Raw genomic sequence first — 922,746 nt, 5'->3', positions numbered from 1 at the left:
ATGGGTATTAGTATAAATGGACATAAGAACCATTTTAGCTTTAAATTTGTTACTCAATTATTTAGGAGGTACATATACATGTGGGAAGATTTTAAAAAGTTCGCCTTAAAAGGCAACGTAATAGATTTGGCTGTCGGGGTTGTAATCGGGGGTGCATTCGGTAAGATCGTAACTTCGTTAGTAAATGATATTATTACTCCGATTGTTTCTTTATTACTTGGCACAGTGTCATTCACTGATTTACATTACAAAGATATAAAATACGGTAATTTTATACAAAGTGCACTCGACTTCTTCATCATTGCTTTCTCAATTTTCATGTTCATTCGAATCATTTCTAAATTGAGTCTTAAGAAGAAAAAAGAAGAAGTTGTTGTTGAAGCACCACCAGCACCTACTACTGAAGAATTATTAAAAGATATTCGCGATTTATTAAAAGACAAGCAAGCATAACATAGAAAACAAAAACGAGCGATTCTATAGAATCGCTCGTTTTATTATTTACCATCTTCAATTAATGTTTCCATATCGATAGTAATTGTATCGAAAGGTACATCTTGATAACCACTATAAGTTTTTACAATAACACCATTTTGGTCAACTAGGAAGAAAGTTGATTGATGCGTAACTTGATCTGTGTTATCAGTTTTTTTGACAAATGCTTTAAATGATTCAGCTGCAAAGCTTTCAATTTCTTTTTGTGAATACCCTGTTAATAGATCCCATTTTGAATCATCCGGTACTGGATAGTCCTTTAAATGGTCTTTTAATACTTTTGGTGAATCCGATTCAGGATCAACACTAAATCCAACTATTTTGTAGTCTTCTATCCCTTTGTCTTGGAAAGATTTTTGAATATCTATCATATTCATAGTCATTGGAGGGCATACAGTAGTACATTTCGTAAAGATGAACATGCCTAACCAAGGTTTACCTTTTAAAGAATCTAACGATACTTTTTCGTTATGCTGATTAGTATATTCAAAAGGTTTAATTTCGTAATTTACGTCCGCTTTAAATTTCCCATTGCCACATGCAGATAATACTAAGGCAATAATTAATAATAATGGCAATGTTAAATGTCTTTTTTTCATGGGTGATTCACTCCTTCATACAAACAATCTTAACGAATTGTATACAATAACACAAGAAGGCTGTAGTATTCGTTTAAGACAAATTTGTGAATGATTATGCTTTTAAAGAGACTAGCACATCATGAATCGATTCTAGTTTAGACTCTACACGGTGCATCAAGTAAAATGATACAACAATTGGAAAGCCCACTTCCTGTATAAACGTCAGCCATTGCTCCATCTCATTCCCCCCTTTACAAATAGAAAAGATTGCCCCATCAGCCTTGATGGCGGACGAGACAATCTCCTCTTTTTATGCTTGTACTAGATATTCCGTCACTTGGCGATCTACTATTTGCGCTCCTTTAATCGTTGCTACAGGCTCGCCGCGTACTAAAAATACTTCACTGTCGATTATTGCAACCATCGCATTACTAATTTCCTGTTCGGTCAGTGAGTCCTTTGGTGCATCGACGCTTAGTGTATAATTTTTGTCACTTGCAGTTTTAAATTGCAACTGTAATACTTTTGCCATTATCAATCCCTCCCTTTCAAAAATTAGTCACTCAGTACTTCTTGTAATTCATTAAACTCGACTTTACTCATAGTATTGCTTGTTAAACCTGCAATTACATTTGACACTGTTACTAGAGACTCTACTTGTACACCTTTTTTAATATTATTGTACGTTTTCTTCTTTTCTACTGGTTCTCCTTTATCATTTGTACCTACTACAAATGACAAGCGCAGTGTTGCGTTACTAAAATTGAAAGTTGCCATGTTGTTCACCCCCTTTCACTAATTAAATAGATATTTTTAAAAGAAAAGAAGACAACAGGTGAATTTTTTACAACTTCCTTTTATAATGGTATAAGAGTATAGAAGAGGTGAGAGTTTTGTTAACTGGCTGGTTTCTGTGGTTTATATTAATTTGGGTAGTTTTATTCATAGGCTTGATGGCAATTGGCGGATTCTTTATGTTCCGTAAATTCTTAAAAAGGATGCCTAAAGAAGATGGTAAATCTGCTATGGATTGGGAAGAACATTATGTTGGTGAGACAATCCATTTATGGGGTGACGACTCAAAAGCTTTATTAACTGAGCTTGTAAGTCCTGTTCCTGATTTATTTAGACCTGTTGCAAAGCAAAAAATAGCAGGCAAAATTGGAGAGCTGGCATTAGAAGAAAAAGCGTCATCTATTACATTTGATCTAATTATTAGAGGATATATCATCGCCTCACCTAAACGAGATCATAAATTTTTACGTAAAAAATTAAATCAAATGAAAATCGATACAACACCGTACGAACATCTTCTTGATTAAGTAATACATAAAAAGGCTCTTCTCCATTTCGCATAGAGAAGAACCTTTTTTATTTTGCATGCAATTGTTTTTCAAGCTTTTTATAACGAACTAACATCGCAATTCGCCATGGAACAATCATTGAAAATGCCAAAATCCAGAACATACCGCCAAGTTCACCTAAATGGAATGCACCACTTAGATAAATCTTTGCTATTGTTCGGATAATCAATAAACCCGCTAATATAAAGAAAAATGCTTTAGACGGCTTTAGATAGATGTCATCTTCAACAATATGAAATTTAGATGTCGCGATTAATACAGTTGAAAAAATAATTCCTACTATAATTGCTTCTAACACTTGTGGCCAAGGTACTCTGAAATATTCAAAACAAAACATTAATGCACCAGTAGACATGGCAATTGGTGGGATAATGATTTTCTTAGCACTAGCAGGTTTTTTAGCCGATTTAGCTCTCACTGTCATCGCCATAATCCCCATAAAGACAACAGCGACAGTTGAACCTATGACCATATATTGAGAAGGAATTGAACTCAACATAATAGACCCTCTCCTCACATAACTAATATTCCACTACTTTTACAATCGTAGACATTAAGCGTTGCTGATCAAAAGGTTTCGTAATAAAATCCTTAGCACCAAGCGAGAGTGCTTGTAAAATCATCTTTTGCTGTCCTAATGCACTAATTACAATAATTTTCGCATCAGGAAACTCTTCGATGATCACTTTTGTTGCATCTAAACCCGACATAACCGGCATTGTTACATCCATCGTTACAACATCTGGTAATAATTCGCGATACTTTTCAATTGCTTCCATACCATTAATCGCTTCGCCAACGACTTCATAACTTGAGTCCGCTAACATCGTTTTTATAGCATGACGCATGAACATCGTGTCATCTACTACTAATACCTTCGTCAAACACTCAACCCCTAATTTGAAACTAAAAATACTATACTACTAATAAGTGTAGTTAGCCAATTAAAATCCCATGAAATCTCCGAAAATTGGTTGCAATAGTCGAATAATCAGTGTCATTCCATCAAAATACAATAACACCCCAACGACTATCATTACATAACCGCCGACTTTAACGATTTTCTGACTATGATTTCGAATCCAACTTAATTTTGTCATAAAGAATGATAAAAGGAAAAATGGAATAGAGAAACCTAGACTATAGGTTAGTAAATACCAAATACCTGATCCAGGATTTGTACCCGCTAATGACAGAATACCACCTAAGATTGGTCCAGTACAGGGCGTCCACCCTGCAGCAAATGCTAAACCAATTAAGAAAGAACCAATAAATCCAGCTGGTCTATTTTTAAATTGGAATTTACGATCTTTCATTAAAAAGTCTGGTGTAAAGACGCCAATAATCATTAATCCAAAAATAACAATTAGTATCCCACCAACTTGACGAATCAATTCATCGTATCGGAAGAAAAACCCTGAAAGATAAGATGTAGCTAGCCCCAGAATAAGGAAGATACTTGTGAATCCTAGTAAGAAAAACAATGTGTGTAAAATAGCCGTTTTTTGGAGCATTCCTTTGTCATTCTTTAACTTATCAAATGACATACCTGTTATGTATGATAGAAATGCTGGATAAAGCGGCAACGTACATGGTGAGATAAAACTAAGAATACCTGCACCAAAAGCTAAAAAATAGTTAAAATCAGTATTCATATTTTGTTGTCGCTCCTTAAAGTTTCTGTACCCATCGTACCAAACTTTTCAAGAAATATCTTTTCTTTTGTCTGTGAATTTTTCATGACAAAATTATGCAATGATAATAGCGACAGTTATTTTTTAGCATATGCTTTTTAAATTTGAGATAAAACTTGTTTGATGGGGGGGGCTTTGGTGCTGCTTGGGGATCCTTTGGTGCTACTCGCGGTTCCTTTGGCGCTACTTGGGCTCTCTTTGGCGCTACTCGCGCTCTCTTTGGCGCTACTCGAGCTCCTTTTAGCGCTACTCACTCTCCCTTTAGCGCTACTCGGCCTCTTTAGCGCTACTCGCGCTCTCTTTGGCGCTACTCGCTCTCCCTTTAGTGCTACTCGCGCTTCTTTTGGCGCTACTCGCTCTCTTTGGCGCTACTCGGGCTTCCTTTAGCGTTACTCGCGCTCTTTGGCGCTACTCGCTCTCCTTTTGGCGCTACTCGCGCTTCTTTTAGCGTTACTGGCGCTCTTTAGCGCTACTCGCTCTTCCTTTAGCGTTACTCGCTCTCCCTTTGGCGCTACTCGAGCTCTCTTTGGCGTTACTCGAGCTCCCTTTAGCGTTACTCACTCTCCTTTTAACGCTACTCACTCTCCTTTTAGCGCTACTCGAGCTCCCTTTAACACTACTCCCCCTCTCTCCCACACCCCTAAAATCCCCTCCAACAAAAAAATCCCCCAAAAGCCGCTATCCAACAACGGCTTCCCGGAGATTCTCTCTTATCACTACCCTACTTCTTGAACTAATCCATTTTGTAACTGATACATTTTATGATACAAGCCATTTTTAGCTAATAACTCTTGATGTGTACCTCGCTCGACGATCTCACCGTGGTGGAGCACTAATATTTGCTCTGCATCTTGTATCGTACTTAGGCGGTGCGCAATAGCAATTGTTGTGCGACCTTGACGCATTTTGTCGAGACTGGCTTGAATGGCTACTTCCGTTTCCGTATCGATTGTTGCTGTTGCTTCATCTAAAACGAGCACTTTCGGGTTCGTTGCAATCGTTCTTGCAAAAGCAATGAGCTGGCGTTGCCCACTTGAGAATGTAGATCCGCGTTCAGATACTAAATGTTTATAGCCATTTGGCATGGATTCTATAAATTGATCTGCTTGCACAAACTCTGCCGCAGCCTTGACATCTTCTTCCGACATATTTTCATTAAAGAGTTTGATATTACTTTCAATATTCCCGTAAAACAAGAATGGATCTTGTAGTACTAAACCCATCTGCTGTCTCAATGTTTGTTTCGGGAAATTTTTAATCGACTGGCCATCTATTAAAATTTCTCCTCTCTCAAACTCGTAGAAGCGCATCAATAGGTTAATAATTGAACTTTTCCCGCTTCCAGTATGACCGACAAGTGCAACCGTCTCACCAGGTTTAACGGTAAATGAAATATCTTTCAACACATCAGTTTTACCGTCATAGGAAAATGTTACATTTTTGAATTCAATGTGGCCGTCTGACATATTCACCGAAGGATCATCTAACTGCTGTGGATCTAATTCTTTGTCGTCCAATAATGTAAAGACACGAGATGCAGAAACAATCGCTTGCTGGAAAATTGAAAGTCTTTGCATGACTTGGTTAATCGGTTCAAAAAAGCGATTAATATAGCTGACAAATGCATAAATGACACCGATTTCTACCGGTTCACTAAAGGATGTTATCCCAAAAAAGCTCAGCATTAAAATCAGACCAAACGCATAGACCAAGTCAATTACAGGTCTTAACAATAAACCATCTAGCTTAATACTACTCATTACTGCTTTATAGTGCTTTTCATTTATCTCGTCAAACTCATCTCGGAAACGTTTTTCCTGACGAAAAGCTTGCACAATTGACATACCAGATAATGATTCTGCTAGTTTGGCATTTAATTGGCTTAGTCGCTCACGCATATCCATATAATAAAAGGCACTATATTTTCTGTAGATATAGACAATACAGAATAGAATCGGCAATAAAATAACTGTTGCTAATGCCAATTTCCAGTTTAATGCAAACATCGCAATATATACTCCGATGACTAAAAAGCCGCTTTGTACGAAGCCAATTAACACACTAACGAACATTTCCATAATAGCTTCCGTATCATTCGTAACACGAGATACGATACTGCCCGCTGGTGTTTTGTCAAAATAGCGCATACCTAGCTTATGGACTTTCGAATAGACATCTATTCGTAGCTGCTGTATTACCTTTAGAGCTAGTACATTGAATCGAAGCATCTGTAAATAACTAATGACCGAATTCAATATTTGAATGCCAATGTATGTGGTAGCTAATATGACTAACGTATTTGTTGGAAAATGACGTGGTGTTAAATAATCATCCATAAATATTTTAATTAGCAATGGTCCTACGATATCTCCAAGAACAGTAATTAAGAGTAACATTAATGCAATTGCAATGGACTTTTTATGTGGTTTCAAATATGTAAGGAGTCGTTTTAATACATGCCACTGTTCCTTACCTGTTAGGGTGATTTTTTGTTCTTCATTCATGTTGACTCACCCCCTCTTCAACCTGTTGTTCTAGTTGTTGCAATTGATACATTTCGAAATAACGACCTTTCAGTGCCATTAGCTCGTCATGTGTACCCTTTTCTACAACTGCCCCTTCATGCAAAACGATGATGAGATGCGCATGAACAAGCGCACTTAGTCGGTGGGACGTAATAATTGTCGTAGCGTCTGTTCTAGCCTCTTTTAATGACTCTAAAATGGCTTCTTCTGTCTTAGCATCAACCGCTGATAAAGAGTCGTCTAAAATGAGCAGTTCTGGTTTCATTAACAACGCTCGTGCAATCGAAATACGCTGTTTTTGTCCTCCTGAAAGTGATACACCACGTTCACCGACAACAGTATTGTAACCTTCCGTAAAGCGCAATATATCATCATGAATCTGTGCAATTCGCGCTGCATTTGTCACTTCATCTTCACCAACATCAGGGTTTGTAAAAGCAATATTTTGATATAAGGATGCCGAGAATAAGAAATGCTCTTGTGGTACATAGCCAATTGCTTCGCGTAATTTTATTGCTTGGTAATCTCCTATAACATGGTCTCCGTAACGAATCTCCCCATCATAGCCGTCAAATTCACGCATTAATAATTTTAGTATCGCAGTTTTACCTGCCCCCGTTTTGCCGACAACACCGAGTGTTTCACCACGTTTCAGCGTGAACTGTACATCTTTTAATGCCGGTGTCTCATCACCAGGGAATGTAAATGAATTAATATTAAACTCGATATCTCCCTGTGGTCGTATGGATAAAGCATCTTCTTTATCTTCTACGTCCATTTTCTCAGCTAATAGATTTTGAATCCGGTCATATGACGCACTGCCTCGCTCCATAATGTTGAAAAGTAAACCAAATGCCAACATTGGCCAAACAAGCAGACCTAAGTACGATGTAAATGACACTAAATCGCCAAGGGTCATATCGCCAGCAACAACGAATTTAGCACCAAATATGATCGTTAAGAAAAATGATATACCTACGACAAGTGAAATTGTTGGATCAAATAGTGAATCCACCTTAGCCACTCGTGTATTTTTAGCAACAACTTCGTCAGATAAACGTTTAAAATCTGCGATATCCTCTTTATCTTGACCAAATGTCTTCATCACTTTGATACCAGTAATACTTTCCTGCGTTTTATCATTCAAGTCCGAAAACGCGGCTTGCGCATGATGAAAACGTGCATGTAAAAGTTTACCGTAATAATTCGTTGACAGCGCCATAAAGGGCATTGGAATTAAAGCGATTAGCGTTAGCTTCCAATCGATCGTAATGGCCATTGCCAAGATTACAAAGCCCCCTGTTGTAATAGAATCTACAAGGGTTAAAACACCATTCCCCGCTGTTTGCTGCACAGCTGAAACATCATTTGTTGCATGTGCCATTAAATCTCCTATACGACGCTTTTGATAAAAGGACGGTGCCATCGATGTAAAATGGTGAAATAATTTTGCCCGTAGCCTTTTAGCTAGTGTCATAGACGATCCGAAAATCATTATTCGCCAATAATAGCGAATCACATACATCAAAATTGCAGAAGCAGCTAATAGACTCAACCATTTAACAAGAGAGCCAACAGTTAAGCTGCCACCACCAATTTCATCAACGACTACACCTATAATTTTTGGCGGTACTAACTGTAACATTGCCACCATGATTAAGAGCGAAATTCCCACTAAGTATTGCTTCTTACGCTCTTTAAAGAACCAACCTAATTCAAAAAATACCTTCATCTCTATTCACCTTCTTTTCTTCACAAATATCAGTTTATCAAATATTCTGAAATGATTGAAGATAAAAAATAAAATAATTTCGTTTTACTAAATGTTTTTTATTTTTACGTTTAATTAAAATGAGCCAAAAAAAATAACCCTCTACGATTTATCAAATCCTAAAGGGTTTACTTATTGCTTTTATGTTATTTAGTTACTTCGATTGATAGTTAAAGTGCAAACCGACCCCATATCTAGGTACCTACACTCACAAAAGACGTTTTCAAATTCATTTTAATGTTCCTGTACTAATAATAGACGTTTTAACATGGACATCTACTTTTAACTTAGCAATTGTTGCATCCGTCAGTTTGTTATTCCATTTTCCTTTGTAATACATTCGGAAATTTTCACTTAGACCAATTGGATCAATCTTCAAACCTTTAAGCTTCTTCAAAAACTCTTCAATGTCTTTACTCAGTTGTTTATCAATATCTTCTTCTAGAATTGCTATACTTTCTGGCGTATTCAATTCATGCTCTCTTTTACCTTTATATTCACTAAGCGTTCCTTTGACATTTAATGAAACAGTTAATTTTGGAGAATCATGGTTTTTATTACTTTTTATTTTTACCTTACTTTCAATTAAATCGAGCATGACTACTTCTTTGCCATTACCTTTATTTAAATCCAATGGTAATGGTGCCAGTTTCTTTTTACCTTGCAATGCTTGAATAATGAGTGCTTCACTTGGTGTTATACTCTCGATCATATGTTTATTTTTGAACAAAGCGACTCCCTTTATCTCGATTTTATCATCGATTTTTTCAATTATTGGTAGGATTGGATCAAATACTGGATTTGTTACTGTGTAGATAAAATCATGAATATTGGTATTCGGATTAAAAGCAGTATTGATACTAGGCAGTAATAAATCATTTAAATAAAAGTTGATATTTGGTTTATCCAGATATTGTCCTTTTAACAAATCTTCTCCACTACCATTAACTACTGCAATAAGTACTTTATTACCAACTTCAGCATCTCTATATAAATTCTGAATCACTTTCTGCACTCTTCCCTTACGTGCATATTCCTCATTAATAAGAACAACACGTAATTGGTTTAATATAACTTTTTTATCTGAAAGTTTTTCTATTTTAACAATTCCTTTAGAAACTAAGTCAGTTTCCACTGAAAATATTTGTGTATTCCGTTGCGCTTCTGGCGAATATTGTGGAATCGCTACGGTTAATTTAGTTGTATCTTCATCTATATAGTCAAATGCCATTATACCAACCATACCTACTTCTTCTAATGGTACTTTTACTTCTTTCTCTGAACAACCTACCAAAAAAAGGAGAACAAAAATAGTAAACATTAAAATAATTTTTCTGTTCATGTTTGCACCTGCTTTTTCCTAAGTAGATATACAATGGCCAAAAAAATCGGCCAAACTAACAACACATATCCAACATAATTGCTTGCTAAAAATAATTTTTCTTGGAATTCTTGAGGAAAAGGCATCTTCACAATCAGGAAAACGATCAGTGCAAGAATGTAAATATAATTTTTCCTTTCTTTAGAGAGTAATGAATCTATCCCTCTCTTCGCACTCCATAAATACACTGTAACTGTAGACAAAATGAGAAAGACCCATAGTGTCATTCCAATAATATCGATTCGTTCAATAAAAGAAAATTCCCCAGCTTTAAACAAATTTAATACTGAAAACTCTACATATTTTAACTGCCATTCAGAAAAATACATTACACTTACTGCAGTAGTTATAAGACAAAGAACTATGCTTATCCAAATTCCTATTAACGCATGTTTATATGCTTTTTTTTGATCTATAATGTTCGGGAAATAAAACATAATTAATTCATAGCCTAAAATTGATAAATAGCCTTTTTTCATCGCATCATAAAATTCCTTGCCATTAAAATTGAATAAAGGAAGAAAATGACTCATTTCTCCTTTTTCCATTGCCCAACGAAGAAAATAAAGCATAGGTATAGTTATAAAAAAAGTTAAGATGCAGAACCTTGCTACAGATCTAATCCCCCCACGCACTATATATACGAGTAATAAAAGAAAAAAGAAAACAGGTGCTGTAATAGTTTGCTCTGGAAGTGCTGTGCTTTGTATAAGATGCATATAACTACTGATAATCCCTGATGTAAAAACCAAAAATTGTAAGACGATAAATAGATTTACACCCTTACCTAACCATTTCCCTAATAATATTTCATTGATCCGAAATAGGTTTTCGTTAGGATACTTACTATTCATCCAAATCATCGGTAATAATGTTAGACTCGCAATTACCCCAAAAAGGATAGGAAAAAGTGTTTGACTATAGCCTACAGCACTCAGTTTTTGAGGTAGCGTGAGTATTCCAGTACCAATCATTACGCTTTGTACCAAAAAGATAACATGGTATCTATTCAAAAATTTCTGTTTATTTGTACTCAACTTAAACTACCTCAATTCTTTTGAAACATTTACTTTTTCTGTGATTTTGAAATGCCCGTCTTACTTTTTAATAATGAAGTCGGAAATCTTATAATACTATCCAACAAATCTGAAGCCTTTCTAGGAATAATGGGTGCCAAATATGGCGTTCCCAAAGATTTTAACCCTTCTAAATGCGTTATTAGCCAAGCAAATGCCAGCATTTGTCCAAACAAACCAAACAAACCTGCAGATAAAATAAAAAAGTAACGAATAAATCTACTTGTATTACTCATTAAAAAAATTGGAGGAAGAAATGATAGTAATGCAGAAGTTGCAACCAATACTACCAGTATATTACTTATTAAACCGGCTTCTACCGCTGCAGTACCAATTACAATACCTCCTACGATACCTATTGTTTGACCTACTTTAGCAGGCATTCGTGATCCAGCTTCCCTTAAAACTTCTATAATTAATTCAATAAACAATACTTCAAAAAGTGGTGGAAAAGGAACTTTACTTCTTGATTCTTGAAGATTCAGAAGAAGTTCATATGGCAGTATCTCCGGATGAAAAGTTAATGCAGAAATATACATTGGTGTTATCATGATTGTTAAGAAAAAACCAAAAAATCGCAGCATTCGAAGTAAAGACGCCGTTGTCCAACGATTGTAATAATCTTCAACAGAGATAAACATTTCAAAAAATGTTGTAGGACAAACGACTGCAGCTTGACTATTATCCATGAAAATAACAATTCTACCATCAATAAGATATCGACTAATACTATCCGGTCGTACACTCATGTAATACTGTGGGAATGGTGATAAAGGATTATCTTCAATTAATTGCTTTAACACGGAAATATCTGTAAATGCAGGATAATCAACTTTATTGATTCGCTTTTTTAAAGTTTCTAAATTCCCCTTATTTACAGTATCCTCCATATACATTATTGAAATTCTTATGTTCGCTTCTGTTCCAATGGTTTGATCTTCATTTTTCAACTTCGGATTTTGAATACGTCTTCTAACTAAAGATATATTTGTCTCTAATGATTCTGAAAACGCATCTTGTGGTCCAATAACCGTTGACTCTGTCATCGTACTCGTTATAGCACGTGTTGGCGCACTATATGTATCAATAGTTAATATTGTATTTGTTTGATGGAAATACAGTAGCGTTTGTCCAGAGTCTAGCTTTGCTGTAACGCCTTTAAGATCAGATGGGTCGATTACTTCAGCTACTTGGTGAATTTGATTTATGTGATTAGCTAAAGGAATAAAAACCATCGATTGAAGCGTCATTTTCTCTACAAGTGATGAGGAATAAATGACAGTAACAACACCTTCATCTGTAGGGATTTTTCTGAATAAAACATCATCTATGTTGCGTGTATTTTTCTTTAAAGTTTCAATGGTTTGCTCAGCCTGATTTTTCGTGTTGTTAGGCTTTTTAATAAGCTGTTCAACTTTCGTGGTACGTACCAATTTAAATTTCAAAAGTACCACACGCCTTTCTTAAATATTTACTTAGTTTGCCCATTTTTTTAAAAATGTATGCCATAAGTTTTTTGGAAACGTAGCTAGACTTTCATACATCCTTTTGAAGTTAGTTCGTAATAATTCAATTCTTCGTTATACTAAAGTAGTAAATTAAGTAGCAGAATACATATTAATTACTAATTGGATGAAATTGTATGAAACCAAAAATGAAGAAAACGGATTTATCAAACCATGTTGATATATGGAATGCTGTTATTAATGTGTTAAGCGGAGATTTTCCTGAAGATGAAAAAATTTATAAGGAAGCCTTTATGGTTTATAACTATTTCTCTGAAATGGATAGTGGTGGTCACGAAAGTTTATTCAATTGGGGATGGGAATACATACAAGAACAAGGGATATCCAAATATATTTCCGATCTCACAGCTAATCTTGAAAAAATTGGTGCCAATAGGTATGGTCGTATTATGAGCGCATATGGCGAAGAAATGTGACGTCTTTTTCTCATTTTGGAGCATGAAGAAATGGATGAAGATGCCTTTACAGAGCTGGAACAAGAATTTTATTCCGTAATTAACAAAGCAAATGATGAGTATTTCAACTTTAAGAATCAATTAGAAAAATTATTAGATGCGTATTTCGTAAGGATACATAACGATCTGTTTGAAGTAATTGAAAACTAGCAGAAATGAATGATAAAACTTTCATCAACAAATACAAAAAGCCAACTTCCCTCTAGAAGTTGGCTTTGCTGGAACATATATGTATGCCCATAACTTATGGAATCGGTTCCCCTCTGTGAACAGTCATCCAATCTATTTTTTATAAACATTCTTTGGCTTTTGCAATTTGAATTTTTACTTGCTCGAAACCAGTACCACCTAATGAGTGACGACGTTGCACAGCTGCTTCTGGTGCTAATACATCGTATACATCTGCCTCGATTAATGAGCTTGCTTCTTGCAGATCTTCAATTGATAGATCTAACAAGTAAATACCACGTTGGATGCAAAGGAATACAAGTTTCCCTGTAACCTCATGTGCTTCACGGAAAGGCATACCTTTTGTTGCTAAATAATCCGCAAGTTCGGTTGCGTTAGAGAAATCTTGATGCACTGCTTTATGCAATGTTTCTTTTGCAACAGTCATTGTACGAACCATTCCTTCGAAGATTTTCAGTGAGCCGACAATTGTATGCAATGTATCGAACATACCTTCTTTATCTTCTTGCATGTCTTTGTTATAAGCTAATGGAATTCCTTTTAAAACAGTTAGTAAACCCATTAAATTACCGTAAACACGACCTGCTTTACCACGGATTAACTCCGCCATATCAGGATTTTTCTTTTGTGGCATAATACTTGAGCCTGTAGAAAACGCATCATCTAACTCGATGAATTTGAACTCCTCACTTGACCACAGAATAATTTCTTCAGCAAAGCGTGATAAATGTGCCATTAAAAGTGAACCATTACTTAAGAACTCAACGATGAAATCACGATCACTTACTGCGTCCATACTGTTTTGATAAACAGCAGAGAAACCAAGTAGCTCAGCACTCATTTCTCGATCAATCGGGAAAGTCGTACCAGCAAGAGCACCTGATCCAAGTGGCGAAATATCAGTACGTTTCAATGAATCTTGGAAACGTTGTTTATCACGTTCTAACATCCAGAAATACGTCATCAAATGATGTGCAAATGAGATTGGCTGTGCACGCTGTAAATGCGTGTAACCAGGTGCAAGTGTATCAATATTATCTTCTGCTTGCGTAACAATCGCTTTTTGGAAAGCTTCTATTAAAGAAATAACCTCTTGCACACGCTTTTTAAGGAACAAGTGCATATCTGTTGCAACTTGGTCATTTCGACTACGGCCAGTATGTAATTTACCACCAACTGGACCAATTAAATCAATTAGCATTTTCTCAAGATTTAAGTGAATATCTTCATTAGCAATTGAGAACTCAAGAGAGCCCTCAGTTGCTTTTTGTTGTAGTTGATGGAGACCATCTTTTATCGTGTTGACTTCATCTTGTGATAAAATGCCACAAGCACCAAGCATAGTAACATGAGCAATACTGCCTTCAAGATCTTCAGTTACAAGCTGTTGGTCAAACCCGATGGATGCCCCGAATTCATCTACCCATTGTTCTGCAGAATTTTGGAATCGTCCGCCCCATAGTTTACCACTCATGCTTGCACCTTCTTTTCTCCTTTGTTTACCATAGAGTTCACTTTTGTTGGAAGACCCCATAGTTCGATGAAACCTACTGCAGAAGCATGATCGAATTCATCATCTTTTGTATATGTTGCTAGTTTTTCGTCATATAGAGAGTTAGGAGATTTACGTCCTTCAACAATTGCATGACCTTTGAATAGTTTCACACGAACTGTACCATTGACAAATTTTTGTGTTTCTTTTAAGAATGCTTCTAATGCAGTTCTTAATGGCGAGAACCATAAACCTTCATAGATAAGTTCAGTTAATTTTTTCTCAATTACTGGTTTGTAATGAGCGATTTCTTTTACTAGAGTAATATCTTCTAATTCTTTATGAGCTAATAGTAAAGTGTGTGCACCAGGGATTTCATATACTTCACGTGATTTAATACCAACTAAACGGTTTTCAACATGGTCGATACGGCCAACGCCATGTTTACCAGCTACTTCGTTTAATTTTAAGATTAAGTCAGCTAGTTTATAAGAAACACCGTCAATTGCTACTGGCACACCTTGTTCGAATTCAATTTCGATAATATCAGCAGTGTCTGGAGCATTTTCTAGTGATACTGTTAATTCGTACGCTTCTTCTGGAGGTGTAGCCCAAGGATCTTCTAAGATACCACATTCGTTAGCACGGCCCCATAAGTTTTGGTCGATTGAGAATGGTGAATCTAAAGAGATAGGAAGTGGAATATTCTTTGATTTTGCGTATTCAATCTCCTCTTCACGGCTCCAAGCCCATTCACGAACTGGTGCAAGAACTTCTAAATCTGGGTTTAATGCTTTAATAGAAACTTCGAAACGAACTTGGTCATTTCCTTTACCAGTACAGCCATGTGCTACAGCAACTGCGCCTGTTTGTTCAGCAACTTCTACTAATTTTTTAGAAATAAGTGGACGAGATAAAGCTGATACTAAAGGATATTTTTGTTCGTACCAAGTGTGAGCTTGAAGAGAGATTAATGCGTACTCTTCAGCGAACTCGTCTTTAGCGTCGATCATGTAAGATTCAATCGCACCAACTTCTAATGCTTTCTTTTTAACGAAATCTAAATCTTTACCTTCACCTACGTCTAAGCAACAAGCTACTACTTCGTAACCTTGATCGATTAACCATTGAATCGCAACTGATGTATCTAAACCGCCTGAATATGCAAGTACTACTTTTTTAGCCATGTGACATTCCTCCGCGTCTTGTATGTTTATACGTTTTTATTTAATATTTATGCACTTATCATAGCATGGAATAAAAATGAATACAAGTGTATTTTCTTGCATTATTAAAAAATATTTAAAGTTTCTAATAAATCCATATAAAACGATTATGAATACTCACAAAACCCTTTTGTGTATAAGAAAAAGAGCTATCCTCAGTAGAATTCTCTACTAGAACAGCTCTCTTAATGAATAAAATTAATTATGCACTCTATGCAGTTTTTTCTGCATAAATCATTATCTGAATACTAATGTCATGAATGATAATTCACACACCAATGTATATTCATAATCATTTTACTTCTTATTAAAAAATCGCTTCCCTAATTTTTCAACTAGAGACGGCGCTACCGCGTATAGTTTACTTGAAATCGCCATATACGACGGTAAATTGACTTCTCTAACATTGCGGCCAATTGTTTTGACCGTCGCTTCAGCTACTTGCTCTGGTGTTAATAAGACATTTTTCATTGCATCACGATATGTAGCAGTTTGATCCGCATGGTCCAAGAAAGGTGTATCAATTGGACCTGGATGGATTGTTGTCACCTGAATATTAAATGGGGCAAGCTCCATACGAAGTGCATTTGTAAAGCCTATGATTGCGTGTTTTGTCGCAGCATAGACTGAAGCTTTCGGTGTTGCTACCTTCCCTGCTTGAGAGCCAATGAAAACAAATTGACCTTTTTTACGTTCTATCATTTGGGGTGATAACGCCTTTGTTAGAATAATAGGTGCTTGAATATTCACATGAAGCATTTGTTCTATTTCAACATCCGTTAAGTCTGTTGCATATGCAAACGTTCCAACTCCAGCAGAGAATATGGCAATATCAATTGGAGGCATTTTTTTTACTAGTTCATGAATACCCTCTATAGGAGAAAGATCAGCTTGAATCGTTTGAATATTTGGAGCAGTAAAAGATTGCAAAGCTTCTAGTGAGCGCCCAGTTGCAATGATTGTATGCCCTTGAGTCGCAAGAATGTCAACTATACACTTACCAACTCCACTTGTCGCACCTGTTACAAGAATGGTTTTAAGCTTGTTCATAAAGATAAACGCCCTTATCATTCATCTTCTCTTTAACAAGTCCTTCATCGATTAAGTAGTCTAACTGACCAATTGTTTCTGATAATGTTAAACCTAATTCTTTCTCATAAGCATATGGGAACAGCTCAATATTCAGTTCAAATGTAGTTTTCGGACCACCTTCTAACATTCCGTACACTTTCATCGCACGCTTATGCTGTTTTTCAAGTCTTTCTTTTACTAGCTCATGTACATTACGAATATCTTCCCCATGACCGCTATAAAGGACATCAATCGGTAAAGTTAATAACTTTTTCAATGAAGCATTTTGCTGTAATAGCGATTTTGAGCGTTTAGCCTTAGGATTAAGAGGTGGCTCAATTAATGGATTAGACGAAACATGGCCAATGAGCAAATCTCCGCCAATCATCGCTTTCTTCTCATTATGCCAAAAAGCTAAATGACTTTGCGCATGACCTAATGTTTCCATCGCTATAAGACCTGGATGTCCTGGTACTTCGTCTCCGTCATGTAAAATGGAGGTTAAAGGGCGAGTGCCTACAAAATCCGTTGATCTTGTCATTTTCTTTACCCAATGAAAATATTCTTCTGGTACGCCTTCTTCCTTTAAACGGTCCATATAAAAATCGAAATGGGAAGCAAGAAATACCGGATCTCTGCGTAGCCAAGCATCATTGTAGACATGACCTAATACTTTTGCGTTTGGAAATGCATCGACTAACCCCATATGATCTGGATGATGATGCGTTAAAATGACTTGTTCTATATCTTCAAAGCGATAGCCCGCTTCTTTTAAACCCAATTCTAATGCCTCATACGCTTCGGGCGTTTTTGTACCCACATCAAAAATTGATAATGCGTCCCCTTTTAATAAATAGGAATTTACAGTCCCTACTGCAAATGGCGTTGGTGTAATAATCTTATGAAACATTTCAAAAACCCCCTACAAAAATGAATAGCTATTCACCTCATTGTACAAGATAAGCTAGAAATCGTCACCTAATAATGTTGACAAAAAATTGTTAAGACACTATACTTGCAATCACATACAAAAAAGCGTAGATGAAGAATAGTACAAATATTGATGGTGTAAAGAGAGTGTGACCACCGGCTGCAAGTCACATGACCCGCTCAATTTTTAGAACCTACTTCTGAGCTGCTATGAAAACATAGCCGTCCCTTAGCGATAATAAGGAGCGAGAGTTGTGCTAAAGTCATTTAGCAAAACAAGGTGGTACCGCGGAAACATGCGTTTTCGTCCTTTTATATAAGGATGGGAAGGCTTTTTTTATTGAAAAAAAACAGGAGGCGACAATTATGCAAACAATTGTATTTGCTGGCGCAGGTTCAATGGCTGAAGCTATGATTCAAGGTTGGGTTAAAGAAGGTGTCGTATCACCCAAAAGCATTCATATTATGAATAAGTCCGATCGTCAAAAACTGAATCGTATCGCTAATGCACATGGCGTACAAATTGTTTCTGACAGTCGCGATGTTGTAAAAGTTGCAGATTGCATTATTTTAGCTATGAAACCGAAAGACGTTATAAAAGGAATGGAAGCTTTAGCTCCCCTCCTTCAAGAACATACAGCTGTCTTATCCGTCGTTGCAGGTATTTCCATTGCAACGATTGAAAATAGTTTAGGAAAACGACCAATTGCCCGCGTTATGCCAAACACTTCAGCTACAATCGGCATGTCAGCAAGTGGCGTATCATTTAATGAACGAATCGATGCAAGTTTAAAACAAGAATTTATGACAATGTTAGAAGCAATAGGAACTGTAATAGAAGTCGAAGAAGATAAACTACATGCGGTAACAGCTGTCTCAGGCAGTGGTCCAGCATATTTATACTATCTAGTCGAAGCTTTCGAACAAGCTGGCGTTAAGTACGGTTTATCACGTGAAGTCGTACGCTCACTTGCCGTTCAAACAATCGCAGGTGCAGCTGAAATGTTGAAACAATCTACAGAAGAACCAACAGAGCTACGTAGAAAAGTAACAAGTCCTGGTGGCACTACAGAAGCTGGCATTAAAGCGTTAGAAGAAAATCACTTCAAAGACGCGATCATGGCATGCATTCATGACGCTGAAGCGAAATCACGCGAATTAGCACAAAGTGAATAAAGGCTCGAAAGAAACCCTGTAAAAGCTTGGATTTATCATGCTTTTACAGGGTTTTTTTATCAAAATCAAATTGACTTACCTATTTAAAATTACAAGTTCCCCACCCAATAACCTCCTGAACATTTAAGCAATGCTAAGCATATAATGATTAATGTAGGTTTATTAAAATGTAAATTAATTACAAGTTTTATTTAGAAAAAGATTAAATGAATTGAGGTACATGAATGAAGATTAGTTTTTTAACTCCAGCTTATAATAGTTCTGAATGGATTTTAACTATGTTAAATAGTATTCCGAAAGAATATGCTTATGAAATTATAGTATGCAATGATGCCTCTACAGATAATACACTAGAAATTTTAGAGGAATATAAAAAAACTTGCCCTCAATTAAAGATATTAATAAATGAAACTAATATTGGAGCAAGTGAAAGCTACAATCGATGTATTGCTGAAGCAACTGGGGATTATGTAGCTATTATAGATAGTGATGATTGTTACGTACCGACAATTAGTGATGTCTTAGCACAAGTCGATGGAGAATATGATATTTATTATTACAACATGATCACTAGAAACGGCAAAATAGTTGAAAAAGCACATACTGACGGTTATCAATGGCCAGGACAATTTAAAATAATTAGAAGAACTTTTATAGGGGATGCAAAATTCACAACTCAAAGTGAGTTTGCTGGTGATTGGGATTTCAATGTAGCTTTAGTGAATAAAATACCAAAATGTAAATATACCGGTCTAGTTGCCTATTGGTATAACTTCCCTAGGGAAAATTCAGAATCTGATCTGCATTTAAGAGGACTAAAATAGTGTTGTAAAATTTCTAAACCTTCACACACAAATGAGAGGTGTGGTGATTTCATTTTATGTTTAAAGATAAAACGTTGCTTATAACTGGTGGTACTGGATCATTTGGAAATGCAGTATTAGAACGTTTTCTTAATACAGATATAAAAGAAATTAGAATATTTTCAAGGGATGAGAAAAAACAAGATGATATGCGTACTTTATATAAGAATAATAAAATCAAATTTTTCATTGGAGACGTCCGTGATATAAGCAGTTTAAATAATGCTATGCATGATGTAGACTATATTTTTCATGCGGCAGCACTTAAGCAAGTCCCCTCTTGCGAATTTTATCCAATTGAAGCCGTAAAAACGAATATACTCGGAACAGAAAATGTATTAACTGCAGCTATATTAGAGGGGGTTAAAAAGGTCATATGTCTGTCTACAGATAAAGCAGCTTATCCTGTAAATGCAATGGGAATTTCAAAAGCGATGATGGAGAAAACCTTCATTGCTAAATCTAGAACAGTCACCTCTGGAAAAACATTGATTTGTGGCACTAGATATGGCAATGTTATGGCTTCACGCGGATCAGTTATCCCCTTGTTTCTAGAACAAATTAAAACTGGCAAACCAATAACGATAACTGACCCTAAAATGACCCGCTTCATGATGAGCTTAGAAGAAGCAGTGGAGTTGGTTTTATATGCATTTCAAAATGCAGACAATGGTGATATTATGGTCCAAAAATCGCCTGCTTCTTATATAGAAGATTTAGCAAAAGCTCTTATAGAATTATTTGAAACCAATAGTGAAATTAAGACTATCGGAACTCGGCACGGAGAAAAGATTTACGAGGTTTTACTTACGAAAGAGGAAGCTTCAAAAGCTATTGATTTAGGAAGTTTTTATAAAATCCCAGCAGATAACCGAGATTTGAATTATGGCAAATATCTTGATGAAGGATCTCCTAAAATTACGTTATCAGATGAATATAACTCGAATACTACAAAGATACTTTCAGTAAAAGAAATAAAAGAGAAATTATTAGATCTGCAATATATTCAAGATGAGCTACGCAACTGGAATGGAGGAAAAAATTGAAGTTTTTAGTTCTAGGTGCAACTGGAATGGCCGGTCACACAATCGCTTTGTATTTAAGTGAAAATGGTCATGAAGTCACTGCCTTCTCGAGAACAGCATTCCCCTATTGCAATAACATTCTTGGAGATATTAGTGAAAGTTCTTTGTTAAAAGTAATCTTATTAAAAAATGACTATGATGTAATCATTAATTGCGTTGGCGTTTTAAACCATTTTTGCGATGAAGATCCATCAAAAGCTGTCTACTTGAATAGTTACTTACCACACTCTATCGTAGATATCATAAAAGACAGCCAAACTAGACTAATCCATATGAGCACTGACTGTGTTTTTTCTGGAAAAGCGGCACCATATACTGAAACTAGTATTCATGATGGTGAAACTTTTTATGATAGAACGAAGGCTTTAGGTGAAATCAATGATCACAAGAATTTGACCTTTAGGAATTCTATCATAGGACCCGATACGAAAGAAGACGGTATAGGTTTATTTAATTGGTTTATGAAACAACAAGATACGATAAACGGTTACACTGGCGCTATCTGGACTGGTGTTACTACGCTTACTTTAGCAAAAGCAATGGAAAGAGCAGCTATCGAAAATGTAACTGGTCTATATAATTTAGTTAACAATACAAGTATAAGTAAGTTTGATTTATTGAAGCTATTCAATGAAAAACTGAAAGAAAATGAACTAAATATTTTACCGTATGAGTCACTTAAAGTGAATAAAACATTAATTAATAACCGAAATGATTTTTCATTTGCCGTACCTAGTTACGAAAAAATGGTTTTAGATATGAAAGAATGGATTGTAACCCACCGAAATTTATATCCTCATTATTTTAGATAAGTTGATTTTGTACTACATATAAGACTTACTGATTAAAACATACTTAATTAGCAACTACTTTATACCCTCTCATAATTACATCTCATAAATAGAGACTCTTACTATCCTAAGTCAATGTGCTAACTTTTGTCAGCATATCAACTTAGGATAGTTTTTTTGTATTCCTAATTATTGAACTTGTCATTGAATTTATGGCACATAATGATAATAGTAAAGGCAATTTATTTCCAATATTAGTAATTTAGTTCTTATCAATTTATTCTTTAGATAGAATACCCGTTCTTTCTATCCGCTTTTTGTTCTGACTTTTAGCATATTTAATTGCCACCAATTGGGGGATTAAATTAATTACACTCACTACTACTAAAAAACGAATTGAGCCAATGGGCTTAAAATAACCATCCCAAGCGTCAATATTTATCATCTTGCTGTTAAAATAATACGAAATAATGAATGATAAAATATTCCCTATGAGTACGGCTATTGAGTTATTAGTCAAGCCTCCAAAAAAAGCTAATATTATTGATATAACAAGTAACAATAAATAACCCTTCATTGAGCTACTGTTAAAGTCTTGAAACAAAGAAAAATATGCATAGGGAAAACTAAATAAACAAATAATCAAACTATAAACTACCACTTTTTTCATCATTAATATCCTCCTAGAGATTGCGTTCAAACCATTAAACAAATAACAAACACCCTTATAGTGTAATAATACACTATAAGGGTGTTTTATGTAAATGACTATTGGAATTAATTTTACAGTATTTTACTCATGTTATACCAAACTTCACCACCATGCACTGAGTTAGAAACGCCATCATTGTTGTAGCCTTGCTTTTCGTAATAGCCGATTAATTCTTCTTTACACGTTAAAGTAATGGTCTCACGTTTGCTAGTTGCTGCTACTTTCTCTAGATGCACGAGTAGTGCTGAAGCAATTCCTTGTTTTTGGTATTCTGGGGAAACTGCTAAGCCTAATATACTTTGATGTCCACCAGTTGTTGGGTTTTGCTTTATTGAACTGAATAAGTCATCGGTTATTTCAGGTCGCTCAATTACAGGACCATTTATCAAACCAACAATTGTTCCGTCTATTTCTGCTACATAAAAGCTGTCAGTGATCAATTGAATTCGTTTTTCGAACGCTGCTTCTGTTGCTGCTTCTTCTTGTGTAAAGCACTTATTTTCAATCGACACAAGTTCAGGTAAATCTTCTAATTTCACATTGCGTATTTTCAACATATTAATTTCTCCTTTATAGTCCTTAAAAATTTATCAAAAAGGTTTAATTCACTTTTATTAATAACACTTTCCTTTTTCCTACTCCAGTTTTCATCTGCACTATGTATAGTTTCCAGAACATGAAACACTTTTATCCCTGTCATGTTCAGCAACTGATTCAACTGATTAAAAGCATCTTAATAAAACCCCTAATGAGCACAAAATTTTAATAAACCTTGTTCAACTTACATTCCTGTTAGTTGAAGTAAAACATTTCACAATCTTCTTAGATAAGTACCAAATCCCTTGTTCAATATACAATTTTACCGCTAAGTTCTTTTCTTGAAGTAGTGGGGGTGAAATTTTAAAAATGTACAAGGCAATCTCGCGCGAGACTGCCTTTCCGTTTACATAATATTATTGGAAGTGAAATGAGCTTACAAATCCAAGCTGTTGATGATAGCTAATATTTGATGATTTGTCCATTTACCATTAATCTTTAGATTTTCTTTAGCAATACCTTCTTTTTTAAACCCTACTTTTTCTAATACACGAATTGATGCTATATTGTCAGGCATAGCTCCTGCTTCAATTCTATGTAGTTTTAACTCGCTAAAAGCAAAGTCTACAACAAGTTGAAGAGCTTCTGTTGTATAACCCTTTGCATTATACTCCTTATCTAAAGTAAATCCCGTATAACAGCTTTGGAGGTCTCCCCTAGCAATTTGAGTTAACGAAATTTCTCCGATAAGTTTATCAGTTGCTTTTAAAAAGATTCCAAAAGCATATAATTGCCCTTCATCTATTTTTTTTAATGCCTGTTCAATGCGTTTTTTTTGATGTCCTTCTGTATAAAATGCTTCTGAGAGTAATGGACTAACTCGTTGAAAAAATTCCCGATTTCTAGTATGTAAGTTAGCTAACTCGCCGGCGTCTGAAGGTTTGAAAAATCGAAGATAAATTTGTTGCCCTACTAGCTTCATAAAATTCCTCCAATATCTTTAATATCTTTATACTAGCATTATATTCTAATTAGGAAAAAGTATGATGTATATCCTATTCAAGACTTGTTCGAAGTACAATATTTCATGATCTTTCTTTTGGAATAAGAAAAAGGCAATCTTCATCTTGAAAATTCCACCTATCGGCTAAACAATTAAATAAATTCTTTAAATACGCTTTTTTTAATTTCGTTCCATTCTGTATAAATAATACTAAAGTAAACATCATCTCTACTTACTCCTGATGAATCAATATAATTTGCTCTAAATATACCTTCTTGAGTAGCACCTAACTTTTTTATTGCATTTTGTGAACGAGTGTTTTCTATATCTGCACTAAACTGTACTCTTCTAAAATTCATAACTTCAAACGCATATTTCAATAGTTCATATTTACAAGCCATATTTAATCCAGTTCCTCTAAAATGTTTGCCATACCAAGTCCACCCAATTTCTAAACGCTTATTGTCAAATTGGATATGACCATATCTTGTTGAACCAGCAATTTTATTTGTCCTCTTATCAATCACTAAAAAAGGATATGAATTGCCTAACCTTCTTTGACTAACTGTATCATCTATGTACTTTTTCAAATCCTCATCATTTTTGCATTCTACTGAAAAATAAAGGTCTTCATCATAAATGATTTGTTTTAATTGGTCTTTGTATGCTTCTTCAAAGGGCACTAATTTAACTCGATTATTTTCTAATATTATTTGTTGTTCGTAAAATTTTCCCTTCATGTTGAATCCCCCTTTTTCTACTCTACCAATCACCATTTTACCATAAAAAGCCAATAATATTATTAAACTACTATGCCCCGTTAGTTGAAAAAGAAAAAAGAGCCGTCTATACAGCTCAATAATCTTTTGCCATAGCCCCCGTTGAAGAAGAAAAGAAAACCTTACTTAAGAATCGCTTTAACTTATGATATGATCCTCCATCCTAATTTTTTAATATTATTTGATCATAAGAATTATCTATATTGCGGTCCTGTCACATCCCCATCAAGCTAAGCTTTTGAAATTACCCAAAACTCCAAAATAAAGAAAGTTGTTTTATGGTATAATTGTTATAAGTTTACATCTCATTATCTATGTTCTACGTTAACGGGTTGGGTATGACAATTCATTCCCTTGCTGACGACTGACGAAAACTATTTTTTTGGGGGAGGATGCTCTTATGAAAAAGATAATTGGATTAAGTTTTATTCTATTTGCTGGAATTACATTATCCGGATGTTCAGATATAATAGAAGATTCTTTAGATTCAAGTGATAGAGCCGCTATTGAAATTGCTACTAAACAATCAACTGGAAACGGAAGTATTGAATTATTAACACCAACGATTACAACAAAAGATAATCAATTAGAATTTATGACTGAGGGAATTGATGAAAATAAAGTAACCTTTATTTTTGTTGCCAATAAAAAAGTATTTGAACAAAAAATAAAAAATGATGAATCTTACAAACTTGACATTAATGGTATCAAAGATGCTCATAGGACGGACTACAAGCCAAAAGTTCAACTTTTGCAAACTATAGATGATACTGAAGATGGAGACATAGTAACCTTTAAACAGGTTAGATATACAGTAAAAAAAGATTAGTTTTATAGTTATTTAATTCCCACCCTAATGAAAAATTATTGAAATATATTTCTCCATTAGGATGGGAACACAATAATGGTCCTACTCCATATTGTAGTAAAGCACACGTTAGTGCAATAAGAAAAAGCTCTACTCCTTATTGAAGTAAAGCCCCCCTTAGTTGAACATCATTCATAATTAAAGCCTCCATAGCTTCTAAGTAATCTTCGAATGTTATATTCTCCCACTCAGCACTATTAGATTGTAAATCTTTTCTCAAGTGATTAATGTATCAAATTTAATCTTCTCGACTCTTTATATTTTCTAACCTTTCATATAATTGACCTCATTGAAATTTCACAAAAACAAGGCCCAAATCAGAATCTAGACGGTTATGCGCAAATGGATTAACAGTTGTATCCTCACCTATAATACTCTAATTAGGTTGGTATCCACTTACAACGTGACGCAATCCAAACCGCATAAACAATCTTGTAATGAAGCATCAGTAAAGAATAAATTACAACTCCAGTTTATACAATAAGAATTAACTCAATGTTGTATGCAGTCCAGACAACTTTTCTTTTTAAAAACTGCCTTCTCAAATACTAAAGGCAGTCACAGTTCTCTAAACCCTCAATTCGAAGACAAGTTCTTGTTATTAAAGGCTAAATATTTGGCGTAATGAATCGAGTTTCTTGCTACGTCTAATTCACCATTAAATATTATTGGGATTCCAGGCCGCCAATTTACTTCAAATAACCACAATCTTTGGTTTTCATCGATTCCAACGTCGATTCCTAACTCATCGAGTGGGAAATCATCGTATAATGAATCAAAATGGTTAGAAAAGCTTAATGAAAAATGCTCAAGTGATCTTTTGACATTAAACCAGTCATCATTAAATTCTTTTTGTAAAAAATGATCAAGATAAGCAGTATAACCCCCACTACCTAAATTAGATGTAATACTGCCCAAAGGTCCTATCCGAGGGTATATTGATGTTATGACCCATTTCCCTTCTCCATTTTTTTGTACATGCAAACGGAAATCGAATACATGGCCTGATTTTATCTGACATGAAATAAACCTTTGAACTATATATTCTTGTTCCTGAATTTTAAGTAACGTAAAGTCTATTAACTCTTCTTTCGTATAAATTGAGATTTTGCCTGAGTCATTAATTTTGAATTTATCATCTTCTTTTTCAATGAAAAGGATGCTCTCTCCTTGGTGGCCAGAAATAGGTTTCATAATGATTTTTGGATACAGATTAATCATGTCCAGTAAATCTTTGACATTAGTTAGTTCGAGTGTTGGAATCAGGTATTGTTTAAAATCCTCACCTTCATTAATCCTTTTATGGACACTCAATTTATCTCCGATTGAATGACTAGTAAATGGTATCCTCTCAGATAAATAGTCGAAGGTTTGCTCTGCTTTTTCACCTAATGGATAACTTGCATTATAAATGACATCTGGAAATGGATATTCCTTGTCAATCCACACACCATTTTCATAATACTTACCGATAATTTTTTGGTTTTCAATATCAACTTTACCAGGTGTGAAGTAAAAAAATTCCACACCTTCAGCTTTAGCCACAACAGAATAGGCATAGGCCTTCTTTACTTTCTCAGGTTCTGCTCTATGATGCAGCATTCCAATTAAGATCATATTTTTCCATCTCTCCTTAATAAAAGATACAATTCTAAGAAAATTATTAGAAAAGACAATCCAGTATTCCTCTTTTTATGAACACTTATATCCTATATTATTAATTTATGATTTTGTCAGTACACTTAAAAAGATACATGCAAAATAAACCCAAAAGCATGCATTCCAAATTCCAATCAAGTTTGTTAAATATTTTAAGATGCTTAGTAAGACCGAAGGATCAAAGATTCGATAAGGCTATTTCGTTTTTATTCCTAGCACTTTTGTTCAACAATGATACTTTGACGATCTATTAATTTAGGGCTGATACACTGAATACCGGAAAATTCTTGTATGGATACAATCACTTTAATATTCGTTTTTTCTAATCGGTAAGGAATGTGTATGGTGTCTAAACAATTTCCTTCTATATCAAATGGACGTAATAATGATAGAGCGACATTCGAGTCAATTAAATCCTCAATACGGAAAAAACAAGTTCTAAATAGGGATTGTGAGGTCGTAGTACCAAAGGTAAAATAAGGTTCAGCAGTTGCTGAGGAATATAAAATAAATGGGATGGTTTCCTGAAGTATACCGCGAAAGATTGGTAATTTTGCCTTGTTTTGAGTTTCATAAATCTTTTCCAAAGTAGGTTTCAGATTACAAACGGACTCTTCTTCTTCTTTTTTTTCATGTCGGTCGTCTATCATTTTTTATCCACTCCAATTAGATAGGTTCAATATAAAAACGGATTTCCTTTGCAGCTTCCTTAGCAATCCTTATTGCTTCTTCTTTATTTTCTGAAGAAGCCAACACATATCCATAGCGATCGCCCATAGATAAAGGTGGATGTAATACCTTCCCTTTTTTAGGCTTAATAAATACTTCCTCCACACCATCTTTCCGAGAACAACGATTTTTTCCTGTCACCTTTATTAAAGTACCTGTAGATTCACTTGTTAAATATTGTGCAAATACAAATCTTTTGTATTTTTTTTCAAGATTAGGCTCTTGTCCTAAAAAAATCTTTATGGTTTCTTCAACTAAATTAATTCCATAGGCAGTTTCAATTATTCGATTCATTGCTCCCCCTGATATCCGAGGGTTTATTTCAATAAGTTTCCATTCATTACCAATTAATCGCATTTCTAAATGGCAAGATCCATTATTCAAATTAAACCGTTCCAGTACCAAACAAACGGTTTCATAGATTTTATTGTAAAGGGCTATGTCCATATCTCCCAACAAACAATAACCAGTAACAATAAAACGGTCGAAAAATGTTATTTCTTGTTCAAGGACAGCAATAATATGAACTTTTCCTTTGTACACACAAGCTTCAATCAAATATTGAGGACCCTCTAAATATTCTTCAATTAATAACTCTCTGTTCCCTTTCTTAAATAAAGCATTAATGGATTGTTCTAATTGCTTGTCATCTTTGGCAAATAAAACATCTTTAGAACCGGTTGAAACGGGGGTTTTTACTATGAGAGGAAATAAACCTTTTTGATTATCGATAAAATCTTCTAAGGAATCATCTTTTTCAAACTTCGCAAAATAGGGGGATACCGGAAGATCTTTTAAAAGTTCACGAGTTGAAAGCTTATCTTCCATTTTCTCAAAAGGTTCAGGGGTCACTGCAGTTAAATCAAATTCTTTTGACAGCTTTGCAGCTACATTGACATAAGGATCAATAAAACTCAAAATAGCTTCTATTTTTTTTCCTTGTGCTTGTATTGCTCTTATATCTTCTTTTAACAAATTATGATTCCTCAATTCAGTCAGAACCATTTGGTGAACTTCGGGGAAATCAAGTCTGTTTTCAAGGAACTTTTTCCTATCGGTTAATAATATAGTAAAAAAACCTAGCCTTTCAGCAGCCTTTAATGCCTCTCTACTTGAACCGGATTTATTACTACCTATAAAAATAATCGTTTTCATAAATTTGCTTAACAACCTTTCTAGTGTCTTTATTGGCATTTTAGTCTTTAAAATTAGTATATTCAAAGGCGACTTGATTTTTTAGGTCAAATTAATTATGGATAAATAATATATAATTGAAATAATTAAAACTCTACTTTTACATATCATTCAAAGTCTGATGCGGCATGAGAAAAGCGAAGCCACTCGGATTTATGCCCAATTAAGTGGAAGACTTAGAAAAGAGTTTTATCAAAAATACTTCTAAGTAATAAAGGACAACGTCTATACGACGCTGCCCTTTTTACTAATGCCTCCGTTAGTTTTATAAAAACAGAAACGCTTTTTAAACAATCGCGCCCGTTTGTTGAAGCTATTTATGTTCAATTTTACACACCACTTTTTTCAGCTATATTATATTCAAAATATCTTTAGGCGCATTTAACACATAATCTGCCGATTCAAACCCAATGGTTGTTTTAGAACCCCATAAAGCAAGGGCAAACTTCACCCCAGCACTATTCGCACATTGCATATCATATATTGAATCACCAATGTATATTGCTTCATTTTTAGTAGCATTCAACCCCTCTAAACAAACTAATAGAGGTTCAGGATGTGGTTTGTGATTTTCGGTATCATCTACACAAATAGTGTGTTCAAAAAAGGAACTCAATCCAAATGGTTCAAATTCATCAATTAATTCTTGCTTTGTTTTAGATGTTACAATACCAGTTCTGATGGGACTTTCTGATAATACTTTAATAATTTCTTTTATATCCTTAAACATTTGTACTTCATGGGAAAATTCTAATACAATCTGCGCCCACTTTGGATGTACACGTTCCACGTCAATTACATTCAGTCTTCGTAGTGTTTCTTTTCCCGGTATTCCCAAAGCGAATCTTAAATCCTCTAATTGATAATCTTTGCCTTCTTCCCTCAGGACTTTTTGTAGAGATTTTAATATAGCTTTTTCTGTATCTAAAATGGTTCCATCCACATCAAAAATCACACATTTAAACAATTTTATCCCTCCTTAAAATGGCCTGATTCGATTGTTGAACACAAGTTAAACAATCGAATCAGGTCCGTTAGTTAGCATAAAGACCGTAATCTTCACCCATACATTAATAATCTAAATAATTTTGGTTTCCGCCCTTTATTTAATTCTACATTTTCCTATTCAACCCTTCTTATTCAATTAAACTGCCCCGTTCGTTAAAAAAATAGCTACCTGAACAGCTCAGATCTTCTACTAAAGCCCTCGTGAGTTGAAGAACTTCCAAACGAATATCATCTCATAACTATCATTATCAACAGAGTTATTTAAGCTTAGTCAAAACTTATTATTAATTAGTTTCATTAAAGTCTAATTCCAAACAGCATACTGCCATATATTATAGATAGGTTACTCTGTTAGGAGGTGAGTATATGCCACTTTTTTCACCAGTTCCAAGAAGATCCTTTCCTCCAAGAAATAGACAAGTATTTGGCCCTCCTTATCAGGGACAACAGTTTGGCTCTCCTTATCAAAGACAACAATTTAGAGCCCCTTACCAAGGACAACAGTTTGGCTCTCCTTATCAAGGCCAACAATTTGGAGCCCCTTATCAAGGACAACAGTTTGGCCAAAATTACGACAATAGAAGGAACCCATCTTTCATGTCCCCTAACAATTCATCTCCAGGTATTTTAGGAAACCTGCCGAACCACCTCAACACAATTATGGGTCACGCCGGTACCATAAGGAATGGATATAATATGATGAGACAATTAGGATCTTTTATGAGTTTGTTTAGATAGTGAAAAGCCGATGTTCTCTTATATTTGGGACATCGGCTTTTTCTAATAATGCTCCTATCAATACAGCCCCCATCATATCAACTCGTCCAATACTATTAGAATACTTCTCGTACCCCTGAAATCTTCCTCTTCTGCTAATACATTATCGTTCTTCCTGAAAAAAAGTCTACTAATCAGAAAAAATACACATTATAAACATTTTCCTTATTAAACTAAACTGCCCTGTTAGTTCAATAAAGAAAAAAGAGCTGCATATGCAACTCAGTGATCTTTAATTAATGCACCCTTTAGTTTAAGTGAACATATTCACAATATTATATTTCTATTGTAGCATGACAACAATCTCATTAAATTTTAGACCTTATAAGTGTATAACCCCATCCTAAAAATAGGACAGGGTTATACATAAATTAATGTCGTTTAGTATTAGATTACTGCTGTATTATCTGAATAAGGTTGCCGCATGTATCGTCGAAGACAGCTATTGTGACCTCGCCCATTTCTGTCGGCTCCATAGTAAACTTCACGCCTTTTTCCTTTAATCGTGTGTACTCTTTTCGAACATCTGCAACGCCAAACATTGTTGCTGGAATCCCTTGGGCAATTAAACCTTTTTGATACTCTTTTGCAGTCTGATTGTCATTCGGTTCGAGTACAAGCTCGGTACCGTTCTGATCATCAGAAGAAACAAGCGTTATCCACCTAAACTCTCCGGCGGGAACATCGTGTTTTTTTACAAATCCGAGCGTTTCTGAATAAAACTCCAGTGCCTTGTCTTGATCTTCTACGAATAAACTTGTAACTATGATTTTCATACTGTTTTTGCCTCCTTTGATTTTTACGATGTACGGGGATCTGCTAACAATCTGGCTGTAAGCAAAACAACCCACACCTTCGTTAGAAATCCTGTTCCTATGATGCCTATTTTTACAGATCCATTCAAAACACACTCAGTGACTTCATCCTCTTTTTTTTCCCTTACTTACGTCTGCGGGCTAACTACTTTGTTTCTTGTCTACATTATAAAATTACTTAATCCATCCTTTGCACAAGTCTTTAAGTGGTTCATTGTTGAACCTAAGTACTCGATATTTCCCCTTTCGTTGTGATTTTACAAGCCCTGCATCTTCCAATACAGAAAGATGTTTAGCTATCGCTTGTCGCGAAATAGTTAGGTTGTGCTTCATAATGAGACGTGCCGTTAATTCATACAACGTTAGCTCGTTGCTTTCGGATAGTTCGTTTAATATCAGTCGCCGAGTCGAGTCGCTGAGTGCTTTGAATATAGCGTCTTTGTCCCACATACATAAATTATAAGTAACCTTTTCTAATTAATGAACCCCAGTTATTAATTCATTTTTAATAGTGTACAGGCAATTCAAGTAATGGTTTTATAGCTTTTAATCTTCAACTAACCTGCTCCGATAGTTGAAGAAGAAAAAGAGCTGTCTGAACGGCTCAAAGATCTTCTTACTATAGCACCCATTAGTAAATAAAGAATGTTTATTATTTAAAGACTTTTTATAAATTTTGTTACATTCCCCATACAGCAACTACCCTGAGGGTTATTTACCTCACAACCACATAGATTTTCTTTAACATTTAGACGAATGTGTTCCAATGGCATTGAACCAACTCCATCTTCAACATACTTTGTAATTTTTTCTCTTGTCCAATCAAAACAATAGCAGACGGGAACAGTAGGAGAATTATCTTTTTGGAAAACAGAAACCTTGACTTTTGATGTTGAGTACGTATTTTTATCTGTATCAAAGTACACAACATCACAATCCTCGGTTGAACAAAAGTAATGAGTTAAATCTGGATTCAATGTATCTAAAACTGTCGGTTTCAGACTTGATTTCAAAGTAATTATTTTTACTTTTTTACCTTTTGAAATGCAGGCTGGACATAACTCAGAACCAATACTTTCAACGATTTTTTCATTTGTAACACAGCAATCAGTCATTTTCGCTGCCCCCAATTTCGATTTCTCAAATATGTAAATTGTAACACCACTATTGAACTAACCTGCCCTGTTAGCGGAATAAGCCAAGATTGAATCTCATTAATCGTTTTTATTCTTATCGTCCACATTATTTCTATTAGGTTGAACAAGCCAAATTACGAATAGAAAAAACAGTCCAAAGCAAACCCTATATAACGTATTTAAAATTCTACTGCCTTCGTCAAATAAATCTGTTGATAAAATAAAAGTTAAACAAAATCCAATAATAAAAATAACAAAATAGCGAAATATTATTTCTACATCCCCATTCTTTATAAAAATATCTTCTTTCACTAAACTGTTGCGATAGTTTAAGTGTAACATCTCACAATGGATTTCTCAGATTTATTAAATATTTCGGATAAAAAAATAGACCATCGTAATGATGGTCTTGTTTAACTAAAGCACCCGCTAGTTTAATTACGTTTTTTCACATGCTTTGTTGATTTTACATAATTAATTTTATTCATTATAGGAATGCTGCCCTTTTAGTTAAACAAGAAAAAAGTGCTGCCTAAGTAACTCAATGATTTTAAACTAATACTCCGTTAGTTCAAGAAGAACCATATCAATTTATATAGCTCAGATTTTGGCAATATTAAATTGATTCAAATGATACCCACCTTTTAGTAATCTCAGTAAATTTCTTGGTCGCGAGTGAGGTTGGTTTTCTTATAGCTAATCCAATAGTTCGATAGCTATCACTTTCAAGTGGAATGGCTGTAAAAGAAATTTTTGATTTCGGTATAATCATTTCTGGCAATATACTAATTCCTAGATTATTCTCCACCATGGAAATCACCGAGTATTCATTCATATTTTCGAATCGAATATTGGGGCTAACTTTATTCTCCCTAAATATTTTTTGAATATCATCATAGCACTGATACGTTGGCATAATAAAAGGTACATTTTCTATTTGTTGCATTGATACTTGGTTTTCCTTACAAAATGGGGATTGGTTAGATACAACACATAAAAGTCGATCCCTCTTCAATTGTACGAATTCAAAGGATTTTTCAAATGATTCAAAGTAAGTATCATTATTAATAAATCCACAATCTAATCTCCCGTTCTGTAACCAATTCTCAACCTCAGCATAGTTTCCTTCCAGTAATTCGATTTCAATATCTGGAAACTTTCCCTCCATTTTTTTAAGAATACCAGGAATCCAGTTTTTAGAAATACTCGAAAAAACCCCCACTCTTACTATTCCTTTTTGGAACCCATTGATAGCGGCTACTTCCTGCTTCAGCATGTTGTTATAGTATAAAATTTTCCGAACGGTAATTAAAAGCTCCTCTGCATTTTTGGTCAATGTTAAAGTAGAGTGATTGCGAATAAATAATGGAAAGGAAAACTCTTTTTCCAAACTGCTAATTGCATGACTTACAGCAGATTGGGTGAAACCTAACACTTCTGCAGCTTTTGTAAAACTATTGAGTTCTGCTACTTTGTTAAATATTTCATATTTTATTAAAGTCACTATGGTCCTCCTTATGAATTTTATTCATGTTTCCATTATATTTCTTCGTTTTATTTAATGCCATAACCAACTTATAATAAGTGCATGCTCTATTATATGACCCTTGACAAGGGATGTATTTTTCATGGAAGGATGAAGTGAAATGCAAAAAATTTTAGTTACTGGTGCAGCAGGTAAGATTGGCCAAGATGTTACAAGGTTCCTAGATACGCAAGGGAATTACCAGTTACGGCTAGCAGATATTAACTTATCTTCTTTAGAAACTTTTAAAGATACAAATCATGAAATCATATATTTAGATGTTTCTGATTTAGCTGCTTGTCAAGAATTTACCAAAGGTATAGATATAGTTATACACTTGGCAGGTAATCCTTCACCAAATGCTGATTTTTATGGCTCCTTATTAGAAAATCATATAAAGGGAACCTATAATATTTTTAGAGCTGCTAGTGATAATAATGTATCCAAAGTGATAGTTGCTTCGAGTGCTCAAACAATTGAAGGCTATCCTTTGGATTATCAACCACATGCTTATTCACCCACGAGACCCAAAAATATGTACGGGGTAAGTAAGTGTTTTGCAGAGGCTGTTGCTTCTTATTTTGCTTATGAAGAAGGGTTACAAAGTCTTGCTATTCGTATAGGAGCATATGATGATTATAATCCATATGGTAAACCACTAACTGCTAGAGATATGAGTGCATACTTAAGCCCAGAAGATTTTATGGACCTTCTCTTAAAGTCGATGACGGCAAAGAACTTACCTCCATTTTCAATTTTACATGGTGTATCTAACAACAGGTTTAAACGAATTGATATTGAAGGAACAAGAAATTTAGTTGGTTATAACCCAAGTTCTGATGCTTTTGTACTAAGTGGTATTAAGTTCTTTGATTCTTGATAAAGGCATATCTAGAAAAGAGATTATATTATTGTTATTTAGCTTTTATTTGTTCCATTTTCAATAGCTACAGTTTATATAATAGAAAAATATTCCAATTTCCACAGATGCTCTTTTCTTTTTTAACATAATAAACACCCCCTTTAGACAATTATATCTAAAGGGGTAAAACGAAGCCCTGTTCTGCTAAAGTACCCCGTTAGTTGAATAAGCACCTTTTCTTCTACTGCACATTTTGTTCGTACTGTGTAATAAGCATCTTGTTTAGTCAAGATACTTGCTATAAATTTAAATTAACAAATATTAGGTGGTTTTGTGATGGAAGATTTTCTTGCTTATATTGCTTTTGGTTTTGCTGTAGCCGCATTTGGAACTGCTGTTGGCAGTGAATATAGAATAAAAAAATTAAAGAAACGATTAGATGAACTTGAAAAATAATTGTTATTTAACCTTGCGTAACAGAGTAAGGTTTTTCTATTACACATTTTCTTCAAGTGCGACATAAAAAGAATGGAATTTTCATTTTTCTTATTCAACTAAACTGCGCCGATAGCAGCATAAGAAAAAACCGTCTAAATGACAGCACTGATCTTCAGCTATTGTACCCATCAGTTAGGAGTTCCAATATCTTTCCATTAAAGATGTTGACCAATTTGGTTGCTTTACTTCTCCTTTTGGTAGAAACTCTTTCATTACTGGTTTAATATCAATAATAGGAGTTCCGTCTATTGCATCTAATCCCTTAACAATCAATTTTTTATTATTTATTTCCAAAAGTTCTACAATAGTAACGCCTAACTTATTAGGTCTATTTTTACCTCTTTGTGCAAAAATACCAACTTTAGGATATTCTTTATTGTTCCTTGGATATCTTGCTTCAAATTGAATATTATCATCAGCAACCTTATCAAAGTAAAAAACGATTTCTAAGTGAGAGAATTCATTAATACCTTTCAAAGAAGATTCATTTATATTTTCTGCAAGTTCAATGGTTGATATAATTGAACCCCAATTATCATCTTCAATAGCTTTACGATTATTATTTACTATTGCTATTGGATAAATAGAAATTTGCAAAGTTATCCATCCTCCAACTTATTAATATTTATTTTACAAAAAGCTTTAATTCCCTTTAATTAGCAGATCCCTTATTGAACTAAACTGCCCCTTTAGTTCAATAAGCAAAAAACCATCCATTTTCCTCTCTGTATCTAAATATATTTCATTATGATAGAGCCCTTACCATTACTATATTTTACTGTCGTATATGCACCATTCACCAAAATATTTTGTGGAGGTGTATGCCCCACATCAGCATCTAAAATAACAGGGATATTAAAGCTTTCAAAAACATCCTTCAAGGCATCGTTTAGTGTGAAGTCACCTATATCTTTATATCCACTCGTCCGTCCGAAAAGCACGCCTTTAATATTTGTAAACCAATTATTTTGTTGCATTTGCCATAAAGCCCTATAAATTTTTGCTGCATCCATCCCGACAGTTTCAAGATACCAAATGACACCTTCATCATGACAGTATTGATTAACAAAATTATTAACATTATCGAACGGAGTCCCCACCAAGACTTGTAAAGTACTTACACATCCTCCAATCAATCTACCCGAAAATGTCACTTCATCTTCATTGTTTATTGTTTTCCATTTTGTTTGTGAATCGAGGTAAAATCCTTTGGCAGGATTTGAGTACATTTTATCCCAACTAGATTGATATTTTTCAGATGAATATTGTGTAATTTCTTCATTTTCATTACAACTAAGTACATCTATCCATTTACTAGATAATCCATCCCAATCAGGAGCTGATAGTTCAGTGAAATTTACTCCATGAGCAGATGCATGACCTGTTATTGTAGTATATACAAAATTTAATGTACTGATATCTGAATAGCCTAATATCCATTTCGGTTTCGATTCTTTTAGTTTATTCCAATCTATAATTGGAAGGATTTCCATTGCAAAGCTACCTCCCCAAGGAGGCATTATGACGCTAATACTTTCATCTTGAAAAAAAGTCATTAGTTCCTCTGCTCTTTTTTCTTTAGAGGCACTTCTCCCTTTATGTTGTGTTAGTACAGTTTCGCCGATTAAAACTTTAAAACCTTTTTTCTCTACTTGTAGCTTTGCTTCATCCACAAGAATATGTAATGACTCTTCGACGCCACTTGAGGGCGCAGTTACACCTATTAAACTGTCTGGCTTTAGGGATGCCGGATATTTAATTTTCATAAAATTCATCCTTTGAATAGTTATTTTAATATTTATATTTAATAGGTTCTACATTACTGAGAATTATTCCTTCTTCAACTAACCTACACCGTTAGGTCTATATAGAAAAAGGCTGTTTTGTAATAGATTGTTGCTAAAATAAATCGTGAGGAACAACAAAAAACAGAGTTGATCTAGCAAAATGCTTAGAAATTAACTCTGTTTTTTATATCTCGCAAAACAATTCTTCAATTAAAACCCCCGTTAGTTGAAGAAGAAGTGGTATTCATTTAATCCGAATAAGTACCTCCTGGTAAAGTAAAGAAAGAAAATCCGTTGTCTACTCGTAACTTCCATCCTTCAAAATAATTACTGTCGTGGAACAACTCAAGATCAAAGTTGCCTTCAAATTCCACAACTAAATCAGATATTACTTCAAAATGTAAAAATTCATTATTCTTGTTACCATTAGAATCTTTTCAACATTTTTATGTGAGTAAATTTCAGGTGTTAGGACGCAGTCTGAATAACCAATCACAATTTCATTAGAAACTTGTAACCTCCAAGGGAATTCAATAATTAAACCAGCAGTTTCAAAAGCCATCCCTAAAGGCAAGTTCTTTTCTGTATTTACTTCTGTAACCTTCTGACCTTGGCTAAGTTAAATCTTAATGTTGTTTTTTGCCCCAAAAGAAAACCGCCTTTTTAAAAGGAAGTTAATTTAACTAACGTTACGCGTTAGTTAAATTAATTAGTTGTCTGTTTTTATTGAGTGTCTTCGTCGCTTTTGTACTCCAAAATATCTCCAGGCTGACATTCTAAAGCCTTACAAATCCCCTCTAAAGTTGATAATCGAATCGCTTTTGCCTTTCCATTTTTCAATATAGAAAGGTTAGCCATTGTTATTCCAACACTCTCCGAAAGTGCTGTTACGCTCATTTTTCTTTTTGCTAACATCACATCAATATTAATTATAATCGCCATGTTATTCACCTCAGACCGTCAAATCATTTTCTGATTTTATGTTAATCGCTTCTTGTAGAAGTCGTTGGAGGATAGCAGCAAAAACGGCGATAACCAACGAAGTAAAAATGATAATAAGTCCCATTAATCCAATAGGTGGGTCAACTTCCTTCGCTATAAAACTAAAGAGCGGCATACCTAATACATACAAACCACTGATTGTAATTGCACAGCACTTTATGTTCTTTAACGCCTTTACAGATAATTCCGAGAACGCTGCGTTCTCATCAATGTACCGTAAAAGATTGAAAGCCTGATAGAGAGCAAAGTAAAAAGGCACAGCCGCTCCATACATCACGATGAAAACGAGATATTTCATTAGGGCAATATTTGGATACAATTTTGCTGCGAAATTCGCCATATGAGGCACTAGAAATATACATATAGCAAGAACCGGTAGTCCTATAATAAAAACAGCTATTTTTAAAAACAATGTTGTGACTTTTCTCAAAATAAACACCTCACATTTTCATTTCATTTTTTTCTAGGAAATTTTTAATGGGTTTTTGTAGAACACTTACAAAAGTTGCAACGATACTTGTCACTAAAATACCCATTAGACTTAATGATATTGGACCTGCTGGATCATCTCCAGTGACTTTAGCAAGTACCCTTAAGCTTACTATTCCTAACAGAATGAGAAAAATGACTGTAAAAGCACATTTTTTTATAACTTTCAAAGATTTAAGGGATAATTCAGAGAAAGCATTGTTTTTTTCGATATAGGTTAGTAGTTTAAATGTTTGACACAACGCAACAGAAAACGTAATACAGAATCCATATGCACATACTAAAAAAGGGATTAGGAAGTAAGTCGTATCTGGATGTACCTTTGCATCTTTAATAGCTATCTTAGGCAACCAAAAGATACATAAAGCAAGCAACGCAATTCCAATCAGAAAAATAATTACCTTTAAAAAGGTGGTTGAACTTTGTTTAACATTCATTTTAAGCACCTCACTGATTTAGTTAATTTAACATATTTTTTATCGTTACACAATAAATTAATATCGTTTTTTATTATATGTTATATCCACAATGAAAAGAATTTCTCATTACAAAGAAATGCTCTTACTTTAAAATAGTAAATTACAACTTGTCCAACAAAACTGCCTTTTAGTTGAATATCAACAATCTTTGAGAAAATAGCCAAGAAAAAAAGAGCTGCATATGCAACTCAATGATCTTCTACTAAAGCACCCGTTAGTTGAACAAAATTAATCCACAGTTTGTACCCATCGAGTATTAATAAACTATTAGATGTTGATTTCAATTGGATACGCCCTCTTATTTAATAGAGATAACCTAGAAAATCTAAGTCTCCTTCAGTCCATTCCTTCTTACTAATTTTCTTAATCATCAATTCACTTATTTCTTCATAGCCTATGCCCAGAATAGTTTGATTTCTATCATCAATTTTCAACCATTTACATTTGTTTTTAACTGTTTTGAAGCCGTTCTTTAAATATAATGTCTTATTGTCGGCAAATAAAAGCAAAAATTCAATATCCTTCTTTACACAATATTTATCAATTTCTGATAGTAAAAGTGAGGCTATTCCTTTTGAGCGGAATTCTTTTGAAACACATAAGTCAATTATCCCTAATACTTTTATAGGTTCTCCATTAAGATTCATAACTCGGTAATCTAACCCAACCTGTGCAAGAAGATGTTTCTCCTCATTAAAAGCTAAGTATCTAAAATGTGGCACTTGTTTAAAATAAATCCTATTATTTGGATATATACCCTGAAAACTCTCAGTCAATAACTCTTGAATATTTTCAGACAGTTCATTTTCAATTTCGCACTCTATGACTTTTTTCATTTTCAAATTTTCTTCATTCTTTATCATAAATAAAAAATCCTTTCTTTAGCTATCCTTCTTTTAGTAAACTACAGTGATTTTTCGAATCAGTTTTCAATAATGTAAATCCTTTCTTCAACTAAACTGCCCCGTTAGTACAATAAGAAAAAAGAACTGTCTAAGCAGCTCATTGATCTTCAAGTAAAGCACCCGTTAGTTTAAGTACAATTTTTCACAATCTTATAAAACGACTGTACTTTTATGGCAATATGTCCCCTTTTAAGAATTTCTCCGATATTACTTGTTTTCTCAATATTTGTTCTCTAATTGTTACGTTTATGTTTTTGAAGCAATATGATTCATATTTATAATTGCTTGTACAACTCTTTTACTCTGAGTATAAAACTATCGAACGCTTCTTCCGCCTCAACTCGACGTCGTACTGTACAAATTACAGGATATTTAGGACAAAGTTGTAACAACTTCTCCTGTTCCAGTTCAATAGGTAAATCACCATCTACCTTTACATCCCAAAACCCTTGCATATTCTTATATGCAACTGCTTGAAAATCACTTCCCCAATCCCTGTTAAAAGTGATATGCCAATGACGTCCAGGTAAATGCTCCTCAATTTCCCTCGCATAATTGCTATAAGATGTTTTAATAAAAACAAGTTCCATCTCTTCCGTCACAAGATTAGTAGGAATGGGTGCCTGATTTGGTAAATCTTCATTATCATATAGAGCACCAGCTAACAAATAAGCTAAGGCCTTCTTTGCATTTTGAATGGCTTCCTTTTTCGATGAGCCTGAGACTAAGTAATCCTCCCAACCGTAATCTGGAAGTAATGTTGGGAAATGAATGCCGAAAATTTCTTCTTCTTTCTTTATAAATGCTGGATAAACTACATTCTCAAATGCAATATCAACTACACCTACCCTTTATATATTGGTGAAACTTCAAAATTCTAATGTAATCTTGTTCAACTAAACTGCTGCGTTAGTTCAATTAGAAAAGAAGCTTTACTCCTGCTTGAAGTAAAGCATCCCGTCAGTAAAAAAATACATACAAAACAATAATTACTATTTCAAAAAATTCTTGTACAAAGACAAAAAAGTCTAAACTAAAATTTCCTTTTTGGTTTCCACTGACTTACCGATTTACATGTGGGTTATAAAAGTATACTTAGAGCAATAAGAAATTCTAACATGCTATTGTTCTATGAGTAGATATTGTTCTATGAGTAAAACCGCACTAATTCGGCTAGGTGTATCCCATAAATAAGACCGTCTATGACTGCATCTGATTAATGCCATTAGAATTTACCACTTCCGCCATCTTTTGTGCCGGTATTTGACAAAAAATACTGCGATATTCCAACCACTTCCCGAAAGTCGTTAATAATTTTATATGTGGAAGTAGCCAAACAAGAATAGAAACTTGAAGATGACGATACACCGTCGTCATCTTCGGAAATTGGTGGATTAGATATTTCGTTCCTCACACTCGAAGGGTTCTTCACACGAGTAAATTTCATGGAAAAAACCTTTATACGGAATATCGTCCTCCAAACATTTTATGAGATACGACAACTCCTCATCACACTCCGGTTCTTCACCATTGTTCCGCATTACCTCAAATGCATCAATAATATTTTCCATGAGGGTAATTTGAATAAATAAGGACAAATTATTCAACATCGAATCTTCGATTTGGGACTCAGATGTGTATCCCTCGAGTACTGTTTTGAAATAATCATCCATAAAGTCTTGCCGTTTAACGGCATCTGGTTCGAATTGTATCCAGCCCAAACCGAGCATCCAGACATTCGCCAAGTCATACATATACCAACAGAAACAAGAGTTATCGAAATCAAATACAGTGATTTGTCCGGTATCAAAGTCAATCATATAATTACCATCATTGTAATCAAAATGTACCATACCGAAAGACTCAGAGTTCTTGTCCAATCCTTCTAAGATTTTAAGAAGCTCTACCATCTTCTCCTTAAGCAGTGGTAACGTGCCTGGTATCAGATTATCGATATACTCGACATTGTATTTATCAAAGAAACTATATCGGCGATGAACAGGAGCATAGCCTTTCGACAATTGGTGCAGCTTCCCGAGAACTTTACCGCAGTTATAATAGTATTCCGTAATAGGAACTCCTTTGCGATACTGATAATGGTTTTCTACAAGCATTTTCCCCCTAGCCTTTTCGAACAGGCAGACAAAAAAGGTGTGATTATTATGAGTGATCTCTTCCAATAGATTCTCCTTCCGGGAGCTGATCACATTCGAGACACTACCGCCATGCTCGAATAAATATTGGATATATTCAACTTCGCCCAACAAATCCTCTCGGCTCCTGTCATTTAAATAGGCGATTCTCAGTATTTTTGCACTAGCGCCCTCTTTCTCACAGTTATAAACGACATTCCGCCCTCCGGCATGCCCATTAATTAGACATGTTTCATAGCCTTCCAACCCGTACAACTCTGATACTAGTGGACTTAAATAAGCTTCGTATATTTCAGCAACTTCATTTTGATTCATTATATCTCCTCCAACTGACTTCATTTTCACCCAAGGCGGGTGTTTGTCTATATTGCTATATTTCAAGGCTCATTGGCCGAAAGTAAAGCACCCATAGAACGCCTTCACTTTTGTTCAAAAGTTTACATGCTTTAACTTATTCAACAGCTTTCTAAAAAAACTTCATACTCCACTAAACTGCCCCGTTATCTGCAATAGAAAAAGCGATCTCTCATAATGAAAAATCCTTCTGTTGACTGAATGGCACAGTTAACATTTGCTTTTAAACCTTACATTTCAAAACTCTACCACTTAAGTAGCATTTTACCATATTTAGAGTTCACTAAGAAAGACATTCATCCCTTTAATACAATATCAGAGATTGCGGTACATCTTTTTTTAAAACAATTAAACATTTTTCAAGTCGGCCAAACTTTATTTCAAATCTACATGATACGATTCTCCGTATTATTGATAAGTACGGTTCAGTTTGTTTAACAATCTAGCAACTATATTACTTTATTCAATCTCGATAATCATTCATTCTGAGACTTCTTTTATGAGCTGTTTATTTGTTGCTAGTAGTCGTTCAAAGATGTAGCTTTCGCCTCTGTCCGCTCGGATGGTGTTCGAATGACAAACGGACGTACCTTTATTCTTCCAAGTACAATTAATAAGAGATGATATCAACACTGCTGGGGCAAATTTATTGAAAATATATGATATTAAAGAATGTCTAAAATTTATTTGCCAATAATCACAAAAGACGAGTTGAGAAATCTTAACTCGTCTTTTATATTAAAAAATCACACTTGCTTATGGTACGGTTCACCAAAACTAATATTAAACTGTATTACTTCTTTTTCTTCGTCCATCTATTTCTATTGTTAAATGATATAACAAACACCTTATTGAACTAACCTGCCCCTTTAGTTCAATAAAGAATGATGAGCTGCCTATGCAACTCAATACTCCTTTATTAACTCCCATAGTTGTAGTATGTTTCTACATAAACTATAAGCCTCTCTAGTGACATAAAAAAGCGATTTTTTCTAATGAAGAATCACCCTATTGTACAATAAAACATCTAAATAATATTAGCTATTCCTTAGAACCAATACCCACAATGGAAATAACAATACTCTGGTTGTATAGACCACAAAAACATTGTATACTATTTTTGTTATCAAAAATTCCCATTTTAAGGATGATTAGATGAAAAAACCACGTATTGGCATGATAGGGTTAGGAAGTATAGCGCAAAAAGCATATTTACCGATTCTTTCTCGAGAAACAGATTGGTCATTTGTAGGTGCTTTTTCACCAAGCAAAGATAAACGAAAAATGATTTGCAATCAATATCGTATTCAAGATTTTAATAGTATACAAACACTCGCTGCAGAGTGTGATGCTGTTTTCGTACACAGTTCTACTAGCTCACATTTTGAAGTAGTATCTTCCCTTTTAACTAAAGGAATAGATGTTTATGTAGATAAACCATTAGCGGCAACTGTTGCTGAAGCTGAAAAATTAGTAGAACTAAGCGAAAAATCTGGTAGAAAGCTTATGGTTGGATTTAATCGACGCTTTGCACCTATGTATGTACAAGCAAAACAAGAAGCTCAAAACATTTCATCAGTCCGCATTGAAAAACATAGAACAGATAGCGTGGGTCCTTACTCTTATGATTTTACTATGTTAGATGATTACTTGCATGTAGTTGATACAGCTAGATGGTTAGCAAATGGGGATTTAGATTTACTACATGGAACAGTAAATCTAAGTAGTGAGAATTATCTTGTCTATGCCGGACATGCTTATAAATCCAAGGAAGGTGTTTCTTTTTTCACAGACATGCATCGAAAAGCGGGAACTAACCTTGAAAAAATTGAACTATTAACAGATGGAGCAATTTTAAGTATTAAAAATATGAATACTTTAGAAATTGCATCAAAAAACAGCGTAACTACTTCGTTTTCTCCTCCTTGGGATACTACGTTAAAGCAAAGAGGTTTTGAAGATGCTGTACAACATTTTATTGACTGTATTCAAAATGATGAGAAACCACTGATTGATGGACTAGAAGGTCTGAAATCTCAATTATTTGTCACTCAGTTAATAGAAGCTGTGACTAAGTAAACTTTATCTTGTTATTAGAAGTCCACATTAGATTTTTGATCGGGAATCGAATGGTTTCGTGTTTCAACTTCCAAAATACGGCATATACAAAGTATTACATGCCTGTATGAACGAACACGGGACCTCCACATTTAAATTGGCAGCGATATTTAATTTGTCTGCCGATTCCAATCTATAGCTTTGAAAAAACTCTTTAATTACATAAGGATTGACGAGCCTTGGAGAAAAGAAAAAAGATGTCCATCTATGTAAAAACAGTCAATAACCAACCAAATGACAAACTCCATCTTAAAAATCTGTAGAAGAACTAAAAGCAGAATTAGATTACCTACGTTTTGAATAATCCACATAAAATAAACTCCACTACTTAAACTAACCTACCCCGTTAGTTCAATAAAAAAAGAGCTGCATATGCTGATCTTCAAGTAAAGCACCCGTTAGTTGAAGAAGTACTATATGATATTCAAATATTTTTCATAGCAAACACATTCATAGATTCGTTGGTTGGTTGTTTTAAATTGCTCAATCTCTTCTCCAACGTAATGTGCGAATGTATTGACTAATCGCTCATTTCCCCATCCCCTTTAACATCATTAATAAAATCTCTTCTATCACAATATCAGGCTCATCATGATGTACATAATGTCCACTACGACTAGCAATCCGGAACTTACTTGAGGTAGACAGCCTTTGGAATTCTGCTTGTAGACTTTGTTCAATTTCTAATATTTCTTGAGAGGGCCATCCCTCTTCACCATTATCGGGTAAACCTCTTGTAATAATTGAAAGAGGGATGTCACTTTGTCTTGAATGATCAACAATTTGCTTATAACTCTGTATTTTATCAATCTTCTCACTATTCAACATAGGATTCTCAAAATATTCCCTATTTCCTGCAAGTAGATTTTCTGGTAGAGCCTTTTCATAGGCAAGTTCTTTATATTCCGGTGCAGCGTCAACTAAAACCAAACCACAGATATCCATCGGATAAAGACTGGTAAACAATCTGGCGACCAACCCACCAAAGGAATGTCCTACCAATATATAAGGCTTCTCCACGTCAAGCGCTTGCAACAATTCGGATAGCTCCTCGACAAGATCACAGCAAGTTCGTGGGACTGCTAAGTCTTGACTCCTGCCAATACCCGCCCTGTCATAGGACAAGGTTGACGTTTCATCAGATATTCTGTCTTGGACTTTTTTCCATGTTTCATGGCTATCGCCTAACCCTGCAATAAAGATTACGCTTGGTGTATTTTTACGTTGATATTTATGGAACAGTATACGACTATTATAGTAATCGATTATTTTTTTATATTGTATAGTCACTTTTAATCACCCATTTAAATTATATGCTTTACATTATTATTTCCACAATAAAAAAGAGCTGATTAAGTAGCTCAATGATACTCAAGTCAAGCACCCGTTTGTTGAATAAGATTAGCGAAATTTATTCCTTTATGAAGCATTATTTAATAGGCTCTTCTTTATCATAATCTCTTTCAACAGTATCCTCATTTATTGCGTGATCAAACTCAATTCCATCTGCTGTTCTCATATAAGAATAAGTGTAATTTCTTTCCTCGTAGAAAATGATTTCTATGGTATCTACTTTAAGTCCTTTCATAACTTCATATTTAACATATTTAGGTGGAGAGTATTCTTCAGGCGTAAATCCTTTCTTATTTAAATATTCTACAACTTCATTTTTAAAATCTTCTACTTTTTTATATTCTGAATACCAAAAAACCCCGATAAATACCAATAAAAAAACAAAAATAATCGAAATATATTTTTTCATAAGTACACCTCATATTTTTTATAATGATAATCAAAATATAGATAGAGCTAATACGATTCCAATCCAATCTCAACAGCTCAACCATTATTCCTCTTAAAGCAATCTGCCCCGTTAGTACAATAAGAAACTTACATTATTATCCGTCTATTCAAATTTTTATAATTGTCTATATAGAAAGCAACATAACCGCAATTCGGACAAACAGACGCTTTTGGTTTTTCAGACACTTTGTTGAACAGTCCTTTAACCTTTTTAAATATTTTTATTCCATACATAACACCTTCAACATTAACGCCACAATCTTTAACCATTTCACTTTGACAATGATTGCACTTCAACTTGTAAACCACCTTTGATTTTTTAAATGCTTTTATATATAGAAATAGACAACATTATTAAACTCCCATAACGTACTTGTTCAACAAAACTGCTCAGTTAGTTTTAAAAAAAGAGCTGCCTGAACAGCTCAGATCTTCTACTAAAGCACTCGTGAGTTGAAGATCTTCCAAATGAATATCATCTCGTAACTAACATTATCAGCAGAGTTATTTAAGCTTGGTTAAAACTTATTATTAATTAAATATAGTCCTGATTATAATAATCCACACAATTAAAAGAAATGATGTTGTCATCAAAAATGTATTTATTGAAGTTTTTTTATCCGTGTTTATCTATTTCAAAATACTAACTAAGTTTAAACAGAAAACAATACTCAAAATTGGTGCTATGTATAAACCAATGTCATCTAACAGTCTGATGATCATTTATTGCAACTCCATTCTACTTTTTATCCATAATTTGATATTATCAATAAAAAATACTAACCTAATTAAATATTAACCTATTTTCCAACATATAACACCTTTTCGAATTGAAATAATCCTATATTAATATTATGTATATGGTTACTCTTCTTAAACTAACCTGCCCCTTTAGTTGGATAAGGAAAAGGAGCCGTCTGAACAGCTCGACCATCTTCCACTAAACCACCCGTTAGCTCAATAAGACGTAACTGGGATATATTTATAATTCTCATAGTAAAATAATTCATTGTCGCAAAAAAACTCATTCACCTATTTATTCATTTTTATGTTGTTTGAACCTCTCTTTTATATACAAAAAAATCCTTTTATAAAATTGTTAAATTATTTAATGTATTAATAATCATTTTTAATACAAAATATGAAGGAATAAATAATATATTAGGGAGTGTGTTGATTAATGGGCGTTATGGATAATAATCCAAAAAAAGATCCTATGCATTATGGTGAAGTAATGGGTTCTTGGTCATTTGTTGCAGCAAACAATGGACTAATAAGTGGATATGAGACATTTGTTAATCATGTTGGAGATAAAGACCTTAAAAAGCTACTCACACAAGTTATAGAAATGATGCAATCACATAATAAAGAGGTTGTGGAGCTATTAAAAAATAACGGTATTGTTCCTCCACCTGCATTACCAAGTCGCCCGAAAGCAACGACTGAAGATATTCCTGTTGGTGCAAGATTTGAGGATATAGAAATTAGTGCAACAGTTGCTGTAAATGTTGGACAAGGTTTAGTGTCATGTAGCCAAGTAATGGGGCAATGTTTACGTGAAGATATTGCAAGGATGTTCGGTAAATTCCATACAGAATGGGCACTATTTGGAGCGAAACTATTAAAACTTAACAAAGAAAAAGGATGGATTGTTCCACCACCTCTTCACACAGATGTGCCAGAATAATAACGTAAAATAACGTAACTGTATTTTGAATGGTAAAGGGACCAATTAGAAGGTCCCTTTTGTTTTGTTATTCTTGTTTAAGGTTCCAGCTTAACTTAAGTACATATAAATCGCCCTTAATTAATTTTTTGTATTATTTTACCTATATCTACTCGTACTGTCCTTATTCAAGTAAACTGCCCGTTAGTTGAATAAGAAAAAAGAGCTGCATATGCAACTCAATGATCTTCAAGTAAAGCTTCCGGTAGTTTAAATGCAATATTTCACAATCTGAAGGAAAACAACCCTTATCACAGCTCAGTTCCGTTCTTTAATTCTTGTAGCTGAGGTTGAATAAAAGTTGAGCTATAATTATTTATTTAATCTCTTTCCCATCAATTCTGCCATTTGTTTCGAATTCGGAGTTTCTTCATTTTGTAATTTATCAACGATGTTTGCATAATCGATTTCATTACGGTTCTGACTTAATTTATATGCAGCCTGAATTTCTTCCACCTTAATGTTAAATCCAACAATTCCTTTAAGTTCCTTTTCTAAAAGTTCTGGAGAAAGTTTGTCCCATAAGATTGGATTCTCTCGATGTTTTTCATATTTTTCTAACATTACTGTTAATTCTTCTATTAATTCATCTTTTTCTAAAATACTTGCTTTTCCATAGATATGGATAGCTTGATAATTCCATGTCGGAACATTTTCGCGCTCATACCAGGAAGAAGAAATATAGGCATTCGGTCCCTGAAACATAACAAGCACATCTCCACAGGTTTCAAATGTTCTCCACTGAGGATTCCCATATGCCATATGTCCGGTAATATAGTAATCATCGCTTTTTTTATTTAATACAAAGGGTAAATGAGTGGCAATTGGTGTTCCTTGCTTTGTTGACACAAGCGTACCAAAAGAGTTCGTTTGAATAAAATCCCGAATTTCACCAACATCAGTTACCTTATAGTATTTAGGAATATACATAATAAACCTCCTTTATAAAGTTATATGAGTGTTTTTGTCATTATTACATCAATTTGTTCTTCATTACCCATATAAAAAGAGTGAGCTCCAGTTTGGACAAAACCTATTTTTTTATAAAAGCAAATTGCGTTCTCATTCTTCTCCCAAACTCCGAGCCAGATATTTTTTTTGTTTTGTTCTTCGGCTATTTCCACCGCTGTATTTATTAGATATTCTCCAAAACCTTTTCTTTGAAATTTATTTCTTATATATATTCTCTCAATTTCGAGTGACTCATCACCCATTTTTTCTGATTGGGCATCATTTATATTTACCTTTAAATATCCAGCAATTTCATCATTGAAGTAGATGAAATAGAATCCCGAAGAGATATTGGTTAATTCCTTTTCTAGTTGTTCAGAGTTGAATGCTCTTTCCAAATAGGCTTTCATATTTTCAGCGGAATTCTGATTTCTAAATGTATCATTGAATGTTTCAATACTTATTTCTCGGAGTAATTGTAAATCCTCACGATTGCACTTTATTATTTTTGCAGTCATTTTAATATACAGCTCCCTTATATAAATTCAATAATTTCTCTTGTTTCCTTTTTTCACAAATTCCCAGTCAATTTCTATATTTTTTCGAATCTTTTTAATAAGATGAAAAATGGTTTCTGCTTCTCTTTCGGAAAATCCCGTTAATGCGATTCTATTCGAATAATCATTTTCTCTCTTTATTATTGGAAAAACTATTTTCCCTTTGTCTGTTGGAAAAAGTCTTTTTATTTTTTTATTATGTTCATCTTCTTTCTTTTCAATAAATCCATTAATCTCGAGTTTTTTTATAGCACGAGAGGCTGTTATTCGATCTCCTTTTATCATCCCTGCTAACTTCTCTTGTATGATCCCTGGGTTTTCACATATTCGAACAAGGTACAAATACTGTCCTTTTGTAAGGTCATATCCTTTAAATTCTATATTACTTATAGAATCTAATGCCCTTGCAATCATTCCAATCTCACGAAGAATTTCCTTCATAATTAACTCGTTTATATTTTATTGCAAATGCAATAAAAAAAATTACGATAAAGAGGTCGAATAAAGTTTTAGGCTTAGTTTTTCCGGTTCAGTACAATAATTCCTTGTTCAACTATCCTGCCCCTTTAGTTGAATAAAAAAAGAGCTGTCTGAACAGCTCAAAGTTCTTCTACTAAAGAACCCGTTTGTTTAAGTACATTACTTCAAAATTAACATAAATATCCAATTTGTTGCCGTTAATATAACAATCACTGAGAATACTATATCCTTATAAACCAATTACTTGTACTTTATATATAGACTACCCTGATATATACAAAACGCATTTTAAATTACTTATAAAAAAGAGTATAAATATATTAATACGGAAATTGTAATGATTGCGTTAACGATACCTGAAAATATACTGAGAATAAATAAAGATTGTCGAATAGTCCTCTTTCTCTAAGGTTTGAGGAAGCAGGTTCCCGTACCCATATAGATAACTGACCAATATGATGGATTTCGTGGACAATGACATGACGTATAACCTCTTTCCAATTCTTCAGTAATCATAATAATAGGCATTCTCCGTTTTTCATAGAAAATGGAGACCCTCACTTATCTTTATCATCTTATATTATCGTAATTTTGATTTAAATTTTAAACCTCCCATCCCCATTACTTTTCATACAATTAAATACATAAGCTGGGGGAATATTTCTAATTTCTTTTTTTATATTTATATTAGGAAAAAAATGTTTTAAAAATGATATTTTGATCTTAGTATATTGAAAAGTTACAAACAGTCCATCTTCTTCTAAAACTTTTACTGTATTAGCTAATATATTAGTTGAAACTTTTTGAGGCAAACTAGCAAATGGTAATCCAGAAATCACATAGTCTACATAAGGAATTTGATAATCATTCACAAATTTTCCAATCTTCTCAGCAGAACCGTGTATAATGATTAAATTTTTCTCTTGGATAAATCTTTCTTTTAACAGTTTATAAAACTTTTTATTATTTTCAATTAATACGACTATGGTTTTTTGTTTCCTTCTTTTAAGGATTTTTCTAGTAAAGACCCCTGTCCCTGGACCGTATTCTACAATATAATCTGCTTTCTCAAAATCGATTTCTTCCAACATTTTCTCACTAAGATATTTTGAACTAGGGAGAAGCGCTCCTACTGTTCTCGGATTTATTAGGTATTGATAAACAAAAGACGGAATTTTCATGATAATACACCTCATAGGTAATTTGATAACTTTACTTTAAAGTGGAAACCTTAAAATGTTATCATGAAAATCCTTAAGAATTCTTAACATTCTTTTGATTGGTAAATACCTAGTACATTTCACTTTTCCTTATACTTCTAATAAAAGAGAGCATGATTTTATCACTAAAAACATGCTCCTTAATACAATATGGAACCGTGAGTTAAATCGATTTTAAATTAGTTCTTCACAGACACTTAATCAATTTTTTTTAGAAAATTTATCGAATATTACTTTTAGTTCTATTTTATCTACAAATCTATTTAGATTTGTAAAATTCATAGTTGTTGAGAAAATCTAATATAATGACTACCATAATCATGACTGGAATTGAAATAGAATAGGAAAGAAGTTTTGTTAAACTAATGATAAGTAATACTATAATTATTACAGCTAATATCAGCTGTATATATTTTTGCATAAAACCATAAAACCTCCAGCTAAAAATTAATTTATGTTCCTCATAAAGCAAAAAGTCGTATCATTACACAATCTGTATTCTCTTTTTAATGTTCTATAATATAAATTTATAAATTTTCATTTAGTATACTATCCTTTTTTAAATTCAGATTGAGAGACAAAACTTAAGAAAAGTGTTTTAAATCCTTAAAGATTCTTAAGTATATAAAAAGACTTATTGGAATTTTATGTTCCATAAGCCTTTTTTCTGTAAGGGGATTTTAACAATAAAGGTTATCCAGCCATCCTTATATTCAACATGAATTTCTACAATTCTTTTGTTCTGGCTTTTGTTTAAGCGTAGTCCAAACTTTTATTGATATGGTGGCTACCAATACAAATGTGATTATAACGATGGCCATACCCATTTTAGATTCAAGAACACTAATACCAACAAAACTATACAACATTCTTAGTGGGATATTTGCAATAATTATTGTTAAAATATAGGTTGAATATTTTATACCTACTGAAGCTGATAAGAAACAGATGATATCGGTTGGAGCTATCGGACAAATCATTCCTAATGCTAAAAACTTATAATTGTAAGTTGCCAACAAATCATTAAACGCTGGATATTGATTATCCAAAAAACGTTTTACTTTATTATCAGTAAAACTTCTAGAAAATAGATAAACCAAAGTTCCACTCAATATTTGTCCTACTGTTGATAATAATAAACTTTCGATGGGACCAAAGCATATTCCACTTAAAATCATAAGAGTAGTACCTGGGATAAAGAATAAAAGTCTCACTATCCATAGAGCTATAAACAATAAGAATGCATAGTTTTTATTAACAATAAAAAATTCTTTAACTGTATTAAAATCAAGTGAAAGAAAATTAAAATGCTTTAATGTATAAGCGAATAAGAACCAAATCACAATAAAGATAAGTTTCTTTTTCAACTTCTTCACTCTCCTTAATATTTTCGATGTATAAATGATAATCAATTAAAATTAAGAAATACATCTAAAAATCATTAAGGATTCTTAAGATATTCATATATTATATAAGGACACCCTATTACAATTCTTACTGTAAAAAATATTTTAAAAAATTGAAGTATATCGAGTTTCCGTCATCTATTTAGAGAAAGGTTTCCCCATATGCCTCTAACAATTTTTCCTATATTTTTTTTAGTACATGATGTTCAACTATAAAGGTTATACATCCATCCTTGTATTCAGCGCGAATATCTCCTTTGTGAAGATCAACGATTCTTTTGGAAATTGAAAGCCCAAGACCAGTCCCTTGTGCGTCCACTCTTGACTTATCTCCCCTAACAAAACGTTCAAACAATGTATTTACATCTTCTGCGGGAGATTTATCCACTCTGTTTGATATTTTTAAAATTGCGGTATTACCTTTAGATTTTAAGGATATCGTTAAATCAGAAGGTTTCGTGCTGTATTTTATTGCATTCATAAAGAGATTTTCGTAAACACGAACCATTTTTTCTATATCTATTAGAACAGGTATGTCTTCATTTGTTATTGAGTTTCGAACATTTAATTGTTCTTCCTCAAATATTGGAATATATTCTCCAACTATTTGCTGAAATAAACTTGGTAGGTCAACTTTAGTAAGATTTAACATAACATCTGGGCTTGATAAACGGGAAAATTCAAATAGTTCATCAATTAAGGATTTGAGTCTTTGTGATTTTGAAAAAATCGTTTCAAAGTATTCCTGAAATTGATCTTTATTTTCATATTGCTCATTTTTTATTAAATTTAGATAGCCAATAATTGATGTTAATGGTGTCCGCAAATCATGTGATACATTCGTAATAAGTTCATTTTTAGTCTTCTCTAATTGTCTTTCATGTACAAATTTATTTTCTAATTCCTTTGACATATAATTAATGTTCTGAGCTAGTTGTGCTAATTCGTCCTGACCTTTTATATCAATTGTTAAACCTAAGTTCCCATTAGCAATATAGTTAACACTTTCGGAGATATGTTTCAAATATATTAATTTTTTTCTTACCAATAACAAAAAAACAACAATAAAATTCAAAATAATAAGTGAAAAAATTAAATAACCCCATAAAACACCTTTTTGTTCACTTATCTCAATAAAATAATTTGCTCCAACTATCTGAAGAAATAATTGAGAAAAAATAAGGAATAAAAAAACCGTTACAAAAAAACTAATTGCGATTGTCATTAAGAGCTTTACAGTTAATTTATTCTTAAACTTTATTTTTTTCATATTTTATACCCTACACCCCAAATCGTTTTAATGTAAATTGGTTGTTTAGGATTCACTTCAATTTTATCTCTAATTTTTGTAATGTGTACCATCACTGTATTATCCGATTTAAAAAAGTTTTCCTTCCAAACGGTTTCATATATTTTTTCGACACTTAAAACAATCCCTTTGTTTCGGGCAAGAAGTTCTAGTATATCGAATTCTTTTGGAGTCAACCTAACTTCTTTACTTTGCACCCAAACTTGGCGTGTATCTGTATTTACAATTAAATCACCTATTTCAATTACATTTTTATCAATATTTGAATCGGTATTGTACTTTTTATATCTTCTTAACTGAGATTTAACCCTGGCAATTAGCTCTAATGGATTAAAGGGTTTAGATAAATAATCATCGGCACCAGCAGTAAGGCCTTGGATTTTATCCATATCTTCTGATTTTGCAGAAAGCATGATAATAGGCATGTTACGTTCCTCTCTAATCTTCATGCAAGCTTGAATTCCATCCAATTTTGGCATCATAATGTCTAAAATAATAAGATCATACTCATTTTTCTCTAACATTTTCATAGCTTCAATAGCATCTTCAGCTTTTTGAGTTTGCATCCCTTCATTTTCTAAATAAACTGAAATAAGGTTTCTTATATCTTTATCGTCATCAACAATTAGTATCCTCGACCTCATAAAATCCCTCCATATTTTTTAACTTATCACAACTAAAGATGTAGATATGAGGTAATTCCTGGATTCCTCTTTATAACTATTATGGGTGAAAGCGTGTTAATTAATTCCTTTTCTATTTTGTGTATTGGAAAGTAATCACCTCATTGGTTTGAATTAATAATGATACTTTATAATTCAAACCTTAAGAAGATATATTCAAATTCCTTAAGAATCCTTAAGAATTCTTGAGTTTTTAACACAAAAAAATCCTTATTAAACTAACCTGCCCCGTTAGTTCAATAAAGAAAAAAAGAGCTGCATATGCAACTCAATGATCTTCAAGTAAAGCTTCCGTTAGTTTAAGCTGCTTTTATACAATAAGAAAAAAGCCACCTAAGCAGTTATTTCATGGTAGTTGAGTAAGGAATACAATTTTCATTTTGAGGCTTTGAATTCCTTTATCTTTTGCATTAAACCCTAATAAATTTTTCAGAGGTAACTAATTATTATGTCGTTTGTTAACTTCAATCATAATGAACTCCGGCAAATAGCTGGGAGTACATCCTTTTGATACTATTTCATCTTTGTAAAGACCCGTTTTCTCACCAAGTTTAATACAACGTGCACGATTCTTTTCATCATAAACGCCTATCCAGCCTGCTGTGAAATTCATAGCCCATTGAACTTCCGGTTCTTCCTGCGTAATATTAGCTTCTATTGCAGATAGCAAGTCTGCGGTGTTATCAGGCGGTGTTTGTCCAGTCCATCTCAATCGCCCTTGATAATACCAAAAAGCTCGTCTTTGAAGAGCAGAAGGACTATTTTCCCATGACTCCATCAATGCAATCTTCTTCTTGTCTTTGGTGAGCTGATTAGCCATTAACCAATCCATTAAGTTATTTCGCTCATCAAAAGTGTGAGTCTGCATATCCTTATCAAGCTTATTTAGCACATCATGTGAAAGAAGTTTTTTGTCCATAATTAAGATTGCTAATAGTCTGGGCAAAAACTCTTCGGTTGACCAAAGTTCCATAGCTAGTTCGTGATCTTTTTTAATGTCCTTCGCGATTTTTCGTAAGTCGCCTAGCTTAGTTTTACTATTGATCTGAGGTAAAATGTTTTCTACTTTTGAAGAGCGTTTTATTTCTGTATCTTTTTTTTCATCCATTTAATACAACTCCTTTATTAAAGCACTGTTTCATAATATGTCCTTGACGGGATATATCAAGAACTTAATTTCGTTATAAGTCTTATTGCGGTGGCGTTCATCCAAATTTTACCTTTACAATATTGTAGCATATATCGTATTAAAGCTTTCTCCACCTATAATAGAAGAGCAACCATCTTTAATATAATAATAACATTTACTTCCTTTTAATAGGATACGAAAAGAGCATTCCTTTTAAAGAAACGCCCCCGTTAGTTCAAGAAAGAAAAAAAGAGCTGCATATGCAACTCAATGATCTTCAAGTAAAGCACCCCTTTAGTTGAATAACCACTGTTAAACTTGTTCATATCTACCCTATTTTTTGATGGTTTTAGGAACTGAACTATATGTTATAGATTTCTTTTTAAAGACGCACATCTTATTTCTCCTAATTCCACTTAGTAGGAGTCCCGTCAGATTTATACGGATTTACAATGTCTATTAAATGCTTCCCCAATCTCGCTTTGGGGAGCTTTGAGCTGTTTGATAAAAATAGAGCTGAAAATTCTAAGGTTCACAGGTTACTTTTTTTGCTAATGCAATGTAAGCCCCTAACATAGCTAGTATTATTCCTATAATCAGATTAATAGAAAGAGTTGATTCCCCCATCATTACGCTTGCAAAGCCTCCAATCGTTGGGAACATTGCAACCATATAGCTACTTTCAGCAGCACCCACATTTTTAATCAAATATAAATAAAATAACCACGCTACAAATGAAGCTAAAATAGCTAGATAGAGTAATCCAATCCAATAATTTAAAGAACTTGGTAAACTAATGTCTTTCCCACTTACTAACGTTATCAGTGTTATTAAAATAATTGCTGAAAACATTCCAATTGTGTTAGCTGTAATCGGCTCAATTTGCTTTTTATTATTATAATAAGACAAGGTATCACCAACTGACGTGATAACCGTTCCAACGAAAGCCAAAATAATCCCTAAAATAAAGTTTGAAGAAATAGTATGAATATCTGGATATAAAATAATGATTACGCTTAGTAAGCCTAGCGAACCTCCTAGGTATATTTTACGTTCTAGTTTTATTTTAAAAACTATGCTTAGAAAAATAGGTGTGATAATAGCTTTTAAAGAAAAGATTAACGTTACTAAAGCAGCCGTACTATAAATCGTACCGTAGTACAGTAATAAATAGCTTATTGCAAAGTTACAGACGCCGAAGCCAATAACTGTTAAAAAGTTAACATTTTCTTTTAGAATCTTTATTTTCTTTATCTTCAACAATATGTAGAAAAGAACAAATGCAATAATTGATCTGTATAATAATGAGGCTTCTAGTGGAGCTTCTGTTCCTTGAATTTTGACGGCTATAAAATTCAATCCCCATATAAGCATACATGCTATGTACATAAAATTATTCAAGTAAACCATTTCCTTTTTATATAAGAATCGTATTCTATAAATCTCAATAAACCCTTGATGAACATTACATAATATCCCATATTATAATATAGAATGTAGCGATACGAAATTAATTTAAATATAACAAAAATTAAGCTGTGTATTCGTAATCTATTGTTTCGTTTAGTCCTCAACTTAAATTTTACATCCATTCGCTCCATAAAACTCACAAACCAAATCGCCTTCGACTTTATAGGTCTAAAATCCGAATCGCATTTTGTATCAAATTCAACATCCCCCCCTTACCTTGTTTAACTAATCTGCCCCGTTAGTTCAATAAGAAAAAAAGAGCTGCATATGCAACTCAATGATCTTCAAGTAAAGCACCCGTTAGTTGAACAAAAAAATGAAGCTTATTCAACAATCGCGCCCGTTTACGGTATAACTTCTATCCCATTTTTAAATCATTCAGCATCGTTACCTTTATCATATAAATCTTTGATTGGTATTACATCGGTTTTGTCTTTATATTGTATAGTTACCTTATCTTCATCCGTTAGTTTCTTCTTCTTCCCATTGTACAGTAATAATGTGTTTTCATCTGCAAATATGAAAGAACTGCTACTCCCATCTTTTGGGAGTTTTGCAGGGGTAGAGAAATCGTTCCTTTTTTCATATACAAATATAGTATCTGTATATCCCTCATCTGTTTTTGCATCTGTTAAAATTATATAATGATTATCCTTTTTTGCTTTGAATAAGAGCGTAGCCATTGTGCCCTGACTCTGAATGTTTGTCTCAACATTACTGGAACTAGCTTGCCACATATTAACAAACACAAAGTAATAAGCAGTTATTAGAACAAGAAACATTGCTAGTAGTGATGATACGATAACTAAGATCTTTTTTCTATTTTTGGAGCGTACCTTTTTGAAATAATCAATGTTCCTTTTATCTTTTCTTCTCTCATTTTCATCTTCTGAAAATAAATCTCCCTTCATTTTGTTTAAATAATTTCGGCATTCTTCACATCGTACCAAATGTTTTTCTATCTGTTCGTTTGTTTCTTCACTTGTTAATTTATCAATATAAGCAGGAGCCAAATCCTTAAATACACTATGTTTCATAACCCTACTCACCCTTTCTGAATTCAAGTTTTGCTCTATAAAAAGTCACTCTTGCCCAGTTTTCTGTCCTTTCAAAAATTGAACCAATTTCTTTGAACGACAAGTCCCCCAACAATCTTAAATAAAGTATTTCTCGTTTATCCTCACTGAGTTGATGAGCCTTTTTAAAAAACATAACTTTATCCTCGTTTTTTATATACTCATCTTCCAAGTCGTAAAATGTTGTGCTTTCACTTTTTAGTGAGTCCTTCAATTGGTGGTTTTTATTTTTATGGTTTAATTCTTGCAGCCATATGTTTTTAGCAATTGCACAGAGCCACGTAGAAAACTTGGCTTTACCATTATCGTGAAAGTTATTAATGGATTTAATCGCTTGATAAAATGTTTCTTGAGTTAGCTCCTCTGCTAAATCAAGGTTGTTTGTCAAAGTTAACAAGTATTTAAAAATAAAATCCCCATAATCTTGGTATATATTGTCCTTATCCACTGCCACCCTCCCTTTTCCGTCCGGCCATTCACCTATTTATCACAAAATTATTGATTTCGTTACAACATTTTTCAATAAAAAAATGCATCTTTATAACAGATGCAGATATTCACTTATTCAATTAAATTGCCCGTTTGTTGAACACAAGATAAACAACACTCTTCAACTAACCTGCGCCTTTCGTAGAAAAAGAATAAAAGAGCCGTCTGTGCAGCTCAATTATCTTTTGATAATGCACCCATTATTGAAAAAACGTTCCTACATATCGCAGCAACACACTTCATTCAATCTAATCTAAATATACAATTTCACCATTTTCTTTTTTTGCACGAATTGTAATTTTACCTACACATTGCTCTGGATTTTTGTATCCATTTTCGACTTCTTCAAATAGCTTAGATAATAGAGTTTCTAATTCACGTATTGATGTATCTTTATTAAGTTTATGTACGCTCATTAATTCTACACCTTTAAAAGCGTCTTTGGCACCTTGAACTTCAACTTCGCCAAATGCTTTTACTTCCATTTCAATTTTCATCTTTTCACCTCTTATCCTATTACTTTAATACGTTTTAAAACAATAGAAGTTCCAATTTTAACTAAATATCCCATCCTGAATATACAAAAAGCTTTAGCTTCTTCTTCAACTAACCATCCCCCGTTTGTTCAATAAAGAAAAAAGTGCTGCATTTGCAACTCAATGATCTTCAAGTAAAGCACCCGTTAGTTGAAAAAGAACAGAGACGCTTATTAAACACCCGCGCCTGATTATTTAACAAGTACCCAGATGGAAATATAGACATACATACAATAGATAATAATTATGCTATCTATATATTAGGGTGAAAACTTATCTGCTCTGGGTTTGCAAATAATTGTAATTAAACCAATTATAGAAAACATCTTTTCTTCGTGGTTTTTGAGAAGTTGTGCTATATTCAAAGTGTCAGGAGTGAGTTGATGAAAAAGTTTTTAACATTTACCGCAATAATTCTTGTTTTACTCGGAGCAGCTGGCTATGCTGTGTGGCATTTTGGGACAAATATCGCTTCCGAAAAAATAATCGAAAAAGTGGAATCTACTTTAGATGACGAAAATCTAGAAGAAGTAAAATCCTATATCGAGAACGATTCGAAGGTTCAAGAAATTGTAAGCGAGGCAGCAACTATAAATCCGGATACACTTCCCTTCCAAACTAAGGAAGAAGCGACACGTGTGTTAATAAAAAAAATGGGCGTTAATCGTTTACTTGATATTCAGCAACAAGCGCAAAACGGTTCAATTAGTAAGGATGAAGTATTATCCGAAATTGAAAATAAACTGTCTGAAGATGAAATTTCTGCTTTAAAATATGTTTTATATAAGGAATTGAATAAATAAGGCTTAGAGGAATCGAGTCCTTTTTTTCTTATCATTCTTCTACTGTTGCTTTATTAAACTAAAGCGCCTTTAATGGAATAACTTTGATTTATCTTCATTTTTAAAAACCACCTTTATGGTGCAACCAAGCCAAGTGGGCTGTTCGTAATTTAATGGAAGTTTTACGTATGGAATCTGCCAAGAAGGTACTAACATCCGCACAGCCACTATTTATCCAGCTCCGATCAACTAGGAATTGTTGGATATGATTACTGATAAGAATGTTTCGGCAGGTATGACTGTGTTGTACGAACAATATGGTATTACACCTGATCGAGTGGCAAATGTTGTGGCATTCGCGATTGAAGTCATTCATTTTTCTAAAGCTTAGGCTGTCGAAAAGTCCTCGACAGCCTTTTAATTTCTTCTCATTTTTTAACATAGGTTTTCTTAAGTTTCTTACCCCATTAAATGGCCCGAATGTTGAACAAAAGTTAAACAACGCTCTTCAACTAACCTGTCCCGTTAGTTCAATAAAAAAGAGCTGCATATACATCTCAACGTTCTCGTGTGACGATGCTGTAGCTTCTTTTATGTTACTATTCACTTACTGAGATAACAAAATGTCATTTACGTACTTACATAAATTATTGTACATATCCTCTTCATAATCCTTCTGACCACGTATAAATTTTTCCTTTAGATTGTAATAGCAAATTTGAAGATATTCATTGTCGTGATGATTTTTAAAAGGTTTAACATTCTTAACTGACTCTATATCTACAAAGTATTTATTCATTTTTTCGTATGTTCTAATTTTATAACCACGCTTCTTCATTTCATTAATTACTTTTTTTGTATAAACATACAATTCGCATTTTGGATATTCGTATATATAATTAATTAATATATGTTTATCTTCTTTGGCAAATATACTATTTAATTCTCTCCATTGTGAAAGTAGTTGTCCTTTTGGTAGATACTCTAATAAATCCACATGCCATAATCTCATTCTTTATTTCTCCTTATTTCAAAAATTTAATTCTTTTATTAATTATCAGTATTCCTCTATAACCAACAATTATTAAATTGATTCTCTATAAATATCTATGTTACCTGATAATGGGGGCTGTTTAAAAATAGTTCCATTCAAGCCCTTACTTGATTGACTCCATTTATGTGGATTTGTACATAGATTGAGAAATTAAAATGTGCTTAACTTAGGCCCATGTATTCCCACTAAACAACACCATTTCGCATTTTATACAGATAGTACTTCAACTTTAACATTAGTGCTTATTTCAGACTTCTCAAAATTTATACTGGTAAATGGAGTTATATACAAGGCAAGTAAAGATTTAATTACTGTAGAATTAGAAGCTGGAGTTCATACTATTACAAAAGATACTGCTTATCTTTATTATATGAGTGTTGATTAATTTACTGATATTAAAAGGTTATTATACTTTGGGAGGGTTGCATAGTGGGTTTTAAATGTTATGCTTCACCTTCACCTGGGGGGTTTACTAAAGATGGTTCAGTCTTTGGGTAATACTTGGCATAATGGTCTTTAGTGCACCAAATCGTCTGGTCCACCCCTTTCCTAAATGTCACAATATCATTAATTTCCTTATACAACCAGAAATAGAAAGCGTCAATCAAATAGAAAGAACCCATTTTGAAAAAATCTTTAATCAAAATGGATTCATATAGAAGAATTAAATTTAGTTTTATAATAAGTTTGATCACATACTATTATTGAATTCATACATTAGCGCGATTATGGAATGTAATACATAAAAACCGCAATGTAGTTCATCAGTTAAAAAATCCCACAATCACAAGTACCCTACTAAATTAATACGTAATTCATCTAATTGAGTATACTATTGTGCTACATAACCGCCATCAATAACAACAGCTTGTCCTGTAACGCTCTTAGCTCGATCGCTTGCTAAGTATAGGGCATAGTCTGCGATTTCACTTACATCCAGTAATTTTTTCTGAGGCACTTGAGCTAAAATAATATCTTCAAGAGCTCTATCTTCTGGAATATTACGTGTTTTTGCTAAGTCTGCAATTTGACCGCGAACAAGTGGCGTATCTACATAACCGGGGCATAAAGCATTTACAGTAATACCATGTTTTGCACCTTCTATGGCAGCAACTTTAGTTAATCCGATTACTCCGTGTTTTGCACTGTTGTATGCAGCCTTACCAGCGAATCCAATTAAGCCATTAATTGAAGCAATGTTGATAATACGTCCAAATCCTTGTTCTTTCATAATAGGGAATACGTTTTTAATTAAAATAAATGGTGCAGTTAACATAATTTTTTGCATTAATTCAAATTTAGCAGTTGGAAATTCTTCAATTGGAGAAACGTGTTGTAAACCAGCATTATTAATAACAATATCAACAGAACCAAATCTTTCTTTAGCCTTTTTAACTAAGTTCTGAAGTTCTTCTTCACTTGTAACATCAGCTTTAACACCAATAGCTTCGAAGCCTTCATTTTTTAGAGATTCTGCAGATTCTACTACCATTTCTTCGTTGATATCAGAAAGAACTACTTTTGCACCGAATTGAGCGAAACGTTTACCGATTTCAAATCCAATTCCACGACCAGCACCTGTAATAATAACTACTTTATTTTTAACATTAATGAATTCAGACATAATAAATTCCTCCTAAAATTTTTCAATCTAACACAGTTTTTTAAACTAATCCTATTGCAGCCAAGATAATACCAACTATCAAAGCAATTGTAGGAATTAAAAATGCTACAACAAATACATCTTTATAAGTTTCTTTATGAGATAATCCTGTAACAGCAAGTAAAGTTAATAATGCTCCATTATTAGGAAATATTGATGCACCTGATGCTATAGCGGCAATTCTGTGTAAAGCGTCAGGACTAATACCTATGGTTTGGGCAACGTTATTAAAAGTATCTCCTAGAGTGGAAAGAGCAATCCCCATACCACCAGAAGCAGAACCAGTTATGATAGCCATAATTTGAACAGCTAAACCTTCAGCTATTAATGGATTATCAGAAATCCCTAGAAGCCAAGCAGTTATATTGTCGAATGCAGGAACAATTGCAATAACTGAGCCAAATCCTACTGCTGCACTTGTATTTAAGATTGCCATAACAGATCCTTTACCACCTTCATTAATAGATGGTATGAATTTTTTATAATCCTTTAAGTTAAGAATCATGATGCATAAGACCCCAACTAATAAGGCAATTACTGCCTCTAACTTGACAACATTCAATAGAACAACTACAACTACAAGTGGGATCAAGGAAATAATCCAATGAGGAAGTTTTTGATCTCCATCGGTTGTAATGTGCGTACTACTTTCAGGTTCTGTATACCCTTCACCTTTAGCGGCAAACTTTTTCGCTCTAAACGCTAACCATAGATATCCCCCAACAGCCATTATAAGTGTGGCAACAATCCCAATGATTGATCCTGATGTAGGTGAAGTATTGAAGTAATCCATTGGAATCAAGTTTTGGATTTGTGGAGTACCTGGTATAGATGTCATTGTAAATGTAAATGCTCCAAGTGCAAATGTAGGTACAAGTAATTTTCTTGATACATTTGCTTCTCGAAATAATTGAAGAGCAATTGGATAAATTGCAAATACAACTACAAAAAGACTAACACCTCCATAAGTTAGTAACGCTGCGGCGATTAGTACACCAAGAATAGCTCTCTTTTTACCAATCAGCTGAGTAACCTTTTGGGCTACGGATTTTGCAGCACCCGTATCCTCCATTAGTTTTCCAAAGACTGCTCCTAATAAGAAAATTGGGAACCAATTTTTTACGAAATTAACTAATCCTTGCATATACGTACCTGTATATGTTTCAAGTACATCTAATCCGTTAAGAACTGCAACAACACCAGCCACAAGTGGCGCAACCCAAATAATAGACCATCCAAGATAAGCTAAAGCCATCAACAGGACTAGGCCAATAGTAATACTTAACAAATCATTTTACCTCTTTCTTTACAACTAATGCTTTTTATTAACTATTCAATAAGATATAATTATTAAAAAGCATTAAATTTATTTGACCAATGTATACCTTGGCCAAATAGTAAACTTTTGCATCCATCCCGTATTCACTCCTCGAAAACACTATAAATTCAAAGAATTAAAACTATATATATTTTTTTAGAGTGTAAATTTATATGAGTAATTAATTATTGTGAAATAAAAAATTCAGAAATACACTTTATTTTATTCATTTGAAAATACTGTATTTTCTAAGATGCGAAACAAGTCTGTTACAAAAAGTTCGAACATTAATGTTATATCCGAACAAAGTATACCTCTTACAAATTTATTAGTAAAACGAATAATATGAATAACATTAATGAATAAAAAGAATAAATAGGTGTTAATATGGAAATACGTGAATTGAAATTATTTTTAGAAGTGACTAACTATAATAGTTTTACAAAGGCTGCTGAACATTGCTACTTATCGCAATCATCATTGAGTAAAGCTATAAAAAAGTTAGAAGAAGAACTTCAATTGGAGTTGTTTGATAGGTCAACAAGACATATGCAACTGACTGAAGCAGGTAAAATTGTTTATAAACAGAGTCAAAAAGTGTTTAAGGTTATTGACGAATTAAACGTCCAATTAGATCAATTTCGAGAAGTCGCCACAGGAGAAATTAAACTGGGAATTCCACCACTGATTGGGACATTGTTTTTTTCTGAAATTGCTCGTAATTTTGAAGAACTGTACCCTGATGTATCTTTAATATTAATTGAACGTGGGGCTAAGGTGATTAATCAGCTTGTTGAAGAAGGTACGGTTGATTTAGGTATTGTGGTCTTACCAGAAGATGAATCTAAATTTAATATTACTCCATTTATACAAGATAACTTTGTGTTATTTGTACATGAGGAGCATAGACTTGCCCATAAAAAAAATATTAAATTAACAGAATTGGAAGATGAAAAGTTTATCATTTTCACTGAAGATTTCGCTTTGCATGATTTTATTATTCAAGCTTGTGAAACCGCTGGCTTTACGCCAAATATTGCACTCAAAAGTTCACAGTGGGATGTTATGATTGAAGTGGTGGCATCGAAATTGGGTATTACTCTCTTACCAAATTCAATTTTTTATAAGCAAACAAATAAGAATGTAAAAATCATACCGATTGAAGAACCTGACTTATTTTGGAATCTCGGAGTCATTACAAAAAAGAACTCACATAACTCTTTGGCATTAAGAGAGTTATTAAACTTATTGCCGACATTGAAATTTACAGCTCTCCAAAATTATAAAGAATGATACTTTTTTGTATAAGATTAGGGTTGTATGTGATATAACTTGTTAAATTTAACATCACTACGTTTAATATACCTATAGAAGATTGTCTCTTAAGGCTAAAACAGACGACACCGACGATAGTTTTGTATAGACTGATTCTTTAGAGTGAAATTCCCATCAATAGACGTTTTTCTTTACTAAATAGAGAAGGTCACAATTTACACTTCTTAATAAAAAAGACTACATAAAAGGACATTGACTCAGCGTATAAGAGCTGAACAATGTCCTTTTACTTATGCAGCCTGTTTTATCGTTTAACTTAGCAATTTTAAAGTTTCTAATATTGAATTTTGATATTATATAACTCTTCACTATTTATTAAAAAATCGATTCTACAAGAGGAAAGCTTCGCAAGTCTTTCGGCATCTATGAGAGAGGGTAAACTATTTCCCCGTTCCCTATTTGAAATCACTTGAGAAGATACCCCTAGTTTTTGACCCAAATCTCTTTGGGTAAATGAATTCTGTTTGCGTAACATCTTTATATTTTGACCAAGTAAATAATTATCCAAAATACTCAATGTGAAATCATAATATTTTATAGTTTGTTCAATCACATCTGCTGAAAATGCACCAAGAAAAAAGTCATTATCTTTCTTCAAAAGAGCTACTTGTAACTTGCTCATTGGTGTTAAGCGCTCATCTTCTTGTTCTTGTTTACTTACAGCTGGTTGATAATACTGAACTTCATAAGGTAAATGATTCGTACAAACACTGCTCTCTTATTTGCAAATTCTAGATCCGTATACATTTCAATTGTTTCTTTTTCTATAACATTACTAATCTTATCAATCTCTATTTCTTGTGTACTAAATGCTAACCACAATACACTTAATAGTACAATTCCTATACCGCCAGTTAGAATAAGTACCCACTTTTTAGTTAGTGCCAATATATCACAATTAAAAAAGCACCTAATCCCTTTTGTATCAATAGATTAAGTACATTTTAAACACTATAGTATTAGTATAGTTAATTGGTATTTTCGAAGAATGATATTCACTCATTATTTATTTAACTCATATCAAAAAATGCAAAAAATTGTATAGCATTACCCTTACAGTTTTCCATTCATATTCTTCCTCCAGTTCTGTTTTCATCTGCACTATATGTCGTTTCTACAACATGAATCACTTTTATCCCAAACTATGTTTAGCGACTGATTAAAAGCTTCTTAATGAACCCCCTAAGACTTCCCCTTTAGTTGAATAAAAAAACTGTTTGAATAGCTCCAAGATATTCAACTAAAGCCCCCCGTTTGTTAATAAGAACAGAGACGCTTATTAAACAATCGCGCCTAATTGCTTAATAAGCCCTTTGCCGAACAAAAATATGGTACCACTATCTGTTGACATCACAGCACATGTTAATATGACCGTACTTTCTGCATCTTGCATCCAATCAGTAAGCTGTGCAATTTTCTCCATACAATTATCCTTTCTACTTCTTTTTTCATTATGATCCAGGAAATAAAATGTAGTAGTTAAGCGCGATCTTTGACTTTTAAATCCGATAAATTTACTCTTGTTTTAGAAGGAGTGAATAACATGACAACTTATTTAACACCATTTACTTTTAATAACGGGGTCACAATTCGTAATCGTTACGTGATGGCGCCAATGACAACTTACTCAGCAAATGCTGATGATACAGTATCAGATGCGGAGATTACATATTACCGTGAGCGCTCATATGGCGTCGGTGCGGTGATTACAGCATGTGCTTACGTGATTCCTAATGGGAAAGGCTTCCCAGGTCAAATCTCTGCACATAGCGATGAATATATTCCGAGCTTAAAACGTATTGCTGATGCGATTCACGACGGTGGCGCAAAAGCAATTTTACAAATTTATCATGGTGGACGCCAAGCAGTACGTGAACTTGTGCCAAATGGCGATGTAGTAAGCGCAAGTGATTCCATTGCAGCAGATGGGGGTGTGACTCGTGCATTAACGGTAGAAGAAATTGAGGAAATAGTCGTTGCATTTGGTGAAACGACACGTCGCGCAATTGAAGCAGGATTTGATGGTGTGGAAATTCACGGTGCCAATACGTATTTATTACAACAATTCTTCTCAGGCTTTACAAATAAACGTACAGACCGTTACGGTGGCTCTGTTGAAAAACGTATGACATTCTTATTAGAAATTATCTATAGTGTAAACCGTGCAAAAGTGCAATATGCTGATGACCAATTTATCGTTGGTTATCGTTTTAGCCCAGAAGAGCCTGAAGAAGACGGTATCACTCTAGATGAAACGGTTCAACTTGTAGATCGATTAGCAGATGAAAAGCTCGATTACTTACACATTTCATTAGGTGATTTCCGTGCAGAAGCGCGTCGTTATAGTGGTGAAAAAGAAAACCGTATAAAAATTTTAAAACGCGTGATTGACGGTCGTGTACCGTTTATAGGCGTTGGTTCAATTTATTCACCAGAAGATGCGAAAGAAGCGATGGAAACAGGTGCTGATTTACTTGCACTTGGTCGAGAGCTATTAATTGAACCACACTGGGTAGAAAAAGTAGCGGCTGGTGAACCAGTTATTACTGAAATGGATATGAGTCGTGATAATGACATTCCAGAGCCGCTAATGAACATGATGAAACGTAATGTTGGTTGGGTGCCAGGCGTAAAATAATTATAAAAAAAGAACCGCTATGACGAACTGACCTAAATAAAATGAGACAACATAAAGAACAAACTATGTACGATTATCCGTTTCGTACTTGGTTTGATTATGATTGGATCAGGCATTTTTATGTTTGTCGCTGGTGGCTTCTCAACTGAACATGAAAACGAAACAGCTCGGCTTCCCTGCAAACTTCATTTTCTTAATAAATGTTGTATTAATGGTGAAGCATTTACTAGATTATCGCAATTTATTACAGGCAAAAACAGTAGCTTAATATTCAATATAGTTAGAGGTAAGAAAAGTTTGATGAATGAAAAGGGTAGAACTAGTATTATTTATTGATACTGTTCTATCTATTTTTTTATTTTTCATATCCAAGAGATTCTATAGAGTCTACTAAATAAATGTTTGATAAAAGTTGTTATTCAATAATCTGGCCTGATTTTTGAACACAAGTTAAACAACACTCTTCAACAAACCTGCTCTTTTAGTTGATTAAGAAAAAAGAGCTGTCTGAATAACTCAAAGACCTAATACTAAAGCACCCGTTAGTGAAATAAAGAAAAAAAGAGCTGCATTTACAACTCAATGATCTTCATGTAAAGCACCCTATAGTTGAACAAGATAAAGTGTGTTATTCATTATTTAGTTTTATCACTGGTTTTCCATCCTTATCCAATAGCGGGGTAATTCCACCTGCATATCCGCTCCAACTAAATAAATAGTGAATTCCTGTTTCTCTATCTACTATTATTCTGTTTCCATTAGCCACGCCATTTTCTGTAAAGATTTCTTCAAATCTCTTCTTTGAGCCTTTATTCTTCTCTGTTTCTTTATTAAACATTATTTCGCCCCCATATTACTGAAATTTCAAATAACCCCTTTTTATATTACGATCTTAGCAGGTAATTATTACAAAAGTAGTAAAAAGTCAACGATTTTCTTGGAAACAGCACATTGTATTAACCTGCCTCGATAGTTCAATAAGAGAAGAATCCTCATCCCCTAATCTTCACTATCAATTTCTGTACATTTCAATAACCGCTGATTTACCGTTCCACTCCAACACTGCTTCCATCTTTTCATTTTCCTTAATACTTACTTCACAACTAGCATCGTTAGAGGGAGGACCCGTACATTCACTATTACCTGAATGTACATTAATTCTTCATTGAAAATCTCTTCATTCACTCCAAATTCAAACCATGAACTCTTTATGTTATATCCAAATATTTTAGGTGCAGGTTCTTTTCTAATATATTCGATTGAATAGTCTGCCAACTCTCTTTCTTCACTAATCTCAGTTTCGTACATAACAATCCAATACTGGATGGGTAAGCGAAGAGACATTCTTAGCAGGTTATGGGGCTACACAAGCTGTACTTGGTCCATTATTTACTTTTGCAGCTTATCTTGGTACGGTTATGAATGGTTAGCAAGGAGGGTTAATAGCGACCATAGCAATTTTCTTACCTGCATTCCTGCTTATCTTAGGTACATTGCCTTTTTGGGATTCTTTACGTCATAATCCTTCATAAAAGGAGCATTAATGGTGGTTAATGCAGGCGTTGTTGGGATTTTAATAGCTGCACTTTTCCAACCTATTTGGAACAGTTCCATATTAACTCCAATTGATTTTTCTTTTGCAGCTAACATCGAAACCCTAATCCATATTCAAAAACCCGAATTAAAACTATTTTCAAATAGTCTTGATTCGGGTTTTTCTATTTTTGATTAATCCTTATCATTGCCCGCAACTAGCTTACCTTGATATATCACGGCTTTTCGATGTGATCGTCTTGCTACAGCTTCAGCAGAGCAGCTTGCTTCAACAAAGACAATATTCGCTTCGTCACCAATCTTAGGCCAAACCTGTTCTCCTTTTTGATTGAGCGGTGTCTTCCCCCCCGTAATAAAGCCCAATGTCTGAGATAGCTTTTGTTCAGTACCATTTCCATATAGCTCTGCAAATAATCCTGCTTTCTCTAAATTATCACCATTACCAAATGGAGACCAATGATCGTTAATGCTGTCAGTGCCTAAATAGACAGGAACTCCACTCTCATTCAGTTCTGGTAGTGGCATAATTATCTTGCCAAAAGGAACGGTAGAGGCAACTGAAATGCCAAGTTTGGCAAAGCGACATGAGATTTCCTTAAAATCAGTTGGAGACATGTCTGCAAGTGCAAAACAATGGCTCACTGTTACTCTATCTTTCCAGCCTGCTTCCTCTGTTAAGTCAGCAAGTTTTTGTAGCGTTTTTAAACCAGCTTCTTTACCGTCATGCAGATGAATATCAATACCTGCATTTGCTTCAACAGCAAGATCCATAATTGTATTTAACGAGCGCTCAATATCGCCATCAACCGAGCTAGGATCTACACCACCTACATGGGTTGCCCCACTTCTTAGCGCCTGTCTTATTTCTTCTACCATATTTGAACGTAATAATCCATGCTGGGGGAAAGCAACAATTTCATGTGAAAGCTTATTTTGATATGTTTCAAATGCTTCAACGGTTACTTCTAAATTTTTCAAACCAATAGATGGATCAATATTTGTATGTGCTCGTACATGTGTTGATCCGTAGTTTAGCACTGTTTCTAGCATATGGAGTGCTCTTCCTTTTGCAGTTGGCAATAGCTCAGGCAGTAGCTTTTCTTCTTCCTTAATTCGTTCAAAAATACTTGTAACAGGACGCACAGCGCGCCATGCCCCACCGAAGTAAGTTTTATCAATGTGAATATGCATTTCCTTAAAAGAAGGGAGCATTAACATACCCTTTGCATCGTAAGAGTCATAGTCGCCTTCTGGCAGTACATTGGTTATTTCAGCAATTTTTCCCGCTTCAATTCGAATATGTTGGATTTTCGTTTCCGTTCCAACAACCGTATTTTCATTATAAATATATCCATTTTCCAAACGAACATTTAACAACCAGTAATTTCTCATCGTGTTTCCTCTCCCTTCGTTGAAAGGCAACCTGCAACAATATTCCCTTTGAAAATAGTTGCATGTCTCTCTGATCTTCTTGCTACAGCCTCTGCGGAACAACTTGCTGAAACCAATACCATATTTGCATCCATACCAATAGCCGGCCACACTTGTTCGCCTTGCTCATTAAGTGGTGTCACACCATTTGTGATGAACTTAAGTGAAGTAGCAAGCTTTTGTTCAGTTACATAATTAAACCTTTGGGCAAATCGACCAAGTCGTTCAAGAATGTCCCCGTTTCCAAAAGGAGACCAAGAATCATATATGTTGTCACAACCAATTGCTACTTCGACTTGATTTTCATCCAGTGTAGGTAACGGAGGAACTCTATCTCCAAGAGGTACACTTGAAATGATTGCAACTTTGGCTTCTGCAAGCATGAGCATAATTTCCTTAGCTTCTTCCCCTACCATATCTGCAAGTGCAAAAGCATGACTTATCGCTACTCTTCCCTGCATTTGATATTCCACTGTCAGTCTTGCTACTTCTTTTATTGTTGTAAGACCCACTTCACCGCGGTCATGTAAATGAAGGTCAATGCCTGAATTCGTTAGATTCGCTAGATTAAATAATTCTTTCACGGACTTTTCCATATCTCCATCTACCGAGGCTGGATCTACTCCTCCTACTAGTGTCGCGCCTTTAGTCAATGCCTCCTTCACAATTTCTGAAGCATTTGTTCGAAGCAATCCATGTTGAGGAAAGGCAACAATTTCATGCGTTAATTTACCTTCATAACGAGCTATTGCCTTTTTGATCGTCTCTAAATAATTCAACCCAACCTCAGGATATAAATCCACATGTGTTCGAATATGTGTAACACCCGACTTCAACATCGTATCAATTAAAATGGAGGCGCGTTCTTCCATCGGCACTTCTAATTGTGGTAAACGTTCCTTTTCAATTTCAAATCGGTCAAATATCGAAGGGGCTGGAATATTAGCAGTCCACTTATCTCCAAGCAGAGTCTTATCTAGATGACAATGTTTTTCCACAAAAGAAGGGAGTGCCAGCAAGCCATTTGCATCTTGCTTTGGAACATCATCCTCTATTTTCGTACTTTGAGGGGTCATTTTCGTAATCTTGCCTTCCTCAATCAGAAGATGTACCAATTCTGTTTTCGTTGCTACAACATGTCCGTTTTCATAGTGAAATCCCGTTTCAAGCAATACATTCATTAACCATAGTTTTGAATCCATTTAAATTTCCCCTCTCTATATGAAGCAACACTTTTGCCTCTAGCGATTTATTTTACAAATATTTCGTCTTTATCGTATCATGAAGTTTAGTATACTAATAATATTCATTTTGTTAGTTTTACATATCTTTTTCATATATAGAAGAGAGGCTGGAAAAGTGGATATTCGCCAATTACGTTATTTTATTGCCATCGTTGAGGAAAAAACAATTTCTGCAGCTGCTACAAAGCTACACCTATCGCAACCTCCTTTGAGTCAGCAACTAAAAAACATGGAAAACCATTTGAATGTGCAGTTGTTTGAAAGACGAGGAAGAACGCTGGAGTTAACAGATGCAGGGCAAACGCTTTATAAACATGCATTGAAAATTACGAAGTATATGGAAGAATCTGAACGAGAGATTAGGGAAACAGCAAACGGGGAACACGGAACTTTAACTCTGGGCGTAAATACTTTATCAAATGAACATTTATCTACTACTATTCAACGTTATCATCAGCAGCATCCAAATATTACGTTTAAAATCCAACAAAATGATTCTGCGCAGCTATGCCAATTAGTCCGTGACCGAATACTTGAGCTAGCCATCATTCGTTTTCCTCTCGAATTGAATGACTTTTCAATCCTACATCTTAAAACGGAACCATTCTATTTCATTTGTTCTTCTAAAGAAATCTTACCTTCTTCTACTGTAACTTACGAGGACATACATCACTACCCGCTCATCATTCCAAGCACTGAAGGCCTTGGTTTACACTATATAATCATGGAGCAATTCTCAAATTATGGTCTTGCAACCCCTCGTCTTTCTGAGTGTTCAGACATTGCTCTATTACTAGAGCTAGTCGAAAGCGGATTCTACGCTTCTGTTGTACCAGAAACCGTCATTAGACAGCAAAAGGGCTACAATATTCAAGCTGTCAAAATCAGTAACGAAGCATTAAACAGCTCTTCTGGACTTATTTGGTTAAAGGATCATCTCTTATCGAAAACCTCACAGAATTTTATTAAGCTATTAAAAGAGGAATTAGAGAAGTAGCCATTTGATGTGATGTTAATAATTTGTTCGATTGACCGATAGCCAATACCGTTCAATCGAACGATTAAATTGTTCGTTCAATAAGCCTACTTATTATTCTTTTTATCAAAATAATAGGAAATTAAATATCCTACTGTCCAACCAATGAACATCATTGCAAGTAATTTAAAATTGAACTTCCCGCTAAAATGCTTCAATGATTAATAATCCCGTTATACTCATAATTGAAGCGTCCTAGTTTTTTATTTTCTTCAATTTTTCGCTCTATCTAATCCAAGATTGATGGCTTCTTTTAGAGTAATTTCCCCATCTGAAGCAATTCCTTCATGACCAATTAAATTTACAACATCTAAAAAAACAACTAACAAACAAGAGATTATTTTTAAGAACCTCAAAATTACCACCACCCTCTGATTAATGTGCCTATTTAAGATGGTGTAAATACTTCGTTATATGCCCTTTTAGAACCAATATACCTAACAATCTTCTGAAGCTAAACTGCTTCGTTAGTTCAATAAAAAAAGAGCTGCATAAGCAACTCAATGATCTTCAAGTAAAGCACCCGTTAGTTGAGCAGAACTAGATAAGATTATTAAACTAAGCTCATCGTTAGTTCAATAAAATTCCAACCAAAATAACTTTTGTCCTTTAATAAAAACCAATGAAAAAGAACGGATTCCACCGCTTGGAATCCGTTCTTCTTTAATTCATTATATTAACTCTAACCCGTGAACACTTCACAATGCGTTGAGATAAAAACACCCATAATGGATAATTTTCAACTGTGGGTTAATTCTTATGATTTTTAATATCATGAATAATCCATTGTACTGCCTCTTTTAAATTTGGACGCACTGCATTTGCTAATGGATCACTCTCACCAATAAAAACGGTTCTTGTACCTGCTTTTTCACCTGCCTGAATATCCGTATCAGTATCTCCAACCATATATGATTTTTCAAGATCAATTTTGTGTTTTTCTCCTAAATCAAAAATCATTTTGCTATTTGGTTTTCTACATTCACACCCAGCCTTTGGTTTATGCGGACAATAGGCAACCTCATGAATCGTTGCTCCCTTTTTCTCCAGTTCAGCCACCATATAGTCATGAATTTTATGTAACTGCTTTTCCTTCATATAACCTAACCCAATTCCACCTTGATTTGTTACGACAAACACATAATCAAAATACTCATTTAAACTTTTAATTGCTTCTTCTACACCAGGTAAAAAATAAAATTGATTCGGTTCGTTTACAAATTTCACACGATCAGTTAGTACTTCATTTATTACTCCATCTCGATCTAAAAAAACTGCTCTTTTCAATCTCATCACACCTTTAATTTTTAATATTACTTTTATTATGTTAAAAATTATCGGCTTTAAGCAGTTTTATTTCAGATGTCCACTAATTTCCATAATAAAATCCAAGTGCAACTAACTATGCAAATAGAAGACTTTAACATTTGTTATAGATATCCTTAAATAACATTCTATTAAATTAATTGCCCCTTCTAATACCTAATTAACCTTCACTCTACAAACCAACTGCTCCATCAATAAATTCATTCCTTATGCATTTCCCCTTCGGCAATAGAAGTACCATGTTAAGTTGGATGCAATACTCTTCAATTGATTGGTAACAAAACAGCAGTAAATCACCAGATGAGTATTTAGAAGATCAAGTTTGATAATTAGGCAGCTATTAAAGAATGAAATATCATAATGTAATTTAAAAAGCGTAATTCTTGTGGAGTAAAGCTTTTATTCTACAGCTACTACCCTAACTCAATAGTTGTATTTTAAAAATTGTTATTCCATTAAATGGCCCGATTGTTGAACAAAAGTTAAACAACGCTCTTCAACTAATCTGCCGGGTTAGTTGAATAAAAAAAGCCGCATAAGCAGAACAACGAACTTTCACTAAAGCACCTGTTAGTGGAATAAGGCTGCAAACAATTCAAGTAAAGATTTGGGTTGTCTAGTAACTGGTAACTAAAAATAAAATTATATCAAATGAGGAACCCCCTATTGTTAAAGTTAACTACGGGCAAAATCCTCCAACTATCGTGCCTTTAACCTTTGATGAGCAAGTAAGAGTGGATAAATTAATTAAAAGTCGCCTTTATAAACAACCCTTAGAGTGTTTATTGACTACACGGATGGATAAGGATATGTTTGATTGAGAAAAGTTCGTTGACATCTAACAGTTACTCATACATTAGGGGATAGCATCAAGAAAATGCGAATTTACAACGCTAAGGAAGTTTTCACCCATAAAAAAGGCCGATTTCCACTTCAAAGAATCGACTTTTTTAAATTTAGCTTGTTCAACTAAAGAGCCCTTTAATGTAAGGGGTTGCACCAATTATTCTATACGTTCAAAGTATGGATAAAAGGTGTTAGGATTAATGCCCATATGACTGTAAAGATGGCAGTCAGAATGTAGGATACACTGGAGGTTGTCCCCACTTTTTCCCCGATTTTAAACGCCTTTGCAGTCCCAAGTGCCTGTGCTCCCAAACCATACATCATGCCGATAGATAATGGATGCTTAATGGAAAAGTGCTTCATTATAGCTGGTCCTATGAAGACACCTACAAAGCATGTCAACATACTAAAAAGAACAGTTATGGCAGGAGTCCCTCCAATGGATTCAGACAAACTGACAGCAATTGGAATGGTGACAATGCGAGGAATAATACTGAGCATATAATCCTTTCCCATTGCAAGCAGGTAAGTACATAAAATGCCAGAAACAACAGCAATCAAGGAACCGGCTGCAAGGCTACATACAATCACGCGCCAATTTTTAGCCAGAAACGACCAGTTTCGATACAATGGAATGGCTAATGCAACGGTTACAACGTCTAACAATTTATTTAGTGGAAAAGTACCATTTGCATATTCTTTGTATGGTATATCCATTATCAAAAGGAGAACAATCAGCATAATAGGAGTGAGAATGATTGGTGAAAATAACAATCCTGGTTTTTTTCGATTAATCTTTTTCGCCAAAAAATAAAAAAGGACAGTAATAACTATATAAAAGATCTTGGTAACCATTTTCTTGCTTCACCGTCTTTTCTTTCTAAAATCCTATCGGAGATGACGCCTGTTGCTATCATCATAAGTGCTGTACCACTAACAACAATGAATAAAACACCTAGGCCTTCGATGCCAAATATCCATGAATATTCCATAAATCCAACGACTGCGGGTATGAAAAATAACATCATCTCGGAAATAATAAGCGTAGCCCCCGCTTGCACCCAATTTAATTTAATCAAGCCTAAATGAAGACCGAAGAATAATAAAATCATCCCGATAATACTTCCTGGAACAGGCACATGAAGAAGAGAGACAATATAGTCACCGGTCCAGGTAAATGCAATAATAATCCCAATTTGCAATAAAATTGTTAAGCCCTTTTTCAAGAGCAACACCTCCGAAATAGAACAATATGTAATATAGATCATTCTACTTGGAGATCCATGATTCGTAAAATATATAAAAGACATCAAAACTATTCCATGAAGTTATAGTGTTAGGTTTTTCCTTCCTGAAGATAAGTAATGAATTCCCGAACTGCATAGGAAAGATACTTATTCTTTTTATAAATCATTGCCAATTCCCAATCAACCTGAGGTGAAGTAATAGAAACAATAGTAACCTGATCCTTAAATCGGTTTGCTACCGACTTAGGAACAACAGATATCCCAAATTGTGCCGCTACCATCTCTCCAACAATATCCCATAAGGAACTTTTGTAGACTAAATTAGGTTCAAATCCCGATTGCAAACAAGCCTTCATTACCACATCATGCAGAACATATTCTTCGGTAAAAAGAATAAAGGCTTCCTCCTTTAATTCGGATAAAAGTACTGATTTTCTTTTCGACAGCCAATGATCCCTGTCAACAATGACAACTAGTACTTCTTTGAATAAGGGGATAAATCCAAACACTTCAGAGTCAACTGGTGATACGGTAATACCCACATCCACTTCCCCTTGTACTACTTTTCGTTCTAATTGTTTCCCGCTAAATTCGACCATTTGTATTTCAATTTGCGGATAACCCTTTTTAAAATCAGCCAGCACTTTCGGAAATAACATTACACCCAAAGTCGGCATTAAACCCATTTTAATGGTTCCCTTTTTTACATGAACGACTTCGTTTACAGAAGAATGGATATCCTCCATCATCTGCAAAATTTTCAATGCTTGGTCATAAACAATCTTGCCCGCATCTGTCAGCTCCACTTTTCTCTCCGAACGATCTAGCAAAGTCACTTGAAGCTCCACTTCCAGGCTTTTTATCATCTTACTAATGGAAGGCTGAGATACATGTAGGCTCTCAGATGCCTTCGTAAAATTCTTTTGTTTGGCTACTTCTACAAAATATTTAAGATGTTGAATATCCATTTTTAAACTCCCCCGGTACTATAATTATATTTCCTTCCCGTCACACAAAATGGTTCCATATTTTCATTTTGAACAACCTTCTAATTCATTATATTTTATTGTGTTCGATTCTACATAATTGGGAAGATAAGAATTAGATAAAATAAAAACTCATAATATAAGATAGGTCATAAGAAAAATAGAGAAGAAGAAAGATAAGACTAGAGTGGGGTAGCACCTCATCGCGATCAAGCTAAGAAAGCGGATAATTAATATAAATTACACTTTCTTCTTCAACTAAACTGCCCCGTTAGTTCAATAAAGAAAAAAAGAGCTGCATATGCAACTCAATGATCTTCAAGTAAAGCACCCGTTAGTTGAATAATTATTTACTTAAATTCATTTGCAAATGCACCATTTTCGTTATGCAACAAATATCTTTTATCATTAACTACATTATGGTAATCAATTTCTAAAAAATATGTTGCTTTACTTAGAACGTCATAAAAGAAAGGAACAAACTCCAAATCTTTAAAAACATAAACTTCTATTTGTTCATCATTATTTCTATATGCTTCAAATATACGATGGTTTCCATTGATACAATATGGTTTGTTGTTGGTTAAATATCGACTCTGAAGTACCATTACAGGATTTTTATGATTGGGTTTTATTCGGTTTGGGTCTTTATTTATGTTACCTTGGTCAACAGCTTCAATTATATTCGTTGGAGAAGTCTTTATGGGTTTAATGTTTTTTTCTTTTATAAATGTAGTAGCCCCATCTATGTCTAAGGTATACTCAAATACCCCAGTCGTGAACTCTGCATATAACGAGAATGTCTCCTGACCAATTGGATGTATCACTGGGTAAGTTTCATCTCCAAGAGTTTGGTTTAAAATATCAGTCCATTTTGAGGCAACTTCAGCCCCATAGCTGGATTCTTTCCGCATTACATGAATGCGTGAAATAAAGTGTTTAAAAGGTTTGAATTCCTGAGACTCTTTTTCGTATAATTCTATTTTACTTACCATTTAATACCCCCTTTGCTACTTTTATATCAAAAATCAAATTCACTTTTTTTAGATTTCTAATAATAACCACCGTTTATACACCCACTATTTTTTAAGACATTTTATTTACTTCTATGTAAAACAATTATTTTCCTTCTTCAATTAAACTGCCCCGTTAGTTCAATAAGAAAAAAAGCCGCCTATGCAACTCTGATCCCAAACTATTACACCAGTTAATTAAATAAGATGATTTTCGTTCTCTTTATACTTTTTGTTCATTTGTTCATTTGTACATTTTTCCAATATGTATTTGGTCCATTACTTTTTAAAGTTGCATTTTTCGGGACTTGTTTAATTATAAGGAGTAGATTAAGTATATCAACTGACGATGCCATTGCGTTTAGTATTATCAAGAACTTTAATGTCGTTGTTAATAGCCCAAATGCACTTAATATAAGTGGCAAAATTATTGAAATAATAATAAAAGGAGCAATTGTAATGAAGATATATCTTGATTTTGAAATCTCTTCTTCGGTTATCACAAAACCTCCGAACAGCGTAAATCCTACATATGTTTTTTCTGATTTAGTGAAATTCGGAATGAAAATCAAATGAAGTAATTCGTGAAGTATCAAAAGTGAAATTAACCCAAAAATACTACTCAAGTTAATTGTTATTGATATTGCATCCGGTGTTAGTCCAAAATCACTCAAGGAAATACTAGAAAAGATATTTATTACCCCAATAGAGATGATTGCTGCGACAATCATTAAAGGGGTAGATAACAAAATAGCACTTGTTAAATTTTTGGGTTCTTTCATTGGAGTCCAGCTATTTTTAATTAATTCCAAATGTAAACGTAGGTTACTTTTGGGTAATTTGCTTAGTATTTTCATTAAATTCACTCCATTTATACCTTAATTCAAGAAAATTCATAAACACCTAAATAATACCATTTTTCATTTTAAATGTATACCCTTGTTCAACTAACCTGCCCCTTTAGCTGCATAACAAAAAAGAAGCTGATCTCAGCATCTTTTAATTGAAGTATAGCCCCGTTTGTTTAAGTAGAATACTTCACAAACTTTCTTGTTGGATAAGAAAAAGCGACCTTCTTTGTTGAAGAATCGCACCCTGTACTTGAATTGTTATTTGTTTTTTTCTAAGCCATTAACTAATCTAAATATCCAATACAATAATATCCAAGGTAGAATAAATTTTGTAGCCTATTCTATTAAATTAGGTATCACATATGATGTGTTTATGCCGATAAAAGGAAATATTAACCAAAGTTCAAACAAAACTATAATACCAATAATTATATTTTTCATTTTAAATGCCCCTCTAAAACTATATTACCATAATGAACCGTCCTTTCTCTTCAACTAAACTGCCCCGTTAGTTTAAGTACATTTTTTCACAATCTTTATCGTGATTTACTTACATATCTAATTTTGCCAAGGTCAACACCTGAAATTGTGTTTGTAGTTTTGTTAATAACACGTTCAGTGTCATTTTAAAAAACAAAAAGCGTCTAAACCCTTGATATACATGAGTTTAGGCGCATTATCTTCAATTGAAAATATCAAGTTAATATTCTTCTTCGTGACCAACTTGGTCATAATGATATTAAAACGACTTCTCTTTATACAAATATGGCCAATACAAACAGTCAAAAAATATTAACTAATATGGATCAACGTCGCAAAAATGTTTACTTTTAATTATAAAATGAAATTTAAAAGACCATCTTGATAAATAACTTATCAAAATGGTTTTTTCCTGTTTCTAAAATATGAATTAGTTTTTGGTAACCTGCTAAAGAATCTTTTTCCTATTAACTACAACAACATTATTGAACTAACCTGCCTCGTTAGTTCAAAAAAATGCTTCACTCCTTATTGAAGTAAAGAACCCCGTTAGTTGAATAAGACAATCGAGTATATTTTTTAAAATAAAGGATTCTAAATAACATATGTAGAATATTTACATTAATACTAAGAAAAGGTGTGATAAAATGGTGAATCAGATTTGTGTTATAAGTATTTACGTGCCAAATTTAAACAAAGCAATTGACTTTTATACCAATACTTTAGGTTTTACATTAAACAAGCAGTATGGACCTAACATTGCATCACTTGTACACGGAGAGTTACCAATTATTTTAGAGGAGAACAATAATACAACCCTTAATCAAGATAATAAAATTACAGGAGTTGTATTAGGATTGAGAACTGAAGATATTTATGAAACGGTTAAATTCTTGAAAGATAAAGAAGTTGAATTTATTGTAGATGAACCAACTAATTGTCCTCCAGGAAAATATATTAGTTTCAGAGACCCCTTCGGAAATATTTTAGAATATCTCCAATTTGAAAATCTGTAAAAAGTATTAAAAGTTCAACATAATTGTTGAACTTTTTTTAATCTCCTTTTATAACTAATCTGCCCCGTTAGTTCAATAAAGAAAAAAAGTTGCATATGCAACTCAATGATTTTCAAGTAAAGCTCTCGTTAGTTTAAGTACATTCTTTCACAACCTTACAAATAAAATTCCACCCCAACAACCAATAAACACGGCTCGGCATAATTAATTTTTAACTAATCTACTTCTTTAATACATTTAAACCAATATAAAGGGCATTAGAATTACTTAATCAAGAGATATTATCTTTTAAAAATTTTAAGACGAAATCATCAGTATCATTGGATAAGTTACCAAGCCAAATTAAGTGTCCCCAAGTATCCAATAGACATAGTTTTGAATGTAGTATGTTTTCGTGAGCTAACTTGGCGTGCTCTATAGCAACCGAACTATCAAAATTACTATGCATAATTAAGGTAGGGCACTTTATAGTTTTTAAATCTTTAACGGTTAGTTCCTTTGTTTGTGATAAATCAATTATAAATCCATGACCTGAGCGTTGACGATTATTCATTTGAGCAGTTAATGCAATGTCATTTTCATTAATTTTGTCTTTTGCATCTTTGTATTTTAGAGTGCTAAAAGAAGAAAACATTTGTTTGAAGGTGAAGTGAGGGAAACGATTACTCATCGCTGAAATCATACCCCAAGTATACTTTTCAGTTTTAGAATTGAATAAGAATGACGCTGCCTTGTATGTTCGATCCTTTGGCTTGAGCCATTCTTTAGTAACTGCAGATTGCAAAGTAAGGGAACGTGTAAGGTAGGGAAATTTTTTGGCGAAAATAATCCCTGTTGGTCCACCAGCTGATATAGCCAATACGTGAACTTTTTCAATATTTAAATGCTGTAATAGCTTTGCGTAGTAGTCACAAGCTTTAGAAAGGGTATCTCCTATTTCTTTAGATGTTTTTCCGTACCCTGCTCTTGAAGGTGTGATAATTGAGAAGCCGTTCTCTAATAATGCTTTATATCCAAAATCTTCTTGACAGTTCGAATGTCCACCATGAAAAACGATTACTGGTTCTCCTATCCCTACAATCGAATATTCAATAGAAAAGTTATTAATCGCATATTCACCGTATGTTTTCCTCAATATAATTAGCCCCCTACCCATTTTTTATATTCTCTAATTTAATTATATAAGGGCATGTAATTTCTAATAAAGCTGTTATTCCAGTGTTGTGATAGCACATCACATTTAAAAAATATTGAAATCCCATTCTCTAGATATTTGCTTTAACAGCATAACACCTGCAACACTATTACCAAATTCGTCAATGGCAGGACCATAAATCCCTATTCCACAGCCATCCATAAATGGGGAATCATCAGTTCTACCTCGCGGAGGAATTGCTGCCAATATACCTCCCGATACTCCACTTTTTGCAGGAATACCCACAGATGCAGCAAATTTACCTGAAGAATTGTACATACCACATGTCACCATTAACGCTTTTGTTAACCTAGCTACTTCCCTAGAGAAGATTTGCTCCTTACGGATAGGATGATATCCGTCATTTGCAAGGACTAAGCCAATCATGGCTACATCTTCTGTAGTTACTTCAATTGAACATTGCTTTAAGTATACCTCTATAGCTTCTTCTACAGAACAGTCTAAGAACCCCATCTCTTTTAGATAATAAGCTAAAGCACGATTTCGATGAGCCGTTTGCCACTCAGAGTAAAACACTTCTTCATTAATTATTGGATGTCTTCCTACGATTCTTTCTATTAACAGGCATATAGATTCCACTTTTTCGACAGGATTTCTTCCACCTAATAATGATGCAACAGTTATTGCTCCAGCATTTATCATCGGATTGAAAGGCCTTCCAGGTTTATGAACTTCTAGACGAATAATCGAGTTAAAAGCATCCCCGGTTGGTTCGACGTCCACCTTTTCTAACACATAAGAAATACCATAATCTATACATGCAGCTATAAAGCCAATTACCTTCGATATACTTTGTAAGGTAAAAGCGGTATCAAAATCACCTGTCTTTACCATCGTACCATCTGAACCAATGATACAAATACCTAACTGTGAAGGATTTGCTCTTTCTAAAGCTGGTATGTAGTTAGCACATTTCCCTAAGTTCGCATAAGGTCTGCTATCTTGTACCCATGCTTGTATTTTGTGGAAATGTTCATGGTTATCAAATCTAATTTGTGTACCTTGCTGTACAACTTCCATATCTTTTCTTCCTTTCTGTATCTAGTGCACAATATTGGCTTAAATGGCCTAGTAACTACATACATATATATCACAAAAAAAACAAGAAATCTAACTACATTTACTTTATAAAGGGAAGGTATAAATTCGACTTATCCAAATAGTAGTTGAAGACAATAGAATGCTTCTTTTTCATATAATAATGGGGCTAATTTATTCTCCAGTTTTTCACTATTTAAAGCTATTGTTCAACCTCTAAATAATATTCTTATTGAATTAACCTGCCCCGTTAGTTTAATAAAAAAAGAGCTGTCTAAACAGCTCAAAGTTTTTCTACTAAAGCACCCGTTAGCTTAATAAACATCTGTTAGTCTTCATCCAAAAAAGTTGCAGTCGATAAATTTAATAGTGGTACTACTATTGTTGCTAAACCTAAACCGACTCCACAATTTACAATATAAAACATTTTTTCATTATATTACAATTTTATTGATAACACTTTCCAAACGTGATATTTTTATATAAAGGAGGTAATTATATGAGATATTTATTTGGATTCATTTTTTTATTAATAGGTATTTGGCAGCTAATAATAACCTGGCGAACATTCACAGGTCTTAAGAAAGACGGAGATAAAAGTACTTCTCCTTTTATTATGCTAGGCCTGTGGAATAGTTTAGTATTTGCCATAATTTTTATTGCTGTTTCACTCGGAAGTTTCTTCATCAATTTTTAAATATTTCTATTTAAAATTTATTTGGTTTGTTCATTACTTTACAAAGAACGTGATAATTGATAAGCCAATCTCGTTTTTGAGTCGTCTTAAGCAGTATATTAAGTATCGAACAAATACACATACAAACTAAAAATCCAAACAAAGCATAAATGAGTGATTCCATAAAATACCTCCCAACTTCTATTATGTAATATTTTACTATAAATTCTTATTCAACTAACCTGCCCCGTTAGTTCAATAAAGAAAAAAGAGCTGCATATGCAACTCAATGATCTTAAAGTAAAGCACCCCGTTAGTTGAATAAGGATCCGTATTATCCAATCACAAATCGGAAAGCTTTTCTCCTGTTAATATTCCAAATAAATCAGTAGAATCTTCCTCGTTTAGTTGAACATGATCAACAAGTCTTCCAACTTCTATTTTATCTTTATTTGGACTTAGCCAAATTTCATATAATATTGTTTTTGCTGACATTTTGTCACTTTTAAATTGAAACGCAAAATTATAATCAGCAGGACGTTCCATATCTACTTCGCCGTTTTTCCAATCATCCCTATTTGATACAATATCTCTCACCTTTTGAACTTGTTTATTATTAGAAATTTTTTTGAAGTCTTCATATTTATTTTCATCACCAATACGTTTTTGAACTTCTATATATTTTTCTGTGTCTACTTTTCCATTAGAACACCCTGAAATAACAAATAAAATCATTACCAATGACACAAATAAGGTCTTTCTAAATTTCATATGAACTCCCCTTTGGTGTTGATACGTGAGATGATTCTTCGACACTTGAGGTAACAAATTTCTTGTTCAACTATACCGCCTCTTTAGTTGCGTAAGAAAAAAGAACTGTCTAAACAGTACAACAATCTACCACTATAGCACCCGTTCGTATTATTAGGTCAACCAGAGAAATCTGGTTGACTATTTTTTATTCAATTTATAGATTGATAGTAGCCGGGGTAGAACGGAAGCCCCCGTGGGACTTGATCCCGACAACTAAACAGTTCGCCCTCTACTTGTTAACACATGATTAGGCTGGTTGGGACATTACGATCTCGTATAACAAGCGAAGATATGAATAACAAGTTAGATAGAGGTTACCGGTCAACGCACAATATGAGGAGGAGATAATCAATGAATCCAGTAGTCGGTCTGGATGTCGCAAAAGGTGAAAGTCAGGTTCAAATGTTCTTGGATAAAAAACTACCCTATAAAAACAGTGTGAAGATTGAACATACGCTGGAAGGACTTGAAGAGTTACACTCTTATTTACTAGATTTAGAACGTCAAACAGGATTAAAACCACCGGTTGTTTTGGAATCACCTGGTCATTATCATGCCCAGTTGTACAGTTTTTAGAGGCAAGAGAGTACATTGTCATAATTGTAAATTCACTGGTTTCTTATCGAGCAAAAAGCTCTAACTTACGAAAAACTAAAACAGATGCCATTGATGCCTATCACTTAGGTGAACTGTATTACAAAGAGGATTTAGAGCCTCAAAAAAAGTGTGGTATTCAACTTTTAAACCTTCGGCATCTAACAAGGCAACACGAGAACATGACGGGGATTATGGTTCAAACAAAGCTGCAATTTCAAGCTGTATTAGATCAAGTATTCCCTGAGTATAAAGGAGTTTTTGGCGATTTATATGCGGAGATTTCATTAAGGACTTTACAGTCCTTCCCTACATCTGAATCAGTACTAGATATAGGTGTAGAAGAGATTGCACAATTTATTAATAAGCATTGTAAGGCGCGATCGTCGAATTGGGCATACGAAAGAGCTGAGCGATTAATTGCAGCGGCAGAACGAAACCCATTTCAGTCAACACTTTATCAAAGCCTTCTGGTTAGTCTGAATATGTATATTGATTTACTTCAAGCGTACCGCCAACAACTTTCTACGTTAGAGCGTGAGATTAATCAGTTGGCGGCACAACTCGAAGAATATGAATTAATCCAGTCACTTCCTGGTGTAGGTGAAAAGATCGCAGCTACGATACTTTCAGAAATTGGGGAAATTGACCGGTTTAATCATCCAAAAAAGTTAGTAGCCTTTGCCGGACTAGATCCCAGTGTGTTTGAATCAGGTCGCTTTAAAGGCACGAAAAATCACATTACCAAACGCGGCTCAGCTAGACTTCGCCACATGCTTTATACAGCCGTTCGTTGTTCAATTCGAGATAGTCGCAAAAAGAAAACAACAGATGAAACCATTGCACGAAATAAACGATTACGAGCCTTCTACGATTTAAAACTCGAAGAAGGCAAGCCGTATAAAGTAGCTATTATTGCTTGCGCTAATAAGCTTTTACACTGGATTTATGCGATTTTAAAGACAAAAACACCGTTCCAAGAAACTATATAAAAACAGCATTTTCAAACAAAACAAAAACCTTCCAAATCAAATTCGGAGGGTTATTTGTGTAGAACATTTTTAGTATAACATGAAGTGTTTTTCGATTTAAAATGATTTACTTGACATTTTATTAGCTGGTTTAGTTGAAGAACTAATTTTACGCATAACTCCCTTATAATTGTTGTATGGTACTATATTATTCCGCATGTTCTTTCATTAATTTATCAAGTGCTTTACCATAAGCATCTTTGTTTTCCTTACTTAACTCATAAAGTGCAATTTTCCAATTTTCTCCATCTACACCTGATAAATGTGGAGTACTTTTTAGTACAGCTTCTTGCATATTCGGTTTATCCTCTTTACTAGTGTCTTTAATAAGCTTTGTTGCTTTTCTTGCATCTGTTATCCCTACTTGTATGTCTTTGTGAATGTCTTTGTATTTATCAGGAACTTTTATATATTCCATATTGTCTAAAATCTTATCCATCTTGTTTGCTGTTTTTAAAATATCTTTTTCTTTTTCTTTGTCTTCCATAGCTTTCATCGAGTTTACTATGAATAAATCCTTCATGTATTGAAACTCTACTAATTGTTCACAAATATAATAGGGATACTGTTTCTGTGATATTACTGTTTTCATTGTTGATTTGCTTAACTGCTCAGTCTTAGGAGTAGACTCTTTATTTTCTACCGCACAACCTACTAATAATAGAATAGGTATTGCTAATGATACGAGTTTCGTTGCTTTCATTATATATCCTCCTTTTAGAAAGCATTGTAATTAATTAACATATTGTACCATAACGTAAATTATAAATAATAGATATATAAAATTCCTATCATTTGAAAGAAGTGATTTGTCATAAATATAGGTGTATATTCCATACATGTCAGGTTTACATAACGCATCATTATCGGAAGCAAGAAAAATTTCTTTAATGAATGGAAAGTTCCTTCTTCAACTAAACTGCCCGTTAGTTTAAGTGCATTTTTTCACAATCTTTATCGTGATTTACTTACATACCTAATTTTGCTAAGGTCAACACCTAAAATTGTGATTGTAGTTTTGTTAATAACACGTTCAGTGTCATTACAAATAAACAAAAAGCATCTAAACCCTTGATATACATGAGTTTAGGCGCATTATCTTCAATTGCAAATATCAAGTTAATATACTGCTTCGTGACCAACTTGGTCATAATGATATTAAAACGACTTCTCTATATACAAATATGGCCAATACAGACAGTCAAAAAATATTAACTAATATGGATCAACGTCGTAAAAACGTTGACTTTTAATTATATAATGAAAATTAAAAAACCATCTTGATAAATATATTAAAAGGCAGAAATCCCACTCGATTTCTGCCTTCATTTTTATGGTATTACTTTATAGGTACTATGATGGGTTCAATTTTATATGGTTCTTTAATGAGTTCTAGTGCACCTTCACTGTCCTTCATTTTGTAAATACCTACTACAGGAGTAATCATTATCGAAGTTGCTTTTTCATCAAAACGATTTGTAGTAATGCGTGCATGACTTACACTTAGGTCATTGAAATCTGTACTATGTCCTGTACCTCTATACTGAACAATATTATACTCATTTCCTAAATTATCGGATACCTTGTACTCAATTAATACGCCACGCCACGCTTCTTCCTCTTTAGTTATAAATGCCATATCTACTAATTCTGAAATTTTAAGTGTTGTAGATATAGGTGTTTCTGTTAATTCTCTAATGATTACTTCTGTACCTTCAGCTTCCGTTTTTATACTACCTTTTTCAAATACTTTAGTTTCACTTGCAAGCTTTTCTAAAGTGAATTCAAATGACCAGTCTCCTGTTATTTCATTATTTACATTATTTAAATCAACAATCTTATTGCCTTGGAAAGTAATTTGTACTTTCTCTGGCTTTGGTCCTTTAATGAGTTCGTAAATATATAATACAGCATACTCTTTGTCATTTATTTTTTTGACAATATAATGATTATCGAATCCACTATGTTCATATCTATTTTCAAATTCATCAGCAGTTATTTCACCCTCTAAGATAGGCCTTTCCCCTAATCTTTTTTCACTCTTTATTGTGTAAGCTATCGTAATATTTTCTCCGTCGTAAACAGCATCTGTTACAGTTACTTCAACATCATTACTTTCTTGAGTCGTTCCAATACTAGTAGAATATTCATCATGCTTTTCGAAAACATACTTCTCGTCATCAACGAATAACCCGAATATATTCCCGACAACCGGTATGTTTGCAGCAAAAGTAGGGAATGCGTAGCCGATTGAAATACTTGACGTAACTAAAAATGCAGCTGCAGCCACAAAATTTCTTGTTAAATGCTTTTTCTTTTTTACTTTCATAACATTTCTTTTAATTCTCTCTTTTTCAAGAGTACTCACTTCCATCGGATCCATATTCATGTCAATTTTTAAGTGATTAAATTGTTTATATAACTTTTTCATGTCACACTTCCCCCCAAACGAATCTGTTGTAACCGTTTTTTTCCACGATACAATCGGTTATCAATAGCAGCCTTTGTCAAACCGTGATGCTCAGCAATTTCCTCATTTTTCATATTTAAAAAGTATTTCATCGTAAAAATATTACGGTCTAATTGGTCTAATTGGCTCATCATTTTTAATAATTCTTCTGTAGAGGTCTTTATCAAAAATTCTTCTTCAGCTGATTTTACCGCCTCACTTTTTTCGTCTATTTCATAAAAAAATGGTGCTTTAGATAACTTCCTTTGCTTACTAATTGCTTTAAATTTTGCTATTGTGCAAATCCATTTTCTAAAATCCTCTTTATCTCCCTCAAATTGCTTAGCATTTTCGAAAGCTCCTAAAAATGTATCACTTATACATTCTTCTATCATTTGAGGATCATTGTAAGATTTTAAAGCATTATATATAACTGCTTTTACGATACCGACATACTCGTCGATTACATATTGAAGTGCTTCTTCTCGCTTTTTCTTAAGATACTTTATAAAGTTTTCATTAGTTATCATCATACAAACACCCTTTCTTAAACCATAAGAGCCCCTATACTTAAAACATCGCTCAAAATTAAATTAATTCTCATAATTATTAAAAACCTTATGAAATATTTTCTAAAAAAATAGTACGCCATATCAAACATACTAGATTCTATTTATTAATAAGTTTCTTTTCATTAATTCAATCTTATTACAAAAGTGGTAGGTATAAATAAAAACAGACCAAATCTTAATTGATTTAACCTGTTATAGTTTATCGTTTATTCTTTAAGGTCTTCACATAAAAATTCCATAATAAAAAGCAGGAAATCCTTTCGAGATTTCACCACTTTTTTATGTTATTTCAAAATTTGAATTTCTAAAGAAAACCTCTCAGCATTTTATATTGTACGTTCCTACGTTAAGTCGCCGCCGCTGAGGAAGCAGCTTTATGATCAGCCTTCAAACAATCAATTGCGACCGAGCGCAATAATTTCACCACATTATGTCAAAAAACCTTCTAACAAAAGAAATTTGAATACATTGCTAGTCTATTCACCATATAAAAAACTCTCTTGCTTGTAACATGGAAATACAGCCTATTCTAGACAGCTTTATCTTAAATAGGCTTATTGTTTTTTTACAGAGAAATCGCACTTACTTATGATACGGTTCACCGAAACTAATATTAAACTGTATTACTTCTTTTTCTTCGTCCATCTATTTCTATTGTTAAATGATATAACAAACACCTTATTGAACTAACCTGCTCCATTAGTTTAAGTACATTTTTTCACAATCTTTATCGTGATTTACTTACATATCTAATTTTGCTAAGGTCAACACCTGAAATTGTGATTGTAGTTTTGTTAATAACACTTTCTCTATCTATTATAAAGTTCAGTTTTTGAAAATAAAGAAAGGTTAGGTGGAATTTCATCATTCCTTCCCTCTTACTGAGAAAATAATAATATTACAAATAAAAATCCAGGTGTACCTAAGTCTTTTTAATAAACCAATCCCTACTATTTTGCTATAATATAGGCAACAAGAGAATTGGAGTGATTTCATTCATGACAAAATTATTTGAAAATTATAAAATAGGGAATTTAACGCTAAAAAATCGCATTGTTATGTCTCCTATGTGTATGTATGAATGTCATAATAAGGACGGTCTTGTTCAAGACTTCCATAAAATTCACTATGCAACAAGAGCGGTTGGTCAAGTCGGATTGATCATTGTAGAAGCAACTGCTGTTCAGCCAGAAGGTCGTATTTCACCTCAAGATCTTGGCATTTGGAGTGACGAGCATACTGCTGGTCTTACTGAACTGAATCGATTAATGCATGGTGCAGGTTCCAAAACAGGTATCCAATTAGCACATGCAGGACGTAAAGCTGAGCTTGAAAGCGATATTTACTCACCTTCTGCTATTGCCTTTAGTGAAAATTACAAAACACCGATTGAAATGACAACCAATGATATAAAAAATACGGTAGATGCATTCAAAAAAGCCGCAATCCGATCAAAAGAAGCTGGCTTTGATGTAATTGAACTGCATAGTGCACATGGTTATTTAATCAATGAATTTTTATCCCCACTGTCAAATAAACGTACAGATGAATACGGGGGCTCAGTAGAAAACCGCTATCGTTTTTTACGTGAAGTAATTGATGCAGTGAAAGAAGTATTTGACGGTCCTCTATTTGTCCGAATCTCTGCGAAAGATTATGCAGAAGGTGGAATGGAACCTGTCGATTATATTACGATGACAAAATGGATGAAAGAGCAAGGTGTCGATTTAGTGGATGTTAGTTCTGGCGCAGTTGTGCATGCAAGAATTCCAGTATTCCCAGGATATCAAGTACCATTTGCTGAGATGATCAAGCATGAAACACCAATTCCAACAGGAGCAGTTGGTCTCATTACTTCCCCAGTACAGGCTGAAGAAATTCTACAAAATAACAGAGCAGACCTAGTCTTCATGGCTAGAGAATTACTTCGTAATCCATATTGGGCTTACCAAGCTGCAAAAGAATTGGGCGTAGATATTGAAGCTATAAACGATTCATATAAACGTGGTTGGAAATAAGGTCTAACTTGAAAATAAATAAACCTACATGATGATTGAGTGAAACTACTCTAATCATCATGTAGGTTTTTTTTATATAGCTTCTACATTTTCGATCTATTCCAATCTCTTACTTTACATGAAATGTTGTATGGCTATGTCCTTCTCGTGATTTCGTGACTTCTAAAATAGCTGGCATTGCTGCTTTTAGTTCTGCAACATGGGAGATAACACCAATCATACGACCGGACTTCTGAAGATCAATCAGTGTATCGATTGCTTTAGTCAAAGATTCCTCATCTAACGTACCGAAACCTTCGTCTATGAACATCGTATCAATTCTGATATTCCCTTGGAAACTTTGAATCACGTCTGACATACCAAGTGCTAAACATAATGAGGCATTGAACTTTTCTCCACCGGATAACGTTTTGACATCACGAGTTTGCCCCGTGTATGCGTCATAGACATCTAAACCTAATCCACTTTGCTTCCCTCTTGCTTCTTGACGATCACTACGAATCAAATTGAATTGCCCGTTCGATAGTGGTTTAAGACGTTCATTTGCAGCATGAATAATTTGCTCCAAATACTCGATTTGAACAAAACGCTCAAATGAGATTTTCATATGATTTTGACCTCGTAGTAAATCATAAAGGCCAATAATTCGGCCACAAGAGGCTTCAAGTTCAGCTATATTTTTGGTTACTTCCGATAAATCAATAATCAGTTGGTGTGTATTCTGACGATATTTTTTTGAATTATTCCATTGTTCGAATGCCATTTCATAGGCTTGTTTCAACTGATTTACTGCCTCAGTTAATAAAGTAAGATCCACTAATTCTTTACCTGCAACTTGTTCTTTTTCTTCATCAATTTGTGTCGATAATGCATGTATTGTGTTTTTATATTGCTGACATTCTTCTTTTAGTTTTTGACACTGTGACCCATCTCTTCTAGCTGCTAAGTAATCTTTTCCTTTTTCAAAGCCTGCATTCTCAACAGCTTTTTTAAAGTCTTCTTGCGCTTGTTCAAGCAATTTACGAGATTCCGCTAAATCCGTTATCGCATGTTGTAAATTCGCTTGTGCTGTTGTATTTTGTTCGTTAGCTTGTTGCATACGCTTTTGAACAAGTGTCCATCTTTCCTCTAATTGAGTTCTTTGTTGTATAGCTTCGTTCGTTAACTGATATAGATGATCTAACGACGTAATGTCTTGAGGAATGGATTTACGTTTTTCATCATATATTGCCGTTGCATTATTCAGTGCCTGCAGTTGAGTTTGATAAGTCTTTTCCAGTTGTTGAAGTTGTAGCTGGAATTCATCTACAGCTTGTTTTTGAGATTTCGTTTTCTCTTTTAGTTGGTTCCAAAGCTCTTTTTCTTTCTTTAATTGCTGAACATTAGCGAATAAGTCTTGATATTGATTAGTTAATGTTGGCCCTTCTTCCACTGTAACGCTAAGTTCTTTAAGGTTTTGCTCTAGTGCATTAAATGCTTGCATTTCAGCCTGCAGTTGTCCATTAGTCACGAAGTATTGTTGTTCTAAATTTGATGCATATTTGCGAATTAGCTCTAATTGTTGCTCATCAATGACTTCCACTGTTTCTTCATGCTTAGCCACATGTTCCGTGCTGCCACATACCGGACACGGTGCACCGTCTACTAACTGTGATGCAAGAATACTCGCTTGGCTTGCAACCCATTTATCTTGTTCAGCCTTCGCTTTTTGCTGCGCTTCTATATATATTTTTTCTTTTGAATTGACTTGACCTTGTAATTCCTGCACCTTTTTTTGTTGTGTAGACCATTGGTGAAAAGCTGATGCTCGGTCTTTTAATTGAGCTAATTGATCAATTTTGTCATCTAGAGGTTGTATTGTCTCTTCTAAAGTTGCTGATTGTTCTTCTAATGCTTGGAGTGCGAGCATTCGCTCTTTATGTTGTTGACTTTGTGCAGTAAAGACTGCTTGCAATTGCTGAACCTCTTGCTGTAATTGATTTTTTATTTGATTTTGCTTTTCTAAATCTTTAAATATAGGTTCTAAAGATTGTAAATGCATGACCCTTTTTAAACTGTCGTTACGCTCAGTTTCTTTTTGTTGTTGGACTACAAATTGAGCAGTTACTTCTTCTAATTGAAGTTTCATTTTTTGTTCTGATTTTTTGGCTTCTTCAGATGTAGCTTCTTTTTGTAAAACCTTCTGCTTCGCTACACGGTAATATTGCTCTATTGGAATAATGTGACTAGCTTTTTCAGCAGCAGCTAACTCACGTTCTTTTTCTAGGAACAGAGGCTCTTGCTGTCTTAAAGAAAGAAGTTTTTGCTCCTTTTCTTTAAATGCCTCTATTTTTTGATTTAAAGTAACTGCTTCAAATTGTTGACGTTGCTTGTCTTCAAGTTGTTTGCCGACCGCTTTATAATTAGCTTCATCTTCCGTAATTTGCTTATCATAGTAGTCGACTTCAATTTTTAAAGCATCTACTAGTTGATACATATTAAATTGGTTTGTTTCTAGTAAATCAAAAAGAGCAGATTCTCTTTTAGGAAGCGTGCTTGCAATTTTACTTGTGTGTAAGTTACGGACTGCTATAGCCTGCTGTAATTGTTTGTCAGCTTCTTCTTTTTTCACTTTAAGTTGATCTGCAATATGTCGATAAGATTCGGTCTTGAAGATTTTACGTAATATCGCTTCTTTGTTTTCTGTTTCAGAAGTTAATAATTTACGAAACTCCCCTTGAGGCAACATGACAATTTGTTTAAATTGATCCTTTGATAATCCGATAATATCTTCAATTTTTTTATTAATTTCTCCAACTTTTTGTGATTCAACGACTGGTTTTTCTCCTGTAGGTAGAATCTCAACAAGTTCAAATGTTTCACCTGTTGCAGTTTTATTGCCATTTTTTCTATGAGCTAATTGACGAAGTACACGATATTGACGATTATGAATTTCAAAAATGAGTTCAGCAGATGTGTGAGTATCATCGTCAGCAAAATCACTGCGAATTTCTTTTATATCTGCACGATCCTCACCACTCGCACTACCGTACAACGCAAAACTAATACCATCGAAAATAGTTGTTTTGCCAGCTCCCGTAGCACCAGAAATAACAAATAAGCGATGGTCGCCTAATTCACGAAAATCAATTGTTTCTGTCTTTTTATATGGCCCAAATGCGGTCATTTTCAGTTGAATTGGCTTCATTTCACATCGCTCCCTACTTCACGTTCTTTCGCTAATCCTTCTTGTAACACTTCTTGGAATAGCTGTTTTGTTGCATCTTCTACTTCTGCCCCTACTATTTCCTTGTAAAACGCTTCAAAGAGCGTTAAATCGTCCATCTTTTGACGAGATGTCGTTAGTTGCTCAGTGCCGTCTATTTTTTGATGAATCATTTTACGCTCCACATGCATGGCATTCGGAAAGACTGTACGAATTTTCTCCATGGGTGAAATAATTGGTGTATCATCAAGTAATTTAACGTAAATATAATCTTCACTTACTTCTGATTTAAGTAAATTATCAATTGTATCCTCAACAGTTCGCATATCTCTCCGCGGTTGCAATAATTTCTTCTCGATTGTTACTTGTCCATCTTCTGCTAAATCCACGATTAAATAGCCCTTTTTATGATACTCTTCAGAAATCGAATACTTTAAAGGTGAGCCTGCATAGCGAATTGTTTCATTTAATACGAAATGCGCTTGGTGTAAATGTCCAAGAGCTGTGTAATGAAATGGTTCAAATAGCGCTGCATCTATACATTCTGTACCACCGATCGCTAACGGTCTCTCAGATTCACTTGTATTCTCCTCTTCTTGACCGTGGGAAGTTACAAATGCATGTCCAACAAAAATATGTCTTTTCTCTGGATCCATCTTCTTTTTCAATTCATCTGTTATACGTTTCATTGCAGATTGGTGTGTTTTAATGGAATCATCATCAAACACATATCTAACTTGAGAAGGGTCCGCATATGGTATTAGGTGAAAATGTACCTCTCCAAACTCGTCATTTAGAACGACTGGTGATAGCTTGTCTTCAAGATTTCCTACTATATGTAAACCGCTTTCCTTCATTAACTGACTACCGAAATGTAAACGACCTGGACTGTCATGATTTCCTGCAATGCTAATGAGTGGTATATGTCTTTTTAACACAATCTCTGCGAAAATATCATCTAATAATCGAACGGCTTCTGTCGGAGGTACAGCTCTGTCGTATAAATCACCGGCAACAATAATGACATCTGGCTTCTCTTGGTCTATATCAGCCAAAAATTGTTGTAAAATATAAGCTTGATCCTCAGTCATATATACCCCTTGTACAAGCTTCCCTAAATGCCAATCAGCTGTGTGAAATATTTTCATGAAAATTCCTCCTTTTAAATCATATTATCTATTTTAACATTCAATTGATGTAGTTGTGATTGAAAAATAGCACACAGAATACACTGTAAATACATTTTATCACAAACACACTCAAAAGAACGAATGTTCCTATTTTAACGAATTCAATACTTTTCAATTAGAAAATTTTCTAAGAGATTATAGGCATTTTGGTGATACTGAATTTTAGAGTTTTTTGGAGGGAAAACCATGATTGAATGTAAATGCAAGTATAAATCAAATATTCCTTTCGTTTTAAAAATTTATTAGTAATGCGTTTTCAAAGGATACTTTATTATCATTTGCGTAAAATTAGGGACTACAAAAAACAAAAGAGCGCTCGCTTATGCCGGATTTCGACTAAACGACGCTCCTATTGGTTTTCAACTCAAATACTCTTTCGTTACTACTTCTAAACATCAAAATATAAATGATAATGAGCTTCACACCGCTCGTTAAATCTAGATCCACATTGTAAACAATGATTTGTCCCAACATACTCTGTAATCGTATGTTCTTTTTTACAAATACCACATAGTGCGGCTAGCTCATCTGATTCATCCTTTGCCCAAACTTCTGGTTCATGAAGTTCACATGCTGCATGACATTCAAAACAAGGATAGTATTTATTACAACATTTAAATTTCAATGCGACTATATCCTTGTCCGTATGATAATGCAAACAACGCGTTTTATCATCAACAACTAATCCATAAACCTTCATTTTCTAACCTCCGACCATTCTTAACATAAAAAAAATACCAACAAATAAAAGACTTGCAAAAATCACTAGATAATCTCGGTTCTCAAAATGTAATACTTTATAACGTGTACGTCCACTTCCATTACCATAAGCTCTAGCGTCGATAGCATTTGCCAAATTTTCCGCTCTTTGAATTGAAGTAAATAAAAGAGGGACAATGATAGGAATATAACTAAATACCTTTTTCACAAATGATTTATCTTCGAAATTAACACCTCTTGCTTTTTGCGCTTCTATGATTTTATCCAACTCCATTACTATTGTTGGTATGAAACGTAATGTTATAGCTAACATTAATGAAAATTGCTCGACTGGAAAACGCAATCGTTTCAATGGTTTGCAAAGTATTTCAAATCCATGAGCTAAGTCCAGTGGCTTCGTTGTCAAGGTTAACAAAGATGTGATTAATACTAGTAAAAAAATCCGCAACACTATGCTAAATCCATCAATAATGCTCTCTTTATATATAGATAAAATACCATACTGAAACAGTAAGTTCTCTCCTTTAGTAAACAAAATATGATAGAAAACCGTAAATGCTAGAATAATTAGAATTGGCTTTAAACCCTTTAGAAAAAAGCGGAATGGAATTTGCGATAAAGTAATACAGCCAACTACTAAAAAACTAGCTAGTACATATCCTGATATATTATCTATTAATAAGAATGCAATAATGATACAAACTAAACTTATTAGTTTCGAGCGTGGATCTAGACGATGGAAAATAGAAGATGCATCAATAAACTGTCCAATCAATACATTTTCAATCACTAAACTTCAGCCCCTTGTTTCTGAAAATAAGCTATTACATCCCTAAGAACAACTTCTTCCTGTAAAGACTCTACTTTAATAAAATCACCGAAACGTTGCTCAATTAGTTGCAATAGTTTCACGGTATCTGGAGTATCTAAACCGAATTCCTTTAATTCATAATCATGGTTCAGAAAAAGTGAAAGCGGACTTTCTTGGAAAGCTATCTCTCCATTGTTCATCACGAGTACTTCATCTGAATACTCAGCAACTTCATTCATCTCGTGTGTCACGAATATAACTGTACGGTGTCCACCCACAGCTTTATACCAATCATGTATTAATTGTAAAATAAGTTTACTTCCAACTGGATCTAGTCCAGCAGTGGGCTCATCTAAAATAAGAACCTCAGGATTCATCATAAGTACAGTAGCTATAGCCACACGTCTTTTTTCTCCCCCACTTAATTGTAAAGGGGCCTTTTGAAAGTACTCTTCGGATAAGCCTACTAGTTTTATCATCTGCTCCGCTCTCTGATTGACTTCTTTCATTTCAATACCTTGATTTTTTGGGCCAAATACTAAGTCTTTTAAGACAGTTGTTTCAAATAATTGATGTTCAGGATACTGAAATACCAAACCGATATCGTGAATAATTTGAGCTTTGCCTTTTTTCGAAAGCTCATTTACTCTTCCATTAATCAATAAATGACCAGTAGTTGGAGCTATTAAGCCTTTTAATAACTTCATTAATGTAGATTTCCCCGAACCAGTATGACCTATAACGGATATCCATTTACCAGTTTCAATTGATACATTAATATTTCGCAAGCTTTCGTGACTATTAATAGAAGAGTTCGGATAAATATAAGAGGCTCTTTCTAATTTGATGTCCATAAATAATCAACAACCCCTTCCAAAGTCATTAGCTGTTCAGGTACTTTAATGCCCGTTGAACGTAAGCGTTGTTTTAATTTCAGAGCAAGCGGTACTTCCAATTCATTACTTTCAATAACACTATTATTATTAAAAATAGATGCAGGGGTCCCATCCGCCACAATAAGACCATCTTTTAAAACAAGTACCCTTGTTGCAGCTAGTACTTCTTCCATATGATGAGTAATGTGAATGATAGTAATTCCTTTTGTATGTAGTTGTTGCATAAGTGTAATAATATTCTGCCTGCCTTCTGGATCAAGCATAGCTGTTGATTCATCAAATACGATATATTTTGGCTTCATTGCTAATATTGCAGCTATAGCCACACGTTGTTTTTGGCCTCCGGAAAGTTTATGAGGTTCCACTCCTTTATACGAAAGCATATCAACCTTCTTTAATGCATCTTCAGCAATTGATTTCATATTGTCTGGGTCTACCCCAATATTCTCTAAACCAAAAATAACTTCATCAAAAACTGTCGTTGTAATAAATTGATCATCTGGATTTTGAAAAATCAAACCAACAAGCCGTCTAATCTCTCTTAAACTTCCTTGATTTTGTGTCATTACACCATCTACCAAAACTTGACCTAGATGAGGTTGGATAAGACCATTCGCCAATTTTGATAGAGTCGATTTTCCAGAGCCATTTGGACCTACGATCGCTAGAAATTCACCCTTATTAATTTGTAGTGAAATATTTTTCAATACTAAATGCTGTCCATATGTAAATGACACATTATCAAAACTTAGCAAATCATACACCCTCTTTTTATTAATCTCTAATAACTAACTATATTTTTTAATTCCTCTATTGAAAGTTCTTTATGTGAGGGCTTTTCCCAAATACCGATTTTTGAACCATTGACCGAAAAAACTTTACCAGTTACAGTACTGCTATTATTAGCTAATAAAGTAGCTAAATTTGCTACATCTTCCGGTGAACCTACTTTCCAATAATCCGGGAACTCTTTATTTTCTTCCTTGCACCTTGTTAGAATACGTTCAATGACCGGTTTTGTCATATCTGTCAAAGCGGCTGGTGCTATTGCATTAACTCGAATGTCATAACGTTTTAATTCTTCTGCTAATGTATATGTGATTCCTACAATACCCGCTTTTGCAGCACTATAATTTACTTGTCCAACTGTTCCCATTAAGCCCGCAGTTGATGTCAAATTAATAATACATCCCCCTTCACCCCGACTTTTCAAATGTTGAACAGCTGCCCTTGTACACGCAAAAGTGCCTGTTAAATGGACGTCTAGCACTTCATTCCAAGATTGATCTGACATTTTCACAAGTAATTGATCTCTCGTTATACCTGCATTATTAATGAGAATATCTAATTTCCCAAAACTCTTTATAGTTTTATTTACAATTTGTTCAGCGCCAACTATTGAAGCAACACTCTCACAAATACCAATTGCTTGTCCGCCTCTTGTTTTGATATCATCTACTACGACTTTAACATCATTTGCATTAGTACCATTCACGGCAATTAAAGCACCTTCTTTAGCCATTTGAATTGCTATACTTCTACCAATTCCTCTTGTAGAGCCCGTTATTAAAACCACTTTTTCTAGTAGCAATTCCTCACCCTCCAACATTTGCAAATTGGATAACACCTATAATTGCTATTTTTCCATTTTCTATAGTTACCTCTATTTTAATTGTAATAAAATCTAGGTCTTCATCTATTACTACATAAGAAATAGTTAAAAGTTCACCAACCAATACAGGGTGAAGAAATTTCGTTTCATAAGAGACAACAAAGCTAGTTGGAAAAACAACAGACAATCTACTTTCTGCTATTCCCATTACAAGCATTCCGTGTACAATTTCCCTTTCAAAGCCTGCTTCTACTGCACTTTGAAAATCTAAATGAATCGCATTAAAATCATTTGAAGTTTCAGCATAATCCTTTACATCATTTGCTGAAATAATAACGCTCTCATTTTCACAAACATAATCTCCTCTTGTGAAAGTAACCAATTATTCCACCTCATTTCCTTGAAATTCTCGTAAAATCAAAGTTGTTTCTGATGTGAAAGATAACTCATCATTTTGATAACCTTCAAGTACATGTTTCAAAATCCAAAGAACCCCTGTAGAACCTTGCTTTTTCTTCACTTCTTTTAAATAGATTTTGCATATATATGTATCACCTGCGACAATGGGTTTTAAATAGTTAAACTTTTGTTCTCCATGTATTAACGGCACATCCAATTGATCAAGCCAATCTAATTTCGCTATTTGCCAAAATAATATAGGATATGTTGGAGGAGCTAGAAGATCAGGAAATCCAGCATTTTTTGCTTTATGCACATCGAAATGTAATGGGTTTTTATTTTGTATACTTCTCGCAAAGTTTTGAATATCCTGATGCTTAACAGTTACATAAAAAAAGTCCGAAGTCATTCCAGCTTTAAAAGACATGGTTAGTTCACCCCTTCAAATAATGTTGCGAGACCTTGTCCTCCGCCAATCCCCAAAGTAGCAATAGCTTTTTTTATAGTTTTTTTCTGCATTTGAGCAAACAAACGTGTAACTAATATAGCTCCCGATGCACCATAAGGATGGCCTAATGCAATAGCTCCTCCTCCCGCATTTACTTTTGTTGTTGATATGTTCAAACATTTTAATGAGGCCAGTACTTGCGATGCAAAAGCTTCATTAAATTCAATTTGTTCAATTGAATTAATATGTAATTGATTTCTGACTAATAATTTCTCAACAGCGGGAACTGGACCTATCCCTAAATAATTCGGATCTACCCCAGCTGCAACGGCATCAACGAATTTCATAACAGGTTGCAAACCAAGTTCCTTACATTTATCTCCTGACATCAGTAATACAACAGCTGCACCATCATTTACTGGACATGCATTGCCTGCAGTTACAACACCATCTTCTTTGAAAATCGGTTTCAGTGTTGCAAGCTTTTCAATATTTGTTGTTCTCCGTGGGCATTCATCTTCTAATACAGTAACGATTTCATTTCTGGATTTATATGTTATCGGTACAATCTCTGTCGAAAAATCTGTTTCAAGCGCCTTTTTATGGCTATCAAATGCATAACTATCCATTTCTTCACGTGAAATGTTGTATTTCTCAGCTACATTTTCAGCTGCAATACCCATTTCAGGATCTCCAATAGTATCTGGAGAAAATTTTGAACGCATATATATTTCTGGAGCACTATTACTATACAGTGATGAAGGTTTCTTCATACGCCAAGGTGCTCTACTTACACTCTCTACTCCTCCAGCTAAGTACATATGACCCGCACCACTTTGTATGAGACGAGCTGCGATATTAATTGCTTCTAATCCAGAGCCACATTGACGATCCACTGTCACTCCAGGGACTACTATTGGTAGATTTGCGGTTAGCAAGGCCAGACGCGCAATATTACCGCCAGGTCCAATCGTATTCCCTATAATGACATCATCAATTTCTTTAACTGGTAAATTGTATTCACTCAACATATTTTGAATTACTTGTGCTAACAAATCCTCCGGTTCAATGTCTTTTAAGACACCGCCAAGTTTGCCGATTGGACTTCGTTTAGCTAGTACGATAAACGCTTCTGCCATATTATCAAACCTCCACTATCTGTTTTTGCATTTTATCCCTAGCAATTTTCCCGCTACCCGTATATTGAAAATCCTTTACTGACTTTATTAGTTGCGGTATTTTATAAGTTGCTAAATGCTTCCTGCAATATTCTTTAATTTGTAAATGTGACAGCTCTTTATTCGATTTCCATTGAATGATGGCAACGATTTTTTCACCCCAATACGTATCAGGGTGACCATATACCATAACTTTAGATACTTCATCTAACGAGCGTAATACATCCTCAATTTCCTCTGGAAATACATTTAGCCCACCTGTTATCATCATATTTTTTGCTCTACCTACAATGTATAAATAACCTTCTCGATCCTTTACAGCATAATCTCCAAGTGCTAACCAACTTCCTTGCAATACTTTGTCCGTCTCTATTTCATTTTTAAAATAGCAATCAAACATCATATCACTTGAAACAAATAATTGACCTATCTCACCAGTTTCTACTTCCGTTCCATCATCATGACGAATTGAAATCTTTACATTTGGAAAAGGTTTACCTACTGATTTTGGTTTAATGATTTGTTCAGTAGCGGGTAAATACGCAATATAACTTGCTTCAGAAGATCCGTAAAACTCGAAAACATCACTATTGCTAAATAATTTCAAGACTTCTAATTTAGACTCCTCAGTCCATTTTGCTCCAGAGGAAATAATAGATTTAGGTTCAAAAAAGTTGACTGTATTTTTTCTTAAATAAGAAAGTAGTCCTTCTATCATCGTTGGCACTAAATAGAGCACTGTATTTTCAACTCTTTGCATTACTTGCACTACCTTTACCGGAGAAAATTTATCAATTAATTGGAAGGTAGCCCCTATGAATAGCGTATTAAAAGCGGCGAAAAGTGACATAGAATGTACGAGAGGTCCCGGTGCAATAACGTGGTCTTGTTGTTTCATTAAAAATGCATCTTTTGTTGCATAACAACTTTCAATCCACGAATGGTGAGAACGGACGAAACCTTTTGGATCACCTGTTGTACCAGATGTAAATCCTATGAATAGTGTCGTTGGTTGATGTAATATGGTAGGATTTCTTGTACTATACCTCTGCCTCCACTCAATATAATTCCCTCCTACAACAATGACAGGATAACGTACGTTCATTACCTTTCCCATAAACTCCTCATCAATAAAAAGTATTGTTGGTTCACAAATACTTAATACATAGTTAATCTCCTTATCACTCCATTTTGGATCCATGGGAACAGGTATGTAGCCTGCTGAAATCGCGCCTAGGAAAACTTCAAGAAATTCCACTTTATTGCGCATGAAAATTGCTACTTTATTATTTTTTTCAGTGCTTTTACTTAATAGACCATTGCCAACTTGATGGATACAATTGATAAAGACTTTATATGTAATGGCAATCTCGTTATATTGAATAGCTATTTTATCAGGAGTTTTTTTTGCATAATCTCTTATTTGATCGACAATATTCATAGAATTACCTCGCTATATAAACTAAATATTTCGAAATATAAGAGGAGAAGTTCTTATCTCCTCTTACATGTTTTTAATTGGAATGCTGCATATTTTGTGTTAATACAGGAGTTTTTTTCTTTATTGGACTCACAGCTTTTAACTGAACTGCAATCATTGCAGCAACTACTGCTTTAATCGAATCTCCAGGTAAGAATACAATCGCTCCTGAAATACTTGCCCAAATAGACGTGTCAGTCATAATAGCCATTACCGGTGCTCCAATGATATTAATTAGTAGAACACCTCCAACGAAGTTTACTATTATCAATTTCCACAATTTCATATTGTCCCAAAATTTTTCTGTTAAATATCCGATAGCGAAAGCTGCGATTGGCCAACTAATTAAATAACCAACTGATGGTCCCATAAAAACTGAAAGACCTCCTCGTCCACCTGATAAAAGTGGAGTACCTAACGCAACTAATACTAGAAAAACTAAGACACTTAAAGTGCCTACTTTACGCCCTAAAAAGCTTCCTGCAAGCATAATACCTAATGTTTGTGCTGTAATCGGTACAGGTATAAATGAAATAGGTATCGGTGGAATAAGTCCTAGAACTGCAATTACAGCAGCAAATAGAGCGGCCATCACCATATCTTTTGTATTCAATCATTTCATCTCCGTTATAGTAGATTTATGTACAATTCTCACATCGTCGACTATGTGAATAATTTCAAAGCGCTTTGATGAGTCGTGAACGACATCAAGAGAATTCAATTTGATGGTGATTATCGTACACAATTATGATAATAAAACTTTTACTTCTTTTTGTAAACCTATTTTTAATTTTAGGTTAACACAAAATTTTTCATAAAAAAACCTAAGCCAAATTTCCTTGGCTTAGGTTTTTTTATATGCTTAATATTGAAATATAGAATAGACAAATACGATAGTAATAATAATTGGCACTACCCAAGTCATTAAGAATTTCCAAGTATTAAAATAAACGGGCGATAACTTACCACCTTGCATAAACTCATCTTTTACAAATGATTTTTTTACTTTATGCATGATGAAAATGGCAATTAGTAAGTTTCCTAATGGTAGCATAATATTACTAACTAAATAATCTGTCGCATCGAAAATACTCTTTTTGAAAATTGTAAAATCACTTAAACTACTTGATGATAAAGCTGCTGGAATAGAAGCAATAAATACGACTACCCCTAAAGCAAATGCAATATTTCTTCTAGCATTCGGCCACTTCTCTACTAAAGCTGCTACGATAATTTCATATAAACTAAATGATGAAGTAAGTGTCGCGAATAAAAATAGTAATAAGAAAATCGCTAAGAATAGTTCACCAAATGGCATTTGACTAAATACTGAAGGCAACACCATAAACAATAAGCCAGGTCCTTCTGCTGGTTCAAAACCAAATGCAAAAACGACCGGGAAAATCGCTAGGCCTGCAAGTAATGATACGAAAATATTCATTAGTACGACAGACCCTGCGGAATTAGGTAAACTCTCATCTTTTTTCAAATATGAACTATACGTTACCATACAAGAAAAACCAACCGCTAAAGCGAAGAACGACTGTCCGAGCGCATATAACACGGCTTTACCTGTAATCTTAGAAAAATCTGGCGCTAAGAAAAATTTTACGCCTTCCATTGCTCCTTCGAGTGATAATGCTCGAATAACAAGTATGAAGAAGAAGACAAATAATAAAGGCATCATATATTTATTTGCTTTTTCAATACCATTTTGCACACCTAGAGAAATGATAAGCACATTAATCAGTGTAAAAAGCGCTAAGCCAACTAATGTGATCCAAGGTGTTCCTGTTATCATGCCAAACAATTGATCTGGCGCAGTTCCACTTTGAATAACATTTCCGACAACAGCCTTACCACTATATATTAATATCCAGCCACCTACTACACTATAAAAAGATAGTAATAAGAAACATCCTGCTACTCCAAGTCGACCAATCCATACCCATACGCTTTTTGGTGCTAGTTTTTTATATGCTGAGATCGCTTCTGCACCCGTTCCGCGACCAATGATAAATTCTGAAATTAGCATCGGTAAACCAATAAGTAACGTAAAAACGACAAATAATAAAAAGAAGGCTCCCCCTCCACTTTGTCCTGTTACATATGGCATCTTCCAAATGGCTCCTAGCCCAATTGCCGCTCCAGCCGACGATAATATAAAACCAATTTTCGTCGACCACTGTCCTCTTTTTGAATCCAAAGATAATCCTCCTATACTCTGCTCAGCTCAACAATTCTAACAATTGAAGAGACATAAATAATCACTCTCTATTCTATCATGAAAATACTTAATTTATAAGATAGTTTAATCTTTGTTAAAACATGTTAGACACTATTCATACTTCTCATGTAGACTAGTATTTGCGATATATTTTAGAAGGAGATGTAATATGGAAAAAACAACATTAAATGAGCGCACGATTTCTAAAACGTGGATTGTTCTCATTTTAGGTTCATTAACAGCATTTGGTCCACTCTCAATGGACATGTATTTACCCTCTTTACCTACAGTAGCAACTGATTTAGGTACAACAACTTCATTTGCACAATTAAGCTTAACTGCTTGCTTATTAGGCCTCGCTTTTGGTCAACTGATCTTCGGACCTTTAAGTGATATAAAGGGTCGTAGAAAACCTTTACTATTTACATTAATTATTTATTCAATTGCTTCATTACTTTGTGCTCTTAGTAGTAGTATTTGGATGCTAATTGGTCTCCGCTTTGTACAAGGTTTCTCAGGAGCTGCAGGCATTGTTATCGCTAGAGCTTCTGCAAGAGATATGTATGACGGAAAAGATTTAACAAAATTTGTAGCTTTACTTGCACTAGTTAATGGTGCTGCACCCATACTTGCCCCTATATTTGGTGGCATGGTATTGAAATTTGCTCCGTGGCCTATCGTCTTTATCGTATTAGCTATCATCGGAATTTTAATGCTTATAAGCGTTATCTTTATTTTGCCGGAAACATTGCCAGTGGAAAGAAGAGCGACAGGTGGCGTATTTGCGACAGTCAAAACGTTTGGTGGCTTAGTGAAAGATCGCTCATTCATTTGTTTAGCACTAACTCAAGCTTTCATTATGACAGCCATGTTCGCTTACATAGCAGGTTCTCCATTTGTTTTGCAAAAAATTTATGGACTATCTCCGCAAGCTTTTTCAATGTTTTTTGGACTTAACGGTATCGGTATAATCATTGCTTCTCAAATGACCGGAAAATTATCAGAAAAAGTAGCAGAGATTAAATTACTTTTATCTGGAATATTAATCGCTTTTGTAGGAAGTCTACTATTAGTAACTGTCATTGCATTTAAATTACCTCTTGTTTTCATACTTATAGCATTATTTATCATCGTATCGACAGTAGGTATTGTTTCAACAACCGCCTTCTCACTGAGTATGCAAAAGCAAGGCAATAATGCTGGCAGTGCCTCAGCACTCCTTGGATTATTGCCATTTATCGGTGGTGCAGTTGTTTCTCCATTAGTAGGAATTGCAGGCGAAATGAACGCTTGGCCAATGGGCATCATCATATTATCTAGCACACTCTTTTCTATCATAGCCTTTTTATCAATACCGAAAAAATAATCATAAACCGTTCTATTTGATGAACTCCAAATAGGACGGTTTTTTTATTTAGTTATCTATTAATATATTTTCCAATACAACAAAAATTTTTTCTATAATCCGCATATTATTTTACAAATTATTAGTATTTTCTTTCAATTATAGACTCTTTGACTACAACAGACATAATCTGTACTATAATAGGAGAAAGCATTGATTTAGGGGGATAATAATGAAGGTTATAACGACAAGACTTGAAGCAGAGGATGCTAAAATCGTTTATCAAGAAACAGCTGGTATTGCGATTATTACCATTCACCGACCACAAGCAAAAAACGCTTTAACAGCGAATATGTGGGGTCAACTGCGTAAAATTGCACTACAAACATTAGAAAATCCCAAAAATAAAGTACTTATTATTCGTGGTCATGGTGAACAATTCACTGCTGGCTCTGATATAAAAGAATTCAATTCGATTTCTCTTGAAAAAGCAGAGGAAGCATTTATTCATATGGAAAAAACAATCTCTACAATCGAACGCTTACCTATTCCAACAATCGCTGTTATCAATGGGCCAGCAATGGGTGCTGGACTCGAATTAGCACTTGCCTGCGATATTCGTATCGGTTCAGATAAGGCTAAACTTGGTATACCTGTTGGCAAATTAGGGATTACATTAAACAACAAATTTGCCCAACGCCTTGTCAACTTAATCGGACCAAGTATGACAAAAGATTTAGTATTTACAGGACGTATGTTAAAAGCTGACGAAGCATTTCGCGTCGGTATGTTAAACTACTTAGTTAATGAAAAGGACTTAGCCCGCTACGCAATTCGTATGGGGAAATTAGTTGGTTCAATGTCTCCTGCTTCATTACTTGCTGTTAAGCAATCTGTACAGGAATGTGTCGATTCAGCACCTGTTTTATGGAAAGGATCAACTCCATTTGTTGATGCAACTGATTTCCCTGAGGGCGTTCGAGCATTTGTAGAGAAACGTCCACCCGTTTTTGCACGTAAACTGCAATAACACAATCTTATTGGGTCATTTCTTATAGAAAACAAACCCCTTTTTCACCTTAGATTAAAGGTTGAAAAAAACCTAGTTGTAACGCATATTTATCTAAATACAAAAAGCCATCGTTTTGAACAATGATTGATTAAAACGATGGCTTTTTATTTATTATGTAATTTAATTTTTAACTAGTTTAGGTACAATCCTTCACGTCTCATATTTACATAAGCTCTTTCAACCGTTTCATTACCGAATGAACGGTTAATCTGTGAAATGAGATAAGTTTCCCCTTGAAAACGACTGAAAATATTCCATAAGGTGTTGGGGATAACTCCATTAGCTCTTCTCTGCTTTTTAAATCAATGATTTTGACATCTAACCCTAATTCATTTGCACCCACAATTATATTTTCAGTTGCCACTTCTACGTAAGGACATTGAAAAGAGCGTAGTATAGTAAGATTTTCGAATTTATTAATTCTTTCATCCCAATTAGTTGGAAAATACGGAAGTGAAGTGCTATTTTCAAACTGATAAACAAGTAATTCAAAATTAAAAGGTGCTGTATCTACCAATTTAAATTGATTTTTTAAAAAGATATCCTTACTTGGTGTCCAAGAAGTTTCAGGATTTGTAACCACGACTACACCACTCTTAGACTGGTTTTCTGCATCTTGAAGGCATTTATTAATCAGTTTAGTTCCGTAACCTTTTCCAGTTTGACTAACCCATAGACAGTGGATTACCAAATAATTATTAGCGTGGACAACCCTAGAGGAAAACTCAGCATCAGTATATTCAATAAAACCTACTTGTTTTTTATTTTCTATTAATTGAATATACTTTAAACCTTTTTCAAAAATTTCGTTTAGCCACTTATTTTTATTTATGTATCCAAGTGATTTCTTTTTACTTCTGAGACAAAAACTACCCGTTCCTTCGAGAACATCGGTATCTAGCTCAACCATTTGTAAATCTTCCAAAGAAATCCCTCCTTTTCTCTAAAAAACTATTTCTATTTGTTCAATTATTTCCCCTTTATTATTTTCTTCTTCCTCTAAACTACTTCGTTATACCAGTTTCAACCTCTTGTTTGTTAAACATAAACGGGTTATCATTTACATCCTAAAAAACACCATAATAATCTTCAGTAATTCTATCTAATGAAGAAGTTTCGTCATGTTATTTATAGTTTTCGAGATAATTTCTGCAACTAGTTCGATTGCAAAATTTTCATAGCTTTCATTTTTTATCAAAATAAGCTGTATTTAAAAATGATAGCGTTCTACATCGAACCCAACCTATTTCATCAGTTGTTGGTTTGGAATAAAGTTTGATCTAAAATATCCCCAAAATCCATATTTTAAGTTAAATGATAAGAACTCGTTTTGAAAAATGATTGATCAAAACGGATTAATTCTTTGTGAAATACAATGCAATTTTTATAAAAAAGTTTGATCATTTTCTACCTAGTAATTCTAAAACAATTGCGCCAGATTGCGGTATAAATATTATATTTTTGCTACGATAGAGTTAACAAAATCGTTTTTTTCCTCTGGATATTTGTGTTTATTATGGGTCGAGACGTTGATAGCTTACATTTCTTTCCGAGAGATCCTATTCTACTAAGGATTCTGTATTTTCCCATCTAGATCTTTAATCGCCAACATCGAATTATCCTGAATGATTCCTGTATCTTCGAAACCAAATGAAGCGTATAATGTTTTAGCTATGACATTACTTGTTCGATAAAAGAGGGTTACATATTCTGCTTCTCCATCTGGCATAGCTTCAATATCCATCAACATTTTTTCAAAAGCAAGTTTGCCATACCCTTTACCCTGATAACTATTTCCAATCATAATGTGCCAAATAAAATAGCTCTTCTTCCCGTAAAAAACTTCATTTTCAAATGATTCATGATCCAACGTATCATAAATATACATCAAAAATCCAACCGCAACTTCATCGGCATAAATGGCAAGGGGAGTCGCTGGTATACCGTCTGAGTTCAACATATGAGCGTCTGCAAAGCTTCTGAGGTTAGTAGTTTCAATAAAATCTTCCTGGTTTTTTTCAACTTCAAGTGCAATTACTTCATCTATGTTATCCCCGGTTATCTTTCGTAATTCAATCATTTTTTTATCTCCTCTCCTAAGACAAGCCACTTCCACACATGGCCTAAAACACTCCAAATATCATTTCTATAATTACTAAAATATGGTACTCAAAATATTCACCAATGCTAACTCTTTTTCCCCTGTGATTTCTAATCCTTGTTTCGTAAAATGGCCAGTTTGTTGAATTGTCATAATCCATCTTGTCATTGCGATTGTATCAAACCTTTTTACAAATTATCGCACTTTATTACTAATGATCAATCTTTATTTTAAATCTACATCAGTATCTTTATATTCACGAATAATCACTTTATACTTTCTCCCCTAAATACTAAATTTAATAGATTTTTTGGTTTAAGTTGAAACCATAACCTCTTAAATAATTCGACTTAGAAAATCGAAATCCTCTTTAATGAGAATATTCCTTTTTCTACTAACCGGCCCAGTTTGTTCAATAAAGAAAAAAGAGTTGCATATGCAACTCAATGACCTTCAAGTAAAGCACCAGTTAGTTTAAGTATACAAATTCACAAACATAGTTACTCTTGCTTTGCATATAAAATTAGTTTACTCACAACAGGATTGTTGCCCTTTAATTACATATGAAAGACGATTTATAATGAAGAATCGCCTGTTTTTTTGATGAATGAGCAATCATTTAGTAATTTTATCAACCCGATTTGTCCATATATACCCCTGAAATCCTTCTGGAATTTTTTCAAGACTTTCTTTTGTATCGAACCCTTCTGACCATTTACCATTTCCCTCTACAATTACGACTCGCGTATTGACCGATTCCATTCTATCAATAAATTTATTAGGCCACCCCCATAAATACTTCGCATATTTCAAAGGTAAATGCAGCTCCATATTATGCAATTCTTTCGGAATATATCCCGTCCAACCTACTAATTCATATTTTAATAGTGCATTTATCATCATTTTTTTTGTTAACAGTTTCATCTCTTTGTGCTTCGATCGTAAGTAATCTAATCCTTCACTACCTCCATCACCATAAACAGTTATTTTATCTAATTGTTCCTTAGACATTTTACGTAAATATCTATCCCACAATACTTTTGTTGTTTCCATATCTCCATCTTTGTCATGAATTAAAAACTCTTTATTAGGAAAAGCTGCAAAAACTTCATCTAAGCTTGGCATCATACCAATGCCTTTGCCACGGAACGGGTAACTTTCTCCATTATCAGCCGTATAACGATAGCCGATATCTAATTTCTTCAATTCATTCATCGTATAATCTTTGACTTCACCTTTTCCATTTGTTCGATACTCTAAAGTGAAATCATGAAAAACAACTAATTGTCCATCATTCGTTAACTTAATATCTAACTCTACTACGTCTGCACCATAATCAAATGCTGCCTTCATAGAAGGAATTGTATTTTCTAAATAAGGGTGCTCAGGTGGATAAATAATTTCAGCTGTATTTGTATCATACTCTACCTTTGAAATATCAAAAGTTTGAGCCAACCCTCTATGAGAAAGAATCTTATACTTTGTATCTTTAGAATAAAATAGGCTCGTATTATTCAACCAAACGATCGCAGCCAAAAAGGCTAATGCCCCCAAAATGATATATATTCTTTTCCCTTTTCTTTTTTTCATTTGTCTATCCTTTCTTTTCTTACTTTAAAATGAATTTACAATGTTATTTCCTTTTTTAAGGATAATTTTACTTGCACTATAGTGCAAGTATTAAAAATGTAATCTATATAACGATTATCTGAAAAATCAAATCTTTTTTCTGCTATTTCAACTAACCTATCCCGTTAGTTCAATAAAAAAAAGAGCTGCATATGCAACTCAAAGATCTTCAAGTAAAGCACCCGTTAGTTTAAGTACATCTGTTCACAAACTTTTTTATTTATGTATCAATATATATATATCAAAGCTAGTTTCATTCATTACAGGAATGCTGCCCCGTTTTGAATATGGAGAACAGATTAAGCCTTTAATCTAATGGGCCATATGTACGTATGAACTTTCCATTATAAGCATCTAAAACTATTGTGGGGCTACTCCCTTTATAATCAACAGTAATATGCCATTGTTGTTGATTTGTTAAACGATTAAAAAACTCCTCTTTTTTAGTTAAGAACATATCTATATCTTTTGGTGAGAGATCTTTTATTTTAATATCTGAAAAATCTTCTCCTCCAATTTCTTGATTTTTAATGTGTTCTTCGACTTTTGCTAACACACGACCTGTTTCTAAAATTGGCTTTTGATATTGATATGCAAATATCATAACTAGAGCTAATAGAAGTCCGTAAATTAACTTTTTAAGTATATTTAGATTTTTTTCCTAATCATAATACATCACCCTTTTGATAACTAGTCCTCAGCTTACACTAAAATATAATCCTAATATAGAAAATAATACCACTTTATATATAGCTCGGTAATTGTATTATGGCAAATTCCTAATGTGCTTGTTTTTCATCCTAGTTTTTATGACTGGCTTCCCCTTATGATGTACTTTAAAAACTTATTAGCTCATTTACTCAGCACTTACAGCGATACCCGATACTCCTGTCCAAATCCTCATAAATCTGGGGAGACCCCTTATTCCACTAAAGTTCTTGTTAGTTTAAGTTGAAGTACCGATTTAAAAATACTTATTTACAGCGTTATAGAAATTGGACTTTTTGAAGTGTTATGAAATTTTTAAAAAAATTATTCATTTTCTATCTGTTGTTGTTCCACAATTGCTCCCTTTTTTCCAATACTCGTCTTTTAATATTGAATAATATGCACTATCTACTAGTTCACCTTTTATCATTTCGCTTTTACGAAGGATCCCTTCATATTTCATACCTAAGCGGTTCAATACTTTTCCAGAAGCATTATTCTTAACCTCATGTGCTGCATATACACGCTCTAATCCCAGTACATCGAAGGCTAATCCTAGTATTAGTTTTCCAGATTCTGTCATGTATCCATTACCCCAAAAATGTCTATTTAATGTAAAACCTAGTTCTCCACTTTTATTCCATTCATGCACTCTGAACTCGATAGAGCCTACCATTTTATTGTTTTCTTTTAAAACAATTGCATATTTACCGATAGACTCTTTTATGAAATAATTAGCAATTAAGTTTTTAGTTTGGTTCAAATCTTTATGTGGAGCATAAATATACCGTGTAGTTTCTTCATCAGATGTATATTCATACATATCTTCAGCATCATCAAGCGAAATCGGACGTAATAGGATACGTTCACTTTCCATTTGATTGTGTTTAACTATTAAAAGATTTAAATTGCTCATGTTCTCTCTCCAATCCATCTATTCAAATTTATTATTTTTCACCATTTATGGTGTTCCTTCAGCAACTTGCAACCAGCAACCAGGAATTATTCCCCATTCAGCAAATCCATCGCGTGGTATGAAATCAGCTTTTATTGCTTAGTAATGCTTCATACCACTTATGTCCTTCTTTAAAATCAGTTACACGAACTTGATGAGTTATTTCAAAGATCATCTATTTACCTCAACAAATAATACATATTATATGTATTCTATAAAGTAAGAAGCAATCCTTCTTATTTAACTAAACTGCCCCGTTAGTTGAATGACTAAGTTTCATTTCACCATCATTAACCACCTAAAAGTTTGAAAAATATGGATATTTTATTAGTGGTAACTGAAAATAGCCACGCGAAATGCGGAACTATTTGAGTATTTGATTGTCAAAAGGACCAGAAAACCTAAATGCTTTGATGTCTTATTTATAAAAAAGTGATTCAAACTGTACAGCTTAACGTATACGGTGTTTTTCTTTCTGAAAATTTTACTTAAAACTCCTTTTCCTTCAAGTGAACACACTAAAAACATTACAATTGTTTTTCAGCGCACTGTTTCAATGCCTTCATTTGTTTCTCTAAACCTTTTTTCATAAATACACGAAAAAGGATACTTAGTATCTTTCCTGAAACAGTCTTAGCTGTTAATTCTTCTTTAATATAAAGAATACTAGAATTGGGACTAATTTCTTCAAGGTGATATGAAACATTGATTAAGAAAGAATGATGATTCATTTGAATAGTTATTCTATTATTTTTAATGTATTCAGTAACTTGTCCTTCATACTCTTGAATACGGTTTCCTTCTCTTAACCTTTGTTTAAACTTAACACCAACCGGATTACTTATATCAAACTTCGTTAAATACTCAGTTCCTTCTAATCCTGTCATCCATTCTTTTTGTTTATCATTATCTTCTAAGTAAGAGAATACTACCTCAATAGGGGCTTGAATCTCCATTTGACTTGTTAATAACAATGTTTTGTACCTCCAATTATCAGCAGTGCACATTATAATTTTTTAACTCTTTTTATAACATATATTTCTGTCTGGTTTAATTGATAATTTGCGCTGTGCGGTTCCTTTTATTTATATAGTTACTGAGTATATCTGCTTTCCATGAATGAATCGCAAGGCTTACCCGTTCAAATAGTTTATCTAATTAGATCCTGGTCGCGTCAATCTTTTCATGACCCAACAGTCGTTGAATTATGTAAATCCCATCCTTATTTAATCGTGAACTGATGGCAAAAGCTAGTCTAAAAGTAATCATTGAAATTAGGATACAGTTGTTCTACAACTAAACTGCCCCGTTAGTTGTAGAACAAAAAAGAGCTGCCTGAACAGCTTAAAGATCTTCAATTAAAGCACCCCGTCAAGAAAACAATCGCGCACGATCGCGAAAAATCATAAGTACACGTCAATTTCAATGAGTTATTTGGAAATCAATTGTTTTGCGGAATTATCAAATCGAAAAATAGTCTTTTGTCCATCAAATGTTTCTTCGTTTTTCTCAGTGTAAACTCCATTAGTGTAATTAGATATTGTCTTCCTCCAGAATTTTAGTCCAACAATGTTTTTCTCTAATGGGTTAGTAAATAACTCCCAATTCCCTTTAAATTGATCAAATGCTATATTTGCTGCTCTTTCAGCGATACCTTTTCCCCTTAATGATTGAATTAAAAAGAATTCATTTACAAAATAATCAATTCCTTGATTACAATGTGGCGGGGTTGCTATTAAGATAAATCCCGCTGGTATCCCATCTACTGAAATTATGTATGGGAATAAAATTCCGGGCTTTTCCCACCAAATATTTTGGACTTCATACTGGTCGTTTAATGTTCGAAAATCATTACTATCCTCGTATATCCCGTGATCATTCGGCATTCTATTATAATGTCCAGAAAGGTCGTATAGGTACAAAGGATATAAGTTTTTTATAATATATGCTTCACTTTTATTTGTTAAATGAACATCAATTTTCATCTACTTCTCCTTTTATATAGAAATAAAAACATATATATAAGTTTTCGACAATTGAACAATTAATCCCTTTAATTCTCCATACTCTTCTTATTTCCTTCACAATCTGGCCCGATTGTTGAACACAAATTAAACAACACTCTTCAACTAAACTGCCCTTTAACTGAATTAAAAAAAAGCTGTCTGAACAGCTTCAAGATTTTCAACAGAGAGAATTATCGATTTCGGTCTTAATGATAATTTGTCCTTGATTGAAAAGGGCTTCACTCTATATTGAAGTAAAACCCCCTTTTAATTGAAGAAAAAAACCATTAAAGTTTCTTAATAATTCCCCTCATTGATTAATAGTGAATCTGTTGCAATTGATACAACCATAAGTAAAACTAGTAGAATCTGAATACAGATTCCTACGATACTATAAATCTTATCTGATATAGCCAAACCTTTCCCTTTTCATTTGAACAGTCCATCTGCTTCAGATGATAAAACAATTCCAATAATACCAAGGATTAATCCAACAAAAGGTATGAAAATGTTCTATTATTTAACTAATTACAAAAATCATAATCCTATTCTAATCAATACACACGAACAGCCCCGTTATTACTTATTTCAACTACTTCGACGTCCATCCCTATTTGCCTGCTTCTTTAATTGGCAGAGGCAAAAAGAACCACCTGAATGCTGCAATGACTTTCCTTGTTCAGTTAACACATAAACAAAAAATGGATATCCTTTTTGATTAATCTTTTTCAATATAGAAGCTTCTTTTATAAAATTCAGGTGGACTATGTTTTTAAAATTTATTTTAATTTTCTTTCTTTTCGAATAAAAATGGTTGCAAGACATTTCCTGCGTGTATATAATGTGAATATAGTATATATACATTATATAGGGATGTGAGTGTTCATATGATAGGTGTAGAAAAAACTCATAAAATTTATCTGGCAAAACGCTGGATGATCACCATTGCTATATTTTTAATTGTTCAATTGATCTTTATCGCCGTTGATGGTACTTTCCTGGAGCCAAACATAAACGATAGTGGTAACTTATTTGCCAGGATAGTAAGATGGATTTTGGACTTGAAGCTCTTTACTAAATGGATTGCCCCTTACTCCTTTCCATTTTTTAATATGTTCATGACAATTCACGTTATTGCTATACTAATTCAAGCAGTACATGACATTATTTCAAGTATGTTTTCAAAAAAATAAAGAAGAGGTATTAGCATGCAAATTATTATTTCCAACAGTTCGAAGGAGCCTATTTATGAACAAATTACGAATCAAATTAAGTCGTCTATTTTAGCAGGTGAACTGCAGGAAGGTTCAGCAATCCCTTCCATGCGTAACCTCGCAAAGGATTTACAAATCAGTGTTATAACGACGAAACGTGCCTATGAGGAATTGGAGAAGGCAGGCTTTATTTATTCCATTGTCGGGAAAGGTTCTTTTGTAGCAGAGCAAAATTTAGAGGTTATAAGAGAGAAGAAGCTAAAGGTTATTGAAGAGCAACTGAGTGCGGTCATAACGAATAGCAGAGAAATTGGCCTGTCACTTGATGAGTTGAAGCAATTATTGAAGATTTTATATGAGGAGTGAAAAGAATGGAAAATGTGGTTGAATTAAAAAATGTTACGAAGAATTTCGAAGAATTTTCCGTTAAAAATATTAATTTACAAGTGAAGCAAGGTTTTGTAACGGGATTCATTGGAGAAAATGGAGCCGGTAAGTCGACAACGATAAAGATGATGATGAATCTATTAAAGCCAGACACCGGAGAAGTTAAGCTTTTCGGGTTGGACTACAAGAAGCATGAGAAGACGATAAAAGAAAGAATTGGCTTTGTATACGATGGCAATATATTTTTTGAAGGGCTGAACTTAAAAGATATAAAACGTATAGTTGCACCAGCTTACAAACAATGGGATGATACTTTATTTTATCAATATGTTGAACAATTCAAATTACCGATTAATAAAGCGATAAAAACTTTCTCAAAAGGGATGCAAATGAAAGCTTCATTAGCGATAGCACTTTCACATCATGCAGAGCTGATTATCATGGACGAACCAACAGCAGGCTTAGACCCCATTTTTAGACGAGAGCTATTGGATCTTTTACAGGAATTAATGATTGAAGGTAATCGTACCATCTTCTTCTCTACGCATATTACAACAGATTTAGATCGTATCGCAGATTATATAGCTTTTATGCAAAATGGGGAATTAGTATTTAATCAGTCCATTCACGACTTAGCTGAAAACTATGCGCTCGTTAAAGGCGGAATGGATCTTCTGGATAGAGACACTGAAAAGGACTTTGTTCATATTCATCGTTCATCAACGGGGTTTGAAGCATTAACTAATAATATTAAAGAAGTGAAAAACACTTTCGGAAACACAGTTATCATTGAACGCCCCTCTCTAGAAGATATCATGTATTACTTGAAAGGTGGTATACATCATGTTTAATTTAATCAGGCGTGATGTCATACTACAGAAAAGGCAATTATTATTATTTATTCCTTTTATCTTATTCTTTATCATTATGGACTCACATCCAGCTTTGACTTTTCTCATTGCCAGTATTTTTATTCCCTTTAACACTTATGCTTACGATGAAAAAGTAGAGACAAACATATTATTAAATTCCTTACCTTATACACGTACTGAAATTATCGCATCACGCTATCTTGGTGCTATTGTTTATATGGTTTTAGCAATTGGTGTTACAAGTCTAGCATTATTTGCTTTCAATAAACCATTTACGATAATTGATATTGCGATTGGCAGCAGCTTATTCTTATTATTTGCCGCGTTTACCTTTCCATTATTTCATATATTTAAACCAGGCTATATTTCAACAGTTGTAATGATTAGTTTTCTCCTTTTAGCAGCTATAGGACCGGCTATTGTATTGTTTTTAGCTGAACATTTAACAGCAATAACTGATTTTATTAATAGTTTATCCGTCCCGGTTTTGTATATAGGAGCGACACTTGTTATTATGTTACTCTATTTTATTTCTTGGGGGACTACGACTGTTATATACAAACGAAAAGCGTTCTAAGTAAGTACATTTAATTCAACTAATTTTAACGTAAATATCCAATTAAAAATCACCTCTAAGAAAAACTAAAGAGGTGATTTTTATCAAACTTTATTACAAAGATACACGAATGAGCTACGTTATTATTTATGTCTCTGGAAAATTGCTCTAATAAAATACAGGAGTTAAACGATACCTCAAAAGAACAGTTGAATTAAAGGTAGTTCTATAGATCATGTTTTTAATAAAAAAATGAGTGCCTATTGTTCGGGATTATTTTGATCATTGTGATCGACTATAAATTAAGTGAAGAATGTCTCTACCACGATAATGTTTCATAAATTCTCCCTCAATTTTCATACCAATTTTTTCAGCAACTTTACATGAAGCTAAATTATCAGGCCTAATTTGAGCAATAACTTTTTCTGCCTTTAATTCATTAAACGCATAATTCATACAAGCCTCCGCACCTTCGATAGCATAACCCTTGCCCCAAAATACTTTATCAAGAATATAGGCAATCTCAATATAGGAAACACCTTCAATAGAATCTATCATCGGTCCGATTACACCTATGAACTTCCCAGTTTCTTTTTCAATTGCCGCAAAGTAACTAAAGCCATCTTGTTCATATCGCTTTAAATTTTTATCTATCCACTCTTTCACTTCTTCATCTGAAAATGCGTGATCCCATGCGTACATTACTTCTATATCTTGCAGAAAAGTACATAAATTATTAAAATCCTCTTTAGTTATCTTCCTAAATCCAAGTCGATCAGACTGTAAAATCCATTCCATTATATTCACCTCTTAGAATATTTTACTATAAAAAATCGTATTTCACAGTAGTACTGATCTATTTGTTTACAGATTCTATACCCTTATTATAAAATGCTATCTTTCTTTTACTAGCAAAAGCTGTTACTTTTTTATTACCTTGATTTATATATACATTCTGAATCACTATTGAATGTCCAGCACCAGGATATATGAGATGTTTGTAATAATGAGCTGATTTACTCTTATCTAATCTATCAATAGCTATTTTAGAAAAGTTACAAGTGACATCTTCTTCCCCTGATATCAATAATATAGAACCGCTGATTTTTTCAACAGGAATTGTTGCCCTTTCTACTACTTCAGGATCAGTACAAAGGGCACTGTTGAAACATGATTTATAGCATCTATTAACTATTATCGTAATTCAACAAAAAAAGAAACCATTTTGAACTACATCAAAATGGTTTCTTCCTATTTAAATAGTATTTACTAAATTCAACTCACAAAGCTGTGAATCAAAACATTAAAATACATTACTCATTAACAATACAAGCAATCTATTTATCTAGCGTCAATAATAGTTCTCTAATTGTTTTGCACGCCATAGCGGTAGAAGCTCCAGATGGATCGTATGGTGGTGATAGTTCTACCACATCCGCTGCCACAATTTGCTTAAGTGATTGAAATTGGTTGATTGCTTCTAATAATTCACGATACGTAATTCCGCCTGGTTCTGGAGTGCCTGTTCCAGGGAAAACACCTGGGTCAAGGACGTCTAAGTCAATTGTAATATAGACCGGAACATCTTGTAGTTCAGCTATTTTCTCTTTTAGTGTGTCTAGAGAAAAGCGTTCCATATAAGTATGCTCTTTTGCCCATTCAAACTCTTCTTTTAGACCAGAACGAATACCAAATTGAAAAATTCTACCGTCTCCAAGGAATTCATGACAACGTCTAATTACAGAAGCATGAGACAATTTTTCACCTAAATAATCCTCACGTAAATCAGTGTGAGCATCGATATGGATTAAGTGCAAATCTGGATATTTTTCGTATGCTGCTTTAATAGTAGGCAAACTAACGAGATGCTCTCCCCCTACCATTAAAAACTTCTTGCCATCTTTCAAAACTTCTTGGCAGTAGTCAAAAATTTGATCTAACACTTTAGAAGTATTGCCAAATGGCAAATCCAAATCGCCACCATCAAAGATTGCAGCATCCTCAAGATCTTTATCTAAATAAGGTGAATAGCTTTCTAATCCAAACGAGTCATTTCTAATTGCTTGCATAGCAAAACGTGTACCTGGTCGAAAACTTGTTGTGCCATCAAATGGGACACCAAACAACACCGTTTCTGCTTCAATATAAGTTTTCTCACAACCTATAAAAGTGTTCATATTTAAAGCTTTATTCCCCACGCTGTAGAGCCTCCTTTACGTAACTCGGTAAACCGAATGCTCCAGCATGTAAATTCGTATTATAGTATTTAGTTTTCAGTCCAAATTTTTCCCAAGCTTCAGCATTCAAGTCTTTCAGTGGATCAAAGGTTTTAGATGCAAAGCCAAATAGCCAATGACCTGAAGGATATGTTGGCATATGGTATTGATAAACATGAGTAATTGGGAAAATGTCTTTAATCTTTCTATGTGCTTTTTTCATATTAGCAGCATATTCCGCAAAGTAAGGTGATTCATGTTGATTTATTAAAATACCATCTTCATTTAAAACGCGATAGCATTCTTTATAAAATTCAGTCGTAAATAGTCCTTCACCAACTGAAATAGGATCTGTAGAGTCCACAAGAATTAAGTCAAAAGATTGATCAGGTGCATTTTTTACATATGCCAAACCGTCATCAAAAATCAATTTCATACGGCTATCTTCTTCAACACCGTTTGCAGTTACTGGTAAGAATTCTTGACATAAGCGGAAAACACGCTCATCAATTTCCACCATCACTACTTCTTCAACTGTTGGATAACGTAACACTTCACGCGCTGTTCCGCCATCTCCCCCACCAATAACTAATACTTTTTTAATTGAAGGATTTGTTGCAAATGCAGGATGTACAATCATGTCATGGTATACGAATTCGTCTTTCTCATTAACCATCATTAAGCCATCCAAAGTGAAAAATGTACCGAATTCCTCTCCTTGATAAAAATCAATTTGTTGAAACGGAGTCTTTTCACTATATAGTTCTTTGTCGTAAGCAATTGAAAATTTACATTCATTGCTCCACTGTTCAGTATACCAAGCCATTATTTCACACCTTCTAATTCTATTTTCACTTTAATTTGATCAATTTCTTGTTCTGCGAATTGGCGGATTTTATCAGCCATACCACGCGGAATTTCAAAAGATTCCGTCTTTGTAGCATGCAGTTTTTCAGATAAGTAGTCAGCTGCTTTCCATGGATTTACTGAATCGCCACAAGTATATACATCTACAGAAGCAAATCCATATTCCGGCCATGTATGAATTGTCAGATGTGACTCTTCTATAATAACCGCCCCTGAAACTCCATACGGATTAAAGTGATGGAAAACAGATTCAACAATAGTTGCTCCTGAGTAGTCCGCTGCCTCGTTCATAAATCTTTCAATCAATGCATTATTTTCAATTACCTCACTTGGACAACCGTAAAACTCAATTAAAACATGTCTTCCTAAAGTTGATAATTCTATACCCATTTACGCTTCCTCCTTGATTACAGTTATATGATTTGCTTCTTTTGCTTCTATCAGAACGTTCCCTAAAGTCTGACAATAATAATCGTATTGCTGGAGAACATCTTGAGAAATCAGTTCTCCTGGAATAACAAGGGGAATACCTGGAGGATAGATCATCAACGAGTCTGCACTTATCCGACCTACTGCATCTTCAATGGCGATTGATTCATGTTCTGCATAAAATGCTTCGCGTGGACTTAAGACCAGTTCATTCACCTGATTTGCTGTTACATAAGTTGATCGAATCGTTGTATTCTTTCCTATTCTCTTTTCAATGTCCTTTAAAGCAAAAACTAATTTGTCAATTGAATTCTTCGTATCGGCACTTGTAATGACTGCCATCACGACATAACCTTCTGCTAACTCCATTTGAATCCCGTACTTTTCTTTTAAAATTGAATACATCTCAAATCCAGTTAATCCAAGATCATTGACCCGTATTACTAATTTTGTCCAGTCGTACGATTGATTAAAATGTGCTTGTACATATTGTGCCGTCAACACTTCATAACGTGAGGCGGTTTCAATTGTTCTTACTGCGTCATCTATAATTGGCTTTAAATCAGCAAATTTCTCTTCACCATATAAAGACAGCTCTCTTCTAGCCACATCTAACGAACTCATTAGTAAGTAATTTGCACTCGTTGTTTGTAGCATGTTCAATACTTTTTGTATGTGCTCTGGAGCAATTTTGTCATTCTTCAGAAGTAGCAAAGAACTTTGAGTCAGAGATCCACCTGTCTTATGCATACTTATTGTAACGGCATCTGCCCCAGCAGTAATTGGGTCTATGATGTCATCAGACATGAACCCTAAATGTGCCCCATGCGCACCATCCACTATAACTGTAATATCACGCTCATGGGCGATACGGCAGATTTCTTGTAAATCGCTCATAGAACCAAAGTATGTTGGATAGGTCACCAACAGGGCCTTTGCTTCTGGATGTTCATGCAGTGCGCTTTTCACATTCTCAACAGAAATGCCATGAGTAATTCCAAAACGATGGTCGACTTCAGGCTGTATAAATACAGGTTTCGCTCCACTTATAATAAGTCCATCCATCACCGATCTATGACCATTTCGCGGTACCAACAAAGTATCACCTGGCTTGCATGTTGCCATAATCATCGCCAGTATTCCTATTGTGGTACCATTAACTAAAAAATAAGAATGATCCGCCCCGAAAGCTTCTGCAGCCAATTGCTGCGCTTCTTTAATAATAGTTTGAGGATGACTTAATAAATCAAGCTCTTTCATAGAATTAACATCCATGCGCATAGTCATTTCCCCAAGTGCTATTTTCAAAGGATTCATTTGTGCGCCCATTTTATGACCAGGTACATCAAATGGTGTAACATCTTGCTGAGCATACTTTATTAATGCTTCAAATAACGGCATTTTGTCCTGCTCTTCAAATGTTTTTCTCTCGGTAGCAAGCACTTGCATGTCGTTCATCATTGACCAACTCCAGCAAACTCAAAGCTGGATACAAGTTGTTTCAGTTCGTTTACTTTATCAGTTCTTTCCCAAGGTACATCTAAGTCACTTCTACCGAAATGTCCATACGCTGCAACCTGTTTATATTGCGGTTTACGTAAATCCAACATGTTAATAATACCCGCTGGTGTTAAATCAAAAGTTTTGCGAATTGCGCGTAGTAATTCCTCTTGTGACACTTTTTCGGTTCCAAACGTTTCTACAGCAATACTAATTGGTTCACTTACACCAATTGCATATGACAATTGAATTTCACATTTTTTAGCTAACTCTGCAGCAACAATATTTTTTGCTACATATCTTGCAGCATACGCCGCAGAACGATCAACTTTTGTAGAATCTTTACCAGAAAATGCTCCGCCACCATGACGAGCAGCGCCACCATAAGTGTCTACAATAATTTTACGCCCCGTTAGTCCTGCGTCACCATGTGGTCCACCAACAACAAAGCGTCCAGTTGGGTTAATTAAAATACGGAATATTTGATTTAAGCCGAACTCTCTAGCAGTCTCTTTAATTACGTTTTCAATTACGTAATCTTCAAATAATTCTTTATCGAAATCTTCATCATGTTGAATTGACATCAACACCGTATCTATCATTGGTGTACCTGGATTTGTATAATCGATTGTTACTTGTGATTTCATATCTGGGCGTGCCCATTTAAAAGCCCCACTTTTTCTTAGTTGGGATGCTTTTTTTACTAGCGTATGTGCCATTTCGATTGGTAATGGCATTAAGTTTTTCGTTTCATCCGTTGCATATCCGAACATAATTCCCTGGTCTCCAGCTCCAATTGCTTGAGTATCACTTGAAGAATCGATACCCATAGCAATATCAGGTGATTGACTGTGAATTAATACTTGTACATCACAAGTATTCCCGTTGATTCCTAGACGTTCATCAATGTAACCAATTTCGATCAATGTATCTCGCGCGATTTTCTCAATATCTAATTTGGCTGTAGTCGTAATCTCACCGCCTACAATTACTGTGTTCGTTGTGTCAAACACTTCACACGCCACTCTAGAAAATGGATCTTGCTCAAGCGCTGCATCCAATACTGCATCAGAAATCTGATCTGCAATTTTATCTGGATGCCCTTCTGAAACAGATTCGGAAGTAAATACAAATTTTTCAACCAACATTAACCACTCCTGTAAAATAAATTCATTTTTTAGGCATAAAAAAAGCTCTCCTCCAACCAAAGGAAAGCTTCGATTAATATCAGCTGCTTATCCTCTTATCGTTCACAAAGTTAAACTTTGCGCTCAGGTTGGGCACCCATGATCTGATTCACTCTGAACCAAATTGGTTTGCCACCGTATCTTCGACCCCTCGTCTCAACGGCTATTAATAAGATGACTTTATTTATGATGGTGCTAATGTTAATAGATTTTAATAATCATGTCAATTTATTTTTTTAAGATTTTTTAGTGAAAAAAGAATCTTCTTTAAATAGCCCAAAAAAGTTTTAAGGGATTTCTCTGAATCTCTAAATTTCACAAAACATTAAAGAGTGCCAATCAATTTAATCAGCCTTTACAAGTACATAATCAATTCACTATTTTTATGTAAATCAATTTCGTAGTGAAAAAATAGTAATTCATCTCCATAAAACCTAGTAAACCTCTAGGTAAAGATACATACTTGAACTTTTATTCAATTTATATAACTCAATAAGTAAATAAAAAATAATTTTATATATAAAATCGATTTTTCTGTTCGAATAAACACTGCTGAATCTATTTTATTTATTAACTATTTAGCTAAAAAGAGCACTTGTAATAAGGTTAAATTACCAATAAAAAAAGTGAGTTATATTTTCTGTGTTTAAATAAATACAATAATACTGTTTACAATAAAATTTTAAATTTACATAGTTATTCTGATATTTAAATCAATTAAGAATTACAATTTTTTCTATATTTATTTTTCAACAATTTTATAATTGCTAAATTTCCAGGTGAAACAATCGGAATTTCTTCTACCTTTTACTCTTTATAAAGATACAACAAGACATCTAAATTCAAGTGAAAAACAAGATTACAATATAAATACAAACTTGATTTTCTCCTTAACTAAGTAAATCTCAATTTGTCTTTTTTCTATACTAAGTCTTCGAGTATATCAACTTAGCCAACACTATTTAATCCTTAAAATGCTCTCCGTCTTATCGAAAAAAAACACATTTTAAGACATAATCATCTTAAAATGTGTTTCTTAGTTTATTCCATATATAATGTTTTCTTTGGATAACATCCGTAATAGCAATATTAATTACTAGTCTTGTTTACGATTGGACCGTATCATTTCCACTTTAATATAAAGCCATATATAGCATAAAGCTATCAAGATAATGGAAATTATTTTCAACCATATGCTTATTGGTGCATCAATAACTGCAAACACTAAACTTGCGACTAATAAAGTGCCTATAATACTAAATAATTTGTAAACCATTCTTATTTATCCTCACATTTTATGTATTTAGTTAATTAGACTTTTACGATTACCTTATTAATGAACGTAATATTTTTTTCTAGAAAGGCATCTAAAACGCTAAATAAAAACTTTGCTAAAGAAGATTGTTTCCTTCTGTATTCCTAATGCTATCATGATTTTCTCTATACATACAACTTCTACGTTTAAAATGAAGCATAACAATATCAAAGGCTTGATTCTGGCTCCTTGTATCATTGCGATCATAAAGACGATTAAGTAAAAACAGCCTATGAAGATAGACCGTAAAGAAAGTCCATTTTCCTGTTTCATTAACATAAAAAATATGAAAGTGGGCATCCAAATAGCATTCAACAAAATATATTTAATACTATTCAAATCAACATACTCACCTAAATTCTTTTTTGTAACACTGCGTGCATATAAAATTTCAGTAGCTTTCACTCAGCTAGTTCCCAATCTATAAATTCAATTGAATCTATTTTCCGAAGTTTAACTTCTTTCGTTTTACCTAATTCATGAAAGCGATCTGGATCATTATAATAAGGTGCAAGTGTAACTGATACACTCCCCAATTTATAATGATTCATCAAAAATACTGCAGGACCTATTTGACTACCATTCTTCAATTGAATTCTAACGAGTTCACCCGTTTTTAATCCATTTAAAAATGTATAGTCATTATGTAGTCTTTATTCTTGTTTTTTTCCAAAATAATACCTATTTTGAAACTAATCAGCAATAATACAATGATAAAAATAATCTTTAACCATATACTTAGTGCTGAAATAGAAATCATCGAAAATATACCAACCATAATAAATTTACTTAAAATTTCAAATATTTTATAATTCATATTTTAACCTCAAATCATTTGTATCTGATTAACCGTTATTCGTATTTCTGCTAGTTCCAAGTCAAAATGCGTATCGAATTGATGTGCGATATCTTTTTGCAAAGCCAACATAGCATCTGGTATTGAGTAATCTATCGGACCTTTTAAAGCTACTGTAATATCTACAGATGGTAAAGGTAATTGCTGATAGTGAATTTTGCTGGACTTTTCAATATAAGAATTGAGGTCGCAAGTAATTTTCAGTAAATCAGTAAATGCTCTTTTTTGAATAGTGATTGTTTCATCATGAAAATCTGGTTGAACTATCGTGGTTTCTCCTATTTTTTCACGCTTTGGTGTGAAAATTTCAACACCCTTTTGTATAAAGCGTTTAAAGAAATTTTGTTCTACCTGCTTCAATGGAATCGGCATAATATGCTTACCTTCTGTTTTACGTATAAACTGCGCAAGCTTCATCTCACCTGAGGAACGTAAATCACTAATATAATAAAAATGAGCAATACTCCCACGTTCAAGTCTCTTAGCAATTTGCACTGTCATTTTATCGGAAGTACCAATAAGCAGTAATTTCTGCGGTTGATGTTGATCTATTGCATCTTGAACGTCTTTTAAATGCTCTTCATCCATGAATATCGCACGTTTCACAGCTTTAAAAGGAGACTTCTCAAATTTCGCAGATATCCCTGCTACCTTTTCACCGTTCATGATAAGTAGTCCATCATCGATAATAGCTTCGATTTGATGTGTATGTGCAAACTCAAGAGCAATCGAGCTTTTTCCTGTTCCACTTGGTCCACTAAGTGAAAATATCTCCATACTACACCTCCAATGAAATAACTTCATTTCTAATACTTGATTTATATTGGTTCTATTTACAGTTCATTAAACCATTTATTTTAGCATATTAGCAATTAATCCGAGGATGTTATGAAAAAATTAAAACATCTTAGTTTCATTTTTGATGGCATTAATTTTATTGAACATCCAAATCTCTTTCCTCGATATATTTCTCTTTAGCTGTTTTTTCTTTATCTAACTTAAAATCATGTTTCTTCAGTCTATTGTTCACTTCATTAAGTATAAATAACCCTCTAATCAAAACACCAATTAAAACACCGAAACCGATTATTATAGCTAAATCTCCGAGCGCTAAAAAGGCGATTAAACTAGCTATAATCCCCATCAATATGAATATCGTTAGCTTCATACTAATCTCCTTATAATACATTTTTTTATTATTATACCAAAATATCAATACTAGCTCTATTTAAACAAAAAGGCACTCAATTATTTACATTGAGTGCTAATCATTACTTTAATATGAATTTCTCTAAAGCTTTAGCAACACCTTCATTGCTGTTTGTATCTGTAATATGTTGAGCTATTTCTTTAACAGCGGGAACTGCATTGCCCATTGCAATTGGTAACCCAGCAAATTTTAGCATCGTTAAATCATTCATGGCATCTCCTATAGCCATGACGTTTTTAAATGTCACATTCAATGAATTACTTAATTCCCTTAATGCATTGCCCTTATTTGCAGTACTTGAGTTCACTTCAACATTTTGCAGAAACGATGTTGTAATGTTGTATCCAAGCTCATCTAGTTGATCCCACATTGCAGCCCGTTCCTCAACATTTTTAAAAAATAGATTAAATTTGTCGATTGGTAGTTTTCGTTCAATTATAAAATCATGTATATTAGGGACAGGAGTACGCGTTTTGATTATAAAATCCGCGAAGTCACCTGCGCCGTATTCTATTGGGCGATCATAACAATGTTGACTTATATAGGCTTTACCATCCGCAAACGCTTCTATACGTAAATCTATCGGCTTAAGGAATTGCATAATTTGTAGCGTTTGTTCAAACGTTAATGTGTCTTCGTATATTTTTTGTTGTGTTGCCAAATTCCATACAGCTGATCCATTCCCGGTGATTGCATATTTGACAAAAGGTAAATCCAGAAAGACATCCTGTAATTCATCTAGCGTTCTTCCTGTACAAATAGCAACTTCTACTTTGCGGTCAACTATGTTTCTAATTGCTTCAATAGTTCTTTCTGTTAACTGTAATGATGGCGTTAAAGTAGTACCATCCATGTCTAAAGCTATTAATTGAATACTCATTTCTTTTCCCTCTATTCCATTTTTGCTATTAATAATGAATTGAATTATATAGATTTTCAATATTAGAACAACCTTCAGTATGATAATATTGAGTCATATGATTGATTAGTTAAAGGAGCTCCATTATATCATGTCTAAAATTGTTTCATATATGTTAAATCCATTTTGTATTACCATTGTCGTCGTATTAATAATTCTATTCGGCAATCAAGCATTGGGTAAATACGCAAATAAATCTTACTCCCTTGCTATTGTATTCTTAATGCTTATGATTGCATGTATCATTTTTGTCTTTTATTTAATAAAGGAATTCAGATTAAAGTCAAAAACTAGGGTAGTTGAAAATGAGTAAAAGCTAGCATATGCTAGCTTTTTTATTTCATATTAAAAAACCTCTCGCCATTGTGCATTATTTTTCAAATAAGTATCTAGTGCTGGATATCTTGCACAATACGCAAAGCCTTGGGGTGGTGAAAACTGGTACATTTCTTTTAAAATATTTAGTGGAATAGCCTCACTTAACTCATATAATTGTAAAATGGGATAGGCATATGTATATTTTGAATTCCCCTCATTAAATGATTGATCACCGTTACCAATCTCTTTTACTTTATCCGGAAAATGAACCGGTGGATCGACTATGGCACAATACTTCAAAGATGAACTAGGTGCAGACTCATAAATCCAGAAATATTTCACTGGTAGCTTCGGGATCTTTGATCGAAACTCATTGACTTTTTCTCTCGATTTTATCAGTTTGCAATATGGCGGTTTAATGCTAATGAAAATTCCATTTGTCATTTTACTTCCCTCCTCCCTCCATATTACAATAAAACCCTCTACTAAAAGTAGAGGGTAAAGAAAACTAATACTTAAATTGACTCACTAAAAGCTGTAGTTCCTCTGCCATTTTAGACATCGTTTCTGCTGATGATGTGATTTCTTCCATTGTAGCAAGTTGTTCCTCTGATGCAGAGGCAACTAATTGCGTTGTACTAGATGAGTTTTTTGCAATACTCAAGTTATCTTCTACTGATGTATATACTTTATTAACTGCATTATACATATTCTTTGCAATTAAATTAACTTCTTGAATTCTCACTGTCACTTGGTCCACCGATTGCAGGATCTTCTCAAAGCCTTGTTTAGTTTCTTCTACGACTAGCATACCAGAAGCTGTTTCCTTAGTTCCAAGTTCAATTGCTTTTATAGCCTTTTCTGTTCCTTTTTGTGTTTGTAAAATCAAGTCAGAAATTTGTGATGCAGACACTTTGGACTGTTCGGCTAATTTCCTAACCTCATCTGCAACTACCGCAAAGCCCTTGCCATGCTCACCCGCTCTAGCCGCTTCAATTGCAGCATTCAAAGCTAGTAAATTTGTTTGTTCAGAGATTGCTGTAATAACAGCTACAATATTACCGATTTCATTTGATTGCTTGCCCAATTCGTCTATAGAATGACTAGCATTTGAAGTAGCATTATTTATTACATCCATTTGATGAATAACTTTTTGTAATGTATCATTACCGTTTAATGCTTCTTGACTTGTTTCTTTCGCTACTTGTGTAACTGTTGTAGATTCGTCTACAACTTTCTGTAGATTAGCACGAACATTCTCAATTGACTTGAAACTAATTTGTGACCCATTTTCTTGCATCTCAGCACCTTCCGCAATATCATGAATCGATTGCGCAATCTGACTCGTAGCTTCAGTTGTTTGTTCAGCATTAGCTGTTAATTCCTCAGAAGCTGCTGCAACATGTACTGAGGAATCAGCCACTTGCTTCATCATTTTACGCAAACTTCCTAGCATTAGATTAAAGGAATGTGCTAATTCACCTGTTTCATCTTCCGTTTTGACAATAAGTTCTTGTGTAAGATCTCCTTCACCTTCTGCAATTTCCTTTAACTGAAGATTTATTTGTTTTATAGGTCTCACAAGTGCTCTAGTTAATAAAATACTACCAAGAATTGCAATTGTACCTCCAACTAATAATGCCAATACTATTTTCATCACTAAACTCTTCGTGATTTCATTAATTTTCGTAATAGGTTCACCTATAAACCACATGCCAATCACTTTACCAGAGGCGTCTTTAATTGGTTGATAAACTGTTACATATTTTTCACCAACTACATCTGCAACCCCTACATAGGTATTACCTTTCTTGAGAACCTGATCAACAACAGTTTCAGATGCTTTTGTACCAATAGAACGTTGACCATCTACTTCTATATTTGTTGCAATACGTGTATCTCCATTGAATATCGTAACTGCACCACTTAATGTTTTGCCTATTTCATCGACTAAAGCCGTATCATTCGTAAAATTATGCTCTCCTTTATACAGGTCTCCACCTTTAATAGTCCAATCTCCTGTGAATCGGTCATTTACAATAGTCCCTCCTAAAGTTGATGCCTCCATTGCTCGGTCTTCAAATGTTTCCATCAGGGACTTCTCAATCTCCCATTTTGCTACTACTGTGATCAGAATGCATAAAAACAAAATAACAAAAACTTGTAACACATTGAATTTCATACCGATTTTAATATGCTTTAGTTTGTTCAAAAAAACCTCTCCTGTCATGTCATGTTATTCAATTTTATTTTTTAGAGCTTAATGCATGATAAAGGTCTTTATTAACTTCATAATAATACTAATTATTAGATAATTATATATATTATAGTAAATAGGCATTAAATCATAGTAGGTTTATTAATTAATTTTGACAATAAAAAAACACCTATCTCTCACACTCATAGAAAAGAGATAGGTGTTTAATAATGCTGCGTTTTTTTACACTTTAAAACGTTGCGTTAATGTCTGTAATGCTACTGCTTGCTGACTTAGTTCTTGAACAACACTATTTATTTCTTGCAATGTTGCATTTTGTTCTTCAATCGCACTTGCAATATTGGTAGATTGAGTTGCAGCAATTTCTGCATTTGACGCAATCTCTTCTACAGATGCTGTTACTTCTTCGGTTCCAGCAGATAATTGTTCTGAAGTTGCAGTAATATCTTCTAATTGCTTTGTCATTTGAGATACTGAGTTCACAATATGACCAAATGACTCACTCGCATTATCAATTACGTAAACACCTTGGCTGACATTCTTAAGTCCTTCTTCTACTGAAGCTGCAACGGTTTTTGTATCATTTTGGATTGTTTGCGTTAAATGAACAATTTGTGATGCAGACCCTTTTGATCCTTCAGCTAGTTTACGTACTTCTTCTGCCACTACAGCAAATCCTTTACCATGCTCCCCTGCACGTGCCGCTTCGATTGCAGCATTCAATGCTAGTAAATTCGTTTGATCTGTAATATCTGTAATCACTTTTGTCATTTCTTGAATCTCAACCGTTTGTGTCGTTAGCTTTTGTATTAGCTCATTTGTTTCGTTTGTCGAATTTGAAATGACATGCATTTGCTGTTTTGCAACTTCTAAAATCTTTGTTCCATCACTTGCTATTTTTGTAGTATCGACAGCATGATCAAATAATAGTTGCGAAGCTTCAGCAATTCGCCCAACACCGATTGCTGTTTCTTGCATAGCAATTGCGCTATCCTTCGCTATTTCAACAGAATCGACAGATCCTTTAGAAGTTTGTTCAACACTATTTGACACTCCTTCTGCTGCTTGTGAAACTTCAGTAGTGCTTGCTGATAGCTCTTCAATCGCAGCACTTAATTGACTCGTATTATCTGAAATACTAGTGATCAATTCTTTTAAATAGCGCTTCATTTGATTGAAGGATACTGCTAATTGACCGACTTCATCTTTACTCTTAACATCAAAATCCGAATGTGTTAAATCTCCAGTTGCAATTAGATTAGAACCTTTTACAATTGCCATTAAAGGATTAACAACTGTTTTCTTAATAAATACGATGAAGAAAATTGCTAGAATGATGCTAAGTAATGAGATGATACTTGCTAGACGCATAGCTTGTTCTGCTATTTTATGAACACCTTCATTCGCTTCATCTAATTCTTTTTGCTGAAAATCCATAATTTCAATAGCAGATTCTAGAATCTTTCCATTTGCTACCGAACCAACTTCTGTCATTTCTTTATAAGCAACGTCTTTATTGCCTTTTTCATATTCTGAAATGACCAAATCTGCAGATTTATCAAATTTTTCTTTATTTGCATTGATATCAGACATATATGTATGCATTTTATCCGACATTTCTTTACTCTTTAAATCACTTATTGATTGATTAAGCTTTTGCTGATAATTTTGTAAATTCCTTTTTTCTGTATCATTACCTTCTATTAAATAAGAACGTAAATACAAACCTTGCGCAGCAAGATTGAATTGAATATCATTCGCTAATTGGATTTTTTCAAAACGATCTTTCGTTACTTCATCGAAAGCATCTTCAACTGTTGATAAACGATTATAGTTAAATACTAAAATCACTAACATCATGACAATCATTGTAATAAAGCCTAAACTAATTTTCTTTTGAATAGACATTTGTCTAACCCCTCGCATCCCAAAATTAAGTGAACATATTAATATACAAGAACTCGACTTAAATTGTCGATTTCTATGTATATCACCAACATAACTATAGCATTATGATTAGTCATAATTACTGATTCAAATGAACCAACAATTGGTTATGTTATTTAATTTTTTTTAAACTAGAAGGACTATAACTGAATCTTTTGAATTATAAATAAGTTAAATTTTTCATTGGTAATTGTTTCTATTTAATTTTAATAGTAATATTCTGTTATCTTAATTTAAAAGCTATACATAGTAAGTTTATAAATCTCTTCATATATAATAGCTCTTTTTTAGCCTTCATTTTCTATTCATGAAATACTCCTTCATTATATCGTTGTATTAAATAATTTTTCAGAAACTCTCTACAGCTATTTGAAAGCTCACTTTTTGCAGGATGAATGACATCTCCATAGGGTAATTCCCCTACAAAACGCACCATCCCAGTAAATTCTCTTTTCAATTCATCATCGTAACCAGAGAATTTTACAAAGCACGTTTGAGGTCCATTATGTACAAAGTCAACGATCATTACTTTATGATTATTCATATTCCCACCACTTCCACATTTAATTGCATGTTTAAAAGTAACGGTCCATTGCGCTTAAAATACGCAATGGACCATTTTTGATTGTTGCCCTTTTTCGTAGTTCCTTCATTACACATTCTTACATTTTGATTCTCTTTTGTGTAAACCCATCGTTCAATATAACTGCTCGATACAAGAAAATCAATAAATTGACCTCCACCTTATCTTAAAATCACTATAGGTGTAGGTAACTTGGACAATTTTATCATCTCCAATATAGAAACTTATACAGTAGTTATATTTAGAATCGCACTTAACTAATCCATCATTTTCGTATACAGATCAGTAATAGTTAGACTAAAAGTTTTGTATTAACCAAAATGGAACTCTATTTTTAATAATAACAACATAAAAGCTGGCGTTAAATCTGAAATTATACATTAATTCATAAAAAAATACTTTGAAACATATAATTTAAGGAGTAAGTAGTTTACGAAAAAAGTATATTAATGTAGAAATATAGAGAAATATAGAGAAAATTCAGTAATATGTTACATAGTTATTTCGAACTATTTTTAATATTCTGAAATTATATTTTTTATTATATTGATAACATAATAAATATCCACGTTAGTATTTTTCTTTCAAATATATTAAATTACTATTTTTATTATCATAAAAATACCACAAACTCACTTTGATAATTCAACGCACTAAATCTACCAATGTTACTATTAAAAAGTTATTACCCTAATAAAATATATAAATGGATTTTATTTGTTTCTATGGAATTCTTTTTTTGTTATATTGAAATTAAGCTTTTCACAAGGGCTTATTATTTTAGATAAGGGGGATTTAAATGGCTAAAAAGAAAAAGTACGTACTGTTTACTCTTTTAGCAATCATTTCATTGATCTTAGCTGCATGTAATTTTGGGGGAGAAACAGCTAAGGAAAAAGATGAAGGTGATAAAGGCACTGGAAATGAAGTGCAAGAAAAGAAAAAAGCTTTAAATTTAGTGATTGCTTCTGAACCACCTGCAATGAATCCGCAGTTGGCTACTGATACAACTTCTGGGAATATTTTATTAAGTCTTTTTGAAGGTTTAACTAGACTTGATAAAGATGCAAAATATGAAAAAGCATTGGCTGAAGATATTCAAATTAGCGATGACCAATTGACTTACACGTTTAAATTACGTGATGCTAAATGGACAAATGGTGATGCTGTTGTTGCAGGTGATTTTGAATACGCTTGGAAATGGGCTTTAGATCCAGCTAATACATCTGAATATGCATCTCAACTTTACCCTATTAAAGGTGCTGAAGAATTTAATCTTGGTAAAGGTTCTGCTGATGACATTGCTATTAAAGTTGTAGATGATAAAACATTGGAAGTTACTTTAGCAAATCCTACTCCTTACTTCCTTGAGTTAACAGCATTCCAAACTTATATGCCTATTAATAAAAAGGTAGCTGAAGCAAACAAAGAATGGTACGCAGATGCTGGTGAAAACTACGTTACAAATGGTCCATTCAAATTAGCTGAATGGCAACATGATGCCTCTCTAAAATTAGAAAAAAATGCTGATTATTGGGATGTTGCAAATGTTAAATTAGACGAAGTAAATATTGGCATGGTTGAAAAAGAACCTACTGCTGTAAGTATGTTTAAAGCTGGTGAAATTGATTATTTAGGTTCTCCGTTCCAAACCGTTGCACTGGATTCAATTGATGAGTTCAAAAAGAGCAACCAATTAACAATTCAACCATTAGCTGGTGTTTATTGGTACAAATTAAACACTAAAGGGAAATACACGAAAAATGCTAATATCCGTAAAGCTTTAACATTAGCTATTAACCGTGAAGAATTAATTACTAATGTAACTAAAGGCGAACAGACACCTGCTTTAGGCATGGTTCCTACTGCTGTTGCTGGTTTTGAAGAAGACCGTGGCTATATCAAAGATAATGATATTGAAGGTGCAAAAGCTGCACTTAAAGCTGGTATGAAAGAGCTTGGTATAAAAAAAGCATCTGACATTGAAATCGGCATTTCAATTAATACAAGTGAAGCACATAATGCGATTGCACAGTTCATCCAAGAAGGCTGGAGTAAAAACTTAGGAATCAAAGTAAAAATTGATAACGCTGAGTGGCAAGTATTTTTAGATAAGTTAACAAACCTAGATTATGAAGTAGGACGTATGGGTTGGATCGCTGACTATCGAGATCCTTACACATTCCTAGAAATGTACTCTACTGCTGATAACGGCAACAATGATACTGGATGGGAAAATCCTAAGTACAAAGATTTGATGAAAAAATCAGTAGCTGAAAAAGACCCTGCAAAGCGTCTTGAAATTTTAAAAGAAGCTGAAGGAATTGCAATGGGAGAATTCCCGGTTGCACCTATCTACTACTACACTAGCCTTTTTGTTAAAAAGGATACTGTAACAGGTATGGAACCTGACCCAATCGGTAATGTCCAGCTTAAAAGAGCAGATATCACTGAATAGTACGCACGCAGTACACGCTGGATAAACTGTTAGATATTCTATCAACAGCAAAGAGCTGCCTCATAGTCGTTTATTCGGCTTATGAGACAGCTTTTTTTCAACTAAACTCTAAGAAAAAAAGGAGGAGTTTCATGTGATTAAATACATTTTAAAAAGACTAATGTACATTTTGCTTGCTCTTTTTGTCATTATTTCTGCGACATTCTTTTTAATGAGATTGGCTCCAGGAAGTCCATTTGCAAGTGAGCGTAGTTTTCCACCTCAAATTGAGAAACAATTAGATGCAAAGTATGGTTTAGATAATCCTTGGTATATCCAATATAAAGATTATCTAATCGATTCAGCTACATTCGATTTTGGTGAATCAATGAAATATAAAATGCGTTCTACAAATGATATGATTTCAGAAGGATTCCCTATCTCTTTAACATTGGGAATTGAAGCCATGCTACTTGCTGTGGGACTAGGCATACTTTTAGGTGTCATTTCAGCACTTTACCACAATCGTTTTCCTGACTATTTAGCCACTACAATTGCCGTTCTAGGAATATCAATCCCGTCCTTTGTATTGGCTGGTTTAATGCAGTATTTCATTGCTTTTAAACTAGGATGGTTCCCAATCAGTGGTTGGAAAGGATTTATCTATAGTATTTTACCTGCGTTCGCCATTGCCTTGACACATATGGGTTACATCGCCAAACTTACACGATCCAGTATGCTTGAGCAAAATAATAGTGATTATGTCAAAATGGCCCGAGCAAAAGGAATTGGCAAATGGACAATCGTATTCCGACATACATTACGTAATGCCCTGTTGCCTGTCGTTACATATATTGGACCTTTAACAGCTGGTGTTGTGACGGGAAGTTTTATAGTAGAACAAATTTTCGCAATTCCAGGACTTGGTAAACACTTCGTTACAAGTATTTCGAATCGTGATTACACAGTTATTATGGGAACTACCGTGTTCTACTCTATCATCCTTTTACTTGCGGTATTTATCGTAGATATTTTATACGGTATTATCGATCCACGTATTAAGCTGAGAGGGGCGAAAAAATAATGCCACAACAATTAGAAAAAATCGAAAAAGAAATGTTTGAAATTGTCGGTGGAAGACATGATGAAAATGAAAAGCTAGCAAAGAAATCTGTTTCTTTTTGGAAAGAGGTCTTCATCCGATTTGCTCACAATAAATTAGCTATATTCGGTTTAATAGCACTTATGATTATTTTATTAATGGCTATTTTTGTACCCGTATTTTCACAATATAGTTATAGTGAACAACTAGGAATATACAATAAAGCTCCATCAGCAGCAAATTGGTTTGGTACAGATGATTTAGGAAGAGATGTATTTGTCCGTGTTTGGGAAGGTGCAAGAATTTCTTTGTTCATTGGTATAACAGCTGCTGTTATTGATTTAATTATTGGGGTATTGTGGGGTAGTATTTCAGGTCTAGCTGGAGAACGTGTAGATAATATTATGATGCGTATTGCAGATGTTCTAACTGCAGTCCCTTATTTACTTGTTGTAATCGTGTTATCAGTAGTTTTAGGAAATGGAGCTTTTGGAAATGGTTTGATACCGATGATTATCGCACTTTCTGTCACTGGATGGATTAATATGGCTCGAATAGTTCGTGGTGAAGTACTATCCATTAAAAACCAAGAATATGTCTTAGCTTCACGTACACTTGGAGCTAATACGAAACATTTAATCATTAAACACTTAATTCCAAATGCATTAGGCGCTATTTTAGTCACAATGACATTAACTATTCCAACTGCTATTTTTACAGAATCTTTCTTAAGTTATCTTGGCTTAGGTGTATCAGCACCAATAGCAAGCTGGGGTACAATGGCTTCTGAAGGAAACAATGCTATTACAAATGCGCCTTGGAGACTAATTTTCCCTGCGATAATGATTTGTACTACTATTTTTGCTTTTAATGCAGTTGGCGATGGCTTGCGCGATGCACTAGATCCAAAATTACGTAAATAAGGAGGTTGAACAGAATGAGTGAACCAATTTTACAAGTAAAAGATTTAAGAATCCATTTTAAAACGTTTGCGGGTGTCGTACAAGCTGTCCGCGGTGTAAATTTTGAATTACATGCCGGAGAAACACTTGCCATAGTAGGCGAATCTGGCTCGGGTAAAAGTGTTACAAGTAATGCCTTGATGAAACTGATTCCAGAACCTCCTGGTATTTATGAGTCTGGTGAAATCATCTTTAACGGTCGTGATTTAATCCCCCTATCAGATAAAGAAATGTCTAAAGTACGAGGCAATGATATCTCTATGATTTTCCAGGATCCTATGACATCATTGAATCCAACTATGCGTGTCGGTAGACAAATTACTGAAGTCATTTTAAAACATAAGAATGTTTCAAAGTCTGATGCAAAAAAACGCGCAATCAAATTATTAGATCAAGTAGGAATCCCAATGCCTGAAAAACGCTATAAACAGTTTCCGCACGAATTTTCTGGTGGTATGCGACAACGTGTTGTGATTGCTATTGCCCTAGCTGCAGAGCCTAAACTATTAATTGCTGATGAACCGACAACTGCTCTTGACGTAACAATCCAAGCACAAATTTTAGAACTTATGAAGGAAATTCAAGAAACGAGTAATACATCGATTATCTTCATCACACATGATTTAGGTGTTGTTGCCAATGTCGCTGATCGAGTGGCAGTAATGTATGCTGGACAAATTGTTGAATATGGCACTGTAAATGAAATTTTCTATAATCCTAAACATCCATACACATGGGGATTACTCGGTTCTATGCCAGATATTGATAGTAATTCAGATGAATTATTACGAACTATTCCAGGATCACCACCTGATTTAACTAATCCTCCTAAAGGGGATGCATTTGCAGCTCGCAATGAGTTTGCTTTGGCAATTGATTATGAAAAAGAACCACCTATGTTCCAAGTTAGTGAAACGCATTTCGCTAAAACATGGCTATTGCATCCTGATGCACCTAAAATTCCAATTCCTGAAGCTGTAGCAAAACGAATTGAAGGCTATTTAGGAAAGGAGAATGTGCTATATGGCGAAAAAACTATTAGAAATTAAAAACTTAACTCAATATTTCGGTTCTTCAAAAGAGCCAGTAAAAGCTGTTGATGGCATTAGCTTCGACATTTATGAAGGTGAAACTCTTGGTCTAGTAGGAGAATCTGGCTGTGGTAAATCTACAACTGGCCGCTCTATTATTCGCCTATATGATATAACCGATGGACAAATTATCTTTAATGGCAAAGATGTTCATAGTAGTAAATCAGTAAACGAAATGAAGCAATTTAACCGCCAAATGCAAATGATTTTCCAAGATCCATATGCTTCACTGAATCCTAGAATGAAAGCTGGCGAAATTATTAGTGAAGGCTTTGATATTCATGGTCTTTATAAGAACAAAAAAGAACGCCGCGAAAAAGTAGAATCTTTACTAGAAGCTGTTGGTTTAAATAGAGAGCATGCAAATCGCTATGCTCATGAATTTTCTGGAGGACAACGACAACGGATTGGTATTGCTCGTGCGTTGAGTTTAAATCCAAGCTTTATCATAGCAGATGAACCGATTTCTGCACTTGATGTATCGATTCAAGCACAAGTTGTAAACTTATTAAAACAGTTACAAAAAGAATTTAATTTAACTTATTTATTCATTGCTCATGATCTTTCTATGGTGAAATATATTAGTGACCGTATAGCAGTTATGTACCGCGGGAAAATTGTTGAAATTGGTTTAGCAGATGATATCTATCATTCGCCTGTCCATCCATATACGAAATCACTACTCTCAGCTATACCATTACCAGATCCAATATCAGAATCAAAACGTACACGAATTCCTTATGTACACGAAGAACTAGATGAAAGCGCTTCATTTTATGAAATTGCTGACAAACATTTCGTTTATGGTACAGCTGCATCCGTAAAGAAATGGCAAAATACTTAATAATACGAAAAAGCCACCGCTCATTATATGAACGGTGGTTTTTCATTATGTTAGTAGCAATAGTACTAGTTTTCATTCACAGCTGTTCCCTGCTTCACTTTACGCCATTTTGAGCGTAATTCCCAAACAGTGATAAGTAATACGAGCCAAACAAACCCATTATTGAAGCTAATACCACTTGATGATTCACCACCGAGCAGTTGCATCACAATTATTGTAAAAATGATATAACCTACTAAAAAAGCATCCCACTTAAATTCGTCTAATGCATTACTGTTCGATTGTTTTGTCGGCAAAAAACTAATGACAAGTAATATTAATATTAAGATTACGATCGGTTTTTTCGGAATCACTGAAAATATCTCCAATTGTGAGAAATATTCCATTACAAATAGTAAAGTTAATCCACTTAATATAAAAATATGTTTCGTTGTTAAAAAGGACATGACAGCTATCTCCTATTTTTCTTCTAGTATATCAAATTCAACCAATTGATATTAAATTATTTGCGACCATTGGTGAATTATTCTATATCTAGAAGTATGAAATTCATAATCTCAATTCGTACTTCATATGGATCTTTGTTTTTCACAATATTATCATCAAAAAAGACGTACAGCATCGTTATAGTTCAATGCCATGCGCCTATTCTTATTTTCTATTTAGATTCAATTACAACATCTTTAGCAACGATAGAAAAATCAGCTAATGGGCTATCAAATAAAACACTTAGTCTAAAACCGCCGTCAACTATCGATATCTCTTCGTACAACCACCAAGAGCCTTCTCTGACTTGTGCGGTACTAGTAAATTCACTAACACCAATAAAAGTAATCGTTAACATATCCGTTTCATGATACGTATTTTCTAAATTCAACTTAATTGTACATGTTTGGTCAGAATATCTTTCTATTGATTGGATTATTGCGTCATGGAATGAGCTATCAAATAGATCACTTACGGTTTTAGAAAGTTTACTTTTAGCTGCAATAAAATCTGCTGCACTGCTTTCGAATTTTTTATTGGTCAAATCATCAAAATGCTCCAGCCAGTTTTTTGCCATGCTTCGCAACTTATTACTTGTGGCCCCTTCGATAATAGAGCCATCTAATACATATGGATGGAACTCTTCAGGTAAAAATTTTAACAACTTATCTCGATCACGTTGTAATTCCATTTTTCTTTCATGTTCTAAATCTATGCCATACTCTCTATAATAAGCTTTTTCCTCCTCCCAATCGCCCATGGTAACAAGGAAAAATAAATAATTAGATAACTGATTTTCTTCAAACCACTGTTTTGTAAAATATTTCATAAATCCAGTCCCTTCCATTAGTACATCTTTTATAAACTTGTGAAAAAAACATAGATAAAGTGATTGATAAAGCTAAAAAAAGATATGGGTAAATTCTGGGGTTATTATATAGACTAACGAGGTGTCTATAATTCTATTTTATATTTACATATATTATTATACATCCTTTATTTTCCTTGTAAATATAAAATTTATTAAAATTTGGTAATAATGTAAAATCATTATTTAAAACGTTCACAAAATAGTGATATTATATTGAGTAATTTATAATGGACAAATTCAAATATCAGGTAATTGTGATATGATAAAAGTAACTTTATTGGGAGTGTCATTCGACTATATCCAATATGGTTTTAATCTGTAGGGGGTTTTTATATGAGCTTATTTAACATTAAACACACAGAAGGTATTCACAGCATTACAGATGTCAAAAAACATAAGAACAATATTGAATTACATACGATTACGGGTGAAGAATTATATATCGTAGCCTTTTCTGATGAAACATACACGGTGTATGATGATCGCTTTGCGGGTGCTTCAAAACAAATGAATTCAATTGAAGCTTACGAGATTGATGGAAGCTTCCGAAACTTAGACTTCGATGCAATGCGTAGTCTATTTTCAAATTCATTTGATCGCCTAATGGATGAGCTTTCAACTTATGTAGGGTCGAATAAACTTGTCAATCTGGATGATGTAAAAGAGGAAATTACGAAGGAAATAAAAGGTATTCACTTTAAAATCATTACAGACACAAAGAAATATCAATATTAATTTTGTAAAGCTGCTACCCTTTTGGTGCAGCTTTTTCCTTTTAATTGTAGTTTTGTCTTCACAAATTAAACAATTTCGTATAAAATAATATTATTCCAATAAGAAAGGTTGGTTTTCAGTTTGAGTACCGTTCCTTTTATTCCAAGACCATTAGTTCGTGTAAATCAATGGACTATACTTTTAAGCGTTATTTTAACTTGGATTACAGGTCAGCCTTGGATTCTAGCCATTCCTTTATTGGCAAATTTACTTGGTTTGATTTTTAATTATAATCCCATTATGAAATTTGCTCGTCAATTTTTGAAAAAAGAACCTTCTGCTTATATACCTGAAGATGTTGGCCAACAAAAGTTTAATTCATGTATAGCTATTGCTTGCTTATTTCTTGGCTTAATTGGCTATTTGGCTAATTGGTCAGTACTTGCATATACATTTACGATCATGGTCGCTGTTGCTTCTTTTATAGCTATATTAGGGTTTTGTATCGGTTGCTTTATTCTTTTTCAACTCAAACAATTTAAGTATCGAATCAGTAAAACTTAATCTTATGAAAAATGATTATTTATGATAAATGCGCCATAGAAAGAGACCACTTTAAAGCGGTCTCTTTCTATGGCTTAATTTCATTCTTTAATTAATGATTTTACTTAGCTTTTCCCATCGAAAAGCCATCAAATAGACGACCACCATAAGGTTCAATTACCATTTCACATAAATGAATTACTTTACTTTTCTCAGCCGTTTTATAATACGTATCAAATGCATCAACAAATTTCTCGGTAAACTTTTCATCATAGTTCTTTAATGCTCGAATTATCCATTTTGAAGATCCTATCCACTGAACATTAGTTCTTAACACAAATTCATGAATAAGCTCTGCTAATGCGTTAGCAATAAAGATTTCTTCTGCACGATTTTTACAACCTATAAAATCATCTAATACATCTGTTATAAAATAACGCTTTGTCGTAATGATTTCTTCTGACCATCTTTCAGGTCCTTTATCTAATATCTCTTTGGCTTCTAGCTTTATTGATTGTATAATACCTTCATCTTTTAATATAATCCCTTCCCATAACATCCTTTGCATAGAAGGCTTAGCAGCTTTGTAGTCGAGTTCAAAAAAGTATTTGTAAGACGTTAAATTATGTACAAAAACTTCTATTGGCCAACCAAATTCGATCAACGACTCTCTATAACTTGAATTTAGACTGCTATCAAATACGACTATGTCAAGGTCAGATGTATCTGTTCCCTCTCCTCTGACAATACTTCCGGCCAACACCGCTCCTTGACAATTTGGAAAATACTTTTTGATAAATTGATGTGCTGCTGCAATTGGACTTAATCTCTTCAAATCCCCCATTATCATCACCTCTGTTCAAATAAAATTTTTATATTAAATTCCATATTAACTAATAAACGATTAAACTACTAGAAAAAATTCCAAAAATAAAAATATTCCAATAACAAAGTCAAAAAAAAACGATTAATACTCAAAAATGAGTAAACCGTCTTTTCAAGAAACCTTATTTACTTTTTTATAGATACATTATATTTGTCTAAAGTCTCTTCTAAACTTTTCAAATACTTCTCAGACATGCTTTTATTCGTAACATAAGTAGTCATATAAAATTTATCTTGCTCATCTGCATATGATACCAAGCTTTTGTATATACCTTTTTGATAACCGATATAGTTATTGAAGGCATGAAAAATTTCTTTTTCGGCTTCAGTCTTAGGAGATATTTCGACAGTTTTCAAATAAGTCAATTGCTGATTTGCTAATTTTAGAAATTTTTCTCGATTATCTGCATTCTTTAAATAGGAATCATCATTAACAACGCTATTTACAACACTGTGTATTTCTTCTTTAGATGTTGGCAATTCCACTTTTAATACTGCTTCTACGCTTTTCTTAAAGTCATTTGAAACTTTTGCATCAGCCTCAGCAACAACCCCAATAGTTTCAACCTTCTTGGCTGTCTTATCACTACTACACCCTGTTATTAATATAGAACCTGCCATTAATACTGAGAGAAATAAAAGAATTTTTTGCTTAGTAAATTTGCGCATGAAATGCCTCCTAAAGTTATCTTTAATTTTAAATATTTCTAATACTAATGTATTATTTTAATCATTTTAAAACTGTAAGAATTATTCATTATTACTAAAAAACTTTGTATAGTAACAATTTAAACTTACTCTTATATTTAAGTGTCACCTTTTTCTAATTTTTTTAATCCTCTATCCAATAATTCCAATATATTTTGTCTGAAGCTCTAAGAATTACCTGTTGTATATAGTTATGCCACATTTTTTACTTTCTACTCCTTATTTGTCTACATTTTTCCTTTTCTTCTATTATGTATATCAATAAAAAAACTGCCTCATTTTACATGAAGGCAGCCTTTAATTTTACGCTATATAAGTACATTGCACTTGTATCCCCTTTTACTTCAAATATACAGTTAGTTATTAACCTCGAGTCTCCATAAACGATATGTATTTTGTTCAAAGTATCACTCCTATTCGTTTTCTATTTTAGCCATTTCACCAGAGTATGGATAAAACAAAATGCGATTTTCTTTTTCGCCCTGTCGACCAACAATCAAATAGCAATCTGTGTGGAATGCAAAGGCATCAGTGTTATAAATTGTTTTACCACTCTTTTCTGTTATTACTTTTACACCATATTTGTCAGCGACCTTCACTTCTGCATCAGCAAGTGTATATAATGGCTTATACAATTTAAAGCTGATAATTAATAAAAGGACGATGATGATACTGGAAATAGATAAGCGAGAACTAATGCGATAATATTGATTCTCTTGACGTTGTGATATGTAATAGATGCCCAATCCCATTAATAAAACAATAGGTATTGCTGTTAATCTTCCTAAATAATCTATAAACAAATAAGGCCTTGATCCAATGTAAAAATATACTGCTATTATCAATAATATTATTGATGTTATTGGTAACATCTTCTTTTTCAATTCTCTCACTCCATTCAAAATAAATAGGTACAGCATTTTCTTTCACCATTCTAACAATACGCATTTCATTTTTCTTTATAAGTATGCATGTTTTTCTCACTAATGTTGACACTAAGTCCATTCTTTCTCTATTTGGAGTGATAAACATTACTATAAATTTAGGTACGATACCTCTCAATAGTGCCATAATGTCTATTTCGATAGGTGTCGGATTACTGTTAATAGTTCGATTTATGAAGCATTTAAAGAGATCTAAGATTGGACAGCTAGAAGGTTGGTCAATTGGGTTCGCAATCCCAGGTTTTATTTTAACAATAACTGGAGCGCATATGTCTTTAAAATCTCCTTTATCTAAAATAGATTTTCCTTATAATAATATTATCTTTGGCGAACCTTCATTTGCTTTTGGTGTTTTATTGTTAGCAGTAGCAATTCTTCTATGGAGAAAAGCGAATGTTTTCGCGAAAAATAACATTGATTATATTGATTCAATGACTATTTCTCGAATATTAATGAAAGAGGCACCAATATTGCTAAAACCACTTTCTTATTTTACATTTGCATTGGGTTTAGCACTTATATCTATTGCCATTGCAAGTATCCGTCTTCAATTATTCTCAACTTTCAATGGCGAACTAATAACTAGTTCCTTTACCAAATACCCTTTAGTTGAAGGTCTTTTCATATCCGGTTTATACGCAATAATAGGAATTGGCGCTATCTTGTTACCTTTTACTTTAAAACAATATGCAAAACCAAGTTTCTTCAAAGTCATGATCACTTGTTGGCAAATCGCAGGGATTGCCTTTATTTTATTTGGAATGATGAATTATTTTACACTTAGCGATCTAATAGTCCATTTAATGGGCAAATAAAAAACGTAGTAGACATTATATCTACTACGTTTTTATTTATGCACCTACAAAAAGTACACATTGACTGATTGCGATGAAAAATGCTGGATTTTGAATTGGCGAATCCTCTTCAATCTCTAGCTCTATCAAGAACTCATCACCTTCTGTTGCCCTCCAACGGGCAATATCTACACCATCAAGTGCAAAGCGGGACCAATCTTCCATTTCCTTATGTATCATCATTTTCAATTGTCCATCTGTAATCACAAGGTCTGGAATCAATTCTTTCCAACCGTCGTAGGCAAGCATATATTTTTTTTGTTGTTTTAAATCTAATGCTTCATAAAAAACTTTTCCTTTACGAGTGACCTTTTTACAAGTGAAAAGTGGTTCGTCCTGCATATCAAAAACGTCATACCGTAAAAAATAGCGATAATCCATTACTTTATCTAATATACGCTTTAAACTATTTGAGTAGTGACGTTGAAATGTGAATACAGCTTGACCTGACTCATCAGCAACTGTAATTTTTGGTGTTGTTTCAATTGAATTAGGGTGTAAATAAGTATATCTTTGCATCATTTGCTCCTTTAAATCTAAACGTTTCATAAGTAAACTATAGCATTTTCAGGGCAGTAACGCACTTACTGAGTTAATAAAGATACTCTTTTTTTCTTTACAGCATCTTCTAAAATATCAAAAAAACCGTTATCATCTACCACTAAATAATTTTGTTCATTATCGTCCACGTGTATGATTTTATTAGATGTATCCACAAACATACCATAGTACCCACTTACAAAAATCTTTATGATGTAATTGTAATCTGGGTTTATATTTGAATCCACCATTTTCAATTCTTTAAATTTCGCGTTTTCAAAAGCCTTTAGAAGTTCTTTTTGTGTTTCTTCCGAAATTTTAACCTTTGCCAACGATGGTACTTTTTCAACTGTTATATATGAATCTTTATCACTAAAATCAACTCTCCAAAATAAATCCTTCACAGATAAACTTGTTTTCTTTACCTTTTCAGTTGAAGGTGTTTTATCAGGCTTAACACTTTCTAAAGACTTGTTTTGTCCATTTATATATATACCCATCCCAACTAAAACGACTAGAACTATAGTTATTACAAAAGCTTTTCGCTTACGCATAAATTCCTCCCCAATCCTTCTTTTTTCTTTTTACTAATCATAGCAAAATTATCACTTTAATGTGTAAAACATTTCCAATTACATTTTCAATATTCAGTGTAAATTTTCCTTTATGTAAAAAGGTATTATTAGTTGGGAATTTTGCGTTGGCAAATCAATTTGCTCTTTCATTTTAGTGAAATATAATCAAAAAAAGTTGTTAGTTTTTACACTAACAACTTTTTCTTCTTTAACTATATACATATAAATCAAATTGAATATAAAGTCATCAGCCTCTTACTTGCCCATCTCCATATACAAAATACTTACTCGAAGTCATTGCTTGTAACCCCATTGGTCCTCTTGCATGAAGCTTTTGAGTGCTAATGCCTATTTCCGCACCATAACCGAATTCAAAGCCGTCTGTGAAGCGCGTAGAGGCATTATGATAAACCGCTGCAGCATCAACACCGTTTAAGAATAGCGCTGCTGCAATCACATCTTCTGTTATGATAGCTTCAGAATGATTTGTCCCATATATATTAATATGTTCGATTGCTTCAACTACTTCTGACACGACTTTTACACTAACTGTTAATGCCAAATATTCTGTTGCCCAGTCGTCTTCTGTAGCAAGCTTTGCACCTGAATATGCATTACAAACAGTGGCATCTCCAATAATCTCAACATCATGTGCTGCTAACACTTCTAATAACGCAACACCATGCTCTGCAAACCATTTTTCATGGATTAATACACTTTCTGTTGCATTACATACAGATGGACGATGTGTTTTTCCGTTAATGACAATACTTGTTGCCATCTCAAGTTTTGCAGATTCATCTATATAGATATGACAATTTCCTGCTCCCGTTTCTAAAACAGGAACTGTCGCTTCACTTACAACCGTATCGATTAATGCTTTTCCACCGCGTGGAATCAGTACATCTAGATATTCTTTTAGATGGAATAATTCCTTTGCCGTTTTACGATTTGTATCTTCGATTAACTGCACTGCATCTACTGGTAATGTAGTCTCTTCTAGTGCCTTATGTATCGATGCGACTAGTGCGATATTCGAAAATTTTGCAGATGAACTGCCACGTAAAATCACAGCATTTCCAGTTTTCAATGATAGAGTTGCTGCATCTACTGTCACATTTGGTCTTGCTTCATAAATCATGCCAATCACACCAAGTGGCACTCGTTTTTTCTCAATATGCAAACCATTTTCTTTCTGAATATCCTCTAATACTTCACCAACTGGATCATTTAACTTTACTAATAATAGAATAGCATCTGACATATCTTGAATACGTTTTTCATTTAAGAATATGCGGTCTAAAACAGATTCTGAAAGACATTTTTCTCTACCGGCTTCAATATCCTTATTGTTTTCTTCAATTATCGTTTCTTTGTCTATCAGTAGTCGTTCTGCAATTTTTTGTAATGCTTCATTTTTCTCTTGCGTTGTTTTACTGTTCATATAATAACTTGCTATTTTCGCTAACTTACCTTTTGTTTTTACTTCGCTCATTGTGTTACCTCCACTTAGTTATGCTTTTACCCACTTATCACGGTGAATGACTTCAATATTAGATACGATTAGTTCGTTTGTTCGTTTCCCCATCGCTTGTTTTAGTTCATTTGCAGAATAGAGTATTTCTCCTCTACCAAGTACGCCATTTTTACCGTACACTTCAACAACATCGCCTCTTTGGAAATCACCTTCCATTTTATAGACACCTGCAGGAAGTAAACTGCTCCCTTTCGAAACAAGCGCTTGCTCCGCACCTTCGTCCACAAAGACTTTACCAGAAACTGCTGAGAATAATGAAATCCATTGCTTATTGTTATTTAATACAGGTAGTTCGTCTTTCTCTATATACGTCCCGTCCCCTGTACCTTCCAATACATGCAATAATTTTCGATTACCTTTACCGTTACCGATAAATACCTTCACGCCAAGTTCATACGCCGTTTTCGCTGCCATTAATTTTGATTCCATGCCACCGGTACCTACTTTTGAACCTGTGCCACTTGTAAATGACAACATTTCTTCCGTTACTTCAGTTAAAAAATCAATGCGTTTTGCATCAGGATTTTTAAATGGATTAGCATCATACAAACCATTGATGTCTGTTAAGATAATTAACTGATCAGCATGTACCAATCCGCTTACTAGCGCAGAAAGCATATCATTGTCACCGAAAGTAAGTTCTTTTACTGACACCGTATCGTTTTCATTGATGATTGGTAATACGGAACGATCCAATAATTCTGACAATGTAGAATAAGCGTTTTTATAGCGATGCTTGCTTGAGAAATCCGTTCTAGTTAATAAAATCTGTGCTGTCACAATACCGTGTTTGCTTAATTGTTCTGTATATGATTGTACTAATAAGCTTTGGCCTACTGCTGCAGCTGCTTGTTTTCCTTTTAAAGTAACAGGTCTTGAAGAGTAGCCTAGTTTACGGAAACCACATGCCACAGCACCGGATGATACTAATACCACTTCATGACCTGCTTGACGTAGTGTAGCAATTGCATTTATATGATCTTGAAACTTTACTTGATCTATTTCACCCTTCGCATTCGTCAAAGAGCTACTACCTATTTTCACAACAATTCGTTTTTTATCCATCTTTATTACCTCCAATACAACATAAAAAACCCTTTTCGCCCTCGAATATCAAGGACGAAAAGGGTTACTTCTCGTGGTACCACCTTAGTTGAATGCATTAAATGCATCCCACTCAACCTCATAACGCTTGAGACTGCGCCTATGTTTGCATAGGAGCTAAGAAGTAGGTTCCGCGTGTTTGCTGTTACGATGCCTTGCAGCCGGTGAACATCGCTCTCTTATACAGTAAGATCACACATACTAGTCTTCTTTTCGCTAAATATTTAATTATAAGCATGCATCAGATTCTTTTAACTGTCAATAATCATTTCGTGAATAAAGAAATAATACTTAATTTCACTTGTATTTGTAATACTTCTTACTCTTTTGCACCTTAGAATAATTCAAGTAAAAACGACTACCATTTCATACATTGATAGTCGTTTCTTGTTAGGTAGTTGGTAAAATCGTTACATCTTAGACCTGCTCACAGCATCTTTTATGGAAAATGCTGATGTAATAATAGCAATCACAATAGTACCTAAAACAAGCAGTAAAACAAATTTGTCCTCCTGCATATCGATATAATTCAATAAGTACTTTGTAAACTCTGGTTCAATAATATTTGGTCGCGTAATGATTATGATAAATACTGCAGTTGAAATGAGCTCATAAAACGTTTGGAAGATAACAACTTTTTTTGTCCATTGTCCTTGGATTCGTTTATAGAGAGCTAATGCAATACCAAAGATAGCAATAATCAGAATCAGAACCCAAAAATCATTTAAAATTTGTTGATTAAATGTTGGGTATTTAAAAATGAGATCATCTTCTCTATTCCTATACACCCCAATTAAATGCTCCGCATTAAAGTAAATTGAAACCCAAATAGCGGTCCATACTAAACTACCAAAAAAGGCATGCTTTGAAATAGATTTATGCTTAGTATTTAGTTGCACTTTGTTTAAATCATTAAGTGTCCATTTTTGAAGACCAGTCACAAGTTCCTCTTTTGGCTCTTTGGCAAATCTTTCGACCAACGCAAAGCTTAGCGTTAACCAAAAGAATACTTGAATCGCAACTTCTAGCATCATACCAATACCCTTACCAACAAGAGTGAGGACAACCATTAATAATGCTTCATCCCCCTCATAACTAGAAGCAAAATCTATAACAAATGCAATAAGAGCAATAGTCATTGCAATCGGAACTATCGTTTTTAAAAGAGATATATAGGATTGATAATATAAAGGACCAATTAAATACATGGGTTTTTCCTGATAGGTTTTTGCAAGAACAGCTGGATCACCTAATTTTACAAGCGCCTCTTTGACGTCTTCTTCCGTAAAATCAGATGGCAACATTTCTTCAATAGTTGCCTTCAATTCAAGAGCAATAGCTGCTCGATCTTTTTGTGACAACCTTCGAGTTACTTCATGGATATATTTATCAATTAATTCCATTGGCATCATCCCCTTTGTAAACCTTATATTGATGCATTTTAAACCCCTCATCACTTTACCACTTAATTACATATACTTCATAAATCAGCCAAATGTATTATATGCAGCTCACTCATTTTTATATACAGTCAAATAAAAAAACGACTATCTATTTGATAAGTTAGTCGTTACTTAATCAGAACAATTTGCATTAATCAACTGTTTTTATGTAAAAATCATTTCTAGAATTGGACAAGGGGCACCCTCAGCATGAGAGTACCCCTTAATTTATAATTAGCTAATTTTAATAAAACTCAAATTTCAACCCGATCATCCGGGGAATATTTACTCAAAAGCCTATAGCTTTCTGTACCGCGGTAAAATTCCACTGGTTAGCTTTCTAACCTAAGCAACGCAAACCCTACCTTCTTTTGCGTCCTTGTGACCCCAAAGTCACTCCAGTGTGAATAAGTATCTACAAAAACATTTAGTAGAATGCCAACATTTATAAACTAGCTAATCAGCATAAATAGAAGTATCTCACGAATAACTTATTTTGTCAATAGAGTTGCTTCTCTACTTTCTGAAGCTACATACATTTGAGTAAAAAATTCTTAAATTTTCACTATAAATTATAACGCAATTCAACTATGTATCAAGCTCTACCACTATGCTATTAATTAGAGCGATCAGTTCTTGCTTCGTATTTTCGTCTTTAATGGTAGCATTAGCATTAAATTTAGTACCGACAGATGGCACTAGCATCAACCCTTTTTTAACAACAACGGTATCGAGCATACCTAGTGTAAGAAGTAATGATTCATGCGCTTTATCTCCACCTTCAATTGAAGGAGAAGCCGTTATTATAGCCACTGGTTTTTTATAAAGTTCTGCAGATGAGACTAGCCATTCTAGCGCATTTTTTAATACTCCTGGGACACCTTTTGCATACTCAGGCGTACAGATGATAAGCGCATTAGCTTCACTCATAGTCTTCCTGAATTCCGTAACAACTGCTGGTGGTTCCGTTCGATCTATATCTGGATTGAAATGGGGAAGGTCTTTTATTCCTTCATAAATTGAGTACTCAATTTATGAAGGAATAAAAGCAGCTATAGTTTTTAATATATTCGTATTGGATGAACCTTCTCGAATACTTCCAGAAATAGCTATTATCTTTTTGTTGTTAATCATACTATCACCTCTATAAATAGAGTACCTGTTCAAATACAATAGAATCAAAGATTTTGAACTATTTTGAGAATACAGCGTTCTCCTAATCCATTTGTTCTTTTATAAAATCAGCATCAGCCTGACTTATAATTTTGTATTCAATATCTTCCCAACTCTCTCCAGAACGGATACCGATTATAGCCCCATTATTGGTAAACCATACTTTTGAATCAATTAACCCAGTGGATTGCTTTGGACTATTCATTTCAATGAATAAATCTGGATGATCCTTATTAATATCAACTTTTTCAACAGGTTTACTCTGCAAATATATCATTATAAAATTATCTATGACTCCTTGATTTTGTGCATCTGTGATCACTTTTTCATTATCGATTTGTCCATTATTTTTATTGCTTTCAACGCCTATTTTAACTACCCTCGTTACTGTTTCAGTGGTAATTTTACTTGTTAAATATCCTGCTGAAAATAATATCAAAGCAAATATACTTAATAATAGGATTCTTTTTTTGTTCACTTAATCCCTCCTTATATGAATGTGTAATAATCAATTTACTTATATTAAATAGAATTCTAAATAATTCACATTTATTTTATATTAACTTATACTGCAAAATAGACCTATCCATTTACGTGAATAGGCCCTTGATTTTTCTTATTGTTGTCGTAAGTTCGAAAATTAACTTGATTTATAGTTTTTCTTTTAATTCCTCTATTTGTTCAATATGTCTTTTTTCGTGGTACCCGATAAATGGAACCCACTGATCTAGACTCATTAATCCGAATATTGGCTGCGGGTAGGCTTTCTCTTTAAGTTGATTCTTGTCGCTGCTTGAGACAACTTGAAGAAGAGTATTACGTGATTCCTTCAGTTTATCTTTCATCTCTTCTAGTGTGATAAATTTTGCCTCTGGATCTGCAAATGAAGGTGCTTCTATCTTTGTAGTACGGTCAACTGTTAACTCAATTGGCTTGGCTTTAACAGACTGCTTCTCACCTTTTTTCAAAGTATATAGAATTGCTTTTGCTACTCCATCTTCAATTATATGAAGATGATGAAGTACCTGCATTATAGTCCAACGACCTTCTTCAACTTCCTTATTTAATTGCTCGTCCGAGAGATTGCTTACAGTATTCAATAATTCATCTCTTATGCTTTTGTTTTGTTCTAAGTACTGTTCCATCTTATATCCCTCCAATACCATATTAGTAGTATATTTATGCGAATATTAAATTCTAAATAATAGGCTTTTATTCTCAAATGAATGTAGATATTCTATATTCGTAGAGATAAGCTGTTCTATATAAAATATTCCCTAAACTCACACTATAGAAACCTACTTTTTACAGAAGATCTTTCATTCTTTTTAAAGTATAAATGAAATACTCCCAGTTATTGATAGTTGAAGGTATACTGATATGCTCATCTGGCGTATGCACTAGAAATATATCTGGACCAATGGAAATAGCATCTAAACCCGGAATCTTCTCGATAAATACACCACACTCAATCCCAGCATGTACAGCAATTACTTCCATCTCTTTACCGTACTTTTCTTTATACGTTGCTTCAAATAATTTTTTCGCCTTTGAATCAGGGTTATAAGGCCATTCAGGATAATCAGAGTCAATAAGTACTTCACATTCAAGCATTTCTGCAATCGTTCTTACTTGAGTGACCAAATTGGATTTTACACTTTTAACGGAACTTCTGATTTCACTTTCAAAGGTAATAGATGTATCAGTTGTCGTCACAACCCCTAAATTTGTGGAACTTTCAACTAACCCCTCTATGGCCATACTCATACCTTGAACACCATGTGGAGTTAACAGTAATGATGTAATAGCTTTATGCTTCGTTTCGTTGTCGAATACATTTGTAGAGCTGATGTCTCTTTTTTCAAAGACAATCGATAAGTTAGGATCTGAAAACTGTAGTTCGTTTTTCAAAATATCATTGTATATCTCAATTTTCTCTTGTATCTGCTCAACATCTTCCTGTTGAATGAAGACAATTGCTTCTGCTTCTCTTGGAATAGCATTAGGCTTTAATCCACCATTAATCAGTTGTATGGAATATTGAAATTCCGATGATAGTTCATGTAATACTCTACCTAATAATTTATTAGAATTGCCTCTCTCCTTATTGATAGAGATACCAGAGTGTCCTCCTTTTAAACCTTTAATACGAATGCAGTAAGCTACTTCATAGTCCGAAGCATTCTCCCATTTAATCGGTAGTACTTGCGTAACATGTACGCCCCCTGCACTGCTGACAAGTAATTTACCATCTTCTTCTGAGTCAATATTAATCAGTATTTCACCTTTGAAATGGGCAGCATCTACAGCAAGAGCACCATTCATCGTTGTCTCTTCTTCAGTTGTAATGACCACTTCTAGAGAAGGGTGTGGGATATCCTCTGCATCTAATAACGCTAACGCATATGCAACTGCGATTCCGTTGTCTGCTCCTAAAGTCGTATCCGTTGCATAGAGCATGTCCCCTTCTATTCTTAATTGAAGTGGATCCTTTTCAAAATCATGAATGGTATCTTGATTTTTCTCGCAAACCATATCCATATGCCCTTGAATAATGACCGTCGGAACATTTTCATATCCAGTAGTAGCATCTTTTTTAATGATGACATTTAATACCGAATCCTGTACAACTTCAAGATTGCGCTCTTCTGCAAAGCGAACTAAATAATCACTAATCGCCTTCTCATTTCCTGAACCTCTTGGAATTTTGGATATCTCTGCAAAATAATGAAATACTTTATGACTTGTAAGTTCTTCTAGATTACTATACATATGATTCACCTTCTCTTTAGCAATATTTGAAATGTTTAGTATTATTATAGCTCAACCTTTAGACAAGATGTTGTCCCCAGTATTAATTGTCAGAATATATATGCAGCTTTAGAATATAGATTAATCATTTTTTATACTTCTTATTAACATAAAAACAATTTTTACTTCTATAAGAAATTTGGCCAGCATTTATTGTGAATACTTGAATTACTGTGAATGATGCTTCGTTAAATGTAAAAAAACAACCATGCTGGCAATTTTTTTTAGTTTTCCAGGTTGACCGATTAGTATTTGTGCAAGAACAACATATTTATTCCGATATCCTAGAGTAATAGTATTGCCATGAGTATCTCTTTTCAAATCTTCAATGATTACTGCTTATGTTTAACCAACATCACCGTGTTTTGCTTCAAGGCTTCTGCCTTTTTAATTCTTATTTAACCATTCAAAAGCTTGAACTACTGCATTGGCAATTTCTATATCTTGTGCACTACTGCCTCCACTAATCCCGATACCGCCAACAATTTTCCCTTCACTAACTAAAGGAATTCCTCCTCCAAGAATGACGATATGACCGTTATTTGTTGTATTTATACCAAATGAAGGACTACCTGGAAGAGCTGCTTGAGATAAATTCGCAGTCGGCATCTGCATACTTACACTAGTCCAAGCCTTGTCTTTAGAGATTTCAATACCTGCGATTCTCGCATTATCCATTCGAAGAAAAGCAATCAAATGAGCGCCATCATCTACAATGGCAATATTACTAGAGAGCCCCATTTGATAGGATTTTTGTTCTGCAACACTCAATAATCGTTTTGCTGTTTCAAGAGTAAGTTTAGCCAAAATTCCACCTCTTTCTTATATGCCCATAGCATATGGCAATGCGATGGAAATGGTGTAAACTTAAACAAATAAGTTTCAGTGTTCTAGACCATTCCTATTTGATATTTGATGTCACATTTAATTTTTCTATCCAATTTTCAGCTTACGATCCATCTACTTTTTGATATAAAAAACCCTCTTAGATAAATATAACCTGAGGAGTATAACGTTGCGACTTTATTTCACGGCTTCTTTAATAGTAAGAGTGTCCGAATTAATATTCTAATTATTCAAACAACAACTTGTAATTGTATTTAATTCCCATTAATCTTATGTTAAGACTTTTTAGAAATGGGGATGGTTATATTTTATGAAAAAAGCACTCCTCACCATCATTATCTTTATTGTATTAGTGGCTGGATCATATGGTATTTATCAATACAATATGTATAAGGAAAAACTAATAACGGATGTTCTAACACACTTGGAGGATAGTGAGGTTCGCTCTATAGATGTAACAAAAATGAACAAATTAAAATTCGGAAAAAGCTATACTTTAAATAATGATAATACAGTGATTTTAAAATCACTTAAGAATGTAAAGCTACGTCTGACAAACGATGATTACGATATGTTTAATTGTGACTATATAATATCTATCTATACAGGCATAGACAGAATTACTATATTTTCGTTTGTTGATGAAAAAGAGATGGTTATCCTTAACGATGCTGAAAGTTGGAGTAGAAGACATTATAAAGCCAACAATAGTAACTTTTTTGATGTTGTAGAAACACTATTAACTAAAGAAAATGAAGATGTGCAAAAATAAAAAAGGGTGATCCAAAAAGTCAATTTCTCGACTATTGGATACCCCTTTTACAAATTCAATTATGATGAATTGTCTAATTTGTTAAATCAATCGATTTTATCCTTTTAGAACAACCAAGCTATCTCCTATTTCGCACGTTTTATGAAAAGCGAAACAACTATAGCAAGTAATACAATGATAAACCCTAAAGTAAATGCAGAATCAAAACCTGCTGTTAAAGCAGATAGAATTTCCGTTGGGTCATTTGGATTTTCTGATTGTGTTAAATAATCCTTTTGTCCAGATGACATTTTACTAATGAATAGTGCCGTTCCAATGGCTCCTGCTACTTGCTGTAACGTACTAAAGATTGCTGTCCCATGAGGATACAATTCTTTAGGTAATTGATTTAAGCCATGTGTTTGTGTTGGCATCATGACAAGTGAGATACCAATTAACAGCATACAATGGATCGTAATAATATATCCAGTTGTCGTTGTAACATCAATTCCGATAAACATCCACATTGCAACAGCTACTAACACAATTCCTGGAATGATTATAGTACGAGGACCATATTTGTCAAAAAGCTTCCCAGTAATTGGGGCCATAATACCATTTAACACACTACCTGGTAACATGATTAAACCAGATTTAAAAGCTGATACTAAAAGTACACCTTGTAAAAACATTGGAAGTAATGTCATTGTTGAGAACATCGCCATCATGACGATAACAATTAATACGACTGTAATTGAAAACATTGGATACTTAAATGTACGTAAATCAAGTATTGGGTCCTTGATCTTTAATTGTCTTATAATGAACCAGATTAATGAAGCAACTCCGATTATTAAAGTGCCATAAACTTCTGGATTGTCCCATCCTAGCTCTCCCGACTTACTAAAGCTATAGACAAATCCACCAAACCCGATTGTTGATAAAATTATAGATAAGATATCTACAGCTGGTTTAGTTATTTCCGAAACATTCTTTAAATACCTCGCTCCAACAATAATTGATATTAGAGCAAGTGGGATTACGATGTAGAATAACCAGCGCCAATCAAGAGTATCAATAATCACCCCTGAAAGAGTCGGCCCAATAGCTGGTGCAAACATAATAACTAGGCCGATTAAACCCATTGCACCACCACGTTCTTCCGGTGGGAAGATGATTAAAATGGTATTCATCATAATCGGTAGGATTAAACCTGTTCCGAATGCTTGTATAATACGCCCTACAAGTAAAATGCTAAATACAGGTGAGAAGGCCGCAATAATTGTACCTACTAGAAATAAGATCATCGCAGATAAAAACAATTGTCTAGTTGTAAACCATTGTTGTAACAATGCGGTAACAGGTACTAGCACCCCTACGACTAACATATATGCGGTAGTTAACCACTGTATAGTAGTAGGTGTTACACTAAATTCACGCATCAATTCTGGCAAAGCATTACTTAATAGTGTTTCATTTAAAATAGAAACAAAAGCACCAATAATCAAAGCAATGATAATCGGTCCTTTTTTTATGTTCGATAAATCGAATGAATTATTTGGTGATACTTGGTTCGTCGTGTTCACTTTTATTTCCTCTTCCCTAAAAATTTGCTACACTTGTAGGATAAAGCTACAAATGTCTACTAAATAATATACACATATAATTTTAATGTTGAAAGAATCAAATTTAGTTAAGTATCTATATAAACTACAAAACAAGGAGAATGTAGATGAATTTTAATGACAAAAAGGTTGATCTTAGGGTTAGAAGAACATATAAACTACTGTGGGAGGCACTCGAAGAATTACTTTCACAACCTGGACAAGAGTTTAATTCAATTACAGTCAATCAAATTTGCGATAAGGCAATGGTTCACCGAACTACTTTTTATAAACATTTTGAGGATAAATACGATTTGTTGTATTTTGGAATTGAACAATTTAACGAAAAATATGTGAAGGTCAGCTTAGAAGAACGTGTTTTAAAACCTTTCCAATCATTTGAGATGGTTCCAAACTTAGAGTTATTTGATAACATCATACAATCAAATAAAAATGATGAAATATTCAATAACTACATGAATTATCGTAATAAAGAAACACTGAAGTACGATTTTCTAGAGTTAAATAACCGCGGGGAGAATTTCTCGGTACCAATTGAAATCATTGTGGAATTTTATTCAGGAGCACTCTCTTCACTAAGTGCATGGTGGATTCAAAATGGACGTAAGATTCCTGCAAAACAAATGGATCAATATTTTCATGAAATGATTAATAAAGAATTTTTCTCTAGTTCAAAATAGATGTTTCTAATTGTAGCTTCTCCTATCCTACTTTACTTCAGTAACATTGTTTGAACAGCCATAATGACAGTTCAAACAATGTGATAGGCTTCATTTATAAAGTAGGCTACTCTTCATGAACCGTCACTATTACTCCGTCCACATTATTACCTGATATGTCATAATATTTATTCACAGGGACATCAATTGTCCTACTCTTTGAAATTTCATAATAAGAAACCATATAATCTTTCCCTTCAGCATTAATGGAAATCTCCTTATTCTCTTTCAAGAAATCTAAGTATTCTTCTAAAGTCAGTTTCTTTTTATGCATTATAGCACTATGAGGTAATCCGACATAACGTATATGCCAAGGTTCATATTGAATTCCTGTAATGTTCGTTTTATTTTTCGGATAGCGTAGAACAAAGCCGTACTTCCATACCTCTTGTTCAATCCATTTTCCTTCTGGAGCTTTCTCCATTTTCATTTGAGTAGACCCTACATCGAGTGATAAACCTAAATTATGTTCGCTATATCCTGCTGGCAATGCATAATTAGAGCCCATTTTTTGATATAGCTCACTTTGCTCATCAAAATCTCGATAGCTACTACTAATCAAAAAATGACTAACACCATCTTTTTCTGCTGCGTCTACTACCTTCAAAAATTTATATACAATTTCCTTTGATAGGCGAAGATTTCTATCAAGTATTACAAAGCCACTTACTAACTCTTTATTTTGAAATAAATTTATAATATCAGATTTTATGCTATCTTTTTGAACCGGGTAATCTTTATTAACTAATAATAGATCACCTTTATAAATTTGCTCTTTTGTAATTTCTTTCTTTTCAGTATTCGTAGAAGTTACCTTATCATCCTTTTCCACACTCTTAACCTCTATGCCATTTTGAGATAATGGTGCCATATAAATACTAACAAATACTGTGCACAATATAAGTGAAAAAAATACCCACTTTTTCATTTCTAATTTCCTCCTTACCCTTACTTAAGTATAGGATAATAAAAACTTTTTAAATAAAAAGTGGGGTAAACTTAAAATTTTTATTAAATTTTCAAATGGAATTCAGCACCATCGTCTGCTGGTAATCTTACTTCAAATATTGTTCGGATTAAATTACTTTCAGCAGAAATAGTTCCGTTATGTTGTTCTACAATATTTTTCGCAATGAATAAGCCTAGCCCTGTACTTTCTTGATTATGGGTTCTTGATTTATCACCCGTATAAAACATATCGAAAAGATACGGCAACTCTTCCTCTGGAATACTATCTCCATAATTAATAATTTGTACGACAACTTCTCCATTATCAATATGTCCATTTAATTCAACAAACTGTCCATCATAGCCGTAACGAATTGCATTGGTTAATAGATTTTCAAATACTCTTGCCAACAATTTACCGTCTCCATAAATCTTTAAATGAGGAGCAATATTCATTCTAGCTACTAAATCATTCTTCTCTAACAAAGGATATAATTCTTCATCTAACTGTATAAGTAATTCACTTATATCAATCGACCTTTTCTCAAGCTTTAGCATGCCATATTGCATTCTTGTTATTTCAAATAGCTCATCGATTAGACCTTCTAATCGTTGAGATTTCGTAAATGCTATAGTCGAGAAATGTTTAATTTGCTCTTTTGTTAAATTTTCATCTTTAAGAATTAAATCAAGATAGCCTAAAACAGATGTTAATGGAGTTCTTAAATCATGAGCCAAATTTAAAACTAACTGATCTTTACTGTTTTCTGCAAAATCTCCTCTTTCAACAGCTTCTTTTAACTTTTCACTTGCTAAATTGATTTCGTGTGCGATATCACTAAACTCATCATTTGAAGCAACATGAACTCGATTTGTAAAATCACCGTTAGCAAGATAATGAATTCCATTAGAAATTTCATTAAAGTACTTTGAATATGGTCTAGTAAGAAAAAAGAAAAACAAAATAGATAGAGGGATAAATATAATTAAAAAGAAATTAATATCTCCAATATTTCTAATCGTTGATCGAAGTTGAGCTAAAGAATCCCCATAACGAGCGTTAGTTTTATAATAGAGCTGAAGCCCTTTGTAGATTAAATACGTAATGCCACCAGCTAATATCATGCTTAAAACAAATAGTGCAATCATTTTTGAGCGAAAGCTTCTTACCATTTTAGCCATTGAATGTATAACCAACTCCCCAAACGGTTTTGATTAATTTATTTTTCCTCTTATCTTCTCCAAGTTTTTTCCGTAAGGTACGAATATGTACCATAACTGTATTTCCGCCTTCATAATACTCCTCGTCCCACACTTGTTGAAAGATATTTTCCACACTATATACTTTCTTCGGATGGCTCGCTAATAAATATAAAATATCAAACTCTTTTGGAGTTAATTCAATATGTTCATCGTTAACAATAACTTTTCTTTGCTCAGGATAAATAACCACTCCACCAATTTCCAAAACATAATTATTTTCATCCTTTTGCGGTTGATTCAACAGGAAAAATCGTCGCAATTGAGCATTTACACGTGCAACTAATTCAATCGGAGTGAAAGGTTTCGTCATATAATCATCTGCTCCTATTACTAGCCCTGTCACCTTATCGAAATCAGACGTTTTCGCACTCAAGAAAATAATAGGCATATGATATTGCCCTCGAATTTGACGCGTAACTTCATAACCGTCCATTTTTGGCATCATAATATCTAAAATCACCAAATCAATTGTTTGAGATTCGATAACACGAATAACTTCTTCCCCATCAGCTACTTTAACTACATGGTAGCCTTCTTTTTCTAAATGTATCCCAATTAAATCAGCAATTTCTGCCTCATCGTCAGCTACCAAAATTGATACTCGCTTCATTTTATTACACCTCTATCTCATTTCAATTCCATACTACTTACTCTCTAAATTTTATTTATAAAGAGATTCTAGATTAAGTTGATTTGGAGACATTAGAAATCACGCAAATAACTAGAGAAATTGGGTTTGTCTGGTCTCATATTTTTTCCAACAATATGGGAACTACCACAAGTTACATTTTAGTACTAAAACTAAAACTCAAACACAATCTTACCTTCTACTAGCTTCAACTTTGCACTAAATATCGAACCTTTCTTCGATTTAAACCCTTTCATTTCCTTTGTCACACCGTATTGACAAAGATCTGACACCTGCTTTGGTGATAGTTTTTTACCTGCCACTGTTTTAGATACAGTAAATTTACAGCCTGCTTTATAATTCGAGCAACCATAAAAACTTTTACGTGATAACATCTGTCCTTTTTTACAAATCGGGCAAAGTCCAAGTGGCTCATTGGAAGCACTACTTTCAGCGGCTGCTTGAATATCCGTTTTCTCTACCATTTTTGGAGTTACTTCTATTAAATGATTTAAAAACTTGCAGACATTTTGAATGAAAGCTTCTTTTGAACCTGTACCATTACCAATTTTCCGCAAATACGTCTCCCATTTTGCGGTCATTGTAGGACTTGATAGTAGAGATCCTTCAATTGTCTGGCATAATACGCGTCCTTTATCTGTTATTGACACGATATTTTTGGTCACCTCTATATAACCATGACGTTTTATCGTTTCAATAATGCCTGAACGTGTTGCTTCAGTACCGAGCCCTTCCACTTCCTTCAAAATATCGCTAGCACTCTCATCATCCACGAGCTTTCCACAAGTTTTCATCATTTGCACAAGCTGTCCTTCCGAATAAGGCTTCGGAGGCTGGGTTGTCCCCTCATGAATAGCAACTTTTGACTCTACTACCTCATTCGCATTTACTGGAGGTAATAATGGTTCTTCATCCTTTTTCTTTGTTGGTTCACTCCCACTCCATAGTGTTTTAAATCCTGGATCTAGCTCCACTTTGCCAACTGTTTTAAAATCGATTGCCTTCACATTTGTCATGATTGTCGTTTCTTCATATACATGATCTCTATGGAACATCGCCAGTGCACTCTTCACGATTTCAAAGTAAATATTTCGCTCCATTGGTGATAAGCCTTGTACTTTTGCTGCTGTTGGAATTGTTTTTGTTGGTATGATGGCATAGTGCTCTTCTACTTGTGCATTATCTACATAACGTTTTTGAGGACGTGCGGTTGCAATCTCAAATGGTTTATCAACGATTTTCTGATAATCCGCTACTCTGTCAGCCAGATAACTAAATTCGGCTTCGGTAATATACTGACAATCTGATCTTGGATAAGAGACTAGCTTTTTCTCATACAAACCTTGCACAACTTCCAACACTTTTGCTGGGCTGTATTTCCATATTTTATTGGCTTTAGCTTGTAATGTAGAAAGTGCATGTAACTTCGGAGGTTTAACATGCTTCCGTGCTTTTTTGACATCTCTAATCACACCTGGCAGGATTTCACCTTCAGTAATACTAGCTTGATGAAGTATTTGCTCGACTTCTTCCCGCTTATCCTTCTTAATAGCCGCTTTCCCTTTATATGGCCCTTTTTCAGCTAAAAATTCAGCTGTTAGTTCATAGAAATTGGTCGGTTTAAAATGTTCGATTTCTTGTTGTCTTTGATAAATCATATAGACTGTTGGAGATTGCACACGACCAATCGACATTGTTTCATTCAGACCCTTTGCCTTTAGTAGCATCGTATATAAGCGGCTTGCATTCATCCCAACGAGCCAATCACTGATTTGACGTGCCTGCGCTTCATAATACAACAGTAGATCCTTGTCATTATTTCGCAAATTGGCGAACCCTTTGCGTATCTCATCTACCTCAAGCGAATTAATCCAAAGTCGCTGAACTGGCTTCTGACGTACACCCGTTTGACGATAGATGGAATAAAAAATATTAGAGCCTTCTCTGTCCACGTCACATGCGTTTATAAGAACATGCGCTTCTTTAAACAGTCGCTTCACTTCTTGAAACTGATCCCACTTGCCCTTTGCCACTCGGAATTCATAGTTATCCGGGATCATCGGCAATTGTGCCAGCGACCAGCGTTTCCATTCTGGCTTGTAATCTGCCGGTTGTTTTAATTCTACTAGATGCCCTATCCCCCATGTAATCGTAGCTCCATCTGGAAACGTCTGATTCGGGGCAATTTCTATGTAATGTTTTGTTTTCTTTGCTACTTGAAAAGCATCTGCATAGGCTTTCGCCTGCGATGGTTTTTCAGCTAAAATCACTGTAAGTCCCATACTAACACCTCTATTTATATCCTTACTCGTATCATACCGAAAATTTGTTCGGTTGGCTATTGGAGAACGAGAAAAACGCTCCAAAAGTGGGCTGACTTTTGAAACGTTGTTGAGGTTCTAACATACATTCTTTTAATTTTATCTTTCCTAATACCTCAGGACCTTGGTTATATGCACAAATAACTTCTTTCTCAAATTAGTCGTCATCTTCACCCCAAAGAACTCTATGTTTGCATTCAAAATAAAAAGGCAACGATAGCTTGTTAGCTCGTTGCCCTTTTATCAGGAGTAAAATACATCACATGTTACGGCTCAATAGTACTTAAATCACTAAGCATTTTGACACACCGACGTGTTAAAGTACTAACGGTATTGGTGAATGATGGATTAGACAATTACTTTATTATACTGTGCTTAATTACCCTTTTTTATACATGATAAGTGAATTATTTTTATTGTGAATGCACATCGACCCACTTCTTTCTATTATGTATACGATGAATGTCTCTCCTCCAATTCCACAGAATCAGCGTTCCACATCAATTCCATTAAATAAAAAAGAGGAAACAATTTAATGCCTCCACTTTAGCTTATTCATATATTCTAGCAATCTGTTCCTATTCGTAACGTACTACTCTTGACGAGATTTCTGATACTGGTTCAATCAGAAGCCATGTACAGTTTTTTCCTTCTGCATAACCCATGAAATATAATAAGTCTTTCGGTAAATCTTTGTCTTCCGTGATATTTTCAAATAAAGGGATAAACCAACCTTGATCTCCTTTAGGGTAAACAGTAAGCCCCATCTCATTTGTAGAAGTTAATTGGACTTGTGTTTTCAACCACTCCACAGTTTCTTCAGAAATACTAAAAGTGGATACTGTTAGCATGGTTTCAACTAATTTCACTTTTTGAGCATTGATATCAAAACTTTTTTCTTCAGTCATAATAATTCCTCCTTTTATATCTTTATTAAGTTAAGCCGTATCTTTTCATTCTACATTATTTATAGCTCTGTGAAAGCTGCAGTTGTAGCTTTCTTCACTGTTACTCTACCGATAATTTATGATGCTTTGCCTTCTGTTGTGAATAACCGTGAAAGTGATATTGTTTTGTTTGTGTTAAGGTCGATTTCATATCTATTCAATAAAATGATATTAAATTGATAATTTATAAGGGATTCTACTTAATAAATGTTATAATTTTCAAAGTGAAAAGGAGGAGAGATTATTTGAAATATTTTACTAAAGTTATTCTATTATCATTTTTAGGGCTATTATGTCTATTTGCATTTTCTCTAAATAATGAAGCTAAAGCAGATGAAAAAGTAACAAAGCTTAATTTTACGCCCTTTGATACAGAACTAGATAAAGATCATGACATTCTTTACATGACAGATTTAGGAAGTAAAACAATTTATGCACATCATTATAAAACTGGGCAAATAAAGTCGCTGAAACTCCCTTACGCAGCGGAACGATTAACATTGCGAAACGGTATACTTTATGTAACGCAGATGAAACAAAGTCATACAAATTCTACAAGTAGTCCAAATACCGGAGCGATTGCCGCTATTAAGACTAAAGATTTTACAATTGATTATATCCTGGATGTTGAAACTGATCCATATGATATTGCAGTGGATAAAGATAACTATTTATACATAACACCAGGTTCAGGGCAGCATAACAACATGCTCGTATATAATTTAGCTACAAAACAGCGTGTGGAAAATACAAAAAACGCATCTATGTATGAACAATCGACTGTGGTCTACAGTGAAGAATTATCGAAACTTTATACAATTTCTAAAGGTATCACACCCACTGATATCTACGCTAAAGAAATAAATCATGGGATTATTACAGCAAGCTATGATTCACCTTATCATGGGGATTATGTAATAGATCAAACAGCAAATTTAACTCCAGATGGATTACGTCTATATAATTTAGGAACTGCGTATAGTTTAACATCAGTCAAGTCTGGTGATATGACATATAGACTTGGCTTTGATGAACGCTACGACGATTTTGCCTTTAATGACCAATTAACATTTGCCGTAAGTCGATCATCAGGGATTGATGTTTACACTTATGATACAAATGATTTCCAATATACGCTTTATGGTACAAAACGCGTAAAAAAAGTGTTCGTAGATGATGGACTTATTGCAATCATGGAAGATGGCAAAGCTAAGTATTCCATTCTTTATAATGAAAATCTTCAATCCAATCCCATGTCAATTACAAAGTCAACATATGAATCTAAAAATAGCAATAACAGTACTATTATTGAGAATTTGCAAGACGGTGCCAAATATTTACCACTAGACAGCACTTTTAAAATATACTTCAACCAAAAAATATCTGAAATCAACCCTGACAAATTTACACTTAAAGATGCCAGTGGAGAAGTACCACACACTGTCACTGTGAATAAAAATGTCGTAACAATTCAACCAAATGAATTGAAATATTTCACTGATTACAAACTAACCATTACTGATGGTGCAGTAGCAGGCTATCAAGGTGCAACACAAGACACTACTACTAACTACCTTTTTACTACAAAAGCATTACCAGCATCTGGCCTTACTTTATCAGTGAACGATGATGCTGCACCTGCTAAGTATATTTTCACAGCATCTGCCTCACAGGGAAGCAACATTGAATTTCAATTTTCAGTTGCAACATCAGGTAATTATACAGTTGTTCAACCGTTTAGCAGTTCTAATAACTTCGTTTGGCAACCAACACGTTCAGACAGTTATACTATTAAAGTAGATGCACGTAGCAAAAACTCTGGTAATCTATCTGACACCTATTCATTGAAAAGTATAACTGTTGTAGATCATGAATTGCCAAAAATCACAACTACAACGACTAGCTATGATAAAAATCTAAATACCGTTACCGTCTTCATTCAGGCTATAGACAATATTGGTATTCGGTCGATTACATTGCCGAATGATAAGGTTGTAAACAGTGACAAAGCAACATTCACAGTAAGTAAAAACGGGAGCTATTTTGTAGAGGTTGAAGATTTATTCGGTAATGTACGAACTGAAGAAATCTTTGTCGACAACATTGATAATGCACCTCCGACACTTACAGTCAAACCAAACACAACAAAACCAACTAATAAGAATATCACATTGACAATTAATGCAACTGATAATGTAGGTATTAAAAAACTTACATTACCTGATGGGTCAATATTAAAATCTAGTAATGCCAAGTTTACTGCTACAAAAAATGGTATATACAAAGTTATTGCAGAAGATTATGCAGGCTTTAAAAAAACCTATAAATATACAGTTTCTAATATTTACAAGCAAGTACCGAAAACTCCTGTAGTTCATACTCTTGGAGATGCGGATGTAATGATTTCTGGTACAGCAGAACCATATGTAGATTTCGTCTTAAAATTACCTGGTAAAAAAGCAATGGTAACATGGACTTCCGATGATGGTACATTCAAGTTTTATATTCCTCGACAAAAAGCAGGTGCAAAAGTAACATTTTATGCTAATAACCCACTTGGCCAAACAAGTAAAATGAAAACGATTATTGTGAAGGATACGACGCCACCTCCAGTATCAAATATATCGATTACATCTACATCTATGATAAATGTAAAATCTGAAAGCAGTGCAACAGTATACATTTATAACGGCAAAAAGTTAGTGAAGAAAACAACCGCGAAAAAATCAGGCTATGCACGTGTACAAATATCTCGCCAAAAAGTAGGCACTACGTTATCGATCTATGCAAAAGATAAAGTAGGTAACAAAAGTAAAGTGAAGAAATTTACAATAAAATAATGCACAGAAAAAAAGGAAGCAATATATATTGCTTCCTTTTTTTGAAGCTATTTATGATGTTTATTCATTGTTCAGAAATGTGATAGAGATATTGCTTACAAATTCCATAATCAACAAAGCTACTTCTAACAACTCACATTTCCACAATAAAACTACTCGATAAATCCCTTATCCATATATCGGTACTATACTTCATTTTTTATTCGTGTTACGATCTGTTGCCCATCTAGCAGCTGTACAACCTTCTATATAAAACTATTTTTGTTGCTCTACAATAACACCATTAAATGCTGATTTATAAATCGCATAGATGTCTTCTTTTAGCAATGGTAGTGGACTTCTAGCTAGAATACGTTTTTGTTCAATCGCATCATTTGTAAGTCCTTCTAAAGCATCTTCCGTAATATTAAAGCCTTTTAAAGTAGATGGAATATTAACATCTTCTACAAGTCGTTTTAACTCAATCACACATTTATATGATGCTTCTGTTTGTGAAAGGTTTGTAGCACTAAAGCCCATTGCTTCATATATATCTTTCATACGTTTTTCACAGCTTTGACGAATATAGCCCATTACATAGGGAAGTAGTACGGCATTTGAGTCACCATGAGCAATATGGAATTGACCTCCGATTGGATAAGCTAATGCATGTACGCCTGCTACGCCTGCATTAAAGAAGGCAAGTCCTGCTAAGTAGCTACCATAACTCATATCTGACCGAGCTTGTTTATCGGTACCATTTTTTACAGCTGTACGAATAGAATTGCTTATTAAACGAATTGCTTGTAGTGCTAATGCATCTGAAACTGGACTAGCAAATTTTGAAATATATGCTTCAACTGCATGTGTAAGTGCATCGATACCCGTTGCAGCAGTAATTTTTGGAGGTAAAGAAATTGTTAAAGCAGGGTCTACAATGGCCACATCAGCAAGTAAATAATCATGTGCAATAACATCTTTTGTTGTTTCTAATGATAGCACTGAAATATTCGTAATTTCAGAGCCAGTACCTGATGTTGTTGGCACAAGAATGGTTGGAATCCCTTTTGATTGAATTTCCATCGTGCCAGTTAAATTTAAATAGTCTTCAACTTTACCTTCATGAGTAGCTAACACACCTGCAATCTTTGTTAAATCTAATGCACTACCCCCACCAAGACCAATAACTAAATCGAATTGATGCTCTCTCGTATATGCAACAACTTTTTCACCAATTGCTAATGGTGGTTCAGGTACAACTTCAGTGTAGATATCAACTTCTATACCTGCTTTTTCAAGTGGTACAACTATATTATTTGTTAATCCTAGTTCTTCTAAGAATGGATCTGTTACTAGTAGAATTTTTTGTGCATTAAATCGTTTAACTTCTTCTTCTAAATGTTCTAATGAGCCCCAACCAGTGTAGCTAATTGGTGCAAAAGTAATTTTTTCAGACATTGCAATCGCTCCCCTTTTTATTGATTCCAGACAACAAGTTTTGTTTCGGTCATTTCATGAATGGCGTATTTCAACCCTTCTTTACCAGTGCCACTTTCTTTGACACCACCATAAGGCATTTGGTCAATACGGTAAGTAGGAATATCATTGATCATAACTCCACCAACTTCTAATTCTTTCGAAGCTTTAAATGCTGTCTTAATATCGCTCGTGAAAATGCCCGCTTGTAAACCGTAGTTTGAGTTGTTAATTGCTTGAATGCCTTCTTCAACGGAAGAAATTCTGTTCACAATAACTACAGGTGCAAAAACTTCCTGGCATGAAAGCTTTGCGTCTTCTGCTACATTTCCCAAAATGGTTGGCATGAAAACATCATTTTCAACTTTACCACCGATTAAGACTGAAGCACCTGCTTCCACTGCTTCATTTACCCAGTCAGTTGCACGTTGTTGTTCCTTTTCATGAATCATTGCAGAAACATCAGTTGTTAAATCTAATGGATTACCTATGACTAACTCTTTTGTTTTCTCAACAAATTTAGAAAGGAATTCTTCCGCAAGCTCATCCATTACATAGATACGTTGTAGAGAAATGCATACTTGACCTTGATTTGAAAATGCGCCACTCACGCATTTTGAAACGATTTCATCAATATTGACATTCTTGTCAATAATAAGGCCTGCGTTTGAGCCTAATTCTAATGCCACTTTCTTTAATCCTGCTTTATTGCGTATTCCAATTCCTACAGCCGGGCTACCCGTAAAGGTAATCATGCTAACTTTATCGCTTTCCACTAATGCGTCACCAACTGTTTTACCCCCACCAGTTACTACATTAAACGCACCTTTTGGTAAAGCTGTTTGATCGATTAATTTCGCTAAAAACAATGCTGAAAGAGGTGTTTGTGATGCTGGTTTCAAAACAATTGTATTACCAGCTGCAATAGCTGGTCCTACCTTATGTGCTACTAGATTTTGTGGAAAGTTAAATGGAGTAATAGCACCAACTACTCCAATTGGCTGCTCAATTGTGTATCCTAAACGGTTCACACCATTTTTGGCAGCATCCATTGGAATCATTTCGCCAGTAAGACGTTTTGCTTCTTCTGCTGCAAATTTATAGGTTTCAATCGTGCGATCAATTTCGCCCAATGCAAATTTCAACGGTTTTGCTGCTTCTATAGATATAATTTCAGCCGCTTCTTCTCTATTTTCGATAAATAATCTCGTAATATCTTCAAGAATAGCTGCTCTTTCATAAGCAGTTAGTTTAGCCATTTCCACTCTTGCTTCATAAGCAATATTGATAGCTTCCTCAACTTCAACTCTAGTAGCTTGTGGAATTTTTGCAATAATCTCTTTTGTATGTGGTGATGCTAAGTCCGCGTATTGTACTGATTTTTTCCATTCACCGTTCACATAATAACTTTTTTCCATAAAGCAAAATCTCCCTTTTTAAGCGATTTCTTTATTTTCTTCACTATCTTTAACAAAAGTATTATCAACTTCACCTTTGAAGAAATCTTTCCCGTAAATTAGTAAGCATAGAAGAATTCCTACTGCAAAGCCCCAAGCGGCACCTTTAATGCAAAGCACTGCACCTATAACACCTGCAACACCTAAATCACGTTGACTTCGCGCTTCTAGAACACCTACTTTAACACTTACAAAACCTTGAATTAACATCGTTAACGCTAAGGCAACACCAAGAATCGGTTGTACAAGACTTACAATTGGTAGTAATAATAAGCCTGTATTTGTACCCCAACGGAATGAACCAATACCTCCGAAGAACGAGTCCATCGCTTTACGGCCTTTTTTGAACCGTTCTACAGTCACAACTTGCATTGCTGCCCACAGAGGTCCACACATTGAAACATCTGGTCCAAGTATACTCATAGCTGAGTTACGAATACCAAAAATCAAATGAGAACGGTTTGGATTTAAATCAATCTTTTCATCTGGTCTAGCTACTTGTCCTTCATCTATTAATGCTTTTGCTTGTAAAACATCACCGAATAATACGATATAAGCTGCAATTACAGTTGGGATAGCTAATAAGAATGTTTTTAATGGTGGCAAACCTATTCCAAACACTGTATATTCATTCCAAAGTGTCATGAAGTCTGGTTTTGAAAATCCCCATTCAATCGCTGGCCACGGTGCTTCCCCAAACATTGGGGCAATAAAGACTGCCAACAAGATAACAGGCAGTACCCCTAATTTACCAATGAAACTTAATATACTATTCTTGTTTTGTAAGAAAGAAAATTGTTTCGAGAATAATAAGTAGAATCCGATACCAACAGCAATTGTGATTGTCCAAGGGAATGAATCAAATTTACCTCCTACTTGGAATACTGAAATAATAGCTGCAAATCCCGCGCCTAAAATAATGCCCGATTTCATTGCAGGAGGGATGATTCGAACAACTTTTGTTGCTAGTCCAGTTGCACCAAGTAAGAGTGACATTATCCCGAGAGTCATCTGGAAGGCTATGAGGGCATGTATTCGATCAGGTCCCTCTGGAAATCCTTGTACATACAACACAAGTAACGGAATTGCTGGAGTAATCCATCCTGGTACTACTGGGTCCCCTAAAAGATGATGTAGTAAATAAAATACTCCGTTTAGCATTACAATGGCTAACGCAACTTCAAACGGCATCCCTAGTACTTCTGTCATTAAAGGTATTGCTGAAAGATCTACTGCACACATCAATAACCCTTGCACATAATCTGGCCATTCAAATTTGTAGTGAATGAACGGCATTCTAATTTTGAATGGCCCAGCTGGTATATACGGTGATTCTTCCCCATACGCACGTTTTTTCCATAGCATGAATCATTTCTCCCCTTTGAGTTGTTTATGTAACCCCTTACATGTTGAACGAAATAAAAAATCCAACACATATCAAAATACAAATAGCTCAAATGAATACGTAACCATTTCATATCAAAAATAAAAGCTAACCAAAATGGTTACGTATTCATTTTATAAAATAGAAAAGATTCAATCTTTTCTTTTAGCTGTTGTATTTCTTAAAAAGACTTTAACAGATTCAGTTATTTGTATGCAAGTACTTTTTTCTAGCTCGATCATCTCAATAAGCTTTTCAATGGCCAGACGTCCTAAGTTATTTTCTGTAATACTCCCAACCGTTGTCAATTGCATAGCTCCATGGTTACTCAAATCTACATTATCAATACCAATTATGCTAATATCTTCCGGTATTTTTAATCCTGAGCTTAATGCATTATTCATTAAATTAAATGCTACTGAGTCTGCCCCACTACAAATTGCGGTTGGTTTTTCTATACATTTCTGCAATGTTTCAAACGCTTTTTGAATATCATTTTTAGATGAATCTGTATGGAAAATATATAAGGGGTTTTCAATAATTCGATATTTTTTCAATGCTTTTTTGTATCCTTCAAAGCGATTTTTAAATGTACTCACCGTTAAAGGACCTCCAACCCATGCAATATCTTTATGGCCAAGTTGAATTAAATGCTCCGCAGCTAAAAAACCTGCCTCCTCATTGTCAATTTCTACAAAGAGCTCTTCGTTTTTATGTTTACGGTTATACGTTATAAACGGAATAGACATCTTCTTTAATCTTTCAAATATCGGGTCATCTAATAAAATGCATGACAAAATCATGCCATCAACTTTATTTTCAATTGCTGATGAATATGCTTCCGATAGCTTTTTATCATTCACAAAGTGAACATTAACTCTATATCCATTTTCGTTTGCATAGTTAACAATTGCAGTTGTAGTATCTACAAAGAACGGATTATGTAATGGCCCTGATAAGAGCGTGATGACTCCAGTTTTTTTCTGTACTAGTGAGCGTGCATTAGCATCTGGTACATAGCTTAATTTTTCAATTGCTTTTAATACTTTATCTTTTGTTTTCTGCTTTACTAGATCAGGTGTATTTAGTACTCGTGAAACAGTCGTTTGTGAAACTCCTGCATGTTTGGCAACATCTTTTGAAGAAACCACTATCATTGCCCCTTTTCCTTTAATTTCTCTTTTAAATATACATGGAAGACGGCAATTGAGTAAAGTTTTCTACCAGTTTGTTTGTTATATGAATTCAGAGAAAACGCAAAAAGTTCAATCAGAAATTTAAGATCACTATTCTATTTATCTACCAAACTTGAAATAAAATATAACAACTTGCATATTTCTAATGAATTGCAAACAGTAAATTATATCTTTATGTCTTATATAGCTCATTTCCCTACAGTAAACCCAACTACACGATTATTATCTTTTTTAATCAAAACTTCTGGTAAACCAGTAGCGACATGTGATTTGTCTTTAAAAGTTACTTTGTATACTACTTGCCCAATATCTTTTGGTTTTGAAATTCCATCTGATGCATTGACTAAATGGTCAGTAATACTTGCTGTTTCAACTTGGATTGATTCTGAAGTTCCACAATTATTTTTAATAAGATAATCTTTTGCTACTTGAGTTACTTTTACTTTAATATCATTTGATATTTCAAATGACACATCAATACGCTCTTCATCACTAGCACATCCGAATAACATGATTAATAAGCAAAAGAAAACGATGGTATTTATCATTTTCCGTTTCAATAAAACTCCCCTTTTTTCAAACGTATTTTAAACAAATGCAAGAAAGTTGATGTCATCATATTTTTTTATAGATAATTGAAATATTGATAATTACTTATATTAGAATATGCTGCAATAGTTGATATCATATGTATAAAATTATTGGAATATTAAAGAGCAGCTACATATTATCGCTGCTCAATAAGAAACTACAATTCTTCCACCTTTTTTTATAAACTTTTATATCAGTAGACCATTCTGTATTTTCATAATGCGTTACTTTACAATAATAAGAACCATCTTTTATATCAAAATGACCTTGATCAGATTTAAAAACATTGTTCTCCAAGTCGAATATTTAAGCTATCGTTATCACTTGATTCTGTAGTATAAACAGAACATTTCCCTTAGATACAGTTTTCTGATATCAACGAAGTAGATTGAGGTTTGAATTATTAGTACTGATCATATGTCTCCTACAATACCTTCTTTACCACTCTCCCAAAATAATTCGTCCCTATGACCCCTATTATGATCACTAGTGCCCCTACCAAATGATAATAGTGAAATTCCTCTTGTAGAAATAGAACTCCTGCTAAAATCGTAATGAGCGTCGCAACATTACTGAAAACACTCATTTTAGATGCAGCCATTTTCGATAAGGCATAATTAGATAAAAACGAAGTAATAAGTGAAGAAAGAATACCTAAATAGACAATGGCTAAAACAAAATCTATGTGAAAAAAAGGTTGGAAGAATTGTTTCGTAGTACCATTGAAAACATTCATACTAATAGCTATCCCGTTAAAACCGATAAATCCAAAAAGTGTCATTATATACGTTAAAGTAAACAATGAATACTGTTGGGTTAACTTTCGTGCAAAAACATTATAAAGTGCAGATGTAATGGCTGATAATAAGATAAATCCACTTCCAATGAAGCTAACCTTAGCTGCCCCTGCCCCGTTCATCATGAAAATAAAGATGACCCCAAGTACTGATAAAATAACGCATATAAGCTGTTTAAATGAAGTTTTTTCTTTCAAGATTAAACTAGCTAACAGTAACGTAAAAATCGGAATGGTTGCTTGAATAATGCCTGCTTCTGAAGACGAAGTACGCGCTAGACCAAAAACTTGGAAAGCAAAAAATAAAATAGGGTAAAGTAATGCTAAAGGAAGAATTCTCTGCAAATCTTTCAATCCAATTTGTAGTTTGTTTTTACTACATATCAGAAAAACCGTCGCTACAATCCATGCAACTGTAAAACGATGTGCCAGTGTATCCAATGGACTTGCAACTGTGAGTGCAATTTTGACAAACATAAAAGAAAGTCCAATTATTAGGGCATATCCGATTGCTGCGATATATGCTTTTTTCATTTCTTTCATACGTTATTACCTCTTTTCGATTTATCCGGCCGGTACAACTATCGTATAAAAAAACTCATAATAAGACGACTACAAAAAAACACATCTGTACCGATACAGATTGAATTAACTAAAAAAGTATTCTACAGTAATTTACAAGATCTTAGATAGGTTAGTCCAAGAAGGAAAATTGAAATTGGTAGGTGCAAAATAGTGGGGAAACTGGAGAAATGGCGTGAACTTATACAAAATGGCAGTATTATTTTGTTTTGGGATACAAAGATTTTAGAGCGAAATTTAAAACAATTAGAATGTGATGGTTTTGAAATATATAGTTTTGATTGCAGCCTTTGGAATGAGAAAAATTTTCACGAAGAGTTTGCAAGTACGCTTAATTTTCCTGATTACTATGGTAAAAATTTAAATGCTTTTAATGATTGTTTATCAGACATATTACCTAAGAAAACCGGCTTTATTCTAACCTTTAAAAATTATGATGTGTTCACGAAAAGGTATCCTGACATTGCCTATGATATTTTAGATATTATCCAATTAAATGCTTGGAGAAATCTTATAGAAGGTAACGTTTTACTGGGATTTGTTCAATCAAATGATGGAAATTTCTCAATGCCACCTGTAGGCGGGATGTCTCCCTGTTGGAATAGTAATGAGTGGTTAGATAAAAATAGAGCACTATAACACTTATTCAATATAAAAAGGACCATATAAATTGGTCCTTTTTATCTATTAATCAAATATCAACAATAGTATTTATCAAAGCCGTTTTCAAAATTAATATGTTAGATAAATCAATTATAAATTGTTACGTTTACTTTAACTAAAGCTCTGTTGGAAAAGCTTAATTAGTTTGGATAATAGATCGTCATACTAAATCGTGTTAAAGTGTCCCCCGAATTACAATATGTGTGCGGTCTATCCGCCTTAAATCTGATCGAATCACCACTTTTTAAAATATAACTACTATCACTTACACTAATCGTTACTTCTCCATCAAAAACAGTGATAAATTCCTCCGTTCCCTCTCTATGAGAATCTGAGCTTAATGCCCCTTCTCTTTCAATTTCAACCGAATAAACTTCGAAACGTCTATCCTCTTGGAAAGGAAAAGAGGGATAGACTCTATAACGTCCATTGTCTTCAGATAATACTTGAATTTCACTTTTTAAAACTACTTTAGTATCTGGTTGAGGATTATTTATTAGTGAAGTAAAAGATATCTTTAACCCATTAGCTATTTTCCAAATAGTTGTTAAAGTTGGACTTGACTCTCCTCTTTCTATTTGCCCTATCATCGTTTTACTTACTCCACTTAGTTGAGAGACCTTTTCTAAACTTAATTTTTCCTTCTCTCTGATCGCTTTTAAATTCTTTGCTAGAATAAGTTGTATTTCTTCCATAAACTCACTCCTATATTATGTACAATATAACGACCATTATGTATAATAAAAAGTACACCGTTATATTGTTTGTTTCGGACATTATAACATACAAATAAAAGGGAGGTCTCTAAATGCCTATACTTTCATTTTTATTATTTGTTTTTATTTCCAGTTTTACTCCAGGTCCCAATAATATCATGTCAATGGCGTTTGCCAATAAACATGGCTATAAAAAGACAATTAGGTTTTGTCTAGGAGTAGGTGTTGGATTTTTTTTAATCACTTTTTTGTGTAGTTTTTTTAATAATATCCTTATAAGTGCTTTGCCAATAATAGAACTTCCTTTGACGATTTTAGGCGTAACTTATATGTTATATTTAGCATATAAAATCCTTACAAGTAAGGAGCTTGACGATGGAAATAATGAAAGTAATAGTAACGGTTTCTTCATAGGTATCTTGTTACAATTTGTTAACCCAAAAGGTATTCTTTTTGGTATTACAGTAGTATCAACTTTCATTCTCCCTTACTACAATTCGTATTTCAGCTACTTTCTTTTCTCTTTATTTTTAGGAATAGTTGGTGTAATGAGTACATTTAGTTGGAGTTTATTTGGTTCGATTTTTCAAAAGCACATATTACAATACAGGCAACAATTTAACATAGCTATGGCAGTTTTATTGGCATATAGTGCTTTTTCAATTCTTATCAAATAAAATAATAGTAGATTGATATGTTTTCATAGATTAAAGCGACTTAATTTGGTCGCTTTTTTTGGATGATAAATATGCAAGGAGGTACAACATGCTTAAATATGAATCAATTTATCATGACCTTTGCGGAAGGATACATAATGCCGACCTGCAATCTGGTGAGAAATTACCATCAATTAGACAATTAGCACAACAATTTTCTTGCAGTAAAAGCACTATTCTTACAGCATTACAAAAACTTGAAGACCAACATTTAATATATGCTATTCCGAAAAGCGGCTATTACGTCGTAGATCATCAAATTGCACAAAAACCAACATCAACTAATATAATGGATTTCGCCACTTCATCACCAACATGGCATGCTTTTCCATATCAAGATTTTCAGCATTGTATGAACAAAGCTATTGATACATATCAAACAGATCTATTTAAATATGGTACAGCTAAAGGATTACCTTCATTAATCACAGAGGCAAAGAAATTATTAGAATCGTATCAAGTATTCACGGATATTAACAATATCTTTATTACTTCAGGTGTACAACAAGCACTATCCTTGCTTAGCCGTATGCCCTTCCCGAACAACCGTAAAACTATACTAGTAGAACAACCAAGCTATCATTTATATATGGATTTCCTAAAAACATACAATCTACCTGTTATCGGGATTAAACGCTCTACAAATGCCATTGATTTAACAGAATTGGAACAGATCTTCCGTAAGAATGACATTAAGTTTTTCTACACAATGCCACGTTTTCATAATCCATTAGGTACTTCTTATAGTAAAAAGGAAAAAACTGCGATTCTTCAATTGGCTAAACAATATGACGTCTATATTGTTGAAGATGACTTTTTAGCTGACTTTGAATACAAATCAAAACGTGACCCAATGTTCGCAATGGATACTTATAACAAGGTCATCTATTTAAAAAGTTTTTCTAAAATCATGTTCCCTGGACTACGGATTGGACTTGCCATTTTACCAAATGAATTAATTAACATTTTTCAACAATATAAAATCACGGCCGATATTGACAGCTCCATGATTTCACAAGCGGCACTCGAACTTTATTTAAAAAGTGGGATGTTTGAACGGTATCGTGCACAAGTTCATGAAAATTATCATAAACGCGGAAAAATTCTTCAACAATCGATAAAAACACATTTACCTCTCTATCCAACTTCTTCAGAAATAAGCATGCATAGCCATATCGTCTTTCCTAAAGAAGTAGATTTAAATCGAATAATTCAGTATTTAAGCCACAAACAAATTTTGTTTAACCCAATTGATCAAAACTATTTAGCCGACTTTTATCGTGAGCGTATTTTAAAAATCAATGTATCAACGATAGAAGATGAGAAAATTGAAGATGGGATAAAACAAATTGCCTATACATTAAACAATCTGGATAACTACTTTTAGAAATACTGAAACATTACCTTCATGGTTTTGTTTCAGTTTTTTTATAAAGCACAGTTTAAAAACCTATTCATATAGCATTTCTTGTATAGAATTCATTCACAAAAAATGTTTTTCAAAAATTACTTTGACAGACAGAGTACTTTTTTGCTAACATTACTCTATCAGGTAGAACAATAAATATCTAAGTAGGTGAATTATGGTTAGAAGCGATATCATTCGTGGACACTTGGATTCAATTATTTTACGTCTGATTTTAGAGAAAGATCGATATGGTTACGAAATATCTCAGGAAATTAGTTTACGTACAGATAATCGTTTTCAAATTAAAGAAGCAACTTTATACGCCGTGTTTCAACGATTAGAGAAAAAAGAACTGATTGAAGCATATTATGGGGATGTCTCCCATGGAGGAAAAAGAAAGTATTACCGCATTACTTCATTAGGAAAAGCATATCTAAAAGAGCTTGTAAGCGAATGGACGGAAGTGAAGGAAATTATCAACTTGTTTATGGAGGGGTTAGAATGAAGAAATTGAAAAATCATATTGATGAGTTATTTAAAGACATTCCTAGCAATAAAGAAACAGAGATGGTTAAGCAAGAAATTATCGAGAATCTCGAAGAAAAAGTGTTTTATTTAATGGAGCATGGAAAAGCAGAAGAAGATGCAATTAATAAAGCCATAGTTGAATTTGGAGATATTGAAGAATTAAAAAAAGAATTAGGTGTGAAGCAGCCAGTTAAAAAAAACATGGCTAGATTAAATTTAGAGTTTTCCTTCTGGGGAAGCGGATTAATTATCGCCTTCTTTGTTTTTATCAACGTGTACTATACCCCAAATGTAATTTGGGCAATATATCCAATCTTTGCTATTTTATGGTGGCCACTATCAATGTATTTCGTATGGTCACGTAAGAAATGAGGTAAATAGAAAATGAAAAATTACATTAGCTTTGCCGCAGCTGGTAGTATCATGACTATTCTATTTTTAGGAATCACCAATTTTATAACATCGCCACACGATATCTGGTTTATATATCCTAGTTTACTTCTTATACTATGGCCTATTACCCTTTACTTCATATCTAAGAAAATGTATAAACAACATTCGATTTTCTGTAGTATTATGTTGATTTCCTTCCTTATGATTGAAAATTATTTATATTCACCAAATCATTTATGGTTTTTGTACGCTGTTTATCCAATTTTATGTTGGCCTATGCTTATATTTTTAGGAGAAAAAGCTAAATCTATAAAAACCGCACTTATATTCTGTGCAACTACAATCATCTATTATTCAATACTAAACATTACACTCTCACCACAATATCCTTGGGCTATCTACCCTGCTTTCTTAATAATGTGGTGGCCATTAGCTTTATACCATGCTAAGAAAAGAACCTTCGTAGCATTTTCTATATACGCAAGCATTTTAATTAGTATCTTTTTTATAGCAGTAAATGTTGTGTCTTCACCTGGAGCAATATGGGCTATTTACCCAATCTTCGTAGTGATGTGGTGGCCACTTAGTATGTACTTTTATGTCTATAAAAAGAGAATATACAAAGGTATTAATGAACATTAATTATTGAATTCCACAATCTGAATGCTTAAAGGCGCCATTTACTTGGCGCCTTTTTTTATATACTGTAAGTTGTTGTATATCACCTATAACGGTTTCTTTTTGTACAATGAGGTAATTTGTTTAGCAATGTATTCTGAACTATATTGAATTCCGTCCTTTATCCACCAATTAATAATTCCTAAAAGAGATGCTGCAATGATCTCCAGAGCTACAGTATTCTCTGTTGTAGCAATGTTTCTTTCACTACGTCGCATGTATATTACATTTTTCAAAAATTCAAATAAGCTGTTTTTGAACTCGGTGTGCTCTATAAATACAGCAAAAACTTTCCTATATTCATATATATAATCTAAAAAACCTAACAAATATTCTTGCTTATCCAAATTCTTAATTTGGAGTATTGGTTCAGTTTTCAACGACAGTTCGTCGAAGATTTCTTGTACAACTTGGCTTAACAAATCGTTAATATCTTCATAATGCAAATAAAATGTGGCACGATTGAGCTCCGCACGATTTGTAATTTTTTGTACAGTCAATTGGGAAACATCCTGATTTTCGGAAAGTAATGAAAATACTGCATCTTTCAACATCTTCTTAGAGCGTAATGCACGTGGATCTTGTTTTTTATGTATAGACATTTCATCCCTCTTTATCGATTATTATTTATTTTATCAACAGAAATTATAGTTTTGTTGTTTAGTCGACAAATTCATAAATATTGTAAATAGGCAACTTATTTTAATACTGTTATCATTTATTTTATCGACTATGTGTCAATTAAGCAATGAAAAGAGGATTTCATAAATGCTACAAACGAATAAAGAAATCAATAAAGGAATATTATTAACGGTTTTAATTCTAGGCTGTTTTTTATCTACATTGAATCAGACTTTATTAAATATTGCCTTAAGTAGTTTAATGGATATTTTTGATGTTTCGGCCACAACGATACAATGGCTTGCTACTGGCTTTATGCTAGTTAATGGGGTTCTAATACCAACAACTGCTTATTTAATGAAACGATTTACAACTCGTCAATTATTTTTGAGTGCAATGTTACTTTTATTAATTGGTTCCATCATCTGTGCTTTGGCACCAAGCTTTGGCGTACTATTAGCCGGACGTATGATTCAAGCTGCAGGTGCTGGGATTATAATGCCTCTAATGATGGGTGTCGTGCTAGTTATTTTCCCAGTTGAAAAACGTGGCAGTGTCATGGGACTACTAGGATTAGCGATAATTTTCGCGCCTGCCATTGCACCAACGTTATCAGGTTTTGTCATTGAATATTATTCTTGGCGTTGGTTATTTATTGGACTATCTGTGCTTGTAGTAATCGTTATTTTACTTGCTTTGAAATATTTAATGAATGTATCGGAAACATCTAAGGCTAAGCTTGATGTATTCAGTGTTATCTTATCAACCATAGGATTTGGATTGATTTTATATGGTTTTAGTAATGCTGGTAGTAAAGGTTGGAGTGATGTCGTTGTTATTCTTTCATTAGTATTAGGATTGATTATTACAGCTATTTTCTGTATTCGCCAATTCCATTCAGAAGATCCCCTGTTAAATTTAACTGTCTTTAAAAATAAAGTATTTACATCTACTTCTCTGATAAACGTGTTAATTACGATAATGATGTATGCGGATATGATTTTACTGCCAATTTATTTACAAAATGGCCGTGGTTTCACAGCATTTGATGCTGGCCTTTTATTATTACCAGGAGCTCTTGTGAATGCTTTTATGTCACCTGTTACAGGTAAATTATATGACCGATTTGGTGCAAAACCTTTGTTTATTGTTGGATTAATGTTTATTATCCCTTCCATGTGGGCCGTAACGGATTTAACAGAATCAACAACATATTTGTATTTAATGGTACGGACGATTTTCCTTCGCATCGGTTTGAGCTTTATTACAATGCCTTTGAATACTGCAGGGCTTAATGCTTTACCAAAAGAACTTGGAACTCATGGCTCAGCGGTCAATAATACCGTTCGCCAATTAGCTGGAGCAATCGGTACTGCGGTAGTGATTACGATTTATACAGCGCAGTCTGCAGACCATGCCCTTACAATTGTGCAGAAGGATTCGGGAGCTAGTTCAGAAATGATTCGAGCAGCTGCTTCCATTTTAGGCTCAAGTGATGCTTATTATTTCATGACAATTTTAGCTATTATAGCGCTTGTTTTCACCTTAGTTGTGCCCTTAAAAAATAAATAAAATGTTAAAAGCTACGATATTGTGACTTAGACACTTTACTATTCCTCAAAATACCCTGTTCATTTTTTTGAACAGGGTATTTGAGGTTCTATGGATAATTGAAAAAAACATCAATAAGTAATGCCACCGCTAAACATAAAAGCTATTCAAAGATCTCTCATTTCAATACTACCAATCGTTTCATTTCCAAATTATTCAAAAATAACAACGTCAGATCTTTTTCTTCTATTTAATTCTCCTTTGCAATAAACCTTCTTGCATAAAATCCAAGCTTAATTGTTAATAATAGTACTGCACATCAACTTCAACGCAAGGCACAGTAACGAGATTGGCTACATCCAATCTATTCTAAATAGTGTGGTGATTTTAATTGGAAAAAGAACCATTATCAAAGATAGAAGCATTGGCATTAAAACGATTATTTATTCATCGTCATAGTACTATCATCTACCTCTTAAGAGCAATCCTTGCAAGTTTGTTCATTGGATTTGGTGTAATTGTAGCGTTTAAAACAGGTAATTTCTTTTACCTAGAACATTCTCCATTTGCCTATCCGGTTGCAGCAATGACTTTTGGAGTAGCAATTATCATGATTTACTATGGTGGTGGCGACTTGTTCACTGGTGACACCTTTTACTATACATATGCTGCCTTACGCAAGCAGATGGTCTGGAAGGATGTAGGCAAGCTCTGGGTATATAGTTACGTTGGAAATATCATCGGCGCCATTCTATTTGCGCTCTTGATATATGCAACGGGACTTTTCGATGATCCTTCGGTAAATAGTTTTTTAGTTAGTGTTGCAAAGGGAAAGACATTAGTGCCAACATTTGAATTGTTCTTCCGTGGCGTTCTTTGTAACTGGCTTGTTTGTCTTGCCTTTTTCCTTCCTTATTCAGTTAAAGGTGATGGACCAAAAATAGCCATGATGATATTATTTGTTTTTTGTTTTTTTATTTCTGGATATGAACATAGCATTGCCAATCTAGTTACCTTTTCAATTTCAATTGCAACTCAACATCCAGATGCAGTTACCATAGCCGGAATTGTTCATAATATAATTCCTGTCACAATCGGAAATCTTATCGGAGGAACATTATTTATGGCCTCCATGTACTATTATGTAAACAAGCCATTTATGGATGATCCTGAATAAAAAATAAAGGATGGGACAAAACAACTAACCTCAAAAATGAATAGCCACGAAAATTTTACGATTAGTAAAATTTTCGTGGCTTTGTTTTTTAGTCTACTTCGTAGCCGTTGTTCTCCGCTACGGCGGACGCTTTCCACGGGCACAGCTCCAGCCTTCTCCCTCGCTTCGCTCAGTCCGGGTGCTTCCGCTCGTGCTGTTCCCGCAGGAGTCGCCGCCTTCGCTCCGAACAACTAATGAAACACTTCTATTTCAATTAAATCTATTCATAATTTCAGGCATAAAAAAGGACATCTTCTGATGAAATTTAAGTACCTCTACAAAAATTAACACAGAAAGAAGTGTCCATATGTTTAAAGATCATAACATGAATCAACTCATTTTACCGCTAGATTTAGAAGTGAAATTACAAGAAAATGATATCGCTTTTTCTATCCGCCATTTAGTCGAAAGTATTCCAAATGAAGCTTTCGCTCCTATCATCCATCCCATAGGTTGACCATCGTACCATCCACGTATGATTCTTAAACTGATTTTATGTGGTTACACACAATCTACTTTTTGTGGTCGTAAAATCGAAGACCTGACGAGAGTTAATATCCGCATGATATGGCTCGCACAAGCATATTAGCCAAGTTATCGGACAATCAATCGTTTTCGTATTCATCCCGATATGAAAGAACTGATTCGTCAGTGCTTTCTGCAATTCCGTTGCCAGTTAGTTATTGCATCATGCAATCTCGATTTTTTACGTGAACTGAAACTATTTATGTCTCAGCCTCATCTCATTTTTTTATCCATTTTACTACATGTTTACTATGGCTAACTTGACATCGGAACAAACATAAATTCTACTTCACAGCATTAATTCTTAAATGACTAAATTCTTTAGGTATATAGTATTTATTATAAACTAATGGATATTCCTCATGAATAAAAACACTCTCTAACAATAAATCACAGTCTTCTCCACCAACTACTTTATGTTTTTGTGATGTCGCATTAACAGAACTGGAACGCTTTATGTCAGTCGTTGAGCTATTTGCAAGCTCATAGATACGGGTTTCAAGCATTTCCAATAATTGATCATTATCTTGTAAATCTAAATTCAATTCTGCTACTGCTTCAATCGCCATAAAAGTAAAGGAATATGCTACAACTTCCCCTTCACTCTTATACCAACGCTCAAATGCAACAACAGCTGCAGATTTCCTATTTAATACTTGCTGTGTATATTCACTATCCAAATCAATTCTAAAACTCATCTCAACATCATCAATTTGTTTCGTATGAGTTTTATATATGGGATTTCCTATTTTCTCTAAGCCAATTTTCGGATTATTCTTTGCAATCTTTGTAATGTAGTTCCCTTTACCATGTACCCTTTTCACCAATCCATCATCTTGTAAAAGAGAAAGGGCCTGCCTTAATGTCATTCTACTGACTTTGAACATCTTTGCTAATTCGGGCTCGGCTGGCAATTTGCTTTCTGGCAAAAAAGTACCATTCATAATTAGCTTGTATAATTCATCATACACAGTAATATACAACGGTTTTTTTCTTTCTTGCATGTTTGCGATTTTGAATTCCATCTTCTCACACACCTATACTATTTTCAAATCATGGACCATCATCTAATTATTTCCTCTGATATGTATTATAACATTTATTTTAATCTTACTAAATCTTCTGATTCCTCAAATATATAGTAAAAAATGTGTCACAGTTTTTGCTGTGACACATTCACATGAAAGATTTATTTTCATTTTATTTCGCTAATTTATTTAATAACACCCAGTACAAAGCAAAAGCAGCAACTACAATAATTGAAAGGGTAATTAGGATAGTTGAAATTTCTGTTTTATCAAGCATTGCAGCAGTGTAAGCAATACCGATAGAACCAGATACGTTGATTGTTAAGTTGTAGAAACCAATTGCTGTTCCGGATTTCTCTTTAGGAATCGTGCTAAGACAAGTATCAAGTAAAGGTGCATACATTAACGCGAATGAACCAGAGAATACAATCATAGATAGTACATAGATAACAACAGTGCTTTCAGTAAATAATCCTGGAATGAATAGCGCAACTGCGATACCACCTAATGCCATCATCGTTGCTTGTTTACTGCTTAATACCCGCCCAATTTTACCTGAAAGGGAACCAACAATAACTGACGCCACATAACCTGGAATTAATAACAGTGAAATCATATCGAGCTTTAAATCATATATTCCCTCTAAAATGAATGGGAAGACGAAAATATAACCTAATTGTACTGAGTAAATAATAAATACAATTGGTAGCGTACGAATGAAGTGTTGGTTTTTGAAGAAAGAAGCATCAATTAAAGCTTTTGAGCTTTTATTGATATAAGTTAAGAATAGTATCAACGCTACCGCAAAACCGATTAGGTATACCCAGTTAAAGTCCGTAATATATAACATAACTGTTGTAGCAATTGCTGCAATTAAGAACAATCCAATTACGTCAACATTAACCTTCTTAGTTTCTTCCTTCGGTAACAACTTCAAGATGAATGGAAGGATAATGATTGATAATAAAGCAATTAAGAATAAAGTTGTCCAATGTAAGTAAGTAGAAATAAATCCACCTGTTAAAGAACCAACTAACATGGACATGGCATAACTAGCTGTACTTAATCCTAAGAACTTTTTTTGTTCCTCTTTAGGTAAGTGTTTTGTAACGTAAATAACATACAATGTTTCAGCAGATGCTAATCCAGCTGTTTGAATAATTCGTCCAAAAAGAATCATTGCAAAATTGTCTTTAAAAAGATAGCCAACTACCGAGCCCACAACGATGAAAATAATACCGGCACTTAAAAGCGTACGAATATTAATTGAGTCTGCTAACGAAGCGTAAACTACTGCCCCAATACCAATTACTAGACCAGCTAATGTTGCTTGCCAACTAACTGTAGTTGCTGAAATTCCAAGGTCTTTTGCGATGTCTATAGATACGAGTTTAAACGAGTTATCAATAATCAATGCAAAAAGGAAGAAAAACAGTATAACCGGTACGGCTTTTTTTGCATTAAAATTTTGAGTTTCTGGTGCATTTTTATTTATTGCTTCCATTTTAGCGCTCTCCTTCTAGAAATATTTAATAATTTTTTTGAAATGAAATAGTCTGTGGGGCTGAGGGAAATTAGACAACTTCCTTTCCCACAGACTTTATATATCTTTTAATTATTCAGCAAGTTCCAATGCGATTTCCATCATTTTAGTAAATGCTGTTTGTCTTTCTAATTGCGTAGTTTTTTCATGTTTAAAGATATGGTCACTTATTGTTAAGATACAAAGAGCATTTACACCTGCTTGTGCAGCATTCATGTAAAGTGCAGCAGACTCCATTTCTGCGCATAAAATGCCCATTTTACTCCATCTTTCCATTGCTGTTGGATCAGCATTGTAGAAGACATCACTAGCAAGAACATTACCAATGCGGACAGGATATCCTTTTTCATCAGCTACCTTCTTAGCTTTCTCAAGTAATTCATATGATGCAGTAATTGAATAATGTCCTGGTAGGTTAAATTGGTGTGCGTAATTTGAATCTGTCGCAGATCCCATTGCAAACACAATATCATATAAGTTTAGGTCATCTTGAATTGAACCCGCTGACCCAATACGAATTAAGTTTTTAACGCCGAAAATATTTATTAACTCCCATGAATAGATACCAATACTAGCAGTTCCCATACCTGTACCCATTACAGAGATTTTTTTTCCTTTAAAAGTACCTGTATATCCAAGCATGCCACGCACTTCATTGAACTGTACTACATCTTCTAAAAAATTATCTGCAATAAATTTAGCTCGTAATGGATCCCCTGGTAATAGGATTGTTTCAGCAATTTCTACTCCATTAGGTTTAATGTGTGGTGTTTCTTTGTGATTTGTACTCATTGATTAAGTCTCCTTTTAAATCAGTTTTAAAATAGGTTCTAAATTAAGGTGCTCTATTTCCTTGGAATTATTAATGCGTTTTCATTTCAAGGGATTTAATAGACAACTCATATATAATCGATTTAACTTGTACAATAAGTTGTCTAACTGGTACACAAATAAAATAACACAGGTTTATTTCTTTTTTCAATTCTATTTTTAAATTTTTTTAATAAAAATGAAAACCCTTTCACAATTTTGTCATAGATAAAATTAAAACCAACTTATTTATATATGTAGAAAAAAATTTATCAAAATTCACAAGCTAAACCGTTCAATGATATCCTACTGGAAAAAATTAAAAAGAGCATTCACAAAAAGGAATATTTTCGTGAATGCTCTACATTTTTCAAACTCATACTCTGCATATATAGAACTTACATTGAAAGTGTCTCACTCTGAATTTTATCGACTCTCAACTTTGTTCTATATAAATTTATCGCTCCTAGTGCCACAATGATTCCTACTATATAGAGCGCTAGTTGGTAGCTGTTCAATATAATTACAATTAAACCGAATAGAGATGGTGCAATGACGATAAACAATTGATTTAATGTTAAAGCTGAACTAACTGTTAAGCCTATATAACGGGGATCTGATTGCTCTGTGACACAAGCAATGAATAACGAATACCAACCTATTGCTACAAAGCCTAAAAGAAAACAAAACAGCAACATCACTAACTCTGCATGTATAACTAATGGCAATATTAGAGTAAGAACTACTGTAACAATCATCACAATGAATAACAATTTTTCTCTATTTTTCTCAAAGAATTGATCACTTACCCATGCAATGGCTACCCTACCTATCATCCCCCCTATTAAAATAAGACTCAAATATTCCCCTGCCTGAGTTAAAGAATAATTACCTTCTTTATGTAAATAACTCATGAAATGAGCGATAATAATCATCTGTAATGACATCATTACAATGCCCACAATATATATTGGATACAGCCCTTTATTATTTTTGATTGCATTCATTTTTTCTTTAAACGAAACCGATTTAGATGCAGTAGCCACACTTTCTTTTGGCTCATGGTACGCTACTAAGAAAAGTAATCCTCCAGCAATCGCCATAATTCCTTGTACAATATGTACTGCAGACAATTCGTAATGATAATAAGTATACGTTAGTAAGACAGATGCTAAAGCTCCTCCGATTGGTATACCAGTTTGTCTAATCCCTAGAGCTAATCCTCTATGTTTGTCTGGAAACCATTTTACAATAGCCGTGCTTCCTCCAGTTTGAGCACTTCCGTACCAGATTCCAACTAGTACTAATAACAGCAACAAAATAATATAATTATTAACGAAAACGAGTGTTAATACTGATAGCCCTAATAAGATAGACCCCCATCCAATGATTTGTTTTTCCCCTTTCTTATCCATCCAATACCCAAAAATAATCATCGAAAAAATAGGTCCTATATTCACAGCTGAAACGATAAATCCTGTTTGTAGCGCTGATAAATCCCATTCAATTTGATAAAATGCTGCGATTGGTCCCATACCATAGGTCACAAAAGTTGCTGCCGTTTGGGATAGTGTCGCAACTAGTACGATTAACCATTTAGTATAACTATTCATAATAGGTACCTCCAAAATCTTTTTATTACACCAATGTATTTGTTCGGTATAATGAGTTAACTAGAGTTTACGCTGTATACTACGACGCGTAAAATGAAGATAAATGATAGGCGCTATCAAAAATTTTAATAGGGTGTGTGACAAATAATATGAACATCGAAGAAATTGCATTAAAAATAGAAATATTAGAACGTCAAAATTTAAGTAAATCCGCCGAAATGACCAACTATACACAGTCTGCGCTTACTTCTAAAGTAAAAAAGATGGAGTCAGAAATCGGACAGCCTGTTTTTAAACGTACACCCCAAGGACTAAAAATCACCAACGTAGGCATCCAGTATAAAAACTACCTGCAACTCATTACACAAGAATACGAAGGATTTTTAAACTCCGTTGGTACTGATCAAGTGAAAACAAAAGTGAACTTTGGCGCATCACATACAACAATTAAGATTTATGGAGCCTCTATTGTTAATGCTTTAAATACAAATAACATTCCACTTGATGTAGATTTCACAGTAGAATCTAGTAATTCTATAAATGAAAAAATACACAACTCCGAAATGGACTGTGCACTTACTAGTAATCCGATTAAACAATACCCTGATTTAGCCTATGACATCATTGCTACTGAAACATTCGAGGTCATTTCAAACGATTCTCATATTGTTAATTTTGATGAGCGTACACCTGTTACACTGCTAGTATTAAGTAAAGGTTGTATGTACACGCGAGCTATGGTGGAATTTCTATCGGAAAATCAAATTCCATATAATATAAAAGAAATTAAATCAGTCAGCAGCATCCAAGATTTCCTACATATTGATCAATCCATCGCTGTGCTAAATACGAAGCTAATTGACTTATATAACTATACAAACATTCACCGCTACAATTTACAGCTAAACAATGAGATTAACACTGTATATATCTATAAAAAGAATGAAAGTACGCAGAAGAGTATTTTACAATTAAAAAATGTCATAAAATCGATTATTGAAGAACCCTTATGATCGTCTATTACGTCTAATTATTTACAACCTATTTATTAACTTTTCACGAAAATTTTTACAAAGGAGCAAATGCTATGAATTCAAATCGATTTTTACTTTTAATTGCTATTTCCCTTTTATGGTTAGTTGGTTGTTCGGATCAAGATATTAAAGTACATACAACCGAAAAACCTGATGCAGCAGAAATACTAGAGTTAGATTCAAATGCTGATATATTTCAATGGGGAGATTCTATTTATCAAACAGGAATTGATTGGGTAGATGAATTGAAGTTAGTAGAGAAAGAGCATATCGGAGAAATTGAGTTTAAAGCATCTAAACCGGAAGATTTCAAAAATGGTGCGGCGAATAAACTACCAATAGGTGCTGAAATTTATTCTGTAAAAGATCGCGATGACATACTTATTGTGAAGTTTGAGAATGAAGTAAAACAGTATTTAGCTTCTTCAGAAGGTTAATAAAACAAATAAAAGTGTGTTTTGAAAAAATAATTCAAAACACACTTTTTTCTATTCAAAATTGAACTTTTTGATATAGATTATTAGAAGGAGTGAATAATGCCTACTAGCGTTAATTCTTTCCTGAATAACGCTATTTCTCTTCTGAGTAGCGCTAATCATATCTCCAGTAGCGCTATTTCTCTTCTGAGTAGCGCTAATCACACCTCCAGTAACGCTATTTCTCTTCTGAGTAGCGCTAATCATCCCCAGTAGCGCTATTTCTCTTCTGAGTAGCGCTAATCACATCTCCAGTAGCGCTATTTCTCTTCTGAGTAGCGCTAATCATCCCCAGTAGCGCTACTCTATAATCCCGCTACGAATACCCCTTAACCAACCCATCATCTATTCATATCTTATGTCCGACGCATATATGCACGGACTGTAATTGGTGCAAAGATTGCCACAATGACAGCTGCTCCTATTAGGGAAGATATTAGGTCCCAACCTACTGTGCCAGCGTTTGCAAGATCTCGAACAGCGGTAACTAAATGCGAGATCGGGTTAATTTTCACAAACCATTGTAGCCAGTTAGGCAATGTATCCGCGGGCACAAAAGCGTTTGAAAGAAACGTTAGAGGAAATAGCACGATCATTGAGATACCCTGTACGCTTGAAGCAGTTCGTGCAATAACACCGAAGAAGGCAAAGATCCAGCTAATTGCCCAGGCACAAACAATGACTAAAAGCGCAGCTAAAACAACGTGACTTAGCCCTCCCTCTGGTCGATACCCCATGATATAACCCATTGTAAAAGTGAGTACCGTTGCAATTGTATAGCGGATTGTGTCAGCCAACAAGGCTCCCGCCAATGGTGCAATTCGCGCGATAGGTAGTGACTTGAATCTATCAAAAACGCCCTTATCCATATCCTCCCGTAGTTGCACACCCGTAACGATTGAAGTTGTAATTACTGTCTGTACTAGAATACCTGGAATAATAACAGGCAAGTAGTTTTGAACGTTCCCCGAGATAGCTCCTCCAAAAATGTAAGTGAACATCAGAGTAAAAATGATCGGTTGGAGCGTAACGTCAAACAACTGCTCTGGCGTACGTCGAATCTTCAATACACCACGATAAGCCATTGTTAACGAATTACTTATTGATTGTTTAAAGCTCGTTTTTTTTCGTAGTTGCCGTCCTGCAACCTGCTTTATAGAAGAACTTCTCATATTCTTCCCTCCTCCACTTTATCGGATTCATTGGATGACTTAGAAGCAGCATCCTCAGCACCATGACCGGTGATGGTCAAAAAGACCTCGTCTAGTGTTGGTTTCTGTACACTCATCTCATCTAGTCTGATTCCTTTTTGACGAAGAGAAATTAGTAGATCTGTGACTTTGTCAGCATCCGTCATTGGGGCCATTATCTTCCCGACTTCCGAAGAAATTGATGTCTGAACTTTAAGCACTTGTTCAATGGTTTGACGAGCGTCCTGTATGTCCCTCGGATTTTGAATGCTCAAATGTAATGATGAAGTTCCAACTGAAGCTTTTAGTTCATTAACTGTCCCCTCTGCTACAACTCGGCCATGATCAATAACAGCAATACGATCTGCTAGTTCATCTGCTTCTTGCAAATACTGCGTTGTTAACAGTACAGTTGAACCAGTTTTTACTAATCGACGAATAGTATCCCACATCTGGTTTCGTGTTCGGGGGTCTAACCCTGTAGTCGGTTCATCCAAGAAAATCAGTGGTGGTTGAGCAATTAGACTTGCCGCTAAATCCAGTCTTCGACGCATACCTCCAGAGAAGTTTTTCAACGGACGTTTCGCGGCTTCAGTTAAACCAAATTCCTCCAACAATTCCGCTGCCTTATTTCGAGACTCCGCACGACTCAGCCCTAATAATCTTGAGAATATAATTAGATTCTCCGTAGCGCTGAGTGACTCATCTACTGAAGCATATTGACCAGTTACCCCTATCAATTGACGTACGATATGTGGATCCTTCGCTACATCGTACCCGAAAATGCGTGTCGAACCTTCGTCAGCTTTCAAAAGAGTCGCCAACATTCTGATTGTGGTAGTCTTCCCTGCCCCATTTGGTCCAAGTACACCGTAGATAGTACCGGCACGGACGTTCAGATTTACACCATCAACTGCACGATTGTCACCAAAATTTTTGACTAGCCCTCGTGCTTCAATAGCCCATTCACTATTTGCCGTTGCTTCCTTTTTATTTTGAAAACTCATTGTAATTCCTCCTTCTTCGCATTACCATAACTTTCGTTTTGCATTTTTCCGAAGAACTTAAGTAGTAGAATACCTTCCTAATTAGGGATGATTTTGCATGTTACTCCATCTCACACCAAGAAGTTCTCCTGCAGATTTCTTTCTCAAAATGTTCATAAACGGATAATACATCATGTTCATGAACTGAAGATGAACTGAAGAAGAATAACGAATATCATGATGTTTTAAAGGATTCGATCATTTGAATAATATGAATATGTACGAAAAAAGTATAAGTGAGGATAATTATTTTAATCTCTCATATCCATCGTCAAACTAGTATAAATTAATTAAAAGACACTCCTACGGTTCAAATTAAAATTTCTAAATAATGAAACAATAAACTAAAGTTGAACGATTTTAGAAGATTTGCTAATCTGTTATTGACTAAGAAGAAAATTATCGGAATTTCCAATAAGTAGTCTTATTGAATTTTAATAAACAAAACCAATCTTTTGATTTTATCTAAATAGAAAGAAGTTGATAGTTATCATGAACGTTCGTTTGAAAAATGGAAATGAAGTAACGATAAAAGAAGCTACAAAAAATGATGCGCAGCAAATGATTAATTTCTACAATGTGGTAGGTGGAGAAACGGATTTTCTTTCATTCGGAAAAAATGAATTTAATAGAGATGTGGAGGAGTATACAAAGTTTATAGATTCTACATCGCTGGAACAAAACTCTATAATATTAATAGCAACTTTAAAAGATGAAATAATAGGCATAGCATCTATTAATTCTAGCCAAAAAGATAGAACGAAACATGTAGGAACATTAGGAATTGTTGTGAGTGAACAGTTGGTTGGGCAAGGCTTAGGTAGAAAATTGATGGAAGAACTGATTAATTGGGCAACTTCAAATGGGGTAACTAAAAAAATTAGTCTTGTAACGAGAGAAGATAATACTTTCGCCATTGAATTATACGAAAAGCTCGGTTTTGAAAAAGAAGGACTCCTAAAAAAAGACAATTTCATTAATGGCGTTTACTACAATACATTAGTGATGGGATTATTTATTTAGATTTTGCGCATATATCTTCAAGGACGCCCCGTGTTCCATAAACTATAAAAGCAGAACTAAAGATTATCTTTTAGTTCTGCTTCTATTTTGCATATAGCGGATTTTAATTCATTTATAAGTTTATTGTTTTAGCACATCGATATGAATAGCTCTAGAAAAAAGGCAATACCAATTAGAGTAACATTTACGACGAGAATTACTCGTCGAACGATACCAGATACTGTTATGTTTGATAATCGAATTTTTGTCATTAACAAGGACATCCTATTTAGAGGAGGTGCAATTAATGGCAATTAGACTTTTATTATTAATATTATTAATTAGTTTTAATTTTTCTATAAGTGTTTCCGCTGAAACATCATTTAAAGCTGCCTTTATACGAAATCATCAGCTCTGGATGAAAGAGGGAGAAAAAGAAACCCGACTAACAAACAATAAGTATGTTTACTCTCCTAAGTGGTCAAAAGATGGTCGGTTTATTGCCTACGTAGTTGGTGATAAAGATGGTGATAAAACATATTTGTATATTTATGATACAAAGGAAAAGGACAGCTACCAGCCATATCCAACAATTGAATCAAACAATTTTAAATGGTCACCAATTTCAAATCAACTAGCTTTCAAAGATGGAGGCGTCTTAAATGTTACAAAAACTAAGAATGGCCGGCCACAAGATTTTGATAATGTTTCATTAGGAGTTAGTGATTTTGAATGGTTTCCAAATGGAAAAGAGTTTATCGTTTCATCTCAATCAAATTTACTTCCTACAGGATGGGAACCAGTTCATCTTTTTAAAGTCCCCGTAAATGCCAATCTCAATACTAATAAAATTACTCCTTTTTACACCATTCAAACAAATACAACGGACTTATTTGCTATTGATGCCGAATATTTTAAATGGAGTGCCGACGGGAAGTGGGTTAGTTTTTTAGCAACAGCCACTGCTTCATGGTCTGCTGATAGCAATACACTAAGTGTACTATCATCAGCAGGTGACCATTTTCAAGTGCTAGGAAAGATGCTTATAAATGAAAACTGGATAAAATGGGCTCCTATAAAAAGTCAAATAGCTTTCATATCTGGTGAAGGAAGATTTTACGTTGAAAACAAGAATACAACCGTTATTGACATTCCTACCTTTTACAAACGAAAGGAATACACACCTAAAGGATATGTTGACCTTGATTTGGAATGGCTTTCTCCAGATGAAGTGATTGTTGCTCGTTCAAAAGAAAACAAGGAGTGGAATGAGGGACCAGTTCCCACCATGTATACAACTCTATACGTTATTAATTTGAAATCAGGAGAACAAAAGCAAATTACTTTCCCTAAGAAAAATGAATTAGATATTTCACCACAAGTTGTTGGAACAAATATCACTTGGTATCGAATGAATGAGAATAAAAATCTGGGAGATGTATGGGTAAAAGACTGGCGAAGTGGTCAAGAATATCGGTGGTTAAAAAATGTCGATTCTGCACCGACTTTTTTCATTAAAACTAATTAAAACATAATCACTATATTGCTTTATTTTTTTGATTATTTCTATTCAAAAGAATAATGTACACTACTAAAATTACGTAGTAGTGTACATTATTTCAATGGAAGTTTAGGTCCTTCTAAAAACCAACAGATCTATTTTCTTGAAAAATCGACATTATGAATGCTTTTATTAATAAACTTTTCAATTGCAACTATGAGCAATCAGGCTCCGCAGACTGTAATGAATTACCGGCTTATATTATTCCAGTGTCTTATTAAAGATAATAAAGATATTCCAACACATATTTACCATTTTTTAATTGAGTAAAACTAAATTTTATTGCGATAGACCCAAAAGCATCAAATTCTTTTGGTCGATATTGATAAGTAAATGTAGCAAATCCCTTTCCTTTATAAGTATCATAAACTTCTACCTTGGAAGTTGAGACTTTGTTTAGAGCTTTAGAATAAGTAGATAATATTTTCTTGGAATTGACTTTTCGCATGCCTTTTATTTTTCTACTATAATTGTCATTAGTATATTTGTGACCAAGGAAAAAGTCGTTTTTTCCGTGCTCAACTACATGTTTATTAACATACGAATTGAAAGATGTAGTTTTCCCCGTATTAAGAGAATTACCGTAGATTTTTATAAGTTTTGCAGCTTCTGGTTTTAATTCACTTGTTACCTTTTTCATGCTGAATTTCTTAGGGTAGGTTAGTACTCCTTTTTTCGAAACCGTCGCAGCTACTTGAGTAACAGCTGCAGATTTAGTTATTTGCTGTGTTTTATTTGTTGCAGCTTGAGTTTCTGCTCCGACTCCCATCGAACTTAACATAAGGGTACCGGCTACGATCATTGACATGACCATACCTTTTTTTAGTTTACTTCCACTTTTTTTCATAAAATCCCCACTTCCTTCATTTTTAAGACAGATATTTATTTTCTATAAATATCCACATTCACAAATCTTAACATAAAGGAGCCATTTTTTAGTACGTTTAATAATAAAACAGGTTAAAATTCCCATAAATTTAAATATAATAGTTAAATTGATTCATCTCACTTATTTGTAAAATAAGATATATTATGTCCTAACACCTAAATTTGATATTTCACAATAGACAAAAATGACTTTTCCCTGTAATTATATATTTCTTTTTTTATTCCGAGTAATTTTGTTTTCATTATTTATTCTCAATAGAACATACTATATTGGATTTAAAAACTTTTGGCACTAGTAACGAAAAAGAGACATTTAAAATTTGTGGAAGGAGATATTAATTTTGAATAAAACTATAACCTCAATTGGCATTATCTTATGTTTACTATCTGGTAGAGCTTGGTCACACCATGAAGATCCAAATACTAAGATCGCATTTGCCATGGAATCTGAGCCAAATCCTGAAAAAATTTTAAATGATAACTTCAGCATTTTATTACAAAAATTAAGCCCCAAACTAAAGGAACAAAATTTCAAAATAACAACCCTCGGTTTTGATTCCAAAGAAAATAAAATTTCTATAGGAGTAAATGCTAGCCAGCAGTATATTAACAAAACTAAAAAAAGTATTAAGAAAATCGTTCATGAATCATCACAACAAATATTGTTTAAAAATTATTCAATCGATGTTTATAAGCTGATCTTAGATTCACCAGATCCACATAAATTGGCATTAGAAAGAAATGATACACTAACTACGACATTTCAAGAAGACCTTAAAGCTAAGGAATATATTGAAATTGAAAGTATACGTATTAGAGATAAAGATACTAAGCTACTTGTAGAAATAAACACCTCTATACAAAGAACCAATTTATTGAATATTAATCGAGGAGAAGAAATAGAATTAGAAATCAAGAAGTCATTAACAAATTCATTTTATAAAGATGAACTCAAAAGACTAGAGGTTTTTGTTTATAATAATAAACATGTAAAAATAAACTAAAATAAGGTGACCCAGTGTATGAATATCATGGGTCACCTTTTTTGATTAGTTATACTTTAATTCAAAATTATCCTGAAGTTGTTTTATGTATAGTATTTGCAAGTAATTCAAGAACGCTTAACGATGAAATCACTGTGCTTTCCCTTCTTTTGAACTTATATAATAAAATACCAAAAAAAAGTACTTTATAAGTATAATATTCTCTCTAATATGATGTACAATATATTAGGCTTTGTTCAAGATTTTAAACAACTAGACAGGAGTAAACATCATGCGATCCTCACTTTTTTCATACCTAGCGCTCTTCTTTGCTGTATTTGCGCTATCAACTTCTGCTATTTTTGTAAAAATAGCAGATGCCCCACCAGCTATTACTGCATTTTATCGCTTATTGTTTGCGATGCTCATATTGTTACCTTTTTTAATCGGGAATAAGAGTTACCGATTAGAACTTGTTGGTTTAACTAAAAAGCAATGGGGGTTAGGGATACTTTCTGGCCTATTTTTAGCCTTTCATTATGTTTTATGGTTTGAATCTTTAGAATACACATCTGTTGCTAGTTCGACAGTAATCGTAACGTTACAACCTCTATTTTCTATGGTTGGAGGTTATTTTCTATTTAAAGAACGCTTTTCTAAAGGCGCTATCATTGGCTGCTTTGTAGCGATTTTAGGTAGTGTGATTATCGGTTGGCAGGACTTACAAATAAGCGGCGACGCACTATACGGAGATATTTTAGCCTTTATCGCAGCAGGTATTATTACAGGCTATTTCTTTATTGGACAATCTGTTCGGAAAGAGTTATCTCTTATTCCGTATTCAGTTATAGGTTATGGGAGTAGCGCAATCTTTTTGGCCATCTATGCACTTTGTCTGAATGAATCATTTACTAACTACTCTTCAACTACATGGTGGGCTTTATTAGGTCTAGCATTTGTGGCTACAATTTTAGGACAGACGATTTTCAATTGGCTGATCAAATGGATTAGCACTTCTGTTATCTCAATGAGTATTTTAGGAGAAACGATTGGTACTTGTATTCTTGCTTACTTCATTTTGGGAGAAGTCATATCCATTGAGCAAGCAGTAGGTATTATCGTTATCTTAATTGGTTTAGCTATATTTCTAGTCCAGCAAAGAAAGACAAATTAAACGAAAAAACAACGGCTAATATATCTGCCGTTGTTTTTTTTGTTCACTTTGTTATGAGTATTGATTTTTCAATAACTACGATTTTTATAATAGATTAGAAAGTCCGTCCATTTGTCATCCTCATAAGAAAACTCTTTTCTCTCGCATTCAAAGAGATACCCTGCTCTTTCCGCCAATTTTTTGGAAGGATTGTTATCTATATTAATATGTAATTCAATTCTATGGAAATCTAAAGTCGAGAAAAACAATTCAGTTGAAGCCTTGACACTTTCTATTCCGTACCCCTTTTTCCAAAACTGATTATGAATAGAATAACCCATCATCGCCCATTGATAATCCATCCTCAGTATCGTTATTAGCTCCACTTTCCCAACATTCACGCCATCTTCTTTACGGAAAATCCCGAGGATATACATTTCATCCTTCATTGCTGATTGATCAAATCCATTTATCCAGTCGATATACCAATCTTCAGTAAAAGTAGACATATTTAACGGTTTACCATCATCATATTTGTATTGCGAAGGCAATCGATTATCAAACTGTGTATACCAATTGAGATAATCCTCTTTTTTATAAGGACGTAAAATCAATCTTTCAGTCTCTATTTGTAAATTTGAAATATCCATATTCCTACCCCCTATGTTATTTCATCATTGAACTTTTTATGTTAATAAAATCCAAATACAACTTTAACATATTTTTCCTTAAAAAGTGTAATTCTATTTTTTATCAGTAATTCCCCTATAACTTCTTCAATTAATAACAAATAAAAAAACAATATACCAATTAATATCTATTCTTTCGAATTGGAATTTGACGAAACGTATACAAATGTATACAATCAATATTATAACCTTTTGTATACGTTTGTATACAAAAAAGAAGGAGGAGTTTTAATGAGAGATGGAAAATTTAAGGATTTAAAGAAAGAGGGTCATCATCGAGGCGAGCGTCATAAAGGGAGAGGTGGTTCTGGCGAACGTGGACCAAAAACATTTCGTCGAGGTAGAGCAATTGCTTTTTTAGAGAGAATGAATCTTAAGCGTTCCACTATTAAGCAGCAATTAAATAAACCTGAGTTTCAATCTATTCATCCAATTTTAGTCGGTGAATTAAAAGCCATTGATATGGTAATCAACGAATTTATTCAATTGTTTGAAATACAGGAGAATGAAGCAATGGATATCCGAAACAATGATGAACACACAGAAAATTTGGAGTTAGATATTAAAGAGTCAGTATCTATTGATGAAGGAGGATTTGAACCTAATGAAACAAATTAATAATTATATCGATTCAGTGTTTCAAAATCATAATACTCATTTGGATGAAGTCATTTCGTCCATTGAAGAAAATGGCATGCCCTCTATATCTGTATCTCCTTCTTCAGGGAAACTTTTAACTATGCTTATATCAATTTCAGGTGCTAAAAATGCACTTGAAATAGGTGCACTAGGAGGTTATAGCGGTATTTGCCTTGCTAGTGGATTCGGGAAAGAAGGAAAATTAACTTCTCTTGAATTAGAAGAAAAATACGCAGAGTTAGCAAACAACAATCTATCTAAAGCAGGGTTTGGAGATCAAGTATCGTATTTAACTGGGCCAGCATTACAAAGTCTACAAATACTAGTTGATGATAATAAGCGATTTGATTTTTTCTTTATCGATGCTGACAAAGAAAACTATGAAAGTTACTTAGAATATTGCATTCAACTTGCGGATTCAGGAGCTATAATAGTTGCAGATAATGTACTAGCTCAAGGTAGTGTAGCAGATCAAGAAGTTCAACCTAAACGCTATACCGAACTAATGAAGAAATTCAATGAAACAGTGGCTAATCATCCTCAATTAGAATCTATTCTTATGCCAATTGGTGATGGGATGACTATTTCTAAAGTGAAGAAATAATTGCATTTTTTATCAACCAACAATCTTAGTTAGAACACTCTAAATTGTTTTCAAAGTATCATAAGTTTTATTAATGAAAGACCGTTGAAGCCTGCTTAACTTTCAACGGTTCTACTTTAATTATGATTTTGATTTAATTGAAATAGAATTCCGTACCTTTTCTAATAAACTTATGAGTCCAAATAGAATAAGTGTATTTAACGCCAATGTTGATAAAGCAAAAAATAAGTTATTAATTCCATAATCTAAAATTGTAAAAATACTTATACCATCATCATCCCCTTTGTAAAAAATCCATTTAAAAGGGAACCCTAGCAATAATGCTATTCCAAAACTAATCCAAATTTTTATGTTTCTCCGCATTTAGTTGATCCCCTCCTTCGAAAACTTTACAAAAAAAATCTGGTTAAGATATATTATGTATTTGTTTTAAATACAAAGTTCCGTAATGATTAAGTTGCTTGATGGAATTCTTCCGAATAATTATTCTGATACATTACTTTTCTGTTTATCTTTATATGCCATCATTCCACTAATAAACAAACAAAGAAGTATTAATAATGTAAAGGTAAAAAAGTTAAAGAAGACTGCGTTGGAATAGATGCTAAGTAAAGGAATTTTCGTTTCTTCATGATATATTGGGTTTACTTCGGCAAGAAGGGATTTTAATTGAATTGCTCTTATTAGAGTGATACTTACAATCAAGATTATTCCCAATAAGCTACCTGCTACAGTCATTCGAATAGTCCCCTTCTGCAAGTTGCTATACATAAATTCATGCATATAACTGATAGACATACCGATGAAAACAATAATAAATGGAAATAAAAAAAAGAATGGAAATAAACCGATATTACCATTTCCTCCACCATTATTAGTAGGAGCAATTGCTGTTAAGTTGGCAAAAATAAAAGCGCCTATTGTTAAGACTGTACTTAATATATAGATGATAAAATAAAGGTATCTTGTTAGTTTTTTCATGCATTACAACTCCTTTATAATCTATATTGTACATTAATTGGAAAACGGAAAACAGTTTATATCAGCATGTACAACTAAAGATAACTTGATATTTTCTCCTCATGAACACCCTCTCCCGATTTAATTTCAGAGCAAATATTTACAAGAATCACGTTTCTACAATGTAATTAATCGGATTTAAGCAGTGAAAATACTCTCCCATTTCTCTTATTCTAAATCGATTTTTTTGACAAATTAACATCTATTCTATAAAATGAATGACAGTCAGTCATGAAATGAGGAATATAAAATGTCAAAAGAAGAAAAGATTATTCTTGCTGCTATCGATGTTTTCCGTGAAAAAGGTGTTGAAAAAACAAAAGTATCCGATATTGTAAAATCTGCTGGAATAGCTCAAGGTACTTTTTATTTATACTTTCCATCCAAACTATCCGTGATGCCGGCAATTGCAACTATAATGGTAGAGAAAATTATGTCAGAAGTGAACCACCGCTTTCAAGATAATGCGTCGATTGAAGACAAATTAGAGCAAATTGTCGATGCTGTTTTCTATTTAACAAAAGAGTATCGTGACGTCTTTGCACTAGTTTATGCTGGAATTACTCAAACTGAGCATTTGAAAGAATGGGAGACTATTTATGCACCTTTTTATGAATGGATGAACAACTTCTTAAAACAAGCTCAAAATGCCGGAGATATACGCGACTCACTAAATACTGAACGATCCTCGAAGTTGGTTATTGGTCTGATTGAATCTGCAGCTGAACAAATCTATTTATATGATGATTTTGATGAAGAAAATGCAACAATTCAGAAACAAGAACTACTAAATTTCTTACATCATGCATTAGGGCTTCGTATTTAAATTATGAAGCTTTTGCGCTCAAAAAATGACTGATAGTCAGTCATTTTATACTGACAAAGAGTAAGTTTGCTTATATTGATTACGAAAGGAATGATAAATATGACAAAAGATTGGATGTATGTTGCTTTAACTTGTTTATTTGAATTGATTTGGGTATTCGGCTTTAATACCGCAAGTACTTGGTGGCATTGGGCTATTATACTAGTAATTATTGCGGTAGATTTCCACTTCTTATCTAAAGCTTGTGAGAACTTACCAACCGGCACTGTCTATGCTATTTTCGCAGGGATAGGTACAGTTGGAACGACATTAATGGATGTATTTATATTTGGTGGAGAATTTAGCTTAGCAAAAGGAATTTTCATGGTGATTCTTGTTGCGGGCGTTATTGGATTAAAATTAGCTGATAATCATACGAATGATGAAAATGATTTGAAAGGAGTGCATTAACGATGGGTTGGATATTTGTATTTTTAGCTGCAATGTCGGAAATTGTAGGCGTTATCGGTTTAAAGCTTTACAGTCAGAATAAAACAATTCGAAATTTGATTCTTTACGTTGGAGGTTTCGGCTTATCATTTGCCCTCCTCTATACTTCGTTTAACTATTTACAATTAAGTATCGCCTACGCTGTATGGATTGGTATCGGTACAGTGGGCGCTGTTTTGATTAATATGATTCTATTTGGAGAATCCAAAAACGTAGCACGTGTTATTAGTATTATTGCGATAGTTATTGGAGTAGCTGGGTTGAAAGCTGTTTCTTAATTTTATAATAGAATATATCCCTCATATCGAAGACCCCCGTCTTTAATTCGGAAACGAACAAATGGCTGGGGTCTTTTATATTGGTCACTAGTTCTTTTTTTATTTCTCATTCAAAGTTATTTTATTCGTTAAGTTAACACTTCATCCATAGCTTCTAGCATATTTCGCCATGCTTGCTCCGTTTGTGGTGCAAAGTCTGACCATTCAGGATGTAATTCGTGAGTTAAAGTGAGTTCACAGCCTGTCTTAGTCGATACTATGTCAATGTTAACACGAGCTGAATCCGGTGATTCTTTTGGAATACCCCAAGTAAATACTAGTCGTTTCGGTCGATCAATTTCTAAATACTCTCCACGGTGGTCAATCTCTTTGCCTTCTCTTAGATCAACAAATGAGAAAGAGCCTCCCACCCTTCCGTCAATTTCTACACGTTGAATATCCCCTTTTGGAAACATCCATTCCTTCACTTTTTCAGGGTCTAGCCAAGCTTCAAAAACCTTATCTGATATAATATTAAAGTTATAAACTACGACTGCATTCATATTTGACTGAGTATTCAACAAGATCATCTCCAATTGATATAATAAAAGACTAGTTTGTGCTTCGAATTATTTCGAATAACCGATTACTTTACCTTGTATTTCTTTCTGAGGTAATAATCCAAAGTCCTTACTGTCAATACCTCGCCACCATTGGTCAACAAGAACATATACTGTATTTCCCTCTACTACAACAGGTTCCATATTTAAATTGAAATAGTCTCGAGTAGTTTGTTCATTTTCAATATTAGATACATCTACATTTTTGAAATAAGATGTTTCGTCCATTCTACGTATTAACGCTTTTCCATAAAAAGTATCAAGAACTTTATCATCAATACAAACTTGACCATTTTGTATTTCGATTGTTTCCCCTGATAAACCAACAACACGACCTAAATAACTACGAGGCAATTGAGGGTTTTTAGTTAATTCTGATTCAGGCATATTAAAATAAATAACATCGCCCCTTTGTAACGATGAGTAATTCGGTTCTATCACCAAATCGCTATTCTCTGATGTCTCATATTCGTGTTTTCCTCCATCCATCATATCCAAGTTCCATGCCACTTTAAATTGTTCTTCATTTGGTGTTACCGTCTCAAGTTTTAAAGGTGTCACGTCATCAGTTATAAATACTGGGGTTATCGTATTTGTAGATTCACTTTTTTGAATGCATCCTACCAAAGCTATACAAAGAATAGGATTAATAATTTTTTCATTACATCCTCCTTTTTCTAGATATCCCCATAATTATCCCTTAATTCCTTTTTACAATCAATTAAATGACACTTTTATACAATTTAATAGTACGTTTGACGATTAAAATCTTAAAAGTTCCTATTCATAATTACCAAAAAAATAAAATTAAACATTACTGAAAATTTATTGTAAAATAACAAATATAGTTAAACCTATCTAGGAGGAATAATATTGTACACGTATTCATATGAAATTCCTAAACAAATGTCGATGCAAGATAGATTACCACTTACTGATGAAAATGGTAACGTTCATTGTTACATAAAAAAGCGAAAACCAAGAATATCGACTCGTATTGTAAATAATTTATTTAGTCTTTCTCTTAATTATTGCTTTGAAGCAGTGGATAGAAATGAAAAAAACATCTATAGTATAAGTGCTTTAAAATTTAAATTAGACTACATGTTAACAACACCGCTTCAAAAAATAGTTCTGAAAAGAATCCGTGAGCAATTAATCGAAAGTAAATATACTTGGCAAGATAATTCAGATACATACGTATTTCTTCAACACTATTCATTAGAAGTACGTTTATTTAAAAATAATGAAGAATTTGCTAAAGTGAAGCTTCTAGACTCTAGGAGTTCGGATGAGTTAGACATTGTAAACATCACTCTTTTAAAAGAAGATGATGCCAATTTAGCAGCATTAATGGCCGTCCTCTACCATAGTTTGTATTACTATAACCGCTATGATAGTACACTTTTAGGTACATCTATTTCCCTTTTTGATGCCATATAGAACAGAAACAATTTCTATAACCGGCTTTCAAATGTTCATATTTATTAAAAAAACCGTTCAAATTCTTGAACGGTTTTCTAATTTTTATTAGATTATAAAATCTTCATCAAATATGGGCTCTCTAATTACACTTACTATGAATTAGAATGATTAAATATCTCCTTATATTTCCTCGCGCAGCACCTGTTACTATTTCTACTTTATTTGCAATATTAAAGAAGGACGTAATATACAACTTCCTATTTTAAGATTCTCCTAATAACAGAAAGCATTTCACATGAATTGGTGGAAAATATTTCGTATTTGTATAATTTACTGCTGTTATTCAAAACCCAACTTAATCTATGATAAAAAACTTAGTATTATAGTTTTAAAGAAGATCTATTAATTTATACAATTCTATTTAATATTCCTCTCCATAACTTGGATTTGCTGCTACATCCAGTGGCGCTCGTGTAATCTCTGAATGCTCTTCTAAGATTTCAAAAATTTGAGTTGTAACATTACTAACCCCATTCATAGATGTAAGATGTGGAATAGCTTTTTTTGCTCTGATTTCAGCATCTCTTCGAGTGGCGTATAAATATAAACCTGATCCTTCGCCACTTTCTTCATCCACTGTCCACACTTTCCATTTTAAACCTGGTAACTCAACTAATTTTTTTGCACCTTCAATTGGAAATAGTTCACCCTGCTTGTTAGTGTCTAAATCAAACTTAATTTGCAACATTACTGACATAATAAAACCTCCTGTTTAATTTTATATTTTATTAAGCGAATTACTTGAATATCCAGAAATTAATTATCTATTTTAATATATGATTGATATAGTTATTACAGTACAAGCCTATGTTGAATAACTCTTTTTGCTCATTCGTAATTACCCTCTTTTTAAAATAATATGATGACCTATTACCCCCGTATTAAGGTAAAAAAAAGATGATACCTGATAAGGCATCATCACTTCGAAAATTAAACTTTTATTAGATAACATTAAACCGAAAAGTTTATCCCTGATTTATTGCACTTTCATCCATATAAGCTATTTCCCAGATATGACCGTCTAAGTCCTGAAAACCCCATATATACATAAATCCGTGATCTTGCGGCTCACTATAAGGCTTAGCACCAGATGCCAGTGCCTTCTTTACCAACTCGTCCACTTGATCTCGATTTTCAGCAGATAAACAGAAAATCACTTCTGCAGAAGTAGAAGTATCCGTAATTTCCTTCTTGGTAAACCCTTTGAAACGTTCTTCAACCATTAGCAATGCGAAGATATTGTCACTAATGATCATAGAGGCTGTGCTCTCATCACTGAATTGTGGGTTGAAATCAAAACCTAACTCTTGAAAAAACTTGAAGGATTTGTTCAGATCTTTCACTGGTATATTTATGAAAATATTTTTAGATTGAAAAGCCATTTAATATCACCTCCAAGTAGAAATTAGCACATTAAAGTCGTGTCCATTTTACGACTAACTTAAACATTTAGTAAAAAAAACGTTTCCACATATTGTAGAAACGCCCATTTGAGTAGAATATTCAAATTTTACAATAGATTAAGTAAGTAAAGGTTTTATATTCAATAACCCCTTATCAACTGATGTCTCTATATAACCCACTATCTGATCAAACGTAAATACATTAAGTTTTTCATTTATCACTTCCTTATCGTACTCCATATCATCCAATACATAAGGAATGAATTTTTCAACATCTTTGGACTTAACTTCTTGCAAATCAAATATTGTAGGAAAATTACTAAGCATTTTTCTCAATTCGTCTGTAAAACCATAATACTCTAATAATTTTCCATTTAGTAATCGGAAATCATTATGGTATAAATTAAGTATTTCTTTATTAGCTTCCATTCTGTTTTTTAACCAAGGAAGATAAAAACCTTTCAGCCATATATCATCAGCGATTAAATGTGTATAATATCCCAAAATATAATGACTTTCTGCTTGCGCATGATATTTATGTAAAAAACCCTTATAATCGATACTTCGTGAATAATCTTGTACTTCACCTTTAAAGAAATGTGATAATTCTTTAGTTGAAACAGCATCTGGCGCAATGCCTCCAAGTAAAAATGGTGTTCTATCTTCTATCGACAGACACTCTGCAATTCTATTAGCGATGACCAAGTGCATTATTCTTGAACCCATAATTCCACACACCCTTTGATAAATTCTTTTGTTACTCCGCCTCGTTAGTTGAAGTGAGCTTTTTATTATCGATTCCAATCTTTATAAATAGAAGGATTCTCTTAAATAAAACTAAACTCTTTTCAGTGCTTGTAATAAACCTACCTTTATCCCCCCATAAAACCCCTCCACTAATTTGTGATTTAAATCATGTATTCTCTATTTCTTCATATATATCCGTACTATCCAATCACAAATCAGAAAGCTTTTCTCCTGTTAATATTTCAAATAAATCAGTAGAATTCTCCACGTTTAGTTGAACATACTGATTATCACCCCTTACAACCTCTACTTTATCTTTATTTGGACTTATCCAAATTTCATATAACACTGCTTTTGCTGACATTTTATCACTTTTAAATTGAAAGACAAATCTGTAATCTGCAGGACGTTCCATATCTACTTTGGCGTTTTCCCAATCAACCTTATCTAATATATCTTTCACCTTTTGAACTTGCTTACTATCAGTAATTTCTTTAAATTCTTCATATTCATTTTCATTACCAATACGCTTATCAACTTCTATCTTTTCTTCTAAATCTACTTTTCCATTAGAACACCCTGTAATAACAAATAAAATCATTGCCAATGAAAACAATAAAGTCTTTGTTAATTTCATATGAACTCCCCTTCTCTTTTAATAAGTCAAACTTCATTATAGAAAATTCCATTTAAAATCAGAAAAAAGAGGCCTACCCGTAATCATTGACTCAAGCATCATTTTTTTATTCATTAAATCCCCTCTCATCACCTTACACATTCTTCTCCCTAATAACTATATCCAAATTATAATAGTTTTTCCTCAAATAAACTGCCACTTTACTTGAGGAATAGGTTTACGTATTTTTAACCAAACTAAAAAAACGGTGTGCAAAGGCTTATACGCATCCGTTTTGAATCCCAATTCATTCTTATCTCTATCATGTTCACAATGGAAGCGTAAAATCTTCCTACTTATATGTATTTATTTTTCTTATAAAAAAACATTTTTGTTTTTGACAATTTTTTGTCTTTAAAAATAAACCACGTCTTTTTTTGTCGTTTTTTGTCGTTTATTACGTAGTATGAAAAATGATTTACGAAAGAATCCTACAATATCATTCATGAAACTAAATGTTCTATTCATGGCTATTATTGATAAAACGTCTTTTTGTGAATCTTTCGACAAAGGATGTAAACAAGGTTTACATATTAAAAACTTTTCGTAATAAAATGACCATTTGTAATTGGAGGAAACTGATATGTTCTGGGTGCAATTTTTGATTTTGTTAGTCTGTATCTTTATTGGTGCTAGGATAGGTGGACTTGGTCTCGGAGTAATGGGTGGTGTTGGATTAGCTATCTTTGTATTTCTTTTCGGGCTAGAACCTACTTCAGCACCTATTGATGTTATGCTGATGATTTTATCTGTAATTACTGCTGCAGGAGCTCTTCAAGCCGCTGGAGGTATGGAATATCTCGTTCATATTGCGGAGAAAGCATTAAGAAAAAACCCTAAATGGATTACATTTATCGCTCCTATCGTTACTTACGTTTTTACTTTTTGTGCAGGAACTGGACACGTAGCATACTCAGTTTTACCAGTTATTGCCGAAATATCCCGAGAATCAGGTGTACGTCCTGAAAGGCCAATGTCAATCGCAGTAATAGCATCACAGCAAGCAATTACAGCTAGTCCTATTTCAGCAGCGACTGTAGCATTATTAGCTTTATTAGCTGATTTCCAAATTACTTTACTTGATATTTTAATGATCACTATACCTTCTACCTTTATAGGTTGTATGATAGCTGCTTTTGTTGTTAGTAGAAAAGGTAAAGAGCTGCCAGAAGATCCAATTTATTTGAAACGCTTAGAAGAAGGCTTAGCTTCAATTAAACAAGATAAAAAAGCATTCCATCCAACTAGTGCTTCAAAACTTTCCGTTGTATTATTCTTACTTGCAGCAGTATTAATCGTTGTTCTAGGTTCATTTGAACAATTACGTCCAGGTTGGGATATTGACGGCGTATATACACCAATGTCTATGCCTGTTACCATTGAAATCCTTATGCTGACAATTGCTGCTTTAATCATTATTTTTTGTAAAGCAAATGTTGACGAAATTGTTTCAGGTAGTGTGTTTAAAGCAGGAGCATCAGCAGTTGTAGCTATTTTCGGTATCGCGTGGATGGGTGACACATTCTTCAATGGTAATGCTGAACTAATTAACAGTTCGATTTCTGGACTAGTCACAGCAGCTCCATGGTTATTTGCTATTGCTTTATTTGTACTTTCTATTTTACTATACAGCCAAGCAGCAACCGTTCGAACACTAATGCCTCTTGGTGTAACGCTTGGTATTAATCCAGCATTATTAATTGCCATGTTCCCAGCTGTGAATGGTTACTTCTTCATTCCAAACTATCCGACAGTTGTGGCAGCCATTAACTTTGACCGTACCGGAACAACTCGAATCGGAAAATATATTCTAAACCATAGCTTTATGCTCCCTGGTTTAGTTTCAACAGTCTCTGCAATTGTAATTGGTATAATACTAAGTTCTGTATTACTCTAGATACTTTTTTTAAAATATAGCTTTTTATTCTTTGAGCGATTTCCTCGTGGGTATTTGTTTATTATATCAAGTGTATCTTGTTATTAAACCACCAATACCATACTTTAGTTGAATAAGTAATAAGCGATTGGCCACACTAAGATGCAACACTTGGATACCTTACATCGACTGTATTTAAAGAGTAGTCCTAATAAAATTTGTCCATTTTGTGTTAACCTTTTTCACTCTATTTACACTAGCAATAAAATCAATTAATATTCTATTGATTAAATGTTATGAAGAGCAACATTCTTTTAATGACAGCATTCATTAACATTTTGACTATCAACAACTTAATATTAATTAACGTTTATTTTTTTCAATTAAGGAGGAATTGTTAATGCACAAATTACAAGATATTTTAGAAACTAGAGATTTCATTATGAGTAAAACAGATTATCGTCCTACGATTGGACTGATTTTGGGCTCAGGTTTAGGAACTCTTGCTGATGAAATTGAAAAATCTGTCAAAATTCCTTATAGTGAAATTCCTCACTTTGCAAAGTCTGAAGCAATTGGCCATGCAAACGAACTAATAATTGGCGAATTACAAGGAAAGACAGTTGTAGCTATGAAAGGTCGTTTCCATTATTATGAGGGCTTTTCATTAGCTGAAGTAACTTTCCCAGTACGTGTAATGAAAGCGTTAGGTGTAGAGAATTTAATCGTTACTAATGCTGCAGGAGCTATAAATACAAGTTTTAGCCCTGGAGATTTAATGTTAATTACTGATCATATTAATTTGGTAGGTACAAATCCATTAATTGGACCAAATAATGATGAATTGGGAACTCGTTTCCCTGATACTTCTCAGGTTTATAATCTAGAACTACGTAATATTGCTTCTAAAGTTGCTAAAGAACAAAACTTTAGTTTACAAGAAGGTGTTTATGCTTGGTCGAGTGGCCCAGCTTACGAAACTCCGGCTGAAATCCGAATGATGCGTACATTAGGTGCAGATGCTGCTGGTATGTCAACAGTCCCAGAAGCAATTGTAGCTATTCATGGAAACATGAAAGTACTTGGCATTTCCTGCATGACAAATATGGCATGCGGAATTTTAGATCAGCCATTAACTCATGATGAAGTAATTGAAGTGGCTGCTAAAGTTAGAGAACAATTTGTTGGATTAGTTAAGGGTATTTTAAAAGAAGTGTAATAGAAAGCTAAGAATTAAAGTGAACTCCCCCCATTGTTAGACAAAACTAACGATTGGGGGGGTTTTTATAAATTATTTAACGAATACTCCTCTGACTTTAATGGATTTTTATATGAATTTTCGATTGTAACTGTAGAGGAGTCCCAAGAGACCAGCTAATCCTACTAGCATTATGCCCAATTCGAATTTGCCAGTTGTTTTTTGGCCTACAATTATCAAAGCCAAACAAGTGATGAATATGACAATTCGTAAGGTAATTAGGAAATTACGTTTCATAATAGAAAAGCTCCTTTATCCGGAAGTGTAACGCACTCATTATTCTTTTTCATATTCATCCTCTATTCCTTCGATCCGCCAAGAGCCATTCCTTGGGTTAATTTCTTTTGAACCAAAATGTACAAAATCAAGGTTGGCAACATAACGAGAACCATTCCGGCATACATTTGTCCATAATTTGTAGCTGATTTTTGAGCTGCCATTAAGTTCATCAGCCCTACAGGCAACGTTTTATTCGGACCAGGTATCAATGTCAGTGCAATTATATATTCATTCCAAAACGAAAGAAAATTGAATAAGATAACAGCTACAATACTAGGTCTTGCCATGGGAAGCATAATTTTGAACATCGTTTTAAAGTATCCGGCACCATCGACCCATGCAGCTTCTTCATATGTTGATGGTATCGTTTGGAAGTAACTAGACAATAAATATATAGTAAAAGGCAATGCCGTTGAAGCGTACACTAAAGCTAAAACAAACAAATTATCTAACAAAAAACCATCACCAAATCTTACACGTATGACCGTATCCACATCTAGTAACATTAAAAATATTGGCACTACAATATAGTTCACATTGATAAATAATCCCGCTTTAAAAATTGTATTTATAATTTTACTACCTTTAAATGTATATCTAGCCAAGACATAAGCCGCCGGTAAGGCAACAACTAATAAAATTAGAATTGCTAAGGCCGTAACCATGATAGAATTTAACATATACGTGCCCATATTTGCTTTTTCGAAAGCGTCTATAAAGTTTTGAAAATAGAAACCTTTCGGCATGTCCCAAGGGCTCGTGTAAAATTCTGATTTTTCTTTTATCGAGGCTATGAAAACCCATGCAACAGGAATGATAATCGTAATAGCTAACGTAAGTAACGCTACATAAATAAACAATCGATAAAGTTTCTCTACGCTCATTTTCTTTTGTTTTTTCATCTTTCTTGGTCCTCCTTAGTACTCAAGCACTTCCCTTTTGGTGATTTGGTTAATAATAGCTGATAATGCGAATGAGAATAAGAAGATTACTACTCCGATAGCCATACCATAACCATAAGAGGAATTTGTGTAAGCCTGCTTATACATGTAACTTAAAAATACCTCTGTCGAACCGTCTGGCCCGCCGCCAGTCATTGCTTGTACAAGTAGAAAACTTAAATTTATGGTGCTGACAATAAAAAACGTTAATGTTGTACGAATGTTGTTCCAAATCAACGGCAAAGTGATACTAAAAAATTGTGTAATACGTCCCGCTCCTTCTAAAGATGAAGCTTCGTAAAAACTTTCTGGAATATTTGCCATACTAGACATATACATAACCATATAATAGCCGACAGCTTGCCATACGAGCGCTCCACTAATACTGTATATCGCAATTTTTTGGTCTCCAAGCCACATTTTTTGTAAACTTTCAACGTTGAATACAGAAAGAAAATTATTCAATAAACCTGATGTTGGATCATAAATCGCCGAAAATATTCCAGCAATAACTACGATTGATAATATATTAGGAATATAGAAAATGATTCTAAAGAAATTGCCCCCTTTTACATTTTCTCTTGTTAATAATGTTGAAAAAAGTATGGCAAATACCATCGTGATAAGTGTTACTACTACAATTAATAATATGCTGTTTTGAAGAGAGCGAATGAAGTTCATATCATTCCATAATATTTTGAAGTTATTTAAACCAACAAATACTTGATTATTTGAAAATCCTCCCCATTTATACAAAGACATCCGAAAAACTTCAATCGTAGGCACAATCATAAATAGTGTTAACAAGAGCAGGGCCGGCGTCGTACAAACAAAAATGAATATCCTTTTTTCTGTTGTCTTTTTCAATATCTTCACCTCTACAAATTAAATATAACGGTGAGGAAAATCATTCACCGTTATATCTTAGTAAAATAGTGTTCGTTTATTTTAATGCTGGTCGTAATTGATCGCTTACTTTTTCAACATTTTTTTGCCATTCTTTTACCGTTTTGTCACCTGAAACAATACTGTCGATACTTCTGAATAATGTATCAGCTATACTAACACCTTCAACCGCATCAGTTGCTGCAAAACCACCCATTCCTGCTTTTGCTCCGTTATCATAGATACTATAGAAAAGCTTATTGTCACCAGTTAGTTTTTCAGAATTCCCTTTAATCGGTTGAATCGCTCCAGCTTCCTCAAAAATAGATGAAGCTTTATCAGAATAAACAAATGTTAAAAAGTCTTTTGCTGCATCTTTATTTTTAGCAGCAGAAGGTATCCACATTTGCTCAAAGAATGTAAACGCATATCGATCGCCTCCTGTTTCAATTGAAGGTAACGCAGTCATGCCCCATTCAAATCCATCAGCTCTTGGTGCATCAGCCATTTCCCCAACAATCCAAGTACCATTTGGCATAAAAAGTGCTTTGTTATCTAAAATTAATTGTTGATTCTTTTTAAAATCTTTATCATTTGCATTCGCAACAGTCGTAGGTTCTGTATATTCACCTAATTTTCCGACTATTTCGAACATTTTTGTTGCTTCTGGAGTTTCCCAGATACCATCTTCATAACTCATCGCTTTATTATAGAAGTCAGGCCCACCTACCTCTAAAAGTAAAGAATAGACGAATGCATCAAAGTATCCAGTAGTTGGATATGTAAACAAAGCGATTCCCTCTGCTTTCGCTTTATCACCTAATGCCCACATTTCATCCCAAGTAGTAGGTACTTCCCAGCCTTTTTCTTTTAATAAATTTGCATTATAGAATAATCCAGTAGGACTGTAGAACATCGGCGCTAAATACGTTTTACCGTCATTAAAAGGATTTGTAGCAAGTGTATCTGTAAAGCCTGGAATTAACTTATCTTTAACAGTTACATCTTCCCCATAAACGTTTTTATCAAGTACATCTGTAATATCTTCTAACGCTTTATCTTTAATTAAGTTTTCTGTAAGAGCTAACTTCCTCCCTGTAGCCAATAAAACCACATCTGGATAATTTCCAGCTTTCATATTCGGGCTAATTACATCTTCCAAATTTTTATCTGCAGTCAATTCCACTTTTACATCTGGATTTTCAGTTTGATACTCGTCGACAACTTTAGACCACATATCTTTGCCATAAGCTGATTCTAGCGCTGCCACATGAAGCGTTTGTTTCACTTTAGTTGTTTCGCCGCCATTTGAACTGACCTCCGCATTATCTTTGTCTTGACAAGCCATTAAACCAATTGATAATAATGCTATCGTACCTGCTAGCAAAGCTTTCTTTTTCATTTTTTTCTCCCCTTTCCCATTTTCCCTCTTATATAAAGTATACGAAAAGTAAAAACGCTTCCACAATATACATCTTGTTCAGTTTTTTAGATATCTTGCTTTTCATTGCCAAGTTTTACTAAAAAAACTATACTATTGATAGGTGTTAATACTAGGAGGTGTTTATATGTCAAATGATATATATGAAGTACCACAATCACATAGAGATCATTTCCCAGTAAAGCTTCTTTATGTAACAAAATCGAAATATGATAAAGATTGGCACAGCATTACTCATACCCATCACTTCACAGAAATTTTGTATATACTTAAAGGTAAAGGAACTTTTATCTTCTCGAATAAGGAAGTACATGTAACAGAACATGATTTGATTGTCGTCAATCCACACGTAGAGCATACCGAAAAATCGACAACTGATCTCCCACTTGAATACATTGCACTAGGAATCCAAGGACTTGCATTCACATCTCCAGATGATTCAAACTTACAGGTCACTTTTTGCAATTACAAACAAGAACAAGAATCCTATCTCTTTTATCTTCATCAATTGATAGAAGAAGTAGAGAAACAACACGAAGGTTACGAACTAATAGCACATAATATTTTAGAGATTTTATTGCTAAAAATTATGAGAAAAAAAGCATTCACTTTAGAAGAAACCTCAACTCAAATCATGAGTAAAAATTTGGTTTTCATTAAGAATTATATAAAGCAACATTTCCGTGAAGCCATAAACCTAGATACGTTAGCAGAAATTATTCATATCAATAAATACTATTTGGCACATTCATTCAAAAAATCAGTAGGAATCTCTCCTATTGAATATCTAATCCAAACTCGCATCAGAGAAAGTAAAATATTGTTAGAAACTACAAACTATTCGATATCTGACATATCAACAATTACAGGCTTTTCATCACAGTCATTTTTTTCTCAATCTTTTAAACGAGTTACGAAATTATCTCCATCACAATATAGGAAAATCAAAAGCCCTAAGAAAAACAGTTCAAATGCTATACAATCTCTAATAAAAAAGAAGTAGAATATAAAGTAGTAGTAAAAAATTAATTGTATTTATTTAGATTAAAAAAATGTAGTTTTGATTTTGAAATCCTAGCCGTTCTATTCTATATACAAATTAATAACTGAAAATTCAAAATACTACTAGTGACCAAGTTTCACACCTGGCTTTTGGTAGTATTTTTTTGTGTTTATTTACTACAGTTTTTTCAAGATTCTCTCCCTCAATTTTGAAGAAAGTAAGGCTTTCTACGTTCTCTAAAAAAATTCCATTCAACTTCTGTTATTCATCCTTCAAATCAATTAAAAATGTTTTGATTTCATATGGTTATATGTGAAATGACATTTTATCGGTATCGGCTACACTAAGTTCAAACGCTTGAATATATTGCTTTGACTGAATTTAAGCAGCAGCCCTTTAATAGTTGTCCATTGTAGTTTTTACATTCCAAATTTCACTCTATTTACAATAGCTATAAAATCAATTAAAATTCTATAGATGCAGTGTAAGAAAAAATTATTATTTTTACATAAAACATATATACTTAAACATTTTGACTAATAGCAATTTGATATTAAGTATCGTTTAGGTTTTTTATTTTAGGAGGAATTACTGATGCACAAATTACAAGATATTTTAGAAACTAGAAATTTCATTATGGAGAAGACAGATTATCGTCCTACGATTGGACTGATTTTAGGGTCTGGTTTAGGAACTCTTGCAGATGAAATTGAAAACCCTTTCAAAATTCCTTATAGTGAAATTCCTAACTTTGCAAAGTCTGGAGCAATTGGACATGCAAACGAATTAGTAATTGGAGAATTAAAAGGTAAAACAGTAGTAGCTATGAAAGGACGTTTCCATTATTATGAGGGCTTTACTTTAGATGAAGTAACTTTTCCAGTACGCGTAATGAAAGCGTTAGGTGTTGAAGAGCTAATTATTACTAATGCATGTGGTGCTGTTAATACAAGCTTTAAACCAGGAGATCTAATGTTAATTACAGATCATATTAACTTGGTAAGTACAAATCCATTAATTGGTCCTAATAATGATGAATTGGGAACTCGTTTCCCTGATGTTTCTGAAGTTTATAATCGTAATTTACGTAATATTGCTTCTAAGGTAGCTAAGGAACAAAACATTACCTTACAAGAAGGTGTTTATGCTTGGTGGAGTGGACCAGCTTACGAAACTCCTGCTGAAATTCGCATGATTCGTACATTAGGAGCAGATGCTGTAGGTATGTCGACCGTTCCTGAAGCTATTGTAGCCATTCATGGAAATATGAAAGTACTTGGCATTTCTTGCTTAACAAATATGGCTTGTGGAATTTTAGATCAACCATTAAATCATGATGAAGTAATTGAAGTGGCAAGTAGAGTTAGAACTCAATTCGTAGATTTAATTAAAGGTGTTTTAGAAGAAATGTAATAGTGAACAAGAACTTCACCCCAGTTGTTAGACATAATCTAACGATTGGGGTATTTTTTATGGAGAAAATAACAAGAGAGCATTCACAATTAGGTTATATTATGAAAGATTATTGTTAGTTCCATAGGGACGTTTAAAAATGTTCTAAAAATATATTTAGAAAATTATTTAAAAATACTAAATGTATCAAAAAATCAGATAATATATTTTCAATTTCCCATCTATATGGTATTTTTAAATAGAGTATAAGTATGGGAGGTAACAATTATGCCTTTATTTTCACAAACCATAACTGACTTTTGGCATAAGTCATTTTTAAACGGAGACGTCCTTTATACAGATGAAATCTTTACTGTCTTCATCAACCCTGAACTAAGTGCAGACCGCCGAGTGATGGTGCTCGAAATCTCCGACGGCCGAGTTATGGCAGTCCTAACGCCTGCTCTGGCCGAGGAGATTGGCCTTTATCAACAACAAGAACTGTCTGAGCATACCTTCCGTGAGAGATTGAATGAAGCAGGAGTCACTCTGCATGGCGCAGATTATCTTTTTTATTTTACAGAAGCTGATAAGAACGTATTGCTACAAGAAAATCTGGAAGGTGACTTACGCCGGTTAACAGAGCAAGATGATGTGGTTTTCTCAGAGTTTCAGTCCTCTGCCTCGGAACAAGACTTAGATGACGCTTATGTGGAATTGGATCATTGGGCAGTTTTCGGCTCTTTTGATCAAAATCGTCTGGTCAGCGCCACTAGCATGTATCCATGGGAAAATGCGCAAATTGCTGATCTCGGCGTACTTACTTTGACGCCCTTTAGAGGAAAAGGTCACGCCCGCAAAGTAGTACGTTCAATTAGCAAGTACGCTTGTGATCAGGGATACGAACCTCAGTACAGATGCCAACTTGATAACCAAGCGTCTACGTTGCTAGCTAAAGCGGCGGGTTTGACGCTGTTTGGAAAGTGGGAAGTGATTTCTCCCGACTCCCCTGACTGAGAATTTAACAAAAAAATAAAATAAGAAGAATACTAAGTTATAAAGAGAGCTTATGAAGGAATTTTATCAAAAGTACTTTTTGTTTTTGAACAGAGAAACACAAAATAAACGTTTCTCTGTTCAATTTTTGTCTCTTTTACTTCTAGAAGATTAGTTCGTAATTTCATTTGTGCTTCGATTAAAAACCCTAAAGTAAGTGATAGTTGCGGTTGTTAAACAGACCACACTATACAATAAACAAATAATGAAATAAATTTTATCTAGAGTAGTGGAATCATAAATAATATAACTAAGAAAAGATAATCCCCCACCTAAAATTAAGAGATAATAAGCAAACCATTTATACCTTTTCTTGAAGGAATAATACCCAATAAGAATTAGCAAATATATACTGCTTGTTACCATAATAACTGGAAAAGTGGGTTGAAATTTAGCTGCATATATAAAGTAGTCAAGTTGTGATATATCGCTAGCACTATATACTTCTCCATTTAGCACTTGAGAAAATGGTGTTGAATACTTCCATTCCCATGGGTTTTCAAGGATTGTACTACCTTCATACCAAGCAAAAAAAGTAGAAAAGAAAAATAATATTAAAACTGTAACAAACTGAATGAAAAATCTTAGCAAACCGAGATCCCCCTCAAATCCGTATTTATTTGAAATTCCTCCTTAAAATTAAAGCGACCATAGCAAATATAGGTTCCAATTTTTATTTTATTTTCCATTTTTCGAACAAACTTAACAATAAACAATTTTACGCTCACGTACCAGTTAGTTTAAGTACATTAATGAGCAATCTATTTAAGAACTATAAACATAAATCTCAGTAAAAAAATCAACTCTCCCCTATTAAAACAATAAAAGTATGTAATTTCTTTAACATTGTGAACAAGGTTTAATTTGGAATTTCGAAGCTAGACCCCTCCACTTTTGTAGAGAAGCCGACGACACCTTCTATTTTTGTTACTCTAATTCGTGGTTCTCTTTTATTAATTGATATCAGCAATGTAATGACTTACAAACCATGCACTTCCATTATCGAACTGATATTTTAAGACAAAAAGATACTCCTATTCAACAAGGTTTTTCACTAATAATCGCCTCCTCCAATCAATATAATAAATATGTATAGTTGAATAAATTGGTATTGATTTTATTCATTTTTATTCCAACCTTTAAAGGGAGGTAATTTTATGGAAGAAAACAATCAAATTATTCAGAATGAATCAAGTACATTAAATAATGATGATACAATTTTCGATCCTATGGAGTCTGATAATCAAATAATGGGCGCTCCATCTCATAATAAACCACATTTACAACAACAACCAAAAGGAATCCGTGCAATCGGCTATACGCTCATCGGATTTTTTGTTCTTATGTTTGCCATTGCAATTGCTGCCCTCATTTTATAGCTCATTTATATTCCATTATGTAAAAAGACTTGATTCCGACGTGGAATCAAGTCTTTTTTTATGACTCTTTTTTAGTTAAATAATGATTGATACCGAGATTCAATGCCAATCTTACTATTTCGCTAATTCTTTAATTAACGTTTTTCTATATTTACGATTCACAATCAGATAACCTAACAATTGAATAATAAAGAATACGCCAAAGCTATAAATGGCTATAGTCTGTAATGCTCCACCAATCATATCTTCCAGAAAATCGACTCCAATGAATAGAAATATACTAGCTACAATAAATGGCACAAACATTAACACGAATAATTGTTTGGATACTACCTTAGAAAGCTCATTCCTTGAAAGCCCCATTTTCATAATTCCTTTGTACATTTCACGTTCTTTATCAAAGTCTGTAATGAGTCTGAAATAGATCATGCTAAGAGCAGCAATCATGAAAATTAGACTAAGCATGAAACCAATATAGAACATTAAGTTTTTAGCGTTCTTATCTGTAGCATACAAATTCCCTGCGCTAAAAAAGCCAAAGTTTTGCCCATATTCACCATCAGAACCAAGGTGTATTTTTGTTTCCAATGTTTCTGCCATTTTGATATTTTCTTTCCAATCCCTTATATTATAGGCAAAAACATCGATATGATTAAAGACATTTAATTGATTGATTTTATAGTATGCTTCGTCCGAAACAACTAATAATCGACTAAGATAACCCGTAGGCAGTAGATTTTGACTTGAAGAGCCCACAACTTGAGGTTTTATATCCGCCTTTTGGAATACTTGCTGGAATTGAGGCGAAATCTCTAGATTTGGAGCTATTTTAGCAGAACCGCTAACTATATAAACTTCATCCTGTTTTAGCGAAACCGTTTTTCCATTAATGCCCTGAACAGCTTGGTTATAGTTACTTTTTGAAATGAAAGATTGACCCCTATCTTCTAGGTTATATAAAACATCAAATTTATAAGGTTGATATCCTCTTTCATTTTCTATTGTGCTTTGTATAAACTCTATATGCTCTTTCTCCTGAGCATTACCCGTATTGGAAACATACATAAAACTATATGGATAATTGGCTTTAGTACTATCCTCTACATTTGCATTGGCACTATACAACATCACTATTGAAAAAAAAGAGCCCATCAATAATAACGATACTAGATACATGATTTTAACGTTAGAACGTATTTTTGATCTTAAACCAGAGACTGTTAGCATATTTGTTTTTTGTAAATAATAGTTAGTTTTCTGAATTGTAGTGATAATTACAAGTGAGAGTTGCATGTATAACGGATACATCCCTATCAGAAAAATGATTAATAAAACAATTACACTAAAATCGCTATCTACCAAAGGACGGATAAACGAAGCATCATTTTTGATCGTCATCGCTACCAAACTCAAACCTACTGTGACTACCCCCACAAACAATTTCACTAGAGAAAATTGTACTTCTTTTTCACTTTTTTTATCCGTCTTTAACAATCGAATGATCTGTTGTTTACGAATAAAGAAAGGTGTAATTAAAGAAATCGCTAGGAATAACACTAAAAACATTACACTTGTTAAAACAATTGCTTTGATCGGAAAATACATCGTAAATCCTTCAACGTTCATAATCTTCTTCGTAATCATTAGAAATAGAGGGGCAAATAATAAGCCCACAATCGTAGCTGTCAAGATTGCAATAATCCCAATAAACATGTTTTCTCGAAAGACCATCTTTTTAATCTGCTTTTTAGATGCACCCATGATGACAAATAAGCCAAACGTCTTTTGTTTCATATGCATAAAAGACATAACAGAGTACGATATAAAGATGAAAGAAAATAAGTAGACTAACACATTGCCCGCCATCATAGCTAGCGATAGTGCTGAACCATTTTGAATGATTGATAAATCAGGGTGAAACATAGAAACTGAAAATGAAAAGAAGATAAAGATAGAAAAAACACTACTTAAGAAATAAGCGATATATGTCCATTTATCTCGTAATATATTTTGCAAGACAATATGATTAAATGTCATTTCTTCCACCCCCAAGGAAGGTCAAAGTATCCATGATATTCTGATAAAATTCTCCTTGTTTACTGCCTCGATGAATTTGATTATAAAGATTGCCATCTTTAATGAAGATGACACGATCACAAAAACTTGCAACATAAGGGTCATGGGTAACCATAAGAATCGTCGTTTGTAATGTTTTGTTGATAGATTTAAATAGCTCCATGACATCTTTAGCAGATTTAGTATCAAGATTTCCCGTAGGCTCATCAGCTAGTAATAGCGATGGTTGATGAATGATAGCACGTGCAATAGCTATTCGTTGTGCTTGTCCTCCAGAAATCTCAAAAGTTCGCTTTTGTAATAGTTGTTCAATACCTAATAGGCTTGTTACTTTTTCTAATCGCTTCTCCATTTCAGAAACCGGTAAACTATCTAGAACAAGTGGAAGTAGGATATTCTCTTTTACCGATAACGTATGAACTAAATTAAAATCTTGAAATACAAAACCAAGTTCTTTCCTTCTAAATTGTGCTAAGTTATCGTCATTTAATTTATGTGGATGTTGCCCGTTAATCGTGATTTCACCATCAGTTGGCAAGTCAATCGTAGAAATACAATTCAACAATGTTGTCTTCCCGCTCCCTGAAGGTCCCATAATAGCGGCAAAACTCCCTTGTTCCAAATCAAAAGTAACAGAGTTTAAAGCTTTAAAATTTACTTTCCCCATATATGTCTTCTCAAGGTTATCAACCTGTAAAATCTTCATATTAATATCTTCTCCTTCTGCTCATTACTTTTTTATGTTTGACGTCTTTTGACTAACCTAATCATAAGCTTTGATTGGTAGGCTCACAATTTCCTATCATTGCAGTATCATTACGTTTTTGTCATAAATAAAAGCCATGACATCATCATGGCTTAAAGTAAATAGAGAAAATTGTTTTCTCATTAACGGTAGATTCAATTTTGTATTCGTGATTTAGCATATCAAGGATTTTTTTCACAATATAGAGACCCATTCCTGTTGATTCACCATTCCTTCGACCATTCTCACCGGTGAAGAATAAGTCAAATACTCGGTTCAAGTCACTTTGTTCGATTCCCATTCCTTTGTTCATAATTTTTAGGATGGCTGTTTCTTCTTCCATATCCACTGTGATATGAACTCGCTCACCTTCATCACTATATTTTATTGCATTATTAATGACTTGAAATAAGATGATTTTCATCCATTTTTCATCAGTATAGACAATTACTTTTTCATTAACTGATACATTTGGAAAGACGGATTTCGAAATAAAAAAATCCTTTAAATCATTCGTGACTTCTAATATCACATCTCTTAACGACGTTTTTTCGATTTTAAGATCTGCCGAAAAATCTTCAGTGCGAAGATAGGTCAAAATTTGTGATAGATCATAATTGATTTTGTTAACTTCTCGTTTTACTTTACTGAAATTTGGATCTCCCTCATTCATTTGAGTTAACATGCTAATCACCGAAACAGGTGTCTTTATTTGATGGACCCAATTATTGATCATTACTTGGTACTCTTTCTGTCTTTTTGTTAAACGATTCATTTCATAATGATGTAGTCGTAAATAGCTATACATAAGCTCACTATATGCTTCTTCCATTGCACAGTGAGGTTTAGGAATAATCGTATCCTCTAGCTTTTCAGGCTTGGTAGATAATTGGTTATAGAGGTTTTTATGACTAAAGTACTGATAAAGAAGAAATAAGAATAATAGAACTAAACTTAAAAAGATGAAATATCCCTTCTTATTATTTATCTCTCCTAACCAGTCATATATAAGAAACAAACCGATGAATGTTAATCCATACAAAATAATAATTGGCAGTTGGTCTTTTATAAAAAGTTTCATCTTGTCCCCTCAATTAAGCGATATCCTACACCCCGAACCGCCTCAATCTCAGTTTTAGACCCTACATCCTGTAGCTTTTTACGAAGCCTTGCTATATTCACATTCAATGTATTTTCTTCTACAAAGCTCTCGTCATACCATAGCTTAGCAAGTAATACATCCCGGCTTAATACTTTCGGTGTATTTTCTAGTAACATGCTAGCAAGCATTAATTCCTTTTTTGTTAACGTAATTTGCTTATTATTGTTTTCAAGAATCATACTTTCAAGATATAGTTTCAAATCCCCTTTGACGATAGTACGTTCCGTTTGATTTGAAGCATAGTCACCATATATTCTTCTTATTTGACCATTTACTTTTGCTATTACAACATCAAGAGAGAACGGCTTCGTAATATAGTCGTCTGCCCCGTTTTCAATGCCAAAGACTTGTTCAAAATCACCATTGCGTGCGGAGATAATGATAATAGGACAAGTTGAGAATTGCCTAATCTTTCTGCACCAATAAAATCCATCGTATTTTGGCAAGTTGATATCTAGAAGAACAAGATGCGGTTTTATCCTTTCAACTTCTCCCGATACATCTTCAAAGTCCGTACAGATTGTACATTGATAATTATAATTTTCTAGATGTTCCGCTAATAGTGTTGCAAGCGATTGATCGTCTTCTACTAATAATATTCGGTACAAATTTTCACCTTCTATAGTTCTCTTTATTGGATAGTTTATATATTATTTGTTCGATCGTACTAAAATAAGCAAAATTCCCTAATGTATATCTTTAAGTATAACCTTAGCAATTTGAAATATAAAATCTCCTTCAAATTACGAATCATTGAATCTGCAATCAGTCCCTCTGATGAATAAAAATCGGTCTCAAGACGTAGAAAAACCACCACCCCTGGTCTATTATCCTTAAAATTCCAAAGACTTACAATTACATACAGGAGGAAAATCACAAAAAAAGTGAGAAATCTTAATGTTGAGTTTGAGCAATGCATAAAATGGATGAGCATGAGAAAGGAGATTTTATTAAATGTCTGTGTTTACTAAATGGTCCTTTAAAAATAAGGCGGCCATAACATTAGTTACAATCCTTGTATTACTTTTAGGATGTGTTAGCTATTTCAAATTACCAATGGAGTTTTTACCACCAGCTGATCAACCGCAAATAACGATTATTGCATTGGGGCAAGGAATCGATTCTAATTCGATGGAGGAACAGGTCACAACGCCAATTGAAACCGCAGTGAGTTCTGTCAAAGGAAAGAAAGATTATTTCTCCACAACAGGTGATGGATTTACACAAATCGATATATTATTTGAATCAAAAACCAATATGAAAGATGCCAAACAAGAAGTGCAAGAAGCTCTTGCTACGGTGACATTACCTAAGAATGTGCAGAAACCTTCAATCATTCAGCTTAATACATCCATGATCCCAATCGCAGATGTTTCCATTACATTTAAGGATGGATTGACAAAAAGAAATAGCGAATTTGCTAAGAAAAAAATCATTCCAATGTATAAAGATATAAAAGGTGTCGCAGATGTGCAAGCATTTGGTACAGAGAGTTCATATGTTTCTATAAAAATAAATAATACGCTATTAGCAGAAAAACAATTATCACTTGAGAATATAATGGCAGTACTTCAAGATCAAAATCTTTCTGCTTCAGTCGGAGAAAAAACAATTGACGACAAAGCTAGTAACATCAAAATCATTGGAAAATTGAATTCGTTGAAAGACATTAAACAACTACCCATTGCTCCAGATGTTAAACTGGCTGATGTCTCTAAAGTAAGTATTAAAAAGCCAAATACTACTCTAACTCGTGTAAACGGTAAAGATGCATTGATTCTTATTATGACGAAAGAAAGTAATGCAAACGCAGTAAGTACGGGGAAAGAAATTGCAGAAGTATCTAAGAAAATGAACAAACAATATCCTAACGTCCAGAGTGATGTGATTATGTCGACAGCAGATATGATCGAAGGTTCCGTAAATACGATGATGAAAGAAGTATTATTAGGCGCACTTTTCGCGACCATAGTAATTGTTCTATTTTTAAGAAACCTACGTTCAACATTTATTACGATTGTTTCCATACCCCTTTCTCTAGCTTTTACCCTGTTTTTGCTATGGATGTCAGGCGTGTCATTAAACATTTTGACATTGGGTGGAGTAGCCGTAGCTGTTGGTAGGCTTGTAGATGATAGTATCGTCGTTATTGAGAATATTTTCAGGAAAATGCAAAAGGAAAAATTCTCAGTTAGTCTTGTTACTGAAGCGACAAAAGAAGTAGGAACAGCCATCTTAGCTTCTACACTAACAACTGTTGCCGTATTTTTACCTATTGGATTAGTTAGCGGCAGTTTACAAGACTTTTTAATGCCATTTGCCTTAACAATCACGTATTCTTTACTCGCTTCATTAATTGTTGCAGTGACCGTTGTACCATTGATGAGTTCTTCCTTGTTAAAAAATAGCAAACTTGCTGTGCATAAGCCTGCAGTACGTTTTTCTCGCTTATTAACATGGACACTAAATCATAAATGGGTTGTATATCTACTCTCTTTATTATTATTTGCTGGTTCAATTGGGACTTATTTTGCAATGCCTAAAGGAGAGATTGATAAATCGACAGCTGATTTCATTCAAGCAACTTTAGAGTATCCAAATGATACACCACTTGAAAAAGTAAAAGAAAATACACTTCGCCTTGAAGATTACATTCACTCTCAAGACGAAGTAGAATATGAATATACACAGCTTGGTAATACCGAAGATGCTGCAAGATTAGGAGGAGTTAATTCACCAACGCTCGCAACATTCATGATTATGTTAAAGGATAGTAAAGATACAGAAAAAATGCTTGATAGGATAGAAAAACAAAAGCACGAGTATGTCGGTGCAGAACTAACTATAGATACAGCTTCCTTTATGTCAGGATCATCTTCACCAGTTACGATTGATGTTATGGGTGATGATTTAACTCAAATTGAAAAAACTGCAACCAATGTAAAAGAAAAGATTGAAGGTATAAAAGGAATAGAAAAAGTTACAACCAATCAGGATGCAAAAAAGATGGTCTATTCTTTTAAAGTGAATGCTGCAGAAGGAAGTGCAACGCAAATTTCTCAACAATTAGGTGTCTTCTTAAATCGAACACCTATAGGATCGGCAACGATTGGTTCACAGCCAATTACAATTATGTTAGAGCCTCTCCTGAATCCAAAAACGAAAGATGAATTAAACAAGATGTTAGTCGCTACACCTACAGGAATGGAGCCTTTATCTAAAGTAGCTAAGCTAAAACAAGAAGAGAAGCCAACAAACATAATCCATAAAGATGGCAATTCATATGTACGTATTACCGCTAATGTTGATCCTGAGCAGCTATCAAAGGTCAATGAAGAGATAACTAAAACTATCTTTGGTAAAAAAGATGTAAAAGGAATGAAAATTCCTTCTGGAGTAAACGTATATATTGGCGGTGCTAGTGCTCAACAAGCAGACGATTTCTCTGATTTATTTATCACAATGCTTGTATCAATCGGAATCGTGTTCTTAATAATGGTTGTAACCTTTAAGACATTCCGTGCACCAATTGCAATATTATGTTCACTTCCATTAGCAGCAATTGGCGCGATTCTCGGCCTATTGATAAGTGGAATTACGGTAGATGTTACGGCATTACTTGGTGCCTTAATGTTAATTGGCATTGTAGTTACGAATGCAATTGTCTTGCTAGATCGCGTCAAACAAAATGAAAAAACAATGATCATCCGTGATGCACTTGTAGAAGCAGCAGCTACTAGAATGCGTCCAATCTTAATGACTGCTATGGCGACAGTCTGTGCTATGATTCCATTATTATTTAAAAAAGCAGAATCAACTAGCTTAGTATCCAGTAGTCTTGCAATCGTCGTCATTGGCGGCTTAACAATGGCCACATTACTGACACTTGTGGTAATTCCAGTTATTTATGAAACTCTTCACTTCCGAAAAGCAAAAAGTCAACAAAGAGAACAAGCTAGCGAAACTAATGAATCTGTATAAATAACAAACAAGCCCTTCAATCTGTTGATTGAAGGGCTTTAATTGTGATACATCAAGTTCTAATAGTTGGCTCAATTTAATTATATTTTTTACATTTCTTAGATACACTTGTTTGGCATACTGATAAACGAGGGATTCTTAGATTTAAGGTAAAAATTTGCTTAGACCCAATAAACGAACACTGTGATTCTAGTAAGATAAATGATAGCACAAAAGGTTTTTTGGGAATATTTGTAGAATACCAATATATAATTAAAGAAAAACACCATAGTTTAGGAGGGGTTGCAAATATTAATGGGAATCTTAATATTCAGTCCAATATATGTAATATTTATTTGGCAATTCTTTAAACCTAAGGAAGCATTATTGAATGGAAGAGCATTTTTATTTTTGGGATTTACATATACTATTGAAAAACAGAAACGCAAGAACTTTAAAGAGGGAGTAGATGTTACCAAGAAAGAAATTACACAGACAAAAGCTAGTTCTGTTCTAGGTATTATTCTTTTAACCATAATATTAATTATTGCATACTTAGTAGCAGAGTATAAGTCTGGATATTAATGCAATTATTTACTCCATGAATAGAAAGAAGGCGTATTCGACTAAAAATAGCCAATACGCTACTTAATTAATAAAAACCAATATTATAGTTAAATAGAGCTCAAAAATTAAAATCACCAGTCGCTATATTGATTATTGAGTTAGAAAGTTTTTGTCATAAATACTTGTGAAACAGGCGTCTCCTCAAATCCCTTTTTCGTTAATAAAGAAATCACTTGTCCATTTCCTTTTAAGAAGTTATAAGTAGTACGATTTATAGGCTTATCGTATTCCAAAGCATACGCAAGTAATGCATTTAGTACAACATCATCACCATTTTCAGATACTTGAAATAATGTAATACTTTCCGTTTCATTTCCAAACACATATTTTTTCCGAATAAGACATGCAGCTTGTACATCTTCATCCTTTGTAATCATCACAACTTCTCCACCTATTTTAGGAGTGTTACTAGGATCTGTTTGCCAAGGTACAATAGCTGGAAATAAACCTGAACCTATTGCATGCACAGCAGGAATTCTTTGAATTTCATAGCCTTCTAAGTTTGGTAATTGATTATCTAATGCCCCATTTGCTGATAAAAAGAGCAAATCGTCAACTACTTTGTAACCACACTTCTCATATAATGATATGGCTGGCCTATTTTCAGAAAGTGCTTCTAATGTAGCTATAGAAACTTCATTATCCAATAAGACTTTCTCCGCCTCTTTCATCAAAGAAAAGCCCAACTTCTTCCCGCGATATTCGGGAACAATACCAGTTCCACCATTCCATGATACCTTTTGACCATCCACTTCTCTAATTCCTTGAAGTACAAATCCGACAGGCTCAATCCCATCATACGCAACGATGGAGAGTGATGGAGATAAACCTTCATTTCCAAACTTACTAATGAATGTTTCAAAAGATAAATTCATCGGTAATAAATATCCTTCAAATCCTCTATTAAATAATTCATGTGCTTCTTGAAAACTTACTGACGACAATAATTTATAAGAAATGTTCATTGCTTACCTCCGCCTTTCATAATAGTCTAACTTCAACAATTGGATTATGTAACCACGTCTTACTTGTTTTCTCCTTGAATAGCCTACCAAGGAGACTTTATCATGAAAATGAAAGCATAATAATCCTATTCTATTATTTTAACAAATATATTTATACTTCCCAATGAAATTGATTATTCACCCATACTAATTATATGTTCACATACGCTCATTAAGAAAAAACATCTTATATTTGTATATTATTTATCTCTTTTTCAATATCAAAAGGCTATTTTATATCTATGTAGAAGTAGTTATTGTGCTCTACTACAAATTAGAAAACATTTCGATACGATTGATATTTTATATGTCATTAATCAAGTAAATTTTACTTTATTTCCATAAAAATCTCTTAGTTGTATTTAATAAAATGATATCATTAATTTATTGAATTCATTTGCAACTCATTTGTTTTATTCTATTTATTAATTATTAGACTGATTTCTTGATATTATCCACCTCAAAAAAGTTTTTACATTTTTACCAAATAAAAGGAGGTTTTTGTGATCTTCTATAGAATTAGTTTAATAGTGTTAAAAAATATTTTAGGAGGTAATTTATATGAAGAAATTTTTAGGCTTATTGAGCGTGGCAAGTTTAGGGTTGTTTTTATCTTTTGGAATTCCAACGCATTCCTCTGCAAATTCAAGCTCATCTGATGCAATAGCAGCAGCATCATATTCTCAATACGTATCGGTTAATAGATACTTTAATGGGAATGTTGTTCCTCCATCAACAATTGCTTATAACAGTGGTGGTTATAGTGGGACTCTACAAAGACAAGCATATCAATTTGATGGAACACGCACAATCGCAACTTATTCTGGTACCGTCTATTGCTCTGGTTCATGTCCAATACCTAATTGATATTAATTAATTCAATTATCTTAATACACTAAAGAAAACCACTCTTCAAAATCAAAATATCTTTTTGACTAAAAATAAATAAGATGCAATATAAAAGCCTTGATTCCAAATTAGAATCAAGGCTTTTACATTTTTTACATCGCTTCTTTATTTGAAAATTGACTGTTATAAAGGTCAGCATAGAAACCTTCTTCTTCTAACAGTTCTTGATGTGTTCCTTGTTCGATTACTTTACCTTGATCCATCACTAGGATCAAGTCAGCGTCTCTGATAGTAGAAAGACGATGTGCAATTACAAAGCTAGTTCGCCCTTCCATTAAACGATTCATCGCTTGTTGAATCAGTAATTCTGTACGCGTATCAACACTTGAGGTTGCTTCATCCAAAATCATAATCGGAGGATCTGCAAGTACTGCTCTAGCAATAGTTAAAAGCTGCTTTTGTCCTTGTGAAATGTTTGATGCTTCTTCATTTAGAACTGTGTTATACCCATCTGGAAGTGTACGAATGAAGTGATCTGCTCGAGCTGTTTTCGCAGCTGAGAATATTTCTTCATCTGTCGCATTTTCTTTCCCAAAAGCTAAGTTCTCTTTAATTGTCCCATTAAAGAGCCATGTATCCTGAAGCACCATACCAAATGTTTTGCGAAGGTTTTCGCGAGACATGTTGCGCGTATCAATACCATCAATTTTGATTTTCCCATCATTTAACTCATAGAATCTCATTAATAGATTGATCAATGTCGTTTTACCAGCTCCAGTTGGACCTACAATGGCCACTGTTTGACCTGGCTGTACTTCAATATTCATATCCTCTATTAATAGTTCCTTGCCATATCCAAAACTAACATGCTCGAAAGTAACAGCTCCTTTTGCTTTTGTTAAACTAGATGATGTCACTTCTTTTACTTCCTCTTCTTCATCTAGTAGTTCAAAAACACGTTCAGCTGCGGCGATTGTTGATTGGATAATGTTTGCAATGTTCGCTGTTTGTGCAATAGGCTGTGTAAACTGGCGAGTGTACGTAATAAATGCTTGTATATCACCAATTGAAATCGCACGTTGCGTTACTAAAATACCACCTACAACACTAATGATAACGTAACTTAAATTCCCGATGAATGACATTAAAGGCATAATCATTCCCGAGATAAATTGTGCTTTTCGACCTGCTTGATATAATTTTTCATTTACTTCATCGAACTCTGCGACCGCTTTTTTCTCATGACCAAATACTTTAACGACTTGATGGCCAGTATACATTTCTTCAATATGACCATTTAACTGGCCAAGAGTTTTTTGTTGCTCTGCAAAATGTTTTTGAGATCTTTTCAAAATTGGTTTAATGACGAAAATTGAAAGTGGCAAACTTACAATTGATATTAATGTCAGCAATGGACTGATTGTTAACATCATGATAATAATCCCAATTATCGTTACAATTGAAGTGATAAACTGCGTTACACTTTGCTGTAGCGTGCTACCAATCGTATCAATGTCATTTGTTACCCTACTCAAAGTTTCTCCATTTGCACGTCCATCATAGTATTTCAATGGAAGTTTCTCTAGCTTTTCATTGATCTCTGTTCTTAAATCATAAACAGTTTTTTGAGCGACGCTAGACATAATATACTGTTGTATATACGAAAACAAACTACTAATTACATAAAGTCCCGCAAGTAACAGTAACAACTGTCCAATAGCATGGAAGTCGATTTCTGCTCCTGGTACTCCTTTGAATTTGCTATATGCCCCTTCAAATAATTCAGTGATTGCATTCCCCATTATCTTCGGCCCTACAACCATGAAAACAGTACTCATAATTGCTGCTAAAAATACGACGATTAGTCGATTACGATGTGGTTTTAAAAAGCTAAGTAAACGTCTAAACGTACCTTTAAAATTCTTAGCCTTTTGCCCTGCCATCATCATATGACCACCGCCATGCCCCATTGGACCGCCGCCTTGAGGTTGCGTTTTTTTATGCTTACTCATGCGATTTCCTCCTCTGAGAGCTGTGATTTAACAATTTCACGATAAACTTCATTTTCTTCAAGTAATTCTTTATGTGTACCTATCCCAGCTATTTCGCCTTTATCTAAAACGATGATTCGATCAGCATTAACTACGGTACTAACGCGCTGAGCAACGAGTAGCATTGTTGCATTCTTAGTTTCTTCTTTTAATGCAGCTCGTAGACTTGCATCTGTTTTGTAATCAAGTGCTGAAAAGCTATCATCGAATATATAAATATCCGGTTTTCTGACTAACGCTCTTGCTATTGAAAGTCGTTGTTTTTGACCACCCGATACATTTGAACCGCCTTGAGAAATTTCAGATTCATAACCATTTTCCATTTTACTTATAAAGTCTTCTGCTTGGGCTATGCGCGCCGCATGTTCAATCTCTTCTTGCGTGGCATCTTCTTTACCAAAGCGAATATTTTCAGCAATCGTACCTGTAAAGAGAAGTGCTTTTTGCGGTACATAACCAATCTTAGAACGTACCTCATCGATTGATGTCTCTTTTAGATCTACACCATTTACTCGAATCGTTCCACTAGTAACATCATAAAAACGTGGAATTAGATTCACGAGTGTTGATTTCCCAGCACCGGTTCCCCCAATGATTGCAGTAATTTCACCTGACTTAGCACGGAAACTAATATTAGATAACACAGGTTCTTCTGCTCCTGGGTAAGTAAAAGTGACGTTATCAAATTCAAGTGTTCCTCGCTCTTGGTCTGCTGCTTTGGCTCCTTCATTAAGTATAGTTGGTTTCTTATCTAATACTTCATTAATACGTTTAGCGGACACTGCAGCTCTCGGAATCATAACAAACATCATTGATGCCATAACAAGGGCGAACATGATTTGCATGACGTATTGAATAAATGCCATCAAGTCCCCGATCTGCATACCACCATTATCTATACGAATTCCACCAAACCAAATGATAGCAACAACTGTTAAATTCATTACTAGCATCATAACAGGCATTAAAAATGCCATTACTTTATTGACTTTGATAGAAACATCCATTAAATCTTTATTTGCCTTTTGCAAACGAACCTTTTCTTGCTTTTCACGATTAAAAGCACGGATAACGCGTATACCTGTTAAATTTTCTCGTAAAACTAAATTCAAACGATCTAAACGTGTTTGCACTAATTTAAATAGCGGTATTCCTTTTGTCATAATGAGAATAACTGCTCCCATTAGTACAGGGATTGTTGCTACGATAATAAGCGATAATTTTGCATCCTTCGATAAAGCCATTATTAATCCACCAACAAACATAATCGGTGCACTTACAACCATTCTTAGTAACATGATCACTACTTGCTGTACTTGAGTTATATCATTTGTTGTTCGTGTAATCAGTGATGCTGTTCCAACTTCATCAAAATCTTGCAGTGAAAATTCTTCAACATGATTAAACACTTTTCGTCGGACATCACGACCAAAACCCATTGCAGCTTTTGATGAGTAATAGCTTGCAACAATCGATGCACCCACTCCAAGTGCAGCCACTAAAAGCATTAATCCACCGATTTTCAAAATATAATTCTTATCACCTACTACTACTCCCTTATCAATAATATCTGACATTAGAGTAGGTAGATACAAATCAGCCATGGATTGAACGAATACAAGTCCAACCACCGCTAGAACAATCCACTTATAAACTGTTAGGTTTTTGAGTAGTTTAAGCACTTAAATCATTCTCCTCTTTCTATAGCCTCTTCTAGTAACGTGATTATTTGGCGCTGTGATGTTAGAAGATCATCGTATTGTTTTTCACTAAGTGAATTAGTCGCTGACTCAAAAGCTTGGAGTATACTACTCTCTTGGCTTTGTATCTTGTTATAAAGCAATTGCCCTTTATCACTAAGGGTCAACAGCATTTCACGTCTATTATCTTCTACAGGATTTCTCTGAATCAATTCAGCCTGCACAAGTCCCTCAACAGCTTGACTTAATGTACTTTTCGGAAAAAACGTTGCTTTCCCTAACTGTTTTTGAGTCATCTCTTCAAATGGTGCGAGCGTTATTAATAGAGCATATTGAGGAATCGTAAGATCATTTTCTAATGCGGTTCTTTGCACTATTCTCCTAATACAATGGTTCACATGCCAAAATGAATGTAATAACTTTTCAGACCTTATACCAGCGTCTTTTTCAAGACTCAAAATCCCCCACTCCTTTCATTCCAAACAGTTCCATTACGAACAGTTCTATAATAGCACAATTAAATTTACCTTTTTATTGAAGAACAATCAAGAGAAAAGCGTTGTCTTTGGCAAACTAATTTCATTATTAAACCGGCAAAAGAAACCCCCGTTAGAAGACCTTATTATACTGTCCTTTAACCGGGGTATTTTACATATTCAAGTTAACTTTAATGTTTCAAATTCATCGCCGTCTTATAAAATGCTGCACTAGATAGTACAATCAAAGCTACCATAAAAAAGAGTTGATCTTGAAAATGCACTAGCAACCATCCACCTATAACTGGTCCAATGAAACTTCCTAAGTTCTTGAATTGGGCTGCCCCTAAAAAGCTTGCTTTTTGTGTTTCGGGGGCAATTTCATCAATTAGGACATTCATTGTTGGGAAAACAAAGATCTCACCAATAGTAAACAGTACCATCCCAATAACAAATATGAGACTACTATTTGCAACGCCAAATAAAGCTAAACCCGCTACAAAGAATCCAATACCCAATAAAAGTGTGAATTTCGTTGAATAACGCTCAGAATAGATACTAATCGGTAACTGCAATATTAAAACAACTGCAGCATTAAGTGCTATTAATAATGAGTAAAGTTTTACTCCCTCTTCAACAGTCAATTCGACCAATTGAGGTAATGTGGAATCGAACTGAGAATATCCAAAGTTAATCAATATCGCACCTGCAACAAACAGCTGCATTTTTCGATTCGATAAGATAATGCGAAACATATGATGTATTTGAATTTGTGTTGCTAGTTTTTGCTGTTTCATTTCATATCGATTCAATACAAGCATCAAAAAGATTCCATATACGCAGTACATAGCGCCTGTAAACAAAAAAGGTACACTTGGACTTGACAGGCTGGCAATATAGACTCCAACAACAGGACCTATAACAGCAGCTATATTAATTGCTGTATAGCGTAATGAAAAGAGACGTTTTCTTTTTTCTTGTGGTGTAAAATCAATCATTAATGCTTGTGTAGCCGGCTCAAAAAATGAACGACATAAACCATTAATAGCATTTAAGACTATGAACATAGCAACTATATTTGTCGTAGCGAATCCTATAAACACCGTACTCCATACAAAAACAGTGATTAACAGAATTCGTTTTCTACCAAATCGGTCAGTCAGATAACCACCGATAAAGCCCCCTATAGTAGATAGTAATGGGGCAATTCCTATCGTTATACCGATAAGTAAAGGCCCTACCCCTAAATCTTTATGTAGATAAAGCGCCAAAAAGGGCATTGCCATAAAACTTGCGATACGTGTAAATACTGTACCGCCTAAAATGATCCATACTAATGGATGAAAATGTTGGAAGAATCTCAATTATAAGCACTTCACTTTCAAATAATTAAATTTACAATTTTAACAAATATAACACCGCCCATATATATATGAACAGATTTATATTTTCACTACTTTAATTATTTTGATAAATTGATGTACATGAGGCAAAGAAGTTGTAGTTTTTATCATTAAATAGAAAGCCCCTTATGCTAGAAGAACAAAATGTTCCTTATAGCATAAGGGGCCTATATTATATTATTTACAAACCAATACTTGTCTAGAAAAAGTTCCTTTTCTTGCTTCACAGCGATCAATAATTTCAAAACCAGCTTCTTCAACCATATGGTCCATTGTATCAATCGTTACTATTACAACTTTTTTGGTGAATCGGCGAGCCTGCTTCACTATATCAAGCTGTTCTTCAACAGTAATATGTGTGAATAAATTGTACGGCATATCAATGATTGCAACATCATAATTGTCTTCAATCTCTGAAATTGGTCCAGTAGTTACATTGCCTTCTAGACCGAAATGGGCAATATTCTTTCTTGAGCCTAGCACTACACGTCGATTAATATCTCGTCCTACGATATCAATTCCCATCGATAATGCTTCAACTAAAACTGTCCCAATACCGCAACAAGGATCGATTGCACGAACACCGTTAGGATGCGGAACTGCGATATTTGCAACGGCTCTTGCAACACGTGTATTTAGGGCTGTTGAGTACATATGCGGTTTTTGCTGGTGGTGAAGCCAAATAGGTTCACTGACTTCTAATTTACCAAAATACCATTTGTTATCTATCATAACGACACCAAATACAGTTTCAGGTTGCTCTAGATCAGGTTCACCTTTAATACGTAAACCAATATTACGTTCGATTTCTCGTCGTTTTGAGTGGCCTACCTTTTTCATAGAACCAAGCTCAGAGTCATTCAAACAAACAACTTTAAATGTTGCATGATTTAAATCAAGTTGTTCAACTAAGTCGGCTATTTGTTCGAAGCTCTCACCTTCATATATTACTTCAAGGCGCTCTTTCATAAATGGACTTCTACTCGGATCTATTTCTATCGTACTTTTCAACACATTTGAAAGGACGTCGAATCCAAAAAATGAACGCATCTCCATACGACACAAATCATACTCATCTCGATGTCCTGAATATGTGTAAATAAATTCTCTGTTACTCAATCATTTCCCATCCTTCACTGTGCTTCCTCAATCTCTTCAACTAATTTGAAGAAGAAGCGATAAATCATATTATAGATTTCTTCAAATGATTTTGCTTCACTAAAACCCTCTAGATAGTCTAATGGCACATTTACATCCCACAAACCATCTTCAGCAGAAAACATGACACTGTATTTCGCATTATCTCCTTGCAAATGTGTATTCAAATAAGTTTTTATAGCTTCGCCGAATTTCTTTTGTAATTTCAAACCAAATAAGGCTGTGTACGTTTCGAAAACATCATCGAATTCTAGCGCTACAGCGTCCATACGGATTAACTCAAAATTACTAGATTCTACATAAACAAATTCATTTGCTTGTTCTTTCAAATACGAAATTGGTTTCTGCAAGAAAGCAGGAGTTTCAGCAGAAATCAATTCTTCCGTCTCTTTATTACAGCGTTCAAGAGCATCTATGTGAAATGCTTTTTCAGCAACAGATACACCACTAGTAAGTAATTGATGTTTTTCTGCGTATTCCTTTTCAATATCAAACAATTCAATTTTGTTTTCACTTATATGATTTTCAATATAATTTTCAATTTGTTGTTTTAACAAGTTAAGTCAGCTCCTTTACTTGAAAGGAATTGAATTGGATTCCTCTCATACCCTAGTATAGCCTAAATTGTACTGTTAAGCCTTTAATTTATATGTATTCAGTATTATCATGACATAAGTTTTTTGATTTGAGATGAATTATTAGATTCAACATTTGTAATGGTGGATTAATATAATTGGTTCTCAGGATACCGATCACTTTGAACTATTGCCTAGTTTTACTTTCAACAAAAGAATAAATCAGATTCCATTTCTCTATAATTATTACTGAGTTACTCTTATCTTAACCCTCCGTATTCCTTTTACTTATCTACATCCAATCATTAATATGAGAAGTACTCTTTTATAAATTTTGGCTATGTTTAATTTTATTGTTGATTTCCTTGAAATTAATAGGGTTCATAATGTTTGAGGTCAGATGATTTTAAATTAACTTCATTATTTAAAGAACGATACTCAAACTGCTTAATGTCATTATGTGCAAAATACGAGTATATAATAGATGGTTCATCTTTAAAAATAACAGTAGTGTAAAAAGGAGGTAGTTTCTTCCCCCACACACCTTTAATTTCTTTAATCTCTTCTTTGTTATAGCCTTTCTCCGCTACAAGATATTCCATTACTCGATTTTTATAAATCATTTTATTCACTTCGACATAAATTGTTGTAATAGAAATCAATAGTAACAAAAGAAATATTAATATTTTGATTGATTTTCTCATAATATCTAGCTACCTCCATCCTAATATGTATATTTAATATAATGTCGAGATGATTTAAACGGAGTTTCTATTTTTTTTCCATCGCAACATTAAAATAAGGTTTAATTAATAACAAAATTCGAGATAAAAGCTCGTTGATGATTTACAAAACTAGCAAACAGTTTTTTTGGCTATTTCAAGTTACAATAATGATAAGTATTTCCATAATATGAAGGAGGTCTTTGTTCTTGGATGATTCAAAAAAATAAATGGGTATTTCAAAAGCAAAAACAATCTTTTATTTACTTTTCGGAGCTTCAATTGGTGCTATTATTGGAATAATTGCTTATAATAACAATTGGTTAGGATAATAGTATTAACTAGTTAGGTTATTTGGGATAGTAAACAACAAAAATCATACCAATTTCGTGTGATTTAAAATTTTTAAGGTGGGCTATATTAAATTGAAAAATAAAAAAAACGATAAAAAGCATCATTATTTTAAATTAAATGCAGATGATATTTTAGAAATAGTTTGTCACCACTTAGCAGATCAAGAAGAGTTAGGTACTTATAATTCTAAATTAACGTTTATTGATGAAGGAAATGATGAATTACGAATTGTTGCTGCATTTGGTGAGTTAGAAGATGAAAGCATTACTGAATTAGACTTATTTAAATTAGATAAAGAAATCGATTATAATGGAGATCATGCGAATATTCCAGAAGGATGTAATTTAGATCCAACTAATCCAGAAACAAGAGAGAAAGTAAAAAGGTTACTAGATAAAATTAAAAATGGAGAAAAAATAATTCATTGAATTAAATCTGCACCTCAATTGTTAGACTTAAGTCTACAATTGGAGGTGCTTTTCTATTGTAGCTGTAAACGAAGGCTTTCAATACATTTATATTTTGATATAATTATATTTATGATAAATTTGGAAATCGAGGTGATTTTTTGAGTACAATAATTATGTATAGTCCTATTCTATTATTAATATTGAGCTATTATTTTAAAATTTCATTTATAGAACACCTTCATGAAGGAAACATACGAGAAGCTAGACAAGCAAAAATATTAACGATTACCTGCTTCACACTAGGTATCATACCCTTGATTCTCATGTTAATGGATGCAAGCGGCATGTATAATGACTGATATGTAAATGGCACTTCTACAATATCGTAGAAGTGCCTTATTTTTAAAATAGACGCTTTAAATTAGCCATCTCAATTGCAGCAACTGCAGAATCATAGCCTTTATTGCCTGATTTCGTACCTGAGCGTTCGATTGCTTGTTCAATATTTTCTGTTGTGACTATACCGAAAATAACGGGTACATTTGTATTTAACGAAACATTGGCAATTCCTTTTGCTGCTTCATTGCACACATAATCATAATGGGATGTGGAACCACGTATAACCGTCCCCAAACCTATTACTGCATCGTAGTCACCTTTCTCTACCATTTGCTTTGCTATAAAGGGCACTTCAAATGCACCAGGTACCCACGCAACATCAATATTGTCTTCTGAAACGCCATGTCGTACTAAGCCGTCCATTGCGCCACCTAGTAATTTACTTGTGATAAACTCATTAAACCTACCTACTACAATACCAATTTTTAAATCTGTTCCAATTAATTGTGCTTCAAATACTTTTCCCATTTTAAGCTCCCCTTTACGAAATAAGATGATTCATCTTTTCTTTTTTAGTTTCTAAATAAAATAAATTGCTTGCTACAGCTTCAATTTCAATTGGCAATCTTTCGACAACTTCAATGCCATATGCTTTTAGGCTTTGTACTTTATCTGGGTTGTTCGTTAATAAGCGAACTTTTGAAATACCTAAATTTCTTAGCATTTGAGCTGCTAATGCATAGTCACGTGCATCTGCAGGAAAACCCAACTTTACATTGGCTTCAACTGTATCAAAGCCCTGCTCTTGTAACTCATAAGTACGTAGCTTATTGATCAAACCGATACCTCTACCCTCTTGCTGCATATACAACACAACACCCGCCCCTTCAGTCTCGATAACTTTTAAGGCCTGTTCCAATTGAGGACCACAATCACATCTTTCCGAATGAAAAATATCACCAGTTAGACAAGATGAGTGAACGCGAACAATCGGAGCTTCTACAATACTTACATCCCCTTTTACAAGGGCTACATGTTCGAACTTGTCGATGTCGTTTTCATAGCCAATCAAATTGAAATGGCCATAGCTTGTAGGAAGTTGTACATTAGCTGCTCTAGTGACTAGATCTTCTTGGATGTAACGATATTGAATTAAACTTTCAATCGTAATTATTTTTAACTGATGTTTTTGAGCGAAGTCTATTAGCTCTTGTCCAGTAGACATCTCTCCGCTATCCCCCATTATTTCACAGATAATACCAGCTGGAATTGCGCCGCATGCTTTCGCCAAATCAACTGCAGCTTCTGTATGACCAGGTCTTTCTAAGACGCCATTTCTTTTAGCAACTAACGGAAAAACGTGACCCGGTCTTTTAAAATCATCGGCTAATGCATTGGTATTCAATAAATGTTGAATCGTTTGTGAACGCTCAAATGCACTAATACCCGTCTTTGCATTACAATGATCAATACTTACTGTAAATGCCGTTTGATGGTGATCCGTATTATTGGACACCATTGGATGTAAATTGAGCTCTGTTGCGATTTTTTCTGTTATTGGTGTACAAATTAGACCTCTTGCATGTGTTGCCATAAAGTTAATATTTTCTGGGGTTGCATATTCTGCAAGTGCTACTAAATCCCCTTCATTTTCACGATTTTCATCATCAACGACTATGATCATTTTGCCTTCTTTTAAATCCTTTAATGCTTCTTCAATTGAGTGAAACATTGCTATACACCGCCCGTTTTAAAATCCGTTTTGTTGTAAAAAATCCATTGTAATTGCTGAAGTACTATCGTTATTCTGTAATTGATGAATAATGTATTTACCTAGCATATCTGTTTCGATATTCACTTGTTGTCCCGTTTCTTTAAGTGCAAAAATAGTTTCTTGATACGTATGTGGAATAAGAGATACAGTCAGTTTTTCAGGCTGTTTATCAAAAATCGTCAAACTTGTTCCATCAATTGCTACGGAACCCCTCGGTATACAAAAATGACTCAGTTCTCTAGTGATAGCGATGTCAATGTAGACTGCATTTGCTTGCTTTGTTTTTCTGATAATGGTCCCTGTCCCATCAACATGGCCAGAAACGAAGTGACCGCCAAATCGCCCATTTACAGCCATTGCTCTTTCTAAATTCACCAACTGACCTACTTTTAAGGCGTGCATTGTTGTCGCTTTCACTGTTTCTGGCATGACATCTAAACTGAATTTGTGCTGGGTAAAATGCGAAACGGTTAGACATACCCCGTTTACTGCTACACTATCGCCAATTTGCATATCCGACATGATGTCATGAGCTTCAATAGTAAGCTTCATACTCTCTGCATCTTTTTTCAGCTCAGTTATTTTTCCTTTTGCCTCAATAATTCCTGTGAACATACGCTATCCCCCTACTCTCGTAATCACTTTAATCACATCACCAATTCGATCCACTTGTTGCAGTTTTAGTGGGACAGCTTCTGCCATATTATTTACCTCTAAATCTCCCAACATCCCAATTCCATCATAGTCACCTACTAGTTTTGGTGCTATGTAAGTAATCATTTCATTGACTAGACCTGAATTGATAAAGCTTGTATTTATACGCTGCCCCCCTTCTACATAAAGGGTGACAATATTTCGCCTTGCCAGCTCTTGAAGTACGTCCTGGATTGCGATTGTTTTTGTTTTAAGTTGGATAATTTGTACATTGGCTTGTGCAAAGCGGGTGATTTGATCAGGGGTTACTTCAAGCCCAACAACAATCCATGTTTGCGTTGTTTGATCAGTGATAACCTTAGCTTTTATAGGTGTTCTTAAATGCGTGTCCAAAATAATTCGAATCGGTTGTTTTTTACTTTCTGTAAATCGATTTGTTAGTAATGGATCATCTGTTAACACCGTCCCAACACCAACTAAAATCGCATCCGTTTGCGCTCTTTTACGATGAACATCCTCCTGCACTTCTTTACCTGTGATATTTTCATTTTGTCCATGAACGGTAGCAATCTTGCCATCCAATGTAATAGCTTGCTTTAACGTAACAAAAGGCAACTTCTGTTTCATAAAGTAGAAATAGGCTTTATTTATTTTCACAGCCTCGGCTTCACAAAGCCCAACTTCCACCTCAATGCCAGAATTCTTTAGCTTTGCTACACCAGTTCCAGCTACTATGGGATTTGGATCAAGTGTTGCTACCACTACTTTTTTTATACCTGCATTCAAAATAGCCGTCGTACAAGGCGGTGTATTACCGATATGATTACAAGGCTCTAATGTGACATACATCGTGCTGCCACCTGCATTTTCTCCAGCCATGTTAATTGCATGAACCTCGGCATGCGCTGAACCTGCTCTAAGATGCGCTCCAAAACCGACTACATCACCATCTTTTGCAATGACCGCTCCTACTACCGGATTGGGCGAAGTTTGCCCCGCTCCCACTGCTGCTAATTTCAACGCAAAATCCATAAAATACTCGTCATGCATTGTGATAAACCTCCCTTTTTGAAAAATAAAAAACTCTCTAATTAAATTAGGGAGTTTGGGAGAGTTTTAGATAAACGCATTGCTAAATAAACCTAATGAAATACTAATTTTCAAAAGGAATTGCGTGTGATCTAGTTGTCCTTCTCCCATCCAGACTATACTGTCGGCTTTGGATTCGCACCAAATCCTGCTCTTATCAAGCTCACGGGCTTAGAAGCTTTACTTCATCACCGTCGATTGGGAATTTCACCCGACCCCGAAGGACGTACTTATTTAGTTTTTTCCATCAAAAAAACTCCATAGATTTCTACGGAGTTTGATAGGAGTTATGTAAAATATCATAAGCAAATAAACCTATTAAAATACAAGATTTTTAATAAGACTTCGATATTTTCTACATCCTTCTCCCATCCAGACTATACTGTCGGCTTTGGACTCACACCAAATCCTGCTCTTATCAAGCTCACGGGCTTAGAAGATTCACTTCATCACCGTCGATTGGGAATTTCACCCGACCCCGAAGGATATTACATATGAAATTAACAACAATACAATAACGTTTTAGGGCATCAAAAAAACCCCATAGAACACTACGGAGTTTGATAGGAGATATAAATTATCAATGCTAAATAAACCTATTAAATCTACATAAATTTAATAAGACCTTGATATTCACTACATCCTTCTCCCATCCAGACTATACTGTCGGCTTTGGATTCGCACCAAATCCTGCTCTTATCAAGCTCACGGGCTTAGAAGGTTCACTTCATCACCGTCGATTGGGAATTTCACCCGACCCCGAAGGATTATTATATTGTATGTAAATACCATAGCACTTTACTTATTTAAAAACTAGAGGTTTTTTAATTTCTATGGGATTGATTCAGAACATACTAAAATAAAATTCCTCATAAAAGCTTGATGTATTGGACTTTATAGGCCTGTTACATGTCACGGAAAAATGTAACATTTTTTATTAACCAACAACCGTTCACTGTATAGTTAAAGTAATAATACAAAAACCAAGGATAAAAACTATGGATATAAAAGTGATAAAACTCCATTTTTTCATTTCTAATTTTGGCCTAATTATGCTGTTTAAATTAATACAAGCCGGAATATAAATAGCCGTTGCAATGATAGAAAGAATTAAAAAAATACCTAGTAAACCATCATCGAATGTAGAGTCTACTCTCAATCCGAAAGAATGCGAAGCGTACATTATTGTCATGAACCATAATACACCTATAAAAAAAGATAAATAGCCGAGAAATAAGTTAACTATTACAGAAATAGAACGGTATCCTATTCTCATTATATCCTCCTTTTTATTAGTAAAATTACACTTTAAAAACCTCATCACATTGTTTTCTGTCGTAGTGTACATACTATGGATAATAACCTTAAACTATTATATAGATCGTTATAATATTTTATGTATATGACACAATGATATCGAATATTTACTAACATTTTCCCAACAGTTAAATTATCTGCTCTCATAACAAAATTTAAATACACCTAATAAAAAAGTACTACATATAAAAACAATTTAATATCGTTTTATATGTAGCACTCCTCTTTTCAACTTACTTATTCATTTATTCTTCTAGCATTATTTTTATTATTCGGTTTTTGTTTAGCTTCATGATTATGTTGTTTATGTGCTTCATTATTTTGTCCAACCACATCAAAATCATCTGGACTCAAATCAAACCCATAACCAAATTCTTCACGACCTAAGTCATTATTCTTTTTCGCTTTATTTTTTTCTTGGTTGTTATTCGCCATTAATAATCACCTCCATCCAGTTTAATTTGTTCATTTTCTTTTGATTTATTCTTAGTATTTATTCAGTAAATTTGACTTGAGATAACGCTTTGAAATAAAACGGTTCCTTATTAACCTTTTAATTCCAAATCGTTATCAAAAATCCGCTTTTTAATTATTTCAATTTCATTCCAATTAGCAGTATAGTTTTCTTAAGAAAAGGAGTGAGCAGAATGAATAGTACTTGGAATGCAACTTTATATGATTCAAAGCATCAATTTGTTTCTAAATATGGTGAAGGATTAATTTCCTTTCTTAATCCACAAGCAGGTGAACAGATTTTAGATGTCGGTTGTGGTACAGGTGATTTAGCTGCACAAATTGCAGAGTCAGCTGCAAAAGTCATTGGGATTGATCAGTCAGCATCAATGATTGAACAAGCAAGTCAAAAATTTGAGCATATTCCCTTCCACGTCAAAGATGCGCAAAACCTTGGTTATTCAAACCAGTTTGATGCCGTTTTTTCTAACGCTGCGTTACATTGGATGAAATCTCAAGAAAAGGCCGTTGCAAGTATTTATGAAGCATTAAAAGATGGTGGACGTTTTGTCGCTGAATTGGGTGGAAAAGGTAATATTCAATCTATTGTAGATGCAATTCAACAATCATTTCGTGAATTAGGTTATGAATACAAAGCAGAAAAATTTCCATGGTATTTTCCAAGCGTGGCCGAGTATGTTGCTTTACTAGATGAATATGGTTTTAATGTTCACTATGTAGAATTATATAATCGTCCTACTGAATTATCTGGGGAAGATGGTATTTTAAACTGGCTGAATATGTTTAGTGACAGTCTACTTGAGCATTTGACCAAAATTGAAAAAGAAAAAGTTATTAAACGAACAGAAGAACATTTAAAAACCACACTATACCAAGACGGAAAGTGGATTGCGGATTATTACCGTCTCCGTGTATTAGCTACAAAATAAAAAGAGTCGCCCATTTGAAAATTGGGCGACTCTTTTTATTCCTCCTCTACTATTTGCAAAAAGAAGTTAAACTACAAATGAATATGGATGTTACACTACTAAAAGAAACAAATGATATCCCACATATTAAATGAATAGAAAATATTTGTAACTTTTCTTATAGTTCAAACGATTAATATACGAATACATAATTGAGGAGGGAGAAATTTGATCAATAAAGAGAACTTGGAAGACAGTATTATTGATATATATAATCACCATTACTTAGATGTATATAGGTTTCTAATTTGTTTTTCAGGTAATCAAAATGATGCTGAGGATATGACGCAAGAGGTCTTTCTACGAGTCTTGAATAATTTACCTAGCATTAACAGAATAAACAATTTAAAAACTTGGATATTTTCTATCGCAAAACATGTAGCTATTGATCATTATCGAAAGAAAAAATTTGCCACTCTCTTTACAGATGGATTCTTTTTGAAGTTTAAATCAACTAACACAGAACCTAATGAATTATTCGAACAATCCGAACTGAAAAAATCTGTTCATTTCGCTATTTCAAAACTAAAACCAAATTTTAGAACGGTCGTTATTCTAAGAGGTATAAACGAAATATCTATTAAAGAAACAGCTGAAATACTGCAATGTAGTGAATCCAAGGTAAAAGTAGATTATCACCGAGCATTAAAAGAGCTCAAAAACAAATTAAATACTGATATAGAGGAGGTATTTATTAATGCAAAATGATAAAGATTTATTTGATTTAATCAAAAAAACGTATCCTCTTAATCCAAGACCGGATTTTGTTTCAACTACTGAAGCAAAACTAAGACAAAATGCAAGTAAGCTAAATAGAAAACAGGCTTATAAACGTTTATCTATTGCCTTTAGTGGGTTAATCATATTTGCTATAGCTATCTTTTCAATTATATCTTTTAAAGGTATTTCCTTAATAGATCCTACCCTATCTTCTATCGATAAATCACAATCTGCATCTGTAGTTAATAAACAAGAACCATCTATCTATATTTATCAACCTTCTGTTTATATATATCATTCACATAATTATGAATCCTTTTATTCAGAAATAGATGCTAATGAACAAAAACGCTTTTATGATGAAATAAAAAATATCAAATTAGTCGGTAAAAGGCTAAGTAAGAACTTAAATGCCACCAACATCAGAACTATTCAAGAATCCAGAGATATTACAAGTATTCTTAAAGATAGAGGACTCGCCCTTAATAAGACGTATACAGTTTCAAGAGAAATTCTAGAAGATACGCTGAAAAAGAACAAAAACATTCAAATGGTGTTTGATATACACAGGGATTCAGCTGATAGAGATGTTACAACAATTAATATAAAAGGAAAAGACTTTGCTAAAGTAGAATTTGTCATCTCCAAATCAAATGTCAACTATGAAAAAAATTTAAAGTTCGCTAATCGTCTTCACAATAAAATAGAAAAAAAATACCCTGGTCTCTCAAGAGGTGTCGTAATAAAAAACAACCCAAAAGATCAAAGCACCTACAACCAAGATCTCGTAAATAACATGGTACTATTACAAATTGGTGGAGTGGAAAATACACTACAAGAAGAGTATAGAACGACAGACATCTTTGCTGAGATCCTTAAAGAGATAATCGATAACTAATAAGAACCTATTTTCGATATTCAAAACAGAGATAGATAAAGCCAGATATACTAGCTTTATCTATCCCCCAATTTTTAAGTCCCATAAATTGATTTGCATAATTCATAAAGATATTCTGTCTCTACTGAGCTATGCTTTGAGATAAAATATGTTTTAGATGTACAGGTATTAAGTATATTTGACGCTAATAATGCTAGCCTGTCATCTTCTAACTCCTTGCGTACTACACTTTTCGGTAAAAATGCTACACCTATTCCTTCTAGTATCATTTGTTTTATAGCCTCTGTTTGATTCACCTTCATATTAGTAGTATGAGGAAAATGTTGTTGCAACTGACGGTTAACTTCATCCCAATAAGGGGCGTATTCATGAGTCAATACTTTTTCATGTCGTATTATTTCTACCATATCCATACTTTCCAAATGTTTTGGAACAACACAAACAATAGGCTCATCAATTAAACAGTTAAAGCTTAAAGCTGGATTTACAGGTTTTATCTTTGACAAACCGACATGAGATTGTCCTGATTGAATACTATTCGCAACCTCATTTGATTTAACGATTTCCACACGCACACTCACATGTGGCATGTGTTTTGAAAATTGTTTTATAATAGATGGCAGCATAGAATTAGCAATTTGAGGTGCCACTGCTATCGTCAGCTCCCTCTCAAAACCTTCTACATATTGCTGAAACCGATGAATCCCTCCCTCATAAGTGTCAATAATTTCCTGGGCAATAGGTAAAAACATTTCACCATTTTGATTTAAGCGAATGGATCTATTTTGCCTTACAAACAACTGTATATTTAAGCTTTTCTCTAAGCTTTGAATATGTTTAGTCACAGCTGGTTGTGAAATAAACAGTTCTTCAGAAGCAAGACGTAAATTTTCATATTTTGCAGCTTTAATAAATGATTTTAACCATTGAGTCTCCACGTTTTCCTCCTCTAAGTTTATTTTATAATTTGATTGGAAGCTAAATGTTCGCTCATTAAAATACCAATTATTTCATTATAACTCATAAAGTACTTCCAAATTGTGATTATTGAATTATAAAAAGGGTACTCACATACAAAATGTAAGCACCCTTTTCAAAAGACTATATTTGTTCCTTTTTCTCTAACACATTTATCCCTATGCCCATGAAGATGATCGTCATGAACATTAATATACTAAATGGTAATAGTAAATCTGATAGGGAACTACTGTTAACTGTGACACCATTTAATAAATCAATTCCGTATTTTATCGGAGAAATTTTTGATAAGGCTAACATTATTTTCGATGTTACGATTTCAAGCGGCCAGTACGCTCCACCAAGCATGGCTAAAGGAACTGCTAGTACCGTCATAAAGGCATTGAATTTACCAGGTGTATTCGCAATTGCAGCTATGAATATGGAAAGTGACACTATACAAAGTACATATGGAATGACAACAATTAAGCTCTTCCAGTAGCCACCATAGAAATCGACACCCACAGCGAAATAGAATATAGAAAGTACGAGGGTAATTTGTAAGTATCCTAGCAAGAAACTATAAGTTAAATTCGCTAGATAGGCTTTCCATTTTGGAATAGCTGACACAGTTATCCTTTCCCAAATCCTATCCCTACGTTCTATAACGATATGATTAACGCCACTTGCAATCGTATAAATTACCATGAATAGTGTAAAACCAAATAAGCTACGCAACTTTTGATCAAACTTTATGCCATTTTCATTTCCTAAGTTTTTATAGCCAATATTAAAACTTGGTTCATCTTGAATTTTCTCTATTTTACTTGTTATTTGCCCTTTTTGTTCATCGGGAGTTGATTGAATTATCGCATGCTTTATTAATATTTGACTGTAAATCCCATTCAACTCATTCCCCAACATCGGAGCATTCATAAAATCTGGTGCTACGATTAATTTATACCCATCATCTTTTAAAGATATAGCAACATCAACTTTGCCATCTTTGACTTCTTTAATCGCCTCATCCTCTTCGTACATTGTGAAATCATATTGCGATAATTTTTTTAACTCTTTCATAATTACTGACTGCTGTTCGTTATTTAGTGTAGAAAATAAAGCAATAGGTTCCTTTGTTACTTGGCCTTGACCCATTAAATAAGTAAATATACAAATGATAATAGTTGTTACAATATAAGCAGCAGGCTTTCTTCTAAATAATAAAAATTTCGTCTTTAAAATATTCATCATGATATGCCACCTCTTCTAGGAAAGAGTACAAACGCTATAACTAGGAGACCCATGCCTAACATACTTAAGTTGAAGACTTGCTCTTGAATATCAAAAAACGTCGCATTTTGCTGCAGTTTCAAATAAGCTTCAAGTGCTGCTCCATTCGGTGTCCATTTCCCAAGTGATGTTAAAAATGACGATAGCTCACTTACTGGTATGAAACTCCCTCCTACTAAGGCAAGAATAGATATGATTGCAGCTGAAAATATATTTGAAGCTCCAGATGAATTGTTTCTATAATTAATCGCTGACAATAATGCTGCTAAAGCACCTACAATAACGGCTAGTAGAAAAGTAATAAGAACATATAATCCAAACTGTTCAAATTGAATATCAAACATAAAATGTGAAACCGTAAACAAAATAGTCATCTGAATCATTGCTAATAGAATAGTTGATACAATGATGCTACCTAAATACGTTATTGGATGAATTCGTGCTAATACAATCCGATCAAAAATATTCATATCTTTTTCTAAAAAAGCCAAACTTGCTATAGTACTAGCCATATATAAGATGAACATGACACTCATACTAAATGTATAATAAATTTTTGATGAAATGTTCTTTTGGTTAGCTATCGTCTCAATCTCCGACGTCACTACAATTTTAGGGATCGTTACTGCAGTATCTAATTTACTGGAACTACTCAACTGTGATAGTAAAGAATATTGTTGTTGGAAATAATCGAGCATGCTTTTAGTTATCGATGAAGTAACAGGCTGGTCTTCATCTAAATAGACATTTAATGATGGTTTACTTCCCGATAAAAAAACGGACGATAAATACTCATCAGTGAAATTCTTTGGAACATCGATAATTACGTCATAGTTACCACTTTTCCTTGCCTTTTTAAGTTCATTCGCATTTAGTTTTTTAACTGTAACAAATTTCTTCATTTCTGCATTTCCCGTCAATTGATCAAGCAACAAAGTTACTGGGAGCATTTGTTTTAAGTTTCCCTTCAGCTTCTCATCAATTGGCATGCTTTCATTTGCCTTTTTTATAAAGGATTCGAGCTGCGCTTCTTCATCATCATGTTGAATAACAGCTATATCCAAATCTAACATTTCACTATTCCCGTCCATTATTGGTCCAAGAGCTACACTTAAAATTGTAATTAATACAACAGGCATTAACAGAAGAACTAGTAACTCTAAAGGGTTTCTACTCAATATTTTTAATTGTTTTACAATAAGCGCAAAAAACACTGGCTCTCCTCCTAATTTCGTAATGCTCTACCTGTTAAGTGTAAGAATACATCTTCAAGACTCGGCTCCTCTATTTGAAAGCTATTTAATGCCACATGATGTTGATCACATAATGTTAAAATCATAGGTAGAAAATTTGTATCTTTTGCTACTGTAAAAGTAATCTCCTCATCTTTTGCTAATATATTCGAAGACATCGGATTCAAAGTTAAATCCTCAACGAGTTGTTTAGAAGGTCTTTCAAGTTTAAGACGCACGGTTTTCTCAGAAGATAGAATAGCTTTTATCTCATCTTTTGTACCAGATGCAATAACCCTTCCCTTATCAATAATGTAAATGCGATCACACAAAAATTCGACTTCTTCCATGTAATGACTTGTGTAAATAATTGCTGTATTGGATCGTTCATTTAGTTTTTTCACGGTCTCTAAAATATGATTTCGTGATTGCGGATCAATGCCTACAGTTGGTTCATCCATGATTAAATATTCTGGCTCATGTAATAGCGCCACTCCAATATTTAAACGACGTTTCATACCACCTGAGTAGTGTTTGACCAGTTTTTTATTTTCATCTTGTAGGCCAATTTCTTCTAATACAATTTCAATTCTCTCTTTCAATTTATCTTTTGGCATTTTATGAATACTGCCAAAGAAATGCAGATTTTCTCTAGCCGTTAAATCACTATATAATGCAATTTCTTGTGGTACGACCCCCAACACCTCTCGCAAAGAACCTTGATCATTTATAATGCTTTTTTGGTTTAGTAATACATCACCCTTTGATGGTTTGATAAGCGTTGATATCATAGCAATCGCTGTCGATTTTCCCGCACCATTTGGACCAAGTAACCCCACAATCTCACCTGGCTCAATATATAAATTCACATGATCTACCACATTTACTTTTTTAAATGTTTTTGTTAAATCCACTACTTCTATCATAAATTACATCCCCTCTCTCCTTAATTACACTATAAATAAAATCATACTCCTTGCCGACTAGCTAACGTCATCAATCGATATGACCTCAGTCACATAAAAAAGCGACGAGTTAATCGCCGCTTCTTTCATTACTCATACGAGATCATTTTTTACAGCATAAATGGCTAACTGTGTACGATCCCTTAAATCAAGTTCCTGTAGAATATGTGTCATATAATTCTTAACCGTACCAATTGATAAAAACAATTCTTCTGATATTTCTTTGTTTGTCTTACCCTCACCTACTAGCCTAACTATATCAAGCTCTCGTTCAGTTAAGGTATGAACTGGTTGTGATGGCGACGATTTTCTTAATAACTTAGGCATCAACTTTGCTGCAACATCCTCATGTATTACAAGGCCTCCTTCAAGGACACTATGGATGGCACTAATTAATTTATGTGGTTCTGCAGATTTCAACAAAAATCCATTTGCCCCATCTTTTAATGTTTCAAACGCATAATCCTCGTCATCAAAAGTCGTCAACACTAAGACTTTAATTTGCGGGAATCGATTGCGGATCCTTTTAGTTGCTTCTATCCCATTCATTTCTGGCATTCTGACATCCATTAATACGAGATCAATATGATGATTTTCAAGTGCAGCCAGTGCTTCAACTCCATTACTTGCTTCCGCAACGATTTCAAAATCTGGCTCTTGCTCTACAATCATTTTCAGCCCATTGCGCACAATAGCCTGATCTTCAACAATCAAAATATGTACCATTCGCTATTCCCTCTCTTTTATTGGAAATGTACCTTCAACTATAAAATGATCTTCGGTCCGATTGACACGAAGTTCGCCTCCGATTTCTTCTACTCTACCCATCATATTCGTGAGTCCGAATCCGAATTCAAAAGCCTTTAGTTTCAACACTTTATTTTTCACTATAAAATGGACCTGTCTTAATGAATTTTGTCTTAATATTACTTCTACTTCTTTCGAATCACTATATTTCATCGCATTCGTCAAGCTTTCCTGGAGTACGCGGTAGAGAACGATACTCTGTCTATTGGAAATCGGTAAAGATAACACACCTTTTTCAAATGTAAAGCGAATTTGTAAGTGACTCTCCATTTCAAGCTTTCTAATTAATTGAATAACAGATTGAATACCACTTACTTCAGTCGTTTTCAGTTGCCGCACTGCATTTCTCGTTTCATCTAAACTATCTCTAGCCAATTCTTTTATGTCATTTATGCCTTTCATATTATTCTCGATGGATAGAACCTCTAACTGCATTAACAAAGCTGTTAACTTATGTCCAACTGAATCATGTATATCTCTCGCCATTTTCGTACGTTCTTCTGCTCGAGCTAATTGTTCTTGCTCTACAAAAGAGCGCTTTAACGTTCGATATTCCCCTAATAATCCTGTATATAGACCACTTTTTTCTTTAATACTCCAAAAAAGTTGGCTTACAAAATAAGAACTTATACAAATCGAAATAAATAACACAAAACTAATAAAAGGAACAAATTTCAATAAAGTAATTGCTATACAGATGAAAACAAGCGAACTTATGTAAATTGTGTGTTCCCGATGTTTTAGTTGAAAAGCGCCCTCCATTATAAAAAAAGCATACAGGGGCAGTAGATAAACAACATCAATTGAAAGTGCCACTCCTATTGGGATTAATAACACCATGATGAGATAATTAATGATAGGTATTTTACTAAGTGGGATTGTAAAATATAAGCACAAAATAGCTGTGGCTATTATGATTGCGTTTGTTACAGGCCCATCATTCAGCAAGATATGTATTAAAAATATGCCTATCGTAAAAAGTAACGCAATATAACGAATAATCAATGCTTGCACTGTTACACCTCACTTTTATTTGTAGTATCTCACTCTTTTAATTACTTCTATTATTAAGACATGAATGTACAAAAGCAAAACGAAGTAATTCTGCTTTACGGCACAAAATTGTTATAGTGTCACATGTAATAATAACAAAATATGGTATCAATAAAAATATCTATTCGTTGCTTATGTCTAAAATCAGTTTTTATTGTTTGGTTATGCTAATATATCATCTAAGAGAAGGTGATTTTATTTCAGAACTATTTACTGAGAAATTAATATTCATTGCACTGTTTATCTTGATTATCCATTGTATCGAAACACTTGCATACGCTGTTCGATTATCGGGTGCAAGGGTTAAACTGCTTGCTTCTGCTTTATCCTTATTTAACTTGATGGTCATGGTTTCGAGGCTTGCTAATATGATGCAGCAACCTTTTACTGGAAGTCTAATTGATAAAGCTCCAACAGAAAACACACTCGAATTTGTCGAAAGTCAATTTAGGATCATTATTGCCTCTTCAACAATAGGGACTATCATCGGGATTCTATTGCTCCCAACTTTTATCGCCATTTTTTCTAGAGCAATTATCCATTTAGCCGAAGAAAGAGGCTCCATTCCGTCGCTAATTAAAAAGGGATTCACATTTGCATACATAAAGCGCGGACTAAAGCATATCCACTTCCCGAAACTTTCTTATGTAAAGGATATACGATTAAAAGATATTCCAGTAAAATTATTTTTCATCAATATGGTCATCACAGCTATCTACACAATTGGCGTATTATCCGCTCTGTACGCCGGTTTGATCGCTCCAGAAAGAAAAGCGACAGCAATAATGGCCTCAGGTCTTATTAACGGGGTCGCTACGATCTTGCTTATCATCTTTATTGACCCAAGAATATCAATTCTTGCCGATGATGTCATAAATCAAAGAGGCAGTTATTCGAATCTTAAAGGTATGTCAATTATGATGATGACTTCCCGATTGTTCGGCACTTTGCTAGCACAAATCTTTTTCATTCCAGGAGCTCATTATGTAGCTTGGTTTACAAAGTTTATTGTTTAAACTTGTAATGACTTAAATTAAAACCATTCATTATTATTCGCCGCTCGAAAAAATAAGCGTATTCGATCTAAAACTCGAATACGCTTATTAATGTAGCTATAGAATGCATTATTGAACTAACACTCCCCCGTTACTTTAAGTACATTTCTTCACATACTTTTTTTTAAAAGGTGTTAATCAAGTTTGAACAGATATATCTAACTCCCTAATTTACTTAAATCTGATAAAGATAATCGACTAACTACTTCATAACCGCATCCTATCCCTCTAGGTTTTACAATAACTGTCCCCAAATTTGGTATTTGACCTAAACTTATTCCTTCTGGGAAACTATGAGCAATAATAATATTATTTCTTCCCTCTTCTGGCTTTGATTCTAGCACTAACTGTAGATAATTCAGTATTCTTTGTCTGTCCGTACTTGGTAAATTTTCACTCAGCCTATAAATTTCAACCCAAAAGGGATCAACTTGAACATTCCCACTCCCAAATGCTATCTGTGCTGTTTCAATGGTCCTACAAAAAGGACTTGCAGCTACAGGATATTTAATCGGTATTCGTAAACATCGTAGAATTTCTCCATAGTAAATAGCCTGCCTACGTCCCATTTCAGAAAGATTTCTTTGGGTTGAACAGTTTTGAAAATTTATATTAGGTAAATCTCTTCCAACGGTTGCCTCCCCATGCCTTGCATAGAATATAAATCCTCCTTTTCTAAGGGAATCAAGTAAAGATCTATTCAAGCAGTCTTCTCCTCCCTTTTACACAACTTAGTTTACTGCTAATGTATGTTGGACTACTTGGATTATTAACATATAAAAAAGAAACGGAAATAATAAAACCTTTTCCGTTTGTTTTTATGATTAAAGCATAGATAATTTTCGTATGAAATAATTTAAATGGGCCTCATCAGTTTTTCACCTATGGCACCTGTTACTACAATAAAGAGGTTTTTTTCTTCTTCCACTTAACTTCACCACTAGATTAAGTACCTTACTTCACAAGTGTAACAGTAACAGTAACATAAATATCCAGTAAAAAAATCACCTTATAAAATAACTTAAGAGGAAATGGTTTAATACGGGTTAGATTCTGGACCAACTCTAATTTAATACAACATTAATTTATTAATAACATTTAACAGCGCTTATACAACACCAACTCAAAAAAATTAGACCATCCATCTTCTAATTTGAAGATAAATGGTCTAATTTTTTTAGTAATTCCCTCTAAGCCTTTAATTTTTAACGATTTCCTTACATTGTCTCTATTAAGCCAAAAATGTACTGATATACTCTAGCCCTCTTTTATCTTGTACATGGGCATAATGATCACCCTTTAACATTTGAACTTTTACTTGATTTGATTTTATTCCTTCCACTTCCTTCTTTACTTTTCGTTGCGCAGCTGCTGGACTATTTTCTCGATTTCCGTAAAGAAGCAAACAAGGCATTTGAATTGTTTTTAGGATTTTAGGTGGATTGCTCCTATAAGCCGCTAACAACAAACTAATACCAGATAAATTACTTGATCGTTGGTTTTCAATGGCTTCTCTAATAAAAGGACTATCTTCAAATTTAAACTTTTCAATAACTTTCTTAATTTCTTCCTCTGTTTTTGGCTTTGATACTTGCTCATCATCTAATTCTTTCCCTAGTAAACCTTGTCCAAATAGTTTATGGCAAATACTTATGATAGGTAAGAAGTATCCAGTTTTACCAAACATTTTAACAGGGAAACGATTAACCCTATCATATCCGATATCTAAAAGAATCAGTCGATCTACTTTCTTGGGATAATAGAATGCATATGCTAAACCAATAATTCCCCCTAATGAGTGACCGATAATAGCAACTTTATCTAAATGATTCTTTTCGATATAGCCTTGAAGCCAATCAGCCATATCTCTTTCTGTCACTACACCTTCAATTCCAGTACTCTTCCCGATACCAGGTAGATCAATCATATGTGTCGTAAATTCCTTTTGTAATGCATCCGCTATAGGCATCCCCATACTTCCTGACCATCCAGTACCAGGAAGAAAAATAGCAACCTTATTACCTTTTCCACTTATGGTTGAATAATATTGTAGCATTGTGTCCCCTACCTCTATCTATGTCAGATTTTCATTATCTATGCTCGATGAATAAGATCTTTACCTAGTTACTAATCAATTTTTGATTTCTAAAAAATTTGGACTCAATTCACTCCACACATCAAATTTATTCCCATCTAAATCAGCAAATACAAAGTTTCTTCCAGCATGACCTCTATTTTCAATATTCCCTACTTGCATTTCTCTTCCCATAAAGAAGCTATGTAATTCTTCCAAAGCATTAAGCCCATTTACCTCAAAAGTCATCGAAAAACATTTATTGCCATTAATATCGATGAAATTCGAACTTTGATTCTCTTCTGCCTTTACTAAGAAAAAGCTTTGATTGGCTAGATTAAGAATTACCTTCTCTTCGTCTTGATAGCTCAGTACAGCACCTAAATTGTTTACATACCACTTTGCAGAAATGTCTACATTAGTTACTGGAATATAAGTAGTTCCAACACGTATTAACTTATTATTCATTATCTAAACTCCCTTCCATTTGTACTTTATATAATTCTATTAATAAAGTCATTTCCCTCTTTTGCCCATTTTTATAAAAATCCACAAAAAAAAACAGCAGAAACAAATAAGTTTCTGCTGATTCTTTAACTTGCAATGTTATTTAGATAAAACGAGCAATATCTTCTAGTGGTAAACGAGAAGAACCGAATGCTGGTGCTGCTGCTTTACCGATAGCAATTAATACGATTGGGAATTCATTCTCAGGTAATTCAAATCGCTCTGCAAATTTCACTTTATCAAATCCGCCCATTGTTACTGTATCGAAACCTTTTTCTTTTGCGATCAGCATCAATTGCATTGAAATTAGACCTGCATCAAAAGATGCGATACCTTGTCTTACTTCTAATGGTGCTGCTGGGTACATACGCATTGTATTGTTGACTGTGATGTTCTTCTGTTCTTCACCCATATGGCCTTCTTCTACATTTTGTGTGTAGATTTTTTCTACGTTTTTGTACATTTCAGCATCACCTAAAACGGCAATAACTGCTGAAGACGTTTCAATTTGTTCTTGATTGTTACCAATTGCACGAAGTTCTTTTTTCGTCTCTTCATCTTGAATAACAATGAATCTCCATGGTTGTAGGTTACTTGAAGATGGTGCACTAGTTGCTTCTTTAATGATTTCTTCTAGTTGTGCTTGAGTCATTTTAAAAGTCGGATCGTATTTACGAACTGATTTTCTGTCTTCCATAATTGTATATAAGTTTTTTTCTGTTGTAGTTGTCATTATATTTCCTCCCAAAACTTACTTAAGGTAAGTTGATAAATAAATCTTACCATTAGTAAGTTTATACGTCAATATAAAAGTTTTATATGTTACAATAGAGGAAAATGCATTCATATGCGGGAGGTTGTATTATGACTCAACCGAATTGTACACATAAATGTAGTAGCTACCATCAAGCAATCGAATTTATCGGAAAACGCTGGATGGGGATGATTATTTATTCTCTGTTGTCAGGTCCTAAACGTTATCACGAAATTCATACTTTAATTCCTGGAATTTCTGACCGCTTACTAACAGAACGCTTAAATGAATTAGTAGATGCTGGCTTAATCAATAAAAAGCTAATTGACTCTTCCATTAAAAAAGTAGAATATGAGTTAACACCAAACGGTTTGGCATTTAATGATGTCATTGTATCTATTCAGAAATGGATTGATCTATGTGATTTTGAAAAGCAAACGAATGAATCAAAATAGTTATAGCATTTCTTATTATCTAATAGTACGCAAAAAGCCATTCATCTAAATAAAAAATAGATGAATGGCTTTTGTTTATTTCATACTAGAAATTTATATATTTTTCAACTTTTTCTCTTTTAAATAATCTTTATAGACTAAAATAGCTACAACAATAAAACTTAGACTAACAATCCTGAATATCATCTCTAAACTAATCCATTCAGCTAAGATACCTAATACAAACGCGCTAACTCCTAAACCAACGTCAAAACTTGAAAAGAAGGTTGCGTTTGCTGCGCCACTTTTTTCTTCACTTACTTTTTGAACCGTCCATGTTTGTAAACATGGCATAACCGTTCCATAACCTGCTCCAAATAAAATCGCTGCTATTATTAGACTAATATCATTTGATGCATAAGACAGTATAACAAGTGATAAAAACCCTAACATAGCTGACACGATGATGATAGACCACGGTCCTTTTTTGTCATACCATTTCCCAGTAAATGGGCGTATTAAAGTTGCTACAGTTGCATTGATAAGAAAGAATAGGAAAATATGATCTATCCCCTTTTGCTTTCCAAAAAGAACTAAGAATGTAATAACCGCTCCAAAACCAAGTGTTGTAATAACTGTCAGTAACGCTGGGAACCACACTTCTCTTTCAAAAATCATATCTAAAAATCGAAATGGTTGCTTCTCGCGCTTTACAGTTGTAGGAGATGCTTTTACAAATTGAAGCGCAATTACTGCCAATAAACTAAGTACTACGGAGGACCAAATTAAAACATCGAAGGAAAAAGACTCATATATAAGGATACCGATACTCGGTGAAATGATAGCCCCGACCGTTGTAGAGATAGAAAAATACCCCATTCCTTCTCCTAACCGTGACTTAGGAATTAAATCGACTACCATTGTACTATTGGCTGTGGTTGATACCCCCCACGCTGCACCATGGAAAATGCGTAACAAAAGAAAAAGCCATACAAAATTAAGAAATGGATACAGCATTGTAATAATCATTAAAGCTGCACTTGCACCAATGGCTAGACTTTTTCGTTGGTTATCGATTAAATAGTACCCTACAAAAGGTCTGATTAGAACAGCACCTATCGTAAATAATGTTGTTACTAGACCTACTTGAATGGTAGATGCATTAATACTTAACAAATAGGCTGGCAAAATAGGGAGCAACATATCAAACCCTATAAAAACTAAAAAGTTACTAACAAATAAAAATATAAATGGTTTACTAAAGATTCTTTGATTTTTCATATAACTATTCCTCGCTTCTAAATTATTCTCTAAGTTAGAAGCGTTAAGATCACTGAAACGTTTTTCAATTGTCTAAGGTTTTTAGTCAATTGATTCACCCTCTTTATTTAATAATATTTGGACAAAGATAATTTTTAAAGTATATCAAACTTTAACATTATAAACAAATTACTTTTTTTAACAACTCTATCGTGACTTTACATATAAGTAGAGATAATAAAGCAGTTTTATTTTGTATGTAGAAACACAGTAAGCATCTATCAGTCACTAGATAGATGCTTACAATTTTCGAATTTTCGAACGTAAATCGTTAAAAATAGCTACTAATTAAAATTAGCTATTCGGAAATGGAACCAATGAATTCCTACTACATTAGGAGATGAACAAACACCTTCAAATTGTACACGATTATTTTCATATATAACTGGTCCAATGACATTTATATCGTTGGCCATTTGATTGGACAATCGAAGAACCTCAAACACTGATATTTCTGGTTCTTCAATCATGAGAGGGGTCTCGCAATTTAACTCAAACAATGTTTCATCTTTCCAATATGGTTGTAGAGATACTACTTCAATATCCCCAATTTCTTGTTTTACTCGCTTGATGACCTTTTGAGCCTTCTCTTTCGACGTTGCTTTAATATACATACGCCAACTAATAGTCTTAAACATTTTTGTCTCCTAAAAAATAATTACTCTGTTTTTTTCTACACTAACGAATATTGAAATATTCATTCCTTTATTATACAAGCCTCTAATACTGGCTAATTTAGGCTCGTTCTTGCTTTGGTCATTCAATAAATGATTTTACCACACGTCAGTCCCTGCCCGCCTCGTAAATCTTCTGCGCCAGCATAGCGGGTCTTGTTCGCGAATCAGTAAAGTGGTCGCCGTCTCCGACGATTAAACGAGACTGGCCAAGCCGTATGGACATATGCGGATGCCAGCCGAAGCCCTCTCCTTGTGGTAATGCGTTGTCTTGGTAGAAATAGAGATAGCTTTTAGGAATAGACAAAGCATAGAATGCTTTAAGATCCAGCTTCTCGAAAAGCGGCTTAGCCGGTTCAGGAGTGACGCTTAAATACATCTGTTTGGCTTCGTCCAATGTGGCCGTATTGACGAAAAAATCTCGAAACAGTGGAAAAGGAAGCATAATAGTATCGTCCATTGAGCCAGCTCTGAGCTGCTCGAAACTTTGCCTCATTTGAGCCGGAAACTCGTCGACAACCGATTCGCCGTCTTTTAGTACGAACGCGTCCCAAAAGACAAGGCGCTTTATGCGATCCGGTACCTGTTCTGCAACCTTTTGGATGACAGTTCCGCCGAAGCTGTGCCCGACGAGAACAAAGTTGCGTAGATTCAGTTTCGTTATAAAATCAACGACGGACTTCGTAATCATCGCATGTGTGACATTTTTGTTCGGATCTTTCCCGTGACCAGCATATTCTGGCGTATAGACGGCATGCCCTTGACTGCGCAGCACCGCCGCTACGCCGTCCCAGAAGTGAGCGTCAGCCCAAGAACCATGCACAAGCACGAAAGTAAGTCGTTGCTGTGCGGGTAAAAAGTATCTTTCATCCGATTCGAGGGCACGATTACAGGTCAACCACCCTTCATAACAAGGGGGGAAATTATATCCGCAGTGCATAAATCTATAATCTGGAAAAGGGAAATGATGATTTTCTTGGAGATAAGGAAACATGTATAAGACATCCTTTCAAATCGACATATATTATCAGCTTATGCCCACTGCAATTGAGAGGTTCCCACACTCAATTCGCCGAAAAATACTGCAAGAAAGAAGAATGGAGGAACTGGATTAAGGATACTGATTCCAAACTGTGAAAATAACAATTTTGTAGAAAAGGCAATTGTTTTAACCACGACCCCGACAACCAATATAATAGAGCTCACCGTAATCGGTCTGTCTTCAGTGATAGCTCTCCCCATTTTGTTGTTTTGGTTGAAAAATAAAATACCCTCCAAAAAAATCCTTGGAGAGTATCGTAATCTGAGTTATTTCTAAAACCGATAATGGAATTGCATAATAATAGCTGTTGAAATCATATCTGCCATTTCCAGTGCTTCTGCTTCGATTTTATCAAAAATTTCAATATCTAATTTATAGTTTTTCTGAATCATAGTAACTGCTTCGTTTTTAGTTAAAGCTAAATGTGAATAAAACATTTTACGAAATTCTTCTTTATTTATATATGGATTTATACTACTTAAAAAAGATGTAATCTCATCTGCATTACGATACCATTCTTTTTCTTTAGCATCTGCTGTTTTTGTATCACCCTTTACAGCAGCAGTAACTAATTGTGCGGCTATTACTAAATGTTCTTTAATAAGCTCAGCATAACGATCGGCGATTTGATCACCATAATAAGGACGGAGGCAATTCCCTAAATCGGTAGCATTTTGTAAAAGTCGATCTTGTCCGAATGGTAAATCTGGCAAGCCAAAAACAATACTTATAATAGTCATCCTGGTCCAGTTGACATGTTCCATCCAAAGTAACCGATTCATACTTATATAATCAGCTGCTGTCTTACTGATACAACGATAGTTATTGTAGTTTGAATTTTGGTTCAAAAAATGTCTAATGGGTGCGGTATATTGTGAGTATGGTTGATTATAATTCGCTATTACAGGATGCGAGTAGAACCCATTTGAATAAGGGCACACTGTACATTCACTCCTTTAATTTGTGGAAACCTAAATTAGGTTCTTTCATTAGGATACTCAGTAACAACACTAAATGTGAAATGACTCTACAACCTAACCATTCATCATTATAAAGTGATTCAAGACAGATTATATTAAATCAAAACTATTAAAAAAAACTCTCCTAAAAGCCTATCAAATCGGATAAAATAAAGATTTCAACTCTTATTATTTAGTAGAATGTAACATAAACTAGTGCCAATTAACTTCTCCCTATTTTCTCATACAAAAATAGTTGTTGACACCCAGTAAAGTTTTGTTTACAATTTTCTTAATTTGATACGCAAACTCACAAGAATTCGTGAGTGGCGGAATTTTGTAGAGTTTTAACTCTGTTTCATTCGCCCGTCGTCTATAAATAGACGACGGGATTTTTTATTTTTTGGAGGGATTTTTTGAATAAATTGAAGTTTTCTTTAGTAGTTTTATTAGGAGCCTGTAGCTATGGAGTCCTATCTTCCATTCTTAAAATTGGATTTTTAAATGGATTTTCATTTTCTGAACTTTTAGGTGGACAATATATATTTGGCTGGTTTGGACTATTATTACTTGTTATTACCTTTTCTCGTCATAAAGTATCCTCAAAAAATATATTATCGTTGTTAGCAGTTGGGACAACAATGAGTTTAACAAGTATTTTTTACGGACTTTCTGTAAAAGAATTACCTGCATCGATCGCTATTGTGTTGTTATTTCAATTCACTTGGATGGGTGTTCTAATTGAAGCAATTGCCAATAAAACTTTTCCAAGTCGTGAGAAGGTATTGTCCATTCTCATTTTATTTGTAGGAACGGTGTTTGCTGGTGGTATATTTGATGGATTAGGACAGCAATTATCTATAAAAGGAATTATCTTTGGTTTACTAGCAGCTATAACTTTTTCCTTATATATATTTGCAAGTGGACGTGTTTCTACTGAAGTTCCAATCTATTCGAAAAGCTTTCTTATGACAACAAGTGCAACACTCTTTGTTTGCTTAATATTTCCCCCGACATACTTGATTGATGGTACACTGCAGGCTGGATTATGGAAATATGCTTTAATCCTAGGTTTCTTTGGTGTTGTTATACCAGTTATATGCTTTTCCATTGGTGTACCAAAAGTAGGGACAGGCCTTGGTACAATTTTAGGAGCTGTCGAACTCCCAACAGCAGTTATCGCTTCTATTACACTTGTTCATGAAGTCGTATCGCCTTTACAATGGGTTGGAATCATTTGTATTTTATCCGGAATTTTCATACCTCAAATGTTAAAAGTAAAAAAAGAAAAGAAAAAATTCCGTTTTCGTGAAGAAACTACAGAACTGTAGGCTAGGTAACTATGAAGTTCCACTAACTAAAATCAACTTTTGATGTTTTCAAAAAAGAATCCATTTTGAACAAACCTTTTCAAAACGGATTCTTTTTATTTGATACAAAATATTTCATAATACTACTTATATTAGTTTCATTTTCTCAACAGAAACAATTAAACATCATGCCTCATATGTATTCCCCAAAAATACTCTGGTCACTGTACTAGTTTAATCAAATCATCTGTACTGTTAGCTAAACCAACCTTTTTCTTATAGCCGTCTCTAATCCCTCTCCTCTATATAATAAACTCGAAGAATAGTTTATAGGACTAACGCATTTTATGTATTTTGTGCTTCTTTTAAATAACTTCAAATTCCATTTTCCTCATACGTTCTTTTCTAAATATTTCTTTAGCATCTTTATAATTCACTGGAACAATAGGACGCATTATAGCACTTAACCTAATACTCGATTCTATAACATCTACACACGTATATTCTAACAATCTATAAAAGTATCTATTTTGGTTTACAGTTACAGGTAATATGTTCCCTAACTTAAAATCACATATACGCGGATCCTCAAACTTACACTGAATACTTACCTCTATTTCATCTTTAGGCCTAGATTTTATAAACTCAGTATCATGTGGTATAAATTGATTTTTAGTAAGATCTTGAACTATATAAACTATCTCAATCATTTTTTCTTGCGTAATCTCAAAACACTCAATACCTAAAATCAAATAGTATTTCTCGTCGATTACACTTACTTCACCAATTTTCTTTGTACTCTCAAAAGGATAAAAACTAACTTTCATTTTTCTGATTACACCCAAATCTATATCAAGCAATATTACCACCTCATTTATAATTTTCCATTTATCAAAAGCTTGTTTCATTTATAACCATAACTTATGTAAATATTTATTTGCCATCATACTTTGTTTTGTACAAAAATGTATTTCAATCATATTTACACTTCTTATACCTTTACCCGTTTTCTTCATTCTCGAACCATCTGAGAGCATTTTAGATTTAAACAAATTTATTCAGAATTACTTTTATAGCGTATTTTATTTACCGGAATAAAAAAGTATCTATTCTGATAATTCTATCTAATAAAAGTGAATTAGTATATACAAATATTGTAAAGGTATAAAAAAATAGTTAAACCTCCGATATTCCAATATAATGATAGATTGATCTTCATTCAACATTCAAAGAATATATAAAGTAGCTAAATAAGAAAAGCGGCTAGTGAAAATTTTCGTTTACCAAAAGTTTCACTAGCCTCAAATGATTTGATTATGAATTCTTATTGGGAGACTCCTGCGTTTTTCAAGTAAATATAGCCTATCAATTATAATTATTACAACAATCTGAGTAAAAGAAAAGCTGAGATAAATGTATATAAAATACTATTAGCTCAGCCTCCATTCTCCTATTTATAACTGATTTTTTCTTTCTTCTGCTTCAACTTTGTCTTGCATTTCCTTTTTCTTTACATATAATTCTTTGTTACGACGTTGATTTTTTTCTTGGAGATTTTCAAGTTCTTCTCCACTAGCAAATTCCATACTGATTTCTGCTTCACGAATATTTTTTTCCGTATTTTCAATCATGCTTTGTACGCTTGCCGCACTATTCGACTTGTTATTAGACTTTGGAAAAAGTTGTTCTGTCATTTTTTGACCTCCTCATTAATTTAATTATTACTGTATTAGTTTGTTTTTCTTTGTACACTTTATACTGCAATAAAAAAAGAAAGCCAGCCTTTGATAGATTCCAAACAACTCCATTAGTAAAAATTATTGAACTGAATTGCCTAAGAAAATTTGAACTCTGATTCGGTCAAAATTACACCTCTTACACCTAACGTCAATTTAATTCATAAGATAAGATAAGGTAAGATATACACTTTTGGTTAGGAGGAATCCAATTGTATTACAGTCCTTATCCATATGTTCTTTATGCAAATCACTATCCACAATGGGGCATGGCAAATCATTCTTCACCTACTCAAATCTCTAGACAATTAGCAATGCCAACGAACCCAACAAACTCCAGCACATTTCCACCTGTAAATACACATAAGTTTAAGACTTCAGCAAAAGAGATACAGACCCTTATGCAACAAGCTCATCTGCTTGTAGATAAGATATCAGTTTCAGAGCAATTTGCACATGATTTAATAAACGCCGCACAGCTTTCAAATAATACTGAAGTAGACAGATTAATTGCATCTACAGGAATCACCATTAAATTCGATTCTAAATATACACCAGACAGTATTCGAATTAATTTGACTCAAAATGGTTGTTGTGGACTATCGATCATTTTAAATTGGTGACTTAAGAATTTACAAACATAATACCGAATATCAGCGCTACATGAATGAGATGGTAGCGATTCGAGCTGAAAATAAGGAGCTAAATGAGCGATTAGTAGGGTTAGAAAGCAAGCAAGATGCTACTATAAAGGCTATTGAATCGGATAACGAAGGTAATGAACGAATTTATAAATGAAATTAAAAAGCTCACTGCAAAAATAGAATCGTTAGAAGACAAAGTCAACAAAAACTCCTTCTTTGTTAGCAAGATTGTTTAGAAAATAATATTCGTAAAAAAGAGACTCTTCACTAAGATGAAAAGCTTGATTTTTCAGAACTTAAATTGAGGAATCCGGCTTTTTGTTGTTCCATTCACCAAAATCAATTGCTAAATTGAAGACGATCTTCGTCACCAGGAACCAAAAAAGCCAAGAAGCATAAATAAATAGATAAAAGCAAATCTATTTTTATGGGAGTGGATGGAATGAATACTCCATTATTTTTCGAATTAAAGCGGATTCAATCTCAGCAACAGAATAATGATAAGACTCTAATCGACCAGGAATTATATCGACTTCAAAATAATGACTCAGTACATACCAAATCTCTTACAGAATCTGTCAAAGATATCGAAGAACAGGGAATAAAAAAAACGAGAATAGAAGATAAAGAAGCATGTAATGTAATTCCACCTTCTAATTTGGGAAATATCTATTCAAAAGAGAATATAATTCCATTTACTATATTTGTTGAAATTGATGATTTTCTTCGTCCACCTATTTCGAGTAATATCATTCAACAATCTGCACTATTCCTCGAAGGCGATAATCAGACACAACAATCAGAGAGCCATTCACAGTTTATTCATACAGAATTATCTTATCCTGATCCAATACAATATATGTTAGTCCGTTCAACAATTGATGAAATTATTAGTTTTACTTCTGAAAATGAAATGCAATATGCAGAGAATAGGATTTATGAAACGATTGCTAATCCAATCCATATGCATTCACAAAAAAAGAAGAGTAAGTCAGAATGTACACATAATCATATAGAAGTGAGAGTCCCTGTAGTAGTAGGAGAGTATGAAATTGAAATAAATATGAGCAATCAAGTTTTCTTTGAACAGGAAGTTCTTGGTTTTAAAGAAATCTCTAGAAATGTTGAATTAAGAAATTTAAAATTTATTCCTGATCAATTTGGCAAATCATTAGATAATGGGACATACACGGTATCCAAAGGAAAAATAAAATTAGAAGGTGAAATTTTCCAAAATTTTAGGTATTCAGCTAATACAAATCACAATGAAAATGCTTCGCAACAAAAGCAAAAAAATAATCGACTTCACCAAAGAATGGCACTTAACTTAACCGTTCATCTTTCACAAATACAGAAATTTAAAGCTACCTTATATGATGAATAAACTACGGAAATATCTCATCTTTGCCAGCTGGTTAGATAATAATTTGTTTCTTTCTTCGTGTTTTGTTAATAAATCCTGCTGTAAATGAATCAAATGACTATTCTATTAGCCTATTGGAGATTATTTATTCCACATATTTTATTATTAGAGTTTGAAAAAGCTCAAAAAATAATAGAGGTGAGGAAATGAAAAATTGTAACAACAGTAATAACAGTCAACAGCAACAACAGCAACAGCCGCTGCAACCAGCATGCACAGTACCAGCGATGCAACAAATTCCGGTGGCTGATAATGCAGTAGTAAATAATGAGTCACTGAGATTGCCAATTATGAAAGTCCCAGTTGTGCTTGTAGAAAGGTCGCTTCAAATTGTCGTAGAAGCAGATATTCCACTAAACCCAGCAGCAACAGAGATTAAACGTGTAACAAAGAATGCCTTTTTAAATCAAGTGAAGCTCGTTCCTGTACAATTTGCTCAAATTGATGACACAAACTTCTTTGAAGTAACGAGAGCAAAATTATTTGTATCAGGGTTTATTCGGAAGAATATTGAGTATTCTACTAATGCGTGTCAAGGTGTATTACAAGATCGAATTGTTGAAGTACCGTTTGCTGGATTCGCTGAAATTACAGCAGGTGAATTCTTAACTCCACCTGTTATTGGTCTTTCCGATAGTAAAAAAGCGTATTTCTTAAACGACACTAATGGTGAAGTACCTCGATTGGACAAAAACTTCTTCGCAAATTCTGTGACATACAACGAACAACCTTATGGGGAATTAATAGGTGCTAATTTCTTTGAACTTGACTTCTCTCCAGTTACTGTTGCACCAGAAGGTCAGTTTGGAACATTACGTGAAAAAATCGTTATGGATGTTATTGTGAAAGTGTTACAAGTTCAACAACATCGTGTAGCTTCAACGAGAATCATACCAACTTTTGGTACTGGTCTTGATTGTTAAATTGTACACACAATTTAATGTAAACGAAACTATGTGATTATCTCCTCAATCATAATAAGTTGAATTTTTTATGTAATGAAAAACGTATGAAAATAGATATTTTCATACGTTTTTTTGTGCAGTTTTACTAGGTTCTTCATTTCGTGATACACTAACATAAACATAATTTACGATATTGGATGAAATGAGGTGTGGCTCTTGCCACATTAGAACTCATGGACAAACTCATCTAAAAAATGGCCTTTAGTACAAATATGTTATTTATCGACTGTTTCTTTAAATGATTTCCTCTGAGATTTAATTTTATTAATTTCAACTTTGAGCTTTATCGAATCTTCATTTAACTCTACTTTCCCGTTATTCTGAAACTTTTTCCAAGCCTTTATGTTTTTACGATATAAGTACTCTGATAATCGATAAATGTCTATCTCATTTTCCAATCCTTCTTCATAGGTATCTTTCACTTCTTTTTCAACTTCCTTTATTACCGCCTTTCGAATTTCTTCAATTGATACATTGTCCTTAAACTCACTAATATTAAAATCCAATTTTATATGAACATCAAACTTCACTTTATTTTTAATAACAATTGGTTTCACTTTTACTTTTACTTTGTCTACTACCACTGTAAAGTGTAGTTCTTCGTTTGAACCTACTTTGGACGTAACTTCTCCTCTTTTTGTATCATTTGTCATCCATTGTAATCCATTTGCCTTTTCTGCTGGGATAAAGCCTTTAAAGCTTTTAGGAGAAAGTATACCAACTCCCGATAATTCAACCTCGTTTTTGGTTTCTTTTTCTGTTTTCCACTCTGATATTCTAACGAAAGGAATACCTATTTCATAACTAGGTTCATTTAATCCAATAATCAATGTTCGAAAATTGATTGGTTTAATAAAGGATTCTTGTTCATATGAATTTTCTGGATTCCCTAACTTTGACAAGCTTATCGATCTATTGAGATTTGGCGTAGACAAAAGTATATCTTTTACAGGATCCATAGTACCGTAAACCCATATTTGATATCTCGTTTCTCTATATCGTATAAAAGCGTCGATAACCTGATTAGCTCTTCCATTTTTTAATGCTTCTTCGGAAAAAACAACATAAGAAAAAAAGCCCCACAGAACCGCTGAATCCATTGAATGATATAAATTAAAAACGGCTTCATTAATGGTTTTACCTGAAGCATGCCCTACTTCAGCCTGCGGAACATCAGTAACGGGTTGTTCATTTTTTGCAGTAGTAGTAAAATCAATAATTTGAGCATATACCTCATACTTCCCGTCCTTATAATCCAACCCCATAGCATGAATATATAGCATTCTTTCGGGTGCTTTTACATCCCAACAACCTGCTAGGAGAGTCGTGAGCACCATAACTAATATCAATATTCTCTTATTCATTTTTGACTTCTTTTGGACATGATATATCATCAATGAAGTTAGGAATTTGTCTTTTTAAATTGAGTGTAAACCAAAGAAAAAAAACATCTTCAGACTTCAAAAATGACTGTCTCAATGTATTAAAATCTATTGACTCTTTGGCACGTTCCATCCCACTCACTACTTTCAGCATTATTATTTTACTTAAAATTAAGTAATATTTGTTTTTTGTTAGTTATCACCAATAACAAGAAATATTATAAGTAGGAATTTATAATATTACATTCGCCGATCTTATGTAAGTGTTATTAACTACAACTGTATCCTGGTAGTTCAATTAAAAAGCTTCGTAAAATAGAAAAAAACCTTCAAGTTTTAAACTTTGAAGGTTTTCTAATTCTATATTAATAATTCTTTTGGTTACTGTGTTATCCATGAATAAAAAATAATTAGTAAATGTACATCAATTTTATCTTCACTTCAATATCCAGAAATTGATATTCATATTCGTATTTCATATCTTTTGTTTTACCAACATGAACATTTCTAAAAGAATTACTAAAAGTAGTGAGATACCGAATAGTGGCATAACAATACCCAACAAAATCATGATGATTATAAATCCAACAGAAACACCTTTTGAAGTTTTAGGAGGTGCAGAAAACTCTCCTTTCTTTTTACGAGAAAGCCAAGTTTTAATACCCCAAAAAATGACGAAAACAAAGGCAAGACATACAATAAGATTGATAATTTTATTTGGCCATCCAAATAAATGCCCTTCATGTAAAGGAATTCCCCAAGTAAACCACTTAGCTAAGATACCATAGTCTTCATAGCCGACTTTAGCGATCAACTTCCCATTATAATGGTCAAAGTATGATGTCATTTCATCATAAGGACTTACATCTAATCCAGTTACGCCTGTGTTACTACTTTTAGCAACTGTATAAACTCCATCTTCTGTTGAAGGGTAGACAATTGAATATGGTTTAGAAATTTCAGCATCCTCAACTTTTTTCATCAGTTGTTGGACACTTAGCATATTTTCATTTCCGGACATATCCATACCCGACATATTCATGCCTTTGTGAAGTGCATGTGGATCATCATTAGTAGATGCCGGTGCTGCATTTTTTCGAGTAGCCCACGGTATTTCACTCATATCAGAAGTAGGTGGGTTTACTTGTAATTCTGGATTACCAATAGAGGGGTGCTCTTGTGAGGCTATATAAATGAAATTCCCCATAAAAGCCGACCAAGGTAATCCCGTAAGGATAATGACAAGCATCGGAATAGTAATAATTGTCCCTATAAGTGCATGCCATTTCTTATTTTTTTGACGAGTGGAAGCATTTTGTTTTTTCTTCAATACCTTCCCTTTAAAAGTCATGTATACACCTGTAATTAGTAGGAATATAGCCCAACAAGCAGCTAATTCAACTAGATAATTGACAACTGTTCCTCCAACAAATAATGAACTATGAACATTTCGCATGATATTTGCAAATGTATATTTCGCATTTTGGGTTCCTACGATTTGATTATTTTCATCTAAGAAAACATATTTTTCATCGCCTTCTTTATTCCCCATCGTTAAACGTGTATTATATGGGTCATCAAGAACAATGATTTTAGATACTGAATACCCTTCATTTTGCTCTTTAGCTTTAGCTATTCCTTCATCAATCGTTAACTGTTCAGAATATGTACTATCACCAAAGAAGTAATCATCATATACATTATTTTCAACATTCGTATAGAACAAAAAGCCAATTCCACTAAGTGTTAAAGTAAGTAGCAGTGGTGTAATAAATAACGCAGCATAGAAATGCCATCGCCAAAATCGATTATATAAACCCTTATTCATTTCTTTCCTCCTAGAAATAATCCCATTTTTATAGAACAATACTATTCTATAAAAAAAAAGTGAAATTTGAATGAAGTTTTAAAGAATATTTAATGGATTGATCTTCTATTGCAATATTGAAGAGGGAAAAATGTGAAAATGTTGTATAAGCTATTCCATGTAAATAAATTTGCATTGGAGTATGAATAAGTGTTTTGAAATACAAAAAACCATTTATCTGGTTTAGAACTAGATAAATGGCTTTTGTTTTTTTCATATTTAAATTGATTCTCAGTAACTCTTAACTTCCAAATTTCTCTATAACTACCCTACACTTTTAATTCATTAAATAGAAAAACTAGACCTTATTTAGATATATATTTTAATGGCCTTATATACTATACAATCATCGACTCACTAGAATATTGTAAGTCTCCTACAGCCTTCACACGTATTAATAATGCATTACCTGGTAAGTATGCGAGAGGGATATCTTCAATAGAAATGATTGATATTGTTTTTTCATCTGCACCTGCTTTTATTGCTTCGTGAGTCGCTAGTTTCTTTGCATCTGTTATTGCTTCTTCACGGTTCATTTTGTCTAAACTATAAATTCTCTCAACATCCCCACTCACTTGACCGAGTGCAGCTCCTATAGCATTTGCAGCACCATAGTGCTCTGGCATAATGACTTCTGAAACCCCTTTTAATGATTTAGAAACGATGATACTTCCTCCACCTGATAAAATAAGTGGTACTTCTTTTGAGCTCGTCTTCATTTGATCAATAGCATCTTCTAACATCTCTGTCATTTGCTCATTTACTTTTTCACAGAATACTGTGGATAGATGTTCTACTTGATCTGCTCTATCTTCAAAGGCATACCCTAAACGCGTCACTATATCAGAAGTGGTTAGTACATCTCCACCAAAAAGTAGTGACTTTTTCGTAATTTCGTAACCTACGCTCTCTGGTCCAACAATGATTTTTTCGTCATTTTCAAGAATTCGAGTGCCCCCACCTAACCCAATTGATAAAATATCTGGCATTCTGAAATTCGTATTTACTCCACCAATGATAACTGCCAATGAAGATTCTCTAGGAAACCCTTTTGATAGTACACCAATGTCACTCGTTGTTCCCCCAACATCTAGTACTATCGCATCATTTAACCCTGTTAAGTGAGCTGAACCTCGAATGGAATTTGTAGGTCCACATCCCATCGTAAGAATCGGATAGCGTTCCGCATATGCTGCATTCATTAAAGTCCCGTCGTTTTGGCTGAAAAACATTTCAGCTTTGATATTTAGACTACTTAATGCTTTAGAGAAACCATTAATGACGGTTTGACCTGTAGTCATCAATGCTGCATTTAATATCGTCGCATTTTCACGTTCAAGTAAGCCAATACTGCCTATCGCATTAGATAAGGAAATAGGAATTTCTCCAAGCTCTTCTCTTACCCAGATTGCCACGATTTCTTCTTGTTCTTTATTTACTGGAGCATATACACCAGAGATAGCAATACTTTCTGCTTTGCCACTGATTTCTCTACAAAACTTAGACACTTCTTCTTTATCTAATTCAGCAATCAAACGTCCATCAAATTCATATCCACCTGAAACAATAATGGATGCTACTTCAATTTTTTCTCTTATGTCTTTTGGCCAGTTAGTAAACGGAGGGATAGCTGTTGTAGCTGGCTTTCCAATTCTTATAACCCCTACTTTATCTAAACGTTTACGTTCGACGATGGCATTCGTACAATGGGTAGTACCAAGCATGGCATATTTTATAGCACTACTATCTACCTTACTCTCTCTCACCACTTTTGCGATTGCGTCGATGATTCCACTTTCCACGTCTTTAGTAGTTGGTACTTTCACCGTATGAAAAACCTTTAAATCTTCATCTATTAACGCTGCATCCGTATTAGTTCCACCAACATCCAATCCTAAGCGATACATTATACTCTCTCCTTTTGTAACTCTTCAACTGGCTGATATTCAAAATCATATCCAAAATAATAAGGCCCTACTGTTTCAATACCCTTTTTTGTTCTCCATTTACTATGACAAGGAAAGGCTACTACCACTACTCGAGCTCCGTATTTCATCCGCTCTGTTGTAATAGGAAAACCAGTCTCTGCATCTAATACTGCAATTAAATCTGGGGTTGAACATAATAAATGCTCGCCTTCTTTGGCCACTAGATGTTCATTTTGAAAATCGATGCTAAAAGATCTTCCTTGTTCATTACGTATGCCTTCAAATATTGCCTTTCCTCTTGTAAAGCCTCCAACTAGTCTGCGTTCAATGTCTGTAACTTTTGCTTCAAACAATTGATAGCCTTTTAATTCCTCTAACATTTTATTAATACCTTGCCGTTCCTTACCTTTGTTATCAAGTAGATACCCACCAATTGTTTCAGCTAAAGTAAGGGTTCCAGGAATAGCACTACTCTTTACTTCTTTTCCTAATAAACCATAATCACAGACAGAAGCACTTCCTCCCATTTCTATCGTAATAACACGTGCTAGTCTTTCGTGCCAAACTCCATCTTTGGGATATAATACGACTACATTCCCTTTTTCATCAGACATTGTAACAGGTGAAGATTCTAAACCATCTAGATGAAAAGTGACCATTTGCGCTTCAGGGAAGGCACGTCCCATAGCATCTGCATCTAATAACGGTAAACCCTTTTTGGCTGCTGCAATAATAGGGAACAGGGAGTTAATACCCCCTATCTCAATAGGCATCACAACGTCAACCTTTTTTCCTATTACCTCTTCAAACTTATCAAGTGGTGCAGTGAATTCAATTTCTGACGGTATTTTCTCAATCGTTACAGATGGTGCCCCCATCCCAGATATAGGAACCACTATCTGATTATCTCTTAACTCTTCTAATGAGATCAGTGCAACTGGCCCATATTTCCGTATCGCTTCTTTTGCAATTAGCTTTCCAATATACGGATCTCCACCTCCACCAGTACCTAGTACAGCAGCTCCTAACGCTATTTTTTCAATAGCTTCTTCATCAATGTATCTCATTTTCTAAAGTCCCCCTCTTTCTACATGCTTATTGACGTTCATCTGGTGTATAGATGCCTTTTGACTAGATAATTTCCCTATAACAGTTTGTACAACAAACCCTGTTATAAAGCCATCTAAAGAAGGAATCGTTGTAAGAGAAAATAATTCTAAACCTGAGGGCTGTGCTGTTGTCATAAAAGTAACCGCCATTCCTATAATCCAAGCAATATTGGAACGAACAACAATTTTCTGTTCTTCTAATTGATTCTTGTAGCGGTTAAATTCAGTTTTTACGATAAAAAATTCAGAAATATAGATTCCGCCTATTGGAGCAATAACAACAGCTAAAATATTTAAGAACGAGATAAATTGTTCAAAAATACCGAGAACTGCCAGGCTCGTTGCTATTAATCCTAAAATGATGGTTAACAACTTTTTTGATATCTTCGGAAACACTATTGAAAATCCTAGTGATGAGGAATATAGATTACTAGTATTTGTTGTCCATTGTGCCAGTGTTAATACTAAAATTCCTGGTATAGCCAATCCCAATATTATAAAAATTCTCATCATATCATCTGTTCCGATATATCTTGTCAACACAATGGCTATAATGATCATAAAACTATTACCTATGAAAATTCCAAAAAACGTAGAGATAATAGCATCCTTTTTGCTTTTAGCCCACCTAGAAATATCTGGTGAAATGGTGGCGCCTACAATAAAAATACTGATTACAAGGGAAACTGCACTACCAAATGTAAAAGCCCCTGTATTCTGAATTTCAACAGGTAATGAGTAATCTTTTAGAGTTAAAAATAAGGTTAGTAACATGATTCCCAATAAAAGTGGCACAGACCAAATACTTAACTTTTCAATCGCACGGAATCCATAAATGGCAGTTGTCATCATCAAAATACCACCTATAAAAGACAGCACTTTCACATTTATTGATACGTCAAACGAATCTAATAAAATTATGTGGGCATTTTCAGCAAAAAAACCTACTTGGACACCAAACCAACCTAATAAAGAGATACCAATAACAAGGGAAAATGCCAGCGCTCCATACTTTCCAAATACATACTTTGTAATCATAGAAGTGGACAAATTGGTTGAAGCACCTACGATTGCACAAATAGAACATAAAATAGCTAGAAGAAATGATCCTACACATACCGAAATAATCGCTTGATTCATTGCCATTCCGTTTGCTAATTCAGCGCCTAATAAAACAGAAGCTAAATCGACTCCTATGGCAACTAATATAGAGAACATGGAAAACCACGATCTACGCAAATGTTCCGGTACAGCTTCTCGTTCGTAATCTAATACCTTTTTACCTTCATCCATTCATGTACCCCCTCGTTTTTTCACTCTGTTATTCTTTACAAATACCATTCCAATAAATGTTCCACGTCTGCTCAAAACGCCTTTTGAATTTATCTTCTTCGTAATAGTACAATTCCAAAAAGATACCATCCATTAAACAAAGAAACGAGGCAATTAAGTCTTCTACAGGTTGTCTTTTGATTTCACCTTGCTCTATTCCTCTAGTGAAAATTCCCAATAGAATTTCATAATAGAATTCCTCCTTTTCGTTAAAGGTTTTTTTTATGTCATCGTTTAATTCATGAGGTAGGAAAAAAGCAAGCCTCATATATGCCGCTGTTTTTTCAGGTTTACTCAAATGATAATCACTTACATCCTTTATCATTTGATAAAGCAATTGCTTTACAGTCGCATTCTCCAAATTTGCCATCGACAGTTTAATGAATTGAAATTGATCATCCAACAAATCATTATATACAGCCATAAACAGATCTTCTTTCCCCTTATAAAACGCATAAATGGACGGCGTTTTTATACCTACTTCAGTAGCAATACTTGCAAGGGTGGCTCTTTCATAGCCTTTTTCAGCTAATTGTTTACAAGCAACTTCTTTAATTTTGTTTTTCGTCATGTTTTCAACACCTAACTAATTTAGTTAGGTAAATTATAATTAAAGTTTTCTAAATATTCAATATTTTTTTAAAATAGAATTTTCATAATATTGTTCAAAATGGATTCTATAATTATCACTGGATATTCAACTCAATAAAAAAATGCTGAAGTAAAGCAGAATTTCTGCTCACTTCAGCACTTATTGTTGCTTTCTTTAATAAAGTTTCTTATTTAAAAATAGCAATAATCTTATCTAGCATTCCCGTAATATCAAGGAATACGATGAAAATTACTAAAGGAATAATGAATCTCATAATAAAGAACCATATGTTAAATGCAGTAGCACCTAAACTAGAATGCTGTAATACTTCTTCTCTCAATTTACTTTTCTTAATCTTAAGTGGTACGAAAATAGAAATTAAAAACACGCCAAGTGGCATTAAAATATTACTAACTAAATAATCAGCGGAATCAAATATATTCTTAGAGAAAAATAATATATTATCAAAAACACTATAAGATAATGCAGATGGAACTCCGACTGCGAAGATTAATACCCCAATAATATATGCATATTTTGTTCTCTTCTCTTGTTTTCCTTTAACTAGAGAAGCTACAATGATTTCTAGCATAGAAAATGCCGATGTTAATGTGGCAAATAAAAATAAGGCTAAAAACCCTAATAAGAAAGCTTCCCCGAAAATGATTTGATCAAACACAGCAGGTAATACAACAAACAGCAAACCAGGTCCTTCAGCAGGTTCTAGACCTAGTGAAAATACAGCTGGGAAGATTGCTAAACCTGCTAATAAAGCGATGAATAAATTCATTGAAACAATTGAAATAGCCGGTTGAATTAAGCTTTCTTTCTTTGAAAGATACGAACTATAAGTAACCATTACTGATACACCTACACTTAGGGAGAAGAAAGCTTGTCCCATTGCATATAGAATACTTTGAGATGTAATACTTGCGAAATCAGGTGCTAAGAAGAATTTTACACCTTCCATAGCGTTATCAAGTGTAAGTGAACGAATGATAAGAACAAAAAACAGGATAAATAAAGCGGGCATCAAAATTTTGCTTACTTTTTCAATTCCATTTTGAATACCTTTTGCTACAACTAAAACTGTGAAAGCTAAAAATGCAAATTGAGCTCCAATAACTAACATTGGATTTCCAATCGTATCGTTAAAGACAGATGCATAATCTGCGCCTTCACTAATAATTCCACCAAACAAACCTTTTGCAAAATATATAACAATCCAGCCACCAATTACGCTATAAAAAGACAACAGGAGGAAACATGTGAATACCCCTAACTTGCCAATCCAATGCCAATTAGTATTTGGAGCTAAAGTACGATATGCGCTAATTGCTTCCTTTTGCGTACTTCTACCAATGACAAACTCTGCTAACAACAGCGGAAAACCTATGAATAAAGAAAATAGGATAAACAGTAGGAAGAATGCTCCCCCTCCACTGATACCAGTCACATAGGGTAGCTTCCATATTGCGCCTACTCCTATTGCTGATCCTGCTGCAGATAAAATAAAACCAATCTTAGATGACCATTGCTCTGATGTTTTAATGCTAACCAATCCAATCTATATATATTACGTCTTATCCTCATTAAAAAACGAAGAAAAGACAAAAAAGCCACGTCTCTATCTTTAATAGATAGGGACGTGGCTGTTCACGCGGTACCACCCTAATTGGAAACAAATCTAGTTTCCCACTTACTTGGTAAAATAACGGTTTAATCCGTTTTTATACTACTATCACTAAGATGTAGTATAAAAAAAGCTCTAAGAATGAAATTCACCAAAGTCTATGTATCAGTTTCCACCAACCACTGATTCTCTGTCAACAGGGAGACCCGGCTTAATATGTTCTTGTCATCGCTCATTTGCTATTTAGAATATTAAACGAAATTATAGTATGAGAAAACCTTAAGGTCAAGACTTTTTTTCAGACTTTTAATATTATTCAACTTAATTACTTCATCATTTTATCAATTTTGCTGTTTAAGTGCGTTTCATTAAATTGAAAAAAACCACCTCCTTTGACGTAAAAAGCAACGACAACAAGAGGTGAAATTTTAATCTATTTTATGACTCGTCCATAATTATTTTACATCATCTTCATCAAATCTTGCTTTTGAAAACCCTCTTCCTAGTATTTCAGATGCGTTTAAGAAAATGACAAATGAATTGGGTTCTCTATCTAATAAAAGCTTCTTGAAATAAACTGCTTCTGATTGTTCTACTACGCATAAAATCATTGTCTTTTCTTGGTTGGAATAACCACCGAGTGTCTTAATTTTCGTCAAACCTCTATTGATTTCATGCTTAATAATGGTTTGGATTTCTTCTTCTTTATCGGTAATAATCAACACTAATTTGGTTGGTGATGTTTGTAGTTGAACAAAATCTATTACTTTACTTGTTACATAAATGGCTATCATGGCGTAAAGCGCTAATTCAAAGTCAAATACTAGTGCTGAAGTAATGACTACTAATCCGTCAACAAGTAGCTGTGCAAAGCCACTTGAAATTCCCGTGAATTTCTTCAATATTTGCGCTATTAAAGCTGTACCACCCGTTGATCCATTTCCTCGATATACAATGCCAAGACCAACACCTAACATAATTCCTCCATAAATAGCACTTAACAATGGATTATCAATAGGCAAATGGATACCAGCTGTTAACCAAATAACAAATGGAACAAACGTAGTGCCGACAAGTGTTTTCCAACTAAAATCTTTCCCTACTACTAGAATGCCTAAGATAAATAAAGGAATATTAATCATCCATTGTACATAAGCAGGATTAAATTGAAACAGCTCGTATAGAATGGTACTTATCCCCGAAACTCCTCCAGCCGCAAGTTTAGCGGGCAGTAGAAACATATTGAATGCAAGACCTACAAGCGCTGCTCCCACCATGATTTGAATATATTCAATGATAACTATCTTCTTCTGATTTCTTTTGATCATATAGACTATACTCCCTCTTTGTTATAAATCCTAACTCATTCTAACAGAAAAGGGCCATTATAACATAACTTTTTATTCTATTATGTCTTTAAATATGGGTTTTAAGAACTAAAAAAAATCCATTCCACAATTTCACATTTTAGAAATATCAACCATAATCTAGTCATTAAAATCCAACTGTAACTATTATTCAAATAACATCACAGCTGACTCTTTCCCTAGTAATGTTATGTACAAATGCAATTGCGCTCGGTGATGATTTAGATGAACTAAAATCTCTAATAACCATTCAAAATGGCTATAAGTTGTTCCCCAATACGATGTTGCTTTATTAAAAATATCAGGAAGACTTTCATAATAACAAACTAATTCTTCATATCCCTCATTCAATTGCTTCAGCATTTCCTTTTTACTATTGACTGCATTAAGTTCATAAAATGCATCCATTTTCTCCATTGATGCTTGGCCAATTATTTGAAGATCTGCCTTGCAAATAATGGCTACATGGCTCACTAACTCCCCTACAGTCCGCTTTCCTTCTATAGGCGCAATTTGAAAATCAGATTCATCAATTATTTCAATTAATGCTTTAATACTATTAATCGTAATTTGTATTTGATGGAATGTATTTTGTAAATATGTATTCATTTCATTCACTTCCATTAAGAATTTATATTAATACTAATGTGTTTTCAAACTTATTAAAGTTCTTCCCAATTACTTTTTAACAAACTAAAAGTTATAAGATCTTCATAATGGTCATATAACCATTGCCCGTCACGTTTAATCCCTTCTTGAACAAACCCTAATCTCTTTGGAATTGTGATGCTTTTATGATTATTAGCTGCACACTGAATTTCAATTCTATGTAAATCCATATCATTAAATAAATAGTCAACAATTGAACTTACACACTTCGTTATGATTCCTTTTCCTTGAGCTTCCTCAGATAGGAAATATCCTATACTAGTAGATTTGTTATTCCAATCTATATAATGTAATCCAATCATTCCAACCAGTTTCCCATTATACCGAATCCCAGCATCAAATCCATTATTATTGGCATAATTGGTTATCCACATTGGTATGATTTCCTCAAAATCTTCAGCTGATGTTCTTCTATCTACCCAAAGCAACCATTTACGTAAGTGTTCTCTATTTGTATTAACTAGATGGTACAACTCTTCTTTATTATGTTGCTGTAACAATACAATATCGATTTGATTATCTATTTTGTATGAAAACATACTAGTACCCTCCTGTATTGTAAAAACAGCAGAAATCACTTGATTTCTGCTGTTAAAATTTATTAATGAAACTAGCTTAGTTACTTTAATGGAATCCAAATTTCAGAATACAAATCTGGACTGAAAGGATCGTCATCAGTATATACTTCTAATTCTGGTGTGCCTGCGTGTTTATAATTATTTGACGGGAACCATTCTGAGAATATTTGTTTCCATGCTTTTGACATTGCATCAGGCATAGGTCCCCGAACTTCAAATACCCCCCATTTTGATGCAGGAATTTCTAACTTTGAAAACCCTTCAGGTGTACCCCCCTCATATTCTGTTCCTATCCAATAGTCGATTTTTTCAGCTGATTGGGTCTCTCTTTTATCTACACATACGCCTAAGACACCTGTTATTTCTCCGTTGTTCAACTTAAATAGTGTCTCATCAGTTCCTTTTGCATTGATTTCATCCCAAAATACAGGGATGCCTTTAAGATTCTCATCATTTTTTAATGAAAATTCACGATTGATTCCTACAACTTGAAAGCTGTCTCGTTCAACAATTTTATATTCCATCGGTGTTGCTCCCTTCAGACTAACCTGGATAACCAGGCGATTATAAGATTTCAGCTTTCCAATGTTCTTTCGTACATCACTCGGCGTTACACCATGTTGTCTACGAAATGCTTTTGAAAAAGCCTCGGGAGTGTCGTAGCCATATTTGTAGGCAACATCAATAATTTTGCTGTTAGAATTGGCTAATTCATGTGCAGCAAGAGTTAATCTCCTTCCTCGAAGATATTCTCCTATAGACGTATCGGTTAATATCGCAAATGTTCGTTGAAAATGAAATTCCGAAACGCTTGCTTGCCTAGCGATATCTTCAATAGATATATTCTCCGTTAAATGATCTTCCATATAGTCGATTGCCTTCTGTAATGATTCAACCCAACCCATATCGCTCACTCCTTAATTGAATAATAACAATCACAAGTAACTAAATCCTGTCATTTTATGCTGAGATTAGACCGTATTCTATGTATTGTAAAAACGTAATCTGGCGCCCTCACCATTGAAACGTAATCCAAACTGGACACGTATCATAAGGAAATAGCTTTAGAATTTCTAATGCATATGGGCTCGTCGTATCGAATTCACCTATAAGTGCTGCATAACCATTTCTCTTTGCATATGTGATTTGATTGTAGGTTAGTACCTGAAGTAAAGGTAGATGGCCAAGTTGATTTACACCACTCCACCCAATTTCCAATTCCGTCTCATACTCAGTTTCGTGTAAAAATGAATACGCAATAATATTTTGATTTACTGGATTACAAAGGAGGAAACTACCTTCTAAAATGGCATCATCATATAGTTGTTGCCATTCTTTTAAAGACAAATCTGCCACTGGGTTTGCTAGATGTGTTTCTTCATAATTACGCTTAACGAGCGCTGTTAATTGCTCCATCAGTTGTTGATTATCCATTATGTCTTTTAAAGATTTCAAGTCGTAATTGCACTGATCCAATACTTGAAAGTGTTGGTCTAAATCTAATTTAGGCATATATGTTTTCCGAATAATAGTCATATCTAATTGTTCATATAGCTCCATTAGCTTCTTTGTCGTTTCCCATAAAGAAGTTTGCAAAGGAAGCTCCACCATCTCATTTTGCTTAACATATTGTATCAATTGTAGTTCCACATTTTGAGAAGAGGACGAGTTACTATATACTCGAAAATACAGGCAATTCGGATGCAACTTACTTTTCCAAGTAACAATTAACCCCACAAGATTCTCTTCTTCATATGCCAAATATACAAACTCATATTTTTGTTGTTTTACAATATGTAAAACAAAGGTCTCCTCATAGCTATATTTCATTAAATCTATCACTTCGTTTAAATGATTCCCTGTATACTTTTTCATGTTGAAATTCAAACAAATCCGCTCATTTCAATATTATGTTTAGTGTAACTACTGCTTTCCACAATCATAACAACGTTTATCTTTATCTTTTTGCCCATACATACGTAGTTCCTTTTCAATACCGCACACTCGGCACTTCTCAAAATAGATTTGCGGTAACTTACCCGCTTCAGCTAATGGTACCCATTCTGTTTCGTACAAGTTTTTTGTCATACCAAAATCTATTAATACTAGATTTCCTTCAACGTTCAAGCCAAAATTACTACTATCTTTTAAATCAAAACTATCAAATCTTTGATCGAGCTCTCTTAATAGCGCTTTCAATTTTGGAGAAATTCTACAATCTTCAACTACATTTAACTCATAAGTCTGATTGTTTTTTAACTCTAAATTTTCGTAATAACGTTGGATACAAATATCCTCATTGACATAAACCATTTCTGCTAATAAATCTGAAACGTTTCGAGCTTTCATATATTCATATATTTCAATCTCATTCAGTGATTGTTTGTACCCTATCGGATGTAAATGTACTTTAATGACAAACTCATCAACTCGGTATACTTTTCTTGATGATCCGATACCAATGCAGTTTTCTTCTATGCAATAGGGTTGCCAATTTGAAATTATCCTGTTTACCATTTAATCAGTCCTCGCAATCAGTTGAAATTCGAGATATTTAACACTATTAATCTATTATTCGTTAAATAATCTTGATATTAAGTTATATTCAGGATCAACTTCCCATGTTTCATACGGTACAAAAGATTCCGCCCTCATTGCATCGAGGGTGCGAGATTTTTGTTGTGGGCGAGTTATATATTGATCTATATTAGATTCGTTTAATTGAATATATTTGGCTTCTTTAATTTCTTCTGGTTGAATTTTTATTTCGCCGCTAACATACTCTGCTTTAAAAACAACAGATAAAACATGCTTTGTTGCATTAAAATAGATACCCGTTATGCCAATAGGCCGAATTTCAATGCCAGTCTCTTCTAAAAATTCTCTATAAACTGCCTGATCTAATGGCTCTCCTACTTCAACATTTCCTCCTGGCATTTCCCACGTATCCGAACGCCAATGAGTTCTAAGTAATAATACTTCATCTCTCTCGTTCATAACTAAGGCTGAAACCGCAATTGTCTGTTTTGGTGGTATATACTCCAAATGAATTCACCCCATACACTTATTTAATCTTCTTCATTCAATTATCCTATAATTTCTTTATTTTTACATAAACATATTTAATTATAGATAGTTTATTTTAACCTAATTTTTAGTTAATTAGATAGATATATGTAAGAATTTAAAATATTTATTTTTCCAACTTATAAATAGTGATAACTTAACTACTGTATGACTGAGAGTGATTATAAATGAATAAACGGCAACTTTATTACTTTTACTGGGTTCTTTAGCTCTCCATATATAATTCAGCTTATCACTGATTTTTCACCCTCTTATTTTTTATTAAGAAGTTAGTCGTAGGCTATAATGTGATGTTTCACCATTTATAAGTGTGATATAATTTAAATACAATAAAAGTAAAAAACACTAAAGTTATACTTAATAATAGGTTCATAATAATTTTATCTATATTGATGTTAGTTTAAAGAACTATTAATTTTTAGATTAAATTTAGAGAGGAACTTACAATGAGAATGAAAAGAAATACACAAAAGAGAGAGAAATCTAAAAAGAAACTCTTGAAAGTAGTCAGAATAATAAGTATATCTTTATTCATAGCCATAATTAGTTATGGTGGTTTTATTTTTATAAAAATGAAAAATGCTTATGTTAGTTCAACAGTTAATTTAGAGAGAACTGGAGATAAATCAGATCTGAGAGAAGACGAAGTGACATTTAATGAAAATCCAATTTCAATATTGTTATTAGGAATTGAAGATTATTCTAGTAAAAAAAAGGATGGTCGAGCAGATACTCAAATGGTTATTACTTTAGATCCTAGTACAAATGTTATTAATATGGTTACCGTTCCTAGGGATACAAGGGTCAATATTGAAAATGCAGGGGAATTCTCAGGTATTCATAAAATGAATTCAGCTTATACATATGGAGATATTACAGGTTACGGAGCAGTTAAACTTCAAATAGAAACTGTTGAAAAATTCCTTAACATTCCAATAGATAACTTTATTGCAATTAACTTCGAAGGATTTCGTGACATAGTCGATGCTCTTGGTGGAGTTTCCTTAGATATTAAAACAGGTTTTTGGGAAGAAAATATTTATGATGGATCAAAGATAGAATTTAATGAGGGAAAATCTCACTTAACTGGTGAAGAGTCACTTGCTTTTGTAAGGATGCGAAAAAGAGCTGAAAATGCTATTTATTCCCGCGAAGAAAGACAAAGGCAGTTCTTAAAAGCAACGATTGATCAAGCAATATCAGCAGGAACAATATTTAAGATTGGTCAATTAACAGATATTCTTGGAAAAAATGTAGAAACAAATCTGTCGTTAAAAGAAATTTATGCACTGCAAAAAAAATATACAAAATCAAGCGATTTATCAATAAAAACTATAACAATTAAGGGTTCTGATAGAAGAGTCGACGGAAGCTTCTACTATATACCTGAAGAGAAAAGTCTAAAGAAAGTCAGCAAAAAATTACGTAATATACTCAAGTTAAATAATGAGAAAAATTTCATTACTAATGCCGATTTCGTAGAATAAATAGTATCTGATTGTTATTAAATTAAACAACCTGTCGCCGATGTGAAGTCCGTGACAGGTTGTTTTATGTTGAGAGACGAACATATTAAGTTGTTTCTCCCTTGTTCAACAATATCTCCGGATCACTCTTTAATTGAAAGCCCTTTTTCCAAGAAAGAATCACGAATCCAGAAGCTACAATCAATAGCCCACTAAGAATGATAAAGCAGTATATGATTAAATCTGAAGATACCAACTGAGTAAAGAGAGCAAGTAAGACGATCCTAAACAATAATCCAATTGAACGGAATAAACTATCCACTCTTCCAATGATTTCATTAGGAATTTGGTCCATCAAGAAAGAGTTTCTAGCAACTCGTGCTCCACTATTTCCTACTGCAATAAAAAACATAAACGATAAATACACGGGCAGATTCACTAGAACAATCAATGATATAGCAATGGTATAAGTAATAACACTAACAATGATAGTCTTTTCATTTCCTATTTTTCTCGCGAGAATGGGTACAAACATCCCAGCAATAATTGCGCCGAAAGCATAAATCATACTTTCAATCCCATAAGCACTTGCTGAAGCCTTTAATACATCCCTTAAATAAACCGGAAACAAATAGTTCGTGATCATCACACCAATAAAGGGCATTATCGAGAATACTAAAAACACGAACATAGTAGGACGAATCATCATATATCTTAATCCTTCACTAACTCTTTTTTTATCCGTTTTCTCTGTTTTATTGATTGGTTTCCCCATATAAGGAAGTTTCATATAAAAGTAGATAGCTGCCGCATATGATAGGACATCAAGTAACAAAATATAGTGCAAATCCCATTTCAATAATAAAATGCTCGCTAATGCTCCCGCTATCATACTTGAAAGCTGACTCTGAACTTCCATCGTACCATTCAATGCTTTGTATTGATCTTTATTAAAAATTTCTTGATTTAAAGCAAACATAGTAGGAAAAAAGATGGTGTAATATAAACTTCCTATCATATAAATGATAGTGTAATGCCATACCTCATAAGGTAAACCGATAAATCCTATTAATGTGAAAAGCATTAATAATAGAAAGCATACAAATTCACTTATTAGTAGTATTTTCTTTCGATTCATCTTGTCGACTAGGTTCCCTATAAACGGCGTAATAAGAAAGTTAATAATTGTCATACATATTGATATGTATCCAAACACAGTATTGCCATTCTCACTAGATACTAGCATCCATGGTATAGCGATCATCGTAATACCTGAACCAATCGAAGAAGCGATATTAGCAAAAATAATCAAACGAAAACGAGAATCATTATATAAATCCCTCATATTAAAGTACCCCTTTTATCCAGTGAGTTTAATCCAATACTCCCCAGCTATTTAGTACTTTTACTATAATGGAAAATCCCAATTTCAAATTCAATCATAAGTTCGAATTTCAACTCGTACAATTGACCGAAAATACAGAAATCATTTTGTGGTTTTGAAATAATTACAACATCAAATTTTTTAATATATTAACACTCTCATCATAAAAATCCTTATGTTTCACTATCCCTCTCCTACTACACCAAGCAATTGATCCAATAGCATCTAATAAGGAATAGAACGGAAGTATTTTGTCTAAATCAATGATTGGACGGATACTCTCATAACCCTGCATATAAGCATCACGAGTTCCAGGGTGGTTACTCCAAATATCTCTATTTATTTTAGTAAAATCTATTTCCGTAGAACCTGCTCTCGCACTTTCGAAATCAATGATGCCAGCTACTCCGGAGTCGTTGATTAATATATTGCCTGGACGAAAATCTAGATGCACTAAGCAAGGACCATCTGGTTTGGGTAAATCATTGTATAGATTGTTGAATCTATTTTCACTTTTTTCAATGAGCTTTGTAGGTAAGAGTTCCCCACATTGAACTAAGTACTGATTAAATAGATTTTTTATATATAATCTCCAGTCATTTTTCTCAAGATATTGAAAGCCATTTTGTTCTTCATACCCATAACTTTGGAAACTCACTTCATGAAGCTGTGCATGATTTAGGCCGATTTGGTAAGCAAGCCGAGCATCAACTTTGCTTGTACAAGGTACACCCTTTATCTCTGAAAGTAGCAAAGCTCCACTATCCGCTTCATCACCTACCCAATAATCTAACACACGAGGAACAGGCAAATCTGATTCTAGCTTTTTTAGAATCGTATATTCACGAAACAGTTTATCTTTTGTAAATGGGATTTTAATATACACATTCTCATTATTCGTCAGACTGAGCTTATACACCTCTGAACTAAAAGACTCCGGGACATTTTCTATGGATTTAATATTTAATTTAAAATGATCCATTACAGTTTGTAATTGTGTGCTCTGCATAAAATCCTCCTTTTGAATGTAGTACAGTTAAGATATATACAAATTTAAACAATATTTTAGTTCATATCTATTATATCTCAAATAGTTTAACTATTGGAGTAGATCATTTAGCGCTACTCAAGGACTCTTTGGTGGTGCTGCTCTCGGGCTCTTTGGCGCTGCTCGGGCTTGCTTTAGCGCTACTCACCGACTTTGGCGCTGCTCGAGCTCTTTTTAGCGCTTCTCTCAGGCTCTTTGGCGCTACTCAGGATTCTTTTAGCTCTACTCGCAGGCTTTAGCGATACTCGAGCTCTTTTTAGCGCTACTCGCGGATTCTTTAGCGCTACTCTCGGGCTTTAGCGATACTCGAGCTTCTTTTAGCGCTACTCGCGGGATCTTTGGCGCTATTCGCGGGCTTTAACGCTACTCGAGAACCTCCCACAAAGTTATCTTTTCAATTTTGACTTTCTTAATAAAGATATGCTAATTTTAAATAAGGTTAATTTTACCATATAAGTAAATTGAGGAGGTTTTATTGTCTATGTCAATTGCTCAATTTTACGCCATCATTATATTTGCTATAAGTTTAATTGGCGTATTTTTCATAAAACGAATCGGTAAGTACATTTATGCGTTTATATTATTCGAAATTGGAATAGTCCTTATAATAGTAACTGGTTTTCTTCCTATTGATAATTGGGGTAAGATGGGTTACGGAATAATCGGTATTTCTGTAATGGGTTTGGCAATAGTAGCGGTAATACTAATTGGAGTAACCTCTTTGATATTTAGTTATTTCAAGAAAGATTCCTCTTATTAATGGTGATATAAAAACAGTAATCCTAAACTCTATTGTTTATTTTGCTATAAAAACAAAAGCCTTATTACATTTGACATGTAATAAGGCTTTTGATAGTTATGTTATATAGTATTGATCTATACAAAATTTCATTGATTAAAAAGTAAAATATATATGTTGCTTAGTTATAAACTATTTTATTTTAACAATTATTTTTCCTTTAGCTCTTCCTACTTCCGAATATTCCATTGCCTTTTGAGTATCTTCAAAACTAAAAACTTTATCAATTACAGGAGTGATTCCTCCCGATTCAATAATGTTTGCAATAATACTTAATTGATTGCCATTTGGCTTCATATATAAAAACGTATATTGAGCATTCTGTTTTTTCTCAAGTGTAGTTAGTTTATAACTTGCTGCTGAAAACAACATTGCTTTAAAGATTCCTAAATCATATTCTCTAGCAAAACGAGCATTTGGTAAACCCGAAACAGAAACAATTTTCCCTCCGCCTTTTATAACATTGAATGATTTTTCTAGTACCTTTCCCCCAAGTGTATCAAAAACGGCATCATAATTGTTTAGTCTATCTTCAAACTTTTCAGTCTTGTAATTAATAATCTCATCTGCACCCAAAGATTTTACTAAATTCATACCCGCATCACTAGTTGTCGTTGCAACAGTAGCCCCCATTAATTTGGCCAGTTGAATTGCAAATGTACCTACACCACCTGCCCCAGCTTGAATCAGTATTTTTTGTCCTTTTTGTAATTGTATTATGTCATGCAACGCTTGGTATGAGGTAAGGCCCACAAGTGGAATCGATGCAGCTTCCTCAAAGCTCAAATTTTTAGGCTTTAAAGCTATGTCGTTTTCATGAATTGCTAAAAATTCTGCAAAAGTTCCAATTTTACTTTTTCGTGGGCGTCCATATATTTCGTCTCCAACTGTAAAACGATTCACTTTTGCCCCAACCTTAACTACTACACCCGAAAAGTCATTCCCTAAAATAAGTGGCATTTTATATTTAGTCAATAATTTCACTTTTCCATCACGGATTTTAAAGTCTATTGGGTTAATGCTAGCGGCCTGGATTTCCGTGAGCACCTCGTAATCGCCAATTTCAGGTAGAGGCATTTCTGTTAAATGTATTGGTACTTTCCCGTATCTATCTATAACCATTGCTTTCATTGCATATACCTCCACGTAAAATCTAATCTATTACTTAGTTTCAATGATCAACTTTTCAATATCATATATAAGATTTTTTAATAAACTTATTTTTGTACTAACATCAATATAATAAAAGTTTTTTGTGCCCTCTTTACGCATAATAATAATACCTGCTTCTCTCAATACCCTTAGATGATGTGAAACGGAAGGACGAGAAAGATGTGTTTGTTGAGTGATTTCACCTACACGTAATCCATTTTTGCAATCGGTTCCCATTAGAACTAACAAGATAGATTGACGAGTTTCATCGCCAATTGCCAATAGTACTTTCTGACAATTAATAAAATCTTCTTTAATTAGCTTTAATTGATCATTTTTATTCATTCTATCTAATACCTCCGATGATCCAACAACTAGTTTTAAACAAATCAACCACAGTAATGACTATAAGAATAAACAATAGAAACTATCTATGCAATATTGAGAAAGAAAATCGAGATGAACTATATCTCACTATTCCATTTACTACAGCAAACTTACTTCTTTAATTCAATTAAATCAATTAATTTTATAGGATTTAAAAACTAGCCATTTAAGATAGAAATACATCAATTGAAAGGGATTTTTAAATATCTGTAGAATTTCAATTAAAAGACTAAACAAAATATTAATACTCAGAATTCAACTTAATGACAAGCATAATTTATTAATGATTGGTGAGGAGGGATTACGTGAAGCCAGGAAAGATTCTGCTATTTATATTCGCATTTTTCTTATCAGGTTGTGGATTAAATAATAATACAAATGATGTGATGCCTGAAGAAATGCCTAGTGACTTTGATTTTTCAGTTAAATTCGGTGTTGGAAAAAGGAATGAAATCGATACTTTTGAAGGAAAGATTACGAAGGATTTAGTAGATGATGGAACAGCAACAATAATTCTACCTATTACAATAGAAGAAAAGGCGAAAATTTATGAGAAAATGAAAACCATCAATATTATAAGCATGAAAGATTTAGTTCCTAAAACTGAATGTATGACAAAACCCTATAGTGAAGATGAATGGAAAATCACTATTGATGGAGAAACGATAACAACATCTATTTCTGGAGCATATTGTGAAAAAGCAATTGATGAAAATAAACTGATTGATATAAGAAATTACATACGAAATATTGTTCAAAGTAAAGGTGAATATAAAAAGCTCCCAGAAGCAACAGGTGGATATGAATAATTAGTTGTCTTATAAACATGTGAAAACGCTTGGAAGTCTATCCAAGCGTTTTCATGTATTAATTAGTTAATATAAAGACTAGTTCTTCTATATTACTTACAATATAAGTTGGTTCCTCTAATGCCAATTCCTCTTTACTACCGTACCCATAAAGAACACCGATATTGGCTATGCCTTCCTTCTTCGCCCCGATTAGATCATGCTTACGGTCACCAATCATTATGATTTCACTTTTATCTGGAGAGGATAGTTGTAAAAGCACTTCATGAATTACTTCAGCCTTTGCAATTCTAGTACCATCTAAATTACTTCCTACTATTACATCAAAATATTGAGCCAATTTAAAATGTTGCAATATTTTCTCAGCAAAGACAGTTGGTTTAGATGTGGCAACAGCTAATGTTTTTCCTTTTTTCTTCAGCGTTTCAAGAAGCGTTTTGATTCCAGGATAGACTTCATTTTCATATAAGCCGTGCTGTTTAAATCTTTCACGATAATATCCGATTGCTTCATTAGCTTGCCGTTCATTTAAACCGTAATAGGCTTGAAAAGATTCTTGCAAAGGTGGTCCAATGAATAAATCTAATTTTGAGTAATCAACTACTTCAATATTCATCTTATCTAAAGCGTATGCGACACTTTTAGTAATTCCGACTTTTGGATCCGTTAATGTTCCATCTAAATCAAATAATATATATTGGTAAATCATTCGTCCCACTCCCCCCCAATATTAGCTACATCTCTTCTGGTGCTTGAATTCCTAATAAACGCAACCCTTCTTCTAGCACGATAGCAACACTAGCGCATAATGTTAGTTTTACATGTATTGTAACATTATCTTCTAGTATTCTTGTGTGGGCATAATACTTATTAAACGCTCTAGAAAGTTCGATTAAAAACTTGGCAATTTGTGAAGGATCTGCAAGCTCAAACGCTTTCGCCACCACTTCTGGGAATCCTTTAAGCGATATGACAACAGGCCAAGCTTCATCAGATAACCCCTCAAATTGGCTTGTTTTAATATTGTACTGACCTTTACGTAGTAGTGAACAAATCCGTGCATGCGTATATTGCACATATGGACCTGTCTCCCCTTCAAAATTCAGCATTTCTTCAAGTGAAAACTCAATATCATTCATACGATGATTTTTTAAATCGTGGAAGATTACTGCTCCTGTTCCTACCACTTTCGCTATCTCTTCTTTTTGCTTTAGGTTTGGATTTTTTTCCTCAATATTCTTACCTGCTAATTGGATAGCGTCATTTAATACTTCTTCAAGTAATACAACTTTCCCTTTACGAGTAGACATTTTTTTCCCGTCTTTTAGCATCATGCCAAACGGAATATGCTGTAACTCTTTTGCCCAACCATACTTCATTTTCTCCAATACGTTAAATAGCTGTTTAAAATGTAGAGATTGTTCATTTCCTACGACGTAAAATGATTTTGTTGAATTATATGTTTCATTTCTATATAGGGCTGCCGCTAAATCTCGAGTCGCATATAGTGTTGTGCCATCCGTTTTCTTTATCAAACAAGGCGGCATATTTTCTAAATTTACAACCATTGCACCGTCCGATTCTTCAAGCAATCCCTGTTCAGCTAATAATTCAACAACTCTATCCATTTTGTCATTATAAAATGCTTCGCCAGCAAACGAATCGAAACGTATACCTAGTAATCCATAAACCTGTTCAAATTCCTTTAGTGATGCTTTTCTAAACCATTGCCATAATTGCAGTGCTTCTTCATCACCTTGCTCCAACTTTTTAAATGCTGCACGTGCTTGATCATTCAATGAGTCATCTTGCTCTGCCACTTCATGAAATTTAACATAAATCTTCAATAATTCACGAACTGGAGATTGTTCAATCAGCTCTTTATTTCCCCATAGATGATAAGCGACAATCAACTTACCAAATTGAGTACCCCAATCTCCTAAATGATTGATACGCACTACTTCATAGCCATTTTTTTCTGCAATATTAGCTACTGCATTACCGATAACTGTTGATCGTAAATGCCCCATTGAAAAAGGCTTTGCAATATTAGGGGATGAAAAATCAATCGTAATCGTTTGACCTTCTCCATGTTTTTGCTGTCCATATGCCGATTGTGAGGAAACTATACTAGATAATACCTCTTTCGAGATTTCCGATTGCTTTAAAAAAATATTCACATACCCTCCAACTGCTTCAACCTTTTCTATAAAGTCATTAGAAATCTTCTCACTTATTTCTTTAGCAATTATATTTGGTGATTTACGGAAAATTTTCGCTAATGTAAAGCAAGGAAAAGCATAATCACCTAAATGTGCAAACTTCGGCTTTTCTATTGTTTGTTCAATATCACTTTTTGCTAATTGACCTTCTACTGCTTCAAACAATGAATTGACTATCATTTGTTTATCTTTCATTCTATTTTCCCCCTCAAATAATAAAATACATTTTGCATTCAAAGCTAAGTTCAGTTGATACACTGCCGTAATGGTACGAAAAAGCAATAAAAAAAGCCCCCGTCTCAAAACAAGAGACGAGAGCATAGTTCCCGTGGTACCACTCTAGTTGCCACAATATGTGACCACTTTCTATTGTTAACGAGGTGACTCCCCGATCTTTTCTACTGCTATTTCAAAAAGTTTCTCCAAAGTGCGCTTCATTCATGTTCCATGTATTAGGCTCCCACCATCCCTAACTCGCTTGACATTTCCCCATAAACTACTCTCTTTATCAAAGAATTTTTTTATTAAATTGTAACTATGGTATATTTAATTTGTAAATAAGTCAATGTTTGAGAAAAAAATATAACTATTAATTTATTTTTACATAAAAATTTCAAACCAATTTCTGGTATAAATCAAAATTTTAATAAAAAATTCAACTGATTGTCAAAGATTTTCCGATTAGTACTTAGTCATAATACTTTATTACAAAATTATAAAAAAGCACACTCGATTCCGTCGAATTTCTCGACTTTAATTTTACCTCATTTTAGATGAATATTTCAAACCAATTTCCTTTTATGTTTAGTAATATTCAATTCAATTTCGAATATTTTTGTATATCATATTCCAATTAAAAAACTCTTATCTAGTTCGTTCTTTCCTATATAAATAACAAGTATTTGAACGTCATTAATCTAAGTAGGTCTGATGATAAACTTAAAGCAGATTAAACCTCTCCACCTTATACTTTAGAAAGCTAACATTCCTCTATTTTTGACATACCTATTTATTTAGTCGCCCAACATATAACCTAGTCATAATATCAACCAATAATAAATTAGAAACAAACTCTATTAATTGAATGATGGTCTCATACAAACTCCTAAAAAATACAAGTCTATTTTCCTTCGAAACTGAGAAATTCATATTATTGACACAAATATTTTAATCGTATACTATTGAGACGTAAAGTAACTTGGAATCAAAAAGTTACCATGTTTAAAACGGTGCAGGAGGTAGAACTAAGTATTTAAGTTCATGGGTAATAGAGTTTCAAATCAAAGTAAAAATTAATTGATTAAGAAGTACTCAAAACTACATAATCATTTTGAGTCCTTATAAATTTTTTTACGAAGACAATTATGTATTGAAAATATTTAAAGGGTATTTTATTTTTTAATGCTTTCTATAAATTTCATTAAAGAGATTTTGGGGAATAGAAAGTAAAATTAGACAAGCTCAAGTATTTTACTCAAAAAGCAGTCTGATAAGGTAAGTATATAGGTTAAAAAAACAAGAAAAAGAGGTACAATACGTGAGCACAAATAAGAAAAAAATCCACTACGCATGGTGGTTATTATTAGGTTTATCTATTATGGTCGGTTTGGCTAAAGGCGGAATCATGACTGCAGGAGGATTATTTTTAACTCCAGTAACTCAAGATTTAGGTATTGGAATGGGTAGTCTAACACTTTACTTTAGTATTTCTTCAATTGTAACTATGATTTTCCTACCATTCGCTGGTAAGATCATTGCTAAGTATGATATTAGAACAGTTTTAGTAACAGCAGTTATTTTACAAGCGGGTTCGTTCGCAATGTTTGGTTTAATGAACTCTGTATGGGGTTGGTACTTATTCTGTATCCCAATGTCAATCGGTTCAATTTTTGTAACTCAAATCGCAGGTCCAGTATTAATCAACAACTGGTTTAAAAAACATAACGGTTTAGCAATCGGTATCATGGTTGCATCAGGTGGTATTTTCGGAGCTATCTTACAACCTATGGCTGGTAACTTAATTGCTAGTGAAGGTTGGAGAATGACTTACTTCATCCTTGGCGGTATTGTAATAGCAATCGTTGTACCAATCGTATTATTAACAATTAGAATGTCTCCTAAACAAAAAGGTTTACAACCATTAGGTTTAGAAGTTGATATTAAAACAGAAGATGCATCTTCTGTTAAAGTTGAATCTAATACAAATACAGGTATTTCAGCTGCAATCGCTAAAAAATCAAGTGCATTTTATGCATTATTATTATTCTTCTTCTTTATTACTGCTATTAGTAGTTTTGGTCAACACGTTGCTCCTTTTGCAATGGGCTTAGGCTATGATGTTAAATTTGCTGGTGGAGCAATGGGCTTCTGGCAAGTAGGTGTTCTGATCGGTGCATTAGCATTCGGTATTTTAAGTGATAAAATTGGAGCAAAAAACACAGCTATTTTCGCGATGTTATTAGGTTTAGTTCCAATCGCAATTCTGCTAACTGTCCCTGACAATTCTACAATGTTCTCATTAGCTATTGGTATTTATGGATTTGTTGTTGCATCACTTGGTACATTAGGACCGCTATTAACTACAGCTATCTTCGGTAACAAAGAATACGGTCAAATTTACGCTTCTGCAGTTATCGGTTTAGCAGTTGCTGGTATCGTTGCATTACCTGGTTACGGATATGTGTTCCAATTAACTGGAAGCTACACTTATGTACTATACGCAATTGCATTCATGCTAGTTATTAATGTAGTGTTAATCATTATGGCATTTATCGGTAAAAAGAAACTAGTACAAGCAGGTCATTGGAAATAATCACTTTGTATCTCCCTTAACACATAAGTGAATTCTTCCCTTTAAATTAATTTTTCTAGATAAATTGTTTACTTCACTATTTCATCAATCTTACTAACGAATTTGAAAATAATAACTCACATTCTAATCAATCCGTTTCAAACACTCTGAAACAAATAGAGAGAATAAATAGACCTTATTGAGCACTTCTAAGTTGACTTGGTTATATAAAACCATTGCAACTTGGAAGTGTTTTTTTACTATTAACTTTAACTTTTCTTTACAGATTTGTAGAAAGGTTTTCAAATCACCTGTTTATACTCTTCTCTCAAAATAGAATACAATTTTAAATCATGATGGGTTCCTTTAACTAATAGCCCTTTTCGAATTATTCCTTCATAAGACATACCGACTTTCTCCATAACCCGAGCTGAACCTACATTCTTAATCAAACATTTCGCTTGAATTCGTACTAAATCCATTTCCTCAAAACCAAATGCAATTACTGCTTTGGCTGCTTCAGTAACAATGCCTCTCCCCCAATAAGCTTGTGAAATTGCATAACCTATTTCAGCTATTTGTTGTTTTGGCTGCCAAGATACGAAATCTATTGTCCCAATTAATATACCTGTCTCTTTATCTTCAATGCCCCAAAGAGCATATTGATCAAACTCGTATTTATTTAATATAAATCGCACAAATTCTTCTGTATCTGCTAAACTTTCATGTTTGTTCCAAGTACAGTTCCGTGCAACTTCCTCATTCGAACAATATGTATGCATATCATTTAAGTCTTCAAATGAAATTTTTCTTAGAATTAGACGTTCTGTTTCTAAAATAGGTAGCTTACTGTAGACATCTTCCATTTTCATCACATCACCTCATTTCAAGTTTTCATACCAATGTAACGCTTTTTGTTCAATTTCACTAGCAAAAGACGATTTCCCTTGTATATATGCCTCCATATTAAATGGATATTGTGATGCATTCGCTTGTTTTATTCGACCATATTTTGTAGCTTCAGCAGGATGGTTTCTTAAATAATCTCGGAAGGCAAGATGTCTTGAAATGCCCTCATTTCCTACTTCATAAAAGTGGAGATGATGTGTGCGATTGTCACCACCTTTTGTAAAATAACGTCGTCCTGGAAGACCATACTCCCCTTTAGCTACATAACCTATTTCTTCTAATCTCTCATTAAATTGATCAACCAGTTCAATATGATAAACTACTGGCATTATATCAATTACAGGTTTCGCAGGAAGGTTTTCAACGGAAGTACTACCAATATGAAAGATATCATGAATCTCATCACGTAGAATATTCCTTATCATCTTTTGTTCTCTGTCGAATAATACAATCCATTCTTGATCAAATTCTACAACTTCAACCTTTCTCATTTTCCACCTCTATTTTGACAACCTTTTAAATTCAATATATTCAGTCTATTATAATCATAACATACTTCTTTAAACTATCTATCAAATTGCGTTATCTTATAAACATCAGTATAAATGAACAAAATCAAAATCCCCAACACAATAAAAATGAGCGTAATTCCATTCTCCGGAATAAACTGCATACCCCAAATAAATAAACTAGCAATCATTCCACCAATTACACTCATCAAGCCTAATATAGATAAATGCGTTCCTCTGGAATCAAATTAGGTACTATAGATTGGAGAGTGGGCTTAAATAGTAGTGTGACACATGACAGGATCATTAATCATTTAAAGACTACAATATTATGTAACTAACTAATGATATTTCAATAAGAATCATCAAAAATTAATAATTGATTCTAAAGATTCGTTTAATCGCACAATACTAGTATTATAATGATTTTAGTTCCACTAAATAATAGATAATTATAATTTTTTATGTCTTTCTATTCAAAAACGAGTTGTCAAAATCATTATATTATTCTGTTAACAAACCTTATCGCTATTCCATCTTAGGTTTTTTTGTATATAATGGAGAGACACCCACTTTTAGGTGTAAATAAAAAGATAAAGGAAGTGAAGGTTTATGATTACTTTACGCATTCACAAGGAAAATTCAGAATACGTGGTGAAACGGAGCAGTAACCAAAATGCCGATCAATATTCTGTGCACTCTGCTGAGTCACTCTATGAAAGTTTGTTTCATTTAGGTCGCAAAATGCATATTAGTAATATCCATTTCAACATTCCACATGATTTTAAATCCAAATTAATTTCTTTTCTATCCGTCGAATTTCCTGCCGAGCTTTACGATTATCATATTAAGATTATTGACTAAACCGTTACCTCATTGATTATATCTTCTAGAAGCGACAGTCAGTAACCATCTAGGTGCGATTTTAAATCGTTCCTGATGGTTCAATTATACATATTGTATCATCTTACCAAAATACCGACATAGGCCTCCTAGCGCCCTGTCAGTATTCTTTCTTATTACTATAGGCTATCATTAATCTTTAAATTGGAGCCCCTTTTCATGAAGCGCTCCTTTTAATACTCCTATAGATTTAGGTCCCATACCATGAAGCGCCTTTAATGTCTTTTCATCAATTGTTGTTAATTGCTCCAATGTCGTGATTCCTACGCTATTAAGTGCTCTTACCGCTGGCTTTGATACACCTTTTGGCCAAATTTGCATGACTTCACCCCTATTTTCATTTTGAGTTGCAAAAAATACAGTTTACCACTCTTTTACTTCGGTTTCATTTGTCTTCAATACCTCAGATCTGATTTTATTAATTAGTTATTACACCAAAAAGATTACAATAAAGATTAAAGAGAAAATAATAAAACTGCTTAGAATAAATATCAATTGTAATCTCGAAAATATTCTCAAAGTACTTCGTTTTTTCATCTCCCCAATTATCTTTGCAACTTTTATATTCATTGGAATAAAGAATACCGTGAATAGCACACTAATAAGTAATAAGACCAGTATAATTGAAATAAAGGGTGGTATATTTAATTCCCAAAGAAAAACCGATACAACAAATACAGGAACACCCATCCACCACTCAAAGCTAAAGAATAATAACACAATGGCAATAATCAGTAACATAATATCTTTTTTTAGAAATTCAACATAAGCTTTACCATATATACTCATAACTGATCCCTTCCTTCAATAGAATTCTGTCAGTTTTTTCGTTTAGTGGACTAGTATTTAGATAACCTTAGTATCATCGAGTACCCCTTTTTCCATGATGTGATATAACAAGTTTATAGAAAATACATAATTTACTTTTATCGGATTGTGATTCAACACTTCACTGAAAACCATCCAGTTTCTTTTGGGAAATCATTTCGAGTTAGCTTTTGCCCAGAAAGCATTTGTCGATAAGAAGTAATTGTACCGTCGTGTGACACTATATAAATTTTTTCTTTATGTAACTTTTTACAATCACCGATAAACTTTTCAGCAAGGTTGGTGAATTGATGTTCTGTAAGAGTATTGATACCATCCGACCAGAGTTCAATTGATGCCTTACTATCTATTTCAAAAGTTGGGTAATCCTGTTCAATAATTTCTAAATCAATTATCTTATCACAAGGCAATGTATTCATGCTTGAGTGAATGGGGAAAATTCTTGGTGCTACTAATGGGCTTACAATCTTACGGCAATTATTATTTTCGCTCCAAATAAATACTGTTTCAAGCGTTCTGCTAATCGGACTAATAATTATTACATCTTCATCTGTTAGCGGAAATTGATTTCTTAACAACAATGCTTGTTCTTTTCCTGTAGAAGTTAATGCTGGGTTTTCTATTTTCAGACTTTTAGGTAGATCCAATGTATGTTCACCTTGGCCATGACGAATAAATACCAACTCCATTTAACTCCTCCTATTCTATTGTTAACACTTTTAATCAATCCATTGATTTTACACTTTAAAAACTTTATTATCCAATTATACCAAAATAATATTAAAGATAATATAAATCATCTTATTCTAGACTATATCTCATTTCTCGCTCTACCTTAGAGTTATTAAAAGTATTTTTAATAATAGAAAAGAATCCATTTTGATATTACAAAATGGATTCTTTTCTATTATATGTATTTATTAAGTCTTAATCACTGTTTTTCTCTAGCCATTTCATAAAGACGTTATTACGGGTTGTCCTACTTTTTTTGCTAAGTGTTTGCTGCCTTATGACTCTTTGATATAGCCATAAACAGAGTAATAGCGATCATAATCGATCAACTCTAGACCGGCTTTGTTATATACTTCATACTTACCATCAACGATTACATAGTCATAGTTTGTTTTGTCTTCACCCACCCCTGTTATGGAAATTGAGCCTTCACTAAAATCTGCTTTTATTGGTTTTCTTAGACCTTTCTGAATACCAAATGCAACATAGTATTCACACTCTATTTCAAATCCTTGTTTTTTATAAAACTTGTTAGCAGCTTCATCATTTCTTGTAAAAAGCTCAATAAATTGTGGTTTATATTTATGTAATCTAGCTAGACCTTCATCATATAGCTTTTGAGCTATTCCTTTATTTTGGTGATCTGGATGAACTGCTATTAACTCTATGAAAGCACCTTTTTCTTTGCGCAAAAATGTAGCTTTATTTGATTCATCATCAATCAAAATATCTAGTATACCTATGACCTCATCATTTTCAATTGCGATTAATTCAATTGCTGTTTGATTTTCAAATTGCGGTTTCTTAGTGACCACATCTTCATACATAGCAGAATGTAAAAATGAAAGGACTCTACATCTCAGCCAACTCTCTTCGTACTTTTCTAAATATGATATAATCTCCATATTTTATATCACCTCTTATTTATTGTACATGGATGCGGGTCTTTTTTCTAGAATGGCATGAATTTAACACATGATTGAAGGATATTTACCTTACCCTCTCCCACATCTTGTTTATTTGATCGATCCTGAATTGGCATAACTTATTGCAATTGAATATTTTAAACTACAAATCACTATCTTCATGATTTAAAACCAAATCAGCTGGCATATATGGCAGTAACTTTTTAGCGGTATTTATTTTCCCATCCACAGTCTGAACAATTATACCAATTTCTGTTATTTTTAGGAATGTCTCTACTTCTTCTGCATTTAATTTGGGATAGTCTATATTATTCATTAAGTCATTTCCAAAGAAATGATTGAACGGGATTTCCTTTTTTTCACGTCCTATAATAATATCGATTTCCATTCCATTTAATGCATTTATATAAATAATTGGCATTATGTCTTCGAATTGCATTTTTGAATTAATCGTTGTTATTAATGTGTTATTAATTCTAATCACTTTCATTTTATTTACAATATCGTCTTCCAAGGGAAATAATTCATCAAAAACAACAGTACATGGATAGTCTATGATTTCAATAAGCACTTTTTTTAAGTTAATTTCTTGATGTTCTATTGAAAAACCTAAAACTATAATTGAAAAGTGCTGATCTTTTCTAAAATTTTCACCATTCCATATATTCGATGCATCCTGAATATGAAATTCATTATTCATTATGTTCTCCACTCCCTAAATAATCGTTATTTAATAATTTTATATCCATTTGGTGCTAAGAACCATGGTTGATGATGTCCTCCATTTGGAAGATGATAGTGCCAATACCCTGATTTTCTCTCTGTTTTAGCTGACTTCTTATTTTTATAAGGAGCAACCCATTTATCAATCGCAATTGAATCTCTTACTGCTTGCCCCAAATAATCTATACCACCTATTTTTCCGAACGTATTCCTCTTAGAATAATTGTATTGTTTTACCCCCTCCACGTCCTATGTCCAATATTACGGTTACTTTTCCCTTTTCTAATGCCCATTGCCTCATGCTAGTGTGCAGAATACCTAATTCTCAACATAATCGAGCCTATGGTTCCTGCAGGTTTTTTGGCTTGTTCTATCAAATGGTCTAGTAAGTTCAATTCTAACCACCATTAGCTCTTCATTTAAGAAAGAATAAATAAAAATGATAACCAAAGTTAAAACCGTTAAAAATTTAACATATTTTACCTGAAAATAAATAAAAAGCAGTGGCATTCCTATTTGAAAACCACTGCTTATATATATTTCTTCATATGTGGAAACTTCATGATAGAGTTAACCTTAGTACTCTACAAACAATGCATCGCTGCCTTCGCTTCTTCCCAAGGGACAGAATACCCCTTCCCTTTGGCACAGAAAATTGAAGTAGACGTATAATCAGGATCTGCATTCTTATCATATCCAATTTCTTCAATCACTTGTTCAGTATTATGGCATTGATCATAGCCAGCAAAATTAAGTGTAAGTGCACCTTTACCATTTGTGAAAGCAGCAAAGCTTGTGCTGTAATTCATAAAAGTGGCAACCGGAACGCGTCCTTTTATGACAACCTTGTCCCCTATGTTTTCAGGTGGATTAAAACGTCCGTGGGCTTGTTGAACATCTGACATTACACGTCCTATATGATCCATATCTACTTTAATCTTAAAATCATAATACGGTTCAAGTAAAATATTTTCCGCTTGCTCCAGACCTTGTCGTAATGCCCTATGCGTGGCTTCTCTGAAATCACCACCAGATGTATGCTCGTTACTTCCACGCCCTGTTAGTAGGGTTATTAACACGTCTGTAACTGCAGAGCCCGTTAGTAAGCCGTGATGGTTTCGTTCAATTACATGTTGATGGATTAAATTTTGATTGCCTACTGATAAATGATCTGCATGACATTTATTCACGAATGTAACTCCTGAACCTCTTTCAGCTGGTTCAATTTGTAGATGGACTTCTGCATAATGTCGCAGCGGCTCGAAATGTCCGTACCCGGTAACTGTTGCCCCAATCGTTTCTTTATACAAAATCTTCGGTTCGCCAAATGAAACTTTATATGAAAAACGCTCGCTTACAATCTGTTCTAGCACTTCAAGCTGAATAACGCCCATTACATGAACATGAATTTCTTGAAAATGCTCGTCCCAAAAGACATGGAGAGATGGATCTTCTGCATCCAAAATCTTAAAGCAACGAAACATTTCCTTTACATTAATATTTGAGTCGAAAATGACTTTCGATTTTAATGTAGGAACGAGTTCAAAAACTGCTTTTTCTCTGAGAACGCCAATACCTTCTCCTATTTCTAGACCACTTAAGCCTGTGACCGCGAAAAGTTCACCAGCTTGAACTTCATTGACTGTGGTGAATTTATTGCCATTGTACAAACGGATTTGAGTGATCTTTTCTGAGGTTTCTCCGTATTTCACTTCATCTCTTACTTGCATTGAACCACTTATGCATTTCATAAACGTCACTCGTTGGTCATTATCATCATGACGTATTTTATAAACCCGAGCAGCAAAATCACTGTCTTTACTATAAGAAGTCACTGTTAATTGATCTAATTTTAAAAAGAATTCCAACACACGCATATCCTTTAATGCAGAACCACTTGCTGAAGGGAAGATTTCGCCAGATTCAATCAGTTTTTTGAATGCTTCAAGCCATTTCACTTTGTCATAACCTGATTCCATATACAATTCCAGTAACTCTTCATCTCGCTCTGCAATAAATTCAATGAGCTCTTCTTGCATTTGTCCATCTTGGAAAGTAGTTGTTATATCACAAACATTTTCTGTTAAATTCGATCGGATTTCATTCAATACTGCTTCCGTATTGACACCATCTCTATCTGTTTTATTTAAAAAGAAAAAAGTAGGGATATTGTGTTTACGTAATAATTGCCACACCGTTTCTGTATGGCCTTCTACACCATCAATTGCACTGATTATTAAAATGGCATAATCCATCACTTGAATAGCGCGCTCCATTTCAGGTGAAAAATCGACATGCCCAGGTGTATCAATAATTGTATAAGTTTGATCGTTGTATGTAATAATGCCTTGCTCAGCAAAAACAGTTATACCACGCTCTCGCTCGACGGCATGATTGTCTAAAAAGGCATCCTTGTGATCGACCCGCCCCCTCTGGCGGATACTATTTGTATGAAAAAGTAACTGCTCGGAAAATGTCGTTTTGCCAGCATCAACATGGGCAAGTATCCCAATTGTTTTATACATATATGTTCCTCATTTCGTGTAGTACAGATGACTATATTATAGCATCGAACGGGGTAGCTTGAACTAGATAAGGTGAGCTGGAATATATCGCTTTTTAAACAATCGGAACTCGGCTTGGAGAAGTTGACATGTCATGTCTCATTTTTATTTTGCCTATGTAAAAATTCAACATTGATTAATTTGAACAACAAAAAGCACTAGAAGTTTTTCTGTACCTTTCACATTGCATACTATTGAACATTTAATGCAATTACATACGAAACTCTACCTGCTTTCCAAGTAGCCAAGATTTCATATATCGTTTTACCTTTTTCTTCTACATCGTCAAAATCTTTATAAGAGGCGATCACGTTATTTTCGTTGTCCCAAACTCGTATTTCGTATTCAATTGGTTCTTTTTCAAAATTAAGTTTTATAGGCTGATTCAGATTAACACCAATAGCATCTTCAACATTAAGTATTTCTGATGGTGGCAAAGAATCTGCTTCTATACCCATTGTTTGTCCTGTTTTAGGGTCTAAATAACTCCAACTATAACCCCCACGGTTTGTATTAATAATTTCTTCACCTACAGTAATTGTTAATACTGGTGGCTTCTCATTAGAAGTGACTAAATTAGCTCCTTGAGATTTTTCATCACCATTTGAAATCTCATTTTGTTCGTTAATACTTGCTTTTGAATTACTACATGCTACTAATCCACTTACTAGAAATAATGTTATACCTATCAGTGAAATTTTTTTCAAAATCACACCCCCTTAAATAGACAAACGCTTTTATCGTAATTTGGTTTCTAATTTAATCCCCCCATAAGAACTCATTTAAATATTTCGTCCACTCTTTCTAAACATTATTTGTATCCCCTAATCCTTATTACAATATTTACATTTGAAACGGTTTTTCTTAGAGATTTAATTGATGCTAGTGTATGATATATACGGAAATAGATTGAACCATTTTATTTACTTCTGAAAGGTGTAGATTTTCCAATGACATATTTAATAGAGCAACAGAATATGAAAGAACTTCGAGTAGAGCTAACTCGTTTTATGCTAGCCTATAAATTTGCATTAGATGAAATCGGGACTAAGGTTCGTATTTTAAGAGAAGAATTCAGATTAATACATGAATATAATCCAATTGAACATGTCAATACACGTATTAAAACTCCAGAAAGTATTATGAAAAAAATGCAGAAAAAGAATATCCCTGCAACATTGGATGATATTCGTGAAAACATGAGAGATATTGCGGGTATTCGAATAACATGCTCTTTTGTTTCTGATATTTACATCATTAATGAAATGATCCAGGCTCAATCTGACGTCGAAGTCATCGAAGTAAAGGATTATATTAAACATCCAAAGCCTAATGGCTATCAAAGTCTTCATGTTATTTTGAAAATCCCTGTCTTTATGTCAGATCGTGAAGAGCATGTGTACGTAGAAATGCAAATCCGTACGATTGCAATGGATTTCTGGGCAAGTTTGGAACACAAAATCTATTATAAATACAATAAACAAGTTCCAGAACGACTAACAAATGAGTTAAGAGAAGCCGCTTTTACTGCAGCTGAACTAGACCATAAAATGGAACGACTAAATAAAGAGATCAATATCTTAAAAGAAATCGAGCATGATGATCAAGATAATCTATCATTAGAGGATACAGGATCAACGAAAACGATGATTCAGATGATGAAAAGGATTGCTTTGGATAAGCTGAAATAAAAATAAAACAAAAAAGGTGCTGCCCCTAAAAGTCAGTTTTCACTGGCTTTGGGTCAGCACTATAAAAGATAAATCATTATTAGATCACTTGATGTTTTTTTGTGTTACTGAAAAAGGTTATGCAAATAGTGAATATAGCAAACATCACAATTGGACTTCCTAACAATAAATAAGCAAATCCTTCAAATCCTCTTACTATTGCATATCCATATGCAATGAGTACTACACCTAAAGCCAATGGTGCCAACGTGTAAATGTTAATTGTTGTTCTAGAGCACCCTTTTTTCCTCAACAACGATGCTATAACCGTCAGAACTACACCAACGATAATGCCAAATAATAAAGGTAAAAACATCATATACAGTTCCCCCTTCTTGTTATGAAAATACCATGAATTGGAATGTATTTCAACATTTACATTTCATCTCTTATTTAGGGACAGAAAAAATTTGAAGTTCACGCTAGAAATTTGAATAAAGATTGATTAATAATACCCAACAAGCCAGCAATTTACGATAAATAAAAAGAGTCCATTTTGATTTATCAAAATGGACTCTTTTATTGTTGTATTAAGGTTGATCTTTATAAAAAAATTGATCATTTTCTGCCTTTGTTGTTAAACAATCGTGCCCTTTAATGGATTAAACAAATATTAACCATATTTTTTTATATGGTGCAATATAACTCTTTAGCTAAACCTTCAGATAATCTCCATCCAGAAGCAAACTTTTTTACAAGAGAATTGTCAAAATAAGAAGCCATTAATAAAGGGCTTCCTTTGCCTGTAGATTTGTAATTCAAACAGGTAGATATCTATCTAATACCAATTCTACAAATTATATCTCTTTTCAAACAACCTTTTACTAAGCTTTAGAAATATCAATAAACCCTTCACCGAACACATCACGAACATCATGTATAGCGATGAAAGCATTCGGATCAGTGGATTGAACAATCCGTTTCAACTTGATTACTTCTTGCTTACTAATAACAATATAAAGAATTTCCTTTGGGGTTTTTGTGTAATAACCATGACCTGAGTATACGGTTACCCCTCTGTCCATTGATGTAGTCACCTGTTTGGCAATTTCATTCGGTTTATCAGAAATAATCGTAATGGCCTTCTTCGAATTCAATCCTTCGATTACAAATTCCATTACTTTCGTTCCTACATATAGCATAATAATTGTCAACATCAGCTTTTCGGCACCAATGATAAAATAAGATGAAAAAGCAACTATTAAATCAAAAAACAATAGACCATAGCTGATGCTCCATCCTAAATACTTTTGTGTTATCCTTGCTAAGATAGTAGTACCTGCTGTTGTTCCGCCAACCCGAATAATTAGGCCAATCCCGCACCCTACAAATATTCCTCCAAAAATGGCATTTACCATCAATTCATTAGAATCAATATTCCAGCCTTCTGTCAGATGAAGAAAAAGCGAGTTAGAAACTACAGCAATAATCGTATAAATCGTTGTTATTTTATTCAAAAATTTATAACCGACTATTAACAAAAATGCATTCAGAATTAAGTTGACTAAACCTGGTGACCACTCAAATAAATAATAGGTAATAATCGTGATACCAGTTACTCCTCCCTCACCAAGCTCGTTCGGAATAACAAATAAATTAACACCTAACGCAAAAATAAATGCACCAATAATGATAAAAATAATGTCTGTGGTTCTTTTTTTCATATACTACCTCACTGCTTATAAAAATATTTACTACGAACAAACTCTCACCATTATATCGTGGAACAGATAAATCGAACAGTAGTCTTTTATTTATTTTAATAAAGTATTTTAGTAAACTTTATTGCAAATTACAAAATTTGTTATTATTTATCGATCTTTATTTTAAATTACCAAACTTTATTCTAAATCTACACAAGAGAAGACGGAGTATCTTTTATATGCAGTTCAGCACCTTTATTACTGAAATCATGATGCTTACTATACAACTTAATAATGTTGCTTAATGCTTCTTTGTATAGGAAGCAATATTGCCAGCAACTATGTAAGGTTCAATACCTTTCCTAACCTCTTCAAACTTACAAATATTTTCTTACATACAGTACCCCAACCAACATACGAGTTAGATCGACTATACCTCGGTTTTTATTTTAAGTATGCTCAATTATGAAAGTTTTAATCGCTTTCAGCAAACTCTTCCCCTACCGGTTTTCATACACTTTTATATCCAGAACAAATTGAATGTGTACCAGAATAAAGTTAGAGAGAGAGGTAAATAAGGTGGATAGAGAATCCAATTGAGTGAAAAAAGAGCCTGAAAAAATATTCCCAGCATCTAAGAGATTTTATAAGATTATACCTTTTCTTAAACTAAACTGCTTTTTTAATTGAATAAAAAAAAGAGCTGTTAAAACAGCTCAAAATTCCCTAATAATGCCCTATTATATGAAATCGGCTTGAATAATCGATTTCATAGTGCTTCTTATTTAGCCTAATTTATGTTCATTAATGAGTGAAATGCTATCATTTTCATGTTCATGGAGTTCAAAGACAATCAGTTCATTTTCACGTTTTTTCAACAGTGGGCCAGGTAAGTATAAGGTCTCCTGCGGACCAACCTCCCAATATCTCCCAAGATTAAATCCATTAATGAATACAACCCCTTTTTTCCAGCCAGGCAACTCAACAAATGTATCTCCAATCTCCTCAACATCAAATTTTCCACGATAGAAGGTAGGGAGACCTTTATGCTTAACTGCGTCTTTCTTAAAAACAAGTTGTTCAATATTATCGAGAGGTAATGTATAAATTTCCCAATCTAATAGGAACTGGTAATGGAATCGAACACCACGGGTAATCCCCTTCATATCATATAACTCAGGTCCATAATTCACTCTCCCCATATTTTCAACGAGAATTTCCAAAGTGGCCCCTTCTTTAGGAATCTCAATATCAAGCGAATTGTTGTCCCACTGATCAATTAAACCGATATATTGTCTATTAACGAATACAAGTGCTCTATCTTTCACATCCTTAATGGTTAATGGAGCTTTTTCATGTGGTCCATTAATAAAAGTCTGATACAATGTAAATCCGTAATTCTGACCCAATTCTTCCATTGTTTCTGGATTTGCACGGTGAATTGGCTGAGAAATATTTTCTAGCGCATCGAATAGACTAATAGATTCTTCCATTTTTACGGAACCATAACTCATTTTCGGTATCGGTGCCGGCAATACAAGTTCACCAATGTCTTGAAGTTTAGCAAGCGCCTCTCTGACAGCATAAAATTTAGGAGTAATATCTCCTGCCTCACTGATTGGACAGTCGTAGTCATAGCTGGTAACCGTAGGTAAATGCTTGCCGTCATAATTAGCACCGTTATAGAAACCAAAGTTCGTTCCACCATGGAACATGTAAAAATTAACTGAATTTCCTTGTTCAATCATTTCGAAAAAGGTTTTGGCTGTCTCATGAGGATCCCGTGTATGATGCTCCTCACCCCAATGGTCAAACCATCCGTTCCAATATTCCATAACAATATTAGGTGTATCCGGGAAATGTTCCTGCAATTTTCCAAAAGACTCTTCTGGCCTCGAACCAAAGTTTACGGTTGCCAAAACATTTTCGACAGTTCCACCTTTTAGCATTAAATCTGATGGACCATCTGATGTGAACAATAACACATCAATGCCACGCGAAATCATACCGTCTCGCAAATGCTTTAAATATGCCTTGTCATTACCAAAACTTCCATACTCATTTTCTACTTGCATGGCAATTATAGGGCCGCCATTTGTAGACAATAGCGGACGCATTTTTTCTAACAGTACATCATAATAACGATCCACTTTTTCTAAAAATGGCTCATAGTATGAACGCACGCGCATATTTCGATCAGCAAGTAGCCAAGCTGGCAAACCGCCAAACTCCCACTCCGCACAAATATAAGGACTTGGGCGGACGATAACATATAAGCCCACTTTTTCAGCAATCCGAATGAATTTTTCAATATCTGCAATTCCTGAAAAGTTAAATTCCCCTTCCTTCGGCTCATGCAGATTCCATGCCACATATGTCTCTACACAATTAAAGCCACATGCTTTCAGCTTTAGCAATCGATCCTCCCAGTATTCTGGGACGATTCTAAAGTAATGTATCGCTCCAGAAATAAGCTGAAATGGCTCTCCATCCAAATATAAATGCTTTCCTTTTACCGTTAAATTAGACAAATGACTTCTCTCCCTTTTAGTTTGTGTGTATGTACAAGAATAGACCATTTACTTAAGTCTCTAATTCATTACTTGACCTTGCTCCTCCAACTTTGGCTATTTTATGCTGAGAATTTTCATTTTTTAAGCGATCAGATAAATCTACACCTAATGTTATTCTTATCTCTCTGTCTATTTCATTATTAAAATAATCTGGTTCTCTAAAGCCATTTTTACAGATATCTCTATCCAATAAGAAACTGATAGCAAACAGTAAATTTATTTTACTTACATCGTTCATACCAAATACAACATTTTGATTTCTTAAATCAAAATGTTCCAAAGTTACAAAAATTCTATACAGTTAGACTTTTAATCTTCATTAGTATCCCCTCTATTTAATATCTTTTTATCTATTTGAAAAATTTCACATTACTATTATAACATTCAGAAAAATCAAAAAGAAGTAATAACTTCAAAGATCACTTTGAGGTTATTACTTCTTTTAATTTAATCGGTATAAAATCTAGCTTGTATCATGTGAGGTTATCCATTTATTAATCATAAAACCCTAAAATCTTTCATACTTTCTCCAAGAATATAGTGTGAAAACCACATTAAATTCTGCTTCATAATAGCCACATTAATTCCTGGCTGATCAGAACTATATGCCATTCCTTTAAAGATTATTAATTCTGTATCAACTTCCATATCTCTTAATCCTTGATATAGCTCGTATGCATTTAGAATTGGAATTCTTGCATCCTTTTCGCCATGTTGGATTAAGGTGGGAGTACAGGCTGATTTAATATACGTCATTGGTGATGTTTTCGTATATATATCTGGATCATTCCATGGAGTGTTTCCTAAATACATCCTAATAAAGTAAGGGATATCTGTATTTACATAATGGGTACTCCAGTTAGTAATTCCACCGCCAACTGAAATAGCTTTAAATCTATTACTAAATGTAGAACAGAAAGCTGATATATATCCCCCATTGCTCCATCCCATAACCCCTACTCTATCCTTATCTACAATCCCTTGATTAACTAATTTATCCACTCCAGATATAACATCATCGTAGTCAGCAATTCCCTGTTTTCTATAGTTTGCTTTTAAGAATTCATTACCATAACCAGAACTTCCTCTGTAGTTTGGCTCTAAAACTATAAAACCTTTTTCGATAAACTGTTCAATGGGATATTTCTCATTAAAGCAGTCTGAAAATATTGGAAAGGATGCCCAATTTGGACCACCGTGGATTACTACTAATAAGGGATATTTTTTATTTGAGTCAAACTCTACTGGGGTTGATAAAACTCCCTCTATTTCAAGTCCATCACTACTTTGCCATGAGATTTTTTCTCTGTTACTTTTATGCTTTCCTTTGAAAAAACTATTTTCATTCGTTATTTTTTTATTGTCTAAATAGATTTCAAAGGTTTCATTTGTTATCGCCTTATTATTGGATAGATGATTTCCATCCCTTGTTATAGAAGCCTCCATTACAAAGCCATCTACTTTTTCACTTAACATTTCCACAGTGCCATTCTTAGTTAACAACCCAATTAGGTAATTAGTTTTATGCTGCCATCTAATTAATATTCCTTTAGCTGTCCACCGTAATGGAATAACCGTGCTATCAAAATCTGTTAAAGGTTGAATTAGCTCTCCATTATTAATATCATATATCTCTAATGTACTGTCTTGTATATGGTTCTTATAGTAATCCTTCTCCATTATGCTTGCTAAGTAACATATTTTGCTGCCTTCAGGAGAAAAGCAAACACTCCCTCCCAACAACTTATCTATATTCAGCTTTTGTAGCTCTGCGGCTTTAATATCTAGTATGTATAGATCTCCATTCATATAATCTCCCATGTTTGGGCTTGGTGTAGCCATAAATACAACCTTTTTCCCATCATTTGAAATATCAAATTCATGGATATGAAAATCCTTACCATCGGTTAGTTGATAAACAACGCTATTTTCGTGTTCATCTTTATCATTTTGTATCACTTTTTCTATTTCAATGTAATATAAACAATTATTCTGGTATTCCTTACCTATATGATGGAAATCACCATATAGTTCCTTACGTTTCTTTATCTCCTCAGATTCTATTGACTGTGCAACATAATAAAAACCCTTGCCAGTTGGCTCCCATTTGAATTTACTGACCCCTTCTTTCTCATCAGTAATTTGAACTCCACTATAACCATCTATGGACTTAACAAAGATCTGATTTTTCTTATTATCCCCGTCACCAACTGGGCTAAGGTATGCGATATCTCTAGAATCTGGAGACCATAATGGGTTTGTACTATCTATATCCCTAGTTGTTAATGGGGAACACTGCCCCTTTTCTTTTTCATATATCCATACATGATTCCTATACTTATTGTCTTTCCAGTTAGCTGTCTTCTTGACAAACGCTACGTTTTTGCCATCATCACTTATGTTTGTACCTGATAAGTTTGGTAATGAAATAATCTCTTCTATACTTAGATATGTTTTTTCATGCATTTTCATTAATAAACCCCCTCCTAACTATAATCATCGGTTTTTATTTTCCAGTTCAAATTCATATAACCTAATTCAATTTGAAAAAAAATCTAGAATATTTAACCCGAATATAATAGTTATAGCTTCAAAAATATCATCCCTAACATCCTAATTAGTTAAATAGGTCATTAGTAGTTCCTCTTTTTCTCTGTGCGAACTATAATTCACATCTTTTTCTACTAAATTGCCTTTGGATAAATCCGGCTTTCGTTCATATCAATTTATTCTAGCAATCGAGATAATACTCCTTCTTCAACTAAACTGCCCCATTAGTTAAAGTATATTTCTTTACCATCTTTATAGTGATATTAACATAAATATCCAACAAAAAAATCATCTCCCCTCTAAAATCTAAAGAGGTACGATGATTTTAATCAAACTTTATTACTAATAAGCTATCTTTTTTATAAGGCTACAACAAATTCCAAAGAAGTAAAACGGTACAACTTTATTTCAAATCTACAGAAGATTCTATTGCCATTGTTTTATTCCGCCTTTGTATAAATCATTAGAATATTTATATAAATTAGTTGTTTACAAATAAACGATACAACCGTTTTTCTCTATTTTTTCTAACCATTTTGGTATTTCCAAGTCATGATTCCACCTTAAATCTAAACGTTCTAACCCTTTCATGTCCATCAAAGATTCCGGCAGATCTGTGAGATGATTACTTCTTAGATCTAATTCCAATAAATTTTCTAGATTTCCAATTTCATCGGGTAATGCAGTCAATTGATTATGTCTCAAATTCAAGCGTCTTAACTTATTACAATATTTAAGTGATTTTGGTACTTGTTTTAATTGATTTTCTTCCATATCTAGTACTCTTAATAACTTCAAGCTTTCAAATAATTCTGGGAGAGTACTGAGTAGATTATTTCTCAAATGAAGCTCTCTAATATTTGTTAACATTCCAAAGCTTTCAGGAATGTTTTGAAGTTTGTTATTCATTATGCGTAACTCTACTAGATTGGTTAATTCACCAATTTCTGATGGTAATTCAATGAAATGATTATCACTTAAATTTAAATATTTTAGCTTTTTAAGGTGCTTAATCTCTGGTGGGATCGTTTCAAATTTATTGTTGTGAAGATATAAATAATCCTCTAAATTCGTAAGGTATTCTATTTCAGAAGGAATTTTTTCAATCTGATTGTGCCCTAAGTCCATCATTGTAAGTTCGTTTAATTTTTTTATATTAGGTGAAATTTCTTTAAGCTTATTTGCAGAAATATTTAACACCTTTAAATTATTCATATTATAGATTCCTTCTGGAATTTCGCTAAAACTATTGTCAAATAGATTAATAGCTGCAATTTCTTGCAATGGTAGTTCTATGTTCGGCAAAGCATTTAGCTCTGCATGGGGTAAGTTAATTTTCATGTAATCTCCTCTTGTTTTAGTTACCCTTATTCAACTTCTAAACACATTAATAGTTTATTTACATTATTTCACAAACCTAAATGAATTCAAGAAAAAAAATCTGTTCAGTCATCACCATAATGTGACTAGGTTTGCCGCAAAAGGATAAAAGCCATATTTACAGCTTTTTTAATATAAAGCTTCTTTTACCGTATGTAAATTTTTTCAGCATGTGAATCCTAATAAACTTTACTTCCAATTTTCTTCTGTACTGCTTGCTCAACAATTCTAAAGGAGTTGCTGATACCACTTTATCTTTAGCAGTTTCGACAATAAGCTTTACTTTTACTCTTTGTTCACCCTCTACTTCCTTAGTGATTTCTTCCTTTACTTGAATTTCTGTTGTCTCACTTACACTAAAACATGCTAACACAATAGTTCCAAGTAACATCCCTGGAAAAGGTATTTCTTCATCATCACTCACCTCGGATGTAAAATTAGAAAATATTAACTGATAGTATTATATAATATTTTGGAATATTTTAGAAAATAACTAATCAACGTTTTTAGTTTGAACTTCAAAAGTTTTCAAAATACATTTTTCCCTGCTTTAAACTCAAAAAATCTTCTTCGCCCATTTTTCCTATTGACACATTGTTAACAATATAATTATACTAAGTTTTAAATAAAGAATATTCAGAATATTATATACCAACTGGTACGGACGTCATGATGAATAGTTCTTTAATTATAAAATAAGAAAGGAGGATTTACATGACTAAAAAGCAATTTTTCAATGTTCTTGTAGGTTTAGTTATTCCTTTTATAGGTATTATTGGTGGCGTTATCTTATTTCGTCATTCTGAATTTTTTGTTCTTGGCTTCCCAATTTTGTATTTTTGGATGTTCTTATGGTTTATACTCACGTCAATTTGCATTTCTTTCTCATGGTATTTCTTTGACCGCAAAGAGTTTGGATAATTACTAGATAAGGTGGGGTGGAATATGGGGTTAGCAATATTTATTAGCGTACTTATTTTTTCATTAATTTTAGCAGTTTTATCAAAAGGAAAAGCAAAAAAAGGAGACGTTGCTGATTATTTAGTTGGCGGTAGATCATTTAATGGATTTATTCTATTTTTCTTAGCTATTGGTGAAGTATATAGCATCGGGACTATTATTGGTTTTCCTGGAGGTATTTATGCTAAAGGAACAGGTTATGGTCTGTGGTTCCTCGGATATATTCTATTAGCCTATCCAATCGGTTACTTTTTATCGCCGCTCATCTGGCGTGCAGGTAAAAATTATAATGCTATGACCGCACCTGATTTATTTAAAAGTCACTTTTCAAGCCGTGCTCTCGAACTTATTGTTGCAGGTGCATACTTGATCTTTTTAATACCTTGGGGACAACTTCAATTCGAGGGGCTAATTGTTGCTTTGAATGCACTTGGATTTAATCTACCCCCTAGTGTTGCGGTGTTTATAGCTGGATCGATTGCTTATATTTACATAGCAATCTCTGGTGTTAAGGCACCTGCAGTTATTTCTATTTTAAAAGATATTTTACTGTTTGCTGCAATTATTATTGTTGGCTGGGCTGCATTTTCAAAATTGGGTGGTGTAAATGAATTATTTACAGCCGCAAAATCACACGGTGCATCTATTTCATTTGGATCATCAGGTGAAGTAACGTTTTCGGTTACAACCATTATTTTCCAGGCACTAGCTTTTTACTGTTTACCGTTTATTGTGAACGTTGTATTTACGAGTAAATCAGAAGGAACTATTAAACGCGCACAAAGGTTCATGCCACTTTATATGTTAATGTATCCATTTTTAATAGCTTCTTCTTATTTTGCTTTAGTTGCATTACCTAATATTAAAAATCCAAATCATGCTTTTATTGCTACTGCTATTGATCTACTGCCTTCTTGGGTAGTTGGACTTGTAGCTGCAGGAGCTGCTCTTTCTGGTCTATTAGTATTGGCAGTAACATCTTTGGTGGTAGGGGGTATTTTCACTCGAAACATTGTAAAGGACATCCCTGAAAATGCACAGCGTAAGTGGTCACAAATCGTCGTTATCGTCTATTTGTTAATTTCTATGGTATTAACCGTTTCATTGCCAAGCTTAATGCTAAATCTTATCAACACTGCTTATTTTGGATTCGGACAAATTTTACCTGGGATACTAGCTATATTATTCTCAAAACGTGCTACAGCTACAGGAGTTGGATCAGGGATTCTTACTGGGATCGCAGTAGCTCTATTCCTTCATTTTTCAGAGATTAGTATATTCTCCATTAATAATGGACTGATTGCATTATTCTTTAATTTCACTGTTACCATTATCGTAAGCCTAGCAACATCCAAAAACGTGCAACTTCTAACTCCGATGGCTACAATACGTACTCAAAAATAGAATGTTAATCATGATTTTAGGATGTGGTGTTTTGTGGAGTATTCAATCGTTTTTGAATCAATTCTATTAATTGGCTTTATGATTTTCATAGGAGTAATTCTAGCTTATATTACTCCTCTCAATGATAATACGAAGCAAACATATACGAATATTATAGTTAATGTAGCTATGCCTTGTATTATATTAACAAGTATTTTTAAAGTAGATATTAATCATAATATTCTTCGAAATATTATGTTAGTTTTCGCGCTCTCTCTCCTAATCAATCTTTTTGGCATTGGACTTGGCTGGATATTAGCAACTATTTTTTACCCTGATAAAACATTTCAGAGAGAGATTGCTTTATTATCCGGATTAGGCAATACAGGTTTTATTGGCATTCCTTTATGCGCAACATTACTAGGTCCAGAAGGCGCTTTATATGCAGCTATTTTTGACGCTGGTGTAGATTTAGTAATTTGGACAGTTGGAGTTATGATATTAAAAAAATCAACTTCCTTTTCACTTAGTTCTCTAAAGACAATGATTAACATTCCAACAATTGCGATTGTCCTCGGTTTAATATTTGCCTTTATTAATTATCGCCCACCGGAGATTTTTGTTAATTTAACAAGTCAACTGGCTGCACTTGCTTCACCTTTAGCAATGTTCTATATCGGACTATTAATCATGTCCATAAGCAAAACGCAATTTTATAGTGTGAAAAGTAAAATCGTTATTCCTACAGTTATTAAATTAGTGGGGTTACCATTTGTTGTATTTATACTTATTGTATTGTTAAACCTTGATGGCATGATTTCGAAAGCTTTGTTGATTCAAGCCATGATGCCTGTATTAACACTTGCATCCATATTGTTTACTAAATACGATGCTGATGATAAGTTTGGTGCAATTACAACGGTTATTTCTACGGTCATTTCTTTAATTTCTATACCTTTAATACTTTTCTTATTTACTAAATTTAATTACTTTTAGGGGGATGAATATATGGTAATGGTAGATATGCTTATTAAAAATGCTACAATCTTAACTTTAGATGAAGAAGGAAAGCGTGCAGATTTTCTAACTTCATATAAGGGGAAAATTACTGGAGTTTGGGACAAAGATGAATTTAAAAATGCTCAAAGTAGTTTATCACTTGAACACAACTATAAAGAGTATGATTTAAAAGGGAAAACACTAATTCCTGGATTTGTAGATACACATAATCACATATTAATGTACGCTATAAATAAAGTACAAGTCGATTGTTCACCTAATAAAAACAAAAATATCGCTGATATATTATCTAACCTAAAGAAATTTCATGATGTTAACCAAAATGAACAATGGATTTTAGGTTATGGCTATGATGATACAATGTTAAAGGAAAATCGCCATCCAACAAGAGAAGATTTAGATAAAGTAAGTAAGGAACGACCTATTTTTATCAAACATATATCTGGTCATTTAGCCGTAGCTAATTCTGCTGCTCTTGAAATTGCAAAGTTAAACGCTACTATCAAAGATCCTGAAGGTGGCCATTTTGGACGAGATGATCAAAATAACTTAAACGGTGTTCTATATGAACCAGCTGTTATGGATTTAGTTTTTAAACATGTTCCTATTCCATCTAAAAAAGATTTAATTGAATTATTACGAAAAGCATCCCAAGACTATGTTGCTCAAGGTATTACAACAAATACTGATGCTGGTATCGGTTTCCTAATAGGTCCTGAGGAATACGACGCTCATATCGATGCAATAAAAGAAAAAGCAAACCCAATGCGAATGCGTTTTATGATTATGGGTGATTTGTTATTAGAGGAAGGTGTTTTCGAAAGTTATAATGCAGCGAAACTCAACGAAAAAATAGTAAAAGATTCTAATGGAATGGCAAAGCTTGATAGCGCGAAACTATTCCAAGATGGCTCGATTCAAGGTCTAACCGGTGCATTACGCACCCCTTATCATTGTGATGAGGAGTTATATGGGGATTTAATATTCAGTCAAAAAACCTTAGAAGATATGGCATTAAATTTTCATGGCAGAGGATTTAGAATTGCGACTCACGGTAATGGAGATCGTGCGATAGGCTCAATAATTGAAGCTTACAAAAAGGCAATTGACACCTCGCCTCGTCAAGATCATCGTCATCGCATTGAACATGTACAAACAGCTACTAAAGAAGATTTACTTACTATGAAAGAATACGAAATCGCGGCCTCGTTCTTCATTAATCATGTTTATTATTGGGGAGACCGACATAAAAACATTTTTTTAGGGCCTAAAAGAGCTGAAAGAATTAATCCTGTAAAAGAAGCTGATGATTTAGGATTATTATATACTTTACATTCAGATTGTCCTATTACACCTATATCCCCACTATTCTCTGTATGGGCTGCTGTAAATCGACTTACAAGAGACGGTATTGTTCTTGGTGCAGATCAACGAATTGATGTGGAAACTGCTTTAAAATCAATGACAAGTTTTGGTGCAAAGCTTAATTTTGAAGAAGAAGAATTAGGCAGTTTAGAAGTAGGGAAATTTGCAGACTTCGTAGTATTAGATCAAGACCCAACAGCTATAAATCCTATTAATATTAAAGATATTCAGATTTTAAGTACCATTATTAATGGCGAAGTTGTTTATGAAAAAGCAGAAGTTGAGTTTGCACTTAAATAGTTCCTTTAAAATAAAAAGCACTATGCAATAATGATTGCGTAGTGTTTTTATTGTTCTTTCATTTTTTTATTCGCTGAGATCTAAAGTGGAATGAGTACATATTAGGATTATAATTTGCAATACAATATTCTATTAAATCTCCCTCTATATCATAAACAAATCGTTCTAGATGGAGAGTATTATTCCCCTCTGCTATTTCTAGAAGTGTTGCATCCTCTTTTGACAGTACTTGACTAGAAATAACTTCTTCAGAATCATTTAACTGAATATGTAATTCATCTTCTAATAAATCATACAATGTACCTTCATTTATATTTAGTTGAGATAATTTAATACCTAATTCTAAAGGATAATACTGTGTTTCAATTGCCATAGGGACATTGTCTGCAAATCTTAAGCGCTTAATTAAGTATGCTTCTTCAAGCTTTATCGCGTCTTGCAATTCTTCAGGAACTTTAATAATGCCATGTTCTATTAACTTTGTACCAGGTTGCATGCCCATGTCTTTAATAATGTCAGTTGTACTAATTAGGTTCCCCATCCAATAATGGATTGGCTTTTTAGAGATGAATGTACCTTTTCCATGTCTCTTTTCAACAACACCATCTACAACCAATTGAGATATTGCTTCCCTTACAGTACTTCTACTGACATTATATTCTTCCATTAATTCACGTTCACTAGGGATTTTTTCTTTAAAGCTCCCTTGCGTTATTTTCTTTTCGATAATTTTTCTTAACTGTACATGTAGTGGAATCGGGTTATCTGGATTAATCAATGCTTTGGACTCCTTTCTTATTTTACAGAGTTCAATATCCATTTCTTTTATATCTAAATAAATAAACTATTACACCAAATAATACCACATAAATTCCTTATATAAGTCATCTTCTAATATTCAAATATAACTATTTACTTAGTTTGTTTTTATCTCATTAGAATCTCTAAACAAATGATAAAAATAAAAAATCCCCTAAGAAATATATATTTTTTAATCGCTCATATATTTCGCAGCTACATCTAACGTATGGAGTATTGTGCTTAAGTCTTTGAGACCTAGCTGTTTCATCTCTCGTAGATGCGAGTATATTCACTTTATAAATTGTAAAGGATATTAGTAAAAACGAATAATTTATTGGATTAATACTAACTTATTTAACTCATCCAAATATAAGTGGATTTTTGCAAAATCAAACATTTCAGCGAGAAGATGCAGTTTTCATAATTTATTATCCCCACGGTTAATAAACTAGTCCATTTAATAATCTTTCTATTTATACACATACTTTTACAAAAGCTTACTTAATTACATTTAGGAGGATGATTGTTTGATTTTGGTTGATTTACTCATAAAGAACGCAACAGTCTTAACTTTAGATGAACATGGAAAACGAGCAGATTTTCTTTCTTCATATAAGGGTAAAATTACAGGAGTTTGGAACAAAGAAGAGTTTGAAAATGCTCAAAATAGTTTATCGTTTGAACAAAACTTTAAGGAGTATAATTTAAAAGGGAAAACACTAATTCCTGGATTTGTTGATACACATAATCACATATTAGCGTACGCTACGAATAAAGTACAAGTCGATTGTTCACCTAATAAAAACAAAAATATCTCAGATGTACTATCTAATCTAAAGGCATATTATGAGGAAATTCCTGATGAACGCTGGATTTTGGGGTATGGCTATGATGATACGATGTTAGAGGAAAATCGCCATCCTACAAGGGATGATTTAGATAAAGTAAGTATGGAAAGGCCTATTCTCATCAAACATATTTCCAATCATTTAGCAGTCGCCAATTCGGCTGCTCTTGAAATTGCAAAGTTAAATGCTACTACCAAAGATCCTGAAGGTGGCTATTTTGGTAGAGACGAACAAAATAACTTAAACGGTGTACTATATGAACCCGCTGCAATCGATTTAGTATCTCAACATATACCTGTACCAGATATAAAAGATTTGAGTGAACTGTTACGAAAGGCATCTGAAGATTATGTAGCTCAAGGAATTACAACGAATACGGATGCTGCTCTCACCTTCTCAAGAGAATATCCTGATTATGATGCTCATATTGATGCAATAAAAGAAAAAGCAAATCCAATGCGAATGCGTTTTATGGTCATGGGTGAGTTGCTATTAGATGGTGGTATTTTCGCAAATTTCAATGCTTCTGAGCTCAACGATAAGATTTTAAATGATTCGAATGGAATGGCAAAACTTGATAGTGCGAAGCTATTCCAAGACGGTTCCATTCAAGGTCTAACAAGCGCACTACGTAAACCATATTATTGTGATAAGGATTTAGTTGGGGAGTTAATTTCCAATCAAAAAGATTTGAATAATATGGTATTAAATCTTCATAACCGAGGATTTAGAATTGCAATACATGGTAATGGAGATCGTGCAATAGGCTCCATAATCGAAGCATTTAAAAATGCAATTGATACCTCACCTCGTCAAGACCATCGTCACCGTATTGAACATGTTCAAACAGCAACTAAAGAAGATTTAATTACTATGAGAGAATATGATATAGCTGCCTCTTTCTTCATTAATCATGTTTACTATTGGGGGGATCGACATAAAAATATTTTCTTAGGTCCTGAGAGAGCTAATCGCATTAATCCATTAAAAGAAGCTGATGATTTGGGGATTTTATATACTTTACATTCAGATTGCCCTATCACGCCTATATCACCACTATTTTCTATATGGGCCGCTGTAAATCGACTTACAAGTGATGGTGTAGTACTTGGTCCAGATCAAAGGATTGATGTAGAAACCGCATTAAAAGCAATGACAAGATTTGGAGCTAAACTCAATTTTGAAGAAGATAAAACAGGAACTATTGAAGTCGATAAATATGCAGATTTTGTTATTTTAGATCAAGACCCAACATCAGTCGAACCAATTCTTATTAAAGATATTCAAATTTTAAGCACAATTATTAATGGCGAAGTTGTATATGAAAACAAAGAAGCTGAATTTGAACTTGAATAGTTTGTTTTAAAAATAAGCACTATGCAATTGAAATTGCGTAGTGCTGTTTAATGCTCTTTTTTGTTTATAGCGTCAAATTTTACTGGAATTTGTTATATCAATAGAATCACTTCGTAGGTACATCTAATGTTGGATGAGTTGTACTCAAATCGTTGTAATGCCACCATTCTGAATTGATTGTTTTAAAGCCCGATTGAGTCATAATCTTTGTTAAATAGTCCATGTTTTTTTGCGCTGTTCTAGAGTTCCCTTTATAGGAACGTCCTGCATTAGTAGAAAATGAGTCGAATTTGGTTGGCATTTTTAGTTCTTTACCCTTTGAATCTACCAATGTCACGTCCACACTGACTCCTTTACTATGGTTAGAATCTAATGCAGGATTTGCGACATAGTTATGGTTTTGAATTTTGTTGTACATTTCCCATTGCACAGATAAAGGTCTATAAACGTCCCAGATCTTAATCTTATACCCATTTTTATGTGCCAATTGATTGGCTTTTTTTAATTTTGTTGCTGTCGATTTTGCCACTAATGCTTTACTGTCTTTTGGGTATAATGCATATCCCATGAAGTTTTTCTTTGTCGCATATTTTAAATCTATGACAAAGCCATCTTTCTCTGATAATTCAACAAGACCCGCATCCATATAATTTGCCGGTGCTGATGTTAGGTATTTACCAGAGACCCAACCTATTTTACCGTTAGCACTTACTTTGTACCAACCTTTAGAGTACTTACTCGCTTTCACAAATATCCCTTTTTCAACTGTCATGATTTTTTTGTATTTTGTGCCGATTCCTTTTCTCATATTCACAGCTGTTGTTGCTTTTAAAGTTTTATTTAGGGACTTTTTAGCTTGTGAAGCTTGAGCAGATGCTGTCTGTGATAACCCAGCGATACCAAGAGTAAACAGTAAGCCAAGCACCGAGCTAGCAATTAAGATTTTTTTGATATTCAATTTCAAGTTCAGCTCCTTATGTACTTTGCAGCTTTGGAGAATTCACTATTAATCTATAACCTTTATTTAAGCAATACATTGATTGATGATTCATTTGTATTAGCTTGAATATACCAGTTAATAGAAAGTATTTGCTCTAGAATAGGTTGCTCTTCTTTTGAAAGATTTAAATCCATTATTCCTGAATCACAAAGCTGATAGTCTTCACCTTCTATTTTATGAAAACGGAATTTCAATAAGCTTTTCAGTCCATTGAATGTTAAAAATTTCACTGAATAACCTTGAGTTAATGCACTTTCAAGAGTATTTTTATCATCTTGAAATAAAGCTACTAAATCATCTAAGTTAAGCGTTGGATCATTTTCTTTCCAGTTTTCCATTTGTTGTTTTTCTAATCCCTCAAGAATTTGTTCATTTGAAATGGCATTATCACGTAATTTTTCGATTGTAAATGCATTCATCATATTAATTGCTACTACTGACATTGTCATACACCCTCTACTAAAATATTTTTCAGAATATAAAAACAATAACATTAGGCGTACATTTCTTCAATATGACGCATGATAAAAATACTTTGAAGATTGATTTTTTTGACTACGGAGAATCGTCTTCAACTAAGATGGATTACTATACTTGCACATTAACTTCCTCACTTTTCGAAAAACAATTCTATACAAAATTAAATTTCAATTCCTCGAATTATAAGTAATGATATCGAATTTCGCGAATATACATGTATTAATACTAAAAAGGAGATGGATCGATTGGGTGCTAAATGGATTAAGATTGCTGTCCTGTACTTCGCGTTAGGAATTGGTTATGGTCTGTTTATGCATTACACTATTCAGTTGAAGTGGGCTGCAACACACGCTCATATTAACCTTGTCGGATGGGTTTCCGCTGCCATTATTGGACTTATTTATTCTGTTTATAAGGATGCAGGCGAGACGACTTTGGCTAAGGCTCAATTTTGGTTATTTAATATCGGTTTACCGTTCTTATTATTGGGCATGATCTTTATTTATGTGGATGTTCCACGCGGTGTTATGGAATTATGTGTATCGGGTGGTGGTTCAGCAGTCGCTTTATCTGTTGTCCTCTTTGTTGTAAACGTATACAAAAATGTAAAACCTAAAACTTAACGTCTCCTCAAAACAGATTCCTATCAATATTAGGAGTCTGTTTTTTTGTTGAAATTACATTTAACTAGCTACCTCTTCATACCAAACCGCATTTGCTAATGCTTGAGTTTGAATACTCTTTGTCAGACGCTTGATTGCAGTATAAATTGCTCCATGTAAATGCCTTATTCTTCCCCGTTTATATGCATGAATAATTGATAGTAAAGCATTTCGATATAAATCTTCATACGCTTCTAACGAAATAATTCTGTCGACTGCTGCTTTTGCTTTGTAAATAGTACCCGTTATGCGGTAAAGCTCCTCCATTTGGAAAAACGGTGCAATTACTTGAATAGCAGAAGGTAGTTTTGTAATTAAGCCATCTTTTAATGCCATTCTTTCATTTTCTTTTTCAGTTGATTCACATATTTCTGTATCATATGTATTTTTTATATTGCTTGTTTTTATAAGGGCTTCTTTGGGCGGACATTGCGGTAGGACATCTGCTTTTGGCGCTTGAATGACAATAGCATTTGACGATTGCCTTCGATCTCCATTATGTCGCTTTAATGTATATTGCTTAATAATGCCAAGTGATTCTAATGTATTACAAGCACGACGCACGGTCCGAATATTCACCTCCAACATATTAGCCATTTTTGATTTCGCTAAATAACAAACACCAATATATTTACAGGCAAAACGCGCAAGTAAATCTAAAGTGGCATGTTCTGATTTAGTAAGCTGATTTCTGAAATTCTGTCGATGATTATTAACTACTTCGTTTAATTTGCTAATTGATTTAAATGATTGAAGTTTTGAATATGTTTCTGCGGTGTTAAGTAATGTGGATGTCATTAGTTTATTCCCCTCTCCCTTTATTAGTTATATAGAGGGTTTTGGGTGATAAGGGGACAGGGGGTGGGGATTTATTCTTCAAGTAATTATGGACCAACATTTATGCATGCAAAACACCTTCAATAAATGTCGTTGTAACTACTGTGACAATTACGAAGGTGTTCTAACTTTTCCTAATTATTAAAAGGTATTCAACAATAGCTCCCTAATCTTAAGAATCGTATGCACTCAAAGCATTTACACTGTGTGCCAATGCAGAACCTGCTTTTAAAGCTGTGGCAACCAATATCGCTTCTGCCATTTCTTCTTTGGATGCTTTAGCACCCTTAGCTCCTTTTACATGACCATCAATACAATACGGGCACCCTGTAGTATGGGCTACTGCGACGGCGATTAACTCCTTCTCCTTTACAGTGAGTAATCCACGTTTCATCGCCAGTTTATCAAAAGTGAAGAATGCTCCAAACGTTTCTTGATTCAATTCGAGAAACTCTGACATTCGTTTAATATAGGATTTCTTGTATAGTTCTTCCTCTTCTATTTGATCGAACGCATTCAAAGCATTTACTCCATGGGCAAGTGCCGAACCAGCCTTCAAGGCAGTTGCCACCATGATAACCTCGGCCATTTCTTCTTTTGTCATCCCGAGCGTTTTTGCCTTCTTTACATGTGAATCTATGCAATACGCACATCCAGTTACATGTGCAACAGCTACCGCAATAAGTTCCTTCAACTTTGCAGATAGTGCACCCTCTTTTAAAGCATTACTATTAAAAGAGGAAAATGTTTTAAATGCTTCCGGTGCCAAATCACCCATCTCAGCTAGTCTACTCTTATTTGATTTCTTATATAAAGTCTGCGAATTTGTCATTTTCTTTACCCCCAATTTTTTTATTTAAATCATTTATTAGCTACTATTGAATTGACCGCTTCTTCTATTTGCTTTACAGCTCTTTCAACTATTGAACGGGAGCAAGCGAGGTTCATCCGTACAAATCCCTCACCACCTGGGCCAAATACGTGACCTTGATTCAACGCAACTTTAGCTTTAGATAAAAATAGTTTTTCCAACTCTTCTGTACTAAGCCCTAATTCTCGACAATCAATCCAAGCCAAGTAAGTTGCTTCTAATGGTAGAACTTTCAGTATTGGTAGATTGGTTTCAAAATATGATGTGATAAAATGCAAATTTTCTTCTACATAGTCCAGAACTTCATCCAACCATTGCTCACCATAATTATAAGCAGCCTCTGTAGCAATCGCCCCAAATGAATTCGAATTACCAATAGCGTACTTCCCTGTTTCAGTTATGAATTTCTCTCTTAAAGTATCGTTAGGAATAATGATATTTGATGTTTGTAGACCTGCTAGATTAAATGTCTTACTAGGAGCCGTACATATGATACTATTATTTGCAAACTCCTTTGAAATCGCAGCGAATGGCGTATGTTCAGCAGGCTTGAATAAAAGATCAGCATGAATTTCATCTGACACAACAAGGATGTTATGTTCAGTACAAATTTTGCCGAGTTGCTCTAGTTCGGATTTAGTCCAAACTCGACCACCAGGATTATGCGGATTACAAATTAGGATCATTTTAACCGAAGAATCAATTTTTGAAATCAAGTCTTCAAAATCCATATAGTATCTGTCATCTTTAAAAATGAGAGGATTATATACAATTTGTCGATTATGATTTTCAATTACTTTCATGAATGGATAGTAGATTGGTGGCTGTACAATGATCTTGTCGTTTGGTTCACTAAAAGCTTGAACAGCTAGACTTAATGCAGACACGACACCTGGCGTATGACAAATCCATTCTTTTTCAATTGTCCAATTATGTCGATTTCTCATCCAATCAATTACTGCTGTATAATAACTATCTTTCTTCGTCGTATACCCGAAAATACCATGCTCAGCTTGAGACTGTATTACTTTCACTACTTCATCTGGTACTCTAAAATCCATATCTGCAACCCAAAGCGGAAGTAAATCTTTCTCACCGAACAATTCCTCTGTTGCATCCCATTTCGCAGATGCACTGTTATATCGGTCAACTACTTTGTCAAAATTATATTTCATATTAATTCATCTCCCCGTCTTACTATTCTAACCAGCTATTTTGAAAGGGCTTACATTTTTATCTACAAGTTTAAGTCCTTCATCAAACTTTTGAACTTTCTCCAACTATTTCAATACTCTTCTCAGAAGTTATTGCTAACTCTACAACTGCATTTGTAACTTCTTCAGAACTACTGTCTGGTTCATTTTCAAAGCCTAAATTTCTGTTAAGTCCATACTTAGGATTGTTGCCGATAATATTTACGTATAATGCAGAAATAACCATGAAGGCAATCGCACCTATGATGATCTTAAATGATAACGAAGTTATAAGTAGGTACCCTTGAAAAAATAATAAAGCTATCCCAATATATACAACTGTATTTAACACTTTAGGAGGTAGCTTAAATTTAGCCTTTTTATAACGTTCAGGATATTTTTTAGGTAATTTTGTTGAAGCAAATACTGGTATCATGTTAGCTAATAGTAAAACTCCTGTACCTAATGCCGAAATTACCCCCAGAGATAAACCTGTGATGATCGGAATAACTCCAATAATATAGAACAAAGTCAACAACCAATGTGGCGTTCCAAACTTTTCATTCACTTTCCCTAATGATTTAGGCAACCAACCATCTTCACATGCAATCATTATTCCTTTTGTAACCCAAGATAGAGTTGCATTCAACGTAGTAGCTAAAGCAAACATCGCCCCACCCACCATGAAGAAAATAAAAAGTGGTCCTGGTAAAACTGTTCTTGCGACATCAGTCAAAGGTTTGTTAGCAACATCTGCAATTGGTAATACTCCCGCAGCAATTGTTGCCATAAAAGCGTAGAGCAAACCTACTCCCAATGTTGTTACTATAATAGTCAAAGGTATATCTCTTCCTGGATTTTTCATTTCTCCACCAAGCTCGGCAACAACTTGTGCCCCGCCAGTAGCAAAAGAAAGTAATCCGACTGCCATAAAGAAGCCAACAAAACCACTAGGAAACATATCTACTGAATTGAAAACAGAATAATTAATTTCTGGCATTCCCCATACAACAAATACAATTAGAGCAAGAAGTAGAACTACAACCATAACTTTCTCTACACGTGCAGCAAATTGCACCCCTACTAAATTTGCAATAAAAAATATTGTAATAAGTACAAAAGCGACTAGTTTGAGTGGTGCAGATGGAACTAATCCTTGAACATATTCTGCAAATGATATAGCAAACATCGCTAATGTTAACTGACCAAGCATAAATAACGTTAACCAAAAGAAACCTACTTTAGGAGATAAAAGTCGACTTGTGTATCTGTACAGTCCACCTGTAGTAGGTATAGCCGAACCCATAACTGCAATAGGTAAAACCATGAATAATGTAAAAAATGATGAAATAATAAATGCTAAAGTTACACCACTTCCGGTCATACCTATTGCAATACCAGTTAGAGCCATTACCCCAGCACCGATAATTTGCCCCACTCCAATGCTCATAACATCTGATAATCCTAAAACTTTCTTCAATTTAGATTCTTGACTGGCCATGTACATACACCTCTCCTTTTCAGATCTAAATTTTTAATTGTCAAAAATTAGATTAGTAATGAAATAACTTAAATGTTTTATACCGACCATTAGCTAGATTAATAATTTTGAAATCGCATACCCCCTTCAATTCAATGAGTTACCAGGTATTGAAAATTAGTATAGCACCTTAACTAATAACGGTCAATAAATAATCTGAAAATTTAAATAATTATACAAATCGTTTATTTTGGTTCTATTTTTAGTTTTAATATCCCTCATTTCTAAATGAATAGAATTCTAATATGCTATACTAATGACATAAAACTTACTGTTTTTTCGAAATAATCATTCAATAAATTACGAGGGGGATTACAATGAGTAAAGAGAAATCATTCCATGAAATGATGGAAACTATCTATGAATTATCTAGACATATTAGTTCTTATGAAAGTATTCCGAGAAAGTACGGAACTGATGATGATCTTTTTATGGTTGAAGCACATACAATCAATCTGATTGGCGATAAAACTCAAACGAATATTTCCGAATTATCTAGATTAACTAATAAAACAAAAGGTGCACTTTCACAAATGGTGGACCGTTTAATAAAAAAAGATATGTTAACAAAAACTAAAAATCCACTTGATAATCGAGAAGTCATAATCCAATTAACAAACAAAGGTAAAGTTGTCTATGATTTTCACAAAGAATTAGATAAAGTAAACTATCGAGAGTTATTAAAAGGACTTGAACAATTTTATGAAGAAGATTTTATTAAGTATGAAAAAATTTCATTCATTCTACTAGGACTAATGCAAGAAAATACGAAATAATTTATGGATAATTCATTTTTGTATTGCCGAATAGTTCTCGGGTTTTATTAATCTTTAGACAATTTTTTAGATGATGAAATAAATTCAACATGCATCTTATTAGTTACATCACTAACCCTAAAGTTTAATATCGTTTTTTCGGGACTAATAACTGTTTCTATGATTTTTTGTTATTCATTAAAATGCTTTTTTAAAATGTATAATCTATTCCTACAAGCAAGCTTTCATGTAAATAAATATATCTTCCTCCTTCAACATCTACCTCAGGAACCCCCTGCCTTACTACCTTACAGGCAGTTTGTTGCGTTAACTCGAATGATTGTTGCGCAATCTCCGTTGTTTGTTGCACTAAAACTATCTTTTGTTGCGCTAACTCCATCGATTGTTGCACTAACTCGGTCCTTTGTTATTTAGCAGAATATTCACGTCTTCTGAGCACACTAAACCCATGTTATAGTTGATTAAAAACTGGGCTAGTAGCAACAAAAACCACCTCCGTAGAAAAAAATCCCTACAAAGGTGGCGAATTTCACTTACATTATTCACTTTCAATATAACAAGTTTTCTCACGTGTGTATTCTAAAATAGAATCGGTACCAAAGCCGCTTTCTTTTACACCGCCAAATGGTAGTTCTGGACCTACTCTTCGGTAAGTATTGACCCAAACATTTCCTGATTCTATTTGTCGGATTAGTCTTTGTGTTCGATTCAGATCTGATGTCCAAATGCCTGCTCCTAAACCGTAAGATGTGTCATTTGCTATGGCAACGGCTTCCTCTTCTGTATCAAATGGAATAACAGTAGCTACTGGGCCGAAGATTTCCTCTTGGCAAATACGAAGCGAATTATTTTCTACTTGTATTAATGTAGGTTCTACCCAATAACCGTCAGCTAACTCGGGATGTTCAGGTAAAAGTGTTCCACCTCCGTGTCGGCCTCCGTAGATAATTTCGCCACCTTCTTCTTCTCCTATCGCTATATAGTTGCAAACTTTCTCATACTGTGTAGCATTCGCGATGGGTCCCATAGTACTTGTTGGGTTCATTGTATGTCCTAACTGTATTTGTTCATTTAAAAGATTTTTCATTTTCGTGATCATTTTATCAAAGATAGATCTTTGAATTAAGATTCTTGATCCACCTACACAGAATTGACCAGCGTTTCCACTGAATATGCCATTAAGTGATACACCGTATGCAGCTTTATCTAGATCTGCATCCTCAAATACAATGTTAGGTGACTTCCCTCCCAATTCCAAAATCATTGGTTTCGGATTTTCAGCTGTGGAATTGGCAATGGCCTTGGCTGTTCCACCAGAGCCTGTTAGACTGACTTTTTTAACTTTTGGATGCCGAACTAATGTCTCCCCTACTTCATTTCCTAAACCTGAAACAACATTCAGAACGCCTGGTGGGAGAATTTCATTGATGAGTTCCCCATATCGTAAAGAGGCCACAGATGCCAATTCAGAAGGTTTGATAATGACTGTATTACCGGCAGCAAGTGCATAAGCAGCCTTTACGGTAAATGTAAATAATGGCGCATTCCAAGGAATGATTCCAACGACCACGCCAAATGGTTCGCGTAATGTATACCCTGTACATGTAGTGCCTAATTGGACTGTTTCTCCTTTACTAGCTATTGCCGTTGCTCCTGCTGCATCATACCAAAAGCTCGCTAAGCTAGGTATTAGCCCATATTGCGTTTCCCGAAACACCCAGCCATTATCTTGAGTTTCTAAAGCAGCTAATTCTTCACCATGCTGAACAATGTAATCACCTACCTTGCGCAAGTAAGTAGCACGATCTGTAGGAACTAATGAGGACCAATCTACAAAAGCTTCATTTGCAGTCTCTACAGCTAACTCGGCATCTTCTTTTGTACCACAAGGAATTGTTGCCCATACCTTTCCTGTTGATGGATCAATACTATCTAAATGGCCACCTGATGAAGAAAGCAAATTACCATTAATGACATTTTTATATTCTCGAATTTCATTTGCTATTTTCATAGTCCATCTCCACCTTTAAAATGATATTTATTCCGAAATACTTCCTTTTACCAGCCAAGTGCAACTGCTGCTTGCTGATAATGCTGTTCCGTATTCCCTAAATAATTTTCGTAGTACCTTGCACGCTTAACAAATAAATGACAATCGATTTCTTCAGTGAAACCTATTCCACCATGGATCTGTATATTATGAGCAGCAATATTATTAAATGCTTCCGTTGCAAAAAGTCGAGCACAAGAAATAGCTTGAACACGATCAGCTGCATCACTTTCTAATGCCCAATTAGCATAATGTGCTAAAGAACGAGCTGTCTCAAGATCCATCTTCATATCTACAATTCTATGTTTGATCGCTTGGAATCTACCAATTGGCTGACCAAATTGCTCGCGGATATTAGCATACTCCGTAGCCATCTCAACAATCTTTTCCATACTACCTACGATTACAACTGATAAAGCTGCATTAAATGATAGTAATCCTTCTTGCAGTGTTTCCCATCCTTGATTGATTGGTCCTAACAATTGATCTTTTGGAATTCTGACGTTTTCAAAAGTTAATTCTGCTACTCGTCTTGTTTCATCAATATTCTTTTGTGGTTTGAGCGTTAAGTTCGCTGACGTTTTATCCACGATAACGAGTGAAATTCCTTCATCGGTGCGTACTAACGCTATAAAATAATCAGCTATTTCAGCATCTGGTACTAATGTTTTGACACCGTTTAGAATAAAGTCTTCATTATCATTAGTAGCTGTCATATTAATGCCTGATGGATTATAGCTACCCTCTGGCTCTAGCCAAGCTATAGAAAATAGCGTCTCTCCACTTGCAATAAAAGGTAAGTACCTTGCTTTTTGCGCATCTGTTCCAAACTTCTCTATTAACGGTACTGCTAGAGCATTCGTTTCTAAAAATAATCCAGGTAAGATTACACGTCCTATTTCTTCTAAAACAGGTACTAGATCAAGAGCACCTAAACCCATTCCCTCGTATTCTTCTGGAATATTAATACTCGGACACCCTAATTCAGCCATGCCTACTATGATTGACTGTAGTAATTCCGTGTTTCCTTTACTATATTCTCGAGCAATTTTCGTTTGCTCCACATCATCTAAATACTTTCTTACATACTCACGAAACATTTCTTGCTCTTGGCTTAAAGAAAAGTCCATTTGACTCACCCACCTTTTTTAGATTAACGGCCCATATCCTTTGGCAAACCTAGAATGCGTTCCGCAATTGTATTTTTTTGAATTTCACTCGTACCGCCGCCAATCGTTTGACCAAAGGAGTATAGGTAATTATCCTGCCAATAAGAATTACCGGATACTGCGTCTTCCTTCCATAAAATCCCTTGATGTCCTTGAATGGATATCGACTGGGAAAGTAGCTCTTTTGTTAGCTCACTAACCATCAATTTATCCATTGAGCCTTCTGCACCAGGTCGTCCTGTTTTTATAGTTTTTGTTAAATTTCGATAGTAATTTAATAAAGAACCACGGGAACGTGTATATAAATCAACCATTGATTTCCGAATAAGTGGTTTCGAAATTAATGGTTCACCATCCTCTTTTAAATCTTTTGCTAATGCAGCTAGCTCATTAAATTGCTGCTCCAATGTGAAAACTTGGGCACCAATACCGGTTCTTTCATGCATTAAGAGTGCAATAATTACATGCCATCCTTCATCCACTTTACCGATAATTTCTGCATCATACGCGACTGCATCGTTCAAATAAACTTCATTAAAATCATGCTGTCCATCCATTTGGATAATCGGCCTTGTTTCTACACCTGGTTGATTCATATCTAAAAGGAATACAGTAATTCCGTGATGTTTCTTTTCAAAACGGTTAGTGCGCGCAACTAAGAAACATCGGTCAGCTATATGACCAAAACTAGTCCATACTTTCTGCCCATTAATAATCCAGCGGTCGTCGTCCTTGACTGCCGTTGTTTGAATAGCCGCTACATCAGAACCTGCATTTGGCTCTGAATACCCTTGGCACCAAACCTCTTCACCAGTGAGAATCTTTTGAATGAACTTTTCTTGTTGTTCCTCTGTTCCAATTTGCATTAGTGTTGGACCGACCATGTGAATACCTACATAGTTAACAAGTGGTGGTGCTTTCACTCGAACCATCTCTTGGTGATAAATAATTTCTTCCATTAGTGACGCTTTTCGACCACCGTATTTTTCTGGCCAGGCAATTGCAGCCCAGCCCCCTTCATATAACTTTCTTTGCCAGTTTCTTAAAAACTTCGCATACTCACCTTCATCGGTAGGTAATTTACTTGTACCTTCTATCCAACCTTCTGGTAAGTTCACCTCCAACCATGTTCTTAGCTCTTGTCGAAACGCTTCTTCCTTTTTAGTAAATGAAAAATCCATAGTCTCTATCCCTCCTTCTTTTAACAATTAGATTTAGGCTTGAACCCACTGTGGCATTGCTCTATCTTCTGTAATGTCTTCCCATATCATTTTGACGGGTAATCCTACTTGAATGTCATCTGGTGAACAGTTCAAGACATTGCCGATTATTTTCACTTGTGGTAAATGTTCTAATTCCACTACAGCTATGATGAGTGGACAATCATTTTGGAAGCCTGGCAAAAATGGACGGTAGGAAACGACATATGAATAGACCTTACCTAAAACCGTGCTACCTTGACTCACCCAACACAGGTCAGTACTGCCGCATTTAGTACAGCTAGGACCGGGTGGATGTGCATATTCATTGCAACTTTTACATTTTTGTAATATTAACTCATGTTGATCTGCTCCGTCCCAATATGGATGATTATCTTGGGTTTTTAATGGAATCGGTTTGTCATATCCCACTTTTGTTGTCTCTCCCATTGTCATTCCTCCTATTTTCTTAGAATCATTGCACCAGCAATATCCGGACCTGCCCAACCAGTACAAATGCCGATTTCACAGTTTTCTACTTGACGCTCGGTTCCTTCATATTCATGACGGACTTGTCGTACGATTTCGAGGACGTTATTCATGCCATGCGTATAACCTTCCGATAGCATTCCTCCAGCTGTATTTGTAGGTAATTTACCATTCATTCGTAAGTTTCCAGCTGCTACAAAATCTCCTACTTCTCCGCGAGGTGCTAATCCGTAGGCCTCTAATTGACGCAAAACTACCCAGCTATAACAGTCATAAATTGACGCAACTTGAATATCTTCTGGCTTTACTCCTGCCATTTTATAAACCTCAGGTGCAACATAATCCGCAGCTACTTCATCTAAGTTTTTCCAGTAGTGTGCATGTGATACACATTGTCTTGCAGCCATTCCCATAATGTAAACAGGCTTTGATTTGCAATCTTTTGCTCTCTCTGCAGAAGTGACAATGATTGCATTCGCTTCGTCAGATTCCAAACAGAAATCATGCTTATTAAACGGATAGCTTAGTGGAGCTGTTTGTAAATACTCTTCCATAGATACAGGTTTGCCATAAAAGAATGCTTTAGGGTTTCGTTGCGCATGCTCGTATGCGCTGACACATACGTGCCCAAGATGTTCTTTTGTTAAACCTGTTTCATGCATATGCCTTGTCGCAAATAATCCAAACCATTGCGAAGGGCTTACTGCACCATAAGGTATAATGAAGCTTCCACCTTCAATTGCTGTCTGAAGAAGATCGACATCCCAACCACCGCCCCCCATTCGTACGCCTGATCGGCCATTCATAGAGCGATATATTAATACGGTATTAACTTGACCTGTTTCAATCAAACCAATTGCATCCGCGATTAACATCTCCGTACTACTACCACCACCCATAATATCCTTTACATATTTTGGCCGAACACCAAGATAGGTTGCTACTTGATGAGCTGTACATGAATCATTCTCTGAATAACTCATAAAGCCATCGATATCTTTTGTCTCAAGGCCAGCATCATTTAATGCGGCTCGTGCTGCATCTAATGCCATATGTAATGGCGTTGTGCCAGAATTTTTGGAACGTTCACTTTCTCCCACACCTACAATTGCATAGCGATCTTTTATACTTGCCATTTTTACTATCTCCCCTTTCCATTTCACTCCATTAAAATGATTAAAATTTCAATACAACTTGACCTGAACCGACTACATGTGAGGCTTCTTTCTCTGCTGTGAGATCAAGTACGACAAATTGCTTCCCGTCTTCTACATACATACGATTAACTAGCGCCTTACACGTTATTTGATCTCCAGGAACTGTAATAGCGCCAAACCTCATTTTAAAATTAGTTGGAACTGCTGTAGTACCTGCTAGTTTCATTACATATTCGCTAAGAAAGCCCATTACCAACATGCCATGTGCAATTACACCAGGCATTCCCACTTTCTGCGCAAATGCGTCATCCGTATGTAACGGATTAAAATCTCCTGAAGCACCTGCATACTTAACCAATTGAACTTTTGTGACAGTTGGTTTTGTAAGAGATTCCAGCTGTTGTCCTTCATGTAAATCTGCGTAACTCACCATATTCATCTGCCTCCTTACTTGGGGGCTTAAAGTGATTCTTAGCCCCATATATTTTCTTAATATTAGTTATTAGCTGCTACGCCCGCTAAAGGTCGATAAATAATGTTCGTACGACTGATGACAACTAGTTCACCAGAGGGATCCTTTATTTCTGTATCAAGCACTAAAAATTCCATAGGTCCTTTTTTTCCTTGCCTTTCATACACATCAGACACCTTCAGTTGGCAATGTAATTTATCCCCTGGACGAATCGGGCGGTGATAGATAAATTCCTGTTCGCCATGTAGCATTCTTTTGTGATCTAGTCCTAGATCAAGATTTTCCCCACTATCCTGACCAATAGCGATTGGGAAAGTTAGCGGTGCAATAATGCCTCCATATATCGTTGTAGCCGCATACGCTTCATCAACATATAAAGGATTCGGGTCTCCAATTGCCTCAGCAAATTGTCGAATATGTCTTTTTTCTACTTCAAAAGTGAATTCTGCTCCTGTTAAACCTTTTAAATGCGCCAATTCCATACACTTTCTACCCCCTAATTGTCGCTATCAAATCTGTTTTATTTTTGACAACAAGCATGGCATCAGCCGCTTTTACTTCTTTTTCATATACGATCAACGGATTTATATCTAACTCTTCAATTGAATCCTTGTAATCTGTTACTAAGGCTGATACCTTCAATAGCACATCAACAATCGCATCCACATCAAGCGCGGCTTTACCTCTTGCACCTTTTAATATGTCTTTTCCTTTTAATTCATCAATCATTTCTAGTGCATCTTTTCTTAAGATAGGAGCAACTCTAAATGAAATATCTTTATATATTTCTACGAAAATACCACCTAGTCCAACCATGACAACTGGCCCAAATACTGCGTCATTGTGGGCACCTATAATTATTTCTACTCCATCAGCTAACATTTCCTGAATTGAAACACCATTGATACTTGCGTTCTGTTTATAGTGACTAGCATTAGCAATAATTTGATGGAATGCTTGTTTTACTTCTACATCTTTCGTTAAATTTAATCGAATGACATCCGCTTCTGTCTTATGTGGAATATCTGGTGAATCCACTTTTAAGACAACTGGATAACCGATATTATTTGCGTACTCTACAGCTTCTTCCGCTGTTTTTGCAATCATACGAGTCGTCGTTGGAATTTGATAACGTTCTAACACTTCACTCGCTTGCGCTTCACTTAAAGTTGCACCTGGTGTTAATAAACTCTCAACATCATATTGCTTATCACTTTCTACATCAGCCGTTTCATTATTTTTCTGATTCTCACGGTAGTACTGACCATACTCTACTAATTTCGATAGCCCTCTAATTGGATTCAGATGACTTGGTACAACTGGTATACCATTTTTCACAAGTTCCTCCGTTGCTGGTGGGTAGCTCATTCCGTCTAATGTAAACGTCGTTATACAGACATACTTATCAGAACAATTACAGATTTTAATGAACTCTTGTAAGTGTGGCGATTCAGCTGTCCAACTATGTGAGAACTCTGTGAAAACGATATTATCCACTTCCGGATCTTCAACAAGGGCTTTTAATGGTGCTAAAAATAACTCTGGATTCGTAACAGATGCTGCAGCTGTGAGATCGATCGGATTGGAAACGCTTGCAAAACTAGGTACATTGTGTTTAATCTCAGATGTTGTCTTACTACTAAGAGGTATAATATTTAATCCATAAGCTTCACATCGATCAGCTTCATTTATCCCTCTGCCACCCGAGCTTGTAATAATTACTGTATTTTTCCCTTTAGGTAGCTTCTCTTTTTGAAAAAGCTTAGAAAAAGAGATGATATCTTCATAATCGTCTGCTCGCACAATACCTGCCTGTTTGAAAAATGCATCATAGATTTTATCTGAACCGGCAAGGGATCCTGTATGAGAAGCAGCCGCTCTACTACCTGCTGTGCTACGTCCTGTTTTCATAATAATGATAGGCTTATTTCGATCCAGCGCTTCTTTTGCTAGGCTTTTAAGTTTTTCGGGATTTTTGGCACCTTCTAAATAGCCGCTAATAATGTTTGTGTTGGGATCGTGAATCATATATTCCGCAAAATCGGAGAATTCTGATTCCATTTCATTCCCTGTGCTCACGAAGTAATTGAAACTGACTCCATTTTGTGCGGCTGCCATATAAGTTAACACTCCAAATGCGCCACTTTGAGAGACATAACCTACGCCCTTTTGACCATCTGTTGGAACTGTTAAAATAGCCGGAGAAAAAGTACCAATTAAACCGTTCGAAACGTTCACTAACCCAACGCAGTTAGGTCCAACAATTCGTATACCATTTTCTCTAGCAACCTCAGTTAACCGGGTCTGCAGTTCTATCCCCTCTTTACTCGTTTCAGAGAAGCCCGCTGCAAAAATTATTGCTGCCTTAACTTTCTTTTCTACACATGCCTCAATACCTGCCTCTACTCGATTCGCAGATACACAAAAAATAACTAAGTCGATGTCAAAAGGAACATCTTGTAAAGTTGGGTAACATGTTAATCCAGCGATTTCGCTAGCAGAAGGATGTATTGGATAAATATCACCAGTAAATTTTCCATCTAACAACGCCTTAACTTGTAAATAACCGATTTTGTAGTGGTTCTCAGAAACACCAAGAACTGCGATTGACCGTGGCTTAAACAAAGCTTCAAGATCCTCATACTTCTTCTTAACTTCTGTCATCTATATCCCCCCATCTGCTAAATAGTTGAACAGATACATATCTGTTCAAACAGTTTACCGCTAGCCGTTTATAATTCTAGAAATTATTAATCACTAAACTTATATAATTATTAGGTTGTGAAAAAAATCTGAATGTCTTTAAATGTGAGGACTGACAATAGGTTGTCATAAGATGAAAAAATCATCTATTCTCGATAACCCCGACATCACTGCAAGCCAACCCCGACAATGATGCAACATACACGCATGGAATAAATGAATGATTTCTCTGGTAGGTTAAATTTTCTTCTCAGTAGGTTAAATCTTCTTCTCAGTAGGTTAAATCTTCTCCTCAGTAGGTCAAATCTTCTCCTCAGTAGGTTAAATCTTCTTCTCAGTAGGTTAAATCTTCTTCTCAGTAGGTTAAATCTTCTTCTCAGTAGGTTAAATCTTCTTTTCAGTAGGTTAAATCTTCTTCTCAGTAGTTTAAATCTTCTTCTCAGTAGTTTAAATCGACAAAAATTTTTAAGAACAACAAAAAACCTCTGCAGTTCTGCAGAGGTTTTGATTCAAGTTAAGTTTCATATATATCTAACCATTTGATTATTTTTTTACGTATTTTAGCTGAAGGGGTTATGACGGTTCTTTCAATGTTGCTGACGTAAGAAGGTGAAATTTCTAGTGCCTCTGCTACTTGGAACAAGGTGAGTTGTAAACTTTTGCGACAATTTTTTAATCTTTCCCCTAGTAATTGTTGGGGATTTTGAGCATTCGGAATAACAGGAAGTTGCTGTTCCTTATTTCGGCCTTTTTGCTTTTTTTCAATTGAGCGGTAATGGTCCTTAATGATCTCAGGTGGCTCGATTAGAACAGATGCATTTAACCACATTCGCGACCATCCTTTATAATCGGCAATTGCTTCATCCCATTTTTCATAGTGCCATGAAGCAATTACACCATCATCAAGTAACGTATCCAATGCCTTTTCGAAACGCTCCCTTGTTCGGGAAGGCGTTTTAACGTTCACTTTTTCTCCAATTGATTCTAATAATGTATGGATTTTATTTGGTTGTAAAAATGAACCTTTCCTTGCTTGCGTTCTCCAACGCCAGCTAAAGTATCTTGATAACCTTTTCTCCCATAATTGTTTATATGGATGATATTGCAGAGCCTTCATAGAGAGCAAAGCCACTTGCCTGCTAGAACCATTTAAGTATTTCGCAAACACTTGATCGATTGTAAAAGTTATCTTTTTTGCGCAATTCTTTTCTGAAATCGAGTATTCTTGACCTTGTTCATTTATAAAAATAAATGTTCGTCCTTGCAATTTTAATTGTACTGGCTTACCTTTTTCATAAATAGTGGCTTTATCAATGCTAAGCCATATACTTTGAATATTCGTAAGCGATTTTAGAATTTGCTCCTTTTGTTTCGCTTCAAATCCGCCACGGCGTCCTTCTCCACCTAGCTTGGGCTTCAAACCTCTCAACGCTAATAAATCATTCAATTCAATTTCAATCATTTCCTCATTATGCTTTGCTCTTGATAAAAAGATTCCACAAAGCGCATCAAACACATCCACATCAACATCTGTCAATGAATCAGCAACATGCCAAGCTTCTTGGATAGTTGTTACGTTCGGATTAATGCAATGATTGTCTGTTTCTATCTTAGGGATAATTTGAATAAAGCCTTCTGTATTACCTTTATTAATTCTCGTTGTTGGCCAAGGTGACTGCTCGATTTGACTAAAACCTTTTTTGAAAATAGCCTCTCTTACAGCTTGATACGGAGCAGAGTTCATCACAAATAGATGATTATGAATCATAAAATTATAAGCAAAATCTCGAAGTTTGGAAATTAATAAACCCTTTTTTTCCAGTGCGCCTTTATGTTGATTAATACTACTTTCTATTTCTGGAATTGCTAGTTTCCCTAACTTTATCTCATCTATAATATTTTGAACCCATTGCTGTACATAGACATTCACTATTTGAGCAGTCTTCTCAACAAATTCTGTATTTTCAGAAAAATTAGTAGTCAAATAGTTGTAAAACATTTCTTTTAGTTCTCTATCATCTAATTTAGCTAATTCCTCTGCCTGACTAATCAGCCCAGCTTCTTCTAGCATCCACTCAAATAATTGATGCCTAAACCAGCTATAAAAATCCTCCCAAGTAGATGACTCTGCTAAAAATGAATTTACTTTCAGTGAATTTTGTAATTGGAGAAGCTTTTCTTCAATTACACTAGGATCTGTTAAAATAGGATGACTTTTTAAATGTGTTTGATTTCTTTCTGCTAATAAATAAAACATTATGTTTTTGGCGATCTCTGCAATCATTTCATCTCTAGCTTTTAGCCTTAGGTTCAAAAATACCTCTTCATTTTTTTGATAAACTGCTTCCTTTATGATAAAGGTCTTTGCGAGTAGTGCATTACCTGCAGCTTGTATTTTAAATATTTCCCCATGCATTTGATGCTGATTAAATAAAGATTCATAATCAATTGATTGCTCGTTTTGTGCAGGGATATACAAAACAAAAAAGTTATCTATTTTGCTCGCGAATTGTTTTGTTACTTCTGCCATATAACTATTATCTGATGCGTCCTTCTTAAAACGGGATAGAATATCATTTATTTGCATAGGTACCTCCTCCATCAAAATCCAAATTCATTCACATAACCCTAAATGTTAACGGATGAGTCACAAGTCGCTTAGCTCTATAAAAATATAACGCAAAAATACTTTATCTCTATACATTCTACAATTAAACTGTAAACCCTTTCATTTTCACGTTTAAATGCTCGGAAAAACAGAATTTCTCTAGTTATTAATTTGGATCTTAATAATTTTGATTGATGATTGGCGCCATATAGATCGATTGAGATGTTTATTGCGTTAAGTCGGCTGTTTGTTGCGTTAACTCCGTTGATTGTTGCCTTAAGACGGCTGTTTGTTGCACTAACTCCACCGTTTGTTGCGCTAACTCGGTCCTTTGTTATTTAGCAGAATATTCACGTCCAAAAGGCTGTGTTTTTTATTGGAAAGGTATTTTGGAATATTAGGAGAATACTATAAATAAGACAATTCAAATATAATTACTCCTCGTATTTAACTAGAAGATTCGTTCCGGAGGTATCGATGATGCTATTTATGTTTATTTTTCAGATTGTTTTTGCGTTGCTCATTATTACTTTAGGTATAGTAGTTTGGCGGTATAACATGATTGAATTAATTGGTTTTTATAATCAATCTGAAAGAAGTAATGGCAAACCAGAAAAGATCACTAGAAAAATCGGGTTATATTGCATATTATCAGGCGTAGGTCTTCTTATTACTGCATATTTTGCATCTATTGCAAGATTTGGTGGAGTAGCATATGTCCCTCTTCTTACATTAATGATTACTGGTGTAATTTTCTTAAGATTAGATCTGTGGATTGATCAATAAAATAGCCAGCTAATCGCAGTATTGAAATGCAATTAGCTGGCTATTATTTATATAGTAGAAAAAAACATATGTATTAATTATTGCGCAATTAGCAAAATGGTTATTTTTTTATAACTCTATCTATTTAATCACAGCGAAGGTCATCGTTAAGTAGGTGGATAAAGGCATTTTAACGACCGTTCTTGATAGGTGCTCACCATTTGCTAAATTAAAAGCATTTATTTCACCACGCTCAATAGCATCATCACTATCATTATTGCGAAGATCATACATAGTGAAAATGTACGCTTTATTTCCTTTAACGGTTATTTGTTCTGTAAATGTACTTTTTTGTTTTAGAGCTGAGCGTTGATCCTGTGGTATTTTGAAAGTAAGTTTTTTCATCTGTTCTTGATCATTCATCACATAAGCTTCTGAATAGTCACTTAAAACAACAATTTGATCATCGACAACCGCTAGTGAGTCTGGATTAAAATTTTCATCACCAATCGTAATTTTTTTGACTATTTCTGAAGTTTTAGGATCAATTTTCACAAGCTTCCCTGTATTTATAATTGTATCATCAGTATCCGATACAGTCTTCATTTGATTGACTGTATAATATAGATATCCTTTGTAAAATGCTAGTGCCGGATTACTTGGTAAACCAGTTTGTGAATACTCCTCATCCTCTAAATCTAATTTTTTTGAGGAAATGACCTTATTGTTTTTTAAGTCGACGTGATGGATATACGTAATCGCATCCGGATCAGCCGTCGTAATGTATGCCTCATCCTTTTCAACATGCATGGAATGAGCAAAACCGTGAGGAATAACGATTGATTTCTTATCATTCGGTTTATTTTGTCGCCAATATACAAGCTTTTGACCGTTATTTAGACTCCCTGCAATATCATAAATAACATAATCATTATTCGAATAAAGTGAAAAGGAATTACTCGATTGTTTACTCATATTAATCGACTCAATCTTACCTGTTTTCAAGTCGATTGATGAACGCTGTAGAGAGCGGTTATTAACGACATACGCTTTATCGTGGGCTGTCGTCATACCGATTGGCTCCGATAAATCTTGCTTGACGCTTTGGGATAAAAAACGACCTGCCTTATCAATAACGTAAAAAGCTCCCGTATTGGAATTACTGTGACTTTTTAATTCCGAAAATGCTAATAAATATTTGCCATTTTTCATCTCTAATGAGTCAGTTGCTTTCGGAAGGTTTTCTATGAGTGGCACCTCTTTCTCCTCTAAATGAGGGGAATACGCAATGTTAAGAAGAAGGCGTGGTAAAAAATAGCCTGCTGCTGCAATCACAATTAAAATACCTCCGATAATGTAAAACCATTTATATTTCTTCATCAATATCTCCTATTTTTTTATCTTTAGTTATTTATTCAATATTAACCTCTCAAATTAACTCATTGTTATAACAATATAATATATTCCCCTTTAAGTATAGAGAAATGTTTTTTAAAGAAAATTCGATTAGCTACTGATAATTTAATTCCTCACCTTTTATTTCAAATTCATCACTTCTAAAATTTGACGAATCCGATCTTTCACATATACTTCTTTTCGAATTTCTGTAAAATTTCAGCAGACTATTTTTGAAGTTTTTATTTTATGTGAGTTTGGATCGAGTGAAAAAGTTGTTTGTTGCGGTATGTCTGCTGTTTGTTGTGTTAACTCCGTTGATTGTTGCTCAATCTAGGGTGTTTATTGCGCTAACTCTATTGTTTGTTGCGCTAACTCGGTCCTTTGTTATTTAGCAGAATATTCACGTCCTAACAACGCCCCATATTTCTCCTCACAATCAAAAAACCTCCACAGAAAAACTCTGGGAGGCCTATTTTTACATATTCAATTGATTTTGTTTATATAGTGTTATTACCATACCGCCTACGCCAATTATGCCGAATATTAAAGAGGCGATGCTATAGCTTAAAGCTTCTAATCCTCCTATATCAATGAAACTTACAAATGTGTAGATGACGCTTACTAATGAAATGAGATAAAATACGTTGAAGATTTTCGAGCTTTTCAAGTATTCAGAAAGTATGAGTATAAAAGCTAGCACGCTGCTGGCCAATATAAAGATCAACTAGACCACCTCTTTACTTTTTTTCATTATATGCAATTTTATTTTGCTTTTAATAGCGCCAATTATGAGTCCTTTTCATTGAAAATACAGCCTAGTCTAGGTGGCTGTTGGAGAGCTTAAACTTTCATACTCTCAATATGTTCATTTCGCAAATGAACTTTTTGGATTTTACCAGATGCTGTTTTTGGTAATTCGTTTGTGAATGTCACACTTTTAATCGCTTTAAAATGAGCTAACTTTGAACGGGAGAAGTCGATGATTTCCTGTTCTGTTACTTCTGCATTTTCCCGTAAAACAACATACGCATGTGGTGTTTCTCCCCATTTTTCATGAGGAATAGCAATAACTGCTGCTTCTAGAACAGCTGGGTGATCATAAAGAACACCTTCTACTTCAATAGAAGAGATATTCTCACCACCACTAATAATAATGTCCTTTTTGCGGTCTGTAATTTCAATATAGCCCCTTTCATCAATGGTTCCCACATCACCCGTGTGGAGCCATCCATTTTGAATTGCTTCTAATGTTGCTTTCTCATTTTTCCAATAGCCTTTCATTACGCCATTACTGCGAACGACTATTTCTCCTGTTGCTGTACCCTCATGAGGCACTTCTTCCCCGAACTCGTCCACTACTTTTACTTCGGCGCCAATCATCTGATATCCTGCTTTTACTTTTAAACGAGATTTTTCGTCATCTGATAAGTCACTGAACTGTGGCAGAATTCTAGAAATGAGACTTAGTGGTGAAGATTCCGTCATTCCGTATACCTGGATAAATTCCCAGCCAAGTTCTTGTTCCACTTTTTTGATGAAGGCATGTGGTGGTGCAGACCCCGCAAGGACAACACGTACCTTTTGATCAATGACAGGTTTATGCTCATCATAATATTGTAATAGCGAATTAAGTACAGTTGGTGCCATATGGACAACTGTTACTTTTTGCGCTTCAATTTCTCGGAAAATTGCCTCTGGTGTGGCCTTCTTCAAGCAAATATGAGTCGCGCCATTCGCTGTATAATAAAACGGCGCACCCCAGCCATTTACATGGAACATCGGTAAAACATGCAAGTAAATGTCCTCATCAGTTACACGCAAATGATGCATCGAACTTAATGCATGTAAATAATTGTTGCGATGCGTCAACATAACCCCTTTTGGATCTCCTGTCGTACCACTTGTGTAAAGTAGACTACAGACATCATTTTCATCCAATTCAGCACGTTTAAATGATTCAGGAGAAAATGTCGCTAGCCACACATCATAACCAATTTCCTTCGTTGCTTCTTCCTTATAATGCACAATAATATGTTCTACTGTTTGTAAAAGGTCTTTGATTGGTAAGATTAATTCATATAAATCTTGATCTACCAACAGTACCTTGGATTCGCTATGATTTAAGATAAATAAATAGTCTTCTGGTTTTAATCGGATATTTAGAGGTACCATTATCGCACCTACTTGATATATGCCATAAAAGCCTTCAAGCATTTCTACTGTGTTAGAAGCGAGGTATGCTACTCGATCTCCCTTTTCAACTCCAATTGATTGTAATCCTCTTGAAAGTTGATTTACACGCCCTTCCAACTGGCGGTATGTAAATACTCTTCCTTCGCATTGCACAGCTTCCTTATCACCGTATAGTGTTACTGCACGATCAAGGAACTGCGATAAAACTAGTGGTACATTCATTCCTAAACACCCCTTCTATTTTATGGAATTATTACCATTTTACATTTGTTAGATAATTCTGTCATCTCTTAATTATCAAATTAGCATTTTATAAGTTAAATTATCTACTTATAACCTACTAAACAAATGGAATATAATAGTGATATGCTGTGCTAGTACAGGAAATGACTAAAATGTTTAGCGCTTTGAAACAGCAAAGTATTTAATTATGTAATAATTTTAATAAAAGATTATTTTTGAAACTAATACTGCTATTAATACATTAAATGAAACAGCGCTAAGGAATACTAGAAAGAGAGGTTAACTAATATCCTATATAAACCATCTACTTCAATATATTTGAAGTAAATCAATATTCAATTTAAACAGGTACTTTTCAATCATGTTCAAAATAACGCTCTAGCCCTTTACTATTCGATACAATCAAAACCTTATCCAGACACTCATCATATTGAGTAAAGAAATTTGGTTTACCTACTTCTTCAAAATATTTATTCCACTTAAACATCTTCAAGAATATGTCGAATGTCGGTTTGTAATGAGATTGCTCTACTTTCAACTTTTGCAAAATGAACCTTTTAATAATTCGATATGTTCTCACCTTATAATTTGTATCTAAGAATATGATTACTTCAGCATTTTTGAAACTATTAGCAACCCATTCTTCGTTATGTACGCCTTCAATAATCCAAGAATCCGACTTTACAATTCCATTTAATACATCTTTCCTCTCGACAACCGTTCTCCTAATGTCATCTGTTTCACTTCGTTTCCAAACTACATTGTCTAGCTCATAATAAGGTATTGCCAATTTACGAGAAAGCTCTTTCGCCAAAGTAGTTTTACCACTAGCTACTGAACCTATAATATGTATTTTCTTCGGAAGAGTTTTGTTCATTACTTTCACCCCCTACTACATATTCTATTTTGTAATTCCATTCCCTTTAATAAGTTGAAGTGAATGATTAAAAAAAGCCAAGAACAAATCACCTCCTGGCTCATTTCATTGTTATTATGTTAATTAGTTATCTCTTCTTTTTCGGATAAGCTAAAATCATTTTGGTGAAAATATATGAAAACAGCATGACCAATGTTAAATGAATTATCGTATTGGTTTTATAAAAAAGATTAATCGTCGTATAAAGTAAAACCGGGTATGTACATGCATACATGGCCATTTTCCAAAGAAGCTGATATACTAACTTCCTCTTTGCAATGGTTCTTATTAGTAATCCTGTCGTTGCAAGTACTGAAATACTTGTAATACCTGTCAAGATGACTAATAAAGGGTATAAAGTGCAGACTAATAGAAAGGTTTTATCAATGTCACCTTTTGCTATAAACTCACTTGCCATCTGTATGCCATTTGGTAACGCCATTACAAAGTGCATAAGTAGAATATACAATAAGTAATCTTTCGTTTTGATACGGTTTATTTGATATACTGCCTTCTTTTTTGGTAATGATAAACTTACTTTAAATGTAGTAACAATACTCATTCGACTGATGTAACTCCCTAATTTAAAATACTATGATCTAAAGTGGTTTATAGCCATTATTCTCGCTGGTTGATCTGCTTCTAGTAAATCATCTTCATGATAGATAGCTTCAATTGGGCATACCGTTTCACATGCACCACAATCAATACATAGTCTAGGGTCTATCAGATACTGGTTTCCTACAGGTTTTATACAATCTACCGGACATACATCTAAACAAGATGCTGCTTTTTCATCCTGACACGCCTCTGTTATAACAAAAGCCATTTTTTGTTCCCCCTCGTTTATATGAGCTGATCCTTCAATATTTGTGGACTTTGCGCCCAGTAATTTTCATTGAAGCTTTTCAAAAAGTGATAGAGTAATTGCTTAGACTTCGAATCTAGCTGCTCCATAATTACATTGCCCTTCATCGCCTTATCCAGCATATTGACTTGCTCTGGAAGGGATTTATAACCTAATTTGATGCGTCTTTCTTCTTTCGAGACTAATACTTCACTTGCTGTACAACCTGCATAATATGCACCACTATTTGAAGTTTGCATAGCAATCCAGACAATCCAATAAGTAAAATAATCTTGTCCCGCATGCTCACGATTTGGTGCAAAACGTACTTTTTTCTCAATCCGACTTCGCCCATGTAATGCTTCCATATCAATGAAAACGTCTTCACGCTCTACATCAATAATGACTGGTGTAATATTATTTAAATCGAGTGTTCCTACGCCAAAACCACCATCGCCATTCGTTGAATCACTACTTAAAATGTTGAACTGTATCTTTTTCTTAATTGGTGCCATATCCCTGCTCCTCTCTTATATACGATTGAAATCATTAAGAGCTACGACTACTTCTATTCATTACTTGATTGATACGTTTAATATAAAGATTCTAAAGTTAACTAGCAATACAATCTAGCAAAGTTCATTCAATAGTCTGAATGTTGGTTTGAAATACATTTTGATTAAAAGTGACTCAAAAAATCAGTTTTATTGTAAATAAAAAGAAAGCATTATTGATCACAATGCTTTCTTTTCTGGTAATTTAATAACTCTTATTCAATGAAAATCCAATTAGTTGAACCTAGAAAATTACGATTTTATTTGTTTATTAAGAAGGGACAATAGCTTCTTTTGTGCTTCTTTACTACGAATTATTTTTCTAACAAGAATTGTACTTTGTAAATAGCGCCTAACTTTTTTACTTACAAAAAACAAACGGTGATATCTTTCATCTTCGTATATATTCTTAAACCAATCATGTTGTTTTAACTGATCAATATTTTGGTCAATTTTTTTCGTATTTAAAGTTTCACTATATCCAATACTGCCAAATAATCCAGCAATAAATTCTAACAAAAAAACTGATCATACTTACTCTTATCCCCTTCTACTTTTGAGAAATCTGCGATAATTATTTTTAACTCTTGTTCAGCTAACGTTCCTTTTAAGAATAGGTACATTTCTTTACAATTTTTAAAGAGATGAGTTGATTTTAATCAAACTTTTTTAAAAGGAATAGATTTTCTTATTGAACGAATCTGCTCCGTTACTTGAAGTAGGAAAAGAATTTACTCCTGACTAAAGAAAAGTACCCATTAATAGAATAAGGTTGTTTCACAATCAACTTCACCATCTACGCTTAATAACAACTATAAAGAAAGTAAATGTTTTGTAAAGTTTGTACATCCCTCTAGAGAGCGTTAATAAAATAATGTATAGTCTCTTTATCGAATTCTACATTCAATGGAATCGGATGGACTATTGGTTAAAGTAGATAGAAACGTAGAAGGGAAAATTAGAAAATATTATTCCACTGAGGATAGAAAAAAAGTTTACGAGTTTTTTAATGAAATAATAAACTAACAAAGAAGGTGAAAATACTGAAAAAAAATAATAAAATCAGAGGTTTTAAATCTCTTCTAGAATTACTTTTAGTCTCAACTAAGCTTGGTTTTACATCGTTTGGAGGACCAGTAGCTCATCTAGGCTACTTTCATGATGAATATATTCGAAGAAGAAAATGGATGGATGAAAAAAGCTATGCTGATCTAGTCACTTTATGTCAGTTCTTACCCGGTCCTGCAAGTAGCCAAGTAGGAATTGGTATTGGAGTTATGCGAGCGGGAGTTCTGGGAGGAATTATTTCATTTATTGGATTTACACTACCTTCCGTCATAGTACTTATACTATTTGCATTAGTTCTACAAGGGTCGGATATTGCTGATGCTGGTTGGATTCATGGATTAAAAATAGTAGCAGTAGCGGTTGTTGCACATGCCATTTTAGGTATGGCACAAAAACTTGCTCCTGACTTAAAGAGAAAAGCGCTGGTTTTGTTTGCATTAGCGGGTACACTTTTGTGGCAATCGGCGTTTAATCAAGTGGGAATAATAGTACTTTCTGCAATTATTGGATTCATTCTTTATAAGCAACATACTGAAATCGAAGAAGCCAAAACATATTTTCCTATTTCTCGTAGTGTCGGAGTTTTATGTTTAACGTTATTTTTTGGTTTGCTTATTTTTTTACCCATTTTAAGAGAGGTAACCTCTTTAAGCTGGATTGAAATGTTTGACAGCTTTTATCGTTCTGGTTCTCTAGTCTTTGGTGGTGGTCATGTTATTTTACCATTACTGGAAAATGAATTTGTACCTACTGGATGGGTAAGCGAAGAGACATTCTTAGCAGGTTATGGGGCTACACAAGCTGTACCTGGTCCATTATTTACTTTTGCAGCTTATCTTGGTACGGTTATGAATGGTTGGCAAGGAGGGGTACTCGCGACCATAGCAATTTTCTTGCCTGCCTTCCTGCTTATTTTGGGTACATTGCCTTTTTGGGATTCCTTACGTCGAAATCCAAAAATTAAAGGAGCACTAATGGGGGTTAATGCAGCCGTTGTTGGGATATTAATAGCTGCACTTTACCATCCTATTTGGACTAGCTCCATATTAGCTCCACTTGATTTTGCGTTTGCGGCGATTTTATTTAGTATGTTAGTGTATTGGAAATTGCCACCTTGGATTGTTGTGCTGACTGGCGCAATTGGTGGAGTAATCATTTAATGATTTATGTTCCAAAACTAAAGACTACCAAGTAGGTAGTCTCCCATTGTATACAAAAGAAGTTCGGAATTACGCCATTCTGAACTTCTTTTGATTCTTTATTAATTTGTAAGATTTAATGCCCTTTAGTTCGAATATACTTTCTATTGTTTTTTGAAAAGCCATTACTTATTAAACTATCCTGTCACTTTAATTAAATAAAAAAAAGCCTTTTTTGCTTTGTAAAAAATTTGCTCAAAAACTTCCCTAAATCTGTTGTTTAAGAGCAAATAGAAAGAATCCATTTTGAAAAAAGAATGATCAAAATAGATTCTTATTCTGCAGATTTATGTTACCAATTTAATAAGAGCTTGCTCAATTTCTACCTGTTGTTCACAACCGCAGCCGATTTCTTAATCCCCTAAAATTACTTTTTCTTCTTTATTAAAGATACCAACCAACAACAATACAAGTCCTATTATGAAAATAATAGGAAAAATATAAACCATGATCAATGCTGACCAACCATCTCTAACAATTACTGCATAAGTTAATCCTATCGAAAAAGCCAAAGATGGAGAAATTGGTAACATAAGAGCAATACCCCACACCTTATATTTTAATCCTTTCGATTTGCCTACACTAAGTTGATAAGCGATAAAAGCACCTATCAATGCAATGAAATAACCTATGCCAATCTCCATTCTTCCCCCCCTTAATTGTTAAAACCATTATAACCTCATCCCAAATTGTTCCTCCGTTAAATGGCCCTCTTGCTGAACTTAGGATTTCTGCATATCAATTAAATTGTATCAAACTTTATTTAAACTAGGATTAAATATTTCTAAATTTTCATTTTTTTCAGATTCCGGATGAAGTGAATGAATACCCATTAAATAATATAACTCTCATAAAAAATAGTAGATTACTTTTATAATATTCACACCAAAGTATTCAGTAAATCTCTATAAAGTAGCGTCTGTATGCGCTACTATTTTATATTTGAACTTAAAAATCATTTAATTTTCCAACACCTTCATCTTTATTAAAAAAGATGCATATGATGCAGTTAAGGCAATTCACTTTTTTACAATGATGGTAAGGGGGATAAGAAATGAATGAAAATAAAAAAAATTTAAAACAATCCTCTGACTCACAAGATATTCAGATTGCTAGACTCGCATTTATTGGGGCATCTATTTCTACATTAGGAGATGGTTTACAAGCTGTTGCTGCTGGTCTTGCACTAGAAGCTTTAGAAAAATCAAGTAATCAAGGGTCTCAAAATTCAGATGAACAATCAAAACAGTCAGACAACATGCAAAAGCAGATAGACTCTATTATTTATGAGTTAAAACAATTCAAAAAGATGATGAAATAAAAATGTTTTTCACTGCTATATCGAATGCATTTGGCAAAAAAATTACTTTTACATCTTACTTTATAGTGTGAAGTAATTTATATTTACTACCCACCTTTTTTGATACATAGGCCCCTTTCTATTTGTAAGTGGCCTTTTTCCTTTCCTCACTCTACCGTCAGCTCTCTTACTGCACAATACCTTTCAGATATTCATTCAATTTAGTGATGATCTCTTCTCACGAACAACAGAGCTGTTTCAAAAGCTCCCCTAAACAGCAGTTTACTTTTGTAACAGCTCCAGTTACTATATATTACTTGTTACTTGTTACTTGTTTCTTATTATTTGTTACTTCTTATTTGGCATCTGTTACTTTTGCTGCTTTTGTCAGCTTTCCTTCTTCTTCAAGCTGAACAATCAATTCATTTAACGTGACCCCTTTTTCTTTAGCCATTTCCTCTAAATTGACAGGTTCACTGGATTTTGAGTCATCTGCTATTTCGGTGGACAAAGTTGATTCAACAGCTTCTGTTAGCTTACCTTTCTTTCCTTCTTCTTCAAGCTGAGCAATCAGTTCATCTAACGTGATCCCTCTTTCTTTAGCCATTTCTTTTAAGTTGACAGGCTCACTGGATTTAGTAGTTTCCCACATGTCGTTGTTGCTCGCAGCATATGCAGATCCTGCAACAACAGATAACCCTAGCATAAGTGTAGCTATTTTTAATGGTTTCTTCATATTAAATTCCTCCTAGAATATTTTCACCCTTTATCATCCGATAGATGCCATAATATTACAATTCAATCTGATTGCCTGCATCCTTTCTATTTGATGTTAAAAGTATATAACTATCTAAGTTAAATCCTTGTTAAGGATTATAGTGAATATTCATTTTATTTATTTAACTTTACTCTAATATCATTATTGAACTAAACTGCCCCATTAGTTGAAAAAGAAAAGAGCTGTCTGAACAATTCAATAATCTGCTGTTAATGACTTCCGATTGTTGAAGAAAGGCTTTAACACTTCTATCAATTTAAAGAGTCAACATCGCATTTCAGTATTGGTCCCATCATTTGTAAGTGTTTCCTAAGTTGTCCGTGAATTGTACAAAATTAAAAAAGGCAATCCAGTTAATCGATTAGTGGATGCCTCTTATTTAATATTGAACTTCCTGGCTCTTATTGTGTTAAATTTATACGGAATAGTTAAGTTTTTTGTACTGAAAGATGCGCATCGAAGGCATCAATAATGTGTAGAAAATGATCTGCTTCACGACTATTTCATTACAAATGTAGGAACTTGATATTCCTCCTCTAATTGTATAAACGATATCTAACTTATTCAAAACAATTTGAATAAATTACTTTTTGATATGGTCAAAAAAAAAACACCCTTTTATCTAAAGGGTGTTTTTTCTTGCATTTAATTTGTATATGTTACGGCAATGAGCCTTAAGAATCTATAAGCACAGAAATTAGGTTCAACACATTGATAAAAATGTGAACCTGTGGTAAATTTATATAGATATACTCTTTCAGATGAAGAAGATTAGTATATCCCTACTTTAAATTATATAATATATTTTTTCGTTTGTCAAATCCGATTTTTTTAAGGAGTGGTTGCTATGGGTTCAGAATTTCTGCAGGAGCAAAAACGTGTGGACAGTGTAATAGAGACAATAACGGAGCGCATCAGCAAATTAGAGGAAGAAACTTCTCGACGTCAAAACGAACTGGTTAATATACGTAAACACTTCTTTGATGAAGTCAAAGTGAATCTTGATACTTTTGACGATTATCTTGAGACCATCATCGGCTTGAGACAAGAAGCTCAAGCTCTAACTGTAAGTCAAAGCACCGATCGACATGTATCTAAGCAATTGTCTACGCTTCGACGTATGAAGGAGGTTCCATACTTCGGCCGAATCGATTTCATTGAAGAAGGAGAATCTGCTCAGGAACAAATCTATATTGGAATTTCCACACTTACAGATGCAAGTGGCGAAGAATTTCTTATCTATGACTGGAGGGCACCTATCTCAAGCATCTACTATGAGTACCAGACTGGACCGGCTAAGTATGCAACACTTGAGGGTGAAATCAAAGGCATTTTGGAGAAAAAGGGGCAATATCTTATCCGTGACGGTGTTCTTCAATCCATGTTCGATACGAGTCTTACCATTGGAGACGAGATTTTACAACAGGTACTGGGCAAAGGCACAGATAAACATATGCACAATATAGTAGCTACGATTCAACAGGAGCAAAATCGAATCATCCGTCATGATCGTGGGAAACTACTTATTGTACACGGTGCAGCTGGCAGTGGCAAGACATCGGCCGCCCTGCAGCGGATTGCTTTTTTACTCTACAAAAATCGCGAAAGTATGAATGCTGATCAAATAATTCTATTTTCACCAAATTCGATGTTTAACAGCTATGTATCCAATGTACTGCCAGAACTTGGAGAAGAGAATATGCATCAGGTCACATTTCAGGAATACTTAGTCCATCGGCTGAGTAAAGAGTTTCAAGTTGAAAATCCCTACGAGCAATTGGAATATGTTTTAACTGCTACGAACACCCCTTCCTACAAGTCAAGGGTTGCGAGCATTCGATTCAAAGCATCACCTCTTTTTTTCAATGCGATCGAATTATATATGAAATCGTTAGAGTTCTCTGGAATGATATTCAAGGACATGATCTTCAGAGGAGAACCGATTGTTACTGCGGGGCAAATAGCAGAAAGGTTTTATAGTAACGACACTTCACTCCGCTTCCATAATAGACTTGAAAAGTTAAAGGATTGGCTAGTTAAGAAAATCAACGAAACTCAAAAGGCTGAACTGACTAAGCCGTGGGTACAGGAAAAAATCGAGCTACTTAGCGACGAGGAATACCACAAGGCCCATACCTACTTAGCAAAAAAACGCGGCTTTACAGGAGAATCGATTGCTGATTATGAGGTTGAGCCTGAAGTACTTGCTCGATTGATTGTTCAACAGAAATTGAAACCGTTACGTAAACGAGTCGGAGCATTTGGTTTCATCGACATTAAAGGAATATATAAGCAGCTTTTTGCTGAACCACTGCAGATCAAACAGTGGATAGATGGAGAAACACCCGCGGAGTGGACGGAGATTTGTCAAGCAACGCTGGAAATGCTGGATGAAAGCAAACTATCTTATGAAGATGCTACTCCGTTCTTATTTATGAAAGAGATGATTCAAGGCTTTCAGACAAACGGTTCGATAAAGCACATACTTATTGACGAGGCTCAGGATTATTCAGCGTTTCAATTCGAGTTTCTAAAGCGTTTATTTCCTTCGGCAAAAATGACTGTGCTGGGTGACTTTAATCAGGCAATTTTCGCCCATGCAAGTGAAATGGATGATTTTCGTACACTAATGAACTTATACGGACCGGATGAAACGGAAGTAATTAACATGACACGCAGCTACCGATCCACAAAACCGATTATCGAATTTACACGCAGACTAGTACCTAACGGCGAACGGATTATCCCATTCGAACGCGACGGCGAGCTACCCGTGCTCACACAATTACTCAATCACACTGAACTTCACCACTGCATCGCATCCAAAGTTGCAACTTTGCGAAGTCAACGTTATAACAGTATTGCTATAATATGTAAATCATCTGAGGAAAGTAAAAGTGCATTCGAAGCCTTGTCTCACATCGATGATATTAAACTCGTGAAAAGCAGCTCGATTGAATATGAACAAGGAGTTGTTGTGATACCATCGTATTTAGCTAAAGGCATTGAGTTCGACGCTGTCATTATTTATGATGCATCAGAGCAAGTATATAGCGACGAGAGCCTTCGCAGAGCATTTTACACCGCCTGTACTAGAGCTATGCATCTTTTGCAACTTTACAGTGTAGGAGAACCGACCCCATTATTGCGAAACGTCTCGCTGGAAAGTTACATCCAAGCTTGATTTAATCTAATTTTCAACGATAAACACATGAAGCAATTACCTAATTAGAATAATATTAATCAGCCGAAAAATATGTAAGTTTTTATTCACCGCTTACATATTTTTCGGCTTTTTTAGATTTTAAACATACAGTCTCATAAGAATCACTCTTAAATTGAATAACCTTAGAGTTCTTTCTTACATTTAATCATAATAAATTTTACTGGTGGTTTATTTTTCATGTTCTTATTTGGCTCTTCAATTTCTGAAAACTCTTCCAGTCCATATTTTTCAAATTCTTGTTTTATGGAGTCAGAATCATAAAAATACATTTTAACGCCTTCCATTATCTCAAAATAGTCTTTATCCAATTGTTTGCCCTTTCCAAACATTGGAGCTTTTTTTGAAACAGTTGTAAAAACCATATAACCATTAGGCTTTAACTGATTATAGCAATCTCTAATAAACTTCTCTCTCTCACGATTATTCAATAAGTGAATAAGTGCATGGCTAAATATACCGTCATAAAGTTTTTTATCAAAAGGCATATCAGTTACTGATCCCTGAAAAATACTAATATCAATCCCGTTTTGCCTCGCCAAATCAATCGCTGTTTTTGAAATCTCAATACCTGTTACATTTATTCCATTATCAATAAAAACCTTTGCATTTCTACCATATCCAATACCTGGTAGCAGTATGTCCTTTATATTCCTTTCAAGGAAAAAATCCTTTGTCACGATTACAGAGTCTGTAGGTTCAAACCCCCACATCGTTTGTTTTTCTATAAAACTTGATTCCCAGAATTCAGTCATATCTCTATCTCCTCTTTGTTTTATTTTTATTGAGATGCTATCTTGTTTGATACTAATGTTAAATTCAAATAATCTTAATATGCCTAAACTCCAATAAATTACGAACCCTATATTACATTCGGACTACTAATACATAATCTTTTCATTTCAATAAAGTATATTACAGACTCTTTATATCTACAATTAATGTGAATCGAACTTTTATGAAAAAAATATTGCTAGCCTTATGGAAGCTCTTAATCAAAAAGACATTATCCCACTACACTGCCCTTTAGTTGAATAAAAAGAGCTGTCTGAACAGCTCAAGAATCTTCAACTGAACAAACCTAAATTTTATTATACCAAAAAATCGCTACTTCATTAGCTGTTGGAAATTTTGAATAAAGCATAGTATCAACCGCACCTATTACAAATTTATTTTTGGCATAAAAATAACAAGCTGAAACATTAATATCTTGTGTTTCAAGCATAAGACCACCTAAGTTATTAGCCTTAGCCCACTCCAAAGCTTTATTTAATAATGCTGTTCCAACACCATTTTTTCTATAATCTTTTGCAACAGCGATGTCCTCAATAAGTGCATATCCGTTCCAATTAGAACGTATCTTAATCTGACCAATGCAGTTGTTTTCAACGTAATAAAAAAATACCGCTTTCCCCTCTTCTTCAATATAACTGATATCAATTTCATCATCTTCATATTTCTTGAAATAAGGTTCAGGAAAAATCTCCTCTGTATATTTCCAAGTATTATTTTCAAATGTAGGTATTATCCTCCCAGAAACAAAGAAACCTTCGTTGGATTTATTAAAATCCTTCATATTAATTTGAGTCATTTTTATTATCATCTCATTCTCCTTCTAAACGAAATTATATGTAATTCCTATTATTTCTTATCCCCTATTCAACTAAACCCTTAGTGCATCAATAAAACATAAAGAGCGTTAATCCTTCTGGATCAACGCCACATTAAGTAGTTCGCCTTGTAAGATTCCATTTTTTACTCTGATAATCTACTTCTTCTTCAAGGTCTTCTTTATTTAGCAAAAGATAAAATTATAATCATGAACCAGTCACCGGTAAAATACCGACAACTGGTTGGATAAATACTTTTTTGACCTAACCGGTATAAACACTTTCACATGTTCCAGCTGCTGGTTCATAAAAACAATGATTTTTAAATTGACCAGTAAAAGGTTGACCGTACCATGTTGGAGGACACTCAGCATATGGATTAAAATACCAAAGCGCAAAATGCGCTGGATGTTGTCTCCAAAAATCCAAATTTTGCTTTGCTAATCTTTTTTCAGAAGATCTCGCTCTTTGATAAAATAAATTCCCTTTTTGAACAGCTTCAAAAGAAAAATTTCCTCCTTGCACCTGATAAATGACATCTTCAATTGTTCTTACATCTCTAAAGTCTAAACAATCAGCTACAGCACGATTAACAATTACATTACCAACATATAACATCCCTTGGTTTCCTTCACCCTCAGCTTCCGCTCTCATCATCCTTGCCATTAAAGCAACGTCTGCATCTCTGTATTTAACTCTTGGCATTTTTCCACCCCATAATTATTATATGAAAAGGACTTCATTGTTGACATTAATAAAAATAAGAGTGCTTCGTTTTTATGCTTTCAGTTTTAAGTATGATGAAAACTATAGCATTCTTTTTTATAGTTTTATTCAATTATCCTGCGACACTAATACAATATGGATTACTCATTTTCCCTTTCTAATTCATTTAATAGCTTACAAGGATAGCCGACGATATATTCTCTTTATGTCCTTTCTTCAATATTACTATTTTCTACATATTCATCTATTCCCATATTTATAACAGCCCATTAGCGTGTATATATCTTTTAATAGTTACCTTTAATCAATTTTATATTTATCTTCTTCAACTAAACTGCACAGTTAGTTGAATACTACAACTATTTAATAAATCACAATGCCTTGAACCGCGACGAATAAATTGAATAACGAATTGCACAAAAAGAAGATACCCCACTTTAAACTCTAAGTTCTTTTAAATTCTCGCAATCCTATTAAAAGTAACATTACACTCATAAGAAAACCATTTCCAAAATCCACTTAATTTTACTAAATCCAACTCACAATAAGAATGATACTTGCTACCCCCAAACTGTAGTTGCCACTATCCACCAAACAACGGATTGACTAGTTGAAGTTTTCTTTCTTTCCATACTTCTTTTTATAAAAGCGAGAACAACAAATCCAATGACACTAACAGTTATACCAAGTAATAACTCCACTTTCTATCCCCTTTTTTGTGAGTTACTTTCCTAACCTGCTACGTAGTTTAAGTACATTCCTTCGCAATTTCTATTATAATTTAACATAAATATCCAATTATTTTCAGAGAAAGTAAGGAAAGTCTTCTGAAAACGTTCCATTTGTTTAGCATATAACGAAAATGATTAATTAATAATATTAAATAATAAATTAACATTATTGATTTTTTACATAAATATATTTAATTTCATTATTTATTTTTTTAATTCTTTGTTATATAATCGAATCAACTAAAAGGAAGGGATTTAATTATGGCTTATAAAGTAATCACAAATTGTCCTGTCTGCAGTGAAACATTGAAAATTACAAAATTGCATTGCTCTCAATGTCAAACTACGATTGAAAATGAGTTTGAATTATCTAAACTAGCATCCTTATCAATGGATCAGCTTCATTTTGTGGAAGTATTTTTAACATGCAGAGGGAATATCAAAGAAGTTGAAAAAGAACTTGGGATTTCGTATCCTACGGTTCGAGGCAAGCTTACAGACATCATTTCATCCCTTGGATATGTGCAAAAGAAGAAAAATGAAGTAGACGAAAAAAAAGTTGTCACCATGTTGGAAAATGGCGAAATTACACCAGAAGAAGCCATTAAGCTCTTAAAAGAGGAATAGGAGGAAATTATCATGAAAGACGAAATTACAAGAGTGTTAACAATGGTTCAAGAAGGTAAGATTGATGTAGATAAGGGATCCGAACTGATTCAAGTATTAAAGGAGAAAGAAGAAACAGATAATAAGCTTTTTGTAAAACCGACTAAGTATTTAGATAAAACATTAAAAATTCGTGTTGTATCAACCGAAAATGATAATGTCACTGTCAATTTGCCTATAAAACTTGTAAAGGTAGTATTAATGGCTGGACACAGCATCGCAGCGAGTATACCTCAATCGGAAAAATACATTAAAGATATAGACATAAACCTTATTATTGAAGCAATCGAAAACGAATTAGATGGCCAAATTGTTGATATTAAATCGGCAAACGGGGATACCGTTTCGGTCTTCATTGCTTAGTGATTTGCTTATGATGCTTGTAAAAGTGAAAGCAAAAGACGTTAGGTTTACCATCCCAATTCCATATGCTATTTTAAACATTGTTATTTCAATTTTGTCTTCAAATTTTTTTCAAAAAAATATTAACAAATGGACAAAAGAGCACTTCGAAAGAAAAAAACTGGACTTTGCCTTTCCACTAATAGACAAAAAATCGCTAAAGCCTATCGTCAAGGAACTGAAAAATTATAAAGGGATCGTGCTAGTAGATGTCAAAGCTAAGGACGGTACTGAAGTTAAGGTTAGACTATAATTTATTATAGAATAAACCGACCAAACTCTCTTGTTCCAAGAGTTGTTTTTTATTTTTTTCAATGATAATAGGCGTACACCGGCAATTCTCTCCTTGACTTAGGCTTTAACAAAGTATTTCTCATTAAAGGAAATTTCAATATTGAAAGCCTAATTTCTCAATTTAATGCAAAGAAATTAGGCTTTTTTCATTGCTCCATTAAAAAACCCGCTAGTTGAATAAAGAAAAAAGACGTGCATATGCAACTCAATAAAGAGATTTTGTACAGAACTTTTTCATTTCCCATACTCCTTTCTTTTTTCAATAAAATAGATGCTTTGATTAATTCACTACTACAAAGATTAGAAGGGGCAATTAGACGGATTTTGTTTTTACGATGTAGATCGTAATGTGTTTCATCCTCTATTACCTGCACAGACAAAAGTCGATAAAGACAAACAATGACTGCTATCTGAAAGTCTTGAATCGTACCGTAGATAAATTTTTCAACTTAACTTGTAAGGTGATAATATAGGGATTTAATTTTGATATGAAAATATAAAAACCTAGCTACATTTTATTTAGTAAGGCTCTTTAAAGTTGTTGAAAATGACCATTTTAATAATTGATTAGATGAATGTCACCTCTCCTTTCAATAACAATACATATTATAGGTTTAGAAAGGAGGGGATTTATTATGGGATATCAAAATAATGGTAACGACTATGGCAGACGAAACAATTCATCATTTGCTTTAATCGTTGTCCTATTCATTCTTCTAATTATTGTTGGCGCTAGCTTCATGTATTAAACTACAGCCTCTTTCTTGTAGCTAACCCATAATAATAATTGTAATGTGAAGGTTAAGGTATTTTAGCCTTACACATCCCTTTTCTCTCAACGAGGGTCACTTGCTACCGAGTGACCCTTTTTATAGTTACTTCCCTCATTTACTGCACATTTTATTTCAGATATTCATTCAACATATTGCTGAAATTTAACATTCCACTATCTGCTTGTTCAACTGTTGTCGCATGAGCGTGGCGCAGATTTAGCGACAATTGACAAACAGAAGATAAGTCAAATAAGTCAATAATCGACTTCTACCTAAAGGTATCAAATAGAGCTTTTGAATAAAGCATGCTTAAAACAGCGTTAATCTTTCTAACTTTGAGTAGGTTATTTATAAAAGAGTTCGATCATTTTAATGAACTTTATTAAACTAAAGCACCCGTTAGTTAAATAAAATTTTTAATCCAAGTCATCATTCGGAGAACTTGGAATGGTTCATACCAAGTAACTAAAAATAATATAATGAAAAAGGTAGTAAGTGATATATATTTTACACTTCCTTTTTCCCTTTTAGAGATAGCAAAAAAACAAAATACAGTCCCTAGTATTATAAAAATAACTCCAGTAAGTACAATAGGTTCAAAATAACCGTCTATTAACCAGTTTAATGTGAAGAAAAGAAGCCCTATAAATAAAAAGACTATTGAGCTTATACTGAATCGTTTCATATACGTACACCCCTATTAGTTCAATTTATATATATGACCTTAAAATTCCATAAAAGTTCCAATTACTGTTCAACTAAACTGTCCCTTTAGTTGAATAAGAAAAAAAGCTGTCTGAACAGCTCAAAGGTCTTCTTACTAAAGCACCCGTTTGTTTAAATACAACTCTAGTCAATGTATTACAAATTGCTTCGACAATAGGGTATTAGAAAGCAATCAACGTTGTTCTGCTATCATTCTCATCTGTAATATATTTCACATTTTTGTAACCAGCATTTACGGCCTTAGAAAACAATTGTTTAATTATGTATTGTTTTTTTGAATAAATCGTTACATATGAGGAATCCACTACTAAGAGTACAAACTGACATTCACTTTCAACAAATTCTTGATAAGTTGCAATTTCTTTTACATCTAACTTATTCGCAAATGCCTTTAAATCGACAAATATAAGATAATATTCTTCTTTTGAAATTAACTCAGATAATGTTTGCCCATTTACCGTACAAAGAGAAGGAAATAAAGGTTCCCCTAATGTGTTATTTTCTATAATATAAGATTCTCCTCCTCCAATTCTCCAATTTAATCCATTAAGTTCTAGATCACTTAAAATTTCAAACAAATATTTTCCATAACCATTTGGAATTTCAAAAGTTAAACCTCTAATCCTAATCACCTCATTTAAAATGAAAAATCTCTTTGACTATTTCAACTAAACTGCCCGTTAGTTCAATAAGAAAAAAGCTTCACTCATTCTTGAAGTAAAGCACCCGTTAGTTGAAGAAGACCTACTATCTAAATTAGCATTGGTAAGTCATTTTCAGAAATTCAAAACTATCTCCATTTGTATCCTGCATAAAAGTATCAACTTCTTTAAATCCAATTTTTCTATATACTTTTATTGCCCTCTGATTGAAAGTTGCTACTGATAACATTATTTTTTGGGGTGTATATTTTGATTCAGCAAACTCTATACCTGCTTTTAAAAATTCCAATCCATTTCCATTACCAGTTAGATTTGGTCTCATCCCTAACCCTATATCGATAGTATTTATATCTACTTGATTAAAGCTAAAGAAACCTATAATATCATTGTCTTTAGTAACAACAAAGTTTGAGTCACCTCGTTTATTAGGGTCTAAAAACTCAACTAAATCTTCTTTATCTGCCTCCATATCGTAAAAAGAATACTCAGCATCATAGTGCCAATTAAATGCAATTTCTTCCGCTTGTTCTTGTGTCATAATTTCAAATTTATACCCCATAATTATCCTCCTTATATCACTATTACAATAACAACCATCTATATACCTTCTTCAACTAACCTGCCCCTTAGTTGAAGAGTAAAATTAATAAAACATAATATAACCTTTTATCAATTTAATAATTCGTTTCAGCTACGATTTTTAGGAATAGAGCCGGATTTAGCAAATAAAAGAATCAGTAAAAATAAAAAACAACTAAAACCTGTATTATCACTTGTAAGTAAATTTAACTGGATAACTTGCATCGCAATTAAAACGTTTAATATAAAAGAAACGAGAAAACCCAAAAATAAAACACACGTTAAATAATTGCCGAATAACAACCATCTGAAGTTAGATACATCTGGTCTATTAGCTTTTTGGATAGTTAAAGTATGTTGAACTTGTTTAAATAAGCCGTATGTGAAACTAATAATTATTAATATAACTACTACATAACCAATTACATCACCCATCAATTCACCTCCTATATTTCCCAATTATACACCAGTTATATTTATAAATTTTTTTCTTATTGAAGTAAAGCAACCGTTAGTTGAATTAACACACTCTCTATTATTATATATCTTCTGTGTTCACCTATGGATGGATTTTTGGTAAAGTCTAATAGAAGCGAATGCATTGTCATATTATTAAAAGGAGATATAGCTTTGGAAAATTTATTTATATATATTTGTATTATCTTCGTGGCATCCATTTTACAAACAAGTACTGGTTTTGGATTCTCGATTATGGCTACACCATTTTTATTAATGTTATTTAAACCTCAAGAAGCTATCCAAATAAATATTATTCTTTCATTAATTATCTCTAGTGCTTTAATAATGAAAATCAAAAAGGATATTGATAAAAATTTATTAAAAAAATTAGTTTTAGGAAGCATTGCTGGTATACCATTTGGTGGGTTAATTTATTTGTCTATTGATATTAGTACTTTTAAAATAATCATTAGTATCATTTTATTACTATTAACCTTAATGCTAATTTTTAATGTTAGATTTAAAACAACTACAGCAAGAGACTATATTGTTGGTGGAATATCTGGTCTTCTAACAATAAGTATTGGTATGCCTGGACCACCACTTTTGATATATTTTGCTGGAACAAAGACTGTAAAAGAAAAAACAAGAGCTACAACACTGGCATTTTATTTATTTATATATTTCATTAGTCTTGTTTCTCAAATGCTTTTTACTGGAACAGACTTGAGCATTTGGCGTTCAAGTTTGTATGCCATCCCTGCTGTATTTATCGGATTGATAATAGGGCAAGTACTATTTAAACATCTTAATCAAAAAGTATTCGGAGTTTTCACATATATCCTTTTAGGATGTACTGGGATCTTTTTATTAATAGATAGTATCTTTTCACGTTGATAAAACTAATTCATTAGAAATACCATCTTGAACTGTAACAACTGAATTTAAAATTCCCCTTATTGAACTAACCTGCCCCATTAGTTGAACAAGAAAAAATGAAGCTACGTTGAATCAACACGTCTATTATCACAGCTATTTTCTATTTCTTTAGTAATGAAAGATTTCTTTCCAGTCGCCAATCTTTCATTTTGAACACCACCAAACTTTTGAATTGTTTTGATCAAACAAAATTATAAAGCTATACATAAGGTTCAATCTCCTTGAAAAAAATTACAAAAAAAATATTATTGTTTGACGATAACACTTTATTGTTTTAGAATAATATGTAAAATAAGGAGATGATTTCTAATTAATCTTTTTACCAAGACCGTTCTAAAATTTTTATCAATTATGTCGCTAATTGCTCAAGTTTTATGTGCGTTTGCTGGATTAATACTATTATTTGCGTCTGGAGCTTTATTGTTAGTACCAAACGGAGTCAAAAAACAATTGCTACAGTATGTAGATTTAAACTCAAGCACAAACCTATCAGTATGGTTTTTAGTGCTTTCCTGCTTAGTCGCGTTAGCAATCATTGCTTGTTTGTTTATCATTATGTATGCTCTACGTAAAATAATTGGTAATATTTACGAACAAGACTTCTTTATTTCTCGAAATCTTAAATACCTAAAACTAATCTTAATCTCTATCACTAGCTTTACAGTTTTGAACTTCATTAGTAAGTTGTTATTTGCGCAAGTAAATGCGTACAATGTCAGCGATGTTTTTCCAGATTCTTGGCCAAGTTTAATAGGAAACCTTCTTTTGTTATCCATCGTTTATATGCTTTATGTAGTTTTTAAATACGGCATATCTTTACAAGATGATTTTAACAACGTGATTAAGGCGGAAGCTCCTAATGATAAAAACTAATCTAGATTAATTAATGCTAGAAAAATAACTTCTTCAAAGCGTAGTAAAAAAAATTGGAATTACCCAAGTTAACTTATCAATACTAAAAATAGGTAAAGCATGTGCTATTCGCTTTGCCACTTTTAAAAAAATCTGCCAGACATTAAATTGTCAGACTGGTGATATACTTGAATATGAAGAAAAAACGGACATATAACAATTGTTATATGTCCGTTTTTAACAATTCCGCAATATGTTTTATATCCCAACTATCCTCTAAGTACTCTAAACAGCTCAATGATTTCTACGTTTTCAAAATCAAGGAATGGTAAACTAATAAGTGTAAAGATTTTGAGTTAACATCAAATACACTTTATTGCTGGCATCAACAATCCACTTATTTTCGAGTATCAATGCTACTTGTTTATCCGGGAGCCGCTTTAAGTTACCAAGGTATAGAACAAACATCGGAATCATTCTCTATTTATTAATAATCTTAAAAGATTTAAACTCTAGAACATTTTTCACGATACAATTATTTATCACTAGTGTTATCTGCATTGATTAAATTCTTTATTGCATTTACAGCAATTTGAATAGCTGGCTCAATATCATAATTTCCGACATTAGATAATCCTGCTTTTTCCCTTTCTTGATTTGCCACCGCTAGAAGTATCGTACCGCATCTGACTTTTAAGTAACTTGCAACTGTAAATAGTGCTGCTGATTCCATTTCAGAACCTAAGCACCCTAAGTCTAGCCACGCTTGCCATTTATCAACTAATTCATAGCTAACTGGTTTCGTTTCTGGTGAATGTTGTCCATAGAAAGAATCTTTACATTGAACTACACCAACATGTGGATCTCTACCTGAGTCTTTTGCTGCACCAATTAAAGCACTTACAATCTCATAATTCGCTACTGCTGGGAATTCGATAGGTGCATATTCTTTACTTGTTCCTTCCATTCTAACTGCACCTGTTGCGACGATTAAATCGCCACCTTGAACTTCGAGATCCATACCTCCACAAGTTCCTACGCGAATAAATGTATCTGCACCAGCATCTACCAATTCTTGTATAGCAATAGCAGCGCTTGGTCCACCAATTCCAGTAGATGCGACGCTTACTTTTACTCCATTTAAGTAGCCTGTATACGTAGTATATTCTCTTAAATCTGCTACTTTTACAGCATTGTCTAAATACTTGGCTATAACTTCACATCGCTTTGGATCTCCAGGCATAATTACATATTTACCTACTTCTCCGTCTCGTACTCCAATATGAAACTGTATACCATCTGCTTTTTTCATAATCATTTCCTCTTTTCATTATAGATTAGCGTTAGTATACGTACATTTTTTCCAATCTCCACAATAAAATTAATATAAATATCCAAACTCTTTTACAAAGGTACACTTAATTAGACATACTCCATCCTTAATTTAATTTTCACTAGTAAATTATTTTTCCGTAAAGTAATTTATGTTCAAATTATGTCACAATAACCGAAATTTCGACTCTATATGACATATATCACTATCACCTTGTTCCTAACCTGTTGTACATTAACGTTAATAGATGGTTTGTTCCACCTTTTCTTGCGAACGTACACGCCATTACATTACATCTAAAGGGGAAAATATTAAAATGACTAAGAAGATTGCTTGGGTTACTGATACAGCTGCACTGCTAAATGAGACTTTTATAGAAAAGTATAAAATTCATGTTTTGCCATTAAACATAGTTTTCTCTGAAGGCGCTTTCAGAGAAACAGTTGATATGACACATGATGAATTTTATGACAAACTTCGCACTGCTAAAGTACATCCAAAAACATCACAGCCAGCTATTGGTGAAATGGTCGAGCTTTACAAAAAATTAAAGGCTGAAGGCTATGACTGTGCGGTGGCCGTGCATACTTCAAGTGATTTATCTGGAACATACCAAAGCTCACAAACTGCTGCACAATTGGCGGATTTTAAAGTTTACTCAATTGATTCGAAGATTGGCTCATATCCAATGGGTAAAATGATTAAAGACGGAATTACACTGGTTGACAAGGGGCACGACATAGAAGAAGTTGTTGCTCATATTGAAAAAATGACAAACAATGCCGAGCTGTCTTTCATTCCATCTAGCTTAGATCAACTGCATAAAAGTGGACGTGTATCAGGTACTAAGGCGTTCTTAAGTAATTTATTAAATATTAAAGTGGTTATTTCATTTGATAACGGGAAAGTGGTTATGAAAGAAAAAGTAAGAGCAGATAAGAGAGCGAAAAAATACGTGACAGATTTACTTCGAAACGATATGAAGAACGCAGATATCAAAGAAGTCGCCGTTATCAATTGTAACAATGACAAGGATGCTCAAAGCTGGAGAGATGAACTATTACAAGAATTTCCTGAGCTTAAAGTGTTAGTCTTACCACTTAGTGCATGTGTTGGCGTACATGCTGGTGAAGGTACGACTGGACTTAGCTGGGTGAAATGCTAAAAATAAATGAATGAGACCTTTGATTAGCATCACAGTTGAGATGCTAATCAAAGGTCTTTTTTTACTTATTCCTAGAAAAATAGTCGATGTAATCGATTATTATACAATCGATAATTAATTTAAAAACAGGACATGCTCATATGCATGCCCTGCCCTGCTCTTACCTTGATTTTTAGTTATTTGTTGAATTAAAGCTTCTTAATTCTTCTTTACTTCCTACTTCATCAAGTGATTTATCTTTCTCGATTTTATGCATATCAAGAACATGTTGTGTAGGAGGGATTATGAGACTGATAACGACAATTGTAATCCCAGAAATCACTACTCCAGAGAAACCAGGCATGAACCATAGCTCATTCAATAAACCAATAAAACCATCCGATTCAATCTTCGGTCCAGGTACATGAGTAAGTGACGTAACAATATAATAAAGAAGACCAATAGAAATACTCGCCCATACGGCAGGCGTACTCACACGCTTCCAGAATGGTCCTAAGACAATTGGCCAGAATATTGTTACAAACACAATATCCCAAGCTAGATATGCTAAATCAATTACTTTTTGTGCACTAATAGCTAATATTAAACCTAATGCAGCACTTACTAGAATCATAATTCTTGAGAAAATTAATAATTTTTTTGGATCAGGGTTTTTATTAATGAAATCTAAATATACGTTTTTCGTAATAATACCTGATGTTGCTACGTAACATGCTGCTACTGTTGACATCCCCATTGCTGCCATTGCAGTTAAGAAAATCGCTGATAACAATGGTGGGAAATAGCCTTGAGCAAATGCTAACATAAGCGTTTCAGGATTTGAGCTGTTTGGATAAATTGTTTTGAATGCTTCTCCTAACATACCCGGAATCCAACTGATAGCAATAATAACAGAACCTGCAATAATCATACTTAGTTGAGCTACACGTGGACTTTTTGCCGCTGCAACTCGTTGCCCTAAGTCTACAGCTGGAATATCTCCAAGTGCTAATACTAAATAAAGAGTCCAGAATTCTACTCCGCCTCTATTAAACAATTCATTTACATTCCACCATTCAGGGTTAAATGTAATGTCAGGATAGTAGAATATGATAAATACAGTTATTCCTAAAATCCCTGCAATCGCTAATGCGCCCTGTACAATTTCTGTATATGCTACAGCCCATAAACCACCAATAACAGAATATAGAGCTGTTAAAGAAACAAACAATAATGCTGCTGGTAAGAAATCGATTTGTAAAAGGGTTTGAATAATATAAGTACCCCCTACAGTTAGAGCACCCGCATTGAAAACACCAAATGCTATGGCCATTACTATACCAGTGTACGCACCTAATTTTTTACTACCATATCTTAATCCGTAGTAATCTGCTAATGTCCATCCTCTTAATCTTCTAAGAGGTTTAGTCCAGATTAGAGCCCCTAGAATCATACATGTACCTAGACCACCCATAGTTGCTGATCCTTCAAAGCCACCACTTGTATAGCCTGAACCGACCGCTGCAAAGAAGAATGGTGCTGCCAATAATGCAGCTATTAAACTACCTGTTACAACTGATAAAGGCATGCTCCAGCTTGCTACAATTAAATCTTCTGCTGTTTTGACACGTTTGTACCCTTTAAACCCGATATAATAAATAAATACTAAATATAAACAAAATACGGCAATATTCATCAATTCCAATACCCCTCAACTAGTTCATTATCCGTTCATGACCCCGCCGCCATTAGGTCCCAGTATTTGCCCCGTATAAAAATTTGCATTTTCTGAAGCTAAAAATAAGACACTTTTGGCGATTTCTTCTGGTTGTGCTAATCTCTTTAACGGATATTTTGCTGATTCCTCTTCGATATAATTGTCACCGAAGGCTAGTAGAATATCTGTAAGTGTTCCACCTGGAGCTACAGCATTGACCGTAATATTTGGCGCTAATTCTCTTGCTAAAGATTTTGTGAAAGCACTAATACCACCTTTTGCAGCTGAATAATGTGTAAATTCTTCACAGCCTAAGCTTGCTAAATCAGAAGAAATGTTAATAATTTTACCTATAGCTTTTGCCTTCATTCTTGTGGCTGCTTCACGGCAATTGTAGAAGGTACCGTAAAGGTGTACTTTTATCATCTTGTCCCATTGCTCATCTGTCATCTCTGTAATGGGTGCGTTTTGCGCTATCCCCGCATTATTAACAAGAATATCAATTTCACCTAGTTGAGTATCCATGTATTGAAACATTTCTCTTACTTGGCTAGAATCTGATACATCCGCATTGTATTTTAATGCTTTTACACCGTGTTCCGCTGCTAGCAAACGAACAGCCTCTGCCTTTTGATCGTCTCCGACATAGTTGATCAATACATTCGCGCCTTGTTCAGCAAAGGCAAGTGCGATTGCTCGCCCTATACCCATACTTGAACCTGTAACTAGAACATTTTTACCTGTAAGTTTTAAGTCCATCATTTATTTGTCACCCTCTAATTCAAATTTAGTAATAAGTGCTTGTAATTCCTCAGCTGTTTGTCCTAATGAGGCAGATGCTTCTCTTACTTCCTGCATAGCTAATAATTGCTCATCCGTTAACTTGGAAACACTTAAAGAAAATTCAGCTGATTGTTGTGATGATACTTTTAAATTATTGACTGTCGCTGCCACTTCTTCCGACGAAGCAGATATTTGTTGTGACGCAGCAGATATTTCCTGAATTTGTTCTGCTACATGTTTTGCAGAATTGAGTATTTCTTTAAATATCGCTCCTGCTTGTGTCGTATAATCCAATCCAACTTTCACATTTTCTTTTCCTTTTTCCATAACCATTACAGATGCATTCGAATCCACTTGTATCTCATTAATAATCTTATAAATTTCTCCTGCGAAGTGAGACGATTGTTCTGCTAATTTCTTAACCTCATCGGCAACTACCGCAAATCCTTTACCTTGCTCACCTGCTCTAGCCGCTTCAATGGCAGCGTTTAATGCCAATAAGTTTGTTTGATCAGCTATATCAGTGATGAAGTTTACGATTCCACTGATTTTAGTAGAGTTACTATTCAAACCTTTAATTGTTTCATCCATTTGATTTACGGATTCATTAATTAAATTCATTTGACCAATTACTTGTTGAATGACTTCATTCCCTTGCTTAGCTGCATTTGAAGTAAGGTTAGAAGATTCAGAAACGGTATATGCTGATTCTGCAATTCGTTGTATTCCTTCAGCGGATTCTTCCATCGCTGTGGCTGTTTCTTCGGTCATTATCAACGCCGTTTCTGCATTTCGTGCCATTCTGTCCATTTCGTTAGATACATTAGTAGAGTTCTTATACGATTCTGTCGCATTGGCAGTTAATTGTGTGGCAGATGAAGCAACTTGATTTGAGGTATTTTTGATATTCAATATGACATGCTGTAAGTTCGTAACCATTGTTTTTATTGACTGAGACAGTTTTCCTACTTCGTCATTAGTAGTCTCAAGCTCTACATCTTTTAAATCACCATTTGCCACTTGATCTGCAATAGTAACTGCTTTGTTTAATGGTTTAAGTAGGCGATCAATAGTGAAATATAGTACGAATAGTAAAATGACAAGTCCGATGATAGCTGTGATTATTTGTTTTGTTACACTTTTAGTAATAATCGTTTGAATATAATCTGCAGAATAATCGATACCTAATACTGCAATCGTCTTTCCATTTCCGTCTTTCAATGGACTAAAAACAGTTCTCCATGAACCGAACGAATCTTCGAAAATTTCCGTTACCTCTGGTTGGTCATTTTTAATTGCAAGCTTTGCAGTTTTCAAATGAATAGGAGCAATATCAGTAAACAATTCACCGGCATTGTACACTTCTTCTAAATTTTCTGTATAGCCGATAGTAGTAACACCTTCAGGCTCCATCTTCCATATGTAGCTCCAATACATAACACCTTGTTTATCTTTTATATCATCCAAGTTGCTTTGAATTTCTTTAAACTGTGGATCATCATTCCCCTTAACTGTAAGTAAGTTTTCCACATTATTAGGAGCCAGGTTTTTTGATGTCAACAAACCTACACTTTTTAATTCTTGTTCTAGATTTTTTTCTAACTCAGTATGTAATTGCGTAATACTTTGTATCGTTATAACAGTAAAAAGAGTTAAAACAATAATAGAAACTGTTAATAACAACTTGTTCTTTAAAGAAAAATTTTTAAAATAACGCATAATAAGTAATTCCCTCCTTTTTATTTTTATCTTTCTATAATAACTAAAAAAACTATCCCTTAACGAAATAGACAAAATAAAAAACTAGAATAGAGACTAATCTAGCATTTTTTTAACAACTTGGTCGCCATAACAACACCACTTTAGGCTCATGACTAGTGCAATACCAATTTTCCAGTTTCCTATTATCCTCAAAAAAATATATCACGAATTGTAATAGTTGGCAATGAAAGATGTTATTCGAATCATAGATTTTTATATTATTTCCACTAAATTAACTAATTATTAATATTTTAAATATGCATATAGTCACAATCTATTAATAGTAGTAATATTCAATCAATATTATAATTATTTTATCTTACTGAATGCTACATTGGTATTTTCTTGTTATTCTGAATAATGAATGTATTTATCGTTGTTTAGTAAAATTATATTGATAATCGATAAATTTTTACATATTATATAAATAACACTAAGAAGCGAGGTGCTTTATGAAAAAAAGAACAAAACTTGGTTTAAAGATGATAATTTTTATGATTGGATTAACAATCCTTGTGCTAAGCGTATTTTTGTTACCGGACTTGGCAAGAAATGCAGCAGAGATGAATCCAGAATTTTCATATCTTAGATTGCCTATTCTTTTAGGTTTGTACATCACAGCTATACCTTTTTTTCTTGCTTTGTATCAAGCATTAAAACTTTTAAACTACATTGAAAGTGAAAATGCTTTTTCACATCTAGCTGTTATTTCTTTAGGAAATATCAAAACTTGTGCATTCACAATAGTTACCCTATATATAATCGGTTTAATTTTCCTCATTTCACAGAATGCTTTACATCCAGGAATCGCACTTATAGGATTTGTAATTATTTTTGCAACGATTGTTATTTCACTCTTTACGGCAGTCCTTCAGGAACTCCTTAAAAGTGCAATAGAGATAAAATCAGAGAATGATTTGACAATTTGAGGTGATTAAATGGCGATCTTAATCAATATAGATGTGTTGTTAGCAAAGTGGAAAATGAGTGTAACTGAACTTTCGGAGGAGTCGGTATAACAATGGCAAATCTTTCGGTTCTTAAGAATGGAAAGGCAAAAGCAATTAGATTCTTAACTTTAGAAGGTATTTGTAAAGCTTTGGACTGCCAACCCAGGGATATTTTAGAATATAGAAATGAAGATTAGATCCTGTGGACAATTAAAAATAGAGCTGATTCTATTAATCAGAAGAATCAGCTCTATTTTACATTAATTTCCAACGTTATATACTAAAGACTTACGAACATATTTATTTTTCACCATCAATCAAATTGTAAATACTCTAAGACATTCCCAAAAGGATCTCGGAAGCTAATAAATTTTCCTGGAGGGCAATCACTTGGCTCATCTACGATGAAATCTACATTATGTTCTTTTAAAGTTTTTACTGTTTGATGAATGTCCTCTGTTTTTAAAGCTAATACGACTCCAGTAGAGTTACTTTCAGGGCTGTATGTAGACTCTTCTGATTCCTCTAAGACGATCGGTAATTCTCCGTGAACGAGTGTTACAATGTTAGGTCCATATTGTTTGTTTACCACAAATCCTAAAACAGTAGTATAAAATCTAATTGCTTCCTTAATATTTGGTACATAAATGCTAATCACACAGACTTGGCTCATGATTCTTCCTCCTTTAATTGCGTTAACTATTACTTCGAGATTTTAATGAAAATATCCTTTTGTATAATGATAATTCTTCCAAATCTATTCCTTTTAGTTAAACAACTTAATAGAGTATTTTTGTATGATAGATTTCATTTCTCAATTTACAACTGGATCTAACTTTTCATATTGCTTGGTAAAGTAGCCTGCATGTGAACTTTAATTTTCCAAGTAACAATAGTAGTACTATCCCTAACTTGATGTTGTTCTATTGCTTTTAATAACTGCCATACTCCTGCCTCAATTGATGTATCTTTAAATTGTTTGTTAATCATTAGTGGATTTTGAAAATCTACGCCTGGGCATTCAGTTAATCCATCAGTTGTAAGAAATAGATGATTGACGCCTTGTCTCAATTCTTTTTTACCTGTGCTGAAACATGGTACAGCTAATTCAAACGTATTCACTTGCCCTATCCATTCATAAAAACTGCGCTGATTTAACTGACATTCTCCCATTTCAAGAAGTTCTTCACTAAACAAATGTACAATGCAATCACCAACCGAGAACCACCATAGAAATTTGTCTTTTCTAATAACGATGAGACAGGCTGTTTCCCCTTGTACTTTGCGACAATCTGATAAGAATTTAGGTTGCTGAAATATGTCTAAAATAAGTTCATCCATCTTCTTCAAAGCGATACTATCAGATAAATTTAAGACTTTTTGAATTCGTAACTTTTCTTGCTCGAACTGTTTTATAATTAGCTCTGCACTCTCCGCTGAATTATGGGCATCCAAAATCATAACGAATTCCCAATCCATCACATCACTTACCCAAATTAAGCAACCATCTTCGTTTTTATTCTGACCTGCAGATGAATTCCCACCGAATCTTCCAACTACAATATCGTTAATCTTTTCAATATTAGGCTCGTCAACATAGTTTTTTTGGCTACCTACCCAGGTTATTTCTGAATTATCATTGTTAATCATAAGGCGTCACCTCTAAGTATTCTTTAATACGCAAACAAACTTCATTTATTTCATTACCTATACCTTTTGGAGCCTCTGCCCATTCGTTTAACTCCATTGGACTCCAGTATTTTATAGGTGTATTTGGGTAACGTGGAACGATATGCATATGTAGATGTGACACTGAGTTGCCTGAAACCATCGAATAGACATGTTCTGCTCCTTCAACTTCCATTAAAGCTTTACTAACTCTAGTCATTATTAAACCAAATGCTTTTGCTTCATCAGCAGTCATATCCCCTATTTCAGGCGTATGTCTCTTTAAGTCAATCATAATATGACCAAGATACGTTGGATTAGATCCTTTATCTATATGCCCTACATAGATATAATCATCTTCAAATATAGTAGTTCCAGCAGTAAGAATCTCTCCTTTATGTTTACTACAAATAAAACAATCTTGATTCATGAAAATCACCCCTATTTAAATTTTAAAAATATTCCATTTTATTTAGATCATTCAATAATAATGCATTCCCCAAATTATGTATATATTATAAATTTCAATTTACTTCTGATAAGTTTATAATTCATTGATTAGGAAATAAAAAAGTACCGAATTATGGAGTCATATATTCCATAATTCAGTACTTTTTTCTATATTTTTTTCGTACCTTTTTCTGCTTGTTCCCAAAGTCTTAGTGAAGGAAACGGATCAAATGCCCATTCGTTTCTTCCGTTGTATTTATACATACCATAATGTAAATGCGGAGGGAATTTACCTGAAGTTCCTTTCTTACCGTATCCAGAACTTCCTACATAACCAACTACTGTTCCAGGCTCAACAATATCTCCCAGTTTTATCCCTTTTTCATAACTAGATAAATGGGCATAATAATGATACGTGTTATTATTATCGCGTATGCCTATTCGCCAACCACCAAATTCATTCCAGCCCATGACCTCGACGAGACCATATGTAGCAGATTTCACTGGAACACCATATGAGGCAAACAAATCAGTGCCTTCATGCATCCTACGTCCACCCCAACCTCTTGATGCTCCCCAAGTACTGCGGTAACTGTAATCATGGTTAATGGAAAGTGGGAATGCTCGCTTGTCTAAATTCAACGTTTTAAATTTCTCATAAATTTTCGCATTCGTAATGATTTGGTTTACTGTATCATCGACCTTATAATATTCTTTTAAAGCATGTTTAAAATCTTTTTCATCAGTTCCATGTGCACTTAAGTATTCAGCAAGTGTGTACATGACGTCATCATCATTTTGACGATCTGCAACACCGTCATTGTTTCCATCAGAACCATTCCCATTAAAGAAACCAATGGATTTTAAGTTTGTATCATCCTTTTTAGGATTCAAAATCCCCGTCCAAAAGTCATCAGCAAACTGAATGGCAAGCACACCTTCTCTTTTAGGTATGTCATTACGTACTTGTTCAATATTCCTTTCGAACTGGTCAACAGCTGCCAAGTAATACCACGGTAATGTGTCATTTGAATATTTTATATAGAATTCCATGCGTTGTTCTAGAATCTGCTCTCTTGTTGGTTCTTCAGCAGCTGAAACATTGGTTGAAATAACAAAGAAAAATGCGCTTAAGAAAAGCATGAATCGAAGCCGTTGACTCAAGCTAAGATACCTCCTTTTTTGGACTTACGATAGTTTTCCCCATTAAAAATGGATTCATGAATCTAAAATAAATTACTTTAGCGTATTTATCCGAATAAATTTATCAACACAGTAATCTCGAGCATTAAGCTCATTCAAATGAGATATTCAAAAAAAAAAAACGACTGTTTAAATGCAGTCGCTTTGTACATTTTATTTTATACAGGCATTGATAAATGCCTTCATTATTTCTGCTGAGATTTCATCATTATTTAATAACATACACTCTGGATGCCATTGTACGCCCATGACAAAGTGATGATTTTTGCTTTCAAAAGCTTCAATAACTCCATCACTAGCTACCGCTGATACTACAAATTCATCCGGAATCCTTCGATTTGCTTGATGGTGGAAACTATTCACTTTAAATTTTTCCTTTTGAGCAATTGACTTTAACAGCGTATTGTTCTCTACGTGTACAAAATGTGACGCATGCCAACGTGGTGCTTGTTGTTGATGTTGTAAAAGATTCTCTTCTGTTTGTGTATAAATGTCCTGAAACATGTCGCCACCTATAGCTATATTTAGAATTTGCGCACCTCTACAAACCCCTAAAATCGGTTTATTCCGGAGTAACATTTCCTTGACGATAGCAACTTCAAATGCGTCTCGCTCAGGCGTTATAGATCCAAGTTTTTGATGCGGTTCTTCTCCAAATAGTATTGGATCAATATCTCCTCCACCCGTTAACAGTAAACCATCAATCATCTCTACAATTAAATCGGCTTCAGTTTCCTCATAATTAGGAAGGACAATAGGTAAACCACCAAATTTTGAAATAGCATGAATATTGTCAGTTGGAAGTGTAAGTAATTGTTTATTTAGGCTTGAAGAAATACCGATGACTGGTTTCACATAGAACCCCATTTCTCCTTTTTATTAAAAGGAATATTTTATTATTATTTTATGTCTGGTACTTAGTTTAATGAATATTTGGCTTACCACCATTAATAGTAGGTATCGAATTAATTTGTTGAAACCTGTTTTGATAATAGGTCAAAATAAGCACCTTTCTTATTCAAAAGTTCATTAGGGGTACCAAACTCAACTATTTCCCCATTATCTAATACTAAAATCTTAGATGCATTTCGTATTGTAGCTAGTCTGTGTGCTACTAGAACGATGGTTTTACCTTTAAATACTTCTTCCATTTGAGATTGTAATAAAAATTCAGTATTTGCATCTAATGCTGATGTCGGTTCATCTAACAGAATGATGGGTGGATCTTTTAAAATAGCTCTGGCAATAGCTAATCGTTGTTTTTCTCCTCCTGAAATACGAACACCACGCTCTCCAACTACTGTTTCATATCCTTCTGGTAAACTATCTATAAATTCTTCTAATTGTGCTACTTTAATTGCGTGTAATATTTGATCTTTAGTCGCATTAGGCACTCCATAAATCAGATTTTCTTTTATTGACCTATTCCAAAGAAACGGATCCTGTGTAACTAATCCTATAGCATTTCTAAAATCAATAAGATTATATTTTGAAATATCGACCCCATCAATACATACTGCCCCTTCAGTTGGGTCATAAAAACGCATTAATAATTCTAATATCGTTGTTTTACCGCCGCCTGAACCTCCAACTATTCCTATAGTTTCTCCTGGCTGTACTTTAAAAGAGACATTTTGCAAACCAGCACGATTGTTTTCATATGTAAACGATACATTTTGAAACTCTATTTCGCCTTTGACATTTTTTAGAGGAATTGCATTTGGGATTTCAATAATTGGTTCTTGGATATCTAAAAATGTATTTAGTTGCTTAATGATTGGTCGGACATTAGTAGTTCCTATATATGCAGTTTGTATGTCATTTACTAAAGTGTATAGCTGAGGTACATATACTGTGAAAGCAACAAGTGATCCAATAGTTAACTGATTATTACTAATATCCCAAGCACCTACAGCAAATACTATTCCTAATGCCAATGACTTTACCAATTGATTGAATATATCTGCATACGATCTTCGATATATACTCGTATTTAAATGCAGTTCTTTATGTTTTTTCAACAAACTCTTTACGTTTTTCATTTCACTTTGTTGTTGGGAGAAGATTTGGACATTTTTTATGCCACTGATTAGTTCCGTAAAAAAAGTCATTTCATTATTTGTATATTCCATATAACTCTTTGTTTTAGTTTCTGATATTCTCCCTAACTTAAAAGTGATGAAGAATACAAGCGGAACAACTAAAAATGCGATTAATGTTAATTTCCAACTAATTGTAAGCATAAATAAAGTCATTCCTAAAAACATAAATAGGCTTGTAATACCATTCAGTAATTCATTTGCTATATAAACTTCACCTATCATACCCGAAGTGCGTGTTAAGCGATCTACTATATCTCCAATCTTCAACTGATTTAAGTTAATTGATGATAGTGTAAAGGCCTTCTCAAATGCCATCGTTCTTAACTTTTCGGTGACATTCCCTCCGATTTTAACATTTAGTATCATTCGTACAGTTCTAAAAATGGTTGAAAGAATAGGTAAAACAGTTAAAATTGCTATAAAAATAAACAATGCTTTGAAATTCTTTTCAGGGATTGCTGAATCAATTATTTGCTTCATAACTAAAGGTGATAATAAATCAATAAAAGTTGCGATGATCATTAACAAAATTCCTGTCACGATTAAACGCTTTTTCTCAAACATAAGTGAAACAAAAAAATAAAGATTTCTTGTCTTATTATCCGTCATTTGCATACCCCGCTTTCTAAATCACAACAATAATCAATAAAATTTTTATCCGAACCAATATAAATTAGACAAATATTCCAAAATACCTTTATTTTAGTGAATTTAAATCTTTTCAGTATTTAATATTTTTTGAAGAACATTCACTTTCTAAAAAGTTAATTATGTACTATTTATGAATTAAATAAATTCCTAAAGGTATCTCATTATCTATATAGAATAAAATGATAAAGTAAAAATAAAGGAGTTCAATATGAATAGTTGGGATAGGATTTTGTTAAATACATCTCGTGGAACATTTGAAATTTTCGTAAAAGGTGAAGGAGAACCTCTTTGTGTAACTCACCATTACTCTGAATTTAATGAGACCGGTGATTACTTTGCAGAGACATTTACAAATTCACACAAAGTATATTTAGTAAACTTAAGAGAAGCTGGTAAATCTGAAAAAGCTACAGAGCATTTTCAATTAAGTATGCTTGAGTCAATTTTTGATTTAGAAGAAATTCGCGAATCTCTAAAATTCGATAAATGGGGTTTTGCAGGTCATTCAACTGGCGGAATGTTAGGAATTATTTATGGAATTTACTTTTCAAATAGTTTATTATTCAATGTCATTGTTGGTTCAGCCGCTAGAGAATATATGACGTTTTCAGAAAACTGTATTTATAATTCACAACATCCTCAATTTGAAAGAATGCAGGATCTTACAATAAAATTACAACGCTCTGACTTATCTATAGAGAATAGAAAAGAACTTACAGTTGAAAGGACAAAATTATCTTTATTTAATTCTGCTAGATATCAAGAGCTATTTAATCTAAATATTCATAAGAAAATATCTGGTACTAGAATGAACTATTTTAATCGAGAAGTGCAAATCTACGATGTTACAAGAAAACTAGTATTAATTTCAACTCCAACTATAATAATGTGCGGCAAGTATGATGTCCAATGTCCATTAGAGTATTCACTAGAATTGAATGAACTAATACCAAACTCTAAACTAATTGTATTTAATCGAAGTAATCATTATCCATTCTTGGAAGAGGCTAATATGTTTAAAAATGAATTGAATATATTTCTAAAAGAACATATTATTAGTAGTTCGTGAGTATAGGTTCTAGTTTTCATTAAAGGTGAAGCATTTCTATATTCTGACTTAAATGTGGAGCTAATAAGAGTTTTAATTTTTTTTATCCTTACTTCATTTTGTTCATAATTACTATTAATATCATTAATTAAATAAATAGTGTTCAAGATATTTTTAATAGACTTCTTCATGTATAAATTGTTCTAACTTTAGTCCATTCTAGCTTTTTCCAAGGGTTATTGGTTGTAGCATTTTTTTAGAGTGCTAGAATGGGGGTGTAACTCAAAGACATCAATTTTACTGGAGGTCAATAGATATGAAAGCTGCAGTATGGTATGGAGAAAAAGATATTCGCATTGAGGAAAGAGAATTAAAAGCTCTTAAAGATAATGAGGTAACAGTACGTGTAGCATGGGCTGGTATTTGTGGTAGTGATTTGCATGAATATCAAGAAGGGCCTGTATTTGTTCCAACTAAAGAAAAAGACGGTTTAACTGGTGAAATTGCTCCTCTAATTATGGGACATGAATTTGCTGGCGTTATTGAAAAAGTTGGCGCTAATGTAACTAAATTTAAAGTTGGTGATCGTGTAGCGATTAACCCAACAATAACTCATGGTAACAAACCTGAAGATGTAGATGCTTACGATGGCTTTAGCTTCATCGGTTTACATGGCGATGGTGGATTTACAACATTCGCAAATGCTCCTGAAAACAATGTTTACTTACTTCCAGAAACAATGACACTTGAAGATGGTGCTCTTGTTGAACCTACTGCTGTAGCAGTACAAGCTGTTAAAGAAGGTAATTTACGTTTCGGTGATACAGTAGCTATTTTCGGTGCTGGCCCAATCGGATTATTAACTGCTATCGCAGCAAAAGCAGCGGGTGCTAGTAAAATTATCGTGCTAGATTTATCTGAAACTCGCCTAGCAAAAGCGAAAGAACTTGGCGCTACTCATGTTATTAACTCTGGTGAAGTAAATGGTGTTGAAGCTATTCAAGCTATCGTTCCAGATGGTGTTGATGTATCATTTGAAGTAGCTGGTGTTGCTCCTACATTTAAACAAGCAATTGATGCAACAAAAGCTCGTGGGACAATGGTAATCGTATCTATCTTTGCTCGCCCTATTGAATGGAATCCAATCCATTTAACAAATACAGGTGTGAAAATCACGTCAAGTATTGCTTACACACCTACATCATTCCAACAAACAGTAGACTTAATGGGTACTGGTCAATTAAAACCACAAGGCATTATCACGGACCGTATCCAATTGGATGACATCGTAGAAAAAGGCTTTGAAGCTTTAACAAACGATAAATCACAAGCTAAAATATTAGTAGAATTAAGCGGCGCAAAATAAGTATAATATATATGAAAAAGGCACTCGGTATATCGAGTGCCTTTTTACTTACTCTTATTATGAACGAATACATTAGCAGCTAATAGACGAGAGCATTTTCTTAGCTGTATTTTTCTATTCAATTACAGTCACCATAGATTTAAATCCTCATCGTTTTGAAGCTTTAAATTATATGGCATAAATATAAAACAAGTAACGATAATAGCAACATACATCAACACAATTTCCCACCAGTAGAAGTCAAAAAATACATTGATAAATAAGACTAAGTTGGATAATAAGACTAATTGACTCATACGAATTCTTGATTTCCTTGTCTGATATTGCTTCTTCCCACAACTTGGACAACTCATTGCTCGATTGAAGGTGAACATCTTTTTAATCGAAACTCGCCAACTCCACTCTTCATGACAGTACTCACAAACTGGTAACTCATATGGTTGAAAGAATTTAACCATACTTAAAATAATAACCCCAAGAATGACAAAAGGCAGTAATTCGATCATCCAATCTAGCTGTAAGCCTGAATCTGCTTCTGCGCCTGAAACAACTTTTTCATATCCACCGACATCTTGGAATAGTAGTAATGCAAAAAGAATTAGAACAGAAGCACATGCTACGAGTACAACAGGATACTGCCAATTAGAGCGGGACTTTTTATTTGGATTTTTCGCTTGTTCGAGTATTCTTTTTTTCAAATCATTCTTTAAGTAGATATGTTCCTTAAGCTCACGATTTAGATCATCCTTCAAACGATTCATGTTGCCACCCCTCCCATTCATAACCTATTAATTGCTTATGTAATAATTTACGTGCCCTCTGCAATCTCGTACGAACCGTTGCCTCTGGGCAGTCTAAAATTCCAGCTATCTTCACTGTATTTTGTTCCTGATAATAATATAAAATGATAACTTCGCGGTACAATATCGGTAACTGCAATAGTGCCTCAGTCACTCTCATACGGTCAGCTGCCTCTAAAACTAGATATTCTGGTGTTCTTCTATCGCCCTTACCCGTCATTTTATCCATTAAAGTCAGCCGTTTTCGTTTCCAACTTCGTAAATAATCATGACAGCGGTTGACTGTTATTTTCACTAAATATGTTTTTAAAGAAGCTTCACCTTTAAATTGACTTTGCTTTTTATAAAATGTTATAAAAACTTCTTGCACGATATCTTCGGCAGTTGTTAAATCCTTTACGTATAAGTAAGCAACACGTAATAAGTAATCACCATTCTCTTCAATGATTTCCTCCAATTCTCTAGCCAATCCGCACCCTCCTTTCAAGCAACCACACTATAGACGCCGGTCGACTCATTTCCGATTCATTATTTTCAACAATATGTATACTTCTTTATTTAACCATAGAAAAAGCCTCTGATTATTGCAATCAGAGGCTCTTCCATAATAATTTTATGCTCATTCTCAATCATTAACGTTTTGTAATTCACTACACAACACGCCATTTTCAACAACAATTCGACCATTTTTAATGACCGTATGTGTATGATTCATACCATAGAAGTACTGCAGTTGCTGATAATTCGCAACATCTAGGATGAGTACATCTGCTTTTTTACCCTCTTCAAGTGAGCCAATTTCATGCCCTCTATTAATCGCATAAGCTGCATTGATAGTTGTGGCAGTTAATACTTCTTCCATTGTCATGCCCATATTCATACATGCTAAATTCATGATAAATGGCAGAGAGATTGTTGGCGAAGAGCCTGGATTAAAATCAGTTGAAATCGCTACTGGAACTCCTTCGTCAATCATTAATCGTCCCCTAGCAGAATCTGCTTTTAAGAAGAACGCAGTCCCAGGCAATAATACCGCAACCGTACCTGCTTCAGCCATATTACGAATACCTTTATCAGATGCCACTAATAAATGTTCTGCTGAAATAGCTCCCACTTCAGCAGCAAGCTCAGCCCCTTCATATGGCTCGATTTCATCAGCGTGGATTTTAGGGATCAAACCATGTTCTTTCCCAGCTAATAAAATTTTGCGTGACTGCTCCGGCGTAAATACACCTTTTTCACAAAAGACATCATTAAACTCAGCAAGATTTCCTTCAGCTACTTTCGGAATCATTTCATTTATTATGATGTCTACAAATGCATCCGGATTGTTTTTATATTCAGCTGGAACTGCATGTGCACCCATAAAGGTACTCACAACATCTACTTCATGATTTTCTTGAAGCTTTTTCGCCACTTGAAGTTGCTTTTCCTCTGTAGACCAATCTAAGCCATAGCCACTTTTTGACTCAACAGTTGTAATGCCATGTTTCAAAAAATCATTGAGATGTTCATATGTTTTTTCATAAAGATGTTCAAATGATGCTTCTCGTGTTTTTTTCGTCGTAGCATGGATTCCTCCACCTGCATTCATAATGTCCATATAGGTTGCACCGTTTAGACGCATTTGGAATTCATTTTCTCGAGTACCACCAAAGACTAGATGTGTATGTGCATCCACTAAGCCTGGCATAACCACTTTACCAGTAGCATCAATTATTTTCGCTTGCGATACTAAATCTGGATAATGTGCTCTTAAAGATGCTTTTGTACCCGTTGCTATAATACGATCTCCACTTATTAATACACTACCATTATCGATAATTTGTAGATTGCTCATTTCTTCTTTTGTCCGAGCTTTTTCCATAGTTCCTTGTAAAGTAATTAATTGATTTGCATTTTCAATGAGTAAAATCATCTGTGATCACCCTTCTGTTTTTAACATTGGCATTTGCACATTCTTCTCTTGTGCAGTTTTGATAGCGATGTCATAACCCGCATCCGCATGACGAACAATGCCCATTCCAGGGTCTGATATTAATACACGATTAATCTTTTCTGAAGCCATTTCTGTTCCGTCTGCTACAAGCACTTGCCCAGCATGTTGTGAATAACCCATTCCTACTCCGCCACCGTGGTGGACACTTACCCAACTTGCTCCACCTGCAGTATTAACTAAAGCGTTTAAGATTGGCCAATCTGATACTGCATCTGAACCGTCTTTCATACCCTCTGTTTCACGGTTAGGGGATGCAACTGAACCTGAATCTAAATGATCACGACCGAATACGATTGGTGCCTTTAACTCACCCGATGCAACCATTTCGTTTACTTTTAAAGCAAAACGATGACGGTCTCCATATCCTAACCAACAAATGCGAGCAGGTAAACCTTGCCATTTGACCATTTTCTGTGCCATATCAATCCAGTTCACAAGTCCTTCATCATCTGCAAACATTTCTTTTGCAAGGGCATCTGTTTTGTAAATATCTTCAGGATCACCTGAAAGTGCTGCCCATCGGAATGGTCCTTTTCCCACGCAGAATAGTGGTCGAATGTATGCTGGAACAAAGCCTGGGAAATCAAAGGCATTTGCTACACCCATTTCTTGAGCGTATTTGCGAATATTATTACCGTAGTCAAATACTTCTGCTCCTGCAGTTTGGAAATCGAGCATAGCTTGCACATGATCAGCCATCGCTTGCTTTGCCTTTTGCTCATACAGTTTCGGATCACTTTTGCGCAACTGAAGTGCTTCATCAAGTGTCATTTGATTCGGAATATATCCATTTAATGGGTCATGAGCACTCGTTTGATCCGTTACAAAATCCGGAACAATCCCTCGGTCAAAAATTTCACGATAGACATCCGCACAGTTACCTACTAGCCCTATGGATGCAGGCTCATTTTTGTCTTGAAGCTGTTTAGCCAATTTCAACGCTTCATCTAAATCTTCTGCTAAATAATCACAATAACCTTCTTTGATTTTACGCTCGATACGTTTCTTATCGACTTCGACAACTAATATAACAGCTCCAGCCATTTTACCAGCTAGCGGTTGTGCGCCACTCATACCACCCATGCCACCAGTTAAGATTAATTTCCCTTTTAAATCTGCTGTGCCAAATACTTTTTTACCCGCTTCCACAAAGCTTAAATATGTGCCTTGTAAAATACCTTGTGCGCCAATATAGATCCAACTTCCAGCTGTCATTTGTCCGTACATCATTAAATCTTTATCTTCTAATTCATAAAAGTGATCCCAATTTGCCCACGCTGGAACGAGGTTTGAATTTGCGATTAATACACGTGGTGAATGCTCATATGTGCGAAATACTGCGACAGGTTTCCCTGATTGCACAAGTAACGTTTCATCATTTTCTAGCTTTTTCAATGACTCAATAATTTGTGCGTAGCTTTCCCAATTACGAGCAGCTTTCCCGATTCCCCCGTAAACAACAAGTTCATCTGGATTTTCAGCAACCTCTGGATCCAAATTATTCATCAACATACGCATAGCCGCCTCTTGCGTCCAACCTTTACAAGTTAATTCACTACCTGTTGGTGCTTTAATATTTTGCATAACGTTTTCCATCATGACACACTCCTTTTAAAATAGTAAAAATGCGATTGGTGTTACTAAAATTAGTGTTAAAACAACACGTTGGAACCAAATGATAATTAGTTGACGTATCGTTAAAGGAATATCAGTTGAAATGATTACAGGAATTACTGCTGAGAAAAACAAAATAGCGGAAATAGAAACAACGGCTACTATAAATTTGGTAATTACCGTTGCTTTCACGACTAATAATGCGGGTAAGAAAATCTCTGCTATTGAAACCGCTAATGCTTTTGCAGTCAACATAGGCTCTGGTAATTGCAAAATCCATGTGAATGGTACAAAAATATAAGCAACCCAATCAAAAATGGGTGTATACATTGCTAATATAAGACCTAGTAATCCAATTGAAAGAATGGAAGGTAAAACACTCATTGTCATCAACAGACCTTCTTTTAAATGCTGTAAAAGGTTCTTTAAAAATGGTGGATTATGCTTCACTGCTTGCATTGCTTCAGTCCACGCAGTTAAAAGTCTTTTTTCAGTTACAATCACTTCTGGATCACCTTGCTCTACAATATACTCATCTTTTAACTTTCCAAGTGGCCATATTCTAGCAGTAATAGCCGTGACCATAAAAGTAACAATGAGTGAAACCCAGAAAAACGAAGTCCAATAGGCCATTAAATCCAGTGTATTCGCTACAACAACCATGAATGTTACCGAAACAGTTGAGAAACCGGTTGCAATAATAGCCGCTTCACGAATCGTATATTTCCCTTGTTTGAATACACGATTGGTTAGTAATAAACCAACAGAATAACTACCAACAAATGATGCCACTGCATCAACTGCAGAACGACCAGGTGTTCTGAAAATCGGACGCATAATCGGTTGCATGAATACCCCAATAAACTCAAGCAAACCATAACTGACTAACAATGCTAAGAAGATAGCGCCAATCGGAATAAGTACCCCTACAGGTTTTATCAACTTCTCCATTAAAAAAGGCCCTACACTTGGGTCAAACAGCCAATCTGGCCCTATCCCAGATATAAGTAATAAACCAATGCCTAAACCAATTACCTTAAAAACTGACATCACAATATTGACGATATCCTTATTCCATGTTTTTGTGATAAATGGATATGCAGCACCACAAACTAGCATTATTATGATATAGACAGTTACAAAAGTTGCTGCATTTGTCGATATCCAGCTAACAATATGATCTAGTAAAATAGAAGATTTTTCGTTGTATGTAAAAGTAACAAAGAAGCTAAAAATACCGATCAAACTGCAGATTACAAATTTAAAAACTGACATAAAATCTGTTTTTGAACTCTTTACAGTCAACTCATTTTCTCGAATGTCCTCCATTTCAACCACTCCCCTTTTTTAATTTTAAAATTCTGACGATTAAATATATATGTAAAAAAGTTTTAAAAAAGAGGAATTATTTTGGATTACATGGAATTATATTAGATTAGATAGGGAATTATTTTATATTTATAAAAAATATCGTGTAATGCATAAAAAATCACACTATATATTAATTAGAAAATACGAACAGCCGATGATTTTAAAAAATCGCTACGTAAATATCCCGTTAGTTATATGAATTGAAATGTTTTTTTAGTTATTATAATAAAGAGCACAAAAAGTTTATCATTTATATAACCTGCTATTTATTAGATTTAAAACAAAAAAAAAGAGTATTCCAAAATGCCAGATGTATGACATTAGTATACTCTTTAGAATTATATATTTATTGGAATATTCAGAATTTATAAGGTGTTGATTAGTATAGAAGATATAACAACAGAACCGATTGTAACTGTTGTGAATCCTCCGACTAACATTGGAGTTAATACCTCATTGAATATTTGTTCTTGTTCTTCCTCATTTCTTCCGATACTCCGTCCTACTTCTTCGCAGATAATATAATCACCTGGAAAACCAAATGTAGATGTTAAGGCGACTGGAATGGCTTTATTAGGATCCCATTTGAAAATTTTCGCTCCAATAAATCCACCTACAATTATACCTATCACGCCAATTATTAAAATAGCTGCTACTGCTGGCAAGTAATCTACAAACATACTAAACGTAATATCATTGCTCATAGCAATAACCATTACAATTATCCCTGCCATACCAACTGTAAAACTGTTTGAACGCTCCATGATTCGATCTGGGAAAACCTTAACAAGTCTTCCTAGAATACCTATTGATAATGCCCATAAGCTGTAAGGTATTCCTGTCATTTTAGCTAGGGCAACAGCTAATGCTCCTCCTACAAACAACATAAATAATAACACTAAATTAGAAAGGTACTTTTTAGGAATGATTAATTTCATTTCATTTTCTTCATCAAATTTTTCAGTATTAGTCGAGATAAAAGTTCCATCTTCAATTTTCCCGCGTATTTTCAAAGCGTGTTTTCGTAGTAATAACGAGGCAATTGGCATGCCTATTAATGATTGAAATGCCAATATTAAAGCTGGAATAGTTAAAAGACTAACAAATCCCAATTCTTTTAACCCTTCAGAAGTTATCAACACTGCCATTATGCCTCCATTTAATGGTCCAACTCCTGCAACCGCTGTTTCATAGTCAAATAGAAATGTGACTATCCCAAGAATTAATGTAGTCGCAATGATCATTCCAATGATAGCGATAATTACTGCTTGCCACTGTGATTTAATCATTTTCAGCGGTATTAATGTACCCATATGCACTAATATTGGTGCGGTACCCAAAACAGCACCTACAGATAAAAAAGAAGAATTAATAATTAAATCTTTTGGAAAAATCCCTGTCCAAAGCAAGACTAAATAACCAACCATAGCTACAAAAAGCATTGGTACTCTTGCCTTTGTGATAATTGATATTACTTCACCTAAAGCTATTAATCCCAATATAAACATACTAGCGATTACTGGATCAGATAACATTAATGTCCTCCTTTTTATGATTAGGATATTAAAAGTTACATATTAAATTTCTTAGCTGTATGAACAAAAACATTAACACCAATCTCTAAGGCATCTTCATTTATTTGAAACTTTGGATGATGGTGTGGGTAATTCAAAGTTTCATCTTCAAAACCTGCTCCAATTCCAAGAAATACTCCTGGTGCTTTTGATAAGAAAGCAGAGAAATCCTCTCCCCCCATAATTGGCGGCACATGAAGTAAATAATTTGCTCCCATTTCTTTCTTAACCACTTCTTCAATAGTAGCAATAATTTGCTCATCGTTATAAACAGAGTCATATCCATACGTAAATTCCAAATTATAATTTGCTTCATGAGACGCTACGATATTTTTGACATTCACTTCAATCTGTCTTGCTATTTCCTCTCGGACACTTTGAGAGTAAGTTCGAATCCCGCCTCCGATTACTATTCTTTCTGGAATAATATTCTTCGCTGCTCCGCCATTAAATTCCGTTACTGCTAAAACTGCTTGTTCTTTCGCAGCAATCTTTTGAGGGATAATTTGATGCAAACTACTCACAATTTGTGAACCTATTAATATAGGATTAATGGAGTCTTCAGGCTGTGAGGAATGACCTCCTTTACCGATAACATCAATTTCAAATGTATCAGAATTCGCTGTAAAATAACCTGGGCAAAATCCGATTTTCCCAGTTGGTATCATGCTAAAAACGTGTAATCCTAAAATTTCATCAACGCCATCCATTACATTTGCTGCGACCATTTCACTCGCACCACCAGGGAATACTTCCTCAGCATGCTGAAAAATAAAACGAATCTCACCTTTAATTTTATGCTGTTGCTTTGATAGTATTTTTGCTGCTCCAAGTAGTATGGCCGAATGTGCATCATGTCCACAAGCATGCATAACATCAGGAACTTTTGAAGCAAATGGAAGATCCACTTCCTCTTGAATAGGTAGTGCATCTATATCAGCTCTAAATGCGAGCACTTTTCCAGGTTCATTTCCTACTAGGCGCGCGACGATGCTTGTTTTAGTAGGTTTAGAAAGTTCAAGATTTGGAAAAGTTGATAAAGTTTTATATATAAAAGCTGATGTTTCATATTCGTTAAAAGATAACTCCGGGTTTTCATGTAAATGCTGTCTCCATGAAATAACATCATTCATTACTTGTTGAATTTCTGCACTTTGTTCTTGTATCTTACTCATTATTCCACCCATTTCTTTTTATTTTTTTAAAAGAATAGGATGAGAATATCTCATCCTATCACTCATTAATTAAAATAAATCATTACTTTGAAGTAAAAATTTCGCCAGTGCTTCTGTCTCTTCACTAATTGCTTTGTCTGCAGTAAGTGGTGGACAAATTTCTCTAACTTTCTCTAAGTAAGCTCTTGTTCCTGGAGCTAATTGATCCTCTATTTTCTCCAAATAAATTGCTTGTGAAGCTGCAATTAGCTCTATTGCAATTACCCTTGCTGCATTATGCACAATTTGATGTACTTGTCTTGCAGCTGTTGTTCCCATACTCACGTGATCTTCTTGGTTACCAGATGTTGGAATAGAATCTACACTCGCTGGATGGGCTAGTACTTTGTTTTCAGAAACTATTGAAGCAGCAACATATTGCAATACCATTAGGCCACATTCTAATCCTGGATCAGTAGCCAAGAATGGCGATAACCCACTTAATGCTGGGTTAACTAATCTTTCTGTACGTCGCTCCGAAATATTTGCCCATTCAGATACACTAACTTTCAGAAAATCCATTGCTAGAGCAATTGGTTGGCCATGGAAATGTCCGCCAGAAATGACTTCTCCATTTTCCAACACGATAGGGTTATCGGTAGTTGCGTTCATCTCTGTTAATAGACGTTCTTCTACATAATTAAATGTCTGCCAAGATGCGCCGTGTACTTGTGGAATGCAACGTATAGAATAGGCATCTTGCATTCGAACCTCACCTTGCTTAGTAACCCGTCTACTCCCTTCTAACCAACCGCGCATTCGACTAGCTACAAATTCAAGTTCTTTATGTGGTCTAACTGCTAGTAATTCTGGATCAAATGCTGAGATAATTCCTTGAAGAGCTTCCATTGTTAAACATGCTGCCATATCTGCTGCATAACCGATTCGCTCTGCCTCATTCAAGGTTATCACACCAATTCCCGTCATTGCTTGTGTTCCATTTATTAATGCCAATCCTTCTTTTGCTTTTAATCTCACAGGTTGCAAACCTACTTTTGCTAAAGCTTCCCCACCAGTAATAATTTCACCTTCGTATTCAGCTTTACCTTCACCTATTAATACGAGAGCAATATGTGCTAAGGGAGCTAGGTCTCCACTCGCTCCTACTGACCCTTGAGACGGCACTACAGGATGGATTTTATTGTTAATTAATTCCACTAATAGTTGCAATGTATCTTCACAAATTCCGGAGAACCCCTTAGCTAGAGCATTTGTACGTAATATCATCATTGCACGTACAATCTCTTTAGATAGTGGCTGACCTACTCCTACCGCATCAGCACGCAGTAAGTTCAGTTGTAATAATTCAATATCTTCATCCTCTATCTTCACATCACTTAACTTTCCAAACCCTGTATTTACACCATAAATTGTTGCACCTTCAGCTAATTTCTTTTCAATACGCTCTCGACTTTCACGGACTCTCTTCCAACTATTATCTGAAATAGAAACAGTAGCTTCTCCATCCACAATTCGCTGAATATCTTGCCTAGTCAGTGAATTACCATCCAGTTCAATCGTTTTTAATTTAACTGTTGCTTCTCCCATTTCAAAACCACCTTATAAATTGAATATTCTGTTTTTTATAAAACCATTGCTGCAATAATTCCGAATATAAATAACGGAATGTTGTAATGAATAAACGTAGGTACGCATGTATCCCATATATGATCATGTTGTCCATCTGCATTTAAACCTGATGTTGGACCAAGTGTACTATCTGATGCTGGAGAGCCCGCATCTCCTAATGCACCTGCCGTACCAATAATGGCAGCGGTAGCTAATGGACTAAAGCCTATTGAGATACATAAAGGAACAAATACAACTGCAAGGATCGGTACAGTTCCAAATGATGTACCTATTCCCATTGTTACAAGTAAACCAATAAATAACAATAGAGTTGCTGTAATTAATTTACTATCCCCTGTCACACCATTTACTGCATTAACTAGTTCGCTAATAGCATTAGTTTCTTTTAAAATAGTGGCATATCCAGAAGCTATAAGCATGATAAAGGCTATAACTCCCATTAATTTAACCCCACCCTGCACTACATCTTCTCCTTCTTTTATTGTCACAATTCGACCTACAAACATTACAATAATTCCAGATAATGCCCCCAACACTAATGAACTAAATGTTAATTGAATTGCTAATGCAATAATTACAGCAAAGATTGTTATTCCATCTCTAAGCTCAAAATTCCGTTTAGGTTGTTCATTCTTCGCTTCTTTTAAAAATTCAATATCTTCATTTGTTTGTGCATAATTTCGTGGTTTTCGATAAGTAATGAATATTGCTATAAACAAACCAACCCACATGCCAATAGCTGGTATAATCATTGCTACTGGAACACTAGTCTGATTTATTGCCATACCGTTCTTTGTCATTTCCGTTGCAATAATCCCCTGAAATATCAAACCGTAGGCTACTGGGATACACAAATAAGGCATTTTCAAACCAAAAGTAAGAGCTGAAGCTAGTGCTCGACGATCAATTTTCAACTTATTAAAGAAGTATAAAAGCGGCGGTACTAATATGGGAATAAAAGCAATATGAACAGGTATTAATGTTCCAGACAAACAGGCAGTTAAAGCTAACCCAAAAATAAAAATGTACTTACTAGGTTTCTTTATAGCTAATAATCTATTAATTAAGACACCTGGTATACCAGAATGAGCAATCATCGCTGCAAATATCCCTAATAATATATAACTTAATGCTGTCCCAGATTGCGCTCCCATTCCATCTATAAAAATGGTCATTGTTTCACTAAGCGGTAGCCCAGCCACTAACCCTGCTACTATCGCAGCAATTAATAACGCAAAGATAACATGCACCCTTAATAAGCTTAGTACGGTTAGAATGATAACAGATATCAACACCGGATTATCTAACATATTTCCCCTCCAACCTTATTTAAGAAAACGCTTACTTATTCTCAAATAACACTGCAAATTATTTATTATTCTCATACCATTGCTCAATTAACGAAGCTGTTAATCTTCCTGTATTAATTAGATTTTCTATACTAATACATTCTCTATATGAATGAATATTCTGGAAGCCGTTACCTAAAGTAATACATGTTAACCCATTCTCATTAAGTACATTTGTATCTGCTCCACCTAATGTATTCGTTAAATACGGCTGAACGTTTATTTGTCGAGATGCATCTGTAACATTTTGAACGAGAATATGTTCTTCAGGAATATCAAAACCACTGTATTTCTTTTCTAGAGTGATTTCTACTACTCCCCCCAGTTCTTTTGCTGCTTCTTTCATCACCTGCTCCATGTGTCGAAGTTGCATATTTAATTTTTCTTTTGAAAAACTTCTTACTTCTCCAGCTAGTGTGACAGTACCCGGAATAATAGATGTTAATTCTCCGCCTTCTATCATACCAACATTTGCCAATGTCTCTTCATCTACTTTACCTAACTTCATTTTTAGTAGACCAGCCGCTGCGATTACAAAAGCACTATTTCCTTCTTCAGCATTTAGAGCAATATGCGCCGCATTTCCTTTTACCTTTAAATAAATGCGACTACTAAAAGGTCCTTTTAAAATGGTTTGACCAACATCTCCACTGCTGTCAAATATATAACCTACTTTACTTTTAATCTTGCTATAGTCCATAAAACGGGCACCTACTAAACCTGGTTGTTCATTTACTGTTAACAGTAATTCAATAGGGCCATGAGGAATCTCACTCTCAATAACAGCTCGGATAGCCTCGATATAAGAAGCGAGAGCTGCGCGATCATCTGCTCCTAAAATAGTTGTGCCATCAGAATATATAACACCATCTTTTATAACTGGTTTCAGGTTTTTCGTTGGTAAAACAGTATCCATATGCGTCGAAAAGAACAATGGTGGAATAGTTGAATCCGTACCTTCTTTCCAAGCTACTAAGTTCCCAACTTCACCGTTAAAGTTTTTATGAGCTTCATCAAATTCAATAGTAAACCCAAGTTTAGGGAGTTCCTTTGCTAAATAATCTGCGACAAGCTGCTCTTTTGTACTAGGACCATCAATTTTTGCAAGATCTAAAAACAATTCTAGTAAACGTTGTTCATTTACTTTTGAAGCAGCTTTCGAATGCAATTGTACTTTCATTTTTATTCCTCCTCTAAAATTCAACATTCTCTAAAATTTTTGTTCTTTCCTCATAAACTACTTCCCCATTTTTAATCACTGTATCTACTAAATTCGAACCAAGTTCATAGGCAACATGCTTATAATTTGGTACATCCCATATTTGAAGGTCTGCAAGTTGGCCAACAGCTATTGTCCCTCGATCTTCTAAATTTAATGCCTTTGCTCCGCCCCAAGTTGCAGCTTTAATCGCTTCTTCTACAGAGAATTGATAAAGCCTGCATGCCAATTGCATAACAAATTGCATTGAAGTTGTATAACAAGCAGGACACATATCCGTTGCAAGAGCTATGGTCATGCCAGAATCCAACATTCGTCTAGCATTAAAAGGCTTTTTGTGAGCAACTGCAAAATCAAGTGCAGGCATAACGACACCAACGACTTTACTATCTACTAGCCTTTTCATAACATGATCTGGAGTATAGTTTAAATGATCAATTGATATCATTTTCATATCCGCTGCTAAATCTGAACCTCCAATATAGGAGTACGCATCAGCATGAATCTTAGGAAGCATTCCGGCTGCTAATCCAGCTTCTAAAATTTGTCTAGACTCTTCTGCGGTAAAATAGCCATCATCACACCATACATCGCAAAATTCAGCTAGATTCTTTTTTCCAACCTCTGGAATCATATCCTCTAAAATAACTTTTAAGTATTGTTCTTTTGTCATACCTTCCGGGAAACCATGCGCTCCTAAAAATGTATTTATTACATCTATTGGTGTCTCTTCTTGCAATTTACGTCCCACTTCAAGAATTTTCATCTCACTTTCAACCGTTAAACCATATCCACTTTTACTTTCAACTGTTGTTGTACCATGCTTGAGCATTGAATACATTCTTTTTTTGGATTGGCTTAACAATTCACTTGCTGGCTGATTACGAGTCAGTTCAATTGTTCGATTAGGACCGGTTTTAATTTCCAATTCCTTCAAATTTTCTTCTGCATTACCATAAAGTTTAGCTGCGTATTCCTCTACACGGCTACCATAAAAAACTAAATGCGTATGTGAATCGACAAAGCCTGGTGCTACAACTTTTCCGGTGGCATCAATAACATTGTGATTATCTCGAATATAGTGATTTTTCACACCTTCTTGAGAGCAAACCTCAATAATAACACCATCTTGTATGACAATTGCAACATTAGTTAACGGACAAATATCCGACATTTTATCTCCCACACAGCTTACTACTTGAGCAGCATTTTCAATAATTAACTGTGGTCTAATTTTAGTCAATTCAATAACTCCTTTCTATAAAAGCAAATATACAATTGGCGTCACAATAATTAACGTCAACACTGTTCGAATGAACCAAATAATAATCATTTGACCAACGTTAATAGGAATCTCCGTTGATAAAATACATGGTATTAGCGCTGAAAAGAACAAAATAGCCGAAATAGATAATACCGCTATAATAAATCGAGTTTCTAATGGTGCTTCTAATATCACTAATGATGGTAAAAACATATCAATTAAATTAATTACCGCAGCTTTTGCCGCTAACATTGGTTCTGCTATTTGTAGTAAATAGGTTAGTGGATAAAAGATATATGCTAGGTAATCAAAAATTGGTGTATTATTCACTAGAAGCAAGCCTATTAATCCAATAGACATAATAGTTGGCAATATTCCCATTGCCATGACTATGCCATCCTTAACGTTCTCTATAATGTTTTTCCAAATACTTTTTGCATTCTCTGCGGTAGTTAATCCTTCATTCCAAGCATGTTTCAGTCGATTTTTTGTAACAATTTGTTCAGGGTCTCCCGGCTTATTTTCATAATAGTCATTACTCATGTTTCTTATCGGCCAAATACGCACTGTAATTGCGGTCACAAGAAATGTTACAAAAAATGTTGTCCAAAAATACAAATTCCATATAGACATCAAATCCAGAGTATTAGCTACAACAATCATAAAAGTTGCGGATACCGTTGAAAAACCTGTAGCAATAATAGCTGCTTCCTTAGCCGTATATTTCCCTTCCTTAAAGATACGGTTTGTTATTAATAACCCTATGGAATAACTACCGACGAATGAAGCAACAGCATCTACAGCCGATCGACCTGGGGTTTTCCAAAATGGTCGCATTATAGGCTGCATTAAAATCCCAATGAATTCTAATAGACCATATCCAACAAGTAGTGCTAAAAAAATGGCACCAATTGGTACAAGAACACCTATTGGAGTAAGTAGCGCATTATACCAATATGGTCCCATATCCTCAGCCATCAACCAATCTGGTCCAATATTAAAAACAACTAGAACTGCTGCAATCGCACCAAATACTTTTAAAAAAGAAATACCTGCTTCAATCAATGAAGAATTCCATGTTTTTTTATAAAATGGATAAAGTGCTCCCAGAATTACTATTACTAAAATGTAGTAAACTATAAGAGAACTAAAAGTAGTTCGAATCCATCCAACTAAGTGATCTAGTGGGATAGAGTTTTTTCCATTAATGGTGAGCGGTAAGAAAAACATAAATATGCCAAGTACACTGCATAAGAAGAACTTTAAAATAGTTGTCGTTGAATACTTTCTGTTTTCAACTTGGTCATTTCCTATTTGCCCTATTTTTTGCATTTTTTCACCTCAATTCATTTAAAAAAGGGTCTAACAATTCTGATTAGACCCCCAAAATCTATTACTTCAGCACACTAGTTTTTTTTATATCTTTCGGTCCAAATGTAGCTGTTGGTTCCCACCATAATGGAACTTGAATACTTTCATTTGTCAATTTACCTTTCCCATTTGCTACTTCTTTAGCAGTTTCATAACCTGCTTGTGCATGACGTATTACTCCAATACCCGAATCAACTGTCATGGCAACTTCAAGTCGCATATCCGCTTCTTCAGTACCATCAGCAATCATTGTTACACCAGTATGAACAGCTTCACCCATAGAATAATTAGCCTGAAGTGCGATTAAGTCACACATACCAACTGCGTTCAATAAGCCATTTAATACTGGCCAATCAGAAATTAAATCTCCACCATCTTTCATATTTTCAGACTCAAATGTTGGATTTACAATTGATCCAGAATCTAAATTATCTCGAGAAAATGCAACTGGCCCGCTCAATTCCCCTCTACGGATCATGTCATTTACTTCTAATGCAAATTTTTTGCGTTGGCCAAATCCCATATAACAAATGCGAGCTGGTAATGCTTCAATTGGGATATGCTCTTTTGCCAACTTGATCCAACGTGTGACTAATAAATCATCACTAAATTTCTCTAAAATCATATCATCAATTTTACGTAAATCTTCAGCTTCACCTGACATGCAAATCCATCTGAATGGTCCACGTCCTTCACAGAATAATGGACGGATGTATTCAGCAACAAATCCTGGTAAACGTTTTGCTTCTTTTGCATCCATTCCCGCATCAATACATTCTTTACGAATGCTTGTGCCATATTCGAATGAATTTACTCCTAAGTCTAAGAACTTAATAAGCGCATTGAGTTCACGGACCATTGTTTTACGAGCTTCTAATAAGTATTTATCGCGGTCTGATTCACGTAATTCCTCAGCCTCTTCAACTGTATAGTTTGCCGGTAAATACGCAAATGGATCATGTGCAGGAGTCATAGAAGTAGTAATATCCGGCAAGAAATTCTTCTCTAGAGCTTCCTCAAAAATATCTGCAGCGTTCCCAACTACTGCAATACCTATTGCTTCTCCCTTTTCCGCTTTCTCTTTTGCCAGTGAAACGGCTTTGTCAAACGATTCAACAACTACATCTATAAATCCTTTTTCAATACGGCGATTAATAATATCAATATTTGAATCACATAAAATTGCAACACCCCCGTGCATCGTCATAGCACGTGTTTGATTTCCACCCATGCCACCTGCTCCAGCAGTCAGTAAAATTTTCCCTACTAAAGAATCGTTGTAGTGTAAACGAGCAATTGCTGAAAGAGTTTCAAATGTCCCTTGAATAACTCCTTGTGTTCCGATATATTCCCATGGTGCAGCAGTGTAATTAGCATACATCGTCAAGTTTTTATCTTGTAAATCATAAAACGTTGGCCAATCTGCTTTCATGATATTTGTAGTTGCCATTACAACAGTGGGAGCATATTTATGAGTTTTGAAAATAGCAACTGGCATACCTGATTGAACAACTAAAGTTTCATCATCTTCTAAGTTTTTAAGGGAATCAACAATTGCATGGTAGGATTCCCAATTTCGAGCTGCTTTCCCAATCCCTCCATAGATTACTAACTCCTCAGGTTTTTCTGCATTTTCCATATTATTTTCTAGCATTCTTAAAATTACTTCTTGTCTCCATCCTTTACATCGGAGTACGTTCCCTCTTTGCGCTTTTACTGAATATAAAACTTCTGGTGTTTTCATAGTAAATGCCCCCTTTTAGGTTATACATTTAATATAAGCAAAAGGTGTGCCAACTCTTTTTTATAAAACCAAATCACTAATGGATAAATAGTAAGATATAGGTTTCTCAATGAATTTAATTATTTTCATAAGTGTTAATTTATAATCTTTTATTACATTCCTCTTTAAAAATCGCAGATAAATTTTGCACTAAAAAACTATAAATCTATAAAATTCTAATTTTTCTGAAATATCATTGTTTTATGTTACAATCCTATGTAGCAGATAAATTTTGCATATACGAGCTTAATAGTTTCAAAGGGGGATTTTTTCATTGATCGAAGAATTAAAAAGACTAGTGGATAACCTTTGTACAAATGTCATTGTGATGAACGAACAGTTTGAAATTCTATGGTGGAAAACCCATCCGAATCTTTCATTACAATTGAGAAAAAACATTTCTATATGTGAAGTACTTCAGGTAAATAAAAATGAGTTGCAGAATAATACAATTATTTCACTTGATGGCCATCATTATAAAATAAAGTTAGACTCTTACTTATTTGAATATAATTTAATATTTCTAACAATCGAAGATATAGGTGACCTTTCAAATAATCAAACTAATCGCCTCATTTGTTTAGAAGAAGTCTTAGAAAAACTTAATGAAGGAGTAATAGTTAGTGACCGTGATGGGAGCATTATCTACTACAATAAAGCTCAGGAAGAAATGGAACAAATGAAAAAAAATGAAGTTTTAAACAATAAACTTTGGGATGTTTATAAGTACAATAGAAGACAGTCCGAACATGCTCATATCTTCAAAACGGGTAAGCCCATTTACACAAAATACAAAGCTCATTCTAAAACAGATAATGGCCCACAATACGTTGGCTATAGTTCATTTCCAATACAAAAAGATGGACAAACAATTGCTGTATTTTCTATAAGCCATACTGAAACAAGTTTAAAAAACAAACTACTTGAAACAATAGAATTAAAACGTAGCCTCGTTACAAAGGATCTTCAAGTGATAGGAAATACAAATGGAACTTTATATACTTTTGAAAATATTAAGGGTGATAGTCATGTCTTAAAAAGGGCAATTGAAGAGGCACAAAATCTTTCACTTTACGATACTGATGCTTTAATTGTTGGTGAAACAGGAACAGGAAAAGAGTTATTTGCTCAAAGTATGCACAATTTCAGTCCCCGTGCGAACAATCCATTCGTAGCTGTAAACTGTGCGGCAATTCCTGAAAACTTGCTAGAGAGTACTCTATTTGGTTCAGTTAAGGGAGCTTTTACGGGAGCGATTGACCAAGAAGGATTATTTGAATATGCAAAGGACGGCACTTTATTTTTAGATGAAATAAATTCATTGCCAATAACACTTCAACCTAAACTTATGCGCGTTTTGCAAGAAAGAGCTGTAAGAAGAGTAGGTAGTAATAAACTTATTCCTATTACTTGTAGTGTTATTAGTGCATCTAATGAAGATCCAGAACTGCTGGCTTCTGAGGGTCGAATGCGATTGGATTTGTTCTATCGAATCGCACATGCAAGTATTTATATACCCCCTTTAAGAGAAAGAGCTGAAGATATATTATTTTTCATCAATCACTTCCTATCTACTTATCAAAAAAAGTATTTAAAGCAAAATATTATTCTTTCACCTACACTTTATAAAACTTTACTCTCGTATGACTGGCCAGGAAACACAAGAGAGCTACAGCACTTAATTGAGAATTTAGTAATTCAAGCTAAGTCTAATGAAACTGTTTTCGAATCCTTTTTACCTTATTATCTAAGAAAAAAACTCTCCATTACAGATCGTGTCGAAGAAATAGCAAGACCACTTAAGTCCATCCTAGAATCTAATCAAGCTAATTATATAGAAAACATACTTGTCCGCAATAAATGGAATATTACAGTTGCAGCAAAGCAATTAAATATTTCTAGACAATCATTACAATATCACATAAAAAAATTAGGACTGGTTAAATCTGAAGAAGTATTTTAAAGTATGACGCGAAAAATATAGGTACTCGATCGATATAAAGATTAAGAAATAAGTTATAGCAACTATGAATAAAAACAAACCTAACTACCAACTTATATTGGAAATTAGGTTTGTTTTATATTTTGTACTTTTAACTATGTACTAATCCGCTTTACACCATATATATTTCCCTATCTACTATCTATTAAGGAGCTTAACTTCTTGTTTTTCGGCAAAACGAAGACTTTAATAGTTATATTCATATAGAAAGGGGCGCTTATGTCCCCCTCTGTGTTTTCACACTAATTTAATCGTCATTCCTGATTTATAGACTTTAAAGTTTAAAGAATCATCCGTGTTTTTATCACCATTTGCCGAAAATATTTCTAACTCGATTTGATCTGTCGGCAGTATTGCCCCTGTATTTAGCCTGATACTTTTCAAATCTTGTTTAACTCCAACTCTCGGAGTGCTAAACATAATCGCCGTACCATTGACCAGGTATTTTTTTTGTGTGGCGTTCCAGACACTCACCCGTACAAAATCGGCTTTGGTTAAGGAATACGTTACTTCTAAAGACAATGTAAAATCATAAAAATGATTTGGAACTAGTGATCCAATCGGTATGACAAGCCCCGTTCCAGCCCAAGGAGTTGAAACATGGAAATAGTCTGTCGTATTTTCAATAATAACTGAAGCCTTGTCATTCGCCCTTGCTTTGGCTGAATTAATCGGCTTAATGATGTTTACAATACCTTTAATAGCTTTCATACCCTTGTGAGTTTGAATTCTAAGGAAAGAAGAATTTCCACCCCCTCCCCCTTTCGCATCTACTAGTTCATAGCAAGCTAGACCTTTATGCGTCATCACCTGTAGAGATTTATCCAGGATAGAAGTATCTCTCATTGAGTACAAAGGAATTTCAAATGTCCCTTTAGCTGTATGGATGCGTTGATAGGCAATAGGCGTGCCCATTTATAGATCACTCCTAATCCACATCTTACCAATCGCAGGATTCACAGGGTCTGCTGATAATACTTCGATGCTTGCAGGAACACCACCATTACCACTCAATTTCCATGGAGTCCAGTCGGTTAAACCGAACTTTGACCTAATATAGAAATTCTCAGTTCCTTGATGCGGAACATAAAATTGCGCTACGTTATCTCCCGTTGTGAAAACGATCATAATTCCATATTCATAAGCTCCTACAGGCTGATGAAGAGCTGCTTTTAATCCTGATGGTTCAATGATTCGATACGTTCCCATCTTCTGGACCGTATTCCAGTCACGCCCCACCAATTCACCTTCTGCGGTCAATCCACCAACACCGATTCTGTTTGTGTTCTCACCATTGTTGACGTAACGTTCCTCAGGAAAGAACATCATATTTATATTGTTCATGGAACTAGTGGAGGTAAATTCTGCAATAGGACCTGAATGTTGAATCAACTGTGTATCCCATAGAACGCCGGTGAACGAATTCCCCATACCCGATATTTTCAAAATTTGCTTCGTTGTAGTGCCTGGTTGAATCTGCAGGTTTGAAAATACGTTCCCCGAACATTCAAATGGCACAGAAGTATTTGATTCAATCACAATCATTTGATTACACTCTGACAATGTGATTTTGTCGAATCGGTTTGCATTGATCCACGTTTGGCCCTTAGTTGGTTCAGTTGCTTTTAATTTAATTCCGATGTCAAAATTCCATATCACAAGTCGTTCAATGTTTAGAAATTGAATTTGATGCGTTTCTCCACCCGAGAATAAAGATAAGCCTATCCCGCTAGTCGTTGATGTCCAGTTCCAAATGACTAAATCACGTATAACTGTTTTGGCACTAGTACTATCATACCTATATTTCCCGTCTAAATAGACAACTTCCTTAGCGTAATTAACAATTCCTATACTGATTGTTCCACCACAGAAAGAAGCTCCTTGTTCCAACTCAAAACCTCTCAAATTTGCATCTAATGAGTAATGAGTTGCACGTTCTCCGCGTAACTCTACCCCTTCACGAATCTTAATTGTTGCGTTTAGTTGGTATTTACGTTCTTCTGCAATGACGACTTTTTGCTTATTTGCAAACGCAAAATCTAAAGCAGCTTGAATTTTGATGGCATCCGTCGCCCCTGTAAAATCACTGACAAACACCTGTGTTTTTGATTCACTCATTCGTAACCTCCACTAATTTAAATTTTAAACCTTTTAATAATTCACCTTACCTATAACAAAATTAAGTCGTAAAATGTCCCTCACCAAATAAACGAATCTTAGTAATTAGTTCATTTATTTAGGTATCCTACTTTTACAATGATTTTTTAGTGGATGGTTTACTTCTACACATATTGTATGATCAGTATTTCTAAAACTTATCGACAATGATTTATGAAATTCCAATTATCACCTCATAACATCCCCAAATTCGTTCAATGACTTCTTCTGAATGTCCAGCCATATGGTGGCTATGATCTATAGAAATATTAAAGTCTTTTTAAACCTCACTAATTTCCATATAGCAGTTTACAAAAATCATTGTTCCAAAACATCATATGCTAATACAGTTTATCCCACGAATTTATATGAAGTTGTTTAAATAATTGTCTTTACATCATCTAAACCATTTCAATAAACTGTTGGCGATTTAGGTATTATCCAGGCAGCTATAAATAGGTGTTAAAAGAAAAAGAGGAATTATTTTAGATTGTATAGAATTATATTAGATTAGATAGGGACTTATTTTAGATTTTTTAGCAATAACATATTAATCAAAAATAATGGAGTGGTGGTGGTAAGGTTGAAACTTTTAATAATTGATAGAGATCAAACCGAAAGAACAGGTATTCAATGGTTTATTAAACACTATCAGTTGGATATTACTACTGTTTACGAGGCAGGAACCGTTGAAGATGCTATAAATTGTCTTGAAATGGAGAATCCAGAAATTATTTTGCTGGAACTTGAAATCTTAATGCAAGATAAGACAAACGGATTAAAGAGGGCTTTATCGATTCAACCTCATCATTTAATCACAATAACTGCAGAACCCTTATTTAAGAATGCCCAAGAAGCTCTTTCTTTACGAGCTTTAACTTTGCTTGTAAAACCAATCGATTTGAATTTATTGAAACAGTATTTAACACATGCATGTCGTCAAATATTGAATCCTTTTAAAGATACACTTTCTTACGTACAAGAGAACTCAATCTATCCAGCATTATTTATAGATGATTCCCCTACTCCAATAGAAGACAATGTTTTTTGCTTTATGATAGAAACTGAGTTTTCAGAGCAAAATGAGTTACTCTTTCATTGGCTACAATCACTACCTTTCTCACAGCAATTTACCTTTTATCCATTATCAAAAAGAATTATGTGCTTCTCTAGAGACAAAAATTTAGAAGAATTAATTAAAAAGGGAAAATCAATTATGCGAGAGTGGACTAAATCCCATAACGCTTATTTAAATATCGCCATCTATGATTTATCTAATAGATCCATAAAAACTATGTATAATCAACTAAAACAGGCATTGAGTTTGCGTTTTCAAAGTGGGTTTTCTCAATTTTTTTATGTTAGCCAAATGCCGGTCTACAAAAAATTCGATCACTTTTTAACAATTGAGCAACAGCGCCTTTGGATTAATGGATTAGAGCAAAATGATGTCCAAACTATTAAATTATTTTTATATAACATTTCAAATTTGGAGATTTACTATCAACCCGATGCTATTCGCATTCATCTTACAAGCATATTAGCTCAAGTAAGACGTTTTATGCTGAAATACCAAATGGAAAAAATGATTGAAGTCGAAAAAAAATACGACTTATTATTTGATATGATTTTGAATCATCCAGTGCTTTACACTATAATCCAAGAGTTCGTTCTTTTTTGCCAAGATGTAATGAATCAAGCAGTACACCAAAAGGAACACGGCCAGTTTGATTATGTAAATGGAGCACTAGATTATATTGACATTTATTACTCTGATAGCACTTTGAACCTTAAAACACTTGCCGACTTCTTAGGCATTAGCTCAAGCTACTTAAGCATGTTATTTTCAACAACTAAAGGAGTTACTTTTAAACAATACTTAAATGAAAAGCGTCTTACACATGCTATACAACTTCTTAAAGAAACAAGCTTGCAAATTAGTGAGATCGCCTCAACGACAGGATTTAATGATTCAAATTATTTTTCAAAAGTATTTAAATCGAAATTCACTATTAGCCCTATAGCTTATCGTCAGCAAATGAAATTGGTGATAGATTGAGTTGCTAATTTTTAATACCTTATTTAATTATTGTTGTAAACAAAGAGGAATCCATTTTGAAAAATGCCTATTCAAAATGGATTCACTTCATTTCAATTTAAATTCAAAGGTATTTTTCTCTATACATAATGTTTCATCAAAAGTTTTGATAATAATATCAAAATGCTGACTATACGGATGCATAAACACTTCGTATTGAATTCGACGTTCATCATGAGACTGCCTTAAATAATTGATATCAGCTCCCCTTTCAACAATATCACGGCTCGATCTTCTCATTAATTCCGTTTCACTATCTGTATAGAAGTAAATTTTTAAATCAAATAAATCTGGATTAATAAATGCGACACTCATTCCTTCTACAATTGTTACTTTGTTTTTTGAAGAAATTAATTCGCTTTTCATATAATGTGAATCTAGCGTATATAAATCTAAACCATCTCTAATCATCTGAACATCTCTTTCTAATGAAGGCAAATGATGCGCTGATGGATGACAAGCAGTCATTTTAAAACGATGACTCTCGTTTTGATATGTATAGTCGATAATCGCATGCTTTCTTATGGTCGAACTAACAATATAAGGATCTGTATTAATATAATTCACTTCACCTTGATCTAGTAGCTTTACAAACCTATTGGCAAATGTTGTTTTTCCAGCAGCACCATGTCCTGAAATGCCAATAATAATATGCTTATCAGTCATTCTGACCCAACTAATAATATCTTGTAAAATCTTATCCATCATTCTCCTCCTAGTAGAGCTGTATTGATAAATCAACTGTAATATTCCTTTAAATTCCCATTATCCCACTCTTCCAAAAGATAGTATGAATCGAAATTCAAAGACTCTGATAAACTGGCAACAGCCAATATAACTTCTTTCGCTTCTTTTTCATTAACTGAAAGCAGATGTATTGCTGAGGTATATCTTACATACAAGTTAGGATGTTCTAACAAATGAAATAAAGCTTCTACACCGTTAGGGTGCTTTTTAAGGAGTTTGAAATTCTTATACTGTTTATCATATAATTTATTTGTTTTTCTAGAATTCACTACAACTTCATATGCTGAAACACCATATTCTATGGCAGATTCAATGCTATTTTTAATTATCTTTTCTAATTTCATGTTTCAACCTACACTTTAGAATATTGAAACAATTAAGTTCTACATCCATGTTGAAATTAATCGCCCTTTCTTATTATAAGATAAACAAGTTATTAACTGCCCTTTTTTGTGGGAATAATGAGTACTGCCACTTTTGTTGCAAAAAAAAGAAGTTAATCCCCCCTCTTTATTTTTGTTTGTGCCAATTTTTATAGTTTCATTTATTTTTTCTCTTTAATTAGTGCTTTCTGATAAACATTTAGCTATTTTTTATAAATATTGAATATTTATTAGGTTGTCTAAATCCTAATTTTCCAGCTAATTTAATAGATGCATTATTTAATATGTCACAATCCCAGCGAGGCATTATATTATTTTCTAAACAGTGATTTATATATGCTTTTGCATTAATAGCGGCTAATCCTTGTCCCCTATAATCTTCGTGTGTTTCAATATCCATTTCTGAGAAATGAAGTGAGGAAAAAATCGAAGTACATTCACTAACCACTCTCCCTTTATGTAGAATACAATAACCGAAACCCTTTTCAATAAAGTTTGACACAGAACCCCAATACTCTTTATAGTAATTTCCATTATATTCAGAGCTACTATTAATTAACTCTTCATCTATTCTTTTAATAGAATATTCACTGGCAAGAGGACTTTCATATTGAAAATGTTTCTTATTGTCATACGTAAAAGTATACCAGCCTCTCTGCTTTAACTTGTCTTTAAATAGTACGTTAATTACACAATCCCAATTTTCAGATGCAGAAAATAAAGTAAATCGTAGTCCCTTACTTTTTCTATTACAATACAATTCAAAAAGAAAATCATTAAACTGATGATTATCTTCTTCTCCAGCAATGAAATAAATACCGGATTCTGTTCCAATGAGCAATGTCTCAACATTTTTTGAGTCTACATAAACAATTCCATTAATATAATTATTTAATATTGAATAGACAAAAGTCGGAACAGTTTTCAAGTTACTTTCTATTACTTTTATCGCTATATCAAAATCTTTAACACTTAGTGTTATCATCCTATTTAAACCTTCCCCTCGGTACTTAATGAATAGACTACCAGCTTTATATCACTTTATTACCCTTCTAGAAACCACTTCGCATATTTACGAAACAATTATTAGAATCTAATTATCAATACCTGTTCTCAAACTACCCCCTCCATTGAAAATATTCAGTCACAAACAAAAGGATTGAATTCTGTGCAATACAGACTCCAAACCTTTAATGTTTGCTATGCAGTTTGATACATGTTTTTGTGCCAATTTCTTATAGTTTCATTAATTATTTCTCTTAATTTTTGGTTTTCTTTAGTATACTCAATTCTAAAATAGATAACTTTTAAAAAGTTTAAGATGTTATTTTTACACTTGTAGAACTTGATTGATCTGCCTTCTTTTTGATAAAACTCAATAAGTTCATTATTCAATTCAATAATCCACTCTTCTAATTTATTGCTATCTATCATTTTATTATTGAGTAGCGCTTCAATGGCAAACATTAATCGTTCATCTTCGTTGCATACATAGTTTGTTTCTTTAAATAAACAAACTTTTATTAGGTTTAAGCACTTGTTTACATTTTCAAATTGAAAATAAGGATGTTCTATTGCTACAACAAGCATATCTGCACCATGGGCGATACTGTGTGCCCATCCTTTTCCGTCTACGTATCCCCTTGTGTCATTTTCTTCTAGTAAATAACTAATACTACTATCAATCGCTTTTACTACAATACTTTTAGGTAATAAGCATGTATCCTGATCTTTTTTTAAGAGTTCAGTAATTACTAATGCTGAGAAAGATCGTTTGAACACTGAATCCGTATTTTTCTCTCCAATTTGATAAAATAAATAGTCCTCGCTTAAACAGGCTTTCAAAATATTGATCATTTGATCTGAATTCAGCAAATCATTACTAATGAGCATTGCAAAAGTTGAATATATTAACTCATCTCTTAATTCAGAGTCTATGTTTCCAATATTCAAAAGCATTTCTCTCATGATTTCATCAATCTTAAACATTTCATTATTCATTGGTCTATCTAATAACATTTGTAGTTCATGTTTTAATTCCATTTCCCACCAACTCTTTCTACTATTTTAGCAGCTGATTGGCCTGATAATAATCAGCTAGCTCCAATTCTAATCTGTCATATAAATGTTCTTTCAGATAGTTAGAGATAAAATGTTCTTTCTCCTTTTCGATTTCCGAAGAATAGAACAGTTTTTTGAATAGCCCAATTTTATTTTGACTTTCAAACTGACTTAATGCTTCAGCTCGTAATTCTGAAACAACCACGTTCTCAATATGGCGTTCTCTTAATTTCACGGCAATATCCTTCACTTTATGAGCCGTAATGTCTTGAATTTGATCTTTTAAAATCTCATTGTCCTTTATTAACTTCTCTGTTTGTACTTTTATCTCTTCAATCTGTTCATTCGAATCATTAGGAAGAGCAACCAATCTTTGTTTGAAGAAATCTTCATTCACTACTATTTGAGTTTCTGAATCATCCTTCTTTTTGAATTCAAATAAGCCAGTTTGAAGCATTTGATTTAATACATTACTAAGAATATCTACTTTCTCACCTAAATGGTCTGGAACTGTGACTGCTGTTTCTTCTGAAAAGTGAGGTCGTGGATTTACACGACCTACATCATCAATGCCTAAAAGTTCTTTTAAACCTTTCACTCGATACTCATCTTTTAACAACATAATCATTCTCAGCTTTAATATAGCTAAAAAAGATAAACGTATTACAGCTTGCGTTGAGGGAGGCACTTCTTGGTCGAGAAAAATATATTCTTTAAATGGTTTGATATAATATCGTAGCTTTGCATCCGAAATGCCAAACCACTCAGCGACTTCCGCAATTGAATAGAACTTCTTTTCAATTATTTCTGCTAAATAAGAATCGCTGTATAATACCTCTTCCTTAGGTGTATCACGTACGACCGTAAATAATGGATCATGAATTAATACCGCTTGTATTCTTTGCTTCATTTCTTCCGTTACTTTCAATTCGCTCACCTCTGTCCTATACAGTCCAAATTGATATTTATCTTCAATAATTAAGAAAAAACTATGCTTTTTAACACATTTTTTCCACTCTCTAACTCTATTCTATTAATTTCTATTCTTTTCCTTCTAAATTTAAAAATTCACTGACAAAAAAACACCATTCGCTAATGGAATGGTGTAAAAAAAGTGATTCTAATCTACTTGAAGAGACCTTTTGCAGTGTCGATTTCTTTCCACCAACATCCTTAGCACCTCTTATAGCTTTAGCTTAAATATGTATTAATTCTTTTTCTTCTCACGCCCAATAACAAAAGTAGGTATTAACAGGAATATTAATGGAACAGCACTTGATGTTACATAAACAGCGATTGAAGCTGCTGTACCTGTTACTATCCAAATAATTGCATACACTGTAGTTTCTTTCATATTATCACCCCTATATTTAATTACGTAAACAACCTTGTAGGAGCTTTCTTAGTGCAGCAATTGATTGATTGCCACCATACACAGTTAATTGTTCGAGGCGACTCTCTCGCAGCTTTTCTAGATAATCCGCCATTTGTATTCCTTCATTTTCATCATTACTTTTAATGTGATACTTCATCAAGTGTCGGCATTAGATTTTCCCCTTTACTACGGATAGGAAATGATTTTCCTTCATTGGCCGTATAACCGTAACCGATGTCTAATGCCTGTAATTCACTAGTTGTATAATCTCTAGTCACACCTTGTCCATTTGTCCGATAATCTAGTATCCAATTATGGATGATCCAAAATTATGATCTTTCGTAAGTTGCACATCCATCTCTATCAAATCTGCTCCAGCTTTAATTGCAACCTAAAAAGGAATTGTATTTTCAATAAAGAAATATGAACTTCATTTTTTCCCAAGTCTAAATCCGGAAACAAATACGACTAACATACAAATAAAAGTAAGAATGATAATTGTTGAACCATCTATCATAGTTAATAATGCTGCAAATTTGCTCGCTAACCAAACAAACGGAAGAATGTAGTATTGTGGAATGGCCGCGATGCTTCCAAGTCTGCCTACTTCATCTGTTAGAACAAATTGCCAAATGAATAATACTAACGAAATCAGCCATACACTATTCCCCAAAAGCAAACCTTTCATAGAGCTCTTACTAAATCGCCCGATTATGTAACCAACCCATAACCAATAGATTAAAAAAACAATTTGAGCGATTAGAGGGTAAAATGGAATCATTGATTGATGTGCTAAGTATCCATAGATTCCTGGAAAAACGATCAAAATTAAGCCTAGTATATATTTCATCCTGTTCATCTCCTTCTAGATAAATTTTCAAATTTAACCAACTTGTCTACTGCCTCTTTCCATTAATATTCATAAAATTTCTAGATATTACTGATTGATATAGAAAAACCAGCAACTATGCCCTTTTTAATATCTAAAATTGATGATAGATTATAAACAAATAAAAAAAGAACTGCTGCTTCTCCTTTGAAGTGGTAGTTCTTTTTTAATAATATTTAACTATTCATGACTACTATATTTTTCTAACCAATAAATTTCTTCTTATTATACTGATGCCGAATTGACAACGAGACAGCTGCAATGATGATGAAAAATACAGTACTCATACAGATAATAAAACGAACAGCATAATTTGCTTCATGCTCCACTAAATTATCCATCATGTTTATATAGATAGGGAAAAATAAAACGGTTCCAAAAACAGTTTGATAGGGAATGATTCTACTAGTCTCATCCGTAAACACAATACCATCTACTATAAATAAAATGAAAAATACTATACTAATAATAACTGCTATCATGACAAATTCACTTTCCATTTTAAAGCTGCCCATATTTATAACATACGCTAAATAAAATAAGACGAATCCTATAAATGCCGAACTCACAATTTGCTTTACGAAATTCATCTTTTCACCCTTTCCAGAAAATTTATTATTATAATACGGCGCCTTCACAAAAATTGATCAAACATCTTCTTTGAAACTGTATTTTACCTCTTTCTATTACCTTATATATAACAGTGTAAAAAACGGCTAATGCAGAACTATTCCTTTCACAAATGACCAATATTACTCTAATTACATTGTTGATATTAGGATTGTGAAAACATGCTGCTAATCCGATTTTTAGTATGTAGCATTGTCAATTCATACACGCTTTCTACACCGTACACTAGTCTATGCCTGAGTAGCTTTTTTGTGCCAAATGAGTCATTTACTCATTAATCAAGCTTTGTGAAATTGATTCACAAAAAAAAGGAACTCCACTTGTCCGGAAGTTCCTTTTACATTCACTATTATTTAGTTAATTATTTCATTAACAGCATCTATTAGTTTTCTTTTTGTCTCCATTAATTTAATATCTTCTTCTATATAATTATCCTCACCTGTATAGAAAGTGGCGAATGACTGATCTTTGTATCTTGGTACAACGTGCATATGATAATGAGTTAATTCATTGAAAATGCCACCGTTTTGGCAAATGGTAATACCATCAGGGTTAAACAGTCTTTTTATTGCTTTAGATAAAAGCATAGATGCCTTCATTATTGCATTAGCAGTATTTTCATCAAGTTCTTCAACATCATAAATATGCTTTTTAGGCAATATTAAAACGTGGCCTTCGTTGTATGGATCATGATCCAAGAAACAACATACGAAATCATCCTCAAAAACAACATGAACTTGATCATTTTTATTAGCTAAATTACATCCTAAACAGTCCATTTTAATCTACCTCCATTAGTACATTAAATTTGAGAAGTAATTTACATTTAAACTTTCTACTATTATTTATTTCAAATATTCTTCTCTTAACACAGCATAGTAATATTCATCCCACCATGTATCTCCATGAGGTATACATTTTTTGAAGTATCCTTCTCTTCTCATACCTATTTTCTCCATCACTCTATAGGATGGAATATTCTCGGGCTGACAAGTGGCAATTATTCTATGTAACTTTAAATCTATAAATCCATAGTCTACAAATGCTTTGGCCGCTTCAGTAGCAAAACCCTTATTACAATAGTCCGGATTAAATACCCAACCTATTTCATAAGTATGTTCACCAAAGTATTTAAAAAATTCAATATGACCTATCAGGAGATTTTCTTCTTTTAGTATAATTGCAAATTTCTCAGCTTTATCGTGCAAATTATTATTCACTAACTGCTTTGCTTCATCTTCATTTAACACACCTGATGGCATATACTCCATTACGTTTGGGTTAGATGTATATGCATACAAACTTAACCAATCTTCCTCTTTAAAATTCCTAATTAATAGTCTTTCAGTATTTATCAACACTTCCATTGTCATCAACCTCCAATTCCGAATATCCCTTTATTGTTCAAGAATTCTAGTAAAAATTTAGAACACCATTGAACTACTTTATCGCTGTTTTCTCTTTCTTCTAATAAAAAAATAACTCATTAATATTACGGCACTTATAACGACTGCGCCTACTAAAAGTGCCAGATTTGCGTAATTAATGCCCCATCCATATTGCTCTTTAGTCATAACATTACCTCACCTAACCTTTTTTATATTAATAATTTACAGGAACATGTGTCATTGGAATTACTTTTCCATTATTAAAATGAGCACACCATTCTCTTCCTTAATTATACATCATGACTCTAATTTGGAAACAGCAGTTGTTCTATTCTTTTTAAATTGATCGTTTAAACAAAGTAAAGACGCCCTATTAGTCAGCTCGGCTAACTAATAGGGCGTCCCCTTCTTATAATTTACATTTTTTCTTCAATTGGTTTTTTCCAGAATCCTACCATTAACGCAGTTACAATAGAGCCAATTAGAAGTGAAACCACATACATAAGTGGGTTTTTAATAGCCCAAATTACGAAAATTCCACCGTGAGGAGCTTGTGATTCACAACCAAAGTATAAAGCTAATCCACCAGCTATTGCCGCACCAACTACAGAACTAACAATTACACGGATAGGGTCTGCTGCTGCAAACGGAATTGCTCCCTCTGTAATGAATGACGCTCCCATAATATAGTTTGTCTTACCTGCATCTCGCTCAGCTTTTGTAAATTTATTTTTAAAGAATGACGTTGCTAAAGCTAAACCTAATGGCGGAACCATACCACCGATCATCGTTGCTGCTTGTGGTGCAAGGTTATCAGATGTAGCCATTGCGATACCGAATGCAAATGCTGTTTTGTTTAGTGGCCCACCCATATCGACAGCCATCATACCGCCAAGAACGATACCTAAAATAACAACATTAGCACCTGATAAACCATTTAAGAAATTCATTAATCCATCCATTACAGCTGCAATAGGTGTATTAATAACAAATACCATGATTAAACCAACAATTAGCATACCGAATACTGGATACAGCAACGTTGGCTTAAGCCCTTCAAATGATTGTGGTAAATGAGAAAAAACTTTTTTCAATCCGAGGATTACATAACCCGCAAGGAAACCTGCTATTAATCCACCTAGGAAACCTGCGCCTCCCGATACTGCAAGTAAACCACCGACCATACCTGGAGCAAATGCTGGTCGATCACCAATCGCACTCGCAATAAAACCTGCTAGAACAGGAACCATGATAGAAAGTGCAGTTCCACCACCAATTAAGTTTAAGGCTTCTGCTAATGGACCTTCTGTTTTATATCCACCGAATAAAAATGCTAGTGCTACTAACAAACCGCCACCAACAACAAATGGTAACATATTCGAGATACCATTCATCAATGGTTTATAGACGTATTCTTTAAACCCACCTTCAGATGTGGCCTCTTCTGTATTTCCAGTAGATTCACCAGTTGCTTTATAAATAGGTGCATCTTGCTGTAAAGCACGATCAAGTAACTCATCTGTTTTACGGATACCCGCTGCAACAGGAACTTTAATGACATGCTTACCTGCAAAACGGTCCATTTCAACTTGCTTATCAGCCGCAACGATGATCGCTGTTGCTTTTTCAATTTCTTCCGCCGTTAATGCACCTTTAATACCTGTTGAACCATTCGTTTCAACCTTAAACGCAATTCCTCTTTCTTTCGCTTTCGCCTTCAATGCATCTGCTGCCATATACGTATGAGCTATACCTGTAGGACATGCTGTTACCGCTAGAATTAATTTTTCATCTTCTTTAACATCTGCAATTACTTCTTCTTCGCCGTCTTCTTCTTTTTCTTTAGCATTAATAATATTGATAACATCTTCTGGTGTTTGTGCTGCTAATAAATTTTCACGGAACTTAGTATCCATCAATAAAGAAGAAAGACGAGATAATGTTTCAAGATGCTCATTATTAGCACCAGCACTTGCTGCAATCATGAATAATAGGTGTGCTGGTTGTCCATCTAATGATTCATAATCTACACCAATTACTGATTTTGCAAATAATATTGATGGAGTTTTTACTGCGTCTGTTTTCGCATGAGGAATCGCAATTCCTTCCCCAATACCTGTAGTACTTTGAGATTCTCTCTTTAAGATTGCTTCTCTATATCCAGCTAAGCTGTTTAAACGACCAGCTTCATCTAATTTTTTAGTCATTTCTTCAATAGCTGCAGGTTTGCTAGTAGCAGCTAAATCGATAATAACGGTATCTTTTTTTAATAAATCCGTAATTTTCATAATTAACCACCTAACCTATATTTTCTTGATAGTTACTTGATCCAATAAAGAATCAATTTTCTCTTTCGTTGCTAAATCTTGGCTAAAAGCAGTTGCACTTCCTGTTGCGACAGCAACTTGAAATGCTTTAATAAAGTCTTGTTCTTTAGAATATGTCCCTATAAAGCCTGCTACCAGTGAGTCACCAGCACCTACAGAATTAAGCACTTTCCCTTTTGGAACGGTTGCACTGTAAACTTCTCCATTTGTAAATAGCAGAGCTCCATCACCAGCCATAGAAACAATTACATTTTCAGCTCCCATTTCTACTACCTTTTTACCGTAAGGAATTACCTCTTCAACAGTGCGAATTGTTGCTCCGAACAATTCACTTAACTCATGATGATTCGGCTTAACTAAAAAGGGCTTGTCTTGTAATACTTCTGCAAGGACTTTACCACCTGCATCAACAACTACTTTCACTCCACGTTTACTATACTTTCTCGTTAAATCTGAATAAAATGTTTTTGGTAGTGAAGGGGGTATGCTACCTGCTAAGACTAGAATATCTCCTTCTTGTAAAGCTTCTAACTTCTCAAATAAATCCTGAATGTTTTTTTCTGTCAGAGTAGGTCCTTGACCATTAATCTCAGTTTCTTCACCTGTCTTTAGCTTTATGTTTATCCTAGAGTCTTCTGCTACTTTTACAAAATCAGTATGAATTCCTTCACTTTCTAACGAATTTTGAATGAATCCTCCTGTGAAGCCTCCTAAAAAACCTAATGCTTTAGATGGTACGTCAATCGTGTTTAGAACACGTGAGACATTAATTCCTTTTCCACCTGGAAATTTACTTTCACGATCAATTCGATTTAAGTGACCAATTTGAAAATCATCCACCTCAACGATAAAATCAATGGATGGATTCAGTGTAATTGTATAAATCATGATGTCACAACCTTCATGTTTGTTTTTTCTGCAAATTTTTTCATTGCTTCATTATCCAGATTCGTTGTTATAATACCTGCGTTTTCAATCTCTGCTACTTTTGCAAAGAAAGTTTCTTTGAACTTACTTTTATCTGCTAAAACAAACGATTCTTCAGCTAACTCTATTGCAAGTTTCTTCAGAACAGCTTCTTCTGGATCAGGAGTTGAAAATCCAAACTTTATATCTATACCGTTCATGCCTAAGAAACACTTATCAAATCTATACTGTTTTAAATTCTCTTGTGCCACAGAACCAACAATCGCTTTAGTATTAGCTTTTATTCTTCCGCCTATTACATAAGTCGTTATATTTGCTGAAGTTAATGCATCAACATGCATTAGACCATTGGTTACGACTGCGATTTTTTTGTTTATTAAAAAAGGAATCATCTCTGAAATAGTCGTCCCTGCATCTAGATAAATACAATCCCCATCACGAATCATACTTGCCGCAGCTTCTGCAATTAATTGCTTATCATGAAGGTTTTTGGATGATTTCTCTTGAATATTAGGTTCATCTATCTTTGAATATGGAAGAGTTGCTCCCCCATGAATTCGCTTTAAAAGTCCTTGTTCTTCTAAAAGTGCTAAATCTCGTCTAATTGTTGAGTCAGATGATTTCGTTCTTTGTACTAGGTTCTGCAAGTCAACTACACCATTACGAGTTAATAAATCTAAAATAATATGATGACGTTCCGCTGTTATTATAACCCTACACCCTCTTATTCATGTATTCGCTTTATGTCTTAATTATAATACAAGAAAAAATCAAAATCAATCATTTTCATTCAAAAACAATCATAAAATACCACTCTCAATTTTCTTTATTATGTGTTGATACTCAAAATAAAAACGTTAAAAAGTTTTCACTTAGTACACTTCTCCAATTGTAAGTTCCTTCAGATTTTCTGTTTTGCAAAAGAAAAAAGACCGTAGTAAAACTCGGAATTCTTCAAGTTTACCTACGGTCTGATTTGTATAAATATTATTTAGATTCTATTTCAATAAATTCTTTTTCACGTAAGCTTCTACTTCATTCGCAGTCGTTAACGATAAAATTCGTTCAAGATGCCCTGCTATTTCCGTTTTCGATAATTTGGCAATTTGTGCACGTGTATTTAAGATAGATGGCCCACTCATTGAAAACTCATCTAATTCTAGTGCCAACAAGATTGGAATGGCTATTTCATCTCCAGCCATTTCACCACACATCCCTACCCATTTACCATTTTGATGAGCAGCCTCAATTACTGTTTTCACAAGTCTTATAATGGCAGGATGATAAGGTTGATATAAATATGAAACCTTTTCATTCATGCGATCTGCTGCTAAAGTATATTGAATTAAATCATTCGTTCCTATAGACAAGAAGTCTGCCTCTTGTGCAAATAAATCAGCAATCACTGCAGCTGATGGGATTTCAACCATCATACCTACTTCGATCGTTTCAGATACAGGGATTCCTTCCTCTACAAGCTTTTGTTTTTCCTCTAACAACAAAGCTTTTGCTTCTCTGAACTCTTCTACTGTTGCAATCATCGGGAACATTACCTTCAAATTGCCGTAAATGCTGGCTCTTAATAGGGCACGTAATTGCGTACGGAAAATGTCCTGCTTGTCTAAACATAGACGAATAGCACGATAACCTAAAAATGGATTCATCTCATGATCTAGCTTTAAATAAGGGAGGATTTTATCTCCCCCGATATCTAATGTACGAACAACTGTCGGCTTGCCTTGCATTTTTTCTAGTACAGTTTTATAAGCGGTAAATTGTTCTTCTTCATTCGGTAATTCCTGACGATCCATATACAAAAATTCTGTACGGAATAGACCGATTCCATCTCCACCATTTTCTATAATCATTTCAACATCTTCTGGTTTTCCGATGTTTCCAGCGATTTCAACATGATGGCCATCAGCACTTACGCTCTCTAAAAAACGGTACTGCTCAAGTAATTGTCTTTCCTCTTCGCTCTTTTTCTGTTTCTCCATATATTCATTGAGTACTTCTTCAGTAGCATCCATAATAACCTTGCCACTCGTACCATCAATAATAACTGGAGCCCCTTGCACGATATCTCTCGTAGCCGTTTTAGTACCAACAATAGCAGGAATCTCCATCGTTCTTGCTAAAATAGCAGAGTGCGAAGTTCTACCACCAATATCAGTAATAAAGCCTTTAACATATGTTTTATCTAATTGAGCAGTTAAAGAAGGTGTTAAATCTTCCGCAACGATTATTACGTCTGTTGATATGCGGCTATAATCCTGAATCTCAACACCTAATAAGTGTGATAGTAATCGAGTTGAAACATCACGAATATCCGCCGCACGTTCTTGCATATATTCATTATCCATTACTTCAAACATTTCAATATACATATTGGACGTTTCTTGTAAGGCAAATTCTGCATTCCATCCATCTTCGATTTTCGCTTCAATAGCTCCAAGTATTTCTGGATCACCTAGTATCAATAGGTGAGCTGAAAAAATAGCAGCCTTTTCTTCCCCGAATTTTCTAAGAGCAATTTCACGAATTTCTTCTAATTCTAATTTAGCTTTTTCAAAAGCCTCTTTTAGTCTACTCTTTTCAGCATCTATATCCGTAACTTTAACTTTTTCAAAAGACAAATCAGGCTCTTTTAAGCAATAGGCTTTAGCTACGGCGATGCCATTTGAAACAGCAATCCCGTTTATTTCTAGCATTCTACACCAATCCCATTAGAAATAATTACTTCAGTTACTTTATCTAGTAATTCTTTAGCATCCGGACCTTCCGCAGAAACTTCCATTACAGAACCTGATGCAATCCCAAGAGCCATAACACCCATAATTGATTTTAAATTTACAGTCTTATCTTTGTAAGTCAAAGATACTTCAGATTCAAAAGATGTCACCGCAGTTACTAATAATGTTGTTGGTCTTGCATGTAAACCATCTGGGCTTGTAATTTTGTAAGTTTTTTTCATTTTAAAATCTCCTTATAAATTATTTAACATCAATTCGACTTTTGTATTTTCCAATCATTAAGTAATTATGCTCTGGATTACTTGGTATATTCGTTTCCAAATACTAGCAACCAATTTGAGTAGTAATCCATTTTTTAATAACTTGTTGTAGTAATGCGTTTACAATTGTATGACCACGAGGACTAACTGGTTTTGTATCTATTAAAACAAACTTGCTAATAATGAAGGTTTTTGAATGATTTTTCTTGCTTATTACATTTATCAATCTTTGAATACGAATGAACTTGATCCTTCATGAATTAGCTTCAATGTTGCTTCAATGGTATTGCTCTTAAAAGCGATAATTTACCGCTGTTATTATATCCTCTTGTTCATGTATTCGCTTTACGAGTTCATTATAGTACAACAAAAAATCAAAATCAATCATTTTCATTCAAAAACAATCACTAAATACTTTAATATTTAATTTCTTTATTATGCGTTGATTCTTAAAATAAAAACGCTGGATAAATTAATAAATTTACGCCGCATCATTAACACAGAATATTACATTTGTATTTATAAAAATAAAAAAAACGATTTTGAACATACTATAAAAAAAATTATTAACAGTTTTGCGATGATAGTTAGTCTCTTCCTTACAAATGATTTACATATCTCTTACATGGCGATAACACTTCCATAAAACTGTTCCTGTATATTTTAGATATACCAAAGTTTAGGGGGAATTATATTAATGAACAAGAATTTTAAGAAGAAATTACTTGCGTTTGCTGCTGTATCTACTCTGGCGATTAGTAGCCTAGGAGTACCTTTTTCTGAGGCGCAAGCAAAATCCGCAGCACCAAAAGAACCCGAAATTAAAAATATTATCTTCCTTATCGGAGATGGCATGGGTGTTTCATACACTTCAGCCTATCGCTACTTAAAAAACAGCCCGAACTCAAAATTTGTCAGTCCTACAGTATTTGATAAATATCTAGTTGGGCAACAAATGACGTATCCAGAAGACACAAAAGAAAACGTAACAGACTCTGCATCTGCTGCAACGGCAATGTCAGCAGGTATTAAAACATACAACAATGCTATTGCAGTAGATAATGATGAATCAGAAGTGAAGACGGTCTTAGAATCTGCAAAAGAAATGGGCAAAGCAACCGGTCTTGTAGCAACTTCAGAAATTACTCATGCAACACCAGCAGCATTCGGAGCCCATGATCCAAGTCGAAAAAACATGAACGGCATTGCAGATGACTATTACGATGAACTCATTAATGGCAAGCACAAAGTCGATGTTCTGCTTGGTGGCGGTTCATCACTATTTATCCGCGAAGACCGTGATCTTGTAAAAGAATTTAAAAAAGATGGCTTTAACTATGTGACAACGAAAAAAGATTTACAAAAGAATAAAAACAAACAGGTTCTTGGCTTATTCGCAACTGGCGGCATGGATAAAATGATTGACCGTAAAGCTGAGACACCTTCCCTTGCAGATATGACGAACTCTGCCATCTCTAGTTTAAAGCAAAACAAAAAAGGGTTCTTCTTAATGGTGGAAGGTAGCCAAATCGATTGGGCTGGTCATGATAACGACATCGTTGGAGCAATGAGTGAAATGGAAGATTTCGAAAAAGCATTCAAAGCAGCTATCGACTTTGCTAAAAAAGACAAGCATACATTAGTCGTTGCAACAGCTGACCACTCAACTGGTGGCTTCACAATTGGTGCAAATGGTGATTACAACTGGTTCGCCGCTCCAATCAAAGCTGCTAAACGCACACCGGATTTCATGGCAAACAAAATTGCAAATGGTGCTGACGTTGAACAAACTTTAAAACAATATATTAAGCTTGATTTGACAGCTGAAGAAATTCAATCAGTAAAAGATGCAACAGCTAAAAAAGAAATTGATATCGACAATGCCATCGAGAAAATCTTCGATACTCGTTCAAACACTGGTTGGACAACTGGTGGTCATACGGGCGAAGATGTTCCTTTATACGCATATGGTCCATCATCAAGCAAATTTGCTGGGCAAATTGACAACACAGACAACGCTAAAATTATCTTCAAAATTTTAGAGAAAGATAAAAAGAAAAACAAAACAGTCATCAAAGATAAATAAAATAATTTTGAGAAAGGGCTGACACTCCTACCGTTAGCCCTTTCTTCTATTAAGTGGAGGTTTGAAAATGAAAAAATCACTAGGCTTTTTACTTTTATCATCCTTATTATTTGGCTGCTCCGACAAAGATTTCAGTACTAGCTCCCCTGCTTTGGCTCAAGAAATAGAGAGCAATTACCTCGATGGGTATGGAGCAAATCCACAAGTACCTGATGACCGCACATTACTTACAGTCGGACAATCCATTAAAGATGCAAAAGGTGAAGCAACATTACAAAAAATCAACCTAGAAGAACAAACAATCAATGTTGGAGATATCAAATTAACAGTGAAAGACACAAAGCTAATCCACCTATTCCCTGATTATAGTCTTACCGACTATTTCCACGCCCTCACGCATGATGAGGAATTTGAATTTGTGAAGCTCTTTGTAGAGATAAAGAACAATTCAAACGATAAAGTAAACTTCGCACCAATTGCTACGATTGAAACAAATACAGGTCAGAAAATTACATGGGATCAAGACATTTACTTAGAAAACTTAAACGAAGAAATTGAAGGTAGTGCATCTAAGAAAGGCAATTTGGGATTCATCGTTGATACAAAAACAAACTTAGAATGGATTGAAATTACAACGAGTGATGTATTTAATAAATATGAAGAAAAAGTTGCTGATGCTAAAAAGTTTCGGATTAATTTTTGATAAAAACTATATAAAAAGACATTTAGAAGGACCACCCAAATTTCAATTTGAGTGGTCCTTAAAACAGAAGTTATTTTTCCTTCATCGTATATTACTTTGTTAAATTTGATAATTCAAAATCAATAACTTCCTTTATTTCTTTGTTTCCAATTACCCCATTACTGAAAGTATTAAAATCAGCCCAATAAACCTCCCTAAAGGTAACCCCGTTGTTAAGTTCAATCTCCATAAATATTCGATTTCCATCCATTTTTCCGTCTTTATTTAAAGTTTGTATATCATTTAGTTTTAATTCAAGCCAAGCATCTATAAACCTTTTTTTAGAAGCTTGTGAGAATGTGTGCATTCTACTTCCATCTTGAGTGCTTTCAAAATAAATGTTTTTCACTAAATTATCCATCGGGAGTAGATCGCCCACGGTTTTTGCCTTTATATTTGTATCTGCTACAAATACCCTGTCGTTTGCCACAACAACAAGTGAAGTCGGATATCCTTTGACTTCATAAATTGGTGTACCTTCATCTAAAAATGCTGCATCCCCATTTTTCATCTTATGATTACTACATGCACTATCAGCCATCATATAGGTTACTTTACCTAGTTCCCGACCTTTTTTAATAGATATAGAAGTAACCTCATCTGAAGGCTCAGTAAAATGATGTTGATATTGTATATCATTAATCATGACCACATCAATCCATTCAATTACAGCATCAGGGCAACCTATAATCGAACTAAAGTTACTGCAAGCGGATAATAGCATAGTCAACAAAGAAATAATGAGTAGATTTTTAAAGACCTTCATAACTACCCCCTCCATTTTCAAAAATTATTAACTACCTAATAAAATTGTTTATCCTACTTGGATGAACACTGCTTGTAAGATACGACCACTAGACGCTTATCATTCAATCCCTCTGATAATTTCCTCTAGCGTTTTCAAATAATGTTCTACCCAAACAGAAAATGACATATTCATATCCCAAGTAACCGCACCAATAGCCTTTGCGCAGCCCCAATCTAATGTTCTTTGCATAAGCATATGTACTTTTAAACGTTGTATAATTTGCTCTTTTTTATCAGTTTTAGCAATATATATTTTCAAGAAATGCTTTGCCTCATCTAATTCGTCATAATCTATGTACATTGTAATAATTTTTATCAAATCAGCTAAAGGGTCACCAAAATAGGCATTAGTAAAATCGAATACTCCACTTATTTTCCAATCCCCTTCTACATCGTGAATCAAAAAATTACCGGGCTTAAAATCACCCATGACAAATGTTGGTGTATTAAATTGATCAAAAGCATTAAGAGCTTGTTGTAAAACATTTTTAACCCATTTCATATCATCTAGTGTTATTTCAGAATATTTTCTGGCATCTTCTACCCAATAAATAATTCTATCGTATAGCCACCTTGTATAACCCTCTTCGAATTCTTTTAAACTATCAGTATTAGGATCAAACTCTCCGCATACATCTACTCTCCAACTATGTAATTGCTTTAGAGTGTTCGCCATACTTTCTGCAATTTGTTTTTTATCTTCTTTCATCAATTTATCAGCCACTTCTATATCGTTCAAATGCTTCCCTTTTAGTCGTGGCATAATAGCATAAGTCCACCCAAAAAACGAATTAGTTGTACCTATGAAATAGGGTGTGGGAACAGTTACATCAATACATTTCGAAATATTATTAACAAAAAATTGTTCCTCTTCAAATTGCCCGGGAAATAGTGGATTGCCTTTCAAAACAAACTCACCTTTAGAGGAATGAACAAACATTGTCTGACCCATAGCTCCATTATCAGTTTTTATCGCAGAAATAAGTTCACCTAAATTGTGTTGATTGAGCATTTGTTGTAATTGGTCATTCGTAATATCACCTAATTTATTTGAAGCGAAAAGAATTTTTGTTGTCATAAATTAGCCTCCATAGCATTTAAATTGAAAATAATGATACTTTATTGAAATAACAATTTATTTTCTATACCATGCTTCTTCAAATTCAACTTTAACTGCCTTACCAAATAGTGCTCCCCACTTGATAAAGCCAGAACCCCAAGCTGTTATTACATTGCCATCTTGAACGACTAGATCTTCTACATAGTTTGCATCATGAAATAATCCACATTGCTCTCTATGTTCCTTCAGTAATCCAACTGTGTATTTTTTTCCTTTTAATAACCCTGCTTTTGCGAGTAACATTGGGGAGCTTGAAATGCTGGCAATAATAAAGTTTTCTTGGTTAGAAATTTTTTGAACAAACTCTATATATTTTTCATTTTCAACTACACTTGCTATATCCATACATCCAGTTAGTATCAGACTATCAAATTCTTGATAGTTTACTTGATCTATTGTCTCATCAGCAATACAAGTTAGACCTGCCTCCCCTTTTACACCTTCCTTTGTTAGTGCAATTACAGAAATGGATTTGCCACCTTGCATTAGAATGGATAATGCTGTCGTCAATTCATACTCGCTAAATTGTGGATATAATAAAACCGCCGTTTTTTTCATAGATAAACCGCCTCTTTTTTAAGTTTCTATAAAAGTTCTAAAATCTTGTTTTCCACAAAACGGAATTACTAATATAAAAAGAGAATAACTTAATGTTTATATATAATTTTATCATATTATCTAATTTATAACTTTTTTATAATATTTTACATATACTCTAACATTCATATATACTCATTAAATATAGACTTTATAAGAATTTTATTTATGATATATGGAGGCCGAAAGAAAAAATGGAAATGCCAACTCATATTGTTGCAGTAGGTGGAATTGTTGAGGATGAACATGGCAATATTCTTTTAGTAAAGACGATACATGGTGGGTGGGTTTTTCCTGGTGGACAAGTGGAAGTTGGGGAAAATCTAATGGATGCATTAATTAGAGAAGTAAAAGAAGAAAGTGGAATTGATATTACTGTATCAAACTTAATCGGTGTTTATTCAAATACGAGCACTCATAAATGGTACGACGGTATTACTGACGTTCCTACAAAATTAATGCTAGATTATAGGTGCAAACCAGTTGGTGGGGAGTTAGCTACTTCAGAAGAAACATCAGAAAGCTGCTGGGTTGCTAAGGACACAGTAATGGAGTATTTTACGAAAACTGCTTTTCGAACTCGTTATGAAGCCTATTTGAATTTCGATGGGAACATTAAATATATGGAATATGTCACGGATCCTGAGTTTGAAATTAAATTGAACAGAACTGTGTAACTCACTAATAGTATTGAGACACTATGGACAAAAAACCGGTCATAGCTTTTCAGCTACAACCGGTTTCTTTTACATTTCTTGTGCTTTTTCAGTTACTTCTTTAGGAACTGTAATTGGTTTAACCTTATTGAAGTTGCTTAATTTTAAATCAGTGTCTGTTTTCATCTTCACTTCATTACCTTCGACTTTCATCGCCATATTCATAATTGTTTTCATATGCTCGATATTGTAGTCATCTTTGTTAATGTAGATTACATACTCAACATCATCAAATTTCATGTCATCAATTGCTGGTTTTTCAGCACCTTGTGCCATTTGCTCAAGTTGTGCTTCTACTTCAGTTTTGATGAACTTTGTAAATTTCTCACCTTTAGCTTTTAAAGTTAACACGTATTTGTCGCCTTCCGTATCTACTTTAAAGTCCTCTACAAATTCACTAAGCTTTTTCAATTGCTCTGAAGGATCAGATTGTTCTTTATAAGAACCTAAAACTATATCATATTGTTCTTTTGACATCTTCATCCATTGATTCATTGTAGATTCTTTCATATAGAAGCCTTTATCTGTCAAATAGCCTTCCATATTCATATCCATTGCTTCTTCCTCACTAACGTCTTTCATCTTGGTTGTCATAGTAAAGTATGAACTTAGCGGATCGGCAATGATGTCCATTTTCATATCGCTAGATAGGTCCATCGACATTTCTTCATCTTCGCTTTTGAACACCATATTTTGTTTAATAACACCTGTTGTAGAATAGCTTTTTAATGTTTCTTGTTGCTTTAACGTCTTCTCGTAAAGCTCTTTCGCTGTTACATTTGAATCTCCAACTTTTTCATTTGAATTACAAGCGCCAAGTACTCCCACTAGAAGAAGCATTACGAATGGCAAAAACCATTTTTTCATAATAAAATCCCACCTTTTTAACTTTTAAACAGACACGAACCTTAACTAGTATAGTAAATTTTGTTAATTTTGTCTATTAATAGTATAGTACGAATTTGTGAACAAATAGTTTCATAGTTTCTTTTTTTACTATTTTATATGTATTAGTAATCTTATTTTATAGCGAGTCCGCTCCTTTTGATATTTTCTTCATGACAATATCAATACAAAAGAAGGCTGTTCCACATATCAATGCAATAATTAATCCCATTTGAATATACCCTTCGGGTGAACCACCTGTGATGAAAATATAGACTGCAAAAATCATTAAACATATTACTCCACTTACAATGTGAAGCAGGAAACTTATAATTTTCTTTAGATGATATTTGTGACAAAGATTTTCAATAAGCATTGAGGTAAGTAATCCAAATGTGAAAATGAATGGAATTGTTACTGAACTGACAACAAATCCAATGATGAAATAGTTATTAGCATTTTCTTCAATAAAAAAAAACGGAAGAATAAAAAAAGTGAACATGGCAGTTAAAGTTGCTACGAATAGCTTTTGTGATAACATCATGATCAATTCCTTTCAGACATACGTTCAAATGTCTCAATACAATGTCTAAGGCAATGGGGCTTATAATATTTTTCCTTAGCCATTCTTTTACATTAGTTAGAATAATCTTACCATATACTGAAAGCATTTCTTCTGAATTTTGAGTATTGATTTGCTTTACTTCAATAATTTTCACAAATGTGTGTATACAAAAAGGTATTAAATTCAAATCACATCAATCACCTAAAAAAACACATTTTACATTGTATGTGGATTAGTTAAAAAATGTTCGCTTTAAATTCATTAACACCATTTGGTAATTATCAATTATTCACTTGATAATGTAAAAGTGCTCCTTTTTGAAAGTAACCATTTTCACTTTAGAAAGATAGAAAGAACTGCTCTTCCTCGTTTTTCATCAGTAAAAGAGCATCTTTAACATCATAAAATTCAAAGGGTAAACTTTCTGAACTAGTCTGAGTTTCAGCGTTCATAGCAATTCCAAACCACCAAAAATTACATATTCCACTTTTCATCTCTTGAGATATTCCACAAAATTTTGTCAGTTTAATATCTATACCAGTCTCTTCTTTAACTTCTCTTATGACAGTCTCGCTAATCATTTCATTCTCTTCAACTTGCCCTCCAGATAATTCCCACCCTCTTTTAGGGTCTTTTTTTAAAAGTCACATTTAAACTTGTTTAATATCAATAAGTTTAAATCTCTCACACACAAGAAGCATATCCTCTGTAAATGTTAAATTGTATTTTTGTAATTCTGAACTAAAGAAATTTACATGTATATCTCTCCACTTCTCATATGTACCATCACCTTCAGCAATTGCAAATTCTTCCGTTACCTCATTCATAGGTACTAATGAAACTTCAACAGTTTTGACAATTGCAACAGGTTTCTCTTCGCTATTCAAAATAACCCCGTAATCATTAATCATAGGTAATGGCATATTTTTCAACTCATAGAAAGCATGGCCTGAACATGTTGCTGTTTTATCTCCGCTAACTACTTGTTCCGCAAGCCTATCTGTCGTATCACCGAACATCCATGTACTTACTGATGTTGGCTTATTTTCTTCTCCCCAATACTCGTTCCAATAAGCTTGTGCTTCTTTATTCATTTTAGAACCTCCTATACCGTGCTTTATTGATCTGACTTTTATTTATATATATAGTGGGAAAACTCTTTACTAATGCTCGAACCAGTAAGATATGGGAATCGTTAATAAAATATTAGTTACTCATATTATAGTTCAATTCAGTATTTCAACTTCAATTTCGGCCAAATCTTATCCCAGTTCTTAGTCTCAATTCTCCTTACATAAATATTATGCATAGGCATGCCTTGCTTGAATTCTGGAGTTGGTTTTACTACACAAGATAACAAATCCTCTACTCCGTATGGAGCACACAACTCAACTTTAGAATTATTTAAGCGAACACCAATAGCAGTTGGAATTTCTGTAAAGTGGGCCATTCCATCTTTAGAAGAAATATAAGGTGCAACTCCATTTATCACATGCATTCTTGCTTGATTTTTTACCGACCAAGGCACCTCAGTTTTCATACTTAACAATTGCTGCTCGAGTCTCTTTTCTATTTGTTCATCTACCTCTTCAGCATTGAAGTAAATGATGTCAATATCTGCTAACGGAGTTCTTTCTTTATAATCATGTAGCAGATCCCAGGCTTTACTCCGAACAAAACCCGCACAAACCCAACAATCTGGCAAATTCAACTGTTCGACCGTCTGTAAAATCTCCATCATCCATGTATCCTTTTTTATAGCTTCTATAAGATCAAGTTCATTTTGTAAAATCAATGAGATTACACTTCCTCTCTATATTTTAAAATCAGCAATATTCTATTCTAGTAATTGCAGTTTATCAATGAGTTAATTTTATGTTTTATCGGTTATACATTTGCATTTACCTAAGACCGAAACTTTTCATGAAAAAGACAAGATCATTTGAAGGTTCTGTTTCAAACTGCTTTTTGTATGTTACTACCCCCTCTTCTAAACTTGAGCATTTATTAGCAATAGAATAACTAATATTTAATTGCTCCCAATAGGAAACTATTTCTTCTCTGCTGCAAACTGACTCATGTGAACAAATGTAGTATTCAGCGTCATACTTTTCAATTATTTGTATCATCGGAAATAGTAGATTAGCATCGAAATGGCTACTCCCCTGTATTGTTCTTCCATAAATACAATCACCTAAAAATAATGTCTTCTCTTCAGGAATATATATAATTGTTGAATCGTCCGTATGCGGACTTACAATCTGGCGTATCTCACATGTAACCCCACCTAGGTCAATTTTCATTTCACCATCAAAAGATAGATTCACATTTTTAAGTGAAAAATTCTCTCTATCCGTAATCTCTGCCTTAATACATTTTATTGAAAAGTCATTAATAACACCCTTACCTTTTGCTAATTCTAATGATTCATCATCATATTTAATACCTCGATACATATTCAAATAATTGCTTGTTTTGTTATTTGCAATGGAAATCGAATCCCATTCGTTTAAACCAAAAGTATGATCCCAGTGATGATGTGTTAAAACTAAAAATTTTAGCGGTGGCAAGCCCATTTTATCTATTTCTATTTTAAATTCATTTGCATGTTTCGGTGAATTTCCTGCATCAACGATTAAACAAAAATCGTCACCTATCACAAGGCCTAACACTGGTCTATCCGTTTCATCACTATTTTTCATATAGTAAATTCTATCAGTAATTTTTTCTAACATTAATATCACTACTCCTAATTCATTTTTGAAGTCTTTTCGGCACAATTTCAGTCCGAACCTAATGAGATTTATACTTTATTAAAAATCATCTCTCAGTTTTGAAACTCTGTATTTAACAAACTATATAACCACATGTCTTTACATTCTCCAGTAACACTATGACATTCAAACTTCCTTAAATAACCTTCTTCTTTGAAGGTGAATTTTTTTAATAACAGCTTTGAAGCTATATTTTCATCACTAACAAACGCCTGGATTCTCACTAAGCCTAACTGGTTAAATCCTATTGATAAAACCTCCTGTACTGCTTCGGACATTATTCCACTACGCCAATATTGCTCTGATAGTTCATAGCCAATTTCAGCCCTTTTCCCTTCAAATTCACTTAAAAATATTGTTCCTATAATTTCATCTGTGACTTTGTCTGCAATTGCAAAACGAATAATCCAGCCTGCATCATAGCCATTGTTCCATAGTTTGATAACTTCATAACTTCTTTCTAATGTTTCTGGTCCATTCCAATCGAGATTTCGATGTACATTTTCATTGGAATAATATTCTAATAACGCAGGAGCATCTTCCAATCTTAATTTTCTTAAACGAATTTTTTGAGTTTCTATTACTGGAAACTCTTTCAACATTTTTGCAAAATCCATATTTCTTCCCCCAGAAAATACTTAATTGGTTAAAACTTTGTTCTATCTGTTCGAATAGGTTAAATTCTTCTTTGAATAGGTTAAATCATCCTCTGAATGAGTTAAATCAAGGGCTGAGTAGATCAAATCATTGCTCCAGTAGGTTAAATGCTTCTTCGAGTAGGTTAAATCACCCTCTGAATGAGTTAAATCAAAGACTGAGTAGATCAAATCATTTTTTCATGTATGAGATAACATTGGGAACATCAGCTTGTTATATTTAAATAGTTCTTCTTTATCCCCCTTTACCATAAGTGTTGAATCCTCTTCTTTAAAAAGATTTACTTCATAATTTTCGCTGTTGATTGGCATAAATTTCAGTATTGCACTCTTTGTCTGTTCTGTTGCCAAGGCATTTAGAACATCTTCAATTTCTATTTTTTCTGTTGCCAAAATATCATATAAAATCAGTGTGTCTTCTTCGTACTCTGCTACAGCAATTGCGTTTAAGTCTTGTATATAGAAAAGATTTTCCTTAAAACTGAACAGTTCAAAGTAGTTACAATAGAACATGACTAACCCAGCGTTATCCTGCATTGAAAGTGCAAATTGTGCTTCAGCATTCTTTGCTGTTTCATAAAGCAGATTAAGATCACTCACATTATCGATGTCCATTTTTCGGACAGAATAAGGACTTTCGATTTTCGAGATTTTTGTAGAAGCTTGATATTCATCAACAGGTTCAAATCCAAACTTAGGGTAAAAATCAAGAACACTATCATTAGCGAAAAGATAGAACATATCACATTTATCTTTCCACTCCTCTAAAACCGTTTCCATTAGTACTCGGCTTAGTCCTCGGTTGCGGTATTGTACATCTGTCATTACTGTACCAAACTGAACAAATCGTTTTTTCTTTCCTAAGACGATAAAATCAATGACACTGACTGTAATATGAGAAACCATTTTATCGTTGTCTAACAGTGAATACAAAATACAATTCTCTTTCCAATAACCACTTTTATACCACTTTTCAAAATCGAAATTATAAGTTTGTTGTGTTAGCAAATTAAAACTGTTTCGTAGATCATTATCATCCTGGTAACGGGAAATCAATTTATAGTTTTTGCCGTTAATTATTACGTTTTTCATTAACATTTCCTCCTGATCTCTATCTAAATAAAGTATAACTTAACTACATAACTGGAAAATACCTCATCCTTTTTTCATAAAAGAAAATAAGCCAATGTAGTTTATAACCACATTGACTTATTATTTGCTTTCTTTTCTTTTAGTATGATTCTTTGGATACTTTTTGATGATAAATAATATTTTCCCGCTAAAGTAGTTGTATCTATTCCCGATAAGAAATCGTTGTAAATATTAGAATTCCTTAAATCCAATTCTCTCCTTGTAGCAGTACCTGATCCCCAAGACTTTTTATTTTCTTCTCTTTTTGGGATATAAATATATTCACCATCGACATATTTCTGTATTAACTCTACTAACTCTGCTGGCAGAAGATTATTTGCTCTTTTATAGCTCATTTTTGCACTCCTAAATTTTAATAGTTCTTTTAGGAATAGCAAAGGCTATTATTTTGTTTATAATATTTTGCAATAGCCTTTACTATGCAAAATTAATAGTACCTCTTCTCATAAAATACAGCCCTCCTTACATTGTAATACTTACATTACTATTTCAAGTATATGTCATATCATACCACATTTTACAGTGGAAAATGTGGATATATACTACTCACTAAAATCCAAATTACTCGGTTGTTTTGGCAAATGCTCCTGTGTAAGCATATTTGTCGTAGCTACTTTTTCATTTACTTCTTCAAAACGAAATCCATCAGCCCATACTTTCCCCTTCCCAATAAGTAACACACCAAAGTGAATAGAAGTACTTTCTTCTGGAACATCTAGAATAATTGAATAATGATTCCAATCTGTTGTGCCTTGAATGGAGCGGTTATCCATATTATCAAATTGAATAGTATCGCCAGAAGTGTTATCAATCCGAAGCCACGCACCGCATTTTAACACGTTTTCTGTTTTTATATAACATGAAAGCTTTAGACGTTTCCCTTTATAATCATTTGCTTGGAAACCTTGCATGATTGTGGCAAACTGCTGTGCGTTTGCTTCCCCTTTTGCAAAAAGTAAACCTGATTTTGTTCCTGTGTGAAATACATCTCCGTCTACTACAAAATCATATAATTCTGGATTTGTTCCACTTAAACTCCACCCTTTAATTTTTTCGCTTGTATTCATTTTTTTCTCCTCCATCATTCGTATAGCTTGCATAAGCTTTCGATATTTCCCTGGTGGCAAAGAGTAAACATCTTTAAATGCTCTTGTAAACGCCTCTTGAGATTGAAATTGTAATAGGAAAGCAATCGATAAAATTGATTCATCTGAGTGCAATAGTATTTTTGCAGCCATAGCAGTCCTACGTAAACGGATATATTCACCAATTGATTTCCCTGTTTCTTGTTTGAAAATCCGGAGTAAATGATATTTCGAATATCCGATAACTGATGGGAAAGTATCAAGTTGAATCTCTTCCGTCAGATTACTTTCAATATAAGAAATTGTTTTTTGCGTTACTTCGCTGTAATACATCTTGCTCACCTCAAAATCATCATACCGAATATAGAAAATATTTTTTTGATAAATCTTGCTAAAGTTTACTAACCGTATGTTTATTAATTCTTCAGCAAAATTGTACAGTACTTAATAATCGTTAAATTGTTTTTAACTATTTTATTATTCCGTTACTCCTAAATTCGATAAAAATATTATCTTTCCTTTAAATTTCCTTTTGACTATTCGGTGTTTTCAAAACGTTATACAATATCCCAAGACTAATCCCCAGTAGAAGGATAGAACCAATAATTACTGTGAATTGAAGCGATATTAATTGTGCTCCAATCCCAAAAATAATCGTTAACAAGATAATACCAATTGACTCAAAAACACTAAATATGCTGATGAATCTGCCCATTATTTCATTGGGAATTTCTTCTTGGATGAATGTTAGAAATCCTGTGTTTGCAAATGAAAATGCAAAAGTTAATAGAAAGAAACCGATAGCTGCAGCAGTAAATTGATGGGAAGTTGCATAAATGATATAGCCGACTGCTGTAAAGAGAGCACCACCACTCATCAAATGCCCTAGTCGTAGATTTTTACTGAATATCGTATTCAAAATGGCTCCAAGTACAATGCCCAGCCCAGCAATACTGACAAGAAACCCATATTCACTATTACTTAAGCCTAGAACATTCTTGGCAAAAGCCGCTTCCAATGAATCAATTGCTGACATTAACAATGTAACACCGCTAAATAACAAATAGATGACTGTTAGAAATTTTGCAGATTTGGTGAAATGATAAATTCTGGCCCAATCCTTTTTTATAACATGAAAAGATACTTTTTCAATCACTTCTCGTTGTCTCTCCATTCTTGGCAAAAAGAATAGTAATGTTGCCGAACTAAATAAAGCGAAAGCATTTATTTTAATTGCCATTTCAGGCGTGCCAATCATAAATAGAATTCCGGCTATAGATGGCCCCAATAAAAATCCACAAGATTGCACGAAATTTTTCAGCGCGTTAAAGCGTTGACGGTTCGTTTCTGGTACCATCTTAGTCATATAAACCAAAGATGTTGGTGTGAATACCGCATTCGCCATGTATATAAAGAATGAAACCACATAAATGACTAATAATGATGAGCTAAATGCTAAAAGAAGTACACATCCCCCTCGGAAAATGTCCAAGAAGATCATCAGTCTCTTTTGATTTAGTCGATCAATCCAACTACCAGCCCAAAAACTCATTATTATATTGGCAATTGGTGACAAAACATACAATATACTCACAGCAAATGGTGAATGCGTTAACTCTATAACAATTAGATTTAAAGCAATGAAATATACCCATTCACCCAAATTTGAAATTGCAATACTGCTTAACAGAAGTGCACCATTTTTCCGATTCCCCATACGATTCATTCTCCTTTTTTATAAAATTGCATAAAAAAAATCCCACCCCCAAGACAGCTGTCTTGGGGACGAGATTGAGAATTCTTAATCGTGGTGCCACCCCAGTTTGCCATTATGTCACCATAATAGCCTTTTTCAGTACGACAATAATCAAACTATTGTTTATACCGTATCTCTATAACGGGAGCTCCCGTCACATCATCATTCAAAAGAAATCCTATGTGCTACTCCGAGACTTGTTTCAATAATTAGTTCTTGCTCGCTTTCACCTATCCGAGCTCTCTGATAAAGAACAACCTTATTTACTCTTCTCTTCAATGTATTTGGATGAGTTTAGCATATTTGGTCTATTAGAGTCAATATTCTTTATTCTCCTTATAAACCTATTCGAGAAAACTTCGAAACGATTGTGCATTGAAAAGATTTCATAAGTTTATTTCGACACTTTTAAGATACTAATAAAATTTGGTGCAAGAACGAGATGTATATAATCGTCACCTTTTTTGTAAATAATACTATGCCCATCGATTCCCGCTTCTCTCCACCCATTCTTTTTTATGATTAAGCAGTAACTAAGCGGAACCTCCGTACCTGTTGATGGTTCCCATATATAATTTTTAGCTTTCTCATTTTCACTTTCTAATGTAGCATTATTAGGAACAGGGAGATCATAGAATTCCCGTAATTCATAATATTTCTTATCTACATTCGCATAATAAAAAACACCTATTCCTACTAAAAGAGCAAAAACAACTATTAATGGTACTAATCGTTTCATAGCATGACCCCCTATATTTAAACTGTCCTATCCCTCATTGTTTTTCTATTATGATAGATTTCCATTCTACAAATATTCACAAATACCTTGTTTTATGTCCTGCTAGTTCACAGGTAAAATCATTTTTAAATCTTATAATACTTCTGTATTAAGTACTTTCGTATAGAACAATGACTCAAAAGCAATACTGAAGTATGAAGTCAAAACAGCCTATATTGCATCGCAATGAGAAAAAGAATAATCGACTAGGAGGACATTATATTGACTCTAAGTAATAAAACATTATCTATTTTCGCCTTAGGTGGTATCAATGAAATAGGTAAAAATATGTATGTTATACAATACGCAGATGATATTGTAATCGTCGATTGTGGAGCAAAATTTCCTGATGAAAGCTTATTAGGAATTGATCTTATCGTCCCTGATATCGATTATTTACAAGAAAATAAGGAAAAAATCAGGGCTTTAGTAGTAACACATGGGCATGAGGATCACATTGGGGGAATTCCATTCTTCTTGCAAAAACTAAATGTTCCTATTTATGCTACTCGATTTACACTAGGACTAATTGAATTAAAATTAAAGGAACATAAACTATTTAGGACTACAGAATTAGTACAAATCAACTCAGATTCAAAGTTGGAATTTGGTGATATTGCAGTAAGCTTTTTTAGAACAAGCCATAGTATTCCCGATTGTTTAGGCATTGTCTTTGACACACCTGAAGGTAAGGTTGTTCATACCGGGGACTTTAAATTCGATTTAACACCAATGAATGATCAATATTCAGATATTCATAAAATGAGTGAAATTGGTACACAGGGGGTACTACTCCTCATTTCCGAGAGTACAAATGCAGAACGCCCTGGCTCTACACCTTCTGAACAATTGGTAGGTGAGCATATTGAAGCAGCCTTTATGAAAGCTAAACGTAAGATTATTATTTCAACCTTTGCTTCAAATGTAAATCGTATTCAGCAAATAGTCCATGCAACCTTAAAAACCAATCGAAAGCTTGCACTGCTTGGTCGTAGTATGGTGAATGTCGTATCCGTTGCTGTAGAACGCGGATATTTAGATTTACCAGATGGCTTGCTAATTGAGGCACGAGACGTAAAGTATTTACCACCTGAAGATGTAGTGATTTTATGTACAGGGAGTCAAGGAGAGCCACTTGCGGTCCTTTCTCGTTTATCCACTTCGAATCACCGAGAAGTAAAAGTATTACCTGATGATACGGTTATTTTTGCAGCCTCTCCTATTCCGGGAAATGAAAAAGATGTATCGCGGATAGTCGATAGCTTCTTTCAAATGGGAGCCAAAGTTATTTATGGATCCGCTAGTAAAACGGGAATGCACGTATCGGGACACGGTTATCAAGAGGACCTAAAACTTATGTTAACATTAATGAAACCTAAATATTTTATTCCCATTCACGGTGAATATAGAATGTTATACCTACATCGCCTTTTAGCTGAATCCGTTGGAATAGATAAAGACAATACCTTCATCATTAAAAACGGAGATGTTGTCGATATTGAAAACTCACTAGCTCGTCAAACTAGAAAAGTCCCTGCTGGAGATACTTACGTAGATGGCATCGGCATTGGCGAAGTTGAGGACATCGTTTTGCGAGATCGAAAACAGCTATCTGAAGATGGCATGCTCGTCATTGTTGTAACTATTATTAAAACAGAAGGCAAACTCGTTTCTGAACCTAACACCATTTCCCGCGGATTTGTTTACGCAAAAGATTCCGAAGAGCTTATAAGTAATGTAAATGACATTGTTAAAACAACAGTTAATGAATCTTTAGATGGTAGTATTAATAAAATGAAGAAAAAGATTAAAAAATCAGTTGGCCAGTATATAAATGCCGAGACAAAAAGAAAGCCGATGATTTTGCCGGTTATTATTGAGGTTTAGGTGGAAAGTGCTTTTCAATAGGATTTATCTCGACAAGAGAGAGTTCGCAGAATCATCGCTCATAAATGTTTAGCTACTAACGTTTATGGGCTTTTTATTTTGTACTAGCTTGTTTTGCGAATAAAAAGAGAGAACTTTGTATTGATAAAGTTCTCTACCTTTTTTAACTAAAGCCTTCCGCTAGTTGAAGAACATTAATAAATTTTAGCAATTATTATCTTCCTATACATTCCATTCATCATAATTGGTGTATCTTCTTCTATTTTTAAATGTTTATTATTTTTTTGAATTAATTCTTCAAAGCTTCTCCCAATATCAGTTCCTAATGCGCTAATAATTGGTCTTAATAGTAATTTTGGTAATGAGAGCTTTTTATTTTTAGGAGCAAATTTATCAAAAATAATTACTTTTCCTTTGTGCTTTAAAACTCTCGAGATTTCTTGAAAACATTTATTAGCATCTGGTACAACTGAAAGTATTAAACTTGCTACTACATAGTCGAAAGTTTCGTCCTCAAAAATCATATTTTGAGCATCCATTTCTAAAAATTTCATCCTAGAACCTTTGAATTTTGTTTTTGCCTTTCCAAGCATATCCGGTGAATAATCAATTGCAGTTATGTCTAAGTCAGAGTAATTGATTAGCTCTAAATCAGCACCTGTCCCTACACCAACAAACAAGATTTTTTGTTTGCTATCGAATGGTATCGATTGAAATATTTGTTTTCGAGCATTTAAAAAGCTACCTGAATTAAAAAACTTATCATAAATTGGCGATCCGATTTTATAAATAAATTTGTTCCAAGAATTATTCAAACCCCTACACTCCCAGTTCAATCTTAATTCTATCAATCAATAACATACTTAAATCAAAACAACTTCCATATTTAAACTCTCAGCTTTAATGTTGTTAATGAAAACGACTCTTTTGCTTAATTAAGTAAATTAAAGAAATGTGTTTTTAAAATAATCATAACTAATACAATGATTAGTACCATTTCAGCAACCGTTACAATATATGTGTTTGGATTCGTTGCATATTTCCATTCCATTACAGACCTTACCGATTCAGATAAGAAAATAAACATTAATAAGAAATAAACCCACATGTCAAAATACCAATCAATATTATGTACGTCTGAATAAGTCATATAATAAGAAATCGTAATGAATATTAAAGTAAATGTAATTCGAATCGACCAATCTATTTTCTTATGTAAGTCATTAACATGATTGTATGAAAACCATTTCTTTCTCTCAACTTTTAATATTTTTCTCATAAAATAGCCGGACATTAAAATAATCCCAGTAAACATTAGCAATAATACTACTATTTTAAGTGTTTCATTATCCATAGTTTCCTCCTGTGTCTAAAGTCTTCTCGTTAGTAGAACAAATAGGTATATTTCTTAATACATTTCAACAAAAATGTTCAAAACCCTTTTATATACTAAACTAACAAGTCTTTTTACAAGGCAGTCCTTTATTCCCACCTATATTTCTTCTTGACTGAGTTTATATAGTTCTAATATTACATTTCCACTATTATCATGGAAATAATGTGGAAATTTATAGCGTTTTAGAAGTAAACAGTATAAGCTTAAAATAGCTTGTCATTCTAAATCAGAAATGTATTAATTAGGAAAACACCACTGATTCTATTATATAGAATACATCCATTTATAAGGAGTAGAGGAAATGCAAATGGTTTTGTTAAGGTCTAAAACAACGATGCCACAAGCCTTAAATTCAGCTATTGAAAGAGAAAGACTATTTGATTTACTTGGATACGACCGTACAAAAAAAATAACATTTGTTCGTTCACCTGCTGGGTATGGAAAAACAACCATTCTAAGTCAATGGTTTAGCCAATTTGATAAGCCTGTTGCGTGGTTATCTATTGAAGTGGCAGATAATGATCCTATTCGTTTTTGGAAATATGTCATACATTCAGTAACAGAAATAACGAAAAACAACATAGATTTAGAACTAGCCTCCCTTTTCGCTTCACAGGAGCCTTCAGCTTTCGAGTTTTTAATAGATTCTTTTTTAAATGAAATGAGCTTAGTAAAGCAAACCATATCTATTGTGCTAGATGATTATCATTTAATTGAGAATGCTACAATTCATAAAATGATGGTTCAATTTATCGAATATTTGCCTAGTAATGTACAAATTTATATAACTAGCCGAGCAGATGTACCGCTTCCAATGGCTAAATGGCGTGCTAAGTCCTGGTTGAGAGAAATAGGCATGGAACAACTACGATTTACATATGAAGAAATACAACAATTCTATGAGAAGAAAAATTGCTTGTATACAGACGTTTCAATGTTGCAGCATGTTTTGAAAAAGACAGAAGGCTGGGTCACAGGGATTCAATTAACTGAACTTTCGCTGAATTCATCTACGATAAATGATTTTAATATAGATGCCTTGAATGGTGCCCATCCATATATAGCTGATTTCTTATTGCAGGATATTCTAGCTGCACTTTCTCCATCTATACAAGATTTTCTTATTCGAACTTCTATCTTAAAATCATTAGATCCCCTTGTTTGCAATGCACTGACAAACCGTTCAGACAGTTTGTCGATTCTATCTGAGCTTGAAAAAAAGGGACTTTTTATTGTACGTTTAAATTCCACTCCTCCTGTTTATCGATATCATCATTTGTTTGCCGAAGCTCTACAAATTGAACTAAAAAATCGCTATTCAGAAGAATTGGTAGCATCTATAATTACTGAGACTGCCACCCTATTACAGGATAAGGGTGATACAATTTCTGCAATTGAATTGGCAATAAGTAAGCAGGACTATGAGCTTGCAGTATCATGGATAACTACCTATCTTGTTGATATTTTCACATCAGGTCAAACTTCTACTTTTATAGGTTGGGTAAAAACATTACGTATGAATCATTATCCTATTCCTTATGAAATGCTTGTTATGGATGTTATTGCCCTTATTTCTACTCTTAAATTTGAAGAAGCGGTTGAGATAATGACTGAATTAGAGCAGAAACAGGTTACAGAAAAATGGATGGATCTTGAAGAAAATTTAGGCGTAGCCAGTATTTATGAGACAGTAAAAGCTTATGCCATATTTGGAATGGGCGGGGACATTGAACAAGCTACAGAAATTGTTCAAAGACAATTGGAGAAAGGTCGCGTAGGCTCTAGATGGGACAACATCCCTATGCAATACAATACATTTGAACATAAAATCCTACGTACGAGTATAGGTTCCAAAGGGAAATTCTGGCCATTCGAAAAATCCTACCCTCTTGTCAAATTATTTCGAGAAACTGAGTTTAAAGACGATAATATGACTGCATATAGTTATGGTTCATCTGCCGAGTCATTATATGAAAAAGGCTTTATAGACGCAGCATCGAGTGAGTTGAAAATTGCAATTCAATATGGTCATAAATTTCGAGATCCTGGTTTGTTCATACCTATGTACTTACTAAAAGCGCAAATATATATTAAAAATAACAATTTTATAGCAGCACATGCTTTTTTAAAAAATTCTATGGAAACAGTAAAGGAAAAACATTGGATTAAAACATTGCGAACCAAAATCGCACATTGTTATTTACTTGAAGGAAATCTATTACAAGCTGAGCAAGAACTAATAATGTCGAGATCAAGACAACCATTTTGGTTATTAGTAAATGCTCGATTACTAATGGCAAAATCACAGGCATCGGATGCATTATCGTCAATAATGCAAGTCAAAACGAAAGCTCTACAGGAAATGCAAATTTCAACAATTATAGAGGCCACTGTACTTGAGGCTATTTGCGAGAAAGCACTGGGTAATGATGATAGTGCAATGATGGCATTACACGAAGCATTATTACAAGGAGCACCTTATGAATATGTCCGAACTTTTTTAGATGAAAAAGCGAGTATTCCTTTGTTGAAAGCCTATCTAAAAATGCGTAAAACGAAAAACGACCCTAGTTGGAATACAGTACCCCTAACCTATGTAACTAGGTTGTTGCATGATATCCAGAGTGAAGATAGCGCATTGGACTCCCTTACACCACGGGAACAAGAAGTGTTTTCATTACTTGCAGATGGAGCGACAAATCGTGAAATTGCGGATCGCCTTTTTCTTACTGAAGGCACTGTACGAGTATACTTAACAACAATCTACAGTAAATTGGGCGTTAATTCCAGAGCAAAGGCTATTCTACTTAAACAGTAGTGAAAGCCGATAAAATTATTACAAGGCTAGCAAATCACTTGAGGTTGCTAGCTTTTTGATGATAAATTGCCCGTTTTTCGCGTTTTATTAACGCTTCATCTAACAAACTTTAGAAGCGTATCTTTCCTAATAATATTGTTTTTAAATCTCCTACTCACTATGTTTCCCATATCTCTATTGTTTTTTTCTACAAGGAATGTGACAAACATATTCAAATCTTCTATTTTTCTAATCAATTTTGCTATAAGCAACATTCCTCCAAGTCTTGTAGTTGCTGATTTTCTTACGTAGATATTTTTACAAAGTAACATATTATTAGCAACTTTTTCACAAATAATCCATCCAGCTAAGTCTTCATTGTCATATAAAGCAAAACTATATTCTGAATCAATAAAATTCGAACCATTTAGAGGAGAGAATTTTGGTGGAAACCAAGGATCATTATTTAAAATAATTTGATTGATATTATCTTCTTGCGTGGCAGACCAATGTACAATTTTTAGATTATCTAATCGATTAAAGAGAGATGTCCAATCTTTGTCTTGTATTCTTTGTGTTTTGGCAACATATTTATGGGTAATTGCAGACATTGTGCTCCATGCTCTTTGTAAAAGTATTTTTTGAACCTCTTCCACTGATTGATTAATGGTTAACGTCAAATCAGTTGTATAAAATCCCCCTACTTCTAAAAGCTCTTCTACTTTGTCCAGTAACAATTCTATAATATCTACTTCATTATTTTCGGCATTTACTACAAAGTGAAAGATGCTCGCAAATTTTGAGCTAGTATCTAAATTCACCAATAATAGACCAACTGGTTCAGTATGAGAAATGGCCCCTATACCCAAAATATCATTTCCGGATTTTTCTAGTTGTTCAAAATGTGCAGGTAGTAGCAGCTTTTTAAAACTATAAACATTAGTGTGATTTACTTCTAAAACTTCAAACATATACCTTCACCTCTTCAACTAAAAAATTTCAAAATTACATAGACTTGTCACAGATGGATTTCAAACTAATTCGTATGAATCAGTGACAGCATTGTACAAGAAACTATTTGTGTTCTCTGAGCGGTAATTCTGACTAGTAGCATTCTTTATATCAGGTACAGTTTTTACCTCAATACTATTCGAAGAGACAGTTTGAGTACCGTTTGTAGCTTCAATAAAGTAGTAATATACAGGAATAGCTCTACTAGGAAATACGTTATCAACATATGTTTGAATACCCGCAGAAATGTTAGAGGCAATTATTATTGCATTAGTAAAACTATTTACTGTATTACGTTTGACTGTGTATGTTAAGGTGCTATCAGATATACTATCCGTCCAAGTAATAGTATTAATAACTCCCTTTCTATAACCGTTTACATCCTGTGAACTCCCCTTCACCTCAATCACAGGATTTATCAATTTTTTGTTAAGAGGTGTTTTTATTCCATTACCTGTTAAAGTTTGCACACCATTTTCTACTGTGATTATTTGACCATCTGGTGTATTAATGGTGCCAGTTTCCATTTTCGATCCGTTATACCAATCACCTAAAAATTGTATAATTCCTTTATTCAATTTCTCACCGTCATATAGACTGCACTCAAATAAAGTTAGGCCTGTGTTTAATTCCGCACCATTATATAGTTTATCTTCGAATACGTATAAATCGGTATTTAACACACCATCTACAAATAATTCCCCAGTGGTTTTTCTTATTCCAGTTAACGTCAAACCTTCTTGATACCATTTCTTATTTGCTCCTAAACCGTACCAACCAGAAGCGATCTTACCTTTTTTGTAGAATTTTCCTGTGATTTTATTTATCCCAGTTAGTGGCTTGCCATCTTCGTAACATTTTTCACTATTTCTTGACCTGTACCAGTCAAATAGTTTAGCCGAAACTTTATAATAAGCACCTGGATTTAATCCATCTGGTACTTTAGCGTCTTTATTAAATTTTTTTCTAAAAGCTGTTTCAAATATTGCGGTAAATTTTAAGATTAAATTACTTTTGTATCTTGGAGTATTTGTATCTTCCATAGCATTATCTGAAATAACAATCATGCTTGTTATTAAATTTGTTTCAAATGAAGCAAGAGGTTTAACAACATTCAAGTCATTTTTTCTCATTTTGCCACTCCTCTTTTTATTATCATTGTTCAAATACAATCTGCTAATTCTTATTATAAAGAAATGCATTTTTTACACTATTGAGGAATGTTAATATTAACAAAGGTTTATTTTAGTGAAGGGATCATCAGATTATAGAAAGTCATATTTATAAATAGGCTGATGGAGTATTTATAGGGCTTTAGAGGTTTGTTTAGAAACAACTCTTGATGGAGTAATTTGCAGAAAACATAAAAATAAAGGCGACATGGCTAGAATTGAACGCCATGTCGCCTTATTGTATGAAATTTTAGTTGCGTTAGTTTTTCAGCGTACTAAGCAACTAGTTGGTTATAAATAAAGAAATTATTTATTTAAGCTTGTCCATTTTTGTTCAAGCCATGTTTTGAATTCTTTACCTTTATGACCTTCGTATGCATCGTATACATCTAAGCGCATACGTTCAAGTTTTCCAGCGAAGTCTTCAAATGTGTGATTAGCTGGTAAGCTTTTCTTCACACGGATTAAGATTTTATCAGTACCTTTGATAATATCAAATTTTTGTACTTTAGGTGGCTCTACATTTTCACCAAATGCAATTAGTGCTTTGTAAGCAGCCTCTTGTACTTTGTATACTGTATCATTTTCCATACGGTTTTTAAGAAGATCGATTACTTTAGGGTGTTTACAAGTGCTTAACTCATTTACTGCTGAAAGACGATCTCTCCAGCTAGACGTGTAATTCGCTTCTTTTTTTAGTTCTGCATAGTCTTCTGGTAATTCTGTTTCAAACTTTTTACTCAAGTTATGTCAAACTCCTTTAAAATTATAATTGAGATGATTCAAGCTTTCTTCGACAATTGGTCTGTGGAATATCAATTCTTCTCTATCTTACCATTATATACGAAATCGACGGCTAGCTCTTACTTATTAGAACTTTAATTTTAAAAATAGTTATTTTATCACTAAATAAGAATACAATCACGTCCTGAGTGAGTCAAATTCTGACAAGAATTGATCAGATTAAGTTCTTATAGGTTCGAATCGGTTAAATCATTGCTCGAGTAGGTTAAATTTCCCTCTGAGTGCATCAAATGAAGAGTCGAATAGATCAAAACTTGTTACTGTGACTTCGAATAGGTTAAATGCTTCATCGAGTAGGTTAAATGCTCTCCCCAGTAGGTTAAATCATCCTCTGAGTGCATCAAATGGAGCGCTGAATAGATCAAATCAGAAAAATCTTAATACTAGGTTCTAGATTTTCTACACTAAAATAGCTACTATCAAGAAATTACGACTTTTCTTGATAGTAGCTATTTAGTCAACATGTCACTATTGCAAACATTCCATTACACAATTCCCAAAACTACGAACGTCCTTTAAGTAATCATATCCAACTGGTGAACCGAAGTTATTAAAAGCACGTACCGCAACAATTTCATGCTTTGGAATAACTAATAAAGTAACATTTGTATAGCCGAGAATTTGATAAGCATCTTTAGATACCTCTTCACCTATTTCTGTTCGATCACATGAGGCTCCTTGTACAAACCAAAAGAAACCATTCCTTGGATAGTCCAAAGGTAAAGTATTTGGGCTTTGAACAGCTGTACAGTACTCAAATATCTCTAGAGGTATCAATTGTTTGCCATCCACTTTTCCTTTAGATAAATGTAGTGCACCCCATCTAGCTAAATCTCTAACAGAAGCATACATATTCATCTTGCTGCCATCTACATTGTTACTTGTATACCAATGTGGATCGTTTTCTTTTCTTATCACTTCAACATGCCGTGAATCTAGTTCACCATACCAACCGATTTCTGTCAGACCTAATGGAGCTAACACTTCAGTTTCAATAATATTAGCAATCGTTCTACCTGACTCTTTCTTGATGATTTCAGACAATAAATCTACACCAATATTTCGATAAGCCCAACTTCCCCCTGCCGGAAACTCTTTTTCAATTTCTCCATTTACTAGTCTTAATCCATGAGTATGAGTGATTAAATGGCGAATGCTAACTCCTTCTAATATTCCACTATCCATTTCAGGAAAAACTGGAGCAACCTCTTGCTCAAGTGATTGAATTACCCCCTCTCGGATTAAGTAAGCTGCAGCAAAACCAATAAATGTTTTTCGAACTGAAGCTAGATGAAATAATGTGTCCTCTTGCATAGCTCTTGCTCCAGATGCTTTACTTTGAAAACCAGTGTAAGACTCTGCAACAACTTGGCCTTCTTTCATAACCATTAAGGCTGCACCAGAAGCATCTACTTGATGAAAAGTGTTCATAACGTTCTCCCAAACTGGTGTAAATTGATTCATTCATGAACTCCTCCCAGACTCTCTATGAACTACTTAGAACTATTTAATCAAAGCTTCAAACAATACAATTCCTCGTTTTCAACAATGCGGCCCGTATTCTCAAACCCTAATTTTTCATAGATACTCTTTCCACGCTCATTGTTTGGTTCAGTAGATAAATAGATTTCGTTGCATCCTTCTAGTTTCTTCATCTCTTCTACTACAAGTAAAATAGCTTTAGGACCATAACCATTTCCTTGAAACTTTCGATCAATCATTATTCTGCATAACTCAAAAAAGTTCTGCTCTTCGGAGAAACCATACATTGTAAAACCTATTAATTGGCCATCCATTTCAATTGCCTTTGTAATCCATGTTTTTTCGAATTGAGCTTGCACAATTGATAATGCATTTGATGCGACGAATTCTTCGCATAATGTTGGCATATTCTCTTTATTTGTCGTTAAAAAAACAACATTCAGCCAATTTGATTTATCTATTTCTATTAGCTTCATATTTTCCCCGCCTTTATATGTAAGTTGAATTATTTATTATTTATTACTTATTTTTTAAAATTATAGAAGTATTAAACCCACAAATAACACCATTAATTTCAACATACACCTATTTTTAACTCCGCTTTATAATTATTATATAAATACGTACCCACACAAAGTCAATCTATAAAAACACTTCTATTGTGACAAAAATGTAAGTTACAGGAACTACTTGTTTGGAAAATCGATGGAGAAACCTTAGATTTCAACGTATTGTTAAAGTACAAACTAACTCTTGAAAGGAGTTTTAATATGGATGCCATTTTAAAAGGAAATTCAATACATAAAGTTTTCGGAGCAAAAAACAACATATATACTGCTCTTCACCATGTAGATTTAACGATTAACAAAGGGGAATTCGTTGGCATTATGGGAACATCCGGAGCTGGTAAAACTACACTGCTGAATATCCTTTCAACAATTGATAAACCAACGTCAGGTAGTATTGTCATTGGGGGTGAATCAGTAGACTCAATGAAGGAGAAGGATTTAGCTAAATTCCGAAGAAAGCATTTGGGTTTTATCTTTCAAGACTATAATTTGCTTGATTCCTTAACGATACAAGAAAACATTCTACTCCCACTCTCTCTAGCTAATTGGCCAGCTCAGAAGATGGAAGTTAAAGTACTAGAAATTGCTAACATACTTGGTATTGAAAGTATCTTAAACTCTTACCCTTACCAAGTTTCTGGGGGACAAAAACAACGGGCAGCTGTTGCAAGAGCAATTATTACAAATCCTAGTATAGTGTTAGCAGACGAGCCTACTGGAGCTTTAGACTCTAAATCATCAACAGATCTTCTTAATACATTCGGCGTATTGAACAAAAATTACGGTTCGACTATCTTAATGGTCACACATGATGCTTTTGCTGCTAGTTATTGTAACCGAGTATTATTTATGAAAGATGGACGCCTTTTCACAGAAATTGTACGTGGAAACAAAGACAGAAAAGAATTCCTTAACCTATTATTAAATACGCTTTCTACAATAGGGGGTGGGACCTATGAACATGTTTAATATTGTAAAGAAGAATATTAAGTACAATTTCTATCAATACTTTCTTTATCTCGCATCTATGACACTAAGTATTACGATTTATTTTACTTTTTTATCACTACAATACAATAACCAAATTATCCTGGCTCTCACAGATACAGATAAACTTCAATCAGCTTTTGGGGCTTCTTCTATTCTTTTGCTACTATTTGTAGCCATCTTCATCTGGTATTCGAATAATTTCTTTGTTAAAAGACGTAAGAAAGATATTGGTTTATATTCATTACTAGGCGTCGAGAAAAAACAAATTGGTAGAATGTTATTTTATGAGAACTTTATAATGGGTATACTTGCTCTTTTCATTGGGCTGGCAATCGGGGAATTATTCTCTGTTTTCTTCAGTATGATCTTAGTAAAATTAATGGGCTTTTCTATTGCTATTACATTTACTTTTAATTCAAGAGCAATCATACAGACTTTACTTGTATTCAGTGTAATAATTTTTCTTACGTCATTACAAGGTTACTTTATTATTTATCGTTTTAAACTAATCGAACTATTTCATGCAACTAAAAAAGGCGAGAAAATAAATAAGCCTTCTTTGGTATTAGCCCTGCTTGCCATTGCAATGGTTGGAGGTAGCTACTGGTTACTACTACAATCTCCAGAATCAAGCAATTGGGGTCTGCACTTTAATCGTACTATTATCATCTTAATTATTTCCATGATTATTGGTTCGTTTTTGTTATTTCATTCTTTAAGTGCATTTTTCTTCGTGCTATTACAGAAGAATAAGTCATTTTATTTTAAGTGGTCTAATCTATTAACTTTTACACAGTTAACTAATCGATTAAAGAGCAATGCCTTTATGTTCACTATTATATCTATACTGAATGCTGGCACACTGATTGCTTTTGGATTTGCTTATAGTATTTATTACAATACACTTGATACAATGAAGAATTTTGTTCCATATAGTTATCAATATGAAAGTACAACTTCTGATATAGATGCAAAAATCCGTGAATTGATTAACAAAGAAGACAATCATTCCTTGGTCTTTGAGTATGACTTGGAGTATACAATGGTAAAAGGCGATGTTTCAGAGCTCTCAAAAGTTCCTGGAGGTTATTTCTACTTTGATGAATCATTTGCTGTTATTTCAAATGAAACTTATAATCAGCTTGCCGAGAAATTAGACTTAGATACAATTGCACCTCTAAAGAAAACGGAAGCTCTAACAATTATCAACAATTTCATTGGTTCACAAGACCAACAGGAAAATGTAAACAAATCAATTTCCTTGCATTCATCAACAGATGATTTAAAAATAAAGATTGCTGATAACAAATCGGTATCGTTGTTAAATGACCCTGTTCAACCGTTCATTATCGTTGTTAATGACTCAGTATACAGTCAATTTAGAGATGAGAATCCGCCTACTACTGTACATACTTTGAAAGTAACAAACGAAGTTAAATCTGCTGCACTGACAAAGAAAATCATGAACGTACTTCCTAGTGAAGCACAATTCATCAGTTTTTCAGATAGCTATCAAGAAGCACAATCTGTCTACGGATTACTGATCTTTATTAGTGGATTTTTGGGATTAGTGTTCCTTGCAGCTTCGGGTAGTATGATTTACTTTAAAATGCTGACAGAAGTAACTGACGATAAAGTAAGGTATACAACATTAAAGAAGCTTGGTGTTCAAAAAAGCGAAATAATGCGCGTTATTGCTAAACAATATTCGGTTGTCTTTCTACTACCTTTAATCGTAGGTATTACTCATAGTTGTATGATTTTAACTGCTATCTCAAATTTAATGGATATCAACTTCATCATACCTGTAATCATTTGCATCGTATCTTATACAATTCTTTATATTTCATACTATGTATTAACTATTATTTCTTGTAACAAAATAGTAAACACATAAAGAGGACACCAAAAGCGTACTAATGTTGATAATAAGACCGTTGATTTCCGCTACGGTGGACGCTTTCCGCGGGCGATCGCCACCTTCGCTCCGATCAACTACACATGTTATAAAAACGAATCTTACAAAATGAGAAGCAGGTAAAAATAAGGTGACTGCCTCTCATTTTGTTTTATGTTATTGCATAGTAATCATGCAGTTTTGGAAAATGTATAGTAACAACAGTAAAGAGGTTCTTTTCTGAAGTGATAGTGATTGAATGTCCTAATTTATTCGCTAACCTCTTTGCTAGATATAGACCCATGCCTGTTGAATTCCCATGACTTCTTCCATTCATCCCCGTGAAGCCTTTATCAAAAACTCTCTGGATGTCGGCCTGATCTATTCCTATCCCATTGTCCTCAATGATCAATCTTCTTTCTATATCATCTTCTTCTGTAGAAATATTAACTTCCCCCTGAGGCGAAGTATACTTCAAAGCATTAGATAGAATTTGTGCCAAAATATAGACTAGCCATTTTTGGTCAGTTAGTACCTCTGTAGACTCTACTTCCAACTTAAGTTTTATCTTTTTCCGAATAAATATCTTGGCATTCTGTTTAATAATTAATCGAATTACTACGCCTAAATCTACAGGAACAATAAAATAATCTTGATTGAAATCATCCGCTCGAATGAAGTAAAGTGCCTGCTCAACGTATCCTTCTATCGTATCTACTTCTTCCTCAATACTATTCAATACTGGATTTTTCTTCTCATTCTCAATAATTAACCGGCTTACCGAGATTGGGGTTTTAATTTCATGGAACCATGATGTCATATAATCCATCGTTTCTTTTTTATCGTTTAAAATACTTGTGACTTTTTGCTGATGCTGTTGATCGACTTGTTTTAATATTTGTTGAAACAACTGTTGCTCCAATGTTTTAGGAGTCTGCAGCTCTTCTTGAATTAAATAACCATCTCTACAGCTACTCTTCAATGCAATAAAGTGTTTTTTGATAAAGTAATATTCTATAAATATGTACAAGAAAATGAAAGAAGTTGAGATTAGGTAAAGGTAAAGTAAATCATTTATTGGCATAGAGAGTTTTGGATTGATATAAATCATCACTGTGATAAACGACATAATTATAATGTAGGTTATAATTAACCGCCTTTTAAATAATAAATGCTGCCAAACGCTCATATAAGCATATACCCTTGCCCTTTCTTCGTTTGGATATAATCTTCCACTCCCATATCCGTTAGCTTACGACGCAAACGATTTATATTAACTGTTAAAGTATTATCATCAATAAAACTCTCATCTTCCCATAAAGCACGCATAAGCGTATCACGGCTAATTATTTCTTGTTTATTTTCAAAGAGAACAGTCAATATTTTAAATTCATTTTTTGTAAGCTCACTCTCCTTCTCACCAAACATAACCGTTGAATTCTTCAAATTTAATGTCAATTCATTATGTTTGAGCACATTTAAACTAGGAGAAAGATATGTATACGTTCTACGGACTATCGCATTAATCTTCGTCACAAGTATGTCCATTGAGAATGGCTTCTGAATAAAATCATCCCCGCCCATATTAATAGCCATCATAATATCCATCTTCTCATTACGAGAAGACACAAATATAATTGGTACATTAGAATACTTCCTAATTTTCTCACACCAATAAAATCCATCGTAATAAGGTAAATTAATATCCAACAACACTAAATGAGGTTTCACTGACAAGTATTCTTCTTCTACTTTTTGAAAATCCTTGACCGAAAATACATCATATCCCCATTTGATTAAGTTTTCTTCAATCATTTGAGCAATCTTCTGTTCATCTTCGACAATCATAATGTTAAATTTGTCATCCATCTTTCATTACTCCTACCAATTAATTGATTTTTATCCACTCTATGCAATTATTATAACCATTACTCTAGAAGATTTGAACCAACATAAAGCTAATTTAATATTATCTTCCAGGATCATCATTCTAACTACAATCCCTTTACTGTTCTCAGATAAAGGATTTGCTCCAAGAATTTCATTTAATTAATAAATTGTTTCTTCAAGTGTATTCATGGTCATGAATAACATCTCGGAGCATATGTTAATATACTTTCCATAATGGGTTATCCATTTTAACCGTATGTAATGAAAGATTTATTTGCTTTTCAATACAATTAATAGGAAAATATTATTATAAAAGAATATATTTAGTCACTCTGAGAATATCAAACTTTTAAGGAGGAGTTGAAGGTGAAACGCTTTTCAAGATATTTCATTTCGTTAATAATTGTAGGTGTTATGATTTACCTTGGACTTAGTTATAAATTGCATTTAGAAAAGGAAGCTTCCACAACATTTATTATTCTTCCCTTGATAAGGTTCTCTTTCGCATTCCCTATTATTATTGGCATATTACTTCGTTTACCTAAATTTATTATTGAAATTAAAGAAAAGAAACAATGGACTTTTGATTGGATAAAGATTGTGGTCATTGCTATGCCAGCATTATTTATAGCCTTGTCACCTTTCTTAACTTATACGTTTATAGGGGAATACTTTTACTTTGCGAATGAATTAATTGTTTCGCAAAGTACATTATTGATCACTATTGGCGGAATTATTTTCGGCTATGTATTATTAGATAGTTTAATAAAAGACCATGAAGTAAAAACTGATTCGTTAGTGAATAAAGAAAAGGCCATTCTTTAATGAATGGTCTTTTTTTATCTGGTTACTACAACTCACTGAATATTAGACGGATTACTTCCTCTAATTCTAATCGTAATATAATGATTTCGTTATTTTTTATATTGAGGACTTTTAATCTTTTGGTACTTGATTGGGGAAGTTCAAATTCTATCCCTTCAGTATCTTTTATGAAAAAGAAAGTATGTCCATTGGCGTATTGCTGTTCATTTAATAACTCCCAAATATCATCATTGTATGAACTAGCACTTACATCGTATAGTGTAAAATAATTATTCTGAGCTTTTATATGTAAATGAGATAGAATTTTCCTTTTAGGTAAATTGGAAGTTTGTATCAAAATTTTATAGTCTTGAGATAGTAATTTCTTAATCTTACCTCTACAATCAAGCTCAGAAATTTCACTAATTTGAACAGGAATTACCTCTGTTAAAATTGGTAATGAAAATTCATTTTCATATGTATCATCCATTTTTTCTATCATTGGTTTTGAATATAAACTCATGATGTTCCTCCCTCGTGTCAATAGTACTTAATCTTAACTTCTGAATCGTTTTCTTTTAGATAATGTAAAAGTACATTAATGATAGACTAGCTCCAACATGTTTTTTATATGATAGATTCTTTTATATAATCTAGCAATGTTGGCTCTGCTCAAAAGAAAGTTATTAAGTCTTGAAAAACAAACGTCAATAATCAGTGGTATTCGATCGATTATCCGATTTATACGGCATACCTACATAGATTTCTTGTTCTACTTACCTGTATGCAATTGATGCTTGGTTACCGAATAACATAAAGGAGCGACCTTAAACGATAGTCGCTCCTTCATGTTATCTTCTTCTATTTTTTGCCTTAGTAGCTTTCCTAATTCTCTTTGTTTCTCGCAAATTATCAAACATATATTTTAGTCTTTCTTTTTCCCGACTCTCGGCTTTCAACTCAGCATGTCTTGCTTCTCTTTCAAGCTTTAGATAGCTTTGTAATCTTTTATTTGAAAGCTCTCCATTTGTAATGACCTGCTGTAAGGCACAGCCTGGTTCACTCTTATGCTGGCAATCATTACAGCTTGATACTACTAAATGATATTGAATGATATAATACACTTAATTCCTTTATTTTCATAAAATCATGGAATACTTCCAAACCATTATATCCCCAAAAAAGCTGATTTAAACAAAACATTTAATCAATTTGAGAAAAGAATAAATCAACTTTTCAAACACTTCTTTATAAATCCTGTTAGTGAGAGCCTGGATGATTGAACAGTTTTTACAAAATATCAAGAAACGAGGAAATAAATTTTGAAAATTTATGCAGTGAATATCGAAGGTATTGAAGAAAACATTTTTAATTATTATAAATATAATAATATAATTTCGAAATATACTCTGTCGAAAGCTAAAAAATTTAATAATTTTAAGGACACCGTCCGGACAGTAGTAGGAGAATTACTGATACGGTATCTTCTAGACAAACATTACGATTTAAATGGTCTTACGGCTACTATACTCCGAAACCACTATGGTAAGCCTTATTTAGAAGATGAATCTATTAATTTCCATTTTAACATTTCCCACTCTGGAGGTTGGGTTGTCTGTATCATCGATAACAAGCCAGTTGGAATAGATATTGAAATGACCTGTGAGATAGATGTTAAAAGTATAGTATCACTGTTTCATCCTTTTGAAATTAATAAGATAAACGAAGCACTAGACACTCTGGACTATTTTTATAATGTTTGGACGGTAAAAGAAAGTGTCTTGAAGCTCACCGGAAAGGGCCTTAGTATTCCTTTGAAAAGTTATTATGTCGACTTCCTAGAAGATGGACCTCTTATTAATTGTGAAGGAAGCTTCCCGTATGATTCGAATTTACATGTAAAAATGTACTATTTCACTGAACTTTATAAGCTTTCTATTTGTAGTCTGAATAAAAATTTTCCATCTAGTGTATTAAAAATAAATGTTCAAGATATTTTGAACTACTTTAAAGGAGAAAAGGAAGGGTGAGCCACATTTTTTCTGCCACTACATCCATCGTTAATGAATACTCCCACTTCAAATGACGATTAACCACGAGTGGAGTTGACACATTTTTATAAACGTTGCAACTTTTTTATAAACCTCTACTTTATTTCAAACCCACATCCATTCTCATTATGCGACAGAAGGCCCTATGAGGTTTCTAAAAGCACACTAGTTCAAATGATTACTGTCTAATGCCTTATAATATACGGCAATTAATTTATACAAAAGTGGAAGAAACACGGTACTACCGAAGAGCTAACCAAAAAACGCACCCAAGGAGATATCAGATAATTCCATTGGGTGCGCTTTAAAATTATTTTTTATTACTGAATAGGGTAAACATACCATTCGTTCATGGCCATACAAGATAACCTAGTGTTCAAACAAACTGTGTAACTTCCTTATTCTCAAAATATTTTCTCCAACTCCATAGCGACAGATTTAGCATTTTCAGATTTGATCATTGTATAATGATCACCACTTGTTTTATTAACAATAACTTGCTTTTCAAAATAATTGTTCCAATTGTCTTCAATACGATCTATGTTTTCTTCAGCTTTGTACAAAAATGCCTGTTTTTTAACTTTACTATGAGGTCTATATAGGTTTGCAGCTCTATTCAATGTTCTATTTGTATTAATAGCATATATTAATTCACTAATATTAATATCCGCGAAATTTGGAATAATACTTGTAAATTCTGTTGGTAAATTAGACTTTATTAGATTTATATCTTTCTGCTTCATGTATTCAACGGTAGTTGTCCAAACTTCTTCTACATCTGTTTTGTTAGATATTTCTTCATAAATTTCAATATCCTCAATATAATTTAATATTTGCGTTTTTTCCTTTTCTACTGTGAAATTATCTTGTAATACTGTATCATGTAGTTCTACCGATTTTATATATGAATCAAGTAATACTAAATTCCCTATTTCTTCATTATTATTCTCTAATTGTCTAACGATCTCAAATGCGATTATTCCTCCCAAACTCCATCCTGCAATATTGTAACTACCCTTAGGTTGTATATCTTTAATAACTCTAATATACTTTTCTGCTAACTGCTCAATTGACAAATAATCTAGGTTATAAGTATTTCTGTTATCAGCCTTAATACCCCAGCAATTAATATTTTTTCCTATTCTTGAAGTCAATTGAAAATATGCTCCAACATCTCCACTACCATCATGTACAATAAATAAGTTAACTTCATCTTCATCTTGGATTTTGTCTGCCTTCTTAAGTAATACTGCATTCTCAGAATGCGATTTAATGGCACTTTCTTCAAAACTCTCCATAGCTGAAACAAAATCTTTAATTGTTGGTAGAGTGAAAGTATGCTTTATTGAAAATTGTGTATTAAATTCTTTATTTATTTTCAATAAAAGAGTCATAGCTTTCAATGAATGGCCTCCCAATTCGAAGAAGTTATCATTTATTCCAACTTGTTCAACACCTAGAACTTCACTCCATATATCCACTAATTTCTTTTCTATTTCATTTCTTGGTGCTTCATATTCCTGTGCATATGCCTGTATTTCTGGTTCTGGAAGTGCTCTCCTATTGAGCTTCCCATTCGTGGTAAGTGGCATCTTAGCAAGCTGAACAAAATAAGATGGAACCATATATTCCGGTAGGCTTCCCTTCAAATAACTCTTTAAATTTAGCTCACCAATGTCTTTTCCACTAACCACATAAGCACATATATACTTTTCCTTTTCTTTATTCTCTCTTGCCACAACAGCCACTTCTTTAACCTCTTCATGCTGTAGTAGTCGACCTTCTATTTCCCCAAGTTCTATTCGGAATCCTCTAATTTTAACCTGATGGTCTACTCTTCCTAAATACTCTATATTTCCATCTGGTAACCACCTAGCTAAGTCTCCTGTTTTGTACATTTTCTTACTTGGTTCAAATGGATTATATACAAACTTTTCAGCTGTCAGTTCGGGTTTGTTTAAATAACCTCGTGCAAGTCCGTCTCCTGAGATAAATAATTCTCCAACTAATCCTGTAGGAACCACATTAAGATGTTTATCTAGTATATGGATTTGAACATTGTCACCTGGACAACCTATTGGAACGGATACACCATTATATTTATCATCATATTTATATACCGTGCATCCAACTACCGACTCTGTAGGTCCATATTCATTGTATATCTCTACATTTTTGTTAAAATTTTTATATATTTTCTCTGCTAAATTCTCCTTTAAATCTTCCCCACCGATAATGAGTCTTTTTATTTTTGAATTACTATTATCCATGTCTTTTAATAAAGTTAAATGTGCAGGTGTAAGCTTTAGAACAGTAGTCACGTTCTCTCTTAATATTTTAAATAAAATAAACTCCGATTCGTCATTACCATAAATCACTATTCTATTTCCTGAGATTAAAGGAGGAAAAAGAGAGGTTACAGTCAAATCAAAAGATACTGATGAATAAAAAGCTATAGTTTCTTCATCATCTTTTAGATACATTTTATTAGCCCACCATACATAATTCGTTAACCCCTTATTCTCGATCATTACGCCCTTCGGGTTGCCAGTAGTTCCTGATGTATATATGACATAGACCAAATCATTCGCTCTAGTTACTTTACTTAGATTACTTGAGGCTCCCTTAAACAAGTCATCATTATACAGATCTATTATTTCACTATTAAAACCAAGGTTACCTACTATACGATTTTGAGTTAATAAAACCTTACTCTGACTGTCTTCCAACATATACTCGATTCTTTCATTTGGATGTGTAGGATCTATAGGTAAGTAGGCACCACCAGCTTTTATAACTCCCATTATCCCTATAATCATCTCCACTGAACGGTCTAGCATAATGCCCACTATTTCATCCGCTTTAACACCTTTAGACCTTAACAATCTAGCCAATTGATTCGCTTTTTCGTTAAGTTCTCTATATGTCACCTGCTTCTCACCAAATACTATAGCTACACTATTTGGTGTTCTTTCTACTTGTTCTTCAAATAGCTCCTTCACCGTTTTATCTTTAGGGTATGCTGCGTTCGTATTATTAAACTCATATAGTATTTGATCTTTCTCTCTTATTGTTATTAGTTCAAACTCAGTTATCTTCATCTCATAATTAGTGGATATATCCTCTAATAACTTTATGAAATGATTGCTTAACTTATCTATTGTTTCTTTCTTAAAGAGTTTTGAACAATATTCTATACTGAACTGTAATTTGCTACCTTCTTCTGATGCATTCAATGTTAAATCGAATTTTGATATTTTAGTGCCATTATAATATGGGTTTAATAAAAGTCCATCTAGTTGAATATCGCGACTTGTTTCTGTGTCTACCATGTTAAACATTATATCGAATAATGGATTTCTACTTGTATCTCTTCTTAGATTTAACTTTTCAACCAATTCTTCGAATTGATAATTCTGATTTTCATATGCCTTTAAACAATTTTCTTTAACTTCTTCTAAAAACTCCAAATAAGCTCCTTCTTCCCGAGGCTCATTTCTAAACGCCAAGGTGTTCACAAACATCCCCATTACATTTTCAAGGTCCGCATGAGTTCTTCCCGCTATTGGCGTTCCTACTACTATCTCTTCCTGTCCGCTATATTTGGATAGAAGTATGTTAAAGGCTGATAGTAGTACCATATACATTGTTGTTCCTGTTTCTTTCGCGAGTCCTCTTAGCTTTTCTAGAGTTTTTTCATTTACTTCAAAGTTTACACTATCTCCCTCGTAACTCTGCATTGCCGACCGTTCATAATCATACGGTAAGTTTAGAACTGGAACTTCATCACTAAACTTATTGATCCAATACTCTTCTTGTCTTTTCATTTCTTCTGATTTCAAGAAATCATTTTGCCATGCTGAAAAGTCTTTATATTGAAGCTTTAAAGGTTCTAAATCCACTCCATTATATAGAGACGCAAACTCTCTTGTTAATATATCCATAGATACACCATCTGATATTATGTGATGCATATCTAATAATAAGTAGGCTTTTTCTCTCACTTCTACAAATTCTACTCTAAGTAACGGACCTTGTTCTAATACAAACGGTTTGACAAATTTGTCTACAATAGCTTCTATATTCTCGTTAGTGTTTCTTTCTATCCACTTGAACTTGTTAGTAGTATCTATTTTTTGGACAATTGTATCTTCAATAACCTCAAAGTATGTCCGTAAAGCTTCGTGCCTTTCAACTAATGTTCCAAATGTCTTTTCTATTCTCTTTTTGTCTATTTTTCCTGATAATTCAAACACCAATGGCATATTATATGTTGTGTTTTCTTTGTCGAATTGTTGGAGCAAGTACATCCTCTTCTGTGCAGATGATGCTTCATAATAATCTTCTTCCTTTACCTTCTCGATAGATGCAAATCTATTTTCATCTATTGATTCAATGAACTTGCTTAGTTCCTTGATTGTCGGTGATCCAAATAGTTCTTGGAAAGGTAATTCTTTATTTAATCCCTTATGAATTTTAGACAAAAGTACAGTTGCCTTTAATGAATGGCCTCCCAGTTCAAAGAAGTTATCATTTATTCCCACTTTTTCAACACCTAGAACTTCGCTCCATATATCTACTAATTTCTTTTCTACTTCATTTCTTGGAGCTTCATATTCTTGCACATACGCCTGTAGATCTGGTTCAGGAAGTGCCTTCCTATTAAGCTTTCCATTCGTAGTTAATGGCATTTTATCTAGCTGAATAAAATAAGACGGAACCATATATTCTGGTAAATTTTCTTTTAGATACCCCTTCAAATCTAATTCACTAATTTCTATTCCACTTACCACATAAGCACAAATATATTTTTCCTTCACTTGATTCTCTCTTGCCAAAATAGCTACTTCATTAACCTCTTTATGCTGTAGTAATTGATTTTCTATTTCCCCAAGCTCTATTCGGAATCCTCTAATTTTTACTTGGTGATCCAACCGACCGAGATATTCGATATTCCCATCCGGTAACCATCGTGCCAAATCTCCTGTTTTGTACATTTTCGTACCCGGTTCAAATGGATTATCTACAAATCTTTCAGCTGTCAGTTCTGGTTTGTTTAAATATCCTCTAGCGAGTCCATTCCCAGAAATAAATAGCTCTCCAACTATCCCAATTGGTTGTAAGTTTTTTGAACTACTTAATATATAAACCTTAGTATTTTGTAATGGTTTTCCTATTGGCGTATTAACCAAATTTGACTGAATACTATCAATATTTTCTTCATAATAACTTGAATCAATTGTTGCCTCTGTTACTCCATAGCTATTCAAGATCCTTATAGTTTGACCATGTATTTTTACTAGCCTTTTATAATCCTCTATTGCACAACTATCCGACCCTAAAATCAACATTTTCAAACTGTCAATTGATAAGTTATTTTCATTCAAATAATTCATAAATGTTATCAACAAATTTGGTGTCGATTCTAGTATATTTATTTCATTATTTTTTATTAACTTATATAGGTTCTCCATATTCAACTTTATATCCTCAGGACAAATATGCATGGTACCACCTGTCAATAAACTTCTGCTTAAGTCTCCTGTGAATACGTCAAAAGCAACACTCGCCATTTGTAGCAAGTTTACTTTAAAGTTATTTAGATTATAATTATCTATCCAGCAATACATCATATTAATTAAACTTCTCTGTTCTATCATTACCCCTTTTGGGTTTCCAGTGGTGCCTGAAGTATAAATTACATATAATAAATCTTTATTATTATTTATTATCTCTAAATTAGTTTTATCTTTAGAGTATAAACTTTTCTCATTTATATCTAAAATCTTACAATCTAATCTTACTCCAGTCACAAATTTAGATTCTGTGACTAATATTTCCGTATTATTATCCTTTAGCATATAATCTTTTCGACTGTCAGGATAGCTTGGATCTATAGGTAGGTACGCTCCTCCTGCCTTTATAATTCCCATTATTCCTACAATCATTTCCACCGAACGCTCTAGCATTATTCCTACTATCTTATCTCTACCTACTCCGTTCTCTCTTAAAACTCTTGCGAGTTGATTTGCTCGCTCGTTTAACTCTTTATAAGTTAACTGCTCATCTTCAAATACTACTGCTATATTATTTGGTGTTCTTTCTACTTGTTTCTCAAATAGCTCCTGTACGGTCTTGTCTTTAGGATAATTTGCCTTCGTATCATTAAATTCGTATAGTATTTGACTTGTCTCTCTTGCCGTTATTAGTTCAAACTCAGTTATCTTCATCTCATAATTAGTGGATACATCCTCTAATATCTTTATGAAATGACTGCTTAACTTATCTATTGTTTCTTTCTTAAAAAGTTTTGAACAGTATTCTATACTGAACTGTAATGTGCTTCCTTCTTCTAATGCATTCAATGTTAAATCAAATTTTGATATTTTAGTGCCATTATCATATGCATTTAATAAAAGTTCATCTAGCTGAATATCGCGACTTGTTTCTGTGTCTACCATGTTAAACATTACATCGAACAGTGGACTTCTACTCGTATCTCTTCTTAGATTTAACTTTTCAACCAATTCTTCGAATTGATAATTCTGATTTTCATATGCCTTTAAACAGTTTTCTTTAACTTCTTCTAAAAACTCCAAATAAGCTTTTTCTTCCTGAGGCCCATTTCTTAACGCCAAGGTATTCACAAACATCCCCATCACATTTTCAAGGTCCGCATGAGTCCTCCCTGCTATTGGCGTTCCTACTACTATGTCTTCCTGTCCGCTATATTTGGACAGAAGTATATTAAAGGCTGATAGTAGTACCATATACATTGTTGTTCCTGTTTCTTTCGCGAGTCCTCTTAGCTTTTCTAGAGTTTTTTCATTTACTTCAAAGTTTACACTATCTCCCTCGTAACTCTGCATTGCCGACCGTTCATAATCATACGGTAAGTTTAGAACTGGAACTTCATCACTAAACTTATTGATCCAATACTCTTCTTGTCTTTTCATTTCTTCTGATTTCAAGAAATCATTTTGCCATGCTGAAAAGTCTTTATATTGAAGCTTTAAAGGTTCTAAATCCACTCCATTATATAGAGACGCAAACTCTCTTGTTAATATATCCATAGATACACCGTCTGATATTATGTGATGCATATCTAATAATAAGTAGGTTTTTTCTCTTGCTTCTACAAATTCTACTCTAAGTAACGGACCTTGTTCTAATACAAACGGTTTGACAAATTTGTCTACAATAGCTTCTATATTCTCGTTAGTGTTTCTTTCTATCCACTCGAACTTGTTTGTAGCATCGATTTTTTGGACAATTGTATCTTCAATAACCTCAAAGTATGTCCGTAAAGCTTCGTGCCTTTCAACTAATGTTCCAAATGTCTTTTCTATTCTCTTTTTGTCTATTTTTCCTGATAATTCAAACACCAATGGCATATTATAGGTTGTATTTTCTTTGTCGAATTGTTGGAGCAAGTACATCCTCTTCTGAGCTGATGATACTTCATAATAATCTTGTTCTTTTACCTTCTCTATAGATGAAAACGTATTTTCAGCTATTGATTCAATGAACTTTCCTAGCTCATTGATTGTCGGCGATCTAAATAGTTCTTGGAATGGTAATTCTTTATTTAGTCCCTTATGAATTTTAGATAGTAGTACCGTTGCCTTTAATGAATGGCCTCCCAATTCAAAGAAGTTATCATTTATTCCAACCTTTTCAACACCTAGAACTTCGCTCCATATATCTACTAATTTCTTTTCTACTTCATTTCTTGGAGCTTCATATTCTTGCACATACGCCTGTAGATCTGGTTCAGGGAGTGCTTTCCTATTAAGCTTTCCATTCGTAGTTAATGGCATTTTATCTAGCTGAATAAAATAAGACGGAACCATATATTCTGGTAAATTTTCTTTTAGATACCCCTTCAAATCTAATTCACTAATTTCTATTCCACTTACCACATAAGCACAAATATATTTTTCCTTCGCTTGATTCTCTCTTGCCAAAATAGCTACTTCTTTAACCTCTTTATGCTGTAGTAATCGATTTTCGATTTCCCCAAGTTCTATTCGGAATCCTCTAATTTTTACTTGGTGATCCAACCGACCGAGATATTTGATATTCCCATCCGGTAACCATCGTGCCAAATCTCCTGTTTTGTACATTTTCGTACCCGGTTCAAATGGATTATCTACAAATTTTTCAGCTGTCAGTTCTGGTTTGTTTAAATATCCTCTAGCCAGACCGTCTCCTGCAATGCATAACTCACCAGTTACTCCAATGGGACATATTTTATGCTGATTGTTCATAATATATAGTTGTATGTTATTGATAGGCTTTCCAATAGGAACAATGTCTGATCCTATTTCCTCTGTACAGTCAAAATAGCTTACATCAACAGTTGCTTCTGTTGGACCATACAAATTCTGCAACTTTATTTTTCCATTCCCTTGAATTAATTTGTTAAATTTTTCAATTTGTTGTCGTTGTAGTGCTTCTCCGCTGGAGAAGATTTGCTTTAAGCTTGAAAGCGTTATACTATTCTTTTCGTTAATTGTATCTAAAAAGAGATTAAGCATAGATGGAACAAAATGTATGTGCGTGACTTGTTGTTTAGCAATATTATCCATTATAATTATAGGATTCTTTTCTGCCTTTGGAGGCAAGATACACAGCTTAGCTCCTACAAAGGACCACATAAATAGTTCCCATACAGAGACATCAAACATGAATGGGGTTTTTTGTAGTAAAACATCCTGTGCATTAATTCCATATTCTTCAATCATCCAGTTAATTCGATTCACAACAGAATATTGCTCTACCATAACCCCTTTTGGCTTACCCGTAGACCCTGATGTGTAAATCACATAGGCTAAATCCTTTGAGTTATATAAGTTCACAAAGTTCGAGTTATCACCCTTATACAATGCCTCATTTTCTAAATTTATAACTTCTCCATTAAAGTTCGATACATTTAAATGCCGATGTGTGAGAATAAGCTTTGCTTGACTATCCTTCAATACATAATTAATACGTTCTTGAGGATTGCTTGGATCTATAGGTAGGTAAGCTCCACCAGCTTTTATAACTCCCATTATCCCTATGATCATCTCCATTGACCGCTCCACCATAATGCCGACAATTTCATCCGCTTTAACACCTTTAGACCTTAACACTCTAGCCAGTTGATTTGCTCGCTCGTTCAACTCTTTATAAGTTAACTGCTCCTCACCAAATACTACCGCTACACTATTTGGTGTTCTTTCTACTTGTTCCTCAAACAGCTCCTGTATCGTTTTGTCTTTAGAATAATCTGCCTTCGTGTCATTAAATTCGTATAGTATTTGACTTTTCTCTCTTGCCGTTATTAGTTCAAACTCAGTTATCTTCATCTCATAATTAGTGGATACATCCTCTAATATTTTTATGAAATGACTGCTTAACTTTTCTATTGTTTCTTTCTTAAAAAGTTTTGAACAGTATTCTATACTGAACTGTAATGTGCTTCCTTCTTCTAATGCATTCAATGTTAAATCAAATTTTGATATTTTAGTGCCATTATCATATGCATTTAATAAAAGTTCATCTAGCTGAATATCGCGACTTGTTTCTGTGTCTACCATGTTAAACATTACATCGAACAGTGGACTTCTACTCGTATCTCTTCTTAGATTTAACTTTTCAACCAATTCTTCGAATTGATAATTCTGATTTTCATATGCCTTTAAACAGTTTTCTTTAACTTCTTCTAAAAACTCCAAATAAGCTTTTTCTTCCTGAGGCCCATTTCTTAACGCCAAGGTATTCACAAACATCCCCATCACATTTTCAAGGTCCGCATGAGTCCTCCCTGCTATTGGCGTTCCTACTACTATGTCTTCCTGTCCGCTATATTTGGACAGAAGTATATTAAAGGCTGATAGTAGTACCATATACATTGTTGTTCCTGTTTCTTTCGCGAGTCCTCTTAGCTTTTCTAGAGTTTTTTCATTTACTTCAAAGTTTACACTATCTCCCTCGTAACTCTGCATTGCCGACCGTTCATAATCATACGGTAAGTTTAGAACTGGAACTTCATCACTAAACTTATTGATCCAATACTCTTCTTGTCTTTTCATTTCTTCTGATTTCAAGAAATCATTTTGCCATGCTGAAAAGTCTTTATATTGAAGCTTTAAAGGTTCTAAATCCACTCCATTATATAGAGACGCAAACTCTCTTGTTAATATATCCATAGATACACCGTCTGATATTATGTGATGCATATCTAATAATAAGTAGGTTTTTTCTCTTGCTTCTACAAATTCTACTCTAAGTAACGGACCTTGTTCTAATACAAACGGTTTGACAAATTTGTCTACAATAGCTTCTATATTCTCGTTAGTGTTTCTTTCTATCCACTCGAACTTGTTTGTAGCATCGATTTTTTGGACAATTGTATCTTCAATAACCTCAAAGTATGTCCGTAAAGCTTCGTGCCTTTCAACTAATGTTCCAAATGTCTTTTCTATTCTCTTTTTGTCTATTTTTCCTGATAATTCAAACACCAATGGCATATTATAGGTTGTATTTTCTTTGTCGAATTGTTGGAGCAAGTACATCCTCTTCTGAGCTGATGATACTTCATAATAATCTTGTTCTTTTACCTTCTCTATAGATGAAAACGTATTTTCAGCTATTGATTCAATGAACTTTCCTAGCTCATTGATTGTCGGCGATCTAAATAGTTCTTGGAATGGTAATTCTTTATTTAGTCCCTTATGAATTTTAGATAGTAGTACCGTTGCCTTTAATGAATGGCCTCCCAATTCAAAGAAGTTATCATTTATTCCAACCTTTTCAACACCTAGAACTTCGCTCCATATATCTACTAATTTCTTTTCTACTTCATTTCTTGGAGCTTCATATTCTTGCACATACGCCTGTAGATCTGGTTCAGGGAGTGCTTTCCTATTAAGCTTTCCATTCGTAGTTAATGGCATTTTATCTAGCTGAATAAAATAAGACGGAACCATATATTCTGGTAAATTTTCTTTTAGATACCCCTTCAAATCTAATTCACTAATTTCTATTCCACTTACCACATAAGCACAAATATATTTTTCCTTCGCTTGATTCTCTCTTGCCAAAATAGCTACTTCTTTAACCTCTTTATGCTGTAGTAATCGATTTTCGATTTCCCCAAGTTCTATTCGGAATCCTCTAATTTTCACTTGGTGATCCAACCGACCGAGATATTCGATATTCCCATCCGGTAACCATCGTGCCAAATCTCCTGTTTTGTACATTTTCGTACCCAGTTCAAATGGATTATTCACAAATTTTTCAGCTGTAAGTTCTGGTTTGTTTAAATATCCTCTTGCGAGGCCATTACCCGAAATACATAGTTCCCCAATCACCCCTATTGGCATCATCTTATTATTCTTATCCAAGATATAAACCCTTGTATTATTTAACGGTTTACCGATAGGTATAATATCTTCATCCAAGCTGTTTTGTTGAATCTCATAGATCGTGGAATCTACACAACACTCTGTCGGTCCATATACATTTGTAATATAAGGTCCAACATTTCCTTTTGTAAAATATTTATAAAATTCTTTAATTGTATTTGATGCGAGTGTTTCACCGCCTAATATAAATTGCTTAATTGGCAATTCATTACCCATAATTAGACCACTGTTTAACAGCATCTTCATATGCATTGGAGTGCCATCTGAAATATCAATACTATACTTTCGGTAATATTGTACTAGCCTTTTAGCATCCTTTCTTGTCTCTTCATCAACAATATATAAACTATGTCCATTTAATATAGAAAAGAAAATTTGTTGTACTGATGCATCAAAATAAACAGGTGATACCAAACCTACTCTTAGAGGATCAGTATATCTTTCATAAATAGCATTATTTAAAGCTATTACTAAATTATTTAAATTTCTATGTTCAATCATTACGCCCTTCGGGTTGCCAGTAGTTCCTGATGTATATATAACATAGACTAAATCATTCGCGCTATTTACCTTACTTAGATTACCCGAGGCTCCCTTAAACAAGTCATCATTATACAGGTCTATTATTTCCCCATTAAAATCGAGGTTAAATACTAAACGATTTTGGGTTAATAGAACTTTACTCTGACTGTCTTCCAACATATACTCAATTCTTTCATTCGGATGTGCAGGATCTATAGGTAGGTACGCTCCACCAGCCTTTATAATTCCTAGTATTCCTACAATCATTTCCACCGAACGCTCTAGCATTATTCCTACTATCTTATCTCTACCTACTCCGTTCTCTCTTAAAACTCTTGCAAGTTGATTTGCTCGCTCGTTTAACTCTTTATAAGTTAACTGTTCATCTTCAAATACTACTGCTATATTATTTGGTGTTCTTTCTACTTGTTTCTCAAATAGCTCCTGTACGGTCTTGTCTTTAGGATAATCTGTCTTAGTATCATTAAATTCGTATAGTATTTGATTTTTCTCTCTTGCCGTTATTAGTTCAAATTCAGTTATTTTCTTCTCATAATTAGTGGATATATCCTCTAATATCTTTATGAAATGATTGCTTAACTTATCTATTGTTACTTTCTTAAAAAGTTTTGAACAGTATTCTATACAGAACTGTAATGTGCTTCCTTCTTCTAATGCATTCAATGTTAAATCAAATTTTGATATTTTAGTGCCCTTATCATATGCATTTAATAAAAGTCCCTCTATCTGAATATCTTGACTTGTTACTGTGTCTACCATATTAAACATTACATCGAATAATGGATTTCTGCTTGTATCTCTTCTTAAGTTTAACTTTTCAACCAATTCTTCGAATTGAAGACTCTGATTTTCATATGCCTTTAAACAGTTTTCTTTAACGTCTTCTAAAAACTCCAAATAAGCTTTTTCTTCCTGAGGCTCATTTCTTAACGCCAAGGTATTCACAAACATCCCCATCACATTTTCAAGGTCCGCATGAGTCCTCCCTGCTATTGGCGTTCCTACTACTATGTCTTCCTGTCCGCTATATTTGGACAGAAGTATATTAAAGGCTGATAGTAGTACCATATACATTGTTGTTCCTGTTTCTTTCGCGAGTCCTCTTAGCTTTTCTAGAGTTTTTTCATTTACTTCAAAGTTTACACTATCTCCCTCGTAACTCTGCATTGCCGACCGTTCATAATCATACGGTAAGTTTAGAACTGGAACTTCATCACTAAACTTATTGATCCAATACTCTTCTTGTCTTTTCATTTCTTCTGATTTCAAGAAATCATTTTGCCATGCTGAAAAGTCTTTATATTGAAGCTTTAAAGGTTCTAAATCCACTCCATTATATAGAGACGCAAACTCTCTTGTTAATATATCCCTAGATACACCGTCTGATATTATGTGATGCATATCTAATAATAAGTAGGCTTTTTCTCTCGTTTCTACAAATTCCACTCTAAGTAACGGGCCTTGTTCTAATACAAACGGTTTGACAAATTTGTCGACAATAGCTTCTATACTCTCGCTAGTGTTTCTTTCTATCCATTCGAACTTGTTAGTAGTATCTATTTTTTGGACAATTGTATCTTCAACAACCTCAAAGTATGTCCTTAACGCTTCGTGCCTTTCTACTAATGTTCCAAATGTCTGTTCTATTCTCTTTTTGTCTATTTTCCCTGATAATTCAAACACTAATGGCATATTATAGGTTGTATTTTCTTTGTCGAATTGTTGAAGCAAGTACATCCTCTTCTGAGCTGATGATGCTTCATACTTCTCTTCTTCTTTCACTTTTTCTATTTTTGAATGAATACTTTCTTTCTCATTTTCTATAAATCCACTTAGTTCTTTTATTGTTGGCAACCTAAATAATTCTTTTAGTTGTATATCTTTATTCAATGCTTTGTGAATTTTTGATAAAAGTACTGTAGCTTTTAATGAATGTCCCCCAAGCTCAAAGAAGTTATCATTTATTCCTATTTTTTCTATACCTAACACTTCACTCCATACTTCGGCTAAAACTTTTTCTATTTCATTTCTTGGTGCTTCGTATTCATTTAAAATCTCATTTATATTTGGCTCAGGAAGTTCCCTTCTATTAATCTTTCCGTTTTGAGTTAATGGCATCTTTTCAATCTGCACAAAATAAGATGGAACCATATATTCTGGTAAATTTTCTCTTAAAAAATCTCTTAAGTTCAACTCTTTAACGTCTTTTTCACAGACCACATACGCACATATATATTTTTCATTTTCTTTATTTACTTTTATTACGACTGTTGATTCTTTAATTTCTTCATGTTGTAATATTCTATTTTTTATCTCTTCAAGTTCTATTCTAAAACCCCTTATTTTTACTTGGCTATCTATTCTTCCAAGGAACTCTATACTTCCATCTGGTAGCCATCTTGCTAAGTCCCCTGTTTTATACATTTTCTTTTCTGGTTCAAATGGATTTTCTACAAATTTCTCTGCTGTTAATTCTAATCTGTTTAAATATCCCCTTGCTAACCCTTCTCCACTTATACATAGTTCTCCTGGTATATTAATACCACATAACTTATCATTTTTATTAAAAATAAACGCTTTTATATTATTTAATGGCGTTCCTATTATATTTTTCGAATATTTTAAGTTTCTTAAGTCAATTAATGTTGTTATACAACCTATCGTACTTTCAGTAGGACCATAATGATTTATTATTTCAATATCATTTTTATTACCTATACTTAAAAACTTCTCTAAGTCATTAATATTAATTGATTCTCCACCCAAAATTATTATTCTTAATTTCCCATTATCAAATAATTGTTTAGCATATCCTGAATTTAAAATCATATTGAATATAGATGGTGTAATTTTAATATAAGTAATATTATTCATCAGGAATTGAACTAACTCCTCAGGTTTTTTATATTTTTCATCAGAAATGATATTTAATTTTATCCCAACAATTAATGATGTAAATATGGTTGTATACCCTAAATCAAATGCATATGAAGATAATAATGCTGTTTCATCATTTGTCGTTAAAGTCAGTTTTTTTATAATTGAACAACAGTAGTTGACCAAATTATAATGACTAACCATTACTCCTTTTGGTTTTCCAGTTGTACCAGAAGTATAAATAACATATGCTAAATCACTAGAGCTATTTATTTTGCCAATATTCTGTGAATCACCTTTAAATAATTCCTTATTAAATATGTCTATACATTCTCCACTGAAAGATATATCTTCTACTAGGCTCTCTTTACTCAATAATATCTTACTTTCACTATCCTCTAGCATATATTCTATTCTGTCTTGTGGATAGCTTGGGTCTATTGGCAAATATGCTCCTCCGGCCTTTAAAATACCCATTATCCCTACTATCATCTCTAGAGATCTGTCTACCATTATTCCTGCTATTGTATCAGCTTTAACACCTTTAGTTCTTAACAACCTCGCTAGCTGATTTGACTTTTCATTAAGTACTCTATATGTTAATTGCTTACCTTCAAAAACCATTGCTACTTTATCTGGATTTCTTTCTACTTGCTCTTCAAATAATTCCTGTATTGTTTTATCTCTAGGATAATCCGCATAAGTATCATTAAAATCATAAAGTAATCTTCGCTTTTCCATTTCTCCTACTATTTCATAATCTTTAATTTTGACATTTAAGTTTTTTAAAGCAAATTTTAATACATTCATAAAAAGATTAGCTACTGTCTCTTCTATTAAAGAATTATCACATTTGTTAAATTTAATTTTTATATTTTCATCTTTTCTATCTACTATAATAGTTAGGTCATTATTTTGCTGATTTAAGATATCATCTATTTGTTTATTACTGTGTATATTTTTCATAGTGAAATAAACATTAATCTTATCAAACAAGCCCATTTTTTTAATTAAGTTTGTCACGGGATACATTTGATTTTGATGTAACTTTAAGAACTCTCTTCTATTGTTGATCAATGCCTCCTTGAAGTTATTATTATCTTTTACATTATTTTGAACTACTATAAACTCATTATTATATTCAAGTTCGCTAAGTTTTAAATATTGAGGTAAACCTATTAGAAATTTCGAACTTCCAACAAATTTTTCCATAGTTATTTTAAAAACTGTCAATAATAACACGTATAACATTGCGTCATCATTCTTAGTCATTTTAGATAAATTAGCAACGATATCACTATCAATACTATATTCTTTATTGCTAATTAATCCTTTTTTTCTATCCTTTCTAATAAGTATTCTTTCATAATCATCATTCAGAATTTTCCTCCAATATTCCTCAGAAATATTAATATGTTCATAATCTATAATAAACTCACTTTTTTGCGTCATAATTTTCCTCCTTAAATTATTTATTCAGGAGAAACTATAAATTCCTCCTAAATAAATGTTTTATAAACCCTGAGTACTATTAATTCTTGGCATTAAAAGTCAAACTTGAATTCTTCCTCTAGAATTGCATTTTTCATTTTTAATTCATTTGTAAAAAATTCTAGCTCTTTAACCGTCAAAAGGTTTATATTTCCAATTTTCATATCTACATCATCTATTACACGTTTAATGACAAGAGTAAAATATTCAATAACCTTTTCTACAGTTTCCTTATTAAATAGTCTTGATGAGTAATTGATTTTGAAATAAATACCATCTAACTCTTCTATCGCTGTAATTGTCATATCAAACTTTTCAGAATTTCGCTTCGATTTATATAGTCTAAAGTTTAAACCATCTATTTCTAAGCTCCCTGCCTCCATATTTTGAAGGACAAACATGACATCAAATAGGGGACTCCTACTTAAATCTCTTCCTGCTTTCACTTTCTCTACTAAATCCTCAAATTGATAATCCTGATTCTCATACGCAGATAATGTCTTATGTTTGATTAACTCTAAGTATTCTTTAAAAGTCATTTCATCTTTAACTGCACTTCTTATTGCCAGAGTATTTACGAACATCCCTATAATACTCTCAATATCCCTATGGTTTCTTCCAGCTATCGGACTCCCAACTACGATATCTTCTTGTCCACTGTATTTCGATAATAATATGTTTAAATTGGACAACAACACCATATACATAGTTGTTCCTGTTTCTTGAGCTATTTTTCTTAATCCACTTGTCATGTCACTGTCCAATGTGAAACTTATACTACTTCCTTCGGAACTTTTCACTTTTCCTCTTGGGTAGTCTGTTGGCAAATTTAGTACTGGTATTTCGCCGCTAAATTCGTTTAACCAATACTCTTCTTGTCTCATGAATTCTTCACTTTGTTTTTTCTGTGCTTGCCACACTGAGTAATCTTTATATTGTATGCTTAAGGCTTCAAAGTCTTTTTTCCCTTCATAAGCTTGTACAAACTCATTGGTTAATATAGACATTGAGATTCCATCAGATATGATGTGATGCATGTCAAACAGTAAGATATTTCTCTCTTCTTCTAACTTAATAATACCCACTCGAAGTAGTGGCGCTTTTGTTAGATCGAATGCCTCTACAAATTCACCTATTCGACGATCAATTTCATCCTCACCATCTACTACAATCTCTTCGACTCTGAAGCTAAGATCTTCGACTTTATGAATTCTTTGGATGATGCTATCTTCTTTAGTTTCAAAACTTGTTCTTAGTGTTTCATGACGTTCTATTATTTTTTTGAATGCTTTTTCTACTTTAGCGAAGTCAAGTTTACCATTTACCTCTATAGCCCCTGGCATGTTATAGACTGTACTATCCCTATCAAACTCTTGTAATATATACATTCTTTTTTGCCCAGAAGATGTTTCATAATATTCTTTTTCTTTTACTCTTTCAATCGTTCTAAATTCTTTTTCTTCTACAGAGATCAGATATTGACTTAAGCTCTTTATATTGCCTGCTTTGAATATCTCCTGTAATGGTATCTCCATATTTAACTCTTTATGAATTCTACCTATTAATAGGGTTGCTTTGAGCGAGTGACCTCCCAGTTCGAAAAAGTCATCTGCGATACCCAGTTTACTTTGCCCTAACACTTCTCCCCATATTTCTACTAACTTTTCCTCTAGTTCATTTCGTGGTGCTTCGTATCTTGCACCAATAACAAACTTATCTATCGGTGGTAAAGCTTTTCTATCTACTTTCCCATTCGACGTTATGGGCATTCTTTCTAGGTAAACGAAATAGGATGGTATCATATATTCCGGGAGAGATTTTTTTAGGGTTTCCCTCAATACTCCTACATCATATTCTTTCTCCGATACATAGTAAGCACATAAATATTTATTTGCATCTTCACCCTTATCGAGCACTATACTTTCTTTTATGCCTTCAAGCTTTGACAAACTACTTTCAATTTCTCTTAGCTCAATTCGAAAACCTCGGATCTTAACTTGATGATCTATTCTTCCTAAGAATTCAATATTTCCATCTGGTAACCATCTAGCTAGATCTCCAGTTTTGTACATCTTTGTATCTGGTTCGTATGGGTTTTCAACAAACTTCTCTCTAGTTAGCTCTTCATTATTTAGATATCCTCTTGCGAGGCCATCACCTGATATACAGATTTCTCCGGCTACACCAATAGGAACGATCTTACCAGATTGATCCAAAATATATATCTTTGTATTACTTAGGGGGTTTCCTATTGTTATTTCCATATCGTTAGTAATCTGCTTTATTGAAGACCATATAGTAGTTTCAGTTGGTCCATACATATTATATATTTTTAATTCTTTATATTTTAGTAGTTCATATAGTAAAACATTTGTTACAGGCTCACCTCCAATAAGTACAGTATCCAATTCATTCAGACATTTCTTAAAATTATAACTTTCTATTAATAGCTTTACTCTTGAAGGTGTGCTTTGTATTACCTTTATATTATTTTTTTCTATTATTTCACTTAACTTATCCCCGTTTATATCTTCACCATTTGGAGTTATGGAAATCATCATACCAGTTGATAAAGGGAATAAAGTCTCTAATGCAAAGATATCAAAGGAGATGGTAGTTAAACATAATATACTCGAATAATTGCCGAAATCTATACTCTGCTTTATCCCAACAATGAAATTATTAATCTGCTTATGCTCAATCATAACCCCTTTTGGATTTCCTGTAGTTCCAGAGGTATATATTACATATGCTAAATTATTACTCTCGGATACCATGTCTAAATTACTACCGTCTTGATCAAAGAAACTGTCATCTCGTACATCAATTACCTTACAGTTATTCGAGATGTTGTTTCTTAAGCTACTTTCGGTTAAGACGATTTCTGCTCCGCTGTCATCTATAATGTAATTTATTCTCTCTTTTGGGTGTGCTGGATCAATTGGTAAATATCCTCCACCGGCTTTTAGTATCGCCAATATACCTGTTATCATCTCAATCGAACGTTCTACCATAATTCCTACAATACTATCTGCTTTTACACCCTTTTTTCTCAATGTTCTTGCTAGCGCATTTGCTCGTTCGTTTAATTCTTTATAAGTTATTTCTTCATTTTCAAATACCACGGCTACATTATTAGGTGTTTTTTCTACCTGTTCTTGGAATAACTGGTGTATCGTTTTGTCTCTCGAGTATTCTACAGATGTGTTGTTAAATTCTACTAATAACTTTTTCTTTTCTTCTTCTCCTACCACTTCAATATCCATTATCTTCACTTCAGGATTTTGAACTACTTCTTTAATTGTATTTAAAAAATGCTCTCCCATTCTTTCAATGGTTTCTTGTTTATATAACTTTGTTGAATAGCTTAGATTACAATATATTTTATTATTTTCTTCTATTACATTTAGTGTAAGATCAAATTGTTCGACACTATTTTTCGAACTGTAAGGTTTAAAATCCAAATCCTCTATTTCTAAACTCCCTGCCTCCATATTTTGAAGGATAAACATAACATCAAATAAGGGATTCCTACTTAAATCTCTTCCTGCCTCAACTTTCTCTACTAAATCCTCAAATTGATAATCCTGATTGTCATACGCAGATAATGTCTTTTGTTTGATTAGCTCTAAGTATTCTTTAAAAGTCATTTCATCTTTAACTGCACTTCTTATTGCCAGAGTATTTACGAACATTCCTATAATACTCTCTATATCTCTGTGGTTTCTTCCAGCTATCGGACTTCCAACTACGATATCTTCTTGTCCACTGTATTTCGACAATAATATATTTAGATTGGACAACAACATCATATACATAGTTGTTCCTGTTTCTTGAGCTGCTGCTCTCAATCTGCTTGTCATGTCACTATCCAATGTGAAGCTTATACTACTTCCTTCGGAACTTTTTACTTTTCCTCTTGGATAGTCTGTAGGCAAGTTTAGTACTGGTATTTCACCGCTAAATTCGTTTAACCAATACTCTTCTTGTCTCATGAATTCTTCACTTTGTTTTTTCTGTGCTTGCCACACTGAGTAATCTTTGTATTGTATGCTTAAGGCATCAAAGTCTTTTTTCCCTTCATAAGCTTGTACAAACTCATTGGTTAATATAGACATTGAGACTCCATCAGATATGATGTGATGCATGTCAAACAGTAAAATATTTCTCTCTTCTTCTAACTTAATAATACCCACTCGAAGTAGTGGCGCTTTTGTTAGATCGAATGCCTCTACAAATTCGCCTATTCGACGATCAATTTCATCCTCACCATCTACTACAATCTCTTCGACTCTGAAGCTAAGATCTTCGACTTTATGAATTCTTTGGATGATGCTATCTTCTTTAGTTTCGAAACTTGTTCTTAGTGTTTCATGGCGGTCTATTATTTTTTTGAATGCTTTTTCTACTTTAGCGAAGTCAAGTTCGCCATTTACCTCTATAGCCCCTGGCATGTTATAGACTGTACTATCTCTATCAAACTCTTGTAATATATACATTCTTTTTTGCCCAGAAGATGTTTCATAATATTCTTTTTCTTCTACTCTTTCAATCGTTCTAAATTCTTTTTCTTCTACAGACATCAGATATTGACTTAAGCTCTTTATATTGCCTGCTTTGAATATCTCCTGTAATGGTATCTCCATATTTAACTCTTTATGGATTCTACCTACTAATAGGGTTGCTTTGAGCGAATGGCCTCCCAGTTCGAAAAAGTCATCTGCGATGCCTAGTTTACTTTGACCTAACACTTCTCCCCATATTTCTACTAACTTTTCTTCTAGTTCATTTCGTGGCGCTTCGTATTCCGTGCTGATACTCATCTGATCTTCTAGCTTCAATAACTCTTTTCTGTCTACTTTCCCGTTTGATGTTAACGGCATTTTTTCTAGGTGTACAAAATACGTTGGTATCATATAATCCGGGAGAGATTTTTTTAGGACTTCCCTCAATACACCTACATCATATTCTTTCTCTGACACATAGTAGGCACATAAATATTTATTTGCATCTTCACCCTTATCGATTACTATACTTTCTTTTATTCCGTCAAACTTTGATAAGTAACTTTCGATTTCTCCTAGCTCGATTCGGAAACCTCGGATCTTAACTTGATGATCTATTCTTCCTAAGAATTCAATATTTCCATCTGGTAACCATCTAGCTAGATCTCCAGTTTTGTACATCTTTGTATCTGGTTCGTATGGGTTTTCAACAAACTTCTCTCTAGTTAGCTCTTCATTATTTAGATATCCTCTTGCGAGGCCATCACCTGATATACAGATTTCTCCGGCTACACCAATCGGAACGATCTTACCAGATTGATCCAAAATGTATATTTTAGTATTACTTATCGGGTTTCCTATTGTTATTTTATCAACCGTATTAATACCTCTTTTAATAGTAGAAATCACACTATTTTCAGTTGGCCCATATTCATTTACTATCTCCATATTGGGTCTTATATTTTTGCACTTAACTACAATATTCGGAGTCAACATTTCTCCAGCCACTGTTAATACTTTTATATTTAATTGATCGGTAGGGTCTAGGTTATCCATTATTGCTAAGCTTAAAGATGGTACAGCAATTAAATGAGTAATTTTCTCTTCAACTATGCATTCTTTTATTAACGTGATGTCCTCTTTTTGGATATTACTCAATAATATTACTTTTGAACCTGACACTAATGGAGTATAAAAACTTGTAACAAATCCATCAAAGGTATTGGAAACTATTGGTAACGCAATATCATCTTCAGAAAAATTGTATTCAACTTTCCTCCATTGTATTGTTGCTGAAATCCCTCCATGTTCAATCATAACTCCCTTTGGAATTCCACTACTTCCTGATGTATAGACTATATAAGCTAAATTATTTGAAAAACTTAAATGTTCTATATTTTCAAAACAGTCACTATATATTGTTTCATCAAAAATATCTAACGTTTCACCATTGAATACCATACTACTTTTTAATTCTTTACAAGTTAAAATAATATTAATACTACAATCTTCTATTATGTAGTTAATCCTACTATTTGGATATGATGGGTCTATTGGAACGTATGCTCCACCTGCCTTTAGTATAGCAATATTTCCCACAATCATTTCAATTGAAGGCTCCAACATTATTCCTATTCTACTATCTGGTTTCACACCTTTTTCTATTAACGTTTTTGCTAAAGCGTTTGCTCTCTCATTAAGTTCTTTATATGTTATTTCCTTATTATCAATTCGAACAGCCACATTATTTGGTGTTTTTTGTACTTGTTCTTCAAATAACTGATGTATTGTTTTATTCTTTGAATATGTTTCATTTGTTTCATTAAATTCGACTAACAGTTTATGTATCTCTTTTTTTTCTACTACTTCAATATCTTTAACTTTTATATACAAATTGTTCAATATTTCTTTTAGTATATTCATATATAAGTTAATTATTAAATCACTATTGATATTATCAAAATAGCAAAACGATAAATGAATTTCCTCATCAATTCGTTTCAATTTAAAGGTCAAGTCATTGTTTTCTTGCTTCAATATATCTTCAATTTGTTTCTCACTATGAATATTTTCCATTGTAAAAAAAACATTAATTTTATCATAGATTTCCATTCTCTTTACTAATTCGATAATTGGATACGATTGATTATTATATAAATTGAAAATCCGCTTTCTATTTTCTAGAAGTAGCTCTTTAAAGGTTACTTCATCACTCATACTAGTTGGCATCAATAAGAATTCATTATTATTTATCATTTCTTTTGACACTAAATACTGTGGGATTCCTAATAAAAAATTTGACACTCCACTATATTTACTAATCGTAATCTGAGTGACAGTAAGTAGTATAATATACACCATCAAATCATCATTTTTAGCAATTTTAGTTAGTTTAGCCACACTCTCCTCATCAAGCATATAATTCTTATAATCCCTATTAGCAATATTCTTTCCTTCAATTGCAATTAGAGAAACCTTTTCATACTCCTTATTCACGAGATCAAGCCAGTAATCTTTTTGGTTACTAGTTTGGTCAGGACTCACATCAACTGTTTGTTTCATTTTACTCCCACCCGTTCTATTAATACTCAGAGTTTTTTCGCGTAGTAATAAAAACTCTATAGAAAGAAAGCTCTAGCATATAATGTTAATTAATCATTAAATAAATGATAACAGGAAAACATCATTGCTAGAGCTTAAATTATTACATTACCACACTGGATATAAAGGCCTTTAATTACACTTATAACACTCAAATAAAACTCTCTAGCACGTATTCAATAAAATGTTCATCTACAAACCAATCTCAGATAATCTGATTAGGTTATATATTGGTTTAAAAATCAAACTCATATTCCTCTTCCTTGTATAAATTATTGTATTTTGAGTTTTTTAATATATTTTCATTTTGTTCTTCAGTAATCAAATCTATAGCACATATTTTCATATCTAAATTTTCAAGTGTACTTTTGATTATGAATTTATAATATTCCGAGAGTGTATCGATTGTTTGATTATTAAATAACATAGCCTGATAGTTTAAAGTGAAGTGTATTTCATTATCCACCTCTTCTGCAATCAATGTAATATCAAATTGTACGACACTATCTTTAGACCCATAAGGTTTAAAATCTAAATCCTCTACCTCTAAACTCCCTACCTCCATATTTTGAAGGACAAACATAACATCGAATAGGGGATTCCTGTTTAAATCTCTTCTTGCCCCCACTTTGTCTACCAGATCCTCAAATTGATAATCCTGATTGTCATACGCAGATAATGTCTTTTGTTTGATTAGCTCTAAGTATTCTTTAAAAGTCATTTCATCTTTAACTGCACTTCTTATTGCCAGAGTATTTACGAACATTCCTATAATACTCTCTATATCTCTGTGGTTTCTTCCAGCTATCGGACTTCCAACTACGATATCTTCTTGTCCACTGTATTTCGATAATAATATATTTAGATTGGACAACAACATCATATACATAGTTGTTCCTGTTTCTTGAGCTGCTGCTCTCAATCTGCTTGTCATGTCACTATCCAATGTGAAGCTTATACTACTTCCTTCGGAACTTTTTACTTTTCCTCTTGGATAGTCTGTAGGCAAGTTTAGTACTGGTATTTCACCGCTAAATTCGTTTAACCAATACTCTTCTTGTCTCATGAATTCTTCACTTTGTTTTTTCTGTGCTTGCCACACTGAGTAATCTTTGTATTGTATGCTTAAGGCATCAAAGTCTTTTTTCCCTTCATAAGCTTGTACAAACTCATTGGTTAATATAGACATTGAGACTCCATCAGATATGATGTGATGCATGTCAAACAGTAAAATATTTCTCTCTTCTTCTAACTTAATAATACCCACTCGAAGTAGTGGCGCTTTTGTTAGATCGAATGCCTCTACAAATTCGCCTATTCGACGATCAATTTCATCCTCACCATCTACTACAATCTCTTCGACTCTGAAGCTAAGATCTTCGACTTTATGAATTCTTTGGATGATGCTATCTTCTTTAGTTTCGAAACTTGTTCTTAGTGTTTCATGGCGGTCTATTATTTTTTTGAATGCTTTTTCTACTTTAGCGAAGTCAAGTTTACCATTTACCTCTATAGCCCCTGGCATGTTATAGACTGTACTATCCCTATCAAACTCTTGTAATATATACATTCTTTTTTGCCCAGAAGATGTTTCATAATATTCTTTTTCTTTTACTCTTTCAATCGTTCTAAATTCTTTTTCTTCTACAGAGATCAGATATTGACTTAAGCTCTTTATATTGCCTGCTTTGAATATCTCCTGTAATGGTATCTCCATATTTAACTCTTTATGAATTCTACCTATTAATAGGGTTGCTTTGAGCGAGTGACCTCCCAGTTCGAAAAAGTCATCTGCGATACCCAGTTTACTTTGCCCTAACACTTCTCCCCATATTTCTACTAACTTTTCCTCTAGTTCATTTCGTGGTGCTTCGTATCTTGCACCAATAACAAACTTATCTATCGGTGGTAAAGCTTTTCTATCTACTTTCCCATTCGACGTTATGGGCATTCTTTCTAGGTAAACGAAATAGGATGGTATCATATATTCCGGGAGAGATTTTTTTAGGGTTTCCCTCAATACTCCTACATCATATTCTTTCTCCGATACATAGTAAGCACATAAATATTTATTTGCATCTTCACCCTTATCGAGCACTATACTTTCTTTTATGCCTTCAAGCTTTGACAAACTACTTTCAATTTCTCTTAGCTCAATTCGAAAACCTCGGATCTTAACTTGATGATCTATTCTTCCTAAGAATTCAATATTTCCATCTGGTAACCATCTAGCTAGATCTCCAGTTTTGTACATCTTTGTATCTGGTTCGTATGGGTTTTCAACAAACTTCTCTCTAGTTAGCTCTTCATTATTTAGATATCCTCTTGCGAGGCCATCACCTGATATACAAATTTCCCCAGCTACACCTATCGGAACAATCTTATCTGACTGATCTATAATATATATCCTAGTATTATTTATTGGTTTCCCTATAAATACTCTATTAGTATTTGGAGAAAATTCGTAGCGAGTAGAACAAATACTATTTTCCGTTGGACCATATTCATTAATTAGTTGAGTTTTAGGGAGAATATCAAAATGGTCTTTCACCAATTTCGCACTTACGTTTTCCCCAGCTATAGTTATCTTCTGAAGACAACTATAGCCTTTTAAATCAGATTCTAAAAGTAAACTATACAGACTTGGTGTAATTAAAAAGTTCGTGACTTTGTATTTAAAGATGATGTCTTTTAAATAGATTGCATTCATACGTCTATGTTGTTCCAATAAAACTAGCTTCGCTCCAGATAACAATGTATTAAAAATATCTTCTACTGAACTATCAAAACTGTATGAAGGTACCTGCATTACTATGTCTCTATAATTATAGTTGTAATATTCTTTTCTCCAATGTAGAGTGTTTGCAATGTTTTCATGCTTAATTGCAACCCCTTTCGGATTTCCTGTAGTTCCAGAGGTATATATTACATATGCTAAATTATTACTCTCGGATACCATGTCTAAATTACTACCGTCTTGATCAAAGAAACTGTCATCTCGTACATCAATTACCTTACAGTTATTCGAGATGTTGTTTCTTAAGCTACTTTCGGTTAAGACGATTTCTGCTCCGCTGTCATCTATAATGTAATTTATTCTCTCTTTTGGGTGTGCTGGATCAATTGGTAAATATCCTCCACCGGCTTTTAGTATCGCCAATATACCTGTTATCATCTCAATCGAACGTTCTACCATAATTCCTACAATACTATCTGCTTTTACACCCTTTTTTCTCAATGTTCTTGCTAGCGCATTTGCTCGTGCGTTTAGTTCTTTATAAGTTATTTCTTCATTTTTAAATACCACGGCTACATTATTAGGTGTTTTTTCTACCTGTTCTTGGAATAACTGGTGTATCGTTTTGTCTCTCGAGTATTCTACAGATGTGTTGTTAAATTCTACTAATAACTTTTTCTTTTCTTCTTCTCCTACCACTTCAATATCCATTATCTTCACTTCAGGATTTTGAACTACTTCTTTAATTGTATTTAAAAAATGCTCTCCCATTCTTTCAATGGTTTCTTGTTTATATAACTTTGTTGAATAGCTTAGATTACAATATATTTTATTATTTTCTTCTATTACATTTAGTGTAAGATCAAATTGTTCGACACTATTTTTCGAACTGTAAGGTTTAAAATCCAAATCCTCTATTTCTAAACTCCCTGCCTCCATATTTTGAAGGATAAACATAACATCAAATAAGGGATTCCTACTTAAATCTCTTCCTGCCTCAACTTTCTCTACTAAATCCTCAAATTGATAATCCTGATTGTCATACGCAGATAATGTCTTTTGTTTGATTAGCTCTAAGTATTCTTTAAAAGTCATTTCATCTTTAACTGCACTTCTTATTGCCAGAGTATTTACGAACATTCCTATAATACTCTCTATATCTCTGTGGTTTCTTCCAGCTATCGGACTTCCAACTACGATATCTTCTTGTCCACTGTATTTCGATAATAATATATTTAGATTGGACAACAACATCATATACATAGTTGTTCCTGTTTCTTGAGCTGCTGCTCTCAATCTGCTTGTCATGTCACTATCCAATGTGAAGCTTATACTACTTCCTTCGGAACTTTTTACTTTTCCTCTTGGATAGTCTGTAGGCAAGTTTAGTACTGGTATTTCACCGCTAAATTCGTTTAACCAATACTCTTCTTGTCTCATGAATTCTTCACTTTGTTTTTTCTGTGCTTGCCACACTGAGTAATCTTTGTATTGTATGCTTAAGGCATCAAAGTCTTTTTTCCCTTCATAAGCTTGTACAAACTCATTGGTTAATATAGACATTGAGACTCCATCAGATATGATGTGATGCATGTCAAACAGTAAAATATTTCTCTCTTCTTCTAACTTAATAATACCCACTCGAAGTAGTGGCGCTTTTGTTAGATCGAATGCCTCTACAAATTCGCCTATTCGACGATCAATTTCATCCTCACCATCTACTACAATCTCTTCGACTCTGAAGCTAAGATCTTCGACTTTATGAATTCTTTGGATGATGCTATCTTCTTTAGTTTCGAAACTTGTTCTTAGTGTTTCATGGCGGTCTATTATTTTTTTGAATGCTTTTTCTACTTTAGCGAAGTCAAGTTCGCCATTTACCTCTATAGCCCCTGGCATGTTATAGACTGTACTATCTCTATCAAACTCTTGTAATATATACATTCTTTTTTGCCCAGAAGATGTTTCATAATATTCTTTTTCTTCTACTCTTTCAATCGTTCTAAATTCTTTTTCTTCTACAGACATCAGATATTGACTTAAGCTCTTTATATTGCCTGCTTTGAATATCTCCTGTAATGGTATCTCCATATTTAACTCTTTATGGATTCTACCTACTAATAGGGTTGCTTTGAGCGAATGGCCTCCCAGTTCGAAAAAGTCATCTGCGATGCCTAGTTTACTTTGACCTAACACTTCTCCCCATATTTCTACTAACTTTTCTTCTAGTTCATTTCGTGGCGCTTCGTATTCCGTGCTGATACTCATCTGATCTTCTAGCTTCAATAACTCTTTTCTGTCTACTTTCCCGTTTGATGTTAACGGCATTTTTTCTAGGTGTACAAAATACGTTGGTATCATATAATCCGGGAGAGATTTTTTTAGGACTTCCCTCAATACACCTACATCATATTCTTTCTCTGACACATAGTAGGCACATAAATATTTATTTGCATCTTCACCCTTATCGATTACTATACTTTCTTTTATTCCGTCAAACTTTGATAAGTAACTTTCGATTTCTCCTAGCTCGATTCGGAAACCTCGGATCTTAACTTGATGATCTATTCTTCCTAAGAATTCAATATTTCCATCTGGTAACCATCTAGCTAGATCTCCAGTTTTGTACATCTTTGTATCTGGTTCGTATGGGTTTTCAACAAACTTCTCTCTAGTTAGCTCTTCATTATTTAGATATCCTCTTGCGAGGCCATCACCTGATATACAGATTTCTCCGGCTACACCAATCGGAACGATCTTACCAGATTGATCCAAAATGTATATTTTAGTATTACTTATCGGGTTTCCTATTATATCTAAATTTGTTGAATTATCACATTCATAAGTAATAGCATCAACTGTATATTCTGTAGGTCCATAGTGATTATTAAGGTTATATCCTTTTGATATAATCTTCTGTTTTAATGAATTAGTTAGACGGTCACCCCCACATATTATTACTTCAATTCCCTTAATCTTTTCACTTTTACAAATTAAATTTTCTAATAATGCAGGTGTCAGATCAATTATATTAACATTGTTTTTTAATACATACTCTTTAAAACTAACTCTATCAATTAATACTTCTTTCCTGATACAACATAACTTAGATCCTTTGGTTAGTGCTCCAAAAATTTGTTCAACACTTGGGTCAAACCAGTAATCTGTTGTTTGTAAAATAACATTTCCTTCACACACATTGTAAGTTTTTACATAATTGTTAATTAAGTTAACTACACTTCTATGCTCAATCATAACCCCTTTCGGATTTCCTGTAGTTCCAGAGGTATATATTACATATGCTAAATTATTACTCTCGGATACCTTGTCTAAATTACTACCGTCTTGATCAAAGAAACTGTCATCTCGTACATCAATTACCTTACAATTATTCGAGATGTTGTTTATAAAGCTACTTTCGGTTAAGATGATTTCTGCTCCGCTGTCGTCTATAATGTAATTTATTCTCTCTTTTGGGTGTGAGGGATCGATTGGTAAATATACTCCACCGGCTTTTAGTATCGCCAATATACCTGTTATCATCTCAATCGAACGCTCTACCATTATTCCTACAACACTATCTGCTTTTACACCCTTTTTTCTCAATGTTCTTGCTAGCGCATTTGCTCGTTCGTTTAATTCTTTATAAGTTATTTCTTCATTTTCAAATACCACGGCTACATTATTAGGTGTTTTTTCTACCTGTTCTTGGAATAACTGGTGTATCGTTTTGTCTCTCGAGTATTCTACAGATGTGTTGTTAAATTCTACTAATAACTTTTTCTTTTCTTCTTCTCCTACCACTTCAATATCCATTATCTTCACTTCAGGATTTTGAACTACTTCTTTAATTGTATTTAAAAAATGCTCTCCCATTCTTTCAATGGTTTCTTGTTTATATAACTTTGTTGAATAGCTTAGATTACAATATATTTTATTATTTTCTTCTATTACATTTAGTGTAAGATCAAATTGTTCGACACTATTTTTCGAACTGTAAGGTTTAAAATCCAAATCCTCTATTTCTAAACTCCCTGCCTCCATATTTTGAAGGATAAACATAACATCAAATAAGGGATTCCTACTTAAATCTCTTCCTGCCTCAACTTTCTCTACTAAATCCTCAAATTGATAATCCTGATTGTCATACGCAGATAATGTCTTTTGTTTGATTAGCTCTAAGTATTCTTTAAAAGTCATTTCATCTTTAACTGCACTTCTTATTGCCAGAGTATTTACGAACATTCCTATAATACTCTCTATATCTCTGTGGTTTCTTCCAGCTATCGGACTTCCAACTACGATATCTTCTTGTCCACTGTATTTCGACAATAATATATTTAGATTGGACAACAACATCATATACATAGTTGTTCCTGTTTCTTGAGCTGCTGCTCTCAATCTGCTTGTCATGTCACTATCCAATGTGAAGCTTATACTACTTCCTTCGGAACTTTTTACTTTTCCTCTTGGATAGTCTGTAGGCAAGTTTAGTACTGGTATTTCACCGCTAAATTCGTTTAACCAATACTCTTCTTGTCTCATGAATTCTTCACTTTGTTTTTTCTGTGCTTGCCACACTGAGTAATCTTTGTATTGTATGCTTAAGGCATCAAAGTCTTTTTTCCCTTCATAAGCTTGTACAAACTCATTGGTTAATATAGACATTGAGACTCCATCAGATATGATGTGATGCATGTCAAACAGTAAAATATTTCTCTCTTCTTCTAACTTAATAATACCCACTCGAAGTAGTGGCGCTTTTGTTAGATCGAATGCCTCTACAAATTCGCCTATTCGACGATCAATTTCATCCTCACCATCTACTACAATCTCTTCGACTCTGAAGCTAAGATCTTCGACTTTATGAATTCTTTGGATGATGCTATCTTCTTTAGTTTCGAAACTTGTTCTTAGTGTTTCATGGCGGTCTATTATTTTTTTGAATGCTTTTTCTACTTTAGCGAAGTCAAGTTCGCCATTTACCTCTATAGCCCCTGGCATGTTATAGACTGTACTATCTCTATCAAACTCTTGTAATATATACATTCTTTTTTGCCCAGAAGATGTTTCATAATATTCTTTTTCTTCTACTCTTTCAATCGTTCTAAATTCTTTTTCTTCTACAGACATCAGATATTGACTTAAGCTCTTTATATTGCCTGCTTTGAATATCTCCTGTAATGGTATCTCCATATTTAACTCTTTATGGATTCTACCTACTAATAGGGTTGCTTTGAGCGAATGGCCTCCCAGTTCGAAAAAGTCATCTGCGATGCCTAGTTTACTTTGACCTAACACTTCTCCCCATATTTCTACTAACTTTTCTTCTAGTTCATTTCGTGGCGCTTCGTATTCCGTGCTGATACTCATCTGATCTTCTAGCTTCAATAACTCTTTTCTGTCTACTTTCCCGTTTGATGTTAACGGCATTTTTTCTAGGTGTACAAAATACGTTGGTATCATATAATCCGGGAGAGATTTTTTTAGGACTTCCCTCAATACACCTACATCATATTCTTTCTCTGACACATAGTAGGCACATAAATATTTATTTGCATCTTCACCCTTATCGATTACTATACTTTCTTTTATTCCGTCAAACTTTGATAAGTAACTTTCGATTTCTCCTAGCTCGATTCGGAAACCTCGGATCTTAACTTGATGATCTATTCTTCCTAAGAATTCAATATTTCCATCTGGTAACCATCTAGCTAGATCTCCAGTTTTGTACATCTTTGTATCTGGTTCGTATGGGTTTTCAACAAACTTCTCTCTAGTTAGCTCTTCATTATTTAGATATCCTCTTGCGAGGCCATCACCTGATATACAGATTTCTCCGGCTACACCAATCGGAACGATCTTACCAGATTGATCCAAAATGTATACCCTAGTGTTGTTTGCAGGCTTTCCAATTAATACTTTCTGTGTATTTATTGTATTAGGAATATGGTAATGTAGCGTATCATCAGAAAATTCACTTTGTCCATATGCATTAATTAATTTAGCATTATATTTACTATAGAATTTATTAACTAGTGCTGCTCCTACTCTCTCACCAGTTAAAAGGACTTTTTTCAAGTTTTCCAGAGTAATATCGTATCTCTTTTTATCTTCTAGTTCTAAAAATGAATTTATTAAGGATGGAACAACTTCTAAAACGCTTACCTTATCGTTTTCTATATGTTTAAACAGGTTAAGGGCATCAGCTATAATATCATCTTCATATAAATAAAGTTTACTTCCTACAAACAATGGAGAGAATATTTGCCAAATAGAAGCAACAAAATTAAAACTCAAATTATGACAGCAAACATCAGATTGGGTCAGATTTGTCTCTTTAATTTTTGCAAAGGCATGATTGATAATACCTTTATGATTTATTTCCACTGCCTTAGGTTTACCAGTCGATCCCGAGGTATAAATTAAATAAGCTAAATCATTTTGTTCAATCATGCTAGTCAAATTTTTTGCAAAATCTATACTAGTATTCTTATTTCTTACGAATTCAAACTCTATTCCTTTAAAACCTCGATAACCATTCTTACCATTTTTAATTACTACTTTGGCATTACTATCGATGAGCATTTCTGATACTCTACCAATTGGATATTTTGTTTCGATAGGTAAACAGACTGCATTCACTTTTAAACTCGCAATTATTCCAATTATCATTTCTATGTTTCTGTCAACATGTATTGCTACAACTTCACCTTTTTTAACATCATATTTTTCCCTTAATTGAAAGGCCAATTGGTTTGCCTCTTCATTGAGTTGAATATAGGTAAGTTCTTCACCTTTAAAAACTACAGCTATATTGTTCGGATTTTTTTCCACTTGTTCTTCGAATAGCTGGTGTATTGCTTTGTCTCTAGGATAGTCTACGTGTGTATCGTTAAATTCCACTAGTAACTTATTTCTCTCATTTTCACTAACTATTTCTATATCACTAATTAAAATGTCTTCGTTTTCAACAACTTTGTTTAATACAGTCTCGAAATTTTCCTTGATTTTAGTTACTGACTCTGCAGAGTAAACATACTCATTAAAGCTAAACATTATATCCATTACTTCTTTTTGTGTAATTGTTATATTAAAGTTATAATTTGTTTGTTCCTCTACATTCACCCTTACAACCTCAATATTATTAGTAATTCCTACCTCATCAATTGGATAGTTTTCGAATATCATTATATTATTATATAGTTGCTTTTCTAAACCCGTTGAATGTTGAATATCTGATAAAGAGTAATAACTATAGTTTTCATTTTCTATCAGATCACTATTTATTTTTTTAATTACATCTCGATATCTAGAGTTCTTTTCGGTTTTCATCCTTAAAGGAATAGTATTAATAAATAAACCTACCATATTCTCTACATCATTAATTTCAGGACTTCTCCCGGATACTACATAACCAAATACAATATCACTACTATTATTATATTTTTGAAGTAGTAGTCCCCAAATGCTTTGCATTATCGAGTTTACTGTGACCTTATTACGTCTTGCTACGTCTTCTATCTTCTGTGTTAAATTTTCAGAAATCGTAAGATTAATTGCTTTATTTTTATACTCTTTCAACTCATAATTTTGAGAATAAGGTACCTCAGAAACATCGGTTAAATCTAATAAATACTCCTGCCAATGTTTTTCCGCCTTTCTTTTATCTTGTGCGAATAGCCAATCAATATATTCAGAATAAGGCTTTTCATTAATTAACCTTACCTTTTCACCATATTCCACTGCCTTGTAGCCATTAAATAACTCTCTTATTAAAATACTCAATGACCACCCGTCAATAATTATGTGGTGATAGCTTATTATTAGGCTATAACTATTTTCACTTGTTTTTACCATAATCATTCTAATTAGAGTGTCATCAGTTAGGTTATAGCCTCTTTCCAGATCTTCGTTTTTAAGATTTTCTATATACTCTCGTTTATCTATACTTCCTGCACTAACATCTACAGTTATTACCTTGGCTTTTTTCTTCTTATAAGTAACTTGCATGCTCTTATTAAAATTCTTATGATCAAATGAAGTTCTTAATATAGCATGATTTTTTATTAAGTTATTAAAACTTTCCTCAAAAGCAGTTGTATTTAGCTCCCCATTTAACTCAATCTCTACAACTTCGTGGTAAGCAGTTGAATTCTCATCAAATAAAGAATGGAATAACATACCTTCTTGCATTGGTGTGAGAGGATATATCCCTTCAATATTATGTATTTCATTGTTATAAGGTTCTAATTCATCAAGAGTTATATTTTGTTTTGTGATATCGGCAGCAGTTATTTCTGATTTTTCCTTGATTACACAATGATTAATTATATTAAGTAAATTAACCTTGTATTCATTTAGAATATTACTTATTGTTTCTTCATTATATTCATCTTTATCGTATGTTATAGTTAGACTCAATTTTTTTCTTTCAATAATGCCTGATATATCTAATGGGTATGGACTATGGCGCTCAACACTAACAACTTCCCCGGAATTCATATCAGACAATTCAAATATTCCATCATTTAAGTCTTCATCGAACTGTCCTAGATAATTAAAACATATTTCTACTTTTTGATTTAGCGAAAGAATATTTTCGTTTCTATCGTTTCTTAAGTACTTTAGTATCCCATATCCGACCCCTTTATTTGGGATTCTCCTCAAGCTATCTTTAATATTTTTTATATCATAAGAGATATCGTTACTATTAACCTCTAACAGTACAGGGTGCACCGAAGTAAACCAGCCTATTGTTCTGGTAATGTCTGCTTCTCCTATTATTTCTTCTCTACCATGGGACTCTAAATTTACTAAGATTTTGTCTGTACCTGACCATCTAGATATAGTTTCCGCTAAAGCAGTTAGAAGAATATCATTTATCTCAGTGTTATATACTTTATTTACATCTTTCAATAACTTTTCAGTTGCATCTTTTTCGAGTGACGTTGTTAAGGATACACTGTTCTTCCTTAGTCTTTGTAAGACCTTATTATCCTTAGGTAACTCTTTTATATTTACATCACCTAACTCTAACCAATAATTCTCTTCTAGCTTTAGATTATAGCTATTACCATACTCCTTTTGCTTACTTGCCCATTCTTTAAATGATGTTGTTTTGTCTGGCAATTCAACATTTTCTCCAAGTAATATGTTATTATATGCCGTACCAAAATCTTCAAATATTATTCTCCAAGAAACACTATCAATTACTAAATGATGAATTGCAATTAGCAAGTGGTCACCTTCTACCGTTTTAAATAAACCTAGCTTTACTAATGGACCACCATTAATATCCATACTTTCTTGTATTTTTGTACATTGATCAGTAATATTATTATAATCAGTTCTATTTTCATCACTTAAATCAAACACATCTAAATTAAATAGTGACCCATGTACACCTCTGTTAAGTTGCTTTATTTCATCTTCAACTATTTTATATTCCATTCTTAAGGCATCATGATGAATTACTATTGCTTCAAATACTTTTCGTATTATACTCTCTTCAAATCCGTCTTTTTTAAATAACATTACTGCTTGGTTACAGTGATTTTTATCATAACCTTTTTCTTCAAAAAACATCTTCTGTATTGGCGTTAATTGAACTTCACCTTCAACTAAACCTTGATCGATTATATTATTATTTTCTTTAACAATCTTACTCATTTCTTTTATAGTTGTGTTTTTGAATATATCCTTTAATGTAATGAAATATCCACTATTTTTAACCCTAGCACTTACTTGTATAGCTTTTATTGAATCTCCACCTAAATTGAAGAAGTCGTCATTAATCCCTATATTTGTAACACCTAATACTTTACTCCAAACTTCAATAAGCATCTTTTCCATTTCTGTTTTTGGTGCTTCGTATTCTACACCAGTACTTATATTTCCATCAGGGGTTGGTAACGATTTCCTGTCAATCTTGCCATTTGGTGTTAATGGTATTTTTTCCATTTTTATAAAATAAGAAGGTATCATGTAATCTGGGAGCGAATTTTTTAGCTCATCTCTAAAATATCCTGTACTGTATTCTTTTTCCGAAATATAGTAACTGCAAAGATATTTTTTCCCCTCTTCGCCTTTGTCAACCACTATTGCTTGTTTAATACCTTCTATACTTGACAGACTTCCTTCTACTTCTTCTAATTCTATTCTAAAACCTCGGATCTTAACTTGATAATCTATTCTTCCTAAAAAATCTATGTTGCCATCTGGTAACCATCTTGCAAGATCTCCCGTTTTGTATAATCTTTCACCAGATTTGTAAGGGTTTTCTATAAATTTTTCATTTGTAAGTTTTTCGTTGTTTAAATATCCAGCTGCCAGGCCATCCCCTGATATACACAATTCCCCTACAACCCCAATTGGCACTAATTTATTCTCTGTATCTAAAATAAAGATTTCGGTATTACTTATAGGTTTTCCAATTGAAGTTTCATTAGGGTTATTTTTTAATGAATACCTTGTTGAATATATGGTGGCTTCTGTAGGGCCATATAAGTTTTCTATTTTCTTGTTTAAAAGTAATTCTTTTACTTTATCTTTGTTTTCAGCATTAATTTTTAATGCTTCTCCAGCGGTCAATATATATTTGAGACTTGCAATTTTACTAAAGTTTCCTACATCTAACTCATTTAAAAACAAATTGAACATACTTGATGTAAAATTAATGTGAGTTACCCCATAATTTTTTATTACTTCAAAAACATAGTTTACGTCTTTTTCTTTTCCATTATTAAGTATTAATAGGGAACCTCCACCCATAAACCATCCAAATATCTCTGATACAGATACATCAAACATATAATTAGTTTTCTGTAAATACGCTCCATCTGCATCCATAGGATAATAATTTTGTAGCGCTGTTAATGTATTAATAACACTACGATGATTAATTTTAATTCCTTTTGGATTTCCTGTAGATCCTGAAGTGTATATTAAGTATGCTAGACCATCGTTTTTACCATAACTTTTATTACAAATACTTTTGCTATATATACTTTCATCCTTTAAATTTATAACTTCACAAGTTTTATTAACTAAATCCTTTTGTGTCAGTAATAACTTCGCATTACTATCTTGTAATATGAAGTTTATTCTATCCTCTGGATACTTGGGATCTATGGGCACATACGCGCCTCCAGCCTTTAAAATTCCAATTATCCCTATTATCATTTCTAAAGAGCGTTCTAACATTATTCCCACTATATGATCCTGTGCTATACCTTTTTGTCTTAATGTACTTGCCAAAGCGTTAGCACGCTCGTTAAGTTCTAGATATGTCATTTTTTCACTATCATATACTACAGCAGTATGATTTGGAGTCTTCTCGACTTGCTCTTCGAATAACTGATGTATTGTTTTATCATTGTGAAATTCCAATTGAGTATCATTAAATTCTATTAACAATTGCTGTCTCTCGTTTTCAGTAACTATTTCAAATTCATTTAGGAATGTTTTACTGTCCTCTAATACATGATTCATTAAATTCTCATAATGGTTAGCCATATTATCGATGTAATTAGAATCAAAAGTATTAGAATCATACATTATATTCATTTCAAGGTTTTTAAAAGTGTTAAGCTCAATAGTTAAATTAAAATTTGTACTTTCTTCAATTCTATAATTTGTTACTTTGGCCAAGTTGTCTCCATATATAAATTTATCTAAAGGATAGTTTTCAATTACCACTAGAGTATCAAATAACATTTCATTTCGACTTATATTGCTATATTTTTTTATATCAATTAATGGTGTATTTTCGTATTCTAAACGCCTATTTATATCTTCATCAACTTTTTGTATTAATTCGTTAATTTTAAGGTTCCCTGATAGCTTCATTCTTAGTGGTAAAGTGTTTATAAATAAACCAACCATTTCATTTATACCTTGAACTTTTTCTGTTCTTCCTGATACAGGTGTTCCAAATACTACATCATTTTCCCGTGTATATTTACCTTGCAATATACCCCAAACTGTATATAAAATAGTGGCCTTAGAAACTTTTTTGCACTTTCCGTATTTTTCAAGTAATTCCTCTGTTTTGCTTGAGAATTTATGGGAGTAATGTTTGAACTCCCTGACATTATCTTCGTCAGTTGTGGCTAAGTTACATTCAATATTTTCCAGGTAACCTCTCCAATATTTTTCAGAGTCGTTTTTATTTTTTGTTCTAATAGATTTTATATAATTTTTAAATTTATTCTTAGCTACATTTTCAGGCGTTTCTTCAATTAAATATGAATTATAAGTTTTAATGAATTCTTTTAAAATTATGCCATTACTCCAACCATCATATAAAATGTGATGGTTTTTAATAATAATATTTACAGTACTTTCATTAATTTTACAGATGATTATTCTGATTGATTCTTCTTGTATATTAATATTCTCTTTTTGTTTAGTTCTGAAAATCCTATTAAATTGGGCATCTACATCTAATTCACTTGATAAATCGATTATTTCAAATGGAATATTATACTCCTTCAAAACTATTTGAATTGGCTTATTTACCTTTTCCCATTTGAAAACGGTTCTAAGCATTTCGTTAGTATTTACAACATTATTCCAAGCAGCTATTATAAGATCCGTGACTATTACACCTTCTAGGGTAATACTCATCTGTTCTTGATAAAGTGAACTTGTTGTATCATTAATATAATGATACAACATACCTTGCTGCAATCCTGTCAAATCTAGAATATCCTCTATGTTTTCTTTTGTGATTTTCATTTTATTCTCAATCTCCCACCCTATAGACTTGCAAAATCTACGCGTACATTTCTTAAGTATATATAAATATGTAAATCTCCTAGAATTTTAGAGTCCTTAAAATAACAATAAAAAATGAAATAAACCTAAGATTGGTTAGAACAAGAATCTACAGTAAATAATCCGATATTCTTAAATCTATCATCACTTAATTTGACCATGTTTTTCGTAATGTCCAACTTCTTTAACTGAATTATCTTCGTGAACAAAAACGACTTTAGGCTTATGTGATACTGCCTCTTCCTCCTCCAGTTCGCAATAGGCCATAATTATAACCTTGTCTCCTAGTTGTACACATCTAGCTGCTGCACCATTTAAGCAAATTTTACCACTATGACGTTCACCTGCAATTACATACGTTTCAAATCTACTACCGTTATTTATATCCACTATTTGTACTTTTTCATATTCAAGCATCCCTGATTTTTTCATTAACTCTATATCAATAGTTATACTCCCTACATAGTTAATGTTAGCCTCTGTAACTGTCGCTCTATGAATTTTACCTTTTAACATACAAATTCTCATAATAAAAATACCTCTCATCATTTCATTTATTTTCCATTTTTAAAAGTTTACTTTTACTACCAATCCCTCAACTTTGAAGCAAGTTATACTCTCATTGATACTAGGCTCTTTTCTAGCGTAATTTTATTCAACATTTAACTTTAGTAGTTCCTTACTGTCGTCATTTCTAATCTCATTATAATCTAATAACTTCCAATAAAAGTAAGAATAACTACTTATCAGAATAAAATTGATAGTTTTTAATATATTCCTTAAAAATCAAAAACTTATAAATAGTCTCTAATATTTATTTTCTATTATTAATATAGTAGGTGTCATATGCCTCTTCATAAACGTACCCTAGTTGTTTTGCTAATTTGGCAGACTCAGGGTTAGCTGCATCCCAACTTGTATACATTCCTCTTGCTAGACAGTCCAACATCAAGGCAGATGAAACTACTGTGGCTAAACCTTTTCTTCTATGATTTGGGTGTGTCCCAACTTCAATTTCAATTCCATCATCATAGATGCTAAATGATGATGCACCACATACTACTTGTCCATGATGTAAAATAGCAAATCCAGCGCCCCTATTTAGGTAATCTTCTATAGAATCAAACTGACACGTAAAATCTTCTGAAATTTCATGCAAAGATGGGTCATTAGCTATAGTTGCATCAATTCTCTTCAATTCATATTCTTCTGGAAGTTTTAACAATAGAGTTTCTAGATAACTACTATTTAAATCTGCAGGGTTCTTTCTAAATTTATATCTTTGAAATTTGTCAAAAGCACCTTTATGAACAGTTTCTAAACGTTTTTTCCACTCATCAGTATTAACTATTACTAGAATGTCTTCAGGAAGATTATATAGTAACTCTTCAGCTTCAGTTGCATTAGGATCCCCGGCATAAAATGAGAAGATTCCGACTATAATTTGTGCAACTGTAGGGTTTTCAAGATCATTGACCCAAGCCGTCCCCATATGTCCTTGTAGACATGAGAGAATAATGGTGCTATCCAAATCTTCAAACATTGATTTCAACCGTTTTTTCGTATTAATATCTGCCTTATAAATCAAAATATCCCTTCTTTCTTATAGAATAAATTTAGCCCCAGAGATCAAATTAATCTGCAGAACTTATAGTATGTTTTTAGAATAGCAATCAAATATATGATTTTTCTCTCTGAACCATTCTTCCTAATTCCATTTTAATAACTTTATCTGCTCTATTAAAATAGTAGTCATCATGTGTAATTGCTATAACACACTTGCCCCTTCCTTTAAGGTTCGGTAATAGAGTATCGTAGAAAAACAATCTAAACTCCGGATCTTGATCTGCTGCCCATTCGTCAAATAAATAAATAGGTCTATCTTCCAAATATGTAACTAATAAAGCAAGCCTTTTCTTCTGACCTGTTGACAATTTAGTTGTACTGAATTCACCATCTACAATTTCAACCTTTTTATCAAGTTGAAGTAATTGTAGGTATTGGTGAATTTCATTTTCCCTACCTTTGTAGTCAATTCCATATAACTTATCAAATAAGTAGAAGTCACTAAAGACTGTAGAAAATTGCTCTCTCAAAGTCTGATCTGATACTTCATTATTATTTAAAGTAATGGCACCTTTAGATGGCAAATACAATCCACTTATTAGTTTGGCTAGAGTTGATTTCCCACTACCATTTCCACCTGTTATAAAGACAATTTCACCTGAATTGAAGCTATAATTAATTGGACCAATTTTAAAAATATCTTTTTCATAAAAATATTCTAATTCACTCAACTCAAGTACAACTTCACTTTCCATTTTGCTTTGTTTGTTATCGTCAATATCATATTTAGAAGATGATAATTGACTTAATAAATTATTAATCCTCTTGAAACTAATTCTAACTTCAATTGCATTTGGTATAGTATCAAGTATTCCATGAACTGGACCTATCATATAAAGCAGTATAAAAACAAAGGTAGCTATACTTGTATTATCTAAATCTCTTAAGATTAGTGGGAAGATAAAGACTATAGCACCAATAGCTAAGGTGAATAGAAGTTCTCCTATGATAAACATATTTGCAAAAGCTAATGCTGATTGACTCCTCTTTTCACGATATTTGTCGGAGTTATAATCCATATCAATTTCGAATTCTTTTTTTCTTTTTTCATTAAGGCTTAGCTCTTTAAAGCCACCAATTAAGCTATTAATAAACTTAAAAAATATATTTTGCAGATCCCTTGCCTCTTCACCTAACCTATTTGCATATCTACCAACTAAATAGTAGATACCCGCGATCAGTATTATTATAATAATTGAAAATAACAAGGCATAAATATTGATAAAACCCAAATACATAAGACAACAAATTAGAGTAATAACGCTTGTTACTCCACTTGTAAAAATATTCGCAAACCTACTTATGGTTTCAGTATCGTTATTTAAGGTAGATTCTATTGCACCTCTTTTAATTTCTTCGAACTTATTAAAAGGTGCTCTTAAAAGAGATTTAACTATTTCCATTCTCTTTCTATATACTATACCGTTTATTACCTGAATTAGTTTCCCTCTCAATATTTTTTGACCGTAAACATACAAAATTAAACCAAGAATAAAAAATATTAATAACCTTAGTCTAATATCTCGATTACCAGAAATCGCCATATTAATAGTAAAAATAATCATAGCATTCCCAAGACCACTTACAATGCTAAGTATTGATAATATTAATATCGAATTGTCCTCTTTTTTTTTGTAAAACTTGGTAATTAAAAAAAATATATATACTAGCCAAATGTTTATATACACTAGGTAAAGAGCAAATTGTATACTATTTGGAATCCATACAAAGACAAACTCCCATGAAACCCCCATAAAAATATATGAAGTTAAATATATACAATAGGTAATTAACAGCATAAAAATTAATGACAGGCTAATTTGTATTGAATCCCTACTAGTTATTCTTTTAAAACTTCTTTCTTTCTTAATAGCTTGCCATATAGTTTTAAATAGAAAATACACCGTAATAATAATAGTTAAACTTGTTATACATATTATTAATATTGAAATTTTATCCGCACTATTATTTAAGTCTCTTATTTGACCCTTACCTTCTTTACCTTCAAGAATATCGTTAATCCCCGCCGCAATAACTGAGACATAATCTGAATTTGTATTGCTAAGTAGTGCAATTCCAACCTCATCCTCTGGTCTAAAAAGAATGAATGAGGAATAATTCGGATTATTTCCACCATGCGAAATTACTCCCCCACCTTTTTGATAAACAAACCATCCTGCAGCATATGAAGAGCCATCGTCTAAAGGAGCAACTCTCCGATTAGCTTGATGAGACTCCTCAATTAAAGCTCTATCGAATTTAAAATCTTCAGTAGTGTCCATTTGAATCTTGAGCCAATGTGCCATGTCTTCAGCATTCGAGATAATATATCCAGCAGGTATATTTCCTCTATATACTGGAGCATCATATACCCTAGGCTTTAAAAACCCCAATTTATAACCTTTAGCAATACGTTCATCAATAAGTTTCCTATTTAAATGCGTATCATTTAAACCCATTGGAATTAGGACATTTTCTTTTATATATGTTTCAAATGTTATACCTGTAACTTTTTCAATTACTAGACCTAAAACATCGTAATTTATTGTTGCATACTGATATTCAAACCCTGGTTCGCTATCTAGTTTTATATCTATCAGTGTTCTAACAGTTTTTTCTAGAGCATTTTCTTCATTAGACACTGGGACCCTATCTATTGTATTAAAAGGAATTCCGCTTGTATGGTATAAGAGGTCTTCTATTGTTATTAGAGCTTTTTCACCTTCATAACTCATTTTTAGCCAAGGAATATATTTTTCTACTTCATCATCTAACCTAATCACCCCATCCTTTTGTAGTTGTAGAATCCCTAAAGCAGTAAAAGCTTTACTATTGGATCCAATTTCAAATAATGTTTTGGAACTAACTGATTCTTTGCTATCTAGATCAGAATAACCAAACCCTTTTTGAAAAATGGTTTTATCTTTTTCAACAATTACAACCGACAACCCAGGTATCTTACCTTCGCTCATCTTATCTTCAATAAATTTTTCTATTTTAATACTAGTGTTTTCCGATAATTCATGAATTCCTATTGTCTCATTACCTAAAGCGATACTACTCAAAGGTAATAAAATCATATAGAGCAGAACACTAACCATAAAAAATAATTTATATTTATTATTTTTCCTCACAATACTATTGCCCCTTGTATACATTTAAGTATCTTTTCTACTTCGAACAATTTTTTCTTAGCTATACCTATGTTCTTGGGATAATTAATTAAATGAAAAGATTATCTATTTCTTCTTGTGAAATATCCACCCCATCAAAATCTGATGGTGTAAACTCTTTGGACTCTTTTCTAGTACAATGTTCAAGGATCCCATTCAGCATTTCTAAATAACTATTAATAAATGTTTGAATTGTCTCTACTTTAAACCTCTTGTTACTAAAAGTAACGTTAAATTTAAGTTCTTTATTAACTATCATGGCATTAATATCCATTAATGCCGTTAATGAGTTTTCTTCATCACTATCTAATCCAAATCCTACATTAACTATGTTTAAACTCTCGTTATTAATAATATTGTCAAAGTCTCCAAGATAATTAAACCTTATACACTTATTATTGGAATCTCTTAATTCCTTATTTAAATATTTTAATATACTATAGTTAAAACCTTTATTAGGAACGCTTCTTAGTTGCTCTTTTAATGACTTGAGGTTCTCTTCAATATCTTTATGATCTATTTTAAAATATGCTGGGTACATACTTGTAAACCATCCTACTGTTCTAGAAATATCTATAAAATCATTAATCGGCTCTCTTCCATGTCTTTCAAGTTCGATTATTACTTCATTATTTTCAGTTTGTTTATTTATTGTAAGAGCTAATGAAATTACTAATAGCTCATTAAGCTCAACATTATAGATCTGATTCGTGTTTTTTATTAATTCTGTAGTAGAATGTTCGCTCAGTTTACCACTTAATACACGTGATGTTTTAACAGTATCTTTCCCATTAAAAGTATCTACTGGATACATAGTCTTTTTCTCTAAAATTGAATTCCAATAATTCACTTCATCTTTAAAGTTTCCTTTTCTATAATTATTTAATTGCTCTGACCACTCTTTAAAAGAATGGGTTTTCAGAAATAGATTAATATGTTCATTACTGTCCAACTGGTTCAGAATAGTAATGAAATCATTCAATAATATTCTCCACGAAATTCCGTCTACTATTAGGTGATGTGCTGTAAATAATAAGCCTTGCCTATTATTATCAAACTTCATCATAGTTACGTTAAATAATAGAGTATTTTCTATGTTGAACTCCATATTAGCTTGATCTACTAAACTATTAATATTTTCAGCACATTTAGAATTGGAATGATTAGACAAGTCTAAACATTCCACATAAATCTCATTATTCAAGTGGTTCTGATTATAGTAAATTTTCTTATTTTTCTTATCGTAATTAATCCTTAACGAATCATGGTATTGAACTAATTTATTTACGGCCATTGATACCTTATTGCAATCTAAGGCTATTCCTTCATACTCTAATACAACATATTGATTATATAGATTTTCATTATGGAATTTTTCATTAAAGAACCACTCAATAATAGGTGTAGATTCGATTACCCCATGATGATGATCTTGACTAATTATCTTACCACTTTCAATAACCTCTATAGCTGTCGCAATCTCACTTATGCTCCCATGAGTTAATATATCTTTCACATTAATATCTAAGCCAGCATTTTTAAGAATCGAAGAGATCTGAATTGCTTTGATTGAGTCTCCTCCAATTTGAAAAAAGTTATCATTCAGACTTATCTTTTCAATACCTAAAATCTCTTCCATCGCTTCAACTAGTTCTTTTTCAATAGTTGAATTATGCTTTACGAAATCTTTTTTATCGTATGTTGGATGTGGAAGTAAAGCGTAATTTACCTTTCCATTAGACGTCAGCGGTAACTGTTCCATGAAGATGAAATTTATTGGAATCATATATTCAGGTAGAAACTTTAAAAGCCAATTTTTAATTTCAGAATCTGTTACTTCTTTCTTTGCAACCATATATGCATTTAAGGTTTTATTCTTTCTATTATCTTCTTTAATAGCTACTATTGCATCCTTAATAGCCTCATTTTCTAGCAAATATTTCTCTATTTCTCCAACTTCTATACGGTATCCTCTTATCTTTACTTGATCATCATTTCTACCAACATACTCTACTACACCAGTGTCTATGTATTTAGCAATGTCGCCAGTTCTGTACATTTTTTGATCTTTATTGTATGGGTTAGGAATAAACCTATCCTCAGTCAGATCTTCTCTGTTTAAATATCCTCTAGCTACACCGTTTCCTCCAATATATAGTTCGCCAGATATTCCTGATGGAACAACATTAAGATGACTATCTAGTATATAGATTTGAGTGTTGTCAATTGGGTACCCAATAGGAACTGATAACCCTTTGTCCTCTTCATTATATTTGTATATCATGCATCCAACTACCGTCTCGGTTGGTCCATATTCATTGTATATTTCTATATCCGTGTTAAAGCTTTTATGTACTTTTTCGGCTAAATTTCTTTTTAAATCTTCTCCACCAATAATAAGCCTCTTAATATTAGAACTACTATTGTCCATATCTTTTATTAAGGACAAATGAGCTGGAGTAAGTTTTAGAACAGTTACTTTGTTTTCTCTTAATATCTTAAAGAGAACATACTCTGATTCATCATTACTGTAAATCACAACCTTATTCCCAGATATTAGAGGTGTAAAAATTGAGGTTACTGTCAAATCAAAAGATATTGAAGAATACAATGCCATTGCTCCCTTTTCATCTCCAAAATATTCTTTCTTAGCCCACCATACATAATTTGATAGCCCACGATGCTCAATCATTACTCCTTTTGGTTTTCCAGTAGACCCAGATGTATATATTACATATACCAAATCATCTAAGCTATTAACATTTTCTATATTCTCTTTGCTATACATGTTTAAGTCTATATCACAGACATTAATAATATCCCCACTATATTTAAGATCTTTACCCACCATGGAATCCGTTAGTAACATTGTACTTCCTGACTCGTCAAGAATATAGTTGATTCTTTCGGTCGGGTACTTAGGATCAATAGGTAGATAAGCTCCCCCAGCTTTCATAATTCCCATAATAGCTATTACTAGCTCTATAGAGTGGCTTGCCATAATACCTACTAGCGATTCCCTTCGGATACCCATTTTTTTTAAATAGTTCGCCAACTGATTTGCTCTCTCATTTAAAACTTTATAACTTAATGTCTCTTTTTCGAACTCTATAGCTATTTCATTTGGTGTTTTCAATACTTGTTTTTCAAATAATTCACTTATTTTTTTACAAGGGATTTCATTTTTCGTAGAGTTTAGCGAATATACCTTATGATATATTTCATCTTCATTGAGAAGTTTTATATCTTTAACCATTTTTTTACCATTTATTAGAATTTGGTGCATAATATTTATTAAAGATTTATATAGTACTTCAATTTCTTGGTCGTTATACTCCTCAATTTTATAATCAAAGTTTAAACTTATATTATTCTCTTCCCACTCTTTGACTGTTAGCTGTAATGAATAGCTTTGAGACCCACTGTAGTATTCATGTACTTCTAAATCTATTCCATCAATCTCATTCACATATTGTGAATTATAATAATTTACACTCATCTTAAATAAGCTATCAAAGCCCTGCTGATTTATCCCTAACTCTCTTATTAACATATCATAAGGATATTTCTGATTAACAAGGCAACTTTTTAGTTCTCTATTAACTGCTTTTATTATTTTATCTACACAATATTTATCATCTAACTCGAACCTCAACGGAACTGTACTTGTAAACATTCCAATTGTGCTTTTTTGTTTCCTACCACTTCGATTAAATACTGGTGTACCTACCACTAAATCTTTTTCATTTGTAATTTTGCTTAAATATATAAGTATGATTGATATAAAGAAAGTGTTTAATGAGTATTGGTTATCTTGTGTAAACTTGTTAATCCTTTTAGTCAGTTGACTATCAATATTACATGATTTTCGCCTCCCCTTTAAACTTCCTGTGGTGTTATATAAAAATTCTTCGGGAATATTATTAAACTTTTCTTTCCAAAAATCCTTGTTCTTTGTGTATCTTTTAGAATTAAAATAATCCTGTTCTTCTGTGATAGCATCTAAATATGAATACGACTGACTAAACCCAACCTCAATGTAATTCACTAATTTACTATATGATTCGATTATTTGCTTTTCTATTACACTAATTGACCATCCATCAGAAATAATATGATGAATATTTAATAATACACCGTACTCTTTTTCACTTATTTTGTATATTGAAAAGTGATATAATTGATTATCTTCTAGTGAGAAAGTTTCCTTGAATATATCTTCTGACCATTTTTTATGTTCATCTCTTGGTGTCTCTAAATTACTAAAATCTATAAAATCTATGTTTTCTTTTTCATAGTTATTAACATATTGAACAGGCAATCCATTTCTTTCCTTAAACCTTAATCTTAAACCTTCATTATTCTGCACAACAAGATTAATTGCGTCTATCATCTTCTGAACATCTATACTCTCATTTATTTTCAAACATCCTCCAATATTATGAAGAGGTGAATTAGAGTTCATTTTATCCATATACCATATTCTCTTTTGGGCGTGAGTCAAATCATAAAAATCACTATAATTGCTGTGTTCCATTTAAACACTCCCTAATAAAAAGTTTTCTCTTTAATAATTGTTTCATTGATAATACTGGTTATTTTTTCAGTATTATTATTAATGAAAAAATGATTACCCTCAAAATTGTAAACCTTAAACCCTTTACAAACATGATTTTTCCAAGCTAACATCTCCTCCAAATTTATAGAATCTTGTTTCCCATTTAATATTGAAACATTACATTCAATCTTGTCTTCTCTATTTATATACATATAGTCTTCTATAATTTTAAAATCACTTCGAATTGTGGGGAGAAATAATTGCATTAGTTCTTGGTTGTCCATTAATTCCTCTGGAGTTCCTCCGAGATCGATTACTTTCTTAATAAAATCATTATCAGGCAAAGTGTATATCTTTTCCCTTTCCCTGTTTACACTTGGTGCTCTATATCCTGAGAAAAATATGTGACTCGGTTTTCTTAAATTTAAGTTACTTACTTTATAATAGAACTCGTAAGCCAATAGGCTTCCCATACTATGTCCATAAATGGCATAATCATTACTTTCTATTTTTTCTCTACTATTCTCAAAAATATCATTTACTGCTTCTTTTATACTTTCATAGAAATTTTCATCAAATCGCTTTCCTCGTCCCCTTAACTCTATTGGAATCAACTGGATTGAAGAATGTAAATGTTTTCTCCACTTAAAATATATTGATTCTGATCCACCTGCGTATGGTAAACAAAACAATATCATTAATACTTTTCACCCCTAATAATAACTTTGCTAAAGTCCCTTGTCCCTTTGGACTTGTAATCATATCAATACTAAAACAGCAAAATTATTTATTTAATATTAGACTATCGAAATATCTCTTATACCCTATAGTTGTCATGTTCATTATTCTTTTTTGAAATAGAGAAAGATGTCAATGCCTTGACTAGAGTCTCATACAAATTTCATTACTAACTTCCTAAGTATTATATGCAATAGTCTTTAACAGCATCTTGATACGACATTAAAAATTGTGTTTTTTCAAAAAATTACAAATAATAAAACCCACTATTAGGTATTATAACCTAAAATTGTATTTAATTATAGTAATTTGTAATATTTATTAAAATAATTACAAATAATCTAATAATTAGTATTTAAAAATCCTACAGACTATAACATTTGTAATACTCGTTTTGCAGCACTAATCTATTCATTTTATTATCCAATTTACGCAGCATGCCCTACACAAATTTCTTACCTGTATGCCAAATGATGCTTGGTTACCGAATAACATAAAGGAGCGACCTTAAACGATAGTCGCTCCTTCATGTTATCTTCTTCTATTTTTTGCCTTAGTAGCTTTCCTAATTCTCTTTGTTTCTCGCAAATTATCAAACATATATTTTAGTCTTTCTTTTTCCCGACTCTCGGCTTTCAACTCAGCATGTCTTGCTTCTCTTTCAAGCTTTAGATAGCTTTGTAATCTTTTATTTGAAAGCTCTCCATTTGTAATGGCCTGCTGTACGGCACAGCCTGGTTCACTCTTATGCTGGCAATCATTAAATTTACACTGCTTCGTTAGCTCATCAATATCTGCAAATGATTTTGATAAATCAACACTTTGGACCCCCAACTCTCGCATACCAGGGGTATCGATGACAACACCAAGTCCTGCAATCTTAAAAAGTTCGCGTCTTGTTGTCGTATGTTTTCCTTTATCATCATTTCTAAGACCTCTTGTTTCAATAAGCTCTTGACCAAGTAACGAATTTATTAATGTTGATTTTCCAACACCAGATGATCCAATAAAAGCTACCGTCTGTCCACCTGATAAGTAGTTTTTGATGGGTTCATAGCCCTCATTATCGACACTTGAAGTTACGATTACATCAACGCCTATGGAAATCTTTGATACTTCCTCTAGCATTGTTTCCACATTTTCACACAAATCTGCCTTAGTTAACACGATAACTGGTAACGCTCCACTATCCCATGCAATCGATAGATATCGTTCCATTCGTCTTATGTTAAAATCATTATTTAACGACATACATATAAAAATTTGATCAATGTTAGCGGCAATAAGCTGAGTGTTTTGGGTCATTCCGGCTTCCTTGCGTACTAGTAAACTTTTTCGAGACAGTACATGGTGAATTATACTATTCCCATCTGTTAGTTGAATCATAACAAAGTCTCCTACGGTCGGATAATTTCTGGCTCCTGTAGCTTTAAAACGAAACTTTCCAGATACCTCCGCTTTCAGCTCACCTTGTTCAGTGATTAACTTATATATCCCTTTTGATAATGACGACACTCTTCCAACATGAAGACCTTCAAAATGTTTTACTTCTTTTAAGAAAAAGTCATTTAAACCTAAATCTTTCATTTCAATATTCAACGTACCATCCTCCTAAAATTTTAAGTACAACTTTTGGAAGGCCTAATGTATGGGGTTAGTTAACACGTACCTCCCTCAAAGTTACAATTCCAGTCACATATGTATTAGTCATAAAACACCCACTCCTCTCATCTATTGATACAGTTAATATACCACTAATTACAACAATATCCTATTTATACCTGAGCAAAAATATAACAGCCGACAAACCTTTTCAAACATTTTATTGTTTCAGAATTAAGATTTTTTATATAAAAAAGTTAATACCATATTTCTATCTTCATCAGAAGCGTACTATATATTATTCATTATTAAACCTTCTCTTCACTATCTCTAATAAATGATAACCATCAAAAGTTAATTGATAAATATCTGGTTTTTCGGTCGATTTCCAAAAATCATAACCAAGTGAGGAATCAAAATAATTTAGAAGACATGTCATGATATTCCCGTGAGTTCCAATAGCTACATTTTCAAACTTTGGGTTTCCTAAAATATCAAGAATAATAGGTAATGATCTATTTTGAGCTTCTCTGACTGACTCTCCACCTTCTAAACAAAAGTCTATATTCTCGAATGACTTCCTAAGTTCTAAATCTATTTCATTTTGAGATAACTTATATTGCCCTTTAATCGCTCGTTCTTTTAGACCTTCTTCAATGATTATCTTAGATGGTTCGATTAGTCCATCCAACGTCTGTATTGCTCGTTTATAGGGGCTAGAAAACACCGCATCAAACTTTATTTTATTCAATGAACTAACAAGTTTCGCAGCAGATTCTCTTCCTTTTTCAGAAAGAGGACGTTCACGTTCTTGACCAAAGATAAATGGAGATTCTGCATGTCTAATAAAGTAAATAGTAGTTTTCATGGTTTCACCTCATATAATTATTTTGTGTTAATGGACTGATCCTAGCTTGAGAAATAAACTTAATTAGCCAATTGTAAATGGTGTTTTAAAATTAAAAAGTGCCTCTAATTTCTTTATATAGTTCTCCTTATATATTAGGGCTTTATTTAAAAAATGTGTAACTGACATATATTGAATTTGAGTTACTTTCATATTCATTTTAATTAGAACGAATTCGATAGGAATTGAAAGATTTTGCTTCTATAATTAATCAAAAAAGTATTCATCTTCATCCCATTTACCATTGTATAAACATCCACCTTTTAGGTATACAATTTCTGCATCACTATTTTGCCCCACCTTATATATCTCTCTATTACACAAATTAATGGAATGAATATAGTGAAAAATTTCAACATCATTTAATTGATTGTCCACATAATTATACTCTTCCATATATAATTCTTTAGACGTACCAAGTTGCATACCAAGTTGACTTCTCTCATATCTTAATAATTTCCCGTCTTTATATTCGCACCTTGAAATGTCAGATATAGAGCCGTTTCGTTGTACAGTTATACCGATTTCAATATCACTGTCATGAATAAGGAACTCTTGAAATTGAGTACCAAATTCATTATTATGCTGAACATATATTAATTTCCCTAGCTTATTAAAGCCATATTTAAATGAATATTTTTTTGAAAAGCGTTTTAATATTTTACCCCGTTTTGTTCCCCCAACAACATAAGTAAAAACAAGACTAGGACAATAATACCCTCGATGAAACATAGTTTCCCCGCCTTTTGTATAAATAACAGAATCAATATCTTTAGTAATTGTGTTCTCTAAAGATGCTATTTCTTTTCTATAAAAATGAGCGAGTTCCTTATGGTTTGCTATTATATCCTCGTATCGCTTAAATTCTATTGAATATACATTTTCATTTTTTTTCTTAAACAAGTCATCAAAATTTACTGGTTCCATCAAAATCATATTAGTAACTCCTCAATCTTTAAAATTATTTTCACTGTTTGATGCTACTTAAAAAATTTCATGTATTTTTCATAGTAATACCTCTATTTAAGGAACTAAGATTCTTACTTACCGAGAAATTTTTTTTCCTATAATTAAAGAATGTAACAATTAATCAGACTTAGCCTATGGATAATCATCTTTTTTTCCTTAATTAAGTAATTTTTAAACCTAATAATAAACATATAAACTCAAAAAATCCATTTTGTAGTATAATTTTTCATATAGAACAATAGGAATAAATTAGTAACCAACAATTGTTTTAAATCCTTATTTACCGAGAAAGGAGCTACAAAAGATGTTGAATATTATATTCACTATTATTTTTATCTTTGGTATTTACTATTTAATTCGATATCGAATTAAATTGAGAAAAGCTGTTCAGCTCTCTAAAGACGCTATCTACCCTAGTAAGGAAGAAGAATTTAATAGTATCCTCATTCCAACTGAGTGGCGGGAAATGGAGTGTCTTAGTAAAAATACGAAGTCTTACCAATATGTTAAATGGGGAACCGTAATTGCAATTTTACTATTAGTCATTTTGTTAGCGATTGTGCTTGTAACCGATGTACTAGGAACTTCTTCATTTAGTATTGTTTCTTTATTTTTTGTGATTATTTCCGCTATTAAACATCGTAGCAATTTGTTCATATTAGCAAATGGCATAATCTTTGATAGCAAGTTCTATTCTTTCAGTAATATAAAAGGTTATGAAGTAGAAAAAATAAGTCGTTGGCATGAGCTATATGGTCTTGACCCTAAAGTAAATGATGGTTATAAATTTATTTTAAACATAAAAAACAAACCATTTTCACCTAATTTCATTGTAGTAAAAGATTATGAAAGCATTGAAAAAATTGTAGATTTACTTGAGAAAGAAGGTATTTCAGGGATAATAAATGAAGAGAAACCTTATGCAACTGTCAACACATCTACTTATAAATTTTAAATATTGGATTTGCAGGTATATCAGTGCTTATCAATAAAACAGCATGTTTTGATCAATCATTCAAAACATGCTCTTTTTTTATTCCCAGTATTATTTTGATGTATTTAATGTTTGGAACCCCTATATACCATTGTGATAGATGTGCCTGATATTCCGTATTCTTGAAAACCGAGTTTATTATATATATGTACTGCGTCATTATTATCTGGATCTACACTTAAGGAAATAGAATTATACCCCTCTGCCATAGCAAGCTGCATGATTTTGTTCATAAGTAAAGTTCCAATTCCCTTTCCTCTACCATTCTCTACAACAGCAATTCCTAATTCTGGTGTGTTTTGATCGACATATCCATAGCCTTGATTATTCTCCTCAAATAATCTGTACCAGACCGCTCCTACTTTTTGGTTTTCTTCATCGATAGCAATTAATACTTGATCCCCTTCTCTTCCCCAATTTTCATGATATTTTCTAATGTGCGGGAGGTTTAACAACTCTTCTCTAGTCGGCTTATTCTCTGGAATATGAATTGATTCATATAACATATCCAATAAAAACTCGTACTCATTTTCTTCAAGGTTTCTAATCTCTATCAACTTGTCTTCATTCCCTTCTTATTTTTAAGCAACTGTGTAGTTACACAGTTGAAGTTAATCTTTTCTTCTCCAAATAATTCAGACATAAAATTATTTATTTCTGAATAAATTGAAACTAATTCCTTATTTTACCGTATAATCTATATAATTGAACTAGGAAGGAGGATATCTGATGGTAACTCGGAGGATATCAACAACATTACTTCATTATTTAACAGCTTATATTAAAGTTATAGCCGTTTTTTTATTACCAGGATTTGTATCCTTAGAAATGACTTCAGAACAGAGTCGAAGAGGAAAAAAGACTATTCGTCAATTGTACCAATTCGATTGGTACAAGGAATTAATACAACAATATAAGCATAATTGTGATCACCATCCTGCTGTTCTGGAATTCGCTAGTTATGTTAACGTGGATTTACTGCATACAGTAGAAGGAAAAGAAAAGTTTATTAAAAACTTTAAAATCCTTTTAGATTCCTTGAATTCGAAGTGAAAAATTAATATGAATTTAAAAAAGCGAAACTAAAGTTCTTTTAGTTTCGCTTTTATCTTGTATGTTGAGGATTTTAATTTCTTACAATTAGTATGACAAAATGTAAATTAAGTCTTCCTTATAGGTTATTTCGTCAAAATCTGTATCACCTTTACTTGTTGCTAATTAGGTCTGTTTTTCAGTAATATAAGATTTTACAGTTGGTGCTTCATAAGAATTAAATTGGTCGAGTAGTCCACTTGGTTCTATATCTACTAGCGCCATAGTACGGTATTTTTCATGTAAGAACTGTTCATCAGACATATGATTAAATAAAGCAATAAGCGGATCATAATAATGATTAATATTTAAGAGTCCACAAGGTTTTTGATGTAATCCAAGCTGAGACCAAGTGAATATCTCAAAGAATTCTTCTAATGTTCCTGGTCCACCTGGTAACGCCATAAATCCATCTGCAAGTTCTGCCATTTTTTCTTTTCTATCATGCATAGAGTCTACTACAATTAGTTCAGTTAGATTCTTATGAGAGATTTCTCTTTTCTCTAGAAAACTAGGCATTACTCCAATAACTTTTCCGCCCGCTTCTAATACAGCGTCTGCAACTGCACCCATGACGCCTACACTTGCCCCTCCGTATACAAGGGTAATATCACGTTTTGCCAACTCTTTACCCAATTTTTTTGCCACTTCTACATAGATATCCGAAGCTCCATTACTTGATCCACAAAATACAGCTAGAGTTTTCAATATATACCACGTCCCATTATGTAATCTTTCTTACATATCATACATTACTTTGAAATTACATTTACATCAATACCAAGTAACGTAAACTATTATTTTGCTTTTCAGTATTTTTATTTTAAATTCAAGTTTTATAAGCAATTTTATTAAATGTGATTTTCTGATAGAAGTGTATGAAATAAAAAAATGACTTCGCTACTTTAGCGAAGTCATTTTTTACTCAATTATATTGCTTTCTATAATTTGTTATAACTACTACTTTTATTCATTTCATAACAAAAGCTGTAGATTATTCTATTTCACAGCTTGAATAATAGCCGACACGATATATTCTTCCACTCGATGTTCTGGTGCCCATTCCTTGATAAATTCTTTCGATTCATCTTTTGGAGTGATTTGAATATCTTTAAACCCTGCTTCTTGCAAGTAAGCAGTCAATTCTTCTATTGGTGATGCGCCTGCGATGCAGCCTGAATATAGCGCCATATTTTGTTTCATATTAATTGGTAAAGTTGTTGTTAAAATTACATCTGAAATGGCTAAACGACCGCCATCTTTTAGAACACGGTATGCTTCTTCAAAAACTCGCAATTTATTTGGTGATAAATTGATGACACAGTTAGACATGATAACATCGACAGATTGATCTGCGACTGGTAAATTTTCAATCTCACCTAGGCGAAATTCCACATGATTAAATTGCGGTTTTTCTGCGTTTTTCCGAGCTTTCGAAATCATTTCTGGTGTCATATCTACACCAATGACTTTCCCATTTGAGCCCACTTTAGGCGCAGCTAAAAAGCAGTCAAATCCACCACCAGAGCCTAAATCTACTACAGTTTCACCTTCTTTTAAAGCCGCAATTGCTTGTGGGTTCCCACATCCTAATCCCATATTGGCACCATTTGGAATGCTTGTGAGTTCTTCATTTGTGTAACCCATTTTTTGCGAAATCTCTTTTACAGAGATATTTTGATTTTCATCTGGTGTGCAACAGCTTGGAGCACAGCAATTGTTTGTATCAATATTTTTTAACGCTACTTGTTTATAATTATCACGCACACCTTGGCGTATTTGATCGTTTTTCATTTCTGTCATTTTTATATCCTCCGTCCACATCAATACATAAGCGTTCACTTATATAATGAATTAAAATTAAACCTAGACAATGCTAGGCGTAAATCTTATGATTCAATACTTACAATTTAATTTCAAAATATTTCTTCTTCCATCTAAGCGCTACTCCTACTAGAGCTATTAACACCGGTACTTCAACAAGTGGACCAATAACAGCGGCAAACGCTGCACCACTATGAATACCAAACACACCAACAGCTACTGCTATCGCTAATTCAAAGTTATTGCTGGCAGCAGTAAATGAAAGTGCTGCTGTAACTGGATAATTTGCTCCTGCTTTTCTTGAAGCAAAGAACGACACGACAAACATGATCAAGAAATAGATTAATAGAGGAATGGCTATACGAATCACGTCCATTGGTAATTCAATAATCTTATCCCCTTTTAAAGAAAACATCATGACAATAGTGAACAATAAAGCAATCAAAGTTAATGGAGAAATCTTAGGAATGAATTGATTTTCATACCACTCGATCCCCTTCACTTTAATACCAATAATGCGCGTTAATATACCTGCAACAAATGGGATACCTAAGTAAATCAGCACACTCTTTGTAATTTCCCACATTGAAATAGATATATTTAAATTTTCTAATCCAAACCAGCCCGGCATGATATTTAAAAAGAAATAGGCAAATACAGAATAGAATAAGATTTGGAATACAGAGTTAAAGGCAACTAACCCTGCAACATACTCGTTGTCGCCTCGCGCCAAATCATTCCAAACAATGACCATTGCAATACATCTCGCTAGACCAATCATAATTAATCCCGCCATATACTCTGGATAATCATGTAGGAAGATGATTGCTAGGAAAAACATTAAAAATGGACCTAATAGCCAGTTTTGTAAGAGTGATAGCAATAGAACTTTCCAATCTTTAAATACACGCCACATCTCTTCATATTTCACCTTAGCAAGAGGTGCATAGAGCATGACAATTAAACCAATCGCAATTGGAATAGACGTAGTACCTACTGATAAAGTATCTAATGTATCTTTAAAATTTGGTGCAATGACGCTTATAAGAACACCCAACCACATTGCAATGAAAATCCACAGTGTTAAATACCGATCTAAAAAAGATAGCTGTTTTGTTAACGGTTTTTCCACCTTCAATCATCCCCTTCTTGGGAAGAACAAGTTGGTCCACAATGTTTATATGAGATTGGCTCTAATTCATCAATAATTGCTTGGATATATGGAGATTGTTCTTCATGTAATCGATAATGCTTCCATGTCCCTTTTTTTCTTTCTAAGATGATGCCAGCGTCTTTTAATTTACGTAATTGTTGACTAACAGCTGGCTGAGAAACCTGCAGGACATCAACTAAATCACATACACAGACCTCGCCTTGCTTTAAACAGGCTAACAACTTTAAACGGTTAGCATCACTAACGGCCTTTAACTGTTTTTCCATTATTGTTAAGGAATCCACAATCCCACCTCTTTTATATAATCATTTACTTATATAAGTATACTCTTATATTACAAAGTATTCAAGTTTATAATATTTGCTAATCCTTCATCTAAAAAACATGGTGCACGCTCTTTTTTATTTTTCACTTGAAATAACTTGATCAAAATCGATTTATTTTTTTCTTAAACTTGTACTTAAAATTAAATGTCCTTCATATAATTCATTAAAATTGTTACAAATTTTTAACTTTTTTTCATATTTCTATTGAATAGTAAAATATTTAATGCTATTATCTGAATATTAGTTTAATAACGAATCACATGTTACTGATACGATCAGGCATGGTGGTAAACGAAGAAGTTGTAAAAAACTACTTTGTTGCCTCCATGCCTTTTTTACGCTTTTCTATTACGGCAGCATTATTACATTATTCAACAAAGGAGTTTTAACATGCTATCAAATTTATTTAAAAAACGTAGTTTAGAAGTTTTGGCACCTATAAATGGAGAGATTATTCCATTAGGTGAAGTTCCAGATCCCGTCTTCAGCCAAAAAATGATGGGAGAAGGTGTCGCTATTATTCCTACTAATGGGAGTGTTCATGCCCCTGTAGAAGGAGAAATAGTTCTCATTTCAGATACCAAGCATGCTATTGGTATACGCACTACTGATGGTTCAGAGATTCTCATTCACATTGGTTTGGAAACGGTCTCTTTAGGTGGGAAAGGATTTACAGTACTTGTAAGTGCAGGTGATAAAGTTTCTACAGGGCAAGTTCTTATCGAAGTGGATTGGGAATATATTCGAGAAAACGCAAAAAGCATTGTTACACCTATCATCATTACTAATAGCGCTGACAAAAACATTCAATGCCATTATTCAAAAACAGGTATTCAAGATAAAACCGTATTAATGACCATTTCTGCTAAGTAATGCATCTTTACATTATCGTAAGTAAGGGGGAGATCACTTTCGATGAAAATAACGAAGATTCTCAATAATAATGCCGTAGTTGTACTAGATAACGAACGTGAGAAGATTGCTATAGGATCCGGAGTTGCCTTTAATAAAAAACGAAACGATATCGTAAATCTAGATAGAATAGAAAAGATATTCGTTATGAGGGAAAATGACAAACTTCAACAATTATTAAGTCGAATTCCAGAAGAACATTTTACAATCTCTGAAGAAATTATTTCGTATGCTGAAGAATACATTGGTGGTAAGTTAAACGAACATATTCATATTGTTCTTACTGACCATGTGTCATTTGCAATCGAAAGGCTAAAAGATGGTATTCAACTCAATAACAAGCTCTTAAATGAGATAAAAATCTTATATAGGAGAGAATTTGAGATTGGTCTTTGGGCAATACAACATATAAAAGAAAGATGCCAAGTTGAAATGCCGGAAGATGAAGCTGCTTACATCGCTCTTCATATCCATACGATGAAATTACAAGGAGGCGATTTACATCAAACGTTAAAGCAAACGACGATTATTCGGGATATGGTTCAAATTATACAAAAAAAACTAAACATACATCTTGAGGAAAGTGATATTTCCTATCATCGTCTAATCACACATTTACGTTTTGCTTTAACAAGGATGAATCATTATGAGCTGCATACAATGGATGAAGAAATGCTCGTCATGATTAAAAAGAAATTTCCCTATTCGTACAATTGTGCTGTCGAAGTGACCAAAGAGTTAAAGAAGTTGCATGGTATTGACCTACCAGATCATGAGTTAGGCTACATCGCAGTCCATATTGAAAGATTACGAAAGCAATAAAAAATTGAAATTATTTTATTTTTTTAATCAGAGTTATCTAAATATTCTGTATTGGAGTGAGTTATTATATGATGAAATATTTACAACGGCTTGGTCGTTCTTTAATGTTACCAGTAGCTGTTTTACCTGCTGCCGCAATTTTGATGGGTATCGGCTATTGGATTGATCCGGATGGCTGGGGTTCCGGAAATGTATTAGCAGCTTTCTTAATCAAAGCTGGATCTTCGATTATTGATAACATGTCGTATCTATTTGCAGTTGGTGTAGCATTGGGAATGTCCAAAAATAAAGATGGCTCTGCTGCATTAAGTGGGCTAGTTGCTTTCTTAGTAGTGACGACATTACTTTCTACTGGAACAGTTTCTATGCTACTAAGTACTGATGTAGCCAATGTAAATCCCGCATTTATTAAAATCGAAAACCAATTTATCGGTATTATTTCAGGCATTGTTGCTTCTATCATGTACAACCGCTTTAGTCATGTACAATTACCAGATTTCTTAGCGTTCTTTAGTGGTAAACGATTAGTTCCCATAATGACAGCTGCTTCTATGCTAGTCGTTTCCGCAGCATTGTTCTTTATCTGGCCAGTTGTATATTCTGCATTAGTTAGTTTTGGTGAAGCTATTAGTGAATTAGGTGCTACTGGTGCAGGGTTATACGGATTCTTTAACCGCCTATTGATCCCAACTGGATTACACCATGCATTAAACTCAGTATTTTGGTTTGACGTTGCTGGCATAGATGATATAGGTAACTTCTGGAAAGGAACTGGCACAAAAGGTGTTACCGGAATGTATCAAGCAGGTTTCTTCCCTATCATGATGTTTGGATTACCAGCTGCTGCTTTAGCAATGTATCATACTGCTAAAACAAAAAGAAAAAAACAAGCTGCTTCATTAATGTTAGCTGCAGGTTTCGCTGCATTCTTCACAGGGGTAACTGAACCACTTGAATTTGCATTTATGTTCTTAGCACCGGCTCTTTATGTTGTACATGCTGCTTTAACAGGTTTATCCTTATTTATCGCTGCAACATTCCACTGGACAGCAGGTTTTGGTTTTAGTGCAGGTTTTGTCGATTTCTTCTTAAGTTCAAGATTGCCACTTGCTAACCAACCTTTAATGTTAATCGTCCAGGGCTTAGTATTTGCAGTCATTTACTATTTCTTATTCCGATTCTTAATCGTGAAATTCAACTTGAAAACACCTGGTAGAGAAGACGATGAAGATGTAGAAATAGATGAAGCTGGAGACACTGCATCAGGTAATAAATTCTCAGACATGGCATCTAAAATTTACGATGCGTTAGGTGGCGATAAAAACGTAACTTCTGTTGACCACTGTGCAACTCGTCTACGTGTAGAAGTTAAAAATATGGATGTTGTGGATCAAAAGAAAATTAAGGCTACTGGTGTTCCTGGTATAAATGTAGTAGGATCACAAAGTATCCAAGTAATCGTTGGAACAAACGTACAGTTTGTTGCTGATGAGATTGAAAAAATACGAAAATAATAGTAATTTACTAGACTGAGTTGTAAAATGCTCAGTCTTTTTCTATTAATATATAATATAACTCAACTTTCAAACCTAATAATACAATTTGAAGAGAGTTTGTTACTCTGTAATAAAGTTTAATTAAAATCAAATCACCCCTTTAGTTTTTCCAAGAACACTTTTGGATATATATGTTAATATAATAAAGATTATGAAAATAGATTATTGAATAAATATATACATAGAGGTGAGAATGTGGAAAAAAGTATTCAAAAGTGGTCTGTATACGGATTTTTTATATCCTTGGGTTTATCAGTCTTATTTGTGGATTACAAAGTAAATTTTCATTTTGACGGAGGGTATACAACAGAGTATGTACCCGTTTACGATTACATTGTTACTATACTTCGTTACAGTGTAATCGGTGCCTTAGTAGGAATGTTTGTAGGTTGGGCATTAACGAATAATAAAGTTGTTACAGCTTTAAAAAAGCAATTCAAAAATGATTAAGTCCTAAGATAACAAAATAAATACATAATACGCTTTTTGTAATAAATCACATTATTATTAGTTAACTAACAGATGCTTTAGCAAAAAAATCTTTGAGCTGTTCATACAGCTCTTTTCCTTATTTAACTACCGGGCAGATTAATTCAATAAGAAACAGTAAAATAAAAAAAATAAAAGAGGTGCAAAATGCTTTTAAACGATTTTATGAATGAGAATTTCCCTAACTTAGAACTTAGACCACCTTTGTTTTATAGTTGGAAAATTGGTATCCGTTTTGAGTTAGGTGTGGATTATGATAAAAATTGCGTTTATAAAAATAATCCATATTTACAAGGGGTTTATAGTAGGGTTATTACATTATTTAAATCCTTGTTTTCTGATAAAGATGATATTTATATCGTAGTTGACGTAAATGATTATGCAGATGGTGACACTTTCAAACATAAATTAAATATCTTTTCTCGGTATATAAAAGATAAATCAGTCTTATATAGGTTAACCCAAAATACAATTCCTTATATTTTTCCTGAGGATGATGAAGAAGGAGCATATAAGACACATAGATTTACTTTAAAATGTAAAACTTCTGATATTAAATACTTTCCTATATTAAAAGCAATTTGCAATCAGGATATGGGAATAAGACCAAGCGTTTTTCATAGAGTATATTTCATAAACATCAACAGGAAAACTATATTTCACGCTTATGATGACAGGGGTTGTGACATATTGGCTACATCGCCCAAAACAATAAAAGGGGTTTATGACAAATACAACGATTGGATATTAGATTACGATAGAAATGAAATAGACGAGGTGTTCAAATAAGGGGTTTTTCCTTATTGGACTAACGAGTGTTTTTGTTGAAGAAGGATTTACTAAAGATCAAAAAACAAAGACTAAGTTAATCTACAAAATGTGTAGGATCAAATTGGTCTTTATTTTTTAAGATCAACAATCTATACGAAAACGGCCTTGTTTTATCATTTACCAATAGAGATAGACTTACTAGGGAAAATAATCAATACAATTTAACATTAGTTTAGGTGAACTGTATCATAAGTAATTGAGGTTTTTTTCCCATTAAGTTGTTCATGTTGTTCCAGTGTGCTGAAATGTGAAGCTTCACCGCTTCGTCCAAGTCGTCTTTGTTTGTGAAATAGGCTTAGTCAGTTTAGTAAGTAGTCATCTGTATATTCCCCCTTTACCCTCTATATAGAGAAGAAATCTAGAAAGCGGACAAGCTTTATAAATAAAAAATAGCCTCATGAAACATGAGGCAATACTGATACAAAAGATGTATAAAGTTAACGTTTCTTCAGAAGGCGAAAACTAACAGTGCTGGCCAAGCTGAAGGATCAATCACATCTATATTTAAATTTAGGTTCTGTCTGAATGTAAAAGGCATTTCTTACTTGCGCACACCAATTGGCAAAGGCGGATCTCCATTCGGGCGTTTTAAAGAATTGTTCAACAGTTTGTGTTTCAGAATGCCACACGATAAATAAATTGAGTGGGGCAATTCCTCCTGCCCAAATCCCATTATTTGCGTCGGTATCCTCTTCCCTGACTAATAATAAGGGTAGTCCAAATTGAAATGCCATTGAGGGTTCTACTTGCGAATAAACTGAACCTTCCCAGACCGGAGTGGGTGGTGGGAGGGGTCCGGTATTGACATCGACTGTTTCAACTTTAAACCGACGAAGGTTTACTGCCAACATTCCATAACTTGATGAAACTAACCGGCGAATATCCGTTAAAATCGATTCGGGATAACTTTCGCTTAGAGGCAATGTACGCGGAAAAAGCAAAGCGTTCTCAATCTCCAAAATTAGACGGTTTAGAAACCGTTGTTGGTTGTCATTTAAATGCGTTGTCGTACTTAAAAATATGGGAATACGATAAGCGCGGTCAATGCACTGCTGATGTGCTGAATCTATATTTTCATTATCTCTATCTCTGCGTGAATCGTTATGTCCATCATGACTCATTTTCTCACCTACTTTTTTTAGTATATGAGAAAGGAATAAGAAGGATTGGACGTCAATTATCTAATCAAATTGAAGCATTTAACATTTGCATAATTTTTTATAGATTCATAAGTATCCTAATATATAAAAAAATGAAAGCACCGCTACCTTCATTAATTCATGCTTAACTAACCTCAATTAGATACGCCATAGTAAAACGTACCATTAATGTGCTTTAGTTCAATCACACAGTAAAAAAACTTATTATCAAGTTACAAAGATCTGCAGTTAGTCTTTTAATAGGCATTGGTACCGTTTTTACCTCAATAGGTTTTACAATATTATAGTTCGAGTGGCTTTTTTAGTGCAGCGTCTGGTGTATTTTTAATGGTGTTTGCTGTAACATTTGCAAATACAAGTATTTGAATTAGCAAGACATTGAAAGCATTATATGATGCTGGAAAAGGAACGATATAAGGAGAAGTTAGAGCACTAAAGCTCGTTTTTCAAGGGTATAAACGAGCTGGCAATGCACGAGCTATTAAAGTAGCAAGGAGAGTTTTAAAAAATGTGGATACATTTAATGTTTATTATACTGATAGTTTTGTCACTTGGATGCACACTTTGGTTTTTTAAATGGGAAAAGAAGAGTGAAACAATTTATGCTGCAAATAGTACCTTATTGGCATTAATTAAACTCTTACCAAGAAGAATTCAAAAAATAATATTTATATCTATATTTAGTTTAATAACTATATGTATAACTAATCTATATATTAATTTTATAGTATATAAATAGTGATTTTTAGAACTAAGAGTCAAAATAATTATGTACAAAGCATTTGTGATGAATAAGATAGAAGAATAAGTGCCAGTCACCCCAAAAATTCTGACAATAGACTCTAATTTAAGTCGTAGGATCTCCAATTTTTATTGAAGAAACGGATTTAAAAAGACCGCACTACTTCCATGCGGCCCTACTTTCATTTTTCTTCTAATGAAACTGGGGAGAAAACATAATGACCTTTTTCTACAGGAGCAGAAATAGAGATAGGGACACGCTCAGAGAAAATAGGTCCATCAACTACAATTGTGTGAAATTCCCCATTTTCTCCACACGCATCAATGCCTGCTGCTTCTAGTTCCTCTACTAATTCTTTTGTTAATCTTTTCCCAACATAAGAAGCAGGCATCATAGTTGTATTTACTACAATAATCCACGACTCAAAACCAGCTTCTAACAGTTCCTCTACCACTGACTTTCTCGACATTTTCCATAATGGGTGAACTGCTTTAATATCCGATTTCGCACATGTTGTCTGTACCCATTCTAAATGACCTTCCAAATCAATATCACCGAACACGCCGTGTGTAATTCCTTCAGCACGACATACATCCATCGCATCTATAAATTGTTTCTCATATGAGCTCCAACTTGCAGGTTTAGTTAAAAGGGGTACCCCTAATTTATCCACTTGTGCTTGTACAACTTCTAAAGGAACTGCATGAGACTTAGAAATCTCCCCATCATCCTCAAACATCGTTAATATTTTCTTCGGAATCATTCCTAATTGCAGTGCTCGATAATATGCCAGTGCAGAATCTTTTCCACCACTCCAAGAAGCAACGAAATGTACGTTTTCCATAGTAGAATCACTCCTTTTTATTGAACTTAAAACTTAGAATTCCATCCCAAATAGCTTTCTTAAAAGGTGCTCATAATACGAATTTACAAGTTTTATATCTCTATATTTTACTACATTGATAGCATTTATGTATTTTTAGACCCTTTATATAATATCTCCAATTCAGGTTCCAAAACAAATAAAAATACCCCATATGAAAGACTTTAAATCGTCAACCATAAGGGGTTCAGTTTATACTATTGAAATTAATTCCTTTAAATCATCAATGACTTTATCTGCTTTTTCTAGTTCTGTAGCTTGGGCGAAATCGAAATTGACACCTATAGATAGTAACTTATTGTCTTTGGCAGCAAGAATGTCTGATAAACGATCTCCGACAACCACTCCTTTTTCAATTTTATTTTCTAGTAAAATCTTCTTTACCAAATCCGATTTATGTCCAGAAGGTATGGTCTGAATACTGTATACTTTCTTGAAAAATCTATGTAGATCATAAGTATCAACAATTGATTGTAAATAAGAAGCTTGTCCATTACTCGCTATATATAAATCGTATTTTAAGCTAAGTGTTTCAAGTACAAGTTCTGCGTGAGGATATAAGTCACCTTGTTTGTCTTTAATCAGATTAATTGTCTTTTCGTGAAAAATCTCATTATTTTTTTCACGCATCTCTGGTGAATGTTGTGGGCATAACGTTTCCCAAACAACCGGTAACGGTACTCCCATTATCTCTCGGTATTTATTGATTGGCGTTTCCTCGTTCCATGATCCATTGGTTCTTAAGATATCAAATGTTGCTGCCAATGCAGGCTCTAAGATTAAATTAGTCTGAAATAATGTACCATCCATATCAAAAATAATTGCTTGTTTCATTAATAAGCCACCTCTCAATCTTTATTACAAATTCATAAATCTACTATCTTCTTTAATAGTACAAGAGTTCATCTCGTTGTTGTTCATACATTGTAGAATTCTTTCTCTTTTGTACCTTAAATGTTGGGAACATAACCTTTGCAATCACAAAACCTAAAAGTGTCACACCGATAAATGGAATAATACTAGAACCGTAATATAACAAAGTACAATAAATTAATAAAGTAGCAATAAGTATAAAGCTTTCCTTAACATGTGTGATGGGGTATTTAAGCATTTGGAAAAAATACTGTTTTATCGTCAATTCATAATGAACGTAAATAGCAAAGCCCATTAAAGAAGAAATCGAGACATATATAAGTACTCCAAACAAAATAAATGTCATTACAAGTCCAATAAGGCTAGTTGACTGTAATGTAAGCTGTATATCTGCCCAAATAATAAGCCATAAAACTACCATACCGTAACCAAGTACATTCGCTTTCAAAAAGCTATTACGATAGGCTTGCCAGAAATCAGATAAAAGCTTCACGTCTTTTCCTTGTAACATCCATTTGCGGAGCAAACTAAAAATTGCAGCAGTTGCAGGAAAAACGCCTAATATGCCAGCACCTAATATTGAAAAGCCTATCCATATGAAGTTTAAGAGTACAAGCCTATACAGCCATTCACCAAATACATTAAATTTCTCATAAAAACCTTGCATGTACTTCTCCCCTTAGTCACTTAAGTAGTTTGCAACCATGTCGTAATAACGCCCGACTTCATAACTTTTATGTGCGTCGGATCCAAAAACGATATTAATCCCGAGTTGCTTTGCCTGCGTAACAATTGGTAGTGGTGGATACGTCTGAAGACAATATGGCTTCGCTAATCCGGCAACATTTAGATCCAGCGATAACTGACGTTGCTGCATTTCTTGTAAAATCTCATTTAAATAGCTTTCACCGATTTCATTGAATGTCGTAGGCTCGTCAAAATAGCGTTCAAACTTATTGCAAAGGGTAATATGACCAATTCGTTTTGGCTTATATGGCCCTAGATCTGCTTTAATAGATTGTAAGAGTAATGACAAGTATGCATTTTGTGCTTCCTGGAACCCTCCGTAATACTCAACAATACCTTCCTTATAATCTTCTGGACAATAATCGATAGCACGCCAGCCACCATGACCTTGTAAAAAATGTAAAGATAGTATGTTGTCATCTGTTTGTGGACCGAATTCATTTAAAAACGCCGACGTCCAATCTTCAAATCCAGGAGCATAGTCAATTTCAAAGCCTACATGAATATTAATTTGACTAGCATATTTTTTCTTTAAATCATGCATTTCCGTTAAATATGTAGGTACATCTTCTATTCTCATTCCTGCCGTATCAATTGCATACTGCTCGCCTGCTGCTGACTTTAAAAAGGCTGTTGGCAACGGTGCATGCTCTGTAATACTGTAATCAGTAAAGCCTTGTTTGATAGCTTGCATTATATATTCCTCGACAGACTCTATACTGCCATGTGGACAATAATGCGTATGTGTATGTCCATCCTTTTTCAAAAATATCCCCCTACTTTCTAAGATTGAATGATCGTAATTCGCTGCCATTTTCCTTTTAACCAATACGCTGCTAGCAATAGTAAGCGTAAGTATTCATCTACTATAAATATAAACCATATTCCATAAATACCAAAGCTTGTATATTTAACGATTAAAAAACAACTTGGGATGACTAATAGAAAAGTAGTGACAATATTTAAATACGTTGGGTATTTCACTTCTCCTGCAACATTTATCGCTCCGACTAATATTTCATTTAAAGCCCGAGCAGTTTCGAGTAAAATATTTAACCATAACAGTTGTTGGACGAGAGTAATAATGGCGTTATTATCAGTGAAAATTGAAATAATACTTTTACTACTTAAAGCAAGCAGCAATGTCATCGCAATAGTGGTAACGAACGACCATTTTAAAACACTATTTGTATAGCGTGAGGCATCTACCTTCTCACCTCGTCCTATCATTTTACCTATAATCATTTGATTCACAGTTGACATCGAAGCTGCTACCGCAAAAACAACGAGTGAGATGGTAGATGCATAAACCTTTGTTGTAACAATTAAAGTCCCTAGCGACGCGATAAATGCGGTAATCACCGTTTGAGACACGTTATATGAAATATTTTCAAATGCTGACGGGAAACCTAGTGATAATATACGCCCTGTCATTTTTCGAGATAAGTTTGGTTGAAAAAGTGCTTTACGATATTGTTGGAAGTACTTGACGAAGAAGAACAAAATACAAATACTTCCTAAGATCCTTACTAGCAATGTGACAGTAGCAATACCAGTTACACCAGTCCCAAAGATTGAAAAAGAAGTATTCAAAACGATGTAATTTCCAATAATATTGCACACGTTAATCGTAATTGATATATACATGACAAAACGAACTATGGCAAAGCTACGAAGTACAACACTGATACTTGAAATGACTGCTTGGAAGATTAAACTTATTGCAACAATTCTTATATAACTATTAGCTGTGTCCATTAAACTAGTTGGTGTCTGCATCAACTGTAAAAGCGGTGTCGCAAATACATAAAATACACCTGCAATAACAATCGCGGTCAATAGTGTAAAGTAAATAATATGTGCAATAACTTGTGCAATTGTCTCTCTGTGAAGATGCTCATTCATTTGGAATAGTTGGATACTACAACCGATTGTAATAATACCAACGAGCATAAAAGCTAAATTTAAAAGCTGAGCCGAAATCCCAACAGCTGCTACAGCATCATCACTATAGTTGCTCAGCATTAATACATCGATGTTACTTAATAATAGTGCAAAAAATTGCTCTATTAGAATTGGAATAAGTAATACCTTAAACGTTAATGGTCGTGTAACTGTATCGTTATTCACTAAATTCATAACTAAATTGAGCTGCTGTAAGGGTATGTGTTTCTATGGATTCATCTTGCAGCGTAATGATACGCGCGCCACGCTCCAACTCACCGTAGCACTGATAGCCCCCCACTTGTCCATAAATTAATTGAATACCATGATGGTCCCCAACGAAATTATTGTCATGATCATGACCGGCAAAAATTGCTTTGACATCACCTTGTATATAGGCATTTGCGAATAAACCTGTATTGATGTAAGGTGCTGAAATCGTATCATTCGTTTCATTACATTCACCAGATAGAATAGATTTTGATGCCTCCTTATATTCAGGGATCGGAATATGCATAAAGATAGCATTATTCTTTAAGTTGTATTTAGCATAATGTGCAGCAGTTCTACGATACCAGTTTACTTGTTCTGGATGTATCCATTCATAATTTCCAACGGGTAATGGAGCTTCTGCGCCTGAGTCCATTACGTATAGCACATGTTTTAATGCCTTACTATCATTCCGGTCATAAACTTCAATCGCATAGCATTCACGATCTTCTACGATAAAAGAATGTTTTTTAGTTACAGCATTTTTTAAATGTTTTTCCAATGCACGAATTTCGCCTCGACTAAATTCATCTTCTGAATCATGGTTCCCATATGTTATTGCTACTGGGACATCATATTTATTAAACCGCTCTAGCAATTCCTTAAAAATAACGTCTGACTGTGGTACCCCATCACTCCAAATCAGGTCTCCAGTGATGATAGCTAAATCAGGATTTAGTTTTGAAAATGCATCGTCGATTAATTGAAATGTTTTTAAATCATTTTCATGATGCGGTTTTGAACCAATATGTAAATCCGTTAACTGTAAAATCTTAAAGTTATTTTGCTTATTATAAATTAGTTCCATCTTTTAACCCCCGTTTATTCTTTAATAGAGCCTACTGTAATCCCTTTAACAAAGTACTTTTGGATAAATGGATAGACACAGACGATAGGTAATACAACAAAGATAATGGTTGCCATTTGAAGTGATTCACTTGTAATCGAGACCCGATCTAACATTTCATATGCTTGCGATCCAGAAGATCTCAATAAGATATCAGCTAACGCATCTTGACGTGTCAACATTTCTTGTAATAGGGTGGCAAGTGGTTTTAACATTTCATCACGTACATAGAATATCCCTGCATACCAGTCATTCCAGTGTCCAACTGCTGTAAATAGACTAATTGTTGCTAAGACTGGTTTACTCATTGGTAAGACAATCGTCCGAAAAATTTTAAATTCACTACTACCATCAATGCGGGCAGCTTCTATTACACTCATTGGTAATTGGTTGAAAAATGTCCGTAATAGTAGAATGTTCGTCACACTATATAAGCTAGGGATAATATATACCCAAATCGTGTTCGTTAAGTTTAGTTCCGTTAATACTAAATAGTAGGGGATCGTACCACCACTAAAGAGCATTGTGAAGAAGATGAAAAGCGTAATATATTTGCGACCTGGTAGCGTTTTGACTGTTAAAGCATATGCTGCCATTGCCATCAACCCAACACCAATAGTTGTCCCGACAACTGTACGGAATATAGAAATCATCAAACCGTTTATTAAATTATTTTGTTTAAATACTTCGGTATAGTTTTCTAGTGACCAATCACGTGGTATAAACATAATTCCACCCTTTTGTGCATCCATTCCATTATTAAATGACAATGCTAAAATGTGCATAAAAGGTAGAATAATTGTTAAACAAAGAATACCAATTAATATCAGGTTTAATATACGTAACGGCAATGGGGTTTCCATACTTTTACTCATGTATTCATCTCCTTAAAGACATCTTCTGAACACTAAATGTCCAGAAGATGCATGTTATCTTAATATTTAATTGTTACACCATCTGCAATTTTATCTTCGATGAACTTTGTAAAATTGCTTAAGCCTTTATTTTCTAGATTTTTCTTTGATTCAGCTAAAATGGCTTCTGCTTCGGTTAAATCTTTTGCATAGTAGGCACGTAGTACGTCGTCTTTGTAACGGTCAATTGCTGCAGTCAGTTCTCCCTTATCCCCTTCAAATTCATATAGGAATGATTGAACGGATAAACCATCGATAATACGCGCTTCTTTTAACTGTTTGTCAAAGTCGAAGATTTTTGCGATTTGTTGAGCAGCTGTATCATCCTCTTTAGCAACACTTTCACCCCATGTAAGTTCTCCGAAGTCAGCTACGTTATCCATATCTGTATAACCTAAATGCTCACCCCAATATGAACCTACACCACGGAAACCTAGCTTTTTAGCTTCTTCTGGATTTTCTTTGAGTAAAGTTAATAATTCTTTTTTAACGACCGGTTTACCTTTCTCATCTAACTCATAGTCACGACCTTCAAGACCATAGAAGTATAGTAATTTTCCTTCTTCACTTGCTAACCAGTCTGCAAACTTCACAATATGTTCAGGCATTTCCGTAGTACTTGGAATAGCCCATCCTGCATAACCAGATTTATAAGAAATGACCATATCATTTGTTCCATCAACTCGTTTGATTGGTCCAAGTGGAATATAAGTTAAATCGTTGTTTTCTGTAATGAAGTTATGCATATTGGATACAATCGCAAATGAACCGTTCACAACGCCTTCTTTTGCTCTCGTTTCTTCCATTGTGTAGAACTCTTTTGTCATTAATCCTTCTTGCATTAGTTTTTGTACGTATTTTACACGTTCGATACCATAGTTGGTTTGAGTTTCATGTAGAACTTTACCGCTTTTATCTGTCATAAATTTCTCACCAGTTGTGCCTGTCCATACTAAATCGTTATATAGAGAGTCTCTGTCCATCCCTCCCCAAACTGTAGGTCCAATAACTGTCACTGGTTTACCATTATCATCAACAAATTTCCCATCCTTAATTTTCACGGCTAAATCATACAGTTTTTCTGATGTTGTAATTTCATTTGGATCGATGCCAAGTGCATCAACAATTGCTTTTTTAATATAAACACCACCGACCGTTTTACGACCAATGTCTCCTACGTTACGGTTAATTGACATATGCACTAAGTAAGATGCACCGTCCCAATCATCACGGAACATAATGTTTTTCGCTGTATCTTCTGGTAAATACCCTTTTTCAAAATATTTTGAGTAGGTTTTAGTGTCTTTTAAATAGGGTGCTAGGTCTGTAAACATCCCTTCTTTCGATGCTTTTAGAAGCATCGACATCTCAGGACGACCACTGTTATCTAAATAGTAAGAAATGAAATCTGGTAAGTCTCCCGCAGCTAATCCAGCAGCAAGTGCTTCTTGGGAGTCCTTAGATGTAATACCTTGTAGCTTTAATGTAATCCCCGTTTTTTCTTTTATATACGCTTGAATTTCAGGATTCATCTCTACAGATGCATCATTTGCTGATTGGAAAACTAAACCGGTAATTGTACGATCTGCAATCCAAGTATCAGGTGCATCCGCTGGTTTTTCCGTATTAATTGTTGAAGATTTATCGTTGCAAGCAACTAACATCAAAGTGAATGCCACTATAAAGATGCTCAAAAATGTTTTTTTTAAATTCCTCACTACTATTCCTCCTACCATAATGAACTATCGAATTTTTTACTGGTTACTCGATTCACTACTATCGTTAATACTAATCCTGCTATCCCTTGCATTAATCCAATAGCTGTTGCATATCCAAACTGTCCACCTTGGAGACCTGTACGAACAATATACGTATCAATTGTCTCTGATACATTGGCATTCCCAGGGTTTTGCATTAAATAGATTTGATCAAAACCAGCTGATAAAATACTACCCAATGACAAGATGAATAGAATAATAATTGTCGATGTTATACCAGGCAAAGTGACATGCCAGATTTGACGTAAGCGTGATGCGCCATCAATTGAAGCCGCCTCATACAATGTAGGAACAATGGCCATTATGGCTGCAAAGTAAATAATTGAGTCCCAGCCAATTCCCTTCCAAACGTAACTAATAAATACGAGCGGGAAGAAATGTGATGCCTCCATCATAAAGAAAGTTGAACCATCACCACCGAATTTTTGAATTAGTTGATTTAATAAGCCTGTATCTGGTGCAAGTAAGCGTGACATAATGCCAACCACAACGACCCACGAAATGAAGTACGGTAAATAGGTAATACTTTGTAAAGTGCTTCGTAGTTTGCTATTTTTCATTTCACTAAACATGATGGCTAATATAATTGGAAATGGTAAGGCGACAAATAATTTCAAGCAACTAATAATGAGTGTATTCTTTATATAAATCCAGTTTCTAGGGTCGTCAAAAAATTGCTCGAAATATTTTAAACCGACAAAGTCGCCTCCTAAAATCCCCGTATTAAAGCCGTACTCTCGGAATGATAAAACTAATCCAAGCATTGGCCAATACGAAAAGATTAAGAAAAAAACAAGACAAGGAAATAGCATCGTGTAAAAAACTTTATGCTTCTTAAGTCGTACCCAAGTTGATACCTTGACTGGTTTGTAATGTTGCTCAAGCTCCTCTTTGGACTTGAGTTCGCCGTTATAGGTGACAAATGTAGTCAATGATTATGCCTCCTTTTTAAACATATTGAAAGTACACAGGATTTGTAAAAGCTGTTATATCCCCAACTTTGTTTTTAATTTCGATACGTAAATAATTTTCTGTAAAATCATCAGATATGTAATCAATCACCATTTCCGAATCCATCACCTCTTTTTCATAAAGCAAACGTTCTCCTGCGATAATGCATACATGGGATGACGATTCCATATTGGAAAGAATGAGAGAGATTTGTAAACGATGATCGGTTATACGGATATGGTCTCCAATTGAAAATCTCTGGTTAACAGTTAGCTCAATCCTTGGCCCCATTGATATATAAGAGCGTCCGTATTTTAGGCTGTCTATAATACTAGCCGCACTCGCATCATTTGCTTGTACGAACATGTATGCACATTGCTCATCTTGCCCCATAGGATTATGCCAATCACGACCACAGCTTGCTTGAATTTCGTAACCTTGTTGAAGTAGATGAGTCCATTTAGCATAGGCATCGAGATTGCTTAATGATGATGTCGGACTTGGACCATTCCAGACTTCAATAGCGTCAATGTGATTGATATGATCTAATACATAATTCCATTGACACCCTGTACAAAAAGGGTTACCCATATCAAAAGGATGTGCAATTGTTATTAAAGCGTTATTATTTTGTAGCTGTTGCAACAATGCTTGTAAGGACGATGATGATAAGTGAGTCCAATTATTCAATGGAATATTCTCTGCATGATGCACTAAAAAGTGACCATAAAACGTTGTGTATTCCACCCCTTGCAGCATTGTTAAATTATGTTGATTTAACTGTAAATCTTGGTAAGCAGAAGTCGTATTATGATCCGTGATTGATAGACAATGAATGCCTTCTTGTTCTGCTGCAGTTAATAATTGTTCTGTAGTTTGATTTCCATCGCTATGCACTGTATGTGTATGCAACTCTGCTTTTACCCACGGTGCATTTTTATCTACTTGTATTGTTTTAACTATCTTTTTCTTAGGCTCCCTTAATTGTGCCAATGGGACTTCACGAGAAAACGCTGATTCTTCCACCTCAGCTTGAACCTTTAAGTCACATTTAATATTCGGTGATAGGCATGCATGATTATGGATTGTAAATTGCCAAACCCCCGCTGGTATTTCACCTGCTTCAAAGCCAAGTGATGCTTCACTATCACTAATTTCGATAAGCTGATTTGAATTAAAATAATGACGGCCACCACGGAATTTGTATGGATCATGAATCGATAATGTTAATAAGTTCCGCAAAACGGTGTCATTTTCTAGTATCGAGACACTATAACCTTCTCTTAAAACTGCATGTTCAAGTGCAACTCGGTCACTTTCTTCAATTGGACTGTAATTAAAATTGACAACCAAGCGAGAGACATTATGTGGTACTTCAACATGAAATGTCATATGTGCTTGATTTGCTTTTTCATCTAATGTCATGGCTATTTGAAAGAGTTCTCTCATAATTTGATACTTTCCCTTTCCAAAATTTTATGCACATCATTTTCTACATGAAGTGGTAGACGCATTTCTGTCGCTTTATCGAAGAAGTGCATATCTTCTAAGTTAATGCTAAGAGCTAATTTTTCCCCTGTATTGTAAAAGCCCATATCATTAACTTTTAATATCATCTGTTGTTCATTCACATTGAAATATACAAGCGTTTCAGCACCCATTAATTCAGCAATTTCTACTTCTGTGACAAATGACAAATTATTTGATTGCTCATCTACTTCCGTGACAATATTGATATTTTCTGGACGAATACCGAGAATAATTTTCTGTTCTTGATAATTTCTTTGCTGAAGCTGATTAACAATGCTTTTTGGTAACTGATATCGGATAAGTCCTATTATTAGTTCACCGTTTACATAGTCAGCTTCTATAAAATTCATCGCAGGTGAGCCGATAAACTTTCCAACAAACACATTCGCTGGTTTTAAGTAAATTTCACGTGGAGTACCGACTTGTTGAATCAGTCCATCTTTCATCACTACAATGCGCGTTGCCATAGTCATTGCTTCTGTTTGATCATGCGTTACATAAATCGTCGTAGCTTTTAAACGTTTATGTAATTTCGAAATTTCAGCACGGGTTTGGAAGCGCAGTTTCGCATCTAAATTTGATAGTGGTTCATCCATTAAAAATACTTTTGCTTCGCGAACAATGGCGCGTCCAAGTGCAACACGTTGACGTTGCCCACCAGACAATTCTTTTGGTTTACGTTCGAGTAGTGGATAAATGTCTAAAATTTTGGCAGCTTCTTTTACTTTTGCATCAATTTCACTCTTAGATATCTTTTTCATTTTTAAGCCAAAAGCCAAATTATCATATACACTCATATGAGGGTATAAAGCATAGTTTTGAAATACCATTGCAATATTACGATCTTTAGGATGCAAATGGTTTTCTACGCGGTCATCTATTACAATCTCACCTGAAGTAATATCTTCTAATCCAGCTATCATTCGAAGCGTTGTCGATTTACCACAGCCAGAAGGTCCAACTAATACGATAAATTCTTCATGATCAATGGTTAAGTTAAAGTCTGTTACGGCATGCTTACCATCCTCATAATCTTTGTACAGATGTTTCAGTTCGATTTTCGCCAACTTTATAGTCACCTCTCTCGTGAATTCTTTTTAAGCTTACTGTTTGGATGTTAATACCGTATTAGCTAAATGATAATGATTGTGTTGAATTTCTTTGTTTTCTTCATAAATAGAGTTATTAATTTACATCCCATTCACAATAGGTGTGTTTTTGTATACATTTTTATGAAAAATAGGATTAATTGTTTGTTTCAATACACTTCTTTTTGTTTTATGTAAAAAACGCACAAAAAAACAGTAATGCGAAAAACGCATTACTGTTTTCAAACTTGTACCTTTGTCCATATGTATTTAAAACGATTCCACTTGCTTGGGTATACTACATCACTAATTATTTCATGAATATCTACCACATCTCCAAATTTCACAAGAGATGATATGTTAACTTTGGAACCATCCACAAGTAGAATAGCTTGCTGAGCATTACGAATCATTTTAGAAGATACTAATGTTTCGTCTAAATCAAAGTCATAAATACCTTGTTCGAGTAAGCCTCCACAGGAGATAAACGATTTATTGAATTGAAAATTATCTATTAGGTTTAATGTCAAAGCACCATGTACTGAGCGCTGTGTTGGATTTGTATATCCACCAAGTAAGATGATCTTTCCTGTGAATTGTTGACGTTCTAATGCTTGGCTAAATGCATCGGCTGCTATTATGGAGTTCGTCACTATCGTGATATCTTTGCCACTAATATAAGATGCTAGGTGGACTGTTGTGGATCCAACGTCAACTGCGATAATATCACCATTTTCGATACGTGTTGCTGCTTCTTTAGCGATTCTTTTTTTCGCAATACTATTTGATTGAAGCTTTTGTTCAAAAACAGGCTCCTTTTCAACTTTTTTATACAAAGTGGCTCCACCATGAAAACGATTGACAAGTTTCATCTGAGCCAGTTCATCTAAGTCTCGGCGAATAGTTTCTGGTGAAACTCGTAAATATTCTGAAAGCACCTTAACGAAGACTTTTTTATTTGTCTTGAGTAGCTCTTCAATCATTTGAATCCTTACATGTTTAACTTTGCTCATCGTAAGAAATTCCCTTCTATTAAGATGTTGTAAGTACACCCTAATATAGCATGGCAGTATTAATCATTCGTAAATGTTTTATTAAGGTTTGTAATGACTGCTTTTTTATATAACTATTAATAAAACACTAACAAGATGCCGAATAAAAGTGATCCCATTACTATCGCAACATAAAAACCATAAGTGTCCGAAATAAAATCAATTGATAAAAAAATAAAAGCTTTGAAAAAAGACCTATTTTCTGTCTTATTTTCTTTATATACAATAATAACTCCTGCTACTAGATTCACTACAAAAAATAATATTAATGCTAGTCCAATTAATTGCTCCATATTTCATTCCCTACTTTCGTACCTACCAAATATTTAATGCCGTTTATCCAAGTATTTGAATACCCCCTCCTTTCATACTACTAGAAGAAGTATATAGTATTATATTTTTGTTAAATATAGAATTTAATCATCATAATATTTGAATAATATTACAATTAATGAACACATAAACCTATTCAATTAGTATGAAGTCATTAGTTTATTCTCTAGACAATATCCCTGCACTGATAATACTTACATACTATCAGTTATCACATTTGTAATATATTGGTTTAAAAGGTTATTATATATGTATGGAGGTGGTTTAAGAATGAAGTTTGAGTTAAATCAACGAGTAATACATGAAGGACAAAAAGCTATTATTTGGGACTACAGTGTAAGAAAGAATACTTACTCCATTAAGCCTTTTGAAGATGGGGATATGTTGCTTTTCGACATTCCTGAAGACGCTATTAAACCTATTGATCAATCTGGTATGGCGGAATCTGCGAAAAGACTAGCAAGCTCACTTAGTAGTGCAGTAAACTCTCAAATTGGAGATGTTGAATCTCGAGATTTGGAGAACTGTATGGTAGACCTTTATAATAAGGGGCTACTAATGGAAAATGCTTTTTATGATTATTTCATTAAAGAAATTAAAAACCAGGAAGAAACTTTGAAAATATAATAATAGAGATACCATGTTACAACTATTGAGCAGAACCAAATAAAATGGCCTGCTCTTCTTTTTTGTATATTTTTATATTGAAAACTTAGTTGTATTTAGCAAAAGAATCTATATTTTTATACATATTAGACAATTATGCTTAGAGTGAGGGAATTTGTTATGAAGATGAAACATCTGTTTTTGATGATGGGATTAGTCGTTTTTTTGAGTGCTTGTAACAATAAGAAAAGTGAAGAATTGGCGAAAGCAATTAAAGTTCAAGAGGCAATTGATTTTACAAAAGTGAAACCTGATACAGTCCAAACAATTACGAATACTTCAGACATCGCTATTGTACAAAAATTGTTTAAAAATGCTAAGAAAATGAATGGTGTTGTAGATTTATGGAGCCACAGTATCGTATACAAATAGATAATCACCTATATTTCTTATGGCTAGACTTAGATAATAATACAGCGATTATTATGGATGAAATAGACACGCATACAATTTACAAGATTTCAGATGCTACAAAAATTATTAATCTTATTATTAATAATTGATTTTGTTAATTCATCGATATATAAATCCAAATAAAAAAGACTCCAGTAATACACTGGAGTCAGCTATTAAGTTAAGAAAATACATCTCTTCTAATTCTGTGAGTAATTACTTAAATCTATTTTTTCTCTCTAGGCTTATAAAAAACTAAAGTTAGTCCAATGAGTAAAAAGATGAATCCACTGAAACCATTTATAAAAAATGGATATTGTTCCAAAAAGAAAAATTGAATTATCGTTAGAAACAGTAAATATATCCAACCAACAAGATTCACTATTAAAGTTCGACTCATTTTTCCCATCCTAACTTTCCATATGCAATCAGATTAGTAGTAATTACTATTTCACGTAATACTTTGTAACATCTCCGCCAGCTACGATAAGATATTTGCTGTCCTTAGTGAAGTTCATACTAGTTTTATCAATCATTTTAAGTTCATATAATAATTTATATGAACTGTCATACATTTTAACGCCTCTCATGTCCAGAAGAGCAATTCTTTTTCCATCAGGACTGATTTTAACTTCCCCAATAACGCCATAAGGTCCTCCGAATTTTTTAAGAACTACATTTTTATCTGTATCATACACGTAGACCATAAAATCTTCTTCTTCAACGTTTGTAACACTTAATAATAATTTATTATTATCTTTTGTAAACGTAATACTTCTTACTTCTTTATTATCGATTTTAAATTCTTTTATAACATTCCCTGTTTTTGTATCATTTAAAACAACACGAGTATCATCATAGGATGTAGCTAATATTGAACCATCTACAGAAAGTGCTGCTGCGTTTCTTCCTGTTTCAACATCATCTATTTCCACCACATCTAAGTCCGAATTTACAACTTTCCCTTTGCTCTTATTCTGACTAGCATACGATACCCCATTTTTTACATCGAAGAAGTAATCATTGTTAGGGTTAAACAATTTGAATTTATTATATGAATTAAATTTGAAATTGTAGTAATTAAAAATACTACCATCATAATGAACTAATCCTTTTTTCGAAAAGAAAATAGAATTACTCTTACTGCTATTCTTAGCAAAAGATTTTACTAGATGCCCATTTTTTAAATCATAAAGAGATGAGCCCGCTGAAACATATTTATTGCCAAAAGATGTATCTACTTTTCTTCCTTTATATTTCCCCTCAATGCTCCATACTTTCCTAGAAACAGTGACAGGCAATTTAACTTTTTTACCATATGCTTTTACGTACACATAGGCTTTACCGACGTTTTTAGATTTCACTACACCTTTACTAGAAACAGTCACAATATTCTTATTAGAGGAACTAAAAGACACTTTTGGTTTCTTTACGATCTTCCCATTTTTCTTAACACTATAATTAACTTTTGCAGAACCGTTGTACTTAAGCGTACTTTTACTAAGCTTTGCAGAAACCGTAATCTTACTTGCTGCATCAGCAACTGGAGTTACAAAAGAAAATAACAATACAACCAATACGAAGTAACGGATAATTTTTTTCATTTACACCTCTCCTTGATTTTTTTATTGTAAAAATTTTCGTTAATAATTATAACATACTTAAGATTTTAATAATCTGAAACTTTAGACATAAGTATAACTAATACACGATTTCATTACTTTTAACGTAATGTAATGTTCTGGACATAAAAAAAAGTAATGGCATGTTCCATCACTTTTATATGCTATGAAACTTATTAGAAACTGATTTCTCCTGCTTCTTTATAAACTTTCATTTACACTCTTTATTAATTAATTTCCTAAAATTCGTTTTTCGTCAACGCTAAATAAATTGAAACTTAGTTTACATCAATTTGTATTTTATTAGTTGAAAGACTTAATCGTTCTTTCAAATCATCAGTAATATTTAAGGATACACGTTCTCCTTCTTTCATATTTGTAGTTTTATAACCTTGTGCTGTAGCAACTGTGCCATCAGTTCCCAATGGCGTCCAATTTGTAGTATCAAAATTCAATATATGATCAATATAGTCCCCACTCAATTTCCCTTTCTCTAACCATTTAGGTGGTAAAAAATCGTACCCCAAACCTTTTTCCAATAATAAAATTTCCACATCTCCTTCTGGAATTGTTAATTGTCCATTTTTGGGAATAGATTCTCCATTAACTTGTAACTCATATACAAACTGGTCCTTAGAAAACTCTAGCATTTCTTCATTAGAAAAATTCTTCATCATTTTTTTAATAACATTCACTAAATATTGATTTTGCACATTCATATATTCTGTTTGCATTTGTAGCGACTCTAATTCGCTAGTGTATTCTAAAATATTATGCTGATCATTGTTAGTATCAATTTCAACTTCTTTTTTCGTACTTTGAGTTTGTTGTATATCATCATTATTTTCGCAACCTATTAATATGGTACTAGTTAGTAGACTCAATAATGCTATGGTGATAGTTTTCCAATTTCGAATATTATTCGCCTTCACAATATCCCTCCCTCTTAAAGGTATGTATATAATTCATTTCAATATGCTAAACAATAATTCCTTTTTTATAACCTAGCATTATCAACTTATTCTAAAGCTATTTTAATTGTTCAATTACTCACGAATTACTACTTCAATAATAAATTGTTTGATCACATACATTCCTCAAAAAACAATTTATTACTCATCCATCCATATCCCCTTTTCGCAGGCAATACTCACCCTTCTGTCTAGAATCTATTGTCATATTATCTACTCAACCTATAATATGAATAACAATATTCTAATACAAGGAGGTTTTTTTCATGATTGATACCGAAACATTATTACACACTTTACCAACAACCGCGGTTTCTGATGCACTTGCAGGAACAACGAATTTAAATGCAGCGATTAAACCTTTAAAAGATCAGTATCATATAGCTGGTCGTGCAGTTACAGTTCGTTTACCGATTGGTGAAAATGGTGCTTTACTAGAAGCTATACGTATTGCACAGCCAGGAGATATTTTAGTCGTTGATGCTAAAGGGGATACAAATCGTGCCGTTGCTGGAGATTTCATTGTTTCTATGATGAAAGGGGTCGGGATTCAGGGGCTAGTAGTTGATGGTGTGATTCGAGATATCCAAGCAGTACGCGACTTGGACTTTCCTGTCTTTAGTCTAGGAACAACCGTTGCTGCAGGCAATAAATTTGGAGGCGGTGTAATTCAAGTTCCTATCGCAATAGGTGGTTTTAGTGTACAACCGGGTGATTTCATTATTGGAGATGCAGACGGTGTTGTCGTCATTCCACAAGGCCAAGAAAAAGAAGTCGCTCAAAAAGCACAAGAGAAATTGGAAAAAGATGAAGTCCGAGCTTTATCTATTAAAGGTGGAAAAGAAGAGATCGTTGCATATTTAGATAAGGTATTAGAAGTTAAGTAGGATAAGAGTTTATTTCGAAGAGTAAACTTTTATAAGTTTATATGGCAAAGGGATTCATATTAAATTGCTATAAGAATCCCTTGCTTTACTTTCAATTTTTTATTCTTCGATATTTTTTCAAGCTAATTTAGTTCTCTTTTTTAGTTCTCTTCAACCCATACCTAAAACCTAGGATCATAATAAGTATAGCGAAGATTGATACATTTACTAATCCTTTTTGCAACATACTCATTGGTTGCTCTATTGCTTTTTCTACATAATCAGCTTGTATGAAATGTCCTTTTTCATTTTCTACTGCAATAGCATCTGCCATTGAAACTCCGCTTATCTCATAATATTTCGTGCCAATTTCAAACATATTTGATGCATTACCATAATAGTCTCCTGATGAGTCATTTGGTTTTGTATTTACTTTTCCTATGACATTGCCAATTTTTTCATCTAGCAAAACTACTTCAGACACTTCATATACTTTTCCATCCCAAACGACAAATGGGTAACTCAAAATTTGTGCATGAACAGTTGAAGAACTGAGAAGGGCAAAGAAAAAGAGTATAGTAAATATTAAACATCTATTACCTTTCATTTTGTATCTCCTTCTTTCTTTTAGAGGATTAAGATACATTTTATGCAATAGGTTCATCTAACAATCAGTAATTACTATGGCTCTATTTTTACAACACTTCCTCTTGTACTAATAAGCGCTCACTCATAAAAACGTTCCTAATAGGAATGCCTGCTTCTGCATCTATTTTTGTTGGAATCATAAGAAATATAAAGCGGATACTCTTTCTTAATGAATCTCTATGAAACTTTACTTGAACTATAACTTTGGTCTTTAATAATTTTAATGAGTGCCGAGTCCCCTGCCGATAAAGTTTGCTGATACGGGCTTCTTCCCTATTTCCCTAGCCCAAACGGACAATTGGCCGATGTGATGAATTTCATGAGCAATAACATGTCGCATCACTTCACCCCAAGTGTCTATTGAATGACTGCCATCTGATTGTAGATCGTAAAATTTATTACTTTCCATGTTCTTATCCCAGTTGTTTACAAACTCTTCTACTTCCTTATGAAATCTAGCGTCTAATTCTCGAACCTTGCTTATACTCTTATAATCATCAAAATTCTCTTGAAAATCCTCTTTACCTTGTATTAGTCGTATCCAGCTCCACTCCACATCAACTATATGAAAGAGTGTTTGTAATATACTACCTACCCCTCCAGTACGATTCTTTAGAAGTTCTTCTTCTGTTAGATCCTCACACCAGCTGTACCATTCTTCTCTTACTAACCAGTTATAATGGAATAATAATTGCATTGAAATCTCTCCCTCTTTTAACATATAAATAATTGGTTACAATTTCCCGACACATTCTTTTTCAGTAGTTCCAATAAATATTACTCAGATAAAACGTCAAAGATTCCCAGCTTCCTCTTCATCGATTTTTTCATCAGATACTGGCTTTCTAATTTTTTTTCCTACTAATTGTCCAGTCTTTTTAGTATTTTTCTTTTGGATTTCAAAGTATTTATCTACAGCTTGACGCGCGATGATATTGTTAATGGACTTGTCTATAGATGAGTTTGTTGTCACCCATGGTACAACTACTGCATAGGAAATTTCCGGGTTATCATATGGCGCAAAACCAATATGAGTTAGTGTTAAAGTATCTGTCTTTTTTCCATCTCCATAATAAACCACTTGTGCTGTACCTGTTTTACCTGCTGCATCGAAATCCGCATCACGGAAGCTACTAGCTGCTGAACCTTGGCTTCCAAAGTAAACGCGATGCATACCATTCTTTACATGATTAATTTCTTCTTGCGTATTATCTATTGTATTTAATACAGTTGGTTGAATATCATTTACTATAGGTCCTAATATTTTTCCATCTTCAGATGCTTCACGTATTTCCTTTACGACATGGGGTTTAATACGCTTTCCATCATTAGCTATTGTCGACACAAATTGCGCTAACTGTAGAGGCGTAAAAGTATCATACTGACCTATTACTAAATCAAGTAGTTTACCAGATAGCGTTTCAGTTCCTTTCACCCCTTCAAATTCACCAGGTAAATCAATTCCGGTTTGAACTCCTAAACCAAATTGCGCAAACGAATTACGAATCTTTGTAAAATCCTTTTGTTGTACTGCTAACCCTGCTCCAGGTACATAATTTACACCAGCAATTTTCATCGCCACTCTAAACATATAAACGTTAGACGAGCGTTCAAGTGCTGTTAAATCATCGAGCATAATTGAACCTGAAGGATTAAAGATAGATTGCTTGATTGTATCTCCTATCTTAATAGGCGTATCGATTAACTTGTCACCTATATTAATTGCATCTAATGAATAACCGGTCAAAATTGTAGCCGGTTTAACAACTGATCCTACTTCATATGCAGAGGTAAATGTCCCAATGGCATAATCATTTACTACTGTTTTACCTTCTTCATCTGTCTCTATTTTTTTACCAACCATTGATAATACTTCACCTGTATTTGGATTCATCATAACTAGAAAGGCACGATCGAGCAATGACGATCCGCTTTGTGCTTTGGCAGCTAGTAATTGTTTTTCAACAATCTTATCCAAACTAGCATGTAATTCACTATCAATTGTTAATATTAATTCATCACCTGGAGAGCCCTCTGATGTTGTCTTGGTCTCTACAACTTGCCCCTTTCCGTTTGTATCATTTTTTACAACGGCTTTCTTGCCCTGTAATTGCTCTTCATATTGAGCTTCAATATAACTTTTCCCAACACGGTCATTACGTGAATAATCACGTGCTATATAATATTTCAGCTTATCCTTTGGAATACCCTCTGCTGGTGTAGTTGTGGATCCTAAAATACTTAACGTTGAGTTTTTCACACGTGACCAATCCGTTGTTGTGTTAACGCCTGGTAAGTCTGTCAAACGTTCAGATACAACAGCAAATTCTTTATCTGATACATTATCACTTTTAATAATTTGTGGAGACAAGTAGTAGCCCGAAGCCATCAATCTGAAAATCGCCAATACTTGTAAATCTGATTTAGAAAATGATTCTAACTCTTTATTCTTTATGCGCTTACGTATTAAAATGTCTATTTTAGCTTGTTGTTCTGCAGTCGAAAGTTCAGTATCAGTATGTATTTCAAGCTTTTCCTTTTTACTTACTTTGGCATTCGCCTCTTCATTATGAAGTATAATCCAATAATCCTTCTTATCCCGCTCAGTTATTGATTTTGTATCCATTTTTATAAGTTTAGTCAGTTTTTTTGCAGTTTTTAACATTTCTTTAGTTGTCGTCGTTTGCATTTTCGTATAAGTAATCGCATTCTTTGGTTCGTTATCTACTAAAACCCGACCAAGCCTATCGTAAATACGCCCTCTAGGAACACTAGTATTAACTGTTACTTCTTCATTTTTTGCCAATTCTGTAACATAATCTTCTCCTTTTACAATTTGCATATAACCCAAACGTAAAATAAGTGAAGAAAATAAAACAAAGATTGCGAAGAAAAGTATATTCATACGAAATGAAAGATTGGCACGTTGTTTTGGTTTTACATTTTTCACTCGTTTCTTATTAGTTGGTTTTTTCGACGGTTGCATAGAGTCCCTCTTTCTGTTTTATCTATAAGTAGGAGTATATTCGTTTGAGTGACTGGAAGAGTTTTCCCCATATTTCTAATCCCCTTTTTTAGTAACTATTTTTTAGAAATGATAATTATTATAAAGTAATGGAGTTGTATACTTCTCCGATTAGACCCTAATAAATATTCGGTACTTTTCTATGTTTAGTAGCTTGTTCAAAGGCATAAGCCAGTTTGATCAATTTACCTTCGTTAAATGATGTGCTCGCAAAAGTAATACCGAATGGTCTTCCTGATTCCATATAACCAGCTGGTACTGCAATCGTTGGATAACCCGCTTTTGCTGACACAGTTGAGCCTAAATATGATGGAAATAGAACGGCATCTAAATTGTATTTCTTTAATGCAAAGCCAATTCCTTGTTGCTCAGAAAAATAGATATCCTCTAAGCGCGCCGATAAATATTCTGGATTACTTAAAGTATTTGGTAGATGTTCACGTTGTTCTAATCTGTCTTGCCCATTCTTTAACGCTCGATCTGCATGATCTTTGTTGAACTGAATTAGTTCACTAAAAGAATGTACAGGTTGTTGTGGTGGAAGTTTCGATAAATAGTTGTCGAGGCTGTGCTTTAGTTCATATAAAAGAACAGCACCATTACGTTCTCTATGAAACGCGGGAATTTCAATATCTTTCACTACTGTTGCACCTTGATCATGTAATGTTTGAACTGCATTTTCAAATAACTCTCCATCATATTCATCTGAGTTATAAAATCCGTCAGAACCATGTGTAAAGACTCCAATCCTAGCTCCTTTTAGACCATCAATATGTAAATAACTCGTATAATCCTCAATTTTTATTTCTTTTAATTTATGTGTAGCTGGATCTTGCTCATCAACACTAACCATTGCTCCTAGCAAAATCGCTGCATCTCTTACAGTTCTTGCAAAGGGACCAGCTGTATCCTGCGAATATGTAAATGGAATAATTCCTTTTCGACTGATTAGTCCAACGGTTGGTTTAATACCTACGACAGAATTCAGGGTAGCTGGACTAAGAATTGATCCATCAGTTTCAGTTCCTATCGCTAAAACCGAAAAGTTTGCTGCTACTGCTACTGCCGATCCTGAGCTTGAACCACCTACAAATAGATTGGGGTCACCGTAAGGATTCAATACTTGCCCTCCTCTAGCACTATAGCCAGCCCACATTGTCGTCGACATTGCATTTGCTAGTTCTGTCATATTCGCCTTGCCTAAGATAACAGCTCCAGCTTGTCGCAATTTATCCACTAGAAAAGCATCTGTTGAACTACAGTAATTTTCGAGTGCTAGTGTCCCTGCACTCGTATGCATATAATCATTCGTTTCAATATTGTCTTTTAAGACAACTGGAATTCCGTGCAAAGGTCCTCTAGCCCCTTTGATCGTTCTTTCGTGATCTAATGCTTCTGCTATGAAGATTGCTTCAGGATTTATTTCAAGTATCGAATTAATTTTAGGCCCACCTTGATCATATTTTGCTATTCTATCAAGATAGTACATCGTTAACTCTTTTGAAGTTACTGTGCCCTTTGCCATTGCATCTTGTATATCGTCTATTGTCAATTCTTCTTGGTAAAAATCCTCAAACTTAATACTCATCTATACACCCCTCTAATTTCTTTTCCAAACTTAATTTAATTTTACTATATATGTTAATAGCGAACTATACATAAAACCCAAATCATTAACAGAAAAGGATGTTTTCTCAAAGATTGTTGCTATTGCAATAAAGGACAGTCAAAATAAATAAGGGATGACACATACTTACTTTGGAAGGTGAACGGATTGATAACCAAAGCTGAAATAATAGAACAACCATATTCGGGACAATTCAAAGAGAGGATTTATGACATTTCAAATCCGTGGAATTCTCAAGACTGGACTTGGATCAAATTTAAAGATGAGAATTATAATGAATGGTGCGGTCAATTTAGAGGGGCACAACAAGCAGTTGCATTATCTAGTAAGCATAATAAGGTTCTAGTTGCTACTTTTGATTATCTATATGAAATTGATTGTGTAAGTGGCGAAATAACTGATTATGAGTCAACAAACACATACCAAGATTTAACAGTAACACCCTTTGGAGATTTCATTATAGCCGACTATTACAATATTGAAAAAATAGGTGAAACGATTAACAATAGGCAACTTTTAGCCAGTCCGATAAAAATGAATACGATTAAATTTAATGGTTGGTCAGAAAATAAGCTATCAATTAGTTGTGAGGAATTGGGAATCGTGGACAGTAAAATAGAGTTAGAACTTGATGCAATGACACTTGAATTAAATATACTTTCTAGGATTTACAAAAAATAAAAACCAGAGTTTAATCTACAAGTACCTATTTTGTAGATTAACTCTGGTTTTCTGTTATGTTGAAACCTATTCTTTATAGAAGCTACAATCCTTACTAAATCAGCTAAAGAAAAAAATAAGCTTAACTTATTCATTCTTTGAAAGATTGAGGTTTACTTTTCTAAAAGAAATATTTATATAATTATTTTAATATCCCTACCATAAAATTTATTTTTTTTTCAGCATGTGCTCATAAACATTGTTGTAAAATACACTTCATAAACAGTCCGTATATTTTTGCAGTAAATTTAATCAAAAACGTTCCGTAGTAAGATCAATATTTACAGAGAATGCAGCTTTACTGCCATCAGCAGCAGCAAACATTAAAGAAGAGGGTCCTGACTTTTCGGTTTCACCAGCAATATACACATTTTTTTGAGATGTGCGACTTGAACCATCTGTCTCTACTACTCCATTTTCATGCACTCTACATCCTAATTGCTCTACAAATTGATTGGGTCGATAAAACGAAGGTACAACAAACCCACCGGATCTTGATATCGTTTCTCCTGATACAAACTCAATTTTTTGAAGGTAACCGTCATCGCCTATTAATTTTTTAATCGGCTCCGTTTTCACTTTAATATTGCGCTTTTGTAATATACTAGCCCCATCTTTAGATAGTTCTACTCCGTTAGTTAAGACTACTAAATCTTTCGACCAGTTATATACTAGTTTAGCCAAATGCATTATATGCGCTTCATTATCTGCCATGACAACTAATGGCTTATCTCGAAGCTCCCACCCATCACAGTATGGACAGCTAAAGATGCTTTTCCCATAATACTCGCGTACACTCTGGAAGGAAAATACTTCTTGAATCCCTGTTGCTAAAATCACTTTTTCTGCAACAAATTCCTGGCCATCTTCTGTTTTTGCTATAAATCGTTCATCACTAGAATCTTTGATAATTTCAGTAATTTTTTTTTGGAAATAAGATACCGATGGATAATTTTTTAATTCATTTAATCCTATTTCTTTAAACTCTTGTGGCTTAATGCCATCTCGAGTGATGAATCCATGTGACTCCTGTGTCACACTGTTTCTATTTGTACCGTTATCAAATATTGCTATGTTCCTTCTAGCTCTTCCTAATGTTAAACTGGCACTTAATCCTGCAGGACCTGCTCCAATAATAATACAATCAAAAATAGTCATTTTCTTCACCCTGTTCTTTTTGGTATTTTTAATTACAGATATTAATACTCTTTAATAGCTATGATTAGTGTAAAAAAACAGGGCTTAACGAGCCTCTGTCATTTGTTTAGCTATGTCTACAATTTTTTGATTTCTTAATTCATCTAGCATCTTTTCTTCTGCTGAAACAATAACTTTTTGAATCAAGCAATTTGGATCATGATGTAAACAATAGTCAAATAAGGATGTAGGACCTTCAATAGCTTGAATAATATCTAAAAAAGATATGTCTTCCCAATTAGGTTTTAATTTATATCCACCATTGGCACCAGAAACTGATTCAACCATCCCCGCCTTAGCAAGTTTAGTCAGTATTTTTGACAAATACGTAGTTGAAACATCTTGATGTGTTGCAAGTTGCTGAACACCTACATGCTTTTCAGGAGTAACATTGACTAAATATAACATGGTATGAAGAGCGTAATTCGTTGCTTTTGAATATTTCACCTTAATAATTCACTCCTAATCATAGATATCATTTGTCTACCATATCTATTTTCTGTTTTTTAGTCAAGTTAGATGTCTTTTTGCTACTAGCAATTATCCTGTCGCTTTAGAAAAACGTTACCATAACAATAAAAGAAATGATTGTATAACAAGGCTTATCGGAATATTTGTAGAATATTAATCTATAATGCGTTAAAACAAATAGCCACTGTTAAGAAATGGGCAGAAATGTGAGGGGAATATGAGTCTAAAAGAAACACCAGAAGAAAAAAGAGAACGCTTAAGACAAAGTGAATTGAAAAATAATCCCTCTGGTTCTATACACGATGCATTAAATAGAGGAAGTAGTGGGAATTTAACTGATTTAACAGGAGGTATGGGGTGGAAAGGTACAGGCATATTAATTTTAGTATTAATTATTGGTTTCATTTTATACAACCTTATATTCTAAGGACTATATTGGATTGTTCACCCTACGAAAAATAAGCATATTCGACTTAATATCGAATATGCTTATTTTTCTGATAAAAAGCAAAAATCAAGTAAAACAGAGTCTTTTGTAGCAAGTCTTCTTAGCTTGAAAATTGAAATGGCTCTACTCTCGTTTCACCAGTCTCCATATTTTTTACAGTTATTTGATTAAGCTCTATTTCATTCTCACCTACTATAATGACATTTCGAATGCCTTCACTATTCGCACGGTCTAACGCTTTGCCAATTTTCTTATTACTCATATCTAGTTCCACCTTGTATCCCTTCTTTCTCAATCGGGTTGCAACTAATAAGGATTCCATTAATGTGTTCATTGGGATGATGTAATAATCAAGTAATGAAGCCTCTAATGCATTTGAATCTTTTAATGAGATAGCTGTATAAATTACATCCAATCCAAAAGATATGCCGACAGTTGAAAAAGATTGATCCGAACCAAGTAACCCTGCAATAGCATTATCATATCTCCCACCACTACCAATGCTCGATTTAATTGTTTTGTCGACTAAAAATAGTTCATAAATTGTACCCGTATATATTTCCAAACCTCTTGCTAAAAACGGGTTGAAAATACATTGCTCCGAAATCTTCAAATATGCTAAGAATGATTCTAATGCTTTTAATTCATTTACTCCCTGCTCAATATTGTTATTCACTTTAGAAAATGGCACATAATAATTAATCGTCTTATTTTTCTCATCAGTTAAAAAACACTCGATGGAATCTACTACTGTTAATGGTAAACCTAATTCACTGAGCTCCTTCTTTACCGCTGGAACCCCCACTTTCTCTAATTTATCCAACACTAATATCACTGCACTCATTTGGTCAGTAGGAACTTCAAACATTTCTAACATTCCGGATAATAACTTTCGATTGTTATATTGTACGGCAATTTTCAAATCTAATTTGGTAAAGGCGGAAAGTGCCATCTCCATTAGTTCTGCTTCAGCAATTTGAGATTCTACTCCTACGATATCTACATCACATTGTGTAAACTCACGGAATCGTCCTGTCTTTATTGGCCCATCTCGAAAAACTTTACCAATTTCATATCGCTTAAATGGCATTCTAATTGCGGGATTCATCGCGACAACTTTTGCAAAAGGAATCGTTAAGTCGTAGCGAAGGGCTAAATCCCTCTCTCCTCGATCAGTTAATGTGTACATTTCCTCTAATATTTCTGCACCACCACCGTACTTTGAAGCCATCAGCTCCGTATAATTCAATATCGGTGTTTCAAGTGGTTTACAGCCATATTGTATAAATGTGTCCTCTAGCGTTCTTCTAATTTTCCTTCTAATCACTTCAGCTTCAGGTAAATAATCTTGTGTACCTTTAACATTTTGATAATCCATTTTTCTCATTTGAAATTCCCCCTAATTTTGTGAAAATAAAAAAACTGCACCTGATAAAAGTGATTCCCTTTATCGATGCAGTTCAATATAAATAGTCTTCCTATGCGCGATTTTATAAAATCGGATAGCAAGACTACATGTGATGATGGAATTGTGAAGTGTTACTTAAAATTTTTGTTTGCAACATATAATTCACCTCATATTTGATAATTAACTTAACACAATAGTTAGAATATTTCAATGATTTTTGTTGCGCAAATTAAAGTGAGGCTTCTATTGAATAGGAAAGTCCTTATCTGATTTTATATTTTATGATTCCTTTATATCGAAATCTTGCTTCAGCAGTGAGTACATATATAAGTCATCAAATTTACCACAAGTAAACTCATAATTTCTTAGCAATCCTTCTCTTATAAAGCCTTGCTTCTCAGCTAATTTTTGTGATGCGATATTTTCAGGTTCGATTAACGCTTCAATCCTTTGAAGTTTAAAGTTTTCAAACCCGTATCTAATTACAGCTTCAAATGCCTCGCTAGCAATACCTTGTCCCCAGTATTCTTTGCTTAATTCAGTACCGATTTCTGTACGAAAATGCTTAGGGATCCTGTTAAGAAAACCACAGCTGCCAATTACTTCATTATTTTCTTTCAAAGTAATCCCCCATCTAATTCCTGTTCCCTGTTCAAATATTGTTTGATACCAGGTGATCTCATCCATTGCATCCACAACTGTGTTAAAAGGTTCTAATCCAATATGCTTTACTACTTCATTATCAGACATATATTTTAAAACACTACTTGCATCAACTTCTGTAACTTTTCTTAATATTAATCTATCAGTTTCTAGTATTGGAAAAGTGCTGTTTTCTATTTGCATAATAAATACCTCCAATTCAAGTACATTCTACTATCTATTGTTAATAAGATTGATGACAAATCTGTTTACTTTAACAGATTTAATTACTCTAATTTATAATTTCTTCGATTTTCTTATCGTCTAAAGACATTCTAACTTTTTGAGTAATTACCCCCTCACTATTTATTATATATGTTGTTGGAAAAGAACGAACATCATATAATTTCATAACTTTCCCATCATTATCATCTACTAAAACTGGAAATGTTATTTCATTTTTCTCAACAAATTCCGCTATTTTTTCTTTACCGCCTTTTTCTACTCTAGTCATATTTACTGCAAGAACTACCGTACCAGTTTTTTCTCCATACTCTTCATAGTACTTTTGCATATACGGAATTTCTTCTTTACAAGGTGGACACCATGAAGCCCAAAAATTGAGTAGTACTTTTTGTCCTCTATAATCTGATAATTTTACTTGTTCACCGGCTAAATTTTTCAATTGAAAATCAGGTGCAACATCGTTTATTTTAAGTCCTGATTCAGCAGATTCATCTTTATCTATAAAATTCGTTTTAATCATAAAAATAATCATGAAGATAACTATAAAAGCTGAAGTAATCTTTGCCAAAGCTCTAAAATTCATTTTTTTCTCCCCCAAAACACCATTTCCCAAACTAGATTCTAGTAAAAAATATAAAACTTAACACTTTACTTATTTTACATTAAATTATTTTATTTTCCATTTATATCTTAATTAATACTATTATTATGTAAAACAGAAACTAGTGAAATTCATTTGAATATAAAAAAAGACTTGTTCTATTTGTTTATTTTCTATTCTCAAGGGTACATAAAAGATGAATATTATTTTATAAGGAGTGTTTACATGAATAGACATTATGAAGAATGTATTAAAATTTGTATGGAATGTTTGGAGGCGTGTAACACATGCTTTGATTCCTGTTTAAAAGAAGATGATGTCAAAATGATGACCGAATGTATTCGATATGATCGTGCATGTGCTGATGCTTGTATATTTGCGATTCAAGCAATGGCTTCAAACTCTCCATTTATTGAAGAGATTTGTAATCTTTGCGCTGACATTTGCGAACGCTGTGCTGAAGAATGTGCGAAACACAATCATGAACATTGTCAACAATGTGCAAGGGCTTGCCAGAAATGTGCAGAAGCTTGCCGTAACATGAGTGCTTAATAATAATTAATTTAGAAAAAGCTACTTCAAAATGATTTTTGGAGTAGCCTTAGTTTGAATTAGCATGAAAAAAGGTATAATGAATGTCTTCAAATGAACTATCAAGATTACAAAATATTAATTGTTTCTATTTTCTTTTACAAATTGTATTGCCAGTTGTGTGGAATGGATTAATGATGGATTTTCTTTACGATTTCGAATACATAACACTTCTTGAAAATGTGATAGTGCTAATTCCCACTCATCCAATTCCATTAGACACTTCCCTTTATGCTGTAGAGCAAAATCCAATAAATCACAATCATCTGTAGGTGTTAATGTTTGAATAGCTATGTCAAACAACCTTAATGCTTCTTCATATTGTCCAGCGTATTTAAATGCTTCGCCTAAACGAATCAAATTAGCTATCTTCAACTTTTTTAAACCATTTTCTTCTGCAAGTTTAAAACTTTTTTCTAATATAATAACGGCTAGCTTGCTATCTCCTGCAATACGATATAGATTACCAAGATTTCCAAATAAAAAAATCTGCTCCATTTTTGAATATTGCTCTATAGATTTGATAGCCTCTTCAAATTGATGTGACAGTTCATTTAATGCTTCAAAATTGCTACATTTTTCACGTAAGTAATGGTTTTCATCAAAGTAAATGAAATCATTAAGCTTTACTAAAGTTGATTTTAAGATAGAAATATCCATTAGATAATACCTCCTTAAATCTAATCTTCATTCATCGTAATGATTCTATCCACAAACTCCAACTTCGCATTCGCATAATCATTTTCATTGTTTGAATGTTCTTTAGACAGCTTTATTTTTAACTGTTCATATTCATTAGCCAGTTCAGTTTGCGCTGTTAGGCGATCACGGAATAGTATATGCTTATGCCACCAATCCCCTTCATACTCTAAAACATGAACAACATGCGTTTTGATAAGAGGCTCCAAACTTTCAAACTTTGCAATAACTTCCTTGCCTTCAATGTTTACTTTCGCTAAATGATAATAACCGTTCTTTTTGAGCTCCTGAAAATCAAACATTTTAAAATCTTCTATTTTTCTTAAACCAACAAGTATATCTACTAGTGGCTTAGCTTTAATTCCTGGAATGGCTGTGCTGCCAATATGCTGAATATCTATTATTAAATCCCCTAAAATTCTTTGCAAAATATCCTTCTCATTTATGAAAGATTGCACCCAGTTATCATCAGGTTCCACTAAATATACTTCACCTTTTTGTAATCCAGACATTTCCATCCCCCCTCATTCTTTAAGGCTACCGTATATTACTTCCCAAAAACAGGCTAAAATTATATGTAAATTTTTGTTATAATAGACGTAGCAAATGAGCATTGTTACTGCTTAATATTCATTCGAAACATTCGTTTCAATTCCTATACTTTCTATATTTACTATATTATTTAATAAATTCTTGCTCCCACAGATTAACCTCCCTCATTAAACTGTCCGCTTCTACACCTAAATCCATTTGGATACTTACAATTCGAGTGAGATTTTCGATTACGTTCAAATCGATTTCTGAACTTGCCGCTAACTTAATTAATTTGGGCACTTCCCAAGCACTTCGTAAAGCGACAGAAGCGCAAAATCCGTATCTCGGTAATGTTATGTCCCCATTCCATCCAGCATCCTTAAGTCCTTCAATATAGTTTTTGAATAATAATTTTTGGTAGTTGTCACCTTGATCACTTTGAATATTTCCTTGACTCATCGCAACACCATATAATTTACCTAAATCTTCTCCTAACCCCGAGATGCTTAAAAACTGCCAATCAATTAATGTCAACACCTTTTCAGCACCTTGATATGTATTAATAAACATATTTTGCCGGCTTAAATCTTGATGAGCAAGAACACGTGGTAGTTTACTTAATGTTTGGAGATGATTATTCATATTATTATTTAAACAGATATAGGAATTCCAAATATTTTCGAGATTAAGCCCAATCTGAATTTGAGGATAATAAATGGTTGGGTCACTAGCATATCTTTTACATCCATTAATCCATGACTCAAGCCAATTACGACAAATCCAGTTGTGTTCTGGAAGTGTATGGCCTGTTACATAAGCTCCATTGAAAATTCCCAATTGACGAGCCACAAATGCATAATCATTTTCAGACCAAATCTTAATACTATCTTCTATTATTTCTTCCATCCATATCCACACTGAACCATCTGTTTTTTCCTCAACGTTAAAACATTGTGAAGTATTAATCACATTAGGAAGATTAACCAATATATCTGACTGGTTGACCAATGCTTCACGCCTCCAATAGTTGTGATACCATGGATCATTCATTTCTACTTGTCCAGGCTTTATGATTTTTACCACAACAGCCCATGGTACTTCCTTTCCCATGATAGCTGCAATCCCATGAATACGGTAAACACCTTCTGTCGTAAAATTAAGGGATTTACAAACGATCGGATCAAATTCCCAGCTTTTCACACAATTAACTCGTTCGTTTAATATCATTGAAACACATTGATGTAATATCCCCATGTCTATACGTTTACTTAATAATAATTGGTTCATATTAGTCACCTCGTTAGTTAAAGCAATATTAACTATGCTCATATTATTGATACTATCATTTATTTCCAGATAAAAGTGACAAAAATTAGGGGGATTTAATTAGTATTCAATCTACCTGTTAAGTTTTATATGAAGAAATTTTAATTAAGAATAAAACATTCTATTACTGTGCACCTTACACTCTAGGAGGTGAAGATCCATGTCTAAGAACAACAACAAAACAAAAAATGAAAGAAATCATAACAAGACTATCGACAACAGTAATAGTAGCTATAACAGTAATAACAATGATCCGAACAACAACGAAGAATTTGCTGCTGAATTTGATGCTAAATCAAATAACAAAAGTAAAAAATCAAATAAAAGTAAAAAATAACTATACCTGAAAGATTGAACTGTTCCTCGAATAGGGTCACTTTTTAAGTGTCTACTATTCGGGGTTCAGTTCAAAATTAATTAGTATTACTTCTTTAATTTAAATTATCAGTTAAATTTTCATTAATTTATTTTTGAGGAACACTTCCTGTAATCTGAAATTATTAAATCAATTTCTTATTTAGTAATTCAAACGTTTTCTAAATAACATCTTTACCGTAAATGGGTTGTTTGAGATGTAGTTTATTTTTATTTTTCAATTACTTTAGGATAACCGCCATCTATTATTATATCCCCTCCTTCTTCATCTTCATCTTCCATTCTTAAACTAGTTTCAAAGGAAATACCTCTTCTATTAGAACTTATTATGGTGAATTGATTCTATAAGAAAAGGCATTCTTTTTTTAGGCTGTTTTCTCAAAGGTTGTTGCTGTTTAAACTAAAAGGTAGATTAAATTTTGTCTTTTTGTTTTGATATTTCGTGAATCGAAAATTCTACTATAGCTCCCCGTTAGCACAAGAAGCGATTGCTCTAATTGGGCAATCGCTCGCCGTTAGTTAAAGTATGATTCTTCACAAATTCTTGGTTATCCGTAATATGTAGTGGATTGCTTTTTTATTAGTTTAATTTTGCCCAATGTATCCGTCGCTTTGATGAATAAAATATTGAGGAAAGGAGGTTTTTTTTATGAAAAGATGCAGAAGCGGTGGTTCATCTTGGAAAAATAGATGTAATAGATTTGGACCTTTTGTTGCTATCCCCATTGCGTGTGTTATACAAAACGGCGGTGGCGGGAATAATGGCGGCGGGAATAACGGCGGCGGAAGCGGTGGGAATAATTAGGTTCAAATTATGTTTAATGGATTTATAACCACATCAACCATCGAGAGTATGTAAATATGCCCCCTTTCTGTAGAAGGGGGTTACTTTTTTGAAGTCATCACTCCTTACTGAATATTATCTTTTAGATATTCATTCAATATCGAGTTGAAATTTAATATTCCACTTTGATATACCTGTTTATAATAACCTTCCCCTTCTTCAACTAACCGTTAGTTAATTAACAATAAACCACTTAAAAAGCATCTAAACAATCTATACGAAAATAGCCCTTTTCTAATTACACAAGATATGTCTCCCTTAATTGTTTGTTACTTCACAAATCAAAAAAGGTTTAAATTACATAAAACTTTTTGCTATAGACCCACGTCTTAGCACCGTATACAAATTTGATGCGTATCAAGGGAGTAATATTATGTTCAAAAAAAGGAAATTAGAGAAAGCTTATATTTCGTTTGTAACTGAAAATCATACAAACCTATATCGCTTTTCTTATAGTTATATGAAAAATCAACAAGATGCTTTAGATGTTGTCCAGGAATCTATTCGAAAAGGACTAAGTTCACTTCATACGCTAGAAGATGAGTCAGTTATGAAAAGTTGGATGTATCGAATAGTAATCAATACTTCAATTGATAGCATTAGAAAGCAAAAAAAAGTAATTATGATGGAAGCAGAAGACATTGAATTCCATTTGCCTAATACTACGGATAAATATACCAATATAGATTTGAAAAAAGCCATTGAATCGCTACCACATTCTTATCGCGCCATTATTATGCTTCGCTTTTTTGAAGATATGAAGATTGAAGAAATAGCCAATGTATTAGAAGAAAATGTTAATACTATTAAAACAAGATTATATAAAGCATTGAAGCTATTGAAAATAGAATTAGAAGAGTGAATCCAGGAGGTTCAAAAGAATGAAGAGAATGAAACAACTAATAAAAGAATATCAAGAGATTGAAATACCGGAACACATACAAACAGTCGTTAAAGATGCATTACATCAAAAGAAGAAAAGCAAACTAAAAAAAATGTATATAGGAGTTGCTGTAGCAGCATCTTTGTTTATTACAAGTGTCAATACAAGTTCAACTATTGCGTATGCTTTTACTGATATTCCGATTTTAGACAAAGTTGTGGACATAATTACGTTTAGAGAGTTTAAAGTTGATGAAGATACTTACAAAGCAGACTATAAAGTTCCAGAAGTAACTAACTTAGACAACAAAGAATTAGAAAACAGTCTAAACGAAAAATATTTAAAAGAGAGTGAACAATTATATCGATCATTTTTAGCTGATATGAAAGAACTGAAGAAAAATGGAGGCGGACATTTAGGTGAAAATAGTGGTTATGAAATTAAAACAGACACTAAACAACTTCTTTCAATCGCTAGGTATTATGTGAATACTGTTGGTTCTTCTTCAACGACAATGAAATTTGATACGATTGACAAAGAGAAGGAAATCTTCATAACGCTACCAAGCTTATTTAAGAACGAAAATTATATAGAAGTTATTAGTAAAAATATACAAGAGCAAATGAGAACACAAATGAAAGAGGATCCTGAATTGACTTATTGGGTAAGTGGAACTGGTGAAAAGTTAGTATTTGATCCCTTTGAAAAGATAGTTAAAGATCAAAATTTCTATATAAATAACAAAGGCAAATTAGTAATTTCATTTGATAAATATGAAGTTTCTCCTGGTTATATGGGTTTAGTTGAGTTTATAATTCCAACTGAAGTCATCCAAAATGAATTAGTGAGTAATGAATATATAAAATAGCAATTCTATATTATTTGATTGCTCTCGATAACATAAAATTTTACAACAAACTAATAATGTTGTATACACACATAGCACCATTCAGAACTGGAACGGTGTTATGTGTGTTTTTCTTTACAATTAAAAGAACAGATTACATTTATCTAGATTAAAACGCAGGAGGTGTAACTGAAAATAATACAACTGCATTTTCAACAAAATTATTTTCCCACTTATGTTTCAAATTCGCTGGTATCTTTACACTATCACCAACTTCTAATACATATTCATCTTCATCCAAATATAACTTAATCTTCCCTTCCAAAATATATGCCACTTCCTCTCCTCTATGTTCTAAAGGATTTTCTGATGAGGAAGTATTCGAAGGTACTTTCATAATCGCTGTTGCCAAATTACCTGTAAAATCAGGTGACAATAACTCATAGGTTAAATTATCAATAATTATTTGCTTACGTTTGTTGGACCTAACGATTAAATCCTCCGTAACTATTTCTTCAAGTAAAAAACTAAAAGTTGGAACATTTAGAGTTTTAGCTAAAACTTTTAGGGTTTGAATTGAAGGATTCGCTAAACCTCGTTCAATCTGGCTTAACATTGAAGGTGTAATTTCAGCTAATTTTGCTAATTCTCTACTACTTAATCCTTTAGCTTTTCTAAATTTCTCTACTTTCTTACCAATATCTATATTCTCCATAATCAATACTCCTTAAATTATATTAAATTTAATTTAAATTAAGTAAATTTAAATTAACATGACAGTAAGTGTGTGTTAAACTGTATTTAAATTTATTTAATTATAATTTATATAATGACTTGCTACAAGAAAATTAGGAGGATCCGACAAATGAAAGAATTTGAAAGCAAAGAAAAACAAACATTGAAAGAACAATATCCTTTACTAAATAAGCTCATTTCTTTGGAAGAAGTATTTTGGATGAATCCAAATATCGAAAAATTTCAAACGGGAATAAAAAAATCCCCTCTTTCTAAAGAAGATGTAAGAGATGCAGAAGAAAGATTAAAACGTTTCGCTCCATACATTGCTAAGGTTTTCCCTGAAACTAAAGAATCGAATGGTATTATAGAATCTCCTTTAGTCAAAATTCCTGACATGAAACGCTCTTTAGAACAAGGATATCAACAACCTATATTAGGTGAATTATTACTAAAATGTGATAATCAGCTTCCCATCTCAGGATCTATTAAAGCACGAGGTGGTATTTATGAAATACTCAAACATGCAGAAGGCTTAGCATTTCAGCATAAAATGTTAACACTTCAAGATGATTATTCGATTTTAGATAGTGACAAATTCCGAAATTTCTTTTCACAATATTCAATCGCTGTAGGCTCGACTGGAAATTTAGGACTAAGTATTGGCATCATCAGTGCAAAATTAGGGTTTAATGTTACTGTTCATATGTCAGCTGATGCAAAACAGTGGAAAAAAGACTTGCTTAGAAGTAAAAATGTCACAGTTATTGAATATGAAGCTGATTATAGTAAGGCAGTAGAGGAAGGTCGAATCCAAGCAGATAGTGACCCAACATGTTATTTTGTGGATGATGAAAATTCTCACGATCTATTTTTAGGATATGCAGTGGCTGCAAGTCGATTGCAAAAACAAATAGAAGAGCTAGAGATAACAATTGACGAAAATCATCCTTTATTTGTTTACCTTCCATGTGGAGTAGGTGGCGGTCCTGGAGGCGTAGCTTTTGGTTTAAAATTATTGTATCAAGATCATGTTCACTGTTTCTTTGCAGAACCTACCCACTCACCATGTATGTTAGTTGGTTTAATGACTGGACTTCATGATCAAGTTTCTGTACAAGATTTTGGAATAGACAATGTTACAGATGCAGATGGACTTGCTGTAGGAAAGCCATCTGGGTTTGTCGGTAAAACTATTGAGCCTTTTTTAAGTGGTAATTATACGGTTAGCGATGAACAGTTGTATTTGATGCTAAAAGAACTAGTCGATACTGAAGGGATTCATTTAGAACCTTCAGCATTAGCAGGCATGATAGGACCAAGTAAATTATGTAAAGAAGGCACCGATTATTTACTGAAGCATAATTTAAAAGAAAAGATGAGTAATGGTACACATATTATTTGGGGAACTGGTGGAAGTATGGTTCCTGAAGAAATGATGACTCAGTACTATCAAACAGGGTTAAAATTATCGTTAGCGAAAAAGAAGTAATTTAATCCTTGTGTTATTTTTAGATTTTCTTTTCTTATTAAGAAAAGCACTCTTTAGTTTATGGTCTAACTCCCCTGCTGGATCTTCTGAAAATCAGCACTACCTTAAACCGGTTAGATAGTCTGCTAGTGGCTTTGCTTAATTTCTGCAATTTCTGGGCTAGCAATATGCATGAACAGAAAAAGAAATAAAAACAATTCATATTGCTCCTCCAAAAATTCCATGGTAAAATTATAAGATGTCTAAAAATAGTGAGTGATAATTATGATACAAACTACAAATTCACAAAACTATATATTTCATAAAACAAAAACCCTCGACTAAAACCAGTCGAGGGTTTTTGTTGCTCTTGGGAAAGAATTTTATAGGAGGTGCAAACTTATGAATCAAGGCACAAATTCAAATGGTTCATTACTTGCCGGGTGGATTAGTTTAATAAGTAACATCATTTTAACAATCCTTAAAATTGTTGTAGGTACTCTCTTCAATAGCCCGGTTCTTCTTGCAGATGGTTATCATAACGCTGGTGATGTTATTGCAAGTGGTGCTGCTTTAACTTCAATGCGTATTTCAAAACGTCCAGCAGATGAAGACCATCCTTATGGCCACGGTAAAGCTGAAGTGATCAGCTCTGCCATTGTCGGTATCATTTTATTACTAGCAGCAATTTATATTGCCTTTGAATCTTTTTCAGCATTTTTTCATGAACCTGAAAAAGCAAGTGTAATAGCTTTTATTACTGCAATTATTTCACTCGTATGGAAGCAAGTTTTATACGTTTATACGATTAGAATTGGCAAAAGAATGAATAGTAAAGGTTTAATTGCAACAGCCTATGATCATCTGGCAGACGTGTATGCTTCATTAGCAGCCGTATTGGGAATTGGTCTTGCACTTGTTGGAGAGATTTATCATATTCAACTACTTACTTACGGAGATCCAATTGCGGGTATCATTGTAACCATCTTAGTTTTCAAACTTGCATATGGAATGATAATAGAAGCAATAGACACACTCATGGAAAAAAGTGTTAGTAAAGAAAGATTGGAAAACTTTACGACTTTAATACTTACTATTCCAGAAGTAAAACGCATTGACCGACTACGCGCAAGAGAACACGGTCATTATGTATTGATAGACCTTCGAGTGGGTGTAGCTGGTGAATTAACAATTCAAGAAGGTCATGATATTATTCGTAAAATCAAGAAAACGATAATGGAAAATCAACCTGATGTCGATGAAGTTCTTATTCACCTAAATCCCTGGTACGAAATTGATAAAGCTTAAAGATTTCTACTTTCTTATTTGAATAATCAATTCACATTTATTTTGCCCTACGAAATATTTTTCGAAAAGCGATGTTAAATGATAGACTTTTCTGTTAATTGAGTATATAGTTAAGGAGAAATCTTCCTTTTATAGCCCTTATTTTTAGTTTCGCTCACTCCTATTGAGTGGGCGTTTTTTTTATGGGGTTTATTAATTAATACTTGAAACTTACATATAAGAAATATTGATCGATTATTATAATATAAATAACATTTACTTACATCTACTTTAGATTGATAATTATCTTAACGTTAATAAGATTTGGAGGTCATTTTATGACGATTGATTTTCATAGTCAGGATAACCGTTCTACTTATGCCAAACGACAAGCAGATGATACTTGGGTGAATATGATCCAGTCAATTTGTGAGGTTGAAGGTAAAAACGTTTTAGATATTGGATGTGGTGGAGGTATTTACACAAAAGCATTTGCAGAAATGGGTGCTTCTAATGTTACAGGATTAGATTTTTCTGAGCAAATTTTGTCTTCCGCCAAAGAGAACTGTAAAAGTTATGCAAACATCAATTTCCAGTTAGGTAATGCCTTAAATACTCAACTAAAAAAAGAACAATATGACATTATTTTAGAAAGAGCAATCATCCATCATATTAATGATTTGGAGAGTTGTTTTAAAGAAGCTTTTCAATTGTTAAAACCAGGTGGTATTTTCATCGTTCAGGATAGAACACCTGAAGATTGCATCCTTGAAGGAAGTTCTACCCATATTAGAGGTTATTTTTTCTCTAAATATCCATACTTAGTGAGCAAAGAAACTGAAAGAAGACATTCAAGTGAAAAAGTCATTCAAACATTACTAGCAGAAGGATTCAAAGATACGCAAAATTTTTCGTTTTGGGAAACGAGAAAAACATATAAAGTATTTGCTGATTTAGAAACAGACTTATTAAATAGAACAGGTCGATCCATTCTACATGACTTAAGTAACAAGCAACTTGAAGAACTCGTATTGTATATTAAAGAACAGTTGGCTTCAAATGATAATAAGATCATTATCGAAAAAGATAGATGGACTATTTGGAAAGCTATAAAAGATTAATAAGTGACAGCCACTTAGGTTATTAAAAACTTTTTTGGGTATAATATTTTTGAATTCAAAGTACTCACTTAAAAAGTCATACTCACACAAGGAGTTGGTATTGAAATGAAAGTTGTCAAAACACTCGTTACTGGACTATTAGCAAGTGGTATTGTTCTAACAGGCGTTTCAGCACCTAATGGCGAAAACGATATAGTACACGCGGAGACATCAATTATTCCGCTATCACCTAAGCCACCTATAACGACCTATGATTATTACACTGCAGAAGGTCAAGCCAAAGTGTACAAAATCGTCACAGTGAAAACGAAAATAGATGGAAAAGTTAATACTATAACGAAACTTGTTCCGTTTAAAGTTGATGAATTTGGCTCAGCTTTTAAAGTTTCCCAAACACCTGGCTTACCATCAACAGTGCAAGCTTATATTGGGAAGAGAATAGATTACAAAAAAATAGTTGCCTACAAAGATTTAAACGATGCTGAAATAGGAACAACTTATTATCTTAAAACAAAGCAAGATGGGGTTTACGAAACCACAAAGGATAAATGGAATAGTTGGTTTTCGTCAGTAAAATAGATATGTGAAAGGGCTATCAGTTATTGAATAGCCCTTTATTCTTTGTTATCAATTATTTGAAAATATTCTTTTTATAGATCATAGCAATACCATTTAACATGAATTCTGGAATCTTCTTTGGAAAATAGCGTTTTTCATAATAACTGTAAAACGCCTTTTTTAAGTCGAGCCATTGACTGCAGTCTTTCGTTTGTCTAAATCTAGCCACATCTATAATCTTCACTTGTTGATTTGATGTAATTAAAATGTTTCTTAAATGAACGTCAGATGGATTTAAACCTTCTTGTTTTGCTAAGTGCAAAGCGATATCAATATCTTGGACGACCTCTTGAGAAATTGGAATACCATTTGTTAGACAGTCAAAAAGCGTAGTTCCATCTATATAATCAATAACGATATAATTTGACCCTGCATCATAAAGAGTTGGATAATAAGTGATTTCCTGAATTACTTTATAGATTTCTGCTTCTTCCTCAGCAATATACATATAATCTGGAAAAAATACTTTCAAAGCTTTATCCGTTTGTTTAATTCTAAAAACATAGGCACTTCTCCCCTGACCAATTAATGTTAATGATTGGTCATAGTCCAGTAGCGTATGTTGATTGTCAGATCCAATCTTCACACTTGCGGCAAGCTCGTGGAATGTAAGAATAATAGCAACTCCAATCTGTAGTATTCATTTTTAAAAAAAGAAAAGGCGTTATAACCGATTTGTCGGTTATAACGCCTTTTCATAAAAAAGACCTTACCAAAAAATCGGTAAGGTCTCGCAAACAACTATCAAAAGTTGCCAATAAAACCGAGGATATTCATCCTGTATTGACGATTTTATTGTATAGCTACTCCCCTTAAACGGAGGATTATTATATTTAATTTTCTTATTATTTTCATTATAGATGTTCATTAGTCAAACGTCAATTATTGCACTTTATATGACTTTGCATTGAAAATATCCCTAAAATTTATTTTAAAAAAACATACAAAACATCCATTTTGCCTATACAAAAAATTTTGATCTGGGCAGTAGGCAACATATTCATACCCTTTCATATTCTATAATCAGAACTATTAGAGGGGGAAAAGTATGGGAATAGAATTTACAGCTCTCCATTGGATTTATGTTGTTTTCATTGTATTGATTATTGGGTTTATGGTGAAGCGTCGCGATACTACCCTCATTTGTATTATTGGCATTTTCATGCTAGCAATTTTTGCAACTGGGAGTTTAACTGCCTCCATAAGTGGTGTTTTTAATAGTTTTATCTATGCAATTACCGAATTAATGTCGACCATATTAATCATTTCTATTATTGTCGCTATGAGCTCTGTGTTATCAAAGTCCGGCATTAATGATGTCATGATTGCACCTTTTACCAAGTTCTTCAAAAACCCGACTCTTGCCTTCTGGATTATTGGTATTTTAATGATGATCATTTCATGGTTCTTCTGGCCATCTCCAGCGGTTGCATTACTTGGTGCAGTTCTACTTCCAGCCGCATTACGAGCTGGGTTGCCCGCTCTCGGTGTACCGAACGCAAACAAAGGAATCTTTTTAAACAGGTATTCATTACCACGACACTTTTCAGAAGTATTTGGTGTAGGTAAACGTACAAGAAACCTAATTCTGTTTGCATATAGTATAAATACATGAGAGTAAGGGGGTGCAATGTGGAAAATTTTAAAAAGTTCAAGTTTAAATCAAATCCAAGTTGTCGTTGTCATTGTTGTGGCTTTTGTTGTCCTTGTCGTTGTAACCCACCATTTATACCTGTACCACCAAATTGTAACTTTCTCGTATATGTTACAGACGCTGGTCAGCTAGCTACTCCTGATAATAGAGTATCAGTGATCGATACAGGGACAAATACTATAGTCGCTACTATTCCAGTAGGAACTGGTCCACTAGAAGTAGCAATTTCACCAAATGGAACACTTGGTTATGTTCCAGCTTTCTTATCGAATAATGTAACGGTTTTTAATACTGCAACAAACACGCCAATCGCTACCATTCCGGTAGGAGTTAATCCTCTTGGTGTAGCAATTTCACCAAATGGAACACTTGCTTATGTAGCAAATCATGGAGATAACACTGTATCTGTCATAAATACAGCAACAAATACCGTAACCGCTACTATTCCAGTAGGGCTCCAACCTCAAGGCATAGCTTTTACTCCGAATGGTGCCTTTGCTTACGTAGCAAATGAAAACTCAAATAATGTATCCGTCATAAATACAGCAACAAATACGGTGGTTACAACAATCCCTGTGGGAATTCGCCCTAGATCAATTGTTTTCACACCGAACGGACAATTTGCTTACGTTACAAATGAAAATAGTAACACAGTATCTGTAATTAATGCTGTAACAAATACCGTAGTTGCTACAATCCCTGTGGGAACAGGACCTGTGGGAACAGCAATTACACCTGATGGAACACTTGTTTATATTGTAGATAAAGGTAGTAATGCTGTATCCGTCTTAAGTACCGTAACAAATACGGTGATTGCTACAATCCCTGTAGGCGCATCTCCTGACCAAGTAACCATCTTGCCGGATGGAACACTTGCTTATGTCACAAATCAGGCTGACCAAACTGTGTCTGTCATCGATATAGTAACAAATACCGTAATCGATACAATTCCAGGGTTTAATGGTCCTACTGGTATAAAAACCGGAACAATCTGCCAATAGAAGATAAACTTTTTATACAAACGAGTTAACTTCATAATTCAAAGCCCTTATGGCTCAAGGGTTTCAGACAAATAAAAAACAGACACCTCCCCAGATTCGGTATAATGGTAGCGTCCAAACAACCAAAACCGAACGGAGTGAATGCCCCATGGTTAATGTTAAACAAACAAAGAATTTAAAGAAAAGATCTTCTTTTTCTTTAAACTGTATCTTATAAGATAGACACTTTGAAAAAAGTCTATCCTATAGGGTACTTTTGTTTATACTGAAAAAAAGAAGTTGGGGTAGAGTGAAATTTTCCAAAAGATATTTTACGAAAAATGAACAAAAACAGCTCAAATGTAATCCGAATGTAAAAGCAGTTAGTGAGAAAGCGATCACTTATACAGACGAATTTAGGAGTCAGAGTGCAAATCTACCCATACTTTCTACTAATTCAGATCTATAACAGCGCCGAAAGTTATCATTAGCTTGTAGTGTTGATAGTAAACCCGCTGTTTTTCATTAGGTAAATCTGTTCCAGCATATCGAGCCTGTAAATTTGTAGCAGTCCCTTTATGTGTAACATATTAAACAGGTATAGGTGAAATATCCCCTTACTTGTCCTTAATGTTACATATCAGCCGAAATCTCCTATGTTTATTTCGCATTAACTGCCCGTAAAAACCCGATTGATGAAAAACGAAACAACAAGTAGAATCCTATAAACATAAAAATAGTTGTTTCAAAAATGTGTCTTGTCTTACTTTTGAAAGAGCCTTCTTCAATATACTTTTATACAGTTTTATCAGTAGTTATTTCTATAGTAAGCTCGTTCAATTTGTGGTCTAAGTCATCAAGCAAGCGTAATTTATGATTCAACTGCTTTTCAAAATCCCTTGATTGAGCCAATACCTTATTTACTTGAGAATCTAGGTGTGTAAGGACCTCAGGATTAATCATCGTTTTTCCACTTAGAGAAAAGCTATGTTTTTTTACATCCGCTAATTCTTTCGATAATTTTTCTATCTCAGTGTTTTTCTCCTCTATTTCTATGACTAAATGCTCATTAAGATTATCTGAATTAGTTTGTTCTACACGAGTTCTTTCAACGGCTTCAATTATAGTCTGCATTTGTTGGCTTATATCCCTTGTAAAAACATTCAACTTTTTCTCAAGGCCATCCACTAAAGTCATATAATTATCATCTGAATTCACAGAAAGAATTTCATCTTTAGTGGATTTTAACGTTTCCTTTATTACCTTATTTTCTGCACGCAGTTCTTCTACTACTTTTAATAAACCCTCTATCGAAGAAAGTTGTTTTTTCTGCTGGATTTCTCTTGCTTGTATATCATCAAAGTAAGTTTTTATTTTTTTTTCATGGTCTCTCTTCTGCTTTAAAAGCTCTATCGAAAGCTCCTTTTTCTGTTTTGTTAATTGAACATTTTCTCGCTCTACTCTCAGTACTAGTGAATAATAATCACTATCTCTGAGCCTTTTAACTTCATTTTTATATTTCGCTAATTCAGCTCTTAATAAAATGATCATTTGCTGAAGCTGAACAGGATCATTGCTTTTAACAATATCATTATCCACACTTGCACCTCCTATCACGACAATTTTTCAAATAAACTAATCACTTCTTCAAATTGCTCCTTACTTTCCTCTAACATCTCATCAAGCTGCTTAACAAGCTTAATTTCTAATTCTTCATCGACCATTTCTTCAGCCTTTATCTTTTCTCCTGATATTAAATAATTAATAAGTAGATTCAATGTGCCTTTTTCGAGATAAGCAAAGCTATTATTTTCTTCATTACTATGGCTAGGTAAACTCGTAAGCTGTTCCTTCATAAGTTGATGGATAACACTATCTTTTTTTTGATTCATATTTTCATACTCACTCATTTTCATCCCCCTGTGTATAACTAATTCCATTGAGATTAATAGGATTTAAGACGACGACACCATCTTCTAGCTGATCACAATATGTAAAACCTATGATACTTCCTGAATAAGATAAATTATGACCCCATTTGATCTGAAAATTAGGAAATGATAGTGTTTCGTTTGGCTCTAACGTTGTTTTTCCTATAGGTCTAAGCCAGAACTCCACCTTGCTCGATTGATCATTGATTCGCTCCCAGCTACTGTTTCCTTTTAATTTCGGTGCAAAATGTTCATAGACATACTTTCCAGAGAAAGAGAATGGAGAGTCTTCAGGCAGTTTTATACATAGATACGGATTTGTAATAGGCTGATTACCTACATTGAGAATATGATAAGAGCCCAAGCATAAGTTCTCTTCATCCGGATTATTAGAAATATTGAACGAGGATGTGAAATAACTAATGACGTTGACACTATCCGGGATAATGAGTTTACCAACCATTTGTTTAATTTCATGAACATAAAAATCCGTTTGTTTTTTTAGTTCATTTATCTTTTCTTCCATATGAACAATACGAGCTGTCATAATTAGTCCTCCTTACCAATAGTATTAAATCAACTAAAGAATTCACATTTTTCAGGAGATGGCTATATTTGAATTCTTTCATAAAAAAAAAGAGAGGATTACCCTCTCCTTACGATATGATTTTCTCCGCGGTGTTAGTACCACTAGCCAAGAGTTGGGAAAATAGCGGGACACTGCTGAGGACGAACTACACCCGGACATGTGAATGGTAATTCAGCTCTTGGTTCACAGAATGTTGCTAAGAATTCCACAGTAACTGGGAATGTAGATTGAATACTTTGGCAAACTGATACAGTAATTGTTAGCGCAGAAAACGTAATTGTGCCGTCTCCAGCTGTTAATGTTCCTGTTGTACAAACGAAACAATCTAAATCTGTGAATAAAATTTCTACATCTGTCCCTTTCGGCGCACATAATGTTACTTGTTCACAACGCGAAACTGGAATATTATTGCTTGTGTACATAGTCCCATTCGGTAAAGTAACAACTATCGTAAGAATAAAATTCTTTTGAATAGTTAAATTTTGAAGACATACCGTTGAACCATCAATTGAGAATTGGCGATTCTCACGGTTCAAAATTACAATAGGATTAGATGTTGCTGGAACTACTTTACATGTAACTACTGCACCCGTTAAGTCAGTATTTGCGTATACTCCTGAAAAAGTAATTGGTCCAGTAGGGGAAATATCAAACGACATTTCTTTTACAATCCAATCAAATACCTTATCAACGTTAATACAAATTAATTCCGGCTCCTGCGCCTGGGATGGCATATTCTCTTGCATCCTTTTGACACCTCCATAAAATTTTGCTTTCGTTGTATCATATGTTTTATACCTATAAGTGCATGGGCTAATAAAAAATTCGTTCTGATTTTTATTAAAATGCTTAAGTATCAGTATGTATCGTTTTTACATACATCTCCTCTTCTTATAGAGAAACTAAAATATTTGAAAGGACCGGGATATTTGTAACAGAAAGTAAATATTTTTAATAAAATATTAATGGACTGAAAGGAGTGAAATATAATGGAAGATTCAAAATTGTACTCCACTCAAGACATTGAAAAATGGAAGAATACAATAGATGCCTACAAGGCAACGTTAACTTCACTAAAAATGGGGACTTCAAATGATGATTATCTATTTATAAAAAAGGATTTTAACGGAATTAAAACGCAAATGGCACTTATAGAAGGGCTAACTGAAACAATAGAAGAAAAGCAGAATTCACAAATCAGAGGCCATGAGGAGCAGATAAAACTTCTCTCGACACAAATTGAGTCTCTGAATCAAATGAATGAGAAAATGAATCAAGAAATACTAAGGGCTCTAAACAAATTACTCACGATCGAAAATACTGAAACTCCAATCACTACACCTAAAACTGAAAACACATCTAAATTTATTTCTAACGGTGCACAAAGAGATCTGATAATTACACAGACAACAAACCAATCGGTGATTACATCCAAACAGCCATCTTATAAAATGTTACAAAGTCTAGCAGGTAAAGCAACAAATAGGCAATTAGATGCAAACAATGGTATACCTTCCGCTCACAATGAAAATCAAAGAAATGTACCCGAAGAACGCCATTTTAATCAACATTACTTTCAATCAACAAATACTCATCCAAGCCAAATATATAATGGTTTATATAGAAATACCACCACCGAATCCACCTTTCATTTTAAAAACGCTACGAACGCACAGGAAGCTCCAATCAGAGTTTATGAATCTAATACTTTACCGCATGCTGAAATCCATAATTCCATTGATAATGAACTTAAGCCGGAAGATTTAGTTAATTACGGAGAACCCGAAAAAATTAATAACACTGTTAACACTATAGATAAAACGAGCTCTGTAATAACAAAAGAGGCTGTCTTTCCTGAAGATTCTGAAGTAGTTAATGAGGCTACCATTCTTGTAGATTCTAAAGTTGTTAATGAGCCTGCCATTCCTGTAGATTCTGAAGTGGTTAATGAGCTTGCCATTCCTGTAGATTCTGAAGTGGTTAATGAGCTTGCCATTCCTGTAGATTCTGAAGTGGTTGATGAGCAAGACAACACAAATACATCCCCTACTTTAAAAAGTGACGAATTTGAAGTTACACCAAAGAATAAATTTGAAAACCATATACAAATTGAAGAGTTAAACAAGCAACCTGAGATAAAAGAAGAATCAACTGAAGAAGGACAAAAAAAAGAAAAGAACTCTTTGTTTTTCAATTTCTTTCGAAAATGGAGTTAGTTTAAAATGTTGGACCATTTAGGAAAATGCCCTTTCCCCTTTATCTTAACTGAATAGTATAAAGGAGAAAGGGGGTGTAAAAATGTGTATGAATAATTCAAAATGCGGCTGCGCAAATAATAATAATTGTACTTCACTTGGTCCTTTTATAGCTGTAGACGCTGCATGTATTACTACACCAGCACTAACAGGCACTATCGTCCCATTCGCTTCAGGAACAATTCCTGTTGTTTTAGTAACACTTGCTGGTGGCTTAGTCGGTACAACAAGTCTTGTAGGATTTGGTACGGCTATTCCAGGGGTATCTCTTGTTGGTAATAATATAGACTTGTCAGCTGCTACTGGAACGGAAGGCTTTTCAGTTCCACGTGCTGGTAGTATTACATCTATATCTGCATCCTTGTCTGCAACAGTTGCTTTAAACCTTGTAGGAGGAACAGCAACAGTCCGAGCACAAGTTTACCGCGCGGTTGCGGGAAGTAATGTATTCAGCCCTACAACAGCATTTGTTGATTTATCACCAGCTCTTTCAACAATCGCAATAGGCACTATTACATCTGGTACTGCAAACGTTGCACCAGTGTCAGTAGCTGCTGGCGATCGTTTATTAATGGTGTACTCTGTTACTACTACAGGGATTGCACTTGCTACTACTATTACTGGTAATGCTAGTGCAGGAATTAATATTGCATAAAAGATTATGATCGTAAGTTAGATTAAAGCTACCATACAGTATCATTATCTTTGTAAAATACGATAATTACTTGCAAACAAAAGTAATAAATAAAGTAGGTGATTTTCCCAAAATCGGGAAATCACCTGCTTTTCTCTCTAAAATTATAGTTATAATTTCACCAAAGCAATTTGAATATGAGCGAGATGATACTTTCCGTGCCAAGTATATAGGGCTACCGAAAGGACTATACATAAAAAACCAATGCTATATTCATTACATTTCTTTCATTGCTCCCCAGAAAAGGCTTAGGAATATTTCCTATGCCTTTCTATTATTGAATAATGCTTAATTTAAAATCAGATGATAAAGTAGTTATCAATGCTTATTCCAATCTATCAACGCAGCTTTAGAATTTGGATTGATTAAAAAATGTGTTTTATTTAGTCTGTTTTCTCAAAGGTTGTTGCTGTTTAAACTAAAAGGTAGATTAAATTCTGTCTTTTTGTTTTGATATTTCGTGAATAGAAAATTTAACTAAAGCTCCCCGTTAGCACAAGAAGCGATCGCTCTAATTGGGAAATCGCTCTCCGTTCTTGTTAGTGTCCTTCTTACCATAATTTTATCTTTAATCCTATCGGTTATAATTTGTCACTTCCTATAAAGGGGTGGCTTTTTAATATCTTTTCTTCTCAAAATGTTCAGCACTATCTCCTATGTACTTCCCAATCACCCTCCGACATTAATTCATAGAATATTAGTGAATGAATAGCTTTCTCAATTTATAAGTAACATACGCCTATAACTTACCGGGTTACTAACATATGACGGAATGGAGGTGACAAAAAAATGGACCGACAGAAATTGATTTGTGACAGTTGCTGTGAAAATAAACAAGTTCTTTGGCCCCGTATTAAAGCTATTGATATAGGTTCTATTCAACCTCCTCCAGTTGTTAACCCTGAAGGAACTATTATTCCAATAATAAATAGATATTTCTTTATTGTTACAGTAGATATTGATTTAACAAACGGAGCAACCATTCCTGCAAATTTATTTACAGATGATAATGACAATCCATTAACAGAATTCAAACTTTTTAATCCCAATGGATATGTCAATCTCTACATCAACGCTGCCATGCAAGTGGGCGGTGTGTATAAAGTTACCCCAGATTCACTAATCATTAACCCATTTAATGAAACAATTTTTGCTGGAACTCCCATCCTTATAGAATCATTGGGATTCCAACAAATGTGATATAAAAACGTCTAAACTTTTATCTTGGTAGGCTGTTAGAAAATGGCACTTTCCATTATTAATATTCATGTAAACGTTAATAGTACTTCCACAAGATTTATTAATGTGTTAGCAGCAATTTTAACAGTTGCTGAAGGTACTACTGTCCTTGCAACTGCCTTTCTAGATGATAGTGGGAATGCAGCTACTGTTTTTCCCGTAGTGACAAATGATTACTATAATTTATAAATAAATGGTGTACTACAGGAAGGCAATTCGTATACTATTTCTGCAACAGAGTTAATTTTAACGGTGTTACTGGCACAATTACAGCAGGAACTCCATTGGTATTAAAAGCTGTAGAATTAGTTACACAAAATTAATGATTAATTATTAACAACCAAATCATAAGTTTTAATTGTGTAAGCTTTCTAACCTTTCTTCTATTTTTAGTGCTTTGGGTCACTTTTATACCAAGTGACCCTCCAAGCCTATTTGAACAGTTTATTATATTCCTACTAAATGAAGATTTTCCAGGGATTATAAGCAAACATTTCATCTATATTACGTTAGTTATTTAACTTTCAATAATAATAATTTATCTTTTTACCCTAATAAAAAGATACATAAAAAAAACAGACTTTGATCACTTCATATCAAGTCTGTTTTAATTGTATATAATTGGATTTCACACATAATTTCACACATAATTTCACAACACTTTTACTTTTATTACTGTGCAACGATTTTGTTATTTTAAACTCTGATAATAATCCAAAAGAGCATGCATTTTAATCATTATATAATCGTATTATAAAACATTCTGATTTTAACACTCTTGTATTTGTGTAAACTCGGTTTTCTTAGATATTGTAACTTCTTCGGATTTTTCTTGTTCTTGTGCTAAATATCTAATTGTTGCTGGTAAGAGGTATTTATTCACCGCAGCAGCAAGCTTTTCTGCTGGAACTATTATCTCCATTTTTCTACCCCCCACTTTTCGAGATGTACCATTATATTTTATGAAATGGATTGTTAAAAGGTGCCTGATGTTGTGCTTGTTAACCAAAACTGAAGTTTAAAAATAATAGCTCAAGTTCCGGCTATTCGAATACCTTTTATCATTTTTTTCTGAGGTGAATTTTTTTATGGAAAATAATTTAAGAACAGTAGAATATGAACGAGTTTCTACTGATGAACAAGCGGTAGAAGGTTACAGTTTAACCTCTCAGCAAGAAAAAGTAAGAAAATTTGTAGAATCCCAAGGAAACTGGGATTTAGTTGACACATATATCGATGATGGATATAGTGCCAAAGATTTAAATCGTCCAGCTATGCAAAAATTAATCGAAGATGCTAAAATGGGGAAATTTGATGTAGTAGTCTTCTATAAACTCGATCGCCTAGTTAGATCAGTTAGTAGTCTTCATACACTTCTCAAAACATTTGAAGAAAATGGAGTTATGATAAAGAGTGTTACTGAAGTATTTGATACCACTTCGGCTTTAGGAAGATTCTTCTTGACTCTTGTGGCTGCAATGGCTGAATGGGAGCGGGAAACGATTTCTGAACGTGTATTATTAAATATGGGAAAAAAAGCTGAAGTTGGAGAAAGAAATGGTGCAAAAGCTCCTTTTGGATATAAGAGTATAAATTCAAAATTGGAAATACACGAGGAAGAAGCCCTGTTAGTAAAAGAAATATTCCGACTTTATAATGACGGTAAGGGCTTACGCTCAATCGCAAAATATTTACAACAACTTAATATTGATAAGGATATTCGAACGATTTCTAGAATGCTTGAAAACCCCGTATATTGTGGAAAAGTAAGATGGGGACATAATTCGAATAGAATCGAAACTATTATTATTAAAAGTGATCACATACCAGCGATTATAAGGGAAGAAACCTATGATGAAGCACAAAAACGAAGAATAGCTAATACAAAAGAAGGGAAAAAAGCAACCTCACCTTACCCATTTAGTGGTGTTTTACGATGTGCTAGATGTGCTTCAGCTTTGTCTGGACTATTTAAAAAAGAAAGAGGTACAAAACACTACATTTGTATCGGAAAAAAAAATAAAGGAACATGTGATTTGCCAATATTCACCGAAAAAGCACTTATTAGTGAATTTCTTAAAGTATTATCTACTGACAATCCAGAAAATTTTATTAATTCAATAGTACCTAATCTGGAAGAATCAGTATCCGTACAAAATAATGATTTAATAATTGCTGAAATTGAAAAACAACTCTATATAATCAAAAAAAGAAAGAAAAATTGGATGCTAGCTCTTGGCGATGGGATAATGACCCATAAAGACTATTCTGAGATGATGTCACAAGTACTTAAAGAAGAAAACCTATTAATAGAACAAGTGAAAAATCTTTCGTCTAAAAAAAATGTAAAAGATACATCGCAAATAATCGAACATGCAAAAAACATTTCTGCAATGTGGGATAGAGCTAGTGATAACGATAAAAAGAACTTTATCAATCTACTTTTTGAGGAAATAGTAGTGGATGTTCCAAGGGATTATAGACGTGGTAGAGGAAATTCTCCTTCCGTGGATATTAAAGAAGTTAAATTACGATGATACATGAAGAACCTTTTAAATACTACATTTCATTTAAAAGGTTCTTTTAGTCACACTAGATGTAGCGATGGCGATGAACTTATTTGGTCATGGTATTGCTTTATCAAGTGATTTTGTCATTCAAGGTGCTCCTAAGCTTACTGCTGATGCAGCTGGGTTACCAGTCGGAGATGTCATTTCCGCAAGTATTCCACTCGTCATTGTAATGGGTCTTGTTACGACTATTACTGCGTTTATATTATTAAAACGTGATATGAAGCGCGGTACAATCGAATTAACAGGAACAAACGATTCAAATGAAGAACATGAAAAAGATGAAAAATTGCTCACGCTTAGACAAAAGCAATTTTTTGCAATTATCATTCCAATTGCTTTCTTAGCAGATGTCGTAGCAATGTCCATTTTAAAGTTGCAAGGTGGGGATGCGACAGCATTAATTGGCGGAACTGCCGTCTTTATTTTACTCATTCTATCCGTTGTAGCCCATAAAAAACAAGGACTTGAAAAGACTACAAGTTATCTAATACACGGCTTCCAATTTGGTTTTAAAGTATTTGGACCTGTTATTCCTATTGCTGCATTCTTCTATCTAGGCGATTCAGGTTTCACAAAAATCATCGGTGACTTTTTACCGAATGCCTCTCACGGTATTGTTAATGATTTAGGTGTTGGATTAGCTTCCGTAGTTCCTTTAACGAAGGAAATTGCAGCCGTTACTTTATCAGTCGTTGGTGCAATTACTGGATTAGATGGTTCAGGATTCTCAGGTATTTCACTAGCTGGTTCCGTCGGAAGCTTGTTTGGCAATGCAATTGGAGGTGGCGCCGATACTTTAACTGCGCTCGGACAGATTACAGCAATCTGGATTGGAGGCGGGACTTTAATTCCTTGGGCACTTATCCCCGCTGCAGCTATTTGTAATGTCAGTCCATTCGAACTTGCACGAAGAAATTTAGTGCCTGTTATTACTGGTTTAGTCGTCACAACCATTGTTGCAATGTTCTTGATTTAACCTTGTTGAACAGATGCCAGGCATTCATATTATTTACGCGATCGTAAATTATATGGATGGCTGGTATCTTAATTTTGATTGGAGATATTTATTTCCTTATTATCACTACCATAAATAACAATGTTGTATGGTTCTTGATTAATAGAGCTAGCATCTCCATGAGTTGTTATAAACATTCTAATAGACTTCTCAATTTTTTGAGCTTCTACTATAGCGGTCACATCTGTAGAGTTTATAGACGTATTTATAAGAAAAGATGATGGTGGTTCAAATAAAGAATAACGAATATCTTTTATTTTCATTTCGTCTTTTCCAATAAATTCAGTGTTTATTTTATTTATTATTGCTTGCCATTTCAGGGCTATTTCTTCTTCTTGAGCATCTATTGAATATGTTTTAATCAAATATGGCTCAAAATTATTTTCCTTTACAATACTTTGTACTATTTTTTGCATTACAACAGTTCTTGTTTCCTTGTCTGATGCAACCAGTATAATCATATTCTGAACATCATTATTATTAACAGATACCGATATTAACTTATAATCTTGTAACCTTGCATCATTCTTTATATTATTTTGTAATTGTTTTGCCATCAAATTGGTTTCTTGATAAATCATTGTATTTAAAGATACACTTTGAAGATCTTGAACAATTTCTAATTTATAATCTGTAAGATCAAATGAGCTTAACAGTGAATTAACTTCCTTTTCTATCGCTTTTTCCACTTTTAAAGGATTTTGTTCTGATTTATCTATATTAATAACAATGTTTTTCTTAGGCGCAACTATCGAAACATTTTCAAACGGATAATTTTTAGAAATTAATCTTTCTGTTATTATTTTGACTATATCTTTATTTAAAAGCGTTGGTTCATATATTAAATTTAAGAAAGGTGTCTTGGCAAAAATATTGTTTATAGTTGGAGAAATAGATGCTGAACCAAATAGCAATACACCAGCTAGAACTGTTCCGCTTATGTAAAATTTCATGGACTTTCTATTTTTCTTTCCATTAGTAGTGAACTCAATCTTCAACTTATTTTGGATAAAAACGGCCTCCCTCTTTAATAAAATATTGAAGCTAATAATGCAATTAAATGGAGTAACCTCAATTTTAATTAGCAAAAAATGAGTACGAGCTTTTGCAATATATAGTAGTTTATGTATGAGTGCTTGTCCTTATCATTGAAATATAAATTACAAAACATAACTACCTAATAAAAAAACTAGCCTATTAGCTAGTCAACTGGTTTCTATTTAAATAGTATTTCTATTAAGAAAGATTAACTTTATTCAAAACATACCTTAGTGTTCTCAATCCAACAGTTTTCTTCCTTCAACTTATTTTCTTTTCTTTTTAGGCTAACAGATACGTTATACTCCTTGGCTTTTTCAAAAATTATTTCTTGAGAATGTTGTAATTTTATTTTTAGACTGTCCTCTGTTATCATAACAAAGTCAAAAATCTTTTTAAGCAATTCAAAGTCATTGCTCGAAAAGTTACCTCTTATCTTAATTCTATTGATACCCTTAATATTATTTTCTATAGCATTTGGCACCATGTATTTCTCCATAAATTCTCTGGTTTTTTGATTTTTCATTTGTTGAAAACCGATTTGCAATGGAACACCTTCAAAGAAATTTAAATAACTATTTTGCCATGGTAGCGTTTTTGAGAATAGATTGAAAAGAAATTTTATTTTAATACTTTCTGGATTTGTAACAGCTATCCCTTTACTCCGTATGTCTTCACATAACAAATCTATATCTGCTACATCAATCATTAAACAAATGAGTCCTCGCCCACCTTTGTTATAAGCATTGACCCATTCTTCTTTCCATCCCCCTCCATCTTCCCGCAATAGGTTAACCATTTCAAAATATTCTTTTCCTATCCAAATATTCGATACTTTAAAACCTTTCGTTCCCTTCCCTTTCTTTGGATTGTATGGTAAACCTATACTACGAATGGCAGTAGCCTGTTCTCCTTCTTCCTGATATTTGCAATCTACATTAATCACTAAATGATCAATTTTCATCCAACATTCTCCTTTTCAAGAAAATTAATAAGCATAAAATTATGCACTCAAAATTAAATACTCAACATTGACTATATGGTGATTTTTTACTCCCTCCAAAAAGAGGGAGCATTTATTCATCAAAAAGCTTTAAGATATCTTCAACCAATGTAATTTGCTGTTTGACAATTTTAATCATATTATTAGAAACCAATTGGATCATTGCAGGTAGTTCTCCATCTAAATATTTTTTCTTCTCTTCTAGACCAATCTCTAATGACTCTAACTCGTTAAATAATTTTTGCAATTGTTGCTCTAATGCTTCCCTTGATTTCTCAGTAGGTAATTTATCTATAAATGATAATCCAGAATATAGTGCTGTTGGATATGGTATTGTAGATGTTTTAATGGTTTTGAAAATCAAGTCTTGAAGATATGATTGACCTTTATCAGTTATTTTATATATTGCTTTTTGTCGAAAACCTGTTTGTTCCATTCGCTCTATTTCAATATATTTATCTTTTTCAAGTTTTTTTAGTGCATGATAAATTGATCCAACGAGTACACCTGACCATCGCTCGACATCATTTTCTTGTAGCATCATTTGAATATCATAACCAGACATAGGTCGAATATCTAACATACCTAAAACTAGTAATTGAGTAATAATAGACACCCCCAAAAATATATACTCTACATTGAGTATTTTACATTCAGCATATACATATGTCAATAAAAGTAAAATATGTTCATTTGATGAAAATGCGACTGCTCATTTTATTTCCAATGAACAGTCGTATTTTTTAGTAATTATCTTTTCTTATGCTCTTACCAACATTCGTTCAAGCGCTTTGATTGCGTCTTTCGTCGTTTCTTCATCAACCCGAATAACATTTATATCTTCATTATTAACAATGCTATCCAAGCTCCAAAGCAAGTGTGGTAGATCAATACGATTCATAGTCAAACAAGGACACATGCTTGGATTAAGTGAAACGATTTGTTTGTTAGGATGATTCTGGATTAAACGATTAACTAAGTTCATTTCCGTTCCGATTGCCCATTTAGTACCTGGTGCTGCATTCTCTATAGCGTCAATAATATATTTCGTAGAACCGTTGTCATCCGCAAGTTCAACGACTTCTCTTGAACATTCGGGATGAACGATGATGCGTATTTCTGGATCGCTTTCACGAAGATCTGCGATGTTTTGGACGGTGAATTTTTCATGAACGGAACAATGCCCTTTCCATAAAATCACTTTGATGTCCTCAAGTTCTCCTTCGTACTCTAGCTTATCGTTTATCGGATTCCAAACAGCCATTTGCTCAAGTGGAATTCCGATATCGTACGCTGTGTTTCTACCGAGATGTTGATCTGGTAAAAACAAAATACGTTCTTTTTGTGTAAATGCCCATTTCACCATTGAATGAGCATTTGATGACGTCACCGTTGCACCCCCATTTTTCCCAACAAATGCTTTAATAGCCGCAGTTGAGTTAACATATGTTAGTGGTACAATTGTGTCACCAAGTATCTCTGTAAGTGCGTCCCATGCACGGTCCGTCTGGAAAATGTTCGCCATGTCGGCCATCGAACAGCCTGCACGCATGTCAGGTAAGTAAACTTTCTGATGGTCGTTCGTTAATATGTCAGCCGTTTCTGCCATGAAATGCACACCACAAAAAACAATATGCTCCGCTTGTTCATTGGCTGCACAAATTTGTGCTAGTTGCAGGGAGTCTCCCGTTACATTTGCAAACTGAATGACTTCGTCTTTTTGATAATGATGTCCCGGGATGAAAAGTTTCTCCCCGAGCTGAAGCTTGATTGCTATTATACGCGCTTCCATTTGCTCACTCGTTAAATTTCGGTATGTTTCCGGTAATGTTCCGCTTTTTTTCTCTTCAAAATAGTGCATGATGGACACGTCGATTCCCCCATTATTTAGTGCTATTCTTAATGTTTGCGCTAATATCTAGCGCTTTTACAGAATGTGTTAAATAACCTAATGAAATATAATCTACACCCGATTCCGCATATGCTCTGATTGTATCGTTTGTTATCATCCCAGATGCTTCTGTAATGATTGTGTTAGGTACAATTTGTCTCCATTCTGCAATGGTTTCAGGTTTACAATTATCAAACATGATAATGTCTACTTTCGAGGTAATCGCTTCTTGTAATTGCTCGAACGTTTCAATTTCGACTTCAATTTTGACCGTATGTCCAAGTGAAGCTTTTACCGTTTCAACTGCTTTCGCAATTGAGCCGGCAAAGGCGATGTGATTATCTTTTAACATAACTGCATCATATAATCCATTACGATGATTAAAACCACCGCCTGTACGAACAGCGTATTTATCTAACATACGTAATCCCGGAATTGTTTTCCTCGTATCACAAATTTTCGTTCCTGTTCCTCTAACTTTCTCCACTACTCGATTTGTTTCAGTCGCAATGGCACTCATTCTCTGAATTAAATTTAAAATGACACGTTCACTTTTAAGTAAGCTATGAATAGGACCTTTTGCTGTTGCAATGACAGTTCCTTTTTCAATTGAATGACCATCTTCTACGTAACAATTTACTGTCGAGCTTTGGTCCACAACACGTAATCCCTCTTCAATCACCTTTTTTCCGCAAAAAATACCGTCCATTTTTGCAACGATATCCAATTCTCCAATCAGCGTTTCAGGGAATAAGAATTCACTAGATAGATCACTATCCCCTATATCCTCTATATAAAAATGCTCAAGCATTGATTTCAACTTGATGGTATTCATGTTGTCGTTCCCTCATTTCGATTCCTTTTTTTGATTGGACAATATGGATTTGTCTCCATCGTTCATCCTCAGTAGGATAATCTTCACGATTGTGAGCTCCTCTGCTTTCTTCCCTTAGTTGTGCAGAAGTTGTTATCAGTTTCGCAACTTGCAGCATAAACAATCGTTGTAAAGTGTCGGTACTATACTCATCCAATGACATGTCATTTAATAGCCATTCATCATATTTACTTAACCAATCCTGTAGTATTTTTAGTTCTGAACTAGTCCGAATAATCCCTGCATATGCCATCATTTTTGCACGCAGTTCTTCTTTGTCGGGTAACAGTGGTACATTAACAGTCATATCTATTGTCAGGTCATAATATGGGATCACCACTTCTTCTTGAATCAACTGTTCATTTAAATGATTAGCTAATCTTTGGCCATAATGAAGTCCTTCTAACAAGGAATTACTTGCAAGTCGGTTGGCACCATGCACACCTGTAGAAGCTGTTTCACCAATTGCATACAAACCGTCAATAGACGTTTGCCCTACCGAATTAACAGCAATTCCTCCCATCAAAAAATGGCATCCCGGCGCAACCGGTATTTTCTTTTCTTTTAGTGACACTCCATTTGCCTGACACATTGCCGTAATTGTTGGAAATTGCTCTTCGAATCGCTCGATCATCGATATATCCAAATAAACTTCTTTTTTAGCCAATCGCTGTTGATATAGTTCTTTTGCAACGATATGTCTCGGAGCTAAGTCTTCCATAGGATGTTTACCGGACATTATTGGCTGCCCTAATTCATCTATCAGATTGGCACCCTCTCCCCTTACTGCTTCAGAAATCAAACCCGCTGTTTTCCTTTTTAAATAGAGAAGTGTCGGATGAAATTGAATGAATTCCATATCTACAATTTCTGCACCTGCTCGATAAGCTAAAGCAATTCCATCACCAGCTACTGAAGGATCGTTTGATGTAATAGAAAACAATCCGCCAATTCCTCCCATAGCTAAAATCACTTGATGACCAAAATAAGATTCATTCTGGCCATTTTCGCACTTTGCTTTAATACCGATACACCTTTTCGTAGTAGGATGAATAATCAGTTCATACACAAACCTATTTTCTACGATATCAATCTCGGACCTTAGTGTTGAATTAAGATGTTCCATTATGTGTTTCCCAGTTGCATCACCGCCACAGTGGACAATTCTTTTCTGTCCATGAGCGCCTTCCATTCCTAAATCTAACTGACCTTCATCATCTTTATCAAAATCAAGTCCACTTTTTTTCAACTGTTCTATAAGTTTGGGGCCGTTTTCAACAAGATCCAGTACTTCCTTTTCATTATGAAAGTCGCAGCCAGCTTTAATCGTATCTTGATAGTGAAATGCTGCTTTATCCTCTTTGCCTACAGCTGATGCGATACCACCTTGTGCTCGATATGAATTATTGGCTCTTTTTGTGGATTTTGTTATGACGAGTATACGAAATTGTTCGTTTAGATGATTTGCTAGTTGCATGGCAGCGATTCCGCTACCGACAATGATGCAGTTGTACATCTTCACTTGTATCCTCTCCAAATCTATTTGTATCTTGATAGGTGTCTTGTCACCTATCTTTACACAAATGAGAAACTATGGCAAGATGAATTTATTATGTAACTGGAGGGAACGAACTTTGCATTATTTTGATTATGCAGCAACAACGCCTTTACATCCGAGCGCGGCACATGTATACAGTGAAATTTCACAGTTATGCTATGGCAATACGAGTAGCTTACATGAAGTCGGAACTGAAGCACAAAATATGTTGTCATTGTGTCGCGAGGAACTTGCAAAGATGCTTGACGTTGATACTGCAGGTATATATTTTACTTCTGGGGGTACAGAAAGTAATTTACTTTCAATCATTTCACTAGCGAAAGCGAATCGGCATAAAGGGAATCATATCATTACAACTATGGGCGAACATCCATCTATCGATTCTGCATTAGAGTATTTAAAAGAGGACGGGTTCATCGTAACGACAATCCCCTTTACTGATGAAGGTATTGTGAACTTAGAATTGTTTGAAAATGCTTTAACAAGCGAAACCATTTTAGTAAGTATACATCATATTAATCCTGAAATTGGGACGATACAGCCGTTAAATAAAATTGCTGAGATTTTAAAAGAACGCGCCATTCTACTACATAGTGATTGTGTTCAGTCATTCGGAAAAATAAATTTAAAATCAATTACGTCTATTGTCGACAGCCTAACAATTTCAAGTCATAAAGTGTATGGCCCTAAAGGTGTTGGCGCAGCATATATCCATCCGCGTCATCGAATAGCTCCCGTTTTTCCTGGGCTTGTACATGAATTAGGATTTAGAGGTGGTACCGTTAATGTCCCTGGCATCGCGGCATTTACCACTGCGGCTGACTTTGCAATCAAAATGGACTTTCAAGGGAAATCATTTCGAGAAGCATTTCTAAACAAAATACAAAAGCATCATGAACTATTTACTATCTACCAGTCACGTAATAGAAATTTACAATTTCAAAACATTATTGGGCTTGGAGTAAGAAATGTCGAGGGTCAACTAATCATGCTCGAATTGAATCGACTCGGTTTTGCCATTTCAACTGGTAGTGCGTGCCATGTCGGTCAACAATATGCATCAAAAGCTATGATGGCACTACAAGTACCTTCACAACAAGCGAATGAATTTATCCGTATCTCTTTTGGACGAGATACAACTTTAGATAGTGTTAATGAATTAGCTGATCGGCTCATTGAAATTGCTATCAAAATACGGACACCCATTAAAGTAAACTAACTGCATTAGGAGGAATGAAAATGATTGCAAACGAAAAAATGCTCGGCAAGGAACGCCGTCAATTTATTGTTGACACATTGCGCTCATCCACCGAACCGTTGACGGGAAGAGCACTAGGAGAAATGACAAATGTGACTCGGCAAGTCATTGTCAGTGATATTACATTACTCAAGGCAAAAAATGAACCCATTATTGCAACGAGTCAAGGGTATATCTATTTAGATGTACAGATGATACGAACTGGAGAAGGAATAAAGTTATAAAACAATGCTGGAGACGCATATGACATCCTTAATTAAAAGAAAAAATGATATAAATAATGCCGCAAAGCATATTTATATCATTTGTAGTTTGTATAAAGTCACTATACATATTATTTGTAAGGTTGTGGATAGCTCTGAACAAATTTTAGGGGATGAAGGTTTCTTAAACTTTCAACTTAATCACTGTACTCTCCCTACTCTATTAACTTAGGAAAAACAACAATCACTACTGTACCAGATGAATTGGACTGTACGGTAATTTCCCCGTCCATTGCTTCTACAAGTTGCTTTGTAATTGCAAGTCCAAGTCCTGTCCCTGAAGCCTCTGAAGTCGTATTTGTTCCTCGATAATAACGATTGAACAGATTATCTAGTTCTTCTTTAGGGATGCCTTGTCCTTCATCTCGAATTTGCAATTGCACATTATTAGCTAACTCAGTTATTTGTAAATAAATAGATGTCCCTTCAGATGTATGTTTTTCTGCATTTCCTACAATATTATCGAGAATTCTCTTTAGTAAAATTGAATCAGCTAATATATGTATTTCGCTATTCATCTGCTCCATCTTAACGTTTTCAGAAGCACTATTTTTTACATACGTATTAATAAATGCATTCAAATATACTTCTTCCTTAGAAATAACAATCGCATTGTTTTTTAGTTGATACGTATATGTTAAATCTTCAATTAGTACATCCATATACTCAGCTTTTTCCTGCATAGTTACAGCAAATTTCCGTACATCATCTTGTGACCATTCATAATCCTTAGAAGATAACATTTTAGAATAGCCATAAATAGAGCTAAGCGGTGTTTTCAAATCATGAGAAAGGCCTGTAATCCACTCTTCACGTAACTTTTCACTCTGCTGTATTTTGCATTCATTATCAGCTAATTTAGTAGACAGTTGAGTTAGTGATTGATCCACTTCATCAAAAATACGATATTTTCTCTTGAAGCGTCCGTTTTTTTTACGTCTGAGCTTATGATCATTTACAAAGCCAAAGTCTTGTCCTGCTAGTTTTTCAATTCTCTTTAGAAAATGTAAAACAGGCCTTCCAAAACGATTACCTATAAAAGCTGAGAAAATAACGATAAGAATTAACAGATACACATGGAAAATCGCAATCACTATTAATGCCTTTTTTAAACCATTCATAAAAATAGGTTCACTTGGGTTATAATGAGGATTTTTCATACGGACGACAAGTAATGAGCCGTCCTTTAATATTTCTGAAGCTACAAGCTCTTTCGTCTCTGTTAAATTCCCACTCCCCATCAAAATCTTGATTGGTTCAAGTTCTTTTGTTTCTTTACCAAATAGAATCTTCTGTCGTTGGCCATTTGCACTATATTGTTCTACTATCGCATCCGATTTACTGAGATGTTGCCTTATTGTATTAGATATATGTTGAATACCCTGTTCTGAGATAACATCTAGTAAATTTTCAGCTGTATTATTTTGTATAAAAACAAGGTATTGATCATTTTTAATCCGCCAAATATGTCCTTCCTCATGCTTCTCTATTTCCGCCAATTCCTTCATGGTGTAGGATTTAGCTTGTTTTTCTGAACTGGCAAGTAATTGTCCATTCTCATCAAGCAAATGGATAACTCCTCCACTTTTTTCGGCTGAATTAATCAACTTCTGAGTTAGTTTGTAAGAGCCATTCTTCTCTTCTATATCCATTTCAACATCCATTTTATCCATCGTCATTAAGTTTACATAACTCGATGCCGTTTCATTTTCATACACTGCATAAAAGATTAAAGACATAACAGATAGAAGTAAAATAATATAAAATACAGCAAAGTAGCTAATAAATCTTAAAGTCATCTTGCTCGATAAACGCACTCGTTACTCCCCCTTAACTAATTTGTAGCCAACTCCTCTTACTGTTGTTATAAGTGCAGGGCGACCTGGGTCTACTTCTATTTTTTCACGTAGTTTTCGAATATGGACCATGATGGTATTATCATCAACATAATAATCATCGCCCCATACTTGTTCGTAAATTTGTTCCTTTGACAGAACTTGTCCAGGATGCTCGCAAAATAATTGTAATAAATGAAAGAGCTTACCAGATAAAATTGTTTTTTCCCCGTCTATTATTAACTCGGCAGCTGAAATATTTAGCTGAAAACGTCCATAATCAAATGTTTCTTCAGGTATTGTTACGTTTCTTAATGCACTATATCGCTTACTATGAACTTTCACACGAGCTGCTAATTCTAATGGATTAAATGGTTTTGTAATATAATCATCTGCACCTGACATAAACCCCCTTAGTACATCGGCATCTGAAACTTTTGCGGTTAAAAAGAAGATAGGTGCATTATGAGTAGGTCGTATTCTCTCTGCAAGTTCAAGTCCAGTACCATCCGGCAACATAATATCTAAAATGAAAAAATCGTATTTTACTTTTTCAATTTGTTTAGTGGCCTCATCTACACTTCCACAAATATCCACATATGAGAAACCTTCTTTTCGTAATATAATATCTACCATATCTGCAATTGCTTGTTCATCATCTACGACCAATATTTTAGCATCCATTTTCAATGCACTCTCCAATTTAAGTTAATTTTAAGATTTATTTCATTTCAGCATAAGAATCTCTATCTATACTAACAAATAGAGAGTATTTAAGGAGGAATTTTTTTTTGGAACAACAGCGTGTTCGATTAGTAGATAGTTTAAGAGGATTTAGTTTATTTGGTATTTTACTTGCCAATTTGCTTATTTTTCAATATGGCATGTTTGGGAAGGACCTTATTTCATTTTATAATTTATCCGATTTCAATTTCGGTTCTTATAAATTTATTCAAGTGTTTGTAGAAGGTACATTTATGCCCATCTTTACTTTTTTATTTGGCTATTCACTTATTAAATTAGTTGAATCTATAAGAGAAAAAGGAAGAAAGTCTCGTTGGTTTTTAGTTAGACGTTTTTTAATGCTATTAACTTTAGGTTTACTACATAGTACATATATTTGGGAAGGTGATATCCTCACTTTTTACGGTGGTATTGGCTTCTTTTTATTTTTCTTTATCAATCGTAAACCAAAAACACTCATTATTTGGGGTATTGTATTGTTGTTATTAATCACTGCAACAGGCTACGGAAAATATGAAGAAACTGAAAAAGAAAAAACTATTACTGCAAGCTACGTAGAAAAGACTACTGACATATATAAAAATGGGACATATTCAGAAATCAAAGATCACCGTAATAACGGTGAAGATCCTTTGACTGCCATGTTTGATGAGGATCCAATCCCTTCATTTTTCATCATACTTTTACTTCCATTTGTAATAGCTCCATTATTTTTGTTTGGTATGGCTGCAGCGAAATTAAACATATTCGCAAAACCTAAGGAAGAACGAAATTTATACTTTAAATATATGTTAATTTTCATTCCACTCGGTCTTATTTTAAAGATCATCGGGCATTTAGCAGAGAAAAGTGATTGGGCTTCCATTGGAGTAATGAGCGGGGGATCAATTCTAGCATTAGGCTATATGGCAGCTTTTGCATATCTATTTTCTAGCCATTCACAAGCTTTACCATTCCGAGCATTTGAGAGCGTTGGAAAGCTATCTCTTACAAACTATATTATGCAATCTGTTATTTGTACGACTATTTTCTACGGCTACGGACTTGGTTTATTCGGTAACTTCGGTACATTTAATAGTATTTTACTTGGTGTCGTTATCTTTGCCATTCAATGCTTCATCAGTACTATGTATTTGAAAAAATTCAAACGTGGCCCATTAGAGTTATTACTTCGCATCGTGACAAATTTCTCTTGGAATGGTCGTGTAAAAACAAAGTAAAAGGATGTTTTTGACCCCTTTTAATCTGTATCCTTACTAAGCAATTACCTTTTCTATCTAAAAAGAATACCTCTCTTTACTTTTACGGATTACAGCCGTATTAATACTAGCAGATACAATGTTCAAATTATTACGCTCAGAACGAGATTCAGAATAATAAGTCGGAGGTAAAAGATGTTTAAAGTCCATCGTTATATAGCCTACTTGATATTTCATAAAACCAAAACATTATTTTAGACGTATGCTAATACTACATGTAACAAAGGAAGGGACCTCTCCAATTTAGAGAGATCCCTTCCCTTTTTATTAGTTATCTTCTGCATAACACACATTATTTAAAAAATTTTATTTTAGCACTACCGTCTAAATAAACAGGGCAAGCTTGCAGTGGAATGTCTCTTCTGAGATTCTAAAGGTGGAAGCAGTTTTATACAAAACGTCCCGGTGACCTTGCATTACTTGTAGAAAGGCTTCGTTATTCCCTTCAACAGCTTTTTTTATCATTTCACGATCCATCATTCACCCTCCCCTCTAAATGTTAGACTTATTACTATATAATTTCGTTCAATTAAAACTAAATATTTCTAATTCATTTATAAAAATAAAAGATGAAAAACTCATCTGACATTAATCTTATTTAAATTATTTTTTAATATTTTTTAATATTTTTTAATCTTTATGCATTAAAAATAATAAATTTAACCCAAATTGGAATTTTAGCATTATAATGGATATATAATTTTAGGAAAAAGGAGGGTTTTTTTGTTAAATGAAAAACGAACTATGAAAAAACTTAGGCTTTTCCCTATTTTTATGGTCTTATTCTGTTTAATAGCTGGAATTCTAGCTTACTTTTTTAATATTTATCCCGGGGGTTATTCAATAAAGGAGAATTCAGAAGAAGTAACTGTTATAAAAAAGAATTTTTCCGAAAAAGAGAAACATACTTTTATGATTTCAGAAGAAAACCAAATAATAATTTTCTTAATAACAAATGATGTCAAACAATTACTTACTATGTGGTTAGTAATCATTTTTAGTGTATCTTCATTGTTAATTAATTTAGTAAATCTACTACATATAAAAGAAAAAAACGCATTTTATATAACTTCCATACTCCTAATCATCCTATTACCATTAGTTATTTATGTTTATATCGGTAAGTTGGATCATATAGAACAATTATTAGAAATTTAAAAAATAATTAAAGAGACTCGACTGAAGTCAAGTCTCTTACAACTACCTTATAGACATATTAGTAATAAGGCTCGGTCTATGTATAACTACTAGTCTTGTATTAACCCCTTAGTGTTCCTACACTCCTATAAAATTCAATAAAGAAATAGACACTAAAGCCAATTAGTATTACCCCAGCAAGAACAGAAGCCCATTGAATATACTTAGTGTTTAATACCTTCCTCGTACCAGCAATTATTGTCATTAAACCAATATCATGTATCAATATCCCGATTAATATGCCCGCTCCTATTACTAGAAAGTTAATAGTATTTGATGCATCAAACGAATTAATCAAAATCGGCCCAAAAATACTAACCCAAAATACTAAGTTCCCTGGTGAAACCGCTACAAGTAAGCCATTAAAGTACGATGATTTAAGTGATTTTTTCGATTTTTCACCTGAAAGCGATATACCATGACCTGCGTTTTTTATACTATCATAGCCGACGTACAGTAAAAATAGTGCACCTAGCAACCATAAGAAAGTTTGAATAATAGGTACAGCTAGTACTGAAGCTAATCCAAAATACAATAATAAAATAAGTACTAAATCTACAGTCATTCCACCTAGTCCAACAACCCAACCATGCATAAAGCCGTTTTTAAGCCCCTGCTTCGTCATCTCTATAGTAATTGTTCCAACAGGTAGTGCAATGGAAAGCCCTAGTAAAATATTCGTTAAAAATAGTGTAACCAACTTTTAACCCCCTTCATAATGATTCATTATATATATATTAATATATTTTGAATTATTATGCAATAACATGAATATTAATAGAAGAAGAAGTTAAATATACCACACTCCAAGGAAAGCTTTTAGAATAGTGGCTGTCTATAACTCTACAAAAATATAGAATAGCTTTCTCTTCAATTGTTATTGTATTTAAACGTCTCTTTAACTATCCCTGCTTTTTTCCGTCCGCTTCAAATAACGTATTAACGTCATCTCGCTATTGATTTCTACTTCTAATCCCGTCTTACTGTAACCTAGTTTTTCATAAAAATCGCAATTCCGCTTCTCTTGTTTTATCGTATCAAGTTCCCATTGCTGTGTTTTATTGTATTTTTGTTCTATCTGTTTAAAAACTTCTTGAGCGATTCCTTTACCTTGAAAAACCGGATGAATATATATCGGGCTTATTCTTGCTCGATTATTTTCTCTTGTAACGATCCTAATCCCTCCAGCCATATTTTGACCATAGTAAATTACATAATAATCTGAATACGTTTCAGCTATTCTATTTGCTAACTTTTCAATTGGTTCATTCGCCGGGTTTGTTTCTAGATCATTGTATTTTATTAATAGAGGCATAAAAGCGGCTACTTGAATTTTATGTAATGCTGCAAGATCTTTATTCGTCGCAATTCTTAAAGTTATTGGCTTAGACATATATAACACTCCTTAATTTGGTAATAATGTTATAAGTATTCTCCCATATTTAGTTGAAAATTTAAATTAATTATAAGATTTTCATAAATTTTCAAACACAGTATAATCAGTTACAAAAATTGTTAACGCTGGTGAAATTATATGCAGATTAGCTATACTATATTTATAGCCACAGATAAAGTATGGTGTATATAGTTATTCATGTAGATGTATTGTCATTCAGTAAATTTAGCAAATACAGGGCAACCTAAATAACAACAAAATGTATAAATGCTGTAGATTGGTTTCTAAACGTTGGAGGTAATTTATGAAAATACATATTTCTCAGTTGCAACCTGATAAACTATCAGACTCTCAACACACTGATTTTCTGTTCAAAAATCTAGAAGATGATAACGCGAAGGGAGATGTGATTTTTGTTCCGGGTAGTAGTAAAGCTGTAATATATCGCTTACCAAAGGCAATTCAACTATATAATGATGGTAGAGCGAAGAAAATATTATTTTCTGGTGGAGTTATTTGGGAAGACACGAACTTAAATGAGGCACAACTATTAAAACAAAGGGCTATCGAATTAGGCATACCCGAAGAGGATATTTTAACAGAAGACCAATCACTTCATACGAAAGAAAATGTACTTGCTTCACTACTTATACTAGATCGGGCATTTGAATTACATAACATTAAGAGAATATTAGTTGTTACTACTAGATATCACATGAGACGAACACTTTTAAACCTTAAAACCTTCATGCCGGAATGGATACAATATTCAATGTGTCCGGTAGATGACAATACTACAAAGGCTAATAACTGGTTTGAGAACCCTTATGGCAGAAAAAGAGTAGAAATGGAAGCAAATAAAATTATTAAATATGTTAAACAAGGAAGTATTATGGATGAAATTATAGACATTTCCGAATGCTGATGCTGGTTTTAAACATTAATTTTATGCAATGACTGTCAATTTAGGCAGTCATTTTTTTATTGAATATTTTCTGAAAAATTCAGCTTATCACCATTTCTTTATGTTATCATTTATTATAAATATTTCCATTATTAGCAAACACCCCTCTGCTAATTTGGATCCGATGAACGATTTCAACAAAAAAATTCTAAAATCAGTTAAGGAGTGAATCCAATGTAGACAACAACTTTCTCTTGAACAATTAAATAAGAGGGGTTGTTTGTATTGAAAAATAAATCATTTCGTGCATTACTGGCAGGAGAGTCTTTAGCCAATGCAGGAGATACTTTTTACATTGTGGCTCTCATCACAACTGTTTTTAGTGTGACAGATTCTTTGTTTTATGTTTCTTTAGTTCCCGTCATTAATTTATCTGGCGGATTTTTGGGTGGATTGGTCGCACCACTTTTAATTGATCGATATAAATTAAGGTCAATTTTATTAAATTCTCAATTATTGAAGACCTGTCTATTACTTTTATTATCACTGTATGTATCACTATTCCTATCAATTGATACTTTTGCGATCATTTATTTACTGATTTTTTGTACTAATTTTTTAGATGGCTTCGCCCATCCCACTAGTAGTGCGATTATTCCAGAGCTTATTGAAGAGACTTACTTGTTAAAAGCAAATAGTCTCATGTCGTCTGTTTATCAGTTCATCAATATGGGCGGATGGGCAGTTGGTGGTATTTTGGCAGTGCTTTTGCATTCGAATGGATTGTTGATTTTAACGTTTATCTTGTATCTATTGTCCACATTCTTATTGTCATTTATTAAAATTGACGAGAAGAAACATGCTCCATCATCAACTAAAAAAGAAGATAATCTGCATTCCTTTTTAGAGGGATGGAAATTAATATTAGTAGATAATAAGTTGCGTATTCTGCAAATCACTCTGTTTTTAGGTTCCATTGCAGGTCCAGTTTGGGTATCTTCTATCATTTACCCTTTTATAGAGTTACGACTGCATGAAGGTACGGAATGGTGGGGTTACATTAATGCCGCTTTCTTTTTAGGTCTATTTTTTGGTGGCTTAATTGGGTATACGAAATCTAATTTAATTGACCGGCACATCCATTTTGTCATATTGATATGTAGCTTTGTTGTTTTTTTAATGACTTTTCTATTTGGGATCAATAGTACCCCATTACTCGCTCTTCTGGTGAGTTGTATTTATGGATTATTCTACGAATTAAGTATGATCGCCATTCACACACTCATTCAAGGTAGGGTCAAAAAAAAACTTCTAGCAAAAGTATATGCTGCTCAAAGTTCTATAACTATGGCTACTTTTGGCATCTCCACTCTGATTATGGGTGTCATAGGAGAACGTATTAATATCGTTGCTGTATATATGGTTTCTTCAATTGTTTTATTGGTGTCATTTCTAATTCTTTTGATAAAGAAAAAACACTTATCTTTATCAGTAGTTGATACGAATCAAAGCGTCGAAAACGAATAACTTAGGATTGAGTATGTAAGCATTATAAAAAACGTCCATTCAAGTTCAATAATGAACTGACTGGACGTTTTGTTTTTATTGCATTCTTTTATCTATTTTTTACTTCCTGAAAGCTTGATAAATATTATTTTGTATTGCCATTTAGAACTATCAGCGGACGTCCGAGAACTATCGAATTAAAAGTTAAAGTAGATGAAGAAGGCTACAATTACGATTAAAATGATTGTTTCAAGAAAATTATAATCCTGGTCTTTTTTATTGCGGATTTGTTCTCGATAAAGCCGTTGAACTTGTTTTTTATTCGCAAACTTCATCAATACTCCCCCAACTAATCATAATGTGTATTCAAGTATTACTGTTATAACTACCAACCGGACTTATTATCTATTTATTACTTATAATACCATTTATTTTATTTTCATCTATATTTTTTTGAACTTCTTTTATTATTATATGCTCGGATATGATTTCTTCTAAAGGTATAGGCCCAAGTACATTTTTCCGCTAATATCTTTCAAGCAGTTTTCAATTTTACATAACATTTCATTAGCAAGATGGTTAATCAATTAATAGTAACAGCCACCTACATTCAGATGCCTTTAATACGATAATTATTTAGATGTTAATGGTAAAAATAAAATTACTCGAGTACTTTATTAACTTAAAAACTCTTCTTAACCTAACCTCTTCAGGTCGATTCCCACTCTTTACCTTTCAATAATTCTATAATCAATTCGTAAAAAAGGAATACCAAAAATCTTCATCTTGTGAAGTGCTGTTAGACGGCCTTTATGCGTTTCTATAATTGTAAAATGCTCGGATAATGGCAGCTTGAATAGGAATTTTCCTGCCGCTAAGTAAATTCCTTCATCCCCACTACCTTCACTTGTTAATATTAGTCGCCCTTCTATTTCCTCAAGTTGTAAAATACCGATCATGGAGGAAAACGGTAAGGGTAATGCAATATTCATATATGTTCTGCCTGCTGTATTATGCTGCGAATAGATGGCCACAAAAGCGGTTTGCTCCCCCACTTTACGAATCCAAGCACGTGGTTTAACTCTCCCATCCGCTCTCGTATCAATTCTTTTTATTTCTCCCGTCATTTCGGTTTCTTTACTTGAAATCGGTAAGTTTAATTGTTGCATTTGTTTGCTAATTAATTTATAACACATAGCAAATGGTTTAAACCAAGTCGCCCATTTAATAGAAGCAACTAGTTGATATCGATCCGTATGCTCATAAAATTCTATAATTGTTTTTGACAATGCTTTTGTACCAACAAAAGCACTCAAATCATCCACAAGACCTGGATGTGAGTCTTCGGTTACTATCAATTTCCCACGAACTTGGCTTATTGGAAAATCCCATGAAAGTTGTTTCGTTTTTGGTGGAGACATCGCCCATCCAACTACACCGAGTAGCCCGAAGATAATGCAATTAAAAAAACCGTGAAAAGCAAGCATAAAGTCAATGCGAATTATCCATTCACCAAATGCATTTCCTAATGCATAAAGGAATGAAAAAATAATCGTCACAGCTAGAGCACTAAAAGAAAGACGAATACATACAGCTTGTATACGCGTTGCAAAGTGGGTTTGAAATGCCAGTACAACAAGACTATAAATAGCGAATATATACATTAAAACCGAAATCACTTCGAGTATTGGCCAGAATGTAATACCTATTGCAACAAGCATAGGTCCTGACAAAATCATCGGGACAATCCATCTATACAACTTTGAATCATGCAATCTGCCAAAAAGGCCAAGAGAAATACACAATAAAAACGCTGAATAATGAAAATGAATGCCCGTCAACCAAGTTATCAGTGGACTAAACCCTGTATTTACTCCTGCTATATAGGAAAAGAACCAAAGTCCCCCGACAAATAAATACATCATACCAATATCAATTGAAATTTCTGCCCAGTTCACAAAGCCTCGTCGCAAGAATCGTTTCGCTCCTAGTACTGCCACAAATAAAGTAAATGCGACGTAAACTAATGCAAGTATTATTGACCAGGTACTAGATGAAATAATATGTAAAATAAATACAGAAAACATTCCTGTGAAAATAATAAAGCGATGTAACCTTTTTATTTTTATGATTAGTTGAAGTATTACAGGCACAAATATTAACTGTGCTACTGTTAACATTAGAAAGAAAGGCTGTTGCTTTGTGAACAGACTACTTGCGATAAATAGAATGAGTCCTATTATCGTTATTGAACTAAAAAGACTGTTCCTTGAATTCACCTGCGTAAGCCATCACCTTTCCTATAATTTGGTTATGAATAAACACATGAATCGAAAATAATTCACGTACTTCATCATAACCTTCTTCCACAATGACACGCCCTTCTAATACTCGTGGAATAGGCACTTCTAATTTCCCTAGAACTACACGCTGAAAACCTGATCGAATAAGTAATCGACCTTCTTTTGTCACGTCAAATTTTAAATCTGAATATAAAAGACTAGGATCTCCTAAATAATCTTTTACAATTTTGCGCTTAGTATCAATGGACATAAATGCATTAAAACATCTTGTCTTCTCTTCAAAATAGAAGGTACGTTCCCAATATACTTCCATTTCACCATTCGGTAATAATTTACATGTATTTTTAATCGTAAATGGCACGTCTTGACCATTTTCAGGAAACAAAACTTTGCTCTTACTCGCAAAGTTTAAGAATGGAGATAACCATCTAGCGCCCGTTTCTATTTTTGACATCGTACCGATTGCGAAAAATGGTACATCTATTGGTAGTGCATAACGTGCTTGTAATTTAGGATGTAGTTTGTGGAATTCTTCCCCCAAAAGATTTTGATAAATTGTCATTCTAACCCCTCTCTCTTTTTCGAATACAGCTTGACGCAGTTGGCAAATCTTTTGACGTGTAGAAACCTATAATAGATATAATCCATAGGCTCATATTAAATGTAACCGGATTGAATGGATGTGTTGCGATTGTAGGATCTGCTAGTAAAGCACTAATTGTTAACGTAGGGAACACTATTATTTGAAATGCAAATAATCGCATTTTGTTGCGGTATAGTAGCCAGACAAGTGCAAATAAAATCTCAAGCATACCGATTATGCTTACTGCTTTTATAGCAGCTGTTCCATCTATTGCAGTTAAACTTGATAACATAGCCACTTCCTCAGGATGCTTAGCAACCAGTTTCGGTATAAGTCCTTGATACAGCCAAACGAAAATAAACAAAAGAGTTATAAAATAGCTTCCAAAAAAACGTAAATATTGTGTTCTTGGGACTTCTCCTTTTTCAATCCAGCGCTTTAGAACATCAAAACTAAGAGCTGTTGCCCAGCCCATAACAGGACGGAAAAATCGATCTAGTAGCCCTCCTAGCATTCCATAACGTACTTTATAGTTATATTGCGTTAAAAATGTCAGTCCCTTTTCTGTCGGTACATATTGCCAATAGCCCTTACCTTCACTAATTGGTGAGATCTTCTGGTCAGTCCCAAAATGAAGTGAGGAGGTTCTAGTGCCATCATTCTTATTATGTATACCATTACTTTTACCCCAACCCGCTACCTTTAAGCCGAGCCCGATTTTCGTTTCATATAGAAAAGATTGCGGATCTTTTTCCTTTACTCTCGGTAAATATGTAATGGAAGAAAAGCGTAAATCCCATTGTTCATGGAGTTCAGGTTTTTGTGTAAACTCCCAGACATCATCAATATCTGCTCGAATAGGTATTTCTACATAAATTGGTTTATTCTTCATTCTACAACACCTCTACTTTAATACTTTGACCGTGTCGACCAAGCTGCTATAAACACCAAAGTCATATATAGTAAAGCAACAGAAAAACTAGCCCACAAAATGCCTTTTTGGTTTACCGTTGCTTGAAGACAAAAAATACCATAGTAATAATTACTGGTAAATAAAAATCCATAATTCACCTAGATATTTAGTGATTAGGTTAATGTTAACAAAAAAGGTATATAATAAATAGGTATAAAAAATAGCCTATACTTTTAAAAAGTATAGGCTATTGAAATCAACTCAATCTGTTTTCAATTTAGAATATAAATTAAGGTCGATAAATTTCCCATTAGATCTTTCGGATTGTCTTAGTGTTCCTTCGAAAACAAAGTTTAACTTTTGCAAAAGCTTAATGGAATTTATATTTTCAGGTTCTACTTTTGCTTCGATTCTATTTAACTCTAAAGTCGTAAATGCATAATCTAACAAAGCACTGATTGCTTCAGTGGCATATCCCTTACCCCAAAATGATTTAGCGAGGTCATAGCCGATTTCCACTTTGGCATTTTCAAAATCTATAGAATTAAAACCACATGACCCGATAATTGCATTCGATTCCAACTCAATGATTGCGTAACGTACAGCTTTGTTCTCTTGAGCCAATTCATCTAATAGTTCTATCATATCTTTTGCTTGGTTTTCATCAGTAAAACTGCTGATATTCATGAATCTAGTAACATCTGGGTCAGACCAAATCCTAAATAAACTAGGAGAATCCGATACCTTCATTTTCCTTAATAATAATCTTTTTGTGTGTAGTTCTGTAATCAATACTTTCCCCTCCATTATGTTTTTGTAATTGGGTTAAAGTTATTGATATCTGCGCATAGTTCAGTCCCTTCAGTGTAAGATCTGATTTTATTATATAAAGTTTAATTTGCTTACACAAATAGAATGTTGATATTAAAGTTTATATTTTCTTTGTTGGGAAGTACACGTAGGAGATAGCTGATCCTGATTTTCGTTTCATAAAGAAAAGATTGCGGATCACCCTTTTTTACTTTCAATAATTTCAAATTAGAAAAAAATAGTAAATCCCATTGCTCATGGAGCTCAGTTTTTTGTAAACACCGAGATTTCATGTATATCTGCTTGAATTGGTATTGCTATTCTTCATACACCTCTACTTTAATACTTTGGCCGCGTTGCCCAAGATACGACAAACATCAGCCAAAAGCTTATGCAACACAATATTAAAATAATTCCCCAATCATAGTGTGGAACTACTTTAAACACAAAAATCATATATAGTAATGCTATAGAAAAACTAACCCATAGAAGATATTTTTGACTTACCATTGCTTGAAGAAAAATAAATGCCATAGTAATAATTATAGGTAAATAAAAATTCATAATTTTCCTCCCCTTTTGTTAATTAGGTTAATTTTAACAAAAATGGGACGTTATAGATAGTTATGAAAAATAGCCTATACTTTTAACAAGTATAGGCTATTGAAATCAAATCAATGTCTTAGTGTTCCAAAGATGAGTATATAATACAGCACTCTACTATAAATTTCCTTGCAATAAACACTTTCTATGTACATTACTTAATTTTATATATTTAAACGTATTATTCTGTAACTCTTCATAGATTGTATTAAAAGTATAGAATGCTAAATTATATTGTTCTTTTGTAATCCAACCTTCTTCTAACGCTTCTTCTATTTCTTCTAAATCTTTTTTTATTATTTCTCCAGTTGGTAAGACAATTAAATCTAAAAATAGGTCTTCCATATAGGGCACACCATTCTCGATACCATTATGAGTTGTAATATCTATATACCATTGAATAATTTCATTCGATTCGTTGAACATTGTAGTAATTGCAAAATGTTCATTCTCAGGAAGCTGTTGAAGCCAAGAATAACCATTATCGACAATACATATTTTCTTGTTACAATGGTACGTCCATAATGGTTCTTTTACTTTTTTTAAAGTTATTAAAGCAATATTCCCTGAAAAAGTCGTATCAGAAATATATAATTGTTTGAATTCACGCTCTAAGATTCTTGTCCAATCTTCTCTAGTTACAAATCGTTTTTTTAACAATGGTATCTCACTCTTTTCTCGGCTTTTATTGAATATCCAAACTCCATATAGCCCCCTCGTACCAGCATTAGTAGTTAATTACTTTTGTATTAAGTACTTAACTAGTTTTTTTACGAAACCAGAGCTCTTTAAGTTATCACCAAGGTCTAAGTAAAACTTATGAACGTCTGCTCTTTCCACTCTATTTCCACTATTTAAAACAATGGCATTTCTTTCATTTTTTATAATTAGTTTCTCCGCTTCAGCTATTAGCTGTTGGCCTATACCCATTCTTCGAAATTCTTGATTTACTACCATTCAAAGGATTCTGCCGTAACAGCCACTAAATTCATAAGCTAAACCAATATGTAATCCAAGAAGTCCCACTACCTGTTGATCGATTTCTGCTACAAATGTATGATAATCAGAATGATTACTCAATTTTTCAAGTCTTTCTTTCATTTATGATTGAGTGGTCTTATAGCCTAATTCATCCATTAAATAAGTTATATCAGCTAAATCATTTCTTTTGCATATAGAATAAAAGCCACTTCAGGCACCTTTATACTTCATTTACTCCTAAGATAGATTCCTTGAAAGGCATAATATATCCTCTATACTCTTCAGTTAAAGAATCTGGTATTTGGTTAATATTAAAATATTTTAAATCGCCTGTTTCTTCTTGGCCTTTTTTCATTTTACCTGTAATATTTCTCGTTATATAAACTGCAATTACTGAATATACTTCATCACTATTTACTACTTTACTTTCATAACTTTCACCAGAAAATACACCCAACAATTGTAAATCATCAATAATAAAACCTGTCTCCTCTAACACTTCTCTTTTCGCTGTTTCTTCTAAACTCTCTCCCTGCTCCATTAAACCACCGGGCAATTCCCAGACACCGTCCGATCTGCGTTGTAATAATAGCTCATTCATTTCATTCACTATAAGCACAACAGACCCTGGTAAGATTAATGGATGATTTCCAACTAGTTTTCTTATTTCGCTTACATAGCTCACACAATCCACTTCCTCTCATTTAATATAGCTTCGATAATTAAAGTTTATTTTTTCTTTGTTGGAAAGAACACGTAAGAGATGCTAATCAGCCCGTCTATTACTAAGACAACAGACCATAATTTCCAAACTTTATAAAGTGCTATTGTCTGCTCGTCTTTCCCTAGTATTAGCAGCATACCCCATAAAATTAAAGACCCTATAACATAGGCAATAATATGCTGTACAAACCCTTTCGCTTCACGCTTTCCCTTTTCTTTCCCATATAATTTTTTAGCTCGTTCGCCAGTTTTTAATATAAACCTTTTAAATTGTTGATCTGCCCAGTCGATCATTTGCTTTCCATAGGCAATGGATACACCTATATAAATAGCAGATAGTCCGTGAAAAGTATTTGCGGTTGCTCCATTTTTTAAATCTAACGCCGTCAGTACTATCAGTACGAGGTCTATTAAGGGTGTTGCAGCTAATACCCAAATGCTTATACGCTTTAATTTCAAAATGTAGCGTAAAACTAAACCAGCTATTATTAATAGCCAAAAAGCAATTTCTGCTCCAATAATAAAATAAATAATCATTTCCTTACCCACTTCCTTGCAATAAATAAATGCATTAAATCAATTCTTTTCTAATTGCTTAAGCAAATCGAAAACTTCCTCTAGTTTATCAATAATATGCTCGGATTTATACGACTCTATCAATTGATTTCTCTTCCAAATGCCTATCATCCCCACATCTCGGGCTGCTTCTACATCATTTGTTGGGTTATCACCAATAAAAACCGCCTCATTCGGAGATATCCGTAATTTAGCTAATGTATATTCAAAAATGTTCTTATCCGGCTTTTTCATTCCCACTTCTTCAGAAACAACAATGACATCAAATAGCTTTTCAATTCCGAGACCTCTAATATTCGCTCGTTGAAAGCCTACTTTCCCATTCGTTATCATACCTAGCAAATACCCTTGTCTCTTTAATTCAACTAATACTTCTTTATATTTTGGAAAACCAATTACAAAATATCGGAACCCTTCCGTATAATCGTTTAATAATTCTTCAACAGATATATCTAGCTTATATTCTTCAATTAGCCGAGTATATACTTCATCTTTCCAAACATATCCCCTAGCATCTAGCTCTACAATTTTCTGAATCAATTGACCCTTTTCAATATGCCCCCATACTGAGTGGAACCTTTCATATTGGTCGTCCAAAAACGCAAGCAATGATGCCTCTCGATTTAGAATCGTCTCATCTAGATCAAAAAGTATAGCTTTCATTTACCCCTCCTGGAAGATGTAGTTAAGAATTCTCTTATATATATCTATTTACCACGTTTAAATAAATCGATAGCATGTGAAAATGCATAAGCAGATACTAAAAAGCTACAGATGATTCCCGACCAAAAGACCGGACTACTTAACTCAGGTATTAGCTTTTCTCCAAGCGGTCCCGTCCGTGGCTGATAGATATACCAAAATTGCCAAACGATTGTCAGGAATACTAATATTGAAAAAACCATTAAAAAGTATTTTTTCATTCCATTCACCTACCAGTAACAATACTAGTTGTACTTATTGTAAATCGCCTTTGTATACACTAAATCCATCGTACTTTTCGCCATATTAACATGACTGATACTCTCGAATTTTGCTTCACTTGTCATATATATAGCCCCTTGCTTTAAGGCGTACTGTGCTCTTGCTTTAATGAGCGCTTTTTGAATTCCTTGTCCACGATATTCTGGCAGTGTTGTTGCAGCTGCTAATGTAGCTATACCATCCTGTATATATAGCACTGCTATTCCAACCATTTTGTCATCTTTGACGGCTTTAAAGAATTGCCAGCCTTCAAGCTCATACAAAATCTCATTATTTTGTTTCACGCCATCCGCGATGAATTCAGGTAATCCATAACCTTTAACATAGACTTCTGCAAAATCATTAAAATCCTCTTTCTTTAACAACTGAATTTCGCAATTTCTTTGGCATATACTATTTGCTATTTCCTTAACATTACCAATGAAAGATGCATGAAAACCTGTTTGAACAAATTCATGTTTATTTAATTCTAAAAACAACTCTTTACTCGCATTTTGCGGTGCGACCTCAATTTGAAAGTCCATGTTTTGTTGTTTATACCAATCTACAATTTCAGATAAGTAAATATAATCTTCCTCATTTATATTTCTTACAGTATTAAAAGCTGTTCCAGATATACGTCGTACTTGAAAAGCAAGAGCCGAGCCAAATTGTTTCATTTGAGATCCCAATTCATTATTATTTTTGGACTTAAACGCTTTTAATCTAGAAATTAAAGTATTATTTTCACTTAACATGACAATGTCTGAAACTTGTCTCATTACCTTCACCCTTTTCATATGTATATAAAATTCTTTCACTTGCTTCAATTTACTAATATGTGAATATTATGTATATTAATTATAACAGAATATACCATTAACTTTTAAGATTGGACGGTGAAAATATGATCGTTTCAGAAAAAATCAGTCGTAATTTTACTATATTTGCTGAAAAGGAATGTGCTGGGTCTAGCCGTTTATATGAATGTTTATCTTATGAAATTGCTAAAGATGACACTATTTTAGAGTTATCTAGCCATATCCCACAAGATCAACCGAAACCGAATTTACTTTTTGCTAGTGTACAATATTTACTAAATAATTCAAGTTCAGAAGAGTTACGCTCTTATTATCCCAACTTTGTATCCAACGCAAAAAATCCAGAAGAGGCTTTTCCACATTTCAAAGCTTTTTGCCTAGAACATTGGGATTCATTAAAATCGTTGTTTCAAATAAAACTGGTACAAACCAATGAAGTTAGACGATGCGCTTACCTTTATCCTATTTTCACTGAAATATATGTCAAGCACAACAAACCTTTAACACTGATTGAAATAGGTACTAGTGCAGGACTTCAACTTGGTTTAGACCAATATGCTTATCAATATAATGAAGGTAGCATTTGTGGAAAAGACGATTCTAACGTACTTATAGAAGCTACTAATAAAGGGATAGCATTACCAGAGTCCATTGAAACACCTCCGGTTATTAGACAAAGAATTGGTATCGATTTACACACAAATAATGTGAAAAATGAAGACGATGTGGAATGGTTAAACGCTTTAATTTGGCCGGAACATACAGATCGTCTCAAATTATTTAACGCTGCGACAGATGTTATTCAAAAATTAGATATCGAACTTATAGACGGTAATGCCGTGGAATTAATAGAAGACATTGTAAAGCAAGTAGATGAAGATTCTATTATTTGCGTGTTCCACACACATGTTGCAAATCAAATACCTTTAGTGCAAAAAGAGCAACTGTTGAAAAACCTGAAGACAATTAGTCAAGAAAGAGAGATATATCATATTTACAACAATCTATTTGATGCAGATTTGCACCGCGATTATTTTTATAAAGAAATCTGTGAAGAACATATATTTGAGCGTCCTGATGGTCATGCACGTTGGTTTACATGGAGCTGAATACAAGACAAAGAGGAACTGTGTGCTTAGACAGTTCCTCTTTGTCCATAAATTTCCTTTTTATTTTTAATTAATCCCTAATAATGCGTTATGGAATACTTATTTGCTCTATATAGAGAATAATAATAAATCAATTATTTCTTGTTTTACAAATCTTCACAGACTATCTCATATAAAAACTCGCCAAAGTTATCTGCAATCGCATCGTACTCTAGACCCATTCCTATAGCTGGCATATAAGAAACAATCTCTGGTTCCCCCGCCTTTATTTGATTGAAATCCAAACAGAATAGTTCGCCATTTCCCGGATTATAAATAACTAAGAGATTACTAGGCAAGCCAACTTCTTTTCTCAATGTTAATGTATAATTTATACCATTTAACATGGAAGGACTCTCGAAATCATCACTCGAAATACCCAATATTTTAACACCTGCGAAGATTCCTGCACCAAATGTTTCTAAGAAGTTTCTATACGACCCTATTATTTCTAATTCTAAAATTCGCTCAATTTGCTCAAGTAAATTGCTTGGCTGAGGTCCTACAAAACTAGCTATTTCTTTTTCGGTTAATATTAACTCTTTAGCAGCTTCATACGATGATAATCTCATTTTCTATCATCCCCCACCAGTTCATAGTCTCTCATTAATTTTTTCTTTAATATATTCTATGCAGCATTTAGTATATTCACTACTTGATTTATAATAATTTTTTTCATAAGAAACTTTACTTCCTTGTATTCTCTAATCCACTTTTAATAACCTGGAAATAAATCCTCCTACTAAAATCTTTTTTCGTGCTGATTATTTCCATCTTTTTAAGAAAAATATTGCTTCGCTCTATTACCTAATTTTTCGTGAAGAAAATAGGTAACATTTCAGTCGTTACCAAACTAACTGAAATGTTACCTATTATTGTTTTACTATAATCAACTAATTGTAACACCCGCACTTGCTGTACCTGTAATAGCTGTTACTACACTTAACCCTGTAGTAGCCACAGAGAATACCATAATTAAACGATCTCCTACATTTACTGGTTCATTTAAATTTGCAAGAGCACCATTTAATGTAGTAAATGCAGCTATAGCACCAGCTAATGGTGTAAAGCTTATAAGAGTCGATGCTAAAGGTGCAAATACGTTTGATGATGCATTTTGTGATTTCCATACTTGTGCCGTAATAGTAGCTGTACCTAAAACAGCTATATTAAGAGCAACTGTAATATTAAAGAATGCAGCAACATTTGTAATTGCTCCAGCACGTGGAACGACAAATGCTTCATTACTAATATTTTGAAGATTTACTGTAGCATTACCAATCCCTACACTAGTAGTACTATTGCCAAATGCAATAATAGCTCCGGTATTAGGTACCCCAGTTAATAGTGAATTTATTGTTACTGTGCCTCCTGATGCAAATGGGATTACGCCTCCTGAACCAGTTGCTCCCCTTGCTCCTGTTGGCCCGGTGACTCCGGTTGGTCCTGTTGCTCCCGTTGGTCCTGTTACTCCTGTTGGTCCAGTTACTCCCGTTGCCCCAGTTAATCCTGTTGCTCCAGTTGCCCCAGTTGCTCCAGTTAATGTTGCTCCAGTTGATCCCGTTGCTCCTGTTGGTCCCGTTGCCCCAGTTAATCCTGTTGCTCCTGTTGGTCCCGTTACCCCAGTTGCTCCTGTTGGACCTGTTGCTTCCAGTTCCCGTTGCTCCGATCCAGTTGCCCCAGTCCTGTTGGACCCGTTGCTCCAGTTACTCCCGTTGCTCCAGTTGATCCTGTTGCCCGTTACTCCTGTTACACCAGTTGCTCCCGTTGGTCCGGTTGGTCCCAGTTACCCCAGTCGGTCCTGTTGCTCCTGTTGGTCCGGTTACTCCGGTTGATCTCCTGTCGGCCCAGTTGATCCCGTTGCTCCCGTTGCTCCAGTTGGACCCGTTGCTCCAGTTGCTCCCGTTGCCCCAGTTGTTGACCTGTTGCTCCAGTTACTCCAGTTGCTCCCGTTGGTCCGGTTGACCCAGTGGATCCTGTTGCTCCAGTCGACCCTGTTGCCCCAGTTACTCCCGTTGATCCGGTTACACCAGTTGCTCCGATCGCTCCAGTTACACCAGTCGGCCCAGTGTTTCCTGTTGGTCCAGTTACTCCCGTTGGTCCTGTTGACTCCAGTTACTCCCGTTGTCCAGTTACTCCCGTTGGTCCCGTTGCCCCAGTTACTCCTGTTGGTCCAGTTACCCCAGTTGCTCCCGTTGCCCCAGTTAATCCTGTTGCTCCTGTCGATCCCGTTGCTCCAGTTACCCCTGTTGGTCCTGTTGAACCCCTGTTGGTCCTGTTGCTCCAGTTGCTCCAGTTGATCCTGTTGCTCCTGTCGATCCCGTTGCTCCAGTTACTCCCGTTGGTCCAGTTACTCCCGTTGGTCCCGTTGCCCCAGTTACTCCTGTCGGCCCAGTTGATCCCGTTGACCCAGTTGCTCCTGTTGGTCCAGTTGCTCCTGTCGATCCCGTTGCTCCAGTTACCCCTGTTGGTTGTTGGACCTGTTGCTCCCCGTTGCTCCCGTTGCTCCTGTTGGACCTGTTGCTCCAGTTACTCCAGTTGCTCCCGTTGGTCCGGTTGACCCAGTCGTTTCTCCAGTCGACCCTGTTGACCCAGTTACTCCCGTTGATCCTGTTGTTGCTCCCGTTGCCCCTGTTGGTCGATCCAGTTGCTCCAGTTACCCCTGTTGCTCCGGTCGATCCTGTTGCTCCAGTTACACCAGTTGCTCCAGTTACTCCCGTCGCTCCCGTTGGTCCGGTTGACCCAGTCGCTCCGGTTGACCCTGTTGCTCCTGTTTCTCCAGTCGACCCTGTTGCTCCAGTTACTCCCGTTGCTCCGGTTACACCAGTTGCTCCTGTCGATCCCGTTGCTCCAGTTACTCCTGTTGCTCCTGTCGATCCCGTTGCTCCAGTTACTCCTGTTGCTCCTGTCGATCCCGTTGCTCCAGTTACTCCCGTTGGTCCGGTTGACCCAGTCGCTCCGGTTGACCCTGTTGGTCCTGTTTCTCCCGTTGCTCCGGTTACACCAGTTGCTCCTGTCGATCCCGTTGCTCCAGTTACTCCTGTCGGCCCAGTTGATCCTGTTGCTCCTGTCGATCCCGTTGCTCCAGTTACTCCTGTTGGTCCTGTTGGTCCTGTTACCCCAGTTGCTCCAGTTGCCCCAGTTGGTCCTGTTGGACCTGTTGCTCCAGTTACTCCTGTCGGCCCAGTTGATCCCGTTGCCCCAGTTACCCCTGTTGCTCCCGGTGCTCCAGTTACCCCTGTTGCTCCGGTTGCTCCAGTTACTCCTGTTGCTCCGATCGCTCCAGTTACACCAGTCGGCCCAGTGTTTCCTGTTGGTCCAGTTACTCCCGTTGGTCCCGTTGCCCCAGTTACCCCAGTTACCCCAGTTGCTCCCGTTGCCCCAGTTAATCCTGTTGCTCCTGTCGATCCCGTTGCTCCAGTTACCCCTGTTGGTCCTGTTGAACCTGTTGCTCCAGTTACTCCAGTTGCTCCCGTTGGTCCGGTTGACCCAGTCGCTCCGGTTGACCCAGTGGATCCTGTTGCTCCAGTCGACCCTGTTGCCCCAGTTACTCCCGTTGATCCTGTCGATCCAGTTGCTCCAGTTACCCCTGTTGCTCCGGTCGATCCTGTTGCTCCGGTTACACCAGTTGCTCCAGTTACTCCCGTCGCTCCCGTTGGTCCGGTTGACCCAGTCGCTCCGGTTGACCCTGTTGGTCCTGTTTCTCCAGTCGACCCTGTTGCTCCAGTTACTCCCGTTGCTCCGGTTACACCAGTTGCTCCTGTCGATCCCGTTGCTCCAGTTACTCCTGTCGGCCCAGTTGATCCCGTTGCTCCAGTTACTCCTGTTGCTCCTATCGATCCCGTTGCTCCAGTTGCTCCAGTTGCTCCCGTTGCCCCAGTTGGACCTGTTGCTCCAGTTACTCCAGTTGCTCCCGTTGATCCGGTTGACCCAGTGGATCCTGTTGCTCCAGTCGACCCTGTTGCCCCAGTTACTCCCGTTGCTCCGGTTACACCAGTTGCTCCAGTTACTCCTGTCGGCCCAGTTGCTCCAGTCGCTCCTGTCGATCCTGTTGCTCCGATCGCTCCAGTTACACCAGTCGGCCCAGTGTTTCCTGTTGGTCCTGTTTCTCCAGTTACTCCCGTTGCTCCCGTTGGTCCGGTTGACCCAGTCGCTCCGGTTGACCCTGTTGGTCCAGTTGATCCTGTTGCTCCTGTCGATCCCGTTGCTCCAGTTACTCCCGTTGATCCTGTTGCTCCGGTTACACCAGTTACTCCTGTCGGCCCAGTTGATCCCGTTGCCCCAGTTGCTCCAGTTGCTCCAGTTGCTCCAGTTACTCCTGTCGGCCCAGTTGATCCCGTTGCCCCAGTTGCTCCTGTCGGCCCAGTTGATCCCGTTGCCCCAGTTGCTCCAGTTGCTCCAGTTACTCCAGTTACTCCTGTCGGCCCAGTTGATCCCGTTGCCCCAGTTGCTCCTGTCGATCCCGTTGCTCCAGTTACTCCTGTCGGCCCAGTTAATCCCGTTGGTCCGGTTACTCCGGTTGACCCTGTTGCTCCGGTCGGTCCGCTTGACCCCGTTGATCCCGTTGGACCTGTTGCTCCTGTTGCTCCGGTTGGCCCCGTTGGACCTGTTTTACCTCTATTATGACAATGATCTATTATATAAAGCGGTTCACATGGATCTATATAATCTAAATCTCTAATAACTGTTTTAGGACTTCTTTTTTTGTGGTTACATGAACATTGATATTTATTACAAACAGTACACCTCGTTTTATTTGAATCCATTATTATCACCTCCCATCATATACATACTATTCTCGTGAAATAGATTGATATTGGACAATTGTAATGTGACAGAAAAAAATTGGATAATCATCTCATTCATGATAGTCTGATAATTATGTATTTCTCTAGCATGCTATTAAACTGTAAAATGAAAATGGGATATGCTTATATCTAAAATATTTCTGTAATACAATATAGGTATCAGAATTAAAAATTTCTTAATCTATTAAAACCCTCAAGTAAAACTATTAACATTTTTGACAACAAAACAAAAAAACGGCTGAAGAATACTCTCCAATCGTTTTTTTAATATATCCAGAAAAATGAATCGGCAAAGGCTTTTATCTGTAATTTTCACTTTCTAAAATCTCTTTTCTTCCAAATTCACATTGTCCTCAAAATACTTTTTATTATTTATAATGGTTTGATTAGTCGGATTATATTTAAGTGCCATTTCATTATGTTCATATGATTTTTTCATTTGATTTAATCGATGATATAGAACACATAGCTGTAGATGAGGCAGCCAAGTAAAGAAGCTTTTATTTTGAAAACTAAGTTTTAATTCATCTTTATATAAAATCGCTTTTTCATACCAATGGATCGCTTCTGTATTTTTATTTTGTTCCATAAAATGAAAACCTATCCGACAGCAAGCTTCAGGGCGTGGCACATCATATTGAAGAGATCTCAATGATGACTTAAATGCCATTTCTTTATCTTCCAAAAAAGTATAGCAATCAGCTAAATTAAAACATGCACGAATATTATCTTCAATCCATCCTAATTTTGATTCAAGAAAAGAATCATATTGAGTTATTGCCTCCTCATAACGCGCATGGTCTTTTAATTCATTTGCGAAGTAAAACGTGTCACGCGCTGAAAATGGTTGGTCATCCTTTAACATTTTTTCATAAATTCTTATATTACGATCACTATCGTGACTTAATGGCATATGCGATACAGCTACTTCGCAATCAAATAAATTTCCTGAAACCGCCAGAAATTCATGTACAGACCCTACCCATTTAAAATCATTGTCTTTTTTCACTAAGCGATATCTTCTTAACGATGAAATGACATTTCCATCAGCATCATGCGATAAATTATAGGTCATTGAAACTGCATCAATTGAAGGTTCTAAAGTTTCTTTTAATACTTTCAATTTCTCACGGTTTTCATCTGTAAAAATATCATCTGCATCGAGCCACAAAATATAATCCGAGGTTGCCTGCTGGAAAGAATAATTTCTGGCAGCTGCAAAATCTTCAATCCATTCAAAATCAAAAATACGATCCGTATATTCTTTTACGATGTCCTTTGTTTTATCTTCTGAACCTGTATCTACAATATTAATCTCATCAACTATATCTTTCACTGAAGCTAAACATCTGCCGATTACTTCTTCTTCATTTTTAACAATCATGCATAAACTTATTGTTACCAAACAGATCCCTCCAATTTCATCCTATATGTATATGCTTAAAAGATAGTAAAGGACATGAAAAAGTTCTATCTTGAGGTGAAATTTTATTGGGTAAATCCAAAATTGTTACACCCTTACTTAATTATTTGAAATTGAGATGAATTATGAATTATTAAATCTATATGTACTTTTCACCTACCATCCTACTTATCCCCAAACAATGAACTTCCTATATCCCCCATTCATCATTAGTATTTGACACTACAAATCATCTATTATATTATTAGTTAGAATTCTAATTAATTGGGGTGATTAATTATTAACGATGAAACACTTCAACATCAATTCCGTACAATTGGCCATAGATTGAAAACAATTGGAGATAAAAAACTAGAAACTTATAATTTAACAATTGAGCAAGCTCGTTTCATTGGTTATCTATTCCTTCATGAAGATGAGGGTATCTCACAAAAAGATATGGAACGTGCTTTCCAACGAAAAGGATCATCCATTAGTAGCATTGTACACAATTTAGAGAAAAAGGGTTTTATCGAAAGAAAAGTAGATATGAAGGATGAACGTAGAAGAATCATTCATGTACTGCCTAAAGGTAAAAATCTGGTTGAAGATTTCAACGATTTTTTTAATGAAATGGAAACTACTATGGTAAACGGATTTGATGATAAGGAAAAAGATGCTTTATCCACCATGTTAGATAAAGTAATCAATAATCTTGATTATAAAACTGATTAATTTCAGTTTTTATAAATAATTAGTTAGATATCTAACTAATTAGAATTCAAACGAAATACTAATTTTGAACGAGGTGATTATAGATGGACAACGAAAACATCTATTATTTTGAAAAGGCTCCAATCCATAAAGCAGTAGCTCATTTCTCCATACCTATGATGCTAGGTATGTCTTTAACTGTTGTGTATTCCATTCTAAATGCATATTTCATTGGCATGCTCAATAACTCAGAAATGCTTGCAGCGATAACATTAACGATACCAGTTTTCGCAATTCTCATGGCATTTGGTAATCTAATTGGGGTTGGTGGAGCTACTTATATATCAAGACTTTTAGGGGAAAAAGATTATAAACAGATTAAACATGTATCTTCATTTTCTTTTTATGGTTGTTTATTATTGGGGATTGTTGTAATAAGCTTTTGCTTCCCTTTCGTTAACACAATTATAACTGGGCTAGGAGCAAGTAGTCTTTCATTTGATTATACGAAAGATTATGTAACGGTCATGCTTATTGGATCGCCATTTATTATTATGAATTTTGCTCTAGAACAATTAGTTAGAGCTGAAGGGGCAGCTAGAGTTTCAATGATTGGGATGCTTTTAAGTGTTGTAGTCAATATTATCCTTGACCCTATATTCATTTTCCTGTTTGATTGGGGCGTAACAGGTGTTGCAACTGCAACGCTATTAGGAAACATCGCTGCTGTTCTCTATTACGCATATTATATAGTGGAAAAGAGTGATTTTTTAACCCTCTCACTAAAGAATTTTAAAGCAAGTAAACTAATTATTAGTAACGTACTTAAAATTGGGATACCAGTATTTCTGTTAAGTGTGTTTATGGGTACAACAGCATTATTCTTTAATAATTTTGTAGCGATTTATGGAGATGCTTCTGTAGCAGCTTATGGGATCTCATCACGCATTTTGCAACTCCCTGAGTTTGTGATAATGGGGTTATGTGAAGGAGTTGTTCCACTTATAGCCTATTGTTTTACAGCTGATAAAGATAGGATGAAGAATGTCATTAAATTTACTGGGATATTAGTTGCTACTTTGGCGTTAACTTTTGCAGTAATTGTTCTGTTATTAAGTAACCATTTAATTGAACTATTCACTATTGATGAAAATATTATTTCAATAGGAAGCTATGTCATTAAAGTGACTTTCCTTTCTCTATTTGTTAGTGGCATAACTGTCTTAGTAACGGGAATTTTCCAAGCAACAGGTCAAGGAAAACCTGCATTAATCATGTCTCTTGTACAGGGATTAATCCTTATCCCAATCTTATTTTTAGCTAACAACTATGCCGAATTCCATGGGGTTATTTGGTCATTATTCATAGCAGACTTCATTAGTTGTATAGTAGGAGCACTCATGTTATTTCTTCTTAGAAATAGATTGACTGTTTCACTAGATGAGATAACTAGTAATCCATGACTAATAGCATTATTTTAGAAAAAAACAATGGATATTTATTAGAGCATGTTTTGATCATTTTTTTAAAGCATGCTCTTTTTCTTTTATGAAAATAGTTTTTATCTCGTAAGCTAAAAATGTGCAAAACAGTATTTATCAATGCCATTCTTTCAAGGAAAAAACTTGATTTTTCTCAAAATCACTAATGATTTCTGGTGCTAATAATAACCTCGCTTCCTCTTTTGTTGACCAATGATAAGCAATATGTTCTTTAGACAAAACTATTTCCCCATCTACAACTCTACATAAATAAGCCAAAATAACGACTTGTCTTGTTGCAAAGGCTTTAAAAGTAGTGGCATATAAAATATTCAAGACTGTGGCATTTATACCGACTTCTTCTTTTATTTCTCGCACTAATGCCGCTTCTAAATTTTCACCGAACTCTACTTCTCCCCCAACGCATTCCCAAGTTCCCCCTCCGATTTCATCATTATGATTTCGTTGGACAATCAATAATTTCCCTTCATTTAAAATAATACCTTTAACAGCTACTTTAATTTCATTTGCGTTTGTCATTTATATCACCCTTCTTAACAAATAAATAAAAGGATATCCTATTTGGAATATCCTTTTATCTGATCAGTACTATTTATACTGATAAAAAAACTTTGAACATAGCAAATTTATTAAACCACCGACTTCATAAAAGAAATAAGCTGATCTTCTTGAGTCGTATTTGTTGCTACTTTATTTTTACCGACCTTGCCACATTGAAGACATTCATGAATCAGTTGGTACCCTTTCTTACTCGAGTATTCCATACCGATAGGAGCCATTAACCCCCTACATACACTTGCACGGTCACCTGGCTTTTCATCCATATGCTTGGAAAATAAGCAGTACGGACAATGATTACGAAAGCTACCGTTTGTTAATGGTTCAATTTGCGCGCCACATTGCTCACATTGAAATGCTGTATTTTCTGTTTTTCTGCTCACGTGCCATTCCTCCAAGATGTTATTTTCATCTATGGAAGAAGGGTTCCGTTCGTTTTTACTACAAAATGTAGCTTCAGGCTTTTGAAAAAATGGACCCATTCACCGTCTCGATTTACGAAGCGATTACTTCTAGTTCCTGCTTCACTTGAACTTTTTTCATCTCAAGATCCGGACCTCGATTGACTTTATGTATTGTATCAACCACTGTAGGACAGTCAACGCCACCCTCCACTAGTAGGTGTTCTTTTCAATCACTGACAAAGGCATCGTCCCCTAGAACGCACGTTCACTTTTATACATGTATTTCATAAAACCACTCCAACTCTAACTATGTTCAAAGTATTCAATTTTATTATAACAGGTTTATGTAAATTTTTACCTCACTGATTTCTATTATATCTTATCAATTAAAAAGGAACCAAATTTGGTCCCTTAGCTGATATATGTAAATTACATTATTATGAATCATTTTATTTTCTTGCTCATGAAGGATATATCAAACCTCTACAATACAAATAAAGTTATTGCTGCTCCAACCACTCACTTATTCTTTGCTTCTGAAAAAAGATATGTCCATTCATTTCAATAAAAGGAACCTCTGGATGTTCAGATATAAAATTGCTAGTCGCTTCTTTTGGTACATTTAAAAATACATGTAATTCCTTTGCAGCAACTAATTCAATTTCTTCTTCCTCATTCAGGATATCCAACAAACTCTTTGCATTTGGATTGCCGAAGTTTTTCAAACCATTCCCTATTAAATAACCGGCTACTAAAATACAGCAACCTAGCCAAATAAAATCATAACTCAACTTAAATTCCCCTTTAAAACCGTTAGCAACCTAAGCTGCTAACGGTTTAATAGATTTATCTATTTCACTAATTTCATACCCTTAACCATTTTCAAAATTTCTTCCACTTTTAAATTTGGATCCGTTGGCATGATTGAGTAATTAAATCCTTTTTCTGACCAAGAAATGCTTCGGAAATTATTCATCTCCAAGACAGATCCTTTTTGTCCGCGCACTTTTACTTGTTTCTCTCCTGGAATTGTTTCCGCTTTTCCTCCCATATCTTTTGGTGTTGGGAAAACTGAAAGCGTAAAGTAAACAACTCCATTTTTTTCATATTCAATAGCTAACTCCTTATGATCAACTACATCCATTACTTCAATTTTAACCATCTTAAATTTACCTTTTTCCGGAAAATAGAGATACGCTTTTTTGAATACTGTAGGAAGTTCTTCAGATGTGATTTGTTCTGTTTTCAACGTACTATCAACTTTTTTTATTTTGACATCCTTTGGCAATTCAAGTGTAAATTTGCTGCTAGATATTTTTGCATCAAAATCGATTTTTGTGTATTCCATTTGTGTATCACCGCCAACAGTTGAAATGTTGGTTTTTAACACCATCCAATTTTCTTTATCAACCCACATTTCTATATCACCGAAAAGCGTTTTTTCTCCTTTTCCTTTAGCAACTAGATGATACGTCTTGCGATCTAAGATTTTCTCTTCTCCTTTAAGTGATATATCATGCGTATCCTTGACTGCTTTTAACAAGAGTTCAGCTTGTTCCTTTGGTGAAGATTGAGAAACATCTTTTAATTCATCTGTTATCGGCATAACAATAGCTGTATTTTGAGCTTGATCATAACTTGTCATATTTTCTCCGTCATTTACAGAAAGGGATTGTTGTTTACCTTTTTCATCACTTATTTCAATACGGCGTTTGCTATCTTCGCCAATCCATTCTTTAACATGCATTTTTTCATTTGAAATTGTCATGTCATATTCTCCGTAGTAAGGACCTACTGGCTTGGAATCCTTTAATGTGTTTTGAATTACTTGCTCCGGAGAATATTGACTGTCCTCTGTAGTGCAGCCAACTAATCCAATCGTTATGATACCTACTAAACTAATCGTTTTTAAAATTGTTTTCATTTCCATCACCTATTCCTTCTATTGTTGGTAACTTGCATATGACACAAGTTCCTATTGTTTTATGGGACATCATTTGCACTTTGCCACCATGCTTTTCAATTATTTGTTTTGTAATACTAAGTCCAAGTCCTGTACCACTTACACCCTTTTTACTTCTCGCTATATCTGCTTGGAATAATGGTTCAAATACATGATTAAGCGCTTCTTTGTCAATTCCTTCACCACTATTTTGAACGATTAATAGTGGTCCATCTAACTTCAACTCTTGTTTAACATAAGGGAAAACCCAATTAGGTAAGTTCTCTGAAAATACTGCTGCTAGCCAAATAGCCCCTTCTTTTGGTGTATGTTGAATCGCATTACTCATTAAATTATCCGTTACACGCATAAGCTGCTTTGGATTAACGTTAAATATGCCTTCAATTTCACTTTGCACTTCTAATGTAATATTTTTGTCATAGCATAACTGTTCATAATCAGATAACAGCATGTCAAAAAATTCACTGCCTTCTACTTGAACAAGATCCATTTCATATGTAGACGATTGTAATAAGGTATACATAAGTAAATCATCTAACATTTGCTGCATATAATTTGCTTTGTTTATGATGATTTCCCTGTATTCCTCACGCTCCTCATCTACTAAATTTCGTTCTGCTGACAATGACTCTGCATACGCTCGAATGGAAGTTAAAGGTGTTTTTAAATCGTGTGAAATAGTCGCAATCATAAATTCTTTTTCCTGCTGCTCTTTAGCTATTCTCTCTCTTGCTTCTTCAATTTGCTTACGCATACTGTAAAAACTCGACGTTAGCTCACCAATTTCATCGTTTGTGGTTTGCATATCTTCAACTTTTTCACTACTAGCGAATGCCGTCATTTGTTTCATCAAATGCGTTAGTCTTTTGTTTAACTTGCGATTAACTAGAACCGAGACACTTATGAAAATAAGACAGAAGATACCTATTAAAACAGCTATTACAGACCAGGTTCGATTATTAACACCATCAATCCACTCATCTCTTGCTAAACTGACTTCAAAAAAACCGACTAATTCATTTCCTGAAAAAACAGGTTCCTTATACGAGTAATTACGATAGTTATTTTCAAATTGAAATAAGTTTTTATACAGTGATTCTTTAGACTCTATTACGCTCACTGAGTTCACAAGAGGGTCTGAATTATACAATGGAAGTCCATCATTACGATATAAAATAATAGCAGTTTGTGGATTCGATATTTCCTTAACTTGCGGTCTTTCGATTCCTTGTTTATATAATTTCGGATCTTTTAATACAGTTGATATTTGCTGAAGCTCCGTCCACTTTTCAAAATACTCTTCAACGTTGCGATCTTCATGATAAGCGTTAACCGATGCAAAAAGTGCATAAGCTGCAGCTAAAGGGAGGATCATGACGATAAAATAAGATAGCAATAACCAAGTTTTCAGCTTCATAGTGGTTCACCTATAAAACGGTATCCTTTTCCCCACACAGTTTGAATAAAATAGGGATTTTTTACAGGGTCTTTTAGCTTTTCACGCAGTCCTTTGACGTGCACGGTAACTGTTTGTAAACCATCTGCATCAACTTGTTGCCATATATGCTGATACAATTCACTTTTTGTGAAAACTCGTTGTGGATTTTGTATCATTACAGTGAGTAACGCAAACTCTTTTTGTGTTAAATGGACTTCCAAGTTATTGCGGTAAATTTTCTCGTTATTTAAATCAATTGTTAAACCATTCGCAAATGTTGTATTAGCATTAATTTCTGGAACTCCTTGATAGCGTCTCCACCTGCGAAGTTGGGATTCAACTCTAGCTTTTAACTCCACTAAACTAAAAGGTTTCGCTAAATAATCATCCGCTCCTAAGTGTAGGCCTTCTACTTTATCCTCATCTTCTTTACGCGCGCTAATAATGATGATTGGAACATCACTTTTCCAACGAATATTTTGACATAGTGTTAGTCCATCCATTTCTGGTAGCATTAGATCAACCAAAACAAGGTCATACGTGTTACTCTGAAAATCTTCCCAGCCCTCTAAACCCGTCGTTGCCCAAGCAACACCATACCCTTCACGTAAAAATGTATCACGTACAACACGTGCAATTTCAATGTCATCTTCCACAAGTAATAACTGCCATTTCATAATGATTCCTCCTGAAAACAATGTATCATAGCCAAATCCCTTATTTTGAAACTTAATAAATTCTTTATAATTACAAAAACACAACTATTTCCATTTTAAAGTGAAACATTCCATTATACAGTAGAAATTAAAAATTACTATAAGAAAAAACTTCAAAAACAAAAAACCACTTTGACTATAATAACTGTCAAAATGGTTTATATATTTTCGTTTATTATTTAAGCTTATACCCTAAGTCAAATAAACAATTATGTACATCTCACATGGCTTTAAACGGCGTAAAGATATTATTTAAATATAATTGATTCCTATCCTAAATAAGTTTGTTCAGAATCGTTTTTTGTTTTCCACTGCTACTCAAGTATGTGCCAGATTTTTTGTAAAAAAACTTGTAGTCATCCCTATAACAAGTATCGTGATGATTGAAAGAAAAAAAGTATCATAAGATAGTAATAGCCCCCCCATTAAAATAACAAATGAATCAATGATGAATATTAGAATCCCAACATTTACTCCTGTTTTATCACTTAAAAACTGAGCTATTAAATCTGTACCACCAGTACTTGTTTTAAATCTTAACATTATACCAATTCCAAGACCTATGAAAACTCCACCTATTATCGAACTGTAAAGGGGATCAATATGTACAAGATAATCAAAGGGTTCTAAAATATCTATAAAAAAAGAAGAAACAAGCAGACCATGCAAACTATTATAGAAATAATCTCTATAGTAAATCCATGCAATAATAAATATAGGAATACTTAAAAGTATTATGATGAATCCAGTCTGTAGTCCCCATAAATAATAAGATATTAAACCGATTCCAATAATTCCTCCATCTAAAACCTCATACGGAGCTAAGAATAGATTAATTCCTAAGGATACTAAAATACTCCCAATAACTATAACAATACTTTTCTTTATAAAATACATAGTATTCCCCCAAAAATTGAACATGTAAATACTTTATGCAAAAACCTAACTAAAAATGTAAATCTAGAGTTATAGTTAACTTTTTGTAAACATGATTATGACAATGATTAGGGTACATTACACTACTAATATTGTTGAAATTTCTATAATATCGCCTTTTTTTTAACATCTAATTTGCAGTATTTTATTATTTAAAAATCAGGTTTTTAGTTTACATTTAGCTTTTTTCTTTGTTTAAATATTCGGCTGCAAACAAAAAGAATCCATTTTGGCATAAACTTATGACCAAAATAGATTCTTTTTTAATTGTATAGTTTCTTTTGCTCTTGAACATACAATTCTAAGAGCTGTATCAAGAACTACTAATTATTAGATTCGTTAAGAAGTAACTTCACTCTGTAACTTTAGAGAAACTTGCAAAATTTGATGATTATCGCTTTGTACGATTTTCCATTGCTGATTTCCTTGATTAATTGGTTCTTGCTTACCGTCTGCTTGCAACATTTCTACTTGTATCCAACCACCGATTGTATCAACATTATACGTATTTTCAAATTTGATATTAAATCGATCCTCTAATTCTTCTAACTGGACGCGTCCATTAATTAGATATTCATTTCTACCATTTTCAAAAATATCTGGAATTTCATCATCATCAAATTCATCGCGGATTTCACCAACGATTTCCTCTAGAATATCTTCCATTGAAATAATACCTGAAGTACCGCCAAACTCATCAATAACTATTACTATATGAATTTGATCCTTCTTCATTTTCAATAGTACATCTTGTAATCGCGCAGTTTCAAGAATAAACGGTATTTTGTGTATATGTTCTTCTAAAGTTGTTTCCTTACCAAGTGCATATTCTGTTACCATTTCTTTTGTATTTACAACGCCAATAATTTTATCTTTATCCCCATTTTCTGTTATAGGGTATCTTGTAAAGTGATGCTCGTCAATTATTTGTAAAATTTCTTCTTTTTCCATTACACTATCTAAAACAACCATCTGAGTACGTGGTATCATGATATCTTTTGCTACGCGCTCATCAAATGCAAAAATATTCTGCATGTATGTTAGTTCAGTTTGATTGATCTCTCCACTTTGGAAGCTCTGTGTCATAATAATCTGCAGCTCTTCTTCGGAATGTGCCTGTTCATGACTTGCAGGTTTAACTCCGAATAAGCGAAGTAAGGCACGAGATGTTCCATTCATGAACCAGATGAGTGGGAAGAATATTTTACCAAATGCAACTAATGATGGTGCTAGCATCAACGTCAAACGTTCAGCATACTGAATCGCTAATGTTTTTGGCGCAAGCTCCCCTAATACAACATGAAGCAACGTCATGATCATTAGTGCAAGAGCGTAAGAAGCTACAGTTGACATAGCTGCTGGTATCCCTAAGTAATCAAAAACTGGATGCAGAAGTTTCTCAACTGTAGGCTCTCCGAGAGTACCTAAACCTAAAGCTGTTACTGTTATACCAAGCTGACAGGCCGATAAATAATAGTCTAAATCTGAAACAACTTTTTTAGCAGCAACCGCTCTTTTATTTCCTTCTTCAATAAGCTGATCAATTCGTGACATTCGTACTTTAATAACAGCAAACTCTGATGCTACAAAGAAAGCCGTTAAGATGATTAAGATGGTTATAAATATTAAATTCGTAATGATTGTTATGTCCAATTATTTCCCTTTAAAAAGGGATTCACCTCCGTGATGATATATGACTAAGATAATTTTGAACAATGGACACTAACTAATAGTTAATACTGAGTGAAACTACATTTCTGATTTTGAATTGTCGTTTTGAGTATTAAGGCTACTTTATGCTTTTTTATATTACTTATTCTTTATATTATAGAGTATTGTTTTTCACCTAATAGTTTAAATGTTTTTAAATGTATACTTAGAATATAGACAATATAAAGAAAGCGAGCGTCGTAATCCATCGTTTTCAGTGATAGTTTTTTTAGTTTAGCAACGTGGATAATTTTAAATATCGCCTTCCCAATAGTCTCACCTCTTTCAAAGTATGATTTATTCTATCACATTAGAGAATTATCTAACTATTAAAAAGCCTTCACTTTTTTAAAATACTGTTGAATATCTTTCAAAAGATTGTAACATTTTTAGTTTTGTATGAATCTACAGCATAAAAAAGAACCGTTTGTATTTTGAATACAAATGGTTCTTTTTTTAATTAAGAGAGCTACCTCTCATTTTATTGTGGAAAATTAGTATTTCTACTTACAACAAACCCGCTTTTTCTAAAAATTCGCGTGCTACTTCTGATGCTTTTCTACCCTCCACATTTACTTGATAATTCATTTGACGCATTTCATCCTCAGTTATTTGATTGGCTAGTTTATTTAATGCTTTTTCAATTTCAGGATGTTTTTTTACTGTTTCTTTTCTCATTAATGGTGCACCTTGGTAAGGAGGGAATAGATTCTTGTCGTCTTCTAAAACGACTAAATTGTATTGTCTTATATCACTGTCTGTTGAATAGGCATCTAGTAAATCTATATCTCCAGATTTTACAGCCTGGTATCTTAGCTTTGGTTCCATTTTAGTAATATTAGAAAGAGAAAGATTATATAACTTTTGAATACCTCGATAACCATCTTCTCGATCATTAAACTCCATAGTAAACCCAGCTTTTATATTTTCTTCAGCCGCCTTTACATCTGAAATGTTCTTCAAATCATATGTTTTTGCTGCATCTTCCGAAACAGCCAATGCATAAGTATTGTTGTACTTCATAGGATTAAGCATTACCATGTCAAATTTCTTCAGCATTCCTTCTTGTGCTTGTTTATAGACATCATCTTGGTTGTTGTTTATCGCTTTTTCTTTTAAAAATTCAGAAATGGCTGTGCCAGTAAATTCGGGATAAATGTCAACATTACCAGATTTCAATGCATTAAATACAAATGAAGTCTTACCTAAACCTGGCTTTAATTGAACATTCAAATCGGTCTCTTCTTCAATAAGTAATTTATACATATTAATAAGAATTTCAGGCTCAGATCCAAGTTTACCTGCAATAACTATCTCTTCTTTTTCATTGATATTTATTAGAGGAAGAAAAATCATTAATAATGCAATAACACTTAAAGTGCTTAGTGCTGTTACTGTTTTTTTAAAGGAAAGTGATTCAAGTTTTTTAAGTAAAAAGTCAAATGCTAACGCTAATAGTGCAGCTGGTGCAGCTCCTAAGATGATTAATGCAGTATTATTCCGATCGATGCCTAGTAAAATAATATCCCCTAGTCCCCCTGCACCAATTAATGCGGCCAATGTAGCTGTACCTACTATTAAGACCATAGCTGTCCGGATCCCTGCCATAATAACAGGCATAGCGAGAGGAAGCTCCACCTTTACTAACCTCTTTCTAGTGTTCATCCCCATTGCCTTTGCTGCTTCTTTTAACGATGCATCTACCTCATTTATACCTGTGTATGTATTACGTAAAATTGGTAAAAGTGCATAAACAACTAATGCAATTATTGCTGGTATCTTACCTATACCAAACAGCGGAATTAACAAGCCTAGTAACGCCAATGAAGGGATCGTTTGCAAAACAGCACTTATGCCAATGATACTTTCTGCTATTTTCTTTTTATTAGTTAAGTAAATGCCTAAAGGTATGGCAATTACAACCGCAAAAAAGAGTGCTATAAACGATATTTGAATATGTTCAAGTAAAGAGGCCAAAAGCTGTCCTTTACGTTCGTTAAAAACATCTACTAAATTTGTCATATCCTTAACCTCTTCCTAAAGAATCTTTTGCTAAGTACCTTATTATCGATTCTCTCGTTATAATACCTATAATTTCACCGTCCTGATCAACTGATATGGCTTCATGATCTACCAAATTATTAAGAATTACTTGTAGTGAATCTTTTACTGAAACTCTGTGTAACACTTGCAAATAGACATTTTCTTTTGATATAGGTTGGATAATACTTTCTATATTGAAAGTATCTTCAAAATTTTGATTAAGGCCAATAAATTCTCTAACAAAATCATTAGCTGGATTTTGCATAATTTCTTGAGGTGTACCAAGCTGTACAATTTCTCCATCCTTCATCACACATATTCTGTCGCCTAGTTTTAGCGCCTCTTGCATATCGTGTGAAACAAAAACAATTGTTTTCTTAATTGTTCGTTGTAAATTGAGTAGGTCATCTTGTAACTTAGTACGACTAATCGGATCCAATGCACTAAAGGGCTCATCCATGAGAATAACCTCAGGATCTGCTGCTAATGCACGTACGACTCCTACTCTCTGTTGTTCTCCTCCAGAAAGCTCTGCAGGTTTTCGCTGACTATACTTATCTGCTTCAAGGCCGACCATATTTAGTAACTCATGAACTCGTTGCTGAATTTGTTCCTTACTCCATTTTTTCAGTTCTGGAACGATGGCAATATTCTCTTCAATCGTCATATGTGGAAAAAGTGCAATTTGTTGGAGAACATACCCTATATTCCAACGTAACTCATTTATGTCATAATCACTTATTCTTTTCCCTTCAATTTTTATAGTTCCTTCAGTCAATCGAATTAATCGATTGATCATTTTTAGTAAAGTCGTTTTCCCACAGCCACTTGGGCCAATGATGACAAAAAATTCACCTTTCTTTATTTCCAAATTAAGATAGTTAACTGCTGGTTGATTATCATCATACCTTTTAGATACATTCTCAAATACGATCATTTCAATACCTCCTTATAGTTCTGTAATGCTTAGTGCTCTCTAGCTCAGACTCATTGATTCACTATTTTACTTCTTCCTCAATCCATATTATTTAGCTTAGATGTAACTCACATGTTATATACTTACATTGAATGTATAAAATACCCAACATAAAAGTACTTTAAGTATACTAAAATATTTTGAAACTTATATCCTTAACTAATAATGTACATTCGAAGTTATATGCATATATGAATACCTCATATGTATCTTCTTTAAACCTTTTAAAAAACTTCTATATAACCATTTCTAAATTAAATATTGATAAACTCTTATTTCATTTGATATTTTCCTTGCATTTCTCATTTAATAGCGTATAATATGTATTTAGGTGCCAAACCTACGTAATGTTTGTTTTCGAACTTTCATTACAAACTAAGATTCCATAACGACTCGGATTGTCGGGAATCTTTTTCTTTTTTCTAGCAGGCAGATGAGCGCCTGCTTTTTTTTTGCTTTTTTTTACGTGAACTGAAACTATTTATGTCCCAGTCTCTTTTCAAGTTCTTTATAGCCTCATTAACCTCTCTAATCAATTCTAGAACTTCCGTTAAATACTTTATACTGTTCACACGCAATCTGTATGAAATCTTCTAAATAAGAGAAAATATATTTATCCTTATGCCACGCAAGTTCAGTAAATACAGGTTCCATTGTAATAGTTGTTTCTAGTTCTTTTAGTAGTCCATTTTCCAACTCTTTTTCAACTGTCATTTTCGGCAACAACGTCATACCTAAACCAGCTATCACACACTTCTTGATTGCTTCAATACTAGAAAATTCTATTATTTGTTCTGGGTAGATGCCTTCATTATGACATTGATATTCAAATTGATTTCGATAAGAGCAGCCTTCCTCAGTTAATAATATCGTTTCTTGTGCTACGTTCTGTATGGATAAAATCTCATTTTGAGTTAAATGGTGTGTTGCTGCTACTACAAATACTAAATCTTCTTTGATTAATTCCTTTTTACAAAGCATCGGTGTGTCCTTACGTGTATCTGTTATAAAAGCCAAATCGAGATTACCCGATTGCAATAAATCCTTGGCAATATCAATTGTATGAACTGGCTTAAAAACTATTTTCACCTTCGGATGTCTGCTTCTGAATAATCGTAAAATTTCGGGTAAACGATAAGTGCATTGACTTTCCTGTGCCCCGATTGTTAAAGTCACATTCACCTCATCTTGATTAGATAATGCATCTCTCATGGTTTCATCAAGATCCACCATCTTTTGTGCATATTGTTTTAATTGCATACCAGCATCAGTTAAATAGATTCGTTTACCTAAACGCTCAAATAAAGGAACCCCTAATTCACCTTCTAAAGACTTAATATGGGCTGTAATAGAAGACTGTGCGTAATCCAGCATTTCCGCTGTTTGCGTAAAATTTAATGTTTTAGCAGCGCTTAAAAATGTATGTAAGTGCTTAATATCCATATTCCACACTCCTAAATCGGTTTTACCGATTAATTTAATCGAATCATTCATCTTTATTAATAATGAATTTAAGTTTAAACTTTTTAAAGAAGAAAGTATAGAGAGGATTGACATATATGAAGATTACAACATTTATAGGTAGTTCTAGAGAAGAAAGTAACAGTGAGATACTGGCCGATATGGTAACGAAAGATTTAACTCATACTAAGATTGATTTAAAAAACCTATCAATTCAACCTATTCATGATTTACGTCATACGGAAGGCGGCTTTCAATTAGTAGACGATGATTATGACACGATCATAAATGCTTTCTTAGAAAGTGACCTGATTATCTTTTCAACTCCAATTTATTGGTATACGATGTCAGGAATTATGAAAAATATGATTGATCGATTAAGCCACGCTATACGAGATGAACGTTTTCCACAATTTAAAGAAAAAATAAAATCTGTAGAAGCCATCGTAGTAGCAGTCGGTGGTGATGAACCGAAAGTAAAAGGTCTACCCCTTATTCAGCAATTTAAATACACTTTTGATTTCTTAAATATGCAGTTTTCTTCTTATATTATAGGTGAAGGAAAGAAACCAGGTGACATTTTACAAGATCAACATGCAATAGCTCAAGCTAACCTATTGAATAAACAGTTAAAAGATTTATAAAAACCTTCAAGAAGATCGTTCATTTTTGAACGGTCTTTTTTTATCTAACTCCTCATTGAATGTACTCATTTTCAGCCCTTCTCTTCAATTGTATAAAGTGTTCTCTGAATAATTTATGCTTCCTTAAGTAATCCAGTAGCGTTAACAAAACCACATATTTAACTAATAAATTATTTCCTGGAAAATAAAAACGTTTATTAGGATATCCTAATAAACGTTTTTGCATGTCATTTTATTTAGAGAATACTTCTTCAATTTGATCTAACATTAAGTTAGCTGCTAATACGCCACCTGCTGTGTTCCAAATTACATCGTCCACTTTATGAGCGTTACCATCTTTAACTGCAGATAGTTTTTTCCAAAGAGGGTCTTCAGTCCATTCAGTTTCAGTTGCTAATGCAGAGTCATCACCTGTCGGCATATATGTGAAGTAGAATAGTACGTCTCCATCCATTTCAGGAATAGCTTCTTTACCAACTTCTATTGCTAAATTACCTAATTTATTGTCTGCTGTAAATAATTTTTCTTGTTCTTTTACGCGTTTAAAGCCTAATTCATTGAAGATTACACCTGAGAATGAATCAGTGTAGTAAATACGTGCTTTACCAGTCATAAAGCGTACAAAAGATACTTCTTGATTTGTTTTGTCGCCTAAAGTTGTTTTTAGTGTAGCAACTTTTTCTTCATATTTATTTAATATATCCTTACCTTCAGCTTCTTTGTTCACTGCTTTTGCATATAACGCAAAGTTGTCTTTCCAGTCACCACGTAATGTTTCAGAGAAAACTGTTGGTGCAATTTTTGTTAGTTTATCATAGACTTTTTCTTGTCGTAACTTATTACCAATGATTAGATCAGGTTTAAGTGCAGCAATCTTCTCAATGTTCACTTCATGTTCAACGCCGACAACTTCAGCATCGCCCATATCGTCTTTAATATGATCATACCAAGGATTTCCTACCCATGATTGTACTGCGCCTACTGGTTGAATACCTAAAGCAAGTAATGCTTCAGTTCCTTCATTAGTTAATACAACAATACGTTTAGGTGTGCCTTTAATTTCAGTAGTACCCATTGCATGCTCAACAGAATATGTAGTTTCTTTTTCTTTTGATGCATCTTTTTGTTTATCATCTTCTTTCGTATTACCGCAAGCTGCTAATGCAAATACAGCGATAACTGCAAATAATGCGACGATTTTACGTAAAGTATTTTTCATCTCTTTTAATCCTCCAATGTATATGATAAAATATGAAAGCAATAATGATAATCATTTTCATTTAATGCAAGATTAATAATATTCCACGTTAAAAGAGAAGTCAATATATTTTTAAATTTACATTAAAAGCGTAATTTTATTCTATTTTAGAAAAGAGTTTTGAATACCACATGTTATTTAATAATAATCTTACAAAAATTCTTGCACTAATAAGCAGTATCATTCTATTACTCATATGTATGGTCATTAGTATCGTTTACGGTTATGCAGATACATCCTTTCAGACGGCTTATCAAGCATTTACACAGTTTAATGACTCGAATGAACATTTAATCATTCAAAACGTAAGACTTCCTCGAGCATTAATCGCAGCAAGCGTCGGAGCGTCATTAGCGATTGCTGGCGTTTTAATGCAAACGTTAACAAAAAACCCATTAGCTTCACCAGGTATTTTAGGGATTAATGCTGGCGCTGGATTCGCGGTTGTGTTTGCGATGGTCTTCTTCCAATCTACTAGCTTGCAATCATTTGCGTGGATTGCATTTGTAGGTGCAACAGTTGCAACAGCAGCAGTTTATGGGATTAGTTCTACAGGTCGAGATGCTATGTCTCCTATTAAAATTACTTTAGCTGGAGCAGCCATGAGCGCCCTCTTCTCTTCTTTCACTCAAGGATTATTAGCCACTAATGAGGCTGAATTAGATCAAGTGCTATTTTGGTTAGCCGGTTCTGTAGAAGGTCGTAAATTGGAATTATTAATTGCTGTTCTTCCTTATCTAATTATAGGTTGGATTGGTGCATTGCTAATTGCACCGAAGATGAATGTTCTAGCACTTGGTGATGATGTCGCAAAAGGGTTAGGTTTACCAGTGGGCTTGATTCAATTAGCTGTTGGATTTATCGTTATTATGCTTGCAGGTGGATCTGTAGCTGTAGCTGGTCCAATCGGTTTTATCGGCATAGTCATTCCCCATTTAGCTCGCAAATGCGTTGGGAATGATCATAGGTGGTTAATTCCAATGGCAGCATTACTAGGTGGAATTCTACTACTATTAGCAGACGTTAGTGCTCGTTATATTATCATGCCTCAGGAAGTTCCTGTTGGTGTCATGACAGCGTTTATCGGAACACCATTCTTTATATACATTGCTAGGAAGGGGTTCAGAAAAGCGTGAAGCAGTACAGAACTATTAGACTATTACAACAAAAAATTTCGTTTTTACTTGATATAAAAGCAACTAGGAAAATCACATTATTATTTTGCTTAGTAATGGCAACATTTATACTAAGTGCATCTGTAGGCGATTCTTTTATCAATCCTTTAAACGTATTCCAAATTCTATTTGGTGGTGGTAATGATTTTGATCGCCTTGTAGTAATTGATTTTAGATTACCTCGTATTCTAATTGCAGCCTTTGCTGGTATGGCATTAGCCGTTGCTGGAGCTATTTTACAAGGGATGATTAAAAACCCCCTTGCTTCCCCTGATATTATAGGGATTTCTGCTGGTGGCGGTGCTGCAGTTGTAGCTTTCTTAGCTATCTTTAGTGATCAAAACCACTCCTTAACAGTTAGTATTCAGTGGCTTCCTATTGCAGGTTTTATAGGAGCTACTGTAATAGGCTTTGTGGTATACTTTTTAGCTTGGAAAGATGGTATAACCCCTATTCGCCTTGTCCTTATTGGTATAGGGGTATCAGCATTTATGCAGGCAATGACAACGCTGCTCATGTTACTAGGTCCAATCTATAGAGCGAGTGAAGCGAATATTTGGATAACAGGTAGCGTTAGCGGAGCAAGTTGGGAGCAAGTGAAAATGGTCGTACCTTGGACTATTCTTTTACTTGTGATTTCTTTCTTCATCACACGACATTTAAATGTTCAAGAATTAGGTGATGATACGGCTTCAAATTTAGGACAACCTGTTCAGAAAATGCGTTTTCTTTTATTATTACTAAGTACTTGTCTAGTTGCCGGCGCTATTGCTTTTGCTGGTGCTATTGGTTTTGTCGGTTTAATGGCGCCACATATCGCACGTCGCTTAGTTGGGTCATCTTTTGGCGTGTTAATCCCAACTGCTGCAAGTATAGGCGCATTACTAGTTATGGCAGCGGATGTCATTGGTAGAACGGCATTTAGTCCACTAGAAGTACCTGCTGGTGTTTTTACAGCAGCAATTGGTGCCCCTTATTTTATCTATTTATTATTTAGAAATCCGAAGAACTAAAGGAGTCGAAAACCTTTGACAGAAACGATTGAAACGAAATCACTTACTTTAGGTTATGGCGATTCCGTTATTATAAAAGATTTAAATATTACAATTCCAAAGGGTGAAATCACCGTGTTAATCGGTGGTAATGGTTGTGGTAAATCCACTCTTTTACGCTCTATTGCAAGATTATTAAAACCAACGCACGGCACTGTATTATTAGAAGCGGAAGATGTCTTTAAACTGTCAACTAAACAAGTGGCTAAAAAGCTATCTATTTTGCCACAATCCCCTACCGCACCAGAGGGGTTAACTGTACTGCAACTTGTGAAGCAAGGTAGATATCCTTACCAAAGCTGGCGTAAGCAATGGACTAAAGAAGATGAAGAGATCGTCTTAAATGCACTAGAGGCTACGGGTGTTGCAGAATTGAAAGACAAACCTGTTGACGAACTATCAGGTGGGCAACGACAACGTGCCTGGATTGCTATGACATTGGCACAAGATACGGATATTATATTATTAGATGAACCGACTACCTATTTAGATTTAACGCATCAAATCGAAATTCTCGATTTATTATATGAGTTGAATATTCAAGAAAACCGTACAATCATCATGGTCTTACATGACATTAATTTAGCTTGCCGTTATGCTCATCATATTATTACCGTAGCTAACCAAACCGTTTATAAAAAAGGCAAGCCTGAGGAAATCATAAATGAATCCCTTATTAAAGATGTCTTTGATCTCGATTGTGAAATTACAGCTGACCCTATTTTCGGTACGCCAATGTGTATTCCTTTCGGTAAAGGGAGAAAAGTAACCCAATTTTAAAATACGAAAAGGACGACAGCATATTTTCTGCTCCCGTCCTTTTTATTTGTCTTATAGTGCTCTATACTCCACTAACCAGCAATCTCTTAATTCACCTTCATGCATCTCATGCTTCGGTAAATATCGTACTTTCTTAAAACCACATTTTTCATAGCAGTGAATGGCTCTTTCATTCCAAGCTTGCGGATCCATAACAAGGATATCAGCCTTTTTCTCGTTGACTAAGTATTCTTTCATCGCTAAAATAAGCTTGGTGCCAATACCTTTATCCCAATAACTGGATTCACCAATAAATTGATCTAACCCATAAATAACTTCTGCGTCGTTATTGTAGTCATAAGCAACCCTACTCTCATGCTCAATAGGATAAAACTGAATATAACCGATACTGACGCCATTGTATTCTATAATACATCTCGTTTCGTCTTCGTTAATATCGTAAAATTTTTCATGCACTTTTTCTATATCAAATGGATTATCTATTCCTTCGTAATATGTTAATATATTTTCGTCTGAAAGCCATTTCGCAAGATAAATATCATCTTTTCTTTCTAACTTCCGAACCACTAATTGTTCATTTTGTAATATCATATATCTATTCTCCAATCTCTGTTAAGATAATTTACACATAATTTTTCAGGCAATAATAGAATTGGATTACCCTCAACCCATATTCTTCATATCTATTTGTTATATTAGTACGATTTTGGTCAATATAAGCATAAAAATACCATTTTTACAACCAATTAAGTATCATTTAGGTTACAATTATGTATAAGTTTCGTAACACTTGTAACAGTTTAATAACAAATTCATTGATTTGCCCCTATAGCAATGATTTTCATGATTTAATTGAAAGAGTTAATGTAATTTGACATAGGAATTGAGCACTAGTTTCATATTCCTTACTCAAAATTGATGTAAAAAAGCTTAAACTGTATTAGCTTTGAAACTTAAAAAGGAGATTATCATGTCTATATCTACACAAAATGAAAATAAGGACGTTATTACTCAAATTGCCGAAGACATTTTAGCGCAAAACGGAGCTGTCCCTAGCAAATCTAACTATATTGATTTTGCCAAACAACTGAAACGTGATAATAAAGTTGCTCAAGCAAAAAAATTATTAGAAGAAGGTTCGAAAATTTATCCACTGAATCTATCTGTTCATACTGAATTGATGAAAATCTATGTTCGTCAAAAAAATTGGAGCGATGTGGCAAAGCATTTACCAAGAATTTTAGTAAATATTCCACGAAAAACAAATTCTACACTTACTTATAAACTATATAAATATTTGATTAATAACAGACACTATTCTGAAGCAGGTGAAATACTTGAGCTTCTAGTGAAAGCGAACCCTGAGGATGAAACACTTCAATATAAATACGTCGAATTGGCATTTGCCTCAAAGAATTGGCCTATAGCTATTCAAAGAGTTGAAGAACTCGTGCAATTTTTAGGTGAAAAGGTACCTGCTTCGGTGCTCGTTGACTTAAGTATTGCCTATCAAATTGTAGGCGAACATGAAAAAGCTAGATCATTATTCGCTGATTGTTTGACAAAGTATGTTGATGAGCTGCCAGAACTTTTTGAAGACGGCTATCGAAAAGTCACACTATTTGATAATGGTGAGAGTAGAATTGAGTTCTATAAATTCATCGAACCAACAAACACTGTGTTCGCAACGTTTGACTCCATTGATAAAACATGGGAAAGAACACCTTTCGCTTTCAACTTATTAAAGAAAAAAAGAGTGGATTTAATCTCATTAAGACGAAGAACAACGAAAAACTATCACCAAGATATCTCACGTGAAGAATACTATGAAACTGTTGCAAAATTGGCTGATGGTTATGAGAAAAAATTCGCGTACGGTACTAGTCTAGGTGGCTATAGTGCATTGTACTTTGGTTCAACAATTGATTGTAATATTCTAGCACTAAGTCCAAGAAACTCTGCACATCCTAACCATGGTACTAAAATGAGAGTTGAAACGGTTTTCCAACACGAGTTACAGCATCCTTATAATCCTAGAATTACTCCGACGATTATTTACGATCCAAAGGATTCAATTGATAGTAAATATATGAAAAAGGTAATCAAAAAAGCTTATCCGAATGCTAAGTACATTTACTACCCATATGCTGGACACCGTATTTCAATTTATTTATCTCAAATAGGTATATTAAAGGATATTGTAAAAAGATTCATGGCCGAGCAACCTATTCCTAATTATGAACGAACACTACGATCAAAATCAACTGAGTATCATCGTATTTTAGCAATACACTGCGCTAAGACAAACAAAAAAAATTGGGCACTTCAGTTAGCTGAAGAATCCATCAGATTATCACCAACATATGATAGACCACGTGTATTGAAGGTTGAGCTTTTATGTGATTTAGGACGCATGGATGAAGCTTTCGAAGCTGCTTATGAGGGACTTGAACTGTTTCCTAAATACACGAGATTACATCTGCTGCTAATCAGTTTATTCGAACAACAAAATCAGTTGAAAGAAGCACTGAAAGCAGTCAATAACGCACTCAAAGTAAGCAAATCTCCAAAACTGAAAGAAAAAAGAGAAGAATTGTTAGCAAAACTTGAAATGCTTGCTACTGAATAAGCCTATATACAAAAAACATCGTAGTACATTTGACTACTATGTTTTTTGTTTTTTTGATAATGGGTCACTTAGCCCAAAATCGATAAATAATTGACATATGAATTGTTAATATCAAACACTATCCAACACTAACAGTCTGTACTATACTGATAGAATATGTTAGGAGAGTGTAAGAATGAAGTATGGATTTATCGGCCTTGGTAGTATGGCATCTGCCATTATTAAAGGTATGTACAATAGTAAACAGTTTTCAGCAACAGACATTTATGGTTATAACCGCACAGTTGGTAAAACAATTCATCTTGCGGACAACTATGGGCTTATTGCAAGTGATTCTATTAAAGATATTATGATAAAAGCTGATGTCATTGTATTAGCAGTCCAACCTCAAGTATTACCTGAAGTATTATTAGAGGTTCAAAAATATATCAAAGAAAATCATATTATTATATCAGTCGCAGCAGGAAAATCTATTGACTATATACAACAAAACATACATGCAGATACACCGATTATCCGCGTTATGCCCAATATTAATGCCATAGTAGGTGCTTCCACAACTTGCTACTCCATTTCTTCAACTGTTAATGAACAGCACAAAGAAATCGTAGAAGCTCTGTTTGGAACTATTGGCTCTATTATAGAATTACCAGAAAATCTATTTACAATTTTCTCGGCTATTGGTGGTGCATCACCTGCCTTTACGTATTTATATATTGATTCATTAGCAAGAGCTGCGGTACGCGAGGGAATGGATAAGAAAATGGCATTAGAAATTGCCGCCAGTTCCGTACTTGGTAGTGCTAAAATGATATTAGAATCTGACGAACACCCTTGGGAACTTGTTGATCAAGTTTGTTCACCTGGGGGTACTACAATCCAAGGTGTCACTTCATTGCAAAATGACCATTTTGCTAGTACTATTTATGATGCAGTAACAGCCGTTATTAAGAAGGATTCAACTTTATCATAAAATCATCGCAGACAGAACTTTTCGCTACATAGCGTTAAATTCTGTCTGCTTTTTTGTTACCTAAAAACAAATCCCTACCTTTCTTATAGGAATAGTGTATAATAGTATTAATCTAACTTTGAACTCGAAAGGATGATTTGATGAATAATTTAATGTGTAACTTAACAAATACATCTAAACAATATATCGCAGACGCCAAAAAATCACCCAAATACTATACTCAACAACCAGATGAGGTTCGGGCAGCAAGAGCACAATGCACAAAACCATTGCTTGACTTACCATTACTAAATCAAATAATAGATCGTAAAATACCTGTTCGAGATGGGAGTGAAATTAGCGTTCGCATATACACGCCAAACGGTAAAGGACCTTTTCCTATCATTGTTTACTATCATGGAGGAGGATGGGTTTTCGGTAATTTAGAAACGGTGGATGCAGGTTGTCACTTATTAGCAACTGAAGCAAATGCCATCGTTGTTTCTGTCGACTATCGCCTTGCACCAGAATATAAATTTCCAACTCCTTTATATGACGCCTTTGATGCACTTTTATGGGTTTATGAGTTTGCAGCGGAATTACATGGAGATTCTACGAATATTGTCGTTGCAGGAGATAGTGCCGGTGGTAACCTAGCAACAGTTGTTACACATATGGCAAAAGAGCAAAATGGTCCACTCATAACTGCACAAGCACTAATCTATCCAGTGACGAATATGGATATGACCACTAATTCTTATGAATACTATGCTCATGACCTTGGATTAGATCGTGATGGTATGAGTTGGTTTGGAGAGCATTATGTTAATAACGAAGAAGATTATCGAAATAGTGCCGTTTCCCCTCTCCTGCAAGATGATTTATGCTATTTACCAAGAGCCATTATTATTGCAGCGGAATATGATGTTCTTTTTGACGAAGGCGTTTCCTATGCAGGCCGTTTAAAAGAAGCAGGTGTTCCATGCCATCATGTTGTAATGCCCGGATTAATCCATAGCTACTTTAGTAAGATGGAATTTTTTGAAGAAGAGACTAGGAAGACCGTTCAGCTAATCGCTGATTTTATAAAAAAATAGAAAAAACGCTTGGATAATCTATCTTCCAAGCGTTTTTTCCATTAAATATTAAGCTTCATTTTGATGCAAACGACCCTTATAAATATAAGTTATAGTAATGAAAATATAGATTGCTAGTGTAATACTAGTAACGATAATTGATGTTGTGAAAATAATACCAATCAGAATTGCACTTAAAGCAATAATGGCAAACCAAGTTGTATAAGGGAACCATTTAACGGCATAAGCACTCGTTTGCTCAGGCTGTTTTTTACGCGATTTCACATGAGCAATTGCAATGATTAACCATATACATAATACAGTATATCCTAGAGAACCCATTAGAAAATCAAAAGTCTTGCTCCCTGCAAACAATGAAATTAACACACCAATATATAGGACAGATGTACATAATAGTATTGAGTATACCGGTACTTTCTTTTTCGATAATTTTGAAAAGACTTTCGGAATACGCCCGTCCATAGCTTGAGTATATAGCACGCGTGATGAGCCATATAATCCAGAATTCATTGATGAAATAATTGCAAGTAACACAACCGCATTCATAATATGATCTGCCCCTGGGATACCGATCATTTTGAATACCATAACAAACGGACTTTCTGGTACTCCGTTAACTTCATTCCAAGGAATCAAGCTGACGATAATTAAGAATGGTACTAGATAGAAAGAAATAATTCGTACTAATGTACTGCGAACTGCTTTTGGCACCACTTTTTCAGGATTTTTCGTTTCAGCTAATGTGACACCAATAATTTCTGTTCCACCATAAGAATAAATAACTACAAGCATCGCAGTAATTAAACCTGTTGGGCCGTTCGGGAAGAAACCACCATGACTCGTTAGGTTAGAAAATCCAACAGCTGTATGATCACCGAAAGTTACGAGCAATAATATGAAACCGGCTATGATAAACACTATGATTACGGTAATTTTTATTAACGCAAGCCAGTATTCCGTTTCAGCAAAAGCTTTAACTGATAGTAAGTTGATAACTGTTACTAACACTGATACTGATAAAGCAAGTATCCAAATTGGGTAATCTGGTAGCCAATATTGTATGAAGATCGCAGCAACAATAGACTCAGCTGTGATGTTTAACACCCACATTTTCCAGTAAATCCAGTCTAAAAAATATGCTGGGTACTTGCCTAAAATCGATTGAACTAAATCTCTAAATGTCCTTGCATTGCTATTGCGGACTGCCATTTCAGCTAATCCTTGCATAACGAATAATAGAATGATACCACCAATTAAGTACGCTAGTAGTACTGATGGTCCTGCCATATCAATGGCTGCGCTACTCCCTTTAAATAATCCTGCGCCTATTGCTCCACCTAATGCCATCATCGTTATATGTCGTGAAGTCATTGTTCTCTGTAAATTTTGTTTGTCACTTTCCATATCCTTACCTCCATTAATCAAAAAAAGCATATCGTCTCTTCCTTCATCATCAAATGAAAGAAGAGACGATATGCCTTAAGCAAACCGCGGTACCACTCTTATTGGTTCTTATTCATGAACCCAACTTTAAAAACCTGGTAACGAAGGTTAAACGTTAAAATAAAAAGAATAGTCTGTCTATTTTTTTCACTCTACCACTCCTAGGCAAGTTCAAAGTATTATTGGACTGCGTTGCACCACCCCGCAGCTCTCTAGACCAAATAATGAGCTTTTACTACTCCTAATCATTGCGTTTTGAAATATTATTTCAGAAAATTTTAAATCAATATCCCATACTATACGGGCTAGTTTCATTTTTGTCAACACTTTATTTTAGAATAATTATTAAGTTATAAACCTTGTATACAATTTGGCCTAGAACGATCAAAATGGTTGCTTAAAATACAATACAAAAGTCTATATGCTAAGTATACCTAATATTTTAGACTGTAAAGAATCTTCGCACGAACACAGTCTACTGCTGTATTTCGAGGAATCTCTAAAAAATATTTTAGTTGCCATTTCTGTGTTTTTTTAGCTTGCTTGCTTATAGGCTTATCCCAAGGTGGATAAACGCGAATTGCACGTTTACCCCCTTGCCCTTTATTGGATATTATATCTTGCTTACATAAAACATCTTTTGGAAATACAAACTGACCAAATTGATCATCTTTTTTGACACTGATAACAAAGAAATCGACTGAATCTGATACGTCATAAGGTTGAATTGGTCCATCCCCAACCCTCTCCCACAAAGTCACAAATTGTCCGATTTTAGTAGGCGTTATCTTAGCTACGCGAAATCTAATCGAAAGATCATTTAACTTTAATACATAGGCTCCATATGCTGCATTTTGTGATTCAATTAGAGGTTGAGAACACACAAATCCACATGAGTTATAGACTAATCTCTTTGTTGCAATAAGGTTTTCATGTATTGCGGAGTCAGTCCAAGAATTTTGACGGCTAGATTCAACAGCTGTTAATTGTCGGTTTTTCTTATTTATCTGTTCACTCTCCTGGTAGTGATCAAACTTGATAGTCATAAATTGACCGATAGATAGATCTTAATACTACCGTCTTCACAATAATGCTCAAAATCCGTATTATAAGCTCTGTCGATATCACTTTTCCAGATTTTCTCCCAAGCTTTGAAAACACCTTTTGGATCCATATTGTCTACTTCTATGGCTAGGTAGTTATCTTCTGGAATTATGGTACTTACATCATTTGTATTTGGCTCTTCAGTACCGATATGTAGATCATAATCACCTGTAAAATCTCTTGAATAATTACTATAAACTGCATATATCTCACCCGTTAAATTTAATCGCAGAAACTCCTCCCACAATTTAATAATTTCTTCTGTATTTTGATTATTCGTTCTAACACTTTTTCCATAAATCTGTTTTTCATTAATTGCTGTATGCATTGCAATTCCTCCTTCTCGTTTATACAAGAAGAATATCATTCATAATATGACAACTGTCTGTCAGCTTTTATAAATAATTTCTATTTCATTCATATATTTATCTTTCAGCCATTGTGGTGAAAGAATTTTTACCTGTCTACCAAACATCATTATAAATGGCAGTATGTTTTTGTTAACGTCGTAATGAAAGGTGACCTTAATACGTCCATCCTCAAGTATCGATATTTCTTCTTCAGTAAAAAAATCATATAATTTCCCAAGTTCACTTTTTGAAAACAGTAATGTAATCTGCTCCACATTCGTATCGCTATTCGCTAAATAACTATTGTTATGATTATAAACTGATCTAGCCTTGTCCTTTATGACTACCATATTCCTTATTCTAGTTAACTTGAATAATCTCAAAGCCTCTTTTTCTTCACAAAAAGCCTCTAAATACCAGCTTCCATTCATAAAATTTAGTTTTATTGGCTGAATAATGCGATTAGATAAATTCGCGGTTTGTGACACATAAGAGATGCAAATTTTATGTCCATCTTCAATTACAGAAAGTATACTTTTTACCTTTTCTTTTGTTTCTTCTTCTATTGTTTCACGATGTAGTGTGGATGATAATACAGTAATTGGCGGATGATAGTCTTCATTATTTTCCTGCAATAGCTCTATTTTTCTTTGTAAAATTGATAATTGATGACTATCAAATAATTCACTTTTCAATGATAATCCTTCCAATAAGAATTTCTTTTCCTCTTCATTGAAGGTGAATTTATCTAATTGATAAGTATCGATTAGGGTAAATCCTCCATTCTTTCCTAAGTATGAAATAATAGGAATACCGATTGATGATAATGCATCCATATCACGATATACAGTTCTTTTACTTACTTCAAATTTAACCGCTAATTCTTCAGCAGATACTTTCTTTTTCTGCAATAAATAAATCAAAACAGAGAGCATCCTTTCAGTTTTCATGGTCTATATCTCCTCCAAATAGTTATTAATCTAACTTTAATAATATTCAAGGGGATTTCCAAATACATTCTGTAATTTCCCACTAGTTTACACGAATCAATTTTAAAGTTTTATTTTGCACAAATTAGTTATTTTCCATATAACGATAAATTCCGAATTATATCGTTTCAATATTCCAATAAAAATGATACACCTTCAAACAATGCATATGTGAAGAATTTATTACTTTTTTTGTGTCTAAAAAGTACTATCTACGTAGAATTATGCTCTGATTTACTGGAACTTTTGCAGTTTTTAAGAGATACTATAATATAGAGCTTTAAAAGTATTATTATTTATGATTAATAGGAAAGAGGTTTACAATGCAAAGTGATGTAAAAGTTGATCAGAGTGTAGAATCATCGTCCGAAACGATGCCGAAGCAACCTCTATCAAAAATATTAGCCCAAACGGTTAAGACTGGAATTATCAAATCAAATTTGATTCCTATGATTGCAGGATTAACATTAGCTTTATATAAAAATCAAATAAGCCCATTTGACAAAACTCTAGAAATTATATGCGCTCTATTTGGTTCTGCATTAGTAATTGGTGCAGCAGGTGCATTTAATAATTTATATGACCGTGATATCGATGCTGTCATGCAAAGAACAAAAAATAGACCAACTGTAACTGGTACAATCAGTGCTAAAACGGTCCTTATTTTAGCTATTGCAATGACGATTATCGGCTTAGGTGCTCTTGCTTACGCAACACCAATGGCTGCACTTATGGGATTCATAGGTTTATTTGTTTATGTGGTTCCTTATACAATGTGGAGCAAACGCAGAACTATATATAATACAGAAATCGGAAGTATCTCCGGAGCAATGCCTCCTCTAATTGGTTGGGCCGCAATATCTCAAGATATTACGCATCCTGCTATTATCGGGTTATTTGTATTAACTGTGTTATGGCAAATGCCTCACTTCTATGCAATCGCCATTCGTAAGCATGATGATTATAAAGCAGCAAACGTACCAATGCTTCCTGTCGTAAAAGGTATGCGCCGTACGTATATTCAAACAAATATCTATTTAGTATTATTAATAGGAGTTAGCCTTTTACTTGGTACATTAAGTATAGGCCTTATGTTAGTTGCTCTAATTCTAAGTATTTGGTGGCTTCTAATCAGTATTTCAGGAAAACGAAAAGAGAACCCGGAGAAATGGGCAAAATCAATGTTTATTTTTTCTCTATACCATATGACTATTTTATTCTCGACTATTATCATATACTCTCTAATCGGGATATTCTTTAATCTATAGAGTCTACACAACAAAACCAGCTAATGAGAAATTATTCTCGGAGCTGGTTTTTGTGTATTACTCTTCTTCTTTTTCAATCGTATTAAATTCCCCATCCGCATTTATGACGCTACTTTCTATCAACCCCTGAATCTCACTTACTTTTCCATTTTCCTTCAAAATAAGCTTTTTAGCATCTTTAAATTCGAACTCATAATACGAAGTTTCAGGATCCATTTCGGACATTTGGTAATAATTGACCTTACTTACTTCAATCCATTCATAATTACTTTCCTCTTTTGCAAAAACCCCTCGATAAGTAATGGTTTCATCAGTTATTGTGACAAACGACTTTGAGCCACCGTAAAAAAATATAGCACTGCCAATCAAGCAAATGACGGCCACCACAATCGAAGACTTTCTTAATTTAAATAAAAATAATAAAGACAATCCTAAAAAGATCAAAAACCAGCCAACACCATACACCCAATAATTAATCGATGGTACATATACAAGGCGAACACCATAATCATAATAAATTGTATGCGCAACTCCTAATGGTGCCAACAATATAAAAAAAGGAGAACATAACAGTGTACAAATGGCTAACACCATGAAAATATGACGTGTTTCATAGCTTTTATAGTGCATTTCAGACACACCTCTCAATTCTTTTTAGTTAAATAATCATCGATTGTAGGATATACACCATCTTCTCACTTTCTTACTATTTCAAGTGCTTCATACTCGAAACAATCTATAAGTGGTACAATTTTGAAATGCAATGTAACTCTATTATTAACTTCTATTCGACTTCGTACATCCCCTTTAAATACCAGCAGAGTATAAGTATTTTTATGCGAATTAAATTTCAGCGTAGATAGTTTCTTGTGTGATGTCTTCTGCTTCTTGTTTATTGTTTATTGTTTATTGTTCGTATAATACAATGCGAAATGATATACATCATGGTAATAATCATCATATAGCTCTTCAATATTAACTTGAAATTTGCTCAACACATCACCTCTTTTCATTACATACTAATAAGTCGTTTGACATTGACATTTGTTTCAAATTATTAGTAATTATTCTAAAAATAGTCTATTATCAAATAATTCTCACCTCCCTACAAATCAGGTACTATCAATGTTAAAGTGGTAAATGGAGGTTTTTATATGAAAAAAACAAGTATATTTATAGTTTTATTAATTGCTATAGGATTAATTTTTGAGCTTACGGACTCAAATGATTCAAACAAATCAACAGACCAGCCTTTTACAGGTAAAGCATCCGATGTCTTAGTACATATAATCGACATTGGCCAATGTGATTCTATTTTAATACAGTCCAAAAATGAAAATGTCTTAATTGATGCTGGTAATAAAGGGGCAGGTGATGAAGTTGTTGCTTACTTACAGAAGAATAATGTGAAAACATTAGATGCTGTTGTCTCTACTCACCCGGATGCTGACCACGTTGGCGGCCTCGCTGAAGTCATAGATTCAATAAAAGTTAAGAAAGTGTACGCACCAAAAGTAAGTCATACAACCATTGCTTATAAAAATTTCTTAACTGCTGTGAAGAACCAAGGTTTGAAAATTACACCAGCTAAAACAGGGGTGGAAATACCAACGAAAGAAGAAAATTTATCATTAAAATTCATTGCACCGGTTACTACATATAGTCAAAGTGATTTAAATGACTGGAGTGCTGTTTTACTTTTACAGAATGGTAATAATAAATTTCTATTTACTGGTGATGCTGAATTCCCTGCTGAAGATGATATGCTAGCAAGTAATTTAATACCACAAGTAGACGTTCTAAAAGTAAGTCATCACGGAGCTGAAGAAGCAACATCTGAAGCATTTTTGGCAAAAGCGAAACCAACTTATGCTGCCATTAGTGTAAGTGCTACAAATGGCTATGGTCATCCTACTACTATTACATTAAATCGACTAAAAGAAGTTGGCGCAAAAGTATATAGAACAGATAAACAGGGCAATATAGTATTTACATCCAACGGTTCAGAAATATCAGTAAAGGACAATCAATAATGAAAACTGGGATAATTGATCGTTTCGAAAGTCGAATAGCCGTCATAGAGTTTGAAGATGGTATGCAGGATATAGCCATTTCTGAATTACCGAATGGTGTCCAACCTGGCGATGTCTTAATCTTTCACCAAGGAAGAGTTACAATTGACCCTTCAGCAAGACATACACGAGATAAAGAAATCCAAGAATTAATGGATGATTTATTTGAAGATTAATACCGGTTAGCCAGGCGCTCTTTTTACGCCTGGTATTTTTATTTGTATCAATATGTATGTCAAATATAAACAAGTTTTTTCTTAAAGATAAAAGCTGCTGATGGAGAAAGTTAACACTAAACTCCAGCAGCAGCTTTCTTAAAATTTATAGTGTAGCCTTAACAAATTCAGCAAAATTCTCCTCTTCCTCTACGAATGGATAATGGTTGCTTTCATCGAACGTAAACAGCTGCGCATTTGGTATTAGCTCCGCCATTTCTCGTGAAAAATCATAAGGGCATTGTGTATCATATAATCCGCAGTATATGTATGTCGGAACAGTTATTTCTGGTAGCTGTGTTCTCAAATCATAGTTCTTTAATTCAACGTACGAATAGTAGTTTAGACGATCACTTACTACTTTTCCGCTATTTGGACGGTTAAAGTATTCATCATAGCGGTCTTTATAATAGATAGACATCTCAGTCCACTCGCGATTTAACTTTCGACGCTCTTCCAATGGCTTTTGTGGATCATTTAATTGTTGCATAATATCTCTAATACGTTCATTATTTTCATTGTCTTTGCAGTAAATACTACCTTTATGTCGCATATATTCGCTAGACGCTGCTGCTCCTCCTGCGATGACTTTTGTTAAAGATGCCCCCGCTAAAATAGCATATACTAGCGCTAACATGCCCCCTGTTGAATGCCCTACAAAAGCCCATTTTTCATGCTGTAGCGCTTCTCGAATGGCTTCTAAGTCCTTCACAGATTCTCTCATGTTTAAATCATGCTCTGTAAGAGATGGTGCAGATTGTCCTGCCCCTCTTAGATTCACTAAATATACAGTATGATGCTCAGTAAAAGGGTTTGCAACTGTGTTGCCATTACTGTTAAATTCACTATATAAATGTGTTACACAAAGTGGCGAGCCATCCCCCTTTACAAAAACTTCAAACGTTCCACGAGTTGTTTCGATTAATCGTTGTTCCCACATAATGATACCCCCTGTTATTTGAAAATTCACTTCATAAATACAAGTTCATGTACAATGTTGAAGCCTGCTGATCGGTATAACTGAATTGCACCGCTCTCATTCTTTTGAACAGTTAAAGAAATTACTGTAATCGAATTATATGTAAATAAAAAATCTAAACCACGCAATAGTAATTTTCTTCCTATACCTTGCTTACGAAACCGACCATCAACGGCAATATATTCAATCGTACCTTCTCCGTTCTCGGCATCTGCTTCGACATAGACATACCCCTTTAATCCTTCGTTATCACAATAACAAAATACAACTTGATTCTCATTCAGACGTGACAAAATCGTTTGTGCATTATAATACGTACCTGGAAAGGCTAAGTCATGTAAGTTTTGAAAGGCTTCGACATTAGCGGGATCCAATTGAAGTATTTCTTCCGTACTTTTAAACTTATGATTTTGACGGTCTTTATGTAAGATATAATGATGCCCTCTCATTTTTGCACCAACGTTTTTTGTAAAAGCTATCGCAACTTCATTTTCAACATTGATGAAAAATTGAGGATGTTTCAAAGGCATTGGCAGCTGATGACATAACATCATCCACATTTCAGGTAACAGCACTTCCGTTACTTCATTTTGAACAAACGGTCCCCATACTTCAGCAGATTGATCATCCTCATCGAAATCAAGCCCAATGGCTGCAACAATCTGTTCATTTTCAAGCGCAATAATCATAGACTTTTCAAAAGGTAAGTCTGAAAATTTTTGTCGTAATGTAGACTTTATTTCTTGCTCATCTTGACCACAGTGACCTATATGTCGCCTTGAAGTGGCATTGCAGCTGGATAAAAAGTGAGCAAGCTGCTCAATGTCTAGTGCTGTAGCCATTCTAATCACTTGGCATTCCCCCAATAGTAAGTATTTTTTACATTAATTTCGAATAAAAAAATGTATAGTATTCCATACTTAAACAGTAATTTATTTGAATTGGAAAAGTCAATATAATATTACAATATTAAACAATTACCTATCTTTTGAAAGCGCTTTCGTATATACTAAAATTAGGAGGGGATCGTAATGAATATGGTTTCTGTTACTTCATCAAAATTAGTAAATGTGGGCTTCGACCCTAGTGCAATGATTTTAAGAATCGAGTTTAAAGATGGTGTTTATGAATATTTCGGCGTTCCTGAGAGAATTTATAACGAATTGATGGAAGCTGACTCAAAAGGTATCTATTTTAAACGTAATATAAAAGATCGATATAGATTTGTCCGTGTTTAATATAAAAGATAGTATATTTTCAAAACATAAAAGCACATTCAAAGTGATTTTTCATTTGCCCATTGAATGTGCTTTTCCTGTTTATTTGATAAATCATTAAAATAAAGAAATTGATGATCTATCCACCTATAAATATCACTTACCTCTTTCCAAAAACGAAAAAACCTGATGAGTACTTTTCTACTCATCAGGTTTACCAACCATTAATAATTTCCTAAACGTTCGAGATGCTTTTTTGCTAATTCATCTCCCGCACTGATGGCACGTTCATACCAAACAATCGCACAATTTATATCCATCGGGACACCCATAGCAAATTCGTACATTTCTCCGATTCGCACCTTTGCACTTGCATCTCCTTGCATTGCTGCACACTTATACCATATTAGTGCTAAATCATAATCTACGGTTGTTCCAATTCCATTTTGAAACATATAACCCACATTATATTCAGCATCTACATTGCCTTCTTCTGCGGCCTTTTTATACCATTGAAAAGCTAACTCCTTATTTTCCTTTACCCCAATGCCTTGATCATACATATTCCCTAACCGATATTGCGCTTCTGTATATCCATTTTCTGCTGAAGTTTTATATAATATCAATGCTTGTCCCATATTCTCTTTTACACTAAGCCCTTGTTCATACATAATACCTAGAGTAAATTGAGCTTCTTTTACACCTGCATTCGCTGCTATTGTAAACCATTTAAACGCTTCATCCATGTCTTCTTTAACATATTCACCATTGAAGTACATATCAGCTAGATTATTGGCAGCGTCTGCATGACCTTGTAATGCTGCTCTTTCATAAAGTTGAAAGGCTTTCTCTATATCTTCCTGAACGCCAAGTCCTTCATAATAGTAATTAGCTAAACAAAACTGCCCTTCTGCGACATTTAATTCAGTGGCTAATTTATACCATTGAACCGCTTTGTCATAATCTTTAATATTATCGTAAAAATAGCCAATCCCAGTCGTAGCCGTTGCAAAGTCACCCAACAGCCCTTCCTGCATATACGCTGCGATTTGAGTGGATACATTAAAATCAATGTTTTGTATATCCTCATTTAATACAGCCATTAATGCGATCATCCTCTTTGCCAATTGCTTTTCTATATGAAACACCTCATCTATTTTGAAAATCGTTTATATCCTTTACACTCATATTTGCCAAATAACGTAATATGTATAACTAAAAACCATCTTCTATTCATATTTGATAGTAGATAGCTTTATCTATTATATATTTTATTTTTCCGTTAACAAAGTACGAGGTCTTTATTATTTAAATTATGACTTTTCTCTACTACATACACCAAGTTGAATATTTAGTATACATCAGTAAATTCAACGTTTCTCTATCTCATAATACTTGATTAAACCCTTGCTATTATAAGGTTTTGCATAGTACAACTTGTCGTTTACATAGTTAAATTTCTCTACTAATTTTGAGTGTCATTACAAAATAAAAAGCCACTAGCTTGTCTTACTTCGCTAGTGGCTTTACTTATTAATAATTCACTTTTAAAACGATACTTTCAGAAATACTAGGTTTTTTAACGGTAATATATAATTTACCGCCTTTACTACTTAATGTTTTTAATTTCATTGTATCTTTATCAGTAGTACTTACTGCTGAAGCTACTAGTTTTTTCTTTCTAGCATCTGCATAAACTTTTACAGTTGATCCCGCTTTTAAGTTAGAAACAAGTACTTTATCGTTTTTAGTACCTTTTTTATTAATCACTTTTACAGCTGAACTTTTAAGCTTTGTTGATTTTACTGAAGTTTTAAACGTGTATGAAACACTGTCATACAATGAATCCATCATATCTGCACTTACTTTTACATAATAAGTACCCTTTGGTAAATATACAGAACCAGTATATTTTCGTTTATCTTTTGTTACTTTTAAGCCTTTAACCGTTTTCTTTTTATCATCTAATACTTTCATTTTAAATTTCGTACTATGTTTTTGATCTGCATAAACTTTCAAGAAACCTGCTTGTGGAACAGTTACTTTGTAATAATCATCTTCATCAATAAGATTAAAAGATGCATTATATGTTTTGTTTAAATTGATTGGTGTTGCTTTTGAAGCTGAATTGTTTGATTCTTTTTCATAGTTGCTACCTGCTTTAAAAGATAATTTAGTACTGTATCCTTTATTTTTTCCAAAGTCTAATTTATATGCTAAAAGATAATATGTACCTTTCTTCAAACCAACAGAAATGGAATGCATTGATGGATCATACCAAGTAAGTTCTGAATTTATCGCATAACCAAATAATTCTACATCATTAAATGTACTTTCCAATTTTTCTAATGCTGATAGATCAAAATCTTTGATATCTTCTAATTGACTAATATCAAATTCATTTACTAGTAGAAGAGCTATTTCACGTTCTTTAGGATCATTTAGTTTCATCGTAAGTAAGCCGTCAGCTGGTACAGTTACTTTTATAATATCTGTGCCCATTTTGAATTTTCTATCAAGCATTTTTGATTTGTCATTTGTTAAAGTAACCGTATCAACCTCAGTTGTTGTTGCGGCTTTCGTCTTAGTTGTTAAAGCGCCAAATGCAAACGCGAAAACTACTACTAGTGCTAACATCATTTTAAAGAAATTTAATTGATTTTTTTTCATAATTATCCTCCAAATTTATCAATCTACTAAAATTATATACATAAATTTTTGACAGGTATATGGTTATTTAGGTGGATAATTAACATTTTGTTCGGCCATTAATACTGAATCATATGAAATGTTTATTTTCTTTAAATATCCAATTGATAAAAAAAGATGCTATCTATTAACTAGTTAGCTTTAGTATTTTAGATTTAGACTGTCGTTAAAATCATTGCTTCGAATTATTTATTTGCATAATAATGGAAACAGCTTTCGATATAAAGAGTTCTTTACACAAAAAAGTTACCCTGCTAAATAATAGCAGGATAACTTTTTGTTTTAACTTTAAGACTGAGCTAGTCTTCTCATTTCAAATTCTGTATATTTTTTCAGATTTTGATCAGAGTAATCATAAAAGTCTTGTAAATGTTCGGTCCATTGTTCATTTTCAATAGAGATGATTTTCTCTTTCAAAACTTGATCATTCCATATAGTCACTCGCAATGTCTCAGCTAACTCCAACGCATCCTTTGTTATAGCTGAAGTGGTTACTAAGATAGATGCTTCGCAATCATAATAAACTTTTTCTACTGCAATTTTATGTACTTCATCCATTTTCACTAAATTGATATCATTTATGCATCGGAATGCCACTTTGCCATTTGGCCCGTCAGCAAAAATATCTACTTTAAAGTCACTATCATCCCTAGCTAAACGTACATTTTCAAAATCAAGTTTTTGCAATTGTTTCGCCATATATATTTTGAAATCATATGGGCTCATTTGATGAATTTTTCGTTGGCTAAAGAAATTACTATCGTATTTCTTTTTAACATTTCTCACAAATTCATTCACTTGATCGATCTTAGTTGGCGTTTGGAATTTCTCATGGACTTCAGCTTCATTTGCAAATGGTTTCAATAAAGTAGCTTCTTCTTTTTTTATCTCTTTTAGACTTTTAATAGCAGCTATCCAGAAGTACCCGCCAAGCACAATAAATCCAATGGCAATGAGTTGAACAATAGGTTGGAATAGGAACTGACTATACAGTTCTTTTACTCCAGTGATATATTCGGATAAACTTTTGGGCGAATGTGTAAACAAAGTGATGAAAATAGGTAAGCATTCTAAGTAAAATGCTAACGCAAGGCTCTTCCACAGCTCTTTCATTGCAATATGGCGTCTCTTTCTTATGTCTGCTAATTCCTCAGATTTTAATATTTTCTCTTCTTGTAAAACAATTTTATGTATATTAGCTTCAGCACATTTTGGACAGTACACAATAATTTTCTCGTCTACTAACACCTCGGCAGCTTTCACTTTATGTATGTAACAACGATTTTCAGACATGCTAAAACAGCTCACCAACCTAAATAAGTAAATATATAGTCCTATTATTTTAATAATAATCGTAACCATTACTTATTATATAATAACTAAATGATTATTCAATAATATAAAAACACTACATTATTGGTAAATATTATACAAAAACACTATACAAAACACATACTTTAATTGGTTTTCAGACTTCTTTAGTCTCATCTCTAAAGAAGCTTAAAATTAAAATGAGTAAAAGCGTTTAGCAAATGCCTCCTTGCATCACCAAACGCTTTAGTAACTTTTTACTTAAATTTCTCGATTTATCAAATTCATTTTGGCGTTTTTTCATATCAATTATAAGCTGTTGAAGATCTCTAATTACTTACTTTTCCATTTACACTGGCAATAAGCTCAGATATTGTAACAAATTTATATCCTTGCTTTTGAAGCTCAGGTATTATTTTCTCAAGTGCCTTTAACGTTTGAGTCCGATTTCCACCACCATCGTGAAATAGTATCACATTACCTGGTTTCGAACCCTGCAATACTTTATTCACTATCTTTTGGGACCAAATCCCTTTCCAATCTTCCGTATCTTGGTGCCACGACCATATCACTACTTTATAGCCGTTTTTAGTGGCAATATCGATCATTTTTTCATCAAATTGACCACCAACAGGACGAAATAATACAGGAGAAAAGCCAGTAATACTGTAAATTATTTCATTTGTTTTTTTTAATTCTTCTTCAAATTTCTTTGGCGACGTCTTATAAGGGTGAGAATATGTGTGATTAGCTAATTCATGTCCCTCATTATATTCCCGTAAAACCAGCTCAGGGTGCTTCTCTGCCATTTCTCCAACAACAAAGAAAGTAGCTTTAGCTTTATATTTAGCGAGTAAATCTAAAACTTGCCCTGTATATTTTGGATGTGGTCCATCGTCAAATGTAATTGCGATAATCTTCTCTTCAGTATTTATATCCCAAAGCATTTGCCCTGATTCTTCATAATATCTCCGTCCCTTATCAGCAGCAATACTAAAACCAGCATAAAATACTGAGATGATTAAAGCGCAAACAGTTAGAATTAATATATTCTTACGAGTCAATACATCACCTACCAAGCTTAATAATTATTACAAAAACGCCGTTGTCTTAATATTTACTGAACGCGATAAATTATACTTTGCGAAAGTCTCTACTTCCTTCCATGATTTGTATTAACTAATTGTCCGGGCACTAAATTTTGTAGTGCAATTGCTTTGTCCTTAAGTGTAAGCTCGATAATTTTTTAGGTATAATTTTGTTATGTGAAGGAAAAATTAACTATTAAATATAATTTAACGTTTGAAAAAGGCGAATTATGAATTACACTGCAAAGAGGTTTTTGCTCATTTTAAAGGCAGAGGAGATAAAACGATGAACATCTCAATCGAATGGGTTTACAAAACACCAAGAGGAACAGAAGCTATATTTCGCTCCGAGGAGATGCCTGCAGAAAAAGGACTATTAGTAGCAGAGGATCTTGAGCGGACAGGACGCGCCAAAAGTATAACCTTTACTGACTCATTTGACTGCACTTGGACAATTAAGGAATTGAAACGCTACATTAAAGAGATTGAAACTGAACCTCATAATATTACAGTGTATTTCGATGGTGGCTTTGATCGTACGACTAGCAATGCTGGTTTAGGCTGCGTTATTTATTTTGAACAGAGTGGAAAATCGTATCGGGTGAGGAAGAATGCCCCTTCTGAAGTGCTGAAATCAAATAACGAGGCAGAATATGCCGCACTTTATTTGGGTCTTGTGGAGCTTGAGCAATTAAATGTTCACCATCTACCTGTCGTTTTCATCGGAGACTCACAAGTTGTTATCAATCAGATGAGCGGTGAATGGGCGTTATTAGAAAAAGACCTATCAAAATGGGCAGATCGAATTGATGAGAAATTAAAAAAGCTTGGTATTCGTCCTAATTACGAGCTCGTACCAAGAAAATCGAATGCTGAGGCAGACCGACTTGCCACACAAGCGCTAAATGGTGTCGACATCAATGCTCAACTTGAACTGACTGCTGACAACGATTGATATATGTTAAGTAATAGTCATCTTAGAAAAGTAAACAAATATCGATTATATAATGGCAGAAAGAAAGGAATTTCTGAATGAAAAATATGATAGTAGCTATAACAATATTTTTAGTCATTTTGATAATTCTTCCATTCTTTGATATAAACGCACACTATCTTCTAACTAATACAGTGGAATGGTTTACAAAGTTCGTTCTCCCATGGATTATGCTATATTGGATTATTAGACTCGTAAAAATTTTAGAAATACAGCAATAAGATCTGTAAAAATAATTGTCTATTTTGCTTAAGGATAAATTGAAAATAGGGTCATAATTTTTTATAATAGACGTGTATTTCGTCAACTAGTAAATCCGATAGCTTTTCTAACACAATTATGGTAGCATTAACTACTATATAATAATGAGGACGTGAATTTTTTTGATCAAAATTGAAATGCCAAAACCAGACGTAGTAATTCGTCAACGCGAACAAAAAATTAAAGAAGGGGACGCTATTATCCCTTCAATTTATGGATTTATTGATTTCCATGAAATCCCTCGTGATAAAGGCGGCTTTTTCATGTTCTTTAACAAAGAAAATGAGCTTTTATTTGTAGGTAAAGCACGTAAAATCCGTCAACGTGTGAAAAAACACTTTGAAGATAACGTTTCACCTATTAAAGATCACCGTAACGAAGTTCATAAAATTGAAGTATTCGTTGTTGAAGATCAAATGGAACGTGAAATTTACGAAACATTTGCTATCAACCATTTCCGTGCGAAATACAATACTGAAAAAGTATTCTTCTAAAAACAAAAGCGTTCAGCCTGTGCATTAGCACTTGTTGAGCGTTTTTTTATGCTCTTAAAATATATAAAGTACGAGATATTAGGAAACTTTCGTACCTTATGCTTCGAATATAATAACTTGAAAGTACGGTTTTAAAATTCCATTTTATTATTTTTCCTTAAAAATTCGAAAAAAACATTACCAACTATTAGCACCAGGTGTTAATATGAAGAGGTATCAATTTATGACCTTGGAGGAAAACATATTGTTAGACACACAAAAGATAAAAGAAATCATTAAACATCGTTACCCTTTTCTATTAGTAGATCGAGTGCTCGAATTAGAAGAAGGTAAAAAAGCAGTTGCCATAAAAAATGTGAGTGTAAATGAAGAGTTTTTTAATGGGCATTTCCCAGGCTATCCCATTATGCCCGGTGTATTAATTGTAGAAGCATTAGCTCAAGTTAGCGCTATTGTCATGCTTACAAAAGAAGGTAATGAAGGACGATTAGGACTTTTAGCTGGAATAGATAAATGCCGCTTTAAACGCCAAGTGATACCTGGAGACCAGCTACGCCTTGAAGTTGAAATAACTCGAGTAATAGGTGCTATTGGGAAAGGCAAAGGAATAGCCACTGTAGATGGCGAAATAGTTTGCGAGACAGAATTAATATTCGCCTTTGGTGATTAATCAGATTTCCAATCGATTAAGAAGTAAAGATAGAAAGCAGCCGATTATTAAAATCGACTGCTTTCATTTTTATATATACTAAATTTTTGGCCAACCATACGTAAGTAACTCTAATTGTTCACCGCCAAATTGAATTGGATTGGAGTCGATAAATTCAGCCCCCATCGCTTCATAAAAGCGACAAGATGAATTGTCTTCTAATACTTTCACAATTGACGAACTGTAATTGAGTTTTTTAAACTCTGCAAATAGTTGTTTTAACATAGCTTTACCAATTCCTTTTCCTTGCTCATGCTCAAATAGGTAGACGGCCGTAAGATCCGCATCATATGTTGGATATTCACCTTCTTGAGTTTGAGAACCACATATAAAACCTACAATTTGTTGATCTTCTTCCTTCACTCCTACAAGAATAATATTCCCTTCACTTTCGATATTACGCTGCCATAATGCTTCTCTACTGCTATATGTTAGATTGTCCAAGAAGTCTTGTTTTATTATCCCTTTGTAAGTTGTGCGCCAACTGTCTACATGTACTTTCGCTATACCTGCTATATCTTCAATTGTTGCAGGACGGATAACATACGTCATAGTCTAAACCTCACTTTTTTCGTAGAATTACTGTATATATCATTGCTTCTTCCATTGGCACTTGCTTATGGTAAATCCAGTTATCATAGTCCATTTTTCCACCTGGAATAATCTCTTCAATAGCTAATGAAGTACCTATTAACATTTTTTCGAATTCAGCTACTTCATAACAGCGCAACGATTGTTGCTTTTTTTCATCCGGGTTTTCCGTCAACCACCAAGTATCTAGCATTCTATTAGTGTCTATAACAAAATCATATTGTCGACAAACTGTCTTAGAAAGCTCCATAAATTGCCCCGCTGTTTTAGCCCAATATGCAGGTGCGAAAACATCTATAAATACTGTACCATCAGGTTTTAGCCAATAATCTATATTGTGAAGTAATAATTGTTGATCCGCATCTGTTCCAACCCCAAAACCATCCCAATAACATATAGTATCAAATTTATCAGCAAGCAAAATGGTATAGAAGCTGTCTTGATGAGCCTTAATTCTTCTCGTTACATTATTTTCCTTAGCTAGCTCAAACATTTTACTTATGGCACGTGGAATGATTTCAACAGCTGAAACGTGATTTCCATGCATCGCTGCTGCTACTGCGAATTCTCCATTGCCACTTCCCAGCTCTAGAATATTTAAATCTATCTTTAAGCCATTTTTCTCAACTAACTCTACTTTGTCATGATGGTAAGCTTCTACCTTTGCATCAAATATTTGATCCATATATTCGTATTGTTTGTCATAAAATTGTTCATTCTTGTTCATTAATTAACACTCCTTTTTAGTATCTGAAAGGTGTGTTATTGACGTAAATTTCGAATCCCCATATGAAGTCCGCCCCTTTTTTTATTCCCTTTATTGTAACATAATGGAATTATGTCTACAAAAAAAGATACTTACACCCAGTTACGGGGTAAGTATCCTCGCTTAATCACTAATACCGCTATAAATAGGCGGTTCTTCAATTTCTGATTTCATATCATCAATTGTCAATTGAAGAGGATGTAAATGATATTTTTCATATAATCTTGATTGTATTTTTGAGATTTCATCATTTTGTTCATCGATATGTGTACTTGCAATTAACGTTTCATGTGATAATTTAATACTTTTAATCTTTACTAAAGTTTCACTTAGTGACAACCTTTCCTTTTTTGTCACTAGGAGATCCTTCTGTTCAATGAGCTGCTCCACAAATGTTTCGACAAAGTCTTTTGCCTCCAAAATGTTATTAAAGCCATTCAGCTGTCTAATTGCGGTTATTAACTGTTGTTTCTTTTTCTTTCGCTCAGTGCCAATCAGACTAATTCGATTAATAATTCTCTCAATTTGATCGTTAGCGATGTCATTTAAATTCTTCAATACTGCTGGATATTCGTTAAATAATTGCGTTTCTAAAGCGAGAACTTTCTTGTATTGTTGCACGAGTGTCGCTTGTAAAACTTGAGATGGTTCGTTTTGTTTACTCTGCTTTCCACTTTGTTGCTCGTTGACGAACATTGTTTTTAACAGGCCCTTCCCTGTTGAATGGCGCTGTTTTCCTTCGTTTCTATTAGACTCATTTTTGTACGATTGAAGCATTTTACGGTATTCCCTTACAGCCTTCAAATAATCGTTTGAATACTCAACAAAGACCATGACGTCATAGGTTTTAAAATGCTTATTATTCGAAATTACTTGTAGCAATTGATACAACGTTTGCACATCTTTAAAAACTACGCATGCCTTTCGATATTCCTTTTCATATGAGATAAGCTTTTGATTTTCAATTTCTGTTCTTTCAGATGTCTTTTGTTTTCCTATTTGACTCTGGACTAATAGATTATAAGCTGTTATATAAGGCTCTCTTTGAGGTATTAACTCCATCTCAGTTTGAAACCTCTTAAGCCATTTGATAAAGCGTTCCATGATGAGATATACGCGATCTGTTTGGTTATCGTGGGAATTCTCAATTTCCTCTAATAACAAGTCAAAGTTACTTTGGTTCCACTTAACCTCATCATCTGTTACAACAGCTACTTCGGCATCTCTAACAGAGATCCCCATTATTTTACGGAAATAAGGTGAAAGTAATTTTTTTTGTTCAGCTATAAATTGCTCATAAGCCGTTTCATGAATATCAATAGCGTTAATTATTGCTAATGGTTTTACATTCCGTTGGTGAAATTTTTCAAGTAGCTTTAACTCACCTAGTGTTGGTTTTGAATTACAGTTGAAAATCCAATACAAATCATCCGCGCGGTTTAATATCGATTCCTTTACATACGCTGATTCATCACCACTCGGCTCTAGCGGTGTTGTATCGATAAGTGTAATTTTTTTTAGCAATTCATTATTTACATAAACTTCAATATAATCCAGGTTTTCACGTAAGATTTCGGCACTAAAGGTGTCTGATGTTGTGAATAGTTCTACTTTATCAAGATCAAAACTCGCTACTTGTCCATCAAGGAAATAAGCCTTCACTTCTTCTGTTTGACCGTATCGAATAATGGTATTTATCGCAGTTGCTTTCGCCATTACCGTTGATAGTACGGTTCTTTTAAGCAGTGCATTCACTAAACTTGTTTTCCCTGCGCCAGTCATGCCTATAAGTAAAATCATTGTCTGATTTTGAGCGTCTTCAATAATTCGTGTCAGCACTTTATTTGTACCTTTAACATATGTATTTGTTGAAAGAATCATATTCAAACTTTTTAACTTTGTAACGAATTGTTGTAAAAACTCATTAGGTTCATTTTTGTTCCAACGAATAAGCGGTGTATCTTCTAGATGATGTATTTTTCTTAGGTCCTTATCCATATTAACCAAACCCCATTTCTAATAGTTCTAATTATACAGCAAAACTATATTCAAATAATTAAAGAAAGTAAAACCAATGAAAAAATAGGGCAAAACATCGTCCACACACTGCTATAACCAAGACTATTGAACAAAGAAACACAACCTATTTTAATATATATTTTAGTTAAATATTGTATTTAGATAAAATTTTAATAAAAATACCCTAACCTCAATTAATACTGCATTAAATAAAAAAGATGATAGGTAATTATAACTATCATCTTTTCTTTTCAATTTAAGATGATGTGGGTAAAATATCTAATTTCCTTTGTAATTCAGAATAAAATCCTTGTTGCTCTATGAGTTCTTTATGATTGCCACGTTCTATTATTTCTCCGTCTCTAATAACAAGTATTTTATCGGCATTTTCTATCGTTTTTAAACGGTGTGCTATGACAAAACTAGTTCGGCCAGTCATTAAATGCTTCAGGCCTTTTTGAATCTGTACCTCAGTACGTGTATCTACACTAGAAGTAGCCTCATCAAGAATTAGAATATCCGCATCTTCTAAAATGGCTCTTGCAATTGCTAGCAGTTGGCGCTGACCTTGACTTAAATTCGTTCCACCTGACTTAATTTCCGTTTGATATTGAAGTGGTAAGTATTTTATAAACGAATGCGCATATGCCACTTTCGCTGCTTGAATGACTTCATCGTCAGATGCATCAAGACGCCCATAGCGGATGTTCTCCATGATTGTTCCTGAAAACAAATACGTATCTTGCAATACAACGCCAACCTTTTCACGCACATTGGCAATTTTATACGAACGAATATCTTCGTTATCAAGTACTATTTCTCCTTGATCAATATCATAAAATCTTGTCAACAAATTAATAATCGTTGTCTTCCCTGACCCTGTAGGACCCACAAGCGCAATTGTCTCACCTGCTTTTGCTTGAAAGGAAATATTCTTTAAGACTGGCTTGCCTGTATCATATGAAAAAGTAACATTTCGGAATGCAACATCCCCTTTAAGCTGTTCTTTTTCGATTGCATTTTGCCCATCAATACGTTCTGGTTTTTCATCCATAATCTCAAACACTCGTTCTGCACCTGCAATGGCAGATTGAAATGTATTCAACAAATTGGATAACTGATTAATTGGACGGAAAAATTGACGTGTATACGTTACAAATGCAGCTATAACGCCTATTGACGTATGACCACTTACCGCCATCAGTGCCCCTGTCCCAATCACTAACCCTAAACCAAGATTGTTCATAAAGTTATTAATGGGTCCAAGAAAGCCAGAAGTAATTTCAGCTTTCATAGCGGATGTTCTCAAACTTTCATTGACCTTTGCAAAATGTGTCGTCGTCATTTTTTCTTGACCAAACAAAGTAATTACTTCAGAGCCAGTTATAGTCTCTTCGATATAGCCGTTTAATGTTCCTAGATCCCGTTGTCTCTCAGAATAGTTAACACTACTCCTTTTAATAATTTGTTTCGATACAAATACGATTAGCGGAATAATGGTTAAAGTGACCACTGCTAACTGCCAGCTTAGTATGAACATTGCAACGCTCGTACCAATCAATGTTAAAATTGATGAGACAATTTGAACGACACTTTGGCTCAACGCAACATTTAAATTATCAATGTCATTTGTTACGCGACTCATTAAATCCCCTTGTGACCTTTTATCAAAGAAACGTAGTGATAGCGAATGCAACTTTTCAAATAAATCTAATCTTAACTTTTGAATTGTTTTTAATGCTGCATTGATCATGACATACGTTTGAAGCCAAGTGAAAATTGACGTTAGTACATATACACCTGCCAAAACAAATAACATTTGAGCAGTGCCACTTAAATCTTTTGGAATAATATAATCATCCACTATTATTCCGATTAGAAGAGGCCCTGCTAAGCTTAAAACAGTTGTTAATATAACGAGGAAAATTGCCCCAATGAGTTGCAATCGTTGCTGTTTCACATAATCCCAAATTCGCTTTAACGTTTGTTTTTGATTTTTCGGTTTCACAACAGGTCCACGAAAATGTGGTCCACGTTCTAATCCATTACGGGGTTGGTTAGGCTGTTCTTTACTCACTTAACACCCCTCCTTTTTCTACTTGGGTATCGTAGATTTCTTGGTAGATTGTATTATTTTCAAGCAATTCTTCATGAGTTCCCATACCAACAATCGCTCCGTCTTCCATTACTAAAATCTTATCGGCATTCATTATAGAGGAAATTTTAGAAGCCACGATAAAAGTTGTCGTGTTTTGATAATCTGTTGCAATAGCTTGCTGTATATTCTTTTCTGAAATACTATCTACCGCAGAAGTAGTATCATCTAATATAAGGATGGATGGTTTTCTGATAAGTGCTCTTGCTAAAGCAAGCCGCTGTCTTTGGCCACCTGATAAGTTCGTTGCACCTTGAGTTAAATTGTGCTGTAAATCTTCTTTTAATTTCTCAACAAACTCCATTGCACTGGCAGCATCAAGTGCTTTATACATATCTTTTTCCAAACTTTTTTGATTTCCATATTGTAAATTTTCTTTTATTGATCCCGAAAACAGCGTTGCTTTTTGTGGTGTAAATCCGATATTTTCTCTAAGCGTTTCTAAATCATATTGCTTTAGCGGAATATCATCTATGAAGATTTGTCCTTCATCTACATCAAAAAGTCTTGGAATCATTTTCACAAGTGTTGACTTCCCACTTCCTGTTGTACCAATAATGCCTATAAAATCTCCTGAGTGTGCAGTAAATGAAATATTTTTCAACACTTGCTCACCATTTTTACTATAGCTAAAACTGACATTTTCAAACGTAACTGCTCCATTGACTTCTTCTAACTTAATAGGATCGGCCGCATTTTGAACGTCAATTGGTGTTGCAAGTATTTGGTGTACTCGATTTGCAGAAGGGAAAGCGCGAGCAATTTGCATTAACACCATACTACTTGAAATTAGACCATTCATAATAATCGTTAAATAGTTGATAAAAGCTAAAATAACACCAACTTGTAGTGTGCCATTATCAACCTTTATCGCACCAAACCAGAGCGCCGCTATGATCCCCATATTAATGACAAACATCGTCAAAGGCATCAAAACTGCTACGACTTGGTCCGCAGTAATTGTTCGCTTTGTTAATTGATCATTTACATCCGTAAATTGTTCAATTTGATGGCGTTTTCGATTAAATGCTTTAATCACACGGATTCCAGCTAAATTTTCCTGCAATTTCGTATTCACCGCATCTATCGCTTGCTGCACTTTACCAAACATAGCACCTGATAACTTCGTGAAAAAGTAGATACAGATTATCAAGACAGGCACTACTACGAGTAGTACTGGAAATAGCTCTCTAGCAGTCATAAACACTATGACAATACTTCCGACAAATAATAAGGGACCACGTACAAAAATTTTCAAAGTCATCATTAAAGCACGTTGTAGGGCCTCTACGTCACTTGTCATTATCGTAATAAGCTTACCAGTCCCAAATGAGTCTCTATTACTACTCGAAAAATAAGTAATTGTATCATATAAATCCTTTCTAATATCCGTTGCAAAATGGACAGCTGTCTTAGCACTAAAGATGGAACAACCTACTCCACCAACAAGCCCGACTAATGCACTGACAATCATTAGAATGCCCATTTTCACTACATATGTATGATCTTGATTAGCAATACCTGTATCGATAATATGTTGCATAATAGTCGGTTGAATTAAGTCCATCGTTACTTCAACTACCATCAATAACGGCCCTAAAATGGCCAACCATTTATACGGTTTTAAAAACAGTAAAATTTTTTTAACAGCTTGCATAGTCTTCCTCCAATTTTGTAAATTAGATAATTATAACATATTATTTGATGCGCCCTCATTCATCAGCTGATTTTATTCGAAATATACTTGCTTTTCCAAGAATATTGTTTTATACTTCTTTTCAACATATAGAAACACGCGTTGATGAGGAAAAGTAAAATATATTAAGTTGTCTAGAGAGCTTCTGTTGGTGGAAATGAAGTGAACTTAACTATTTGAAAATGACCTCTGAGCTTCGTACCGAACGATTTATTTAGTAGGCTACGACGAGAAAGGCACTCGTTATAACAGCAACAGTATCCCTTATTGGCGTACTGATGAAGGCAAATGGTGCAAGCTATTTGTAAATGAAGGTGGTAACACGGGTATATATCCTCGTCCTGATCAATTAATTTTGATTAGGGCGAGGTTTTTTATTTTAGGAGGGATTTTTTTAAATGAGTATTGTTATTGGCGGAGCTTGGCCGTATGCGAACGGATCATTACATTTAGGACATATTGCTGCATTATTACCAGGAGATATTTTAGCTAGATATTATCGATTAAAGAAAGAAAATGTTCTTTATGTATCCGGTAGCGACTGTAACGGAACGCCTATTTCTATCAGAGCAAATCAAGAAGGTGTTACTGTAAAGGAGATTGCAGATCGATATCACGAAGAATTTACAGCTTGTTTTAACAAACTAGGTTTTACTTACGATTTATATACACGTACGGATGCTGAACACCATCATCAAACTGTTAAGAATATCTTCTTGGAGCTACTAGATAACGGCTTTTTATATAAAAAAACAATTGAACAAACGTATTGTGAACATGACAAGCAGTTTTTGCCAGACCGTTTTGTCGAAGGTATATGTCCAGTATGCGGTAGTAAGGCACGCGGGGATCAATGTGATCATTGCTCAACAATATTAGATCCTCTCGATTTAATTGATCGGCGATGTAAAATATGTGGCAATCACCCTACTGTGAAAGAAACTGAGCATTTTTACTTTGCACTAAGTAAGATGCAAAACGCATTAGAACACTATGTACAAAATGCAAAGAAACAAAAAGCATGGCGCCAAAATGCAATCGATTTATCCGAACGTTACTTAGCAGAAGGCATACCTGATAGAGCCGTTACGAGAGATTTACCAAACGGCATCGATGTACCAGTAGACGGTTTTGACGGTAAGAAAATATATGTTTGGATTGAAGCTGTATCAGGGTATTACACTGCTACATTAGAATGGGCCCAACAGCATCAGAAAAACGTTCAAGATTTCTGGAATAGCGACACAATCTCTTATTACGTACATGGAAAAGATAATATCCCTTTCCATACAATCATTTGGCCTGCTATTTTAACGGGTCTAAATAGCCCTGCCCTACCTACACATATTGTTTCAAATGAATACTTAACACTAGAGAAACGGAAACTCTCCACTAGTTTAAACTGGGCAGTATGGGTACCCTATATTATTGAAAAATACGATGCAGATACAATTCGATATTTCTTGACGATCAATGCACCAGAAAATCGCGACACAGACTTTTCTTGGCGTGAGTTTATTTATAGTCATAATAGCGAGCTCTTAGGTGCATACGGAAATTTCGTTAATAGGACATTAAAATTTATCGAAAAATCATTCGATAAACAAATTCCTAATGGCATATTAAATACTTCAATCAAACTTCAAACGCAAAAACTCTATGATGAAGTAGCTATAGCGATTGAACAAGGGCATTTTAAAGCACCACTTGAAGAAATCTTTTCTTACATCCGTTCAGCCAATAAATACTTTGACGAGCAACAACCATGGCTACAAGTAAAAGATGATGAAGTTGGTTGTGCGAACACTCTTGCAACATGCGTCTATATCATTTCAAATTTATCACAATTACTAGAACCCTTTATTCCGTTCTCGACAAAGAAAATTCGTGACATGCTTGGAATTTCTGATGTTTCGTGGCATGAATTAGTGGAATTACCAACATCCATTCAATATGTAGAACCATTGTTTGAGCGATTGGACATTGCGCTAATCGATGAAGAATATCAACATCTCATCAGTCAAAGTAACGCTGTAAAATAAACAAAAAAGCTTTCGGCAAATGGTTGATCCATTCGACGAAAGCTTTCACACTGAAAATCCTTAAGACTCTTCTTTTTGTACCTTGCCATACTTACCTCCACCACCAACTTCTATTAACAACTTCCCTTTGCGGGATTGATCAATATATCGAACTAATTTTTCTGGTACCACTGCTGCTAATTCTTTATAAGTTGCTTTATGCAAAATATTCATTTCTGTCCCAACTGCAAGAAGTAAGCGGTCTAGTGATTTCGGTCCGAGTCCTGGTATGAAATCTAGCGGAACTTGATGAATATAAGGCGGTCTAGGTCGCTCGCTCTCTTCACTTTCAGAAAGCTCTTTTATTCTAGTGGCTACTCCTTTAATGATATTACGTTTGTGACATATTGGGCATTCAGATAAACCCTCATCCACTTTTGCAGCACAGCCACCACAAACTGTTTGATGGTATTTACCTAGCAAAGGATTTAAACCATAATTAGCGATTACAGCTCGTCCGTCTTTTTCTTGAAGCGCTTTTTGTAATTCAGTAAAACTTGCATGTTCAAGTCTCATTTTTTGATATTCTCTTGCAATTTTGCCGACAGAATGGGCATCTGAATTCGTCAAGAAGGTATATTGCTCTAACTCTTTTATCCCTCTCACCATATACGTATCGGAGCTTAATCCAAGCTCAATGCCGTCTATCATAGATGGATCAAACACCTCCCTTAAACTAGATAATACACCTTTACCGTATAAGCTTTTAAAAGGAGTAAACACATGAGCAGGAATAAATAAACCTCCAAGTGAACGGACTTTCTGTTGAAGTGTTATACCATCACAATAAACTCGTTGAGAACTTAAATTGATATTCTTTACATAGCCACTCATCCACATCGAAAAAGTTTTCATAATTTCAATAGTTGGAAAATAAGCAAGGACATGAATTGGGCCACGGCAATGCTCATCGTAAATCTCAATTTCAGAACCAAGTATCAAGGTAGATTGTCCGAACTGTAATCCTCCATCAGCAATCTCCGTCATCTCTTCCTCTTGTATCATTTCTTCAATTTCTTCAATAACCTCTGGAGATTGGCAATCTATAATACCTATTAGATCGATACCCTTTCGTTCACTAGCAGCTTCTAAAATACGTCGTAAAGTTAATCTTTTACTACCAGTAATTTTTACAGGTCTACCACTTTTGGTACGACCAATATGAATATGTAAATCTGCGTAAAATTCCTTCATTTTTTCACCACCTTCATAATTAATTTTTTCAATTTGAAATTAAAAGAATATGATGGATCACTATATTGAGTTAACCATATGGTTCACTTTTCCCCGAAGTATTATACCTAAACGAGTTGAAGCAATTAGACATACTCTAATCATCGTAATATCAGTTTATATACTATCTAGTAAATGCACCATTGTTCGCCACACTATGGAAAATAAAAAAGACAGTAAAAAACCCGACTCTCATAAGAGAGTCGGGCTTTTCTACTACTAGTTCAAATTAAGCTTTTTGAACGTTAGCAGCTTGAGCGCCACGTGCGCCTTGCTCAACGTCAAAAGTAACTTTTTGACCTTCGTCTAAAGATTTGAATCCTTCACTTTGGATTGCTGAGAAGTGTACGAATACGTCATCTCCGTTTTCGCGTTCGATAAATCCAAATCCTTTTTCTGCGTTAAACCATTTTACTGTACCTTGTTCCATTATTGTTGCCTCCTAGTGTGATATCCACACATTGTATTACTATCCTTGTCCAAAGTGATGGTCCAGACGACAAGTCAAACTTATACTGCCCTTTGCACCGAACAAAAATAACTAACTTCATAATACCATGCACTTACGAGATATGCAAGTGTTGTAACGAATAAAAAACAAAAGAACAGAATTCCACATTACACTTTTTCTTTCAAATAGCTCAAAAACCTTGTCAAATAGGGCTTTTCATTCAAATTCAAAATATGATAATATTTAGAAAATAATTTAAAAAATGTATTTTCTATAAATATTTTCACAATATTTAATTTATTTGAAATGAAGATCTTACCCTTCTATTTAATGACGCCTAATTTGAAAACTTTTGCGAATATTTTGGATCATCTTAAGTTCTTTCAATCTTAGTATATCCATTTTTTATTTATTCAACCTCTTTTAACATTTTTTCAATATTAATAATGCGCTCATTCATTTCTGTTATCATTTTTTGTTGAACTTGTAGATTTTCACGTTCTATTTGTAGCCTCTCATCGGCACGTCTGTTGTACTTTTTGATTGTATAGATGACGAACATCATTACAATAATCGCTATTAATATTGGCATAAATACTGATAGAAAATTAAATATCAAAAAAATGGATTCTCCTAATCCAGTGTCAAAAACCATACTCATTTCATCATTCCCCTTTTTCCTTTTTATTTTTAAATGTAAGTGTAGGTACTACTGACTTAATCATTTGCTCGTTAATGTCTAACTGGAAAGGTATTAGTTCGTAAAACTTCATTGCCTTACCATTTTCAGAGATCTCCATATAACTTGCAATTAAGCCTACTTCCTCTAACTTTTGTAAATGTAAGTACAGTAGAGGCCTACTAATGCCTAAATCTCTTGCTAGCTGGCTAACGTATTGCTTTTCTTCTGAAAGTACAGCGATAATTTTCAATCGATGCGGGTTAGACAAAGCTTCCAAAAACTTTAGTAATTCATCACCGTTATTTATATTTTTCATATGTAAGTATTTTATGACAGGTAAAATCCAAAATCAACCTTAATTAGAAATTAAAAATAAAAACCTCAAAAAGAAAAACTTTCACCCTTTTTGAGGTTCTACTATTATAACTTACGTTTTTCTTTAATTAGTCGTTGAAATTCACTTTCAAGTTCCTTTGTAGGTTCTATACTAAGTCGCCCTAACACTTCAGATATCTTTAAATTTAAGATTAATAATTCATTTTCCTTGTTATCAGGTGCTTTCGTTTTCTTTGTTTGCACTCTTTCTTTTAAAGGCCCTTCAAATAATTGAAGTTTTCCCTTTTCAATTTTCAACTGTCTCGTTGAAATATTTTCTACAAAACGTCGATCATGAGATACGAAAATGATTGTTCCTTCGTATTCTTTTAAGAGCGATTCAAATGCTTCGACTGCATCTATATCTAGGAAATTAGTCGGTTCATCTAATATCAACGTATTTACATCGCTAACGAAAATTTTAGCAAGCGCTACTTTTACACGCTCACCGCCACTGAGTACCCCTACTTTTTTATATACATCATCTCTATAAAAATGAAGTCTTGCCAATACGGTTCTAATAAATGTCTCATCTTGTATTGATAGTTCGCTGACATTTTCTAAAATAGTTTTTTCAACATTTAACACGTTCAAGTTTTGACTAAAATAACCGACTTTCACTGCAGGTGAAATGGTAATACCTTTTTCTTGATCAACAATTTTCTTTAACAAAGTCGTTTTCCCACTACCATTATTACCGGTAATAGCAACCTTTTCTCCTCCGCGTATTTGAAAACTGCTTTTTTGCCAAAGTAATCTGTCTCCTACACGACCTTCAACATCTTCAACTCTTATTATGATTTTCCCCTTCACTGTTTCAGCGTTTGGTAAATCCATTTTTATCGCAACTGGATTTTTTACTTTCTCCACTTTTTCTAATTGCTCTAATCTCGTCTCTATTGCTTTCGCTGTTTTTTGTAATTTCTTTTGTTTTTTCGCAAAATACGGTTTTGTTTTGGATGCTTCCAATTTACTCACTGATTTTGGTACTTTTGCTGCTCTCGCTGCTTTCTTTTCTTTTAAAACTAAGGCTTCCTCTAACTGTTTTTTCCTAGTTGTATACTTTTCGTAGGAAGCTTCTTGCTGTTTTTTCTCAATTTTCTTTTGCTCAGTATAGTCAGAATAATTCCCTCTATATTCTTTTAATCCGCCGTCTTCGAGCTCCCAAATTTTCGTGCAAACCGCATCTAAAAATGCACGGTCATGGGATACGCTAAGTAATGCGCCACCTCTTCTTAATAATTCTCCTTCAAGCCATTCCACATGATGCGTGTCTAAATGAGTTGTTGGTTCATCAGTTATTAATAGACGGGCACTCTTTGTTAGTGCGCCTTGTATATATGCCTTTGTGACTTCCCCACCACTCTTTGCGGATGTCGATTCCTTTAACTGTGGTACAAGTTCTAACGGACTATAGGCTTTCACATATCCGCTTTCGGGTTCTTTCAATCCCGCTAACACTTCAAGCAATGTCGTTTTTCCAGAACCATTTTTACCGATTAAACCAATGCGGTCATGGTCATTTATTTGTAATTTTTCTATATTAAAAACTTCTCTATCCTTAATTGAATACTGCAGTCCATTTGCTTCTAATAACATCATAAAAAATATCTCCCCTCATGTATCGGGGCAAAAAAAATGCCCCCTATTACAATCAGAATAGGAGGCATGGGTGCACAGCAAAAAGAGACTTCTCTTTATTGTCCAACACATGAATAACAATCCTATTCTGAAAACACTGGAATGAAGGCATTTTGAAAAAAACAGAGTATTTCATCTGATTTAAAATACGATTCATTCTTAGCGTTCGAAAAAATAGGATTAGTACTTCATGTAATTGGGTCACCCTTTCGTTTTTTAGTTATATTCACTATACAAAATTTAGCTTATATTGTCTATTCTAAGTTACTAGAAATAATCGATAAAACTTGGTACCACATTTGGTAAAATCGCTTCAAGTAAGGTAACAGATGCAGTATCACCTTTTAATCTTTCTATACTATGCAAATACGTTGGACGCTTATACCCTAAGAACATCGTGACAAACGTTTGAATCGTCATTTGTACAGTATTTGACTCAAGCTCATTACTTACCTTTTCGACCGTTACTTCTCCTGATTGAACAGTAATTTCAAAGGTTCCATGATTCCATTCTAGGAGGGTGTCCGTTAAAGCTAATCGAATGTGGAAGTTCGATCTTGCAAAAGGAAAAGGCTCAAGAAACTTTTGGACATCAATAATTCTTGCCATGAAGTACGGGGAGACATTTTGCTTGATTTCACTATCTTCCATTAAGAAAGCTATCGCATCATTGCCAGAAGTTTTGCCATAGACATGGTAAATCATCGAGCGATGGGCGTGTACAAAGTTCCATAATGCTTTACGAGCAACTTCCTTCAAATATACAAGCTCATCAATATAAAAATCCTCTTCCATAATGCGATAGAACATATAGCCAAGCGCTAAACCGTCATCATCATAATACACGGCAGCTTGTAATTTCGTATCGCTACCTTCAAACTTCTCTTCCCAATACGATTCTTGAAATTTCTCATTCCAAGCTATAGCATTTCGTTTCATCGCACCATGCGTATTCCGAGCATACCTGTTGTATACATCACGTAGATCTGAAAAGTCATCCTTCATACGTCTAACTTGCCCAGGAATATTTCTATAAAAAGGTAGTTGAGTATCTTTCACTTGATATTCTAGGATGTCGCTCATAATTTCAAATCCCTTTTTACGATAATAAGGAATTGAATAAGGGAATAGGTAGGCTATATAACGCCCTTCTTTACGCATCCTTTTCATGCTCTCAACCATTAGTGTATGCATCAAACCATGGCTTGAGTATTCCGGATAAGTACCAACTGCTGTCATGCCACTCATATCATAAATTGTTCCATGAATATTCACTTGAAACGGCAAATTTAATACTTGTGCGACAAGTTGCTCTCGGTCAAACCAACCAAGTGCTAGTCCCTCATCGAACTGTTTACTTTTCGCATTTACAAATAATCGATCCTTATTAATAGATAAGGAAATTTGAAACACATAGTTTAATAATTCAATCGACTGACCAATCTCGGATTGAGGAATTTCCCGCATTACTAAATCTTTGGATCTTCCCATTTTAAAGCCCCCTTATCTCTTAATTCTTATTAAAAATATAACCAAGTTTTCTTCATTTTGTACTAATTTTCACATTATATTATGTTAAACTAGGAAAAATCCTTGAAGGAGGAATTTTTTTGAAATCCAAACAGATTATTGCTTTCTTGATTTTCATTTGTTTTATGACCTTACCTAATCATTCTTCTGCTACTAAATGGGCATATTCACTCGTTACTTGGGATGGCTACGTTTATGAAGTAACGAATGAACTTGTCACTGAAATAGAGAAAGAAATTGGTCATGTCACGAGTTATTCAGATATGGAATCGCTTGGTGGGAACTTTTCGAATACTTATAAAAAAGGAACAAAGTACTTCTCTATTAAAGGTATCAGTACAAAGCAAGCAATTGCTGTTCAAGTAAAGGATGACCAGTTTTTGAAGGCGTTAATGAGGCATGAACAACAGTCCACTGTACTCAACACGTTACAGAACAAGCTCTTTTTCCCTTTCGCTGCTGGAATTATTATTTTGATTTTGATGACCATCGTTATTATAAAACGCTTCAAATAAAAATGCCAAGAGCTACACATTGTAGTCTTGGCATTTCATTTATTTGGTTAAATATCCTAAAGGAACTGAAGAATATGTTTTTCCCTTGTTCTTTACTCGTATCCATAGGAAAATTGAATATACTAATAATATGAAAAAGATGATATATGCTGATGTGATAGAGCTTTCGACATTTCCCATAAAGTTAAAAAAGTTATTTAAGCCGTGGAACAACATCGTAATGATAATCGACTGCCCATCCATTACAAGCAATGCTAACACTAATCCTACAACAAGGGCATACAAAATTTGAATAATCGTATCTTCAACTGATTGACCACCTAATAACTGTAGTGAGTGTGTCACACCGAAAAGAATACTTGAAATCCATACCGCTATAAAAGTACCTTTTGCAGATAAAATTCGCAACATCATTCCTCTAAAAACCGTTTCTTCGATAAAAGCGACGATTAATAACTGCATAAGGAACATAGCAATTAGGTTAGGAACAGATTCAAAATTTAAACCGTTGGTGCTAAATAGAATGATACACAATACGAGAATAAGTGGAACATATAGCAGTAGACTTTCTTTATTAAGATGAACTTTCACAAAGAAGTATTGACGCCATTTCTTTTTGAAAGCTATATATAGGAAAAGAATGATTGCTAATGGAACCAGCATAACAAATTGTAAATATGGACTAGTGGGTTCGGTAATGGTTACAAAGGCGCCATTTACCGTATAGAAGAACATTAAAAGCAATTCCAAACCAACAATTTTAAAGACGATTTTTTTATTCATATAGGTATTCCCTTCTCGGCTAAATTTCCTAAATCCATTCATCTTATGATAGTAGATTGCCTGAGTATACGCTTCTAAGACGAACCTTCTAGATTTCCTTAATTCAACATTTACTATATTTGTTTTTCATTTCTTATACATTTAGTAATCAACTATTCTCTTTTTAAATCTACTCTATTCAATAATAAATACGTACATGCCCATAAAACGATGGAAACAATCAATAACCAGCCAAAAGAAGCAAGAGCTTGCTCGCTATATACTCTTTCGAAGAAATCAAACAAGTTGCTGCGAATAAAAGGTAATGAGGTTGCTAAAATCAATACCACTATGACACTAATTGGCCCTACTAATCCCCATTTGTAATACAATGCTCCACTCAGCATTGCTGCGCTACTAACTAAAATTCCTACACAGAAATCGACCCACATATTAGTAACAATTAATGAGTGATTCGTAAAAACGCTACTCCAACTAAAGATATTAAAGTGTTCGATGCTAAACGAAGTTAATATTTGATTTACAGAGACTAAAATGATGATGTTAATAAGCGCCATCACAATAACATTTTGAACACGACTCAAAATACTTGCTGTCATAAACTCGCCCCGTGTTAAACCAAAATGGATACAATAATTAAAATTTTTACCTATTAATACATAGCTAGAGATTGCCATAAAAATGTAAATTGCCACACTGTTTGTAAATTGTGTTGTAAAATCATTTACAGTTACTGTAAGAACAAGACTAAGTGTTAGAAATAATAATAAGAATCCCCAGAAGATACTTTGTGTTTTTATGTTTCTTACTTCCAATATACTTTTAGCTGAAAGTATCCGATTCATAGTATTTGTTCCCCTTTCTCAGTTACATGAACAATAATGTCCTGCATATTCAACGCATTTCTCTTACAGTTTTCTGGCATTACATGTTCTTTTTCCGATTGATCGAAGACAATAATTTCTCCATTCCCCATAAAATGCTTTTCTTCCAAAATGGTGAATTTATTTTTTATTTCCTCGATTTCTTTAGTCGGACCTGTAATCGCATAAACTTTCTCTTTCAGCTCATCCGTTTGGATATCTAAAAGTAGTCTGCCTTTATTAATAACGTATACTTTTTGAAATAAGGAACTTACTTCGTCAATTAAGTGCGTAGAGAAAATAATTGTGCGCGGTACCTCTATATAATCATTAAGAAGATATTGATAAAATTTCTTTCGTGCATTCGCATCCATACCGATGTAAGGCTCATCGAAAATAGTTATTTCACATCGACTTGAAATACCTACCATCACGCCAACTGCGGATTCCATCCCTTTTGAAAGTTCCTTAATTTTCTTCGTACGATCTAAATCGAATAGTTCTAAAAGAGAGTCAGCCACTTCCTGATTCCAGTTCGGATAAAAATTCCTACATAACTTAAGTAACTGAGAAATTTTTATATCAACAGGGAAGTTATTACCTTCTTGAATAAAACATACCTTCGCTAATACTTTTTGGTTATTAAACGGTTTTTGATCATTTACATATACTTGCCCTGAAGTCGACGACCACTCTCCAGCGATGATTTTCATAAGTGATGTTTTGCCAGAACCATTTTTACCTAAAAATCCAACAATTTGATTTTCTTCGAAATCAAAATTTAAATTATCTAAAATCGTGTGATTTTTTATTTTCTTAGAGACATTTTTCATTTGAATAACAGTCATGTTCATACCCCCTGGTTATCAATAAGTTTCTTTACCTCATCAACCGAAATCCCTAGACGTCTCGCTTCTTCTAATAATGGCTTTAAAAAAACATGGGTAAATTCATTCTTCCGTTGTTGTAAAATTTTGCTGGTAGCTCCTTCTTTTACAAACATACCTATTCCCCTTCGCTTATATAAAATCTCATCCTCAACTAGTATATTTAACCCTTTCCTCGCGGTCGCTGGGTTTATCTGATAAAATTCCGCAATTTCATTTGTGGAAGGTACTTGCTGCCCCTCCAGTATATTGTTATTCAATATTTCATTTGAAATAATCTCTGCTACTTGTTGAAAAATTGGTACTTCACTATTTACATCTAATTTCAAAGTATCTCCCCCTCTTGTGAGTTGAATTTAGTTAGTTGGTTAGTTACTTGTGTAACTAACTATATAACAACATGAAATTAATGTCAATAAATAAATTTAATGTAAATGGATAATTTATTATCAACTAACAACAAAGTCAATTACACAATCAGTAAGCTCCATATAATGGTTGGGTTAAAAATAGATAAATAAAAATTTGTAGATACTGACATGTAAGAAGCAATTGAAAGAAAGCTCGAAGTCGTTAATCATCAAACAGCTGCTCATTAGGCTACAGATTGTGCTGAATAAAAAAAAGTCCGAAGAGAAATTGCCTATTCTCTACGGACTTTTAATTTGCCTTATTCGAATTTATCAAATTAACCATCTCTCTCATATGCATGCTTTGGAAATGATATTTCCCCTTTAAATATTCTACATGATCTAATATTTCCTCAAGAAATTGAAGATTTTTTTCGGTGTTCTTTCCAAAATTATGTGGATGCCACCATAAATGATAATACTTATTGTTTTTAGCAGCCTCAGTTAAGCTATTTTTAATGCGTTGTAACCGAAGTCTCTCTAATATGCTCAATTTACTGCTATATGGTCTTAAAAAACGGCTAGATGGCACATTAATTATCGGGTTCGTACTTACTTTTTCCAACTTATAGCTATGATGACCTGTAATATTAATATAATTATCAGCCAATCGAAGCATTCGCTTTATAGTTGTATTCATTTCTTTAATGTATGGGCCATATATCCAACTTTTTTCATTCCCTCGATAAGCAGTTATGCCATATTCATGACATAGCTTTAAATACTCTATATTAACTTGATTTCTCGGAAATACTAACGATGAAATTCCTTCATTCAAATTATTCACTGCCTGCAAATCCTTTTCAAAATGCTCGATTTGCTGCCCTTCTTCTAGACAATAGTAATGTGTGAAAGTATGTGAACCAATCTCTTGGTTTGGTATTTCTTTGATCATCTTAATAAGTGAATTTCCATAATGATATAAATCCGCTTGCTCATCTTCACCGACATTAGGTAGGTTATGTTTTGCTGATAAAGCTTCATTTTCATATGGAACTTCTATACTTTCCAAGCAAGTTAAAAGTTCTTTTTTATTTTTGCAATGCAGCATTCCTACTATAGCCCACGTAGCATGAATGTCATACTTATGAAATAACTGTAGTATTTTAGGAATTGCTATGCGAGCACCTAAAATATTTTCCCCATAATTTTCAATAGAAAAAACATCATGAACTCCCCAATTCAACTCAAAATCTAATGAAATAATAAGAGCCCCCAGTTCTTCATCCTTTCCTCATTTTTTTTGCACGTAACCAAAGTATTAACTGACCCAATTTTGAATTTGCTTCATAGCCGGAATAAACATAAGCTATTTCCCCACCAAATTCCATTTTGAAACTACGAATATTTGGATTCGTTGTAAGTCCACCCATATCAAAAATTGTATGTTTTTTTGATTTGAAATATAGTATATTTCTCCAAATCAAAAATCTATTCGCTTCGCTTAATAATCTTTTTTCTTCAGTCTTTTCTTTCATGCGAAAATGAGAGGCAGAATATAAACAACAAGCTATATTACCGTCAGAGATATACACTCGATAACAAAGCACTTCATTTTCCTCATTCAAAACTTTCGTAATTACAAGTCCATTCTTGTCTTTTAACATACTCATCGTATTTACATGAAAGGAGTTACAAGTGTACGTATTTGCAAAAGTCGCAAACTGATTATAAAATTCTTGAAATGCTCGAATATCTGAAATTGAAGGTTTTTCAAGAACTTCTATATGAAAATGATGGCCTGCTCCTTTTTTAATTTGCTTTCTATTAGTACGATGTAAATCTTGAAATAATTCATTTTCTTTTTTCGTTAAATCGATATGAAGTGTTTCAAACTGATGTAGTTGCTTTTTAGGAACTAGAGAATGAGAAAAGCCTACAATATCCGTTAATTTGTCACTTGAAACAATCTCCTTCAAAAAATAATAACTATTCATTTTTATATTTAGAAACTTTCTCTCTAATAGAATAATAAAAGGCACCTTCTCTTTTAAATTTCTACATCTTTTTTCACTTTTTTCTTCCCTAATACTCTTGAGTAAGAAAGCCTTTCAGTGATTTCAAAATCATTTGATTCGAGTAATTGAATATTCTTTTTATCATGCTTATTTACATGTACAAAAATGTATTTTGGTCGATATTTACCTTGAACAAAAGACAGTATTTGCTTTAAGTTTTCATTCTCCCAATCTCTAATATAAATGGTCTTTTTCTTTAAGTTTTCTACTACTTCAATATCGTCCAGCCGAATGACATTTTCATTTACCCAAAATGCTTTATTCTCGTCAGTAGCATAATAACCTTTATATCCGTTATATATTTTCTGAAGTGTTTCTTTTCTTTCACCTTTCATTGATAGAACCATTTCAGGTGTTATTTGTTTAAAATGACTATTCAATTTCATTTCACTAACCGTCAACTTTGCTATTAAATATTGTTTTCGCTCATACAAAAAAGGTTGCAGCCTATTCTTCCAAATATCTTTCCAAAAATGAAACTTATCCTTATTTCGAAGATAATATTTCAACTTTCCAATTGTGTTTCTTCGAAAAATAACAATAGAATAATATTTTCTAACTCTTGAAATAAGTTTTTCTTTTAACCAAAGGAAATATCGATATATACTTGCTCTAAAAGTATTTGTAGAAAAAATTGTTTTTCTCGTATAATCAGAATCTGTATTCCATTCTAGCTTATATGGTTCATATCCTATGCTCATATCAAGTTTTTGAAATCCATAGTCTATGTTTCTTTTAATCTTCTCTTTAACTAAAACCCTACCTGGACCGTAAACATCAAAATCAGAATCATGTCCTAATACATATCCCAAATACCTTCCTCTACATGCAAAACCATACGTAAATGCAATCATTTCATTTCGTAATTTTAATGTAGATAAACGAACACGTAGTTTTCCATTACTCTGTTCAGCTAAGTACTTAAAAAATGCTTGCTTTCGTTCACTAGAAAATCCACTTGTATCATTTTTCTTTTTCCAGCGTTTTTGGTGCAGTTTAAATACTTGATTTATCTCTGATGCTGGGGAAATTTGCAGTTGAACATCTCCAAGTAATCTCAACCTTTTTTCCCTTCGATCTAATCCATGCAACTTATGCCGAGGTTTCATGTAATCTTCGTAGGTTATATTTTTCAAATCAATATAAGGAGTGACAATACGAGAATAGCGTTCCTTCATATTTCTAGCTTTCAAATAATTCGAAAGTTTACTATGTGTTTCTACACTTTCTAATAATCCATGTAAATAAAAAACTACACGCTTCTTCTCTTTTATTAACGTATCAAATACAAACATGATAATTCGGTCCATGTCTTTTTTTCTTACAATTAAATCCATATAATTTGCATCACCAAGAGCTAAAAAATGCAAAATATATCCATACCAAGTTTTTTCTGATTGGAATGGACAGAATGCAATCATACGATCATTTTCTTTTACTGCATATATTTCTACTTTTTCATCTTTTCCTAAGAATCTCCACCAATTATAAACAAATTCATACTCTATAAATGGATTTGTATTATCATTTTCTTCTAAAATAGCTGACCATTCTTTCTCATATCTTCCTAAGTCATTATACGTAGTAATTCGAATGAGCTCCAAATTATCCTCCATTCTTGTTAGGTTTGTTTTGGACGAATCTTATTCAACAAGAAATTTACTAGTACTTTTGATTCTTTCACCTTTAATAGCGTAATTAAAAGGAAATAGATACTACTCCCTATCAGGATAACTACAATCATTTTTAAAAATATGTTCCAATCTGTTAATACATATTCGTTTAAACTATATACAACAACCCCCATTACACTGGATGCTAAAGTTACTTTCATTAAAGTGATAAAATTCCCTTTCAAACCAAATGCTCCTATTTTTTTCCTTAGCTTAATAACTAAGAGCGTCGAGCAGAAGAGTGCAGAAATACTCGTGGCCAGAGCAATTCCACTGATTCCCATATATGAGGATAGTATAAAACTTAATAGAATATTCAAGAGAACTGCAAAAGAAGCATTATACATCGGGGTTTTAGTATCTTGAATGGAATAAAAAGTCCTATTTAAAATCTCGCGGATGCCATAACCTATCATCCCTATAGAATAGAAGAAGAGTGCATGAGATGTCATATCTATTGCGTGTTCGTCAAAATGTCCATGTCCAAAAAGTAATCTAATGATAGGATCTGCTAAAATCATTATTCCAATACTAGCAGGAACAACGATTAATATGACAACCGAAATTACTTCACTAATTGACCTTTTAAAGTCTTCTTTATTTTTTTGAACAGCCAAATTAGAGATGAGAGGAAACATTACCGTAACGAATGAAAGAACAAAAATACCTTGTACAAAATCATTTAATCTACTAGCATACGTCAATGCAGAAACTCCACCTTCCACTAAAGTAGAAGCAAGGGTTTTATCAACCATCAAGTTGATTTGGTCAATAGATATTCCAATCATAATTGGGAAAACGACAACTGCCATTTTCTTTATATGCTTGTCGGTAAACTGCACAATCGGAACATAACGATAATTTGTTTTTTTTAGTGATGGGACTAAAAAGAGCAATTGAATGAACGCTGCTGTAACACTTCCAATTGCTAATGTAATGATATTTGTTTGAGTACTTACAATAATAGAGATGATAATAACAAAATTGAACGGCAGTCCAACCATAGCGGGTATTGTGAATTTCCCATACAATTGAAGATAACTGCTGAAAAGCTGAGTAACACTAGTAAAATATATACCTACTAATCCGATTCTTGTAAAAAGGACAGCGATTCTTAATGTTTCTCCATCAAATCCTAATGCAAATAATTTTACTAGCACATTAGAAAAAAGAAGACCAATTAATATGACTGAAGTTGTAACTAGCAAAACAATGTTAATAAGATTATTCGTAAAGTATGTGGCAGATTGCTGTCCTTCACTATGTTCAATTTGTTTAAACATTGGAATATATGCCGTGGATATCCCGGAAATGATAAGACTAAACAATACAGATGTAATTGTAATGGAAATAATATAGGCATCACTCGTAGAAGAAGCACCATAAAAATAGGATAGTGTAATATCCCGTAGAAATCCGGAAACTTTTGATAGAATTGTTATGACCATCAAAAGAACAGCTGTTTTTTTTATAGTTTCTATGATCTTTCCTTCTTTTCTTTTTATTTATGTTGCAATTCTATACTTATGATTATCCATACTCGGTCTTCATCGAATCGGTCTCCAAAGAATCAAATTCCATAAGGTTTTTTATTGCAAAAAGTAGTAAAAGGAAAAAACTTTCATTAGACATTGCATTTAGTGACAAGTAACTTATCCCTATACAAATTATAGGTAACCAACTTATAAAATCTCTCTTCAAATTCTTTCTGTAAGCAAAGCTATATTTTAATAATGTTGCTATTAACATTATAAAAACTAGGAACCCTACTAATCCCCATACTACTAGAATTTCCAGAATAATATTATGTGCTTCAAGTTGAATACCTGATCTAAGGTGATAATCTTGAATTCCTATTCCGAAAATCATATCTTTTGTATCAGACATTAATAATTGAATATATTGTTCAGCAAGTACATTTCTATTACTAGTAAGAGCAGATGGATCATCAATGAAATCTGTAAATCTAGAAAGTAATAAATTTAAAATAGAAGTAAATTCTGAAATAAAGAAAATAGAAAACAAGACAAGGAATCCAATTACCATCATAATAAAAAACATGATCTTTTTATTTTTTTTCAATCTAAAAATAATCTTAATAAGTAATAACGTTAACAACAGAGAAATAACTAATAAAAACATTCTTGATAAGCTGAGTACGCCGAAAGCGACAAAAAAAATAAATATCAATGGATACAAGAATTTAAGAAGTTTATTTGTCTCGCGATTTACGAGATATAAAAGAAGAAACAATGAGATCATTACATACATTGAAAAATAATTTGGATCTCCCGCTCCACCTTTAAATCTAATAGTTGCATTATTTGACATCAGAGTACCGTAACTCTCAAAAAAATCTAAGATACCATAGCATATTGAAATAAACACACCGGTAATAGAATATATAATTACGATTTTATGATTATATGATTTCAGGGAATAAAAAAAGTATAAAGAAACATATAAAATAGCGATACTCCAGCTAAATAACAAGATAATAGATTTTATATCATAATCAAAAATATGGCTCCATTCATAAGCAACAAAAAACACAATTATAAAAAGATAATTCTTATTAATAGGCTTCTTAAAATTCAAAATAAAAATTTTAAATAAAGCAATTCCCATTAATACATTTAGAATTGGTACAGACATACTTGGTATGGGAATAAACATTACTGCTAAATTAGGGATTAGTGAAATTAAAATTGCAAATGTGTGATCTGGTGAAATAAATAATATACGGAAAGCTAGATAGATACTTAGACAGTAAACTAATAAATTAATATTAAATAACTTGTCACTTAAAATACAAAATCCTATGATATATAAGTCTAGATAACCTAATCTTTGACGTAAGTATTGACTAGTTTTTTGGGAAGTATAGCTCAATTGATCTTCTCGAATTTCAAAGGACACTACAATACACCTGCTGTAATTGATTCTTATAATCTTCCATATTAAACATTTCACCGGATTTTTTAGAAGCCCTTAAAGACATCTCTGCATATTCATTCTCTGAAAGTGAAAGTGAAATTATCGCATTGATAAATTCTTGATCATCTTTACAAATAACACCACAATTACTACTAACAATACTCTGCATTTCTTCCAGATTAGGGACTATTATAGGTTTGCCCATTGATAAAGCTTCAATAGCAACCATCGGTAACCCTTCAGATTTAGATGTCATAACTAGAATTTTTGAGTTTTGCAAAACAGGGTAAGGATTATCCATAAATCCTATTAAATCAATATTCTTCTCTAATTTTAATTCTTCAATTAAATCTTTACATTGTCCTTCTAAGCTTCCCTCACCCATCATCACTATTGAGATAGTTGGAATCTCTTTTACTAATTGATAGATAATTTTAATAAATCGTAGTGGATCTTTAACATCTTCCAATCGTCCTACGAATGCTATGTCATATCTTCTCTCAGTTGGAACTGAAGCCCTTTCGGCTATCCATTTAACATCTACAATATTTTTAATTACGATTGTTTTTTCTTTGAATATTCTAGACAAAAATGTATGTTCTTTAATTGCTGGTGTAACTACAATTATTTTTTTTATTTTTATACATGCTAAGAAAAATAGTATTGAAAATTTATTTATACTCTTCAGCCATTTTGGATATTGATGAATATGTGATACTACAGGGATATTAAAACTTGCTATTAAACTTTTAAGAGTCGCAGTAAAATCATGAGCATGAATTATATCAGGCTTCCATATTTTGATTGCTTTTCTAATTTGTTTAATCGATAGTTTTTTCATCGGAATATAAGTAATATCTCTACTAATCAGTATTTTTTCAATACTTCCCATTGGCGATGAATAGGCTGATTCGGAGAGTTCAGATAAATTATTTATTATACACATAGCTACATTTTCTGCACCAGCTAGTCCATCAGTGCTAAGAATATGTAAAACTTTTTTGTTCATCATGTTCTCCTTCCGCACAACAATATGAAAAAACTTATTCTTATCTAGCCACATTGATTATTATTAGAAAAAACTACATTAGTGCCAAATGCGTTTGCATTATTGACTGATTAGATATATAAATCTAGCTGCAATTTACTTATCTTCCCCATAATATTCATAATAATAATGCCCTTTCTCTAGTTTAAAGTTGTTCAAAATCGTCCCGAGTATGTTTGCTTTAGAAGATTGAAGTACTTCCTTGGTCTTGACGGCAAATCTTTTCTCAGTTGACCCTGCACTGATAACCAAAATTGTTCCATCACACTTTTCAGATAAAATTTGCGCATCTGCTACTGAAAGTACTGGAGGGGCATCGAAAATGACAATGTCATATAAAGCTTTTGCCTCTTTGATAAATAGATCCATAGATGTCGATCCAAGGAGTTCTGCAGGATTCGAAGGTATGGGGCCACAAGTTATTAAATCTAATCCTTTAATACCGGATTCTTTAACTACATCATCGATTTTCCATTGGATCATTAACAAGTTAGTAAATCCCGGCGAGAGCAACTTATTAAACGTATGATGCATAGTGGGTTTTCTCAAATCTGCATCTACGAGAAGTACCTTTTTACCTTCTTGTGCAAATGCAATAGCAGTATTAGCTGCTACTGTTGATTTGCCCTCCCCTTTTGAAGCAGAAGTAAAAAGTAATGTACAAAATTGCTTGTCCTTCATCGAGAATTTGATGTTCGCTCGGACCATTCGAAATTGCTCTGAAACAATTGATCTTGGGTCAGTACTTGTAATAAGCTTTCTTCGATGCTCCTTCCGCTTCTTCTTAAACATCTTTTACCACTCTTTTCTTTTTATTTTTCTTTGTCTTTTTTGATTTCTTTTGTGAAATTGGACTAATGAGACCAAGAATCTGTAACTCTACTACTTCACTAATATCTTGCTCTGTTTTTATAGTTTTATCTAAATATTCAATAAGAAATGCTATTCCTACACCAATCATTACTCCTAGAAGAGATGCAATTGCCATATTGAGAATGGGGTTAGGACGAATTGGTTTACTATTTTTGATTTCGACTGCAGGTGAAAGTATCTTAACGTTATCAACGTTCATCAGTTTCGGAATTTCTTCTTGAAATACTTCCGCAGTTGTATTGGCTATTTCAACAGCTTCTTTCAAATTTGTATCCTGAACACTCACGTTAATAACTTGTGAATCTTGCTCACTGCTTACGTTGATATTCTTATTAAGCACTTCCAAACTATCGTTAAGGTTCAAGTTATTCACAACTTTTGTTAAAATAACAGGACTTTTTATAATGACACTATACGTATTAATAAGTTGGAGATTCGTCTGGACATCTTGTTGTATAAATTGTTTATTTTCCACGTCCTTTTGACTGATAAGAATTTGTGTAGACGCTTCATAAACCGGTGTTAATAAGAAGTAACTAACTCCCCCTGCAATAGAAACTGCTAATATAAATGTACTAATAATGAGTAAGAGTCTTTTCCTTATTGTTTTGAATATGTCATGTAGGCTAATCGTTTCTTCCATAAGAGTTGTCCCCTCCTTTTTTGCCATTCTTTTGAAAGAATTCATTTATTAATCTCGAATTTTTTTGAAACTGATTGGACGTTTAGGTTGAAAACTAGTGCCATTTATTACGTGTTTTGCATTTTCACTATAATAAGATACATGACCCTCTGAGAATTTTTCTCGTATGTATTGATATGCAGCTTTCAATAAAAAAGGTCGCTTTAGATAATGATGAGCATCTGAAGAGATAAAATGGACTATATTATGTTTAATCAAATACTTTATGTATTTTTTTATGGCTCTACCATTTACACCAATTAAACTGGATGCTGTTACTTGTACGAGAGTACCTTTATTCACTAGGTCATATAGCTTTTGCTTGTCTTTTCTAAATACCATATTCCTTTCAGGATGGACTATTATAGGAATAAAACCTTTTAGTTGTATTTGAAACAGAATATCAAAAGTAAAGAGAGGGATATGATTTATCGGTAATTCTATCAATATATATTTGCCACTATTAGCTAGTGTTATTAGGTCGTTATTTAAATCAGCTATCAAGGTATTGTATATATGCGTTTCTTGACCTGGTAGAATTTCCAATGGAATCAATCTTTCATCTAGTTCCTTATTCAAATTGACTACAGCCTCTTCAACTACAGAAGATGGGTTCATATATTTTCCATCATGATGATGAGGGGTAGCAATAATATGTGTTATCCCATTTGATACTGCATTCTCGGCAAGTAACACAGCCTCTTCAATTGACTTTGGCCCGTCATCAAGTCCGGGTAAAATATGATTATGAATATCTACAAGCAATCGCTCCGCTCCTCCAATAAATTGTGATGACTAAAATAATGTCGTTAATAGTTTATTAAAAAAAACCATTGGCATTTCAAACATTCATCAAAATATAGTCCTTTAATTACTATTTTTCGTCTGAATTTTTTTATTAAGTGCCTATTTTCTTGAATCTTAATAAATATGAGCTTGCTATGAGTTTATTCAACTTTTAGAGTGAAAAGAACTAAACTAATTTAACTTTTGAGAAGTATTTAAATAGAAAAAAGCTGCCCTATAGTTCCGGACAGCTCTTGAAATTACCATTATTTAACTTTCATAATACAAAAATAGTATACCTATCTTGATATATTTAATTTCAAGATATTTTTTATTTATTCACTAAAACCATGTCTTTCTCATTCTGGAATATCTTGAAACTCATCTGCCATTACTAATTGATTGTAAAGAGAGTGATTGTCTTTTAAGTCTGTATGTTTACCACATGTAATGGTTCCATCAGTGTCTACGACAAGAATTTGATCCACTCGTGAAGCAAATGATAGTCGATGGCTGACAATGATTTTAGTTGAGACCAGTTCCTTACTCCAAATCAACTCCGTGATTTCCGCGCTTAGTATAGGGTCTAATGCAGATGTTACCTCGTCAAATATAAGAATAGCTGGATTTCTCAACAATGCACGTGCCAGTGCAATCCGCTGCCGTTCCCCACCCGAAGCTTGAACAGCGTTTGGGCCAAGAACCTCTTCTAAACCATCAGGCAATTTTTTCACAAATGACTCTAATCGAGTGATTCTAATTACTTCATCAATTCGTTCGGGAGATATTTGATGCGCATTTGATATGCCATACAAGAGATTTTCTCTTAAAGTACGGTTCCAAATGACAACGTTTTGGGGTACGATTCCAATTTGTTTACGTAATTCGTCTTTGTTCCAATCAACAGTAGGTTTACCTGCAATGCTTACTTCACCTTTATTTGGATAGTACAAACAAGTGAGTAAATCAATTATTGTACTTTTCCCTACTCCACTTGGGCCAACAATCAAGGTAGTCGAATTTTGCTTTGCAGTAAAATTAATATCTATTAATCCTTCTTGACGGTCAGGATAATGAAAATCCACGTTTTTAAACTCGATTTCTAAAGCTTTATCTTCCACAGTCTTACCTTTGTTTTTAGGATTCTCTGATTGCGAATCAAGTAAAGTATAAATTTGATTGAGTACAATTTTCACCTTTTTTGTGCCTAGTTGTGCTCTTTGTAAACTTGACACAGATTGAAAAACCATAGGGACATATGCTATAAAAGCAACGATACTGCCGAGACTTAGCAAATCATTTTGAACTCTTATGTATCCATAAATAATGACAATACTTAAACAGAGCGATTGAATAAAAATCAATATACCATTTACATTTAAATCTGAAATTAGTCGTCTTTTCATCCAAAAACCACGATCTATTTCCAACCACTTCTTCCAATTTGCGATTTCTCTATCTCTATTAGTAAAAAGACGCACTGTTCTAACGTTTGCCAACACTTCTTGAAGAAAATCCGCACTACCTATTCTTGCACCTCTATATTTACTTTCAACCTCCTTAACCTTCGTCCCAGTCATCGCTGTTAAGAAAACTGTTAGTAGTGAAAATGCTAATATAATTAAGCTAATAGGTATATCGAGCAACAGCATGGATCCAAAAGTTAAGAGTAACGTAAAAACAGATAATATGGCTGGAACCAGCTCGTAATCAATATAGCCATCGCCAACTATTATAGAGTCTTGTACATTTTGATACATGCTTCCAGCTGAATTTTTGTCCAGATACTCTGTTGGTTGATTTAACATACTTTGAAATGTATCTTCACGGAATTTTTGTGAGATTTTTTGGCCAATGCCAGATAGGAAATACGTTTGAATATAGGAGATTACAGTAGCTAATATTGGAATAGATATAAGTAGAGTAACATTCCTAATGAAAGAAGTCGTTTGTCCACCAGTAAGTGTATTAATAAGATTCTTCATGACGAGTGGCTGTGAAACCATAAGTAGTGTGGATACTAAAGATAAAGCTAATCCTATTATAATGGGTTTCCATAATGGTCGAACATAATTAACGAATAGACGTTTCAATACGTTTCCCCCTATTATAAATACAGTTTTTATTAGAGATTAATTAGTTGCCATTTGGCGTTTACTAGAGTGAGAATATACACTAAAAAAAATCCAAGTAGATTAAATCACTTGGATGCACTTTAGAATAAGCATATTTCCTTTGACCCCCCGAAAAATAAAGTGATCATTTAGATAATTTAACTTAGAATTAAGTTAATACTAAGTAGACGAATTTATTTCACTTCACTTTAAAAGAATTATCACCACACATTCTAATAGATAAACATAAATTCAAAGTATCTCGAGGTGTTAAATTGTACCATAAATAGCGTTAAATATAAATTAAATGATACTAATTTTGACTTTGAGCAACTGCTGCTCCTATGGCGTAGGATACCATGTGACCAACATAAATCGCTGTAATTAAGAAAAAGGCAAGTAATGAATCAAAAACAAAAAGTGCTAAAAACCAAACAATGACAATAATCCCTGTTGACGCAAACCATGCATAAGAACGACCTAAATGATGAATGCGATTATACCGCTCATCAACGATTTTTTTCTTTTTCAAGTACATATGGTTTCCTACAGTTGTTAATAATAGAATTGCCACTACAAAGGTGAAAATTCCAATGCCCATCCACATTCTTTCCATTCTTATTCCTCCTCATAAATAAAAACATCTTCAATTGAACAGTTGAATAGTCGAGAAATTTTAAAGGCTAAAGTAATTGAAGGATTGTATCGTTCCTTCTCCAATGAAATAATTGTCTGTCTAGATACTTCTAACTTTTCCGCAAGATCATCTTGTGTGTAATGATGTTTTACTCGAAATTCTTTAATGTTATTTTTCATTTTATCTCCATCTTCTTAGTAAAGTTAACTTTACATTCATTTTAATTTACAATTTATTGAAAGTCAAGCTTACTTTACATTGAATACAAATGAAAAAAGAGGACCAACAAACAACGAATATCTATCTTTCCTATAAAACTGTTCGGATACAGCAAATTAGCTAAAAGACTTTGCTCTAATAGTTGATATAAGAACTAAAAAGTGAAAAAATAACTATTCTTACACCTTAGTGATCTTCTTTTGCGTACATTCAATAGAAAAATGCAGAATATATTTTCTTATCCTGCATTCATGACTTCTTCTACATTAAAATGTCCACCCAGATTTTTATAGCGGTTGCACCAATGATCAATGCTAGCATCATCTGTAATAATTTTGTATTCATTGCTTTAGCGACTTTGGCTCCAATAGGCGCTGCAATCAAACTTGCTGCTACTAACACTAACAATGGCCCCCATTCTACTTGTCCAGTTGTAATTTTCCCAATTGATCCACCGATGGAAGAAATAAACGTAATTGCTAAACTAGAAGCGATTGTTATACGAGTTGGGATTTTTAAAATGACAAGCATGATAGGTACTAATATGAAACCACCTCCTGCTCCGACAATACCGGAACCTATGCCAACGATAAACGCTAAGCCAGCTGCAAGAGATTTATTAAACTGCACTTGATGCACTGGGACATCAGGAATTTGTTTACGAGGAATAAACATTAATATTGCTGCAAGTAATGCAAACACTCCGTACACTACGTTTATACTTTCTGCCGATAACCCATTCGACCCAAAGCTACCAAGTAAGCTACCTGCTAATACTGCTATACCCATCGTAAAAATCAATGATTTATTTAAATATCCGCCTTTACGATACGCCCATACACCTGCAATCGATGTCACAAGTATTTCAACTGCACTAATACCAGCAACTTCGTGTGAAGTAAAACTTGTTAAACTAAGTAATGCCGGAATATATAACAGCATCGGGAATTTGATAATAGCGCCACCAATACCAAGCATTCCGGAAATAAATGAACCAACAAAACCAATGAGAAATAAGACAGTTATTAATGAAAAACTCATTTTTTTTCCTTCTTCCTTACTAAAAAAGCGAGCATCGATTGCTCGAGTACCCGCCCATTTATTCTTTTATGCTTTTTCTATGAAGAAGCTTAATACACCTGCATCTTCTTTCTGTTCTACGATATTGTGACCTCCAGCTTTTGCCCACGCTGTAAAATCATTTAACGCGCCTTTATCTGTTACCAATACTTCTAGTACTTCGCCAGAAGCAATAGTATCGATTGCTTTTTTCGTTTTTACTATTGGCATCGGACAGGCTAGCCCTTTTACGTCTAAAGTTTTTATAATATTCAAGTTTATTTCCCCTTTTTATTTCGTTTTATTTTTTATGTTGGAAAAAATCCTCGCTTTTCCTTATTAAACTTGCAAATAAATAATCTGCAATCGTACATATGACATTCCTACCATCTGTCTCCAAGTTCAAAAAATCATCTTACAGCACAACGGTTTGGACCAATTTCCATCTCTGTTTGCGCTTCATTATCTGGTGTAATTTCGCCCATGTTCACTCGTCGAATTTCTTGGTATGCGTTTGGCTGTGGTGGTAAATTCTCGGTTACAAGCGTACGAAATTCATCTTCGTCTTCAATATTCAACCCGTGGTTTTCTACAAATAAATCACCTAAGCGTTTTGCGACTGTACCATCTTCGTTTAATTCATCAATTTTCATAAAGTGCGAAGGATGAACGATTAAGTCCTCTGCTAATTCGCGGTAACGTCTATAAAGCGTTTCACGTAAGTCACCTACCCAGTCCTCTGCAAGGCCAGCTAAGTCAGGACGGCCAATTGAATCGATAAATAAAATGTCACCAGTAAATAGATATTGACCATCGATTATTAAAGAAGTTGATCCAATTGTATGACCTGGTGAATATAGGACACCAACATCAATTTTTGAGCTACCAAGTTGTACTGTTAAACCATCTGCAAGTTCTGTGTATTCGAAAACAACTTCTGTAGCATCGGCTTTTGGTAAGTAATACTTTGCACCAGTCGCAGTTGCTATAGCACGACCACCTGAAATGTGATCGGCGTGTAAATGTGTATCAAATACATGTTTTATTTCAACACCTTTTTCATGAGCAAAGTTTGTAAATACTTCCGTAAAACGTACGGCATCAATTAAAGCTGCTTCCCCTTCAGAAATCACCATGTATGAAAGACACCCCTTACCCAGACGGATAAATTGATATAATTCACCGCCGTTCGGAAGTTCGCCTACTTTTATTGGCTCTAAGTACATACTCCAAGATTTCATACCTCCTGCAAGATAACAAACGTCAAGTCCTTCGACTGAAAGCATTTCAGCAATCATAATTGATGAACCTTCTTTTGCACAAACGATTAATACATCTTTATCCGTTGGAATTTTTGGAAGGATTTCTTCAACACCATCAAGTAGCTCGAAATAAGGTATATTTAAATACTCAAATTTCTGACCTTCAATTTTCCAATCTTCAAATGCATCTTCATTTCGTACATCTAAAATGAATAATTCCTTCTTTTCGATAACTTTACGTGCAACGTCTGCTGCGGTACATGTATTTACTGTCATATCCACGTTACCCCCATAGGTATTATTTTTCCGATTTTTTTGCAGTAAAAAATACTCCTACTGCACGGATGAAAAGTTCTATTTAATACATATTATATATTTTTTGTTAGTTCACCTTTCCAGGCTGTCATCCCTGGTAGTACGTTGTATACCTTATTAAATCCAGCGTTTGCTAACTTATGTGCCGACATATCACTACGTTTACCTGTTCGGCAAATCACATAAATTTCCTTATCCATATCTAATTCTTTTATCCGTGCATCAAGCTCGCCCATTGGAATGGATATTGCACCTTCTATATGACCGAATGCGTATTCAACTTCTTCACGAACGTCTAGGATCACTCCAGAACGACCTGTGATTTCTTCAATTGAAATGGTATTTTCAAACGTTTCTTCCACATTAATATCTTTTGAACATTTACGAATATAGTGATATAGGATCTCATTCTCTTCAATGGTACCAATATACTGATGTCCAATATTGCCTGCCCATGCAGCTAAATCTGCCTTTGATCCTTTATCCGTTGCTTGTACCTCAAGAACTTCACCATCTACTAAGCCTTCCATTGCTTTTTTCGTTTTAACGATTGGCATAGGGCAAGCAAGCCCCTTAGTATCTAATTGTATATCTGCTTTTAACATCTCTTACGCCTCCATACCCATAGGGGTATTATTTATGATAAAAAAATATTTTAGATGAATAAGTTAACATTGCCGTCTTCAGCATCTGCTAGGTACGCTGCAACGCCTGCATAATGTACTCCGTCTATTAATTCATCTTGTTGAAGTCCGAGTAGATCCATTGTCATCGTACAGGATACTAATTTAATATCTTGTTCCTGTGCCATATTAATCAATTGCGTTAATGTTAAGGCATTATGTTTGTTCATAACGTGCTTAATCATTTTTGGGCCCATCCCCATCATTTGCATTTTTGATAAACCGAGTTGTTCTGCACCACGTGGCATCATTTTGCCAAACATTTTTTCAAGGAAACCTTTCTTCGCTTTTATATCTTCTTGTTTACGAAGTGCATTAATTCCCCAAAAAGTGTGGAAAATTGTTACTTCATGATCATATGCGGCTGCCCCATTTGCAATAATGTAAGCTGCCATCGCCTTATCATAATCACCACTAAATAATACGATTGTTGTTCTTTTCTTCTCCATTTCAAACTCCTTTATACCACCAGGGGTATTATTTCTTTTAAAAATAAATAGTCGTAAGCCTTAGTGACTTTTCCCGACTACATTTACTGTTTCCTTAAACACTTTTTTTGAGTTGTCTTCATCTGCTCTTTTAATACAGTTCAGAAGATTATCTGTATCTGTAAATATTACACAAAGTTTCACTAGAAATCAGAATGTACTGCCCTATGCTATACTACGACCTACTTGTATCTCTTTCCTTCTTCCAACGTTCGAAGAAATGCAAGCACTTGAACTTCACTTCAATGAGTTTAAACCGATTACTTACTTTATATCATCGTTCATATTCATAGTATCGCAAATCGCTGACAACTTTCTTACAAACACCATATTATACCCCCACGGGTAAACAGTCAACTAAAATATTTTGAAAGAATCTATCTTGATTAACCGTACTTCTTATACATTTCGGAATATTGATCTATCTTAAAATTAATAAATCCCCTTAGCTACTTAATACTATTTTTAGGTTAGGAATATATAGGGCAGTATTATCAAAACATCTGATATGTATAGCTTAGTACAACTATTATTCTACAGTATTGACATATTTCTAAACATCTTCTTGAAGGTTAATTCCATAAACCCCGTTAGCAATTTTAGAAAAGTTTATGAACTCACGATTGTTATAGTTACTATCAATTGGAGAGGATTATCCATTAATAGTATTAGTTTATTTTTTATAAATCATAACTACTGATTTTCCAATAGCTCCAGACCGTTAGTCACCCATTTGTACCTCCTTTAATACAGTAATTAAGTATAGAAGGAGGCGTCTGAAGTGAAAGGTCTTTTAGAAAAACACTGGATAGATGTACATTTTGAAACACTTCCATTATGGCAACAATCAGCTTATACATCCTTCTCTTCCATGATTGCAGATGAAGACAATACGTATCCGTGTTACCCAGCAAGACATGGATTTTTATCGAATTACCTTAGATTTAGTTTTGTGGGAGATCCCCGGGAACTAAGTTCTATAAATAATCTTGCAAACTGCTTGAGGACGTATGGAAAATGTTCGCGTGATGCAGGGAAAAATACCGCTTTAGCTATTTTCTTTGAGACACCAGAGGAAATTATTGAGGGCTATGACTGGGAGGACTATCGCAAATTATTTTGGTCCATTTTAAATCAACTGACAACATTTGATAAAAAGGATTGGCCAACAGATATCCCAATAGATCCCTCTCATCATAAATGGGAATTTTGTTTTGATGGAGAACCTTACTTTGTTTTCTGTGCCACACCTGCTCATACATTACGAAAGAGTCGTCATTTCCCATCTATTCTCATAGTATTTCAGCCACGTTGGGTGTTCGATGAAATTAACAACTCTACTGATAATGGACTCAAGATGAGAAAGTTAATACGTAAACGCCTTGTTGCATATGATGGCATTTCAGTTCATCCTGATCTAAATTGGTATGGAAAAGAAGACAACCTTGAATGGAAGCAATATTTTTTAAGCATTGATGATAATAGCGAATCCAAATGTCCTTTTATGAGGTTAAAAGGCAAATTGTGAATTCGCCCTAAATCAGTACCTTTTATCAAACACTCTTTTTACTCTCCCCTTTTTTCACCATTATAAATGTACAAATTCCTATAATGCCTATGAAGAGCAGACTCACATATAATCCGAGTCTGCTTGTTTTTTCGCCTAACGTACCTGATATCGTTATAGCGATCAACAGCATTCCTATAATTGTTTTCACTCGTTCCCATAGCGACACTTTCATTAGCTTCGTATAAGTCACTAAAATAAATAACCAATTATACAGGAGCATCAAACCAGCAGCTGTTATCATGTATTCAAAAATCTTATCTGGCAGCAAGAAGCCAATGATAATGGTTATGAGTAAGCCACCAGCTAAAAAAAGAAATGCAGGTAACGGTACTTTCATATTCCCTTTTTTCGCCAAGGAAGCAGGTGCATCATGATCTTCTGCAAGCGAAGTTAATATGGTCAGTACTCCGTACAATGAGGCAACCATCGTCGAAAAACCAGCTATTATCAGAATTCCATTGAAGATGTCCATCACATATGGGAGCTGAAAATTTTCAAGAGCTGTAATAAATGGACTTTCTTCTACTTTGAATTTTCCCCAAGAAATGAGTGCCAAGGCAAGTGCAATGGACAAAATATAGATGATGGTCAATACAATTATCATAATTTTCCCGGCTTTAGGTGCTTGTTTGGGATCTTTTAAATCAATAACTAAAAGACCCATTACTTCAATGCCACCGTAAGCATAAAATGCATAGAGCAGCGCAAGCCAAATCCCTCTATACCCCTCTGAAAAGAAGTTCTTATAAGTATCTAGCAATGAATTGACGTCACCCGGTTGACTAGTCATCCCCCTGCTCAATAAGATCACAGCAACTATGATAAACATGACTATAGCTGCCATTTTCATCAATCCAAAAATATTTTGAAATTTTTCAAACCCTTTCATGCCTGTAAGAATAACAAGTAAACCTAGTACAGCATAAATGGATGTTCCTATCCAAATAGGCAAAGATGGAAACCAAAACTGCGTAAATATCCCTAATGCTATGAGTTGACTTCCCATAATGAGCATTTCTGAAAACAAATATACCCACCCATTGCTAAAGCCAGCCCACCTTCCAAAAGCTTTCTTAGCATATGAACGGAATGATCCTTTATCAAGATGCTCTACAGACATTTTTGATAGTGCATCATAAACAATATATGTTCCGATTGCAGCTAAAATAAAGGAGATTAATACAGCAGGTCCACTTTTCTCAATGGCTATACTTGAACCAAGAAAAAAACCTGTTCCTATCGTACATCCCACTCCAAGTAGAGATAACTGCCACCACGTCATAAGGCCTTTCTTCGTTTTTGACCCCATTAGGATCACTCCTATACATTTATTGCAAAGTGTCTTATTTTCATGATTTCCTTCTAAGAGGCAGTGTCATACAGCGAATGCCTCCTCCACCTTTCTCTAACTCTGTTACTTCAATTTCAATAATATTCTTCTTTTGCAATTTAGGATGATTTTTGATCATCTGCTTATGTGCTTGTTTACTTATTAATAATGTTTCTGGATCTATGTTAAGAAAGTTAATATCAGGAATGGTGTTATATTCATCTAGCCAGTTTACTTCAAATCCATGGCGTTTTAAAAATTGCTCTGGCATTTCAAATCGAGATGCATTCTCTGTCAAAACATTTATAGGTAAATAGCGCACGAAACTCTTTGCTATAAGTAAATCCTCGTTTGCTACATTACAATTCATATCCAAATGAAGTGTATCTGACCTACGTGGTAAATCAATTATTCCTATTTCTGAAAAACCAGCATGATAAATTTTCTCCTTCACCTTCTCCACACTTTCTTTACTTGTCCGCATCCCAATATTTATTAACACAGCGTCTCTATTAAGAATTAGAACATCGCCAAATTCTAGTGCTCTAACATTATCATTTTCATGTAATAAAAAGGTCTTTGGAAACCATTTCTCCATGAGCGAATGTGCTTGTATATACTCTGGACGCCTCATCGAAACCCCTGCTTGCCCTGGTAAAATGATGTCTCCAAACACACAAGCAAGATCCCGTACAAAATAACGATTAAGCAGCTGCTCACTTAAGTTTCGTTCATCTGGCGATAGCTCCTCTGAATAATCAATAACCTTAATTCCTTTATTCTCCAAAGTATATTTAAATTCCATGAAATTTTGTTGTGCTTTCGCATGATTAACAGAAGAGCTCCACCCTACATACTCAGCAGTCTTTAATTTTGGTACTTCTAGCTTAGATGGTGCACAAAGCAAAACAACCTCAAGCTCTTCATGCTCTGACCAACAATTAGGTTGAAATGATAACATGATGGATCCGCTCCTTTTTTTACATATCTTCCTTATTGTTAGCACTCTGAATGAGATTATGTATATGGATTAGAGCAATTTTCTATATGTATTGAAGCAATCAAAACTATTAACGTGAACGTATTATTTGATGTAATTAAATAAATTATTTAAACCTATTATTCAGCTAATTTCATCACTATCAAACGGCATAATTTTTTCATTAATTACTATCAATTAATTGCATAATTATGTATAACAAGTAAAATATAACTTATAAAAGGGTGGTTAGATGAAGAAAATTATTATTGGTCTTTTAGTGGCAAGCGTATTAACATTCGGAGTAGTTACACCCATTTCAATTAACGGACAAGATGTAGCATACGCGAAATCAAAAGTAACAATTACAAAAAAAGAATTCAATAAAATTAAAAATGGCATGTCTTATAAAAGTGTAAAGAAAATCGTTGGTGGTAAAGGCGAATTAATGTCTGAAGTTGGTCAAAAAGGAGATCCATACTATACTTATATGATAATGTATTATGGTAAAGATGGAATATCAAATGCTAACTTTACATTTCAAGGTGGCAAATTACAAATGAAGGCACAATTTTTATTAAAATAAAATTAGTAAAATGAAAAAAACCCCTTCTCATAGAGTTGGGGTTTTAAAATTTGAAAGATTGTTTAACGTACATACAAAAAAATGTCCATTCAACCCAATTGGTTATTTCGAAGTCATATATTAGATTTAAAATATATTGATGTGTACTCTCCCTTATATCCACCTCTTATAAGGAGGGATACTTTGAGGAAAATTAAATACATTGAATGCATCGTATTTTGTTTTCACTTCTCGAAGGCGTCTAAAATTATTTCCATAGTACGTTATCGGCCAATTTTTAATATATAGATCTGGAAAATTTACATAATCGCCATCTGTAAAGGGAGATAATGTGTTTCTTATTTCTTCTACCCACCTAATATTTTGCTTTTCTTCTTCAGGATTTTCCCATGTAGTAAGGTACTCTTGAGCAATGATCGCATTCCTATAAAAATAAGCCGTATCATAAGAATTGATTTTGCCTACTGCTCCACCCAGAGATTGATGCCAAATGCTCGAATTTCTATTTGGGGCGTTTGCTAATAAATGTTTCATCCGATTGATTGCATTATGCGGAAAGGGTTTTTCGATAAATGACCCTGATCTCTTGCGAAGTGCTGGTATGTTTCCACTTGGTACGTCAAAGAATTTGACCGCTTCAATATAAGGAACTTCCTTTACCCATACTTTTGTTGGTGAGCCGGCAGTCGTAATAGGCTTTAGCAATTTCTTTAACTTGGATGCAGAACCAACAAATATGCCTTGAGAAATGATTTCTCCTGCTTCTTTTGATTTTAATTCAATCTGCGAAGTTAATTTTTCGTCCGTTTGAGGTGCCCAGTTTTGCCATGCATCAAAGGCGACTTCAAGATCCTCCCACTTCCATGTAACAGAGAAGAGAGAGACATTTGAAATAGCATGTAGTTTAAATGTAAGGGAAGTGACAATACCAAAGTTTCCACCGCCTCCCCCACGGCAAGCCCAAAATAGGTCACGATTTTCATTTTTGTTTGCTTTAATCAGTTCTGCACCTTTATGTCCATTAGCTCTAACCATTTCGATTTCAATTAAATTATCACAAGTAAGTCCGAATGGGCGTGATAACATACCTATTCCTCCACCAAGTGTCAGGCCAACTATCCCCACACTACCTTCTGTCCCTGCTGGAATGGTCAGGCCATATTTCCATAGTTTTTTATATACTTTTCCTAAATCAGCACCGGCAGCTATTTTTGCCATCATTGCTTCCTGGTCAATCTTAATTTTATTCATTTCACTGACATCAATGATTAAGCCCTCATTGATTAATGAAAAATTCTCATAACTATGTCGACCGCTTCGTATCCGGAATGGTTCGTTATTTTCCCTTACCCACCTCAATGCATTTAATACGTCTTTCGTCTTTTGACAGAAGACGATTTTACTCGGGAATTTTGGAATGCTTAAGTTGTTATTTATTCTTGCCTGTTCATAATCAGGATCATCAGGGGTGACAATTCTCCCTGTGAGCTCAGTATTAGCCAACTCATAACTCCTCTCAAATGAGATAATGCACATGTAACATACTATGCAAAATATTTGAGAAAGACATTTACCTAGTAAGTAGCATTATTAGATAAATAACTTATTCAGCCAGTACTGCTTATTTATCTTATGTAAATACCCGATTCTTCTGCCAATTTTTCAAGTTGGATATAAGCATCTTGATGTTTAGAATAAACTGGAAAACTTAATTCAAAATTTCCTAGGATCGCCGTTTCAATTCCAGGGAAAAAGAAAATTGGCAACCAAATTTCTCTTGTTGAAAGCATTACAAATAATAATAATTCCTGTATGGTACTTACTTTAAAGGTGTTAGTTTTATAAGTGAGTAATTGAACTACTTTCTTTTTTTCCGCTTTGCTTAGATGATACCCATTGAAATGAGAAGGCTTAAGTTTATTAAAATCTTCTCCCCAGAAAGTAGACATATGAATGTAAACTGGCATCTCTTGTGCCCAGTGAAAAGTTTTTATAAAAAAGTCTTTGAAATTCTTTTCATATTTTAATTGATGACCTTCAAATGAGGTAAGAAGTTCTGATGCTTCTTCTTCAGAAAGACAATAACTATAAACGTCTAAAAGACCAATATATTTGAACTCTTCTCTCGGATTTTCATTTTCTTCAAGATCTAATCTACCAAATTCTTCAATTATGTATTTTATGTCTAGTTTACTTGCTTGTTCAATTGACAAAAAATTCACCTCATTTTGATTTACTCTGTCTAAACTAGACGATGGGCTGCCCAATTCAACAAAATAAAAAATACGGTCTTCTCAATAAAGGAACCATTCACTATTTATACTAGAAATAAACACTAAGTAAGAGTCCTACTGCGAATACCGAAACAAACAAAGATACTAAAAATAATAAAATTTTAACTCTATTAGAAATCTCGCCAAACCTAGAAAACAAATCTTTGATTAGCCCAAAATAAGACGTCAAAATTATTATAATAATGATTATCCTTGTAATATCTAAACTACTGAAATTGCTAAATGACTCACTAAAAGTATCCCTATAAAAAAACATAAACATACAATAGAGTTTAGGAAAAATAGATATAGAAAAAATCTGATGTATTTCAAATTTGATACCCCCTTATAATTTTATATTTTACTTTTACATAACTCTTTTACATATCTTAGCTATATAATCAATTCAATACACTTCCGGATTCTCATCCAGTACCCAAGGAATTTTAGCCTCAAAATCTAGCTGAAGTACGGGATTCGGAAATCCGATTGGAACAAACTGTAAATCTATAGAAAAACCAAAATTAAAATCTTTAATTTGAAATGTATTTGTAGCGTTCGAGTTAGACATAGTAGATAATTCTCCCTTTAGTAATCTACCTACAATATGATAACTCCCTATATATAATCGCAATTGTTCCTCATAAGGAAATTCAGATAGGTGACTTGGCTTTGAGGGATCTATCCCCAGTTTATTAAATACGTCAAATACACAATTATCCAAATGTTGACTAGCCTCTCTATAATTATTGCAATAAAGACAACTACAATCTTCTCTCTCATTTTTATATAATTTTTTAGTCATTTCAACATCAACTTCTATTACCCAATCATAAATATCAATTGTTTGAATCATTAAACATTCCCTCCTTCAAAATCACACTAAATCCTTACTTCCTTCATAGTCTAAGTAGACATCAAATCTAGTTCAATAATATAGTAATATAACTATAAACAGAAATGAATTACGTATGATTTACCATCAAATAAATCCAATTACCGCCAACAAATTATATTATACTAATGTTTTTTGAAAAATAAGTAGTTCACACTAAAAAGGTATTTGATTTTAACAAATGCCGATTTAATCAAAAAAACTACACCTCAAATTGTTAGACGTTCCTAACAATTGAGATGTAGCTCATTTAATTACGCTTATTTTATACCGTTTTTTCTATTTCCGTAAGATTGCTCCGCTTATTGCTTAGTAAGAAAACTATCAGTGCTATGATCAAAAATGCCGCGATATAGCCAAATAGTACTCCGATACTACTCCAATATTGACTCCAGTTCTGAGTTGATATTACGCTTCTGAAGCCATTCACAGCATAGGTCATTGGTAAATAGTTACTGACGAATTGAATGAAAGGTGATGACATCTGTAGCGGGAACGTCCCCCCTGAAGCTGCCAACTGGATAACTAACATAAATATCGCTGCTAATCGCCCTAATGCTCCGAACAAGGCTATTAACATAAATATACAAGTAGAATAGGTGAACGAAGCCATCAAACTAAAGAGAACAAACTTTGGAATGCTAAAGACTTCTACTTTGAATCCATAAAGGATTACAGCATCTACAATTAAAGTCTGTAAAATAGAAATAGATAGAATCAGTAATAATTTATCAACAAAATGGTTCCATCCCGATACTCCCTCTTTTGCTTTTCTACTATAGTGAATAATATTCGCTGCAATAAGTCCTCCAACAAATAATCCGAGCGTTAGAAAATAAGGAACCATCGCAGTACCATAATTCGGAACAGTGTTAATCTGCTTTTCTACCACTTGAACAGGGCGAGCGAACATATCCATAGTAGAGGCTGTATTATTGATATTTGCAGAGTCTTCTGCAGCCCCTGTGAGACTGCTGGATAATTCTTCACTACCATCAACTAGTTTGATCATGCCATTGCTCAAAGATTTTGTTCCAACCTGCAATTGACTACTCCCAGCTACAAGTGCTTGTATCCCGTTACTCACTTGATTAAATCCATTTTGCCATTTGTTCATGCCTTCTATTATTTGCACTGCGCCTGCGTTTAGTTGATCACTACCGGCGCTTGCTTGAGAGAGTTTTGAACCAAAGTAAGCCATACCTTCAACCAGTTGCCCCTGTTCTACATGTAAATTATTCAAACTCTGGATTTGCTGGATTTGATTTTCCTCTACAGTTTTTAATTGGGTCGTCAGAGTTTCGGCTTCAGTTAGAATCGTTTGTAAATCCTGATTCTGTTGTTGATCAGAATTGTTCTGGACATATTGTCTCAATTGTTCAGTTAGCTTAGTTGCATCAACTTGAGCTTGAGAAGTACTTCCTACTGTCTTCTCTAACTCCGCATCTACTGCACCGATGCCTTTGTATACTAGGTCCTCTCCTTGTTCTAGTTTTTGTTGTGCACCAGATAACTTGTCCATCCCCGTGGATAAATTTGCAGCTCCACCTTTCAAACCATTCATGCTTTGATGAAGTTGTTCTGCGCCATCAACAAGAGGCTTAACCCCGTTTGATAATTTAACCGTTCCTTCGGCAAGTGTACTTACTCCACCTTCGACAGCTTGTAGACCCGCCTTAGCCTTTTTAGTGCCCTCACCTAATTCGCTTGCTCCATTTCCAGCCTTAGCAAAACCATCTGACATTTGTCCTAGGCTATCAAATACCGCTTTTGTATAAGACTTTGTAATCTCACTACTTATCTCATCTTTAATTTTATCTACTGCTGTAGCTCCAATTTGACCAGAGATAAAATTATTTCCTGGATTTGTTTTGTATATTAACTCCGCTGATTTAGGATTTTCTTCCATCAATGTAGTTACCTTTTGAGAAAAGTCATTCGGAATTTGTACAAGTATAGCGTACTGTCCGTTCTTTAATCCTTTCTCCGCATTATTGGAAGTTACAAAGTGAAAATCCAATGTTGGATCTTTCTTCAGATTATCCACTACATCTTCTCCTATATGGAGTGGCTTTCCATTCATCTTGTCACCTTTGTCTAAATTTACAACTGCTACAGAAAGTTTATCTAAATTTCCATAAGGATTCCAATAACCTAACAGAAACATTCCCGCATAAAGAAGGGGTATTACCAAAAGAATTGCTACAGCAACTCTAGCTTGCTTGTGCTTCACGATATGAAGCCAGTCCTTAATAAATAATTTTAATCCACTCACAATTTCGCTCCATTCTCTTTTAAGGAACCATTAGTTCCGTGGATTATATTATAAAGAGCATTTCTTATAGTGTATAATACATAATTACATATAATACATAGACTTGAGTCTATAAATAATATTAAAGAGGTGATATTATACATGGAATTTCTACAACTATACTATTTTCAGACTGTTGCTCGCACGGAACATATGACAAAAGCAGCTGAGGAACTACGTATTGCACAACCATCGCTTAGTAAAACTATTGCTCGACTAGAGGCTGATTTAGGTGTACCCCTATTTGACCGCCATGGTCGACAATTGCGATTGAATAGCTACGGGAAGACTTTTCTTCAACGTGTGGACAGAGTGTTTATGGAAATTCATGAAGGCCGACGTGAACTTCAAGACCGAGCTGGACTTGATAAAGGAAATATCACTTTAGCCGTTTCTATTCCTAAATTGTTACCCGAATTGCTTGGTTCATTCTTAAGAGAGTTTCCCGATGTACTCATTCGCCAACGCATTGAATCTACATCAACAATGAAGCGCCTACTTGAGATTGGGGATATCGATTTTTGTATTACTTCAGTGCCAATACAAGGACCAGAACTCGAATGGATACCTCTTCTAACTGAAGAGATTTTCTTAATTATTCCCTCAGAACATCCCTTAGCAGAACAAGATTCCATCAATTTAATTGAATTGAAAGATGAATCATTTATCAGTATGAACACCGGGTTTGGTTTTAGGGATTTAACAGATGCCCTTTGTAAGGAGGTCGGATTCATACCCAATATCACTTTTGAAGGCGACGATCCTGAAACGATTGGTGCACTCGTTAGACAAGGCCTTGGTATTGCCTTTATCCCCGCTCTATCCATGAACCGAATTACAAATCCGAAATTGAAATGTCTACAAATTAATGAGCCAAATTGCCAACGGACCATCGGCTTAAGTTGGTCTAAGCGTCACTATTTGTCTTTGGCAGCTCAGAGCTTTAGAGATCACGTTATACGATACTTTTTGAAGTGATTAGTCAATTTACTTTGTGTTTCACAATAAAGGATCGAAATATATATTTTATACTTTGATAAAACAGCCTGTGATGAAAAATTACAAGCTGTTTTTGTTTTCCCTTTCCAGTTACAATAAATAGTAAGAATTCCCATATAAATAAAGGAGAATTATTATGACCTATAAGATTGTATTTTTTGACGTTGATGGCACACTTACTAATTATCAAGATGGCAGTATTTCAACAAGTACAAAGAAAGCTATACAGATGCTAAAAATTAGCGGTATTAGAGTAGTAGCTGCAACTGGTAGACCGCTATCAATGTGTTCAGAATTAATAGATTTAGGAATAGACACGTTCATTACAGCTAATGGTGCTTATGTAAAACATCAAGATCAAATTATACATAAAACCCCTGTTACAAGAGCTATTGTGAAAGAAGTAAATGAATTTGCTTGTGAAAACCAACATAGTTTATCGTTTTTCACAGAAGTACTTTCAATGAATGGTATACAAAACCCAACTACTCTAAAAGCTTTAAATGAAACACTATCTTTAAATGAATTTCCGAATACAGATGAAGAAATTATTAACAAAGAAGTATATTTAATGTGTTTGTATGCGGATAAAAAATCGATAGAAAAATATGTTCATAAATTTCCACACTTAAAATTTAAAAGATGGCATCCCTTTATTCTTAATGTATTAGAGCAAGATGTATCTAAATCTATTGCTGTTAAGAAAGTTTTGGAACACTTCGATATACATTCATCCGAGGCAATTGCTTTTGGCGATGGGGAAAATGATATAGATATGCTCGAACTTGTTGGATACGGTATCGCCATGGGCAATGGTCATGAGAGTTTAAAGATGGTCGCAAATTTTATAACTAAAAACTCAAATGAAGATGGAATTGAATTTGCGTTACAGAAACTTGAACTTATCAAATAAAAAAAGGAGGATGCATTTATATGTACGAACTGTTTCAATATAATTGGCAAATTAGAGAAGAATGGTTCCAATGGTGTGAGACCATTCCAAATGAAGAACTTGTAAAGGAGCGAGCAGGAGGCATGGGAAGTATTCTCAGAAATTTATTTCATGTAATTGACTGTGAACAACTCTGGATCAATCAAATGCAAGGAACACCAATTATTGAAAAAGATATTAATGAAATAATAAATTTGAATGCGATAAAAGAATTCAACGCTCTAACAAAGCCCATTACAGAGCATTTCATCAAATCGTATATTAATGAAGCTGAAGAGAAAATTCTCGTTTACCCACTGAAAAATGGTGAGAAAATGAATTTTTCATATAAAAAGATTCTTCATCACATCATTACACATGAAATTCATCATATCGGACAATTATCAGTTTGGGCTAGAGAAATAGGAGAGAAACCAGTGTCCTCGGACTTAATAATGAAAGATATATTTGTTAATAATATAGGGCATCAGAAATAGCATAAATGCGTATATATATATGTATAAGTGGAGAGAAACCGACCTTTTTGAATAAACATTTATGAAAGGGGGATTTTTAAAATGGGTTTAAATATAACATTATGGATTGTTGCTGCTTATATTTTATTATCGCTGATTTTAGTCCCAATACAATATAATTACATTACACATTTAAAAGAAACCGATAAGAAATTAAAGGAATTGGGTTTAACGAAAGATGAATACTATGAAAAGATGAGTTTCGAAACACAAGTTTTAACTTTTAGTGTACAAGGAAATTTATTGTTTTTGGGAGCAAACCTTTTCGCTACACTTTTGTATAATTGGAAGCAACGAAAGAATTGAACAATCAATTCGATATTTAGAGCTTAATAAAATGGGTTAACTTTACTTCAACTTCATCCCCTTCTCTCTTCACACAAAAAAGTACATTACTTCAGTTACTTAGTAATGTACTTTCATTTATTATAGGTGCATTTTAATAATCAAATTTCATCCCTTAGTTTCATACCAAATGGCATCAGTACTCATTATTTCAAATAAAACAACCCACCATTTATTACTTCGATTTTAATTCTAGGGTCGTATTGTTCCTCCAATGCTTGCTTCTCCATTTCGTAACTTTCCGGCTTATCTTCAACCCCATCATAAAAATACTCTAATACTTGTTGAGCCTTATGCCATCTTTTGTTCGCTTCTTCAGCCCAAGTATGGTCATCTTGTTGAACGATATTTTCTATTGCTACATTTAATCTTTCTAAAGCGCGAATCGGTTTTATAATATAAGGCAGCTCAAATGCATTTTCCGGCATAGCCGTTACTAAATCCACTTCACTTAATGATTCTTGGAAGCCATCTAAAAGTTGGCCCGTCATTAGATTTAAGCCAAAAGAATACAGCATTTCTTTTGTTTGATCGCTGTAATATGATACTTTATAATTTACAGCAAGCCATGGGGTTAAAATGGTTTTTGTTTCAAGATGATTTACATTCTCAAACATTTGTACAAATGCACCTAACTCTTTGGTTGCTTGAAACAATTGATTGAGTCGAGGAGAACCGAAATGTACAACTTCTCCTTTAGTATTGCCATCAAGCTTCGTTTGGTCTGTAATTAAAGTTAATTGAGCCGGACATGGTACACCGTTCGTGCTTTCTAAATATCTCCAATAGAAAGGACGGTTCATAATCCGTTTATCCATATCAATCGATAATTGTACAGTAATGTAATGGTCACTTTCATTTACAATATGACAATCGTTCTCTAGAAAAAAATTCCGTAAGTAACTATGAACTTGTTGTGGGAACATGTAAACCCTCCTCTGAATTCTCCTGACGCATCTTTTTCGGGCAAAAAACATTTACCACCGTTACTTTTTGTTTTCCGTGGACTTTTATAATGCAGATAAAATGTCATCTAATTCCCCGACTACTTTTTCAAAGACATCAATTTTAACGTAAAGCATGTCCAGTATATCTTTTTCAATGGTGTTGTCTGTCACTAGATTATAAATTTGAACGTCATGTTCTTGTCCTAAACGATGGACACGGCCAATTCGTTGCTCTAATTTCATCGGGTTCCAAGGTAAATCATAGTTTATGACATGATGACAGAATTGCAGGTTTATCCCTTCTCCTCCTGCTTCCGTTGCAATGAGGACTTGTGCATGTTCCTTGAATAAGTGCTTCATGTAATCCCGTTTACTTTTCTTGAATTTCCCATTAAAAAGAACACTTGTAATACCTTTTGAATTCAAATACCACTGCAAATAAGCCTGGCTTGCTCGATATTCGGTAAAAATAATAACCTTGTCAGTTGTCTTGGAAATAATCTCATAAGTCTTCTCCGCTTTCGAATTTACTTCCAATGCCATTAGTTTTTGAATGACTTCTTCAACGTGATCTTCCTCTTCTTGGTCACCACAATTTTGACGCATATTATTTAAGGTTAAGTAAGTAGCTTCCTTGCTACTACACATTTCCTTTTGCAAAGTAATCATTGAAAAGGCGCCCGAAAACGCAGATGAAACATCTTTTAAATCCAAAATCAAATTGTAAACTTCTCTTTCCTCGTCTGTAAATTGAATCGGGATAATCTGCACTTGTCGATTTGTCCATTCAATCCCTGTATCCTGCCTTCTATTTCTTACCATCACCTGGTTAACTAATTCTCTTAAATACTCATCGTGCTCTAAATCATGTTTGCTTGCTGAAAATGAAGATTGAAACATTTCGTAATTACCTAGATGGCCAGGCTTTAATAATGAAATAAGATAAAACAATTCAAACACATCATTTTGAATTGGCGTAGCAGTTAATAATAAACAAAACTTTTTCTTTAAACTTTGGACAAACTCATAGATTTTTGTTTTATGATTTTTTAGTTTGTGTGCCTCATCAATAATAATCATGTCATAATCTTGAGCGTATATCGCCTCTCGATGAGGACTCTTTTTAGCCGTATCCATGCTCATGACTACTATATCGTATTGATCTAACTGTACATTTTTTTTATATGCTATTCCAGGAATATAAAATTTATAATTTAATTCTTCTACCCATTGATTGATAAGAGAAGCTGGAGCTAATATTAATGCTTTTTTGACAAGCCCTCGTATTAAATATTCTTTCAGTATGAGACCCGCTTCTATCGTTTTACCAAGACCTACTTCGTCTGCAAGTATCGCTTTTCCATTCATCCTCTCGATAACTGTTTCAGCTGCTTCTAATTGATGAGTTAGGGGTGTTAGGTTAGGTAAATATTTAGGAGATTGGAGACCAGAAAATTCAGTAATAAGGTTTGTTTTCACTACGTCGTAACTCATATTGTAGAGTTTCCAACTATCCCATTCACCCTTACTCTCTAGCTTGTTTATGAAGTCTTCTTCCCACTTAGACGACCTTTCAATAATCATGATCATCACCTCTTGAGATTTTTTCTTACTTTATGTTGTCCCAAAAAGAAATACCTATGATTATTTATTTAAAAATAAACTCTTTTATGATTATTGAACTAAAATATTAGAGACAATACACGTATCTATAATTAATAATTTCATGTTTTTTCGAATATATCTTAAGTCTTCTATTTCAATTAGATAACTTATCTTTTTTCAACTTCCGTTACTTTTTTGTATGAGATTCTTTATTTTGTAAAGAATAGTTATAATCTTTTTTAACTGGAGGGAATATGAATGATAAGACTACAATCCCCTATTGAAGGGAGAAAAACTCATTTTGGATATATTCGAGATATTTTCGAAGAATATGGTTGTGACTTTTCCTCGAATTTTGAGTATGATCAAGGACAATTTGATAGCATTTTATGGCGCGACGCTGGAGAGACGATATATTTAAGGCTTCCTTTTATAGTATTAGAGGGCGAATTAGATCACTATGAAGCTTTAATAGCATTCGGTTCGCCTTATGTCATTAAACATGTTGTCAATATTGGATTAGACCGTGATGAAAATGCATTAGCTACCGTAGCTGGGATTAGTCAATTTCAAAAGCCCTTGGATAAAGATGGTCATATCGAAGATAAAAGTAGATGGGTCCAAGCCAGCGAAAATAAAATAGAAAAATTATTGTATTCTCTCGAAGAGCCTTTAAGTTCCTAATAAAATTTTCAAACAGCTAAAACCACTTGAATCTACATAATTCAAGTGGTTCTATTTTTTTGCTTTATAGTCCTTATAAACTTCCCCATTATTGGCAAAACTAATAGCTACCAATAGATGTTAGAGGGTGTAATGTGAAGAACATCGGTACAATTAGTATATTGCACGTCATATTCTTGTCGATGACCGTCATCGGTTTAAAAAATCATGTAACTATTATTCCGTCATTATTAAAAGTTGCTGAGAGAGATGGATGGGCTTCTATCCTATTAGCCACAGTAGCACTTTTTCCTTGGCTATTTCTCTTAGTTTATATTCATAAAAAATCAAAACAAGAGCCGATTAAAGATTGGTTAAAAAGTAAGATAGGCAAAGTTGGCTCTTCTATAGTGCTATATATTATTGCTATTTACCTCATAATAATGGCTGCTTTTACAATGAGAGAAACTTTGCAATGGATTACAACTACCTTTTTACCTAAAACTCCTATGTTAATTATGTTGATAATTTATACAATTCTTTGTATCTTACTTGTCACATCAAACTTACAGACCATTGCAATGATAAATGTGATGGTACTTTTCGGAGTAGTTATTTTCGGCTTTTTTGTAGCATTTACAAACATCCAAGTTAAAGACCCCCAATTATTGCGTCCTTTTTTTGAACACGGCTTACAACCAGTTTTCAAAGGAATGGTATATCCAGCCTCCGGATTTATAGAGCTAGTGTTGTTCTTATTTCTTCAACATCAAATTAAAGGAAAAATTCGGTGGTACCATTTCACGATTATGCTATTTATTTTAATGGGATTAACATTAGGGCCACTCGTTGGAGCAATCATTGAATTTGGACCAACTGAAGCTGCCAAACAAACTTACCCTGCTTATGAAGAGTGGGGACTCATTTCAATTGGTCGTTTTATTGAACATCTTGATTTTCTTTCAATTTATCAATGGCTTACAGGTGCATTTATAAGAGTAGGATTACTCCTATATGTTGTTGTAGATATTTTCAATATGAACGGGAAGAAAAAGCGTATTTGGTTAACGCTAGCCCCTGCTTTCTTCTTTTTTTCTTTATCATTATTCCTAATGAGTGACAGTAAGTTTCTTGAAATTAAAGGGCATTATTTATTGACTGTTACTTTTCTTTTCTTTTTAATACTATCTCTTTTCCTTGGTATTATAGCTTTCTTTTCAGGAAGAGCAGCTAAAAAGGCCCAAATAAAATAATTTTCCAGAAAGTAGTGAAGGATGATGACATCAGCTAAAAAGCCAATTGATATAAATACCTTGAGGCAGTTATTTCAAAAGTCTGCGGATGTTCATTTTCAATCGTATACATTCAATCAACATACAGTGCACTTCATTACTTGTGATGCAATGATAGATCAACAGCTATTAAATGAAGTTATTGTCCAAAGAGTTCAAGAATTGCTATCTAACAACATAGATCAAACTTTGGATGAAGCCGTGAAAACTGAATTAATACTTCCTGATTTATTAAAAGTTGAAGATAAAGAAGATGCAATTTCACTCGTATTCTCTGGACACTTACTTCTTTTTTTTGAGGACGAGCTTCTTCTATATTCAAGTAATATTGCTAAAAAACCTAATCGAAATCCTGAAGAAACCCGAATGGAAATGGTTATCAAAGGCCCAAGAGATAACTTCATTGAAGATATTTCAGTTAATATTGCCTTAATAAGAAAGCGATTACCTACAAATTCATTATGCGTAGAGAAATTAGAATTGGGGGAACGTTCAAAAACATCCGTAGCCATTCTCTACTTTGATGATATTGCCAATAAAGAAATATTAAGCGAAATCAAAAAAGAGTTAAATACCGTCGATACAGATATTATTTTTAGTGGAGATCTCCTAATGGAGCGCATTATTAAAAGCGGGATGCTCTTTCCACGGACAGATTATACAGGAAGGCCAGATCATGCGATTCAATCCCTTGTCAGAGGTCGTTTTATTATAATGGTGGATGGAGTAGCATATGCAGTCATCACACCAGTGAATTTATTTTTACTCTTAAAATCTGGTGAGGATAATGAAAATACAATCATTTTCAGTTCATTTGAGAGAGTTCTACGAGTATTTAGCATATTAATTGGATTGCTTCTTCCGGCATTTTGGCTCGCATTAACTACTTTTCATCAAGATCAATTACCACTACAATTACTAGCGACGATTGTACAATTGAATACCGGGCTACCACTTCCTTCTGCGATTGAAATGCTCCTCATGCTCCTTATGTTTGAATTGTTCAGAGAAGCGGGCTTACGCCTTCCCTCTGCCATTGGTGGAACTATTAGTGTTGTTGGTGGATTAATTATTGGAGATGCAGCAATTCGAGCAGGAGTAACAAGTCCAGCAATGATTGTCATTATAGCCATTTCAACGATTGCAACATTTACACTAATCAACCAGTCCCTTGTTACTGCAGTAAGTGTTTTACGTATTTGCTTTATAGTAGTTACTGCATTTTTAGGGTTATTTGGTTTTTTCATGTCACTTTACTTTACACTTTTTTACTTATCAAATATTCGAACATTCGGAGTGCCATACATGAATATCTCCGCAGATTTAAGTTGGTCAACAATTAAAAAATCAATATTTAGACTTCCTCCAAAAAATTATAATAAGCGTCCAAATATGTTAGATCCTCTAGATAAAACACGGACAAAAGAGGATAAAAATGAATAAGAGAATATTGATTATTGCAGTAATACTCTCTGCCCTACTTTCAGGCTGTTGGGATGTAGATGAACCTGAAAGGATGCTTTATATTCATGGTGTTGGAGTGGATTTCAAAGATGGTGAATACGAAGTATATGCTCAAATTATTGATTTTACCAATACTGCAAAAACCGAACAACCTGTTACTAACCCAGTACAGTCAGAAGTAGGTAATGCTAAAGGGAAAACTATTGATGAAGCCATTTTCAAGTTATATCATTCCATCGATCAAAAAGTTTTTTGGGGATTCTTTTCGTTTATCATTTTCTCAGAGGAAGCATTAAAAGATGGGAGAGCAAATCCTATTATCGATAATTTCCTTCGTTATAGAGAAACCCGATATCAAATCTGGATGTACGGTACTAATGATTCTATTCAGGATTTACTGTTAGCCACACCAATTATCAACAAAGCTCTTATATTGTCTAAGTTGGGTGACCCAGAAAATTCATATGAACAAGAATCATTTATTAAACCCATCAATTTCCGCGAGCTAATTATTGGACTAAACGAACCAAATCACGAAATGGCTATACCATTTATTTCTGTCAATAAACATTGGGAAACGGAACAAAAAGAAACCAATACCATTTCTTTATCTGGAGTAGGATTACTCTCTCCAAAAGAATTTAAAGGGTATCTGCCTGCAGACAAAATACGTGGATTACAGTGGATGACAAAAGAAACTAAACGTGGAGAAGTAACAGTCCAAATAGATTCTAATGATTCAGTAGAATTCACTGTAGTTGTTGATAAATTAAAAGTGAAAGTAAAACCAATTGTTAGAAAGAATGATGTGAAATTTGATGTTGATATAAAAATGAACGTAACTGTTAGTGAATTTCATGGAGATGTATCGTCTGATGAAATTCGAAGAGAGGTAATTAAAGAAGTAGAAAAAGAAATAAGAGGCACATATGAAGAAGCACTAAATCATAATACAGATATCTATCGATTATCTGAGTACCTATACCGTAAAGATTTCAAAGCCTGGAAAAAGCTTCAGAAAGATGGAAAAGTAGCATTAACAGAGCATTCGATACAGAATATTAAAGTGGAAATTAGAAAGTTAAAATCACAAAGAAAATCATCTAAGGAGACTATTGAAAAATAACGTTGCTCCGTATATTTGAAATATACTTTGTGAAATGCTATCTAAATACGCATAAAAATTGTACATGTATTTATAGGGAGACTATTTTTAATTTGGTTGTGCAGCAAGCCAACCTTAAAAGTTGTAGTCTCCTTTTTTCTATTTAACCAATTATGTAAGTTGTTTTACGGTTTAAAAGTAAGCTACTATATTATGTTTAAATTCTCATTGGATTAATAATCTATACTTTTTTAAAATTTGAATAGCCTATAAAAAAAGTTACTGAATTTCTCCAGTAACTTAATATTATATATTTTTTTACATTAAAAACTTATACACTATTAACATAGATACATATCAGATCTGAATTAGGATTTCTACCAATAGAGTATATCTTTCTTAAAATACGTTAACTAAACTCATTTACAGTTGAGCCTTTTACTAGCTCAGCTATTGTGTTTTCAATTTCTTTTTGTATACTTTCTACAATGGAGAAATCGACGGCTTCGTAATATATCGCTTCTAACTTATCATGTGATTTTTTTGCTTCAGCTAAACATGCTGTGCCCTCGTTCATTTTATTTCGATATCGAGTGGAAATCCCCAATATTTGCTCTTCATAAATTTCATCCGTTCTTGGGAAAACGGCAACATTATATAAATCAATTATTTCGTCGCCTTCACGAGATGGAAAATATTCGTGAGGTGCTGTACTGTCAAAAATCGCGATTCCTAGTTCTCTAAGGATGACCATATCCAAGCTATTTGGATCAAATCCGCAGTGATAGATCTCAACATCTAAGCCTCTGTCTTCAGCTGTAGAAGCTAATTTCTTCAGAAGAGTTGATTTTCCTGAACCAGGTCTACCCTTTAAAAAGTAACGCTTACGAATGTTCTCAGTTAGATTTGGAACATAATCTACAGCACCTATTGGCGTAGCTGCTCCTAAAAAGCGATGTCGGACATCTGCTTCCTTATTCAAATGAATTTCCCCAAAAAATGTTGCTTTTATCTCCTCAGTCAACACATTTAACTTTTCAAAATCCATATTGGCAATATATATTGCTTCCCATTCATCATGAACGGCTAACGCCTCTGCATAAGTATGATAAGCTTTCCCATACGCTTCCTCTTTTTCCTTCATCAATTGAATAATGTCATCCTTTTTGGTGCCAAGTTGTTGTGAATTCCACGCATTCCCTAGATTCACATACTCCTCAATAGCACCAGGAGCTTTAGGTTCTATGACATGCGGCTCGGTTCCATCAACAATCCCTATCTTTAATGCTGGGAAAATGACACCATCAATAGAATCTGAATCGGAAGCACAATGGATGAATTCTACATCATAGCCTTTTTCCTGCCAGTCATTCGCAATATTCTTCATTAAAGTCGATTTACCAGTCCCTGGACCACCTTTTAATATGAAGATCTTCTCTAATCCCGCAAAATTAGAATCATATAGACTAAAGAAACCTCTTGCCGTATTTCCTCCAAAAAAATAATGTAACGCTTTTCCGCTCACCAAAAAAATCCCCTCTCTAACTGGAAGTTTTTCTATAGATGTAAGGTATGCGAAAGAAGAGATATAGGTGAATGCCTAGAGACGATTACTGAGGAAAATGAATTGAATAGCATATATAACCTACTTTTCAGTCACCATGTAGGTTTGGTTTAAAGTTTGATAATAAATAAACAACTGCACCTTATTTTACTACAAACAAAAAGAAACCATTTTGAAAACAATTGTTCAAAATGGTTTCTTTATCTTTCAGGTAAAACTAATTTTCATTCCTTTAAAGCATTTTTTATATGAGCTAAGTGATGATTACCATGCCATGCATAAATACCAATATTTTTCTCTATCGAAACAACACCAGAGTCAGGATGGATAAATGTCCTTTTTAATTGTTCATCAGTTAAATTTTCAATTAAATAAACCCAACGATCATGTAAGGATTCAATGATTTTCAAAGAAGTGTCAATGGGTAATTTTGAATCTGACAACTCCGCCCATTTCTCTTCAGCATACGGTTTAATTGTTGGACTTTCTTCTGTTAGTGCTAATTTAAAACGGATATAAGCATTCATATGACTATCTGCAATGTGGTGGATAATTTGTCTAATAGTCCAACTACCTTCTCTATATGTATACTCTAGTTCTACGTCACTTAAATGATTGACTACTTCTATTAATCTCATTGGTAACGTACGAATTTCATTTACCCAAGACTTTATTTCTTTTGTTGAAATGTGTTCCATACAAACGAATTCTCCTATAGGAAATCTTTCATTCATCATCTAGTTACTCCACCTTTTTCTTTATTTTTAAAAACCTCATTAAACCCAATATTTGTTATATATTTTACATTTTTTACTGTACAATTAATATATCAATTTTCAATTAAAGAACAGATTACCTAGATTTTTCTAGATTGGAGTTATGTTTATGAATAGATTTGTAATTATGACTGTTGGTAAAACCCATAGCGGTAAAACTACATTTGCAAAAGCTTTAGAAAATCAGATGTTTAACTCTGTTGTTATTGATCAAGATAAGCATGCTGAATTCCTTCAAATGAATTACCAAACACTTTTACCGAAACAAGGAAAGAATACAATTAAATACGCTCTGACACAAACCATTGTTAATTATGCTGTTACTGAAACGAATTGCCATCTTATTTTATGCAACTCAAATCGTAATCTAAAAGGACGCTTGAAGCTACTCGAACAATTTCATAGCAAAGGGTTTACGAGTATTCTAGTGAGTTTTGATATTCCTGTACATGTTCTTAAAGATCGTGTTGCGAAAAGTCAGCGTGATACTTCCATATTAAGAACCGCATCATCTTTTGCTGAAGTGCTTACTCGACAGCACAATGAAACGAATCAAAATGATGTAGTCGCACCGATTGAAGGTGAGGCAGACCATTTATTTGTCATTAAAGACTCCACTGAAGTTGAACCGGTTATCCGAAAAATTGTTGATCTTGCTCAAATTTGATACACCGATTACTTAAGTCAACTATCGAAAGCGAAAATTATGGATTTGCCAATCAAATTAAACAAAATTATGAAAAATAAAAAATGTCGAATTCCTATCAAATGAAGGAATCGACTTTTCTTTTGCATTCAAAGCACCTATTTCTTAATCAAATTTTTAGTTATTTTTTTCTACGACTTCTAATGATTGTTACAGTCAATAAAAGTACTAACATTATGAATGCAATATATATTTGTGTATTATTTTTTGCGCTTTCAGAAGGTGACTTTTCTTGCCCCACAATGCTTTCTATGCCTAAAGTTACCTGTTCAGCCAGTGTCTCACCTTTACCTAAAGCCTGAATATCCCCTTTAGCTCCCGATAAAGGCGCAGTTCTTGAACAAGCGTTAACTCTTAATTCTCCATCGCCCTTATATGCAAATACCAAATATTTTTCATTTAAAGGAAATCCATAGCCGCAACTGGCTGAACTCCTTTCTGTTTAAACAGTGATTTGTGTTTGGTCAACACCTTTCCAGGATTTATCTACGTCAAATAGAATAGCGATTGGATCTGCAGAAGATTGTATTTCATTATTTTTGTTCCTATCAACTATGTTGATAACTTTACCTGAGAAAGCTGCCGAACTACCCTTTAAAGCTTCTTTTGGAGGATTAGGCTGAGAACATGAGCATGCATAACCCTTATCAATGGGATAAATCAAAACACTAATAAACAGTATAACTATTAATATTACGATTCGTTTTTCATATCTTTTCACAATCGCTTTATCCAAATTGATTCCTCCTTCTGTATTTAGATTACACCTTCATATTTTACAAAGTTGAAATCTTATTTTGTCTTTTCATTTTCTTCTCTATATGTATCTACACAGTTTTTACAAATACATTGTCTTCCCTTACTCTCTTGCGGAACTAAATCAAAAATGCCTTTAGGAAAGTTCTCTATATAACACCAGCACGTATTTTGACTTTCTATTCCTGCCATGCATTTGTTTTCCTCACCACATAAAGGACAATGTTTTTCAGTCAATTTTCTCCCTCCTGTCTACTTCATAATATAGTTTAATATTAAACCTTTTCAGATGGTAAAGATTGTATCAATACCTGATTTTACTTATTAAAGTCACTTATATTGTTTTACAAAAAAAATGTGCCTTGTATTTTATGTGCTCTATATACTCACTATCAGTCATTTGTTCATACTTTTTATCTTTCGTTAACGGCAAAATATCTTTAACACTACCTTACATGTATTGGATTGAACATCAACCAATACAGTCATGTTTTATTTTGCACTGTCCCAGTAACTTGTTTTTTCTTTAAATCAATATGTGAATAATTTATTTTTATGGACTTTGTGCTTTCATTAACCCTACCCTCGGTACTGCAATTACTGTATTTTACCATATAAAAAAAGTCGATTTCCTGTTACATCAAGAATAGACTCTAATTTTTTTACTCTTAGAGCAATGTTATATCAATAGTCAATGTAATAATAAATTACTTGTCTGTTTATTAGTTTGATTTCAAAAAAACAGGCTTATATTTGCATATAAATCCTGTTTTTTTAGTATGTTATTCAATTTCCTAACAACCTGGGAATCCCGGGGGTGCGAATCTACACCATGGCGGTCTTGGTGGCCTTGGAGGTCTCGGAGGATTTGGCGGTCGTGGCGGAAAAGGAGGTTGTGTGTTTTGGCATAGCTGACCGGCTTGGGTAATGGTTTGTATATCTCTTGAATGTAGGGGTAGTTGTTGTGGAATGCCGTTAACAAATCTTGTAATCTGTACTCCGCCAAAATTAGGATTTGTCATTTCATTTCCCCATTCACTAACAGAATCCAATCGAACATTACAATACAGTTGTCCGTTGTTCATCTGGATATCCACCATAAATCCTACATATCTTGTAAGTTGAACTGGATTCAAAAAGGTATTGATTGCGACTTTATTGCCATATGGATCATAATAGAACATCTTCCCATCCCTCCTTTCTTCGTTCAATATTGTAAAATATTCGTATATAAATAATTAGGAAGTTGTCCTTATTCAATTGATTAATACACCTAATGTGGTTACTTTTATGGACAATTACCTTTTCGTTTATAAAACTATGTACAAAACGCCATAACCTTTATGGAATGGCGCTGTCATTTACTCTTTATATAATTTCAACATCTATCAAGATGCCAAAGCAGTTGTTGCATTTGTTGAATGCCTTTACATTGCGAACTGATGATATCATAAAGAATTGGTTTCAGTTCTGGACAAATATTAAACATAAGCACGTTATTGGACATTCGGACGGCACCTTCATGATGTGGAATCATTTCTCTAACAAAGTTTGCGTTTACATCGTTTGTAATTTGGGCTGAACACATTTCGCTAAACATGATATCTGTAATTGCTTTAAATCCATTCATATAGTAATAATTTTCATAATCTGTGTTAATTATGTTACTACACTTATTCTGTATAGCTTGCATATTCGCGATACTTTTTGTTTGTTCAGAAATAATATTCGTAGCAATACTTTGTAATTCAAGATTTGTAGTGTACCGCAAAATGTTCTTAGACATTTCGATTGCTGCTCTGTGATGTGGGATCATCTGCATAATAAAATTATCTGAAATACTCTTCGTAAGCGTTACACTAGTCATATCTTTTATCATCGTATCCAAGATCTTATAGTACGCTCTCAAATATTTTTTCGTCACAATACTTAAGGGACAATTACTATTCATTAGGCGAAAATCTCCTTTTCGAATAGTGTATGTAGGTGTTTATGATGCTGTGTCATAGGTATTAAATGAGTTATAAGTATTTCTGTATTTATTCCTCTTTTAAATTCTCAATAGTATAATCTAATAGATAATAGAATTTTATGTGTGAGGGAGGCTTATGAGCATGGTTCATGAATCAAAGGATTCGCATTATGCAGTTATTTTTTCGAGCCAACGAACTGAAGGTGATAACGGCTATGGTATTATGGCAGAAAAAATGGATCAACTAGCTAGCCAACAGCCTGGTTTCCTAGGAGTAGAAAGTGTTCGTGATACTTCAGGCTACGGTATTACTATTTCCTATTGGGATAGCTTAGAGGCAATCAGCAATTGGAAAAAGAATCAAGCACATCAAGTTGCCCAGCAAAAAGGGATAAACGATTGGTATCAAAACTACAGCGTAAAGATTTGCAAAGTTGAGCGCGAGTATACTAAGTAGTTTACTATCCTTTGAATTATAGAGAATTATTTAAAGTAAAGATTGGTTTTACGCTAAAAGGTGATCAAAGATATATCAGCTCTACTCAAATTGAATGAATTAACTTTTCCTCGCATATAAAAAAGCGCTGAATTTCAGCGCTTTTTTATATTTTAACAAGGAGGAATTCTACTAATCTATTTTTACTCTTCTGACAAAAGTACCGTAATATTTACATCGTTAAAGATGATTATGATTTTATTTGAAAGGTCGTAGTATTTTAAAGCATCAGTATATGTTGGTTCTTTTTTTATAAATTGTCCTTTTGATAGCTGGATTTCCATGTTTCGAAGTTCATTAAAAGTTGTAAATATTTCTCCATCTATTAGGTTATTTTCTTTTAATAGGCGAATGTCTTTATGTGAAAATGTTACTTCATCATTTAACTGGTTGATACTCAGTCGGTGTACTGTAGTTTGTAGTTCGTTTTCTACCATTCCCCAAATCATTGAAATCGACTCGCCTGGTGATTCTTTTGCAATTCTGAGAATTTCACCATCCATACTATCAAGTTCAAAAAGTTTGTTCGCAATTAGGTTAGAGTTATTTAAATTCTTTTCTAAATGTTCTAGTTTTTTCCCAAAATCCAACTCTATATTGTTGAAAGAAAATTTGGTGAGATTCATTAGTATAAAACCTATTTGCTTTCTAAATAATAGTATAGCCAGTAGTATAACAATTGGCCAAATCATATCATCAATTAATGCAGCAACAAATTCTGTTATATTCATAGTACCCCTCCCATCTATAAATGAGGCTTCGATTATTAGAGGTATTATTATTTTAGAAGTTCTATTTCCTCCTCAGTTTAATGTATTAATTAAATCATTTTTTGTGTGGTCAACTTGTACCGATTTTTTTCAGGATTATTATTTTTCATCACATTTTACTTTTGTATATCGGAGAGCTTGCTTACTATCACTAATTCCGCTCGTTGTAGGATCAATAACAGAATTATAAACTGCAACAATCACCGTAAATAGTACAAAAGGATTTGAAACAGCTTGAATTAGAACATCATATAATTTTGGCCAAGTACTGACATCCTGCCCTGTTATACCGAGATATCCCCCTACAGAAGAAGTAATTGCCAAAAACATATGAAACCAAAATTGCGGGTTTTTGAATCGAATTTTCCAGTTTATCTTCATTTCCATCCCCCTTTAGATAGTTATACATATGTTCCGGTTAATGCTTTCTTGCTTAGAAGTATGATAATTATGGAGTAATTGCGTGGCTTTGTGTTACTTGGTCTTGGCTTTAGCGCTACTCCGGCTTTCTTTAGCGCTACTCGCTCTCCCTTTGGCGCTACTCACTACCTTTAGCGCTACTCGCTCTCTCTTTAGCGCTACTCGCTCTCCTTTTAGCGCTACTCACTTTCTCTTTGGCGCTACTCGAGCTCTCTTTGGCTCTACTCGCTCTCCCTTTAGCGCTACTCACTTTCCCTTTGGCGCTACTCACTCTCTTTGGCGCTACTCACTTTCCCTTTGGCGCTACTCACTTTCCCTTTGGCGCTACTCACTACCTTTAGCGCTACTCGCTACCCCTTTAGCGCTATTCGCTCTCCCTTTAGCGCTACTCGAGCTCTCTTTAGCGCTACTCGCTCTCCCTTTAGCACTACTCGCTCTCCTTTTAGCGCTACTCACTTTCCATTTGGCGCTACTCGAGCTCTCTTTAGCGCTACTCGCTCCCTTTAGCACTACTCACTCTCTCTTGGTCGCTCCTCACTACCCCTTTAGCGCTATTCACTCTCTCTTTGGCTCTACTCGACCTCGATCATCCCTCCACAGCTCTATATTTTTTACAATTTCTTCTATATCAAAAATACTTTCACTAATTTATACTGTTATTAAGGTTTTTGGTCTTTTTTTCTACATATGGGGGTGTTTTGGTGAATCGAAGACATGCTGGGATGATTATTGGGGGAATTTTATTTTTAGTGGTGGCGATGGGGATTAGCCGCTTTGCACTTACTCCGATTTTGCCTTTTATGAGACAAGATGTTGGATTGTCTGTAGAAACTGCGGGGATGCTAGCTTCTGCAAATTATGTAGGTTATTTTATTGGGGCACTTTGGGCTGGTTTTATTACCCGCCATCCGAAGGGGATTCTTGGTTGGTGTGCAGTCATCAATGTACTATCTGTTTTTGGTATGGGGATGCTTGACGGTCTGTGGATTTGGTTGATTTTACGTTTGATTGCCGGGATTACAGGCGGCTTGATGTTTGTATTAACTTCTAGTATGTTGATGGATTATCTTGCTGGTCATTTATTGACGAAATGGTCTGGCTATATTTTTAGCGGTATTGGTTTAGGAATTGCGCTTTCGGGCATTTTCGTACCTATTTTGGAATCAGCTTTTTCATGGCAAGGGGCTTGGATTGGGCTTGGTATGTTATCCGTTTTGTTCGTATTGACGACGATGCTCTTGTGGCGTAAGTTGACAGCTCATGAACAGGATAAGAAGACTGTTGTATCTGAGAAGGTATGGAAAGGATTTATGCCTTGGATGGCACTTGCTTACGGACTAGAAGGTCTTGGTTATATTGTTACCGGTACGTTTTTAGTTGATATTATTCATGAAATTCCTGATTTAAGAGAGTATGCATCGTATAGCTGGGTTGTTGTGGGTATCGGCGCCATTCCATCTGCTCCACTTTGGATTATGTTGATGTCAAAATATTCACCTGTTCGTATCATTTCAATTGCGTATATTTTGCAAGTCATTGGTATTTTACTGCCAATCGTCTCTCCGACTATTTTCGGTGTCATGACATCGGCATTTTTATTTGGTATGACGTTTGTAGGAATCGTGACGATGACCACGTCTTATGCAAGACAACTATTCCCAACAAAGAGTGCAAGTGTTGTATCTGCTCTAACGACCCTTTATGCACTTGGGCAAATTATTGGACCATTAATCGCTGGCAAGTTGGCAGCTTTTTATAAAAGCTACGATGTTGCACTCATTTTTGCTGGAAGTGTTGTAGCAATTGCACTCTGTCTTATGTTGTTCGGAAAATGGAGGACGACGGAAAAAGAAGAACCAGAAAGTTATATGGCTTTTAAAAATATAGCTAAGTAATTACTCCAAGTGAATTTTTTGATAACCAATATGAGCATATTTTGAAAGAAATTTTTCAAAATATGCTTTTTTCTATACGCAAAGAGTCTGTCCTTTAATAAAAGAAGGTTATTTGAAACTTAAATAGAATTACATCTATAAGGCTTTAAAAATAGAATAATTTAAAGGGGATAGGAGAATGAATCGTTTAAATTTAGTTACTTTGGGTGTTAAAGATATGATAAAGTCATTACGCTTTTATCGCGATGGTCTTGGATTTGAAGTATTTGTATACGGGAATGATGCCGATCCAGATGTAATTTTCTTTAATAATGGAGGAACAAAAATTTCTCTATTCCCAATTGATCGCTTAGTGCAAGATATTGATGAAGATAATCCACCTGCTATTAGCAATGGTTTTAGTGGATTTACCCTTGCTTATAATGGAAAGTCGAAAGCAGAGGTTGATGAAATATTTGTATTAGCAAAAAAAGCTGGTGCAAAAATTGTGAAAGAACCTGAGACAGTATTTTGGGGTGGTTATAGTGGCTATTTCCAAGATCCAAACGGCTATTACTGGGAAGTTGCTTACGGAGAGAATTGGGAATTTGATGAGAATGATATGTTAATTATTACTGAAGGTTAACTTGAGATTTTCAAAAACTTACTCTATTGTTATCACAAAAAAGCTATCCAAAATTTAATGGATAGCTTTTTCTTATTTCTATTGCTGACTAAAAGGAGCTAATTTTTCTTGATGCCACTCATATTCCTCAAAATCTGCAACTATATAGGCTTTTTCAAACACTTCATGTACTTCTTCTAACATGTTTTTTATATCTTGTGGGAAAAATCTTGCACTTAAATGATTTAACAATAAATTTTTTGCTCCTGCTTTAATAGCTATATTTGCTGCATCCATATTTGTGGAGTGTCCATAATTAGCGGCCAGCGCTTCAGTTGCATGATCGAATGTTGATTCATGCACGACAATATCTGCGTTTTCACTCAATAAAACTGCATTTTCACACGAGCGTGTGTCTCCTAAAATCGTAACAATAAAGCCCTCTTTAGGTGGATCTGTCACGTCACTACTTTTCACTATTCGACCATCTTCTAAAGTAATGTCAGAGCCATTTTTCAATTGACCCAATAGTGGACCCTTAGGAACACCCAAAGCTATTGCTTTTTCAATTTGCAATGTCCCTCTTAGCGGCTTTTGTTCAATTCGGTAGCCAAAACAAGGTACGACATGCTGTAAAGGTTTTGCTGTAACCACAAATCCATCATCTTCAAACACTACACCTTCAGTAACCTCAACAAATTCAATAGGATAATTAAGATGGGTTTGAGAAAGTTGTAATGTTTGTTCTATCCAAGTCTTTAATCCTGCTGGTCCATAAATGGTAAGTAATTCTTCTCCACCTTGGAAAGAACGAGAGCTAAGTAAGCCCGGGAGCCCAAATATGTGATCTCCGTGTAAATGAGTTATAAATATTTTTTCTAATTTTCTTGGCTTTAGTGTTGTATGTAAAATTTGATGTTGCGTTGCTTCACCACAATCAAACAGCCAAAATGTACCGCGTTCTTCTAATAATTTAACGGCTAGTGCACTTGTATTCCGTGTTTTTGACGGCATTCCAGCACCTGTACCTAAAAATTGTATTTGCAAATGAAGTCCTCCTTACGGTATATACAATGATCAACATATGAAGAATCCTCATAATGATTCCTTGCTTTTTATGCTTTTGTATTGATAACGTCTTATAACTAGTATAACAAAAAAAGATGCGCATCAATCACCATATGGACATTGATACGCATCTCATCTATGAATTACTTACAGTTTGATTGTAAGTAATTTATTAATGAATGCTAAATTCATTTTATTTTACTTCAATTACGAAGGAAGTTATTTCTTTTATTTTAGAAGTTCTTCCTGCACTGGTGAAATTATAGATATTACAGAAAGTATAGCTCTTCTTATTATCTAAAACTATGGTGCCATTGATTGAACCAGTGCTCCCATGTGTAATATTATTCTTAATATGTAACTCTGTAGCTCTGTCTTTTTCCATTTGTATCAACAGTTCAGCAACATGATTTTTGCCTTGGATTTGCTTATTACCAACGATATCCCAAATTACATCATCCTTCAAATGCTCAAGAATAAAAATTTGATCGTTTTTCGCAAAAGCAATAGCCAGTTCTTGAAGTAACTTCTTTTTAGGTGCATTTCCACAATCATCAGAACAGACTACTTTTAAACTTCCATACTCTAGATTTTTCTTATCCATAATGCTCCCCCAAAAGATTTTTTCATTAATCCTTATGATCTTCCAAAAAGTCTTTGCTAAAACTCGTTTGTGATTCATAATTAGGCTTTTTCTTTTCTTTCATACCTTTAGAAATGATTTCTTTACCGAATTTCTTTTGGAGCTGCTCGACTACTTGTATAATTGGTTCCTCTTTGGCGTGTTGCTCATAGTTGAAAATGGATAACTGCTCAGCTGTTTCTTTGCGGTCAATCACATTACTCACCGTCACTCCGAGTAATCTAACAGGTTCACCATGCCAATGTTTTTTTGTTAAATCAATTGCTATTTCGAGAATATCTGATTTTTTATAAATGGCATTGGAAAAAGTTTTACTACGACTTGAGTTATGCCAATCAGCATCTCGAATTTGAATGGATACCGTATGGCCAGCTAAATTTTTAGCTGAAAGACGTTTTGCCACTCTTTCACAAAGACCATCGATTGTTTTACGAACTTCATCCCATTCGACTAAATCGATTGGCAAAGTTGTGGAATTACCTACGCTTTTCGTATCATAAATCGAATTTGGGTCGACTTCCCTTTTATCAATACCATTTGCTCTGTCTTTTAATCTTGCACCATTCTTACCTAAGTTACTTTTTAAAAAGGCTTCAGAAGCTTGTGCTAAATCACCGATTGTGTTGATTTTTAGTTCGTTAAGTTTTTTTGCTGTGCTTTCACCAACGCCATGCATTTCAATAACTGGTAACGACCATAAACTATTAGGTAATTCACGCTTTCTTAAAACAGTAATGCCCATAGGCTTTTTCATATCAGAAGCTGTTTTAGCTAAGAACTTATTAGGCGCAATTCCTATAGATGATGGCAAATCCAATTCATTTAAAATCCGTTTTTGGATGCTTTCTGCGAGCTCTATCGCTTCTCGCCCATTTACAAGTTCCGTAACATCAATATAACCTTCATCGATGGATACAGGTTCTACGAGTTCGGTGTATGTTCTAAGTATGTCAAATATCGCTTTTGAAGCAATACGATAGCGTTCAAAATTGGGTGGTAACAAAATAAGCTCAGGACATTTTCGCTTTGCTTCCCACACTGCCATCGTCGTGTAAACCCCTTTTGCACGCGCTTCATACGAACAAGTGACGAGAATGCCTCGTCGCTCCTTTGGGTTACCCGCAATGGCGATTGCTTTGCCTTTAAGTGTTGGATCATGTGCTTGCTCAACAGAGGCATAGAAACAGTTCATATCTATATGGAAAATTATTCTTCCTTTTGGTTTCCGCTCCGCCATCACACATCTCTCCTGCTTCTTTTCTTATAAATATTATAGCAAAAATAACGAACAAATGTTGGTGTTTCTATCTTGATAAGATCTAGTGGCACCTTCTATCTATCTTTAATATCAACATAAAAAAGCATCCTCAGTCTTCGACTAAGGATGCCTTATCTCAAGACGAACTAAGCTTTTGCTGCTTTTTCGTCTTCTTTTAATTTTTGCATATAGGCTTTGAGTTCTTTAATTCCTTCAAGCGAGTCAACTAATACTGAAGGTGAAACGATTGTAATCATTCGTTCTTCTAAGTTGGCAACTGCTGTGAAATATTTTGTTTTGGAATAATTCACTAGACCTATTTGCTGCAAATGTTCAGCTGGAATATCGAGAATTTCTTTTGCTTCGACAACAAGTAGACCAAATAGGAAATCGCCTGTTTGTAAAACAACTATTCGCACTTGATCTCCCGCTGCTTGACCTCTGTATAAGATTTGCTCGAAATCTAATATCGGCATTAATTCTCCGCGCATTCTCATTAAACCTGTTACATAGCTTGGTAAGTGTGGAATGGGATTAACATGTTCCATTTTCTCGATTGATACGACGTGATCGATGGGAACAGCGTATTCTTCTTGACCACAACGGAAAACGACTACTTTACTACTAGACATTGGCTTCTACCTCTTCTTGTAATATGTGTTATTTAATTTCAGCCGCGCATTTTACAATTTCCACTAATAAGTCCGCAAGTTTCTCTAATTCTTCAACTGGAATACGTTCTTTTGTTGTATGAATGTCTTCATATCCGACAGCAAGATTGACTGTAGGGATGCCAAATCCAGCGATCACATTTGCATCACTACCCCCACCACTTGTCAAAATTTCTGGTGTACGACCAATATTACGAACTGCTTCTTGAGCCACTTTCACGACTAAATCGTCTTCAGTGAAACGGAAACCTGGGTACATGCGCTTAATAGTTATTTCGGCTTTACCACCCATTTTTTCAGCAGTTTGTTCGAAAACTTCTTTCATATGAGCTGTTTGTGCCTCTAATTTCGCTTCATTAATTGAACGGGCTTCAGCTAAAATATGCACTTCATCACAAACGATATTCGTTGCTTGTCCCCCTTCAAAGCGACCAATGTTTGCTGTTGTTTCAGCATCTAAACGACCTAATTTCATCGCTGCAATTGATTTCGCTGCAACAGTAATAGCTGAAATTCCTTTCTCAGGTGCAACTCCAGCGTGGGCTGTTTTACCATAGATAACTGCTTCCACTTTCGCTTGGAAAGGTGCTGCAGTTACGATGCCACCCACTTTACAGTCACTATCAACTGCAAAGCCATATTTAGCAAAGATTTTCGATGGGTCTAACTCTTTCGCTCCTGCTAAACCGCTTTCTTCGCCAGCAGTAATAATATACTGAATATCACCATGTGCGATATTTTGTTCTTTTAAGCGTTTTGGTAATTCAAGAAGTGCTGCTATTCCCGCTTTATCATCCGCTCCTAAAATTGTTGTACCATCAGAATGGATGTAGCCATCTTCTTTGATGATTGGTTTAATTCCTTTACCAGGCACTACAGTGTCCATATGCGAGGTAAAATAAATTGGTTGTGCATCTACAGTCCCTCGCAAAGTACAGATTAAGTTACCTGATGCATGTCCATTACGACTTGCTGCATCATCTTCTTCGACTTCAAAGCCTAATGCTTCTAATTTAGTTTTTAATACCGGTGAAATTTTCTCTTCATGGAATGTTTCAGAATCAATTTGTACGAGTTCCAAAAATTCTTCTACGATACGACTTGTCATTATGAAAGAACCCCTTTATAAACTAGATTTTACTAACTTCTTATTCCCTTATTTTAGCATAGAATTTAAGTGAACTCCTGTAATTTACTTAGCTATTCTCTAATAATCAATATAGTTTGATAGATTAAATGGATTAAATTTTCATCCAACTTAGCCCCTACATATATTTTAGCTGCGTGTGAAGTGTAATTTAGTAAATATTAAAACTATTCAATTGAAGGATTTTTGTTGATGTGAGGAGAATTAATTTAAAGTCTGATTGGATCATTTAAATTTACAACTTCTATTACTAATTGTTACTTTGCTACTCGAAAGGAGCACTTATGGATATTAAATTGTTAGTATCATCAGATGCAAAAAGTTATTGGGATTTGAGATTGGATGCATTAAAAAATAATCCTGAAGCTTTTTCTTCAAGTTATGAAGAAGCTATTAAAAGAGAATCTCCTGTTGAGGCTGTAATAAAAAATTTATCGAGCGAAGGAACTTTCACATTTGGGGCTTTCAATGATAAAGAACTAATTGGTGTTGTGACTTTGGTTCAAGAGTCTACTTCAAAACTTCATCATAGGGCTAATATTTTCGCCATGTATGTAAGTTCTAAATTTCGTGGGTTAGGCGTTGGTAAAGCACTCCTTTCGGCGGCAATCGATCATGCAAAGACAATTGAGTCTATAGAAAAAATTAACTTAGAAGTAATAACAACAAATGATACTGCAAGGAATCTTTATATTAATATGGGGTTCAAAACATATGGACTCGAAGAACGGGCACTTAAAATCAAAAATGGATATTATGATTCCGAGTATATGGTGCTTTTCCTTAAAAAATAATTTTCAACTACAACTGATTACTTATGAAATTTATGCCTGGTCAAAAAAGCACCTCCAACTGTTAGTTTTAACTAACGATCGGAGGTGCTTTTCATGAATGTTGGTCTTGACGGTTTTTCTATGCTTGTCTTGTATTAACGCTTGTAGGGGCTATACGGGCTTACTAAGCATTTAGTCGGATTTTCAGCTTCGAACACCAGCTGCTTGGGTCACTTCGGTCTCTCGGACAAAAGCTGAAGTGATGCTTTTGTTTCGAGCCCTCCAGTGCTTGTCGCGGGCCCACACTATGTGGGTCAGATAGCCGTTGCCACAGGATGTGGCGTTCTTTGGCTATCTTCCTCTATACGGGCGTTCTCAGCATTAAAGTGGAATATTCCCATGTTTCTTAGCTGGTCTTGTTTCTTTTTTCGTTTTCATCATATCAAGAGCTTGGATAAGTTTGATACGTGTTTCGCGTGGGTCGATTACATCGTCTACTAAGCCATGAGATGCTGCTACGTATGGATTTGCGAATTTTTCACGGTATTCTTCAATTTTCGCAGCACGTGTTGCCTCTGGATCATCGCTGTTATCAATTTCGCGAGCGAAGATTATGTTCGCTGCTCCATTTGGTCCCATAACAGCAATTTCAGCGTTCGGCCAAGCGTATACCATATCAGCACCGATTGCTTTAGAGTTAAGTGCTACGTATGCACCACCATATGCTTTCCGAAGGATAACTGTAATTTTTGGTACAGTTGCTTCTGAGTATGCATAAAGGATCTTCGCGCCGTGACGGATAATACCACCATGCTCTTGTTTAATACCTGGGAAGAAGCCAGTAACATCTTCAAATGTGATGATTGGAATATTGAATGAGTCACAGAAACGGATGAAACGAGATGCTTTATCTGATGAGTCAATATCAAGCCCGCCAGCCATTACTTTTGGTTGGTTACATACTAGCCCCACAACGTCCCCTTTAATGCGTGCAAGTCCAACCACGACATTTTTCGCAAATTCTTTATGTACTTCCATAAACGAACTTGGATCAACGATTTCTTCAATAACTTTGCGAATATCATATGGACGAGTCGCTTCTACTGGAACTAATTCAATAATATTTTCTAAATAATCATCATTGTCTTGTGGTTCAATACTTGGTGGTTTTTGTTCGTTATTTTGAGGTAGGTAAGCAAGTAAATCACGTACTTGTTGTAAAACCTCTTCTTCAGATGGCCCGCGGAAGTGTGCAGCTCCACTGATTGAGTTATGAACTTTTGAGCCACCTAAATCTTCAGAAGAAATTTTCTCCCCAGTTACTGTTTCGATTACTTTTGGTCCTGTGATGAACATTTGGCTTGTCTTATCTACCATGAATACGAAGTCAGTAATTGCTGGTGAATATACTGCTCCTCCTGCACAAGGTCCCATAATAACTGAGATTTGTGGAATCACACCAGAATAGATCGAGTTTCGGTAGAATATATGACCATATCCATCAAGAGATACAACACCCTCTTGGATACGAGCACCACCAGAATCGTTTAAGCCAACGAAAGGTGTACCATTTTTAGCCGCTAAATCCATAACATTCGCAATTTTCATTGCATGCATTTCCCCAAGTGCACCGCCGAAAACTGTAAAGTCTTGTGAGAACAGGTAGATTGGACGACCGTTTACTTTACCGTAACCTGTAACAACGCCATCTCCAGGTCCTTCTTTTGTATCCATACCAAAGTCTGTAGTTCGATGTTTGACGAAAGGATTAATCTCAACGAAAGTACCTTCGTCTACTAGTAAGTTAATACGTTCACGTGCAGTTAATTTACCTTTTTCATGTTGTTTTACGATGCGGTCATCACCGCCACCTAATTCAATTTCACGTTTCCTATCATATAACTCATTGATTTTATCGAACATATCCATAGATGATTACTCCCCCGACTCACTTTTATCGTATAACTCGTAAAGCACTCCATTAGATGACTTTGGATGAATAAAGGCCATTTTTGAGCCACCAGCGCCTGGACGTGGTTCATCTGATAGTAGGCGAACGCCTTGTTCACGAAGGTCTGCCATCTTCCCTTCAATACCCTTTACCCCTAGAGCAACGTGGTGAATACCTTCGCCTCTTTTTTCAATAAACTTAAAGATAGCGCTTTCTTCACTCATCGGTTCAAGCAATTCAATATGTGTATTCCCCGCATCTATAAATGCTACACGAACTTGCTCGGTCACTACTTCTTCTATTTTTAACAAAGGTAAGCCCAACACATCTGTGTAATATGTAATTTGTTCATCAAGATTACGTACTGCAATACCGATGTGGTCAACGTTCTCCACTTCTCCCCAACTCCTTCTTTGTTGTATAACACAATTGTACATAATTTATAATAAAAACTCTAGCACTTGTGTAATTTTTCAAATTTGATAGAATATTTGTAGGAAAAGAAGGAGCGAACGAGAAATGAGTAATAAGAAATTTCAAAAAATTGTTGTATATGCAATGATTGCTATTATGGTTATTTCTACATTAGCTTTCGGCTTAGCAATGTTATAATCTACTTTGCGCGTCTGAAATTAGCTATTGTTATCTAAACCATACAAACTAAAAAAACAGCGTTATACCAGCTTTAAACTGGTTTACGCTGTTTTTTTTATATATAAATTCCACAGTTAATTAAGCAGATTCTTTAACTCTCTAGGTCTAGACATCTTTCATTCCACTTCTTCTATCGCCACAATATGTTTTGTGAATATTTGTGTAATAGAGTCGCCATTCAAATTATTTAATTCCATTGAAATAAAGCCACTTATGAAATTCCCTTCAGCATCAAGATGTATATCATTGAATTCTTCTAATGAAATATTCATAAACATTTTTTCTCCATTGGATAAGTATATTTTTAAATTTTCTATTTATCCTCACCTCCACATCCACTGTAAGTAAGTATCATAAGTAAGTATATTACATATTCGACAATATATATATTACACTCTTAATAAAACAGAATAATTACATTCGTTTGTGTTAGAGCAAAAAAAGCCACACCGGATAAATGTGACTTTGTTAATTAAAATAAGAATCAATATCATATAGCACGGCTGTTATAGCTGATCAGTTTTCATCATTTGATTTCTTTTTAAAATGCTTACGTGACGGGCTTATTCCCTTAAAATCTTTCTTTATTGCAAGGTAGAGGTCCATCTCCTCTATGAATTGATATAAAGAAGCCATAGCAAGGAAGTTCTCATGTGTTGTTGGTAAAGGTAATTTTGCAAACTCTGCTTTTACTACTTCTAACTTTTCTCTATATTTGTTAGCGGTATTCCCTGCTGAATTAATATTTTGTGACATATCTGCAAGAAAATCCGCTACAAGCTCGGCTTGCTCTACGATAACTGGAAGATCTGTGATTTTAGGTAGCACTCGTTCTATTATTTCAAATTGTTGTTCACGGATATCAAAATACATATAATATAAATTTTCGCGTCTTGTTAAGTGATTTTCAACATCTTGAAAGGCTAAAGATTTTGCTTGATTTAGCACTTCAACAGCTTCAAGTAGTTCTTTACCATCCCAACTCGTATCACCATTACGTAAATACTTCTCTATTTCCACAAAAATTGCAGTATAAAGCTCCTCAATGCGTATGAGATATTGTTCAAGTTTGTGTTTTATATCTGGCATATAAATGTTCAACGCTAATCCTGTTCCGAATCCAATTAACATTAGCGATAACTCATTTTTTAAAAGAGCAGTTGTAAAATCTCCAGTATGGAAAATGTGTAAAATAATAACGACACTGGAGACAAAAGCGGGTATTATATTCAACATTACTAAAATAGGCAAGTATAAAAGTATCATACAACCTAGTACAATTGGATGATACCCTACACCTTCAAAAAATAGAAATGCCATTATCATCCCAATAATGCTTGCTAATAAACGTGTATAAACTTCATGAAGTGACTGCTTCTTCGTAGTTTGAATACTTAAAATCGTTAAAATGCCTGCAGAGGTAAAAAAATCTAAGCCGAAGTATTCTGCTAATCCAATTGAGATCGTTGCACCAATTGCTGTTTTCAGCGTACGATAGCCTATTGAAAATCCCTTCACTGAATCATTCTCCTTGTCATTTTAAGCGTTAAAAAGGCCGTCTCTAGTCATATATGACATTAGAGACAGCCTATTTCTATTATACTTCTTCGCAGTATTCTTCAAATAAAGCTTGAATACTAGTAATAACTGACATTGGATCATGTCCTTCAATTTCATGACGTCCAATTTCAGCTACAGCTTGGCCATCTTTTAGTAAAACGAATGACGGAGATGATGGTAAATGATCCTCGCCAAAATGCATACGTGCCTGAGCAGTTGCTTCTTTATCTTGTCCAGCAAAAACAGTTACTAAGTGTGTCGGACGTTTATCATAATGAACAGCATGTGCTGCTGCTGGGCGTGCAATACCGCCTGCACAACCACACACTGAGTTTACCATTACTAAAGTTGTACCAGGACGTTTAAATGCTTCATCTACTGCCTCAGGTGTAGTCAACTCTTCATAGCCACTTGCGACCATTTCTCCACGCGCTTGGCGTAGCATATCTGTCATAAACAAATCATAATCCATATTCATGTTGTAACGCTCCCTTCAAATTCTCTTTAACTATAACAGGTGAATACATGCATTTCAAAGCACTTGTTCAAAAACAAGGTGATTTCCGATACTATTATAAGTTTTAATAGTATTCCGGCTCTCCACACAAATTATTCGTTGGTCAAAATTAAAGTGCCATCCTTCATATCATCTTTATAGATATATTTCGCTAATACTTGCACAAACCCCTTTAACTTCAATAATTTAAAATTTAGGATTGTTATTCCTCTTACCTTCGTATGTATAAAAAGCATTCTTTACTGAACCATCAATATTCAACTGAGAATAATCAATTAAGCGAAAAATACTTGCCTGATGAATTTCAATAGCAGTTGCAGGTATTGATTTTGTTTGCAATGCAAAATAACATCCCACAAGACAAATACAGAATGCTACTAAGGAACCCCATATTAATTTTCTTTTCATGGCTGTATCTACTTCCACAAAAATGATATTTTTATGATAAATTATTTTAAGTTATAAGTACAGTACTGAGTTGTTTTACGATTTAAAAATCAAAAGGACCATCGATTTACACAGATGGTCCTTCCTTTTGATATAAGTTGTTGATATTTATTCTTTATTAAATAATTGATCGACGCCTTGAGTGACAGTTAATCGACCTTGTAAAATCTGCTCTTCTATGCCTTTTACTTGTTGCTTACGTTCTGGCACTCCGTAAAAAGAATCGATTAAATGATCTGTAATCATTGAACGGAACCATTCAGTCGTTTGTTCATTACGTCTAGTGGACCAATAATCCGTTTCCTCACCGATTTCTTTAAACTGTAAAATCGTATCCCATACTTTATCTAAACCTATATTTTCATACGATGAAACCGCCATTGATTGCGTCGTCCATCCTGGTGTCGCTTGTTGTAGGAAATGAATAAATTGTTTATATTCAGCTACTGTTTTTTTAGCTGACCGTACATTGTCACCATCAGCTTTATGAACAACAATTGTGTCAGCAAGCTCCATAATGCCCTTCTTCATGCCTTGTAGTTCATCCCCAGCCCCTGTTAATACGAGTAAAAGGAAGAAGTCTACCATGCCACGGACGATTGTTTCACTTTGTCCAACACCAACTGTTTCAATCAAAATAATATCATAACCTGCTGCCTCACATAACAGCATTGTTTCTCGTGATTTTTTGTGCACTCCACCGAGAGTACCTGCTGATGGAGAAGGTCTAATAAAAGCACGTGGATTTCGCGTTAGCTCTTCCATTCTTGTTTTATCTCCTAGAATGCTCCCACCAGTTAAACTAGAACTAGGATCGATGGCGAGTACAGCTACTTTATGTCCCATATTACATAATTTTCCGCCAAACGCTTCGATAAAAGTACTTTTACCTGCACCAGGCACCCCAGTAATACCAATACGAATACTGTTTCCAGTATGGGGCAATAGTTCTTGTAATAATTCTTGGCCCTTCTCTTTATGGTACTTATTCGTACTTTCTAAAAGAGTAATGGCTTTTGATAAATGGAGTCTAGAACCAGCCAGAACCTGCTTCGCAAGCTCGGAGATATTAATATCGTCATTATTCTTTTTACGGAATTTTTTTCGACCTGAGGGCACCATTCCATCATGAGATGCGGCGATACCATCCATTACAAATAATGCACCATCGTCCATCCCTTTGTTGTAGTCCATTATTCTACCACTTCCTCGTAGCCTAATTTTCTATAGATTTCTTCAATCACTTTTTGTGCACTAACAGGAATTACTGTACCTGGTCCGAAAATAGCACAAGCACCATTGTCGTATAGGAATTGGTAATCTTGGGCTGGAATTACCCCACCAACAACAATTAAAATGTCTTCTCGTCCAATTTTCTTTAACTCTTCTCGCAGTTCTGGTACTAGAGTTCTATGACCAGCTGCAAGTGAACTTACACCAACAACATGAACATCATTTTCTACAGCCATTGCTGCAGTTTCTGCTGGTGTTTGGAATAATGGACTAATATCAACATCAAAACCAAGGTCAGCAAATGCTGTAGCAATTACTTTCGCTCCGCGGTCATGACCATCTTGTCCCATTTTCGCAATTAAGATACGTGGACGACGGCCTTCGTTTTCTAAGAAGCCTTCAGCCATATCTTGTACTTCACGAATCTCTTCCTCATTTGAAAAGTTTGCACTATAAACGCCACTAATTGAGCGAATAATTGCCTTATGACGACCCGAAACAACCTCAATCGCATCAGAAATTTCACCTAGTGTTGCGCGAGCACGTGCTGCATCTACTGCACAAGCTAATAAATTTTCACCGCCTGTTGCAGTTGCATTTGTAATACGAGCAAGTAAGCGTTGTACTTCTTTATCATCGCGTTTGTCACGCATCGCCTTAATACGGTCAATTTGTTTTTGACGTACAATTGTGTTATCAATATTCAAAATGTCGATTGGCTCTTCCTCTGTAAGGCGGAATTTGTTAACACCGACAATTGTTTCAGCTTTTGAGTCAATTTTCGCTTGTCGTTTTGCAGCAGCTTCTTCAATTTTCATTTTCGGAAGACCTGTTTCAATCGCTTTCGCCATTCCGCCTAATTCTTCGATTTCTTCTATATGTTCCCATGCTTTTTTCATCAGTTCATCTGTTAATTTTTCTACGTAGAATGAACCGCCCCATGGATCGATTACTTTCGTCATTAACGTTTCTTCTTGTAAGAATAGTTGCGTATTACGTGCAATACGCGCTGAGAAATCAGTTGGTAGTGCAATAGCTTCATCTAGTGCGTTGGTGTGCAATGATTGCGTATGCCCCATTGAAGATGCATTTGCTTCAATTAAAGTACGAGTTACATTATTAAAAGGATCCTGCTCTGTTAAAGACCATCCAGAAGTTTGTGAGTGTGTACGTAATGCTAATGTTTTTGGGTTCTTAGGATTGAATGTGCTCATCATTTGAGCCCAAATACGACGTCCAGCACGCATTTTCGCTACTTCCATATAGTAATTCATACCGATCGCCCAGAAGAACGACAGACGCGGTGCAAATGAATCGATATCGATTCCTGCTTTTAATCCTGTACGAACGTATTCAAGACCATCTACTAAAGTGTAGCCAAGCTCGATATCTGCTGTTGCACCTGCTTCTTGTAAATGGTAACCAGAAATAGAGATTGAATTAAATTTAGGCATGAAGTTTGAAGTATATTCGAAAATATCTGCAATAATTTTCATTGAAACAGCTGGTGGGTAAATATATGTATTACGCACCATGTACTCTTTTAAAATATCATTTTGTATTGTACCAGCCAGTTTATCAGGTGTTACACCTTGTTCTTCGGCCGCTACAATATAAAAAGCTAAAATCGGTAATACAGCACCATTCATTGTCATTGATACTGACATTTGATCTAGAGGAATACCATCAAATAGAATTTTCATATCTTCAATAGAGTCAATGGCAACGCCTGCTTTACCGACATCACCTGTTACACGAGGGTGATCCGAGTCATAACCACGGTGAGTGGCTAAGTCGAATGCTACTGACAGACCTTTTTGTCCCATCGCTAAGTTACGACGGTAAAACGCATTACTTTCTTCAGCTGTAGAGAAACCTGCATATTGGCGAACTGTCCATGGGCGACCTACATACATCGTTGGATACGGTCCACGTGTATTAGGTGCAATACCTGGCCAGTCTTTTAAGTGTTTTAAGTTATCCAAATCTTGCTCAGTATAAGTTGACTTGATCTCAATGCCTTCATTTGTCATGAATTTTTTGTCTTCTTTTACTACTTGACTAGCAGTTAATATAGCATCGATATTTATCTCTTTGAAATTTGGCTTACTCATCGTTGGACCTCCTTCACATTTGCTGTTAAGCTCGTCAATTTTTCGATGATATTTTGACCTGCGAAGATGAAACCATTTAAGCCTGCTTCAATCCATTCATCTTGCTCTTCTTTGAACTTACCTGCCACATCAAGTGATATATGTGCTGGCTTAACTTCTAATAGTGCTGGGACATATTCTTTCATCGCTTCATCTTGCCCACATACTACGACAAATTTCGCATCTGTTGCAGTTAACCAATCCTTCGCTTCATCCACAGTTTGAATTTCAGGGCTTTTTTCCGGTACAATACCAGCTGTTGCAAAGAAGCCAGAGACGAAATCTGCACGTGGTTTGAATTGTTTTAATTGACCGATTGTTAGTAGTGCAACTTTAGGTTGATTTTTAGCATAGTTTAAGCAAAGTTCTTCAAATGGTTTTGCTAGGCGTTTGTAATCTGCAAATAACGGATTATTGCGCTCATCAATTTCATCTGCAGGGTTTGCGTATATATTCGTACCGATTAGCGATTTTTTACGTGTTTCTACTTCTTTCATTCGCTGATCCATTGTTTCTTTTAATAAAGCTTCTAATTGTCCACTTGTTATTACGGCATTGTATCCGCCTGCTTCTTGTAACTCATTAAATAATGCCCATGCGTCTTTAACTAAGTCAGCTGTTAAAGTTTCGATGAAATATGAACCACCAGAAGGGTCAATTATATGTTCTACATGTGTTTCCTCTTTAACAACTAATTGTACGTTGCGTGCGATACGAATAGATTTATCATCTGGAGCAGATAAAACATCATGTGGATGTACTGTACAAACGTCTGCGCCACCAAGTATTGCCGAGAACGCTTCATTGCCTGCACGTAAAAGGTTAACGTATACATCTAATTTAGAGAAACTACGTAAAGAAGTTTCAGTAACAATTGCTACTGGTACGTCTTTATCTGTGCCATAGGCAGATGTAAACGCTTTCCAAAGTACTCTGAAAGCACGGAGTTTAGCGATTTCAACGAAGAACTGAGTATCCACTGCAAAGGTAACAAAGAATTTCTTCGCAAATGATTCGATATCTCGTTCCGTTTCCATGTAATAAGCAGCTTGTAGTAATGCGATAGCTAATTCCTGTACGGCATGTGCACCTTCATAGTGGGCTTCTAGTACATTAGCGTTGCATGTACGGACATTATGGAAACCTTCTAAATTGATTTTATCTGTACTAGATATGAAGCCTTTAACAGTTTCTTTTTGGTCTTCTTTAATATAGTTAAATACTCGTAATAAAGCATCTTGATTGTTTTGTATATTCAGTTTGAATGAATTTTCAGTAAAAATGACTGACAATTCTTTCAAAGTTTGTTCATCCCACGCAAAATTCACTCGACTATCAATATTAATAATATCGTTACCTTTTGCCAAAGATTCTTTAACGCCTTGGAGTAAAGCTTCCGGTGAATCTGCAAATGTTTGTTGTGCTGCTAAACATTCTTCCCCTGTTTTTAATGAACGAATAGTCGAAACTTGTTCTGCTAATTTCCCATCTAATTTCTCAACTAATTGGTCTTGTGTATAAATTGGCTCAAATGAAATACCCTCGATTGTTTTTGTGATTAAAGATTCGAATGGTTTACCTTTTAAAGCCTTAACAGCAGATTCTTGCCATTGCTCGTAATTAGCTTGTGAGAATTCAATTTCTTTCATATTATTCTTCATGTGGACGCTAACTAGCTTCCCCCCTTCGGTAATTCTATTCCTATTTTACACAAGTATATCGAATCGCAAAAGTATAAAAAAATCTGAAAATCGCAATATTGCGATTTTCAGACTACTGTTAATAAATAGAAGTGTTGTCTTTCGATGTATTTTCGAGAATTTCTTTGACTCTAGCAAGAAATTTCCCGCAAATCAATCCATCTAAAACTCTATGATCTAAAGATAAACATAAATTTACTATATCTCTTGCAGCAAACATTCCACCATTCATAATTACTGGACGTTTAACAATTGACTCAACTTGAATAATCGCTGCTTGTGGGTAATTAATAATTCCCATAGACTGTACCGAGCCAAATGATCCCGTATTATTTACAGTAAATGTTCCACCTTGCATATCTTCAGATTTCAATTTACCAGCACGAACTTTTCCTGCAAGATCATTAATTTCTCTAGCAATACCTTTTATTGACTTTTCATCGGCGTGTTTGATCACTGGGACAAAAAGTGCATCTTCAGTTGCGACTGCTATAGAGATATGGATATCTTTTTTCTGAATAATTTTATCGCCTGCCCACATAGAATTCATCATCGGGAATTCCTTTAGAGCTTGCGCAATAGCTTTCACGAAAAAGGCAAAGTACGTAATGTTATAACCTTCAGATTGTTTGAATTCAGTTTTAATGGAGTCACGGTAATTAACCAAGTTCGTAACATCTGCTTCAACCATCATCCAAGCATGTGGAGCTTCGTGTTTACTACGTAACATATTATTCGCGATTGCTTTACGAATATTAGTTACAGGAATTTCAATATCACCTGTTGCTGTTTGTACTGCTGGAACAGGTTGTGATTTTTGAGGTTCAGGAGCTTGTGTTACTTGTTCAGTAATTGCCTCCAATGGTTGTTGCACTGCTGGACTACTTGTTGGAATGTTTCCACTGTCTACAAGTTTTTGAACGTCTTTTCGTGTTATTCTGCCTTCAGCACCTGTACCTTCAACTAATTGAAGATCTATACTATGTTCTTGGGCTAGCTTTAAAACAGCCGGTGAATAGCGTGCCTTCCCTGCACCACGATTTACTACTGGTGCAGTTACCGTTTGTTGAGGAGTTGGTACTGAAGTAGGCTGTGAGATTTGTTCTGCCTGTTGTGAAGTAGGTTGTTGCTCAATTACCTCTTCTGTTTCAATTGTGCAGACGCTTTCACCGACAGCTAATGTATTGCCTTCACCAACGATTAACTCCTTAATGACGCCCGAGAAAGATGACGGCAAGTCTGCTGTAACTTTATCCGTATTCACTTCCGCCAAAGAATCGTATTTCTGCACTGTATCACCAGGTTTTACTAACCATTTCTCAATTGTACCTTCCGTAACACTTTCCCCGAGCTGAGGCATCTTAATTGTTTGAATTGCCATGAATTTCTCCTCCTTTACATCAGAACGCCGCTAATTCGCGCATCGCCTTTTCAACTTTTTCTGGATTAATCATGAAATATTTCTCCATCGTCGGTGCATATGGCATTGCCGGTATGTCTGGTCCAGCAAGTCTTTTTATTGGTGCATCTAAATCAAATAAGCAGTTTTCTGCAATGATTGCTGCCACTTCGCTAATAATACTACCTTCTTTGTTGTCTTCAGTGACAAGTAGCACTTTTCCTGTTTTAGATGCCGCTTCAATAATTGCCTCTTTATCTAATGGATAGATTGTGCGCAAATCTAGAATGTGCGCAGAAATGCCGTCTTGTGCCATACGTTCAGCAGCTTGTAATGCGAAGTGTACTGCAAGACCATAAGTAATTACAGTAATATCTTCCCCTTCACGTTTCACATCCGCCTTGCCGATTTCGATCGTATAATCCTCTTCTGGGACCGCACCTTTAATAAGGCGATACGCTCGTTTATGTTCAAAAAATAACACCGGATCTTCGTCACGAATAGCTGCTTTTAACAAGCCTTTCGCATCATAAGGTGTAGATGGAATAACAATTTTCAAACCAGGCTGATTCGCAAATACAGCCTCTACTGATTGTGAATGATAAAGAGCACCGTGTATTCCGCCTCCGAATGGTGCGCGAATTACTATCGGACAAGTCCAATCATTGTTTGAACGGTAACGAATACGTGATGCTTCTGAAATAATTTGATTGACTGCTGGCATAATAAAATCAGCAAATTGCATTTCAGCAATAGGTCTTAAACCGTACATTGCAGCACCGATCCCGACACCCGCAATCGCAGATTCTGCAAGTGGTGTATCTAACACGCGCTCTTCGCCAAACTGATCGTATAATCCTTGAGTTGCTTTAAAAACGCCACCTTTTCGGCCAACGTCTTCACCTAATATAAAAACACGCTCATCGCGTTCCATTTCTTCCTTCATCGCAAGAGTAATTGCATCAATATAGGATAAAACCGCCATTAAATACTCCCTCCATCTTCAGCATAGACAAATTTTAGCGCATCTTCTGGAGCAGCATAAGGAGCTTGCTCTGCATAATCCGTCGCTTCGTTTACTTCTGTCATAATGCGTTCATTGATCTCTGTTTCAAGAGCATCAGTTAGAATCCCTTGCTCATGCAAATATTTTGCAAATGTAATGATTGGATCTGTAGCACGGCCTTCTGCTAAGTCTTCTGCCGTACGATATTGACGATCATCATCATCAGAAGAGTGGGCAGTTAAGCGATAAGTTACCGTTTCTATTAAGCTAGGCCCTTCCCCGTTACGAGCACGGTCAGCCGCTTCCTTAACCACTTTATATACTTCAATTGGGTCTTTACCATCTACAGTCACACCCGGCATCCCGTATCCGATTGCACGGTCTGAAACATTTTTACAAGCTAATTGTTTTTCAACGGGTACTGAAATCGCATATTTATTGTTTTCAACCATTATGATAACTGGTAATTTGTGTACTCCTGCAAAGTTTGCGCCTTCATGAAAATCTCCTTGGTTTGAAGAACCTTCTCCAAGAGTAACAAATGTGATGAAGTCTTTCTTTTGCATTTTACCCGCAAGTGCAACCCCAACAGCATGAGGAACTTGTGTCGTAACAGGTGATGATCCTGTTAAAATACGATTTTTCTTTTGGCCGAAGTGCCCCGGCATTTGACGTCCACCTGAGTTTGGGTCTTCCGCCTTTGCAAAGGCCGATAACATTAACTCTTTTGTCGTCATACCAAAGTGAAGAACAACCCCCATATCACGATAATACGGTGCAATATAATCCTTATTATTATCAAGTGCAAAGGCCGCACCTACTTGTGCTGCTTCCTGCCCTTGACATGAAATCACAAACGGAATTTTACCCGCACGGTTTAATAGCCACATACGTTCATCGATTCTACGTGCAAGTAGCATTGTTTCGTACATTTTCAGTACATCTTCATTTGTTAAACCGATTGCTTCATGACGATTTTCAACCTTTTTAACCATTTTTCCCAGCTCCTTCTTACATATGAATTGCATTACCGTCAACTGCTAATGCCGCTTCTCCAAGTACCTCGCTTAATGTCGGATGTGGATGAACACTATGCGCAATTTCCCAAGGCGTTGCATCTAACACCATTGCAAGGCCCGCTTCAGCAATCATATCTGTCACATGTGGTCCAATCATGTGCACTCCCACTAGATCATTAGTCTCACTATTCGCGATCATTTTCACAAAGCCTTCTGACTCTCCATAAACAAGCGCTTTACCAATTGCTTTAAAAGGAAACTTACCTACTTTAATAGGAATTCCCTCTTTCTTCGCCTGTTCTTCAGTTAATCCAACACTAGCTGCCTCAGGACTCGAGTAAATACAACGAGAAATCCATTTATCATCAACTTTTTCAGTTGCGATTCCTAAAATATGCTCTATAGCATGTATACCTTCATGAGAAGCAACATGAGCAAGCTGCAAACCACCAATGACATCACCAATGGCATATATATGCGATTCCTTCGTTTGAAAGTGATTATTTGTTTGGATAAAGCCGTTTTCTACAACAATTTCTGTATTCTCTAGCCCTATTCCTTCTACATTTGCCTGTCTACCAACCGAAACAAGTATTTTGTCTGCATTATAATTTTGTTTTTCGCCCAATACTTCTGCTTCTATTGATACTTTATTATTTGCAATCGACAGTGTTTCAGCTAATACTTTTGCAGAAGTTACAAATTTAATTCCTTTATTCTCTAATAACTTTTTCATTTCTTTTGAAATATCTTGATCTTCAGTTGGTAGTATGTGATCTGCATATTCAATAACAGTTACTTCAACACCAAAATCGTTTAACATTGATGCCCACTCGATGCCGATGACACCACCACCAACAATTAGAATGGATGCTGGAAGCTCTTTTAACGAAAGCGCTTCATCAGAAGTAATGACGAATTCACCGTCAATTGTTAATCCTGGTAACGTACGTGGTCTAGAACCTGTAGCCACAATAACATTTTGAGGAATAAGCATTTCATTTTCCTCACCGTTTGCCAGTTCAACCGAAATTGTACCAGGCATTGGCGAGAAGATAGAAGGTCCAAGAATTCGACCGATTCCTTCATATACGTCGATCTTGCCTTTCTTCATTAATGCTTGCACACCTTGATGTAATTGTGCCACAATGGAATCTTTTCTATCCTGCACTCTACTAAAATCAAGCGTTACTTCTCCTGTATTTACTCCAAATGAAGAAGCATGATTCTTTGTTGTCGCGAAGACTTCCGCACTTCTAAGTAATGCTTTACTTGGAATACAACCTTTATGTAAACATGTACCCCCTAGCTTCCCTTTTTCAACAACGGCTGTTTTTAATCCAAGTTTTGCTGCTCGAATTGCTGCTACGTAGCCACCTGTACCGCCACCTAAAATAACTACATCATAGTCCTTAGCCATTTGAACACTTCCTTTCATCAAAACATGTAAGACAAGCTCTCTTATAATATAACATTTCGTAGTTGACATTCCCCAATGTCAGCCTATTAAAATCACAAACTTATTTGCAGTTCGTAAACTTTTCTCCCAATATAAATCCGTTCAGAAATGAAGTACCCCTACCTTATTTCTGAACGGCCCTTTTATTAACGATTAGATAATATGTGCTTTCCATTTTGCAAGAATGTGCTACGTGATTTTGCCATACGCTCAATACGTTCCTCTGCTAAACGGTTAGCAGCTAAATAAGTTGGAATCCCATCACGTTTTGCTATATCTATTACTTTCGCTATATTATCGTAAATCCCTTCAACTCGCTTCATCGCACGGTCACGGTTGTAGCCATATAATTCATCAGCGACATTGATTACGCCACCTGCATTAATAACATAATCTGGAGCATAAATGATACCTTCGTTATGAATAATATCTCCGTGTATAGAATCTTTTAACTGGTTGTTAGCGGAACCAGCAATGACTTTTGCTTTTAATTGTGGAATAGTTTCATCATTAATAATAGCACCTAGTGCACATGGTGCAAAAATATCAACATCTTGAGCATAGATTTCTGTTGGATCAACTGCAGTTGCACCAAAGTCCTCTACCACTCTCTTTACAGCGTTTTCATTAATATCTGTGACGATTAATTGTGCGCCTTCTTCGTGTAAATATTTACATAGTGTGTACGCTACGTTTCCTAAGCCCTGTACAGCAATTTTCTTACCTTCCAAGTGGTCGTTACCAAATGCCTCTTTAGCTGCTGCTTTCATGCCCACAAATACACCATATGCAGTTACTGGCGATGGGTTACCTGATGAACCAAATGCTGGAGAAATACCTGTTACATAATTTGTTTCTTCATGAATCAAATCCATATCTGCTACAGTTGTACCAACATCTTCTGCTGTAATATATCTACCATTCAAACCTTGTACGAATCTTCCTAGCGCACGGAACATTTCTTCATTTTTATCTTTTAAAGGATCTCCGATGATTACTGTTTTTCCCCCACCAAGATTTAGACCCGCAGCTGCATTTTTATAAGTCATGCCACGTGCTAAGCGTAAAGCATCTTCAATTGCATCTGCCTCTGAAGCATAAGTCCACATACGAGTGCCACCAAGTGCTGGTCCTAAAGTTGTATCATGTATAGCAACTATAGCTTTTAGTCCTGAAGTTTTATCCTGACAAAACACTAATTGTTCGTAATCATATTTCTCCATGTATTTGAAAATTTCCATTGTAATGCCCCCTTTTATATGTTGACCAATCTTTTACCCTAGTTTTCTAGGTCACTATATTATTAGCAAAAAGCGTGCCAACTTTTATAAAGACAAAATGCTTTATTTGACAACATTTCGTCTTTTTTAAATACGCAATATTTTGCATGGTATGCAGTTTTTTGCACGCAATTTTATGCAAGATTATATTTTTCTAATTTATAATACAAACTACGAATTGATATCCCTAATTTTTTCGCAGCTTGCATTTTGTTATTTTGGCTATCATTTAATACTTGTTGCAATATTTGTTTCTCCGTTTGTTCGAGTTGTTCCGCAAGTGTTCCTTCATAAAAGGACTTTTCAACGTAACTTTCTTGATGTACAGAATGGAAAAGTGTTTTTGGTAGATGTCTTTCATCTAAAATAGTTTCATTTGATTGCATGAAAATCATTGCCCTGCTTAAGACGTTTTCAAGCTCTCTCACATTCCCCGGCCAATCCTGTCCTATTAATAGCATTAATGCGTTAGAAGTTACTTTATGAATATTACGTCCGTATTCCTGATTCAACTTAACAAGAAGACGATCTACTAAAGGCGGTATATCTTCTTTTCGTTGACGTAACGGTGGTATATGAATGGGCATTCGATTTAATCGATAATATAAATCCTCTCGGAAAGTACCTTCTGACAATGCTTTTTCCATATTTACATTCGTAGCTGCTATAATTCGTACATTAATTGAAATCGGCTTTGTTCCACCAACTCTGACAATTTCGCCCTCTTGAAAAATCCGCAATAATTTGGCCTGAGTATTTAAAGACATTTCTCCAATTTCATCAAGAAAAATACTTCCATTATCAGCTTCTTCAAATAACCCGCGTTTTCCACCTCGTTTTGCTCCCGTAAAGGCCCCTTCTTCATAACCAAATAGTTCACTTTCTAGTAAATGCTCAGCAATCGCCGCACAGTTTACCCTGATAAACTTATTGTATATACGATCACTTGCAGAATGTATAGCATGAGCAAACAATTCTTTACCTGTCCCTGACTCCCCGCGCAAAAATACTGTAACTGGTGTTTTTGCAGCTAATTTCGCTTGTTCAATGGAAATGCGCATTTCTTCAGAATCGCCAATAATATCTTCAAATGTATATTTAGATTCAAGCTTTCGTATAATCGTGCGCGCTTGATCCAATTCTTTCGTCAAGGACCGCATTTCTGTCATATCATGTATAACGCCTACACTCCCTTTTAAGCTATCATTCACAACAACTGGCGCTACATTCACAATGACTTCTCGCTTGTTAGGTCCTAGTCGCATATTCACACCGCGAATAGGCTTTTTTGTTTGTAAAACTTTTAAATGCATACTCTCACCTTCAGAAATATCAATCGTAGCAGGTTTCCCTAAAATTTCTTCTGGTTTTAAGCCAGTAATTCTTGTATATGCAGGGTTGACAAGTATCCCCCTACCTTTCTCATCTACTACAGAAATGGCATCATCGCTTGATTGAATGATCGCCTCTAACATCATTTGAATTTCTTTTAGATTTGTTATTTCTTCTGCTAAATTGACGACCTCCGATATATCTTTAAATACAGCAAATGCACCAATACGATTCCCACTACCATCAATCATCGGAAATCGAGACGTGACAATTTTCTTATCATTGGACAATTTCAGCTCTTGATTGATTTCTGCTATACCCGATTCAAACACTCTTGGCAGTGCACTATTTATGATAATATCGTTTATATGTTTACCTATCGCTTCTTTGACAGTAACATCGGTCATTCGTGCAGCACTTCTATTAAAGAAGATAATTTGACCTTGTGGGTCGATGCCAATCATGCCTTCTTCGATTGAATTAAAGATAATTTGCTGTTTATATGCCGCATGTTGGGTTTTATTTATGTAATAATCTTTTTCATTCAACAATTGAACAATTAAGTAAGCAATTGTTCCTGGGATAAGTACTGTACGTTTCGGCAATGCCTGCAACAGTTCTTCAAATACTGCAGGTTCTCCAGTGACATCTACCACCATATCAATTTCATCTGTTAAAACAACTCGCCAATCCTGCTCCGTATCAATGCCAGCTTCTCTAGCTAACACTAGCCCAGGTGCATCCTCACGTATATCTACAATCGCTACAGTGCTAAGTTGCTCAGATTTGGATAATAGTTGTAATATAGCTGTGCCTCCAGCACCTGCACCTATAATTAGTATGTTTTGCAAGGAACTTCACTTCCTTTCACAATATTGTGCAATTTTTTGCATAATTCAATGTAAGTTCATCATATCTAAACTTTCTTTCCTTGACAACGCTTCCCCAACAGGTAAAAATGAATATAGATTAGAGGAGTGAAAGTATATGGCACGTTTTGCAGCGTTTATCGTATTACTTATACCTGGTTTAATGGCTGCAGGTGGAATTAAATTAATGCGCGACACTTTATTTGCTAAGCTTGTGGATCCAATACCATTTCTTTGGTTACAATTCATTATTGGTATTGCACTTTTTGTCGTAGGATTTGGCTTTTTTGCAGGTTTTTTATTGCATCGAGATCGCAAAAAAGGGAAAGTTTCTGCTAAATTTGCAAATCAAAAGAACGCTGACCGTTAATGGTCAACGTTCTTTTTTTGTACCTTTAGAACTCTTTCAGGAAAATCTGTAATCCAACCGACTACAGCGGAATGTGGATTTTTGAGATATTCTTCATCACCATTAATGTTATAAAAACGACACTTCTTTTTAGCTATTAAACAAGCATTCAAATATTCAGTTTTATAATACCATGTTTTGTTAGCATGAATGGCATCGATATATGGGAGGTTTTTGAGCTGATGCCAATTTAACTTTCTTGTAGCAATAAGTGCTGTTTCAATACGTTTGTTTATTTTCTTGGCATGTTCCAAAACTTCCAAGAAAAAAGAAGAAAAATGTACATTCGGTAAGTGGGCACATTTTTTTATAACAATTTCTAATACAAAAGGATTGTCGATAAAGGATTCCTTTAACTCAATATTCAACGCTATAGGATTTTCCTTAACCCAACCTATCAGCTCATCTAGTGTTAGCATTTCTTGACCCAAGTATCTACGAGTAAATGGTTTTCCTACTCGCAATCTTTTTATTTCTGCTAACGAAACATTTGTTACTAACCTACGTTTTCCCGTAACGCGACGCAAATTTAAATCATGTGTCACTACAGGAACATCATCCCTAGTAATTTGCAAATCTAACTCAATACCATCCGCATTCAATTCAACTGCCTTTTTAAATGCATTGAGTGTATTTTCCATCTCATAAGCAGAGGCGCCACGATGAGCAAACACTAGGGGTCTAGGCATTGATTTCGCCTTGCTCTAATTTAAAATTACCACAAGTCTGCGTGTTTAATGTCGTTGACTTTTTACCAAGTTGAATATATGTCCCAGGATACGCTTCTTTCGTAATTTGAATCTTTTCAGTTCCCATACTTTTCAATGATTGTAAAATAGTTTGCACCTCTTTATCAATCTTTGTTAATTCATTTTCTTTTTCTTGTAACAATACTTTTGAATCTTCAAACGCTTTTCGCTGCGCACCATTCATCTTATCCACGAAATCCAATAGTGGCGTAATGCGAGCTTTAATATTCGAAATATCGGCTTCTAAAGATTTCATCTCTTCAGCTTTTTCTTTCACGATTTGCATGCTTTCTTTTCGATCCGGCATTGTAATAACTAATTCCGTTTTACGCTCTAAGCGATTTCCGGATATCGCAGTAGTAATAGTACTAGTTGCTTCTGCACGTCCACCGATAATTTTTCCTTTGTACTCATTAACTAGTATACTACTCGCTTTTAAATTGGATCCAAGTGCGTATGACCCAATCTGAATGTCACCTTTTGCAATTAACGTACTTTCATTTGTATGTTTAACGAAGATATTCCCACCAGCGCGTACTACTGACTCACCGTTACCAAAAATACCGCCACGAATATAAACATCACCATTTATAGATTCGATTAATTTTGGACTAGTAACACCTTCAGGACCATCAATCGAAATATCACCTGTTGCTACTACTGAATAACCCGCTAGTACCGTACCTCTTATACTAATGGATCCATCGAAATTTAGATTTCCTGTTCCGACTCCTACATCATTTGAAACGGGTAGATGTTTTTGAACTGACAAGAATCCATCTGAATCATCCAAAACTCCACCCTCAGTTGCATAGATAGTTATCTTCCCGTCTTCATCAACTTTTTCATACACAGTTTTCTGGTCATATTTTATCGGTGCATCTTTACCTGGTAAAGCAGGAATGCTTTCACCAAGTACATTTTTCCCTGGTTCGCCTGAATCTGCTGGAATTTTCTCTCCTAACCATGCATGGGCTTCTATTTCAGATATAAAATTCATATCAAAATAATCCGCTTTACCATCTTCACGGATCAATGGTTTTCTCTCTGGCTGTTCTATATATGTAATTTTTGCGTTTTTACCTGGTTTAGCTGGCGTCCCTATTGCAACTACAGTCGATTTCCCTGCTAATACGGTATCTAGAGTCAAATCTACAAAACCATGTATTATTCCTATATTATTTGCAAATTCTTTGATTTGTTCCTGCATTTTAGTACTATCTTTAAACACAGTTTTCGGATCTTCGTGGACATACATGGTTGCAGTCATACGATCGCGAGAAGTAACAATTTCTATAGGTGGCAACCAAATACCAATTTCCTCAAATTGCTCTGTCACTGTAGCAGTCACTTTTCTTAAAATAGCAAAGCTCGACAGTTTAATACGCGGATATTTTTTCAAAATACTGTCGAATTCCTTAAGTGGGAATCCTTCCCTCACTGTCTTTAGATATACCTTTTCGTTTTCTTCCTTTAAAACAATATACTCATTTTCAAAAATTAGCACATTTTCTCCCCATCCTTCAAATCGATAATAAATATCTATACTTATTATCGTTTTCATATTGTCTTTTTACAGAAAAGCGCTAAAAAAATCGCTTTTAAAAAAGTTTCGATAAATTAATTTTCAGTTAATAGATATTCATTAGTTAAATGTTTTAAATAATAGATAAATGGAATTTATTCTTCTATTTATTATATCAATAAAATAAATAGATCCTCTATACATTTATACTATATATAAAAGAAACTTGCGAAGGTTGATCAGTAGATATTTAGGTACTCAGAGAAATAGATACATATAGTGTTATAGTACCATTTTTTTGAATATTCGTATATCTATTTACAAAATAACGCTATATATACAATTGACTCTCTATTAAAAAGAAGTAGCACAAAATTTGCATCTGTAGCAGGATTTGTATTTGCTTTATTCATTTTAGAATACCAGCACTACCAATTAAATTAATTGATAAATTAAAATTGATTTATTCTTACCTTGGTAAAAATTGATTAAACCACATAAAAAGTATTATCTCGCTAAATATTTTTATAGTATAATTTATTTATTGTTAAGAAAATAAAATTATCAACTGATTGCTGTATTATTTAAGTATTAAAATCATTAAAAGACTTCTTCATTTACTGGGAAGTCCTTTAATTAATTCGCGATAAACGAAAAAGACACCTCCAAGATAATTGTGTTCGAGCACAATAAACTTAGAGGTGTCTCTATTCAATGAAAACTTTCATATTATTTATTGCTCATACTTCCCTGATTATTGCTCACATTTCCTGTAAACATACTACTCAAAATATGAGCAATTCGTGGATTTATGAATGTCCTAACCCTTTCAGCTAGCAACCGTTTCAATACGAATTTTATCGGCAATCATGGCGATGAATTCGCTATTTGTTGGTTTGCTCTTTAAGTGATGGACAGTATAACCGTTGATATATCAAGGTGTTGGAACACTTTAATCAACTAAAGTATAAAGTCATTTATTGGTTTACGTTTGTAAATTTATCGCTTAATAAATTTACTTATTATTGTAAATTTTAATGTAAATAGTGTATTTTGTCCATTATTATCAAGTTAATTTGAAAATTAATAACCCTTTATGAGTTTTGTCTATACCTTTGATCGTTAATGTTGTACCTTTTAAATTTACTTCCATATTTATTTTATATGATTTGCTCACTTTTTCATTATCTTGAATTGTAATGTAGATAATATCATCTATTGTGTTTACAGCTGTATTTTGAGCATTCTTATATGAAAGGTGTTCAACAATGCACGGATAATCACAACCAGGCACTACTGTAGTTTCATAAATTGGACGACCTAATTTGTCATATCCAACAATGACTTTTATCGTTTCACCCTCTGTTGGCAATATAAAGTTACAATGTTGTATATTAGCCTTATACTTGTTATTTCTCATTGTTGTATTTTCAGTTATATTCAGATAAGTTTCATCATTAAATTTTATGTATGCACCTTGAGGTACTAATTCAAAAGTATGTATATGTCGACATTCAACTTCACCTAGTTCTGCATTGGTAATGAGAGCTACTGATTCAACATCATCAATTAATACACTTTGCCCTACTGTATCCATCAAAAATTTAATATCTTGTTCATTTGTAGTATTAAACATTCATATCACCTCTCTTAGTTGTATAACATAAAGATACCTGATCCACTTGTATCTACTTCATCTGTACGTAAGTTATCAATTTTATTTTGTAACTGATCAATACGTGCCATTAGGTTTTCATGGAATTGTGAAACCGTCATATCATCTATCTTATAGTCCTTCATACTCGTGGGACTGTTAGCAATAGATTCAAGTACACTCAAAGCAGTTTGATAGAGTTTCTGCTTATTAATAATTGAACTTGCATCATATACTTCTGTTGGTGTTAATCCATTTTCTAATAGGTAAACATTCCATTCATCATCTGTTAGTGCGATTCCCTTAACTTCCATCTGTAACCGTTGTAAATTATTCATTTCATCATTCCCTTCCTAATTTTGTATATAAAAAAAGGGCAACCGATTTTTCGGCTACCCATCTGATTTAATTTAGAATTTATCAGGTTCACTATACCATATCATTACACTCGTCTCATAATCCCAATCAGATGTACCTACTGAAAGAAATACTGTTCTAGATTTTAAGCGCCACAATGTACTTATATGATCATAACTGTCATAACCCGTTGAAAATCCTTTCTTTTTAGTATTTAAATCTTTTTTTAACCTTTTGTATAAATGATCATGCAAATACTTCTGTTTTCCCCATGTGTCATATGCTTCTGCGCCATCAAACGTCACATAAACATTTTCTAAATTATTTTTTCTAAAGTTGAATTGTAGATTCGCTTTATAGCCCAGTGCCGTAGTTCTATAAAATAAATTATTTTTATCCTCATCAATTAATTTAGATGTAATAACCTTCTTAACTTGCTTTTTTGAATCTCCCCAATAAGTTTTACGGAAAGCATATTCTCCGGTTGACGCTGTATTTACTATCAAGCTTTCATTTTTAGTTTGGGCTTGTACTGTTGTTTCTTGGATTGGTAAAGTAAAAAACATTCCTAGAGATAACGTAAGAGTCAAAACTAATATTAATATTTTTTTCATTCAAAATCCCCCATTCATAATATATGTAAATTGTACCATATTTATAAATAAAAAATATGCAATTTTACTTAATTATATTCTATTATTTTCTATTTATAAATAAAAAAGAGCAACCCATTTTCGGCTACTCTAACTAGCAATTATTGAATCTTATTTAAATTTAACACTGTATTCAGTTGAAATTCTTGTTTAAATGAAATAATGTTTTCATCTCATTTAGTTTCTACATAACTGATCAATGCACTATGCATATTAACCGAATGCGTCCCTAGTTCCGAATCAGGCGCTATTCCAGATGTAGAATACTTTATATCTAAAATGTGGATACCTTTTTGTGATGCAAACTCGTTTAATTCAATTTCAAACTCAGGCATATCATTTTCAATAACTGTAAATTTCAAGTTAATTCCCCCTAACTCTTACTATTTATTTTTTTAGTCCAAGACTAATTAATGTTTCATTTAACTGCTCTGGATTTTCAATTTTTATTGTACTATCTTCTTGAACCCAAAACTGGATAAAGCCCAGTTTATTTATTGAGCTAATAACACTATTTACTCTCTTTCTTATTCTTGGAATATCAGGATTAGCCATGACAAATAAGCGATTGTCTTCATTTTCAGTTTGATATTCCATTAGCTTACCAACTTGAACATAAGTATGAACTTTTATTTGCCCCTGTCCAAATACCGTATCATCATCAGCATCATTAGCGTGTGATCCTTTAGATTCTACATAAATGCTCCACCCATTTTTCTCACCTTGAACGTCTACTCCTTGTGACCTTCCTTTTAATGGTTCAGAACAATCACAACCAACACTGTTTAAAAAATTATATACAGCAATATTCACAGTATCTTCATTCATAACAAATGGATCTTTAAGGTAATCTTTCATTTTACTTAATGATTTAGGCATAATAATCCCCCATTTTTAAATATCTAAGTGACACAAAATCCATTGTACTACAATAAAGGTTATAATTGTATTTTCATATTGTTTACAGTTCAATATTTAATTGGAATAAAGTCCACATACATACCTGTTTTCAAATAAGGCTCTAGAAATGAACGAACTTCAGAATCAAGGTTTCCTCTAAGCCCTAAAAACCGACTAGTAATCCGTTGTCTTTTTCTATCAATTAAGTCACATAAAATTTCATATCTATCATTTAATGCCTGTAAACGCGCTTCATGTTCTATTTGATTGTATTTGATTAATTCTAAATCATACATTTCACCAAATTCTTCAAGTAACCATGGTTTCCTATCCTCATATTCCTTATACAGTCTATTTAAATCTTGGTTATCTAGATAATCATTTTTCCATTTTTCTACATAACCTTCTAATCTATTAATTTCTTCAATAAGGTCATCTCTCATTTTCTTCAATTTAAACATTTTTTTAGTTATTTTTTTATCTCATTGATTTTATCCATTCTCATCACCTCATAAATACATCAATATATATTATAGGTTTCTTACTAATTTATATCGATTAATTACTATATTTTTTTCACAGGTGTGTAAAATGACATGCTATAGGACAAGTTTACAAATCAGGGTGATTGACTATTAAAACAACCTCTAACATCGTGTTTCCGACCATATGCTGAGTATCCAAATTGAGTACGTAGTCTTGTAATACTATTACCGTCATTCTATAACTTCACGAATGCAATCCATGCATCCTCCATAAAACTTAATACCCTATTTAAGTATCATATATTTTAATATTTGACACCATTACACATCTATTGGTATCATTGACTTATAAAGGTGTCATATATAAGTGTCAACAACTAAGGAGGATATTATATGAAATATGGATACGCTAGAGTTTCAACTGTTCAACAAGATTTAGAATCACAATTACAAACACTCGCTAATGAAGGTTGCGATAAGATTTATTCAGAAAAGTATACTGGCACTAAAACAGACAGACCACAATTTAAAGAACTCTTATCAAAAATAGAAACTGGTGACACTCTTGTTGTAACTAAACTGGATAGATTAGCACGAAGTATGACACAAGGTAGTGATATAGTTAAAGACTTATTAGAAAAAGGAATCAAAGTGAACATCCTCAATATAGGAATGATGGATAATACACCAACAAGTAAACTTATAAAGAATATCTTCTTTTCATTTGCAGAGTTTGAACGAGATATGATTGTTGAACGTACTCAAGAAGGTAGAGAGTTAGCAAGACAGAATCCAGAATACAAAGACGGTAGAAAACCAAAATACACTAAATTACAATTGGATCATGCAATTTCACAATTAGATACTCAATCATATAATCAAGTTGCAGATATTACAGGAATAAGTAAATCTACACTAATTAGAGAAGTTAAAAGACGTAGAGCCAACTCAAATTAACGAGAAGGTTCTTTTTTTATGCATATTTTTAAAAGTAAACTAATCTAGACACTTTAGTACGCAAAATTTTAGAGGTTGAATTTTTACTCTGCTAACCGTTTCACTTATATAATAATTATTAAATAGGACAGTTAGGTAGGATTTTTATAACAGGAGCGTGTAGACTAACATATACTTAATACTAATCAGCCTTGATATAACAACATTCCTGTTAAACTCACTCATATCCCACTTACTCATATCCACTACACTACTTCATTGACTGTTACAACATCACTGACACCTGTATTAACGTTTGATTTAGATAAGCGTTGTAACTCCATTGAGGTATCATTAGTGTAAGGTGATTTCTCTAATAGACTCTCTAAACTCATACCACCAATATCGTTTAACGTTTTAAGATTGTTAATGATCTCTGTATCATTACTTGGTAAATTATATTGGAATGTCATATTAAGCGTTTCAAAATCATCATCTGTAAACGTCTTACCTTGTAATGCTAACAACTTTCTAAACTTATTCAATCTCTCTTCAAACCCATCACGCATATAAACTTCATTCATTTTGGCTTTCACATCACCCAAATAGAATAGGATTTTAATACTCGTTTCAGAAATGTTGCTTACCTCTGCTCTATTCATACTTACAGCAGGAGTTGAACTAATATCAAGTAAACTTGAAAGCAACTTCTCATACAACGTATTGAACGCTTCTACATCTAAATTAATTGAAGCAAACCTAAATTCTGCACCGTCTTCTAAGCGTAATCCCTGCCCAACAATATTTGATTGCAAAGGTTCATCTTTTAAATCCATTCCAATCGCAATTGGCAACGGGTTCATATTTTTATAGACGGTGTCTGTGAATTTACTAATTAGATTTTCCATTTCATCTAACTTATGAATCCAACTATCTAATTCAGATTCCCCCTGCGTTTCACTCATATCATTATCAGTTCTATATAACACTGGTAAGCCACTCAAGTTAGGATATGATGCTACAAAGCGAATCTCTCCACCTTCATCATTATATTCAGTAACAGTATCCTTATCGTAAATAATATAATAGCCAATACCATCATTCACATAATGTTGAACAAATGCTAATTGCTCATTATTCTGATCATAGATTGGATAACCCTCTGAAGTATCTATGATCTTAGATTTAATCTTGTCATCTTGAATGTAAATATATTCGTATACCTCACCAAATTTAAGCAATTTGTCCATTAGTTTTATGTTCAAACGGTCAAACTTACCCTTCCGATTGATATTATTGATTGCCTTCACAACTTCCTCGTTACCTGTATATGTAACAGGATTAGCCAATAAGAAAGCCTTTTGAAAGTCTAACAACGTATTAGCATATTGGAGTACAATACGTCTTGGATTGTATATAACCCCCTTGTATTCATATGAAGGGGTATTTAAAATTGCATGATTTCCATTTAAGTACTCTTTTTTAGCAAATACATCGTTAATTCTCATTTGATTAGACGGCTCATTTACTAACGCAACAAACCAATGAGGTTCATTATTATATTTTGCTTTTATGTATTCTTGTAAATTCATTTTATTCCTCCTATTTATCTGACACGCTAAATTGACGTACTAGTTATCTGAAGCATACATTCAATACATCAGGTTATTATTTACTAAAAATTGAGTACCCAAATTGAGTACGCAGGTCAGAGGTAAACATTGTCTACCCCTGAGATGCTGATTTGCCACCCTAGATTATTATCCCAAAAGTTAGGGAATCATATATTCACGTAATAGCGATTCATCTTCATTGCTTGCACTGCCATAGCAACCGATATAACTAAGTCATCATGATTGTTTTTACCCTTTTTATTCCCCATCTTACCGTTATCGTCTTGGTAAATTTTCATTTCATTTAATGCTTCTAAACACTGAATATTGATAAGACCAACTTCAAAATGCTCTTTCATATCATTAATCAAAATAGGTTTAGTTACAGTTGTTGTCATGAAGCCTAATTGTCGGATTTTCTTACCCTTTTCATTGAATATTTTCTGCTTTAATAAATTTATGTATTTGTACTCTTTTCTCAACTTTTCAAGTAATGGCAAACCATATGAGTTACGCTCAACACATAAAAAGGCATAATTAAAGTACCTCCCCAATGAATCAACTATTTTAGCCAGTTCATAGACAGGTACTTTATTTGAGTAGAATGATGCACATTGTTCACCATCGGCATTGAAAATTGAAATGGTTGAATTATCTCCACCTGTACCACTCGCAACATCAACACCGACATAGTGTCTCATCTTAGATTTAGGATATTCATAAATAAACAATGACTTATTCAAATACTTATGTAACTCTTTAGGTAATTTAGCCATCGTATCTTTAATTGGTAGTGGTGCTTTAGCATATTGAATACGTTTAATAATTTTATCTGTATCAAATACTGATTTATTAGATGTAGAAAATGCTACTTCAGGTGAAATGGGAAATTCCCTATTCCACTTTTCCAAACTATTTGATTTTATGTAATAACGTCTATACATCAATTGTCGATATGTACAATCATACTTTTCCTTTATTCCAATCTCATCATGCTCAAGATCATCATATGTCATTCTGCAACCATTATTATTAACCTTAAACCATTCTTCGGCTTCATCAAATGAGTGCTTAAATTGATTAATGTAAGCATTAGAGAGCCATGAATAGAAGTGAGCCTTCCATACACTCTCCTTACTCCTATACGCTTCTATAAACATCTCTTGGTATGTATTAAAGCCCATTGCAGTAGACTCAATTATGATAGATGCTTGTCCATTCTTTGCTAGTGCTGGTATAGAAGTTGCAATGATTTCTTCTTGTGCTTCAGATGGATATTTAGCCATTTCAGATAAGTGAATTATTTGAAATGTATTCCCTGAAATTGAATCCTCTCCTCCTGCTGTAGCCACTTGAATACGTGATCCATTAGAAAAATACATTTCATCTCGATTACTTATTTCTATAGAAGGAAATAATTCAGGATACTTTTCATGAGGAAGTGAATTGTACATCTTTCTTAACTTTCTCAATAGTGATTGAGTTACTTTTGAATGGTGTGTCATCATGAGATATGAAGTGTCTGGCTTAGTCATTGCAGAGAATAACATATAACCTAGTGACATAGTGGTGAATCCGATTTGCCTTCCCTTACAAATAATATTGTACTTACCCATTTCATCAATAAATTGTGACTGTTCCTCATTGAGATTGAATGGGATACTGTCATTATTATTGTCGATAATCTGAATAAAGTTTTTGGCGAAAAGTTTAAAATCACTCATTATCTTATTCAATTTCTGTTGCTTAGTTAAAGTAGCCATAACTTAAACCTCCAATGATAAACTGTCATCTTCAGATTCTTCCTCAGTTGATCCAGTATTTAAAATACTCGCTGCCACTTTTACATTAGATTGTATATCTTTTTGCAATGATATAAACAATTTAATAGCCTTCTCATCACCTGTAACTGCTTGTTCTGACACTACCTTATAAATCTTTTCGTAATCCTGTGTCATCTTCATATTCATATATAAAATTGATAATGCCTTATATTCATCTGTCTTTTCCCATCTAAAGAAACTATTCATTGACTTGCGATTGACTGACTTTAAAAAATCATCTTCTGTTTTCAATTCTGTTGATTGATCAAAACGTAAATCTGGAAATTTATATCTAAAATATTTTGCTTTATTATCATCAATTTGTTTTATTGCTTCATGTAAATTTGTCATCTATTTTCCTCCATTCTTTTAGACTATGTTAAATTATATTTTTGATTTAAAACGAAAAAATAGAGTTGGCTCTACAAACGTGTAGAATCAACTCTATTTTCCTTGCATTATTAATCAACAAAAAAACAACGGATTAACATCCGTTGCTTTTTATAAATTTTAATAATTGAAAGAATTTATATATTCACGAACATCAGTTCTAATGGTTGGAGTAAGACTAATACCAAACCCACCGCCTCCTACACTTACGCCTACTGAGCCAGTACCTCTTTGATGACCATAATTAAATGCAATATTTGCTTTCCCTGAACCTTTAGAGTTTTTAATATAGAAAACTTGAGAAATACGCCCTGCATTATTCTGGGATGCATTTACTGTTACGCGTAAATCATGAGCACTTACAACGCCTCCACCGACAACAAATTTGGATGGTTTTGTTGATGAAGATAATAGAGTGCTACCGCCTGTTGAACTATTATAAAGAGAAGTCGAAGAATAGAAATCTACGACACTTCCGTTACTAGTTTTAAAATAAACACCTAAATCACTTGGAAGACCTACGGATATTTTATCAGTAAGATTGTTTACGGGATGCGATAACCAGCGGAAATCAGCATAAGCATAAAATGCTTTATATCCAGAAAGCGTACTATTCACCTTTACAACATCACCAGAAAATTTTAATTTGCTAGTAGAGATGGCAAAAGGAGTAATCTCATCAATATTAGACTCGTCAAAAGTGAATATCTCATCGAAACTAGAAACGATTTCTCCTTCACCCTCAACAATCATTTTTGCATCTTCAGTTGGCATTGTTTGTACTTGCTCTTCAGAAAACCCAATAGTTTCCGTTAGGTAGTCTTTTTCCTCATTCGTTAATTCTTGTTGATTTTCTTCTGCACTCACAACAATGCTAAAACAAAATAACATCGTCAAAAAAATACTTGTTATTCCCATTTTTTTAAGCATATTGAATCATCTCCTGTCTATATACAACCATAACAACTACTTCAATAAATTACAAGTAATTACATAAATTTATCAAAAAAACAATATTTGGAGTTATTTTAGACAGGATATGATATTCTAGTTTATATAGTTTTATTATCTTTTGTTGTACTGAGATAATAGAGTTATAAAATCTCATTTTACTTATTTAGTTTTCTATTAATGTTTACTAATAAACTAATAATAATAGAAAGTAAAGCAACAATAATAAGCCCTACAGAAATTACTAACCCATCAATATAATCTTGAAGTCCTACTGCGCCTAATACAAAATATATGATTATACTTAGTAAAAAGGTAAGTAAAAAAATAGGAATATATTTCATCTAATCCACCTCCTACGCAGACAAATTCCCAAGTTTTGTTGTATCAATTAACAAAAAACTACAATTGAAATAGCAGTAAAATATACCACTCTTATACAAATATAACATAAATATGCGTTTTTTGTTTGTATGCTTAATAATAACATTTATTCAAAGAAATCATTCTTCTCCTTCTTCAACTAACCTTTAACTAACTAAAAAGGTAAAAAAGTCAATGCTATATCACATTTATAACTTTCTTTCACCTTTATTTCTTCTTTGTATTTTTCTTCATGTTCTTTTCTTGTAATGAATACTTGCTTTCCATATACAACCTTTTCAATTGAAAATTCAGCATGTTCATTGACTACATATGTATTAGGTATACGATCATCTTTAATTGCTAAACTGAAACACTCCATGTTATAAATAGCCTTAACTAGATTATGCTCACGTAAAGCGTTCATGTAAGTTTGTACAGTACGCTCTGACATACCTGTTTCCTTTGCCATACGAATACGTGTCGCTTTAAAATCATCATTATATTTGTAGTTTTGATTTTTCAAGTAAGCATATAAATAGAATCCATTTACACCTAAATCCTTGTTGTTCATACAAAACTCAAATACTCGAATATCAATAATTGTGGTATTTTCAGCAAAATAAAAAGTGCCATCATATAAGGAATCCTCATAGACAACACTTTCATCATAAGTAGTCACATCTCTGAAAAATGCGAACACTGGATATTTAATTGTTTGTTTTAGATTAATATTGCGTTCCTTTTTCCAATCATGTACGAAGTTATGATACTCATCATTTAAACTAGATAATGTAGAAATTTTAACACGTTCATACATCATTCCATTTTCATCTTTCCATTCCTGTATGACAGGGAAATCGGAAGTTGAAATAGTTATGCCTTCGCTATCCAATAACCCATCTTTCTTTATAATGTAGTCGATAGGCTTATAATTCTTCGCATATCCTAAATCCACTTTAATATCACTCGTTGAAGGTACATGTATATCATACTTAACAAAACGATAAAGATATGTGTGATAGTACAGGTAGGCATATGTAAATGGTATGTGATTTGCTTTAATTTGCTTATTATCTTTCCAATCTAATAAAGTTGTAAATAATTCATTTGGCATTGCAATATTATTTTCATCTTCATAGTTAATAGTATACTTCTCATTAAATTTCACATTGTTTCTCATAGTCGATTCTCCTGTTTAACAGTATATTTTTCAGAAGGTTACAATTTTGCCATAGGGTACAATCGAGTTAATCATACTTACCTAATAATTATAAAATTGATAATAAAATTAAAAATTAAATAAGTAAGTATGAAACTAACAGTAACAGTAACAGTAATAGTAATAGTGAAATCACACAATCACCGTATAACTTGATTAAGTAATTATGGCAAATATATAACCTTCTGGATTTTTCAATTTTAATAGTTGATTAAGTCGTCTTATTTCTTCCACTCAGTCAATATAGTTTGTAATTGTTCAGTTTGCTTATACATAGTGAAAATTTTATTATCCTTCATACTACGAGCCTTCATAAAATAAGGTATGTTATTATCCTTGATGAAGTTTGATAATTTTGCATCATAGCAGAAAAAGAAATTTTTAATAGTTAATTGGTTTGTCATAATTAGTTTCCTCGATTCAGTATTTTAGTTTTTATTATTTGTATGACTCGCTAAGTATTTTTGTAATTCATCATCTAAGTGGAACATTGTAAATACGCCATTCGTTTTTAAGTTTCTTGCACGAGTTATGTATTTGAAGCCATATTCTATTAATTCATCTACAAATGCTTTGTTGTAGCAAAAGAAAAAGTTAGTTCTGTTCATGGAATCATCTCCTTAGTTTATCCTCATAAATAAAAATAGGAGGACGGTAATCCGTCCCCCACATTTCAATATGTATTATTTTGTAATTGTGATAACGCTAATACCTTTAGGTGAGCCTACCTTCATAGAATACTCACCCAAAATTTGCCCACGATTTGAGTCTCCAACTTTAGCAAGTGGTTCAAAGTGTGCTTCACGTAATGTTACCAAATCAACATAACTATCATTAAATACTACAATTTTGTCTGCTGGGATATGTTTAGATAGTACATAATTTAATGTTCCGTAATTTGTATTTATGCTATCTACAACAATTCCAAAATTAGTTGTAACGTGTTGATAAGAGTAGGAACCTTTGTAGAATTCATCTACTTGTTCTTTTGCATCTGCACCAATAAGTACATATAAATTACCTTCTGCAATGTCTTGATTCCACAATTTACGTGCTGCTTGTTTAGTTAAATCTACTGTAGTTGTAATTTTACCTGTTACCGCATTAGTAGTATCTGCAAACTCAATTAGACCACTCATTTTACGTTTACCACTTGTAGAACCATCATCTTTTAAGCCAATGATTAGAGTACGTTCCAGGTTTTGTTTCATTTCTACAAGTCGGTCTGTCACCTCTTGCGAAAGTTGATTTGCTTGCATGGCTTCACTCGATCCAGAAATTTCAACTGCCTTTTTAAATATTTGTAAAATATTATTGTACTCTTTACGAACCGATGCTTGGAATGTGTCTGTAACAGAACCCTCTGCAAATGTAAGATCATCTGTTGTATCAAGCGTTTTCTCTCTCCAGTTGTAGATAGTTGATAATGCTTTTTCTATATTCCCTTTAGACATTAATAAAGATGTAAGAGGAGTGCTCTGCTTGCCAATTTCGGCAATTTCCTTCGATAATGAGATTTTTTCGTTTGCTGTAAAGTTTTGTGATGTAAACATATGTACATTCTCCATTCTAATTTTAGTTTTTTATGTATGTCATTCTATATATTGAAGGGAATTACTTCCCGAACAATCCTTGCAATTTAGCACCGATCATACCAGCAACGTCTTTCTTTTGACTTGCTTCTTCATATTGAGTAATTGAAGTTGACTCTTTAGGAATATAGCCACTTTGAACTTTCATTTGATTCACAATTTCTTTCAAAATAACGATTGATTGAGTTAATTCTTTTTCATCCGAAACCTTTAATAGTGGTGCAAATAACCCTAAATCATTTTCTTTTAATGTGAGATTGACTTCTTTATTAAACAGTTCATCCTCACGCTTTTTAAGATTGATTTCAGTGTCTGTGAGAGATTTAGGAACTTGTCCCTCCAATTCCTCTACTTTAGTTACCAAAGCATCATAATCAACCTTTAAGACTGTTTCAGCAGGTGTATCATTAACCTGTTCATTTTGTTCATTTGTGATAGTTTCTTGTACTACTTCTTCCATTCCGAATTCCTCCATATCGTTTTAAGATACCTAATGCTCTCTGTGAGCTGTTTTAGCTATTACTTGTAAATGTTATAGAATAATCTATTAGAGACACTCACTGGTCACATGGTCACCCTAGTGATTGATTATTCCTTGTATCCTTTAAATTCTTTCTGTAACAACATAATATTGTCGTGTACTTCATCCAGTTTGCGTTGAAACCTTTCAAACTCTGTTTCACCGAATAAAGCAATTCGTACTGATTTGATGAATTTTGACATAATGACATTCCTCCAAATGATTTAATTTTGTAGTGTAAATTTGAATCTATATAAAAAAGCCACCACTTATGATCAAGTAGTGACTTAATTATCGAATTGTCGAATATATTAAAAATATAATACTAATGTTCTTGTGACTTTATACTTCTTCCTTTAGATAGCATTATCTCAAAATCGCTGTACCCATTGGGAGAGTAGAGCTGGAGCCACTTTCAGAAAAATATTTTTCTTAGAAAATCGCTGTACCCGTTGGGGGAGTAAGGCTCATGACGTTACTCTATTTTATAACATCTCTTTTCCTCTTCCAAAGTTTTTATACATATGTATACACTATCCTTTCCTTTATAGACTATTATACATTTTCATGCATAACCTTTGGGAGAGTAAGTTTCAAGTTATTTTTCAAGAAATAAAAATTTCATATGAATTGCTACACCAATTGGGAGAGTAAGTTTCAAGTCACTTTTTATAAAGTCTTAATAACTTCACATTTTATTGGTGTAATTTGAACTGAAAGTTAAGAAATGCCGTCACATCAATGTTTACCATTTTTTTCAAATGTATAGAAACTGCATATAGAGTGAATGTGACCTTAACTCTATATTATATATTAAGACTTTCTCTATCCTTCCTATTGGGGACGACATAAAGCCTTATGTATTAAGGGGTGCGAGCATTTTTTCGGAACATTTTCTGCAAAAATAGCCATTTTTACGTTTTTTTTAATTTCTCTATCCATAAGTACCATTTGCAGTCGACTCTTGTACACGCTGGGAGAGTACGGCTATAACTATCGTTCTATTTTATAACATTTATTTCTCTTCCTTTGTAGACAATTCTTATTGTCACCGCATAATACTAGTAATTATCGAATGATATTGTGATTTATATTTAAATGTTCACGAATTCTAACATTTTAACACTAATGAATAACGTATAATATCTACATTCAATAACCGTTACAAGACAAGTATTTTTTTGCTCTTTAATTACTTGACTTTGCCTTACGATCTTTGGCACAAAACTGATTGCTTGGCTCAGGCTTGGCGATAATTTGTCTGCCTAGTTTCCAAATAGACAAATATAATCTACTCGGAACAAGACAGACAATAATCCCACAAAACGTCATGATGGACGAGTATTGTATGACCTTGTTTTATTGCAAGTTTCTCAACTTCACATTTCTACTAATCTTCCATTGCCCCTGACAGTTCATAATTGCTCATACATGCGATCATACTTGTACAAGTTAATGTATATCCGACTTTGCGGAACTCTACAACAATTAATCTACGAAATGTGCTACAACGTCCGTGAACGTTCAATTCTACCACTCCTAGCCTTTAATGGTTGCTAACACCATTCAGATACAACGGAAAACAAGGAATCCGTCAGTTGTATCCTAGACTTATTTATCGCATCGGCTAAGTCATAACCTGTCAAGTTTAGTTATTGGTGTTATTTGGCTATCCACCAATGAGCGTAAACATGACCTCATTTCACCTAAAAAAGACAATAGGAAACTAGACCTTTGACATTTCCACTTTTTTTAAAGTAAAATGAAGGCGTGTTAAACACTCATATTCAGTTGTATTTGCGTGTAGCTGTATTGAGTTGAGAGGGCAAGTGAGTGCAATCACTAACCCTCTTTTTTTGCGTTTAAATATCCAAATTGTTTAATGGACTATGTTTCTGATACTTCTTTCCTATTTCTCTATCAGTTAAATCAAGATATGCCTTCATTGTCGTTTCAACACTTGAATGCCCTAGAATACGGCTAAGTGTAGCAAAGTCCCCATTTCCTTCTATTAAATAATACTTAGCAAAGTTGTTTCTCAATAGATGAGGATGCACATGTAAATCAATACTTTTCCCTTTTCTCCTCACCGTTGTTTCGAAATTAGTTACATCTAACTTCGTTCCTCTTGTTGTAGGAAATAAATATGGACTATCACTATAGCGGTCTCTGTGTTGCATCCATCGTTTTAAATCAACTGACATTTTATGACCAAAAAACACATAGCGTTCATGTCCATTCTTCGAATTTTTAACTAGAATTGACTTAGTACGATAATCAACGTCTTCTGGTAATAACGAACAGCATTCAGTTGCTCTTAAACCTGTGTCTAAAATCAAACGTAGTTGTATCCATGTTCGATATTCGTGAAATTTAGTGAGATTATAAGCACCTAACATCAATTTAATTTCTACTGGTGATAATAGTTGTTTCTGCTTTCGCTTCGGTTTAATCTTTTCTACAGTATTCATGGGATTTTCAATAATTTCTTGTTCCATTTTCAAAAAATTAAAAAATACCTTCATATTCCTTGTGTAATTTGCTATTGTGACATCGCTCATTGGCTTTTGATAATCTTCTCGTCTATTTGGATAGTTAATGTCTAAAGACCTATCTGAAGCCGTAACAGTGTATTTACCCCTACTTCTCAAATACTTAATGTAATGTCTTATATGGGATGATTTAACCTTTGAAGCATCTTCAATTTTCAACTCCTGTTTTAGATAATTGCCGAATAATGTTAATGTTTGCTCATAGCTCTTTAATGTCTTTGTAGATAAATGTTTAGCATCACAATGCAACATGAAACTATCCAACTGTAAATCGAATTCTGTAATCTGCCTCTCTTTTGAACGCAAAAAAACACACCTCCAACTTAATCGAATTTTTGTAAACTCAATAAATGAAAGTGCGCTAGTATTTACACGCATATATTTAGTTAATTATAGGTTCAATAAAGTAGTTTATCGGTGAATAATTTTGCAGTCTGACAACTGATAACTACCTTAAAACATTGATTTATCAATATCCTAACCCTTTCAGCTAGCAACCGTTTCAATACGAATTTTATCGGCAATCATGGCGATGAATTCGCTATTTGTTGGTTTGCTCTTTAAGTGATGGACAGTATAACCGAACATTTTCGAAATAGATTCATAGTTTCCTCGGTTCCAAGCAACTTCAATAGCATGACGAATAGCACGTTCAACACGTGATGATGTTGTATCGAATTTTTTCGCTATATCTGGATATAAAATCTTCGTAATCGAGCCAAGTAACTCAACATCCATATATACCATTTGAATAGCTTCTCTTAAGTATGCGTAGCCTTTAATATGAGCTGGCACACCGATTTCTTTTATAATACCTGTAATCGTTGCATCAAGTTGACGTTGATCCATTTGTTGTGGCTGTGACCCTTGCAGAACGCTTACACGTTTTGTTTTTTCTGTTTTATGACCTGCACATTGTAAAACTTTTGAAACAAGACGATCAAATTCAAAAGGTTTTAACATGAAATACGATGCACCTAAGTCCACTGCTTGTTTCATTACATCTTCTTGGCCAAATGCCGTTAGCATAATCACTTGAACATCATTATAAATTTCGTTTTCATGCATAACTTCCAAAACCGCTAAACCATCCAGGTGAGGCATGATAATATCTAATAATAGAACATCTGGTACTTGTTCCTCTAACATTTTCAAACAAAGTTTACCGTTAGGGGCCGTTCCGATGACTTCAATTTCTGGGCTATTTTGTAGATACATCTCTAATGTACGAACTAGTTCCCGATTATCATCTGCAATTGCAACTTTTACTTTTCGCATTATTATTTCCTCCTTTGTGCTTGCGCTTCCGTTAAACACGATCAAAACCGACAAGATGAATTAAAGTAAACTCGTTTTTGATACAAAGTGGATAATTCGACTTTTTTGCAAGAATACCTTTTATTCTTAAAAAAATAAGTATGTAGACATAGAGATACTATGTATTTCGACAGTATTCATTCATTCCAAACAATTTGTCGATTATTTGTCACTTTTATTGTAACAAAAGTAGCAGAGAAAAAGAATGCTTTTTATCACATATTCTTTCCAATAAGAACATTTCTAAAAAAAAGCTGCACCAGCTTCCCTGGTGCAGCTTAAGTTTAATGGATATATAAAAGCACCTTCCTTTAAGATGGTTGCTTTTTCAACATTTCTGTAAGAGGAATAGCCGCTCCCTTTTCAGGACTTTCGATATACATATGTGTGACAGCTCCTACAAATCGTCCGTTTTGTATAATCGGACTTCCGCTCATACCTTGTAAAATGCCTCCAGTTTTCTTTTTCAACTGCGCATCTGTCACTTCAAATTGCAATGATTTGTCATCTACTTTGGTAATTTTGACATCAAATGCCTCTACTTTTTTCCCTTCAATAGTCGTTAACAACTGTGCCTTACCGACTTTTATTTCAGAAGGTTGCATGATTTCCATAGGTTTAGGTAAACCTTGTTCTAAAGTATTCGACCATTTTCCAAATATACCGTACACATTATTTTCGGCAATACTTCCTAACTGTCCAGCATTATGTTCAATTGATGAAATTTTATAACCTGGTTCTCCAGGTACGCTCTTTTTTATTTGTTCGATGGATGCATAGAAAATTGATCCGGACGAAAATTTAGGTGGTGCTGAAACAACCGAGTCGATAATTTGATGACCTAACGCTCCATATTCCTTTGTATCTGGGTCAATAAAGGTTAATGTACCAATTCCGTCAGTCTGATCTCTAAAGAAAGATAACATCGGTTCAAGCTCTTCCTTCATGATCTTAATATGTTGTATTTTTTGCTGACGTTTTAGCTTCACATCCATTAATTTACCTGAAGAACTAACAAATAGGGATTTAACCTCTTCAAGCGTTTTAATTTGTTGAGAATTGATGGCTTGAATAGTATCTCCTGCTTTCAACCAAGTGCCGTTCTTAAGGAGCACATCATTTGTTAAATAGACATTTTGAAGTTGAAGTTCTACACCTATTGAATGTCCCATCGGAATTAAGCTTTTGGCAGAAACACCAAATGGTAGTAGCAAAATGGCAAATAATAATGCGACAAACTGCATGACATAACGCATTTGATTTTTCATTTTTCACCTCCTCATCGTCCTTTTACTATGGCTTTGTTTTAGCATGTTATGTACGGTAAATATTTGAGTTGAATTGGATGATTGGAGAAGGTGGAAGGTTTTACATTGAAGTTTTTTAAAAAACAATACATACGTAAAAAACTGCCCGCCCAATTGGTTGGGACAGACAGTTTACTAATTAAATGGTCATTGCTTTTTTTCGACCGTTAGCTATTTCTACCAATTCTTTTGCATGTCGGAATGTTAACTCTGTCACTTCTGCGCCAGACATCATTCGGCTAATTTCATCGATTCGCGCATTATCAAATATTTCAGTGAGTGATGTCACTGTTCGATGCGCTTCTTCATGTTTCTTAATATAATAATGATGATCAGCCATCGCTGCAACTTGTGGTAAATGTGAAATACAAAGCACTTGTGAATGCATTGAAATAGCTGAAATTTTTTCAGCAATTGCTTGAGCAACACGCCCGCTGACGCCTGTATCTACTTCATCAAAAATAATTGATGTAATACCATTCGTTGAAGAGAAAATCGTTTTTAAAGCTAGCATCATACGAGATAATTCCCCACCAGAAGCAATTTTTGTTAAAGGCTTCGGTGGTTCACCAACATTGGTTGCAATATAGAATACAATACGATCTAAACCATTATGATCGAATTGATCTGCAGCTATAGGTTCAAAATGTACACTAAAGTCTGCTTTTTCCATATATAACGCTCGTAGTTGTTGCATAATGGCATCGCTTAGTTTTCGACCGGATTTTTTTCGAACTTCGGTTAGTTTTTCTGCTGTTAGCAGTAACTTTTCTTTCAAATCATTTAGTTGTTGTTCGTTTTTTTGCATATTTTCATCACGATTGATTAGAGATTCCAGTTCTTCTCCAATTTTTTCACGATAAGTTAGTATGTCCTCAAGTGTAGCACCATATTTACGCTTCATCGATTGGATTAAAGCTAAACGTTGCTCTACTTCGTTCAAACGCTCAGGGTTAAATTCAAGGTCATCTAATATGTTTTTTATTTGAAATGCTGCTTCTTGTAAAGAATAAAAGGCAGCTGATACATTATCTGAATGCTCTCTAAAATCTTGATCCAATGTAGCAACTTCTTCAAGATCGGTCATAGCTTGCCCAATCCAATCAAGTCCTCTAGATTCACCCAGAATGGCTTCGTGTGCCGTATTGGATCGTTCATAGATCTTATTGAAGTTCATCAACCTACGACGTTCTTCAGCTAGTTCTTCTTCTTCTCCTGCTCGAAATTGGCAAGCGTCAATTTCTTTAATTTGAAATGAAAAAAGGTCAATTTTTTGGGCTACTTGCTGTTCACCAAGAGAAATTGCAGCAAGTTCCTTTTTCAATTCACGATAAGCAGAGTATTCCTCACTATAACGTTCTTTCAATGGATCAATGTCTGCACCTGCAAACTGATCTAACAAGGAGATATGTCTCTTATCATCCATTAACTCTTGGCTTTCATGCTGGCCATGAACATCTATTAATGTTGCGCCTATTTCACGCAAAATGGAAAGTGGAACAAGTTTTCCATTAACACGACAAACACTTTTCCCATTGTCATTTAAATCACGACGTAAAATAACCATTCCCTCTTCAATTTCAATCCCAGCTTCTGCACATTTTTGGTAAGCAGAGTGGTTTTCAGAAGAAATCCCAAAGAGTCCTTCAAGCTCGGCTTTTTTAGCACCGTGACGGATGAATTCCTGAGAACCTCGACCACCAGCTAATAGCTGTACCGCATCAATAATAATTGATTTTCCGGCACCTGTTTCACCTGTTAAAACCGTTAATCCTTCAACAAAACCTACTGTTAAGTCTTCAATTATTGCAAAATTTTTAATCGATAGTTCTCGTAACAAGACAACTCACCTCGGATTACAACATTTCAAGTAAGCGATTTTTTACTGATTCGCGTTGAGATTCTTCACGACATAAAATCATAATCGTATCGTCTCCACAAATAGTACCTAATATTTCAGTCCAATCTAAATGGTCCAGTAATGATCCAATTGCATGTGCATTTCCTGGTAAAGTCTTCATCACTAAGAAGTGACTAGCACCATCAATGCTTACAAACGCATCTGCTAACGCACGATGTAGCTTTTGAATTGGATTGAAGCGTTGATCTGCAGGCAAACTATACTTATAACGACCATCTTGAAGAGGTACTTTGATTAAATGTAATTCTTTAATATCTCTAGAGATTGTCGCTTGCGTTACATGATATCCTGCTTCTTTTAGTAAATCGACCAAATCATCCTGTGTTTCAATATCATTATTAGCGATCATGTCGCGGATTCGAATATGGCGTTGGCTTTTATTCAATTTTTTCACCTCTATGAATAATTATGCTCTTCTTTTTATAACCGTAACATCGATTATATAAAATCACAAGAAAAAAAACACGACCCAAAAGAATGGGCCGCGTCATTTAAGTTGTTGATGTGCCTCACTCACCAAGGTATTGAAGTCTGTAAATGATTGCAGCTCTTCTCCTTGGTGTGGGTTGTACAGATGGAATAGAAACTCAATATTCCCTTCTCCGCCTGTAATTGGAGAATAGGAAGCATCTTTTACCACAAATCCAACTGATTCAGCGAATGTTGCAATAGATTCTAATACTTCTAAATGTATTTTCGGTTCACGAACGACACCTTTTTTTCCAACTTTGTCTTTCCCTGCTTCAAACTGGGGTTTCACTAGTGCAATAACATCTCCACCAGGCACTAACAACATTTTTAACACAGGTAAAATCAGTTTTAGAGAGATGAAGGATACATCGATTGTTGCGAATTCAGGTAAACCTTCTCCCAAGTCAGGTGCTGTGACATAACGGAAGTTTGTACGTTCCATAACAGTTACACGTTCGTCTTGGCGGATTTTCCATGCAAGCTGATTGTAGCCTACATCAAGTGCGTAGCAATGCTTCGCACCATTTTGTAGGGCACAGTCAGTAAATCCACCAGTAGATGAACCGATATCTAACATTAATTTATCTTGTACAGCAACATCAAAAATATCTAATGCTTTTTCTAGTTTTAAGCCTCCACGACTTACATAGCGTAGTTGCGATCCTTTAATAGTAAGTTCAGAGTCAACTGGTATTTTCTCACCCGGTTTATCTAGTCTTACCTCATTTGAATACACTTGCCCAGCCATGATCGTACGTTTTGCTTTTTCACGTGTTTCACATAGTCCTCTTTCAACAAGAAGAATATCGACACGCTCTTTTTGTATTTTTGTTGTCATTATGCTTTTAAACCCGCTTGCTCTTTATTGTCTTCATTCACTAACTGTTGAATACGTAATACAGTTTCTTCAGCAGTTAAGTTAATTTCTTCAAGTAACTTATCAACACTACCATGTTCAATGAACATATCAGGAATACCAATACGATCAATTTGAGTTGTTGAATAATGATTGTCATTCGCAAATTCTAACACAGCACTACCGAAGCCACCTTGCAATACGCCTTCTTCAATCGTAAGGATTGGCTTTTTACTTTGCATTAAACCATGCAACATTACCTCATCCATTGGTTTGATAAAGCGTGCATTGACGATTTCAACTTGTATGCCTTGATCTGCCAATACTTCAGCTGCTTCTTGTGCCATTGGAATAGTCGTACCGAATGTTAATATTGTTGCATCTTTACCTTCACGAAGTACTTCCCAACTACCGATTGGAAGAGCTTGAAGCTCAGTATCCATAGGTACTCCTAAGCCATTACCTCTCGGGTAACGAAGAGCGATTGGGCCCTCATTATAGTCAATAGCTGTTTTCACCATGTGTTGGCCTTCATTTTCATCTTTTGGCATCATAATTACCATGTTCGGCATATGACGTAAAAAGGCAATATCAAAGACACCTTGATGGGTCTCGCCATCAGCACCTACTAAACCAGCGCGGTCAATTCCGATAAACACGTTTAAATTTTGACGACAAATATCATGTAATACTTGGTCATAAGCACGTTGAAGGAATGTAGAGTAAATCGCTAAAAATGGTTTCGTGCCATCTGCTGCCATACCTGCTGCCATAGTAGCTGCATGTTGCTCAGCGATACCAACATCAAACATACGATTAGGAAATTCACTAGCAAAGCCTTCTAATTTTGAACCAACTGGCATTGCAGGTGTAATTGCTACGATTCGTTCATCGACGCGAGCCAATTTACGAACTGTTTCTGCAATTAAGCTAGACCATCCTGGAGCAGTTGTTTTTGGTTTTACAAGATCGCCTGTTTCCATTTTATAAGGGCCGGTACCATGCCAAGTTCCAACTGTATCATTCTCAGCAGGCAAGTATCCTTTCCCTTTTTTCGTAATAACATGAATTAATACGGGACCTTGCATTCTTTTCGCGTTTTGTAATGTTTCTTCTAAAGTCTCAAAATTATGACCATCAATTGGGCCAAGGTAAGTGAAACCTAGTTCCTCGAAGAATACACCTGACACGAGTAGATATTTTAAGCTATCTTTTACTCGTTCTGCTGTCGATGCTAATTTACCACCAACTGCAGGGATTTTTTTCAATAGCTGTTCTAACTCATCTTTTGCTTTGTTGTAATTATTCGCTGTACGTAAACGTCCTAAAACATTATGCAATGCACCTACATTTGGAGCAATTGACATTTCATTATCATTTAAAATAACGATCATGTTTGTTTTTTCATGACCAATATGGTTTAGAGCCTCTAAGGCCATACCGCCTGTTAAAGCACCGTCACCAATAATAGGTACAACAAAGTTTTTCTCGCCTTTAATATCTCGTGCTGCTGCCATCCCCATTGCTGCTGAAAGAGATGTTGAGCTATGTCCTGTTTCCCATACATCATGTTCACTTTCAATGCGTTTTGGGAAACCACACAACCCTTTATATTGACGTAGCGTATCGAATTGATCGGCACGGCCAGTTAAAATCTTGTGGACATATGCTTGATGTCCTACATCCCAGATAAACTTATCTTGTGGACTATTAAAAGCTCGATGCAAAGCAATAGTTAATTCAACTACACCAAGATTCGGTCCAATATGACCACCTGTTACAGATAGCTTTTGTATTAAAAACTTTCGAACATCTTCACTTAAATCTTGAAGTTGTTTCGTATTCAATTCTTTCAAAAAGGATGGACTAGATATTTTGTTTAAATCCATCGCCATCACACACCTTTTCATTTAAATATTCATCGCACAATGTTTCACCTATTATAACAGTGTTAATCAATTGTACAAACTAAAACGGCCATTACTTGTTACGATGAACAATATAATCAGCTAAGTCTTTTAGTAGACTGCTTTCCGAAGGCAGTTTTTCAAGCGCTTGTATAGCAAGGTTGTAATGATCTTGCAACTTTTCTTTAGCGCCTACTAATGTAAGGAGTGCGGGGTATGTGCTTTTATCGCTTGCAACGTCTTTACCAGCTGTTTTCCCTAATTGTTCTGTTGTACCTTCAATGTCTAAAATATCGTCTTGAATTTGGAAAGCAAGTCCGATATGATGCGCATATTCCACTAAGATTGCTCGTTCTGCTTCTGAAGCATTCGCAATTATGGCACCTGACTCAATACTAAAACGAAGAAGGGCTCCTGTTTTGTTGACATGAACTTTTTCTAATTCTGCCAATGTTAATTTTTTTGTTTCACCTTCGATATCTAGGATTTGTCCTCCGACCATACCTTCAGCTCCGGCTGCTTCACTTAATTTATCTACTAATAATAAACGTGATACCGGTGGAATTTGTTGCATTCGAGCAAGGATACCAAATGCTAGTGTATTAAGTGCATCTCCTGCAAGCGTTGCAAATGCATCTCCATACACTTTATGGTTTGTTAATTTGCCTCTGCGGTAATCATCATTGTCCATGCTAGGTAGATCGTCATGAATCAGTGAATACGTATGAATCATTTCAATGACAGCAGCTACCGTAAATCCATCATCATTGCGAACATTGAAATGGTCCATCACTGCAAGTACAAAAAGTGGTCTTACTCTTTTACCGCCTGCGTTTAATGAATACAACATAGATTCTTTTAAAACTGCTGGCGCTTCAATATTCTCAACTAGTTCTTGCATTCGTTTTTCAACTGTTGGAATATTATTTGCCATAAATTCTTTTAGAAGCTCAGTCATTTACTTTGTCCCTCTTCCCCTGTTGGATTAAAAGGCTTTTCGTTGCCATTGTCATCCATAATCGAGATCAGTTGCTGCTCTGCATTTTGTAATTGATCGTGACAAAACTGGGATAATTTCATCCCTTTTTTATATAAATCTATTGCATCTTCTAAAGGTACTTCACCTTGTTCTAGTTGATGAACGATTTCTTCTAGTTCTTCGATTGATTTTGCAAAAGATTGTTTCTTTTCAGCCATTATTCTTCTCCCCTCGCTTTCATTGTTATGGAAGTAATTTCAGCATTCGCCTGACCATCTGGAAAATGAATAGTCAAATTTTGTTTTTCTTCTATTTGTTGTACTGATTTTACTACTTTTCCGTCTTGATAAACGATGCTATATCCACGGTTCATGATTGTTAAAGGATTTAAGGCTTCTAAAGTACGAATGATGGACCTGAACGCATCTTGTTGCTTATTGATTGATTGCACAACACTTTTATCAAGTTGCGTGCATAATCTTGCTACATGTTGCTGTTTATATCTAACTTCTTGAAGAGGTGTATTCATTTGTACACGATTTGCTAATTGTTGCAATCCCGCCTGCTTGTCTTTGATATAATTAGTCATTTGGGCTTGTAACTGTTCATCTGTACGACTTAACTTCTCGACAAACGGACGAAATAGCCGGTCTGGATAAGCTAGCGGATAGGATTTCTGTAACCGCTCTAATTGACTTCTTTCATGCCGAATGCGAGATTGTGTTAGTTGAAATAGTTGTGACCTACGTGTCAACAAATGCTTCATTAAATCTTCGCTATTAGGTACAGCTTTTTTCGCTGCGGCTGTAGGAGTCGCTGCTCGCCAGTCCGAAACATGGTCCGCTATCGTAGTATCTGTCTCATGTCCGACACCACTAATAACAGGTATGTCACTTTCAAAAATAGCTCTAGCAACAATTTCTTCATTGAACGCCCAGAGATCCTCTATCGAACCTCCACCACGTCCTACGATTAAAACATCGATTTCGTCCATAATATTGGCTTGCTGTATTGCTTTTACAATACTAGGAGCTGCTTGTTCTCCTTGCACTAGTGCTGGGAAAATTACAACATCTGCTAAAGAGTAATGTTGTGTAATCGTTGTACAGATATCTCGTATGGCTGCTCCAGTTGGTGCTGTTACAACACCAATTTTGCGTGGGAATGTTGGTATCGCTTTTTTATGTCTTTCATCAAACAAGCCTTCTTTTAAAAGTTTTGCTTGTAATTGTTCAAAGGCGATATGTAAACTGCCTACACCATCTGGCTCCATTGATACTGCATATAGCTGATAACGGCCACTACCTTCATAGACATTAACATCTCCACGTATAAAAACCTTCATGCCATTTTCAGGAACAAATTTCAATCGATTTGCACTCTTCGCAAACATTACTGCTGCAATTTGTGTTTTTTCATCTTTCAATGTGAAATAGATATGGCCAGAACCTGTATGTTTTTTAACATTTGATAGCTCTCCTTTTACAAATACATCACGTAAATGAGGATCGGCATCAAATTTCTTTTTGATATATTTTGTTAGTGCTTGGACAGATAAATAAGGTGTACTTGTCAAAAGCCTCAGACTCCTTATCCGAACGTTTTAGCAGAAATTTAATTTCATAAAAAAAGCTGTCTTTCATCAGAAAAACAGCTTCTGCGTTACTATTTTACCTGTTTTGAGCTCATTTGTCTTGAGTAAACCTTCTTTTCGCTGATTGCAATGTATTAAATAGCAACATTGTAATCGTCATTGGGCCAACACCTTTAGGTACAGGTGTGATTGCTGATACTTTATCAATAACTGAATCAAGATCAACATCACCGCAAAGTTTATTGTTTTCGTCGCGGTTAATACCTACATCAATTACAACAGCGCCTTCTTTTACATGCTCAGCACCGATCATTTTTGCACGGCCTGTTGCTACTACTAAAATATCAGCTTGTGTTGTCATTGCAGCTAAATTAGGAGTTTTAGAGTGACAATAAGTCACTGTTGCATCTTTTTGTAATAATAGTTGTCCCATTGGAACACCTACAATATGGCTACGTCCAATGATGACAGCGTGTTTACCTGCAACATCAATATTCGCATATTCTAATAACTTCATCACACCAAAAGGCGTACATGGTAAATATGTTGGTTGACCCAGCATCATTTTACCTACGCTTTCTGGATGGAAACCATCTACATCCTTCTCAGGAGAAATAGCCGCGATAACGTTCTGTTCATCAATGTGTTTTGGAAGTGGTAATTGTACTAAAATGCCATCAATTGCAGGATCAGCATTTAGTTTGTCAATTTCGCTTAATAATGTTTCTTCTGAAATTTCTTCTGATAACTCGATAAGTTCTGAGTAAATACCCATTTGTTCGCATGATTTCTGTTTGTTTGAAACGTATGTTTTAGAAGCAGGATTATCCCCTACTAATATAACTGCTAGTCCTGGTGTAATACCTTGTTCTTTTAAATCATTCACTTCTTGTTGAATAGATTGTCGAATCAAATCTCCAATTTCTTTACCATTAATTAGCTTACCTGACATTATTAATAACACTCCCAAATCTAACTTAGAATTTATTAGTTAGCGTATTTTGATAATACGCCATTTACGAAGCGGCTAGATTTCTCATCACCATATGTTTTACTTAACTCAATTGCTTCGTTTAAAACGACATTCTTCGGTGTTTCTGGTGTATATAAAATTTCATAAACCGCTAAACGTAAAATTGTACGTTCAATTTTCGCTAAGCGAGGTAATGACCAATTTTCTAGTTTTTCAACTAATGACTTATCGATTTCTTCCATGTGTAAAACAGTACCTTGTACTATTTGTTCGAAGAATGGCGAACTCTCTTCACCTACGATATGCTCAATTGCTTCTGTAACTGTTAATTCTGTATTTTCTAGTTGAAAAAGTACTTGTATCGCTTTTTCACGCGCTTCTCGTCGCTTCATTTATATAGTTCTCCTTTATACTACTACATTGGGGATATTCTGACATATTACCTCTATAAAACAGGATAAAATGTACAAAACAAACCCGAAATGTGAAGTGTTTCATTAAATATGCATTTAGCATTATCTTATCACATTTTTCGATTCAATTCATCGATTCCTTTAACTTTTAAATAGTCAGAAAAAGCACCACTTCATATGAAGTGATGCTTTTCTTAGAGTTTAATAACAAAATATCAATAGAAAATATTAAATACTTTCATTACTTTTTAATCAATTCCCTATTTTAACAACTGATCAATCCACTCTTGCACTTTCAAACCTTCTTCAAAAGATACAATAAGGGAATCCTTACCGATGATCGAATTATGACACGCGTCCATAAGACTTTCAGGCTGAGTGTCTGGATTATATAACACTTCTTCCTGATCTGTTTCACTAATCCATAGTTCTGACCAATTGCGGAGCGTTATAACTTTTTTTGTTCCAAAAACCTTGAATTCTAAACGTTCTTCCTGTCCAATCCCTGACAGGCTATTCAAAACAATTGGTATACCACTTTCCGTTTTAGCTAACGCAGACACACCTGTTTCACACAAATCCCTATTTTCTGGATATGTCGTCTCATGAGAAGTAATCTTAAAATCACCGAATAGATAATGCGTAAGTTGAAAATAATGTGGAAATATCTCTCTTATGAAGCCTCCTTGTTCTCTTGAGGCAATCCACGGATTTTGTTGCCATCTCCTTGGCCAATGTGGAAAGTATGTATGCAATTCAATACGAACAATATCGCCAAGTGAAGCTGTATTTATCGCTTCTTTAAGACTATGTATAGCCGGACTGTACATTAACGGGAAATGCATTGCTGTTTTGACATTTGCTTCAGCTGCAGCTTTTACCATTTTCATGCTATCTTGTGCGTCGTGAGCGAGAGGCTTTTCGGAAAGAATATTCAAACCATGTTTAGCTATTTGTTCTGCCAGAGGAGCATGACTTACTGGAGGCGTCCCGATATAAACCCAGTTTGGATTTGATAGAAATAGCTCGTTTAATGTTTCTGCAACTGGAAGTTGATACTTTGTTGAAACTTCTTCTAACCTTGTTTTATTTTCATCGAATACAGACACGATTTCGCAATTAGGATGAGCCAAAATTTGATTAATGATTCGCTCCCCTACTATTCCTGTACCAATTAATGCAAAAGTAGTTTTAGACATAACGCACTCTCCTTCTTAGTTATTTGTATATTTTTTTCTTCCTATTAAAGTTATTCTTTTCAGAATGAAAAAAATGACTATATAAATAGTTAATCACATTGATAGAATAATGAATAGTCAAAATATTTCTACTCAAATCACTTTGCATTTCCTACAGTTCTACATCAATATTAAAAACTTCGATATGAGTAATGTTTCGCTAACGGGAAAGACTATTCTTCAAAGGAGTGATGTAAAGTGGCCAAAAAGAAAATATTAGTTCCAGACGCTCGCGAAGAATTAGACAATTTAAAATCTCGAGTTATGAAAGACATGGGTTATGATGTAGATAGCAACAATCCTAATAATGTAAAATACGAAATTGCAGATGAGTTAAATATCCCACTGAATAAGGGGTATAATGGAAAACTCACTTCCGAAGAGGCAGGAAAAATAGGTGGACCAATTGGCGGCAATATGGTTAAAGAATTGGTAAGATTGGCCCAAGAACAATTACAAAAAAATGAAATATCTGCTAATCCTTCTTTAATAGCTAAGACAAACATTAGCCCCAGCTTAACCACTCAAAAAAAACAATGATGTTGTCTAATATCCCTTTAAAATAAATGTTCCAAGAAAAACGAATTGTTTTTCTTTGGAATTTTTTTCATTTGCTCTGTTTGGAGGAGAAAGCTAACTCTGTCGCATTGTTGATTCTGGTAATCCATTAACATCTATTTAATAAGAAAGTGTTTTTCTCGCAAAATTTTTTTGGTATGATGTTTAGGTTGCTTATCTACTATGTGACAAATTTACAATTCATCTAAGAGAAGAGGTACTTATGCACCACACAAAATTATCAAAGCGACATTGGTTGCTCATCTTAACACTTTCTTTATTAACATTTGTTCTCGGGACAAGCGAATTTGTTATTGTCGGAATCTTAACCGATATTTCCTCGAGTCTTCATATAACAAATGCAAAAGCAGGTACACTCGTTTCTGCGTTTGCAATTACGTTTGCCATCGCCACACCACTAGTAATGTCTGCAACAAGTCATTTTCCAAAGCGTAAATGGATGTTGTTTTTGATAGGGTCTTTCATCGTCCTGAATGCTTTATGTGTAATCTCGACGAGCTATATCATGCTCCTTGTATTTCGAGTTATGACAGCGATTGTAACAGGAGTATTAATCTCTCTAGCCATGCTTGTTGCAAGTGAAACTATGCCGATTAAAAAACGAGGGCTTGCTATATCTTTCGTTTTCGGTGGTTTCACACTTGCAAATGTCGTTGGAGTGCCAATTGGTATTGTCATCGCCGAATCGTACGGCTGGAATGCCACTTTCTTGTTAACTACTTTCCTAGGTGGATTGGCTTTTTTGGCATCCTTTTTTGTCTTACCTAATAAACTCAGCCAAGTTCGCAGTTCGATAAGGGATCAGTTTTCTTTATTGACCAATCCAAGAATTTTGATGGCTTTTTTCATTCCTGCTCTCGGATTTGGCGCAACTTATGCCGTCTTTACGTACCTTGTTCCTATCTTGAAGGGAATGGAAGTACCAAATCATTCAATTAGTTTAGTCTTATTTGGATATGGATTTATCTCTATTTTTAGCAACATCCTTGCCGGTAAAATTGCTAGCAACAATGCAATCGGTCGCCTTCGGTTTGTTTTTCTCGTGCAGGCAGTTGTTCTGACAAGTTTATTTTGGACTACAAATCATTTTATCATAGGACTGGTAAACATTGGATTAATGTCGTTAATGGCCATCCTTTTAACAACATCTACTCAACTTTATTTAATAGATCTCGCCGAAATTTATCAGCCAAAAGCAACAGGACTAGCTGCTTCACTTATGCCAGTGGCAAGTAACGTAGGTATCGCTTTTGGTTCTGCATTAGGCGGAATTGTATACCATCAAGGGAATTTAATGAACGTAACATGGGTCGGTGGGATAGTTGCAATTTGTGCAAGTCTCCTAACTTTCTTTAGTTATCATTTAGATCAAAAACAAAAGAAATCAGCATAAAAGGGAAACAAGAATGCTTGGCATGCTTCCTATGGTACCTCCTAAAGAACCTAAATGTTCCCATGCCATAACTAATGATTTTACAGTAACCCGTTTTTATATTAAATTAAATTAAATTAAAAAAAGAAGTATCAAGGACATTTAATTGTTCTTTGATACTTCTTTTATAATTACTGCTTACTATGATTTGGTTTAGCTAGTTCCCACACATTTTATTCATGCAGTCCTAGTACTTTATAAATTTTTTTAATTCTTTTTAATTGAGGTGCTGTCAGTTCATTTTCTCTTCGCTTTAACACAGTTAAAAATGCTTCTTTATTATCATTATTAACAGCTATTAGGGTACTCTCTGCGTGTTGGGGGAGTTCTTTAAATCTGCAAGTTTCTAAATGATGAAGCAGGAACGGGAAAATTCGTTCATTTTTTTCCTTGCTCACGGATGCTAACTTTGCTAAAGTTAATACCCCTTTATCGACAGTAATAACTGAGCCCGTTTTCATAGTTGAAAAAATCGTTTCAAGATGCTCCATCATAATCGTAGATGACACTGTTGCAATGCTAGATAATGCTGTCATTGCACCCCAAACTAAACGGTTATTTCTACTTTTCAGTAAACTTATAAAAGTTAAAGCGAATTCACTTATAAGCTCTGGTTTAACTTCCCCAATTTCATATGCTACTTTAATACAATCTTGTTGAATCCCTTTATCCTTATTAGATAAGTTTTGTATAATTTCTTTAATACCTTCAAGATTATGACCGTTAACTAATTCTTGTGCTAGTTCAATATTTGGTTCTTCATCACGACGTTGTAACTTCGAAGCCAGCCTAGGTATTATCGTCATATTATTCCCCTTTTATGTTGATATCATTTTATTCACATACTATCATATTAGTCAGAAATTATTATGTATTTAGTTTTACAGTAAACAATACCGTACCAGTACTGATAAGAAACAGTTATTTTATAATACTAGAATAATTATTGACATAAAATTAATTCTATATAATAATAGGTTTTGTATTAGAATCATTTTAATTAAGGAACGATGATTATATTCAATAATAATTATTATTTTCCTTATAAAATTATGGCTTTATACTCAAACTAACTAAGAACAAAACATATTAGGAGGAAATTTATTATGTCTCTAATCGGAAAAGAAATTCTACCATTTAAAGCCTCTGCTTACAATGCTGGTAGCGGTGAATTTATCGAGGTTACTGAACAAAGCATGAAAGGACAATGGAGTGTTGTTTGCTTCTATCCTGCAGACTTTACATTCGTTTGCCCTACTGAGCTTGAGGACCTACAAAACCAATACGCTGAGCTAAAAGAACTTGGAGTTGAAGTTTTCTCTGTTTCAACAGATACACACTTTACTCATAAAGCATGGCATGATCACTCAGAAGCTATTAGCAAAATCAAATATGTAATGATTGGTGACCCTTCACAAAAAATTACTCGTATCTTCGATGTGTTGGACGAAGAAGAAGGTCTTGCAGATCGCGGTACTTTCATCATCGATCCAGACGGAGTTGTACAAGCACTTGAAATCAATGCTGGCGGCATCGGCCGTGATGCAAGTATTCTTGTGAACAAAATTAAGGCAGCTCAATACGTACGTAACAATCCAGGTGAAGTTTGCCCAGCAAAATGGCAAGAAGGTTCTTCTACACTTAAACCTAGCCTTGATCTTGTAGGTAAAATTTAAGGAGTACAATCAATGATACTTGATGCAGATATTAAAGAACAATTAGCCCAATATCTTCAAATGATGGAGGGTGATGTACTACTCAAAGTTAGTGCAGCATCCGATGATGTTTCTCGTGACATGTTGGCTTTAGTAGATGAACTAGCCACTATGTCATCTAGAATTAAAGTAGAAAAAACGGAGTTACAGAGAACACCAAGCTTTAGCGTAAATCGTATCGGCGAAGAAACTGGAGTAACTTTTGCGGGTATTCCTCTTGGACACGAATTTACTTCATTAGTATTGGCTTTACTTCAGGTAAGCGGAAGAGCTCCAAAGGTCGATCAGAAAATCATTGATCAAGTGAAAAGAATTGAAGGCGAATATCACTTTGAGTCATACATTAGTTTAAGTTGTCATAACTGTCCTGATGTTGTACAGGCTCTAAACGTTATGAGCGTTCTAAACCCAAACATTTCACATACGATGATTGATGGTGGTGCATTTAAGGAAGAAGTAGAAGCCAAAAACATTATGGCAGTACCAACAGTTTTCCTTAATGGCGAATCATTCGGCAGCGGCCGTATGACACTAGAAGAAATCCTTGCTAAAATGGGAAATACTTCAGATGCGTCCGAGTTTGCTAATAAGGATGCATTCGATGTCCTTGTTGTTGGAGGCGGACCCGCGGGAGCGAGTGCTGCCATCTATGCAGCACGTAAAGGCATTCGTACAGGAATTGTCGCTGAACGCTTTGGCGGTCAGATTATGGACACTTTGAGCATTGAAAACTTTATTAGTGTAAAGTCTACTGAAGGTCCTAAGCTCGCAGCAAACCTTGAAGAGCATGTAAAAGAATATGACATTGATGTCATGAATTTACAGCGTGCTAAACGTTTAGAAAAGAAAGACCTTATTGAAATTGAACTAGAAAACGGTGCTGTTCTAAAGAGCAAAACTGTTATCCTTTCAACAGGTGCTCGCTGGCGCAATGTTGGTGTACCTGGTGAGACTGAGTTTAAAAATAAAGGCGTAGCTTACTGCCCACACTGTGATGGTCCATTGTTTGCTGGCAAAGACGTAGCCGTTATTGGTGGCGGAAATTCCGGCGTTGAGGCAGCCATCGACCTTGCGGGAATTGTGAAGCACGTAACCGTTCTTGAATTTAATCCAGAGCTAAAAGCAGATTCTGTATTGCAAGATCGTCTACACAGTTTGCCGAATGTAACGGTTCTAAAAAATGTTCAAACTCAAGAAATCACTGGAACTGACAAAGTAAACGGTGTTACTTATGTTGAGCGTGATACAGGGGAAGCTAAGCACATTGAGCTTGCCGGAATATTTGTTCAAATCGGTCTTGTACCAAATACTGACTGGTTAAGTGATACCGTTGAACGTACTAAATTTGGTGAGATCATTGTAGATAATCACGGGGCGACGAATATCCCTGGTGTATTTGCTGCAGGAGACTGTACGAACAGCCCGTATAAGCAAATCATTATTTCAATGGGATCAGGAGCTACTGCATCTTTAGGTGCATTTGATTATCTAATCCGAAATTAATGAGTGAACACGGTAAGAAGCACGACACTAATTGAAATTCACTTAATAAAGGACTGTTGTAAATTAATTTACAACAGTCCTTTTTCTTTATATTTTTCCATCAAAACGTATTATATACTTAATTACTTTAACTCCATATAAGGTACGCTCGTTATTGTTTAACATCTTACATGTTTGCGTTTGAAACCAATCCTTCCCCTATCTACTTCCTTTTGAATACTTTCGAAAGCGTTTAGGAAACTACTTTTTTTATTGTCCCTTTTGACTTCTACTGGACCGACTGCTTTTGCAATTTCGACCGCCTTTTCATGGAGCGGCAAATACGAAACCCCTACTGTGTATAAAAAATTATTCATAGCAGATTTCGTTCGTTCTGGCGAAACGTGAATCGTATTCTTTACAATTTCCATCATGTTAGCAATCTTGCTTTTAGAAAATTCATCGTCGAAGCGATTCCCTAAAAGCCAACAGTAGCAACTCCAGCCCGCTGACATTCTTAGTTCTTCACCGCTTGCAATCCATTTATCAGCAACGTCTTGTGCAATATCTGCTTCCGCTAAAGTTACTGCTACCACATAATCGGACAGCATATAAAAATATGCCCCATCCATCCAACGGTCAAAATCCGACTCAGTCATTGCTTTTGGATCTGCAATAATGCCTGCAAAGTACATTGCGTCATAGTTCCCTGTTGAATAGAGTTCTTCAGCTAAAGGTTGATTTATTTTAATTTTTTTGACGATTGGCTTCATTGCACCTGTAGCCACGCCAAACAGTGGTTCATGCGCACCATTAGTTATGTACATTTTTTTTGTTCTTTCCTTGCCGAGAGCTTCAAGCTCCTGCATAACAGTTTGTAGATTCACTTTTTAGCACTTCCTTCTTTTTGGAGATTTATCCCCTTGATATCCTGGCCTTCAATACAATTATCCTATAACAAACCTTACTATTTATCAGCAAAACCTTCACCCTAAAATGTTCGGAGTGTGTAAGGTAATATTAGTGTGTTGATAATGTTTGTTATAAAGGATTGGTGTTTTAGTGATAAATTAAAGACTTCTAAGCACCCATTTGCTAACAAAAGATTTTGCTTTCTATTTCTTACTCTTTCGGCATCTTGCTCATATCCATATATAACACATTCCAACGGTGACCATCTAAATCAGCAAAACCACAGCCGTACATCCAACCTTGGTTCTCTGAAGGCTCACCAAAAATTGTACCTCCAGCCTTTACTGCCTTCTTTGCTATTTCATCTACTTCTTCTTTACTCTCTGCATCAAAGGAAAATAATACTTCAGTAGCTTGTTTTGTATCGACTATTTCATGTTTGGTGAAATTTTCGAAAGTGGAAATAGGAAAAAGCATTACTCTAGCATTATTATCTCCGATGACTAATTGCACTTGATCGCTATTGCCAAGTGGAGTATTAGTCGAAAATCCAAGTTCGCTATAAAACTCTTTTGATTTATTCGTATCTTTAACTGGCAAGTTGATCCAAAATTGTTTTGACATAGTTATTTCTCCTTTTTTAATTTAATTCTACTCTCCCATATATTCTTAAGTAATGTATAAAACACCTTCTTCCACTAACCTGCCCCTTTAATTGAATAAGAGAAAAGCTGTATGAACAGCTCAACGAATTTTCACTAAAGCCCCGTCAGTTGAAGAATTTTCTATTTCGAATTTATGTAATAAACCAGATTATCAGTCCATTCTCCAAATTCAAAAATAAATCCTTTTCTTGTACACTCAAACTCCATTCCAACACTCTCAGCTAAATTATAAGAAGGTTTGTTATCAACGTTTATATGAGCCTCAATTCGGTGGAAATTTAAGTCTTTAAAGGCGACAATAAGGGCTTCTTTTACTGCCTCTTTAGCATAACCTTTCCTCCAATATTGATTATGAATAGTGTAACCTATCCTGCCCCATTGAAAGTCATTTCTCTCTAAGGTGGAGAAATCTATCATTCCAATATGTGTACCGTCTTCTTTCCTAAAGACACCAAAAACATATACCATATCATTCAGCGCTAATTCTTCATGTTTTTCAACTAAGTTGGTAAACCATTCCTCTGTACATTCACTCATATCTATTTTCCCTTGGTCATAGCGGTGTTGGGGTGGAAGTCTATTTTCAAATCCGCTAAGCCAATTTCTAAAATCATCTACTTTTAATGGTCTTAATACTAATCTTTCTGTTTCTGAAATACAGTCAAATTTATTCAAATAAAACATCCTTTCAAATTATCTTTTCTTAACTTTTAAAATATCTCCTTTACTATTTGCGTTAATTTTGCTCCAATACTATGAACAATTAAGATTAAATCTATTTTTTCTTACACTCAAAATAATAATCACTTGTGAGATTATTATAAATTTTTAATATAACTTCCCCACCATTTTCATAGCATTGAGAACTTGCATAATTTATTTCTTTAGTATTGAAATAGCTATAGATATGTATTAAAAAAGACACTCCAAATAAAGCGATAAATATAATCCATAAAACACTTGTAAAATACTTGTTTTTAAATATATTTATTTTCATTCCCCCCTTATTTCAATTGAACTAATCTACTGCTGCTAACATAACAAATTCGTTAACCAGTTTGTTTTGTTATTCTTAACCCACCCTCTAGCTCAAAACAATCCCTGATTTTATCACATCCAAATTATCCTGAAAAAAATCCTTCGTCTCTGCTAGCTTCAAACGTTCATCCATTTGATCAATCTTTACAAACTCAACTCCTCTAATCTCCTCCGTTTTCGGCTGTAACTGTGCCCTTTCACCCAAAAAATCCAAGAGAAACATATACGTGACTTGCCTTTCGAAACCTAACTTTTCTTTCATAGCTGCTGGAAATTCAAATTCAATCGTTCCTAGTTCACCAATGATACGAAAATCTCTCGTCCCGGTTTCCTCATCGAGTTCCCTAAATAACGCTTCCTGAATATCTAGATCCTCTCTCTTTACGCCCCCCTTCGGAAAATCCCATTCGGGTTTAACCTCCAGCGGTTTTTCCGTGTCCATAACTTTTCCTTTATTCACTAACAAGATAGTATCATCTGATTTAATAATGCCTCCTACAGCATATCGAATCATAGCTTCACCAATTCTTTTTCAATGTTTGGTTTGATTAGGATTTCATCGCCGTCTTCTTTCTTCGAATAATTCATAAAGTACAGAACGTTATTTTGGCAATCATTATTCCTTGTCATTTAAATTCCCCCACTTTCTTTCATAAAAAAATACCCTTTAGATTAATACAAAAAAGATCTATCTTGCACGAAAGGCCCCGATAACGAGATAGCACTTATGGGTGCAAAACACTATGAACAAAATACTTTGCATTTTCCAAGTCTTTTTTCTTAACAGAAACAACGTATTGTTTTTCGTATTTCTTGTTCATTCCGAAACTCCCAAAGTTTCCTCTCTTTGTACCAGGTCCCAACCATTGTCCTGAAGGGTCAATAACTTTGTAGGTATAATCAATGTCTTCTCTTTTTAAAATTGCTCTTACCTTTGATAATTCTTCCATTGAATATCCAATATAAACAACTTCTTTATTTAAAAAATACATATCCATCCCCCTTTAAAGAAATTATCCGAAAAAATCGCTGCTTATCCTACTAACCTGCCCCGTTAGTACAATAAGTTCAACAAAAAAGAGCGTAATCCTTCTTGGATTATCGCTCTTGGTAGTGAATAAGCTTATTTTATGAAATAGATTCATCCAATTTATGATAGAACGAACTAATTGTTGTAAATCGATTTGAAGGAGGTACATGATTTCACAAACTCAGTCGATTTTGTATACAAAAATGCTGCTCTGTTTATTCCACAGTAAAATAAGCTTTCAAAATGTTAGCTAATCTTCTACTATTGCACCCGTTACTCAATTTAATTAGAAGTTATTTATTGGAAACATCATCAATCGCTTGAATTGCTAGTTCCAACGCTTTAATTCTTCTTTCTAAAAGCGTTCTTTGGGGACTGCCAGGCTTTGATTTAACATAAACATTCTCAATTGATGGAAATAAACCAGCAAGAACATTACGAGCTTCTGATAAATCTTCCTGGGTGTAATAATGGGGTATTTGATTCCAAACGTTTTCTAGCATTGCTAAGCCGATGCAAACAGCTTTGAGTCGTTTCTTTACTAAGGTAGTATTTACGCCTTTCAGAGTCATCTGGGAAAGGGCTTTTTCAAGTTTACTGATTGTTGATTGTAAAGATTGTATTGATTCCAATTTATCTACATTTGATATGTTTTCCATAATAGTACTGTCCTTTCATCGTTTCTGAATTAATTGGCTTGATAAGTCTTAGTTTCCATTTCCACTAGTAATCACTACTTGAAACGATTTAAAGATATTGTACCATCATTCTTCCACTACCCTGCCCGTTAGTTTAAGGCTATATTTCACAAATAGGCTAAAATAGATTATACTGAACTAACTATCATATTCCGAAAGGAGGAATTTCTTATGACCGAGAATAATCAATCTGAAGCACCAAAAAAGAAAATCAGTTTAAAAGAGGCTGTGCAGCAGCAACTTGAAAACAAAAAGAACCAGTCTTCTCCTAATAAAGGAAAAAAGAATGCCGACCTTTCAACAAAAAAAATGAAAAGTCAGCAAGCGAAAAAAACAAGCAATACCCGTAGAAAAATGGGTGTCTAACGTCTAACCAGATCGAGTACCCATCGCCTCGATTTCAATTTCATGGCAACAGATGGACAGAATGGACTCGGACAGAAAACACACTCTAAATAATAGAAGTGAAAAAGCATTCAAGGGACAGTTCAGTTCCTTGAATGCTTTTTCATGCTTTTCTACTAAAGTCTTTTCACATTGTCAGCTTATCAATACAAATTTCAATAACCAAGTTTCATAAATTCCTAAAAGCCACTTTAGTCACATTTACTGTTGAAAATAAAGATTTTTGTCAAACTACTCCTTGTTTCTATTCTAGGCTAAATGGATTTGACTACATTGATAAGCTAGTACAAACTATTTTCCCCAAAAACCAACTTTCTCCATATAAACTCAAATGGTCCCTATCTATGTTTCTCCATTATAATTGTTGAAATACAAACTTGAATAATAAGGAACAAAATACAATAAATTACTTTTATTAAAGTGATTTGAGTGCCCTTCTTCATGTTATTATTCATAATAATCAAGTAGTTTAAGTAAAGCATCTCATATGAATTTTTCTTTTGCTATTGAAATCCACTTTTATTCCCACTATAAAAAAAGTACCAATTTCTCTTTAACAGAAATTGGCACTTCGTTTATTCACGATACGTTATCGTGCCTCTTTTGGCGGTTGGCACACGTCACATTTACGTTGGTTATTATTTTTAAATTTCTTAAATGTTTTTTCAAAGTTGCTATCACATGCACATTTAAATAGTAACTTTTGAGAAAAACCATGATATTCTGTAGTTAATAACTTACTATCCGAATTTTTCTCAACAAATTCTTTAATTTTACCAATTGTCCATTGTTTATTCATTATCTTACACCTCCATATTTTATCGCTATGCGGAGGCTATTCTTGGCATCCGTACAATTATAAGTAACATTAGTAATTACCCTAAGCTACTCATTATAACATGAGCTGGCACTCAATTAAACAGATGGAAGGTATCTTATTATACTAAACTCCAGTTAGTCCAACTAATTCAATAAAATAAAGTGCTAACCCTTCTTGGATTAACGCCCGCATTTAGCTTTGTACAACAAATAAGATATACTATGTTAATAAAAATGATCGAATCCTTTAAGGAATCAATCTTTTACTTTAAATACTCGTTTCTAATACATTCAATAAAAAAATTATCCAACTAGATTAATACTTTAATGTAGATATACTAGATGTACTATATATAGCTAAACCAGATTTTTTATAACCACTATTTTTAAATTCATTATAGGTAGCTTTATTAGCAAAAATTAATAAACGATGATAAACTTCCCCATTAGTTTTTATTTCACTTTCTCTATAGTAGACTTGACCTGCACTTAAAGAAGGCATTTGTTTAAAATATCCTGTAGCAAGATTAAATCCAATTAATCCAGTTGCAATAGCTGTTCCTTTTTTAGCTAAGGTTTGAATAGTAGCAGACTTACCTTTAAGAATTATCATGACCGTTAAACCAGGGAGGTAATCCATTACTATTTTCCCTCCCACAGCCTCAGCTTTAGTTACATCATGACTAGACCTTTTAAGTCCTCTTACAGAACTAGGAACATTGTAAACAGTTCCAATTTTTTTTAATACTGATTGACCAGAAGCACCCCATTTAGCATATACCGATTGTGTACCTAAATAATTGGGGGATGGTACAGATAAAATTGCTGTATAAGTACCTTTTTTCGAATTCACAGGAACAAAAACTGAGCCTATCTTTATAGCACTATGCATTTTATAAGTAAATCCTAATGATTGCTTAACGTTATAACCTAAATTAGTTTTAAAATCTTTTTTCAAAGTATAATTAATATAAATTTTACCATCCGCTTTTTTACTAATACTATTCACTTTAATATAATTATCAATTAGAATAGTTGAAGAAGCTTCTGTAGAATTAACACCGACCACAGATATTAAAGATAATATTAATAATAAAGATAAGAAAATTTTCAACTTTTTCAAACCTATCAACACTCCTCTCTTTTTAAAAATAACATTTTTTTACAATAAACAAAATAGGCCTAATGAGGTGTAAATAAATGCTAAAATCAGTGAGTTTTTTACTTTTTGTAAACGCCGTTATTTTTTTACTATTAGATTTTGATATTTTGAAAATAGAATTTATTAATAACTCAATTGCGACTAATTGGAAATCAACAATCTGTTTAATTAGCCTTGTTTTAGGAGTTACACTTTTTAAAATTGCTCAAATAAAAAAAACTTCCAAAGTTTGAAAGTTTATTAGATGTAAAATAAGGACACTCATAAAACAGTGTCTTTTATCTTACAAAAACAATATACAAAATGTTAATGATATCCTCTATAAATCGCTAAATAACTCTTTTTTATCAGTTCGGCTTGAATCAGATAGAGTAGCAAGAATCTCAGCAATTTGTAATGTATCATTTATTTTCTAATATCAGGAATAATCAATCCTAAAAAAAGAAAATCAGATGAACAAAAAAACTAATTTTCTTTTCTATAAAATCGTTCACCTGTTTCTGTATTATAATATACTCTTATTTTTTCACCTGTTACAGGGTCAAGATTCACTTCATTCGTTATCTCAAAACCTTTAGGAACTTTTTTTCCATGGTTGCTTTTATATCGTTTGTCATATATAAAGTAACCAAGTAAGATACAAACGAAAACAATACTAAATTGAAATATCAAATATAAACTTATTCCAAAAAAAGTCGTCATTATTGCTTTTCCACAACAACTGCCGTACCGTATGCAACAATTTCACTCATGTTTTTACCCATTTCACCAGAATCATATCGCATCATGATAATAGCATTCGCTCCCATTTGGTTGGCATTTATAATCATACGGTCTATAGCTTCTTTTCTAGAATCTTCAAGCATGGCAGTATATTGCTTGATTTCTCCCCCTACTAATCCTTTTAAGCCCGCCATAATATCACCGCCAAGCCCCCTACTTCTTACAATCAGACCAAATACAGATCCTTTTACTTCGACAACTTTATACCCTTCAATGTGTTCTGTTGTTACTACTAGCACATTCATCATCTCCTATGTTCTATTTAATTTCCTTATTCAACTAAACTGCCCTTTAACTGAATAAAAAATAAGGGCTGTCTAAACAGCTCAATAATCTTCAAGTAAAGTGCTCGATTGCTGAAGAAATTTCTAGAATATTAATATGAAATTACTTCTTGAATCTGATCATGAATATTTACCTTACTTAACCCACCGTGGTAACAAACCACTGATTCAATTTCGAGGTCCAAGTATTTCGTCAAAGAGAGACGTGCTTCTTTTATATCCAGGACAGTCGGGACATGAATTCCCTTAATTATTCCGTTTTCACTGTACATCGAGTCCCCGGCAATCAGTGTTTTACTTTGTTTCAAATATAGGCTGATGTGGCCAGGAGTATGCCCTGGAGTATGGATGATACGAATTCCACCACAATACGGCAATTCTTGACCGTCTTTTAAGGTTTCGTCCACTTTGCCCTTAGGTGGGTTCTCTAGGTGCCCGTCTTTCAAAAGAGATAAATCCCCTTGAATATAAGGCTTATCCAAATCGTGCGCATATACTTTAATATTACTTCCACACTCCTGTAATATCTCAGGTAAACTACCTATATGATCTATATCCTGATGCGTCAAAATTACAACTTTTAGTTTGTAGAACGAGACTTCCACCTTTTCCATTGCCACGCGTATATCTTCAATTTGTCCAGGAAATCCAGTGTCTATTAAAACAGCCGTTTCTTCATCCCATAAAAGAGTTGGATGAATAATCATCCCATTAAATTCGAGATGAAGCATTTCTACCCCCTTATAAATCCCCATAATTTAGTACCCTCCATAATTAGATTTCGAATATGAAAAAAAAGATTTGGTTACACAAGAAGTTTTAAAGAATTAAGCTAATCTTGTACGTATAACATTACTATTGTGTAGTATCAATAATTATTCATTTTCAGAAAAGCCTACAAGTTTGTTAATTAAAGTGAACATAATAATAATTTCAACTTCCTTCTCAAAAATCCCTCCTGATTTACAACAATATGGCCCAATTACTGAAAAGAATTAACTGTTGATTAATTAAATGTATCACTGGTATAAAACACTCAGTACTAAAATTTTCTTTTTTATTTCATCTCTTAATTCAATAGGTTGAACTACTTTTGCGTGCTTTCCCATTTGTATAAAATAGTCAGCCAAAAAGTCAATTTCAGTTTCACTTATTGAACCCTTAATAACTCCATAACCTTTACTGTCTATTGATATTCTGTGATATGGTGAAACATTAGATTTATATTTTTCTACTCCTTCTGGCGTTAATTCCACAATAAGCTCATGCTCTTTTTTTGTTGATAAAAGGCTCATAATATCATTTAAGTTAGTTTCATTTAGATTCATCTTGTCATTTCTGTCACTAAGTCCGATCTCTGATATTCGATCACAACGGAAAAGTCTAAATTCCTTCCTAAGATAACAATAAGAAGGGCAATACCATCTTCCATATTGAGAAAATAATCCAATTGGTTGAATTTCTCTATTAACCCCCAAGTAAGAAATCCAAAGCGGCTCATTTCCTATTGCTGCCATAAATAGCTCTTTTAGAAGGGGGCTTTCTTTAGTCTGATTATCTATTTTGAAATCGATCTTATCTTTGATTAAATCAATTTCATCTTTCATCTTCCCGTTTAAGTTTAAGTAGAATTTTTTTATGATTGAATTATATTCCGATTCAAAAGGGAGGCTTATAAAATGTTTTAAAGATAATAGAGCAAAAAAGATAGAGAACGTTTCATCTTTTGTAAAGGATACAGCAAGTAGATTTTTTTCTTCCAAAACTTGATATCCACCATTAGGTCCTACTTCTGAAATTAATGGAACCCCTAAAATACTTAGTTCTTCTAAATCTCTAAGAATCGTTCTTCTTGAAACATTAAATTCTTTTGCTAAATCATCTACCTTAAACTTTTTAACTCGATTAATATACAACCTTAACTCATTTAATCTAGTCGCTTTACTCAAAATATTCCCCTTTTACTAATTGTGTCATCATTTGTCACTATTACATTATATACTGAGGATAGTTTCGAATTGATAGAACTTTCATTATTTAATTAGGAGGGATTTAGATTGAATCAAACTGAGAAAAAAGAAATTTTATTTGTAGTGTTGGAGGAATTTGCTGATTGGGAAATGTCTTATGTAGCAGCTTTTTTAAATAATACAGAGAAATACATCACTAAAATAGTTAGTGTAAGTGAAGACGTTATAAAGTCAATAGGTGGAATACGTGTCCTTCCTGATTACACCTTTAGAAATATGCCTGAAATCTTTTATGGTTTAATACTGATTGGGGGGAACTCCTGGCGTAAGCCATTAAACAATAATGTCATTCCAATTATGGAGAAGGCACTTTCTATGGATATTCCAATAGGGGCAATATGTGATGCAACAGTATTTATGGGCGCAAATGGATGGTTAAATGACATAAAGCATACAAGTAACGATCTTAAAGATTTGAAAACTTATGCAAAAGATAACTACCGAAATGAAATAAATTATGTACTAGAGCAAGCAGTTTCTGATGGGAAAATTGTGACCGCAAATGGAACAGCTTCATTAGAATTTGCAAAAGAAATTCTTGAATTATTAGAAGCATATCCTAAGGAGCTTATTAATCAGCTTTATAACTTTCATAAATTAGGTTATTATGAGGCAGAAAAGGCAAATTCTTAAATCTAGATATTCGTAATGCACATAATCCTAAAGATAGGAATTTATGTGCATTTTCCCTTTTTAGGATTTACTCTCAAGCATCTTGGTCTTCTACTTAAACCTCTGTAAAATCTTCTGATTTTTTTATAGTCACAATTATTTCTTTAAACCGATCATCATTGAAAATAATCACTAAAAGTGCTAATTGTTCTTTTTCATCATCAAAATCATATAAATTTGTATAATTATCTCCGGATATAGAAAATTCATCTCCAACTAAATGAACTTCAATCGTCATTTCGCTAAAAGTAGCTGCATTAAGATCCCTATTTCCCATCATTTCTTCTTCTAAAATATTCAACAGTAAATAAGAAAAACTGATCCTTTCCTTTCCCATTCAAACTCCAATCAGCCAATTCAAATGGCTTATCGGTTATTAATATCGTTCGACCATTTTAATATTCTAATAATTCTACGGATATTTTCTCCATGTGAATTCCCCCTTTTTGTTGCGTTTACACTACTAATTTACTTTAAAATTCAAAAACCTTTTTTTAGCAAAAAAACACAACAAATTTCCCCACTGTTGCGTTTTCATACCATTTTATGGTTGTTCCTTCGGCCGCAAGCGACCGCCCCTTTGCCAACTTTAGTGACAAGTTTAATCATATTTTATCTTTTGACTTCCTATTATTCACTTTTAGCTTTTTCTATAAATTCAATATCATTTTCATTAATAATCTGATAGATCGCTCTTTTTTCATCTAATCCAAAAGAAGATGTTTCTTGTATGGTAAACGATTCATTTTTTTTCGTTGTAAATATATAATTACCTCTTTCATACTCGGCATATTCATACACCAATGTGTCGATTTCAGACCATTCATATACTCGTTCTTCCTTAAAATTTTTATAAATAATTTTATGTTCTTGAATAAGTGTGACACTTAAAAGCGAAAAGTATCCCATTATTAAAGCACTTACTAATAATAGAAAAGCTATAAAGTAACTTAAGTAATTCCTTTTAAACCCTAAAAACACCAATGTTAGTACTATAATTAATTGCGATAAACCTAAAAGTTTGAAATTTATTAAAGGTATAATGGTTACAATGTTTTCTCTATTAAAATGAACAGTCTCGGTATAAACAAAAGGAAGAAACATAGAAATTAAAATCGCAATCATTCCATATATCATCGCTGCAATTATAAACCTTCCTCTAATCGATAAGGTATCTAACAAGTACAGCTCCCCCTTTACTTCACTAAAGTGACTTTTCAACTTCCATTAAACATAAATATTATATAAATCTTTTATGCAATCATCATCAATATATGTATTACATCCAACGTTAAACAAACAATAATTTCAAACGAAGGTTCGATTCCCATGCATCCACTACGAACAAGTTAAATCTAGCTATAATTTAGGCTAAATTTAGCCCTGTCGGGGGTATTGATGCCATCCATCACAATTATCAGCATTGTGTTCATTTACTCCAAAAACTACATAAAAAGCTAACCTAACTACAGTTGACTTCTACTCTGTTTATTTAACTAAAACACTCGTTATCTTAAGCAAATAATTACAACCCGCTATTTCTCCCAAAGCTCTATCAGTCGACCTTCAGGATCTTTAATCCAAATAAACTTTCCAAATTCACTAATCTCTTCTTTCTTTTCAAGAGGTACACCAATATTTTCAAGATGCTTAATAGTCTCGTTTAGATCATGTACTTGGAAATTTAACATCACTTGTTGTTCTGTTGGAAAATAACTGTCATTCTCGGTAAAGAAAGAAAAGATAGTCTCATTTCCTAATTGGGGTTTAATCACAGTCCCATTCCAATTTTCTATTTCAATCTTCAACACTTCACTGTACCATTTTTTTATAACATCAATATTCTTAGTTCTCCAAAATATTCCTCCAAAACCTTTTATCATTGTATCTAACTCCTATTTGTCTTCAAATTTTTAGTTTTTCGATTATCGTTAAGTTCCTTCTTCAAATAAACTGTTGCTTTAGTAAAAACATCCCTTATGTCTATAATTCTATTAAGTTGGTATTAATCCCTTTAATAATACTATTTTAGGGGAAATGGAATTGTTAAACTCCCAAAGGTGTCCTTCTTACTAACGCTAGATGAAGTAGAAAAAACGCTATAATACAAATGAAAAGACCAAATATTATTAACATATATTCACCTCCGAAATATATGTTAATATCATTCGTAATTTTGTTATTTAAAGAATTAGTATTTCAAATCACTTGGAATATTTACTTTTGCAGTTGATTTAAAATCAATTTCAATACATCGTTTTGTGATCTTTCATTAGTCAATGTGATTTCTCCATCCACGCCAAGATAATCCTTTGGTTTCCACCAGGCACGTAAAGAATCTTCACCAAATTCCAACTTTTTCGAACTTGAGTTATGACGTATGACTGTTTCCTCAAAAGATAAATCAAAATAATAAGTAAATGACTTTTGGTTAAAGAACAGGATTAGGTTATTCAGCATTTCACCATAGCGATTTTTATACAATATTCCTTCCACAATAACAAATTCACATTTATCTTTACCGTATTCTGCGATTTGGCGAATCAAATCAATTGAAAGGTTCCCTTCTCTATCTTGCACCTTCAACATTTCACGGCGAACGGTATCCTGAGAAACCAAGAGCGTTCCATGTCCCAAAAGATTTTGAAGACCTTTCGCAGTCGTTGTTTTCCCACTCCCAGAGTTTCCTCGTATGATAATCAGCTTAGATTCCATATTTTCCAGCACACCTCATTTTTATTCTATTTACAGAATCTTTTATTGTTCATAACAACAATTCTTATCTTTATTTCATTCGTTATAGAAATTAGTTCTTTCTTCTTCCACTAAAGTACTCGATATTTATGAGAAATCTTCAATAACTTCTACCACTTCAATTTTCCCGTTAATCAAAAGCTCTGGTAGTTCGTTTTTCATATTACCATTCCAATATTCTATAGCTTGTTCAATTTTTCGGGAAAACGGGACCCCATCCGTTTTTGGTAAAAGGTCTCCATCTCCCTCAAAATAATTTCCGATAACTCGAAGTTTAACAATCTGCAAAACTTTCCGATTGTAAGAATCAAATAACGATTTCCATTTCAATGCGTCTTCATAGCTTTTCGTAGCGTATAAGCAAGACAACCTTGAAGGATATTCAGGAAATTCTTGTAATCTAACCATTTCTACTATAGCTTCTCTAATAGCTCTGATTGTTTGGTCAACATAATTTATAGCTACTTGAGCATTTTCTTTATTCAAGTACAAGCCTTCATTTGTATCATGATCCTGTAAAATTTGAATGAAGTCTTCACCTTTAGAATTCAATTGTTCTCTTTCAAAAAAGAAGTGAAATAATGTGTTCTTTTGGTTCTTGTCGAAGTTAATTATCTGCCCTTGACTCATTTTTTTTCTGGTAACGATATGATAAACATAAAATTCTTTTTCCCCCATAGTTTACCTCCTAGTAACCTTAATCATAATGACTATATTTTGCTAATCCCACTAAGAAGAATTTTGTTTTATTAATGCATTAGTGAATTAGTCGCAAATACTTTTTGAATTAATTATTTTCAACTCCAAATACCCTTAACGAAAACTACTTCTTTTTGTTTAACTAATCGACTATAGAAATACCCTTTCCTTTTTGTAATACTCAAATTACAACAAATTTTCTTCAACTAAACTGCTTAGTAAATACATTAAGTTCAACAAAAAAGTGCGTAATCCTGCTTGGATTAACGCACTCGTTAGTCAATAACATATTCTTGAGTCGACACATAATATGAATTAAAAACAGTTAACCTTTAGCAACTTAGGAGTAAAAATCCATTATTTATATTCAGTAAGCCAGTCAATTAATTGGTCATAGTTACTTGAGAACATTGCGTTATCTTTAGTATTAGACTGTTCAAGGTGAATTAAAATATCTCCTTCTTCTAATAAAAATGCGACTGCAATAGTGTTCTCTAATATATTATTAGAGAAAAATTTGTCTTTCCACAATTTTTGTACAGAAAAATGTTCTGGAGTATAACCTTTACGATTAACTAACAACTTATATTTTCTTCCTTGCCTAATAAATGAAGAGCACGTTTTTTCAAATGAATTAAACCATGTGTTTACATCAGCAAGGGTTATGTAACCTGTCAAATTTGTAATAATAATATCTTCAGAAATGGATGTACTTATATTTTTAACATTCAATAGAAGAACAACTCCTTTTCAATATTATAAACCAAATAATGGAAGTTGGTATAAATTTATGTTATATAAAAGTTAAAAGACCTTCTAGTAGAAGGTCTCTCTAAAAAAGTGGTTAGTAAAAAGAGCGTTCTTCCACCTAGAAAAGCGACTACACTATTAAAGAATCGCACTCGTTATTTTAAGAGAAGAATTTCACAAAACTTAATTTGGGTTACTAAAAATCCAGATTTTGAACTCGTCATTTTGTTCTTGTAAATTCCAACCTGATTTAAAATAATATGCATTAAAAGTGGATTCAGTTGGACATAGTGCAGCTATAGGTAAATCATTTATCGTATTTAACATCGTTTTTAACAACCCTTGACCTCGATAAACCTCGCTTATCGCAAATTGATATAAAGAAATTTTGTTTTGTGTTTTTTTTCGGTAAAACCGAAATGCTCCTACCACTTGACCTTCTACTGTTGCCACTATCATTTGCTTTCTTCTTATGGCTGCTTTAATTCCAAGAGGACATAAAAACTCTTCAGAATAAACTGCACTGTTATTACGCTCTAAATTTTCGTTGAAGAAATACACAACTTCAGATATCTGAGTTGGATTCGCTAAAGCTATTTGCATTTTCCTCCCCCTTAAAAATAACGCTTTCTATGCCATAAGTGATTTATATATATCCCCTATAATTCCTTCCATTTGATGAACACCTAATTCTGTATTCGTCATGATAACTGCTCCTTTTTCTATGTGTGAAAATGCTACCATCATACATTGAAAGCCTACTCCCCAACCGAGTGATGTGATTTCTGATTCTATTTCAGAGCCTTCAAGAAACATACCTAATCCAGTCCAACTCTTACCTTTTTGAGGTGTTATCATTTCTTTTGCTAATCTTTCTGAAATGCCAATTTTACTTTCACCTTTTAGAGCATCCAGTAGCTCAAGAACTAATCGAGCTAAATCTAAAGAAGTTGTCCATAAGCCAGAAGCTGCTGGGTAAGGATATATTGGATACTTTCCATCTACTAATTCACCGTTTTTATTATGACCACAAGAGAATTCTCTTTTATCCATCTCTAACATTGTTGTTGTATTTAAATGGCTATTCTTCATTCTTAATGGCTTAAATATTAACTCATTCACCACTTGATAAAATGGCTTTTCAGTAACATCTTCAATTAGTTGCTGAACAACACAAAAACCTGCATCTGAATAGTGAAATTCACTCTCTGGTTCACACTGAACTTTAATAGGAGGATTACAATAAGAAGTTTTCCCCTCTAATATATCAATCATCGAAGGAACCTCTATTTTTGAATTTAGTTCAGAAAAACTACCTTCAGGATCCTTAATTCCAGATTGATGACTAAGTAAATTTCTCAATGTAACGCTTTTATTTTTAGTGAATTCATTTTCTGGTACTTTCCACGATACAAGTCTTGTATTTATATCCTCATCTAAATCAAGAAGTCCTTCCTCTATTAGCTTTATAGCAATCATTCCTGTTAAGAACTTGCTAATGGAACACGAACTAAAAATAGTATTTTCATTTACTTTTCTATCGCTTTCTACCTCTAGTAAACCATAATTTTCTGTTCCGCTAATTTGACCGTTCTCAATCAATGCAATACTTATTCCTTGGACATTATAATGTTTCATTTGTTCTTCGATGATGTAATTTTTTAATTTCATATTTACCCCCCTGCAAAAGTATTACCAATAAAATTGTAACACGAATATACGTTCTGTTGTATGTATTTGGAAAAAATTAATAAACATGCTTATTTAGTTAAATAAGCAAAATGTGCTTCTAAAACACCCCAATGATATTTCACTAAAGCATCTCGTTAATTAAATAAGAAAGTTAACTATTTTTCTGTAATAACTCTATTAGACCATTGGGATAAAGAATTTTTTTCCCATCAATAATTTCTTCTAAGGAAATCCATTTCGCGAATGTAGTTTTACTCCCTTCTACAACTTTAAAACTTTCTTTTTGATATAGTGTTTGGTCTATAAATTCCACTAAGTAAATCTGAGTTATTTCGTGACCTATATTTCCGTCTATTCTATAGATGTTTTCTAAACAGGCAATATAGCGTTTAATCTCTATGCCCACTGCAATTTCTTCATTGTATTCTCTTATAATAGTTTCACTAGACTTCTCACCAAGTTCAATTGTCCCACCGATTGGTCGATAATATGTACCTATTCCCTTTGAATGCTTTCCCTCTTGTTCTTCTAAAAGAATTTTATTATTGTGTATTATTATCCCTAAAGTATTTGCTCTTGGATACACATGATCCCCCCTTTTAATATATCTACTACAAAATAACATTCTTCATATTAAATCTTCTTTATCTGACCTGACCTTTTTGTTAAATAAAAAAAGAGCCGGTTAGGCAGCTCAAAGAACTTCTACTAAAGCACCCCAGTTCAATAAGTACTTTTAGTATTATCATTTAAGTAACTAGATAAACTTTTGATATATACCATAAAAATAAATTGCAATTGAATTTTATTTTTATGGATATAACATGGTATAAAATTCCGCACCTTCTTCATCAACTATAATTCGATCTCCAATTTTTTGAAACTCTAATGATATACCATTGTCAGCAGTAATATAATACTTATCTTTTTTTATTTTGATTTTTACATTCTTATATGTTTTTTCATAATACTTTACTCCCAGAACCTCATTTTCAGATTCTAATATTTTATCTATAGTTGTTTTCAGTTTTCCTTCAGAATTATATTCACCAGAAATGATTAGTTCTTCACCGATAACAACAATCATTTGGCTATTACGATTAAAACCCCCTCCTTCAAAGTCACTAGCCTTAGCTTCATAGGTCATATCATCTTCTGAACATGCTACTAATAAAAAGATTAAACCAATTAACAATAATCCTATTTTTTTCAATTCTATTCCCCCTCTTTTTCATGTTTACAATCCGTGATAAAAAGACTGTTTCAACATCCTTTCTAATATATACGCAAGGAAACAAAGGTGATTTCAAATTTTACCAAATAAGGGTTTATATTTAAGTTACTAAATCTCATCCTTTTCCTCATGTTCTACTAACCCGCCACTTTAGTTTTTTAAAAAAAGAGCTGTTTGAACAGCTCAAAAACCCTCAACTAAAGCACCCGTTAGTTTAAGTATAATTCTTCACAAAGTATTATCTGGTTTAGTTGAATTAAATTACTCTAAAAATGAATCAGAGAGTAATAACCATCTTCAACAGGCTGTGTATTTTCATAAACATATCCCATAGATTGAAAACATTTTATACAATCTTCTTCAACTCCTGCGAACCATTTATTATTAAGCCAAAAAAGTCGGATTTCTGTACGCCAAGAAACCGACTTTTAATTTACTTGTTATATGGCTAACCCTATATTGGTGTAGTGGTGTACTTACCCTAACTGGCGTTTAAATTGTTTACTGGCGAAGATGTAAGCGATGACCATGATGCCGACGCACCAGGCAAGCGCAATCCAGATATCGTTGCCAACAGACCCTTCATACAAGAGAGCACGAATCCCATTCACGATTGAAGTAACGGGCTGGTTCTCAGCGAACGCACGGACAAGTTTAGGCATGGTTTCGGTGGGGACAAAGGCAGAACTGATAAATGGTAGGAAAATCAGCGGGTACGAGTAGGCCGTCGCCCCTTCCATAGACCCCGCTGTCAATCCGGGAATGACCGCCAGCCATGTCAGCGCTAGCGTAAACAGCCCGAGTATCCCAGTTACCGCGAGCCAATCTAGGATATCAGCGTTGGAACGGAAGCCCATCAAGAGCGCGACGAGGATAACCACCACGACAGAAATCGCATTGGAAACAAGCGAGGTCAACACGTGAGCCCACAATACCGAAGAGCGCTTGATGGGCATGGTAATGAAACGCGCCATCAACCCGCTCTTTACATCCGTAAACATCCGCGCGGAAGTGTAAGCGCCACCGGAGGCGATAGCCATCAGCAAGATTCCCGGCAATAAATAATTGACATAGTTATCAGTGCCTGTCTCTATGGCGCCGCCAAATACGTAAACAAACAGCATCATCATCATAATCGGCGTAATCGCCACCGTGATAATCGTATCTGGACTGCGCATGATGTTGCGCATTAAACGCCCTAGTAAAACCCATGTTTTGCTTTTCATTTACATCCCCTCCTTTTTACCGATGATCGCGAGGAAAATTTCCTCCAATGTCGGCTGCTTTTCAATGTACTCTACTTTGGCTGGCGGGAACATCTCTTTTAGTTCGGTAAGGGTACCGGTCGTAATGATTTTTCCGCCATGCAGGATGGCGATACGGTCCGCAAGTTGTTCGGCTTCCTCCAGGTACTGGGTCGTCAGCAAGATGGTCGTGCCGCCGCTAGCAAGCTCCTTGACGGTATCCCAGACTTCAATCCGCGCTTCGGGGTCAAGCCCTGTAGTAGGTTCGTCTAGAAAAATGACTGCTGGCGTCCCGATCATGCTCATGGCGATGTCAAGCCGGCGCTTCATCCCGCCGGAATATTTGTCTGCCCGGAGGTTGGCCGCATCGGTCAGGCTGAATCTTGCAAGCATATTGTCGGCGACTTGAGCAGAATTGGGAACTCCCCGCAACTTGGCGATCATCATCAGGTTTTCCCGCCCGGTAAGCATTCCGTCTAAAGCTGCGAACTGCCCGGTCAGGCTGATGCTCTCGCGAACATGATCCGGTTGACGCTGGATGTCAACGCCGCAAATTCCTACTTCGCCGCCATCGGGCTTCATCAGCGTCGAGAGGATGTTGACCGTCGTCGTCTTGCCTGCTCCATTTGATCCCAGCAGTGCGAAAATTTCGCCACGCTGCACTTCAAAATCCACCCCCTTTAAAACTACTTTGTCTTTAAAGGATTTTTTTAACCCTTTTACGGAAATTGGTGCATTGCTCATACTTTTTTCCTCCTTATAAAAATCCCCTTACGGATCTAGATTTCCTATAATCATCTACTTTGTATGACTGATAATAAGTATAACTTAGTACCTGGTTGAAAATATAACTGAATAGCGAGGGTGGCAATTCACATTTGTAATCAGCTATTCAGTCATTATTATCAATTGAAATTAATTTTTCCCCAATCGCTTCATGATACTATGGTTCAGATCTTCACGATACTTGGCAATATAGGTTTTAGCGTTTGCCACTAGTTCGTCGGCAAAGGACGCCACGTTGTCCCCAGTGATTTCTAGCACTTGTCGGCCTTCCGCTGCACCGGCTTCGAACAAGTCGATTAATTCATACTGCATTTGCAGCATATCCATCCCGTTGCCCGCCGAGAAATTCCACATGTAGTTTTGAATTTTCTTAAACACAAACTGGTAGTCTTCCGGCAGAGCCTCAACCCGTGCCATCATCATCTTGTACTCTTTTTTATCACCAATCATTTTTTTAAACATTTCTATCATGTTATTTTTCCTCCTTATAAAAAGCTCCTTGCGGAGCTAGATTGTCTATACCACCCTACTTAGTATGACTGATAATAAGTATAACTTAGTACCTGGTTGAAAATATAACTGAATAGCGAGGGTGGCAATTCACATTTGTAATCAGCTATTCAGTCATTATTATCAATTGAAATTAATTTTTTCCCAATCGCTTCATGATACTCTGGTTCAAATCTTCACGATACTTGGCGATATAGGTTTTAGCGTTTGCCACTAGTTCGTCAGCAAAGGATGCCACGTCGTTCCCTGTAATTTCCAGCACTCGTCTACCGTCCGCTGCACCGGCTTCGAACAAGTCGATTAATTCATACTGCATGTGCAGCATATCCATCCCACTACCGCCCGCCGAGAAGTTCCACATGTAGTTTTGAATTTTCTTAAACACAAACTGGTAGTCCTCTGGCAGAGCCTCAACCCGTGCCATCATCATCTTGTACTCTTTTTTGTCACCAATCATTTTTTTGAACATTTCTATCATGTTATTTTTCCTCCTTTTTTATAAAGCTGAAAAAGACACTCCAAAAATATCCGACGGAATATCTTATGAAGCTAGGTTGACTTCAAAACGTTGATTTTCGATGATATAAAATCCCATTTCTCCCAAAACAGCCCTAGTTCTTGACGACCAGCCTCATTAAGTGAGTAAAACTTACGGGGCGGCCCCATATCTGATGGTTTTTTTTCTATACTCACCAGTTTCTTCTTTTCTAAACGCACGAGGATGGTGTAGACCGTCCCTTCCACGACTTCGGTAAACCCAAGCTCGTTCAGACGTCGGGTAATCTCGTAGCCATAGGTTTCATGGCGACTGATGATTTCCAGCACGCAGCCTTCCAGCGAACCCTTCAGCATTTCTGTTAAATTTTCCATATTCAGATCCACCTCTATTTTGTCTGACTTATATTCAGTATAACTTAGTACTAAGGTAAATTTTTACTGAACAACTTTTGGAGAAATCAAGCTATTAAGTATTACTTATTACAAGTACATAGTATCACTGAGTAGCAGAGGTGTCAACTATTTTTTTTGAAAAAATTCCGATACCAATCTTAACTGCTATGCAATACCTTCACAAATTGATACGGTCGTTTAAAAGAAATAAAAAGTACAAAGGTTTGGAAAAATACTAATATGTCTTGAAAATCACCTTAGTTCCTTCATTTAGTAATGGAAAAAACTTTGGAATTGACACTTTATACTTTGAGGTAGAATTATCTCGTCAAACAATGAAAGATCTTCCTAAAGAATATCTACCAGTTGAATTGATTAAATACAAACACAGTAAGCCTCCCGGAAATACAAAATGAGATTGAGAACACTTAATGTGTTTTTCTTTAAAACTATATTGAACTAACCTGCCCCTTTAGTTGAAGAAGTATTTAAGTTTATGTTGAAGTTTAAGTATTTTTTCTGTTTGTGTCGACTCACTTATTGTAAAATACACATATAGAAATTATTACTTATTTATTAAAGAAGGTGTAAATGGATGTATGATATTACAGTTATCGGTTCAGGTGTAAGTAGTGTTTTTTTAGCATATACCTTGTCTCAAAGTAATCAAAAGATATTAATTCTTGAAAAAGGAAAATCTTTAGAGGAGAGGAATTGTCCTTTAGATCGAGGCGAAACCTGCAATTGTAATGTATGCGAGAAATACTTTGGTTTTGCTGGTTTGGGTAAATCAGAAGGAAAGTTTAATTATACAAGTGATTTTGGCGGCGAATTAGAGCAAAAAGTAGGTAGAGAGAATCTTCTACAATTAATGGATGAAGTTGACGAAATTTTATGCCGTTTTGGTGGAGACTCGGTTATAAAATATTCCACAGCTAATACAGAACTCTCAAAAAGAGCCCAATTATGCAACTTACAGATGTTAACTACTGAGGTGAGGCACCTAGGTACGGCACTTTCAACAAAAATTTTCCAACAAATTTATAAGGTTTTATTAAGCAAGATAGATATTAAATTTGAGGTGGATGTGCAAGATATAAAAAAAGATAATAATTCTTTTACTTTAATTACAAATCAAGGGGATATTCAATCTCAGCAAGTAGTTTTTGCAACAGGACGATCTGGAACAGATTGGTTAAAAAAACAATGTTCTAGCCTTGGAGTTAAGCAAGGCAAAACTCGGTTGGATTTGGGTATTAGAGTTGAAATGGCAGAACAACAGCTACGATTAATTTTGGAAGATACATTTGAAACAAAACTTGCTTATGCACATGAAGATATCATTTCAAGTACATATTGCATGAATCCTAAAGGAAGAATCATTCGTAAATATCAAGAAGGTTTAGTCATGCCTGATGGTCAAAACTTTCGAGAGCAAGAGAATGGAACTTCTAACTTGAATTTTACTTTGTTCACTCCAACGTATTTTTCTACTCTTAAAGAAGCAAATATGTATGCACATAAGGTTATCGGTGAAATAAATAAAGGTACAGATCGTATTGTAGTACAACGTTTTGGAGATTTAAGGGAAGGACAGTCTACAACAAAAGAAAAAATGTATAATAATCGAATTCAGCCTTCGTTAAAAGCCGAATTTGGGGACTTAACTAAAGAAATTCCTTTACTATATATTCAAATCTTGCAGGGATTTTTAAACCATTTGGAAAAATTTATTGGTGAAGCAATTGATGAGGATACATTGCTTTATGGTATGGACGGAAAGTTTTATTCACCAATAATAGAAACTGACGGAAATTTTCAAACAAATATTCAAGGATTATATGTAATTGGAGATTGTTCAGGAGTTACGAATTCATTATCACAAGCAGCAGCTAGTGGTATTTTAGTAGGTAAATATTTAGCTAGTAATTGTTAGTTTTAAGAAATTAATTGCTTTATTGCAAAATCGTAAGAATTTAATTAAAATGATTTCACTTATTTAACTAAAGCAGCTAATAGGAAGTCAATGTTCCTTAAATCCATAACGTAAATCACTTAAATTTCCCCAATTTATAAAAGGTAATGTTAAATATTTTTAAAGAAACTACTTGTCCAACTATACTGTACCACTAACTTATTTCGATAATACCACGTCATATACCTCTTATTGAGCTAACCTACCCCGCTAGTTTAAATGCATTCATTTGAAATTTTAACATAAATATCCAAAAAAATCACCTCAAAGAGTAACTAAAGAGGTGATTTCTACCAAACTTTATTATAAACGATTAATCTTTTTTACAAAGATACAGCTGTTACAACATACAAACAGAGTTAATCTACGAAATGTGTAGATACTACTCTGTTTTTTTTTTGATATTTATAAATCGAATATTTAACTAAAGTTCACAACAGGTGAAGAATGAAATTAAAGCCTTTTCCCAGGCGATCGTTCTCAAGTTCAAATATAGCTGTCTATGCAAAATTTAGACTCTTAGCGAGCCACGGAAGCCCCTTGCAGCATAGTAGGATTCTGCTCCGTTGTGGTACACAAAGACAGTTTCGTAACGATAATCACAAAAGATTGCCCCACCAAGTTTTCTAATATTAGCAGGTGTTTGCACCCAACTTGACGATTTCAAATCGAAATTCCCAAGTTTTTGTAGCTCGCGGTATTCCTCTTCCGTTAATAGTTCAATACCCATGGCAGTTGCCATATCAATAGCATTATTTTCTGGTTTGTGGTTTTTCCTTGACTCCAGTGCTTCACGGTCGTAACAAACACTTCTGCGACCTTTAGGACTTTCCACTGAACAATCATAAAAAATGTATTCGCCCGTCATGTTATCATGGCTTACAACATCTGGTTCACCGCCAGTAACTTCCATTTCATTGAGCGACCACAGTTTTTCAGTAGTAGCTTCAAGCTTAGCTTGTACTTTAGCCCATTCAAGACCTTTATGTCGGTTCATGTTTTTCTCAAAACGGGCTTTCAAAGTTCTAAGTAGTTCCTCACGTTGTTCTAGTGACAACTCCTTATTTCTCTTTGTCATATTAGTTCCCCCTTATTGTTTTTATTCATTATGGTATAAGTACTAAACTATTTCATTATAAAAAATTCATCGTCTATGCAGTTCATTTATTTTAAACTAAAGCACCCGATAGTTTAAGTGTAATTGTTCAAAATCTATTCAACAAGCAATATGTCTTTATTTAATCTAGCAAATAAATCATAGGTTAATAGGGTTTTAACAACCGATTCAAGATAAAATCGCGGTTCCTAGATTCCTCTGAAATTAATTGAGTTCAACTTGAACAGAATGATTTTGAATAAAGCATATACATACAAGGAAAATAGTGCCTGTACCATAATACCATTCATCAATTTCATTCGGTTTATTCCGCATCCTCACCTTTCTTGAGTTTCGACATGCTATCAGGAAATACTATTGCCCCTTAAGTTAAATAAAAAAAGAGCTGTCTGAACAGCTCAACTATCTTCTACTAAAGTACCAGTGAAATTTACACAATTCCCAAAAATATTACTTCACAAAAAATGCGATAATCCCTATAACAATACACAGAATCCCACTCAAAAATTGCCCTAATCCTGAAGCCTCTCCCATTAGAAATAAATTGAATATGTTTTTACTTTTTCGATTTTTCCCAAATAAGCCATCATCTGTTTTCATACGATAAATACCCCAAACTACTAAAACTATCCCAAAAATAAATAATATAAAAAGCATTTTTATTCCTCCGTTGTTTGTTTAATATGTGCATCTTTATGAAATGTATTATTTGTCATCCTCATCGAAAACAAAAGTTTCTTCTATTGATATATTAAAAACTGAAGCTATTCTATATGCAAGTAGCACAGATGGATTATACTTTTGTTTTTCTAATGAGATGATTGTTCTAGAAGATACACTTACTTTATCAGCTAATTCTTGTTGCGTTATACCGTATTCTATTCGCAATTCTTTTACTCTATTTTTCATAAATCCTCCTGATTAAAGGAAATGATTGTAATACTTTCTAGACCCAAATTCAATAATTATTAAAGATATTAAGACAACTAATAATGTAGTATTTGTTGGAATCACCACAAAGTTAGTTAAAAACATAAGAATTAAAATTTCGGATATCAGAATATGCATGGAAAAGCGAGCAACTTTTCCATCAATTAAAGCATCTCTTTCGTCATATTCCTTCGCTAATTCTTTTTCTAGTGATTCATTCTTTCGGGATTTAATGTTAGAAATTATTGAGTACAACAAAATTATTCCACCTAGGAATACTATGATATATCCAAAATTAAATCCTACTGATGTATCGAGTATTATTTGAATGATTCCCACTATAATTATCAAGGTTGAGACTAAAAACCGCTGTATGAATAGATTTTTCAAACATTCCTCTCCTAACCAACTTATTCTTCTGAAGTGAAGTTTACTTCACATGAAGTTTGTTTCATATTAATATTTTGCAAGACAAACGTCAAGTGGTAAATAACGGTTCATTAATAGACGAAATATTTTGCTTAGAAACAAAATTTGTTTAAAAGTAATTCTAAAAGTCTTGTTTTATAGTAAATTTAAAGAAAGCACTTTGAACAAAGATTGATCAAAATGCTTTCTTTTCCGGTAATTTAGTATACGATTTTATAAAAAGTTTGATTATTTTTAGTAGCTCATCTTCAACTAATGTACCTAGTTAGTAGAAGAAGGTTCCGTCTAAAATTTGGTAATATTTGCAGTTATCCATTTCTTTTCTGACTCAAAAAGGAAGTCCCATTTTTTAGTTTTTATCCAATCAAATAACTTATGAATTTCCTCATTACCTTCTTCAAATCGAATAAGAAATCCTAGTGCTAAAACTATGTCATCACTTACGACATTTCTTTTTCTTTTTAACATATTCTTAATACGCTCGATAACAGGTTTAATGGCAGTTTCATTTCCATGTCTATTGATACCTAACATGGCATATCCTTTAACTGCACCAGAACGGTCTTGTAAAGCATCTAAATAAGTCGGGAGCAAAGAAGCATCCCCTATTTCATTTAATGCCGATAAAGCCGAACATTTAACATCACCTTTAGTATGATCCAGCAAATTTAAAAGGTGAGGAATAGCTTTATATGTACCAATCTCAAATAATACAGAATTTGCATAGGTTAAGTCGTACTCATCTGTTGTCTCAGATATAATTTTAATGAGTGCTTCCTCTGCAATAGAACTCTTACATCCTCTTAATGCTCGGATAGCATCTTGCCTGACAAGCCAACGCTCATCTTTAATAAATTTCAATATGGCTGAACATTCTTTTACAATTTTTTGTTCTGAAATTCTTCCAAGGACACTTGAAAGTGTATATTTGTCCGTTTCTTTTTCAAGCCATTTTAAAAGAATTTCAACTACCCGTTCATCGCCGGTATTTTCACCAATTTTACCAAGTATAAAATAAATACCATCCCTGATTTCTCTATCCTTACTTTTTTCTAATAAATTATTAAGAAAAGGAATAACACTAATATCTGTTATTTCTCTTGCTTTTCTGTAAGCATTCCAAGAAGGTGAATCTTCACTACTAGTATAAGAACCTCTGTCTGCCATTTTTTCGATCAATTTTAACAGTTCTCTTTCAACCATTGTTATAAACTCCTATGAAGTTATTTATATTAATATAGCTTCTCTTATGTAACTAAACTGCTCCTTTAGTTGAACAAGATAAAAGAGCTGTATGGAAAAATCAATGATCTTCTACTAAAGCACCCCGTTAGTTGAATAAGCACCTTCTCTTCTATTGCAAATTACGGTCGAATTGTGATGTAATGTTTTAACCAAAATCGGTTTCTTTTATTCGAACGTTTATTCGTGTATATTTAATGCATACCAATTAAAGGAGAATAAATTATGAACTCAATTGATTTAATTCTTTTAAATTTCAACGAAGTACGAAGAAGAAGTATTAAGGTTTGGACATCTATTCCCCAAGAAAAACTAAAATGGAAACCCGATGACGAAGCAATGACATGTATAGAGATGATTAGGCATGTTCTAGAAAGTGAACATTATTACCATCTAGCTATCCAAAATCAAGGCAGTCTGGCAGTATTTGATTCTCCTTTCGAAAAACAACCTTTTTCCACTGTAAATGCGGAATTGAAGTTTGCGGAACCATTTAGAAATCAATTCTTAGAAACGATTAAGTCATTTTCTGAAGAAGATTTATCAAACATTAAAATTGATCGTTCTGATTCAGGTTACATAAGAAGCTTGGGCGACATGTTGCTAAGAGTTGCCTATCACGAATCAGTCCATACTGGCCAATTGCTAGATTACTTAAGAACAGCAAGTGTTCCAAGAGTCCGTGTTTGGGATTAATTTATCTCACAGGTGTAATCACTTAGGTGATACACCTTTTCATTTTTTAGTGACTACGCATTTTGTGTAAAAGCGACATAAAAACTCCCCTTCTCTTATTGATCTATCCTGCCTCGTTAGTACAATAAAGAAAAAAGAGTTGCATACGCAACTTAATGATCTTCAAGTAAAGCTCCCCATTAGTTGAATAAGAAAAAGAGCTGTCAGAACAGCTCAAAGATCTTCTTACTAAAGCTCCCCGTTAGTTTATTTTTCTAACATCGAGGATAATTTATTTAATTGGAAATGATCTCGTTTTTTCTTATTCAAGGTAATTGTTTTCTTGTTTTATTTGATCTATGCGTTTTTTTCCCCATTCATACATCATCTCAACGATCGGTAATAACGTCATCCCGAGTTCCGTCATTGAATATTCAACTTTCGGAGGAATTTCTGGAAACACTTCTCTATGAACAATTCCATCTTCTATTAGTTCACGTAATTGATTCGTTAATATTTTATGGGATATTTTAGGGAAAAGTCTTTGGAGTTCGCTGAAACGATGTGTCCCTTCTACTCCTAAATGCCACAAAATAACAACTTTCCATTTTCCACTAATAATCGATAGAGTAAGTTCTTTTTCACAATGATAATCTTGATTTAATATTCTCTCTTTAATCTCTTTTCTTAAAATATCTGACATGGGGTGTAACTCCTTTTCTTATATAAGTAACCGTTTGGTAACCTACGCACAAAAAAGTGCATTCTTCACAATGTAGATAACCGGGGATAGAATGAAGTCAGTCCTTAAAAAAATCTTTTTCTATTTCAGGAGGAAACATTTATGAATAACAAAGTTTTATTAATTATACCACCAGAACGATTTAATGAAGATGAATTATTTCAACCTAAAGAAGCATTAGAACATGCAGGGATTGAAGTAATCATTGCAAGCACAAAAAAAGGTGAAATAACTGGTGACTATCAAGGCAAGACAAATGCTGAAGTGATCTTCTCTGAGGTTTCAGCCACAAATTATGATGCACTCGCTGTCATTGGGGGATCTGGTACGAACGATTATTTATGGGGAAATCAAGAATTACTAAGCTACTTGAAACAAGCTCATGAACAAAATGTTCTTGTAACAGGAATTTGTGCTGGAGCTGTAACTGTAGCCAAAACAGGTTTACTTACTGGTCGAAAAGCAACATGCTACCCACTAGATGTACAAAAGAACGAATTAAAAAACCTTAACGTTGAATACGTTGAACAGCATGTAGTAGCGCATGATGATATTATTACAGGCGATGGACCAGATGGTGCGAAAGAATTTGGAAAAAGCCTAGTAGAAGCATTAAGTTGATTCTTAAATTTTTACACATGCAAAGTAATGAGTTGGAATTCCCGAATAACATTGATTTAATAATTTAATATTAAACGATAATATTTAAGGATTGCAACACTTGTACGTGCGTTGGAAATAGAACTATCTCATCTAAAGGAGAGAAAAAAATGCAAGCAATCGCAGGAAAAGTAGCGTTAATTACAGGAGCAGGACGTGGAATTGGACGTGCAACAGCAGTAGCTTTTGCCAAAGAAGGAATTCACATAGGTCTTGTTGGCCGTACACTTGAAAATTTACAACAAGTTGAAGAAGAACTTAAACAGTATAATGTAAAGGTAGCAATCGCAACGGCAAATGTAGCTGATTTAGCATCAATCACCTTAGCGGTTGAGTCAATTCGTGGTGAGCTTGGTGCAATTGATATTTTAGTAAACAATGCAGGCATTTCAAAATTCGGTAATTTCATGGACCTAGCTCCTGAAGAATGGACAAATATTATCGATGTCAACGTAAAAGGTGTGTATTACACAACACGTGCGGTATTACCGGAAATGATAGAGCGCAACACAGGAGACATCATTAATATCTCATCAACAGCTGGTCAAAAAGGTGCACCAATTACAAGTGCTTACTCGGCTTCGAAAGCTGCAGTTATTGGGCTAAGTGAGTCATTAATGCTTGAAGTGCGTAAGAAAAATATTCGTGTTACAACATTAACTCCAAGTACTGTGGCAACAGATATGGCTGTTGAACTAAACTTAACAGACGGCAATCCAGAGAAAGTAATGCAAGCAGAAGATTTAGCAGACTTAATGGTTGCACAACTAAAACTTCATCCACGTGTTGTATTGAAACATGCTGGACTTTGGTCGACGAACCCTTAATAGAACTATTCGAAATCAAGGCGCTATCCGATGTATTTGGGATGGCGTCTTAGTTTTTTAGAATAAAGAGCTCTAATAGGGGTATTACCAACCCGTTTATCACATGAACGGCGTCACGAGGAGCATTAGTATTAATGACATTTTTGTAGTAAGACCATTATAAAAAAGTGTATTTTTCGCTACCTGTTACTCAATTAAATTCCCCTTTAATGGCTTCTTCACCTATTCTGCTCCGTTAATTGAAGAAGATAAAAGAGCCCGACATTAGGTGGGGTAGCCATTTATGCTGATTTAAAATCATTTAAATTGATTGGATATGGATATGGATATAGTGATTAAAACAAAAAAACAGAGCATAGCTCAGTATAAATGACAGTCTTTTTTATATTTCCAAACCAAAAACACCGCAAGTTGCGGTGCAATTCGATATGTATTTAACTTTGCATTTTAAGTTGTAAATTATGTGTAGAGATAATAAAATCGTTTAATTCGAGAGCTTTTACGTTTAGCCCCTATTATAAAGAACATTTCCCACCATGAAAACAATAGTAAGTTTCAGCTTTAAGATTTTTTATCTTTCTTAAAGACTGCTGTGCATTATCGACATCTAGACAAAAGTTTGGATTTGCAATGATCAATTCTTGTTTTTCATTAACAGCTGCATCACCTGTAATTACGCTATTCAAACTGGGGAAATACAATGAAATATGCCCTGTAGTATGCCCCGGTGTTGCTACTATTCTACATTTATTATCTAAAATCATATCACCATCATGTACCTTTTCATCGATTGAAACATGCTTCAAATTCTTTAATTGTTGTATAAACCATTTACCAAATTCTACTTCGTTATTTGGCATACTCTTAAGCATTTCATCAGCTTGAATCAATCTCTCTGACTTCATTTCACCACTAATGTATTTTGATTCAATTTCACTAGCTATAATGTTGATCCAAGGATACTTTTCTTTGAAATCATATAAAGAACCTATATGATCATCATCATAGTGAGTAATAATTATATTCTTTAAGTTTTTCATTTCAAATCCATTTTTTACAATCTCATTTTCAATTAAAGATAAGAAATTTGTATACCCTGTATCGACCAAAGTTAGTTCATCATTTAATATAATTAAGCTAGGATAAATGTAATTTTTTTGTCCATTAAATTCAAATTCAATTGGTAGTTCTAATATCTTCATGTTTCTTCCTCCATTAATTATTTATTCAAACACTGAACAAGCATTACTTGTTTTTAAGATTACATAATAATTATTAGTAAAGATAGATAAAGAATAGTAATGAAACATTTAATACCTAACAATACTTTTTACCCATACTGATTTGTAATTAGACATCATATTTCAGATTTTCAGTAAACAAAAAGGCTATCTGGTGTATTATTTTAATAATTCCGCAGACTAGCCATATCATTTATTTTATTTCTTTTTTTGCATAAACAATTTTTTTAATTGTTTCAACAGATAAAAAATACTTTTCAGATATTTCTTGGATGTTCATTCCATGCTCAAAGTTTTCTCGAATGTTTTGATTTCGATGATTCAGTTGCTTTTGTATACCACTAACAGAACCCCATTTTTTTCGAGCGGTTTGTTGTTTTGGAATATACAAAGTTTCCCCTTGTATATATTTTTGAACTTCTGCCAATAGCTCTTTTGGTAATACTTTTGTAGCATTTATATAATTCAAATTTGCTCGCTCCTTATTTCGATTTAACATAAATAAGGTGCAAAGCCAAAATATTAGAAATATTATCCAGCGATTAAACGTTTTTCCCCATGCAAAGTATCGCTTTTCTAATTAAAGGCTTTGCATGAGTTTGAGTTTTATTTCTTAATGAAATAGATTTATTTTTCAATTAAAACACCCCTTTGCATAATCATATCCAAAGGGGTGTAACGATGCAACTTTATAAAATACGGTACATCTTTTTTATAAACAGTATGACTTTATTTTAAATCCACACCTTTGTAGATTTTGAATAAAGTTTGAGTAAAAGTATTGGACCAACCCTTGATTGATCTAAGTGGTTTCTTTTCTTATCAACGAGTTTGCTGTTTTGATAAAAAGATTGGATATTTTATTTGATTTCCTCAGCCAGCTCCAAAATAATTCCTTCTGGCCCACGAACGTAACATAACTTATAAGCGTTTTCGTAGTTTTGTATCTCACCAATAAGTTCTGTGCCTTTCTTTGTCAATTTGGTAACAAGGGCTTCAATATCTTCAACAGCAAAGGCAATATGCCGGATACCTAGAGTATTTGCTAAAGGACGCTGTATGCCATTTTCATCTGATGGCGTGTGAAATTTTACTAGTTCTATATTTGCGTCACCTTCTGGCGTTCGCAACATTACTAGTTCTATATTTGCGTCACCTTTTGGCGTACGCAACATTGCAACTTCCTCTTTAACGTCTTGAAGCCCCATTAACCGCTCCATCCGCTCCACCCACTCGCCTTCCACTTTTCCTTCCCCTATCATTTCAAGGCCAAAGTCAAGAAAAAACTCTTTCGCGGCAGGAAGATCATTAACGATTATACCCACATGATCTATTCTATGAATTTTCATATCTCATACCACCTTTTCTCTAATTTTATCACATATGTCTCCTAAAAATTTCTTCTCGATTGCTTAATAGCTTTTCCTCTTTATACTTCCATATTCATCACTACATACTTCAATAGCTAAGACATAGTACTAATCGGTACTGTACTCAATACTTTTTCCCAATGGTAGTAAGTATCATTAGCCATTTTAATGTAAAAAAAGCCCCCTTATTGGGTGCTTTTTTTATGAGGGTAAACAATTCTTTATAAGGTTTCAGAATTAATTATATACTTTTGAGAATGGCCTTTTGTATATCTCCAATATAAAAATATATAAAGTACTATTATGACTGCAATAATACTTGACGGTACAATCGGAAGGTAAAGTGTAAATAATCCGCTTGTAAGAAACAAAAGAATGTCAACAAATGCAAAACGCATCATATTCTCTTTTCGTTTAGTTATATAGAATGCGATAACAGCTATCGTACCAAATAGGGCTTAAAAAGTTAATAAGAAAGGATCACTCTGCTTAACCCCTTCTGGTCCAATTAAGTTCATATGAAATAATGGTGAATAAACAAGGGATTAATGGGATGCTACTCTATTAGTACGTACTTAAACTGGCTTAAAAATCTCCTTTACAGACTCAAACTTCACCAAATAAGTCTTACGAACGGTGATAGTTTCCCTTCATTTTCTTCGGAAATTAATTTAGATAAATCTTCTTTAAGCATTTGCATTCGTTCATGCCCTATATTTTCACTCCAGCGTCCCTCAATCTCCGTTAGTATCTTTTCTTTTGCTTTCACTACTAACCAACCTCGTTCAGTCAAAACAATAATTTTCCCTCTTTTATCAGTGGGGTGAGTTTGACGTATAACATAACCACTTTCCTCAAGATAATCCACCATTTTACTTACAGCCTGCTTGGTAATTCCTAAATAATCAGATAGTTCTACACCCGTAGCTCCATTAGGAATGATACATTTAAACATAAAACCATGTACAGGTTTGAAATCTCCAAATCCCAATTCACTTAATCTCTCGTGTAGTTCATTAATCGATGCGCTAAAGGATAATGACAAAAGTGAGGTAAGATCGAATTTACTAAATAATTGATTATTCAAATATAAAAACTCCTTAAATATAGTAAATTAAGTTGACTTTATTTAAACACCATTGTACTATGAACAATATGGTCAATCAAGTTGACTATATTACTCATTGTGAAAAATAACTAGCCATTCCAAAAAATCGATTCTGTAAGGGAGTTCTATATGATTAATATTGTAAAAATTCGAGCGAGTGTATTTATCCCATTGTCTTGGACTGAACCTAAGAAGGATATTCAGACAGGAAAAGTAATCCAATTCGAAGGTGACTCACGTGAATTTACACCATATGCAGTAAACACTATGCGTTCAAGAGTTGAACAAGAAGTAGTTGTAGATTTTTATAAGAAAGAAATTTTCTCATATGCAAACACTGGTATAACAACAGAAAAAGTTACAAATCCTGATAACTCTATTAATCAAAGAACAGGGAAAGCTAGTACAGAAAGTATTTTGTGCACTAATATTGTATGGAGTTCTGATGATGTTAAATTTCAAATGAGTGCAAGTGCTAGCAATCCATTAAATATTTATGCTCCTCCTGTCGACTACCTATTGACTGTACAAGCAAAAAAAGATGGTAGTATCGAAATTCAAGGAGAACATGATGGATTCCCTTGTTATGAATTTTATAAGCAAGTCAATTTCGGTCCATTTGAACTAATTTATACACATGATTTCAGAAAAACTGGTGATACTCCTGAAGCTATGGCTGGAGAAATGGAGTATAGTTTTAAAAAGATATTTTAAAATAGGAAAACATACGTTAAGAAATTTAAACAAGTAGCATTCCACTACAGATGAGCAACGTAAGAGGAAGCAACAGGAGGAAAAAAGAATGACAACCGTTTTATTCGTAAAAGCAAACAATCGTCCAGCAAATCAAGCTGTTAGCGTGAAATTATATGAGGCTTTTTTAGCGAGCTATAAAGAATCTCATCCAAATGAGACAGTGGTAGAACTTGATTTATACAATGAAGAATTGCCATATGTAGGAGTAGATATGATTAACGGCACATTTAAGGCTGGAAGAGGACTGGAATTAACTGAAAAGGAAGCAACAGCAGTAGCTGTTGCTGATAAATATTTAGACCAATTCCTTGCAGCTGATAAAGTTGTATTTGGTTTCCCGTTATGGAACTTAACAATTCCTGCTGTACTACACACATATATTGATTACTTAAATCGCGCAGGCAAAACATTTAAATATACGCCAGAAGGACCGGTAGGACTTCTTAGTGATAAGAAAATTGCATTATTAAATGCAAGTGGCGGCGTGTATTCTAATGGAGCAGCGGCTGAACTAGAAATGGCTGTTAAATATGTAGCAAGTATGATGGGCTTTTTCGGTGTAAGAGATATAGAGAAAGTAGTGATTGAAGGTCACAACCAATTCCCAGATAAAGCAGAAGAAATTATTGCCGCAGGGCTTGAAAAAGCTGCTAAAGTAGCAAGTACGTTCTAAATAACTAGTCACATAACGTTAAATATAGCAGTAACACCACTTTTATAGCGGTGTTACTGTTTTTTTATTTGCTTATATCGCTATTTTCGGGAAGTAACAGCCCTATTGAGATGTTTACTTTACAACCAATGATAGAAAGATTGATTACATTGCAATGAAACGTAGATGGACAAAAACTATATTAATTTGATTTCCTTCTTCAACTATTCTCCCCTGCTAGTTGATTATGAGATACTGATTACTTAAACGTTCCAATGAAAAGAACACTTGGTCTATCCATTTGGCTCCAACAGAGTAATTTAATATAGCTTAAATAAAGAAATAGGGCTGCCCTTAAAAGTCGATTTTCTTCGACTTTTAGGACAGCCCCTTTTCACAATGTTAAATTACAAACTAGTCACAATAGACAAGATGAATTATCATCGTTATTTTCTAGTGAAATTTCTAAACTGAAAATGTTATACCTAATTATTATCAATAACATAAATTAAATAAACAGGATTGTCTTCTACTTTATATGCTACTGTCAGCATGTAGGTTCCTTTATCCTCTTTAGAAATATCTATCATTAGCTTCTCAGGATTTTGCTCCCACTTACTTACATCAATCTCCGTTTCTTTAAAGGTTTTAGTGTTTCTAAGCCCTGCTAAATGCGGTTTCACTTTCTTTCCATCTATTCCTGAAACAAGATTATCTACTTCAATTACTGACCCTTTTAATTCTCCTACTTCAACATATTGCGGATCAGCTATTAAGTTTTCTAATTTAGTTAAACCTTTTAATGGAGAGAAATCTGTAATTTCGTTTCCTGCAATATTTAGCGTTACTAAGTTTTTAGCATGTTCTAAACCTTCAAGAGATCTAGCTCTACTTGATTCACTTGTTAATGTTGTTAGTTTATACATATCACCAAGTGTAATATCTCCAGTTAACCCCAATGTTTTCTTGATAGAATTACTCAAATATTTATCCTTTATAGTAATCACTTGAGTTAAATCTATTTCAACTAAACCTTCTTTAGCTGCTTTTAATGAAGCTATTGCTTCATCTACTTCTTGTTGAGTTGATTTTTTATTTGCTAGAACCTCTTCTGCTCGAGTTATAGTAGTATTTAGAAGCTCCATACTTTCAGCGGTATAATCCTCTTTATTAATTTCTTTTGCCTCTTCAATCGCTTTTTCTAGATCTTTCGTGAATAGTCTTTCTGCATTTGCGAAATGTAATTTAGCATCACCCCATGTAGCATGGTCAGATCCATTACCATTTCCACCGTCATTAACGACTAATTTTAATTCTTTAGCGCCGCTAACATTCAATTCAATGAACTTTTGAGGATCTCTAGAATTCATCAAGCCACTGTCGAATTGTTTTTCACCATCTACAAATACTTGGAATACAACAGAACCGACAGAACCAAACATTTGACGGTCTACACCTACAAATGAAGTGAAGTAATCCGCATCTTTGTCTGTTAAATCATAGACGATTGTTGAATTAGAATGTGCGCCAATACCTTTCTCGTATGATTTCACACTGCCATCTTCTCCAGTTAATCGTAACGTATTGTTACTGATTGAAATATCTTTCCTTGGAGCTGTATAGCTGTTTTGAGTAGATTTCCAATCGAAATTTGAAAGGTAATGATAATCTTCCATATTCACTACAGAGATTGTTCTTTTTTTCGTGATTTCGTTGCCGTCACTATCAGTAACAGAATAAGTTAGCTCATACTTACCAGCTCTATCAAAGTTTACTTGATCCGCTCCAGTCACTTTTACAACCGCTGTTAAATCGCCATCTTCTGCATCTATCGCAGTATACTGTTCGTTAATATTAATAGTAGTCCCCACTTTAGTTGCAATCGATTTAGGGATTGTTAGTTGTGGAAGTCCATTTGAAATATAAAACTTGGCATTTGCAAAATCGGCGTGATCCGATTCATTTCCATTACCAGAATCATTTGCAATAAGAGTTAACTCTTTAACACCTTTTACTGGAAGACTCACTGATTTCGCTTCTGTATTATAATTCATAACACCGCTGTTATAGACTTCTTTGCCATCTGCTAAAACTTTAAATGTAACACTTGAGTTTTTATTTTCTACGATATTTCTATCTACACCTACTAGTGTTTCGAAATAATCATAGTTTTTACCTTCAAGATCGTAAACAATTTCAGAGTTTGCATGTGTACCAATACCTTTGGCAAATTCTTTATTTTTTCCGTTAACGAGTAACTTAATAGCGCTTCCTGATGAGGCCATATCTTTGTTTACCGTTTTCCAAGCAGTTTGTGCAGACTTCCATTCTGTATCACTTGCGAATACAGCATCACTATATACATAAATTTTTCTCGTTATTGTGACTGTATTACCATCACTATCAGTGACAGCGTACTCTACAGTGTACGTTCCTGTTTTCTTAACATTAAAGTCTTTAGGTATCACTTTCACTTGTTCGATTAAGTTGCCATCTTCTGTATCAAATGCTTTTACATCTTTCAATATATCAAAGTCGCTGTTTAGCTTCACCATTGTGAAATCTTCAGATACAGTTAATGTAGGTTTACTAGAATCAATTATGAACTTAGCATCTGCCCATACTGTATGATCTGCTGTATTACCGTTATTTTTGGCATCGGTTGTCACTAGTTTTATCTCTTTTGCACCAGTAACAGGAACCTTTACAAATTCATGTTCCGTATCTATTTTGAAAACATCACTATCAAATTTCTTCTCGCCATCAACCCATACTTCAAATGTTGCAGATGAAGATTTTCCTTTCATTGCTTGGTCAATTCCTATATAACTTTCGAAGAAGTCAAAGCCTTTGCCATCGATGTCATAAACCACTTCAGAATTTGCATGTGTGCCTATTCCTTTAGCATAAATAGCATCTAAACCTTGTCTAACTAGTGTAATTACCCCACCTGCAGGAGCTAAATCTTTCTTTAATCCACCCCATGCAATGTTAGCTGATTTAGCAACCATATCAGAGGTGAATGTGAAATCACTTGCCACAGTAAATTTTGTTGTTTTTGTTTCTGTAGCCCCAGCATTCTTCACTTCATATACAATTTCATATTCCCCTTTTTTTGTTACATCGACATTATTAGATTTTACAACTACATCTTTTGTTATCTCATCACCTTGATATGTAGCCGCTTTTACGTAATCCATTGGATCAAACTCTTGGCGTAATTTTAGAGTTACATGTTCCTCAGCTGACAGAGTTGGCTGATTCGCCTTCACCTCTACTGGTTTTAAACTATTTAGTTTCTTATCATAGCCAATAATTTTGTAAGTATAGTTTTTGTCCATGTCTAATTTCTGGTCTACAAATTGATCAGAGCTAGTAAATCCAACTAATTCACCGTCTCTATAAATTTCATAACCTAAGAAATCGTTCTTAAATTTCTTATCCATTTTGAAACTTAACGTTTTTGATTTAGCAGAAGCATTTGAAGTAATACTAATCTTAACAGAAGCATTTTTGTCCTCTATTCCTGTTCCTTCATAGCCTACTACAGAGTCATTTAAATACCATGATTTTTTCGGTTTCTTATACTTGGCAGTTTTCTGTCTTGTTTCTTCATTAACGACAAATCCATGTCTAGCAAAATGTTCACTTAAATCCAACTTCAATACTTCAGAAGAAAATTCAACCAAATATTGTTGTTTAGAGCTTTCTCCATCTGTAAGTTTTACATCTCTTTCTCGATAAAGTTTATTTAATTTCCCCCAATATCCAGGGCTATACATTTCTAATTGCCAATACACACCTAACTTCTCGAAAAGTCCTTGATCATTATAATCTTTTAAGTTTTCTTTTATTACATTCTTATAAATGTTAGCTTCATATGGTATTCTATTGTCTAATTTTCCGTAATAGCCAGACATGTATTGTGGTAACATATTGTTCGTTGTTTCTCCATATAACCTAGCATTTACATCCATTCTATGACCTATCTCATGTGTTAAGCCCCATGATGGACCTCTCACTTCAAATGGAATTAAGTGGTTAGCCATAACGTCACCTTGCACACCGATATGGTCAGTATATGCATACATATAACCAAAAGGTTGTGCAAGACGTACATTATCTCTAATTAACTTAGGGTCATGACTTTCATCGCTTGCATCCAATCCGTAATATCTAAATATTTCTTCCATATGAGTATTATAGGACTCAATAGTTTCTAACGGGCTATAACCTTGTTCAATATACGTTTTGTACGCGCCTGTTGCTGTTCCTGTCCAAACAATGTGATCACTCACAAATTCGAAAATATCTAGCACTTCTCTGTCTTCAACTTTCGGATGTTTCGCAATATCTTCATCCATTTTCTTCTTATATTCTTTCAAGAATGATTTGAATTCTTCTACGTTCGTATTTTTCGTTGCGAAAGGAATTTTTTCCGCTCCTTCAAATCGAATCTTTGGGGCTTTTGCTTGTTGTTCTTCTGTATATGGATTATTAATGTAAATACTTCCACCTGGTGTTACATCATTTTTATACCAGCTATCTTTATTAACTTGAGGTACCGTTATCTCATTTTTACCTGGTACTAGAACGACATCTCTTCTCCAATTTGCAAATGAACCTTCTTGTTGAGCAATAGATAGTTTAGGTAATGGTCCTGTTGCATCTGCATCAACATATACAGTAATCTTATCTCCTGGTTGAGCAGCGAAGCCAGTAGGCTGTAGATTGTTACCAAAGCCAAACTTCAAGTTTTGATTTGCATGTTTCACCATATCTCCACGTTGTTCTGCTTCAACGATAGTTCCTTTAACTTGTACTTCACCTTTTACAATAGATTTAGCTAAATCTAATCGTTCTTTTAGAATAGAATATAACGGGTGAGCTTTAGCTTCATTTTCTAATGCATTGATTTTATCTACACTATTGAATTCTGGCACTACCTTACTCATTGTTCCATCAGTGAAAATACTATTTACCTTATCTTCAATGGCATCTTCAGTATAGAAAGCTAATTCCGATAAAGTTGCCCAGTTTTGATTTGATTTCTTGAACTTAAATTTAACTCTTTTAAATTTAGTAGCGTCGAATTTAGCTTCAACTAATCCTTCTACCATATTATGTTTACCAGTTGTTACTAGTTGATATGTATCTCCTTTAGACGTTTGAGAAGCATAGATTTCAAACTCTTCAGCGAATCCTTTGCGATCAGATTTTCTTGCTCCATACATGATTCTATTTAATTCTACTGATTTTTTAAATTCAACTTCTACTTCATTTGTGAAATCATTTGAATTACTTCTATTTGTTTCCCAGTAAGTATCTAGGTTGCCATCGGCGGCATTCCCGATTACTTGACTAAGATACTGACCAGCATTATTGCGGATACTCTTAATATTTTCAATATCCATTCTAAATAACTTAGAATATTCCTCATTAGAATAATGCTCAAAAGGTTTTGTTTTAGCTTTAGTTGCTTCTATGTTTGATTCATTTATTAATACTAATGCATCTTCTATATCTTCTTTAAATTCATCATATAAAGGGTGAGATTGAACCCTTTTTTCTAGTGCTTCTAACTTTTCTACTGTATTAAACTCATCAGATACTTTATTATGGTTTTCATCAGTAAATAGTTTTTTCATATTATCTTTTACTTGGTCTTCTTTATAAAAACTAAATTCTGCTGCACTTGCCCAATCTTGATTGGCCTTTTTGAACACAAATTTAATTCTTTTGAATTCAGTTGGTTTAAATTGCATTTCAACAACATCACCAGTTGAACCTTTATATTGTCCAGGAGATACTAAAGTATAATCATCGCCTTCATCTGAAATAGAGCTATAAATTTCAAACTCTTCCGCGAACCCTTTACCTTTAGCACTGGTTTGTCTAGCCGCATAAACGATTCTATTTAATTCAGTCGATTCATTTAAATTGAATACTACCTCGTTAGTAAACTGTATAGTATTCGCTCTTCCAGTCTCCCAATGTGTATTCATATCTCCATCTATTGCTTTATTGATAGGAGAGCCCGTATAATTTCCACCGTTGTTTGTTATCGATTTTATGTTTGTATTCTCCATTTTGAAGACTTCATTATATTCACTTAAATTACTATTTCCATATAAATCGAATTTACTAACTGTAGCATTTTTTGCCTCATTGATCTTGCTTTCTATTGCCGTTTTATTAGCGCTCGTAATTGGTGCTGCTAAAACATTCATGGCACTCCCCGAATAACTTGCTAACAACGCAGTTGATGTTGCAATCGCAATTAATTTAGACATTTTCTTCGACATATGCTTTCTCCTCCAGATGAATAAAACCCTAAGAAGTTCATTAAAAAAAGCTACTCTTTAGAGAATAGCTAACTTTTGTTACGTCTAAGTAAAAATGATTAAGTCATTTTTATTAAACCCAACATAACAAAAAGTATAATGCACTCCTTGGCAACTGGCTGGCATAGTTATTCAACCTTAGCCCCTCTAGCTTTGCGTCCCTAAATTTCTATAGGTTTGCCTATTCAGTTTTTATATACCTAAAGTACCATGATAGATTATCTAACATCATGAATCATATGTATTGTTTTACATTAAATAAGTTCCATTTTATTATTCTTATACTAGTTATTAAAACCTAAAACTTATCACCTATTTATTGTATAGAGAATTAAAATATCATTTTTTATATCGTAAAAATTGCATGACTAGAACTTTACTGAAACAGTATTTTTTCTTATTTAGTAAAAATGTATTACACTAAATATTTTACCTTTAAATTTACTAACTATTCTACTATACATTCTTTACCGTATAAGAATATGCTCCTAAACGATTCATTATCATATAGTAGTTATGAGTATTAAACTTAACCCGTTTAAATTGCTAGTTTTCTTATAAATTCTTTAAATATCAATTGAGGGAGTTCCTTAATTAATTAAAAAAACTCAATTATTTTTCACCAAAAACAAAAACACCACTTCTAATGAAGTGGTGTTTTTGACATTATTCAGTTTTTGCATCGTTCACTTGATCAAATTGAATGCCGGTAATATGTACATTTACCTCTTGCGTTGCAAGTGATGTCATATTAAAGATAGCTTCACGAATCTGGGTTTGAACTTGCTGCGCTACTTTCGCAACAGATGCACCATATTGCACGAAGCAATATACATCTACGATTAAGCCCGCTTCAGTCCATTCGGTTTTAATACCTTTCCCATGAACCTTTTTACCGAATTTTTCTACTACGCCTGTAGCGAAGTTTCCTCTTGTACCAGAAACTCCTTCCACTTCTGTAGTAGCAATTCCTGCAATAACTTCAATAACTTCAGGCGCTACTTCAATCTTACCTAGCTCTTCCTTACCAGCAGGAGTGCTTTGAGGTAATGATTGTATAACTTTTTCAGCCATAGAATTCGCCCCTTTCTTATGAATTCATGACGTCATTTTCTTCAAGGAATTTCGTATTGAAATCACCTTTTTTGAATACTTCATGATCCATTAATTTAGCGTGGAAAGGAATTGTTGTTTGAATGCCTGGTCCTTCAACAATGAATTCACCTAATGCGCGTTTCATCTTAGCAATTGCTTCTTCACGTGTATCTGCATGTACAATCAATTTTGCAACCATTGAATCGTAGAACGGAGGAATACTATATCCTGGATACATAGCCGAGTCGATACGGACACCGTAACCACCAGGAGCTATATAATCTTCTACTTTACCCGGTGAAGGCATAAAGTTTTTAGATGGATTTTCAGCATTGATACGACATTCCATCGCCCAACCATTCACTTTCACATCTTCTTGTTTATACACTAATTTCTCGCCAGAAGCAATCTTAAGCTGTTGTTGAACAAGATCAATACCTGTAATCATTTCAGTTACTGGATGCTCTACTTGAATACGTGTATTCATTTCCATGAAATAAAACTTGTCTTCATGGTGGTCAAAGATGAATTCTACCGTACCAGCACCTCGGTATCCACAAGCTAACGCGGCTTTAACTGCAGCCTCACCCATCTCAGCACGACGTTCCTCAGAAAGTGCAGGAGAAGGAGCTTCTTCAACAAGTTTTTGCATACGACGTTGAACTGTACAATCACGTTCACCTAGGTGAATTGTATTGCCATAGTTGTCCGCTAGTATTTGGATTTCACAGTGACGGAAATCCTCGATGAATTTTTCTAAGTAAACGCCAGGGTTACCGAATGCTGCAGCCGCTTCTTTTTGAGTGATTTGAACACCTTTAATCAATTCTTCCTCAGTGCGTGCTACACGGATTCCTTTACCACCACCACCGGCAGTTGCTTTAATGATTACTGGGTAACCAATACCTTTCGCAACTTCGGCTGCTTCAGCTGCATCAGCAACAATACCAACTGAACCTGGAACTGTAGGTACTCCGGCTTTAATCATTGAGTCTTTTGCTATATCTTTAATACCCATCATTTTGATGGCATCTGAAGTTGGTCCAATGAAAGTAATACCCGCATCTTCACATGCTTCTGCAAAACTAGCATTCTCTGCTAAGAAGCCATATCCTGGGTGAATCCCATCACAGCCAGTTTTTTGAGCAACGCTTAGTATACTACTAATTTTCAAATAACTATCACTAGATAGCTTTGGTCCGATGCAATATGCTTCGTCAGCTAATTGAACGTGAAGTGCATCACGATCTGCTTCTGAATACACTGCTACAGACTGAATATCTAATTCTTTACAAGCGCGAATAATACGTACCGCGATTTCGCCACGGTTTGCTATTAATACTTTTTTCATTTAAATAGGCCTCCCTTAGTTCTCTTTTACTAGGAACAGAGGTTGACCATATTCAACTAAATCGCCGTCTTTAACAAGAATTTCAACGATTTCGCCACTAACTTCTGCTTCGATTTCATTAAATAACTTCATTGCTTCAACGATACATACTACTGCTTCTTCGCCTACTTTATCTCCAACTTTTACGAAAGCTGGTGATTCAGGGTTTGGAGCTTGATAGAAAGTTCCTACCATTGGTGAAGTGATTTTATATAATGATGCATCAACTGCTGGCGCTGCTTGTACTGCTTCAGCTACTGCAGGTGCTGCTACTGGTGCTGCTGGAGCCGCAATTGGTGCTGGCGCTGCAACTGGAGCTACTTTAACTACTGGCGCTTCAGTTACAACTGCCACACCACTATGTTTTTTAAGTTTAACTTTTGTATCTGCTACCTCATAAACAAACTCGTCAATTGAAGATGAGTCTACTAATTTAATAATTTCTCGAATTTCCTGAATTTTCAACATAAATTACTCCCCTTTAGTGAAATATAATACACTACTTATTCTATCGTGTTTTGGGGTTTTTTTAAATAGATAATTGAAAATAGGAATTATTCAAGACAATATCGTTATTTTTTCGTTAAAAAGACTCAGATTTAAAATCCACTACTATTTTACCAGCTGTAGGTACCTCTTTTTTAACCGTGTATACGATTTCATCTGCTTTTGATTTTGATAGTTCAGCAGACTGTACTGTTACACGAATTTGATCATCTTCAGCTCGTACAAATGCATCTGAATATCCTAAAGTTTTAATAAGCAATTCTAACATCGCTTCATTAGATTCTTTCTTTACAATAACATCCATGTCGTTAAATGCTTCATTCTTTTCTTCAGCAGTATACTTTTCCGAAGCTATTTTTTGCGTAAGAGTTGCTTTCAATTGACTACGTTCATTTAGTAGCTCCATACGCATTTCTTCAAACAAGTCACTTTGTGCTGTAACAGGTGTTTTATCATTGCCTGTTAGTTTAGCAATATCATCAACTGCGGTACCATTTAAAGTACTATCTGAGAAGATTTTAAGACCATTAAATGGTTGTGCTGGATTCATAAGATAGTACACTGAAATGACTGCTGCTAAACTCAATAATGTTAAAAACCAAACTGCTCTCTTTTTTACTCTCATTTTATTTCCCCTCTCTTTTCCATAGGCATTACAACAATTCTGTGTGCCGGAATTTCCAGCACTTTTGTCAGCGTAGTTACTAATTCATTCTTTACAGCGATGTCATTCGCTCCTTCCGCAACAACTAATACTCCAGTTACTTGCCCGCTTTCTTGTCCAGTTGTATTAGACCAGCTGAAATAATTCTCTAAGGATGAAGATTCTTTTTTTACATCTTGTGCCGTTTGTCCACCTGAATAAAAATAGAGCTCCACTTTCCCAACTTTGTCAATCCTAGATAAAATGACTGCTAGTTGTTCCGCTTCATTAGTAGATACATTTTCTCCTTTAGACGATGTTTTCATAGGATTTTCATTATTGTATGAAAACATGGCCACAATAATGATGACAATTGCCATCAATATTCCTACATAGTAAATTGACGTTTTTTTCATATTCTGCACCGCCCGAGCTAGTCATCCCCCTCTTCACGTCTTTCCTGTTATCTACATCATTGTATGAAGCATAACTCTAATCTATGAGATACTAATGCCAAAAATTAAAAACAAACTTTAAAATCCATATTGCAACGATTATTTTCAATAGAATAACCCACTCTTCCGGGTCTTCCAGTAGTAAACTTACAATTTTTCCAACGAATATAATGACCACTAAACCAAGTAAAAATGCTTCCACAACCCCAATCCTATCCTTCTTGTATTTGTAGTTTCAGAAGTATAACGGCTAATATCGCTGTAAAAAAGAAGGCAAATGCGATAATAAAAGATACTGCACATAAAACAAATAGTGTTTTGCCTATATCATCTAAAAAACTCGCAATATCTTTATCAGAGAAAGGTTCCATCAATGCGGCCAGGAAACGAAAACTTAATCCTGTCATTAAAATTTTTAATGTCGGGATAATAGCAGCAGTAAATATACCTATCATTAAGCCTGTACTTGTTACCGTTGCAGTAGTTGATGAATATTTTCTAAATGTACTTAAACTCTCAGTTATAAAAGAACCTATAAACGGAATGTTTTGCTGGATCATTTTTTTCAATGGCCCGAGTGCTGCTCCGGTAAAAGATACTGACACAACACTATTCATTACTAGAAACATCGAATAGCACATGACTGTAGCAGAAACGACGCTTAATACAAGTACGCGTATAAAGTCAGCCATTCGTGCAAAAGATATTTCTGGCATGAACCGAGATAGGAAATCAAAAATCAAAGATGCCGTCAACAGAGGGATTAACCATCTCCCAGTTAAAAACACAGCAAATTGAATGAGTAGTAATAGCATAGGATGCCACGCCATTAATGACATAGCGCCTGCTGAGATGGCCATCGCAGACATTAATATTGGATATAGGGCACTAAAGAATGCAATCATATTCTCAGATAATGCCTGCATCATAGTAAATGATTGATAAACTGGCTTTAATGTCGTAGTAAGTATAGCGATAAAAAAGAAAATCCTTGTCCACTCTTTAAATTGAGGCATTATAAAGTTTAATATTAAAAAGAGTATTCCGTAAAAAAGTAATGAAACGAGAGTAAATAACGTGTCCTTGAAGGGGGCGACCAAAATCTCCTGTAACCAGTCCAATCTTGCCCTCCTGTCTTTTTTTGACGTTTATCCAAAAATTTCTTCTTCTATTAAATTGAGTTTGTCCATAAAAATGACAACCTTCATCTACTACGGTTCTATCAAACGTTGCCAAATTGAAAATAATTCAATTATCTCTTTTAACCAAAGAGATAAAATAACAAGCTTTACCGCTGTATGTGATAAAAAGGCAAGTGATTCATAATCCTGGTCGCTTAAATGTTGTGACACGGCCGTTGAAACGAAATATATAAATGCACTGCCTAGAATGAGCGATAAATAAGGGATTTCAACTGGAAATGCATGCAATAACCTTTGAAGAAACGGGATGAATAAACGCATAATTAAAAAGCTCATTAATAAGAAAAAAAACACCGTATAAAAGACACGATGCAGAGTAGGAATTGCCATTTGAATGAACATTAAAAGAATAAGCATAATCACAGCGTAAAATAATATCGTCATAAGTTCAGGTAGCCGTTAACCATTGGAAGAAGGTGAGAATTTCATCAAAGAACAAACGTAAAAAATGTAGCAATTCCGCTGCGATATACATGTAGGCTAGAAAATAAAGAAAAAAAGAAAATTCCTTTTTACCGGTTTGCTCAAAGAAGATATGTAAAAGCGCAATCACAAGTCCAATACCGGCGATGCGTAGAATGTCTTGAAGTTCCGTAGCTGCCCCTCCTCTTGTATAATCTAATCTATGCAATGTTAGAGTGAGTTATGATTTCCAATCATACAAACATCGGATTTTTAAAAAAACGACCCCTATAGCATAAGCTATAGGGGTCGTTTATAAAGAATGAATTAATTATCCACGAGAAACGTAAGTGCCTTCTTCAGTGTTAATAACTAATTTGTCACCAACATTAACAAAGAATGGTACTTGTACAACTAATCCAGTTTGAAGTGTTGCTGGTTTAGAGCCGCCTGAAGCCGTATCACCTTTAATACCTGGTTCAGTATCAACTACTTCTAGAACAACTGTATTTGGAAGATCAACACCAAGGATTTCTCCTTCGTAAGACATAATTGAAACTTCCATGTTTTCTAATAAGAATTTCAATTCGTCTTTAAGTTGACTTTCATTTATTTCAATTTGGTCATAAGTTTCAGTGTTCATGAACACATGATTATCACCTGAAGCATATAGATATTGCATTTTGTTATTGTCAATTTGAGCTTTTTCTACTTTTTCACCTGCACGGAAAGTTTTTTCCATTACTGAACCGTTACGTAGGTTACGAAGTTTTGATCGTACAAAAGCTGCCCCTTTACCTGGTTTTACGTGTTGGAAATCAAGTACACGGAAAAGTCCACCGTCTACTACGATTGTTAGGCCTGTACGAAAATCGTTTACTGAAATCATGAATGTTCCTCCAATATTACTTTATAAAATGATTAGTTCTTTTGTGGAATGAGTTAGTTTTTCATTACCTGTCTCTGTGATTAATGTATCGTCCTCAATACGGACACCACCGATACCTGGTAGATAAATACCCGGTTCACATGTCACGACCATACCTGGTTCTAATACAGTAGGTGAACGGAACGATAATCCAGGACCTTCATGTACTTCTAAACCAATTCCATGACCTGTTGAATGGCCAAATGCCTCACCATATCCATGTGCTTTAATATAATCACGTGTTACTGCATCAGCTTCAATACCTGTCATACCTGGTTTAAACTGCTCTAATCCAAGTAATTCAGCATTTAATACAATGTTGTAAATTTCCTTCAATTGATCTGAAGGCTCTCCAACTGCAACTGTACGTGTTGTATCAGAGATATAGCCATTATAGAGCGCACCAAAATCTAAAGTGACAAAATCACCATTTTCTATTATTTTATCAGTTGCAACGCCATGTGGCAATGCCGAGCGTACACCTGATGCAACAATTGTATCAAAAGAAGATGATGTTGCTCCTTGTTTTCGCATGAAGAATTCCAATTCATTTGATACTTCTAATTCTGTTTTGCCAGCTTTAATAAATGTTAGTATATGCTCGAATGCCGCATCCGCTATTTCACAAGCGACCTTTATTATATTAATCTCTTGCTCAGTCTTAATCAAGCGGATTTTTTCTACTAAACCTGAAACCCCTACTAAATCGGTTTTTAGATGTTTCGAATATACTTCAAAAGTGCTATAACTAACGTCTTCTTTCTCAAATCCTAATGTTTTAATACCCATCTCTTGTACTTGAGTAGCAATTTCTTCAATGATTGTAGCTTGGTGTTGTACAATTCGATAATTTTGTACTTGTTTCTCAGCTTGTTCAGTGTAACGGAAATCTGTAATAAAAACTGCATCATTTTGTGAAACAATAGCTACCCCTGATGTTCCAGTAAAATCAGTCATATAACGACGATTATAATCATTTGTAATAAGTATTCCATCGAGCCCTTGTTCTTGTAATGCTGCTCTTAATTTTTTTAGTTTTTCCATAATAATCAATTCCCCCTATTATTGTTCTAAAAACATGCGTAATGCAAGTTGGTATCCCTTAGTCCCTAATCCAGAAATTTGTCCTAAACACTCTGGTGCTAAATAAGAGTGATGTCGGAATTCTTCACGTTTATGTATATTCGAGATATGTACCTCTATGACAGGTACATTTACAGAAGCGATAGCATCACGTATCGCAACACTTGTATGTGTATATGCACCTGGATTAAAGACAATGCCAGCAATTTCATCGTCTTCAGCGTCATGAATCCAGTCGATCAACTGGCCTTCATGATTAGACTGCTTTAACTCAATTGTGGCACCAAACTCACCTGCTAGCTTTTGAAGGGCTTTATCTATATCTTGAAGAGTTTCCGAACCATATATTCCTGGCTCCCTCTTACCTAATCGATTTAAATTAGGCCCATTTAAACATAAGTACTTCATATCTCTCCCCCTCCCATTTTGATGAATTTATTTTACCACATCAGTATTATAAGGCATTTTACTTCGGGTGTCTAAACTTTCTGCTTTTTTATGGAACATTGCAGTTTCTACTATAAAACGCAAGTGCATAGCAATTATGACGAAGATTGGGATTGATACTTTTTTTAACTCTACCGTACCAAACATCCACCACTGTAATACAAACAGCAGAATAATACTCAATGCCATCGCCGCTATATCTGCGCGAATAGCAATACAAAGTTCACTTAGAAAGTAAATTACTATGGCTAAAACGAACATCATAACCGCTAATGTGGTCCATTTAAATAATGGCGTATGTCCACTAAACAGATGCCAATGCTTAGACCAACCGATTGGACTCCAATGAATGATTGAAAATAGTTGTAGCAATCGTAGACAAACAGTAAATGACACTGCACTTACAATGGATGTCCAAAACAAGACATGAATTTTCAAAACACAACACTCCTTTTTTACAAGCATTGCCTCATTTTCAAAAGCTATTCTTTTCCTAGAGCTTTTTTATAATTTTTAGTACAATAAGAACAGTTGAATATACAAAAAGAGAGCGGTGGACAAGTGAAGGATCAACCTCAGACTCCTATTTACGGGGGACAAGCTTTGATTGAGGGCGTAATGATGGGCGGTAAAGAACATACTGTATCCGCTATTCGCCGTAATGATGACTCAATAGAGTATTTCTATGTTAAAAAAGAAAAAAAGCCAGCGCTTCAAAGGCTGAAGAAGATTCCATTTATTAGAGGGATAGTTGCTATTATTGAATCAGCTGCAAACGGCTCCAAGCATTTGCAATTTGCAGGTGATCGCTATGATGTCAATCCAGGCGAAGAAGTCGAAGAATCTGCTGAAGAGGGCTCGAAACTCCAAATGATTTTAGGAGTTGCTGCAATTGGCGTACTCTCATTCCTTTTCGGTAAATTTATTTTCACATTGATTCCTGTATTCTTGGCACAACTTTTCCATACATGGTTTCCTGGAAAAGCCGCACAAATTTTGTTAGAGAGTGGTTTCAAACTAGTATTACTACTCGGTTATATTTATTTTGTATCACTGACTCCACTTATTAAACGTGTTTTCCAGTACCACGGCTCTGAACATAAGGTCATAAACTGTTATGAAAACGGTCTCCCTTTAACAGTAGAAAATGTACAAGCGCAATCACGTTTACACTACAGATGTGGTAGTAGTTTTATGTTATTTACAGTTATCGTAGGTATGTTCATCTACTTCCTAGTACCAACAGATCCGTTCTGGCTACGTATTGTCGATCGAATCTTATTAATCCCAGTTGTACTTGGAGTGGCTTTTGAAGTATTACAATGGACTAATGCTTGTCGGAATATACCAGTACTGCGCTACTTAGGTTATCCTGGTTTATGGCTTCAATTACTTACAACAAAAGAACCCAAAGACGATCAAGTAGAAGTCGCTATCGCTTCATTTAATAAATTATTAGAAATCGAGAAAGACCCTAAAAATATCACATTAAACTAATAGAAACGTAGAAGGGCTCAGTGAGCTCTCCTACGTTTTTCTTTTGTTGAAAAAATGACATTTTACACAAATGGATTTAATTGGTATATTTTAATAAAGGAGGTTCTTTTGATTGAAGAAAAGACTTTTTGTTATTTCTGCTGTTTTTATATTTATTAGTAGTCTATCTTTTTTGTTAATTTATATTATTAAAAACGGCAATCCTTATACGATGCTTTTAGTTCAATATCATATGAAAAAACATATGGAAGGAAACGACATTACTGAAGATATGTTAGTTCCCGATGAATCTGGTTACATAGAACCTAAACAAGTAGTACACAAAGATTATTATCGTGGCCTATTTCAATTACGATTTAAAGATGAACCGCAAATTACTTATTATTACGGACTACATAAAGAAAATAAAGCAATCATTCAATTTTGCAAAGAGAATCCGTTAGTTATACGCTCCTTTAAAAAGGCGAAACATAGTGAAGAAGTTTGTGCAAATGCCTATAGTAACTAAATAAATCTGTGCAGAATTTGCACAGATTTATTTGTTTTTACTAGCACGAAGCTTTTGAATTCCTTTTGCTCCAAAGTAACCAATTACCCAAAACACAAGAAAATAGAAACCATATCCCCATGCAGAGCTGTTTAATACAGTAAAGAGGATAATGATAAAAGCAATATAAGAAACTGCTAATGCAATCCAAGGATTAATATTATTTAAAGCACATGAAATTCCCTGCACTAAAAAAGTTAAAGGAAAAATAAGGACTAAGCTAAGTAGGAAATAGAATTTGTTTGTTTCGTCATTTCCAAAAGCTCCTGTCAAAGTCATTGCGATAACACCTAGCATCGCAAACGCCGGGAAGAAAATACCCGCAATTTTATTACCCACATGATCACTCCTAACAAATTGTCTTCATTTTATCATGAATGTTCACATAGGTGGGGAATAAACAAATACGTTTATTTGTTTAATTTTACTTCTTTAAAAAAATCATTATAATCATTTATTTGAAAGTCTGCCGCTTCACAATCTCCCCCATACATACAACCCATCATCCCTATTTTCTTCGCAGGGATTAAATCGAGTTCCCTATCTCCGATCGCTAGATCTAAATTATATTTATCATGTAAATATTGATAAGAAGTCGGATCAGGCTTGCGTGGATAGCCATTATCAACAGTGATAATTTCAATGAAATATTTTTCAAAACCGTAGTATTGGAGAATATCCAAAACCGGCTTTCGCTCCTTATGTGTCATAATTACATTTTTGTTTGCAAATCGTAAAATTTTCTCAACATTAGGAAACGGCTTTATACTACTTGGTGGTATCTTTAAATTAAGCTTTTTAACTTCTTTTATTTGTTCATCTGATAATTTAAAATGCTTAAATGCATGTGTTGCAGATATCTTCAATTCACGATAAATATCTTCGCGTACGACTGTACCATTCAGTACTTGATATAAATTTTCTGTATACGCTGGATATGTATCAAATAAAGTACCATCAAAATCCCATAATATATTCATATTACCCCTCCTGATTTCTGCAAATTTATTAGTATGTCCTCTTAAGAGTTATTGTAATTTCACATAAAGCAACGCCTTTATTCTACCACGGAAATATTCATGTATAAAATTCTTCTAATACTATAGAAATAGTATTTACTTTCTTCTTTTTTCTAAACTCAATCTCACTAATTATCAGCTTTATTTTAACAATCTTAAGTAGTTTATTGTCATGGTATTACTAGAACTATTCATAAAACTTTACCTGACTCGAATGAAAAGGACTCCCTCTTCATCTATTGATGAATGGGGAGTCCTTAATTGTTGTTATGGTTTTATTTTTGATAACCGTCTTTGCGCTCGTTAGTAGCTAGAAGTCAGTATCTTAAAGACCACATTTAAGTTGTGCACCACAGTTAGTGCATGTGTTACAACCGCCTAGTTCTTCGACTGTTCCTTTGCGACATACTGGGCATGTGTTACCGACTTCAGAGCCGATTGTTACGTTTGTTGAACGTAAGTCTTGAATTGTATCGATTAAAACAACTGGACGTTTTTCAGTCACTTGTTCTTCTTGTAGAGTGTCCTCATCCATAACGTTTTCTTCTGCTTTTAGAGTTAGTACTTGTGAATCACGGCTACCATCAACATAAACCGTACCACCTTTAGCACCACCGTTGTATAAGCGTTCATACACTTTTTGAACTTGATCTACAGTGTAACCACGTGGTGCGTTTACTGTTTTAGAGATTGAGCTATCAATCCAGCGTTGGATAATACATTGTACATCTGCGTGTGCTTCAGGAGCTAATTCCATAGCAGTTACAAACCATTCAGGAAGGTTTGCTTCATCTGCATCTGGGTTAGCAGCTAAATATTCTTGTACAATATCAGCTTTTACTTCAATGAATTTACCAAGACGACCACTGCGGTAGTAAGTAAATGAGAAGTATGGTTCTAATCCAGTAGAAACGCCAACCATTGTTCCTGTAGAACCTGTAGGAGCTACAGTTAGTAGGTGCGAGTTACGAATACCGCCTTCAAGTACTGCTTCACGGATATGCTCAGGCATTTTTTGCATGAAGCCAGTTTCAGTAAAGCGTTTGCGAAGCGCTAATGTTTCAGCTTCTGTTTCTCCTGTTAAGAATGGGAAACTACCTCGTTCTTTAGCAAGTTCAGTAGATGCTTCGTAAGCTGTTGTCGCAATCGTCTTGAAGATTTCATCAACAAGGATGTTACCTTCTTCAGAGCCGTATTCTTTTTCACAGTAGATAAGTAGATCAGCCATTCCCATAACACCTAGTCCAACACGGCGTTCGCCTAATGCTTGTACTTTGTTGTCTTCAAGGAAATATGGTGTAGCATCGATTACATTATCTTGCATACGTACTCCGACACGAACAGTTTCTTTTAATGCTTCAAAGTCCACTGTTTTCGTATCTTTTTGAGCAAATTGCGCTAAGTTTACAGCTGCCAAGTTACAAACTGAATATGGTGCAAGTGGTTGCTCGCCACATGGGTTTGTTGCTACAACTTTCTGACCGTAAGCTTTTGCATTTGTCATGTCGTTTGCGTTATCGATGAAGAAAATACCTGGTTCTGCTGAGTAAGTTGCACAGATATTGATCAAGTTCCAAAGTTCACGTGCTTTTACTTTACGGTAAGTGCGTACAGCATGTCCCATTTCAGCCCATTCACGAACATCGCCAACTTCATGCCATGTATCGTTATAAATTTTCATTTCTTCAGCATTATATGATTCAACTGCTGGGAATCGTAAGTCAAATTCAGCATCAGCTTCTACAGCTTCCATGAATTCATTTGTGATTGTTACAGAAATATTCGCACCAGTTAGGAATTCAGCGTTATGCACGCTGTATGTTCCGCCGTCACGTAATTTCGTTTCAGCATCACGAATAATTGCTTCATTAAAGCCACCGACACCAGGGATCGTTTTATAATTAATAATACCTTGATACATCGCTTCTTCTTGCTGCGTTAAAGGTTTGAATTTTAGTTTTTCTTTTGCTAGACGTTGGATTGTTTCGTCCGTTGTATTTTCGATTAAGAAACGTAAAATACGTGGATTTTGCATTTTTGAAATAATAAATTCAATAATATCTGGGTGCCAATCTGCTAACATAATCATTTGTGCACCACGACGTGATCCACCTTGTTCAACAAGATGAGTAAGCTTAGCAATATCATCTAACCATGAAACAGAACCTGATGATTTACCATTTACACCACGAGCAAGCGTGTTTCGTGGACGTAATGTAGAACCATTAGTACCTACACCACCACCGCGACTCATAATTTCCATTACTTGTTTACGGTGATCACTAATGCCTTCACGAGAGTCTGCTACAAATGGCATTACGTAACAGTTAAAGTAAGTAACATCTGTTCCTGCGCCTGCTCCGTATATAACACGTCCCGCTGGAATAAAGTTTAACTTCACTAATTGCTCGTAGAATTTTTCATACCATTCTTGGCGTTTCTCTTCTGTTTTTTCAACAGCTGCTAGGCCAGTAGCATTACGTTTTGCAATTTGTTCGTAAAAGACTTCAAGAGGCTTCTCAATAACGTCTAAAGAACGTGTGACAATTCCTGTTTGTTGTTCAGAATCATCATCAATAGCACTTCTATAATCTGCTTCAATCAGCACTTCTGCTGTTTTCTTTTCTGTATTAATTGAAACGATATAACCAAGACCACGTGCTGGGAATTTAGGGTCAGCTTTGACCGTTAAAACAACAAAATCCCCTACTTTTAGCGTTTTCTTTTCTGTATCTTTAAAAGAATAACGGTCTATCATGACTAATCGAGACACACCTTTATGTGTTATATGCATGTCCTCTGTGATGGCATGAACTTGTGGAAATTGTTGAATATCATTATTTAATTGTTGTACATTAATCGTCTGATTATGATGCTGTGAAGCAAGTACCATTATCATTCGCCTCCCTATTTAGATCGTGCTTTAAATACTATATATAGTGTTTATCCAAGACATTACGATACTATATATTGATAAGAAAAGCAAATAAGGTGATTTTGAGCAAAATGTTGATTTAACAACATTGGAAGCGATTTTTCGATTTTCACAAAACTAAAATAAGTCAAAAAGACTACTATTTTCTAAAATTCCATTCATCACTTTCATAGCGAGTTTTTGCTAAATTATTAACAAAATCCATTTGTTCCTTCGTTAACGTGTAAGGTACAAGTTCTATGTCTAATCCGTCCTCAAATCCTTTACGGAAAGCTGATATACATGTTTCAACATCGACAGGTTTTTGGGCTAACTGATTAATAGCTACCGCTTTTTGTGGTAAATGTTTGCGCATACGCTCTTTTGAAGCTTCCGAAGGAAATTTAAAAAGAGAAATCAATTTTTCATCATCTAGATCGATTAATATCGCTCCATGTTGTAAAATGACACCTTCTTGTCGCGTTTGTGCACTACCTGCTACCTTCTTACCTTCTACTACTAGTTCATACCAACTTGGTGCATCAAAACAAACTGCGCTCTTCGGAGTTTTTAAATCTGCTCGCTTTTCTTCTGAATCAGGGATAGAAAAATACGCATCTAACCCTAAGTTTCGGAATCCTAGCAATAAGCCTTCACTTAATACTCTATAAGCTTCCGTCACCGTTTTAGGCATGTCTGGGTAGTCTTCATTTACAATGATGCTATATGTTAGTTCATGTTCATGTAAGACTGCACGACCGCCAGTCGGACGGCGCACAAAACCCACATTTAATTTATGTAATTGTTCAAAATCAATATCTTTTTCTGCACGTTGAAAATAACCAATAGAAAGTGTTGCTGGATTCCATTCGTAAAATCGTATTACTGGTGGAATTAAACCTTTACTATGCCAATGTAGGAGTGCTTCATCTAATGCCATATTGAATGCAGGGCTACAAGGACCCGAATTAATAAAATACCATGTTGTTTTCATTTGGTCTCCTCCTTATAATCAACTTATCTATTTTAACAAACTCATTGGACTATCGCTACATGTTCTTTTATAATATTACTGTAGATAGAAAGGGGTAAGACGATTTGAGTTGGTTATATACATTAGCAATTGTTTTATTTGTGGTGATTGTATACGCTTTAGTGAACGCTCTTCGTTTCAAAAAAGCAGTTACAACATTAACACAAGAAGAATTTATTGAAGGTTATCGTAAAGCGCAATTAATAGATGTGCGTGAGCCAAAAGAATTTGACGGTGGTCATATTCTAGGTGCTCGTAACGTTCCAACCTCACAACTTCGTCAACGCTATAAAGAAATTCGCCCAGACAAACCTGTTTACTTGTATTGCCAAAATGCAGGACGTAGTGCACGTGCTGCTATGTTATTAAAGAAAAAAGGCTACGATCAAGTATTCCAATTACAAGGTGGGTACAAAAATTGGACAGGCAAAATCAAAGTGAAATAATTTGATTGCGTTGCAAATAAAAAGAGTCATTTCTATTTTCAACAGAAATGGCTCTCTTTTTTCTTATTTAAATATGTGTTATTTATAAATAAAGAACGCCCATAAAGGAGAATATAATGCCAAAATTCTTATATACTTTTCACGAAGATTTGAGACAAGACATCCCTAACTACGCCGATGTATCCGCGGTCTTTGAACGCATCTCAAAAAAACTAAATGAATATCACCCTTCTAATTTTCGTGGTGTGACTGTCGAACTAAATAATTCACAATTTCATCATCATTTGTTAGAAATGATGGAAAAGGAATTAATCCACTATGAAAATTTGAGTCATATATATGCCGCGTTACCTAGTATTGTCTTAAATTCTGTCTCGGAAGATCAATTAGATAATCAATTAAAATCAATCAAGACATTTAGTAATTCTTTAATCTACTTCCCTGATTATGAAGTAGCTATTACACAAATTCCTGTATTCCGCTCCGATTCAGAATGGCCAGAGTTTTTCTATTTTACAACAAGTGCGGAAAAAATGATGAATTTTATCGAAGCTGTTCAAGAACAGTTACGTCAAATGCTAATGGAAACCGTTACATACTTAGTTGATGTTCATGATGGTATTAAACGGCGAAGTTACGGTGAAGGAAAGCAAATCACTCGAGATGATGTATTCTTAGAACCTTCACTTAAGCAAGAGATTTTCCGTTCAATTGATGAATTTTTTAAAGAAGGTGGCAATTTCTTTAAACATTATGGCCTTCCTTATAAAAGAGGGATCTTATTATATGGCTCACCAGGAAACGGAAAGACTACGCTTGTAAAGTCCATTACAGGTTCTGTAACAGCTCCTGTTGTCTATTGGCAAATTACTGAGCATACATCAAGTGAATCCATTGAAGAGGTCTTCCGTATGGTAACAAGTTTAGCTCCTGCAATACTTGTTATTGAAGATATTGACTCTATGCCCGAATATACACGTTCTTTATTTTTAAATACACTCGATGGTGCACAATCACGTGAAGGTATTTTTTTAATTGGTACGACCAATTATCCTGATCGCATCGACCCTGCATTAATCAACCGTGCAGGAAGATTTGATCGAGCTTATGAGATTATGAATCCTACAACTGAAATACGTGCAACATATTTACGCAAATTAGATATTCAGCATATATTCACAGAAGACGAGCTAATGGATGCTGCTAAACTTTCAAAAGAACTTTCTATGTCACAGCTTAATGAATTATATATGTCCGTCGCTCTAAATTGGCATTATGATAAAAAACTCGATTACGAGAAATGCATTAAAGATTTACAAAAACAACGTAAAAAGGCATTCCGTAATGAATGGGAAAGAAATGAAGTAAATATAGGGTTCTAAAAAAATACCCTCCTAGAGATTGGTCGAGTCAATCTCTGGGAGAGTATTTTTTAGAATAGCATTTAATAATTTTGATAAACATCCATTACCTTAAACGTTTGACAAACAAGCACTAGGTCTGAGTTAAAGGTAAGATCATACTGATTGAGCTCCCAAGTGAAAAATTTCACATGCTCCCGATACCAATAATCATAGGATAAATCTCCTTCACCTTCAGCCTTTGCAAAATCACTTGTTACTTCATTCATTTTCACCAATTCGATTTTTGTATATTTTATAATTGCTAGAGGTTCATTGTTACCATCTAATACAATATCATACTGTCCAACTTTTTGAATTGCTTCTTTTTCAAGTTCATATACACAATGCGCAGCACATGTTGCTGTTTTGATACCATTCACAACTAGACTCCCTAAATCATCCGCCATTTCTTTGGAGCCATCTCCAAACATCCATGACTCTGGAGTCGTCATATCTAAATCATTTTCTTTAGCATATTTATGCCAATATTCATCTATTTTATTGATAGACATTAGGTGCTTCCCCCTACAGTCAAAATCCTTTTAGTATTGCATACTAGTGGGGCATTTTCACCTTTACCTAATAGTTCTTTCACCTTAAATACTGCTCTATTAGATGCTACGCTATCAACTATACTCCCACTTGATTTCTAATAATAAATACATTCACAATGATTCTTTGAAAAAATTCTATTTGATTGTTTAGACTTTCATCTTGGCTTTTTGCCTAACTATACCTAAGTATCTAATTCTTTTAATCTATTATCTCATGTCAAGTCCTCCTATATTAGTAATGAGATAATTATATTGCATTACTTAATATAAGAGGTTTCATATGCAGTAAACAGGTTTGAATTCTAATCTTACTGTTTTAATCTATAACAGTTTTTTGCTTATTGATTTCTTGTAAAATTTGTAGATTTGTTAAACCATGTTTATGTAGCAAATCATAAATGATTTTCTTTTCGTATTCCATTAGCGCCTTTGTATGCGCATCTGGAGTGAAATAGATTAACGTACTTTGTTCTTTTTGTTGCTTTATGTACAATTCAGAAATTAATTCGTCAACCGTATATTCTTGATAATCCTCTTTTAAGGATTTTAGTAAGTCATTTTGATCATTAGTTGTATCATTGATACTTTTAAAGTAAGCCATGAAAACTCCCCTTTTTTCACACATTGATTCATACTGCATTTATGTTAGCATAGCAATTTTAAAGTCATCTGTCTATGTCCAAGCGATTTTTTCCATAACTAACATGATCTTTTCATTAAGCTATTTATATACAAATCATGAGAAAACCCCTAGCAAAGTGCTAGAGGTTTTCAATATACGAATATATTATACTTCTACAGTTTCTCTTTCGTATCGTAACACTGGGTTACGAGCTGCTCTTGTTTCATCCAGACGGCCAATAACAGTTGTATGTGGTGCATTTTGTACTACTTCTGGTGTTTCTTCTACTTCTTTAGCAATTTGAATCATTGCGTCACAGAAAGCGTCTAACGTTTCTTTTGATTCTGTTTCAGTTGGTTCAATCATTAAACCTTCTTCCACATTTAATGGGAAGTAAGTTGTTGGTGGATGGTAGCCAAAGTCTAACAGTCGTTTTGCCATATCAAGTGTACGGGCGCCCAGTTTTTTCTGGCGGCTTCCACTTAATACAAACTCATGCTTACAATGACGGTTATATGGTAGATCAAAGTAAGGCTCTAATCTTCTCATCATATAGTTTGCATTAATTACTGCATTTTCAGTTACTGCTTTAAGACCATCTGGACCCATTGAACGGATATAAGTATATGCACGAACATTAATACCAAAGTTACCGTAGAATGGCTTCACACGACCAATTGATTGTGGACGGTCGTAATCGAAGTGATAGCCTTCTTCTGTTTTCACTAATACTGGTTTTGGAAGGTATGGAATCAAGTCTGCTTTTACGCCAACTGGACCTGAACCAGGACCACCACCACCGTGAGGACCAGTGAAAGTTTTGTGTAAGTTTAAGTGAACGCAGTCAAAGCCCATATCACCAGGACGTGCTTTAGACATAACCGCATTTAAGTTTGCACCATCATAATACACTTTACCGCCAACCGAATGCACGATTTCAGCGATATCTAGAATATGTTCTTCAAAAAGACCTAATGTATTTGGGTTAGTCAACATAAGCGCTGCTGTATCATCCCCAACTAGGCGACGTAAGTCTTCTAAATCTACAAGACCATTTTCATCAGACTTCACAGTTACTGTATCAAAACCTGCAACTGTTGCTGATGCCGGGTTAGTACCGTGAGCAGAGTCTGGCACAAGTACTTTCGTACGTTGGAAGTCACCGTTTGCTTCGTGGAATGCACGAATCATCATTAATGCAGTCCATTCACCATGTGCACCAGCAGCTGGTTGAAGCGTTACTTCGTCCATACCAGTGATCTCGATTAAGTGCTCTTGTAAATCATACATTAACTCAAGTGCACCTTGCACAGTAGACTCATCTTGTAATGGGTGAATATTAGCAAAACCTGCAAAACGTGCAACTGATTCATTAATTTTCGGGTTATATTTCATTGTACATGAACCAAGTGGGTAGAAACCTGAATCTACACCGTGGTTACGGCGAGATAGCGCAGTATAATGACGCATAATATCAAGTTCTGATACTTCAGGAAGTTCCGCTTCTTCTGTACGAATAAATTCACTTGGTAAGATAGCAGCTAAATCTACTGTCGGTACATCAAGCTCTGATAAACTATAGCCTACGCGACCTTCTGTTGAAAGTTCAAAAATAAGTGGTTGATTGTCGTTATGCATGGAGAGCCCCCATTTCTTGCACAAGTGCATCGATTTCTTCTTTTGTACGTTGTTCAGTAACAGCGATTAGTGCATGGTTTTCTAGTTCTGCATCTACTTTACCTAAATCAAAGCCGCCAATAATGCCTTTTTCAAAAAGTCCCTTATTAATAGTAGAAACAGATGTATTACACTTCACAACGATCTCGTTGAAATGTGCACCTTTATAAGCTACAGTGAAACCTGCTTTTTCAAAAGCTTCTTTAGCATAGTGTGTTTTTAAAATATTTTGAGTAGCAATTTCTTGCACACCTTTTTTACCTAGAGCTGTCATTGCAACTGAAGCTGCAAGTGCATTTAACGCTTGGTTTGAACAAATATTTGAAGTCGCTTTTTCACGACGAATATGTTGCTCACGTGCTTGTAAAGTTAATACATAACCACGACGACCTTCATCATCAATTGTTTCACCAATTAAACGGCCAGGTACTTTACGCATTAATTTTTTTGTAACAGCGAAGTAACCACAGTGTGGTCCGCCAAAGCTTTCTGGAATACCGAATGGTTGAGCATCCCCGACAGTAATATCCGCACCCATTTTACCTGGAGGTGTTAGAATACCAAGTGCTAATGGGTTAGAAGATACGATACATAAGCCTTTTGCGTCGTGGATTAAGTTCGCAATTGCTTGTACGTTCTCTACTTGACCGTAGAAGTTTGGATATTGAACCATCACAGCAGCTGTATCTGCATCGATTAATTCTTTTAACGCATCAAGATCAGTGACACCATCTTTTAAAGGAACATTTACTACTTCAATCGATTGACCAAGAGCATATGTTTTAACTACATCATGTGAAACTGGATGAACCGCACCAGAAACTAATAGCTTTTTACGACGAGTATGTGCTGCTGCAAGCATACCAGCTTCAGCAAGAGCTGTCCCACCATCATACATAGATGAGTTTGCTAAATCCATGCCTGTTAATTCTGCAATCATTGTTTGGAATTCGAAAATAGCTTGTAATTCACCTTGTGAAATTTCAGGTTGGTAAGGTGTATAAGCTGTATAGAATTCTGAACGTGAAATAACGTGGTCAACAATAACTGGTTTATAGTGATCATAAACTCCAGCACCTAAGAATGATGCATAATCATCGCTATTTGCATTTTGTTTAGAAAGTTGTGCTAACTCTTTTAACAATGCTGATTCAGATTTTGCAGGTTTAATGTTGTAGTTTCCTTTAAAACGAACTTTATCTGGGATGTCTGAGAATAATTCATCAACATTAGAGACGCCAATTACATTTAGCATTTCTTTTTGATCTTGCTCAGTCATAGGTAAGTACCGATGCTTCATTCGAAAAAACCCTCTCTTCATGAAAATTATTTTTGGCGTTTATAAAATGGTGTTGCAGTAGTAACCACTTTTAAGCGACGGTTACGGATTTCAATCTCAAGTTCTTGACCAAGCTCCGCATACTCACTATCGATTAATGCTAAACCGATATTACGTTTCGTTAATGGTGATTGTGTACCAGTTGTTACTTCACCAATTTGAGTATCCCCTTTAAACACTGGGTAACCGTGACGTGGAATACCTTTATCAATCATTTCGATACCAATACTCTTACGTGGTACGCCATTTTCTTTTTGAGCTTGTAATGCCGATTTCCCAACGAAATCTACTTCTTTATTTAATTTCACAACGAAATTAATACCCGCTTCAAGTGGTGAAATATCTTTTGATAATTCTTGACCGTATAGCGGTAAGCAAGACTCAAAACGTAATGTATCACGTGAACCTAAACCACATGGTACTACACCATCAGCTTCTCCTGCTGTTAAGATTTTGCCCCACAAAGCAATGATAGCTTCTGGTGCTGCATAAATTTCAAAGCCGTCTTCACCTGTGTAACCAGTACGAGAAGTAATCGTGTCATAACCCGCAATCGATACATTTTGCTCTAAACGGAAAGGTCTAATGTCTTGTAAAGGCGTTTCAGTTAATGTTTGTAATACTTTTTCTGCTAGTGGACCTTGTAATGCTAATTGACCGTATTCATTAGATGCATTTGTTAACTTCACATCACCTGAAACTAACGTCTTCATCCACTCAAAGTCTTTTTCAATATTCGACGCATTAACGATTAATAAATATCGATCTTCTGCTAATTTATAAATGAGTAAGTCATCTACAACGCCACCATTTTCATAGCACATCGCAGTATACTGTGTTTGGTTAATGGCAATTTTCGATACATCATTAGTAACAAGCTTTTGCAAGTAAGCTAAACTTTCTGAACCTTCAACGAAGATTTCACCCATATGAGATACATCAAATAGTCCAGCTTTTGTGCGAACTGCTTCATGCTCGGCTTTAATAGAAGAAAATTGAACAGGCAATTCCCAACCACCAAAATCAATTGTTTTCCCACCATACTTCGAATACTCTTCGAATAAAGGCGTTCTTTTTAATTCATTTGCCACTAATCTTCCTCCTCATTTGTTTAGGACATAAAAAAATGGACAGAGAAATCCTATAATAAGGATTCTCTGTCCATGCACCTGAAAGTTTTACCATTACGGCTGTCCTCTTTGGTGGCTGTAATCAATACAGCTCTCTCCAGAGTTGCGTCCCGTACGAGTCTTTTTGCCTGAGAGATTCATAACTTTTGTTATTTGCTCCTTCGGCGACGTCTCCAGACGTTCTCTCCCCGTACAATCATCCGCCCAAGATGGAATCTTGGTAGTATTTCTATGTCATTGTTCTATAACAATACGTCTCGTCTATATCCTAACATTGAATAGGGGTATCATGCAATAACTTTTGTAAAATACTTTATAGACGAACATTAAATAGATTGATTACATATTTCATTCGCCTTTTAGACGTTTTATTTGAAAAGCTGTATATTCAACAATCTGTTTTAGTGAACGGTTTTCTGTCCGAATTGTGATATGTGTAGCTTCTCTATAAAATTTCCGGCGTTTATAAAATAAATCTTCTAATTCTTGCTTTGTTGAACGTTGGACAATTGGACGGTTCTTATCTTTATGGATTCTCTTCCAAATATCTGAAAATGTCGCATCTAAAAAAAGGACTAGTCCCGTTTGACGCATTATTTTACGATTTTGAGGATTCATCGCTACACCACCACCTGTTGAAATGATGCAAAACTCATCTCGGAAATTCTGTAAAAAATCCGTCTCCAGTTGACGAAAGTGCTCTTCTCCATATTTTTCAAATATTTCAGGAATCGTCATTTTCTCTCTTCTAACAATTTCTTGGTCCATATCATAGTAGGGCATTTTTAGATAGTAGCTTAAACGTCTACCAATTGCGCTTTTACCACAACCCATAAACCCTACTAAATATACTTTTCTCATTTTCTCACCTTCTCATCAACGACGACTGTTACTCTGTGCTATTTTCAATTTCTTGTATTTTATTTATAGTAGCACGAACATACGCTGATTCCAATGAATTATACGTTCGAAAATGAGATTCATAAGACATCACAGTGCTCAAAAGGTAACTCGTACAAAAAAACAATAGAATCATCGCTACTGGAAGAAGCATTCCTTTTTCACTGTTTAACATACGTGATAACAAAATCTTTCTCCTTCCTTAAGCCATTTGTAAACAATACTTTTGTTGTTAAAGTTGTACGATTTGCATCAATGTAAAACTGTATTTCATAAACATTCATCAGCATTGGCTCATTTCCTTGCCCTTCTTTTTGCATACGTACTACAGCACTCGACCTATTGATAGAAAAACTTCGATCATCCTTTCTAATGTGTAAATTAGCATTTGCACCTAAGCCAATTGTTTTTATATCCAACAAATACGATTGCAAATCATACGTAAATAGCTCCCATTCAATTTCCTGTCGTTGATGAAAAGTTCTATTTGACTCTTCATACCAAGGATAGAAGAACATAAACAACTGCGAAAACAGCAGAAGGACCATCAATTGCAAAAGGGCATCCGCTAATGTATAACCAGAGTGATTTTCTATTAGACGTTTTATGGCCGAATACATTTCTGCTGTTGTCCTTTTAAGTTTTCATAAAATACGCATATTTCATTATTCATGAAATGCCATCGATAGTTAACACTTTCTATTGTTCGACTACCTTGAAGTTGCTCCCCCTGCTCGACACGTTGAGAAGCTTGGTAAGCTGTTTCAGCGGCGTACATCGCCATCTTCTTATCACTTAAAGTACCTTTCATCATTTGTAATGCGGGTAAGAGGGTTCCGAATATCGTCAAAATAATAACTAATGTTAATAATGTTTCTGGTAATGCATTCCCTTTGTCATTCCACAATTTTCATCCTTCCTTTAACAATGTTTATAATTAGTGATTTATTCCCAGTTGGCGTTATAAAAATCAATGTACCAAAACTTGAGAATGTACCTTGCGGATCAATTTTAATCTGACGTAATGGACTGCTGTAACTATACGTAACTCCCTCTGGTAGTTCGCGTGTAAAAAAATTACGTCTTGCATTAATTGGAGAATCACCTTCCCCGTCCCACGTATATGCTTTGTATTTCTTTCCGTCGTCGATAAATTCTAGATATGAAAATATCCCGCTACCAATCGATTCACTTTGCACCTGCTCTATATCTAGCATTAATTGATATAAAAACTGATTCACCATTCGTTCATCCAACTTTGCTTTGCCTAATGCCAAGCTTATAGAACAAATTATCATCGTAACCGTTAGTACTAATAACAATTCAACGAACGTAAAGCCGGCTTCTTTATTACTCATCTATTGTAGAAACTTCTCCATCAGAAATTTGAATCTTTTTTCCTGCACATGCATTTGTATCTTGCTTTAAATACTTTGTGTCCTCCAACATTTCAATCGATGTTGGATACTTTTTTTCGTCAATACGATACGCTTCAACTTGTCCTTGTACCATAGTGACATATGCTTTACACCCTTTATCATCTACTGTACTAAAATGCTTTGTTACATTTGGTATTGCAATCAAAATCAACACTGTAATAATAAACAAAACAATTAGCATTTCAATTAAAGTAAAACCTTTCTGTTGTTTCAATAATTCCATGTTGGTTCTCCTCTCTTAAACCATTTCCATCATTTCATACATTGGTAATAAAATAGCTAAATAAGCGCCAAGGATACAAACTGCGATAATACAAAAAAGTAAAGGTTGAATAATAGCTAGCACTCTAGTCATATTCGCTTCGGTTTTATCCGTCAAAAAATCACTATAGATTTGAAGTTCTCTACCTAGATTGCCACCTTCCTCGCCATGAAGTATATGTCCATTAAATCCTTTTTGAAAAACCTTCATATGATTTACCGCAGTAGAAAGCGAATCACCAAAAATAACTCGTTCACGTATTTCACCTGCTATTTTCGCCATAAAAGGTTGTAACTCTTGTTGCTGTAAAATAATTAAACTTTCTTGCATTGAAAGACCACTTTCTAAAAGCCCACCCAACTCATAAGCAAATTGGCGTGTCAATTGCAGACGAAACCATCGACATAGAACTGGAATTTTCAAATACAATTTCATTTGGTGCCCAACTTCTTTCTTGCTAATATTCTTCCAAACCACAAAAGCAAATAAGATACTCCCACAGGCTGCAATGATCAAGGCATCTGGAATATGCAAGAAAAAAGAGGATAGTGTTAATTTAGATACACTTGCATCACCTTCTCTAGAAAGCATCATTGAAGACATATTGGGTAAAAAGTAGGTCCGAAATCCAAAAAAGAGCAGAACTAAAAAGACAAACAAAATCGCAGGATAGGCCATTAGCTTTTGTAGTCTTTTTTGCGTTTCTTCTTTCGTTATCATTTGACTTGCTATAGATTCAAGGGCTCTTACAACTCTTCCTTGTTGCTCAGCCACATGAATTGTCATTAAATAGCTTTTCTGATAGCCAAGCAATTGTAGGATTTCACTCATATGAGAACCACTTCGAAATTTTTCTTCAACCAAAAATTCCACTTCTGATAATTCTTCAACATGATGGGGTAGTAACATTGATAATGCATCCCGAAATGTATAGCCTTCCGTTAGCAATACACTCATCTTTTTCAAAAAGCTTGCCCTATCTTTCACCTTGGGTAAAGTTTTACTAAATCGGTGAAGGTTGTGCTGTAATTGCACCCGAACTCACCCCTTTTTTCATCTGCCCTTCTAAAGAGAGTTCTAGTGGCAATATGAATTTTTCATCACTCTTCACGTGCTCTATGGCTTCTGCTAGATTTTTTTCTGCTAATATCTCATAAATGGCCGATAATCTATCTTCATCTTGAGAATTTGCTTTCTTTACTAATCGCTGTGCTACGACCCCAATTACTGATTGCCTTAACTCTTCTAAGGAGACGCCCAAATCTAGTAAACGGAATAAACAGCCGATTGAATCCATTGAATGTATAGTAGTTAATACAAGATGCCCTGTTAATGCAGCTTCAATTGCAATTTTAGCCGTTTCTTGATCACGTATTTCTCCAATCATAATAATATCTGGGGAATGTCTTAAAATTGCTTTTAGTCCGGTTGCGTATGTAACACCGGCTCTTTCATTTACTTGAATTTGCAATAAATTGGATTGACTATTTTCCACTGGATCCTCTAAGGATATGACGTGCTTTTTTAGTTCATTAGAGCAATAATGTATAAGGGAATATAATGATGTAGATTTGCCGCATCCAGTTGGGCCGGTGAAAAATAAGATGCCTTGTCTCTTTTTCACTAATTGCAATAAATGCTTAGCCGATTCAGCGAATAAACATAGAGAAGAAATTGGAATAGCATGATCCTGCAACATTATGCGAATGACCAAGCTCTCTTTCATGAAAATGGAAGGTAAAGTGGATACGCGAAAAGCAATTGGCTGTTCATTTAAAACCTGCTGAAATGAACCACTTTGAGGTCTACGCTTATCACTAATATCTAAAGAGGAGAGGAATTTAAAATAGGAAATCATCCGATCACCCAATTCTGGGGGAAGTTGTCCAGCAGACACGAGCTGCCCATATTTTCGAAAGTATAGTAAATAGTCGTTTTCACTAGGCATTAAATGTAAGTCAGATGCGCCAAAATGTATTGCCTTCAACAATAGATGCTCACTTTTTTGCTCCACAACTGTCTCAGTAAATGACATATTGCCCCCTTTCTACCACGACGAATAACGACCGCTCCTTATCCGTTAGCGAAATTATACACCGCAAAAACAAGAAAATATATACAATTGTGTAAATTAATATTATGCTTTGTTGAAAATGCATATAATATAATTTTGAAACATTTTCACTATCTAAAAATAGATTTTCAATGAAAAAAGACTAGTAATCTTTCACTTTTTTACATTATTCTACTTATTTTTTTAAATATATCAGTTTTTATACTGATAGATATTTTATATTGTTTTATAATATAGATAAATATACAGGAGGTGGAACCTTTTCATGTTACATCCATTAAAAATCACAAGTACACTAGCAGATGAAACAAGATTTTCAATTTATCAATATATGTTACAAGAAAAAGATTCTTTCTCAGTCCAAAACATTGCTGACAAATTCAAAATTCACCCAAACGTAGCACGACTTCATTTAACTAAATTAAACGAAATTGATGTAATTACGTCTGAATATGAAAAGACAGGAAAAGGCGGCCGACCTGGAAGAAAATACAAAGCCGTTACTAACGGCATTGCTCTAACCTTCCCTCAACGAAATTATGAAGAATTATTAAGTTGGGTTCTAGAAATCATTATAGAACTTGGTGAAGATGCCAATACTATTGGTAAAAAGATTTGCTACAAAAAAGGTGTCGAACAAATTCAATCAATCTTATCTAATCGTCAATGGGATAAAGCGCTCCTTTCATTTGATGAACGTGTAGAAATAATTACAGAAGCATCCTCATTAATTGGTTATGTACCTGTAATTCTCGATAAGCCAGAAGGAAAAACAATCCGCTTTGCTGTTTATAATTGCCCTTTCCATAGTCAGATTGAAAAACACGCATCACTCGTTTGTGATTTGCATGAATCATTCTTAAAAGGCCAATTTGAACACCTATTTGATGTACAAGAATTTGCTCAAATTGATAGCATGATTGAAAGCTGTAAATACTGCACTTATCGAATTGATATTTGATTTTTTACACTGCTTTGTCACAAAGTTAACCTAAGTAGCGGTTTACATGTTGGTTTCAAATCATTTATAATGGATAAGAGATTATTGTGTCGTCGCAAAAGGAGGGAATCATATATGGATAATATGTATAAAGTAATGGGCTTCTGGACAGGGATTTTCGCAGTTATGTTTTATTTAGGTGATATGACAGAAGTTTCGCTATTATTCTTAGCTAATACAGGGTTTTTCCTTCTATTAGGATACTTAAACCTAACGGAACGTATGTATATGTACATCTTCGGTGCTTACTTAACAGTTTTCTTCGCAGGCTTCACGTACTATACTACATTCATTCACGTTGCAGGCGGAGGACATTAATAGTAAATAAAAAAGACAGTCCAAAACTGTCTTTTTTATTTTGTGCATTTTCCACTATTGACACCTTATTAATGATTGTTATAATTGTAACTGTAGCTTAACTTTAACCCTCTCCATTCTATATGGTGAGAAACATCCCCTAGATGAAGAAGATTTATATCTTCTATTTAAGAGGCCTCCATAGCCTCTTTTTTTTGTGTTTAAATTTGTTTGTTGTGCTATCTTTGAGGTTTGTTGCGCTATCACGGCTGTTTGTTGCGCTAACTCCGTTGTTTGTTGTGCTAACTCCGTTGTTTGTTGCACTAACTCACCCCTTTTTAATTTAGCAGAATATTCACGTCTTTATATTCGATAATATTCTCTCGCTTTATAAGTGATCCTATACTTATAAAATGCTACATGAACATTTTCTACAGTAATCATCACTTCATAAACAAGTTTGTATCATTCACACTATTCCTCTCCTTAACTTCCGAAAGTGTTTTTCAACCATCTATCTATTTCCAATAATTTAAATCCACATAAGCTATCTCTACCAAACCTCATACAAAATATGGTTGTATTTACCATTTTGTTTATCTATAATTAAACATATATTACTTTTGTTTGTAATATTAGTAAATTATTATTGTGTCAAAAAACGAATGGAGGAATGATTTATGCTAGAAATTGAATGCACGAGATATCGAGTTCAACAAGGGAAATCGGAAAAAGTTACGGAATGGTTAAAGTTTTTAAATGATAACATGAAGGATGTTCTTGTTACATTGGAAGGTGAAAAAATGTACGTTGAAACAATCTTCCGTGAAGTTTGGAATAATGAGGAGTATTTATATTGGTATGCTGTACAAGAAACAGGTGGCAATGCTGTAGAGGACTCTACACATTGGATTGATAAAAAGCATTTAGACTATTGGGATGAATGCATTGACCCAACCTTTATACCAGTTAATCTATCAACCGAAGTTGTTATGATTCCAGAAAAAATAAAAGTAAACATGATCTAAGCTAATATGTTCTCTATCAAAATACATAAAAAAAATCGACTAGTAAGATTTCACTCACTAGTCGGTTTTTCTTTATTTTTAACCTTAAATTTTACAAAAACCCATTCAAAAACGGATTTTGCTCCATTTCAGTTCCAACAGTAGTCGCGTCTCCATGACCTGGGTAAATGATTAGATTCTCATCTAGTGATAAGAGCTTATCATGGATGGATTTTAATAATAGTTTTTCATTACCACCTACTAAATCTGTGCGACCTACACTACCTTGGAAGAGAGTATCTCCAACTATCGCAAATCCTTCATCTTTGAATATAAATGAAACACTACCAGGAGAATGACCTGGAGTGTGTACAATCTCAAATTCAAAAGGTCCTATAGTTAATTTTTGTGGTTGATCAATCACATGATCTGCGGGACGTGTTGTTATATTTGGTAATTCCGCATATCGGCCAGAGCCATTTTTCATTGGATCAATTAGCCAATCTGTTTCTGCCTTATGTAAATAAACAGGTACTTTAAAAGCATCTCTTACTGCATCTACTGCTCCAATATGATCAAAATGAGCATGTGTTAACAAAATAGCTAATGGACGCAAATTTAATGCTCTTAATTGCTGTACAAGTCTCTCACCTTCACTACCCGGATCAATCACAAGACATTCTTTCTTTTTATTTGAAATAATATAGCAATTTGTTTGAACTGGTCCTAATGTATATGTTCGAATATTTAACATTCTATTCACCTCCACTATATTATACAGATTCCTTCATAAAATGGCACATATATGATAACAGCCTTCGTTCAAATATCCGTCACTTTTTAATCTCGACAAAAGTACTAATTAGCTTTACAATAGAAGAGGAATATTGTTTGCGGCATTCATTTTCGGATGTCGAAAGGAGTGTCTATATTGAACTTATTAATGGTTATTTTTGGCCTAGTCGCAATTCTAGGTCTAGTTGGCACTGTACAGTCTCTTAAAGAAAAAAGCGTTCTAGGAATTGCTTTTAACTTTGCTACATTTGCAGTGTTCGGATGGTTCGTATTTATGACTATCTTAAATCAAGGGTTCCCACCATCTCTTCACTAATACAAAGTGGGACAACAAAAGCTGTGGTTTTTATACCACAGCTTTTTTTTGTCTTCTATTCAAGGGTTAACCATTTTTTCTTTTTGTAAGGTTCAAACGACATAACTTGCTCTAAATCATTGCCATATAAACAAAGTGAGCCTTTTGGAGAGCAACTAATCATTGTATACTCATCTAGCGTTATTAATTCTTCTACTTTTTCTTCTGAAATTTTCATCAACTTAAATTTACCTGAATAATTATCCAACAAACCACCTTCAGTTGGTATGATCGCAATCACTGATTGATCCTCTAACCAAACTAAATCCGGAACAAACCATTGGGAATAATTACTTAATGCAGGTGCTTGCCAAGTGATTTCCTTATTTTTGTTTTTTAATAAATAAGAAAACTGTTCTGTTTCGAAATCAATTTGAACTGTTAATCTAGCATCCTTCTCTGCATCCAAATAGACAACTTTTTTTAAATCAGTTTGTTGTTCCCGGCCAGTCTTCCAATTCAATTCTACTATTTTACCACCATTAAGCTGACGAGCTGTCCAACGGTTATATAGTAAAATATCTTCTGACTGCCAAACTAAAAATGGATTACTAGGATTAATCTTATGCAACTTTTCTTGTTCACCATCAAATACATAACATTGGTACGAAAAATCCCCCTGGAATGCTGTGAAGGCGACTAATTGAGGGTTATTAGGATTCCACATAATTGATAACTCCGATGATTGAATATCGACACTATGAAGAATTTTACCTTTTAGCGAAATCATCTTAACCGTTGCAGATGAGGAGTGTTCGGAAGATTGAACTATAATTTGCTTTTTAGAAGGATGGATCATTACTTGAATAATTTGGTCCTTTTCTGAATAAATCTTCTCTTTTTCACCTGTTATTAAATTGTAAGTTACTAGGTGGAAACTGTCTGATTCATAAGCAACATATAAAATTGTTGTTTCAGATAGAAACCCAACAATACTATGTAAATCTTCTGTCTTCATAGAATAATCAAGAACTTCTGTTGCAACCCTTTTTTGTTCAACCGCTTTAGGGTTATTTGAATCCGCATCTAAATTTGGTAGTGAAGCTTCTTTATTACACCCAACTAGGAAAATGGCACAAGCGAGGACTAGATACATTATAAACTTTTTCATATTGTGCCTCCTCTTCACCCACATCTATTATACGATTATAAACTAAAAAGGTTTCGTTATAAGTAGAAAATTATGGATTTCCACAAAAAAACCTACATGAATAGATTCATGTAGGTTTTCAAAAGGATTTATTTAGTTTCTTCTGAATTTGATTTTAGAGCTCCGGTTTTTTCATCATAAAAGCGGAGTAAATCACCGTTAATAATTTGGTCAGAGTATTCTAGCTTTTTATTTGCTCTTTCAATAAACGGTTCACATTTTGCTTGATCCGTTTTCTCACCTGTTTCGTTATCGTAACAAACTTCACCAGCATAAACTAGTTTATCAGTAACGAAACGACCATCACGGAATGTAACGAAGTCTTCATGGTCTTTAGAGAATAAGTCTGCACCTAATTGTAAGTCATTAGATGTATCAACACCTAATAAGTGTAATAGTGTTGGGCGAATATCCAATTGACCTGATACTTCATGCATTACTTTACCTACACCTGAGTTAGGAATATGCACGAAGAATGGTACTTGTTGAAGCTTCGCTGTTTCAAATGGTGTGATTTCTTTACCTAAATATTGTTCCATTGCTTTGTTATGGTTTTCTGAAATACCATAATGGTCACCATACATTACAATGATAGAATTATCATATAAACCTTTTTCTTTTAAATCAGCAAACAGCTTTTTAATAGCTTCGTCTGTATAACGGACTGTTTGGAAATATCGATTCACTGTACCATCTCCAGATGTATAAGGCTCAATGAATTGATCCTCTTCATCAGAAGTAAATGGATAGTGGTTTGTTAAAGATAACATACGTGTATAGAATGGTTGTGGCATTGTTTTCATAATATCTACTGATTGTTCCATAAACGGAATATCTTTTAATCCCCAGTTAACTGAGTTTTCATCATTTACATCGAATGAATCAATATCATAGAATTTCTTGATATCAAATGCATGATACATCATATCACGGTTCCAGAAACTCTTATTATTTGAGTGTAGTACTGAAGTATAGTAGCCTTCACCATTTAAACGTTCAGCCATCGAATTGTATGTGTTTCCACTGTTTGTGAAGAAGACAGCTCCTCGACCTGTTCCGAATAATGAGTTTTCAACAATAAATTCAGCATCCGATGTTTTTCCAAGACCAGTTTGGTGATAGAAATTATCGAAGTAGAATGTGTCTTTATCTTTTGTTAAAGAGTTTAAAAACGGCGTAATTTCTTGACCATTCATTTCATTATTAATGACAAAGTCCTGAGTTGATTCAAGCGAGATTACAATAACGTTACGGTCTTTTGCAACACCAAACATTTTATCGTCAGCTTTAGCTGGATTAGATTTTACGTAGTTCGTAACTTCTGTTAATTCACTACCATCAGCTAATGCACGTTGAGCATGTGATTTTGATTGAATGTAAATATCATATAGATGGTAATTGTAAGTACCAATATTCTTCACTAAAATTTCACGGTCAAAGCTACGTGTTAATAACTGTGGACGTTCTGTTTCAGCTAAACCAAGGTTTAAGAATAACATTGCACAAGATAACACAAAATACGTACGACGCATTTTCGGTTTAACTACGAAAATTTCTTTTGCAGCAGGTAAAAATTTAACTGCTAGTATTAACAAAATAACGTCTGTAAAGTAGAAAACATCTGTAAAGTACATAGAAGATAATGCAGAGTTTCCTAGGTCACCGAAGTTACTTGTTTGGAACAGCATCGGTAAAGTTATAAAATCATCGAAGAAGCGGTATACAGCAACGTTAGCATATAAAACAATTGCTAGTATAATATTTGTGATAATTATATAGCGATTACGTGCTTTTGCTGTTTTAAAGAATAACGACAACCCATAAATAAATAGCAAAAAGCTAAGTGGGTTGATAAACAGAATCAGTTGTTGCATTGTATTTTCAATTTTCATATCAAACGCTGTTTGATATGTTATATAAGTCTTGATCCAAGTGGCTAGTATTGCTAAAGCCAAAATTGAATGTTTAGGTGCTTTTTTAAAATTCATTCCTAACATCCTCCTACTTTCTTTCGTTCTTTACAATTTTAGTTTCATATATGAAAGAAACAAAATATATCATAATCCTTTTTTTACAACAACGCAACAAAAATGTTACATCACATATTATATAATCAATCTTCCGTTTTTATTACAGACTCTTTATTAGACGGATGAGTCATGTAAAAGTTTCATTAATCTTTAAAAAAAGTAGTAGAAAATAAATTCTACCACTCCTTTACATTTATTGTCTATTCCGTTTTTCTTTCGAAATTTCTTGGCGTAGGATCATCAAAGCCATTTGGTAATCCTGTATGTCTATTAGATGTGAGGAATAAAGTTCTCTTATTTCATCCTCCATCAGTTCTAAATCCGCAACACGATCTTTTGTATAAATAAATGTACCAAAGCGTTTCAAAAATTGCATCACATCATATACTGTTTTCATCGACTGATTGTGACTCCTTTCGATATTCGAGACAATTAATCACGCTTGTCTCTGTAATTATTTTATGAACCGGTAAATCATATTGATCTGTCGGTACTTTATGTATGAGTTGTACTTCAAATGCTAAGGTAATGCGCTCTCCGTTATAACTGACTAAATAACGATCATAGTAGCCGCCACCAAAGCCTACGCGATAACCAAACCGATCAAATACAACACCAGGAACTATCAAACAATCGATTTCTTCCTTTGGTACTTCTTTTGTTAAAGTAGGAATTGGTTCTTTCAGTTGCATATAGACCGTTTCTAATTGATCGAATGATGTAATTTCATAGAATATCATAGCACGTGTTTTAGGTTCGCATTTAGGGACCGCTACTCGTTTGCCTTGTGACCAGAGTTTTTCAATTAATGGTATTGTATTCACTTCTGGAAAGGCTGATATAGTTAAACCAATCACATTTGCCTTTTTAATAGAAGATTCTCTTAATAGTTGTTCGTGAATTTGCAGTGAGTATGCATCATATTGCGCTTTTGACATTTGAGCAAGCTGTACTCTCATATCTTGACGTAGTGTTTTTTTATCCAAGGGGTTCACTCCTTTTAGTCCAAAGAACGGAAAAAGCCAAAACCACTCGTGGTTTTGGCAACAGTTATTACTTCGTTTCACGGTGAAGAGTGTTCTTCTTATCACGAGAGCAATATTTTTTCAATTCAAGACGTTCTGGATTGTTACGCTTGTTTTTCTTAGAAATGTAGTTACGTTCGCCACATTCAGTGCAAGCTAATGTAATATTAACGCGCATCTTTACCCCTCCCACTCTATATCAAGAATAAAATGTCTTTAGTGAGCATGATTTATACGACTAACTTATTATATCATAACTTCGGAAAAAATCTACTGTCATTTCTTCTGGAAATTTCGTCTAATACGTGGCTAAACGTGGGATACTGTTTGAAGAGCAGGAGTATTATGTCCTACTTTATGATAAAATGGTATCACAACTATTTAAACCTATTGAGGTGAAAGATTTTGGAATTATCATCTATATTAATGATTGTCGGGATTATCGTAATAATTGTTTCGTTTTTCATCAAAGATCATTCGACACAAATCGAGGGCGATGTTGAAGAACTTTCGCTTAATTTTTATCAGGAAACGCATCAACTTAAGCGTCGCTTAAAAGTGATTGAGGAAGAATTATTATTAGAGCCCAAATTAATAGGAAAACCTAAAAAAGCAGCATCTCCCGTAGCTACATCCACTAAAGGTATTCACAAAATCATCATTAGTCAAGTGCAAACGCTACATAAGCAGGGCTATACTATCCCTGAAATTAGTAAACGCTCTTCGCTATCAATGGAGCAGGTACAAGAAGTCCTTCAAAGTGGAGGCAGCCGCGTATGAGAAAATCATCCATCCGAGCATTTGGTATCGCTCTTTTTCTAGCAGGTGCTAGCTTTACCTTCGTGGATTTTATAACAAGTGACACTGACACAGAAGCTGCGAATATAAATGTTCCTAGAGGTACGGTTCTTATCAAAAAATCCGAACTAGAAGCAATCAACAAGGAAGCTGCTGAAGCAAAAGAGCAGCTTGCTAAAATACAAACGGACTACAGCGCATTAAAAAATAATACTGTAGCTGTAAATACTTCAGCTAAAAAAACTGTTAAGTCGTTTACACTTGTTATAAAAAAGGGAATGGGTACTTCAGAAGTAAGTTCAGCTCTTGAGAAAGCCGGTATAATTAAAGACGCTGGTGACTTCGAGCTTTACGTCATCAAAAATGACAAAGCATCTAGTCTTCAAATTGGTACTTACGATTTAAATGTCAAAATGACTACCGCTGAAATTGTTAAGAAAATTACACGTAGTAAATAATTGAAATGCACTCAGATCATTTAGTTCTAAAAAACTTAAACGTCCATTGAGTATTTAGAGTACTCAATGGACGTTTTTTCATTTAAACTCTGAAAAGTTAAAAACAGATCATTATTATTGCATCTGTCATGCAATTTGGACAACAAAAAGCAAGCTGGCTAATTAGTCAGCTTGCTTTCTAATATGGAATTGTTATTGATTCAACTCATAATGCTTACCCTTCACTAGGTAAAATAACAACTCAGCTAAATTGGTGGCATGATCTGCCGAACGCTCTAAATAGCGACAAACAAAAGATAATTGCGCCACTTGGCCAATATCTTTCATATTTTCGGTCGGCGTATTTAAAATTTCAACAATCGCTTCTCCATATAAAGCATCAATTTGATCATCTAAAAGCGCAATTTCCTTGGCTTTATTCATATCTTCTTCTATAAATGCCTGTACCATATTTTTTAACATAGCGATTGCTTGATCCCGCATTTGTGCAATTTTCTCCGTAGGATAGACAACTTTCGTTTCACCAAGACGAATCGTCTCTTTGGCGATATTTACAGCATAATCCCCAATTCTCTCCATATCTGAGGCAGCCTTAATCATGACGATTAAGCGACGTAAGTCCGTCGCAACGGGTTGTTGCTTGGCAATCAATAAAATGACTTCATCATTTAAATGTTCTTCTAACCTATTGATAAAACGATCTTGATCTATTAATAATAGTGCCGCATCAATATCTTGGTTAAAAAGAGCCTCAACTGATTTCTCTAATGCATGAATTGACATATGGCATAAATCTAACATTAGCCCCTGCACTCGCTTTAAATCATTATCAAATTTTTCACGAACCGTCATCTTTCTATTCCTCCTTAACCGAATCGACCGGAAATATAATCTTCTGTTCTTTTATCAGTTGGTGTAGAGAAGATATGGTTCGTAGCCGCATACTCTATCACTTCTCCATTTAGGAAAAATGCCGTTTTATCAGAAATACGTGCTGCTTGTTGCATATTATGCGTCACAATAATAATCGAATAGTTTTCTTTTAATTCCTGTACTAACTCTTCAACTTTTAATGTAGAAATCGGATCTAATGCTGAAGTTGGCTCATCCATTAAAATGACATCTGGTTCAATGGCAAGGCATCTAGCGATACAAATCCGCTGTTGCTGTCCACCTGATAAACCATATGCATTTTGGTTTAGGCGATCTTTAACCTCATCCCATATCGCTGCTCCACGTAAACTTTTTTCCACAATTTCATCGAGGATTTTCTTATTTTTAATACCATGAATACGTGGACCATAAGCGATATTGTCGTAAATAGATTTTGGGAACGGGTTTGGTTTTTGAAATACCATACCGACTTTAGTACGCAATTCTTCAACTTGGTATTTGTTATTTAGAATATTACGCTCACGGTATAAAATTTCACCTTCTGTACGAACAGATGGGATTAGCTCGACCATTCGATTTAATGTTTTAATATACGTCGATTTACCACAACCAGATGGACCAATAATAGCCGTTACTTCATTTTCTTTCATCTCAAGATTTATATCTTTTAAGGCATGATGTTCACCGTACCATAAGTTCAAGTTTTTAGAGTGATACACTGTTCGTTTGTCTTCGTTTGAAATTACTTTTAATTTTTGTCCTTTTGTTTCATATACTTCATTTACTGGAAGTTTAACCATCATTGAAGCCCCCTAGTTTTTAATAACGACGCTGAAATTTATTTCGAATTAAGACGGCAATTGAGTTTAAGATAACCAAGAATGTCATCAACACTAGAATCCCTGCCGCTGCAACATATTGAAATTCCTCTTGCGGGCGTTTTGCCCAGTCAAAGATTTGCATCGGTAAAGCTGTGAATTCGCTCAAAATGCCATCTGGTAAGAAATGTACAATCACTGGAATTCCTAATACAACAAGCGGTGCAGTTTCACCTATAGCTCGCGACAGTGCTAAAATACTTCCTGTTAGGATCCCAGGCACCGCTGATGGTAAAACAACTTTTAAAATCGTTTGCCATTTTGTTGCTCCCATACCGTATGATGCTTCCCTTAATTCTTTCGGTACAGAACGAATTGCTTCTTGTGCAGCCACTATAATAACAGGTAAGATCAGCAAACTCATTGTAAGTCCTGCCGCTAGTACACTTTTCCCTAAAGCTAGTGAACGAACGAATATCGTTAAACCAAGTAATCCAAATACTATAGAAGGAACTCCTGCTAAATTAGAGATATTCATGCGGATGAAGGCGTTTATTTTATTTTGCTTCGCATACTCTTCTAAATAAATTGCCGTTCCTACCCCAAGAAACAGGGAAACTGGTGCCACAACTAGCATTAAAAAGATGGAACCAACAAGTGCAGCTTTAATCCCTGCTTTTTCTGGGAATCTAGAAGCAAAGTTTGATATAAAGTCTACCGATAAATAACCCCAACCTTGATCAAACATACGGTAAACTAATATACCAAGAGTTGCTAAGGCAAAAAGTGTTGCTAATAGGAAGACTGTTCTCAACAGCTTATTTACAACTAGTCGTCCATTCATGCGCTTCACGACTTGCGTATGATCAACATATTTCACCATCAATATTCCTCCCTAAAGCGTTTTGAAATGAAATGTGCGAGTAAATTCATCAGCAATGTGAAGATGAATAATGTAAATCCAACTGAGTAAATTGAGTAGTAAATAGTTGTTCCATACCCAGCATCACCTGTTGAAACTTGTACAATATATGCCGTCATCGTTTGGATTGAATCCGTAACGCTAAAGTCAAATGTTGGTGTCGCTCCTCCAGCAAGAGATACAATCATTGTTTCACCAATTGCACGTGATACCGCAAGTACTACCGAAGCTAATATTCCAGATAAAGCTGCTGGTAACACAATTTTGATCGCTACTTCCAGTTTTGTTGAACCAAGTGCCAAAGCACCTTCTCGCATTGCATTTGGTACAGAAGTCATTGCATCTTCAGAAAGCGAAGCAATCATCGGTAATATCATGATTCCTACGACAATTCCTGGACTCAGTGCATTAAAGATTTTCAACCCTGGAATCAATTCTTGTAACATAGGAGTGACGAATGTCAGTGCAAAGAATCCATAAACAATTGTCGGAATACCTGCTAATACTTCTAGAACTGGCTTGATCATACGTCGTGTACGATCACTTGCATATTCACTAAGGTATATTGCTGCTGCAATACCCAGTGGAACTGCTACTAAAACTGCAATAACTGTTACCTTTAGCGTTCCTAAAATTAGCGGTAAAATTCCGTACATCGGCTCCCTGCTTGAGAATGGTAGCCATTCCGTACCAAATAAGAAGTCAATGATAGGTACTTCCTTAAAGAATTCAAATGTTTCAAAAATAAGTGTGAAGACTATTCCAAACGTTGTTAATACCGATATTAAAGCAGTGGTAAACAGTAAGATTGGCATTACTTTTTCTACTATCTTTTTAGATCCCTTACCACGTGATTGTGCAATTAAATCCTGAACAGACAGCTTATCCGTCGATTCTTTTACAGCCAAGTTGAAGTCCCCCTTCAGTAAAAAGGGAGCAGGTAGCGTTTTGCTACTCGCTCCCCTAGCCAGTGATTATTTCAAGCCTTCTAAAGCATCTAAGTCTTTTTTGTAATCTTCATCCGGTGTTCTAACATAGCCTACAGCTTCTGCCATATCACCAGCATTTTCAAGAGCGTATTTCATAAAGTTATAGAATGCTGCATTTTCTTTTACTTCTCTATTCTTCACGTAGATGAATAGTGGTCTAGAGAGAGGTGAATATTCACCTGATTTAATTGTTTCATTTGTTGGCTCAATTCCGCCGACTTTAACAATTTTAAGATTATCTTTATTTGCTAAGTAGTAGGCATAACCGAAGAATCCAATAGCGTTTTTATCTCCTTCAACACCTTGTACTAGTACGTTATCATCTTCTGATAGAGTTGCTTTTTTCGCTAAATCTTTACCGTCTAAAATGACTTCATCGAAGTAGTCATATGTTCCTGAGTCAGTACCAGGAGAGTAGTAAACGATTTTCTCTTTTGGCCAAGATGGATCGATATCAGACCATTTCTTTTCTTTACCATCTTCAGTCCAAATTTGTTTTAATTGTTCTACAGTTAAATCTTCTATCCAATCATTCTCTTTATTTACTACGATAGATAAACCATCATAACCAATTTTCATTTCTGTATAGTCAATGCCTGCTTCTTTTAACTTAGCAGCCTCTTCTTCTTTAATTTCACGAGATGCGTTAGAAAACGCCGTCTCACCTGCTATGAATTTTTCAAATCCTCCACCAGTTCCAGAGACACCTACTGAAACTTGTACTTTAGGTTGAACAGCTGTATATTCCTCTACGATTGCTTCCATGATTGGCGCTACAGTTGAAGAACCGTCTCCTGCGATTTTTCCTTCTAGTTGCTCACTTGCACCCGCATTTGTTTCTTGGCTAGATGCACCGCTGTTTGACGTTTTACTACCTTCTTCTGTGTCACTGCCACATGCTCCTAACAAAAGTGCCGAGCCTACAATTGATGTCGCCATGAAGTACTTCCAGTTTTTCATCTGTTTGTTCCCCCTAAGGTTTTTGTGTTTGTTTACTACACTGTTAACTATAAAGTAGACATGTTGAGAACATATAAACGTAATGTAAGGATATATAAAGGTATTGTAAATGCTTTGTAAATCGCTGTCGTTTTTTGTAATAATGTAAACAAAAAAACGCCTCACAATGTATTTTGTACAATGTGAGGCATTTAACTATTTTAATAGAAGAAAGTCATTTTATTGAGCATCCATTTTTTGAGCATCATCTTCATCAATCTGCTCTTTTGTAATAGGCTTTTGAATTTTTTCTCCTACTTTTTGTTTTTCTTTTTTCATGTTTTTCTTTTGGAGTTCAAAGTATTTGTCTACAGCTTTGCGAGCAATGATGTTATTGATAGCCACATACTGATTTTCATTCGTAGAAATCCATGGTACTAATACTGCATATGCAATCTCAGGATTTTCATATGGTGCAAAGCCTATATGTGAAACAGACAAAGTTGCGGTACCATAAGCACTTTTCTTCGGTCCATAATAAACCGATTGAGCAGTACCTGTCTTACCTGCAGCCGTAAATTTTGCATCACGGAAGTAACCAGCCCCTGAACCTTGGCTACCAAAGTATACCCGTCTCATACCTTCTTTTACCTGATTAATTTCTACTTTCGAATTGTCAATTGTATTTAATACTTTAGGAGCGAATTCTTCTACAACTGGTCCTAAAGTTTTGCCATCAACTGATGGTTCTCTGATTTCTTTCGCTAAGTGAGGCTGTATACGTGTTCCACCATTCGCGATTGTAGATACATATTGTGCTAACTGCATTGGTGTAAATGTATCATACTGACCAATTACTAAGTCAAGTAGTTTACCTGACAGAGTTTCAGTCCCTTTCACACCTTCAAATTCGCCTGGTAAGTCAATACCCGTTTTCACACCTAAACCAAATTGTGCATAAGAATTACGAATTTTAGTAAAGTCTTCTTGTTTAACAGCTAAACCTGCTCCTGGTACATAGTTAACTCCCGCAATACGAAAGGCCGTTCTAAACATATAAACATTGGATGAACGTTCTAATGCAGTTAAATCATTCAACATAATTGCACCACTTCGATTGAAAACAGATGATTTTATTGTACCTGCGATATTAATAGGGGTATCAAGCATCGGCTCGCCCACTTTGATAGCATTTTGAGAATATCCCGTTAAAAGTGTTGCTGGTTTCACAACAGAACCTACTTCATAAGCCGATGTAAAATTACCAATGGCATAATCATCTACAGTCATTTTACCATTTTCATCTGTCTCGAGTTTCTTACCAACCATCGATAAAACTTCACCTGTATTTGGATTCATCATGACAAGAAATGCACGATCTAGTAATGATGAAGCCCCTTGAGCTTTTGCAAATAGCAATTGCTCCTCAACAATTTTATCAACGCTTTCTTGTAATTCACTATCAATAGTAAGCATTAATTCTTTTCCTGGTGATCCTTCAGAAGTTGTTTCTGTATCTACAACTTGTCCTTTGCCGTTTGTCGCATTTTTGACAACGGCTTTTTGGCCTTGTAATATCTCTTCATACTGTTGTTCAATATAACTTTTACCTACACGATCATTTCGAGAATAATCACGCGCCAAATAATAGTCTACCAAATTTTTTGGAATACCTTCCCTTGGCGTTGTCGTTGAACCTAAAATACTTAAAGAAGATTTTTTCACACGAGCCCAATCTGTTGTAGTATTTACACCAGGTAGCTCAGATAAATTTTCCGATACAATAGCAAATTCTTTATTTGTTACATTATCACTCTTAATAATTTGCGGTGATAAATAATAACCTGCTGCCATTAATCGATAAATAGCTAACACTTGTAAATCTTTTTTTGTTAATTCTCTTAATTCATCATTAGTAATTCGATCGCGTACTAATTGATCTAGCTTTGCCTGTTTTTCTTTCTGTTCTAGATCTGAATCATTATTAATGTCTTGCTGTTCTTTCTTACTTACTTTTGCGTACGCCTTTTCTTTGTTCAGAGTTATCCAATAATCTCTTTTATCTCGATCTGTGATGGGTTTCGTATCCATTTTAATGAGTTTTGCTAGATTATTTGCAACATCCAACATATCTTTCGTTGTTGTCGACTGTAATTTTGTATAAGTAATCGCATTCTTTGGTTCATTATCAACTAAAACACGGCCTTGTCTATCATATATTCGGCCACGAGGTACGCTAGAATTTACCGTTACTTCTTCAGTTTGCGCTAATTCTCTCACATATTCTTCACCTTTAACGATTTGCATATATCCTAAACGCAAAATTAACATAGAAAACAAAAGGAAAATTGAAAAGAAAAGTACATTCATTCGAAACGAAAGATTTGCACGCTGTTTTGCTTTGACACTAGCTGCACGTTTCTTTTTAGATGGATTTTTTTTGCGCATGCAATGTCCCCCCTTCCGCTTAATTCACAATTAGTAGTATATCATTTTCAGCACAAAAACACACCGTAGTCATGTCGAAAAACAGGCTAATTGCTTTCGATTTTGCACTAAATTAATGAAGTGCTCTATTTTTGGAAAAAGTTAATAAAAGTACAAATTACAAACTTCCTGGGTCACCTTATGTATTCTTTAACCATAAAAAAAGCACGCACCTTTTTGACGTCAAAGGTACGTGCTTTGTTGCATTTAAAATAGATTATTTTGCAGCTGCGAAACGTTCTGCAACTTTCTCCCAGTTTACTACATTCCAGAAAGCACCAATGTAGTCAGGACGACGGTTTTGGTAGTTTAAGTAGTAAGCGTGTTCCCAAACATCAAGACCTAATAATGGAGTTTTACCTTCCATGATTGGTGAATCTTGGTTTGGAGTTGAAGAGATTTCTAATTCTCCGTTAGCAACTGATAACCAAGCCCAGCCTGAACCGAAGCGAGTTTTAGCAGCATTATCGAATTGTTCTTTGAAAGCGTCAAAGCTACCGAATTTAGCATCAATTGCAGCTGCTAATTCGCCAGTTGGAGCTCCACCTGCATTTGCAGCTAAAGATTCCCAGAATAATGAGTGGTTAGAGTGACCGCCACCGTGGTTGCGTACAGCAGTACGAATTTCTTCAGGAACAGCATCTAAATTAGCAATAATTTCTTCTACTGTTTTCCCTTCGAATTCTGATTTGCCTTCTAGAGCAGCGTTAATTCCTTGAACATAAGTATTGTGATGTTTAGTGTGGTGAATTTCCATTGTAGTTGCGTCGATATGTGGTTCTAATGCGTCATATGCATAAGGTAATTTTGGTAATTCAAAAGCCATGATTAATTTTCCTCCTCAGGATTAATAAGTATTAATTACATTCTTAGATTATCAAAATAAGAGCTTTCATTCAAACATTATTCACTAAAACAAAGGATTTCAGCCTTTTGACTGAAAATCTATTAAATTATCGAACAATTTATATCACGATAACAAAAATAACAATCATTATTATTTGGATGATTCCCTTCGTAATAATAGAGGTTAAGAATCCAACGAGTGAACCGATTCCAGTTCGAATGGCTTGTTTTACACTACTTCTATTAACGATTAACTCTGCTAGCACTGCTCCCAAAAAAGGCCCTAGCAATATGCCTGCGATAGGAATAACAAATGGCCCGATTAATAGACCAATTGTACTCCCCCACATTCCCGCGTTTGAACCACCAAATTTTTTTACACCAAAAGCATTTGCTAATGTATCTGCTCCAAATAATAAAGCTACGAACAGAATTTGGATTACCCAAAACCACCAAGGTAAATCTCCAAAGCTATAAAATACTCCATATAGGATAAACCCTAGCAATATAAATAGTACTGACGGAATAATCGGATATATAAGCCCAACAAACGCAATAATAAAACTTAAAATAATAAGTATCCAAGCAATTATATCCATAAATTCCCTCCTTAATGTTTTTGTAAGATAGCTTCCGCGATATTAACAGCGTGATCGCCTATACGTTCTAAGTTACTAACGATATCAGTAAATACGATACCAGAATGTGCCGAGCATTGGCCAAGATTTAATCGATGAATATGTTTCTTTCTAAAAGTTCGCTCCATTTGATCAATGAGCTCTTCTTTTTTCGTCACTTCAATCGCCAATCCATGGTTAGTTGTATCCAATGATAAAATAGCCTTTTGAACTGTTTCAATTGTTAAGGTAAACATTTCACATAAATCGTTTATAGCCGGTTCACTCAACTGTACCCCATTTACGGTTTTGTAGTCTATTAACTCTACGATATTCTCGAAATGATCTCCAATTCTCTCAATATCACGGACATTTTCTAGTAAAATATGATGTCTAGTAGAATCTGTATCTGACAATGGTTGTGCAGAAACTTTCACTAAATAATCAGTGATTTTCTGATCTAAACTATTAATTGCTTCTTCATATTGTAAAACGTTTGTAGCATTCTTTTTATCATTTGATTTCAAATATTCGAATGTTTCTTCTAGACCTCGAATACTATATTCACCCATGCGTAAAACTTCTTCCTTCGCTTGTCCAATTGCAATAGCAGGTGATGCTTCAATAAAATGAAGATCTAAACTTCTTGGTTTATATTCAATAACAGAATCCTCACCAGGTATGAGCTTAGTCACAATATATGCCCACACACCTATTAATGGTAATTGAATCATTGTATTTACTACATTAAAAGATCCGTGTGCAAATGCAATCTGCATTTTAGGTTCTAATCCTGCGACACCTGCTAACCATTCTATATAAAGTGTAAATTGTGGTAAAATTAATAGGAAAATAATTGTTCCAATGACATTGAATAATACATGCATCGCTGCTACTCGACGGGCGGCTACTGATGCACCAATTGATGCTAATACAGCCGTTAATGTCGTTCCGATATTATCACCAAATAAAATCGGCAACGCACCATGAAGCGGCATTAATCCTTCCCCGTACAAACTTTGTAAAATACCTATAGTGGCACTGGAGCTCTGAATGATTAATGTTACCAATGCACCTAAAATAACACCCAGTATAGAATTTTCACTAATACGTAATGCCATATCAATAAATATTGGTAACTCCTGTAAAGGTTTCATACCATTACTCATAAGTTCCAGGCCAACAAATAATCCTCCAAGACCAAAGATTATTTGTCCGATATTTTGGATACTATTTTTCTTAAAGAAAAATAGCAGAAACGCACCAATAGCTAAGACTAGATACGCAAATTGTCCAATATCGAAGCCAATAACAAATGCAGTGAAAGTCGTTCCTATATTCGCGCCCATAATAACGCCTATAGCTTGACGTAGCGTCATAAAACCTGCGCTTACAAGTCCAACTATAATGACCGTTGTACCAGAGCTCGATTGAATAAGTACTGTTACTAAAATGCCGACTAATACGCCCATCATTGGATTTGTGGTATAGCGATCTAATATATCACGAAGGCGATCTCCTGCTGATTTTTGTAAGCCATCACCCATATATTTAATAGAAAATAAAAATAGTCCTAATCCCCCAAAGAACTGGAAAAGCATTTCTTGCCAATTCAGACTCACCTGCTGTCAACTCCCTGCATTACTATTAACCTAAGCTTCATTATGAAGAAAATGTAATCAAATTGTAAGTTATTCTATAAAAAATTTACATTCGTTTAATATAGTGACTTCAATATAGTGTAATTGTTCACAATGCCGACAATTACTAAGTGTTACTAACTCATGGTAAAATACCATAGAAGGAGCATATCATATTATGAAAATTAAACATTATCAATTATTTCTAGACAGTATATTACATCCAAAAAAACTAGCTGCATATCGAATGCTACCGATCGGTAAATTGATTCAATACGTCTTTATATTAATCACTTTTATCACTGTGGTTTCTTTTATCCAATTCCTAACAGGTGTCGGTTCAAGCGTTGATACGTCACAGCTTGAAGGTCTAAAAGAGTACTTAGATGATATTAAATGGTTAATTTATCCGTTTGCTTTCGTCTTCTTATTCACCATCTCTACTTTTTTAACTTTTCTACGAATAAGTATTTATGGCTTTATAGGATCTATATTATTGAAGATGATGGGACATCGAGGTGAATATCGTCATATTTGGCGTACAACTGCACTCGCTACAACTCTTTCTACTATTCTAACAACTTTACTATCTTTCACTTCTTTAAACGGTACAGTTATGACCCTCATTTCTATGGTAATTATCATAGCTTATATCGCTAGTGCGATAACGAAATACCCAAAAATAAAAAAATAATAGAAATGCTACGAATGAATCTCTCTCTTGTTCATATATTGAACGAAGGGGGAGATTTTTTTGAAAATATTCTTTTCTGCACTTGGTATTCTATTTATTGCTTTTATCTTGAAAATCGATCTTCTAGAGGGGACAATCCCGCTAGCAGCTTTTTATAAAGAGCCTGTTGTTGAAGAAACTTGTGTTGATGTTCCAGATATTAAAACAATCACGGTTCGTACAATACCCGGTGATAACCTACAATCACTATTCGCGCTTTATCCATCTGAAAGTTCGATGAGCTTCTCAGAACGCTTGGAGCTTTTTTATGAACTAAATCCACATTTACTCAAACAATCCTTTAAGCCTGGTGAATCGATTCAGCTACCATTCAGTACAAAAAATGCTCATTCATGTACAAATTAAACAATTAATGTTTCTTCCTTGTCATTTTCTTTGGAACACTGCTAAAATAGTGTACAGTGAAGGCTCTATTTTTGAGCCTATGAAGGAGAGAGTTTTCATGAATGAAATCGTTCACCGTACGAAAACGCGTAAAGTTCGCGTAGGTGACTTAACAATTGGCGGAAGCAATGAAGTAATTATACAAAGTATGACAACGACTAAAACACATGATGTTGAAGCAACTGTGGCAGAAATTCTTCGCTTAGAAGAAGCTGGCTGTCAAATCGTTCGTGTCGCTTGCCCAGACGAACGCGCAGCTGATGCATTAGCTGAGATCAAGAAACGTATCCATATCCCACTAGTTGCGGATATTCACTTTGACTACAAATTAGCCTTAAAAGCAATCGACGCTGGTGTTGATAAAATTCGTATTAACCCTGGTAACATTGGACGTAAAGAAAAAGTAGAAGCTGTTGTAAATGCAGCTAAAGCAAAAGGTGTACCGATTCGTATCGGTGTAAACGCTGGTTCATTAGAACGTAAAATCCTTGAAAAATATGGCTACCCTACTGCAGATGGTATGGTTGAAAGTGCCCTACACCATATTAAAATCTTAGAAGACTTAGATTTCCATGATATTATCGTTTCTATGAAAGCATCTGATGTAAACCTAGCAATTGAAGCATATGAAAAAGCATCTCGTGCATTTGACTATCCACTTCACTTAGGTATTACTGAATCAGGTACATTATTCTCTGGTACGATTAAATCAGCAGCTGGTTTAGGCGCAATATTAAGCATGGGTATCGGGAATACAATGCGTATTTCATTAAGTGCCGACCCTGTTGAAGAAATAAAAGTAGCACGTGAACTATTAAAAACATTCGGTTTAGCTTCTGACATTCCGACACTTATTTCATGCCCAACTTGTGGCCGTATTGAAATTGACTTAATTTCAATTGCCAATGAAGTAGAAGAATATCTTCAAACAATTAAAGCACCACTTAAAGTTTCTGTTTTAGGTTGTGCAGTAAATGGTCCTGGTGAAGCTCGTGAAGCCGATATCGGTATCGCTGGTGCTCGCGGAGAAGGTTTACTATTTATGAAAGGTAAAACTGTTCGTAAAGTACCTGAAGAAACGATGGTTGAAGAGCTGAAAATCGAAATCGATAAACTAGCTGAAGAATATTATAAAAAAAGAGATGCTGAAAAAGCTGAGAACGCAAAAGCATAGTATACAGGGGGCAATGAAATGAAGAAAAACTACCGTTTTGGTATCGATATTGACGGTACTGTTACGACTCCAGAATCACTTTTGCCTCATATCAACAAAGCCTTCAATGTCAATTTAGCGTTATCTGATATAACGCAATATGACTTAACTGCTGCGTTCCCTGTTGATAGTACTGAATTTTTCAAGTGGTTTAGAGAAAATGAGCCAGAAATTTATATGGCTTCACCTATTCAACAGGATGCACAAGCGATTTTATCTGCTTGGCAAAAAGATGTTGAGCTTTATTACATTACAGCCCGCGAGGACAATTCAACAGATGTCACTTATGAATGGTTTAAACAATTCAATGTACCTTATGACAAAATTGATATTGTTGGGCCTGTCAATAAAGCAATTAAAGCTCGTGAATACGATGTACATGCCTTTTTCGAGGACAAGCATGCAAATGCCGTTCAACTTCACGAGGAATTAGACATTCCTGTGTTATTATTCGATGCCCCTTATAACCGCGAACCCATTCCAAATGGCGTGATACGTGTAAGTAACTGGCAAGAGGCAAATCACTGGATTAAGAAGGAATTTGGAATTTAATAGAATAAAAGCTAGTACGTAAATTGCGTACTAGCTTTTTTATTTCATAATTAAAATTGAATATCTAATAACTCACTTACCTCTTCATAAAGAGCGTTATTCTGCTGTGCTGATATGTATGTCATTTCTGATTTCACAGGATCTTGAAAGAATACCGTTCCATCTTTCATAAAATACATTTTGTATGATTTTCCATTGATATCTTTTGATTTGGATAACGCAATAATATAATTGCCCTGATTATCCAGCTCTTTCATATTTTCAGCTTCCTCTTCTGATTTCGGTTTAATCACTTCCATTAGATTTACTTTTTCAATAAATGTGTGGATTGTTTGTTGATTTGTAATTGTCTTTCTAGTATCGTCTGTTCCGACTCCTTCCTCGTTAACTCCTTGTGCATATATGGATTGATACTCTTCAATATCTGGTATTTTTATTTCTTTTGTTTTGGTCGTTTTATCCTCTTCTCCACAAGCACTGACAACCAATAACGTCAACACTATCAATAACAGTAATTTCCACGAATTCAAGTAATCTCTTCCCTTCTACGTCGCTAAAAAGCAACTGACCACTTTCCAATCATTATACTATGGAGAAAATAATCTGTCATAAATACCCATAACTTGTAACATGTTTGGCAAAATTAACATTCGTTAATGTTAGTTTATACGTTTGAACGATATTTTAAGGATACAAGATAGCTTTACTTAAGTTCTAATCTTTTTAGTTATATTTACATAAATAAAAAATTTTGGAACCTTCTTATTCAATAACCGTTACTATTTACATATCGAATGGGTTAGGAGTAGCACAAATGAAAATTCAAATGGATCGACAAATTAATATATATCTCTTATTGCTCGCATTGATTAGCTGCTTATTTATATACTCAAGTAGTACTAATTTCGGACAATATGGTGATGCATTTATAGTAAAGCAAATTACTTTTTATTGTATTGGCTTTGTAATTATGTATGCTGTTTCTCGATTAGATTTTGAACAATTGAAGAAAATATCATGGCCCTTTTATGGCGTGATTGTCTTCCTATTAATCGCACTTATTTTTGCTCCTGAAAGTATTGCTCGACCGATCAATGAGGCAAAATCTTGGTATCATATAAAATTTTTAGGCACTTTCCAGCCTTCCGAGTTTCTTAAGTTCGCACTTTTACTTGTCGTCGCAAAGCTCATTGAAAGTCATTATAAAAAAGAACAAGTTCAAACATACTTTACGGATTTATGGTTATTAACGAAAATTGCTATTATTAGTATTCCACCGATGCTCATCGTGTACAAACAGCCGGATACAGGCATGCTTATGCTATATATGGCCATGCTTATACCCATGATTTATTTTTCCGGTATTAAAAAACAACTACTGGCAGTCATTACGATTATTCCAACAGTTTTAATCAGTACAATAATCATTATTTATATTTGGTTCAATCAATTTTTCACCGACAAAATTCTAACTAGTTTGTCTCCGCACCAAATATCTCGTATTAACGGCTGGCTTCATCCTTTTGAATTTAGTGATTCAGCCTACCAAACAAAGCTAGGTCTATTAGCTATTGGCTCAGGTTTACTTAGCGGAAAAGGTTATTTACAAAATAATGTGTATGTACCTGAAAAACATACGGATTTCATATTTTCTACGATAGCTGAGGAAACAGGATTTATCGGTGCTTCTATCGTTATTGTTTTATTTTTCTTATTATTATACCGTATGGTTTTCCATGCCCTTCATGCTAAACAGCAATTTACTTTCCTAATTTCGGCGGGAATTATCGGCTTATTAACCTTCCAAATTTTCCAAAACATCGGGATGACGATTGGGTTATTACCCGTTACTGGTGTCACCTTACCGTTCCTAAGTTATGGAGGTAGTTCACTATTATCGAATATGATGCTTATTGGGCTGATTCATGCGATTAAAATGTCGTATAGTGGCTATATGTTCAAAAATACAAATGAAGTGGAAGTGCAATCAGGTGCAAAATTCCCCAAATAAAAAGGATACTCGTACTATTTAGTTAAGTAAGTTTCTTTTTAATACTTCTAATTATTCGATTAGCGTATATAATGAATTTCTAACATAAAAATCGGCTATTATAAAAATTTTGACGAATAGTGCACTGAATATTTCCCGGAAAATAAAAAGCATTTCCACTGAGATATCGATCTCTTCGGAAATGCTTTTTGTCATTTTTTCACTTTTATCCGTTAGATAGAACGCGCTTAGCATCTTCACGTATAGCTTCTAGACGTTTTTTGTCTTCTACACGCTGAACTGCTTGTTCTTGCTTAACTGCTTTATATTCGTCAATACCTGTAACAATGGTATCCCACATGTTCTCAATCGTTTCCATTTTGATGCTCGAGCTACCAGAACGGCGAGCGATATCTACGCTTTGTTGCATGATGTCACTTGTTACATCTTGTAGCATTTGGTTTGCACGATCTTCAAATGCATTTAAAGAGTCTGCATGTAACTTTTGACGGCGTGCATTGACTGCATTAATAATACCCATTTTGAAAACTGGAATTGTTGTTACAAAAGCACTGTTAATCTTAGCAATTAGGTCATTATTTCCACGTTGCATTGTTTTGATTTGTGGTGCTGCGATAACCGCTACCATACGCGCTTTTTCTAGGTCATCTACTTTACGCTCTAATAATTCCTGTACTGTTCTTAAGTTTTCAAGCTCAATACGCGCCATTTGGTTTCCACCACTTACACGTGCTTCACACTCAGGAATTAACGACGTTTTTACTTCGTCTAGCTTCATTTCTGCTGCAACAATATACTTCTCTAACTCGAAGTAATATTCTATATCCTCTTGATATAGCCCTTCCAAATCGCGGTTATTACTTTTCAATTCCTCTTCAATAATCATAAACTGTGCATGGATTTTTTCAATTTCTTTACCAAGCGTATTGTACTTACTGAAAAGAGCTTCTACTTTTTGCTTAGCACGTTTGAAAATTTTATCTAGCATCCCTGGCTCTTTTGTTAACTCATTTTTGTCGAACTTATTCATTAACTTTTCTAATTGGTTCAACAATTCACTTGATTGATCTAATTTAGATACGGTCATTGTATCTAGAATTCGGTCAGAGAAACGTGACAGTTTGATTGCTGGTTCTTTACCTAAAGATAATAAATCGATTTGATTTCTAATATCTATCATCTTCACGATTTTTTGGACTTCAGGTTCTTGACGTAATTGCAATTTCATTTCATTTGCTGTTTGTTCGTTTAATCCATCTTTTTCAATGGCAACTAAATCAGACATTTGGACACTCCCTGCTCATAAGCTATAAAAACTTATGGATAAATTTTTTTATTATTGAATTTGGTTTTGCTTTTGGCTCTTGATAAGGTTGGTCAAAAACCATATGTTCAAGTAAATGAATGTCGAATACATCTTTTTCCATATACAATTCTATATCTAATTTACCGGTCGGATTATATAAAATAATATCTACACCAAATCGGTTTAAAAAGACTAGTAATGCTGCATCTTCTCGCGATAGTTCCCCGTCCATTTGAGAATGATATAAAACAAGTCGAGGAATTTCCTGTGAATAGTCAAAGTTCTGCAGTAAACGTAACAGTTCAATTGGAATCATTGTTGCTGTTTTAAACATAAAGAGTTGAAGATCTATTTCCTTCTCATGTGCAAGTGGCAGAAGTGAAGGGTTTTCACAGCAATCTTTAATCGTATGTGCAATTGCCTTCTGAATGGATTCCTGTAATTGACCATATTGCCACCAATCACTTGTCATCATTTTCGCAGGTGATAATTCATTATTCTCCAAACAATGATTGTAATGGAATTGGAAATTTGCTTTACTAGTTTTCATATATGGAAATGCTTTAACAAATTGGCCATTCGGACCTTTTATTAGCTTGTGCATATTCTCCCAATATTCTTCACGATCCGCTGAAATACCAGCAATTTTCGCAAAAATAACCGGAATATATATTTGCTCTCCGACAACTTTGAACTCTGGTCGTACCATCGCTTTTTCATTGCCATAAATGAAAATATCATCATATGTCGTACGCAATGTAATAGAACGTGGTAAGTGTTCTTTGAACTGCCATGGTTTATAAACACCAGATTGTTGGTCATGCATTAACTTATCAAAATGTTTACTTGAGCGATAACCAACAGTTGCTTGTCGTTCGCGTAATTTATCTGGAAATGGTTGCAATGTTGTCGTCGTTGCATAACGATAGACAACTGACAACTGCTCCTCTGGATCTATTGCAGAAAACTCATCTGCCCCGGTAGGAGAAAAAACTAATACATCGCATCCAAGCTCCATTAATAACAATAAAAAGTAGCGCTGGCTAATGGTCAACTCTCCGTACCAAACTACTTTAGGAAATTCATCTCCGATATCTAATGTCTGTGACCATTTTGCCCAATGGTTTTTAAGCCATTTAATCATATCGATTAAAAATCGTCTAAACTCATTTGATAGTAAACCTGCTGCTTGCTGTTCTTTAAATAATTCAATGATATTAATCATAGTTAACTGTAAATGCTTATTTATAAAAGCATTTGGATGTTGTGGGATTAGTTGATGCCCATACATCATCGCTACTAAACGATTAATAGACAAACCTTTAGGCGTCTCCTGATGTGCCTTTAAGATTGCTTGCACGGCTTGAAAGTCCTTTGGATCGATGTATTTATCTAATTCTTCGCTCAATACATGAACTGAGTCATTTTTCGCCATATCAAATAGCGCATTAAAATAATCATCTTCTTCTACAGGAACACCCAATACACGTACAGCAATTCGACTAAAACGAAATTTGGAATCATCCAAATCATAAAGCGCTCTATCTTTGCTAGACGCCAAAAACTGAGCTTGCCAATCTGTTGTATCCTTATGTAATATAGGCTCAATTTGCATATTACGCATACAAACTCCTCCTTCCTTAAAGAGTGTGTTTGAACTTATAGCATTTCATTTTCTCTTATAGTGTAACACGATTCACATGCTCTAGAACATCTTGTAATAGCTCTTTCGTGAAGGCTGTACCATTTTCTTTTGAGTAGTGAGTTTGCATTAGTTTTTTCGGCTCTTTATCCTTCATATCGCCGTGAAGTGGTGTGTAAGAGCGGTCTGCCATTGCTAGCATATTATAGTCCAATATAGAGTCACCAGCTGCAAAATGATAGTCAAAGCTATATTTATTCTTGATATACGAAACAGCTGCTTCTTTCGTTAGTACATTAGGAAGCATATAGAGCTTTTTCTTTTGTAACAGTAAATGCCATCCAAGTTCATGTAATTCCTCTTTTAGTTGTTGCAAAGCATCCACTTGGATATTTTCTAGATGAACGTGATTGACATAAAATAAGTCATCAATATATAAAGATCGCTCCATCCAATCAGCATACTTTATATCTTTCATAATTCGTAGCATTTGTTCATCTGGCACCGAAGAGTCTTCAATGGATTGCCTTAATTGCTTTGCCCATACGAGATCCGGTTTACCATTCTCTAATATAGTACCCCCATTACTTGTAACCGCAACAAGCGGGTGTAATTCTTGTATGGCATGAATCCGTTCATATTGATGTCTTGCACGCGTAGTAACTGGAACAAATAAGGTCTTTTCTCTTACTTCTTTTAGTAACTCCATCGTTTCGTCACACATCCAACTTGTCTCTACATCACCTTTACGTTCAACTGCAGTTTTCAATCTGGTAGTAGGATAAAGTGACATCATGTGATTTGAATAAATGAGTGTACGATCTAAATCAGATGTAAATAGTATCTTCATATTAACTCCTCTATACTCTTTTAATGAGTCCACAACAAGAATAGGACATATTAGGGTATTCTTCAATTGGAATGTTTTTATCTTTTGCTAATAATAATACATGTTCTAAATCATCAATACATGTGGGGTTAATCAGAATTTTCCATGGTACACGACGCAGCAATACCCTAGTTGTTTCTCCGATTCCAGGCTTTATGAGATTGGCATCAGGTATTTCCATTTCTTTTTGAATAGTTTCAACAGCTTTCATCCCAAGCCATGTAGGTGTTGTATCTTCCAACAGACGCTCTACCAGAATACTTTGTACTTCATCAGCTATATGCTGAAAATATGCCGATATTTTATCAACATATAGATTGGAAACATCGTCGCTTCTAAACTCTTCATAGAATTTCGCCCCATGAAAATCCCCTTTTGCTAAAAGATTTTCATTTAAAATAGTACGACTAACCAGCCCTGAAACTGTAGAGTTTAAACAAGCAGATGGAATCAAAAAGTCCTCTCTTGTCCCGTATAATGAAGAACAATGACCTGGATCTGCTAGAACGGCTAAGTCGCTATCAATTTGAGTTCCATGCTTTTCATTATAAATCACACATGATTGATCTAGCTCTTTTGTGATTGCCCCTTTGCCTGTCCAACCATCGATAAACTGAATATTAGCATCAGGGTGCTTTTCTAAAATATAGCTGATCGCTGTCTCATCGAAACCTTTCCCACGAATAATTGAAATCGAATAGTGCGGGATATTCTCATTATAATGTTCTTGCAAGTAACGCTTAATTAATACACCAATAGGGGTACCCGCTCTTGCTAAACTAACAAGCACTAAATTTCCAAGGCTTTTTTGCATTTTTATTTGCTCAGCTACAACACCTACTGCAATAGCAATACGCTTTGCATATTCTTCTAACGTTTGATGAAATAAGTTTAAATACTCTTTAGAAGGCTGATATTCAATCGGTAACATTTCTGAATAATGTGTCCCTGATTGAATTAGTCGTTCACGCTCCTCATTACTCATTTCAAGTGATTCCGTACTTAAATCACGCAATAAAAAGACACAGTCATCCGATTGATAGCTGCCCATTGGATCTGGTATATATTTTACGTTAGTCATTCAGTTTCCTCCCCATAGCTCATCACGAGGATATATATTCGCTCTATATTCACGGTTTCCAGTTGTTCTATTAGCTCAGTTAATGCAGCTTTGTTTGCTATTCTTTCTACTACAAGGAAAAGTTCAGTGTATGGATAGGTATCTAAATTATATAAGAAATTCACAACTCCATTATTTTCTGGACTATCAAATGACCATTTTTGCGAAATAGTATACCCCTCATCTAATGAAGGATAAATTGGACTACGTGTCGATGATTGGAAATATACATCTGACCCCATAAGTGATGCTACTCGCATCGGAATATACATAAATTCTCCGGTTCCTACTACAAGAGCTGGACCTGATGTACGTAACGTATTAAGCTGTTCTGCTATTTGCTGTAATTGTCCATCAAGCTCATGATGCATTTCAGCTGTTAAGCTAAATCGACCCGTACCTTGTAAATAAGGCGCATTATTCACTCTTTTTCGCCCGTCTGTAGATGTATATGGAAGTATATTATTTGATTTGGTATCTAGTACTTGAATACGCGCTTTGTTTTGTTTTGCATTTTCTAGCTTCTGTTCCACTAATTCCGGTGCCCCGTGTAGCTCAAAGTGACCTTGCACAATGGATATAAACTGTATAGTGATGCCCCACTCTTTTTCTAACTGATCAAAAATGTCCTGTTTTTCCTGTGGACGCCAATCTAAAATAGCCATAACCGTGTAATACTTAATATGCGGAAAACGTTCATTTAACGTCTTAATAATATTAATCACTGTATTACCAGTCGTCATTTCATCATCGACTAAAACAATTCGTTGTGCTTGCTCAAAAACCGCTTCATTTGTTGAATAAACACGATGACTTGTTGCATGTGAGTGCTCTTCTTCAAAACAGATAATCGTCTCAAGCTCATTAATCAATTCTCGTGTCGTATGAATATAAGTGGCATTTGAATTAAAGTTACGGAAAACGGCATGTCCTAATGCTGTTGCAGTTTCAGCAAAACCGATAAAAAGTGTCTGATGTGGTAAGTTTACCGGCAGTTTTGTTACCTGCTCAAACGTTTCTTGTACATCTACTTCACGACGTAAAGCACGAGCTACTAGATTTTCTAAATCATGCATTTCACCATAAGTCTCTTCCATATAACGCATACTTAGTAATGTACCTACTAATAACGGCATTTGAGGTTCCACTGCCAAATGCTTCCCAAGTACTTTACTGACAAAAAGAAAACCTCTCTTTTTATTAATACGCGTTGCCATTTGAAATAAATCCTCTATGTTAAAATGATATGGATTGTTATCTAATGTTACAGTAATTTCATAGTCACCTAAAATCGGTAGTCGTTGTTCATATTGATTTTTCATCAATTTATTCACCATCCATACTTAATAAAAATGTTGCAAAATCAGCCGATTCATTTAATACACCAAAGAACTTTGCTCTCATAAGAATTTCTTCTGCCCAAAAACTATGTGGTTTCATCTCATTCATCTTATTAGCATATTGACTCTTCAGGACTCCTTTAGAGCCGTCATTATGCTTCTTGATACTAAGTGCATCCATATATTCTTCATGTGTCACAGCGTAAAGCGCATGAACATATCGAATATGTGATGGATGGATAATCGTCTTTCCTACTATTCCATTTTGTTTATCTAACAATACCTCTTTTACTAAACCATCTATATATTTATCTAAAATTGCCTGACGCTCACTAACAGCACCGTTTTTAATAAATGGGGTTTGCCTTAACGATGGTTTTAGGACCCGCTCGTGACTAAAGTATTCCCATACAGGTCCAGAAATTACATAAGCATCTGGTTGTCTCTTAAACACATTGACGATGTCAGCCATACAATCTCGGATTATTGAAACATCATAAATCGTCGAATCTGCACTTCGACGAATACCATATATACCACAGAAATCTGTTGCACCAATGCGCACGTTTAATACGAGCTCACGATACTGATCTAATAACTGCTTAATCTCTAGCAATTTCTCTAATCGTTGTTCCTTGTAAATAATATCTGGTGTTTCTAGTATCGGCATACCGTAAATTCTTAGATTATATTGCTGCTTCGCTTTAGCTAATAAAGAAAAAAATTCTTGTCCTACTTCAACAGAAAACTTTGGGAAAACATATCCCGTTAAAACCACTTGTTTATGTCCCATTTCTTGCATTAAGCGACGCAATTGCTGAGGCTCTCTTACTCTAATAAAAACAAGAGGGATATTCTCTATTGTAGAACTATCATGTACATACTTTTCATAAAGTCTATCCAAAGCCATTACAACTAATCTTTCTGCTTCTTCAACATCATGATCACCAACAGCATCCTCTAAATCTATTACAAGAGAGGTTAAATCATTGTATTTACGATTTTGAATTACCTCGTCTAACTTCGGTAACGTGCCTGGCATATATAAGGTTGCACCTAATGAGTAAGCTAACTCTTGTGGATTGTCCCATTTCGTAAAATGTTCGGGTGCTCTATAGAAAATTGTATCTAACATATTTTCAAAATGTCTCATATTGTTCTCTCCAACGATTTAAAATGGCCTTACAAATTAATAGAAAAAGGCATTCTATGAGTCAAAAATTAGTCGACTAATAGAACGCCTTCATGCTTAGTGTTACATATTTTCAAGCTTTTTCTTATTTCTGAAATGTACAATGAAAGTACCTAAGAAAGCAACAATTAAAATAAGGAAGAAAGTTGTATTCTCCATGTGGAAACCGAATACACCCGCAAACATTTTAATCGCAATAATAGCGATTAATACAAAGGCTGTCGTCTCCATCTCTGGAACTTTTTCGATTAATGTAAGGAATACACCAGCAATTGTTCTCATCATTATTATTCCAAGAATACCGCCTAATAATAAGACCCATACTTGGTCAGAAATCGCAAAAGCAGCTAAAATCGAGTCAACAGAGAATGCAATATCCATTAACTCTACTGAAATGACCGTTGCCCAGAATAATCCAAACACACGTACAGTCCAGCTTTCCTTTTTAAACTCTTTTGCTTCGTCATCTTCTCCACCTTTATTTTTGAAGTGAGAATAGACGATCCAGCCTAAATACAAGGCACCTAGAACTTTAACAATTGAGAATTTAACAAGGTAAACACCAATTCCTATAAATAAAAATCGGAAAATGTAAGCACCGAACATTCCATAAAGAAGTGCTTTTTTTCTTTGTTCTGGAGGCAAATGCTTTACTAGTACAGCTAATACAAGTGCATTATCTGCGGATAATAAGCCCTCCATTACAACTAGAGAGCCGATTAAACCCCATGCTTCAGGGCTTTTTAATACTTCCCCCCACATTTCCCAGTTGAAGAATTGAGCGTATGTACCCAATATTTCGTTGATTATTTCCAAGTGACTTCCTCCGTTAAAAACATATTAAATTGTATGTCGATTAGCAGAACTTATTGTAGTCCATATGCGTTTACTAAAGCTCCTAAGCCACCTTGGTAACCTGAACCTACTGCTGCAAATTTCCAATCATTATTATGACGGTATAATTCACAGAATACTACAGCTGTTTCAATACTGAAGTCTTCACCTAAATCATATCGCAGTACTTCACTTTGCGAATCTTCATTTAATAAACGAACATACGCATTTAATACTTGTCCAAAGTTTTGACGACGAGTGTCGGCTTCATGAATTGTAACAGTTACTACGATTTTATCGATTTGAGGTGAGATTTTACTTAAATCCACTAGAATTTTCTCATCGTCACCATCACCTGCACCCGTACGATTATCTCCTGTATGTGTAACAGATTGATCTGCACTAACTAGGTTGTTATAAAAAATAAAATCTTGTTCGTTACGGCATTTTCCAGATGCATCTAATAAAAACACAGATGCATCCAGATCAAAGTCTTGTCCGCCATCAAACTGCTTTACATCCCAACCTAATCCGATTCCTATATTTTTTAAACTAGGATCATTTTTTGTTAAATCGATTCGTTGTCCTTTACTTAGCTGAATAGCCATACACTAGACACCCTTTCTAAGTTAAAATTTATAGAAGTTTAGTTCACATCTAAACCGTAATCATTACAAAGTGCTGTTAATCCGCCTTGGTATCCTGCACCAATCGCATTGAATTTCCACTCTGCACCGTGACGATAGATTTCACCAACAACAACCGCTGTTTCAATACTGAAATCTTCTCCTAAATCGTAACGTACGATTTCTTCATTTGTATCGGCATTCACTACACGAATAAATGCATTTGATACCATACCGAAGTTTTGACGACGAGCTTCAGCATCGTGAATTGTAACTGTAAACGCAATTCTTTCGATAGATGCTGGGATTTGGTTTAATGATACTTTTGACGTTTCATCATCGCCTTCTCCAGCACCTGTTAAATTATCGCCAGAATGCTCAACAGCACCGCCAGCACCTTTTGTATTGTTATAGAATACAAAATCTTCTGGAGCAGTCACTTTACCGTTAGCACCTAATAAAAATACTGAAGAATCTAAGTCAAAATCTCCGCCGCCATCATACTTGTTTGTATCCCATCCTAATCCTACGATTAGATTAGATAAACCTGGGTTTGTTTTTGTTAAATCTACTTTTTGTCCTTTTTGTAACGAAATTGAAGCCATTTGAAATTCCTCCTAAGTTTTAATGTTTTATTTTACTGAAATCGATTACAAACTTCGCCTAATTTAGCATCTGTTGTACCATCACCAATGGCACCAAATTTCCACTCACCGTTATGGCGGTAAATCTCACCTGTTACTAATGTTGTTAAATTAGCATAGTTATCAGATAAATTATAACGAATCAATTCATTTCCAGTATTAGGTTCAAACACACGAATATATGCATTTTGAATCATCCCAAAATGTTGTTTGCGTTTTACACAGTCATAAATATTAACAACAAACACAAGTTTATCGTAATCTGCTGGCACAGCTTTTAAATCGATTGTAATGACTTCATCATCGCCGTCGCCATCACCTGTTAAATTATCTCCTGAGTGTTGAACAGATCCACATTTACTTTTTAATTTGCCGAAATAAACGACATCTTGACCATCTTTTAAATGACCGTCTTTTAACATTAATACAGAGGCGTCACAGTCAACATTACTACCGCTACCTCCGCCACCAAATAGTCCGCCTAATAGACCGCCGCTTTTCCCTTGGCTAACTGGGTCCCAGCCTAAACCAACCATTACGCGATTTAAATCCGCTTTACCCTTTGTTAAATCGACTCTTTGACCTTTTTGTAAATTAATGCCCATAGTCATTCACTCCCTATTTTTAAAAAATCCTCACATATTTCAGCCTTAATTTGAAAATGAAATCATCATAAAATTTAAACTTCTTATATTTGTAATTATATAACAAACATCAAGAATGTTAGTAATAATTTCTTTCAATCAAATTAAATTGTATCCCCACTAATAAATTTACTATTGGGCTATTACCTCTGTCACAAATTCACCTTGTTATGTAAAGAATTGCTCCGTATATCATTTAACTTATACGGCTTAATACTATATACGGTTATAACTTTAAATGGTTTCATTTTATTTTTCAAATCATAGGTAAATAAAAAGGAAGAATTCTTAATCTGATGTCGATTAAGAATTCTTCCTTTTTTTATTATTTCAATCATTATTTCGTATTATTCGTGCAATTTCCCAGGAAATAGTTGAAAGAAAAATTGTTCAATATAAGAAAATAGATTGCCGGAATCCTTTTTCTGATCTTCTTCTACAATTTCCTCCAAATTAAGAATTTGCTCTTTCCCACCATTTGTATAATAGAGCATTTGATCAAGTACTTTTAAATCACTCGATTCTTGCTCATTAATCTTCGTTTGCTTCGAACCATCCATATGAATTCTTGTTAAGTAACCCATTTTATCTTTGTTACTAAAATACAACCAATCTTCCGCTTTCACTAAGTATTTTGCATTTGTATTTGTTAGTTTTTTTTCGTTCCCTGTCTTTGTATCTCTTATATAAATACCTCTGCTACCATCTACCTTTGTATAGTAAACCTTGTCTCCAGACTTCACAAAATCGTCGGTATCTCTTATAAAATTATATGTTGTATCAGAAGCCTTTTGATAATCCTTAGTTACCCATCTGTGATCTTCCGCCAATGCTGAATCAGATAACAAGAAATATTTGCTACTTACTTTACCTGCACGATCCGGTGTAGGGTCATTGAAAGTAGAATCAACATGATACCACTTACCATCTACTTTCACTAAATTCCATGAATGCGCAACTTTATCGACATACCCTACTACATATCTTACATCGATTCCTGCTGCTTGATATAATTTATAAGCCGCTAATGTATAGCCTTGGCAAACCGCTTTTCCTTCTTTGAAAACAGCATAAGCTGAGTGAGCGCTTGCTTTAGTATCCGACCCATATTTTGTATTTAACACGATATAATTATTAATCGCTTTTACTTTGTCAAAATCACTCATCTTTTCAGATATCTCTTCATTTATAAAACGTTTTACTTGTGCATCTACATACTGCTCTTGATTCTTCGACGTATGATAAGAAAACGTATAGTTTATAATAGCTGAACTTGAATTATATTGATAATGAATATTACTCTCTTTAAAACTACCTGAGAGATAATCATCAGCAGCTAAAAGTTGTTCCACTACTCCATTTATTTGATCCATTTTTGGCGTAATATTGCCCTTATAAGAGATAGTTAACTTTCCGTCATAATTGTGCATAGCCCTAGACACAGCTGTTTTAAGACCTTTAACAGAGGAAACAGTGACTGCATCTTTTGCAGCTGATACTTCCAAAACCCTATCACTACTACTTGTTAAGGCCAATATCAATATTAAACTGAAAATCGATAGGTACCAATTTACCTTTCTCAAGTCATCATCACATCCTCTACTTCATAAGTCTACAGTCAATAAACATGATCTTCAATTTTTTTATCGGATAAATTAAAAGAAGGACATTACAGAAAGTCCTCATTCCCTATTATATTTTAACCATGTCGAAGTATTCCGGAAAAAAACTCTAAACAGGTTATTTTAATTTTGAATTTAAATGACCTATGTCATTATTATTTTATACTAACAACTCGATATTTAAATTTACTTTTTTTACCATCAAAATAGAATGCAAGGGTAATCTGTGTTAAGACGACTGATTGTATTACTTAGATGAAGCTCTACGAAATATTAACTTTATCCCCTCCATTGTGATACCCCCCTAATCAAGCTAGGGCAGGCAAGTCTACGAACTATTTGATATGATAGTAACAGAATGACGAATGTACTGAGGTGGTCTTGTGCAAGACATAATACAAAAAATGCAATTGCTTGGCTTTAACCAATATGAAGCCAAAGCATATTTGGCATTAGTGCGACTTGGCTCTGCCAGTGCTTATCAAGTAAGCAAAGACTCAGGTATACCACGTGCACGCATATATGAAATTTTAAATGGGCTTGAAAAACAAGGGCTTGTCTTGAAAGAAGAAATTAATGAAGCAGCGCAATATTCTCCGCTCCCTGTTGATGTCTTTTTAGAATCGATGCAATCGAATTGGCATACTAATTTTGAATCTATTAGCGAGTCGTTAAAAGAACTTGAAAAAACAGAACTGACACCAGATAATCGTGTAGCAACATTAAAAGGTGCCGATCATATTCTTTCCTTCTGTCGTACTTTACTGAAAAAAGCAGAGAAAAAAGCGGTGATTTCATTTTGGGGAGATATGTATGAAGAGCTACTAACTGATTTACAAGCAACTTCAGAGAAATGTGGATTAAAAGGGATTGTCTTTGAAATTGAACACCCCTTACAAGGTTTAGATTATCACCGTATAACTTCTTATACGGAGAATATCGGTCATCAAAAGTGGTTTATCTTGTCTATTGATGGTAAAGAAATGATTTATGGTCCATCAATTTCAGAAAGGGAGACTGCCTTTTATACCGACGACCCAGTCCATATTTATTTGTTAGAAAACTATATATGGCATGATATTCTCGTCAATCGTCTAGTAAAAAAACAAAACGATGCAGTAGAGAAATGGATTGCAACTGAGAGAGAACAATTTTTTTCAATGTAATCAGAAAATGACCTTCGCATATTATTTTGCGAAGGTCATTTTTTATAAAATATGTAAGTAATCTAATACGTTTTTAAGGATTAAAATTACCGTAACAAAAATGAATAATACACGTACATAACTTGCACCTTTTTTAATAGCAAATTTCGAGCCAACAATTGCTCCGACAATCATCGCAAGCCCCATCGGAATGCCGTAAGAAAAATTAACAGCTCCTAGAAATAAGAACATTATAAGTGCCGCAATATTACTAGCAAAATTCAAAAACTTCGCACTACCCGCAGCTTGTAAAAAATCAAAACCAATCATTAAAAATGCAAAGATGAAAAATGAGCCAGTCCCCGGTCCTAAAAAGCCATCGTAAAAACCGATTATTGTCATTATAGCAATAAATATTAATGCCTTCTTCTTATCTAATTTCACATAAGTCGACTTTTGACCCCAGTTTTTTTTGAAGATGGTATATGTTGCTACAGCAATTAAGAGTATTAACACAAGTGGTTTCAGTACTTCTGGCGATATAAAATGTACAAACCATGCACCTAACATCGAGCCAAAGAATACAAGCGGGAAGTATTTACCGACTATTCTAAAATCAATTTTTCCCGAACGAAAAAATGAAATAGTGCTAGTAAGCGATCCCATAGAACCTGCTAACTTATTCGTTGCTATCGCTGTAGATGGTGATAATCCAGTAAACATTAATGCAGGAATAGAAATCAAACCACCCCCACCAACAACCGAATCAATAAATGCTGCTAAAAAACCAAATGCAATTAACAATAAAAGTGTATACAAGTCCAAATCCATCATGTAAAACATCTCCCTAACTTTCTACTACAAGATAAAAAAACACGTTACTACTTTAATAGTAACTATACTTCACTATATTGTAAATAGAGAATAAACTATAATTCTAAAATATTTAAACAACTCTTCAATGAGTATCGTAAACTAAGTTATGTAGAGGGATGATTTAATGATTAACATCTTTTCACTATTGGAATTATAGCAATTCTCATTGCTGACCTAGTAATAGGTGCATGGCAAACGGGAGAACCGAACCGACTAACCGTTTAAAATATTACACCAGAAGATCGTGCTCATAGGATGAAAATAAGTACATATAGTTTAGCAGTTGGCGTAATTTGTTTCATAATCGTTTCGGTACTTTGGTATTTTGGTATTTTGGTATTTTGACATTAAATAAGGTAGTAAGAGCAGCTGCTTTTACTACCTTATTTTTTATTCAATTACTTTGTAATCCATTTTAATTAATATTCTATAAAACTTTGTAAAATGAGGTGTTGAATTAATTTCAGCGCAATTATTTAATGTAGATAATGCACTTTCAATTAGGAATGCCCGTGGCTCTTCTTTATTCATCAATTCTTCTTGTATAAAATATAAAAGTTTTAAATACGTTTCTCGTCTTGATCCATCGTTAACGAATATTTTTTCGATTTCTTTCCTTAACCCTAGTGTTGTGAAGGATAATTCATTATCGAAAGAGTCCTCATTATCTCCTTCTGGAAATAGATTATTTACATGCTCTGGAGTGAATAAACGAATTCCTTCTCTACTTATATCTTCTAAAATATTCATCATACGGTCCATGCCATACTTAGCAATTTCCTTATCTGAAATTCTCTCACCTAACATTTTACTTGTCTGACGGAAGTTTTGAATAATCCCCACATAAATAATGGCACAGTCAAATGAGTACGCTTGTTTTTCCACTGGAAGTATGTTTAGGAAGCGTCCATGTACCCATTTTAAGAACTTAAATTTAAAATCCTTAATAAATTTTATTAATTCCGGATCATTCGAAACAATTACACCATCTAAAAGTTGTTGTAATTTATTTTGTCGATTGGCCCCCATCATTAAAACCACTTGTTCTACAAATACATCAACATCAGAGATATCTTCACCAATCAGTAATTTGTCCATCTTCTCTTTTACTTCAGCTATGACTAATTTAAATACAGCTTTAAAAAGATCCGCTTTCGAAGGGAAATAATTATAAAAAGATCCTTTAGAAATACCACTGTGATCTAATATTTCTTGTATCGAAGTAGCATGATAACCTTTTTCTATAAATAATTCATGTGTTTTTTCTATAACATGCTTTTTTCGTTTATTCATATATATACTCCTTTAAAATCAACCTTTATTCCTCATAAATATATCTTACCACAATAAACACCTGGTACACTTTTGGACTGGCGGTATATTTTTATCTTGATTAATAATAGCAATGGATGTATTATAAATATCTACAAACCATTAGTTCATTTTTATACTGATGGTACAAAAATGTTTTAAAGTATAAAAGGAGTTGTTTTCGACATGCAAGACACACAAACAAAACCTTCGTATGGTCTGTTAATTATTTTAATGACAGGTGCATTCGTAGCGTTACTGAGTAACACATTATTAAACATTGCCCTGCCTTCGATCATGAAAGATTTTGACGTAAGCGCAGCAACTGTTCAATGGTTATCAACAGGGTACATGTTAGTGAACGGAATTATGGTTCCTACTACTGCCTTTTTAATAAAAAAATATACTGCTAGAAGATTATTTTTAATAGCAATAGCATTATTCTCAATTGGTACTCTAATTGGTGGATTCGCTCCTGTATTCCCTGTTTTATTAACAGCAAGAATGATTCAAGCTTCAGGTGCAGCAATTATAATGCCACTTTTAATGAATGTCATGTTTACAACATTCCCTCCCGAAAAACGTGGTACAGCAATGGGGATGTTCGGGTTAGTAATGATTTTTGCACCTGCAATCGGCCCTACTTTGTCTGGGTGGATTATTCAACATTATGAATGGCCAACACTATTCTTCTTCATCGCTCCTATTTCAATTTTAGTATTTATTTTAGCATTCTTCAAATTACATGATACAAAAGAGAAAGTAACTGCGACATTAGACTTTTTATCTCTTGTTTTCTCTACATTAGGATTTGGTGGTATTTTATACGGCTTCAGTTCAGCAGGTAATAATGGCTGGGATGATTCATTCGTAATAATTTCACTTGCAATTGGGGTCATTTCACTTATTTTCTTTATTTACCGCCAATTCAAATTAAGCGAACCTATGCTTGATTTAAGAGTTTATAAATATCCTATGTTCGCACTTTCGTCTCTCATTTCTTTCACACTAAATATGGCTATGTTTTCAGCTATGTTATTAATGCCTATTTATTTACAAAATATTCGTGGCATTTCTCCATTGGATTCAGGTTTACTAATGTTACCGGGAGCAATTGTGATGGGGATTATGTCTCCTATTACGGGTAGATTATTCGATAAATTCGGAGCAAAAATATTAGCAATCGTTGGTTTAACTATTACAGTTGTTACTACTTACTTCTTCAGTCAGCTGACTGCTACAACAGAATATTCACATTTAGTTCTTTTATATACAGTGCGTATGTTTGGTATTTCAATGGTAATGATGCCAGTAATGACAAATGGTTTAAATCAGTTACCCGCAAAATTTACGCCTCATGGTACGGCTATGAATAGTACATTACAGCAAGTTTCTGGCGCAGTAGGTGGTTCTCTACTAGTAACAATTATGTCCAATCGCTCGGTTACTCACGGCAAAGAACTATTGGATGTAGCAATTAGTAAATTATCTGCTCCTCCAACAAATGAAGTATTAGCACAAATGAAACAACAAATTATGGCACAAGCAACCATTGAAGGTATTAATGATGCATTTTTAGTTTCTGCAGTTGTTGCAATAATAGCTGTCATTCTAGCTTTCTTTATTAAAAGAACGAGTTCAATAGAAAAAGTTGAGAAAGTCCCTGCTAAAGAACCTAAAAAGAATGAACCAGTTGGTCAAATTTAATATCTTCTTTTAAGTAGGAAGTTAAAGGAGAGGAGTACATTGTCTATTTGGCAAAGTAATATCAATACGTTTACAAATATTTTTATTTTCCTATTTTTGATCCAATATATATTCAGCTTTTTTAAGCAAAAACATATACTTACTAATAAGAAAATCCTTGCAAACTGTACCATACTTTCACTTTTAGTCATTATTTCGTTACCTCTTTTAGATGTAGTAGAAATAGAACTCGATTTTATAATAGATTTTCCATTCAGAAATCCATGATAGAAAGCATCAAAAGCCCTCTACCCTTACTAACCTTAATTAGTAGAAGGTAAAGGGCTTTATTTGTTTATATCGCCAATCAAGTTTATTCTTCTTTTTTCGGCTTCCAAAGTAATACTCGATCTTCTCTTTTAGCTCCTTGCAAATAGACTGCTTTTACATTCGCTAAATTTGAATCCTTTATTTCAAAGTCAAAACCACCCGATTTACCACCTAACTGCACGGTTTTCATTTTCAAATAAAATTTATCTTCAATAATATCAAAAGTATAACCCGCGTACTTTTTGTTGCTATTTGTAAAGTCTCCTTTTATATGCAAAGTTTGTCCATCAATGACTTCCACTTCGTCAATTTGAATAGCTGATGTATCTGTTATTTTAGCAATGAGTGTATATATACCAAAGCTAAAAATAGCAAAAACTAAAACAGACGCAATTAATCCAAAGAAAGTACTTTTTTTCATCTTCAATCACCCGTTCATTCTGTCATACATTCCACTATAATACACTTCTACCCCTTCTCACTATTTTTAAGTCTTAATAATTTTCCAGTTTTTCTATGGAAATATATGATAAGGTAAGTAATGTTCTATTTACAACATTTACACTATGGAGGCAATGTAATGAAAAAAATTATTCTTGCAACATTCGCATCAACACTACTACTTGGATTATCTGTTCCCCCATTAGAAACAGACGCCGCTGCTAAAAAATTTAAAAACTGTACTGAACTTAACAAAGTATACAAGGGCGGTATTGCCAAAAATAAAAAAGTAAAAAACAAAGGCGGTAAAACTAAATATAAACCTACAGTATCTGCTAAACTTTATGCGGCCAATGAATCTAAAGACCGTGATAAGGATGGCATTGCATGTGAAAGATAAGTCCTCTTCATAACAAAACAAGCATCTTCCCTTTGTGAAAGATGCTTGTTTTTATTTACTTATACTTTGTGATTGCTCGCAATTTTTACAGTCTGGACATTTGCCGTAGATTTCAAATTTGTGATCATCAATTTCGTATGATGGTAATTGTTCTTGCAGGAGGTCCATTGGGCAGAGATGAATTTCTTTGATGTTACCACACGCCATACAAATGAAATGGTGATGATGATGTTCCGTTTCACATTGCATGCGGAAGTGACGCTCGCTGGAAAGTTCAGTTTCTTCAAGAATTCCTAATTGGACGAATGTAGCAAGATTACGATAGATTGTGTCGTAACTCATACCTGGATAATCTTTTTTCATAACAAGCAATAGGTCACGTGCGGTTAAATATTTTTCAGTAGCCGCGAACATATCTAAAATTTGCTCTCGTTTATCCGTTTTTTTATAGCCATTCTCTTTTAAAATTTCCCAAGCTCTAGAAATATTCATACCCAAACTCCTCCTTGTAAATTAAGCGCGTACGCTCATTGCAATCTTCTTACCCACAATAACGACTAACAAAATCAAAATAGAGATTACAACAATTGTTCCACCAGGTGCTAGGTCTAAGTAAAAAGCAGATACAAGACCTGCAATAACAGCCGTTTCACCGAAAATAATCGCATATAAGATCGCTTGTTTAAAGCCTTTAGCAATACGAATACTTGCTGCAACTGGTAACGTCATTAATGATGAAACTAGTAAAATCCCAACAATTCTCATACTAGCAGCAATAACTAGAGCTGTAACAATCATAAATAATAAGTGAATCCATTTCGCAGGCAAACCACTCGCTTTTGCATATTCATCATCAAATGATAAAACGAATAATTCTTTATAAAATAAATAAATAAACGCTATCACTAGCAATGCTATTACTACGACAATAAATAAATCTTGTCTACTAACAGCTGATACCGAACCAAATAAATAACTAAATAAATCGGTACTAAAACCTTTCGCAAGAGAGATAAAAATTGCACTAATCCCTATCCCACCAGACATTATAATTGGTATTGCTAATTCCTCATAATGCTTATATAAGCGACGTAATCGTTCAATAAGTACTGATCCACTGACAGATGCCACAATCCCTAAATAAAGCGGATTAAGTAACGCTAGCCCTGTAAAAGTTTGGCTTAAATATAGGCTACCCGCTATCCCTGCAAGGGTTACATGGCTTAGAGCATCCGCAATTAACGATAATCTTCTAACAACGATGAAAACGCCAAGTAGCGGAGCAATGATTCCTATAATAATGCCAGATAAGAATGCATTTTGTAAAAATTCATAATGTAATATAGATGAAATCATTGCGTCTTCTCCTCTTTGGTATGGTGAATTTTACGGACTGCGTGACCATACCAAGCATTCAATTGATCGTCTGATAAAGAATCATAATCGTTCTTGAAGCCATGGAAATGGATTGTTTGATTTAAACAAGCAACATGACTTATGCGATTCGAAACAGTATCGACATCATGTGTTACTAAAATCATCGTCATTTTATGGTGCTCATTTAAATTTGCAAGCATATCATAAAAGGACTGCACATTTTCGTGGTCAATCCCGACTGTCGGTTCATCTAAGATTAATAACTTCGGCTCTGCGACAAGCGCTCTCGCTATAAAGACACGCTGCTGTTGCCCGCCTGACAACTCACCGATATTCCTATTCGCAAAGCCATCCATACCGACATCTCGTAATGCTTGCATCACTTTTTCATTTTGATCAGCTAAGTGGCGTTTAAATAGACCAATTTTCTTTGTTAAGCCACTTGCAACAACTTCCTTAACTGTTGCTGGGAAGCCAGAGTTAAATGAGTTTGATTTTTGAGAAACATAACCAATCAACTCTCGTTTTTTAAATGTGTTTGCCGGCTGTCCAAATAATTCAATTTGACCGGAAGTTGGTTTCATCAATCCTAAGATCAGTTTTAACATTGTTGATTTCCCCGAGCCATTTGGTCCGAGTAATGCGAGAAAATCGCCTTGCTCCACTTTTAAAGAAATATTTGATAACACCTGCGTATAGTCATATTGAAATGAAACATTTTTAAGTTCGATTAAAGGCACTTGCGCCATATTCTTCGCTTCTTTCTAATTCAGAATCATTACGATTTACAAAGAATTAGTATAAGTGAAAGATAGAACTTTGTAAAGAACGAATACTTGAAAGGGTGAAAGTATGGATTATATGTCATTAATACAGGAATTCCAAGGCAAATCGGATGAGGAGCTCGCCCTCTATGCAAAAAATTACAAGATTCCATTATCGAAAAAAGAAATTCAAAAGTTGCGCCCACTATTATCGTCCTTTTCCATTCAATGGGTGCTAATGGGGATACCTGATCAAGTAATGCGGGATATTGAAAAAGCCATTGGCAAACAAAAAACAGCAGATTTACTAAAACAGTTTGGCCGCTAAAATTTTGACAACTTCATGAAACAACACAAAAAAGACTTCTCACCTTTTTTGGCGAGAAGTCTTAATCATTTAAATTATTCCCCTCTTAATGCATCGATTTTTTCGGGCATAAAAGTTTGGTTACGGAACATTTCAATTTCATATTTGTATGGTGCTTTTTTATTTTTTGCATCTGCACCAACAAATGGTGTTTCTAAAATTTTCGGTACATCTTGGAATGCTTCATGATGCACAATGCGATTTAAGGCGTCAAAGCCAATATGACCAAAGCCAATATTTTCGTGACGGTCCTTTGCTGCCCCGCAAACATTTTTACTATCATTGATATGGAGCACTTTGATACGATCGATACCAATCGTTTTATCAAAGTTTTCTAGAACTCCATCAAAATCATTAATAATATCATAGCCTGCATCATGTGTGTGACATGTGTCAAAGCATACAGACAGACGTTCGTTGTTTTTTACACCATCGAAAATCTGAGCAAGCTCTTCAAAAGTGCGACCACATTCAGAGCCTTTACCAGCCATCGTTTCAAGAGCGATTTGTACTGGATAATCTTGTGATAGAACTTCATTAAGTCCTTCAATGATTCTTGCTATACCAACTTCAGTACCTGCACCAACATGTGCACCTGGATGTAAAACAATTTGTTTTGCACCGATAGCAGCTGTTCGTTCAATTTCTTTTTGTAAGAAGTCGACTCCCAGTGCAAATACTTCAGGTTTTGTTGTATTGGCAATATTGATAATATAAGGTGCATGGACAACAATATTCGAAAGGCCATGTTCCTTCATATGCAATAATCCTGCATCAATATTCAACTCTTCAATTGGTTTTCTACGTGTGTTTTGAGGAGCACCAGTATAGATCATGAAAGTGGATGCTCCGTAGGAAGCTGCTTCTTCACTTGAAGCTAGCAGCATTTTTTTGCCGCTCATAGATACGTGTGAGCCAATAAGCATGGTCTGTGGACCTCCTTACTATTTCTGACGGTTTTTCAAACGACGTTCACGTTTTTTAACTTTATCCATTTCCCATTTCATATTACGTTTATAGCCAGGTTTAACCTTCTTAGGTTTACGGACAAGAGCTTTCGCTTTTTTATCAATTTCGTTTTCTTTTTTCTCACGGTTTTGACGTGCATGACGTTCTTTCATGTCAATTAGTTCACCGTTTTTAATGTCTTTTGGTTGGAATGGAATACCCATTTTCTCAACGCGTGCAATTGCATCTTCTTCTGAAGGTTCGAAAATTGTGATAGCCGTTCCTTTGTTACCAGCACGAGCTGTACGACCTACACGGTGAATGAAGAATTCTAAATCCGAAGGTAATTCGTAGTTAATAACATGGCTGACTCCTGGAATATCAATTCCACGTGCAGCAAGGTCTGTTGCAACGATGTATTGGAATTCCAAGTCCCGTACTTGTTTCATCACTTTTTTACGATCACGTGGTGATAGGTCTCCGTGAATACGTCCAGCTTTGACCCCATTATTTGCTAAGAAATCAGCAACATAGTTCGCTTGTGAACGTGTGTTAGTGAATATAATAGCTAAATAAGGGTTGATTGTTTTCATCACTTCAAGTAAACGGCTGTTTTTTGATTTACTACGAGTTGATACTAAATAGAAATCTAAATTTTCCGCTACAGGTTTTTTATCATCCATTTTAATATGGACTGGTGATGACATATATTTTTTCAAGAATGGTTGTAATTTCTCAGGCACTGTTGCTGAGAATACGAACATTTCAAGAGTTTCAGGCATTTGAGAAGCAAATTTATCGATATCCTCGATGAAGCCCATGTCGAATGCAAGGTCTGCTTCATCTACCACAAGCATTGGCGCCGTATATACTAACAAAGCTTTTTCATCAACTAAATCACGGATTCGTCCTGGTGTACCGACAACAATTTGCGGTTGTGTTTTTAGTTTATCGATTGAGCGTTGTTTGTCTGTACCCCCGATGAACAATTTGGCTTGGATCGATGTTTCTTCGATTAGTTTTTGCAACTCTGCATAAATTTGTGTTGCAAGCTCACGAGTAGGTGCAGCAATTACCGCTTGCACTTCCTCTTTATCTGCACGGATTCGCTCTACGATTGGAATAAGGAAACTATGTGTTTTCCCTGTACCTGTATGCGCTTGACCGATAGCACTCTTCCCTTTTAATACCAAAGGAATTATTTCCTTTTGGATAGGTGTTGGTTCTGTGAAACCTAATTTCTTAATTGCATCTTGCAAAAAAGGTTGAAAATTGTAATCTGTATATTTGGACATAATTGTCCCTCCTAACTTACTTACCTTATTGTAACATGATTCGTACATTTAGTAGACCATTTGCATATGATATCTATTAATAGTACGTACGTCAATTCAAGGTGACCATTATTTTTAAAAATTTATGGTGGTTCTTGACAAAAATGTGCAAATTTCAAGGAGAAAGGAGATCATTAATGCGCTATTCATCATTTTATCCATTTGCGCAAGGTTTATCGCAATCTGGGGGTTCATTAGGTGGCGCAGCCCAGGGCGCTGCTAACATGTTTGGTGGGGGTGCTGCTGCTGCTGGGCCTGGAGCTGCCGGTATGTTCGGTAGAGCTGCGGCTTCTGCTGGGCCTGGAGCTGCTGGCATGTTCGGTAGGGCCGCTTCTGCTGCTGGGCCTGGGGCTGCTGGCATGTTCGGTAGAGCCGCTGCGGCTGCTGCTGGGCCTGGGGCTGCCGGTGTTGCAAACGCAGCTGGGGCTGTCGGCGGTTTGGCGAAAATGGATCAATATTTGGCAACTGCTGATAAATTTATGTCCACAGCACAACAATTCACTCCTATTTTCAAGCAAATGTCGCCAATGTTCCAAAACTTACCTGCACTTTATAGATTATACAAAGGCTTTAAATCAATTCCCTCATCTGATGTAGCTGGAGTCGGGGCAGCCGCGGCTAGTACAGGAGGGGCTACGACTAGCCGGGAATCACTCTTTTCAGATAGTGACTTAGATCTTGATAGCGATACTACGCAAGAACCTAGAACATCCATACCTAGAACGCCTAGACCTTCCACACCTCGTATATTCCAACCACCATTTATACCGTAAATCGTAACCGATTCTTTGTATAAAGGTGTGCTGTCCGTTATAATGGTATTTAACGAGCAATGAAGGGAGTTCGGATTATGCAAGTAACTAAAATCACGCCACGAGGATATTGCTATGGTGTTGTAGATGCCATGGTCATCGCGCGCAACGCTGCATTAGACAAATCATTACCTAGACCTATCTATATTCTCGGAATGATCGTTCATAATAAACATGTAACGGACGCATTTGAAAAAGATGGAATTATTACTCTTGATGGTGAAAACCGTAAAGACATTTTAGAAAAAGTTGATAAAGGAACAGTCATTTTCACAGCTCACGGCGTATCGCCTGAAATTCGTGAAATTGCACGTCAAAAAGGCTTAGTGTCAATTGATGCCACATGCCCTGACGTAACTGTAACACATGACTTAATAGCCGAAAAATCACAAGAAGGCTATGACATTATTTATATTGGAAAAAAAGGACATCCAGAGCCAGAAGGTGCTATTGGTGTTGCTCCTGATCATGTACATTTAGTGCAATCTATTGAAGATATCGATCAATTGCAATTAAATCGCGAAAAATTACTTGTAACAAACCAAACGACAATGAGTCAATGGGATGTTGCGCATTTAATGAAGCGTTTGGAAGAAAAATTCCCAAATATCGAAGTGCACAAAGAAATTTGTCTAGCAACTCAAGTTCGCCAAGAAGCTGTTGCTAAGCAAGCTGGTGCAACAGATTTATTAATTGTAGTTGGAGATCCAAAAAGTAATAACTCTAACCGTCTAACTCAAGTTTCTGAAGAAATTGCACATACAAGATCTTATCGTATCGCTGACCTTTCTGAATTGAAATTAGAGTGGTTAGAAGGTGTTAATACTGTAGGTGTTACAGCTGGAGCCTCTACACCAACACCAATCGTTAAGGAAGTAATCAATTTCTTAGACCAATACGACCCTGCGAATCCAGAGACTCATAATATGGAACGCTCTGTCACACTTGATAAAATCTTACCTAAAATTAAAACGCCAAAGCCGGTTGTGAAAATCGAACCATATCCGACTTCGAAATAATTATGAATTGCCCCTGATGTTGAAAGATTGCATCAGGGGCTTTTTTATTGGGTGGGTCGTGGGGATTTATGCGGGTTTTGGCGCTTCTCACTTCGGCTTTAGCGCTTCTCGCGTTGACTTTAGCGTTACTCGCTTGAGCTTTAGCGCTACTCACTTCGGCTTTAGCGCTTCTCGCGTTGACTTTGGCGCTACTCACTTCGGCTTTGGCGCTACTCACAGGCTTTAGCGCTACTCACGGGCTTTGGCGCTACTCGCATCCTTTTTGGCGCTTCTCAGGTAATCTCCCCCTACACTCACCTCTAAACCCACGTAATAAAAAACTCCTGCCAAATCTATTTTGGCAGGAGTTTTTATTCATTTTTAATATTAAATCAAACGAATTGGAATGGTTCTGTCGAGATTTTAGATGGGATAAATTCACAGTTTAGTTTTTGTAGTTGGCATAGGTTTTGCATTTTATTGGCTACGCCTACCTTCATAACGCTTTCTACATGATGGCCGGGGTCTACAATTTGAAGCCCTATTGCTTCTGCATCTTGTGCAACATGGAAATACATGTCACCCGTTACATAAACATCTGCTCCTGCACGTTTAGCTGTGTGGATATATTTGTTACCATCTCCACCAAGTACAGCTATTTTCGAAACAGTCGATGAAAGATCTCCTACTACTCGAACAGCAGGAACTTGTAAAGATTCTTTCACATGCTCAGCAAATTGTTTAAGTGTCATAGATGATGGTAGTTTACCTATACGACCAAGTCCCATTTCTTTTGCTGTTGTATCTAGTTGAATGACATCATAGGCTGGTTCTTCATAAGGATGGCTATTTAGCATCGCGCGAAGTACTTTACTTTTTATAGACTTCGGAACAACGGCTTCGATTTTCACTTCTTGTTCGACGTGTAATTCCCCTACTTCACCGGTGAAAGGAGTTGCCCCTGAAAGTGCTCGGAAACGTCCTTCTCCTTGCATTGTGTAGCTACATGAGTCGTAGTTTCCAATTTGTCCTGCTCCAGCTTTAGCAAGTGTCTCGCGAAGTTGATCTGCATGTTCGACTGGCACAAAGACTGCCAACTTAAACATTTCTTCACTATATGTCGGTACTAGTACCTCATAATTTTGTAAGCCCAACGCTTCAGCAAGTAAATCGTTTACACCGCCTTCAGCAACATCCAAATTTGTGTGAGCGGCATAAACTGCAATATCATTTTTGATTAATTTTTCGAAAAGCTGTCCTTGTGGTGTATCAGTTCGGAGAGTTGAGAGCTTTCGGAAAATAGGTGGGTGATGAGCGATGATCAGTTCACAGCCAGCTGCAATAGCTTCATCTACAACTACATCGTTGACATCAAGTGTTACTAATACTTTTGTAACAGGTTTGTTTAGGTTACCAACGTGAAGACCGATTGGATCATTGTCCATTGCAGCTAATTTTTTTGGAGACCAACTTTCGAACAGCTGAATGATTTCTTGACCATTGGTTTTTTTCATCGTTTCAGTACCTCCCCAACTGCTTCAATTAGGTGTGCTAACTCAGCTGATTTTGCTAAGATTTCAGGTGTTTGCTCAGCTTTTTGTAAGGCTTCGCGAACGTGTCCCCATTGTTCAACTTCTCTTGTCCATTTACTATGGAAGACGTCAGAGTGTTGTTGTTTTAATACTGGACCTAATAGCTTTTCAAGTTCACTTAAATTCATCTCTCCTCGTTCTAATACAAGGATTTCATAAATTTTTTCGTCCTCTAATAGGATTACCTCATCGATAATTTTCCAACTATTTTGTAATGCCCATTCACGGATGACTTTTGCGTGTATATTTGGCTGTAGAATTAGGCGCTCGACCCCTTCTAATGCCAAGGGATGCTTTTCTAAAATGGACGTAATTAGTGGTCCACCCATACCTGCAATTGTAATGGCAGTAACGCCGTCCCCTGGTTCAATAGCTGCAAGGCCGTCTGCAAGTCTTACAGTAATTTTATTTGTTAGTTGTTCTTTTTGGACTTCGTGGCATGCTGAATCATAAGGCCCCTTTACTACTTCGCCAGCAATAGCGCTCTTTGCGATATTGTTATGTACGAGATAGCAAGGTAAATAAGCATGATCACTACCAATATCTGCTACAATAGCGTCTTGTGGAACGAATTTTGCAACTGTTTCCAGTCGTTTTGATAATTTTTGTGCATTCATGGCAGAAGCCTCCTTTCATGTTGTATTGTAACGAAAATATGCATTTTTGCATAGAAAAACCCTTATCCTCTAAGGAGAATAAGGGCTCTTGCATATATAGTGATTTAATTATTTCAAATCAGCGATATATTTAGCCATAGCGTCAAGGTTATCTGCTGGTACTAAACCACCAGGCATGCCGCCTTTACCATTTTGAAGAATATCTTTAGCCTCATCAGCTGATAAACCTGTACCGTGTAGGTTTGGTCCCATGCTGCCTTCTAGGTTTTCACCGTGGCAAGAGATACATTTACTAGCAGCGAATGCTTCAGGATCAAATTCACCTGCTGCTTCTTCACCTTTAGCAGATTCTTCAGTTTTAGTTTCATCGCCTTTTGCGATTTCTTCTTTTTTGTCTGCTCCATCAAGAGACATGAAGAAAATCAAACCGATACCAAAAGCCATAATTAGGATATACGGAATAATCGGATTCTTTTTCATCAATTAACACTCCTCATAAGTTCAGTTTTATTTCTAAATAAATAGAATCAGTCAACAATTAATATTGTACTTCATTCTATTGAAAACTAAAAGGCCTATTGGGGAGTTTTTCGGCGTAATGTGACAAATTTGCCATATTCGTCACATTAACATCCAATTTGACGAGCAATTACCATTCTTTGTACTTCAGAGGTTCCTTCTCCAATTTCTAGCAATTTTGCATCCCTCATATAGCGCTCCACTTCATATTCTTTCATGTAGCCGTAGCCGCCGTGAATTTGAATGGCTTGATCAGCAATTTCCATAGCTATTTCTGACGCATATAATTTTGCCATTGCTGCCTCTTTCGTAAAAGGTTTACCTTCGTCTTTTAACCAAGATGCTTTGTATACCATATTTCTTGCCAATTCTATTTTCATTGCCATATCTGCAAGTTTAAATTGTGTTACTTGGAAAGATGATAATGTTTGGCCGAATTGCTTGCGTTCTTTTGAGTAACTGAGCGCTCGCTCGAAAGCAGCTTGTGCAATACCGACCGCCATAGCTGCAATACCAATTCGTCCACCATCTAATGTGACAAGAAATTGACGAAAGCCATTTCCCTTTTTACCAAGTAAATTTTCTTGTGGCACACGTACATTTTCAAGAATTAGTTCTGTTGTATTGGATGCATTTAAGCCCATTTTTTCGTAACGATCTAAAACTGTAAAACCTTCTGCATTGGTCGGAACAATAATAGCACTAATTTCTTTTTTACCATCTTTTATATCTGTGATAGCTGTTAATGCTAGATGTTTGGCATAGCTAGCATTTGTAATATACACTTTGCTACCATTAATCACAAAATCTTGCCCATCTTCTTTTGCTTGTGTTTCGGTACCCCCAGCATCAGATCCAGCGTTCGGTTCTGTTAATCCGAATGCCCCAAATGATTCGCCGGTACAAATAGGTGTTAAATATTTTTCCTTTTGTTCTTTTGTACCAAATAAGTGCAGTGGAGCTCCTCCTAGTGAAATATGAGCAGAATATGTAATACCTGTAGAGGCACATGCCCGGCTCAATTCTTCAGTCACAATAGCAAAACTCGTTGTGTCTGCTCCTGCTCCTCCGTATTCTTCTTCAAACGGCAAGCCCATCATCCCCATGTCGGCAAGCTGTTTGAAAATCTCCTTTGGAAAAGCTTTCGTGCGATCGCGTTCAATTGCTCCTGGTGCTACAACTTCATCAGCAAACTCCCTCATTGTTTTTCGAATCATTTGCTGTTCTGATGTAAGATCAAAATTCATACAATCACTCCCCTTTGTGAATACGCTTTCACATTAGATTATACAGAAACAAATTGTATATTCATAGAATAAAACGCATTTAACGAGAAAATATGAAAATTTTAGAAGAAAAGTATGTATGTAAAAATAATTAATAATCCACCCGCTCCTGAAATCATAAAGTAGATGAGTTTCATCCATATACCGGAAATTAACCATAAGATACAATTCGCTATAATTGCAATATGCATCGCTAGTGGATTATCGGGTAAATAGATTTCCATAACTCTAACAGAAATTCCGAGTAATAGGAGGGCAGCAGCAGTATATGCAAGTGTGGTTAAAATATCTTTTTGTGTTGCAAACTTAAAAACATAAAATAGTAAACCAACGATTGTAATAGATACGATAATAATGGGAAAAACGACAAATTTCACGCTTATTAGAAATAACAATATGAGTAGGGAGATTGTACTTACACCTAATAAGGTCATTATCCATTGTTTCTTTGAGCGCTCTTTTGAAAGAATAGCATTTTTTGAGCTAATTTCGAGTTCAGTTGTAGCTAGTTCTTCCCCTTCTGCATATAAGGTGGATAAAAAATCACAATAATGTTCTGGTAATAAGTTATTTTCTTTCCAAAATAAGATTTCATTTAGGATTGTTTCTTTTCGTTGATTCTTCATCTAGTAGTCCCCCAACTAAAAAACCAATTTCATCCATAATTTTACCTTATTTATATAAAAAAGGCACCCCTGTAAAGGAGTGCCTTAAGGACTATTCTAAGAAATCTTTTAAACGTTTGCTTCGAGATGGATGGCGCAATTTTCTTAGTGCCTTCGCTTCGATTTGACGAATACGTTCACGTGTAACGCCAAATACTTTCCCTACTTCTTCAAGTGTACGCGTACGTCCATCGTCTAAACCAAAACGTAAACGTAACACATTTTCTTCACGATCAGTTAATGTATCAAGTACATCTTCTAATTGTTCTTTTAGTAATTCATACGCTGCATGATCAGATGGTGATTGTGCTTCTGAGTCTTCGATAAAGTCTCCTAAGTGTGAATCATCTTCTTCACCAATTGGCGTTTCTAGAGAAACTGGTTCTTGTGCAATTTTCAAGATTTCACGAACTTTTTCAGGAGTTAAATCCATCTCTTCACCGATTTCTTCAGGAGATGGTTCACGACCTAAGTCTTGTAAAAGTTGACGTTGTACACGAATTAATTTATTAATTGTTTCAACCATGTGTACTGGAATACGAATTGTTCTCGCTTGGTCAGCAATTGCACGTGTAATGGCTTGGCGAATCCACCAAGTTGCATAAGTACTAAATTTGAATCCTTTGCGATAGTCAAATTTTTCAACTGCTTTAATAAGCCCCATATTACCTTCTTGTATTAAATCAAGGAATAACATACCACGACCAACATAGCGTTTCGCGATACTTACTACAAGTCGTAAGTTGGCTTCAGCTAATCTCTTACGTGCTTCGTCATCACCTTGCTCAATACGTTCAGCAAGTGCGATTTCTTCTTTAGCACTTAATAAATCTACGCGGCCAATTTCTTTTAGGTACATTCTTACAGGGTCATTAATTTTAACACCTGGAGGTACGCTTAAATCATTTAAGTCAAACGTCTCTTCAGCTGCACTGCCTTTTAATAGACGATCAAGATTTTCCTCATCACCGTCTTTACCACCAAGTTCAATACCTTTTGATTCTAATTGCTCGATAAATTCTTCAACTTGGTCTGCTTCCATTTCGTAGGATTGTAGTTTGTCTGCAATCTCTAGGTAAGTTAATTCACCATTCTTTTTACCTGAATCTACTAAATGTTTTTTTGCTTCTTCTAGAGTATGTTCATGTTCAACTACTGGTTTAATATTTTTAGACTTGTCTGCCATAGGTGTTTCCTCCTTCAACAACCGAATCCGCATCACATTGCCGATAACGATTTTCTTAAATCAATTACTTCTTGTGAAAGCTTTAATGCACTTCCGAAATCATGCATTTTCTCCGCTTCTTTTAATGCGTGATTCTTATCTTGAATTTGCTGCTCAATTTTATACTTTTGAACTTGTTTCAAGCAATCCGCGATCTCTTCTTCGAGATGCTCTGGATCACGATCCGCTAAAGCTGCTTCCATTGCAATTTTTCGTAATTCACTATCTTCTAGAACTTCAGCAAATCGCTGATAATCTGCTTTCTGATGGTTTTCATAGAAACCTATGAGATGTACATAGACCGCTAAATAGTCATCTCTAACAAATGGTTCTTGCTCCGCTAATCGTACACGATCAACAACGTCAATGTTATGTAACATATGTGCTAGAAGTAATCTTTCAGCACGATCTATCGCTGTGATTTTCTTTTTAGGGAGCTTCATTTGCGGCGCAGGGGACTGTTGCTGCTGCTCTTGCCTTTTTGAGTTTTGGGCAAGCTGTCCTTCCTTTTGACGCAGTTGCATATTTAGCGTGTCTTCTGAAATATTCGTTTCTGTTGATATTTGCTTTACATATAATTCTTTCTCAATTGGTGAGATTCCTCCAACTAAATAGTTCAAGGCTTCATCCACATACTGCAATATATCATTATTAAATTGGAAGTTTTTATTTCTGCGTGCATACATTAGCATAAATGCTATATAACTGAGTGGTTCTTCAATAATCTTAGATTTAAAAGATTCTTCTCCAAACTGCTTTATATAGTCATCCGGATCAAGTCCTGTTGGGAGTACTGCCACATCTACTTTCATCTTTTCTGCGTGTAACATTTCCGCAGCTCGCTTTGCAGCCTCCCAGCCGGCTTTATCTCCGTCATAACAAACAATGATACGTTCAGCTAGACGTTTTATCTTGTTCAAATGTTGCATCGTAAGTGCTGTTCCCATTGTAGCAACAGAATTATGAACATTTGCCTTTTTACCTGACAGAACATCCATAAAGCCTTCAAATAATACGATCTTTCTCTCTTTACGAATAACCGGTCGAGCTTGATCCAAATTATAAAGGACTTGCCCTTTATGGAAAATTGGTGATTCTGGACTATTCAAATACTTGGCGTCTTCTCCAGTATTGTCTATTATCCGTCCTGAGAAAGCGATTATTCTCCCACTTTCATCTTTGATCGGAAACATTATTCTTTCCCGGAAGCGATCAAACCATCCTGAGCCATCTTCCTTTTGAATAATGAGTCCACATTGTTCCATTTCTGCTAATTCGAAACCCTTTCGTTTTAACAGTTGAGTCAATGAATCCCAATGAGGTAAGGACCAGCCAATTCCATAAGATTCGATAAGTTCCTTCGTAAATCCTCTTTGTTGCAAATATATAAGAGCTTTTTCCCCTTCCTCCGTATTAAGGAGGAGATGCTGATAATACTCAGCAGCAAAAGCATGAGCTTCTTTCATCCGCCCTTCTTCTTTAGAAATAGGGTGCGTTTGTTCCTCAGAAGTTGATACCTCTACATGAACGCCCACACGATCACCTAGCTTAGCGACCGCCTCTTGGAATGGAATATGATCGATATCCATCAAGAATGTAATAGCGTTCCCTCCAGCTCCGCAACCAAAGCAATGGAATATTTGTTTATCTGTAGATACAGAAAAAGAAGGTGTCGATTCACCATGAAATGGACATAAACCAAACCAGTTTCTGCCTCGCTTCGTCAATTGCACATAATCGTTGATGACATCAACTATATCTGCCTGAGAACGAATTTGTTCAATAATCTCTTCAGGTATTCTTTGAGCCATTCCATCACCATCTTTACTTGCTAATAACTGAATTCGAGATAATCATATGAAAGTCCTGCATATTTCGACATAAAAATTTATATTTTATTATGGAAAGGTAAAAATGCTTATATACATTTTTACCACAATTTTTTATTATAAAACATTTTGTCTGAAAAATCTATCACTTTTTTGTAAAACACACAAAAAAACCTCCCCAAGAACGGGGCGGTTAACATACTTATATCATTGTTTCGATAATTGAATGCGATGTAGAATATCATTTGCAGTTTCTTCAACTGCACGGTTCGTCACATCAATGACATGACAACCAATTCGATCGACAACTTTTCGGAAATGTACGATTTCTTCATTGATTCGATCAAGTTTAGCGTAATTCGCACCGTCGTTTAACCCAAGTGCAATCAAACGCTCTTTTCTTATATTATTCAACTTTTCAGGTGAAATTACAAGCCCAAAGCATTTTTGAGAATCCACTAAAAATAATTCTTCTGGTGGTTCAACTTCAGGAACAAGTGGTACGTTTGCAACTTTAAAACGCTTATGAGCTAAATACTGCGATAATGGTGTTTTTGAAGTACGTGAAACTCCTACTAACACGATATCTGCTAGTAATAAGCCTCTAGGGTCTCGGCCATCATCGTATTTAACTGCAAATTCAATTGCTTCAATCTTTTTAAAATAATCATCATCTAATTTTCTTACTAACCCAGGCTCTTCTACAGGCTCTATTTTTAAAGTTTCTTCCAATTTCCCCATTAGTGGTCCCATCAAATCAATTGCTGGAACAATCATGTTATCACTTAAGTGTTGTATATAAGAGCGCATCTCTTCTTTTACAAGTGTATAGACGATTATAGCACCTTGTTCAGTAGCTAAATGAACGATTTCATTTAACTGTTCCAAACTCTCCACATGAGGGAATCGCTTCAAAAATGTATCTTGCATACCTGGTCTGAATTGACTGATTGCAGCTTTCGTGACAAGTTCTCCTGTCTCACCAACTGAATCAGAAACGATAAATACTGCTAATTTATTCATTGAATGCATCACCTCACAAATCATGGTTATCCGCAAGCGATAAAAATGCTCGCGTAATATTTGTTTTTGTTAGCCGACCTATGACTTCGTAGCCATCAGGATGTTCAAGGACGACAGGTAGCGCATCAATTTGTCTTTCAATAAGCTTTTGAGCAGCTTGAATCAATCCATCTGACTTCATACAAAATGCAATATTAGGCATTCTAGTCATTATAATATGCACTGGGATATGATTTAAGTCCTGATTTCCAATACTTGTGCGAAGCAAATCTTTCCTTGATAGGACACCTGTTAAGTAAGCGTTTTTGTCTACAACAAAAAGTGTTCCAACGTCTTCTAGAAACATCTGACAAATGGCATCATATACTGAAATATTCTCAGATACTACAACTGGAATTGATTGAAAATCTTTCACTTTCATATTCATCATGCTATCTATAACAGCTTGACCTGTCTTTTTACCAGAATAAAAATAACCAACACGTGGTCTAGCATCTAAATAACCTGCCATTGTAAGTATGGCTAGATCTGGTCTTAGTGTTGCTCTAGTCAGTGAAAGACGCTCAGCAATTTGTTCTCCCGTTATAGGACCGTTACCTTTAACAATTTCTAAGATCTCTTCCTGACGTTTGTTGAGTTCTATTGGACTCACCGCCTCAAAAAGTGTTATACTCAATACTTAATAATTATATACTATTTCACTGTATATTGCTAAGAAAAGAAACGCATGTTACAATGTGTTCAAATCATATAGGCGATGAACGGAAAATAAGTATCATTTCAAAACATAGCGAGTAGGGAAAGTGAAAGCCTACAGGAAATGAGAAACGGCAGCCGGGAGCTAACTTTTTTAAAGAGGACTAAGTTTATTCTTAGTCAATCGGGGTGGAACCGCGGGTCATTACGCACTCGTCCCCGGGCATTGTGCCCGGAGACGGGTGCTTTCTTATTTTCAATTACTTTTTGGAGGGATTTTCATGGCAAAATCAATGGAAAATATCGTCAGCTTAGCAAAACATCGTGGATTCGTATTCCCAGGATCTGAAATCTACGGTGGATTAGCAAACACTTGGGATTATGGCCCACTTGGTGTAGAACTAAAAAACAACGTAAAAAAAGCATGGTGGAAAAAATTCGTTCAAGAATCACAATATAATGTTGGTCTTGACGCAGCTATTCTAATGAATCCAAAAACTTGGGTAGCATCTGGTCACGTTGGTAACTTCAATGACCCAATGGTAGACTGTAAAAAATGTAAATCTCGCCACCGTGCAGATAAATTAATCGAAGATGCAGCATTAGCACAAGGTCAAGAAATTATCGTAGATGGTTTACCATTAGATAAAATGGCTGAAGTAATGAGTGAATATGATGTAAAATGCCCAGATTGCGGCGAGCAAGATTTTACAGAAATCCGCCAATTCAACTTAATGTTCAAAACTTTCCAAGGCGTAACTGAATCTTCAACAAACGAAATTTTCCTACGTCCTGAAACAGCACAAGGTATTTTCGTGAACTTCAAAAACGTTCAACGTTCAATGCGTAAACGTACACCATTTGGTATTGCACAAGTAGGTAAATCTTTCCGTAACGAAATCACTCCAGGGAACTTCACTTTCCGTACACGTGAATTCGAACAAATGGAACTTGAATTCTTCTGTAAACCAGGAACTGAATTAGAGTGGCACGCTTACTGGAAAGACTTCTGTAAAAACTGGTTATTAAACTTAAGTATGTCTGAAAGCAGCATGCGCCTACGTGATCACGCAGACGATGAACTTTCTCACTACTCAAATGCTACAACAGATATCGAATTCCAATTCCCATTCGGTTGGGGCGAACTTTGGGGCGTAGCATCTCGTACAGACTTCGATTTAAAACGTCATATGGAACATTCAGGTGAAGATTTCACTTATATCGATCCACTGACAAATGAACGCTATGTACCATATTGCATCGAACCATCATTAGGAGCAGACCGTGTAACTCTAGCATTCTTATGTGATGCATTTGACGAGGAAGAATTAGAGAACGACGACAAACGTACAGTTCTTCGCTTCCACCCTGCTTTAGCACCTTTCAAAGCAGCTGTATTACCACTTTCAAAAAAATTAGCAGAGCAAGCTAATGATGTTTGGGCTGATCTTCGTAAAGAATTCCCAGTGGATTATGACGAATCTCAATCAATCGGTAAACGCTACCGTCGTCAAGATGAAATTGGTACACCATTCTGTATCACATACGACTTTGACTCAGTAGAAGATGGCCAAGTAACAGTGCGTCACCGTGACTCAATGGAACAAGTTCGTATGCCGATTGCAGATGTTAAAGCTTATATCGCTAAACATTTAGAATTTTAATTCTAAATGTTTAAGCTGCCCGACAAGCACTGGCAGTCTCTCGGTCAAAAGCGCTATTACCTTTGACTTAGAGACTACAGTGACCTGGAAGGACTGACTCCTGAAGCTAGATATCTGATATCTGACCAATGGAAGACAATCAAAATTGATTATTGCACTATCTCAATCTGTTGTTATTTTGCTGATCAATTAAGTTATGAAATTATTATACTAAGAAAACAAAAACCCACAAACTGACTAATTTTCGTCAGCTTGTGGGTTTTCTGCTTCTTCGGATGCTTCTTTTTTAGATTCGAAATTAGCTCCGAATAATTGAGGTGCTCTTTCAAGTTGCTCAATAAATGATTTTGACTTTAAGCGCATGCCTGTTTGTTCTTCATAAATCGTTGTACTAATTTTCTTTATAAACTTTTTTGTTTCTTTTTTTAGTGTCAGTTTCCCTATTTTTTCAATAGGTACACTATAAAACATTCGAATAAGTTTTAACTGAGTTGGTGTTAGGCGTATGATATACGGATCTTGGTGGAAGCATCGATGACAAAGGAAGCCACCTTGTGTAAATGAAAAAGCGAATTCTCCATCAACTGCACTACAACTTGCACATTCATGCAATATTGGCTGCACACCTGTAAAAGGTAGCATTTTCCACTCCACAAACAATGCGATTGCTTCAGGGTCGTAACCTTCTTCAATGGCACGTAATGCTTGCACTAACACTTCAAAAGCATAAGGCTCCGCTTTTTCCGATTCAATTAAACGATCGACAAGTTCAACTGCATAACTTGCATAAGCGGTCGCTACAATATCTTCACGAATATGACGCATCGATTCTAGAGGTTCACCTTGTTGCACAGTGCCCATACCACGTCCTTGTTGAATTAAAAAGGAACCATATGTGAATGGTTGCGTAACTGAGGCTAAGCGGCTAGATGGTTTTTTCGCACCACGAGCCATAGCCGTTACCTTTCCAGCTTCTCGCGTCATAAACGTGACAATTTTATTGGTCTCGCCATATGGTTGTGTTTTTAAGACAATGCCTTCCCATTTATTCAGCAATTGTCTTCACATCCCTAACTTAATATTCGTCTTCTCTGAAACCAAAGTCACGTAATTGAGAAGATTTGTTACGCCAGTCTTTTTGTACTTTGACCCAAAGTTCTAAGTACACTTTACTGCCCAAAAGCATCTCAATGTCTTTACGTGCGCGGATTCCAACTTCTTTCAATAGGGCACCTCGTTTACCGATGACAATCCCCTTTTGTGAATCACGTTCTACAATAATTGTAGCCATTACACGAATCATATCTTTGTCTTCATCTTTTGCAATTTTGTCCACTTGTACTGCGATTGAATGTGGAATCTCTTCACGTGTTAAGTGCAGTACTTTTTCACGTACTAATTCAGAAATAATGAAGCGCTCAGGGTGGTCTGTTACTTGGTCAGCTGGGTAATATTGAGGTCCTTCAGGTAAATAATTTTCGATTGTTTCAAGCAAACGATCAACGTTATTACCATCAAGAGCAGAAATTGGAATAATCTCAGCAAAATCATATTCAGCTTTATAATCTTCAATTGTGTGCAATAAGTTATCAGGGTGCACTTGATCAATTTTATTGATTACTAAGAAGACAGGTGTCTGATTGCCTTCAAGCATTTCTAAAATGAACTGATCTCCCTTACCTAACTTTTGAGTTGCGTTGACCATGAACATAATGACATCAACTTCTCGCAAAGTGTTTTTAGACACTTTTAACATGAATTCTCCCAATTTATGTTTTGGTTTATGAATCCCTGGTGTATCGATGAAAACCATTTGGCTAGCATCTTGTGTTAAAACACCTTGTACTTTGTTTCGTGTTGTTTGTGGTTTATCACTCATAATGGCGATTTTCTGACCGATAACACGATTTAGAAACGTTGATTTCCCTACGTTTGGTCTACCAATTATTGAAATAAAGCCTGATTTAAATTGATTATTTTCCTGCATTCCTTAAATCCTCCGGTGTAAAGGCACCTGGTAAAAGTTCACGAACTGTTGTCTCTTGAACATCGCCTTTTAAATTTGTTAAGTAAACTGGCATATCTGGTGCGCAAAATTCAGCAATTACTTGGCGACATGCTCCACATGGTGAACATGGCCCTTCTGTATCCGCAACAACAGCTAGCGCAGTAAATTCTTTTTCGCCTTCTGAAACAGCCTTGAAAATGGCAGTACGTTCTGCACAGTTTGTCATACTGTAACTCGCATTTTCAATATTGCATCCACGGTAAACTTTGCCGTCTTTTGTTAGTAGAGATGCACCGACTTTAAATTTTGAATAAGGGACATGGGCATTTTCGCGTCCTATTTTTGACTCTTCCATTAATTGATGTTTGTCCATTAGAATCACCTCATGTAAAATAATTCATCCACTTAGGCAAAAAGATGAGTATTCCGATTATAGCACTTGCACAAGCAAATACAAGTACGGCACCTGCTGCCAAATCTTTTGACTGTTTGGCAAGAGGGTGTATCTCCGATGAAGCAAGGTCCACTACTCTCTCAATTGCAGTATTAATCATTTCAAGGGTTAGCATTATAGCAATGACAATAATAATTACTAGCCACTCCGTTTGCGACAATCCAGTAAGCAAACCCGCACTAATAACTATAATTGCCGCTAACAAATGGAAACGGAAGTTCTGTTCTCTAAATGCATACAATATCCCTTGAAATGCATATTGAAATGATTTCAAAAATTTACTGACGTTCATTAGCATCACGGCTTAAGCCGTAAGATTCAAGAATTTTATCTTGTTTGCCAAACATTACTTTTTCATCTTCAGGCACCATATGGTCGTAACCTAGTAAATGTAAAAAACCATGTACAGCTAAAAAGCCTAATTCTCGTTCAAATGAATGTCCGTATTCATCTGCTTGTTCTTTTGTACGATCGATTGAAATTATAATATCGCCTAAAATACGTGGCATACCTTCAGCAATAATTTCCACTTCTCCTTCTCCCATCTCTTCAAGGGCAAAGGAAATGACATCTGTTGGTGCATCTTTTTGGCGATATTGACGGTTAATTTCATGTATCGCTTCATTCGTTACAAACGTCACAGATAATTCTGTTTCATCTTCAATATTTTCAACTGTCGCAGCATGTTGTAGTAATTTTTCTACTAACTCGATATCAGAATCCTTTACTTTTGATGTTTCATCTAAAAAATCAATGTTTAAACTCATATAGTTGCCTCCTAGGCTTATTTTGGCTTCGGATATTCGATACGTGAATGGAAGATACCATTTAGCGTTTCACAAAAAACTGCTTCAATCTTTTTTAATTCCCGGACGGAAAGATCGCATTCATCAAATTGTCCATCCTGTAATTTGTCTTGTGCAATGGCATGAACCAGCTTTTGAATTTTCTCAGCAGTTGGTTCTTTCATTGAACGAACAGCAGCCTCTACACTGTCCGCTACACTTATTATAGCAACTTCTTTCGTTTGTGGCTTCGGTCCAGGGTAACGATAATTAGATTCAATTACGGCTGGATTTTTTTCCTTCTCTTTATAATAAAAGAATTTCAAAAGACTTGTCCCATGATGTTGTCTTGCAATGTCTATAATTTCTTTGGGCATTTTATAAGCTTCTAACATCTTAGCCCCGTCTTCAGCATGCGCGATAATAATATCTCGACTCGTTTCTGCTGGCAAGCTATCATGAGGATTGATTGCTCCCATTTGATTTTCAACAAAGAATCCCGGCCTTTTTGTCTTTCCAATATCATGATAATAGCAACCTACTCTTGCAAGCAAGCCATCCGCTCCAATAGCTTCACAGGCAGCATCAGCTAAGTTTGCTACCATTACACTGTGATGATAAGTACCAGGTGTTTCTACTAAAATCTTCTTTAATAAAGGATGATTTGGACTTGATAATTCTATTAATCTAAAGGATGAAAGAATTCCAAAAGCAGATTCGATAAACGGTAATAACCCTAATGTAAGTGCACCTGACAATAATGCTGAAACGATGGAAGCGACTAAATAATACGCTAGTTCCGTCATACCATATGTAGATTGAGTTAATAGTAAATAAAACCCAATGAAAGTTGCATTTACTAAGGCAATACCCATACTTGTTTGTAAAATACGTGAACGTTTTTCAATTCCTTTACTGAAAAACAAGCTACTTAATCCACCAAAGATAATATATAAAGATACTTCCATTTGAATGACAGTAGCGTAACCCTCTTGGAAAATAACGCCTGCTGCAACTCCTGTCATAATTGTTATAATAATTGCGATACGCTCATTAACTAGTAATCTAATAAGCATTGGGGCCATCGCAACTGGGTAAAGAAACCCTATCATCACTTCGAACTCATTTTTAATGAGACTCAGTAATTCCATCACGACAATGGATAGTAAATATATTGTTACTGTAATGATTAAATCGCGGACTTTAATCATTTTATCCGCTTTCCAATTACGGAAAATTGCATAGAAGAATGTCATTTGTAAAGAAATGAGTAACAATAAACCCATAATAGGTTTAGTGGAAGTATGATCAGCAAGCATTCCCGTTAACTCTAATTCTCGGTACACATCTCGATCAATCACTTGTCCTTCTTGTACAATAATTTGACCTTGTAAAATGCGTGTTGGATCCACATTAGCCTTAGCTTGTTCAATTTGTTCTTTTGTTAAATCTGGATTTTCAGTTTCCGTTTCTGTAATAGAGAAACGTCCTATTGATACAAGTGTTGCACGAATTTCATCTGGAAACTCAGGTTTTTCTCGAATTTCTTTATCAATTTTCGCCTTTACCTCTGCTACATGATCAGTTCGAATAGGTTCAGACAGCTGCTTTTTCACAAGTTCCGTTAACTCATCACGCGTTACACGTAAAGAGTCATTATCTTGTTCTAGTAATGCTGTCAATTCTTGATCAGTAAATCTGAGTCCTTGACCATCTGTTTTTAATGCGATTAATTTTTCTCGTAGTTCTGCTACACGATCTTGCATAACAGCTTCTTTTTCTTTTTTAGTTTTTCCTTCTTCAATTGACGTTTTCACTTCTAAAACATAGTCAAAAATGGACTTAATCATTGATGCACGATTTTTAGCAATCTCTTCAGAATAATGAAAGACAGGCTTTACACTGCTAGCAGCTTGTTCTCTATCTTCCTCAGTTTTTACTGTGTCCTCTACTGTCTTCATCGAACGTATCGTATCCGGCGATAATTGAAATAGTTTTAAGTCGAAATGTTCGCCCCTCACATTCCCAAGCATCAGTGAAAATTGCAAAATGCCCGTGATAGTTAATATGACGGCAAGTAATACCGGAAAACGAAAGTACTGTATTAGCTTTTTTAAAAAAGCATCCATACAGACACCTCCTATCTATAGACTATCATATCAACAATTGACATTTTTTTCACAAAAAATATAACGGATTTCGATATAAATAATATTAAGTATATAAATAATTAATATTATCAACACAAAATCGACACGAAAACATTTATATAAAAATAAAACGCAACACCCATATAATGAGTATTGCGCATCTAACACACTATTGCTCTTCTTCATAAGCTTGTATAATTTTTGCTACAAGTGGATGACGAACTACATCCGCTTGTTCAAGAATTTGAAAATGGATATCCTTCACATTTTGTAAAGTTTGTTCAGCATTTGTTAACCCTGATATTGCACCTTTCGGTAGGTCAATTTGAGTTTTATCGCCTGTTATAACCATTTTCGATCCAAAACCAAGACGTGTTAAAAACATCTTCATTTGTGCTTTAGTTGTATTTTGAGCTTCGTCTAATATAACGAAGGCATCATCTAACGTACGTCCACGCATATAGGCAAGTGGCGCAATTTCAATCGTGCCTCGGTCAATTAGTCGTGTCGTTTGTTCTGCTCCTAAAATATCATGCAGTGCATCATATAAAGGACGTAAATACGGGTCGACCTTTTCCTTTAAATCTCCTGGTAAGAAACCTAGACTTTCTCCAGCTTCTACTGCAGGACGTGTTAAAATAATTCGTTTTACATTGCCGTTTTTTAGTGCTTGTGTTGCCATTACTACAGCTAAATACGTTTTCCCAGTTCCTGCAGGCCCAATACAAAAAGTTAAATCTCGGTGTCTAATAGCTTGAATATATTCGCGTTGACCTATCGTTTTGGCCCGAATCATTTTACCTTTTGTATTTCGGGCTATGACTTCATCATAGAGTTCTGCAAAATACTCAATTGTACCGTTTTTAGCCATTTCAACTGCTGTAGCAACATCGCGTTGATTGATATTGATTCCCTTACGAATAACTTTTAATAATTGTTCTAATAATTTCGTTGCATCGTCTTTTTGGCTTTCATTACCGACAATATGAATTGTTTCGCCACGCGTAATGATTTGCACATTAAAAGCCGTTTCAATCAATTTCATATTTACATCTGATATACCTAAAAGCATTACCGCTTCGTTAGGATCTTGCACGTTTAATTGGGTTGGTTGTTGTTCTAGCATGCTCAATCTCCTTGATAAATCGCTTGTTTAACTGCAATGTTTTCATTTACCAAAAACAATACTTTCCCTTTTACTGTATCATTATCAATAGCAACCTGCAAAAGTTTTTCCCGCTTCATAACAGTTTTAGGTGGCAATTCATTGACATATTTTTGATGGAGTAGTGGTAACAGTACCTTTTCAACCGATTGCTCATCTAAAACAAGCTCTCTTGTTATACCTTGCTGTGTGACAGATAAGTCAACATACTTGGCTAACCATTTAGGTAGTTTTACTGTTTGCCAGTCACCGTCCTTTTTTTTCTTATCCTTTTTCCACTTCAACTCATAATGCCGTTCTCCTGATACCTCATATTCAACCTTTTTTGGTACTGAAAACGACGCCTCAATCCAGTAGTCCGCAAATACCTCTCCTTCAGCCCCGTAGACGATTTCTTTCTCACCTTGTTTCAATATACCGGTGACGAGCAAATCACCCGCATAAACGGCCTTATTTTCCTCTACAACGCGTTCACCTTTCGTTAAATTAAAATGCGTTATAACACCACTCTTTTTAGCTATTAAGTGGCTCGGTTGTTCTTTTTTTTCAATTTCAGTATCTAGCTTAGGCGAAGGGATTGATGAAAAGGTGAGATGACTTCCTTGCTGATTAATATGCACCCAAGATAATTCTCGCTGATCCTGTAAAATTTGCTGTCTAATCACTGTTTCATCAGGTAACTTACGCTTTAAAAATGGCGGTGAAATTTGCAATATATATAAACTCTTTTGCAGCTCTTCCTCCTGCTCTGGAGTGGATGCATCGATATCGACAGACCAAATAAATTGTGAAGCGCATAATGGGACGAGAAATAGCAATAATAACCCTACATGCACGATCCATTCATTACGTAAAATAACTTCCTCGTCTAACCAGTCTATTGTAATTCTCATATGATGCTTACGTCTGAGTTTACGAATCATCGATAAATGTTTACGAGTTGTTTGGAATGTTACATAATTTTTTGTTGTTTTCACTTTCTTAAGAGGAATGTTCGCCTTTGCTAATGCCCTTAAAAATCCAGGTAAGCGATCATTTTGCGTCACTTCTAACTCCAGTTTACGATTATTCCATCCATGCCTTTGCAAATTAACTCTCCTGCCATTTTTCTATTGTCATTTTTTCTAATTGATTCAATTTCAAAGCTACCAGCTCGTCCTTTAGCACTTGGATTTGCAGCTCTTTCGCTTCGATTTGAATGATAAACTCTTCGTGCAAAAATTCCACTTGCTTTTCAGAAATCTTTTGAATTGTAATTTTTCCTCTTAACTGGATCGTTTGGAAGTTTTCAATTTCGATAAGAGGCAGTAGCTGAAATAGCCGTTTCGACATACAAAAACCCCCTTCTCTATAGCATATGCAAAGAGAGCGGGGGTCATGTATTAGCGTTTCGATTTTGGTGGACCTAATATTTCGGCCATAATAATTGATTGCGCTAATTGATTTTTTGTTTGTGGAAAATTAAACGTTTTATTATCAGTTTGTTTCACTTTTTTCTGAATTTCTGCTCCGCGAGACATGGCAGGACGGGTCGATCTTGAGCTTTCAAAACTACGTGTTCCCTCTGACAGACTGCTTTGCTCCAAAATAGGTGCAACTTTTTCTTCGATAATTTCTTTCGCTTTTTCAACTTCAGCTTTCGGTTGTTCACCAAATTTGTTTTCAAGATCACGGAAAACTTCTTTCGCATAATCTTCTAAACTACGTGTTTGACCTGTTCTTTGTGGCATCGGTTTACGGTGTTCTGAATTTTGCGGTTTTTGAACAGGCCCCTTATTTGGTGCTTGCTTATCCTCTGACTTTTTGCCCTTTAAAAAAGCACTTATGATAGCGGATACTATGACCAGGATGATTGCTTCCAATGGAAGTGCCTCCCTCCTAAAGGTTGACGATTACTTATTGATTGTCATTGGTGTTATCATGTGAATCTTGATTAATTTTACTAATTGAATCACGCATGCTTGTGTCAGCCTGCACGTTTTTGTAGTTCATATAATCCATAATACCGATATTACCGGTACGAAGTGCTTCTGCCATAGCTAATGGAACCTCAGCTTCTGCTTCCACTACTTTCGCTTTCATCTCTTGCACTTTTGCAACCATTTCTTGTTCATTGGCTACAGCCATTGCACGACGTTCTTCAGCTTTTGCTTGTGCGATATTTTTGTCAGCTTGCGCTTGCTCAATTTGAAGTTCTGCGCCGATATTTTTGCCGACATCAACGTCTGCAATATCGATCGATAGAATTTCAAAAGCTGTACCAGAGTCTAGACCTTTTGATAATACAGTTTGAGAAATTGAATCTGGATTTTCTAATACTGTTGAATGGTTTTTAGAGCTACCGATTGTACTAACAATACCTTCACCTACACGGGCAACGATTGTTTCTTCACCGGCACCACCAACTAAACGTTCAATATTAGCACGTACTGTAATACGGGCTTTCGCTTTAACTTCAATACCATTCATTGCTACACCCGCGATAAATGGTGTTTCAATAACTTTCGGGTTAACCGACATTTGAACAGCTTCTAATACGTCACGACCTGCAAGATCGATTGCTGCACAGCGTTCAAAAGTTAACTCGATATTTGCACGGTGTGCTGCGATTAACGCATTAACAACACGGTCTACGTTACCACCTGCAAGATAATGACTTTCTAGTTGATTAATTGTTACTGGTAATCCTGCTTTATGCGCTTTAATTAATGGATTGACGATGCGTGATGGAATAACTCGACGTAAACGCATACCAATTAATGTGAAAATACTAACTCTTACTCCAGCTGCTAATGCAGAAATCCACAATGCCACAGGGACAAATGTAAATAGAACTGCTAATGCTATAAATACGACTACAATAGCGATAATAGCTGTAATTGCACTACCTGTTAATGCACCCATTTAAAACTTCCTCCTTTAGTTTAGAGTACCTCTCTTACTACGATTCGAGGACCTTCAACTTTAATAATTATAACCGTTTTTCTTGCATCAATGTAACCGCCTTCAGAGACGACATCGATTCTTTCACCATCTAGCATAATTGCGCCAGAGGGTCTTAGAGGTGTTGAAGTTATAGCCTCTTTTCCAAGAAGCTCTAGACGATTCTTGTTTGATACATAACCACTCTCTGTATCAGTTGCGTCTTTTAACACCATTTTGTTTAGCAATGTCATTTTTTTACCGAAAAATTTCATTATAATCACCATTCCTATTACTGCTACTAACAGAGCCATAAGAATTGAATAAGCCATGTAGGTCACATTAGCACCAGCTAATAATAGACTTAAAACAATTGCGCCAAATCCAATAATACCACTAATACCACCAGGCAAGAAAAATTCAGCCACTATTAGTATAATCCCGACAATCACTAATATGATGGATTCATATCCTGCAAATCCAGCAACTAGATGACCAAAGAAAAATAGAATGATGGCTATTATACTCATAGTTCCCGCTACACCAAAGCCAGGTGAATATAACTCTATTACTAATCCTAAACTAGCGATTGATAAAAGTATAGGGACAATAATGGGATTAGTAATAAACCGTGCGATTTGCTCTGCAAAGGATTCATTTACATTCACAATTTCCGCACCATCTAAATCTATCTTCTCAAGAAGTTCTTGAAACGACGAAACAGTCCCTTCAGAATACCCAACTTTTAACGCTTCATTAGCAGTTAGTGTTAGTAAATTCCCTTCTGCCGCTCTAAATTCTGGTAAGGCATAGGATAAATCTGCCATTGCTAGTGCATATTTAGGGTTGCGATTCGAGGTTTCTGCCGCTGCTTGCATTTGAGCCAGCCAAGCACTGTTGGCTTTTTGACCGGCCATATTACCATCAGAATCAATAACTGCCGCAGCCCCAATTGTACCATTAGGCACCATATAAATTTCATCGGCATGCAATGCTATAAATGCGCCTGCTGAATGGGCATCTTTATTTATAAATGCAATTGTTCTAACTGGTGTTTCATCCATGAGCTTTGCAATATCGCCCGCTGCATTGACAAAACCACCTGGCGTATGAATATCTAAAACAATTGCCTTGGCACCACTTTCTTCAGCTTCTTTAAAAGCTCTTTGCAAGAAAGCATATAAGCCTTTCTCAACTTCTTTTTCCACTGGCACATGATACACTTCTGATTTAGCGAAAACAGAAGCTAGTGGCAAAAGTAGCATGAATGACATAAGCATCAAAAATAATAAGCTAACCTTTTTAGATTGCTGCAACTTCACCCCACCTTTCTACTATGAAGTATGCCTAATTAATCTACGGTTGAACTACTAAAAGGTTTCAATTTTTTTTAATTTAATATCCACCTTTAAATTGAAGGTGGATAACACACTTCTTATAATGCGCGCTTTGAATTTCTAATTGCTTGAACAGACAATCTAACAAGTAACACTGCACTTAAAAATAAACCTAAAAAAGACACTGTATTTAAATAAACTGCATACGCAGTATTTATAAATTGTGAAATGGCTAAAAGTGCAACTGAAATAATCCCAAACGTAATGCCTACCATTAATAAGATGAAAAGTGAGAACCATTGCGAGATAAACAAAGCATTCTCCTTACCAGAGAACATATCTAGCTTGACCTTCATCTCACCTTTTTCTAACCTTGTTGTAATATGGTCAATTTTTTTAGGCATCTGTTTGAGCATTGGCAACATCATAATCAGCTCTTGTTGTAAGTGGCTTTTTAGCTCTGTAGGACTTGAAATCGTCACAAAGGCTCTTTTATTCTTTGCTGTAAAACGCTTTGCTTCTGAGAATAAATCAAAAGTAGGATCTACTCCATTAAGTGTACCTTCTAAAGTGATTAACGCGCGTAATGCTACACCTACCATTGGATAAAGCTTCAACTCATAATGCTGAATAATAGTAAATAACGTTTGTACAAGTTCCTCAGTGGATACTTTATCTAAATATTGTAATTGTATAAGTAGCTGACTTAATGCTTGTAATAATCCCTCTTCATCCATTCCGTTCGTATCCACAAGTAAATCCTTCAAGCCTTCTAACACAATTTTTGGATCATTCCGCTCTATACCAATAAATAGCGTCCTTAACCCCTTTTGTTGCATCGGCCCTAGTCTACCGACAGCTCCAAAATCTAAAAATGCTGCCTTACCATTATTCATGACAAATATATTTCCTGGATGAGGATCTGCATGAAATACTCCTGCTACTAGCAGCTGTTCTAAAAAGCTATCATAAATTGAACTAAGTAATTCATGCTTTTTTTCATTTGTATTTTCAAAATTTTGTTGATAGTTATATATACTGACACCATGTATGTACTCCAAGACGAGTAAATACTCGTTGCTATATTCTTTATAAACATGTGGAATTTTGACTTTGTTTTTGCTTTTAGAGAGTGCATTCGAAACTTGTTCCATATTGCGAACTTCCATTTCAAAATTAATCTCTTCAAGTAAACTATTAGCAAAGCCAGTCGCCAGCTGATGAAAACCCAAATTTTCAGCCCAAGTTGACTCTTCAACTAGCCAATTTGAAAAGTGTAATAAAATATTTAAGTCTTTTTGCATAACCGAAGTTATATTAGGTCTTAGTAATTTTACGACAACCTCTTTGCCATTCTCTCTCAAGACAGCCTTATGTACTTGCCCTATGGAGCCCGAAGCAATAGGCTGCATATTAAAACTCCGAAATACTTCCGACATCGGCTTTGTTAAATCTTGTTCCAACCTCTTTTCTACTTGCTCAGATGTCATTGGTTTAACGTTCTGCTGTAACGTAGATAACTCTTCTATAAAAACAGCAGGAAAAATATCTTTGCGTGCTGATAACACCTGACCGAATTTAATAAAAATACCACCGCATTCTTCTAGCATATTACGCAATGCTATAGCTAAATAGCGATCATTTTCGTACGTACGCTTATACTTAAGCGCTTTACCTATACCATGTTTAAAAGCTATTTGAAATACCTCAACGAGCCTCTTTTGTCTATGAAATTTGCTGCGAAATCTTGTGACGATATTTTTTTGCCCTGTTAATCTTTCACCCTTCGCTCCTAGTTGAATAGGGTCAAAAAGTTCTAAGATTAAATAAAATAACATTGCGATTAATAACATGCTGCCGATCCACACCAGTGTACTGACATTTGTTACTGCTTGCATCATGTCTTCATTTTTATACTCGGTATGCCGTAAATACGAATACCAATAAACAAACGTTGTGAAAGTCAAACTAAATACTGCTGATAAAACACGCTTCATAAAATTTAATTTCGTACCGATCAAACGACCACTGACAAAATAGATAATTAAACCAACTATTAAGAGTTGTAATACAGTCCAAATATAATGCATAACTTCACCTACATATCTTGTATGATGTCTATAATTAAATCACAAATAGCCTCACGATTGCTTGTAAAGCATATCAATAAAAACATAAAAAAATGAAAAAGCTAGCACATTCTTTTTTGAATGAACTAGCTTTTATTTTATTATCTAGTGAATGCTGCAGCTACTCCCCCATCAACAGTGACCATACATCCTGTTGTTTTTGCCGCTTTCTTCGATGCGAAAAAGGCAATTGCTTCAGCAATATCGATTGGATAAATATTTTCTTTTAATACTGTGCGATCTTTATAATGATTTTCTAGCTCATCTGGATGAATGTTGTATGCCGCTGCACGTTCCTCACGCCACTTCGATCCCCAAATTGCAGATCCTTGCAGAACAGCATCTGGTAATACTGAATTGGCACGAATACCAAAGTCGCCACCTTCTGCTGCTATACAGCGAGCTAAATGCACTTCTAACGCTTTTACCGAACTATACGCTGAAACATTTTTACCTGCATAGACTGAGTTTTTAGAGCCAATAAAAATCATGCTGCCACCTAGTAGCTGTTTTTTCATAATTGTAAACGCCTCTCGGGAAACTAAGAAATATCCCGTTCCTAATACATTCATATTAAGGTTCCATTCTTGTAAAGTTGTTTCCTCTAATGGACTAGAAGTTGCTAATCCAGCATTATTCACAAGAATGTCTACGCCTCCATACTTCAAAACAGTTTGTTCGAAAGCTTCTTTTATTTGCGCTTCGTCCGTAACATCCATCACTACCGAAAACGCACGTCCTTCCCCGTATTTCTGATTCAATTCAGCGGCCACTTTTTCAGCACCTTCTTTATTTAAATCAGCAATTACGATATGTGCGCCTTGAGAAGCAAGTAATCGGCATGTAGCACTACCAATACCCCCTGCTCCTCCTGTAATTAAGGCCACGTGTCTTGAAAACTCGGCTTCCGCTGGTGCTAAACTCAGTTTATAAAGTTCTAATGGCCAATACTCAACTGCAAATGATTCTTCATCTGATAGCGAAGTAAATCCACCAATAGCATCTGCCCCTTTCATCACTGAAATGGCACGATGATACAAAGCCTGGCTTAACTCGGCAGCTTGTATATCTTTCCCTGTTGTGATCATCCCAAGCCCACGAATCAAAATAACTCTGGGAGAAGGATTAAACATTTTATCATCTTCATTTGCAAAGCGGTTAAAATATGCCTCATATTCAGATTGATAAGCCTTAATTTTCTCTTGAATTACCATCTCTAATGTATCTTCATTACCATCCCATTCAATAAATAACGGTACACGCTTCGTATGTACTAAATGGTCTGGGCAAGCTGCTCCTACACTAGATAAAGTTTCAATTTTCCGACTATTGATAAAAGTAAGGACCTCTTCAGATTGATCGATGCTTGTAATCACTTTTTCATATTTTGAAGCCACTCCACGTACACCAGGTAAAACCTTGCTTAATAATCGCTGTCTAGTTTCCGCTTCTATAGGCTCTATAAGTTGCCCTCCAAATGGCTCCTGTGTGGCAGCAATTGAATCGATATAAGCTTCTGCTTTATTAATTACATCAATTGTTCTTGTGTAGCTTTCTTCCGCGGTATTTCCCCATACAACTAGACCATGCTTTTCCATTAAAACAAGTTCAGCATTTGGGTTGTTTTGCACGCCTTCAGCAATCATTTTTGACAACAAAAATCCTGGTCTTAAATAAGGCACCCAAACAAAGCTATCTCCAAATATCGATTTAGCTATCTCTTTACCATTCGGAGCACAGCATATGCTAATGATTGCATCTGGATGTGTATGGTCAATGTGCTTAAATGGTAAAAAGGCATGTAAGAGTGTTTCAATAGAAGGTCTTGGCTGCTTTTTAGACAGCATACAATGCTCTAAGTACGCTACCATTTCTTCATCTGTCATTGCATCACGTTCTATTAGTTGTTGCATATCTGTAAGTTTTAACGCTGTGAAGTTATGATCACCCATAGTGGCTAGGTCAGACCCACTCCCTTTTACCCACATGACTTCTACTTCCTCGCCTTTAAAATCTTTTGCCGTTGTTTTAAAGGAAGTATTTCCTCCACCCCAGTTACATACGCGTCGATCGCTTCCTAGTAAATTGGATCGGTATGTTAATTCCTCAACCTTATTGACAGCAGGTCTATTTAATTGATTCCATAAATTTTGCACCATTTTTCATTTCCCTCCCAGTCTTTAATGTGTGTAAAGTTAAAAGATCCCCATTGCTGCTAAAATAATGGCTAAGGTTTCTATATATGCCATATAGTTTGTTGTAGATCTCTTCATTTTTTTTATTCGGTGAATATTGTATATAATCCTTAAAACCTATCTTTTGGATTGCACTATTGAGAGCATCTTTTTCATTGGGTTTGTCATTGACTGCAGCAGCACCTAAGATAGCCGCTCCTAGAGCCGGTATTTGGTTGTGATCAACAACTAAGATTTCCTTTTGTAAGACATCTGCGTATATTTGCATAAGGAATGGATTCTTTTTTGGAATCCCACCAGTTACAACTATTTGATGTATATCTATATTTTTTTCTTCAAATAAATCGACAATCACTTTTGTACCAAAAGCTGTTGCTTCAAGTAAGGTACGGTATTTCTCATGAGCTTCTGTTTGTAATGTTTCACCCACGAATACACCTGAAAAATTCGAATTAACATATGGAGTACGATTTCCATTATGCCAATCAAGTGCTACCATCCCTGTTTCACCAGCTTCAAGGGCTTCAGCCTTTTCGTTTAACAGTTGAAAAAGAGTTGAATTTCGCTCCTTGGATTCCTGAGTATAATATGCTGGTACTTGGTGTTTTATAAAACTCGCAAAAATATCACCAACTGCTACTTGCCCTGCCTCATATGCATATAAACCAGGGAGAATACCATCTTTCACAACTCCTGAGATACCTGGTATAGTAATCTCTTGTTCGCTTAATAGTAAATGGCAACTTGATGTCCCCATTACGATTTGGAGAATTCCAGGTTTATAGATGCCTGCTCCAGGGACTGCCGCATGTGCATCTATAATACTTGCACCAACAGCTGTATCTTCTGATAACCCAAGTAATTTAGCAAAATAAGGTGTTAACGTTCCTGCAGAGCTGCCTACTGGGATAACTTCGCCTTTTAGTTGACGAGTGTAGACGTCTCCTAAGCACGGATGAATAGATTGAAGTATTTCTTTTTCTAAATACCCATCTTTTTTTTGCCAAAGTCCTTTATAACCTGCAGAACATGTACTTCTAGATACGTTCCCCGTTAATAGTGAAACAATCCAATCTCCAGCTTCTAAAAAATAATCCATATTCTCAAAAAGTGAAGGTGTATCATTTAAAATTTCCAATAACTTAGGAAGTAACCACTCAGAAGAAATGACTCCGCCATATTTATCAAGATAAAGATGGTCTGCCAGCTTCTCCGTTATAAATTGTGCCTCTTTCTCCGCACTATGACTCTTCCACAACTTTGCATAAGCATGCGGTTGATCAACATACATTTCCTTGCTACATAATGGAGATAATTGCTGATCCACTGGTAAACAAGTACAGCTCGTAAAAGCGACGCCCATTCCTTTAATATTGTTAGAATCGACTTTCGTTTCTTCCAGTAAACTCCGTACAGTAGTCGTTAATACTTCTAAATAGTCCTTCGGCTGTTGTAGCACCATGTTAACTTTAAGGGGTTTGCCATTTAATGATTTCGTCAAAACCCCATTTGGATAAGACATTTCAGCTACTTTAATAATGTCTCCATTTTCACTATCCACTAAGACAGCTCTACCCGATTCTGAACCAAAATCTATGCCAATTACATAGTTCATCTTTAGCTCCTCCTTTATTTATAAAGAGGTCCAAAATTTTGACATGCTCTAAAATCTGCTTGTTCACTTTCTTGCGTACCAAACATATTCCAAGCACTTGGTCTAAATAATTTATCATTGGCTACATTGTGCATGTTGACTGGAATACGAAGCATTGATGCTAATGTGATGAACTCGGCACCTATATGGCCGTATGTTAAAACACAATGGTTTGCACCCCAATTATTCATTACTGAATACACATCTGTGAACGCACCTTCACCTGTAATATTTGGTACAAACCAAGTCGTTGGCCAAGTTGGATCTGTACGGAGATCTAGCGTATCATGCATATCTTCTTCGAGTTCAACAGTATGCCCTTCTGCTAGTTGCAACACCGGTCCAAGTCCTTTGACATAATTTAATCGTGCAATCGTTACAGGCATTTCACCCTTTGTTGTAAAGTCAGTCGAGTAACCACCACCTCGGAAATATTCTGTTGAAGCTGGTCTCCACTTTGTATTTTGTATACATTGTTCGATTTCTTCATCCGTTACTTCCCAGAAAGGTTTAATCGCCGGCTTGCCATCAATTTGTTGATGTCCAGTTCCATCGAGTGCCGCTGAACCTGAGTTAATCAGATGTATAAAACCATTTGCCGCTTTTCCAACAGGCTCTTTACCTGTCACACGTTTGACTGCAGAAGGACTCCAATACGTCCGAACATCTGCAAATACTTGTGCCGTATTCGTCAATAAATGCCCCAAAGCCATCGTAACTCCGTTCAAACTATCATTTTCTGTTGCAAGAAGATAAGGCGCTCGCTTACCGTTCCAATCAAACGACGAGTTTAATATCGTTTCCATAAAATCACCGTTAGGGAAATGATCGGTCCATTGTCGTTGCCCTTGGAAACCTGCTATTAATGCATTTCTACCTAAAGCTTCTTCTTCCCAACCTTTTACTGCAATTTTGTCATTACCAACCATTAAATCTTTCGTGATTAATGTCATTTTTATTGACGTTTCTAAATCCTTTGCTAACTGTTCATCTGTACGCTTAAACTCTTCTTTATTATTATCTTGACCGAAAATGAATTTTTCCTTAACCCATTTATAAGCTCTATCATATTCTTCTTCGTCAAAAATATTTAAATCTAGCCTTCTAACAAACTCACTCATATCAATGTATTCGTTACGCATACCTAAATACTCTTGGAAGAAATCATCTTTTACTATACTTCCGGCAATTCCCATAGACACAGATCCCATTGCTAAATAAGATTTTCCTTTTAATGTTGCAACTACAATCGCTGCCTTTGTAAATTTCAATAATTTTTGTTGTACATCTTTAGGAATCTCTGAATCTCCTGCATCCTGTACGTCTTCACCGTATATGCCATACGCCGGTAGCCCTTTTTGATTGTATGCAGCTAAGACTGCCGCTAGATACACTGCTCCGGGTCTTTCAGTTCCATTAAAACCCCAAACAGCTTTTGGCAGATGTGGATCCATATCCATTGTTTCACTGCCATAACACCAACATGGCGTGACAGTAATCGATATACCTACACCTTCTTTTTTAAACTTTTCTGCTGCTCTCGCTGCCTCTGCGACGCCTCCAATACAGCTATCTGCGATGACGCATTCTACTGGTTGCCCATTATAGTAAGATAAGTTTTCACTTAGAAACTTTGCTACAGCTTTAGCCATACCCATTGTCGTTTCCTCAAGTGATTCCCTTACCCCTCTTCTTCGTCCATCAATTGCTGGTCGAATGCCAATCTTAGGTAAATCCCCAATATATCTGTTGCTCATCATTTCAATTACCTCCTAAATGAAAGTTTTATATTGTTCTAGTATTTCCTGCCAGCGTGCTTGATCCTGTGGTATAAATTCATCCGGATGAAATGAGCATGAGACAAGATTTCTTCCTTCTTCTATTGAATTTAATTCTCCTAAAGCTCTTAACTGTGATAGACCATTACCAATTGAACTTGCTTCAATGGGCCCAATCAATACAACCTTTCCTGTTGCATTGGCAATCAATTGACATAGTGTTTCGTTTTGAGCTCCACCTCCGCCAATATAGATTTCCGATGTAGGTTGATTTGATAATTGCTCTATGTTTTTAATCACTTTTGCATAACTAATCGCTACACTTTCAGTAAAGCAACGTACATATTCTCCAATTGTACTTGGTGTCGATTGGGCTGTTTTCGCACAATACGTTTCGATTGCTAAGGTCATAGATTTAGGATTAAAGAAAAGAGGATCTTCTGGATCGATAATTGTTTTAAAAGCCGTTGCTTCTAAAAATCCTTGACGCTCAATGTCATACGATACTTTCAATCCTGATGCGCTCCATTCCTCACGCAACTTTTGTAAAATCCAGAAACCCATTGCATTCTTTTGAAAACGAATTGCACCTTCACTCGTACCCTCATTGGTAAATCCTGCTTCAAAGGCAGCTAAACTAACTATCGGTTTGTCGACTTCTTTGCCAACTAAGCACCAAGTACCAATACTCATGAAAACAGCATTTTGACGGTTTATTGGCAATGCTGATAAAGCACAAGCTGTATCATGACCTGGTACTAAAGCCATTTTTATTGATGGAAAATCTAATACATTTCCTATCATTTGATGCGGCATTTCAATAGATTCTAAAGGTAGTTGTTGTTGAAAAACCAGTTGCATAAGTCCTTCATCCCATTGTTTGCTTTCATGATTCACTAACTGTGACGTAGAGGAGATAGAATACTCGTTTAACGCCACATTCGATAATCCGTACAACAATAAATTAGGCATCATCAAGATAGACTTACAAAGTTCCCTATAGTTTGGGGATTTTTCGTAAATAGCCATAAGTTGAAATAGGGTATTAATAGCGGAGATTTCATTTCCTGTTTTTTTAAATAACTCAAAAGGATCTATTAGTTGTTTCAACTTCTGAAGCTGTGGTTCAGAATGTGTATCTCTATATGAAAAGGGCAATGATAACAGCGCATATTCGTTATTTAGTAAGCCTATATCGACACCCCATGTATCGATACCAACTGAAGCAGCTGGAAAATCAACCTTTTGCAATCCTGTCTTTAATTCCTTTATAAGCGCAGGATAATCCCAATAATAATGGCCTTGAACTATTTTTGGCTTATTGTTAAATCTGTGAATCTCCTTAATGGAAATCGTATTACCATTAAATTTTCCAGCTATTAATCTTCCACTTGAGGCACCTAAGTCATAAGCAAGAACTGTAGTCACAATCAATCACCTCTACTCTCGAAGTAATTTCGAGCGATATTTCTCTGAAGAAAGATTTCTTAACGCCAAGCATTCTTCGTCTGTTAAAATTCTAGGACCGCCAAAAATCGTACTAATAGTAAATACTTTGGCCGATTCCTCTGTTAGTTGCATGAAAAAATACGCTTCCTTCATTGTTTTCCCGACAGTTAGTACACCATGATTCCTCATAATCATCACATCATGATCCATAACAAGGTCAGATACTTTCTCAGCCAATTCATGAGTAGTTGGAATGATATAATCGATATAACCAACCTTTTTCACCATGGCAGGGAAATCTGGAAAGAGTGGTGGAATGTTTTGTCCTGCTGAGGATACGCCAACTGAGTAAGTTGGATGTGCATGAAGAACTGCTTGAATCTCATGATTTTCTCTAAAGCATGTCAAATGCATTAAAACTTCAGATGAAGGGCGCAAATCTCCCTCGATTTCACCTGACTCAATATGAACCTTAACCCATTCTTCATCTGCTATTTCTTTTAAGTCATAACCACTAGGAGAAATATACATATACTCCCCATCTCTCATACTTAAATTGCCTCCTGCACCAACTACTAAACCACTCTGAACCAATTCATTTGCATACTTTTGTAAATCTTGAATTACACTAGTCATCCAATCACGCCCTCCTTTTTTAATGTTGTTTGGAACTTTTCTAGAATCGTTACTTGTTCTAGCATGGAATCAAAAGAATAGGGCTGAAACTCCCTATGCTCAATGCTTTGATGGAAATGCTCAATTTGGTTTTTATAGGCATTCCCCTCAATATGTTGCGAGCTTAGTTGCCCGTTTTGAACCAATTGAATAACTCCAAAATCCTGATTTAAATCTGTACGAAAGGCAAAGGGTAATCTGAGACTACCTGCTGTCCCAATTAGATCGACTGATTGTGAAAACTCACCTAAAAAACTACAATCGATTAGTCCAAGAATGCCATCTTCATATTGCACTTGAATTGTTAAATGGACATCCACATTGCTCTTCCGCCCTTGCTGTACATGGTATGTAACTATCTTTTTACCAAGTAAAAATTGTTGAACATTTATACAATAACAGCCGATATCATACAAAGCGCCGCCACCAAGATTGGGATTTACACGAATATCATCTGTCCAATTTTCTAATGTAAAATGAAATTGACTTCGAATGGTTAATACTTCGCCTATTGCGCCTTCTTCTAATAATTTTTTTGTTTCTAGAATTTGTGGATGGAAACGATACATAAAAGCTTCCATTACTTTTACTTCTTTCTCGATACTTTTTCGTTGAATTGTTTGAAGTTCTTCCAGTGACAATACTATTGGCTTTTCGCATAATACATGCTTGCCATACTCAATTGCTTTGACAATCCATTTGAAATGCAAACTATTTGGTAATGCAATATAGACAGCATCAATTTCGTCCATCTCAAGGAGTTGTTCGTAATCATTTAGCGTATAAGGAATCTGAAATTTTTCTTGGATTTCAGTTAAATCTTGACTACGGCTTGCGATTGCAAGAATATCTCCACCTGCATCTTCTATTGCTGGCATAACAAAGTTTTTAGCAATATTCGCTGCACTTAAAATGCCCCATCTAATCGTCAATTGTATGCCCCCTTTAGAAAAGGGCTGTTTTTTCAGCCCTTTTAGACTTTTAACTAATTAATGAAAAGTAGTTTATTAAGAGAAAACTAATACATCATTCATAAATCGCTGCTTTAATTTCATCCGTGTCAATATTATCTTTGTCGTACCAATAGAAACCAGTATCGATTGATTTTTCAACACTCTCGCCTTTAATAGAGGCTACTGCAGCTTTAACAGTTTCATATCCAATACCAACTGGATTTTGAGTTACAGCTCCTGCCATTAATCCACTCTTAATCGCATCAATTTGCTGTTTACCTGAGTCAAAACCAACAACGACAATTTTGCCTACTTTATTCATCTCTTGTACTGCATTTACTACACCAATTGCAGAACCTTCATTAGAGCCGAAAATGCCTTTTAAATCCGGATGCGCTTGCATAATAGCTTTTGCCAAGTCAGTTGATTTCAAATGATCACCATCACCATATTGAATATCAACAATTTTAATATCTGGATATTTACTTTCGATTTGCTCTTTAAAGCCATCTCTACGACCTTTACCTGTTAATGAAGTTTGATCTTGTACTATTAATGCAATTTTCCCTTTGCCACCTATAAACTCGGCCATCTTATCAGCAGCTAAAGCTGCAGCTGCTTTGTTGTCCGTCGATGCAGTTGCAACAGGTATTTCACTTTCCACACC

The 922,746-nt window shown here is 34.2% G+C and carries 888 protein-coding genes, 17 pseudogenes, 6 riboswitches and 7 other annotated features (1 of these 918 running past the window's edge); of the genes and pseudogenes, 230 read left to right on the top strand and 675 right to left on the bottom strand.

The window, feature by feature from the left end; genetic code table 11:
* Positions 1–78: 78 nt before the first annotated feature.
* Positions 79–453: a large conductance mechanosensitive channel protein MscL gene (mscL, locus tag MHH85_RS08620; RefSeq protein ID WP_038182025.1), complete on the top strand. Its 375-nt coding sequence runs from the start codon at positions 79–81 to the stop codon at positions 451–453.
* A 44-nt stretch (positions 454–497) separates the two neighbouring features.
* Here mscL and MHH85_RS08615 read toward each other — a convergent pair whose 3' ends face one another.
* The 4 genes from MHH85_RS08615 to MHH85_RS08600 form a co-directional block, all read right to left on the bottom strand.
* The gene (locus MHH85_RS08615; protein ID WP_340706699.1) at positions 498–1,094 is read right to left on the bottom strand and encodes an SCO family protein; all 597 of its coding nucleotides are present in this window, start codon (positions 1,092–1,094) and stop codon (positions 498–500) included.
* Between the two features lie 94 nt (positions 1,095–1,188).
* Positions 1,189–1,314 (bottom strand): YvrJ family protein, encoded by a 126-nt coding sequence (locus MHH85_RS08610; RefSeq protein WP_083446074.1) that lies wholly within the window; start codon positions 1,312–1,314, stop codon positions 1,189–1,191.
* A gap of 72 nt (positions 1,315–1,386) precedes the next feature.
* Positions 1,387–1,608 (bottom strand): DUF2922 domain-containing protein, encoded by a 222-nt coding sequence (locus tag MHH85_RS08605; RefSeq protein ID WP_340706698.1) that lies wholly within the window; start codon positions 1,606–1,608, stop codon positions 1,387–1,389.
* Between the two features lie 23 nt (positions 1,609–1,631).
* Positions 1,632–1,853 (bottom strand): DUF1659 domain-containing protein, encoded by a 222-nt coding sequence (locus MHH85_RS08600; RefSeq protein WP_340706697.1) that lies wholly within the window; start codon positions 1,851–1,853, stop codon positions 1,632–1,634.
* 116 nt (positions 1,854–1,969) lie between these two features.
* On the opposite strand from MHH85_RS08600, the gene MHH85_RS08595 reads away from it, so the two are divergent.
* Positions 1,970–2,398, top strand: a complete 429-nt coding sequence (locus MHH85_RS08595; protein ID WP_053415494.1) for a DUF2621 domain-containing protein — start codon at positions 1,970–1,972, stop codon at positions 2,396–2,398.
* Positions 2,399–2,447: 49 nt separating this feature from the next.
* On the opposite strand, the gene MHH85_RS08590 is transcribed toward MHH85_RS08595, so the two are convergent.
* From MHH85_RS08590 to MHH85_RS08555, 8 genes are all read right to left on the bottom strand, one after another.
* Positions 2,448–2,939, bottom strand: a complete 492-nt coding sequence (locus MHH85_RS08590; RefSeq protein ID WP_340706696.1) for a CcdC family protein — start codon at positions 2,937–2,939, stop codon at positions 2,448–2,450.
* A gap of 22 nt (positions 2,940–2,961) precedes the next feature.
* On the bottom strand, positions 2,962–3,324 hold the full coding sequence (locus MHH85_RS08585; RefSeq protein WP_340706695.1) for a response regulator: 363 nt from the start codon (positions 3,322–3,324) through the stop codon (positions 2,962–2,964).
* Positions 3,325–3,384: 60 nt separating this feature from the next.
* Entirely contained in the window at positions 3,385–4,095 is a 711-nt protein-coding gene (locus tag MHH85_RS08580; RefSeq protein WP_193739734.1) for a cytochrome c biogenesis CcdA family protein, read from the bottom strand.
* 755 nt (positions 4,096–4,850) lie between these two features.
* Entirely contained in the window at positions 4,851–6,638 is a 1,788-nt protein-coding gene (locus MHH85_RS08575) for an ABC transporter ATP-binding protein (protein ID WP_340706694.1), read from the bottom strand.
* Entirely contained in the window at positions 6,631–8,391 is a 1,761-nt protein-coding gene (locus tag MHH85_RS08570; protein WP_053415500.1) for an ABC transporter transmembrane domain-containing protein, read from the bottom strand. Before MHH85_RS08570 ends, MHH85_RS08575 begins: the two co-directional genes overlap by 8 nt.
* A 268-nt stretch (positions 8,392–8,659) precedes the next feature.
* Complete coding sequence (locus tag MHH85_RS08565) at positions 8,660–9,772, bottom strand: Ger(x)C family spore germination protein (protein ID WP_340706693.1); 1,113 nt, start codon at positions 9,770–9,772, stop codon at positions 8,660–8,662.
* Positions 9,769–10,848, bottom strand: a complete 1,080-nt coding sequence (locus MHH85_RS08560; protein ID WP_340706692.1) for a GerAB/ArcD/ProY family transporter — start codon at positions 10,846–10,848, stop codon at positions 9,769–9,771. Before MHH85_RS08560 ends, MHH85_RS08565 begins: the two co-directional genes overlap by 4 nt.
* 29 nt (positions 10,849–10,877) lie before the next feature.
* On the bottom strand, positions 10,878–12,341 hold the full coding sequence (locus MHH85_RS08555; RefSeq protein ID WP_403979113.1) for a spore germination protein: 1,464 nt from the start codon (positions 12,339–12,341) through the stop codon (positions 10,878–10,880).
* A 188-nt stretch (positions 12,342–12,529) separates the two neighbouring features.
* On the opposite strand from MHH85_RS08555, the gene MHH85_RS08550 reads away from it, so the two are divergent.
* Both MHH85_RS08550 and MHH85_RS08545 read left to right on the top strand, forming a co-directional pair.
* The gene (locus tag MHH85_RS08550) at positions 12,530–12,829 is read left to right on the top strand and encodes a hypothetical protein (RefSeq protein WP_340706690.1); all 300 of its coding nucleotides are present in this window, start codon (positions 12,530–12,532) and stop codon (positions 12,827–12,829) included.
* A 30-nt stretch (positions 12,830–12,859) separates the two neighbouring features.
* Positions 12,860–13,018: a hypothetical protein gene (locus MHH85_RS08545; RefSeq protein WP_340706689.1), complete on the top strand. Its 159-nt coding sequence runs from the start codon at positions 12,860–12,862 to the stop codon at positions 13,016–13,018.
* Between the two features lie 139 nt (positions 13,019–13,157).
* On the opposite strand, the gene argH is transcribed toward MHH85_RS08545, so the two are convergent.
* The 4 genes from argH to MHH85_RS08525 form a co-directional block, all read right to left on the bottom strand.
* Entirely contained in the window at positions 13,158–14,531 is a 1,374-nt protein-coding gene (argH, locus tag MHH85_RS08540; protein WP_340706688.1) for an argininosuccinate lyase, read from the bottom strand.
* Positions 14,528–15,736, bottom strand: a complete 1,209-nt coding sequence (locus tag MHH85_RS08535) for an argininosuccinate synthase (protein WP_038182061.1) — start codon at positions 15,734–15,736, stop codon at positions 14,528–14,530. Before MHH85_RS08535 ends, argH begins: the two co-directional genes overlap by 4 nt.
* Positions 15,737–16,072: 336 nt before the next feature.
* Complete coding sequence (locus MHH85_RS08530; RefSeq protein ID WP_340706687.1) at positions 16,073–16,825, bottom strand: SDR family NAD(P)-dependent oxidoreductase; 753 nt, start codon at positions 16,823–16,825, stop codon at positions 16,073–16,075.
* A complete protein-coding gene (locus MHH85_RS08525) occupies positions 16,812–17,756 on the bottom strand; it encodes an MBL fold metallo-hydrolase (RefSeq protein WP_340706686.1) in 945 nt (314 codons plus the stop codon). Before MHH85_RS08525 ends, MHH85_RS08530 begins: the two co-directional genes overlap by 14 nt.
* A gap of 119 nt (positions 17,757–17,875) precedes the next feature.
* Positions 17,876–18,091, top strand: a binding site (T-box leader).
* 51 nt (positions 18,092–18,142) lie between these two features.
* Here MHH85_RS08525 and proC (MHH85_RS08520) point away from each other — a divergent pair.
* The 4 genes from proC (MHH85_RS08520) to MHH85_RS08505 all read left to right on the top strand — a co-directional run bounded on the left by proC (MHH85_RS08520) (position 18,143) and on the right by MHH85_RS08505 (position 21,712).
* Complete coding sequence (gene proC, locus MHH85_RS08520; protein ID WP_340706685.1) at positions 18,143–18,952, top strand: pyrroline-5-carboxylate reductase; 810 nt, start codon at positions 18,143–18,145, stop codon at positions 18,950–18,952.
* 224 nt (positions 18,953–19,176) lie between these two features.
* Positions 19,177–19,776 carry a glycosyltransferase family 2 protein gene (locus tag MHH85_RS08515; RefSeq protein ID WP_053415508.1) on the top strand — a complete coding sequence of 200 codons (600 nt, stop codon included), beginning with the start codon at positions 19,177–19,179 and terminating at the stop codon, positions 19,774–19,776.
* Between the two features lie 56 nt (positions 19,777–19,832).
* Positions 19,833–20,861: a polysaccharide biosynthesis protein gene (locus tag MHH85_RS08510; RefSeq protein WP_340706684.1), complete on the top strand. Its 1,029-nt coding sequence runs from the start codon at positions 19,833–19,835 to the stop codon at positions 20,859–20,861.
* The gene (locus tag MHH85_RS08505; RefSeq protein ID WP_340706683.1) at positions 20,858–21,712 is read left to right on the top strand and encodes an SDR family oxidoreductase; all 855 of its coding nucleotides are present in this window, start codon (positions 20,858–20,860) and stop codon (positions 21,710–21,712) included. The genes MHH85_RS08510 and MHH85_RS08505 overlap by 4 nt, the downstream gene beginning before the upstream one ends.
* Before the next feature lie 256 nt (positions 21,713–21,968).
* On the opposite strand, the gene MHH85_RS08500 is transcribed toward MHH85_RS08505, so the two are convergent.
* The 4 genes from MHH85_RS08500 to MHH85_RS08485 form a co-directional block, all read right to left on the bottom strand.
* Complete coding sequence (locus MHH85_RS08500) at positions 21,969–22,364, bottom strand: hypothetical protein (protein WP_340706682.1); 396 nt, start codon at positions 22,362–22,364, stop codon at positions 21,969–21,971.
* A gap of 110 nt (positions 22,365–22,474) precedes the next feature.
* The gene (locus MHH85_RS08495; protein ID WP_340706681.1) at positions 22,475–22,960 is read right to left on the bottom strand and encodes a GNAT family N-acetyltransferase; all 486 of its coding nucleotides are present in this window, start codon (positions 22,958–22,960) and stop codon (positions 22,475–22,477) included.
* Positions 22,961–23,376: 416 nt separating this feature from the next.
* Positions 23,377–23,922, bottom strand: a complete 546-nt coding sequence (locus MHH85_RS08490) for a GNAT family N-acetyltransferase (RefSeq protein ID WP_340706680.1) — start codon at positions 23,920–23,922, stop codon at positions 23,377–23,379.
* A 173-nt stretch (positions 23,923–24,095) separates the two neighbouring features.
* Complete coding sequence (locus tag MHH85_RS08485) at positions 24,096–24,683, bottom strand: GNAT family N-acetyltransferase (RefSeq protein WP_340706679.1); 588 nt, start codon at positions 24,681–24,683, stop codon at positions 24,096–24,098.
* Positions 24,684–25,122: 439 nt separating this feature from the next.
* Here MHH85_RS08485 and MHH85_RS08480 point away from each other — a divergent pair, with 439 nt between their 5' ends.
* On the top strand, positions 25,123–25,551 hold the full coding sequence (locus tag MHH85_RS08480) for a hypothetical protein (RefSeq protein WP_340706678.1): 429 nt from the start codon (positions 25,123–25,125) through the stop codon (positions 25,549–25,551).
* Positions 25,552–25,687: 136 nt separating this feature from the next.
* Here the strand turns inward: MHH85_RS08480 and MHH85_RS22270 are convergent, their stop codons facing one another.
* The 5 genes from MHH85_RS22270 to MHH85_RS08460 form a co-directional block, all read right to left on the bottom strand.
* Positions 25,688–25,810: a DUF7660 family protein gene (locus tag MHH85_RS22270; protein ID WP_445684108.1), complete on the bottom strand. Its 123-nt coding sequence runs from the start codon at positions 25,808–25,810 to the stop codon at positions 25,688–25,690.
* A 356-nt stretch (positions 25,811–26,166) separates the two neighbouring features.
* Positions 26,167–27,207 carry a YheC/YheD family endospore coat-associated protein gene (locus tag MHH85_RS08475; protein ID WP_340706677.1) on the bottom strand — a complete coding sequence of 347 codons (1,041 nt, stop codon included), beginning with the start codon at positions 27,205–27,207 and terminating at the stop codon, positions 26,167–26,169.
* A gap of 254 nt (positions 27,208–27,461) precedes the next feature.
* On the bottom strand, positions 27,462–27,899 hold the full coding sequence (locus MHH85_RS08470; RefSeq protein WP_340706676.1) for a CotY/CotZ family spore coat protein: 438 nt from the start codon (positions 27,897–27,899) through the stop codon (positions 27,462–27,464).
* A gap of 16 nt (positions 27,900–27,915) precedes the next feature.
* Entirely contained in the window at positions 27,916–29,133 is a 1,218-nt protein-coding gene (locus tag MHH85_RS08465; protein WP_340706675.1) for an ATP-grasp domain-containing protein, read from the bottom strand.
* Between the two features lie 388 nt (positions 29,134–29,521).
* Entirely contained in the window at positions 29,522–30,139 is a 618-nt protein-coding gene (locus MHH85_RS08460; protein WP_340706674.1) for an HAD family hydrolase, read from the bottom strand.
* A gap of 407 nt (positions 30,140–30,546) precedes the next feature.
* On the opposite strand from MHH85_RS08460, the gene MHH85_RS08455 reads away from it, so the two are divergent.
* Positions 30,547–30,918, top strand: coding sequence for a hypothetical protein (locus MHH85_RS08455; protein ID WP_340706673.1), 372 nt, complete (start codon positions 30,547–30,549; stop codon positions 30,916–30,918).
* A gap of 431 nt (positions 30,919–31,349) precedes the next feature.
* Here the strand turns inward: MHH85_RS08455 and MHH85_RS08450 are convergent, their stop codons facing one another.
* From MHH85_RS08450 to MHH85_RS08435, 4 genes are all read right to left on the bottom strand, one after another.
* Complete coding sequence (locus MHH85_RS08450) at positions 31,350–31,733, bottom strand: VOC family protein (RefSeq protein ID WP_340706672.1); 384 nt, start codon at positions 31,731–31,733, stop codon at positions 31,350–31,352.
* Between the two features lie 213 nt (positions 31,734–31,946).
* Positions 31,947–32,222 (bottom strand): ArsR/SmtB family transcription factor, encoded by a 276-nt coding sequence (locus tag MHH85_RS08445; protein ID WP_340706671.1) that lies wholly within the window; start codon positions 32,220–32,222, stop codon positions 31,947–31,949.
* 206 nt (positions 32,223–32,428) lie between these two features.
* Positions 32,429–32,887 carry a putative iron-sulfur cluster-binding metallochaperone gene (locus MHH85_RS08440; RefSeq protein ID WP_340706670.1) on the bottom strand — a complete coding sequence of 153 codons (459 nt, stop codon included), beginning with the start codon at positions 32,885–32,887 and terminating at the stop codon, positions 32,429–32,431.
* Positions 32,888–33,524: 637 nt separating this feature from the next.
* Positions 33,525–34,412 carry a LysR family transcriptional regulator gene (locus tag MHH85_RS08435; RefSeq protein ID WP_340706669.1) on the bottom strand — a complete coding sequence of 296 codons (888 nt, stop codon included), beginning with the start codon at positions 34,410–34,412 and terminating at the stop codon, positions 33,525–33,527.
* Between the two features lie 142 nt (positions 34,413–34,554).
* On the opposite strand from MHH85_RS08435, the gene MHH85_RS08430 reads away from it, so the two are divergent.
* Complete coding sequence (locus tag MHH85_RS08430; RefSeq protein WP_340706668.1) at positions 34,555–35,313, top strand: NAD-dependent epimerase/dehydratase family protein; 759 nt, start codon at positions 34,555–34,557, stop codon at positions 35,311–35,313.
* Positions 35,314–35,925: 612 nt separating this feature from the next.
* On the opposite strand, the gene tsaA is transcribed toward MHH85_RS08430, so the two are convergent.
* The 8 genes from tsaA to MHH85_RS08390 form a co-directional block, all read right to left on the bottom strand.
* Complete coding sequence (gene tsaA / locus MHH85_RS08425; RefSeq protein WP_193739765.1) at positions 35,926–36,390, bottom strand: tRNA (N6-threonylcarbamoyladenosine(37)-N6)-methyltransferase TrmO; 465 nt, start codon at positions 36,388–36,390, stop codon at positions 35,926–35,928.
* Positions 36,391–36,524: 134 nt separating this feature from the next.
* Complete coding sequence (locus tag MHH85_RS08420) at positions 36,525–37,559, bottom strand: S66 family peptidase (protein WP_340706667.1); 1,035 nt, start codon at positions 37,557–37,559, stop codon at positions 36,525–36,527.
* A gap of 744 nt (positions 37,560–38,303) precedes the next feature.
* On the bottom strand, positions 38,304–38,522 hold the full coding sequence (locus MHH85_RS08415; protein ID WP_193739768.1) for a helix-turn-helix domain-containing protein: 219 nt from the start codon (positions 38,520–38,522) through the stop codon (positions 38,304–38,306).
* A 10-nt stretch (positions 38,523–38,532) separates the two neighbouring features.
* Positions 38,533–39,012 (bottom strand): DUF2975 domain-containing protein, encoded by a 480-nt coding sequence (locus tag MHH85_RS08410; RefSeq protein WP_340706666.1) that lies wholly within the window; start codon positions 39,010–39,012, stop codon positions 38,533–38,535.
* A gap of 10 nt (positions 39,013–39,022) precedes the next feature.
* Entirely contained in the window at positions 39,023–39,508 is a 486-nt protein-coding gene (locus MHH85_RS08405) for a DUF2975 domain-containing protein (protein WP_340706665.1), read from the bottom strand.
* A gap of 344 nt (positions 39,509–39,852) precedes the next feature.
* Positions 39,853–40,413, bottom strand: coding sequence for a GNAT family N-acetyltransferase (locus MHH85_RS08400; protein WP_340706664.1), 561 nt, complete (start codon positions 40,411–40,413; stop codon positions 39,853–39,855).
* 317 nt (positions 40,414–40,730) lie between these two features.
* On the bottom strand, positions 40,731–41,123 hold the full coding sequence (locus MHH85_RS08395) for a hypothetical protein (protein ID WP_340706663.1): 393 nt from the start codon (positions 41,121–41,123) through the stop codon (positions 40,731–40,733).
* 726 nt (positions 41,124–41,849) lie between these two features.
* Positions 41,850–42,923, bottom strand: a complete 1,074-nt coding sequence (locus MHH85_RS08390) for a phosphotransferase enzyme family protein (RefSeq protein ID WP_340706662.1) — start codon at positions 42,921–42,923, stop codon at positions 41,850–41,852.
* A 1,194-nt stretch (positions 42,924–44,117) separates the two neighbouring features.
* Between MHH85_RS08390 and MHH85_RS08385 the strand changes: the two genes are divergently transcribed.
* The gene (locus MHH85_RS08385) at positions 44,118–45,041 is read left to right on the top strand and encodes a Gfo/Idh/MocA family protein (RefSeq protein ID WP_340706661.1); all 924 of its coding nucleotides are present in this window, start codon (positions 44,118–44,120) and stop codon (positions 45,039–45,041) included.
* 567 nt (positions 45,042–45,608) lie between these two features.
* Here the strand turns inward: MHH85_RS08385 and MHH85_RS08380 are convergent.
* The 3 genes from MHH85_RS08380 to MHH85_RS08370 form a co-directional block, all read right to left on the bottom strand.
* Positions 45,609–46,370 carry an alpha/beta fold hydrolase gene (locus MHH85_RS08380; protein ID WP_340706660.1) on the bottom strand — a complete coding sequence of 254 codons (762 nt, stop codon included), beginning with the start codon at positions 46,368–46,370 and terminating at the stop codon, positions 45,609–45,611.
* Between the two features lie 139 nt (positions 46,371–46,509).
* Complete coding sequence (locus tag MHH85_RS08375) at positions 46,510–46,842, bottom strand: hypothetical protein (RefSeq protein WP_340706659.1); 333 nt, start codon at positions 46,840–46,842, stop codon at positions 46,510–46,512.
* A gap of 919 nt (positions 46,843–47,761) precedes the next feature.
* A complete protein-coding gene (locus tag MHH85_RS08370; RefSeq protein WP_340706658.1) occupies positions 47,762–47,893 on the bottom strand; it encodes a hypothetical protein in 132 nt (43 codons plus the stop codon).
* A gap of 170 nt (positions 47,894–48,063) precedes the next feature.
* Between MHH85_RS08370 and MHH85_RS08365 the strand changes: the two genes are divergently transcribed.
* On the top strand, positions 48,064–48,570 hold the full coding sequence (locus tag MHH85_RS08365) for a DUF3231 family protein (protein WP_340706657.1): 507 nt from the start codon (positions 48,064–48,066) through the stop codon (positions 48,568–48,570).
* Between the two features lie 351 nt (positions 48,571–48,921).
* Here the strand turns inward: MHH85_RS08365 and MHH85_RS08360 are convergent, their stop codons facing one another.
* From MHH85_RS08360 to MHH85_RS08300, 13 genes and pseudogenes are all read right to left on the bottom strand, one after another.
* Entirely contained in the window at positions 48,922–49,539 is a 618-nt protein-coding gene (locus tag MHH85_RS08360) for an FMN-binding negative transcriptional regulator (protein ID WP_340706656.1), read from the bottom strand.
* Between the two features lie 20 nt (positions 49,540–49,559).
* Positions 49,560–50,078: a GNAT family N-acetyltransferase gene (locus tag MHH85_RS08355; protein ID WP_340706655.1), complete on the bottom strand. Its 519-nt coding sequence runs from the start codon at positions 50,076–50,078 to the stop codon at positions 49,560–49,562.
* A 27-nt stretch (positions 50,079–50,105) separates the two neighbouring features.
* Positions 50,106–50,558, bottom strand: a complete 453-nt coding sequence (locus tag MHH85_RS08350; RefSeq protein WP_340706654.1) for a MarR family winged helix-turn-helix transcriptional regulator — start codon at positions 50,556–50,558, stop codon at positions 50,106–50,108.
* 359 nt (positions 50,559–50,917) lie between these two features.
* A pseudogene (locus tag MHH85_RS08345) lies at positions 50,918–51,091 on the bottom strand (hypothetical protein); the annotation flags it as partial.
* Positions 51,092–51,193: 102 nt separating this feature from the next.
* Positions 51,194–51,778: a class I SAM-dependent methyltransferase gene (locus MHH85_RS08340; RefSeq protein ID WP_340706653.1), complete on the bottom strand. Its 585-nt coding sequence runs from the start codon at positions 51,776–51,778 to the stop codon at positions 51,194–51,196.
* A gap of 752 nt (positions 51,779–52,530) precedes the next feature.
* Positions 52,531–53,184 (bottom strand): TVP38/TMEM64 family protein, encoded by a 654-nt coding sequence (locus MHH85_RS08335; protein ID WP_340706652.1) that lies wholly within the window; start codon positions 53,182–53,184, stop codon positions 52,531–52,533.
* A gap of 220 nt (positions 53,185–53,404) precedes the next feature.
* On the bottom strand, positions 53,405–54,493 hold the full coding sequence (locus tag MHH85_RS08330; protein ID WP_340706651.1) for a sensor histidine kinase: 1,089 nt from the start codon (positions 54,491–54,493) through the stop codon (positions 53,405–53,407).
* Complete coding sequence (locus MHH85_RS08325) at positions 54,490–55,176, bottom strand: response regulator transcription factor (RefSeq protein ID WP_340706650.1); 687 nt, start codon at positions 55,174–55,176, stop codon at positions 54,490–54,492. The genes MHH85_RS08330 and MHH85_RS08325 overlap by 4 nt, the downstream gene beginning before the upstream one ends.
* A 478-nt stretch (positions 55,177–55,654) precedes the next feature.
* On the bottom strand, positions 55,655–56,323 hold the full coding sequence (locus MHH85_RS08320) for a DNA alkylation repair protein (RefSeq protein ID WP_340706649.1): 669 nt from the start codon (positions 56,321–56,323) through the stop codon (positions 55,655–55,657).
* A gap of 546 nt (positions 56,324–56,869) precedes the next feature.
* Entirely contained in the window at positions 56,870–57,745 is an 876-nt protein-coding gene (locus MHH85_RS08315; protein WP_340706648.1) for a DMT family transporter, read from the bottom strand.
* 443 nt (positions 57,746–58,188) lie between these two features.
* A complete protein-coding gene (locus tag MHH85_RS08310) occupies positions 58,189–58,851 on the bottom strand; it encodes a zf-HC2 domain-containing protein (RefSeq protein ID WP_340706647.1) in 663 nt (220 codons plus the stop codon).
* A gap of 4 nt (positions 58,852–58,855) precedes the next feature.
* On the bottom strand, positions 58,856–59,338 hold the full coding sequence (locus MHH85_RS08305) for an RNA polymerase sigma factor (protein ID WP_340706646.1): 483 nt from the start codon (positions 59,336–59,338) through the stop codon (positions 58,856–58,858).
* 289 nt (positions 59,339–59,627) lie between these two features.
* A complete protein-coding gene (locus MHH85_RS08300; RefSeq protein WP_340706645.1) occupies positions 59,628–59,876 on the bottom strand; it encodes a hypothetical protein in 249 nt (82 codons plus the stop codon).
* A gap of 422 nt (positions 59,877–60,298) precedes the next feature.
* Here MHH85_RS08300 and MHH85_RS08295 point away from each other — a divergent pair, with 422 nt between their 5' ends.
* Together MHH85_RS08295 and MHH85_RS08290 are read left to right on the top strand one after the other, a co-directional pair.
* Complete coding sequence (locus tag MHH85_RS08295) at positions 60,299–60,718, top strand: hypothetical protein (protein WP_340706644.1); 420 nt, start codon at positions 60,299–60,301, stop codon at positions 60,716–60,718.
* A 131-nt stretch (positions 60,719–60,849) separates the two neighbouring features.
* Positions 60,850–61,088, top strand: a pseudogene (locus MHH85_RS08290) (oxidoreductase); the annotation flags it as partial.
* A gap of 216 nt (positions 61,089–61,304) precedes the next feature.
* On the opposite strand, the gene MHH85_RS08285 reads toward MHH85_RS08290, so the two are convergent.
* Positions 61,305–61,709 carry a pyrimidine dimer DNA glycosylase/endonuclease V gene (locus tag MHH85_RS08285; RefSeq protein WP_340706643.1) on the bottom strand — a complete coding sequence of 135 codons (405 nt, stop codon included), beginning with the start codon at positions 61,707–61,709 and terminating at the stop codon, positions 61,305–61,307.
* Between the two features lie 199 nt (positions 61,710–61,908).
* Between MHH85_RS08285 and MHH85_RS22265 the strand changes: the two genes are divergently transcribed.
* Entirely contained in the window at positions 61,909–62,136 is a 228-nt protein-coding gene (locus tag MHH85_RS22265; protein ID WP_427772612.1) for a hypothetical protein, read from the top strand.
* Between the two features lie 447 nt (positions 62,137–62,583).
* Here the strand turns inward: MHH85_RS22265 and MHH85_RS08280 are convergent, their stop codons facing one another.
* Complete coding sequence (locus MHH85_RS08280) at positions 62,584–63,375, bottom strand: 3-hydroxybutyrate dehydrogenase (RefSeq protein WP_193739801.1); 792 nt, start codon at positions 63,373–63,375, stop codon at positions 62,584–62,586.
* A 40-nt stretch (positions 63,376–63,415) separates the two neighbouring features.
* Positions 63,416–64,702, bottom strand: a complete 1,287-nt coding sequence (locus tag MHH85_RS08275) for a GntP family permease (protein WP_340706642.1) — start codon at positions 64,700–64,702, stop codon at positions 63,416–63,418.
* A 417-nt stretch (positions 64,703–65,119) separates the two neighbouring features.
* On the opposite strand from MHH85_RS08275, the gene MHH85_RS08270 reads away from it, so the two are divergent.
* Positions 65,120–66,025 carry a LysR family transcriptional regulator gene (locus MHH85_RS08270; RefSeq protein ID WP_340706641.1) on the top strand — a complete coding sequence of 302 codons (906 nt, stop codon included), beginning with the start codon at positions 65,120–65,122 and terminating at the stop codon, positions 66,023–66,025.
* A 316-nt stretch (positions 66,026–66,341) separates the two neighbouring features.
* Here MHH85_RS08270 and MHH85_RS08265 read toward each other — a convergent pair whose 3' ends face one another.
* The 3 genes from MHH85_RS08265 to MHH85_RS08255 form a co-directional block, all read right to left on the bottom strand.
* Positions 66,342–66,689 carry a helix-turn-helix transcriptional regulator gene (locus tag MHH85_RS08265; protein WP_340706640.1) on the bottom strand — a complete coding sequence of 116 codons (348 nt, stop codon included), beginning with the start codon at positions 66,687–66,689 and terminating at the stop codon, positions 66,342–66,344.
* Positions 66,690–66,724: 35 nt separating this feature from the next.
* The gene (locus MHH85_RS08260) at positions 66,725–66,955 is read right to left on the bottom strand and encodes a hypothetical protein (RefSeq protein WP_340706639.1); all 231 of its coding nucleotides are present in this window, start codon (positions 66,953–66,955) and stop codon (positions 66,725–66,727) included.
* Between the two features lie 391 nt (positions 66,956–67,346).
* Complete coding sequence (locus MHH85_RS08255) at positions 67,347–67,490, bottom strand: hypothetical protein (RefSeq protein ID WP_340706638.1); 144 nt, start codon at positions 67,488–67,490, stop codon at positions 67,347–67,349.
* A 120-nt stretch (positions 67,491–67,610) separates the two neighbouring features.
* Between MHH85_RS08255 and MHH85_RS08250 the strand changes: the two genes are divergently transcribed.
* On the top strand, positions 67,611–68,705 hold the full coding sequence (locus MHH85_RS08250; RefSeq protein ID WP_340706637.1) for an NADH-dependent flavin oxidoreductase: 1,095 nt from the start codon (positions 67,611–67,613) through the stop codon (positions 68,703–68,705).
* 628 nt (positions 68,706–69,333) lie between these two features.
* Here the strand turns inward: MHH85_RS08250 and MHH85_RS08245 are convergent.
* Both MHH85_RS08245 and MHH85_RS08240 read right to left on the bottom strand, forming a co-directional pair.
* Positions 69,334–69,543 (bottom strand): DUF6440 family protein, encoded by a 210-nt coding sequence (locus tag MHH85_RS08245; RefSeq protein WP_340706636.1) that lies wholly within the window; start codon positions 69,541–69,543, stop codon positions 69,334–69,336.
* A gap of 254 nt (positions 69,544–69,797) precedes the next feature.
* The gene (locus MHH85_RS08240; protein ID WP_340706635.1) at positions 69,798–70,013 is read right to left on the bottom strand and encodes a hypothetical protein; all 216 of its coding nucleotides are present in this window, start codon (positions 70,011–70,013) and stop codon (positions 69,798–69,800) included.
* A gap of 11 nt (positions 70,014–70,024) precedes the next feature.
* On the opposite strand from MHH85_RS08240, the pseudogene MHH85_RS08235 reads away from it, so the two are divergent.
* Positions 70,025–70,437: pseudogene (locus tag MHH85_RS08235) on the top strand (chromate transporter); the annotation flags it as partial.
* Here the strand turns inward: MHH85_RS08235 and MHH85_RS08230 are convergent.
* Together MHH85_RS08230 and MHH85_RS08225 are read right to left on the bottom strand one after the other, a co-directional pair.
* A complete protein-coding gene (locus MHH85_RS08230; RefSeq protein WP_340706634.1) occupies positions 70,434–71,651 on the bottom strand; it encodes an amidohydrolase in 1,218 nt (405 codons plus the stop codon). The pseudogene MHH85_RS08235 and the gene MHH85_RS08230 sit on opposite strands and share 4 nt — an antisense overlap.
* Positions 71,648–72,892, bottom strand: a complete 1,245-nt coding sequence (locus MHH85_RS08225) for an amidohydrolase (protein ID WP_340706633.1) — start codon at positions 72,890–72,892, stop codon at positions 71,648–71,650. The genes MHH85_RS08230 and MHH85_RS08225 overlap by 4 nt, the downstream gene beginning before the upstream one ends.
* A 157-nt stretch (positions 72,893–73,049) precedes the next feature.
* Between MHH85_RS08225 and MHH85_RS08220 the strand changes: the two genes are divergently transcribed.
* Positions 73,050–73,931: a LysR family transcriptional regulator gene (locus tag MHH85_RS08220; RefSeq protein WP_340706632.1), complete on the top strand. Its 882-nt coding sequence runs from the start codon at positions 73,050–73,052 to the stop codon at positions 73,929–73,931.
* Positions 73,932–74,182: 251 nt separating this feature from the next.
* Here MHH85_RS08220 and MHH85_RS08215 read toward each other — a convergent pair whose 3' ends face one another.
* The 7 genes from MHH85_RS08215 to MHH85_RS08185 all read right to left on the bottom strand — a co-directional run bounded on the left by MHH85_RS08215 (position 74,183) and on the right by MHH85_RS08185 (position 80,245).
* On the bottom strand, positions 74,183–74,326 hold the full coding sequence (locus MHH85_RS08215; protein WP_340706631.1) for a hypothetical protein: 144 nt from the start codon (positions 74,324–74,326) through the stop codon (positions 74,183–74,185).
* A gap of 394 nt (positions 74,327–74,720) precedes the next feature.
* Positions 74,721–75,257, bottom strand: coding sequence for a D-glycero-alpha-D-manno-heptose-1,7-bisphosphate 7-phosphatase (locus MHH85_RS08210; RefSeq protein ID WP_340706630.1), 537 nt, complete (start codon positions 75,255–75,257; stop codon positions 74,721–74,723).
* Positions 75,258–76,304: 1,047 nt separating this feature from the next.
* Positions 76,305–76,997: an LrgB family protein gene (locus tag MHH85_RS08205; RefSeq protein WP_340706629.1), complete on the bottom strand. Its 693-nt coding sequence runs from the start codon at positions 76,995–76,997 to the stop codon at positions 76,305–76,307.
* A complete protein-coding gene (locus MHH85_RS08200) occupies positions 76,973–77,368 on the bottom strand; it encodes a CidA/LrgA family protein (RefSeq protein WP_340706628.1) in 396 nt (131 codons plus the stop codon). Before MHH85_RS08200 ends, MHH85_RS08205 begins: the two co-directional genes overlap by 25 nt.
* Positions 77,369–77,478: 110 nt before the next feature.
* Complete coding sequence (locus tag MHH85_RS08195; protein ID WP_340706627.1) at positions 77,479–78,357, bottom strand: LysR family transcriptional regulator; 879 nt, start codon at positions 78,355–78,357, stop codon at positions 77,479–77,481.
* A 368-nt stretch (positions 78,358–78,725) separates the two neighbouring features.
* Positions 78,726–79,370: a hypothetical protein gene (locus tag MHH85_RS08190; RefSeq protein ID WP_340706626.1), complete on the bottom strand. Its 645-nt coding sequence runs from the start codon at positions 79,368–79,370 to the stop codon at positions 78,726–78,728.
* A gap of 254 nt (positions 79,371–79,624) precedes the next feature.
* Positions 79,625–80,245, bottom strand: a complete 621-nt coding sequence (locus MHH85_RS08185; RefSeq protein ID WP_340706625.1) for a DUF3267 domain-containing protein — start codon at positions 80,243–80,245, stop codon at positions 79,625–79,627.
* Between the two features lie 1,121 nt (positions 80,246–81,366).
* On the opposite strand from MHH85_RS08185, the gene MHH85_RS08180 reads away from it, so the two are divergent.
* Positions 81,367–81,735: a VOC family protein gene (locus MHH85_RS08180; protein WP_340706624.1), complete on the top strand. Its 369-nt coding sequence runs from the start codon at positions 81,367–81,369 to the stop codon at positions 81,733–81,735.
* Between the two features lie 271 nt (positions 81,736–82,006).
* On the opposite strand, the gene MHH85_RS08175 is transcribed toward MHH85_RS08180, so the two are convergent.
* Entirely contained in the window at positions 82,007–82,870 is an 864-nt protein-coding gene (locus MHH85_RS08175; RefSeq protein WP_340706623.1) for an alpha/beta fold hydrolase, read from the bottom strand.
* A gap of 105 nt (positions 82,871–82,975) precedes the next feature.
* Positions 82,976–83,971, bottom strand: coding sequence for a glutaminase (locus MHH85_RS08170; RefSeq protein WP_340706622.1), 996 nt, complete (start codon positions 83,969–83,971; stop codon positions 82,976–82,978).
* 517 nt (positions 83,972–84,488) lie between these two features.
* On the opposite strand from MHH85_RS08170, the gene MHH85_RS08165 reads away from it, so the two are divergent.
* On the top strand, positions 84,489–84,686 hold the full coding sequence (locus MHH85_RS08165) for a hypothetical protein (RefSeq protein ID WP_340706621.1): 198 nt from the start codon (positions 84,489–84,491) through the stop codon (positions 84,684–84,686).
* Positions 84,687–85,007: 321 nt separating this feature from the next.
* Here MHH85_RS08165 and MHH85_RS08160 read toward each other — a convergent pair whose 3' ends face one another.
* Entirely contained in the window at positions 85,008–85,436 is a 429-nt protein-coding gene (locus MHH85_RS08160) for a hypothetical protein (RefSeq protein WP_340706620.1), read from the bottom strand.
* A 393-nt stretch (positions 85,437–85,829) separates the two neighbouring features.
* On the opposite strand from MHH85_RS08160, the pseudogene MHH85_RS08155 reads away from it, so the two are divergent.
* Positions 85,830–87,064 (top strand): annotated as a pseudogene (locus MHH85_RS08155) (IS110 family transposase).
* 187 nt (positions 87,065–87,251) lie between these two features.
* On the opposite strand, the gene MHH85_RS08150 reads toward MHH85_RS08155, so the two are convergent.
* The 3 genes from MHH85_RS08150 to MHH85_RS08140 all read right to left on the bottom strand — a co-directional run bounded on the left by MHH85_RS08150 (position 87,252) and on the right by MHH85_RS08140 (position 90,082).
* Positions 87,252–87,806: a hypothetical protein gene (locus MHH85_RS08150; protein ID WP_340706619.1), complete on the bottom strand. Its 555-nt coding sequence runs from the start codon at positions 87,804–87,806 to the stop codon at positions 87,252–87,254.
* A gap of 636 nt (positions 87,807–88,442) precedes the next feature.
* Positions 88,443–89,534: a DUF4179 domain-containing protein gene (locus MHH85_RS08145; RefSeq protein ID WP_340706618.1), complete on the bottom strand. Its 1,092-nt coding sequence runs from the start codon at positions 89,532–89,534 to the stop codon at positions 88,443–88,445.
* Positions 89,531–90,082, bottom strand: coding sequence for a sigma-70 family RNA polymerase sigma factor (locus MHH85_RS08140; protein WP_340706617.1), 552 nt, complete (start codon positions 90,080–90,082; stop codon positions 89,531–89,533). The genes MHH85_RS08145 and MHH85_RS08140 overlap by 4 nt, the downstream gene beginning before the upstream one ends.
* 1,040 nt (positions 90,083–91,122) lie before the next feature.
* Between MHH85_RS08140 and namA the strand changes: the two genes are divergently transcribed.
* Complete coding sequence (namA, locus tag MHH85_RS08135) at positions 91,123–92,142, top strand: NADPH dehydrogenase NamA (protein WP_340706616.1); 1,020 nt, start codon at positions 91,123–91,125, stop codon at positions 92,140–92,142.
* A 109-nt stretch (positions 92,143–92,251) separates the two neighbouring features.
* Here the strand turns inward: namA and MHH85_RS08130 are convergent, their stop codons facing one another.
* The 13 genes from MHH85_RS08130 to MHH85_RS08070 form a co-directional block, all read right to left on the bottom strand.
* Positions 92,252–95,329 carry an SMC family ATPase gene (locus MHH85_RS08130; RefSeq protein ID WP_340706615.1) on the bottom strand — a complete coding sequence of 1,026 codons (3,078 nt, stop codon included), beginning with the start codon at positions 95,327–95,329 and terminating at the stop codon, positions 92,252–92,254.
* Entirely contained in the window at positions 95,326–96,495 is a 1,170-nt protein-coding gene (locus tag MHH85_RS08125; protein WP_340706614.1) for an exonuclease SbcCD subunit D, read from the bottom strand. Before MHH85_RS08125 ends, MHH85_RS08130 begins: the two co-directional genes overlap by 4 nt.
* A 430-nt stretch (positions 96,496–96,925) precedes the next feature.
* Positions 96,926–97,237, bottom strand: coding sequence for a CHY zinc finger protein (locus MHH85_RS08120; RefSeq protein ID WP_340706613.1), 312 nt, complete (start codon positions 97,235–97,237; stop codon positions 96,926–96,928).
* A gap of 3 nt (positions 97,238–97,240) precedes the next feature.
* Complete coding sequence (locus MHH85_RS08115) at positions 97,241–98,047, bottom strand: energy-coupling factor transporter transmembrane component T family protein (protein WP_340706612.1); 807 nt, start codon at positions 98,045–98,047, stop codon at positions 97,241–97,243.
* The gene (locus MHH85_RS08110; protein ID WP_340706611.1) at positions 98,047–98,922 is read right to left on the bottom strand and encodes an ATP-binding cassette domain-containing protein; all 876 of its coding nucleotides are present in this window, start codon (positions 98,920–98,922) and stop codon (positions 98,047–98,049) included. The genes MHH85_RS08115 and MHH85_RS08110 overlap by 1 nt, the downstream gene beginning before the upstream one ends.
* Positions 98,907–99,719: an energy-coupling factor transporter ATPase gene (locus tag MHH85_RS08105; protein WP_340706610.1), complete on the bottom strand. Its 813-nt coding sequence runs from the start codon at positions 99,717–99,719 to the stop codon at positions 98,907–98,909. Before MHH85_RS08105 ends, MHH85_RS08110 begins: the two co-directional genes overlap by 16 nt.
* Positions 99,720–99,745: 26 nt before the next feature.
* Positions 99,746–100,555, bottom strand: coding sequence for an SDR family NAD(P)-dependent oxidoreductase (locus tag MHH85_RS08100; RefSeq protein ID WP_340706609.1), 810 nt, complete (start codon positions 100,553–100,555; stop codon positions 99,746–99,748).
* A 4-nt stretch (positions 100,556–100,559) separates the two neighbouring features.
* Positions 100,560–100,958: a MaoC family dehydratase gene (locus MHH85_RS08095; protein ID WP_340706608.1), complete on the bottom strand. Its 399-nt coding sequence runs from the start codon at positions 100,956–100,958 to the stop codon at positions 100,560–100,562.
* A complete protein-coding gene (locus MHH85_RS08090) occupies positions 100,959–101,402 on the bottom strand; it encodes an FAS1-like dehydratase domain-containing protein (RefSeq protein WP_193739838.1) in 444 nt (147 codons plus the stop codon). It lies immediately after the preceding gene.
* A 2-nt stretch (positions 101,403–101,404) separates the two neighbouring features.
* Positions 101,405–102,562 (bottom strand): thiolase family protein, encoded by a 1,158-nt coding sequence (locus MHH85_RS08085; protein ID WP_340706607.1) that lies wholly within the window; start codon positions 102,560–102,562, stop codon positions 101,405–101,407.
* A gap of 4 nt (positions 102,563–102,566) precedes the next feature.
* On the bottom strand, positions 102,567–104,042 hold the full coding sequence (locus MHH85_RS08080) for an AMP-binding protein (RefSeq protein WP_340706606.1): 1,476 nt from the start codon (positions 104,040–104,042) through the stop codon (positions 102,567–102,569).
* Between the two features lie 73 nt (positions 104,043–104,115).
* Positions 104,116–104,694, bottom strand: a complete 579-nt coding sequence (locus MHH85_RS08075) for a biotin transporter BioY (RefSeq protein WP_340706605.1) — start codon at positions 104,692–104,694, stop codon at positions 104,116–104,118.
* Positions 104,695–104,943: 249 nt separating this feature from the next.
* Positions 104,944–106,287: a sodium-dependent transporter gene (locus tag MHH85_RS08070; RefSeq protein ID WP_340706604.1), complete on the bottom strand. Its 1,344-nt coding sequence runs from the start codon at positions 106,285–106,287 to the stop codon at positions 104,944–104,946.
* A 190-nt stretch (positions 106,288–106,477) separates the two neighbouring features.
* Here MHH85_RS08070 and MHH85_RS08065 point away from each other — a divergent pair, with 190 nt between their 5' ends.
* Positions 106,478–107,674: a multidrug effflux MFS transporter gene (locus MHH85_RS08065; protein WP_340706603.1), complete on the top strand. Its 1,197-nt coding sequence runs from the start codon at positions 106,478–106,480 to the stop codon at positions 107,672–107,674.
* 211 nt (positions 107,675–107,885) lie between these two features.
* On the top strand, positions 107,886–108,683 hold the full coding sequence (locus MHH85_RS08060) for an enoyl-CoA hydratase/isomerase family protein (RefSeq protein ID WP_340706602.1): 798 nt from the start codon (positions 107,886–107,888) through the stop codon (positions 108,681–108,683).
* Between the two features lie 205 nt (positions 108,684–108,888).
* Here the strand turns inward: MHH85_RS08060 and MHH85_RS08055 are convergent, their stop codons facing one another.
* From MHH85_RS08055 to MHH85_RS08015, 9 genes and pseudogenes are all read right to left on the bottom strand, one after another.
* The gene (locus MHH85_RS08055; RefSeq protein WP_340706601.1) at positions 108,889–109,650 is read right to left on the bottom strand and encodes a GNAT family N-acetyltransferase; all 762 of its coding nucleotides are present in this window, start codon (positions 109,648–109,650) and stop codon (positions 108,889–108,891) included.
* A 225-nt stretch (positions 109,651–109,875) separates the two neighbouring features.
* Positions 109,876–110,005, bottom strand: a pseudogene (locus MHH85_RS08050) (GNAT family N-acetyltransferase); the annotation flags it as partial.
* Positions 110,006–110,292: 287 nt separating this feature from the next.
* A complete protein-coding gene (locus MHH85_RS08045) occupies positions 110,293–110,805 on the bottom strand; it encodes a GNAT family N-acetyltransferase (protein ID WP_340706600.1) in 513 nt (170 codons plus the stop codon).
* Between the two features lie 636 nt (positions 110,806–111,441).
* The gene (locus MHH85_RS08040) at positions 111,442–112,416 is read right to left on the bottom strand and encodes a glycerophosphodiester phosphodiesterase family protein (RefSeq protein WP_340706599.1); all 975 of its coding nucleotides are present in this window, start codon (positions 112,414–112,416) and stop codon (positions 111,442–111,444) included.
* Positions 112,417–112,762: 346 nt separating this feature from the next.
* Complete coding sequence (locus tag MHH85_RS08035; protein ID WP_340706598.1) at positions 112,763–113,059, bottom strand: hypothetical protein; 297 nt, start codon at positions 113,057–113,059, stop codon at positions 112,763–112,765.
* Positions 113,060–113,491: 432 nt separating this feature from the next.
* Entirely contained in the window at positions 113,492–114,079 is a 588-nt protein-coding gene (locus MHH85_RS08030) for a GNAT family N-acetyltransferase (RefSeq protein WP_340706597.1), read from the bottom strand.
* A 48-nt stretch (positions 114,080–114,127) separates the two neighbouring features.
* Positions 114,128–114,293, bottom strand: a pseudogene (locus MHH85_RS08025) (VOC family protein); the annotation flags it as partial.
* Positions 114,294–114,645: 352 nt separating this feature from the next.
* Positions 114,646–115,092, bottom strand: a complete 447-nt coding sequence (locus tag MHH85_RS08020) for an SRPBCC family protein (protein WP_340706596.1) — start codon at positions 115,090–115,092, stop codon at positions 114,646–114,648.
* Between the two features lie 456 nt (positions 115,093–115,548).
* Positions 115,549–116,103 (bottom strand): GNAT family N-acetyltransferase, encoded by a 555-nt coding sequence (locus MHH85_RS08015; protein ID WP_340706595.1) that lies wholly within the window; start codon positions 116,101–116,103, stop codon positions 115,549–115,551.
* A gap of 908 nt (positions 116,104–117,011) precedes the next feature.
* Here MHH85_RS08015 and MHH85_RS08010 point away from each other — a divergent pair.
* From MHH85_RS08010 to MHH85_RS07995, 4 genes are read left to right on the top strand one after another with little or no spacing between them, the layout of a single operon-like run.
* A complete protein-coding gene (locus MHH85_RS08010; protein WP_340706594.1) occupies positions 117,012–117,317 on the top strand; it encodes a YfzA family protein in 306 nt (101 codons plus the stop codon).
* A gap of 15 nt (positions 117,318–117,332) precedes the next feature.
* Entirely contained in the window at positions 117,333–117,704 is a 372-nt protein-coding gene (locus MHH85_RS08005; RefSeq protein WP_038183445.1) for a GntR family transcriptional regulator, read from the top strand.
* 5 nt (positions 117,705–117,709) lie between these two features.
* Positions 117,710–118,576, top strand: coding sequence for an ABC transporter ATP-binding protein (locus MHH85_RS08000; RefSeq protein ID WP_340706593.1), 867 nt, complete (start codon positions 117,710–117,712; stop codon positions 118,574–118,576).
* Entirely contained in the window at positions 118,569–119,174 is a 606-nt protein-coding gene (locus MHH85_RS07995; protein WP_340706592.1) for an ABC-2 transporter permease, read from the top strand. Before MHH85_RS08000 ends, MHH85_RS07995 begins: the two co-directional genes overlap by 8 nt.
* A gap of 261 nt (positions 119,175–119,435) precedes the next feature.
* Here MHH85_RS07995 and MHH85_RS07990 read toward each other — a convergent pair whose 3' ends face one another.
* From MHH85_RS07990 to MHH85_RS07945, 11 genes are all read right to left on the bottom strand, one after another.
* Positions 119,436–119,951: a GNAT family N-acetyltransferase gene (locus MHH85_RS07990; protein ID WP_340706591.1), complete on the bottom strand. Its 516-nt coding sequence runs from the start codon at positions 119,949–119,951 to the stop codon at positions 119,436–119,438.
* A 58-nt stretch (positions 119,952–120,009) separates the two neighbouring features.
* Positions 120,010–120,273, bottom strand: coding sequence for an acyl-CoA thioester hydrolase/BAAT C-terminal domain-containing protein (locus MHH85_RS22260; protein ID WP_445684120.1), 264 nt, complete (start codon positions 120,271–120,273; stop codon positions 120,010–120,012).
* Between the two features lie 217 nt (positions 120,274–120,490).
* A complete protein-coding gene (gene speB, locus MHH85_RS07985; RefSeq protein WP_340706590.1) occupies positions 120,491–121,351 on the bottom strand; it encodes an agmatinase in 861 nt (286 codons plus the stop codon).
* Positions 121,341–122,195, bottom strand: a complete 855-nt coding sequence (gene speE / locus MHH85_RS07980) for a polyamine aminopropyltransferase (RefSeq protein WP_340706589.1) — start codon at positions 122,193–122,195, stop codon at positions 121,341–121,343. Before speE ends, speB begins: the two co-directional genes overlap by 11 nt.
* Positions 122,195–122,626 carry an adenosylmethionine decarboxylase gene (gene speD / locus MHH85_RS07975; RefSeq protein ID WP_179078254.1) on the bottom strand — a complete coding sequence of 144 codons (432 nt, stop codon included), beginning with the start codon at positions 122,624–122,626 and terminating at the stop codon, positions 122,195–122,197. Before speD ends, speE begins: the two co-directional genes overlap by 1 nt.
* Entirely contained in the window at positions 122,627–124,126 is a 1,500-nt protein-coding gene (locus tag MHH85_RS07970) for an aminotransferase class I/II-fold pyridoxal phosphate-dependent enzyme (RefSeq protein ID WP_340706588.1), read from the bottom strand.
* Complete coding sequence (gene metK / locus MHH85_RS07965) at positions 124,123–125,313, bottom strand: methionine adenosyltransferase (RefSeq protein WP_340706587.1); 1,191 nt, start codon at positions 125,311–125,313, stop codon at positions 124,123–124,125. The genes MHH85_RS07970 and metK overlap by 4 nt, the downstream gene beginning before the upstream one ends.
* Before the next feature lie 1,755 nt (positions 125,314–127,068).
* Positions 127,069–127,218 carry a hypothetical protein gene (locus MHH85_RS07960; protein WP_157059160.1) on the bottom strand — a complete coding sequence of 50 codons (150 nt, stop codon included), beginning with the start codon at positions 127,216–127,218 and terminating at the stop codon, positions 127,069–127,071.
* Positions 127,219–127,493: 275 nt separating this feature from the next.
* A complete protein-coding gene (locus MHH85_RS07955) occupies positions 127,494–128,300 on the bottom strand; it encodes a hypothetical protein (RefSeq protein ID WP_340706586.1) in 807 nt (268 codons plus the stop codon).
* A 157-nt stretch (positions 128,301–128,457) separates the two neighbouring features.
* Positions 128,458–128,691, bottom strand: coding sequence for a hypothetical protein (locus MHH85_RS07950; RefSeq protein ID WP_340706585.1), 234 nt, complete (start codon positions 128,689–128,691; stop codon positions 128,458–128,460).
* A gap of 103 nt (positions 128,692–128,794) precedes the next feature.
* Positions 128,795–129,613, bottom strand: coding sequence for a Cof-type HAD-IIB family hydrolase (locus MHH85_RS07945; RefSeq protein WP_340706584.1), 819 nt, complete (start codon positions 129,611–129,613; stop codon positions 128,795–128,797).
* 130 nt (positions 129,614–129,743) lie between these two features.
* Here MHH85_RS07945 and MHH85_RS07940 point away from each other — a divergent pair, with 130 nt between their 5' ends.
* A complete protein-coding gene (locus MHH85_RS07940) occupies positions 129,744–129,965 on the top strand; it encodes a hypothetical protein (RefSeq protein WP_340706583.1) in 222 nt (73 codons plus the stop codon).
* 32 nt (positions 129,966–129,997) lie between these two features.
* On the opposite strand, the gene MHH85_RS07935 is transcribed toward MHH85_RS07940, so the two are convergent.
* The 4 genes from MHH85_RS07935 to MHH85_RS07920 form a co-directional block, all read right to left on the bottom strand.
* Positions 129,998–130,414: a hypothetical protein gene (locus tag MHH85_RS07935; protein WP_340706582.1), complete on the bottom strand. Its 417-nt coding sequence runs from the start codon at positions 130,412–130,414 to the stop codon at positions 129,998–130,000.
* A gap of 64 nt (positions 130,415–130,478) precedes the next feature.
* Positions 130,479–132,182 (bottom strand): methyl-accepting chemotaxis protein, encoded by a 1,704-nt coding sequence (locus MHH85_RS07930; protein ID WP_340706581.1) that lies wholly within the window; start codon positions 132,180–132,182, stop codon positions 130,479–130,481.
* A gap of 228 nt (positions 132,183–132,410) precedes the next feature.
* Positions 132,411–134,096: a methyl-accepting chemotaxis protein gene (locus MHH85_RS07925; protein ID WP_340706580.1), complete on the bottom strand. Its 1,686-nt coding sequence runs from the start codon at positions 134,094–134,096 to the stop codon at positions 132,411–132,413.
* Between the two features lie 340 nt (positions 134,097–134,436).
* Positions 134,437–134,679, bottom strand: coding sequence for a hypothetical protein (locus MHH85_RS07920; protein WP_340706579.1), 243 nt, complete (start codon positions 134,677–134,679; stop codon positions 134,437–134,439).
* An 838-nt stretch (positions 134,680–135,517) separates the two neighbouring features.
* Between MHH85_RS07920 and MHH85_RS07915 the strand changes: the two genes are divergently transcribed.
* The 5 genes from MHH85_RS07915 (at position 135,518) to MHH85_RS07895 (ending at position 141,154) form a co-directional block, all read left to right on the top strand.
* Complete coding sequence (locus MHH85_RS07915; protein WP_340706578.1) at positions 135,518–137,176, top strand: peptide ABC transporter substrate-binding protein; 1,659 nt, start codon at positions 135,518–135,520, stop codon at positions 137,174–137,176.
* Between the two features lie 133 nt (positions 137,177–137,309).
* Positions 137,310–138,239 (top strand): ABC transporter permease, encoded by a 930-nt coding sequence (locus tag MHH85_RS07910; protein ID WP_193739875.1) that lies wholly within the window; start codon positions 137,310–137,312, stop codon positions 138,237–138,239.
* Positions 138,239–139,180 (top strand): ABC transporter permease, encoded by a 942-nt coding sequence (locus tag MHH85_RS07905; protein ID WP_340706577.1) that lies wholly within the window; start codon positions 138,239–138,241, stop codon positions 139,178–139,180. The genes MHH85_RS07910 and MHH85_RS07905 overlap by 1 nt, the downstream gene beginning before the upstream one ends.
* A 14-nt stretch (positions 139,181–139,194) precedes the next feature.
* Positions 139,195–140,268, top strand: coding sequence for an ABC transporter ATP-binding protein (locus tag MHH85_RS07900; protein WP_340706576.1), 1,074 nt, complete (start codon positions 139,195–139,197; stop codon positions 140,266–140,268).
* Positions 140,243–141,154, top strand: coding sequence for an ABC transporter ATP-binding protein (locus MHH85_RS07895; RefSeq protein ID WP_340706575.1), 912 nt, complete (start codon positions 140,243–140,245; stop codon positions 141,152–141,154). Before MHH85_RS07900 ends, MHH85_RS07895 begins: the two co-directional genes overlap by 26 nt.
* 65 nt (positions 141,155–141,219) lie before the next feature.
* On the opposite strand, the gene MHH85_RS07890 is transcribed toward MHH85_RS07895, so the two are convergent.
* Positions 141,220–141,600, bottom strand: a complete 381-nt coding sequence (locus MHH85_RS07890) for a hypothetical protein (RefSeq protein ID WP_340706574.1) — start codon at positions 141,598–141,600, stop codon at positions 141,220–141,222.
* Positions 141,601–141,812: 212 nt separating this feature from the next.
* The gene (locus MHH85_RS07885; protein WP_340706573.1) at positions 141,813–142,469 is read right to left on the bottom strand and encodes a DUF4085 family protein; all 657 of its coding nucleotides are present in this window, start codon (positions 142,467–142,469) and stop codon (positions 141,813–141,815) included.
* A 375-nt stretch (positions 142,470–142,844) separates the two neighbouring features.
* On the opposite strand from MHH85_RS07885, the gene MHH85_RS07880 reads away from it, so the two are divergent.
* Positions 142,845–143,246: a hypothetical protein gene (locus MHH85_RS07880; protein ID WP_053415656.1), complete on the top strand. Its 402-nt coding sequence runs from the start codon at positions 142,845–142,847 to the stop codon at positions 143,244–143,246.
* Positions 143,247–143,366: 120 nt separating this feature from the next.
* Complete coding sequence (locus MHH85_RS07875; protein WP_340706572.1) at positions 143,367–143,789, top strand: DUF4395 domain-containing protein; 423 nt, start codon at positions 143,367–143,369, stop codon at positions 143,787–143,789.
* A 100-nt stretch (positions 143,790–143,889) separates the two neighbouring features.
* Here the strand turns inward: MHH85_RS07875 and MHH85_RS07870 are convergent, their stop codons facing one another.
* From MHH85_RS07870 to MHH85_RS07855, 4 genes are all read right to left on the bottom strand, one after another.
* Entirely contained in the window at positions 143,890–144,612 is a 723-nt protein-coding gene (locus MHH85_RS07870) for a nucleotidyltransferase domain-containing protein (protein ID WP_340706571.1), read from the bottom strand.
* A 167-nt stretch (positions 144,613–144,779) separates the two neighbouring features.
* Complete coding sequence (locus MHH85_RS07865; RefSeq protein ID WP_340706570.1) at positions 144,780–145,322, bottom strand: hypothetical protein; 543 nt, start codon at positions 145,320–145,322, stop codon at positions 144,780–144,782.
* A 319-nt stretch (positions 145,323–145,641) separates the two neighbouring features.
* Complete coding sequence (locus tag MHH85_RS07860) at positions 145,642–145,764, bottom strand: hypothetical protein (RefSeq protein WP_340706569.1); 123 nt, start codon at positions 145,762–145,764, stop codon at positions 145,642–145,644.
* A gap of 10 nt (positions 145,765–145,774) precedes the next feature.
* The gene (locus tag MHH85_RS07855; RefSeq protein WP_340706568.1) at positions 145,775–146,245 is read right to left on the bottom strand and encodes a hypothetical protein; all 471 of its coding nucleotides are present in this window, start codon (positions 146,243–146,245) and stop codon (positions 145,775–145,777) included.
* A 188-nt stretch (positions 146,246–146,433) separates the two neighbouring features.
* On the opposite strand from MHH85_RS07855, the gene MHH85_RS07850 reads away from it, so the two are divergent.
* The gene (locus MHH85_RS07850) at positions 146,434–147,120 is read left to right on the top strand and encodes a DUF981 family protein (protein ID WP_340706567.1); all 687 of its coding nucleotides are present in this window, start codon (positions 146,434–146,436) and stop codon (positions 147,118–147,120) included.
* Between the two features lie 36 nt (positions 147,121–147,156).
* Here the strand turns inward: MHH85_RS07850 and MHH85_RS07845 are convergent, their stop codons facing one another.
* From MHH85_RS07845 to MHH85_RS07800, 10 genes and pseudogenes are all read right to left on the bottom strand, one after another.
* A complete protein-coding gene (locus MHH85_RS07845; protein ID WP_340706566.1) occupies positions 147,157–147,678 on the bottom strand; it encodes a tubby C-terminal domain-like protein in 522 nt (173 codons plus the stop codon).
* A 65-nt stretch (positions 147,679–147,743) separates the two neighbouring features.
* Positions 147,744–148,253 carry a hypothetical protein gene (locus MHH85_RS07840; protein WP_340706565.1) on the bottom strand — a complete coding sequence of 170 codons (510 nt, stop codon included), beginning with the start codon at positions 148,251–148,253 and terminating at the stop codon, positions 147,744–147,746.
* A gap of 268 nt (positions 148,254–148,521) precedes the next feature.
* Positions 148,522–149,769, bottom strand: a complete 1,248-nt coding sequence (locus MHH85_RS07835) for a glutamate-5-semialdehyde dehydrogenase (protein WP_340706564.1) — start codon at positions 149,767–149,769, stop codon at positions 148,522–148,524.
* An 18-nt stretch (positions 149,770–149,787) separates the two neighbouring features.
* Entirely contained in the window at positions 149,788–150,876 is a 1,089-nt protein-coding gene (gene proB, locus MHH85_RS07830) for a glutamate 5-kinase (protein WP_340706563.1), read from the bottom strand.
* A gap of 47 nt (positions 150,877–150,923) precedes the next feature.
* Positions 150,924–151,138: a binding site (T-box leader), on the bottom strand.
* Positions 151,139–151,325: 187 nt separating this feature from the next.
* On the bottom strand, positions 151,326–152,318 hold the full coding sequence (locus MHH85_RS07825) for an HAAS signaling domain-containing protein (RefSeq protein WP_340706562.1): 993 nt from the start codon (positions 152,316–152,318) through the stop codon (positions 151,326–151,328).
* 627 nt (positions 152,319–152,945) lie between these two features.
* Positions 152,946–153,491: pseudogene (locus MHH85_RS07820) on the bottom strand (NADPH-dependent FMN reductase).
* 82 nt (positions 153,492–153,573) lie between these two features.
* Positions 153,574–154,008, bottom strand: a complete 435-nt coding sequence (locus MHH85_RS07815; RefSeq protein WP_340706561.1) for a hypothetical protein — start codon at positions 154,006–154,008, stop codon at positions 153,574–153,576.
* A gap of 172 nt (positions 154,009–154,180) precedes the next feature.
* A complete protein-coding gene (locus MHH85_RS07810) occupies positions 154,181–154,675 on the bottom strand; it encodes a DinB family protein (RefSeq protein ID WP_193739892.1) in 495 nt (164 codons plus the stop codon).
* 160 nt (positions 154,676–154,835) lie between these two features.
* Positions 154,836–156,302: an aminoacyl-histidine dipeptidase gene (locus tag MHH85_RS07805; protein ID WP_340706560.1), complete on the bottom strand. Its 1,467-nt coding sequence runs from the start codon at positions 156,300–156,302 to the stop codon at positions 154,836–154,838.
* A gap of 426 nt (positions 156,303–156,728) precedes the next feature.
* A complete protein-coding gene (locus MHH85_RS07800) occupies positions 156,729–157,148 on the bottom strand; it encodes an ATP--cob(I)alamin adenosyltransferase (RefSeq protein WP_038182290.1) in 420 nt (139 codons plus the stop codon).
* Between the two features lie 349 nt (positions 157,149–157,497).
* Here MHH85_RS07800 and MHH85_RS07795 point away from each other — a divergent pair, with 349 nt between their 5' ends.
* Complete coding sequence (locus tag MHH85_RS07795) at positions 157,498–157,959, top strand: hypothetical protein (RefSeq protein WP_340706559.1); 462 nt, start codon at positions 157,498–157,500, stop codon at positions 157,957–157,959.
* Positions 157,960–158,084: 125 nt separating this feature from the next.
* Here MHH85_RS07795 and MHH85_RS07790 read toward each other — a convergent pair whose 3' ends face one another.
* Positions 158,085–159,473, bottom strand: a complete 1,389-nt coding sequence (locus tag MHH85_RS07790; protein WP_403979891.1) for a DHA2 family efflux MFS transporter permease subunit — start codon at positions 159,471–159,473, stop codon at positions 158,085–158,087.
* A 197-nt stretch (positions 159,474–159,670) separates the two neighbouring features.
* On the opposite strand from MHH85_RS07790, the gene MHH85_RS07785 reads away from it, so the two are divergent.
* Positions 159,671–160,243: a TetR/AcrR family transcriptional regulator gene (locus MHH85_RS07785; RefSeq protein WP_340706557.1), complete on the top strand. Its 573-nt coding sequence runs from the start codon at positions 159,671–159,673 to the stop codon at positions 160,241–160,243.
* A 106-nt stretch (positions 160,244–160,349) separates the two neighbouring features.
* Here the strand turns inward: MHH85_RS07785 and vanY are convergent, their stop codons facing one another.
* The 5 genes from vanY to MHH85_RS07760 all read right to left on the bottom strand — a co-directional run bounded on the left by vanY (position 160,350) and on the right by MHH85_RS07760 (position 166,371).
* Entirely contained in the window at positions 160,350–161,210 is an 861-nt protein-coding gene (gene vanY / locus MHH85_RS07780; protein ID WP_340706556.1) for a VanY-A/VanY-F/VanY-M family D-Ala-D-Ala carboxypeptidase, read from the bottom strand.
* An 83-nt stretch (positions 161,211–161,293) separates the two neighbouring features.
* Entirely contained in the window at positions 161,294–162,412 is a 1,119-nt protein-coding gene (locus MHH85_RS07775; protein ID WP_340706555.1) for a HAMP domain-containing sensor histidine kinase, read from the bottom strand.
* Positions 162,405–163,103 (bottom strand): response regulator transcription factor, encoded by a 699-nt coding sequence (locus MHH85_RS07770; RefSeq protein ID WP_340706554.1) that lies wholly within the window; start codon positions 163,101–163,103, stop codon positions 162,405–162,407. The genes MHH85_RS07775 and MHH85_RS07770 overlap by 8 nt, the downstream gene beginning before the upstream one ends.
* 191 nt (positions 163,104–163,294) lie before the next feature.
* Positions 163,295–165,424 (bottom strand): type IA DNA topoisomerase, encoded by a 2,130-nt coding sequence (locus MHH85_RS07765; protein WP_340706553.1) that lies wholly within the window; start codon positions 165,422–165,424, stop codon positions 163,295–163,297.
* A gap of 617 nt (positions 165,425–166,041) precedes the next feature.
* Entirely contained in the window at positions 166,042–166,371 is a 330-nt protein-coding gene (locus MHH85_RS07760) for a DUF5983 family protein (protein WP_193739901.1), read from the bottom strand.
* Between the two features lie 284 nt (positions 166,372–166,655).
* Here MHH85_RS07760 and MHH85_RS07755 point away from each other — a divergent pair, with 284 nt between their 5' ends.
* A complete protein-coding gene (locus MHH85_RS07755) occupies positions 166,656–169,250 on the top strand; it encodes an Ig-like domain-containing protein (RefSeq protein ID WP_340706552.1) in 2,595 nt (864 codons plus the stop codon).
* Positions 169,251–169,505: 255 nt separating this feature from the next.
* Here MHH85_RS07755 and MHH85_RS07750 read toward each other — a convergent pair whose 3' ends face one another.
* The 6 genes from MHH85_RS07750 to MHH85_RS07725 form a co-directional block, all read right to left on the bottom strand.
* A complete protein-coding gene (locus tag MHH85_RS07750) occupies positions 169,506–170,687 on the bottom strand; it encodes an iron-containing alcohol dehydrogenase (protein ID WP_340706551.1) in 1,182 nt (393 codons plus the stop codon).
* Between the two features lie 17 nt (positions 170,688–170,704).
* Positions 170,705–172,123 carry an aldehyde dehydrogenase family protein gene (locus MHH85_RS07745; protein WP_340706550.1) on the bottom strand — a complete coding sequence of 473 codons (1,419 nt, stop codon included), beginning with the start codon at positions 172,121–172,123 and terminating at the stop codon, positions 170,705–170,707.
* An 18-nt stretch (positions 172,124–172,141) separates the two neighbouring features.
* Entirely contained in the window at positions 172,142–173,527 is a 1,386-nt protein-coding gene (locus MHH85_RS07740; RefSeq protein ID WP_340706549.1) for a hypothetical protein, read from the bottom strand.
* A 171-nt stretch (positions 173,528–173,698) separates the two neighbouring features.
* Positions 173,699–174,703, bottom strand: coding sequence for a LacI family DNA-binding transcriptional regulator (locus tag MHH85_RS07735; RefSeq protein WP_370588324.1), 1,005 nt, complete (start codon positions 174,701–174,703; stop codon positions 173,699–173,701).
* A 227-nt stretch (positions 174,704–174,930) separates the two neighbouring features.
* Positions 174,931–175,302, bottom strand: coding sequence for a hypothetical protein (locus MHH85_RS07730; protein ID WP_340706548.1), 372 nt, complete (start codon positions 175,300–175,302; stop codon positions 174,931–174,933).
* 455 nt (positions 175,303–175,757) lie between these two features.
* The gene (locus MHH85_RS07725) at positions 175,758–176,672 is read right to left on the bottom strand and encodes a DMT family transporter (RefSeq protein WP_340706547.1); all 915 of its coding nucleotides are present in this window, start codon (positions 176,670–176,672) and stop codon (positions 175,758–175,760) included.
* A 192-nt stretch (positions 176,673–176,864) separates the two neighbouring features.
* On the opposite strand from MHH85_RS07725, the gene MHH85_RS07720 reads away from it, so the two are divergent.
* Positions 176,865–177,350: a barstar family protein gene (locus MHH85_RS07720; RefSeq protein WP_340706546.1), complete on the top strand. Its 486-nt coding sequence runs from the start codon at positions 176,865–176,867 to the stop codon at positions 177,348–177,350.
* A 164-nt stretch (positions 177,351–177,514) separates the two neighbouring features.
* On the opposite strand, the gene MHH85_RS07715 is transcribed toward MHH85_RS07720, so the two are convergent.
* Complete coding sequence (locus tag MHH85_RS07715; RefSeq protein ID WP_340706545.1) at positions 177,515–178,069, bottom strand: helix-turn-helix domain-containing protein; 555 nt, start codon at positions 178,067–178,069, stop codon at positions 177,515–177,517.
* Positions 178,070–178,182: 113 nt separating this feature from the next.
* Here MHH85_RS07715 and MHH85_RS07710 point away from each other — a divergent pair, with 113 nt between their 5' ends.
* From MHH85_RS07710 to MHH85_RS07690, 5 genes are all read left to right on the top strand, one after another.
* The gene (locus tag MHH85_RS07710) at positions 178,183–178,767 is read left to right on the top strand and encodes a LysE family transporter (protein ID WP_340706544.1); all 585 of its coding nucleotides are present in this window, start codon (positions 178,183–178,185) and stop codon (positions 178,765–178,767) included.
* An 88-nt stretch (positions 178,768–178,855) separates the two neighbouring features.
* Entirely contained in the window at positions 178,856–180,193 is a 1,338-nt protein-coding gene (locus MHH85_RS07705; RefSeq protein WP_340706543.1) for an aminotransferase-like domain-containing protein, read from the top strand.
* Positions 180,194–180,389: 196 nt separating this feature from the next.
* Positions 180,390–180,719 carry a PadR family transcriptional regulator gene (locus MHH85_RS07700; protein WP_193739912.1) on the top strand — a complete coding sequence of 110 codons (330 nt, stop codon included), beginning with the start codon at positions 180,390–180,392 and terminating at the stop codon, positions 180,717–180,719.
* Positions 180,716–181,114, top strand: a complete 399-nt coding sequence (locus MHH85_RS07695) for a permease prefix domain 1-containing protein (RefSeq protein ID WP_193739913.1) — start codon at positions 180,716–180,718, stop codon at positions 181,112–181,114. Before MHH85_RS07700 ends, MHH85_RS07695 begins: the two co-directional genes overlap by 4 nt.
* Before the next feature lie 12 nt (positions 181,115–181,126).
* The gene (locus tag MHH85_RS07690; protein ID WP_340706542.1) at positions 181,127–181,777 is read left to right on the top strand and encodes a hypothetical protein; all 651 of its coding nucleotides are present in this window, start codon (positions 181,127–181,129) and stop codon (positions 181,775–181,777) included.
* 83 nt (positions 181,778–181,860) lie between these two features.
* Here MHH85_RS07690 and MHH85_RS07685 read toward each other — a convergent pair whose 3' ends face one another.
* A complete protein-coding gene (locus MHH85_RS07685) occupies positions 181,861–182,415 on the bottom strand; it encodes a TetR/AcrR family transcriptional regulator (RefSeq protein ID WP_193739915.1) in 555 nt (184 codons plus the stop codon).
* Positions 182,416–182,581: 166 nt separating this feature from the next.
* On the opposite strand from MHH85_RS07685, the gene MHH85_RS07680 reads away from it, so the two are divergent.
* The 3 genes and pseudogenes from MHH85_RS07680 to MHH85_RS07670 all read left to right on the top strand — a co-directional run.
* Positions 182,582–184,006, top strand: coding sequence for a DHA2 family efflux MFS transporter permease subunit (locus tag MHH85_RS07680; protein WP_340706541.1), 1,425 nt, complete (start codon positions 182,582–182,584; stop codon positions 184,004–184,006).
* A 370-nt stretch (positions 184,007–184,376) separates the two neighbouring features.
* Complete coding sequence (locus MHH85_RS07675; RefSeq protein WP_193739917.1) at positions 184,377–185,162, top strand: formate/nitrite transporter family protein; 786 nt, start codon at positions 184,377–184,379, stop codon at positions 185,160–185,162.
* Between the two features lie 346 nt (positions 185,163–185,508).
* Positions 185,509–185,883: pseudogene (locus MHH85_RS07670) on the top strand (transposase); the annotation flags it as partial.
* 127 nt (positions 185,884–186,010) lie between these two features.
* On the opposite strand, the gene MHH85_RS07665 reads toward MHH85_RS07670, so the two are convergent.
* The 4 genes from MHH85_RS07665 to MHH85_RS07650 all read right to left on the bottom strand — a co-directional run bounded on the left by MHH85_RS07665 (position 186,011) and on the right by MHH85_RS07650 (position 190,720).
* The gene (locus MHH85_RS07665) at positions 186,011–186,751 is read right to left on the bottom strand and encodes a GntR family transcriptional regulator (RefSeq protein WP_340706540.1); all 741 of its coding nucleotides are present in this window, start codon (positions 186,749–186,751) and stop codon (positions 186,011–186,013) included.
* A gap of 175 nt (positions 186,752–186,926) precedes the next feature.
* A complete protein-coding gene (locus MHH85_RS07660; RefSeq protein ID WP_340706539.1) occupies positions 186,927–188,258 on the bottom strand; it encodes an MFS transporter in 1,332 nt (443 codons plus the stop codon).
* A 111-nt stretch (positions 188,259–188,369) separates the two neighbouring features.
* Complete coding sequence (gene deoD, locus MHH85_RS07655; RefSeq protein ID WP_053415712.1) at positions 188,370–189,089, bottom strand: purine-nucleoside phosphorylase; 720 nt, start codon at positions 189,087–189,089, stop codon at positions 188,370–188,372.
* A gap of 416 nt (positions 189,090–189,505) precedes the next feature.
* Positions 189,506–190,720 (bottom strand): MFS transporter, encoded by a 1,215-nt coding sequence (locus MHH85_RS07650; RefSeq protein WP_340706538.1) that lies wholly within the window; start codon positions 190,718–190,720, stop codon positions 189,506–189,508.
* A 149-nt stretch (positions 190,721–190,869) separates the two neighbouring features.
* On the opposite strand from MHH85_RS07650, the gene MHH85_RS07645 reads away from it, so the two are divergent.
* Positions 190,870–191,733, top strand: a complete 864-nt coding sequence (locus MHH85_RS07645) for a LysR family transcriptional regulator (RefSeq protein WP_340706537.1) — start codon at positions 190,870–190,872, stop codon at positions 191,731–191,733.
* Between the two features lie 74 nt (positions 191,734–191,807).
* Positions 191,808–192,191, top strand: coding sequence for a hypothetical protein (locus MHH85_RS07640; RefSeq protein WP_340706536.1), 384 nt, complete (start codon positions 191,808–191,810; stop codon positions 192,189–192,191).
* 395 nt (positions 192,192–192,586) lie between these two features.
* Here MHH85_RS07640 and MHH85_RS07635 read toward each other — a convergent pair whose 3' ends face one another.
* Together MHH85_RS07635 and MHH85_RS07630 are read right to left on the bottom strand one after the other, a co-directional pair.
* The gene (locus MHH85_RS07635) at positions 192,587–193,402 is read right to left on the bottom strand and encodes an ABC transporter permease (RefSeq protein ID WP_340706535.1); all 816 of its coding nucleotides are present in this window, start codon (positions 193,400–193,402) and stop codon (positions 192,587–192,589) included.
* Positions 193,399–194,427 (bottom strand): ATP-binding cassette domain-containing protein, encoded by a 1,029-nt coding sequence (locus tag MHH85_RS07630; RefSeq protein ID WP_340706534.1) that lies wholly within the window; start codon positions 194,425–194,427, stop codon positions 193,399–193,401. The genes MHH85_RS07635 and MHH85_RS07630 overlap by 4 nt, the downstream gene beginning before the upstream one ends.
* 531 nt (positions 194,428–194,958) lie before the next feature.
* Between MHH85_RS07630 and MHH85_RS07625 the strand changes: the two genes are divergently transcribed.
* The gene (locus tag MHH85_RS07625; RefSeq protein ID WP_340706533.1) at positions 194,959–195,489 is read left to right on the top strand and encodes a GNAT family N-acetyltransferase; all 531 of its coding nucleotides are present in this window, start codon (positions 194,959–194,961) and stop codon (positions 195,487–195,489) included.
* A 128-nt stretch (positions 195,490–195,617) separates the two neighbouring features.
* Here the strand turns inward: MHH85_RS07625 and MHH85_RS07620 are convergent, their stop codons facing one another.
* Positions 195,618–195,740, bottom strand: coding sequence for a hypothetical protein (locus MHH85_RS07620; RefSeq protein WP_340706532.1), 123 nt, complete (start codon positions 195,738–195,740; stop codon positions 195,618–195,620).
* 35 nt (positions 195,741–195,775) lie between these two features.
* On the opposite strand from MHH85_RS07620, the gene MHH85_RS07615 reads away from it, so the two are divergent.
* Complete coding sequence (locus MHH85_RS07615; RefSeq protein WP_340706531.1) at positions 195,776–196,996, top strand: translocation protein TolB; 1,221 nt, start codon at positions 195,776–195,778, stop codon at positions 196,994–196,996.
* Positions 196,997–197,246: 250 nt separating this feature from the next.
* Here MHH85_RS07615 and MHH85_RS07610 read toward each other — a convergent pair whose 3' ends face one another.
* Positions 197,247–197,876, bottom strand: coding sequence for a hypothetical protein (locus MHH85_RS07610; RefSeq protein ID WP_340706530.1), 630 nt, complete (start codon positions 197,874–197,876; stop codon positions 197,247–197,249).
* Between the two features lie 382 nt (positions 197,877–198,258).
* Between MHH85_RS07610 and MHH85_RS07605 the strand changes: the two genes are divergently transcribed.
* Both MHH85_RS07605 and MHH85_RS07600 read left to right on the top strand, forming a co-directional pair.
* Positions 198,259–198,921, top strand: a complete 663-nt coding sequence (locus tag MHH85_RS07605; RefSeq protein ID WP_340706529.1) for a hypothetical protein — start codon at positions 198,259–198,261, stop codon at positions 198,919–198,921.
* Positions 198,922–199,192: 271 nt separating this feature from the next.
* Positions 199,193–200,074 (top strand): DMT family transporter, encoded by an 882-nt coding sequence (locus MHH85_RS07600; protein WP_340706528.1) that lies wholly within the window; start codon positions 199,193–199,195, stop codon positions 200,072–200,074.
* A gap of 68 nt (positions 200,075–200,142) precedes the next feature.
* Here the strand turns inward: MHH85_RS07600 and MHH85_RS07595 are convergent, their stop codons facing one another.
* Positions 200,143–200,703: a GNAT family N-acetyltransferase gene (locus MHH85_RS07595; RefSeq protein WP_340706527.1), complete on the bottom strand. Its 561-nt coding sequence runs from the start codon at positions 200,701–200,703 to the stop codon at positions 200,143–200,145.
* A gap of 270 nt (positions 200,704–200,973) precedes the next feature.
* On the opposite strand from MHH85_RS07595, the gene MHH85_RS07590 reads away from it, so the two are divergent.
* A complete protein-coding gene (locus MHH85_RS07590) occupies positions 200,974–201,360 on the top strand; it encodes a hypothetical protein (RefSeq protein ID WP_340706526.1) in 387 nt (128 codons plus the stop codon).
* Positions 201,347–201,985 (top strand): O-methyltransferase, encoded by a 639-nt coding sequence (locus MHH85_RS07585; RefSeq protein WP_340706525.1) that lies wholly within the window; start codon positions 201,347–201,349, stop codon positions 201,983–201,985. Before MHH85_RS07590 ends, MHH85_RS07585 begins: the two co-directional genes overlap by 14 nt.
* 120 nt (positions 201,986–202,105) lie before the next feature.
* Here MHH85_RS07585 and MHH85_RS07580 read toward each other — a convergent pair whose 3' ends face one another.
* Together MHH85_RS07580 and MHH85_RS07575 are read right to left on the bottom strand one after the other, a co-directional pair.
* Complete coding sequence (locus MHH85_RS07580; RefSeq protein WP_340706524.1) at positions 202,106–202,348, bottom strand: hypothetical protein; 243 nt, start codon at positions 202,346–202,348, stop codon at positions 202,106–202,108.
* A 120-nt stretch (positions 202,349–202,468) separates the two neighbouring features.
* The gene (locus MHH85_RS07575; RefSeq protein WP_340706523.1) at positions 202,469–202,966 is read right to left on the bottom strand and encodes a hypothetical protein; all 498 of its coding nucleotides are present in this window, start codon (positions 202,964–202,966) and stop codon (positions 202,469–202,471) included.
* A gap of 289 nt (positions 202,967–203,255) precedes the next feature.
* Between MHH85_RS07575 and MHH85_RS07570 the strand changes: the two genes are divergently transcribed.
* The 3 genes from MHH85_RS07570 (at position 203,256) to MHH85_RS07560 (ending at position 204,598) form a co-directional block, all read left to right on the top strand.
* On the top strand, positions 203,256–203,831 hold the full coding sequence (locus MHH85_RS07570) for a TetR family transcriptional regulator (protein WP_193739934.1): 576 nt from the start codon (positions 203,256–203,258) through the stop codon (positions 203,829–203,831).
* A 99-nt stretch (positions 203,832–203,930) separates the two neighbouring features.
* Positions 203,931–204,281, top strand: a complete 351-nt coding sequence (locus MHH85_RS07565; RefSeq protein ID WP_340706522.1) for a DMT family transporter — start codon at positions 203,931–203,933, stop codon at positions 204,279–204,281.
* 2 nt (positions 204,282–204,283) lie between these two features.
* Positions 204,284–204,598 (top strand): DMT family transporter, encoded by a 315-nt coding sequence (locus MHH85_RS07560; protein WP_193739936.1) that lies wholly within the window; start codon positions 204,284–204,286, stop codon positions 204,596–204,598.
* Between the two features lie 128 nt (positions 204,599–204,726).
* On the opposite strand, the gene MHH85_RS07555 is transcribed toward MHH85_RS07560, so the two are convergent.
* Both MHH85_RS07555 and lepB read right to left on the bottom strand, forming a co-directional pair.
* Positions 204,727–205,158 (bottom strand): SRPBCC family protein, encoded by a 432-nt coding sequence (locus tag MHH85_RS07555; protein WP_340706521.1) that lies wholly within the window; start codon positions 205,156–205,158, stop codon positions 204,727–204,729.
* Positions 205,159–205,206: 48 nt separating this feature from the next.
* Positions 205,207–205,689, bottom strand: coding sequence for a signal peptidase I (gene lepB / locus MHH85_RS07550; RefSeq protein ID WP_340708141.1), 483 nt, complete (start codon positions 205,687–205,689; stop codon positions 205,207–205,209).
* Between the two features lie 381 nt (positions 205,690–206,070).
* On the opposite strand from lepB, the gene MHH85_RS07545 reads away from it, so the two are divergent.
* Complete coding sequence (locus MHH85_RS07545; RefSeq protein WP_340706520.1) at positions 206,071–206,640, top strand: tubby C-terminal domain-like protein; 570 nt, start codon at positions 206,071–206,073, stop codon at positions 206,638–206,640.
* Positions 206,641–207,043: 403 nt separating this feature from the next.
* Here the strand turns inward: MHH85_RS07545 and MHH85_RS07540 are convergent, their stop codons facing one another.
* From MHH85_RS07540 to MHH85_RS07525, 4 genes are all read right to left on the bottom strand, one after another.
* Positions 207,044–207,379: a YdhR family protein gene (locus tag MHH85_RS07540; protein WP_340706519.1), complete on the bottom strand. Its 336-nt coding sequence runs from the start codon at positions 207,377–207,379 to the stop codon at positions 207,044–207,046.
* Between the two features lie 268 nt (positions 207,380–207,647).
* Positions 207,648–208,064, bottom strand: a complete 417-nt coding sequence (locus MHH85_RS07535; protein WP_340706518.1) for a VOC family protein — start codon at positions 208,062–208,064, stop codon at positions 207,648–207,650.
* A gap of 138 nt (positions 208,065–208,202) precedes the next feature.
* Positions 208,203–208,811: a hydrolase gene (locus MHH85_RS07530; protein WP_340706517.1), complete on the bottom strand. Its 609-nt coding sequence runs from the start codon at positions 208,809–208,811 to the stop codon at positions 208,203–208,205.
* Between the two features lie 229 nt (positions 208,812–209,040).
* On the bottom strand, positions 209,041–209,469 hold the full coding sequence (locus tag MHH85_RS07525) for a hypothetical protein (protein WP_340706516.1): 429 nt from the start codon (positions 209,467–209,469) through the stop codon (positions 209,041–209,043).
* Positions 209,470–210,091: 622 nt separating this feature from the next.
* On the opposite strand from MHH85_RS07525, the gene MHH85_RS07520 reads away from it, so the two are divergent.
* Complete coding sequence (locus MHH85_RS07520; RefSeq protein ID WP_340706515.1) at positions 210,092–211,405, top strand: anaerobic C4-dicarboxylate transporter; 1,314 nt, start codon at positions 210,092–210,094, stop codon at positions 211,403–211,405.
* Positions 211,406–211,784: 379 nt separating this feature from the next.
* Positions 211,785–212,603 (top strand): purine-nucleoside phosphorylase, encoded by an 819-nt coding sequence (locus MHH85_RS07515; RefSeq protein ID WP_340706514.1) that lies wholly within the window; start codon positions 211,785–211,787, stop codon positions 212,601–212,603.
* Between the two features lie 108 nt (positions 212,604–212,711).
* Here MHH85_RS07515 and MHH85_RS22255 read toward each other — a convergent pair whose 3' ends face one another.
* From MHH85_RS22255 to MHH85_RS07500, 4 genes are all read right to left on the bottom strand, one after another.
* On the bottom strand, positions 212,712–212,879 hold the full coding sequence (locus MHH85_RS22255) for a DUF6903 family protein (RefSeq protein ID WP_169786306.1): 168 nt from the start codon (positions 212,877–212,879) through the stop codon (positions 212,712–212,714).
* Positions 212,880–212,941: 62 nt separating this feature from the next.
* Positions 212,942–213,823 carry a carbohydrate ABC transporter permease gene (locus MHH85_RS07510; RefSeq protein WP_340706513.1) on the bottom strand — a complete coding sequence of 294 codons (882 nt, stop codon included), beginning with the start codon at positions 213,821–213,823 and terminating at the stop codon, positions 212,942–212,944.
* Positions 213,824–213,838: 15 nt separating this feature from the next.
* Entirely contained in the window at positions 213,839–214,729 is an 891-nt protein-coding gene (locus MHH85_RS07505; RefSeq protein ID WP_340706512.1) for a carbohydrate ABC transporter permease, read from the bottom strand.
* Between the two features lie 76 nt (positions 214,730–214,805).
* Positions 214,806–216,149, bottom strand: coding sequence for a carbohydrate ABC transporter substrate-binding protein (locus MHH85_RS07500; RefSeq protein WP_340706511.1), 1,344 nt, complete (start codon positions 216,147–216,149; stop codon positions 214,806–214,808).
* 166 nt (positions 216,150–216,315) lie between these two features.
* On the opposite strand from MHH85_RS07500, the gene MHH85_RS07495 reads away from it, so the two are divergent.
* The 3 genes from MHH85_RS07495 to MHH85_RS07485 all read left to right on the top strand — a co-directional run bounded on the left by MHH85_RS07495 (position 216,316) and on the right by MHH85_RS07485 (position 219,600).
* Entirely contained in the window at positions 216,316–217,191 is an 876-nt protein-coding gene (locus MHH85_RS07495; RefSeq protein WP_340706510.1) for a helix-turn-helix transcriptional regulator, read from the top strand.
* A gap of 594 nt (positions 217,192–217,785) precedes the next feature.
* The gene (locus MHH85_RS07490) at positions 217,786–218,604 is read left to right on the top strand and encodes a purine-nucleoside phosphorylase (RefSeq protein ID WP_340706509.1); all 819 of its coding nucleotides are present in this window, start codon (positions 217,786–217,788) and stop codon (positions 218,602–218,604) included.
* A gap of 267 nt (positions 218,605–218,871) precedes the next feature.
* Positions 218,872–219,600: a GNAT family N-acetyltransferase gene (locus MHH85_RS07485; RefSeq protein ID WP_340706508.1), complete on the top strand. Its 729-nt coding sequence runs from the start codon at positions 218,872–218,874 to the stop codon at positions 219,598–219,600.
* 150 nt (positions 219,601–219,750) lie between these two features.
* Here the strand turns inward: MHH85_RS07485 and MHH85_RS07480 are convergent, their stop codons facing one another.
* Positions 219,751–220,230, bottom strand: a complete 480-nt coding sequence (locus tag MHH85_RS07480) for a YjdJ family protein (protein WP_340706507.1) — start codon at positions 220,228–220,230, stop codon at positions 219,751–219,753.
* Positions 220,231–220,796: 566 nt separating this feature from the next.
* Between MHH85_RS07480 and MHH85_RS07475 the strand changes: the two genes are divergently transcribed.
* Entirely contained in the window at positions 220,797–221,018 is a 222-nt protein-coding gene (locus tag MHH85_RS07475) for a hypothetical protein (RefSeq protein ID WP_340706506.1), read from the top strand.
* Between the two features lie 114 nt (positions 221,019–221,132).
* On the opposite strand, the gene MHH85_RS07470 is transcribed toward MHH85_RS07475, so the two are convergent.
* The 4 genes from MHH85_RS07470 to MHH85_RS07455 all read right to left on the bottom strand — a co-directional run bounded on the left by MHH85_RS07470 (position 221,133) and on the right by MHH85_RS07455 (position 225,609).
* Positions 221,133–223,055 (bottom strand): ABC transporter permease, encoded by a 1,923-nt coding sequence (locus tag MHH85_RS07470; RefSeq protein WP_340706505.1) that lies wholly within the window; start codon positions 223,053–223,055, stop codon positions 221,133–221,135.
* Complete coding sequence (locus MHH85_RS07465; RefSeq protein WP_340708140.1) at positions 223,045–223,806, bottom strand: ABC transporter ATP-binding protein; 762 nt, start codon at positions 223,804–223,806, stop codon at positions 223,045–223,047. The genes MHH85_RS07470 and MHH85_RS07465 overlap by 11 nt, the downstream gene beginning before the upstream one ends.
* Before the next feature lie 139 nt (positions 223,807–223,945).
* Positions 223,946–224,920 carry a sensor histidine kinase gene (locus tag MHH85_RS07460; RefSeq protein ID WP_340706504.1) on the bottom strand — a complete coding sequence of 325 codons (975 nt, stop codon included), beginning with the start codon at positions 224,918–224,920 and terminating at the stop codon, positions 223,946–223,948.
* Positions 224,917–225,609, bottom strand: coding sequence for a response regulator transcription factor (locus MHH85_RS07455; protein ID WP_340706503.1), 693 nt, complete (start codon positions 225,607–225,609; stop codon positions 224,917–224,919). Before MHH85_RS07455 ends, MHH85_RS07460 begins: the two co-directional genes overlap by 4 nt.
* 346 nt (positions 225,610–225,955) lie before the next feature.
* On the opposite strand from MHH85_RS07455, the gene MHH85_RS07450 reads away from it, so the two are divergent.
* Entirely contained in the window at positions 225,956–228,982 is a 3,027-nt protein-coding gene (locus MHH85_RS07450; protein ID WP_340706502.1) for an efflux RND transporter permease subunit, read from the top strand.
* Positions 228,983–229,264: 282 nt separating this feature from the next.
* On the top strand, positions 229,265–229,546 hold the full coding sequence (locus tag MHH85_RS07445; protein ID WP_340706501.1) for a hypothetical protein: 282 nt from the start codon (positions 229,265–229,267) through the stop codon (positions 229,544–229,546).
* A gap of 140 nt (positions 229,547–229,686) precedes the next feature.
* On the opposite strand, the gene MHH85_RS07440 is transcribed toward MHH85_RS07445, so the two are convergent.
* Positions 229,687–230,553, bottom strand: a complete 867-nt coding sequence (locus MHH85_RS07440; RefSeq protein ID WP_340706500.1) for a GNAT family N-acetyltransferase — start codon at positions 230,551–230,553, stop codon at positions 229,687–229,689.
* Between the two features lie 600 nt (positions 230,554–231,153).
* Here MHH85_RS07440 and MHH85_RS07435 point away from each other — a divergent pair.
* A complete protein-coding gene (locus MHH85_RS07435; RefSeq protein WP_193739962.1) occupies positions 231,154–231,459 on the top strand; it encodes a hypothetical protein in 306 nt (101 codons plus the stop codon).
* Positions 231,460–231,593: 134 nt separating this feature from the next.
* Here MHH85_RS07435 and MHH85_RS07430 read toward each other — a convergent pair whose 3' ends face one another.
* From MHH85_RS07430 to MHH85_RS07400, 7 genes are all read right to left on the bottom strand, one after another.
* On the bottom strand, positions 231,594–233,453 hold the full coding sequence (locus MHH85_RS07430) for an ABC transporter ATP-binding protein (RefSeq protein ID WP_340706499.1): 1,860 nt from the start codon (positions 233,451–233,453) through the stop codon (positions 231,594–231,596).
* Positions 233,450–235,174: an ABC transporter ATP-binding protein gene (locus MHH85_RS07425; protein ID WP_340706498.1), complete on the bottom strand. Its 1,725-nt coding sequence runs from the start codon at positions 235,172–235,174 to the stop codon at positions 233,450–233,452. Before MHH85_RS07425 ends, MHH85_RS07430 begins: the two co-directional genes overlap by 4 nt.
* Positions 235,175–235,179: 5 nt before the next feature.
* A complete protein-coding gene (locus tag MHH85_RS07420; RefSeq protein WP_193739965.1) occupies positions 235,180–235,650 on the bottom strand; it encodes a MarR family winged helix-turn-helix transcriptional regulator in 471 nt (156 codons plus the stop codon).
* A 209-nt stretch (positions 235,651–235,859) separates the two neighbouring features.
* The gene (locus MHH85_RS07415) at positions 235,860–237,032 is read right to left on the bottom strand and encodes an MDR family MFS transporter (protein WP_340706497.1); all 1,173 of its coding nucleotides are present in this window, start codon (positions 237,030–237,032) and stop codon (positions 235,860–235,862) included.
* A 216-nt stretch (positions 237,033–237,248) separates the two neighbouring features.
* Entirely contained in the window at positions 237,249–238,127 is an 879-nt protein-coding gene (locus tag MHH85_RS07410; protein ID WP_403979894.1) for a TRM11 family SAM-dependent methyltransferase, read from the bottom strand.
* Between the two features lie 77 nt (positions 238,128–238,204).
* Positions 238,205–238,786 carry a branched-chain amino acid aminotransferase gene (locus MHH85_RS07405; protein WP_340706495.1) on the bottom strand — a complete coding sequence of 194 codons (582 nt, stop codon included), beginning with the start codon at positions 238,784–238,786 and terminating at the stop codon, positions 238,205–238,207.
* 389 nt (positions 238,787–239,175) lie between these two features.
* Entirely contained in the window at positions 239,176–239,508 is a 333-nt protein-coding gene (locus tag MHH85_RS07400) for a DUF3139 domain-containing protein (RefSeq protein ID WP_038182491.1), read from the bottom strand.
* A gap of 443 nt (positions 239,509–239,951) precedes the next feature.
* Here MHH85_RS07400 and MHH85_RS07395 point away from each other — a divergent pair, with 443 nt between their 5' ends.
* Positions 239,952–240,308 carry a hypothetical protein gene (locus tag MHH85_RS07395; RefSeq protein WP_038182494.1) on the top strand — a complete coding sequence of 119 codons (357 nt, stop codon included), beginning with the start codon at positions 239,952–239,954 and terminating at the stop codon, positions 240,306–240,308.
* A gap of 384 nt (positions 240,309–240,692) precedes the next feature.
* Here the strand turns inward: MHH85_RS07395 and ribH are convergent, their stop codons facing one another.
* The 6 genes from ribH to MHH85_RS07365 form a co-directional block, all read right to left on the bottom strand.
* Positions 240,693–241,157 (bottom strand): 6,7-dimethyl-8-ribityllumazine synthase, encoded by a 465-nt coding sequence (gene ribH / locus MHH85_RS07390; protein WP_038182497.1) that lies wholly within the window; start codon positions 241,155–241,157, stop codon positions 240,693–240,695.
* 13 nt (positions 241,158–241,170) lie between these two features.
* Positions 241,171–242,361 carry a bifunctional 3,4-dihydroxy-2-butanone-4-phosphate synthase/GTP cyclohydrolase II gene (locus tag MHH85_RS07385; protein ID WP_038182498.1) on the bottom strand — a complete coding sequence of 397 codons (1,191 nt, stop codon included), beginning with the start codon at positions 242,359–242,361 and terminating at the stop codon, positions 241,171–241,173.
* A gap of 18 nt (positions 242,362–242,379) precedes the next feature.
* Positions 242,380–243,018 (bottom strand): riboflavin synthase, encoded by a 639-nt coding sequence (gene ribE / locus MHH85_RS07380; protein WP_340706494.1) that lies wholly within the window; start codon positions 243,016–243,018, stop codon positions 242,380–242,382.
* A gap of 3 nt (positions 243,019–243,021) precedes the next feature.
* On the bottom strand, positions 243,022–244,107 hold the full coding sequence (gene ribD, locus MHH85_RS07375) for a bifunctional diaminohydroxyphosphoribosylaminopyrimidine deaminase/5-amino-6-(5-phosphoribosylamino)uracil reductase RibD (protein WP_340706493.1): 1,086 nt from the start codon (positions 244,105–244,107) through the stop codon (positions 243,022–243,024).
* 134 nt (positions 244,108–244,241) lie between these two features.
* Positions 244,242–244,375: riboswitch (FMN riboswitch) on the bottom strand.
* Positions 244,376–244,502: 127 nt separating this feature from the next.
* Positions 244,503–244,636: riboswitch (FMN riboswitch) on the bottom strand.
* A gap of 147 nt (positions 244,637–244,783) precedes the next feature.
* Positions 244,784–244,917: riboswitch (FMN riboswitch) on the bottom strand.
* 181 nt (positions 244,918–245,098) lie between these two features.
* Positions 245,099–245,422 carry a hypothetical protein gene (locus tag MHH85_RS07370; protein ID WP_340706492.1) on the bottom strand — a complete coding sequence of 108 codons (324 nt, stop codon included), beginning with the start codon at positions 245,420–245,422 and terminating at the stop codon, positions 245,099–245,101.
* A 278-nt stretch (positions 245,423–245,700) separates the two neighbouring features.
* Entirely contained in the window at positions 245,701–245,898 is a 198-nt protein-coding gene (locus MHH85_RS07365) for a hypothetical protein (protein ID WP_340706491.1), read from the bottom strand.
* 212 nt (positions 245,899–246,110) lie between these two features.
* Here MHH85_RS07365 and MHH85_RS07360 point away from each other — a divergent pair, with 212 nt between their 5' ends.
* The 3 genes from MHH85_RS07360 to spoIIP all read left to right on the top strand — a co-directional run bounded on the left by MHH85_RS07360 (position 246,111) and on the right by spoIIP (position 248,523).
* On the top strand, positions 246,111–246,866 hold the full coding sequence (locus MHH85_RS07360; protein ID WP_340706490.1) for a methyltransferase domain-containing protein: 756 nt from the start codon (positions 246,111–246,113) through the stop codon (positions 246,864–246,866).
* Positions 246,867–247,073: 207 nt separating this feature from the next.
* Positions 247,074–247,613, top strand: coding sequence for an RNA polymerase sigma factor (locus tag MHH85_RS07355; RefSeq protein ID WP_340706489.1), 540 nt, complete (start codon positions 247,074–247,076; stop codon positions 247,611–247,613).
* A complete protein-coding gene (spoIIP, locus tag MHH85_RS07350; protein WP_340706488.1) occupies positions 247,603–248,523 on the top strand; it encodes a stage II sporulation protein P in 921 nt (306 codons plus the stop codon). The genes MHH85_RS07355 and spoIIP overlap by 11 nt, the downstream gene beginning before the upstream one ends.
* Positions 248,524–248,597: 74 nt before the next feature.
* On the opposite strand, the gene MHH85_RS07345 is transcribed toward spoIIP, so the two are convergent.
* The 6 genes from MHH85_RS07345 to MHH85_RS07320 form a co-directional block, all read right to left on the bottom strand.
* Positions 248,598–249,461, bottom strand: a complete 864-nt coding sequence (locus MHH85_RS07345; RefSeq protein ID WP_340706487.1) for a LysR family transcriptional regulator — start codon at positions 249,459–249,461, stop codon at positions 248,598–248,600.
* A 163-nt stretch (positions 249,462–249,624) separates the two neighbouring features.
* Positions 249,625–250,731 carry an ABC transporter permease gene (locus tag MHH85_RS07340; protein ID WP_340706486.1) on the bottom strand — a complete coding sequence of 369 codons (1,107 nt, stop codon included), beginning with the start codon at positions 250,729–250,731 and terminating at the stop codon, positions 249,625–249,627.
* The gene (locus MHH85_RS07335; protein WP_340706485.1) at positions 250,728–251,984 is read right to left on the bottom strand and encodes an ABC transporter permease; all 1,257 of its coding nucleotides are present in this window, start codon (positions 251,982–251,984) and stop codon (positions 250,728–250,730) included. Before MHH85_RS07335 ends, MHH85_RS07340 begins: the two co-directional genes overlap by 4 nt.
* Positions 251,985–251,995: 11 nt before the next feature.
* Positions 251,996–252,928 carry an ABC transporter ATP-binding protein gene (locus tag MHH85_RS07330; RefSeq protein ID WP_340706484.1) on the bottom strand — a complete coding sequence of 311 codons (933 nt, stop codon included), beginning with the start codon at positions 252,926–252,928 and terminating at the stop codon, positions 251,996–251,998.
* A gap of 132 nt (positions 252,929–253,060) precedes the next feature.
* Positions 253,061–253,693, bottom strand: coding sequence for a response regulator transcription factor (locus MHH85_RS07325; protein WP_340706483.1), 633 nt, complete (start codon positions 253,691–253,693; stop codon positions 253,061–253,063).
* Between the two features lie 3 nt (positions 253,694–253,696).
* Positions 253,697–254,788, bottom strand: coding sequence for a sensor histidine kinase (locus MHH85_RS07320; RefSeq protein ID WP_340706482.1), 1,092 nt, complete (start codon positions 254,786–254,788; stop codon positions 253,697–253,699).
* A gap of 203 nt (positions 254,789–254,991) precedes the next feature.
* Between MHH85_RS07320 and MHH85_RS07315 the strand changes: the two genes are divergently transcribed.
* Positions 254,992–255,843: a lipid II flippase Amj family protein gene (locus tag MHH85_RS07315; RefSeq protein WP_340708139.1), complete on the top strand. Its 852-nt coding sequence runs from the start codon at positions 254,992–254,994 to the stop codon at positions 255,841–255,843.
* Positions 255,844–256,040: 197 nt separating this feature from the next.
* Here the strand turns inward: MHH85_RS07315 and MHH85_RS07310 are convergent, their stop codons facing one another.
* The 4 genes from MHH85_RS07310 to MHH85_RS07295 all read right to left on the bottom strand — a co-directional run bounded on the left by MHH85_RS07310 (position 256,041) and on the right by MHH85_RS07295 (position 259,196).
* A complete protein-coding gene (locus tag MHH85_RS07310; RefSeq protein ID WP_340706481.1) occupies positions 256,041–256,586 on the bottom strand; it encodes a histidine phosphatase family protein in 546 nt (181 codons plus the stop codon).
* A gap of 527 nt (positions 256,587–257,113) precedes the next feature.
* A complete protein-coding gene (locus tag MHH85_RS07305; protein ID WP_340706480.1) occupies positions 257,114–257,938 on the bottom strand; it encodes an alpha/beta hydrolase in 825 nt (274 codons plus the stop codon).
* Positions 257,939–258,013: 75 nt separating this feature from the next.
* Complete coding sequence (locus MHH85_RS07300) at positions 258,014–258,424, bottom strand: VOC family protein (protein WP_340706479.1); 411 nt, start codon at positions 258,422–258,424, stop codon at positions 258,014–258,016.
* A gap of 142 nt (positions 258,425–258,566) precedes the next feature.
* Positions 258,567–259,196: a nitroreductase family protein gene (locus MHH85_RS07295; RefSeq protein ID WP_193739984.1), complete on the bottom strand. Its 630-nt coding sequence runs from the start codon at positions 259,194–259,196 to the stop codon at positions 258,567–258,569.
* A gap of 131 nt (positions 259,197–259,327) precedes the next feature.
* Here MHH85_RS07295 and MHH85_RS07290 point away from each other — a divergent pair, with 131 nt between their 5' ends.
* Entirely contained in the window at positions 259,328–259,672 is a 345-nt protein-coding gene (locus tag MHH85_RS07290; protein ID WP_038182542.1) for a winged helix-turn-helix transcriptional regulator, read from the top strand.
* Positions 259,673–259,765: 93 nt separating this feature from the next.
* On the opposite strand, the gene MHH85_RS07285 is transcribed toward MHH85_RS07290, so the two are convergent.
* From MHH85_RS07285 to MHH85_RS07270, 4 genes are all read right to left on the bottom strand, one after another.
* On the bottom strand, positions 259,766–260,932 hold the full coding sequence (locus tag MHH85_RS07285; protein ID WP_340706478.1) for an MFS transporter: 1,167 nt from the start codon (positions 260,930–260,932) through the stop codon (positions 259,766–259,768).
* A 323-nt stretch (positions 260,933–261,255) separates the two neighbouring features.
* Positions 261,256–261,609, bottom strand: a complete 354-nt coding sequence (locus tag MHH85_RS07280) for a hypothetical protein (protein WP_340706477.1) — start codon at positions 261,607–261,609, stop codon at positions 261,256–261,258.
* 145 nt (positions 261,610–261,754) lie between these two features.
* The gene (locus tag MHH85_RS07275) at positions 261,755–262,639 is read right to left on the bottom strand and encodes an alpha/beta fold hydrolase (protein ID WP_340706476.1); all 885 of its coding nucleotides are present in this window, start codon (positions 262,637–262,639) and stop codon (positions 261,755–261,757) included.
* A 320-nt stretch (positions 262,640–262,959) separates the two neighbouring features.
* The gene (locus MHH85_RS07270; RefSeq protein ID WP_445684107.1) at positions 262,960–263,628 is read right to left on the bottom strand and encodes a hypothetical protein; all 669 of its coding nucleotides are present in this window, start codon (positions 263,626–263,628) and stop codon (positions 262,960–262,962) included.
* 434 nt (positions 263,629–264,062) lie between these two features.
* Here MHH85_RS07270 and MHH85_RS07265 point away from each other — a divergent pair, with 434 nt between their 5' ends.
* Positions 264,063–264,977, top strand: a complete 915-nt coding sequence (locus MHH85_RS07265) for an EamA family transporter (protein ID WP_340706475.1) — start codon at positions 264,063–264,065, stop codon at positions 264,975–264,977.
* Between the two features lie 344 nt (positions 264,978–265,321).
* Here the strand turns inward: MHH85_RS07265 and MHH85_RS07260 are convergent, their stop codons facing one another.
* Positions 265,322–265,816 carry a hypothetical protein gene (locus MHH85_RS07260; RefSeq protein WP_340706474.1) on the bottom strand — a complete coding sequence of 165 codons (495 nt, stop codon included), beginning with the start codon at positions 265,814–265,816 and terminating at the stop codon, positions 265,322–265,324.
* A gap of 594 nt (positions 265,817–266,410) precedes the next feature.
* A complete protein-coding gene (locus MHH85_RS07255) occupies positions 266,411–266,650 on the bottom strand; it encodes a small acid-soluble spore protein Tlp (protein ID WP_340706473.1) in 240 nt (79 codons plus the stop codon).
* A gap of 254 nt (positions 266,651–266,904) precedes the next feature.
* Between MHH85_RS07255 and MHH85_RS07250 the strand changes: the two genes are divergently transcribed.
* The 4 genes from MHH85_RS07250 (at position 266,905) to MHH85_RS07235 (ending at position 269,682) form a co-directional block, all read left to right on the top strand.
* Positions 266,905–267,315 carry a hypothetical protein gene (locus tag MHH85_RS07250; RefSeq protein ID WP_340706472.1) on the top strand — a complete coding sequence of 137 codons (411 nt, stop codon included), beginning with the start codon at positions 266,905–266,907 and terminating at the stop codon, positions 267,313–267,315.
* 40 nt (positions 267,316–267,355) lie between these two features.
* The gene (locus MHH85_RS07245; protein WP_340706471.1) at positions 267,356–267,490 is read left to right on the top strand and encodes a hypothetical protein; all 135 of its coding nucleotides are present in this window, start codon (positions 267,356–267,358) and stop codon (positions 267,488–267,490) included.
* A 288-nt stretch (positions 267,491–267,778) separates the two neighbouring features.
* On the top strand, positions 267,779–268,720 hold the full coding sequence (locus tag MHH85_RS07240) for a BC_2427 family protein (RefSeq protein WP_340706470.1): 942 nt from the start codon (positions 267,779–267,781) through the stop codon (positions 268,718–268,720).
* A gap of 185 nt (positions 268,721–268,905) precedes the next feature.
* Complete coding sequence (locus tag MHH85_RS07235; RefSeq protein WP_340706469.1) at positions 268,906–269,682, top strand: CsxC family protein; 777 nt, start codon at positions 268,906–268,908, stop codon at positions 269,680–269,682.
* A 257-nt stretch (positions 269,683–269,939) separates the two neighbouring features.
* Here the strand turns inward: MHH85_RS07235 and MHH85_RS07230 are convergent, their stop codons facing one another.
* From MHH85_RS07230 to MHH85_RS07165, 14 genes are all read right to left on the bottom strand, one after another.
* Positions 269,940–271,088, bottom strand: coding sequence for a Ger(x)C family spore germination protein (locus MHH85_RS07230; RefSeq protein ID WP_193739995.1), 1,149 nt, complete (start codon positions 271,086–271,088; stop codon positions 269,940–269,942).
* A gap of 493 nt (positions 271,089–271,581) precedes the next feature.
* On the bottom strand, positions 271,582–272,934 hold the full coding sequence (locus MHH85_RS07225; RefSeq protein WP_340706468.1) for a PepSY-associated TM helix domain-containing protein: 1,353 nt from the start codon (positions 272,932–272,934) through the stop codon (positions 271,582–271,584).
* A 377-nt stretch (positions 272,935–273,311) separates the two neighbouring features.
* Positions 273,312–274,880, bottom strand: a complete 1,569-nt coding sequence (locus tag MHH85_RS07220; RefSeq protein ID WP_340706467.1) for a hydantoinase/oxoprolinase family protein — start codon at positions 274,878–274,880, stop codon at positions 273,312–273,314.
* On the bottom strand, positions 274,880–275,968 hold the full coding sequence (locus MHH85_RS07215) for a DUF917 domain-containing protein (RefSeq protein ID WP_340706466.1): 1,089 nt from the start codon (positions 275,966–275,968) through the stop codon (positions 274,880–274,882). The genes MHH85_RS07220 and MHH85_RS07215 overlap by 1 nt, the downstream gene beginning before the upstream one ends.
* A gap of 3 nt (positions 275,969–275,971) precedes the next feature.
* A complete protein-coding gene (locus tag MHH85_RS07210) occupies positions 275,972–277,303 on the bottom strand; it encodes a cytosine permease (protein WP_340706465.1) in 1,332 nt (443 codons plus the stop codon).
* A 28-nt stretch (positions 277,304–277,331) separates the two neighbouring features.
* Positions 277,332–277,913: a TetR/AcrR family transcriptional regulator gene (locus MHH85_RS07205; protein WP_340706464.1), complete on the bottom strand. Its 582-nt coding sequence runs from the start codon at positions 277,911–277,913 to the stop codon at positions 277,332–277,334.
* A gap of 208 nt (positions 277,914–278,121) precedes the next feature.
* Positions 278,122–279,486 carry a sodium-dependent transporter gene (locus MHH85_RS07200; RefSeq protein ID WP_340708137.1) on the bottom strand — a complete coding sequence of 455 codons (1,365 nt, stop codon included), beginning with the start codon at positions 279,484–279,486 and terminating at the stop codon, positions 278,122–278,124.
* Between the two features lie 87 nt (positions 279,487–279,573).
* Positions 279,574–279,805: a binding site (T-box leader), on the bottom strand.
* Positions 279,806–280,022: 217 nt separating this feature from the next.
* Positions 280,023–280,895 carry a YitT family protein gene (locus MHH85_RS07195; protein WP_053415819.1) on the bottom strand — a complete coding sequence of 291 codons (873 nt, stop codon included), beginning with the start codon at positions 280,893–280,895 and terminating at the stop codon, positions 280,023–280,025.
* Positions 280,896–281,081: 186 nt separating this feature from the next.
* A complete protein-coding gene (locus MHH85_RS07190) occupies positions 281,082–281,543 on the bottom strand; it encodes a DinB family protein (RefSeq protein WP_340706463.1) in 462 nt (153 codons plus the stop codon).
* Between the two features lie 53 nt (positions 281,544–281,596).
* Positions 281,597–282,142: a GNAT family N-acetyltransferase gene (locus tag MHH85_RS07185; protein ID WP_340706462.1), complete on the bottom strand. Its 546-nt coding sequence runs from the start codon at positions 282,140–282,142 to the stop codon at positions 281,597–281,599.
* 80 nt (positions 282,143–282,222) lie between these two features.
* Positions 282,223–283,086 (bottom strand): AraC family transcriptional regulator, encoded by an 864-nt coding sequence (locus MHH85_RS07180; RefSeq protein ID WP_340706461.1) that lies wholly within the window; start codon positions 283,084–283,086, stop codon positions 282,223–282,225.
* A 109-nt stretch (positions 283,087–283,195) separates the two neighbouring features.
* Positions 283,196–284,068, bottom strand: a complete 873-nt coding sequence (locus MHH85_RS07175; protein WP_340706460.1) for a GNAT family acetyltransferase — start codon at positions 284,066–284,068, stop codon at positions 283,196–283,198.
* A gap of 36 nt (positions 284,069–284,104) precedes the next feature.
* Positions 284,105–284,698, bottom strand: coding sequence for a protein kinase (locus MHH85_RS07170; RefSeq protein WP_340706459.1), 594 nt, complete (start codon positions 284,696–284,698; stop codon positions 284,105–284,107).
* A 54-nt stretch (positions 284,699–284,752) separates the two neighbouring features.
* A complete protein-coding gene (locus tag MHH85_RS07165) occupies positions 284,753–285,226 on the bottom strand; it encodes an NUDIX hydrolase (protein ID WP_340706458.1) in 474 nt (157 codons plus the stop codon).
* Positions 285,227–285,714: 488 nt separating this feature from the next.
* On the opposite strand from MHH85_RS07165, the gene MHH85_RS07160 reads away from it, so the two are divergent.
* Positions 285,715–286,755, top strand: a complete 1,041-nt coding sequence (locus MHH85_RS07160) for an LCP family protein (protein WP_340706457.1) — start codon at positions 285,715–285,717, stop codon at positions 286,753–286,755.
* Between the two features lie 85 nt (positions 286,756–286,840).
* On the opposite strand, the gene MHH85_RS07155 is transcribed toward MHH85_RS07160, so the two are convergent.
* Entirely contained in the window at positions 286,841–288,079 is a 1,239-nt protein-coding gene (locus MHH85_RS07155) for an MFS transporter (RefSeq protein ID WP_340706456.1), read from the bottom strand.
* Positions 288,080–288,242: 163 nt separating this feature from the next.
* Positions 288,243–289,127, bottom strand: coding sequence for a phosphotransferase family protein (locus MHH85_RS07150; RefSeq protein WP_340706455.1), 885 nt, complete (start codon positions 289,125–289,127; stop codon positions 288,243–288,245).
* A gap of 520 nt (positions 289,128–289,647) precedes the next feature.
* Here MHH85_RS07150 and MHH85_RS07145 point away from each other — a divergent pair.
* Entirely contained in the window at positions 289,648–289,926 is a 279-nt protein-coding gene (locus MHH85_RS07145) for a hypothetical protein (protein WP_340706454.1), read from the top strand.
* A 171-nt stretch (positions 289,927–290,097) separates the two neighbouring features.
* Here the strand turns inward: MHH85_RS07145 and MHH85_RS07140 are convergent, their stop codons facing one another.
* The gene (locus MHH85_RS07140; RefSeq protein ID WP_340706453.1) at positions 290,098–291,096 is read right to left on the bottom strand and encodes an NADP-dependent oxidoreductase; all 999 of its coding nucleotides are present in this window, start codon (positions 291,094–291,096) and stop codon (positions 290,098–290,100) included.
* A 30-nt stretch (positions 291,097–291,126) separates the two neighbouring features.
* On the bottom strand, positions 291,127–291,462 hold the full coding sequence (locus MHH85_RS07135) for an ArsR/SmtB family transcription factor (RefSeq protein ID WP_340706452.1): 336 nt from the start codon (positions 291,460–291,462) through the stop codon (positions 291,127–291,129).
* A gap of 347 nt (positions 291,463–291,809) precedes the next feature.
* Here MHH85_RS07135 and MHH85_RS07130 point away from each other — a divergent pair, with 347 nt between their 5' ends.
* Entirely contained in the window at positions 291,810–292,313 is a 504-nt protein-coding gene (locus MHH85_RS07130) for a hypothetical protein (RefSeq protein ID WP_340706451.1), read from the top strand.
* A 58-nt stretch (positions 292,314–292,371) separates the two neighbouring features.
* On the opposite strand, the gene MHH85_RS07125 is transcribed toward MHH85_RS07130, so the two are convergent.
* Entirely contained in the window at positions 292,372–293,022 is a 651-nt protein-coding gene (locus tag MHH85_RS07125; RefSeq protein WP_340706450.1) for an HAD family hydrolase, read from the bottom strand.
* A gap of 25 nt (positions 293,023–293,047) precedes the next feature.
* Positions 293,048–294,730 (bottom strand): arginine--tRNA ligase, encoded by a 1,683-nt coding sequence (argS, locus tag MHH85_RS07120; protein WP_340706449.1) that lies wholly within the window; start codon positions 294,728–294,730, stop codon positions 293,048–293,050.
* 109 nt (positions 294,731–294,839) lie between these two features.
* Positions 294,840–295,056 (bottom strand) — a binding site (T-box leader).
* A 1,016-nt stretch (positions 295,057–296,072) separates the two neighbouring features.
* Here argS and MHH85_RS07115 point away from each other — a divergent pair.
* Positions 296,073–297,347: an MFS transporter gene (locus MHH85_RS07115; RefSeq protein ID WP_340706448.1), complete on the top strand. Its 1,275-nt coding sequence runs from the start codon at positions 296,073–296,075 to the stop codon at positions 297,345–297,347.
* 281 nt (positions 297,348–297,628) lie between these two features.
* On the opposite strand, the gene MHH85_RS07110 is transcribed toward MHH85_RS07115, so the two are convergent.
* From MHH85_RS07110 to MHH85_RS07065, 10 genes are all read right to left on the bottom strand, one after another.
* Positions 297,629–298,198, bottom strand: a complete 570-nt coding sequence (locus MHH85_RS07110; protein WP_340706447.1) for a GNAT family N-acetyltransferase — start codon at positions 298,196–298,198, stop codon at positions 297,629–297,631.
* A 9-nt stretch (positions 298,199–298,207) separates the two neighbouring features.
* Entirely contained in the window at positions 298,208–298,726 is a 519-nt protein-coding gene (locus MHH85_RS07105; RefSeq protein ID WP_340706446.1) for a GrpB family protein, read from the bottom strand.
* 1,053 nt (positions 298,727–299,779) lie between these two features.
* Entirely contained in the window at positions 299,780–299,968 is a 189-nt protein-coding gene (locus tag MHH85_RS07100) for a hypothetical protein (RefSeq protein ID WP_340706445.1), read from the bottom strand.
* Between the two features lie 108 nt (positions 299,969–300,076).
* A complete protein-coding gene (locus tag MHH85_RS07095) occupies positions 300,077–300,436 on the bottom strand; it encodes a hypothetical protein (RefSeq protein ID WP_340706444.1) in 360 nt (119 codons plus the stop codon).
* Positions 300,437–300,588: 152 nt separating this feature from the next.
* Positions 300,589–301,164, bottom strand: a complete 576-nt coding sequence (locus MHH85_RS07090) for a histidine phosphatase family protein (protein ID WP_340706443.1) — start codon at positions 301,162–301,164, stop codon at positions 300,589–300,591.
* Between the two features lie 318 nt (positions 301,165–301,482).
* Positions 301,483–302,112, bottom strand: a complete 630-nt coding sequence (locus MHH85_RS07085; RefSeq protein WP_340706442.1) for a GNAT family N-acetyltransferase — start codon at positions 302,110–302,112, stop codon at positions 301,483–301,485.
* 163 nt (positions 302,113–302,275) lie between these two features.
* On the bottom strand, positions 302,276–302,833 hold the full coding sequence (locus MHH85_RS07080; RefSeq protein WP_340706441.1) for a hypothetical protein: 558 nt from the start codon (positions 302,831–302,833) through the stop codon (positions 302,276–302,278).
* A 26-nt stretch (positions 302,834–302,859) separates the two neighbouring features.
* Positions 302,860–303,033 carry a hypothetical protein gene (locus MHH85_RS07075; protein WP_340706440.1) on the bottom strand — a complete coding sequence of 58 codons (174 nt, stop codon included), beginning with the start codon at positions 303,031–303,033 and terminating at the stop codon, positions 302,860–302,862.
* Positions 303,034–303,440: 407 nt separating this feature from the next.
* Positions 303,441–305,381: a translation factor GTPase family protein gene (locus MHH85_RS07070; RefSeq protein ID WP_340706439.1), complete on the bottom strand. Its 1,941-nt coding sequence runs from the start codon at positions 305,379–305,381 to the stop codon at positions 303,441–303,443.
* A 230-nt stretch (positions 305,382–305,611) separates the two neighbouring features.
* Complete coding sequence (locus MHH85_RS07065) at positions 305,612–306,127, bottom strand: hypothetical protein (protein ID WP_340706438.1); 516 nt, start codon at positions 306,125–306,127, stop codon at positions 305,612–305,614.
* Between the two features lie 243 nt (positions 306,128–306,370).
* Here MHH85_RS07065 and MHH85_RS07060 point away from each other — a divergent pair, with 243 nt between their 5' ends.
* On the top strand, positions 306,371–307,111 hold the full coding sequence (locus MHH85_RS07060; protein WP_340706437.1) for a GTP pyrophosphokinase: 741 nt from the start codon (positions 306,371–306,373) through the stop codon (positions 307,109–307,111).
* Positions 307,112–307,190: 79 nt separating this feature from the next.
* Here MHH85_RS07060 and MHH85_RS07055 read toward each other — a convergent pair whose 3' ends face one another.
* The 7 genes from MHH85_RS07055 to MHH85_RS07025 all read right to left on the bottom strand — a co-directional run bounded on the left by MHH85_RS07055 (position 307,191) and on the right by MHH85_RS07025 (position 315,720).
* Complete coding sequence (locus MHH85_RS07055; protein WP_340706436.1) at positions 307,191–307,469, bottom strand: hypothetical protein; 279 nt, start codon at positions 307,467–307,469, stop codon at positions 307,191–307,193.
* 505 nt (positions 307,470–307,974) lie between these two features.
* On the bottom strand, positions 307,975–308,814 hold the full coding sequence (locus MHH85_RS07050; protein WP_193740027.1) for a YitT family protein: 840 nt from the start codon (positions 308,812–308,814) through the stop codon (positions 307,975–307,977).
* A 764-nt stretch (positions 308,815–309,578) separates the two neighbouring features.
* Complete coding sequence (locus MHH85_RS07045; RefSeq protein ID WP_340706435.1) at positions 309,579–311,324, bottom strand: glycoside hydrolase family 35 protein; 1,746 nt, start codon at positions 311,322–311,324, stop codon at positions 309,579–309,581.
* Between the two features lie 52 nt (positions 311,325–311,376).
* Positions 311,377–311,646, bottom strand: coding sequence for a hypothetical protein (locus tag MHH85_RS07040; RefSeq protein ID WP_340706434.1), 270 nt, complete (start codon positions 311,644–311,646; stop codon positions 311,377–311,379).
* A gap of 218 nt (positions 311,647–311,864) precedes the next feature.
* Complete coding sequence (locus MHH85_RS07035) at positions 311,865–313,838, bottom strand: S9 family peptidase (RefSeq protein ID WP_340706433.1); 1,974 nt, start codon at positions 313,836–313,838, stop codon at positions 311,865–311,867.
* 567 nt (positions 313,839–314,405) lie between these two features.
* Positions 314,406–315,257: a leucine-rich repeat domain-containing protein gene (locus MHH85_RS07030; RefSeq protein WP_340706432.1), complete on the bottom strand. Its 852-nt coding sequence runs from the start codon at positions 315,255–315,257 to the stop codon at positions 314,406–314,408.
* Positions 315,258–315,414: 157 nt separating this feature from the next.
* Complete coding sequence (locus MHH85_RS07025) at positions 315,415–315,720, bottom strand: hypothetical protein (protein WP_340706431.1); 306 nt, start codon at positions 315,718–315,720, stop codon at positions 315,415–315,417.
* Positions 315,721–316,010: 290 nt separating this feature from the next.
* Here MHH85_RS07025 and MHH85_RS07020 point away from each other — a divergent pair, with 290 nt between their 5' ends.
* The 4 genes from MHH85_RS07020 to MHH85_RS07005 are packed head-to-tail and all read left to right on the top strand — an operon-like array spanning position 316,011 to position 320,324.
* On the top strand, positions 316,011–316,217 hold the full coding sequence (locus MHH85_RS07020; RefSeq protein WP_193740034.1) for a DUF3311 domain-containing protein: 207 nt from the start codon (positions 316,011–316,013) through the stop codon (positions 316,215–316,217).
* A gap of 24 nt (positions 316,218–316,241) precedes the next feature.
* Positions 316,242–317,660, top strand: coding sequence for a sodium:solute symporter family protein (locus MHH85_RS07015; RefSeq protein ID WP_340706430.1), 1,419 nt, complete (start codon positions 316,242–316,244; stop codon positions 317,658–317,660).
* 33 nt (positions 317,661–317,693) lie between these two features.
* Positions 317,694–318,635, top strand: a complete 942-nt coding sequence (locus MHH85_RS07010; RefSeq protein ID WP_340706429.1) for an AEC family transporter — start codon at positions 317,694–317,696, stop codon at positions 318,633–318,635.
* A 12-nt stretch (positions 318,636–318,647) separates the two neighbouring features.
* A complete protein-coding gene (locus MHH85_RS07005) occupies positions 318,648–320,324 on the top strand; it encodes an amidohydrolase (RefSeq protein WP_340706428.1) in 1,677 nt (558 codons plus the stop codon).
* A gap of 58 nt (positions 320,325–320,382) precedes the next feature.
* Here MHH85_RS07005 and MHH85_RS07000 read toward each other — a convergent pair whose 3' ends face one another.
* Positions 320,383–321,102: a GntR family transcriptional regulator gene (locus tag MHH85_RS07000; protein ID WP_340706427.1), complete on the bottom strand. Its 720-nt coding sequence runs from the start codon at positions 321,100–321,102 to the stop codon at positions 320,383–320,385.
* A gap of 550 nt (positions 321,103–321,652) precedes the next feature.
* Here MHH85_RS07000 and MHH85_RS06995 point away from each other — a divergent pair.
* Positions 321,653–323,329, top strand: a complete 1,677-nt coding sequence (locus tag MHH85_RS06995; protein WP_340706426.1) for an amidohydrolase — start codon at positions 321,653–321,655, stop codon at positions 323,327–323,329.
* Between the two features lie 106 nt (positions 323,330–323,435).
* Here the strand turns inward: MHH85_RS06995 and MHH85_RS06990 are convergent, their stop codons facing one another.
* Together MHH85_RS06990 and MHH85_RS06985 are read right to left on the bottom strand one after the other, a co-directional pair.
* Entirely contained in the window at positions 323,436–324,287 is an 852-nt protein-coding gene (locus MHH85_RS06990; protein WP_340706425.1) for a M15 family metallopeptidase, read from the bottom strand.
* A 62-nt stretch (positions 324,288–324,349) separates the two neighbouring features.
* Positions 324,350–324,772: a hypothetical protein gene (locus tag MHH85_RS06985; protein WP_340706424.1), complete on the bottom strand. Its 423-nt coding sequence runs from the start codon at positions 324,770–324,772 to the stop codon at positions 324,350–324,352.
* 282 nt (positions 324,773–325,054) lie between these two features.
* On the opposite strand from MHH85_RS06985, the gene MHH85_RS06980 reads away from it, so the two are divergent.
* Positions 325,055–325,432 carry a hypothetical protein gene (locus tag MHH85_RS06980; protein ID WP_193740042.1) on the top strand — a complete coding sequence of 126 codons (378 nt, stop codon included), beginning with the start codon at positions 325,055–325,057 and terminating at the stop codon, positions 325,430–325,432.
* A 60-nt stretch (positions 325,433–325,492) separates the two neighbouring features.
* Here MHH85_RS06980 and MHH85_RS06975 read toward each other — a convergent pair whose 3' ends face one another.
* The 4 genes from MHH85_RS06975 to MHH85_RS06960 all read right to left on the bottom strand — a co-directional run bounded on the left by MHH85_RS06975 (position 325,493) and on the right by MHH85_RS06960 (position 329,873).
* Positions 325,493–326,269: a hypothetical protein gene (locus MHH85_RS06975; RefSeq protein WP_340706423.1), complete on the bottom strand. Its 777-nt coding sequence runs from the start codon at positions 326,267–326,269 to the stop codon at positions 325,493–325,495.
* A gap of 211 nt (positions 326,270–326,480) precedes the next feature.
* Complete coding sequence (locus tag MHH85_RS06970) at positions 326,481–327,140, bottom strand: carboxymuconolactone decarboxylase family protein (protein WP_340706422.1); 660 nt, start codon at positions 327,138–327,140, stop codon at positions 326,481–326,483.
* A gap of 29 nt (positions 327,141–327,169) precedes the next feature.
* Positions 327,170–328,354 carry a MalY/PatB family protein gene (locus tag MHH85_RS06965; protein WP_340706421.1) on the bottom strand — a complete coding sequence of 395 codons (1,185 nt, stop codon included), beginning with the start codon at positions 328,352–328,354 and terminating at the stop codon, positions 327,170–327,172.
* Between the two features lie 82 nt (positions 328,355–328,436).
* The gene (locus MHH85_RS06960) at positions 328,437–329,873 is read right to left on the bottom strand and encodes an APC family permease (protein WP_340706420.1); all 1,437 of its coding nucleotides are present in this window, start codon (positions 329,871–329,873) and stop codon (positions 328,437–328,439) included.
* Positions 329,874–330,229: 356 nt separating this feature from the next.
* Between MHH85_RS06960 and MHH85_RS06955 the strand changes: the two genes are divergently transcribed.
* Positions 330,230–330,688, top strand: coding sequence for a MarR family winged helix-turn-helix transcriptional regulator (locus MHH85_RS06955; protein ID WP_340706419.1), 459 nt, complete (start codon positions 330,230–330,232; stop codon positions 330,686–330,688).
* Positions 330,689–330,878: 190 nt separating this feature from the next.
* On the opposite strand, the gene MHH85_RS06950 is transcribed toward MHH85_RS06955, so the two are convergent.
* The 10 genes from MHH85_RS06950 to MHH85_RS06905 all read right to left on the bottom strand — a co-directional run bounded on the left by MHH85_RS06950 (position 330,879) and on the right by MHH85_RS06905 (position 342,514).
* Complete coding sequence (locus MHH85_RS06950; RefSeq protein WP_340706418.1) at positions 330,879–331,079, bottom strand: hypothetical protein; 201 nt, start codon at positions 331,077–331,079, stop codon at positions 330,879–330,881.
* Between the two features lie 147 nt (positions 331,080–331,226).
* The gene (locus MHH85_RS06945) at positions 331,227–332,699 is read right to left on the bottom strand and encodes an aldehyde dehydrogenase family protein (RefSeq protein WP_340706417.1); all 1,473 of its coding nucleotides are present in this window, start codon (positions 332,697–332,699) and stop codon (positions 331,227–331,229) included.
* Between the two features lie 47 nt (positions 332,700–332,746).
* On the bottom strand, positions 332,747–333,868 hold the full coding sequence (locus MHH85_RS06940) for an acyl-CoA dehydrogenase family protein (protein WP_340706416.1): 1,122 nt from the start codon (positions 333,866–333,868) through the stop codon (positions 332,747–332,749).
* A gap of 23 nt (positions 333,869–333,891) precedes the next feature.
* On the bottom strand, positions 333,892–335,088 hold the full coding sequence (locus MHH85_RS06935; protein ID WP_340706415.1) for an acyl-CoA dehydrogenase family protein: 1,197 nt from the start codon (positions 335,086–335,088) through the stop codon (positions 333,892–333,894).
* Between the two features lie 33 nt (positions 335,089–335,121).
* A complete protein-coding gene (locus tag MHH85_RS06930; protein WP_340706414.1) occupies positions 335,122–335,556 on the bottom strand; it encodes a Zn-ribbon domain-containing OB-fold protein in 435 nt (144 codons plus the stop codon).
* An 11-nt stretch (positions 335,557–335,567) separates the two neighbouring features.
* Entirely contained in the window at positions 335,568–336,731 is a 1,164-nt protein-coding gene (locus MHH85_RS06925; RefSeq protein WP_340706413.1) for a thiolase C-terminal domain-containing protein, read from the bottom strand.
* 40 nt (positions 336,732–336,771) lie between these two features.
* Positions 336,772–337,185: a MaoC/PaaZ C-terminal domain-containing protein gene (locus tag MHH85_RS06920; protein WP_340706412.1), complete on the bottom strand. Its 414-nt coding sequence runs from the start codon at positions 337,183–337,185 to the stop codon at positions 336,772–336,774.
* 62 nt (positions 337,186–337,247) lie between these two features.
* Positions 337,248–337,706, bottom strand: coding sequence for a MaoC family dehydratase N-terminal domain-containing protein (locus MHH85_RS06915; protein WP_340706411.1), 459 nt, complete (start codon positions 337,704–337,706; stop codon positions 337,248–337,250).
* Between the two features lie 7 nt (positions 337,707–337,713).
* Positions 337,714–339,888: an acetate--CoA ligase family protein gene (locus tag MHH85_RS06910; RefSeq protein ID WP_340706410.1), complete on the bottom strand. Its 2,175-nt coding sequence runs from the start codon at positions 339,886–339,888 to the stop codon at positions 337,714–337,716.
* A 553-nt stretch (positions 339,889–340,441) separates the two neighbouring features.
* Entirely contained in the window at positions 340,442–342,514 is a 2,073-nt protein-coding gene (locus MHH85_RS06905; RefSeq protein ID WP_340706409.1) for a helix-turn-helix domain-containing protein, read from the bottom strand.
* A gap of 498 nt (positions 342,515–343,012) precedes the next feature.
* Here MHH85_RS06905 and MHH85_RS06900 point away from each other — a divergent pair, with 498 nt between their 5' ends.
* Complete coding sequence (locus MHH85_RS06900; RefSeq protein ID WP_340706408.1) at positions 343,013–343,321, top strand: DUF3784 domain-containing protein; 309 nt, start codon at positions 343,013–343,015, stop codon at positions 343,319–343,321.
* A gap of 120 nt (positions 343,322–343,441) precedes the next feature.
* Here the strand turns inward: MHH85_RS06900 and MHH85_RS06895 are convergent, their stop codons facing one another.
* The 8 genes from MHH85_RS06895 to MHH85_RS06860 all read right to left on the bottom strand — a co-directional run bounded on the left by MHH85_RS06895 (position 343,442) and on the right by MHH85_RS06860 (position 349,970).
* A complete protein-coding gene (locus MHH85_RS06895) occupies positions 343,442–344,680 on the bottom strand; it encodes a hypothetical protein (RefSeq protein ID WP_340706407.1) in 1,239 nt (412 codons plus the stop codon).
* A 493-nt stretch (positions 344,681–345,173) separates the two neighbouring features.
* Positions 345,174–345,422: a hypothetical protein gene (locus MHH85_RS06890; RefSeq protein ID WP_340706406.1), complete on the bottom strand. Its 249-nt coding sequence runs from the start codon at positions 345,420–345,422 to the stop codon at positions 345,174–345,176.
* 116 nt (positions 345,423–345,538) lie between these two features.
* Entirely contained in the window at positions 345,539–347,113 is a 1,575-nt protein-coding gene (locus MHH85_RS06885; RefSeq protein WP_340706405.1) for a long-chain-fatty-acid--CoA ligase, read from the bottom strand.
* A gap of 376 nt (positions 347,114–347,489) precedes the next feature.
* Positions 347,490–348,011: an AAA family ATPase gene (locus tag MHH85_RS06880; RefSeq protein WP_340706404.1), complete on the bottom strand. Its 522-nt coding sequence runs from the start codon at positions 348,009–348,011 to the stop codon at positions 347,490–347,492.
* 127 nt (positions 348,012–348,138) lie between these two features.
* On the bottom strand, positions 348,139–348,612 hold the full coding sequence (locus MHH85_RS06875; RefSeq protein ID WP_193740050.1) for a DUF1189 family protein: 474 nt from the start codon (positions 348,610–348,612) through the stop codon (positions 348,139–348,141).
* 30 nt (positions 348,613–348,642) lie between these two features.
* Positions 348,643–348,879: an indolepyruvate ferredoxin oxidoreductase subunit alpha gene (locus MHH85_RS06870; protein ID WP_193740051.1), complete on the bottom strand. Its 237-nt coding sequence runs from the start codon at positions 348,877–348,879 to the stop codon at positions 348,643–348,645.
* Between the two features lie 17 nt (positions 348,880–348,896).
* Positions 348,897–349,412: a YwhD family protein gene (locus MHH85_RS06865; protein WP_340706403.1), complete on the bottom strand. Its 516-nt coding sequence runs from the start codon at positions 349,410–349,412 to the stop codon at positions 348,897–348,899.
* Positions 349,413–349,703: 291 nt separating this feature from the next.
* Positions 349,704–349,970, bottom strand: coding sequence for a hypothetical protein (locus MHH85_RS06860; protein ID WP_340706402.1), 267 nt, complete (start codon positions 349,968–349,970; stop codon positions 349,704–349,706).
* A 363-nt stretch (positions 349,971–350,333) separates the two neighbouring features.
* On the opposite strand from MHH85_RS06860, the pseudogene MHH85_RS06855 reads away from it, so the two are divergent.
* Positions 350,334–350,477 (top strand): annotated as a pseudogene (locus MHH85_RS06855) (PadR family transcriptional regulator); the annotation flags it as partial.
* 17 nt (positions 350,478–350,494) lie between these two features.
* Positions 350,495–351,679 (top strand): chromate transporter, encoded by a 1,185-nt coding sequence (locus tag MHH85_RS06850; RefSeq protein WP_340708136.1) that lies wholly within the window; start codon positions 350,495–350,497, stop codon positions 351,677–351,679.
* 392 nt (positions 351,680–352,071) lie between these two features.
* Here the strand turns inward: MHH85_RS06850 and MHH85_RS06845 are convergent, their stop codons facing one another.
* Positions 352,072–352,362 carry a hypothetical protein gene (locus tag MHH85_RS06845; protein WP_340706401.1) on the bottom strand — a complete coding sequence of 97 codons (291 nt, stop codon included), beginning with the start codon at positions 352,360–352,362 and terminating at the stop codon, positions 352,072–352,074.
* 410 nt (positions 352,363–352,772) lie between these two features.
* On the opposite strand from MHH85_RS06845, the gene MHH85_RS06840 reads away from it, so the two are divergent.
* Positions 352,773–353,039, top strand: coding sequence for a translation initiation factor 2 (locus MHH85_RS06840; RefSeq protein WP_193740054.1), 267 nt, complete (start codon positions 352,773–352,775; stop codon positions 353,037–353,039).
* Between the two features lie 334 nt (positions 353,040–353,373).
* Here the strand turns inward: MHH85_RS06840 and MHH85_RS06835 are convergent, their stop codons facing one another.
* Positions 353,374–353,754, bottom strand: coding sequence for a hypothetical protein (locus MHH85_RS06835; RefSeq protein WP_340706400.1), 381 nt, complete (start codon positions 353,752–353,754; stop codon positions 353,374–353,376).
* Between the two features lie 889 nt (positions 353,755–354,643).
* Between MHH85_RS06835 and helD the strand changes: the two genes are divergently transcribed.
* Positions 354,644–356,980 carry an RNA polymerase recycling motor HelD gene (helD, locus tag MHH85_RS06830; RefSeq protein ID WP_340706399.1) on the top strand — a complete coding sequence of 779 codons (2,337 nt, stop codon included), beginning with the start codon at positions 354,644–354,646 and terminating at the stop codon, positions 356,978–356,980.
* Positions 356,981–357,144: 164 nt separating this feature from the next.
* Here helD and MHH85_RS06825 read toward each other — a convergent pair whose 3' ends face one another.
* From MHH85_RS06825 to MHH85_RS06810, 4 genes are all read right to left on the bottom strand, one after another.
* On the bottom strand, positions 357,145–357,774 hold the full coding sequence (locus tag MHH85_RS06825) for a class I SAM-dependent methyltransferase (RefSeq protein ID WP_340706398.1): 630 nt from the start codon (positions 357,772–357,774) through the stop codon (positions 357,145–357,147).
* A gap of 326 nt (positions 357,775–358,100) precedes the next feature.
* Positions 358,101–358,622, bottom strand: coding sequence for a streptothricin N-acetyltransferase SatA (satA, locus tag MHH85_RS06820; RefSeq protein ID WP_340706397.1), 522 nt, complete (start codon positions 358,620–358,622; stop codon positions 358,101–358,103).
* Positions 358,623–358,893: 271 nt separating this feature from the next.
* Positions 358,894–359,334, bottom strand: a complete 441-nt coding sequence (locus MHH85_RS06815) for a cell wall hydrolase (RefSeq protein WP_193740059.1) — start codon at positions 359,332–359,334, stop codon at positions 358,894–358,896.
* Between the two features lie 581 nt (positions 359,335–359,915).
* Positions 359,916–360,056, bottom strand: coding sequence for a hypothetical protein (locus tag MHH85_RS06810; protein ID WP_340706396.1), 141 nt, complete (start codon positions 360,054–360,056; stop codon positions 359,916–359,918).
* A 291-nt stretch (positions 360,057–360,347) separates the two neighbouring features.
* Between MHH85_RS06810 and MHH85_RS06805 the strand changes: the two genes are divergently transcribed.
* The 4 genes from MHH85_RS06805 to MHH85_RS06790 all read left to right on the top strand — a co-directional run bounded on the left by MHH85_RS06805 (position 360,348) and on the right by MHH85_RS06790 (position 362,197).
* Entirely contained in the window at positions 360,348–360,713 is a 366-nt protein-coding gene (locus MHH85_RS06805; protein WP_340706395.1) for a DUF2089 domain-containing protein, read from the top strand.
* Positions 360,714–360,725: 12 nt separating this feature from the next.
* A complete protein-coding gene (locus MHH85_RS06800) occupies positions 360,726–361,115 on the top strand; it encodes an SHOCT-like domain-containing protein (RefSeq protein WP_340706394.1) in 390 nt (129 codons plus the stop codon).
* Between the two features lie 10 nt (positions 361,116–361,125).
* Positions 361,126–361,407 carry a hypothetical protein gene (locus tag MHH85_RS06795; protein ID WP_340706393.1) on the top strand — a complete coding sequence of 94 codons (282 nt, stop codon included), beginning with the start codon at positions 361,126–361,128 and terminating at the stop codon, positions 361,405–361,407.
* Between the two features lie 676 nt (positions 361,408–362,083).
* The gene (locus tag MHH85_RS06790; RefSeq protein ID WP_193740064.1) at positions 362,084–362,197 is read left to right on the top strand and encodes a YjcZ family sporulation protein; all 114 of its coding nucleotides are present in this window, start codon (positions 362,084–362,086) and stop codon (positions 362,195–362,197) included.
* A 911-nt stretch (positions 362,198–363,108) separates the two neighbouring features.
* Here the strand turns inward: MHH85_RS06790 and MHH85_RS06785 are convergent.
* The 3 genes from MHH85_RS06785 to MHH85_RS06775 form a co-directional block, all read right to left on the bottom strand.
* Complete coding sequence (locus MHH85_RS06785; protein ID WP_340706392.1) at positions 363,109–363,579, bottom strand: DUF2691 family protein; 471 nt, start codon at positions 363,577–363,579, stop codon at positions 363,109–363,111.
* Positions 363,580–363,703: 124 nt separating this feature from the next.
* Positions 363,704–364,168 (bottom strand): GNAT family N-acetyltransferase, encoded by a 465-nt coding sequence (locus MHH85_RS06780; RefSeq protein ID WP_340706390.1) that lies wholly within the window; start codon positions 364,166–364,168, stop codon positions 363,704–363,706.
* Positions 364,169–364,296: 128 nt separating this feature from the next.
* The gene (locus MHH85_RS06775; RefSeq protein ID WP_193738206.1) at positions 364,297–364,623 is read right to left on the bottom strand and encodes a hypothetical protein; all 327 of its coding nucleotides are present in this window, start codon (positions 364,621–364,623) and stop codon (positions 364,297–364,299) included.
* A 195-nt stretch (positions 364,624–364,818) separates the two neighbouring features.
* Here MHH85_RS06775 and MHH85_RS06770 point away from each other — a divergent pair, with 195 nt between their 5' ends.
* From MHH85_RS06770 to MHH85_RS06760, 3 genes and pseudogenes are all read left to right on the top strand, one after another.
* A complete protein-coding gene (locus MHH85_RS06770) occupies positions 364,819–365,544 on the top strand; it encodes a sulfite exporter TauE/SafE family protein (protein ID WP_340706389.1) in 726 nt (241 codons plus the stop codon).
* 393 nt (positions 365,545–365,937) lie between these two features.
* A complete protein-coding gene (locus MHH85_RS06765) occupies positions 365,938–366,459 on the top strand; it encodes a DUF2975 domain-containing protein (RefSeq protein ID WP_340706388.1) in 522 nt (173 codons plus the stop codon).
* Between the two features lie 46 nt (positions 366,460–366,505).
* Positions 366,506–366,655 (top strand): annotated as a pseudogene (locus tag MHH85_RS06760) (helix-turn-helix domain-containing protein); the annotation flags it as partial.
* Positions 366,656–366,973: 318 nt separating this feature from the next.
* On the opposite strand, the gene udp reads toward MHH85_RS06760, so the two are convergent.
* Complete coding sequence (gene udp, locus MHH85_RS06755) at positions 366,974–367,750, bottom strand: uridine phosphorylase (protein WP_340706387.1); 777 nt, start codon at positions 367,748–367,750, stop codon at positions 366,974–366,976.
* Between the two features lie 337 nt (positions 367,751–368,087).
* On the opposite strand from udp, the gene MHH85_RS06750 reads away from it, so the two are divergent.
* Positions 368,088–368,936 (top strand): DegV family protein, encoded by an 849-nt coding sequence (locus tag MHH85_RS06750; protein WP_193740070.1) that lies wholly within the window; start codon positions 368,088–368,090, stop codon positions 368,934–368,936.
* Positions 368,937–369,108: 172 nt separating this feature from the next.
* Here the strand turns inward: MHH85_RS06750 and MHH85_RS06745 are convergent, their stop codons facing one another.
* From MHH85_RS06745 to MHH85_RS06735, 3 genes are read right to left on the bottom strand one after another with little or no spacing between them, the layout of a single operon-like run.
* On the bottom strand, positions 369,109–370,611 hold the full coding sequence (locus tag MHH85_RS06745; protein ID WP_340708135.1) for a sodium:solute symporter family protein: 1,503 nt from the start codon (positions 370,609–370,611) through the stop codon (positions 369,109–369,111).
* A 27-nt stretch (positions 370,612–370,638) separates the two neighbouring features.
* Positions 370,639–371,394 carry a 3-oxoacyl-ACP reductase family protein gene (locus MHH85_RS06740; protein WP_227752088.1) on the bottom strand — a complete coding sequence of 252 codons (756 nt, stop codon included), beginning with the start codon at positions 371,392–371,394 and terminating at the stop codon, positions 370,639–370,641.
* On the bottom strand, positions 371,395–373,134 hold the full coding sequence (locus MHH85_RS06735) for a methyl-accepting chemotaxis protein (protein ID WP_340706386.1): 1,740 nt from the start codon (positions 373,132–373,134) through the stop codon (positions 371,395–371,397). It abuts the gene before it with no gap.
* Between the two features lie 494 nt (positions 373,135–373,628).
* On the opposite strand from MHH85_RS06735, the gene MHH85_RS06730 reads away from it, so the two are divergent.
* Both MHH85_RS06730 and MHH85_RS06725 read left to right on the top strand, forming a co-directional pair.
* Positions 373,629–374,105, top strand: a complete 477-nt coding sequence (locus tag MHH85_RS06730; RefSeq protein ID WP_340706385.1) for a DUF2975 domain-containing protein — start codon at positions 373,629–373,631, stop codon at positions 374,103–374,105.
* A gap of 9 nt (positions 374,106–374,114) precedes the next feature.
* Positions 374,115–374,323 (top strand): annotated as a pseudogene (locus MHH85_RS06725) (helix-turn-helix domain-containing protein).
* Between the two features lie 116 nt (positions 374,324–374,439).
* Here MHH85_RS06725 and MHH85_RS06720 read toward each other — a convergent pair.
* The 6 genes from MHH85_RS06720 to MHH85_RS06695 all read right to left on the bottom strand — a co-directional run bounded on the left by MHH85_RS06720 (position 374,440) and on the right by MHH85_RS06695 (position 380,158).
* Positions 374,440–374,799: a VOC family protein gene (locus MHH85_RS06720; protein WP_340706384.1), complete on the bottom strand. Its 360-nt coding sequence runs from the start codon at positions 374,797–374,799 to the stop codon at positions 374,440–374,442.
* Positions 374,800–374,957: 158 nt separating this feature from the next.
* The gene (locus tag MHH85_RS06715; protein ID WP_340706383.1) at positions 374,958–375,776 is read right to left on the bottom strand and encodes a protein phosphatase 2C domain-containing protein; all 819 of its coding nucleotides are present in this window, start codon (positions 375,774–375,776) and stop codon (positions 374,958–374,960) included.
* Positions 375,769–376,224 carry an HIT family protein gene (locus MHH85_RS06710; protein ID WP_193740077.1) on the bottom strand — a complete coding sequence of 152 codons (456 nt, stop codon included), beginning with the start codon at positions 376,222–376,224 and terminating at the stop codon, positions 375,769–375,771. Before MHH85_RS06710 ends, MHH85_RS06715 begins: the two co-directional genes overlap by 8 nt.
* 188 nt (positions 376,225–376,412) lie before the next feature.
* Positions 376,413–377,387, bottom strand: coding sequence for a M23 family metallopeptidase (locus MHH85_RS06705; RefSeq protein ID WP_340708134.1), 975 nt, complete (start codon positions 377,385–377,387; stop codon positions 376,413–376,415).
* Between the two features lie 213 nt (positions 377,388–377,600).
* On the bottom strand, positions 377,601–378,302 hold the full coding sequence (locus MHH85_RS06700; protein WP_340706382.1) for a gamma-glutamyl-gamma-aminobutyrate hydrolase family protein: 702 nt from the start codon (positions 378,300–378,302) through the stop codon (positions 377,601–377,603).
* A 110-nt stretch (positions 378,303–378,412) separates the two neighbouring features.
* Positions 378,413–380,158: an ABC transporter ATP-binding protein gene (locus MHH85_RS06695; RefSeq protein WP_340706381.1), complete on the bottom strand. Its 1,746-nt coding sequence runs from the start codon at positions 380,156–380,158 to the stop codon at positions 378,413–378,415.
* A 250-nt stretch (positions 380,159–380,408) separates the two neighbouring features.
* Here MHH85_RS06695 and MHH85_RS06690 point away from each other — a divergent pair, with 250 nt between their 5' ends.
* Together MHH85_RS06690 and MHH85_RS06685 are read left to right on the top strand one after the other, a co-directional pair.
* Complete coding sequence (locus tag MHH85_RS06690; protein ID WP_340706380.1) at positions 380,409–381,269, top strand: alpha/beta fold hydrolase; 861 nt, start codon at positions 380,409–380,411, stop codon at positions 381,267–381,269.
* Positions 381,270–381,564: 295 nt separating this feature from the next.
* Complete coding sequence (locus MHH85_RS06685) at positions 381,565–382,614, top strand: 2,3-butanediol dehydrogenase (RefSeq protein WP_053415910.1); 1,050 nt, start codon at positions 381,565–381,567, stop codon at positions 382,612–382,614.
* A gap of 128 nt (positions 382,615–382,742) precedes the next feature.
* Here the strand turns inward: MHH85_RS06685 and MHH85_RS06680 are convergent, their stop codons facing one another.
* From MHH85_RS06680 to MHH85_RS06620, 13 genes are all read right to left on the bottom strand, one after another.
* A complete protein-coding gene (locus tag MHH85_RS06680) occupies positions 382,743–383,375 on the bottom strand; it encodes a TIGR04104 family putative zinc finger protein (RefSeq protein WP_340706379.1) in 633 nt (210 codons plus the stop codon).
* Positions 383,356–383,883: a sigma-70 family RNA polymerase sigma factor gene (locus tag MHH85_RS06675; RefSeq protein WP_340706378.1), complete on the bottom strand. Its 528-nt coding sequence runs from the start codon at positions 383,881–383,883 to the stop codon at positions 383,356–383,358. Before MHH85_RS06675 ends, MHH85_RS06680 begins: the two co-directional genes overlap by 20 nt.
* 156 nt (positions 383,884–384,039) lie before the next feature.
* Entirely contained in the window at positions 384,040–385,332 is a 1,293-nt protein-coding gene (gene hutI, locus MHH85_RS06670; RefSeq protein ID WP_340706377.1) for an imidazolonepropionase, read from the bottom strand.
* 6 nt (positions 385,333–385,338) lie between these two features.
* The gene (gene hutU, locus MHH85_RS06665; RefSeq protein WP_340708133.1) at positions 385,339–387,009 is read right to left on the bottom strand and encodes a urocanate hydratase; all 1,671 of its coding nucleotides are present in this window, start codon (positions 387,007–387,009) and stop codon (positions 385,339–385,341) included.
* A 15-nt stretch (positions 387,010–387,024) separates the two neighbouring features.
* On the bottom strand, positions 387,025–388,356 hold the full coding sequence (locus MHH85_RS06660) for a YjiH family protein (RefSeq protein ID WP_409351176.1): 1,332 nt from the start codon (positions 388,354–388,356) through the stop codon (positions 387,025–387,027).
* A 407-nt stretch (positions 388,357–388,763) separates the two neighbouring features.
* Positions 388,764–389,933 carry a hypothetical protein gene (locus MHH85_RS06655; RefSeq protein ID WP_053415915.1) on the bottom strand — a complete coding sequence of 390 codons (1,170 nt, stop codon included), beginning with the start codon at positions 389,931–389,933 and terminating at the stop codon, positions 388,764–388,766.
* A gap of 35 nt (positions 389,934–389,968) precedes the next feature.
* Complete coding sequence (locus MHH85_RS06650; protein WP_340706376.1) at positions 389,969–391,147, bottom strand: amidohydrolase; 1,179 nt, start codon at positions 391,145–391,147, stop codon at positions 389,969–389,971.
* Positions 391,148–391,216: 69 nt separating this feature from the next.
* Entirely contained in the window at positions 391,217–392,734 is a 1,518-nt protein-coding gene (hutH, locus tag MHH85_RS06645; RefSeq protein WP_193740086.1) for a histidine ammonia-lyase, read from the bottom strand.
* 35 nt (positions 392,735–392,769) lie between these two features.
* Positions 392,770–394,086, bottom strand: coding sequence for a Na+/H+ antiporter family protein (locus tag MHH85_RS06640; protein WP_340706375.1), 1,317 nt, complete (start codon positions 394,084–394,086; stop codon positions 392,770–392,772).
* A gap of 58 nt (positions 394,087–394,144) precedes the next feature.
* A complete protein-coding gene (locus tag MHH85_RS06635) occupies positions 394,145–395,305 on the bottom strand; it encodes a M20/M25/M40 family metallo-hydrolase (protein ID WP_340706374.1) in 1,161 nt (386 codons plus the stop codon).
* Between the two features lie 13 nt (positions 395,306–395,318).
* A complete protein-coding gene (hutI, locus tag MHH85_RS06630; RefSeq protein WP_340706373.1) occupies positions 395,319–396,587 on the bottom strand; it encodes an imidazolonepropionase in 1,269 nt (422 codons plus the stop codon).
* 15 nt (positions 396,588–396,602) lie between these two features.
* Positions 396,603–397,940 carry a YjiH family protein gene (locus MHH85_RS06625; RefSeq protein ID WP_340706372.1) on the bottom strand — a complete coding sequence of 446 codons (1,338 nt, stop codon included), beginning with the start codon at positions 397,938–397,940 and terminating at the stop codon, positions 396,603–396,605.
* Between the two features lie 61 nt (positions 397,941–398,001).
* The gene (locus tag MHH85_RS06620) at positions 398,002–399,723 is read right to left on the bottom strand and encodes a urocanate hydratase (RefSeq protein WP_193740090.1); all 1,722 of its coding nucleotides are present in this window, start codon (positions 399,721–399,723) and stop codon (positions 398,002–398,004) included.
* A 313-nt stretch (positions 399,724–400,036) separates the two neighbouring features.
* Between MHH85_RS06620 and MHH85_RS06615 the strand changes: the two genes are divergently transcribed.
* A complete protein-coding gene (locus MHH85_RS06615) occupies positions 400,037–401,725 on the top strand; it encodes a sigma-54 interaction domain-containing protein (protein WP_340706371.1) in 1,689 nt (562 codons plus the stop codon).
* Positions 401,726–402,001: 276 nt separating this feature from the next.
* Here the strand turns inward: MHH85_RS06615 and MHH85_RS06610 are convergent, their stop codons facing one another.
* Both MHH85_RS06610 and MHH85_RS06605 read right to left on the bottom strand, forming a co-directional pair.
* Positions 402,002–402,679, bottom strand: coding sequence for a hypothetical protein (locus MHH85_RS06610; protein WP_340706370.1), 678 nt, complete (start codon positions 402,677–402,679; stop codon positions 402,002–402,004).
* On the bottom strand, positions 402,680–403,882 hold the full coding sequence (locus tag MHH85_RS06605) for a pyocin knob domain-containing protein (protein ID WP_340706369.1): 1,203 nt from the start codon (positions 403,880–403,882) through the stop codon (positions 402,680–402,682).
* Between the two features lie 622 nt (positions 403,883–404,504).
* Here MHH85_RS06605 and MHH85_RS06600 point away from each other — a divergent pair.
* The gene (locus tag MHH85_RS06600; RefSeq protein WP_340706368.1) at positions 404,505–405,980 is read left to right on the top strand and encodes a DNA-binding response regulator; all 1,476 of its coding nucleotides are present in this window, start codon (positions 404,505–404,507) and stop codon (positions 405,978–405,980) included.
* An 87-nt stretch (positions 405,981–406,067) separates the two neighbouring features.
* Here the strand turns inward: MHH85_RS06600 and MHH85_RS06595 are convergent, their stop codons facing one another.
* From MHH85_RS06595 to MHH85_RS06515, 17 genes and pseudogenes are all read right to left on the bottom strand, one after another.
* Positions 406,068–406,724, bottom strand: coding sequence for a uridine kinase family protein (locus MHH85_RS06595; protein ID WP_340706367.1), 657 nt, complete (start codon positions 406,722–406,724; stop codon positions 406,068–406,070).
* A 32-nt stretch (positions 406,725–406,756) separates the two neighbouring features.
* Positions 406,757–407,110: a DUF2019 domain-containing protein gene (locus tag MHH85_RS06590; RefSeq protein ID WP_340706366.1), complete on the bottom strand. Its 354-nt coding sequence runs from the start codon at positions 407,108–407,110 to the stop codon at positions 406,757–406,759.
* Positions 407,111–407,348: 238 nt separating this feature from the next.
* Positions 407,349–408,134, bottom strand: coding sequence for a GNAT family N-acetyltransferase (locus MHH85_RS06585; protein ID WP_340706365.1), 786 nt, complete (start codon positions 408,132–408,134; stop codon positions 407,349–407,351).
* Positions 408,135–408,349: 215 nt separating this feature from the next.
* Positions 408,350–409,192: a DUF2785 domain-containing protein gene (locus MHH85_RS06580; protein ID WP_340706364.1), complete on the bottom strand. Its 843-nt coding sequence runs from the start codon at positions 409,190–409,192 to the stop codon at positions 408,350–408,352.
* 19 nt (positions 409,193–409,211) lie between these two features.
* Positions 409,212–410,138: a hypothetical protein gene (locus MHH85_RS06575; RefSeq protein ID WP_340706363.1), complete on the bottom strand. Its 927-nt coding sequence runs from the start codon at positions 410,136–410,138 to the stop codon at positions 409,212–409,214.
* A gap of 279 nt (positions 410,139–410,417) precedes the next feature.
* A complete protein-coding gene (locus MHH85_RS06570) occupies positions 410,418–410,564 on the bottom strand; it encodes a hypothetical protein (protein WP_193740101.1) in 147 nt (48 codons plus the stop codon).
* A 43-nt stretch (positions 410,565–410,607) separates the two neighbouring features.
* Positions 410,608–410,973 (bottom strand): annotated as a pseudogene (locus MHH85_RS06565) (glycerophosphodiester phosphodiesterase family protein); the annotation flags it as partial.
* 42 nt (positions 410,974–411,015) lie between these two features.
* A complete protein-coding gene (locus MHH85_RS06560) occupies positions 411,016–411,435 on the bottom strand; it encodes a hypothetical protein (RefSeq protein WP_193740102.1) in 420 nt (139 codons plus the stop codon).
* A gap of 242 nt (positions 411,436–411,677) precedes the next feature.
* A complete protein-coding gene (locus MHH85_RS06555; RefSeq protein ID WP_340706362.1) occupies positions 411,678–412,064 on the bottom strand; it encodes a hypothetical protein in 387 nt (128 codons plus the stop codon).
* Positions 412,065–412,457: 393 nt separating this feature from the next.
* The gene (locus MHH85_RS06550; RefSeq protein ID WP_340706361.1) at positions 412,458–412,883 is read right to left on the bottom strand and encodes an HIT family protein; all 426 of its coding nucleotides are present in this window, start codon (positions 412,881–412,883) and stop codon (positions 412,458–412,460) included.
* Between the two features lie 66 nt (positions 412,884–412,949).
* Positions 412,950–413,465, bottom strand: a complete 516-nt coding sequence (locus MHH85_RS06545) for a GNAT family N-acetyltransferase (protein ID WP_340708131.1) — start codon at positions 413,463–413,465, stop codon at positions 412,950–412,952.
* A gap of 84 nt (positions 413,466–413,549) precedes the next feature.
* A complete protein-coding gene (locus MHH85_RS06540; protein ID WP_340706360.1) occupies positions 413,550–413,678 on the bottom strand; it encodes a hypothetical protein in 129 nt (42 codons plus the stop codon).
* Positions 413,679–413,908: 230 nt separating this feature from the next.
* The gene (locus MHH85_RS06535) at positions 413,909–415,780 is read right to left on the bottom strand and encodes a PTS fructose transporter subunit IIABC (protein WP_340706359.1); all 1,872 of its coding nucleotides are present in this window, start codon (positions 415,778–415,780) and stop codon (positions 413,909–413,911) included.
* 15 nt (positions 415,781–415,795) lie between these two features.
* Entirely contained in the window at positions 415,796–416,707 is a 912-nt protein-coding gene (gene pfkB / locus MHH85_RS06530; RefSeq protein WP_340706358.1) for a 1-phosphofructokinase, read from the bottom strand.
* On the bottom strand, positions 416,704–417,456 hold the full coding sequence (locus MHH85_RS06525) for a DeoR/GlpR family DNA-binding transcription regulator (RefSeq protein WP_340708130.1): 753 nt from the start codon (positions 417,454–417,456) through the stop codon (positions 416,704–416,706). The genes pfkB and MHH85_RS06525 overlap by 4 nt, the downstream gene beginning before the upstream one ends.
* Positions 417,457–417,744: 288 nt before the next feature.
* Complete coding sequence (gene ptsP, locus MHH85_RS06520) at positions 417,745–419,457, bottom strand: phosphoenolpyruvate--protein phosphotransferase (RefSeq protein ID WP_340706357.1); 1,713 nt, start codon at positions 419,455–419,457, stop codon at positions 417,745–417,747.
* Positions 419,451–419,720, bottom strand: coding sequence for an HPr family phosphocarrier protein (locus MHH85_RS06515; RefSeq protein ID WP_053415942.1), 270 nt, complete (start codon positions 419,718–419,720; stop codon positions 419,451–419,453). The genes ptsP and MHH85_RS06515 overlap by 7 nt, the downstream gene beginning before the upstream one ends.
* 736 nt (positions 419,721–420,456) lie before the next feature.
* Here MHH85_RS06515 and MHH85_RS06510 point away from each other — a divergent pair.
* Positions 420,457–421,845, top strand: a complete 1,389-nt coding sequence (locus tag MHH85_RS06510) for an alkaline phosphatase (RefSeq protein WP_340706356.1) — start codon at positions 420,457–420,459, stop codon at positions 421,843–421,845.
* Positions 421,846–421,912: 67 nt separating this feature from the next.
* Positions 421,913–422,548: a DUF4352 domain-containing protein gene (locus tag MHH85_RS06505; RefSeq protein ID WP_340706355.1), complete on the top strand. Its 636-nt coding sequence runs from the start codon at positions 421,913–421,915 to the stop codon at positions 422,546–422,548.
* A gap of 91 nt (positions 422,549–422,639) precedes the next feature.
* On the opposite strand, the gene MHH85_RS06500 is transcribed toward MHH85_RS06505, so the two are convergent.
* The 3 genes from MHH85_RS06500 to MHH85_RS06490 form a co-directional block, all read right to left on the bottom strand.
* Positions 422,640–423,353 carry a hypothetical protein gene (locus MHH85_RS06500; RefSeq protein WP_340706354.1) on the bottom strand — a complete coding sequence of 238 codons (714 nt, stop codon included), beginning with the start codon at positions 423,351–423,353 and terminating at the stop codon, positions 422,640–422,642.
* Between the two features lie 99 nt (positions 423,354–423,452).
* Complete coding sequence (locus MHH85_RS06495; protein WP_340706353.1) at positions 423,453–424,472, bottom strand: phosphotransferase family protein; 1,020 nt, start codon at positions 424,470–424,472, stop codon at positions 423,453–423,455.
* Between the two features lie 57 nt (positions 424,473–424,529).
* Complete coding sequence (locus MHH85_RS06490; protein ID WP_340706352.1) at positions 424,530–425,072, bottom strand: DJ-1/PfpI family protein; 543 nt, start codon at positions 425,070–425,072, stop codon at positions 424,530–424,532.
* 233 nt (positions 425,073–425,305) lie between these two features.
* Between MHH85_RS06490 and MHH85_RS06485 the strand changes: the two genes are divergently transcribed.
* The gene (locus MHH85_RS06485; RefSeq protein WP_340706351.1) at positions 425,306–425,788 is read left to right on the top strand and encodes an NUDIX hydrolase; all 483 of its coding nucleotides are present in this window, start codon (positions 425,306–425,308) and stop codon (positions 425,786–425,788) included.
* A 69-nt stretch (positions 425,789–425,857) separates the two neighbouring features.
* On the opposite strand, the gene MHH85_RS06480 is transcribed toward MHH85_RS06485, so the two are convergent.
* The 12 genes from MHH85_RS06480 to MHH85_RS06425 all read right to left on the bottom strand — a co-directional run bounded on the left by MHH85_RS06480 (position 425,858) and on the right by MHH85_RS06425 (position 435,439).
* Positions 425,858–426,694 carry a DUF6612 family protein gene (locus tag MHH85_RS06480; protein WP_340706350.1) on the bottom strand — a complete coding sequence of 279 codons (837 nt, stop codon included), beginning with the start codon at positions 426,692–426,694 and terminating at the stop codon, positions 425,858–425,860.
* A 157-nt stretch (positions 426,695–426,851) separates the two neighbouring features.
* Positions 426,852–427,256: a hypothetical protein gene (locus MHH85_RS06475; RefSeq protein ID WP_340706349.1), complete on the bottom strand. Its 405-nt coding sequence runs from the start codon at positions 427,254–427,256 to the stop codon at positions 426,852–426,854.
* A 359-nt stretch (positions 427,257–427,615) separates the two neighbouring features.
* Positions 427,616–427,858, bottom strand: coding sequence for an NUDIX hydrolase (locus MHH85_RS06470; RefSeq protein ID WP_445684106.1), 243 nt, complete (start codon positions 427,856–427,858; stop codon positions 427,616–427,618).
* A 69-nt stretch (positions 427,859–427,927) separates the two neighbouring features.
* Positions 427,928–428,371, bottom strand: a complete 444-nt coding sequence (locus MHH85_RS06465) for an ASCH domain-containing protein (protein ID WP_340706348.1) — start codon at positions 428,369–428,371, stop codon at positions 427,928–427,930.
* Positions 428,372–428,508: 137 nt separating this feature from the next.
* Positions 428,509–429,018, bottom strand: coding sequence for a nucleotidyltransferase family protein (locus MHH85_RS06460; RefSeq protein ID WP_340706347.1), 510 nt, complete (start codon positions 429,016–429,018; stop codon positions 428,509–428,511).
* Between the two features lie 160 nt (positions 429,019–429,178).
* Positions 429,179–430,012, bottom strand: coding sequence for an MBL fold metallo-hydrolase (locus MHH85_RS06455; protein WP_340706346.1), 834 nt, complete (start codon positions 430,010–430,012; stop codon positions 429,179–429,181).
* A gap of 92 nt (positions 430,013–430,104) precedes the next feature.
* Positions 430,105–430,668, bottom strand: coding sequence for a GNAT family N-acetyltransferase (locus tag MHH85_RS06450; RefSeq protein WP_340706345.1), 564 nt, complete (start codon positions 430,666–430,668; stop codon positions 430,105–430,107).
* Positions 430,669–430,887: 219 nt separating this feature from the next.
* Positions 430,888–431,799, bottom strand: coding sequence for a GNAT family N-acetyltransferase (locus MHH85_RS06445; RefSeq protein WP_340706344.1), 912 nt, complete (start codon positions 431,797–431,799; stop codon positions 430,888–430,890).
* Between the two features lie 101 nt (positions 431,800–431,900).
* The gene (locus MHH85_RS06440) at positions 431,901–432,194 is read right to left on the bottom strand and encodes a CD3324 family protein (protein WP_193740120.1); all 294 of its coding nucleotides are present in this window, start codon (positions 432,192–432,194) and stop codon (positions 431,901–431,903) included.
* Positions 432,195–432,401: 207 nt separating this feature from the next.
* Positions 432,402–433,277 carry a helix-turn-helix domain-containing protein gene (locus tag MHH85_RS06435; RefSeq protein WP_340706343.1) on the bottom strand — a complete coding sequence of 292 codons (876 nt, stop codon included), beginning with the start codon at positions 433,275–433,277 and terminating at the stop codon, positions 432,402–432,404.
* A gap of 187 nt (positions 433,278–433,464) precedes the next feature.
* Positions 433,465–434,661: an MFS transporter gene (locus MHH85_RS06430; protein ID WP_340706342.1), complete on the bottom strand. Its 1,197-nt coding sequence runs from the start codon at positions 434,659–434,661 to the stop codon at positions 433,465–433,467.
* Positions 434,662–434,722: 61 nt separating this feature from the next.
* Positions 434,723–434,988 (bottom strand) — a binding site (T-box leader).
* A 106-nt stretch (positions 434,989–435,094) separates the two neighbouring features.
* Positions 435,095–435,439: a hypothetical protein gene (locus tag MHH85_RS06425; RefSeq protein WP_340706341.1), complete on the bottom strand. Its 345-nt coding sequence runs from the start codon at positions 435,437–435,439 to the stop codon at positions 435,095–435,097.
* Positions 435,440–435,700: 261 nt separating this feature from the next.
* Here MHH85_RS06425 and MHH85_RS06420 point away from each other — a divergent pair, with 261 nt between their 5' ends.
* Positions 435,701–437,365, top strand: a complete 1,665-nt coding sequence (locus MHH85_RS06420; RefSeq protein ID WP_193740123.1) for a ribonuclease J — start codon at positions 435,701–435,703, stop codon at positions 437,363–437,365.
* A gap of 194 nt (positions 437,366–437,559) precedes the next feature.
* On the opposite strand, the gene MHH85_RS06415 is transcribed toward MHH85_RS06420, so the two are convergent.
* Both MHH85_RS06415 and MHH85_RS06410 read right to left on the bottom strand, forming a co-directional pair.
* Positions 437,560–438,180 carry a class I SAM-dependent methyltransferase gene (locus MHH85_RS06415; RefSeq protein WP_340706340.1) on the bottom strand — a complete coding sequence of 207 codons (621 nt, stop codon included), beginning with the start codon at positions 438,178–438,180 and terminating at the stop codon, positions 437,560–437,562.
* A 116-nt stretch (positions 438,181–438,296) separates the two neighbouring features.
* The gene (locus MHH85_RS06410; protein WP_340706339.1) at positions 438,297–438,719 is read right to left on the bottom strand and encodes a DUF4181 domain-containing protein; all 423 of its coding nucleotides are present in this window, start codon (positions 438,717–438,719) and stop codon (positions 438,297–438,299) included.
* Positions 438,720–439,062: 343 nt separating this feature from the next.
* Here MHH85_RS06410 and MHH85_RS06405 point away from each other — a divergent pair, with 343 nt between their 5' ends.
* Positions 439,063–441,579, top strand: a complete 2,517-nt coding sequence (locus MHH85_RS06405) for a LuxR C-terminal-related transcriptional regulator (protein ID WP_340706338.1) — start codon at positions 439,063–439,065, stop codon at positions 441,577–441,579.
* Between the two features lie 95 nt (positions 441,580–441,674).
* Here the strand turns inward: MHH85_RS06405 and MHH85_RS06400 are convergent, their stop codons facing one another.
* The 5 genes from MHH85_RS06400 to MHH85_RS06380 form a co-directional block, all read right to left on the bottom strand.
* Complete coding sequence (locus MHH85_RS06400; RefSeq protein WP_340706337.1) at positions 441,675–442,529, bottom strand: hypothetical protein; 855 nt, start codon at positions 442,527–442,529, stop codon at positions 441,675–441,677.
* A 60-nt stretch (positions 442,530–442,589) separates the two neighbouring features.
* Positions 442,590–443,702 carry a hypothetical protein gene (locus MHH85_RS06395; protein ID WP_340706336.1) on the bottom strand — a complete coding sequence of 371 codons (1,113 nt, stop codon included), beginning with the start codon at positions 443,700–443,702 and terminating at the stop codon, positions 442,590–442,592.
* Between the two features lie 345 nt (positions 443,703–444,047).
* Entirely contained in the window at positions 444,048–444,485 is a 438-nt protein-coding gene (locus MHH85_RS06390; protein WP_193740129.1) for a HEAT repeat domain-containing protein, read from the bottom strand.
* A 528-nt stretch (positions 444,486–445,013) separates the two neighbouring features.
* Positions 445,014–446,009, bottom strand: a complete 996-nt coding sequence (locus tag MHH85_RS06385) for a serine hydrolase domain-containing protein (RefSeq protein ID WP_340706335.1) — start codon at positions 446,007–446,009, stop codon at positions 445,014–445,016.
* 47 nt (positions 446,010–446,056) lie between these two features.
* On the bottom strand, positions 446,057–446,503 hold the full coding sequence (locus tag MHH85_RS06380) for a GNAT family N-acetyltransferase (RefSeq protein WP_340706334.1): 447 nt from the start codon (positions 446,501–446,503) through the stop codon (positions 446,057–446,059).
* Positions 446,504–446,797: 294 nt separating this feature from the next.
* On the opposite strand from MHH85_RS06380, the gene MHH85_RS06375 reads away from it, so the two are divergent.
* Both MHH85_RS06375 and MHH85_RS06370 read left to right on the top strand, forming a co-directional pair.
* Positions 446,798–447,565 carry an ABC transporter ATP-binding protein gene (locus MHH85_RS06375; protein WP_340706333.1) on the top strand — a complete coding sequence of 256 codons (768 nt, stop codon included), beginning with the start codon at positions 446,798–446,800 and terminating at the stop codon, positions 447,563–447,565.
* The gene (locus MHH85_RS06370) at positions 447,552–449,483 is read left to right on the top strand and encodes an ABC transporter permease (protein WP_340706332.1); all 1,932 of its coding nucleotides are present in this window, start codon (positions 447,552–447,554) and stop codon (positions 449,481–449,483) included. The genes MHH85_RS06375 and MHH85_RS06370 overlap by 14 nt, the downstream gene beginning before the upstream one ends.
* 172 nt (positions 449,484–449,655) lie before the next feature.
* Here the strand turns inward: MHH85_RS06370 and MHH85_RS06365 are convergent, their stop codons facing one another.
* Together MHH85_RS06365 and MHH85_RS06360 are read right to left on the bottom strand one after the other, a co-directional pair.
* Positions 449,656–450,672 (bottom strand): sensor histidine kinase, encoded by a 1,017-nt coding sequence (locus MHH85_RS06365; RefSeq protein WP_340706331.1) that lies wholly within the window; start codon positions 450,670–450,672, stop codon positions 449,656–449,658.
* Positions 450,669–451,352, bottom strand: a complete 684-nt coding sequence (locus MHH85_RS06360) for a response regulator transcription factor (RefSeq protein WP_193740135.1) — start codon at positions 451,350–451,352, stop codon at positions 450,669–450,671. Before MHH85_RS06360 ends, MHH85_RS06365 begins: the two co-directional genes overlap by 4 nt.
* 387 nt (positions 451,353–451,739) lie before the next feature.
* Between MHH85_RS06360 and MHH85_RS06355 the strand changes: the two genes are divergently transcribed.
* Positions 451,740–452,198, top strand: coding sequence for a hypothetical protein (locus tag MHH85_RS06355; RefSeq protein ID WP_340706330.1), 459 nt, complete (start codon positions 451,740–451,742; stop codon positions 452,196–452,198).
* 25 nt (positions 452,199–452,223) lie between these two features.
* Here MHH85_RS06355 and MHH85_RS06350 read toward each other — a convergent pair whose 3' ends face one another.
* Positions 452,224–452,700: a hypothetical protein gene (locus MHH85_RS06350; protein WP_340706329.1), complete on the bottom strand. Its 477-nt coding sequence runs from the start codon at positions 452,698–452,700 to the stop codon at positions 452,224–452,226.
* Between the two features lie 328 nt (positions 452,701–453,028).
* A complete protein-coding gene (locus MHH85_RS06345; RefSeq protein ID WP_340706328.1) occupies positions 453,029–453,301 on the bottom strand; it encodes a hypothetical protein in 273 nt (90 codons plus the stop codon).
* Between the two features lie 198 nt (positions 453,302–453,499).
* Between MHH85_RS06345 and MHH85_RS06340 the strand changes: the two genes are divergently transcribed.
* Positions 453,500–454,207 (top strand): 4'-phosphopantetheinyl transferase family protein, encoded by a 708-nt coding sequence (locus tag MHH85_RS06340; RefSeq protein WP_340706327.1) that lies wholly within the window; start codon positions 453,500–453,502, stop codon positions 454,205–454,207.
* A gap of 425 nt (positions 454,208–454,632) precedes the next feature.
* Here the strand turns inward: MHH85_RS06340 and MHH85_RS06335 are convergent, their stop codons facing one another.
* The 11 genes from MHH85_RS06335 to MHH85_RS06285 all read right to left on the bottom strand — a co-directional run bounded on the left by MHH85_RS06335 (position 454,633) and on the right by MHH85_RS06285 (position 506,716).
* A complete protein-coding gene (locus MHH85_RS06335; protein ID WP_340706326.1) occupies positions 454,633–470,514 on the bottom strand; it encodes a non-ribosomal peptide synthetase in 15,882 nt (5,293 codons plus the stop codon).
* Between the two features lie 92 nt (positions 470,515–470,606).
* Entirely contained in the window at positions 470,607–477,620 is a 7,014-nt protein-coding gene (locus MHH85_RS06330; protein ID WP_340706325.1) for an amino acid adenylation domain-containing protein, read from the bottom strand.
* A gap of 274 nt (positions 477,621–477,894) precedes the next feature.
* The gene (locus MHH85_RS06325) at positions 477,895–493,137 is read right to left on the bottom strand and encodes an amino acid adenylation domain-containing protein (protein WP_340706324.1); all 15,243 of its coding nucleotides are present in this window, start codon (positions 493,135–493,137) and stop codon (positions 477,895–477,897) included.
* A 183-nt stretch (positions 493,138–493,320) separates the two neighbouring features.
* Entirely contained in the window at positions 493,321–493,704 is a 384-nt protein-coding gene (gene panD, locus MHH85_RS06320) for an aspartate 1-decarboxylase (protein ID WP_340706323.1), read from the bottom strand.
* Between the two features lie 286 nt (positions 493,705–493,990).
* On the bottom strand, positions 493,991–494,764 hold the full coding sequence (locus MHH85_RS06315) for a GNAT family N-acetyltransferase (RefSeq protein ID WP_340706322.1): 774 nt from the start codon (positions 494,762–494,764) through the stop codon (positions 493,991–493,993).
* An 85-nt stretch (positions 494,765–494,849) separates the two neighbouring features.
* Positions 494,850–497,936, bottom strand: a complete 3,087-nt coding sequence (locus MHH85_RS06310; RefSeq protein ID WP_340706321.1) for a cyclic peptide export ABC transporter — start codon at positions 497,934–497,936, stop codon at positions 494,850–494,852.
* 88 nt (positions 497,937–498,024) lie between these two features.
* Positions 498,025–502,512 (bottom strand): amino acid adenylation domain-containing protein, encoded by a 4,488-nt coding sequence (locus tag MHH85_RS06305; protein ID WP_340706320.1) that lies wholly within the window; start codon positions 502,510–502,512, stop codon positions 498,025–498,027.
* A gap of 11 nt (positions 502,513–502,523) precedes the next feature.
* The gene (locus MHH85_RS06300) at positions 502,524–503,231 is read right to left on the bottom strand and encodes a thioesterase II family protein (protein WP_340706319.1); all 708 of its coding nucleotides are present in this window, start codon (positions 503,229–503,231) and stop codon (positions 502,524–502,526) included.
* A 571-nt stretch (positions 503,232–503,802) separates the two neighbouring features.
* The gene (gene rsgA, locus MHH85_RS06295) at positions 503,803–504,870 is read right to left on the bottom strand and encodes a ribosome small subunit-dependent GTPase A (RefSeq protein WP_340706318.1); all 1,068 of its coding nucleotides are present in this window, start codon (positions 504,868–504,870) and stop codon (positions 503,803–503,805) included.
* A gap of 301 nt (positions 504,871–505,171) precedes the next feature.
* Entirely contained in the window at positions 505,172–505,741 is a 570-nt protein-coding gene (locus MHH85_RS06290; protein WP_340706317.1) for a histidine phosphatase family protein, read from the bottom strand.
* Positions 505,742–505,987: 246 nt separating this feature from the next.
* Positions 505,988–506,716, bottom strand: a complete 729-nt coding sequence (locus MHH85_RS06285) for a hypothetical protein (RefSeq protein WP_340706316.1) — start codon at positions 506,714–506,716, stop codon at positions 505,988–505,990.
* 337 nt (positions 506,717–507,053) lie between these two features.
* On the opposite strand from MHH85_RS06285, the gene MHH85_RS06280 reads away from it, so the two are divergent.
* Positions 507,054–507,704: a hypothetical protein gene (locus MHH85_RS06280; protein ID WP_193740140.1), complete on the top strand. Its 651-nt coding sequence runs from the start codon at positions 507,054–507,056 to the stop codon at positions 507,702–507,704.
* 104 nt (positions 507,705–507,808) lie between these two features.
* Here the strand turns inward: MHH85_RS06280 and MHH85_RS06275 are convergent, their stop codons facing one another.
* Complete coding sequence (locus MHH85_RS06275) at positions 507,809–508,300, bottom strand: GNAT family N-acetyltransferase (RefSeq protein ID WP_340706315.1); 492 nt, start codon at positions 508,298–508,300, stop codon at positions 507,809–507,811.
* A 172-nt stretch (positions 508,301–508,472) separates the two neighbouring features.
* Here MHH85_RS06275 and MHH85_RS06270 point away from each other — a divergent pair, with 172 nt between their 5' ends.
* On the top strand, positions 508,473–508,796 hold the full coding sequence (locus MHH85_RS06270; protein ID WP_340706314.1) for a hypothetical protein: 324 nt from the start codon (positions 508,473–508,475) through the stop codon (positions 508,794–508,796).
* A gap of 165 nt (positions 508,797–508,961) precedes the next feature.
* Here the strand turns inward: MHH85_RS06270 and MHH85_RS06265 are convergent, their stop codons facing one another.
* The 4 genes from MHH85_RS06265 to MHH85_RS06250 all read right to left on the bottom strand — a co-directional run bounded on the left by MHH85_RS06265 (position 508,962) and on the right by MHH85_RS06250 (position 512,099).
* Positions 508,962–509,543 carry an LOG family protein gene (locus MHH85_RS06265; protein ID WP_340706313.1) on the bottom strand — a complete coding sequence of 194 codons (582 nt, stop codon included), beginning with the start codon at positions 509,541–509,543 and terminating at the stop codon, positions 508,962–508,964.
* Between the two features lie 291 nt (positions 509,544–509,834).
* A complete protein-coding gene (locus MHH85_RS06260) occupies positions 509,835–510,638 on the bottom strand; it encodes an arsenite methyltransferase (protein ID WP_340706312.1) in 804 nt (267 codons plus the stop codon).
* 100 nt (positions 510,639–510,738) lie between these two features.
* Positions 510,739–511,791: an ACR3 family arsenite efflux transporter gene (gene arsB / locus MHH85_RS06255; RefSeq protein WP_340706311.1), complete on the bottom strand. Its 1,053-nt coding sequence runs from the start codon at positions 511,789–511,791 to the stop codon at positions 510,739–510,741.
* Between the two features lie 2 nt (positions 511,792–511,793).
* Positions 511,794–512,099 (bottom strand): ArsR/SmtB family transcription factor, encoded by a 306-nt coding sequence (locus tag MHH85_RS06250; RefSeq protein WP_053416794.1) that lies wholly within the window; start codon positions 512,097–512,099, stop codon positions 511,794–511,796.
* A 450-nt stretch (positions 512,100–512,549) separates the two neighbouring features.
* Between MHH85_RS06250 and MHH85_RS06245 the strand changes: the two genes are divergently transcribed.
* From MHH85_RS06245 to MHH85_RS06225, 5 genes are all read left to right on the top strand, one after another.
* The gene (locus MHH85_RS06245) at positions 512,550–513,032 is read left to right on the top strand and encodes a PTS sugar transporter subunit IIA (RefSeq protein WP_193740146.1); all 483 of its coding nucleotides are present in this window, start codon (positions 512,550–512,552) and stop codon (positions 513,030–513,032) included.
* A 42-nt stretch (positions 513,033–513,074) separates the two neighbouring features.
* Entirely contained in the window at positions 513,075–513,893 is an 819-nt protein-coding gene (locus MHH85_RS06240; RefSeq protein ID WP_053415991.1) for a PRD domain-containing protein, read from the top strand.
* A 68-nt stretch (positions 513,894–513,961) separates the two neighbouring features.
* A complete protein-coding gene (gene nagE / locus MHH85_RS06235; RefSeq protein ID WP_193740147.1) occupies positions 513,962–515,407 on the top strand; it encodes an N-acetylglucosamine-specific PTS transporter subunit IIBC in 1,446 nt (481 codons plus the stop codon).
* A 237-nt stretch (positions 515,408–515,644) separates the two neighbouring features.
* Positions 515,645–515,899: a hypothetical protein gene (locus tag MHH85_RS06230; protein ID WP_193740148.1), complete on the top strand. Its 255-nt coding sequence runs from the start codon at positions 515,645–515,647 to the stop codon at positions 515,897–515,899.
* 204 nt (positions 515,900–516,103) lie between these two features.
* Entirely contained in the window at positions 516,104–516,727 is a 624-nt protein-coding gene (locus MHH85_RS06225; RefSeq protein WP_340708129.1) for a DUF3885 domain-containing protein, read from the top strand.
* A gap of 530 nt (positions 516,728–517,257) precedes the next feature.
* Here the strand turns inward: MHH85_RS06225 and MHH85_RS06220 are convergent.
* The 14 genes from MHH85_RS06220 to MHH85_RS06155 all read right to left on the bottom strand — a co-directional run bounded on the left by MHH85_RS06220 (position 517,258) and on the right by MHH85_RS06155 (position 531,841).
* Positions 517,258–517,890, bottom strand: coding sequence for a hypothetical protein (locus tag MHH85_RS06220; RefSeq protein WP_193740150.1), 633 nt, complete (start codon positions 517,888–517,890; stop codon positions 517,258–517,260).
* 962 nt (positions 517,891–518,852) lie between these two features.
* Positions 518,853–519,515, bottom strand: coding sequence for a Dph6-related ATP pyrophosphatase (locus MHH85_RS06215; protein WP_193740151.1), 663 nt, complete (start codon positions 519,513–519,515; stop codon positions 518,853–518,855).
* Between the two features lie 231 nt (positions 519,516–519,746).
* Positions 519,747–520,388 (bottom strand): NIF family HAD-type phosphatase, encoded by a 642-nt coding sequence (locus MHH85_RS06210; protein WP_193740152.1) that lies wholly within the window; start codon positions 520,386–520,388, stop codon positions 519,747–519,749.
* Between the two features lie 52 nt (positions 520,389–520,440).
* Positions 520,441–521,094, bottom strand: coding sequence for a YesL family protein (locus MHH85_RS06205; protein ID WP_193740153.1), 654 nt, complete (start codon positions 521,092–521,094; stop codon positions 520,441–520,443).
* Positions 521,095–521,106: 12 nt separating this feature from the next.
* Positions 521,107–521,940 (bottom strand): histidinol-phosphatase HisJ, encoded by an 834-nt coding sequence (hisJ, locus tag MHH85_RS06200; protein WP_193740154.1) that lies wholly within the window; start codon positions 521,938–521,940, stop codon positions 521,107–521,109.
* A 17-nt stretch (positions 521,941–521,957) separates the two neighbouring features.
* Entirely contained in the window at positions 521,958–523,313 is a 1,356-nt protein-coding gene (locus MHH85_RS06195; protein ID WP_340706310.1) for an MATE family efflux transporter, read from the bottom strand.
* Positions 523,297–524,196: a metallophosphoesterase family protein gene (locus tag MHH85_RS06190; protein WP_340706309.1), complete on the bottom strand. Its 900-nt coding sequence runs from the start codon at positions 524,194–524,196 to the stop codon at positions 523,297–523,299. The genes MHH85_RS06195 and MHH85_RS06190 overlap by 17 nt, the downstream gene beginning before the upstream one ends.
* A gap of 14 nt (positions 524,197–524,210) precedes the next feature.
* Entirely contained in the window at positions 524,211–525,110 is a 900-nt protein-coding gene (locus MHH85_RS06185; protein ID WP_340706308.1) for a carbohydrate ABC transporter permease, read from the bottom strand.
* A gap of 59 nt (positions 525,111–525,169) precedes the next feature.
* Complete coding sequence (locus MHH85_RS06180; RefSeq protein ID WP_340706307.1) at positions 525,170–526,885, bottom strand: extracellular solute-binding protein; 1,716 nt, start codon at positions 526,883–526,885, stop codon at positions 525,170–525,172.
* Positions 526,879–527,859, bottom strand: coding sequence for an ABC transporter permease (locus tag MHH85_RS06175; protein ID WP_340706306.1), 981 nt, complete (start codon positions 527,857–527,859; stop codon positions 526,879–526,881). Before MHH85_RS06175 ends, MHH85_RS06180 begins: the two co-directional genes overlap by 7 nt.
* A gap of 16 nt (positions 527,860–527,875) precedes the next feature.
* Positions 527,876–529,327 (bottom strand): CehA/McbA family metallohydrolase, encoded by a 1,452-nt coding sequence (locus tag MHH85_RS06170; protein WP_340706305.1) that lies wholly within the window; start codon positions 529,325–529,327, stop codon positions 527,876–527,878.
* Entirely contained in the window at positions 529,324–530,475 is a 1,152-nt protein-coding gene (locus MHH85_RS06165; protein WP_193740160.1) for an ABC transporter ATP-binding protein, read from the bottom strand. The genes MHH85_RS06170 and MHH85_RS06165 overlap by 4 nt, the downstream gene beginning before the upstream one ends.
* A 263-nt stretch (positions 530,476–530,738) precedes the next feature.
* Positions 530,739–531,509 (bottom strand): DeoR/GlpR family DNA-binding transcription regulator, encoded by a 771-nt coding sequence (locus MHH85_RS06160; RefSeq protein WP_340706304.1) that lies wholly within the window; start codon positions 531,507–531,509, stop codon positions 530,739–530,741.
* 116 nt (positions 531,510–531,625) lie between these two features.
* A complete protein-coding gene (locus MHH85_RS06155; RefSeq protein ID WP_193740162.1) occupies positions 531,626–531,841 on the bottom strand; it encodes a hypothetical protein in 216 nt (71 codons plus the stop codon).
* A gap of 310 nt (positions 531,842–532,151) precedes the next feature.
* On the opposite strand from MHH85_RS06155, the gene MHH85_RS06150 reads away from it, so the two are divergent.
* Complete coding sequence (locus MHH85_RS06150; protein WP_193740163.1) at positions 532,152–532,508, top strand: hypothetical protein; 357 nt, start codon at positions 532,152–532,154, stop codon at positions 532,506–532,508.
* 159 nt (positions 532,509–532,667) lie between these two features.
* Positions 532,668–532,919, top strand: a complete 252-nt coding sequence (locus tag MHH85_RS06145) for a hypothetical protein (protein WP_340706303.1) — start codon at positions 532,668–532,670, stop codon at positions 532,917–532,919.
* Between the two features lie 467 nt (positions 532,920–533,386).
* On the opposite strand, the gene MHH85_RS06140 is transcribed toward MHH85_RS06145, so the two are convergent.
* Positions 533,387–534,544: a WD40 repeat domain-containing protein gene (locus tag MHH85_RS06140; protein WP_340706302.1), complete on the bottom strand. Its 1,158-nt coding sequence runs from the start codon at positions 534,542–534,544 to the stop codon at positions 533,387–533,389.
* 296 nt (positions 534,545–534,840) lie between these two features.
* Positions 534,841–535,494 carry a hypothetical protein gene (locus MHH85_RS06135; RefSeq protein WP_340706301.1) on the bottom strand — a complete coding sequence of 218 codons (654 nt, stop codon included), beginning with the start codon at positions 535,492–535,494 and terminating at the stop codon, positions 534,841–534,843.
* 305 nt (positions 535,495–535,799) lie between these two features.
* On the opposite strand from MHH85_RS06135, the gene MHH85_RS06130 reads away from it, so the two are divergent.
* On the top strand, positions 535,800–536,420 hold the full coding sequence (locus MHH85_RS06130; RefSeq protein ID WP_340706300.1) for an RraA family protein: 621 nt from the start codon (positions 535,800–535,802) through the stop codon (positions 536,418–536,420).
* 127 nt (positions 536,421–536,547) lie between these two features.
* Here MHH85_RS06130 and MHH85_RS06125 read toward each other — a convergent pair whose 3' ends face one another.
* The 4 genes from MHH85_RS06125 to MHH85_RS06110 form a co-directional block, all read right to left on the bottom strand.
* A complete protein-coding gene (locus tag MHH85_RS06125) occupies positions 536,548–537,006 on the bottom strand; it encodes a hypothetical protein (protein ID WP_340706299.1) in 459 nt (152 codons plus the stop codon).
* Positions 537,007–537,267: 261 nt separating this feature from the next.
* Positions 537,268–537,744: a DinB family protein gene (locus tag MHH85_RS06120; RefSeq protein ID WP_340706298.1), complete on the bottom strand. Its 477-nt coding sequence runs from the start codon at positions 537,742–537,744 to the stop codon at positions 537,268–537,270.
* A 96-nt stretch (positions 537,745–537,840) separates the two neighbouring features.
* On the bottom strand, positions 537,841–540,033 hold the full coding sequence (locus MHH85_RS06115) for a peptidoglycan D,D-transpeptidase FtsI family protein (protein ID WP_340706297.1): 2,193 nt from the start codon (positions 540,031–540,033) through the stop codon (positions 537,841–537,843).
* A gap of 157 nt (positions 540,034–540,190) precedes the next feature.
* The gene (locus MHH85_RS06110; protein WP_340706296.1) at positions 540,191–541,660 is read right to left on the bottom strand and encodes an amidase family protein; all 1,470 of its coding nucleotides are present in this window, start codon (positions 541,658–541,660) and stop codon (positions 540,191–540,193) included.
* A gap of 186 nt (positions 541,661–541,846) precedes the next feature.
* Here MHH85_RS06110 and MHH85_RS06105 point away from each other — a divergent pair, with 186 nt between their 5' ends.
* Positions 541,847–542,380 carry a hypothetical protein gene (locus tag MHH85_RS06105; protein ID WP_340706295.1) on the top strand — a complete coding sequence of 178 codons (534 nt, stop codon included), beginning with the start codon at positions 541,847–541,849 and terminating at the stop codon, positions 542,378–542,380.
* Between the two features lie 291 nt (positions 542,381–542,671).
* Here MHH85_RS06105 and MHH85_RS06100 read toward each other — a convergent pair whose 3' ends face one another.
* Both MHH85_RS06100 and MHH85_RS06095 read right to left on the bottom strand, forming a co-directional pair.
* Positions 542,672–543,577 carry an NAD(P)/FAD-dependent oxidoreductase gene (locus MHH85_RS06100; protein WP_193740175.1) on the bottom strand — a complete coding sequence of 302 codons (906 nt, stop codon included), beginning with the start codon at positions 543,575–543,577 and terminating at the stop codon, positions 542,672–542,674.
* Positions 543,578–543,661: 84 nt separating this feature from the next.
* Entirely contained in the window at positions 543,662–544,063 is a 402-nt protein-coding gene (locus MHH85_RS06095; protein WP_193740176.1) for an Rrf2 family transcriptional regulator, read from the bottom strand.
* A gap of 241 nt (positions 544,064–544,304) precedes the next feature.
* Between MHH85_RS06095 and MHH85_RS06090 the strand changes: the two genes are divergently transcribed.
* Entirely contained in the window at positions 544,305–544,514 is a 210-nt protein-coding gene (locus MHH85_RS06090) for a DUF6366 family protein (protein WP_340706294.1), read from the top strand.
* A 121-nt stretch (positions 544,515–544,635) separates the two neighbouring features.
* On the opposite strand, the gene MHH85_RS06085 is transcribed toward MHH85_RS06090, so the two are convergent.
* The 3 genes from MHH85_RS06085 to MHH85_RS06075 form a co-directional block, all read right to left on the bottom strand.
* Positions 544,636–545,922 carry a histidine--tRNA ligase gene (locus MHH85_RS06085; RefSeq protein ID WP_340706293.1) on the bottom strand — a complete coding sequence of 429 codons (1,287 nt, stop codon included), beginning with the start codon at positions 545,920–545,922 and terminating at the stop codon, positions 544,636–544,638.
* Positions 545,923–546,222: 300 nt separating this feature from the next.
* A complete protein-coding gene (locus tag MHH85_RS06080; protein ID WP_340706292.1) occupies positions 546,223–546,789 on the bottom strand; it encodes a GNAT family N-acetyltransferase in 567 nt (188 codons plus the stop codon).
* Positions 546,790–546,877: 88 nt separating this feature from the next.
* Positions 546,878–547,414 (bottom strand): peroxiredoxin family protein, encoded by a 537-nt coding sequence (locus MHH85_RS06075; protein ID WP_340706291.1) that lies wholly within the window; start codon positions 547,412–547,414, stop codon positions 546,878–546,880.
* A 243-nt stretch (positions 547,415–547,657) separates the two neighbouring features.
* Here MHH85_RS06075 and MHH85_RS06070 point away from each other — a divergent pair, with 243 nt between their 5' ends.
* Positions 547,658–547,984 (top strand): four-helix bundle copper-binding protein, encoded by a 327-nt coding sequence (locus MHH85_RS06070; RefSeq protein ID WP_340706290.1) that lies wholly within the window; start codon positions 547,658–547,660, stop codon positions 547,982–547,984.
* Positions 547,985–548,101: 117 nt separating this feature from the next.
* Here MHH85_RS06070 and MHH85_RS06065 read toward each other — a convergent pair whose 3' ends face one another.
* The 3 genes from MHH85_RS06065 to MHH85_RS06055 form a co-directional block, all read right to left on the bottom strand.
* Positions 548,102–548,683: a tetratricopeptide repeat protein gene (locus tag MHH85_RS06065; RefSeq protein WP_340706289.1), complete on the bottom strand. Its 582-nt coding sequence runs from the start codon at positions 548,681–548,683 to the stop codon at positions 548,102–548,104.
* A gap of 20 nt (positions 548,684–548,703) precedes the next feature.
* Positions 548,704–549,234, bottom strand: coding sequence for a GrpB family protein (locus MHH85_RS06060; RefSeq protein WP_340706288.1), 531 nt, complete (start codon positions 549,232–549,234; stop codon positions 548,704–548,706).
* A gap of 166 nt (positions 549,235–549,400) precedes the next feature.
* Entirely contained in the window at positions 549,401–550,543 is a 1,143-nt protein-coding gene (locus tag MHH85_RS06055; protein ID WP_340706287.1) for a phosphotransferase, read from the bottom strand.
* Between the two features lie 199 nt (positions 550,544–550,742).
* On the opposite strand from MHH85_RS06055, the gene MHH85_RS06050 reads away from it, so the two are divergent.
* From MHH85_RS06050 to MHH85_RS06035, 4 genes are all read left to right on the top strand, one after another.
* Positions 550,743–550,919, top strand: a complete 177-nt coding sequence (locus MHH85_RS06050; RefSeq protein WP_168170734.1) for a hypothetical protein — start codon at positions 550,743–550,745, stop codon at positions 550,917–550,919.
* Between the two features lie 687 nt (positions 550,920–551,606).
* The gene (locus MHH85_RS06045) at positions 551,607–551,762 is read left to right on the top strand and encodes a hypothetical protein (RefSeq protein ID WP_340706286.1); all 156 of its coding nucleotides are present in this window, start codon (positions 551,607–551,609) and stop codon (positions 551,760–551,762) included.
* A 412-nt stretch (positions 551,763–552,174) separates the two neighbouring features.
* Complete coding sequence (locus MHH85_RS06040) at positions 552,175–552,663, top strand: RNA polymerase sigma factor (RefSeq protein WP_340706285.1); 489 nt, start codon at positions 552,175–552,177, stop codon at positions 552,661–552,663.
* Between the two features lie 19 nt (positions 552,664–552,682).
* A complete protein-coding gene (locus MHH85_RS06035; RefSeq protein WP_340706284.1) occupies positions 552,683–553,552 on the top strand; it encodes a DUF3298 and DUF4163 domain-containing protein in 870 nt (289 codons plus the stop codon).
* Between the two features lie 148 nt (positions 553,553–553,700).
* Here the strand turns inward: MHH85_RS06035 and MHH85_RS06030 are convergent, their stop codons facing one another.
* Positions 553,701–554,246 (bottom strand): helix-turn-helix domain-containing protein, encoded by a 546-nt coding sequence (locus tag MHH85_RS06030; RefSeq protein WP_340706283.1) that lies wholly within the window; start codon positions 554,244–554,246, stop codon positions 553,701–553,703.
* A 150-nt stretch (positions 554,247–554,396) separates the two neighbouring features.
* On the opposite strand from MHH85_RS06030, the gene MHH85_RS06025 reads away from it, so the two are divergent.
* From MHH85_RS06025 to MHH85_RS06010, 4 genes are all read left to right on the top strand, one after another.
* On the top strand, positions 554,397–555,758 hold the full coding sequence (locus MHH85_RS06025; RefSeq protein ID WP_340706282.1) for a D-serine ammonia-lyase: 1,362 nt from the start codon (positions 554,397–554,399) through the stop codon (positions 555,756–555,758).
* Positions 555,759–556,139: 381 nt separating this feature from the next.
* Positions 556,140–557,045, top strand: a complete 906-nt coding sequence (locus tag MHH85_RS06020; RefSeq protein WP_340706281.1) for a cation diffusion facilitator family transporter — start codon at positions 556,140–556,142, stop codon at positions 557,043–557,045.
* 317 nt (positions 557,046–557,362) lie between these two features.
* Positions 557,363–558,145 carry a class I SAM-dependent methyltransferase gene (locus tag MHH85_RS06015; protein WP_340706280.1) on the top strand — a complete coding sequence of 261 codons (783 nt, stop codon included), beginning with the start codon at positions 557,363–557,365 and terminating at the stop codon, positions 558,143–558,145.
* 105 nt (positions 558,146–558,250) lie between these two features.
* On the top strand, positions 558,251–558,724 hold the full coding sequence (locus MHH85_RS06010) for a hypothetical protein (RefSeq protein WP_340706279.1): 474 nt from the start codon (positions 558,251–558,253) through the stop codon (positions 558,722–558,724).
* Between the two features lie 52 nt (positions 558,725–558,776).
* Here the strand turns inward: MHH85_RS06010 and MHH85_RS06005 are convergent, their stop codons facing one another.
* On the bottom strand, positions 558,777–559,349 hold the full coding sequence (locus MHH85_RS06005; RefSeq protein ID WP_340706278.1) for a protein kinase family protein: 573 nt from the start codon (positions 559,347–559,349) through the stop codon (positions 558,777–558,779).
* Positions 559,350–559,811: 462 nt separating this feature from the next.
* On the opposite strand from MHH85_RS06005, the pseudogene MHH85_RS06000 reads away from it, so the two are divergent.
* A pseudogene (locus tag MHH85_RS06000) lies at positions 559,812–560,264 on the top strand (hypothetical protein); the annotation flags it as partial.
* 131 nt (positions 560,265–560,395) lie between these two features.
* A complete protein-coding gene (locus MHH85_RS05995; protein ID WP_340706277.1) occupies positions 560,396–561,418 on the top strand; it encodes a beta-propeller fold lactonase family protein in 1,023 nt (340 codons plus the stop codon).
* A gap of 774 nt (positions 561,419–562,192) precedes the next feature.
* Here MHH85_RS05995 and MHH85_RS05990 read toward each other — a convergent pair.
* The 4 genes from MHH85_RS05990 to MHH85_RS05975 all read right to left on the bottom strand — a co-directional run bounded on the left by MHH85_RS05990 (position 562,193) and on the right by MHH85_RS05975 (position 564,663).
* The gene (locus tag MHH85_RS05990) at positions 562,193–562,996 is read right to left on the bottom strand and encodes a hypothetical protein (protein WP_340706276.1); all 804 of its coding nucleotides are present in this window, start codon (positions 562,994–562,996) and stop codon (positions 562,193–562,195) included.
* A gap of 14 nt (positions 562,997–563,010) precedes the next feature.
* The gene (locus MHH85_RS05985; RefSeq protein WP_340706275.1) at positions 563,011–563,307 is read right to left on the bottom strand and encodes a hypothetical protein; all 297 of its coding nucleotides are present in this window, start codon (positions 563,305–563,307) and stop codon (positions 563,011–563,013) included.
* A complete protein-coding gene (locus tag MHH85_RS05980; RefSeq protein ID WP_340706274.1) occupies positions 563,300–563,875 on the bottom strand; it encodes a hypothetical protein in 576 nt (191 codons plus the stop codon). The genes MHH85_RS05985 and MHH85_RS05980 overlap by 8 nt, the downstream gene beginning before the upstream one ends.
* A gap of 143 nt (positions 563,876–564,018) precedes the next feature.
* On the bottom strand, positions 564,019–564,663 hold the full coding sequence (locus MHH85_RS05975) for a hypothetical protein (RefSeq protein WP_193740198.1): 645 nt from the start codon (positions 564,661–564,663) through the stop codon (positions 564,019–564,021).
* Between the two features lie 243 nt (positions 564,664–564,906).
* Here MHH85_RS05975 and MHH85_RS05970 point away from each other — a divergent pair, with 243 nt between their 5' ends.
* The 4 genes from MHH85_RS05970 to MHH85_RS05955 all read left to right on the top strand — a co-directional run bounded on the left by MHH85_RS05970 (position 564,907) and on the right by MHH85_RS05955 (position 568,294).
* On the top strand, positions 564,907–566,133 hold the full coding sequence (locus MHH85_RS05970; RefSeq protein WP_340706273.1) for a hypothetical protein: 1,227 nt from the start codon (positions 564,907–564,909) through the stop codon (positions 566,131–566,133).
* 82 nt (positions 566,134–566,215) lie between these two features.
* Positions 566,216–566,827, top strand: coding sequence for an exosporium glycoprotein BclB-related protein (locus MHH85_RS05965; protein WP_340706272.1), 612 nt, complete (start codon positions 566,216–566,218; stop codon positions 566,825–566,827).
* An 828-nt stretch (positions 566,828–567,655) separates the two neighbouring features.
* Positions 567,656–568,066 (top strand): DUF4183 domain-containing protein, encoded by a 411-nt coding sequence (locus MHH85_RS05960; RefSeq protein ID WP_340706271.1) that lies wholly within the window; start codon positions 567,656–567,658, stop codon positions 568,064–568,066.
* Between the two features lie 42 nt (positions 568,067–568,108).
* Complete coding sequence (locus tag MHH85_RS05955) at positions 568,109–568,294, top strand: hypothetical protein (protein WP_340706270.1); 186 nt, start codon at positions 568,109–568,111, stop codon at positions 568,292–568,294.
* 580 nt (positions 568,295–568,874) lie between these two features.
* On the opposite strand, the gene MHH85_RS05950 is transcribed toward MHH85_RS05955, so the two are convergent.
* Entirely contained in the window at positions 568,875–569,027 is a 153-nt protein-coding gene (locus MHH85_RS05950) for a hypothetical protein (protein ID WP_193740202.1), read from the bottom strand.
* Positions 569,028–569,193: 166 nt separating this feature from the next.
* On the opposite strand from MHH85_RS05950, the gene MHH85_RS05945 reads away from it, so the two are divergent.
* Both MHH85_RS05945 and MHH85_RS05940 read left to right on the top strand, forming a co-directional pair.
* Entirely contained in the window at positions 569,194–570,642 is a 1,449-nt protein-coding gene (locus MHH85_RS05945) for a recombinase family protein (RefSeq protein ID WP_340706269.1), read from the top strand.
* Positions 570,643–570,688: 46 nt separating this feature from the next.
* Positions 570,689–571,654 (top strand): annotated as a pseudogene (locus tag MHH85_RS05940) (hypothetical protein); the annotation flags it as partial.
* A 68-nt stretch (positions 571,655–571,722) separates the two neighbouring features.
* Here the strand turns inward: MHH85_RS05940 and MHH85_RS05935 are convergent.
* From MHH85_RS05935 to nadB, 6 genes are all read right to left on the bottom strand, one after another.
* Positions 571,723–572,646: a DUF4030 domain-containing protein gene (locus MHH85_RS05935; RefSeq protein WP_340706268.1), complete on the bottom strand. Its 924-nt coding sequence runs from the start codon at positions 572,644–572,646 to the stop codon at positions 571,723–571,725.
* A 299-nt stretch (positions 572,647–572,945) separates the two neighbouring features.
* On the bottom strand, positions 572,946–573,695 hold the full coding sequence (locus MHH85_RS05930; RefSeq protein ID WP_340706267.1) for a hypothetical protein: 750 nt from the start codon (positions 573,693–573,695) through the stop codon (positions 572,946–572,948).
* Between the two features lie 112 nt (positions 573,696–573,807).
* Complete coding sequence (locus tag MHH85_RS05925; RefSeq protein WP_340708128.1) at positions 573,808–574,350, bottom strand: PadR family transcriptional regulator; 543 nt, start codon at positions 574,348–574,350, stop codon at positions 573,808–573,810.
* Positions 574,351–574,494: 144 nt separating this feature from the next.
* Positions 574,495–575,604 (bottom strand): quinolinate synthase NadA, encoded by a 1,110-nt coding sequence (gene nadA / locus MHH85_RS05920; protein ID WP_340706266.1) that lies wholly within the window; start codon positions 575,602–575,604, stop codon positions 574,495–574,497.
* 13 nt (positions 575,605–575,617) lie between these two features.
* Positions 575,618–576,460: a carboxylating nicotinate-nucleotide diphosphorylase gene (gene nadC, locus MHH85_RS05915; RefSeq protein WP_340706265.1), complete on the bottom strand. Its 843-nt coding sequence runs from the start codon at positions 576,458–576,460 to the stop codon at positions 575,618–575,620.
* Complete coding sequence (gene nadB, locus MHH85_RS05910) at positions 576,429–578,015, bottom strand: L-aspartate oxidase (protein WP_340708127.1); 1,587 nt, start codon at positions 578,013–578,015, stop codon at positions 576,429–576,431. The genes nadC and nadB overlap by 32 nt, the downstream gene beginning before the upstream one ends.
* A 118-nt stretch (positions 578,016–578,133) precedes the next feature.
* Here nadB and MHH85_RS05905 point away from each other — a divergent pair, with 118 nt between their 5' ends.
* A complete protein-coding gene (locus MHH85_RS05905; protein ID WP_340706264.1) occupies positions 578,134–579,276 on the top strand; it encodes an IscS subfamily cysteine desulfurase in 1,143 nt (380 codons plus the stop codon).
* A 20-nt stretch (positions 579,277–579,296) separates the two neighbouring features.
* Complete coding sequence (locus tag MHH85_RS05900; protein ID WP_445684105.1) at positions 579,297–579,539, top strand: HTH domain-containing protein; 243 nt, start codon at positions 579,297–579,299, stop codon at positions 579,537–579,539.
* A 194-nt stretch (positions 579,540–579,733) separates the two neighbouring features.
* On the opposite strand, the gene MHH85_RS05895 is transcribed toward MHH85_RS05900, so the two are convergent.
* Together MHH85_RS05895 and MHH85_RS05890 are read right to left on the bottom strand one after the other, a co-directional pair.
* On the bottom strand, positions 579,734–581,395 hold the full coding sequence (locus tag MHH85_RS05895) for a sensor histidine kinase (RefSeq protein WP_340706263.1): 1,662 nt from the start codon (positions 581,393–581,395) through the stop codon (positions 579,734–579,736).
* Positions 581,396–581,398: 3 nt separating this feature from the next.
* A complete protein-coding gene (locus tag MHH85_RS05890; RefSeq protein ID WP_193740212.1) occupies positions 581,399–582,097 on the bottom strand; it encodes a response regulator transcription factor in 699 nt (232 codons plus the stop codon).
* Positions 582,098–582,204: 107 nt separating this feature from the next.
* Between MHH85_RS05890 and MHH85_RS05885 the strand changes: the two genes are divergently transcribed.
* A complete protein-coding gene (locus MHH85_RS05885; protein WP_340706262.1) occupies positions 582,205–583,377 on the top strand; it encodes a DUF418 domain-containing protein in 1,173 nt (390 codons plus the stop codon).
* A gap of 363 nt (positions 583,378–583,740) precedes the next feature.
* Here MHH85_RS05885 and MHH85_RS05880 read toward each other — a convergent pair whose 3' ends face one another.
* On the bottom strand, positions 583,741–583,893 hold the full coding sequence (locus MHH85_RS05880; RefSeq protein WP_340706261.1) for a hypothetical protein: 153 nt from the start codon (positions 583,891–583,893) through the stop codon (positions 583,741–583,743).
* Positions 583,894–584,139: 246 nt separating this feature from the next.
* On the opposite strand from MHH85_RS05880, the gene MHH85_RS05875 reads away from it, so the two are divergent.
* The gene (locus tag MHH85_RS05875; RefSeq protein ID WP_340706260.1) at positions 584,140–584,574 is read left to right on the top strand and encodes a hypothetical protein; all 435 of its coding nucleotides are present in this window, start codon (positions 584,140–584,142) and stop codon (positions 584,572–584,574) included.
* Positions 584,575–584,674: 100 nt separating this feature from the next.
* On the opposite strand, the gene MHH85_RS05870 is transcribed toward MHH85_RS05875, so the two are convergent.
* Both MHH85_RS05870 and MHH85_RS05865 read right to left on the bottom strand, forming a co-directional pair.
* Positions 584,675–585,313, bottom strand: coding sequence for a LysE family transporter (locus MHH85_RS05870; RefSeq protein ID WP_340706259.1), 639 nt, complete (start codon positions 585,311–585,313; stop codon positions 584,675–584,677).
* Between the two features lie 198 nt (positions 585,314–585,511).
* The gene (locus MHH85_RS05865; RefSeq protein ID WP_340706258.1) at positions 585,512–586,006 is read right to left on the bottom strand and encodes a GNAT family N-acetyltransferase; all 495 of its coding nucleotides are present in this window, start codon (positions 586,004–586,006) and stop codon (positions 585,512–585,514) included.
* Between the two features lie 307 nt (positions 586,007–586,313).
* Between MHH85_RS05865 and MHH85_RS05860 the strand changes: the two genes are divergently transcribed.
* Together MHH85_RS05860 and MHH85_RS05855 are read left to right on the top strand one after the other, a co-directional pair.
* Complete coding sequence (locus MHH85_RS05860; protein WP_227752097.1) at positions 586,314–586,934, top strand: YdcF family protein; 621 nt, start codon at positions 586,314–586,316, stop codon at positions 586,932–586,934.
* A gap of 264 nt (positions 586,935–587,198) precedes the next feature.
* Positions 587,199–588,440, top strand: coding sequence for an MFS transporter (locus MHH85_RS05855; protein WP_340706257.1), 1,242 nt, complete (start codon positions 587,199–587,201; stop codon positions 588,438–588,440).
* 176 nt (positions 588,441–588,616) lie between these two features.
* Here MHH85_RS05855 and MHH85_RS05850 read toward each other — a convergent pair whose 3' ends face one another.
* The 14 genes from MHH85_RS05850 to MHH85_RS05785 form a co-directional block, all read right to left on the bottom strand.
* Positions 588,617–588,754 (bottom strand): hypothetical protein, encoded by a 138-nt coding sequence (locus MHH85_RS05850; protein WP_169786321.1) that lies wholly within the window; start codon positions 588,752–588,754, stop codon positions 588,617–588,619.
* 393 nt (positions 588,755–589,147) lie between these two features.
* On the bottom strand, positions 589,148–590,698 hold the full coding sequence (locus tag MHH85_RS05845; RefSeq protein WP_340706256.1) for a YndJ family protein: 1,551 nt from the start codon (positions 590,696–590,698) through the stop codon (positions 589,148–589,150).
* Positions 590,673–591,284: a DUF4166 domain-containing protein gene (locus MHH85_RS05840; RefSeq protein WP_340706255.1), complete on the bottom strand. Its 612-nt coding sequence runs from the start codon at positions 591,282–591,284 to the stop codon at positions 590,673–590,675. The genes MHH85_RS05845 and MHH85_RS05840 overlap by 26 nt, the downstream gene beginning before the upstream one ends.
* Position 591,285: 1 nt before the next feature.
* The gene (locus MHH85_RS05835; protein ID WP_340706254.1) at positions 591,286–592,197 is read right to left on the bottom strand and encodes a DoxX-like family protein; all 912 of its coding nucleotides are present in this window, start codon (positions 592,195–592,197) and stop codon (positions 591,286–591,288) included.
* 282 nt (positions 592,198–592,479) lie between these two features.
* A complete protein-coding gene (locus tag MHH85_RS05830; protein WP_340706253.1) occupies positions 592,480–593,010 on the bottom strand; it encodes a GNAT family N-acetyltransferase in 531 nt (176 codons plus the stop codon).
* Positions 593,011–593,367: 357 nt separating this feature from the next.
* Complete coding sequence (locus MHH85_RS05825) at positions 593,368–593,592, bottom strand: hypothetical protein (protein WP_340706252.1); 225 nt, start codon at positions 593,590–593,592, stop codon at positions 593,368–593,370.
* 156 nt (positions 593,593–593,748) lie between these two features.
* The gene (locus MHH85_RS05820; RefSeq protein WP_340706251.1) at positions 593,749–594,291 is read right to left on the bottom strand and encodes a DUF402 domain-containing protein; all 543 of its coding nucleotides are present in this window, start codon (positions 594,289–594,291) and stop codon (positions 593,749–593,751) included.
* Positions 594,292–594,369: 78 nt separating this feature from the next.
* Positions 594,370–594,588: a GNAT family N-acetyltransferase gene (locus MHH85_RS05815; protein WP_340706250.1), complete on the bottom strand. Its 219-nt coding sequence runs from the start codon at positions 594,586–594,588 to the stop codon at positions 594,370–594,372.
* The gene (locus MHH85_RS05810) at positions 594,589–594,711 is read right to left on the bottom strand and encodes a hypothetical protein (protein WP_340706249.1); all 123 of its coding nucleotides are present in this window, start codon (positions 594,709–594,711) and stop codon (positions 594,589–594,591) included. It lies immediately after the preceding gene.
* A 121-nt stretch (positions 594,712–594,832) separates the two neighbouring features.
* On the bottom strand, positions 594,833–595,297 hold the full coding sequence (locus MHH85_RS05805; protein ID WP_340706248.1) for an NUDIX hydrolase: 465 nt from the start codon (positions 595,295–595,297) through the stop codon (positions 594,833–594,835).
* A gap of 44 nt (positions 595,298–595,341) precedes the next feature.
* On the bottom strand, positions 595,342–595,872 hold the full coding sequence (locus tag MHH85_RS05800) for a hypothetical protein (protein ID WP_340706247.1): 531 nt from the start codon (positions 595,870–595,872) through the stop codon (positions 595,342–595,344).
* A 39-nt stretch (positions 595,873–595,911) separates the two neighbouring features.
* Positions 595,912–596,574 (bottom strand): HAD family hydrolase, encoded by a 663-nt coding sequence (locus MHH85_RS05795; protein WP_340706246.1) that lies wholly within the window; start codon positions 596,572–596,574, stop codon positions 595,912–595,914.
* A gap of 44 nt (positions 596,575–596,618) precedes the next feature.
* Positions 596,619–596,834: a hypothetical protein gene (locus MHH85_RS05790; protein ID WP_053416087.1), complete on the bottom strand. Its 216-nt coding sequence runs from the start codon at positions 596,832–596,834 to the stop codon at positions 596,619–596,621.
* A gap of 24 nt (positions 596,835–596,858) precedes the next feature.
* Positions 596,859–597,656, bottom strand: a complete 798-nt coding sequence (locus MHH85_RS05785) for a GNAT family N-acetyltransferase (protein WP_340706245.1) — start codon at positions 597,654–597,656, stop codon at positions 596,859–596,861.
* 125 nt (positions 597,657–597,781) lie between these two features.
* Between MHH85_RS05785 and MHH85_RS05780 the strand changes: the two genes are divergently transcribed.
* Positions 597,782–598,804, top strand: a complete 1,023-nt coding sequence (locus MHH85_RS05780; RefSeq protein WP_340706244.1) for a DUF2332 domain-containing protein — start codon at positions 597,782–597,784, stop codon at positions 598,802–598,804.
* A 146-nt stretch (positions 598,805–598,950) separates the two neighbouring features.
* Here the strand turns inward: MHH85_RS05780 and MHH85_RS05775 are convergent, their stop codons facing one another.
* From MHH85_RS05775 to MHH85_RS05765, 5 genes and pseudogenes are all read right to left on the bottom strand, one after another.
* Complete coding sequence (locus MHH85_RS05775) at positions 598,951–599,415, bottom strand: SMI1/KNR4 family protein (RefSeq protein ID WP_340706243.1); 465 nt, start codon at positions 599,413–599,415, stop codon at positions 598,951–598,953.
* A gap of 317 nt (positions 599,416–599,732) precedes the next feature.
* Complete coding sequence (locus tag MHH85_RS22250) at positions 599,733–600,200, bottom strand: exosporium glycoprotein BclB-related protein (protein ID WP_445684119.1); 468 nt, start codon at positions 600,198–600,200, stop codon at positions 599,733–599,735.
* A 480-nt stretch (positions 600,201–600,680) separates the two neighbouring features.
* Positions 600,681–600,910 (bottom strand): annotated as a pseudogene (locus tag MHH85_RS22245) (hypothetical protein); the annotation flags it as partial.
* Between the two features lie 173 nt (positions 600,911–601,083).
* On the bottom strand, positions 601,084–603,609 hold the full coding sequence (locus tag MHH85_RS22240; RefSeq protein ID WP_445684104.1) for a beta strand repeat-containing protein: 2,526 nt from the start codon (positions 603,607–603,609) through the stop codon (positions 601,084–601,086).
* Between the two features lie 361 nt (positions 603,610–603,970).
* A complete protein-coding gene (locus MHH85_RS05765; protein WP_340706242.1) occupies positions 603,971–605,056 on the bottom strand; it encodes a tetratricopeptide repeat-containing glycosyltransferase family 2 protein in 1,086 nt (361 codons plus the stop codon).
* Positions 605,057–605,401: 345 nt separating this feature from the next.
* Between MHH85_RS05765 and MHH85_RS05760 the strand changes: the two genes are divergently transcribed.
* A complete protein-coding gene (locus tag MHH85_RS05760) occupies positions 605,402–605,788 on the top strand; it encodes a MarR family winged helix-turn-helix transcriptional regulator (protein WP_340706241.1) in 387 nt (128 codons plus the stop codon).
* An 83-nt stretch (positions 605,789–605,871) separates the two neighbouring features.
* Positions 605,872–607,230 carry an MATE family efflux transporter gene (locus MHH85_RS05755; RefSeq protein ID WP_340706240.1) on the top strand — a complete coding sequence of 453 codons (1,359 nt, stop codon included), beginning with the start codon at positions 605,872–605,874 and terminating at the stop codon, positions 607,228–607,230.
* Positions 607,231–607,365: 135 nt separating this feature from the next.
* Here the strand turns inward: MHH85_RS05755 and MHH85_RS05750 are convergent, their stop codons facing one another.
* From MHH85_RS05750 to MHH85_RS05700, 11 genes are all read right to left on the bottom strand, one after another.
* Positions 607,366–607,788, bottom strand: coding sequence for an NUDIX hydrolase (locus MHH85_RS05750; RefSeq protein ID WP_193740235.1), 423 nt, complete (start codon positions 607,786–607,788; stop codon positions 607,366–607,368).
* Between the two features lie 110 nt (positions 607,789–607,898).
* Positions 607,899–608,210 carry an RNHCP domain-containing protein gene (locus MHH85_RS05745; protein ID WP_340706239.1) on the bottom strand — a complete coding sequence of 104 codons (312 nt, stop codon included), beginning with the start codon at positions 608,208–608,210 and terminating at the stop codon, positions 607,899–607,901.
* Between the two features lie 521 nt (positions 608,211–608,731).
* The gene (locus MHH85_RS05740) at positions 608,732–609,022 is read right to left on the bottom strand and encodes a DNA-binding protein (RefSeq protein ID WP_340706238.1); all 291 of its coding nucleotides are present in this window, start codon (positions 609,020–609,022) and stop codon (positions 608,732–608,734) included.
* Positions 609,023–609,081: 59 nt separating this feature from the next.
* The gene (locus MHH85_RS05735; RefSeq protein WP_340706237.1) at positions 609,082–610,161 is read right to left on the bottom strand and encodes a LolA family protein; all 1,080 of its coding nucleotides are present in this window, start codon (positions 610,159–610,161) and stop codon (positions 609,082–609,084) included.
* Positions 610,130–611,611: a HAMP domain-containing sensor histidine kinase gene (locus MHH85_RS05730; RefSeq protein WP_340706236.1), complete on the bottom strand. Its 1,482-nt coding sequence runs from the start codon at positions 611,609–611,611 to the stop codon at positions 610,130–610,132. The genes MHH85_RS05735 and MHH85_RS05730 overlap by 32 nt, the downstream gene beginning before the upstream one ends.
* Entirely contained in the window at positions 611,608–612,309 is a 702-nt protein-coding gene (locus tag MHH85_RS05725; RefSeq protein WP_193740240.1) for a response regulator transcription factor, read from the bottom strand. Before MHH85_RS05725 ends, MHH85_RS05730 begins: the two co-directional genes overlap by 4 nt.
* A gap of 357 nt (positions 612,310–612,666) precedes the next feature.
* On the bottom strand, positions 612,667–613,245 hold the full coding sequence (locus MHH85_RS05720) for a YitT family protein (protein WP_340706235.1): 579 nt from the start codon (positions 613,243–613,245) through the stop codon (positions 612,667–612,669).
* A gap of 378 nt (positions 613,246–613,623) precedes the next feature.
* Positions 613,624–614,937: a hemolysin family protein gene (locus MHH85_RS05715; RefSeq protein ID WP_340706234.1), complete on the bottom strand. Its 1,314-nt coding sequence runs from the start codon at positions 614,935–614,937 to the stop codon at positions 613,624–613,626.
* A gap of 564 nt (positions 614,938–615,501) precedes the next feature.
* Positions 615,502–617,016 (bottom strand): osmoprotectant update ABC transporter permease/substrate-binding subunit OpuFB, encoded by a 1,515-nt coding sequence (gene opuFB / locus MHH85_RS05710; protein ID WP_340706233.1) that lies wholly within the window; start codon positions 617,014–617,016, stop codon positions 615,502–615,504.
* Positions 617,017–617,020: 4 nt separating this feature from the next.
* Entirely contained in the window at positions 617,021–617,974 is a 954-nt protein-coding gene (locus MHH85_RS05705; RefSeq protein ID WP_340706232.1) for an ABC transporter ATP-binding protein, read from the bottom strand.
* A 567-nt stretch (positions 617,975–618,541) separates the two neighbouring features.
* Entirely contained in the window at positions 618,542–619,456 is a 915-nt protein-coding gene (locus tag MHH85_RS05700) for a LysR family transcriptional regulator (protein ID WP_340706231.1), read from the bottom strand.
* Positions 619,457–619,572: 116 nt separating this feature from the next.
* Here MHH85_RS05700 and MHH85_RS05695 point away from each other — a divergent pair, with 116 nt between their 5' ends.
* Complete coding sequence (locus MHH85_RS05695) at positions 619,573–620,118, top strand: flavodoxin family protein (RefSeq protein WP_340706230.1); 546 nt, start codon at positions 619,573–619,575, stop codon at positions 620,116–620,118.
* 232 nt (positions 620,119–620,350) lie between these two features.
* Here the strand turns inward: MHH85_RS05695 and MHH85_RS05690 are convergent, their stop codons facing one another.
* The gene (locus MHH85_RS05690; RefSeq protein WP_340706229.1) at positions 620,351–621,337 is read right to left on the bottom strand and encodes an ABC transporter substrate-binding protein; all 987 of its coding nucleotides are present in this window, start codon (positions 621,335–621,337) and stop codon (positions 620,351–620,353) included.
* A gap of 170 nt (positions 621,338–621,507) precedes the next feature.
* On the opposite strand from MHH85_RS05690, the gene MHH85_RS05685 reads away from it, so the two are divergent.
* Genes MHH85_RS05685 through MHH85_RS05675 form a run of 3 tightly spaced genes read left to right on the top strand, consistent with a single transcriptional unit; the run spans position 621,508 to position 624,383 of the window.
* Positions 621,508–622,512 (top strand): FecCD family ABC transporter permease, encoded by a 1,005-nt coding sequence (locus MHH85_RS05685; protein WP_340706228.1) that lies wholly within the window; start codon positions 621,508–621,510, stop codon positions 622,510–622,512.
* Entirely contained in the window at positions 622,509–623,564 is a 1,056-nt protein-coding gene (locus MHH85_RS05680) for a FecCD family ABC transporter permease (RefSeq protein WP_340706227.1), read from the top strand. Before MHH85_RS05685 ends, MHH85_RS05680 begins: the two co-directional genes overlap by 4 nt.
* A gap of 15 nt (positions 623,565–623,579) precedes the next feature.
* The gene (locus tag MHH85_RS05675; RefSeq protein ID WP_340706226.1) at positions 623,580–624,383 is read left to right on the top strand and encodes an ABC transporter ATP-binding protein; all 804 of its coding nucleotides are present in this window, start codon (positions 623,580–623,582) and stop codon (positions 624,381–624,383) included.
* Between the two features lie 51 nt (positions 624,384–624,434).
* Here the strand turns inward: MHH85_RS05675 and MHH85_RS05670 are convergent, their stop codons facing one another.
* Positions 624,435–624,974: a GNAT family N-acetyltransferase gene (locus MHH85_RS05670; RefSeq protein ID WP_340706225.1), complete on the bottom strand. Its 540-nt coding sequence runs from the start codon at positions 624,972–624,974 to the stop codon at positions 624,435–624,437.
* 379 nt (positions 624,975–625,353) lie between these two features.
* Here MHH85_RS05670 and MHH85_RS05665 point away from each other — a divergent pair, with 379 nt between their 5' ends.
* From MHH85_RS05665 to MHH85_RS05655, 3 genes are all read left to right on the top strand, one after another.
* Positions 625,354–627,012 (top strand): tetratricopeptide repeat protein, encoded by a 1,659-nt coding sequence (locus MHH85_RS05665; protein WP_340706224.1) that lies wholly within the window; start codon positions 625,354–625,356, stop codon positions 627,010–627,012.
* A gap of 175 nt (positions 627,013–627,187) precedes the next feature.
* Positions 627,188–627,985, top strand: coding sequence for a pyrroline-5-carboxylate reductase (proC, locus tag MHH85_RS05660; RefSeq protein WP_340706223.1), 798 nt, complete (start codon positions 627,188–627,190; stop codon positions 627,983–627,985).
* A 140-nt stretch (positions 627,986–628,125) separates the two neighbouring features.
* Positions 628,126–629,061 (top strand): alpha/beta hydrolase, encoded by a 936-nt coding sequence (locus tag MHH85_RS05655; RefSeq protein WP_340706222.1) that lies wholly within the window; start codon positions 628,126–628,128, stop codon positions 629,059–629,061.
* Positions 629,062–629,109: 48 nt separating this feature from the next.
* Here MHH85_RS05655 and MHH85_RS05650 read toward each other — a convergent pair whose 3' ends face one another.
* The 4 genes from MHH85_RS05650 to MHH85_RS05635 all read right to left on the bottom strand — a co-directional run bounded on the left by MHH85_RS05650 (position 629,110) and on the right by MHH85_RS05635 (position 632,908).
* Positions 629,110–630,465, bottom strand: a complete 1,356-nt coding sequence (locus MHH85_RS05650) for an amino acid permease (protein ID WP_193740254.1) — start codon at positions 630,463–630,465, stop codon at positions 629,110–629,112.
* Between the two features lie 58 nt (positions 630,466–630,523).
* Positions 630,524–630,762 (bottom strand) — a binding site (T-box leader).
* 176 nt (positions 630,763–630,938) lie between these two features.
* Positions 630,939–631,550, bottom strand: a complete 612-nt coding sequence (locus tag MHH85_RS05645; RefSeq protein ID WP_340706221.1) for a MepB family protein — start codon at positions 631,548–631,550, stop codon at positions 630,939–630,941.
* Positions 631,547–631,936, bottom strand: coding sequence for a GyrI-like domain-containing protein (locus MHH85_RS05640; RefSeq protein ID WP_340706220.1), 390 nt, complete (start codon positions 631,934–631,936; stop codon positions 631,547–631,549). Before MHH85_RS05640 ends, MHH85_RS05645 begins: the two co-directional genes overlap by 4 nt.
* A gap of 60 nt (positions 631,937–631,996) precedes the next feature.
* Positions 631,997–632,908: a helix-turn-helix transcriptional regulator gene (locus MHH85_RS05635; RefSeq protein WP_340706219.1), complete on the bottom strand. Its 912-nt coding sequence runs from the start codon at positions 632,906–632,908 to the stop codon at positions 631,997–631,999.
* Between the two features lie 362 nt (positions 632,909–633,270).
* Between MHH85_RS05635 and cyoE the strand changes: the two genes are divergently transcribed.
* Entirely contained in the window at positions 633,271–634,215 is a 945-nt protein-coding gene (gene cyoE / locus MHH85_RS05630) for a heme o synthase (RefSeq protein ID WP_340706218.1), read from the top strand.
* A gap of 57 nt (positions 634,216–634,272) precedes the next feature.
* Here the strand turns inward: cyoE and MHH85_RS05625 are convergent, their stop codons facing one another.
* A complete protein-coding gene (locus MHH85_RS05625) occupies positions 634,273–634,845 on the bottom strand; it encodes a hypothetical protein (RefSeq protein WP_340706217.1) in 573 nt (190 codons plus the stop codon).
* A gap of 524 nt (positions 634,846–635,369) precedes the next feature.
* Between MHH85_RS05625 and MHH85_RS05620 the strand changes: the two genes are divergently transcribed.
* The gene (locus MHH85_RS05620; protein ID WP_340706216.1) at positions 635,370–636,248 is read left to right on the top strand and encodes a ComEC/Rec2 family competence protein; all 879 of its coding nucleotides are present in this window, start codon (positions 635,370–635,372) and stop codon (positions 636,246–636,248) included.
* Positions 636,248–636,463, top strand: coding sequence for a DUF3006 domain-containing protein (locus MHH85_RS05615; protein ID WP_340706215.1), 216 nt, complete (start codon positions 636,248–636,250; stop codon positions 636,461–636,463). The genes MHH85_RS05620 and MHH85_RS05615 overlap by 1 nt, the downstream gene beginning before the upstream one ends.
* Before the next feature lie 145 nt (positions 636,464–636,608).
* Here the strand turns inward: MHH85_RS05615 and MHH85_RS05610 are convergent, their stop codons facing one another.
* Positions 636,609–637,442 (bottom strand): alpha/beta fold hydrolase, encoded by an 834-nt coding sequence (locus tag MHH85_RS05610; RefSeq protein ID WP_340706214.1) that lies wholly within the window; start codon positions 637,440–637,442, stop codon positions 636,609–636,611.
* A gap of 26 nt (positions 637,443–637,468) precedes the next feature.
* The gene (locus MHH85_RS05605) at positions 637,469–638,323 is read right to left on the bottom strand and encodes a GNAT family N-acetyltransferase (RefSeq protein ID WP_340708126.1); all 855 of its coding nucleotides are present in this window, start codon (positions 638,321–638,323) and stop codon (positions 637,469–637,471) included.
* 189 nt (positions 638,324–638,512) lie between these two features.
* On the opposite strand from MHH85_RS05605, the gene MHH85_RS05600 reads away from it, so the two are divergent.
* The gene (locus MHH85_RS05600) at positions 638,513–638,719 is read left to right on the top strand and encodes a KTSC domain-containing protein (RefSeq protein WP_193740267.1); all 207 of its coding nucleotides are present in this window, start codon (positions 638,513–638,515) and stop codon (positions 638,717–638,719) included.
* Positions 638,720–638,922: 203 nt separating this feature from the next.
* Here the strand turns inward: MHH85_RS05600 and MHH85_RS05595 are convergent, their stop codons facing one another.
* From MHH85_RS05595 to MHH85_RS05580, 4 genes are all read right to left on the bottom strand, one after another.
* Positions 638,923–639,801, bottom strand: coding sequence for a tetratricopeptide repeat protein (locus tag MHH85_RS05595; protein WP_340706213.1), 879 nt, complete (start codon positions 639,799–639,801; stop codon positions 638,923–638,925).
* A gap of 430 nt (positions 639,802–640,231) precedes the next feature.
* The gene (locus tag MHH85_RS05590) at positions 640,232–641,368 is read right to left on the bottom strand and encodes a hypothetical protein (RefSeq protein ID WP_340706212.1); all 1,137 of its coding nucleotides are present in this window, start codon (positions 641,366–641,368) and stop codon (positions 640,232–640,234) included.
* Between the two features lie 327 nt (positions 641,369–641,695).
* A complete protein-coding gene (locus MHH85_RS05585) occupies positions 641,696–642,700 on the bottom strand; it encodes a restriction endonuclease (protein WP_340706211.1) in 1,005 nt (334 codons plus the stop codon).
* 347 nt (positions 642,701–643,047) lie between these two features.
* Positions 643,048–643,782, bottom strand: a complete 735-nt coding sequence (locus MHH85_RS05580; protein WP_227752101.1) for a polysaccharide deacetylase family protein — start codon at positions 643,780–643,782, stop codon at positions 643,048–643,050.
* A 310-nt stretch (positions 643,783–644,092) separates the two neighbouring features.
* Between MHH85_RS05580 and MHH85_RS05575 the strand changes: the two genes are divergently transcribed.
* The 3 genes from MHH85_RS05575 (at position 644,093) to fabZ (ending at position 646,225) form a co-directional block, all read left to right on the top strand.
* Entirely contained in the window at positions 644,093–644,761 is a 669-nt protein-coding gene (locus MHH85_RS05575) for a ribonuclease H family protein (protein ID WP_340706210.1), read from the top strand.
* 422 nt (positions 644,762–645,183) lie between these two features.
* A complete protein-coding gene (locus MHH85_RS05570; RefSeq protein WP_053416132.1) occupies positions 645,184–645,555 on the top strand; it encodes a nucleotide excision repair endonuclease in 372 nt (123 codons plus the stop codon).
* A 244-nt stretch (positions 645,556–645,799) separates the two neighbouring features.
* Positions 645,800–646,225 (top strand): 3-hydroxyacyl-ACP dehydratase FabZ, encoded by a 426-nt coding sequence (fabZ, locus tag MHH85_RS05565; protein WP_193740272.1) that lies wholly within the window; start codon positions 645,800–645,802, stop codon positions 646,223–646,225.
* 78 nt (positions 646,226–646,303) lie between these two features.
* Here the strand turns inward: fabZ and MHH85_RS05560 are convergent, their stop codons facing one another.
* From MHH85_RS05560 to MHH85_RS05540, 5 genes are all read right to left on the bottom strand, one after another.
* A complete protein-coding gene (locus MHH85_RS05560) occupies positions 646,304–646,816 on the bottom strand; it encodes a GNAT family N-acetyltransferase (protein WP_340706209.1) in 513 nt (170 codons plus the stop codon).
* A 10-nt stretch (positions 646,817–646,826) separates the two neighbouring features.
* Complete coding sequence (locus MHH85_RS05555; protein WP_340706208.1) at positions 646,827–647,582, bottom strand: class I SAM-dependent methyltransferase; 756 nt, start codon at positions 647,580–647,582, stop codon at positions 646,827–646,829.
* A 162-nt stretch (positions 647,583–647,744) separates the two neighbouring features.
* The gene (locus MHH85_RS05550) at positions 647,745–649,619 is read right to left on the bottom strand and encodes a dynamin family protein (RefSeq protein ID WP_340706207.1); all 1,875 of its coding nucleotides are present in this window, start codon (positions 649,617–649,619) and stop codon (positions 647,745–647,747) included.
* A 277-nt stretch (positions 649,620–649,896) separates the two neighbouring features.
* Positions 649,897–651,717, bottom strand: coding sequence for an ABC transporter ATP-binding protein (locus tag MHH85_RS05545; protein WP_193740276.1), 1,821 nt, complete (start codon positions 651,715–651,717; stop codon positions 649,897–649,899).
* Positions 651,710–653,452 (bottom strand): ABC transporter ATP-binding protein, encoded by a 1,743-nt coding sequence (locus tag MHH85_RS05540; RefSeq protein WP_340706206.1) that lies wholly within the window; start codon positions 653,450–653,452, stop codon positions 651,710–651,712. The genes MHH85_RS05545 and MHH85_RS05540 overlap by 8 nt, the downstream gene beginning before the upstream one ends.
* A 132-nt stretch (positions 653,453–653,584) precedes the next feature.
* Positions 653,585–653,838: a binding site (T-box leader), on the top strand.
* Positions 653,839–653,889: 51 nt separating this feature from the next.
* On the opposite strand from MHH85_RS05540, the gene metG reads away from it, so the two are divergent.
* Positions 653,890–655,533: a methionine--tRNA ligase gene (metG, locus tag MHH85_RS05535; protein ID WP_340706205.1), complete on the top strand. Its 1,644-nt coding sequence runs from the start codon at positions 653,890–653,892 to the stop codon at positions 655,531–655,533.
* A 60-nt stretch (positions 655,534–655,593) separates the two neighbouring features.
* Here metG and MHH85_RS05530 read toward each other — a convergent pair whose 3' ends face one another.
* From MHH85_RS05530 to MHH85_RS05505, 6 genes are all read right to left on the bottom strand, one after another.
* Positions 655,594–656,766 carry an endonuclease Q family protein gene (locus MHH85_RS05530; RefSeq protein WP_340706204.1) on the bottom strand — a complete coding sequence of 391 codons (1,173 nt, stop codon included), beginning with the start codon at positions 656,764–656,766 and terminating at the stop codon, positions 655,594–655,596.
* A 268-nt stretch (positions 656,767–657,034) separates the two neighbouring features.
* Complete coding sequence (gene cspC / locus MHH85_RS05525) at positions 657,035–657,235, bottom strand: cold shock protein CspC (protein WP_010331195.1); 201 nt, start codon at positions 657,233–657,235, stop codon at positions 657,035–657,037.
* Between the two features lie 430 nt (positions 657,236–657,665).
* Positions 657,666–657,917 carry a hypothetical protein gene (locus MHH85_RS05520; RefSeq protein WP_340706203.1) on the bottom strand — a complete coding sequence of 84 codons (252 nt, stop codon included), beginning with the start codon at positions 657,915–657,917 and terminating at the stop codon, positions 657,666–657,668.
* A gap of 4 nt (positions 657,918–657,921) precedes the next feature.
* Positions 657,922–658,254, bottom strand: coding sequence for an ArsR/SmtB family transcription factor (locus MHH85_RS05515; protein WP_193740281.1), 333 nt, complete (start codon positions 658,252–658,254; stop codon positions 657,922–657,924).
* 104 nt (positions 658,255–658,358) lie between these two features.
* Complete coding sequence (locus tag MHH85_RS05510) at positions 658,359–659,915, bottom strand: Vga family ABC-F type ribosomal protection protein (protein ID WP_340706202.1); 1,557 nt, start codon at positions 659,913–659,915, stop codon at positions 658,359–658,361.
* A gap of 306 nt (positions 659,916–660,221) precedes the next feature.
* Complete coding sequence (locus MHH85_RS05505; RefSeq protein WP_340706201.1) at positions 660,222–661,445, bottom strand: GNAT family N-acetyltransferase; 1,224 nt, start codon at positions 661,443–661,445, stop codon at positions 660,222–660,224.
* Between the two features lie 119 nt (positions 661,446–661,564).
* Between MHH85_RS05505 and MHH85_RS05500 the strand changes: the two genes are divergently transcribed.
* The gene (locus MHH85_RS05500; RefSeq protein WP_340706200.1) at positions 661,565–661,999 is read left to right on the top strand and encodes a hypothetical protein; all 435 of its coding nucleotides are present in this window, start codon (positions 661,565–661,567) and stop codon (positions 661,997–661,999) included.
* Between the two features lie 39 nt (positions 662,000–662,038).
* Here the strand turns inward: MHH85_RS05500 and MHH85_RS05495 are convergent, their stop codons facing one another.
* From MHH85_RS05495 to MHH85_RS05395, 21 genes are all read right to left on the bottom strand, one after another.
* Positions 662,039–662,782: a CPBP family intramembrane glutamic endopeptidase gene (locus MHH85_RS05495; RefSeq protein ID WP_340706199.1), complete on the bottom strand. Its 744-nt coding sequence runs from the start codon at positions 662,780–662,782 to the stop codon at positions 662,039–662,041.
* A 152-nt stretch (positions 662,783–662,934) separates the two neighbouring features.
* Positions 662,935–663,627, bottom strand: coding sequence for a hypothetical protein (locus tag MHH85_RS05490; RefSeq protein ID WP_193740286.1), 693 nt, complete (start codon positions 663,625–663,627; stop codon positions 662,935–662,937).
* Entirely contained in the window at positions 663,624–664,493 is an 870-nt protein-coding gene (locus tag MHH85_RS05485; RefSeq protein WP_340706198.1) for an ABC transporter ATP-binding protein, read from the bottom strand. Before MHH85_RS05485 ends, MHH85_RS05490 begins: the two co-directional genes overlap by 4 nt.
* A gap of 2 nt (positions 664,494–664,495) precedes the next feature.
* On the bottom strand, positions 664,496–664,861 hold the full coding sequence (locus MHH85_RS05480; protein ID WP_340706197.1) for a GntR family transcriptional regulator: 366 nt from the start codon (positions 664,859–664,861) through the stop codon (positions 664,496–664,498).
* Between the two features lie 331 nt (positions 664,862–665,192).
* On the bottom strand, positions 665,193–666,128 hold the full coding sequence (locus MHH85_RS05475) for a polysaccharide deacetylase family protein (RefSeq protein WP_340706196.1): 936 nt from the start codon (positions 666,126–666,128) through the stop codon (positions 665,193–665,195).
* A gap of 37 nt (positions 666,129–666,165) precedes the next feature.
* Positions 666,166–666,861, bottom strand: a complete 696-nt coding sequence (locus MHH85_RS05470) for a hypothetical protein (protein WP_340706195.1) — start codon at positions 666,859–666,861, stop codon at positions 666,166–666,168.
* 71 nt (positions 666,862–666,932) lie between these two features.
* Positions 666,933–668,564: a GNAT family N-acetyltransferase gene (locus tag MHH85_RS05465; protein ID WP_340706194.1), complete on the bottom strand. Its 1,632-nt coding sequence runs from the start codon at positions 668,562–668,564 to the stop codon at positions 666,933–666,935.
* Positions 668,565–668,581: 17 nt separating this feature from the next.
* Positions 668,582–670,105: a murein biosynthesis integral membrane protein MurJ gene (gene murJ, locus MHH85_RS05460; RefSeq protein ID WP_340708125.1), complete on the bottom strand. Its 1,524-nt coding sequence runs from the start codon at positions 670,103–670,105 to the stop codon at positions 668,582–668,584.
* A 58-nt stretch (positions 670,106–670,163) separates the two neighbouring features.
* Positions 670,164–671,552: an O-antigen ligase family protein gene (locus MHH85_RS05455; RefSeq protein ID WP_340706193.1), complete on the bottom strand. Its 1,389-nt coding sequence runs from the start codon at positions 671,550–671,552 to the stop codon at positions 670,164–670,166.
* Positions 671,542–672,579 carry a glycosyltransferase gene (locus tag MHH85_RS05450; protein WP_340706192.1) on the bottom strand — a complete coding sequence of 346 codons (1,038 nt, stop codon included), beginning with the start codon at positions 672,577–672,579 and terminating at the stop codon, positions 671,542–671,544. The genes MHH85_RS05455 and MHH85_RS05450 overlap by 11 nt, the downstream gene beginning before the upstream one ends.
* A gap of 135 nt (positions 672,580–672,714) precedes the next feature.
* Positions 672,715–673,410, bottom strand: a complete 696-nt coding sequence (locus MHH85_RS05445; RefSeq protein WP_193740293.1) for a CpsD/CapB family tyrosine-protein kinase — start codon at positions 673,408–673,410, stop codon at positions 672,715–672,717.
* Complete coding sequence (locus MHH85_RS05440) at positions 673,403–674,134, bottom strand: YveK family protein (RefSeq protein ID WP_340706191.1); 732 nt, start codon at positions 674,132–674,134, stop codon at positions 673,403–673,405. Before MHH85_RS05440 ends, MHH85_RS05445 begins: the two co-directional genes overlap by 8 nt.
* A 48-nt stretch (positions 674,135–674,182) precedes the next feature.
* The gene (locus MHH85_RS05435) at positions 674,183–674,938 is read right to left on the bottom strand and encodes a tyrosine-protein phosphatase (protein WP_340706190.1); all 756 of its coding nucleotides are present in this window, start codon (positions 674,936–674,938) and stop codon (positions 674,183–674,185) included.
* A 380-nt stretch (positions 674,939–675,318) separates the two neighbouring features.
* On the bottom strand, positions 675,319–677,052 hold the full coding sequence (locus tag MHH85_RS05430; RefSeq protein WP_340706189.1) for an ABC transporter ATP-binding protein: 1,734 nt from the start codon (positions 677,050–677,052) through the stop codon (positions 675,319–675,321).
* 334 nt (positions 677,053–677,386) lie between these two features.
* A complete protein-coding gene (locus MHH85_RS05425) occupies positions 677,387–677,689 on the bottom strand; it encodes a hypothetical protein (RefSeq protein WP_193740296.1) in 303 nt (100 codons plus the stop codon).
* A 2-nt stretch (positions 677,690–677,691) separates the two neighbouring features.
* Positions 677,692–677,889, bottom strand: coding sequence for a helix-turn-helix transcriptional regulator (locus tag MHH85_RS05420; RefSeq protein ID WP_340706188.1), 198 nt, complete (start codon positions 677,887–677,889; stop codon positions 677,692–677,694).
* Between the two features lie 301 nt (positions 677,890–678,190).
* Positions 678,191–678,970: a sulfite exporter TauE/SafE family protein gene (locus MHH85_RS05415; RefSeq protein WP_193740297.1), complete on the bottom strand. Its 780-nt coding sequence runs from the start codon at positions 678,968–678,970 to the stop codon at positions 678,191–678,193.
* A 66-nt stretch (positions 678,971–679,036) separates the two neighbouring features.
* A complete protein-coding gene (locus MHH85_RS05410) occupies positions 679,037–679,264 on the bottom strand; it encodes a sulfurtransferase TusA family protein (protein WP_053416158.1) in 228 nt (75 codons plus the stop codon).
* Between the two features lie 134 nt (positions 679,265–679,398).
* Positions 679,399–680,526: an MBL fold metallo-hydrolase gene (locus MHH85_RS05405; protein WP_340706187.1), complete on the bottom strand. Its 1,128-nt coding sequence runs from the start codon at positions 680,524–680,526 to the stop codon at positions 679,399–679,401.
* A 92-nt stretch (positions 680,527–680,618) separates the two neighbouring features.
* Positions 680,619–681,170 (bottom strand): sulfurtransferase TusA family protein, encoded by a 552-nt coding sequence (locus tag MHH85_RS05400; RefSeq protein ID WP_340706186.1) that lies wholly within the window; start codon positions 681,168–681,170, stop codon positions 680,619–680,621.
* 50 nt (positions 681,171–681,220) lie between these two features.
* Complete coding sequence (locus tag MHH85_RS05395) at positions 681,221–681,697, bottom strand: DsrE/DsrF/DrsH-like family protein (protein ID WP_193740299.1); 477 nt, start codon at positions 681,695–681,697, stop codon at positions 681,221–681,223.
* 820 nt (positions 681,698–682,517) lie between these two features.
* Here MHH85_RS05395 and MHH85_RS05390 point away from each other — a divergent pair.
* Positions 682,518–683,264, top strand: coding sequence for a YqcI/YcgG family protein (locus MHH85_RS05390; protein WP_340706185.1), 747 nt, complete (start codon positions 682,518–682,520; stop codon positions 683,262–683,264).
* A 25-nt stretch (positions 683,265–683,289) separates the two neighbouring features.
* On the opposite strand, the gene MHH85_RS05385 is transcribed toward MHH85_RS05390, so the two are convergent.
* Both MHH85_RS05385 and MHH85_RS05380 read right to left on the bottom strand, forming a co-directional pair.
* Entirely contained in the window at positions 683,290–684,615 is a 1,326-nt protein-coding gene (locus MHH85_RS05385) for an amino acid permease (RefSeq protein WP_340706184.1), read from the bottom strand.
* A gap of 40 nt (positions 684,616–684,655) precedes the next feature.
* Positions 684,656–685,597, bottom strand: a complete 942-nt coding sequence (locus MHH85_RS05380; RefSeq protein WP_340706183.1) for an arginine deiminase family protein — start codon at positions 685,595–685,597, stop codon at positions 684,656–684,658.
* A 271-nt stretch (positions 685,598–685,868) separates the two neighbouring features.
* Between MHH85_RS05380 and MHH85_RS05375 the strand changes: the two genes are divergently transcribed.
* Positions 685,869–686,201, top strand: a complete 333-nt coding sequence (locus MHH85_RS05375; protein WP_340706182.1) for a DUF3862 domain-containing protein — start codon at positions 685,869–685,871, stop codon at positions 686,199–686,201.
* A 153-nt stretch (positions 686,202–686,354) separates the two neighbouring features.
* Here MHH85_RS05375 and MHH85_RS05370 read toward each other — a convergent pair whose 3' ends face one another.
* The 4 genes from MHH85_RS05370 to MHH85_RS05355 form a co-directional block, all read right to left on the bottom strand.
* Positions 686,355–687,704: an FAD-binding oxidoreductase gene (locus tag MHH85_RS05370; RefSeq protein WP_340706181.1), complete on the bottom strand. Its 1,350-nt coding sequence runs from the start codon at positions 687,702–687,704 to the stop codon at positions 686,355–686,357.
* A gap of 122 nt (positions 687,705–687,826) precedes the next feature.
* Positions 687,827–688,414: a hypothetical protein gene (locus MHH85_RS05365; RefSeq protein ID WP_340706180.1), complete on the bottom strand. Its 588-nt coding sequence runs from the start codon at positions 688,412–688,414 to the stop codon at positions 687,827–687,829.
* A gap of 466 nt (positions 688,415–688,880) precedes the next feature.
* Positions 688,881–689,330, bottom strand: coding sequence for a hypothetical protein (locus MHH85_RS05360; RefSeq protein WP_340706179.1), 450 nt, complete (start codon positions 689,328–689,330; stop codon positions 688,881–688,883).
* Positions 689,331–689,634: 304 nt separating this feature from the next.
* Entirely contained in the window at positions 689,635–691,644 is a 2,010-nt protein-coding gene (locus tag MHH85_RS05355) for a YhgE/Pip domain-containing protein (RefSeq protein ID WP_340706178.1), read from the bottom strand.
* A gap of 141 nt (positions 691,645–691,785) precedes the next feature.
* On the opposite strand from MHH85_RS05355, the gene MHH85_RS05350 reads away from it, so the two are divergent.
* The 4 genes from MHH85_RS05350 to MHH85_RS05335 all read left to right on the top strand — a co-directional run bounded on the left by MHH85_RS05350 (position 691,786) and on the right by MHH85_RS05335 (position 694,455).
* Positions 691,786–692,661, top strand: a complete 876-nt coding sequence (locus MHH85_RS05350) for a LysR family transcriptional regulator (RefSeq protein ID WP_340706177.1) — start codon at positions 691,786–691,788, stop codon at positions 692,659–692,661.
* 157 nt (positions 692,662–692,818) lie between these two features.
* Positions 692,819–693,595: a Cof-type HAD-IIB family hydrolase gene (locus MHH85_RS05345; RefSeq protein ID WP_340706176.1), complete on the top strand. Its 777-nt coding sequence runs from the start codon at positions 692,819–692,821 to the stop codon at positions 693,593–693,595.
* Between the two features lie 20 nt (positions 693,596–693,615).
* Entirely contained in the window at positions 693,616–694,110 is a 495-nt protein-coding gene (locus MHH85_RS05340; RefSeq protein ID WP_340706175.1) for a DinB family protein, read from the top strand.
* Between the two features lie 81 nt (positions 694,111–694,191).
* Entirely contained in the window at positions 694,192–694,455 is a 264-nt protein-coding gene (locus MHH85_RS05335) for a DUF3949 domain-containing protein (protein ID WP_193740311.1), read from the top strand.
* Between the two features lie 185 nt (positions 694,456–694,640).
* On the opposite strand, the gene MHH85_RS05330 is transcribed toward MHH85_RS05335, so the two are convergent.
* The gene (locus MHH85_RS05330; protein WP_340706174.1) at positions 694,641–695,420 is read right to left on the bottom strand and encodes a YqhG family protein; all 780 of its coding nucleotides are present in this window, start codon (positions 695,418–695,420) and stop codon (positions 694,641–694,643) included.
* Positions 695,421–695,504: 84 nt separating this feature from the next.
* On the bottom strand, positions 695,505–697,025 hold the full coding sequence (locus MHH85_RS05325; RefSeq protein WP_340706173.1) for a DEAD/DEAH box helicase: 1,521 nt from the start codon (positions 697,023–697,025) through the stop codon (positions 695,505–695,507).
* A 279-nt stretch (positions 697,026–697,304) separates the two neighbouring features.
* On the opposite strand from MHH85_RS05325, the gene MHH85_RS05320 reads away from it, so the two are divergent.
* The 4 genes from MHH85_RS05320 to MHH85_RS05305 all read left to right on the top strand — a co-directional run bounded on the left by MHH85_RS05320 (position 697,305) and on the right by MHH85_RS05305 (position 701,591).
* Positions 697,305–697,730: a YugN family protein gene (locus MHH85_RS05320; RefSeq protein ID WP_053416175.1), complete on the top strand. Its 426-nt coding sequence runs from the start codon at positions 697,305–697,307 to the stop codon at positions 697,728–697,730.
* 134 nt (positions 697,731–697,864) lie between these two features.
* The gene (locus tag MHH85_RS05315; protein WP_340706172.1) at positions 697,865–698,962 is read left to right on the top strand and encodes an endospore germination permease; all 1,098 of its coding nucleotides are present in this window, start codon (positions 697,865–697,867) and stop codon (positions 698,960–698,962) included.
* A gap of 24 nt (positions 698,963–698,986) precedes the next feature.
* Positions 698,987–700,444, top strand: coding sequence for a spore germination protein (locus tag MHH85_RS05310; RefSeq protein WP_340706171.1), 1,458 nt, complete (start codon positions 698,987–698,989; stop codon positions 700,442–700,444).
* A complete protein-coding gene (locus tag MHH85_RS05305) occupies positions 700,437–701,591 on the top strand; it encodes a Ger(x)C family spore germination protein (protein WP_193740316.1) in 1,155 nt (384 codons plus the stop codon). The genes MHH85_RS05310 and MHH85_RS05305 overlap by 8 nt, the downstream gene beginning before the upstream one ends.
* Before the next feature lie 388 nt (positions 701,592–701,979).
* On the opposite strand, the gene MHH85_RS05300 is transcribed toward MHH85_RS05305, so the two are convergent.
* Positions 701,980–703,095 (bottom strand): PRK06851 family protein, encoded by a 1,116-nt coding sequence (locus MHH85_RS05300; RefSeq protein ID WP_340706170.1) that lies wholly within the window; start codon positions 703,093–703,095, stop codon positions 701,980–701,982.
* Between the two features lie 263 nt (positions 703,096–703,358).
* A complete protein-coding gene (locus MHH85_RS05295; RefSeq protein ID WP_340706169.1) occupies positions 703,359–703,871 on the bottom strand; it encodes a YfiT family bacillithiol transferase in 513 nt (170 codons plus the stop codon).
* A 148-nt stretch (positions 703,872–704,019) separates the two neighbouring features.
* On the opposite strand from MHH85_RS05295, the gene MHH85_RS05290 reads away from it, so the two are divergent.
* The gene (locus MHH85_RS05290; protein ID WP_340706168.1) at positions 704,020–704,577 is read left to right on the top strand and encodes an AAA family ATPase; all 558 of its coding nucleotides are present in this window, start codon (positions 704,020–704,022) and stop codon (positions 704,575–704,577) included.
* Between the two features lie 160 nt (positions 704,578–704,737).
* Here MHH85_RS05290 and MHH85_RS05285 read toward each other — a convergent pair whose 3' ends face one another.
* The 4 genes from MHH85_RS05285 to MHH85_RS05270 all read right to left on the bottom strand — a co-directional run bounded on the left by MHH85_RS05285 (position 704,738) and on the right by MHH85_RS05270 (position 707,323).
* A complete protein-coding gene (locus tag MHH85_RS05285; protein WP_340706167.1) occupies positions 704,738–705,004 on the bottom strand; it encodes a hypothetical protein in 267 nt (88 codons plus the stop codon).
* A gap of 54 nt (positions 705,005–705,058) precedes the next feature.
* Positions 705,059–705,352: a hypothetical protein gene (locus MHH85_RS05280; RefSeq protein WP_340706166.1), complete on the bottom strand. Its 294-nt coding sequence runs from the start codon at positions 705,350–705,352 to the stop codon at positions 705,059–705,061.
* A gap of 56 nt (positions 705,353–705,408) precedes the next feature.
* The gene (locus tag MHH85_RS05275) at positions 705,409–705,609 is read right to left on the bottom strand and encodes a cysteine-rich CWC family protein (RefSeq protein ID WP_340706165.1); all 201 of its coding nucleotides are present in this window, start codon (positions 705,607–705,609) and stop codon (positions 705,409–705,411) included.
* Between the two features lie 1,141 nt (positions 705,610–706,750).
* Positions 706,751–707,323, bottom strand: coding sequence for a DUF305 domain-containing protein (locus MHH85_RS05270; RefSeq protein ID WP_340706164.1), 573 nt, complete (start codon positions 707,321–707,323; stop codon positions 706,751–706,753).
* A gap of 163 nt (positions 707,324–707,486) precedes the next feature.
* On the opposite strand from MHH85_RS05270, the gene MHH85_RS05265 reads away from it, so the two are divergent.
* On the top strand, positions 707,487–707,801 hold the full coding sequence (locus MHH85_RS05265; protein ID WP_403982706.1) for an antibiotic biosynthesis monooxygenase family protein: 315 nt from the start codon (positions 707,487–707,489) through the stop codon (positions 707,799–707,801).
* Between the two features lie 182 nt (positions 707,802–707,983).
* Here MHH85_RS05265 and MHH85_RS05260 read toward each other — a convergent pair whose 3' ends face one another.
* Positions 707,984–708,571, bottom strand: coding sequence for a hypothetical protein (locus MHH85_RS05260; RefSeq protein WP_340706162.1), 588 nt, complete (start codon positions 708,569–708,571; stop codon positions 707,984–707,986).
* Positions 708,572–708,709: 138 nt separating this feature from the next.
* Positions 708,710–708,991, bottom strand: a complete 282-nt coding sequence (locus MHH85_RS05255; protein WP_340706161.1) for a phage holin — start codon at positions 708,989–708,991, stop codon at positions 708,710–708,712.
* A gap of 740 nt (positions 708,992–709,731) precedes the next feature.
* Between MHH85_RS05255 and MHH85_RS05250 the strand changes: the two genes are divergently transcribed.
* Positions 709,732–710,925 (top strand): YbfB/YjiJ family MFS transporter, encoded by a 1,194-nt coding sequence (locus MHH85_RS05250; protein ID WP_340706160.1) that lies wholly within the window; start codon positions 709,732–709,734, stop codon positions 710,923–710,925.
* A 178-nt stretch (positions 710,926–711,103) separates the two neighbouring features.
* A complete protein-coding gene (locus MHH85_RS05245) occupies positions 711,104–711,550 on the top strand; it encodes a VOC family protein (RefSeq protein WP_340706159.1) in 447 nt (148 codons plus the stop codon).
* A gap of 78 nt (positions 711,551–711,628) precedes the next feature.
* Here the strand turns inward: MHH85_RS05245 and rnz are convergent, their stop codons facing one another.
* The 5 genes from rnz to MHH85_RS05220 form a co-directional block, all read right to left on the bottom strand.
* Entirely contained in the window at positions 711,629–712,576 is a 948-nt protein-coding gene (rnz, locus tag MHH85_RS05240; RefSeq protein ID WP_340706158.1) for a ribonuclease Z, read from the bottom strand.
* A gap of 214 nt (positions 712,577–712,790) precedes the next feature.
* A complete protein-coding gene (locus MHH85_RS05235; protein WP_340706157.1) occupies positions 712,791–713,201 on the bottom strand; it encodes a hypothetical protein in 411 nt (136 codons plus the stop codon).
* Between the two features lie 25 nt (positions 713,202–713,226).
* On the bottom strand, positions 713,227–714,477 hold the full coding sequence (locus MHH85_RS05230; RefSeq protein WP_340706156.1) for a DNA polymerase IV: 1,251 nt from the start codon (positions 714,475–714,477) through the stop codon (positions 713,227–713,229).
* 167 nt (positions 714,478–714,644) lie between these two features.
* Positions 714,645–715,130, bottom strand: a complete 486-nt coding sequence (locus MHH85_RS05225; RefSeq protein WP_193740332.1) for a chemotaxis protein CheW — start codon at positions 715,128–715,130, stop codon at positions 714,645–714,647.
* Positions 715,131–715,158: 28 nt separating this feature from the next.
* Entirely contained in the window at positions 715,159–716,277 is a 1,119-nt protein-coding gene (locus MHH85_RS05220) for a M20/M25/M40 family metallo-hydrolase (RefSeq protein WP_340706155.1), read from the bottom strand.
* A 323-nt stretch (positions 716,278–716,600) separates the two neighbouring features.
* Here MHH85_RS05220 and MHH85_RS05215 point away from each other — a divergent pair, with 323 nt between their 5' ends.
* On the top strand, positions 716,601–717,110 hold the full coding sequence (locus MHH85_RS05215; protein WP_340706154.1) for a GNAT family N-acetyltransferase: 510 nt from the start codon (positions 716,601–716,603) through the stop codon (positions 717,108–717,110).
* Between the two features lie 360 nt (positions 717,111–717,470).
* Here the strand turns inward: MHH85_RS05215 and MHH85_RS05210 are convergent, their stop codons facing one another.
* Together MHH85_RS05210 and mce are read right to left on the bottom strand one after the other, a co-directional pair.
* Positions 717,471–719,018, bottom strand: a complete 1,548-nt coding sequence (locus MHH85_RS05210) for an acyl-CoA carboxylase subunit beta (protein ID WP_038184838.1) — start codon at positions 719,016–719,018, stop codon at positions 717,471–717,473.
* A gap of 6 nt (positions 719,019–719,024) precedes the next feature.
* Positions 719,025–719,435, bottom strand: coding sequence for a methylmalonyl-CoA epimerase (mce, locus tag MHH85_RS05205; RefSeq protein WP_038184839.1), 411 nt, complete (start codon positions 719,433–719,435; stop codon positions 719,025–719,027).
* Positions 719,436–719,559: 124 nt separating this feature from the next.
* Between mce and prli42 the strand changes: the two genes are divergently transcribed.
* Entirely contained in the window at positions 719,560–719,652 is a 93-nt protein-coding gene (gene prli42 / locus MHH85_RS05200) for a stressosome-associated protein Prli42 (RefSeq protein ID WP_155981185.1), read from the top strand.
* A 158-nt stretch (positions 719,653–719,810) separates the two neighbouring features.
* Here prli42 and MHH85_RS05195 read toward each other — a convergent pair whose 3' ends face one another.
* The 13 genes from MHH85_RS05195 to MHH85_RS05135 all read right to left on the bottom strand — a co-directional run bounded on the left by MHH85_RS05195 (position 719,811) and on the right by MHH85_RS05135 (position 735,650).
* Positions 719,811–719,966 carry a hypothetical protein gene (locus MHH85_RS05195; RefSeq protein WP_340706153.1) on the bottom strand — a complete coding sequence of 52 codons (156 nt, stop codon included), beginning with the start codon at positions 719,964–719,966 and terminating at the stop codon, positions 719,811–719,813.
* A gap of 244 nt (positions 719,967–720,210) precedes the next feature.
* Entirely contained in the window at positions 720,211–721,212 is a 1,002-nt protein-coding gene (locus MHH85_RS05190) for an aromatic acid exporter family protein (protein WP_340706152.1), read from the bottom strand.
* A gap of 79 nt (positions 721,213–721,291) precedes the next feature.
* Complete coding sequence (locus tag MHH85_RS05185) at positions 721,292–721,732, bottom strand: BrxA/BrxB family bacilliredoxin (RefSeq protein WP_053416215.1); 441 nt, start codon at positions 721,730–721,732, stop codon at positions 721,292–721,294.
* Positions 721,733–721,957: 225 nt separating this feature from the next.
* The gene (locus MHH85_RS05180) at positions 721,958–722,179 is read right to left on the bottom strand and encodes a hypothetical protein (RefSeq protein WP_340706151.1); all 222 of its coding nucleotides are present in this window, start codon (positions 722,177–722,179) and stop codon (positions 721,958–721,960) included.
* Between the two features lie 147 nt (positions 722,180–722,326).
* A complete protein-coding gene (gene meaB, locus MHH85_RS05175) occupies positions 722,327–723,412 on the bottom strand; it encodes a methylmalonyl Co-A mutase-associated GTPase MeaB (RefSeq protein WP_340706150.1) in 1,086 nt (361 codons plus the stop codon).
* On the bottom strand, positions 723,412–725,565 hold the full coding sequence (gene scpA / locus MHH85_RS05170; RefSeq protein ID WP_193740339.1) for a methylmalonyl-CoA mutase: 2,154 nt from the start codon (positions 725,563–725,565) through the stop codon (positions 723,412–723,414). The genes meaB and scpA overlap by 1 nt, the downstream gene beginning before the upstream one ends.
* On the bottom strand, positions 725,562–727,253 hold the full coding sequence (locus tag MHH85_RS05165) for a methylmalonyl-CoA mutase family protein (RefSeq protein ID WP_340706149.1): 1,692 nt from the start codon (positions 727,251–727,253) through the stop codon (positions 725,562–725,564). The genes scpA and MHH85_RS05165 overlap by 4 nt, the downstream gene beginning before the upstream one ends.
* Positions 727,254–727,383: 130 nt before the next feature.
* Positions 727,384–728,685 carry a dihydrolipoamide acetyltransferase family protein gene (locus MHH85_RS05160; RefSeq protein ID WP_340706148.1) on the bottom strand — a complete coding sequence of 434 codons (1,302 nt, stop codon included), beginning with the start codon at positions 728,683–728,685 and terminating at the stop codon, positions 727,384–727,386.
* Positions 728,686–728,704: 19 nt separating this feature from the next.
* Positions 728,705–729,688, bottom strand: coding sequence for an alpha-ketoacid dehydrogenase subunit beta (locus tag MHH85_RS05155; protein ID WP_053416221.1), 984 nt, complete (start codon positions 729,686–729,688; stop codon positions 728,705–728,707).
* Entirely contained in the window at positions 729,688–730,704 is a 1,017-nt protein-coding gene (locus MHH85_RS05150) for a thiamine pyrophosphate-dependent dehydrogenase E1 component subunit alpha (RefSeq protein WP_193740342.1), read from the bottom strand. The genes MHH85_RS05155 and MHH85_RS05150 overlap by 1 nt, the downstream gene beginning before the upstream one ends.
* 16 nt (positions 730,705–730,720) lie before the next feature.
* On the bottom strand, positions 730,721–732,148 hold the full coding sequence (lpdA, locus tag MHH85_RS05145) for a dihydrolipoyl dehydrogenase (RefSeq protein WP_340706147.1): 1,428 nt from the start codon (positions 732,146–732,148) through the stop codon (positions 730,721–730,723).
* A 185-nt stretch (positions 732,149–732,333) separates the two neighbouring features.
* Entirely contained in the window at positions 732,334–733,428 is a 1,095-nt protein-coding gene (bcd, locus tag MHH85_RS05140; protein WP_053416224.1) for a branched-chain amino acid dehydrogenase, read from the bottom strand.
* Positions 733,429–733,601: 173 nt separating this feature from the next.
* A complete protein-coding gene (locus MHH85_RS05135) occupies positions 733,602–735,650 on the bottom strand; it encodes a sigma 54-interacting transcriptional regulator (protein WP_340706146.1) in 2,049 nt (682 codons plus the stop codon).
* A gap of 136 nt (positions 735,651–735,786) precedes the next feature.
* On the opposite strand from MHH85_RS05135, the gene MHH85_RS05130 reads away from it, so the two are divergent.
* Complete coding sequence (locus tag MHH85_RS05130) at positions 735,787–736,038, top strand: DUF2627 domain-containing protein (protein WP_193740345.1); 252 nt, start codon at positions 735,787–735,789, stop codon at positions 736,036–736,038.
* Here MHH85_RS05130 and MHH85_RS05125 read toward each other — a convergent pair.
* The 9 genes and pseudogenes from MHH85_RS05125 to MHH85_RS05085 all read right to left on the bottom strand — a co-directional run bounded on the left by MHH85_RS05125 (position 736,035) and on the right by MHH85_RS05085 (position 742,367).
* On the bottom strand, positions 736,035–736,766 hold the full coding sequence (locus tag MHH85_RS05125) for a glycerophosphodiester phosphodiesterase (protein ID WP_340706145.1): 732 nt from the start codon (positions 736,764–736,766) through the stop codon (positions 736,035–736,037). The two genes, MHH85_RS05130 and MHH85_RS05125, sit on opposite strands and share 4 nt — an antisense overlap.
* On the bottom strand, positions 736,759–738,333 hold the full coding sequence (locus MHH85_RS05120; RefSeq protein WP_340706144.1) for a DUF342 domain-containing protein: 1,575 nt from the start codon (positions 738,331–738,333) through the stop codon (positions 736,759–736,761). The genes MHH85_RS05125 and MHH85_RS05120 overlap by 8 nt, the downstream gene beginning before the upstream one ends.
* A gap of 847 nt (positions 738,334–739,180) precedes the next feature.
* A pseudogene (locus MHH85_RS05115) lies at positions 739,181–739,276 on the bottom strand (sporulation initiation factor Spo0A C-terminal domain-containing protein); the annotation flags it as partial.
* Between the two features lie 141 nt (positions 739,277–739,417).
* Positions 739,418–739,987: a hypothetical protein gene (locus tag MHH85_RS05110; RefSeq protein ID WP_340706143.1), complete on the bottom strand. Its 570-nt coding sequence runs from the start codon at positions 739,985–739,987 to the stop codon at positions 739,418–739,420.
* A 14-nt stretch (positions 739,988–740,001) separates the two neighbouring features.
* Positions 740,002–740,343 carry a hypothetical protein gene (locus tag MHH85_RS05105; protein WP_340706142.1) on the bottom strand — a complete coding sequence of 114 codons (342 nt, stop codon included), beginning with the start codon at positions 740,341–740,343 and terminating at the stop codon, positions 740,002–740,004.
* A gap of 72 nt (positions 740,344–740,415) precedes the next feature.
* On the bottom strand, positions 740,416–740,976 hold the full coding sequence (locus MHH85_RS05100; protein ID WP_340706141.1) for a hypothetical protein: 561 nt from the start codon (positions 740,974–740,976) through the stop codon (positions 740,416–740,418).
* Between the two features lie 212 nt (positions 740,977–741,188).
* Positions 741,189–741,377 carry a hypothetical protein gene (locus tag MHH85_RS05095; RefSeq protein WP_340706140.1) on the bottom strand — a complete coding sequence of 63 codons (189 nt, stop codon included), beginning with the start codon at positions 741,375–741,377 and terminating at the stop codon, positions 741,189–741,191.
* 25 nt (positions 741,378–741,402) lie between these two features.
* Positions 741,403–741,894: a hypothetical protein gene (locus MHH85_RS05090; protein WP_340706139.1), complete on the bottom strand. Its 492-nt coding sequence runs from the start codon at positions 741,892–741,894 to the stop codon at positions 741,403–741,405.
* A gap of 89 nt (positions 741,895–741,983) precedes the next feature.
* Positions 741,984–742,367, bottom strand: a complete 384-nt coding sequence (locus tag MHH85_RS05085) for a hypothetical protein (RefSeq protein ID WP_340706138.1) — start codon at positions 742,365–742,367, stop codon at positions 741,984–741,986.
* A 426-nt stretch (positions 742,368–742,793) separates the two neighbouring features.
* On the opposite strand from MHH85_RS05085, the gene MHH85_RS05080 reads away from it, so the two are divergent.
* Entirely contained in the window at positions 742,794–743,357 is a 564-nt protein-coding gene (locus MHH85_RS05080) for a recombinase family protein (RefSeq protein ID WP_340706137.1), read from the top strand.
* Between the two features lie 245 nt (positions 743,358–743,602).
* On the opposite strand, the gene MHH85_RS05075 is transcribed toward MHH85_RS05080, so the two are convergent.
* From MHH85_RS05075 to MHH85_RS04960, 24 genes are all read right to left on the bottom strand, one after another.
* Entirely contained in the window at positions 743,603–744,928 is a 1,326-nt protein-coding gene (locus MHH85_RS05075) for a phage portal protein (RefSeq protein ID WP_340706136.1), read from the bottom strand.
* 188 nt (positions 744,929–745,116) lie between these two features.
* Positions 745,117–746,712, bottom strand: coding sequence for a DNA packaging protein (locus MHH85_RS05070; RefSeq protein ID WP_340706135.1), 1,596 nt, complete (start codon positions 746,710–746,712; stop codon positions 745,117–745,119).
* Between the two features lie 3 nt (positions 746,713–746,715).
* Positions 746,716–747,123: a hypothetical protein gene (locus MHH85_RS05065; RefSeq protein ID WP_340706134.1), complete on the bottom strand. Its 408-nt coding sequence runs from the start codon at positions 747,121–747,123 to the stop codon at positions 746,716–746,718.
* Between the two features lie 159 nt (positions 747,124–747,282).
* The gene (locus MHH85_RS05060; RefSeq protein WP_340706133.1) at positions 747,283–748,092 is read right to left on the bottom strand and encodes a hypothetical protein; all 810 of its coding nucleotides are present in this window, start codon (positions 748,090–748,092) and stop codon (positions 747,283–747,285) included.
* 179 nt (positions 748,093–748,271) lie between these two features.
* Positions 748,272–748,457 carry a hypothetical protein gene (locus MHH85_RS05055; RefSeq protein ID WP_340706132.1) on the bottom strand — a complete coding sequence of 62 codons (186 nt, stop codon included), beginning with the start codon at positions 748,455–748,457 and terminating at the stop codon, positions 748,272–748,274.
* Between the two features lie 194 nt (positions 748,458–748,651).
* Positions 748,652–749,659 carry a replication/maintenance protein RepL gene (locus tag MHH85_RS05050; protein WP_340706131.1) on the bottom strand — a complete coding sequence of 336 codons (1,008 nt, stop codon included), beginning with the start codon at positions 749,657–749,659 and terminating at the stop codon, positions 748,652–748,654.
* Positions 749,660–750,126: 467 nt separating this feature from the next.
* Entirely contained in the window at positions 750,127–750,306 is a 180-nt protein-coding gene (locus MHH85_RS05045; protein ID WP_340706130.1) for a hypothetical protein, read from the bottom strand.
* Positions 750,307–750,381: 75 nt separating this feature from the next.
* A complete protein-coding gene (locus MHH85_RS05040) occupies positions 750,382–751,251 on the bottom strand; it encodes an SU10 major capsid protein (RefSeq protein ID WP_340706129.1) in 870 nt (289 codons plus the stop codon).
* Positions 751,252–751,312: 61 nt separating this feature from the next.
* On the bottom strand, positions 751,313–751,750 hold the full coding sequence (locus tag MHH85_RS05035; protein WP_340706128.1) for a hypothetical protein: 438 nt from the start codon (positions 751,748–751,750) through the stop codon (positions 751,313–751,315).
* A gap of 128 nt (positions 751,751–751,878) precedes the next feature.
* Positions 751,879–752,013 (bottom strand): hypothetical protein, encoded by a 135-nt coding sequence (locus MHH85_RS05030; protein ID WP_340706127.1) that lies wholly within the window; start codon positions 752,011–752,013, stop codon positions 751,879–751,881.
* Positions 752,014–753,200: 1,187 nt separating this feature from the next.
* Entirely contained in the window at positions 753,201–753,338 is a 138-nt protein-coding gene (locus tag MHH85_RS05025) for a hypothetical protein (RefSeq protein ID WP_340706126.1), read from the bottom strand.
* Positions 753,339–753,672: 334 nt separating this feature from the next.
* The gene (locus MHH85_RS05020) at positions 753,673–754,647 is read right to left on the bottom strand and encodes a tyrosine-type recombinase/integrase (protein ID WP_340708124.1); all 975 of its coding nucleotides are present in this window, start codon (positions 754,645–754,647) and stop codon (positions 753,673–753,675) included.
* A gap of 201 nt (positions 754,648–754,848) precedes the next feature.
* Positions 754,849–755,640 carry a sporulation transcription factor Spo0A gene (gene spo0A / locus MHH85_RS05015; RefSeq protein WP_038184908.1) on the bottom strand — a complete coding sequence of 264 codons (792 nt, stop codon included), beginning with the start codon at positions 755,638–755,640 and terminating at the stop codon, positions 754,849–754,851.
* 350 nt (positions 755,641–755,990) lie between these two features.
* Positions 755,991–756,947, bottom strand: a complete 957-nt coding sequence (locus tag MHH85_RS05010; protein ID WP_193740347.1) for a SpoIVB peptidase S55 domain-containing protein — start codon at positions 756,945–756,947, stop codon at positions 755,991–755,993.
* Between the two features lie 178 nt (positions 756,948–757,125).
* On the bottom strand, positions 757,126–758,826 hold the full coding sequence (gene recN / locus MHH85_RS05005; RefSeq protein WP_340706125.1) for a DNA repair protein RecN: 1,701 nt from the start codon (positions 758,824–758,826) through the stop codon (positions 757,126–757,128).
* A gap of 16 nt (positions 758,827–758,842) precedes the next feature.
* Positions 758,843–759,292, bottom strand: a complete 450-nt coding sequence (gene ahrC / locus MHH85_RS05000) for a transcriptional regulator AhrC/ArgR (RefSeq protein ID WP_193740349.1) — start codon at positions 759,290–759,292, stop codon at positions 758,843–758,845.
* A 102-nt stretch (positions 759,293–759,394) separates the two neighbouring features.
* Positions 759,395–760,216: a TlyA family RNA methyltransferase gene (locus MHH85_RS04995; protein ID WP_193740350.1), complete on the bottom strand. Its 822-nt coding sequence runs from the start codon at positions 760,214–760,216 to the stop codon at positions 759,395–759,397.
* Entirely contained in the window at positions 760,216–762,123 is a 1,908-nt protein-coding gene (gene dxs, locus MHH85_RS04990; RefSeq protein WP_193740351.1) for a 1-deoxy-D-xylulose-5-phosphate synthase, read from the bottom strand. Before dxs ends, MHH85_RS04995 begins: the two co-directional genes overlap by 1 nt.
* A 91-nt stretch (positions 762,124–762,214) precedes the next feature.
* Positions 762,215–763,099, bottom strand: coding sequence for a polyprenyl synthetase family protein (locus tag MHH85_RS04985; RefSeq protein WP_193740352.1), 885 nt, complete (start codon positions 763,097–763,099; stop codon positions 762,215–762,217).
* On the bottom strand, positions 763,096–763,338 hold the full coding sequence (locus MHH85_RS04980; RefSeq protein ID WP_193740353.1) for an exodeoxyribonuclease VII small subunit: 243 nt from the start codon (positions 763,336–763,338) through the stop codon (positions 763,096–763,098). Before MHH85_RS04980 ends, MHH85_RS04985 begins: the two co-directional genes overlap by 4 nt.
* Positions 763,338–764,696, bottom strand: a complete 1,359-nt coding sequence (xseA, locus tag MHH85_RS04975) for an exodeoxyribonuclease VII large subunit (RefSeq protein WP_340706124.1) — start codon at positions 764,694–764,696, stop codon at positions 763,338–763,340. The genes MHH85_RS04980 and xseA overlap by 1 nt, the downstream gene beginning before the upstream one ends.
* Before the next feature lie 109 nt (positions 764,697–764,805).
* Complete coding sequence (folD, locus tag MHH85_RS04970) at positions 764,806–765,666, bottom strand: bifunctional methylenetetrahydrofolate dehydrogenase/methenyltetrahydrofolate cyclohydrolase FolD (protein ID WP_340706123.1); 861 nt, start codon at positions 765,664–765,666, stop codon at positions 764,806–764,808.
* A gap of 35 nt (positions 765,667–765,701) precedes the next feature.
* Complete coding sequence (gene nusB, locus MHH85_RS04965; RefSeq protein ID WP_193740356.1) at positions 765,702–766,079, bottom strand: transcription antitermination factor NusB; 378 nt, start codon at positions 766,077–766,079, stop codon at positions 765,702–765,704.
* 281 nt (positions 766,080–766,360) lie between these two features.
* Positions 766,361–767,299 (bottom strand): Gfo/Idh/MocA family protein, encoded by a 939-nt coding sequence (locus MHH85_RS04960; RefSeq protein WP_340706122.1) that lies wholly within the window; start codon positions 767,297–767,299, stop codon positions 766,361–766,363.
* Positions 767,300–767,536: 237 nt separating this feature from the next.
* Between MHH85_RS04960 and MHH85_RS04955 the strand changes: the two are divergent.
* Positions 767,537–767,800, top strand: a pseudogene (locus MHH85_RS04955) (alpha/beta-type small acid-soluble spore protein); the annotation flags it as partial.
* Between the two features lie 319 nt (positions 767,801–768,119).
* Positions 768,120–769,310 carry an MFS transporter gene (locus tag MHH85_RS04950; protein WP_340706120.1) on the top strand — a complete coding sequence of 397 codons (1,191 nt, stop codon included), beginning with the start codon at positions 768,120–768,122 and terminating at the stop codon, positions 769,308–769,310.
* Between the two features lie 212 nt (positions 769,311–769,522).
* Here the strand turns inward: MHH85_RS04950 and MHH85_RS04945 are convergent, their stop codons facing one another.
* Positions 769,523–770,155, bottom strand: a complete 633-nt coding sequence (locus MHH85_RS04945) for a hypothetical protein (RefSeq protein ID WP_340706119.1) — start codon at positions 770,153–770,155, stop codon at positions 769,523–769,525.
* 300 nt (positions 770,156–770,455) lie between these two features.
* On the opposite strand from MHH85_RS04945, the gene ahpC reads away from it, so the two are divergent.
* Both ahpC and ahpF read left to right on the top strand, forming a co-directional pair.
* Positions 770,456–771,025: an alkyl hydroperoxide reductase subunit C gene (ahpC, locus tag MHH85_RS04940; protein ID WP_193740361.1), complete on the top strand. Its 570-nt coding sequence runs from the start codon at positions 770,456–770,458 to the stop codon at positions 771,023–771,025.
* 12 nt (positions 771,026–771,037) lie between these two features.
* A complete protein-coding gene (ahpF, locus tag MHH85_RS04935) occupies positions 771,038–772,567 on the top strand; it encodes an alkyl hydroperoxide reductase subunit F (protein ID WP_340706118.1) in 1,530 nt (509 codons plus the stop codon).
* A gap of 158 nt (positions 772,568–772,725) precedes the next feature.
* Here ahpF and MHH85_RS04930 read toward each other — a convergent pair whose 3' ends face one another.
* The 6 genes from MHH85_RS04930 to MHH85_RS04905 all read right to left on the bottom strand — a co-directional run bounded on the left by MHH85_RS04930 (position 772,726) and on the right by MHH85_RS04905 (position 776,850).
* On the bottom strand, positions 772,726–773,433 hold the full coding sequence (locus tag MHH85_RS04930; protein ID WP_340706117.1) for a DNA alkylation repair protein: 708 nt from the start codon (positions 773,431–773,433) through the stop codon (positions 772,726–772,728).
* Between the two features lie 235 nt (positions 773,434–773,668).
* Complete coding sequence (locus MHH85_RS04925) at positions 773,669–774,082, bottom strand: VOC family protein (protein ID WP_340706116.1); 414 nt, start codon at positions 774,080–774,082, stop codon at positions 773,669–773,671.
* 161 nt (positions 774,083–774,243) lie between these two features.
* On the bottom strand, positions 774,244–774,798 hold the full coding sequence (locus MHH85_RS04920) for a GNAT family N-acetyltransferase (protein ID WP_445684103.1): 555 nt from the start codon (positions 774,796–774,798) through the stop codon (positions 774,244–774,246).
* Positions 774,799–775,207: 409 nt separating this feature from the next.
* A complete protein-coding gene (locus tag MHH85_RS04915; RefSeq protein ID WP_340706114.1) occupies positions 775,208–775,675 on the bottom strand; it encodes an NUDIX domain-containing protein in 468 nt (155 codons plus the stop codon).
* A 211-nt stretch (positions 775,676–775,886) separates the two neighbouring features.
* Complete coding sequence (locus MHH85_RS04910) at positions 775,887–776,153, bottom strand: hypothetical protein (protein WP_340706113.1); 267 nt, start codon at positions 776,151–776,153, stop codon at positions 775,887–775,889.
* A gap of 331 nt (positions 776,154–776,484) precedes the next feature.
* Positions 776,485–776,850, bottom strand: coding sequence for a hypothetical protein (locus MHH85_RS04905; protein WP_340706112.1), 366 nt, complete (start codon positions 776,848–776,850; stop codon positions 776,485–776,487).
* Between the two features lie 210 nt (positions 776,851–777,060).
* Here MHH85_RS04905 and MHH85_RS04900 point away from each other — a divergent pair, with 210 nt between their 5' ends.
* Entirely contained in the window at positions 777,061–777,255 is a 195-nt protein-coding gene (locus MHH85_RS04900) for a hypothetical protein (protein ID WP_193740370.1), read from the top strand.
* A 628-nt stretch (positions 777,256–777,883) separates the two neighbouring features.
* Here MHH85_RS04900 and MHH85_RS04895 read toward each other — a convergent pair.
* A complete protein-coding gene (locus MHH85_RS04895) occupies positions 777,884–778,093 on the bottom strand; it encodes a hypothetical protein (protein ID WP_053416262.1) in 210 nt (69 codons plus the stop codon).
* A 336-nt stretch (positions 778,094–778,429) separates the two neighbouring features.
* Positions 778,430–779,236: a hypothetical protein gene (locus MHH85_RS04890; protein WP_193740372.1), complete on the bottom strand. Its 807-nt coding sequence runs from the start codon at positions 779,234–779,236 to the stop codon at positions 778,430–778,432.
* Positions 779,237–779,313: 77 nt separating this feature from the next.
* Here MHH85_RS04890 and MHH85_RS04885 point away from each other — a divergent pair, with 77 nt between their 5' ends.
* Positions 779,314–779,508 (top strand): hypothetical protein, encoded by a 195-nt coding sequence (locus MHH85_RS04885; RefSeq protein ID WP_340706111.1) that lies wholly within the window; start codon positions 779,314–779,316, stop codon positions 779,506–779,508.
* Between the two features lie 468 nt (positions 779,509–779,976).
* On the opposite strand, the gene MHH85_RS04880 is transcribed toward MHH85_RS04885, so the two are convergent.
* The 3 genes from MHH85_RS04880 to MHH85_RS04870 form a co-directional block, all read right to left on the bottom strand.
* Complete coding sequence (locus tag MHH85_RS04880) at positions 779,977–780,297, bottom strand: YbjQ family protein (protein WP_340706110.1); 321 nt, start codon at positions 780,295–780,297, stop codon at positions 779,977–779,979.
* A 137-nt stretch (positions 780,298–780,434) separates the two neighbouring features.
* Entirely contained in the window at positions 780,435–781,097 is a 663-nt protein-coding gene (locus MHH85_RS04875; protein ID WP_340706109.1) for an MBL fold metallo-hydrolase, read from the bottom strand.
* A 264-nt stretch (positions 781,098–781,361) separates the two neighbouring features.
* On the bottom strand, positions 781,362–782,291 hold the full coding sequence (locus MHH85_RS04870; RefSeq protein ID WP_340706108.1) for a helix-turn-helix transcriptional regulator: 930 nt from the start codon (positions 782,289–782,291) through the stop codon (positions 781,362–781,364).
* Positions 782,292–782,399: 108 nt separating this feature from the next.
* Between MHH85_RS04870 and MHH85_RS04865 the strand changes: the two genes are divergently transcribed.
* The gene (locus MHH85_RS04865; protein ID WP_340706107.1) at positions 782,400–783,005 is read left to right on the top strand and encodes a DJ-1/PfpI family protein; all 606 of its coding nucleotides are present in this window, start codon (positions 782,400–782,402) and stop codon (positions 783,003–783,005) included.
* A gap of 94 nt (positions 783,006–783,099) precedes the next feature.
* On the opposite strand, the gene MHH85_RS04860 is transcribed toward MHH85_RS04865, so the two are convergent.
* The 15 genes from MHH85_RS04860 to MHH85_RS04790 all read right to left on the bottom strand — a co-directional run bounded on the left by MHH85_RS04860 (position 783,100) and on the right by MHH85_RS04790 (position 793,583).
* The gene (locus MHH85_RS04860) at positions 783,100–783,381 is read right to left on the bottom strand and encodes a hypothetical protein (RefSeq protein ID WP_340706106.1); all 282 of its coding nucleotides are present in this window, start codon (positions 783,379–783,381) and stop codon (positions 783,100–783,102) included.
* A 293-nt stretch (positions 783,382–783,674) separates the two neighbouring features.
* Positions 783,675–784,226: a hypothetical protein gene (locus MHH85_RS04855; RefSeq protein ID WP_340706105.1), complete on the bottom strand. Its 552-nt coding sequence runs from the start codon at positions 784,224–784,226 to the stop codon at positions 783,675–783,677.
* Positions 784,227–784,579: 353 nt separating this feature from the next.
* Entirely contained in the window at positions 784,580–784,927 is a 348-nt protein-coding gene (locus MHH85_RS04850; RefSeq protein WP_340706104.1) for a VOC family protein, read from the bottom strand.
* A 334-nt stretch (positions 784,928–785,261) separates the two neighbouring features.
* On the bottom strand, positions 785,262–785,759 hold the full coding sequence (locus MHH85_RS04845) for a kinase (RefSeq protein WP_340706103.1): 498 nt from the start codon (positions 785,757–785,759) through the stop codon (positions 785,262–785,264).
* A 126-nt stretch (positions 785,760–785,885) separates the two neighbouring features.
* Positions 785,886–786,476 (bottom strand): DUF2441 domain-containing protein, encoded by a 591-nt coding sequence (locus MHH85_RS04840; RefSeq protein WP_340706102.1) that lies wholly within the window; start codon positions 786,474–786,476, stop codon positions 785,886–785,888.
* A 378-nt stretch (positions 786,477–786,854) separates the two neighbouring features.
* Positions 786,855–787,229, bottom strand: a complete 375-nt coding sequence (locus MHH85_RS04835; protein WP_340706101.1) for an STAS/SEC14 domain-containing protein — start codon at positions 787,227–787,229, stop codon at positions 786,855–786,857.
* Between the two features lie 201 nt (positions 787,230–787,430).
* Positions 787,431–787,850, bottom strand: a complete 420-nt coding sequence (locus tag MHH85_RS04830; protein WP_340706100.1) for a GNAT family N-acetyltransferase — start codon at positions 787,848–787,850, stop codon at positions 787,431–787,433.
* A gap of 27 nt (positions 787,851–787,877) precedes the next feature.
* On the bottom strand, positions 787,878–788,918 hold the full coding sequence (locus tag MHH85_RS04825) for a serine hydrolase domain-containing protein (protein WP_340706099.1): 1,041 nt from the start codon (positions 788,916–788,918) through the stop codon (positions 787,878–787,880).
* 172 nt (positions 788,919–789,090) lie between these two features.
* A complete protein-coding gene (locus MHH85_RS04820; RefSeq protein ID WP_340706098.1) occupies positions 789,091–789,525 on the bottom strand; it encodes an NUDIX hydrolase in 435 nt (144 codons plus the stop codon).
* Between the two features lie 225 nt (positions 789,526–789,750).
* Positions 789,751–790,152, bottom strand: coding sequence for a hypothetical protein (locus MHH85_RS04815; RefSeq protein ID WP_340706097.1), 402 nt, complete (start codon positions 790,150–790,152; stop codon positions 789,751–789,753).
* Positions 790,153–790,649: 497 nt separating this feature from the next.
* Positions 790,650–791,399, bottom strand: coding sequence for an ABC transporter permease (locus tag MHH85_RS04810; RefSeq protein ID WP_340706096.1), 750 nt, complete (start codon positions 791,397–791,399; stop codon positions 790,650–790,652).
* A complete protein-coding gene (locus MHH85_RS04805) occupies positions 791,400–792,161 on the bottom strand; it encodes an ABC transporter ATP-binding protein (protein WP_340706095.1) in 762 nt (253 codons plus the stop codon).
* A 171-nt stretch (positions 792,162–792,332) separates the two neighbouring features.
* Positions 792,333–792,674 carry a DUF1048 domain-containing protein gene (locus MHH85_RS04800; RefSeq protein WP_340706094.1) on the bottom strand — a complete coding sequence of 114 codons (342 nt, stop codon included), beginning with the start codon at positions 792,672–792,674 and terminating at the stop codon, positions 792,333–792,335.
* A 172-nt stretch (positions 792,675–792,846) separates the two neighbouring features.
* Positions 792,847–793,191, bottom strand: coding sequence for a DUF1048 domain-containing protein (locus MHH85_RS04795; RefSeq protein ID WP_340706093.1), 345 nt, complete (start codon positions 793,189–793,191; stop codon positions 792,847–792,849).
* Positions 793,192–793,262: 71 nt separating this feature from the next.
* A complete protein-coding gene (locus MHH85_RS04790; RefSeq protein ID WP_193740398.1) occupies positions 793,263–793,583 on the bottom strand; it encodes a PadR family transcriptional regulator in 321 nt (106 codons plus the stop codon).
* Positions 793,584–794,199: 616 nt separating this feature from the next.
* Between MHH85_RS04790 and MHH85_RS04785 the strand changes: the two genes are divergently transcribed.
* Entirely contained in the window at positions 794,200–795,540 is a 1,341-nt protein-coding gene (locus MHH85_RS04785; protein ID WP_340706092.1) for an NAD(P)/FAD-dependent oxidoreductase, read from the top strand.
* Between the two features lie 550 nt (positions 795,541–796,090).
* On the opposite strand, the gene MHH85_RS04780 is transcribed toward MHH85_RS04785, so the two are convergent.
* The 5 genes from MHH85_RS04780 to MHH85_RS04760 form a co-directional block, all read right to left on the bottom strand.
* The gene (locus MHH85_RS04780) at positions 796,091–796,657 is read right to left on the bottom strand and encodes a DUF4256 domain-containing protein (protein WP_340706091.1); all 567 of its coding nucleotides are present in this window, start codon (positions 796,655–796,657) and stop codon (positions 796,091–796,093) included.
* Between the two features lie 489 nt (positions 796,658–797,146).
* Complete coding sequence (locus MHH85_RS04775) at positions 797,147–797,353, bottom strand: hypothetical protein (RefSeq protein ID WP_340706090.1); 207 nt, start codon at positions 797,351–797,353, stop codon at positions 797,147–797,149.
* A gap of 48 nt (positions 797,354–797,401) precedes the next feature.
* The gene (locus tag MHH85_RS04770; RefSeq protein ID WP_340706089.1) at positions 797,402–797,605 is read right to left on the bottom strand and encodes a helix-turn-helix transcriptional regulator; all 204 of its coding nucleotides are present in this window, start codon (positions 797,603–797,605) and stop codon (positions 797,402–797,404) included.
* A gap of 12 nt (positions 797,606–797,617) precedes the next feature.
* Entirely contained in the window at positions 797,618–797,884 is a 267-nt protein-coding gene (locus MHH85_RS04765) for a hypothetical protein (protein ID WP_340706088.1), read from the bottom strand.
* A gap of 456 nt (positions 797,885–798,340) precedes the next feature.
* Positions 798,341–799,258, bottom strand: a complete 918-nt coding sequence (locus tag MHH85_RS04760) for a HEAT repeat domain-containing protein (RefSeq protein WP_340706087.1) — start codon at positions 799,256–799,258, stop codon at positions 798,341–798,343.
* A 264-nt stretch (positions 799,259–799,522) separates the two neighbouring features.
* On the opposite strand from MHH85_RS04760, the gene MHH85_RS04755 reads away from it, so the two are divergent.
* Positions 799,523–799,993, top strand: a complete 471-nt coding sequence (locus MHH85_RS04755) for a DinB family protein (RefSeq protein WP_340706086.1) — start codon at positions 799,523–799,525, stop codon at positions 799,991–799,993.
* Positions 799,994–800,294: 301 nt separating this feature from the next.
* Here the strand turns inward: MHH85_RS04755 and MHH85_RS04750 are convergent, their stop codons facing one another.
* Positions 800,295–800,675 carry a winged helix-turn-helix transcriptional regulator gene (locus tag MHH85_RS04750; protein ID WP_053416254.1) on the bottom strand — a complete coding sequence of 127 codons (381 nt, stop codon included), beginning with the start codon at positions 800,673–800,675 and terminating at the stop codon, positions 800,295–800,297.
* Positions 800,676–800,816: 141 nt separating this feature from the next.
* On the opposite strand from MHH85_RS04750, the gene MHH85_RS04745 reads away from it, so the two are divergent.
* Together MHH85_RS04745 and MHH85_RS04740 are read left to right on the top strand one after the other, a co-directional pair.
* Positions 800,817–801,335, top strand: a complete 519-nt coding sequence (locus tag MHH85_RS04745; RefSeq protein ID WP_340706085.1) for a DJ-1/PfpI family protein — start codon at positions 800,817–800,819, stop codon at positions 801,333–801,335.
* Between the two features lie 149 nt (positions 801,336–801,484).
* The gene (locus MHH85_RS04740; RefSeq protein ID WP_340706084.1) at positions 801,485–802,201 is read left to right on the top strand and encodes a 3-ketoacyl-ACP reductase; all 717 of its coding nucleotides are present in this window, start codon (positions 801,485–801,487) and stop codon (positions 802,199–802,201) included.
* A 515-nt stretch (positions 802,202–802,716) separates the two neighbouring features.
* Here MHH85_RS04740 and MHH85_RS04735 read toward each other — a convergent pair.
* The 4 genes from MHH85_RS04735 to MHH85_RS04720 form a co-directional block, all read right to left on the bottom strand.
* Positions 802,717–803,403: an MBL fold metallo-hydrolase gene (locus tag MHH85_RS04735; RefSeq protein WP_340706083.1), complete on the bottom strand. Its 687-nt coding sequence runs from the start codon at positions 803,401–803,403 to the stop codon at positions 802,717–802,719.
* A 232-nt stretch (positions 803,404–803,635) separates the two neighbouring features.
* The gene (locus MHH85_RS04730; RefSeq protein WP_340706082.1) at positions 803,636–803,911 is read right to left on the bottom strand and encodes a CD3324 family protein; all 276 of its coding nucleotides are present in this window, start codon (positions 803,909–803,911) and stop codon (positions 803,636–803,638) included.
* A 391-nt stretch (positions 803,912–804,302) separates the two neighbouring features.
* Positions 804,303–804,791, bottom strand: coding sequence for a VOC family protein (locus MHH85_RS04725; protein WP_340706081.1), 489 nt, complete (start codon positions 804,789–804,791; stop codon positions 804,303–804,305).
* A 634-nt stretch (positions 804,792–805,425) separates the two neighbouring features.
* The gene (locus MHH85_RS04720; RefSeq protein WP_340706080.1) at positions 805,426–805,899 is read right to left on the bottom strand and encodes a MarR family winged helix-turn-helix transcriptional regulator; all 474 of its coding nucleotides are present in this window, start codon (positions 805,897–805,899) and stop codon (positions 805,426–805,428) included.
* A gap of 150 nt (positions 805,900–806,049) precedes the next feature.
* On the opposite strand from MHH85_RS04720, the gene MHH85_RS04715 reads away from it, so the two are divergent.
* Positions 806,050–806,634, top strand: coding sequence for a DUF3238 domain-containing protein (locus MHH85_RS04715; RefSeq protein WP_340706079.1), 585 nt, complete (start codon positions 806,050–806,052; stop codon positions 806,632–806,634).
* A gap of 88 nt (positions 806,635–806,722) precedes the next feature.
* On the top strand, positions 806,723–807,349 hold the full coding sequence (locus tag MHH85_RS04710; RefSeq protein ID WP_053416279.1) for an FMN-dependent NADH-azoreductase: 627 nt from the start codon (positions 806,723–806,725) through the stop codon (positions 807,347–807,349).
* A 464-nt stretch (positions 807,350–807,813) separates the two neighbouring features.
* Here MHH85_RS04710 and MHH85_RS04705 read toward each other — a convergent pair whose 3' ends face one another.
* The 13 genes from MHH85_RS04705 to MHH85_RS04645 all read right to left on the bottom strand — a co-directional run bounded on the left by MHH85_RS04705 (position 807,814) and on the right by MHH85_RS04645 (position 822,262).
* Complete coding sequence (locus MHH85_RS04705; RefSeq protein WP_340706078.1) at positions 807,814–813,633, bottom strand: NPCBM/NEW2 domain-containing protein; 5,820 nt, start codon at positions 813,631–813,633, stop codon at positions 807,814–807,816.
* A gap of 146 nt (positions 813,634–813,779) precedes the next feature.
* A riboswitch (cyclic di-GMP riboswitch) is annotated at positions 813,780–813,864 on the bottom strand.
* A 474-nt stretch (positions 813,865–814,338) separates the two neighbouring features.
* Positions 814,339–814,746 (bottom strand): Asp23/Gls24 family envelope stress response protein, encoded by a 408-nt coding sequence (locus tag MHH85_RS04700; RefSeq protein WP_053416281.1) that lies wholly within the window; start codon positions 814,744–814,746, stop codon positions 814,339–814,341.
* A gap of 16 nt (positions 814,747–814,762) precedes the next feature.
* On the bottom strand, positions 814,763–816,118 hold the full coding sequence (accC, locus tag MHH85_RS04695) for an acetyl-CoA carboxylase biotin carboxylase subunit (RefSeq protein ID WP_340706077.1): 1,356 nt from the start codon (positions 816,116–816,118) through the stop codon (positions 814,763–814,765).
* Positions 816,119–816,133: 15 nt separating this feature from the next.
* Positions 816,134–816,625 carry an acetyl-CoA carboxylase biotin carboxyl carrier protein gene (gene accB / locus MHH85_RS04690; RefSeq protein ID WP_340706076.1) on the bottom strand — a complete coding sequence of 164 codons (492 nt, stop codon included), beginning with the start codon at positions 816,623–816,625 and terminating at the stop codon, positions 816,134–816,136.
* A 115-nt stretch (positions 816,626–816,740) separates the two neighbouring features.
* On the bottom strand, positions 816,741–817,289 hold the full coding sequence (locus tag MHH85_RS04685; RefSeq protein WP_193740424.1) for a SpoIIIAH-like family protein: 549 nt from the start codon (positions 817,287–817,289) through the stop codon (positions 816,741–816,743).
* Positions 817,286–817,723, bottom strand: coding sequence for a hypothetical protein (locus MHH85_RS04680; RefSeq protein WP_053416285.1), 438 nt, complete (start codon positions 817,721–817,723; stop codon positions 817,286–817,288). Before MHH85_RS04680 ends, MHH85_RS04685 begins: the two co-directional genes overlap by 4 nt.
* Before the next feature lie 251 nt (positions 817,724–817,974).
* On the bottom strand, positions 817,975–818,883 hold the full coding sequence (locus MHH85_RS04675) for a stage III sporulation protein AE (protein ID WP_340706075.1): 909 nt from the start codon (positions 818,881–818,883) through the stop codon (positions 817,975–817,977).
* 90 nt (positions 818,884–818,973) lie between these two features.
* Positions 818,974–819,225: a hypothetical protein gene (locus MHH85_RS04670; protein WP_340706074.1), complete on the bottom strand. Its 252-nt coding sequence runs from the start codon at positions 819,223–819,225 to the stop codon at positions 818,974–818,976.
* A 127-nt stretch (positions 819,226–819,352) separates the two neighbouring features.
* Entirely contained in the window at positions 819,353–819,595 is a 243-nt protein-coding gene (locus MHH85_RS04665; protein WP_051448760.1) for a SpoIIIAC/SpoIIIAD family protein, read from the bottom strand.
* Between the two features lie 102 nt (positions 819,596–819,697).
* On the bottom strand, positions 819,698–820,255 hold the full coding sequence (gene efp / locus MHH85_RS04660; protein WP_193740427.1) for an elongation factor P: 558 nt from the start codon (positions 820,253–820,255) through the stop codon (positions 819,698–819,700).
* A gap of 21 nt (positions 820,256–820,276) precedes the next feature.
* Positions 820,277–821,338 carry a M24 family metallopeptidase gene (locus tag MHH85_RS04655; protein WP_193740428.1) on the bottom strand — a complete coding sequence of 354 codons (1,062 nt, stop codon included), beginning with the start codon at positions 821,336–821,338 and terminating at the stop codon, positions 820,277–820,279.
* An 18-nt stretch (positions 821,339–821,356) separates the two neighbouring features.
* On the bottom strand, positions 821,357–821,785 hold the full coding sequence (aroQ, locus tag MHH85_RS04650) for a type II 3-dehydroquinate dehydratase (RefSeq protein WP_340706073.1): 429 nt from the start codon (positions 821,783–821,785) through the stop codon (positions 821,357–821,359).
* A gap of 27 nt (positions 821,786–821,812) precedes the next feature.
* On the bottom strand, positions 821,813–822,262 hold the full coding sequence (locus MHH85_RS04645) for a hypothetical protein (protein WP_340706072.1): 450 nt from the start codon (positions 822,260–822,262) through the stop codon (positions 821,813–821,815).
* Between the two features lie 180 nt (positions 822,263–822,442).
* Here MHH85_RS04645 and MHH85_RS04640 point away from each other — a divergent pair, with 180 nt between their 5' ends.
* Positions 822,443–823,321 (top strand): DUF1385 domain-containing protein, encoded by an 879-nt coding sequence (locus MHH85_RS04640; protein ID WP_340708123.1) that lies wholly within the window; start codon positions 822,443–822,445, stop codon positions 823,319–823,321.
* A 112-nt stretch (positions 823,322–823,433) separates the two neighbouring features.
* Positions 823,434–823,829: a DUF3139 domain-containing protein gene (locus MHH85_RS04635; RefSeq protein ID WP_193740431.1), complete on the top strand. Its 396-nt coding sequence runs from the start codon at positions 823,434–823,436 to the stop codon at positions 823,827–823,829.
* 27 nt (positions 823,830–823,856) lie between these two features.
* Here MHH85_RS04635 and MHH85_RS04630 read toward each other — a convergent pair whose 3' ends face one another.
* The 4 genes from MHH85_RS04630 to MHH85_RS04615 form a co-directional block, all read right to left on the bottom strand.
* Positions 823,857–824,207 (bottom strand): hypothetical protein, encoded by a 351-nt coding sequence (locus MHH85_RS04630; RefSeq protein WP_193740432.1) that lies wholly within the window; start codon positions 824,205–824,207, stop codon positions 823,857–823,859.
* Positions 824,208–824,278: 71 nt separating this feature from the next.
* Positions 824,279–824,848 carry an HAD-IA family hydrolase gene (locus tag MHH85_RS04625; RefSeq protein WP_340706071.1) on the bottom strand — a complete coding sequence of 190 codons (570 nt, stop codon included), beginning with the start codon at positions 824,846–824,848 and terminating at the stop codon, positions 824,279–824,281.
* A gap of 364 nt (positions 824,849–825,212) precedes the next feature.
* Positions 825,213–827,786 carry a vitamin B12-dependent ribonucleotide reductase gene (locus MHH85_RS04620; RefSeq protein WP_193740434.1) on the bottom strand — a complete coding sequence of 858 codons (2,574 nt, stop codon included), beginning with the start codon at positions 827,784–827,786 and terminating at the stop codon, positions 825,213–825,215.
* Between the two features lie 175 nt (positions 827,787–827,961).
* Positions 827,962–828,795: a lipoate--protein ligase family protein gene (locus MHH85_RS04615; RefSeq protein ID WP_053416298.1), complete on the bottom strand. Its 834-nt coding sequence runs from the start codon at positions 828,793–828,795 to the stop codon at positions 827,962–827,964.
* 104 nt (positions 828,796–828,899) lie between these two features.
* On the opposite strand from MHH85_RS04615, the gene MHH85_RS04610 reads away from it, so the two are divergent.
* A complete protein-coding gene (locus MHH85_RS04610; RefSeq protein WP_053416299.1) occupies positions 828,900–829,280 on the top strand; it encodes a rhodanese-like domain-containing protein in 381 nt (126 codons plus the stop codon).
* A gap of 116 nt (positions 829,281–829,396) precedes the next feature.
* Positions 829,397–830,662: an ATP-binding protein gene (locus tag MHH85_RS04605; protein ID WP_193740435.1), complete on the top strand. Its 1,266-nt coding sequence runs from the start codon at positions 829,397–829,399 to the stop codon at positions 830,660–830,662.
* Between the two features lie 62 nt (positions 830,663–830,724).
* On the opposite strand, the gene MHH85_RS04600 is transcribed toward MHH85_RS04605, so the two are convergent.
* The 12 genes from MHH85_RS04600 to comGA all read right to left on the bottom strand — a co-directional run bounded on the left by MHH85_RS04600 (position 830,725) and on the right by comGA (position 840,641).
* Positions 830,725–831,195: an ASCH domain-containing protein gene (locus MHH85_RS04600; RefSeq protein WP_340706070.1), complete on the bottom strand. Its 471-nt coding sequence runs from the start codon at positions 831,193–831,195 to the stop codon at positions 830,725–830,727.
* Between the two features lie 358 nt (positions 831,196–831,553).
* Complete coding sequence (locus MHH85_RS04595) at positions 831,554–831,838, bottom strand: hypothetical protein (RefSeq protein ID WP_038186737.1); 285 nt, start codon at positions 831,836–831,838, stop codon at positions 831,554–831,556.
* A 186-nt stretch (positions 831,839–832,024) separates the two neighbouring features.
* A complete protein-coding gene (gcvPB, locus tag MHH85_RS04590) occupies positions 832,025–833,497 on the bottom strand; it encodes an aminomethyl-transferring glycine dehydrogenase subunit GcvPB (protein ID WP_340706069.1) in 1,473 nt (490 codons plus the stop codon).
* Positions 833,490–834,836, bottom strand: a complete 1,347-nt coding sequence (gene gcvPA, locus MHH85_RS04585; protein WP_193740437.1) for an aminomethyl-transferring glycine dehydrogenase subunit GcvPA — start codon at positions 834,834–834,836, stop codon at positions 833,490–833,492. The genes gcvPB and gcvPA overlap by 8 nt, the downstream gene beginning before the upstream one ends.
* A gap of 26 nt (positions 834,837–834,862) precedes the next feature.
* Positions 834,863–835,966, bottom strand: a complete 1,104-nt coding sequence (gcvT, locus tag MHH85_RS04580; RefSeq protein ID WP_193740438.1) for a glycine cleavage system aminomethyltransferase GcvT — start codon at positions 835,964–835,966, stop codon at positions 834,863–834,865.
* A 64-nt stretch (positions 835,967–836,030) separates the two neighbouring features.
* Positions 836,031–836,108, bottom strand: a riboswitch (glycine riboswitch).
* Positions 836,109–836,111: 3 nt separating this feature from the next.
* Positions 836,112–836,205: riboswitch (glycine riboswitch) on the bottom strand.
* A 148-nt stretch (positions 836,206–836,353) separates the two neighbouring features.
* Positions 836,354–836,866, bottom strand: coding sequence for a shikimate kinase (locus tag MHH85_RS04575; protein WP_340706068.1), 513 nt, complete (start codon positions 836,864–836,866; stop codon positions 836,354–836,356).
* A gap of 200 nt (positions 836,867–837,066) precedes the next feature.
* Positions 837,067–837,525, bottom strand: coding sequence for a competence type IV pilus minor pilin ComGF (comGF, locus tag MHH85_RS04570; RefSeq protein ID WP_340706067.1), 459 nt, complete (start codon positions 837,523–837,525; stop codon positions 837,067–837,069).
* Positions 837,510–837,812, bottom strand: coding sequence for a hypothetical protein (locus MHH85_RS04565; RefSeq protein ID WP_340706066.1), 303 nt, complete (start codon positions 837,810–837,812; stop codon positions 837,510–837,512). Before MHH85_RS04565 ends, comGF begins: the two co-directional genes overlap by 16 nt.
* On the bottom strand, positions 837,802–838,263 hold the full coding sequence (locus MHH85_RS04560) for a prepilin-type N-terminal cleavage/methylation domain-containing protein (protein ID WP_340706065.1): 462 nt from the start codon (positions 838,261–838,263) through the stop codon (positions 837,802–837,804). The genes MHH85_RS04565 and MHH85_RS04560 overlap by 11 nt, the downstream gene beginning before the upstream one ends.
* Positions 838,256–838,567, bottom strand: a complete 312-nt coding sequence (comGC, locus tag MHH85_RS04555) for a competence type IV pilus major pilin ComGC (protein WP_193740443.1) — start codon at positions 838,565–838,567, stop codon at positions 838,256–838,258. The genes MHH85_RS04560 and comGC overlap by 8 nt, the downstream gene beginning before the upstream one ends.
* A gap of 15 nt (positions 838,568–838,582) precedes the next feature.
* The gene (gene comGB, locus MHH85_RS04550; protein ID WP_340708122.1) at positions 838,583–839,593 is read right to left on the bottom strand and encodes a competence type IV pilus assembly protein ComGB; all 1,011 of its coding nucleotides are present in this window, start codon (positions 839,591–839,593) and stop codon (positions 838,583–838,585) included.
* A gap of 16 nt (positions 839,594–839,609) precedes the next feature.
* Positions 839,610–840,641, bottom strand: a complete 1,032-nt coding sequence (gene comGA / locus MHH85_RS04545; RefSeq protein WP_340706064.1) for a competence type IV pilus ATPase ComGA — start codon at positions 840,639–840,641, stop codon at positions 839,610–839,612.
* 304 nt (positions 840,642–840,945) lie between these two features.
* Here comGA and MHH85_RS04540 point away from each other — a divergent pair, with 304 nt between their 5' ends.
* Together MHH85_RS04540 and MHH85_RS04535 are read left to right on the top strand one after the other, a co-directional pair.
* The gene (locus tag MHH85_RS04540) at positions 840,946–841,641 is read left to right on the top strand and encodes a helix-turn-helix transcriptional regulator (protein ID WP_340706063.1); all 696 of its coding nucleotides are present in this window, start codon (positions 840,946–840,948) and stop codon (positions 841,639–841,641) included.
* A 114-nt stretch (positions 841,642–841,755) separates the two neighbouring features.
* Entirely contained in the window at positions 841,756–841,998 is a 243-nt protein-coding gene (locus MHH85_RS04535) for a DUF2626 domain-containing protein (RefSeq protein WP_193740447.1), read from the top strand.
* Positions 841,999–842,076: 78 nt separating this feature from the next.
* On the opposite strand, the gene MHH85_RS04530 is transcribed toward MHH85_RS04535, so the two are convergent.
* Positions 842,077–842,301 carry a hypothetical protein gene (locus MHH85_RS04530; protein ID WP_340706062.1) on the bottom strand — a complete coding sequence of 75 codons (225 nt, stop codon included), beginning with the start codon at positions 842,299–842,301 and terminating at the stop codon, positions 842,077–842,079.
* 356 nt (positions 842,302–842,657) lie between these two features.
* Between MHH85_RS04530 and MHH85_RS04525 the strand changes: the two genes are divergently transcribed.
* Positions 842,658–843,005: a DUF6176 family protein gene (locus tag MHH85_RS04525; RefSeq protein WP_340706061.1), complete on the top strand. Its 348-nt coding sequence runs from the start codon at positions 842,658–842,660 to the stop codon at positions 843,003–843,005.
* A gap of 91 nt (positions 843,006–843,096) precedes the next feature.
* Here the strand turns inward: MHH85_RS04525 and MHH85_RS04520 are convergent, their stop codons facing one another.
* Entirely contained in the window at positions 843,097–843,738 is a 642-nt protein-coding gene (locus MHH85_RS04520) for an MBL fold metallo-hydrolase (RefSeq protein WP_193740450.1), read from the bottom strand.
* A 177-nt stretch (positions 843,739–843,915) separates the two neighbouring features.
* On the opposite strand from MHH85_RS04520, the gene MHH85_RS04515 reads away from it, so the two are divergent.
* Positions 843,916–844,095: a DUF2759 domain-containing protein gene (locus MHH85_RS04515; RefSeq protein ID WP_053416315.1), complete on the top strand. Its 180-nt coding sequence runs from the start codon at positions 843,916–843,918 to the stop codon at positions 844,093–844,095.
* Positions 844,096–844,150: 55 nt separating this feature from the next.
* Here MHH85_RS04515 and MHH85_RS04510 read toward each other — a convergent pair whose 3' ends face one another.
* From MHH85_RS04510 to rpmG, 5 genes are all read right to left on the bottom strand, one after another.
* The gene (locus tag MHH85_RS04510) at positions 844,151–845,245 is read right to left on the bottom strand and encodes a YqgU-like beta propeller domain-containing protein (protein WP_340706060.1); all 1,095 of its coding nucleotides are present in this window, start codon (positions 845,243–845,245) and stop codon (positions 844,151–844,153) included.
* 128 nt (positions 845,246–845,373) lie between these two features.
* Entirely contained in the window at positions 845,374–847,272 is a 1,899-nt protein-coding gene (locus MHH85_RS04505) for an LTA synthase family protein (protein ID WP_193740452.1), read from the bottom strand.
* A gap of 235 nt (positions 847,273–847,507) precedes the next feature.
* A complete protein-coding gene (locus MHH85_RS04500; protein WP_053416318.1) occupies positions 847,508–847,711 on the bottom strand; it encodes a YqgQ family protein in 204 nt (67 codons plus the stop codon).
* Entirely contained in the window at positions 847,695–848,300 is a 606-nt protein-coding gene (locus MHH85_RS04495; RefSeq protein WP_409351160.1) for a 5-formyltetrahydrofolate cyclo-ligase, read from the bottom strand. The genes MHH85_RS04500 and MHH85_RS04495 overlap by 17 nt, the downstream gene beginning before the upstream one ends.
* Before the next feature lie 67 nt (positions 848,301–848,367).
* A complete protein-coding gene (gene rpmG / locus MHH85_RS04490; protein ID WP_038186828.1) occupies positions 848,368–848,517 on the bottom strand; it encodes a 50S ribosomal protein L33 in 150 nt (49 codons plus the stop codon).
* A 227-nt stretch (positions 848,518–848,744) separates the two neighbouring features.
* Between rpmG and MHH85_RS04485 the strand changes: the two genes are divergently transcribed.
* Complete coding sequence (locus tag MHH85_RS04485; RefSeq protein WP_340706058.1) at positions 848,745–849,119, top strand: hypothetical protein; 375 nt, start codon at positions 848,745–848,747, stop codon at positions 849,117–849,119.
* A complete protein-coding gene (locus tag MHH85_RS04480) occupies positions 849,116–849,595 on the top strand; it encodes an endolytic transglycosylase MltG (RefSeq protein ID WP_340706057.1) in 480 nt (159 codons plus the stop codon). The genes MHH85_RS04485 and MHH85_RS04480 overlap by 4 nt, the downstream gene beginning before the upstream one ends.
* Before the next feature lie 192 nt (positions 849,596–849,787).
* Here MHH85_RS04480 and phoU read toward each other — a convergent pair whose 3' ends face one another.
* The 9 genes from phoU to MHH85_RS04435 form a co-directional block, all read right to left on the bottom strand.
* Positions 849,788–850,447, bottom strand: coding sequence for a phosphate signaling complex protein PhoU (gene phoU, locus MHH85_RS04475; RefSeq protein WP_193740457.1), 660 nt, complete (start codon positions 850,445–850,447; stop codon positions 849,788–849,790).
* 14 nt (positions 850,448–850,461) lie between these two features.
* Positions 850,462–851,289 (bottom strand): phosphate ABC transporter ATP-binding protein PstB, encoded by an 828-nt coding sequence (gene pstB / locus MHH85_RS04470; RefSeq protein WP_340708121.1) that lies wholly within the window; start codon positions 851,287–851,289, stop codon positions 850,462–850,464.
* Between the two features lie 19 nt (positions 851,290–851,308).
* Positions 851,309–852,187: a phosphate ABC transporter permease PstA gene (gene pstA, locus MHH85_RS04465; protein ID WP_193741031.1), complete on the bottom strand. Its 879-nt coding sequence runs from the start codon at positions 852,185–852,187 to the stop codon at positions 851,309–851,311.
* Positions 852,188–852,189: 2 nt separating this feature from the next.
* A complete protein-coding gene (gene pstC / locus MHH85_RS04460) occupies positions 852,190–853,137 on the bottom strand; it encodes a phosphate ABC transporter permease subunit PstC (RefSeq protein ID WP_340706056.1) in 948 nt (315 codons plus the stop codon).
* Between the two features lie 66 nt (positions 853,138–853,203).
* A complete protein-coding gene (locus MHH85_RS04455) occupies positions 853,204–854,178 on the bottom strand; it encodes a PstS family phosphate ABC transporter substrate-binding protein (protein ID WP_340706055.1) in 975 nt (324 codons plus the stop codon).
* Between the two features lie 219 nt (positions 854,179–854,397).
* The gene (locus MHH85_RS04450; RefSeq protein WP_340706054.1) at positions 854,398–856,605 is read right to left on the bottom strand and encodes a peptidoglycan D,D-transpeptidase FtsI family protein; all 2,208 of its coding nucleotides are present in this window, start codon (positions 856,603–856,605) and stop codon (positions 854,398–854,400) included.
* A gap of 256 nt (positions 856,606–856,861) precedes the next feature.
* Positions 856,862–857,470, bottom strand: coding sequence for a superoxide dismutase (locus MHH85_RS04445; RefSeq protein ID WP_340706053.1), 609 nt, complete (start codon positions 857,468–857,470; stop codon positions 856,862–856,864).
* Between the two features lie 139 nt (positions 857,471–857,609).
* The gene (locus tag MHH85_RS04440; RefSeq protein WP_340706052.1) at positions 857,610–858,089 is read right to left on the bottom strand and encodes a DUF456 domain-containing protein; all 480 of its coding nucleotides are present in this window, start codon (positions 858,087–858,089) and stop codon (positions 857,610–857,612) included.
* Between the two features lie 11 nt (positions 858,090–858,100).
* On the bottom strand, positions 858,101–859,729 hold the full coding sequence (locus MHH85_RS04435) for a Na/Pi cotransporter family protein (protein ID WP_340706051.1): 1,629 nt from the start codon (positions 859,727–859,729) through the stop codon (positions 858,101–858,103).
* A 196-nt stretch (positions 859,730–859,925) separates the two neighbouring features.
* Between MHH85_RS04435 and MHH85_RS04430 the strand changes: the two genes are divergently transcribed.
* The 4 genes from MHH85_RS04430 to MHH85_RS04415 all read left to right on the top strand — a co-directional run bounded on the left by MHH85_RS04430 (position 859,926) and on the right by MHH85_RS04415 (position 862,650).
* Positions 859,926–860,441 (top strand): DUF1189 family protein, encoded by a 516-nt coding sequence (locus MHH85_RS04430; RefSeq protein ID WP_340706050.1) that lies wholly within the window; start codon positions 859,926–859,928, stop codon positions 860,439–860,441.
* A 60-nt stretch (positions 860,442–860,501) separates the two neighbouring features.
* Complete coding sequence (locus MHH85_RS04425; protein WP_193740461.1) at positions 860,502–860,846, top strand: hypothetical protein; 345 nt, start codon at positions 860,502–860,504, stop codon at positions 860,844–860,846.
* A 97-nt stretch (positions 860,847–860,943) separates the two neighbouring features.
* Positions 860,944–862,059 (top strand): flavodoxin-dependent (E)-4-hydroxy-3-methylbut-2-enyl-diphosphate synthase, encoded by a 1,116-nt coding sequence (gene ispG, locus MHH85_RS04420; protein ID WP_053416332.1) that lies wholly within the window; start codon positions 860,944–860,946, stop codon positions 862,057–862,059.
* A gap of 18 nt (positions 862,060–862,077) precedes the next feature.
* Positions 862,078–862,650 carry a 5' nucleotidase, NT5C type gene (locus MHH85_RS04415; RefSeq protein ID WP_193740462.1) on the top strand — a complete coding sequence of 191 codons (573 nt, stop codon included), beginning with the start codon at positions 862,078–862,080 and terminating at the stop codon, positions 862,648–862,650.
* 50 nt (positions 862,651–862,700) lie between these two features.
* Here the strand turns inward: MHH85_RS04415 and MHH85_RS04410 are convergent, their stop codons facing one another.
* The gene (locus MHH85_RS04410) at positions 862,701–863,180 is read right to left on the bottom strand and encodes a hypothetical protein (protein WP_340706049.1); all 480 of its coding nucleotides are present in this window, start codon (positions 863,178–863,180) and stop codon (positions 862,701–862,703) included.
* A 284-nt stretch (positions 863,181–863,464) separates the two neighbouring features.
* Here MHH85_RS04410 and MHH85_RS04405 point away from each other — a divergent pair, with 284 nt between their 5' ends.
* Positions 863,465–864,661: an FtsW/RodA/SpoVE family cell cycle protein gene (locus MHH85_RS04405; protein ID WP_340706048.1), complete on the top strand. Its 1,197-nt coding sequence runs from the start codon at positions 863,465–863,467 to the stop codon at positions 864,659–864,661.
* 205 nt (positions 864,662–864,866) lie between these two features.
* Here the strand turns inward: MHH85_RS04405 and MHH85_RS04400 are convergent, their stop codons facing one another.
* The 11 genes from MHH85_RS04400 to MHH85_RS04350 all read right to left on the bottom strand — a co-directional run bounded on the left by MHH85_RS04400 (position 864,867) and on the right by MHH85_RS04350 (position 876,481).
* Positions 864,867–865,946, bottom strand: a complete 1,080-nt coding sequence (locus MHH85_RS04400; RefSeq protein ID WP_053416335.1) for a toxic anion resistance protein — start codon at positions 865,944–865,946, stop codon at positions 864,867–864,869.
* 22 nt (positions 865,947–865,968) lie between these two features.
* Entirely contained in the window at positions 865,969–867,591 is a 1,623-nt protein-coding gene (locus MHH85_RS04395) for a YceG family protein (protein WP_340706047.1), read from the bottom strand.
* 55 nt (positions 867,592–867,646) lie between these two features.
* Entirely contained in the window at positions 867,647–868,459 is an 813-nt protein-coding gene (locus MHH85_RS04390) for an HAD family hydrolase (RefSeq protein WP_340706046.1), read from the bottom strand.
* 10 nt (positions 868,460–868,469) lie between these two features.
* Positions 868,470–869,579, bottom strand: a complete 1,110-nt coding sequence (locus MHH85_RS04385) for a cysteine protease StiP family protein (RefSeq protein WP_340706045.1) — start codon at positions 869,577–869,579, stop codon at positions 868,470–868,472.
* Positions 869,576–870,940, bottom strand: coding sequence for a phosphoribosyltransferase family protein (locus tag MHH85_RS04380; RefSeq protein WP_340706044.1), 1,365 nt, complete (start codon positions 870,938–870,940; stop codon positions 869,576–869,578). Before MHH85_RS04380 ends, MHH85_RS04385 begins: the two co-directional genes overlap by 4 nt.
* A gap of 4 nt (positions 870,941–870,944) precedes the next feature.
* The gene (locus tag MHH85_RS04375) at positions 870,945–872,111 is read right to left on the bottom strand and encodes an HpcH/HpaI aldolase/citrate lyase family protein (RefSeq protein WP_340706043.1); all 1,167 of its coding nucleotides are present in this window, start codon (positions 872,109–872,111) and stop codon (positions 870,945–870,947) included.
* A 102-nt stretch (positions 872,112–872,213) separates the two neighbouring features.
* The gene (locus tag MHH85_RS04370; protein WP_193740470.1) at positions 872,214–872,966 is read right to left on the bottom strand and encodes a TerC family protein; all 753 of its coding nucleotides are present in this window, start codon (positions 872,964–872,966) and stop codon (positions 872,214–872,216) included.
* 50 nt (positions 872,967–873,016) lie between these two features.
* Complete coding sequence (locus tag MHH85_RS04365) at positions 873,017–873,592, bottom strand: TerD family protein (protein WP_053416342.1); 576 nt, start codon at positions 873,590–873,592, stop codon at positions 873,017–873,019.
* A gap of 38 nt (positions 873,593–873,630) precedes the next feature.
* The gene (locus tag MHH85_RS04360) at positions 873,631–874,215 is read right to left on the bottom strand and encodes a TerD family protein (RefSeq protein ID WP_193740471.1); all 585 of its coding nucleotides are present in this window, start codon (positions 874,213–874,215) and stop codon (positions 873,631–873,633) included.
* 32 nt (positions 874,216–874,247) lie between these two features.
* Entirely contained in the window at positions 874,248–874,859 is a 612-nt protein-coding gene (locus MHH85_RS04355; RefSeq protein ID WP_193740472.1) for a TerD family protein, read from the bottom strand.
* Positions 874,860–875,245: 386 nt separating this feature from the next.
* Complete coding sequence (locus MHH85_RS04350; RefSeq protein WP_193740473.1) at positions 875,246–876,481, bottom strand: transglutaminase domain-containing protein; 1,236 nt, start codon at positions 876,479–876,481, stop codon at positions 875,246–875,248.
* Between the two features lie 422 nt (positions 876,482–876,903).
* Between MHH85_RS04350 and MHH85_RS04345 the strand changes: the two genes are divergently transcribed.
* Complete coding sequence (locus MHH85_RS04345; protein WP_340706042.1) at positions 876,904–877,686, top strand: TrmB family transcriptional regulator; 783 nt, start codon at positions 876,904–876,906, stop codon at positions 877,684–877,686.
* Positions 877,687–877,728: 42 nt separating this feature from the next.
* Here MHH85_RS04345 and MHH85_RS04340 read toward each other — a convergent pair whose 3' ends face one another.
* Positions 877,729–878,499 (bottom strand): sulfite exporter TauE/SafE family protein, encoded by a 771-nt coding sequence (locus MHH85_RS04340; RefSeq protein WP_340706041.1) that lies wholly within the window; start codon positions 878,497–878,499, stop codon positions 877,729–877,731.
* A 432-nt stretch (positions 878,500–878,931) separates the two neighbouring features.
* The gene (locus MHH85_RS04335; protein WP_340706040.1) at positions 878,932–879,834 is read right to left on the bottom strand and encodes a TetR/AcrR family transcriptional regulator; all 903 of its coding nucleotides are present in this window, start codon (positions 879,832–879,834) and stop codon (positions 878,932–878,934) included.
* A 204-nt stretch (positions 879,835–880,038) separates the two neighbouring features.
* Between MHH85_RS04335 and MHH85_RS04330 the strand changes: the two genes are divergently transcribed.
* Positions 880,039–881,559 carry a DHA2 family efflux MFS transporter permease subunit gene (locus MHH85_RS04330; protein WP_340706039.1) on the top strand — a complete coding sequence of 507 codons (1,521 nt, stop codon included), beginning with the start codon at positions 880,039–880,041 and terminating at the stop codon, positions 881,557–881,559.
* Between the two features lie 352 nt (positions 881,560–881,911).
* Here the strand turns inward: MHH85_RS04330 and MHH85_RS04325 are convergent, their stop codons facing one another.
* The gene (locus MHH85_RS04325; protein WP_340706038.1) at positions 881,912–882,289 is read right to left on the bottom strand and encodes a hypothetical protein; all 378 of its coding nucleotides are present in this window, start codon (positions 882,287–882,289) and stop codon (positions 881,912–881,914) included.
* Between the two features lie 159 nt (positions 882,290–882,448).
* On the opposite strand from MHH85_RS04325, the gene MHH85_RS04320 reads away from it, so the two are divergent.
* Positions 882,449–882,709, top strand: a complete 261-nt coding sequence (locus tag MHH85_RS04320) for an excalibur calcium-binding domain-containing protein (protein WP_340706037.1) — start codon at positions 882,449–882,451, stop codon at positions 882,707–882,709.
* A gap of 51 nt (positions 882,710–882,760) precedes the next feature.
* On the opposite strand, the gene MHH85_RS04315 is transcribed toward MHH85_RS04320, so the two are convergent.
* Genes MHH85_RS04315 through MHH85_RS04305 form a run of 3 tightly spaced genes read right to left on the bottom strand, consistent with a single transcriptional unit; the run spans position 882,761 to position 884,835 of the window.
* Positions 882,761–883,201, bottom strand: a complete 441-nt coding sequence (locus MHH85_RS04315) for a Fur family transcriptional regulator (RefSeq protein ID WP_053416354.1) — start codon at positions 883,199–883,201, stop codon at positions 882,761–882,763.
* Between the two features lie 21 nt (positions 883,202–883,222).
* The gene (locus tag MHH85_RS04310) at positions 883,223–884,065 is read right to left on the bottom strand and encodes a metal ABC transporter permease (protein WP_053416355.1); all 843 of its coding nucleotides are present in this window, start codon (positions 884,063–884,065) and stop codon (positions 883,223–883,225) included.
* Positions 884,062–884,835 carry a metal ABC transporter ATP-binding protein gene (locus MHH85_RS04305; RefSeq protein ID WP_053416356.1) on the bottom strand — a complete coding sequence of 258 codons (774 nt, stop codon included), beginning with the start codon at positions 884,833–884,835 and terminating at the stop codon, positions 884,062–884,064. Before MHH85_RS04305 ends, MHH85_RS04310 begins: the two co-directional genes overlap by 4 nt.
* 103 nt (positions 884,836–884,938) lie before the next feature.
* Here MHH85_RS04305 and MHH85_RS04300 point away from each other — a divergent pair, with 103 nt between their 5' ends.
* Complete coding sequence (locus tag MHH85_RS04300; protein ID WP_053416357.1) at positions 884,939–885,178, top strand: hypothetical protein; 240 nt, start codon at positions 884,939–884,941, stop codon at positions 885,176–885,178.
* A 74-nt stretch (positions 885,179–885,252) separates the two neighbouring features.
* Here the strand turns inward: MHH85_RS04300 and MHH85_RS04295 are convergent, their stop codons facing one another.
* Together MHH85_RS04295 and MHH85_RS04290 are read right to left on the bottom strand one after the other, a co-directional pair.
* On the bottom strand, positions 885,253–886,143 hold the full coding sequence (locus tag MHH85_RS04295) for a deoxyribonuclease IV (RefSeq protein ID WP_193740481.1): 891 nt from the start codon (positions 886,141–886,143) through the stop codon (positions 885,253–885,255).
* An 18-nt stretch (positions 886,144–886,161) separates the two neighbouring features.
* A complete protein-coding gene (locus MHH85_RS04290) occupies positions 886,162–887,460 on the bottom strand; it encodes a DEAD/DEAH box helicase (RefSeq protein ID WP_053416359.1) in 1,299 nt (432 codons plus the stop codon).
* A 176-nt stretch (positions 887,461–887,636) separates the two neighbouring features.
* Between MHH85_RS04290 and vrrA the strand changes: the two genes are divergently transcribed.
* Entirely contained in the window at positions 887,637–888,272 is a 636-nt protein-coding gene (vrrA, locus tag MHH85_RS04285; protein ID WP_340706036.1) for a VrrA/YqfQ family protein, read from the top strand.
* A 77-nt stretch (positions 888,273–888,349) separates the two neighbouring features.
* Positions 888,350–889,330 carry a 4-hydroxy-3-methylbut-2-enyl diphosphate reductase gene (locus MHH85_RS04280; RefSeq protein WP_193740483.1) on the top strand — a complete coding sequence of 327 codons (981 nt, stop codon included), beginning with the start codon at positions 888,350–888,352 and terminating at the stop codon, positions 889,328–889,330.
* A gap of 371 nt (positions 889,331–889,701) precedes the next feature.
* Here the strand turns inward: MHH85_RS04280 and MHH85_RS04275 are convergent, their stop codons facing one another.
* The 9 genes from MHH85_RS04275 to MHH85_RS04235 all read right to left on the bottom strand — a co-directional run bounded on the left by MHH85_RS04275 (position 889,702) and on the right by MHH85_RS04235 (position 898,717).
* Positions 889,702–890,823 (bottom strand): Nif3-like dinuclear metal center hexameric protein, encoded by a 1,122-nt coding sequence (locus MHH85_RS04275; RefSeq protein ID WP_340706035.1) that lies wholly within the window; start codon positions 890,821–890,823, stop codon positions 889,702–889,704.
* Complete coding sequence (locus MHH85_RS04270) at positions 890,820–891,518, bottom strand: tRNA (adenine(22)-N(1))-methyltransferase (RefSeq protein WP_340706034.1); 699 nt, start codon at positions 891,516–891,518, stop codon at positions 890,820–890,822. Before MHH85_RS04270 ends, MHH85_RS04275 begins: the two co-directional genes overlap by 4 nt.
* 108 nt (positions 891,519–891,626) lie before the next feature.
* A complete protein-coding gene (cccA, locus tag MHH85_RS04265) occupies positions 891,627–891,998 on the bottom strand; it encodes a cytochrome c550 (RefSeq protein ID WP_038186963.1) in 372 nt (123 codons plus the stop codon).
* A 146-nt stretch (positions 891,999–892,144) separates the two neighbouring features.
* Entirely contained in the window at positions 892,145–893,284 is a 1,140-nt protein-coding gene (locus tag MHH85_RS04260; RefSeq protein WP_340706033.1) for an acyl-CoA dehydrogenase family protein, read from the bottom strand.
* A gap of 101 nt (positions 893,285–893,385) precedes the next feature.
* Complete coding sequence (locus tag MHH85_RS04255; protein WP_340706032.1) at positions 893,386–893,949, bottom strand: hypothetical protein; 564 nt, start codon at positions 893,947–893,949, stop codon at positions 893,386–893,388.
* A gap of 91 nt (positions 893,950–894,040) precedes the next feature.
* On the bottom strand, positions 894,041–895,174 hold the full coding sequence (gene rpoD, locus MHH85_RS04250) for an RNA polymerase sigma factor RpoD (protein ID WP_193740488.1): 1,134 nt from the start codon (positions 895,172–895,174) through the stop codon (positions 894,041–894,043).
* Between the two features lie 32 nt (positions 895,175–895,206).
* Positions 895,207–897,024: a DNA primase gene (gene dnaG, locus MHH85_RS04245; RefSeq protein WP_193740489.1), complete on the bottom strand. Its 1,818-nt coding sequence runs from the start codon at positions 897,022–897,024 to the stop codon at positions 895,207–895,209.
* Between the two features lie 225 nt (positions 897,025–897,249).
* On the bottom strand, positions 897,250–898,065 hold the full coding sequence (locus MHH85_RS04240; protein ID WP_053416369.1) for a pyruvate, water dikinase regulatory protein: 816 nt from the start codon (positions 898,063–898,065) through the stop codon (positions 897,250–897,252).
* 13 nt (positions 898,066–898,078) lie between these two features.
* Positions 898,079–898,717, bottom strand: coding sequence for a helix-turn-helix transcriptional regulator (locus tag MHH85_RS04235; protein ID WP_053416370.1), 639 nt, complete (start codon positions 898,715–898,717; stop codon positions 898,079–898,081).
* Between the two features lie 325 nt (positions 898,718–899,042).
* Between MHH85_RS04235 and MHH85_RS04230 the strand changes: the two genes are divergently transcribed.
* Entirely contained in the window at positions 899,043–900,425 is a 1,383-nt protein-coding gene (locus MHH85_RS04230; protein ID WP_340706031.1) for a glycine--tRNA ligase, read from the top strand.
* A gap of 237 nt (positions 900,426–900,662) precedes the next feature.
* Here the strand turns inward: MHH85_RS04230 and recO are convergent, their stop codons facing one another.
* The 20 genes from recO to MHH85_RS04130 form a co-directional block, all read right to left on the bottom strand.
* Positions 900,663–901,481, bottom strand: coding sequence for a DNA repair protein RecO (gene recO, locus MHH85_RS04225; protein ID WP_340706030.1), 819 nt, complete (start codon positions 901,479–901,481; stop codon positions 900,663–900,665).
* Between the two features lie 19 nt (positions 901,482–901,500).
* On the bottom strand, positions 901,501–902,412 hold the full coding sequence (gene era, locus MHH85_RS04220; protein ID WP_193740492.1) for a GTPase Era: 912 nt from the start codon (positions 902,410–902,412) through the stop codon (positions 901,501–901,503).
* Entirely contained in the window at positions 902,399–902,806 is a 408-nt protein-coding gene (locus tag MHH85_RS04215) for a cytidine deaminase (RefSeq protein ID WP_193740493.1), read from the bottom strand. The genes era and MHH85_RS04215 overlap by 14 nt, the downstream gene beginning before the upstream one ends.
* 10 nt (positions 902,807–902,816) lie before the next feature.
* Positions 902,817–903,179 (bottom strand): diacylglycerol kinase family protein, encoded by a 363-nt coding sequence (locus MHH85_RS04210; protein ID WP_193740494.1) that lies wholly within the window; start codon positions 903,177–903,179, stop codon positions 902,817–902,819.
* The gene (gene ybeY / locus MHH85_RS04205; protein WP_193740495.1) at positions 903,166–903,654 is read right to left on the bottom strand and encodes an rRNA maturation RNase YbeY; all 489 of its coding nucleotides are present in this window, start codon (positions 903,652–903,654) and stop codon (positions 903,166–903,168) included. The genes MHH85_RS04210 and ybeY overlap by 14 nt, the downstream gene beginning before the upstream one ends.
* A 17-nt stretch (positions 903,655–903,671) precedes the next feature.
* A complete protein-coding gene (locus MHH85_RS04200; RefSeq protein WP_340706029.1) occupies positions 903,672–905,801 on the bottom strand; it encodes an HD family phosphohydrolase in 2,130 nt (709 codons plus the stop codon).
* 190 nt (positions 905,802–905,991) lie between these two features.
* The gene (locus tag MHH85_RS04195) at positions 905,992–906,948 is read right to left on the bottom strand and encodes a PhoH family protein (RefSeq protein ID WP_038187073.1); all 957 of its coding nucleotides are present in this window, start codon (positions 906,946–906,948) and stop codon (positions 905,992–905,994) included.
* Positions 906,949–906,950: 2 nt separating this feature from the next.
* A complete protein-coding gene (locus MHH85_RS04190) occupies positions 906,951–908,075 on the bottom strand; it encodes a sporulation protein YqfD (protein ID WP_340706028.1) in 1,125 nt (374 codons plus the stop codon).
* Between the two features lies 1 nt (position 908,076).
* Positions 908,077–908,319 carry a hypothetical protein gene (locus tag MHH85_RS04185; protein WP_340706027.1) on the bottom strand — a complete coding sequence of 81 codons (243 nt, stop codon included), beginning with the start codon at positions 908,317–908,319 and terminating at the stop codon, positions 908,077–908,079.
* A gap of 50 nt (positions 908,320–908,369) precedes the next feature.
* Positions 908,370–908,849, bottom strand: a complete 480-nt coding sequence (locus tag MHH85_RS04180; RefSeq protein WP_340706026.1) for a hypothetical protein — start codon at positions 908,847–908,849, stop codon at positions 908,370–908,372.
* A gap of 34 nt (positions 908,850–908,883) precedes the next feature.
* On the bottom strand, positions 908,884–909,891 hold the full coding sequence (gene floA, locus MHH85_RS04175; RefSeq protein ID WP_227752113.1) for a flotillin-like protein FloA: 1,008 nt from the start codon (positions 909,889–909,891) through the stop codon (positions 908,884–908,886).
* A 20-nt stretch (positions 909,892–909,911) separates the two neighbouring features.
* A complete protein-coding gene (locus tag MHH85_RS04170; protein WP_340706025.1) occupies positions 909,912–911,225 on the bottom strand; it encodes an NfeD family protein in 1,314 nt (437 codons plus the stop codon).
* A gap of 119 nt (positions 911,226–911,344) precedes the next feature.
* Positions 911,345–913,336, bottom strand: coding sequence for an ABC1 kinase family protein (locus MHH85_RS04165; protein WP_340706024.1), 1,992 nt, complete (start codon positions 913,334–913,336; stop codon positions 911,345–911,347).
* A 140-nt stretch (positions 913,337–913,476) separates the two neighbouring features.
* Entirely contained in the window at positions 913,477–915,534 is a 2,058-nt protein-coding gene (locus tag MHH85_RS04160) for a bifunctional aldolase/short-chain dehydrogenase (RefSeq protein WP_340706023.1), read from the bottom strand.
* On the bottom strand, positions 915,503–917,185 hold the full coding sequence (locus tag MHH85_RS04155) for a ribulokinase (protein ID WP_340706022.1): 1,683 nt from the start codon (positions 917,183–917,185) through the stop codon (positions 915,503–915,505). The genes MHH85_RS04160 and MHH85_RS04155 overlap by 32 nt, the downstream gene beginning before the upstream one ends.
* A 14-nt stretch (positions 917,186–917,199) precedes the next feature.
* Positions 917,200–918,984 (bottom strand): L-fucose isomerase, encoded by a 1,785-nt coding sequence (locus MHH85_RS04150; RefSeq protein WP_409351161.1) that lies wholly within the window; start codon positions 918,982–918,984, stop codon positions 917,200–917,202.
* A gap of 12 nt (positions 918,985–918,996) precedes the next feature.
* Entirely contained in the window at positions 918,997–920,430 is a 1,434-nt protein-coding gene (locus MHH85_RS04145; protein WP_340706021.1) for a rhamnulokinase, read from the bottom strand.
* 12 nt (positions 920,431–920,442) lie between these two features.
* Entirely contained in the window at positions 920,443–921,087 is a 645-nt protein-coding gene (locus tag MHH85_RS04140; RefSeq protein WP_193740503.1) for a class II aldolase/adducin family protein, read from the bottom strand.
* Positions 921,084–922,058, bottom strand: a complete 975-nt coding sequence (locus MHH85_RS04135) for a Gfo/Idh/MocA family protein (protein WP_340706020.1) — start codon at positions 922,056–922,058, stop codon at positions 921,084–921,086. Before MHH85_RS04135 ends, MHH85_RS04140 begins: the two co-directional genes overlap by 4 nt.
* A gap of 94 nt (positions 922,059–922,152) precedes the next feature.
* Positions 922,153–922,746, bottom strand: the 3' portion of a protein-coding gene (locus MHH85_RS04130; protein WP_340706019.1) for an ABC transporter substrate-binding protein. The gene runs 393 nt beyond the window's last position; the window shows 594 of its 987 coding nt (coding positions 394–987); its start codon lies off the right edge, out of view; its stop codon occupies positions 922,153–922,155.

Source organism: Viridibacillus sp. FSL E2-0187 (assembly GCF_038006425.1).
Classification (GTDB): domain Bacteria; phylum Bacillota; class Bacilli; order Bacillales_A; family Planococcaceae; genus Viridibacillus; species Viridibacillus arvi.
This window is presented reverse-complemented; position numbering and strand designations above follow the sequence as displayed.

Excerpts from the sequence above, each read along its gene's own strand:
- MHH85_RS04950 (WP_340706120.1), top strand. The coding sequence starts at position 768,120 with ATGCACCACACAAAATTATCAAAGCGACATTGGTTGCTCATCTTAACA.
- MHH85_RS08060 (WP_340706602.1), top strand. The coding sequence starts at position 107,886 with ATGAAGGTTATAACGACAAGACTTGAAGCAGAGGATGCTAAAATCGTT.
- MHH85_RS07600 (WP_340706528.1), top strand. The coding sequence starts at position 199,193 with ATGCGATCCTCACTTTTTTCATACCTAGCGCTCTTCTTTGCTGTATTT.
- MHH85_RS07370 (WP_340706492.1), bottom strand. The coding sequence starts at position 245,422 with ATGAGAATAGGATACCGTTCTATTTCTGTAATAGTTAACTTATTTCTC.
- MHH85_RS06015 (WP_340706280.1), top strand. The coding sequence starts at position 557,363 with ATGACGATTGATTTTCATAGTCAGGATAACCGTTCTACTTATGCCAAA.
- MHH85_RS04275 (WP_340706035.1), bottom strand. The coding sequence starts at position 890,823 with ATGAAAAAAACCAATGGTCAAGAAATCATTCAGCTGTTCGAAAGTTGG.
- MHH85_RS08485 (WP_340706679.1), bottom strand. The coding sequence starts at position 24,683 with ATGAAGGGAAAATTTTACGAACAACAAATAATATTAGAAAATAATCGA.
- gcvPA (WP_193740437.1), bottom strand. The coding sequence starts at position 834,836 with ATGAAGCATCGGTACTTACCTATGACTGAGCAAGATCAAAAAGAAATG.
- MHH85_RS05960 (WP_340706271.1), top strand. The coding sequence starts at position 567,656 with ATGGACCGACAGAAATTGATTTGTGACAGTTGCTGTGAAAATAAACAA.
- MHH85_RS06125 (WP_340706299.1), bottom strand. The coding sequence starts at position 537,006 with ATGAAAGGTAATAGATGTTTAATATTTACTATACTCTTTTTCTTTGCC.
- MHH85_RS06460 (WP_340706347.1), bottom strand. The coding sequence starts at position 429,018 with ATGATGGAGATTTTACAGACGGTCGAACAGTTGAATTTGCCAGATTGT.
- gcvPB (WP_340706069.1), bottom strand. The coding sequence starts at position 833,497 with ATGCATAACGACAATCAACCACTTATTTTTGAACTTTCAACAGAAGGT.
- MHH85_RS07060 (WP_340706437.1), top strand. The coding sequence starts at position 306,371 with ATGACATATTTAATAGAGCAACAGAATATGAAAGAACTTCGAGTAGAG.
- MHH85_RS07035 (WP_340706433.1), bottom strand. The coding sequence starts at position 313,838 with ATGAAAATGCATGAAAAAACATATCTAAGTATAGAAGAGATTATTTCA.
- MHH85_RS07925 (WP_340706580.1), bottom strand. The coding sequence starts at position 134,096 with ATGTCTATTCAAAAGAAAATTAGTTTAGGCTTTATTACAATGATTGTC.
- MHH85_RS05385 (WP_340706184.1), bottom strand. The coding sequence starts at position 684,615 with ATGGGGTCAAAAACGAAGAAAGGCCTTATGACGTGGTGGCAGTTATCT.
- MHH85_RS06835 (WP_340706400.1), bottom strand. The coding sequence starts at position 353,754 with ATGAAGAAACCATTAAAAATAGCTACACTTATGCTAGGGTTATCTGTT.
- MHH85_RS04945 (WP_340706119.1), bottom strand. The coding sequence starts at position 770,155 with ATGACGATAATACCTAGGCTGGCTTCGAAGTTACAACGTCGTGATGAA.
- MHH85_RS05245 (WP_340706159.1), top strand. The coding sequence starts at position 711,104 with ATGAATCGTTTAAATTTAGTTACTTTGGGTGTTAAAGATATGATAAAG.
- MHH85_RS08140 (WP_340706617.1), bottom strand. The coding sequence starts at position 90,082 with ATGATAACTAATGAAAACTTTATAAAGTATCTTAAGAAAAAGCGAGAA.
- MHH85_RS05540 (WP_340706206.1), bottom strand. The coding sequence starts at position 653,452 with ATGCAAGCTGTTAAAAAAATTTTACTGTTTTTAAAACCGTATAAATGG.
- MHH85_RS07290 (WP_038182542.1), top strand. The coding sequence starts at position 259,328 with ATGACTCAACCGAATTGTACACATAAATGTAGTAGCTACCATCAAGCA.
- MHH85_RS08360 (WP_340706656.1), bottom strand. The coding sequence starts at position 49,539 with ATGTATATTCCTAAATACTATAAGGTAACTGATGTTGGTGAAATTCGG.
- MHH85_RS05785 (WP_340706245.1), bottom strand. The coding sequence starts at position 597,656 with ATGAGACAAGTTTCAGACATTGTCATGTTAAGTGAAAATAATACTTTA.
- MHH85_RS07715 (WP_340706545.1), bottom strand. The coding sequence starts at position 178,069 with ATGGAAGAAATACAACTTATTCTAGCAAAGAATTTAAAAGCGATCAGA.
- MHH85_RS05800 (WP_340706247.1), bottom strand. The coding sequence starts at position 595,872 with ATGATTATTTATTTTATTATTGGAGCAGAAATTGCTTTTTGGCTATTA.
- MHH85_RS04685 (WP_193740424.1), bottom strand. The coding sequence starts at position 817,289 with ATGAGAGTAAAAAAGAGAGCAGTTTGGTTTTTAACATTATTGAGTTTA.
- MHH85_RS06540 (WP_340706360.1), bottom strand. The coding sequence starts at position 413,678 with ATGACTAAAGAGCAATATGGATGGGGCATTAATTACGCAAATCTGGCA.
- MHH85_RS08600 (WP_340706697.1), bottom strand. The coding sequence starts at position 1,853 with ATGGCAACTTTCAATTTTAGTAACGCAACACTGCGCTTGTCATTTGTA.
- MHH85_RS05975 (WP_193740198.1), bottom strand. The coding sequence starts at position 564,663 with ATGCAAGAGAATATGCCATCCCAGGCGCAGGAGCCGGAATTAATTTGT.
- MHH85_RS04670 (WP_340706074.1), bottom strand. The coding sequence starts at position 819,225 with ATGCGTTTATTCATCCCGTTTCTTCAAAGGTTATTGCATGCATTTCCA.
- MHH85_RS06620 (WP_193740090.1), bottom strand. The coding sequence starts at position 399,723 with ATGAAAACACCAGAAGTTTTATATTCAGTAAAAGCGCAAAGAGGGAAC.
- MHH85_RS07050 (WP_193740027.1), bottom strand. The coding sequence starts at position 308,814 with ATGAAAAAAAGAACCACAGACATTATTTTTATCATTATTGGTGCATTT.
- MHH85_RS07825 (WP_340706562.1), bottom strand. The coding sequence starts at position 152,318 with ATGGAATTAATTGATAAATATATCCATGAAGTAACTCGAAGGTTGTCA.
- MHH85_RS08130 (WP_340706615.1), bottom strand. The coding sequence starts at position 95,329 with ATGAAGCCAATTCAACTGAAAATGACCGCATTTGGGCCATATAAAAAG.
- MHH85_RS07125 (WP_340706450.1), bottom strand. The coding sequence starts at position 293,022 with ATGATTTACCAATATATATTATTTGATTTAGATGGAACATTAACGGAT.
- MHH85_RS07015 (WP_340706430.1), top strand. The coding sequence starts at position 316,242 with ATGGGGTTAGCAATATTTATTAGCGTACTTATTTTTTCATTAATTTTA.
- MHH85_RS08320 (WP_340706649.1), bottom strand. The coding sequence starts at position 56,323 with ATGGATGAAAAAAAAGATACAGAAATAAAACGCTCTTCAAAAGTAGAA.
- MHH85_RS04535 (WP_193740447.1), top strand. The coding sequence starts at position 841,756 with ATGGATAATATGTATAAAGTAATGGGCTTCTGGACAGGGATTTTCGCA.
- MHH85_RS06930 (WP_340706414.1), bottom strand. The coding sequence starts at position 335,556 with ATGGGAGAGACAACAAAAGTGGGATATGACAAACCGATTCCATTAAAA.
- MHH85_RS06395 (WP_340706336.1), bottom strand. The coding sequence starts at position 443,702 with ATGAGAAAAAATGACTTGAATGTTGTTAAACCTCTTGCTTCATTTGAA.
- MHH85_RS06655 (WP_053415915.1), bottom strand. The coding sequence starts at position 389,933 with ATGTTATCTGATCCAGTAATCGCTAGTATGTTTATATTGGGATTAATA.
- MHH85_RS05305 (WP_193740316.1), top strand. The coding sequence starts at position 700,437 with ATGAATAAGAGAATATTGATTATTGCAGTAATACTCTCTGCCCTACTT.
- MHH85_RS07625 (WP_340706533.1), top strand. The coding sequence starts at position 194,959 with ATGAACGTTCGTTTGAAAAATGGAAATGAAGTAACGATAAAAGAAGCT.
- MHH85_RS06215 (WP_193740151.1), bottom strand. The coding sequence starts at position 519,515 with ATGGAAAACGTACATTTCGTTGCTTCTTGGAGTGGTGGAAAAGATTCT.
- MHH85_RS08265 (WP_340706640.1), bottom strand. The coding sequence starts at position 66,689 with ATGAGCAAGTTACAAGTAGCTCTTTTGAAGAAAGATAATGACTTTTTT.
- MHH85_RS04280 (WP_193740483.1), top strand. The coding sequence starts at position 888,350 with ATGCAAGTAACTAAAATCACGCCACGAGGATATTGCTATGGTGTTGTA.
- MHH85_RS06160 (WP_340706304.1), bottom strand. The coding sequence starts at position 531,509 with ATGAGCAAAGTTAAACATGTAAGGATTCAAATGATTGAAGAGCTACTC.
- MHH85_RS07460 (WP_340706504.1), bottom strand. The coding sequence starts at position 224,920 with ATGAAACTTTTTATAAAAGACCAACTGCCAATTATTATTTTGTATGGA.
- MHH85_RS04395 (WP_340706047.1), bottom strand. The coding sequence starts at position 867,591 with ATGCGTAATATGCAAATTGAGCCTATATTACATAAGGATACAACAGAT.
- MHH85_RS05010 (WP_193740347.1), bottom strand. The coding sequence starts at position 756,947 with ATGAAAAATCAAATGCGTTATGTCATGCAGTTTGTCGCATTATTATTT.
- MHH85_RS06205 (WP_193740153.1), bottom strand. The coding sequence starts at position 521,094 with ATGCAAGGTTTTTATGAGAAATTTAATGTATTTGGTGAATGGCTGTAT.
- MHH85_RS04325 (WP_340706038.1), bottom strand. The coding sequence starts at position 882,289 with ATGAAAAAAAGTACTTTCTTTGGATTAATTGCGTCTGTTTTAGTTTTT.
- MHH85_RS07070 (WP_340706439.1), bottom strand. The coding sequence starts at position 305,381 with ATGTATAAAACAATTGGGATACTTGCCCATGTTGATGCTGGCAAAACG.
- cspC (WP_010331195.1), bottom strand. The coding sequence starts at position 657,235 with ATGGAACAAGGTACAGTAAAATGGTTTAACGCAGAAAAAGGATTTGGA.
- MHH85_RS08535 (WP_038182061.1), bottom strand. The coding sequence starts at position 15,736 with ATGGCTAAAAAAGTAGTACTTGCATATTCAGGCGGTTTAGATACATCA.
- spoIIP (WP_340706488.1), top strand. The coding sequence starts at position 247,603 with ATGCAAAATGATAAAGATTTATTTGATTTAATCAAAAAAACGTATCCT.
- vanY (WP_340706556.1), bottom strand. The coding sequence starts at position 161,210 with ATGAAAAAGTGGGTATTTTTTTCACTTATATTGTGCACAGTATTTGTT.
- MHH85_RS06710 (WP_193740077.1), bottom strand. The coding sequence starts at position 376,224 with ATGAATCAAGATTGTTTTATTTGTAGTAAACATAAAGGAGAGATTCTT.
- MHH85_RS06385 (WP_340706335.1), bottom strand. The coding sequence starts at position 446,009 with ATGAATCAATTTACACCAGTTTGGGAGAACGTTATGAACACTTTTCAT.
- MHH85_RS04750 (WP_053416254.1), bottom strand. The coding sequence starts at position 800,675 with ATGTCAGATATTTTAAGAAAAGAGATTAAAGAGAGAATATTAAATCAA.
- MHH85_RS06430 (WP_340706342.1), bottom strand. The coding sequence starts at position 434,661 with ATGGGGAATCGGAAAAATGGTGCACTTCTGTTAAGCAGTATTGCAATT.
- MHH85_RS07485 (WP_340706508.1), top strand. The coding sequence starts at position 218,872 with ATGCCTTTATTTTCACAAACCATAACTGACTTTTGGCATAAGTCATTT.
- MHH85_RS05160 (WP_340706148.1), bottom strand. The coding sequence starts at position 728,685 with ATGGCAATTCAAACAATTAAGATGCCTCAGCTCGGGGAAAGTGTTACG.
- meaB (WP_340706150.1), bottom strand. The coding sequence starts at position 723,412 with ATGGACTACAACAAAGGGATGGACGATGGTGCATTATTTGTAATGGAT.
- era (WP_193740492.1), bottom strand. The coding sequence starts at position 902,412 with ATGCAGGAAAATAATCAATTTAAATCAGGCTTTATTTCAATAATTGGT.
- MHH85_RS05705 (WP_340706232.1), bottom strand. The coding sequence starts at position 617,974 with ATGATCGTATTTGAGAATGTATCTAAAAGGTATGATGATAATCAACCA.
- MHH85_RS08125 (WP_340706614.1), bottom strand. The coding sequence starts at position 96,495 with ATGAAAATATTTCACACAGCTGATTGGCATTTAGGGAAGCTTGTACAA.
- MHH85_RS07905 (WP_340706577.1), top strand. The coding sequence starts at position 138,239 with ATGCCACAACAATTAGAAAAAATCGAAAAAGAAATGTTTGAAATTGTC.
- MHH85_RS05965 (WP_340706272.1), top strand. The coding sequence starts at position 566,216 with ATGTGTATGAATAATTCAAAATGCGGCTGCGCAAATAATAATAATTGT.
- MHH85_RS06025 (WP_340706282.1), top strand. The coding sequence starts at position 554,397 with ATGAAAGAATTTGAAAGCAAAGAAAAACAAACATTGAAAGAACAATAT.
- MHH85_RS04480 (WP_340706057.1), top strand. The coding sequence starts at position 849,116 with ATGAGAAAATCATCCATCCGAGCATTTGGTATCGCTCTTTTTCTAGCA.
- proC (WP_340706685.1), top strand. The coding sequence starts at position 18,143 with ATGCAAACAATTGTATTTGCTGGCGCAGGTTCAATGGCTGAAGCTATG.
- MHH85_RS05225 (WP_193740332.1), bottom strand. The coding sequence starts at position 715,130 with ATGTCTAGTAGTAAAGTAGTCGTTTTCCGTTGTGGTCAAGAAGAATAC.
- MHH85_RS08500 (WP_340706682.1), bottom strand. The coding sequence starts at position 22,364 with ATGATGAAAAAAGTGGTAGTTTATAGTTTGATTATTTGTTTATTTAGT.
- MHH85_RS07795 (WP_340706559.1), top strand. The coding sequence starts at position 157,498 with ATGAAAAAAGCACTCCTCACCATCATTATCTTTATTGTATTAGTGGCT.
- MHH85_RS06910 (WP_340706410.1), bottom strand. The coding sequence starts at position 339,888 with ATGACAGAAGTTAAGAAGAAGTATGAGGATCTTGAAGCTTTGTTTAAG.
- MHH85_RS07630 (WP_340706534.1), bottom strand. The coding sequence starts at position 194,427 with ATGAGTTTTCAAAATAAAAAGGAAGCAACGGCAAATAGTGAATGGGCT.
- ispG (WP_053416332.1), top strand. The coding sequence starts at position 860,944 with ATGAATGAAATCGTTCACCGTACGAAAACGCGTAAAGTTCGCGTAGGT.
- MHH85_RS07950 (WP_340706585.1), bottom strand. The coding sequence starts at position 128,691 with ATGAAGCTAACGATATTCATATTGATGGGGATTATAGCTAGTTTAATC.
- hutI (WP_340706377.1), bottom strand. The coding sequence starts at position 385,332 with ATGATTTTACTCATTGAAAATGCAAATCAATTAATTACTTTACAAGGA.
- MHH85_RS04505 (WP_193740452.1), bottom strand. The coding sequence starts at position 847,272 with ATGAATTTTAAAAAAGCACCTAAACATTCAATTTTGGCTTTAGCAATA.
- MHH85_RS04805 (WP_340706095.1), bottom strand. The coding sequence starts at position 792,161 with ATGAGCAATGCACCAATTTCCGTAAAAGGGTTAAAAAAATCCTTTAAA.
- MHH85_RS05495 (WP_340706199.1), bottom strand. The coding sequence starts at position 662,782 with ATGAATAAAAAAATCGTCTTTAAAATTGTTGGTTTGGAATTGCTTTTA.
- MHH85_RS05290 (WP_340706168.1), top strand. The coding sequence starts at position 704,020 with ATGAATAGATTTGTAATTATGACTGTTGGTAAAACCCATAGCGGTAAA.
- MHH85_RS04445 (WP_340706053.1), bottom strand. The coding sequence starts at position 857,470 with ATGGCTTTTGAATTACCAAAATTACCTTATGCATATGACGCATTAGAA.
- lepB (WP_340708141.1), bottom strand. The coding sequence starts at position 205,689 with ATGATGGATGGAGGAAAACACGAATATGAGACATCAGAGAATAGCGAT.
- MHH85_RS07180 (WP_340706461.1), bottom strand. The coding sequence starts at position 283,086 with ATGGGTTGGGTTGAATCATTACAGAAGGCAATCGACTATATGGAAGAT.
- MHH85_RS06560 (WP_193740102.1), bottom strand. The coding sequence starts at position 411,435 with ATGAAATATATACTAGGCTTAATTTTGATCGTTTTTCCAGGAATCTAT.
- MHH85_RS05340 (WP_340706175.1), top strand. The coding sequence starts at position 693,616 with ATGTACGAACTGTTTCAATATAATTGGCAAATTAGAGAAGAATGGTTC.
- MHH85_RS07870 (WP_340706571.1), bottom strand. The coding sequence starts at position 144,612 with ATGGGGGATTTGAAGAGATTAAGTCCAATTGCAGCAGCACATCAATTT.
- MHH85_RS06765 (WP_340706388.1), top strand. The coding sequence starts at position 365,938 with ATGTCGCTAATTGCTCAAGTTTTATGTGCGTTTGCTGGATTAATACTA.
- MHH85_RS06945 (WP_340706417.1), bottom strand. The coding sequence starts at position 332,699 with ATGAAAATAGCAAATGAAATTCGAGAATATAAAAATGTCATTAATGGT.
- MHH85_RS08195 (WP_340706627.1), bottom strand. The coding sequence starts at position 78,357 with ATGGATATTCAACATCTTAAATATTTTGTAGAAGTAGCCAAACAAAAG.
- MHH85_RS06045 (WP_340706286.1), top strand. The coding sequence starts at position 551,607 with ATGAAAAGATGCAGAAGCGGTGGTTCATCTTGGAAAAATAGATGTAAT.
- MHH85_RS07865 (WP_340706570.1), bottom strand. The coding sequence starts at position 145,322 with ATGCGCAAATTTACTAAGCAAAAAATTCTTTTATTTCTCTCAGTATTA.
- MHH85_RS06410 (WP_340706339.1), bottom strand. The coding sequence starts at position 438,719 with ATGGATAATGAAACACTTAAAATAGTAGTATTATTGCTAATGTTTACT.
- MHH85_RS08330 (WP_340706651.1), bottom strand. The coding sequence starts at position 54,493 with ATGAAAAAAATAAAGTTTAAGAATAAATTAACTGTAAAGCTCTTAATG.
- MHH85_RS07520 (WP_340706515.1), top strand. The coding sequence starts at position 210,092 with ATGTTCTGGGTGCAATTTTTGATTTTGTTAGTCTGTATCTTTATTGGT.
- MHH85_RS07145 (WP_340706454.1), top strand. The coding sequence starts at position 289,648 with ATGTCAATTGCTCAATTTTACGCCATCATTATATTTGCTATAAGTTTA.
- MHH85_RS08035 (WP_340706598.1), bottom strand. The coding sequence starts at position 113,059 with ATGATATTTGCATATCAATATCAAAAGCCAATTTTAGAAACAGGTCGT.
- MHH85_RS04160 (WP_340706023.1), bottom strand. The coding sequence starts at position 915,534 with ATGGTGCAAAATTTATGGAATCAATTAAATAGACCTGCTGTCAATAAG.
- MHH85_RS04300 (WP_053416357.1), top strand. The coding sequence starts at position 884,939 with ATGGATTATATGTCATTAATACAGGAATTCCAAGGCAAATCGGATGAG.
- MHH85_RS08080 (WP_340706606.1), bottom strand. The coding sequence starts at position 104,042 with ATGAATATTGTCGATCAAATAAGAGATTATGCAAAAAAAACTCCTGAT.
- MHH85_RS05880 (WP_340706261.1), bottom strand. The coding sequence starts at position 583,893 with ATGGATCGTGAAATGATAAAAAAAGCTGTTGAAGGGAATAACGAAGCC.
- MHH85_RS05255 (WP_340706161.1), bottom strand. The coding sequence starts at position 708,991 with ATGAAGATAAACTGGAAAATTCGATTCAAAAACCCGCAATTTTGGTTT.
- MHH85_RS06450 (WP_340706345.1), bottom strand. The coding sequence starts at position 430,668 with ATGGATTTTGCAAAAATGTTGAAAGAGTTTCCAGTAATAGAAACTCAA.
- MHH85_RS07155 (WP_340706456.1), bottom strand. The coding sequence starts at position 288,079 with ATGAGGGATTTATATAATGATTCTCGTTTTCGTTTGATTATTTTTGCT.
- MHH85_RS08285 (WP_340706643.1), bottom strand. The coding sequence starts at position 61,709 with ATGAGATTATGGCATGTGGATTTATTAGAGTATCTACCAAAAGGACAA.
- MHH85_RS08515 (WP_053415508.1), top strand. The coding sequence starts at position 19,177 with ATGAAGATTAGTTTTTTAACTCCAGCTTATAATAGTTCTGAATGGATT.
- MHH85_RS05260 (WP_340706162.1), bottom strand. The coding sequence starts at position 708,571 with ATGAATATAACAGAATTTGTTGCTGCATTAATTGATGATATGATTTGG.
- MHH85_RS08040 (WP_340706599.1), bottom strand. The coding sequence starts at position 112,416 with ATGAAAAAAAGAAAAGGGAAAAGAATATATATCATTTTGGGGGCATTA.
- MHH85_RS05325 (WP_340706173.1), bottom strand. The coding sequence starts at position 697,025 with ATGATTATTGAAAGGTCGTCTAAGTGGGAAGAAGACTTCATAAACAAG.
- MHH85_RS04140 (WP_193740503.1), bottom strand. The coding sequence starts at position 921,087 with ATGACTAGTGTAATTCAAGATTTACAAAAGTATGCAAATGAATTGGTT.
- MHH85_RS04240 (WP_053416369.1), bottom strand. The coding sequence starts at position 898,065 with ATGAATAAATTAGCAGTATTTATCGTTTCTGATTCAGTTGGTGAGACA.
- MHH85_RS05900 (WP_445684105.1), top strand. The coding sequence starts at position 579,297 with ATGATTGCAAACGAAAAAATGCTCGGCAAGGAACGCCGTCAATTTATT.
- MHH85_RS07970 (WP_340706588.1), bottom strand. The coding sequence starts at position 124,126 with ATGATGAACGACATGCAAGTGCTTGCTACCGAGAGAAAAACATTTGAA.
- panD (WP_340706323.1), bottom strand. The coding sequence starts at position 493,704 with ATGAGAATTTGTATGTTAAAAGGTAAAATTCATAGAGCGACAGTTACA.
- MHH85_RS07230 (WP_193739995.1), bottom strand. The coding sequence starts at position 271,088 with ATGAATAAGAGAATATTGATATTAGTTATGGTGCTCACGACTCTCCTA.
- MHH85_RS05180 (WP_340706151.1), bottom strand. The coding sequence starts at position 722,179 with ATGAAAAGAAAATTAATATGGGGTTCCTTAGTAGCATTCTGTATTTGT.
- MHH85_RS06445 (WP_340706344.1), bottom strand. The coding sequence starts at position 431,799 with ATGAAAAACGTAATAATTAACGGCAAAAACTATAAATTGATTTCCCGT.
- MHH85_RS07610 (WP_340706530.1), bottom strand. The coding sequence starts at position 197,876 with ATGAAAAAAAGTGGAAGTAAACTAAAAAAAGGTATGGTCATGTCAATG.
- MHH85_RS05450 (WP_340706192.1), bottom strand. The coding sequence starts at position 672,579 with ATGAACAAAAAAGTTTTACATATTCTTAGCACTGATGGACTAGCTGGT.
- MHH85_RS07935 (WP_340706582.1), bottom strand. The coding sequence starts at position 130,414 with ATGACAAATGGAATTTTCATTAGCATTAAACCGCCATATTGCAAACTG.
- MHH85_RS05440 (WP_340706191.1), bottom strand. The coding sequence starts at position 674,134 with ATGGAAGAAACGATTAGCCTACATGACATATTCAAAACAATAAGGAAA.
- MHH85_RS07205 (WP_340706464.1), bottom strand. The coding sequence starts at position 277,913 with ATGACGAAAAACAAAATTAAAGAAGTTGCTTGTAAACAATTAGCTGAA.
- MHH85_RS04330 (WP_340706039.1), top strand. The coding sequence starts at position 880,039 with ATGCAAGACACACAAACAAAACCTTCGTATGGTCTGTTAATTATTTTA.
- MHH85_RS07190 (WP_340706463.1), bottom strand. The coding sequence starts at position 281,543 with ATGAATACATATTTACAAAATACATTCCATCAAATACAAATTACGATT.
- namA (WP_340706616.1), top strand. The coding sequence starts at position 91,123 with ATGACAAAATTATTTGAAAATTATAAAATAGGGAATTTAACGCTAAAA.
- MHH85_RS07765 (WP_340706553.1), bottom strand. The coding sequence starts at position 165,424 with ATGGGACTTACAGTGATTTTAGCTGAAAAACCATCGCAGGCGAAAGCC.
- MHH85_RS05185 (WP_053416215.1), bottom strand. The coding sequence starts at position 721,732 with ATGAATATGGATTATGATTTGTTTATGACAGATATGCTACGCCAAGCG.
- MHH85_RS04785 (WP_340706092.1), top strand. The coding sequence starts at position 794,200 with ATGTATGATATTACAGTTATCGGTTCAGGTGTAAGTAGTGTTTTTTTA.
- udp (WP_340706387.1), bottom strand. The coding sequence starts at position 367,750 with ATGAAAAAAGCAGATGGTATACAGTTTCATATTGGAGTACGAGACGGA.
- MHH85_RS06730 (WP_340706385.1), top strand. The coding sequence starts at position 373,629 with ATGAAAAAAAGAACAAAACTTGGTTTAAAGATGATAATTTTTATGATT.
- MHH85_RS06300 (WP_340706319.1), bottom strand. The coding sequence starts at position 503,231 with ATGATATTGTTTTGTTTACCATACGCAGGTGGATCAGAATCAATATAT.
- MHH85_RS04525 (WP_340706061.1), top strand. The coding sequence starts at position 842,658 with ATGCTAGAAATTGAATGCACGAGATATCGAGTTCAACAAGGGAAATCG.
- MHH85_RS06290 (WP_340706317.1), bottom strand. The coding sequence starts at position 505,741 with ATGAAAACTACTATTTACTTTATTAGACATGCAGAATCTCCATTTATC.
- accB (WP_340706076.1), bottom strand. The coding sequence starts at position 816,625 with ATGTTGAAAATTCAGGAAATTCGAGAAATTATTAAATTAGTAGACTCA.
- MHH85_RS06605 (WP_340706369.1), bottom strand. The coding sequence starts at position 403,882 with ATGAGTGAATCAAAAACACAGGTGTTTGTCAGTGATTTTACAGGGGCG.
- MHH85_RS05425 (WP_193740296.1), bottom strand. The coding sequence starts at position 677,689 with ATGGAAAGAATGTGGATGGGCATTGGAATTTTCACCTTTGTAGTGGCA.
- MHH85_RS05600 (WP_193740267.1), top strand. The coding sequence starts at position 638,513 with ATGAATATGGTTTCTGTTACTTCATCAAAATTAGTAAATGTGGGCTTC.
- MHH85_RS22255 (WP_169786306.1), bottom strand. The coding sequence starts at position 212,879 with ATGAAACGTAATTTCCTAATTACCTTACGAATTGTCATATTCATCACT.
- MHH85_RS08090 (WP_193739838.1), bottom strand. The coding sequence starts at position 101,402 with ATGTCTTTTAAAGCTGGAATGACTTCGGACTTTTTTTATGTAACTGTT.
- MHH85_RS05110 (WP_340706143.1), bottom strand. The coding sequence starts at position 739,987 with ATGTTTAATACTACAAATGAACAAGATATTAAATTTTTGATGGATACA.
- MHH85_RS05595 (WP_340706213.1), bottom strand. The coding sequence starts at position 639,801 with ATGGCTGTATTAAATGAGGATATACAAAACATTGATTTTAATGTATCC.
- MHH85_RS08300 (WP_340706645.1), bottom strand. The coding sequence starts at position 59,876 with ATGAAAATTGAAATGGAAGTAAAAGCATTTGGCGAAGTTGAAGTTCAA.
- MHH85_RS08575 (WP_340706694.1), bottom strand. The coding sequence starts at position 6,638 with ATGAATGAAGAACAAAAAATCACCCTAACAGGTAAGGAACAGTGGCAT.
- MHH85_RS07810 (WP_193739892.1), bottom strand. The coding sequence starts at position 154,675 with ATGGAACAGTACTTAGAACAAAACAAAAGCATAAGAGATGAATTATTG.
- MHH85_RS06060 (WP_340706288.1), bottom strand. The coding sequence starts at position 549,234 with ATGTCTGGATTACAAAAAGGTGAAGTATATTTAGTGGAACCTGATGAT.
- MHH85_RS08565 (WP_340706693.1), bottom strand. The coding sequence starts at position 9,772 with ATGAACAGAAAAATTATTTTAATGTTTACTATTTTTGTTCTCCTTTTT.
- MHH85_RS05980 (WP_340706274.1), bottom strand. The coding sequence starts at position 563,875 with ATGACAGCTCGTATTGTTCATATGGAAGAAAAGATAAATGAACTAAAA.
- MHH85_RS04960 (WP_340706122.1), bottom strand. The coding sequence starts at position 767,299 with ATGTCTAAAACTACTTTTGCATTAATTGGTACAGGAATAGTAGGGGAG.
- MHH85_RS07995 (WP_340706592.1), top strand. The coding sequence starts at position 118,569 with ATGTTTAATTTAATCAGGCGTGATGTCATACTACAGAAAAGGCAATTA.
- MHH85_RS07960 (WP_157059160.1), bottom strand. The coding sequence starts at position 127,218 with ATGAATCATTATAAATTGGGGAGTGTATCAGTTACACTTGCACCTTAT.
- MHH85_RS06085 (WP_340706293.1), bottom strand. The coding sequence starts at position 545,922 with ATGAGAAAAATGGATTATCAAAATGTTAAAGGTACACAAGATTATTTA.
- MHH85_RS08525 (WP_340706686.1), bottom strand. The coding sequence starts at position 17,756 with ATGTTTCATAAGATTATTACACCAACGCCATTTGCAGTAGGGACTGTA.
- MHH85_RS04830 (WP_340706100.1), bottom strand. The coding sequence starts at position 787,850 with ATGCAAATAGCTTTAGCGAATCCAACTCAGATATCTGAAGTTGTGTAT.
- MHH85_RS05230 (WP_340706156.1), bottom strand. The coding sequence starts at position 714,477 with ATGGCGGAGCGGAAACCAAAAGGAAGAATAATTTTCCATATAGATATG.
- MHH85_RS07240 (WP_340706470.1), top strand. The coding sequence starts at position 267,779 with ATGAATACTCCATTATTTTTCGAATTAAAGCGGATTCAATCTCAGCAA.
- MHH85_RS07540 (WP_340706519.1), bottom strand. The coding sequence starts at position 207,379 with ATGTCAGTAATGTTGCAAATTAAGTTTGATTTAGACACTAACAAGCAG.
- MHH85_RS06405 (WP_340706338.1), top strand. The coding sequence starts at position 439,063 with ATGCAAATGGTTTTGTTAAGGTCTAAAACAACGATGCCACAAGCCTTA.
- floA (WP_227752113.1), bottom strand. The coding sequence starts at position 909,891 with ATGGGTGCATTAACAGGTAGTGCAATTACAGCTATTATCGCTATTGTA.
- MHH85_RS06155 (WP_193740162.1), bottom strand. The coding sequence starts at position 531,841 with ATGGAGCAATTAATTGGACTAGCATTAATATTATTTTTTGTAGTGAAT.
- MHH85_RS06500 (WP_340706354.1), bottom strand. The coding sequence starts at position 423,353 with ATGAAGGTCTTTAAAAATCTACTCATTATTTCTTTGTTGACTATGCTA.
- MHH85_RS06180 (WP_340706307.1), bottom strand. The coding sequence starts at position 526,885 with ATGGTAGGAGGAATAGTAGTGAGGAATTTAAAAAAAACATTTTTGAGC.
- spo0A (WP_038184908.1), bottom strand. The coding sequence starts at position 755,640 with ATGCGAAAAGTAAAAGTTGCAATTGCAGATGATAATCGGGAACTAGTT.
- MHH85_RS04575 (WP_340706068.1), bottom strand. The coding sequence starts at position 836,866 with ATGAGAAAAGTATATTTAGTAGGGTTTATGGGTTGTGGTAAAAGCGCA.
- MHH85_RS06715 (WP_340706383.1), bottom strand. The coding sequence starts at position 375,776 with ATGATTAACAATGATAATTCAGAAATAACCTGGGTAGGTAGCCAAAAA.
- MHH85_RS06795 (WP_340706393.1), top strand. The coding sequence starts at position 361,126 with ATGATGCTTGTAAAAGTGAAAGCAAAAGACGTTAGGTTTACCATCCCA.
- MHH85_RS06735 (WP_340706386.1), bottom strand. The coding sequence starts at position 373,134 with ATGCGTTATTTTAAAAATTTTTCTTTAAAGAACAAGTTGTTATTAACA.
- satA (WP_340706397.1), bottom strand. The coding sequence starts at position 358,622 with ATGATAATAAAAATGACTCAAATTAATATGAAGGATTTTAATAAATCC.
- MHH85_RS08470 (WP_340706676.1), bottom strand. The coding sequence starts at position 27,899 with ATGATAGACGACCGACATGAAAAAAAAGAAGAAGAAGAGTCCGTTTGT.
- MHH85_RS06920 (WP_340706412.1), bottom strand. The coding sequence starts at position 337,185 with ATGGTGAGTTACGCAGATTTACATGAAGGACAACAGCTGGAATCTCTT.
- MHH85_RS05850 (WP_169786321.1), bottom strand. The coding sequence starts at position 588,754 with ATGAAGTTTGCGAATAAAAAACAAGTTCAACGGCTTTATCGAGAACAA.
- MHH85_RS06745 (WP_340708135.1), bottom strand. The coding sequence starts at position 370,611 with ATGAATATTGCCGTATTTTGTTTATATTTAGTATTTATTTATTATATC.
- MHH85_RS07915 (WP_340706578.1), top strand. The coding sequence starts at position 135,518 with ATGGCTAAAAAGAAAAAGTACGTACTGTTTACTCTTTTAGCAATCATT.
- MHH85_RS07030 (WP_340706432.1), bottom strand. The coding sequence starts at position 315,257 with ATGAAAATTAACTTACCCCATGCAGAGCTAAATGCTTTGCCGAACATA.
- MHH85_RS05040 (WP_340706129.1), bottom strand. The coding sequence starts at position 751,251 with ATGTTTACATCACAAAACTTTACAGCAAACGAAAAAATCTCATTATCG.
- cyoE (WP_340706218.1), top strand. The coding sequence starts at position 633,271 with ATGCAAAGTGATGTAAAAGTTGATCAGAGTGTAGAATCATCGTCCGAA.
- vrrA (WP_340706036.1), top strand. The coding sequence starts at position 887,637 with ATGCGCTATTCATCATTTTATCCATTTGCGCAAGGTTTATCGCAATCT.
- nadB (WP_340708127.1), bottom strand. The coding sequence starts at position 578,015 with ATGTACAACTGCATCATTGTCGGTAGCGGAATCGCTGCCATGCAACTA.
- MHH85_RS06465 (WP_340706348.1), bottom strand. The coding sequence starts at position 428,371 with ATGAATAAAGAAGCACAAGCTTATTGGAACGAGTATTGGGGAGAAGAA.
- MHH85_RS05155 (WP_053416221.1), bottom strand. The coding sequence starts at position 729,688 with ATGGCGGTTTTATCCTATATTGATGCAATTACTCTTGCGATGAAGGAA.
- prli42 (WP_155981185.1), top strand. The coding sequence starts at position 719,560 with ATGAGTAATAAGAAATTTCAAAAAATTGTTGTATATGCAATGATTGCT.
- MHH85_RS04725 (WP_340706081.1), bottom strand. The coding sequence starts at position 804,791 with ATGAAAATTCATAGAATAGATCATGTGGGTATAATCGTTAATGATCTT.
- MHH85_RS07020 (WP_193740034.1), top strand. The coding sequence starts at position 316,011 with ATGACTAAAAAGCAATTTTTCAATGTTCTTGTAGGTTTAGTTATTCCT.
- opuFB (WP_340706233.1), bottom strand. The coding sequence starts at position 617,016 with ATGACAAATTTAGTAGATGTTTTTAACGAACGTAAAGGACAGCTTTTG.
- MHH85_RS04625 (WP_340706071.1), bottom strand. The coding sequence starts at position 824,848 with ATGAATATATTATGGGATTTTGATGGTACTTTATTTGATACATATCCA.
- MHH85_RS08295 (WP_340706644.1), top strand. The coding sequence starts at position 60,299 with ATGAAAAAGTTTTTAACATTTACCGCAATAATTCTTGTTTTACTCGGA.
- MHH85_RS05955 (WP_340706270.1), top strand. The coding sequence starts at position 568,109 with ATGGCACTTTCCATTATTAATATTCATGTAAACGTTAATAGTACTTCC.
- MHH85_RS05690 (WP_340706229.1), bottom strand. The coding sequence starts at position 621,337 with ATGAAAAATACTTTACGTAAAATCGTCGCATTATTTGCAGTTATCGCT.
- MHH85_RS05375 (WP_340706182.1), top strand. The coding sequence starts at position 685,869 with ATGAAGAAAATTATTATTGGTCTTTTAGTGGCAAGCGTATTAACATTC.
- MHH85_RS04600 (WP_340706070.1), bottom strand. The coding sequence starts at position 831,195 with ATGTCTATCAATAAAATAGATGAATATTGGCATAAATATGCTAAAGAA.
- MHH85_RS04560 (WP_340706065.1), bottom strand. The coding sequence starts at position 838,263 with ATGAGTAATAAAGAAGCCGGCTTTACGTTCGTTGAATTGTTATTAGTA.
- MHH85_RS08005 (WP_038183445.1), top strand. The coding sequence starts at position 117,333 with ATGCAAATTATTATTTCCAACAGTTCGAAGGAGCCTATTTATGAACAA.
- MHH85_RS06535 (WP_340706359.1), bottom strand. The coding sequence starts at position 415,780 with ATGAAAATTACGGATTTATTAAAAAAAGATACCGTTATTATCGATTTA.
- MHH85_RS06635 (WP_340706374.1), bottom strand. The coding sequence starts at position 395,305 with ATGAAAGTACAATTGCATTCGAAAGCTGCTTCAAAAGTAAATGAACAA.
- MHH85_RS07650 (WP_340706538.1), bottom strand. The coding sequence starts at position 190,720 with ATGAATAGTTATACTAAATGGTTAATCGTACTAGTTGCGACACTATCC.
- MHH85_RS08510 (WP_340706684.1), top strand. The coding sequence starts at position 19,833 with ATGTTTAAAGATAAAACGTTGCTTATAACTGGTGGTACTGGATCATTT.
- MHH85_RS06030 (WP_340706283.1), bottom strand. The coding sequence starts at position 554,246 with ATGGAGAATATAGATATTGGTAAGAAAGTAGAGAAATTTAGAAAAGCT.
- MHH85_RS07525 (WP_340706516.1), bottom strand. The coding sequence starts at position 209,469 with ATGAAATTAACAAAGACTTTATTGTTTTCATTGGCAATGATTTTATTT.
- MHH85_RS04810 (WP_340706096.1), bottom strand. The coding sequence starts at position 791,399 with ATGAAAAGCAAAACATGGGTTTTACTAGGGCGTTTAATGCGCAACATC.
- MHH85_RS05970 (WP_340706273.1), top strand. The coding sequence starts at position 564,907 with ATGGAAGATTCAAAATTGTACTCCACTCAAGACATTGAAAAATGGAAG.
- MHH85_RS05725 (WP_193740240.1), bottom strand. The coding sequence starts at position 612,309 with ATGAAATGGCAGTTATTACTTGTGGAAGATGACATTGAAATTGCACGT.
- MHH85_RS06130 (WP_340706300.1), top strand. The coding sequence starts at position 535,800 with ATGATTGATACCGAAACATTATTACACACTTTACCAACAACCGCGGTT.
- MHH85_RS06305 (WP_340706320.1), bottom strand. The coding sequence starts at position 502,512 with ATGGAACACAGCAATTATAGTGATTTTTATGATTTGACTCACGCCCAA.
- MHH85_RS04440 (WP_340706052.1), bottom strand. The coding sequence starts at position 858,089 with ATGGATATAATTGCTTGGATACTTATTATTTTAAGTTTTATTATTGCG.
- MHH85_RS07220 (WP_340706467.1), bottom strand. The coding sequence starts at position 274,880 with ATGTATCGCTTAGGATTGGATGTTGGTGGAACTAATACGGATGCAGCG.
- MHH85_RS06960 (WP_340706420.1), bottom strand. The coding sequence starts at position 329,873 with ATGGCCAGTCAAGAATCTAAATTGAAGAAAGTTTTAGGATTATCAGAT.
- MHH85_RS06515 (WP_053415942.1), bottom strand. The coding sequence starts at position 419,720 with ATGAAAAAAACTTACAAAATTACAAGCCCAGATGGTTTACATGCAAGA.
- MHH85_RS05090 (WP_340706139.1), bottom strand. The coding sequence starts at position 741,894 with ATGCCTAAATCATTAAGTAAAATGAAAGATTACCTTAAAGATCCATTT.
- MHH85_RS04905 (WP_340706112.1), bottom strand. The coding sequence starts at position 776,850 with ATGGAAAACATATCAAATGTAGATAAATTGGAATCAATACAATCTTTA.
- MHH85_RS08170 (WP_340706622.1), bottom strand. The coding sequence starts at position 83,971 with ATGGAAGTTGTACAGCAAGGTACACAAATTAGATTTGATAACCATGAA.
- MHH85_RS06510 (WP_340706356.1), top strand. The coding sequence starts at position 420,457 with ATGAACAAGAATTTTAAGAAGAAATTACTTGCGTTTGCTGCTGTATCT.
- MHH85_RS04910 (WP_340706113.1), bottom strand. The coding sequence starts at position 776,153 with ATGTATTTTTTAAATAAAGAAGTTGTTTATATTGGATATTCAATGGAA.
- MHH85_RS06695 (WP_340706381.1), bottom strand. The coding sequence starts at position 380,158 with ATGACGGATAATAAGACAAGAAATCTTTATTTTTTTGTTTCACTTATG.
- MHH85_RS07325 (WP_340706483.1), bottom strand. The coding sequence starts at position 253,693 with ATGGTACATATTTTGATTGTTGAAGATCAGGCTATTGTGCGCAATGGG.
- MHH85_RS06775 (WP_193738206.1), bottom strand. The coding sequence starts at position 364,623 with ATGGGTGATGTAATTGGTTATGTAGTAGTTATATTAATAATTATTAGT.
- MHH85_RS07750 (WP_340706551.1), bottom strand. The coding sequence starts at position 170,687 with ATGTCTGAAAAAATTACTTTTGCACCAATTAGCTACACTGGTTGGGGC.
- MHH85_RS06380 (WP_340706334.1), bottom strand. The coding sequence starts at position 446,503 with ATGAAGCTAATAGAAATAGATAAATCAAATTGGCTGAATGTTGTTTTT.
- efp (WP_193740427.1), bottom strand. The coding sequence starts at position 820,255 with ATGATTTCAGTAAACGATTTTCGTACAGGCCTAACAATCGTAGTAGAC.
- MHH85_RS05640 (WP_340706220.1), bottom strand. The coding sequence starts at position 631,936 with ATGCATACAGCAATTAATGAAAAACAGATTTATGGAAAAAGTGTTAGA.
- MHH85_RS08325 (WP_340706650.1), bottom strand. The coding sequence starts at position 55,176 with ATGAGGTCGAGGATACTAATTGTTGATGACGATAAAGATATAAGAAAC.
- MHH85_RS08190 (WP_340706626.1), bottom strand. The coding sequence starts at position 79,370 with ATGGTAAGTAAAATAGAATTATACGAAAAAGAGTCTCAGGAATTCAAA.
- MHH85_RS07305 (WP_340706480.1), bottom strand. The coding sequence starts at position 257,938 with ATGCTACAATATTATTCAACCATAAGTGGAAAAGGTAATAAGGTTGCT.
- MHH85_RS07940 (WP_340706583.1), top strand. The coding sequence starts at position 129,744 with ATGTCTAAAATTGTTTCATATATGTTAAATCCATTTTGTATTACCATT.
- MHH85_RS07440 (WP_340706500.1), bottom strand. The coding sequence starts at position 230,553 with ATGAACATTTCTTATAAATTATTGTCGTCAGTAAGTTTTCAAGAAGCA.
- MHH85_RS05335 (WP_193740311.1), top strand. The coding sequence starts at position 694,192 with ATGGGTTTAAATATAACATTATGGATTGTTGCTGCTTATATTTTATTA.
- MHH85_RS05655 (WP_340706222.1), top strand. The coding sequence starts at position 628,126 with ATGAATAATTTAATGTGTAACTTAACAAATACATCTAAACAATATATC.
- MHH85_RS06285 (WP_340706316.1), bottom strand. The coding sequence starts at position 506,716 with ATGATTTTGATGGAACCAGTAAATTTTGATGACTTGTTTAAGAAAAAA.
- MHH85_RS08085 (WP_340706607.1), bottom strand. The coding sequence starts at position 102,562 with ATGGCAGAAGCGTTTATCGTACTAGCTAAACGAAGTCCAATCGGCAAA.
- MHH85_RS05415 (WP_193740297.1), bottom strand. The coding sequence starts at position 678,970 with ATGAGTTTTTCATTAATAACTGTCTTATTTCTCATTGGTTTTGTTGGT.
- MHH85_RS06090 (WP_340706294.1), top strand. The coding sequence starts at position 544,305 with ATGAGTCTAAAAGAAACACCAGAAGAAAAAAGAGAACGCTTAAGACAA.
- MHH85_RS06270 (WP_340706314.1), top strand. The coding sequence starts at position 508,473 with ATGGTAACTCGGAGGATATCAACAACATTACTTCATTATTTAACAGCT.
- MHH85_RS07920 (WP_340706579.1), bottom strand. The coding sequence starts at position 134,679 with ATGAATAATCATAAAGTAATGATCGTTGACTTTGTACATAATGGACCT.
- MHH85_RS05445 (WP_193740293.1), bottom strand. The coding sequence starts at position 673,410 with ATGTTTAAGAAGAAGCGGAAGGAGCATCGAAGAAAGCTTATTACAAGT.
- MHH85_RS06190 (WP_340706309.1), bottom strand. The coding sequence starts at position 524,196 with ATGGAACTAATTTATAATAAGCAAAATAACTTTAAGATTTTACAGTTA.
- MHH85_RS06145 (WP_340706303.1), top strand. The coding sequence starts at position 532,668 with ATGAAGATGAAACATCTGTTTTTGATGATGGGATTAGTCGTTTTTTTG.
- MHH85_RS05065 (WP_340706134.1), bottom strand. The coding sequence starts at position 747,123 with ATGACAAATTTACATGAAGCAATAAAACAAATTGATGATAATAAAGCA.
- MHH85_RS04415 (WP_193740462.1), top strand. The coding sequence starts at position 862,078 with ATGAAGAAAAACTACCGTTTTGGTATCGATATTGACGGTACTGTTACG.
- MHH85_RS05165 (WP_340706149.1), bottom strand. The coding sequence starts at position 727,253 with ATGAAAGAAATTGAATTCTCACAAGCTAATTACGAGCAATGGCAAGAA.
- MHH85_RS05685 (WP_340706228.1), top strand. The coding sequence starts at position 621,508 with ATGTTATTTAATAATAATCTTACAAAAATTCTTGCACTAATAAGCAGT.
- MHH85_RS04790 (WP_193740398.1), bottom strand. The coding sequence starts at position 793,583 with ATGGAAAATTTAACAGAAATGCTGAAGGGTTCGCTGGAAGGCTGCGTG.
- MHH85_RS06955 (WP_340706419.1), top strand. The coding sequence starts at position 330,230 with ATGAGTAAAGAGAAATCATTCCATGAAATGATGGAAACTATCTATGAA.
- aroQ (WP_340706073.1), bottom strand. The coding sequence starts at position 821,785 with ATGAAGTACTTATGTTTAAATGGGCCTAATTTAAATCGATTAGGTAAG.
- MHH85_RS04430 (WP_340706050.1), top strand. The coding sequence starts at position 859,926 with ATGAAAATTAAACATTATCAATTATTTCTAGACAGTATATTACATCCA.
- MHH85_RS05825 (WP_340706252.1), bottom strand. The coding sequence starts at position 593,592 with ATGAATTTTTATTTACCTATAATTATTACTATGGCATTTATTTTTCTT.
- MHH85_RS04335 (WP_340706040.1), bottom strand. The coding sequence starts at position 879,834 with ATGAATAAACGAAAAAAGCATGTTATAGAAAAAACACATGAATTATTT.
- MHH85_RS07840 (WP_340706565.1), bottom strand. The coding sequence starts at position 148,253 with ATGCGTAAGCGAAAAGCTTTTGTAATAACTATAGTTCTAGTCGTTTTA.
- MHH85_RS07285 (WP_340706478.1), bottom strand. The coding sequence starts at position 260,932 with ATGAAAAATCAAAGAATCTTTAGTAAACCATTTATATTTTTATTTGTT.
- MHH85_RS07575 (WP_340706523.1), bottom strand. The coding sequence starts at position 202,966 with ATGAAAAAACTAACAAGATACCTTTATTTTATCATCTATATATTAAGT.
- MHH85_RS06225 (WP_340708129.1), top strand. The coding sequence starts at position 516,104 with ATGAATGAGAATTTCCCTAACTTAGAACTTAGACCACCTTTGTTTTAT.
- MHH85_RS05935 (WP_340706268.1), bottom strand. The coding sequence starts at position 572,646 with ATGAAATTTTACATAAGCGGAACAGTTCTAGCTGGTGTATTGCTATTT.
- MHH85_RS07725 (WP_340706547.1), bottom strand. The coding sequence starts at position 176,672 with ATGAAAGAAATGAAAAAAGCATATATCGCAGCAATCGGATATGCCCTA.
- MHH85_RS04985 (WP_193740352.1), bottom strand. The coding sequence starts at position 763,099 with ATGACTGAGCTTCTAAAAGAATTTATGGCAAATAATATTCCAACAGTT.
- MHH85_RS08340 (WP_340706653.1), bottom strand. The coding sequence starts at position 51,778 with ATGAAAATTCCGTCTTTTGTTTATCAATACCTAATAAATCCGAGAACA.
- MHH85_RS04755 (WP_340706086.1), top strand. The coding sequence starts at position 799,523 with ATGAACTCAATTGATTTAATTCTTTTAAATTTCAACGAAGTACGAAGA.
- MHH85_RS05520 (WP_340706203.1), bottom strand. The coding sequence starts at position 657,917 with ATGAGTATGGTTTTTGACACTGGATTAGGAGAATCCATTTTTTTGATA.
- MHH85_RS07685 (WP_193739915.1), bottom strand. The coding sequence starts at position 182,415 with ATGTCTATACATAAAAAACAAGATCCACGTGCATTACGCTCTAAGAAG.
- MHH85_RS08605 (WP_340706698.1), bottom strand. The coding sequence starts at position 1,608 with ATGGCAAAAGTATTACAGTTGCAATTTAAAACTGCAAGTGACAAAAAT.
- MHH85_RS06925 (WP_340706413.1), bottom strand. The coding sequence starts at position 336,731 with ATGGCAAGTATAAAAGATCGCTATGCAATTGTAGGTGTGGGAGAAAGT.
- MHH85_RS04655 (WP_193740428.1), bottom strand. The coding sequence starts at position 821,338 with ATGGAAAAACTAAAAAAATTAAGAGCAGCATTACAAGAACAAGGGCTC.
- MHH85_RS06800 (WP_340706394.1), top strand. The coding sequence starts at position 360,726 with ATGAAAGACGAAATTACAAGAGTGTTAACAATGGTTCAAGAAGGTAAG.
- MHH85_RS06705 (WP_340708134.1), bottom strand. The coding sequence starts at position 377,387 with ATGCTTTTCTTAAGCGCATTTTTCTTTGTTATTTCAACCAATGTTTCA.
- MHH85_RS07535 (WP_340706518.1), bottom strand. The coding sequence starts at position 208,064 with ATGGCTTTTCAATCTAAAAATATTTTCATAAATATACCAGTGAAAGAT.
- MHH85_RS04775 (WP_340706090.1), bottom strand. The coding sequence starts at position 797,353 with ATGCTTTTTATATTATTTATTTTTGGGATAGTTTTAGTAGTTTGGGGT.
- MHH85_RS05485 (WP_340706198.1), bottom strand. The coding sequence starts at position 664,493 with ATGACTGTTATTCAAATGAAAAATGTCTCTAAGAAAATAAAAAATCAC.
- MHH85_RS05735 (WP_340706237.1), bottom strand. The coding sequence starts at position 610,161 with ATGGAAATGAAAACAATTTTAAAAACGATTAGTTTAGTAGGTATCATA.
- MHH85_RS05835 (WP_340706254.1), bottom strand. The coding sequence starts at position 592,197 with ATGAAGAATAAACCAATTTATGTAGAAATACCTATTCGAGCAGATATT.
- MHH85_RS05950 (WP_193740202.1), bottom strand. The coding sequence starts at position 569,027 with ATGGAGATAATAGTTCCAGCAGAAAAGCTTGCTGCTGCGGTGAATAAA.
- MHH85_RS07890 (WP_340706574.1), bottom strand. The coding sequence starts at position 141,600 with ATGTCCTTTTTAACAACGAAACATATTTTTATATTAAGTGGATTAACT.
- MHH85_RS07660 (WP_340706539.1), bottom strand. The coding sequence starts at position 188,258 with ATGGAAGCAATAAATAAAAATGCACCAGAAACTCAAAATTTTAATGCA.
- MHH85_RS06650 (WP_340706376.1), bottom strand. The coding sequence starts at position 391,147 with ATGAGTAAGATACAAGAACAAAGTGCAGAAATTCAACAAGTAATGAAT.
- MHH85_RS06470 (WP_445684106.1), bottom strand. The coding sequence starts at position 427,858 with ATGATTAGCGAGACTGTCATAAGAGAAGTTAAAGAAGAGACTGGTATA.
- mscL (WP_038182025.1), top strand. The coding sequence starts at position 79 with ATGTGGGAAGATTTTAAAAAGTTCGCCTTAAAAGGCAACGTAATAGAT.
- MHH85_RS06900 (WP_340706408.1), top strand. The coding sequence starts at position 343,013 with ATGATGCTATTTATGTTTATTTTTCAGATTGTTTTTGCGTTGCTCATT.
- MHH85_RS05695 (WP_340706230.1), top strand. The coding sequence starts at position 619,573 with ATGAAGATTACAACATTTATAGGTAGTTCTAGAGAAGAAAGTAACAGT.
- MHH85_RS08045 (WP_340706600.1), bottom strand. The coding sequence starts at position 110,805 with ATGATTGAATTACGAAAGATAACCGGGGATAACATAGATGAAGTAATT.
- MHH85_RS05620 (WP_340706216.1), top strand. The coding sequence starts at position 635,370 with ATGAAAAAAACAAGTATATTTATAGTTTTATTAATTGCTATAGGATTA.
- MHH85_RS05045 (WP_340706130.1), bottom strand. The coding sequence starts at position 750,306 with ATGAACAGAACTAACTTTTTCTTTTGCTACAACAAAGCATTTGTAGAT.
- MHH85_RS07990 (WP_340706591.1), bottom strand. The coding sequence starts at position 119,951 with ATGGAATGGATTTTACAGTCTGATCGACTTGGATTTAGGAAGATAACT.
- MHH85_RS07110 (WP_340706447.1), bottom strand. The coding sequence starts at position 298,198 with ATGAAAATGGAAGATGTCTACAGTAAGCTACCTATTTTAGAAACAGAA.
- MHH85_RS06915 (WP_340706411.1), bottom strand. The coding sequence starts at position 337,706 with ATGGAATTGGCGCATTTAAAAGGTTTAACAGGAGCAGAATTCACTTTT.
- MHH85_RS05645 (WP_340706221.1), bottom strand. The coding sequence starts at position 631,550 with ATGACTATCAAGTTTGATCACTACCAGGAGAGTGAACAGATAAATAAG.
- MHH85_RS05270 (WP_340706164.1), bottom strand. The coding sequence starts at position 707,323 with ATGAATAGTAATTGTCCCTTAAGTATTGTGACGAAAAAATATTTGAGA.
- MHH85_RS06035 (WP_340706284.1), top strand. The coding sequence starts at position 552,683 with ATGAAGAGAATGAAACAACTAATAAAAGAATATCAAGAGATTGAAATA.
- MHH85_RS05405 (WP_340706187.1), bottom strand. The coding sequence starts at position 680,526 with ATGACAGTAAATACATGTACCGCAGCAGACGTTGCACGTAAAGTTATC.
- MHH85_RS05505 (WP_340706201.1), bottom strand. The coding sequence starts at position 661,445 with ATGGGAAGATCCAAAGATTTAGTAATGCGGGAAATTCCTCAATCCGAG.
- MHH85_RS05530 (WP_340706204.1), bottom strand. The coding sequence starts at position 656,766 with ATGAAGGAATTTTACGCAGATTTACATATTCATATTGGTCGTACCAAA.
- pfkB (WP_340706358.1), bottom strand. The coding sequence starts at position 416,707 with ATGATTTATACAATTACACTGAATCCATCCATTGATTTTATCGTTGAG.
- comGF (WP_340706067.1), bottom strand. The coding sequence starts at position 837,525 with ATGTATTCGGCCATAAAACGTCTAATAGAAAATCACTCTGGTTATACA.
- MHH85_RS05840 (WP_340706255.1), bottom strand. The coding sequence starts at position 591,284 with ATGACAATTTATCAAAATCTTTTGGGGGAAGAATTCCACAAACTACAT.
- MHH85_RS05395 (WP_193740299.1), bottom strand. The coding sequence starts at position 681,697 with ATGGAGAAGAAAAGAACAACAATCGTATTATTTAGTGGTGATTATGAT.
- MHH85_RS04995 (WP_193740350.1), bottom strand. The coding sequence starts at position 760,216 with ATGACAACAAAAATACAAAAAGAGCGTGTCGATATTCTTCTTGTTGAA.
- nagE (WP_193740147.1), top strand. The coding sequence starts at position 513,962 with ATGATGAAATATTTACAACGGCTTGGTCGTTCTTTAATGTTACCAGTA.
- MHH85_RS04740 (WP_340706084.1), top strand. The coding sequence starts at position 801,485 with ATGCAAGCAATCGCAGGAAAAGTAGCGTTAATTACAGGAGCAGGACGT.
- MHH85_RS08120 (WP_340706613.1), bottom strand. The coding sequence starts at position 97,237 with ATGAAGGTTTATGGATTAGTTGTTGATGATAAAACGCGTTGTTTGCAT.
- MHH85_RS07785 (WP_340706557.1), top strand. The coding sequence starts at position 159,671 with ATGAATTTTAATGACAAAAAGGTTGATCTTAGGGTTAGAAGAACATAT.
- MHH85_RS07225 (WP_340706468.1), bottom strand. The coding sequence starts at position 272,934 with ATGAATAAGGGTTTATATAATCGATTTTGGCGATGGCATTTCTATGCT.
- MHH85_RS05555 (WP_340706208.1), bottom strand. The coding sequence starts at position 647,582 with ATGAACAAGAATGAACAATTTTATGACAAACAATACGAATATATGGAT.
- MHH85_RS06490 (WP_340706352.1), bottom strand. The coding sequence starts at position 425,072 with ATGAAAAAAACGGCGGTTTTATTATATCCACAATTTAGCGAGTATGAA.
- MHH85_RS08240 (WP_340706635.1), bottom strand. The coding sequence starts at position 70,013 with ATGTACGAAACTGAGATTAGTGAAGAAAGAGAGTTGGCAGACTATTCA.
- MHH85_RS06330 (WP_340706325.1), bottom strand. The coding sequence starts at position 477,620 with ATGAAACAAACAGTTGATGTGAGTCCTGACCAAACTAGTAACCAAAAA.
- MHH85_RS04315 (WP_053416354.1), bottom strand. The coding sequence starts at position 883,201 with ATGAATATTTCTAGAGCTTGGGAAATTTTAAAAGAGAATGGCTATAAA.
- MHH85_RS07530 (WP_340706517.1), bottom strand. The coding sequence starts at position 208,811 with ATGGGTTCAAGAATAATGCACTTGGTCATCGCTAATAGAATTGCAGAG.
- MHH85_RS08430 (WP_340706668.1), top strand. The coding sequence starts at position 34,555 with ATGCAAAAAATTTTAGTTACTGGTGCAGCAGGTAAGATTGGCCAAGAT.
- MHH85_RS04895 (WP_053416262.1), bottom strand. The coding sequence starts at position 778,093 with ATGAATAAACAATGGACAATTGGTAAAATTAAAGAATTTGTTGAGAAA.
- MHH85_RS04845 (WP_340706103.1), bottom strand. The coding sequence starts at position 785,759 with ATGGAATCTAAGCTGATTATCATACGAGGAAACTCTGGGAGTGGGAAA.
- MHH85_RS07400 (WP_038182491.1), bottom strand. The coding sequence starts at position 239,508 with ATGAGAAAATCAATCAAAATATTAATATTTCTTTTGTTACTATTGATT.
- MHH85_RS07560 (WP_193739936.1), top strand. The coding sequence starts at position 204,284 with ATGGGTTGGATATTTGTATTTTTAGCTGCAATGTCGGAAATTGTAGGC.
- MHH85_RS07895 (WP_340706575.1), top strand. The coding sequence starts at position 140,243 with ATGGCGAAAAAACTATTAGAAATTAAAAACTTAACTCAATATTTCGGT.
- proC (WP_340706223.1), top strand. The coding sequence starts at position 627,188 with ATGAAGTATGGATTTATCGGCCTTGGTAGTATGGCATCTGCCATTATT.
- MHH85_RS04200 (WP_340706029.1), bottom strand. The coding sequence starts at position 905,801 with ATGGATGCTTTTTTAAAAAAGCTAATACAGTACTTTCGTTTTCCGGTA.
- MHH85_RS06055 (WP_340706287.1), bottom strand. The coding sequence starts at position 550,543 with ATGAACCAATTATTATTAAGTAAACGTATAGACATGGGGATATTACAT.
- MHH85_RS08030 (WP_340706597.1), bottom strand. The coding sequence starts at position 114,079 with ATGAGCAATTTAAATCTTTTAATAGTTAAACACAATCAAATGGAAAGT.
- MHH85_RS05080 (WP_340706137.1), top strand. The coding sequence starts at position 742,794 with ATGAAATATGGATACGCTAGAGTTTCAACTGTTCAACAAGATTTAGAA.
- MHH85_RS07705 (WP_340706543.1), top strand. The coding sequence starts at position 178,856 with ATGCTTAAATATGAATCAATTTATCATGACCTTTGCGGAAGGATACAT.
- MHH85_RS05515 (WP_193740281.1), bottom strand. The coding sequence starts at position 658,254 with ATGAAAAATATAAATAACGGTGATGAATTACTAAAGTTTTTGGAAGCT.
- MHH85_RS08465 (WP_340706675.1), bottom strand. The coding sequence starts at position 29,133 with ATGAAAACGATTATTTTTATAGGTAGTAATAAATCCGGTTCAAGTAGA.
- MHH85_RS05330 (WP_340706174.1), bottom strand. The coding sequence starts at position 695,420 with ATGTTCCCACAACAAGTTCATAGTTACTTACGGAATTTTTTTCTAGAG.
- MHH85_RS07360 (WP_340706490.1), top strand. The coding sequence starts at position 246,111 with ATGAATAGTACTTGGAATGCAACTTTATATGATTCAAAGCATCAATTT.
- MHH85_RS08065 (WP_340706603.1), top strand. The coding sequence starts at position 106,478 with ATGGAAAAAACAACATTAAATGAGCGCACGATTTCTAAAACGTGGATT.
- MHH85_RS07280 (WP_340706477.1), bottom strand. The coding sequence starts at position 261,609 with ATGTTTAAGACTATTAGTTGGCGTATGTATATTAAAGCAACGTCGAAA.
- MHH85_RS06940 (WP_340706416.1), bottom strand. The coding sequence starts at position 333,868 with ATGGACTTTTCTTTAAGCCAAGAGCAAGAAATGTTTCGTGAGTATGTA.
- MHH85_RS04705 (WP_340706078.1), bottom strand. The coding sequence starts at position 813,633 with ATGTCGAAGAAAATGTCTAAATTAATTGCGATTGCAACATCAACTGCG.
- MHH85_RS04450 (WP_340706054.1), bottom strand. The coding sequence starts at position 856,605 with ATGCGCAAAAAAAATCCATCTAAAAAGAAACGTGCAGCTAGTGTCAAA.
- MHH85_RS04680 (WP_053416285.1), bottom strand. The coding sequence starts at position 817,723 with ATGAAAAAAACGTCAATTTACTATGTAGGAATATTGATGGCAATTGTC.
- MHH85_RS07570 (WP_193739934.1), top strand. The coding sequence starts at position 203,256 with ATGTCAAAAGAAGAAAAGATTATTCTTGCTGCTATCGATGTTTTCCGT.
- MHH85_RS06485 (WP_340706351.1), top strand. The coding sequence starts at position 425,306 with ATGGAAATGCCAACTCATATTGTTGCAGTAGGTGGAATTGTTGAGGAT.
- MHH85_RS06870 (WP_193740051.1), bottom strand. The coding sequence starts at position 348,879 with ATGGCTTTTGTTATAACAGAGGCGTGTCAGGATGAAAAAGCAGCATCT.
- MHH85_RS07760 (WP_193739901.1), bottom strand. The coding sequence starts at position 166,371 with ATGACTGAAGAAAAAAGTTTTGATATCAATGCTCAAAAAGTGAAATTA.
- MHH85_RS05930 (WP_340706267.1), bottom strand. The coding sequence starts at position 573,695 with ATGAAAATTGATCATTTAGTGATTAATGTAGATTGCAAATATCAGGAA.
- MHH85_RS06815 (WP_193740059.1), bottom strand. The coding sequence starts at position 359,334 with ATGCCAAGAGTTAAATACAGAGATGCAGACGTTGCTTTAATGGCAAGG.
- MHH85_RS04540 (WP_340706063.1), top strand. The coding sequence starts at position 840,946 with ATGTTACATCCATTAAAAATCACAAGTACACTAGCAGATGAAACAAGA.
- nadC (WP_340706265.1), bottom strand. The coding sequence starts at position 576,460 with ATGAATACCATCAAGTTGAAATCAATGCTTGAGCATTTTTATATAGAG.
- MHH85_RS07055 (WP_340706436.1), bottom strand. The coding sequence starts at position 307,469 with ATGATGTTTTTACCTTTATTATTTGGCATTATCGTTGGTGTAGTTCTG.
- MHH85_RS05220 (WP_340706155.1), bottom strand. The coding sequence starts at position 716,277 with ATGACAAGTCGTATCGTAGAAGAATTTTTGGAACTCGTACAAATTGAT.
- MHH85_RS08245 (WP_340706636.1), bottom strand. The coding sequence starts at position 69,543 with ATGTTTAATAAAGAAACAGAGAAGAATAAAGGCTCAAAGAAGAGATTT.
- MHH85_RS04595 (WP_038186737.1), bottom strand. The coding sequence starts at position 831,838 with ATGGCTTACTTTAAAAGTATCAATGATACAACTAATGATCAAAATGAC.
- MHH85_RS07850 (WP_340706567.1), top strand. The coding sequence starts at position 146,434 with ATGTCTATTTCGATAGGTGTCGGATTACTGTTAATAGTTCGATTTATG.
- MHH85_RS04305 (WP_053416356.1), bottom strand. The coding sequence starts at position 884,835 with ATGGCGCAAGTGCCTTTAATCGAACTTAAAAATGTTTCATTTCAATAT.
- MHH85_RS06750 (WP_193740070.1), top strand. The coding sequence starts at position 368,088 with ATGACTAAGAAGATTGCTTGGGTTACTGATACAGCTGCACTGCTAAAT.
- MHH85_RS06550 (WP_340706361.1), bottom strand. The coding sequence starts at position 412,883 with ATGGACTGTTTAGGATGTAATTTAGCTAATAAAAATGATCAAGTTCAT.
- speE (WP_340706589.1), bottom strand. The coding sequence starts at position 122,195 with ATGGCTTGGTATACTGAACAGTGGAGCAATGAATGTAAATTTTCAATT.
- MHH85_RS04295 (WP_193740481.1), bottom strand. The coding sequence starts at position 886,143 with ATGCTTATTGGCTCACACGTATCTATGAGCGGCAAAAAAATGCTGCTA.
- MHH85_RS07500 (WP_340706511.1), bottom strand. The coding sequence starts at position 216,149 with ATGAAAAAGAAAGCTTTGCTAGCAGGTACGATAGCATTATTATCAATT.
- MHH85_RS06425 (WP_340706341.1), bottom strand. The coding sequence starts at position 435,439 with ATGAAACGATTAGTACCATTAATAGTTGTTTTTGCTCTTTTAGTAGGA.
- MHH85_RS07745 (WP_340706550.1), bottom strand. The coding sequence starts at position 172,123 with ATGGAAAAAAGTTATTATGTGAACGGTGAATGGAAAAAATCAGTACAA.
- MHH85_RS07770 (WP_340706554.1), bottom strand. The coding sequence starts at position 163,103 with ATGAAGCGAGTATCAATTTTGGTAGCTGACGATGAGGCAGAAATTGCT.
- MHH85_RS08455 (WP_340706673.1), top strand. The coding sequence starts at position 30,547 with ATGCCACTTTTTTCACCAGTTCCAAGAAGATCCTTTCCTCCAAGAAAT.
- MHH85_RS07105 (WP_340706446.1), bottom strand. The coding sequence starts at position 298,726 with ATGAGAAAGGTTGAAGTTGTAGAATTTGATCAAGAATGGATTGTATTA.
- ribD (WP_340706493.1), bottom strand. The coding sequence starts at position 244,107 with ATGCATGACGAGTATTTTATGGATTTTGCGTTGAAATTAGCAGCAGTG.
- MHH85_RS07315 (WP_340708139.1), top strand. The coding sequence starts at position 254,992 with ATGCTAATATATCATCTAAGAGAAGGTGATTTTATTTCAGAACTATTT.
- MHH85_RS07885 (WP_340706573.1), bottom strand. The coding sequence starts at position 142,469 with ATGAAATATTTTACAAAACAGTGGTTTGAAGAAAATCAGTTATCTAAT.
- MHH85_RS06790 (WP_193740064.1), top strand. The coding sequence starts at position 362,084 with ATGGGATATCAAAATAATGGTAACGACTATGGCAGACGAAACAATTCA.
- MHH85_RS07435 (WP_193739962.1), top strand. The coding sequence starts at position 231,154 with ATGAAGAAATTTTTAGGCTTATTGAGCGTGGCAAGTTTAGGGTTGTTT.
- MHH85_RS07945 (WP_340706584.1), bottom strand. The coding sequence starts at position 129,613 with ATGAGTATTCAATTAATAGCTTTAGACATGGATGGTACTACTTTAACG.
- accC (WP_340706077.1), bottom strand. The coding sequence starts at position 816,118 with ATGAAAAAAGTATTAATAGCAAACCGTGGCGAAATCGCGGTACGTATT.
- MHH85_RS08385 (WP_340706661.1), top strand. The coding sequence starts at position 44,118 with ATGAAAAAACCACGTATTGGCATGATAGGGTTAGGAAGTATAGCGCAA.
- MHH85_RS05380 (WP_340706183.1), bottom strand. The coding sequence starts at position 685,597 with ATGTTATCATTTCAACCTAATTGTTGGTCAGAGCATGAAGAGCTTGAG.
- MHH85_RS06590 (WP_340706366.1), bottom strand. The coding sequence starts at position 407,110 with ATGAAATTAGAAAAGATAATTAAAAATAGCATTGAATCTGCCATAGAA.
- MHH85_RS07210 (WP_340706465.1), bottom strand. The coding sequence starts at position 277,303 with ATGGATGAAGGTAAAAAGGTATTAGATTACGAACGAGAAGCTGTACCG.
- MHH85_RS07160 (WP_340706457.1), top strand. The coding sequence starts at position 285,715 with ATGAGAATGAAAAGAAATACACAAAAGAGAGAGAAATCTAAAAAGAAA.
- MHH85_RS07005 (WP_340706428.1), top strand. The coding sequence starts at position 318,648 with ATGGTAATGGTAGATATGCTTATTAAAAATGCTACAATCTTAACTTTA.
- MHH85_RS07365 (WP_340706491.1), bottom strand. The coding sequence starts at position 245,898 with ATGGCGAATAACAACCAAGAAAAAAATAAAGCGAAAAAGAATAATGAC.
- MHH85_RS06640 (WP_340706375.1), bottom strand. The coding sequence starts at position 394,086 with ATGTTAGATAATCCGGTGTTGATATCTGTTATCATTCTAACCGTACTA.
- MHH85_RS05890 (WP_193740212.1), bottom strand. The coding sequence starts at position 582,097 with ATGGATGCTAAAATATTGGTCGTAGATGATGAACAAGCAATTGCAGAT.
- MHH85_RS06740 (WP_227752088.1), bottom strand. The coding sequence starts at position 371,394 with ATGATGGACTTAAAACTTACAGGTAAAAATGTTCTAGTTACAGGTTCA.
- MHH85_RS07590 (WP_340706526.1), top strand. The coding sequence starts at position 200,974 with ATGAGAGATGGAAAATTTAAGGATTTAAAGAAAGAGGGTCATCATCGA.
- MHH85_RS05310 (WP_340706171.1), top strand. The coding sequence starts at position 698,987 with ATGACATCAGCTAAAAAGCCAATTGATATAAATACCTTGAGGCAGTTA.
- MHH85_RS06375 (WP_340706333.1), top strand. The coding sequence starts at position 446,798 with ATGGATGCCATTTTAAAAGGAAATTCAATACATAAAGTTTTCGGAGCA.
- MHH85_RS04900 (WP_193740370.1), top strand. The coding sequence starts at position 777,061 with ATGACCGAGAATAATCAATCTGAAGCACCAAAAAAGAAAATCAGTTTA.
- MHH85_RS05265 (WP_403982706.1), top strand. The coding sequence starts at position 707,487 with ATGGTTCATGAATCAAAGGATTCGCATTATGCAGTTATTTTTTCGAGC.
- MHH85_RS04885 (WP_340706111.1), top strand. The coding sequence starts at position 779,314 with ATGCTAAAATCAGTGAGTTTTTTACTTTTTGTAAACGCCGTTATTTTT.
- MHH85_RS08440 (WP_340706670.1), bottom strand. The coding sequence starts at position 32,887 with ATGACTGATTGCTGTGTTACAAATGAAAAAATCGTTGAAAGTATTGGT.
- MHH85_RS08415 (WP_193739768.1), bottom strand. The coding sequence starts at position 38,522 with ATGGCGATTATAATTAATATTGATGTGATGTTAGCAAAAAGAAAAATG.
- MHH85_RS08270 (WP_340706641.1), top strand. The coding sequence starts at position 65,120 with ATGGAAATACGTGAATTGAAATTATTTTTAGAAGTGACTAACTATAAT.
- MHH85_RS06435 (WP_340706343.1), bottom strand. The coding sequence starts at position 433,277 with ATGTATTACAGCGAAGTAACGCAAAAAACAATTTCTTATATTGAAAGT.
- MHH85_RS05560 (WP_340706209.1), bottom strand. The coding sequence starts at position 646,816 with ATGACGTATGTTATCCGTCCTGCAACAATTGAAGATATAGCAGGTATA.
- MHH85_RS07735 (WP_370588324.1), bottom strand. The coding sequence starts at position 174,703 with ATGATAGTGGTTTCTTCAAAAGATGTTGCCAAACATGCAGGAGTTTCA.
- MHH85_RS07635 (WP_340706535.1), bottom strand. The coding sequence starts at position 193,402 with ATGAGAAGTTCTTCTATAAAGCAGGTTGCAGGACGGCAACTACGAAAA.
- MHH85_RS05865 (WP_340706258.1), bottom strand. The coding sequence starts at position 586,006 with ATGTCTAAGCCAATAACTTTAAGAATTGCGACGAATAAAGATCTTGCA.
- MHH85_RS08530 (WP_340706687.1), bottom strand. The coding sequence starts at position 16,825 with ATGAACAAGCTTAAAACCATTCTTGTAACAGGTGCGACAAGTGGAGTT.
- MHH85_RS04210 (WP_193740494.1), bottom strand. The coding sequence starts at position 903,179 with ATGAACGTCAGTAAATTTTTGAAATCATTTCAATATGCATTTCAAGGG.
- phoU (WP_193740457.1), bottom strand. The coding sequence starts at position 850,447 with ATGACGGTTCGTGAAAAATTTGATAATGATTTAAAGCGAGTGCAGGGG.
- MHH85_RS04230 (WP_340706031.1), top strand. The coding sequence starts at position 899,043 with ATGGCAAAATCAATGGAAAATATCGTCAGCTTAGCAAAACATCGTGGA.
- metK (WP_340706587.1), bottom strand. The coding sequence starts at position 125,313 with ATGTTGGTTGAAAAATTTGTATTTACTTCCGAATCTGTTTCAGAAGGG.
- MHH85_RS07080 (WP_340706441.1), bottom strand. The coding sequence starts at position 302,833 with ATGAATAATGAATTTCATATTCAGGATGCATCGAATATATGGAATGGT.
- MHH85_RS07245 (WP_340706471.1), top strand. The coding sequence starts at position 267,356 with ATGAATGAGATGGTAGCGATTCGAGCTGAAAATAAGGAGCTAAATGAG.
- MHH85_RS04290 (WP_053416359.1), bottom strand. The coding sequence starts at position 887,460 with ATGTCCAAATATACAGATTACAATTTTCAACCTTTTTTGCAAGATGCA.
- MHH85_RS06325 (WP_340706324.1), bottom strand. The coding sequence starts at position 493,137 with ATGAAAATCACAAAAGAAAACATAGAGGATATTCTAGATTTGACAGGA.
- MHH85_RS08370 (WP_340706658.1), bottom strand. The coding sequence starts at position 47,893 with ATGAATTATTTTACTATGAGAATTATAAATATATCCCAGTTACGTCTT.
- ahpC (WP_193740361.1), top strand. The coding sequence starts at position 770,456 with ATGTCTCTAATCGGAAAAGAAATTCTACCATTTAAAGCCTCTGCTTAC.
- MHH85_RS05625 (WP_340706217.1), bottom strand. The coding sequence starts at position 634,845 with ATGCACTATAAAAGCTATGAAACACGTCATATTTTCATGGTGTTAGCC.
- MHH85_RS04215 (WP_193740493.1), bottom strand. The coding sequence starts at position 902,806 with ATGGACAAACATCAATTAATGGAAGAGTCAAAAATAGGACGCGAAAAT.
- MHH85_RS08545 (WP_340706689.1), top strand. The coding sequence starts at position 12,860 with ATGGATGAAGATGCCTTTACAGAGCTGGAACAAGAATTTTATTCCGTA.
- MHH85_RS07710 (WP_340706544.1), top strand. The coding sequence starts at position 178,183 with ATGCCTATACTTTCATTTTTATTATTTGTTTTTATTTCCAGTTTTACT.
- MHH85_RS05795 (WP_340706246.1), bottom strand. The coding sequence starts at position 596,574 with ATGAAAGCTATACTTTTTGATCTAGATGAGACGATTCTAAATCGAGAG.
- MHH85_RS06905 (WP_340706409.1), bottom strand. The coding sequence starts at position 342,514 with ATGCAAATAAATGATATTCTATCCCGTTTTAAGAAGGACGCATCAGAT.
- MHH85_RS05055 (WP_340706132.1), bottom strand. The coding sequence starts at position 748,457 with ATGAAATATATTCCTATTTTTTTACTTACCTTTTTACTAAGTATAATC.
- MHH85_RS04800 (WP_340706094.1), bottom strand. The coding sequence starts at position 792,674 with ATGATAGAAATGTTTAAAAAAATGATTGGTGATAAAAAAGAGTACAAG.
- MHH85_RS07565 (WP_340706522.1), top strand. The coding sequence starts at position 203,931 with ATGACAAAAGATTGGATGTATGTTGCTTTAACTTGTTTATTTGAATTG.
- ptsP (WP_340706357.1), bottom strand. The coding sequence starts at position 419,457 with ATGCTAGAAATAAACGGGATTGCTGTTTCAAATGGCATCGCCGTAGCT.
- MHH85_RS08225 (WP_340706633.1), bottom strand. The coding sequence starts at position 72,892 with ATGGATTCAAAACTATGGTTAATGAATGTATTGCTTGAAACGGGATTT.
- MHH85_RS07700 (WP_193739912.1), top strand. The coding sequence starts at position 180,390 with ATGGTTAGAAGCGATATCATTCGTGGACACTTGGATTCAATTATTTTA.
- MHH85_RS08490 (WP_340706680.1), bottom strand. The coding sequence starts at position 23,922 with ATGAAGCTAGTAGGGCAACAAATTTATCTTCGATTTTTCAAACCTTCA.
- MHH85_RS06975 (WP_340706423.1), bottom strand. The coding sequence starts at position 326,269 with ATGACATCCACATTACTTAACACCGCAGAAACATATTCAAAACTTCAA.
- MHH85_RS05210 (WP_038184838.1), bottom strand. The coding sequence starts at position 719,018 with ATGGATATGTTCGATAAAATCAATGAGTTATATGATAGGAAACGTGAA.
- MHH85_RS04715 (WP_340706079.1), top strand. The coding sequence starts at position 806,050 with ATGATTAATATTGTAAAAATTCGAGCGAGTGTATTTATCCCATTGTCT.
- MHH85_RS05550 (WP_340706207.1), bottom strand. The coding sequence starts at position 649,619 with ATGGATAAGGACCTAAGAAAAATACATCATCTAGAAGATACACCGCTT.
- MHH85_RS07620 (WP_340706532.1), bottom strand. The coding sequence starts at position 195,740 with ATGACAAAAATTCGATTATCAAACATAACAGTATCTGGTATCGTTCGA.
- MHH85_RS07340 (WP_340706486.1), bottom strand. The coding sequence starts at position 250,731 with ATGATGAATATTTTAAAGACGAAATTTTTATTATTTAGAAGAAAGCCT.
- MHH85_RS04700 (WP_053416281.1), bottom strand. The coding sequence starts at position 814,746 with ATGGCTGAAAAAGTTATACAATCATTACCTCAAAGCACTCCTGCTGGT.
- MHH85_RS08590 (WP_340706696.1), bottom strand. The coding sequence starts at position 2,939 with ATGTTGAGTTCAATTCCTTCTCAATATATGGTCATAGGTTCAACTGTC.
- MHH85_RS05060 (WP_340706133.1), bottom strand. The coding sequence starts at position 748,092 with ATGCTTAAAAAAATGGGAATAACAAGTATTTTTTTGACGATGTTATTT.
- MHH85_RS08185 (WP_340706625.1), bottom strand. The coding sequence starts at position 80,245 with ATGAAAATACTAAGCAAATTACCCAAAAGTAACCTACGTTTACATTTG.
- MHH85_RS08280 (WP_193739801.1), bottom strand. The coding sequence starts at position 63,375 with ATGTCTGAATTCATTAATGTTAAAAATAAAGTAGTTATTATTACAGGT.
- MHH85_RS04925 (WP_340706116.1), bottom strand. The coding sequence starts at position 774,082 with ATGTCAAAACAATTTTGGATCAACTTGCCAGTTAAAGATACGAATAAA.
- MHH85_RS05030 (WP_340706127.1), bottom strand. The coding sequence starts at position 752,013 with ATGTCAAAATTCATCAAATCAGTACGAATTGCTTTATTCGGTGAAACA.
- MHH85_RS05610 (WP_340706214.1), bottom strand. The coding sequence starts at position 637,442 with ATGTGGGAACAACGATTAATCGAAACAACTCGTGGAACGTTTGAAGTT.
- MHH85_RS04155 (WP_340706022.1), bottom strand. The coding sequence starts at position 917,185 with ATGAACTATGTAATTGGCATAGATTTTGGTTCAGAATCGGGTAGAGCT.
- MHH85_RS05650 (WP_193740254.1), bottom strand. The coding sequence starts at position 630,465 with ATGGAAAGTGACAAACAAAATTTACAGAGAACAATGACTTCACGACAT.
- MHH85_RS06050 (WP_168170734.1), top strand. The coding sequence starts at position 550,743 with ATGTCTAAGAACAACAACAAAACAAAAAATGAAAGAAATCATAACAAG.
- MHH85_RS08230 (WP_340706634.1), bottom strand. The coding sequence starts at position 71,651 with ATGAGAAATTACTGGTTGTTAAATGTTCGTTTGGAAAATGGATATATT.
- MHH85_RS05195 (WP_340706153.1), bottom strand. The coding sequence starts at position 719,966 with ATGAATATTTCATTAGAAGAATTCAATGATATACATCTTGATGCTGAA.
- MHH85_RS05400 (WP_340706186.1), bottom strand. The coding sequence starts at position 681,170 with ATGTTAAAAGCAGATATACAATTAGATACTAAGGGGCTTGCTTGCCCT.
- MHH85_RS05035 (WP_340706128.1), bottom strand. The coding sequence starts at position 751,750 with ATGGAAGAAGTAGTACAAGAAACTATCACAAATGAACAAAATGAACAG.
- MHH85_RS04365 (WP_053416342.1), bottom strand. The coding sequence starts at position 873,592 with ATGGCTATTCAGCTAAGTAAAGGACAACGAATCGATTTAACAAAAAAT.
- MHH85_RS06140 (WP_340706302.1), bottom strand. The coding sequence starts at position 534,544 with ATGAAAAAAATTATCCGTTACTTCGTATTGGTTGTATTGTTATTTTCT.
- MHH85_RS07775 (WP_340706555.1), bottom strand. The coding sequence starts at position 162,412 with ATGGCTAAAATGGTAAGAAGCTTTCGCTCAAAAATGATTGCACTATTT.
- MHH85_RS06880 (WP_340706404.1), bottom strand. The coding sequence starts at position 348,011 with ATGAACAAAACTCTTCCGAAGAAAATACATATTATAGGTTCAGTAGCT.
- MHH85_RS06480 (WP_340706350.1), bottom strand. The coding sequence starts at position 426,694 with ATGAAAAAATGGTTTTTGCCATTCGTAATGCTTCTTCTAGTGGGAGTA.
- MHH85_RS06185 (WP_340706308.1), bottom strand. The coding sequence starts at position 525,110 with ATGAGTAAAAGTATGGAAACCCCATTGCCGTTACGTATATTAAACCTG.
- MHH85_RS08110 (WP_340706611.1), bottom strand. The coding sequence starts at position 98,922 with ATGGACATCAAATTAGAAAGAGCCTCTTATATTTATCCGAACTCTTCT.
- MHH85_RS04825 (WP_340706099.1), bottom strand. The coding sequence starts at position 788,918 with ATGAAATTAAAAAATTACATCATCGAAGAACAAATGAAACATTATAAT.
- hutU (WP_340708133.1), bottom strand. The coding sequence starts at position 387,009 with ATGGAAAACGTTATGCAAAATATTAAAGCACCAACAGGTAGTGAATTA.
- MHH85_RS05780 (WP_340706244.1), top strand. The coding sequence starts at position 597,782 with ATGATCGTTTCAGAAAAAATCAGTCGTAATTTTACTATATTTGCTGAA.
- MHH85_RS06585 (WP_340706365.1), bottom strand. The coding sequence starts at position 408,134 with ATGATAACACTAAGTGTTAAAGATTTTGATATAGCGATAAAAGTAATA.
- MHH85_RS06440 (WP_193740120.1), bottom strand. The coding sequence starts at position 432,194 with ATGAGCTATAAAAGAGCAAATAATCTTCTGCCAGCAGAGTTAGTAGAG.
- bcd (WP_053416224.1), bottom strand. The coding sequence starts at position 733,428 with ATGGAAATTTTCAAATACATGGAGAAATATGATTACGAACAATTAGTG.
- helD (WP_340706399.1), top strand. The coding sequence starts at position 354,644 with ATGGGTTCAGAATTTCTGCAGGAGCAAAAACGTGTGGACAGTGTAATA.
- MHH85_RS05790 (WP_053416087.1), bottom strand. The coding sequence starts at position 596,834 with ATGAAAAAATACTTTTTAATGGTTTTTTCAATATTAGTATTCCTGACA.
- speD (WP_179078254.1), bottom strand. The coding sequence starts at position 122,626 with ATGGGTATAGAATTATCAACTTTAGGAAGACATGTTTTAATTGAGTTT.
- MHH85_RS06845 (WP_340706401.1), bottom strand. The coding sequence starts at position 352,362 with ATGGAGATTGGCATAGGTTATTTCATTGCATTGATAGGTGCTTTTATC.
- MHH85_RS05100 (WP_340706141.1), bottom strand. The coding sequence starts at position 740,976 with ATGAAAAAAATATTAATATTAGTTTTGACTCTTACGTTATCTCTAGGA.
- MHH85_RS07740 (WP_340706549.1), bottom strand. The coding sequence starts at position 173,527 with ATGCTATGGAAAAAACGTGCGTATGGGGAAGAATCACCGTATATACCA.
- deoD (WP_053415712.1), bottom strand. The coding sequence starts at position 189,089 with ATGAGTACAAATCACAAAGAAACACCACACATTAAACCTAATGGAGTA.
- MHH85_RS04320 (WP_340706037.1), top strand. The coding sequence starts at position 882,449 with ATGAAAAAAATTATTCTTGCAACATTCGCATCAACACTACTACTTGGA.
- MHH85_RS08150 (WP_340706619.1), bottom strand. The coding sequence starts at position 87,806 with ATGAAAGCAACGAAACTCGTATCATTAGCAATACCTATTCTATTATTA.
- MHH85_RS06370 (WP_340706332.1), top strand. The coding sequence starts at position 447,552 with ATGAACATGTTTAATATTGTAAAGAAGAATATTAAGTACAATTTCTAT.
- MHH85_RS04875 (WP_340706109.1), bottom strand. The coding sequence starts at position 781,097 with ATGGGGATTTATAAGGGGGTAGAAATGCTTCATCTCGAATTTAATGGG.
- rpmG (WP_038186828.1), bottom strand. The coding sequence starts at position 848,517 with ATGCGCGTTAATATTACATTAGCTTGCACTGAATGTGGCGAACGTAAC.
- MHH85_RS05490 (WP_193740286.1), bottom strand. The coding sequence starts at position 663,627 with ATGAATCGGATACTTTCAGCTAAAAGTATATTGGAAGTAAGAAACATA.
- MHH85_RS04850 (WP_340706104.1), bottom strand. The coding sequence starts at position 784,927 with ATGATAAAAGGTTTTGGAGGAATATTTTGGAGAACTAAGAATATTGAT.
- MHH85_RS05615 (WP_340706215.1), top strand. The coding sequence starts at position 636,248 with ATGAAAACTGGGATAATTGATCGTTTCGAAAGTCGAATAGCCGTCATA.
- MHH85_RS04340 (WP_340706041.1), bottom strand. The coding sequence starts at position 878,499 with ATGATGGATTTGGACTTGTATACACTTTTATTGTTAATTGCATTTGGT.
- MHH85_RS07195 (WP_053415819.1), bottom strand. The coding sequence starts at position 280,895 with ATGATCAAAAGAAATCAGAAGAAGATAGTTATCATTGAATATATTCAA.
- MHH85_RS04185 (WP_340706027.1), bottom strand. The coding sequence starts at position 908,319 with ATGTCGAAACGGCTATTTCAGCTACTGCCTCTTATCGAAATTGAAAAC.
- MHH85_RS06840 (WP_193740054.1), top strand. The coding sequence starts at position 352,773 with ATGAATGAAAATAAAAAAAATTTAAAACAATCCTCTGACTCACAAGAT.
- MHH85_RS04270 (WP_340706034.1), bottom strand. The coding sequence starts at position 891,518 with ATGAATGCACAAAAATTATCAAAACGACTGGAAACAGTTGCAAAATTC.
- MHH85_RS07955 (WP_340706586.1), bottom strand. The coding sequence starts at position 128,300 with ATGGAGATATTTTCACTTAGTGGACCAAGTGGAACAGGAAAAAGCTCG.
- MHH85_RS07275 (WP_340706476.1), bottom strand. The coding sequence starts at position 262,639 with ATGTTTCCTTATCTCCAAGAAAATCATCATTTCCCTTTTCCAGATTAT.
- MHH85_RS04615 (WP_053416298.1), bottom strand. The coding sequence starts at position 828,795 with ATGAAAACAACATGGTATTTTATTAATTCGGGTCCTTGTAGCCCTGCA.
- MHH85_RS07140 (WP_340706453.1), bottom strand. The coding sequence starts at position 291,096 with ATGAAAGCAATGGTTATAGATAGATACGGGAAAGTACCAATACATTTA.
- MHH85_RS05730 (WP_340706236.1), bottom strand. The coding sequence starts at position 611,611 with ATGAAGCTGAAAACTTGGTTATTGCTATCTTATTTTATCGTCATGATC.
- MHH85_RS06100 (WP_193740175.1), bottom strand. The coding sequence starts at position 543,577 with ATGACTATTTTTGATTGTATTATTATTGGAGCAGGTCCTGCAGGATTA.
- MHH85_RS07470 (WP_340706505.1), bottom strand. The coding sequence starts at position 223,055 with ATGACATTTAATCATATTGTCTTGCAAAATATATTACGAGATAAATGG.
- MHH85_RS06570 (WP_193740101.1), bottom strand. The coding sequence starts at position 410,564 with ATGAAAGAAACTACAGTGTATGCAATTATTTGGATAGTAACAGGTACA.
- MHH85_RS08570 (WP_053415500.1), bottom strand. The coding sequence starts at position 8,391 with ATGAAGGTATTTTTTGAATTAGGTTGGTTCTTTAAAGAGCGTAAGAAG.
- MHH85_RS06195 (WP_340706310.1), bottom strand. The coding sequence starts at position 523,313 with ATGAATTTAGTGAATAACGATACAGTTACACGACCATTAACGTTTAAG.
- MHH85_RS08615 (WP_340706699.1), bottom strand. The coding sequence starts at position 1,094 with ATGAAAAAAAGACATTTAACATTGCCATTATTATTAATTATTGCCTTA.
- MHH85_RS05235 (WP_340706157.1), bottom strand. The coding sequence starts at position 713,201 with ATGGATAAGAAAAATCTAGAGTATGGAAGTTTAAAAGTAGTCTGTTCT.
- MHH85_RS08495 (WP_340706681.1), bottom strand. The coding sequence starts at position 22,960 with ATGTTGAAAATACGCAATGTGAAATTAGAAGATTTACCTGAACTTGTG.
- MHH85_RS06595 (WP_340706367.1), bottom strand. The coding sequence starts at position 406,724 with ATGGATAAGATTTTACAAGATATTATTAGTTGGGTCAGAATGACTGAT.
- MHH85_RS06885 (WP_340706405.1), bottom strand. The coding sequence starts at position 347,113 with ATGAATGTACCACTAGTTTTATCGCAGTTCCTTGATCGTGCAGTAACA.
- MHH85_RS04510 (WP_340706060.1), bottom strand. The coding sequence starts at position 845,245 with ATGAAAAAGTTTATAATGTATCTAGTCCTCGCTTGTGCCATTTTCCTA.
- MHH85_RS07215 (WP_340706466.1), bottom strand. The coding sequence starts at position 275,968 with ATGAGATACATTGATGAAGAAGCTATTGAAAAAATAGCGTTAGGAGCT.
- proB (WP_340706563.1), bottom strand. The coding sequence starts at position 150,876 with ATGGATAAAAAACGAATTGTTGTGAAAATAGGTAGTAGCTCTTTGACG.
- MHH85_RS05150 (WP_193740342.1), bottom strand. The coding sequence starts at position 730,704 with ATGGTTAAAAAGGTTGAAAATCGTCATGAAGCAATCGGTTTAACAAAT.
- MHH85_RS06610 (WP_340706370.1), bottom strand. The coding sequence starts at position 402,679 with ATGGGCACGCCTATTGCCTATCAACGCATCCATACAGCTAAAGGGACA.
- MHH85_RS07665 (WP_340706540.1), bottom strand. The coding sequence starts at position 186,751 with ATGGAATTCAAAATCGCAAACATGCAAGAAAGAAAAAAACCGTTGTAT.
- MHH85_RS06685 (WP_053415910.1), top strand. The coding sequence starts at position 381,565 with ATGAAAGCTGCAGTATGGTATGGAGAAAAAGATATTCGCATTGAGGAA.
- MHH85_RS05510 (WP_340706202.1), bottom strand. The coding sequence starts at position 659,915 with ATGATGTTATTAGAAGCAAATGGACTGCAGTATTCAATTAAGGATAGA.
- MHH85_RS07615 (WP_340706531.1), top strand. The coding sequence starts at position 195,776 with ATGGCAATTAGACTTTTATTATTAATATTATTAATTAGTTTTAATTTT.
- ribE (WP_340706494.1), bottom strand. The coding sequence starts at position 243,018 with ATGTTCACAGGAATTATTGAGGCAAAAGGAAAAATAACTGAGCTGAAA.
- MHH85_RS04745 (WP_340706085.1), top strand. The coding sequence starts at position 800,817 with ATGAATAACAAAGTTTTATTAATTATACCACCAGAACGATTTAATGAA.
- MHH85_RS07680 (WP_340706541.1), top strand. The coding sequence starts at position 182,582 with ATGCTACAAACGAATAAAGAAATCAATAAAGGAATATTATTAACGGTT.
- scpA (WP_193740339.1), bottom strand. The coding sequence starts at position 725,565 with ATGAGTAAGCCAAATTTCAAAGAGATAAATATCGATGCTATATTAACT.
- MHH85_RS08580 (WP_193739734.1), bottom strand. The coding sequence starts at position 4,095 with ATGAATACTGATTTTAACTATTTTTTAGCTTTTGGTGCAGGTATTCTT.
- ribH (WP_038182497.1), bottom strand. The coding sequence starts at position 241,157 with ATGGGAAAAGTATTTGAAGCACAATTAATTGGAACAGATTTAAAAATT.
- MHH85_RS04385 (WP_340706045.1), bottom strand. The coding sequence starts at position 869,579 with ATGACTAACGTAAAATATATACCAGATCCAATGGGCAGCTATCAATCG.
- dxs (WP_193740351.1), bottom strand. The coding sequence starts at position 762,123 with ATGGATTTAAACAAAATATCTAGTCCATCCTTTTTGAAAGAATTGAAT.
- MHH85_RS08390 (WP_340706662.1), bottom strand. The coding sequence starts at position 42,923 with ATGAATCAAAATGAAGTTGCTGAAATATACGAAGCTTATTTAAGTCCA.
- MHH85_RS07475 (WP_340706506.1), top strand. The coding sequence starts at position 220,797 with ATGGAAGAAAACAATCAAATTATTCAGAATGAATCAAGTACATTAAAT.
- MHH85_RS06065 (WP_340706289.1), bottom strand. The coding sequence starts at position 548,683 with ATGGATATTTCTATCTTAAAATCAACTTTAGTAAAGCTTAATGATTTC.
- MHH85_RS04360 (WP_193740471.1), bottom strand. The coding sequence starts at position 874,215 with ATGGCTTCAATTTCGTTACAAAAAGGACAAAAAGTAGATTTAACAAAA.
- MHH85_RS05945 (WP_340706269.1), top strand. The coding sequence starts at position 569,194 with ATGGAAAATAATTTAAGAACAGTAGAATATGAACGAGTTTCTACTGAT.
- MHH85_RS04770 (WP_340706089.1), bottom strand. The coding sequence starts at position 797,605 with ATGAAAAATAGAGTAAAAGAATTGCGAATAGAATACGGTATAACGCAA.
- MHH85_RS06680 (WP_340706379.1), bottom strand. The coding sequence starts at position 383,375 with ATGAATCGTTTGAAGGATGATCTAAATCGTGAGCTTAAGGAACATATC.
- MHH85_RS07410 (WP_403979894.1), bottom strand. The coding sequence starts at position 238,127 with ATGGAGATGCGTTCATTTTTTGGATTCGACGTCCTTTCAAATGTGTTG.
- MHH85_RS07330 (WP_340706484.1), bottom strand. The coding sequence starts at position 252,928 with ATGATAGAAGTAGTGGATTTAACAAAAACATTTAAAAAAGTAAATGTG.
- MHH85_RS06555 (WP_340706362.1), bottom strand. The coding sequence starts at position 412,064 with ATGAATTTCGTAAAGCAAATTGTGAGTTCGGCATTTATAGGATTCGTC.
- MHH85_RS04980 (WP_193740353.1), bottom strand. The coding sequence starts at position 763,338 with ATGGCTGAAAAGAAACAATCTTTTGCAAAATCAATCGAAGAACTAGAA.
- MHH85_RS04260 (WP_340706033.1), bottom strand. The coding sequence starts at position 893,284 with ATGAATTTTGATCTTACATCAGAACAGCAAATGATTCGAAAAACAATG.
- MHH85_RS07090 (WP_340706443.1), bottom strand. The coding sequence starts at position 301,164 with ATGGAGTTGGTATTTATTCGTCATGGCCAAGGTGAACATACATTGGAT.
- MHH85_RS04620 (WP_193740434.1), bottom strand. The coding sequence starts at position 827,786 with ATGATAATGGTACTTGCTTCACAGCATCATAATCAGACGATTAATGTA.
- MHH85_RS04710 (WP_053416279.1), top strand. The coding sequence starts at position 806,723 with ATGACAACCGTTTTATTCGTAAAAGCAAACAATCGTCCAGCAAATCAA.
- MHH85_RS05295 (WP_340706169.1), bottom strand. The coding sequence starts at position 703,871 with ATGATGAATGAAAGATTTCCTATAGGAGAATTCGTTTGTATGGAACAC.
- MHH85_RS06350 (WP_340706329.1), bottom strand. The coding sequence starts at position 452,700 with ATGAGTTTATATTCAAAACCAATGATAGAAAAAATGGATGATACATAT.
- MHH85_RS04380 (WP_340706044.1), bottom strand. The coding sequence starts at position 870,940 with ATGAAAAATCAATATGAACAACGACTACCGATTTTAGGTGACTATGAA.
- argS (WP_340706449.1), bottom strand. The coding sequence starts at position 294,730 with ATGAAAGATAAACAAATGATAGTCAATTCATTGTTTGAAGCAGTAGAA.
- MHH85_RS04760 (WP_340706087.1), bottom strand. The coding sequence starts at position 799,258 with ATGGTTGAAAGAGAACTGTTAAAATTGATCGAAAAAATGGCAGACAGA.
- MHH85_RS06115 (WP_340706297.1), bottom strand. The coding sequence starts at position 540,033 with ATGCAACCGTCGAAAAAACCAACTAATAAGAAACGAGTGAAAAATGTA.
- MHH85_RS04355 (WP_193740472.1), bottom strand. The coding sequence starts at position 874,859 with ATGGGCATTAATTTACAAAAAGGTCAAAGAGTCGATTTAACAAAGGGT.
- MHH85_RS06505 (WP_340706355.1), top strand. The coding sequence starts at position 421,913 with ATGAAAAAATCACTAGGCTTTTTACTTTTATCATCCTTATTATTTGGC.
- MHH85_RS05360 (WP_340706179.1), bottom strand. The coding sequence starts at position 689,330 with ATGATTCAAACAATTGATATTTATGATTGGGTAATAGAAGTTGATGTT.
- argH (WP_340706688.1), bottom strand. The coding sequence starts at position 14,531 with ATGAGTGGTAAACTATGGGGCGGACGATTCCAAAATTCTGCAGAACAA.
- MHH85_RS06070 (WP_340706290.1), top strand. The coding sequence starts at position 547,658 with ATGAATAGACATTATGAAGAATGTATTAAAATTTGTATGGAATGTTTG.
- rpoD (WP_193740488.1), bottom strand. The coding sequence starts at position 895,174 with ATGGCAGACAAGTCTAAAAATATTAAACCAGTAGTTGAACATGAACAT.
- MHH85_RS06080 (WP_340706292.1), bottom strand. The coding sequence starts at position 546,789 with ATGCAAATAGAAAACAGCACTTTTCCAATACTAGAAACTGATAGATTA.
- MHH85_RS08250 (WP_340706637.1), top strand. The coding sequence starts at position 67,611 with ATGACAACTTATTTAACACCATTTACTTTTAATAACGGGGTCACAATT.
- MHH85_RS08010 (WP_340706594.1), top strand. The coding sequence starts at position 117,012 with ATGATAGGTGTAGAAAAAACTCATAAAATTTATCTGGCAAAACGCTGG.
- MHH85_RS08445 (WP_340706671.1), bottom strand. The coding sequence starts at position 32,222 with ATGTGGGACAAAGACGCTATATTCAAAGCACTCAGCGACTCGACTCGG.
- ahpF (WP_340706118.1), top strand. The coding sequence starts at position 771,038 with ATGATACTTGATGCAGATATTAAAGAACAATTAGCCCAATATCTTCAA.
- MHH85_RS06875 (WP_193740050.1), bottom strand. The coding sequence starts at position 348,612 with ATGAGTATTGTTACTACATTTAAAGTAAGTTTATCATTACCAAAAAAG.
- MHH85_RS06365 (WP_340706331.1), bottom strand. The coding sequence starts at position 450,672 with ATGAGCGTTTGGCAGCATTTATTATTTAAAAGGCGGTTAATTATAACC.
- ybeY (WP_193740495.1), bottom strand. The coding sequence starts at position 903,654 with ATGAGTTTAAACATTGATTTTTTAGATGAAACATCAAAAGTAAAGGAT.
- MHH85_RS05750 (WP_193740235.1), bottom strand. The coding sequence starts at position 607,788 with ATGACAAACGCAAATGAAATTAAAGTAGCTGTTAAAGGTATTATTTTA.
- MHH85_RS06805 (WP_340706395.1), top strand. The coding sequence starts at position 360,348 with ATGGCTTATAAAGTAATCACAAATTGTCCTGTCTGCAGTGAAACATTG.
- MHH85_RS04640 (WP_340708123.1), top strand. The coding sequence starts at position 822,443 with ATGATGGGCGGTAAAGAACATACTGTATCCGCTATTCGCCGTAATGAT.
- MHH85_RS08475 (WP_340706677.1), bottom strand. The coding sequence starts at position 27,207 with ATGATCTTAATTGGAATGCTGCATCATAGAGCAGAACCTGAGAAAGTA.
- cccA (WP_038186963.1), bottom strand. The coding sequence starts at position 891,998 with ATGAAAAAGAATCCGATTATTCCGTATATCCTAATTATGGCTTTTGGT.
- MHH85_RS06020 (WP_340706281.1), top strand. The coding sequence starts at position 556,140 with ATGAATCAAGGCACAAATTCAAATGGTTCATTACTTGCCGGGTGGATT.
- MHH85_RS05420 (WP_340706188.1), bottom strand. The coding sequence starts at position 677,889 with ATGAAAAATAACATTAAAGAATTTCGAGTAAAACATCATTACACACAA.
- MHH85_RS04735 (WP_340706083.1), bottom strand. The coding sequence starts at position 803,403 with ATGAAGATATTAGAACTACCAATTGAATTTGAATTTAATGGACAAAAA.
- MHH85_RS04915 (WP_340706114.1), bottom strand. The coding sequence starts at position 775,675 with ATGATTCGATATGCTGTAGGAGGCATTATTAAATCAGATGATACTATC.
- lpdA (WP_340706147.1), bottom strand. The coding sequence starts at position 732,148 with ATGGCTAAGGACTATGATGTAGTTATTTTAGGTGGCGGTACAGGTGGC.
- folD (WP_340706123.1), bottom strand. The coding sequence starts at position 765,666 with ATGTCAGGTAAGCTAATTAATGGTAAAGAAATTGGAGATTTGATTCGA.
- MHH85_RS06220 (WP_193740150.1), bottom strand. The coding sequence starts at position 517,890 with ATGAGTCATGATGGACATAACGATTCACGCAGAGATAGAGATAATGAA.
- MHH85_RS06720 (WP_340706384.1), bottom strand. The coding sequence starts at position 374,799 with ATGAGCCAAGTCTGTGTGATTAGCATTTATGTACCAAATATTAAGGAA.
- MHH85_RS05105 (WP_340706142.1), bottom strand. The coding sequence starts at position 740,343 with ATGAATAATTTACAACGGTTACAGATGGAAGTTAAGGGAATCGCACTA.
- MHH85_RS06985 (WP_340706424.1), bottom strand. The coding sequence starts at position 324,772 with ATGTCAGTAGTAGCAATTAATATGATGAATGCATTTACAATCGAAAAA.
- MHH85_RS07085 (WP_340706442.1), bottom strand. The coding sequence starts at position 302,112 with ATGGAGATTATATCATATTTAGAAAAGTACGAAGAGAGTTGGCTGAGA.
- MHH85_RS06965 (WP_340706421.1), bottom strand. The coding sequence starts at position 328,354 with ATGAAATATAATTTTGACAAAGTAGTTGACCGATATAACAGTGCATCT.
- MHH85_RS04780 (WP_340706091.1), bottom strand. The coding sequence starts at position 796,657 with ATGACAAAGAGAAATAAGGAGTTGTCACTAGAACAACGTGAGGAACTA.
- MHH85_RS06780 (WP_340706390.1), bottom strand. The coding sequence starts at position 364,168 with ATGGGGTATAAATTTGAAATTATGACACAAGAACAAGCGGAAGAAATT.
- MHH85_RS08450 (WP_340706672.1), bottom strand. The coding sequence starts at position 31,733 with ATGAAAATCATAGTTACAAGTTTATTCGTAGAAGATCAAGACAAGGCA.
- MHH85_RS04605 (WP_193740435.1), top strand. The coding sequence starts at position 829,397 with ATGCCAAAATTCTTATATACTTTTCACGAAGATTTGAGACAAGACATC.
- MHH85_RS06935 (WP_340706415.1), bottom strand. The coding sequence starts at position 335,088 with ATGGATTTTTCATTTACTAAAAAGGAAGAAGCGTTTCGACAAGAGCTA.
- MHH85_RS05985 (WP_340706275.1), bottom strand. The coding sequence starts at position 563,307 with ATGAGTGAGTATGAAAATATGAATCAAAAAAAAGATAGTGTTATCCAT.
- MHH85_RS07510 (WP_340706513.1), bottom strand. The coding sequence starts at position 213,823 with ATGAAAAAACAAAAGAAAATGAGCGTAGAGAAACTTTATCGATTGTTT.
- MHH85_RS06660 (WP_409351176.1), bottom strand. The coding sequence starts at position 388,356 with ATGGAGGACATTCGAGAAAATGAGTTGACTGTAAAGAGTTCAAAAACA.
- MHH85_RS07805 (WP_340706560.1), bottom strand. The coding sequence starts at position 156,302 with ATGTATAGTAATCTAGAAGAACTTACAAGTCATAAAGTATTTCATTAT.
- MHH85_RS07490 (WP_340706509.1), top strand. The coding sequence starts at position 217,786 with ATGCACAAATTACAAGATATTTTAGAAACTAGAAATTTCATTATGGAG.
- MHH85_RS07640 (WP_340706536.1), top strand. The coding sequence starts at position 191,808 with ATGAATTCAAATCGATTTTTACTTTTAATTGCTATTTCCCTTTTATGG.
- dnaG (WP_193740489.1), bottom strand. The coding sequence starts at position 897,024 with ATGGCTCAAAGAATACCTGAAGAGATTATTGAACAAATTCGTTCTCAG.
- MHH85_RS04455 (WP_340706055.1), bottom strand. The coding sequence starts at position 854,178 with ATGAAAAACTGGAAGTACTTCATGGCGACATCAATTGTAGGCTCGGCA.
- MHH85_RS07255 (WP_340706473.1), bottom strand. The coding sequence starts at position 266,650 with ATGACAGAACAACTTTTTCCAAAGTCTAATAACAAGTCGAATAGTGCG.
- MHH85_RS04405 (WP_340706048.1), top strand. The coding sequence starts at position 863,465 with ATGAAAATTCAAATGGATCGACAAATTAATATATATCTCTTATTGCTC.
- MHH85_RS06240 (WP_053415991.1), top strand. The coding sequence starts at position 513,075 with ATGAAAATAACGAAGATTCTCAATAATAATGCCGTAGTTGTACTAGAT.
- MHH85_RS06170 (WP_340706305.1), bottom strand. The coding sequence starts at position 529,327 with ATGAGAGAACTCTTTCAAATAGCCATGACATTAGATGAAAAAGCAAAT.
- MHH85_RS06075 (WP_340706291.1), bottom strand. The coding sequence starts at position 547,414 with ATGAATTTTAGAGCTTTGGCAAAGATTACTTCAGCTTTTATAGTTATC.
- MHH85_RS08405 (WP_340706665.1), bottom strand. The coding sequence starts at position 39,508 with ATGAATGTTAAACAAAGTTCAACCACCTTTTTAAAGGTAATTATTTTT.
- MHH85_RS07580 (WP_340706524.1), bottom strand. The coding sequence starts at position 202,348 with ATGCGGAGAAACATAAAAATTTGGATTAGTTTTGGAATAGCATTATTG.
- MHH85_RS08350 (WP_340706654.1), bottom strand. The coding sequence starts at position 50,558 with ATGAAGGAAATTCTTCGTGAGATTGGAATGATTGCAAGGGCATTAGAT.
- MHH85_RS05590 (WP_340706212.1), bottom strand. The coding sequence starts at position 641,368 with ATGAAAAAAAATCAATTAAATTTCTTTAAAATGATGTTAGCACTAGTA.
- MHH85_RS06260 (WP_340706312.1), bottom strand. The coding sequence starts at position 510,638 with ATGACAGAAATGAAAAACGATCAAATACGCCAAGGTGTGCGTGATAAT.
- MHH85_RS08480 (WP_340706678.1), top strand. The coding sequence starts at position 25,123 with ATGAAAAAGATAATTGGATTAAGTTTTATTCTATTTGCTGGAATTACA.
- MHH85_RS08310 (WP_340706647.1), bottom strand. The coding sequence starts at position 58,851 with ATGAAACATAGTGTATTTAAGGATTTGGCTCCTGCTTATATTGATAAA.
- metG (WP_340706205.1), top strand. The coding sequence starts at position 653,890 with ATGAGTATTGTTATTGGCGGAGCTTGGCCGTATGCGAACGGATCATTA.
- MHH85_RS07880 (WP_053415656.1), top strand. The coding sequence starts at position 142,845 with ATGAGCTTATTTAACATTAAACACACAGAAGGTATTCACAGCATTACA.
- MHH85_RS06400 (WP_340706337.1), bottom strand. The coding sequence starts at position 442,529 with ATGTTTGAAGTTTTAGAAGTAAATCACACTAATGTTTATAGTTTTAAA.
- MHH85_RS08255 (WP_340706638.1), bottom strand. The coding sequence starts at position 67,490 with ATGGAGAAAATTGCACAGCTTACTGATTGGATGCAAGATGCAGAAAGT.
- MHH85_RS07150 (WP_340706455.1), bottom strand. The coding sequence starts at position 289,127 with ATGCAGAGCACACAATTACAAACTGTAATGGATCATTTTAAATTAAAT.
- MHH85_RS04310 (WP_053416355.1), bottom strand. The coding sequence starts at position 884,065 with ATGATTTCATCTATATTACATTATGAATTTTTACAAAATGCATTCTTA.
- MHH85_RS08355 (WP_340706655.1), bottom strand. The coding sequence starts at position 50,078 with ATGACTGCAAAAATAATAAAGTGCAATCGTGAGGATTTACAATTACTC.
- MHH85_RS05320 (WP_053416175.1), top strand. The coding sequence starts at position 697,305 with ATGATAAGACTACAATCCCCTATTGAAGGGAGAAAAACTCATTTTGGA.
- MHH85_RS05125 (WP_340706145.1), bottom strand. The coding sequence starts at position 736,766 with ATGCCTAGACCCCTAGTGTTTGCTCATCGTGGCGCCTCTGCTTATGAG.
- MHH85_RS06040 (WP_340706285.1), top strand. The coding sequence starts at position 552,175 with ATGTTCAAAAAAAGGAAATTAGAGAAAGCTTATATTTCGTTTGTAACT.
- MHH85_RS08375 (WP_340706659.1), bottom strand. The coding sequence starts at position 46,842 with ATGAAAAAATATATTTCGATTATTTTTGTTTTTTTATTGGTATTTATC.
- MHH85_RS06625 (WP_340706372.1), bottom strand. The coding sequence starts at position 397,940 with ATGCAAAAAATAGGGCAAATAGGAAATGACCAAGTTGAAAACAGAAAG.
- MHH85_RS08610 (WP_083446074.1), bottom strand. The coding sequence starts at position 1,314 with ATGGAGCAATGGCTGACGTTTATACAGGAAGTGGGCTTTCCAATTGTT.
- MHH85_RS05575 (WP_340706210.1), top strand. The coding sequence starts at position 644,093 with ATGAACATCTCAATCGAATGGGTTTACAAAACACCAAGAGGAACAGAA.
- MHH85_RS07845 (WP_340706566.1), bottom strand. The coding sequence starts at position 147,678 with ATGCAAAGATATACTTATTTACACCCTAATTCAATTGAAACAACACCA.
- MHH85_RS06280 (WP_193740140.1), top strand. The coding sequence starts at position 507,054 with ATGTTGAATATTATATTCACTATTATTTTTATCTTTGGTATTTACTAT.
- MHH85_RS06895 (WP_340706407.1), bottom strand. The coding sequence starts at position 344,680 with ATGAAGAAATATAAATGGTTTTACATTATCGGAGGTATTTTAATTGTG.
- MHH85_RS06970 (WP_340706422.1), bottom strand. The coding sequence starts at position 327,140 with ATGACAAATTCGCAGACTTTATATAAGAAATCAAATAAGAGTAGACTA.
- MHH85_RS06210 (WP_193740152.1), bottom strand. The coding sequence starts at position 520,388 with ATGAAACAAGCAATTATTTTTGATATGGATGGTACATTATTTCAGACT.
- MHH85_RS06120 (WP_340706298.1), bottom strand. The coding sequence starts at position 537,744 with ATGCAATTATTATTCCATTATAACTGGTTAGTAAGAGAAGAATGGTAC.
- MHH85_RS07450 (WP_340706502.1), top strand. The coding sequence starts at position 225,956 with ATGTCTGTGTTTACTAAATGGTCCTTTAAAAATAAGGCGGCCATAACA.
- MHH85_RS05585 (WP_340706211.1), bottom strand. The coding sequence starts at position 642,700 with ATGTCTGAAAATCGTTGTTACATACATAAAGTGAAAGCTGCCGAGGTG.
- MHH85_RS05130 (WP_193740345.1), top strand. The coding sequence starts at position 735,787 with ATGGCACGTTTTGCAGCGTTTATCGTATTACTTATACCTGGTTTAATG.
- MHH85_RS05720 (WP_340706235.1), bottom strand. The coding sequence starts at position 613,245 with ATGTATTTTATAAAGAAAAGTATTGTTATAGTTATTGGGAGTATTTTA.
- MHH85_RS06010 (WP_340706279.1), top strand. The coding sequence starts at position 558,251 with ATGAAAGTTGTCAAAACACTCGTTACTGGACTATTAGCAAGTGGTATT.
- MHH85_RS05070 (WP_340706135.1), bottom strand. The coding sequence starts at position 746,712 with ATGGCTACTTTAACTAAGCAACAGAAATTGAATAAGATAATGAGTGAT.
- MHH85_RS07185 (WP_340706462.1), bottom strand. The coding sequence starts at position 282,142 with ATGTTTTCATACAAAATAGATAATCAAATCGATATTGTATTGTTACAG.
- MHH85_RS08160 (WP_340706620.1), bottom strand. The coding sequence starts at position 85,436 with ATGAAATTTAGAAAGACCTTATTTGTGTCATTGGTAATGATTTTATTT.
- MHH85_RS04500 (WP_053416318.1), bottom strand. The coding sequence starts at position 847,711 with ATGAAAACAGTATATGATGTGATGCAATTTTTGAAACGCTTTGGTACA.
- MHH85_RS06150 (WP_193740163.1), top strand. The coding sequence starts at position 532,152 with ATGAAGTTTGAGTTAAATCAACGAGTAATACATGAAGGACAAAAAGCT.
- MHH85_RS05215 (WP_340706154.1), top strand. The coding sequence starts at position 716,601 with ATGGATATTAAATTGTTAGTATCATCAGATGCAAAAAGTTATTGGGAT.
- MHH85_RS04195 (WP_038187073.1), bottom strand. The coding sequence starts at position 906,948 with ATGCTAGAACAACAACCAACCCAATTAAACGTGCAAGATCCTAACGAA.
- MHH85_RS07295 (WP_193739984.1), bottom strand. The coding sequence starts at position 259,196 with ATGACAACTACAACAGAAAAAAACTTATATACAATTATGGAAGACAGA.
- MHH85_RS08015 (WP_340706595.1), bottom strand. The coding sequence starts at position 116,103 with ATGAAAATTGATGTTCATTTAACAAATAAAAGTGAAGCATATATTATA.
- MHH85_RS07385 (WP_038182498.1), bottom strand. The coding sequence starts at position 242,361 with ATGTTTCACTCAATTGAAGAAGCATTAAAGGATTTAAAAGAAGGCAAA.
- MHH85_RS07595 (WP_340706527.1), bottom strand. The coding sequence starts at position 200,703 with ATGGATATTTCAAATTTACAAATAGAGACTGAAAGATTGATTTTACGT.
- MHH85_RS05075 (WP_340706136.1), bottom strand. The coding sequence starts at position 744,928 with ATGAATTTACAAGAATACATAAAAGCAAAATATAATAATGAACCTCAT.
- MHH85_RS07300 (WP_340706479.1), bottom strand. The coding sequence starts at position 258,424 with ATGAATAATAAGTTAATACGTGTTGGAACTACTTATATTCCAGTAACT.
- MHH85_RS07495 (WP_340706510.1), top strand. The coding sequence starts at position 216,316 with ATGTCAAATGATATATATGAAGTACCACAATCACATAGAGATCATTTC.
- MHH85_RS06360 (WP_193740135.1), bottom strand. The coding sequence starts at position 451,352 with ATGGATGACAAATTTAACATTATGATTGTCGAAGATGAACAGAAGATT.
- MHH85_RS08365 (WP_340706657.1), top strand. The coding sequence starts at position 48,064 with ATGGGCGTTATGGATAATAATCCAAAAAAAGATCCTATGCATTATGGT.
- MHH85_RS04165 (WP_340706024.1), bottom strand. The coding sequence starts at position 913,336 with ATGCATTATATTTGGACTGTATTACAACTCTTAATAGTTGGTTTAATT.
- MHH85_RS06580 (WP_340706364.1), bottom strand. The coding sequence starts at position 409,192 with ATGGAATTAAAACATGAACTACAAATGTTATTAGATAGACCAATGAAT.
- MHH85_RS06250 (WP_053416794.1), bottom strand. The coding sequence starts at position 512,099 with ATGGAAAAACAGTTAAAGGCCGTTAGTGATGCTAACCGTTTAAAGTTG.
- MHH85_RS08000 (WP_340706593.1), top strand. The coding sequence starts at position 117,710 with ATGGAAAATGTGGTTGAATTAAAAAATGTTACGAAGAATTTCGAAGAA.
- MHH85_RS07645 (WP_340706537.1), top strand. The coding sequence starts at position 190,870 with ATGAACATCGAAGAAATTGCATTAAAAATAGAAATATTAGAACGTCAA.
- MHH85_RS04860 (WP_340706106.1), bottom strand. The coding sequence starts at position 783,381 with ATGGGAAAGGAAAGGATCAGTTTTTCTTATTTACTGTTGAATATTTTA.
- MHH85_RS08550 (WP_340706690.1), top strand. The coding sequence starts at position 12,530 with ATGAAACCAAAAATGAAGAAAACGGATTTATCAAACCATGTTGATATA.
- MHH85_RS06825 (WP_340706398.1), bottom strand. The coding sequence starts at position 357,774 with ATGACTGAATTCTGGGAATCAAGTTTTATAGAAAAACAAACGATGTGG.
- MHH85_RS06475 (WP_340706349.1), bottom strand. The coding sequence starts at position 427,256 with ATGATGTTATCACAAAAGCTATTCGTAGCAACTTTAACTGCCATGTTC.
- MHH85_RS07515 (WP_340706514.1), top strand. The coding sequence starts at position 211,785 with ATGCACAAATTACAAGATATTTTAGAAACTAGAGATTTCATTATGAGT.
- MHH85_RS07235 (WP_340706469.1), top strand. The coding sequence starts at position 268,906 with ATGAAAAATTGTAACAACAGTAATAACAGTCAACAGCAACAACAGCAA.
- MHH85_RS07900 (WP_340706576.1), top strand. The coding sequence starts at position 139,195 with ATGAGTGAACCAATTTTACAAGTAAAAGATTTAAGAATCCATTTTAAA.
- MHH85_RS05775 (WP_340706243.1), bottom strand. The coding sequence starts at position 599,415 with ATGAGATTATCATCGTATGAAGCTGCTAAAGAGTTAATATTAACCGAA.
- MHH85_RS08180 (WP_340706624.1), top strand. The coding sequence starts at position 81,367 with ATGGTGAATCAGATTTGTGTTATAAGTATTTACGTGCCAAATTTAAAC.
- MHH85_RS07135 (WP_340706452.1), bottom strand. The coding sequence starts at position 291,462 with ATGAATAAAAATGATCAATTAAAGCTAATTAAAGAAGATTTTATTAAT.
- MHH85_RS04255 (WP_340706032.1), bottom strand. The coding sequence starts at position 893,949 with ATGAAGAATCAACGAAAAGAAACAATCCTAAATGAAATCTTATTTTGG.
- MHH85_RS05635 (WP_340706219.1), bottom strand. The coding sequence starts at position 632,908 with ATGAAAACTGAAAGGATGCTCTCTGTTTTGATTTATTTATTGCAGAAA.
- MHH85_RS07585 (WP_340706525.1), top strand. The coding sequence starts at position 201,347 with ATGAAACAAATTAATAATTATATCGATTCAGTGTTTCAAAATCATAAT.
- MHH85_RS06110 (WP_340706296.1), bottom strand. The coding sequence starts at position 541,660 with ATGAGTATTAAGTTTGAGGATTTTTACCAAGAAGAATTGACAATAGAC.
- MHH85_RS04840 (WP_340706102.1), bottom strand. The coding sequence starts at position 786,476 with ATGGGGGAAAAAGAATTTTATGTTTATCATATCGTTACCAGAAAAAAA.
- MHH85_RS05670 (WP_340706225.1), bottom strand. The coding sequence starts at position 624,974 with ATGATATTACAAAATGAACAATTAGTGGTTCGGAAGTTAGAAAGAAAA.
- MHH85_RS07095 (WP_340706444.1), bottom strand. The coding sequence starts at position 300,436 with ATGAGTATATATGGTAAAGCTTATGTTGAATTTCTAAAAAAAGATATT.
- nusB (WP_193740356.1), bottom strand. The coding sequence starts at position 766,079 with ATGAAGCGACGAGAAGCGCGTGAAAAAGCGATACAAGTACTTTTTCAA.
- MHH85_RS05755 (WP_340706240.1), top strand. The coding sequence starts at position 605,872 with ATGGACAACGAAAACATCTATTATTTTGAAAAGGCTCCAATCCATAAA.
- MHH85_RS06335 (WP_340706326.1), bottom strand. The coding sequence starts at position 470,514 with ATGACGCAAAAAAGTGAGTTTATTATAGATTATGAACATATTAATATT.
- MHH85_RS04795 (WP_340706093.1), bottom strand. The coding sequence starts at position 793,191 with ATGATAGAAATGTTCAAAAAAATGATTGGTGACAAAAAAGAGTACAAG.
- MHH85_RS06455 (WP_340706346.1), bottom strand. The coding sequence starts at position 430,012 with ATGTTAGAAAAAATTACTGATAGAATTTACTATATGAAAAATAGTGAT.
- MHH85_RS06865 (WP_340706403.1), bottom strand. The coding sequence starts at position 349,412 with ATGGCACCAATTAAGAAAAAGATACAGTTCAACATTTTAAGTAGTGAT.
- MHH85_RS08165 (WP_340706621.1), top strand. The coding sequence starts at position 84,489 with ATGAGATATTTATTTGGATTCATTTTTTTATTAATAGGTATTTGGCAG.
- MHH85_RS05860 (WP_227752097.1), top strand. The coding sequence starts at position 586,314 with ATGAAAATACATATTTCTCAGTTGCAACCTGATAAACTATCAGACTCT.
- MHH85_RS05605 (WP_340708126.1), bottom strand. The coding sequence starts at position 638,323 with ATGGCTACAGCACTAGACATTGAGCAGCTTGCTCACTTTTTATCCAGC.
- MHH85_RS07835 (WP_340706564.1), bottom strand. The coding sequence starts at position 149,769 with ATGAGCGAAGTAAAAACAAAAGGTAAGTTAGCGAAAATAGCAAGTTAT.
- MHH85_RS06245 (WP_193740146.1), top strand. The coding sequence starts at position 512,550 with ATGCTATCAAATTTATTTAAAAAACGTAGTTTAGAAGTTTTGGCACCT.
- comGA (WP_340706064.1), bottom strand. The coding sequence starts at position 840,641 with ATGTCATTTACTGAGACAGTTGTGGAGCAAAAAAGTGAGCATCTATTG.
- MHH85_RS05345 (WP_340706176.1), top strand. The coding sequence starts at position 692,819 with ATGACCTATAAGATTGTATTTTTTGACGTTGATGGCACACTTACTAAT.
- MHH85_RS08145 (WP_340706618.1), bottom strand. The coding sequence starts at position 89,534 with ATGAAAAAGTTATATAAACAATTTAATCACTTAAAAATTGACATGAAT.
- MHH85_RS05665 (WP_340706224.1), top strand. The coding sequence starts at position 625,354 with ATGTCTATATCTACACAAAATGAAAATAAGGACGTTATTACTCAAATT.
- MHH85_RS08400 (WP_340706664.1), bottom strand. The coding sequence starts at position 40,413 with ATGATAAAGAATGAAGAAAATTTGAAAATGAAAAAAGTCATAGAGTGC.
- MHH85_RS07170 (WP_340706459.1), bottom strand. The coding sequence starts at position 284,698 with ATGGTAAACAGGATAATTTCAAATTGGCAACCCTATTGCATAGAAGAA.
- MHH85_RS04390 (WP_340706046.1), bottom strand. The coding sequence starts at position 868,459 with ATGAAGATACTATTTACATCTGATTTAGATCGTACACTCATTTATTCA.
- MHH85_RS05700 (WP_340706231.1), bottom strand. The coding sequence starts at position 619,456 with ATGGATATTAAGCACTTACATACATTTTTAAGCGCTGCTAAAACATTA.
- MHH85_RS04520 (WP_193740450.1), bottom strand. The coding sequence starts at position 843,738 with ATGTTAAATATTCGAACATATACATTAGGACCAGTTCAAACAAATTGC.
- MHH85_RS22240 (WP_445684104.1), bottom strand. The coding sequence starts at position 603,609 with ATGGATTCAAATAAAACGAGGTGTACTGTTTGTAATAAATATCAATGT.
- MHH85_RS04400 (WP_053416335.1), bottom strand. The coding sequence starts at position 865,946 with ATGTCTGATTTAGTTGCCATTGAAAAAGATGGATTAAACGAACAAACA.
- comGC (WP_193740443.1), bottom strand. The coding sequence starts at position 838,567 with ATGGAATTATTGAAACAACAGAAAGGTTTTACTTTAATTGAAATGCTA.
- MHH85_RS04150 (WP_409351161.1), bottom strand. The coding sequence starts at position 918,984 with ATGATGAGCAACAGATATATTGGGGATTTACCTAAGATTGGCATTCGA.
- MHH85_RS07690 (WP_340706542.1), top strand. The coding sequence starts at position 181,127 with ATGAAAAATTACATTAGCTTTGCCGCAGCTGGTAGTATCATGACTATT.
- hutH (WP_193740086.1), bottom strand. The coding sequence starts at position 392,734 with ATGGGAGAAGCAACAGTTAAATTAAAAACGATTGAACTGGATGGTAAT.
- MHH85_RS07695 (WP_193739913.1), top strand. The coding sequence starts at position 180,716 with ATGAAGAAATTGAAAAATCATATTGATGAGTTATTTAAAGACATTCCT.
- MHH85_RS08205 (WP_340706629.1), bottom strand. The coding sequence starts at position 76,997 with ATGGTTACCAAGATCTTTTATATAGTTATTACTGTCCTTTTTTATTTT.
- pstB (WP_340708121.1), bottom strand. The coding sequence starts at position 851,289 with ATGGTTAAACTTCCAGTAAATGAAGTATATGAAACAAAAGGACAAAAA.
- MHH85_RS05050 (WP_340706131.1), bottom strand. The coding sequence starts at position 749,659 with ATGAGAAACAATGTGAAATTTAATGAGAAGTATACTATTAACTATGAA.
- MHH85_RS06690 (WP_340706380.1), top strand. The coding sequence starts at position 380,409 with ATGAATAGTTGGGATAGGATTTTGTTAAATACATCTCGTGGAACATTT.
- MHH85_RS05350 (WP_340706177.1), top strand. The coding sequence starts at position 691,786 with ATGGAATTTCTACAACTATACTATTTTCAGACTGTTGCTCGCACGGAA.
- MHH85_RS07100 (WP_340706445.1), bottom strand. The coding sequence starts at position 299,968 with ATGCAAATTTGGCCAAAAGGTGTATCAAAGCCAGCGGTAAGAGCACTT.
- MHH85_RS07430 (WP_340706499.1), bottom strand. The coding sequence starts at position 233,453 with ATGAGTAAGCATAAAAAAACGCAACCTCAAGGCGGCGGTCCAATGGGG.
- MHH85_RS05815 (WP_340706250.1), bottom strand. The coding sequence starts at position 594,588 with ATGGTAGTAAATCAAGAATTTCGAAGAATGGGTATAGGCCAACAGCTA.
- MHH85_RS04375 (WP_340706043.1), bottom strand. The coding sequence starts at position 872,111 with ATGAGACATTTTGAAAATATGTTAGATACAATTTTCTATAGAGCACCC.
- MHH85_RS06495 (WP_340706353.1), bottom strand. The coding sequence starts at position 424,472 with ATGACAACAAAAATTCTTTTCGCTTCAAATAAATTAGGTGATATTACG.
- MHH85_RS08420 (WP_340706667.1), bottom strand. The coding sequence starts at position 37,559 with ATGAAAATTAAATATCCGGCATCCCTAAAGCCAGACAGTTTAATAGGT.